The organism is Pontixanthobacter gangjinensis, from assembly GCF_009827545.1.
Taxonomy (GTDB): Bacteria; Pseudomonadota; Alphaproteobacteria; order Sphingomonadales; family Sphingomonadaceae; genus Pontixanthobacter; species Pontixanthobacter gangjinensis.
In genome coordinates this window covers 1,513,542-2,436,287 of record NZ_WTYS01000001.1, presented here as the reverse complement: position 1 = coordinate 2,436,287, position 922,746 = coordinate 1,513,542, and the positions used below count along the sequence as shown (strand labels likewise).

874 protein-coding genes, 18 tRNA genes, 1 other RNA gene, 6 pseudogenes and 1 riboswitch (2 of these 900 running past the window's edge) are annotated in these 922,746 nt (G+C 55.1%); of the genes and pseudogenes, 443 read left to right on the top strand and 456 right to left on the bottom strand.

Going from position 1 to position 922,746, the window contains the following annotated elements:
• A protein-coding gene (gene folP, locus GRI36_RS11600; protein ID WP_160598598.1) for a dihydropteroate synthase crosses the window boundary here: on the top strand, positions 1-300 show its end. 816 nt of this gene lie to the left of the window's left edge; 300 of the gene's 1,116 nt are visible here — the last part of the coding sequence; the start codon falls outside the window, past its left edge; its stop codon occupies positions 298-300.
• A gap of 6 nt (positions 301-306) precedes the next feature.
• Here the strand turns inward: folP and GRI36_RS11595 are convergent, their stop codons facing one another.
• The 5 genes and pseudogenes from GRI36_RS11595 to GRI36_RS11580 all read right to left on the bottom strand — a co-directional run bounded on the left by GRI36_RS11595 (position 307) and on the right by GRI36_RS11580 (position 4,197).
• Positions 307-723 (bottom strand): hypothetical protein, encoded by a 417-nt coding sequence (locus tag GRI36_RS11595; RefSeq protein ID WP_160598597.1) that lies wholly within the window; start codon positions 721-723, stop codon positions 307-309.
• Positions 724-820: 97 nt separating this feature from the next.
• On the bottom strand, positions 821-1,582 hold the full coding sequence (locus tag GRI36_RS11590; protein ID WP_160598596.1) for an SDR family NAD(P)-dependent oxidoreductase: 762 nt from the start codon (positions 1,580-1,582) through the stop codon (positions 821-823).
• 67 nt (positions 1,583-1,649) lie between these two features.
• On the bottom strand, positions 1,650-2,465 hold the full coding sequence (locus GRI36_RS11585; RefSeq protein ID WP_235902246.1) for a hypothetical protein: 816 nt from the start codon (positions 2,463-2,465) through the stop codon (positions 1,650-1,652).
• A gap of 150 nt (positions 2,466-2,615) precedes the next feature.
• Positions 2,616-2,684: pseudogene (locus GRI36_RS14110) on the bottom strand (zinc-ribbon domain-containing protein); the annotation flags it as partial.
• A 79-nt stretch (positions 2,685-2,763) separates the two neighbouring features.
• A complete protein-coding gene (locus GRI36_RS11580; protein WP_160598594.1) occupies positions 2,764-4,197 on the bottom strand; it encodes a sigma-54-dependent transcriptional regulator in 1,434 nt (477 codons plus the stop codon).
• A 169-nt stretch (positions 4,198-4,366) separates the two neighbouring features.
• On the opposite strand from GRI36_RS11580, the gene GRI36_RS11575 reads away from it, so the two are divergent.
• Genes GRI36_RS11575 through GRI36_RS11555 form a run of 5 tightly spaced genes read left to right on the top strand, consistent with a single transcriptional unit; the run spans position 4,367 to position 7,727 of the window.
• Positions 4,367-4,492, top strand: a complete 126-nt coding sequence (locus GRI36_RS11575) for an aa3-type cytochrome c oxidase subunit IV (protein ID WP_160598593.1) — start codon at positions 4,367-4,369, stop codon at positions 4,490-4,492.
• A 12-nt stretch (positions 4,493-4,504) separates the two neighbouring features.
• Positions 4,505-5,632 (top strand): NAD(P) transhydrogenase subunit alpha, encoded by a 1,128-nt coding sequence (locus GRI36_RS11570; protein WP_160598592.1) that lies wholly within the window; start codon positions 4,505-4,507, stop codon positions 5,630-5,632.
• Complete coding sequence (locus GRI36_RS11565) at positions 5,632-5,937, top strand: NAD(P) transhydrogenase subunit alpha (RefSeq protein WP_160598591.1); 306 nt, start codon at positions 5,632-5,634, stop codon at positions 5,935-5,937. The genes GRI36_RS11570 and GRI36_RS11565 overlap by 1 nt, the downstream gene beginning before the upstream one ends.
• Positions 5,934-7,385, top strand: a complete 1,452-nt coding sequence (locus GRI36_RS11560; protein ID WP_160598590.1) for an NAD(P)(+) transhydrogenase (Re/Si-specific) subunit beta — start codon at positions 5,934-5,936, stop codon at positions 7,383-7,385. Before GRI36_RS11565 ends, GRI36_RS11560 begins: the two co-directional genes overlap by 4 nt.
• A 3-nt stretch (positions 7,386-7,388) precedes the next feature.
• A complete protein-coding gene (locus tag GRI36_RS11555; RefSeq protein ID WP_160598589.1) occupies positions 7,389-7,727 on the top strand; it encodes a hypothetical protein in 339 nt (112 codons plus the stop codon).
• A gap of 18 nt (positions 7,728-7,745) precedes the next feature.
• On the opposite strand, the gene GRI36_RS11550 is transcribed toward GRI36_RS11555, so the two are convergent.
• A complete protein-coding gene (locus tag GRI36_RS11550) occupies positions 7,746-8,162 on the bottom strand; it encodes a DUF2147 domain-containing protein (protein ID WP_160598588.1) in 417 nt (138 codons plus the stop codon).
• 102 nt (positions 8,163-8,264) lie between these two features.
• Here GRI36_RS11550 and GRI36_RS11545 point away from each other — a divergent pair, with 102 nt between their 5' ends.
• The 7 genes from GRI36_RS11545 to GRI36_RS11515 all read left to right on the top strand — a co-directional run bounded on the left by GRI36_RS11545 (position 8,265) and on the right by GRI36_RS11515 (position 14,669).
• The gene (locus tag GRI36_RS11545; protein ID WP_160598587.1) at positions 8,265-9,479 is read left to right on the top strand and encodes a parallel beta-helix domain-containing protein; all 1,215 of its coding nucleotides are present in this window, start codon (positions 8,265-8,267) and stop codon (positions 9,477-9,479) included.
• Positions 9,476-10,489, top strand: coding sequence for an SO2930 family diheme c-type cytochrome (locus tag GRI36_RS11540; protein ID WP_160598586.1), 1,014 nt, complete (start codon positions 9,476-9,478; stop codon positions 10,487-10,489). The genes GRI36_RS11545 and GRI36_RS11540 overlap by 4 nt, the downstream gene beginning before the upstream one ends.
• A gap of 1 nt (position 10,490) precedes the next feature.
• Positions 10,491-11,471, top strand: a complete 981-nt coding sequence (locus GRI36_RS11535) for an alpha/beta fold hydrolase (protein ID WP_160598585.1) — start codon at positions 10,491-10,493, stop codon at positions 11,469-11,471.
• A gap of 95 nt (positions 11,472-11,566) precedes the next feature.
• Entirely contained in the window at positions 11,567-12,262 is a 696-nt protein-coding gene (locus GRI36_RS11530; protein WP_160598584.1) for an aspartate/glutamate racemase family protein, read from the top strand.
• Positions 12,263-12,340: 78 nt separating this feature from the next.
• Positions 12,341-13,501: a deoxyguanosinetriphosphate triphosphohydrolase gene (locus GRI36_RS11525; protein ID WP_160598583.1), complete on the top strand. Its 1,161-nt coding sequence runs from the start codon at positions 12,341-12,343 to the stop codon at positions 13,499-13,501.
• Entirely contained in the window at positions 13,494-14,189 is a 696-nt protein-coding gene (locus GRI36_RS11520; RefSeq protein ID WP_160598582.1) for an NAD(P)H-binding protein, read from the top strand. Before GRI36_RS11525 ends, GRI36_RS11520 begins: the two co-directional genes overlap by 8 nt.
• A gap of 24 nt (positions 14,190-14,213) precedes the next feature.
• Positions 14,214-14,669 (top strand): ABA4-like family protein, encoded by a 456-nt coding sequence (locus GRI36_RS11515; RefSeq protein ID WP_160598581.1) that lies wholly within the window; start codon positions 14,214-14,216, stop codon positions 14,667-14,669.
• A 99-nt stretch (positions 14,670-14,768) separates the two neighbouring features.
• Here GRI36_RS11515 and GRI36_RS11510 read toward each other — a convergent pair whose 3' ends face one another.
• Positions 14,769-16,004, bottom strand: coding sequence for a hypothetical protein (locus GRI36_RS11510; protein WP_160598580.1), 1,236 nt, complete (start codon positions 16,002-16,004; stop codon positions 14,769-14,771).
• Between the two features lie 148 nt (positions 16,005-16,152).
• Between GRI36_RS11510 and GRI36_RS11505 the strand changes: the two genes are divergently transcribed.
• Complete coding sequence (locus GRI36_RS11505) at positions 16,153-16,749, top strand: DUF938 domain-containing protein (RefSeq protein WP_160598579.1); 597 nt, start codon at positions 16,153-16,155, stop codon at positions 16,747-16,749.
• Here GRI36_RS11505 and GRI36_RS11500 read toward each other — a convergent pair.
• Both GRI36_RS11500 and GRI36_RS11495 read right to left on the bottom strand, forming a co-directional pair.
• Positions 16,746-16,910 (bottom strand): entericidin A/B family lipoprotein, encoded by a 165-nt coding sequence (locus tag GRI36_RS11500; protein WP_160598578.1) that lies wholly within the window; start codon positions 16,908-16,910, stop codon positions 16,746-16,748. The genes GRI36_RS11505 and GRI36_RS11500 overlap by 4 nt on opposite strands.
• Positions 16,911-16,980: 70 nt before the next feature.
• The gene (locus GRI36_RS11495; protein ID WP_328598386.1) at positions 16,981-17,889 is read right to left on the bottom strand and encodes a DMT family transporter; all 909 of its coding nucleotides are present in this window, start codon (positions 17,887-17,889) and stop codon (positions 16,981-16,983) included.
• An 89-nt stretch (positions 17,890-17,978) separates the two neighbouring features.
• Here GRI36_RS11495 and GRI36_RS11490 point away from each other — a divergent pair, with 89 nt between their 5' ends.
• Complete coding sequence (locus tag GRI36_RS11490) at positions 17,979-18,206, top strand: hypothetical protein (protein WP_407985671.1); 228 nt, start codon at positions 17,979-17,981, stop codon at positions 18,204-18,206.
• Positions 18,207-18,219: 13 nt separating this feature from the next.
• Here the strand turns inward: GRI36_RS11490 and GRI36_RS11485 are convergent, their stop codons facing one another.
• From GRI36_RS11485 to GRI36_RS11475, 3 genes are all read right to left on the bottom strand, one after another.
• Positions 18,220-19,749, bottom strand: coding sequence for a CpaF family protein (locus GRI36_RS11485; RefSeq protein WP_160598577.1), 1,530 nt, complete (start codon positions 19,747-19,749; stop codon positions 18,220-18,222).
• A 150-nt stretch (positions 19,750-19,899) separates the two neighbouring features.
• Entirely contained in the window at positions 19,900-20,802 is a 903-nt protein-coding gene (locus GRI36_RS11480; protein WP_160598576.1) for a glycosyltransferase, read from the bottom strand.
• 6 nt (positions 20,803-20,808) lie between these two features.
• Positions 20,809-21,726 carry a glycosyltransferase family 2 protein gene (locus GRI36_RS11475; RefSeq protein ID WP_160598575.1) on the bottom strand — a complete coding sequence of 306 codons (918 nt, stop codon included), beginning with the start codon at positions 21,724-21,726 and terminating at the stop codon, positions 20,809-20,811.
• A gap of 169 nt (positions 21,727-21,895) precedes the next feature.
• Between GRI36_RS11475 and GRI36_RS11470 the strand changes: the two genes are divergently transcribed.
• Complete coding sequence (locus tag GRI36_RS11470; protein WP_160598574.1) at positions 21,896-22,960, top strand: polysaccharide pyruvyl transferase family protein; 1,065 nt, start codon at positions 21,896-21,898, stop codon at positions 22,958-22,960.
• Positions 22,961-22,968: 8 nt separating this feature from the next.
• Here GRI36_RS11470 and GRI36_RS11465 read toward each other — a convergent pair whose 3' ends face one another.
• From GRI36_RS11465 to GRI36_RS11450, 4 genes are read right to left on the bottom strand one after another with little or no spacing between them, the layout of a single operon-like run.
• The gene (locus GRI36_RS11465) at positions 22,969-24,303 is read right to left on the bottom strand and encodes an oligosaccharide flippase family protein (protein WP_160598573.1); all 1,335 of its coding nucleotides are present in this window, start codon (positions 24,301-24,303) and stop codon (positions 22,969-22,971) included.
• Positions 24,300-25,364 (bottom strand): glycosyltransferase family 4 protein, encoded by a 1,065-nt coding sequence (locus tag GRI36_RS11460; protein ID WP_160598572.1) that lies wholly within the window; start codon positions 25,362-25,364, stop codon positions 24,300-24,302. The genes GRI36_RS11465 and GRI36_RS11460 overlap by 4 nt, the downstream gene beginning before the upstream one ends.
• Positions 25,365-25,366: 2 nt before the next feature.
• The gene (locus GRI36_RS11455) at positions 25,367-27,022 is read right to left on the bottom strand and encodes an ArnT family glycosyltransferase (protein WP_160598571.1); all 1,656 of its coding nucleotides are present in this window, start codon (positions 27,020-27,022) and stop codon (positions 25,367-25,369) included.
• Positions 27,023-27,027: 5 nt separating this feature from the next.
• Positions 27,028-28,044 carry a glycosyltransferase family 2 protein gene (locus tag GRI36_RS11450; protein WP_160598570.1) on the bottom strand — a complete coding sequence of 339 codons (1,017 nt, stop codon included), beginning with the start codon at positions 28,042-28,044 and terminating at the stop codon, positions 27,028-27,030.
• A 454-nt stretch (positions 28,045-28,498) separates the two neighbouring features.
• On the opposite strand from GRI36_RS11450, the gene glmS reads away from it, so the two are divergent.
• Together glmS and GRI36_RS11440 are read left to right on the top strand one after the other, a co-directional pair.
• On the top strand, positions 28,499-30,322 hold the full coding sequence (gene glmS, locus GRI36_RS11445; RefSeq protein ID WP_160598569.1) for a glutamine--fructose-6-phosphate transaminase (isomerizing): 1,824 nt from the start codon (positions 28,499-28,501) through the stop codon (positions 30,320-30,322).
• Between the two features lie 171 nt (positions 30,323-30,493).
• Positions 30,494-32,794, top strand: a complete 2,301-nt coding sequence (locus GRI36_RS11440; protein ID WP_235902456.1) for a putative bifunctional diguanylate cyclase/phosphodiesterase — start codon at positions 30,494-30,496, stop codon at positions 32,792-32,794.
• Between the two features lie 12 nt (positions 32,795-32,806).
• Here GRI36_RS11440 and purQ read toward each other — a convergent pair whose 3' ends face one another.
• The 5 genes from purQ to GRI36_RS11415 all read right to left on the bottom strand — a co-directional run bounded on the left by purQ (position 32,807) and on the right by GRI36_RS11415 (position 39,187).
• On the bottom strand, positions 32,807-33,484 hold the full coding sequence (gene purQ, locus GRI36_RS11435; protein ID WP_160598568.1) for a phosphoribosylformylglycinamidine synthase subunit PurQ: 678 nt from the start codon (positions 33,482-33,484) through the stop codon (positions 32,807-32,809).
• Positions 33,484-33,723, bottom strand: a complete 240-nt coding sequence (gene purS, locus GRI36_RS11430; protein ID WP_160598567.1) for a phosphoribosylformylglycinamidine synthase subunit PurS — start codon at positions 33,721-33,723, stop codon at positions 33,484-33,486. The genes purQ and purS overlap by 1 nt, the downstream gene beginning before the upstream one ends.
• A 225-nt stretch (positions 33,724-33,948) precedes the next feature.
• Entirely contained in the window at positions 33,949-36,870 is a 2,922-nt protein-coding gene (locus tag GRI36_RS11425; RefSeq protein WP_160598566.1) for a M16 family metallopeptidase, read from the bottom strand.
• 53 nt (positions 36,871-36,923) lie between these two features.
• Positions 36,924-37,724: a phosphoribosylaminoimidazolesuccinocarboxamide synthase gene (gene purC, locus GRI36_RS11420; RefSeq protein ID WP_160598565.1), complete on the bottom strand. Its 801-nt coding sequence runs from the start codon at positions 37,722-37,724 to the stop codon at positions 36,924-36,926.
• Between the two features lie 146 nt (positions 37,725-37,870).
• Complete coding sequence (locus GRI36_RS11415; RefSeq protein ID WP_160598564.1) at positions 37,871-39,187, bottom strand: cation:proton antiporter; 1,317 nt, start codon at positions 39,185-39,187, stop codon at positions 37,871-37,873.
• 80 nt (positions 39,188-39,267) lie between these two features.
• On the opposite strand from GRI36_RS11415, the gene GRI36_RS11410 reads away from it, so the two are divergent.
• The 3 genes from GRI36_RS11410 to GRI36_RS11400 all read left to right on the top strand — a co-directional run bounded on the left by GRI36_RS11410 (position 39,268) and on the right by GRI36_RS11400 (position 41,965).
• Positions 39,268-40,206 (top strand): phosphoenolpyruvate carboxykinase (ATP), encoded by a 939-nt coding sequence (locus GRI36_RS11410; RefSeq protein ID WP_160598563.1) that lies wholly within the window; start codon positions 39,268-39,270, stop codon positions 40,204-40,206.
• Positions 40,207-40,273: 67 nt separating this feature from the next.
• Complete coding sequence (locus tag GRI36_RS11405) at positions 40,274-41,029, top strand: enoyl-CoA hydratase/isomerase family protein (protein ID WP_160599212.1); 756 nt, start codon at positions 40,274-40,276, stop codon at positions 41,027-41,029.
• 48 nt (positions 41,030-41,077) lie between these two features.
• Positions 41,078-41,965, top strand: a complete 888-nt coding sequence (locus tag GRI36_RS11400; RefSeq protein WP_202392165.1) for an SDR family oxidoreductase — start codon at positions 41,078-41,080, stop codon at positions 41,963-41,965.
• 91 nt (positions 41,966-42,056) lie between these two features.
• Here GRI36_RS11400 and GRI36_RS11395 read toward each other — a convergent pair whose 3' ends face one another.
• Positions 42,057-44,486: a TonB-dependent receptor gene (locus tag GRI36_RS11395; RefSeq protein ID WP_160598562.1), complete on the bottom strand. Its 2,430-nt coding sequence runs from the start codon at positions 44,484-44,486 to the stop codon at positions 42,057-42,059.
• A 78-nt stretch (positions 44,487-44,564) separates the two neighbouring features.
• On the opposite strand from GRI36_RS11395, the gene GRI36_RS11390 reads away from it, so the two are divergent.
• A complete protein-coding gene (locus tag GRI36_RS11390; protein WP_160598561.1) occupies positions 44,565-46,124 on the top strand; it encodes a tetratricopeptide repeat-containing sulfotransferase family protein in 1,560 nt (519 codons plus the stop codon).
• A gap of 36 nt (positions 46,125-46,160) precedes the next feature.
• On the opposite strand, the gene GRI36_RS11385 is transcribed toward GRI36_RS11390, so the two are convergent.
• The 5 genes from GRI36_RS11385 to infA all read right to left on the bottom strand — a co-directional run bounded on the left by GRI36_RS11385 (position 46,161) and on the right by infA (position 48,316).
• A tRNA-Phe gene (locus GRI36_RS11385) sits at positions 46,161-46,236 on the bottom strand.
• 82 nt (positions 46,237-46,318) lie between these two features.
• Complete coding sequence (locus tag GRI36_RS11380; RefSeq protein ID WP_160598560.1) at positions 46,319-46,507, bottom strand: DNA gyrase inhibitor YacG; 189 nt, start codon at positions 46,505-46,507, stop codon at positions 46,319-46,321.
• Positions 46,504-47,475 (bottom strand): Rne/Rng family ribonuclease, encoded by a 972-nt coding sequence (locus GRI36_RS11375; protein WP_160598559.1) that lies wholly within the window; start codon positions 47,473-47,475, stop codon positions 46,504-46,506. Before GRI36_RS11375 ends, GRI36_RS11380 begins: the two co-directional genes overlap by 4 nt.
• Entirely contained in the window at positions 47,468-48,043 is a 576-nt protein-coding gene (locus GRI36_RS11370; protein ID WP_160598558.1) for a Maf family protein, read from the bottom strand. The genes GRI36_RS11375 and GRI36_RS11370 overlap by 8 nt, the downstream gene beginning before the upstream one ends.
• Before the next feature lie 12 nt (positions 48,044-48,055).
• Entirely contained in the window at positions 48,056-48,316 is a 261-nt protein-coding gene (infA, locus tag GRI36_RS11365) for a translation initiation factor IF-1 (protein ID WP_160598557.1), read from the bottom strand.
• A 178-nt stretch (positions 48,317-48,494) separates the two neighbouring features.
• Between infA and GRI36_RS11360 the strand changes: the two genes are divergently transcribed.
• The gene (locus GRI36_RS11360; RefSeq protein ID WP_160598556.1) at positions 48,495-51,380 is read left to right on the top strand and encodes a TonB-dependent receptor plug domain-containing protein; all 2,886 of its coding nucleotides are present in this window, start codon (positions 48,495-48,497) and stop codon (positions 51,378-51,380) included.
• 34 nt (positions 51,381-51,414) lie between these two features.
• Here the strand turns inward: GRI36_RS11360 and GRI36_RS11355 are convergent, their stop codons facing one another.
• The 3 genes from GRI36_RS11355 to GRI36_RS11345 all read right to left on the bottom strand — a co-directional run bounded on the left by GRI36_RS11355 (position 51,415) and on the right by GRI36_RS11345 (position 54,864).
• Positions 51,415-52,215 carry an esterase/lipase family protein gene (locus GRI36_RS11355; RefSeq protein ID WP_160598555.1) on the bottom strand — a complete coding sequence of 267 codons (801 nt, stop codon included), beginning with the start codon at positions 52,213-52,215 and terminating at the stop codon, positions 51,415-51,417.
• Positions 52,212-53,828 carry a WS/DGAT/MGAT family O-acyltransferase gene (locus tag GRI36_RS11350; RefSeq protein WP_235902244.1) on the bottom strand — a complete coding sequence of 539 codons (1,617 nt, stop codon included), beginning with the start codon at positions 53,826-53,828 and terminating at the stop codon, positions 52,212-52,214. The genes GRI36_RS11355 and GRI36_RS11350 overlap by 4 nt, the downstream gene beginning before the upstream one ends.
• A gap of 85 nt (positions 53,829-53,913) precedes the next feature.
• Positions 53,914-54,864: a division plane positioning ATPase MipZ gene (locus GRI36_RS11345; protein ID WP_160598554.1), complete on the bottom strand. Its 951-nt coding sequence runs from the start codon at positions 54,862-54,864 to the stop codon at positions 53,914-53,916.
• Between the two features lie 174 nt (positions 54,865-55,038).
• Here GRI36_RS11345 and uvrC point away from each other — a divergent pair, with 174 nt between their 5' ends.
• Entirely contained in the window at positions 55,039-57,018 is a 1,980-nt protein-coding gene (gene uvrC, locus GRI36_RS11340) for an excinuclease ABC subunit UvrC (RefSeq protein ID WP_160598553.1), read from the top strand.
• Between the two features lie 14 nt (positions 57,019-57,032).
• Here the strand turns inward: uvrC and GRI36_RS11335 are convergent, their stop codons facing one another.
• Positions 57,033-58,823: an ATP-binding protein gene (locus tag GRI36_RS11335; protein ID WP_160598552.1), complete on the bottom strand. Its 1,791-nt coding sequence runs from the start codon at positions 58,821-58,823 to the stop codon at positions 57,033-57,035.
• Between the two features lie 211 nt (positions 58,824-59,034).
• Here GRI36_RS11335 and GRI36_RS11330 point away from each other — a divergent pair, with 211 nt between their 5' ends.
• Positions 59,035-59,850: a universal stress protein gene (locus tag GRI36_RS11330; RefSeq protein WP_160598551.1), complete on the top strand. Its 816-nt coding sequence runs from the start codon at positions 59,035-59,037 to the stop codon at positions 59,848-59,850.
• On the opposite strand, the gene GRI36_RS11325 is transcribed toward GRI36_RS11330, so the two are convergent.
• The 9 genes from GRI36_RS11325 to hisG form a co-directional block, all read right to left on the bottom strand.
• Positions 59,847-60,776 (bottom strand): acyl-CoA thioesterase, encoded by a 930-nt coding sequence (locus GRI36_RS11325; RefSeq protein WP_160598550.1) that lies wholly within the window; start codon positions 60,774-60,776, stop codon positions 59,847-59,849. The two genes, GRI36_RS11330 and GRI36_RS11325, sit on opposite strands and share 4 nt — an antisense overlap.
• Positions 60,777-60,890: 114 nt before the next feature.
• Complete coding sequence (locus tag GRI36_RS11320) at positions 60,891-61,763, bottom strand: cupin-like domain-containing protein (RefSeq protein ID WP_160598549.1); 873 nt, start codon at positions 61,761-61,763, stop codon at positions 60,891-60,893.
• A complete protein-coding gene (locus tag GRI36_RS11315) occupies positions 61,756-62,919 on the bottom strand; it encodes a GNAT family N-acetyltransferase (protein WP_160598548.1) in 1,164 nt (387 codons plus the stop codon). The genes GRI36_RS11320 and GRI36_RS11315 overlap by 8 nt, the downstream gene beginning before the upstream one ends.
• A 190-nt stretch (positions 62,920-63,109) precedes the next feature.
• The gene (locus tag GRI36_RS11310; RefSeq protein ID WP_160598547.1) at positions 63,110-65,182 is read right to left on the bottom strand and encodes an alpha/beta hydrolase family protein; all 2,073 of its coding nucleotides are present in this window, start codon (positions 65,180-65,182) and stop codon (positions 63,110-63,112) included.
• Between the two features lie 249 nt (positions 65,183-65,431).
• A complete protein-coding gene (locus GRI36_RS11305) occupies positions 65,432-67,543 on the bottom strand; it encodes a sodium-translocating pyrophosphatase (protein ID WP_160598546.1) in 2,112 nt (703 codons plus the stop codon).
• A 140-nt stretch (positions 67,544-67,683) separates the two neighbouring features.
• Complete coding sequence (gene thiL, locus GRI36_RS11300) at positions 67,684-68,568, bottom strand: thiamine-phosphate kinase (protein WP_160599209.1); 885 nt, start codon at positions 68,566-68,568, stop codon at positions 67,684-67,686.
• 9 nt (positions 68,569-68,577) lie between these two features.
• Positions 68,578-69,024, bottom strand: a complete 447-nt coding sequence (gene nusB / locus GRI36_RS11295; protein ID WP_160598545.1) for a transcription antitermination factor NusB — start codon at positions 69,022-69,024, stop codon at positions 68,578-68,580.
• Positions 69,025-69,037: 13 nt separating this feature from the next.
• On the bottom strand, positions 69,038-70,327 hold the full coding sequence (gene hisD / locus GRI36_RS11290) for a histidinol dehydrogenase (RefSeq protein ID WP_160598544.1): 1,290 nt from the start codon (positions 70,325-70,327) through the stop codon (positions 69,038-69,040).
• Positions 70,327-70,992, bottom strand: coding sequence for an ATP phosphoribosyltransferase (gene hisG / locus GRI36_RS11285; protein WP_160598543.1), 666 nt, complete (start codon positions 70,990-70,992; stop codon positions 70,327-70,329). The genes hisD and hisG overlap by 1 nt, the downstream gene beginning before the upstream one ends.
• A gap of 75 nt (positions 70,993-71,067) precedes the next feature.
• Here hisG and GRI36_RS11280 point away from each other — a divergent pair, with 75 nt between their 5' ends.
• The gene (locus GRI36_RS11280; RefSeq protein ID WP_160598542.1) at positions 71,068-72,120 is read left to right on the top strand and encodes a DUF2332 domain-containing protein; all 1,053 of its coding nucleotides are present in this window, start codon (positions 71,068-71,070) and stop codon (positions 72,118-72,120) included.
• Here the strand turns inward: GRI36_RS11280 and GRI36_RS11275 are convergent.
• The 3 genes from GRI36_RS11275 to GRI36_RS11265 form a co-directional block, all read right to left on the bottom strand.
• Positions 72,110-73,018, bottom strand: a complete 909-nt coding sequence (locus GRI36_RS11275; RefSeq protein ID WP_160598541.1) for an alpha/beta fold hydrolase — start codon at positions 73,016-73,018, stop codon at positions 72,110-72,112. The genes GRI36_RS11280 and GRI36_RS11275 overlap by 11 nt on opposite strands.
• 1 nt (position 73,019) lies before the next feature.
• A complete protein-coding gene (locus GRI36_RS11270; protein WP_160598540.1) occupies positions 73,020-73,835 on the bottom strand; it encodes an SDR family NAD(P)-dependent oxidoreductase in 816 nt (271 codons plus the stop codon).
• 85 nt (positions 73,836-73,920) lie between these two features.
• On the bottom strand, positions 73,921-74,184 hold the full coding sequence (locus GRI36_RS11265; RefSeq protein WP_235902242.1) for a BolA family protein: 264 nt from the start codon (positions 74,182-74,184) through the stop codon (positions 73,921-73,923).
• 52 nt (positions 74,185-74,236) lie between these two features.
• Here GRI36_RS11265 and GRI36_RS11260 point away from each other — a divergent pair, with 52 nt between their 5' ends.
• Positions 74,237-74,827, top strand: a complete 591-nt coding sequence (locus tag GRI36_RS11260) for a J domain-containing protein (protein WP_160598539.1) — start codon at positions 74,237-74,239, stop codon at positions 74,825-74,827.
• 7 nt (positions 74,828-74,834) lie between these two features.
• Here the strand turns inward: GRI36_RS11260 and GRI36_RS11255 are convergent, their stop codons facing one another.
• On the bottom strand, positions 74,835-75,713 hold the full coding sequence (locus tag GRI36_RS11255) for an oxygenase MpaB family protein (RefSeq protein WP_235902240.1): 879 nt from the start codon (positions 75,711-75,713) through the stop codon (positions 74,835-74,837).
• 69 nt (positions 75,714-75,782) lie between these two features.
• Here GRI36_RS11255 and cobS point away from each other — a divergent pair, with 69 nt between their 5' ends.
• Complete coding sequence (gene cobS, locus GRI36_RS11250) at positions 75,783-76,766, top strand: cobaltochelatase subunit CobS (protein WP_160598538.1); 984 nt, start codon at positions 75,783-75,785, stop codon at positions 76,764-76,766.
• Between the two features lie 73 nt (positions 76,767-76,839).
• On the top strand, positions 76,840-79,068 hold the full coding sequence (locus GRI36_RS11245; protein WP_160598537.1) for a transglycosylase domain-containing protein: 2,229 nt from the start codon (positions 76,840-76,842) through the stop codon (positions 79,066-79,068).
• Positions 79,069-79,090: 22 nt separating this feature from the next.
• On the opposite strand, the gene GRI36_RS11240 is transcribed toward GRI36_RS11245, so the two are convergent.
• Complete coding sequence (locus GRI36_RS11240) at positions 79,091-79,513, bottom strand: PaaI family thioesterase (protein WP_160598536.1); 423 nt, start codon at positions 79,511-79,513, stop codon at positions 79,091-79,093.
• Complete coding sequence (locus GRI36_RS11235) at positions 79,506-79,955, bottom strand: PaaI family thioesterase (protein ID WP_160598535.1); 450 nt, start codon at positions 79,953-79,955, stop codon at positions 79,506-79,508. Before GRI36_RS11235 ends, GRI36_RS11240 begins: the two co-directional genes overlap by 8 nt.
• 117 nt (positions 79,956-80,072) lie before the next feature.
• On the opposite strand from GRI36_RS11235, the gene GRI36_RS13755 reads away from it, so the two are divergent.
• From GRI36_RS13755 to GRI36_RS11225, 3 genes are read left to right on the top strand one after another with little or no spacing between them, the layout of a single operon-like run.
• Positions 80,073-80,234 carry a hypothetical protein gene (locus tag GRI36_RS13755; protein WP_202392163.1) on the top strand — a complete coding sequence of 54 codons (162 nt, stop codon included), beginning with the start codon at positions 80,073-80,075 and terminating at the stop codon, positions 80,232-80,234.
• 13 nt (positions 80,235-80,247) lie between these two features.
• Positions 80,248-81,201: a hypothetical protein gene (locus tag GRI36_RS11230; protein WP_160598534.1), complete on the top strand. Its 954-nt coding sequence runs from the start codon at positions 80,248-80,250 to the stop codon at positions 81,199-81,201.
• Positions 81,201-82,094: a transposase gene (locus tag GRI36_RS11225; RefSeq protein WP_202392162.1), complete on the top strand. Its 894-nt coding sequence runs from the start codon at positions 81,201-81,203 to the stop codon at positions 82,092-82,094. Before GRI36_RS11230 ends, GRI36_RS11225 begins: the two co-directional genes overlap by 1 nt.
• Here GRI36_RS11225 and ruvX read toward each other — a convergent pair.
• The 7 genes from ruvX to pyrE are packed head-to-tail and all read right to left on the bottom strand — an operon-like array spanning position 82,091 to position 87,464.
• Positions 82,091-82,507: a Holliday junction resolvase RuvX gene (ruvX, locus tag GRI36_RS11220; protein WP_235902238.1), complete on the bottom strand. Its 417-nt coding sequence runs from the start codon at positions 82,505-82,507 to the stop codon at positions 82,091-82,093. The genes GRI36_RS11225 and ruvX overlap by 4 nt on opposite strands.
• Before the next feature lie 50 nt (positions 82,508-82,557).
• Positions 82,558-83,703 carry a DUF3089 domain-containing protein gene (locus GRI36_RS11215; protein ID WP_160598533.1) on the bottom strand — a complete coding sequence of 382 codons (1,146 nt, stop codon included), beginning with the start codon at positions 83,701-83,703 and terminating at the stop codon, positions 82,558-82,560.
• Positions 83,693-84,790 (bottom strand): AI-2E family transporter, encoded by a 1,098-nt coding sequence (locus GRI36_RS11210; RefSeq protein ID WP_160598532.1) that lies wholly within the window; start codon positions 84,788-84,790, stop codon positions 83,693-83,695. The genes GRI36_RS11215 and GRI36_RS11210 overlap by 11 nt, the downstream gene beginning before the upstream one ends.
• Positions 84,787-85,659, bottom strand: coding sequence for a signal peptidase I (gene lepB, locus GRI36_RS11205; RefSeq protein WP_328598385.1), 873 nt, complete (start codon positions 85,657-85,659; stop codon positions 84,787-84,789). The genes GRI36_RS11210 and lepB (GRI36_RS11205) overlap by 4 nt, the downstream gene beginning before the upstream one ends.
• A gap of 42 nt (positions 85,660-85,701) precedes the next feature.
• Positions 85,702-86,115, bottom strand: coding sequence for a holo-ACP synthase (gene acpS / locus GRI36_RS11200; RefSeq protein ID WP_160598531.1), 414 nt, complete (start codon positions 86,113-86,115; stop codon positions 85,702-85,704).
• 10 nt (positions 86,116-86,125) lie between these two features.
• On the bottom strand, positions 86,126-86,884 hold the full coding sequence (locus tag GRI36_RS11195; protein ID WP_235902236.1) for a pyridoxine 5'-phosphate synthase: 759 nt from the start codon (positions 86,882-86,884) through the stop codon (positions 86,126-86,128).
• A 1-nt stretch (position 86,885) separates the two neighbouring features.
• A complete protein-coding gene (gene pyrE / locus GRI36_RS11190; RefSeq protein ID WP_160598530.1) occupies positions 86,886-87,464 on the bottom strand; it encodes an orotate phosphoribosyltransferase in 579 nt (192 codons plus the stop codon).
• 228 nt (positions 87,465-87,692) lie between these two features.
• On the opposite strand from pyrE, the gene coxB reads away from it, so the two are divergent.
• From coxB to GRI36_RS11110, 17 genes are all read left to right on the top strand, one after another.
• Positions 87,693-88,670, top strand: a complete 978-nt coding sequence (gene coxB / locus GRI36_RS11185) for a cytochrome c oxidase subunit II (protein WP_235902234.1) — start codon at positions 87,693-87,695, stop codon at positions 88,668-88,670.
• Between the two features lie 61 nt (positions 88,671-88,731).
• Positions 88,732-90,435: a cytochrome c oxidase subunit I gene (ctaD, locus tag GRI36_RS11180; protein ID WP_160598529.1), complete on the top strand. Its 1,704-nt coding sequence runs from the start codon at positions 88,732-88,734 to the stop codon at positions 90,433-90,435.
• A 120-nt stretch (positions 90,436-90,555) separates the two neighbouring features.
• Complete coding sequence (locus GRI36_RS11175; RefSeq protein ID WP_160598528.1) at positions 90,556-91,497, top strand: heme o synthase; 942 nt, start codon at positions 90,556-90,558, stop codon at positions 91,495-91,497.
• Entirely contained in the window at positions 91,494-91,619 is a 126-nt protein-coding gene (locus tag GRI36_RS13960) for a hypothetical protein (protein ID WP_268893854.1), read from the top strand. The genes GRI36_RS11175 and GRI36_RS13960 overlap by 4 nt, the downstream gene beginning before the upstream one ends.
• A gap of 2 nt (positions 91,620-91,621) precedes the next feature.
• Positions 91,622-92,206, top strand: a complete 585-nt coding sequence (locus GRI36_RS11170; protein ID WP_160598527.1) for a cytochrome c oxidase assembly protein — start codon at positions 91,622-91,624, stop codon at positions 92,204-92,206.
• An 80-nt stretch (positions 92,207-92,286) separates the two neighbouring features.
• Entirely contained in the window at positions 92,287-93,153 is an 867-nt protein-coding gene (locus GRI36_RS11165; protein WP_160598526.1) for a cytochrome c oxidase subunit 3, read from the top strand.
• Positions 93,154-93,166: 13 nt separating this feature from the next.
• Positions 93,167-93,553, top strand: coding sequence for a DUF983 domain-containing protein (locus tag GRI36_RS11160; RefSeq protein ID WP_160599202.1), 387 nt, complete (start codon positions 93,167-93,169; stop codon positions 93,551-93,553).
• Positions 93,550-94,137 carry an SURF1 family cytochrome oxidase biogenesis protein gene (locus GRI36_RS11155; protein ID WP_160598525.1) on the top strand — a complete coding sequence of 196 codons (588 nt, stop codon included), beginning with the start codon at positions 93,550-93,552 and terminating at the stop codon, positions 94,135-94,137. Before GRI36_RS11160 ends, GRI36_RS11155 begins: the two co-directional genes overlap by 4 nt.
• 49 nt (positions 94,138-94,186) lie before the next feature.
• Positions 94,187-95,587 (top strand): threonine synthase, encoded by a 1,401-nt coding sequence (thrC, locus tag GRI36_RS11150; RefSeq protein ID WP_160598524.1) that lies wholly within the window; start codon positions 94,187-94,189, stop codon positions 95,585-95,587.
• Positions 95,587-96,477 carry a class I SAM-dependent methyltransferase gene (locus GRI36_RS11145; RefSeq protein WP_160598523.1) on the top strand — a complete coding sequence of 297 codons (891 nt, stop codon included), beginning with the start codon at positions 95,587-95,589 and terminating at the stop codon, positions 96,475-96,477. The genes thrC and GRI36_RS11145 overlap by 1 nt, the downstream gene beginning before the upstream one ends.
• Positions 96,474-96,845 (top strand): SecDF P1 head subdomain-containing protein, encoded by a 372-nt coding sequence (locus GRI36_RS14105; RefSeq protein ID WP_407985670.1) that lies wholly within the window; start codon positions 96,474-96,476, stop codon positions 96,843-96,845. The genes GRI36_RS11145 and GRI36_RS14105 overlap by 4 nt, the downstream gene beginning before the upstream one ends.
• Before the next feature lie 37 nt (positions 96,846-96,882).
• Positions 96,883-97,254, top strand: a complete 372-nt coding sequence (locus GRI36_RS11135; RefSeq protein ID WP_160598521.1) for a dihydroneopterin aldolase — start codon at positions 96,883-96,885, stop codon at positions 97,252-97,254.
• A 5-nt stretch (positions 97,255-97,259) separates the two neighbouring features.
• Positions 97,260-97,577, top strand: coding sequence for a Rossmann fold domain-containing protein (locus tag GRI36_RS11130; protein WP_160598520.1), 318 nt, complete (start codon positions 97,260-97,262; stop codon positions 97,575-97,577).
• On the top strand, positions 97,567-98,574 hold the full coding sequence (gene moaA, locus GRI36_RS11125; RefSeq protein WP_160598519.1) for a GTP 3',8-cyclase MoaA: 1,008 nt from the start codon (positions 97,567-97,569) through the stop codon (positions 98,572-98,574). Before GRI36_RS11130 ends, moaA begins: the two co-directional genes overlap by 11 nt.
• Positions 98,574-98,819 (top strand): MoaD/ThiS family protein, encoded by a 246-nt coding sequence (locus GRI36_RS11120; protein ID WP_328598384.1) that lies wholly within the window; start codon positions 98,574-98,576, stop codon positions 98,817-98,819. Before moaA ends, GRI36_RS11120 begins: the two co-directional genes overlap by 1 nt.
• 3 nt (positions 98,820-98,822) lie before the next feature.
• Entirely contained in the window at positions 98,823-99,272 is a 450-nt protein-coding gene (locus GRI36_RS11115; protein WP_328598383.1) for a molybdenum cofactor biosynthesis protein MoaE, read from the top strand.
• Positions 99,273-99,358: 86 nt separating this feature from the next.
• Positions 99,359-99,781, top strand: a complete 423-nt coding sequence (locus GRI36_RS11110; protein ID WP_160598518.1) for a hypothetical protein — start codon at positions 99,359-99,361, stop codon at positions 99,779-99,781.
• Between the two features lie 115 nt (positions 99,782-99,896).
• Here GRI36_RS11110 and GRI36_RS11105 read toward each other — a convergent pair whose 3' ends face one another.
• The gene (locus GRI36_RS11105; protein ID WP_160598517.1) at positions 99,897-100,400 is read right to left on the bottom strand and encodes a hypothetical protein; all 504 of its coding nucleotides are present in this window, start codon (positions 100,398-100,400) and stop codon (positions 99,897-99,899) included.
• Between the two features lie 204 nt (positions 100,401-100,604).
• Here GRI36_RS11105 and rplU point away from each other — a divergent pair, with 204 nt between their 5' ends.
• The 3 genes from rplU (at position 100,605) to GRI36_RS11090 (ending at position 102,166) form a co-directional block, all read left to right on the top strand.
• A complete protein-coding gene (gene rplU, locus GRI36_RS11100; protein WP_160599199.1) occupies positions 100,605-101,102 on the top strand; it encodes a 50S ribosomal protein L21 in 498 nt (165 codons plus the stop codon).
• 25 nt (positions 101,103-101,127) lie between these two features.
• Positions 101,128-101,397, top strand: a complete 270-nt coding sequence (rpmA, locus tag GRI36_RS11095) for a 50S ribosomal protein L27 (RefSeq protein WP_160598516.1) — start codon at positions 101,128-101,130, stop codon at positions 101,395-101,397.
• A 208-nt stretch (positions 101,398-101,605) separates the two neighbouring features.
• Positions 101,606-102,166 carry a GNAT family N-acetyltransferase gene (locus GRI36_RS11090; RefSeq protein WP_160598515.1) on the top strand — a complete coding sequence of 187 codons (561 nt, stop codon included), beginning with the start codon at positions 101,606-101,608 and terminating at the stop codon, positions 102,164-102,166.
• 58 nt (positions 102,167-102,224) lie between these two features.
• Here the strand turns inward: GRI36_RS11090 and GRI36_RS11085 are convergent, their stop codons facing one another.
• Positions 102,225-103,103 carry a metal-dependent hydrolase gene (locus GRI36_RS11085; protein WP_328598382.1) on the bottom strand — a complete coding sequence of 293 codons (879 nt, stop codon included), beginning with the start codon at positions 103,101-103,103 and terminating at the stop codon, positions 102,225-102,227.
• An 86-nt stretch (positions 103,104-103,189) separates the two neighbouring features.
• Positions 103,190-104,110, bottom strand: coding sequence for a metal-dependent hydrolase (locus GRI36_RS11080; protein WP_160598513.1), 921 nt, complete (start codon positions 104,108-104,110; stop codon positions 103,190-103,192).
• 28 nt (positions 104,111-104,138) lie between these two features.
• On the opposite strand from GRI36_RS11080, the gene GRI36_RS11075 reads away from it, so the two are divergent.
• A complete protein-coding gene (locus GRI36_RS11075; protein ID WP_160598512.1) occupies positions 104,139-104,759 on the top strand; it encodes a TetR/AcrR family transcriptional regulator in 621 nt (206 codons plus the stop codon).
• Between the two features lie 11 nt (positions 104,760-104,770).
• Here the strand turns inward: GRI36_RS11075 and ygfZ are convergent, their stop codons facing one another.
• On the bottom strand, positions 104,771-105,502 hold the full coding sequence (ygfZ, locus tag GRI36_RS11070) for a CAF17-like 4Fe-4S cluster assembly/insertion protein YgfZ (protein ID WP_160598511.1): 732 nt from the start codon (positions 105,500-105,502) through the stop codon (positions 104,771-104,773).
• A 38-nt stretch (positions 105,503-105,540) separates the two neighbouring features.
• Here ygfZ and pyrC point away from each other — a divergent pair, with 38 nt between their 5' ends.
• On the top strand, positions 105,541-106,590 hold the full coding sequence (gene pyrC / locus GRI36_RS11065; protein WP_160598510.1) for a dihydroorotase: 1,050 nt from the start codon (positions 105,541-105,543) through the stop codon (positions 106,588-106,590).
• Here the strand turns inward: pyrC and rarD are convergent.
• Positions 106,587-107,522, bottom strand: a complete 936-nt coding sequence (rarD, locus tag GRI36_RS11060; RefSeq protein WP_160598509.1) for an EamA family transporter RarD — start codon at positions 107,520-107,522, stop codon at positions 106,587-106,589. The two genes, pyrC and rarD, sit on opposite strands and share 4 nt — an antisense overlap.
• 361 nt (positions 107,523-107,883) lie before the next feature.
• Between rarD and GRI36_RS11055 the strand changes: the two genes are divergently transcribed.
• Positions 107,884-108,603, top strand: coding sequence for a hypothetical protein (locus GRI36_RS11055; RefSeq protein WP_160598508.1), 720 nt, complete (start codon positions 107,884-107,886; stop codon positions 108,601-108,603).
• Between the two features lie 28 nt (positions 108,604-108,631).
• Here the strand turns inward: GRI36_RS11055 and astD are convergent, their stop codons facing one another.
• On the bottom strand, positions 108,632-110,047 hold the full coding sequence (gene astD / locus GRI36_RS11050; protein WP_160598507.1) for a succinylglutamate-semialdehyde dehydrogenase: 1,416 nt from the start codon (positions 110,045-110,047) through the stop codon (positions 108,632-108,634).
• Positions 110,048-110,465: 418 nt separating this feature from the next.
• Here astD and GRI36_RS11045 point away from each other — a divergent pair, with 418 nt between their 5' ends.
• Positions 110,466-112,916, top strand: a complete 2,451-nt coding sequence (locus tag GRI36_RS11045; RefSeq protein WP_160598506.1) for a YadA family autotransporter adhesin — start codon at positions 110,466-110,468, stop codon at positions 112,914-112,916.
• An 18-nt stretch (positions 112,917-112,934) separates the two neighbouring features.
• Positions 112,935-113,498 carry a hypothetical protein gene (locus tag GRI36_RS11040; protein WP_235902232.1) on the top strand — a complete coding sequence of 188 codons (564 nt, stop codon included), beginning with the start codon at positions 112,935-112,937 and terminating at the stop codon, positions 113,496-113,498.
• 13 nt (positions 113,499-113,511) lie between these two features.
• On the opposite strand, the gene GRI36_RS11035 is transcribed toward GRI36_RS11040, so the two are convergent.
• On the bottom strand, positions 113,512-114,912 hold the full coding sequence (locus tag GRI36_RS11035; RefSeq protein WP_160598505.1) for a protein adenylyltransferase SelO family protein: 1,401 nt from the start codon (positions 114,910-114,912) through the stop codon (positions 113,512-113,514).
• Positions 114,913-114,987: 75 nt separating this feature from the next.
• On the opposite strand from GRI36_RS11035, the gene GRI36_RS11030 reads away from it, so the two are divergent.
• From GRI36_RS11030 to GRI36_RS11010, 5 genes are all read left to right on the top strand, one after another.
• Positions 114,988-115,860 (top strand): alpha/beta fold hydrolase, encoded by an 873-nt coding sequence (locus tag GRI36_RS11030; protein WP_160598504.1) that lies wholly within the window; start codon positions 114,988-114,990, stop codon positions 115,858-115,860.
• On the top strand, positions 115,857-117,029 hold the full coding sequence (locus GRI36_RS11025; RefSeq protein WP_160598503.1) for a glycosyltransferase family 4 protein: 1,173 nt from the start codon (positions 115,857-115,859) through the stop codon (positions 117,027-117,029). Before GRI36_RS11030 ends, GRI36_RS11025 begins: the two co-directional genes overlap by 4 nt.
• A 120-nt stretch (positions 117,030-117,149) precedes the next feature.
• Positions 117,150-117,941: a hypothetical protein gene (locus tag GRI36_RS11020; RefSeq protein ID WP_328598381.1), complete on the top strand. Its 792-nt coding sequence runs from the start codon at positions 117,150-117,152 to the stop codon at positions 117,939-117,941.
• A gap of 64 nt (positions 117,942-118,005) precedes the next feature.
• Positions 118,006-119,355: an outer membrane protein assembly factor BamB family protein gene (locus tag GRI36_RS11015; protein ID WP_235902230.1), complete on the top strand. Its 1,350-nt coding sequence runs from the start codon at positions 118,006-118,008 to the stop codon at positions 119,353-119,355.
• A gap of 75 nt (positions 119,356-119,430) precedes the next feature.
• Positions 119,431-120,795 carry a methyltransferase family protein gene (locus GRI36_RS11010; protein WP_160598501.1) on the top strand — a complete coding sequence of 455 codons (1,365 nt, stop codon included), beginning with the start codon at positions 119,431-119,433 and terminating at the stop codon, positions 120,793-120,795.
• Here the strand turns inward: GRI36_RS11010 and GRI36_RS11005 are convergent, their stop codons facing one another.
• Genes GRI36_RS11005 through GRI36_RS10995 form a run of 3 tightly spaced genes read right to left on the bottom strand, consistent with a single transcriptional unit; the run spans position 120,796 to position 123,293 of the window.
• Complete coding sequence (locus tag GRI36_RS11005; protein ID WP_160598500.1) at positions 120,796-121,095, bottom strand: putative quinol monooxygenase; 300 nt, start codon at positions 121,093-121,095, stop codon at positions 120,796-120,798. It lies immediately after the preceding gene.
• A 14-nt stretch (positions 121,096-121,109) separates the two neighbouring features.
• Positions 121,110-122,480, bottom strand: a complete 1,371-nt coding sequence (locus GRI36_RS11000; protein ID WP_160598499.1) for a glutamate--cysteine ligase — start codon at positions 122,478-122,480, stop codon at positions 121,110-121,112.
• Between the two features lie 42 nt (positions 122,481-122,522).
• Positions 122,523-123,293 (bottom strand): 16S rRNA (uracil(1498)-N(3))-methyltransferase, encoded by a 771-nt coding sequence (locus GRI36_RS10995; protein ID WP_160598498.1) that lies wholly within the window; start codon positions 123,291-123,293, stop codon positions 122,523-122,525.
• 38 nt (positions 123,294-123,331) lie between these two features.
• Here GRI36_RS10995 and ubiA point away from each other — a divergent pair, with 38 nt between their 5' ends.
• Together ubiA and GRI36_RS10985 are read left to right on the top strand one after the other, a co-directional pair.
• The gene (gene ubiA / locus GRI36_RS10990; RefSeq protein ID WP_160598497.1) at positions 123,332-124,270 is read left to right on the top strand and encodes a 4-hydroxybenzoate octaprenyltransferase; all 939 of its coding nucleotides are present in this window, start codon (positions 123,332-123,334) and stop codon (positions 124,268-124,270) included.
• Positions 124,271-124,276: 6 nt separating this feature from the next.
• Complete coding sequence (locus tag GRI36_RS10985) at positions 124,277-124,897, top strand: SOS response-associated peptidase (protein WP_160598496.1); 621 nt, start codon at positions 124,277-124,279, stop codon at positions 124,895-124,897.
• Between the two features lie 7 nt (positions 124,898-124,904).
• Here GRI36_RS10985 and GRI36_RS10980 read toward each other — a convergent pair whose 3' ends face one another.
• Positions 124,905-126,170: a Xaa-Pro dipeptidase gene (locus GRI36_RS10980; RefSeq protein WP_160598495.1), complete on the bottom strand. Its 1,266-nt coding sequence runs from the start codon at positions 126,168-126,170 to the stop codon at positions 124,905-124,907.
• 115 nt (positions 126,171-126,285) lie between these two features.
• Positions 126,286-126,660, bottom strand: a complete 375-nt coding sequence (locus GRI36_RS10975) for a VOC family protein (RefSeq protein ID WP_160598494.1) — start codon at positions 126,658-126,660, stop codon at positions 126,286-126,288.
• A 136-nt stretch (positions 126,661-126,796) separates the two neighbouring features.
• Here GRI36_RS10975 and soxR point away from each other — a divergent pair, with 136 nt between their 5' ends.
• Positions 126,797-127,237: a redox-sensitive transcriptional activator SoxR gene (gene soxR / locus GRI36_RS10970; protein WP_160599196.1), complete on the top strand. Its 441-nt coding sequence runs from the start codon at positions 126,797-126,799 to the stop codon at positions 127,235-127,237.
• Here soxR and GRI36_RS10965 read toward each other — a convergent pair.
• Together GRI36_RS10965 and GRI36_RS10960 are read right to left on the bottom strand one after the other, a co-directional pair.
• On the bottom strand, positions 127,234-127,773 hold the full coding sequence (locus GRI36_RS10965) for a SixA phosphatase family protein (protein WP_160598493.1): 540 nt from the start codon (positions 127,771-127,773) through the stop codon (positions 127,234-127,236). The two genes, soxR and GRI36_RS10965, sit on opposite strands and share 4 nt — an antisense overlap.
• The gene (locus tag GRI36_RS10960; protein WP_202392266.1) at positions 127,770-130,406 is read right to left on the bottom strand and encodes an ATP-dependent DNA helicase; all 2,637 of its coding nucleotides are present in this window, start codon (positions 130,404-130,406) and stop codon (positions 127,770-127,772) included. Before GRI36_RS10960 ends, GRI36_RS10965 begins: the two co-directional genes overlap by 4 nt.
• A 239-nt stretch (positions 130,407-130,645) precedes the next feature.
• On the opposite strand from GRI36_RS10960, the gene GRI36_RS10955 reads away from it, so the two are divergent.
• Positions 130,646-132,262 (top strand): lysine--tRNA ligase, encoded by a 1,617-nt coding sequence (locus tag GRI36_RS10955; protein WP_160598492.1) that lies wholly within the window; start codon positions 130,646-130,648, stop codon positions 132,260-132,262.
• A 21-nt stretch (positions 132,263-132,283) separates the two neighbouring features.
• Here the strand turns inward: GRI36_RS10955 and GRI36_RS10950 are convergent, their stop codons facing one another.
• Positions 132,284-132,952, bottom strand: coding sequence for a prolyl hydroxylase family protein (locus GRI36_RS10950; RefSeq protein ID WP_160598491.1), 669 nt, complete (start codon positions 132,950-132,952; stop codon positions 132,284-132,286).
• A gap of 98 nt (positions 132,953-133,050) precedes the next feature.
• On the opposite strand from GRI36_RS10950, the gene GRI36_RS10945 reads away from it, so the two are divergent.
• On the top strand, positions 133,051-133,611 hold the full coding sequence (locus tag GRI36_RS10945; protein WP_160598490.1) for a cytochrome b: 561 nt from the start codon (positions 133,051-133,053) through the stop codon (positions 133,609-133,611).
• A 544-nt stretch (positions 133,612-134,155) separates the two neighbouring features.
• Here GRI36_RS10945 and GRI36_RS10940 read toward each other — a convergent pair.
• Positions 134,156-135,094 carry an RcnB family protein gene (locus tag GRI36_RS10940; RefSeq protein ID WP_160598489.1) on the bottom strand — a complete coding sequence of 313 codons (939 nt, stop codon included), beginning with the start codon at positions 135,092-135,094 and terminating at the stop codon, positions 134,156-134,158.
• Between the two features lie 142 nt (positions 135,095-135,236).
• Here GRI36_RS10940 and GRI36_RS10935 point away from each other — a divergent pair, with 142 nt between their 5' ends.
• On the top strand, positions 135,237-135,875 hold the full coding sequence (locus GRI36_RS10935) for a PNPOx family protein (protein ID WP_235902228.1): 639 nt from the start codon (positions 135,237-135,239) through the stop codon (positions 135,873-135,875).
• A gap of 3 nt (positions 135,876-135,878) precedes the next feature.
• Here the strand turns inward: GRI36_RS10935 and GRI36_RS10930 are convergent, their stop codons facing one another.
• From GRI36_RS10930 to ettA, 3 genes are all read right to left on the bottom strand, one after another.
• A complete protein-coding gene (locus GRI36_RS10930) occupies positions 135,879-136,412 on the bottom strand; it encodes a response regulator (protein WP_328598380.1) in 534 nt (177 codons plus the stop codon).
• A gap of 20 nt (positions 136,413-136,432) precedes the next feature.
• A complete protein-coding gene (locus tag GRI36_RS10925; protein WP_202392290.1) occupies positions 136,433-136,708 on the bottom strand; it encodes a hypothetical protein in 276 nt (91 codons plus the stop codon).
• A gap of 274 nt (positions 136,709-136,982) precedes the next feature.
• Positions 136,983-138,656: an energy-dependent translational throttle protein EttA gene (gene ettA / locus GRI36_RS10920; protein ID WP_160598488.1), complete on the bottom strand. Its 1,674-nt coding sequence runs from the start codon at positions 138,654-138,656 to the stop codon at positions 136,983-136,985.
• A 128-nt stretch (positions 138,657-138,784) separates the two neighbouring features.
• Here ettA and GRI36_RS10915 point away from each other — a divergent pair, with 128 nt between their 5' ends.
• Positions 138,785-140,176, top strand: coding sequence for a M28 family peptidase (locus GRI36_RS10915; protein ID WP_160598487.1), 1,392 nt, complete (start codon positions 138,785-138,787; stop codon positions 140,174-140,176).
• Between the two features lie 33 nt (positions 140,177-140,209).
• Here the strand turns inward: GRI36_RS10915 and GRI36_RS10910 are convergent, their stop codons facing one another.
• The 5 genes from GRI36_RS10910 to GRI36_RS10890 all read right to left on the bottom strand — a co-directional run bounded on the left by GRI36_RS10910 (position 140,210) and on the right by GRI36_RS10890 (position 144,789).
• Positions 140,210-141,577, bottom strand: a complete 1,368-nt coding sequence (locus GRI36_RS10910) for an MATE family efflux transporter (protein ID WP_160598486.1) — start codon at positions 141,575-141,577, stop codon at positions 140,210-140,212.
• Positions 141,578-141,666: 89 nt separating this feature from the next.
• Positions 141,667-141,743, bottom strand: a tRNA-Pro gene (locus GRI36_RS10905).
• 65 nt (positions 141,744-141,808) lie between these two features.
• A tRNA-Ile gene (locus tag GRI36_RS10900) sits at positions 141,809-141,885 on the bottom strand.
• A 121-nt stretch (positions 141,886-142,006) separates the two neighbouring features.
• Complete coding sequence (locus GRI36_RS10895; protein ID WP_160598485.1) at positions 142,007-142,996, bottom strand: polysaccharide deacetylase family protein; 990 nt, start codon at positions 142,994-142,996, stop codon at positions 142,007-142,009.
• Positions 142,997-143,067: 71 nt separating this feature from the next.
• Entirely contained in the window at positions 143,068-144,789 is a 1,722-nt protein-coding gene (locus GRI36_RS10890; RefSeq protein ID WP_328598379.1) for a sensor histidine kinase, read from the bottom strand.
• A 242-nt stretch (positions 144,790-145,031) separates the two neighbouring features.
• On the opposite strand from GRI36_RS10890, the gene GRI36_RS10885 reads away from it, so the two are divergent.
• Positions 145,032-145,496: an Lrp/AsnC family transcriptional regulator gene (locus GRI36_RS10885; RefSeq protein WP_160598484.1), complete on the top strand. Its 465-nt coding sequence runs from the start codon at positions 145,032-145,034 to the stop codon at positions 145,494-145,496.
• 24 nt (positions 145,497-145,520) lie between these two features.
• Positions 145,521-145,925: a c-type cytochrome gene (locus GRI36_RS10880; RefSeq protein ID WP_235902226.1), complete on the top strand. Its 405-nt coding sequence runs from the start codon at positions 145,521-145,523 to the stop codon at positions 145,923-145,925.
• 107 nt (positions 145,926-146,032) lie between these two features.
• On the opposite strand, the gene GRI36_RS10875 is transcribed toward GRI36_RS10880, so the two are convergent.
• Positions 146,033-146,200, bottom strand: a complete 168-nt coding sequence (locus GRI36_RS10875) for a hypothetical protein (RefSeq protein ID WP_160598483.1) — start codon at positions 146,198-146,200, stop codon at positions 146,033-146,035.
• A gap of 9 nt (positions 146,201-146,209) precedes the next feature.
• On the opposite strand from GRI36_RS10875, the gene GRI36_RS10870 reads away from it, so the two are divergent.
• Positions 146,210-146,449, top strand: a complete 240-nt coding sequence (locus GRI36_RS10870; RefSeq protein WP_160598482.1) for a hypothetical protein — start codon at positions 146,210-146,212, stop codon at positions 146,447-146,449.
• 20 nt (positions 146,450-146,469) lie between these two features.
• Here GRI36_RS10870 and accC read toward each other — a convergent pair whose 3' ends face one another.
• The 7 genes from accC to GRI36_RS10835 all read right to left on the bottom strand — a co-directional run bounded on the left by accC (position 146,470) and on the right by GRI36_RS10835 (position 150,713).
• On the bottom strand, positions 146,470-147,822 hold the full coding sequence (gene accC, locus GRI36_RS10865; protein WP_160598481.1) for an acetyl-CoA carboxylase biotin carboxylase subunit: 1,353 nt from the start codon (positions 147,820-147,822) through the stop codon (positions 146,470-146,472).
• 7 nt (positions 147,823-147,829) lie between these two features.
• On the bottom strand, positions 147,830-148,318 hold the full coding sequence (gene accB / locus GRI36_RS10860; RefSeq protein ID WP_235902225.1) for an acetyl-CoA carboxylase biotin carboxyl carrier protein: 489 nt from the start codon (positions 148,316-148,318) through the stop codon (positions 147,830-147,832).
• A 96-nt stretch (positions 148,319-148,414) separates the two neighbouring features.
• Positions 148,415-148,861 (bottom strand): type II 3-dehydroquinate dehydratase, encoded by a 447-nt coding sequence (locus GRI36_RS10855; protein WP_160598480.1) that lies wholly within the window; start codon positions 148,859-148,861, stop codon positions 148,415-148,417.
• A 74-nt stretch (positions 148,862-148,935) separates the two neighbouring features.
• Entirely contained in the window at positions 148,936-149,103 is a 168-nt protein-coding gene (locus GRI36_RS10850) for a hypothetical protein (RefSeq protein ID WP_160598479.1), read from the bottom strand.
• A gap of 31 nt (positions 149,104-149,134) precedes the next feature.
• Positions 149,135-149,548: a holin family protein gene (locus GRI36_RS10845; protein ID WP_160598478.1), complete on the bottom strand. Its 414-nt coding sequence runs from the start codon at positions 149,546-149,548 to the stop codon at positions 149,135-149,137.
• Between the two features lie 82 nt (positions 149,549-149,630).
• Complete coding sequence (locus GRI36_RS10840; RefSeq protein WP_160598477.1) at positions 149,631-150,512, bottom strand: HpcH/HpaI aldolase/citrate lyase family protein; 882 nt, start codon at positions 150,510-150,512, stop codon at positions 149,631-149,633.
• A gap of 124 nt (positions 150,513-150,636) precedes the next feature.
• Positions 150,637-150,713: transfer RNA gene (locus GRI36_RS10835), tRNA-Pro, on the bottom strand.
• Positions 150,714-150,930: 217 nt separating this feature from the next.
• Here GRI36_RS10835 and yajC point away from each other — a divergent pair.
• From yajC to secF, 3 genes are read left to right on the top strand one after another with little or no spacing between them, the layout of a single operon-like run.
• Entirely contained in the window at positions 150,931-151,251 is a 321-nt protein-coding gene (gene yajC / locus GRI36_RS10830) for a preprotein translocase subunit YajC (protein ID WP_160598476.1), read from the top strand.
• Between the two features lie 41 nt (positions 151,252-151,292).
• A complete protein-coding gene (gene secD, locus GRI36_RS10825) occupies positions 151,293-152,891 on the top strand; it encodes a protein translocase subunit SecD (RefSeq protein ID WP_160598475.1) in 1,599 nt (532 codons plus the stop codon).
• Between the two features lie 13 nt (positions 152,892-152,904).
• Positions 152,905-153,882: a protein translocase subunit SecF gene (gene secF / locus GRI36_RS10820; RefSeq protein ID WP_160598474.1), complete on the top strand. Its 978-nt coding sequence runs from the start codon at positions 152,905-152,907 to the stop codon at positions 153,880-153,882.
• 19 nt (positions 153,883-153,901) lie between these two features.
• Here secF and GRI36_RS10815 read toward each other — a convergent pair whose 3' ends face one another.
• A complete protein-coding gene (locus GRI36_RS10815) occupies positions 153,902-155,086 on the bottom strand; it encodes a glycosyltransferase (protein ID WP_160598473.1) in 1,185 nt (394 codons plus the stop codon).
• A complete protein-coding gene (locus GRI36_RS10810) occupies positions 155,083-155,655 on the bottom strand; it encodes a helix-turn-helix domain-containing protein (protein WP_160598472.1) in 573 nt (190 codons plus the stop codon). The genes GRI36_RS10815 and GRI36_RS10810 overlap by 4 nt, the downstream gene beginning before the upstream one ends.
• Before the next feature lie 96 nt (positions 155,656-155,751).
• Here GRI36_RS10810 and GRI36_RS10805 point away from each other — a divergent pair, with 96 nt between their 5' ends.
• On the top strand, positions 155,752-156,228 hold the full coding sequence (locus tag GRI36_RS10805; RefSeq protein WP_160598471.1) for a DUF6456 domain-containing protein: 477 nt from the start codon (positions 155,752-155,754) through the stop codon (positions 156,226-156,228).
• Here GRI36_RS10805 and GRI36_RS10800 read toward each other — a convergent pair.
• The 3 genes from GRI36_RS10800 to GRI36_RS10790 form a co-directional block, all read right to left on the bottom strand.
• On the bottom strand, positions 156,221-156,823 hold the full coding sequence (locus GRI36_RS10800) for a uracil-DNA glycosylase family protein (RefSeq protein WP_160598470.1): 603 nt from the start codon (positions 156,821-156,823) through the stop codon (positions 156,221-156,223). The two genes, GRI36_RS10805 and GRI36_RS10800, sit on opposite strands and share 8 nt — an antisense overlap.
• Positions 156,790-158,613: an ABC-F family ATP-binding cassette domain-containing protein gene (locus GRI36_RS10795; RefSeq protein WP_160598469.1), complete on the bottom strand. Its 1,824-nt coding sequence runs from the start codon at positions 158,611-158,613 to the stop codon at positions 156,790-156,792. Before GRI36_RS10795 ends, GRI36_RS10800 begins: the two co-directional genes overlap by 34 nt.
• A gap of 73 nt (positions 158,614-158,686) precedes the next feature.
• The gene (locus tag GRI36_RS10790) at positions 158,687-160,243 is read right to left on the bottom strand and encodes an amidohydrolase family protein (protein ID WP_160598468.1); all 1,557 of its coding nucleotides are present in this window, start codon (positions 160,241-160,243) and stop codon (positions 158,687-158,689) included.
• Between the two features lie 122 nt (positions 160,244-160,365).
• Here GRI36_RS10790 and GRI36_RS10785 point away from each other — a divergent pair, with 122 nt between their 5' ends.
• The 5 genes from GRI36_RS10785 to GRI36_RS10765 all read left to right on the top strand — a co-directional run bounded on the left by GRI36_RS10785 (position 160,366) and on the right by GRI36_RS10765 (position 164,379).
• The gene (locus GRI36_RS10785; protein ID WP_160598467.1) at positions 160,366-161,088 is read left to right on the top strand and encodes an SIMPL domain-containing protein; all 723 of its coding nucleotides are present in this window, start codon (positions 160,366-160,368) and stop codon (positions 161,086-161,088) included.
• An 87-nt stretch (positions 161,089-161,175) separates the two neighbouring features.
• Positions 161,176-161,487, top strand: a complete 312-nt coding sequence (locus tag GRI36_RS10780; protein ID WP_160598466.1) for a PepSY domain-containing protein — start codon at positions 161,176-161,178, stop codon at positions 161,485-161,487.
• Positions 161,488-161,606: 119 nt separating this feature from the next.
• The gene (locus GRI36_RS10775; RefSeq protein WP_160598465.1) at positions 161,607-162,287 is read left to right on the top strand and encodes a response regulator transcription factor; all 681 of its coding nucleotides are present in this window, start codon (positions 161,607-161,609) and stop codon (positions 162,285-162,287) included.
• Between the two features lie 94 nt (positions 162,288-162,381).
• Entirely contained in the window at positions 162,382-163,743 is a 1,362-nt protein-coding gene (locus GRI36_RS10770; protein WP_160598464.1) for a sensor histidine kinase, read from the top strand.
• Positions 163,744-164,025: 282 nt separating this feature from the next.
• Complete coding sequence (locus tag GRI36_RS10765; protein WP_160598463.1) at positions 164,026-164,379, top strand: hypothetical protein; 354 nt, start codon at positions 164,026-164,028, stop codon at positions 164,377-164,379.
• Between the two features lie 221 nt (positions 164,380-164,600).
• Here GRI36_RS10765 and GRI36_RS10760 read toward each other — a convergent pair whose 3' ends face one another.
• A complete protein-coding gene (locus tag GRI36_RS10760) occupies positions 164,601-164,894 on the bottom strand; it encodes a chorismate mutase (RefSeq protein WP_160598462.1) in 294 nt (97 codons plus the stop codon).
• An 88-nt stretch (positions 164,895-164,982) separates the two neighbouring features.
• Between GRI36_RS10760 and GRI36_RS10755 the strand changes: the two genes are divergently transcribed.
• The 3 genes from GRI36_RS10755 (at position 164,983) to GRI36_RS10745 (ending at position 168,801) form a co-directional block, all read left to right on the top strand.
• A complete protein-coding gene (locus GRI36_RS10755) occupies positions 164,983-165,993 on the top strand; it encodes a polyprenyl synthetase family protein (RefSeq protein WP_160598461.1) in 1,011 nt (336 codons plus the stop codon).
• 81 nt (positions 165,994-166,074) lie between these two features.
• Positions 166,075-168,507, top strand: coding sequence for an ATP-dependent helicase HrpB (gene hrpB / locus GRI36_RS10750; protein ID WP_160598460.1), 2,433 nt, complete (start codon positions 166,075-166,077; stop codon positions 168,505-168,507).
• A 15-nt stretch (positions 168,508-168,522) separates the two neighbouring features.
• The gene (locus GRI36_RS10745; protein WP_160598459.1) at positions 168,523-168,801 is read left to right on the top strand and encodes an NADH dehydrogenase ubiquinone Fe-S protein 4; all 279 of its coding nucleotides are present in this window, start codon (positions 168,523-168,525) and stop codon (positions 168,799-168,801) included.
• 34 nt (positions 168,802-168,835) lie between these two features.
• On the opposite strand, the gene GRI36_RS10740 is transcribed toward GRI36_RS10745, so the two are convergent.
• Complete coding sequence (locus GRI36_RS10740; protein ID WP_160598458.1) at positions 168,836-169,543, bottom strand: hypothetical protein; 708 nt, start codon at positions 169,541-169,543, stop codon at positions 168,836-168,838.
• Between the two features lie 42 nt (positions 169,544-169,585).
• Entirely contained in the window at positions 169,586-170,053 is a 468-nt protein-coding gene (locus GRI36_RS10735; RefSeq protein WP_160598457.1) for a hypothetical protein, read from the bottom strand.
• A 153-nt stretch (positions 170,054-170,206) separates the two neighbouring features.
• Here GRI36_RS10735 and ffs point away from each other — a divergent pair.
• The 6 genes from ffs (at position 170,207) to GRI36_RS10705 (ending at position 176,617) form a co-directional block, all read left to right on the top strand.
• Positions 170,207-170,301, top strand: an RNA gene (ffs, locus tag GRI36_RS10730) — signal recognition particle sRNA small type.
• A 71-nt stretch (positions 170,302-170,372) separates the two neighbouring features.
• Positions 170,373-172,160 carry a DNA polymerase III subunit gamma/tau gene (locus GRI36_RS10725; protein ID WP_160598456.1) on the top strand — a complete coding sequence of 596 codons (1,788 nt, stop codon included), beginning with the start codon at positions 170,373-170,375 and terminating at the stop codon, positions 172,158-172,160.
• An 18-nt stretch (positions 172,161-172,178) separates the two neighbouring features.
• Positions 172,179-172,520, top strand: coding sequence for a YbaB/EbfC family nucleoid-associated protein (locus GRI36_RS10720; protein ID WP_160598455.1), 342 nt, complete (start codon positions 172,179-172,181; stop codon positions 172,518-172,520).
• Between the two features lie 48 nt (positions 172,521-172,568).
• On the top strand, positions 172,569-173,363 hold the full coding sequence (locus GRI36_RS10715; RefSeq protein ID WP_235902224.1) for a class II aldolase/adducin family protein: 795 nt from the start codon (positions 172,569-172,571) through the stop codon (positions 173,361-173,363).
• A gap of 331 nt (positions 173,364-173,694) precedes the next feature.
• Positions 173,695-176,085, top strand: coding sequence for an endopeptidase La (lon, locus tag GRI36_RS10710; protein WP_160598454.1), 2,391 nt, complete (start codon positions 173,695-173,697; stop codon positions 176,083-176,085).
• A gap of 259 nt (positions 176,086-176,344) precedes the next feature.
• Positions 176,345-176,617: an HU family DNA-binding protein gene (locus tag GRI36_RS10705; RefSeq protein WP_160598453.1), complete on the top strand. Its 273-nt coding sequence runs from the start codon at positions 176,345-176,347 to the stop codon at positions 176,615-176,617.
• Between the two features lie 87 nt (positions 176,618-176,704).
• On the opposite strand, the gene GRI36_RS10700 is transcribed toward GRI36_RS10705, so the two are convergent.
• Both GRI36_RS10700 and rlmB read right to left on the bottom strand, forming a co-directional pair.
• Positions 176,705-177,592 (bottom strand): hypothetical protein, encoded by an 888-nt coding sequence (locus GRI36_RS10700; protein WP_160598452.1) that lies wholly within the window; start codon positions 177,590-177,592, stop codon positions 176,705-176,707.
• 20 nt (positions 177,593-177,612) lie between these two features.
• Complete coding sequence (gene rlmB / locus GRI36_RS10695; RefSeq protein ID WP_160598451.1) at positions 177,613-178,407, bottom strand: 23S rRNA (guanosine(2251)-2'-O)-methyltransferase RlmB; 795 nt, start codon at positions 178,405-178,407, stop codon at positions 177,613-177,615.
• A 176-nt stretch (positions 178,408-178,583) separates the two neighbouring features.
• On the opposite strand from rlmB, the gene GRI36_RS10690 reads away from it, so the two are divergent.
• From GRI36_RS10690 to tsf, 7 genes are all read left to right on the top strand, one after another.
• Positions 178,584-178,669: transfer RNA gene (locus GRI36_RS10690), tRNA-Tyr, on the top strand.
• Between the two features lie 298 nt (positions 178,670-178,967).
• Entirely contained in the window at positions 178,968-181,481 is a 2,514-nt protein-coding gene (locus GRI36_RS10685) for a TonB-dependent receptor (protein WP_235902223.1), read from the top strand.
• A 110-nt stretch (positions 181,482-181,591) separates the two neighbouring features.
• On the top strand, positions 181,592-182,722 hold the full coding sequence (locus GRI36_RS10680) for a beta-ketoacyl-ACP synthase III (protein ID WP_160598450.1): 1,131 nt from the start codon (positions 181,592-181,594) through the stop codon (positions 182,720-182,722).
• A 66-nt stretch (positions 182,723-182,788) separates the two neighbouring features.
• A complete protein-coding gene (locus GRI36_RS10675; protein ID WP_160598449.1) occupies positions 182,789-183,538 on the top strand; it encodes a phosphatidylserine decarboxylase in 750 nt (249 codons plus the stop codon).
• A complete protein-coding gene (gene pssA / locus GRI36_RS10670; protein WP_160598448.1) occupies positions 183,535-184,374 on the top strand; it encodes a CDP-diacylglycerol--serine O-phosphatidyltransferase in 840 nt (279 codons plus the stop codon). Before GRI36_RS10675 ends, pssA begins: the two co-directional genes overlap by 4 nt.
• 594 nt (positions 184,375-184,968) lie before the next feature.
• Positions 184,969-185,712 (top strand): 30S ribosomal protein S2, encoded by a 744-nt coding sequence (rpsB, locus tag GRI36_RS10665; protein ID WP_160598447.1) that lies wholly within the window; start codon positions 184,969-184,971, stop codon positions 185,710-185,712.
• A 141-nt stretch (positions 185,713-185,853) separates the two neighbouring features.
• Positions 185,854-186,780: a translation elongation factor Ts gene (tsf, locus tag GRI36_RS10660; protein ID WP_160598446.1), complete on the top strand. Its 927-nt coding sequence runs from the start codon at positions 185,854-185,856 to the stop codon at positions 186,778-186,780.
• Positions 186,781-186,882: 102 nt separating this feature from the next.
• Here tsf and GRI36_RS10655 read toward each other — a convergent pair whose 3' ends face one another.
• Both GRI36_RS10655 and GRI36_RS10650 read right to left on the bottom strand, forming a co-directional pair.
• On the bottom strand, positions 186,883-187,953 hold the full coding sequence (locus GRI36_RS10655) for an MBL fold metallo-hydrolase (RefSeq protein WP_160598445.1): 1,071 nt from the start codon (positions 187,951-187,953) through the stop codon (positions 186,883-186,885).
• Between the two features lie 56 nt (positions 187,954-188,009).
• On the bottom strand, positions 188,010-188,294 hold the full coding sequence (locus tag GRI36_RS10650; RefSeq protein WP_160598444.1) for a hypothetical protein: 285 nt from the start codon (positions 188,292-188,294) through the stop codon (positions 188,010-188,012).
• Positions 188,295-188,367: 73 nt separating this feature from the next.
• Here GRI36_RS10650 and pyrH point away from each other — a divergent pair, with 73 nt between their 5' ends.
• The 10 genes from pyrH (at position 188,368) to rpmE (ending at position 197,989) form a co-directional block, all read left to right on the top strand.
• Complete coding sequence (pyrH, locus tag GRI36_RS10645) at positions 188,368-189,102, top strand: UMP kinase (RefSeq protein WP_160598443.1); 735 nt, start codon at positions 188,368-188,370, stop codon at positions 189,100-189,102.
• Between the two features lies 1 nt (position 189,103).
• Complete coding sequence (gene frr, locus GRI36_RS10640; protein WP_160598442.1) at positions 189,104-189,661, top strand: ribosome recycling factor; 558 nt, start codon at positions 189,104-189,106, stop codon at positions 189,659-189,661.
• Positions 189,662-189,781: 120 nt separating this feature from the next.
• Positions 189,782-190,468 (top strand): polyprenyl diphosphate synthase, encoded by a 687-nt coding sequence (gene uppS / locus GRI36_RS10635; protein ID WP_160598441.1) that lies wholly within the window; start codon positions 189,782-189,784, stop codon positions 190,466-190,468.
• Positions 190,428-191,198 carry a phosphatidate cytidylyltransferase gene (locus GRI36_RS10630; RefSeq protein WP_160598440.1) on the top strand — a complete coding sequence of 257 codons (771 nt, stop codon included), beginning with the start codon at positions 190,428-190,430 and terminating at the stop codon, positions 191,196-191,198. Before uppS ends, GRI36_RS10630 begins: the two co-directional genes overlap by 41 nt.
• Positions 191,195-192,349 carry a 1-deoxy-D-xylulose-5-phosphate reductoisomerase gene (gene dxr / locus GRI36_RS10625; RefSeq protein ID WP_160598439.1) on the top strand — a complete coding sequence of 385 codons (1,155 nt, stop codon included), beginning with the start codon at positions 191,195-191,197 and terminating at the stop codon, positions 192,347-192,349. The genes GRI36_RS10630 and dxr overlap by 4 nt, the downstream gene beginning before the upstream one ends.
• Positions 192,350-192,374: 25 nt before the next feature.
• Positions 192,375-193,484 (top strand): RIP metalloprotease RseP, encoded by a 1,110-nt coding sequence (gene rseP, locus GRI36_RS10620; protein ID WP_160599187.1) that lies wholly within the window; start codon positions 192,375-192,377, stop codon positions 193,482-193,484.
• Between the two features lie 149 nt (positions 193,485-193,633).
• Complete coding sequence (gene bamA, locus GRI36_RS10615) at positions 193,634-196,324, top strand: outer membrane protein assembly factor BamA (protein WP_235902448.1); 2,691 nt, start codon at positions 193,634-193,636, stop codon at positions 196,322-196,324.
• Positions 196,324-197,013: an OmpH family outer membrane protein gene (locus GRI36_RS10610; RefSeq protein ID WP_160598438.1), complete on the top strand. Its 690-nt coding sequence runs from the start codon at positions 196,324-196,326 to the stop codon at positions 197,011-197,013. Before bamA ends, GRI36_RS10610 begins: the two co-directional genes overlap by 1 nt.
• A gap of 24 nt (positions 197,014-197,037) precedes the next feature.
• The gene (fabZ, locus tag GRI36_RS10605) at positions 197,038-197,508 is read left to right on the top strand and encodes a 3-hydroxyacyl-ACP dehydratase FabZ (protein WP_160598437.1); all 471 of its coding nucleotides are present in this window, start codon (positions 197,038-197,040) and stop codon (positions 197,506-197,508) included.
• Positions 197,509-197,764: 256 nt separating this feature from the next.
• Positions 197,765-197,989 (top strand): 50S ribosomal protein L31, encoded by a 225-nt coding sequence (gene rpmE / locus GRI36_RS10600; RefSeq protein WP_160598436.1) that lies wholly within the window; start codon positions 197,765-197,767, stop codon positions 197,987-197,989.
• Between the two features lie 72 nt (positions 197,990-198,061).
• On the opposite strand, the gene GRI36_RS10595 is transcribed toward rpmE, so the two are convergent.
• Both GRI36_RS10595 and GRI36_RS10590 read right to left on the bottom strand, forming a co-directional pair.
• Positions 198,062-198,379, bottom strand: coding sequence for a TraR/DksA family transcriptional regulator (locus GRI36_RS10595; protein WP_160598435.1), 318 nt, complete (start codon positions 198,377-198,379; stop codon positions 198,062-198,064).
• Position 198,380: 1 nt separating this feature from the next.
• Positions 198,381-199,013, bottom strand: a complete 633-nt coding sequence (locus GRI36_RS10590) for a prolyl hydroxylase family protein (protein ID WP_160599185.1) — start codon at positions 199,011-199,013, stop codon at positions 198,381-198,383.
• A gap of 204 nt (positions 199,014-199,217) precedes the next feature.
• Between GRI36_RS10590 and GRI36_RS10585 the strand changes: the two genes are divergently transcribed.
• From GRI36_RS10585 to GRI36_RS10545, 10 genes are all read left to right on the top strand, one after another.
• A tRNA-His gene (locus GRI36_RS10585) sits at positions 199,218-199,294 on the top strand.
• 78 nt (positions 199,295-199,372) lie between these two features.
• A complete protein-coding gene (locus GRI36_RS10580; protein ID WP_160598434.1) occupies positions 199,373-200,437 on the top strand; it encodes a Leu/Phe/Val dehydrogenase in 1,065 nt (354 codons plus the stop codon).
• A gap of 68 nt (positions 200,438-200,505) precedes the next feature.
• Positions 200,506-201,228 (top strand): heme ABC transporter permease CcmC, encoded by a 723-nt coding sequence (gene ccmC / locus GRI36_RS10575; RefSeq protein ID WP_160599184.1) that lies wholly within the window; start codon positions 200,506-200,508, stop codon positions 201,226-201,228.
• Positions 201,228-201,368: a hypothetical protein gene (locus GRI36_RS13750; RefSeq protein WP_202392161.1), complete on the top strand. Its 141-nt coding sequence runs from the start codon at positions 201,228-201,230 to the stop codon at positions 201,366-201,368. Before ccmC ends, GRI36_RS13750 begins: the two co-directional genes overlap by 1 nt.
• A complete protein-coding gene (ccmE, locus tag GRI36_RS10570) occupies positions 201,365-201,847 on the top strand; it encodes a cytochrome c maturation protein CcmE (protein WP_235902222.1) in 483 nt (160 codons plus the stop codon). Before GRI36_RS13750 ends, ccmE begins: the two co-directional genes overlap by 4 nt.
• Positions 201,844-203,793, top strand: coding sequence for a heme lyase CcmF/NrfE family subunit (locus GRI36_RS10565; RefSeq protein WP_160598433.1), 1,950 nt, complete (start codon positions 201,844-201,846; stop codon positions 203,791-203,793). The genes ccmE and GRI36_RS10565 overlap by 4 nt, the downstream gene beginning before the upstream one ends.
• Positions 203,790-204,320 (top strand): DsbE family thiol:disulfide interchange protein, encoded by a 531-nt coding sequence (locus GRI36_RS10560; RefSeq protein WP_160598432.1) that lies wholly within the window; start codon positions 203,790-203,792, stop codon positions 204,318-204,320. The genes GRI36_RS10565 and GRI36_RS10560 overlap by 4 nt, the downstream gene beginning before the upstream one ends.
• Complete coding sequence (locus GRI36_RS10555) at positions 204,317-204,736, top strand: cytochrome c-type biogenesis protein (RefSeq protein WP_160598431.1); 420 nt, start codon at positions 204,317-204,319, stop codon at positions 204,734-204,736. Before GRI36_RS10560 ends, GRI36_RS10555 begins: the two co-directional genes overlap by 4 nt.
• The gene (locus GRI36_RS10550; RefSeq protein WP_160598430.1) at positions 204,733-205,371 is read left to right on the top strand and encodes a tetratricopeptide repeat protein; all 639 of its coding nucleotides are present in this window, start codon (positions 204,733-204,735) and stop codon (positions 205,369-205,371) included. Before GRI36_RS10555 ends, GRI36_RS10550 begins: the two co-directional genes overlap by 4 nt.
• A 104-nt stretch (positions 205,372-205,475) precedes the next feature.
• On the top strand, positions 205,476-207,401 hold the full coding sequence (locus tag GRI36_RS10545; RefSeq protein ID WP_160598429.1) for a potassium transporter Kup: 1,926 nt from the start codon (positions 205,476-205,478) through the stop codon (positions 207,399-207,401).
• A gap of 281 nt (positions 207,402-207,682) precedes the next feature.
• On the opposite strand, the gene GRI36_RS10540 is transcribed toward GRI36_RS10545, so the two are convergent.
• Genes GRI36_RS10540 through GRI36_RS10520 form a run of 5 tightly spaced genes read right to left on the bottom strand, consistent with a single transcriptional unit; the run spans position 207,683 to position 212,984 of the window.
• Positions 207,683-208,351 carry an inner membrane-spanning protein YciB gene (locus GRI36_RS10540; protein ID WP_160598428.1) on the bottom strand — a complete coding sequence of 223 codons (669 nt, stop codon included), beginning with the start codon at positions 208,349-208,351 and terminating at the stop codon, positions 207,683-207,685.
• Positions 208,351-209,274: a signal recognition particle-docking protein FtsY gene (gene ftsY, locus GRI36_RS10535; RefSeq protein WP_160598427.1), complete on the bottom strand. Its 924-nt coding sequence runs from the start codon at positions 209,272-209,274 to the stop codon at positions 208,351-208,353. The genes GRI36_RS10540 and ftsY overlap by 1 nt, the downstream gene beginning before the upstream one ends.
• Entirely contained in the window at positions 209,271-210,455 is a 1,185-nt protein-coding gene (locus GRI36_RS10530) for a MiaB/RimO family radical SAM methylthiotransferase (RefSeq protein ID WP_160598426.1), read from the bottom strand. The genes ftsY and GRI36_RS10530 overlap by 4 nt, the downstream gene beginning before the upstream one ends.
• Positions 210,452-211,258, bottom strand: a complete 807-nt coding sequence (dapF, locus tag GRI36_RS10525; protein ID WP_160598425.1) for a diaminopimelate epimerase — start codon at positions 211,256-211,258, stop codon at positions 210,452-210,454. Before dapF ends, GRI36_RS10530 begins: the two co-directional genes overlap by 4 nt.
• 58 nt (positions 211,259-211,316) lie before the next feature.
• A complete protein-coding gene (locus tag GRI36_RS10520) occupies positions 211,317-212,984 on the bottom strand; it encodes a putative bifunctional diguanylate cyclase/phosphodiesterase (protein WP_160598424.1) in 1,668 nt (555 codons plus the stop codon).
• A 169-nt stretch (positions 212,985-213,153) separates the two neighbouring features.
• Between GRI36_RS10520 and GRI36_RS10515 the strand changes: the two genes are divergently transcribed.
• Complete coding sequence (locus tag GRI36_RS10515) at positions 213,154-213,564, top strand: EVE domain-containing protein (protein ID WP_160598423.1); 411 nt, start codon at positions 213,154-213,156, stop codon at positions 213,562-213,564.
• A 314-nt stretch (positions 213,565-213,878) separates the two neighbouring features.
• On the opposite strand, the gene GRI36_RS10510 is transcribed toward GRI36_RS10515, so the two are convergent.
• Positions 213,879-215,234 (bottom strand): MFS transporter, encoded by a 1,356-nt coding sequence (locus GRI36_RS10510; protein ID WP_160598422.1) that lies wholly within the window; start codon positions 215,232-215,234, stop codon positions 213,879-213,881.
• A gap of 130 nt (positions 215,235-215,364) precedes the next feature.
• On the opposite strand from GRI36_RS10510, the gene pgsA reads away from it, so the two are divergent.
• Positions 215,365-215,973, top strand: coding sequence for a CDP-diacylglycerol--glycerol-3-phosphate 3-phosphatidyltransferase (pgsA, locus tag GRI36_RS10505; protein WP_160598421.1), 609 nt, complete (start codon positions 215,365-215,367; stop codon positions 215,971-215,973).
• A 41-nt stretch (positions 215,974-216,014) separates the two neighbouring features.
• On the opposite strand, the gene GRI36_RS10500 is transcribed toward pgsA, so the two are convergent.
• The 3 genes from GRI36_RS10500 to rnd form a co-directional block, all read right to left on the bottom strand.
• Positions 216,015-216,377, bottom strand: coding sequence for a PilZ domain-containing protein (locus tag GRI36_RS10500; protein WP_160598420.1), 363 nt, complete (start codon positions 216,375-216,377; stop codon positions 216,015-216,017).
• A 114-nt stretch (positions 216,378-216,491) separates the two neighbouring features.
• Positions 216,492-217,388 carry a hydrogen peroxide-inducible genes activator gene (locus GRI36_RS10495; RefSeq protein ID WP_160598419.1) on the bottom strand — a complete coding sequence of 299 codons (897 nt, stop codon included), beginning with the start codon at positions 217,386-217,388 and terminating at the stop codon, positions 216,492-216,494.
• Entirely contained in the window at positions 217,388-218,632 is a 1,245-nt protein-coding gene (rnd, locus tag GRI36_RS10490; RefSeq protein ID WP_160598418.1) for a ribonuclease D, read from the bottom strand. The genes GRI36_RS10495 and rnd overlap by 1 nt, the downstream gene beginning before the upstream one ends.
• Positions 218,633-218,797: 165 nt before the next feature.
• Here rnd and aspS point away from each other — a divergent pair, with 165 nt between their 5' ends.
• Positions 218,798-220,585, top strand: coding sequence for an aspartate--tRNA ligase (gene aspS, locus GRI36_RS10485; RefSeq protein WP_160598417.1), 1,788 nt, complete (start codon positions 218,798-218,800; stop codon positions 220,583-220,585).
• 62 nt (positions 220,586-220,647) lie between these two features.
• Here aspS and GRI36_RS10480 read toward each other — a convergent pair whose 3' ends face one another.
• A complete protein-coding gene (locus GRI36_RS10480) occupies positions 220,648-221,082 on the bottom strand; it encodes a PA2169 family four-helix-bundle protein (protein WP_235902221.1) in 435 nt (144 codons plus the stop codon).
• A 284-nt stretch (positions 221,083-221,366) separates the two neighbouring features.
• Here GRI36_RS10480 and GRI36_RS10475 point away from each other — a divergent pair, with 284 nt between their 5' ends.
• From GRI36_RS10475 to GRI36_RS10450, 6 genes are all read left to right on the top strand, one after another.
• Positions 221,367-221,603 carry an acyl carrier protein gene (locus tag GRI36_RS10475; RefSeq protein WP_160598416.1) on the top strand — a complete coding sequence of 79 codons (237 nt, stop codon included), beginning with the start codon at positions 221,367-221,369 and terminating at the stop codon, positions 221,601-221,603.
• 110 nt (positions 221,604-221,713) lie between these two features.
• Positions 221,714-222,973, top strand: a complete 1,260-nt coding sequence (gene fabF / locus GRI36_RS10470; protein WP_160598415.1) for a beta-ketoacyl-ACP synthase II — start codon at positions 221,714-221,716, stop codon at positions 222,971-222,973.
• Positions 222,973-223,947 (top strand): endolytic transglycosylase MltG, encoded by a 975-nt coding sequence (mltG, locus tag GRI36_RS10465; RefSeq protein WP_160598414.1) that lies wholly within the window; start codon positions 222,973-222,975, stop codon positions 223,945-223,947. Before fabF ends, mltG begins: the two co-directional genes overlap by 1 nt.
• Positions 223,944-224,474: a 2'-5' RNA ligase family protein gene (locus GRI36_RS10460; RefSeq protein ID WP_160598413.1), complete on the top strand. Its 531-nt coding sequence runs from the start codon at positions 223,944-223,946 to the stop codon at positions 224,472-224,474. Before mltG ends, GRI36_RS10460 begins: the two co-directional genes overlap by 4 nt.
• A 111-nt stretch (positions 224,475-224,585) precedes the next feature.
• Positions 224,586-224,662: transfer RNA gene (locus tag GRI36_RS10455), tRNA-Met, on the top strand.
• Positions 224,663-224,808: 146 nt separating this feature from the next.
• Positions 224,809-225,543 (top strand): hypothetical protein, encoded by a 735-nt coding sequence (locus tag GRI36_RS10450; protein WP_160598412.1) that lies wholly within the window; start codon positions 224,809-224,811, stop codon positions 225,541-225,543.
• Between the two features lie 296 nt (positions 225,544-225,839).
• On the opposite strand, the gene GRI36_RS10445 is transcribed toward GRI36_RS10450, so the two are convergent.
• On the bottom strand, positions 225,840-226,310 hold the full coding sequence (locus GRI36_RS10445; RefSeq protein WP_160598411.1) for a hypothetical protein: 471 nt from the start codon (positions 226,308-226,310) through the stop codon (positions 225,840-225,842).
• A gap of 295 nt (positions 226,311-226,605) precedes the next feature.
• Here GRI36_RS10445 and GRI36_RS13890 point away from each other — a divergent pair, with 295 nt between their 5' ends.
• From GRI36_RS13890 to GRI36_RS10430, 3 genes are all read left to right on the top strand, one after another.
• Positions 226,606-226,869 carry a DUF411 domain-containing protein gene (locus GRI36_RS13890; RefSeq protein WP_160598410.1) on the top strand — a complete coding sequence of 88 codons (264 nt, stop codon included), beginning with the start codon at positions 226,606-226,608 and terminating at the stop codon, positions 226,867-226,869.
• Between the two features lie 298 nt (positions 226,870-227,167).
• Positions 227,168-228,229: a class I SAM-dependent methyltransferase gene (locus tag GRI36_RS10435; RefSeq protein WP_160598409.1), complete on the top strand. Its 1,062-nt coding sequence runs from the start codon at positions 227,168-227,170 to the stop codon at positions 228,227-228,229.
• Positions 228,230-228,876: 647 nt separating this feature from the next.
• The gene (locus GRI36_RS10430; RefSeq protein WP_160598408.1) at positions 228,877-230,259 is read left to right on the top strand and encodes an MBL fold metallo-hydrolase RNA specificity domain-containing protein; all 1,383 of its coding nucleotides are present in this window, start codon (positions 228,877-228,879) and stop codon (positions 230,257-230,259) included.
• A 16-nt stretch (positions 230,260-230,275) separates the two neighbouring features.
• Here the strand turns inward: GRI36_RS10430 and hypE are convergent, their stop codons facing one another.
• The 12 genes from hypE to GRI36_RS10370 form a co-directional block, all read right to left on the bottom strand.
• Positions 230,276-231,325 (bottom strand): hydrogenase expression/formation protein HypE, encoded by a 1,050-nt coding sequence (gene hypE, locus GRI36_RS10425; protein WP_160598407.1) that lies wholly within the window; start codon positions 231,323-231,325, stop codon positions 230,276-230,278.
• On the bottom strand, positions 231,322-232,419 hold the full coding sequence (gene hypD, locus GRI36_RS10420; protein ID WP_160598406.1) for a hydrogenase formation protein HypD: 1,098 nt from the start codon (positions 232,417-232,419) through the stop codon (positions 231,322-231,324). Before hypD ends, hypE begins: the two co-directional genes overlap by 4 nt.
• On the bottom strand, positions 232,416-232,655 hold the full coding sequence (locus GRI36_RS10415; RefSeq protein WP_160598405.1) for a HypC/HybG/HupF family hydrogenase formation chaperone: 240 nt from the start codon (positions 232,653-232,655) through the stop codon (positions 232,416-232,418). Before GRI36_RS10415 ends, hypD begins: the two co-directional genes overlap by 4 nt.
• Positions 232,655-234,973 (bottom strand): carbamoyltransferase HypF, encoded by a 2,319-nt coding sequence (hypF, locus tag GRI36_RS10410; RefSeq protein ID WP_160598404.1) that lies wholly within the window; start codon positions 234,971-234,973, stop codon positions 232,655-232,657. Before hypF ends, GRI36_RS10415 begins: the two co-directional genes overlap by 1 nt.
• 6 nt (positions 234,974-234,979) lie before the next feature.
• Positions 234,980-235,258, bottom strand: coding sequence for a hydrogenase maturation nickel metallochaperone HypA (locus tag GRI36_RS10405; RefSeq protein ID WP_160598403.1), 279 nt, complete (start codon positions 235,256-235,258; stop codon positions 234,980-234,982).
• Entirely contained in the window at positions 235,251-235,736 is a 486-nt protein-coding gene (locus GRI36_RS10400) for a hydrogenase maturation protease (RefSeq protein ID WP_160598402.1), read from the bottom strand. Before GRI36_RS10400 ends, GRI36_RS10405 begins: the two co-directional genes overlap by 8 nt.
• On the bottom strand, positions 235,733-237,022 hold the full coding sequence (locus GRI36_RS10395) for a Ni/Fe hydrogenase subunit alpha (RefSeq protein WP_160598401.1): 1,290 nt from the start codon (positions 237,020-237,022) through the stop codon (positions 235,733-235,735). The genes GRI36_RS10400 and GRI36_RS10395 overlap by 4 nt, the downstream gene beginning before the upstream one ends.
• Positions 237,012-237,782: an NADH-quinone oxidoreductase subunit B family protein gene (locus tag GRI36_RS10390; RefSeq protein ID WP_160598400.1), complete on the bottom strand. Its 771-nt coding sequence runs from the start codon at positions 237,780-237,782 to the stop codon at positions 237,012-237,014. Before GRI36_RS10390 ends, GRI36_RS10395 begins: the two co-directional genes overlap by 11 nt.
• A 4-nt stretch (positions 237,783-237,786) precedes the next feature.
• Positions 237,787-238,632, bottom strand: coding sequence for an FAD/NAD(P)-binding protein (locus GRI36_RS10385; RefSeq protein WP_160598399.1), 846 nt, complete (start codon positions 238,630-238,632; stop codon positions 237,787-237,789).
• On the bottom strand, positions 238,632-239,102 hold the full coding sequence (locus tag GRI36_RS10380) for a cyclic nucleotide-binding domain-containing protein (protein WP_160598398.1): 471 nt from the start codon (positions 239,100-239,102) through the stop codon (positions 238,632-238,634). Before GRI36_RS10380 ends, GRI36_RS10385 begins: the two co-directional genes overlap by 1 nt.
• A complete protein-coding gene (locus GRI36_RS10375; protein WP_160598397.1) occupies positions 239,099-240,244 on the bottom strand; it encodes a 4Fe-4S dicluster domain-containing protein in 1,146 nt (381 codons plus the stop codon). Before GRI36_RS10375 ends, GRI36_RS10380 begins: the two co-directional genes overlap by 4 nt.
• A 133-nt stretch (positions 240,245-240,377) precedes the next feature.
• Positions 240,378-241,625: a L,D-transpeptidase family protein gene (locus GRI36_RS10370; protein WP_160598396.1), complete on the bottom strand. Its 1,248-nt coding sequence runs from the start codon at positions 241,623-241,625 to the stop codon at positions 240,378-240,380.
• 68 nt (positions 241,626-241,693) lie between these two features.
• Here GRI36_RS10370 and GRI36_RS10365 point away from each other — a divergent pair, with 68 nt between their 5' ends.
• Entirely contained in the window at positions 241,694-242,332 is a 639-nt protein-coding gene (locus GRI36_RS10365; protein WP_160598395.1) for a murein L,D-transpeptidase catalytic domain family protein, read from the top strand.
• Between the two features lie 108 nt (positions 242,333-242,440).
• Positions 242,441-243,205, top strand: coding sequence for a sulfite exporter TauE/SafE family protein (locus tag GRI36_RS10360; protein WP_235902220.1), 765 nt, complete (start codon positions 242,441-242,443; stop codon positions 243,203-243,205).
• Between the two features lie 228 nt (positions 243,206-243,433).
• Here GRI36_RS10360 and GRI36_RS10355 read toward each other — a convergent pair whose 3' ends face one another.
• The 6 genes from GRI36_RS10355 to acsA all read right to left on the bottom strand — a co-directional run bounded on the left by GRI36_RS10355 (position 243,434) and on the right by acsA (position 248,927).
• Positions 243,434-243,586, bottom strand: a complete 153-nt coding sequence (locus tag GRI36_RS10355; RefSeq protein ID WP_160598394.1) for a hypothetical protein — start codon at positions 243,584-243,586, stop codon at positions 243,434-243,436.
• A gap of 179 nt (positions 243,587-243,765) precedes the next feature.
• Entirely contained in the window at positions 243,766-244,017 is a 252-nt protein-coding gene (locus GRI36_RS10350) for an acyl carrier protein (protein ID WP_160598393.1), read from the bottom strand.
• Positions 244,014-245,180 carry a dihydrolipoamide acetyltransferase family protein gene (locus tag GRI36_RS10345; protein ID WP_160598392.1) on the bottom strand — a complete coding sequence of 389 codons (1,167 nt, stop codon included), beginning with the start codon at positions 245,178-245,180 and terminating at the stop codon, positions 244,014-244,016. Before GRI36_RS10345 ends, GRI36_RS10350 begins: the two co-directional genes overlap by 4 nt.
• 2 nt (positions 245,181-245,182) lie before the next feature.
• A complete protein-coding gene (locus GRI36_RS10340) occupies positions 245,183-246,157 on the bottom strand; it encodes an alpha-ketoacid dehydrogenase subunit beta (protein WP_160598391.1) in 975 nt (324 codons plus the stop codon).
• Positions 246,154-247,146: a pyruvate dehydrogenase (acetyl-transferring) E1 component subunit alpha gene (pdhA, locus tag GRI36_RS10335; RefSeq protein WP_160598390.1), complete on the bottom strand. Its 993-nt coding sequence runs from the start codon at positions 247,144-247,146 to the stop codon at positions 246,154-246,156. The genes GRI36_RS10340 and pdhA (GRI36_RS10335) overlap by 4 nt, the downstream gene beginning before the upstream one ends.
• Complete coding sequence (gene acsA, locus GRI36_RS10330) at positions 247,143-248,927, bottom strand: acetate--CoA ligase (protein WP_328598415.1); 1,785 nt, start codon at positions 248,925-248,927, stop codon at positions 247,143-247,145. The genes pdhA (GRI36_RS10335) and acsA overlap by 4 nt, the downstream gene beginning before the upstream one ends.
• Before the next feature lie 178 nt (positions 248,928-249,105).
• Between acsA and GRI36_RS10325 the strand changes: the two genes are divergently transcribed.
• Entirely contained in the window at positions 249,106-249,549 is a 444-nt protein-coding gene (locus tag GRI36_RS10325) for a baeRF12 domain-containing protein (protein WP_160598388.1), read from the top strand.
• Between the two features lie 61 nt (positions 249,550-249,610).
• Here GRI36_RS10325 and GRI36_RS10320 read toward each other — a convergent pair whose 3' ends face one another.
• Both GRI36_RS10320 and GRI36_RS10315 read right to left on the bottom strand, forming a co-directional pair.
• Positions 249,611-250,534 (bottom strand): fructose bisphosphate aldolase, encoded by a 924-nt coding sequence (locus GRI36_RS10320; protein WP_160598387.1) that lies wholly within the window; start codon positions 250,532-250,534, stop codon positions 249,611-249,613.
• A gap of 3 nt (positions 250,535-250,537) precedes the next feature.
• Entirely contained in the window at positions 250,538-251,713 is a 1,176-nt protein-coding gene (locus tag GRI36_RS10315) for a bactofilin family protein (RefSeq protein ID WP_160598386.1), read from the bottom strand.
• Positions 251,714-251,957: 244 nt separating this feature from the next.
• Here GRI36_RS10315 and GRI36_RS10310 point away from each other — a divergent pair, with 244 nt between their 5' ends.
• Positions 251,958-252,140 (top strand): hypothetical protein, encoded by a 183-nt coding sequence (locus GRI36_RS10310; RefSeq protein ID WP_160598385.1) that lies wholly within the window; start codon positions 251,958-251,960, stop codon positions 252,138-252,140.
• Here the strand turns inward: GRI36_RS10310 and GRI36_RS10305 are convergent.
• The 3 genes from GRI36_RS10305 to GRI36_RS10295 form a co-directional block, all read right to left on the bottom strand.
• Complete coding sequence (locus tag GRI36_RS10305; RefSeq protein ID WP_160598384.1) at positions 252,137-252,958, bottom strand: universal stress protein; 822 nt, start codon at positions 252,956-252,958, stop codon at positions 252,137-252,139. The two genes, GRI36_RS10310 and GRI36_RS10305, sit on opposite strands and share 4 nt — an antisense overlap.
• 536 nt (positions 252,959-253,494) lie before the next feature.
• Entirely contained in the window at positions 253,495-254,109 is a 615-nt protein-coding gene (locus GRI36_RS10300; protein WP_202392159.1) for a response regulator transcription factor, read from the bottom strand.
• Positions 254,102-255,259 (bottom strand): two-component system sensor histidine kinase NtrB, encoded by a 1,158-nt coding sequence (locus GRI36_RS10295; protein ID WP_160598382.1) that lies wholly within the window; start codon positions 255,257-255,259, stop codon positions 254,102-254,104. Before GRI36_RS10295 ends, GRI36_RS10300 begins: the two co-directional genes overlap by 8 nt.
• Positions 255,260-255,514: 255 nt before the next feature.
• Here GRI36_RS10295 and GRI36_RS10290 point away from each other — a divergent pair, with 255 nt between their 5' ends.
• Together GRI36_RS10290 and GRI36_RS10285 are read left to right on the top strand one after the other, a co-directional pair.
• A complete protein-coding gene (locus tag GRI36_RS10290) occupies positions 255,515-256,003 on the top strand; it encodes an Hsp20/alpha crystallin family protein (protein WP_160598381.1) in 489 nt (162 codons plus the stop codon).
• Between the two features lie 235 nt (positions 256,004-256,238).
• Positions 256,239-256,682 (top strand): DUF2267 domain-containing protein, encoded by a 444-nt coding sequence (locus GRI36_RS10285; protein ID WP_160598380.1) that lies wholly within the window; start codon positions 256,239-256,241, stop codon positions 256,680-256,682.
• Between the two features lie 24 nt (positions 256,683-256,706).
• Here the strand turns inward: GRI36_RS10285 and lptB are convergent, their stop codons facing one another.
• Positions 256,707-257,585 carry an LPS export ABC transporter ATP-binding protein gene (lptB, locus tag GRI36_RS10280; protein WP_235902444.1) on the bottom strand — a complete coding sequence of 293 codons (879 nt, stop codon included), beginning with the start codon at positions 257,583-257,585 and terminating at the stop codon, positions 256,707-256,709.
• 159 nt (positions 257,586-257,744) lie between these two features.
• Here lptB and GRI36_RS10275 point away from each other — a divergent pair, with 159 nt between their 5' ends.
• From GRI36_RS10275 to GRI36_RS10265, 3 genes are read left to right on the top strand one after another with little or no spacing between them, the layout of a single operon-like run.
• Positions 257,745-258,251, top strand: coding sequence for a hypothetical protein (locus GRI36_RS10275; RefSeq protein ID WP_160598379.1), 507 nt, complete (start codon positions 257,745-257,747; stop codon positions 258,249-258,251).
• Positions 258,223-260,892: a cation-translocating P-type ATPase gene (locus GRI36_RS10270; RefSeq protein WP_160598378.1), complete on the top strand. Its 2,670-nt coding sequence runs from the start codon at positions 258,223-258,225 to the stop codon at positions 260,890-260,892. Before GRI36_RS10275 ends, GRI36_RS10270 begins: the two co-directional genes overlap by 29 nt.
• Before the next feature lie 53 nt (positions 260,893-260,945).
• Positions 260,946-261,536 carry a CC0125/CC1285 family lipoprotein gene (locus GRI36_RS10265; RefSeq protein ID WP_160598377.1) on the top strand — a complete coding sequence of 197 codons (591 nt, stop codon included), beginning with the start codon at positions 260,946-260,948 and terminating at the stop codon, positions 261,534-261,536.
• Here the strand turns inward: GRI36_RS10265 and GRI36_RS10260 are convergent.
• The 4 genes from GRI36_RS10260 to GRI36_RS10245 form a co-directional block, all read right to left on the bottom strand.
• On the bottom strand, positions 261,533-262,699 hold the full coding sequence (locus GRI36_RS10260) for an efflux RND transporter periplasmic adaptor subunit (RefSeq protein ID WP_160598376.1): 1,167 nt from the start codon (positions 262,697-262,699) through the stop codon (positions 261,533-261,535). The genes GRI36_RS10265 and GRI36_RS10260 overlap by 4 nt on opposite strands.
• Positions 262,699-265,062 (bottom strand): ABC transporter permease, encoded by a 2,364-nt coding sequence (locus GRI36_RS10255; RefSeq protein ID WP_160598375.1) that lies wholly within the window; start codon positions 265,060-265,062, stop codon positions 262,699-262,701. The genes GRI36_RS10260 and GRI36_RS10255 overlap by 1 nt, the downstream gene beginning before the upstream one ends.
• Positions 265,059-265,799, bottom strand: a complete 741-nt coding sequence (locus GRI36_RS10250; protein ID WP_160598374.1) for an ABC transporter ATP-binding protein — start codon at positions 265,797-265,799, stop codon at positions 265,059-265,061. Before GRI36_RS10250 ends, GRI36_RS10255 begins: the two co-directional genes overlap by 4 nt.
• A gap of 77 nt (positions 265,800-265,876) precedes the next feature.
• Positions 265,877-266,911 carry a sodium:calcium antiporter gene (locus GRI36_RS10245; protein ID WP_160598373.1) on the bottom strand — a complete coding sequence of 345 codons (1,035 nt, stop codon included), beginning with the start codon at positions 266,909-266,911 and terminating at the stop codon, positions 265,877-265,879.
• Between the two features lie 229 nt (positions 266,912-267,140).
• On the opposite strand from GRI36_RS10245, the gene GRI36_RS10240 reads away from it, so the two are divergent.
• Genes GRI36_RS10240 through GRI36_RS10225 form a run of 4 tightly spaced genes read left to right on the top strand, consistent with a single transcriptional unit; the run spans position 267,141 to position 279,737 of the window.
• Entirely contained in the window at positions 267,141-268,184 is a 1,044-nt protein-coding gene (locus tag GRI36_RS10240; RefSeq protein WP_160598372.1) for a universal stress protein, read from the top strand.
• The gene (locus GRI36_RS14035) at positions 268,181-276,403 is read left to right on the top strand and encodes a GH36-type glycosyl hydrolase domain-containing protein (protein WP_160598371.1); all 8,223 of its coding nucleotides are present in this window, start codon (positions 268,181-268,183) and stop codon (positions 276,401-276,403) included. Before GRI36_RS10240 ends, GRI36_RS14035 begins: the two co-directional genes overlap by 4 nt.
• Positions 276,400-278,811, top strand: coding sequence for a phosphoenolpyruvate synthase (gene ppsA, locus GRI36_RS10230; protein ID WP_160598370.1), 2,412 nt, complete (start codon positions 276,400-276,402; stop codon positions 278,809-278,811). Before GRI36_RS14035 ends, ppsA begins: the two co-directional genes overlap by 4 nt.
• On the top strand, positions 278,811-279,737 hold the full coding sequence (locus GRI36_RS10225) for a 1-phosphofructokinase family hexose kinase (RefSeq protein ID WP_160598369.1): 927 nt from the start codon (positions 278,811-278,813) through the stop codon (positions 279,735-279,737). The genes ppsA and GRI36_RS10225 overlap by 1 nt, the downstream gene beginning before the upstream one ends.
• A 4-nt stretch (positions 279,738-279,741) precedes the next feature.
• Here GRI36_RS10225 and GRI36_RS10220 read toward each other — a convergent pair whose 3' ends face one another.
• From GRI36_RS10220 to GRI36_RS10205, 4 genes are all read right to left on the bottom strand, one after another.
• Positions 279,742-280,416 carry a phosphoribosyltransferase gene (locus tag GRI36_RS10220; protein WP_160598368.1) on the bottom strand — a complete coding sequence of 225 codons (675 nt, stop codon included), beginning with the start codon at positions 280,414-280,416 and terminating at the stop codon, positions 279,742-279,744.
• Positions 280,413-281,069 carry a dienelactone hydrolase family protein gene (locus tag GRI36_RS10215; protein ID WP_202392158.1) on the bottom strand — a complete coding sequence of 219 codons (657 nt, stop codon included), beginning with the start codon at positions 281,067-281,069 and terminating at the stop codon, positions 280,413-280,415. Before GRI36_RS10215 ends, GRI36_RS10220 begins: the two co-directional genes overlap by 4 nt.
• 12 nt (positions 281,070-281,081) lie before the next feature.
• The gene (locus GRI36_RS10210) at positions 281,082-282,410 is read right to left on the bottom strand and encodes an erythromycin esterase family protein (RefSeq protein WP_160598367.1); all 1,329 of its coding nucleotides are present in this window, start codon (positions 282,408-282,410) and stop codon (positions 281,082-281,084) included.
• Between the two features lie 120 nt (positions 282,411-282,530).
• On the bottom strand, positions 282,531-283,157 hold the full coding sequence (locus GRI36_RS10205) for a Crp/Fnr family transcriptional regulator (RefSeq protein WP_160598366.1): 627 nt from the start codon (positions 283,155-283,157) through the stop codon (positions 282,531-282,533).
• A gap of 173 nt (positions 283,158-283,330) precedes the next feature.
• Between GRI36_RS10205 and GRI36_RS10200 the strand changes: the two genes are divergently transcribed.
• The 6 genes from GRI36_RS10200 (at position 283,331) to GRI36_RS10180 (ending at position 286,226) form a co-directional block, all read left to right on the top strand.
• Positions 283,331-283,750 carry a CBS domain-containing protein gene (locus tag GRI36_RS10200; protein ID WP_160598365.1) on the top strand — a complete coding sequence of 140 codons (420 nt, stop codon included), beginning with the start codon at positions 283,331-283,333 and terminating at the stop codon, positions 283,748-283,750.
• Positions 283,751-284,065: 315 nt separating this feature from the next.
• Positions 284,066-284,998, top strand: coding sequence for an MBL fold metallo-hydrolase (locus tag GRI36_RS10195; protein ID WP_160598364.1), 933 nt, complete (start codon positions 284,066-284,068; stop codon positions 284,996-284,998).
• 151 nt (positions 284,999-285,149) lie between these two features.
• A complete protein-coding gene (locus GRI36_RS10190) occupies positions 285,150-285,383 on the top strand; it encodes a YeeE/YedE family protein (protein WP_160598363.1) in 234 nt (77 codons plus the stop codon).
• A 24-nt stretch (positions 285,384-285,407) separates the two neighbouring features.
• Positions 285,408-285,488 carry a hypothetical protein gene (locus GRI36_RS14100; RefSeq protein WP_202392257.1) on the top strand — a complete coding sequence of 27 codons (81 nt, stop codon included), beginning with the start codon at positions 285,408-285,410 and terminating at the stop codon, positions 285,486-285,488.
• Positions 285,485-285,640 (top strand): hypothetical protein, encoded by a 156-nt coding sequence (locus GRI36_RS13745; RefSeq protein ID WP_202392157.1) that lies wholly within the window; start codon positions 285,485-285,487, stop codon positions 285,638-285,640. Before GRI36_RS14100 ends, GRI36_RS13745 begins: the two co-directional genes overlap by 4 nt.
• Before the next feature lie 301 nt (positions 285,641-285,941).
• Complete coding sequence (locus GRI36_RS10180; RefSeq protein ID WP_160598362.1) at positions 285,942-286,226, top strand: hypothetical protein; 285 nt, start codon at positions 285,942-285,944, stop codon at positions 286,224-286,226.
• Positions 286,227-286,409: 183 nt separating this feature from the next.
• Here GRI36_RS10180 and GRI36_RS10175 read toward each other — a convergent pair whose 3' ends face one another.
• Entirely contained in the window at positions 286,410-287,228 is an 819-nt protein-coding gene (locus tag GRI36_RS10175) for a universal stress protein (protein ID WP_160598361.1), read from the bottom strand.
• Positions 287,229-287,447: 219 nt separating this feature from the next.
• Here GRI36_RS10175 and GRI36_RS10170 point away from each other — a divergent pair, with 219 nt between their 5' ends.
• Both GRI36_RS10170 and GRI36_RS10165 read left to right on the top strand, forming a co-directional pair.
• On the top strand, positions 287,448-287,765 hold the full coding sequence (locus GRI36_RS10170; RefSeq protein WP_160598360.1) for a TraR/DksA family transcriptional regulator: 318 nt from the start codon (positions 287,448-287,450) through the stop codon (positions 287,763-287,765).
• 343 nt (positions 287,766-288,108) lie between these two features.
• The gene (locus GRI36_RS10165) at positions 288,109-288,405 is read left to right on the top strand and encodes a DUF411 domain-containing protein (RefSeq protein WP_328598378.1); all 297 of its coding nucleotides are present in this window, start codon (positions 288,109-288,111) and stop codon (positions 288,403-288,405) included.
• Positions 288,406-288,560: 155 nt separating this feature from the next.
• Here GRI36_RS10165 and GRI36_RS10160 read toward each other — a convergent pair whose 3' ends face one another.
• The gene (locus tag GRI36_RS10160) at positions 288,561-289,022 is read right to left on the bottom strand and encodes a response regulator (protein WP_160598359.1); all 462 of its coding nucleotides are present in this window, start codon (positions 289,020-289,022) and stop codon (positions 288,561-288,563) included.
• 143 nt (positions 289,023-289,165) lie between these two features.
• Between GRI36_RS10160 and GRI36_RS10155 the strand changes: the two genes are divergently transcribed.
• Together GRI36_RS10155 and trxB are read left to right on the top strand one after the other, a co-directional pair.
• Positions 289,166-289,945, top strand: coding sequence for a tyrosine-protein phosphatase (locus GRI36_RS10155; RefSeq protein WP_160598358.1), 780 nt, complete (start codon positions 289,166-289,168; stop codon positions 289,943-289,945).
• A 76-nt stretch (positions 289,946-290,021) separates the two neighbouring features.
• Positions 290,022-290,996 carry a thioredoxin-disulfide reductase gene (trxB, locus tag GRI36_RS10150; RefSeq protein WP_160598357.1) on the top strand — a complete coding sequence of 325 codons (975 nt, stop codon included), beginning with the start codon at positions 290,022-290,024 and terminating at the stop codon, positions 290,994-290,996.
• A 39-nt stretch (positions 290,997-291,035) separates the two neighbouring features.
• Here the strand turns inward: trxB and GRI36_RS10145 are convergent, their stop codons facing one another.
• From GRI36_RS10145 to GRI36_RS10135, 3 genes are all read right to left on the bottom strand, one after another.
• Positions 291,036-291,482, bottom strand: a complete 447-nt coding sequence (locus GRI36_RS10145; RefSeq protein WP_160598356.1) for an MAPEG family protein — start codon at positions 291,480-291,482, stop codon at positions 291,036-291,038.
• Positions 291,482-291,928, bottom strand: a complete 447-nt coding sequence (locus GRI36_RS10140; RefSeq protein WP_160598355.1) for an MAPEG family protein — start codon at positions 291,926-291,928, stop codon at positions 291,482-291,484. Before GRI36_RS10140 ends, GRI36_RS10145 begins: the two co-directional genes overlap by 1 nt.
• A 61-nt stretch (positions 291,929-291,989) precedes the next feature.
• On the bottom strand, positions 291,990-292,946 hold the full coding sequence (locus GRI36_RS10135; RefSeq protein ID WP_160599177.1) for a threonine ammonia-lyase: 957 nt from the start codon (positions 292,944-292,946) through the stop codon (positions 291,990-291,992).
• Between the two features lie 270 nt (positions 292,947-293,216).
• Here GRI36_RS10135 and GRI36_RS10130 point away from each other — a divergent pair, with 270 nt between their 5' ends.
• The 5 genes from GRI36_RS10130 to GRI36_RS10110 all read left to right on the top strand — a co-directional run bounded on the left by GRI36_RS10130 (position 293,217) and on the right by GRI36_RS10110 (position 300,142).
• A complete protein-coding gene (locus tag GRI36_RS10130) occupies positions 293,217-294,428 on the top strand; it encodes a saccharopine dehydrogenase family protein (protein ID WP_160598354.1) in 1,212 nt (403 codons plus the stop codon).
• A 289-nt stretch (positions 294,429-294,717) separates the two neighbouring features.
• Positions 294,718-295,893, top strand: a complete 1,176-nt coding sequence (locus tag GRI36_RS10125) for a carboxynorspermidine decarboxylase (protein ID WP_160598353.1) — start codon at positions 294,718-294,720, stop codon at positions 295,891-295,893.
• Positions 295,894-296,241: 348 nt separating this feature from the next.
• Positions 296,242-297,447 carry a type III PLP-dependent enzyme domain-containing protein gene (locus GRI36_RS10120; RefSeq protein WP_160598352.1) on the top strand — a complete coding sequence of 402 codons (1,206 nt, stop codon included), beginning with the start codon at positions 296,242-296,244 and terminating at the stop codon, positions 297,445-297,447.
• 108 nt (positions 297,448-297,555) lie between these two features.
• Positions 297,556-299,793, top strand: coding sequence for a copper-transporting P-type ATPase (locus GRI36_RS10115; protein ID WP_160598351.1), 2,238 nt, complete (start codon positions 297,556-297,558; stop codon positions 299,791-299,793).
• 28 nt (positions 299,794-299,821) lie between these two features.
• The gene (locus GRI36_RS10110) at positions 299,822-300,142 is read left to right on the top strand and encodes an SHOCT domain-containing protein (protein WP_160598350.1); all 321 of its coding nucleotides are present in this window, start codon (positions 299,822-299,824) and stop codon (positions 300,140-300,142) included.
• Positions 300,143-300,239: 97 nt separating this feature from the next.
• Here the strand turns inward: GRI36_RS10110 and GRI36_RS10105 are convergent, their stop codons facing one another.
• The 5 genes from GRI36_RS10105 to murI form a co-directional block, all read right to left on the bottom strand.
• Positions 300,240-300,914 carry a nitroreductase gene (locus GRI36_RS10105; protein ID WP_160599176.1) on the bottom strand — a complete coding sequence of 225 codons (675 nt, stop codon included), beginning with the start codon at positions 300,912-300,914 and terminating at the stop codon, positions 300,240-300,242.
• Between the two features lie 105 nt (positions 300,915-301,019).
• A complete protein-coding gene (locus GRI36_RS10100) occupies positions 301,020-301,835 on the bottom strand; it encodes a TauD/TfdA dioxygenase family protein (protein ID WP_328598414.1) in 816 nt (271 codons plus the stop codon).
• Between the two features lie 184 nt (positions 301,836-302,019).
• Complete coding sequence (locus GRI36_RS10095) at positions 302,020-304,203, bottom strand: EAL domain-containing protein (RefSeq protein WP_328598377.1); 2,184 nt, start codon at positions 304,201-304,203, stop codon at positions 302,020-302,022.
• Between the two features lie 125 nt (positions 304,204-304,328).
• Positions 304,329-305,549: a 5-aminolevulinate synthase gene (hemA, locus tag GRI36_RS10090; protein WP_160598349.1), complete on the bottom strand. Its 1,221-nt coding sequence runs from the start codon at positions 305,547-305,549 to the stop codon at positions 304,329-304,331.
• A 104-nt stretch (positions 305,550-305,653) separates the two neighbouring features.
• Positions 305,654-306,460, bottom strand: a complete 807-nt coding sequence (gene murI / locus GRI36_RS10085) for a glutamate racemase (protein ID WP_328598376.1) — start codon at positions 306,458-306,460, stop codon at positions 305,654-305,656.
• A gap of 131 nt (positions 306,461-306,591) precedes the next feature.
• Here murI and plsY point away from each other — a divergent pair, with 131 nt between their 5' ends.
• From plsY to GRI36_RS10060, 5 genes are all read left to right on the top strand, one after another.
• Positions 306,592-307,149 (top strand): glycerol-3-phosphate 1-O-acyltransferase PlsY, encoded by a 558-nt coding sequence (plsY, locus tag GRI36_RS10080; protein WP_160599172.1) that lies wholly within the window; start codon positions 306,592-306,594, stop codon positions 307,147-307,149.
• Between the two features lie 10 nt (positions 307,150-307,159).
• Positions 307,160-308,266, top strand: a complete 1,107-nt coding sequence (gene dprA / locus GRI36_RS10075; protein ID WP_160598348.1) for a DNA-processing protein DprA — start codon at positions 307,160-307,162, stop codon at positions 308,264-308,266.
• Between the two features lie 105 nt (positions 308,267-308,371).
• Positions 308,372-309,919, top strand: coding sequence for a vWA domain-containing protein (locus GRI36_RS10070; RefSeq protein ID WP_160598347.1), 1,548 nt, complete (start codon positions 308,372-308,374; stop codon positions 309,917-309,919).
• A gap of 145 nt (positions 309,920-310,064) precedes the next feature.
• Entirely contained in the window at positions 310,065-312,659 is a 2,595-nt protein-coding gene (gene topA / locus GRI36_RS10065; protein ID WP_160598346.1) for a type I DNA topoisomerase, read from the top strand.
• A gap of 389 nt (positions 312,660-313,048) precedes the next feature.
• A complete protein-coding gene (locus GRI36_RS10060; protein WP_160598345.1) occupies positions 313,049-313,234 on the top strand; it encodes a hypothetical protein in 186 nt (61 codons plus the stop codon).
• Between the two features lie 60 nt (positions 313,235-313,294).
• Here the strand turns inward: GRI36_RS10060 and era are convergent, their stop codons facing one another.
• From era to lepB (GRI36_RS10045), 3 genes are read right to left on the bottom strand one after another with little or no spacing between them, the layout of a single operon-like run.
• Entirely contained in the window at positions 313,295-314,224 is a 930-nt protein-coding gene (era, locus tag GRI36_RS10055) for a GTPase Era (protein WP_202392156.1), read from the bottom strand.
• A complete protein-coding gene (rnc, locus tag GRI36_RS10050) occupies positions 314,221-314,904 on the bottom strand; it encodes a ribonuclease III (protein WP_160598344.1) in 684 nt (227 codons plus the stop codon). Before rnc ends, era begins: the two co-directional genes overlap by 4 nt.
• A complete protein-coding gene (gene lepB, locus GRI36_RS10045) occupies positions 314,901-315,740 on the bottom strand; it encodes a signal peptidase I (protein ID WP_160598343.1) in 840 nt (279 codons plus the stop codon). Before lepB (GRI36_RS10045) ends, rnc begins: the two co-directional genes overlap by 4 nt.
• A gap of 160 nt (positions 315,741-315,900) precedes the next feature.
• Here lepB (GRI36_RS10045) and pgi point away from each other — a divergent pair, with 160 nt between their 5' ends.
• From pgi to GRI36_RS09970, 16 genes and pseudogenes are all read left to right on the top strand, one after another.
• Positions 315,901-317,454 (top strand): glucose-6-phosphate isomerase, encoded by a 1,554-nt coding sequence (pgi, locus tag GRI36_RS10040; protein ID WP_160598342.1) that lies wholly within the window; start codon positions 315,901-315,903, stop codon positions 317,452-317,454.
• A 66-nt stretch (positions 317,455-317,520) separates the two neighbouring features.
• Positions 317,521-317,809 (top strand): annotated as a pseudogene (locus tag GRI36_RS14095) (GIY-YIG nuclease family protein).
• Between the two features lie 118 nt (positions 317,810-317,927).
• Positions 317,928-319,274 (top strand): glutathione-disulfide reductase, encoded by a 1,347-nt coding sequence (gene gorA / locus GRI36_RS10035; RefSeq protein WP_160598341.1) that lies wholly within the window; start codon positions 317,928-317,930, stop codon positions 319,272-319,274.
• 51 nt (positions 319,275-319,325) lie between these two features.
• Positions 319,326-320,348: an NAD-dependent epimerase/dehydratase family protein gene (locus GRI36_RS10030; RefSeq protein WP_160598340.1), complete on the top strand. Its 1,023-nt coding sequence runs from the start codon at positions 319,326-319,328 to the stop codon at positions 320,346-320,348.
• A gap of 131 nt (positions 320,349-320,479) precedes the next feature.
• Entirely contained in the window at positions 320,480-322,006 is a 1,527-nt protein-coding gene (locus tag GRI36_RS10025; protein ID WP_160598339.1) for an acyl-CoA carboxylase subunit beta, read from the top strand.
• Between the two features lie 343 nt (positions 322,007-322,349).
• The gene (gene mce / locus GRI36_RS10020) at positions 322,350-322,799 is read left to right on the top strand and encodes a methylmalonyl-CoA epimerase (protein ID WP_160598338.1); all 450 of its coding nucleotides are present in this window, start codon (positions 322,350-322,352) and stop codon (positions 322,797-322,799) included.
• 114 nt (positions 322,800-322,913) lie between these two features.
• Positions 322,914-323,687: an enoyl-CoA hydratase-related protein gene (locus GRI36_RS10015; protein ID WP_160598337.1), complete on the top strand. Its 774-nt coding sequence runs from the start codon at positions 322,914-322,916 to the stop codon at positions 323,685-323,687.
• A complete protein-coding gene (locus tag GRI36_RS10010; protein WP_160598336.1) occupies positions 323,687-324,298 on the top strand; it encodes a glutathione S-transferase family protein in 612 nt (203 codons plus the stop codon). The genes GRI36_RS10015 and GRI36_RS10010 overlap by 1 nt, the downstream gene beginning before the upstream one ends.
• Before the next feature lie 10 nt (positions 324,299-324,308).
• Entirely contained in the window at positions 324,309-326,453 is a 2,145-nt protein-coding gene (gene scpA, locus GRI36_RS10005) for a methylmalonyl-CoA mutase (protein ID WP_160598335.1), read from the top strand.
• 116 nt (positions 326,454-326,569) lie between these two features.
• Complete coding sequence (gene bioB / locus GRI36_RS10000; RefSeq protein ID WP_160598334.1) at positions 326,570-327,595, top strand: biotin synthase BioB; 1,026 nt, start codon at positions 326,570-326,572, stop codon at positions 327,593-327,595.
• Between the two features lie 101 nt (positions 327,596-327,696).
• On the top strand, positions 327,697-328,479 hold the full coding sequence (locus GRI36_RS09995; RefSeq protein WP_160598333.1) for a heme-dependent oxidative N-demethylase family protein: 783 nt from the start codon (positions 327,697-327,699) through the stop codon (positions 328,477-328,479).
• A gap of 14 nt (positions 328,480-328,493) precedes the next feature.
• Positions 328,494-328,901, top strand: coding sequence for a lysozyme inhibitor LprI family protein (locus GRI36_RS09990; RefSeq protein ID WP_160598332.1), 408 nt, complete (start codon positions 328,494-328,496; stop codon positions 328,899-328,901).
• A gap of 116 nt (positions 328,902-329,017) precedes the next feature.
• The gene (locus GRI36_RS09985; protein WP_160598331.1) at positions 329,018-329,455 is read left to right on the top strand and encodes a hypothetical protein; all 438 of its coding nucleotides are present in this window, start codon (positions 329,018-329,020) and stop codon (positions 329,453-329,455) included.
• A gap of 70 nt (positions 329,456-329,525) precedes the next feature.
• Positions 329,526-331,548, top strand: a pseudogene (locus GRI36_RS09980) (ATP-binding protein).
• Positions 331,548-331,919, top strand: coding sequence for a tRNA-binding protein (locus GRI36_RS09975; protein ID WP_160598330.1), 372 nt, complete (start codon positions 331,548-331,550; stop codon positions 331,917-331,919). The pseudogene GRI36_RS09980 and the gene GRI36_RS09975 overlap by 1 nt, the downstream one beginning before the upstream one ends.
• Before the next feature lie 143 nt (positions 331,920-332,062).
• On the top strand, positions 332,063-332,611 hold the full coding sequence (locus GRI36_RS09970) for a DUF421 domain-containing protein (RefSeq protein WP_328598375.1): 549 nt from the start codon (positions 332,063-332,065) through the stop codon (positions 332,609-332,611).
• On the opposite strand, the gene aroB is transcribed toward GRI36_RS09970, so the two are convergent.
• Together aroB and GRI36_RS09960 are read right to left on the bottom strand one after the other, a co-directional pair.
• Positions 332,608-333,717, bottom strand: coding sequence for a 3-dehydroquinate synthase (gene aroB, locus GRI36_RS09965; protein WP_160598329.1), 1,110 nt, complete (start codon positions 333,715-333,717; stop codon positions 332,608-332,610). The genes GRI36_RS09970 and aroB overlap by 4 nt on opposite strands.
• Complete coding sequence (locus tag GRI36_RS09960) at positions 333,708-334,304, bottom strand: shikimate kinase (RefSeq protein ID WP_160598328.1); 597 nt, start codon at positions 334,302-334,304, stop codon at positions 333,708-333,710. The genes aroB and GRI36_RS09960 overlap by 10 nt, the downstream gene beginning before the upstream one ends.
• Before the next feature lie 43 nt (positions 334,305-334,347).
• Between GRI36_RS09960 and GRI36_RS09955 the strand changes: the two genes are divergently transcribed.
• The 5 genes from GRI36_RS09955 to GRI36_RS09935 all read left to right on the top strand — a co-directional run bounded on the left by GRI36_RS09955 (position 334,348) and on the right by GRI36_RS09935 (position 339,855).
• Positions 334,348-334,527, top strand: a complete 180-nt coding sequence (locus GRI36_RS09955; protein ID WP_160598327.1) for a hypothetical protein — start codon at positions 334,348-334,350, stop codon at positions 334,525-334,527.
• A complete protein-coding gene (locus tag GRI36_RS09950; protein ID WP_328598374.1) occupies positions 334,524-336,416 on the top strand; it encodes a hypothetical protein in 1,893 nt (630 codons plus the stop codon). Before GRI36_RS09955 ends, GRI36_RS09950 begins: the two co-directional genes overlap by 4 nt.
• Positions 336,417-336,442: 26 nt before the next feature.
• Positions 336,443-337,324: a tyrosine recombinase gene (locus tag GRI36_RS09945; protein WP_202392252.1), complete on the top strand. Its 882-nt coding sequence runs from the start codon at positions 336,443-336,445 to the stop codon at positions 337,322-337,324.
• 9 nt (positions 337,325-337,333) lie between these two features.
• Positions 337,334-338,281, top strand: a complete 948-nt coding sequence (locus GRI36_RS09940) for an acetyl-CoA carboxylase carboxyltransferase subunit alpha (RefSeq protein WP_160598325.1) — start codon at positions 337,334-337,336, stop codon at positions 338,279-338,281.
• A 104-nt stretch (positions 338,282-338,385) separates the two neighbouring features.
• Complete coding sequence (locus GRI36_RS09935; protein WP_160598324.1) at positions 338,386-339,855, top strand: M48 family metalloprotease; 1,470 nt, start codon at positions 338,386-338,388, stop codon at positions 339,853-339,855.
• A gap of 203 nt (positions 339,856-340,058) precedes the next feature.
• Here GRI36_RS09935 and GRI36_RS09930 read toward each other — a convergent pair whose 3' ends face one another.
• Positions 340,059-340,235: a Flp family type IVb pilin gene (locus tag GRI36_RS09930; protein WP_160598323.1), complete on the bottom strand. Its 177-nt coding sequence runs from the start codon at positions 340,233-340,235 to the stop codon at positions 340,059-340,061.
• A gap of 115 nt (positions 340,236-340,350) precedes the next feature.
• Positions 340,351-340,539: a Flp family type IVb pilin gene (locus GRI36_RS09925; RefSeq protein ID WP_160598322.1), complete on the bottom strand. Its 189-nt coding sequence runs from the start codon at positions 340,537-340,539 to the stop codon at positions 340,351-340,353.
• Between the two features lie 61 nt (positions 340,540-340,600).
• Here GRI36_RS09925 and GRI36_RS09920 point away from each other — a divergent pair, with 61 nt between their 5' ends.
• Together GRI36_RS09920 and GRI36_RS09915 are read left to right on the top strand one after the other, a co-directional pair.
• Positions 340,601-341,029, top strand: coding sequence for a (deoxy)nucleoside triphosphate pyrophosphohydrolase (locus GRI36_RS09920; protein ID WP_268893852.1), 429 nt, complete (start codon positions 340,601-340,603; stop codon positions 341,027-341,029).
• 89 nt (positions 341,030-341,118) lie between these two features.
• A tRNA-Arg gene (locus tag GRI36_RS09915) sits at positions 341,119-341,195 on the top strand.
• Between the two features lie 144 nt (positions 341,196-341,339).
• Here the strand turns inward: GRI36_RS09915 and GRI36_RS09910 are convergent.
• Positions 341,340-341,690, bottom strand: a complete 351-nt coding sequence (locus GRI36_RS09910) for a metallopeptidase family protein (protein ID WP_328598373.1) — start codon at positions 341,688-341,690, stop codon at positions 341,340-341,342.
• Positions 341,691-341,847: 157 nt separating this feature from the next.
• Between GRI36_RS09910 and GRI36_RS09905 the strand changes: the two genes are divergently transcribed.
• Both GRI36_RS09905 and folE read left to right on the top strand, forming a co-directional pair.
• On the top strand, positions 341,848-342,339 hold the full coding sequence (locus tag GRI36_RS09905; RefSeq protein WP_160598320.1) for a hemerythrin domain-containing protein: 492 nt from the start codon (positions 341,848-341,850) through the stop codon (positions 342,337-342,339).
• A gap of 169 nt (positions 342,340-342,508) precedes the next feature.
• Positions 342,509-343,117 carry a GTP cyclohydrolase I FolE gene (gene folE, locus GRI36_RS09900; protein ID WP_160598319.1) on the top strand — a complete coding sequence of 203 codons (609 nt, stop codon included), beginning with the start codon at positions 342,509-342,511 and terminating at the stop codon, positions 343,115-343,117.
• Positions 343,118-343,321: 204 nt separating this feature from the next.
• Here folE and GRI36_RS09895 read toward each other — a convergent pair whose 3' ends face one another.
• The gene (locus GRI36_RS09895; protein ID WP_160598318.1) at positions 343,322-343,801 is read right to left on the bottom strand and encodes a peroxiredoxin; all 480 of its coding nucleotides are present in this window, start codon (positions 343,799-343,801) and stop codon (positions 343,322-343,324) included.
• Positions 343,802-343,985: 184 nt separating this feature from the next.
• Here GRI36_RS09895 and ahcY point away from each other — a divergent pair, with 184 nt between their 5' ends.
• The 8 genes from ahcY (at position 343,986) to trxA (ending at position 356,861) form a co-directional block, all read left to right on the top strand.
• The gene (ahcY, locus tag GRI36_RS09890; protein WP_160598317.1) at positions 343,986-345,398 is read left to right on the top strand and encodes an adenosylhomocysteinase; all 1,413 of its coding nucleotides are present in this window, start codon (positions 343,986-343,988) and stop codon (positions 345,396-345,398) included.
• A gap of 158 nt (positions 345,399-345,556) precedes the next feature.
• Positions 345,557-347,884, top strand: coding sequence for a PAS domain-containing sensor histidine kinase (locus GRI36_RS09885; RefSeq protein WP_160598316.1), 2,328 nt, complete (start codon positions 345,557-345,559; stop codon positions 347,882-347,884).
• 7 nt (positions 347,885-347,891) lie between these two features.
• Entirely contained in the window at positions 347,892-348,335 is a 444-nt protein-coding gene (gene tsaE / locus GRI36_RS09880; protein WP_160599167.1) for a tRNA (adenosine(37)-N6)-threonylcarbamoyltransferase complex ATPase subunit type 1 TsaE, read from the top strand.
• Positions 348,332-349,321, top strand: a complete 990-nt coding sequence (locus GRI36_RS09875; protein ID WP_160598315.1) for an aminoglycoside phosphotransferase family protein — start codon at positions 348,332-348,334, stop codon at positions 349,319-349,321. Before tsaE ends, GRI36_RS09875 begins: the two co-directional genes overlap by 4 nt.
• Positions 349,318-350,034 carry a nucleotidyltransferase family protein gene (locus GRI36_RS09870; protein WP_160598314.1) on the top strand — a complete coding sequence of 239 codons (717 nt, stop codon included), beginning with the start codon at positions 349,318-349,320 and terminating at the stop codon, positions 350,032-350,034. The genes GRI36_RS09875 and GRI36_RS09870 overlap by 4 nt, the downstream gene beginning before the upstream one ends.
• On the top strand, positions 350,027-353,020 hold the full coding sequence (locus tag GRI36_RS09865) for a PD-(D/E)XK nuclease family protein (RefSeq protein ID WP_160598313.1): 2,994 nt from the start codon (positions 350,027-350,029) through the stop codon (positions 353,018-353,020). The genes GRI36_RS09870 and GRI36_RS09865 overlap by 8 nt, the downstream gene beginning before the upstream one ends.
• Positions 353,017-356,493: a double-strand break repair helicase AddA gene (gene addA, locus GRI36_RS09860; RefSeq protein WP_160598312.1), complete on the top strand. Its 3,477-nt coding sequence runs from the start codon at positions 353,017-353,019 to the stop codon at positions 356,491-356,493. The genes GRI36_RS09865 and addA overlap by 4 nt, the downstream gene beginning before the upstream one ends.
• Before the next feature lie 47 nt (positions 356,494-356,540).
• Positions 356,541-356,861, top strand: a complete 321-nt coding sequence (gene trxA / locus GRI36_RS09855; RefSeq protein WP_160598311.1) for a thioredoxin — start codon at positions 356,541-356,543, stop codon at positions 356,859-356,861.
• On the opposite strand, the gene GRI36_RS09850 is transcribed toward trxA, so the two are convergent.
• Both GRI36_RS09850 and argJ read right to left on the bottom strand, forming a co-directional pair.
• On the bottom strand, positions 356,858-357,673 hold the full coding sequence (locus GRI36_RS09850; protein ID WP_160598310.1) for an inositol monophosphatase family protein: 816 nt from the start codon (positions 357,671-357,673) through the stop codon (positions 356,858-356,860). The two genes, trxA and GRI36_RS09850, sit on opposite strands and share 4 nt — an antisense overlap.
• The gene (gene argJ, locus GRI36_RS09845; protein ID WP_160598309.1) at positions 357,670-358,896 is read right to left on the bottom strand and encodes a bifunctional glutamate N-acetyltransferase/amino-acid acetyltransferase ArgJ; all 1,227 of its coding nucleotides are present in this window, start codon (positions 358,894-358,896) and stop codon (positions 357,670-357,672) included. The genes GRI36_RS09850 and argJ overlap by 4 nt, the downstream gene beginning before the upstream one ends.
• A gap of 173 nt (positions 358,897-359,069) precedes the next feature.
• Here argJ and GRI36_RS09840 point away from each other — a divergent pair, with 173 nt between their 5' ends.
• The 16 genes from GRI36_RS09840 to GRI36_RS09765 all read left to right on the top strand — a co-directional run bounded on the left by GRI36_RS09840 (position 359,070) and on the right by GRI36_RS09765 (position 370,877).
• A complete protein-coding gene (locus GRI36_RS09840) occupies positions 359,070-359,336 on the top strand; it encodes a hypothetical protein (protein ID WP_160598308.1) in 267 nt (88 codons plus the stop codon).
• Positions 359,337-359,439: 103 nt separating this feature from the next.
• Positions 359,440-362,187 carry a preprotein translocase subunit SecA gene (gene secA / locus GRI36_RS09835; RefSeq protein WP_160598307.1) on the top strand — a complete coding sequence of 916 codons (2,748 nt, stop codon included), beginning with the start codon at positions 359,440-359,442 and terminating at the stop codon, positions 362,185-362,187.
• An 8-nt stretch (positions 362,188-362,195) separates the two neighbouring features.
• The gene (locus tag GRI36_RS09830; RefSeq protein WP_160598306.1) at positions 362,196-362,921 is read left to right on the top strand and encodes an FkbM family methyltransferase; all 726 of its coding nucleotides are present in this window, start codon (positions 362,196-362,198) and stop codon (positions 362,919-362,921) included.
• A 243-nt stretch (positions 362,922-363,164) separates the two neighbouring features.
• Entirely contained in the window at positions 363,165-364,340 is a 1,176-nt protein-coding gene (locus GRI36_RS09825) for a tyrosine-type recombinase/integrase (protein ID WP_160598305.1), read from the top strand.
• Positions 364,337-364,828 (top strand): hypothetical protein, encoded by a 492-nt coding sequence (locus GRI36_RS09820; protein ID WP_160598304.1) that lies wholly within the window; start codon positions 364,337-364,339, stop codon positions 364,826-364,828. The genes GRI36_RS09825 and GRI36_RS09820 overlap by 4 nt, the downstream gene beginning before the upstream one ends.
• An 87-nt stretch (positions 364,829-364,915) precedes the next feature.
• On the top strand, positions 364,916-365,104 hold the full coding sequence (locus tag GRI36_RS09815) for a helix-turn-helix transcriptional regulator (protein ID WP_160598303.1): 189 nt from the start codon (positions 364,916-364,918) through the stop codon (positions 365,102-365,104).
• Entirely contained in the window at positions 365,101-365,523 is a 423-nt protein-coding gene (locus tag GRI36_RS09810) for a hypothetical protein (protein WP_160598302.1), read from the top strand. The genes GRI36_RS09815 and GRI36_RS09810 overlap by 4 nt, the downstream gene beginning before the upstream one ends.
• The gene (locus GRI36_RS09805) at positions 365,523-365,753 is read left to right on the top strand and encodes a hypothetical protein (RefSeq protein WP_160598301.1); all 231 of its coding nucleotides are present in this window, start codon (positions 365,523-365,525) and stop codon (positions 365,751-365,753) included. The genes GRI36_RS09810 and GRI36_RS09805 overlap by 1 nt, the downstream gene beginning before the upstream one ends.
• On the top strand, positions 365,750-365,989 hold the full coding sequence (locus tag GRI36_RS09800) for a hypothetical protein (RefSeq protein ID WP_160598300.1): 240 nt from the start codon (positions 365,750-365,752) through the stop codon (positions 365,987-365,989). The genes GRI36_RS09805 and GRI36_RS09800 overlap by 4 nt, the downstream gene beginning before the upstream one ends.
• Positions 365,986-366,273, top strand: coding sequence for a hypothetical protein (locus GRI36_RS09795; protein ID WP_160598299.1), 288 nt, complete (start codon positions 365,986-365,988; stop codon positions 366,271-366,273). The genes GRI36_RS09800 and GRI36_RS09795 overlap by 4 nt, the downstream gene beginning before the upstream one ends.
• Positions 366,254-367,513 carry an AAA family ATPase gene (locus tag GRI36_RS09790; protein ID WP_160598298.1) on the top strand — a complete coding sequence of 420 codons (1,260 nt, stop codon included), beginning with the start codon at positions 366,254-366,256 and terminating at the stop codon, positions 367,511-367,513. Before GRI36_RS09795 ends, GRI36_RS09790 begins: the two co-directional genes overlap by 20 nt.
• Before the next feature lie 115 nt (positions 367,514-367,628).
• A complete protein-coding gene (locus GRI36_RS09785) occupies positions 367,629-367,940 on the top strand; it encodes an HNH endonuclease (RefSeq protein ID WP_160598297.1) in 312 nt (103 codons plus the stop codon).
• A 4-nt stretch (positions 367,941-367,944) separates the two neighbouring features.
• Positions 367,945-368,151 (top strand): hypothetical protein, encoded by a 207-nt coding sequence (locus tag GRI36_RS09780; RefSeq protein ID WP_160598296.1) that lies wholly within the window; start codon positions 367,945-367,947, stop codon positions 368,149-368,151.
• A 117-nt stretch (positions 368,152-368,268) separates the two neighbouring features.
• Positions 368,269-368,520: a hypothetical protein gene (locus tag GRI36_RS09775; RefSeq protein WP_160598295.1), complete on the top strand. Its 252-nt coding sequence runs from the start codon at positions 368,269-368,271 to the stop codon at positions 368,518-368,520.
• Positions 368,521-368,782: 262 nt separating this feature from the next.
• On the top strand, positions 368,783-369,874 hold the full coding sequence (locus GRI36_RS09770; RefSeq protein ID WP_160598294.1) for a phage major capsid protein: 1,092 nt from the start codon (positions 368,783-368,785) through the stop codon (positions 369,872-369,874).
• Positions 369,875-370,283: 409 nt separating this feature from the next.
• A complete protein-coding gene (locus tag GRI36_RS09765) occupies positions 370,284-370,877 on the top strand; it encodes a hypothetical protein (protein WP_160598293.1) in 594 nt (197 codons plus the stop codon).
• A 12-nt stretch (positions 370,878-370,889) separates the two neighbouring features.
• On the opposite strand, the gene GRI36_RS09760 is transcribed toward GRI36_RS09765, so the two are convergent.
• The 4 genes from GRI36_RS09760 to GRI36_RS09745 all read right to left on the bottom strand — a co-directional run bounded on the left by GRI36_RS09760 (position 370,890) and on the right by GRI36_RS09745 (position 373,252).
• Positions 370,890-371,342: a hypothetical protein gene (locus GRI36_RS09760; protein WP_160598292.1), complete on the bottom strand. Its 453-nt coding sequence runs from the start codon at positions 371,340-371,342 to the stop codon at positions 370,890-370,892.
• Positions 371,343-371,700: 358 nt separating this feature from the next.
• On the bottom strand, positions 371,701-372,228 hold the full coding sequence (locus GRI36_RS09755) for a hypothetical protein (RefSeq protein WP_160598291.1): 528 nt from the start codon (positions 372,226-372,228) through the stop codon (positions 371,701-371,703).
• A 77-nt stretch (positions 372,229-372,305) separates the two neighbouring features.
• Positions 372,306-372,380 (bottom strand) — tRNA-Asn (locus GRI36_RS09750).
• Between the two features lie 83 nt (positions 372,381-372,463).
• Entirely contained in the window at positions 372,464-373,252 is a 789-nt protein-coding gene (locus GRI36_RS09745) for an NAD kinase (RefSeq protein WP_160598290.1), read from the bottom strand.
• 127 nt (positions 373,253-373,379) lie between these two features.
• Between GRI36_RS09745 and GRI36_RS09740 the strand changes: the two genes are divergently transcribed.
• The gene (locus GRI36_RS09740; RefSeq protein WP_235902216.1) at positions 373,380-374,729 is read left to right on the top strand and encodes a putative bifunctional diguanylate cyclase/phosphodiesterase; all 1,350 of its coding nucleotides are present in this window, start codon (positions 373,380-373,382) and stop codon (positions 374,727-374,729) included.
• A gap of 7 nt (positions 374,730-374,736) precedes the next feature.
• Here GRI36_RS09740 and mfd read toward each other — a convergent pair whose 3' ends face one another.
• Both mfd and GRI36_RS09730 read right to left on the bottom strand, forming a co-directional pair.
• A complete protein-coding gene (mfd, locus tag GRI36_RS09735) occupies positions 374,737-378,219 on the bottom strand; it encodes a transcription-repair coupling factor (RefSeq protein ID WP_160598289.1) in 3,483 nt (1,160 codons plus the stop codon).
• A 49-nt stretch (positions 378,220-378,268) separates the two neighbouring features.
• Positions 378,269-378,547, bottom strand: a complete 279-nt coding sequence (locus GRI36_RS09730; RefSeq protein WP_160598288.1) for a succinate dehydrogenase assembly factor 2 — start codon at positions 378,545-378,547, stop codon at positions 378,269-378,271.
• A 54-nt stretch (positions 378,548-378,601) separates the two neighbouring features.
• Here GRI36_RS09730 and recG point away from each other — a divergent pair, with 54 nt between their 5' ends.
• Positions 378,602-380,659 (top strand): ATP-dependent DNA helicase RecG, encoded by a 2,058-nt coding sequence (gene recG / locus GRI36_RS09725; protein WP_160598287.1) that lies wholly within the window; start codon positions 378,602-378,604, stop codon positions 380,657-380,659.
• Between the two features lie 139 nt (positions 380,660-380,798).
• Here the strand turns inward: recG and GRI36_RS09720 are convergent, their stop codons facing one another.
• Entirely contained in the window at positions 380,799-382,313 is a 1,515-nt protein-coding gene (locus tag GRI36_RS09720; protein ID WP_328598372.1) for a hypothetical protein, read from the bottom strand.
• A gap of 104 nt (positions 382,314-382,417) precedes the next feature.
• On the bottom strand, positions 382,418-382,897 hold the full coding sequence (locus GRI36_RS09715; RefSeq protein WP_160598286.1) for a low molecular weight protein-tyrosine-phosphatase: 480 nt from the start codon (positions 382,895-382,897) through the stop codon (positions 382,418-382,420).
• Between the two features lie 66 nt (positions 382,898-382,963).
• On the opposite strand from GRI36_RS09715, the gene GRI36_RS09710 reads away from it, so the two are divergent.
• Complete coding sequence (locus GRI36_RS09710; protein ID WP_160598285.1) at positions 382,964-384,724, top strand: DUF885 domain-containing protein; 1,761 nt, start codon at positions 382,964-382,966, stop codon at positions 384,722-384,724.
• 121 nt (positions 384,725-384,845) lie between these two features.
• Positions 384,846-387,836 (top strand): VIT domain-containing protein, encoded by a 2,991-nt coding sequence (locus GRI36_RS09705; protein ID WP_160598284.1) that lies wholly within the window; start codon positions 384,846-384,848, stop codon positions 387,834-387,836.
• A gap of 6 nt (positions 387,837-387,842) precedes the next feature.
• On the opposite strand, the gene GRI36_RS09700 is transcribed toward GRI36_RS09705, so the two are convergent.
• Positions 387,843-389,183 carry an ABC1 kinase family protein gene (locus tag GRI36_RS09700; RefSeq protein WP_160598283.1) on the bottom strand — a complete coding sequence of 447 codons (1,341 nt, stop codon included), beginning with the start codon at positions 389,181-389,183 and terminating at the stop codon, positions 387,843-387,845.
• Between the two features lie 50 nt (positions 389,184-389,233).
• Between GRI36_RS09700 and GRI36_RS09695 the strand changes: the two genes are divergently transcribed.
• On the top strand, positions 389,234-389,698 hold the full coding sequence (locus GRI36_RS09695; protein WP_160598282.1) for a DUF3429 domain-containing protein: 465 nt from the start codon (positions 389,234-389,236) through the stop codon (positions 389,696-389,698).
• 66 nt (positions 389,699-389,764) lie between these two features.
• Here GRI36_RS09695 and GRI36_RS09690 read toward each other — a convergent pair whose 3' ends face one another.
• Positions 389,765-389,923, bottom strand: a complete 159-nt coding sequence (locus GRI36_RS09690; RefSeq protein ID WP_160598281.1) for a YqaE/Pmp3 family membrane protein — start codon at positions 389,921-389,923, stop codon at positions 389,765-389,767.
• Between the two features lie 141 nt (positions 389,924-390,064).
• Here GRI36_RS09690 and thyA point away from each other — a divergent pair, with 141 nt between their 5' ends.
• The 4 genes from thyA to GRI36_RS09670 all read left to right on the top strand — a co-directional run bounded on the left by thyA (position 390,065) and on the right by GRI36_RS09670 (position 394,807).
• Positions 390,065-391,021, top strand: a complete 957-nt coding sequence (gene thyA / locus GRI36_RS09685; protein ID WP_160598280.1) for a thymidylate synthase — start codon at positions 390,065-390,067, stop codon at positions 391,019-391,021.
• 109 nt (positions 391,022-391,130) lie between these two features.
• The gene (locus GRI36_RS09680) at positions 391,131-392,435 is read left to right on the top strand and encodes a 3-methyl-2-oxobutanoate dehydrogenase (2-methylpropanoyl-transferring) subunit alpha (RefSeq protein ID WP_160598279.1); all 1,305 of its coding nucleotides are present in this window, start codon (positions 391,131-391,133) and stop codon (positions 392,433-392,435) included.
• Between the two features lie 56 nt (positions 392,436-392,491).
• Positions 392,492-393,490 carry an alpha-ketoacid dehydrogenase subunit beta gene (locus GRI36_RS09675; RefSeq protein ID WP_160599164.1) on the top strand — a complete coding sequence of 333 codons (999 nt, stop codon included), beginning with the start codon at positions 392,492-392,494 and terminating at the stop codon, positions 393,488-393,490.
• 3 nt (positions 393,491-393,493) lie between these two features.
• On the top strand, positions 393,494-394,807 hold the full coding sequence (locus tag GRI36_RS09670) for a dihydrolipoamide acetyltransferase family protein (protein WP_160598278.1): 1,314 nt from the start codon (positions 393,494-393,496) through the stop codon (positions 394,805-394,807).
• Positions 394,808-394,819: 12 nt separating this feature from the next.
• Here the strand turns inward: GRI36_RS09670 and GRI36_RS09665 are convergent, their stop codons facing one another.
• Positions 394,820-395,260 (bottom strand): hypothetical protein, encoded by a 441-nt coding sequence (locus tag GRI36_RS09665; protein WP_160598277.1) that lies wholly within the window; start codon positions 395,258-395,260, stop codon positions 394,820-394,822.
• Between the two features lie 207 nt (positions 395,261-395,467).
• Between GRI36_RS09665 and GRI36_RS09660 the strand changes: the two genes are divergently transcribed.
• Positions 395,468-395,544: transfer RNA gene (locus GRI36_RS09660), tRNA-Asp, on the top strand.
• 101 nt (positions 395,545-395,645) lie between these two features.
• Here GRI36_RS09660 and GRI36_RS09655 read toward each other — a convergent pair.
• From GRI36_RS09655 to GRI36_RS09640, 4 genes are all read right to left on the bottom strand, one after another.
• On the bottom strand, positions 395,646-395,864 hold the full coding sequence (locus GRI36_RS09655) for a DUF2842 domain-containing protein (RefSeq protein WP_160598276.1): 219 nt from the start codon (positions 395,862-395,864) through the stop codon (positions 395,646-395,648).
• Positions 395,864-396,436 (bottom strand): 5-formyltetrahydrofolate cyclo-ligase, encoded by a 573-nt coding sequence (locus GRI36_RS09650; protein WP_160598275.1) that lies wholly within the window; start codon positions 396,434-396,436, stop codon positions 395,864-395,866. The genes GRI36_RS09655 and GRI36_RS09650 overlap by 1 nt, the downstream gene beginning before the upstream one ends.
• A gap of 212 nt (positions 396,437-396,648) precedes the next feature.
• Positions 396,649-397,350, bottom strand: coding sequence for a cell division protein ZapA (gene zapA / locus GRI36_RS09645; protein WP_160598274.1), 702 nt, complete (start codon positions 397,348-397,350; stop codon positions 396,649-396,651).
• A complete protein-coding gene (locus GRI36_RS09640; RefSeq protein WP_160598273.1) occupies positions 397,347-397,553 on the bottom strand; it encodes a hypothetical protein in 207 nt (68 codons plus the stop codon). The genes zapA and GRI36_RS09640 overlap by 4 nt, the downstream gene beginning before the upstream one ends.
• A 251-nt stretch (positions 397,554-397,804) precedes the next feature.
• On the opposite strand from GRI36_RS09640, the gene tkt reads away from it, so the two are divergent.
• The 7 genes from tkt (at position 397,805) to GRI36_RS09605 (ending at position 405,108) form a co-directional block, all read left to right on the top strand.
• Positions 397,805-399,802: a transketolase gene (tkt, locus tag GRI36_RS09635; RefSeq protein WP_160598272.1), complete on the top strand. Its 1,998-nt coding sequence runs from the start codon at positions 397,805-397,807 to the stop codon at positions 399,800-399,802.
• A gap of 14 nt (positions 399,803-399,816) precedes the next feature.
• Positions 399,817-400,824, top strand: coding sequence for a type I glyceraldehyde-3-phosphate dehydrogenase (gap, locus tag GRI36_RS09630; RefSeq protein ID WP_160598271.1), 1,008 nt, complete (start codon positions 399,817-399,819; stop codon positions 400,822-400,824).
• Positions 400,825-400,834: 10 nt separating this feature from the next.
• Positions 400,835-402,034, top strand: a complete 1,200-nt coding sequence (locus GRI36_RS09625) for a phosphoglycerate kinase (RefSeq protein WP_160598270.1) — start codon at positions 400,835-400,837, stop codon at positions 402,032-402,034.
• A 4-nt stretch (positions 402,035-402,038) separates the two neighbouring features.
• A complete protein-coding gene (locus tag GRI36_RS09620) occupies positions 402,039-402,677 on the top strand; it encodes a 2OG-Fe(II) oxygenase family protein (RefSeq protein ID WP_160599163.1) in 639 nt (212 codons plus the stop codon).
• Between the two features lie 102 nt (positions 402,678-402,779).
• On the top strand, positions 402,780-403,670 hold the full coding sequence (locus GRI36_RS09615) for a fructose bisphosphate aldolase (RefSeq protein ID WP_160598269.1): 891 nt from the start codon (positions 402,780-402,782) through the stop codon (positions 403,668-403,670).
• A gap of 83 nt (positions 403,671-403,753) precedes the next feature.
• The gene (gene thiE, locus GRI36_RS09610; protein ID WP_160598268.1) at positions 403,754-404,404 is read left to right on the top strand and encodes a thiamine phosphate synthase; all 651 of its coding nucleotides are present in this window, start codon (positions 403,754-403,756) and stop codon (positions 404,402-404,404) included.
• Between the two features lie 17 nt (positions 404,405-404,421).
• Positions 404,422-405,108 (top strand): M23 family metallopeptidase, encoded by a 687-nt coding sequence (locus GRI36_RS09605; protein ID WP_160598267.1) that lies wholly within the window; start codon positions 404,422-404,424, stop codon positions 405,106-405,108.
• Between the two features lie 4 nt (positions 405,109-405,112).
• Here GRI36_RS09605 and GRI36_RS09600 read toward each other — a convergent pair whose 3' ends face one another.
• Entirely contained in the window at positions 405,113-405,478 is a 366-nt protein-coding gene (locus GRI36_RS09600; protein ID WP_235902215.1) for an elongation factor P, read from the bottom strand.
• 133 nt (positions 405,479-405,611) lie between these two features.
• On the opposite strand from GRI36_RS09600, the gene efp reads away from it, so the two are divergent.
• From efp to GRI36_RS09570, 6 genes are all read left to right on the top strand, one after another.
• Complete coding sequence (efp, locus tag GRI36_RS09595) at positions 405,612-406,175, top strand: elongation factor P (RefSeq protein WP_160598266.1); 564 nt, start codon at positions 405,612-405,614, stop codon at positions 406,173-406,175.
• Between the two features lie 6 nt (positions 406,176-406,181).
• Entirely contained in the window at positions 406,182-407,003 is an 822-nt protein-coding gene (locus tag GRI36_RS09590) for an inositol monophosphatase family protein (RefSeq protein ID WP_160598265.1), read from the top strand.
• A gap of 64 nt (positions 407,004-407,067) precedes the next feature.
• Positions 407,068-407,152: transfer RNA gene (locus tag GRI36_RS09585), tRNA-Leu, on the top strand.
• 73 nt (positions 407,153-407,225) lie between these two features.
• Positions 407,226-407,615, top strand: a complete 390-nt coding sequence (locus GRI36_RS09580) for a hypothetical protein (RefSeq protein WP_160598264.1) — start codon at positions 407,226-407,228, stop codon at positions 407,613-407,615.
• A 233-nt stretch (positions 407,616-407,848) separates the two neighbouring features.
• Positions 407,849-409,648: an SLC13 family permease gene (locus GRI36_RS09575; RefSeq protein ID WP_160598263.1), complete on the top strand. Its 1,800-nt coding sequence runs from the start codon at positions 407,849-407,851 to the stop codon at positions 409,646-409,648.
• Positions 409,649-409,696: 48 nt separating this feature from the next.
• Entirely contained in the window at positions 409,697-411,019 is a 1,323-nt protein-coding gene (locus GRI36_RS09570; RefSeq protein ID WP_160598262.1) for an amidohydrolase, read from the top strand.
• A 3-nt stretch (positions 411,020-411,022) separates the two neighbouring features.
• Here the strand turns inward: GRI36_RS09570 and GRI36_RS09565 are convergent, their stop codons facing one another.
• The 3 genes from GRI36_RS09565 to GRI36_RS09560 form a co-directional block, all read right to left on the bottom strand.
• The gene (locus GRI36_RS09565; RefSeq protein ID WP_160598261.1) at positions 411,023-411,541 is read right to left on the bottom strand and encodes a hypothetical protein; all 519 of its coding nucleotides are present in this window, start codon (positions 411,539-411,541) and stop codon (positions 411,023-411,025) included.
• Positions 411,542-411,718: 177 nt separating this feature from the next.
• Positions 411,719-411,892, bottom strand: coding sequence for a hypothetical protein (locus GRI36_RS13740; protein WP_202392154.1), 174 nt, complete (start codon positions 411,890-411,892; stop codon positions 411,719-411,721).
• Between the two features lie 64 nt (positions 411,893-411,956).
• Positions 411,957-413,555 carry an isocitrate lyase gene (locus GRI36_RS09560; protein WP_160598260.1) on the bottom strand — a complete coding sequence of 533 codons (1,599 nt, stop codon included), beginning with the start codon at positions 413,553-413,555 and terminating at the stop codon, positions 411,957-411,959.
• 168 nt (positions 413,556-413,723) lie between these two features.
• On the opposite strand from GRI36_RS09560, the gene GRI36_RS09555 reads away from it, so the two are divergent.
• The 7 genes from GRI36_RS09555 (at position 413,724) to GRI36_RS09525 (ending at position 423,242) form a co-directional block, all read left to right on the top strand.
• Positions 413,724-415,106 carry a helix-turn-helix domain-containing protein gene (locus GRI36_RS09555; RefSeq protein ID WP_160598259.1) on the top strand — a complete coding sequence of 461 codons (1,383 nt, stop codon included), beginning with the start codon at positions 413,724-413,726 and terminating at the stop codon, positions 415,104-415,106.
• A gap of 66 nt (positions 415,107-415,172) precedes the next feature.
• Positions 415,173-415,457, top strand: a complete 285-nt coding sequence (locus GRI36_RS09550) for a hypothetical protein (RefSeq protein WP_160598258.1) — start codon at positions 415,173-415,175, stop codon at positions 415,455-415,457.
• Positions 415,458-415,581: 124 nt separating this feature from the next.
• A complete protein-coding gene (locus GRI36_RS09545; RefSeq protein ID WP_160598257.1) occupies positions 415,582-416,967 on the top strand; it encodes a TIGR03013 family XrtA/PEP-CTERM system glycosyltransferase in 1,386 nt (461 codons plus the stop codon).
• Positions 416,967-419,087: an XrtA/PEP-CTERM system histidine kinase PrsK gene (gene prsK, locus GRI36_RS09540; protein ID WP_235902214.1), complete on the top strand. Its 2,121-nt coding sequence runs from the start codon at positions 416,967-416,969 to the stop codon at positions 419,085-419,087. The genes GRI36_RS09545 and prsK overlap by 1 nt, the downstream gene beginning before the upstream one ends.
• The gene (gene prsR / locus GRI36_RS09535; RefSeq protein WP_160598256.1) at positions 419,087-420,463 is read left to right on the top strand and encodes a PEP-CTERM-box response regulator transcription factor; all 1,377 of its coding nucleotides are present in this window, start codon (positions 419,087-419,089) and stop codon (positions 420,461-420,463) included. The genes prsK and prsR overlap by 1 nt, the downstream gene beginning before the upstream one ends.
• 34 nt (positions 420,464-420,497) lie before the next feature.
• Positions 420,498-422,225, top strand: a complete 1,728-nt coding sequence (locus GRI36_RS09530; protein WP_160598255.1) for a tetratricopeptide repeat protein — start codon at positions 420,498-420,500, stop codon at positions 422,223-422,225.
• A gap of 48 nt (positions 422,226-422,273) precedes the next feature.
• Complete coding sequence (locus GRI36_RS09525) at positions 422,274-423,242, top strand: bile acid:sodium symporter family protein (protein ID WP_160598254.1); 969 nt, start codon at positions 422,274-422,276, stop codon at positions 423,240-423,242.
• Here the strand turns inward: GRI36_RS09525 and GRI36_RS09520 are convergent.
• On the bottom strand, positions 423,208-424,281 hold the full coding sequence (locus GRI36_RS09520) for a DUF475 domain-containing protein (protein ID WP_160598253.1): 1,074 nt from the start codon (positions 424,279-424,281) through the stop codon (positions 423,208-423,210). The two genes, GRI36_RS09525 and GRI36_RS09520, sit on opposite strands and share 35 nt — an antisense overlap.
• A gap of 63 nt (positions 424,282-424,344) precedes the next feature.
• Positions 424,345-425,217, bottom strand: a complete 873-nt coding sequence (panB, locus tag GRI36_RS09515; RefSeq protein WP_160598252.1) for a 3-methyl-2-oxobutanoate hydroxymethyltransferase — start codon at positions 425,215-425,217, stop codon at positions 424,345-424,347.
• Between the two features lie 127 nt (positions 425,218-425,344).
• Here panB and GRI36_RS09510 point away from each other — a divergent pair, with 127 nt between their 5' ends.
• Entirely contained in the window at positions 425,345-426,760 is a 1,416-nt protein-coding gene (locus GRI36_RS09510) for a sodium-dependent transporter (protein WP_160598251.1), read from the top strand.
• A 74-nt stretch (positions 426,761-426,834) separates the two neighbouring features.
• On the opposite strand, the gene GRI36_RS09505 is transcribed toward GRI36_RS09510, so the two are convergent.
• Positions 426,835-427,317: a pyridoxamine 5'-phosphate oxidase family protein gene (locus GRI36_RS09505; protein ID WP_160598250.1), complete on the bottom strand. Its 483-nt coding sequence runs from the start codon at positions 427,315-427,317 to the stop codon at positions 426,835-426,837.
• Between the two features lie 116 nt (positions 427,318-427,433).
• On the opposite strand from GRI36_RS09505, the gene GRI36_RS09500 reads away from it, so the two are divergent.
• From GRI36_RS09500 to GRI36_RS09485, 4 genes are read left to right on the top strand one after another with little or no spacing between them, the layout of a single operon-like run.
• Positions 427,434-428,294, top strand: a complete 861-nt coding sequence (locus GRI36_RS09500; protein WP_235902213.1) for a hypothetical protein — start codon at positions 427,434-427,436, stop codon at positions 428,292-428,294.
• A complete protein-coding gene (locus GRI36_RS09495) occupies positions 428,206-429,822 on the top strand; it encodes a Y-family DNA polymerase (RefSeq protein ID WP_160598249.1) in 1,617 nt (538 codons plus the stop codon). The genes GRI36_RS09500 and GRI36_RS09495 overlap by 89 nt, the downstream gene beginning before the upstream one ends.
• 1 nt (position 429,823) lies before the next feature.
• Positions 429,824-433,336, top strand: coding sequence for an error-prone DNA polymerase (locus GRI36_RS09490; protein WP_160598248.1), 3,513 nt, complete (start codon positions 429,824-429,826; stop codon positions 433,334-433,336).
• Positions 433,336-434,073, top strand: a complete 738-nt coding sequence (locus GRI36_RS09485; RefSeq protein ID WP_160598247.1) for an extensin-like domain-containing protein — start codon at positions 433,336-433,338, stop codon at positions 434,071-434,073. Before GRI36_RS09490 ends, GRI36_RS09485 begins: the two co-directional genes overlap by 1 nt.
• A gap of 2 nt (positions 434,074-434,075) precedes the next feature.
• Here GRI36_RS09485 and phoB read toward each other — a convergent pair whose 3' ends face one another.
• The 9 genes from phoB to recJ all read right to left on the bottom strand — a co-directional run bounded on the left by phoB (position 434,076) and on the right by recJ (position 442,532).
• Positions 434,076-434,765 (bottom strand): phosphate regulon transcriptional regulator PhoB, encoded by a 690-nt coding sequence (gene phoB / locus GRI36_RS09480; protein WP_160598246.1) that lies wholly within the window; start codon positions 434,763-434,765, stop codon positions 434,076-434,078.
• A gap of 91 nt (positions 434,766-434,856) precedes the next feature.
• Positions 434,857-435,528: a phosphate signaling complex protein PhoU gene (gene phoU, locus GRI36_RS09475; RefSeq protein WP_160598245.1), complete on the bottom strand. Its 672-nt coding sequence runs from the start codon at positions 435,526-435,528 to the stop codon at positions 434,857-434,859.
• Complete coding sequence (pstB, locus tag GRI36_RS09470; RefSeq protein ID WP_160598244.1) at positions 435,528-436,319, bottom strand: phosphate ABC transporter ATP-binding protein PstB; 792 nt, start codon at positions 436,317-436,319, stop codon at positions 435,528-435,530. The genes phoU and pstB overlap by 1 nt, the downstream gene beginning before the upstream one ends.
• A complete protein-coding gene (gene pstA / locus GRI36_RS09465; RefSeq protein ID WP_160598243.1) occupies positions 436,313-437,602 on the bottom strand; it encodes a phosphate ABC transporter permease PstA in 1,290 nt (429 codons plus the stop codon). Before pstA ends, pstB begins: the two co-directional genes overlap by 7 nt.
• Positions 437,595-438,980, bottom strand: a complete 1,386-nt coding sequence (pstC, locus tag GRI36_RS09460) for a phosphate ABC transporter permease subunit PstC (RefSeq protein WP_160598242.1) — start codon at positions 438,978-438,980, stop codon at positions 437,595-437,597. Before pstC ends, pstA begins: the two co-directional genes overlap by 8 nt.
• 149 nt (positions 438,981-439,129) lie before the next feature.
• A complete protein-coding gene (locus GRI36_RS09455) occupies positions 439,130-440,314 on the bottom strand; it encodes a sensor histidine kinase (RefSeq protein ID WP_160598241.1) in 1,185 nt (394 codons plus the stop codon).
• Positions 440,315-440,436: 122 nt separating this feature from the next.
• Positions 440,437-440,511: transfer RNA gene (locus tag GRI36_RS09450), tRNA-Glu, on the bottom strand.
• Positions 440,512-440,564: 53 nt separating this feature from the next.
• Positions 440,565-440,639 (bottom strand) — tRNA-Glu (locus GRI36_RS09445).
• Positions 440,640-440,744: 105 nt separating this feature from the next.
• A complete protein-coding gene (gene recJ, locus GRI36_RS09440; RefSeq protein ID WP_160598240.1) occupies positions 440,745-442,532 on the bottom strand; it encodes a single-stranded-DNA-specific exonuclease RecJ in 1,788 nt (595 codons plus the stop codon).
• Between the two features lie 79 nt (positions 442,533-442,611).
• On the opposite strand from recJ, the gene GRI36_RS09435 reads away from it, so the two are divergent.
• Together GRI36_RS09435 and GRI36_RS09430 are read left to right on the top strand one after the other, a co-directional pair.
• The gene (locus GRI36_RS09435) at positions 442,612-443,103 is read left to right on the top strand and encodes a flavodoxin family protein (RefSeq protein ID WP_160598239.1); all 492 of its coding nucleotides are present in this window, start codon (positions 442,612-442,614) and stop codon (positions 443,101-443,103) included.
• A 180-nt stretch (positions 443,104-443,283) separates the two neighbouring features.
• Positions 443,284-443,991, top strand: a complete 708-nt coding sequence (locus GRI36_RS09430) for a hypothetical protein (protein ID WP_160598238.1) — start codon at positions 443,284-443,286, stop codon at positions 443,989-443,991.
• 25 nt (positions 443,992-444,016) lie between these two features.
• On the opposite strand, the gene GRI36_RS09425 is transcribed toward GRI36_RS09430, so the two are convergent.
• Together GRI36_RS09425 and GRI36_RS09420 are read right to left on the bottom strand one after the other, a co-directional pair.
• Positions 444,017-444,982 carry an NAD(P)H-dependent flavin oxidoreductase gene (locus GRI36_RS09425; RefSeq protein WP_160598237.1) on the bottom strand — a complete coding sequence of 322 codons (966 nt, stop codon included), beginning with the start codon at positions 444,980-444,982 and terminating at the stop codon, positions 444,017-444,019.
• A 101-nt stretch (positions 444,983-445,083) separates the two neighbouring features.
• Positions 445,084-446,127 carry an amidohydrolase family protein gene (locus GRI36_RS09420; RefSeq protein ID WP_160598236.1) on the bottom strand — a complete coding sequence of 348 codons (1,044 nt, stop codon included), beginning with the start codon at positions 446,125-446,127 and terminating at the stop codon, positions 445,084-445,086.
• Between the two features lie 110 nt (positions 446,128-446,237).
• Here GRI36_RS09420 and GRI36_RS09415 point away from each other — a divergent pair, with 110 nt between their 5' ends.
• The gene (locus tag GRI36_RS09415) at positions 446,238-448,019 is read left to right on the top strand and encodes a vWA domain-containing protein (RefSeq protein ID WP_160598235.1); all 1,782 of its coding nucleotides are present in this window, start codon (positions 446,238-446,240) and stop codon (positions 448,017-448,019) included.
• On the opposite strand, the gene leuA is transcribed toward GRI36_RS09415, so the two are convergent.
• Complete coding sequence (leuA, locus tag GRI36_RS09410; protein ID WP_160598234.1) at positions 448,016-449,716, bottom strand: 2-isopropylmalate synthase; 1,701 nt, start codon at positions 449,714-449,716, stop codon at positions 448,016-448,018. The genes GRI36_RS09415 and leuA overlap by 4 nt on opposite strands.
• 226 nt (positions 449,717-449,942) lie before the next feature.
• On the opposite strand from leuA, the gene GRI36_RS09405 reads away from it, so the two are divergent.
• A complete protein-coding gene (locus GRI36_RS09405) occupies positions 449,943-450,374 on the top strand; it encodes a PaaI family thioesterase (RefSeq protein ID WP_160598233.1) in 432 nt (143 codons plus the stop codon).
• 46 nt (positions 450,375-450,420) lie between these two features.
• Here the strand turns inward: GRI36_RS09405 and ilvC are convergent, their stop codons facing one another.
• From ilvC to miaA, 4 genes are all read right to left on the bottom strand, one after another.
• Positions 450,421-451,455 (bottom strand): ketol-acid reductoisomerase, encoded by a 1,035-nt coding sequence (gene ilvC, locus GRI36_RS09400; protein ID WP_160598232.1) that lies wholly within the window; start codon positions 451,453-451,455, stop codon positions 450,421-450,423.
• 27 nt (positions 451,456-451,482) lie between these two features.
• Positions 451,483-451,998, bottom strand: coding sequence for an acetolactate synthase small subunit (ilvN, locus tag GRI36_RS09395; protein WP_160598231.1), 516 nt, complete (start codon positions 451,996-451,998; stop codon positions 451,483-451,485).
• Between the two features lie 12 nt (positions 451,999-452,010).
• A complete protein-coding gene (gene ilvB, locus GRI36_RS09390; protein ID WP_160598230.1) occupies positions 452,011-453,762 on the bottom strand; it encodes a biosynthetic-type acetolactate synthase large subunit in 1,752 nt (583 codons plus the stop codon).
• Between the two features lie 105 nt (positions 453,763-453,867).
• Complete coding sequence (miaA, locus tag GRI36_RS09385) at positions 453,868-454,824, bottom strand: tRNA (adenosine(37)-N6)-dimethylallyltransferase MiaA (RefSeq protein ID WP_160598229.1); 957 nt, start codon at positions 454,822-454,824, stop codon at positions 453,868-453,870.
• Here miaA and serB point away from each other — a divergent pair.
• On the top strand, positions 454,817-455,704 hold the full coding sequence (gene serB / locus GRI36_RS09380; RefSeq protein WP_328598371.1) for a phosphoserine phosphatase SerB: 888 nt from the start codon (positions 454,817-454,819) through the stop codon (positions 455,702-455,704). The genes miaA and serB overlap by 8 nt on opposite strands.
• On the opposite strand, the gene GRI36_RS09375 is transcribed toward serB, so the two are convergent.
• The 4 genes from GRI36_RS09375 to GRI36_RS09360 form a co-directional block, all read right to left on the bottom strand.
• Positions 455,705-456,391, bottom strand: a complete 687-nt coding sequence (locus GRI36_RS09375) for a nitroreductase family protein (protein ID WP_160598228.1) — start codon at positions 456,389-456,391, stop codon at positions 455,705-455,707.
• A gap of 470 nt (positions 456,392-456,861) precedes the next feature.
• Positions 456,862-459,192, bottom strand: a complete 2,331-nt coding sequence (gene purL, locus GRI36_RS09370) for a phosphoribosylformylglycinamidine synthase subunit PurL (protein WP_160598227.1) — start codon at positions 459,190-459,192, stop codon at positions 456,862-456,864.
• A 9-nt stretch (positions 459,193-459,201) separates the two neighbouring features.
• Positions 459,202-459,882: a hypothetical protein gene (locus GRI36_RS09365; protein ID WP_160598226.1), complete on the bottom strand. Its 681-nt coding sequence runs from the start codon at positions 459,880-459,882 to the stop codon at positions 459,202-459,204.
• Positions 459,883-459,887: 5 nt separating this feature from the next.
• Positions 459,888-460,283: a DUF2177 family protein gene (locus GRI36_RS09360; protein WP_160598225.1), complete on the bottom strand. Its 396-nt coding sequence runs from the start codon at positions 460,281-460,283 to the stop codon at positions 459,888-459,890.
• Between the two features lie 109 nt (positions 460,284-460,392).
• On the opposite strand from GRI36_RS09360, the gene GRI36_RS09355 reads away from it, so the two are divergent.
• The 7 genes from GRI36_RS09355 to GRI36_RS09325 all read left to right on the top strand — a co-directional run bounded on the left by GRI36_RS09355 (position 460,393) and on the right by GRI36_RS09325 (position 465,718).
• A complete protein-coding gene (locus tag GRI36_RS09355; protein WP_160598224.1) occupies positions 460,393-460,644 on the top strand; it encodes an exodeoxyribonuclease VII small subunit in 252 nt (83 codons plus the stop codon).
• 1 nt (position 460,645) lies between these two features.
• The gene (locus tag GRI36_RS09350) at positions 460,646-461,554 is read left to right on the top strand and encodes a polyprenyl synthetase family protein (protein ID WP_160598223.1); all 909 of its coding nucleotides are present in this window, start codon (positions 460,646-460,648) and stop codon (positions 461,552-461,554) included.
• The gene (gene coaD, locus GRI36_RS09345; protein ID WP_160598222.1) at positions 461,551-462,063 is read left to right on the top strand and encodes a pantetheine-phosphate adenylyltransferase; all 513 of its coding nucleotides are present in this window, start codon (positions 461,551-461,553) and stop codon (positions 462,061-462,063) included. The genes GRI36_RS09350 and coaD overlap by 4 nt, the downstream gene beginning before the upstream one ends.
• 104 nt (positions 462,064-462,167) lie before the next feature.
• Positions 462,168-462,878, top strand: a complete 711-nt coding sequence (locus tag GRI36_RS09340; protein WP_160598221.1) for a peptidylprolyl isomerase — start codon at positions 462,168-462,170, stop codon at positions 462,876-462,878.
• A gap of 50 nt (positions 462,879-462,928) precedes the next feature.
• Positions 462,929-463,957: a tRNA preQ1(34) S-adenosylmethionine ribosyltransferase-isomerase QueA gene (gene queA, locus GRI36_RS09335; protein WP_160598220.1), complete on the top strand. Its 1,029-nt coding sequence runs from the start codon at positions 462,929-462,931 to the stop codon at positions 463,955-463,957.
• Between the two features lie 46 nt (positions 463,958-464,003).
• Positions 464,004-464,951 (top strand): ABC transporter ATP-binding protein, encoded by a 948-nt coding sequence (locus GRI36_RS09330; protein WP_160598219.1) that lies wholly within the window; start codon positions 464,004-464,006, stop codon positions 464,949-464,951.
• On the top strand, positions 464,951-465,718 hold the full coding sequence (locus GRI36_RS09325) for an ABC transporter permease (RefSeq protein WP_202392152.1): 768 nt from the start codon (positions 464,951-464,953) through the stop codon (positions 465,716-465,718). Before GRI36_RS09330 ends, GRI36_RS09325 begins: the two co-directional genes overlap by 1 nt.
• A 2-nt stretch (positions 465,719-465,720) precedes the next feature.
• Here GRI36_RS09325 and GRI36_RS09320 read toward each other — a convergent pair whose 3' ends face one another.
• Positions 465,721-466,491, bottom strand: coding sequence for a TSUP family transporter (locus tag GRI36_RS09320; RefSeq protein WP_160598218.1), 771 nt, complete (start codon positions 466,489-466,491; stop codon positions 465,721-465,723).
• 67 nt (positions 466,492-466,558) lie between these two features.
• Here GRI36_RS09320 and tgt point away from each other — a divergent pair, with 67 nt between their 5' ends.
• Positions 466,559-467,683, top strand: coding sequence for a tRNA guanosine(34) transglycosylase Tgt (tgt, locus tag GRI36_RS09315; protein WP_160599157.1), 1,125 nt, complete (start codon positions 466,559-466,561; stop codon positions 467,681-467,683).
• Positions 467,684-467,739: 56 nt separating this feature from the next.
• Here the strand turns inward: tgt and rpsD are convergent, their stop codons facing one another.
• Positions 467,740-468,354: a 30S ribosomal protein S4 gene (gene rpsD / locus GRI36_RS09310; RefSeq protein WP_160598217.1), complete on the bottom strand. Its 615-nt coding sequence runs from the start codon at positions 468,352-468,354 to the stop codon at positions 467,740-467,742.
• Positions 468,355-468,604: 250 nt separating this feature from the next.
• Here rpsD and GRI36_RS09305 point away from each other — a divergent pair, with 250 nt between their 5' ends.
• Positions 468,605-468,916: a chorismate mutase gene (locus GRI36_RS09305; protein WP_160598216.1), complete on the top strand. Its 312-nt coding sequence runs from the start codon at positions 468,605-468,607 to the stop codon at positions 468,914-468,916.
• Here GRI36_RS09305 and GRI36_RS09300 read toward each other — a convergent pair.
• The 9 genes and pseudogenes from GRI36_RS09300 to GRI36_RS09260 form a co-directional block, all read right to left on the bottom strand.
• Positions 468,913-469,623: pseudogene (locus tag GRI36_RS09300) on the bottom strand (RNA methyltransferase); the annotation flags it as partial. The gene GRI36_RS09305 and the pseudogene GRI36_RS09300 overlap by 4 nt on opposite strands.
• A 1-nt stretch (position 469,624) precedes the next feature.
• Positions 469,625-470,116, bottom strand: a complete 492-nt coding sequence (gene nrdR, locus GRI36_RS09295; protein WP_160598215.1) for a transcriptional regulator NrdR — start codon at positions 470,114-470,116, stop codon at positions 469,625-469,627.
• A complete protein-coding gene (locus GRI36_RS09290; RefSeq protein ID WP_160598214.1) occupies positions 470,117-470,326 on the bottom strand; it encodes a hypothetical protein in 210 nt (69 codons plus the stop codon). It abuts the gene before it with no gap.
• A gap of 1 nt (position 470,327) precedes the next feature.
• Positions 470,328-471,638: a serine hydroxymethyltransferase gene (gene glyA / locus GRI36_RS09285; protein WP_160598213.1), complete on the bottom strand. Its 1,311-nt coding sequence runs from the start codon at positions 471,636-471,638 to the stop codon at positions 470,328-470,330.
• Positions 471,639-471,647: 9 nt separating this feature from the next.
• Entirely contained in the window at positions 471,648-472,100 is a 453-nt protein-coding gene (locus GRI36_RS09280) for an RpiB/LacA/LacB family sugar-phosphate isomerase (RefSeq protein WP_160599155.1), read from the bottom strand.
• Between the two features lie 96 nt (positions 472,101-472,196).
• On the bottom strand, positions 472,197-474,212 hold the full coding sequence (rpoD, locus tag GRI36_RS09275; protein WP_160598212.1) for an RNA polymerase sigma factor RpoD: 2,016 nt from the start codon (positions 474,210-474,212) through the stop codon (positions 472,197-472,199).
• Positions 474,213-474,220: 8 nt separating this feature from the next.
• Positions 474,221-476,113, bottom strand: a complete 1,893-nt coding sequence (gene dnaG, locus GRI36_RS09270; RefSeq protein WP_160598211.1) for a DNA primase — start codon at positions 476,111-476,113, stop codon at positions 474,221-474,223.
• A 53-nt stretch (positions 476,114-476,166) separates the two neighbouring features.
• Positions 476,167-476,895: a hypothetical protein gene (locus GRI36_RS09265; protein ID WP_160598210.1), complete on the bottom strand. Its 729-nt coding sequence runs from the start codon at positions 476,893-476,895 to the stop codon at positions 476,167-476,169.
• Complete coding sequence (locus GRI36_RS09260; RefSeq protein ID WP_160598209.1) at positions 476,892-477,344, bottom strand: GatB/YqeY domain-containing protein; 453 nt, start codon at positions 477,342-477,344, stop codon at positions 476,892-476,894. The genes GRI36_RS09265 and GRI36_RS09260 overlap by 4 nt, the downstream gene beginning before the upstream one ends.
• Positions 477,345-477,510: 166 nt before the next feature.
• Between GRI36_RS09260 and carA the strand changes: the two genes are divergently transcribed.
• From carA to greA, 4 genes are all read left to right on the top strand, one after another.
• Positions 477,511-478,692, top strand: coding sequence for a glutamine-hydrolyzing carbamoyl-phosphate synthase small subunit (gene carA, locus GRI36_RS09255; RefSeq protein ID WP_160598208.1), 1,182 nt, complete (start codon positions 477,511-477,513; stop codon positions 478,690-478,692).
• Positions 478,693-478,754: 62 nt separating this feature from the next.
• Positions 478,755-479,105 (top strand): hypothetical protein, encoded by a 351-nt coding sequence (locus tag GRI36_RS09250; protein WP_160598207.1) that lies wholly within the window; start codon positions 478,755-478,757, stop codon positions 479,103-479,105.
• Entirely contained in the window at positions 479,098-482,421 is a 3,324-nt protein-coding gene (gene carB / locus GRI36_RS09245; RefSeq protein WP_160598206.1) for a carbamoyl-phosphate synthase large subunit, read from the top strand. The genes GRI36_RS09250 and carB overlap by 8 nt, the downstream gene beginning before the upstream one ends.
• A 110-nt stretch (positions 482,422-482,531) precedes the next feature.
• Positions 482,532-482,999, top strand: a complete 468-nt coding sequence (gene greA, locus GRI36_RS09240; RefSeq protein WP_160598205.1) for a transcription elongation factor GreA — start codon at positions 482,532-482,534, stop codon at positions 482,997-482,999.
• 19 nt (positions 483,000-483,018) lie between these two features.
• Here greA and GRI36_RS09235 read toward each other — a convergent pair whose 3' ends face one another.
• The 6 genes from GRI36_RS09235 to GRI36_RS09210 all read right to left on the bottom strand — a co-directional run bounded on the left by GRI36_RS09235 (position 483,019) and on the right by GRI36_RS09210 (position 485,687).
• Positions 483,019-483,507, bottom strand: a complete 489-nt coding sequence (locus tag GRI36_RS09235) for a GNAT family N-acetyltransferase (protein WP_160598204.1) — start codon at positions 483,505-483,507, stop codon at positions 483,019-483,021.
• Between the two features lie 19 nt (positions 483,508-483,526).
• Positions 483,527-483,757 carry a DUF4170 domain-containing protein gene (locus tag GRI36_RS09230; protein ID WP_160598203.1) on the bottom strand — a complete coding sequence of 77 codons (231 nt, stop codon included), beginning with the start codon at positions 483,755-483,757 and terminating at the stop codon, positions 483,527-483,529.
• 108 nt (positions 483,758-483,865) lie between these two features.
• A complete protein-coding gene (locus tag GRI36_RS09225) occupies positions 483,866-484,357 on the bottom strand; it encodes a hypothetical protein (protein ID WP_160598202.1) in 492 nt (163 codons plus the stop codon).
• Positions 484,358-484,388: 31 nt separating this feature from the next.
• Complete coding sequence (locus GRI36_RS09220) at positions 484,389-484,727, bottom strand: hypothetical protein (RefSeq protein WP_160598201.1); 339 nt, start codon at positions 484,725-484,727, stop codon at positions 484,389-484,391.
• Positions 484,727-485,128 carry a phage holin family protein gene (locus tag GRI36_RS09215; RefSeq protein WP_160598200.1) on the bottom strand — a complete coding sequence of 134 codons (402 nt, stop codon included), beginning with the start codon at positions 485,126-485,128 and terminating at the stop codon, positions 484,727-484,729. The genes GRI36_RS09220 and GRI36_RS09215 overlap by 1 nt, the downstream gene beginning before the upstream one ends.
• A gap of 25 nt (positions 485,129-485,153) precedes the next feature.
• Positions 485,154-485,687, bottom strand: coding sequence for a hypothetical protein (locus GRI36_RS09210; protein WP_160598199.1), 534 nt, complete (start codon positions 485,685-485,687; stop codon positions 485,154-485,156).
• A 188-nt stretch (positions 485,688-485,875) separates the two neighbouring features.
• Between GRI36_RS09210 and eno the strand changes: the two genes are divergently transcribed.
• Positions 485,876-487,150 (top strand): phosphopyruvate hydratase, encoded by a 1,275-nt coding sequence (gene eno, locus GRI36_RS09205; protein WP_160598198.1) that lies wholly within the window; start codon positions 485,876-485,878, stop codon positions 487,148-487,150.
• 24 nt (positions 487,151-487,174) lie between these two features.
• Here eno and ribH read toward each other — a convergent pair whose 3' ends face one another.
• The 3 genes from ribH to GRI36_RS09190 are packed head-to-tail and all read right to left on the bottom strand — an operon-like array spanning position 487,175 to position 488,860.
• On the bottom strand, positions 487,175-487,597 hold the full coding sequence (ribH, locus tag GRI36_RS09200) for a 6,7-dimethyl-8-ribityllumazine synthase (RefSeq protein ID WP_160598197.1): 423 nt from the start codon (positions 487,595-487,597) through the stop codon (positions 487,175-487,177).
• A 31-nt stretch (positions 487,598-487,628) separates the two neighbouring features.
• Entirely contained in the window at positions 487,629-488,120 is a 492-nt protein-coding gene (locus GRI36_RS09195) for a hypothetical protein (protein WP_160598196.1), read from the bottom strand.
• Complete coding sequence (locus GRI36_RS09190; protein ID WP_160598195.1) at positions 488,117-488,860, bottom strand: multicopper oxidase domain-containing protein; 744 nt, start codon at positions 488,858-488,860, stop codon at positions 488,117-488,119. Before GRI36_RS09190 ends, GRI36_RS09195 begins: the two co-directional genes overlap by 4 nt.
• A gap of 250 nt (positions 488,861-489,110) precedes the next feature.
• Here GRI36_RS09190 and GRI36_RS09185 point away from each other — a divergent pair, with 250 nt between their 5' ends.
• Complete coding sequence (locus GRI36_RS09185; RefSeq protein ID WP_160598194.1) at positions 489,111-489,428, top strand: hypothetical protein; 318 nt, start codon at positions 489,111-489,113, stop codon at positions 489,426-489,428.
• Positions 489,429-489,697: 269 nt separating this feature from the next.
• On the opposite strand, the gene GRI36_RS09180 is transcribed toward GRI36_RS09185, so the two are convergent.
• From GRI36_RS09180 to GRI36_RS09155, 6 genes are all read right to left on the bottom strand, one after another.
• A tRNA-Lys gene (locus GRI36_RS09180) sits at positions 489,698-489,773 on the bottom strand.
• Positions 489,774-490,127: 354 nt separating this feature from the next.
• The gene (rodA, locus tag GRI36_RS09175; protein ID WP_160598193.1) at positions 490,128-491,243 is read right to left on the bottom strand and encodes a rod shape-determining protein RodA; all 1,116 of its coding nucleotides are present in this window, start codon (positions 491,241-491,243) and stop codon (positions 490,128-490,130) included.
• Positions 491,240-493,288 (bottom strand): penicillin-binding protein 2, encoded by a 2,049-nt coding sequence (gene mrdA, locus GRI36_RS09170; RefSeq protein ID WP_160598192.1) that lies wholly within the window; start codon positions 493,286-493,288, stop codon positions 491,240-491,242. The genes rodA and mrdA overlap by 4 nt, the downstream gene beginning before the upstream one ends.
• Positions 493,288-493,851, bottom strand: a complete 564-nt coding sequence (gene mreD / locus GRI36_RS09165) for a rod shape-determining protein MreD (protein ID WP_160598191.1) — start codon at positions 493,849-493,851, stop codon at positions 493,288-493,290. The genes mrdA and mreD overlap by 1 nt, the downstream gene beginning before the upstream one ends.
• A complete protein-coding gene (gene mreC / locus GRI36_RS09160) occupies positions 493,851-494,738 on the bottom strand; it encodes a rod shape-determining protein MreC (protein ID WP_160598190.1) in 888 nt (295 codons plus the stop codon). Before mreC ends, mreD begins: the two co-directional genes overlap by 1 nt.
• A 22-nt stretch (positions 494,739-494,760) precedes the next feature.
• A complete protein-coding gene (locus tag GRI36_RS09155; RefSeq protein ID WP_160598189.1) occupies positions 494,761-495,804 on the bottom strand; it encodes a rod shape-determining protein in 1,044 nt (347 codons plus the stop codon).
• 189 nt (positions 495,805-495,993) lie between these two features.
• On the opposite strand from GRI36_RS09155, the gene mutL reads away from it, so the two are divergent.
• Positions 495,994-497,811: a DNA mismatch repair endonuclease MutL gene (gene mutL / locus GRI36_RS09150; RefSeq protein WP_160598188.1), complete on the top strand. Its 1,818-nt coding sequence runs from the start codon at positions 495,994-495,996 to the stop codon at positions 497,809-497,811.
• A 53-nt stretch (positions 497,812-497,864) separates the two neighbouring features.
• Here mutL and GRI36_RS09145 read toward each other — a convergent pair whose 3' ends face one another.
• From GRI36_RS09145 to GRI36_RS09080, 15 genes are all read right to left on the bottom strand, one after another.
• Entirely contained in the window at positions 497,865-498,260 is a 396-nt protein-coding gene (locus GRI36_RS09145; RefSeq protein ID WP_160598187.1) for a hypothetical protein, read from the bottom strand.
• Positions 498,261-498,287: 27 nt separating this feature from the next.
• Positions 498,288-498,920 carry a PAQR family membrane homeostasis protein TrhA gene (gene trhA, locus GRI36_RS09140; protein ID WP_160598186.1) on the bottom strand — a complete coding sequence of 211 codons (633 nt, stop codon included), beginning with the start codon at positions 498,918-498,920 and terminating at the stop codon, positions 498,288-498,290.
• 185 nt (positions 498,921-499,105) lie between these two features.
• Positions 499,106-499,567 (bottom strand): MaoC family dehydratase, encoded by a 462-nt coding sequence (locus GRI36_RS09135; protein ID WP_160598185.1) that lies wholly within the window; start codon positions 499,565-499,567, stop codon positions 499,106-499,108.
• Positions 499,568-499,620: 53 nt separating this feature from the next.
• Complete coding sequence (locus tag GRI36_RS09130) at positions 499,621-500,418, bottom strand: DUF1206 domain-containing protein (protein WP_160598184.1); 798 nt, start codon at positions 500,416-500,418, stop codon at positions 499,621-499,623.
• 68 nt (positions 500,419-500,486) lie between these two features.
• A complete protein-coding gene (gene ychF, locus GRI36_RS09125) occupies positions 500,487-501,587 on the bottom strand; it encodes a redox-regulated ATPase YchF (RefSeq protein ID WP_160598183.1) in 1,101 nt (366 codons plus the stop codon).
• 74 nt (positions 501,588-501,661) lie between these two features.
• Positions 501,662-502,657 carry an SDR family oxidoreductase gene (locus GRI36_RS09120; protein ID WP_160598182.1) on the bottom strand — a complete coding sequence of 332 codons (996 nt, stop codon included), beginning with the start codon at positions 502,655-502,657 and terminating at the stop codon, positions 501,662-501,664.
• A 37-nt stretch (positions 502,658-502,694) separates the two neighbouring features.
• Complete coding sequence (locus GRI36_RS09115) at positions 502,695-503,114, bottom strand: DUF1330 domain-containing protein (RefSeq protein WP_202392150.1); 420 nt, start codon at positions 503,112-503,114, stop codon at positions 502,695-502,697.
• 110 nt (positions 503,115-503,224) lie between these two features.
• On the bottom strand, positions 503,225-503,794 hold the full coding sequence (gene pth / locus GRI36_RS09110) for an aminoacyl-tRNA hydrolase (RefSeq protein ID WP_160598180.1): 570 nt from the start codon (positions 503,792-503,794) through the stop codon (positions 503,225-503,227).
• Between the two features lie 89 nt (positions 503,795-503,883).
• Positions 503,884-504,549, bottom strand: coding sequence for a 50S ribosomal protein L25/general stress protein Ctc (locus GRI36_RS09105; protein WP_160598179.1), 666 nt, complete (start codon positions 504,547-504,549; stop codon positions 503,884-503,886).
• 122 nt (positions 504,550-504,671) lie between these two features.
• Complete coding sequence (locus GRI36_RS09100) at positions 504,672-505,538, bottom strand: TraB/GumN family protein (RefSeq protein WP_160598178.1); 867 nt, start codon at positions 505,536-505,538, stop codon at positions 504,672-504,674.
• 62 nt (positions 505,539-505,600) lie between these two features.
• A complete protein-coding gene (locus GRI36_RS09095) occupies positions 505,601-506,533 on the bottom strand; it encodes a TraB/GumN family protein (protein WP_160598177.1) in 933 nt (310 codons plus the stop codon).
• Between the two features lie 39 nt (positions 506,534-506,572).
• The gene (locus tag GRI36_RS09090; protein WP_160598176.1) at positions 506,573-507,007 is read right to left on the bottom strand and encodes a hypothetical protein; all 435 of its coding nucleotides are present in this window, start codon (positions 507,005-507,007) and stop codon (positions 506,573-506,575) included.
• The gene (locus GRI36_RS09085) at positions 506,994-507,188 is read right to left on the bottom strand and encodes a helix-turn-helix transcriptional regulator (protein WP_160598175.1); all 195 of its coding nucleotides are present in this window, start codon (positions 507,186-507,188) and stop codon (positions 506,994-506,996) included. Before GRI36_RS09085 ends, GRI36_RS09090 begins: the two co-directional genes overlap by 14 nt.
• A gap of 47 nt (positions 507,189-507,235) precedes the next feature.
• Entirely contained in the window at positions 507,236-507,358 is a 123-nt protein-coding gene (locus GRI36_RS13955) for a hypothetical protein (RefSeq protein ID WP_268893850.1), read from the bottom strand.
• 210 nt (positions 507,359-507,568) lie between these two features.
• Positions 507,569-508,672, bottom strand: coding sequence for a TraB/GumN family protein (locus tag GRI36_RS09080; protein WP_160598174.1), 1,104 nt, complete (start codon positions 508,670-508,672; stop codon positions 507,569-507,571).
• A 220-nt stretch (positions 508,673-508,892) separates the two neighbouring features.
• On the opposite strand from GRI36_RS09080, the gene GRI36_RS09075 reads away from it, so the two are divergent.
• From GRI36_RS09075 to ppdK, 3 genes are all read left to right on the top strand, one after another.
• On the top strand, positions 508,893-509,759 hold the full coding sequence (locus GRI36_RS09075; protein ID WP_202392246.1) for a glycine--tRNA ligase subunit alpha: 867 nt from the start codon (positions 508,893-508,895) through the stop codon (positions 509,757-509,759).
• A complete protein-coding gene (gene glyS, locus GRI36_RS09070) occupies positions 509,756-511,813 on the top strand; it encodes a glycine--tRNA ligase subunit beta (protein WP_160598173.1) in 2,058 nt (685 codons plus the stop codon). The genes GRI36_RS09075 and glyS overlap by 4 nt, the downstream gene beginning before the upstream one ends.
• 95 nt (positions 511,814-511,908) lie before the next feature.
• On the top strand, positions 511,909-514,578 hold the full coding sequence (ppdK, locus tag GRI36_RS09065; RefSeq protein ID WP_160598172.1) for a pyruvate, phosphate dikinase: 2,670 nt from the start codon (positions 511,909-511,911) through the stop codon (positions 514,576-514,578).
• Between the two features lie 3 nt (positions 514,579-514,581).
• Here the strand turns inward: ppdK and GRI36_RS09060 are convergent, their stop codons facing one another.
• A complete protein-coding gene (locus GRI36_RS09060) occupies positions 514,582-515,376 on the bottom strand; it encodes a methyltransferase domain-containing protein (protein ID WP_235902212.1) in 795 nt (264 codons plus the stop codon).
• A gap of 14 nt (positions 515,377-515,390) precedes the next feature.
• Here GRI36_RS09060 and GRI36_RS14030 point away from each other — a divergent pair.
• From GRI36_RS14030 to GRI36_RS09040, 5 genes and pseudogenes are all read left to right on the top strand, one after another.
• Positions 515,391-515,555: pseudogene (locus GRI36_RS14030) on the top strand (double zinc ribbon domain-containing protein); the annotation flags it as partial.
• Between the two features lie 57 nt (positions 515,556-515,612).
• Positions 515,613-516,176: a ComF family protein gene (locus tag GRI36_RS09055; RefSeq protein WP_328598413.1), complete on the top strand. Its 564-nt coding sequence runs from the start codon at positions 515,613-515,615 to the stop codon at positions 516,174-516,176.
• 327 nt (positions 516,177-516,503) lie between these two features.
• On the top strand, positions 516,504-516,887 hold the full coding sequence (gene hisI, locus GRI36_RS09050) for a phosphoribosyl-AMP cyclohydrolase (protein WP_160598170.1): 384 nt from the start codon (positions 516,504-516,506) through the stop codon (positions 516,885-516,887).
• A 31-nt stretch (positions 516,888-516,918) separates the two neighbouring features.
• Complete coding sequence (locus tag GRI36_RS09045; RefSeq protein WP_160598169.1) at positions 516,919-517,386, top strand: MerR family transcriptional regulator; 468 nt, start codon at positions 516,919-516,921, stop codon at positions 517,384-517,386.
• Between the two features lie 21 nt (positions 517,387-517,407).
• Positions 517,408-519,213 (top strand): acyl-CoA dehydrogenase C-terminal domain-containing protein, encoded by a 1,806-nt coding sequence (locus tag GRI36_RS09040; RefSeq protein ID WP_160598168.1) that lies wholly within the window; start codon positions 517,408-517,410, stop codon positions 519,211-519,213.
• Positions 519,214-519,611: 398 nt separating this feature from the next.
• Here GRI36_RS09040 and GRI36_RS09035 read toward each other — a convergent pair whose 3' ends face one another.
• From GRI36_RS09035 to tyrS, 6 genes are all read right to left on the bottom strand, one after another.
• Entirely contained in the window at positions 519,612-520,187 is a 576-nt protein-coding gene (locus GRI36_RS09035; protein ID WP_160598167.1) for a DUF1254 domain-containing protein, read from the bottom strand.
• Complete coding sequence (locus GRI36_RS09030; protein ID WP_160598166.1) at positions 520,181-520,780, bottom strand: DUF1214 domain-containing protein; 600 nt, start codon at positions 520,778-520,780, stop codon at positions 520,181-520,183. Before GRI36_RS09030 ends, GRI36_RS09035 begins: the two co-directional genes overlap by 7 nt.
• A 26-nt stretch (positions 520,781-520,806) precedes the next feature.
• Entirely contained in the window at positions 520,807-521,727 is a 921-nt protein-coding gene (gene cysK / locus GRI36_RS09025) for a cysteine synthase A (protein WP_160598165.1), read from the bottom strand.
• Positions 521,724-523,004: an MFS transporter gene (locus GRI36_RS09020; protein ID WP_202392149.1), complete on the bottom strand. Its 1,281-nt coding sequence runs from the start codon at positions 523,002-523,004 to the stop codon at positions 521,724-521,726. The genes cysK and GRI36_RS09020 overlap by 4 nt, the downstream gene beginning before the upstream one ends.
• Positions 523,005-523,121: 117 nt before the next feature.
• Entirely contained in the window at positions 523,122-523,460 is a 339-nt protein-coding gene (locus GRI36_RS09015; protein WP_160598164.1) for a PilZ domain-containing protein, read from the bottom strand.
• A 110-nt stretch (positions 523,461-523,570) separates the two neighbouring features.
• Entirely contained in the window at positions 523,571-524,800 is a 1,230-nt protein-coding gene (gene tyrS / locus GRI36_RS09010; protein WP_160598163.1) for a tyrosine--tRNA ligase, read from the bottom strand.
• Positions 524,801-524,889: 89 nt separating this feature from the next.
• Between tyrS and GRI36_RS09005 the strand changes: the two genes are divergently transcribed.
• Positions 524,890-525,411 (top strand): DOMON domain-containing protein, encoded by a 522-nt coding sequence (locus GRI36_RS09005; protein WP_160598162.1) that lies wholly within the window; start codon positions 524,890-524,892, stop codon positions 525,409-525,411.
• The gene (locus GRI36_RS09000; RefSeq protein WP_160598161.1) at positions 525,408-526,613 is read left to right on the top strand and encodes an exo-beta-N-acetylmuramidase NamZ family protein; all 1,206 of its coding nucleotides are present in this window, start codon (positions 525,408-525,410) and stop codon (positions 526,611-526,613) included. The genes GRI36_RS09005 and GRI36_RS09000 overlap by 4 nt, the downstream gene beginning before the upstream one ends.
• Before the next feature lie 34 nt (positions 526,614-526,647).
• Here GRI36_RS09000 and GRI36_RS08995 read toward each other — a convergent pair whose 3' ends face one another.
• Genes GRI36_RS08995 through GRI36_RS08985 form a run of 3 tightly spaced genes read right to left on the bottom strand, consistent with a single transcriptional unit; the run spans position 526,648 to position 528,995 of the window.
• Positions 526,648-526,890, bottom strand: coding sequence for a hypothetical protein (locus GRI36_RS08995; RefSeq protein WP_160598160.1), 243 nt, complete (start codon positions 526,888-526,890; stop codon positions 526,648-526,650).
• Between the two features lie 54 nt (positions 526,891-526,944).
• Complete coding sequence (locus tag GRI36_RS08990; protein ID WP_407985669.1) at positions 526,945-527,790, bottom strand: DUF817 domain-containing protein; 846 nt, start codon at positions 527,788-527,790, stop codon at positions 526,945-526,947.
• Between the two features lie 20 nt (positions 527,791-527,810).
• Positions 527,811-528,995 carry a vWA domain-containing protein gene (locus GRI36_RS08985; protein WP_160598159.1) on the bottom strand — a complete coding sequence of 395 codons (1,185 nt, stop codon included), beginning with the start codon at positions 528,993-528,995 and terminating at the stop codon, positions 527,811-527,813.
• A gap of 236 nt (positions 528,996-529,231) precedes the next feature.
• Between GRI36_RS08985 and GRI36_RS08980 the strand changes: the two genes are divergently transcribed.
• Complete coding sequence (locus GRI36_RS08980) at positions 529,232-530,635, top strand: methyl-accepting chemotaxis protein (protein ID WP_160598158.1); 1,404 nt, start codon at positions 529,232-529,234, stop codon at positions 530,633-530,635.
• Between the two features lie 21 nt (positions 530,636-530,656).
• Here GRI36_RS08980 and GRI36_RS08975 read toward each other — a convergent pair whose 3' ends face one another.
• From GRI36_RS08975 to GRI36_RS08960, 4 genes are all read right to left on the bottom strand, one after another.
• Positions 530,657-531,532: an AAA family ATPase gene (locus tag GRI36_RS08975; protein WP_160598157.1), complete on the bottom strand. Its 876-nt coding sequence runs from the start codon at positions 531,530-531,532 to the stop codon at positions 530,657-530,659.
• Positions 531,533-531,641: 109 nt separating this feature from the next.
• Entirely contained in the window at positions 531,642-532,958 is a 1,317-nt protein-coding gene (locus GRI36_RS08970) for a serine hydrolase (protein ID WP_160598156.1), read from the bottom strand.
• A 211-nt stretch (positions 532,959-533,169) separates the two neighbouring features.
• Positions 533,170-535,161 (bottom strand): DNA topoisomerase IV subunit B, encoded by a 1,992-nt coding sequence (parE, locus tag GRI36_RS08965; RefSeq protein ID WP_160598155.1) that lies wholly within the window; start codon positions 535,159-535,161, stop codon positions 533,170-533,172.
• Between the two features lie 87 nt (positions 535,162-535,248).
• Positions 535,249-536,427: a penicillin-binding protein activator gene (locus GRI36_RS08960; RefSeq protein WP_160598154.1), complete on the bottom strand. Its 1,179-nt coding sequence runs from the start codon at positions 536,425-536,427 to the stop codon at positions 535,249-535,251.
• 40 nt (positions 536,428-536,467) lie between these two features.
• Between GRI36_RS08960 and rsmI the strand changes: the two genes are divergently transcribed.
• Genes rsmI through gshB form a run of 3 tightly spaced genes read left to right on the top strand, consistent with a single transcriptional unit; the run spans position 536,468 to position 538,647 of the window.
• The gene (gene rsmI, locus GRI36_RS08955) at positions 536,468-537,316 is read left to right on the top strand and encodes a 16S rRNA (cytidine(1402)-2'-O)-methyltransferase (protein WP_328598370.1); all 849 of its coding nucleotides are present in this window, start codon (positions 536,468-536,470) and stop codon (positions 537,314-537,316) included.
• On the top strand, positions 537,313-537,663 hold the full coding sequence (locus GRI36_RS08950) for a YraN family protein (protein WP_160598152.1): 351 nt from the start codon (positions 537,313-537,315) through the stop codon (positions 537,661-537,663). The genes rsmI and GRI36_RS08950 overlap by 4 nt, the downstream gene beginning before the upstream one ends.
• 24 nt (positions 537,664-537,687) lie before the next feature.
• The gene (gene gshB / locus GRI36_RS08945) at positions 537,688-538,647 is read left to right on the top strand and encodes a glutathione synthase (protein ID WP_160598151.1); all 960 of its coding nucleotides are present in this window, start codon (positions 537,688-537,690) and stop codon (positions 538,645-538,647) included.
• Here the strand turns inward: gshB and GRI36_RS08940 are convergent.
• From GRI36_RS08940 to rph, 4 genes are read right to left on the bottom strand one after another with little or no spacing between them, the layout of a single operon-like run.
• Positions 538,644-539,540 carry a tyrosine recombinase XerC gene (locus tag GRI36_RS08940; protein WP_160598150.1) on the bottom strand — a complete coding sequence of 299 codons (897 nt, stop codon included), beginning with the start codon at positions 539,538-539,540 and terminating at the stop codon, positions 538,644-538,646. The genes gshB and GRI36_RS08940 overlap by 4 nt on opposite strands.
• Before the next feature lie 7 nt (positions 539,541-539,547).
• The gene (gene hemW, locus GRI36_RS08935) at positions 539,548-540,699 is read right to left on the bottom strand and encodes a radical SAM family heme chaperone HemW (protein ID WP_160598149.1); all 1,152 of its coding nucleotides are present in this window, start codon (positions 540,697-540,699) and stop codon (positions 539,548-539,550) included.
• 10 nt (positions 540,700-540,709) lie between these two features.
• A complete protein-coding gene (rdgB, locus tag GRI36_RS08930) occupies positions 540,710-541,339 on the bottom strand; it encodes an RdgB/HAM1 family non-canonical purine NTP pyrophosphatase (protein ID WP_160598148.1) in 630 nt (209 codons plus the stop codon).
• An 11-nt stretch (positions 541,340-541,350) separates the two neighbouring features.
• Positions 541,351-542,064 carry a ribonuclease PH gene (gene rph / locus GRI36_RS08925; RefSeq protein ID WP_160598147.1) on the bottom strand — a complete coding sequence of 238 codons (714 nt, stop codon included), beginning with the start codon at positions 542,062-542,064 and terminating at the stop codon, positions 541,351-541,353.
• A gap of 95 nt (positions 542,065-542,159) precedes the next feature.
• On the opposite strand from rph, the gene hrcA reads away from it, so the two are divergent.
• Both hrcA and grpE read left to right on the top strand, forming a co-directional pair.
• Entirely contained in the window at positions 542,160-543,203 is a 1,044-nt protein-coding gene (gene hrcA / locus GRI36_RS08920) for a heat-inducible transcriptional repressor HrcA (protein WP_160598146.1), read from the top strand.
• A 30-nt stretch (positions 543,204-543,233) separates the two neighbouring features.
• Complete coding sequence (grpE, locus tag GRI36_RS08915) at positions 543,234-543,827, top strand: nucleotide exchange factor GrpE (protein ID WP_160598145.1); 594 nt, start codon at positions 543,234-543,236, stop codon at positions 543,825-543,827.
• Positions 543,828-543,894: 67 nt separating this feature from the next.
• Here the strand turns inward: grpE and GRI36_RS08910 are convergent, their stop codons facing one another.
• The 3 genes from GRI36_RS08910 to GRI36_RS08900 form a co-directional block, all read right to left on the bottom strand.
• The gene (locus GRI36_RS08910; RefSeq protein ID WP_160598144.1) at positions 543,895-545,058 is read right to left on the bottom strand and encodes a PrnB family protein; all 1,164 of its coding nucleotides are present in this window, start codon (positions 545,056-545,058) and stop codon (positions 543,895-543,897) included.
• Between the two features lie 130 nt (positions 545,059-545,188).
• On the bottom strand, positions 545,189-545,641 hold the full coding sequence (locus tag GRI36_RS08905; protein WP_235902211.1) for a vgr related protein: 453 nt from the start codon (positions 545,639-545,641) through the stop codon (positions 545,189-545,191).
• A 56-nt stretch (positions 545,642-545,697) separates the two neighbouring features.
• Entirely contained in the window at positions 545,698-546,183 is a 486-nt protein-coding gene (locus tag GRI36_RS08900) for a copper chaperone PCu(A)C (RefSeq protein ID WP_160598143.1), read from the bottom strand.
• A 166-nt stretch (positions 546,184-546,349) separates the two neighbouring features.
• Between GRI36_RS08900 and dnaK the strand changes: the two genes are divergently transcribed.
• On the top strand, positions 546,350-548,281 hold the full coding sequence (gene dnaK, locus GRI36_RS08895) for a molecular chaperone DnaK (protein ID WP_160598142.1): 1,932 nt from the start codon (positions 546,350-546,352) through the stop codon (positions 548,279-548,281).
• A gap of 71 nt (positions 548,282-548,352) precedes the next feature.
• Positions 548,353-549,474, top strand: coding sequence for a molecular chaperone DnaJ (dnaJ, locus tag GRI36_RS08890; protein WP_160599149.1), 1,122 nt, complete (start codon positions 548,353-548,355; stop codon positions 549,472-549,474).
• Here the strand turns inward: dnaJ and GRI36_RS08885 are convergent.
• Positions 549,471-551,801: a patatin-like protein gene (locus GRI36_RS08885; protein ID WP_160598141.1), complete on the bottom strand. Its 2,331-nt coding sequence runs from the start codon at positions 551,799-551,801 to the stop codon at positions 549,471-549,473. The two genes, dnaJ and GRI36_RS08885, sit on opposite strands and share 4 nt — an antisense overlap.
• Positions 551,802-551,871: 70 nt before the next feature.
• Here GRI36_RS08885 and radA point away from each other — a divergent pair, with 70 nt between their 5' ends.
• The 10 genes from radA (at position 551,872) to rnr (ending at position 564,887) form a co-directional block, all read left to right on the top strand.
• Entirely contained in the window at positions 551,872-553,236 is a 1,365-nt protein-coding gene (gene radA / locus GRI36_RS08880) for a DNA repair protein RadA (RefSeq protein WP_160598140.1), read from the top strand.
• A gap of 13 nt (positions 553,237-553,249) precedes the next feature.
• Positions 553,250-553,768, top strand: coding sequence for a CvpA family protein (locus GRI36_RS08875; RefSeq protein WP_160598139.1), 519 nt, complete (start codon positions 553,250-553,252; stop codon positions 553,766-553,768).
• Positions 553,769-554,243: 475 nt separating this feature from the next.
• Positions 554,244-555,863 carry an MFS transporter gene (locus tag GRI36_RS08865; RefSeq protein ID WP_160598137.1) on the top strand — a complete coding sequence of 540 codons (1,620 nt, stop codon included), beginning with the start codon at positions 554,244-554,246 and terminating at the stop codon, positions 555,861-555,863.
• Between the two features lie 230 nt (positions 555,864-556,093).
• Positions 556,094-557,146 carry a hypothetical protein gene (locus GRI36_RS08860; RefSeq protein ID WP_235902210.1) on the top strand — a complete coding sequence of 351 codons (1,053 nt, stop codon included), beginning with the start codon at positions 556,094-556,096 and terminating at the stop codon, positions 557,144-557,146.
• Entirely contained in the window at positions 557,146-558,186 is a 1,041-nt protein-coding gene (gene alr / locus GRI36_RS08855) for an alanine racemase (RefSeq protein ID WP_328598369.1), read from the top strand. Before GRI36_RS08860 ends, alr begins: the two co-directional genes overlap by 1 nt.
• Positions 558,187-558,287: 101 nt before the next feature.
• Entirely contained in the window at positions 558,288-558,842 is a 555-nt protein-coding gene (gene phaR / locus GRI36_RS08850; RefSeq protein WP_160598134.1) for a polyhydroxyalkanoate synthesis repressor PhaR, read from the top strand.
• Positions 558,843-558,901: 59 nt separating this feature from the next.
• Positions 558,902-560,449 carry a proline--tRNA ligase gene (proS, locus tag GRI36_RS08845; RefSeq protein WP_160598133.1) on the top strand — a complete coding sequence of 516 codons (1,548 nt, stop codon included), beginning with the start codon at positions 558,902-558,904 and terminating at the stop codon, positions 560,447-560,449.
• Positions 560,450-560,475: 26 nt separating this feature from the next.
• Positions 560,476-561,069, top strand: coding sequence for a DUF805 domain-containing protein (locus GRI36_RS08840; RefSeq protein ID WP_160598132.1), 594 nt, complete (start codon positions 560,476-560,478; stop codon positions 561,067-561,069).
• 44 nt (positions 561,070-561,113) lie between these two features.
• Positions 561,114-562,517, top strand: coding sequence for a M20/M25/M40 family metallo-hydrolase (locus tag GRI36_RS08835; RefSeq protein ID WP_160598131.1), 1,404 nt, complete (start codon positions 561,114-561,116; stop codon positions 562,515-562,517).
• A 99-nt stretch (positions 562,518-562,616) separates the two neighbouring features.
• A complete protein-coding gene (gene rnr, locus GRI36_RS08830; RefSeq protein ID WP_160598130.1) occupies positions 562,617-564,887 on the top strand; it encodes a ribonuclease R in 2,271 nt (756 codons plus the stop codon).
• A gap of 4 nt (positions 564,888-564,891) precedes the next feature.
• Here rnr and GRI36_RS08825 read toward each other — a convergent pair whose 3' ends face one another.
• Entirely contained in the window at positions 564,892-565,347 is a 456-nt protein-coding gene (locus GRI36_RS08825; RefSeq protein WP_160598129.1) for a universal stress protein, read from the bottom strand.
• Between GRI36_RS08825 and GRI36_RS08820 the strand changes: the two genes are divergently transcribed.
• From GRI36_RS08820 to GRI36_RS08795, 7 genes and pseudogenes are all read left to right on the top strand, one after another.
• Complete coding sequence (locus GRI36_RS08820) at positions 565,346-565,489, top strand: hypothetical protein (RefSeq protein WP_160598128.1); 144 nt, start codon at positions 565,346-565,348, stop codon at positions 565,487-565,489. The two genes, GRI36_RS08825 and GRI36_RS08820, sit on opposite strands and share 2 nt — an antisense overlap.
• A 36-nt stretch (positions 565,490-565,525) precedes the next feature.
• Positions 565,526-566,809 carry a pyruvate dehydrogenase complex dihydrolipoamide acetyltransferase gene (locus tag GRI36_RS08815; RefSeq protein WP_160598127.1) on the top strand — a complete coding sequence of 428 codons (1,284 nt, stop codon included), beginning with the start codon at positions 565,526-565,528 and terminating at the stop codon, positions 566,807-566,809.
• A 4-nt stretch (positions 566,810-566,813) separates the two neighbouring features.
• A pseudogene (locus GRI36_RS13875) lies at positions 566,814-566,996 on the top strand (helix-turn-helix domain-containing protein); the annotation flags it as partial.
• 51 nt (positions 566,997-567,047) lie between these two features.
• Entirely contained in the window at positions 567,048-567,401 is a 354-nt protein-coding gene (locus GRI36_RS13870) for a hotdog domain-containing protein (RefSeq protein WP_235902419.1), read from the top strand.
• A gap of 8 nt (positions 567,402-567,409) precedes the next feature.
• A complete protein-coding gene (gene lpdA, locus GRI36_RS08805; protein ID WP_160598125.1) occupies positions 567,410-568,822 on the top strand; it encodes a dihydrolipoyl dehydrogenase in 1,413 nt (470 codons plus the stop codon).
• A gap of 246 nt (positions 568,823-569,068) precedes the next feature.
• Positions 569,069-569,983: an aminotransferase class IV gene (locus GRI36_RS08800; protein WP_160598124.1), complete on the top strand. Its 915-nt coding sequence runs from the start codon at positions 569,069-569,071 to the stop codon at positions 569,981-569,983.
• Complete coding sequence (locus tag GRI36_RS08795; RefSeq protein WP_160598123.1) at positions 569,980-570,708, top strand: sulfotransferase-like domain-containing protein; 729 nt, start codon at positions 569,980-569,982, stop codon at positions 570,706-570,708. The genes GRI36_RS08800 and GRI36_RS08795 overlap by 4 nt, the downstream gene beginning before the upstream one ends.
• Positions 570,709-570,735: 27 nt before the next feature.
• On the opposite strand, the gene GRI36_RS08790 is transcribed toward GRI36_RS08795, so the two are convergent.
• Positions 570,736-570,825 (bottom strand) — tRNA-Ser (locus GRI36_RS08790).
• A 144-nt stretch (positions 570,826-570,969) separates the two neighbouring features.
• Between GRI36_RS08790 and GRI36_RS08785 the strand changes: the two genes are divergently transcribed.
• From GRI36_RS08785 to mazG, 10 genes are all read left to right on the top strand, one after another.
• The gene (locus tag GRI36_RS08785; RefSeq protein WP_160598122.1) at positions 570,970-571,989 is read left to right on the top strand and encodes a lytic murein transglycosylase; all 1,020 of its coding nucleotides are present in this window, start codon (positions 570,970-570,972) and stop codon (positions 571,987-571,989) included.
• On the top strand, positions 571,973-573,103 hold the full coding sequence (locus GRI36_RS08780; RefSeq protein WP_160598121.1) for an SPOR domain-containing protein: 1,131 nt from the start codon (positions 571,973-571,975) through the stop codon (positions 573,101-573,103). Before GRI36_RS08785 ends, GRI36_RS08780 begins: the two co-directional genes overlap by 17 nt.
• Positions 573,104-573,145: 42 nt before the next feature.
• The gene (locus tag GRI36_RS08775; RefSeq protein WP_235902209.1) at positions 573,146-574,297 is read left to right on the top strand and encodes a D-alanyl-D-alanine carboxypeptidase family protein; all 1,152 of its coding nucleotides are present in this window, start codon (positions 573,146-573,148) and stop codon (positions 574,295-574,297) included.
• Positions 574,294-574,932, top strand: a complete 639-nt coding sequence (tmk, locus tag GRI36_RS08770) for a dTMP kinase (RefSeq protein WP_160599148.1) — start codon at positions 574,294-574,296, stop codon at positions 574,930-574,932. Before GRI36_RS08775 ends, tmk begins: the two co-directional genes overlap by 4 nt.
• Positions 574,929-575,891: a DNA polymerase III subunit delta' gene (locus GRI36_RS08765; protein ID WP_160598119.1), complete on the top strand. Its 963-nt coding sequence runs from the start codon at positions 574,929-574,931 to the stop codon at positions 575,889-575,891. Before tmk ends, GRI36_RS08765 begins: the two co-directional genes overlap by 4 nt.
• Positions 575,884-577,446 (top strand): methionine--tRNA ligase, encoded by a 1,563-nt coding sequence (gene metG, locus GRI36_RS08760; protein WP_160598118.1) that lies wholly within the window; start codon positions 575,884-575,886, stop codon positions 577,444-577,446. Before GRI36_RS08765 ends, metG begins: the two co-directional genes overlap by 8 nt.
• The gene (locus tag GRI36_RS08755; RefSeq protein ID WP_160598117.1) at positions 577,446-578,222 is read left to right on the top strand and encodes a TatD family hydrolase; all 777 of its coding nucleotides are present in this window, start codon (positions 577,446-577,448) and stop codon (positions 578,220-578,222) included. Before metG ends, GRI36_RS08755 begins: the two co-directional genes overlap by 1 nt.
• Positions 578,219-578,986 (top strand): MBL fold metallo-hydrolase, encoded by a 768-nt coding sequence (locus GRI36_RS08750; protein ID WP_160598116.1) that lies wholly within the window; start codon positions 578,219-578,221, stop codon positions 578,984-578,986. The genes GRI36_RS08755 and GRI36_RS08750 overlap by 4 nt, the downstream gene beginning before the upstream one ends.
• Complete coding sequence (locus GRI36_RS08745; RefSeq protein WP_160598115.1) at positions 578,983-579,150, top strand: hypothetical protein; 168 nt, start codon at positions 578,983-578,985, stop codon at positions 579,148-579,150. Before GRI36_RS08750 ends, GRI36_RS08745 begins: the two co-directional genes overlap by 4 nt.
• 69 nt (positions 579,151-579,219) lie before the next feature.
• Positions 579,220-579,975, top strand: a complete 756-nt coding sequence (mazG, locus tag GRI36_RS08740) for a nucleoside triphosphate pyrophosphohydrolase (protein WP_160598114.1) — start codon at positions 579,220-579,222, stop codon at positions 579,973-579,975.
• Here the strand turns inward: mazG and hflX are convergent.
• The 7 genes from hflX to dusB all read right to left on the bottom strand — a co-directional run bounded on the left by hflX (position 579,972) and on the right by dusB (position 589,193).
• Positions 579,972-581,273: a GTPase HflX gene (hflX, locus tag GRI36_RS08735; RefSeq protein ID WP_160598113.1), complete on the bottom strand. Its 1,302-nt coding sequence runs from the start codon at positions 581,271-581,273 to the stop codon at positions 579,972-579,974. The two genes, mazG and hflX, sit on opposite strands and share 4 nt — an antisense overlap.
• A gap of 17 nt (positions 581,274-581,290) precedes the next feature.
• Positions 581,291-581,836, bottom strand: a complete 546-nt coding sequence (hfq, locus tag GRI36_RS08730) for an RNA chaperone Hfq (protein WP_160598112.1) — start codon at positions 581,834-581,836, stop codon at positions 581,291-581,293.
• A gap of 142 nt (positions 581,837-581,978) precedes the next feature.
• The gene (ntrX, locus tag GRI36_RS08725) at positions 581,979-583,361 is read right to left on the bottom strand and encodes a nitrogen assimilation response regulator NtrX (RefSeq protein WP_160598111.1); all 1,383 of its coding nucleotides are present in this window, start codon (positions 583,359-583,361) and stop codon (positions 581,979-581,981) included.
• 49 nt (positions 583,362-583,410) lie between these two features.
• Positions 583,411-585,609 (bottom strand): sensor histidine kinase, encoded by a 2,199-nt coding sequence (locus GRI36_RS08720; protein WP_160598110.1) that lies wholly within the window; start codon positions 585,607-585,609, stop codon positions 583,411-583,413.
• Positions 585,610-585,705: 96 nt separating this feature from the next.
• Complete coding sequence (locus GRI36_RS08715) at positions 585,706-587,112, bottom strand: sigma-54-dependent transcriptional regulator (protein ID WP_160598109.1); 1,407 nt, start codon at positions 587,110-587,112, stop codon at positions 585,706-585,708.
• A 9-nt stretch (positions 587,113-587,121) separates the two neighbouring features.
• Positions 587,122-588,180 carry a two-component system sensor histidine kinase NtrB gene (locus tag GRI36_RS08710; protein ID WP_160598108.1) on the bottom strand — a complete coding sequence of 353 codons (1,059 nt, stop codon included), beginning with the start codon at positions 588,178-588,180 and terminating at the stop codon, positions 587,122-587,124.
• Positions 588,177-589,193, bottom strand: a complete 1,017-nt coding sequence (gene dusB / locus GRI36_RS08705) for a tRNA dihydrouridine synthase DusB (protein WP_160598107.1) — start codon at positions 589,191-589,193, stop codon at positions 588,177-588,179. Before dusB ends, GRI36_RS08710 begins: the two co-directional genes overlap by 4 nt.
• 77 nt (positions 589,194-589,270) lie before the next feature.
• Between dusB and GRI36_RS08700 the strand changes: the two genes are divergently transcribed.
• Genes GRI36_RS08700 through GRI36_RS08690 form a run of 3 tightly spaced genes read left to right on the top strand, consistent with a single transcriptional unit; the run spans position 589,271 to position 591,480 of the window.
• Positions 589,271-590,434: a bifunctional 2-C-methyl-D-erythritol 4-phosphate cytidylyltransferase/2-C-methyl-D-erythritol 2,4-cyclodiphosphate synthase gene (locus GRI36_RS08700; RefSeq protein WP_160598106.1), complete on the top strand. Its 1,164-nt coding sequence runs from the start codon at positions 589,271-589,273 to the stop codon at positions 590,432-590,434.
• Positions 590,435-590,440: 6 nt separating this feature from the next.
• Positions 590,441-590,983, top strand: coding sequence for a hypothetical protein (locus GRI36_RS08695; protein WP_160598105.1), 543 nt, complete (start codon positions 590,441-590,443; stop codon positions 590,981-590,983).
• On the top strand, positions 590,980-591,480 hold the full coding sequence (locus tag GRI36_RS08690; RefSeq protein ID WP_160598104.1) for a CinA family protein: 501 nt from the start codon (positions 590,980-590,982) through the stop codon (positions 591,478-591,480). Before GRI36_RS08695 ends, GRI36_RS08690 begins: the two co-directional genes overlap by 4 nt.
• Here the strand turns inward: GRI36_RS08690 and GRI36_RS08685 are convergent.
• Positions 591,441-591,902, bottom strand: coding sequence for a type II toxin-antitoxin system RatA family toxin (locus tag GRI36_RS08685; protein WP_160598103.1), 462 nt, complete (start codon positions 591,900-591,902; stop codon positions 591,441-591,443). The two genes, GRI36_RS08690 and GRI36_RS08685, sit on opposite strands and share 40 nt — an antisense overlap.
• Positions 591,902-592,843: a lipoyl synthase gene (gene lipA / locus GRI36_RS08680; RefSeq protein ID WP_160598102.1), complete on the bottom strand. Its 942-nt coding sequence runs from the start codon at positions 592,841-592,843 to the stop codon at positions 591,902-591,904. The genes GRI36_RS08685 and lipA overlap by 1 nt, the downstream gene beginning before the upstream one ends.
• 143 nt (positions 592,844-592,986) lie before the next feature.
• Between lipA and GRI36_RS08675 the strand changes: the two genes are divergently transcribed.
• The 3 genes from GRI36_RS08675 to GRI36_RS08665 are packed head-to-tail and all read left to right on the top strand — an operon-like array spanning position 592,987 to position 594,910.
• Positions 592,987-593,946, top strand: a complete 960-nt coding sequence (locus GRI36_RS08675; protein WP_235902208.1) for a sodium-dependent bicarbonate transport family permease — start codon at positions 592,987-592,989, stop codon at positions 593,944-593,946.
• A 14-nt stretch (positions 593,947-593,960) separates the two neighbouring features.
• The gene (locus tag GRI36_RS08670) at positions 593,961-594,269 is read left to right on the top strand and encodes a P-II family nitrogen regulator (RefSeq protein WP_160598100.1); all 309 of its coding nucleotides are present in this window, start codon (positions 593,961-593,963) and stop codon (positions 594,267-594,269) included.
• Positions 594,269-594,910 carry a carbonic anhydrase gene (locus GRI36_RS08665; protein WP_160598099.1) on the top strand — a complete coding sequence of 214 codons (642 nt, stop codon included), beginning with the start codon at positions 594,269-594,271 and terminating at the stop codon, positions 594,908-594,910. The genes GRI36_RS08670 and GRI36_RS08665 overlap by 1 nt, the downstream gene beginning before the upstream one ends.
• Before the next feature lie 490 nt (positions 594,911-595,400).
• On the opposite strand, the gene GRI36_RS08660 is transcribed toward GRI36_RS08665, so the two are convergent.
• Positions 595,401-596,792: a hypothetical protein gene (locus GRI36_RS08660; RefSeq protein WP_160598098.1), complete on the bottom strand. Its 1,392-nt coding sequence runs from the start codon at positions 596,790-596,792 to the stop codon at positions 595,401-595,403.
• 299 nt (positions 596,793-597,091) lie between these two features.
• On the opposite strand from GRI36_RS08660, the gene gyrA reads away from it, so the two are divergent.
• Together gyrA and GRI36_RS08650 are read left to right on the top strand one after the other, a co-directional pair.
• The gene (gene gyrA / locus GRI36_RS08655) at positions 597,092-599,878 is read left to right on the top strand and encodes a DNA gyrase subunit A (protein WP_160598097.1); all 2,787 of its coding nucleotides are present in this window, start codon (positions 597,092-597,094) and stop codon (positions 599,876-599,878) included.
• A 20-nt stretch (positions 599,879-599,898) separates the two neighbouring features.
• The gene (locus GRI36_RS08650; protein ID WP_160598096.1) at positions 599,899-600,738 is read left to right on the top strand and encodes a TauD/TfdA dioxygenase family protein; all 840 of its coding nucleotides are present in this window, start codon (positions 599,899-599,901) and stop codon (positions 600,736-600,738) included.
• Here the strand turns inward: GRI36_RS08650 and GRI36_RS08645 are convergent.
• The gene (locus tag GRI36_RS08645) at positions 600,735-601,388 is read right to left on the bottom strand and encodes a lysoplasmalogenase (RefSeq protein ID WP_160598095.1); all 654 of its coding nucleotides are present in this window, start codon (positions 601,386-601,388) and stop codon (positions 600,735-600,737) included. The two genes, GRI36_RS08650 and GRI36_RS08645, sit on opposite strands and share 4 nt — an antisense overlap.
• Before the next feature lie 62 nt (positions 601,389-601,450).
• On the opposite strand from GRI36_RS08645, the gene trmFO reads away from it, so the two are divergent.
• On the top strand, positions 601,451-602,818 hold the full coding sequence (gene trmFO, locus GRI36_RS08640) for a methylenetetrahydrofolate--tRNA-(uracil(54)-C(5))-methyltransferase (FADH(2)-oxidizing) TrmFO (protein ID WP_160598094.1): 1,368 nt from the start codon (positions 601,451-601,453) through the stop codon (positions 602,816-602,818).
• A gap of 16 nt (positions 602,819-602,834) precedes the next feature.
• On the opposite strand, the gene GRI36_RS08635 is transcribed toward trmFO, so the two are convergent.
• Positions 602,835-603,302 (bottom strand): EF-hand domain-containing protein, encoded by a 468-nt coding sequence (locus GRI36_RS08635; protein ID WP_160598093.1) that lies wholly within the window; start codon positions 603,300-603,302, stop codon positions 602,835-602,837.
• Between the two features lie 41 nt (positions 603,303-603,343).
• Positions 603,344-604,006 (bottom strand): hypothetical protein, encoded by a 663-nt coding sequence (locus tag GRI36_RS08630; protein ID WP_160598092.1) that lies wholly within the window; start codon positions 604,004-604,006, stop codon positions 603,344-603,346.
• A 176-nt stretch (positions 604,007-604,182) separates the two neighbouring features.
• On the opposite strand from GRI36_RS08630, the gene GRI36_RS08625 reads away from it, so the two are divergent.
• From GRI36_RS08625 to GRI36_RS08600, 6 genes are all read left to right on the top strand, one after another.
• On the top strand, positions 604,183-605,460 hold the full coding sequence (locus GRI36_RS08625; protein ID WP_160598091.1) for a TadE/TadG family type IV pilus assembly protein: 1,278 nt from the start codon (positions 604,183-604,185) through the stop codon (positions 605,458-605,460).
• A gap of 45 nt (positions 605,461-605,505) precedes the next feature.
• Positions 605,506-605,913: a TadE/TadG family type IV pilus assembly protein gene (locus GRI36_RS08620; RefSeq protein WP_235902207.1), complete on the top strand. Its 408-nt coding sequence runs from the start codon at positions 605,506-605,508 to the stop codon at positions 605,911-605,913.
• On the top strand, positions 605,910-606,359 hold the full coding sequence (locus GRI36_RS08615) for a TadE/TadG family type IV pilus assembly protein (protein ID WP_160598089.1): 450 nt from the start codon (positions 605,910-605,912) through the stop codon (positions 606,357-606,359). The genes GRI36_RS08620 and GRI36_RS08615 overlap by 4 nt, the downstream gene beginning before the upstream one ends.
• 102 nt (positions 606,360-606,461) lie before the next feature.
• Entirely contained in the window at positions 606,462-608,354 is a 1,893-nt protein-coding gene (locus GRI36_RS08610; protein ID WP_160598088.1) for a TadE/TadG family protein, read from the top strand.
• Positions 608,351-608,938, top strand: a complete 588-nt coding sequence (locus GRI36_RS08605) for a TadE/TadG family type IV pilus assembly protein (protein WP_160598087.1) — start codon at positions 608,351-608,353, stop codon at positions 608,936-608,938. The genes GRI36_RS08610 and GRI36_RS08605 overlap by 4 nt, the downstream gene beginning before the upstream one ends.
• Positions 608,935-609,936 carry a TadE/TadG family type IV pilus assembly protein gene (locus tag GRI36_RS08600; RefSeq protein ID WP_160598086.1) on the top strand — a complete coding sequence of 334 codons (1,002 nt, stop codon included), beginning with the start codon at positions 608,935-608,937 and terminating at the stop codon, positions 609,934-609,936. The genes GRI36_RS08605 and GRI36_RS08600 overlap by 4 nt, the downstream gene beginning before the upstream one ends.
• A 45-nt stretch (positions 609,937-609,981) precedes the next feature.
• Here the strand turns inward: GRI36_RS08600 and GRI36_RS08595 are convergent, their stop codons facing one another.
• The 4 genes from GRI36_RS08595 to GRI36_RS08580 form a co-directional block, all read right to left on the bottom strand.
• Entirely contained in the window at positions 609,982-611,334 is a 1,353-nt protein-coding gene (locus GRI36_RS08595) for a pyruvate dehydrogenase complex E1 component subunit beta (protein WP_160598085.1), read from the bottom strand.
• Entirely contained in the window at positions 611,331-612,464 is a 1,134-nt protein-coding gene (pdhA, locus tag GRI36_RS08590; protein WP_160598084.1) for a pyruvate dehydrogenase (acetyl-transferring) E1 component subunit alpha, read from the bottom strand. Before pdhA (GRI36_RS08590) ends, GRI36_RS08595 begins: the two co-directional genes overlap by 4 nt.
• A 166-nt stretch (positions 612,465-612,630) precedes the next feature.
• A complete protein-coding gene (locus GRI36_RS08585; protein WP_160598083.1) occupies positions 612,631-612,954 on the bottom strand; it encodes an FtsB family cell division protein in 324 nt (107 codons plus the stop codon).
• A gap of 73 nt (positions 612,955-613,027) precedes the next feature.
• Complete coding sequence (locus tag GRI36_RS08580) at positions 613,028-614,185, bottom strand: acyl-CoA dehydrogenase family protein (RefSeq protein WP_160598082.1); 1,158 nt, start codon at positions 614,183-614,185, stop codon at positions 613,028-613,030.
• Positions 614,186-614,320: 135 nt separating this feature from the next.
• Here GRI36_RS08580 and hppD point away from each other — a divergent pair, with 135 nt between their 5' ends.
• The 3 genes from hppD to GRI36_RS08565 are packed head-to-tail and all read left to right on the top strand — an operon-like array spanning position 614,321 to position 617,018.
• Positions 614,321-615,457 (top strand): 4-hydroxyphenylpyruvate dioxygenase, encoded by a 1,137-nt coding sequence (hppD, locus tag GRI36_RS08575; RefSeq protein WP_160598081.1) that lies wholly within the window; start codon positions 614,321-614,323, stop codon positions 615,455-615,457.
• 25 nt (positions 615,458-615,482) lie between these two features.
• Positions 615,483-616,046 carry a VOC family protein gene (locus GRI36_RS08570; protein ID WP_160598080.1) on the top strand — a complete coding sequence of 188 codons (564 nt, stop codon included), beginning with the start codon at positions 615,483-615,485 and terminating at the stop codon, positions 616,044-616,046.
• Between the two features lie 60 nt (positions 616,047-616,106).
• A complete protein-coding gene (locus GRI36_RS08565) occupies positions 616,107-617,018 on the top strand; it encodes a mechanosensitive ion channel family protein (protein WP_160598079.1) in 912 nt (303 codons plus the stop codon).
• A gap of 106 nt (positions 617,019-617,124) precedes the next feature.
• Here GRI36_RS08565 and GRI36_RS08560 read toward each other — a convergent pair whose 3' ends face one another.
• Positions 617,125-617,568 (bottom strand): hypothetical protein, encoded by a 444-nt coding sequence (locus GRI36_RS08560; RefSeq protein WP_160598078.1) that lies wholly within the window; start codon positions 617,566-617,568, stop codon positions 617,125-617,127.
• 154 nt (positions 617,569-617,722) lie between these two features.
• Between GRI36_RS08560 and GRI36_RS08555 the strand changes: the two genes are divergently transcribed.
• A complete protein-coding gene (locus GRI36_RS08555; RefSeq protein WP_160598077.1) occupies positions 617,723-618,889 on the top strand; it encodes an MFS transporter in 1,167 nt (388 codons plus the stop codon).
• 20 nt (positions 618,890-618,909) lie between these two features.
• On the opposite strand, the gene GRI36_RS08550 is transcribed toward GRI36_RS08555, so the two are convergent.
• The 4 genes from GRI36_RS08550 to grxC form a co-directional block, all read right to left on the bottom strand.
• Positions 618,910-618,986 (bottom strand) — tRNA-Arg (locus GRI36_RS08550).
• Positions 618,987-619,026: 40 nt separating this feature from the next.
• Positions 619,027-619,512, bottom strand: a complete 486-nt coding sequence (locus tag GRI36_RS08545; protein WP_160598076.1) for a DUF1178 family protein — start codon at positions 619,510-619,512, stop codon at positions 619,027-619,029.
• Positions 619,509-620,333 (bottom strand): carbon-nitrogen hydrolase family protein, encoded by an 825-nt coding sequence (locus GRI36_RS08540; protein ID WP_160598075.1) that lies wholly within the window; start codon positions 620,331-620,333, stop codon positions 619,509-619,511. Before GRI36_RS08540 ends, GRI36_RS08545 begins: the two co-directional genes overlap by 4 nt.
• A 9-nt stretch (positions 620,334-620,342) precedes the next feature.
• Positions 620,343-620,606 (bottom strand): glutaredoxin 3, encoded by a 264-nt coding sequence (grxC, locus tag GRI36_RS08535; protein ID WP_160598074.1) that lies wholly within the window; start codon positions 620,604-620,606, stop codon positions 620,343-620,345.
• A gap of 172 nt (positions 620,607-620,778) precedes the next feature.
• Between grxC and GRI36_RS08530 the strand changes: the two genes are divergently transcribed.
• Positions 620,779-621,264 carry an Hsp20 family protein gene (locus tag GRI36_RS08530; RefSeq protein ID WP_160598073.1) on the top strand — a complete coding sequence of 162 codons (486 nt, stop codon included), beginning with the start codon at positions 620,779-620,781 and terminating at the stop codon, positions 621,262-621,264.
• Positions 621,265-621,666: 402 nt separating this feature from the next.
• On the opposite strand, the gene GRI36_RS08525 is transcribed toward GRI36_RS08530, so the two are convergent.
• The 3 genes from GRI36_RS08525 to tpiA all read right to left on the bottom strand — a co-directional run bounded on the left by GRI36_RS08525 (position 621,667) and on the right by tpiA (position 624,667).
• Positions 621,667-623,301, bottom strand: a complete 1,635-nt coding sequence (locus GRI36_RS08525; RefSeq protein WP_160598072.1) for a CTP synthase — start codon at positions 623,299-623,301, stop codon at positions 621,667-621,669.
• A 124-nt stretch (positions 623,302-623,425) separates the two neighbouring features.
• Entirely contained in the window at positions 623,426-623,818 is a 393-nt protein-coding gene (gene secG, locus GRI36_RS08520; protein WP_160598071.1) for a preprotein translocase subunit SecG, read from the bottom strand.
• 84 nt (positions 623,819-623,902) lie between these two features.
• Positions 623,903-624,667: a triose-phosphate isomerase gene (gene tpiA, locus GRI36_RS08515; RefSeq protein WP_160598070.1), complete on the bottom strand. Its 765-nt coding sequence runs from the start codon at positions 624,665-624,667 to the stop codon at positions 623,903-623,905.
• A 217-nt stretch (positions 624,668-624,884) separates the two neighbouring features.
• Between tpiA and GRI36_RS08510 the strand changes: the two genes are divergently transcribed.
• The 10 genes from GRI36_RS08510 (at position 624,885) to lexA (ending at position 635,005) form a co-directional block, all read left to right on the top strand.
• Positions 624,885-626,816, top strand: coding sequence for a peptidyl-prolyl cis-trans isomerase (locus tag GRI36_RS08510; protein ID WP_160598069.1), 1,932 nt, complete (start codon positions 624,885-624,887; stop codon positions 626,814-626,816).
• Between the two features lie 18 nt (positions 626,817-626,834).
• Positions 626,835-628,358 (top strand): anthranilate synthase component I family protein, encoded by a 1,524-nt coding sequence (locus GRI36_RS08505; protein WP_160598068.1) that lies wholly within the window; start codon positions 626,835-626,837, stop codon positions 628,356-628,358.
• Entirely contained in the window at positions 628,355-629,170 is an 816-nt protein-coding gene (locus tag GRI36_RS08500) for a phosphodiester glycosidase family protein (RefSeq protein ID WP_328598368.1), read from the top strand. Before GRI36_RS08505 ends, GRI36_RS08500 begins: the two co-directional genes overlap by 4 nt.
• 4 nt (positions 629,171-629,174) lie before the next feature.
• A complete protein-coding gene (gene pip, locus GRI36_RS08495) occupies positions 629,175-630,134 on the top strand; it encodes a prolyl aminopeptidase (protein ID WP_160598066.1) in 960 nt (319 codons plus the stop codon).
• A 59-nt stretch (positions 630,135-630,193) separates the two neighbouring features.
• Positions 630,194-630,793, top strand: a complete 600-nt coding sequence (locus GRI36_RS08490) for an anthranilate synthase component II (protein ID WP_160598065.1) — start codon at positions 630,194-630,196, stop codon at positions 630,791-630,793.
• Positions 630,790-631,782 (top strand): anthranilate phosphoribosyltransferase, encoded by a 993-nt coding sequence (gene trpD, locus GRI36_RS08485; RefSeq protein WP_160598064.1) that lies wholly within the window; start codon positions 630,790-630,792, stop codon positions 631,780-631,782. The genes GRI36_RS08490 and trpD overlap by 4 nt, the downstream gene beginning before the upstream one ends.
• Positions 631,779-632,564, top strand: coding sequence for an indole-3-glycerol phosphate synthase TrpC (gene trpC, locus GRI36_RS08480; RefSeq protein WP_160598063.1), 786 nt, complete (start codon positions 631,779-631,781; stop codon positions 632,562-632,564). The genes trpD and trpC overlap by 4 nt, the downstream gene beginning before the upstream one ends.
• Complete coding sequence (gene moaC / locus GRI36_RS08475) at positions 632,561-633,034, top strand: cyclic pyranopterin monophosphate synthase MoaC (protein WP_160598062.1); 474 nt, start codon at positions 632,561-632,563, stop codon at positions 633,032-633,034. Before trpC ends, moaC begins: the two co-directional genes overlap by 4 nt.
• Positions 633,031-634,221 (top strand): molybdopterin molybdotransferase MoeA, encoded by a 1,191-nt coding sequence (locus GRI36_RS08470; RefSeq protein WP_160598061.1) that lies wholly within the window; start codon positions 633,031-633,033, stop codon positions 634,219-634,221. Before moaC ends, GRI36_RS08470 begins: the two co-directional genes overlap by 4 nt.
• Positions 634,222-634,303: 82 nt before the next feature.
• Complete coding sequence (gene lexA, locus GRI36_RS08465) at positions 634,304-635,005, top strand: transcriptional repressor LexA (RefSeq protein WP_160598060.1); 702 nt, start codon at positions 634,304-634,306, stop codon at positions 635,003-635,005.
• Between the two features lie 54 nt (positions 635,006-635,059).
• On the opposite strand, the gene GRI36_RS08460 is transcribed toward lexA, so the two are convergent.
• Positions 635,060-637,267: a ComEC/Rec2 family competence protein gene (locus GRI36_RS08460; RefSeq protein WP_235902206.1), complete on the bottom strand. Its 2,208-nt coding sequence runs from the start codon at positions 637,265-637,267 to the stop codon at positions 635,060-635,062.
• 23 nt (positions 637,268-637,290) lie between these two features.
• Here GRI36_RS08460 and gltX point away from each other — a divergent pair, with 23 nt between their 5' ends.
• Both gltX and GRI36_RS08450 read left to right on the top strand, forming a co-directional pair.
• Positions 637,291-638,718: a glutamate--tRNA ligase gene (gltX, locus tag GRI36_RS08455; protein WP_160598059.1), complete on the top strand. Its 1,428-nt coding sequence runs from the start codon at positions 637,291-637,293 to the stop codon at positions 638,716-638,718.
• 32 nt (positions 638,719-638,750) lie between these two features.
• Complete coding sequence (locus GRI36_RS08450; protein WP_160598058.1) at positions 638,751-640,037, top strand: citrate synthase; 1,287 nt, start codon at positions 638,751-638,753, stop codon at positions 640,035-640,037.
• A 15-nt stretch (positions 640,038-640,052) separates the two neighbouring features.
• On the opposite strand, the gene GRI36_RS08445 is transcribed toward GRI36_RS08450, so the two are convergent.
• The 4 genes from GRI36_RS08445 to GRI36_RS08430 form a co-directional block, all read right to left on the bottom strand.
• Positions 640,053-641,432 (bottom strand): sensor histidine kinase, encoded by a 1,380-nt coding sequence (locus GRI36_RS08445; protein WP_160598057.1) that lies wholly within the window; start codon positions 641,430-641,432, stop codon positions 640,053-640,055.
• 4 nt (positions 641,433-641,436) lie between these two features.
• Complete coding sequence (locus GRI36_RS08440) at positions 641,437-642,384, bottom strand: hypothetical protein (protein ID WP_160598056.1); 948 nt, start codon at positions 642,382-642,384, stop codon at positions 641,437-641,439.
• Positions 642,385-642,422: 38 nt separating this feature from the next.
• Positions 642,423-643,634 (bottom strand): hypothetical protein, encoded by a 1,212-nt coding sequence (locus tag GRI36_RS08435; protein WP_160598055.1) that lies wholly within the window; start codon positions 643,632-643,634, stop codon positions 642,423-642,425.
• Positions 643,635-643,703: 69 nt separating this feature from the next.
• A complete protein-coding gene (locus GRI36_RS08430; protein WP_160598054.1) occupies positions 643,704-644,012 on the bottom strand; it encodes an Hpt domain-containing protein in 309 nt (102 codons plus the stop codon).
• Positions 644,013-644,084: 72 nt separating this feature from the next.
• Here GRI36_RS08430 and GRI36_RS08425 point away from each other — a divergent pair, with 72 nt between their 5' ends.
• Positions 644,085-646,715 carry a coiled-coil domain-containing protein gene (locus tag GRI36_RS08425; RefSeq protein ID WP_160598053.1) on the top strand — a complete coding sequence of 877 codons (2,631 nt, stop codon included), beginning with the start codon at positions 644,085-644,087 and terminating at the stop codon, positions 646,713-646,715.
• Between the two features lie 11 nt (positions 646,716-646,726).
• Here GRI36_RS08425 and GRI36_RS08420 read toward each other — a convergent pair whose 3' ends face one another.
• From GRI36_RS08420 to GRI36_RS08320, 22 genes are all read right to left on the bottom strand, one after another.
• Entirely contained in the window at positions 646,727-647,008 is a 282-nt protein-coding gene (locus tag GRI36_RS08420) for a DUF1467 family protein (RefSeq protein ID WP_160598052.1), read from the bottom strand.
• 7 nt (positions 647,009-647,015) lie between these two features.
• Positions 647,016-648,659 carry a ribonuclease J gene (locus GRI36_RS08415; protein ID WP_328598367.1) on the bottom strand — a complete coding sequence of 548 codons (1,644 nt, stop codon included), beginning with the start codon at positions 648,657-648,659 and terminating at the stop codon, positions 647,016-647,018.
• Positions 648,656-649,444, bottom strand: a complete 789-nt coding sequence (locus GRI36_RS08410; RefSeq protein ID WP_160598051.1) for a type III pantothenate kinase — start codon at positions 649,442-649,444, stop codon at positions 648,656-648,658. Before GRI36_RS08410 ends, GRI36_RS08415 begins: the two co-directional genes overlap by 4 nt.
• A gap of 10 nt (positions 649,445-649,454) precedes the next feature.
• Complete coding sequence (locus GRI36_RS08405) at positions 649,455-650,165, bottom strand: biotin--[acetyl-CoA-carboxylase] ligase (protein WP_160598050.1); 711 nt, start codon at positions 650,163-650,165, stop codon at positions 649,455-649,457.
• The gene (nuoN, locus tag GRI36_RS08400; RefSeq protein ID WP_160598049.1) at positions 650,162-651,625 is read right to left on the bottom strand and encodes an NADH-quinone oxidoreductase subunit NuoN; all 1,464 of its coding nucleotides are present in this window, start codon (positions 651,623-651,625) and stop codon (positions 650,162-650,164) included. The genes GRI36_RS08405 and nuoN overlap by 4 nt, the downstream gene beginning before the upstream one ends.
• The gene (locus GRI36_RS08395) at positions 651,625-653,190 is read right to left on the bottom strand and encodes an NADH-quinone oxidoreductase subunit M (protein WP_160598048.1); all 1,566 of its coding nucleotides are present in this window, start codon (positions 653,188-653,190) and stop codon (positions 651,625-651,627) included. Before GRI36_RS08395 ends, nuoN begins: the two co-directional genes overlap by 1 nt.
• Entirely contained in the window at positions 653,190-655,187 is a 1,998-nt protein-coding gene (gene nuoL / locus GRI36_RS08390; RefSeq protein ID WP_160598047.1) for an NADH-quinone oxidoreductase subunit L, read from the bottom strand. The genes GRI36_RS08395 and nuoL overlap by 1 nt, the downstream gene beginning before the upstream one ends.
• Positions 655,188-655,193: 6 nt before the next feature.
• Positions 655,194-655,526: an NADH-quinone oxidoreductase subunit NuoK gene (gene nuoK, locus GRI36_RS08385; RefSeq protein WP_160598046.1), complete on the bottom strand. Its 333-nt coding sequence runs from the start codon at positions 655,524-655,526 to the stop codon at positions 655,194-655,196.
• Positions 655,523-656,146, bottom strand: a complete 624-nt coding sequence (locus tag GRI36_RS08380; RefSeq protein WP_160598045.1) for an NADH-quinone oxidoreductase subunit J — start codon at positions 656,144-656,146, stop codon at positions 655,523-655,525. The genes nuoK and GRI36_RS08380 overlap by 4 nt, the downstream gene beginning before the upstream one ends.
• Before the next feature lie 15 nt (positions 656,147-656,161).
• Positions 656,162-656,650, bottom strand: coding sequence for an NADH-quinone oxidoreductase subunit NuoI (gene nuoI, locus GRI36_RS08375; RefSeq protein ID WP_160598044.1), 489 nt, complete (start codon positions 656,648-656,650; stop codon positions 656,162-656,164).
• Positions 656,647-657,693: an NADH-quinone oxidoreductase subunit NuoH gene (gene nuoH, locus GRI36_RS08370; RefSeq protein ID WP_160598043.1), complete on the bottom strand. Its 1,047-nt coding sequence runs from the start codon at positions 657,691-657,693 to the stop codon at positions 656,647-656,649. Before nuoH ends, nuoI begins: the two co-directional genes overlap by 4 nt.
• Positions 657,690-659,699: an NADH-quinone oxidoreductase subunit NuoG gene (nuoG, locus tag GRI36_RS08365; RefSeq protein WP_160598042.1), complete on the bottom strand. Its 2,010-nt coding sequence runs from the start codon at positions 659,697-659,699 to the stop codon at positions 657,690-657,692. Before nuoG ends, nuoH begins: the two co-directional genes overlap by 4 nt.
• Positions 659,699-659,905: a hypothetical protein gene (locus tag GRI36_RS08360; protein WP_160598041.1), complete on the bottom strand. Its 207-nt coding sequence runs from the start codon at positions 659,903-659,905 to the stop codon at positions 659,699-659,701. Before GRI36_RS08360 ends, nuoG begins: the two co-directional genes overlap by 1 nt.
• Positions 659,902-660,486, bottom strand: a complete 585-nt coding sequence (locus GRI36_RS08355) for a hypothetical protein (RefSeq protein ID WP_160598040.1) — start codon at positions 660,484-660,486, stop codon at positions 659,902-659,904. Before GRI36_RS08355 ends, GRI36_RS08360 begins: the two co-directional genes overlap by 4 nt.
• A gap of 80 nt (positions 660,487-660,566) precedes the next feature.
• Positions 660,567-661,862: an NADH-quinone oxidoreductase subunit NuoF gene (nuoF, locus tag GRI36_RS08350; protein WP_160598039.1), complete on the bottom strand. Its 1,296-nt coding sequence runs from the start codon at positions 661,860-661,862 to the stop codon at positions 660,567-660,569.
• Complete coding sequence (locus tag GRI36_RS13735; protein WP_202392146.1) at positions 661,859-661,999, bottom strand: hypothetical protein; 141 nt, start codon at positions 661,997-661,999, stop codon at positions 661,859-661,861. The genes nuoF and GRI36_RS13735 overlap by 4 nt, the downstream gene beginning before the upstream one ends.
• A complete protein-coding gene (gene nuoE, locus GRI36_RS08345) occupies positions 661,999-662,667 on the bottom strand; it encodes an NADH-quinone oxidoreductase subunit NuoE (RefSeq protein ID WP_160598038.1) in 669 nt (222 codons plus the stop codon). The genes GRI36_RS13735 and nuoE overlap by 1 nt, the downstream gene beginning before the upstream one ends.
• Positions 662,668-662,910: 243 nt before the next feature.
• Positions 662,911-664,122, bottom strand: coding sequence for an NADH-quinone oxidoreductase subunit D (locus GRI36_RS08340; protein WP_160598037.1), 1,212 nt, complete (start codon positions 664,120-664,122; stop codon positions 662,911-662,913).
• Complete coding sequence (locus GRI36_RS08335) at positions 664,119-664,934, bottom strand: NADH-quinone oxidoreductase subunit C (protein WP_160598036.1); 816 nt, start codon at positions 664,932-664,934, stop codon at positions 664,119-664,121. The genes GRI36_RS08340 and GRI36_RS08335 overlap by 4 nt, the downstream gene beginning before the upstream one ends.
• Position 664,935: 1 nt before the next feature.
• Positions 664,936-665,466 carry a NuoB/complex I 20 kDa subunit family protein gene (locus GRI36_RS08330; RefSeq protein ID WP_160599145.1) on the bottom strand — a complete coding sequence of 177 codons (531 nt, stop codon included), beginning with the start codon at positions 665,464-665,466 and terminating at the stop codon, positions 664,936-664,938.
• 58 nt (positions 665,467-665,524) lie between these two features.
• Positions 665,525-665,899, bottom strand: coding sequence for an NADH-quinone oxidoreductase subunit A (locus tag GRI36_RS08325; RefSeq protein WP_160598035.1), 375 nt, complete (start codon positions 665,897-665,899; stop codon positions 665,525-665,527).
• A 114-nt stretch (positions 665,900-666,013) separates the two neighbouring features.
• The gene (locus GRI36_RS08320) at positions 666,014-667,447 is read right to left on the bottom strand and encodes a coniferyl aldehyde dehydrogenase (protein ID WP_202392145.1); all 1,434 of its coding nucleotides are present in this window, start codon (positions 667,445-667,447) and stop codon (positions 666,014-666,016) included.
• Between the two features lie 171 nt (positions 667,448-667,618).
• Between GRI36_RS08320 and GRI36_RS08315 the strand changes: the two genes are divergently transcribed.
• The gene (locus tag GRI36_RS08315; RefSeq protein WP_160598034.1) at positions 667,619-668,815 is read left to right on the top strand and encodes a thiolase family protein; all 1,197 of its coding nucleotides are present in this window, start codon (positions 667,619-667,621) and stop codon (positions 668,813-668,815) included.
• Positions 668,816-668,918: 103 nt separating this feature from the next.
• Positions 668,919-669,314 carry a hypothetical protein gene (locus GRI36_RS13730; RefSeq protein WP_202392144.1) on the top strand — a complete coding sequence of 132 codons (396 nt, stop codon included), beginning with the start codon at positions 668,919-668,921 and terminating at the stop codon, positions 669,312-669,314.
• An 86-nt stretch (positions 669,315-669,400) separates the two neighbouring features.
• On the opposite strand, the gene GRI36_RS08310 is transcribed toward GRI36_RS13730, so the two are convergent.
• Positions 669,401-669,754, bottom strand: a complete 354-nt coding sequence (locus GRI36_RS08310; protein ID WP_235902205.1) for an SH3 domain-containing protein — start codon at positions 669,752-669,754, stop codon at positions 669,401-669,403.
• A 223-nt stretch (positions 669,755-669,977) separates the two neighbouring features.
• Here GRI36_RS08310 and GRI36_RS08305 point away from each other — a divergent pair, with 223 nt between their 5' ends.
• Positions 669,978-671,009 carry a 2-hydroxyacid dehydrogenase gene (locus tag GRI36_RS08305; protein WP_160598032.1) on the top strand — a complete coding sequence of 344 codons (1,032 nt, stop codon included), beginning with the start codon at positions 669,978-669,980 and terminating at the stop codon, positions 671,007-671,009.
• Positions 671,010-671,117: 108 nt separating this feature from the next.
• Here GRI36_RS08305 and GRI36_RS08300 read toward each other — a convergent pair whose 3' ends face one another.
• The 5 genes from GRI36_RS08300 to GRI36_RS08280 form a co-directional block, all read right to left on the bottom strand.
• Entirely contained in the window at positions 671,118-672,524 is a 1,407-nt protein-coding gene (locus GRI36_RS08300; protein ID WP_160598031.1) for an NAD(P)H-dependent flavin oxidoreductase, read from the bottom strand.
• A gap of 25 nt (positions 672,525-672,549) precedes the next feature.
• Entirely contained in the window at positions 672,550-673,320 is a 771-nt protein-coding gene (locus tag GRI36_RS08295; protein ID WP_160598030.1) for a class I SAM-dependent methyltransferase, read from the bottom strand.
• A gap of 78 nt (positions 673,321-673,398) precedes the next feature.
• Positions 673,399-674,526 (bottom strand): peptide chain release factor 2, encoded by a 1,128-nt coding sequence (gene prfB, locus GRI36_RS08290; protein WP_160598029.1) that lies wholly within the window; start codon positions 674,524-674,526, stop codon positions 673,399-673,401.
• Between the two features lie 102 nt (positions 674,527-674,628).
• Positions 674,629-677,145, bottom strand: coding sequence for a penicillin-binding protein 1A (locus tag GRI36_RS08285; RefSeq protein ID WP_160598028.1), 2,517 nt, complete (start codon positions 677,143-677,145; stop codon positions 674,629-674,631).
• A gap of 121 nt (positions 677,146-677,266) precedes the next feature.
• Positions 677,267-678,136: an N-acetylmuramoyl-L-alanine amidase family protein gene (locus GRI36_RS08280; protein WP_160598027.1), complete on the bottom strand. Its 870-nt coding sequence runs from the start codon at positions 678,134-678,136 to the stop codon at positions 677,267-677,269.
• A gap of 464 nt (positions 678,137-678,600) precedes the next feature.
• Here GRI36_RS08280 and GRI36_RS08275 point away from each other — a divergent pair, with 464 nt between their 5' ends.
• Entirely contained in the window at positions 678,601-681,450 is a 2,850-nt protein-coding gene (locus GRI36_RS08275; protein ID WP_160598026.1) for an Rne/Rng family ribonuclease, read from the top strand.
• Positions 681,451-681,562: 112 nt separating this feature from the next.
• Here the strand turns inward: GRI36_RS08275 and GRI36_RS08270 are convergent, their stop codons facing one another.
• On the bottom strand, positions 681,563-682,195 hold the full coding sequence (locus tag GRI36_RS08270) for a class I SAM-dependent methyltransferase (RefSeq protein ID WP_160598025.1): 633 nt from the start codon (positions 682,193-682,195) through the stop codon (positions 681,563-681,565).
• Between the two features lie 63 nt (positions 682,196-682,258).
• Between GRI36_RS08270 and GRI36_RS08265 the strand changes: the two genes are divergently transcribed.
• Positions 682,259-683,152, top strand: coding sequence for a haloalkane dehalogenase (locus GRI36_RS08265; protein ID WP_160598024.1), 894 nt, complete (start codon positions 682,259-682,261; stop codon positions 683,150-683,152).
• 9 nt (positions 683,153-683,161) lie between these two features.
• Here GRI36_RS08265 and GRI36_RS08260 read toward each other — a convergent pair whose 3' ends face one another.
• Positions 683,162-684,634: a hypothetical protein gene (locus GRI36_RS08260; protein ID WP_160598023.1), complete on the bottom strand. Its 1,473-nt coding sequence runs from the start codon at positions 684,632-684,634 to the stop codon at positions 683,162-683,164.
• Positions 684,635-684,720: 86 nt separating this feature from the next.
• Between GRI36_RS08260 and GRI36_RS08255 the strand changes: the two genes are divergently transcribed.
• The gene (locus GRI36_RS08255) at positions 684,721-685,725 is read left to right on the top strand and encodes a D-alanine--D-alanine ligase family protein (RefSeq protein ID WP_160598022.1); all 1,005 of its coding nucleotides are present in this window, start codon (positions 684,721-684,723) and stop codon (positions 685,723-685,725) included.
• A 56-nt stretch (positions 685,726-685,781) separates the two neighbouring features.
• Here the strand turns inward: GRI36_RS08255 and GRI36_RS08250 are convergent, their stop codons facing one another.
• Positions 685,782-686,528, bottom strand: a complete 747-nt coding sequence (locus GRI36_RS08250; protein WP_160599143.1) for an SDR family NAD(P)-dependent oxidoreductase — start codon at positions 686,526-686,528, stop codon at positions 685,782-685,784.
• Positions 686,529-686,734: 206 nt separating this feature from the next.
• Here GRI36_RS08250 and GRI36_RS08245 point away from each other — a divergent pair, with 206 nt between their 5' ends.
• The 3 genes from GRI36_RS08245 to zapE are packed head-to-tail and all read left to right on the top strand — an operon-like array spanning position 686,735 to position 689,109.
• Entirely contained in the window at positions 686,735-687,517 is a 783-nt protein-coding gene (locus tag GRI36_RS08245; protein WP_160598021.1) for a succinate dehydrogenase iron-sulfur subunit, read from the top strand.
• An 18-nt stretch (positions 687,518-687,535) separates the two neighbouring features.
• Entirely contained in the window at positions 687,536-687,994 is a 459-nt protein-coding gene (locus GRI36_RS08240; protein ID WP_328598366.1) for a PaaI family thioesterase, read from the top strand.
• On the top strand, positions 687,991-689,109 hold the full coding sequence (gene zapE / locus GRI36_RS08235) for a cell division protein ZapE (protein WP_160598020.1): 1,119 nt from the start codon (positions 687,991-687,993) through the stop codon (positions 689,107-689,109). The genes GRI36_RS08240 and zapE overlap by 4 nt, the downstream gene beginning before the upstream one ends.
• Before the next feature lie 12 nt (positions 689,110-689,121).
• Here zapE and GRI36_RS08230 read toward each other — a convergent pair whose 3' ends face one another.
• The 13 genes from GRI36_RS08230 to GRI36_RS08170 all read right to left on the bottom strand — a co-directional run bounded on the left by GRI36_RS08230 (position 689,122) and on the right by GRI36_RS08170 (position 705,955).
• Positions 689,122-690,081, bottom strand: a complete 960-nt coding sequence (locus GRI36_RS08230; RefSeq protein ID WP_235902204.1) for a crotonase/enoyl-CoA hydratase family protein — start codon at positions 690,079-690,081, stop codon at positions 689,122-689,124.
• Between the two features lie 151 nt (positions 690,082-690,232).
• Positions 690,233-692,131 carry an XrtA/PEP-CTERM system amidotransferase gene (locus GRI36_RS08225; RefSeq protein WP_160598019.1) on the bottom strand — a complete coding sequence of 633 codons (1,899 nt, stop codon included), beginning with the start codon at positions 692,129-692,131 and terminating at the stop codon, positions 690,233-690,235.
• 9 nt (positions 692,132-692,140) lie between these two features.
• A complete protein-coding gene (xrtA, locus tag GRI36_RS08220) occupies positions 692,141-693,727 on the bottom strand; it encodes an exosortase A (RefSeq protein WP_160598018.1) in 1,587 nt (528 codons plus the stop codon).
• On the bottom strand, positions 693,693-694,928 hold the full coding sequence (locus GRI36_RS08215; RefSeq protein ID WP_328598365.1) for a TIGR03087 family PEP-CTERM/XrtA system glycosyltransferase: 1,236 nt from the start codon (positions 694,926-694,928) through the stop codon (positions 693,693-693,695). Before GRI36_RS08215 ends, xrtA begins: the two co-directional genes overlap by 35 nt.
• Positions 694,925-695,989 (bottom strand): FemAB family XrtA/PEP-CTERM system-associated protein, encoded by a 1,065-nt coding sequence (locus GRI36_RS08210; RefSeq protein WP_160598017.1) that lies wholly within the window; start codon positions 695,987-695,989, stop codon positions 694,925-694,927. Before GRI36_RS08210 ends, GRI36_RS08215 begins: the two co-directional genes overlap by 4 nt.
• The gene (locus GRI36_RS08205) at positions 695,986-696,888 is read right to left on the bottom strand and encodes an XrtA system polysaccharide deacetylase (protein ID WP_160598016.1); all 903 of its coding nucleotides are present in this window, start codon (positions 696,886-696,888) and stop codon (positions 695,986-695,988) included. The genes GRI36_RS08210 and GRI36_RS08205 overlap by 4 nt, the downstream gene beginning before the upstream one ends.
• A gap of 10 nt (positions 696,889-696,898) precedes the next feature.
• Positions 696,899-698,050, bottom strand: a complete 1,152-nt coding sequence (locus tag GRI36_RS08200; RefSeq protein WP_160598015.1) for an XrtA/PEP-CTERM system-associated ATPase — start codon at positions 698,048-698,050, stop codon at positions 696,899-696,901.
• Positions 698,051-698,067: 17 nt separating this feature from the next.
• Entirely contained in the window at positions 698,068-699,732 is a 1,665-nt protein-coding gene (locus tag GRI36_RS08195) for a preprotein translocase subunit YajC (protein ID WP_160598014.1), read from the bottom strand.
• Between the two features lie 6 nt (positions 699,733-699,738).
• The gene (locus tag GRI36_RS08190; RefSeq protein WP_160598013.1) at positions 699,739-700,806 is read right to left on the bottom strand and encodes a P-loop NTPase family protein; all 1,068 of its coding nucleotides are present in this window, start codon (positions 700,804-700,806) and stop codon (positions 699,739-699,741) included.
• A 10-nt stretch (positions 700,807-700,816) separates the two neighbouring features.
• Positions 700,817-702,337, bottom strand: a complete 1,521-nt coding sequence (locus GRI36_RS08185) for an XrtA system polysaccharide chain length determinant (protein ID WP_160598012.1) — start codon at positions 702,335-702,337, stop codon at positions 700,817-700,819.
• A gap of 16 nt (positions 702,338-702,353) precedes the next feature.
• Positions 702,354-702,998: an XrtA/PEP-CTERM system exopolysaccharide export protein gene (locus GRI36_RS08180; RefSeq protein WP_160598011.1), complete on the bottom strand. Its 645-nt coding sequence runs from the start codon at positions 702,996-702,998 to the stop codon at positions 702,354-702,356.
• A 195-nt stretch (positions 702,999-703,193) separates the two neighbouring features.
• On the bottom strand, positions 703,194-704,420 hold the full coding sequence (locus GRI36_RS08175) for a pyridoxal-dependent decarboxylase, exosortase A system-associated (protein ID WP_160598010.1): 1,227 nt from the start codon (positions 704,418-704,420) through the stop codon (positions 703,194-703,196).
• Entirely contained in the window at positions 704,417-705,955 is a 1,539-nt protein-coding gene (locus GRI36_RS08170) for an acyl-CoA ligase (AMP-forming), exosortase A system-associated (RefSeq protein ID WP_160598009.1), read from the bottom strand. Before GRI36_RS08170 ends, GRI36_RS08175 begins: the two co-directional genes overlap by 4 nt.
• Before the next feature lie 28 nt (positions 705,956-705,983).
• On the opposite strand from GRI36_RS08170, the gene GRI36_RS13865 reads away from it, so the two are divergent.
• The 4 genes from GRI36_RS13865 (at position 705,984) to GRI36_RS08150 (ending at position 708,826) form a co-directional block, all read left to right on the top strand.
• Complete coding sequence (locus GRI36_RS13865) at positions 705,984-706,964, top strand: GNAT family N-acetyltransferase (protein WP_235902203.1); 981 nt, start codon at positions 705,984-705,986, stop codon at positions 706,962-706,964.
• A gap of 91 nt (positions 706,965-707,055) precedes the next feature.
• Positions 707,056-707,355, top strand: coding sequence for an acyl carrier protein (locus GRI36_RS08160; protein ID WP_160599138.1), 300 nt, complete (start codon positions 707,056-707,058; stop codon positions 707,353-707,355).
• 2 nt (positions 707,356-707,357) lie between these two features.
• A complete protein-coding gene (locus GRI36_RS08155) occupies positions 707,358-708,053 on the top strand; it encodes an alpha/beta hydrolase family protein (protein WP_160598008.1) in 696 nt (231 codons plus the stop codon).
• Entirely contained in the window at positions 708,050-708,826 is a 777-nt protein-coding gene (locus GRI36_RS08150) for a hydrolase 1, exosortase A system-associated (protein ID WP_160598007.1), read from the top strand. Before GRI36_RS08155 ends, GRI36_RS08150 begins: the two co-directional genes overlap by 4 nt.
• A gap of 9 nt (positions 708,827-708,835) precedes the next feature.
• On the opposite strand, the gene GRI36_RS08145 is transcribed toward GRI36_RS08150, so the two are convergent.
• From GRI36_RS08145 to GRI36_RS08115, 7 genes are all read right to left on the bottom strand, one after another.
• Complete coding sequence (locus GRI36_RS08145; protein ID WP_160598006.1) at positions 708,836-710,032, bottom strand: class I SAM-dependent RNA methyltransferase; 1,197 nt, start codon at positions 710,030-710,032, stop codon at positions 708,836-708,838.
• The gene (locus GRI36_RS08140; RefSeq protein ID WP_235902202.1) at positions 710,029-711,480 is read right to left on the bottom strand and encodes an NAD(P)H-hydrate dehydratase; all 1,452 of its coding nucleotides are present in this window, start codon (positions 711,478-711,480) and stop codon (positions 710,029-710,031) included. Before GRI36_RS08140 ends, GRI36_RS08145 begins: the two co-directional genes overlap by 4 nt.
• Positions 711,458-711,829, bottom strand: coding sequence for a hypothetical protein (locus tag GRI36_RS08135; protein ID WP_160598005.1), 372 nt, complete (start codon positions 711,827-711,829; stop codon positions 711,458-711,460). The genes GRI36_RS08140 and GRI36_RS08135 overlap by 23 nt, the downstream gene beginning before the upstream one ends.
• Positions 711,830-711,834: 5 nt before the next feature.
• Positions 711,835-713,691: a dihydroxy-acid dehydratase gene (gene ilvD / locus GRI36_RS08130; RefSeq protein ID WP_160598004.1), complete on the bottom strand. Its 1,857-nt coding sequence runs from the start codon at positions 713,689-713,691 to the stop codon at positions 711,835-711,837.
• Between the two features lie 142 nt (positions 713,692-713,833).
• Complete coding sequence (locus GRI36_RS08125) at positions 713,834-714,565, bottom strand: N-formylglutamate amidohydrolase (RefSeq protein WP_160599136.1); 732 nt, start codon at positions 714,563-714,565, stop codon at positions 713,834-713,836.
• A gap of 13 nt (positions 714,566-714,578) precedes the next feature.
• A complete protein-coding gene (locus tag GRI36_RS08120) occupies positions 714,579-715,391 on the bottom strand; it encodes a 4-(cytidine 5'-diphospho)-2-C-methyl-D-erythritol kinase (protein ID WP_160598003.1) in 813 nt (270 codons plus the stop codon).
• A gap of 542 nt (positions 715,392-715,933) precedes the next feature.
• Positions 715,934-717,604 carry an electron transfer flavoprotein-ubiquinone oxidoreductase gene (locus GRI36_RS08115; protein WP_235902201.1) on the bottom strand — a complete coding sequence of 557 codons (1,671 nt, stop codon included), beginning with the start codon at positions 717,602-717,604 and terminating at the stop codon, positions 715,934-715,936.
• Between the two features lie 88 nt (positions 717,605-717,692).
• Here GRI36_RS08115 and GRI36_RS08110 point away from each other — a divergent pair, with 88 nt between their 5' ends.
• The 4 genes from GRI36_RS08110 to GRI36_RS08095 are packed head-to-tail and all read left to right on the top strand — an operon-like array spanning position 717,693 to position 721,333.
• On the top strand, positions 717,693-718,457 hold the full coding sequence (locus GRI36_RS08110; RefSeq protein ID WP_160598002.1) for a uracil-DNA glycosylase family protein: 765 nt from the start codon (positions 717,693-717,695) through the stop codon (positions 718,455-718,457).
• Position 718,458: 1 nt separating this feature from the next.
• Positions 718,459-720,252 carry a lytic transglycosylase domain-containing protein gene (locus GRI36_RS08105; protein ID WP_407985668.1) on the top strand — a complete coding sequence of 598 codons (1,794 nt, stop codon included), beginning with the start codon at positions 718,459-718,461 and terminating at the stop codon, positions 720,250-720,252.
• 12 nt (positions 720,253-720,264) lie between these two features.
• The gene (gene moaB / locus GRI36_RS08100; protein WP_160598000.1) at positions 720,265-720,804 is read left to right on the top strand and encodes a molybdenum cofactor biosynthesis protein B; all 540 of its coding nucleotides are present in this window, start codon (positions 720,265-720,267) and stop codon (positions 720,802-720,804) included.
• A 1-nt stretch (position 720,805) separates the two neighbouring features.
• A complete protein-coding gene (locus GRI36_RS08095) occupies positions 720,806-721,333 on the top strand; it encodes a hypothetical protein (RefSeq protein WP_160597999.1) in 528 nt (175 codons plus the stop codon).
• 53 nt (positions 721,334-721,386) lie between these two features.
• Here the strand turns inward: GRI36_RS08095 and GRI36_RS08090 are convergent, their stop codons facing one another.
• The 3 genes from GRI36_RS08090 to GRI36_RS08080 are packed head-to-tail and all read right to left on the bottom strand — an operon-like array spanning position 721,387 to position 723,999.
• Complete coding sequence (locus tag GRI36_RS08090) at positions 721,387-721,818, bottom strand: DUF1330 domain-containing protein (protein ID WP_160597998.1); 432 nt, start codon at positions 721,816-721,818, stop codon at positions 721,387-721,389.
• Positions 721,819-721,830: 12 nt separating this feature from the next.
• Entirely contained in the window at positions 721,831-722,379 is a 549-nt protein-coding gene (locus tag GRI36_RS08085; protein WP_160599134.1) for a pseudouridine synthase, read from the bottom strand.
• 3 nt (positions 722,380-722,382) lie between these two features.
• The gene (locus GRI36_RS08080) at positions 722,383-723,999 is read right to left on the bottom strand and encodes a long-chain fatty acid--CoA ligase (RefSeq protein ID WP_235902200.1); all 1,617 of its coding nucleotides are present in this window, start codon (positions 723,997-723,999) and stop codon (positions 722,383-722,385) included.
• Positions 724,000-724,078: 79 nt separating this feature from the next.
• Here GRI36_RS08080 and GRI36_RS08075 point away from each other — a divergent pair, with 79 nt between their 5' ends.
• Complete coding sequence (locus tag GRI36_RS08075) at positions 724,079-724,444, top strand: hypothetical protein (RefSeq protein WP_160597997.1); 366 nt, start codon at positions 724,079-724,081, stop codon at positions 724,442-724,444.
• Here the strand turns inward: GRI36_RS08075 and dnaE are convergent.
• From dnaE to GRI36_RS08045, 6 genes are all read right to left on the bottom strand, one after another.
• Positions 724,421-727,894: a DNA polymerase III subunit alpha gene (dnaE, locus tag GRI36_RS08070; protein WP_160597996.1), complete on the bottom strand. Its 3,474-nt coding sequence runs from the start codon at positions 727,892-727,894 to the stop codon at positions 724,421-724,423. The two genes, GRI36_RS08075 and dnaE, sit on opposite strands and share 24 nt — an antisense overlap.
• 117 nt (positions 727,895-728,011) lie before the next feature.
• Positions 728,012-728,941: a sulfotransferase domain-containing protein gene (locus GRI36_RS08065; protein ID WP_160597995.1), complete on the bottom strand. Its 930-nt coding sequence runs from the start codon at positions 728,939-728,941 to the stop codon at positions 728,012-728,014.
• Positions 728,942-729,303: 362 nt separating this feature from the next.
• Positions 729,304-729,645, bottom strand: coding sequence for a hypothetical protein (locus GRI36_RS08060; protein ID WP_160597994.1), 342 nt, complete (start codon positions 729,643-729,645; stop codon positions 729,304-729,306).
• 49 nt (positions 729,646-729,694) lie between these two features.
• Positions 729,695-730,174: a glutathione peroxidase gene (locus GRI36_RS08055; RefSeq protein ID WP_160597993.1), complete on the bottom strand. Its 480-nt coding sequence runs from the start codon at positions 730,172-730,174 to the stop codon at positions 729,695-729,697.
• 27 nt (positions 730,175-730,201) lie between these two features.
• The gene (locus GRI36_RS08050; RefSeq protein WP_160597992.1) at positions 730,202-730,876 is read right to left on the bottom strand and encodes an ABC transporter ATP-binding protein; all 675 of its coding nucleotides are present in this window, start codon (positions 730,874-730,876) and stop codon (positions 730,202-730,204) included.
• A complete protein-coding gene (locus tag GRI36_RS08045) occupies positions 730,869-732,110 on the bottom strand; it encodes a lipoprotein-releasing ABC transporter permease subunit (RefSeq protein WP_160597991.1) in 1,242 nt (413 codons plus the stop codon). The genes GRI36_RS08050 and GRI36_RS08045 overlap by 8 nt, the downstream gene beginning before the upstream one ends.
• Positions 732,111-732,319: 209 nt before the next feature.
• On the opposite strand from GRI36_RS08045, the gene purF reads away from it, so the two are divergent.
• The 3 genes from purF to GRI36_RS08030 all read left to right on the top strand — a co-directional run bounded on the left by purF (position 732,320) and on the right by GRI36_RS08030 (position 735,010).
• Positions 732,320-733,789, top strand: coding sequence for an amidophosphoribosyltransferase (purF, locus tag GRI36_RS08040; protein WP_160597990.1), 1,470 nt, complete (start codon positions 732,320-732,322; stop codon positions 733,787-733,789).
• Positions 733,786-734,496: an SDR family NAD(P)-dependent oxidoreductase gene (locus GRI36_RS08035; protein WP_160597989.1), complete on the top strand. Its 711-nt coding sequence runs from the start codon at positions 733,786-733,788 to the stop codon at positions 734,494-734,496. The genes purF and GRI36_RS08035 overlap by 4 nt, the downstream gene beginning before the upstream one ends.
• 163 nt (positions 734,497-734,659) lie before the next feature.
• Positions 734,660-735,010: a PilZ domain-containing protein gene (locus GRI36_RS08030; protein WP_160597988.1), complete on the top strand. Its 351-nt coding sequence runs from the start codon at positions 734,660-734,662 to the stop codon at positions 735,008-735,010.
• An 87-nt stretch (positions 735,011-735,097) separates the two neighbouring features.
• Here GRI36_RS08030 and GRI36_RS08025 read toward each other — a convergent pair whose 3' ends face one another.
• The 6 genes from GRI36_RS08025 to GRI36_RS08000 all read right to left on the bottom strand — a co-directional run bounded on the left by GRI36_RS08025 (position 735,098) and on the right by GRI36_RS08000 (position 743,226).
• Complete coding sequence (locus GRI36_RS08025) at positions 735,098-736,300, bottom strand: serine hydrolase domain-containing protein (RefSeq protein ID WP_160597987.1); 1,203 nt, start codon at positions 736,298-736,300, stop codon at positions 735,098-735,100.
• Between the two features lie 23 nt (positions 736,301-736,323).
• Positions 736,324-737,592: an SAM-dependent methyltransferase gene (locus GRI36_RS08020; protein WP_160597986.1), complete on the bottom strand. Its 1,269-nt coding sequence runs from the start codon at positions 737,590-737,592 to the stop codon at positions 736,324-736,326.
• 37 nt (positions 737,593-737,629) lie between these two features.
• The gene (locus tag GRI36_RS08015) at positions 737,630-739,021 is read right to left on the bottom strand and encodes a cryptochrome/photolyase family protein (RefSeq protein WP_160599132.1); all 1,392 of its coding nucleotides are present in this window, start codon (positions 739,019-739,021) and stop codon (positions 737,630-737,632) included.
• Between the two features lie 109 nt (positions 739,022-739,130).
• The gene (locus GRI36_RS08010) at positions 739,131-740,138 is read right to left on the bottom strand and encodes a metal-dependent hydrolase (protein WP_160597985.1); all 1,008 of its coding nucleotides are present in this window, start codon (positions 740,136-740,138) and stop codon (positions 739,131-739,133) included.
• Between the two features lie 12 nt (positions 740,139-740,150).
• Positions 740,151-741,200, bottom strand: coding sequence for a 2-oxoacid:ferredoxin oxidoreductase subunit beta (locus GRI36_RS08005; protein ID WP_160597984.1), 1,050 nt, complete (start codon positions 741,198-741,200; stop codon positions 740,151-740,153).
• A 109-nt stretch (positions 741,201-741,309) separates the two neighbouring features.
• On the bottom strand, positions 741,310-743,226 hold the full coding sequence (locus tag GRI36_RS08000; protein WP_160597983.1) for a 2-oxoacid:acceptor oxidoreductase subunit alpha: 1,917 nt from the start codon (positions 743,224-743,226) through the stop codon (positions 741,310-741,312).
• Positions 743,227-743,399: 173 nt separating this feature from the next.
• Between GRI36_RS08000 and GRI36_RS07995 the strand changes: the two genes are divergently transcribed.
• Entirely contained in the window at positions 743,400-743,900 is a 501-nt protein-coding gene (locus tag GRI36_RS07995; RefSeq protein WP_160597982.1) for an RNA pyrophosphohydrolase, read from the top strand.
• 115 nt (positions 743,901-744,015) lie between these two features.
• Here GRI36_RS07995 and GRI36_RS07990 read toward each other — a convergent pair whose 3' ends face one another.
• From GRI36_RS07990 to GRI36_RS07960, 7 genes are all read right to left on the bottom strand, one after another.
• Positions 744,016-744,837, bottom strand: coding sequence for a tetratricopeptide repeat protein (locus tag GRI36_RS07990; RefSeq protein WP_160597981.1), 822 nt, complete (start codon positions 744,835-744,837; stop codon positions 744,016-744,018).
• A 151-nt stretch (positions 744,838-744,988) separates the two neighbouring features.
• Positions 744,989-745,492 carry a hypothetical protein gene (locus GRI36_RS07985; RefSeq protein WP_235902199.1) on the bottom strand — a complete coding sequence of 168 codons (504 nt, stop codon included), beginning with the start codon at positions 745,490-745,492 and terminating at the stop codon, positions 744,989-744,991.
• A 72-nt stretch (positions 745,493-745,564) separates the two neighbouring features.
• A complete protein-coding gene (locus tag GRI36_RS07980) occupies positions 745,565-746,758 on the bottom strand; it encodes an RsmB/NOP family class I SAM-dependent RNA methyltransferase (RefSeq protein WP_160597979.1) in 1,194 nt (397 codons plus the stop codon).
• On the bottom strand, positions 746,755-747,030 hold the full coding sequence (locus GRI36_RS07975; protein ID WP_160597978.1) for a hypothetical protein: 276 nt from the start codon (positions 747,028-747,030) through the stop codon (positions 746,755-746,757). Before GRI36_RS07975 ends, GRI36_RS07980 begins: the two co-directional genes overlap by 4 nt.
• 6 nt (positions 747,031-747,036) lie before the next feature.
• On the bottom strand, positions 747,037-748,491 hold the full coding sequence (gene guaB, locus GRI36_RS07970; protein WP_160597977.1) for an IMP dehydrogenase: 1,455 nt from the start codon (positions 748,489-748,491) through the stop codon (positions 747,037-747,039).
• A gap of 182 nt (positions 748,492-748,673) precedes the next feature.
• Positions 748,674-750,152: a M28 family peptidase gene (locus GRI36_RS07965; RefSeq protein WP_160597976.1), complete on the bottom strand. Its 1,479-nt coding sequence runs from the start codon at positions 750,150-750,152 to the stop codon at positions 748,674-748,676.
• Between the two features lie 20 nt (positions 750,153-750,172).
• Positions 750,173-750,928: a 3-hydroxybutyrate dehydrogenase gene (locus GRI36_RS07960; RefSeq protein ID WP_160597975.1), complete on the bottom strand. Its 756-nt coding sequence runs from the start codon at positions 750,926-750,928 to the stop codon at positions 750,173-750,175.
• A 114-nt stretch (positions 750,929-751,042) separates the two neighbouring features.
• On the opposite strand from GRI36_RS07960, the gene ypfJ reads away from it, so the two are divergent.
• Positions 751,043-751,909 (top strand): KPN_02809 family neutral zinc metallopeptidase, encoded by an 867-nt coding sequence (ypfJ, locus tag GRI36_RS07955; protein ID WP_160597974.1) that lies wholly within the window; start codon positions 751,043-751,045, stop codon positions 751,907-751,909.
• A gap of 217 nt (positions 751,910-752,126) precedes the next feature.
• Here ypfJ and GRI36_RS07950 read toward each other — a convergent pair whose 3' ends face one another.
• The 6 genes from GRI36_RS07950 to sdhC all read right to left on the bottom strand — a co-directional run bounded on the left by GRI36_RS07950 (position 752,127) and on the right by sdhC (position 757,771).
• A complete protein-coding gene (locus tag GRI36_RS07950; RefSeq protein ID WP_160597973.1) occupies positions 752,127-753,668 on the bottom strand; it encodes a M56 family metallopeptidase in 1,542 nt (513 codons plus the stop codon).
• The gene (locus GRI36_RS07945) at positions 753,665-754,063 is read right to left on the bottom strand and encodes a BlaI/MecI/CopY family transcriptional regulator (RefSeq protein WP_160597972.1); all 399 of its coding nucleotides are present in this window, start codon (positions 754,061-754,063) and stop codon (positions 753,665-753,667) included. The genes GRI36_RS07950 and GRI36_RS07945 overlap by 4 nt, the downstream gene beginning before the upstream one ends.
• A gap of 151 nt (positions 754,064-754,214) precedes the next feature.
• The gene (locus tag GRI36_RS07940; protein WP_328598364.1) at positions 754,215-754,916 is read right to left on the bottom strand and encodes a DUF6629 family protein; all 702 of its coding nucleotides are present in this window, start codon (positions 754,914-754,916) and stop codon (positions 754,215-754,217) included.
• A 187-nt stretch (positions 754,917-755,103) separates the two neighbouring features.
• On the bottom strand, positions 755,104-756,939 hold the full coding sequence (gene sdhA / locus GRI36_RS07935) for a succinate dehydrogenase flavoprotein subunit (protein WP_160597970.1): 1,836 nt from the start codon (positions 756,937-756,939) through the stop codon (positions 755,104-755,106).
• Positions 756,939-757,325 (bottom strand): succinate dehydrogenase, hydrophobic membrane anchor protein, encoded by a 387-nt coding sequence (gene sdhD / locus GRI36_RS07930; protein ID WP_160597969.1) that lies wholly within the window; start codon positions 757,323-757,325, stop codon positions 756,939-756,941. The genes sdhA and sdhD overlap by 1 nt, the downstream gene beginning before the upstream one ends.
• A gap of 11 nt (positions 757,326-757,336) precedes the next feature.
• Positions 757,337-757,771 carry a succinate dehydrogenase, cytochrome b556 subunit gene (gene sdhC, locus GRI36_RS07925; protein WP_160597968.1) on the bottom strand — a complete coding sequence of 145 codons (435 nt, stop codon included), beginning with the start codon at positions 757,769-757,771 and terminating at the stop codon, positions 757,337-757,339.
• 117 nt (positions 757,772-757,888) lie between these two features.
• Here sdhC and GRI36_RS07920 point away from each other — a divergent pair, with 117 nt between their 5' ends.
• A complete protein-coding gene (locus tag GRI36_RS07920) occupies positions 757,889-758,599 on the top strand; it encodes an SDR family NAD(P)-dependent oxidoreductase (RefSeq protein ID WP_160597967.1) in 711 nt (236 codons plus the stop codon).
• The gene (locus tag GRI36_RS07915) at positions 758,589-759,500 is read left to right on the top strand and encodes a 50S ribosomal protein L11 methyltransferase (RefSeq protein WP_160597966.1); all 912 of its coding nucleotides are present in this window, start codon (positions 758,589-758,591) and stop codon (positions 759,498-759,500) included. Before GRI36_RS07920 ends, GRI36_RS07915 begins: the two co-directional genes overlap by 11 nt.
• Here the strand turns inward: GRI36_RS07915 and GRI36_RS07910 are convergent.
• The 6 genes from GRI36_RS07910 to GRI36_RS07885 all read right to left on the bottom strand — a co-directional run bounded on the left by GRI36_RS07910 (position 759,497) and on the right by GRI36_RS07885 (position 767,104).
• Complete coding sequence (locus GRI36_RS07910; protein WP_235902198.1) at positions 759,497-760,006, bottom strand: CinA family protein; 510 nt, start codon at positions 760,004-760,006, stop codon at positions 759,497-759,499. The two genes, GRI36_RS07915 and GRI36_RS07910, sit on opposite strands and share 4 nt — an antisense overlap.
• A gap of 18 nt (positions 760,007-760,024) precedes the next feature.
• Positions 760,025-760,204: a hypothetical protein gene (locus tag GRI36_RS07905; RefSeq protein ID WP_160597965.1), complete on the bottom strand. Its 180-nt coding sequence runs from the start codon at positions 760,202-760,204 to the stop codon at positions 760,025-760,027.
• Between the two features lie 32 nt (positions 760,205-760,236).
• A complete protein-coding gene (ligA, locus tag GRI36_RS07900; RefSeq protein WP_160597964.1) occupies positions 760,237-762,345 on the bottom strand; it encodes an NAD-dependent DNA ligase LigA in 2,109 nt (702 codons plus the stop codon).
• Between the two features lie 85 nt (positions 762,346-762,430).
• Positions 762,431-764,095: a DNA repair protein RecN gene (gene recN / locus GRI36_RS07895; RefSeq protein WP_160597963.1), complete on the bottom strand. Its 1,665-nt coding sequence runs from the start codon at positions 764,093-764,095 to the stop codon at positions 762,431-762,433.
• A gap of 94 nt (positions 764,096-764,189) precedes the next feature.
• The gene (locus GRI36_RS07890) at positions 764,190-766,232 is read right to left on the bottom strand and encodes a CapA family protein (RefSeq protein WP_160597962.1); all 2,043 of its coding nucleotides are present in this window, start codon (positions 766,230-766,232) and stop codon (positions 764,190-764,192) included.
• 44 nt (positions 766,233-766,276) lie between these two features.
• Positions 766,277-767,104, bottom strand: coding sequence for an outer membrane protein assembly factor BamD (locus tag GRI36_RS07885; RefSeq protein ID WP_268893849.1), 828 nt, complete (start codon positions 767,102-767,104; stop codon positions 766,277-766,279).
• A 169-nt stretch (positions 767,105-767,273) separates the two neighbouring features.
• On the opposite strand from GRI36_RS07885, the gene GRI36_RS07880 reads away from it, so the two are divergent.
• Positions 767,274-767,687, top strand: a complete 414-nt coding sequence (locus tag GRI36_RS07880; RefSeq protein WP_160597961.1) for a hypothetical protein — start codon at positions 767,274-767,276, stop codon at positions 767,685-767,687.
• Positions 767,688-767,690: 3 nt separating this feature from the next.
• Positions 767,691-768,590, top strand: a complete 900-nt coding sequence (locus tag GRI36_RS07875; RefSeq protein WP_160597960.1) for a FecR family protein — start codon at positions 767,691-767,693, stop codon at positions 768,588-768,590.
• 33 nt (positions 768,591-768,623) lie between these two features.
• Here the strand turns inward: GRI36_RS07875 and GRI36_RS07870 are convergent, their stop codons facing one another.
• From GRI36_RS07870 to GRI36_RS07850, 5 genes are all read right to left on the bottom strand, one after another.
• Positions 768,624-770,870, bottom strand: a complete 2,247-nt coding sequence (locus GRI36_RS07870) for a CHASE2 domain-containing protein (RefSeq protein WP_160597959.1) — start codon at positions 770,868-770,870, stop codon at positions 768,624-768,626.
• A gap of 165 nt (positions 770,871-771,035) precedes the next feature.
• The gene (locus GRI36_RS07865; protein WP_160597958.1) at positions 771,036-771,755 is read right to left on the bottom strand and encodes a hypothetical protein; all 720 of its coding nucleotides are present in this window, start codon (positions 771,753-771,755) and stop codon (positions 771,036-771,038) included.
• Positions 771,756-771,826: 71 nt separating this feature from the next.
• Positions 771,827-773,647 carry a translation elongation factor 4 gene (lepA, locus tag GRI36_RS07860; protein WP_160597957.1) on the bottom strand — a complete coding sequence of 607 codons (1,821 nt, stop codon included), beginning with the start codon at positions 773,645-773,647 and terminating at the stop codon, positions 771,827-771,829.
• Positions 773,648-773,743: 96 nt separating this feature from the next.
• On the bottom strand, positions 773,744-775,945 hold the full coding sequence (locus tag GRI36_RS07855) for an EAL domain-containing protein (RefSeq protein WP_160597956.1): 2,202 nt from the start codon (positions 775,943-775,945) through the stop codon (positions 773,744-773,746).
• The gene (locus GRI36_RS07850; RefSeq protein ID WP_235902197.1) at positions 775,938-778,661 is read right to left on the bottom strand and encodes a putative bifunctional diguanylate cyclase/phosphodiesterase; all 2,724 of its coding nucleotides are present in this window, start codon (positions 778,659-778,661) and stop codon (positions 775,938-775,940) included. The genes GRI36_RS07855 and GRI36_RS07850 overlap by 8 nt, the downstream gene beginning before the upstream one ends.
• Positions 778,662-778,816: 155 nt before the next feature.
• On the opposite strand from GRI36_RS07850, the gene GRI36_RS07845 reads away from it, so the two are divergent.
• The 5 genes from GRI36_RS07845 (at position 778,817) to GRI36_RS07825 (ending at position 785,563) form a co-directional block, all read left to right on the top strand.
• Positions 778,817-780,511: a PHA/PHB synthase family protein gene (locus GRI36_RS07845; RefSeq protein WP_160597955.1), complete on the top strand. Its 1,695-nt coding sequence runs from the start codon at positions 778,817-778,819 to the stop codon at positions 780,509-780,511.
• 46 nt (positions 780,512-780,557) lie between these two features.
• Positions 780,558-781,406: an alpha/beta fold hydrolase gene (locus GRI36_RS07840; protein ID WP_235902196.1), complete on the top strand. Its 849-nt coding sequence runs from the start codon at positions 780,558-780,560 to the stop codon at positions 781,404-781,406.
• Positions 781,407-781,421: 15 nt separating this feature from the next.
• Positions 781,422-782,738: an FAD-dependent oxidoreductase gene (locus GRI36_RS07835; protein WP_160597954.1), complete on the top strand. Its 1,317-nt coding sequence runs from the start codon at positions 781,422-781,424 to the stop codon at positions 782,736-782,738.
• Between the two features lie 63 nt (positions 782,739-782,801).
• Positions 782,802-784,556: an N-acyl-D-amino-acid deacylase family protein gene (locus tag GRI36_RS07830; protein WP_160597953.1), complete on the top strand. Its 1,755-nt coding sequence runs from the start codon at positions 782,802-782,804 to the stop codon at positions 784,554-784,556.
• Positions 784,553-785,563 carry a zinc-dependent alcohol dehydrogenase family protein gene (locus GRI36_RS07825; protein WP_160597952.1) on the top strand — a complete coding sequence of 337 codons (1,011 nt, stop codon included), beginning with the start codon at positions 784,553-784,555 and terminating at the stop codon, positions 785,561-785,563. Before GRI36_RS07830 ends, GRI36_RS07825 begins: the two co-directional genes overlap by 4 nt.
• 42 nt (positions 785,564-785,605) lie before the next feature.
• Here GRI36_RS07825 and GRI36_RS07820 read toward each other — a convergent pair whose 3' ends face one another.
• The 6 genes from GRI36_RS07820 to GRI36_RS07795 all read right to left on the bottom strand — a co-directional run bounded on the left by GRI36_RS07820 (position 785,606) and on the right by GRI36_RS07795 (position 791,253).
• On the bottom strand, positions 785,606-786,694 hold the full coding sequence (locus tag GRI36_RS07820) for a DUF2855 family protein (protein ID WP_160597951.1): 1,089 nt from the start codon (positions 786,692-786,694) through the stop codon (positions 785,606-785,608).
• Positions 786,695-786,760: 66 nt separating this feature from the next.
• Positions 786,761-787,390, bottom strand: coding sequence for a glutathione S-transferase family protein (locus GRI36_RS07815; RefSeq protein ID WP_160597950.1), 630 nt, complete (start codon positions 787,388-787,390; stop codon positions 786,761-786,763).
• Between the two features lie 4 nt (positions 787,391-787,394).
• A complete protein-coding gene (dnaN, locus tag GRI36_RS07810; RefSeq protein ID WP_160597949.1) occupies positions 787,395-788,534 on the bottom strand; it encodes a DNA polymerase III subunit beta in 1,140 nt (379 codons plus the stop codon).
• A 176-nt stretch (positions 788,535-788,710) separates the two neighbouring features.
• Entirely contained in the window at positions 788,711-789,463 is a 753-nt protein-coding gene (gene fabG, locus GRI36_RS07805) for a 3-oxoacyl-ACP reductase FabG (protein ID WP_160597948.1), read from the bottom strand.
• Positions 789,463-790,401, bottom strand: a complete 939-nt coding sequence (gene fabD / locus GRI36_RS07800) for an ACP S-malonyltransferase (RefSeq protein WP_160597947.1) — start codon at positions 790,399-790,401, stop codon at positions 789,463-789,465. Before fabD ends, fabG begins: the two co-directional genes overlap by 1 nt.
• Positions 790,402-790,446: 45 nt before the next feature.
• Complete coding sequence (locus tag GRI36_RS07795; protein WP_328598363.1) at positions 790,447-791,253, bottom strand: LD-carboxypeptidase; 807 nt, start codon at positions 791,251-791,253, stop codon at positions 790,447-790,449.
• A gap of 78 nt (positions 791,254-791,331) precedes the next feature.
• Between GRI36_RS07795 and GRI36_RS07790 the strand changes: the two genes are divergently transcribed.
• A complete protein-coding gene (locus GRI36_RS07790; RefSeq protein ID WP_160597945.1) occupies positions 791,332-792,756 on the top strand; it encodes a glutamate ligase domain-containing protein in 1,425 nt (474 codons plus the stop codon).
• Here GRI36_RS07790 and GRI36_RS07785 read toward each other — a convergent pair whose 3' ends face one another.
• From GRI36_RS07785 to GRI36_RS07775, 3 genes are all read right to left on the bottom strand, one after another.
• On the bottom strand, positions 792,757-793,410 hold the full coding sequence (locus tag GRI36_RS07785; protein ID WP_160597944.1) for a glutathione S-transferase family protein: 654 nt from the start codon (positions 793,408-793,410) through the stop codon (positions 792,757-792,759).
• A gap of 5 nt (positions 793,411-793,415) precedes the next feature.
• Positions 793,416-794,369, bottom strand: coding sequence for a DUF808 domain-containing protein (locus tag GRI36_RS07780; protein ID WP_160597943.1), 954 nt, complete (start codon positions 794,367-794,369; stop codon positions 793,416-793,418).
• Positions 794,370-794,453: 84 nt separating this feature from the next.
• A complete protein-coding gene (locus GRI36_RS07775; protein WP_160597942.1) occupies positions 794,454-795,593 on the bottom strand; it encodes a patatin-like phospholipase family protein in 1,140 nt (379 codons plus the stop codon).
• A 313-nt stretch (positions 795,594-795,906) separates the two neighbouring features.
• Here GRI36_RS07775 and rpsF point away from each other — a divergent pair, with 313 nt between their 5' ends.
• The 5 genes from rpsF (at position 795,907) to GRI36_RS07750 (ending at position 799,391) form a co-directional block, all read left to right on the top strand.
• Entirely contained in the window at positions 795,907-796,272 is a 366-nt protein-coding gene (gene rpsF, locus GRI36_RS07770; protein WP_160597941.1) for a 30S ribosomal protein S6, read from the top strand.
• Positions 796,272-796,496, top strand: a complete 225-nt coding sequence (rpsR, locus tag GRI36_RS07765; protein ID WP_160597940.1) for a 30S ribosomal protein S18 — start codon at positions 796,272-796,274, stop codon at positions 796,494-796,496. Before rpsF ends, rpsR begins: the two co-directional genes overlap by 1 nt.
• Before the next feature lie 12 nt (positions 796,497-796,508).
• Positions 796,509-797,144, top strand: a complete 636-nt coding sequence (gene rplI, locus GRI36_RS07760) for a 50S ribosomal protein L9 (protein WP_160597939.1) — start codon at positions 796,509-796,511, stop codon at positions 797,142-797,144.
• 120 nt (positions 797,145-797,264) lie between these two features.
• A complete protein-coding gene (locus GRI36_RS07755; protein WP_160597938.1) occupies positions 797,265-798,704 on the top strand; it encodes an AMP nucleosidase in 1,440 nt (479 codons plus the stop codon).
• A gap of 216 nt (positions 798,705-798,920) precedes the next feature.
• A complete protein-coding gene (locus tag GRI36_RS07750; protein ID WP_160597937.1) occupies positions 798,921-799,391 on the top strand; it encodes a hypothetical protein in 471 nt (156 codons plus the stop codon).
• A 78-nt stretch (positions 799,392-799,469) separates the two neighbouring features.
• Here the strand turns inward: GRI36_RS07750 and rimK are convergent, their stop codons facing one another.
• The 18 genes from rimK to GRI36_RS07660 all read right to left on the bottom strand — a co-directional run bounded on the left by rimK (position 799,470) and on the right by GRI36_RS07660 (position 813,916).
• Entirely contained in the window at positions 799,470-800,375 is a 906-nt protein-coding gene (gene rimK / locus GRI36_RS07745) for a 30S ribosomal protein S6--L-glutamate ligase (protein WP_160597936.1), read from the bottom strand.
• A complete protein-coding gene (locus GRI36_RS07740) occupies positions 800,372-800,833 on the bottom strand; it encodes an ATP-dependent zinc protease family protein (protein WP_328598362.1) in 462 nt (153 codons plus the stop codon). The genes rimK and GRI36_RS07740 overlap by 4 nt, the downstream gene beginning before the upstream one ends.
• An 85-nt stretch (positions 800,834-800,918) precedes the next feature.
• Complete coding sequence (locus GRI36_RS07735; RefSeq protein ID WP_160597934.1) at positions 800,919-802,781, bottom strand: M2 family metallopeptidase; 1,863 nt, start codon at positions 802,779-802,781, stop codon at positions 800,919-800,921.
• 91 nt (positions 802,782-802,872) lie between these two features.
• Positions 802,873-803,391: a hypothetical protein gene (locus GRI36_RS07730; RefSeq protein ID WP_160597933.1), complete on the bottom strand. Its 519-nt coding sequence runs from the start codon at positions 803,389-803,391 to the stop codon at positions 802,873-802,875.
• A 3-nt stretch (positions 803,392-803,394) separates the two neighbouring features.
• Positions 803,395-804,129, bottom strand: coding sequence for an alpha/beta fold hydrolase (locus GRI36_RS07725; protein WP_160597932.1), 735 nt, complete (start codon positions 804,127-804,129; stop codon positions 803,395-803,397).
• A gap of 17 nt (positions 804,130-804,146) precedes the next feature.
• Positions 804,147-804,794, bottom strand: coding sequence for a 2-hydroxychromene-2-carboxylate isomerase (locus GRI36_RS07720; RefSeq protein ID WP_160597931.1), 648 nt, complete (start codon positions 804,792-804,794; stop codon positions 804,147-804,149).
• A gap of 19 nt (positions 804,795-804,813) precedes the next feature.
• Positions 804,814-805,407, bottom strand: a complete 594-nt coding sequence (locus tag GRI36_RS07715; RefSeq protein ID WP_160597930.1) for a hypothetical protein — start codon at positions 805,405-805,407, stop codon at positions 804,814-804,816.
• A 5-nt stretch (positions 805,408-805,412) separates the two neighbouring features.
• On the bottom strand, positions 805,413-806,438 hold the full coding sequence (locus GRI36_RS07710) for an aspartate-semialdehyde dehydrogenase (RefSeq protein WP_160599127.1): 1,026 nt from the start codon (positions 806,436-806,438) through the stop codon (positions 805,413-805,415).
• Positions 806,439-806,565: 127 nt separating this feature from the next.
• Positions 806,566-808,896: a S9 family peptidase gene (locus GRI36_RS07705; protein WP_160597929.1), complete on the bottom strand. Its 2,331-nt coding sequence runs from the start codon at positions 808,894-808,896 to the stop codon at positions 806,566-806,568.
• A 164-nt stretch (positions 808,897-809,060) separates the two neighbouring features.
• Positions 809,061-809,429, bottom strand: coding sequence for a 50S ribosomal protein L19 (gene rplS / locus GRI36_RS07700; protein WP_160597928.1), 369 nt, complete (start codon positions 809,427-809,429; stop codon positions 809,061-809,063).
• A gap of 41 nt (positions 809,430-809,470) precedes the next feature.
• Positions 809,471-810,172 (bottom strand): tRNA (guanosine(37)-N1)-methyltransferase TrmD, encoded by a 702-nt coding sequence (trmD, locus tag GRI36_RS07695; protein ID WP_160597927.1) that lies wholly within the window; start codon positions 810,170-810,172, stop codon positions 809,471-809,473.
• Positions 810,169-810,555, bottom strand: a complete 387-nt coding sequence (locus GRI36_RS07690) for a hypothetical protein (protein ID WP_160597926.1) — start codon at positions 810,553-810,555, stop codon at positions 810,169-810,171. Before GRI36_RS07690 ends, trmD begins: the two co-directional genes overlap by 4 nt.
• Positions 810,530-810,751: a hypothetical protein gene (locus GRI36_RS07685; protein WP_235902195.1), complete on the bottom strand. Its 222-nt coding sequence runs from the start codon at positions 810,749-810,751 to the stop codon at positions 810,530-810,532. The genes GRI36_RS07690 and GRI36_RS07685 overlap by 26 nt, the downstream gene beginning before the upstream one ends.
• A gap of 4 nt (positions 810,752-810,755) precedes the next feature.
• The gene (gene rimM, locus GRI36_RS07680) at positions 810,756-811,262 is read right to left on the bottom strand and encodes a ribosome maturation factor RimM (protein ID WP_160597925.1); all 507 of its coding nucleotides are present in this window, start codon (positions 811,260-811,262) and stop codon (positions 810,756-810,758) included.
• 5 nt (positions 811,263-811,267) lie between these two features.
• Positions 811,268-811,780: a 30S ribosomal protein S16 gene (rpsP, locus tag GRI36_RS07675; RefSeq protein WP_160597924.1), complete on the bottom strand. Its 513-nt coding sequence runs from the start codon at positions 811,778-811,780 to the stop codon at positions 811,268-811,270.
• A 59-nt stretch (positions 811,781-811,839) separates the two neighbouring features.
• On the bottom strand, positions 811,840-813,288 hold the full coding sequence (gene ffh, locus GRI36_RS07670; protein ID WP_160599126.1) for a signal recognition particle protein: 1,449 nt from the start codon (positions 813,286-813,288) through the stop codon (positions 811,840-811,842).
• 132 nt (positions 813,289-813,420) lie between these two features.
• Positions 813,421-813,496: transfer RNA gene (locus GRI36_RS07665), tRNA-Ala, on the bottom strand.
• Between the two features lie 90 nt (positions 813,497-813,586).
• Positions 813,587-813,916 carry a TIGR02300 family protein gene (locus GRI36_RS07660; RefSeq protein WP_160597923.1) on the bottom strand — a complete coding sequence of 110 codons (330 nt, stop codon included), beginning with the start codon at positions 813,914-813,916 and terminating at the stop codon, positions 813,587-813,589.
• A 227-nt stretch (positions 813,917-814,143) separates the two neighbouring features.
• Here GRI36_RS07660 and aroA point away from each other — a divergent pair, with 227 nt between their 5' ends.
• The 6 genes from aroA (at position 814,144) to GRI36_RS07630 (ending at position 820,074) form a co-directional block, all read left to right on the top strand.
• Positions 814,144-815,439 carry a 3-phosphoshikimate 1-carboxyvinyltransferase gene (gene aroA / locus GRI36_RS07655; protein WP_160599125.1) on the top strand — a complete coding sequence of 432 codons (1,296 nt, stop codon included), beginning with the start codon at positions 814,144-814,146 and terminating at the stop codon, positions 815,437-815,439.
• Positions 815,432-815,689, top strand: coding sequence for a CBU_0592 family membrane protein (locus GRI36_RS07650; RefSeq protein ID WP_160597922.1), 258 nt, complete (start codon positions 815,432-815,434; stop codon positions 815,687-815,689). The genes aroA and GRI36_RS07650 overlap by 8 nt, the downstream gene beginning before the upstream one ends.
• Positions 815,686-816,303, top strand: a complete 618-nt coding sequence (cmk, locus tag GRI36_RS07645) for a (d)CMP kinase (RefSeq protein ID WP_160597921.1) — start codon at positions 815,686-815,688, stop codon at positions 816,301-816,303. The genes GRI36_RS07650 and cmk overlap by 4 nt, the downstream gene beginning before the upstream one ends.
• 225 nt (positions 816,304-816,528) lie before the next feature.
• Positions 816,529-818,238: a 30S ribosomal protein S1 gene (gene rpsA, locus GRI36_RS07640; RefSeq protein WP_160597920.1), complete on the top strand. Its 1,710-nt coding sequence runs from the start codon at positions 816,529-816,531 to the stop codon at positions 818,236-818,238.
• Positions 818,239-818,332: 94 nt separating this feature from the next.
• Positions 818,333-819,088, top strand: coding sequence for a hydroxyacylglutathione hydrolase (gloB, locus tag GRI36_RS07635; RefSeq protein WP_160597919.1), 756 nt, complete (start codon positions 818,333-818,335; stop codon positions 819,086-819,088).
• Positions 819,089-819,093: 5 nt separating this feature from the next.
• Positions 819,094-820,074, top strand: coding sequence for an NADPH:quinone oxidoreductase family protein (locus GRI36_RS07630; RefSeq protein WP_160597918.1), 981 nt, complete (start codon positions 819,094-819,096; stop codon positions 820,072-820,074).
• Between the two features lie 57 nt (positions 820,075-820,131).
• Here GRI36_RS07630 and GRI36_RS07625 read toward each other — a convergent pair whose 3' ends face one another.
• The 8 genes from GRI36_RS07625 to GRI36_RS07590 form a co-directional block, all read right to left on the bottom strand.
• Complete coding sequence (locus tag GRI36_RS07625) at positions 820,132-820,668, bottom strand: F0F1 ATP synthase subunit B family protein (protein WP_160597917.1); 537 nt, start codon at positions 820,666-820,668, stop codon at positions 820,132-820,134.
• Positions 820,661-821,155: a F0F1 ATP synthase subunit B family protein gene (locus GRI36_RS07620; protein WP_160597916.1), complete on the bottom strand. Its 495-nt coding sequence runs from the start codon at positions 821,153-821,155 to the stop codon at positions 820,661-820,663. Before GRI36_RS07620 ends, GRI36_RS07625 begins: the two co-directional genes overlap by 8 nt.
• A 107-nt stretch (positions 821,156-821,262) precedes the next feature.
• Entirely contained in the window at positions 821,263-821,490 is a 228-nt protein-coding gene (locus GRI36_RS07615; RefSeq protein WP_160597915.1) for a F0F1 ATP synthase subunit C, read from the bottom strand.
• A 46-nt stretch (positions 821,491-821,536) separates the two neighbouring features.
• Entirely contained in the window at positions 821,537-822,295 is a 759-nt protein-coding gene (locus GRI36_RS07610; RefSeq protein WP_160599124.1) for a F0F1 ATP synthase subunit A, read from the bottom strand.
• Between the two features lie 72 nt (positions 822,296-822,367).
• Positions 822,368-822,703 (bottom strand): AtpZ/AtpI family protein, encoded by a 336-nt coding sequence (locus GRI36_RS07605; RefSeq protein ID WP_160597914.1) that lies wholly within the window; start codon positions 822,701-822,703, stop codon positions 822,368-822,370.
• 220 nt (positions 822,704-822,923) lie between these two features.
• Positions 822,924-823,319: a YdbL family protein gene (locus tag GRI36_RS07600; protein WP_160597913.1), complete on the bottom strand. Its 396-nt coding sequence runs from the start codon at positions 823,317-823,319 to the stop codon at positions 822,924-822,926.
• 29 nt (positions 823,320-823,348) lie between these two features.
• Complete coding sequence (locus GRI36_RS07595; protein ID WP_235902194.1) at positions 823,349-823,624, bottom strand: YnbE family lipoprotein; 276 nt, start codon at positions 823,622-823,624, stop codon at positions 823,349-823,351.
• On the bottom strand, positions 823,621-826,905 hold the full coding sequence (locus GRI36_RS07590) for an intermembrane phospholipid transport protein YdbH family protein (RefSeq protein WP_160597912.1): 3,285 nt from the start codon (positions 826,903-826,905) through the stop codon (positions 823,621-823,623). Before GRI36_RS07590 ends, GRI36_RS07595 begins: the two co-directional genes overlap by 4 nt.
• Positions 826,906-826,971: 66 nt before the next feature.
• On the opposite strand from GRI36_RS07590, the gene radC reads away from it, so the two are divergent.
• Positions 826,972-827,670 (top strand): RadC family protein, encoded by a 699-nt coding sequence (radC, locus tag GRI36_RS07585; RefSeq protein WP_160597911.1) that lies wholly within the window; start codon positions 826,972-826,974, stop codon positions 827,668-827,670.
• A gap of 13 nt (positions 827,671-827,683) precedes the next feature.
• Here the strand turns inward: radC and GRI36_RS07580 are convergent, their stop codons facing one another.
• Positions 827,684-830,476: a DUF3857 domain-containing protein gene (locus GRI36_RS07580; protein ID WP_160597910.1), complete on the bottom strand. Its 2,793-nt coding sequence runs from the start codon at positions 830,474-830,476 to the stop codon at positions 827,684-827,686.
• A gap of 271 nt (positions 830,477-830,747) precedes the next feature.
• On the opposite strand from GRI36_RS07580, the gene purB reads away from it, so the two are divergent.
• From purB to GRI36_RS07550, 6 genes are all read left to right on the top strand, one after another.
• On the top strand, positions 830,748-832,058 hold the full coding sequence (purB, locus tag GRI36_RS07575; protein ID WP_160597909.1) for an adenylosuccinate lyase: 1,311 nt from the start codon (positions 830,748-830,750) through the stop codon (positions 832,056-832,058).
• Between the two features lie 89 nt (positions 832,059-832,147).
• Positions 832,148-832,516 carry a LapA family protein gene (locus GRI36_RS07570; RefSeq protein WP_160597908.1) on the top strand — a complete coding sequence of 123 codons (369 nt, stop codon included), beginning with the start codon at positions 832,148-832,150 and terminating at the stop codon, positions 832,514-832,516.
• A complete protein-coding gene (gene pyrF, locus GRI36_RS07565; RefSeq protein ID WP_160597907.1) occupies positions 832,513-833,187 on the top strand; it encodes an orotidine-5'-phosphate decarboxylase in 675 nt (224 codons plus the stop codon). The genes GRI36_RS07570 and pyrF overlap by 4 nt, the downstream gene beginning before the upstream one ends.
• A gap of 35 nt (positions 833,188-833,222) precedes the next feature.
• Complete coding sequence (locus tag GRI36_RS07560) at positions 833,223-833,945, top strand: SIMPL domain-containing protein (RefSeq protein ID WP_160597906.1); 723 nt, start codon at positions 833,223-833,225, stop codon at positions 833,943-833,945.
• Positions 833,942-834,760 (top strand): subclass B1 metallo-beta-lactamase, encoded by an 819-nt coding sequence (bla, locus tag GRI36_RS07555; protein WP_160597905.1) that lies wholly within the window; start codon positions 833,942-833,944, stop codon positions 834,758-834,760. Before GRI36_RS07560 ends, bla begins: the two co-directional genes overlap by 4 nt.
• A 3-nt stretch (positions 834,761-834,763) precedes the next feature.
• The gene (locus GRI36_RS07550) at positions 834,764-835,393 is read left to right on the top strand and encodes a phosphoribosylanthranilate isomerase (protein WP_160597904.1); all 630 of its coding nucleotides are present in this window, start codon (positions 834,764-834,766) and stop codon (positions 835,391-835,393) included.
• A 105-nt stretch (positions 835,394-835,498) separates the two neighbouring features.
• Here the strand turns inward: GRI36_RS07550 and GRI36_RS07545 are convergent, their stop codons facing one another.
• Positions 835,499-836,101 carry an outer membrane protein gene (locus tag GRI36_RS07545; protein ID WP_160597903.1) on the bottom strand — a complete coding sequence of 201 codons (603 nt, stop codon included), beginning with the start codon at positions 836,099-836,101 and terminating at the stop codon, positions 835,499-835,501.
• Between the two features lie 222 nt (positions 836,102-836,323).
• Between GRI36_RS07545 and trpB the strand changes: the two genes are divergently transcribed.
• The 4 genes from trpB to GRI36_RS07525 all read left to right on the top strand — a co-directional run bounded on the left by trpB (position 836,324) and on the right by GRI36_RS07525 (position 840,739).
• Positions 836,324-837,535, top strand: coding sequence for a tryptophan synthase subunit beta (trpB, locus tag GRI36_RS07540; RefSeq protein ID WP_160597902.1), 1,212 nt, complete (start codon positions 836,324-836,326; stop codon positions 837,533-837,535).
• Between the two features lie 232 nt (positions 837,536-837,767).
• On the top strand, positions 837,768-838,541 hold the full coding sequence (trpA, locus tag GRI36_RS07535; RefSeq protein ID WP_160597901.1) for a tryptophan synthase subunit alpha: 774 nt from the start codon (positions 837,768-837,770) through the stop codon (positions 838,539-838,541).
• 24 nt (positions 838,542-838,565) lie between these two features.
• The gene (gene accD / locus GRI36_RS07530; protein ID WP_160597900.1) at positions 838,566-839,426 is read left to right on the top strand and encodes an acetyl-CoA carboxylase, carboxyltransferase subunit beta; all 861 of its coding nucleotides are present in this window, start codon (positions 838,566-838,568) and stop codon (positions 839,424-839,426) included.
• Positions 839,427-839,452: 26 nt separating this feature from the next.
• Positions 839,453-840,739 carry a bifunctional folylpolyglutamate synthase/dihydrofolate synthase gene (locus GRI36_RS07525; protein ID WP_160597899.1) on the top strand — a complete coding sequence of 429 codons (1,287 nt, stop codon included), beginning with the start codon at positions 839,453-839,455 and terminating at the stop codon, positions 840,737-840,739.
• Between the two features lie 14 nt (positions 840,740-840,753).
• Here GRI36_RS07525 and GRI36_RS07520 read toward each other — a convergent pair whose 3' ends face one another.
• Together GRI36_RS07520 and GRI36_RS07515 are read right to left on the bottom strand one after the other, a co-directional pair.
• Positions 840,754-841,014 carry a hypothetical protein gene (locus tag GRI36_RS07520; protein WP_160597898.1) on the bottom strand — a complete coding sequence of 87 codons (261 nt, stop codon included), beginning with the start codon at positions 841,012-841,014 and terminating at the stop codon, positions 840,754-840,756.
• Positions 841,007-842,722 carry an AmpG family muropeptide MFS transporter gene (locus tag GRI36_RS07515; RefSeq protein WP_160597897.1) on the bottom strand — a complete coding sequence of 572 codons (1,716 nt, stop codon included), beginning with the start codon at positions 842,720-842,722 and terminating at the stop codon, positions 841,007-841,009. Before GRI36_RS07515 ends, GRI36_RS07520 begins: the two co-directional genes overlap by 8 nt.
• 72 nt (positions 842,723-842,794) lie before the next feature.
• On the opposite strand from GRI36_RS07515, the gene GRI36_RS07510 reads away from it, so the two are divergent.
• From GRI36_RS07510 to GRI36_RS07490, 5 genes are all read left to right on the top strand, one after another.
• Positions 842,795-843,967, top strand: a complete 1,173-nt coding sequence (locus GRI36_RS07510; protein WP_235902192.1) for an aromatic ring-hydroxylating oxygenase subunit alpha — start codon at positions 842,795-842,797, stop codon at positions 843,965-843,967.
• A 32-nt stretch (positions 843,968-843,999) separates the two neighbouring features.
• On the top strand, positions 844,000-844,797 hold the full coding sequence (locus tag GRI36_RS07505; protein ID WP_160597896.1) for a pseudouridine synthase: 798 nt from the start codon (positions 844,000-844,002) through the stop codon (positions 844,795-844,797).
• Entirely contained in the window at positions 844,794-845,348 is a 555-nt protein-coding gene (rsmD, locus tag GRI36_RS07500) for a 16S rRNA (guanine(966)-N(2))-methyltransferase RsmD (protein WP_160597895.1), read from the top strand. Before GRI36_RS07505 ends, rsmD begins: the two co-directional genes overlap by 4 nt.
• 64 nt (positions 845,349-845,412) lie before the next feature.
• On the top strand, positions 845,413-847,713 hold the full coding sequence (locus GRI36_RS07495) for an ATP-dependent helicase (RefSeq protein ID WP_160597894.1): 2,301 nt from the start codon (positions 845,413-845,415) through the stop codon (positions 847,711-847,713).
• Positions 847,714-847,798: 85 nt separating this feature from the next.
• The gene (locus tag GRI36_RS07490) at positions 847,799-849,412 is read left to right on the top strand and encodes a class I adenylate-forming enzyme family protein (protein WP_160597893.1); all 1,614 of its coding nucleotides are present in this window, start codon (positions 847,799-847,801) and stop codon (positions 849,410-849,412) included.
• Positions 849,413-849,717: 305 nt separating this feature from the next.
• Here the strand turns inward: GRI36_RS07490 and GRI36_RS07485 are convergent, their stop codons facing one another.
• Positions 849,718-851,169 (bottom strand): DEAD/DEAH box helicase, encoded by a 1,452-nt coding sequence (locus tag GRI36_RS07485; protein WP_160597892.1) that lies wholly within the window; start codon positions 851,167-851,169, stop codon positions 849,718-849,720.
• A 140-nt stretch (positions 851,170-851,309) separates the two neighbouring features.
• Positions 851,310-851,888 (bottom strand): hypothetical protein, encoded by a 579-nt coding sequence (locus GRI36_RS07480; RefSeq protein WP_160597891.1) that lies wholly within the window; start codon positions 851,886-851,888, stop codon positions 851,310-851,312.
• A gap of 161 nt (positions 851,889-852,049) precedes the next feature.
• Between GRI36_RS07480 and GRI36_RS07475 the strand changes: the two genes are divergently transcribed.
• Together GRI36_RS07475 and GRI36_RS07470 are read left to right on the top strand one after the other, a co-directional pair.
• The gene (locus GRI36_RS07475; RefSeq protein ID WP_160597890.1) at positions 852,050-853,492 is read left to right on the top strand and encodes an FAD-binding oxidoreductase; all 1,443 of its coding nucleotides are present in this window, start codon (positions 852,050-852,052) and stop codon (positions 853,490-853,492) included.
• Positions 853,493-853,641: 149 nt separating this feature from the next.
• Positions 853,642-854,421, top strand: a complete 780-nt coding sequence (locus tag GRI36_RS07470; protein ID WP_160597889.1) for a SapC family protein — start codon at positions 853,642-853,644, stop codon at positions 854,419-854,421.
• Between the two features lie 194 nt (positions 854,422-854,615).
• On the opposite strand, the gene GRI36_RS07465 is transcribed toward GRI36_RS07470, so the two are convergent.
• A complete protein-coding gene (locus GRI36_RS07465; RefSeq protein WP_202392141.1) occupies positions 854,616-855,557 on the bottom strand; it encodes an N-formylglutamate amidohydrolase in 942 nt (313 codons plus the stop codon).
• 115 nt (positions 855,558-855,672) lie between these two features.
• On the opposite strand from GRI36_RS07465, the gene cpdR reads away from it, so the two are divergent.
• From cpdR to GRI36_RS07440, 5 genes are all read left to right on the top strand, one after another.
• On the top strand, positions 855,673-856,062 hold the full coding sequence (cpdR, locus tag GRI36_RS07460; protein ID WP_160597888.1) for a cell cycle two-component system response regulator CpdR: 390 nt from the start codon (positions 855,673-855,675) through the stop codon (positions 856,060-856,062).
• A 98-nt stretch (positions 856,063-856,160) separates the two neighbouring features.
• Positions 856,161-856,235: transfer RNA gene (locus GRI36_RS07455), tRNA-Val, on the top strand.
• Between the two features lie 129 nt (positions 856,236-856,364).
• Complete coding sequence (locus GRI36_RS07450; RefSeq protein ID WP_160597887.1) at positions 856,365-857,579, top strand: NADP-dependent isocitrate dehydrogenase; 1,215 nt, start codon at positions 856,365-856,367, stop codon at positions 857,577-857,579.
• Between the two features lie 186 nt (positions 857,580-857,765).
• The gene (locus GRI36_RS07445; protein WP_328598412.1) at positions 857,766-859,346 is read left to right on the top strand and encodes a bifunctional GNAT family N-acetyltransferase/carbon-nitrogen hydrolase family protein; all 1,581 of its coding nucleotides are present in this window, start codon (positions 857,766-857,768) and stop codon (positions 859,344-859,346) included.
• 49 nt (positions 859,347-859,395) lie between these two features.
• Positions 859,396-861,162 (top strand): cation:proton antiporter domain-containing protein, encoded by a 1,767-nt coding sequence (locus GRI36_RS07440; protein WP_160597885.1) that lies wholly within the window; start codon positions 859,396-859,398, stop codon positions 861,160-861,162.
• On the opposite strand, the gene alaS is transcribed toward GRI36_RS07440, so the two are convergent.
• The 11 genes from alaS to dapA form a co-directional block, all read right to left on the bottom strand.
• Positions 861,159-863,810 carry an alanine--tRNA ligase gene (gene alaS, locus GRI36_RS07435; RefSeq protein ID WP_160597884.1) on the bottom strand — a complete coding sequence of 884 codons (2,652 nt, stop codon included), beginning with the start codon at positions 863,808-863,810 and terminating at the stop codon, positions 861,159-861,161. The two genes, GRI36_RS07440 and alaS, sit on opposite strands and share 4 nt — an antisense overlap.
• 79 nt (positions 863,811-863,889) lie before the next feature.
• Positions 863,890-864,720: a class I SAM-dependent methyltransferase gene (locus tag GRI36_RS07430; RefSeq protein ID WP_160597883.1), complete on the bottom strand. Its 831-nt coding sequence runs from the start codon at positions 864,718-864,720 to the stop codon at positions 863,890-863,892.
• Between the two features lie 225 nt (positions 864,721-864,945).
• Positions 864,946-866,019: a recombinase RecA gene (gene recA / locus GRI36_RS07425; protein WP_160597882.1), complete on the bottom strand. Its 1,074-nt coding sequence runs from the start codon at positions 866,017-866,019 to the stop codon at positions 864,946-864,948.
• Positions 866,020-866,534: 515 nt separating this feature from the next.
• On the bottom strand, positions 866,535-866,666 hold the full coding sequence (locus GRI36_RS13950) for a hypothetical protein (protein ID WP_268893848.1): 132 nt from the start codon (positions 866,664-866,666) through the stop codon (positions 866,535-866,537).
• Positions 866,651-866,968, bottom strand: coding sequence for a hypothetical protein (locus GRI36_RS07420; protein ID WP_202392140.1), 318 nt, complete (start codon positions 866,966-866,968; stop codon positions 866,651-866,653). The genes GRI36_RS13950 and GRI36_RS07420 overlap by 16 nt, the downstream gene beginning before the upstream one ends.
• 135 nt (positions 866,969-867,103) lie before the next feature.
• A complete protein-coding gene (locus tag GRI36_RS07415) occupies positions 867,104-867,721 on the bottom strand; it encodes a phage tail protein (protein WP_235902191.1) in 618 nt (205 codons plus the stop codon).
• Positions 867,722-867,800: 79 nt separating this feature from the next.
• Positions 867,801-868,418: a phage tail protein gene (locus GRI36_RS07410; protein WP_235902190.1), complete on the bottom strand. Its 618-nt coding sequence runs from the start codon at positions 868,416-868,418 to the stop codon at positions 867,801-867,803.
• Positions 868,419-868,939: 521 nt separating this feature from the next.
• A complete protein-coding gene (locus GRI36_RS07405; RefSeq protein WP_160597881.1) occupies positions 868,940-871,399 on the bottom strand; it encodes a response regulator in 2,460 nt (819 codons plus the stop codon).
• A complete protein-coding gene (locus tag GRI36_RS07400; protein WP_160597880.1) occupies positions 871,396-872,001 on the bottom strand; it encodes a DUF2062 domain-containing protein in 606 nt (201 codons plus the stop codon). The genes GRI36_RS07405 and GRI36_RS07400 overlap by 4 nt, the downstream gene beginning before the upstream one ends.
• Positions 872,002-872,139: 138 nt before the next feature.
• Positions 872,140-872,622: an SsrA-binding protein SmpB gene (smpB, locus tag GRI36_RS07395; RefSeq protein ID WP_160597879.1), complete on the bottom strand. Its 483-nt coding sequence runs from the start codon at positions 872,620-872,622 to the stop codon at positions 872,140-872,142.
• Between the two features lie 79 nt (positions 872,623-872,701).
• On the bottom strand, positions 872,702-873,583 hold the full coding sequence (dapA, locus tag GRI36_RS07390; protein ID WP_160597878.1) for a 4-hydroxy-tetrahydrodipicolinate synthase: 882 nt from the start codon (positions 873,581-873,583) through the stop codon (positions 872,702-872,704).
• Between the two features lie 94 nt (positions 873,584-873,677).
• Here dapA and GRI36_RS07385 point away from each other — a divergent pair, with 94 nt between their 5' ends.
• Both GRI36_RS07385 and greB read left to right on the top strand, forming a co-directional pair.
• On the top strand, positions 873,678-875,636 hold the full coding sequence (locus GRI36_RS07385; protein ID WP_160597877.1) for a lytic transglycosylase domain-containing protein: 1,959 nt from the start codon (positions 873,678-873,680) through the stop codon (positions 875,634-875,636).
• A gap of 12 nt (positions 875,637-875,648) precedes the next feature.
• A complete protein-coding gene (greB, locus tag GRI36_RS07380) occupies positions 875,649-876,137 on the top strand; it encodes a transcription elongation factor GreB (protein ID WP_160597876.1) in 489 nt (162 codons plus the stop codon).
• A gap of 103 nt (positions 876,138-876,240) precedes the next feature.
• Here the strand turns inward: greB and GRI36_RS07375 are convergent, their stop codons facing one another.
• On the bottom strand, positions 876,241-876,744 hold the full coding sequence (locus GRI36_RS07375; protein ID WP_160597875.1) for a DUF3617 domain-containing protein: 504 nt from the start codon (positions 876,742-876,744) through the stop codon (positions 876,241-876,243).
• A 94-nt stretch (positions 876,745-876,838) separates the two neighbouring features.
• Between GRI36_RS07375 and GRI36_RS07370 the strand changes: the two genes are divergently transcribed.
• From GRI36_RS07370 to GRI36_RS07330, 9 genes are all read left to right on the top strand, one after another.
• The gene (locus tag GRI36_RS07370) at positions 876,839-877,390 is read left to right on the top strand and encodes an invasion associated locus B family protein (protein ID WP_235902189.1); all 552 of its coding nucleotides are present in this window, start codon (positions 876,839-876,841) and stop codon (positions 877,388-877,390) included.
• Positions 877,391-877,490: 100 nt separating this feature from the next.
• Entirely contained in the window at positions 877,491-878,738 is a 1,248-nt protein-coding gene (gene rlmN / locus GRI36_RS07365) for a 23S rRNA (adenine(2503)-C(2))-methyltransferase RlmN (protein ID WP_160597874.1), read from the top strand.
• Complete coding sequence (locus GRI36_RS07360) at positions 878,735-879,331, top strand: class I SAM-dependent methyltransferase (RefSeq protein ID WP_160597873.1); 597 nt, start codon at positions 878,735-878,737, stop codon at positions 879,329-879,331. Before rlmN ends, GRI36_RS07360 begins: the two co-directional genes overlap by 4 nt.
• Complete coding sequence (locus GRI36_RS07355) at positions 879,328-879,972, top strand: MOSC domain-containing protein (protein ID WP_160597872.1); 645 nt, start codon at positions 879,328-879,330, stop codon at positions 879,970-879,972. The genes GRI36_RS07360 and GRI36_RS07355 overlap by 4 nt, the downstream gene beginning before the upstream one ends.
• Before the next feature lie 78 nt (positions 879,973-880,050).
• Positions 880,051-880,857 carry a hypothetical protein gene (locus tag GRI36_RS07350; protein WP_160597871.1) on the top strand — a complete coding sequence of 269 codons (807 nt, stop codon included), beginning with the start codon at positions 880,051-880,053 and terminating at the stop codon, positions 880,855-880,857.
• Positions 880,854-881,612, top strand: a complete 759-nt coding sequence (locus GRI36_RS07345) for an SDR family oxidoreductase (RefSeq protein WP_160597870.1) — start codon at positions 880,854-880,856, stop codon at positions 881,610-881,612. The genes GRI36_RS07350 and GRI36_RS07345 overlap by 4 nt, the downstream gene beginning before the upstream one ends.
• Positions 881,612-881,998 (top strand): dihydroneopterin aldolase, encoded by a 387-nt coding sequence (locus tag GRI36_RS07340; RefSeq protein ID WP_160597869.1) that lies wholly within the window; start codon positions 881,612-881,614, stop codon positions 881,996-881,998. The genes GRI36_RS07345 and GRI36_RS07340 overlap by 1 nt, the downstream gene beginning before the upstream one ends.
• A gap of 88 nt (positions 881,999-882,086) precedes the next feature.
• Positions 882,087-882,779 carry a cytochrome b/b6 domain-containing protein gene (locus tag GRI36_RS07335; RefSeq protein WP_160597868.1) on the top strand — a complete coding sequence of 231 codons (693 nt, stop codon included), beginning with the start codon at positions 882,087-882,089 and terminating at the stop codon, positions 882,777-882,779.
• Positions 882,776-883,528 (top strand): molybdopterin-dependent oxidoreductase, encoded by a 753-nt coding sequence (locus GRI36_RS07330; protein ID WP_160597867.1) that lies wholly within the window; start codon positions 882,776-882,778, stop codon positions 883,526-883,528. The genes GRI36_RS07335 and GRI36_RS07330 overlap by 4 nt, the downstream gene beginning before the upstream one ends.
• A 12-nt stretch (positions 883,529-883,540) precedes the next feature.
• Here the strand turns inward: GRI36_RS07330 and GRI36_RS07325 are convergent, their stop codons facing one another.
• Positions 883,541-883,978, bottom strand: a complete 438-nt coding sequence (locus tag GRI36_RS07325) for a DUF1801 domain-containing protein (protein ID WP_160597866.1) — start codon at positions 883,976-883,978, stop codon at positions 883,541-883,543.
• 60 nt (positions 883,979-884,038) lie between these two features.
• The gene (locus tag GRI36_RS07320) at positions 884,039-885,616 is read right to left on the bottom strand and encodes a tetratricopeptide repeat protein (RefSeq protein ID WP_160597865.1); all 1,578 of its coding nucleotides are present in this window, start codon (positions 885,614-885,616) and stop codon (positions 884,039-884,041) included.
• 282 nt (positions 885,617-885,898) lie between these two features.
• Between GRI36_RS07320 and GRI36_RS07315 the strand changes: the two genes are divergently transcribed.
• From GRI36_RS07315 to GRI36_RS07305, 3 genes are all read left to right on the top strand, one after another.
• The gene (locus GRI36_RS07315; RefSeq protein WP_160597864.1) at positions 885,899-886,414 is read left to right on the top strand and encodes a PEP-CTERM sorting domain-containing protein; all 516 of its coding nucleotides are present in this window, start codon (positions 885,899-885,901) and stop codon (positions 886,412-886,414) included.
• Positions 886,415-886,642: 228 nt separating this feature from the next.
• On the top strand, positions 886,643-887,857 hold the full coding sequence (locus GRI36_RS07310) for an argininosuccinate synthase (RefSeq protein WP_160597863.1): 1,215 nt from the start codon (positions 886,643-886,645) through the stop codon (positions 887,855-887,857).
• Between the two features lie 979 nt (positions 887,858-888,836).
• Complete coding sequence (locus GRI36_RS07305) at positions 888,837-889,370, top strand: septal ring lytic transglycosylase RlpA family protein (protein ID WP_160597862.1); 534 nt, start codon at positions 888,837-888,839, stop codon at positions 889,368-889,370.
• 11 nt (positions 889,371-889,381) lie between these two features.
• Here GRI36_RS07305 and GRI36_RS07300 read toward each other — a convergent pair whose 3' ends face one another.
• Complete coding sequence (locus tag GRI36_RS07300; RefSeq protein WP_160597861.1) at positions 889,382-889,582, bottom strand: hypothetical protein; 201 nt, start codon at positions 889,580-889,582, stop codon at positions 889,382-889,384.
• Positions 889,583-889,671: 89 nt separating this feature from the next.
• Positions 889,672-890,604: a hypothetical protein gene (locus GRI36_RS13725; protein WP_202392139.1), complete on the bottom strand. Its 933-nt coding sequence runs from the start codon at positions 890,602-890,604 to the stop codon at positions 889,672-889,674.
• A 275-nt stretch (positions 890,605-890,879) separates the two neighbouring features.
• On the opposite strand from GRI36_RS13725, the gene GRI36_RS07295 reads away from it, so the two are divergent.
• Positions 890,880-892,055 carry a toll/interleukin-1 receptor domain-containing protein gene (locus tag GRI36_RS07295; RefSeq protein WP_160597860.1) on the top strand — a complete coding sequence of 392 codons (1,176 nt, stop codon included), beginning with the start codon at positions 890,880-890,882 and terminating at the stop codon, positions 892,053-892,055.
• Positions 892,052-892,621, top strand: a complete 570-nt coding sequence (locus tag GRI36_RS07290; protein WP_160597859.1) for an SLOG domain-containing protein — start codon at positions 892,052-892,054, stop codon at positions 892,619-892,621. The genes GRI36_RS07295 and GRI36_RS07290 overlap by 4 nt, the downstream gene beginning before the upstream one ends.
• Here the strand turns inward: GRI36_RS07290 and GRI36_RS07285 are convergent.
• Positions 892,604-893,083, bottom strand: a complete 480-nt coding sequence (locus tag GRI36_RS07285) for a TIR domain-containing protein (protein ID WP_202392138.1) — start codon at positions 893,081-893,083, stop codon at positions 892,604-892,606. The genes GRI36_RS07290 and GRI36_RS07285 overlap by 18 nt on opposite strands.
• Before the next feature lie 281 nt (positions 893,084-893,364).
• Positions 893,365-896,262: an excinuclease ABC subunit UvrA gene (uvrA, locus tag GRI36_RS07280; protein WP_160597857.1), complete on the bottom strand. Its 2,898-nt coding sequence runs from the start codon at positions 896,260-896,262 to the stop codon at positions 893,365-893,367.
• Positions 896,263-896,831: 569 nt separating this feature from the next.
• On the opposite strand from uvrA, the gene GRI36_RS07275 reads away from it, so the two are divergent.
• Both GRI36_RS07275 and GRI36_RS07270 read left to right on the top strand, forming a co-directional pair.
• Positions 896,832-898,763: a hypothetical protein gene (locus GRI36_RS07275; protein ID WP_160597856.1), complete on the top strand. Its 1,932-nt coding sequence runs from the start codon at positions 896,832-896,834 to the stop codon at positions 898,761-898,763.
• A gap of 208 nt (positions 898,764-898,971) precedes the next feature.
• Complete coding sequence (locus GRI36_RS07270) at positions 898,972-901,167, top strand: M3 family metallopeptidase (protein WP_160597855.1); 2,196 nt, start codon at positions 898,972-898,974, stop codon at positions 901,165-901,167.
• Positions 901,168-901,290: 123 nt separating this feature from the next.
• On the opposite strand, the gene GRI36_RS07265 is transcribed toward GRI36_RS07270, so the two are convergent.
• From GRI36_RS07265 to GRI36_RS07250, 4 genes are read right to left on the bottom strand one after another with little or no spacing between them, the layout of a single operon-like run.
• A complete protein-coding gene (locus tag GRI36_RS07265) occupies positions 901,291-902,019 on the bottom strand; it encodes an ABC transporter ATP-binding protein (RefSeq protein WP_160597854.1) in 729 nt (242 codons plus the stop codon).
• Positions 902,016-902,963, bottom strand: a complete 948-nt coding sequence (locus GRI36_RS07260; protein WP_160599117.1) for a FecCD family ABC transporter permease — start codon at positions 902,961-902,963, stop codon at positions 902,016-902,018. Before GRI36_RS07260 ends, GRI36_RS07265 begins: the two co-directional genes overlap by 4 nt.
• A gap of 5 nt (positions 902,964-902,968) precedes the next feature.
• Positions 902,969-903,784 carry an ABC transporter substrate-binding protein gene (locus GRI36_RS07255; protein WP_160597853.1) on the bottom strand — a complete coding sequence of 272 codons (816 nt, stop codon included), beginning with the start codon at positions 903,782-903,784 and terminating at the stop codon, positions 902,969-902,971.
• Positions 903,781-905,703, bottom strand: a complete 1,923-nt coding sequence (locus tag GRI36_RS07250; protein WP_160597852.1) for a TonB-dependent receptor plug domain-containing protein — start codon at positions 905,701-905,703, stop codon at positions 903,781-903,783. Before GRI36_RS07250 ends, GRI36_RS07255 begins: the two co-directional genes overlap by 4 nt.
• Before the next feature lie 93 nt (positions 905,704-905,796).
• Positions 905,797-906,004: riboswitch (cobalamin riboswitch) on the bottom strand.
• Between GRI36_RS07250 and GRI36_RS07245 the strand changes: the two genes are divergently transcribed.
• The 13 genes from GRI36_RS07245 (at position 905,975) to GRI36_RS07185 (ending at position 921,548) form a co-directional block, all read left to right on the top strand.
• The gene (locus tag GRI36_RS07245; protein ID WP_160597851.1) at positions 905,975-906,229 is read left to right on the top strand and encodes a hypothetical protein; all 255 of its coding nucleotides are present in this window, start codon (positions 905,975-905,977) and stop codon (positions 906,227-906,229) included. It overlaps the preceding riboswitch by 30 nt.
• 50 nt (positions 906,230-906,279) lie before the next feature.
• Complete coding sequence (locus GRI36_RS07240) at positions 906,280-907,407, top strand: cell wall hydrolase (protein ID WP_235902188.1); 1,128 nt, start codon at positions 906,280-906,282, stop codon at positions 907,405-907,407.
• 159 nt (positions 907,408-907,566) lie between these two features.
• A complete protein-coding gene (locus GRI36_RS07235) occupies positions 907,567-907,866 on the top strand; it encodes a hypothetical protein (protein WP_160597850.1) in 300 nt (99 codons plus the stop codon).
• 86 nt (positions 907,867-907,952) lie between these two features.
• Positions 907,953-909,917 carry a putative bifunctional diguanylate cyclase/phosphodiesterase gene (locus tag GRI36_RS07230; RefSeq protein ID WP_160597849.1) on the top strand — a complete coding sequence of 655 codons (1,965 nt, stop codon included), beginning with the start codon at positions 907,953-907,955 and terminating at the stop codon, positions 909,915-909,917.
• Between the two features lie 322 nt (positions 909,918-910,239).
• Positions 910,240-911,202: a malate dehydrogenase gene (gene mdh / locus GRI36_RS07225; RefSeq protein WP_160597848.1), complete on the top strand. Its 963-nt coding sequence runs from the start codon at positions 910,240-910,242 to the stop codon at positions 911,200-911,202.
• Between the two features lie 304 nt (positions 911,203-911,506).
• Positions 911,507-912,397: a succinate--CoA ligase subunit alpha gene (sucD, locus tag GRI36_RS07220; protein ID WP_160597847.1), complete on the top strand. Its 891-nt coding sequence runs from the start codon at positions 911,507-911,509 to the stop codon at positions 912,395-912,397.
• An 87-nt stretch (positions 912,398-912,484) separates the two neighbouring features.
• Positions 912,485-915,334 (top strand): 2-oxoglutarate dehydrogenase E1 component, encoded by a 2,850-nt coding sequence (locus GRI36_RS07215; RefSeq protein ID WP_160597846.1) that lies wholly within the window; start codon positions 912,485-912,487, stop codon positions 915,332-915,334.
• Positions 915,335-915,346: 12 nt separating this feature from the next.
• Complete coding sequence (gene odhB / locus GRI36_RS07210) at positions 915,347-916,582, top strand: 2-oxoglutarate dehydrogenase complex dihydrolipoyllysine-residue succinyltransferase (protein WP_160597845.1); 1,236 nt, start codon at positions 915,347-915,349, stop codon at positions 916,580-916,582.
• A gap of 10 nt (positions 916,583-916,592) precedes the next feature.
• Entirely contained in the window at positions 916,593-917,999 is a 1,407-nt protein-coding gene (gene lpdA / locus GRI36_RS07205) for a dihydrolipoyl dehydrogenase (RefSeq protein WP_160597844.1), read from the top strand.
• 9 nt (positions 918,000-918,008) lie between these two features.
• On the top strand, positions 918,009-918,854 hold the full coding sequence (locus tag GRI36_RS07200; RefSeq protein ID WP_160597843.1) for a class-II aminoacyl-tRNA synthetase family protein: 846 nt from the start codon (positions 918,009-918,011) through the stop codon (positions 918,852-918,854).
• Positions 918,851-920,185 (top strand): amidase family protein, encoded by a 1,335-nt coding sequence (locus GRI36_RS07195; RefSeq protein WP_160597842.1) that lies wholly within the window; start codon positions 918,851-918,853, stop codon positions 920,183-920,185. The genes GRI36_RS07200 and GRI36_RS07195 overlap by 4 nt, the downstream gene beginning before the upstream one ends.
• Positions 920,186-920,206: 21 nt before the next feature.
• A complete protein-coding gene (locus GRI36_RS07190; protein ID WP_160597841.1) occupies positions 920,207-920,905 on the top strand; it encodes a PepSY domain-containing protein in 699 nt (232 codons plus the stop codon).
• Complete coding sequence (locus GRI36_RS07185) at positions 920,898-921,548, top strand: trimeric intracellular cation channel family protein (protein ID WP_160597840.1); 651 nt, start codon at positions 920,898-920,900, stop codon at positions 921,546-921,548. Before GRI36_RS07190 ends, GRI36_RS07185 begins: the two co-directional genes overlap by 8 nt.
• Positions 921,549-921,557: 9 nt before the next feature.
• Here GRI36_RS07185 and GRI36_RS13720 read toward each other — a convergent pair whose 3' ends face one another.
• Both GRI36_RS13720 and GRI36_RS07180 read right to left on the bottom strand, forming a co-directional pair.
• A complete protein-coding gene (locus GRI36_RS13720) occupies positions 921,558-922,298 on the bottom strand; it encodes a hypothetical protein (RefSeq protein WP_202392137.1) in 741 nt (246 codons plus the stop codon).
• A 123-nt stretch (positions 922,299-922,421) separates the two neighbouring features.
• A protein-coding gene (locus GRI36_RS07180; RefSeq protein ID WP_160597839.1) for a hypothetical protein crosses the window boundary here: on the bottom strand, positions 922,422-922,746 show its 3' portion. Its footprint extends 263 nt past the window's final position; the window shows 325 of its 588 coding nt (coding positions 264-588); its start codon lies off the right edge, out of view; it ends in the stop codon at positions 922,422-922,424.

Genomic DNA, 922,746 nt, shown 5'->3' with positions numbered 1-922,746 from the left:
GGCTTTGGAAAATCGCTGGCGGACAATCTTGCACTGATAAATGCGTTGCCGATGTTTCATGCTCTCGGCCAACCGCTTGTTCTGGGCGCGAGCCGCAAGCGCATGATCGGCGCATTATCTAATGAGGCGCCAAGTGATCGGCGATTGGGCGGTTCGGTCGCCTTGACCGTGGCTGGTATGGATGCGGGTGTCCAACTGCACCGCGCCCACGATGTCGCGGCAATCGTTCAAGCCCGGAATGTCTGGCGCGGATTGCGCGATGCGGCGCTCACCGATTTTTCGCAAATGCCAGCCGAATAATTGGTTTTAGTCAGATCCTGACCGGCTATTGATCCGTTCGAACAGCAACGACATTGCGTCTTCCATCCAATTCTCGTTCACATTTTCATAATCGTCATTGATGGGCGGCCCTGCTTTGACGGAAAATTCGCTGCGGTCGATCGGTTCGACAGTCATCAGTGCGCGTCCTTTGTCCAATCCGACAGCAACTGCGGCGATGCGCTTGCTATGGACTTTCAGAACAAACCGCTTGCTTGAACTGCTTGCGCCCTCTTCAGCCAATTCCATATCGAAACGGTCATCAACCGCTCCTTGTGCCAATTCAACCAGACGGGCCAGTTTCGGCCCCTCGTCACGGCTCCAGCGCAGACGCTCAAATTGAACGGCATCGACATCAGCCGATAGGCGGTCACAGGCGAGCTCAAAGTGGTCTTGTGGCATCATAGTCCTCACAGTGGAACGGCACATTTGCCGAGGCATGTTCGGAGACTGTTACAGTGTAATCCCTAATAATTTTTATCCAAACCGGGCTGCATTTTGCTCAGAATGAAAACCCGCCATCGCTGATCATCACATGGCCTGTCATATTGGCGGCCATATCGGACAGGAGGAAGCCGATTTCTCCTGCCAATTCGTCCGGCGTTGCAAATTGCCCCCTCGGGGTGGTGGCAGCCATCGTCTTTAGCGTCGCCTCGCGGCCAATCGCTTTGACAGATTTCAAAAAGTCCTCGCCACCTTCCCAAATCGCTGTGTCGACGCCGCCCGGCGCAATCGCATTGACGCGGATATTATGCTTTGCGTTTTCTGCTGCAGCAATGCGTGCCATGTGCGCGACGCCCGCTTTGGCAACTCCGTAGGGGCCGATGCCAGGCACGGGCTTCACGCCTGTTACAGAAGCGGTTACGACCGCGCTGCCGCCACCAGTTTTCTGCATAGCGCGCAGGGCTGATGAAAGCGTCAGGAATGCGCCGTCCAGATTGACTGACATGACCCTGCGCCATTCGGCCAGGTCCAAATTAGCAATTTCACCAAATCCGCCGATTCCGGCGTTCACGATCGCATGGTTGAGGCTCGTCAAATCGGCTTCGAGGCGCGACCATAATTCTGGGTCATCGACGCTACCTGCAATGCGAACTGTTTCGCATTGCAGGTCGAGCGCGCTTAACCCTGCCTCATCCACATCGACGAGAATCAATCTTGCCGAGCCGCTTCTATCGAGAAATCGAGCGCATGCCGCGCCAATTCCTGATGCTGCGCCTGTGATCAGCGCCGTTCGACCCTTGAAATCTAATCTATCGTTCATCCGCTTCGCCTAGCGTTGCAAACGCACAAATGCGATAGATCTTTTCAAGCCCAATTAGGCGCGGTTGCTACAAACAGCCTTCCACATATCTTATCGAATCAGTGCCTGACGAAATGAAATCGATATTACCGGCAGAGGTTACATGAAATTTGATGCCGCGGTCTTTGCTATCCCAGATGAAATAGTCTGTACCGTCATATGGGTTCTGCTCCGACTCTAGCTTCGAGCCATAAGCTTTGCGCAATTCAGCTTCAGACGACCCGACCTTTATGTTTTTCGCGGTCGCAAGTTTTGGGCTGGTGGTGGTAAATGATGTTGCCTTGCCCTGTTCCACCATAACATCAGCGGTTCCATCAGTGCTTGCATAGGTTTCACAAGCGTCAGTATCCCAGCCAGGCCCTCCCGCACGATATTGACCCACTGGATCGATTTTTCCGCGCAATTCGCTGAATGGTGTGTTCGCAATCAGGCCTAGCATGCCCGCCGATGTGATTGTTTCCATTTTGGCTAAATTGCCTTCCCAGATATATCCCCCATCTTTGGTCTTGAGCCAACGCGTTTTGGGATCAGCGCCTTCGACCCAACGCCCTGTGACAGCGATGCCAGGCTTCATTGTCTCGAGCACTCTGGAACCGCGTGCTGTGGGGAAATTGCGTTTTTGGGCTGTGCCTGCAAGCAACCGGGTAAGTTCGGCCGACTGGAATGTGTCAGAATAATCGTCAAACCAGCTTTGCGGACGAGGCGCGTTAGGATCTTCGGCTTTCACTTGGGCGGGAGCTTCAACAGCGCTTGTTCCTTCCTCATCCTTGACCGGTTGCAGGAACATATAGGCAGCAAGAGCCGCCGCGGTTAAAACGCCGCCGATGCCAACCGAGATGCCCACAATTTTTCCGGTATTGTCTGCCGGCAAGTTTTCATAAGCAGGAGCAGCAGCTGGCTGCGCTGGAGGCGCTGCGGGAAAGGGTGGAGGCGGCGATACAGGAGTTGCTGAAGAGGCCGTGTTGTTTGCTAGTCCGGTGTTAGCCCTGGCGGCCCCGCATCCACCGCAAAATTTTGCATTCGGATCTAACTGCGCGCCACATTCCGCACAAAACTTAGCCATTCTTCATACCCCCCGATATTGATTTCGAAAGGGGTTAGACCAAACGAGTGACCTGAGTCGAGCGCGCGCCCGCAAATACTCAGGCAGCGTCGCCGATACCCAGATCACCCAGCTTGCGATAAAGGGTGGAGCGACCGATTCCGAGGCGGCGGGCGACTTCGGTCATTCGGCCGCGATAATGTCCAATCGCGAGCCGAATAACATCTGCCTCGATGTCTTCTAGTGGGCGCAAATTGCCATCGGACGTATACAACATCACGCCGACCCCTTCCTGCAATGCTGGCGACCCGTCATCTTCAATTTCGCCGACGACTTCGGCCAATTGCGGGAAGCTTTCAGCGGTAAGGGTTTCACGGTCACAGAAAACTGCGGCGCGGAATAACACAGCTTGTAATTGGCGGACATTGCCCGGCCAATCGAATGCAGACAGCAAATTGAGCGCGCTTTCGCTGATCGAAATACTGCGCAGACCGGGCTGGTCGCCGATCCGCGAGAGAAAGTACCTCGTCAGGGCGGGAATATCGCCGGGTCGCTCCCGCAAGGGCGGCAATTTGATTTTGGTTTGTGAAATTGCGCTGAGCAATTCTGGGTGAAAGTGTCCAACGCTGTTCTGCGCATCGCCCAAATCATCGAGCGGTAGATTGCTGGCGCACATAAGGCGCACATCCACCCTAAATCCATGCTTTGCACCGATCGGGCGGACGATGCCTGTTTTCATTGTTTCGGCTAGTTTGGCCTGCAAATCATCATCAAGGCGGTCGACCTCATCGAGGATTAAAGTGCCGCCGTCGCAATATTGGATCGCGCCAACTTGGCGGTCAAATGCGCCGGGAAAGGCGTTTTGTTCATGGCCGAACAACACCGATTCGATCGAATTGGCCGGAACCGAACGGATATTTATCAGCCGGAAGGCCGCTTTTGCCCGTGGGCTTGCCAAATGCATTGCGCGAAGGAGCATCTCTTTGCCAGTGCCGCTTTCGCCTTCGATAAGGATCGGCCCGTGCCCACGAGCCGCTTTGGCTGCTTTTGCTAAGGCGGAGCGAAATTCTGGTGAATTGCCGATCATCGAATCGAAATCGAGCGCGCTGCTCATTTTTTCGGTCAGCGGCTGCAGTTCATCTTTGGGCGCTTCGTTTTTGGTCGCGCTGCGTAGCGCTTGCATCAAACGGTCTGGTGAAACGGGCTTGATCAGATAATCCGTTGCTCCTGCACGCATCGCATCGATAGCAAGCAGCGGGCTTGAACTGGTGGTCAACATGAGAATTGGCATCGCGGGACGCCGTGCTTTCAGCTCCTCAATTAACGTGCTGGCCTCATCGCCGGGCACCCATTGATCTAGGATAATTGCAGAACATTGCATGCCTTGACGCGTGCCGAGCATAGCAATTGCTGTTTCCGAATCACGAACAACAAGTGTGCGCCATCCCTCGCGGGCGGCGAGCGCTGTAATGAGACGACTTTGCGCCGGCTCATCGTCAATCAGCATTAATAGGCGCGACTCGCTCTCTGCCATGTTCTTCAAAACCGTCCCATTGCGATACAGGCTTGATGTTTAGGCGGAACGGGTAAAGGTCCGATTAAGGCTAAGAACATCTTTCAAAGGCTTGAAGCGGACGATGCAGCGCGATAGACCGCACCGGATGAGTTTAGATACGTAACAACTTTTAATGGGGAATAATCGAATGGCTTCGGCAAATGACATGAAAGCGGCAGAGAAGACCTACAATTCGTTCATCGCGAGTTTGAAGTGGTCGGTTCCGCTACTCGCGGTAATTACCTTGATCGTCGTCATCCTGATTGCTGATTAAGAAATTTCCGACTTGCTCATAGCAGCCCTGAAAGAACGCGCCGCAGGGGAAAAGCGCGTATCGGTCACTCCTGAAACAGTGAAGAAATTCATCGCGTTGGGGGCGGAAGTCTCGGTTGAGAACGGCGCAGGCGAACATGCGTCGATTTCCGATGCCGACTATGAGCAAGCAGGTGCGCAAATTACGTCCGCTGCCAATGCTGCGGCAAAGGCGGATATTGTGTTGGGGGTACATGCTCCTGACGCAGCCTCGCTGAAAAACGCTGCGAGCGGGGCATGGGTAGTCGCAACATTTGATCCCTTCGGGCAGAGGGGCCGTGTTGAGGCCTATGCCGAAGCGGGCCTTGAGGCGCTGGCCATGGAATTCATGCCCCGCATTACCCGCGCTCAAAGCATGGATGTGCTCTCCAGCCAGTCAAATCTCGCGGGATACAAGGCGGTTCTTGCGGCAGCTGACGAATATGGGCGCGCTTTCCCGATGATGATGACTGCGGCAGGGACGATCCAAGCCGCTCGCGCTTTTGTGATGGGTGTTGGTGTCGCTGGCTTGCAAGCGATCGCGACCGCACGGCGGCTGGGCGCCCAAGTTTCCGCCACTGATGTGCGTAGTGCCACCAAAGAACAAATCCAATCGCTTGGTGCAAAACCAATCTTCGTTGAATCAGTCGAGGGTATCGAAGGCGAAGGCAGTGGCGGTTACGCCACCGAAATGAGCCAGGAATATCAGACGGCACAGGCCGAGTTGGTATCAAGCCATATCGCCAAGCAGGATATCGTCGTTACTACGGCGTTGATCCCGGGCCGGGCCGCGCCGCGCCTGATCTCAGACGCTCAAATTGCCACGATGAAGCCGGGTAGTGTGATTTTCGACCTCGCCGTCGCGCAAGGCGGCAATGTCGAAGGCAGCGAGCCGGACAAGGTCGTGGTCAAACACGGCGTTAAAATTATGGGCTTTTCCAACACGCCAGCGCATTTGGCGGCGGATACCTCGGCGCTTTATGCCCGAAATCTCTACAACTTTCTCAGCGCGTTCTGGGATGCGGAAGCCGGAAGGCCGGTTCTCGACGATGAGATCGGCGACGCCGTGCGGCTCACGCAAGGCGGTAAGATTGTGAACGAACGACTGATGGAGAACGGATAATGGACTTCATCTCGATTCTTTCGATTTTCGTAATGGCCTGCTTTGTTGGTTATTACGTCGTTTGGTCGGTCACGCCAGCGCTGCACACGCCGTTGATGGCGGTGACCAATGCGATTTCTTCGGTCATCATTGTTGGTGCGCTGATTGCTAGCGCCGAGGCAGGAAGTCCGGCTGCCAAGTGGCTGGGCCTCGCCGGAGTGGTGCTCGCTAGCATCAATATCTTCGGTGGCTTCGCAGTTACCGAACGAATGCTGGCGATGTACAAGAAGAAGGATAAGCCAGCAGCCGAAGGGAAGAAGGCATGATGATCTCCCTTCTATCCGCTGGCACTGAAGCTGCGGCGACCCCGGCATGGGTGGCGCTTGCCTATCTCGCGTCCGGTGTGCTGTTCATTCTTGCCTTACGGGGATTAAGCTCGCCGCAAACCAGTCGTGCGGGTAACCGGTATGGTATGCTGGGCATGTTGATTGCAGTGGTCACAACCCTGCTGACCCATGATGTGGCCAGTCTGCCCGAAATATTGATTGCAATCGGCCTTGGCGGGATCATCGGTTTCACCATCGCACGCAAGATCGCGATGACCGATATGCCGCAATTGGTCGCCGCTTTTCACTCGCTCGTTGGTCTCGCTGCGGTGCTTGTTGCCTTGGCAGCATTTCTTAATCCGGCAGCTTTCGGGATTGCCGATGCGGCGGGTCAAATCTTGACTGTCAGCCGAATTGAGCTCGCGCTGGGCGCGGCGATCGGTGCCATTACGTTCTCCGGTTCGGTAATCGCTTTTGCCAAATTGAACGGCAATATGTCGGGCACCCCGATCATGCTGCCGGGCCGCCATATTATTAATCTTGGCACACTGGCAGGCATCATTGCGCTGACTGCGCTTTACGCGATCAGCCCATTGGGCGGTGGAGGTGAGGGGTGGATGTTCTGGGCCATTCTGGGCGCGGCTTTCATCATCGGTTTCTTGTTGATCATTCCGATCGGCGGTGCGGATATGCCGGTCGTGGTTTCGATGCTCAACAGCTATTCTGGCTGGGCGGCGGCGGCGATGGGCTTCACCCTAGGCAATACGGCGATGATTATCACCGGCGCGCTGGTCGGCGCATCCGGTGCAATCCTGTCCTACATCATGTGTAAGGCGATGAACCGCAGTTTCATTTCGGTGATTGCCGGAGGTTTTGGTGTGGAAGCGGTCTCCGACGGAGGTGAACCGCGTGAACAGCGCCCTTACAAGCAAGGCAGCGCCGCCGATGCGGCGTTCATGCTTGAGCAGGCGGAAAACGTCATCATTATTCCGGGTTACGGCATGGCCGTGGCGCAGGCGCAGCATGCTCTGCGCGAGATGTGTGATCTTCTTGAGGAAAAAGGCGTCAATGTGAAATTCGCCATCCATCCTGTTGCAGGCCGGATGCCGGGTCATATGAACGTGCTGCTCGCAGAGGCTAGCGTCGATTATGATAAAGTATTCGAGCTAGAAGACATCAACAGTGATTTTGCGCAGGCGGATGTGGCTTTCATTATTGGTGCGAATGACGTGGTCAATCCCGCAGCGAAAACTGACAAAACGTCCCCCATTTACGGGATGCCAGTGTTCGATGTCGACAAGGCCAAGCAGGTTTTCTTCATCAAACGCAGCATGGGTGGGGTCGGCTATGCCGGGGTCGACAATGATGTGTTCTATATGGACCAGACCATGATGCTGCTCGCCGATGCGAAGAAGATGGTCGAAGAAATTGTGAAGAGCCTGGATTAATCAATGCGCAAACTTCTCATCTTCATTCTTTTGCTTGCTGCGATTGGCGGTGCTGCAATTTATGCTGGATTGGCCAATCCTCTGATTGAACGGCGCGTTAAATCTGCGTTGGTAGAAAACGGAATTGGCGAAAAGCGCGCTGAATGCATGGCTGGTCGGATGGTTGACCGGCTGACCATCGCGCAATTGATCGGTTTGCAGAATATGCGGGCCCAAGAAGGCGAAACAGAAAATCCTACAGGCGTCGGCGACTTCATCAAACGGGTTCGCCGGATCGGCGATACAGAAGCTGTGGCCGTAGTCGCCAGCAGTGCGGGCCTCTGTGCCATCGGTATCGGCTGACAGTTCGACTTGGGCCAGTCAGACCTTGGTGAAGGTCACTGTCTTACAGAATACAGCAACGCAGCCCTGCACTTTCAGTGTGTTACCGGCGCGCCAGACCTGCGCATTGAAATAGCGACCTTCTTCTGGGCTATATCCTTTGCCCTTATACTTCGACCCATTTTCTGAAAGGCTCCAGAATATCGGCAGGCCTTTGAGCGCTCTGCTCCGCTTTGCTTTGTCAGGATTGTTGTCATCGCGCGCGCCGCCGGCTGGTTCGGGGACCAGAAAACGCGAAATTTTACCGCACATATCACCGCCGCATTTATAAAACTGGATGACCGCTTTGCCGTCATCGGTCTTCCAATTGCCGGTGATCGCCTCGGGCGCAGCAAATGCCGGGGTCGCAAAGACAAGCGCTGCAGATGCAGGCAACAAGTATCTGGCAGCGATCATCGGCGTAATCCTCGATATAGGTTGTAGCATTCATACGATTGAAACTGCCGCTTGGTTTCGGACAAAATTTCGCGCAGAGTGTATCTAAGAGGGAGACTTAGAATGAAAAAGCTGAATGGGGTATGTCTTGCAGCGTCCGCGCTGATACTCGCGGCGCAACCCGCATCGGCAGAGACAATTGTTGTTGAAGCAGGTGAGGGCGCACAGGAACGGTTGCAGGAGGCGCTAATTCTCGCCGAAGCTGGTGATGAAATTGTGCTGGGCGCAGGGCGTTTTGCGCTGACCGATGGCCTCTCGCTCGATGTTGATAGCGTTACACTGCGCGGCGCGGGCATGGATCAGTCGGTGCTCGATTTTACCGGTCAGCAGGGCGCAGGCGAGGGGCTGCTTGTTACTTCGGACTTCGTCACTCTGCGTGATTTCGCACTGGAAAACCCGAAGGGCGATGGGGTTAAATCGAAAGGTGCCGATGCGATTGTTTACCACCGGATCCGTGTAACCTGGACCAATGGTCCTGATGCTTCGAATGGCGCATACGGCATATATCCGGTTGAAAGCACCGGCGTGCTGGTCGACGGGTCAAAAGTATCCGGTGCGTCGGACGCAGGCATTTATGTGGGGCAGAGCCGTGACATAACCGTGCGTGGCTCGATAGTCGAAGCTAACGTGGCAGGCATCGAGATTGAGAACAGCCGCAACGCCTTGGTCGAAAACAATATCGCAACGCGCAACACTGGTGGATTGCTGGTTTTCGATTTGCCCAATTTGCCAATTATGGGCGGCGGCAATGTGATCCTGCGCAACAATTTGGTGATCGATAATGACACGCAGAATTTTGCGCCTCCTGGTAATATCGTTGCAGGTGTGCGGCGCGGCACCGGGATCTTGGTAATGGCCAATGACGGGGTTCTGATCGAAGGCAATATCCTCAACAACAACCCGACCGCGCACGTGATGGTTGTCGCCTATACGCAAGAATTCAATGACCCAAGCTACAATCCGCACGCGCGCAATGTTGTTGTCGGCCAGAATCTGTTCGGGCGGGGCGGGGATGATCCGCAGCTTGATGGCGGCGAAATGTTGATGGCTGCATTTGGTGGCGCGCTGCCGCCTGTAATGTGGGACGGCGTTGCCGAAGGTGACGATGGATTAACAGTGGCCGAAGGCGTCGGCGGCTGGACTCTGGGCCTGACGGTTGCGGGACAGGATTTGGCAGAAGCAAGCCCTGCGCCGCTGGATGTGCCGACGCCTAATTATGTTTTTGACGAGGAAAGCGTTGGCGCGCCGGCTGAATTGTTGGCGCGTATTGGCGGATGAGTTCGCGCTTCTTCCTTCTTGCGTTGTCAATCAGTGCATTGGGCGTTGGGGTGCTTTCTCAGGCGCGAACTTTGCCGCCTCCGGTTAATGATCTGGCCGTAGCTGAATCGCCTTTTCCGCGCGCTCTGTCTGATTTCGGCTTTTTTTCTAATCTTGCGAGCCAAACCCCGAATGACGGGGTCATTCCTTATCGATTGAACACTCCTCTATTTTCTGATGGAGCGGAGAAACTGCGGTTTATCTATTTGCCAGCAGGGATGACTGCGAAGAGCGATGGAGAAGGGCTGTTGGACCTTCCAATTGGTGCCGCGATTATCAAGACTTTCGCGTTTGGTGGTGGCGATGACCGGCGCCTGATTGAAACAAGAGTTTTGCTCCACCGCGCCGATGGCTGGCTGGCGCTACCTTATAAATGGGATGATGCGCAAAGTGATGCGCGACTGGTCGTTGCAGGGGCTCGAGTTGACCTCACGACCCCGAGCGGTGAAGACATCAGCTACCGCGTCCCCAACAAGAACCAGTGCAAGGAATGCCATGGCCTAGATGGCGAAGTGATCCCGATCGGTCCGAAGGCGCGCAATCTGTCGCATGATTGGCTGGAGGGAATGACCACCTCAGGCAAATTGGATACCGTACCTGCCGGGTCTGATGTCCTTCCGAAATGGGAGCTACGCTGGACGGCCCGAACCTCCGATGCTGCGCGCGCCTATCTCGATGTGAATTGTGCGCATTGTCACCGGCCAGGCGCAACTGCCTCCAATTCGGGTTTGGATCTTCGATGGGAGCAGGATGATTTGCAAGCGATTGGCGTCGGCAAACGCCCTGTGGCCGCTGGACGCGGTTCTGGCGAATTGCTGTTCGACATCGTGCCAGGAAAGCCCGACCAATCAATCCTCGCCCACAGGATGCGCAGCGACGAAATCGGTGTGGCCATGCCCGAATTGGGTAAGTCAACGGTCGATAAGGATGGCGTCAATGTGATCGAACGCTGGATCGCGGAGATGAAATGATATGAAAACTCTCGCCAAAATAATTGCTGTGGTGGCCGGCTTGTTGGTGCTCGCATTTTTCATTTTCCGCACTCCTGATAGCGATCCCGCTGAAATGCGCGCCAAATACGGTAATTCTCCATCGCAATTCGTTGAACTTGCAGATGGGCTCACAGTCCACCTGCGCGATGAAGGGCCGCGCGAAGCCCCTGCGATAATCCTGTTGCATGGTTCCAATTCTGACTTGCTGACTTGGGACCCATGGGTGGAGCGGCTGAAGGATGATTACCGAATAGTCCGTTTTGACCAACCGGGGCATGGTTTGACAGGAGCTTCGCCTGACGAAGATTATTCGATTGAAACCTATGTCAAAGCCATCGGAAATGTTGCCGATAAACTTGGGATCGAGAATTTTTATCTTGGCGGTAATTCGATGGGCGGCGGGCATACTTTGGCCTACGCGCTTGCCCATCCGGGACGGGTGGAAGGCATGATTTTGGTCGACGCATCAGGACCGCCAAGAATGCAATCGGCGGATAAGGATAAAGACGGGAATATCGGCTTCACCATCGCCAGAACGCCTGGACTTAACCAGTTGATGAAGCATATTACTCCGCGCAGTCTGATCGAACAAAGCCTGCGGCAAAGCGTTAGCAATGAAGCGATTGTAACGCCCGAAGCGATTGACCGCTATTGGGAGATGCTACGCTATCCGGGCAATCGCGCCGCGACGCTGGCCCGGTTCACTCGCATTTACGAACCGTTCACGGCTGAGCAGATGGCGGGTCTGACTATGCCCGCGCTGATAATATGGGGTGATCAAGATGCTTTGATCCCGCTTGCTGCTGGTGATTGGCTCGACAAGAACCTACCGAAGAGCGAGTTGGTTGTGTTTGAAGGGTTTGGCCATCTTCCAATGGAAGAAGCGCCCGATGCAAGCGCGCAAGCCGTGAAAAGCTTCATGGAGAAGGCAGTAGTAAGAAATTCGGCAAATACAGGGTAAAGAGTCTGCGGCTTATATAGACGCAGCACAGAAGGCGGCTTAGGTTGCTAACTTATTGATCATTAGGTGTAAAATTCTCTTGGGGGCTACCAAAAGTGCGCAAATTGGGACTGATTGGCGGGATGAGCTGGACCTCGACCCGAGCCTATCTGGAAGAAATTAACCGGCTGGTTCGGCGGCGTACTACGCCAAGGACCACCGCAGAAACTTTGGTCGACAGCATCAATTTCTCCGAACTGCATGGGCTGGGCACCGAAGCGGATTGGGACATTGCCACGAGCCAATTGGCACAGTCTGCCAAGCGACTTGAAACTGCGGGAGCGGAGGGATTGATAATCTGCGCAAATTCGATGCACCGCCATTTTGATGTCATTGCTGATGCTGTTGAGGTTCCGATCATCCATGCTGCCGACTGTATTGGCCGCGAAGTAGCCAAATCGGGTAATGCCAGCCTTGCCCTTATCGGCCGCAGAAATGTAATGACCGAGAGCTTTTTCCGCCAGCGTATCGTCGCGCAAGGCGTTCATTTGATGGCGCCGGACATGAACAATGTCGCGTCAATAGATCGGATTATTTGCGAGGAATTGATGGCTGGAAAGGCCAGCCGCGATGCTGAGCGTGAATTGAAGACGATCATTACGCAAAAAGAACAAGCCGGTGCGACCGGAATTATTCTCGCCTGTACTGAGCTGGAACTGGTAGTCGATGTGAAGGCAAATGTCCTGCCAATATTCGATTCCACACGTATTCATTGCGCCGCTGCAGTGGAGTGGATGTTCGAGGAGACTTAAGCGAGCGGGCATCCTTACAAATGTTGCCCGATTGTTCCCGTTGTCGGGCTATCCCATACAGCCTAAGCCGCGCGCTAGATGACCTGCGCCCCTTTTGCTGCTGACCCCGCCGCCTCACGCGGCCGAGAATTCCCCGAAAGTGGCGGAGGCACTCGCGGTCCGAGGAGCGAGTTCCAGCGTGACCGGGACCGTATTATCCATTCCATCGCGTTCCGCCGGCTGCGAAGCAAGACGCAAGTGTTCATCGCGCCCGACGGCGATCACTACCGAACGCGGCTGACCCACAGCCTGGAAGTGGCACAGATCGGTCGCGTGATCGCCCGTGCTCTAGGCCTTGATGAAGATTTAACCGAAGCATTGTGCCTCGCCCACGATATCGGCCACCCACCTTTCGGCCATGCTGGGGAGAAAGCGCTTTCGCAGGCTATGGAGCGGCACGGAGGTTTCGATCACAATGCGCAATCACTGCGCACTCTGATGCGGATTGAAAGCCCGTATCCCAATCATGACGGGCTCAATCTAAGTTGGGAATTGCTGGAGGGTCTGGCTAAGCACAATGGTCCGGTCGAAGCCCCCGGTTGGGCGCTGGCCGGGCTTAATGCGGAATTCTCTTTCGAATTGAGAAATTATGCGTCGTTGGAAGCGCAAGTGGCGGCGATTGCCGACGATATTGCTTACGATAATCACGATATCGATGATGGATTGCGAGCTGGTTTTCTTGACCCAGAAGAGCTGATGACGCTCGATTTCGTCGCTGACCAATGGCGCGTGGTCGAGAAACGCTTCCCATCTGCCCCCAAAGAGCGTCAACTGCGGGAGTTGGTGCGGGGGCAAATCGGACTGATGGTCAATGACGTGCTCGAACATACCACTGCTAATCTCATCGGAGTTGAAACGGTTACCGATGTGCGCACGGCTGGCCGGATGCTAGCCAGCTTTTCGCCTGCTATGGCCGTATCAGAACGGCGATTGAAGAATTTCATGTATGAGAAGCTCTATTACCACCCTGAACAGCTCGCCACCGCAGAAAAGGCCCGCGATGTGGTGGCGCGTCTTTACGCCGCCTATGAGCAGGACGACCGCTATCTGGAGGAGGGCTGGCGCGATACGCTGCCTGAAAATGAACCGGAGCGCAGCCGTCATATCGCTGATTATATCGCTGGCATGACAGATCGTTTTGCGATTGACCAATGCAAAATCATCTATGGCTCGGCACCCGAGGGTTTGAGTAATGTCTAAACCGGTCCGCATCGCAATTATCGGAGCAACCGGGCTGGTTGGACGATCAATTATCGGGCAAGCCGTTGGGCGCGAGGATGTCCGCCTGCTGGCGATTGCCAGGCGTGAACTAAAGCTGCCTGCAGGTGCGGCGATGGAAATGGTTGTCGCTGACCCAGACCGCTGGGGCGATGTCATTCGCCGGGTCAAGCCGCAGGTTCTGATTAACACGTTGGGCACCACAATGAAGAAGGCTGGCAGCGAAGATGCGTTTCGCGCAGTTGACCAACACCTCGTATTGCAGGCGGCGCAGGCAGCAATTGATTGTGGCGTGACGCGGCTGATTTCAGTCAGTTCAATCGGAGCAGACGCTTATTCGAAGAATTTTTACCTCAAGGTAAAGGGCGAAGTCGAGCGCGACCTGATGAAGTTGGGCTTTAGCCGTGTCGATATCTTCCGGCCCGGCCTGCTGCGCGGAGCGAGGGAGGATGACCCGCGTGTTGCCGAGCGTGCCGGGATGATGATCAGTCCAATTGCCGATCTTCTGATGCACGGCAAGTACCGCAAATATCGTTCCATAGCTGCGGAGAATGTTGCACGAGCGGGCTTAGCCTTGTCCATGCGAAAAGCGTCTGGCAAATTCATCCATGAGCATGATGCAATAATGCGTGCGGCCCATAGCCTGCCCCAATTGGGCAAAGCCGATTAACACGCAGCATTAGGAGCAAGCAATATGTGGGAAGCTGTTTTTAGTACGGTCAATTTACTCGCTCTGGCAGCTTGGTTCATCTTGATCCTTTTGCCTAGAAAGCCGCTGGCTATGTCGGTGGTGCTCTATCTCGGGGTCGGTCTTTTGTGTCTGGTCTATGCTGCCGGATTAATCTCGATTCTAACCGGTATCGCCGATCCCATAGGGCCAGAAGGCGCAAGCACCAGCTTTAGCACAATAGAGGGCGTGCGCGCTTTGTTTGCGTCCGATGGCGGCGTTGCCGTGGGCTGGACGCATTACCTCGCATTCGATCTTTTCGTCGGATTGTGGATTGCCAAAGACGCCGATGCAAAGGGCTTCAGCCGAATAATTCAGGCCCCGATTTTGCTTGCAACATTCATGGCTGGGCCAGTTGGCTTGCTGGTCTGGCTTATACTTCGCGAACGAAGCGCCCGAAAATTTGGACGTAAGCAAGCCTAGCGGCCAGCCTGCTCTACATTATTTCGGGTAATGTCGAGCTTTTGGATGCTTAGCCAGGTGGCACGCTGCCTCTTGAGTTTTGCCCAACAATTGGCACTTTTAAATGCCTTCTGGCCGTTGGTAGTCATCCGGAGTAATATCGAGGCGTTCTATCCGCAAAATCGGCTCGCGCTGGCTTAATCGAGTCCCAGTAGTCTGAGTCGTCTTATTGGCTGTAAGCGAATAGCGTTCGATCATATAAAAGCCTGGAACGGGATCGATGCCCCCTCTTTTCAGCGGCGCGTAAATACGTTTTGAAATATTTTCTGCCACTGGTTTTAGCCAATTCGCTGCGCCTTCGGCTCTCAGTATTTCAATGTCCTCGACCTGCCCATCGACGTTGACCCAAAACCCGATGTCGGCCCATTTGCCAACGGAGTTCCGTGTGATCTGGTAGTCGCTGGTGTTAAGAACACCCCGTTCTTTGATCTCGGTTTCGTTGTTTGACAAAATCGGCATGGGTTCGCTTTTGATCAAAATCGGGCGGGTCGCCCCACTGGATTCCGCAAAACGTTTGAGTAGAGCCTCGGTTTGGGTTTCGTCACCATTTTTGCGCGCGAAGCGCGCGAGCAGGACGTCGGCGACGAGAGTGAACTCATCAGCCCCTTCAAGCGGCGATTGGCTTATCTGTGTAAGCCCTTCGATAACATTTTTTTCCAATTCTATCTTGTAGCTACTTGGGCTCGACGGGCTTTCCAAACGCGCTTGATTGAGCAGAATTTGGCGAAGCTTGGCGTAAGTCGCGACGCGCGCATTGCCCAATTCGAGTGCACGTTCCTCTGTACGCTTGTAAATCCGCTCGGCTTCGTCGGGGTATCCCAGTTTGGCTCTGCTGTCCCCGACTTCAACTTCTGCCGCCAGAGTGCGAGGGTCTTCTTTACCCAGACCTCCTGCGAGCGTGTCGCGCATATCCAAAACAGACAGCTGGAAGTCTTTTGCTTCGCCCTGATGCGCTGAAATACGGCTATTGGCGCGATATAGGCGCGAGACTGGCACAGGCAATTCGTCACCATATTTCTTGTTGCGCCCCAGCGATTGACGCAAAGTCGACCGGCTGTCCCGGTAATCCCCAGCAACAAACTGGTTTTCAGCGTGCGCGAGCGTAAGCCTTATGTCTTCTTCCGGCGGGCAGCCGCGTGCAAGACAGTCAAACAGGGCTTTTTCGGTGTCTGATAGGGATTGGCCTGTAACGACGATCTCGCGCTGCTCGCTCGGCTTCGCTTCCTGAGCTACGGCGATCGGCGAAAAACCGATAGAGGCGGCTATACCTGTGCTAAGAAGTAGAAAGTTTTTCATAATTAAAGCCTGCGGTTCTCAAATTGGTTTGAATTCATAACGCACGTATAGCGAGATTTATCCCGTCACTTATTTGCACTGGGCGTCAAGTAAATGACAGTTAGACGAGCGGTCAATATTGCCTGACCAATGAAGGGAAACTGAATTAATGAAACGCCACGCCCCGGCCACAGCCCGAAATAGCCGCCCGATCGCCAATGTTTTGCAGCAAGAATTACCCGAGAAGGGGCTAATTCTGGAAGTGGCAAGCGGAACCGGTGAACACGTGGTATTCTTTGCCCGTCTATTTCCCGCTTTAAATTGGCAGCCTAGTGACCACGATCTAGGCGCGCTTTCTTCAATCACTGAATACGTAAGTGATGCGATGGTCAGTAACATCCATCGACCAATTGCTTTGGATGCCGCGTCACCTGATTGGCCGATGGCGCAATGCGATGCGGTCTTGTGCATCAACATGGTTCATATCAGCCCGTGGGACGCTACAATCGGCCTGTTCCGAGGAGCGGCTTCAATCCTGCCTGATAGCAGCCCGTTGATTATCTACGGACCCTTCATTGAAGAAAACGTTGAGACCGCAGATTCAAACGTCGCCTTTCATCGCAGTCTCGTTGCACGAAACGGTGAATGGGGGCTGCGAAATTTACCAAAGGTCGATGCTTTGGCTGAGCAACACGGATTTACCCGCATCAAGAAATGTCCAATGCCAGCCAATAATTTGATGCTTATCTACCGCAAGAAGAGTTAGACTTTTCTCTCTACCTTCTCGGGCGCTTCCAGATTCGTAAGGTCATCCCCAGCCTCACCGACCGACTCAATGTCTCGGCCGAGACCTTTCACGGTGTTACATGCGGACGCGGTCATGGTCATCGAGGTGATGCCGATTGCAAGAAGCAGTTTACGAATCATAATTCATTCCTTTCGCGAAACATTACGCGGACTGATAGCCTTACAACTCCGGCTTATCATTTGGGTTCCCTTAGCCATCGATTGCCGCGACCGCTTTCTGCTTTGACAGAATGTGTTCACGCCAAGCGATGGTCAGACCGGCTGCGACAATCAATGGCGCGCCGACCCAAGTTATAGCAGGGGGCAGTCTTTCGAAAAATAGCCATCCGAACAATGTTGCCCAGATAAGCGACGAATAATCCATCACAATTACGCTAGAGACAGCGCCGAAACGCAGTGCGGCGGTCAATAGGAATTGGCCGAGCAAGCCCGACGCTGCCAATGCAGCGAGCAATTTCCATTGGTGAGCAGTTTCAGCGCCATCGGAAAATGGAAGGCCTACCGCAAGAAACGGCAGGCTGAACAAGGCAAAATAGAACACGATGATCAATGAATCTTCGGTGCGTGTGAGGTCCCTGATCTGGATTGATATCAGCGCGATCATGAAGGCCGCGCCCAGCGCAACCATTGCCCCAAACAGCGGGATATGGCTGTTTCCCGGCTGGGCGATTACAACCACTCCGGCAAACCCCATCATCACCGCACTCCAACGCCAGATTCCGACTTTCTCGCGTAGCAAGATTGCCGAAAGGATGACTGCCCAGATCGCGGAGGTGAAATTGAAGGTTGTCGCCTCTGCCAGCGGCAGCAGTGTGACCGCACCAAAGTTCAAAAACATGCCGCCAAGGCCGAGGATCGCGCGTTGAAAATGTTTGCCCAACCGCTTCGAATTCAGACGATGTAGATTGTTACGGAACGCAAACCACGCCAGCAAAATCGGGACCGTGGGCAATTGCCTCCAAAACAAAATTTCGACGAGACCGACACCGCTTTCATTCGCCAATTTTACCAGCACCAACATGACCGATAACGTAAATGCAGCGGCAAGACGGATTAGCAGGGCAAGGATCGGGCGTTGCCCTTGGTCATTGTCTTTCACAGAAGTTCAATAGACGCTCGTGAATTGCGGGCAAGTCGAAGCTATTGCGCAGCGCGGGGCGCTTACCCATATTCGCGATGATGGAATGGGTGCACAAATTTGTCGTATTCGCGAGCGAGGCGAAGATCCTCGGCCTGTGGGGCCTCGCAATGATTTGTATTGCAGCGGCCGCGCTTATTGCAGAACGCAGGCGCAATCGGGTTGCCCGCATCGACCGGATCGGCTGGGTCCCATGGACTGCCATTTTTATGTTCAGTGCGATGATCGGCGCAGGCCTGCTGGCCCTTGCTGCAAAGGGAATTGCTGCCGGACAATAGACCGGGAGGCTACTCAGAGGCAGGCTTCCAAATACGCTTGATCAAAGCCGAATTGGCGTGATTTTTCAAGCGTGTATGGGCGTAGGCCGGATGCACGAAATTCACCGATGATCTTGCCGTCGTCATCCTCGTCCAGATATTCGAACTTGAACAATTCCTGCGTGACAATCACGTCGCCTTCCATCCCGATGACTTCGGTGATGCCCGTTGTCCGGCGTGAACCGTCGCGCAGACGTTTGACCTGTACGATCAAATCGACAGACTCGGCGATTTGGCGCGAGATGGCTTCTTTCGGGATCTTGATGTCACCCATCAAAATCATGTTTTCCATACGGCCAAGGCATTCGCGAGCCGAGTTGGCGTGAAGCGTACACATCGAACCGTCGTGGCCCGTGTTCATCGCTGCAAGGAGGTCAAAACATTCCGCACCGCGAATCTCGCCCAGAATAATCCGGTCGGGACGCATACGCAGGGCGTTCTTAACAAGGTCGCCAATTGTAATCGCGCCTTGTCCTTCAAGGTTCGGAGGACGTGTTTCGAGCGGCAACCAGTGCGGTTGTTGTAAACGAAGCTCGGCCGCATCCTCAATTGTCAGCACGCGTTCGCCTGGATCGATCATTTTCGACAGGGCATTGAGCATCGTCGTTTTACCCGAGCCGGTACCGCCCGAGATAACGATGTTCATCCGGCATGCACCGGCAATTTTCAGCGCGGTTGCCATCTTCTGGTCCATCGAGCCAAATTCTTTGAGCATGTCGATTGTGATCGGCTTCTCGGAGAATTTACGGATCGAGATTGCAGTGCCTTTGAGCGACAGTGGCGGAACGATGACGTTCACACGGCTGCCGTCTTTCAAACGGGCATCGGCAAGCGGAGTGGTTTGGTCGACGCGGCGGCCAACTTGGTTCACAATCCGTTGGGCAATCTGGAACAGGTGTTGTTCATCACGGAACCGGATTGGCGCCATGACGAGCTTGCCGCCTTTTTCAATGTATGTTTGGTCGGGTCCGTTGACCATGATGTCCGAGATATCGGGGTCATTCAGCAATTCTTCGAGTGGGCCAAAACCGAGCAATTCATCAATCAGCACTTTTTCCAGCGCAAATTGCTCGCGCCGGTTCAGGGTGATTTTGAGCTCGGCCAGCACTTCCATGATGATCGGGCGGAATTCTTCGGACAGCTCTTCCTTGCTCAGCGTCGCCGCAGCTTCAGGATCAACCCGTTCGAGCAAACGCGGGAGAACCTGTTCCTTGATTTTATGGACACTCTGTTCAAAACCGCCAGTCTCGGACTGGGTTTCCATTACCGCGTTCGAGCGATCGGCGAGACGAGTCATTGCGTCTGATTTGTTGGCCAAGGCACCGCTGGATTCAGCAGTAGTCTCTTCACCTGGCAATGGTGGGAATTGTTCGCCACCGGGTGGCGGGACTTCCGCTTTTTTGGCCGCAGCTTCGCCACCCTTCATTGGGCGTGCGACACCGAACGAGGGACGCGATCCGGAATTCATCCCGGAAGGTCCATTCTTACGTCCGAAAGCGCTCATCTGGCGTCCCCTGTCTGTGGCTATGCCACCAAAATCTATAATACTCTGCTGGGCTAAGATGCCGAAGCAGTTCTCACTAAAAATGGTGAATAGAGTGGAAACCTTATTTTTCTCTAAAGGTTTGGCAGGGAAATGGACGGAGAGCTGAAATCAACCGCGTAGTTTGCTAATCGCGTAGTCTAACCTGCCCAGCCGGGATGCGGCGCGTGTCATTTGGAGGGCAGCAAAGCTTCGGCGTCCCAGCAGCCAGCCAAATGCGGCCAGCGCAGCAAAGGCGGAAAATGAAAACGGCAAAGCCAGCCACATAACCGGCGTGTGCGCCCTCGCGGCGACGCCCGTTCCAATGCGCCGGTAACGATTAGAAATTGAACGGATTGTCATTTCATCGTGATGGATGATGTGCTTGGCAGAAGCATTTGCAGTGAACTGAATTTTGCCGCCAGCTTGCACTATCTCGCTCGCAAATAGAGTGTCTTCTCCTCCGCCTACCGCGGCAGATGAGCCGAAATTCGTGCTCTGTTCGTCGAACTGTACTTTGCCTAGCGACGATTGCCGGATGGCGAAGTTGCCACCCTTGACCAACTCTGGCGGACAATCGCCGTTGGGTCGTCCCTCCTCAGTGCACCCGAATGACCGCCCGCGTGCGGCGAGATTTGCTTGCCAATTTGCAGGGCACTTGGGCCATGCTGGACGCAAAGAGCCTGCAAACAGGTCAATCTCCTCGTGTGTGGCAGCTGCGCTGATAAATCCACTAAGCCAGTGTGGATCCGGAATTATATCATCGTCGAGAAATACGAGAAGTTCGCCAGAAGCGCGGCTCAGGGCGAGATTTAAGGCAAATGATTTGCCCTTGCGGGATTCGCTTAAATAGACGCCTTCGTGGCCTTCTAGAAATTGATCCATCAACACGCTGGTCTTGTCGGCGCTGGCATTGTTCACCAGGATATATTCCACAGAGTGCTCCGACGGACTCAAAACGTCTAGGGCTTCGAAAACCTGCGGTAGGGTATCGCTGCCATTATGGCTTGGAATGATGATCGAAACATCTGCCATCAGCCTCTAATATTTCCCCGTAAAGCGGCCAGTAGCTGCGGCATAGGTGCACCCGGCAGTCCATATTGCAATGCCTAGGATGATCCCTGGCAGCCGGTAGACAAAGTCCATCGGTTTTTTTCGCGAAGCAAGGCGGCGCAGAACTAGAGCCCCTTTTGCGATTCCAAGTGCGGGCGCCAGCGGCCAGAAACGAACCGCCTGATGCCCCGCCATTGGCACTGACTTGCGAACTTTTGAAAAATGCCGACCTTGATTAAACAGATGCGTGCGAAATTGAGCAAAGCCGGGGATGTTAAAGTGGCCAACCCGGATTGCCGGTTCAAACATTTGGATAAGGCCAGAGCTGCGCAAGCTGTTCAGAACCATAGTGTCCTGCCCCGCTCGAAATCCCTCAGGGAAATAGCCGACTTTGGCCAGATCCTTACTGCATACTGCCATGTTGCAGGACGCTCCGCCATTTTGTTCGCGCTTGGTTTGCCAAGGAGTCTGCTCGCTGAATTCGCACAACCAAGTCGACATTCCCCAATATCCGCCATCGCGCGCGACATCGACTGAGCCGACGAGTATTGTCCGGTGTTCAGCAAAATACTGCCGGATTTGCTCGACCCAATCGGGGCAGGGGACCGTATCATTATCGCAAAATGCCAGGACTTCGCTCGTCGCGAGTTTAGCAGCGCGGTTTCGCGCAGCGCCCGCGAACAATCTTTGTGCCGTGTGCAGGATAGTTACTGAGGGGAATAAGGCCTTAAGGCGATTGGTTGGATCGCAATCACCGCTATGGCTGACAAACACTTCCTCGGCCTGATCGGAACCATGGGTCAACGCCTCCAGTACAGCTTCCAGATGTGGGCTGGGGCCGTAAGCCGGAATGATGACCGAAACGCTGGGAGGGTTTGGCGCGAAATGCATCGATTGTCCTGACATTTGCCGCTTGAAGTCCAATTTCGCGTTGCAAATGCTTTGCAATACTAAGCGGGGCTTGCCAAGCCACGTTTTGCATCATGTGGGGAAGAGTAAGGGAAATGCGGGTCGAGCTTCAAATCAACTATCGCAATAAGATAGGATGTCTTTGGTTTCGGGTTGAGTTCCAACCGTGAGCGCAGGTCTTGAAAAAGTTCAAAAAGCCGTGACAGCTTTTCGGCGGCGTAAATCGCACCATGATGCAGGTTATATCGGTTGGGTTGGCAAAGGTAATGTCGGCGATGAAGCGATGTATCACGCCGCACGGCTTTTAATTGGCAACAGTTTGGAGGTGTTGCAAACACACGGGATTGAGCGAGCGCTTTCTGCAGTTGGTAGAGGCGCAGGGCGAAGCTTCCGCTCTGTAATCTTGGGCGGGGGAACGTTAATCAATCAGGACCGGCTGGAACTGATCGACTATCTTGCAGACCAAAATATCCGTTTGTTTTCTTTAGGAACGGGTGTCGGAAGCGCGGGATTTTCAATGGCTCAGGAGGGACTTGATCCTCGCTGGGCCACGCTATTGTCCCGTTTTGACAAGATCGGCGTTCGGGGACCTCTGTCTTTGAGAAAACTGGAAGCAGCGGGCGTAACCGAAGCTGAGATAGTAGGTGACCTTGCTTTGGCGCTTACCCCGCAAAAACCATTGGCGGATTATCGGGCGAAGCGGATGATTGTGAACACTGCTCCTGTCCGTGGCGCGCATGATGCAAAGCGGCTTGCAATGCTGCGTCCATCGCTAGTCAAATTTCTCCGTAGTAAAGCTGAGCAAGGCTGGGAGATCATCCCCGCTGCGTTTGATATTGAAGATATCAAACCCCTCACCAGCCTGATGATGGAATGCAGCTTGGATGCCGCGATAGTTAGCCCCAAGTCTTTTGAGGAATACGCCGAACTAGCATCCGTTGCGTCTTTCTCGTTAGGAATGCGGCTGCATAGCTCGGTATTTGCTTCAGCTTGCGGAGTGCCAAATGTGCTGGTCGCCTATCGCGACAAATGCCGCGACTTTGCGGAGTCCATAGGTATCACGGACGCGCTCATCGAAATGGATAATGGGCCGGGAAAGGAATTGGCCGACGTCGCGGAGCAGCAGATCGCCTTGGGGCGGATTCGCGGAGAGGCGCTTCATACAGAAGCGCTGAAGTATTCTGCACGAATCAAGAATTTCGGTCAGAACATAAGATCCGCTCAGGCTTAAACCGCCCGCTACCGATTAATTAACGCGCCGATGATTGATGGATTGAATCCTAGCTTCTTTCGAGCAACCAGAAGAAGCGCAGAATTCCAAACCACGATCCCTGCGGTCACGGCAAAAGCTGCGCCCAGTGTGCCAATCGAAGGGATCAGCCAAAGGCCGGTCGTCACCGCCGCGCAAAGGCCCAGCAACTGGCAGTGCAATGCAGCGCGCGCGTGGCCAGTCATCGTCAGTAAATGCCCAATCGGTCCGCATAAAGCGTTGAATATTTGCCCCGCCGCGACAATCCAGATCAGCGGCGCGGCGCTGATAAATTCGGGGCCAAATGCGGCAAGAATCCAAGGGCCCAAAATGGCGATACCCAAAGCAACCATAATCGTCAGCAGCGAAGTAGTGATTGTAAAAACGCGCGTAACTGCTCGAAGCCGGTCTTGCTCACCGCCTTCCCACAATTCCGCTACCCTTGGCGAAAAACGCATTGCCGCTGCCTGCACTGGAATGGTCATTAGCGGCGTCAGGCGAACAATCGGCTGGAAAATTCCCGCCTCCTTTGCCGTCGCGAACAAGCCGAGCATCAAAGTCGCAAACTCCGCGAACAGAACGGTAACCAGTGCTAGCCCAAAGAAAGACAGATTTTCTCGGCCTCGCTGGCATCCAACCGATTCTGGTGACCGGGAAGGGGCCAGGTTGCGAAAAATTCGCGAGACAATAAACCCGCCGATTCCCACCGCCACGAGGGCTGTCATCGTATAGATGGTCAGGAAGGTCGGCGGTAACAATGTCTGACCGGTTAAGATCAGAACGAGCATTGCAATCGCTAGAATCGCCGGCCGGACGATATCGCCCGGCCATTGAGCATTTGATGTCTGACCGAACCCTTGAGTGATCCCGCGGAACAATTGGATTGCGGCCAAGAGCGGAATTGAGAAAGCAGCCGGTAGGAGGGCTGCCTGATAGTCGGCAATCGCATCGGAATTGATGGCCACGAGTGCGACGATAGCGACGCTCAAAAAGGCTGAGGAAACCAGCACAGCTACGATCGCCTTACGCGCAAACTGGCGTAAACTTTCGATCTGACCAGCTTTCAATCGCCTTGCGACTTCTCGGATCGCCATCGAATTATAGCCTAGCAGGGCAAGGGTGGCGCAAATCTGGGCGACCGACAGGGCAAATGAGGCCTGACCGTAACCATTGGCACCAAGCATCCGCGCTGCGAGCGCCATGGCGATGAACGTCAAAGCAAGTCCTGCCACGCGGATAATAACGCTCGTCATCGAAGCGCGAGCAATCGGGCCAGATGCCAATTTAACGCCGCGCCGCAGCAGACTGTTTCCCTGACCGGTCATGCAGATTGCCCGACGGCCTCAAGCACGTCGCGTGCGACGCGCTCCCAGGTGTAATATTGGCGCACTTTGGCCTGAGCAGATCGGCAAAATTGCTGGCGTCTGACGTGTTCCCAAGCCGACACCTCACTGATTTTCAGCGCCCAGTCTTCAGCATCTCCGATTGGCAACAAGATGCCTGTTTCGCCAGCAATCACCGCATCGCGAAGTCCACCATGGTCGGCTGCAAGAACCAGTCCGCCTGCGGCTGCAGCTTCCACCGCAACTAGGCCAAAACCTTCATATTCACCATTTTCCGGTTTAATATTCGGGATGATTACACACATTGCTTGGTTGTAAGCCTGCGCAAGCGATTGCTGGTCCAGGCATCCAAGATATTCGATTTGCGGATGGTCCAAGACCGCGCCTTCGCTTTCGTCCCAACCTGTCCCTGCGATTTGCAAAATTGTGCCTTCGGGCAAAAGCGGAAGTACTTCTTCAACAAACCAGCGGCATCCTTTGCGAATGACGAGCCGACCGGCAAACAGGATTTTCCTGTTATGAACTGTTGCCGTTTCAAGCTCGCAAACTTCGGTGGCAAGCGGCACTATCACCGAATTTGTCCAACCCGTTTCCCGCGCCACTTCAGCGGTGGCCCTAGAGTTGGCAATGACTTTGGCTGCCCCCAATAATCGCGCCCCGAGACGCAAATACGCACCATAAAGCCGGCCTTTGATACCTCCTCTGCGATGGTAGGCAACATCTGTCCCATGTGCCGCGATCAGCAGTTTGGCTTTGCGACTGCGCAATGCGGCCAGACCGGCAAGTGGCCAAAGCGCCATATCACCTAGTAGAATTGTTTCCGGCGCTGATTTGCGCCGCAAGATATGCGCCATCACCGTGAAGGGAAACCACAGTAAATTCAGAGCGCGTGGCGGCATGCCATTGGCTCGTCCGCGTAAGGCCACCACGTCAATCGGATGAATTGCGGCCAACCGCTCAGCCAGTTTGAGCGACCAAGTTTCCATCCCGCCCATCGCAGGTGCCCATTTTCGGGTGACGAACAAGAAAGAGGCAGATTGCACGGTCAAAAGTCCATCCAAATCGGGCCCTCAGCCATTGGCTGTCGGGGCAGGGTTACACCCTTGTTCCAAATTATGCGTAGCGGAATTTTGCCCGCATTGCTGACCTTGATCGAACCACGTTCAAGTTTGACTTCAGCCCCGTGATCAAATCGGCGACCGTCAATTTCGGCCACGCCCTGTTGGATCTGGTAGCAACCGGGAACGCGAACGTTCCACTGCACTGAGTTGCTAGGATCAAGTTCAAGTCCGGCAAGCCAGAATACTCCCCAAGCATGGATGTAAGTCTCGCGGATCGCTGCCGCATCATTCGCCAGGAACTCGCCGCTAGGTTCATCGGTCCGCAGCAACTTTGTCCATGCAGCATGGTTTTCTAGCACCAACGGAACAGGCCCGTTTTGCATCGCCTGCGAATAGATTGGCCTTTGCGCGATAAGATAGGATTCAATTCCCCATGGGGTCATAAATCCGTTTTTCTTGTCAAAGCCCGGCAACATATATGCGTAATCGAAATAGGCGACCGGCTGTTCGAACATCTTGCCCGCTGTATTAATAACCAAATACTGGTTCGCTTTGGCGGCGGGATCTGGCGCGACCAGCAGCGGCGGCACTGCGCATGCCATCGCAAGTGATATCAGCCATGGGTTGTACTTCTCTAAAATTTTGCCAGCGACCGGAGCAGCGGCGGCGATTACCGGCGGCAGAATGAACGCGTAATAATAGGCAGCGGTGTTGTGATAGAACAGAAAAGTAGTCAGCGGCATCCATAGGCTTGCTAAAGCAATCCACTTTGGGCTTGGTAGGCCCCGCCAATTGAACGGAGCCGCAAGCATCATTAGTGTCGTTACAATTCCAAGCGCGACTGCTTTGGGAATAAACCGCCAGTATGGTTGGATGCCGATTGAGAACATCTTTTGGGCTGCTCCCTTTCCGGAGGCCCCTGTTTGCGTGAGATGTTGTGGATCGAGCGTAAGGCTGTGAAGCCAATAGAATGTAGAGCCGGCTAAAACGACGGTCAAAGCAATTGCAACCAGCCGTCCGGCAAAGCGAAGGCTGCAATCGGCTTCAGACCATCTAAGCCATGCAATCCCGGCGAAGGCGGGTGCCCAAAGAACGCTCTTGATCGTAGTTAGAAATGCCAGAGCGACTAAGCAGCTAATGGCCAGTATCCACATCACGCTCAGCCGTTTCCAGGCAAACAAGGCGAGCGCGCCGGAAAGGAACGCCGCTGCCATTGGATCGGTTCGAAATGAAAATCCATGGCTAAAAACAAAACCAAACGAGACGTAAGCAAGAGCGCACAGCAGCGCGCTGTTATGCGTGCCGAATTTTCTCGCCAATGCGTAAATCGCCCCGATTGTGCCAAGTTCGAACAGGAACATGACCGAGCGGGCCACAATAATATGATCGGCAGCATTTCCGGGAAGCCAAGTTATCCATGCGAACACCCGAACATGGAGAGTTTGGATCGCCCGGTCGAGTGTTCCGTCTTGGGCAAATTGCCAGACCTCGTGATAGAAGAAAAATTCGTCCCAATTAATCGCCAATCGTGGAATGAGCGTCGCTTGGAGCGTGATGACTGTAGCCAACATCACGCAAAGTATTTGCGTATGCGATGCACGCTTCCAAAATCCGCTTAATCTGGCGGGATAGGTCGCCATGGCAGTCAATTTCTGGCGGATTTTACTTGGCGTAATGGAACGGAATCTTCGCCTGATTTTTGCGCTTCTGGACGCAGTTTCAATTCATCTCGCAACTGGCGGATTTCGTACAAATTTGTCTCAATCAGCTTGCGGTTTGCAGCGACCAAATCAGCAAGCACACCCATTATTGCAACCAGCGTGCCCAGCACCAGCAAAGCGCCGCCGATAACCAGCGACTGAATATGACCGTCTCCGTCACCTGACAGATAAAACCAACCGAAACGCAGGATTGGAGCCAGCCCAATCAGGGCGATCAATGCTCCGCCGCCAACAAATACGCGTAATGGATTATGCGTAGTGTAGGCGCGGGCAATAGTGATGCCGGTGTTTATGATGAACCGCGGTACCGAACTGAACAGGCGAGAAGGGCGCAGGGTCTTGTTAGTGCGGATCGGCACGCTCTTAATCGCAAAGCGCTTGCGGCCTGATTGGATCAGCATATCTGTGGTATAGCTGAAGTCGGTGGTGATATTGATTTGTTGAGCAGCGGCGCGTGTCATCGCACGAAACCCGCTCACGGCATCGGTGATTTCTGTACGCGACAGGCGCCGCACGACCGTGCTGCCGAGGCGCTGAAGCAGTCGTTTTAGAGGCCCGAAATACTCATTGTTACCTACGCCGCGATCACCGATGACAATATCGGCGTTACCAGCGATTACAGGCCCGACCAGCGCGGCAATGTCTGCGCCTTCATATTGGCCATCGGCATCGGTATTAACGATGATATCAGCTCCAGCCTCCAGCGCAGCACGAATACCGGAGCGGAATGCTGAGGCGAGACCGCGGTTTCTACGGTGACGGATAATATGGTGTACGCCCCACCGACGCGCGACATCCGAAGTTCCGTCATGACTGCCATCGTCGATCACCAGAATTTCAACAGTGTCGATCCCCTCGATACGGCGTGGTATCGCGGCTAGCGTTGCAGGCAGATCCTCAGCTTCATTAAAGCACGGTATTTGAACAATCAGCTTGGTCATTGAGCCCCCAAATGCGCACTGCTTTCGAGCGCGACAGGACGATTTGGCGGATTAGTCTTTAAGGAATCGTAAACCACGTGCGGAAAGATTTGTTCAAACTTTGGCGACACTCCCGTCCTGCGGACATTAAGGATGAGGAAAAGTGTGGCCAATCTTGCGGCGCGATCTTAATGCGCTGTTTTCACGGCGCAGCCTTAATCCGCACACCAAAAATTGGACCCGTTGTCCGCATGCATTCTATCGCAATTGCCTTGGCCTGGTTATTTGAGCCGTCACGCCGTTAGTAATTGAGGCCAAGTTGCTGCCACGGTGCGTGGGCGGTAAGTCAAAACCAATAGACTGGGCGACAATCTATTTTTAAGAGCCAGTCAGCAAAAATTACACAATTTTCACAGCTTTTGTGGTTAAAGGCCTGCAAAATCTATCCAGTTCCAGAAATTGAAGGCATTAACGCATGTGCGGAATAATCGGCATCGTCAGCAAATCAGCAGTGGCAAACCGCCTTGTCGATGGGCTGAAGCGGATGGAATACCGGGGTTATGATAGTGCGGGTATCTGCACGATTGATGGCGGCACGCTTGTCCGACGCAGGGCTCAGGGCAAGCTGATCAATTTGGTTGACGAATTGAACGGTAATCCTGCATCGGGCGATATCGGAATAGCCCATACACGGTGGGCTACCCATGGGGCACCAACTACGCACAATGCGCACCCCCATGCGACCGATCATGTGGCGTTGGTGCACAATGGTATCATCGAAAATTTCAAGCCGCTTCGCAACGAACTCATTGGCAAAGGCCGCACGCTCGAAAGCGAAACCGACAGCGAAGTTGTTGCGCATTTGATTTCCGAGCGAATTGAAGCTGGCTCATCGCCAGAGGACGCGGTTAAGGCCGTGCTGCCAACATTGCGCGGGGCGTTTGCACTGGCGATTGCTTTCCGTGAATATCCCGACATGTTGATCGGTGCGCGGCTTGGGTCGCCGCTGGTTGTCGGATATGGGGATGGAGAGATGTTCCTTGGCTCTGACGCCTTAGCCTTGGCCCCCTTGACGCAAAAGATCGCCTATCTCGAAGAGGGCGACTGGGTGGTTATCACGCGCGATGGTGCGGCCATTTTCGACGAAGAGAACAACCAAGTTGAACGTGAGATTTCGACCTCGGGTGCGTCCGCTGCCTCGGTCGAAAAGGGTAATTATCGCCACTACATGCAAAAAGAGATTTTCGAACAGCCGACCGTGGTTGCGCAGACACTCGCCAGCTATGTCCACCGCGCCGAAGAAACCGTCGCGCTGCCGCAAATAGATTTCGATTTGTCGGAAGTTAAGCGGATTACGATCGTCGCCTGCGGAACCTCTTACTACGCGGGAATGGTTGCGAAATATTGGTTCGAGCAATTCGCTCGCGTCCCGGTTGATTTAGACGTGGCCAGCGAATTCCGCTACCGCGATCCCGTGCTGGAGGATGGCGGTCTAGCACTGTTCATCTCGCAATCGGGCGAAACCGCAGACACTTTGGCGGCGCTTCGCCATTGCAAGAAGGAAGGGCAGATAATCGGGGTGGTGGTCAATGTCCCGACAAGCTCAATGGCGCGCGAAGCCGATTTGCTGTTACCAACCCATGCCGGACCTGAGATTGGCGTGGCTTCGACCAAAGCCTTCACCTGTCAGCTGGCCGTGCTCGCTGCGCTCGCGGCGCATCTGGCGGTTAAGAAAGGCCGGATGGATCGCGCCGAAGAGCAGGAGGTAGTGAAACACCTGCTTGAAGCGCCTGCCTGTTTGAATGCGGCGCTGGACCATGATGATGACATTGCTTCGATGGCGCATTTGATTGCTCCGGCGCGCGATGTGCTTTATTTGGGCCGCGGTCCTGACTATCCTTTGGCGCTCGAAGGCGCGTTAAAGCTTAAAGAAATCAGTTATATCCATGCAGAAGGTTACGCCTCAGGTGAAATGAAGCACGGCCCGATTGCTCTGATTGATGAATTGGTTCCAGTTATCGTGCTGGCGCCGTCCGGTCCATTGTTTGAGAAGACCGTTTCGAATATGCATGAAGTTCGCGCTCGCGGCGGTCAGATTGTTCTCATTTCCGACCGCGATGGTATCGTGGAAGCAGGCGAGGGATGTATCGCTACAATCGAAATGCCCAAGGTTCACCCTTTAATTGCTCCGCTTGTCTATGCGGTTCCGGTGCAATTGCTCGCTTATCATGTCGCCTGCGTCAAAGGCACTGATGTGGATCAGCCGCGGAATTTGGCGAAATCTGTGACCGTTGAATGACCAATAGTCTAACGAGGCGACCAGTATAAACCATGCTTACAGTATAAAATACGCTTGAGCCGACATAAAAGGCTTGGCATTTTTACTCCGTGCTAACTTGTTTCGCTTACCGGTTTCGCGGTGAATGAAAGTCCATCCGATTTACCGGCGTTGCCGGCACGCTTGCCAGCTTTGGCGGTCCTAGGGATCAGAAACCCCGATCAGGAAGATTGGGCGCGTCTGCGTGGCCTGCAATATGCTAAATTGGCCCAAGGCGCGCCGCTGAGGGTCGGTGCGCACATTGTAGCCGCCATCCTTGCGATTTGGGTCTATTTCGGAAGTGTGGGCGTGCTGGCACTGGTTAGCTGGGTGTTAGCATTAGTAGGAGTTCTGTATTACGGCGTGCGCTGCGACAAGAGTCTGGCTGATGCAGACACTCGGCGCATGACTAGCACCGAATTCAACCATCATTGCCGTGCAATCGCTTTCATAGCGGTTGTTTGGTGCGTCCCGATTGGCTTCTTTGCCTTTCAAGGGACGGCGAAGGAATTATTGGCGCTGTGGTCAATTGTTTCGGTGCTGATTGTTGGATCTGCTCTGGTAGTTGCAGCAGCCCCTCTGGGCTCGATTATATTTACCACGCTCACCGGATTAGCAGCGGCAATTAGCGCCGCCATATTGGGCGAGTTCGCTATTTCAGCGATAGTTATATTCTTCGTCGGGATTGCCATTTTTGGCACCATAGAAAGCGCGCGAACCTATTTGATGGCTCGGATCGCAGAGGCTGGGGTTGTCGAACAAAGCGAAGTCGTTTCCTTATTGTTGCGGGAATTTGAAGAAAACCAGGCTGACTGGTTGTGGCAAGTGGACACCGGACGGCGTGTGCGCTCGGTCTCCCCGCGTTTTTCATTCGCCTTGGGTAAGACGCCTATAGACGTCGATGGGAAACCGTTCTTGCAACTGATCGCGGGTGACTCGTGGGAATCGGGGCAGTTCGCTCCTAGCCTGCATGATCTCGCTGAGCGGCTAAAACGGCGGGAGAGTTTTTCCAATCTGATCGTCAAAGTAACCATCAGCGGCGAGCATCGTTGGTGGGAACTTTCCGGTACGCCGATTATCGACGAAAGCGGCACCTATCTTGGGTTCCGTGGTGTTGGATCGGATGTAACCGAACAACGCGAGTCGAGCGAGAAAATCGCATACCTTGCCCGCTACGACACGCTGACCAGCCTACCGAACCGCTTAATGCTCAACGAAGCGCTGCGCGATGCAATGCGCTACGCGGAAAAATGGCGCTCGCGCTGCGCGTTTCTCATGCTCGACCTTGACCGGTTTAAAGCGGTCAATGACTCGCTCGGTCATCAAGTCGGAGATCAACTGCTGGCGAAAGTTTCAAATCGGCTGAAGGAATTGATGGACGATAATACGATGTGCGGCCGGCTTGGTGGCGACGAGTTCGGCATTGTGATCCGCGACGCATCGAAAAAGGGGGTAGTGGAAAGCGTGGCCCGCAAGGTCATCTCACGACTGTCTCAACCATACGATATTGATAACAACACATTGTACGTTGGGGCCAGCGTCGGGTCCGCAATTGGTCCGCGCGATGGAAAGACTGTCGAAGAGATTATGCGCAATTCCGACTTGGCGCTTTACCGTGCGAAGGATGAAGGCGGAGGCGAACATTTTGCTTATGAGCCGATGCTTCACGCACATGCAGAAGAGCGGCGCAAGCTTGAATACTCTCTTCGTCGCGCGCTTGAAAACAACGAAATGTCGCTGCATTATCAGCCGGTCGTTGACGCTAATGATGAGCATGTTGTCAGCTTTGAAGCTTTGCTTCGCTGGAACAGCAAAGAACATGGTTTCGTTGGACCGGATAAATTCATCCCGCTCGCAGAAGATACGCGTTTGATTATTCCGATTGGCAAATGGGTCTTGGAGCAAGCCTGTATTGAAGCGACGAACTGGCCGAGCCATATTCGGGTCGCAGTCAATGTCTCGGGCGAACAGCTGATTGAACCGGAGTTCGCCTCAACGGTCGTAAAGGCTCTTTCATCAAGCGGATTGGATGCAAGAAGGCTGGAAATCGAGGTTACCGAGAGCATTTTCTTGCGGGATGCGAATGTTGCACGTGCGGCATTAGAGCAGGTAATTGCGCTTGGCTGCACAGTGGCATTGGACGATTTTGGAACTGGCTATTCCTCGCTTGGCTATCTTCGCAAGCTCAGCTTCTCTACCATCAAAGTGGACCGTAGCTTTGTTCAGGGTGCCGCGCAGAATAGCGCGGAAAGCCTAGCGATTATTCGGGCAGTCGTCGCGATGGCAGATAGTCTGGAAATGACCACGACAGCTGAAGGGGTCGAAACGGCTGAAGAGGCTGAGATGATACGGGAGCTGGGTTGCTCAAAAATCCAGGGCTATTATTTCGGTCGGCCAATGCCTGCACTAGAAGCACGTGCAATCTTCGACCGGGCTGGCCGCCTTATCGCTTAATAGAACCGCTGTTTAAGCGGCGGCCAAGCTCTTAATTGCGCTTTCGAACAGTGTCCGTCCGTCGGTTCCGCCATGCGCTTCATCAATCGCACGTTCTGGGTGTGGCATCATTCCCAGCACATTGCCCGCCGCATTCAAAACGCCCGCAATATCGCGGCGTGATCCGTTGACGCTGTCCATATAACGAAATGCGACGCGGCCATCACCTTCGAGCTGGTCGAGTGTGGCATCATCGGCGAAATAATTGCCATCATGATGCGCAACGGGAATGTAGATTTCTTCACCGGCTTCATAGCCGCAAGTGAATAACGACTGGTTGTTCTCAACCTTAAGCGGGACCGTGCGACATACGAAATTCTGCCCAGCATTGCGCATTAATGCGCCAGGCAACAGGCCGGTTTCGGTCAATATTTGAAAGCCATTGCAAACGCCGAGTACGGGCACGCCGCCTTCTGCGGCCTGCACAATTGCATTCATGATCGGGCTGCGCGCAGCCATCGCGCCGGAGCGAAGGTAATCACCATATGAGAAGCCGCCGGGCACAGCTATAAAATCGAGCCGCTGCGGCAAATCACTATCCCCATGCCAGATCCGGAGCGGTGCTGAGCCGGAAACTTGTTCCAGAGCCACCGCCATATCGCGGTCGCAATTCGATCCCGGGAAAGTGATGACTGCCGAGCGGAAGGCCATCAGGCGTCTACCTTCTTCTCAATACTGTAATTTTCGATGACCATATTAGCGAGCAGCTTGCGGCACATTTGGTCCAAATCATCGTCAGACGTGTCATCAGACACATCAAGCTCGATCAAGCGGCCCGCTCGGACATCATTCACACCACCAAATCCGAGCCCCTCAAGCGCATGATGAATGGCGCGGCCCTGTGGGTCGAGCACACCAGGCTTGAGCGATACGTGGACATGAACTTTCATCGGGCAGACCTTTGCATGAAGCGGCTGGCAGTTTCTGCGGCCATCCTTTTGTGCAAGCAGCCTATGCCGATTGCGCGGGGCTGGGGCAAGTTCAGACCGTCGCCAAACTGTCGGAAAACTCGAACTAGCTGGTCGGCTCCAAGGATTGTGGGCAAAAAGAAAAGGGGAAGCACGTCGTTCCATGCTCCACCCTCACAACAGTGTGTCCCTCAAAGGACAGAAAGATCAAGGCGTCGTTACGTCCATCTCAGAAGCTTTGGCCAGGACAACGTCGCTCGGTACAACACGGAATTCCACAAGCTGGTCAGGCTGCAAATATTTCCGGGCGAGGGCGAGTAATTCCGCTCCTGTCATGGCTTCGTATCGCGCTTTGGTTGTCAGGAACCGCAGCAAATCTTCAGGCTTAGACTGCGCTCGGTCAACCACACCCATCCAGCCACCATTAGTCTTGAGCCGATTGTCGAGGCTTTCAAGCACTGGTTGGCGAGCGCGCTGGATCAAATCCGCATCCGGTTCAGCGGCAAGCAAATCGGCAATTACCTGATCCATAGCCGATTTTGCTGCATCCAGCTGAGAGATATCAACTGAGGCGCTCATCGAGAATGTGCCGTAATCGCGGTATAGTGAACTAAGGCTGCTCCCGACAGAGGGAGAGTATGTTTGCCCCAATTCTTCGCGCAATTTCTCGGTCAGCATCAATTGGGTCACACGCGACAGCAGATTGAATTGCGAAGTCTCGGTCCAATCTTCATTGTCTGTCGTCGGCCAGACCAATTGCAACATTGCCTGGTCTGGCTCACCGTCATGTTCGATCGTGTAAGACTGTCTGTTGTCAGTGAAGCTACGTTGGCGGCGTTCGTCATTATATTCGCGAAATTCAGGCTCGCGCTGGGGCAGCGCACCAAAGGTTTTAGCCACAAGCGCGATTGCTTGATCCGCGTCAAAGTCGCCGACTATACCAATTTCAATCGCACCATTATCGAGCCGGTCGGCAATGTTGCCTTTCAATTGGTAATAATCGAGCGCTTGATAAGCCTCGAGTGGCGGACGAACAAAGCGCGGGTCATTGTCCGAGAGAATGAGTGACGATGCTTCACCAAATGCTGATCCGGGTGTCTTACCCAGAGTAGCAAAGAAATCTTCAAGCCCTTTTTTCCATAGACCGAGACCTTCGGCACGATAGCCCGGATCGGTAATGTAAGCAGTCAATAATTGAAGCTGCAATTCTAGGTCACGCGGGGTCGTTCTGGCGGAACTGATAAATGTTAGTTCTCCCGCGCCAAAGCTCCCGCCGACTGATCTTCCGGCCAGAATTGACTGCAATTGATCGCTACTATGCTTGCCAAGACCACCGCTGGTCAGCAATCCAGCAATGGTCACCGCCATGGGATTCTCGCGTGTTTCAATCACGGTTCCGCCATCAATGTTGACCCGGATAGTAACCCGGTCGTCTTCAAGGTCGGTCGGTTTCAAATTCAGCATTACGCCATTGGCAAAGCGCAAGGTGCGAATATCGAGATTAGCCGTTTTCATGTCGCTGACGACCGCGCCCGGCGTGCCGAAATCAGTGTAACCGAACTCGGCATTGCCACTATCTACTGGTGGCGCAACGTCGCGAGCATAAGCGATGTCTACGGCCGAACGCAGCGCATCCTCGCCGCCTTCCGGCGCGACCTTTCCAGTGAATCGGATCAACGGCTCATCCAGTTCGACGGCATTCGCGCGCAGTTCAGCCAATACAGTTTCTGGGGTGGCAACGGCGACCGCAGCGTTGAAACGATCTAGGGTGTTTTGGGGACTGTCGGGGACATTGTCGCCGCTGATAATAGCCAGAGCTGAACTGACAAGTTGGTTGTTGGTGCGCGTGCCAACATTTGCCGCCGCATTTTCCAACGAAGTCCGATAATTGCTAATCTGTTCGGCAATTTCGGCCTTGGTGAATCCATAGATGAGCGCTCGGCGATATTCGTCAATCGCTGCATCAAGCCCGCGTTGCCATCCGCCTTCCTGCGAGGCCACGACAAGCTGAGTGGTTCGGGCTTCATCGAAGAAATCGCTGCTTGATACACTGACCCCTCGGAACGGTGGGTCTTCATCGCGAAGCAACCTCTGTAAACGGCGGCTGATCACTCTGTCACCCAATTGGCGCAGCACGCTCTTGCGCCGTTCCTCGACCGTGTCAGGCCGGTCAATATATGCGCCGTGGCGAGTGATTGTGACTGACTCGGTCAAGGCTGGGTCCAGGTATATTGTAGTCTGCCCTTTAGTCCCGGGATCCACCGGGCCAAGCGGCGGTTGGTCAGGCGATTCAGCAGACTCCCAATCGGCAAAGCGTGTGCGGATATTCCCCTCGACCAAAGCAGGATCGAAATCGCCGACGATTACGAGAACTGTGTCTGCGGGTACATATTCACGGCTCCAGAACGCGCGCAGGCCTTCGGCGGTTGCTCCTTCGAGCGTTTCGATTGTGCCAATCGGTAGGCGTGACCCAAGACGCGCTTCGGGATAAGCGAAGCGCAAACCCTCAACCACATTCTTAAAATTGTAATTGTTACGCACGCGGCGTTCGGACAAGATGACCCCGCGTTCGCGTTCGACAGCTTCTGGTGCAATGGTCAACTCGCTCACCGTCTCACGCATCAGCATCAAGGCCGTGTCGAGCAGGGCGGGATCGGCACGAGGTAGATCAAGTATATACTGAGTCTCATCGAAACCGGTCGAGGCGTTGGTATCTGCACCAAAAGCTAGGCCTTCGCGTTCGAGCAATTTGATCATTTCGCCTTCGGGGACATTGGTGGATCCGTTGAACGCCATATGTTCGAGATAATGCGCGAAGCCTTGTTCTTCGTCGCGTTCGTCGATCGAGCCAGTCCCGATCACCATGCGGACCAGAGCAGTCTTTTCGGGCCGGTCGTTCTGTCGAATAATGTAGCGCATGCCGTTATCGAGCGTGCCGAATTTCCATCCGGCTTCCGGCAAAAATTCGCTATCCGCAAGATCCCAATCCGCAGCGTCCCAACCCTCCGCTATCGCCGCGGATTCGCCGCTTGCCGGTTCGGCGGCGGCTTCCTGCGCTGCGATTGGTGCAGCAAGGGCGGTAGACAGCAAGAGCGAGAGCGCTAGACGCGCGAATAGTGGTGATTTCATCTGTACGTTTTGCCGGAGGAGGACTGAACCTGCAACAACGGATTGAAAAAAGCCTATTTTTTCGGTTTCGTCCCGCGTAATTTGCCGCGGTGGGCGCTCAAATCGAAGACTTCGCCGGGGCTGTTATCTTCGTTACCCAGCAGCCCAAGCCGCCGTGCGACTTCTTGATAGGCTTCTTCCTCACCGCCCAAATCGCGGCGGAAGCGATCTTTATCCAGCTTCTCGTTCGTGGTCATGTCCCACAGGCGGCAGCCATCCGGACTTATTTCATCAGCCAGAATAATTCGGCTGAAATCGCCATCATACAGCCTGCCGAATTCTAGTTTGAAATCGATCAGGCGGATGTTGATCGCCGCAAACATTCCGCACAGGAAATCGTTCACGCGGATCGCCATGCTGGAAATGTCCTGCATTTCCTCTTGGCTTGCCCAATTGAAGCATGCGATGTGCTCTTCGCCAACAAGCGGATCGCCGAGCGCATCATCCTTGTAGCAATATTCGATCAGCGTATGCGGCAGTGCTACACCTTCCTCAAGGCCGAGACGTTTGCAGATTGAACCTGCTGCAACATTACGCACGATCACTTCGATCGGAACAATCTCGACCTGACGGACAAGCTGTTCGCGCATATTGAGGCGGCGAATGAAGTGGGTCGGGATGCCGATATGACTGAGGCGGGTGAAGACATATTCGCTGATGCGATTATTGATTACACCTTTGCCGTTGATGGTGCCTTTTTTCTGCGCGTTGAACGCCGTTGCATCGTCTTTGAAATACTGAATGATCGTGCCCGGTTCTGGACCTTCATACAGGATTTTGGCCTTGCCTTCGTAAATCTGACGGCGACGGGTCATGCGCGGCTTCCTTCAAATGGCCTGATTAAGGTCGGCCGGTCCTGAAAATCAGTACCTAAAAACGGCGCCCCGGCTGGCGAAACCAAATGCTTCGCAGGGGCCGGGGCGTGAGAATCGCTATTACTGACAAATCGCGCCGAGCGCAATCAGGCAGCAGGGGGAGTGGGATCATCGCCAATTCGCGGTTCAACCGCTGGTGCGTGCTTGGCTTTCAAACTGTCGATCAGCTTGCCAAGTGTGGCACGTTGGACAAGCACCGAAAATAGGACAGCGGCAAAGGTCGCGGCGAGAAGTAGTTCCCGCGTTGGGCCGGCAGGAAGCGATAGGGCAAGCGCTATCGAGATGCCGCCTCGCAGGCCGCCCCACCACAACACGCGTCCTGCCCCGTTGTCGCTTAAGCGCGCTGCTGGAATGATCTTGATCGCGCTCCCGACAGCAATACCGCGGGCGGCTAGGGTAATGATAATGGCAGCAAGCCCCATAATGATGTGATCTGTGCCTGGAACTAGCGCAATAAGCTCCAAGCCGATAAGCAGGAAAAGCACAGAATTAAGCAGCTCGTCGACCAGCTCCCAGAATTTGATGACGTAGTCGCGGGTCACGTCGCTCATTGCGAAGCTGACCCCGTGATTGCCAATCAACAGTCCTGCAACCGCCATCGCCAACGGACCGGAAATGTGCAGCTGAGTGCAAAGCGCATAGCCTCCCATAACAATCGCCAGCGTAATCAGCACTTCGAGCGTATATTCATCCATGCTGGCGAGCGCCCTGTAACCAATATAGCCGAAGACGAGACCGACCAGCACGCCGCCGCCAGCCTCGAAAACGAATAATATTGCACCTTTTGATAGGGAGAAATCCGCGCCGGTTACCGCTGCGCCAAGCAGGATGGTGAACACCACAATGCCGACACCATCGTTAAACAGGCTTTCGCCGGCAACCGCCGATTGAAGTGAAGCGGGGACCTTCTCTTCCTTGAGTACGCCCAGCACAGAGACCGGATCGGTCGGTGAAATCAACGCGCCGAACACGAAGTACCAGATCGGTGCAATATCGACACCAAGCAGTAACCCTACACCCCAAGTCGCTCCGCCGATCAGCAAAGTCGAGATTATCACTCCGACGGTGGAGAGCAGCAGCACTGGCAGCCATGCAACCTTCAGGCGGTCCAGATCGACATGCAGTGCGCCTGCAAACAGCAGAAAGCTGAGCATGCCTTGCAACAGCGTATCGGTGAAATTCATCTGTTCAAGCAAGCCAGCGACTTGGTCATCGAGAACCACGCCAGGAATGAATGCGTCCGCCACCATCAGTCCAAGCGCGGCCAAGGCACCCATAACGGTCAGTCCAATTACATGAGGTAGTTTGATGAAATGGTGATTCACATACCCCAGCACAGCCGAAGCAACGATCAGAATAGCTGCGATATCGAATGGTGAGAGAGCAGAAGAGGCTTGATGCATTCTGACCGCATAGCCCCGCAAATCCGGCAAGCCAACGATGATTGCTTGCCGTGCCGCGGTGCTTTCGCCATTGCTTGGCCATGACAGGCGCCGCAATAGTTGGGAGTGAAAAGTGGTTCGGCTACCGGCATTCTGGTGTGCTGATTGCTTCCGGCTTTGAAGTTCCGGAATGGCTCGGTTTTGCCGAAACATTTGGCGATGAAGCTACCGATATAAAGATTGAGATTGGCACTGCTGGATTGGAACCAATCCCTTCAGATCAGCATGGTGTCTACGATGGCGGTTGTATGACTTTCTCAGAGCCACTGGCAGGCCGCTGGTCGATCTGCGATGGCAAGAAGATCATTGTCGAACCAATAAGCGTGGAGCGAATGACCGAGGCGCGGCTTTATACTTTGGGCAGTGCGTGGGGTGCGCTGGGCTATCAGCGGGGTTGGGCCATGCTGCATGGCAGCGCGGTTCAGATCGGCGCGAAAACTGCCTTGTTTGCCGGTGAGGCTAATCAGGGCAAGTCCACCATTGCAGCGGCGCTGACACGCGCCGGTGCGCGGCTGTTGTCAGATGATCTCAGCCGCGTCCGACCGCCCAGCGGCAATGATGGCACTCAGCTGTGGCCATCTGGCGCACGGCTGAAACTTTGGGAAGAAGCGCTGAACCATTTCGGTTTGCAGCACAGCGAGTTGGTTCAAGACCATTTTCGTGATCAGAAGTTCCATCTGGCAGTCGATCAGGGGCCAATCGACGCAGCGCCGGTTCCTCTATCGGCGGTTTTTGTGCTTGAATGGCGGGACACGATTGCGGTCGAGCGGCTGCGCGGGTCAGAGGCGGTGAGGGCGCTTGCCGATGCGACAATGTACCGCAAAGAATATCTCGAATTGATGGGCAAATTGGGCGAACAAGTGGTGCATTGCGCGCGGATCGCCGCGCAGGTGCCGATTTATCGTGTTACCCGGCCAAGAGACTTCATGCTTCTGGATGAAGTGTGTGATCGGGTATCCCTAAGCCTTTCAGATCTTTAGGCCCGATAGACGATATGCGCCGGTGAGCAAATAAGGATTGAAAGTGATCGGAATTGAAGAAAAGCGATTGAAGATCAGATTTGAGCGCAATGGGCCGGTAGGCGCAATCGTGATTGACCGTGCTGAGCGGCGCAACGCAATTACGCTGGCAATGTGGCAGGCTATACCTGATCTGCTGAGCCAGGCATCGAGCGAACGCGGACTGAAAGTGCTGGTGGTTCGGTCTGCGGAAGATGGCAGCTTCAGTGCTGGCGCAGATATTGGCGAAATGATCGCGAATAAGGATGACGCGGTGTGGCGGGCCGCCAATCAAGCTGCGATCAATGTTGCGCAGCACCGGCTAGCGCGTTTTACCTTGCCGACCATCGCGTTTGTCGGCGGAGACTGCATTGGTGGCGGCTGCGCCCTTGCGCTGGCGTGCGATATCCGTGTTGCGACACCAAATGCGCGCTTCGGGATTACACCCGCTAAATTGGGGCTCGTTTACCCGTTCCATGACATCAAATTGCTTGTCGATTTGGTCGGGCCTGGTCAAGCTAAGCGACTGCTGTTTACGGGAGAATTTGTCGATGCAATGGAAGCGCGCGATATCGGCTTGATCGAAATTATCGCTAGCTCGCCAGACGCACTGGAGCGGGTGATTGCTCAGACTTCGGCCAATTCCAACACAGCAATGAAACAAATGGTTCGCCGGGTTTTAGATGGTCAACACGATGACGATGCCGAGACATTACAGATGTTTGCGGCTGCTTTTGAAGGTTCTGACTTCGCTGAGGGCAGCACCGCCTTTGCAGAAAAGCGCCGTCCTCAATTTGAAGGCTGAGGCCTAAGACAAACTTGAAGGAGAGAGACAATCGACATTTCCAAATTGATGTACCGCGACAGCCTGCTGACTGGTGAGCGCATTCTGGTGACAGGTGGCGGAACCGGATTGGGCCGCGAAATGACCGAGGCCTTTTTGAAGCTCGGTGCGACCGTGTACATTTGCGGACGGCGACAAAAAAAGTTGGATGAAACCGCGTCCGAATTGATGGCGGAACATGGCGGCAAAGTTGTCGGGATTGGCTGCGATATCCGCGATGCCGATGCGATCCATACGATGGTCGATACCATTTGGGCCGATGGCGGGGCGCTAACTGGCGTGGTCAACAATGCGGCGGGAAATTTCATTAGCCGGACAGAAGATTTGTCGGTCAACGGATTCAACGCAATCTCGGATATCGTCTTTCGCGGAACGTTCTATCTAACGCTCGATATTGGCAAACGGCTGATCAAAGAAGGCAAACGTGCTAGCTTCCTCTCGATCCTGACAACTTGGGTATGGAACGGTGGGCCATTCGTTGTCCCCTCTGCCATGTCGAAATCGGCTATAAACACAATGACTCAAAGCCTTGCGGTTGAATGGGGCCGCTATGGCTTGCGCTTTAACGCGATTGCACCAGGGCTATTCCCGACTGACGGGATGAGCGCAAGGCTTTCTCCCGGTTCGCAGGAAAGCGGTAGCGGCGGTAATTCCAACGGCCGGATGAACCCGATGGGGCGTCACGGTGAAATGCACGAATTGGCCAATTTGGCGGTGTTCTTGATGGGGCCGGGCGCCGAATGGGTAAACGGGCAAACCATCGCAATCGACGGCGCAGGTTATCAAGCCAACAGCGGCAATTTTTATCAAACACTCAGCCCATTGGGCGATGCCGAATGGGACCAGATGCGCGCGATGATTAAAAACACCAATGCCAAGGATAAGGCGGATAGATAAGGCCGTTCGGGCTTGATGGCGTCAGGTCAAAGATAAGGGGCGAAAAGCGCAAGCCTTCCGCCCCTTCCTCTGTTCAGAAAATTACAGTTACTTAGAACTTGCGGCTTACCCGCACGCCCATCTGGCGTGGCGGCGAAACGAATGTTCCGAATGTCCTCGCAAATACAGGATCACCATTGATGTCGGACACGGATTGGTCGAATAATGGTGTTCCGCGCACGCCTGTTTCACCGAATGTGTTGAACGCATTGTTGACGTAAGCAGTCACCGACCAATCGCCATCGCTCAAATTCACCTGGAAATTATGGGTGTCGAAGCCGGGCAGAACCAGCGCACCGGCCCGGTTGCCAGTCCGCGTGAGGACATTGCTGTGGATTGTCATTCCATAGCTGAATGTCAGGTCCCAATTATCGCTCACAGGCAGTTCGTAATCAGCAAAGAAACTGCCCTGATGCTTTGGTGAACCGGGCAAACGGTCGCCGGCTTGGCCGTCAACCGGTGTTGTACCGAAGCCGGGTGGGGTCAACAGATTGAGCAGCGAAGGCGAAAGATCGGTCAGCTGCGCATCGGTATAGCTGTAAGTTCCACGAAGATTGAGTGCATCGGTAACCTGCCATGAACCGAAGACCTCAAAGCCTTTCGATTCAGCACCTGCGCCGTTTATTGTGATTGGTGAAGAGCCGTTGATTGTTGCCGAAGCTACCTGCGGACCCTTCCAATCGATGTAATAGAATGCGCCGTTCAAGGTCAGCTTGCGGTCCAGCCACTGAGTCTTGAAGCCAAGTTCATAGTTCGTGGTTTTGTCAGCGGTGTATTCCAACTCATTGGGAAGGCCGCAAATATTCTGAACTTGCCCGGAATTGGGATCGCATGGGTCAAGTCCGTTGGAATTGCCAATGCGGAAGCCCTGACTGACTGTGGCATACATCAGGACGTCGGACGTAAATTCATAAGAGGTGTTGAATTTGAACAGGAACCCGTCATCCTTCTGGTTGGCGGGAGTAAAGTTCAAGATCAACTGGTCCTGCGGATCGCCCAGGAAGACAGTGTTGAATAGCGGCAAATCGACCGCAGACTCAGTCTTCAGATCATAATTGTAATACCGTCCACCAACAGTCACCTGCCAAGCGTAGGACAGCTGGTAAGACAGCTCACCAAACCCTGCGTATTCGGTCAGGTCAGAATTGAACGGAGCGATATATTCAATCGAGTCTGGGCGCAGTTGAACGCCACCAAATTCGTCAACCGCAAATTGGTCATAACCGGGCGTAAATTCTGTGCTGAGCGCTCTGACTTTAGCGTTGTTGTAGAAGCCCCCGACAATGAAGCTGAAGGGACCGTCGATGTTTGAAACTAGCCGCGCTTCTTGTGTAAAAATCTCAGTCTTGTCGCGCTCTTCGGTGATGGCTGTGAAGTTCGGGAATTGCTCGTAGCTATATTCGAGCGAGATCAACAAATCGGTCTGATCGCGGTTGCCCAGTTCATCGTGGCGGCTGTAGCCGGTCGCGGAAACGAGTGAGGCGAAACCAAGGTCCAACTCTGCTTCGAGCGAAACAAGCTGGGTCTTGCGGCGGTTGGGTTCTTTGACGCGCAAGGCGTTTTCATATTTGCCGATTTCGACCGGGAAGTTGGACAGGCGGCTCTGGGAGAATTGACGTCCCTCGGTCTCGGCATTCTGGAAATAATAGGTCAGCGTTGCGTCAAACGCGCTCGATGGGCTGAACCGCAGTGCAGCGCGAGCCGAAACCGTGTCATCGGTGTTCAGGTCCTTTGATGGCTTAAAGTTGCCTGCGTTGGCGATGTCATCCGGATTGACGGTGCCGATGCCGGTCACAATGTAGGGGTAGTCGATGAATCCGCGATCATTTGCGTAATCGATTGACCCGCGGAAGGCGAGGCTATCCGAAAGCGGCACATTGAGCGTGATGCCTGTGTCGGTGCTGATACCGCTGCCCGAGCTGTACGTATACAGGTCAGCGCGCACTTCGCCGCCAATGGCATCGAATTTCGGCTTCGTCGGGATATAGCGGATCGCGCCGCCCAGCGTGCCTGCGCCGTACAAGGTGCCTTGCGGACCGAGGAGGAATTCGACCCGCTCCATGTCGTTCAGACGCAGATCGACGTATAAAGGAATGTCACCGACATAAGTCGCAACCGCACCACCGCCGTTGTTGTTGCCGTCAAACGAACCCAGCCCAGTCGCGTTGAGGCCGCGGAAAACAATCGGAGTGCCTGAACGTGTACCTTGATCAAGAATATAAACGCCGGGCACCGTAGCGGCCACTTCACGTATATTGTCGAGGCCGCGCGCTTCCAGCTCAGCACCTCCGACAGCGGAGATATTGATCGGCACATCCTGCACGGTACCTTCGCGCCGTGTCGCAGTGACGATGATGATGTTCTCGTCTTTCGCTTCTGCAGCCTCATCAGCGGGAGCAGCCTGTTGAGCCTGCGCTGCAAACGGGATAGTGCTCGCGGCAACGAACAGCATGGTCTTAAGCGTTGTCTTGCGACCGATCATATTTTTTGTCCTTTTTGTCGGGTTACACTTTGCAGAAATATCCGTCATCATCAGCTTCGCAATTGGAAAAATGCTGCAATGCAAAATGACTGGCTTAGTGATGCAAAACAGCAACTCCTTTCGGGGCGCCTTGAACAAGCCTACACTCTGGCTTTGGAGCAATTGTCTGAGGTCCGCGAGGATGGAAATGCGTGGGGAATAATGTCGTTAGTTGCGCTTGAAGGCGGCAACCACACCAAATCTCTGGAATTGTCCTCCAAGGCACTATCTTTCGGAACCAAATCTGCACTGGTAATCGCTGGTAGGGGGCGGGCTTTGCTTGAAACCGGGCGGCAAAATGAAGCTCGAAAGCTCGCGGCATCGGTGGAGTTGGATCAATGCGAGACTGCGCTCGAAGCGGACACAGTCGGTGTAATTTTGGCCAGAACGGGATTGCACAAATGTGCCGCCGAGTTTTTCAGCAAGGCGGTTGAGCTCGATAATGACAAACCGCAATTTCATTATAATCTGGCAACCTCTCTCCAATTCAATGGCGATCTGGATGGAGCTAAGGCGGCTTACCGAACCTTACTAAACCTCGATCCGGCATTTCACCGTGCGCGGCTGGCTTTGGTCCAATTGGAGCAATCGTGCGAACATGATCTTCGCACGATTGAGCAATTGTTCGATTCTTGTGGATCCGAAACTGACAGCGCGCTGCAACTCGGACACGCAGCGGCAAAAATATGCGAAGCGGCGAAAGACCATGCCGGGACAATCAATTGGTTGCTCAAGGCGAAAGCGCCTAAGCTCAAAGAAATCAGCCATGACCGTGCATGGACAGAACAGATTTTCGAAGCAGCCAGTAAGGGACCAACTACAGTTGGGATGAATACCGCAGCTACCCACTACCACAGCCCGCTGTTCATCGTCGGAATGCCGCGCAGCGGCACTACTTTGGTGGAGCGGATAATCTCAAGCCACAGTGCTGCCGCAACTGCTGGTGAGCTGCCCGATCTGGCATTATTGGTAAAGCGTAGCACCGGCACTTCAGGCAAACATACGCTGGCTGCCGAAGTGCTCTTGAGCAATTATAATACAGGGCAGGTCGGCGAAGAATATCTCTCGCGAACCGCCTCCCTGGCAGGCAACGCCAAATTGTTGATCGACAAAATGCCGTTCAATTTCTTCTTTGCGCGGCATATTCTGGATAGCCTGCCGGAGGCAAAGATTGTGATGGTTCGCAGAGATCCCCGTGATGTTGTGTTCGCCAATTTCCGACAATTGTTTGCGACCGATTTTGGCTATTACAATTACGCCTATGATTTGTCCGACACAGCGCATTTCGTGGCGCAATTCGAGAAATTGGCTGACCAATGGCACTCGATTTTTCCCGCAGATCGCTTTCACGAAGTTCATTACGAGGATTTAATTGCGGATCAGGAGCGCGAGAGCCGCCGGTTGATCGCGTTCACAGGTTTGGAGTGGGAAGAGCAATGCCTCCAATTTCACCGCAACGCGGCGCCGGTTGCCACAGCCAGTTCTATTCAGGTTAGATCGCCGATCCATGCTCGCTCGATAGGCCAATGGCGAAAATATGGCGCGTATGGAGACATGGTTGATCAGCGCTTGCAGGAATTCGGTATTACACCGGATTAATTCCGCTGCGGTAATCGCTGATCAGGGGGGAACCAATGGTGCCCGAGGGCGGATTCGAACCACCGACACCACGATTTTCAATCGTGTGCTCTACCAACTGAGCTACTCGGGCACTGAACGGTGTCGCTCCAGAGAGCGAGCCGGACATTGGAAGCGCGCCTATGGCGAAGCTTGGCGCGCTTGGCAAGGGGTATTCAGTCTTGTTTTTCCCAGTCTTCGCTCGCGCTCTCTTCAGGCGACGCGGGGCGGCCTGGTACAGCATATCCATCATTGAACCATTGGTTCAGATCGCGGTCGCGGCAACCGCGTGAACAGAACGGATAATATTCTTCCGAACGTGGCTTGCGGCAAATCGGGCAGGTCTTTGTCTTGGCAGTGATCATATGGGTACCGCCTGCGCGAAGCTGCCGCCGAGCGCAAGACCAGCCGACAGCTCTATCCGCACTTCACGGCCGGTACGGCGGGATAATTCCTCTAGCCATTCGGGCTTCAACTTCTTCTGCAGGGCGGGGTGAATAGTCAGCAATAATGCGCCAGGCTCGGCGATCATCTGTGCCTGACGGAGCAATTGGCGCGCCAATATTGCGGTGCGAGCATGCGTTGCCCGGTGGAGAAGCGAAGGGCGCTGAAGCCGCGAAATGATTTGAACAAAGCCGAAGCCGTTCATCGCGGTGCGCTCATGCGACCATTCGCCCAAAGCTTCTGCCAGAGCAGCGTCTACTGCCTTGCGATCTGACTTTTGTTCCAAGGTTGGAAAATCAATCCCGACCATGCCGCCGATGTCGAACCGGCGCAACGTATCGGCGATCGGGCCTGATGCCGCGAGCGCCAACTCGCATGGCGGCAAAGTCCCATCGATGTCGATTATTATCATTGCTGGTGTCGCTGCCAGAAGTAGCGAACCGCCCTTGAAATGGATTTCACCAGAGAGCGCATCGGACAGCAATTCATCCCAATCACTTTCAGGAAACTGGTGGACGATTCTTGCGCAATGACCCTCTTGCTCAAGCGACATCAAAATATCCGGTGTCGTTGGTGATCTATCGGATGGTCTTGCTTGAGCCAACTTTAGGCGACCGCGTTCGCCAATCGCTGATCTCTTGATTTCCACCCGCAATAGAGCGCCTTCAGCTGCATCTTTAGGCAAACGGTCGAGCAAAATCTGGCTGCCTGAAGGCAGTTCGCCCTTCCCACGTGAACTTCCGCTGCTGCGCGATATTAGTTTTGCATCGATTACCTGTCCGGCGACCAGTTCGCCGTCCCATTGGGTGCGTGCGGCAATTATTCGGTCATTTTCGATTGCGATCGCGCGGTCCTCGCCGATGCCGCGTTCAACCAGCCAATCAGCCAATGGGAAAACCTGCCGATTTCAGCAATGCGCGGGTTTCAAACAGGGGCAAACCCATGACAGAGGAATGACTGCCTTGAATGGCGCTGATTAAACCCTCTGCAGCGCCCTGAATGGCGTAGCCGCCAGCTTTGCCCTCCCATTCGCCACCAGCAAGATAGGCGGCAATTTCGTCTTCAGACAGGCGCTTGAATTTAACGATTGTCTCGTTGAGCTTCTCGCGCAGAGTGCCGTCAGGAGATAACAGAGCAATCGAAGACAGGACTCGGTGTCGCCGACCCGAAAGCAATTCGAGACATCTGCGCGCTGTCGCTTCGTCCTCAGCCTTGGGCAGAATTCGCCGCCCGACAGCGACAACCGTGTCACCCGCCAACACAAACCCATCTTTCGTTGCTGCTGCCAAAGCTTTCTCGCGGCCGATGCGCTGGGCATAGACACGCGGAGTTTCGTCAGCGAGTGGGGTCTCATCGATATCAGCTGGCGCAATGCGCGCAGGTTCAACCCCGAGCCGCGCTAGCAATTCGCGCCGCCTCGGGCTAGCCGATGCCAATATAAGAGAAGGCGCGGTCATTGCCGCACCCAATTATGACGGGCCGGGGCCACCGGGGCCAGGGCCACCGCGACCAGGCATAAAGCGGTATGTGATCCGCGCCTTGGTAAGGTCATAGGGTGTCAATTCGCACAGCACTTCATCGCCAACTAGCACACGAATGCGGTTCTTACGCATCTTACCGGCGGTATGGCCGAGAACTTCGTGCCCGTTTTCGAGCTCCACCCGGAACATCGCGTTTGGCAGCAGTTCAACCACCTTGCCGCGCATTTCGAGGAGTTCTTCTTTTGCCATATTTATCAGTTTTCCATGCAGTTCGTCGATAAGTGTTGCGCGCCCATAGCCCCAGCCGGGATAAAAAGAAAGCCTCGTGCGTATTGCCTGCGAGTTCTGTCGACGGCTCGCAAAGTGCGACAGTTTGTTACCCGAATGATAGTTGCGCTATTTGACCAATACGGAAAAGGCTTTTGCCATGATCGCTTCGAGATTGCTTCATTCCTGCGCGCTTATCGCGCTGGTTGCGCCTTCGCTGACTTACGCCCAAGATTCAGGCTCCGAAGGAGGCTTGGATATCGACATTGGTAGTGAAGCGCCTCCTCCCGAGCAGCGAATGGACGAGCCCGAAGAATTCATGGAAATGGGCGATATTTTGGTTCTGGGTGAGAGGCTGCGTTCGCAAGTTGATACAGAACAGGCTCCCACCCTCGTGCTCAATGAGGAAGATATCGCCGCATATGGGGCCAATTCGATTGCCGATCTGGTTGCCGCTATTGAACCGCAAACCAGTTCCTCTCGGGGGCGTGGGGGCGGTCGGCCGGTTTTTCTGGTGAATGGCGTGCGAATAGGCAGTTTCCGCGAATTCAGATCATACCCGCCAGAAGCAATCGAAAAAGTTGAAGTTTTACCAGAAGAGACCGCGCAAAAATTCGGTTTTTCGGCGGATCGGCGCGTGGTCAATTTTATTCTGAAAGATAATTTTTCAGCGATTACGGTTGCTGGCGAATATGAGCAGCCTGATCGGGGTGGTTACTCAGTAACCGAACAGGAAGCGACCTTGCTAAAAATCACTAAAGCAGGGCGTATCAACTTTAATGTGCAAGCTAGTGATGTGTCGCTGCTGACGGAGGCGGAGCGCAATATCGACCAAGCGACAACTAGCGTTTTAGGGCTCGCTACCGACCCTGACCCGGCTGGTTTCCGGAGCCTGATAGCCGACACGGCGAGGTTTCAGGCCGATGCCAATTTTGCCACGGCTTTTATCGACAGTGGCACTTCAATAAGCTTGAACGGAACATTTGTACGTAACGATTCTCGCAGCTTGGCAGGCATCGACAGTGTCGTTCTCACTGATCCGAATTTGAGCAGCGTTCTGCGCACCTTCAACGAAGAGAACCCACTGGAGCGGCGCACGCGTACCGATACATTTTCGTCGTCAGGAAGCATGAACCAGCCACTGGGCGATTTCATTCTGACTGTTACCGCAGACGGAAGCGTATCCGATTCCCGCACGGAAATTGACCGGCGCGCCGATACTCGCCAATTGGTAATTGATGCGGCAGCGGGTGATTTGGCAATTGATGGCGCATTGCCAGACTTCGCTGATGCGGGCTTCGACATTGCCAACCAAAAAACCTATTCCGCTAGTTCGAAGGCCACTGTGCGCGGATCGCCGTTTTACGTGCCCGCCGGCGATGTGAACGCTACGTTCGATCTCGGTTATGACTGGACCAGAATTGAGAGCAATGACACTCGTTCTGGCACTGCTGTGCAACTCAAGCGAGGCGACTTATCTGGCGGGTTCAATATTGCCATTCCAATTACCAGCACACGCGATGATGTGCTGGCCGCATTTGGTAGCATAACTCTAAACGGGCAAGCTGGCTTTAACAATTACTCCGATTTCGGCACGCTTTACCGTTGGAGCGGTGGGGTCAATTGGTCTCCGGCGGACAGCCTTGATTTGCAAGCGACTTTTGTGTGGCGCGAAGTCCCGCCATCGTTGAACCAACTGGGTAGCCCGCTGGTGACAAACTTTAACGTCACGACTTTTGACTTGGCCACGGGCGATACGGCGCTTGTTGACGTAACCAGTGGCGGTAATCTGGCGCTTAAGGCAGAAACCCAGTCAGATTGGACCTTCTCAGCCAATTGGGAAATTATAGACAATGCGCGGTTCCAGGCGTCCTATTCGCGCATCAAGTCTGACGATGTGTCCTCATCCTTCCCGTTCCTGACGCCGGAGATTGAGGCGGCATTCCCCGACCGGGTAACTCGTGATGCGGCAGGCAAGCTGACAGCACTTGATTTGCGCCCGATAGATTATTTTCAAACCAGAACCGAGCGACTTTCGTTTGGGCTTAATCTCAATGGCACAATCGGCAAAGCGCCCGAGGAATCAGGCCCGCCCCCTGGTGTGGGTCGTGGTCGTCCTGCGGGTGCAGGCGGACCGCCTGCTGGAGCTGCTACTGCCAGCGAGAGCGGGGGTGCTGAAGGCGCGGGAGAGCGTCACGGCGGAAGAGGTGGCTTCGGTGGTCAGATGACGGCCGAGCAACGCGAGCAATTTGCCGCGTTCCGCAGCCGCTTATGTCAAGATGATGGCGAAGACTTTCTGACCCGCCTTGCAGAAGCGGTCGCACGCGGTGAAACGCTAGAAGAGTTACCCGATCTCGATCCGGCCCAAGCTCAGCGGATGTTGTCTCGCTTCACGGCTGAGGATGGAACCGTGGACAAGGAGCGGGTTGCCCAGTTCCGGAGCAGGGTTTGTAGCATTGAAACGGGTTCCGATGGCCCACCTGCACAGGCATCCGCAAGCGGCGGGCGCCCAAGCGGCGCCCGTGAAGGCGGACGGCGCGGTGGTGGCAGCTTTGGCGGCGGCGATGGGCGTGCGCGCTATTTCTTCAATCTGACCCATAATGTGGAATTGAAACGCGAAATTCTGATTGCACCAAATGGTCCCCGACTTGATTTGCTCGATGGAGATTCGCTCAGCACAACCGGCACGCCAACGCACACTTCGCGGCTCGAAGCCGGTTTGTTCAAGGGTGGCTTTGGTACGCGATTATCCGGTAGTTACACGGGCTCAGCGCGGATTGACGGGGGCGGGGCACTGAATGGCACGGCGCTTTCAATCGATGATCTTGCAACGTTTGACATCCGGTTGTTCGCCGATCTGGGCACAGTTCTGAAAAAAGAAGAAGGCTTTTTGAAAGGCCTACGAGTTGCCTTCAGAGTCGACAATGTGTTCGATAGACGCCGGATCATACGCGATGAAAACGGCGATATACCGCTCAGCTATCAGCCGTTGTTACTCGACCCGACGGGCCGATACATTGGCATCGATCTGCGCAAGCAGTTCTAACGGCGCTTTGGCCCGGCAACTCCCAAAATCGGGTTTAATGGAGCTGGGTTTTTGGGAATAGCAACGACGAGAGGCCACGCGGAGCGAATGGTTTCCACTCGCCTTCAGCCTGCGCCAGCCGGTCGGCAATAGCCAACATGACTGTAGGATTGACGCCGAGGCCGATGTGGCTTGCCAACACTTCGATATTCTCTGTCTGGCCCGGCAAGCCGCCTTTCGGACACTGAACCGAACCCCGCCAATGGACTACGCCATCGGTTTTGGTCAGGATTGAAGTTGTCGGTACTGGCGGTGCCTGATCAAGCCCAGTAAACTGGCCTGATTTTAGAGGTTCGGGCTCCTTACCATTAAGCATTTCGAACAGTTTTGCCGCGTTGGTATGATTTCGGTCATCGCTGATCGGGCTGCCGAGCGAAATTACCATCCGCACTTTTTCTGGCGCAAGCTTTGCGAGTTCGCGCGCGAAAACGCCGCCGAGACTCCAACCGACAATAGAGACTTTGCTGCCGGTCCGTTGCGACAAGGCATCGACGCAATTTGCCATCGCTTCTACGCGCGCATTATCGACCCGGACATTGCGGCCAAGGTTCCAGCCTTCGGTTTCATAACCAAGCCGGGTTAGCAGCGAGCGCATTGGGCGCGTCGAACTGTCGCTGGCCATGAAGCCCGGGAGGACCAAAACGCCGTGCCCGTCCCCTTTGGGCAAGGTTCGCATTAGCGGGCGCAACGCGAGGAAGCTTGCGTATTCCGCAAGTGCGCGACCGGGTTCGGCCAGCATCAAAGCGCGGTGGGGTGGCCGGGCAGAACGGGCTGTGCCGATTGTAGTTGCTGTCATGGCTTGGTCTTCCCTTTAGTTGTTTTTTTAGTCGCTTTGGGGGCCGCACGACCGGCGGTAGGTTTCGTTGCCGCTACTTTTTGTGCTGGTGCGGCCTTCTTTGCTGCGGGCTTCTTTGCTGCAGTTTTTGGCGCGGACTTTTTCGGGGCCACTTTCATTGGAGTAGCAGGCTTCGCCTTAACAGGAGCTGTGGCGGCTGCTGTGGCAAGGTCCCGATATTCTTCAAAACTTTCCTGAATGCATTGCGCATAGAATTCCGGATCGGGCAGTAATTTGCGGCATGCGGTAAACGCGATCGTCGCCTCATCAACATAGCTTTGCACGACATGCCCGAGACCAAGTCCGTCATTGAGGCACAGCAGTCCCATCATGCTTTCCATGCGAGCACCTGTTGAATAGATCGGGATCGGCGGGCCAGGTACGTTGGTCACCACGGTCGAGAATGGCGGGCCGACACGATTGGCAAGTCCGAGCCGCGTGTAAAGCTGGGCTCCCAATGCCATGAACAGTGCCGGACTAACCTTGCTCATTTCGGTCATATTGCGCGCGCCCATTGCATCGGTCATCGCTTTGGAATTCATTGTCTGCGAATGGACAAAGCCCAGGCGTTCGACGGCGTCTTCAATATGAGTACCAAGCGGTGCAATCATTGCGGCAACCTGATTGCCCATATCGCCTTTTTCACCCTTAGAGCGGACCGAAATCGGGGCCATAGCTGTAAGGGTTTTTGCGGGCAGGTCATTCTTGTCGAGCAGATAACGGCGCAGCGCCCCGCCTATAATGGCAAGGAATACGTCATTGACTTTGCAACCCGGCGCTAATGCGCGGATCGATTTGATATCTGCCAGAGGAACGCTACGGCCCTCGACAACGCGGGCACTGGAAATGACTTTGTTGAATCTGGTGCGAGGGGCGAGCATATCGCCGCTGACCGAAAAGTCTTTAACCGCAAGGCCCTTGATTGCATTAGCGAGGCCAGGCGCTGCTTTAGCCATAACTTCAAGCTGCTTCAGCGGGTTGGTAACCGCATTGATGTAGCTCTTGCCAAGTAATTGCGCCGCATTGGGTATGGGTTCCGGCTCCCAGGTATCGGGCTCGTTGGGCGCAGCTGCATGCGGGTCGAGTGTATGGAGCGCTTCCATCAAATCAACGCCGCTCATCCCATCGATTGCCGCATGGTGGACTTTGGTTACCATCGCATAGCTGCCCGGGGCCACGCCGGGGATGTTGTCGAGCCCTTCGACAACTGTGAATTCCCATGGCGGACGAGTCAGATCGAGTGGGCGGGCAAATATTCGTGCGGCCTGAATGCACAGCTGACGCCAGTCGCCCGGCTTGGGCAGCGCAACATGGCGTACATGATACTCAAGGTCGAAATCGGGATCCTCAATCCAATAAGGATAATCGAGGTCGAACGGCACTTTCACCAAACGCTGTCGCATTGTCTTGGACAATTGCATCCGGCTTTCAAAGAAATTCAGAATGTCTTTGTAACGGACAAACCCGCCGGGCGCGGTTTCGGGGTTATAGATCAGCAATGAACCGATGTGCATCGGCGAATTGCGTGTTTCCAGCGCGACAAAAGACGCATCCATACCCTGTAATTGGCGCAATATTCGTTCCTCTCCATGTCCGCTTTTGCGGATTAGTTGCGTATCGGTAACAGAGGAACGCCGTGGGTCAAACTATTGTGTGGGCCTACCTGCTCGTCGTTACGTGTTCTTTGGCCCCGATATGGGTTCGTAAAGATTGGCGGTATCGTGCCATTGTTCGCGCGGGCTTGCGTGCTTTGACCGGCGGCAAGGGGGCTAAATCAGCAGGTGGATCACCGAAATCAAGTTCGTTTATCAACCGGTCCATATCAGCCGATTTGTGGACCCTAACACCGTCCATTTCGGGCAATTGAATGCAATCGGCGTGGGTCAGGCCGAACATAAACAGATCACGGTAGGAAACCCGTTCGCTCAATCCGCTAGCGAGGCGCAGGCCCAGCTTTTGCGGAAGCTGCTCGATTGCCAAATTGAACCGGTCGAGCTGCTTTTTTTCGTTACGGCGCATCCGATTTTTGACCAATACCCAGTCGGTTTTAGGCAGGTCAGTACCTTGCTTCAATTCCTGCAATTGGCTGACCGTTTCGGTAAACCGGCCCATGTTGGAATATTGCATGGTTGCAGGGTTGAAATGGGCGATGGAATCAAGATCGACAAATGTCGCATTGACTGGTGTTATCAGCTTGTGAGCCATCGCAATTGCCCGGCGCGCAATTGGGGAATCGTGGCCAGGGAGATCGATGACAATTTTTGTGCAGCCTCTGCCAACGCGGGCAATTTCCTGCATCATCATCGCTCCGCTTTGATGCTCGAGCACAAAATGTTTGGGGCTAGGAAGCTCAATGCCAAGACTTCGCGCCGTGGCCTGACGATTGTCGAGCGCTCGGCTGAAGGAACCTTGACGGCGGTCCAGATCAATCGCGAGCACTTTGTGGCCGGCCCGGGCCAGCGCAATAGTAGTGTGGAATGCTAGAGTGGATTTGCCCACGCCGCCTTTTTCATTCGCGAAAACAATGATCTGGGCATTTATCTCCGGCCGGCGGCTGACATCCGCCAGAACCACGGATGGATGCTCTCCATCGGAATTTTCGTATCCCATATCCCGCCTGCTTCCCAATTACTCTCGTCTCGCGAATCGGACAAGTTATGCTTAGTGTCGCCAATCCACACCTTATCCACAAGTAAATTAACTTTTTGCTTTGGTAGGCGATGACAAATCGGCGGTTTGGCCATTGCGTCTTTTAATCGCGCTGTGCCGCGCTATGTGGACAACATGGCTCGCAGTCCCACTCCCACGCCGGCTGGATCGCAAAATAATCCGCACGGCGCAGAACGTTTTCACGAGGAGCGCGCGACCTACACTGTCGCTTCGGCTAAGCCCGATTTGGAAGGCGGCCTGCACGCGATCCGCGAAACCGTGAAGACGCTTATGCCGGTACCAGGCGTTTACCGGATGCTCGATACACGCGGCGATGTTTTGTATGTCGGCAAAGCCAGGGCACTCAAGAACCGCGTCGCCAACTACACTCAGATCGCCAATTTGACGAACCGGTTGCAGCGGATGGTCAGCCAGACCCGCTCAATGGAAATTGTCACCACCAATAGCGAGGCCGAGGCGCTGCTGCTCGAAGCGCAATTTATCAAGCGCTTCCGCCCGCCTTTTAACGTGCTGTTGCGCGACGATAAGAGCTTTCCTTTCATCTTGGTGCGGACAGAGCATGACTTCCCGCGGATCATGAAACATCGCGGAGCGCGGCGGGCCAAGGGCAATTATTATGGGCCATTTGCCAGCGCCGGATCGGTCAACACCACAATCAATGCTTTGCAGAAACTGTTTCTGCTGAGATCTTGCACCGACAGCTTTTTTAGCCGCCGCGATCGTCCGTGTTTACTCTACCAGATCAAACGTTGCAGCGCCCCCTGTGTCGGGCGCGTAAGCAAGGATGATTACGCCGCACTGACCAAGCAGGCCACGGACTTCCTGGGGGGAAAGTCTGGGGCGGTGCAGGCCGATCTTGAAAAACAAATGGCTAAGGCAGCAGAAGCCCTTGATTTCGAAACCGCAGCGATTCTGCGCGACCGGTTGCGTGCTGCGACCTTTATCCAGGGCAGTCAGGCTATCAATGCCAGCGGAGTTGGGGATGCCGATGTGTTCGCGCTTGCCAGTAAGGGCGGGCAGATTGCGGTGCAGGCATTCTTCATTCGCGGCGGCCAGAATTGGGGGCACCGTGCCTTCTTCCCGACCCACACCAAGGATGTCGAAGAGGACCAAGTGCTCGCCAATGTCCTGGCGCAATTTTACGAGGAGGTTCCGCCTCCCAAGACCATCCTTGTCGACCGTGAGCTGCCCGAAAAAGCGCTGATTGAAGAGGCTTTTGCGACCAGCATTGCCGATGGTGGGGCCGGCCATAAGGTGACTATTTCCATCCCGCAACGCGGAGACCGACGCGGTTTGATGCAACAGGCTCAGCGCAATGCGGCTGAAGCGCTGGACCGACGGTTGGCGGAAAGCGGGACCAAGGCAAAAACCTTGCGCGAATTGGCAGAGTTCCTCGAATTGCCTGAGGTTCCGCAACGGGTCGAAGTATACGATAATAGCCACATTCAAGGCGACAAGGCAGTCGGGGGGATGATCGTTGCAGGACCTGAAGGCTTTTTGAAAAACCAGTACCGCAAGTTCAATATCAAGACCGCACAGACCAATGACGATTTCGGAATGATGCGCGAAGTGATGCAGCGCCGCTTTGTCCGGGCAATGAAGGATGATCCGGATCGCGAAACAAGCGGTGAGAAGGCGATCTGGCCCGATCTTGTGCTGATTGACGGCGGCAAAGGTCAGATGAGCGCGGTTCGAGATACTTTGGAGGAATTGGGCATTGAGGATGTTCCGCTGATAGCCATCGCCAAGGGCCCGGACCATGGCCGCGAGGGGCGCGAAGTATTCCATTTTCCCGACGGACGGGAAAAGATGCTGCCGGTCAATTCGCCAGTGCTGTTCCAACTGCAATTGTGGCGTGATGAAGTGCACCGCTATGCCATTGGCGCTCACCGAGCAAAACGCAGCCGTGCAATCACTGCATCGCCGCTAGATGAAATTCCCGGCGTGGGTCCGGCCAGAAAGCGCGCCCTGCTGTTGCATTTCGGCACCGCCGGAAAGGTCAGGGCGGCGTCGCTCGAAGATTTACAACGCGCCCCAGGTGTCAGCGCTGGCGTGGCGCAAGTGGTATATGATTATTACCACGCGGGCGGTTGAGACCCGTCCTCAATTTACGCTGCTTTCTTAGAAGGTTCCAGCCAGTTTCGCATTTCTTCTGATAAGGCTTGAACGGTCAGCGGCTTGGACAAATGACCCTGCATCCCGGCTTCGAGACAAGCGGCAATGTCTTCCGGAAATGCATTGGCGGTTAAGGCGATAATTGGCAGATCCACTGCATTATACCCCATTCTGCGGAGCGCGATAGTGGCATCAATTCCGCCCATTTCGGGCATTTGTAAGTCCATCAGAATTACATTGTAAGCTTGTCCGTCAGCCGCTGCTTGTTCGATCATTCCGATGGCCTCGATGCCATTCTCGGCAATATCCAAATTCAATCCGATTTGTTCGGCCATTGCGGAAACGAGCATCTGGTTGATGTCGTAATCCTCCGCGAGCAGCGCTCGGATCGATTGCTTCCGGTCGATCTTGGGCAGTTGGCGCAGGGTTGCAATCTCGGGTTCTTCAGACTGCGCAATAATCAACGGAAGGACTAAGGTGAACGTGCTTCCACTGCCAAGTGTGCTGGTTGCAGATACGCTGCCGCTCATCTTACGCGCCAATTGCCTGCTGATCGAGAGGCCCAGTCCAGTGCCGCCATGCTTGGAAGAGATCGAAGAATCAGCCTGCATAAAGGGGCTGAAAATATGCTCCATGCCATCGCTGGAAATCCCAATTCCGCTATCTTGCACACGGCAACGAATTGTTCCTTCGCTCGCTTCGATTGCCAGCCTGACAAAACCGGCTTCCGTGAATTTGACTGCATTGCTGAGCAAATTCCCGAGAATTTGGCGCAGGCGCAGCGGATCCACCAACAGATTGCGCGGCATATCCGGTGCGGTAACCAGTTCCAATTCAATGCCCTTTTCCCTCGCCTGCGGTTCGATCAGCCGGATGCATTGCCGCGCCAGATGGGGCAAATCGACACATTGAGGATTGATCGAAATTTCACCCGCTTCAATTTTGGATAAATCGAGTATGTCGTTGAGAAGTAAGGTGAGAGATTTGCCTGATTCAGCTATGAGTTCAGCATAGCGCCGCTGTTTTTCAGGCAAGTGACCAGTGAGCAGCAGGTCGGCAAAACCGATTACGCCGTTCATAGGGGTTCGAATTTCATGGCTCATTTTCGCCAAAAATGAACTCTTGGCGTTACCAGCAGCATCTGCATCATCGCGCGCCATGATCAATTCATTACGAAGCAGAACCTCTTCCGTTCGATCTGCTAAAACACCGAACATGGCACTAGGCAAGCCGTTCTCGTCGGTTTCAATTTGTGCGATGGCTTCCGTGTGGCGAATTTCGCCATTTGGCCGAACGAGCCTAGCCTGAAAAGAATAAGGCTTTCCTGTCAATCTTGCGGTTTCAACCGCGTTGGTAACCGCCGCCCGGTCTGCCGGATGATAATGTTCGATCGCCTTTTCTAAAGTGGGAGTCGCGCCGACTGGGAGACCGTAGATCGCAAAAGTCTCGTCAGACCAGAACAAGTGATCATCGGAAAACGACATCCGCCAGTGACCGACATGGGCAGCTGCTTCGGTCATCCGCAGCATACGGTTTTTCTCACTCAGTTCATCGAATGTTATGCCTATTGCCTGCTCTGTCTCTCGTGATCGGCGATTCCTGGCCAAGAGAATGGCTAGCGCGGGGAGGCCGATGATTTCCAGCAAGCTCAGTTCGATGGTCCCGAGCCAAACGAGAGAAAGCAGGGCAATGACAGCGAACGAGATTCCGCCGTATAATGATAGCGCGGTTACGCTCCAACGCGGGTTATTCTGCGGGCTCATGAGGTTTTGGGATTGGGTCATTGTGTAGCGTCATTAAATGATGCCGGTTCGTCCTCTGCTTCATTGCTAATAGGTAATGACGCCTAGTTGCTACGCGCTGTCTTGCAGAAGAGCTAAGTTCGGACATTTTTGACCTGTATCAATGCAGCTGCCCGCGATCTGTGCGATTAATTTGGTGTGGAGCGTAATCCTGTCCTTGCTCCAGCGCCCTGCGGCAAAAGGAGACGGCATCATGCAATCCATACTGGTTCACGTTTACAATGACCCCGGCATTGAATCGCGCTTGCAAATCGCGTTGGACATGGCGCGGGCTTATGATGCGCACCTGACCTTCCTACAAGTGGTCTTGCGCCCAGTAATCCTTCCTGGCGACTACAGCGGAATTGTCGCCGCTCAGATGATGCCGGTTGCACAGGAACAAGCCGATGAGCTCAGGCGAGTGATTGAGGCTCGCCTAGAGGAGGAAGATGTCCGCTGGAACTGGGTGCAGGAGGCAGACATGACGGATGATATGCTGATGAGCCATGCGGCACTCAATGATTTGGTACTTGTAGGTTGCGCGGCTCCTCAGCAGTCTAGCGATGCGCCATCACGATTAGCAGGCACGCTGGCGATAAGAGGAAGAAGCCCGGTGATGGTTGCACCTTTGCATGCAAAGAGTTTTGATCCGGCAAAACCGGCGCTGGTAGCTTGGAATGGATCAAGAGAGGCATCTCATGCGCTGCGCGCGTCGTTGTCGATGCTTAAACATTCCAGCACCGTTTATTTGGCAACGGTCGTTGGAGAAGAGGGGCCAAGCCGAGAGGGGCTGCCCGCGATTGATGGTGCAGCCTATTTGTCGCGACATGGGATATCTTGCGAAGTCGTAGAGCTGCCCTGTCATGCTCGGCATCCGGCGGAGGTCCTGCTTGAGGCAGCGATGAGCCGCGAGGCCGGTTACATTGTGCTCGGTGCTTATGGTCATGCGCGGTTGTTTGAAATGATATTTGGCGGTGTGACCCGGCGCATGCTGAAAGATCCGCCAATCCCGCTAGTCTTGGCGCATTAATCAGCTGACGATTTTCTCCTGCGGCGTATCACCCCTTCTTGGGCGACGCTTGCGACCAATTGACCAGCTTGATTAAAAATGCGGCCTCGGTTGAAGCCCCTTCCACTGCCGCTCCACGGACTGTCGGTGCAATACAGTAACCATTCGTCAGCGCGGGCAGGGCGGTGAAACCAAATTGTGTGATCCAGACTGGCACCGTTTAATTCCCCGCGCATCCAGCTGAGGCCGTGCGGCAGCGCGGCTGTGCCGAGCAAGGTAAAGTCGCTGGCATAGGCGATGATAGCGCGGTGGATAAGGTTACTGGCTGATGGTGCATTTTTCAGCGGAGCAGCGGTGCGGAACCAGCTATGCGCTCTTGGCTCCTTCGGTTCGCTGTTCATCCAATGCAACCGGTCAATAGTTCGCATTTCAATCGGGCGCGGACGCAGCATCATTCTGCGTGTGGCTTCGGGCAGGTTGGGCATTGCATCGGCAAATTGCTTGCGAAGCTCCATGTCCGATTTCAGATCTTCCGGCATGGCGACATCAGGCATTTCGCCGTCCTGATGTTCCAGCCCATCCTCTGCGGTTTGAAAGCTGGCGGTAAGATTTAAAATTGGCTTTAGCGCGCCATCCTCCATCTGACTCGCAACAACCCGCCGGTTGGCGAAACTGCGTCCGTCAAAATCGCGGGCGATGGAATAATTGATTTCCGGACCCTCTTTGCCGCCGCGCAGGAAATAGGCATGAAGTGAATGCGCAATCTTATCCTCGGGTACGGAATGCTGCGCCGCCATCAGGGCTTGAGCGATTACTTGACCACCAAACACGCGTCCCACGCCGCCCTTTTGCGGATTGCCGGTGTAGTCGTCTTCGCCATTTCTGGTGACAGTTAGTAGTTGGACAAGACCGTCCACCAGTTCCTGCGGAGATTTATTGTCGCTCATTCGCCCTGCTTTGCGGCCTGTCAGGCGTCAGGTCAACGAACCAAACGAGGCTACACGAAATTTGTGAAAGCATGCTGGTTTTCGCAAGCCTCAGACCGATCTCCCTCAATCATCTCAGCCTAAGAGCGAGCGGGCGACCTTGGCCGCTCCCGTCTTGCGCAGCGCCCTATATGCAAAGGATTTGCCGATATTGGATGCAGGCCAGCGTTTAGGTGATGTGGGCGATAGACCTGCGCCGCGTAGCAACGCGTTCATCGCGCGGGCTTCGGATTCGGCAACGCTCCAATCGGAACGCCAGGTGACCGACAGGGAGATCGAGACATCTGGCCCGTTCTTTACCCAATGCGGCATCTTGACCGGCACATAGAGCGCCTCTCCCTCAGTTAGCGAAATCGGAGTGCCCTGTGCCGACATAGAATCCTTCCAAACCAGATTCCGGTGGTGCTCGCCAAAGGCGAATGATTCGTGATCCTGCGGCGGGACAATGCTTTCGTCCGCTGCGGGGAACATGGTCAGCACCTTGCTGCCGCGAATTTGCAGGAGAATGTTGTGTTCCGGATCAAAGTGAAACGGTGTTACCGCACCGGGAGAAGAGACAAATACAAACCCTTCAAGATTTTCCATCGCGCCGGTCTTTCCGCACACGGCGGGATTGATTGATCCGAGTGTTTCAACGAGCAATTCGTGATACTCGGGAACATTTTCGATGAATTTGAGTGCCATCCAAGAACCAGATTCCTCGATTGAGCGAATAGTTTCAGCGATGTCGAGAGCTGGTTCAGGCACATCTTCTGGCGCGATCCCGATTGGTAAATCGCCCTGATTATGCTCCACATGCTCGGGTCGTAGCTTCGACGCTAGTTCCACCAAGGCTGGTAACTGTAGCAAAGGGTGGCTGCAAAGATCGTGGTTCAGCTTGTTTGGCGTTTCGGGATAGGCGGTTGCGAAGCTGGCGATTGAATCGGCAGTAAAGGCTGTTTTAGTCATGGTTTTTGTTCCGTACGCGGCGAAGGGTAGCGCCCAGTCGGTCGACACTGCGGCACAGAAAATAGGCGGATTTACGAGCGGGGCCATTTAGAGCGACGACGACATGTTCGATCATTTGGCGTTCACCCCAGAGGCTGTTGATCATTGAATGGTCAGGCTTGGCGCAACTGTCGGCCCGCTCGATCTCCGGATCATTTAATACCTGACCGATTGTTTCAAGCTCAATCAAAACTCCCGGAGAATATCGGGCAAAGCTCTCGTCATAAGTGATTTTGTAGGACCATACCGACGGGGGAGATCTCAAATTGACCAACATCGCAATCGGGCGCCCGTCTAATAGCAAGCGGAGAAAATCAACACGGCCCAATTTGTGTGCCGAAGTGATTATCTCACGGAAGAATTGCTCCGATGCTGCATCAACCGCAAGCGCAGTACCGCCTTCACCTTTCCATCCGGCTGCTTCGAGTTCGAGATATTGGTCGCACCATTCCTCAACCGGCCCATCAGCCGCAAGGTGTTCGAATGAGACCGTCCCCAATTCGCCCAGCCGTTTCGCTTGGCGCCTGAGCTCTTTGCGTTTCTTAGGCCTAATGGTGCGTTCTATGTAAGCGTCTGAACTTACTTCGGTTGCGAGAATAGCACGCTCATAAGACTGGGCAATGTGGATGGGGCGCTGTTCCATCGATGCTGCTTCTTCAAGTCCGCGGCGGACCGGACCATCGGCATAAATGAGCCTCAAGGACAAAAAATTGTCAGCCCACTCGCTGCCATCGAGCAAATCGAGCAGCGCAGTCCAGAATGACGTTTCGTAGCCAGCACGAACAAGCGGGCCGCCACAATAGTTCTGCAAATGGTTCCAATTTGATGTGTTGGCAATGCGTAGCCGCCCGAATTGCGGCGCGGAGGTGAGCGGTAAGATGCCGATCAACATCCCTACATGATCGCGGACTTGTGCCAGACGAACGACTTCGTCGCCGCGCAAGTGGCGCAAGGCGGCGTTGATGAACCAATGTTCGCAATAGGAATTGGGTTCGCTGGCAGCGAGCGCCAATTCCTCCCAATCGGCGACAAGCGCTCTGCCGACTGATGTCACAACCGGCGCTTCCACAGTGAAAGCGCCCTGCTCGAGTCCGGAACGGGCAGGTGTATGCAACATGCAAACTGCTTAGCTGGAAAAAGCTAAAATTCGTCTAATTACCTAGCTCTGCCGACCGGAGCAGCATGCGCCAAATAGCTGTCAGCACGAACAGTGGTGCAAGTTTGGTGCTCAGACACATTCAACAGTTGGCTTAAACTGGAGAGGGCGCGAAAGCTGCGCCTTCGCGCCCAATTCCAGATTAAGCGTATTATTTGAAGTTGATCTTTTCCGGTTCTTCATCGGCATCGGATGCAATGTAGGCGGGATTATATTTATCCAGCCATGCCTCAGCTTCCTCGATCCATTGGATGTGCACATCATCATAGGGCAAATTGTGAGTGCCCTGCTCCTGTACGATGTAACGGAAATCTGTGCCTTCAACCTTGCCCGATTTTCTAAGGTTGCTGACCAACGTCTCGGCCTGCTCCATCGGAATACGCGCATCGCGCTTTGCAGTAACGATCAATATTGGCGACCACGGTCCGTCGGTGTTCTGAGCAGAGGAAATGCCATCGGGGTCATTTGAAGTGGCTTGGAAACCACTGCTGAACCGGCCGAGGTTCTTCGCATCCCACCTATTCATCATAGCCATATCGTAAACGCCAGCGCCTGCGATCGCACATTTCCAAACATCGGCGTCACGCTGAGCGCCGCGCGCTGCAGCGTAACCGCCGTAGGACCAGCCCATTACGCAGGCCCGGTTCGGATCAATGATTCCCTTTTCACCGTAGTAGGTCAGGATGTCATTGAGATCATCCTGCATCTTTTTGCCATAACCATCGGGTTCACGGCCCATTTGTTCGAAGGCTTTTCCATAACCGCCAGAGCCGCGGTAGTTTGGTTGGACAACAACATAGCCCGCTTCTGCCAACGGCTGATTCCAGGGTTCACCACTGTTGGTTGCAGAGATAACTCCGAACGGACCGCCATGCGGCATAACAACGACCGGGAGGTTCTTCTGACCCATACGGTGGCGTGGATAGGTCACGATTGCCTGGATTTTGGTTCCATCGCGGGCCGTATACCATTCAGCCTTGACCGGATTAAGTGGCGCATCCTTCAGGCCAGTTCGCGTCCAGTTCAGCAATTTCAGCGACCCTGACTGCGTGTTGAACAAATAGAAGCCGCCCGCGCGTTCTTTGCCGCCTGCATAAGCGACAATTTGCGACATATCAGCGCTGTTATCGACGATCGTCACAGCGCCTTCACCGAAAACCTCTTCCAACAAGGAGGTGATCGTTGCTAGCGTCGGATCAGTATAAACCGTCTTCATTTCGCCATCGAAGACATTGTAGCCGACAATGGCGGAGCCATCTTCGTTGGTCTCGATCCCTTGCATGTCGAAGCCTTCAGTCTCGTAGACTGGCTCCGATAGTGTCATGGTTAGCATGTCGAGTTCGTACAGCTTCTCGTAGCCATCCTGCCGCGACGTCGTATACGCTTTATCTGTGCCTGGAATGAAGACTTGTGGGGCCGGAATTGACTCAGTGAAGGTTGAATCCGCTTCATTATAAACCGTTTTGAAATTGCGTTCACCTTGCGCCTTGTAGAGCATCCGCACCTTACCATTATCGCGGTCGCGGCTGAAACCGGCCCGGATATTGCCTTCGCTGTCAGCAGCCCAGCCACTGACTACCGGGTTGGTCCGTTGGATAATCTTGAATCGGCCAGAATCCACATCTACTTCGACGACCTCGGGGAAACCCCAGCGCTCGGTCGAATTGGCGACAGAATCGCGCTGGATGAGATATTTTCCGGTATCGTGATCAATGTGCAGAATGACTCCGGCGTCACCGCCTGAATCGCGCCACGCCTGCTGGACCAGTTCGCCATCATTGATATCATAAGCGATCAACCTGCGAAAATCGCTGAGCCCGCCGCCGAGGTTTTCTCGGGAAATCATGGTCATGACTACATGGTCGTTTCCGATCCAGCGGAAGCCTGACATCGTGCGCTCACCCGCTTCACGAGCTTCTTCAGCTGCAAGGATTAAACGTGCGGGCTTGGACAAGTCAGTGAGGCTTTGCAGCACAAGCACTGCGCGTCCTTCATTGTTGGCGAGATAGGCCAAATTCTTGCCATCCGGCGAGATGCGCGGACTGCGCATGTTGGACTGCTTGACGAATTCGCCGACGGGGATTTGTTTGCTAGCTGTCTCCGCTACCTGTGGCGGAGTTTCCTGTGCCGCGGCAGGCGCTGCGACTAGCGCGCCTGAACCCACGGCGGCGGTTGCCAGCGCGATCGCGCTTCCTGTTCGAATTAGTGTCGAAACTAGTTTCATTAATTTCTGCTCCCAGATCTGCAGCCCCATAGAGTGCATCTGCGAATGCCATGTGACTATGCGCGGATGCTCTCACTCTAGGCGTATACTGCCTTGAAAATTTGCAGGATGCGACCCCTGCAGCGCAAAAAAAGCGCTTTAATGGCATTTAGTTAGGGAATTTGGCCTTAACCGCAAATGAAAAACCCCGCCTGGCTGAACCAGACGGGGTTTCTCTATTCATTCTTCAGCCAATCAAAGCCGAATTGATTATGCCGCTGCTAATGCTGCAAGCAGCAGCAGTGCAACGATATTAGTGATCTTGATCATTGGGTTGACGGCTGGACCAGCAGTATCCTTGTAAGGATCGCCAACTGTATCGCCGGTCACAGCAGCCTTGTGAGCTTCTGAACCTTTGCCGCCGTGATTGCCATCTTCGATGTACTTCTTGGCATTATCCCACGCGCCGCCACCAGCGGTCATGGAAAGCGCCACGAAGATACCCGAAACGATCACGCCGAGCAGCAATGCGCCAAGAGCGGCAAAGCCTTCTGCCTGGCTGCCTGAGGCCCAAGTGATGCCGAAGTAGACCACGATTGGGGCAAGCACCGGAAGCATCGAGGGAACAATCATTTCCTTGATCGCTGCCTTCGTTACCAAATCGACTGTGCGGGCGTAGTTTGGACGGCTTGTACCATCCATGATTCCCGGGTCGGCAGCGAATTGTGCACGAACGTCAACCACTACGTCACCAGCGGCGCGGCCAACAGCGGTCATGCCCATCGCACCAAACAGGTACGGAAGCAAAGCGCCGAGCAGAAGGCCAACGATGACATATGGGTTTTCAAGGCTGAAGCTGACTTCGAGATCAGGGAAGAACTCTTTGAGGTCAGCCGTGTAAGCCGAGAACAGTACCAGAGCAGCAAGACCGGCCGATCCGATGGCATAACCCTTGGTGACAGCTTTCGTGGTGTTACCAACAGCGTCAAGCGCATCGGTCTTCTCACGAACGCTTTCTTCCATCTCAGCCATTTCAGCGATGCCGCCTGCGTTATCGGTCACAGGGCCGTAAGCGTCGAGGGCCACGACCATACCGGCCAGTGCCAGCATTGCGGTGGCCGCGAACGCGATGCCCATGAGACCAGCAAGCTGGTAAGTCACGATAATGCCGACAACGATCACCAAAGTTGGCAATGCGGTCGATTCAAGGCTGATGGCCAGACCTTGAATTACATTAGTGCCGTGACCGGTTTCAGATGCTTTCGCAATCGAACGAACTGGGCGGTACTCAGTGCCAGTGTAATATTCGGTGATCCAGATGATCAGGCCGGTGATAGCCAGGCCAACCATCATCGCCCAGAACAGCGACATACCGGTGAACGATTGATCGCCAACGGTGTAGGCAGTGCCCATTCCGATTGCATAGTCGGTCGCCCAGTAGATCGCAGGGATCGACAGAACAGTTGTGGTAATGAAGCCCTTATACAGAGCGCCCATGATGTTGTTCGATTTGCCCAAACGAACCATGTAGGTTCCGATGATCGAGGTCACGATGCACACACCGCCAATTAGCAGTGGCAGGCTCATCAAAGCGAAAAGATCTGCAGAAGCGAGTGTCGTAAACAGCAGAGCGATCAGAACCATCGTCGCACCAACAGTCACAACGTAGGTTTCGAACAGATCGGCCGCCATACCGGCACAGTCGCCAACGTTGTCACCAACGTTATCGGCGATTGTCGCCGGGTTGCGTGGATCATCCTCCGGGATGCCTGCTTCGACTTTACCGACCAGATCGGCGCCGACGTCAGCAGCTTTGGTGAAGATACCGCCGCCGAGGCGGGCGAAAATCGAAATCAGCGACGCGCCGAATGCGAGACCGACAAGTGCGTCAATAACTTCACGCTTCTCTGCGAGAACTGTGAGGTCGAGACCCATCTGCGCGATGAGCACATAGAAGATGCCTGCAATCGAGAGCAGCGCGAGGCCAGCAACCAGCATTCCGGTAACCGCACCTGCGCGGAACGCCACGGTGAGACCTTCCTGAAGGCCGGTCTGCGCGGCGGCGGCTGTGCGGACGTTGGCGCGGACCGAGATGTTCATCCCGATAAATCCGGCAACGCCTGACAGAACTGCGCCGATTACGAACGAAACTGCAGAAATTGCTCCGAGGAATACGAAGACGAGGATGGCAACAACCACGCCGACGATACCAATCGCGGTGTATTGGCGTTTCAGATAGGCTTGTGCGCCTTCCTGAATTGCGCCCGCGATGGACTGCATTTTCTCATTACCGGCAGATGCGCCGAGCACTTGTTGGCTGGTGATTATGCCATAGACAATGGCAAGCAATCCCAGTCCGATTGCGATATAAACTGTTTCCACGAGTATCCCCTCATGCGTTTTGCATACTAAAAAAGGCCCGTTACTACGGGTCCGAAAAGGTGCGTCGGCTATAATCGTGCCGGACAAGGGTGCAACCCCAAAGCGGAAGAAATGCACGGTCTGCCGCAGAATCGGACGCTTTAGTGGCTATAACCCAGCGTATCGCCGTCTTTTGGCGGCTTCCCATCAATCAATAGCGAGCTTCCGCCGAGCGTTGATACTGTTCCAATCGCATGAGCAGGAACAGGCAATTTGGTATTTTGATTCGCGGTGAACAACAATTGATAATCGTCGCCCCAGCGTATTGCATCATCCCGCCGGCAGTCTGGCGCGGCGATTGGTACGGAGGCTGTATCGACATCAATCGTCACTCCGCTGGCCTTCGCTAATCGGCTACAATCGAGCAGCAGCCCGTCCGATACGTCCATGATCGCGGTGACAACAGGCGCTAGCGCCTGCCCTTCTGCTAGCAAAGGGATCGGCCTGCAAAAAGCAGCGGTTTCGGCTGCTCCCAAAGTCGCTCCCCTGTCTCGGAGTGTTTCGAAACCGATCATCGCTGCGCCGACCGGTCCAGTAATGAACAGCCGGTCGTCCGGCTTAGCGCCGTTTCGCGAGGGGATGGGGGTGTGCGTCGCCGTTCCAATTGCAGTCATGCCGAATGTACGGGCACCTGAGCCCGAAACGGTATCGCCGCCCAAAAGGATAACTGAATAGAATTCGAGAACGTCCTTCAGGCCGGCAACGAACCGAGCGTCATCCGCGCCAAGTGTATAGCTGAGCAAAACGCCCAGCGGCTTCGCACCTTTTGCGGCTAGATCAGACAGGTTTGTTGCAACCAGTTTCCAAGCGATGTCGGCCATGTCCTGATTGGCGAGGAAGTGCACCTCCTCGACCATCGTATCATGCGTCAGGATCAGCGTTTCTCCGCCGACTTTCAGAATTGCGACATCATCATTGAGGCCGCGTGCGGAAGGATGGGTGGCTAGCGCACGCAAGCTTTCGATAAAGGCGCTTTCGCTACTCAGCGCGCCGTCCTATCTGACAGCTTTGGCAACTGCATCGAGCACGCCATTGACGAACTTTGTCTCGCGGTCATCAAAAAATGCTTTTGCGACATCGACATATTCGCTGATGACGGTGCCGACGGATACGTCAGGCCGGGCCATAAGTTCGAATGTGCCAGCGCGCAGGATTTGTAGCATCGTTTTGTCGAGCCGTTTGACGCTCCAGCCCTCGGCCAATTTCTCGGTCAGCTTGCCGTCGATTTCATCGCGCCGCGCATCAACGCCCGAAACGATATCATCGAACAATGGCACATTGGCGTCAGCATATTGGTCATCTTCAATCTCGCGACCGAGACGGTGCTGATGAAATTCGTCGAGCAATTTGACCAGCTTGGTCTGCTCCATATGCTGCTGATACAGCGCCTGCACGGCTGCGAGACGCGCCGCAGAGCGCGCCTGTGATTTTGCTTTACTCATAGCGTTGAATTTCTCATTTCAGCCGGGCTTCGATTGATTTGGCGTGGGCTGGCAGCCCTTCTGCTTCGGCAAGCGCAATGGCTGCTGGGCCGATTGCTTGCAAGGCCGCTTCGTCCAATTCGATGAAGCTGGAGCGTTTCATGAAATCTAGAACCGACAAGCCGCTGGCGAATCGTGCGCGGCGGCCAGTAGGCAGGACGTGATTGGGCCCCGCAACATAATCCCCCACAGCTTCGGGCGCATAGCGGCCGATAAAGATGCTCCCAGCATGCCGTATTCCTTCGAACAAAGGTTTAGGGTCCTCGACTGCCAATTCGACATGTTCAGCTGCGAGACGGTTTGCGAGAGGAATTGCTTGGTCCAGCGTTTCGACGATGATGATTACGCCGTGATCATCCCAGCTTTTGCGCGCCGTTTTATGGGTGGAAAGCATCGCCGCTTGGACATCGATACGGTCCTCTACCTGCGCAGCAAAGGCGGCATCATCGGTAATCAGGATCGACTGTGCATCAGGATCGTGTTCAGCTTGGCTCAGCAAATCGGCGGCAATCCAATCGGGCTCGTTATGACCGTCGGCAATCACCAGTATTTCGCTTGGCCCTGCGACCATATCGATGCCGACAACGCCGAACAACTGCCTCTTTGCCTCAGCCACCCATGCATTGCCGGGGCCAGTTACCACATCGACACGCTTGATTCGTTTGGTGCCATAAGCGAGCGCACCAATCGCCTGTGCTCCGCCAACACGCCATATTTCATCGACGCCAGCAATGTGTGCTGCAGCCAGCACAAGCGGATTTACCACTCCTTTCGGAGTGGGCGTGGTGACGGTCAGGCGCCCGACACCGGCAACTTTGGCCGGGATTGCATTCATCAACAGCGACGATGGGTACGCTGCTCTGCCACCAGGAACATATAGGCCTGCTGCGTCAACAGCCTGCCAGCGTGCACCAAGGCGCACGCCTGCATCATCGGTGAAGTCCCGGTCTGCCGGCAATTGATCCTTGTGATAGGCGGTGATCCGGTCCGCCGCGAGCTTCAAAGCATCGCGAAGTTTCGGGTCAAGCCCGTCAAACGCTTCGCGGCATTGCTCGGCAGAGATCGACCAATCGTCGTCGTTTGTCAGCGCGTGTTGGTCAAAACGGGCAGTCAGGTCGGACAACGCCGCATCGCCGCGCCCCCTCACATCGCTCAGGATCGAGCTGACTTGGCCAGCGATATTGCCATCGCTTTCACGCCGGTCATCGACGATCTTGCCGAATTGCAGTTCAAAATCGGGAGATTTGATGGAAAGCATACGCATCAGGCGGCATCCCGCTCGGCATTTGCGCGAAATGCTTCAACCAAAGCCGTAACCCGCGGGTCTGTCTTCAGCGCAGCACGATTGACAATCAGGCGTGCCGAGATTTCCATGATTTTGGCGGTTTCCACCAAGCCGTTTTGCTTCAAGGTTGCACCGGTAGAGACCAAGTCGACGATTCTGCCAGAAAGGCCAAGGCTGGGGGCCAACTCCATTGCCCCGTTCAATTTGACGCATTCAGCCTGAATACCCTGCGCCTCAAAATGGCGGCGCGTGATGCCGGGATATTTCGTTGCAACGCGGACATGGCTTGCGCCGTCAATGCTGTCGGCACCGCCTACTGGTTCGGCAACCGACAATCGGCAGTGGCCGATATCCAGATCAACGGGCGCGTAGAGGTCGGAATAGTTGAACTCTTCAATAACGTCTGACCCGACGATTCCCACTTGCGCCGCGCCATGTGCTACAAAGGTTGCGACATCGAACGCCCGAACGCGGATCAGCCGCATATCGGCGCGCGTTGTTGCAAAACTCAGCGAGCGATCCTTTGCATCGTGAAATGCTTCAGCCGGAACAACTCCGGCACGCGCCATGACCGGTAAAGCCTCGTCGAGGATGCGCCCCTTGGGCACGGCAAAGGTAAGCGGGGGTGTTAGTATCGCGGTCATGATTGGGCGGCAAATAGGGGCAGGCAGACGAAAGGGCAATGCATGGTAGCGTCAAGTAAGGCGGATTCAGAAATAATGAACATGGTAGACGTTGCGCAAGCAATCGAATGGCAGGCTTCCCATGCCGAGCAAGCGGGGGCTCCCAATACGGCGCGCGTTGTCCGGGCTTTGCTAAAAGTGCTCGAAACAGACACTGCCGTTGGCCGCCGGATTGCCAATTGGAAAGGGCTTAGCCTTGAGGACGCGATGCCGCTGCGGATCAATGGTGGGCTGCACAATCTGCTATTGACCGGCACCGACCTGCGGCTTCAACCTGTTTACTCCGGTTTGACGACCAACCAAGCCGAAATTGACGCGATCGTTGCCGACCTTGTCCGAAAATATGATACGCGGCTGCTGCCATGGCTCGATGGCCCGCCGCAAACCAATGAGGCCGGCCGGTCTTGGGGTTTCATGAGCGCGCTTCTGTGGCTGTCTGGCAAAGTCGGACCAAAATTCGCGATCTATGAATTGGGAGCGAGTGCCGGGGTCAATACGATGATGGATCGCTATCATTTCGATCTTGGCGGGGTGACTTCTGGCCCCGACGATTCACCTATGCGGATAGCACCCGAATGGCGTGGTTCGCCGCCACCTGAGCACCCGGTTGAAATTGTTTCAATTAGAGGGTGCGATCAGGCTCCCGTCGATCTTTCCGATCCAGAGGCGGCATTGCGGCTCAAAAGCTACGTTTGGCCCGAGGCAATTGCTCGGATGGGTAGAATTGAAGCAGCCATTGAATTGGCGGGAAAACAGGCACCCGATTTGGTTAAGCAGGACGCAGGCGATTTTGTTCGCGAAATGCTGGCACAGCCTCAGCAGTCAGGTGTGACCCGGGTCCTGAGCCATTCGATCGTGTGGCAATATATTCCTGAATCTACGCGTGCATGGATTGAAAAAGCAATGGAGGAGGCCGGTAGGGCGGCCACTGCAGAGAAGCCCTTGGCGTGGATCGCTCTGGAGACCAATCGCGCGACATTCCGCCACGAATTGTATGTCCGCTATTGGCAGGGAGGCGAGAAAGCGGCTCTGCTCGGATGCGGTCATCCGCACGGCGCATGGGCGGAGTGGTTTGACCCTATCTGCTAAGAAATTCTTCCAGCGCTGCGTTAAATTTCTCGGGCGCTTCCCACGTCACAAAATGACCGCAATCGGGCACTTTGACTAATGTCAGATCATCAACCAAATCATCCAGCCCGTCGAGATTGGCATTGGGCAGGGCGATATCATCCATAGCCCATACGACCAGTGTAGGGATGGCCACATTTGGCAAGGCAGGCGTGGAGAAGTCGGCCGGAAGTTCATACGGCTCATCCAACGGGGGCACATCCGATAATCCAGCGCGGTACCAATTGAGCATCGCCATTGCGGTATCCGGATTTGACCATGATTGTAGCAATTGATCACGCTCGGCATCTTCGGCAAAACTCTGCCCTTTGAAATCCAGCGCTTTGACCAGCAGTGGCAGCAACCCGTGCTCGCGGACCAACGCATCATTTGCCGGGTCGCGGAACGCCCGGACATATTGGCTTGCCGCGCGCTGGTCAGGATTGGTGTAAAGTAGCTTGGAAAAGATAAACGGGTGGGGCGCATTGGCAATAACAAGCCGTTCAATACGATCTTGCAAAACGCCAGTAAGCGCGATTGCCCATGCGACCACTCCGCCCAAATCATGCCCTACGAGCGTGAATTTTCCGACCCCGAGCGCATCCGCAAGCTGGGCGATGTCACCCATTAATTTATCGATGGTATACATGCCCGCGTCTTGCGGATTGGATGATCCGCAATAGCCGCGCTGATCAGGCGCGATACAGCGATAACGATCAGAGAATTGCGAGATTTGACCACGCCATGTGCGATGCGATTCGGGAAAGCCGTGGAGAAAGATCAGCGTTTCACCATCACGCGGACCGGTGTCGAGCACATCCAGTTCAATTCCGCTTGGCAATGCAACGCGCGTCATCTGGTCGCCGGGATTCAAGCTCATCTCAACCCTCCGCTTCCATTCTCTCGATATAGCCTGCGGCGACCATTCCGGCCATCTGATCCAAGAGCTGATCGGGTGTCCGGCGCATTTCGCCCATCGCTTCTTCCATGCCTTGAGCCACAATAATTTCGCGCTGACCTGCGGCGATACCATCGACCATCGTCTTGGCGGCATCTGCTGGCTTGATCCCATTATCGATCACGGAATCACTTTTGCCGCGTTTTGACCCATCTGCGCTCAGCGCATTGCGAGAGACATTTGTCGCAATCGATCCCGGCGCGATCACATGGACGTTAACGCCCTTGACCGACATTTCGGCTCTTAGTGCATCGGCATAACCGATCAGTCCGAATTTCGCGGCAGAATAGGCGGTGCGCATCGGCACCCCGACTTTCCCAGCAATCGACGAGATAAACACCAAGGCGCCCGACCCGCGATCCGCCATATGGGGCAACAACGCCTGTGTCGCGGCAATCTGAGAGGTCAGATCGATGTCGATTATGTCGCGGTACACTTGCATATCGGTTTTCAGCGCTTGGCTGCGCTGCGACACACCAGCGTTTGCTACAAAGACATCGACGCTGCCATTCCAGGCGATTGCCCCTGCCGTTGCCTCAAGCATCGCCGCTTCGTCACGAACGTCGAACGGGATAAGCAAGCTTTCCGCATGAAGCTCATTTGCGACTGAGGCCAGGCGCGCTTCATCGCGCCCAGAAAGGACTATCTTTGCACCTCGGCCAGCCCACTCACGTGCTAACGCAGCGCCGATTCCCGATGATGCGCCGGTGATCCAAACGGTTTTGTTTTCAAAGTTCATGGATTTTTCTCTATTCTGGCTGTGACCGTAAATGTAAGATGATGCACCCGAATGGCCGCGCAATCTAATCTGACGGGTCCTTCGGTTAATTTGGAGCAATCGCCTTAATCGCCAGCGCATGGACGCGCTGCCCCGGAATATCGCCCAGAGCCTGATTGACCATCCGCTGGCGGTTCAGCCGTGACACGCCATCAAAGGCCGTGCTTTCAATCACAATTGTGAAATGAGATTCGCCGCTGCCATCATCGCCTGAATGGCCCGAATGCTTCGCGCTATCGTTGATAATATCGAGCCTTAACGGGGCGAAAGCCTCACGCAAAAGACCTTCCATCTCGGCAGCTACACTCATCACTGAAAACTCCAATTTGCATTTCACGAATTCGACCCCATCCTAGGAGGCTATGCGCGGTTCAAAGTTCCATGGTCGGTTTGAGGGTAGAGGGCAAGATTGCCACGCACCCGGGTGCAGCGAAGCGGGTGAATTCCGCGCTCCGGGTACCTATGCGAACAGTTTTGATGGGCCGGGTGATTCGCGCTGGTTCTGTCTCGACCACATCCGCGAATTCAATGCAGGCTATGACTGGTTCGAAGGCATGAGCGCGGATGAGATATTCGAAGCGCAATCTCCCATCGCAGGCTGGCGGACCGAGAACAATGCGTTTCGCGGTGATGCGGGAATTGACGGGATGCCCCGCTGGGCTGACTATTCCGATCCGCTCGATGCCATCAGCGGACGGGCCGCGAGTATCAAAGCGCGAGCGGGACAGAATTATCAGGCAACCCGATCAAAATTTGATCTCAAGGAGCAGGAGGCGCTCAAGACCATGGGTCTGAGTGATGAAATTGACAGGCAGGCACTTCGTCGCCGCTATTCCGAATTGGTGCGTCAGTATCACCCGGACCGCAACGGCGGTGACCGAGGGTATGAAACGCGATTGGGCAAAGTGGTCGATGCTTACCAATTGCTGAAAAAGAGCGCTGTGTTTTGCTAGTCCGACTTCACTGCTGAAACGCCCACCGCAACGTTTTACCAATGGTTTTTGCGCCAATGCGAGCTGGGACATAAGCCAGGCCAGGGTGCCGCAAATCCAGCATATTGCGCGCAAACGGCTGGAGCATTTGAACCGCCGTGGTACCGAGAATTTTCTGGATAGCTGGCGGCGCATTGTCTGGCTTTTGAGTCAGGACGAGCCGGGCGATTTCTTTCGCCTCCGCGCTTGAACGCAATTGTGTGCGGAAATGTCGCATCAGCTGTTCGGCCTCAACTCGTGTTTGAGGCACAGGATCAGCGCCAAGCTTGCGTGCGATGATCGCGAACTGAGCATAATACCTGTCCTGTTCGGCAAGTGGCATGGAAGGGCGGACATAGCGCAAATAGGCTTCGAGAAAGCTGGTTGCCTCTGCCGCATGGACCCATGCAAGCGTCTCAGGATCGCGAGCCGAATAGCGGGTTCCGTCTGGCAAAGAGCCGTGCACTTGCTCGTGAATGCGATTTACGCGTGAGATCATCTTCTCTGCTTCGTCATGGTGGCCGAAGGTGGTGATCGCAATAAATTTCGCGGTTCTGCGCAACCGTCCATGCATATCTTCGCGGAAATTTGAATGGTCGAGTACGCCTTGCAGTGCATGCGGGTGGAGCATCTGGAGCAGGAGGCTGCGAATGCCGCCAATCATCATTGAAACCGCGTCGGCATGGACCAAACGGATCGGGGAATCGCGTTCGAACAGAGCTTCATCCGATGGCGGGACTGGCTGTTCACCATTTTCAGTATCATTGAACACCGCACGAACACGGCCAACCAGCGTCTGACGAAGGAGTTCGGACGGGCGGGTTATTTCCATGGCGGTCATTATGGCGACGATTGGTGGCGATTGCATCCCGAATATAAATTCTTGTGCCAGATGCAGTTGCAGGGACCTATAAGCCCGTCTAGGCGTTGCGGCGATATGACAGACAAGACTTTTGATCCGACCTCCAAAACCTCACTCGCTGCGCCCGACACCACCGTCGACGTTCGTGACACCTTCGGTATTGATATCGACTGGCAGGTCCCAGCATTCAGCGTAGCCGATGAACGCGTTCCCGATGTCGATCCTAGCTATGTTTTCGACCCGGACACCACGCTCGCGATTTTGGCTGGGTTTGCACATAACCGGCGTGTCATGGTCCAAGGCTATCACGGAACGGGTAAGTCGACTCATATTGAACAGGTTGCAGCGCGGCTGAAATGGCCCTGTATCAGGATCAACCTTGACGCGCATATCAGTCGGATCGACCTGGTCGGGCGCGATGCGATTGTGCTACGCGATGGCTTGCAAGTTACCGAGTTCCGCGAGGGCTTATTGCCTTGGGCGTTGCAGCATCCGGTTGCGCTTGTGTTCGACGAATATGACGCCGGCCGCCCAGACGTGATGTTTGTGATCCAGCGTGTATTGGAAGCTGAGGGCAAGCTGACCTTGCTCGACCAGAACCGGGTAATCCGGCCTGATCCAAACTTCCGCCTGTTCGCGACCGCCAATACGGTGGGTCTGGGTGATACCAGCGGACTCTATCACGGAACCCAAGCGATCAACCAAGGTCAGATGGACCGCTGGAATATTGTGACTGCGCTGAATTATCTTCCGGCCGAAACCGAGCAGGATATCGTAGCGTCCAAGAACCCTGATGCCGATCCGAAACAAATTTCGGATATGATCAAGGTCGCGGACCTGACCCGACAAGGTTTCATGAACGGCGATATTTCGACCGTAATGAGTCCGCGTACTGTTATTACGTGGGCACAGAACACCGCGATTTTCAAGGATGTCGGCTTCGCTTTCCGCCTCAGCTTCCTCAACAAATGTGATGAAGCCGAACGGATGATGGTTGCCGAATACTATCAGCGCGTTTTCGGCACTGATCTGCCCGAAAGTGTTGTTGGCCAAGGCTAAGTTGTTAGGGCGACGCGAGATAGCATACGAATCCTCTCGCCAACGCTGTATTGTTTAGGTAATACAGCCGGTAATGTTTGGTCGTTTATTCAGTTTATGGAAGCGCGGGGGTCACACACCGGACGATTTTGATCCGGATCGGCGCGATTATTTCGCGCTGCAAGAGCCCTATGGTAATGCGTGGGGTGACCCTGATGATGACGACTTTGATGATGACGCTGTAGCTTACCGGTCGGGTGCAGAGCGGCCTGATTACAGCTCATGGGATGATCGGCTGGAACAAGCCGACACCCGAATTAGCCGGGACGAGCAAAATCACCAGCGAGGCACAAGTAGTTGGTGGCAGCCGCGCCATTGGCGTGGGCGGCGCAAGCGTTGGTGGGCGGCGCGTGTGTTCGCATCGACTCTGCTGCTGTTTTTCCTGATGATCGGATGGCTGGCAGTGACAGCGCCGCTCTCAAAATCGCTCGAGCCAATTGCTCCGCCGCAGCTGACCTTGCTGGCCGCTGATGGCACCCCCATTGCGCGCAATGGTGCAATTACCGATCTGCCTGTCGATCTGGATACTTTGCCTGATCATGTGACCGAATCGTTTCTTGCGATTGAGGATAGGCGATTCTTTTCTCATTGGGGCATTGACCCTCGCGGGCTTGCACGTGCCGTGTGGGCGCGCGCGACGGGCGGGCCGATGCAGGGCGGGAGCACAATCACCCAGCAATTGGCCAAATTTACCTTTTTGACATCGGATCAAACCTTCACCCGTAAAGGTCAGGAAATGCTCATCGCCTTTTGGCTTGAGGCTTGGCTGACCAAGGATGAGATACTCGAACGGTATCTCTCCAATGCCTATTTTGGCGATAACGTGTACGGTTTGCGCGCTGCATCATTGCATTATTTTTACCGCCAGCCTGAAAATCTAAAACCGGAACAGGCGGCGATGCTCGCCGGTCTGGTACAGGCGCCTTCACGGTTTGCCCCAACCAAACATTATGATCGTGCGGCAAAGCGAATGCAGCTGGTGCTGAATGCGATGGTCGCGGCAGGTTATTTGAACGAAGCCGAGGCGACGGCAATGCCCAAACCGAAAATCGATTCCCGGGCCAAAAGCGAACTTCCAACTGGCACCTATTTTGCAGATTGGGCCTTGCCCGAAATCAGGAAGCAGGTCGGAACAGGTTACAGTAGCCAGACCTTCACCACGACGCTCGATTCGCGTCTGCAAGACATTGCCCGCAAAGTCGTCAGCAGAGCGCCATTGGGCGAAGCTCAGGTCGCTTTAGTGGCCATGCGGACCAATGGTGAAGTGGTGGCGATGATTGGCGGTAAGGAATATCGCGATTCGCCATTCAATCGCGCAACTCAGGCGAAGCGGCAGCCGGGCTCGACATTCAAACTGTTCGTCTATCTGGCTGCACTCGAGGCGGGGATGGACCCGGACGATACCATCGATAATAGCGAGATCGTCGCAGGCAGCTATCGCCCCAAAAATTCAGGCGGGAGTTATTCTGAGACGATCACATTGGAGGAAGGCTTTGCCCGTTCTAGCAATGTGGCCGCGGTACGATTGTTCAACAAATTGGGTGACAAAGCGGTCATTGAAATGGCTCGATCGTTCGGGATTACCTCGCCAATGCCCGAAGGCGATCCGAGCCTCGCTCTGGGCACATCGACTGTCAGTTTGCTGGAGCTAACGGCTGCCTATGCCGGGGTGGCTGGTAATGAATTTCCAGTGAAGCCTCAGGCGTTTAAGGCCGAAGAAGCCGGTTGGTTTGATTGGCTTTGGAGCACGCAGGACAGTCTCTACAATTCTGAACATGAAGACATGGAGCAGATGTTGCGGCTGGCGATCAATTCGGGGACCGGCCGTGCGGCAATGTTAAGTGGCCCCAATTTTGGTAAGACAGGCACCAGCCAAAATAACCGTGATGCGCTGTTCGTTGGTTACGCGGACGATCTGGTGGTGGGCGTGTGGATCGGTAATGATGATAACAGCCCCCTAGATGGTGTCAGCGGTGGTGGTTTGCCTGCTCGGATATGGCGCGATTTCATGCGTCAGGCGCAGGGTGTATCAGACTTGCCAAAGCCCAAGGCGAGTAGCAATCCCGAAGGTCCAGTAGAACCAATGGATGTGCCCGATCTGGAAGATATTCCGATCGGTGAAAATGGCAGCAGGCTCAGAATAGACGAAGACGAAGGGATTACCCTGTCGACCGAAGTTGAAGGTGTCCCGCTCGAATTCCGGCTTGATGAAAACGGGATTGGTGTCGAGCCTGGTAGGCGAACGCCGGAGCCGGTTCGCTAGGCCGCTTTCGCGAAGAGATTACTCAGGCAGGCGAGTCTTGTTCAGCCATAAGAATGTTCATGATTGCGGTTGCAATCGGCCGGTCACGGTCATCTTGCCATGCTTCGACCGAAATATTGGCGTTTCGGCGGCCAAGCTTTGTGATGCGCGCCTTGGCGTAAGTGGTGCGTTGCTTACCTGCGTTCAGAAATTGAACCGTAATATTTATCGGTTTGAGCCGGTGCGTGCGTTCAAGTCGCGCAAGTTCGTTTCGCAAAAGCGCGTAGCCAGCGGTTTCCAATAGGCCAGAAGTCGCGCCGCCATGCAGATGACCGGGGCGACCCTCAACATCGCCGCTGAATTCGAAAGACAGAACGGGTGCGCCGTCTTCGACGCTGTGAAAAACAATTCCGAGCGACTGCGCATAGGCAGTAAGTGTTCCGGGCGACGGTTGCGGCTCAGACATTTCTGGGGTCCTGCTTGATCGACATAAAGGTGCCGGACATGGTTGCGACAGTATCGGACGGGTCGCCATCATGTGCAAATCCGCGAACGAAGGCCGCCGACTTAGTCAGGCGGTAGCATTCAACGTGGCCAATTAGCGCGGCACCTTTGCGCGCTGGTCGCTGATAATCGACCCGCAAATCCAAAGTCGCAATGGCGATAAATTCTCCGGTTGCCGTCCAGATTGACAGGCCGGACGCCATATCGAGCAGGCTAATGATGGGGCCGGAGGCGAGAATTCCGCGTTCGACCTCCCCGACCAGATCATCACGCCATGGCAATTCCAGTTCGACCCAATCGGCGCCGTGCGCATGATAGGACAGGCCGATCTTTGCAGAATGGCCGTGTTTGAGCATGAATTTGGCCGCTCTTGACGGGTCGAATTTGGCAGGTGAGGCGGACATTCCACCTCAATGGAAGCTGCACTAATCCATTTCAATCTTTTAATTTTACCGACAACGATTGGAACGCCAACTTGTAAAATGCGGGCACTTAAGCGGCGCAATTAACGGAGCAAGACTATGCAATTACCATCGATCGATCTGGCAGAATTGCCCGATCTGGATTCAGTAACGGGACTGTTTGGCAGCCTGTCAGATTTGGCCATGGCGCATTTCGATGACCGGATCATCATCATCATGGTCTATCTGTATGAAATACTTCCGCCTGAAACCGCCTTGTAGTCCAGCAAGTACAATGGAAATCCATCCGACAATCGCGGCGCTGCGCGGCAATCTGGCGGCGCAGCGCCGGGCTCAATTTAGCTTGGAATCGGTGAAGGCTGAGTGGCTGGCGGGCCATTCAGATATCTTGGGCCGCCCATTAGAGAAATATGGACAGGGCGCAGATCTGGGCGAATGCAAGGCTCTGGACGGGGTGTTCCAGCAAAAGGTTGCACGGAAGCCGCTAATTGATGGGCTAATGTCTCGAATGGGGCATGCGATCGCGCGGACGCCGCTTGGCCAGATCCCATTTCGTCACCAATACCGGAGCGGCGTCGGTGTCCTCCAGATTGCCACGGCGGGCAGAGCAAACCTGTCGCTTCTACTGTACGAAGCGAAGGCCGGGCCGGCGGCACAATCTATCTATTTTACGGATAGTGAATGCACCGAAATAGTCTTAATCGGATCAGGGCGAGGGCGCCTTTTCGAAATCGTGTCAACCAACCACGCCGGAGCTGTTCTTTCAGAGCGGCAGCTCGATTTCCAATCAGGCGAAGTGATTTCTTATACAGGCAACAAAACTACAAAATTGGTCGAGACTGTCCCCGGCAGTATGCTGGTGCTTCGGCTAACCCGGTCGCCGGTCGTGCCGGAGGAAAGCCGCGAATATCGGCTGGCTGACGGCGCGCTGGTCCACTGCGCATCGGGTAACAGAGCCGAAAGCCGTCAGGAGATGATTGTCGCTTTGCTTGGTGCGATGAAGCGCGGCGAAGCGGTGCCCACCATTGCAGATAAATGCATAGAGGGGACGCCGCATTTGCGATGGCAAGCGATCCGCCAAATGCTCGCACTTGATACTGCGCGTGGGTTTGAGGTTTTGTGCGCAGTGGCTGCCGCGCCCACAGATGATCTCAATGCCCCTGCCGCAGCATTGAAGGCCCAACTGCTCAAATCCTACCCGGTCCTGTCCGAAATGGAGTCAGCCTGATGCCGCCCATTTTGCATGGCGAAGATGATATAATATTTAGTCTGGACGAATGTACCAGCGCGCTCGATCAAGCAGGGTTTGATCCGCGAGATCGCGATAGCTTGGCGAGTGCGGCACTCAGTCTGCGCCGATTGGGTAATAATTCCGAATTCTTGGCCGAAATTCTGTTGGCGGAATTGAAGGGGAAGCATACTCAAAGTCACGACAGCGCATATGGTCCGCAAACATTGGTCTTGTCCGATTTGCGGCAAGGCTATTTCCTCAGAGCCAATATCTGGCCAGCGGAAGCTGATTCAATGTTTCGCGCCAGCGGTGCGCACAGCTTTTCCTATGGTGCGCCGCATGACCACAATTTTGATTTCCTGACATTGGGCTATTTCGGGCCGGGATATGCCAGCGATTATTGGGAATATGATTACGAAAGGGTCGCTGGAATAACCGGTGAGACAGCAGGATTGACCTATTCCGGCAGAGAGATTTTGGAACAGGGAAAAATCGTCCATTACCGGGCGCACCGCGATGTTCATCGCCAGCTACCGCCTGCCGCTATGTCGGTGTCGCTCAACATTATGGCTGTTAACCCGGCACAGGGGTGGCATGACCAATATGCATTTGATGTCGAAAATGATCGCATAGTTGGCGTTCTCAATCCCACTTCGACCGAAGTGTTCCTAAGAATGGCAATCGCGATCGGCGGTTCAGAAAATACCGATTTAGCCGAGCATTTCGGAAAGGCGCATCCCAGCGACCGGATCAGGTTGGCAAGCTATCAGGCACGCAGCCTTCTGCTGGATGACCCGGCTGAGCGCGATAAGTTGTGGGCGAAAGCGGAAATGTCAGGCAGCCGTCTGGTCGAGGCCCAAGCCAGAGAGAACAGGGAGAGAATCGCCTAAAGAATACCGCCGGCCAGCGCATCGATTGCCCCTTGCAAAAACACAGCGGCGGCATGGCTATCGATACGTTCGGCACGCTTCCTGCGGCTCATATCCTGGCCGATCATATCGCGTTCGGCGCTAGTGGTTGACCAGCGCTCGTCCCACAGCAGCACTGGCAGTTCGAATGCTTCGTGCAAATTGCGCGCATAGGCGCGGCTGGCCTGCGCCCTCGGGCCTTCGCTGCCATCCATATTGCGCGGCAGACCGATCACGATTGCGCGAACCGAGCGTTCCGAAATCAATTGTGCCAAACGCTCGCGGTCGCGGCCGAATTTTCCGCGTTCTAATGTCTTGCCTGCGGTCGCGAATTGCCACCCCGCATCGCAAGTGGCGGTGCCGATTGTCTTGGTGCCGAGGTCGAGCGCGAGCAATGCGCCGCCTTCGGGCAACGCTTCCCGCAGCGCTGCCGCCGCTTCCGTAATCAGGGTGCTTCACTCCCGCTATCAAGAGATGTCACGCGCCGGACGACGTCTTCCTGAGTGTTTTTCCAGAACAGCGGAATGTCGTACACGTGATAATTATTTCCTGGCAAAACAGCGCTGCCCATTTCCGGCGGCGGACCTATCAACAGCAAGCCGCGCTCGTCGCACCGGGCGCTGACATAGCTGGGCACCAGTTCGCCCGAGGAGAAATTATCTTCCGGCACCAATGTTCCCAAATTAAGGTTTGCTGCTGCTGCACCGTCGATCGTTCCAGTCAGCGGATTGATGCACAAAATCTTGCTGTCGCCGCGCAACTTGCCATCGAATCCCATCGAATTGCTGTAGCTATCCATCACATCACTAGGGTCAGCTGGTTCGGCAAAGCTGGACCAACTTAGGATACAGCCGGCTTGATCGGCGGTGGCGCACGCAGGGAAGCCAAGCGACGGCAAATCATTAACGACAGAGATCGGCCAACCGATGGCATAAATGGCGGCAACCCGGCTTGAAATGGGCGAGCCGCTGACCTCTTCGCGCAGCAAACGAAGCAAATGGAGCGCCCCTTGGCTGTGGCCGACCAGCACTATCGGTGTGTCTTCGTCGACGGTTGCGATGAAGAATTCATAGGCCTGCTTTACGTCGGCATAGGCTGCATCGAGCGCTCGCGTTGCCTCGCCACTGTCGGTCAAGAATGCACCGAATGTCGCTTGACGATAGCGCGGCGCCCAGACCTCGGTCGCTTGGTTGAACGGGCTGGCCATGCCGCGAACGTATATTTTCGCGATGTTCTGCGATTCTGCATCATCCAGTTGAGCATTCCATGTCGTTCTGTCCAGGAAGCTTGTGGGATGGACAAAGAACACCGCGAAATTGGAATTTGGCCCGGCTGCAGCCGGCACGCTCCTGCCTTCGCCGCGCATAGCCGGTTGCCAGCGCGCGGGGTCGGACGTGCCGATGCCCGGACGTGAAAACCACATCTCGGGGTCTTGGTACGCATTTTCTTCGAGAGGAGTTTGCTCGACAAATTCCGCACTGGGCACCAACGCTAAACGGGTCAGCTCCTTCGACCAAATGGTCAGGACGAAGCCTGCTGCGATAACCAGAACAATTATGGTAGCGATAAAATAGAGAAATTTACGCACCATCGGTAATGGCTCCGTTTTTTGAATCTGATGCTTCATTGCGTTCGGCGCGGCGTTCCAACGTGACTTTCAACATCGCGAGAGCCGGATCCGCTAGAAAGAGGCCCAAAACGCCGAACAAAATGCCCATAACCAGCTGAGCGGCCAGCACCAGGGCGGGGGCCAAGTCGACCGTTTTGCGCGCAATCATGGGGATAACGACGTAACCGTCAAATGTCTGGACCATGAAATAGACGAATATTGTGTAGAGGCCCATCTCGGTCCCGCCGGAGAAGCCCACCAGCACCATCAATGTTCCGGCTAGTAGCGCGCCGAGGTTTGGAACGAACGCCAACAATCCGGTCAGGATTCCGAGGAGCACGGCCATTGGGACCCCGTACCAAGCGAGCAGGATCCAGGTAAAAACGCCTTCAAATACCATTCCGATTAGACGGCCCGCCATCAAACGGCGCATGGTGTAGGCCATTTTAGATACGGTGGCGAAAAACTCGCTGCGGCGGTGACGCGGCAACATCCATGCTACACCGCGTTCGTATAATTGCGGTTCCATCGCAAGATAAACGCCGATTATTGTGATGAGTAGCAAAGTAGTAAAGCCGCCCAGGATTCCGCCAATTGCCTTGGTTACAGTGCCCACACCGCTGACCAGATTACTCGCGATGCCTTGGATGTTGGCCCGGTCGATCGAGAAACCCTGACCGTCAAGATAAGCGATTAGGACGGTCAGCTGTTGTTGAATGATAGTTGGCAATTGCGCGGCCTCGCGGGAAATTTGCGATCCGGCATAATTTACCAGCCAATACAGGAACCCTACAGTCAGCAGCAGGACCAGAACAACCCGCCACACTCTCTCGATGGGCAGAATGCGCCCAAGTAGACGCGCCCCGCCATCAATCATTGCGGCTAAGACCATTGCCCCGAAAATCACCAGCAAACTTTGTGAGATATATACGGCCAGCAACACGCCGCCAATCACCATTGCCCACACAAATGCACGCTGCGCTTCGAACCGCAATTCCGGATTGACTATTCTGGAGGGGCTAGTCCCCAGATCTTCGTTCTCTAAATTGTCCTTGGGCAGCTTGCTCATTCGCCTTCGTCTTTTTCATCTATGGAAGGCCGCAGACTGGTCCATGCACGGCCGCTACGCAAGGAGGAGAACCAACTGGCGGGGTTCCAACTGGTCGAGCCATCGAGCGAGAAGGTGATAAATTCTGCACGACCGCCGACATTTTCGAGCGGAACCGGACCGCCAAGTCCCATTTCCTCAGCAGCGGCGCGGCTGTCTGCGGAATGATCACGATTATCGCCCATCATGAAGATGTGGCCCGCCGGAATGGTGACTTCATCGAAATTGTCGAGCCGCTGCTTCTTGTGATCGATAATCAAATAGCTCGCACCATTCGGCAATGTTTCACGGTAAGTCGGCACTTCATAGACTTCGCGCCCGTCATCAAGCGTCTTTTTGTAGGGGTCAAAATAATAGAGGCAGGCCAAACCATCGCACAGTTGCTCTGGATCTACTGGCAACCGGATGGCGGGTTCAACAGCTTGCGGGATTGGCTTGCCGTTCAGGATGATCTGTCCGTTGACCACTGCAATCCGGTCGCCAGGTAGGCCAACAACGCGCTTGATGTAATCCTCGTCACGGGTAGGCGGGACGGCTATTACGATGTCGCCATATTCGGGCGTGCCTTCCAGAACTCGTGTTTCACTCCGCGGCAAAATGTGAAACGATGCGGACACCCAAGACCAGCCATATGGGTATTTGCTAACCACCAGACGGTCACCAACCATCATATTGGGCAGCATGGATGTGCTGGGGATGTAGAACGGCTTTGCTATCAGGCTGTGAAATGCGATCACCGCGAGCAACATCAAGGCAAGGCCGCGCAATTCGGCAAACCAATCGACCTTATCGGAAGTCTCGTCAGGGGTTGCGTCTGTTATAGTGGTCACTGATAAAAAGCCGGAATGGATAGGTTGAGGAGATGCGAAGATTTAGTTTGAGGCAGCCTCGGGAACGGCTTCGATTATTACGAATGCCTGAGCCCAAGGATGATCGTCTGTTAGAGTGAGATGAACAACCGCGTCATGGCCATCTGGCGTCAATTCCGCAAGCCGCTTCGCTGCGCCATTGGTCAGGGCAAGGGTGGGCGCTCCAGATTTGCCGTTCACCACGCCAATGTCCTTCATATATACGCCGCGAAAGAACCCGGTACCGACGGCTTTAGAAAATGCTTCCTTTGCTGCGAACCGCTTCGCATAAGTACCGGCGCGAGTGTAGGGCCGTTTGGCAGCCTTGGCGCGCTCGATTTCGGTAAAGCTACGCTTTTCAAACCGCTCTCCGTGCCTTTCTAATACCTTCTGTATGCGCTCAATGCTGCACAAATCACTGCCTAGCCCGATGATCATTGCTCGCACCTCATCGCACGTCATCCATCAAATCGCGCATTTTACGTACGGCGTTCTCCAGCCCGATGAAGACAGCTTCGCCAATCAAATAATGGCCGATGTTGAGCTCTGCCAATTGCGGGATTGCGGCGACAGGTTGGACGTTTTCATATGTCAGCCCGTGACCAGCATGCGGCTCAATCCCGTTTTTAACGGCCAAGGCTGACATATCTGCAATGCGTTTCAGTTCGACAGCCCGCGCCTCGCCTACCGCATGGGCGTATTCGCCAGTGTGAAATTCGACAATATCGGCCCCTAGCCGCATTGCTGCTTCCAATTGCCGCGCATCAGCCTCGACAAACAAACTGACCCGGATATTGGCATCTTTGAGTTGCGAAACGATTGGGGCTAGCCGGTTATGTTGACCTGCTGCATCGAGACCTCCTTCGGTGGTTCGTTCCTCGCGGTTTTCAGGGACGATACAGGCTGCGTGCGGTTGGTGGCGTAGCGCAATGGTGAGCATTTCGTCGGTCGCGGCCATTTCCAGATTAAGTGGTAAATCTGTCGCATCCTGAATGCGCCGCAAATCGTCATCACGGATATGGCGGCGGTCCTCACGCAAATGCGCGGTAATCCCATCGCCGCCCACTGACGCAACGATTTGCGCGGCACGAACCGGATCGGGATGATCGCCGCCGCGCGCGTTTCTGATCGTCGCGACATGGTCGATATTAACTCCCAAACGAAGGGAGCTACGGATCGACGCGGGGGTAGAGGATGGGGTGCTCAATTTACTTTCTGCTTCCGGGCTTGGTGACGGGCACGGCAGCGAGTGCCGCTGGCATGTCATCTTGATCATACGTCGGAAAGTTTATGTCGACCAGCGAGTGATAGGGAACGTCAAAACTTACACCGCCGCTCGAACGGTCGACGATAGACACAAGCGCGAGCACCTCGCCGCCAGCATCCGCTATAGCTTTCATGGCCTCTTTGGAGGAAAGGCCAGTCGTAACAACATCCTCCACTACTATCACTTTCTCCCCAACTTTCAGGCCAAAGCCGCGGCGGAAGCCGAAAGTTCCATCTGGACGTTCAAGAAACATCGCTTCCTTGCCTAAGGCGCGGCCCATCTCATGGCCGATGATAACGCCGCCCATCGCTGGCGAAACGACCGTATCGATTGCGCTGCGCAGCTCGCGCGGAAGCTTTGCCGCCAGTGCGGCTGCGAGTCGGCTGGCGCGCATCGGGTCCATCAAAACGCGCGCGCATTGCAAATAATGCGCGCTGTGGCGGCCCGAGGACAGCTTGAAATGTCCTTCAAGCAAGGCTTCGCTGGCGCGGAATTCGGCGAGAACTTCGTCTTCGGTCATAATTTTTCGTCTGATTTCCCTAGGGGCGTTGCTGTGCAAGCAACATTGGTTGCGGAAATTTCTCCTAGAAGTGCTTGAGGCAGGGGGCAAGCATGCGTATAGGCCCGACACAATAGTCCCTGATTGGGATAGGTTTGGTTCGCACGCTGCGCGCCACGATTTGAAAAAACAGAGAGCGTCAACGTGATGATTTTCGGTGACTTGCCCCGCGGGGTTCTTCGGGTTTTAATGACATTGTGGGCCGCAGCATTGTTGGCTTTGACGCCGCAATTGGCTGTAGCGCAGGATTCGGTTGCTGCCGAAGCCGTGCCACAGACCACCAGCGCGCCTCAAGCGATTGAAGCGACCGGTGCATCCGCGGATGCGGTTCCCGCAGCTTCGACATATAAGCCACTTGGCCCTGAATGGATCAAAGGGCAGCCCGAAGCTGGAAATATCGATTTTCAACCGCAATACACTGACGATGGTCAGTTCGCGTATAACATGCACACCTATTTGCTGATGCCGATTATCACTGTGATCAGTCTGTTCGTTCTCGGCCTGTTGCTGTGGGTGGTCTTGCGGTTCCGCCGCTCGAAGAACCCGGTTGCTTCGAAGACAACGCACAATACCTTCATTGAAGTTGTGTGGACTCTGGTCCCAGTTCTCGTGCTGGTCGGTATCGCAATTCCATCTATCACGCTGCTGGCGCGCCAATATGAAACGCCGCCTGCAGATGCGGTGACAATTAAGGCAACTGGCTATCAATGGTATTGGGGTTATAGCTATCCTGATAATGGCAATTTCGAGATCATTTCGAACATGCTGCCCGAAGATGAAGCTGTCGCACGCGGAGAGCCCGGACAATTGGCGGTCGATAACCGAATGGTTGTCCCTGCGAATACGCCTTTGCGTATCCAAACAACTGCAGCAGACGTGATTCACGCATTTGCCGTTCCATCGCTTTGGTTCAAAATTGACGCGGTCCCTGGGCGCCTAAACGAGCGTCTGCTGACAATTAACGAGCCTGGCATTTATTATGGCCAGTGTTCAGAGCTTTGCGGTGCCCGTCATGGTTACATGCCCATCGCTGTTGAGGCACTCCCGCGCGCTGAATGGGAAGCTTGGGTGATTGAGCAAGGCGGCACGGTGGGTGAGGCTGAAGAGCCCGCTGCTGCTCCAGCTGCTCCGGCTGAAATTGCAACCGATGAAGCAGCTACTGAATAAAGACGTAAGTTAGACCGACCGAAGATACGACGAAATCAAACTAAGGTTCAGAGAAAAAACCATGGCCACAACCGCCGAAACCCTACCGATCCATGATGATCACGGACATGATGCAGATCATAAGCCGGGATTTTTCGCACGCTGGTTTATGTCAACTAACCACAAGGATATCGGCACACTATATCTGATCTTCGCGATTTTCGCGGGTATCATCGGCGGCGCCATCTCGGGCCTGATGCGTGCTGAGCTTGCTGAGCCGGGCATTCAAATTCTAGGCGGCGTTGTAACCATGATGGGCGGCGAGGCGGCGATGGACGCTAACCTCCATATGTGGAACGTGCTGATAACGGCGCATGGTTTGATCATGGTCTTCTTTATGGTCATGCCTGCGATGATTGGTGGTTTCGGTAACTGGTTCGTACCGCTCATGATCGGAGCGCCCGACATGGCGTTCCCGCGGATGAACAATATTTCGTTCTGGCTCACTGTTGCCGGTTTCTGTTCGCTAATGTTCTCGATGTTTGTTCCTGGTAGTGCGCAGGGCATGGGCGCTGGTACCGGCTGGACGGTTTATGCGCCGCTATCGACATATGGCTCGACAGGGCCAGCGGTCGATTTCGCGATCTTCTCCCTCCACCTTGCGGGCGCGGGCTCGATCCTTGGCGCTACCAACTTCATCACCACCATTTTCAACATGCGCGCGCCGGGTATGACCTTGCACAAAATGCCGCTGTTCGTGTGGTCGGTGCTAGTCACAGCGTTCCTGTTGTTGCTTGCGCTTCCAGTGCTGGCCGCTGCGATTACCATGTTGCTGACCGACCGTAACTTCGACACGACGTTCTTTAACCCTGCTGGTGGCGGTGATCCCGTTCTCTACCAGCACTTGTTCTGGTTCTTTGGTCATCCTGAAGTGTACATTATGATCTTGCCCGGGTTCGGCATGATCAGCCAAATCGTCGCTACCTTCAGCCGCAAACCAGTGTTTGGCTATCTCGGCATGGCATACGCGATGGTCGCAATTGGCGTTGTCGGCTTCATCGTTTGGGCGCACCACATGTATACTGTGGGTCTCGACGTAAACACCAAGATGTATTTCACCGCAGCGACAATGGTGATTGCCGTTCCAACAGGAGTGAAAATCTTCAGCTGGATCGCCACTATGTGGGGCGGTTCTGTTGAATTTAAATCTCCGATGGTTTGGTCAATGGGCTTCATCTTCTTGTTCACTGTTGGCGGTGTTACTGGTGTTGTCCTCGCCAATGGCGGGGTCGACGATAATCTTCATGACACATACTATGTTGTCGCCCACTTCCACTACGTCCTCTCGATGGGTGCAGTGTTCTCACTGTTTGCTGGGTTCTATTACTGGTTCCCGAAGATGAGCGGCAAGATGCACAGCGAGTTCCTGTCGCATTTGCATTTCTGGGTGTTCTTCATCGGGGTGAACGTAATTTTCTTCCCGCAACACTTCTTGGGCATTCAGGGCATGGCTCGCCGTATTCCTGACTATCCGGCAGCCTATGAATATTGGAACCAAGTATCTTCAGTTGGCTATGCCATTATGGCTGTGTCGATGGTGATATTCTTCATCAACCTTGCCTACGCCTTCGTCGCTGGCAAGAAAGCCGCAGACAATCCTTGGGGCGAGGGTGCAACGACGTTGGAATGGACATTGTCCTCACCTCCGCCATTCCACCAATTTGAAACACTGCCGGTTATCGAAGATCATCATGATTATCACGATCACCGCCCCGCAAGCGCTTAAGCAAAAAGTTTAGGCGAAACGGGGGCTTCGAAAACGAAGCAGCAATATAGAACATGGGGAGGGGCGCATCGGGAACGGTGCGCCCCCCTTTATAGGAGCAAGCCCGACGGGCTCAATGACATGACAACACCGGCACCAACTTCGGACGCAGCAGCAGCTGTTCAGGCATTGCCTGCAGAATGGCGTGATTTTTTCGCATTGACTAAGCCGCGAGTCATGACGCTGGTTATTTTCACAGGTCTGTGCGGAATGCTTGCGGCCCCCGGCAATATCCATCCGGTGCTCGGATTTACCGCGATATTTTGCATCGCTATCGGTGCTGGCGGTGCAGCAGCATTGAACCAATGGTGGGAAGCTGACATTGATGCTGGAATGAAACGCACCGCCGCACGCCCGCTTCCTGCTGGCCGGATGCAACGCACCGATGCGCGGGACTTCGGACTTCTTTTGTCTGCAACCTCGGTTGGCGTCTTGGGCCTTGCGGCCGGGTGGCTGGCGGCGAGTATTCTTGCGATTTCAATTTTCTACTACGCGGTGATTTACACAATTTGGCTCAAGCCGCGCACGCCGCAGAACATTGTTATCGGGGGCGGGGCTGGCGCATTCCCACCGATGATCGGATGGATTGCGGTTACGGGCGACATCACCCTGATGCCGGTTTTGCTATTCGCGATCATCTTCATGTGGACCCCGCCGCATTTTTGGGCGCTCGCGCTGTTTATGCAGAGCGATTATGCCAAGGTTGGCATTCCGATGATGCCGGTTGTTAAGGGGCAAGCTTCCACTCGGAAGCAGATATTAGTGTACAGCATCTTACTTGTCCCGCTGGCCGCCACACCCTGGTTCATTGGCGGCACGACGGCTCTGTTTGGAATTATTGCGCTGGTTCTTTCTCTGGCGTTTCTGGCTCTCGCGCTGCCCGTGTCTTTCCGGCGTTCGGAAAATGGCGATGCAATGAAGCCTGAGAAGCGATTGTTCGCTTTCAGCATAATCTACCTATTCGCCTTGTTCGCCGCTTTGGTTGCGGACCGGGTAGCGTTTTATCAAGGATGGATATCATGACCCCCGACGAAGAAACCGAATATCGCCGCCGGCAAAAGAGCCGGAACCTAGTGGTCGGGGGAGTGCTGCTGTTCTTTGTCGTACTGTTTTATGCCATCACGATTGTTCGAATGGGAGACTGACAATGTCTGCCCTCACTATAGATCAGAAGAACACCAAAACCGCAGCTCTGGCATTTCTAGGCGCGTTGGCGATGCTTGGTATGGGCTATGCTGCCGTACCGCTATATGATTTGTTTTGCCGGGTCACCGGATTTGGCGGGACGACGCAGCAGGCGACCGAAAGCGATGCAGAGATTGCAGAACGGATTGCCAACAGCAGCGGCGCGAAACAAATCTCGATCCGCTTCGACGCCTCTACGGCACGTGATGTGCCTTGGACCTTCCGACCAGAACAAGTGACTGACACAGTGCGTATCGGCCAGCGTGACATGGCTTTCTATATAGCCCGCAATGACGGCGATGTGCCGATAACCGGCACTGCGACGTTCAATGTGGAGCCTGAGCAAACGGGTATTTATTTCAACAAAATCCAATGCTTCTGCTTCACCGAGCAAACCCTGCAACCGGGCGAAGAAGTGCGCATGCCGGTGCTGTATTATATCGACCCCGCGATTGAGCAGGACGAGAACGCCAAAGGCGTTGAACAGATCACGTTGAGTTATACTTTTCACAAATCAGCCGATGCGGTTGAAAAACCGGCCTCGTAAGGCTGGACCAAAGGGCCGCGTATGATTAAAGGCGGTCCATAGATTTCAGACGAACTAGTTCTGACAGGACGAGAATTTTCATGGCTGGCACTAAAAACCACGATTATCACATTTTGGCACCCGACATTTGGCCGCTTATCGGCTCGATATCGGCGCTGACGTTCACAACCGGCATGGTGTTTTTCATGCACGATATGGCTAGCGCTACGCTGATACTCGGCTTAGGCATCGCTGGTCTGATCGCGACTTTCTTCAGCTGGTTCAGCAACATTGTGCGCGAAGCAGAGGGCGGCGATCATACTCCAGTTGTGCAATTGCACATGCGTTACGGTATGATCCTGTTCATCGCATCTGAAGTGATGTTCTTCGTCGGTTGGTTCTGGGCGTGGTTCGACTTTGCCCTATTCCCTGCGCCGCTTGAGATTGTTGACGGCGTGACCACAAGCCTGTTTGGCGAAGAAGGTGCTGCGACCTTTGCGCAATTCCCGCAAAAAGGTATCGAGGTGCTCGATCCTTTCGCGTTGCCATTGCTTAACACGCTGATATTGCTGTGCTCAGGCACGACAGTAACGTGGGCCCACCACTCTTTGATCCACGGCGATCGTGAGGGTCTTAAGATGGGTCTGTGGGCGACAATCGCGCTTGGCGTCTTGTTCACTGGCATCCAGGCTTACGAATATTCGCACGCGCTAAACGCTTACAGCTTTGGTGGAAACACCTACAGTTCGGGCTTCTACATGGCGACCGGTTTCCACGGTTTCCACGTTTTGATCGGTACGATATTTCTGTCGGTGTGTTTGTTCCGAACTTACAAAGGCCACTTCACCCCGCGCCAGCACTTCGGTTTCGAAGCCGCAGCTTGGTACTGGCACTTTGTCGATGTAGTCTGGCTGTTCCTATTCATCGCCGTCTATGTTTGGGGCGGTTGGGGCGCGCCGATCCATTGATGGATCGCAGTTAATGTCCGGGGATAACCCAGAAACTGAAACGGGGCAGCCTTCCATTGGACAGGCTGCCCTTTTCGGTTTGTGTCCAAATTGCGGGGCCCGCAGCTTATTCGATGGACTCGCAGAATTTGCGTCCAAGTGTTCGAAATGCGGATTGGATTTTAGCAAATTCAATGTGGGCGACGGTCCAGCTGGCTTTCTAACGCTGATTATTGGGGCATTTATAGTTGGCTTAGCATTATGGCTTGAAGTGTCCCTATCTCCACCATTTTGGGTTCATGCGTTAATCTGGATTCCGCTCACGATGATGTGTGTGTTTGGTGGTTTGCGTGCGGCTAAAGCTGCATTGCTGTTTTCCGAATATTCGCAAAATGCAGGCGAAGGCACCATAAAGAAATGACGATTCGTGATATCCCGGTTGTTTCTACAATCGTCGTGCTGGCGGCAATCATAACCATGATCTGGCTCGGATTCTGGCAATTGGGCCGAGCTGACGAGAAGGAGGCGATGCTGGCCAGCTATGCTGCGGTTGAGGTTGGTGCGGAAGCGGTGCCTTATCCATCAGATGGCGATGCTATGGAGGCTTCCCTTTACCGGGTCACAAATGTGAGATGCGCCGAAGTGCTGTCAATGCGCGCAACTGCGGGGACCAATACGGTCGGAGCCAAAGGCTGGGCGCATATTGCCAATTGCCAGCTAGAGCAGGGCGCCGACGCAGACATTGCACTTGGATGGTCGCGTGATCCAGAATCGCCGGAATGGGGTGGCGGAGTGGTAAGCGGAGTGCTTGGGCCAGGGGGCAAGATAGTGGCGGATCCTCCGCTTGCTGATCTTGGGCCTTTAGCAACACCGGACCCCGCAGACCTGCCAAACAACCACTTGGCTTACGCTGTCCAGTGGTTCCTATTCGCGCTGACCGCGTTGGTTATCTATATTATCGCTTTGCGGGTCCGTGCCAAACGCAGCCAAACTTTGCCCGAGTAAAGCGCGGTTCGCTTGCCCGTAAAGCCGTGCATCGCTAACCGCTTGCGCTATGGAATATATATCAACCCGTGGACGCGCTCCGGCGCTTGATTTTGAAGGTGCGACTCTAGCCGGCCTCGCCAGTGATGGCGGTCTGTATCTGCCCCGGGAATGGCCCCGCTTTTCACAGGCTGACATCGCCGCGATGGCAGGCTTGCCCTATGCGGAATTGGCGACCCGGATAATGTTGCCCTTTGTAGGTAACAGCATAAAACCAGACAGGCTGCGCGAGTTATGTTTCGCTGCATATGGCCGTTTCTCTCATGCGGCAGTGACTCCGCTTAAGCAGTTCGACGAACAGCAATGGTTGCTGGAACTATTCCATGGCCCAACCTTGGCGTTCAAAGATGTTGCTTTGCAAATGCTGGGGTTATTGTTTGAAGAATTTTTGTCGCGAAGCGATGCGCACCTGACAATCGTTGGTGCCACAAGCGGTGACACAGGTTCCGCAGCAATCGATGCGGTCGCTGGGCGCGACCAGATCGACATATTCATGCTGCATCCCAAAGGCCGCATCAGTGACGTTCAGCGGCGCCAGATGACAACTGTTCTTGCGCCAAATGTCCATAACATCGCCATTGAGGGCAGCTTTGACGACGCGCAGGCTACGGTAAAGCGGATGTTCAACGATAGCGCCATGAACGGCCGGTACCGGATTGGCGCGGTCAATTCGATCAATTGGGCGAGATTGATGGCGCAGATCGTCTATTATTTCGCAGCATCGCTGCAATTGGGCGGGCCGGCGCGCAAAGTCGCCTTTTCAGTCCCGACTGGCAATTTTGGCGATGTGTTTGCAGGGTATGTTGCGGCACAAATGGGCTTGCCGATCGAGCGCCTGATTGTCGCGACAAATGTGAATGATATCCTCCATCGCGCCCTGTCAGAAGGAGATTATTCGGCAGGAGAAGTCACGCCTACAGCAGCACCATCAATGGATATTCAAGTGAGTTCAAATTTCGAGCGATTGCTGTTTGACTGTGGCGGGCGGGATGGGGCCGCAATGGCAGAACAAATGGCTGTATTCGAACGCGAAAAGGCTATGCGGCTGACCAATGCCCAGCGCGACGGTGCGTCCGGCCTATTTTCTAGCGCGCGGGTGAACCCGGACGATATGAACTCAGCGATGCGGTGGGCCAATGACTCCGCAGGAGAGGTAATCGACCCACACACAGCCATTGGACTGCATGCAGCACGGATTGCAGAGGTTGCCGCTGATATTCCAGTCGTCACTCTCGCCACCGCGCACCCGGCCAAATTTCGTGATGCGGTTGAACGTGCGACCGGCATTCGTCCTGCACTGCCGCAGCGGGTCGGCGATCTGTTCGCCCGCGAGGAGCGATATGACGAACTAACTGGCGATTACGATTCGATCGCGAATTACGTCGCTGGTCGCGCGACCGAGTCTAGCTGATGGCGAAGCTTCGTTACGAACCGCAGCTGCTTACAGGAAATGCTTGGGATGATTACGGTCTCGTAGATAGCGGCGATGGGCGTAAGTTGGAACGCTATGGCAAATACCGCTTTATCCGGCCCGAGCCGCAAGCGATGTGGGCCCCGCGCATGGCCAATTGGGAGGCGCATGGCGAATTCATTCCCGGGTCCGATGAAGATGGCGGAGGACGCTGGCATTATAATAAACCAGTACCAGAAAGCGGTTGGCCACTTAGCTGGCGCGGCGTGGATTTTACCGCGCAATGCACACCATTTCGTCATTTAGGCTTCTTTCCAGACATGGCGCCAGTGTGGGATTGGATGAGGGGCCAGCTTGAAGGCAAGGTCGACGCTCAGACGCTAAATCTTTTTGGCTACACCGGCGTAGGCACTTTGGCACTGTCTGAATGCGGGCCGGTAACGCATGTTGATGCTTCGAAGAAATCGGTCGCTCAAGCGCGCGAAAATGCGCAGCAGTCTGGCATGGGTGATCGCCCGGTGCGTTGGCTGGTTGATGATGCGGCAAAGTTTACCGCTCGCGAAGTGCGGCGGGAACGGCGTTATGACGGGATTATTCTCGACCCTCCAAAATTCGGACGCGGCCCGAAGGCGGAAACATGGCGATTAGAACAAGGTCTACCTGATCTGGTCTCTGATTGCCGCCATTTGCTTGATGCAGACAGCCGTTACTTGTTCCTGACAGTCTATGCCGTGCGCATGTCGAGTCTTGCGTTGGCCGGTCTGCTGGACGAGATGTTCGCCGATTTGCCAGGAACGATCGAGCATGGCGATCTTGCTGTGCGGGAAGAAGGCGAAAGGGGGCGTCTATTGCCAACAGCTATCTTTGCGCGTTGGACTAATAAATCTTGAGGTATCCGCTGTCCATTTTGGCGTGTGCAACGTTGGCTTCTCGTGGCCAATCAACCTCAGATCATTCCTCAGGTGCATGGATTGGCGACATCAAATTATGTGCAGCCTCGGTCAAGCGGGTCTCTAGGGGTTTCGACGAGGCGCAAGCCTTGCCGACTATGTATGTAGAATTCGAGCAGGAGGTGTCGAAGCGATTGAAGCAGATAACTGTACCTCTTGTTGGCCAGCAGCTAGAAATCACAATCAATGGGAGAGTCATAGCATCGCCAACACTGATGGAACCGCTGAGTGAAGGCGCGGTTGAAATGCTGGCTCCGCCAGAAGGTGCATTTGTCGGCATTGCCGCCTATCCGGAAATTCCCTGCTAACTTCGCGCTGCAGCGCAAAACTGTTTAAGGCGTCCCCATGGCCGATTCGCTCATTCTTGAAGTTGCTGACCTTGAACATGATGTCTTGACGGGCATTTATTCGGAGGAAACCGGCAAACCGCAGCCGCTTCGCATCACCATCCAGGCGAAAATGAAGATCGCTGATCGATACGAACCCGATACGCCGCTAGAAGCGAGCAAGAATTATATGGATTTGAAAGCGGCGGCTACTACCGCTCTGCCTGAAGGGGTCCACTTCAAACTGATTGAATCTCTCGCGGACTATATTTGTGAGACACTGTTTGTGCAGGACGCACGAATAGAAGCGATCACAATCAAGATCGTGAAACTTGCAATCGCTGAGGGAAATGAAAAAATCGGTATTACTATGACACGGGAACGGGGCTGAGGCCGATGCAATCGGTGGTTACAGTCACTGCGTTACCCGATAGCGCGCTTGATGCGGCGCAGGATTTTTCCGAGAAATGGACACCGCGGATTCGCGAACAAGTGTCCGTTGGCGATGATGTCACCGTTGTGCTGCCTCAAGCAGCTTATGACCATGCAGATTGGCGACGGGGTCTGGTCCGTGATCTCGCTCGCGCTCACAGTCCGAAACGGGTGAATTTCGTTGCGGGCAGGGCGGGTGACGCATTGGACCAGACAGTAGCGTTTCTAGCGGATTCTCCCGGAATTACTGGACAGTATCTGGTCGTCGGCAATGAAAGCTGAAACCCAGCCTCTGATCGATAATTTTGACAGACAGGTTTCCTATTTACGACTGTCGGTTACTGACCGCTGCGATCTACGTTGTACCTATTGCATGCCAGAGCGGATGCAGTTTCTTCCGAAAGCAGAAGTGCTAAGTCTCGAGGAGCTGGCCCAAGTTTCTTCTGGGTTCATAGACCGCGGTATCCGAAAAATACGGTTGACCGGCGGTGAGCCTTTGGTCCGCCGCGATGTCATGCAACTGGTGAAGGTTCTGGGGCAAAAAATTGGCAATGGGCTAGATGAACTCACGCTCACCACAAATGGCACAAGACTGACCGAGTTTGCGGATCAGATTGCGGGCGCAGGTGTCATGCGCGTCAACATATCGCTGGACACTTTGGATGGCGATATTTTTGCTCGGATGACGCGCCGCGATTGTCTCCCACAGGTGCTTGCCGGGATTGATGCAGCGAGAAAAGCGGGGCTCCGCGTGAAGCTGAACACTGTCGCGCTGAAGGGAGTGAACGAGCACGAGATACCGAAATTGATCGCCTGGGCGCACAGTCAGGATTGCGATATCACCTTGATCGAGACCATGCCGCTGGGCGTTGTCGATGAGGACCGCACGGAGCATTATCTGCCGCTTCCAGTGGTTCAGGATGCGCTTGAGAAGATGTGGACGCTCGCGCCATCATCGCATTCCAGTGGCGGGCCAGCCCGCTATTTTGACATTGCACAAACAGGGGGGCGCTTGGGACTGATTACCCCGCTGACCAACAACTTTTGCGCCAGCTGCAATCGCGTTCGTGTCACTGCGACAGGGCAACTATACCCGTGCCTCGGCGGCGGCGAGCGGGTGGATCTGCGTGCAGCTTTGCGCTCAAATGATCCTCGGGCCAAATTAGACAGCGCACTGGACGAGGCAATGCGGATCAAGCCGGAACGCCATCATTTCGCGATTGCTGCAGCTGGCGCAGAGCCTGCACTTGCTCGGCATATGTCGATGACGGGAGGATAATGATGGCAGTTCGGATCGTTTTCCTTGGACCATTAGCCGATCTCGCGGGCTGTCAGGAAATGAAGGCCAAAGCGCCGCTCGATTGGCAGGGGCTGCTTGAAATGGTCGGTGCAAAAGTGGCGGGCCAACTTCAGGAAGAGCGGGTAAATATCGCATGCGCTGGCAAAGTCTTGGCTGATAAGACCCAATTGCAGGCCGAAGAGGGCGATGAAGTTGCTCTGCTGCCTCCTGTCAGCGGCGGTTGAGGTATGCCCCTGCAAGACGTTCGCCTGCTGACCACGCCATTCGATCCGGGAGCTTTGATTGGCTCGTTTCCGAAGGCCAGTCCAAACTTGGGCGCCATTTGCACCTTTGTTGGAGAAGTGCGTCCAGAGCACGATGTCGAAGCGCTGGAGCTTACCCATTACGAGCCGCTGACGTTACCTGCCATGCGCGAACTTGCCGGCATTGCCTGCGCGCGCTTCGATCTAGTGGGTTTGATTATGGTGCACCGGATCGGAATGCTGCATCCCGGGGAGCCGATAGTGTGCGTTTCAGCGGGCTCGACCCACCGGCGCTCCGCAATTGATGCGGTCGATTTCACAATGGACCATCTCAAAAGCGCAGCGTGGTTTTGGAAACGCGAATTGCGGCCCGATGGTTGGCATTGGATTGAGCCCCGCGAGCAGGATTACTCAGATTTGGCCCGCTGGAAATAATGACATCTATTTTGAGAAATTTGACCTAAGTCAAAGACCGAATCGCCAACCCAGCACAAAAGGTTCCCACCACAAAGGAGCCTATCATGTCACAGCATCTGACACGCCAAATTGTTGCCGACAAAGCGACTATCATCCAGCAATTGCCGGTTGTGCCGGAGGCAGATCGCAGTTTCAATCTGCCATCGGGTCTTTATGTCGCAACTGCCGCGATGTATTTCGGATTTGTCGGTATTATGGCGGCAGGCTTCTCAAGTCCCGGCTTGCTCATTCCGCTGACAATTTGCGGAATATTCTTTACCGCATTTTTCGGAATTGGTGCGCTGTTCGTAAGAACTGATCCCTGTGCCAAGGCAAAGATACTGCGCTGGAGCGAATTGCGAAGCAAAGGCATCCAGACACACACCGGCCGACTTTCCATGAAAGATGCCGTCGTTCAGATGATGATACTGCCAATTCTGATCGTGATATGGGGATTGGTGACCGTAACTATCGCGGCTCTGGTCTGATCTGATCCGATCCGATCCGACCTTTGCCAGAGGAGAGCTGGCAAAGGAAAGCGCGGAGCCAGCAAGTCTGGTTTCGCGCTTTTGTCTGTCTCTTCGCGGTCATTCAGTTTCCTGCTTAATCTCGGAGTTTCGACAGTTCAGCATCTTCCTCGGCGACCAATCCGATCACTATGTTGCGAACTTGTCCGATTGCCTCACGCTGCTCGAATGCCAATGTTGCATCGACATAAAGCAAGTCGAGATCGCCAAGAAACACGGCTGTTTGGCTGCGGAGCGAATCGAGATCGCCGAGCGCCACCTGAGCGCGAGCCCAATTGTCGCTTGCAGTGGCGGCGCCACTGCCTCTTGCAACGGCACTACGGGCAGCGGGGACGGCGTTGGTGAACGCAAGATGCGCCTTGCGCGCGCCGGATTCCAGCTCAGGCAATTGAACGGCGATATTGTCCGAGAGTGGCGCTGGAGCGATATCCTCAGAATCTTCTGCGACCCCCGACAAACTTCCTGATACTTGTTCCGCATCGCGAATCGCCAGTGAAGGGTAAGTCTTGCCAGACGATGCGCAACCGCCAAGAATCGTTGCCGGTAGTATCGCGAGAAGGAAGCTGGTATTGCGTAGCATAGAGTGTCCCTTAGCATGGCCTTCAAGCCAATCCAGCATTCTGCGCTTAATCACGAAAAAAGCAGAGCTGAAAACGTTGACTTGGTCGGGCCTATCCCTTATCGGCACCCTTCTTTCCGGCTGGACCGCCATTTCGGCGGCTTTTCGGGTGCGCCGTTTTCAAAATGGGAATGGCACCGCAATAAAATTGAAAGTGATACAACCATGTTCGCAGTAGTGCGCACTGGCGGCAAGCAATACCGGGTTGCCGCAGGAGATAAAATCGCAGTTGAGAAGCTGGCTGGCGAAGCCGGTGACACTGTAACTTTGGGCGACGTTTTGCTCGCCGGCGAAGGCGACAGCATCGCTGACGCATCCAAGGTTTCGGTTTCTGCAGAAATCATCGCGCAGGCGAAGAGTGAAAAGGTAATCGTTTTCAAAAAGCGTCGCCGTCACAACTACCGACGGAAAGCTGGTCACCGCCAGCAGATGACGCTGTTGCGTATCGTTGGCGTGGGTGACAGCAAGGCTGCACCGAAAAAGGCTGCTGCTCCTAAGAAGGAAGCTGCACCCAAGGCCGCTGAAGAAAAGAAGGCACCAGCCAAGAAGGCCGCTCCCGCGAAGGAAGCCGCACCCAAGGCTGCAGATGCAAAGAAGGCTCCTGCAAAGAAGCCCGCCGCTAAAAAAGCAGCTCCAAAGGCTTCGGCCAAAAAAGCTGACTAAGACAGTTTCGAAAGAGTAAGAGACAATGGCACATAAAAAAGCAGGTGGTTCATCCAACAACGGCCGCGACTCAGCAGGTCGCCGTCTTGGTGTGAAGAAGTTTGGTAGCCAGGAAGTTGTTCCCGGCAACATTATCGTGCGTCAGCGCGGCACGAAGTTCTATCCAGGCACCAATGTCGGGATGGGCAAGGATCACACTCTATTCGCGCTATCAGGCGGGCGCGTGCGATTCCACGGTGGCAAACAAGGCCGCAAATATGTGTCCGTGGACATGATGGCGGAAGCCGCCGAATAATCGGATGATCTGATAACAGGATCATCCATCAGGATGGTCTAGCTGGTTAAGACCGGCACTGAAGAGGGAGATGGACCACCTGTTAATCAGGGGGCCAGTCTTCCTCTTGTCGTTTCTCCCTCTCACGCTGGCGAAAGTTTGGTTCGCTGCAATGGGAATGTCACGCATAGATACTATCGGGGCTGTGCGGGGCTTGAGGAGAATGACAATGTTCTACCGCAGTGAAAGGCTGTTCTTACGGCCAGCTTGGCCTGAAGACTGGGAAGCCATATTCTCAGGTGTTGCCGAGAGAGAAATTGTGCAGAATCTTGCGACGGCTCCTTGGCCGTATACTCCTGAGGATGCGCAGTATTCTGCGGAGGTCAGGCAGGACCGTCATCTGCCCAGTTTCTTGGTAACCGTTCCTGATGCAGGCGTGATCGGTAGTGCTGGTCTGAGCATCGATAAGGAAACCGACGAAGTGCAGCTCGGCTATTGGATTGGCCGCAAGTGGTGGGGAAGCGGCTTTGCCACTGAGGCAGCAAGAGCAGTGCTGAAGGTCGCTCATGCAATCGGGCATAGCCGCATCACTGCATCGCATTTTATCGATAATCCGGCATCTGGCCGTGTTCTGACCAAGGCTGGTTTCCGTTCGACCGGTGAAATTCGCCCCGGCTATAGCCTCGCACGGGGGCGGCACGATCTGGTGGCATGCTTCGTGGCGACACTCGACCCCGACGATGATGACGGGCGAGAAGACGTTAAACCAGCCATGCTAAAAGCTGCCTGAAACAGAAAAGGCCCCGCTAGTATTGCGGGGCCTTTTCTGGTTTTCCTGACGAAGAGATTCACTCAGCTGGCAATAGCGCGTCGGTGAACTCACCTTCATATTTGCCGATCAGATCGCGGTCATCATGATCCCATGGATGGAATCCCGGTTTGAAATAAGCCAGCCATGCAGGGAAAATCCGGCGGACTACGCCAGGCGAAACGGTCAGATATCTGAATAGCCCCCAGCGGGCTTTCCAGCCAGTGATACCATCTTGCGCGAGCAGATTCATCGAATCCTGCCAGCGGTTCTTGAAGAAACGTCCGGTAACGATCAGCATCATGATGCTGCGCAATTTCCACCGACGCCACTTGGTCCAACCCTTCGTGGCGTGATTCCAAGTGTCATAAGCGACGCCTTTATGCTCGATTTCTTCTACCGCATGCCAGCGCCACATATCGCGCACTTCGGTATCGGCACTTTCGAAATGTGCCGGGTTGGCGAGGAATTCATGCGCCATCATGGCGGTGTAGTGTTCAAGCGCCATGGTAACAGCGAGGTTCAGGATTGGCGGACGACCTTTGGTCAATGCCAACATTTCCTCAACCCGTTTGTCGATCGTCTTGATGTCATAACCGGCGTTCTCGGCCAGCTTATTAAACGCGATATGTTCGCGAGTATGGTTGATTTCCTGCTTTACGAAAGCTCGAATTTCTTCAGCCAGCTTGGGATTGGCGCCTTCGCGGTGGGCCTTAACCGCTTCAATGAAAAAGGCTTCACCGCGCGGGAATGTTGCCGACAATGCGTTGTGCCAAGCTGTGCCGAATGCGTCACCGGCCCACCAGCGTGCGATCGTGTTGCCGCGGTTAAACCGTTCATCACGAACAACAATGTCTAGGTCATGCGGTGTAGGAGTGGACGTTTTGGTATCTAGCTTGATCTTGGAAGGGGCGTTCACGGACAACTCCATTGCTTACTAACATTGATGTAAATAAGCCTTACTTACATCAATGTCAATAGTGGCGTCAGCAAGGCGATGCCCACTTACTCGGCAGGCAAAACTGCGTCCGCATAAGGGCTGTCAGCTTTGTTGATCAACTCCCTGTCATCCAAATTCCACGGGTGGTAACCTGGCATTAAAATTTTAGCCCATTCAAAGAACATGCGTCGCATCATACCCGGTTTCCACCATAGGAATGCGTATAATTTCCATTTCGCCTTGCTGCGGCTGAATCCGTCTTGTTCGAGCAAACCGATCGCATCGCGAATGCGGTTGCCAAAATACTTCTTGGTAATCAGCATCGCGATCATCGTTTTTACGCGGTAACGCTTCCACCTGCTCCAGTCCTTTGTCGCATAAAGCCATACGTCATATGTGATGCCCTTATGCTCAATTTCTTCAGTTGCATGCCAGCGCCAGATGTCAGCGGCAATTGGATCGGCGCCTTCAAGATAGCGCGGATCGGCAAGTAAATGATGGCTAATCATCGCAGCAAAATGTTCCAAGGCGATTGTGATTGCTAGATTAAATTCCTTTGGCCGACCTTCCGTCAGCGCCAGCATCGATTGGATGCCCTGATCAATGCTTTCAACATTATATCCGTGATCGGCAACAAGACGGTTAAACGCAACATGTTCGCGCGTGTGGTTAATCTCCTGAGTCGTGAAGGCCTTCATTTCCGCAGCAATTTTCGGCGGAACCTGATCGCGAAACATCCGCATTGTATCGATGAAAAATGCTTCGCCGCGCGGAAGGCTGGCTGAAACCGAATTGTACCAAGCTGTTGCTACTGGATCATTCGAATGCCACCAGCGCGGCGTGCGATGGTTGCGGTCAAACCTTTGATTGCGAACAATCAGTTCGTGCTCGGCTGGCGTCGCGCTCGTAATTGCGGTGACTGAATCAGCGCCTGGCTTGTCGATCGCCTCGGCGCGTTCTAGTTTGATGCTCGTCGGCTTCTTCATATTAAGAATCTACTAGGCATAAGTGTTAATGGCAACTCGCAAAAGATTAACTCCGGAAGAGTCAAGAAGTTCCGCGCTGGAAGCGGCGCGGGCGTTGCTTATCGAAACTGGCCCGCAATCAGTCACATTGAAGGCCGTTTCTGCGCGCGTTGGGCGCACTCATGCGAATTTGCTACACCATTTCGGTTCCGCGTCAGGCTTGCAGAAGGCGCTGGCAGCACATCTGGCGACAACCGTCTGCGAAACAATTAAGGATGCTGTGCGAGCTAGCCGCGCGGGGCTTGGTAGCCCTCGTGAAGTTGTCGATCTGGCTTTCGATGCGTTCGATAAGGAGGGGGCAGGGGGGCTAGCCAGTTGGATGATACTGACTGGCAATGAAGATGCGCTTGACCCGATTATCGAGACTATTCATGAGCTTGTCGATGAACTTGCACCAGAGGAAGCGACCGATCATGCGGGAGTTATGGCCATGCATGAAAATACGTTGACGCTGGTTCTGCTGGCGCTTGGTGATGCGATGATGGGTAAAGCGCTAGCAAGGTCGCTTAACCTTCCCGATAGCGCAGCGCGTGATCGTGCAGAGCGCCTATTGATTGAGTCGCTCGATATGCTTCCCAAGCTGGAAGCTGATTGTTGCGCAGAGGGTTAAGCCCTAGCCCCTTAATCAGCGGTCAGTCGCATCCAATCCGGCGCGATATCTGCGGTTATATCGGCAATTTTCAAATGATCGATTGCTAGGCCAAGGTCAGGATATTCTACCTTGCGACGCTTTTCATCCGATATGGTTAGCGGAACCACGACAAGCCGCCGATTGATTTTTTGCCGCCAATTCATCCGGGCCGTATTTTCCTGCCCTATATAACAACCTTTTTCGAAGCTCACGCCGTTGAGGTCGGCAGCATTGGTTTCAAGCCACAATATGTCGCCGAGTTCGTCGCGGCCTTCTGGCACGCCAAGAGAGAGGCGATGCGCCAGCCAATCTGCGTCGGCAGCTTTATCGCTATCGCTTAGTTCACCAAGCCATCTTTGTCCTAGCTGCGCTAATCTCGGATCCGGCGTCCCGCCAATTCCCAGCTTTGGTTGCCAAAATACCCCAATGGCATCATCGCGTTCAATCGTGATTTTCCGGCGCAACCGGTATAATGAAAGTCTTTTTACCAGATCGTCGGCAGCTTCGGCCTCACAATCCAGCAGCAACTCCCCTTCGCGGCCTTCCCAGACCAGAAAATCGAACATCGCCTTGCCCTGTGCCGAGAGCAAAGCTGCCCAAATAGGTAAGCCACTTTTTACATCATTGGTCACCAATCCCTGAAGGAAGCCGGCAACATCCTCGTCGTGATCGAGTGGGGTGAGGCGAATAATCGCGCGATTGAACAATCGGGGTGATGTCATAGGTGACAGATAGGGGCGCAGGTGATTAAGGGGAAGCTATGTCTGTAATTTCGAGTCTTACGATCCGCCGCCCCGACGATTGGCATGTCCACCTACGCGATGGTGATGTTCTGGCAGGCGTGGCGCATTATACCGCGCGTCAATTCGCCCGCGCCATTGTGATGCCTAATCTGTCGCCGCCAGTTACGGATACGGCCTCGGCTATTGCATATCGTGACCGTATCAAAGCGGCTGTGCCAGCTGAGTTGGATTTCACACCACTGATGACGTGTTACCTAACCGATTCGACTGATCCAGACGAGATCGCTCAAGGGTATGCAAGCGGAGTATTCACCGCAGCTAAATTGTATCCGGCCAATGCGACCACTAACTCGGCGAGCGGTGTTAGCGATATTTACAAGTTATCGGCGGTGCTTGGCCGGATGCAGGAAATCGGCATGCCGCTGCTTATTCATGGTGAAGTGACTGATCATGACGTCGATATTTTCGACCGAGAGAAAGTGTTCATCGAACGAACCTTAAAGCGTGTGGTCGCTGATTTTCCGGATCTCAAAATCGTATTCGAACATATTACCACCGCGGATGCCGTAGAGTTTGTCAATCAATCTGGCCCGAATGTCGCAGCAACAATCACTCCGCAACATTTGCATATCAATCGCAATGCTATGCTTGTCGGCGGCATTCGTCCGCACGCATATTGCCTGCCGGTGGCCAAACGTGAATTGCACCGATTGGCATTGGTAAAGGCTGCCACTTCGGGATCAAAAAAATATTTCCTCGGCACAGACAGCGCGCCACATTCGCAAAGCGCGAAAGAAAATTCATGTGGGTGCGCAGGAATTTTCAACGCCCCTTACGCGCTCGAGAGCTATCTTGCGGTTTTTGACGCGGAAGGCGCGATTGATAAATTTGAGGCATTTGCCTCTGAAAATGGACCAAATTTCTATAGCCTGCCACTGAATAAAGGCACGGTGACGTTGACCAAGAGAGAAGTACAGGTTCCCTCTACAATCGACGCAAATGGTACCACCGTTGTGCCGTTCCATGCTGGCGACAGCTTAGAGTGGGCGGTTGACCGTGTGACCTAAATCCTGGCCACCGACTTTTGCTTTTTCGGGCGTCGCTGCCACAGATCAAGGACGAAAAGTGCCAATGCAATCCAGATCAAAGTGAAGCATGCCAGCTGAGCAGGTTTAAGATCTTCGTTGAACACAAAGATGCCCAGCAAAAAGACGATTGTCGGCGCGAGAAACTGGATAAAGCCAATGGTCGAATACTCCATACGGCGCGCTGCAATTGCAAACAGCAACAGTGGTACTGCCGTCAATACTCCCCCAAGCATGATTGCAACGCTGAGCCACAATTCCGCTCCGAAAGCAGAGCCGCTGGGCAATTGACCATAATATAAAACAATACCGGTCGCAGGGAGCAGCAATATTGCCGACTCGATAGTGAGGCCGGGTAAAGATCCGACTGCGACTCTCTTGCGCAGCAGGCCGTAGGTGCCGAAGCTAAATGCCAAAGTCAGGCTGATCCATAATGTAGTCAAAGCACCCGCCGCCAAAATTGCGACCCCTATCGCGGCAACCGCGACTGCAAGCCATTGAAGTTTGCTGAGCTTCTCGCCCAGCAACAGCGTACCTAGCAACACATTCAGTAAAGGATTGATATAATATCCAAGGCTGGCCGCATACACTTGGTCAGCCTGAATCGCCCAGACGTAAACCAACCAGTTTATTCCGATTAGCAGCGCGCTAGCGGTCAGGATCGCGAGGCTACGCGGGTCTTTCACGGCTACGAGCAGTTCCTTACCCTGTTTCCGCAGCGCGACAATCAGCAGGCAGAAAGGCAAAGTCCAGATTATACGCCAGCCGACGAACTCAAACGCAGGGACCACTTGAACTAGAATCAGGTAAAGTGGCAAAAATCCCCAGATAAGGTAGGCGGCGATTGCTGGCGGCAGGCCTGACGGGCTGGCCGGATTTTTGCCAATTTCACGGCCTGTTGCATCGGTTTTCATTGCGGGCCTTTAAACTCGTGCGATTAGGCGGGCAAGTTACCGTTTCTGACGCGCCTGTTGCAGCTTGTTCAGCTAAGTCGATCTACAGATGAATGAGGTTAATCTCAGCGAACTTCGGTTCGCGATGGGCTACAGCTGCTCCCACCAGTAGCTGCAGCGCGGCATCACCGAGCCGTGTGAGGCGCCCGGTCGCCAACATTGGCGGCCGGGCGTCTTTTTGCGTTGGTAAGGAATTGCCGCAATTAACTCCCTAATAGGGACACTCGTAATTTTAACCTTCTTTGTCAGCATTTCGTTAACCCTGCTGCACGAGGAGAAGGTGAAACCTTACGACTAATCTTTCTTGGCGGAGCGCCCACTGATGAAAAAGCACTTACTTCTAACCGCAGTATTAATCCCTGCCCTCGCTTTGGCCGGTTGCACCGGTGCCAGTGAAGAAGGGCAAGGCAATGAGACCGATCCGGCGACTGATCAGGCTCTAAATGATCAGATTATGGTCAACCCCGATCTGGCCAATCAGAATGAAGGTAATGCTGCGTTGACTGGCGGCACCGACCAATCGCTTCCGCCAGAAAATATGACTCCTGCAGCTATTCAAGATGCTCAGAACAAAGCTTTTGCGTTGCTTGGTGGCACTGAAGGAATGACGAAATTGCCAGCTCCCAAACAATATGGCGATGCAGTCCCCGAGACAGCTGCGCTAACGGCAGCTGCCAAGGCTGCCTTATCCCCGGGAGCCGGAAATTGTGCTGATAAAGTCGAATATTCAGCAGCTTGGGCGGCTAAGTTGCCAAGTATTTTTCCGGTCTATCCGAGGGGTACAGCCAAGGAGGCGGCCGGCACCGACGCGGGGGCGTGCAGCTTGCGTGTCGTTAGCTTCCTCACGCCAGTACCCTTGCAAGACGTTATGTCGTTCTATCACAGCCGTGCCATTACTGGCGGTTACACATCTGAATACGCTCTGAGTGCCGGCGATAATATCGTCAGTGGGACCAAAGGTGAGGCGTCCTACGTCGTGTATGGCCGGAGACTGAAGAATGGTATTACCGAAGTCGAACTGATCACCAGCGGCAACAAGTAATCACGGATAAAGCCGAGGCGGAGTCGGGCTATGTTGTACTCAGGCCGACTCCGATTGTCGCACGTGGCTGGTCCATCTCGGTGCTTGCAACAGGGTAGGCGCAGTAGTCAGCGGCGTAAAATGCCGCAGGGCGGTGGTTGCCCGACAAACCAAGCCCCCCAAAAGGAGCGTTAGAAGACGCGCCGTTTGTGGGCCGGTTCCAATTAACTATACCAGCGCGAATATTGGCCCAGAACCTGTTGTAATCCTGAGGCGATCCGCCAATCAGCGAGGCAGCAAGACCAAACCTTGTGCGGTTCGCTTCAATGATCGCTTGATCAAAATCTTTGACCTTAATCACTTGTAGCAGAGGGCCAAACAATTCTACGTCAGGCCGGTCGGGCATATCGGTCGTGTCGATGATCGACGGAGATAGAAATGGCAATGAATCGTCAGGCCGCGTCATATGCCTGATCGCCTTACCGCCATTCGAAAGAAAATAGAGAAAGCTTTCAACCAATTGATCTGCAGCATTATTATCGATAACTGGGCCCATGAACGGGGCGGGGTCCGCGAAGGGCTCACCAACAATAATGCGGCTGACGAGTGATTTCACTTCGTCAATAATCGGCCCGTACATACTTTCTTTGATGATGAGCCGCCTGGCCGCGGTACATCGCTGGCCAGCGCTGGTGAAGGCGGATTGCACAATCAACGTTGCCGCGTCAGTGATTTTGGGTGTGTCGATCACAACAATTGGATTGTTTCCGCCCATTTCTAGCGCGACGATCTTGCCCGGATTGCTCGCCAAACGTTTATTGATTGCGATGCCAGCCTGAGCGGATCCGGTAAATAACACGCCATCGATGCCGCGGTGAGCAACGAGCGCCTTGCCTTCTTCAGGGCCACCGACAAAGAATTGCGCAACTGCGGCAGATATCCCCGCCTTATTGAAGCACTCCATCAGCAATTCGCCGACTGCGGGCGTTTTTTCGCTCGGTTTGAAAATCACAACATTGCCTGCGATCAATGCGGGCACAATATGGCCGTTGGGCAAATGTGCGGGGAAATTATAAGGCCCAAGCACAACCATGACACCGTGCGGTTTATGCCGGACGGCGGCTGTGCCTTGAAGCGCACTATCCAGCTTTTTCTGACCGGTTCTTTCAGCATAGGCTGTGACGGAAATGTCAACTTTGTTGATGACCGCCTCAACTTCGGTGCGTGATTCCCACAGTGGCTTCCCCGTTTCTTTGGAAATTAATTCTGCCAATTTATCAGACGCCTTGCGGACTTCGTTCGCGAAACGCCGAACCAATTCGATCCGTGTGGCTAGGGGCTGTGCGGCCCAGGCTGGCCACGCACGGCGGGCACGATCTACGGCTGCATCGACGTCACCCGTTTTACCTCTCCACAATTCATTGCCGGTTGCCGGTTCTATTGAAATGATCTCGGTCTGGGACACGCGTTGAAAACTTTCTATCTTTTGATTTGAGTCTTTGACACAAATGCATATACTTATTTTACGTTAAGGATGAGGAAAAGATTCGAGTCGTTGAGGTTTCGTCATATTTGAACGGGTGATTAGCGCTACAATCGAAAATTTCCAAATCTGAATACGCGCAGTGACTAGCTGCACTTGGGGGCAGAAACAAACTGTCTGGCTTTTGGCATCGTGCCGGAGGATCAGGCTCCCCCCTCATTTTCGGGTCGCAAACCAAGCAGCCGCAAGGCTGCGAAGAGGTATAAGACGACTGGCTGACTTATGGCATGGCCATTTGATCAGAAACCTCTTTTCTGGGTCGCAAGATATTCCACGTCGGGGATAACCCTGATGCGATTTAGCGGACGTGTGTCCGCGACCACAGAAGAGGCGAATAAACATGCGTTATAATATTAGAAACTTGGCTGGGCTTACGGTCTCTGTGTCAGCGACAGCACTTGCAATCGGTTCTGTTATGGCTCTGACTGCCACTCCTGTCGCAGCTGAAGAGTGCTTTCTCGACAATGGCACGGGCGACATTTTTACCGGATTTGGCTCGGGGGTATTGGTCGGCAATGAGGGAAATATTGTCAGCGCAGCTGATGCCGATGAGAGCAATTCCAATTTCGGCACGACTGCGACGGCTGATACTACCGGCGGCGCGGATGGATCTGGGGTAAACTCTCTGGCTTGCGGGACTGACTCATCGGCTAGCGGGGATAGAGCGACTGCGATCGGAACCCAAGCCGATGCCTCAGGTGCTGAAGCAACTGCTGTAGGGATCAACGCGAATGCCAGCGGGGTCTCTAGCGTTGCGATAGGCACTACTGCAGATGCAAGCGCAGCTCGCGCAATAGCAATCGGCGAAGATTCAACGGCTTCGGGAGTATCCAGTATTGCAGTGGGCGAAGCTGCGACGGCGTCTGGTGCACAAAGCACGGTAACGGGTGCTGATGCGCAAGCGACTGCTGATAGAGCCACGGCAAACGGCGCTAACTCGACCGCGAGCGGCGTTGAATCAACTGCGACTGGTTTCGGTGCGTTGGCTGCTGGTGCGGCAAGTACGGCGAACGGTTTTAATTCCACTGCCGGGGGCGATAATGGAACCGCCACTGGTTCGTTCTCTCAAGCTGGCGAGAGCAGCGCTGCGTACGGTACAAATGCTAATGCAAGCGCACAAAATTCAACAGCGTTAGGCGGCTTCACCTCCGCAGGTATCGCCGGCACAGCTGTCGGGTTCAATGCCGGGGCAATTGGTACCGACAGCACAGCAGTTGGTACATTTTCTAGCGCGACATCAACCGATGCGACTGCAGTGGGCGCTCGATCAAATGCTGATGGCGAAGATAGTACTGCGGTTGGCTCGGAAGCATCTTCTGGCGGCGCGCGGTCAACAGCTATTGGTACAGAGTCAAGTGCTGCAGGCTTGAGCGCCGCCGCACTCGGCGATAGCGCCAACGCCTCAGGCTTTGGTTCGACGGCGCTTGGGGTGGGTTCGACCGCATCAGATGGTTCAGCCGTTGCGCTTGGCCGCCTAGCTAATGCGTCTAACTTAGGCGCCCTAGCAATTGGTCCGATTTCCAATGCGACGGGCTTCAATTCGATTGCATTGGGCGGATTGGCTCAGGCCACCGCCGATGGAGCAATTTCTATCGGTGGTAGTAATGCTGGCCCACTTACAAACGCAAGCGGCGTTGACGCGGTGGCAATTGGCTCCGGCGCAGTGGCAAGCGGGGTGAACTCGATTGCAAATGGCCGCACGTCAAATGCATCGGGTGATACATCAACTGCAATCGGTAACGCAGCACAAGCAACCAACACGGATGCTGTGGCAATTGGTGATCAAGCGGCGGCGTCTGGTTTGAATTCGACTGCGGTTGGTTCGGAATCGCAGGCGACTCAGGCTGGTACGTCAGCTTACGGTTGGCAGGCAGCTGCAACCGGAGTTCGGGCAACGGCTCTGGGTCACCTGACTGTGGCCTCTGGCGAACGTTCGACCGCAGTTGGTGAAGGGGCTTCGGCTTCGGCGCTAACCTCAACCGCTATCGGTAATCTGGCGGTGGCTTCTGATGAAGATGCGGTCGCTGTCGGTGATGCGGCGCAGGCTACAGGCTTCCACTCCACTGCCATCGGCGGCGAAGCGGTTGCAAGTGGTGTTGGCGCACAGGCATTCGGTTGGCAGGCTTCGGCGACTGGGGGGCAAGCAACTGCTCTTGGCCGTCAGGCGTCTGCAGCTGGTTTTCAATCAACCGCACTGGGGCAAAGCGCATCCGCCGGATTTGATGGTTCGACCGCTGTTGGCTTCGGGGCAACTGCCTCAGCAGCGAACGAAGTCGCACTTGGCGGGGCCGGAACATCTGTTCGCATTGGTGACATTGCGGCCAGCACTGCGGCTCAGGTGGGTGCAACCGATGTGATGACCGTCGATGCAAACGGTGTCGTAGGACGTGACCCAACGGTCCGGACTGCGATCGCTACCAACGCGACTAATATCGGAGTGAATGCGGCTAATATTTCGACCAACATGACCAACATCGCTTCGCTACAATCACTTACAGCAAACCACACGGCGCAGATTAACACTCTGTTTGGCCAGACTGCGGCCAACAGTGCGGCGATTGACCGGACCAACGAAGGTGTAGCCATGGCGCTGGCGATGGAATCGCCAATGCTTCCAGGTGATACTAACTTCGCTATGTCAGGCGGCGTGGGTTACTTCGAGAACCAGGGTGCAGGCACCATCGCCTTCACTGCACGTGTCGGTGAAAATGCTGCATTCTCGGCCGGCGTCGGTGTCGGTTTCGATAGTGGCGAAGTCGGTGCACGCGGTGGCTTCCAGATTGCCTGGTAAGTCGCTAAACAATTGATCATGATGATCATCGAAAAGACCAAAAAGATGCCGGGGCCAAGCGCTCCGGCATTTTTTCGTAGCCCGAGCTTGATAACAGCAGCGGCGTTTGCAGCACTATTGGCTCCGGTGCAGGCGTCAGCCCAAGTCGCTGTCCCGCAAGGCGTGCCGACAGTCCAGCCGCCGCCCTCTATCAGGCCAACGCCGAGCCAAATTGAATTATCGAAATTGATCTGGTCCACAATCGCTGCTGTGGATCATGCGAACCGGTCGGGCAATTACTCGGTCTTGCGTGACATTTCAGCGCAGGGCTTTCAGATTCAAAATAACGCAGCCCGATTGGGAGAGATTTTCTCCGGTTTGCGCAAATCCCAAATTGATCTGTCTAACGCCTTCTTGGTGCCGCCAACCTATTACGAAGCTCCTCGCATGCTGAGTGAGAACGTCTTTCAGGTGAAGGGCATATTCCAGCTGCGTCCGGTTTCCGTCGGCTTTGAAATGTATTTTCAATGGGAGCAGGGAATGTGGAAGCTTTACGGCATTGATATCCAGCCGGTGGAAATGAGATCGGCCCCCGTTGATTAGGCTCACCCGGAACTTAACCTGAATGTCCCGCTGCAACAGGCGGCGTTCCATGGGCGTCGCCGGCTTCGCGTATTGCTCTGATCTTGTCCTCCAAAGGCCGCCAATCATCGCGTTCGTCGATTGCTGACCATAGCGTTTCGACTTCGTCTATCAGCATCGATTGTGGGGTACCGCCGCTCCAATAGGGGTGATCGGAGACAGTGGCATCATAACTTTCTAACGCCTCTGCCATCTTTCCCGCTGCATTCGCTCCGCCGCGATTTCGATAGAAGAATGCATCGGGCTGCTCGCCGCTCTCGCGCATATCTTTTTCCGACACCGCAACAAGTGCTGCATCGCTTTCAGGATTGAGCGGTTCGACGCCCAGTCGCCAGCACCAGCGTCGGGCGACCGCCTCCATATAGAGAGGTCCAAACCGCTCCATCGCGGCGATTAGAGGGGGTGCATCGACCAACAGCCTCAATGCCGCCGCCAATTGCCCGCAATTCCAATGGAGCGCTTCCGGTTGCCGCCCGAAAGCGTAAAGGCCGGTTTGATCGAAATAGGCGGCTGTGAACTGCGGGTCCCATTTGGGCAGCCAGCGCCAGGGACCGTAATCAAAGCTCTCACCCGACACATTCATATTGTCGGTGTTAAGCACACCGTGGACGAAGCCCGCGACCATATAACTCGCGGCGAGATCTGCCATGCGCTCCACCACTTGGTGCAAGAATTGCACGGCGGGCTCATCACGGCCGGGTGCGCCCTGCGGTGCAGACGGGCCCGGGAATTTGGCAAGGCAATAGCTGACAAGCTGCGCCATGTGGTCCGGCTCTTCCAAGGCTAGCAGCCGTTGAAACGTTCCGATCCGGATATGGCCATGGCTCTGGCGCACCATAACTGCGGATCGTGTCGGCGATGGCTCATCGTTGCGCATCAATTCTTCGCCTGTTTCGATCACGGAGAGGGTTCGTGAGGTGTTCACGCCAAGCGCCTCAAGAAGTTCCGTTGCTAATATCTCTCGGACTGCGCCTTTTAATGTCAACCGTCCGTCGCCTGTTCGGCTGAAGGGCGTCTGGCCCGATCCTTTGGTCCCAAAATCGATCAACCGGTTTTGCCGGTCCCGCAATTGCGCAAATAAAAAGCCGCGACCGTCACCAATGTCCGGATTGTAGCTGCGAAATTGGTGACCGTGATATTTGAGAGCCAGGGGCTGATCCATATTGGCCGAAAGTGGCTCGAACCGTCCGAAATGCGAAGCCCACTTGATATCGGATAGACCATTCAAGCCAATCTGTTCTGCTGCCCGATCATTGCGGAAACGGATTCTTGTTTCTGGGAAGTCAGCAGGTTTGACGGGTTCAGCCAGCCATTCCGCCAATTCGAGAATGGCCGGGTCGGGGGTATAGGCGACATCTTGCGGTTCTGGCTGCATCAGGCGATAGTGAAGGCCTAAGGGGTGATGCGCAAGCGCAGTCACGGATTCGTTATAGGGACTTGCCGCAAGACCATGGACACAATGTACGCCGACCGCTTCTGGGACAGCCCGGACGGCCTCAAGCTCCATTTCAGGGACTATCCTGCTCGCAACGCGCAGGTTAATTCACACCCGCCAATTCTCTGCATGCATGGGCTAACTCGCAATTCCCGCGATTTTGCTCGATTGGCCGAAATCTTATCTGAAGAATGGCGCGTCATCGTGCCGGAAATGCGTGGCCGCGGCGACAGCGAGTATGCCAAGGATTCGGATACCTATAATCCGATGACCTATGTTTTTGATGTCGAGGCTCTGCTCGCTCAGGAGAGTATCGAACGCTTCGTTGCGATTGGCACCTCGCTTGGCGGCTTAATGACAATGCTGATGGCCGCGATCAACCCTGACAGGATTGCCGCCGCAGTCCTAAACGATATCGGGCCAGTGGTTGATCCTTCAGGTATCGACCGGATACGCGAATATGTCGGGCAGGGCAGAAGCTATCCGTCTTGGATGCATGCAGCCCGCTCATTGAACGAGGTGCACCACGATTCCTTTCCCAAATTTGAACTGGAAGATTGGCTCGAAATGGCCAAGCGCGGTATGGTTGTGCAGCAAAACGGCCGCATCGCCTTCGATTATGACATGACTATCGCCGAACCGTTCGCGAAAGATGAAGGCGCTGCTCCGCCTGATTTGTGGCCAGCATTCCAATCCTTGGCTGGACGGCCTTTGCTGATCGTGCGGGGGGCGCTATCCGACCTGCTGACGGCTGAAACTCTGGCTGAAATGCAGCGTCGATTACCTGATTCAGCATCTGTGACTATCCCCGATATTGGTCATGCGCCTTTATTGGAGGAGCCGGAAGCTGTTGCCGCGATCCGCCGACTGTTGGCGCAAGTTCAATGACCAAAAAGGCGATAAACTGCCCCAGCTTCCTGCATCTCCATTCGACTTTTGCGGCTGGAGGGAAAGAGCTACGGTGCGTGCAACTAATCAATGCCTTCGGTTCCAATGCGCGCCACTCGATCGTTTCGGCTATGCCTGAACGGATGGAGGCAGCGAAGCTGATCGGACCAAGGATTTCGGTCAATTACCCAACGAAGTTTCCGCCGCTTCAAGGGTTTCCATCGATTGGCCGCTTACATAAAATCGCCCAAACAATGGCCAAATATGACCTGGTCTTGACCTACAATTGGGGTGCGATGGACGCTGTTATGGCGCATACAATTTTTAGCGATAAACTGGGATTACCACCGCTAATTCATCATGAAGACGGATTTAATGAGGACGAGCAAAAGCGGTTGAAACCAATGCGCAATTTCTACCGGCGGATCGCGCTTGGCAAATCTAGCGGATTAATTGTCCCGTCAGAGCGACTGGAAGAGGTCGCTCTTGAAACATGGCAGCAGCCTATGGGCCGTGTGCGGCGTATTTCCAATGGAATCAATGTTTTGTCGTTTGCAGCCAAACCGAAGCCCGTGGGAGTGCCGGGGATGGAAAAACAGCCGGACGACCGATGGATCGGCACTCTGGCCGGATTACGCAAGGTGAAGAACTTGCCGCGGCTTGTTCGCGCATTTGCTTCGCTGCCGGAAGAGTGGAAACTGATTATTGTTGGCGAAGGGGCTGAAAAAGAGGTGATTGAGCGGGAAGCGGCAAAATTTGATGTTTCCCACCGTGTATTCTTGCCCGGCTTTTTGGCAAAACCAGAGCGTTTTGTCGGTCTTTTCGACATTTTTGCACTATCGTCTGACACCGAGCAATTTCCAATATCGGTGGTTGAGGCAATGGCTGCTTCGTTGCCAGTAGTTGCGCCGGATGTCGGCGATATTGTCCATATGATCGCGGAAGAGAACGTGCCCTTCATCGCATCTGCTGGAAATGAGAGTGGCCTCGCACTTGCATTGGAGCAACTAGCGGCGGACGCAGATTTGAGAGCAAAAATTGGCGAAGCTAACCGTGTTAAGGCGCTTGCTGAATTCGATGAAAAGACGATGATCTCCACCTATCGGCGGATGTATTTTTCGGCGATGGGGGTGCCCGAGCCGAAATTGTTCGGCGAATTCAAGATTTGAACGTCCTTCACGCGCGGTTCACCCTGCGGGGGACAGCATTGCATTCATGAATTGCATCGACGCGTCCATAGTCTAAAGACGCAGGCTCCACATTAACTAATCAGATCGGATGCGCCACAAGTGGCTCTGACACCAAAAACACCAACTGACCTTCCTGCCAACCAAAGCAAGCGCAAGGAAACCGAAGCGGCACAGGAAGAAGTCCTGATGCGGGAGGTGGATGAAGCTGTTCGCCAGGACGAGATGTCTGAATTTATGGCGAATTACGGCAAGCCTTTGCTGGCCGTGATTGTGGCTGGATTGGCTGCACTGGCATTCTATCTGTTTTATTGGGTGCCAAGCCGCGAAGGCCCCTTGGAAGAGCAGTCGGAAACCTTAACGCGTGCTTTGGACCAAATTGATGCAGGAAATCTCGATTCCGGAACAAGCATGCTCGCGCCTCTCGCGGACGACGGAATTGGCGGCGGCAAGGCTGCTGCATTGATGCTGCAAGGCGGTATTGCTCTGCAACAAGGCAAGGCAGACGAAGCCGCTAAGATATTCGCGGCTATTCAAGCCGATGATGACGCTCCGCAAGCAATGCGGGATCTCGCGGCAATCCGTGAAATCGCAGCAACCTATGACAGCCTCAAACCGGCAGACATCATTGCTCGGTTAAAGCCAATGGCTGTGCCCGGGAACGCCTATTTTGGCAGTGCCGGTGAAATGGTCGCAATGGCGTATCTTGAACAGGGTAAGCGCAAGGAATCCGGAACTCTATTTGCAGAAATTGCAAAGAATGACGACGTGCCGGACAGCCTTCGTGGCAGAGCCCGAGATATGGCCGGTCTGCTAGGAGTAGATGCGATTGATAATGTCGAAGAAGTGCTCGAAGAAGTCGGGGTAGAAAGAAACACACCGCCAGCTGAGTAAGCTGCCACAAGATAGAGAACGGCCGGCTTGCCAGCCAATGAGAGAACCAGGACAGTCTGACACTATGATTGCTAAGAACATTTCAAGCATCGGCCGCGCGGCGGTAGTCCTTTCCCTTTTAGGCGGACTTGCAGCGTGCAGCGGCGGGCTTTTTGGTGGCAAGGGTCCCAAGACCACGCCGACTATTGGTGAGCGCATTCCGGTTTTGTCCAAAATTGAAAGTGGAGCTTCGGTTGATTCGTCACTCGCGGCAATTTCAGTTGTTCTGCCACCGCCGCAATTAAATACAGAGTGGGCGCAAGCTGGCGGCAATGCCAGCAAGTCTAACGGCCATGTAATGCTGGCAGATAATCCGACGCAAGTTTGGACAGCGCAAATCGCGGGTTCTAGCAACCGCCGCCGTCTTGCTGCTTCCCCTGTTGTTGGTGATGGTCTGCTGGTCGCGGTTGATACTGACGGCGTTGTCCACGCGATGGATGCGCAAACAGGCGCTCGGCGTTGGTCGTACCGGATGAAAGTTGCCGATGATCTGCAGGGTTCTGCATTCGGCGGTGGCGCGACCTATAATGGTGGCCGTGTATATGTAACCAATGGTATTGGCGAAGTCGCGGCGCTAGACGCAGCTACGGGTACAGAAATTTGGAAAGTGCGTCCTGCCGGCCCGCTTCGCGGTTCTCCGACCGTGGCTTTCAACGCAGCCTTTGTAATGACGCAGGATAATCAGATTTTCGCGCTCAATGTCGCGGATGGTTCGATCCAGTGGCAGGAATCTGGCTCTGCATCGCAAGCTGGTGTATTTGGAGTAGCTGCACCTGCAGCCGGGCAGGGCAGCGTTATTGCTGGCTACAGTTCGGGCGAACTGGCGGCCTACCGTTATGAAAATGGCCGGGTATTGTGGGCCGACGCTTTGGCGCGAACATCAATTTCGACCGAAGTTGGTGCGCTCAACGATATTGATGCCGACCCGATTATCGAACAAGGCCGTGTCTATGCACTCGGTCAAGGTGGTCGGATGGCAGCTTATGAATTGGTCACCGGGCAGCGAATTTGGGAAATTCGCGTTGCTGGTATCTCCACTCCCGCAATTGCAGGCGAATGGATTTTTGCGTTGACTGACGATGCGCGATTGCTTGCGATTGCGCGTGCGACTGGGAAAATTCGCTGGATCACTCAGCTTGCTCAATTTCGTGATGCCAAGGATAAGAAGGGTCCGATTTTCTGGACCGGGCCAGTTCTTGCCGGAAACAACCTTTGGGTTGCAAGTAGTGAGGGCGAAATATACAAACTCAGCACCAGCGAAGGATCGGCATCGCTTTATCGCGATTTGAAAACGCCGGTTTCCTTGGCTCCAATTGTTGCCAATCAAACGATGTATATACTCGATGATGGCGGTACAATTCACGCATATCGGTAAGGTTCTCATACTGATATTTTAAAAGCTGTGAGGAAGTTTCCGCCGAATTAACCGTTTTGCGTTAACCGAGCAGGCATGAGCGGTTCGGACATCAACAATAAGGCGTTGCCGAAAAGCGACGTTTCCGCAGGCGTAGGCCTAGTCGGTCTTCTTGGATTGGCAGGCTGGGTCGTATTCTGCCGCAACTACGCCGGCATTGCAGAGGCGTTTGACCTGTCAGGGCCTAGGCAGCCGATGTCAGGCCCTTACGCTGCATTAGCTGCCCTTCTGTTCACCAGCGTTCCCATGATCCTGTGGTCGGTATTTGTGGAAAAGGTTCACCGCCGCCCGTCAACTGGTATCGATTGGGACAATCCCAAAGAAATCGGCGATATTCTCGATATATCACGGGTAAAGCTGATCGGATTGTATGCAACCTGGGCGATCATCGGCTTCCTCTACTGTGTCGCACGGTGGTATTGGGACGGACAATACCTGTTTGCGATGGGCGTTATTGGTTTCGCCGCCGTGCCGCTATTTTTGCTTTCCGTACCCTATGTGGTCTGGCTCGACAGGGTTTTGGTTAAACCCCGCGATCATGCATGGCATTTCGGTGCGATGCTGCTGGGTAGCGAGGCATTCGACTTCGAGGATGTGAAGAAGCACTGGCGCGCTTGGATTATCAAAGCCTTTTTCGGCGCTTTCATGATATCAATCTTGCCGGGTGGCTTTTTTGAAATCGTGAATGCGGATTTAACCGGCATCGTCAACGATCCGGTTCGATTTGGCTGGTTCTTGATTACGATGCTCTTTGTAATTGATGTGCAGATTGGCACAGTTGGTTATCTGGTTACGGTGCGTCCGCTGGATGCACAAATCCGCAGCGGCAACCCGTTCCTTGCTGGATGGGTTGCTGCGCTAATGTGCTACCCGCCGGTTGCCTACGGCATTATCAACAACATCAACGGCCAGCTTGGAATGCTAGTTTACGAGGTGAATACACCGGGTTGGACGCATTGGTTCGCGGATAACAATCTGATGCTTTATCTATGGGCTTTTTGGTTGATTATCCTGACCGGTATCTATGCTTGGGCAACGGTTGCATTCGGCATCCGCTTCTCCAATTTGACCTATCGCGGGGTCATTACCAATGGCCCCTATCGATTCACTCGCCATCCGGCGTATCTCTCGAAAAATTTGTTCTGGTGGTGCGCGACTATGCCGTTTCTTGTGACTAGCGATTCATTCGTGGATGTCATTCGAAACAGTTTCTTCCTTGGTTGTGTCAGCGCGATCTATTTCTGGCGCGCAAAAACCGAGGAAGCGCATCTGCTGATGGAAGACGAAAAATACCGAGAGTACCACGCTTGGATGGAAGAGAATGGTGTGATTACACGCAGATTTACGATGCTGAAGCGCCGGCTGCTTTCCCGGCATCAGATACCCCAACCTGCGGAGTGATCAGATCGTTGTGCCTTCATCGGTGTCATACCGTTTGAGGTCACGTTCGAGCACGCCCACTTCACTAACTGCAGCGCTCCACACTTTCATATGTTTGGCTGTGGAATGCGCAATTAGCGCGTCGAGATCGCGCCACGCCTCCGACACATGCATTATCGAGGGGTCAAGTATGTCCTGCGCATAGGCGTAACGAATACATCCCTCTTCTTTCAGGGTTTCTGCAATCATCACCGCTGCCGCCGGTATGAGCTTCTCAAGTCCATCTTCAGGAAGTTTCACAGTTCCAGCTACTAAAATCACTGCATATTCTCCCGTTAGAAGCTATATTTATAAATGCGCTTGATATCGCCGCCCCATTCTCCGTGATACCTATCGAGCAGACGCTGGGCAGGCACTTTGCCGCTGGCAACAATCTCGTCGAGCGTTTCAAGGAATCCGGTTTCATTGTCCCCGCTGGTGTTGAGCCTAGCCCTGGAAGCTAGCCCGGCGCGTGAGATTGCAAGCACTTCTTTGGCAAGATCGCGCAGAATTCTGCCACCGGGTATTGGCGCGTCGAGCGCAAGTTTCGGCACTGCGTTACGCAATTCCTCACGCTCTTCCATGGTCCAGTCCTTGACCAGATCCCACGACGCATCGAGCGCGGTTTGATCATATAGAATGCCGACCCAGAAAGCGGGGAGGGCACAAATGCGGCTCCAAGGTCCGCCATCGGCACCTCGCATTTCAAGGAAGCTTTTCAGCCGAACTTCAGGAAATGCGGTTGAAAGGTGGTCCCACCAATCTCCCTCGCGCGGTTTCTCACCTGGTAGCACAGCAAGTTCGCCTTTCAGAAAATCGCGGAAGCTGTGACCGGCGGCGTCAATATATTTCCCGTCCCGGAAGACAAAGTACATTGGCACATCGAGCATGTAATCGACGTAGCGTTCATAGCCAAAATCTTCATCAAAAACGAACGGCAGCATTCCAGTACGGTGCGGGTCGGTGTCCGACCAAATATGGCTGCGATAAGAGAGATAACCGTTTGGCTTGCCCTCTGTGAATGGCGAATTGGCGAACAAGGCAGTGGCGAGCGGTTGCAGGGCCAGGCTGGTACGGAATTTCTTAGCCATGTCGATTTCGGACGAATAATCCAGATTGACCTGAATAGTGCAAGTCCGCAGCATCATATCTAGGCCGAGGTCGCCCACACGCGGCATGTGCCGAAGCATGATATCGTAACGCCCTTTTGGCATTATCGGCAGTTCTTCACGAGTCTTGTCCGGCCACATGCCAAGACCGAGGAAGCCAACGCCGCACTTGTCGCCGATGGCTTTAACCTGTTCAAGATGACGACCGGTTTCGGCGCAGGTTTGGTGCAAATTTTCGAGCGGCGCACCCGACAGTTCCAACTGGCCGGCCGGTTCCAAGCTGACAGTGCCGTCATCGCCGCTCATCGCGATTACGTGACCATTTTCCTCAACCGGCTTCCATCCGAATTCCTGCAAAGCCAGCAGCAGATCACGAATGCCACAGGGCTCGTCATGCGATGGAGCGTGGAAGTCGTCGCGCTTATAGACGAGTTTTTCATGCTCGGTGCCGATTCGCCAATCCGATTTCGGTTTCTCGCCAGCTTGCATCGGCGCGACCAATTGATCGCGGCTTTCGATGATCGGGTCTTCGCTTTTGGAAGTGTCGCGCGTGCTCATAGAGGCCGCGTTAGGCAACCGCGCCGCGCCTTACCAGAGATATTATTGTTCATCACTCTTTCCCTCATTCCGCCAGTCCCCGGCGATTCCCATCCAGAGAGAGATCGCAGCCAAAGCTGCAGTCTCACCCCTCAGTATTCGCGGTCCAAGCGTGATCGGTTTCACATTAGGGCACGCCAAAAGCATTTCTCTCTCGGCATAGTCGAAGCCGCCTTCTGGCCCGGTGATCAAAGCGGCTGATCCGGCGGTTTGCGAGAACGCCTTTGCCGCATCTATGCCGCCATTTTCATCTGCAAAAAACAGAGTCCGATTAGCCGGAAATTCCTTAACGAATTCGGCGAACTTCACCGTGCGGGAAAGTTCGGGCAGAGCAGTTCTAGCGCATTGCTCGGCGGCCTCGACGATTATTGACTTCGCCCTGTCTGCGTTGAGCTTGTCTGCAACGCACCGCCGGGTGACGAGAGGGGCGATCCGGCGGACGCCGAGTTCAGTCGCTTTTTCCAAGACGAGATCGAACCGGTCCTTCTTCAGCAGAGCGGCGCATAACCAGAAATCAGGTACTTGTTCGCGCCGACGCAATAGGCGGGATATCGTCAATTCGACGGATCGTCTGCCTGATGCTTCAACGCTGGCGGCCCATTCCCCGGACTGATCATCACACAAGATTACACTATCGCCAGGCGAAACCCGCATCACTTTGGACAGGTAATGCGCTTGATTTCCTTCTATTGATACGCTGATCCCTTCATCCAACTTTTGCTCAATGAACAGGCGGGGGGCGCTTCTTGGCGGCCAGGCGGGGGTGGCAGGCATGTCTTTTCACTAGGCCTTGTGCGCGGTAGGATGCAAGTATGACTGAACATCCGCAATCGCCCGTGGGCCGTGCCGCCGATATTGTACCCGACAGCGAGCATCGCGGTTTGATTGCACGGCTGCCGCAGTTCCCGCGAGATTTGGCGCAATTGGCGCGGTTTGACCGGCCCATTGGATGGTGGCTGCTGTTCTGGCCTTGCGCTTGGGGAGTTTGGCTGGCGGGACAGGGTGTCCAATGGCAGTTGGTCTTATGGTTCCTACTCGGAAGTATTGCGATGCGCGGCGCAGGATGCGTCTACAACGACATTGTCGATGCAGACCTTGACCGCCAAGTTGCGCGAACCGCTGCACGTCCGGTTGCGAGTGGGCGGGTTAGCCGCAAGATAGCATGGATTTGGCTACTTGTGCTGTGCAGCGTCGGTTTGCTTGTTCTGTTGCAGTTGGAATGGACGGCGCGATTCGTGGCTCTCGGCAGTCTGGTTCTTGTGGCAGCCTATCCATTTATGAAGCGGATCACTTGGTGGCCGCAGGCTTGGCTGGGACTGGTATTCACATGGGGCGCGCTGGTTGGGTGGACGCATCTGCGCAGCGACAATCTTGACGCCCTTGCTGCCCTCTATCTTGGAGCGGCTTTGTGGGTGATCGGATTCGACACAATTTACGCGCTGCAAGATCGCGAGGATGACGCGCTGGTTGGCATTCGCTCTTCCGCTTTGCGCCTGGGAAAAAGCGTGAAGAGTGGAGTGGCGGGATTTTACCTCGGAGCCGTCGCGCTTTGGGCACTCGCATTTTGGCTCCTGCGCGATGATTGGGTCGCATTGCTGACGCTGTTACCCGTTACCGCGCATTTGCTATGGCAAGTAGTTACGCTTGATCCCGATAATCCGGCAAATCCGCTCGAACGGTTCCGCGCTAACCGCTGGGCGGGGGCTCTGATGGCAGCGGCCTGCTTTGTGGTCGGCAATGCCGGGGCTTGATCGGCGATGTGCAACCTCTACCGAATGACCAGGACCACTGACGAAGCGGCCAAATGGTTCAGCGTTGAGAATACTGCGCAAGGTGCCAATGTTGGCCAAGAAATCTATCCCGGTTATCCAGGCATGGTGGTGGCCGATGGTCAAATCCGCACGATGGCATGGGGATTTCCGCTGCAACGTAAAGGTACGAAGGGTCAGTTGCTCAAGCCCAAGCCGGTCAACAATGCGCGGAGCGATAAGCTTTCCGGATTTTTCTGGCGTTCTAGCTTTGAAAAGCGCCGCTGCCTGATTCCCTTGACCGGATGGGCAGAGGCACAAGGTCCCAGAGGAGCAATGACGCGGACCTGGTTGTCTGTTCCGGGCGCCGATCAATTTTCATGCGCAGGTATCTGGCGCAGTAGTGACGAATGGGGAGATGTCTATTCGATGGTGATGACCGAAGCGGCTGGAGTAGCTGCTGAAGTTCATAGCCGGATGCCGGTGTTGCTCGCGCCGGAAAATTACGCAGATTGGCTCATGGGTGATCCCGCTGCCGCCTTGGAGCTGTGCACGCCTTGGGCGGGTGATTTGACTATTGACCGCACGGGAGATCCTTGGACCCGCAGCAGCCAAACGCAACTGTTTTAGCTGCGCATTATTTCACGCGTTCGCCGCCTTTGATGACCACATCGATATCGGCCAGCTCGCCTATGTTTGCCAGCGGATCACCATCAACGGCGACTATATCCGCCCAAGCGCCGGGCTTAATGACACCGACCTCGCCTTCTTGCCCCAATGCCTCGGCGGCATTGACGGTCGCAGCACGGATGGCGGCTATTGGTGTCATTCCATATTCGACCATTATGCCGAACTGACCGCCCACGTCCTCGTGCGGCATTACGCCGGCATCGCTGCCAAAAACCATTCTGACGCCCTCGGCATTTGCTTTGCGGAAATTGTCGCGTTGGGCTTTGCTAACCAAGCGCTCTTTCGCCAGATTTTCTTCCAGCACCCCATTCGCTTCGCCTTGCGACAAGGTGTATTCGGTATTGAAGATGTCCATGCTCAAAAAGGTTCCGCGCGCCTTTGCCAGACGTATGCCTTCATCATCAATAAAGCTGGCGTGCTCGATTGTGTCGAATCCCCCGAGTATCGCCGCCTTTATCCCTTCTGCGCCATGCGCGTGAGCAGCAGCTTTCAAGCCCCAAAAATGAGCCTCATCGGCGATCGCGGTCAATTCTTCGAGACGAAGTTGCTGGACGCCGGGTTCAGTATTGCGTGAAAACACACCGCCAGTTGCGCAGGCTTTGATCACTTCTGCGCCATATTTACGCTGCTCACGTACACGCTGACGCAGTTGATCGGGGCCGTCGCCAGCCGCAGGGCTCTTCGCCGCGAAACTGGGCGGCAAGAATGTCTGGTCACAATGACCGCCCGTCGCGCCCAGTGCGTGGGCAGCATTAACGATACGCGGACCCTGTACCCAACCGGCCTCGATTGCTTGGTCCAGCCCGGCGATGTTGTAATCAACGGCCCCCAGATTGCGGACTGTTGTAAAGCCTGCACCTAGCATTTTCGCGGCATTGCTTACGCCGATTACCGTCCAAAATCGGTCTGAGAATTGCAAGCTGGAATACCCGCCATATTCGGGCCTTCCGTCGAGGTGTACATGCATATCTATGAGTCCGGGCAGCAATGTATAACCGGCCAGATCGATGGTTTTTGCTCCGTCGGGGGCGGCAACGCTGGCCTCGACCGCAGAAATTTTGCCATCGATGACGGTAATCAGCGGAGCTTCAATGTAACGCCCCGTTTCGACATCGAGCATCCTGTCCGCAGTGACATAGGTTGTCTCGGCAAGCGCAGGGCTGGCGGCGAAGGCCAGAGAAACTGTGCCAAGGAGGTGGGAGAATTTCATCATTGCGGTTTCCCTTTGAAATTATGTGACCGTCATACAGAGTCACCGGGCCTTGGAAACGATGAATTGACATTTTTCGTATCGCTGCTGGTTATGTGTCGAATGAGGCGAAACCTGTTTATCCGTAACTGACTATCTCGAATTCAATCCCATCCCAGTCGAAGAAATAGAAAGTGCTTGGACCAGGTTCATAGGTGCCTTCACTGAAGGGTTTGAGCCCGGCTTTTTCCACGATTTTTCGGGCTTCGGCCAGGTCGTCCACCTGTATCCCAACATGGTTGATCGGTTGGCCTTTGGTGAAATCGCCCTTGATCGTATCGTTGGTGTAGAGCGCTAGATAATCTGTATCGCTACCCACATGGACGGTGTACCCGTCGCCCATCGAAGGGCCTTCCCATCGGATGTGCCAGCCGCACAATCTCATGAAGAGTTCGGCGCTGCGTTGCGGGTTAGTGACCGTCAAATTTGTATGTTCGATTCTTGCAATAGCCATTTTCTGATCCTTCCGATTTCTCAGTCCGCTGGCCCAAAGAGAATGGGCCGCGAATCATTGAACTTGGCAATTATGCAACCTCAAGTTAAGTTGAGGTCAAGACAATTCTCGAGAGGTGGAATTCGTGTCTAGATCGCTGTCAAAAAATGATTTTTTACCGATTGGAGAATTGGCCCGTAGAACCGGCCTGTCAGTGTCTTCGATCCGGTTTTATGAGGAGAAGCGGTTGTTATCCGCAATGCGAACGAGCGGGAACCAACGCCGCTTTCTGCGTTCGGATATTCGCCGGTTGAGCTTTATTATGATCGCTCAGAAACTGGGATTGCCTCTATCTGATATTGAAGATCAATTGGCGAAGTTGCCGCAAGGGCGCACACCTAATGCTCGCGACTGGAAAACAATCAGCGCTTCGATCCGAGACCAGCTTGACGCTAGAATTGCCATGCTGGAGCGTACCCGAGACCGTCTAGATGGCTGCATAGGTTGCGGCTGTCTCAGCCTTTCGAAATGCCAACTCTACAATCGCGATGATAAGATTGGCGAGGGCGGCAGTGGGCCGCGCTTGGTGCTGGATTAGCGTTCTGGTCCAAGCTCTGGGTCTAGGTCACGCGGACGAATAAAGTGAACTAACCGGCCGCAATCCGCCGCGAGATCGGACCAGCTATCAATATCCAGTTCGAACACTGCGAAAGTTGCAGTTGGAAATTTTGTTGCGGCCTCGTCGAAGATTGCATTTTCTTCAGACGGCGGGACCAAGGCGAACAGCATTTCCTGCAGGCCGGGATTATGCGCGGCCACCAGCACGCTGTCTTCATCATCGGTGTATTCTTGAATAACTTCAATAATCGTATCGACGCTGGCGAGGTAAAGTCGCTTGTCAGATATCGGATCAATGCCGGGCAACGCGGCTTCGATGGTCCGTTGAACGCGCTCTGCAGAACTGGCTAGAACTTTGTCCCAAGCGACGCCATGTTTGTCGCTGTATTCTGCGATATGGCGGCCCACCAGCCGTGCGCCTTTGCGCCCACGATCATTCAAGCCCCGGTCGAAGTCACGGGTGCCGATATCGTCCCAATCGGATTTGGCATGGCGTAAGAGGCCTAAGGTCTTCACAGGTTCAGGCTGTCCTCTGATTGGTTGGAACTGTCAGTCAGCAAATTGTCCGAAGCACTCGAAACACCTTCTTCGACCCTATGTAAAGCCTCCTCCAATGTAAGTCGAATAATCGGAGTGCCTTTGGGAAAGGCACTTAGCAGGCGGCTGGGGAAGGCAGATGACAGCACAACAAAGTGGCCCTTGTCATCCTTGCTTCGAATTAGCCGTCCGAATGCTTGCGCCAATCGGGCGCGAATCATCCGGTCATCATAGGCGCTGCCGCCATTTGCCGCGCGGCGGGCGCGGTGGAGAATGCTCGGTTTTGGCCATGGCACCGCCTCCATCACCACGCAGCGCAGAGAATCACCTGGAACATCGACCCCGTCACGTAAAGCATCGGTTCCAAGCAGCGAAGCGCGCGGATCATCGCGGAAAATATCCACCAGCGTGCCGGTGTCGATCGGGTCGACATGCTGCGCGAACAAAGGCAATCCGGCGCGCGCCAATCGATCCGCAATACGTCCGTGAACTGCGCGCAATCGGCGTATTGCAGTAAACAGGCCGAGCACGCCCCCGCCTGCTGCCTCGATGAGCCTCGAATATGCACCGGCCAGCGCTGGCAAATCGCCGCGTTTTACATCGGTTACGATCAACACTTCGGCTCGGTTGGCATAATCGAATGGGCTTTCGGATGAGGAAAGTTGGGGCTTGATTTCGATATGAGGGGTGCCGCTTGCAGCAATCGCGCTGTTCCAATCCTCGCCGTCTCGCAATGTGGCCGAAGTAAGCATTACGCCATGCGAAGGTTCTAGAACTGTCTTGGCAAAGGGCTTCATCGGATCGAGCCAGCGACGGTGGATGCCGATGTCAAATTCGCGCGCTTCGGAACGGTCGACCGCTAGCCAATCGACAAATTCGGGGTTCGCCGGGCCGCCCAAGCGGTTGAGCAACGATTCCCAAGCGGCAATCAAATCGGCTCTCCATGCCAGAGAATGCCTTGCTCCCTCAATCCGGGCACGCCCCTGACCATCCAACCAATCGGGTGCGTCTTCGATAATTGCTTCAAGCCGGACGCCAAGCTGGATTAGCGGCTGCCGAATCCGCGCTAAGGCGGCTTCGGCCTCGCCTGCAAAATGGACGAAATTTCCAGGCAACTGAGCGGCTTCGGTCTCGATGCCGTAGCCAGCTTCCTGCCCACCGCTTTCATCGCGAGCGTAGGTAATTGATCGCACTGCTGCCAACAATTGCTCGATCGGACCGTAGGGTTCGCCATCATTTAAACGCTGAAGCCACCCGTCAGAGGGAAGGGCTTGCGCTGCTTTGATTGCGGCCTCAACCGCTTCGCCGCCTGCGTCATCATAGCTTGCGACATCGGCAAGCCTAGCCGCCAGACCTCTGCGGCGCCCTTTGCTTTTACGCTCCGGGCCGATAACCCAACGCCGCAATTCGATGGCCTCCGCTCCAGTCAACGCAGCGGCAAAGGTCGAATCGGCAGCTTGGAAAACGTGGTGACCCTCGTCGAAAATGATGCGGGTGGGGCGCTGGGCATGATCGCGTCCCCTGGCTGCGTTGATCATAACCAAAGCGTGGTTGGCAATAACCAAATCAGCTTGCGCTGAGGCTCGGGAAGATCGTTCAATGAAGCATTTGCGGTAATGCGGACAGCCAGCATAAACGCATTCACCGCGCTGGTCAGTCAAGGCGGCAATTCCACGTTTGCGAAACAAAGTTCCGAGCCAACCGGGCAAGTCCCCGCCGATCATATCGCCATCACGGGAGAAGGAGGCCCACCGCGCCACAATCTGCGCCAGAATGGCAGCCCGCCCGCCGAATCCGCCTTGTAAAGCATCCTCCAGATTTAGCAGGCAAAGATAGTTCTCCCGCCCTTTCCGGATAACGACTGGCTGTGTGCCGTCTGGGCGCCTTTCAGGCCACGCCCTGCGGCTTTCACTGCGCAATTGGCGTTGCAAATTTTTAGTGAAAGTTGACACCCAAACGGTACCTTTGGCGGCTTGTGACCACAAGGTTGATGGGGCGAGATATCCGAGAGTTTTGCCGATTCCGGTTCCCGCTTGGGCGAGCAGAAGGTGAGGATTGCCGTGCTTATCCCGCGGCGCAAAGACCTTGCCTACTGCTTTGGCATAGGCCCGTTGCCCGTCTCGCCGCTCAGCTTCGACACCCGTAAGGCGGTCTAGCTGCGCCTCGACTGCATCGTCTTCCAAAGTGACCTGTGCAGGTTGGGGGCGCTCGGGCGTTTCTTCCCATTCGGGTAGTTTGGAGAACAGCCATTTTTCGGCCTGCTCGGGCTTCTTGATGTGAGGCGCGAGAATTTGCGCCCACGGCCAATGCAAGCGGCTTAGCGACTGTAAAGATGACCACGCGCCGTCGCGCTCGGCCCAATTGCCGCCTTCACAGGCCTCGACAATCGCGCCCGCTGCTTGCTGCAACAAGGCAGGGACTTGATCGTCGCTAGCTGGTTCGTCCAATCCTAATGCATGGGCCAATCCCTTGGGCGTTGGCACACAGAATTTTGCCGGGAAGACGAAGGCAAACAATTCAAGCAAATCGAGACCCGAGAGGTCAGGATACCCCAATCGCGTTGCCACTAGCGGTGCGTTGAGAAGCAATATCGGTGTGTCCGCCGCGGCCATGATTGCCTCGCCTTTGGATACTCCGCGACTGTTGCCGTTAGGATCGCGTAGCCATGTTCCGGCATGCGATGCGTGAAGCGCGGGAAGGGAGAGCGGTTGAACCACGGCAAAGCCGATAGAACGAATATGGAACACCGCGCAAGCGCAGAGACGTTTAAAAGCGGTTCAAAGCAGGATTAAGCTGCAACGAGACATTCTTCGCACTTGCAACACGGAGCGCAACGCGCAAAAGCGCTGCCATGACTGACAGCACATTGATCGAGACCGCTCGCGAATCCAAGGCATGGCCTTTCCTTGAGGCTCAACGGCTGGTCAAACGCTATCCTGATGGAATGAAGCCGGATGGTTCGCCTGTGCTGTTTGAAACGGGCTACGGCCCCTCGGGTCTGCCACATATCGGTACGTTTCAGGAAGTGCTCCGCACAACGTTTGTCCGCCGTGCATTCGAAGCGCTGACCGGTCAGCCCACTCGGCTAGTGGCATTCAGCGACGACATGGATGGTTTGCGCAAGGTGCCAACCAATCTACCCAATCAGGAAATGTTGGCTGAGCATTTGGGGAAGCCGCTTAGCCGCATTCCCGATCCGTTTGAAAAGTTCGAAAGTTTTGCCGCCCATAACAATGCGATGCTCCGCGATTTTCTCGACCGTTTCGGTTTCGAATATGAATTCGTTGCCGCTTCGGATCGGTATAACAACGGTCATTTCGACGACGCATTGAAGAATGTCCTCGAGCATAATCAGGACATTCTTGACATCATGTTGCCAACTCTGCGGGCTGAACGTGCTGCAACCTATTCACCGATTATGCCCATTTCACCTACGACTGGCATTGTGTTGCAAGTACCGGTCGAGATCGTCGATGCGCAGGCTGGCTTGATCCGGTTTACGGACGATGACGGTTCTGTGATCGAACAATCTGCGCTTGGCGGACAGGCAAAGCTGCAGTGGAAAGTCGATTTTGCGATGCGCTGGGTCGCGCAAGGGGTCGACTATGAAATGTACGGCAAGGATCTGACGGATACTGGTATTCAGTCCGGCAAAATTGCCAAGGTTCTTGGTGGCCGCAAGCCGGACGGTTTGATCTACGAGCTGTTTCTTGACGAGAATGGTGAAAAGATTTCCAAGTCCAAGGGTAATGGACTGACAATTGAACAGTGGCTGGAATATGGCACGGAAGAGAGTCTTGGGTTTTATATTTTCCCCAATCCGAAAAGCGCCAAGCAGTTGCACGTGGGGGTAATACCGCGCGCGGTGGATGACTACTGGCAATTCCGCGAGCGGTTGGCCGAGCAGCCGCTCGATAAGCAGCTTGGCAATCCAGTCTGGCATTTGTTGCGCGCCAATTCGCGTATAGACGGCCCCGAAGCGCCAGGCGCTGGTGATACTGTACCAGTGACCTTCGGTCTGTTGCTCAATTTGGTTGGAGTACTGGGCGCAGAGGCTAGCCGCGAACAGGTTTGGTCGTATTTGGCCAACTATGTGGCCGATGCTGATCCGGCGAAGCACCCTGCGGTCGACACTATGGTCTCGGCAGCTCTGGCTTATAATCGCGATTTCGTTGCGCCCACACTGAAGAAGCGTGCGCCGGCAGAAAATGAAGCGGCGGCATTGCGTGCGCTTGATGCTGAGTTGGCGAAATTGCCTGACAATTATCCTGCGGAAGATTTGCAAACCAAGGTGTATGAAATCGGTAAGCAAGAAGAATTCGGGTTTGAAAATTTGCGGGACTGGTTTCGCGCGCTTTACCAAACGTTGCTTGGAAGCGATCAGGGCCCGCGGATGGGCAGCTTCATCGCGCTCTATGGTATCGCTAATTCGCGCAAGCTGATTGCAGAAGCTTTGGGGTTGGGGTGAACTGCTGAAGCGGACGCCGTATTATTTCCACGTCCGCGTTCGATACCATTTGGTCAGGACGTATTTGACCCCAGCTTCAACCGGCGTTCCGGCATGCAACGTATCGGGATTGGGCGCCCCTTCAACATCGGCGTTGTTCCAAACAAGAAGAACTCCGGGTTGAGGTGCTATCTTCAGATCTAGCTCTGGAAATTCGGTTGCGCCGCCCTGTTGGACTTTGTTTAGAAAGGCCATTGCCGTCCAGCTGCGCTGGCCGCCGCGTCCACGTTCCTGCTTCCAATATTCCTGATCGGTATGAAAATAATCATTATGGGGCTTAAACTGTTGACCGACATAATAACGCTGGCCCTGTATCGCCTCGCCATAGGCCGCAGGTAGCCCCAACGCGGTGTCTATTCGCGTCGACAGATCCTTCATTAAAGCGTCGTGCGGATCGAGATTACCTGAATAGGAAGTTCTGAAGCCGTCTTGATGGGTTCCATCATAGAGCTCGCTAGGCTGCGCGATAACGTCAATCATGCTGTTTAGGCGCCCGCACTCCAAAGCCGTCAGGAAGTAACTGATCGCGTAAACTTCTGCCTTGTCAGTCGGTAGCTTCTGGGCATTGGGGTGTGCATCCAAATGCCGCCGGACGGTGGCGCCAACGCGCTTCAGCGCGTCTTGATCGGGAACGATTGCTGTCTTGGCCATAACTGGTTTTCTAGCACTGAAATCCACGGCATCAAGTGGTTGGCTTGCCGCTTCCTGCGATATCGCTAAATTGAAATGATAAAAGGCATATTGAGTCGATGATGAGCGCAGCAAGTCAGTCCCGCTATTCCAAGGGCGCGATGATATTTCACTGGGTCATTGCGATCGCAGTGATCGTCAATTGGCGGCTGGTTGAGGCTGCCGAGCATTTGACCGGTGATGATAAAGGCTGGTGGATGGGGCACCATAAGGCCCTGGGTATGACGATCCTGTTTCTAACAATCGGGCGTCTTTTGTGGCGGTGGACGCATCCGGTTCCTGCATTGCCAAGCAAACTTGCCGCGTGGGAGCGAATCTTGGTCCGGGCTGTACATATCATTTTCTACGTGTTGCTGGTTGGCCTGCCGCTGGGCGGCTGGCTTGCCACATCCTATTTTGGCGGTTTTATCGACATTTGGGGTCTGTTTACCGTGCCGGGCCTGCCAGTCGGAGACTCGCGAGAGACCGGAAAGGCTATCATCGGTTTGCACAAAACCGGCGGTGAGGTGTTTATGTATCTGATTGGTTTGCACATCCTTGGCGCACTCAAGCATACGTTCTTCGATAAGAACGGTGGCATTTTCAAAATGCTACCATTCGGACAAGTGCCAAATTCATAATTGAGACATATCGATGGTCGTGAGTGTGCGAGATTTTGTAAAACCTCCTATGCGTTCTCAGCATTTATAGGTTCGCTCCGATTGGTGCGAGGGCAGTTCGCTGATTTACGGTGGGTTCGGCGGCGATGATGCTCATGCATGCGCATCACAGCCCTTTAACTTAGAGTCGAGCGCGCAGACCTTATGCGTAAGCAGCGGCTATATTATGGCCTAGCAGTTTGAAAATTTCTGGGGGCTCGCATCCGACACAAGCGCGCAATCGAATTAATAATGTTGGCAAAAATTACGGGCTACTGCGAGGCCGACCGATTAATTCACGGACAAGGAAGCATCAGTTTCGAGGCTGGCATAGCGCTTGAGACCGCTATGCTACATTGATTGTTTGCCAATCCAAAAGTCGCCGAGATGATGGACGCCAATTACAATCCAAATCAATCGTTAGATACGGTGCGCCGACTGCGGGGCCTCAAGTGGAAACCCCCGCCAGATTGCTCTGACGGGGGCTCCATTCCGGTCAAGGTCGACCGGGCTCGGTGGTTTGTAATTACCAGAAGAAATCGTGGATCACGTCGACCACTTCGCCGGTGTAAGTGTTTACCAGCAAAACATCGTCATAATAGCGAACCCAGCGGTAGGGTCCGTAAACTTCTGGCAGGCGGTAGGTCCATGGATCGTTGATCCAATAGCGGCTGCTGAAGAAGACGTTGCCAAGATGGAAGCCGATGTTGATGCGGCTGTACCGATAGTTCCGATACGGTGCATAATAGCGACCTAGGCGGTATGTGTTCCGGTAATTCCGACGGTGGCTGTTCCAATTATAGCGGCTATTGTTGCGCCACGTATGACGGTTCCACCGGCGTTGGTTCTGCCGATAATGCGACCGGCGTTCAGCTCGACGATTATCGGAGTAGGTCCTATTCCTGTCGCTATTGCGATATGTCCGGTTCCGTTCAGAACGGGCATCTGCACGGCGGTTTGCACGGCGTTCGACCTGCCTTTCGACGCGGCGCTCTACCTGGCGATCTGCGCGCGTTGCGGTACGGCGGTCTGCTTGACGCTGCGCAGTCTGACGCTCGACACGGCCGCCGTAGCGGGTTGTAGACCGCCGTGCTGCAGGTTCGTGGCGCTCGGCCCTGCGCTGCTGACGAGTGTCTTGGCGAATGTCTTGGCGAGTGTCTTGCCGCGCTTGTTGGCGTTGCTGTTGACGAGCTTGTGGACGCTGAGTGTTGTTGTTGCGCGTCTGGCGCTCTTGGCGGTCCTGCCTCGCTTCACGGCGCTCGCGATTGTCTTGGCGCGCTTCACGGCGTTCGCCACGATTGCCCCGGGCACGGTCGCCTCGTGTGCGGTCTCGGTCGGCGCGCTGCGTATCTGCTGACGCCGCCTCAGCCTCTGCAGCTGAAGCCGATTGAACGGGAAGGGCAAAAGCGATGGCGACGGCTAGGGCCGTCGCGCTACCTGCGGATAGTAATTCTCTCAAAGTCATAGCGGCACTCCATTTTTAAACACCGCGTCCACCCAGCGGCCCTGTTGATGAAAATGGTTCTAGTTCATCTAAACTGACTTGAAACTGAACGAACGCCACTGGCCGAGGTTCATGTCTCGAGGCAAGATGGTGAAATATTGGAATGATTGACAGGGTGGCGTCGGGCGTGACTAAGGGGACGATGGAAATGACTCTCGATATGGTGGCGCAGGATATCAAAACCCGGCTTATTGAAGGCGGGAAGATGCGCAAATCAGCTTTTCATACATTGGTCGTGGGCACGTCTGATATTGATTTGCGGGTCATGGTGCTGCGCGAATTTGATCCGGTAACGGGTACGTTGCGCTTCCATACTGATTTGCGGAGTCCGAAAGTGGCCGCAGTTACCAATGATCCTCAAATGACTGTGCTGGCGTATGATTCCGAAGCCAAGGTGCAGATCAGGATGCGCGGTAAAGGGCGAGTGGAAAGCAGCGGGCCAATTGCCGACAAGGCATGGAGCGAAGCCACCAATTTTGCCAAACGATGCTATCTCGCAGAAGCTCCGCCGAGCTCGCCAAGCGATGGGCCGGTATCGGGCCTGCCTGATTGGATCGAGGGTATTACACCGGAGGATGCGCAAGTTGCTGCCGCGCGTGAGAACTTCGCGGTCCTACTGGTGTCTGTGCGCGAATTTGATTGGTTGTATCTGGCCAATACCGGACATCGGCGCGCGAAAATTGTGGTTAGGTCTAGTTCAGGTGATGGTGCGTCAGCGGCAACGCAATGGCTAGTTCCATAACTGTTAAGCAGCTCCGATAGCTGCCAATTTTCCGACAAGCTGTGCTTCATTGAACGGCTTAGTGACGAACTCGTCAGCTCCAGTTTCGATAGCTTTATGGATGTCCATGGCGCTCGAATGCGTTGTGCAGAACACGATCTTTGGCCTTTTCTTATCGTTTAGCGCGCGCAGTTCGGCAAGAAACTCGATGCCAGTCATTATCGGCATATCCCAATCGAGAATTATCAGATCGGGCATGGCAAGCTTGCATTTGGCTAGCGCTTCCTGACCATTCTCTGCTTCGTCAATTGTGTAGCCAAGCTTCACGACAATCTGGCGGGATACCTTGCGGATCATCCGTGAATCATCGACCAACAGGCAAGTACGAGATGGCGCTGGCTGGGCAATGCGGGTCGGACCAGCAGGCGAAGCAACATGGCGTCCGAATGTCTTGGCAGGCTCTGCTTGCGGCGCTTCTGCCTGATCTATTGGCGGTGGGACTGGCGCAGGCGCAACTTGGGGTTCTATCGCAGGCTTATCCTGCTCTTGGCCGGGCACGGGCGCATCGATACGTTTGATCAGATTGTGAATGGTAAAACCTCCCCATCATGGTTCGCAGCTTGAGCCGCAGCAGGGGTCTCTTCAACCTCACCAGCCGTCTTGCGCACATGCAGATATGGGACCCATACATCGCCATAATCGGCTTTCTGATACCACAGGTCGATCACATCATAGGACGCCCAGAAGCCGTTCGGCTCTTGCAAGCGCAAACCCTCTCCAATGCGCGGGACAACCGCGAATTTCAGCTTTTCATGCGTCTGATGCGTCTCGTTCTGGATCTCGATGTCGATCACGTGCGCGTTCCCTATGTTCTTGCACGTGTGTCATAATGTAAATTGGTTGATGAAATACAAATTCGGTTTTGAGTGGCTTGGGCGCGAGTTGAGATCGCATGACAGGGTGACAATGGTGACGCCGTGCTACCCTGCTAGCGGTGAATTTAGCTATTGAATTTGAGGGCTAAACACCCTGTTCTTGAAGTTGGCAATTGCTGAAGGACGGCGGCTCCAAAGGTGGCATTGGGCTGAATGAGTTGAAGAGACGACTTTAGCTGTGATTACTCGGTGCTCACCTAGTAAGCTTCTTATACGACAGCCGTGTGGGCCGGTCCGCTGCATCGCCCAACCTGCGGCGCTTATCTTCTTCGTAAGCTTCAAAGTTGCCCTCGAACCATTCAACATGGCTGTCGCCTTCGAACGCAAGAATATGCGTAGCCAGACGGTCGAGGAAGAAGCGGTCGTGCGAAATTACCACCGCGCAACCGGCGAAGTTTTCGATGGCTTCCTCCAGTGCGCGCAATGTTTCAACGTCGAGATCGTTGGTCGGCTCATCGAGCAGGAGGACGTTGCCGCCTTCTTTGAGCATTTTCGCCATGTGCACTCGGTTGCGTTCACCGCCCGACAGTTTGCCAACGACTTTCTGTTGATCCGCGCCTTTGAAGTTGAACGCGCCAACGTAAGCGCGCGTGCTCATGTCGTGGCCATTGACCTTCATGTAATCCAGTTCATCTGACACTTCTTGCCAGACATTGTTCTTCGGGTTCAGATCATCGCGGCTTTGGTCAACAAAGCCGAGGTGGACGGTTTCGCCGATTTCAATGGTTCCGCTATCCGGCTGTTCCTGCCCTGTGATCATTTTGAACAGGGTCGATTTGCCCGCGCCATTGGGACCGATTACGCCGACAATCCCGCCCGGTGGCAGGATAAAGCTGAGGTCTTCAAACAGCAATTTGTCGCCAAACGCCTTGGAAATGCCCTTGGCTTCGATAACTTTGCTGCCGAGCCGTTCAGGGACCTGAATTACGATCTGCGCCTTGCCCGGTTTGCGGTCTTTCTGGCTGTCCTGCAATTCTTCAAACTTGCGGATACGCGCTTTAGATTTTGTTTGGCGACCTTTGGTGCCCTGACGAATCCATTCGAGTTCTTCGGCGAGCGCTTTCTGGCGGCCGGAATCCTCGCGGTCTTCCTGCGCCATGCGTTTCGATTTCTTCTCGAGGTAAGTCGAGTAATTGCCTTCGTAAGGATAATAAGACCCGCGATCGAGTTCCAGAATCCATTCCACCACGTTGTCTAGGAAGTAGCGATCGTGCGTGATCATCAGCACGGCGCCGGCATATTCCTTCAGATGGTTTTCCAGCCATTCAACGCTTTCGGCATCAAGGTGGTTGGTCGGCTCATCGAGCAGCAGGATTGATGGCTTCTGAATCAGCAGGCGGGTGAGCGCTACGCGGCGTTTCTCACCACCTGAAAGATTGGTGACTTCCATATCGGATGGCGGACACCTCAGTGCCTCCATCGCAATTTCAAGCTGATTGTCGAGCGTCCACCCATCGACCGCATCGATCTTTGTTTGCAGCTCGGCCATTTCATCGCCAAGTTTGTCAAAATCCGCGTCAGGTTCTGCCATTTCGGCAGAGATTGCATTGAAGCGTTCGACCAGATCGGCGGTAGCCCGTGCGCCATCCTTTACGTTTTCCAGAACAGTTTTGCTTTCATCCAGTTCCGGTTCCTGCTCCAGATAGCCAACCGTGATGTTTTCGCCCGGCCACGCCTCGCCAGTGAAATCGGTATCGATACCGGCCATGATTTTAATTAGCGTGGATTTACCTGCGCCGTTGGGGCCAACGATGCCGATCTTCGCGCCTTGATAGAATTGTAGATTAATGTTTTCCAAAACGGGCTTTTTCGCGCCGGGGAAAGTCTTGGTCATGTTCTTCATGACATATGCATATTGCGCGGCCATCGGGTCGGTCCTTCGAGGTATTGTTTGGTGTATGTGGATATGCGCCTGCAGATAGGGTCTCAAAGCCAATCGGGCAAGCTGGACTTGCGCGCTGGACTTGGGGCGCGACCGCCGATAGCTAGCGCTTCATGAGAAAAAACCTGCTTGCGCTTGCCGCACTTTCGCTATCCGTTTCCTATTCGTCTGTTGCTGTTGCCCAGCATAGCGGTGCGATGACTTTGGAAGAGGGTGCCGATAAAGTTTTGACCGCCGATACGTTGGCTTGGGATTTTGTTGAAGGGATCACGACCGAGGTTGGTCCGCGTCAAGCGGGAACAGAAGCAGAGCAGCGCGGCCGTGATTGGGCGGTAAAATGGCTCAGGCAAAACGGTTTCGAGAATGTCGCGGACGAGCCGTTCATGATGGAAACCTGGGTGCCGGGTGCATTGGCCAGCGCAGAGATAACCAGCCCGTTTCCGCAACCTTTCGAAGTAACGCCATTGGGCGGAAGCGCTTCTACCGGGACTGACGGTATCGAGGCGGAAGTCGTGTATTTCAAAACCATCGCGGAACTGAGCGCTGCGCCGGAAGGCAGCTTGAAGGGCAAAATCGCCTATATCAGCCATTCGATGACGCCGACGCAGGACGGTTCGCAATATGGCTTTGCCGGACCTGCACGCTGGGTTGGCGCAAGTATCGCCCAAAGCAAAGGCGCGGTCGCTTCGGTGATCAAGTCCATTGGCACAGACAAGCACCGCAACCCGCACACAGGCGGAACGCGGGTGGTGGATGACATGATTCCAGCTGGTGCTTTGTCGATCCCCGATGCTCTTAATCTTGAACGCATGTTTGCGCGGGCAGGCGACCGTCCGATCACCATGAAGCTGGTTCTCACCCCTCAAAATCGGGGCATGACCCAGAGCGGCAATGTGGTGGGCGAAATTGTCGGGCGCGATCCGTCTTTGCCGCCGGTTCTGCTGGCGTGTCATATTGACAGCTGGTGGAACGGTACCGGCGCATTTGATGACGGGGCAGGGTGCGGCATTATCTCCGCCGCGGCGTTGCATGTATCGCATACTGGCCAGCCGCTGCGCACGATCCGCGTATTGATGGCCGGAGCAGAGGAAGTGGGCTTGTTTGGAAGCATCGCCTATTCCAAAGCGCATATTGACGAGCCTATCGCCGTGGCCTTTGAAAGCGACTTCGGGGCAGATCGCATTTGGCGCTTTGAAAGCAATTTTCGCGATACCAATCCTGATCTGCACGCTGAACTTGCTGCATCGGTCGCACGTTTCGGTGTCGCCAATTCCACAATTGTCGCCAGCGGCGGCGCGGACATCAATATTGCCCGTGATCAGAAAACTGCGATCATCGATTTGCAGCAGGATGGCACCCGATATTTTGACCTTCACCATACGCCGGACGATACTTTGGACAAAATCGATATTGTTCAGCTGCGCCAGAATGTTGCAGTGTGGACCCAGATCGCCGGAATTCTGGCAAATTACGAAGGTTCGATCCAAGGTGAAGTGGCGCAATAAGGCATAATTCAGGCAAACTGACGGGAGCCCGTTTTATCGGCTGGCTGTCCCCGAGGTTCGAAAACTCTGGCCTATCAATCTGGGCATCATCACCAATTGCAAAAGGGCGCGGGCCACCAAGAATATGACGAAGGATAGCCATAAACCATCGTTACCTAACGGCCAGGTAAGCCAAAGCGAGATCGCGAAAATTGCCGCCGCACCAGCCATCGTCAATAATAGAGCCCGCGTCCAACTTGCGCCGACAAAAACTCCGTCGAGCACAAAGCCGGCCACCCCAGCAAAGGGTATCAATATCAGCCATGAAGCGCTCGATTTGGCGGCATCAGCGACGGGGACGGTAGCAGCAAAGCTCTCTAGGATCGGCCCACTGAATCCGGCAAAGCCTATTGCCACGAGAGCAGCAACGGCAAATCCCCGAACTAGCGTTTGTTTGAAATAAAACAGAAACCCGGCGCGGTCTCGTGCACCATACCGCTCACCATTCAAAACCTGCGCCGCGTTCTCAAATCCGTCCAGAAGCAGCGCTGTTAGAACAAACATCTGATAGATAATGCCATTGGCGGCCAGGACTACCGGGCCGCGCTCAGCGCTAAGCCGAGTTAGTGCGGAAAGTGCAACCATTAGCAATACCGTCCGTAAAAACAGGTCTCGGTTGACGGCTAGGAACGGGCGTAGCGATTGCCAGCGGTAATGTGCCCTGTCGCGAAGCTGGGTTAGCAAGGCTAAGCCTATTTGGCCGCGCAGAACAAAAACCAAAACTGCTACCAATTTCAAAAACTCGGCAGCAAAACTGGACCAGCCAATGCCGGCAATGCCGAGGTTCAGACCTATCACAAACCACAGGCCGAGGCAGATATTGACGAGATTATAGCCGACTTCGAATAGTAGAACCGCGGCCATCTGCTTACGTCCGATCAGAAATCCGATTAGGGCGAGGTTCGCTAAATATGCTGGAGCAGACCAATAGCGGATATCGGCGTATGTTCGCGCCGATTCCAATACGGCTCCCTCTGCACCTAGCAGTCCAAGAAGCGAAGGCAGGATCAACGGTTTCAATAGCAACAGCGCAGCGGCAATTACCAATCCAACCAATAGCCCGCGCAACAGGGTCACAGCCTGCGCATCCTCACCAGACCGGGTGCCATCTTGTGCAACAAGTCCGGTGGTTCCGGTTTTGAGGAAATTCATCACAATGAACAGAACCGCGAACAGGCGCGCTCCGATATCAACCGCGCCTTGCATTGGTGCATCATTCAGGCGCCCGACAATCCACATATCGCCAAGCCCTATAAAAGCAGTGGCGACATTGGTGACCATCGCAGGCAAGGCAATTGCCCAGATCGTACCGGTGCTTAATGGGCCATTGCTGGTTTGAGGCTGTTCGGAATAGAGGGACATTGCACCCGTTAATCGGGCAACGCAGAGGTAAATGGAACCCAGTGATTTGTTAAGGGCCGCCCGCAGGCGCAAATACTTTTAAGTGAAAATGGTCGGGGAGACAGGATTCGAACCTGCGACCCTCTGTTCCCAAAACAGATGCGCTACCAGGCTGCGCCACTCCCCGACATTTTCGTCCATACTTTAGCCGTCTGCGGCAAGCCCGCAACGGATTGCGATTCTGCCGGCATCTGGTGGGCCCGGCAGGATTCGAACCCGCGACCTAGCCGTTATGAGCGGCCAGCTCTAACCAACTGAGCTACAGGCCCACAAAGATACCTAAAGCATGCGCTGCACAGTAATTCCCAAGCAGCGGAGACGCGCCTAGCGATGGCGGGCGCAGGTGGCAAGCGTCGTTTTAGTCAAAAAGCGAAAAATTACCGAATTCTTCTAGGAAACCTCGACTGATTCCATGATTTCCTTAACTGTGGTGGGCGCGACCCTCCGCATCTCGAGGTAGGTGTAAATGCGCCGCCACCAATCATACAAGGCGTCTAGATCAGCTTCGCTTCGTACATAGGGCGTGTTCCCAGGTACAAGAGAAGGGCTGTGAAATGACATCACAAGTAGCGGAAGGCCGTCATCCAGGGCCATATCAATGCCGCGCAATGCTTCTTCGGCTGTAACGCCTTCGGGCGTCAGCGGAATACGCTCTAGCAACCCCAATTTTGCGGCGAGGCCATGCAGGCGAGGAATTCGAGCAAGAGCTGGGAACAGCATCTTGCCTTGTCTGCGAAGCATGCCCCAATAAACTGTTGTAAGTGGCAATTCGAGCAGCCGGCGCTCCACATCGACCCAGTAGGGCGCGAGCGGATGGTTCCGATAATCAGGACCGCCCGCAGCGCTATAGTCAAAATTGGCGCGAACCGAGCTGTCGATCCCGATGCCAGCGCGTTTAAGTATTCCCGACGAAGCGGGGCCAAGCCCGTAACGGCCAGCGCGGTATATCTGTGGTGTAATGCTAAAGTTTTTCTGGATTTCATCCCGCAAGGCAAGGAACTTCGCTTCCTCCAGCTCGGCCGGTAGATTGCCAGCATAGCTATTGTGCGTATTGATTTCCTCCTCAAACGGAGGGTTGACCCAAGGGTGTAGCTGGATCCCGAGCTCGGCCTTGCCGCTTGCGAGTGGTTCGGCAAGAATATCAGCGGCCAACTTCGAAGTCGCGACGGGCCAATCGACAAGATAGACAGGGCTAACACCTAGTCCTTCGCAAAATTGCTGGAATTTGGCTAACCGGCGAACGTGGTCAAGACCGTGGCCGCTCGCCTTAAAGGGGCCATTCCAATCGAATTCTTCTTCGGTATCGACGGTCAATAGGGCGCGCTGCCCGAAATTGGCGGAGAAAAGTACTTCAGACCCATTTGCGGGTGGATCAATCATTGACCGGTCCAAATGCCAGTACTCCCCTGCTGTATGCCGCCGATGGCGGGCTTAACCGATCAGTTCGCTTATCAGGCGTGGGATTGGCTAGGTGCGGCTTCAGCGGCGGTCAAGGGTGGTATAGTGAGCAGCAGCCAATCATCAACCCGCCTTAGATCACCGCCAATTGCGCGCGCTTCAGCCCGAACCAGCCGCAAGGAAAAGCCTGATCCAAACATTCCGGCGCTCAACGAGCCGCTGGTCGGCTTGCTAGATGAGTTGAAAATGTCGTCTTTGGCGGCAAGCGACATGGGCATTTCGCAACTCAGCTGCAAATTTCCATCGCTGTCTTCTAGCTCGATTTGCAAATGCTCACCCGCGCCGATTGCGCCCGTGATGGTGGCAAGCAGCCGCCAAGCCATAGCTTCAGCGTCAACCACCGTCAGCGGGATGGCCGGAACAGGTGCCACGCCCAATTCGTAGCTGGCTGTGCGTGGTTTCAGCACTTCCTGCAATTGCCCGACCTGTTCGATGACGATCGTCGCAAAATTAGTTTCGCCCGGCTCAATTTCAAGCGCGCCGGTTTCCAGCCGTGCAAGCCGGTCCAGTTCGTCAAATCCGGCCAACATCCGCGCACTGTCACCGGCAATGCTAGCAGCAAGCGCACGGTATTCATGCGGAGCTGGGCCGAATAATTGCTGCTGAATCACTTCGGAGAACCCCTGAATTGCATTCACCGGCGTGCGGAGTTCATGCAGCAATTGGCGCAGGCGGTCCGCTTCGCTTGATTGCCGAAGGCCGTGAAGGCTTTTAACATTGGTAGGCATGCGACGAATCATGCCTGCATACCCGAAAAACCTACCGCCCGGCTGGGTGAAACGTGGGCTGGCGTCTACGATCCAGTCCCCTTCAATGATAGGTGCACCTTCAAGGACTAGCGGAAGACCACGCAGCGGCTGCCGAAATCGAATTGCCTCGTATACGTGAGGGTTATCTGGCGAATGGCCTAGGTTCAGGCCAATCACCGCAGGAGCAACTCCGTCGCTGGCCCAATCAATTCTGCCTCGCATATCTGTAGAAAAGGCAAAGCCAGATAAAGGCGATTTTTCGACCTCTGCGGCAAGTTCGCTCAGTGGCAAATGCGGCGCATCTGCGCTCGGCGATGGGGGCAAAGCGCGGGCCATACGAAATGCCTCGATGCGTTTGACCAAGGCCCCAATCGCGGTATCTTCCTCCACTATATCGGTCAATTCGAGGTTGTCTGGCTGATCGTTTGCTGCCTGGGGGATTTTGGCTGCCTTGGGCACTGTTAAAGTCGAATCAGATTGATCTTCTTGTCGCGCGGGTACTGGCAATCCGCGGTCCTGAATGCCCAAGCGTTCAAGAATATTGATGGTTGAATGCGACAAGTCGCGGCGTAAACGCAGAAATCCTCGCGCTCGAATTGGTAGGCGCGGGATCAGTGCCTCCCAATCGTCGTCGATCAAACTCGCTTTGGTCAATGCCGCCGCTGCTACTTCGGGTTCGTCTTCTGCAAGATGCGCAACAAGTTCGGCATTGCGTACGCGCAAGCTCGGATCGCTGATCATGGCGGCGCGCTCGGTGGCTGATATACCCTCGCCGAGCGCGCCAAGCCTCAACCACGCCGCCGCCATCAGGCTTTCCTCTTTGTTGCGCGCTACGTTGCTTGGCTTGTTGCCTAGCAGATCGAGCAACTGCCTGAACTGAGTCCGTGCCGCACGCTCTCCCGCTGCGCGGTGGCGCAATACGGTGGCAAGGCGGTCATCGAAGTGCATGGCAGTCTGGGTGTTCACTTTCGGCCGTAAGGCAAGCAGGTTGGACGACGTTATTGACGCGCGGGCGTACCGTCGGGAATTCTCGACTCTTGCGGCTCTATCACTTTCAGCAGGGCAGGGAATGGCCACCCTGTGGAACGTTGCAAAGCGGGACAATTGCTGTCAGGAACAATAATATTGTCGGTGGGATGATATAAACGTGGCATTCATTGCCGAACGGCGCTTCATTCTAAGCGCGAGGACTGATAGGGGCGAAAGAGATGGCAAATCTCGACGAGATTGACCGGCGTTTGCTTGCCGAATTGCAGAATGAAGGGCGTGTAACCAACGTAGAATTGGCACAGCGCGTCGGATTAACCGCGCCGCCATGCTTGCGTCGCGTTCGTTCGCTCGAAGAAGAGGGCGTAATTAGGGGCTACCATGCCGAACTGGATGCCTCGCAATTGGGTTTTGCAATCACCGTTTTCGCGATGGTTAGCCTAAAAAGCCAGGCAGAGAGCTCCCTACGCGAATTTGAAGATCATATGAACGCGCTGCCTGAAGTGCGCGAGGTTCACATGCTCAATGGTGAAATCGATTTTATTCTCAAAGTGGTCAGCAGAGATTTGCAGAGCTTTCAGGAGTTCTTGACGAGCAAGCTGACGCCTGCGCCAAATGTCGAAAGCGTCAAAACATCGCTGACCATCCGGACTGCGAAGCATGAACCGGGTGTGCCTCTAGATTAAGATTGAGAGAGAAGGTTGACCTGCTTGAAAGCGCTGAGAAAAATTACACTTATATGCGGCATTTCCGCGCTTGCAGCGTGTCAGGCTGATCGGCCTAACCCTGTTGTTTCTGCAAGCATGTCTGATGCCAATATGGCCTTGGATGCGGGGCTCTCGGTTCAAGCCAAAGCAGGATACGATCTTTCCGAGGCATTGTGTTCCGGTTGCCACGCCATCGTTTCGAACCAGTTGTCTCCTAACCCTGAATCGCCTGGGTTTGAAGCGATTGCCAATACCGAGGGGCTCACTTTGGTGACGCTAAAGGATTGGCTACGCGATTCGCACAATTATCCCGAGAAAATGAATTTCGAAGTGGTTGATGAAGATGTCGATGCGCTCGCAGCGTATATCATTACCTTGCGTAGCAATGATTATCAGCCAGCAATCTAAGGCTTATAGTTAGTATCAGTCATGCTGAGGTTACCGCTTCAATTTTGGGAGCGGTTTTAGCTTCTCAGCTAGCCATTGCTGAAGATTCGAAGTGCCATTCCAGTAGCTCAAGCGATGATCAGAACCAAATTTTGACCTATGCGGGTAGGGAGACTGCCAGTTACCTCTTCCTTCGCACTGATGACAAGATTGTCATAACCCAAACGGGTGTAACCGCGTTGATGGACTTTGCCACTGGCGAGCAAGTCGATGATGCGGCCGAGGTGCTTCCGCATGGTACCTCTATGATGGCAATCTATCCTGTAAAAGGGCAGCCAGATTTTTCTTCCAGCCCAATCGGAAAGGAATTTGAGCAGGAGCTGGGAACTCAGCTTGCATTTCAAGAAGCGCGACAAGCGCCTTACAGAAATAGGTCAGAGCAAGATAATCTCACTGTTCACATTTGGGAATATGGTGGCCGTTACAATGGGCGATTCAAGCCGCAAATTGTGGCGGAAATTTCTATCAAATTACCGAGAGCTTAATTGAGCTGGAGCCAAATACTCTAGCTTTCCTCGCGCTTAGCCAGCCATTCTTCGAGCCATTTAATCGAATAATCGCCATTCAGGATATCATCCTGCTGGATTAATTCGCGGTGGAGCGGGATTGACGTTTTGACGCCTTCGATGACCATCTCTTCGAGTGCTCTGCGCAAGCGCATGATGCAGCCTTCGCGGTTGCGGCCATAGACAATCAATTTGGCAATCATGCTGTCGTAATATGGCGGGATTGAATATCCGGCATATAAGCCGCTGTCGACGCGCACATGCATACCGCCTGCGGCGTGGTAGGATGTAACTTTGCCAGGGGAGGGGGCAAAGGTGAACGGATCTTCCGCGTTGATCCGGCATTCAATCGCATGGCCCTTGAACTCTATTTCCGATTGTTTAACCGAAAGTGGTTTGCCATCGGCAACGCGGATTTGTTCGCGCACGAGGTCCACTCCGGTGATCATTTCCGTGACTGGATGTTCAACCTGCAGACGGGTGTTCATTTCGATGAAATAGAACTCGTTATTTTCCCAAAGGAATTCGATAGTGCCTGCTCCACGATAGCCCATATCAGCCATCGCTTTGGCGCAGATATCGCCCATACGGTTACGTTCCTCGGTTGAAAGAACCGGAGAGGGCGCTTCTTCGAAAACCTTCTGGTGGCGGCGCTGCAGAGAACAATCACGCTCGCCCAAGTGGATCGCATTGCCTTTACCGTCGCCAAACACCTGAAATTCGATATGGCGCGGATCGCCGAGATATTTCTCAAGATAAACCGTCGCGTCGCCAAACGCCGACTTCGCTTCATTGGCTGCAGCTTGCATCAGGCTGGCAAGCGTATCGGGGCCTTCGCAGACTTTCATTCCGCGCCCGCCACCGCCGGATGCTGCCTTGATAATAACGGGATAACCGATTTCATCGGCGATTTTCTTGGCTTCTTCGGGGTCGCTTACCGCGCCGTCAGAGCCGGGCACCAAGGGCAGGCCAAGTGCTCCAGCCGTGCGCTTAGCTGCGACCTTGTCGCCCATCGTGCGGATATGTTCGGGCTTCGGACCAATCCAGGCAATATCATGCGCTTCTACGATTTCGGCGAATTTCTCATTCTCCGACAGGAAGCCATAGCCAGGGTGGATCGCGTCGCATTGGGCAATTTCAGCGGCTGAAATAATTGCTGCGGTATTCAGATAGCTGTCAGTTGCTGATGGCGGGCCAATGCACACGGCATGATCTGCAAGCCTTACGTGCATCGCGTCCGTGTCTGCAGTGGAATGCACTGCGACCGTTTCGATGCCCATTTCATGCGCGGCGCGGTGGATGCGCAAGGCAATTTCGCCGCGATTGGCAATCAATATCCGGGAAATACCCATGGTGCGTTTACCCGATTACTGCGAGCGGCTGGTCAAATTCGACCGGCTGGGCATTCTCGACCAAGATCGCCTTGATCGTGCCGGCCTTGTCGGCGGTGATCGGGTTCATTACCTTCATCGCTTCGATAATGACCAGCGTATCGCCTTCCTTCACCGCGTCGCCGACATTGACGAACGGACCTGATTCGGGGTTGGGTGATAGGTAGACTGTACCGACCATCGGAGACTTCATTGCGCCTGAATGATCGGCGGCCGCCGCTTCGGCTGCCGCTGAAGCGACGATTGGTGCGGCCGGAGCGGGCGCAGGTGCGGCCATCATCGCGGGTGCAGGTGCAACAACTCCGCCGCCCCGAGACACGCGAATCTTGCGCTCCCCATCTTCCACTTCGATTTCGGTGAGGCCAGTTTCGCCCAGCATCTCGGCCAGCTCGCGAACCAGTTTAGTGTCTACTTCCATGCCAGTCTTTTTGCCAGCAGAACCCTTGGTATCGGCCATAAATGCCCCATAGTTAGTACAGACCTTTGCCTATGCGCGGCATCGGGCCGTAGGGCAAGAGGGTGAGGTGGTTTTTGGTGCCGATTATGGTGCGGATTAAAGCAATGCCGCAGCGTCCAACGCTACAACATATCCTTTTGCACCAAGGCCTTGGACACATTGTTTTGCAGCCATTCCAACATAGGATTTATGGCGAAATTCCTCGCGGGTGGAAGGGTCTGAAAGATGCACCTCGATTACCGGAGTGGTGATGGCGCGGATGGCATCGAGCAGCGCGATTGAGGTGTGTGTATAGGCGGCGGCATTAAGCAAAACCGCCTTCGCACCCTCTGCCTGCGCCTCGTGCAACCAATCAACCAACATGCCTTCATGATTAGTCTGGCGCATATCGATCGTCAGACCGAGCTCGCGCCCGCGGTCCTCTAGCATTCCGGCAATATCATCGAGCGTGTCGGAGCCATAGATATCCGGCTCGCGAAGCCCGAGTAAATTGAGGTTGGGGCCATTGAGTACGAAGATGGTATTGGCGGTAATAGTGCTCATAGGGATAAGCTTAGCGGTTCAGGCTAAGAACCGAAAGGCTGAATAAATGGAACACATGGAACAGAGTTCAAAAGCTAATTTTCGGTCACTTGATGCGTGCGTCGAATGTCCGCAATGGCTTGGAAGGCGGAAGGTTCTTCGCTGCCGTAAGTTCGCCATTCGCTAGAATCATTATTTGTTTCCGTTTGATCGAGCCTGTGAAAACTAAGCGTAATGTCACCAATGGGGACCTTAGCGGGCATGGTGCTACTCATTGCGACTCATGCTGGAATCCTACTGCTCCAAACCCTTTACCTTGCCCCATTGACGCGCGGCGGTGTAACCGAGGTAGCCGGTGCCGAACAGCGCGTAGAGCGGTTCGGGTAAGCCGCTGAGATAGGCGTTCATACCCGATGCGATGTCTTTGGCGGTGGCGGGGCTGAAGGCGGCGAGGATGCCCATTGGCAGCGCGGTCAGCAGCAAAATATACATTACATAGAGGAAGCTGGGGCGGGCGCGGCTAGTCCATGGGTCTTTGGAATTGGCCTCGGCAACAATCGCAGCGAGACGTGCCTCTATCGATTGCAGTTCATGCGTGCCCTCAAGCGCGAGCAGTTCCAATTTAGCTTTGGCGCGGGCTTCTTTGTCGGGGATGATCTTGTCGATCAGCGAAGCGATTGGTCCGATTAGCGATTCGATGAGAGCCATAGCGAGATCCTTGCGATTATGTGTCGCAGGCGGAGTTAACCAAATCGGTCAATGTAGGAAAATATAATGTGCGTTTTTGGCTCTACTGTTCAACGCTGGCCAGCAGAGCCTGAGCGAGGGCCAGATGCGGACGGTCAAGCATTGCGCCGTCGACGCCAATCGTGCCCGCACCGGGATTGTCTGCAAACGCTGCGACGATGACTCGGGCGCGGTCAAGTTCTTCGGCGGAGGGAGTGAACGCGTCGTTGATAACTGGAACTTGCGCGGGATGGATCGCCAGCATCCCGCGATAGCCTTGGCTGCGGACCATCAGGGCGCGTTCTTTGAGCCCGTCCAGATCGCGGAAATCAGCTTGGATGGTTTCAATCGGGGCGGCCCCTGCAGCGACCGCGCCGAGCAGGCACAGGCTGCGGGCCAGTTCGAATGTCGGCATATATTCGCCATCGGACCGGAATTGCACAGAAGCGCCAAGCGCAGACGATAAATCCTCAGCTCCCCAGCTCATCGCGATTAACCGTTTGCAGCCTTCATAATCGCCGGTGTTGAACATTGCGCGCGGCGTTTCCGTTACCAATGCGGCGATTCTGGTCGAGCCATCGACGATGCCATTTGCTGCCTCATGCTCGCTCAGCAACTGGTCGAGTTTCTCCGCATCAGCGCGGCCCTCTGCTTTCGGCAACATTATCCCGCCGGGCGCAGATGGCATAATCGCCGAAAGGTCATCACCAGCATATTCGCCGGAGAGAGGATTGATCCGCACCCATATGCGCTGCTTATCTTCGCGTGTTGCAAGGAACTCGCGAACCAACTTGCGTGCATTAGGTTTGCTTTCCGGTGTGACTGAATCTTCCAGATCGAGCAGGACAATATCTGCGGCACTATCGGCGGCTTTCGTCATTTTGCGCTCGCTATCGCCGGGGGCGAAGAGCCATGATCGGGTTTTGAGGGCGGCGGGCTTGGTCATCTGAAACTCTCCATATGAATGCGGGTTACGGCGCATAAAGGAGCGACGCAAGACCGGGCGGGCAAGACCGGGCGGCGCTGTGTTCGCACAGGTGAAAAGAAGATCGGATTTGGGGTAATTCCACTGGTCGGGACGATAGGATTCGAACCTACGGCCCCTACACCCCCAGTGTAGTGCGCTACCAGACTGCGCCACGTCCCGATCAGTGGAAGGCGGGCCTATAGTGCCGGTGGAAACGCAACGCAATAAGGTTGCAGCATCAATTGGCCAATCACATGGTTTATGCTGCGTTGCTCTGCCCTTGCTTTGCTGCTAGGCGCGCCCACTTATTGTGATGAATCGACAAGGGGGCGGGTTTTGTGCCCATGCTGCCGAAGTCTTCAAATCGCGTTCTTTCGACAAGGTGTAGGCCTCAACGATGCTCAATTTTCTCTCTACCGCAGCTGGCGCAGAAGCGGCACCAGCCTGGATGCAATTCCTTCCGCTCGTGGCGATGGGTCTGATTTTTTGGTTCCTGATTATCCGCCCGCAAATGAAACGCCAGAAAGAGCATCAGGAAAAAGTTTCTTCGATGAAGAAGGGCGACAAAGTCGTTACCGCCGGCGGATTGATTGGTAAAATCGTTAAAGTTGATGATGATTATGCCGATATTGAAATTGCCCAAGGGGTGCGGGTAAAAGCGGTTAAGAACACCATTGGCGACATTATTCCGCCAGCCGGCCAAGCTGCGAACGACTGACGACCGCGAACGACTGGCGAAATTAGGACGGAACCGCTGACATGCTTGAATTTCCACGCTGGAAGAAAATCTGGCTCTGGGCGATAACATTGCTCGCGGTTGCCGCAGCGATCCCTTCGGTTCTCTCCTCAACCAATATCACTTGGCCATCAGCTTTGCCGCAACCGACGGTCAACCTCGGTCTCGACTTGGCAGGTGGTAGTCACATTCTGCTCGAAGCCGATGCCAAGCAGGTGATGGCGCAGCGGCTTGAAAATATGGATGAAGCCGTCCGCGCCGCATTCCGCAATGCCGAACCGCGGATCCGTGCCGGAGATTACTCAACTCAGGGGGGTGAGTTGAGCTTTATGCTAAACGATTCTGCTGATGTTGATCGGGCACGCGAGGAATTACTTCCTCTCATCGCTGGCCAAGGGCTGACCAATGAATGGACGCTCGTATTTACCGATGAAACCCGATTAACTCTGAGCCAGACTGAAGATGGCGCTGAAGAAGCGGTTACCCAGGCGATGGACAGCGCAACCGAAGTTGTTCGCAAGCGCATTGATGCACTGGGTACACGCGAACCAACGATTATTCGCCAGGGCGACACGCGGATCGTTGTTCAAGTTCCTGGCCTCCAAGATCCTGAACAGCTGAAAGCGCTTCTCGGTCAAACTGCCAAACTAGAATTCAAGTTGGTTGCACCTAACGCAATTGCAGCCCCGGCCTCTGAAATCGAAACACGGCCTGGAATTCAGGTCTATCCCTATGCTGATGGCACCCCGCAACAAGGCCTTTCGATGCCAGTTGTCCGGCTTGGCGGTATTCAAGGGGATTCGCTGACAGAAGCGAAGTCGGGCGTGAATCCGCAGGACAATTCATCTGTCGTGAACATCACTTTCGATGCGCAGGGTGGCGCAAAATTCGCTAAATTAAGCACTGAGAATGTTGGCAAGCAATTTGCGATTATCCTTGATGGGAAGATTATTTCGGCGCCCGTATTTAACGAGCCAATCCTTGCTGGATCTGCGCAGATTTCAGGCAGCTTCACGCCGGAGAGCGCTTACAGCTTGGCAATTTCACTTCAATCGGGCGCATTGCCGGTTGATCTGACGATTGTTGAAGAGCGCACGGTAGGGCCAGACCTCGGCGCTGATTCTATCAAGAGCGGTATGCTGGCGCTGATGGTTGGCGCGGTGGCAGTTATTGCGTTGATGATTTTCAGCTACGGTCGCTTTGGCGTTTACGCAACGATCGCGCTGTTCTTCAACGTGGTAATGTTGTTGGGCATTATGGCGGTTCTCAACACCACTTTAACGTTACCAGGTATTGCGGGATTCGTGCTTACAATTGGTGCCGCGGTTGATGCCAACGTGCTTATCAATGAACGAATACGCGAAGAACGAAAGCGAGGGCGGCGTGTGATTGCCGCTGTCGAAAATGGTTATAAAGAGGCCAGCCGAGCGATCTACGATGCTAACATCACTAATTTTATTGCCGGTGTGTTGCTATTCCTGTTCGGTTCCGGCCCGGTCCGCGGCTTTGCCGTTGTTTTGATCCTTGGTCTGTTTACCTCGGTTTTCACCGCCGTTGTCCTGACCCGCATGTGGGTCGCCGGTTGGCTACGCAAAGCGCGTCCACAAGATTTGAACGTCTGAGGGGAGTATAGATATGCGACTGCTTAAACTTGTCCCTGATGATACGAACATCAAGTTTCTACGCTGGCGGATGCCGTTTTACGTCGTCAGCGTTTTCCTGATGATTGCAAGCTGGGCGTTGGTGCTCACTCAAGGGCTCAATTATGGTGTGGATTTCGCTGGTGGGCAGGAAGTTCGCCTAACCTTTGAACAGCGTGAGGAAGCGCCTATTGTCAGCTTACGCGAACAAATTGGCAGTCTTGGTTATGGAGAACCGGTGATCCAGCGCTTTGGCGCGGAGAATCAGGTGTCGATCCGAGTCAGACTGCCAGAAGGCACTGAAGATACGCCGGGCGCGGCGACCGCGATTGGTGATACCGTCATCAAGTCGATTGAATCGACTTACGAAGGCATTCGCCGCGATGGTAACGACACGGTATCGGGCAAAGTCGCCTCCGAATTTCGCGAGAAGGCTGTGCTGGCGTTGCTAGCCGCTATGCTAGCAATTGCGCTCTACATCTGGATCCGGTTCGAATGGCAATTCGGGGTCGGCGCTCTGTTTGCGCTGGCGCATGACGTTTCACTGACGCTCGGCTTCTTTGCGTTGTTTCAGCTGGAATTCAGCCTCCAGATTATCGCCGCGATTCTCGCCATCATTGGATATTCGCTTAACGATACGATCGTCGTGTATGACCGCATCCGTGAAAATCTGAAGAAGTACCGCAAGATGCCGCTGCCTGAACTGCTCGACCTTTCGGTCAATGAAACTTTGGCGCGTACCGTGATGACCTCGCTGACTTTGTTGGTCGCGCTGCTGCCGCTCTTGTTCTTCGGTCCAGCCAGCCTTTTCGGCATGGTCGCGGCAATTACGCTTGGTCTGTTCGTCGGGACATACAGCTCGGTCTATATGGCCGCGCCGATCCTGATCTGGCTGGGGGTTGATTCCAACAGTTTCGTTCCGGAAGAAACTGTCGCTGATAAGCAAGAAAAGATGGCTCGCGGAGAAGGCTGACTTAAGCGAATTTCTCGGGTTAAATCAGGCGGGAGTAATATTCGTCTAGCAGCCGCGCATGCTCGTCCCAACTGAAGCGCTCGGCGTTGGCTGCAACCGCCTCCGGTGTGGGCGGATTGGCGAGCAAATGCTCGATTCCAGCAGTGACAGCCTCCAAAGTCCGTTCAACGATCATGCCCGCATCAGGCGATGCTACCAATTCTCGTGCCCCACCAGCGTTTGAAATGACAAGCGGAGTACCGCAAGCCAGCGCCTCGACCCATGCATTGGCAAGCCCCTCGCTTGCGGATGGTAGAACCATGATATCGGCAGCTGATAGGATAACCGGCAGCAGATCGTGATCGACCGATCCAAGGAAATGCACCCGGTCTTCCACCCGCATATCGCGAGCCAAATTGCGCAGGTGCTGCTCGTCCGGCCCATGACCTACCAGCAACAATTGCGCGCCGGGAATATTGGCGAGTGCGCCAATCGCAAGGTCTTGGCCTTTTCGCTCTATCAACCCGCCTACCGATGCCAGCAATGGCTTGCCTTCGGGTAATGCAATATCAAGAGTTTGGCCCAACATTCCGCGTAGTCCAACATGATCGAGCGGCCGGAACCTGTCTCGGTCCAAGCCAGTATAATGTAGCGTGATTTTGTTGTAATCCATGCCAAGCGCAGACATTTCTCGCGCCAACGCATCCGACACGGCCAGCAACCCGTTAGCGCGGCCTGCTGCATCCAGCATTTGTTCGAGCGCGTAGGGCTTCCCGCCCCAGAAATTGATGTCCGATCCCCGCGCCTTGATCGAACAGGGCAGGCCAAGCTCATGCGCAATCCATGCTGCCGCAGGGCCATCTGGATAGAAGAACTGCGCGTCGACCAAATCAAACGGATTATCTGCATGCAGGCGCTTGGCGAGTGGCAAGACTTTGCGAGCGATAACGCCAGGGTTGATCCGCGTGCCGACGTTTGGAATCAGCGTGAATCGGGGGCGATAAACAGCAACCCCTTGCTCCATTCCATCCGTCGCAGCGGCGGCGAGCGGCCTGTATTTGCCAAATGCAATGGGCGGCACGCCGATCGGGTTGATGACAGTAACTTCCCAGGCATCGCGCGCGGCCAGCGCCTCCAACGACCGCGCAACGAAAGTGCCGAAGCGCGGCATATGGGTGTTGGGATAAAGAGTGGAGAGCGAGAGTACCCGCTTCGGGTGACTCATAGCGGGCGCACCAACATCTCAGCGACAGCCAGCCATGGCGGATCATCGACCACTTGCTGCTTTTGGCCAACACCCGGTGGCAAGATGCCTACCATCGTGCCTTGCCGGTCGATCAAACGGCCGAAATAAAATCGTCCGCCCTTGCGCGGCACCAGCACGTCGCGGTTTATAGCGCGGGCGGCGTCTGCTGGGTCAAGCTGGCGGAGCCACAATTGGTCGCCTCCGCGATATTCGCCTGCGCTGGCCGCGATAGACAACACCATCAGAGGCGCGTCGCCGCCAATTTCGGTCGCCAGAACCGCTTCTGCAGGTGTATTGAGCGCCTCCGGCCCTTGCTCGGTTAACGTAGCAACCACTTGCGGCGAGGCGGTCTGATCGGACCTAACCAGAGATTGCGGATCAATGCCAAGCGCGTCCGCGATTCGGTCCATCCATTTGATCGACAGATTGCGCATACCGGTTTCAAGCCGCCCGATGGTTTGGGCGGTGGTTGGAGGATCGCAGGCTTCGGCCAGATCGGCCAATGTCAGGCCTTTGGCTTTGCGAATATCACGGATACGATTGATCATCGGGTAACTTTCGAAGGAACCATATTGGTTCCCTCTTTCCTACATGCACTCCCTTTTGGCAAGAGGCGATTCGTTGTCATTCAAAGGGGAAAATTGTTGCGCAGACTGCTCATCGAACGCGAATTGACCAGCGAAGGTCCAAAGGGAAGTGGGGGGAGGCGCGCGCGGCGCCGGAGCGTAACCGTCAATATCGCGGAATCGCCCTTGTCTTGGCTTCATGCGCGGGGTCATATTGACGATCGTCTGTTCGCCGCGGGCGAGCGCCTGCGTGCGGATTATGAGCGGGCGCAATTGAGTCCGAGCGTGACGATGCGGTGGGATGCAGTGCGGATCAGTGGGCAGGGCAGCGATGGCGGCCTCTCCCCAACCGAACGCCAGATCGCAGCAAAGGGCCGCTTTGATGCTGCAATTGACGCTGCGGGAAATGGCCTGTCCGATATTCTATGGCGTGTGGTGTGTAGCGGGGAAGGCCTGCCCGAAGCGGAAAAAGGCCTTAAATGGCCAGCACGTAGCGGAAAACTGGTGCTAAAACTGGCGTTGGACCGAGTTGCGATATTTTACCGGATTACTTGACCAATTTGTCGATGTACTGTCGCAACACGGGCAGTACTGCCGCTTCAAACCACGGGTTTTTCTGCATCCAGATTCTGCTGCGCCATGCCGGATGCGGGAGCGGTAGAATGTGTGGTAGGAACTGTTCGAAACTCTCCACTCGCTGGGTCAGTGACATCGAGCGTGTTTTGGGCAGATAATATCCTTGCGCATAGGTTCCGACCAACAATGTCAGCCGGTCCCTGGGCAATTGCGCCAAGACTTGGCCGTGCCATTGCGGCGCGCATTCCTTGCGCGGAGGCTTGTCCCCGCCGCTGGCTTTGCCGGGATAGCAGAACCCCATCGGAACCAGCGCGACCCTGGCGGGATCGTACATCTGCTCCTTGCTCAGCCCCATCCATTCGCGCAGCCGGTTGCCGCTATCATCATCCCACGGGACGCCGGTGGCATGGACTCTGGAACCGGGTGCTTGGCCGATAATCAGCAGCTTTGCAGTTGAGGAGAATTGGACGACTGGGCGGGGGCCATCTGCCAGAAATTCAGCGCAAATCGTGCAACTTGCAATTTCCCGGTGCAGTGCGCTCACCCCTCGATCATTTCCGCCAAGGCAAGCCATCGCTCTTCCGCTGCGTCTTTTTCGGTACGGGCGTTTTCGATGCCTTGATTGATGTTAGCGAATTTTTGCGGGTCTGCGGTGTACAGCTCCGGATCGGAGAGAATCTCTTCGCCTCGCGCAATCGCCAGTTCCAACTCCTCGATCCGCGCCGGCAGCAATTCGTAATCGCGTTGGTCCTTATAGCTGACCTTCGTGCTTTTCTTCGCAGGAGCAACTGCGGACGATTGACGAGAGGTGTCCTGCTTCGGCGATTTGCCCTTTGCCGCCTTATTGCGCTGGGATTTCTGTTTTTCCCAATCCTCGTACCCGCCGGCAACAATGTCCACGAAGCCGCTGCCATCGAGGCCGAGCGTGATCGTGACTGTCTTGTCGAGAAAGTCGCGGTCATGGCTGACGATAAGCACGGTGCCTTCATAATCGGCGATGACTTCTTGCAGCAGATCGAGTGTTTCCAGATCGAGATCGTTGGTCGGCTCATCCAGAACCAGCAAGTTTGATGGCCGGGCAAATTCGCGCGCCAGCAGCAACCGCGAACGCTCGCCTCCCGACATGGTGCCAATTTTGGTGTCGACAAGCCCAGGGTCAAACAGGAATTCCTTAAGGTAGCCTTGAACGTGTTTGCGGGTGCCGCGAACATCAACCCAGTCGCCGCCTTCCGCCAGCACATCGCGCACCGATTTTTCGGGCGTCATCAAGGCGCGCTGCTGGTCAATTACCACTCCGGTCAGCGATTTCGCGACTGTCACCTTGCCTTCATCGGGCGCAAGCTCGCCCGTAAGCAGTTTCAGCAATGTCGTCTTACCAGCACCGTTTGAGCCGACCACACCGATCCGGTCTCCGCGTTGGATGCGAAGCGAAAAATCTCGGATGATCTTGCGTTCATCCTTGCCGGTTCCGAAGGATTTGCTGACCTTGTCCGCAACGATAACTGCTTTGCTCTTGTTGCTGTCATCGGTGGTTAGGCCAAGTTTTGCTGCACCGGTCGGGCTGATCATCGCGGCACGTTGCGCGCGCATTTGCCACAATTTCTCCAACCGCCCTTGGTTGCGTTTACGCCGCGCGGTGACGCCGCGCTCTAGCCAATGGGCCTCGATTTTCAGTTTTGCGTCTAGCCGGTGCGCGTTGCGTGCTTCCTCGGCATAGACTTGTTCTTCCCAAGCATCATATCCGCCAAAACCGACGTCTTTGCGCCGCAGAATTCCGCGTTCAAGCCAAATTGTCGCGTTGGTCAAACGTTTCAGGAAAGTCCGGTCATGACTGATGACAATGAATGCGCCTTTGTAACGGTCGAGCCAGCTCTCCAACCATTCAATCGCGGCAAGATCGAGATGATTGGTCGGCTCGTCCATCAACAGCAAATCAGGATCTTGGGCTAGGGCGCGTGCAATCGCAGCGCGGCGCCGTTCGCCTCCGCTGGCCCCCTTGGATTTGGTCGCCATGTCGATGCCAAGTTGGCCTGCAATCGCCTCAACCTCGTATTCCTCCGGTGGATGCTCGCCATCCAGAGCGAAATCCATCAGCGTTTCATACGGCCCGAAATCTGGTTCCTGCTCCAGCACCACAATCCGCGTGCCGGGTTTCACTTTGCGCTCGCCCCGGTCAGGACCGAGTTGGTCATTGATCAAGCGGAACAACGTGGTTTTGCCAGCGCCATTGCGACCAATTAGAGCCAGTCGGTCTCTTGGCCCGACATGCAGGTTAAGCCCGTCGGTTTCGGGGCCGCCAAACAACCACCGGCCGCCTTGTTGTAGGCCAAGGGTTTCCAAGCTGAGTATCGGTGGTTGCGCCATAGGTGGCGCGCGTTAGGTTACTGGCCGCCATGCGGCAAGCGGTATGCTTGAATCGGCCCCCGGTTTCCCGTGGCTATTGGCTTTGCGAAGCGACCATTTCGGCTACATCTTCGAGCAAGATATGCGCATCGTAAACAATGCCGTCCTTAATCGTCCAACGTACCCCGCCGACGCGTTCGAGCACATTGGTATCGCGGTTCAGCCGCAAATGTCCGGTGCCGTACAGCGTCTTGAAGTTGGCCAGCGGGTTTTCTGGCGCAATAACCAAATCCGCCAACATGCCGACTTTGATCTTGCCGAACGGAGCAGGGATTCCCTTTGGCTTATAGATTTCGTCAGCGCCGTTCATTGTCGCGGCTTGGATGACTTCGAGCGGGGCAAATCCTGCCTCCTGTAACATCTCGAACTCGCCAATATAGGCGAACCCCCAAGTCTGATAAATATAACCAGGATCGGACCCGACGGTTACGCGGCCACCCTTGTTTTTGAAGTCGTTGGTTAGCTTCATCCATGGCACATAGAAATTGCGCCAGGCGACCTCGTCTTCGGTCGACCAATCGTGGTAATAGGACCCATGATTTGTCAGACTGGGCTCATAGAAGTTCATCAACGAAGGCAGCGTGTATTTCTGATGCCATTCGGCAGTCCGCGCCCGCATTACATCGCGTGATGCAGAATAGATGTTGAATGTCGGACTAAGCGTAACACCGCCTTCGACCATGGAATCGATATAATCATCCCATTCCTCGCTACCCGGCTCCACAATTTGCGTGGCGAGCCTAGCAACTTCGGAAAAGCGAGATTGTTCGTCGAGGTAATTGTAATCATTGGGGTAACGCACCAAAGCGCCATCCTTAAGCAGCGATTCCATATGGCCATAGAAATGGGTGACACCGTCCATACCCAGCTCGACTGCTTTGCGTGCAGTAACCTGCGCTACGCCGCGTTGCCCCAAATGCGCGACGGTGCCCATTTTATGCTTTTCGGCTTCATCCAATGCAGCGGCGAGCACATCGGATGCATCGGTGTTAAAGAATTTCACCCCGTCATATCCGGCATTTTCGGCCCACCGTACCCACTCGCGCGCCTTGGCCGGAGTCCTAACGGGTCCGCCCGGCCATTTGTCTCCAAACACAGCGTAAGCGAACAGGCGCGGGGCGACGATCAAGTTAGCGGCACTGCGGCGTTTGTGGTCAAGGTCGGTGCTGTCGGGCCCGAAACCGAACGACACGCCGCGCACCGAAGTTACGCCGTGCGCAAGCCACAAACGGTATCCGTAATCGGGATTGGGAGCCTTGCCCGGATCGCCATTATGGCCATGCACATCGACAAAGCCGGGCATGATAAACATGCCGGTCGCATCAACCACGCGGTCGGCGGAATTAATTACACTTTCAGGCGAGCCACCACGATTGATTGCAGCGATCCGGCTGTCCTTCACCACGATGTCAACCGGTCCTTCCGGCGGGGCACCGGTGCCGTCGATCATGGTCGCGCCGCGAATGACCAAGCTTGAATAGGGCCCTGATCCCTCATCGGATTGCCGCGCCGGCACCGGCTCCATACCGTTTTGCGCGACAGCAGCCGTGCTCAAGAATAGTGCGACGGAAAATATCAAACTGCGGATCATCTGTAACCAGCCCCCAATAGCATTGTGTCAGGCCTAGCCACAGACAGCGCTGATGTGAAGCGCGGTTCACCTTGCCTAAAGTGTCGTGACATTAGATGGTAGGTAAACACATGGAGAAAGATATGATCCGCAACGCCCTGACCTTCGCCGCTGTTTCTGCAATGCTGCCAGCTTTGGCCATGCCTGCCTCGGCGGCAGACATTCAGATCCAATCCCGAGGACCCGTGATCGAGCTGAGTGTTTCTGAATCGGTTAAAGCTGCGCCCGATATCGCCACAATCAGCGCTGGCGTAGCCTCGCAAGCGAAAACTGCGGTCGAGGCGATGCAGCTTAACGCTAGGGAAATGACGGCGGTTATCGCGCGGATCAAAGCTCTCGGGATTGACGAGAAAGACATCCAAACCACTGGCATCAATCTCAACCCGCAATATGATTACGACCGCCAAACACAGCAGCAAGTCTTCAAGGGCTATTCCGTATCCAACCGTGTCAGTGTGATCCTGCGTAAGATTGAACGGACGGGGCCTGTGCTCGATGCGTTGGTCGCAGCAGGTGCAACCGACATTGGCGGCCCCAGCTTTTCCATCGGAGATGACACAGCGGCGAAGGCTCAGGCACGCGAATCTGCGCTGAAAACGGCGCGCGAAAGAGCGATGGAATATGCAGGTTGGGCCGGATATTCAGATATCCGCTTGCTTGAAATAAGCGAGGCGGTGTCGGTATCTTCGCCGCAGCCCATGATGCGGACTATGGCTGTTGAGAAATTAGCTGATTCAACCCCGGTTCAACCAGGTATGGTCGGCACAGGCGTTAGCGTAACCGTTAAATATGAGATGGTTGAATAAGCCAAGTCATACGTAAACATTCTGAACACAGGAAACGGCAGGCATTCAGACGCTGTTCAAAGCAGCGGGCGCAAAACCAAAAATATTATGAAACGTTTTTTAAATCTTGCCCTGGCTGCATCGCTGGTCGCCTCTGGATTTTCCGGGGCACTTGCCATTGCTCAGGACCGGACGGATCAGGAAAATGCTCGCAAGGAAATGCAAGCGGGTAACCGGATCCCGCTGCGTGAAATAGAGCGCAAGGTGGCCGATCCGTTGAAGGCGCAGGGCTATGAATATCTAGGCCCGGCATATGATTCGGCTGCAGGCGCTTATCGCCTCAAGTTTATTCGCAATGGCCGCGTTTCGTATGTCGATGTCGATGCGCGCACCGGTAAGGTATTGCGCCGCAGTCGCTAACTCCATCAATTCAGGATGGAATCGCTTGGCGAGTTGACGCATTTACAACAAAAGACCACTTAGCAATGGAAACGGATGCAGGTTCAAATTGAGAGCCTATTGCAGGGGAATTAGGCAGCATGAGAATTCTGATTGTCGAGGACGAGCCAACTCTCGGCCAGCAACTTAAATCCACACTGGAGCAGAACGGCTATGCGGTTGATTTGTCGACCGATGGCGAGGACGGTCATTTTCTTGGCTCAACCGAGAATTATGACGCGGTCATCCTTGATCTGGGCTTGCCCGAGATTGACGGACTGACAGTGTTGGGCATGTGGCGCAAAGAAGGCCGGACATTCCCGGTTCTTGTGCTGACAGCGCGCGACAGCTGGTCGGACAAGGTAGCAGGCCTCGATGCGGGTGCTGACGATTATCTTGCCAAGCCATTTCAAACCGAAGAACTCATCGCTCGATTGCGGGCGCTTATCCGCCGTGCATCGGGCAATACTTCATCCGAATTAACGGCTGGTGGGGTGCGTTTGGATACGCGTTCCGGCCGCGTGACCTTGGCTGGCGAACCGGTGAAGCTGACCGCGCAGGAATATAAGCTGCTCAGCTATCTTATGCATCATAAGGGCAAGGTGGTTAGCCGGACTGAGTTGATCGAGCATATTTACGATCAGGATTTTGACCGCGATTCGAACACAATCGAAGTGTTCGTCACGCGTATCCGTAAGAAACTCGGCGCCGATGTGATTACCACGATCCGCGGTCTGGGCTATAGTCTGGACGATCCGGACGAAGCACCGCGAGCCACCTAGAGTGAACGCGCCACAAGCAGACATTGCTGCTCAAGGGCGCGCGTCCTCTGCAGGTCCGGCGCATGCCGGGTCTGAACAATCTACTGATACCACAATGCCTAACGATACCGGGCGTAACGACACCGGTAGCCTTGCCCGCCGAATGATGTTGATCGCTGCGGGTTGGATTCTGATTTTACTGCTTGCTGGCGGCTTTGCGCTCGACCGTACGCTTACAAGCCTCGTTGAACGCAATTTTGATGATCAGATGGAATATCTGCTCAACGCCATGTTGGTCAGTGCCGAGATTGATCTGGATGGTGAGGTCTATTTCAACCGGCCGTTAGGTGAACCCCGCTTTTTGGAACCCAATAGCGGCATGTATTTCCAGATCGTTGCGGACGGTCAGGAGGGCTATCTGTCGCGTTCTTTGTGGGACGAGCCTCTCAAGTTGATGGGTGAACACACAGACACTGAACCGCATTTTTATGACAGCAGCCAGCGTCCCGATGAACAATTGCGGATTGTCGAGCGGTCCGTGATTTTGCCGTACAGCGACGCGAAATGGACCTTTGTTGTCGCCTCGGCAACGCAGGAGCTAGATGAGCAGATCAACCGGATACGATCCATTCTGGCGTGGTCATTTGCGGTATTGGGCCTTGGTCTGTTCGTGATGGCAGCTCTGCAGAGCTATTACGGCTTGCGACCGCTCAGACGCATACGGATAGCCATCCAGCGTATTCGTACCACGGGCACAAATCGCATCACCGACCCACTGCCTTATGAGGTTCAACCACTGGTAGAGGAGCTTAATATGCTGCTCGCCCACTCGGAGAAACAAGCCGAGGAAGCACGTACTCATGCCGGCAATCTGGCGCACGCTTTGAAGACGCCGCTGACGGTGGTCAACAATGCGGCCACCGCGCGCGCGCCCGACTTGCCCGATACGGTTATTCGCGAGGCGACAACGATGCGGCGGCATGTCGACCACCATCTTGCACGGGCAAGAGCAGTAGGACGCCGAGCGGTTGGATTGGCCAGAACGCCAGTATGCGACAGTGCAGAAGCGGTGCGCCGTGCAGTTGAACGTCTTTATCCTTCTGTAAGGTTCGATATTGATGGAAATCGCCAAGCGCAGGTCGCCATAGAACGTCAGGACCTTGACGAAATTCTTGGCAATTTGATCGAGAACGCAGCCAAATATGGCGGCGGTAGCGTGTTTGTTACCGTCGATGCTGAACCGGATGAAAAGCAGTGCGTCATCTGGGTGGAAGATGACGGGATGGGCATTCCCGAAGACAAGCGCACCGAAATATTCGACCGGGGTGCTCGTTTGGACACTGGTAAACCTGGGACGGGTCTTGGATTGGCGATCGTACGCGACGTCGCCGAGATTTATGGTGGCGGGGTTGAGCTGGATGAAAGCGAAGACCTTGGCGGTTTGCTGGTGAAATTGAGCCTGCCAAGAGTGGGCTAGGCCGTTGCTCTAATTCAGCCACTGTTCAATTCCCGTTCGCCAGAAACGGAACATCGGCATGATTGCCACCGGGGAGAAAAAGAGTGAGCCGTTCCATATTTAAGCCAGTTTTGTTGGCCGCAGCGACTTTGTCGTTAGGTGGCTGCGCGATTTATGGGGTTGATGGTTACGGCAGCGCCTATGCAGACCCCTATTACGACCCGTACTACGACCCCTATTACGGTTCGAGCTACTATGGTTGGTACGATAGTTTTTATTATCCGGGAGTCGGCTTCTACATCTATGACACCTACGGCACGCGCTATCGGTGGAACGATGGCCACCGCCGTTATTGGGAAGGGCGTCGCGGCAAACGCAGAGGCCAAGCAAATTGGGACGGGTACCGCCGTGGCAATGATGGCCGGTATCATGATCGTCAGCGTGGCGAGCATCGCGGTGAGCGCAGGCGTAACCGTGATGGCTCTTCGCGCGCCGAAGACACCACAGGAACAACTCGCTATGGCGATGATGCACGGCGTGATAACCGTAGGTCAGGCCGTCAGCGCCGCGATGGTGCTGCAACTTCTGGATTACCAGCCGCGCGCAATGGCAATGGACCGCCTCCATCAGCGAGTGCGCGTCGCCAATCCAGAGTAGCGCCTCCTGTCGCGAGACAGCCACGCGCTTCCCAAACGACACAATCGGCGCCGCCAGCAGCAGCTCCCCGTGCAGTTCCCCGTGCAGTTCCCCGTGCAGATCCAAAGCGTGCAACTCCAAAACGGGTTGCACCGCCTAAACAAGCGCCTCGCCGGACTCCACGCGACACCAGCCGACCTGAAAAAAATGACGAGTGATTTCAGTAGTGGATCGAGTCTGCGCTAGGCTTGCTGGGCCTGTTCGTGGTGACGGATAACTTCTTCGATAATAAAACGAAGGAATTTTTCTGAAAACTCCGGATCAAGATGCGCTTCTTCAGCCAGCTTTCTTAGTCTGGCGACCTGACGGGATTCTCGGTCAGGATCGGCTGGCGGCAAGGTTACGCGTGCCTTATATTCTCCGACTGCCTGCGTAATACGGAAACGCTCCGCTAGCATATGGATCAGGGCTGCGTCGATATTATCGATTGAGCGGCGATAACTGGCGAGCTGTGGGTCTGTGTCGGAATCTTGCATCACTTAACCGCATATCACGGACTTTGCGCCCTTTCCAAGCAGGTTGTGACTTGCCTTAAGCATTTACGGTGGCCAATAGCGCGGCACCATGACTGCGCAAGTCGTCTCTCTGCCGCGTAAACGGCCCACTCTCGATCCGATGCTAGCGCTGACCGCGCAGGGCATGAATTCGGTAAATTCAGTGATTCTGGATCGGATGCAGAGCGAAATCCCTTTGATTCCCGCGCTCGCTGGCCATTTAATTTCAGGCGGCGGAAAACGCCTTCGCCCAATGCTCACTCTCGCGGGTGCGGAACTGGTCGGATACAGCGGCACGCGGCATTTCAAGCTTGCAGCCGCAGTTGAGTTTATTCACACCGCGACATTGCTGCATGATGATGTCGTAGACGGTAGCGATTTGCGGCGTGGTAAAGCGGCGGCCAACATCATCTATGGCAACCCGGCAACTGTTCTGGTCGGTGATTTCCTGTTCAGCAGAGCATTCGAACTAATGACCGAGGATGGCAGCCTTAAAGTGCTCAAAATCCTATCAGGAGCGAGCGCGATCATTGCCGAGGGCGAAGTCGATCAATTGACCGCGCAACGGCAAATTGAGACCAGCGAAGAGCGGTATCTGGGGATCATCGGAGCGAAAACTGCAGCACTTTTCGCCGCTGCATCGCGCATATCCGCTGTTGTGGCTGAATGCGACGAGACGCAGGAACGTGCACTTGATGACTATGGCCGTAATCTTGGCGTAGCGTTTCAATTGGTGGATGATGCGATTGATTACGATTCCGATGCAGCCGAAATGGGCAAGGATCAGGGAGATGATTTCCGCGAAGGTAAAATGACTTTGCCGGTAATCCTTGCCTATTCACGCGGCACTGAAGGCGAGCGAAAATTCTGGAAGGATGCTATCTCCGGTATCCGGTCCGATGCGGCCGCACTCGAAGAAGCAATCGCGCTCATCGATAAGTATGACGCAGTCGGTGCAACGCGGGATCGCGCTCGTCACTTCGCCAACCGTGCAGTTGATGCAATATCGATATTCCCTGATAGTTCAGCGCGCCAAGCTATGGCTGAGGCAGCACAATTTGCGGTGGCTAGGGGCTACTAAAGCCAGCTTCGATCAGCTTGTTTAAAGCATGAGTTAGCATCGCCGCTTTCCCACCCATTGCCATTTAGGTAAGGCGAACCGGTGAGCGATAACCTTCCCATCCACACGGTGCTTCCACATTTACTTCAAGCCTTGAGCGAAAGCGGGACGGCGGTGCTGATTGCCCCGCCTGGTGCCGGAAAGACCACAGCCGTTGCGCCTGCTTTGCTGGCCGAGCCTTGGTGCACAGGCCAGATCATTCTGCTCAGTCCTCGCCGTGTCGCGGCGCGTGCGGCGGCGGAACGGATGGCTGAGATACTGTGTGAGAAGGCCGGCGAGACGGTGGGCTATCTGACCCGCCTTGACAGCAGAACCTCTGCGAAAACCCGCATTCTGGTGATGACAGAGGCAATTCTTGTAAACTGGTTGGTCGATGACGCGGAGTTGTCGGGGGTGAGCGCGGTGCTATTCGATGAAGCACATGAGCGTCATCTGGACAGCGATTTGGGCTTAGCATTAGCGCTTGAAAGCCGGGCAGTGCTTCGTGACGATCTTCGAATTTGCGTAATGTCAGCGACGATTGATGGCGAGCGCTTTGCAAGCATCGTCGGACCGGACACGCCCATTATCGAGAGCGAAGGTAAGGCGCATCCTTTGCGGATTGAATGGCTGGGCGCGCGTGCTGAAAAGCAAATTGAAGACCAGATGGCCTCCGCGATTATGACCGCGTGGAAGCAGGAAGATGGCGACATTCTGGCGTTCCTGCCAGGCGTGCGAGAGATTGAGCGTGTTCGTGAACGGCTGGAAGCGAGATTGCCGAACGTGCCTATCCTGCCGCTGCACGGTCAGGTCGAGCCAGCGGCGCAGCGTATTGCAATCAAACGCGACAAGAACGGAAACCGGCGGATCGTGTTGGCAACGGCAATTGCGGAAACTTCGCTCACGCTCGATGGTGTGACGGTGGTGGTCGATTGCGGCCTGTCGCGGCGAGCTGAATTTGACCGCGCTGCCGGAACTACCCATCTGGTTACGCATCGCGCCAGCCAAGCGGCTGCCGCACAGCGTGCGGGTCGCGCGGCGCGGCAAGGGCCGGGCGTTGCCTATCGCCTGTGGGAACAAGGCGGACATGCGGGCCGCCGCAAATTTGATCCGCCCGAAATGGAGACATCCGATCTTGCGCCGCTGGCATTGTCCTTGGCACGCTGGGGCACGCATGATCCGGCATCTTTGACATGGCTCGATGCGCCACCTGCAGCATCGCTTGGGTCAGCGCGGCGACGGTTGGAACAGCTTGGGGCACTTGGCTCAGACGGCCAGATTACCTCGTTGGGAAGCCAAATCGCGGCCTTGCCAGTTGATCCGGCGATGGCTGCTGCTCTCCTGTTCGGAGCCAGAGCGGGACAGGCTGAGGAGGCAGCGCGGTTGGCGCTACTGTCGCAAGAGCGCGGATTGGGCGGACGTGGTGAGGATTTGTTGCAACGTCTGCAACGGTGGAGCGGCGATAGGTCTGGCAGGGCGGACGCGTCGCGCAAATTGGCGGAACGTTGGGCGCGGCAGGCAGAAAAGCTGATTGGTAGCGCAGCAAGCGATCAGGTTAGTCCCGCAGTGTTTCTCGCCCAGGCCATGCCCGACAATGTTGCGCGGCGGCGCGATGCCAGCGGCGAGAATTGGATTTCAGCTGGGGGTAGGGGTTACTTCCTCGACCCGGCATCACCGCTCGCCAGATCAGAATGGTTGGTGGTTGCCGATGCGCAGGGCCAAGCGAAGGGCGCGCGCATTACTGCCGCTGCAGCTTTGGAACCGACTGAGGTCGAAGAACACCTTGGGCATTTAATAGAGCGTCGGACCAGCCTGAAATGGAACGAGAGGGGGGCGCGCCTCGAAGCGCGATTGGAACGCCGAATGGGCGCGATTACTCTGTCAAGCGGACCAGACCCGTCACCAGACCCGGCATCATTTGAGGCAGCCTTGCGTGAATTGGCTCGGGACAGAATAGGGGATTTGGTGCCAGCCGCATTGCTGGCGCGGGGCCAATTTGCGGAAATTGGTTCACTGGAAATTGGTGCCTTGCGTGCTTCCGCAGAAATCTGGCTTGATCCATTGCTAGCAAAGCGCCGAGATTTAGACATTCCCAGAAGCAAAATTGTGGAGGCGGTGCTCGGCCAGCTTGAGTGGAGTGATCGTCAGAGACTCGATCAAGCTGCGCCGCGCGAATTTACCAGCCCTGCAGGAACGACCCACAAGATCGATTATGCGAGCGAGGGCGCACCTTCGGTTGAACTGCGCGTGCAAGCACTTTTTGGCCTCGACCAGCATCCGCTGATCGGCACCACGCCGTTGTTGTTCCAGCTTACCAGCCCGGCGGGAAGACCCATTCAGGCAACCCGCGATCTGCCCGGATTCTGGCGCGGGACATGGCGCGATGTGGCCAAGGATATGAAGGGGCGATACCCGAAACATCGTTGGCCCGATCAACCATGGACAGAAAAGCCGAGCCTAAAAACAAAGAACGCCTTTTCACGCGGCTCAAGCTGATTTAAGAGCGCAACTATGGCAGCACGTATTTACCAACGCACCCAAAGCGCGATGCAGTCCGGCAAAGCCCGGACGGAAAAATGGATTCTCGAATTCGAGCAAGCCGAAGCGCGCAAAGCTGACCCTTTAATGGGTTGGACCGGCAGCGCCGATACGCAGGCGCAAGTTGAGCTGACATTTCCAGATAAGGAAGCGGCGAAGGCCTATGCGGCCAAGTACGGGATTGCTGCACGTGTGCACGCAACGCCGCCCAAATCTCTGAAATTACAGGCCTACGCTGATAATTTCCGGTAAGCTTCCCAAGCTTGCCTAAATTGGAATTTGCGGTCTAGATATCCATTCCGAAATTCGGTTTGATTTCGTTGCCTTGCCAGCGTGCTTCGCCCGATTGCATGGCTGCGCGGCAATCATTGGCATCATGGCCGATGCTGTCTGCGAGGTAGATGACCTCATCCGAATAGTCACCGGTAAAACGGATATCGTCGCATTCGCCGTCATTAGCGAAATCAGCGCTGTTATCTCCGTAATCGATCGGACTATCGGCAGTCGGAACAGCAAATAGCGCATTAAATTCGAGCCTGCCATTTTCGTAGGCTGCTTTGCAGTCGTCTGCATCTTTGCCAATGCTGTCTGTCAGCAGCGATTCAGCCATACCTGCACCAACGAACCGGACATCATCGCACTCGCCATCGCCAGCAAAATCACTGCTATTATCGCCAAAATCCACATCTTGAATCGGTAGTGCAATTCCTTCGGTCACAGCAGCTTGACCTGCAAAAGTCAGCCGGCCTTGATTGAATCCTACACGGCAGTCAGTGGCATCATGGCCGACATCTTCATCGAGCAAAATGGTGTCGGTCATGCCAGAACCTGTGAACCGCAGATCATCACATTCGCCGTCTTTGGCATATTCGCTCGAGTCGTCACCGAAGTCTATGTTTTGGGAGAAGGCGGGTTGTGGCATTGCCAAGCCGATAATGACCAAGCCCACAGTTATCTGCCTCGTGTGACGATTTGACAATGCAATTTTCAACATAACGGAGCGCCAATCTAACTTTGCGTCGATCCAACCGACAGATTACGACGAACGAAGCTCTAGCTTGCCTGCCTCATAGGCGGATCGGCAATCGCTTGCGTCATGCTTTACATCTTCAACTAGCAGCGGCGTGGTCGTCATACCGGGGCCTTCGAAGCGCATATCGTCACATTCACCATCGTTGGCCCATTCGCCATTATCATCGCCCCATGCGATGCGAGAGGAATCACGTGTGGAACTACCCGACTTGAGCTCAATCCGCCCCTGATCAAACGCTGTCTTGCAATCGGTCGCGTCGGCGCGAATATCTGAATCAAGCAGAGGTGTTGTGGTCATGCCGGGTCCGGTGAAACGGGGATCATCGCATTCGCCATCAATCGCCCATTCGCTGGAATCGTCACCAAAATCCACATCTTGCGCGAACACAGGCTGGGGCAAGGTCAAGCCGAGTGCGATGCAAGCAGTGGTCAGCGCCTTCATTGCCGTCAGCGTCTTTGCGGAAAATTTCATTGATAGCACTCCCAATCGGCTATTATGCTCATAACCATCCATGGACTGATTCACAAATTACATGTGCATCTGCTTGCTGCACAGAGCCTGAATGCGCCATCCGGCCTAGCAATTGCGACTTGCGCCGGACGCTTGTTATCCCCATATGCCCGCTCGGGAGTCGGGTGGACGTTTGCGTTCGTTTACCTGGTCAGGTCCGGAAGGAAGCAGCCAAGGCGTGTTGCGACGGGTCGCTCGGCTCCTTTTTCATTGAATTGTTGCACACACTATCGTGACAAACGGTCATGACAATCGTCGCATCTGCGCCTACCAAGTGCCTATGGGTGATTCACCGGACAATTCAGATACGCCGCCTTGGGACGATGGGCCTCCGGTTGAGGCAGATGCTGGCGCGGCCGATGCACAGGCGAGCGCGGCGGAGTTAGAAGCTGCAGGGCAGAATTCTATGTTCGGTGCAGGGGAACCAGAAGCGCCGACTCCGGCCGCGAAACCAGTGGAATCAGGCCAACCTTATCGCGTCCTTGCCCGCAAATACCGTCCGCAAACCTTCAGCGAGCTGATCGGGCAGGAGCCGATGGTGCAAACGCTGGCGAATGCGATCAAGCGCGATCGGCTGGCGCACGCATTCCTGATGACTGGTGTGCGCGGAGTGGGTAAAACCTCGACTGCAAGGCTGATTGCCAAGGCGCTTAATTGCGTGGGACCAGATGGACAGGGTGGCCCAACGATCAATCCTTGCGGCCAGTGCGAACCGTGCATCGCGATCGCCGAAGGTCGGCACATGGATGTGATCGAGATGGACGCTGCCAGCCACACCGGCGTGGACGACGTTCGCGAGATAATCGAGGCGGTCCGCTACGCCGCTGTCTCGGCGCGCTACAAGATTTACATTATTGACGAAGTCCACATGCTTTCGCGCAATGCTTTCAATGCCTTACTGAAGACTCTTGAAGAGCCGCCTGCGCATGTGAAGTTCCTCTTTGCGACGACGGAAGTCGACAAACTGCCGGTTACGGTACTGAGCCGGACCCAACGGTTCGATTTGCGACGGATTACCACTGATCTTCTCGAAGGCCACTTCGCAAGAATTTGTGGCCTAGAGGGAGTGGAGGCCGAAACCGAAGCGCTCCACATGATTGCAATGGCGGCCGAAGGGTCTGTGCGCGACGGTCTTTCCATTCTCGACCAAGCGATTGCTCATGCTGATTTGGGCGATCAGGGCCAAGTTACTGCAGAGCGGGTTCGCGATATGCTGGGGCTTGCGGATAAGACTGCGCAGCGCACAATGCTAGGGCTTCTGCTCGCGGGAGATGCGCAAGCGATGTTGTCGTCAATGAACGACCAATATGCGCTGGGTGTTGAACCGATCGCCTTGATGCGCGGGTTGATGGATCTGGTGCACAAGATCACGCTTGCCCAAGTCGGCGGAGGGGAGCCCGAAGCTCCAACCGCAGAAGAAGGCGCTGCGCTGAAAGACTGGGCGGGGCGCTTAGCGCCGGGCCAGTTGCACCGACTATGGCAATTGCTGCTCAAAGGGCACGATGAAGTTCGGCAGGCGCCCGACCCACTTGTCTCTGCTCAAATGGCGCTGCTACGGGTGCTGCATGCGGCTGATTTGCCAGATCCAGGCAAGCTAGCGACGAAGCTTGAACAGCTTGCGGAGATAGGTGCAGCCTCTGCCCAGCCAACTGGCGAGGGGAACACCACTGCTGCTCCAGCTGCGCAAATTGGCTGGAAGCAATTGACCGAACAAGTCGGGGCAAACGGCAATCATTTGGCCTCAAGTATAATGCAATTACAGGTCCGGATTGTTTCGCTTGAACCCGGCAAATTGCGCTTTAGCCGGGCCAGTCAGTTCAAAGATGACATTGCTCCGCAATTACGCGATGCGCTGATGGGCTTGACGGGTGACCGTTGGACGGTCGAAGAATGTCAGGAAGCTGGCGCACCGTCTTTGGTCGAAGAGGGTGAAGCCGAACAGCGCGCTGCCCTCGAACTGTTGAAGAAACATCCGCTGGTGGAAGCCACGATGGATGTCTTCCCCGAGGCCGAAATGGTCGAAGAAGAAATTGCTCCCGCACGGGGCCAGGCCTCTTGGGGTCGCTGAAGAATTGAGGAAAAGACTATGAAATCCATGGAAGAAATGATTCAGGCTGCACAGAAGGCCGCCGAAACCATTCAGACGCAAATGAATGATGTTCAGGCAAAGCTGGATGCTATCGAAGTCACCGGCGAAGCAGGCGGCGGTTTGGTCAAGGTGCGCTGTTCTGCCAAGGGCCGCGTGCTGGGTGTAAGTATCGATGACAGCCTGATGAAGCCGGAGGAAAAGCAGATGGTCGAGGACCTCGTTACCGCCGCATTTAACGATGCGCGGGGAAAGGCAGACCGCGTTTCGGAAGAAGAAATGAAGAGTATTCAGGCCGGAATGGGCTTGCCCCCGGGGTTCAATCTGCCCGGTATGGGTTGATCGCAACTCGTGATAGGGTGAATGAAAGACTGATTTGGAGAGTAGATCATGGCAACTGTGATGAATGACAACGGTGTTGGTAACGATGCGGATGTTCGCGGCAAGGTGAGCGCTGAAGAATGGGCCGTCCGGGTCGATCTTGCAGCTGCATACCGGCTTGTTGCTCTATACGGCTGGGATGATTTGATTTTCACCCATTTGTCCGCCCGCGTACCGGGGCCAGAACATCACTTCCTGATCAACCCATATGACATGATGTTCGAGGAAATCACCGCCTCCAGCCTAGTGAAGATAGATGTCGAAGGTCAGCCGGTGATCGAGACATCGCATCCGGTAAATCCCGCTGGCTTCACGATCCACTCAGCACTGCATATGAATTGCGAAGCGGCGCATTCGGTAATGCATTTGCACACACCGGCAGGCCAAGCCGTCAGCGCAATGAGCGAAGGTCTGATGCCACATACGCAAACCGGCATGATCGCTCGCAGTGACATCGCTTATCACGAATATGAAGGCATCGCGACCGATCTGGAAGAGCGCGATCGTCTGGTTGAAGATATGGGCGACAAACACGCGATGATCCTGCGCAATCACGGCACGCTCGCGATTGGCAACAGCGTCGCGGAATGTTTCCTGCGGTTGTATTTTATAGAGCGTGCCTGCGATGCGCAGGTAAAGATGCTCAGCGCCGGCATCGAAAACCTCAACAATCCGCCGCAAGGCACACCCGAAAAGGTGAAAGCACAGACCCCGCCTGCTGGCATTGGCATGGTCGCACAAGGGCTGGCTTGGCCAGCATTGCTGCGGAAACTTGACCGGATCGATCCGAGCTTCAGGGATTAGGCTGACCCTACCGACTTGATGGGAGCGGTCTTGGGACCGATGCGTCCGTTCGCATCGGTGGCTGCCGCTGTGGACGGATGCGTTTTCGTGTATCAGGCCACCGTTCGATGGCGCCTGCTCCGCAATGGCATAAAAAAAGCCAGAGGGGCTTTCATTTGAACGCAACTTCGAGGCAGCAAGCGGTTAGAGCGTTAGGCATTACTATTTGCTGGACGCTCGTCCGACTCTACAGCTGATTGGCTGATTCCCATTGCAGCTTTGCACTGCGCTACCCATATCTCCATCAACCGGTAAGCGCGGGTTCAACCCCGCTCAGACATATGGATTTGATATGAGTAGTTTTCCCCTTCTTCCCCTCCGCGACATTGTTGTGTTTCCCGGCATGGTCGTGCCGCTGTTTGTCGGCCGTGATAAATCGGTTGCGGCGCTGGAAGTGGCGATGGAGGGATCAAAAGATATCTTCCTTCTTGCCCAGCTCGATCCGGCTTGCGACGATCCGCAGGGCGATGATTTGTATGATGTCGGCGTTGTGGCACAGGTGCTGCAATTGCTGAAATTGCCCGATGGCACGGTTCGCGTGCTGGTCGAAGGCACTGCGCGCGCCAAATTGAGCGAGCTGCGGGCAGAGGGCGAACATGTCGTTGCCGATGTGGATATACTCGAACCTGAAACTGCGTCGGGAAGCGAAGTGACCGCGATGATGCGCTCGGTCACCAAGCAATTTGGCGAATATGCGAAGCTCAACAAGAAGCTGGGTGACGATGCTAGCGAAAATCTGGGAGAGATCGACGATGCCGGTGCGCTCGCTGATGCGGTAGCTGCAGCGATCAACACCAAGGTTTCTGACAAGCAGGGCTTGCTCACCGAAAACGATCCGCTTCGCCGCCTTGAAATGGTAATGGCCTTCATGGAAGGCGAATTGTCTGTTTTGCAGGTTGAGCGCAAAATCCGTGGCCGAGTTAAGCGCCAGATGGAAAAAACCCAGCGCGAATATTATCTGAACGAGCAGATGAAAGCGATTCAAAGTGAATTGGGTGGCGAAGCAGAAGATGCCAATGAATTGGCCGAGCTTGCCGAGAAGATCGAGAAGATGAAGCTTTCCAAGGAAGCGAAGGCCAAGGCGACCAGCGAGCTGAAAAAGCTCAAAGGTATGCAGCCGATGAGCGCCGAGGCCACCGTGGTGCGCAATTACCTGGACGTATTGCTTGGTCTGCCTTGGGGCAAAAAAAGCAAGCTTAAGAAGGATTTGGTTAAGGCGCAGGAAGTGCTCGACGCTGATCATTATGCGTTGGAGAAGGTCAAAGACCGGATCATAGAATATCTTGCGGTTCAGGCCCGGACCAATAAGCTGAAGGGCCCGATACTGTGTCTGGTTGGTCCTCCCGGTGTTGGTAAGACTTCGCTCGGCAAAAGCATTGCTCGCGCCACTGGACGCGAATTTATTCGCCAATCGCTCGGCGGTGTTCGCGACGAAGCCGAAATTCGTGGCCATCGCCGCACTTACATCGGCTCGTTACCGGGCAAGATCGTAACCAATTTGAAGAAGGCTGGAACTAGCAACCCGTTATTCCTGCTCGATGAGATTGATAAACTGGGGCAGGATTTCCGAGGCGATCCGGCATCGGCTCTGCTCGAAGTGCTCGATCCCGAACAGAATTCGAAATTCCAGGACCATTATCTGGAGCTCGATGTCGATCTGTCGGACATCATGTTTGTCACTACTGCGAACAGTCTGAACCTGCCGCAAGCATTGCTCGACCGGATGGAGATCATTCGTCTCGAGGGATATACCGAGGATGAGAAAGTCGAGATTGCCAAGCGTCACTTGATTGCCAAACAAATTGAGGCACACGGCCTGAAAGAAGGCGAATTCGAGCTGACCGAAGAAGGTCTGCGCGACCTCATCCGTTATTACACCCGTGAAGCTGGTGTGCGGACACTGGAGCGCGAAATTGCGCGACTGGCACGCAAAAGCCTGCGTAAGATTGTCGAGAAGCAAGTCACCAGCGTGGTCGTAACGCCGGACAATCTTGGCGAATTTGCCGGAGTGCGCAAATTCAAGCACGGTGTGTCCGATGAAGATGCGCAAGTTGGCGCAGTCACAGGTCTTGCATGGACCGAGGTTGGCGGTGAATTGCTGACAATTGAAAGCGTAACCACGCCGGGTAAAGGCGAAATAAGATCGACCGGTAAATTGGGCGATGTGATGAGCGAGAGCATTGCGGCTGCATTTAGTTTTGTGAAGGCGAGGGCGCCCGCATACGGGATCAAGCCATCGATCTTCCAGCGCAAGAATATCCATATCCACCTTCCCGAAGGGGCTGTGCCCAAAGATGGTCCGAGCGCCGGCGTCGGTATGGTTACCTCAATTGTCTCGACCCTAACGGGTATCGCTGTTCGTCCAGATGTGGCGATGACCGGCGAGGTCACCTTGCGCGGCCGAGTCTTGCCGATCGGCGGTCTCAAAGAGAAACTCCTCGCGGCGCTTCGCGGCGGGATCAAGACCGTGCTCATTCCCGAAGACAACGTAAAAGATCTGGCAGAGATTCCTGGGAATGTAACCGATGGCCTAGAGATCATTCCAGTTTCGCATGTTGATCAGGTTCTCGAAACGGCGCTGACTTCGATGCCAGCGGCGATCGAATGGACCGAGGCGGATGATTTGGCGAGCCAGCCTGGTGCAGCGGGCGCGAAAGATGGATCGGCTCCGACCGCGCATTAGCCGTGACGGAGCCGCTTATCCATGCGGCGAATCAAACCAGAAGACCGCGCTGCCCAATTGATGGCTTATTCAGTGGCCTAACAAGACTTGCTTGGCGTCACGGCGTCAATTAGTCGCAAATTATGTGGTATTGTCCGGTTTCAGGATAGATTCGGCTGAATTGCCTTTGACAGTGGCTGGAAAAATCCCTTCTATCACTCCCCTTCGCTGAGGCGATTCACCGGCCTCGCAGTATAAATTCTTTTTGGGGGTTCACACTATGAACAAAAACGATCTGATCAGTGCGGTTGCCGATGCAAGTGGCTTGTCGAAAAGCGACGCCTCAGGTGCAGTAGAAGGCGTGTTCGATTCAATTCAGACCGCATTGTCAAATGGCGATGAAGTGCGCTTGGTAGGCTTCGGCTCATTCTCTGTTGCTAAGCGCAAGGCATCGACCGGCCGCAATCCTCGCACTGGCGAGCCGATGACCATCAAGGCCTCGAACCAGCCCAAGTTCAAAGCGGGCAAGGGCCTAAAGGATGCGGTAAACTGATCCGCGACATCAGCTTTTACATTAGAAAAAGCCCCGCTCTCCTTAAGGGAAAGCGGGGCTTTTTTGTCAGCACTGATTATCCGCGGCTTAGCTGCCCAGTTTAATAAGCGCAGTCGGCGCAGCTTTGGTCATAGGCGAAACTTGCCAAATTAGGGTCTGACCTTCGGCAGATTCGCTAGGGCCTTCATCGGTGTTGTTGGCGAGAATTTGGCCGTCGGTTACAATGGAGAATGTTCCCTCCAATACGGGGATGCCATTAATTGCTTCTTCAGCGCTCTCATCATCCTTTTCTGTCAAAGCACCTCCTAGACCGGCCATCATTCCAAGCATGCCAGTCGCCATTGGGTTTCCGGTGTCGCTGGCAGCAAACGCCGGAGCATTGACGCGGACCTGACTTCCCTTACGCAACACAACTTGAACGAAAGGGGTTGGTACGGGTAGGTTTTCAATCACAGGAAAGCTGATGTCGTGGCTGAGCATTCCGCTGATCGCGAAATCGACGTTGAACACGCCATCGCCGAGATATTCGACTTTATTCCATCCGAGTTGGCGCTCCAATTTCGTGGCAAGCTGCCTGCCGGCCTCTGGGTCGGTTGGGTCAATGCCGCCCAGCATCGCTGCCATTTCTTTGGTTTTCTTCAATTGCTCGGCTTTGCGATCTTCGGCATCAGCTTCCCATTCAGCGCGCTGTTTGGCTAATTCCTCGGCGGTGCATTCCCGTTCCTCATAGGTTTCCTCGTCATAACAGCCGCCGGCAGAGAATTCGGCCTCGCCCCCGTTACCCATCAGCGCCATCTGGCTGAGGCCCAAGAAAAATATCTCGCCCGTGTAGGTGAAGGAGAAGCTTTCATCCTTATTCAGAACGAGCGTTGAATCGAACTTGCCCGGCGTTACAAAGCATCCCGTAAGTAACACCGACAAAGCTGCCACCAGCATGGTTGCGGAGAGCCGCTTCCTGATATTGGCCTCAAACATAAATCCCCCTAGCCTGGGCGCTAAGATGCCCGCGTCGCAATCGCATATAGCGCAATCGCCGCTGCATTAGAAACGTTTAAGCTTTCGATCGAACTGCTGATCGGGAGCCGCGCGATCGAATCGCAATGCGCTTTAATGTTTTGCCGCATGCCTTCGCCTTCCGCGCCCATTACCAGCGCGATTGGACCTGCTGGAAGCGCCTCTGCAAAAGTTGCCTCGGCTTCTCCGGCCATGCCGATCCGCCAATATCCGGCCTCGGCAATTTCATCGAGCGCGCGTGACAAGTTGACAACGCGCACCCACGGCACTGTTTCCAGTGCGCCCGAAGCAGATTTGGCGACAACACCTGATTCCGGAGGCGCATGGCGGTCTTGCGTTACAATTGCTGCTGCTCCGAATGCGGCGGCAGATCGCAAAATCGCTCCCACATTATGCGGATCAGTGACTTGATCGAGAATCACCAGAGGTCGGTCCGCTCCCGCGCCTAGAACATCCTCCAGATGAATATCTTCCAGAGGCGCGCATTCCAGCACCAAACCTTGGTGCGGGGTGTCTTTGGTCACGTGGCGAGCCAAATCGGCAGCCTGCGCATATTCAACCGGAAAGCCTTCGGGTAATTCTCCGTCCAAAGTCTCAAGCGCCTCTCGTACGGCCCAAAGCTTGTGATGCTGGCGTTCTGGGTTTTTCAGCGCAGCCTCAACTGCATGACGGCCCCATAGGCGCACTTGGCCTGAGCTAGCGCGACCGCTCCCGCGTCCGCCTTGCATTCTACCGGCGCGCCCTCTCAGCGCGCGTTCCTTCTTGTGCCTGGCCATGAAAACTCCTTCGGATGCGTCTGGAAAGCCGGGAAATTCGGCCTGATGCGTCGCCCATGCCAGCAGCCCCATTGACAGGCAAGCGCGCCTTCGCCATTGGGGCGCCTCTCGGCAGGTAAGCTCGCGTTTTCGTGATGACCAGCACAGCGGGAATTTCCCGCTTCAGGCAAGCCAGTGGACAGGTGGCCGAGTGGTTAAAGGCAGCAGACTGTAAATCTGCCCGCGCAAGCGTACATAGGTTCGAATCCTATCCTGTCCACCACTTGCCAGCTTTGCGATGGGCAGGTCAGATTTTCCGTTACGGAATGAGCTCGTTCTTCGCCCAACGGTGCAATCCTGTTCGATTATGAAGAGATTGCAGGAGTCTTAAATCTCCCAAAAACTACTGATGCATTTTGGCCACTGTGTTCATAAGTTGCGTCAGGCAACCTCTTCATTGCCATTGTGTGCGGCGGCATACCTATGCATTAGATGTAAATAACAGAGGACGTGTTCCGAACTTCGGTGCTAGATCATCATAAACACATGCCCAAAAGGGCAGGTTTTAAAAAGGGAAGAGAATGAGAAAGATTCTGCTTAGTACGACGGCATTTACATTGGCACTTGGTGCTGCGGGGACCGTTCAGGCACAAGATTCCGCTGCCGGCGAACAGGAAGAGATGGTTGATGAGGACATCATCATCGTTACCGCAACGCGCCGGGCGGAAGATGTTCAAGACATTCCTATCGCTGTTACAGCGGTTAGCCCGGTTCAGCTGGAACGTCAGGGCGTCGTCAATGTCCAAGAAATCACTCAGGTTTCCCCTAGCTTCTCGACTTCGAACGCACAGACATCTTCGGGCTCGGTCGTTCTCCGTATTCGCGGTGTCGGTACGACATCGAACAACATCGGTTTTGAAAGCGCGGTTGGTGTTTTCGTGGATGGTGCATATCAGTCACGCCCCGGTATCGCTTTGTCGGAATTTGTCGACATCGAACGGGTTGAGGTTCTTCGTGGCCCACAGGGCACTTTGTTCGGCCGGAACACTTCGGCTGGTGCGCTGAATATCACCAACAAACGCCCTGACCTGTCGGAATTTGGCGGCTTCGCCAATGCGACATACGGCAACCGCGATTTGATGAGCGTGCAGGGCGCGGTAAACGTTCCACTGGTTGAGGACACTCTCGCGCTCCGCGTGACTGGTGCCTATCGTGAACGTGATGGCTATATTACTGTAGTTGATGGCACTGGTGCCCGCGTTGGTGAATCCAACGGTGTTGATCAATATCTGATCAGAGGCCAACTCGGTTGGGAAACCGATAGCGGCATCCGTGGCCGTATCATCGGTGATTATTCGAAGAGCAAGGCACCATTTGGTGCAGCGATCGAATTGCTCCAGTCTCCAGTAGAAACTGCCGGTCTGTTCGGTCTCGTTGGGCTAGGCCCACGCGGCGGTATGGCTGGCCCAGTTGTTGCAACCGACCGGTTTGACCAGACCACGGCAGAAGCTGCCGCAGATTCGCGGATCGCATCTGCCAATTTCGCACCGATCACGAAAGCTGATCAGTGGGGCGTAACCGGGGAGATTGAAATCCCGCTCGGCGATTCGGCTGACATCATCTATATCGGTTCGTATCGCGAATATGACTCGTTCGAGAAATACGATTCCGATTTCTCCGGTATCGATGTGTTCAATGTTGATGCCAACCTGACTGGCATTGAAACCATGACCCACGAACTTCGTGTTCAAGGTGATGCGCTTGACGGACGGTTGAGCTGGCTTGTTGGCGCATATTATTCGACAGAAGACATTTCACAATCGGTCAGCTTCTCGCTCGGTCAGGATTATGGCGAACTAATCGGGGCGCTGTTCTTTGCACCCACCGGCGGCGCCTTGGGAGCAAACCCTCTGACCGTTCTGTCCGGTGGCGTTGACCCTGCTGGAACGACCAACACAAACCTCTACGCACAAAACAGCAAGAGCTGGTCTGTGTTCACGCACAATACCTTCGATATCACTGACGCGTTGAGCCTGACCATTGGCTTGCGTTATTCGGACGAGAGCAAGGATGGTTCGTTTGCACAGGGTAACAATACCAACGCAATCTGTCCCGCGATCCTCGCGTCTATCGGAGCAGGCGGCGTTCCTGGGCCTTTGATTAACAATGTGTTCGGCACAGGTTGTTTTGCCTTCACCGCTCCGGCTGATCTTCCGCAAGCTGCTGTGTTCCCGCTTCCACGGACCTTCAATTCGAAGTTCAAAGACAACGAACTGATTTACACTGGTAAGCTCAGCTATGCATTTGCCGATCCGGTCAATGTCTATGCCAGCTTCACGCACGGTTACAAATCAGGCGGCTTCAACCTCGATTCAACAGCCGCTGCTGGCGGGGCGGACCCACGCTTCGCTTCGGAAATTGTAGATGCCTATGAAGTCGGCTTGAAAGCGAAGTTGATCGACAATGCCGTGACGCTGAATATTGCTGCGTTCCGCGAAGAGTTTAAAAACTTCCAGGTTCTTGAATTCACCGGGGCTCAATTCCAAACCTTCAACGTTCCCAAAGCGAACACGCAAGGTGTTGAAATCGAGGCGACTATTCGGCCAAGCGACAGCCTGACGATCAACACAGGTTTGACCTATACCGACGCAAACTACCCATCGGATTGTGCGGGTACGCAAACAGCGATTAACGTGACAAACCTTTGCGGAAACTCGCTTACCAATGCGCCTGAAATTGTCGGTATCATGGGTGCGACCTATGAACGTGATCTGGGCGATTCCCTGGATTTCTTCATCACCGCCCAGGGCCGTATGACTTCGGATAGCCGGACTTCGACGCAAGCGTTTGACCCAGCAATCGCGACGTCCAGAGTATTGGTTCCGTTTGATATTCAAGACGGTAACGTCAAGCTGAACCTTCGTGCCGGTATCGGTTCGCAAGATGACCGCTGGGCGCTGGAACTGTTCGCTGTAAACGTGACCAACCAGATCACACGCGGTGTTACATTCAACACCGTTCTACGGTCCGGTTCGCGTTCGGCATTTATCCAGGAACCACGCAGCTATGGTTTGACACTGCGTACCAAGTTCTAAGTTCCATTAGCTTTGAAATCGGAAGGGGTCGCTTGCATTGCGCAGGCGGCCCTTTCTCTTTGCTATCTTGAATCTTGCCGCTGGGCATTTGGCGCAGTAGTGGGAAAGCCATGCAACCAACACATCACCCTGTAATTTCATCGACCGGTTTGTTCACCCCTCAGGAGAGCATCTCCAACGCGGAACTTGTCGAAAGCTTCAACGCGTATGTGGCGAAGTTCAATGCCGATAACGCAGATGCGATTGCCGCCGGCGAGGTCGAGTCGTTGTCCGCCAGTTCTGTAGAATTCATCGAGAAAGCGAGCGGCATAAAGGCACGGCACGTTATGTCGAAAGCCCCGATCCTCGACATCGATACAATGGCCCCACGTTGGCCGGAACGTAGCAATGATGAAATCTCGGTTCTTGCTGAGATCGGGGTGATTGCCGCCAAGGAAGCTTTGGAACGCGCCGGCCGCGACGCGAAAGATGTCGATGCGGTTCTGTGCGCAGCCTCGAATATGGAGCGCGCCTATCCGGCGATGGCGATTGAAATCCAGCAGGCTCTGGGAATCGATGGTTTTGGATTTGATATGAATGTTGCGTGTTCGTCTGCAACCTTCGGCATTCAAACGGCTGCGGATTATGTCCGCTCGGGCAATGCGCGCTCGGTTTTGGTGGTGAGTCCGGAAATCACCAGTGGCCATCTCAATTGGCGCGACCGGGACAGCCATTTCATATTTGGTGATGTCGCAACGGCGGTACTGGTCGAAGATTCGTCTATCGCGCCAGCGCAGCATTGGGATATTCTAGGCACCAAGCTGAAGACGGTTTTTTCCAACAACATCCGCAACAATTTTGGCTTTTTAAACCGTGCTCACCCTGAAACCGCTGGTAACGCGGACAAACTGTTCGTTCAGGAGGGGCGCAAGGTCTTCAAAGAAGTCGTCCCGATGGTCGCACAAATGATTGTGGACGAGGCAGAGCGGTTGGAAATCGATCCCACTGGACTGCGCCGGATGTGGCTGCACCAGGCCAACACCGGTATGAACCGGCTGATCGCGCACCGCGTTCTAGGACATGAGGCGAACGAGGATGAGAGCCCGACTGTGCTTGATTCATACGGCAATACGTCGAGCGCTGGTTCGATTATCGCATTCCATTTACATGGTGCCGACCTGAAGGATGGCGATACAGGGCTGATCTGCAGTTTCGGTGCTGGCTATTCAGCAGGTACGGTATTTGTCCGCAAAGTGGGCTAGTCCGGCCAATGGGTTGAATCGAGCCAGTGGCTTGTGACAAAACGCTCAAGGCCCTAAATGGGACCAATGGCAGGTGATCTTCTAGACAATCAGGGGCGCGGTGAAGCGGGCTGGCAATGGCCCTCTATTCATCCCGAAGGCCGTAAGTTCGGCGCGATTGCGGGTGCACTTGCAGCGGTGTTTTTCTTATTTGGCGTAGGCATCATCGGTTGGCCTTTGGCTGGGTTAACCGCCGGTATCCTTGCGTTTTTTCGAGATCCCGAACGCGTTGTCCCTCAAGATGATAGGGCGATAATTTCTCCCGCTGACGGGCAAGTGTCTATGATTACACAGGTTGACCCACCGGCAGAATTGATCGGTGAGGATGGAACGGGCGCTCCCGGTTTGATTCCGGGCCAGGTGACCAGGATATCGATTTTCATGAGCGTGTTTGATGTGCATATCAACCGTGCGCCGATTTCCGGTTCGGTTCGAAGATTGGTTTATATTCCCGGCCGGTTCTTGAATGCTGACCTCGACAAGGCCAGCGACGAAAATGAACGCCAACATATATTGATTGAACGCAGCGATGGCCTGTTAATCGGATTTACCCAGATCGCAGGGCTGGTTGCACGCCGGATTATCCCCTTTGTCAAACCGGGAGATATGGTCGCCAGCGGACAGCGTGTGGGGCTGATACGGTTCGGCAGCCGTGTTGATGTTTATCTACCGGCGGGCACCAGCGCCAAAGTGATGCTGGGCCAAAGAACTATAGCAGGTGAAACCGTGCTCGCGGAATTGGGCGAACAGAAACTTTTAGAAGGCGTTTCCCAATGAGCGTAGAACCCAAGCATGACGAAGATCCACGTATTGGCCCGAAGTCAGCAGAGGATGAAACGCCGTTTACGGGGCGCCGGATCAAGGGGCTTCCGCTTCGCGCGGTGGTTCCTAATGCGATTACAGCAGCAGCGCTTTGTTCTGGCCTGACCGGGATCAAATTTGCAATATCTGGCGATTGGTCGGCGGCAATTTTGGCGATTATTCTTGCTGGCGTTCTTGACGGTATTGATGGTCGTATTGCCCGTCTGCTGAAGGCGCAATCGCGGTTTGGCGCTGAGTTAGACAGCTTGGCCGATTCGCTATCTTTCGGAATGGCACCTGCGATCATTTTCTATTTGTGGACGCTGCAGGACCTGCCAAGAGTTGGCTGGTTCGCGTCTCTGGCATTTGCGATCTGCTGCGCGCTGCGTCTGGCGCGTTTCAACGCTCAGATCGATACCGACGAGCAGCCGCATAAGTCGGCCGGCTTTCTAACGGGAATTCCGGCGCCGGTTGCTGCTGGTGTAGCGTTCTTGCCATTTTATTTGTGGATGGCGACGGGCTTTGCTGAATTCCGCGACCCGTGGCTCAACGCAGCGTGGATGCTGGCGATCGCATTTCTGATGATTTCCAACATTGCGACGCTGAGTTGGACATCGATACGGCCTAGGCGGAATGTTCGGCTTGAACTCATCGCCTTTATCGGACTCTTATTTACCGCATTGCTGATGGAGCCGTGGTGGACCCTGTCGGTAATTTGCGCCGGTTACCTCGCGTTGATGCCGCTTGGTGTAATTCGCTACAGCAAGATCAAGCGGCAGCGGGCAAACGCTGCGAGCAATTTGCCGGACTAGCTGTATTTCGAAATTTCCGGCTGTGCAGACGGATGTTGCGGGGAAGGCTTGCTGGATCAACTCGCTGCGAACACGCCGCGTTTTCTGAGATTGAAATCAAAGCTGGCCGGGTAGCTCTGGCACGTCGCATTTCGCGGCTCAGCTTTTTGTAAGCCGCAACGCCCTTGATCGCGCTCTCAGCCAACGAAAATGCTGCAAAAATGCCAGCTGTTCCGAACAGTGCGACTAGGGTGAATGCAATCATTTGGAATACCTCAAATTCGTCTCTAACGGTGTTCACAAGCCTGTTGAGAGCCTGTGGATATCGTGGTATAAAATGCGGAGGACGAAATTTGTTCCACCGCTTGAACCTTTGTTCTCTATTTGTTCCGAGGTGTCAAGCGTGTTCTGCGCTGGATGTCCTTATTTTCGCGACGAATTGAGTCTGGATTTTTGAATCAGACAGCGCTATGGGCGCGCATCCGCAACGAAGACGGTCGATAATCGGTCGTTCGGAAAGGCGGAAATCCACATGGAAAGCACACATACCGGTGCCGCAGAGGGTTCACCTCACGGTTCCAGCTTTTCAGAGGCATAACCGGAAGGAATTTACTTATGGCGGCACCTACCGTCTCAATGCAGCAATTGATCGAGGCCGGAGCGCATTTCGGCCACCAGACACACCGCTGGAATCCGCGGATGAAGCCATATATTTTTGGCGCGCGCAACGGTGTTCACATTATCGACCTTTCGCAGACCGTGCCGCTGTTCGCGCGCGCTCTCGAATTCGTTCAGTCGACAACCCGCGCAGGCGGAAAAGTTCTGTTCGTCGGAACCAAGCGTCAGGCGCAAGAGCCTATTGCTGAAGCAGCGCGCCGTTCCGGCCAGCACTTCGTCAATCACCGCTGGCTTGGCGGAATGCTGACCAACTGGAAAACAATCAGCGGTTCGATCCGCCGCCTGAAAACTCTTGAAGAGCAGCTTTCAGGCGAAATCTCGGGTCTGACCAAGAAGGAAATCCTTCAGCTCACTCGTGAGCGTGACAAGCTTGAGCTTTCGCTAGGCGGTATCCGTGATATGAACGGCATCCCTGAAGTGATGTTCGTGATCGACGCCAACAAGGAAGAACTCGCAATTAAGGAAGCCAACGTATTGGGTATTCCGGTTGTTGCGGTTCTCGACACCAACGTTGATCCTTCGGGCATTGCATTCCCTGTTCCAGCAAATGATGACGCAGCCCGCGCCGTACGTATGTATTGCGATGCGATTGCTGAAGCTGCGATGTCAGGCAAAGGCGGTAATGTCGCTGATTCAGGCGTTGATATAGGCGCGATGGCAGAGCCACCGGTCGAAGCATAATTTTCCTGCCCGGTCATTCGGGCATCATATTCGCGCGACATTTGCAACTAAGCAGGCGCGATCTAGCGCGCCGGATATTCTACCGCTTGGGTCAACCATTCAGGTAGTTTCCGGCGCCGCAAATTTTGAAAGGATAAAGCAATGGCTGGAATTTCAGTCGCTGACGTTAAAACACTGCGCGAGAAAACCGGCGCTGGCATGATGGATGCCAAGAAGGCGCTGACTGAAGCTGGTGGCGATATCGAAGCAGCGGTTGACGCGCTTCGTGCAAAGGGCCTCGCCACTGCACAGAAAAAATCAAGCCGCACCGCGGCAGAAGGCCTCGTTGGCGTTGCTGTTGAGGGCACTCGCGGCGTTGCTGTCGAAGTGAACTCCGAAACCGATTTTGTTGCGAAGAACGAGCAGTTTCAGGACTTCGTTCGCAGCACCACCACCGCAGGCCTCGGCGTCGATGGTGATGATGTTGAAGCTTTGAAGGCGGCGGCTTACCCGACTGGCGGAACCGTTGCTGAAAAGCTGACCAACAATGTTGCGACAATCGGTGAGAACCAGCAGGTCCGCCGGATGAAAACCGTGACTGTGACGAACGGCGTTGTCGTTCCTTACGTCCACAACGCGGCTGCAGAAGGCCTCGGCAAGATCGGTGTCCTGGTTGCGCTTGAAAGCGAAGCCGGCGCTGACGTGCTTGAGCCTTTGGGTAAGCAATTGGCAATGCATATTGCTGCTGCATTCCCGCAAGCTCTGAACGCTGACGGCCTCGACGCAGATATGATTGAGCGCGAGCGCGCGATTGCTGCAGAGAAAGCTGCTGAAAGCGGCAAGCCTGAGAACGTTCAGGAAAAAATGGTTGAAGGCGCAGTGAAGAAATTCGCCAAAGAAAACGCACTTCTCAGCCAGGTTTTTGTGATGGACAACAAAACGGCGATTGCAGACGTGGTTGCCAATGCTGGCAAAGATGCTGGCAAGGAAATCACTCTGGTCGATTACGTCCGCTTCCAACTTGGTGAAGGCATTGAGAAAGAAGAAAGCGACTTCGCAGCGGAGGTTGCGGCTGCTGTTGGCGGTTAAGCAACTGGATAGTATGATTTAGCGCGGGCAGGGTGACTTGGTCACTCTGCCCGTTTTGATTCCGGTGACACATTTGATTCCGGTGACACAAGGGCAAATGCGCTAAAAGAGAGTTCGCTTTTGAATCTCCTTTCCACCAGCAGGAAGGCTGAAGAACATGCCATCTTCTCCTACGGTGATCGGGCCATCAAACTTTTTGGCCGCATCGCCGAGGAACGCTGGATAGAAATACGCACTCGGGATAGGCGGGACGAGGTGGCTGAGCACAAGCTGCTTCACGCCCGCGACTTGAGCCGATTCTGCAGCTTCCTCTGGGGAGGCATGGTAGTCGAGAATGTCGCGGGTGATTGTCGCGGTGTTGGTTTGTCCTGCCTTGTCGAGCGAGATGGTCATATTGTTCACCAGATTGGGCGCGAGAGCTTCGTGCACCAGCAAATCCGCGCCGCTGGCTGCGCGTTCTAGAGAGGCGGATTTAGCGGTGTCTCCGCTGATCACGATTGAGCGTCCTTTATAGTCGAAGCGGAAGCCCACTGCGGGCGAAACCGGTGTGTGGTTGACGGGGAAAGCGGTGATTTTGAGTCCATCTTTTTCCAGCAGGACAACTGAATTTGCGCCAATCGTGAAGGGCATGGCCGCCGCGCCCCCGCCTGTTGGCGGGACGATTGCCTCGCCATGATGGGCGATGCGGTATCCGTGATCGAGCAAATAGGCTTGGTTGAATCCGTCGACCACTGTGCCCACGCCTTGCGGGCCGTAAACGGGCAGGGGCGCTGTCGCGGTGCCCTGCGTCCAGTGAAACAGCATCAACGGCCCCATGCCGTCTATATGGTCTGAATGGAAATGGGTCAGCAGCACCCCGTCGAGCTTGCCCAGCGGAATGCCCATCAAATTAAGATTGCGCGCACCGCCTTCGCCAATGTCGACCACGAACATCTGATTACCCGCTATCACTATATTGCATGGGCCGGCGCGGTCAGGATTGGGAAACGGCGATCCTGTACCGCACATGCCGATATGGAGGCCGTCCGCCAGGCTCGCCATGCTGTCACGCCCGCTGCGCTGTTCTACCGCGCGTTCAAATATGGCCGACCCGACTTGCTGTTGGAAAAGCAGAGCCAAGGCAGCACCAATCGCGCCGATTGCTACCAAACCAATTGCAAACTTCTTAAACATCTCGCCTCTCCCGCTCCTTCAGAGGAATCCTTTGGCCTTGCTTCTATCACGCAAACCTAAGGCTTTGAATGGATGATCTGGCCGACAATTATCTCAAGCAGTTCAGGCGGTATATACGGTCCGGCCATATGGAACTCGGTAATAAGTGCGATGGTGAAGGGTACAGCATTGTCGGGATAGTTTTTGAGCCCGAAGGCCGTATGCTCGACCGACGGCATAGCCATTGTGCCGTCTTCAGCTTTCACTGCGACACCTGCTGCACACAGTAACAGCAGCACAAGCAAAATGCGCGGCTTCAATTTTCTCCGCGTTGCTTTCTCAGGCTTTCCTTTTGCGCGCATCGGCGCTTTGCGATTGGGGGCAGTGCGGCTAAGGCATTCCGCAACTCGAAATCAGATGGATTCTCCTTTTCCCATGACCCTTCAAGCTTCGCCCCGCAAATACAACCGAGTCTTGCTCAAACTTTCAGGTGAGGTGTTGATGGGCGAGCAGGATTACGGGATTGACCCGGCCTATGTCGCGCGCCTTGCTGAGGAAGTGAAGGCGGCGAAGGACACCGGCCTGGAAATCTGTCTGGTGATCGGCGGAGGCAATATCTTCCGCGGCGTGGCCGGTGCTGCACGGGGTCTAGACCGAACAACCGGCGATTATATGGGAATGCTTGCCACGGTCATGAATGCGCTCGCGATGCAAAATGCGTTGGAGCAGGCCGGGGTGCCAACCCGGGTACAGTCCGCCATCCCCATGTCATCAGTATGCGAGCCTTACATTCGCCGCCGTGCAGAGCGCCACCTAGAGAAAGGCCGGATCGTGATTTTCGCGGCAGGCACTGGCAATCCCTTCTTCACCACTGATACCGGTGCTGCGCTGCGCGCGGCAGAAATGAATTGCGATGCGCTGCTTAAGGGCACCAGCGTCGACGGGGTCTATGACAGTGATCCCAAGAAGAACGCCGATGCGAAACGTTTCGACGAGATTACCTACAGCCGCGTGCTGAACGACAATTTGAAAGTCATGGATGCCACCGCGGTCGCGCTTTGCCGCGAAAACAGCATTCCGATTGTGGTCTTTTCAATTCGGGAGAAGGGCAATATTGTGCGCGTGATCGATGGCGAAGGCGTCCAGACAGTAGTTAGAGAGGAAGCCTAAAATGGCAAAATACAACAAAGCCGACATTGAGCGGCGCATGAACGGCGCAGTTGAATCACTCAAGAGCGATCTTGGCGGCCTGCGGACAGGACGTGCCAATGTGACATTGCTCGACCCCGTTGTGTGCGATGTCTACGGGGCTCACATGCCGCTCAATCAGGTTGCAACCGTGTCCGCGCCAGAGCCTCGCATGCTAACCGTGCAAGTATGGGACAAGGCCAATATGGCCGCTGTTGAGAAGGGGATTGCCTATGCCAATCTTGGCCTCAATCCGATGATTGATGGACAGACTTTGCGCCTGCCAATGCCCGATCTGACCGAGGAACGCCGCAAGGAATTAGCTAAGCTTGCCGGCAAATACGCGGAAAATTCCAAGATCGCGATCCGCAATGTGCGCCGCGACGGAATGGAAGCGCTAAAGGAAGACGAAAAGAAGAAGGAAATCTCCGAAGATGACCGCAAGCGGCACGAGGATGATGTCCAGAAACTGACTGACCGGTTTGTCGCTGAATGTGACGCCGCTGCTGAGGCCAAAGAAAAAGAAATCATGACCCAGTGAGGGCATTCCCTCGCACCTGCGCCTACCCTGAGCTTGTCGGAGGGGTGCTTTTACGTCATGGGCGAAGTTTAAGGGAGAAGGGCAGGGCTTCGACAAGCTTGGTCCGAACGGGTTCGTTTGATGTCGGATAATTCTGAAAACCACGCCAAGCACGTCGCCATTATAATGGACGGCAATGGACGCTGGGCGAAGCGCAGGCATTTGCCGCGCGCGATGGGGCATCGGCAAGGTGTCGAGGCAGTTCGCAAGCTGGTCCGCAGCGTTGAATCGATGGGGATCGATTGCCTGACGCTTTATGCGTTTTCGTCGGAAAATTGGAAACGGCCCGAGGAAGAAGTCGGCGATCTGATGAATCTCCTTCGCAAATTTATCAAATCGGATCTGCCCGAATTTATTGCCAATGATGTCCGGCTGAAAATTGTCGGCGATTACAAATCCTTGGCGCCCGACATTGTCGCGCAGCTTGAAGATGCGCTGGAGAAAACCTCCGGCGGATCGCGCATTCTGGCGGTGGCGCTGAATTACGGATCGCAGCAAGAAATTGTGCAGGCTGCGGCGAAGGCTGCGGTGCAAGGTGAAGTAACCGAGGAGAGCCTTGCTGCGAACCTCTACACAGCTGACCTCCCGCCGCTCGATCTTCTAATTCGTACAAGCGGCGAAGTACGCCTGTCGAACTTCCTACTGTGGCAATGCGCCTATGCGGAAATGGCATTTGTCGATGTGCTGTGGCCCGATTTCACGCCCGAACATTTGCAGCAGGTGCTCGATGATTTCGCTGACCGGGAGCGGCGTTTTGGCGGACGGTGAAGCGACCAAAAAGAAGTCCGACCTTCCGGTAAGGTTTGCGTCGGCAATTGTGATGCTAGTAATATGCGGCTTTGCGCTTCTTCGGGGCGGGAATGCCCTCCTACTATTCATTCTAATAGTGACTGGCGTTGCTCTACTTGAGTACCTGAGATTGGTGGTAAAAGCATTCGGCGCTAAAAGCGCGCTAGGGGGGGCGCTTTTTTGCTTTGGCGTAATCTATTTTGGTCTCGCTGCAGTAACGCTTGGGCGATTACCTAGCTACCAAGTTGCTCAATTAATTGGGATTGTCGCCGCTGTTGATGTTTTTGCATATTTTTTCGGGCGGACAATTGGTGGTCCAAAGATTGCGCCGAAAATCAGTCCGTCAAAAACATGGGCTGGTTATATTGGAGGCTCTGTAGGCGCCTCTATTGTGTTCTTTTTTGCAGGAAGCCATCAGAGTCGCATATGTGAATCGCTGACGCCGGGCTTTCCAAGTGGTTTTGATGACCGATGCCATTTCGCGGACTATCCTATGAATATTGAGCTGCTGGTTTGGGCAATAGTGGTAGGACTAATAATCGCTGCAATTGCCCAATCCGGTGACTTTTTCGAAAGCTGGCTCAAGCGTCGCGCTGGAATGAAAGATTCCTCGCGCCTGATTCCCGGACATGGCGGTGTTTTAGATCGGGTCGATGGGCTTGTGGCTGTCACATTCGTCATCGGGGCTGTCGGGCTGATAGCTTCATGACCCGCTCCCTCTCCGTTCTCGGCGCAACTGGGTCTGTGGGCGCTTCAACGCTCGACCTGATCCGGCGCGAGCACCATAAATGGCGGGTCGTTGCTCTGACAGCGAATTGTAATTCGGTGGAGCTGGCAAAGCTCGCAATCGAGTTTAACGCTGAAATCGCGGTCGTCGGCGATGAGGCATATCTCGACGAATTGCGCGAGGCTTTGTTCGGCACCAATATCAAGGCGGCTGGCGGCGCGCAGGCGTTGTGTGAAGCAGCAGCACGCCCTGTCGATATTTCCGTTGCTGCAATCGTCGGCTGTGCAGGCCTAGCTCCGGTGATGGCGGCGATAGAGCAGGGTGGCACCATCGCGCTCGCCAATAAAGAAGCACTGGTTTCGGCTGGCGAAGTCATGACCGCCGCCGTCGCCAAGCATGGCGCGACGCTGCTGCCGGTCGATTCCGAGCATAATGCGATTTTCCAATGCCTGCAGGGCAATGACATCGCGGAGGTCCGCTGGATCACGCTCACAGCCAGCGGCGGTCCGTTCCGTGAATGGACGCAGGCCAAGCTTGAGGCCGCTACGCCCAAACAAGCTGTCGCGCATCCTAATTGGGATATGGGCGCGAAAATCAGCGTCGACTCGGCCACGATGATGAATAAGGGCCTTGAATTCATCGAAGCGCATCATTTGTTTCCGGTTGGGCTGGACCGCCTCAGGATTGTGGTTCACCCGCAGAGCGTGATTCACTCGATGGTCGAATATCGCGACGGCTCCACGCTGGCGCAGCTTGGCCCCTCGGACATGAAAGTACCGATTGCCTCGTGTCTCGCTTGGCCGAAACGAATGGAAACCGGCTGCGAACCGCTTGGTTTGCCAGCAATCGGCCAATTGTCGTTCTTTGCGGCGGATGAGGAGCGTTTCCCGGCGACCAAACTGGCGCGCGACGCGGTGCATGCAGGCGGGGCGGCTCCGGCTACGCTCAACGCTGCCAATGAAGTGGCGGTCGCCGCCTTCCTCGCGGGTCAGATCGGGTTCACCCGTATCGCGGCAACAGTGGCGCAAACGCTGGATCGCGATATAGAGGCCGCGCCGACTACACTTGAAGAAGTGATGGCGGTCGACAGCAGGGCCCGGGTAAGGGCCGCTGAAATTTTGGAGATTGCCTGAATTGTTTGAATCTGTTCCTCTTTGGATGTGGCCTGTCGGCTTCCTGCTTGTGCTCGGCCCGCTTGTGACACTTCACGAGCTTGGACATTATCTTGTCGGGCGGTTCTTTGGCGTGAAGGCAGAGGCTTTCTCTGTCGGCTTCGGTAAAGAGTTGGCAGGATTTAACGACAAGCATGGTACGCGCTGGAAATTGTCGATGCTCCCGCTTGGCGGGTATGTTCAATTCAAAGGCGACATGAATCCGGCCAGCATCCCCGATGCGGCTGCGCTGGATGATCTGGCACCTGAAGAAAAAGACGGTAATTTCCATCACGCCGCGTTGTGGAAACGCGCGCTAATTGTTCTGGCGGGTCCGGTGACCAATTTGGTCGTCGCGGTTCTGATCTTTGCCGGTTTCAATATGATTTATGGCAAAGTGGTGACTTTGGACGCAGCGCAGACCAATGTGGTCGGGTCGTTTTCCGATGGGTCGGCCGCGAAAGAAGCTGGCCTGAAAGTCGGCGATCGGATCGTCGCGATTGATGGGGACAATGTCTATCAATTCAACGAAGTCGTTGAAAAGATTGTTCTGTATCCCGGCAAGGAAATCGACATTACGATCGAACGCAGCGGCGCGGCGTTAACGTTGCCCGTAAAGATAAGCGACGTAACTGAGAGCGATCGTTTCGGGAATGAAGCCCGGGTCGGTCGGATCGGGGTTTATTCAGCTGAACAACGGCGCGAACCTGTCGCCGTGGGAGAGGCTGTGGGATTAGCATTTGACCAAACGGCCGGTCTGATGCGGATGATGGTTACCGGCATTGTCCAAATTGTAACCGGCGACCGATCAGTGCGTGAATTGGGTGGCCCAATAAAAATTGCAAAATACTCAGGCGAACAACTAAGTCTCGGGTGGCCGACCTTTATTAGCTTTGCTGCGCTGATCTCGCTTAATTTGGCATTCATCAACCTGCTGCCAATCCCCGCGCTCGACGGAGGCCATCTGGCATTTTATGCGGTTGAGGCGGTACGCCGCAAGCCAGCGGGTGCACGCGGTACCGAATGGGCTTACCGAATGGGAGTGGCGTTAGTATTGATGCTGATGATATTCGTGACGATAAATGACGTGGTTTCTCTGCCATTTTTCCAGAGCTAGCCGCATCGCACTAGAATTCCGCAGGGGAGTGGGTTCTGACACTGCTTGATTGGGGGCACTGCATAGGGCACAGGGCGGCGAAGAGCGCCTTGGCCCGCAGGTCAATTGGCGCAGAACAGTAATTTTGATTGGACGGGAAAACCGTGTCTATGATTGGACAGGAAATGCGCGGCGAAACTTATTTGCCTAATAGTCGCCGATATGCGCTGGCTTTGCGCTGCGGAACAATTTTGGGCGGAGTGATGCTTGGCGCTATGCCGCTGATGGCATTTGCCCAGGACAGCGAACAACCGGGTGAGACGCAAGTGGCCGCGCCGGAAGCCCCGAGAGTCGATATAATTAAATCGCTATCGGTGATTGGCGCTCAGCGGCTCGAGCCTCTGACAATCGTCAGCTATATGTCCTTGCGCTCCGGCCAGGAATATACGCAAGCGGCAGCCGACCAAGCTTTGAAAGAGCTTTACGCGACCGAACTGTTTGCGACGGCAAGCGTGCGCAATAATGATGGAGATGTCATAATTGAGGTGGTGGAGAACCCGGTGATTAACCGGATTATCCTTGAGGGCAATAACCGGATCAAGGACGATAAGATCGTCCCTGAGATCAAGCTCGCACCGCGCCAGATTTTCACTCGTTCAAAAGTGCGCGCTGATACATCGCGGATCGTCGAATTGTACAAGCGTCAGGGTCGTTTTGCGGCCACGGTAGAGCCGAAAATCGTCGAGCTTAGCCAAAACCGCGTCGATGTGGTTTATGAAATTTCAGAAGGTCCTAAGTCCAAGGTCCGGCAGATCAACATCATCGGTAACGATGTGTTTTCCGACGGTGAGTTGCGCGGGGAAATGGTGACCAAGCAAGCGCGCTTCACCAGCTTCTTCAGTTCAAATACCAGCTATGACCCTGATCGCTTGGCTTTTGATCAACAGAAGCTTCGTCAGTTCTATCTGACTGAAGGTTACGCTGATTTCCGGGTGATATCTGCTGTCGCGGAGCTCACGCCGGACAAGGAAGACTTCATCATCACCTATGTGGTGGAAGAAGGCGAGCGGTATAAATTCGGTGACGTCAACGTCGACAGTCAAATCCGTGATTTTGACAGCGATTCAATGAGCGCGCGCCTGCCGATGAAGAACGGCGATTTCTACAACGCAAAGGCGGTCGAAGACACGGTTGAACAATTGAGCGAATTAGCCGGCACCTTCGGTTATGCTTTCGCTGATGTGAGGCCGCAGTTTAACCGTAACAAGGAATCGCTCACGATGGACATTACGTTCATCCTGAACGAGGCACCGCGCGTTTATGTTGAGCGGATTGACGTCAACGGGAACACTTTGTCGCAAGACAAGGTTATTCGCCGTGAATTCCGCCTATCGGAAGGCGACGCATTCAACTCCATCGGTGTGAAGCGATCTGCCAACCGGATAAAGTCACTCGGTTTTTTCCAAGAGAACTTTGAAATTGAGCAGAAGGAAGGCAGCGCACCAGACCGGATTATTCTGGAGGCGAATGTCGAAGAGCAGCCAACCGGTGAATTGCAGCTGTCGGCTGGTTTCTCATCGATTGAGAACTTCATTTTGTCCGCTTCGATCCGTCAGCGTAATTTCCGTGGGCGGGGCCAGACGGTAGGCGCCAGCGTCAATTATTCGCGCTTCTCTCGTTCGTTCAACCTGAGTTTCACCGAACCTTTCGTATTCGACAGGAATATCTCTGCAGGTATTGATCTTTACCGACGGGATTTCAGCAGCTTTAACTTCACGAATAATGACCGGAACACGACGTTTAAGCAGGCGACAACCGGCGGCTCGTTACGCGTTGGTGTGCCATTGTCAGAATATCTTTCATTGGTCGGCAGTTACACGCTTAATTTAGATGACGTATCGTTGGATGAAAACCAGTTCTTTGCTGATCTGGACGGTGATGGGGTCCGGACCTGTGAGCCACTGATCGCAGGTCGTTTCCTGTGCGATGCCATCGGTAAGAGGACAACCTCTCTTCTGGGTGCGACGCTTGCTTTTGACAATCTGGACAATCGTTTCAGGCCAACACGCGGCCTCAGCGTGTCCTTAACAACAGAAGTCGCGGGATTGGGCGGCTCGGTCAATTATATCCGAACGCGAGGCAAGGCGACCCGATATTGGAACGTTTTCAATAACTTCATTCTCTCGCTTTCCGCTGAAGGTGGCGTGATCAATCCTTACGGCGGTGACGAGGTACGCTTGACTGATAGGTTCTTCTTGGGAGAACCTCAAATCCGCGGATTCGATATTCGCGGGGTAGGCCCCCGTGTTCTTCGGCAACCAATTATTGCCGACCCGGACAGCGTTGATCCGAATAACCCGACAGGCTTGCTCATCACTGATCGCAACCGGATCGCAGATGATGCGATTGGCGGAAATGCGTATTACCTAGGCCGTGCAGAGCTTGAAATTCCGCTTGGGTCCGGTGCCCGTGAACTAGGATTGCGTCCTTCGCTATTTATGGACGTTGGTGCGCTGTTCAATGTCGAGGCACCGCAGCTGCAGCAAAGCCCGTTCCCAACTGGACTGTCATTTCAGCTCCGTGACAATAGCGGCAATCCACTTTTCATTGGCGAAAACGGATCGTCCACAACCGACACAGTTGATTCTAACAACCAGCCCTTGTCGCCGCTAAACCGCACGATTGATCCCTTCCAGGAGGTATTCCTTGGAGATAGTGCGGCACCACGCGTGACCATAGGTCTCGGTGTGAATTGGAATTCACCATTTGGTCCATTCCGGATCGACTTTGCTCACGCGCTTAAGAAAGAGCCGGGCGACGATACAAAGAAATTCTCGTTTAACGTAGGAACGCAATTCTAATGAAAACTCTGATTAAATCCGTGACTGCAATAGGTTTTTCTGCCTTGGCGATTGCCGCTTCACCGGTAGCTGCCCAGGTCACCGGCAAGGTCGCAGTGCTTAACCCGACCGAAGTTGTGATAAAGGCAGCGGCATTCCAATCTGCTTATCAGCAGATTGCAACGACTTATTCCGTCCAGCGCACTACTATTCAGCAGCGCGATGCACAGGTTCAAGAATTGCTAAAGCAGTTGGATACCAACAGCGATGGAAATATCGATGAGGCAGAGCTAACTGCAGCGCAGGGCACTCCGCAAGCCGGACAAATCGAGCAAATTGAAACTGAGGTGTCTACACTTCAAAACCAGATCGACAGGGCTCGCGTTTACGCAGTTGAGCAAATTCTTATCCAGTATGGTGCCGCGGCCCAGCAAGTGATCGAGAAGGAGAACATCCAGCTTGTTTTCGCTCCCGATGCGGTACGCTTTGCAAAGCCGGAAGCTAATATCGGCGATAAAGTGGTGGCGGCGCTCAATGCGCTGGCACCGAACGTGGGTATCACTCCGCCACAAAATTGGCAGCCAGCGCAGCAATCCGTGGCTCTGTTTCAACAGGTTCAGCAGGTACTAATGTCAGCGCAAGCGCAAGCCCAAGCAGCGGCTGCAGCAGCAACTCCCGCACCGGCGCAACCAGCACCGACTGGCCGTTAAATAATCCACCTTGAGGGCAGGGCAATGAGCAACGAAACAGGCGAGCCATTCGCTTACGACATCCAAAAGGTGCTCAAGGCCCTGCCTCACCGCTATCCGCTTTTGTTAGTGGACAAGGTGAAATCGCTTGAACTTGGTGAACGAATTCATGCGGTTAAAGCAGTAACGTTTAACGAAGAATTCTTCCAGGGCCACTTCCCTGGGGCACCTATTATGCCTGGCGTTCTGCAAATTGAGGCCATGGCGCAAGCCGCTGCCATCCTTGGTATTGAAACGCTGGAATTGGCAGGAACCGGCAAGCTGGTGTTTTTTATGGGCATCGACGGAGCAAAGTTCCGTGCGCCGGTAACACCAGGCTGTTTGCTGGATCTGGAAGTTGAATTCCTGCAAAAACGCAGCCGAGTCTATAAATTTAAGGGCAGAGCAAGCGTCGAAGGCAAAACGACCAGCGAGTGCGAATTTACCGCCATGATTGCTGATCCGCCGAAAGCGTAGCTTTTGGAGCGCTTTGATTAGCCTCAAGCGCCAGTGGTCGCATTTGCTCGCTTAGGATGCCGCCCTATCCCCGCGTCGCCCATTAGAGCGAAGCTAGGGAATGCGGGAGCGCTCGGTCCGGTGTTTGAGGGACTAAAAAACGAGAAGCACAGCGCAGATGGTCTTGCTTTCCAATGCTAGACCAACTAAGCGCGCCGCTTCTCATTTCATTGCAGGTCCGGTCGGTACCGGTCCACATGCATAAAGGATATATGCCATGAAGGCCGACGGACACCCAGACTACCACACCATTAATGTCAAAATGACTGATGGCACTGAATTCCAAACTAAATCCACATGGGGCAAAGAAGGCGACACTCTCGCTCTCGAAATCGACCCGACCAGCCACCCTGCTTGGACCGGCGGCAAGCAGCAGCTTCAAGAAGGCGGCCGCGTTGCGCAATTTAACAAGCGGTTCGGCGGGCTCAGCCTCAAGAAGTAAGCTTGGCTTATTTGGAAATAGAGAAAGGCGGTCCGAAAGGTCCGCCTTTTTTGTTGGTCTATCCCCAGTTCGTTAAACTGCGTGTTCTATGCAGCGTGTGGCAATCGGGCGCGCTTTTAGTCGCTGGATTCCAATATCCTTGCCGCAAATTGTGCATTTGCCGTAGCGGCCCTTCTCAATACGGCGCAGTGCTAAGCGAATTTGTACGATCTCATTGCGTAAAACTTCGTCAACTCCTGAGAGCGCTTCGTCATCAGCAAGCTCTTGTGCCTGCTCGTCCCAATCATCGTTGAGTGGTTGGCGTAAATCATCTTCTATGATTTCCGCGCGTTTGACCAAAGCTGCGAGCCGCTCAGCAAGTTGCTGTCCTAGTTCGTCATACTCTTCCATTTTAAATCCACTCCCTTTCACGGTACCATTTCGTTAAAATATATTTTAGGCCTTTACGGACTTTCATACCGTGGTGGAGGGTATTCGGGTTGACGCTTGTGTCGCTGCGCCGGTTATTCCAGCACAGCAGCTTTCCTGCTTCTGGCTGAAACACCTTTTTAAGAACTTTGAAGCGTGTCCCGCCGCCAGCCTCGACCTTATTGAGGTAAATCATAAAGGTCCAAGTCCGTTGGCCAGCAACGGAGCAATATTTTTCGAAGTCCTGACCGCTGGGCGAGAAATAGTCAGTGTGGGCCTTGAACTCCTGCCCCTCGGCATATCGTTGCCCTTGCAGCGGCTCTCCGTATTTGGGGTCGATGCCCGACAAATCCTTTAGCAGTGCTTCAACCTTCATCACTGCTAAATTATCAGGCGGCAGGTCGCAAGTTTCGCTGGTGCGAAAGTACTGGTCGCCATTATCATCCGCGATGGTGGAGGGGCGGCGTTCTGCATCGATCAGCGCGATTAATTCTTGCTGCAGGCTGGTCGGCACAAAATCGCGCAGTTGCAACAGCTCGATTTGATCTGATGGGAATCGCTGCACGCCATTCCGCTCAACCAGTCTCTTTGCTATAGATTCGCCTGTATCTTCCACTTGCGCAGTGTTAAGCGCTGGCACGCAGTTCGCAAGCGACGTAACAATCTTGCGTGAAAGCTGGATAATCGCAGTTTTCGCTTCCCAAAATACAAAACCTATGCAATTGGCTCGCGCCCGCCTCGGAAGCGGCTTGACCGCAGGGCTTGCGGGCTTAACAGGCCCATCAGCACGGCTTTTCCGAGAAAGCGGGCCGGATATGTGGCGATCGTAGCTCAGTTGGTTAGAGCGCCGGTTTGTGGTACCGGAGGTCGGGGGTTCGAGACCCCTCGGTCGCCCCACTATCCCCCTTGATTTGCCGTAAATTATATTACGCCCTTGCGGCGAACATCTTCCTCGATTGGGTTGGGGCATACGCGATGACGGCTTTTTGGACCGAAGCAGATTATGATGATCATGAGCATGTTCAGCTCGTGCATGACCGCGCGTCTGGCCTAACTGCGATTATCGCTCTTCATTCCACGCACCTCGGTCCTGGTGCCGGTGGTACGCGTTTCTGGCATTATCCCGATCCGAAAGACGCGATGCGCGATGCACTGCGACTCAGCCGAGGCATGAGCTATAAGAACGCGATGGCCGGGCTTCCGATGGGTGGCGGCAAAGCGGTCATTCTTGCAAGCAAAGACAAGTCCAAGACCGAAGAAATGCTTGCCGCTTTCGGCGACACGGTAAATGGTTTGGCCGGACGCTATATCACTGCTGAAGATGTCGGTATCAGCGAAGCAGATATGGTCGTGGTGTCAAAGCGCACCGATTACGTCTCGGGCCTGCCTGTATCAGGTAAGGATGCCGCTGGTGGTGATCCCGGCCCATTCACCGCGATGGGTATATATCTCGGTATCAAAGCGGCTGTGAAGCACAAGTTGGGCAAAGAATCAGTATCGGGTGTCCATATCGCAATCCAAGGCATTGGCAGCGTCGGCGGCGGGGTTGCGCGCTTGCTGGCACATGATGGTGCCAAATTAACTCTGTCCGACATCAACGAAGACCGCGCCCGTGCAATGGCCGGCGAGTTGGGCGGAGAGTTCTCTGCACCTGGTTCGATTATGGGCGTATCCTGTGACGTATTCAGTCCGAACGCGCTCGGTGCGATTTTGGATGATGCCGGTATAGCCCGGCTCGACGCACCGATTGTAGCTGGCGGGGCGAACAATCAATTGGCGCGTCAGGGGCATGGCAAAATGCTTGCCGAGCGAGGTATCCTCTTTGCGCCCGATTATGTAATTAACGCGGGTGGCATCATCAGTGTGGCGATGGAGTATATTTGCAAGCGTGATGGCGACCCATGCGACATCAATGAAGTTCGCAAGCGGATCGCTCAAATACCGGGCAGGCTTGAGGAAATCTGGCGTGAAAGCGAGTCTTCCGGCGTATCCTCGGACGCAGTCGCGGACCGGATGGCGCAAAAGCTGATTGGGCGTTGAATAAATAGTCCGATTCGCAGGCTTGCGAGCGCCGTCCTGCGGTGCCAAGACTGCCCCCGGACCAAACGATGCACGGCTTTGCCAATCCCAAACGATTCCTGTCGCTGGCGCGATGGTTGACACCGCTTCTTCTTGGAAGCGGCTTGGTGCTGTCTGCTCTCGCGTTAATTTGGGGCCTTCTATTCGTCTCCCCTGACAGATTGATGGGGGAAACAGTCCGAATTCTATTCATTCATGTTCCCGCCGCTTGGCTGGGAATGGGCGGTTGGACTGCAATAGCAATTTCAAGCCTGGTGTATTTGGTTTGGAGGCATCCGTTGGCAAGCCTAGCCGCGCGTGCTGCAGCAGTGCCGGGTTTGGTGTTTACCGCAATCTGTCTTGTCACCGGTTCAATATGGGGACGGCCCACTTGGGGAACCTGGTGGGTCTGGGACGGGCGGCTGACATCGATGCTAGTGCTTCTCTTCCTTTATGTCGGTTATATCGCCCTTTCACAGGCCGTCAGCCGCGATGGTGGATCGAGCAAGATTCCAGCGATCTTTGGACTGGTCGGTGCGATCAACATTCCGATTATCAACCGCTCGGTCGTTTGGTGGAATTCGCTTCACCAACCGCCAAGCATTACCATGGGAAAAAGCGCAATCGATGCGGAGTTTCTTTTTCCGTTGTTGGTAGCCGTGGTTGGCTTCTCGCTGCTGTTTGGCGGCGTAGTACTGGCGAGAATGCGTGCTTTGCTCGCTGATATGCAAACCGAAGGCCGTCTGCGCCGCAAAGCGATGGGCGCAAAGTGATGCGTGAAAATCTGGATCAATGGGACTTCGTGATTGCCTGCTATGCAGTTGGCATCATAGGGACTTTGGCAATGACTGTGTGGAGCTGGATTGCTATGCGCCGGGCCGAAGCACGCCGCGATAAGGTAAAGCGCAAATGACCGATCCCAAGAGTTACGCGATGAAGGCCAAGCATCAACGGCTGATATTGGTTGTGGTCGCCTTGGCCGCTATTATTGGCGCCGGTTTTCTGGCTGCCTATGCTTTGCAAAGCGAAGCGAACTACTTCTACGAACCTGGTCAAATCGCAGCTGATCCGCCCGAGGTGGGTCAAGCCATCCGTTTGGGCGGAATGGTTCAAGAAGGGTCGCTGAACACGCTTGAAGATGGGATAACCGTGGCCTTTGTCGTGACCGACAAGGAAAGCGCGACTGTGGATGTGCGCTACACTGGAATACTGCCAGATTTATTTGTCGAAGGGTCCGGCGTGGTCGCAGATGGCCGTATGGATGAAGAAGGTGTGTTCATCGCTGACGAATTGCTCGCCAAGCATGATGAGAATTACGTACCGCGCGAATTGCAGGACATGGATCAGCACGCACCCGATAAAACCCTGATACCTGCGGAGCAGACCACATGATTGCTGAGTTGGGCCTTGCGGCGCTGTGGATTGCCGCTGCTCTGGCTGTGTTGCAATTGGTTGGCGGAGCGGTTGCGCAACGCGATCCTGAAAGTGATTTGGCCAAACTTGTACGGCCTGCGGCGATTATCCAAGGCGTGTTAGCTGCATTCTCGTTCGTGATGCTGCTGTATCTGTTTGCCGTTACAGACCTGTCAGTAAAGCTGGTCGCAACCAATTCGCATTCCGACAAACCGATGATTTTCAAACTGGCCGGGGCATGGGGCAACCATGAGGGGTCGATGCTCCTATGGATTACCGTAATGGCCATGGCAGGCGGTTTGATTGGGCTGGTTGAACGCCGTCTGCCAGAAAAGACAATGATGGCGACCTTGGCCGCGCAAGCGTTTGTCGCTATGGGTTTTTACGCTTTCATCTTACTTAGCAGTAACCCGTTCGAGCGCCTGCCGCAGCCAGCGATTGAGGGAATGGGTCTGAACCCGCTATTGCAAGATATCGGTCTGGCATTTCATCCGCCTACTTTGTATTTCGGTTATGTTGGCCTGTCCGTTGCATTCAGTTTTGCGGTTGGCGCTCTGCTCACCCGTAAAGTCGGGCCTGATTTTGCCCGGGCGATGCGTCCATGGGTCCTGGGCGCGTGGATATTCCTTACACTCGGCATAACCGCGGGCAGCTATTGGGCTTATTATGAGCTTGGTTGGGGCGGTTGGTGGTTCTGGGATCCGGTCGAAAACGCATCATTGATGCCATGGCTTGCTGCGACCGCTTTGCTCCATTCGGTCAGTGTTTTGGCCGCCCGTGATGCGTTGCGCGCTTGGACGATTATGCTGGGCGTGGTGGCTTTCTCGATGTCGATGCTCGGCACTTTCTTGGTCCGCTCGGGTATTTTGACAAGCGTTCACGCCTTTGCCGTTGATCCTGAACGTGGTTCCTTCATTTTGGTGCTGCTCGCGCTTTATATCGGCGGCGCGTTGCTGCTGTTCGCCCTTAGGGCAGGTACTGTTGCAGAAGGGGAGCGGTTCGCGATTGCAAGCCGAGAGGGCGCGTTGGTTTTTAACAACGTTATGCTCAGCGCAATCCTTGGCATTGTTCTGCTCGGCACGCTCTATCCCCTGCTTACAGAAGCCTTCGATGTGAGGGTTTCTGTTGGGCCACCATATTTTAATCCGGTTGGAGCGATCTTTGTCATTCCAATGCTGATGGTGATGGCAGTTGGGCCTCTGCTGCGTTGGCGCAACGACAATTTCCATCGCGTCAAATTGCCAATGGCGATGGTCGCAGGAATAATGTTGGCTGTGCTGGCACTCGTGCTGGTGCTCGGCTCTTATGGCTGGTTGCCGATGCTTGGCTTGGCGGTGTCGATTGGCCTTGCAATTGGTAGTTTCCTACCGCTTCGGGGGCGCAATTTGCTTCGTGTGCCAACCGCGACTTGGGGCATGGTAATTGCCCACTTTGGTATTGCTGTCGCGCTGTTCGGGATGGCGAGCGAATCTGCGTTTTCGGAAGAACGCTTGGCCGCAGTCGAAGTGGGTGACAGCACGCAGGTTGGTCCTTGGACAGTTGTGCTCGATCAAGTCGCACCGGTTGCAGGGCCTAACTGGACTGCGATTGAGGGGCGTCTATCGGCCCAATATGGTGACGGGGCTGCTATCGACCTGCGTCCGCAGTCGCGCAACTTCTGGGCTCCGCCGCAAGAAACCACCGAAAGCACGCTTGCGACTCGTTGGAATGGCCAACTCTATGCAGTGATCGGCAATCAGGCGAGCGATGGACGCTGGCAGCTGAGACTGTGGTGGAAGCCGTTTGTGACCCTGATTTGGTACGGCGGCATCTTGGTTGCACTGGGCGGTTTGCTTGCGTTGATTGGCCGTCTGAGGACCGACCTGAAGCGGCGCTCTGCAAAGTCTCGAAATGCCGAGCGAAAGCTCGAAGAGGCTGAGGTATGACAAGATGGACCTTCTGGATCCCCTTGGGGCTATTCGCGGCCTTCTGCGGCCTTGCTGCGTATCAATTAACGCAGCCCAAGGACGAATTCATCGCTAGCACCATGATTGGCAAACCGGTGCCCGATTTCGCTTTGCGTCCAGCACATGATGAGAGGCCGGGCCTGACGATTGCCAATTTGAGGGATGGCAAGCCGAAGCTGCTCAACATTTGGGCGAGCTGGTGTGTCCCTTGCATCGCGGAGGCACCGTATCTTGAAGCCTTAAGGGCGCAAGGTGCCGAGGTTGTCGGCGTGGCCATCCGCGATCGTCCCGCGGACGTCTCCCGATTTCTGGCGACCTATGGCAACCCGTACAGCCGGATCGGCGCGGATGATTTGTCCGAGGTGCAGCTGAGCATCGGTTCATCTGGCGTGCCGGAGACATTTGTGGTCGATGGCAATGGCATCATTACATACCAACATATTGGGGACGTTCGCGCAGAGCATGTGCCAATGTTGCTGCAAGCCCTTGCGGAGGCAGGTCAATGAAACGGGCAGTGTTGAGTATTTTGGCGGCGTTACTGTTGGCTCCTGCGTTAAGCGCGGCGAATGCTCAACAGCAACTGGCACCCGCACCTCTTGCTTACCAGCAATTGCCAGATACCCAGCAGGAAGAAGCCGCTCAAGGCCTAATGGAAACGCTCCGTTGCCTTAAATGCCAGAGCCAGTCGATTGCCGACAGCGATGCACCTATGGCTGGCGATATGCGCCATCAGGTCCGCACGCGTATTGCCGCCGGCGAAGATCCCGAAGCCATCCGCGCATGGTTGGTGGACCGTTACGGCGACTATGTCAGTTATGACCCGACAATTAGCCAATCGACTTGGCCGCTATTTGCGGTCCCGCTGATGTTGCTATTGATCGCAGCTTTGCTTCTTTGGCGTCGATTTAGGAAAACCGCATGAGCTGGATACCGTTAATCGCGCTTGGCGTCACCGCGTTCTTGATCGCTGCGTTTGTGTTAAAGCTGCCAAAATCAGCTTGGTCCATTTTTGGCGCCGCGATGTTGTTCGGCCTTGCCGGATATGCATTGCAAGGCAACCCGGGCTATTCCGGAGCGCCCAAAACTACCGATCCGGTCGAAGGAGAAAGCAATTTCGCGATGATTGAGGCGCGCCGGGAATTTTTCGATCCGGACATGATGCCAAGTCGGTTTGTGGTCACGGCCGATGCGTTTTCGCGCAATGGTAAGCATCAGGATGCAGCCAATATGTTGCGCAATGCAGTCACAGAAAAACCCGATGATGCAGAAGCTTGGCTGGCTCTAGGCAATGCATTGATAGAACATGCAGACGGCACGTTAACGCCCGCTGCTATGTATTCTTACTCGCGAGCTGAAAAGCTAAACCCGCTGAATCCCGCGCCAACCTATTTTCTGGGGGTGGCGTTTCTAAGGTCTGGCCAGCCTGGTCAAGCGCGCGGTGTTTGGGCGGATTTGCTCGAAAATGCGCCGGATGATGCCGCGTGGCGTCCGCAACTCGAAGAACGTCTTGGACGCCTGGACGAGTTGCTGGGCCAGACGGGCGGTCTGACTGACTAAATGCGCTGCCAGTTGCGAGGCCTAGGCGTTACTGCTAATGGCCGCCGCCTTTCTCCCGGTTGCCATGGTGACGCCGGTTTCACTCAGTCGGGATCCCCGGTTTTATGACTGAAGCATCCAAGCACATTGTCGCGCCGCCGCCAGGCTCGCAGACGGGCCATAGCGCGACGAAGGGCGCGTTGGCAGTTGGGGCAATTGGCGTTGTGTTCGGGGATATCGGCACAAGTCCGCTTTACGCGTTTCGTGAAACCTTTGTCGGGCCGTATAAACTTGCCTTAGACAACGCCCATGTTCTGGGTGTCATCAGCTTGATATTCTGGTCCATGACACTGGTTGTTTCGATCCAGTACGTCATGATATTAATGCGCGCCGACAACAAGGGACAAGGCGGATCGCTCGCCTTGGTCGCACTCATTTCCAGCCACATCGGCAAGTCGAAATATGCGTGGATAGCGGTTTTGCTAGGAGTTTTTGCTACATCGCTATTTTACGGCGACAGTATGATCACACCCGCGATATCCGTCCTTTCAGCTGTCGAGGGACTTACGGTTGTGGATCACCGGCTTGACCCATTTGTGATACCTATCGCACTAGTGCTGCTGGTTTGCTTGTTTCTGCTTCAGAAGCGCGGAACAGCTAAGGTAGGCGCCTTGTTTGCGCCTGTTATGATTGTCTATTTCCTGGTCATCGCCAGCATGGGCGCATGGCAAATTTTCCAGACACCGGAAATTTTGTGGGCGTTGAACCCCTATCATGCAGTCAATTTCTTTATTCTGGACGGGGTGACTGCCTTTTTGGCGCTTGGCTCTGTTGTTTTGGCTGTGACAGGGTCAGAGGCCCTCTATTCGGATATGGGGCACTTTGGGCGCGGCCCGATGCGCCTTTCGTGGTTCGGATTTGTCATGCCCTGTTTGCTACTCAATTATTTCGGGCAGGGCGCGATGATTATTGGACTACCCAATGATCAAGCGATGCTGGCCATTCAGAGCCCGTTCTTCTTCTTAGCTGCCGAGGAATGGCGCCTGCCATTGGTAATATTGGCGACATTTGCGACATTCATCGCCAGCCAAGCGGTCATATCAGGCGCGTTCTCGATCACCCATCAAGCTATGCAGATGGGATATATTCCCCGCTTGTCGATTCGCCACACTAGCGAAACCGAAGGCGGCCAAATTTACATCCCGACTGTCAATTGGGCGCTTATGATTGCAGTGATTGTGTTGGTTTTGACATTCCAGAACTCGTCCAATCTCGCCTCGGCTTACGGCATTGCAGTAACAGGTGCAGTCACCATCGATACATTGCTGATGGCAGTGTTACTGATGGGCGTCTGGAAATGGAAATGGTGGTATGCTGCGCCGATCGTAGTTCTGTTCCTCATTGTCGACGGTGCCTATTTCGCAGCGAACCTAGCAAAGGTTCCTGACGGTGGCTGGTTCCCGCTGATGGTCGGATTCGTCGCCTTTACGTTGCTCACGACTTGGGCGCGTGGGCGTAAGCTGATGCGGGAACGAATGTCGGAAGTAACTCTGCCGATGGAGATATTCGCCAAGTCAGCCAAGAACAGCGCGACCCGTGTTCCGGGAACAGCGATCTTTATGGCCTCCGCAAAAGGCGGAGTACCGTCTGCGCTTCTGCATAATATCAAGCATAACAAAGTCATTCACGAGCGCGTAGTCATCCTGACGGTAGAAATCGCCGAGATACCCTATGTCGATCCTGAAACCAGATGCGAGTATCATGATTTGGGCGATGGCTTCTTCCGCGCCGTGCTGCATTACGGCTTCATGGAAGCAACCGATGTGCCCGAAGGACTGAAAAATATGGATCGTTGCGGCGGCAGGTTCGACATGATGCAGACAAGTTTCTTCCTCTCGCGACAAACTCTTTTGCCATCAGAGAAACCGGGGATGCCGATTTGGCGAGAGAAAATATTCGCTTGGATGCTGAGGAACTCGGCGACGGCGATGGAATTCTTCCGCTTGCCAACGAACAGGGTAGTAGAGCTGGGCAGCCAAGTCAGAATTTAGCGCGGTTTCGAGGAAACACAGTGACACATGCTTTACGAAGTGGACACTGCGTCACCTTCGCCGACCTTGCTTAAGTTATTGAAAAATGAATGTTTGCCCTGATTGCTAAAGCTGGATTGCGGGGCACCCTCCGGGGCAATTTACGGTTGGCGGCCGGTGCCTGTGCAGTCAGCGCACATAGGCTGTCGGTAAAATCCGTCCCAAAGCATCAATCATAATGTGCTGAAGTTGGAAAATTATTTCCTTGCTCGTCGCTGAGTTTGACTCATGAAAATTTGAGTTCACCCTGCCGGCGGTTCTTCCTTGAGCACCTTATCAGTCTCACCGATATCCAGGCCGTGCTTCAGCAGCATAGGTATCTGGCTGAAGGTGAATAGGAATGTCAGCGGCATAAACACCCAGAATTTGGCCCACAGCCATGTCTCAAAGCTATCATTCTCGACATTGTAGAAATATCGCAAGACTTCATTGAGTGCTGCGAGAGCAAAGAAAAAGAAGCCCCAATTGCGCGAAAGCTTTAGCCAGCCTTCATCGCTAAGGCCTTCAAATGCGGCTTCGAGCAGGACTTTAAGCAGCGCTTTGCCTTTCCACAACCAACCAATGATCAGGACCGCCCCGAACATCGAATAGATGATTGTCGGCTTCAATTGGACAAATGTAGGATCGCCAAAAAAGATCGTAAGCGCCCCAAATCCGACTATTAGCGCTGTTGAGAACATCAGCATCGGTGACACTTTGCCAAGCTTGAACTTTGAAAACAGCAAGGCAATTATCGCTGCGACCATGAACGCGAGTGTCCCCTTTATAACCGCGGCGATCTCCGCAATTGCCTCGCTCTCCTCCGGTGAAAAATATTTGTAAACGCCTAGAAAAACCACCAACGGGCCATAGTCGACCAGCACGTTGAGCCAACCAGAGCTTTGCTTTTTCGGGATTTGTGCATCAGCCATCAGGCAACTCCTGCAATAACTCGCGCGACCAGATCGGGGTCGAACGGCCTAAGATCATCAATAGTTTCGCCCACGCCAATCGCGTGGATAGGCAAGCCGAATTGTTCGGCAGCAGCGACCAGCACGCCGCCGCGCGCGGTCCCATCAAGCTTGGTCATAATAAGTCCTGTCACGCCGGCGACTTCTTTAAATGTTTCGATTTGCGACAGCGCATTTTGACCATTTGTCGCATCAAGTACCAGCACCACATCATGTGGAGCCTCTGGGTTTAACCGGCCGAGAACGCGGCGAATTTTCTCGAGTTCATCCATCAGCTCACGTTTATTTTGCAGGCGGCCTGCGGTGTCGACAATTAATGCGTCGATCCCTTGGGCGGTCGCTGCTTTCACGCCATCGAATACAATGCTTGCTGGATCGCCGCCTTCTGGTCCGCGAATTATCGGGGTTCCGATACGTTCCGCCCATGTCGCCAATTGACCAATTGCCGCAGCACGAAACGTATCCCCGGCAGCCAGCATCACGCTGTAATCGTCTTCCTGGAACCAATGGGCGAGCTTTGCGATAGTTGTCGTTTTTCCGCTGCCATTTACGCCGATTACCAAAATGACTTGTGGGCGGGGAAATGCGACAATTTCTATCGGCTTGGCTACCGGGCGCAGAATTTCCGCGATTTCTTCTGCAACGGCTTCTTTCAGCTCTTGCTCGGTTATGTTGAGGCCGAAACGTTTTTCAGAAAGCTTGGCTCTTATGCGGGCCGCTGCCGAAGGCCCTAGATCAGACAGGATCAAGGCATCTTCGACATCATCGAGCGTTGTATCGTCTAGCTTTGCTGTGCCGACAGCAGCCGTCAGATTAGTCGAAAGTCTTTCAGATGTTTTGCGGAAGCCGCCAAAAACGCGGTCGGTCCAGCTTGTATCGCTCATCGCAGCAAACCCTTGTCGATTCCGGTCGGTGTCAAAGTGACAATCCTGCCCGGCGCAATTCCTTCAGGAACCGCAACACGGGCGAAGTTTGGAGCATAGCCTGTCCCGTCACGCTCGGCGAGGATTGGCAACGCTTCGCCCACAAGGCTTTGCAGCCAAGTGCTCCGCCGTTCAGCAACATCTGCGCGTAATTCCGCTGCGCGAGCCTTAATGATCGAACGGTCTATCTGCGGCATCCGTGCAGCGGGCGTGTTGGGGCGAGGGGAGTATGGGAAAATATGGCCATGGACGATGTCCAACTCGCCGATAATCGAGCGGTTAGCGTGATGCATCGCATCGTCTTCGGTCGGAAAACCGGCAATCAGGTCCGCGCCAATCGCGATATCGGGTCGCTTGGCCTTCAGGCGCTGAACCAGAGCGACCGCATCATGACGCAAGTGGCGGCGCTTCATCCGCTTCAGGATCATGTCGTGCCCATGCTGCAGCGATAAATGCAAATGCGGCATTAGTCGTTGCTCGTTGGCAAGCAAATCCTCGAGCAAAGGGTCGATTTCTATTCCGTCAAGCGATGACATGCGCAGACGCTGCAATTCAGGAAAATTGTTCAATACGGCGGCTACCATCGACCCAAGCGTGGGTGTATTGGGCAAGTCGTGCCCCCACGAGGTGACATCGACGCCTGTGAGCACGATTTCCGGCGCTCCATGCTCCAGATGCTTGCCAACTTGCTCTAATATTTGCGTGATCGTCGTCGACCGGCTCTTGCCTCGGCCTTGAGGAATGACGCAGAAAGTGCAGGCATGGTCGCAGCCGTTTTGTACCGTGATGAAAGCTCGCGTTCGGCTGGCCACAACCGGATTCGGCCCCGCAGGAATGTTCCATGCTCGAGGATCTAGCTTGGCCGTGTTTGCGATTAATCCGTCTACCTCGGGCATTGTACCAAGTTGGTCGCGTTCGATGTCTGCGGCACAGCCGGTAACTAACAACCGAGCGTCTGGCCTTGCCCGGCGCGCTTTGCGAATGGCTTGACGGGTTTGGCGGACAGCTTCTGACGTTACTGCACAGCTGTTGATGACAACAATGTTGTCATCCTCGGCCAGCATCGACTTGATCTGCTCACTTTCTGAAATGTTTAGGCGGCATCCAAGTGTGATGACTTCCGCGCCGTTTGAGGCGGTCATGCGAAATCGTCCCATTCGAATGTCCCGCGGAAGGATTCGGTGGCTGGTCCCTCCATGATAATTGGCTGCCCATCAGCCCATTGGATGTCCAGCGTTCCCCCCGGCAAATGGACTTTAACAGGGGAGGTCACCAATCCCCCTTTAATTGCAGCGACCGCGGTGGCGCAGGCCCCTGTACCGCAGGCTTTGGTCAAGCCGACGCCTCGCTCCCAAACGCGCAGGTTGATGGCGCCGTTTCGGACATCAGCGACATTCACATTTATACCTTCGGGAAACAAAGGGTCATTTTCTATCAGAGGGCCCAGCCGGTCGAGTCCGATTGTCTCGGAGTCGTCAACAAAGAAGATAATGTGCGGATTACCAACATTGACCGCAATAGGATTGGTCAATTCCTCCCACGAAAGCGGCAGATTTGCGGTGTCCATCGCATACTCAAGCGGAATTGACTGCCAGTCGAATGAAGGAACGCCCATATCGACACGCGCACCATTATCTGTTGGAGTGACCGTGATTAAGCCTCCATTGGTTTCAACCGAAGCGGCAGAGCCATGCAGCAGTGCCACAGCGCGTGAAGCATTGCCGCATGCCTCAACTTCGCCGCCATCAGAATTGTAGATGCGCATCTTGAAATCGGCCAATTGGGATTTTTCAAGGAGGATCAACTGATCGCACCCAATTCCCGTATTACGGTCCGCGAGCGCTGAAGCGATCTGCTTGTCAATCGAAGGCACCGCATCCACCCGTGCATCAAGCATGATGAAGTCGTTGCCTAGGCCGTGCATCTTGATGAAGGGTACGCGCATTATACTGCGCATCTATGCATCGAGCCCGTCTGCGTCCAGTCCTACGGCAATGTATTACCTAAGCGGAATTGCGACGGCGTTCAGAAACCTGTTCCTTGTCCTTGTCCGTGGCTGCTGGCTCGTCTGTTCCAGGGTTTACGGATAGCATATTGAGATCTCTCAAGCGAATAAGTACCCTTTCGGCGGGTTCAGGCCGGCCATAAAGATATCCTTGGCCCTTCATTTTCCCGCGACCGCGCAGGGCTTCAAGAATTTTTGTGTCTTCGATCCCTTCTGCTGTGATCGGCAAATCAAGTCCGTGACCCAATGAAATTATTGCATTGACGATTTTCTCGCTTGCTTCTTCATCATTGAGTTCACCCACAAAACTGCGATCAATTTTCAACCTGTCAAAGGGAAGGGCACGCAATTGGGTAAGGCTTGAATAGCCAGTTCCAAAATCGTCGAGGCTGATCTGGATGCCTTGGTTTTTAAGGCTGGTGATCATTGTTTTCACCACGGCAAGGTTTTCGTGAAGGCAGCTTTCAGTGATCTCAATCTCCAACCTCTGTGGTGGGAAATTGTGTTTGACCAGTAACTTGAGCAATTTTTGTGAGAACCACGGGTCGCGCAGTTGGACCGGCGAAATATTGACCGATAAGGTGAGTTTCGGATTCCATTGTTTCGCGTCGATTAGCGCTTGCTCAATTAATTGCTCGGATAGAATCGAAATTGCGCCAATCTCTTCGGCGATTGGGATGAAGATAGTTGGATTGACCAATCCCAGATCAGGCGAATTCCACCGAGCCAGCATTTCGAACCCGACCAACGTACCGCTGTCCAAGTCAATTTGCTGTTCGTAATAGGGCACGAATTCACTTTTTTGGATGCCTCTGCGGATACCTTGTTCCAGCTCATTGCGAAAACGCAATTCGCTTTCCATTGATGCTTCGAACCAAAAATAACGATTCTTGCCCTGCTTCTTGGCATGATACATCGCGATGTCAGCACGGTGCATCAGCGTATCGGCATTGACGAAGCTGTCCGCGCTGGAATCCTGCGCAAGATTATTCGCGATGCCAAGCGACATGGTATTCTCAACAGGATAGCCCTTGATAGTCTCAGGCTTACTAACCGCAGCTATCATCCTTGAAACCAGCGTGTCGATTGTATCGGGGTTCTGGCTTGAATATGGAATGACGCAGGCGAATTCATCACCGCCCAAGCGAGCAATCAAGGCATCAGGCGGCATAATTACCTGAATTCGCTGAGTGGTAAGCTTCAGAACTGCATCGCCGACTGTGTGACCGTAAAGGTCATTAACCTGCTTGAAATTATCGAGGTCAATCATCAGGAAGGCAACGGCATCTTTGCCAGCAGCGGCACCGGCAATAAGTCTGTCAGTAGCTGACCCAATGCTGCGCCTGTTTAGGCAGCCTGTCAGTGCATCGGTCTCTGCAAGAATTTTGGCGCTTTCTTCGGCCTTGCGGCGCTCGGCAATTTCGGAAATCAGCTGGCGGTAACGGCGCATCCCGAAGATTATCAGCGCGATATTGAGTAGCAGTGCATTGGTGAGGAGGTGGTCTGGCCCAGCTGTACCATGTATCCAGCTGCGTGCGATTTTTGGAAGGACCGTGCTGCCAGTGCCAACAAACATGATGATCGCAGCTATAGCTATACCAAGTGCGATAAGGTCACGATGGACTCGTTTGTGGCTTTCGCCAGCTGGATAGCTCGTCTTTGACATCTTGCGAGCAGGAAAGCTCCCGCTAACGTCCCCGGAATAGTTCTACTCGCGGTGCTAATCGCACGCTTAAATTAAAGAAGTGGTTAATTTGTCCGTGGCGCAAAGTAGTATCCACCTGCTTAGGCAGTTAGATGGCTTGAGCAGCACAATTATCGAACGGAGCACCTGAATGGCTAGATACTGGCTGATGAAGTCTGAGCCTTGCGAATATAGCTGGGACGATCTGGTCAAAGACCAGGAAGGGATTTGGAGCGGTGTTCGTAATCACCGTGCGAAGAACAATCTTGCAGCTATGGAAGTGGGTGATCAGATATTTTTCTACCATTCGAACATCGGGTTGGAAATCGTCGGTATCGCTGAAGTCAGCGTTGCAGGAATCACAGACCCGACCGACCCCGAGGGGAAATGGGCAGCGGTTAGGCTGATCCCCAAATACAAACTTCCCAACCCGGTCTCGCTAAAGCAAATCAAGGCAGATCCCGCTCTGGCCGAAATGGAGGTCGTTAAGCTTATGCGTTTGTCTGTCAGTGAAGTGCGCCCATCAGAATGGGATCATATTATGGAAATCGCTGGCGCTTAATCGAGCAGCCCTGAACAGCCGGATGCGGGCGTTTGCTCTGCCGTGTGGAATAACAAGCTTAATGTCCCATCCTGTGACGCCCCTGATTGTCGGCGCGCATAATGGTTAGTGATCAGTTAACGCTTCGGGCATGAGAAGATCATTAGTCCTTACCGATGAGCAAGCGGGCCACCCGTTCCTTGCGTCGTTGCCGCCTCATTTACGGTCGGGGGCACCTCCACTTCGAGCACGCCCCCAACTGAGATTGACACGCAATGATATTCGCGGGTTTTTTGCAGCCTATCTGGGATGCTTCATCGCGGTGACCATCTTCATCAGTTAAAGCTGGCTTCGGATTGGTTGCCGCTTGTCGGCGAATCCTTTGACGCCGCCGCAATCTCCGCCTTGTAAAGCCGGTGGCCTAACCATGCGGATATCAGGCACATTCCGGCACTCAGGAGCAGTTGTTCAGGGATGGATATCCCGATCACGTTGAGCAGCATGGCTGCGAGCGAGCCGGCCACCATTGCACCCGAATTAACAATATTGTTGGCCGCGATTGTCCGCGCGGCCTGCTCTGGTGCGACACGGGTCGTCAAAAATGCGTAAAGCGGAACCACGAACATGCCCCCGGCAACCGCAATCCCTAGCAAACAGAGCAACAGAAATGCTGCCATTGGCCAAGCGATAAATTCCCAAACCCCGAGCAGCTCGGTCGGTTGATCAGCGGCCCAAAGCCGAGTGACAAAATAAAATGCTACGACAAAAAGCCCCATAGCAAGGACCGAGACCGGCGAATACTTGGCTGAAACCTTGCCCTTCAGCAGCATGTTGATCGAAATTGAGCCGATTGCCACCCCAACCGAGAAAATGACCAAGAACAGGCTTGCAACTGCGGGTTCTGCCATGATGACATTTTTTGCGAGCGGGATGAACTGGATGAATAGCACAGCGCCAATCGTCCAGAAAAAGCTGATAGCCATAATCGCGTAGAAAACCTCGCGGTTATGCATTGTTTCTTGAATCAGGTTTTTGGAAGCTCGGAAAATATTCCAGTCGAGCTTCTCCTTGATCAGCCCTTGGGGCGGCGCATCTGGCACTTGGCGGCTGACGAAATAGCCTGCGATTGCTGTCAAAACGACCGCGACCATTGCATATTGCACGTCGATCCAGCCGGCCAGGATGGTTCCGGCAAGGATCGCGATATAGGTGCCGGCTTCTACCAATCCGGTGCCAGCCAGCACTTCTTCTTTCTTCAAATGCTGGGGTAAAATCGCGTATTTTATAGGCCCCAAAAATGTCGATTGGACGCCGGTTAGGAGCAAGGCCAGCAACATAAGCGGTATAGCAATTTCCTCGACTAAAAAGCCTGTCCACGCCAGATAAAGCCCTACCGCGCCAATCAGCATTAAGATGATTTCGCACGCTTTTACAGTTCGGATAATCGCCGCCTTATCTCGCATATCGGCGAGTTGCCCGGCCAATGCTGACAGTAAAAAGAACGGCAAAATAAACAAACCCGAGGCGACCGACGCGAATGTTCCTTCGGAGCTTGGCGAGTTATATACCTGATACACTACGAACAGGACCATCGCGTTCTTGTAGAGATTGTCATTAAACGCATTGAAAAGCTGGGTGATAAACAGCGGCAGAAAACGCCTTCTGTTCAAAAGGTGTGTAGTGGTTGTCATGAATCCCCGTCTGAAACCAATCCCTTGGCGGGTGGTCTAGCCGTTTGCAGAGTTTGGACAAGGATAAAGGGGGTGCACAATCGCATTCAGGTGCTTTTGCCTTTGCGCTTACTAGGGTAATGCGCGGCTGATGATGACTTTGCCAAACATTCTAACACTGTCGCGTATTGTGGCGGTTCCGCTGCTTGCGGCGCTTTTGTGGTGGCCGGAATGGCGATTGGGATATGGCCTTGCGGTTATCTTATATGGGTTGATGGCAATTACCGATTATTTCGATGGCTATCTTGCCAGGTCGAGCGGCGCGGTTTCAAAGCTGGGTATTTTTCTGGACCCGATTGCGGATAAGATCATGGTCGCGTCGGTAATTCTTGTGCTGACTGCTCAAGGGTATCTTCGTGGCCCCTATGTCGGCGATTTGCATGTTATTGCCGGATTGATCATCCTGATGCGCGAAATCGCAGTATCGGGCCTTCGTGAGTTTCTGGCTGGACTGCAAGTGTCAGTGCCAGTGACCAAACTTGCGAAATGGAAAACAACCTTACAATTGGTCGCGCTCGGTGCACTGATTTTAGGTGGTGCCGTGGAAGGGCCGCCATGCAGTATCGACGCTGCGCAATGCCCACCACTGATAGATCAATGGATTCATACGGTTGGGCTGGTCAGTCTTTGGGCAGCAGCGATTCTGACGCTTATTACAGGCTGGGATTATTTGAGAGTCGGCCTCAAGCACATGGATTGAGCCGGCCAAATTGTGGCCGCTTTCGCCTTCGGCGGCTCTATCTACTCAATCAATCCAACTGCCACAGGCAGGCTTTCAACTATCGGAATTCCGAAGCGGTCACGCGGATCATCGCGGTCAAAATCTTCACCAGTTGTGTAACCAAAATGCTCGACGACCTTCTGGTGTAGCGGGAGATCGAATTTTACCCCGGCATTCTTGCCGACGCGCCAAGCAATTTTGCCCGGCATGATCGCTTTACCGGTTAGAACGATTTTGACTTCAGCATCCTGTACGGCGTCTTTCGTTGGAGTCTCGATCATGCAGCCACCGCTAGAAAGGTTATACAGTGCAACCTTGTGCCGTTTACGCCCGATGACGCAGTCAATTTCTAGGTCCGTTGTAAAACGATTGTATGAACGCATAGCCCGTTTCCGATTTTCGGTTGACGATATATAGTTTATACTATCAGCAAAATTACCAACAAATTATGAATGCAAAGTATATCGCGGGTTCAATTGTCACTAACCGCCATTAGCCTAACCCGCCTTTAGCTCCTCTGCCAGCAGCCTGAATTCTTCCGATCTCGGTGAATTCTTGCGCCATACCAGAACGATCTCGCGGCTGGCATTCTTCTCCTTGAGCGGCCTTGCAATCACTTCGGTGCCTTTCAGTATTCCGGCGTCGATCGCCATTTGGGGAAGCATGGTCATGCCGAGACCATTGTCGACCATCTGGACAAGCGTGTGCAGACTTGTTCCAATCATCGTCGCGCTAGCGTTAAGGTCAGCGCGATTGCATGCGGCGAGAGCGTGTTCTTTCAGGCAGTGGCCATCTTCCAACAGCAGCAAATGCCCTTCATCAATCATGGAAGCCGGAATCGACTCGGGTGGATCGCGCGGCTCATCTTTCGGAAAGGCCACGAAAAGGCGATCATCTGCTATATGCTCAAATTCGATTTCACCCGTGGGAAAGGGGAGCGCGAGCAACACGCAATCGGCTCGACCGTGTTGAAGCGATTCCATCGCGTCTGCGCTGGTTTCTTCCCGAAGGAACAGTTTTAGCGAAGGGCGTTCTTTGCGCAAACGGGGTAGCATTTTGGGGAGCAGGAATGGCGCGATAGTGGGTATCACGCTCATCCGAAGCTCTCCTGATAGCGGTTTGCCCGATGCCTGAACCAGCTCACTGAGCTCTTCAGCTTCGCGCAGCAACCGATGCGCCTTGGCCACCACTTGCTCGCCCAAGGGCGTGAAGCGAACCACTCTGCGGCTGCGCTCAACAAGCGTAACTCCGAGCAAAGTTTCCAATTCGCGGATACCCGCAGACAGCGTCGACTGCGAAACAAAGCTTGCCTCAGCTGCGCGCCCGAAATGCCCACTTTCATGTAGGGCGACCAAATATTGAAGCTGCTTTATCGTAGGGAGATATGTGCTCACTAGGCAGCGGCTTCTTCTGCTTGGGACGAATCAGTGTCGGGATCGCCATCAGTTTGCTCGATAGGCTCTTCGACATGCATATCGTCGACATGACTCATCACCAACTTGCCGCGTTTAACTGCGAAACCGGTTTTTCCCTCCACTAATTCGAGTGCGTCCTTGCCGAACACATCGTAGCGCCAACCCTGCAAGATTGGCAGATCGCGAATGCCCGATGCGAGCGCTTCCAGCTCGTCCGACTTGGTCAGCAAACGGCTTGCAACGTCAATCTCTCGTGATCGAATTTTGAGCAGTAGTTTGAGTAAATCCGCCACCAGAGCACCTTCTTTTCCAAGCGGTGCGCCACGTTTGCTTTTGGTTGGCATCTCGTTGTGAGGTAACGGGGCTGCGTCCTCGAGAACTTTCATCATCCGCTTGCCAATATCGTTTTCGCGCCAAGCGTTCGACAGGCCGCGCACTTTGGCGAGATCAGCTTGCTTCTTGGGCGGATGGCTGGCGACGTCTGCGAGTGTTTCATCGCGCATGATCCTGCCGCGCGGAATATCTTTGTGCTGTGCCTCTTCCTCGCGCCATGCGGCCAGCGCTTTTAATCTGCCCAGCACTTGCGGATTGCGGCCGGCAGAGCGAATTCGCATCCAGGACTTGCTCGGATCGTTGCGATAATTATCCGGATCGGCGAGTTTTTCCATTTCCGCATTCAACCAGCCGCCACGGCCAGTTTTAATCAGTTTTTTCAGCATCATCGGAAAAATTTCGGACAGATGCGTCACATCTCCAATCGCATATTCAATCTGCCGGTCGGTTAACGGGCGGCGGCCCCAATCTGTGAAGCGTGCGCCCTTATCCACGGTGATGCCAAGCCAGCTCTCGCAGAGATTTGCGTACCCAATCTGTTCGCTTTGGCTGATTGCCATCATCGCAATTTGGGTGTCGAAGATCGGTTGGGGTGTTTTTCCGGTGAGGTTGTAGATAATTTCCACATCCTGACCGCCAGCGTGGAATATCTTCAGTACGTCCTCATTGTTGCACATCAAGTCCAACAGGCTGGTCATATCGATACCGGATGCCATGGGGTCGATTGCAGCAGCTTCTTCGTCATTGGCGATCTGCACCAGACACAATTCCGGCCAATAGGTGTTCTCGCGCATGAATTCCGTGTCAATTGTGACAAAATCGGATTTAGCAAGGCGCTCTACCAAATCATCAAGCGCTTCAGTTGTGGTAATCAAATCATGTATTTTCATGCGTACCGTTCTATATGCGGGCGGAGTACCGCCACTCGGGACCCGCAACCGGCATTCTGTCACCTTGACAAAACACCGCGGTTCCCCTGTTAGCCCGCCCATAGCTTAGAGCGAGAGCGCAGTTGCGCCTCTAGCGCCATAACGGCGAAATTGGAAAGATATTAGATGCACGCCTATCGTACCCACAACTGCGCAGCCCTTACGAAGGCAAATGTTGGTGAAACCGTCCGACTTTCGGGCTGGATTCACCGCAAACGCGACCATGGCGGCGTTTTGTTCGTCGATTTGCGCGACCATTATGGCCTGACCCAGATCGTTGCGGACGAAGATTCGCCCGCATTGCCGATCCTCGATGGCCTGCGCGTTGAGAGCGTCGTGACGATTGATGGCGAAGTGAAGGCACGGGCAGAAGGGACATCCAATTCGAATTTGCCAACTGGCGAGATTGAAGTGTTTGCGCGGTCGGTAACAATTCAGTCGAAAGCCAATGAGCTTCCACTGCCTGTCGCTGGAGAGCAGGAATACCCCGAGGAAATCCGCCTCAAATACCGGTTTATCGATTTGCGGCGCGAGCGGGTTCACAGCAATATCATGTTGCGCAATCAAGTAATCACATCGCTACGCGGTCGTATGACAGCGCAGGGTTTCACCGAATTCCAGACGCCAATTTTGGGCGCTTCAAGCCCAGAGGGCGCGCGCGACTATCTGGTCCCGAGCCGTCTGCACCCCGGCAGCTTTTATGCGCTTCCGCAAGCGCCGCAGATGTTCAAGCAATTGCTGATGGTTGCCGGTTTCGACCGGTATTTCCAAATCGCGCCTTGTTTCCGCGATGAAGATTTGCGTTCGGACCGTAGTCCTGAATTCTATCAGCTTGACCTTGAGATGAGCTTTGTGACTCAAGAGGATGTGTTCCAGGCTCTGGAGCCTGTTCTGGCAGGCGTGTTTGAAGAGTTTGCCGACGGTAAAACAGTTACTCCTGCAGGTGAATTCCCGCGCATCCCTTACAAGGAAGCGATTCTGAAATATGGCAGCGATAAACCCGATCTGCGCAACCCGCTTATAATCACTGACGTAACCAGCCACTTCGAGAAATCTGGCTTTGGGCTGTTTGAAAAGATTGTTGGCGGGGGCGGGGTGGTCCGCGTTGTTCCCGCGCCTAAGACCAATGAGAAGAGCAGGAAGTTCTTCGATGATATGAACAATTGGGCTCGCGGCGAAGGCTTTGCTGGCCTGGGCTATGTCACGCGCAAGGCCGGAGAATTCGGTGGCCCAATCGCCAAGAACCACGGTCCGGAGCTTATGGCGAAGCTTTATGATGAGCTTGGGCTTGGCGATGATGACGGATTGTTCTTTGCTGCGGGTAAAGAGAAAGAAGCGGCAAAGCTGGCTGGTGCCGCACGTACGCGCTGCGCCGAGGAACTGAGCCTGATCGAAGAGGGCTGCTTTAAATTCTGCTGGATCGTCGATTTCCCGATGTTCGAATATGATGAAGAGAACAAGAAGATCGATTTCAGTCACAACCCGTTTTCTATGCCGCAAGGTGAAATGGAAGCTCTGGAAACGCAGGACCCGCTCGACATCCTCGCATGGCAATATGACATCGTCTGCAACGGCTATGAACTCAGCTCGGGCGCGATCCGTAACCACAAGCCGGAGATCATGTATAAGGCGTTCGAAGTCGCCGGGTACGACAATGCAACCGTCGACAAGGAATTCGGCGGCATGATTGAAGCCTTCAAGCTGGGTGCCCCCCCGCATGGTGGCAGCGCACCGGGCATCGACCGGATCGTAATGCTGCTGGCCGATGAGCCGAACATTCGCGAAGTCATCGCATTCCCGCTTAACCAGAAGGCACAGGATCTTATGATGGGCGCGCCAAGCGCGGTCAGCAATCAGCAATTGCGCGATGTGCATATTCGTGTGGTTGAGCCAACTAAGCCTGCTTCTAGTTGACAAGAAAATGGGGTGCCAAGGCGAAAGCCTTGCACCCCATTCTCTAAGAGCATGAATAAGTCTTAGTCGTATTGCTCTTCAAGCTGGTTGGAGAGTCGCTCTCCAGCTTGGATTTCGGCAAAAGCTGACTGCACAATTTGCTTGCTTTGGGCATCGAAGTCGCAGTTCTTGAGGACGGTCTCGAACTTTTCAGCGATGTAATCTTCGCCTTCTTCTACACGCTCGACAGCGTTTTCATCGCCGTTCTCGAACAGGCCTGTGATTTCGGCCCACATCTGATGAGCGGATCCTGCCACTGTACCGTCAGCCTGATCACATCCGATGCGACCGAGTTCGGAGTTTAGTGAGGCCAAAGTCGCCTCACGCTTGTCAGCACATTGTGCGAGTGTCTGCTTAAGCTTCGGCGAAATAGCCTTCTCTGAAGCTTGGCGATAGCCTTTGACCGAATCAAAAGTCGTGTCGGCAAGGCTCTTGAGGGTCATTTGCTGGTTGGTCATAATTTTATCATTTGTAATTATTGAGTTACGGTCAGATAATGACTGAGTGATGTAATGGGTTCCCAGAAAAGCTTCCGCGCCCAAAGGGCAGCGCAGCGCTTTGTCCGGCGGAATGAAGAGGTAAGAAGCTGAGGGCAGCGCACCTTTCCGGTTCGGTGGAAGGTTTCATTGGCCTTGAAAAAAAGCCGAAGAGCATTCATTTAGCCTCGAAGGCCTTGCCAGCGCCGCCGCCGTTCATTAGGGCGAAAGCGAAGTTTTTAACCCCGAATTTTGAGAGGGAAAATATGAGCGATACTGCTGAACGCGTGCAGAAGATTGTTGTTGAGCATCTTGGTGTAGAAGCCGACAAGGTCAATCAGGAAGCAAGCTTCATTGATGATCTGGGCGCAGATAGCCTCGACATTGTTGAGTTGGTTATGGCGTTTGAAGAAGAATTCGGCGTAGAAATCCCTGATGATGCGGCCGAAAAGATCGCAACCGTTGGCGATGCTACGAAATATATCGAAGAGCATAAGGGCTGATAGCCGATCCCGCTGAGCTCGCTTGATGGCCTGTCCAGCAGGGCGGCTGGCGGGAAATAGACAGGCCCGACCCTTCGCTGGGCCGGGCCTGTTGTTTTTTGGAGAAGAGAATGCGTCGTGTTGTCGTAACCGGACTTGGTCTTGTCACCCCGCTGGGGGCAGATGTCGAAACCACTTGGGCAAATATCCTTGCCAGCAAGAGCGGCGCAGGGCCGATTACCCATTTTGATGCTTCAAACCAGAAATGCACAATCGCGTGCGAGGTGAAGCCAAAGGATCATGAATATGGATTCGATCCTGACAGGCGAGTAGATCACAAGGTCCAGCGCCAGGTCGATCCATTCATTGTGTTTGGGATTGATGCGGCTGGACAGGCGCTGGAAGATGCAGGTCTTGAGGATATGGATGAAGCCACAAGGTTTCGCGCTGGTTGCTCGATTGGCTCAGGCATAGGCGGTCTTCCCGGAATCGAAAGCGAATCGCTTGTTTTGCACGAGCGCGGCCCTGGCCGGGTCAGCCCTCACTTCGTGCACGGACGCCTGATCAATCTTATTTCGGGTCAAGTTTCGATCAAATACGGCCTGATGGGGCCAAACCACGCGGTGGTGACAGCATGTTCTACGGGCGCGCATTCCATCGGAGATGCAGCGCGGATGATCCGAGATGATGATGCGGACATTATGCTCGCTGGCGGCGCAGAGGCAACGATTTGCCCAATTGGAATTGCTGGTTTCGCGCAGGCGCGGGCACTCAACATGTCATTCAACGACCGTCCTGAACAAGCAAGCCGGCCCTATGACAGGGACCGAGACGGCTTTGTTATGGGCGAGGGCGCTGGTGTGGTCGTGCTGGAAGAATACGAGCACGCCAAGGCGCGCGGCGCGAATATCTACGCCGAGGTGGTCGGATATGGCCTGTCAGGCGATGCCTATCATGTCACTGCGCCTCATCCAGAAGGTTCGGGCGCATACCGGTCGATGGAAATGGCCTTGAAGAAAGCGGGAATGACGCCCGCAGATATCGATTACATCAATGCCCACGGAACCTCGACCATGGCAGATACAATCGAGCTTGGTTCGGTTAAGCGATTGTTTGGCGATGAAATTTCTAATGTATCGATGAGCTCGACCAAATCTGCCATCGGGCATTTGCTCGGTGGTGCTGGAGCGGTCGAGGCGATATTCTGCATTCTGGCGTTGCGCGATCAAATTGCTCCTCCAACGCTCAATCTCGACAATCCCGATGAAGGTACGGAAGGTGTCGATCTGGTGCCGCATGTTGCGAAGAAACGCGAAATCCGCGCGGTTCTCAACAACAGTTTCGGGTTTGGGGGGACCAATGCAAGCCTGGTGATGAAGAAGGCTGACTGATGAAGTTAAAGGCGGGCCAGATTGCTGCAACGCTGTTGCTTGTGCTCGCGCTGGGCACCGTCGGCTGGTTCGCGAGCGGATGGTATGGCTCGGCGAATATCAGTGACGACACGCCTTTCGTCGTTACCTCAGGTTCGACATTAACTTCAGTTGCTAGGGATCTGGAAGAAAAGAAAATTATTGATTCTTCTGATGGGTTTCTTCTGCGCGCGAAACTATTGGGCGGTGACGCTCCTATCCAAGCTGGCGAATTTAGTTTGACTGCGGGAATGAGCCCGTCCGAGATTCTGCATGCCTTCCAATCGGGCGATGTTATCAGACGTTTTGTGACCATCCCTGAAGGAATGCCCTCGATACTAGTCTACGAAAGGCTGATGGCAGAGCCGCTGCTGACCGGGGAGATACCTGTGCCGGTCGAGGGTTCTGTATTGCCTGACACCTACGATTTCGAACGAGGCGAGAGCCGGACAAAATTGTTGGCACGAATGCAGGTCGCGATGCGTAATTATTTGGCTGAAGCATGGCCAAAACGTAAACCGGACATTGCAGTCGAGTCGATCGAGGAGGCCATAATTCTGGCCTCTATCGTCGAGAAGGAAACCGGCATCGCTTCCGAAAGGAGGATGGTGGCTGGTTTGTATTCTAACCGGGTCAAGGATGGAATGCTGCTGCAGGCTGACCCTACGATCATTTATCCGATGACCAGAGGTAAGCCATTAGGGCGCCAGATCCGCAAATCTGAAATTGCTGCGATCAATGATTACAATACATATTCGATGATCGGATTGCCGAAAGGGCCGATTACCAATCCTGGCCGCGATTCCATCGCTGCGGTGCTCGATCCAGAGAAAACCGATGCTCGATACATGGTTGCTGACGGGACTGGCGGGCACGATTTCAACAAAGATTATGCGGGACATCAGGCCGCAGTCGACAAATGGTATGCGATCCGTGAGGCTCGCGGCGAACGGTGAATTCGCAAAGCCGAGATGCCCCCTTTATCATCACAGCCGAATTGCCGGCTGATCTTGCCAAATGGGCTACGTCGCTACGAACGGCGCACTTCCCTGCCGAGCGCAATTACCTAAAGGCCCATGTGACCCTGTTCCATGCTTTGCCACCATCCTGCGAAGGAGAGATCAAGACGGCGCTTTCGGCGATGGCAGCCGCCAATTCTCCGGTACCGGGCCGTCTGGAGGGCATAATGCCATTGGGACGAGGGACGGCCCTACGGCTTTCGAGCCCCACGATGATCGATATCTGGCGAGAGCTTGCCGACCGCTTCCATGGCTTGCTGACGCCTCAGGACGAACATCGACCTCGTTTGCATGTGACAATTCAGAATAAAGTCAGCCCTGCTGAATCCAAGTTCCTCCAAGCCGAGTTGTCTCCACTATTTGAGGTACGGGACTTCCGTTTTGCTGGCCTGTCCTTGCATATTTATCGAGGCGGGCCCTGGGAATTTGTGCGGACATACCAGTTTCGCGGTTCGTCGAAGTGAAATTCTAATTAAATCGCGCTTCTTTTGCTGTTGACCGGCAAGCGAGCTAGCCCTAAGTGCGCCGCCTGCGCAGGCAAATCGCCGTGCATCCTCCTCGGAGGTGCCCATTGGGGCGGAGTAGCTCAGCTGGTTAGAGCAGCGGAATCATAATCCGCGTGTCGGGGGTTCGAGTCCCTCCTCCGCTACCACTTGGCTACAAATGGCAACCACATATTCTCATCCGAATACGAAATATCAGACCGCTGATTGATATTGGCTAGCAGCATGTAAGCAACATTTGATTTTCAGGCGTAAAACTGGCTATCGTTTCGGCCGATGCCGGAGTGAGGAGGTTATGTTGAGCACATTTTCTGTTAAAATTGCGGCAATGCTATTGCTGCTACCCGCGAGCGTCTTGGCTCAGGAGCGTGCGCAAATTGATAAGCTGACTGGGGCTGAGAGCGCCTATATACAGTGTTTAGATTCTGCAGCAGGGGAGCAAATTCCAGTGGAGAGCCCTCTGGCTGAAAAGCTAGAGGCAATTCTTGGATCATGTTCTGAATTAAGGCAAAGCTGGTATGATAGTTGGACTGACGTCACGCAGTCACAATTTGAGGAGGCGGCAAAGAAAAAGGGTGCAGATGATTTTGATCTCATAATCGCCGCAACGATTGCCGATCAATATTTAGCTTATCAATTTGGATTTGCCCATTCCAATCTTAAATTTTCAGTTGCCCATGCTCTTTTCAAAGCAAGCGAAAACGGAGCTTCGCAAGAAGATGTAGGAGCACTCCAGCAGCGAATGAAGGTCTGGAGGGATTGTGCAGTTGGCACTATAGCGAACGCTCCAGACTTTGTTTCCGCGCTAGCCGGTGATGATCAAAATATTCGTCCAAAGATCAATTGGGCCGTTCGTCAATGCTCGGAAAAAGAGCAAGATTTGAAACAGGCGATCAGAACGTTTGTAGCTGGCCAGTATCCCAACAGTACCAACCAAGATACGACCACCTTTGCAGACGTCGTTCATGAGAAAAATGTCGCCACAGTAAAGGCTGATATTGCACGAGCACTGGCCCAGTCGAGTGGGTAGAAAATGACAATCGACCATCGGACTATGGGGGAAGCCGAGCCTCTGCCAAAAGGCAATACTACCTACCCGTTGGAATCATAATCCGCGTGTCGGGGGTTCGAGTCCCTCCTCCGCTACCAAATGTTTATTCTAACCAGAATGAGGCACGCGAATTCGGCGCTGTTTCGGCATTCTGGTTCAGGGAAGCTGGTCAATCTACCCTTTGGAAAATTCGGTATACGCTAGGCGGCTAAGGATTGTCACAAAAGCGCTGAGGGGCAAAGGAAAGTCCGCCCCTCTCGCGCAAAATTGAGTTTCTAATCGTCAGAATTCATCTTGATTTCACGAAGGACATAAGTCCCCTTGATTTCTCGGATGTTGTTATAGAGTTCTCGGACCGTCTTATTGCTGCTTTCCATATTGGCATTGCCCCAAGCTTGCATGAACTGATCATACTTTGCTTTGCTGGGGTCCAATTCGGCCATATTGGGGTAATTAACACGCAGGACCAAGTTTACTTCGTTGCTGCCAAACGGAACGACGTATATTCCATAGTCGGTAATCTGACCAAGCTCTTTGGCAATCTCATTGGCCTTAACCCAAGTCCCCTTGAGGCCCTCGAGGTAAAAACCGAGTTGTCCCTCATCCACTTTGACATAAGTTAGTTCAACCACAGTCTCTTGAGGGGTATAATCAGCCCAAGGCTGCATTTGTGCCAATGCTGGTGTGCTCAATGCAAGCGAAGCTGTTCCTGCTGCAACGGAAATTAACTTCAAGATGCTCTTCATAATAATATCCTCAGTTCAGAAGCGACCCTGATCTGCGGAAATGAGCGACCTGTTTTTAATTTTCAGTCCCGATCCATTATTGGCATCAATTGGAAGCGAGAGTCAAATTCCGGAAATGAACGCCGCAGTGAAACTTTTGCTGGGCATCCTTTTTCGAAGCATCCTACCGACCATCCAAGTTACTCTTCAATTCCCTTGAGTACGCAGAAACTTTGCTGGCAGGGTGAATAACCAAACTATCTCAATAACTGCGCGATGCAGGCATTGTCGGCTCATCACGCATGGCGTTGGTTGCGTGTCACCAGCCGCTGAGTCTGCCGCGTATATAAGGAATAGAAATGCGAATTGCGGTTGCTGCCTTGCATGGCTTGACTATTTGGAAGGTGGGTTACCAATTTCCGCAGTTGCAGAAGACGCTGTCCATATGTCGGCTGTGAAAGAGTGGCTTGGTGTTCCTGAACAACTAGGTTTTTGTCATAAAATCGCGATTGAAGGATATTTGATTGAGCGTCACGTTCCTGCTGAAGCTATCGCTAAATTGCTCAAGGAGCGCCCCTAAGGCTTAGCTGGCATAGCAGTGCCGGGAATGCCAATTGGTTCATCCGGAATCGAACACGGCAGTCGGATCGATCCATTTCAGGTGATTGCCTTTCGTCTTAAGCGCTCTGCAGTGTTTTTCAGTTACTCTTAGTTGCTCGTGTCAAATCACAATCCGCGTGTCTGGGCTCGAGTCCTTCCTGCGCTAACAACTTTTCTTATTCTTTACAGGTCGCTCGGCTGCGTTTTCGTTATTCGCTGTCTCATGCGCGGCAAGCGTGCTACCTCTCTGTCGGGTCGCTGACGGGGAGTTGGCGAAGATGGTAGAGAATATTGACCAAGCGAAGTTAGAGGCACTTGCGGGTAAGGTGATTGGCGATGTTGCCGGTTCCTTGAGCCTTTTGATGGCGTTTATCGGCGATCAAGCTGGGGTGTATGAAGCGCTTGATGGTGCAGGCGCTTTGACCGCAGACGAACTGAGTCAGAAAACAGGGCTGAATGCCAAGTACCTTCTGCAATGGCTCGGTTCGAATGCGGCCGCTGGCTATGTTACCTACCACCCTGTTGAGGAGCGATTTTCGCTTACTCCAGAGCAGGCGCTGATCTTCACACGAGAAGGGCAGCCTGCATGCATGCAGGGCTTCTTCCAAGCCGTGGTTTCACAATTCGAGACACAGGATAAGGCGGTCGAGACGTTCAAGTCCGGTTCGGGACGTCCTTGGGGCGAACACAGCGATTGTTGCTTCTGCGGAACAGACCGCTTTTTCCGGCCTGGGTATGCTGCGAACCTCATCGATAGTTGGATACCTGCCCTCAACGGGGTGGAGGACAAGCTCAAGGCCGGCGCAAAGGTTGCTGACATTGGATGCGGTCATGGATCTTCGACAATCCTGTTGGCAAAGGCCTTTCCACATTCAACGATCATTGGGATAGATTTCCACGCACCATCGATTGATGAGGCGCGCGCAAAGGCCCGCAAGGAAGGGGTCAGCAATGTAGAATTCGTAGTTGCAAAGGCGCAGGATTTTGAAGTCGGCGGCTTTGATCTAGCCTGCATATTTGATGCATTGCACGACATGGGCGATCCTGTGGGGGCCGCAGCACATATCCGGCAATCGTTGAACGCGAAGGGCACTTTCATGCTTGTTGAGCCGCTTGCCGGCGACACCATGAGCGAGAATATGCATGCGCTGGGCCAGATATACTATGCATTTTCTACGACCATTTGCACCCCAACTTCTTTGGCACAGGAGGTGGGTTTGGGCTTGGGCGCTCAGGCTGGACAAAAGCGCTTGACTGAAGTGCTCGAGCAAGCTGGATTCGCCAATGTCAGGCGAGCTGCAGAAACACCGACCAATATGGTCCTTGAGGTTACTGGTTAACGTTCGCGTTGAAGTCATAGTTCGCGTGTCGGGGGGCGAGTTCGTCCTCCGCTATAGAGATTTCAGATACGGTAGATCAGTAATCTTGTTCGCGATTTTGGTTTCAAGAGGACGCAGACTTAGCCCTTGTTTATTATTGGTGCGCGCCTTCTCTCTGGCGATGCTCGCTCGATAATTTTGGCGCGCCTGCGATAAATCGCCCTCCGCCTTGTTTTCTTGCAAGTGATATCGTCACACGAACTAGCGCAAGGTTCGAACCAACCTGGGGCGTTAACGGCAGGCCGTATCCGGCGCTGGCTTCGGATTCGAGAAGTGCTGGCTGATAACCGGCCGCCCCCTGATTACTGGAGCGTCTTGCTATAAATTCCCCGTTATTTTGCCTTAGTAGAAAACCGTTGCGCTGTAACCATGGCGGATGCCCTAGAACTAAGTATAATTCCGGGTTTTGCCCCCCTGACTCGACCGCGATGACGATAGCGTGACCTGTTTCAGAACCAATCTGAATCGTTGGGCATCGCACAGCTATCGTTCATGCTGCGACGGTGGCTCAAGGCGGGATAGAATGATGGTAGGGATTCAAATCGGTCCGGTGCTGCTTGGTTAAATGAAGCAATTGCGTTGGGCGGAGTAATAGGGAGGGGACGCTATTGCAGCCTGCAGACTCGCCATCGCTCAGCTTTCTCGGCGCGACAGGGACAGTGACGGGTTCGCGCTACTTGATTGAAGTCGCGGAACGAAGAATACTGGTCGACTGCGGGCTTTTCCAAGGCTTCAAGCAACTGCGGCTGCGGAACTGGAACCCGTTCCCTGTTCCGCCAGAAACTATTTCAGACGTCCTCCTGACTCATGCGCATATCGATCACTCAGGATATTTGCCCGGTCTGGTCAAGCGCGGGTTTCACGGTGCGATCCATGCTACCCCGTCGACTCTGGAGCTATGCGAGCTCTTGTTGCCGGACAGCGGCCACTTGCAGGAGGAAGAGGCTCGCTATGCCCGCCGCAAGGCCTATTCCAAGCACCGCGAGCCATTGCCGCTTTATACAGTGGAGGATGCCGTCACCGCGCTCGACCGGTTCGAACCTGCCCCTTTTGACGAGGCAATTCATCTTGGGGATGAGATATCCGCACGGTTCGTACCAGCAGGCCATCTTCTTGGTGCAGCCTCGGTGCGGCTAACGATCGGAGGGCGGACGATCCATTTCAGCGGCGACCTTGGGCGGGCCGAGGATCCGATCATTCGCGATGCCACGCCCTTCGCGGGTGCCGATATCCTTGTCGTCGAGTCCACATATGGCAATCGCAGGCACCCCGACAGCGATCCTGAAGCGGAAATGGCAGACGTCATCAATCGCGTCATCGGGAGAGGTGGAACCATCCTCGTCCCCGCCTTTGCCGTCGGCCGCATTCAGGGCGTTATGCTGCTGATCTCCCGGCTTAAGGCGAGTGGCACTATCCCTGACGTGCCGGTCTATCTCAACACGCCGATGGGTGTGAACGCGACGGCGATTTACAGTCGTCATCACTATGAACACAGGATCAGCCGCGAGGAATGCAAAGCGATGTTCGAGCTGGCGATACGCGTCCGAAGCGTGGAAGAATCTATCGCGCTGAATGAAAATACCGAGCCAAAGATCATCATCTCGGCGAGCGGCATGTTGTCCGGCGGGAGGATCCTACATCACGTTATCAATTTTGGTGATGATGCGAGAAACGCCATTGTTCTGTCCGGCTTCCAGGCTGGCGGTACGCGCGGCGCGGCGCTGGTGCAGGGTGCGCGCACTCTCAGGATTTTCGGAGAGGATCGACCGATCCGCGCCGAGGTCATCCAGTTGGAAGGGCTGTCTGGGCATGCTGATGCCGATGAACTGCTTGGCTGGATGGGCAAGGCGCGCCCACCCCGGATGACCTATGTGACACATGGAGAGCCTGAGGCCGCCGATGCGCTGCGTTTCCGGATCGAACATGAACTGGGTTGGGACGTGCGTGTGCCCGAGCACCTCGAGCGCATCGATATCGCCAATCCGAAGTGAGATCGCCCTTTGTGCTTCAGCAGATGCGCGGCAGTTGTTCACCGGTTTGCAGGTCAAGAGCACGAGTCCTGCCGATTGTCCTTATCTTCGCATCTGTGCTTCCATCCCGTTCGCCCACCATCCCGATGATCGCAGCGGCATCGTCGTGTCGTTGCAGAATGGAGAGGGCCCGCTCAGCATCACCTCCAGCTACGATTGCCGTAAACCGGCCTTCATTGGCTACGTAGAGCGGATCGATACCGAGGATTTCGCAGGCACCGCGCACTGGACCCGAAACGGGGATCTTCGTCTGCTCGATTGCGATCGTAACATCGGCGCAGCGCGCGATTTCGATCAGCGCAGTCGCCAGCCCGCCGCGCGTGCAATCGCGCAAGCAATGCAATTCGATGCCGCCATCGATGAGCGCCGAGACAGGCCCGAAAAGCGGGGCGCAGTCGCTTTCGATCGGGGGCTCGAACCCGAGGCTTTCGCGTGCGGCCATCACCGCCATGCCATGGCGGCCGATATCCCCGCTAACGATGACAGCGTCCCCGACGCGTACTTCTTGCGGGCGGATCAGCGCGCGCGAGCCAATTTCGCCGATGCCCGACGTGGCAATGTAGACGCCGTCGGCCTTGCCGCGCTCGACGACCTTGGTGTCGCCTGCGACGATGCGTACGCCCGCTCGGGAAGCCGCATCTCTCATCGTTTCGACAATCCGGTTCAGGTCAGTCACGGCGAAGCCCTCTTCAATCACGAAAGCCGCGCTTATTGCCAGCGCGCGAGCGCCGCTCATGGCTAGATCGTTGACGGTGCCGAAGATCGCCAGCGACCCAATATTGCCGCCGGGAAAGAACAGGGGCTGCACCACATAGGCATCGGTCGTAAAAGCCAGCTCGAATTCCGAGCGGCCGATCGCGGCTGAATCGCACGTCAAATCCTCATCGGAGACAGCGAAGGCGGGCCTGAACACCGTGTCGATCAAACGCTGAGTGAGCTTGCCGCCACCTCCGTGACCGATCTCGATGCGCTCTGCGGAATGAACCGGAACCGGACAGGAACCATGGCTGCCGGGTCGGGACATCATGCGGCCCCCGATACCCTGCGATAGCGATAATAAGCCGCGCACGCGCCTTCGGAGGATACCATGGTGGCCCCCAGCGGGTGCTCGAGCGTGCAAAGATTGCCGAACATCGGACAGTCATCAGGCTTGCAAACACCCCTCAGGACTTCGCCGCTGATGCAAGCAGTCTCACGCTCGGGTGATACGTGGACCTCGGTAAAACGATTGAGCGCATCAAACAGGGCGAAGCGGGATCGCAAGGCGAGGCCGCTGTCTTCGATCCAACCAATGCCGCGCCATGCTTGCCCCTGTACCTTAAATACCTGTTCCACCGCCGCCTGTGCGTACCGGTTCCCGGTATGGCGGACGGCTCGCCGGTACTGGTTTTCTACGTCGGCGCGATTTTCCTCCAGCTGCCGCACGCAGAGCAGGATGCCCTGAAGAATATCCAGCGGTTCAAAGCCCGTTACTACAATCGGGATACCGAAACGCTGGGGGATCGCGTGATAATCGCGATATCCGGACACGGCGCACACATGGCCTGCGGCGAGAAATCCTTGGACCTTATTGGTCGGATCAGCGAGCAATTGCCGCATTGCCGGCGGCACCAAGACATGGCTCGAAAGAAGCGAGAAATTGGTGAGGCCATCCCGCTCGGCGTGGAGGACAGCCATCGCGGAGGTGGGCGCGGTCGTCTCGAAGCCGATAGCGAGAAACACGATCTCGCGCGTGGGGTTCTCGCGAGCCAGCGTCACTGCGTCGAGCGGTGAATAGACCATACGCACATCGGCTCCGCCGGTGCGCGCTGTTAGCAGACTCTGTTCATGCCCCGGGACGCGCAGCATGTCGCCGAACGAGCAGAGGATCACTTCCGGTTGCGACGCAAGGGTGCAGGCGGCGTCGATAATTCCAGCGGGAGTGACACAGACTGGGCATCCGGGCCCATGAAGCAGTGAAATCGTGTCGGGGAGCATGTGATCAATTCCGTAGCGAACGATCGCATGTGTCTGCCCGCCACATATCTCCATAATCGTCCAAGGACGGGTGACAGTCGCAGCGATTGCCTCCGCCACGCTGCGCGCGCCATCGGGATCGCGGAATTCGTCGACGAACCTCACGAACCAGTCTCCGGCGGCATCGCTTCGAGCATGGCCAGCGTGCGCGCCGCTTCTTCCAGGTCGAGTCTGGCAATCGCAAACCCGGCATGGACGATGACGAAATCGCCGATGGTCGCGTCCGGTACCAAGGCAAGCGAAATGCGCTTCGTCACGCCAGCGAAGGCCACGCTCCCCTCGCGCGTCAACGGATCGCCACCGCTGACAGTTAAGACTTCACCGGGGATTGCGAGGCACATCAGCCTTCCTCCTGCGTCAGGGGAGATGCGGCGAAAGCGGCTTGGCCGACAGCAAGCCCTCCGTCGTTGCACGGGATTTTGCGGTGCATGAAGGGCTCGAAGCCAGCTTCGCGTAGGTCCTTGGCGACCAACCCGCAAAGCAGTGCGTTCTGAAAGCATCCGCCGGTCAAAACAACTTTGCTGATGCCGGCTCGCCGCGCGACGAGACACGCTGCCTTACTCAGCCAGACGTGAAAACCTCCAGCAAGTTCATCGGTGCTGACACCCTGCAGCGCGGACTCGCAGAGAGTTTCCAGCATCGGTCGCCAGTCTATCTGTTCGGACCCGTTCATTTGGCTCAAGATGGGCGCCGGTAATGCAGTAGGGTTGCGCAAGCAACCAGCCGCGAACTCAACCGCTAACGCCGCCTCTCCCTCGAAGCTGACTATTTGGCGCAAGCCGAGAACCGAAGCGACGATATCAAACAGCCGACCCATGCTTGAGGTCAGCGGTGCATTGATCTTGCGTGTCATTGCAGTTCGCAGGATGGCGCGCTCGGAATGTGAGAAGGACGCGACCGCCGGAATGTCTTCACGTTTCCAGAGCGCATCACCATAACATTGTGACAGCGCGCCTATGGCGGCGCGTCGCGGCTCGCGTATCGCGCTGTCCCCTCCGGGCAGCGGGAAATTGCGAATGTGTGCGATGCGGCGCCATCGGCTGTCGTCGACAAGCAGGAATTCGCCCCCCCAAATGGTCCCATCGCCGCCATCGCCGCTACCGTCCCAGGCCATCCCGAGGACGGGACCCGTGAGCCCATGCTCGGCCATCGCAGCAAGGACGTGCGCCAGATGGTGCTGGACTTTCTGCGCGGGCCCGCCTGCGGCCTCGGCAAACGCAGTCGAGTAGTATCCTGAATGACCGTCATAGGCGATGCGGCAAGGCTTTACGCCGTGCAGGTTTCCGAACCGTTCCACAGAGCAATCAAACAGAATACGTGTTTCCGCGCTATCGAGGTCGCCAATGTGCGGCCCAAGAACAATCTTTTCGCCAACTCCAAGCGCCAGACTGTTCTTGAGGTGACCGCCCAAGGCTACGACCGGTAGGTTCTTTACGTTACCTTTTAGCACCACTGGTGCATGGCCGCGCGCGCAACGCAGGATCGCATTCCCACCATCGATCACGCGCACGATCGAATCGTCCACTCGATTCAGGATCGGGCGGTCATGGGTCAGGATCAGATCGGCGATACCGGAAAGGCGGGCAAGCGCTTCTTCATCGTCCGCTGCAAGAGGTTCTGAGGTCCCGTTGCCGCTGGTGCAGACAATCGGAAAGCCAAGGGCCTGCAACAATATATGGTGGAGTGGGGTGGTCGGCAGCATTACCCCTATCAGAGGGTTTTCGGGTGCGATATTCTCAGCGAGGTCGACCTGCCCATGGCGCAGCCGCTTAATCAGGACGATCGGTCCGACCGCCGAGCGAAGCAATGCCTCCTCGGCCCGCGTTACCTCTGCAATCTCCCGAACATGCTCCAACGCCGACACCATCACCGCGAATGGCTTGGCCGGCCGGCGCTTGCGGGCGCGAAGCGTCGCAACCGCCTCGACACAACGGGCATCAACCAGCAATTGAAAGCCGCCGAGCCCTTTAATGGCGACAATGCTGCCCTGCCGGATGGCGGTAACGGCCTTGTCGAATGCTTCACTAGGCGAGTCCGTGATAGACCCTTCCATGTCGAGAAGTGCTAGCTGCGGTCCGCATTTTGGGCAGGCGTTGGTCTCCGCATGAAACCGGCGGGAGTCTGGGTCGCTGTATTCACTTGCGCAGGTCGAACACATGGGGAAATGCCGCATTACTGTCCGCTCGCGATCGTACGGCAGTCCCTCAATGATGCTGTATCGCGGGCCGCAATGCATGCAGCTGGTGAAGGGATAGCGATACCGGCGATTGCCAGAGTCACAGATCTCGGCCTGGCAGGCATCGCAAACTACAAGGTCCGGCAGGATCGGTCCGCAAGCTTCGTCTCCGGCTACCGAAGCCAGGCAGTGAAAGCCTGCTGCACCCCGTGGATCGAGCTCCCGGGTCGCGACCGTCTCGATGACTGCGGGTGCGATCGCCTCGGCGTTGAGGCGGGCGACAAAGCGTTCAATTGCGCGGTATTCGCCTTCGACTTCGATCGCTACACCGCCAAGCGTGTTGCGCACCCATCCGGCAAGCCCTTCATCATTGGCCAATCGATAGACGAAAGGTCGGAATCCCACACCCTGAACGCAGCCGCTGATGGTCAGCGCAAGCCGGGAAATTGGTGAAAGTATGTCGGGGCGAGGGTGATGAAGCATCTGGGGTCAGCTCGCATCGTCCGGGATATCGAGGTCGACACTGCGGATGACCACATGCAGCGCATCGGGGTCTGCCGGGTCGCTCGCTTCCTCGATCTCGAGCTGTGCTCCTTGCGCTATCGTGCCTTCGATTTCTTCCTCGAAGTGCTCGCGAAAATGCGCCGGTGAGAACTGGCTGAGCGCCCCAAGCGATACATGCACCCGATCAATCGCAATCGCGCCAGCATCCTGCGCGAGCGCATCAAGATGGCGGACGAGACCTCTCACGATTCCAGTTTCATGCATCTAGTTTCCCTTCCGATAAGCGTTTTGCCTCCGACAGGATTGCCTTGCTAGCGGGCATCACAGCGGCTGCGACGCCTTGAGACAGAGGCTCGCCGACTGCGAAATTCTCTCCCTCGATTGCGTAAACAACAATCCGGGCGGGCGCGAAGCCCAGCCGCTTGGCCAGCGCTATTGATTGCCCAAGACCGAAGGCGTGGCTCGATAGGGCGTCCAGGCTCGTCGGCAGCGGACCCGCTGCAATGTCGAAGCGCGAAATTTTGCCCGGGTTGCCCTGCGGCGCTGCGGCATCGATACAGATCATGGCATCGAATTGCTGCCACTGATCGAGCATCGACAGAAAATCGCCGCTCGACCGCAAGAGTGCTGTGCTTTCGGGCAGCAGCCCATCCAGCGTTGTAGCTACTTCCCAAGCGGCGGCATCGTCTCCTCGATCCGGATTGCCGATCGCCAGCACCAGCAACGAATGAGGCGCGTTCATGGCCGGTGCACCGTGAGCTTAAGGAAATGCGCCGCGCAGGAGATGCACGGGTCGTAATTGCGGATGGTCATCTCGCAGCGAGTGCGAATGGCGTTGTCAGCTTTGTCGACGAGCAGAGCGGCAACCGCTTTCAGATCTGCTTCTACGCTGCTTTGGTTCTGCGAGGTTGGCGGAACGATACGGGCATTGCGGATGGTTCCGTCCTCAGCGAATTCATAGCGGTGCCAGCAAATCCCGCGCGGAGCTTCGGTGCAACCGAAACCCACCGCGGCGCGCGGTTCAACCGGAGCGAAGGGCCGGGAGGGTTCCTCATATGCAGCAATCAGCCGCACTGCCTCGTCGCATGCATGAAGAATTTCGAGCGCTCTGATCACGATGCTCTGAAACGGGTTGCGGCAGATAGGGCCGATGCCGGCTGAGTCTGCCAATTCCTGTACCGACTGAGGAAGGCGATCATGATTAATCGCGTAACGCGCCATTGGGCCGACGAGATAAGCGCCGCGACGTTTCACACTGGATTGCAGCGCGGTCGAGTGCGGAACCTGCCGCTCCTCGAATTCATGCTCGTAATCCCCAATGGCAATGTCGATTCCCTCGCTCGAAACGATCCGCCCTGCAGTAATGGGATAATCTTGGTCGTGCCGAAGTGCCACGAACTCGTAGTCGCGTTCGAATGCAGGGAATGGAAAGGAGGACACCCAAATCACGAGTTCCTTGGCAAGGTCGCGGGCCTGCTTCATCTCATCACACAGCACCTCAAGCTCGCGTTTGGTCGGCACGCGATGGAAGCCGCCAGCCCTCAGGCTGACTGGGTGGATTTCTCGCCCGCCGAGCAGACACATCAAAGCATTGCCGGCTTGCTTGAGCGCGAGACCGCGGCGCACGGCTTCACGATGCTGCTCGGCCATCTGGATCGCGTCGGGATAGCCGAGGAAATCGGGCGCGTGGAGCATGACGACATGCAGCGCGTGGCTCTGGATCCATTCCCCGCAATAGATCAGTCTCCGCAGTGCGCTAACCTGTGGATCGACTGTCACCTCGAACGCATCCTCGACCGCTTGGATGGCACCGAGCTGGTAGGCGATAGGACAAATGCCGCAAATGCGCGCAACGATATCAGGTAGTTCGGTGTAGCTGCGTCCGCGCAGGAACGCTTCGAAGAAGCGAGGTGGCTCGAATATCCTGAGGTTTGCGGCCGTGACCTCGCCGTTCTCGATATGCAGGTCGAGCGCGCCTTCGCCCTCGACACGGGCGAGATAGTCCACCTTAATCGTCCTAGTTGTCATGTGCGTTGCTCTCCCGGCGGAACGGATCGGACCAGCCGTAAAAAGTTCGCAGGACATCGCGGATTTGACCTTTGGCGGCACCCATTTGGCGCCACTCCTCACTCAATGCGGGAAGGTTGGGCGCCTCCATCGGCCCGAAACACCCATAGCAAGCGCGGCGATAGGCAGGGCAGATCGCACCGCACCCGGCATGAGTGACCGGCCCCAAGCACGGCTCACCCTTAACCATCACGCAGATATTGCCGCGCCGCTTACATTCGAAACATACGCTGTATTCTGGAATGACCGGTTTGCGATTGGTAAGAAAGGCGCCGATCACTTCGAGCAATTGCCGCTTGTCGACCGGACATCCTTGTAGCTCAAAATCGACGGTCACATGGGCCGAGATTGGCGTCGAAGTTTCCAGCGTGTCGATATAATCAGGTCTTGCATAGACTGCCGCGACGAAGTCGCCGACATCGGCGAAGTTGCGCAGCGCCTGAATACCCCCCGAAGTGGCGCAGGCGCCGATTGTAACGACATGCTTTGACTGCGCCCGGACATCGCGAATCCGCTGGGCATCGTGAGCCGTGGTGATGGATCCTTCGACCAGCGAGAGATCGTAGGGGCCTTGCGCCATCTTGCTTGAGGCCTCGGGGAAATAGGCGAGATCGACGGCCTCGGCCAAGGCCAGCAATTCGTCCTCGCAATCGAGCAGCGTCAATTGGCAGCCGTCGCATGAGGCGAATTTCCAGACGGCGAGGCGCAGGAAGTTTGCCATCGCGTCAGACCTCCCGCACCGAGAGGATCGAGGTAATACGCTCGAGTGGGAAGACCGGGCCGTCCTTGCATACGAAGTGTGGGCCGAACTGACAGCGACCGCAATGGCCGACCGCGCACTTCATATTGCGCTCCATCGACAGGTGGATACGGGCAGGGCTCACGCCCTCGCCTAACAGTGCCTGCGCGCTGAAGCGCATCATGATCTCCGGCCCGCAGACGAATGCGAGGCAGTTTTTGGCATCAAAATTCGTGCGCTGGATCAGGGTCGGGACGACACCGACGTGACCTCGCCAGTCCGCATCGGCATGATCAACGGTAACATGCAGCTCGACATCGTGTTGCTCGCGCCAGTCATGGATAGGCTGGGGGAACAGAATATCTTTGGGCGACCGGAAACCGAGCAGGATCGTTACCCGCCCATATTGCTCACGCTTTGCGAGAACCGCCTCAATGGCTGGGCGCAGCGGCGCAAGGCCAACGCCACCTGCTACGATCACGATGTCGCGTCCATCCGCCCCGTCGATTGGCCAGCCGCTACCGAATGGTCCGCGAAGACCCACCTCGGCGCCCTCTTTCATGTGCGAGAGCGCATGGCTCACCTTGCCGACGTCGCGAATCGTGTGGAAAAGCCCGCGCTCGGTTTCCCCTGCAGCGCTGATGCTGATCGCAACTTCGCCGATGCCGAAAGCGTAGAGCATGTTGAATTGGCCGGGATTGACGCAAGTGCGCTTCCCCGTTCGCGGTTCAAGGTGCAAAGTCGTCACATCATCCAGTTCCCGGACCCTCTCCACGACGCGGTAGGGTGCCGGCAGAAGAGGGTCTTCTTCGGTGGATTGCGAAGCCTGCATCAGGACTTTCCGTACACATCGAGGACCTGCATCCGCGTCGCATGCAGTCGCTGCGTCAGAAGCGGCAAGAAGCGCTTCATCATCTCATAGCCGAGATCATGATCGGCCTCGCATTTTTCGCGGAGGCATTTCGCGTCGATGCTGATGGCCCGCAAGTCTTCGATTGCACGAGCGTCGAACAGCCAGCAATATGGTGCCACCAGCCATGAGACACCGACTACATCCTGCGCCCCGAGTGTGGCTATGACTACTGGGCTCTTGCCCGGCACTGCGACTTCGAGCGCAACCTTGCCTTTAGAAAGGATGAAAAAGGTGTCGGCGGGGTCCTCTTCGCGTGCCATATATTCACCGGGCTTGAAATGAATATTGCGTGCGCACCCGCCGATCAGCTTGGCGAAGTCGGACGGGAAATCGGCGAAGAACCGATGCTGCCCGAGTATTTGGTCCATCGTTTTAACGGCTGCGATCATTGGAGCACGCCAGTGTCCGCGCGAATGGCGTTTACTTCCTCGGTGAGGTCGATGCCGACCGGGCACCATGTCATGCAGCGCCCGCATCCAACGCATCCTGAAGTGCCAAACTGGTCGATCCAGTGCGCCAGTTTGTGCGTGAGCCATTGGCGATAGCGGGAACGGGTTGAATTTCGCACGCTGCCGCTGTGAATGTATGAGAAATCGAGCGAAAAACAGGAATCCCATTTCTGCACGCGTTCGGCGGTGTGATTTGCAAGATCGCTGGTATCTTCGGTGGTGGTGCAGAAGCAAGTAGGACACACCATCGTGCAATTTCCGCAGGACAGGCATCGATTGGCGACATCGTCCCATCGAGGGTGTTCGGGATTGTGCTGGAGCAGCTCCTTAATCCCTTTGGTCTCCATCCGACGGCTCATGCCAGCTGATGTTCGCTCCAAAAGTGCATTGGCCTGCTTGTGGGCGATTTGATTGGCTACCTCGTGCGGTATTTTGGCCATAAGATCGGCACCGGCCTTGCTTCCGATCTCGACAAGAAATTCGTGCCGGTGATCATCGACAAGTTCGGTGAGCGCTAGGTCGAAGCCCGTCTTTGCGCGGGGCCCGGCATCCATCGAAACGCAAAAGCACGTCTCGGCGGGCTGGCTGCAGTTGACCGCGACGATGAAGGCGTTGTCGCAACGTCCGGCATAGGCGCGGCCGGCGGTCGGGCCGTCGCGTAGCACCTTGTCCTGAATCTCAATGGCAAGCAGTTCGCAGGCACGCACGCCAATGAATGCGTATGGCCTTGCGGGATCGGGCGTGAAAGCAAAGTCTATTGCTTCTCCGGCATCACCGCGGGTAGCCGACCAGACAGTCTGCACAGGGGGATGGAGAAAGCGCTTCCATGAATGCGGACCCACTGCATAACCGAATAAAGCCGCATCCGCGCGATGCTCCAGCGTGTAGCGTCCCGGAGCCTGTCGATCGGTCCATCCGGCGGGCAGATCGTCTACGCCTCTGATCTTATCGTAGACGATCGCGTCGTCGCGCACGACCGGGCCGATAACTTGGCGGCCGCTCTGCACAAGCGCCTGAATTAAAAGTTCGAGGTCGTCGGGGCCGATCAGAGCCGGTGGTCCGTACTTCGCCTCTTTTTTCATGCCATGGCTCCAAGACCGACACGCGCACGTGTTCCATCAGGACAGTCTAGGCACCTATCCATCCCGCCCCATACGCATAGGTCCGTATTGCGCAGAGTCTGGAGCGATACAGTCGTTTATGGCCTAGGCTGACTCAGCACTCGATGTCGGATATCGAGCGATTCGCATCCTGTGTGGCAGCTGACTCTCCGTAGCTGGCGCGGAGAAGCGAGAGCGCATCATCGGCTGCATAGTTGTCGACAATTGCCAGTGATGCTGGGACGGCAATCCGCCGGTCCCTGTCGTAAAGATCGTCGAGCAGTTTGACGCGGCCTAACCCGTCGCTGACCGCAGTGAAATAGGTCACATAAAGGGGCAGCGGTTTTCCAATCTCGATTTGTGTCGTTTGCCCCGAGGCAAGAATGACATCGATCTCTTCGCGGGTCTTGATGTCTTGCAACAGCGTCGCCGCATAGCCGATCGCATCATCGGTGCGGATGCAGCCATGACTGAAAGATCGCACGTCCTCCTCGAACAATTGCTTGTTCGGGGTGTCGTGCATGAAGACGGAGAAGCGGTTGGGCATGACCAGCTTCATCTGGCCGAGGGCATTGTTCGGCCCTGGGCGTTGGCGATAGCGCCCGCCGCTCCAGACATAGCCGCGCGCACGGGCTAGGGATGGGTTGCGTCTGACAAGTGCACCTACGCTCTCGCGAACAATGCTGGCAGGAATATCCCACCACGGATTGAGAATAACCCCTTCGATCTGGGTCTCGAACACGGGAGTGGGCGTGCTCCGCTTACCGATGATGACGCGCCAGTGATCGACGAGCTTGGCTTCGCGCCATAGGCTTGCCTCGTATCCGACGATATTCACGAGGACGTAATTCTTGCCTAGCGAACGGGGCATCCAACGCCAGCGCTCCATGTTACGTGCGATCGTCCGCTTGTGCTGGACGTCAGGTTCGACTTGGTAGGCCGACCTCAGTGCGGCGTACTCTTGGTGGGCAGGGCGCATCAGCGCGAAAAATGTATCAAGGTTCCCATCAGCGAGGCCGCGTGCCAGCATAGTATCGAGAGGAAGATTCGCATCAGTATCGTTGATATTCCAGCCTGCCCGTCCAGAGTGGTTGGCGGCACCCAGAAGGTGCATTCTCGCGAGCCGCAGCGCCAAGCGGTCCGCCTCTTCGTCGATACGTCCCGGGACTCTCGAATTTCTCGCCTGATCGAGCGCGTTTTTCGAGACCGGCGGCAAGGCGTCGAGCGGAGCTGCCTCAATCCATCGATCTAGCGTTGCGAGGTTTGCGTTCGACCACCTCTCGCCGCTATCATGGGCCGCTCCAGGAACCTGACAAGCGATCAAGGTGAGCGCTGCCAGAAGGGCTCGATTACTCTTCGCCAACACTGCGTCACCTTGCCTTTCAGGGTTCCCGTACCCACATCTGCCAGCATATTAATGCTCTTTACGATATGAAACTAGACCGCCGTCATTTTCTTGGTGCGACAATTGCCGCCTCGGCTTCGCTCATTGCACCTGCATCCTTATCCTCGCCGAGGAAGGTGAACACTCCGCTCAATCATCCGCCGGAAACGCGGCTGGCAGCCGAGCCGCCGCTTTTGCAGAAGGCACTTGCAGCGTTGGATCGCCATTCCGCTCACTTCACCTATCGCGATCGCATTGGCCTGGTCGACTTTGCCAAGCATTCAGGCAAGACCCGCTTTCATGTCGCGGATATCGAAGGCGGAAGCATCCTGCGTTCGTTGTTGGTTTCGCATGGGCGGGGTTCGGACCCTGACAACAGCGGCTATGCGACGCGATTCTCTAATCGACCCGGCTCGCATGCATCGTCGAATGGAAGTTACCTGACCGGCGATGCCTACGTCGGCAAGCATGGTCGCTCGCGGCGTTTGCATGGTCTCGATGAGGCAAACGACCAGGCATTCCAACGCGCTATCGTTATTCATGGCGCTGGGTATGTCGACCGAACCATGGCCGAATTACAGGGACGCGTTGGCCGCAGTTTGGGGTGCTTTGCTTTCGAGCTCTCGGAGATCGGAGGGGTTCTCGAATTGCTGGGGCCGGGCAGACTGCTTTTTGCAGCCGACTGAGGCGCTTATTCTCGTTTAGCGCTCTTGTATGCAAACACGACAGACTACGTATATTCATGCGATCCATCTCACTGCACACAAGTCCTTGCCTTGGCAGGGAGAACGTTTTTGGAGATATTCGGCGTTGATTGGCAGGCAGCTCTGCCGTTTGTCGCAATCGGCTTTTTCGCGCAACTGATCGATGGTGCTCTTGGTATGGCCTTCGGGGCGATCGCCTCGGCCTTGCTGGTCGGTGTCATGGGAGTGACCCCCGCGCGCGCATCCTACCAAATCCACCTCGTGAAGTGTTTCACAACAGCTGCATCTGGCATTAGCCACGCTTTCAGCGGGAATATCGACAAACGACTATTTTTGCTTGTTCTGCCTGCGGGAGTTGTGGGCGGTGTGATCGGAGCATACGGTTTGGCGAGTCTTGACGGTGAGGCCATCAAGCCCTTCATATTTGCCTATCTTGGCTTGCTTGGCGTCTTGCTCATCGGCAAGGGGCTGCGCAGAAACACGCGCCCACAAAGCCCTAAAGGCGCGATACCGCTGGGGCTTCTCGGCGGTATTCTTGATGCGGTAGGCGGAGGAGGATGGGGACCGGTTGTCAGTTCCGGTCTCATGCTCCAAGGCATCGAGCCGCGCAAGGTGGTGGGCTCAGTCAATGCTGCGGAGTTCTTCGTGGCGATCGCGATTTCGGCAGCATTCCTCCTGCATCTGGGGCTCGAAGAATTTACTGCCACGACGCTGGGATTGCTTTTGGGCGGAGTGCTTGCCGCTCCGTTTGGCGCGCTCGCAGCGAAATATCTCCCTGCTTCCGCGATGCTGGTGATCGTCGGCACGGTCCTTACGGCCACGACCATGTATTGGCTTGCAGGCAAGTTCTTCTGAACTAGCCCGACCATGCTCGGTCGTGGATCCGGGACCGTCGTGCGACGGGCTACGGACATTTACCTAGATACTGAAGCGAGAAGAAGGGCGATAGATCTCAATGCGACCCGAAGCCAAGAGATTGGCGAGACTTAGGAGGCGGCTCTCGGGCCGCCTCTTTTTTTGCCGGTCGCCAAATCCATCTACGGCCACCCATTGCTGTCACCGACACGACCAGCAGCCAAATCTCTAGTTTTTGGCATCACGATCAACGGGTGGTGATGCGATGATGGCTTCGATCAGACGTGTTTGGTTCTCGAGCAGCGCAAGAATTTGGGTGTTCTGTTCCTGCAATTTGGGCAGGATCCCTGCGACAAGCCGCGGTGGAGCGTCGTCGGGCATGGATCTGAGCATTCTGCGCATGGCCCGCTCCCGCATATTAGCCCCCCCGCCAGACCGAGTTCGCGACCGAGCGACTAGAAAAAGACCTATCAATCCTGCGAACGTGGCGGCAGCGATAACTGTCGGATCAGTGTGCTTTGCATTCATTGGTCACCTCGCATTTCTGTCGCCGACCCGGGTCATTGCCGGGCTGTATACTCATCCAGCCACCGCGCCGCGCCGCCGATGGTTACAAACTGCGCAGCGTCTTTGTCAGGAATGTCGATTTCGAGCCGCTTGTGCAGCGCGGCAATGAGGTTGTAGATATCCATCGAGTCGAGATCGAGCGCCTCGCGCACGTCCTCAGTATCGCCGATGGCCACGGGGGCGACATCGGGAGCGATATTTTCGATTTCCTCGATTACGATGCTGCGTGCTTCCTGATAGGTCATAGCTTGTCCGGTTCTGATAGGATCTGCTCGATGCGCCTTAGTAGGAGCGCGCCGCGGTGCCCGTTGTTTGCGCGGTGGTCGCCCGCCAGTGTGGTGGTGATGACGGGGCGCACAACGGGCTCGTCCTTCACGGCCCAGGGTCGCCACATTACGCTGCCAAAGCCTACGATCGCCACTTGCGGCGGGTAGATGACAGGCCACAGGCTTTCGACGCCCCGCTCGCCAAGATTGGAAACAGTCGCTGTTGCATCGGCGATTTCCGATGAGCGGAACTGGCCGCGCCGCGTGCGTGCGACAAGGTCGCGCAAGCTTTCCATCAGGTCGCTAAGGGTGAGGGTATCAGTGTGCCGGATACAGGGCGCGGCCAGCCCGCCGCCCCTGATCGCGATCGCGGTGCCGAGATGGACTGCGGGGAATGGAGAGAAGCCTTCCTCGCCGTAGAAACCGTTGAACTCCGGGAATTCCTTCAAAGCACTAGCCACCGCCTTAATCTGCAGCGCACCAAGAAGCAGCCGCTCGGGCGGCGGGCGCTCGGCATTATAGCGCTCAAGCCATTCGAGAGCGGCCGAGAGATCGAACCGGTGAGATAGATAGTAATGCGGGATCTCGCGCTTGGACCGCGCCATGGCTGCCGCAATGGCGCGGCGCATGGCGGACAGGTCAGGGCCTGAGCCCAGCCCAGGTTCGGACCGAATGCATTCAGCCCGTTCGACATCGACAAGTTGGATCGCGCCGTCCGGTCCGCTTCCGGCCAGCGAGGCAAGGTCGATCCCGCGCTCGGCGGCGTGTTGCCGTGCGGCGGGTGAGGCGCGCGGACCTTGGCCCTTCATAACAAGGAGAGCGGATGGGCGAGGCGGGGTCGCGCGAACCGGCTCCGTCCCGACCTTCGGTTTCGCGGGTCCCGTGGCGGACGGCTTTACCCCGTTCGCCTCGCCGTCGATCCGAGCGAGTGGGGTGCCGACCGGGACCGCGCTACCAGCTTCGACCAGCAGTTCGTCGATGCGGCCCTTTTCGAAGACTTCGACCTCGATGGCACCCTTGTCGGTTTCCACCACGGCAATGATGTCGCCATGTTCCACCGTATCGCCCGGCTGTTTCAGCCATTCGACCAAAGTCCCTGCTGCCATGTCGGCACCGAGCGAGGGCATAACGAAGGTGCCCATGGTTACCGGCCCAGCACCGCAAGCGCAGCAGCGACTATCTTCTCCGTGCTGGGCAGCGCCGCTTCTTCCAGATGCCGTGCGTATGGTACCGGCACCTCTTCACTGCACACGCGTGCCAGCGGGGCGTCGAGTGTCCAGAAGGCGTGTTCGATAATTCGGGCCATGATTTCCGCCGCGAGGCTGCCGGATCGCCATCCTTCGTCCACAATGACGCAGCGCTGCGTCTTGGAGACGGTTGCCAGAATCGCCGCCTCGTCGAGCGGGCGCAGAATGCGAAGGTCGAGGACTTCGGCGGAGATGTCCTGCGCAGCCAGTTCTTCGGCAGCAGCCAGCGTCTTGCCGAGCGAACCGCCATAGGTAATCAAGCTGATGTCGCTGCCTTCGCGGCGGATCACGGCGTGATCGATGTCGACCGCCACTGCATCGTCCACATCGGCGGTATCGTTGTAGAGCAGCGCGTTTTCGAAAATCAGGACCGGATCGGGATCATCGAGCGCCGGGGCCAGCATACCGGCGGCATCTTCGACCGTGGCCGGGGCGAGCACCCTGATGCCTGGAATATGCGCGTACCAGCCTTCTAGACTGTGCGAATGCTGCGCGGCCAATTGCCGGCCTCCACCCGTCGCCATGCGGATCACCACAGGCACGGTGAACTGCCCGCCCGACATGTGCCGGATGGTAGCCGCATTGTTCATGATCTGGTCGATCGAGAGCAGCGAGAAGTTGCACGTCATGACCTCGACGATCGGGCGCATGCCTCCCAGTGCGGCGCCGATACCAGCCCCGGTGAAGGCGCTTTCAGAAAGAGGGGTGTCACGGATGCGCTCAGGCCCGAATTCATCGAGCAGACCCTGCGATACGGCGTAGCAGCCGCCATAGTGGCCGACATCCTCGCCCATCAAAAAGACACGCTCGTCGGCCTGCATCGCCATGCGGATGGCGCCGCGTACGGCTTCGCGATAGGAAACTTGGGTCATATCCTCTGCTCCGCTCCCACGTGCCGGAGCAGGTGCTCGACTGGTTCCCAGGTCCCGGCCTCGGCGACGGCAACCGCTTGGGCAACCTCGAGCGCCACTTCCTTTTCGATTTCGTGCACGTCGTTAGCGTGGAGCTCACCAGACGCCAGCGCCCATTCCTGGAACCGCTTGATCGGCCCGCGTTCTTTCCACTGCTCAACCTCATCCTTGGTGCGGTAGAGCTGCGGATCGTACATCGAGTGCGCACGAAAGCGGTACGTCCGGCACTCAAGGAATTGCGGCGCGCCAGCTTCCTGAAGTGCGGCGATCGCGCGCCGTGCGGCCACTTCGACGGCGACAACGTCCATTCCGTCGACCGTTTCCGAACCGATCCTGTAGCACGCCGCCTTGGCCGCGATACTGGTTTCGGATTCGCTCAGGTCAAGCGCAGTACCCATCGCGTAGAGGTTGTTTTCACACACGAACAGGACAGGCAGCCGCCACAGCGCTGCGAGGTTGAGGCTTTCGTGGAATTCTCCTTCGGCCGCGGCGCCTTCGCCAAAAAAGCAGGCTGTCACTCGCTGGCGGCCGGCTAGCTTGTCGGCGAGGGCAAGGCCGACTGCGATCGGCAATCCGCCCGCGACGATGGCATTCCCTCCGTAAAATCGCGTCCTGGCGTCAAATAGGTGCATGGAGCCTCCTCGCCCGCGGCTGCAGCCTTCTTGCTTGCCGTACATTTCGGCCATGATCGCCTCGGCGGATACACCTTTGAGTAACGCATGGCCGTGCTCACGATAAGTGGCGACGACCGCGTCCTCTGGACCCAGCGCCTGCATGACACCGGTCGCGACCGCTTCCTGACCAATGTAAAGGTGCAAGAAGCCGCGGATCTTTTCCTGTGTGTAAAGCTCGGCGCATTTCTCCTCGAATCGGCGAACGCGCAGCATCTGGTGGAGCAGAGTGCGGCAATGCTCGCGCGTCAGCCGAACCTTGAGTGCCGCTTTGCTCATGCTTGTACCTCCAGAGTAGAGGTGTCGCCTTCCGGAAGGCCCAATTCGCGCGCTTTGAGCAGGCGCCGCATGATCTTGCCTGAGCGCGTCCGCGGAAGATCCTCGCGCACTTCGATTTGTCGCGGCGCGATCGCCGCGCCCAGCTTCTTACGTGCGTGGCCGAGCAGTTCCTTAATCAGATCATCGGTGGCTGCGTATCCGGCATTCAGCGTTACGAATGCCTTGACCATTTCGCCCGCGCGTTCGTCCGGCACGCCGATAACCGCAGCCTCGGCCACCGCCCGGTGCTCGACCAGAGCGCTCTCGACTTCGAAGGGACCGATCAGGTGGCCGGCAGACTTTATGACATCGTCGGCTCGCCCAACGAACCAGAAATAACCATCGGCATCGCGCATCGCGAGATCGCCCGTCAGGTACCAGCCATCGCGGAACGATTTTTCGTAGCGCTCGTGCTGGTCGAGATAGTCACGGAACATTGACGGCCAGCCGCTGCGAATGGCGAGATGTCCGGGGGACATCGGTTCTGTAATCGGCGTCACGCAATCTTCCCCGACATCTAGAATCTCCGCTTCAACGCCTGGTAACGGTTTGCCCATCGAACCAGGCTTGATGTCCATTGCTGCGTAGTTGGCGATCATAATCCCGCCGGTTTCGCTCTGCCACCAGTTATCGTGGAAAGGCATGCCGAAGACCTCGTTGCTCCAGACCACTGCTTCGGGGTTGAGTGGCTCTCCGACGCTGGCAAGGAAATGCAGGTGCGAAAGATCGTGCTTACGTGCAAGCTCGGCGCCCGCACGCATCAGCAGTCTGATTGCAGTGGGCGCAGTGTACCAGATAGTGACTCGCTCCCGCTCAAGCAGCGAGTACCAGCGCTCCGCATCGAATTCTGCTTCCTCAATCACCAGCGTGGCACCAACGCACAGCGGTGCGATGATGCCGTAGGAAGTGCCAGTGACCCAGCCGGGGTCGGCGGTGCACCAGAACACGTCATCGGGCCTCAGGTCGAGCGCGAGCCGCGCGGTGGCATTGTGCATCACCACGGCTTCGTGGACATGGACCACGCCCTTTGGTTTGCCCGTCGTGCCGCTTGTGAAATGGAGTAGGGCCGGATCTTCGGGTAGTGTCTGGACGCATTTGAATTCAGGGGGCGTTGCGTCCAGTGCCTCGGTCAGATCAACAGTGCCGGGGATCGCTTCATCAACGCCTGGTGTGACTAGAACGAGTTCGAGGTCTGGTAGCGTTTCTCGAGCTTCGGCGACTTTCTTCTTGTAGTCCTGCGGACTCACGAGGAGCACCTGGGCCCGGCCCAGTTCCATGCGGGCCCGGATCGGTTCCGGCCCGAAAGCGGAATAAAGCGGACAGAAGATTCCACCTACCTTGAGCGTGCCGAGCGCGGCGCAGTAGAGCTCCGGCACCCTGCCAAGCAATGAGAAGACCCGTGTTCCTTTGCCGAAGCCGCGATCGGCGAGCAGGCGTGCAAACCGATCCGTTTCGTGCTCAAGATCGGCGTAGGTCAGCGATCGGTGTTCACCATTCTTGCCGAACCAGCGCAAGGCCTCCTTGCTTCCGCCGCCATGCATCACATGGGTATCTACCGCCTCGTGAGCGATGTTTAGCCAGCTGTCGGGCTCTGCATCGAGCCAAGATCGGAAGGTATCCCAACCTAACTGCTCGGAGGCGATGTCGTAATCGCGCATGACCGCCGCCCGTTTGGCGGATGTCGGTTTAATTATAGTGGCAAAAGCCAAGCCAACTCTCCCCGTTTTCAGGCACTCTGTCACGCTGTCATCGGCAGGGGTATGGCGGCAGTAACTACGCAATGTCCCGCACTCACGGCAAACGAACCGCCGTGAGAGCAGATCAGGAGCTTTCCTTAGTGAGCGCCTGCTTTGCGCCGATTAGCATCCTCCCGGCTAGGTCATCTGGCGTTTGGACATTCAGGAAAACGGGAGAGGTCGTATGAAGATCGCACATGGAACGCTGGTTATGGCCATCGATGGGGGTAAGATGCTGTTGATGCGCAACGCGGGCGATGTGCCGAGACCTGTTCTTGAGACAATTGAGGAGCATACGGCAGAGAATCCACGGACGTTACTGCAGGGGACAGATCGTCCGGGCCGCTCCTTCTCCCGCTCTGGGCCGCGACGCAGTGCTGTGGGCGATACCGATTGGCACGAAGAGGGTGAGCAGCGCTTTGCAATCGATGCGGTAGACACGCTGTCCGAAACTCAGGCGAGGGAGGGGGGGGCGGTCATTGTTCTCGCTGCACCATCAGTCCTCGGCACCTTTCGCAAGCACTGCCCACAGGCTCTTGGGAAAAGCATCATTGCAGAAATCGACAAGGATGTTGTCAATCTGGCTACCGACGACATCGTCAAGGTCGTCACAGCCTACGAGCCATGAACCGGCGGCCGCAGGGCTCGCGAAGGCGTTTTACGCAAAACTGCATGTCCAAGGTAGGCAGTCAAACGATGTTCGCGCTTGCCACCTTCTCGGAAGATGCACGATAGATTTGCTCGATAGCCGCCCCAAGTGTGCGATCGAACTCGGCGCTGCTCATGGTGTGGCGCAGGTCTTGGAGCAGTGCCCGAGAGAAACTGGCGATCATGTCCCTATTCTTTGCCAGCTCTGCGCAGGCCTGCTCGCGAGAGTGGCCACCGGAAAGCGCGGCGACGCGCACGGTTCTCGGGTGGTCTATCAGGTCTTCATAAAGGTTGGGGCGGACAGGCAATGATAGCTTTAGGATGACCTGGCTCTTTTCTGAAAGCATATCCAGCTGTGTCGCCAGCTCTTGAGTAAGCATGGCGTCGCATCGCTCGCGCCTTTCACTTTCCAAATGTACTTCCGGCTCGATGATGGGCAGGAGCCCGTGATCAAGTATGCGTCCTGCAAGCTCGAACTGTTGCGCAACGACCGCCTTTATACCAGCGGGCGAGGGGGCATGGATGAGCGAGCGTGTCTTGGTACCCGCCATGCCCGCCAGGCGCGCCTTACTGAGCACGCTGTCGAGATCCGGGATGGGGCGCATCAGCTGTGTCCCATCGGCCTGGTCCTCCAAACCCTTGTCGATCTTCAGGAAGGGTACGATGTCAAGCTCACGGAGCAACGCGGGCACCGGCTGACCGTTAACAGCGCTGTTCATGGTCCTGTCGAAGAGGATTGCGCCGATGATCTTGCCGGCACCGAAACTGGGAGATGTCATGATCCGCACGCGCATTTCATGTATCAGCGCAAACATGGTGGCCTCGTCAGGATAGGCATCGCGACGGATACCGTAGGCTTCGAGTGCACGGGGTGTCGATCCACCGCTCTGGTCGAGCGCCGCAATGAATCCCGGCGCGTCTCCGATACGGGAGAGCATTCTTGCATCGACTGTGCGCGCGTCCATTGGTTAGGCGCTCACGGCGAGAGCGCGGCCTCCCCGGCTTGCCACCGCGCCGAGGCCGAAGAGCAAGGCGAAGAGCCATACGAGGATTCCCACGAAGGGTATCATGCCGAGCAGCAAGATCACCAGCGCGCCGAGCGCAGGCCATAACAAGCGCCCACCCCAACCGGTCGGGGGGGCTTCCGCCTTCGTCGCGATCTTACGGCTCTCCATACCAACAAAGAACGCGGTCGCCGCGACTGCTACCGGCGTAATCGCGAGGCAGATAGCGATAAGGAGCATGGCAAGCGGGGCACCGATCACACTGGCGAACAGCAAGACGATGGCGACAGGTGTACCGATCGCTATCAGCGTGCCGATCCCCACACTCTGCAGCGGGCGTGACTTGATGAACCCGGCGGACGATCGCATGAGGCTGGGAACAGCTACGGCAACTGTAAGGACGAGAACGGCAAAACCGAGTGTCGCGGCAAGTAGGAGCTTCCCGAAAAGTTCGCCCGCGCCGCGCCCCCAGCTTTCGAATGCGGAATGGTCCTCGGCTGGCATTGCCCTGCGTTGGCCGGACACGACTGCACCAGACTCGATCACGAGATTCTCGGTCCGGTAAAGAAGATCGCCGCCCACTACGGCCTCGGGCCCGAGGGTGACCTTGTCACCGCTAAGGCGTGCATCACCGCCCACCCGGGAATTGAGATAGACCGTTCCGGCGCCCGCACGAAGATCAACAGGCACGGGTGCCTCGATCAGCGCCTCTCCACCTGCAATCACGGCAGAACCACCGATTTCGAAAGTCTTTCTCACGGTGATTTCGCCCCCAGCCACGACAATATCGTCGGCAACGGTTCCCGACACCAGATCGAGTTCACCGCCGGCGGCGAAGAGGTCTTCGATGGCTACATTTCTGACTGTGACTTCGCCTCCGGCGATGACCAAGTGATCCGCGCTTGTTGTATCCACATTCACTGTGCTGCCAGCCGCGAACACATCGTCCGAGCTATTGACCTTCAAGTTGATCGTATCGGCTGAAAAAAACGACATATCGGGCGCTTTCAGCCCGATATCGATTTCTTCGCCGATTTCCCCTGTGATTTGCGGGTAGCTCCTGCTGGCAAGGAACAACGCGAGCAATATTGCCGCAAGAATTACCACCATTCGAACAATTGTTCTGGTCTGGAAGGTCATGATTATCCTTTCCTCGTCGGCGCAAGAATTGGGCTTTGCATATGGTCTGCGTACGAGTTTCCGCGGATTTGCACGATCGGTCTTTAGGGGATGCTCCTTAGATTCTAGCGAGAGATCCGACCCGTGCATTCTTTGTGGCCTGCAGCAATTCTCCGCTGACCATGCGGGAGGTTACGTATCGTCTATCGAAATGCATGGACCGAAGATGGTGTGATCAGACACATGCCAAGACAAAGGAAGCCTCATGGCAACCACTCCGCCGCACGAACCCGACCGGATAAATCCGCAATCACCGCCCGAAACGCCGATGCAACCCGATGAGCCAGCTCCGGTTCGCCCGCCGGAAATCGAACCTTCAACGCCGGATATCGCCGAGCCGGATCGCGGCCCGGATGAAATCCCGCAAGAGGCGCTTCGGACGCCCTAGTGACTAAGAAGGAGGGGGAGTGCCGGATCGCACAGCATGTCGCGAGTAACTCCACCAAGCACTCGCTCACGAAGCCGGGAACGGCCGTAGGCGCCCATGATGACAAGCCCGACCTTGCGGGCCTGCGCTGCGTCAATGAGCGTGGCGGCTATCGATGCGTCATCCTCAGGCGAAAGTTCGGTGATGAGCGGCTCGATTTCATGTCTCGATAGAAACTTTGCGGCGTCCGATGCCGACAGGCGCTCCACGTTGCTCTTGGGCCTTTGTTCCCGAACCGTAAGAATTTCGACCTCCGATGCTCGTCGAAGCAGCGGTAAGGAAGCCTGGAGCGCGTGGCCACATTCGGCCGAACCATTCCAGGCGATCACCGCCGGCGCGTCAAGCTGGAGACGCGAGGACGATGGGGGTGCGAGCAGGACCGGCGGCCGGACGCTCACGACGGTTTCCGAAGCAAGGCGTGAGGGCAGGCTTGGTTTGCCAGTGGGATTGCGCGCGCCCAAGACGACAATTTCCGAAAGCGGGGCCAACCGGGCAATTTCACTGATTGCGTCGCCGTTGCTGCGTATCCAGTCCCACCTGACATCCTCGTCCTCAAGCTTGCTTTCCAGTTCCTCCTGCAACCTATCCGCGCTTGCACGGAAAGCAGATGCCATCTCCATTGCCATTGAGAAATATACATCGCTTGGCACGCCGAATTCAAAGGGCACCGCTTGCACGCAGGTTATGTGGCCATCGAAGTTGCGCACAAGGTCTAACGCCACCTGCAGCCGGGCTTCCATACCTTCATCATCGTAAATGTGGAGCAATATCGAGCGCATCGCGTGTCCCCCTCTGTAAAATCTGAATGACAAAGATTAGCACCGGTAAGGCCACAGAGGACTACGCAAATGTCCTGAACAGGTGCTCAGTGAGATAGGGTATTCCTACACGCTGGCATGGCCATCAAGCTGCGAACGCGAAAGGCACCGTCACGTCATATGAACAGTTGGAATATCGTTACATTCGAGTTAGCCTCGATGACCGAGTTCTCTTGCTGTTCGGCCTGCCGAGGTTACAAGATTTGCCTTCACTTCAAGAGTTCCGGTCGATTTGACGAGGCGCTTGTCGATTGCGAGCCGCGACGGGCAACGATCCGAAAATTCTGGCCTTGCCAGGCCAATCAATCCGCTTATCTCGTCAAGGCTGGCGAGCTTGTGACATCGGCAGCCCTAAAACCGTCTGCTCGTTCGCAGGATTTCCAGACTGCCGGTTTAGGGGAGGGGCGACTGTCGAAATTTTCGGCCCTGATGGCAGGTCAATGCTATATATATATTAGCAGAAATTGATGCGTGCTGAGTTTTGGTTAACCCTCGTCCTACTCCTCCCCTACGCCGGCTGAGAAAGCCACACGCAGCAGGTCGGACAGATTACGCACTTCCAGCTTGGCCATAAGATTGGCACGATGAATTTCGACTGTGCGCGGACTAATCCCGAGGTCATAGCCAATGGTCTTGTTGGGATGCCCCTTGACCAGCCCTTCGAGCACTTCATATTCCCGGCTCGTTAGCGGCATTAATCTGGCACGCGCTTCTTCGCGCATCACGCTGCGACGGCCGCTATCATCCAGCCTGCGCGAGGCTTCTTCGATGGCTGCCAAAACCACAGGCTTGTCGAAAGGCTTCTCGATAAAATCGACCGCTCCGGCCTTCATGGCCTTCACCGCCAGATCAATATCACCATGTCCGGTCATGACGACTATAGGCAAACGTATCCCGCGCCGATCGATTTCCTCCTGGACTTCGATACCATCTGGGCCAGGCATGCGAACATCCATAAGAATGCAACCTGGCTCAAGCTTGTCGACATGGTTAAGCAATTCTGTCCCGTTATCGAACGTCTGGACGTTACGGCCCGAGGTGCGCAGCAGGAACCCAATCGAGCGCCTGACCGACGGATCGTCGTCGACCACATAGATAGGGTAGTTAGTCATACTCACCTCCCAAGTCGGCGCGTTTCAGTGTGAATGCAAACTCGGTTCCGCCCATATCAGATGGACCGGCGCGGATCTTTCCACCATGAGCGTTCACGATCGTGTGGCAGATGGCCAAACCGAGGCCGATCCCACTCGCTTTGGTGCTGATAAAAGGATGAAACAAGCGGCTGGCCACGTGAGGATCGAGTCCCGGTCCGCAATCGCTGACGGAGACTTGAACCTTGCCCTCAGGGGCACATGTGCTGGTCACGCGAAGGCGTTTACTATGGGTTCTCTCCATCGCTTCGAGAGCATTTCGGATCAGGTTAAACAACACCTGCTGGATTTGGACCGGGACCGCGAGAACAGATTTGCATCGCGGATCGATGCTGACGGACAAATCTACGTCACGGCCGTCACCATTCACAAGCGCAAGTGCGGTAGCCGAATTGACAAGCCGATCGATGCTGGCGATCTCAAGCACTGTATTGCCTCGGGATATGAAATCGCGCAGCTTGCTAATTATCCCCGCCGCACGAAGTGCTTCACTTCGGCATTCGGAAAAAGCATGGCGCGCCTCTTCAATGTAGGCACCGGAGGGATCTGCCAACAGATCAACTCCTGCGGCTGAATAGTTCGCAATCCCTGTAAGAGGCTGGTTCAATTCATGTGCGATTGAATTGGCTATTCCTCCCATCGCAGAGATGCGCGAGACATGCGCGAGATCAGCCTGCAACGCCTGTAAGGTTTGTTCCCTTTCTTCGGATTCAGTAATGTCTCGAATGAAACCGGTGAAATGGCGCTTTCCTGCGATCGGCATTTCACCAACCGAAAGCTCTATTGGAAAGGTGCTGCCATTACATCTGCTGGCAGTCGTGACCCGCCTCGTGCCGATCATTCGCTTCTCGCCGGTGTCGAGATAATGATTGATATAATCGTCGTGCGCCTCACGATCGGGTGAAGGCATCAACATGCTTACGTTTTCGCCCAATACCTGCTCTTCGTCGTATCCGAACATGCGTTCGGCACCTTTGCTGAAAGACCGAATGTGTCCGCGCTGATCAATGATTACCATCGCTTCCGGAACCATATCGATCAGGGCGTGCAGCTTTTCCAATTCGCTGAATGCCGAATCAGATTGATCGTCATTCTCCGCTGTATTGGTCATACGCCTGGCCCTTGCTTCTTTCTTCAAGTTCGGCGCTGATTGCCAGCAACCTTATACTATCAGCGACCCAGTATTTTGATTCTGCTCTATATGATTTTACAAGATTCTTCGACACTTTAATTTTGCATCATATTTTGCCTTTCACGCGCAAATTCCCGTGCTGATTAGGACAAGGTCTACGGAGGTTTGCGTATCGTCGCGGTCCCCCTCTCCAGATAGTCCGGATTTGCGATTTCCAGTAAGAAGGATCAACCCATGGAAAACCAGATAGAGGCACTCCCGCGCCAAAAAATTCAGCCAAGCTTTGCCGAGCGTTTTATAGAGCCGCTCCATAGGATGCGATCCGGCGTCGACCACCTATTGGAGGACTTTCCCACACGATGGTCCGCATTTCAGTTTCCGGCCACACCTGCGATTGAAATGACTGAGACCGACAAACTCTATACCATCACTGCTGAACTTCCGGGGGTGCCAAGCGAGGACGTCGAACTGCAAGTCGATCGTGACATGTTGGTGCTCAAGGGCGAGAAAAAGGAAGAGCGCCGCGAGGAAGACTGTGACTATGTGATTAGTGAGCGCGCCTACGGTTCTTTCGAGCGACGCATTGCTCTGCCGGCAGACGCTTTGACCGACGAAATCGTTGCCGATGCGGTTGATGGCATGTTGCGGATATCCATCCCGCGCAGCACTGATGCAAAATCGGATAAACGGAAAATCGAGATACGTTCAGGGACGAGCGATTGAGTTGGATTGCCTGACGTCCCGACAATTCACGACCCCCCCCACAGGCAGTCCGCCCTAAGTGGAACGGTTCTAGCCAGTCCCTTTGGGCACACGTCCCGGTGCAGTCGGGCACCGGGACCCAACTTTAAGCAGTATCAACTTCCATAAATGCGGGCGCGGGAATTGCGGTAGTGTTTGGTCAGCAGACCAGCCTTGTTTTGCAATTTTATTCTGTGACGCAAAAGAGGAATCAACTATGAGTACTACTGGCCTCGAAGTCTTCGACAAGACCCTGCAATCCACTCATATCTGGCTCGACGAAATTATGGAGGAGATCGGTCCGGACCGGGGGCTCGCTTGGAAAGTGCTCTCGGTCGTTTTGCAGACATTGCGCGACCGTCTCCCGGTTGAATTGGCGGCTCACTTCGGCGCTCAGCTACCCTTGTTGGTTCGCGGCACCTATTACGCTGGGTTCGACCCCTCCAAGATGCCGGCAAATTGGCATACGGCCGATGAGTTCCGCCAGCATATCGAAGACGGGCTCTCGGATGCGCGTGCTATCAGCGCGACAGCGGCCATTGAGGCAATCGTCGGGGTCCTCGACCGACATCTGTCTAGCGGGCAGGTCGAAAAGGTTTACCGCGCATTGCCAAAGCCCATCCGCGAAATTTGGCCGAGTTTTGTGCCATGGGACGGCTGATCGATCTGAGCGATTGGACCACATTCAATTACCGAGGCCGAGATAATGCTCGATCACCATTGGGCTATGCAACATTTCTTGTGGCGATCCCTCGAAGATCGGCGTTCCTTCGTCGATTACGCAGGCGCGATCGATCAGTTCCATCATCACGGCGACGTTCTGATCTGTCACCAACACCGCAATGCCCCGTCTCTTCATGGCAAGGATCAAATGCTTGATGCTTTCTATGGTGAGCGGATCGATTCCTGCGAAGGGCTCGTCGAGCATCATGATGACGGGTTCCAGAGCAAGTGACCGCGCGATCTCGCAGCGTCTCCGTTCTCCTCCCGATAAAGCGGTGGCGCGCGTGTCTCGCAAATGCGCGATCCCGAGATCAGCGAGTAACCGGTCGAGGCGTGTGCCCCGCATCAGAGAATTGGGTTCTACAATCTCGATCATCGCCATAATATTTTGAGCCACTGTCAAACCTCTGAAAATGGACGGCTGCTGAGGCAGGTATCCCATTCCGAGAAGTGCCCGGCGGTAAAAAGGCAGCGGTGTAACGTCCTGTCCTTGGAGAATGACCCGACCCCGGTCAGCCATTATTAAGCCGAGTATGCATTGAAGAGAAATCGTCTTCCCCGCACCGTCGGGACCGAACAATCCGAGAATTTCGCCTTCGCAAACTGATAAGGACAAGCCGTTTAAGACGGAGCGCTTGCCCAGAACCTTGAAAATGTCGACGACCTGCAGAAGTTTAGGCTTAGCCAGTTCGTTTGCGCTTGTGTTGTCCATGCAAGGGGTCTCGATGACAGGATCTGCAATGCGCTGTTTCACTTGGCGATCCATTCCCTTGGGACCCGATGGGTTGGCATGCTCAGCCAGCTCTCGACGATTGGGGAGATAGCGAGCCTGTCCCATCATCACGAGCCGCAGTCGCTTAGGCATCCGGAATGTCCCTTAACCCTCTCCGTAGAGATCAAGTCGCAGTGAGTAAGTTTTGGGCGCGGACCTAGGGCATTTACGGATGGTCGTACGCCTCATGGCTGAGCAGCCTGCGCATTCCAAACGAGGTGGCAGACGATGAAAGACGTGCCTGCATTGCTGACCAGACATAATGTTAGTGCAACTGCGGCACGGCGCTTTTCGAATGGAGAGGTCAAGAAGGACCGGAACCGGAACGTCGAAGCGCTGGAAGGTTCGAAATTGATGATCCTGTCGGCCTCTATAGAGGATCGGACCTGGGCGATGCCGCGCGATAACGGTGATCAGACCATCGATGTGCTCGCGCTAGATCAGGATACCAGTAAAATTCTTGTCACGGCCATGCTGGTCACGAAAGCCGAGTTCAACTCCGCCGAGTTTGCCGTCTGCACCCGTACGGATGCCAAGAAGAAGGGTGTCGGCTGGTCCTGGCTGGGCCATGCAACATCTTACGCGCAGGCAATGGGGTTGGGCAGGATATTTTCTGTCCAGAGTTTCTGCCAGGCCGACGCGTTGTATCTTGAGCGTAAAATGGGTCCTTCGATCAAGATGGGTCCGGGCGATGCATGTGAGCTGCTTGTCGAAAAAATCTGCCATCCCGCTTGAGGCCCCACCCATTGAGGGGGGCTGGCATGCAGTCGATGCGATAGACGCGCTTGCAAAGCTTGGCTCAGCGCATAGCGGACTCAGTCACGCCGAAGCGGAACAGCGCCTTGCGACCGGCGGACCAAACGTACTTCCCCATCCGAACCGAGTAGGGCCCTTGGCCATCTTCCTGCGACAGTTTGCCAGCCCATTGATCTATCTCCTTGTCTTCGCGGGCGTCCTCTCACTTGCTATCGGAGACCGGTGGGACGCGCTTTTCATTTTCGGGGTCCTGCTCTCGAATGCGCTGGTCGGAAGCTATCAGGAGTTTAAGGCCGACGCGGGGGCGCGGGCCTTGCGCGATCTGGTCCCACAGGTCGCCCGGGTCAGGCGAGATGGAATGATACAGGAAATCCCTGCCGTCGAGGTCGTGGCCGGAGATATCGTCGAGCTGGAAAGCGGGATGAAGGTGACTGCTGACCTGCGCCTGGTGGACACTCACGGCCTCCATATCGACGAAAGCTCCCTTACTGGTGAATCCATGCCTGTCTTGAAGGACGCGGCTCTCGTCCTCGACGCTGAGACAGTTGCTGGCGATCGGCGGAACATTGCCCACGCCGGTACGATCGTCGTTGAGGGGCGTGGATCGGGTGTCGTCGCCGCCACAGGAGGAGCAACCTTGCTCGCCGGAATCGGATCGATGCTCTCCGACAGCGCTCGCAGCGCAGTCGAGACCCCTTTGGTCAGGCGGATGGCGAGACTTGCACGTCGCATTGCCCTGGCGACCGTGTCTCTGATCCTAGTGCTTGCGCTGTTGCTTGCGTTGCAGGGAGAAGGGTGGCGCGACATCGTGCTGCTTGCGATCGCGCTTGCCGTTGCCGCGATTCCCGAAGGGCTACCAATCGCGGTCACAGTTGCCTTGTCCGCCGCCGCGAGTCGCATGGCCGATCGCAATGTCATCGTACGCGCGCTTCCAGCGGTCGAAGGTCTCGGCTCTTGCACACTAATCGCAACCGACAAGACCGGGACCCTGACCCTCAACCGGCTGACGGTCAATCGGGTTATGCTGCCCGACGGAACGGCTGTAAATCGCGATCAATGGCTGGACGGGTCGCGCCGGAAAATTCTTGCCGAAATTGGCTCTGCTGCGGCCATCTGCAATGAAGCGCATCTAACCGACACGGGCAGCCCGGTCGGCGATGCCGTCGATATTGCCCTTCTCGATCTTGCGCACGAAACGGGCAATGACCCGGAGGAATTGCTCGGTATCGAACGCCTTGCCATCGTGCCCTATGAACCGGTCGCCAAATTTGCGGCCGTCGAAGCTGATTTGCCCGACGGCAGTCGTCTCGTAGTGAAGGGAGCACCCGAGACGGTTCTCGCGATGTGCTCCGACCTTCCAGATGATGCTTTGGAACTTGCCGAGCAGATTGCGCGCGATGGATACCGCGTGCTGGTGCTGGCGGATGCACGATCTTCGTGCAGTTCTGGCCCCATCTCCAGCCGCCTGCACGGGCTTCGGCTGCTCGGCTTTGTGGGCTTGTCCGACCCTTTACGATTTGGCGTGGTTGAGGCGATCGCGAAGTGCCGCGAGGCGGGGATATCCGTTCGGATGATAACCGGAGACCATCCTACCACAGCGTTGGCGATTGCGCGGCAGCTGGGCCTCGAAGAGCGCGACGAACACGTCATCACGGGGTCCGATCTTGCCCGTCTTCAGGAGGGAAGCCAGTCTTTCATCGAGGCGGTCGGGAAGGCAGAAATCTTTGCCCGGATCGAACCGGCGCAGAAGCTCGCCATCGTTACTGCTTTGCAGCGCAGCGGGCATATCGTGGCGGTCACCGGTGATGGTGTGAACGATGGACCGGCCTTGCACGCAGCAGACATTGGCGTTGCGATGGGAAAGGGCGGAACGGACGTGGCCCGGGCGGCTTCAGACTTGGTCATCGCCGACGACAATTTTGCGACTATCCTTGCGGGGATTGAAGAGGGACGGGTGACCTTCCTCAATATTCGCAAGATCGTGATCTTCATGTTGGCAACTGGCTTAGCCGAAATTCTTATGTTCATCGCAGCGCTTTCCGCCGGCCTACCGATGCCACTCACTCCGGTCCAGCTCCTCTGGCTCAACCTTGTTACCAATGGCTTGCAGGATGTGACGCTGGGCTTCGGCAAGGGCGAGGGCGACGAACTGCGACAGGTGCCCAGGAGCAAGCTGTCCGCACTGATCGATCGAGATGCTCTTGTTCTGATGTTGCCCGGAACATTGGTCATGACTTTGGTAGCGGTCTGGATGATGGCGGAACATCTCGCGGCGGGTGAAAGCGTGGACGAAGCCCGAAATGCGGTCCTGTTTCTGGTCGTCATTTTCCAGAACGCCTTTCTCCTGAGCGTGCGAAACCTGCATCTGCCATTCTGGCGATGGCATCCGCCCGAGAACGGCTGGCTGTTCGCAGGGTTAAGTATGGCCCTGCTTCTGCACCTTGCCGCACAGCAATTGCCGCTGACGCAGCATTTACTTGGCGTCAGCCCAATCGGGATCGACGTGGCAATGCAGAGTTTAGCTGCCGCTCTGGCCGTGCTTTTGGCAACCGAGGCTGCGAAATGGTGGCTCGGGCGCAGAGCGCCTGCGCCGGCCAACGGAACATTACTTATGGAGTGACCCGTGAGCGATGCCGACAATGCGCCGATGTCCATTCCTTTGGGAGAACTGCGATGCGCCAAAATTCTCGAAAAGCTGCACTGGCAGTCCTTGCGGCCAGCTTGCTGGTGACGACCGCCTGTGTTTCTAGCAGCACACCTTACCAGCCTGTTTCATCCGCCAATCGAATTGCCGGCGGTTATAGTGACGAGCAGCTCAGCGAGAACCGTTTCCGTGTTTCCTTTGTGGGCAATTCGCTGACCTCACGCGAGCAAGTGGAAAGCTACCTCTTGTTTCGCGCCGCTGAATTGACGCTTGAGCAGGGGCATACATGGTTCGTCATCGAGGACCGGCTGGTGGAACATGATGTCGAGAGAACAGCGCGACGCGACCCACTCTACGATCCCTGGTTTCATAGCTACTATGGCTATTGGCGACCCTACTGGCGCTATCACGACCGGCGCGGCTGGCGCCCCTGGTATCCTTACTACGGTCATTCCTTCTGGACCGACCACGTCGACATCCGCGAGGTCGAACGGTTTGAGGCCATTGCCGAAATCCGGCTAGGCGACGGACCCCTTCCAAATGGAAATCTGCGGGCTTTCGATGCGCGCGAGGTGATCGAGCGGATTGGGCCGCGTGTGGTCTACCCCGGTGACCGCTAGTCCCTGGTCGCAATCTTCGTGCCGTCCTCTATATTGCCCGATGGGTTTAGCACGACCTGCTGATTAGGTTCGAGTCCCTCGAGCACCTCGCCGAAATCCTCGTTCAGTTGACCAATCGAGATGGCGCGCAGGTGCGCCCTGCCACCTTCCTCGACGAACACCTGCCAGCTCCCGTCGTTGCCGCGAAATAGTGCTCCGACCGGTACCCGCAAGACATCGGGGCTTTGCCAAAGGATGACGGTGGCGTCGACCTGATAACCATGGCCGAGCCGCGCAATTTGCTCCGCAGCCTCCGGCGCGAAGTCGATGATGACATTGACACGCTGCTCCTCGATCCCCAGCGCGGAAATCTTCAGCTGGCCGAAAGGTTCGATGCGGCGTACCCGGCCGGGCAGGGCGCCTTCGCCACCCCAGCGGGTGATCTTGACGGCATACCCTGGTGCTATCTGTGCTGCCTCGCGAGACAGAAGATCGGCGACAACTTCGATACGCGCCGGATCACCGATCTCGACGAGTGCCGCTCCCTGTCCCACTACGCCTTCACTCTCGACAAGCCTTCTCAGAACGACGCCGCTTTCCGGCGAGCGGACAGCGATCGCACCACCCGATGGCGTGCCGGAGGCAGCGGGTTCGGTCAGCAGGCTACGCAGACGACGCGTTTCGGCGCGATTGCGGGCGACTTCGCTGCGAGCCGAGGAGGCGGCAGCCCGTCGCGCATCGAGATCAGCTCTGGACAGAAAACCGCGTTCCGCCAGCGCTTCAGCGCGTCCCAGATCGGCTTCCGCGAGCTTCAGTGCCGCAGAAGCGCTGGCCTCGCCCGCCTTTGACGCCACGATAGCGTTGCCAATCTCCACTCGGCTGCGTTGGTCGAGCGGCTGCGAGGGAATGCCAGCCATGCGGGCGATGACTGTCCGGCCGGCGATGACCTGATCTCCTGGTTCGAGCTCAATGCGGGTCAGATAGCCCGTCACCGGGGCAGTCACTGTGTAAAGTTCGTGCACGCGCGTAACCCCGTCATCGGTTAGGCCGACTTCCATGGATCCCTTACTTACGGTTCCGAGATCGACCGCCTCCGCTTCCGGCCAGAAGCTATAAGCGAGACCGCCCATAAGCAGCATCGCTATTACAATGGCCCAACGCCAGCTCTTGATCCGCTCCCACATCAGTCGCGCGCCTTCAATACGCGGACCATATCGAGCCGCGCCACTCGCCGGGCGACGATGAGCGCGGTCGCGCTCGCGGCGGCAAGGATCACTAGAGAGGCGAGACCGTAGCTTGACCGGTTTGGTGCAAAAGGCAGCCGGAAGAGATCCGAGCTGAACATCGTCACCATCAACTGCGCGAGCCAGTAACCGGTGAGGCATCCTACCGGCACGGCGATTACGACTAGCAGCGCCAGTTCTCCCAGCAGGACAAGGCCGACCTCGCTGCGATGATAGCCCAGCACGCGCATGGTCGCGAGTTCGTGGGCACGCTCTGAAAACAGGATTCGCGCGCCGTTGTAGACCACGCCTACGGCGATAGCCGCAGCAAAGGAGATGTAAAAGCCCATCATCGACATGATGTTCTCCTCGATGATTTCCTCAAACAGGCGCATGGCCGCATCGCGCTCGGTCAAACCGAGGACCTGCGGCATATTACCCAGTTCGACGATCAACTCGTCTCGATAAAGCGGGTCGATCAGCAAGTTGGCGCTACCCACGGGGGTTCCGTCGCGGGTTAGCTGCGTCAACGCTTCCGGCCGGGCGTAGGCTCGTGTGCCGATCAACTCGTCGATGATGCTGGCGACGGTCAAAGTCGTTTCGGTCTGCCTGCCGCCCAGCAGCGTGACTTGCGTTCGGTTGCCGGGGGAAAGGTCCAACTTGGCGGCAAGCGACCGGCTTAGCATCAGCCCGGATGCGGGAACGGCTACCTCGAAACCGTTCGCATCGACGCGTGCGGTCAGCCGATCAAATTCTCCGGCAGACTCGATCGCAACGCGTTCGGATCGGGGCCCATTACGAAGCAACACTGGAACCGCGCGAGTAGCTTCGACTCTCATGACGCCTGGTAATGAAGCCAGCTCCGTCAGAATTTTCTCGTTTTGCGGCTCGATGAAAGCCACGGATAGGTCCTGTCGCTGGGCACGGAAGAAATAATTGTCCAACATGGCGCGAGAGCCGTCGATAAACTGGATCGTGGCGAAGAGCAGGCCGAGCGAAAGCGCGACCCCGGAAACCGTCACTGCTGAACGTCCCGGCCAGCGCGCGATGTGCCGGACGATCATGTTACCGACCGAGGACAGCTTGGCCCAAGCGCCCAAGCGTTCGAAAAGGCCGGCTCGGTAAACCGGCGGGGGTGGAGGCGACATCGCGACGGCCGGAGTAAGCGAGACTGCCGCCCGAACGCCGCCGATCGCTCCGATGGCTGCCGAACCGAGCGCTAGAGTCGCCCCTGTGGCGAAGACATCGGCCGATACCTGGTAGAACAGGAACGGGAAACGGTAGTACTCAGCATACTGCTCAGTCATTGACAGACCCATCCACCAGCCCACCGCCGCTCCCATCGTTATCCCCAAGAGAGCGACGGCAATAGCGAATTTGAGATAGTGCCAGCCAATAGCGCCGTTGCCGTAGCCGAACGCTTTCATCAGCCCGATTTCCTCTCGCTCGGTGCGGATTGTGCGTCCGAGCACGACATAGACGAGGAATGTAGATACCAGCAGGAAGATCGGCGGGATGATCTTGGTCATCGCCTGAAGCTGGTCGAGTTCACTTGTGAGGAAGGCATTGGAGACATGGTCCTGCCGGCCGACCGCGCCGGTACCGCCATATTGCGCCAAAACAGTATCAATATGGCGGATGACCTCCGGTTCGCGCGCGCCGTGCTGAAGTCTTAGCGACAGCGAGTTGATGGCCCCCGTGTGGCCCGAAGCTGCCTCAAGTGCTTTCTCGCCCATCCAGAATATCCCGAAGCGGCTGGCATCGGGGACCAGTTCGCCCGGCGCAATCGACCAGATGTAATCCGGCGCGAGCCCTATGCCGACAACCTCCAGACGGCTTCTGCTACCGTAGATGACCGCGTCTATTCGCGCTCCGAGGTCAATGCCGTTGGCGTCGGCAAAGGCTTTGTCGATTACCACCTCGGCGGCATTGTCGACCACCGGCCCGCGTCCGCGCAGCAGGACCAGATTGTTGAGTCTGGTTTCGCCGCTGGGGCCCACCGAATTGATGATCGCACGTATTGGCTCGATCCGTCCGGGCAATTCGAGTGTGGCGAACTGCTCGATCCGGCCTTCGGCCACCGCGACGCCTTTGATTGCCTCAACCCGCCCTGCGACGCTGAGCGGTGCCCTGGTCATGCTGACGAAGACATCACCATATTGGTAGCGGTCATAGTAGGCGTCGCGGGTCTGCGTGAGCGAATGATGGACGCCCATCGCCATGACGAAAGTCGCCATGGCTGCCCCGATCACCAACCCGATAGCGAAGGCCTGTCCGCGCAGCCGCCAAAGGTCTCGTAAAAGCTTGGTATTCAGCGCGTTCACCAGACCATATCCGTGGCGGATATGCGTGTCTCGTTGGTTTGAATCGATGCGATCCGGCCGTCGAGGAAGTTGAACACCCGGTCGGCCATGGCGGCAATGCCTGCGTTGTGGGTGATGAGGATCAACGTTGTCCCGAGTTCGCGGTTCGCCGCGGCCAGTGTTTCAAGCACCCTTACTCCGGTCGCGCTGTCGAGAGCACCTGTAGGTTCGTCGCACAGCAGTACGCCGGGACGTTTCGCGATCGCCCTTGCTACCGCGACGCGCTGTTGCTCGCCGCCGGACAGCTGGGCGGGAAAATGGTGACGACGAGGGGCAAGGCCGACAAGATCAAGAGCTTCCGCCGCTGACATGGGATCATCCGAAATATCAGTGACCAGACGCACGTTCTCTTCCGCCGTAAGACTTGGGATGAGGTTGTAGAACTGGAAGATGAAGCCGATATTCTTGCGGCGGAAGCGGGTCAGATCAGCATCGTCGAGCGAGGTCAGGTCCGTGTCCCTGTACCATAGGCGGCCCGACGTGGGACGATCGAGCCCGCCGACGATATTGAGCAAAGTCGATTTGCCGCTACCGGAGGGTCCGAGGAGGACCAAAATCTCCCCTGAAAACATTTTGAGATTAACCCCGCGCAAAGCATGAACCTCGGTTTCGCCGGTGAGGTACGTTTTGCGCAAAGCCTCTCCGATAAAGGCAATGTTGCGTTCAGGCGCTGGATTGGTCTCGACCGCAAGTGGCATGGGCCGATCCTAGGGCGGAACAAGCCGCCTGTGCGCTACGCAACATTCCTTATTTCCGCGAGCAGTGTCCCAGTCGGTCAGAGGGTGGGCGAAACCCCCAGAAGGAAGGCGAGGCCAACTGCGTAGAGCAGCAGCACGGCGAGGGAATCCTCACCCATTCGAAAAATTGTGCGATCACGGCGCTCAACCAAGCCGAGCACGAACACCCCCGACATCAGCAGCGCGAGCAGTGCTGCCATCGCCTCGAATGCGCCCGCCCGTTCTAGAATTGGGGCGCCGGAGGACACCAGATCGATGACGAGTATTAGTGCAAAGTTGAAAAGGTTGGACCCGAATACCTCGCCGATTGCGAGCTCGTAGCGCTTGTTTCGGATAGCCCCGATTATGGCTGAGAATTCCGGCAGCGAAGTCGCTGCCGATACGAAGAGGAAGCCCATTAAGCTCCCGCCTATCCCGGTTCGTCCCGCAATCTGCGTCGCGGTGGCGGCGAGGATCGCCCCGGCAGCGAGGATGATCAGGGCCAAGATCGCGAGCCAGAGCGACAGGCGACGCCATCCGATGTCACTGTGCTTTGCGGCCTCTGCGAACGCGCGTTCCGGCTGGTCGACCACCTGCCACATTGGACGGCGCTCGGCCCGGTCCGCAATGCGGATAGAAGTGAGTGCAGCCAAGAATATGATTATCGGCCAGACGTAGGGGGCGGCCAGAGGCGCGCGACCGTCAGCAGTAATGGCGGCGATAATAAGCGCCAGTACCATCATCCCCGAGACGCCCTGGATCAGGGTCACGGGCCGTGCGACAACCGATGTCAGCGGGCGTGGGCCAAGAAGCATGTCTGCCATTGCGAGAAGCAGAACATTGAAAGCCGCGCTCCCCAAGACATCGTTCATAGCCAGCAGCGGTGCACCGATTGCCGCAGCAGTAGTCGCGGTGGCGAGCTCGGGTAAAGAAGTGATTCCGCCAAGGACGAGCATTCCCGCGAACCCCTGACCAAGGCCGGTCTTGTCGCTGAGTGAGACGACATAACGCGGCAGTCGTGTCCCAGCCCACCACACCGCGCCAGCGGCAAGGCAGAAAAGGAGAATGAGGACGGGAAGCGGCAGGGTACTCACCGCCGGCTATCCGTCCGACCAGCGCGGAGCAGGGGCGGCGCGCGGCCCGGAGATCCAGTCGAGTGCATGATAATTCAGGCTCGCGGAGCCTGTCGCTGTTATCCATCCGTAAGTGTCCTAAGTGACGCGTTTACGGAGGGTTCCGTATAGGCTGTCTGCCAGCCTGATCTCATCTTCGACCTAACGGCGGGAGAATCGCTCCCGCCTTCAATTTTGCATGGAGGTCGTTGTGATCGGTAGTCAGTTTAGAAATTTTGTAGAGACTGGGCCACGCACTGCCCCGATTACATTCCACTCGCACGCATCGCCGCAAGAGAGCCTCCGAGCGGAAATCAATGCGCCCCGTCTTATCGCCTGCATCGATGACGGCGATATGGCGCGCTCGATATCGTCGCAAGCCTTGGCGATTGCCTGCAGTCTCGGCCTTGAGGTGACCTTTGCGCGGGTGATTGATGCACCTGGTCAGTTCGCATCTCCGGCCGACCCGATCGAATGGCAGCTGCGCCGACGGGTGCAACAAGACAACCTGCGTCGCTTTGCGGGTTGCAAGGAGGCGCAAGTCGTTGCCAACAGCGTTCTGTTGGCGGGCGCGCCCGCGCAGGAACTTTCCGATTGGGCGCTGGAGCACGGCGGGACCATGCTTGCGACAGGTCGACGCCGAAGTGAAGGCAAGAAGGGGCTCGGGTCCACCACTCTGTCGCTTCTCGAACGCGGGGAACACTCGCTGCTGGTAATTCCACCTGGTTTTGAGCGGGAGGCTGGTTACCGCAGGATCATGGTCCCGGTTGACGGATCGGATCGCGGCGATTCTGTCCTGCCGGTCGCCCGCCGGATCGCGCGGACTCACGGGGCTGAACTGGTCCTTGTTCATGTCGTGCCGCAAGTGGAACTTAGCGAAAAGGGGCAGGGGGCGCAGCTCCGACACCTGAGCAGCGAACTCGATAAGCACAGGGAGCGGTGCGGCATCAAGCACTTGGAAACGCTGCGCCGCCGTAGCCAAGAGGACGGGGTAGACGTTCGTACAATAATTCGCGGCCCCGGTGATGCGCGCTCGATCCTGCGCGAGGTGTTGGCCACCGAGCAGATCGATTTGGTGGTGATGGCTTCGCATGGCGTCACGGGATTGAGCGATGTCGCCTGCGGCAGCGTCGCCGAGTACCTCGCAGGCCATTCCCCGGTTCCGCTAATGATCGTCAGACCAAATCTGCGCTGCAGCTTTGGTCCAGAAGCAGCCGATTGCCGTAATCAGTCTGTATTCCGCTTCGAGGGGTGACGGCCTCGTTCGATCTTGAGACGCCGCTAAAGCAAGCGGCGCACGATCTGGCAATTCAACACAGGCTTGATGGCTCCGCGCCGGATCCTATCTCGCTGCTGCAGGAAGTTTCCCGGTCAAAGCTTTGGCTTAAGGAAGTGCGGCAGGCTTCGGTCGATCCCCCGCCGAGTGCCGGGAAGGCTGCCGAGTGGCTGCTCGACAACGACTACCAGGTCTTTCGCGCTCTGCAGCGCGTCGAGGAGGATATGCCCCGGAATTTCTATCGGCAACTTCCGGCGCTAAGCTCGGACCAGCGCAGGGTTCCACGCATCTATGCCTTGGCGATCCAGTACCTGCGTGCCAGTCACATGCAGGTCTCATCCGCTAGTCTGGCGATATTTGTCGAGGCCTATCAGGACCACTTGCCGCTGAAGATTGCGGAGATTTGGGCGCTACCCACCATGCTGCGCGTGGCCTGCATTGAGCAGCTCATGACCTCCCTTATTTCGCTTTTGCCTGGCGTATCCGACCTACCTTTTCAACCGGAGGACGCGTGTCAAGACACGCTTTCCCTTGACGCGACCGAGAGGACTGCACGGTCTATCTCGAACCTCGCCGGCATCGCTGCCATCCCGTGGGAGGATTTCTTCGATCGGGTCAGCCTCGTTGAAGCAATTTTGGGCCGCGATCCGACGCACCACTACACCCAAATGGATTTCGAAACGCGCGATCGTTACCGCGACGCTGTGGAGAAATTGGCGCGAACCAGCGACTGTGACGAGATCGAAATTGCCGAAGCAGCCATTCAACATGCGCGGCTCAGCCATGACAAGAGTGCGGAAAACCATGTCGGGTATTGGCTAATTGATCAGGGGCGCGCCGCTCTGGAGCGCGATCTCGGAGCTGCGCTTCACATGAAGCTGCGCATGCGCCGTCTGGTGAGAAGGCATCCCGGAAAATTATACACGGCAGCCATTCTCGCGAGCGGTCTTGCGACTTTGGTTTTGCCCGCGCTGTACCTCGCGTGGGTCGGCGCGTCCCTGGGTGGTTGGATCGGCGCCATGATGGTGAGCACGGTACCGGCTTCCGTGCTAGCGATGACTGCTGTTCACTGGACAGTCACGCGCGTCGTCCCCCCGGCTGTACTGCCTAAGATCGATTGCCGGGAGGGATTGCCGCGAGACGCAGCATGTATCGTCGTGGTTCCGGTCCTAGTCGGAGCAGTCGCGGAAATCACCGACCTCGCGCGACAGCTCGAAACACACTGGCTAGCCAATGCCGACCCGGGTTTGCAAGTGGCCCTGCTGGCCGATCCGGCGGACGCGCCAAGCGAGTCCATACCGCTGGATGATGCGATCGAGGAAGAGCTCGCCAAGGCTATTGGGGACCTTAACCGACTGCACGGCGATCGATTGTCGAAGGGCCCATTCCACCTGTTTCTGCGCCAGCGCCGGTTCAATCCCTCGCAAGGCTGCTGGATGGCCTGGGAACGCAAGCGCGGAAAGCTCGAGCAATTTAACCAGCTTCTCGTCGAAGGAGACTGGAGCGGTTTTTCGCGGCACATCGGAAATCGTGAGGCGCTTGGCGATATCCGCTATGTTGTCACTGTGGATGCAGATACTATGCTGCCACCGGGCGCTGTCGCACGGCTTGTCGGGACAATCAGTCACCCGCTCAATCGTGCGCGTTTTGATCCCAAAAATGGAAAGGTCGAGCGCGGATATGCCCTGATCCAGCCGCGAGTGGAGATTTCACCGCAGGCGGGCAACCGCAGCCTTTTTACACGATTGTTCACCGGCGACACGGCCATTGACATATACAGCCGCGCCGTTTCTGACGTCTATCAAGACCTGTTCGGCGAAGGCATCTTCGTGGGCAAGGGGATCTACGATGTGCGGGCCTTTCATGCCGCCGTAGACGGTCGCGTGCCGGAAAACCGCATCCTGAGTCATGACCTGTTTGAGGGTGCGCATGGCCGCGCTGCTCTGGCGACAGACATCGTGCTCTACGAAGGCTTCCCGACCAGCTACCCCGAATACGCCCGCCGCCTGCACCGATGGATTCGCGGCGACTGGCAACTTCTCGCCTGGCTTTGGCCGCGTGTCCCTGGCCCGGGTAGAGTACGGCTAGCCAGCCGGATCAGCGGGATCGACCGGTGGAAAATGCTCGACAACCTTCGCCGCAGTCTCGTCGCCCCAGGGCTCGTGTTGATGGCGATTGCCGGATGGTTTGTGCTCCCTGGGAATCCTTTATTCTGGACCGCTCTGGTCATCTTGGCCCCCGGTTGGCAGCTTGTGACCGATATTGTGAGCGGAATGGCGCGCGGACGGCGGCTAGGTGCCACCTTCGGCTTGCGTGCGCGACTGGCGGACCAGGCAGGGCGCTGGCTGCAACTGATTGTCTATCTCATGAACGAGGCGGTGCTTTCTCTGCACGCGATCATGATCACCTTGTGGCGCACGTTTGTCAGTGGCCGCAATATGCTAGAATGGACTGCAGCCGCGCATGTCGCCTCGCGCATGGCGCAACAAAGTGCACGCAGGCTCGTATGGCGCGAAATGTGGATCGGATCGATACTGGCGATTGCCATCGGTTTGACGTTAAGCGTCCTGCGACCCACAGCCTTGCCAGTTGCACTTCCGTTGCTGGCAGTCTGGCTAGCGGCGCCTGAAATCGCGCTGATCAGCGGTAGGCCGCGCCAGACGCAGGCAAGACCGCTGGATGAAACCGACACTGAATTCCTCCGGCTGCTCGCTCGTCGCACCTGGTATTTCTTCGAACGGTTTGCCGGGCCCGAAGACAACTGGCTGCCGCCGGACAATTATCAAGGCCCCCCCCATGAAGAGATCGGGCATCGAACGTCCCCTACCAACATCGGTATGCTTCTGGTCTCGACCGCTGCGGCATGGGATCTTGGTTTCTTGGGGCGGGCCGAGCTGCTCGCGCGGGGACGCAACGTCCTTGACGCCTTGGAACAGTTGGAGCGTTATCGTGGGCATTTCTACAACTGGTACGAGACGCGCCACCTGCGTCCGCTCGAGCCCCGCTATGTCTCGACCGTTGATAGCGGCAATTTGGCGGTCAGCCTGATCGCTTATGCCGAGACTTTGCGCGAGGCTGCCTCGGGTGCGGGGGTGGAAGCGCAGCGCTGGCAGGGTCTGGATGATGTCCTTGCGCTGCTTGACCAGGCCGCCGCAGACATCTCAGATACGGCCGATCTACGCACTTTGGTTGCTGCGATCCGCACGCGCGCGAAACTCGTGGCCGCGACAGGTGGAGAGGTCGAGCGTACGACCTGCATTCATCGCATGCGAGACCGCGAAATCTTGGAACTCGCTGAATGTGCCGATGCAATTGTCGATGCAGTCGGCGAGGAAGCGACCGAGCGGATGCGTGATATGCTCGTTTGGCTGGATAGGCTGCGTCACCATGTCGATGAGATGCATCGGGATCTCGATCTGCAAGCTGCTCAAGCCGACGAAATTAGCAGATTGGCCGAGGAAGTGGGTGCACTGGCATGGTCGATGGACTTCACCTGGCTTTACGATCTCGACCAGCGGCTATTCTACATCGGCCACAATGTCACCGCTAGCCGCGTTGACACGCACCACTACGACTTGCTCGCCTCGGAGGCGCGTCTGGCGAGCTACTTCGCCATCGCAAAGCGCGACGTCCCAGTCGAGCACTGGTTCCACCTCCAGCGCCCCGTGACGCGCGCTCACGGCGGTCTCTCGCTGGTCTCATGGAATGGGTCGATGTTCGAATATCTTATGCCCCGCCTCCTCTTGCGTGGCGAACCGGAAACTCTGCTCGGAGAGAGTGAGCGCGTTTCGGTGGCTATCCAGCAGCGACATGCCCAATCGCAGGATCTTCCCTGGGGCGTATCAGAATCTGCCTATGCCGAACGCGATCCGGAGCACCGTTATCGTTATCAGGCATTCGGAACTCCGGGGCTCGGGCTCAGGCGCGGGCTCGCGCGCGATCATGTTGTATCGCCCTATGCCTCGGCTCTGGCACTGGCTGTCGCTCCGGCAGAGGCCACTGCGAACCTGAGGAGACTCTCAGATCTGGGAGCACAAGGCCGCTACGGAATGTGGGAGGCGCTGGACTTCACGCCCGAACGCGCGCCCGCTTCCCAGCGCTTCATGCCGGTGATAGCCTATATGGCGCATCACCAGGGTATGATCCTGTGCGCGATAACCAATGCGCTTATGGACGACCGCATGGTCAACCGGTTTCTGCGCAATCCGCAGATGAAGCTCGTGTCATTGCTGCTCAGCGAGCGTATTCCTACCGAGATTTCGTCCGAGATCGAACGCCTCGAGACGATTGCCGAAGGTGCAGCCGCGGTTGATGTCTCTACGATAGAACCGTGGACGCCGGCGACGATGCCGTTTCCGCAGACGCAGGTCCTCGGCAACGGTCGAATGTCAAGCTGGATTGGCGAAAGCGGCGCGGGCGCTCTTCGCTGGCAGGGCCAAGGCCTAACGCGATTCGTCCCCGATGCAACGCGCGAGGCGGACGGTATGTGGCTCTACCTCGCCGATCTCGACAGCGAGACCTTGTGGTCTGCGACGCGCCAGCCAACCGGTGCCATTCCCGACGAATATCAGGTCCAGTTCCAGCCTCATTGCGCCGAGTTCCACCGCCGTGATCATGGCATCGATCTGCGGCTAGAGGTCTGCGTCGGGAGTGGTGAGGATATCGAGATCCGCCGGCTAAGTCTGGTCAATGAAACCGGACGTGTGCGCCGGTTGCGCCTCACGAGCTATGCCGAAGTGGTTCTCGCAAGGCCGCTGGAGGATGAGCGGCACCCGGCCTTCAGCAAGCTTTTCGTCACAGGACAGTTCGTGCCGCAGATGGGCGCGCTTCTGTTTAACCGAAAACCGAGAAGCTCAAGCGAAACTCCTGCCGCAATGGCTCAGTTCATGATCGACGAAAACGGCCCGATCGAGAGCGTGCGTTACGAGACGGACCGTCGTGCCTTCATCGGGCGCGGCCACACGCAGGAAGCTCCGCTTGGCGCATCGCGAAGTTTGTCAGGTGCAAGTGGGTTCACGCTTGATCCGGTCTCGGCGCTTCAGAGGGATATCGTATTGAAACCCGGCGAGATGAAGGTCATGTGCTTTGTCACCGCTGCAGCCGCCAGTACCTCCAAGGCGCTGGAAGTGGCAGAGCGCCACGCAACCTTGTCGGCCATGGAGTGGATATTCGGGGACGCTGCAGTGGAGGCAAGTCGCACCATCGCCCGCTGCAGGCTTAAAGGGCCCGATCTTCCGCTGGTGCAAATTCTCGGGTCCCTCATGATCCAGCCACATGGCATTCTACGGGCCGAACCTGGTCGGATAAGGGAAAATCGACTCGGACAGCCCAGCCTTTGGGGTCTTGCCTTGTCTGGCGACCTTCCGATCCTCCTCTTGCGCGTTAACCACGGCGATGAAGCATTGCTTCCGCTTCTTGCAAGCGCGCACGAACTCTGGCGGCGAACGGGTCTGGCGGTGGACCTCGTAATCCTGCAAAATACCGGTTCTGCCTATGTGGAACCCCTTCGTAGCGAACTGATTGACCTCCTGAGGGACATCGGAGCGACCGAGATGATGGGTCGCAACGGGGGCATCCACTTGCTATTCGCGGATCAAAGCGGTGCCGACCAAGTGCGCATGCTGGAGGCGATCGCTTGGGCAATACTGGATGATAACGGCGGATCGCTCGAGCAACAGCTCGCCCTCACTCGGCGCGCTAAGCTCATGCCGCCACCGATTCTGCCTACCCTGCCACAAAACGGCGCTGCGAGCCCCGAGCCATCAGGGGGCGCTGAACCCGCGGGGCCCAATGAATTCGGCGATTTTTCAGGAGACGGCCGAGAATATGTCATTCGGCTCGGACCGGGCCAAAGCACACCTGCGCCATGGTCGAATGTGCTGGCCAACGATGATTTTGGTACGCTTGTAACCGAAGCCGGGGGCGGCTTCACCTGGTCAGTAAACAGCGGCGAGAACCGTCTTACACCTTGGACCAATGATCCGGTCTGCGATCCTCCCTCAGAAGCGCTTTATTTGCGCGATGAGGAAACCGTGGCGATCTGGACGGTTACGCCGGGACCTTCTGGACAGAATAGCGCCTGCGATGTCACGCATGGCCTGGGATATTCCGAATGGCGCAAAAACTCGCATGGCCTTCTGCAATCCCAACGGGTGTTCGTCGCGCCCGACGCGCCGGTTAAGCTGATTCGCCTGCGCCTAGAGAACACGACCGACCGCAACCGCAGGCTGACTGCAACTTATTATGCCGAATGGTTATTGGGTTCTCTGCCATCGGTGTCCCGGCGACATGTACGTTGCCGTTTCGACGAGAGCGCTCAGGTGCTACTGGCGTCGAACCCGTGGAACGCCGATTTCGCTGAGCGCAGCGCTTTCCTGTCTGCCACCATTGGAGCACACGGCTTTACAACGGATCGGGAAGAGTTCCTTGGGCGCGAGGGTCGTTATGCCGAGCCGGAAGGCCTGCGACGATGGGGCTTTTCCGACACGCAAGTCGCCGGACCGGATGCGTGCGGTGCCTATCAGGTGCATATCGATTTGGCACCGGGTGAAAGCAAGGAATTGACCTTTTTACTCGGGCAGGGTGAGAGTGAAGCAGAGGCTGTTGCTTTGGCCAAGAAGTGGAGAGATCCTGCCGCCATAGCGAATGCGGAAATCGGCCAGGCCAGAAAATGGAATGAACTACTGGGCGCGGTCCACGTCGAAACTCCCGACCCTGTTTTCGACACGATGGTCAATCACTGGCTGATATACCAGTCGGTTTCTTCCCGAATTATGGCTCGGGCGGGGTTCTATCAGGCGAGCGGCGCGATCGGTTTCCGCGACCAGTTGCAGGACGTGCTCGCGCTGTTGCCAAGCGATCCTGCAAGGACCCGAGCCCACATACTGACATGTGCTGCTCACCAGTTTGAGGAGGGCGACGTGCTTCACTGGTGGCACCCTCCTGCCGATCGTGGCGTTCGTACGCGCTTTTCCGACGATTTGCTATGGTTGCCCTATGCCACAGGGACCTATGTCCGCGCGACCGGAGACGTGACGATCTTGCAGGAGAGCGTGCCGTTCCTTACCGCGCCGCCACTCAGCCCGCAGGAGCACGACCGCTACGCGCAATTTTCGGTCTCCGAAACGAGTGCGTCTTTGATCGAACATTGTGAGCGTGCTCTCGAACGAGTGACGCTTGGCGCCCATGGCCTTCCTTTGATGGGTACTGGCGACTGGAACGACGGAATGGACCGCGTAGGAGATAGTGGTCGCGGCGAGAGCGTCTGGCTGGCCTGGTTCGCCTCTGTGGCCGCGAGCATGCTGTCCGATCTCGAAGCACGATTGGGCCGCGTGCATCAATCTGAACACTGGGCCGGATTGGCTGGTGAATGGCGGTGCAACGGCGAGGACGCGGGGTGGGACGGTCGCTGGTACCGGCGGGCCTATGATGACGAGGGGCATCCCCTTGGTTCTGCTCGCAACGAAGAATGCCGGATCGATTCCATTACGCAGAGTTGGGCGGTGTTCGCCGGCGCAGATCGGAAGCGCTCCGCAACGGCAACCGAATCCGCGCGCAGCGAACTGATCGACCGTGAGGCAGGTCTCGCACGCCTGCTTTGGCCTCCATTCCAGCGAAGCGCCATCGATCCCGGTTACATCGCCGCCTATCCGCCGGGTCTGCGCGAGAATGGCGGTCAGTATTCCCATGCGGCCGCCTGGCTCGGCCTCGCGCTCGCGGAGAGCGGTGACCCCGAGGCAGCGCTCGATATATTTCACATGATTTGTCCGGGGAAGCGAACTGCCAGCAGCGAAGGTGCTGAGCACTACAGGATCGAACCCTATGTGGTCGCTGGCGATATCGCCTCGGCACCACCGCATCGCGGAAAAGGCGGATGGAGTTGGTACACAGGCGCGGCTGCGTGGACATGGCGACTTGGCGTCGAAGGGTTGCTCGGCCTTACTCTCGAGGATGGCAAGTTGCGCATTGCGCCATCGATACCCGAGGATTGGCCAGGATATCGTGCAGTTATACGTCGGGGTGATGCGAGGATTGCCGTTGAGGTTCTGCGGGCCAGCGAGGGACGTGATCTCACCATTACAGTCGATGGCGAGGATTTCGGCAAGGGTGCCATCGCCTTCCCTGCGGACGGCATGACGCGACACGTAAGTGTTTGCTGCCTGCCGTCGCAGCGCGAGCCAGTTGGAGAAACACAATGACACACGATCTGGTCCTGAAATTCGAAAATGTCACCAGGGCGGATGTCGGCCTCGTCGGTGGCAAGAATGCCTCGTTGGGCGAGTTGATCGGCGAGCTCGTTCCGCAGGGCATTGGGGTTCCTCCTGGTTTTGCGACCACCGCACATGCCTTTCGATTGTTCCTCGACCACAATCATCTGAACGATGTAATCCCTCATCTTGTATCCCAATATGAGACGGGCGAGTCCGATCTCGCGCGGACCGGCACCGCGATCAGGGACGCCATCGCAAGCGGAACGTGGCCGGCAGACCTGCGCGAGGCGATTTGTGATGCCTATGGCCAGATGGCAGCGGATGCTGACGAAATTGCGCCCGCAGTCGCGGTTCGTTCGAGCGCCACAGCGGAAGACCTGCCCGAGGCCAGCTTCGCAGGGCAGCAGGAGACATACCTCAACATATCCGGCGAGGAAGCCCTGCTAGATGCATGCCGACGCTGTTTCGCATCGCTCTACACAGACCGGGCTATCATCTACCGCGCGGCACAGGGCTTCGCTCAAGGCGTGGTTGCGCTGTCGGTGGGGGTGCAACGTATGGTGCGCGCCGATCAGGCGTGCTCAGGAGTGATCTTCACTATCGATACTGAGACCGGCTTTCCCGACGTGGTGATGATCGATGGGGCGTGGGGGCTAGGCGAAAATGTGGTGCAGGGCGCGGTCAATCCCGATTCGTGGCAGGTCTTCAAGCCGTTGCTCGGCGAGCCAGAACTCAGCCCGATCATTGCGCGCAGGCGCGGAGCGAAGGCTGTCAAAATGGTCTATTCCGAAGGGGATGGCGCTTCGACAGTCAACGTCGAAACCACTACAGAGGAACGCGGTGCGTTCGTTTTATCCGACATGGACGTCCTCCAGTTAGCCCGCTGGGCGGTGCTGATCGAAGATCACTTCAACTGTCCGATGGATATCGAATGGGGGAAGGACGGTCCCGAAGGCGACCTCTTCATTCTTCAGGCCCGCCCTGAAACCGTCCAGTCGCGCGTCACGCCCGGCACACTCAGGACCTACTCGCTCTCACGTACAGGCGAGGAACTGGTGACCGGGCTGGCGATCGGCGCCGTCGCAGCTCAGGGTCCGGTGTGTCTTATCAAGAGCGCGGCCGACATTGCCAGCTTTGTTGATGGCTCGGTGCTGGTCACGTCGACCACCGATCCCGACTGGGTGCCGGTCATGAAGCGAGCGGCTGCCATTGTAACGGATCATGGTGGCCGCACATCGCACGCAGCCATCGTCAGCCGCGAATTTGGTCTCCCTGCCATCGTGGGAACTGGCAATGCAACGACCACGCTGCAATCGGGGCAATCGGTCACGGTCAGTTGTATCGGCGGAGAGAAGGGCATCGTCTACTCGGGACGGGCCGATGTGGTGAGCGAGGAGATAGACCTTACCGCCGTGCCAAAAACGGATACGAGGATTATGCTGAACCTGGCCGATCCGGGGGCTGCGGCGCGCTGGTGGCAATTGCCCAGCGACGGGGTTGGGCTGACGCGTATGGAGTTCGTGATTGCCAATACGATCAAGATCCATCCGATGGCGCTGGTAAAGTTCGATGACCTTAGGGATGCGGAAGCAAAGATTCAGATCGAGCAAATGACCGCGCATTATCCCGACCGGCGCAACTTTTTCGTCGATGAACTGGCACAGGGCCTCGCCCGGATCGCAGCTGTTCAGTTCCCACGGCCCGTGATCGTGCGGATGAGCGACTTCAAGACCAATGAATATGCTGGCCTTATCGGCGGGAGGGAATTCGAGTCGCACGAGGAAAACCCCATGCTCGGCTTTCGTGGCGCTGCGCGCTACACTTCTCCGCAATACCGTGCTGGTTTCGCTTTGGAATGTCGCGCCATCAGGTGCCTTCGAGAAGTTCTGGGTTTTACCAACGTCGCTGTCATGATCCCGTTTTGTCGCACTTTGGCCGAGGCTGATCGGGTTCTCGCGGAGATGCAAGAGGAGGGGCTGACAAGGGGTAAAGACGGTCTCGAAGTTTATGTGATGTGCGAGATTCCCTCCAACGTTGTGCTGGCGGGCGAGTTCGCTCAGCGCTTCGACGGGTTCTCTATAGGCAGCAACGACCTGACCCAACTGACGCTCGGCATCGATCGTGATTCCGAACTGCTCGCCGACCAGTTCGATGCGCGTGATCCCGCCGTCGAATGGATGATCCGCCATGTAATCAGAGAGGCCCACACCCACGGGACCAAGATAGGCTTGTGCGGTCAGGCGCCGAGTGACGATCCCGAGTTCGCGCGCTTTCTGGTCGATTGCGGGATCGACTCGATCTCGGTGACACCCGACAGCTTCGTGGCCGTGAAGGAGCATGTCGCGGCTGCAGAGAATGCGCGGCAGTGGCGCTTTTCCCACAAGGAGGCACGGTGATGTTCGATATCGGCACGTTGACCATGAATCCAACACTTGATGTCGCGTGCGAGGTCGAGGAGGTCTTCCCCATGCGTAAGATGCGTGCACGAGGCGAGCATTATGACCCGGGCGGGGGCGGCATCAACGTGGCTCGGGTTTTTGTGCGGCTAGGCGGGAACGCCCGTTGCTACTACCTCTCCGGCGGTGCCACCGGAGCTGCACTCGATGGATTGCTCGACCTCCACCAACTTGTGCGATCAACCATCCGTATCGGCGGTCAAACGCGTGTCAGTACGGTCGTCCATGAGCGCTGCTCGGGACAGGAATACCGCTTCGTCCCGCAAGGCCCGGAAGTCGCTGAATCCGAGTGGACCGAATGCCTTTCGCGACTGGGTGATGCACGTCACGACTACATCGTTTCAAGCGGTTCGTTGCCGCGTGGTGTGCCAGTCGACTTTTATGCGCAGGCAGCCGCCATCGCGTCTCAACGGGAGCAGCGCTTCGTGCTAGATACTTCGGGGGAGGCGCTCGAGGCAGGAATAGCCGGAGGACATGTCTTCCTTGCCAAACCCAGCCTTAGTGAGTTCCGCGCAATAATCGGGGCTGACCTGCCCGATGAGACATCAATCGCGGAAGCGGCGATGGAGTTCGTCGAGCGCGGGAAAGTCGAATTCCTGGCGGTGACGATGGCCGAAAAGGGTGCCCTGCTGGCTCGCCGGGGAGGTTCGTTGCGTCTGCCTGCTATCGCAGTTGAGGCGCGCAGCGCAGTCGGAGCGGGCGACAGTTTCCTTGCTGCCATGGTCTTTGCGCTGGCAGCCGGCAAGGCAGTCGACGAGGCTTTTCGTTTCGGACTCGCCGCTGGCGCTGCAGCCGTCCTGACGCCGGGTACCGACCTGTGTCGTCCCGATGATGTCGAGCGTATCTACGAGCGATCAAGCGATTGATCGTCTAGGGTCGGGTTGCGCTTGCCATATCATCACGTGCCAATTGGAGCAGGCGGATAACCTCCGCGTCGCTGGTCTGGCCGAAATCGCGGTAATGCGCGCCGACTGCATGAAACGGGTCCGGAACGGCGAGGCAGACAATGTCGTCGCACATGGCACCCAGGCGGGTTAAAGTGTCGCGCGGGGCGACCGGAACGGCGAGTACTACCCGTGTTGGAGAGGTGCCTGCGAGCGCCTGAAGCGCCACCTGGGCGGTATTACCGGTGGCGATGCCATCGTCAACGAGGATAGCGGTTCGCCCCGTCACGGAAACGGGAGGTCCTGTCCGATAGGCGGTCCGCCGGCGTTCGATGAGAGCAAGCTCTTCTGCAACCTTGCGCTGTATGTAATCGGGGGTTGCTCCCGCCATTTGGGCTGCCGCTTCGTCGATCACCGTCTGCGGCGCGGCACCGTCAACGACAGCACCGATACCGAACTCCTCGTGCCCAGGTGCACCGATTTTCCTGACAAGGATGACATCAAGTGGCGCCGCCAGCGCTCTGGCGACTTCATAGCCTACTGGCACCCCTCCGCGCGGGAGGGCGAGCACTACAGGGTTGGTCAGGCTCATCTCCTGCAAGCGCTCCGCCAGCGCTTGCCCGGCCTCGGTCCGATCTCGGAAGGCCCAGGAACTTCTCATGGTGTAGCACCCTCAAAATTTAACTGAAACCAGTCGCAGGCGAGCTCCACAACCCGGTCGAGCGTCCCTGGTTCCTCGAACAGGTGTCCGGCTCCAGGAACAATCACGAGCTCATGGGGACAGTGTAGCGAAGAGGCCGCGAATTTGTTGAGCTCGATAACCTGATTGTCGCGCGAACCGACGATGAAAAGTGTTGGTGCGGCAACAGCCGCCAGTGCGGGTTTGCCAGCGAGGTCGGGACGACCGCCACGCGATACCACGGCGGCGATACGGTCATCTCCCGCAGCGGCGCGCAGGGCTGCGCCAGCCCCTGTACTCGAACCGAAGTAGCCGGGTTTCAATCCACGCGTTTCTTCTAATTCCGACGCCCAATCGGTTGCGCGGGCGAGCCGCGAGGCGAGCAAAGGTATGTCGAAAACATTGCGGCGATCGACTTCTTCAGCTGGCGACAGCAGGTCCAGCAAAAGGGTTCCCAGCCCTATGTCGCGCATGCGCTGCGCAACATAGCCGTTGCGCGGGCTCAATCTGCCGCTGCCGCTGCCATGCGCAAATATTACGAGCCCCATCGCGTCGACCGGTACGCCTAGAAGAGCGTGGAGCGGCGGATCACCAGGCAGCACAACTTCGTGAAAATCCAGAACAGAATTCTCCATCTTTCAACTCCGTTAGAGGCCGTAGGGCCAGGTTTCAGGTACGCCATCGGGTCGTTCGGCACCCAGCGGCGTCACCGCGCGTGTTTCCTCGAACCATACGAAGGCATCGAATTGTTCGCCCAGTGCAGATTGGAAATAGTGGCTCAGGAGCTCGGTCTCGGGCCGATAGACGACGCCTACAGCGCGCTCTAGAAAGACCTGAGAGAGTGCTTCTCTTAGATCGCGGTCTTCGGATCGACGCCAGTCAACCAGACAACGCATTTCACCAACGTCGCGGAAGGCCGCTTCCCAGCTGTCCGACCGGGCGGGGCGCAGATCCATGACCTGCATGGCGGCTCCCCAGTCTGCTGCGGCGGCGACACTGCCGCGATCGGTCCCGAAGCCGACAAGTACTGCATCCTCGCCATAGGCGGTGCGCACAAGTTCACCGATGTTGAATTCTCCGCGCCAGCCCATCGCCGTTGCGGCCGCATTGCCGACATGAGAATTGTGAGCCCAGACGATAGCGCGTGAATTCTCGTGATGGGCCATCAAGGTTTGGAGGGTTTCGAACATGTGGCGGTCACGCAGGTTCCAGCTTTCTGCAGCCCCGCGATAAATCGAACGGTAGTATTGCTCGGCAGCGCGCACGATCCGCGCGTTGCGCTCCGCATCGAAGAATGCCTCGCCATCCTGCGTCGCCCAATCCACCCGACGGGCGAGGAGGTCCCGCAATTGCTCAACCACCGCATCCTCGCAACTGGCCGTCTGACGGCCGCGCTCGACGGCATGTCCATAGAGTTGCGGCTCGTCCTGCCATGGCGTGATACAGCCGTAACGTCGACGGGCTCTTTCTGCTGCCCGGGGGTCGTGGCTATCGAGATATTCGATGACGGCGTGGATCGATTCGCTCAGACTGTAAACATCCAGACCACGTAGGCTGACTCGCTCCTCTTCTGGCAGCCGATTGTTGTGGTCGCGCAACCAGTCGACGAAGCCGAGCATTTCTTCATTTCGCCACATCCAGGTTGGGAAGCGAACGAAAGGTTCGCCCAGACGTGGGCGGGGGCCGCGGTGTCGCACGTAGTCGTCGAGCCGGGCGATATCGGGCCAGTCGCCCTCCAAGGCGATGATGTTGAAACCGTGGCGTTCGATCAGCCGGCGCGAGATTGCGGCACGGGCGGTGTAGAACTCGTGCGTGCCATGTGTTGCCTCTCCAAGCAGGACGAGCCGCGCGTCGCCATAGCGGTCGAAAGGCACCGCGAAATTCGGACTATCGGGCGTGACCAAGCGTTCCGCTCGCGCACGCAATTCTGCCGCGACGTCTGATCGTGCCGCCAGATTTGGTTGGTGAATCGTCATAACACCTCGTACTGTTTCGCACCGTGCTTTGTGATGGTACGACGATGCCTTCTCGGGTTGGAGAATGGCGAAGTGACCTAGCCGGTCGCTATACGTAATTTTCCGCGAGGGGCGCGTTCGTCATGCCAAAATGCCTTCTGCGAGCAGTTCGAGCCGTGCCGGATACTGGATTGCGAAACGGTCTCTTCGCGGCATGGCGATGATCTGCATCTCGCGCAGGCGTTTGAGGCCGCGGCAGACCGTTTCCGGTGAAGCCGCAAGGTAGGATGCAATGTCGGTCTGCGGAAGCTCGAGAGCGCAAAGACCATGTTCCGTCGGCAAGTGTTTCGACAGCACGATGAGGAAGGCGGACAGCCGGGCCAGAGCACCTACGCGGCCAAGGATCAGTCCGCGCTCGATGAAGGCTTTCTCTTCCCGCCACACCGACTTCAGCATGGAGGAATCTTCCTGGCAGGTTCGCGCTAGCGATTCCTGCCATCTTTGGGTTGAATGCCTAACGTGGACGAGGTCGGTCACAGCCTCGACCGAATATCTGTGGTGCCGCGAAAGGGGAAGACCAATGAAATCCCCGGGAAAGAAAAATGCAAGGATTTGCCGCTCCCCCTCGCGTGACATGGAGACCGCGCGGGCCATGCCTTTCCTGATCTCGAAGACTTCATCGCAGGGCTCGCCTTCAAGAAAAAGGGTTTCTCCGCATGATGCAGGCATTCCGATGGTTCGTTGTTCGAACAGGTTGTGCTTCAACATTTGCATCAGCTCGCGCGGCTCCTGATTGGTGAACTCCAAGCGCTACGGGCAGGGTGCACGGACGGGCATCGGTAAACCTACTTAGGGCATCTCTTGCGGCCAACTTGACCATCACCAATCGTTGTCTCGTGATAAATGTGAAGATGGAGTTCCACTTAACATAGGAGGCCAAGATGAAAGTACGCGATGCAATGCACGAGAATGCGGTCTGGATAGCACCCGACATGCAATTGCCCGATATTGCCAAGATCATGCGTGAGCAGGATGTGGGGGCCTTACCAGTCGGAGAGAACGACAAGCTGATCGGAATGGTAACTGATCGCGATGTCGTCGTCCGTGGTTTTGACGAGGCACGCGATCCGATCCACCTGACCGCGCGTGACGTTATGTCCGAACCAATCCTGTTCTGTAGCGAGGAGGCTGATTTGGAGCAGGCAGCTCATCTTATGGAAAAGCACAAGGTGAGGCGGCTTCCGGTCATTAGCGAGGCTCGCCGGATGGTTGGGATGCTAAGCATCGGGGATTTGGCGGCCGCGTCCTCACCCGCGCTTTGCAACGAGACGATGCAGGCGGTTTCCGCACATCACGCTTGATGACCGTCAAGTCACTACATACTTCCCGTGCCAAATAGATTTCGTCGAATGGGGAGTTAGCGAAAGCGAACAGTGATCCATTCGCATAGGCTCGCGGCGAACTTGGCATGACATTGCTGGAAGGCAATGAATTCAGCAAGGGTTTGCCGCGGGCCGACTTGTTTCCCATGCATCATTATCGACCTTAGGTGATCGCGATTGCTGTCCTGACATTGCGGATAATTGCGTATTCCCGCAAGAGAAGCAGCGGCTCTAGCTTCCGATTTTGCCTGTCGAAAGACGATTAAGTGCATCCTGAGGAGGTCGGAGAGATTTATGGGCAATAGTGACCCGACGTTAATAGCTGCTCAAGAGCAGGTAGCCCTAGCATTGACCAATGATGCCTACCGCCCCCAGGTACGAGGCTTTTTCGACGAGGCGACCTTCACCGTGACCTATGTGGTCTGGGATGCGGCAAGCAAGACGGCGGCGGTCGTCGATCCGGTGCTGGACTTTGATCCAAGTTCCGGCCGCACTTCACATACTTCTGCGGATCGCGTTATCGATTTCATCAGGTCGGAAGCTTTGGAAGTGGCGTGGTTGCTGGAAACCCATGCACATGCCGACCATCTATCGGCAGCACCCTATTTCAAGGCCGAACTTGGCGGAAAGCTGGCTATCGGCGAACATATTACGACGGTGCAGCAGGTGTTTGGCAAGCTGTTCAACGCGGAGCCCGATTTCCGGATGGACGGATCGCAGTTTGATGTCCTCTTGCGCGACGGCGAAACCTTCGGTCTTGGCGAGGTGCCAGTGACCGTTCTCCACGTGCCGGGACATACCCCAGCCTGCATCGCATATGTGATCGGAGAATCGGTGTTTGTCGGGGACACAATGTTTATGCCAGACTACGGCACGGCGAGGGCGGACTTCCCCGGCGGTGATGCAAGGCTGTTGTACCGGTCGCTAAAACGCATTCTCGCCCTCCCGCCACAGACCCGGCTTTTCATGTGCCACGACTATTTGCCGAAGGGGCGCCAGCATTATGCCTGGGAAACGACGGTCGCAGTCCAGCGCCAGAGCAATATTCATGCCCATGACGGCGTTGCCGAAGAGGAGTTCGTGAGGATGCGCGAGGCGCGCGATGCGATGCTGGACATGCCGCGGCTGATCCTCCCATCGGTGCAGGTCAATATGCGCGCCGGGCATTTGCCGCCTCCCGACGACAATGGAATGACCTACCTCAAGCTGCCGGTGGACGCAGTATGAGCCCGTCCGATTTCCCAAACGCAGCGCCAGTTTCCGGTCTGGTCGGAGGGGCCTTATCAGCCTTGTCGCCGCCCTGATGCTTTTGGATGCTGGAGGTATCACAGGGTTGTCTGGGATAACCGCGCGCGCAACGGGTTTCAGCGACTCCAGTATGTCCAAATCCAGTGCCGGGATCTTTCTCGTCGGCTTGCCGCTGGGCGCAATGGTCGTTGGGTTGGCTTCTGGAGGTCTTGAAGTGAGCTTTGCCAGCCCGCCAGTGATGCTTTTGGTTAGATTGCTAGTCGGCATTGAAACGCGCTTGGGAAGCGGTTGCACCAGCGGTCACGGCGTTTGCGGCGTAAGAAAACATTGCATTGCTGGCCCGCTTTTTCCCATACTCGAATAAGGCTCAGTTTTCACAAATGATCTGATGACGGCCGTTATTGTGACCATCATGCTCATCCCGCAGAGCCTGACATATGCGCTGCTTACGGGCTGGCCCGGTCTGTGATCAAATTCGATGCTGGAGCGGAGGGGCCAGCGGCAGACGCCACCACTGCGGTAGGGATTGCGCTTGCGGGATTGTTTCTGACACCCCTGCTCTTCAGTCTGTCCATCGGCAGCCTGCCTGCGACAATCATCGTCTCTTGGATACCGGCGTAGGTTTGCACCAATCGGAGGTCAGGGGGCTGATCCCGGACTTACTCGGGCGGAGCCATCTCCTCGAGAAACTGAATGGGCAGGTCTTTTTATCGCAGGCTGCGGCATTATCCAGTGCGGCGACTGACGGGGACCTGTTTGGGAAGAGCATCGCTTCTCTCTTACCCAGCGCAATTCGTGGCATACACTTATAATTGTCATGAGCAGATTGGGAGGATCGAGTGAGACGCTCCGCGCGCGATCTAAGGAAAAATACCTATTTCGAAGGCGTTTGAGCGGACTTATTTCGCTCTGGAGTTATTATATGTGCGAGAAAGGAAGTGCGATGGGAGCGGATGAACGAGGATCCAGGAAGTCAGGAAGTGGCTGGATCGTTGCGGGTCTGGTCATTCTGTTTGCAGGAGCCTTTTATCTCTGGGTTCAGAGCCAAGGACAAAACGCGGACGTCGAAGTCGAGACTACTCCGCCATCATCCGAGTGGACTTCCCGGCCCGAGGGTGGTGTTGAAGTCAATCTACCGGAGGCGCGAATGACCAATACACCGGCTGAAGCAGCGCCAGTCGATGCTGAGCCAGTGGAAGCAGAATGAGCTTTTGCGTGTCGCAAAGACGCAGCAGATCGCGTCGAGGCAGGATTAGTGAATTTTCAAAATAGTGAGAAGCGATTGCTAGAAGCGCGCCTTCTGTCCTGTCGCAGTCATCATCATGCTGTTTGCGGAACCGACCTCAAAGAAACAAGTGTATCTCCTAGGCCCTTGCCAACACGCATACTATCAATGCGACAGCAGGAGAGGAATTGCAGGGTCCTTCAGCATGTCATGAGTAACACCGCCGAGCACTCTCTCCCTGAAGCGGGAGTGGCCGTAGGCTCCCATGACGATGTAACCGGCCTGACGTGCCTGGGCGGCTTCGAGCAATATTTCAGCAATTGACGCCGATTCGTCTTCTGGCAACTCGGTCAATTCGCTCTTGATACCGTCATCGGCCAAGTACTCCGACGCCTTGGTGGAAGGCAAGTCGAAGCGCCCAGCTTCCTTCTTCTCCCTGATAGTCAATACATGGACAGAGCTGGCCAACTTCAGCACAGGCATAGCTGCGCGCAACGCATGCGCGCTTTCGGCCGAATTGTTCCAAGCGACGGCCGCTGGTCCATCCAAATCAAACGAACGGAGACTTTTCGGCACGACCAGGATCGGTGCCCGCACTCTTTCGAGGAGCTCACTCACAAGGCGGGAGGGCGAGGTCGCTTTTCCGTCGGGGTTGAGCGCACCGACAACGACCAAGTCATGGAGAGGGGCGTAATGTGCGATCGCAAGTGCCGCCGAGCCTCTGCCCTTGATCCAGTTCCACGGTACATCTTCTTTGGCCAAGCGAGCCTCAATTTGCTCCTTGGCTTTCTTCGCGATCCGTTCGTAGTCTACGATCATTTGCGCGGCCATCGTGCCATAGAAATCATTCGGCACACCATAGTCATACGGTACAGCCTGAATGCAGGTGAGGTGCCCGCTGAATCGCCGAGAAATGTCAAGTGCAACCTGAAGTCTCGCTTCGAAGCATTCATCGTCGTAGATGTGTAGGAGTATTCTACGCATGATCACCATCTCGCTTTTACCGCTGTCAGAACACAAGGCTTGAATAGTTGCCTCAGCGAAATCGCAACTACGTAAATTGCCGTAAGGTGCGATGCTTACTTAGGTAGTAGCTGAGGCGTGGATCGATGCGCGCGGCCTGCCCCTATGGAAAGGGTCTACCGATTTTAACAGATGTTTGAGCGGTCTCAGAATCGGGTCTCGCACGAAAGGGAAAGTTCGATGAACAATAATGCCGACTTGTCCGAGACTCTCAAAGCTAGGCTAAAGGATTTGGTCGCGCGCGCGCAGATGATCGAAGATGACCTCAGGCATCCGCTAGATCCAGATTGGAGCGAACAAGCGGTGGATCTTGCCGATGACGAGGCTTTGGAAGGCGTCGAAGAAACCTTGCGAGCGGAAATCCGGCAGATCCGGTTGGCTCTAGCTCGCATCGAAAGCGGAACCTACGGGACTTGCGCGAAATGCGGCAAGGATATCGGTGTCGAGCGGCTTAAGATCCGACCGATAGCCACACGCTGCATCGACTGCGCCCGTTAATCCCGACTTGGTGGACGTTTTCGGTAGGGCGTCCTCGGATGGTGTTACATTGCGCTTGTTATTCCAGAGTGGACGATAACGTCAGCTTTAATCGAACAAGGTTCTTACCTTGATCGTGCGGGAGATACGACGGTATAGCGTATGTTCAATTCACCGATCATTGGAGGCTTATGTGATCGCCAAATTATCTCTGAAACTCCGCAATGCAGGCTTGGTCGGATCGTTTCTCTTGGCGTTGGTTGCGTGCGCGCCCACAGCCCAGTCGGCCGTGCACACAATGTACCGAGATGTTAATTGCGGTTGCTGCCTTGCATGGCGCGAGCATTTGGAGGGCGCTCTACCGATGTCCGTAGTTGCACAGGACGTTGGAAATATGTCGGCTGTGAAAGAGCGGCTTGGTGTTCCCAAACAGCTGCGTTCTTGTCATACAATGGTAATTGATGGGTACGTTATCGAGGGTCATGTCCCTGCTGAAACTATCGCTAAATTGCTCAAAGAACGCCCCTCAGACGTAAGCGGTTTAGCTGTGCCGGGAATGCCGATTGGCTCGCCGGGCATGGAGCAGGGCGGCCGCACCGAGCCATATCAAGTGATCGCTTTTGGTCCGAAAGGCTTTGCTGTTTTTGCTAGCTACCCTTAGTCGCTCGCATCAATCAGAGGACCGTGTGTCGTGGGGTTCAAGTCCCTTTTCTGCGAGCAATAGACTTCGATAAAGATCAAATATTTGGCGAATGTGTTGGAGGCGCGCTTCAACGTCCATTTTGCTGATTTTCAGCGCAGCAATCAATTCGCACTTCAAAGCACCGATCTGTCGCTTGCTACTGCCTGCCTATCGATACCTTGATTGCGCCGCATCCATTCATCGAGTTCCAGATGCTTGGGCCGGTCTACGCGCGATTTGAGTACTTGATTGACGCGCCAGATCAGGAATTTGGGGTCGAACGGTTTGCGGATGTAATCCTGCGCACCGTGATAGAGCGCCTGTTGTTCGTCGCTTGCCCCGGTCATTGCGGTAAACATGATGACTGGCAAATCGTAGAATTTGGATGAATTGCGAAGCCTTTTTAGCACCGTCGACCCAGTGACGCCGGGCATATCCTGATCAAGCAGCAGCAAGTCAGGCCTTTTCCATTCAACCAGTTTCAAAGCCTGATTACCGTCGGTAACCCAGCCGCAAGCATGGCCAGCGTTAATCAGAACATCGGACGCCAGTTCGGCGATCAGTTCATCGTCATCTGCAATTAGAATATGCGCCATCGATCAGTTCCCTGTATTAAGGCTGTTTCTTTAGATAGGAGCGGGCGAGGCAATGGGCGGTAAAGCAAGGGGTAGGCATAACCACGCAGCGTTAGCGCCAATGTTCTTGTCACCCACTCCTGTGGATGGCACTGGCTTTGACCATGGAAAAATCCCGAGTCATACCGTTAGATGGTGTCCACAATTTCCGCGATTATGGCGGCTACCCAGTCGAGGGTGGGGGGCGAGTTAAATCGGGCCTACTCTTCCGTTCAGGCCAGCATTTGGAAGCTACCGATGCTGACCTCGCCGGGATTGAGAGGCTCAGACTGAAGCATATTATCGATATGCGCGGGGCTAGTGAGCGGTCGAGCTACCCGTGCCGTCGCGCTGATACGTTTTCCGCAAGCGTTGTATTCTATGATGGCGAGACAGCTGCTTTGGCGCCTCACGTTGAGGCCGCGAGCGGCGCGCTGGATGACGCAGCGGTGCATAAGAAAATGGAGAGGCTGTATTCGCGCCTGCCAACCAGGGAACCTGTTCTTTGGATAATGCGGAGATATTTTGAGTTACTAGCTCAAGGCGATGGAGCTACCCTTGTCCACTGTCTGGCGGGCAAGGATCGCACCGGCATGGCGGTTGCATTGCTGCATCATGCGCTCGGCGTGCATCCTGATGACGCGATGGAGGATTTTTTGCTGACAAATACCGCTGGCAACATTGATGCTCGGATCGAGGCAGGAGCTAGCGCGGTGCGCGAAAAGTGGGGCAATATCAGTGACAGCACAATCCGTGTGTTGATGGGCGTTGATGCCAGCTACTTACTGGCGATGCGCAAAGCTGTGGAAGAGGCGCATGGTTCTCTCGACGCGTTCCTGCGCGATGTGCTGGAGGTTGATGACAAACAGCGTGAGGCTTTGCGCTTGCATCTGATCGAAGCGTAGCCAATTCAGACCTTAATTCTACTATCAATGGACGGTAAGGCGACAAGTCTGTCCGACCACAAAACGGAAAAACACTATGGCTACCCATCACACCAAGATGCTGATTATCGGATCGGGTCCAGCGGGATATTCTGCTGCGATTTATGGCGCACGCGCTATGCTCGAGCCGATTGTGGTGCAGGGCCTGCAGCCTGGCGGACAGCTGACTATTACAACCGATGTTGAGAACTACCCCGGTTTTAAGGATGTGGTGCAGGGACCGTGGCTGATGGAGCAAATGCAGGCCCAAGCAGAGCATGTTGGCACGCGGATGATGTGGGACACGATTGTCGAAGTCGATATCGCTGGCGGCTCTCCCTTCCGTGCGATTGGCGACAGTGGAGATGAATATATTGGCGAAACGCTAGTCATCGCGACCGGGGCTCAGGCCAAATGGCTGGGTGCGCCGGGGGAGCAGGAACTGGGCGGCAAGGGTGTGTCTGCCTGTGCGACCTGTGATGGTTTCTTCTATCGCGGCAAGAAAGTGGTCGTCATCGGCGGCGGTAACACCGCAGTCGAGGAAGCCCTCTATCTAACCAATCACTCGGATGATGTTACTTTGATCCACCGCCGCGATGAACTGCGGTCGGAAAAAATTCTGCAGGAGCGTCTGTTTGCTTCTGACAAAATTACCCCCCTGTGGAATAAGACTGTTTCTGCCTTTGTTGCGAACGAGAAGGGGGCGCTTGACCACCTTGAACTGGTCGATACCGTCACTGGCGAGAAATCTACTATCAAAGCCGATGGTGCATTTGTGGCAATTGGCCACGCCCCTGCGACCGAACTTTTCAAAGGCAAATTGCCAATGGATGATGGCGGTTATCTGGAAGTCGAGCCGGGTACGCCAAAGACCATAATTCCCGGAGTCTTTGCCTGCGGCGATGTTATGGACCACACTTACCGGCAGGCAGTTACCGCTGCGGGCACGGGGTGTATGGCTGCGCTAGACGCAGAACGTTTCTTGGCAACAATGGACTATGCGAAGAAAGAGACTGCTGAGGCAGCTGAATAAGGTGAGAGGAGCCCAGCGCTAAGCTAGGCTCCTTAACCATTAAAAGTGAATATCGAAAACGGTGATTGCCGCGTGAAATATCAGTGCGATTAGCACTAGGCTTGACAAGGCAAACAACACAAACCTTGCCAAGACTCTATTCGCGGTGACTTGCACGAGTGAGTGGATGATCCGCAGTCCTACATAAATCCATGCGAGTAAGGCATTCATCCCGTCGCCTTGTCCGACCAAAGCCAGCACGATTGCAACCGCATAGAACACCGTCGGTGCTTCATGCAGATGGTTGTAATTGTCGGCCTTCCAATTGACCCTATCGGGCAATTTTCCGCGTAAGCTGGCGCCAGTTGTCCCGACTAGTTTTGCCGGGTCTTCAATCTCCGGAGCCTTCGACATTGCGGGAATGCGTGTCGCATACATCCACGCCCACATCACCATAGTCCAGGCGAGTAGCACGACGACGGGCTGGAAAATATCGGCTTGGATCATCACAATACTCCCGGGTTTGCAAAGAGAGTGGCTATAACCGCGCGAACTGCAAGAATGGTGAGTGCAAGCGAAGATGCGAGGAAGATCAAGAAGCGGACTGACACTTTATTGACCGTAGATTGCCAGATCGAGTGGACAATCCGAAGTGCGACATAGACCCAAGCCAACGTCACATCCAGCGAGCCTGCACCCATCATTGCGAGAATGATTACGGCAGGATAAAAGATGGTCGGCTGTTCCATCAAATGCGCGTAATTATGCGCTTTCCATTGGACGCTATCTGGGATTACGCCTTCTAAATCTTGGCCCCGTCCGCCCGGCTTGCTTTCACTTACGCTGCTGCCAAGTTTCTTCATTGCCGGAAGCCTGGTCCCAGCCATCCAGAATAACATGACGATGGACCAAAGCACCAGCACAGCAGCTGGTGCGAGCATTTGAGCTTGCATAAATTCCCTCCCTGAAATTTTCACGGACCCTGATGCGCGCCCGTTAAATTGTCAATTGCAACTAGTCTTCAATTTGAATTGTATGGCCAAAGCTGGCCGCATCTGTGTTACCGCCTGTCAGCAAGATGACGGTGTGTTCGTCCAGCGTGACCTTGCCCGCAAGCGCCGCCGCCAACGCGGCTGCGCCCCCTGGTTCAAGAACGAGCTGCAAGTGGGAGAATGCAAAGCGTTGGGCAGTCCGCACTTCTGCGTCGGTCACGGAAACACCCGGTTGCGAGCGACCTTGCAGAACGGACAAGACAATTTCTCCGGTCGCGGTGGGTTGCAGGGCATCACAGATGGTTTTCGGTGCGTCTGCGGCGGCTTTCACAATTTCACCTTTTTCGAGCGCTTGCCCCACCATGTCCCAGCCCACTGGCTCCACCGGAACGACTTCGGCTTCTGGGCAAGCCAGCGAGAGGCCCGCAGTCAGTCCGCCGCCGCCGCAACAGACGATCAGCCGTGATGGCTGGCGTCCCAGTTGCGCGGTGGCTTCGATGCCTGCGCTGCCTTGGCCCTCGATCACCCACGGATCGGCGAAGGCGTGCACCAAGATCGCGCCTGTTCGCGCGATGATACGGGCCGCTACTGCGTCGCGGTCTTCGCCGGGGCGGTCGTAAAGAACGATATCGGCACCGAGCGCTCTGGTCGCATCGAGTTTCACTTTGGGTGCATCCCGGGGCATCACGATTGTAGCCTTGATGGCGAGCCGCTTCGCTGCCCAAGCGACGCCTTGCGCGTGGTTCCCGCTTGATACCGCGACTATGCCAAGCGAGCGCTCTGCTTCGGTCAGAGCGCTAAGTCGGTGCCAGCCGCCACGGATCTTGAAGGCGCCAATCGGTTGCAGGCTCTCCACCTTTACCCAGCAGCGCACGTCGCCGATCCAAACGGGTAAAAGCGGGGTCGGCGGCAGGATTGAAGCAATCTTCTGCGCTGCCAATAGAACACCTTCGTGAGTTGGCTTGCGTTGCTCGCTCATTTCGCCAGCAAACCCGCACAAAACCGCGATGTGGAACACCTGGAACACAGTCCAGGGCTAAGCAAACTGGTGCCCGGATGGAGCGCCGTAGGGGATGGGCGGGGCAACGGAAGGAGAACATTTGTCATGCGCTGCTTCTGCATGGTTTTTGATTCGTAGGAAATGAATAAAGTGGGACCATATTGCGGTCAGCGCGCATTCGACTATGTGGAGCGTTAACAAGGCATACGCGCTTGATGCAGCGCGGCGCGACAAGACAATGGAGTTATTATGGCGACAGTTCTGGTAATCGGTGCAGGCGGGGTTAGCTCGGTTTGCGTTCACAAAATGGCGTTTAATTCGGAGATTTTCACCGACATTCATCTCGCCAGCAGAACCAAGAGCAAATGTGATGCGATTGCTGCGAGTGTTAAAACCCGCTGCGGACAGGAAGTGGCGACATATGAGATCGACGCGGAAGAAGTACCCGCGATGGTCAATCTGATCCGCAAAATCCAGCCCAGCCTCGTCGTCAACCTTGCACTGCCGTATCAGGACTTGCCGATCATGGATGCCTGCTTGGAAGCGGGCGTGAGCTATCTCGACACGGCGAATTACGAGCCGAAGGACGAGGCGAAATTCGAATATCACTGGCAATGGGCCTATCATGACCGTTTCAAAGAAGCGGGCCTGATGGCGCTGCTCGGTTCGGGTTTCGATCCGGGCGTAACCAGCGTGTTCACCATGTGGCTGAAGAAGCACAAGCTCAAGACCATCCGCCAGCTCGACATTCTCGATTGCAACGGCGGCGATCACGGCCAAGCGTTTGCGACCAATTTCAACCCCGAAATCAACATTCGCGAAGTGACCGCCCCGGCGAGGCACTGGGAAAATGGTGCATTTGTGGAGACACCGGCGCTAAGCAAGAAGGTGGAGTTCGACTTCGAAGCGGTCGGCCCCAAGAACATGTATATGATGTATCACGAGGAGCTGGAAAGCCTCTCCAAATTCATCCCCGAACTGGAGCGTGGGCGATTCTGGATGACCTTTGGCGATGAATATATCAAACATCTGACCGTGCTGCAAAATGTCGGCATGACCGGGATCGAGCCGATCAAATATCAAGGCAAGGAAATCATCCCGCTGCAATTCCTTGCTGCGGTATTGCCCAAGCCCGAAACACTTGGGGAAACGACCACAGGTAACACCAATATCGGCGTGATCGCGACTGGCGAAGCACTGGATGGGTCAGGCGAGAAGACTTTCTACATCAACAACATCTGCAGCCACGAGGCCGCTTATGAGGAAACCGGAAATCAGGGCGTAAGTTACACCACCGGCGTTCCCGCGATGATCGGCAGTGCGATGATGCTGCAAGGCACTTGGGCAGGAAACGGCGTGTTCAACATGGAGCAGATGGACCCCGATCCCTTCATGGAAATGCTGAACGAACACGGCCTATCATGGAATGTAGTGGAGATGGATGCGCCGGTTGGGTTTTGATGGCCTTTGAGGTGGCTATTAAAGCGCAGTCGCCGCAGCAAATCACCTCAAAGGGACAGAGATTATGCATTATATCGCCATGAGCTGAATATCTAAAATGATTCTGAATTTTCTTTGCTTGTCGTAGGTCGCCACAAGGCTGAGTGCTTGTGAGTAGTGGTTGCTTGTTTATGCCTCTTGTTGACTCTGATTGGCGCAATGCGAATGGTGGTTCTGACGCTCGCGATGTCCACCTAGAAGCAATCAAATTCTGCGACGAGCAACGCCAATTGATAGTGAAATTGACCTAATGGAAACCAAAGCCGGTGATCCCGGGGCATTTGCCCAATTCGACCTTAGCCGCGTCGACAGCCCTGCTTTTGTGGTGGACGCGCAAAAATTGCGCGCGAACTTGCAAATACTCGCCGACATTCGCGATGCGGCGGACATCAAGGTTCTCGCTGCTCTGAAGGCGTTTTCGATGTGGTCGGTTGCGCCGATCATTGGTGAGTATCTCGACGGTGTGTGCAGCTCCGGTTTGTGGGAATCGCGGCTTGCTTCCGAATTCTACGATGGTGAGATTGCAACCTATTGTGCCGCATATAAGCCCGATGAATTGGAGGAAATTTGCCGCCTTTCAGACCATGTGATCTTCAATTCACCGCAACAGCACCACAGAGCTTCGCTGATTCTGGAACACGGTCGGTCACAAGGCGGTGGATTTGATGTCGGCCTGCGGATCAATCCGCAAGTGCCCACTGGCGAAGTGCCGCGTTACGACCCCTCCAGCCCCGGTTCGCGGCTCGGCTTCCCGCTCGAGCAGCTTACCGAAGAGCATATGGAAGGTGTCGACGGCATCCATTTCCATAATCTGTGTGAGCAAACCTTCGAACCGTTGCAGCAGACCTGGGATAAGGTGTTTGATGTAATTGAGCCTTATTTTGACCGGCTGAAATGGATCAATATGGGTGGGGGGCACCATATCACCCGCGCCGATTACGAGCGTGATGAGTTGATCGAATTTCTGCGCGATGCGAAGGAAGATACTGGCTGCGAAATCTATCTGGAGCCGGGTGAGGCTGTGGCGCTCGATGCCGGTATTCTAGTCGGCACCATTCTTGATAATGGTTTCAACGAAATGCCGCTCGCTATTACCGATATTTCTGCAACGTGCCACATGCCCGATGTGATCGAGGCACCCTATCGGCCAGCAATGCTGCATGAGGCCGAAGGGAAGGGGGCTCCGGTCCGTTTAGGCGGCCCGTCATGCCTCGCAGGGGACGTGATCGGCGATTATTCACTGCCTGTTCCCAATCAACCGGGCCAGCGCATCGCCTTCCTCGATCAGGCACATTATTCGATGGTCAAGACCAACACATTCAATGGCGTACAATTGCCGAGCATTTATCTGTGGGATAGCGAGACCGATGTGCTCGAGCTGGTCAAGAGCTTCGGATATGAGGATTTTCGCAGCCGGCTTAGCTAGCGGCGGGATAGCCCCGAGCAAGCTCGTTTAGAAATTTGGCGAGGTCGGCCGGTGTTGTAAATTGTGCAATGATCTGTTCCAATCGGTGGCTATCATCTTGGACGGCGATGGAGCGGCTTGAACCTGATTGCCGCTGTCGATCAGGCCCCCGAGATTTGCTTCCGGGCGTTAGTCCCGGAACGCAGGGGTGTCTTGGTCGTTGAGATTATACATTATCAACGTTTTTTGTTGAATTTGCCGCCCTGCGATATATAGGCCCGCTTCACTGCCAAGATCCCTCGAAAAAGGGTGGGGCCATAAACCGCAAGGCAGCCTTGACCGTTAGTTACCTTCAGGGGGTCCCTTGAGTTGCACATCTATCCTAATGCTGCTGCTGTAGTTCGCGATCTTTCGCCGGACGAACCAGTTATCCTCAATCGCCCTCACGCCGCTGCGCGTGCCGCTCGTTTCTTCGTTGAGAAGTTTCCGGGCAAGTCGCTGTATGCGGTAAAGGCAAATCCTTCTCCCGAACTGCTGAAAATCCTTTTTGCGAATGGGATCACGCATTTCGATGTGGCATCGATCGCGGAGGTTCGCCTTGCGCGTGAAGCTGTGCCAGAATCGGTGCTGTGCTTTATGCATCCTGTCAAAACCGCGCGCGCCATCCGCGAGGCATATCACCAGCACGGCGTAAAGACCTTCAGCCTCGATTCTATCGAGGAATTGGAAAAAATTGTCGAAGGCTGCAGCGATGAAAAGGGCAACCCGGCCAAGGACCTGCGCCTGCTGGTCCGTCTGCGCGTGTCGAGCGAATATGCCGAGCTTTCACTTGCCTCCAAATTCGGTGTCGATGTCGCTGATGCAGGAGAATTGCTGCAAGTGACCCGCCAACATTGTGACTGGCTTGGTGTGTGTTTCCACGTGGGTAGTCAGGCGATGACGCCATTTGCCTATGTTCAGGCGCTGGAGCGTGTGCGAGCGGCAATTGCCGATGCCAGCGTGGTCATTGACATGGTCGATGTGGGAGGCGGGTTCCCGAGCATTTATCCGGGTATGGAGCCGCCACCACTCGAAGACTACTTCTCGGTCATTCACCGCCATTTCTACGAACTGCCCATCGCTTATAATGCGGAGCTGTGGTGCGAACCGGGCAGAGCGCTGTGCGCCGAATATTCCTCGCTGATCGTACGCGTGGAGAAGAGGCGCGGTGACGAGCTATTCATCAATGATGGCGCCTATGGCGCGCTGTATGATGCAGCCCATGTCGAATGGCGTTTTCCCGTTGCCGCACTCGAAGAGGATCTGCGCGATGCGGAGGAAGAATTCAGCTTCTTTGGTCCCACCTGCGACGATGCCGACTTTATGAAAGGCCCGTTTCTGCTGCCCGGAGACATAAAGGCCGATGATTTCATCGAAGTTGGAATGCTCGGCGCTTATGGCGCAGCCATGAAAACCGGATTCAACGGCTTCGGCAATGCGGTGCAGGTCGATGTAGTGGACGAGCCAATGGCGAGCCTCTACCGCGGCGACCGGATTGACCCGCGCGAAAGCGACAATGTGGTGAGCTTGCGGTAGAAGCCAATGCCCCGACACAGTTTTTACATGGCTGCTTTACTTTGAGTTACAGATAAAAGCAGCTTGTCAGCTTTCGGCCCAATTGCGGACATTTGCAGAACTGACAGCATGTCTGTAAGCTTGGATGTTATGAGCGAAGATGCGTGCCACGATCATGAGCACCACTCTCGCGGCAACAACGCACCGGATGCGCGGCCGTATGACATGGTGCTCGAAGGTCACAAGGGAGCGGTCTATACTTGCCCGATGCACCCGCAGGTGCGGCAGATTGAGCCGGGGCCATGCCCTCTTTGTGGGATGGCCCTCGAGCTGGAATCGGCAGCGATGGAGGATGAGCAGGCCAATCCCGAACTGACTGATTTCACACGCCGCTTCTGGATTGGCACGGTGCTGACAGTTCCTATCCTACTCTTGGCAATGGGGCCCATGGTTGGTCTAGGCTGGTTCAGGCAGACATTGGGCGAAGGCGTGGCGCGATGGGCTGAACTGCTGCTGGCAACCCCTGTCGTCTTGTGGTGCGGCTGGCCCTTCCTCGAACGAGGAGTGAAGTCCTTCGGCTCCTGGAATCTCAACATGTTTTCGCTGATCACCATGGGCGTTGCCGCAGCCTGGCTGTTCAGCGTCTCCGCAGTTGTGGCACCTTCGATCTTTCCTGAGGGCATTCTCGACATGCACGGGCATGTCCCGGTCTATTTCGAAGCTGCGGCTGTGATTGTGGTGCTGGTGCTGTTGGGCCAGGTGATGGAACTGCGCGCGAGGGCGGGAACCGGCAAGGCAATCCGCGCCCTGCTCGACCTTGCGCCCAAGACTGCGCGCTTAATCCGGGCTGACAATCGCGAGGAGGAGATCCCGCTCGAGGAGGTTCAGGTGGGTGATCGCCTGCGGATAAGGCCGGGCGAAAAGATACCGGTGGATGGCGAGGTTCTAGAAGGGCACTCCTCCGTCGACGAAAGTATGATCACGGGCGAGCCTGTGCCAGTCGAGAAGTCCTTCGGTGACGCCGTAACCGGTGCCACGCTCAACGGGACCGGTAGCCTTGTCCTCGCCGCCCGCCGCGTCGGCTCAGACACCATGTTGAGCCAGATCGTCGACATGGTCACCAAGGCGCAGCGGTCGCGCGCGCCGATCCAGAAGTATGCCGACCAGGTCGCCAGCTGGTTCGTACCCGTAGTTATCGGCGTAGCAGTTCTTGCTTTCGTTGGATGGTCGATCTGGGGACCGCCCCCTGCGCTGTCCTATGCCCTCATCTCAGCCGTCTCGGTGCTTATCATCGCCTGCCCTTGCGCCCTTGGCTTGGCTACCCCGATGTCAGTGATGACGGCGACCGGACGTGGCGCTCAGGCGGGCGTGCTGATCAAGAACGCCGAGGCACTTGAACGCTTCGAGAAGATCGACACACTGATCGTCGACAAGACCGGCACGCTCACAGAGGGCAAACCGAAGCTGGTTGCCGTTCTTCCCGAGGAGGGTTTTACGCAAAATGATGTGCTCAGGCTCGCCGCCGCGCTTGAAAAGGGATCGGAACATCCTCTTGCAGAGGCAATCGTTAAAGGTGCGGAAGATCGCAACATAGTGCTCGAAAATGCTCTGGATTTCGAAGCCATTACCGGAAAGGGCGTACGGGGACAGGTAGACGGCAGGGACGTCGCGCTGGGCAACTCAAGACTTCTGGAGCAACTGCAAATTCTGCCCAACGGTTCGCGAGGGAAGGCTGATAGCCGCCGCGACGAGGGCGAGACCGTGATGTTCGTGGTTGTTGATGGCGCGGTGGCCGGACTCGTCTGCGTCGCCGATGTTGTCAAGAAAACGACCCCCGCAGCAATCAAGGAACTTCACGCGCTAGGGTTTCGTATAATCATGGCGACAGGCGATAATAAGAGGACTGCCAAGGCGGTCGCGGGTTCGCTTGGGATCGACGAAATCCGCGCGGATGTGCTGCCGCAAGACAAGGCCATGATAATCGACGATCTCCAGCGGCAAGGACGCAAGGTTGCCATGGCAGGAGACGGGGTCAACGATGCCCCAGCCCTGGCACAGGCCGATGTCGGCATTGCCATGGGCACCGGCGCGGACGTGGCGATTGAAAGTGCCGGGATTACACTGGTGAGAGGAGATCTGGATGGGATCGTTCGCGCGCGGCGGCTCGCCCGCGCCACCATGCGGAATATCCACCAAAACCTGTTCTTTGCACTCTTCTATAACGGACTGGGAGTGCCCATCGCAGCTGGCCTGCTTTATCCGTGGCTTGGCATTCTTATCAGCCCGATGTTCGCAGCCCTAGCGATGAGCGCGTCCTCGATTTCGGTGGTGACGAATTCACTGCGACTGCGCACGGTAACGATCTAAGCGGTCATTTGAGGAGAGGAGCCGGAACATGTTGAACCAAGGAACGGCACTGCTCTTGTTCGTCAGCGCAAGAGTTCATCAAGTTGAAGGCTGGCATATGCACGATGGCAGCCACGCGTTCGGCCACTCATGGGGCTGTGGCGCAAGCCTCGTGCACACTTTGCTTGGGTTGTTGGTGCTGGCCGCGATTATAATCACTACAATCCTTCTTACGCGCAGGTTGGGCAGCAGCAGGGCCGAAAAAAGCAATGGCAAGGTCGCTATGGACCGTCTCGACGAACGTTATGCCAATGGTGAAATTGATCGCGAGGAATATCTCCAGCGCAAGAAGGATATTCTGGAGCGGTAGCGTTGCGGAGACCTTCCGCTAACCACCCCATTTAATGCCGTGTCTGGCGTCTGCCGTACTTCCTGATAACGGACCTTTGTCAGCCGCTCGTTATCTCTTAATCAAACCCCACAAACCGTGCCGCTTCATCCACGCTCTTGCGCTCGCTGACCACGGCGTTGGCCGGGAAGCTATTGTCCGGCCAGCCCAGTGCGATTGCTTTCATGATGACCTGATCGTCAGGAATGCCGGCATGTTCGCGCACGACCGGGCTTTGCATGATGCCTTGCGAATTAATCACGCAGCCGAGCCCGCGGCTCCATGCGGCGTTGACGAGGCAGGTGGTCACCGCGCCACAATCGAAGGCGGTGTCGTCGCTTTCGGACAATTCGCGGTCGTAAGTCACGATCACGCAAACCGGCGCGTCGAATTGGCGGAAGCCGCGCAGCACCCAGTCTTGCCGTGCATCCTTGTCGTCACGCTCGATACCCATCGCGCCAAACAATTGCTTGGCGACGCCGACCTGACGGTCGCGGTGGACACCGGCGAACGGTTGACCCCGGCGGAATTCGCGGCTGTCGGGCTCGCCCGCCAGAATGCGTTCGGTGTTGCCGCGCCGGATGCGGTCGAGCGGATCGCCAGTGATGACGTGGAAATGCCACGGCTGGGTATTCATTGAGGAAGGTGAACGACTGGCAAGTGCAAGCACTTCCTCGATCAACTCGCGCGGAACAGGCTTGTCCAGATATCCTCGGATTGAGCGGCGTCCGAGGACCACTTCGTCATAAGTCATTGATTCTTGCATGGTGTTGTCTACTCGATTGGGTGCGTTGGGACTGCGCAAATCGCGTGCCTTTATTGCTGGTTCTGTGTGCGAAAGGCCTAGCTAAACATGCGGTCAGGGCGAAGCTTTGAAAAACGGTTTGTCACCGGCGATCGTTACCCGTTCCATTATCCGTTTGGCAGGAAAATAATCGCTTGCGGCATTATGTTGGCAGGCGCGGTTATCCCAAAAGGCAAGCGAGCCGACTTGCCAGCGGAAGCGGCATTGCACTTCGGGATCGGCGGCGGTCGCATAGAGATGATCTAACAGCCAGTTGCTTTCCTTGGCCGACAAGCCTTCGATATGGCTAGTGAAAGCGGTGTTGACGTAAATCACAGGATTACCCGTTTCGGGATGGGTGCGAATGACTGGATGGCGCTGCGGCGGATATTTTTCACGCAGATCATCGGGCGTCTTACCTAATCGCTTGGCGAATACCCGGGCGATATCATGGACTGCGGTCAAACCCTCGCAAAACCGCTTCATCACTGGGCTCAATCGTTCGTAAGCCAAATGCATATTGGCAAACAGCGTGTCTCCGCCAACCTCGGGCAGTTTAACTGCGCGCAATATGGACCCTAGCGACGGTTTCTCTCGCCAAGTGACGTCCGAGTGCCAGTAATTTTCTTGGCCGCGGCTTTCTGGCCCATGAGCGATACGCAGAATTTCCGGATTGGGTTGAGACTTCGGCGTTGCAGGGTGGATTTCCAGATCGCCAAAATGCCTGGCAAAAGCGATATGCTGCTCGGCGGTCAGGCTCTGGTCGCGGAAGAATATTACCTTGTACTGCAGCAAAGCCGCACGGATCGCGGGTACTTGCTCAGCAATTTCAGGTGACGCTAGATTAATGTCCAAAATTTCCGCGCCGATTGCCGGAGTGAGCGGACGAATCGTCAGGGCAGTTGAGGATTGGGCATGGGGATGACTTTGCTCGTCTAATTTCGACCCGCCAAAACTTGGCGCATTCTCGCTTTGTTCAATGAGGCTGGCGATGTGATCTCTCCCGTTCCTTGATGCTCGTTAAAGCATGGAAACAGGGCACAGGGCAATTAGCATGATACGAGTGAGGCGGCTGTTAAGCGCTGACTTCCAAAAATTTGGGAGTAGATTGGTCCCGTTTACCCTCGGTTGGTCCCGCGGTGCCCGGCTTTTTGGGCAGGCCCGCTGCGGCAATGGTATAGGGAGAAATCCGGTGGCGGGTGCATAGTCCGCCAGAGCCATCGCTGGTCAATTGGGTTTCAAATTCCACGCCAATTTCTGCATTCTCGGACCGCACCACTTTGCAAACGGCCAACTGACCTTCGCCTAAATCGAGGACCAGATGCGTGCCGACGTCGACCCCGACAATGCCATCAAGTCCGGCGCCATTGCGGGAAAGATCACGCATGACTGCGTTATAATAATAATCTTCGTGGATCACGCCGATCCGCCGGAATACAGACCGGCGGTCTGGCCGATACGTATCAGGGCCATCGGGCACGATGGTGAATTCGCCGCTGGCAATTCTATCAAGAACGACTTCCTCGTTCAAAGGCCGCGAATAGATGAAGCCTTGCACCAGCTTTGCGCCGTGCGATTTGACCACTTCGAGTTGGTCGAAAGCCTCAACCCCTTCAACCGTGGTTTCCATGTTCAGCGCATTTGAAAGTCCAACAATCGCGGCAATAATCTTGGCGCTGTTCTTGTCCTTCTGGGTACAGCTGTCGACGAAGCTTTTATCGACCTTGATTTTGTCGAACGGGGCCGCGCGCAGATAGCTGAGCGAGGAATAACCGGTGCCAAAATCATCGAGCGCGAGCCGGACGCCTAGGCCTTTTAGCTGTGCGAACATCCGTTCGGTTTCATCATTATCGCCAACGAAGATGCTCTCGGTTAGCTCAAGTTCCAAACGGTCTGGTTCGAGGCCTGAGTGCGCGAGGGCATTGGCAACCACGCTCGGCAACCCGGGATTGGCAAATTGAACTGCCGAAACATTGACTGCAACGCGCAAGCTCTTGGGCCACTTCTTGGCAGCTTCGCAGGCTGTGCGCAGCGCCCATTCGCCCAGATTATTGATCAGATCGCTATCTTCGGCGACTGGGATAAACTGTCCAGGGCTGACGAACCCACGTTCCGGATGCTCCCACCGCATCAGCGCCTCTAAACCAACAACATGGCCGTTGCTGATCGAGACAACGGGTTGATATTGCAGGTAGAGCTGGCCTAATTCCAGCGCCTCACGCAAATCTTCGAGCACGCTTTCGCGCTCTTGTTCTTCGTCCTTTAGGTCGGTCGCGTAGAACCGGAACTGCCCGCGTCCGCCGTTTTTTGCGGCATATAGTGCAAGGTCTGACGCCCGGGTCAGCTCCTCGCGAGTTGCCCCGTCAAAAGGTGCAACTGCGATACCTACAGATGCGCCGATAATGGCACGTTTTCCGTCGTCCAACGCATAGGGCTGGGACAGGATTTGAATTATCTTATCGGCTAACTCGCCAAGTTTACCCCGATCATCTTCACCGGCAAACATGATTTGGAATTCGTCACCGCCAAGGCGCCCGATTTTGCCTTTATCTCCAACGAGGTTCTTAAGGCGTTCGGCCACTTCGATTAGCAGAGCGTCGCCAGCTTGATGCCCCAGCGTGTCATTGACGCGCTTGAATTTGTCGAGATCCATCATCATCAGCGCAACCGGGCGTCCGGATGATTTAAACGCCGCTAGAGTGCCATCAATCTGGCGGTCCATTTGGTGGCGATTGGCCAAGCCGGTCAGCGAGTCAAAATCCGCCATTTTCGAATCGATCAATTTGCGTTCGTATTCGACCGTTACATCGGCGGCGCTGCCGCGATATCCCGCAAATTCACCGTCGGAATTGCGAACGGGGTGACCGGAAAGTGACCACCATACTTGCCTGACTTCCTGCTCTGACTTTCCGTTTGAAAAACGGACGACTTGGTCGCGGATCTTGTTGTGGGCCTTGAGCTGGAATTTTAGGGGTCGGCCCAAGCCATCTTTGCCTACGCTCGAATCAATTTCAAACAATTCGTCAAGCGGTTTGCCAAGAAGCTCTCCAATTTCGAGCCCGAGTGTTTCAGTAGCCTTATCAGCCAGGTAGATCAGATTTCCGGCTGCATCTGTTGCCCAGATCCACCCAATTCCAGCGCGGTCATATTCGTCGAGCACTTTTGCCCGCAATGCATCGGGCACCATCGCGCGCGTTCCGGACCGAACATCGGTCTGGTTATCTCGCTTGCCTGCGAGCCCGTGAAGAAAATTCTTCACAGCCGTGATCGCAATGTGACGTTGATGAGGCGCGCGTAAAACATGGGCTTTCAGTACGCCCTGTTGGTTACTATCGAATTAAGGAATGGGAATTTACCCGTCAGACCTATGCCGATCTTTTTAGCTTAGGCCGCTTTACGCAGCTCCAATTCCAACCGGTCCCAGATTTCCACCAAGGCCAATGTCAGTTCGTCCATCATTTCCTCGGTGTGTGCGGGGCCCGGAGTGAAACGCAACCGCTCTGTTCCGCGCGGTACAGTCGGATAATTGATTGGCTGAACATAGGCACCATATTCAGCAAGCAAAATATCGCTGATTTTCTTCGCCCGAACGGGATCGCCAACCATCAACGGCACGATGTGTGTCTCGCTCGGCATGACTGGCAGGCCTGCGGCGGAAAGTTTTGTTTTGAGCATAGCGGCGTTGAGTTGCTGTGCGTCCCGCTCTTCGCTCGATTGCTTCAGATGTCGTACCGATGCCAAAACGCCGGCAACCAAAGCAGGGCTGAGCGAAGTCGTGAAAATAAAGCCTGGCGCATAGGATCGGATGCAATCGACGATCTTTTGGTCAGCCGCGATATAGCCGCCCATCACGCCGAATGCTTTTCCCAGAGTGCCTTCAATTATATCAATCCGGTCTGCTGCTTCATCACGCTCCGAAATGCCGCCACCGCGTTTACCATACATCCCGACCGCGTGGACTTCATCGATGTAAGTCAGCGCGTTATATTTTTCCGCAAGGTCGCAAATCGCGTGAATTGGAGCGACGTCACCATCCATCGAATAGACGCTTTCAAACGCAATCAATTTTGGGATCTCGGTGTCTTCCGCCGCAAGCAATTCTTCCAGATGTTCCAGATCATTATGGCGGAAAACGCGTTTCGGGCAGCCCGAATTACGTATGCCTGCGATCATGCTGGCATGGTTGAGTTCGTCAGAAAAAATAACGCAGCCCGGCAGCAACTTGGCAATGGTCGAGAGCGTTGCATCGTTCGATACATAGCCGCTGGTGAACAGCAGCGCACTTTCTTTACCGTGCAGGTCCGACAATTCGCCCTCTAGCTCGACATGGTAATGGGTGTTGCCGCCGATATTGCGCGTACCACCAGAGCCTGCACCGACATCGTGCAGCGCATCTTCCATGGCGGAAATTACTTTGGGGTGCTGTCCCATAGCGAGGTAATCGTTCGAACACCAAACCGTAATCGGCTTGGGACCATTGTGACCATGGAAACAGCGCGCATTTGGAAATGCGCCCTTGTTACGCAAAATATCTATAAAGACGCGGTAGCGCCCTTCGGAATGCAAACGGTCAATGGCTTGATCGAAGATTTGGTCGTAATTCATCGCCAACCTGCGTGTTTCGCTGGAGTCTTGCCAGCCGTTTCTGGGAGCCGATTTAGGCCGACAAGTTGCATTTTGCCACCCCGATCTTTGCGAATCGTTCGCAGTTAAAATCGTTCCAACTGGTCGATACCAAAGCTGGTCATAGCATCGCGCAAGGTTTCAAAATCGCCCAAGTCTCCGGTAGTTATTGCTAAATCTGGACGATTGCGGACAAATTCCTGCCCGCTTGTCAAATTAACGATCCGGTTCGCAATTCCTTCAGCGCCGTCCACCAGCTCGGTTTCCGCGCCCAACAATGCGCCAAGTTCTTCGCTTAGAAGCGGGAAATGCGTGCATGCAAGTACCACCGTGTCAATCTGATCGCCGCTGTCTTTTGCGCGCATCCCTGAAACCGCATCCGCAATCGCCGCCGAATCAACCGGCTGGCCGCGCAATTTTGCTTCTGCCGGGGCGACCAAGCCAGGTGCAGCATGGCGAATTAGCCGCTTCCCTTGTGCGAATTCTTGTTCGAGCCGATCAACATAACTTTGGCGGATAGTTGCTTCGGTCCCGAGCAGCCCGATCACACCCGATTTGGTCCTTGCCGCTGCGGGCTTAATGGCGGGGACGGTTCCGACAATGGGAATTTCTAGCACATCGCGCACCATTCCCAAGGCTATTGTAGAAGCTGTGTTGCATGCGATGCACGCGAGGCGAGGGCGGTAGCGTTCACTCATCCGGCCTAGCAAGCCCGCGACCCGCGCAGCGATCTCGGCTTCCGATTTGGTGCCGTATGGTAAGCCAGCTTGATCTGCAGCGAAGATAACCGGCGCTTGTGGCAGGATGCGGCGCAGCGCGGCCAGCACGGTCAGTCCGCCGACCCCCGAATCGAAGATCAGGATTGGCGCGTCAGCTTTAATAATATTGTCCACGCATCGGCCCTATCACCAGTTTCGAGCTTTCTCCTTATTTTTCCGGTGACCGATTGCAAGCATTCGTCTTATGGTGGCCCACAACAGGAGTTGACGCTTTGATCGAAACCAACACGATATTGGCCGCTTTAATGGGTTATGCCTTTGGCTCGATCCCGTTCGGGTTAATCCTGACACGGCTGGCAGGAATGGGCGATGTTCGTAGCATAGGCAGCGGCAATATCGGCGCGACCAATGTTTTGCGAACTGGCAATAAATGGCTGGCAGCGGCGACATTGTTGCTCGACGGACTGAAAGGTTTCCTGCCCGTCTATCTCGCTTGGCAGTTTTTCTGGGATGATCTCGGCTGGGTAGCTTTGTTTGCAATTCTTGGTCATTGTTTTCCAGTCTGGCTCAAATTTAAAGGCGGGAAGGGTGTTGCAACGAATGCGGGTGTTTGTTTTGGTTTGGCGTGGCCGATTGGCCTGACTTACGCTGCAGTGTGGATTTTGATGCTGGTAATTTTTCGCGTCAGTTCGCTCGCTGGTATGACCGCTGTCGTCGCAGCGGCTGGCGCGTCGCTTTATTTCGGACCGACGGTTGCTCCTATGACTTTGGCAATTATCGCTGCGTTGATTATCTGGCTTCACCGAGAGAATATCGGCCGACTGATCAAGGGCACAGAGCCCAAGGTCGGCAGTAAGAGTTGAGGCGAGGCTAGTGTCGCTTTCCCAGGAAGAAGCCTTTGCGCGGATTCGGCTGCTCCGCTCGCCCAACATCGGGCCGGTAACCTATCTTCAATTGATTGCACGCTTTGGGCATGCCGTTGCGGCGCTGGAGGCTTTACCCGATTTGGGCAAGAAAGGCGGCAGGACCTATATCCCTGCCAATCGCGACCGGATCGAGAGCGAGGTCGCCGCAACGCGGCAGGCTGGCGCAAAATATCTGTTTCACGATTCACCTGGATACCCCGCATTGCTGCTGCGGCTTGACAGCGCTCCGCCGATTCTGACTTGGCGAGGGGATTTGTCGATCGCCGCTAAACCGTGCGTCGCGATGGTCGGAGCTCGCAACGCTTCGGCGGCTGCGGTCAAATTGGCGCGAGACTTTGCGGTCGGCCTTGCAGAAGCGGGTTTGACAATTGTGTCAGGGTTGGCGCGCGGGATCGATGGAGCTGCGCATAAGGGAGCATTGGCAGCGGCAAAATCGTCTACTGTCGGGGTGATCGCGAGCGGCATCGAGATCGCTTACCCGCCGCAGCATGCAGAGTTACAGGAACGGATCGCGCAAGAGGGATTGCTGCTGGCCGAACAACCGCCCGGCACCGAGCCGCGAGGTAGCCATTTCCCCAGTCGCAACCGGATTATTGCTGGGCTTGCCTCCGGCACTTTAGTGGTCGAGGCAGCGCAGAAATCGGGCTCGCTTATCACCGCGCGATTGGCAGGGGAAGCAGGACGAGAGGTCATGGCCATTCCCGGCAGTCCACTCGATGCGAGATCTCAAGGTTGCAATCATTTGATTCGCGAGGGGGCCGTGCTCGTCCAGTCTGTGGAGGATGTGCTGGAGTTGATGTCGGGCTTTGACGGTGAGCAAAGGTCGTCCTTGCATGATTGCGCGGAGGGCAGTTACATCGCGTATGATGAGCTGGCCGATGCCGATCCGGCGAATATCTCTGGCCTGCTCTCCAACGCGCCTGTCGCGGTGGACGAACTTATCAGACAATCGGGAGGAAGCGCTGCCTCCGTCCAATTGGCATTGCTGGAACTGGAGTTGAGCGGGTCATTGGTTCGGCATGCTGCTGGAAGGGTGAGCCTTTCAGGGGAATAAGACTCAGATCAGTTTGTCATTCACCTATTTTGCTGAACAGCCGACTCAGCCCTCGTTCATTTCGATGTGACACTGTTACATGCATAGGAACGTGAGGGGATTTTCATGCGTAAGATTATCGGATCCATATGTGCCGCCGCGATGCTGGCGCCAACACCAACTGGCTTTGCCCAAACAACCAGGGCTCAAGGTGAGCGGCTTGTCACCTCAGACTATGGTGATCTTTGCCGTCGCCCTGCTGCGCTGCCAGATTTAGGCCGAGAGCCGGATATTCGGGAGCAGCAAAATGTCCGCCGTGACCGTATGGACAGGGAAGGGGCTCCAGCCTCGCCGCCGGTTGCGATGGCAGTTGCGTCACCACCACCTCCTCCACCGCCTTCACCTTCGCCGCCACCCACACCGCCACATGCGATTGCTGCGGAGGGCACATCGTCCGAATCAGTTGGCGCATACGCGTCTGGCGAACGGTCTGCGAAAACTTCATCGCCTGAAACGCGGTCGATGCCAGGCTATCCGCGTCCAATGCCTCGCCCGGAGCCGCGCCCGGAGCCGGGCCCTCAAAGCGGCCTTCTTACAGCCGGTGAGCACGATGATCTGCTCAACCCTGAACTTTACGCAGACTATGTTCGCAATTCGGGCCTCGGACAATCGGCTCGCGATCTGCCGCTGCTAGATACCGAACGATTGCTGACCATTGTGGCTAAAGATCGGCGCGGTCAGGCAATGCCTTTTGTGCCGATTGAAGTTCGCTGCGCCAATGGTCGGAGCATTATTTTGGACACCGTCGCAGACGGCAGCTCAGTATTCTTCCCGAAGCTCGATCGGCTTGGTAGCAAAGTCCAAGTCCGCGCTGGCAACAGCAATTGGCGCAGCGTCGATCTTGCCTCGGTAAATGGAACTCAAACCATTAGTTTTACTCTCGGCGGAGGCGCTGAACGCGTTCGCAAGCTCGATCTGGCGTTAGTGGTCGATGTGACGGGATCAATGTCTGACGAGCTTCGCTTCTTGCAGGCTGAATTGACCAGCATTGTTGACGCGCTCAATCGGCGGCACCGCAATCTGGACATCCGGGTCGGCTTCACATTCTACCGCGATCAAGGCGATCAATTCGTCACCCGGACCTATCCGCTATCTTCCGACATTGCCGCCGCGAAAGGTCACATCGCCCAGCAAAGCGCGAATGGCGGCGGAGATTATCCCGAGGCGATGCAGGACGCGCTGATCCGGGCCGCTGGCCAGCCTTGGCGCGATGACGCGGTAAAATCTTTGCTCCTCGTCGCGGATGCCCCGCCGCATGATCAGGACATCGGTATGACATGGCGAGCTGCCGAACATTTGCGTGCCGAGCGTGTGCATATCGTTCCGGTTGGCGCATCAGGCGTTGCTGATATGGCTGAATATCTGATGCGAGCGATGGCAGCGTCTACCCAGTCGCGTTACACCTTCCTGACCGACGATAGCGGAATTGGTAACCCCCATGCAAAGCCAGCTGTTGACTGCTATCTTGTAACCCGTCTCGATGCTTTGCTGCGCCGCGTGATCGACAGCCAGATTTCTGGCCGCCGAATAGAGCCCGACCGCAATGAAATCATTCGCAGCGTGGGCCAGCAAGATGCAGGCCGTTGCATCCTGCCTACTGACTTCGGGCAATAATGCGGGATAATATAGTCTGGTTTCAGCATTGCAAAAAGACGCTTGACGGAAGCAGTGGCGCAACCCCACCTTCGCGCGTATACGCACATGAAAGGGAACGCTGGTCAAAAGCCGGCAACCCGCAGAAGGATTTGAAACCGCTTCCATGCAACTTGTTATTGTTGAATCGCCAGCCAAGGCGAAGACTATCGAAAACTATCTGGGCAAGGACTTCAAGGTCCTCGCATCCTACGGCCATGTTCGTGACTTTCCGAAGAAGGATGACGCGGTAAGGCCGGATGAAGACTTTGCCATGAGCTGGGAAGTCTATCAGGACAAGCGCAACAAGGACCAGGTCAAGGCTATCGTCGATGCGTCGAAGAGCGCGACACGATTGATCCTCGCGACCGACCCTGACCGCGAAGGCGAAGCGATTTCGTGGCACGTTCTTGAACTGCTGAAAAAACGCAAGGCGGTGCCCGATAGCGTCGACCGTGTGACATTCAACGCGATCACCAAGACCGCAGTGACCGAAGCGATGGGCAAACCGCGACAGATCGATATGGATCTGGTCGACGCATATCTTGGTCGCCGCGCGCTTGACCGATTGTTCGGCTTTACGCTTAGCCCCGTATTATGGCGCAAACTTCCCGGTGCGAAAAGTGCTGGCCGCGTGCAGTCTGTTGCCCTGCGCCTGATTGTTGAGCGGGAGCGCGAAATCGAGGCGTTCCGCTCTGACGAATATTGGTCAATTGTCGCCAAGCTCGAGCAGGACGGTACCGCATTCGATGCACGGCTGGTCAAATATGACGGCAAGAAAATCGAGAAGCTGACTATCGGCAACGAAGGCAGCGCGCTTGAAGCCAAGGCCAAGATCGAGCACGCCCCGTTCACCATTGAGCAGGTCGAAACCAAGCCACAAAAACGACATCCATCACCGCCTTTCACAACCTCGACCTTGCAGCAGGAAGCCTCGCGTAAGCTAGGCTACAATGCCAGTCACACGATGCGGCTGGCGCAGAAGCTGTATGAGGCGGGCGACATCACCTATATGCGGACCGACGGTGTGCAGATGGATGGCAGCGCTATTTCCGCCTGCCGCAAGGCAATTTCCGAGCGGTATGACGGCCATTATCTGCCCGAGAAACCGCGCCATTACGCGACCAAAGCCAAAAACGCTCAGGAGGCGCATGAGGCAATCCGGCCAACCAGCTTTACTAAATCAAAGGCCAGTTCGGGCGACGAAGCCAAGCTGTATGATTTGATTTTCAAACGCGCGATGGCCAGCCAGATGCAATCGGCCAGCCTCGAACGCACCACGGTGACACTGCGCGATCCAGCCGGACTGCACGAACTGCGCGCCACCGGCCAAGTGGTCAAATTTCCCGGCTTCCTCGCCGTTTACGAGGAAAGCTTCGACGATAAGGCGGACGACGATTCCGGATTGCTCCCCGTCATGTCCAAAGGTGACAGGCCTGCGAAAAAATCGGTCGAGGCCAACCAGCATTTCACCCAGCCGCCACCGCGTTTTTCCGAAGCGAGCCTGGTTAAACGCCTGGAAGAATTGGGCATTGGCCGCCCTTCGACCTACGCCTCAACCATCCAGACAATTCGTGACCGCGATTATGTCCGCGTCGAGAAAAACCGCTTCTTTGCTGAAGAATCAGGGCGTTTGCTGACCGCGTTTCTGGAGCGGTTCTTTGAACAATATGTTGCCTATGATTTCACCGCCAGCATGGAAGACGAGCTCGATGTCGTTTCCGACGGAAAGGCGGCTTACAAGGATTTGCTCGCGAAATTCTGGAAGGATTTCAAACCCAAAACCGACGAGGTGATGGAGCAGCAACCGTCTGATGTGACCAAGGTGCTGGACGAATATCTGTCCGATTATCTGTTCCCCGAACGCGAAGACGGCAAAGACCCGCGTTTTTGCCCGATGTGTGACAAGGAAGGTCGCGCCGATGGCCGGCTTGCGCTGCGTGGCGGCAAATTCGGCGCCTTTATTGCCTGCGCCAATTACCCCGAATGCAAATTTACCCGCCGCTTTGCCCAACCGGGTGCGGATGGTGAGGAAGCGGCCGACGAACCTCTGGGGAAACATCCCGAAACGGGTCTTGAAATTGAGCGCAAATCAGGGCGTTTCGGTCCCTATGTACAGATGGGCGAGGGCAAGGAAGCCAAACGCGCCTCGATACCCAAAGACCTCGACGATTTTGATCTGGAATGGGCGGTCAAACTGATCGACCTCCCGCGCATTGTCGGCAAGCATCCCGAAACTGATAAAGACATCGAAGCCGCGATTGGCCGCTATGGCCCGTATCTGCGGCATGACGGCAAATATGCCAAGCTGACCAGCACGATGGATGTGTTCGAAACCGGCATGAACACCGCGGTGACGCTGCTGGCGGAGGCCGCCAATCGCAAGGGCGGTACCCGCGCCAAGGCAGAACCGATCAAGACTTTCAAAGAACATCCGACCAGCGGCGGTGAGATGAAAGTCCTGCCGGGCCGTTATGGACCCTATGTCACCGATGGCACAAACAATGCCACGATACCGCGAGGCATGAAGCCGGAGGATGTGACCGAGCAGCAAGCAATCGAACTGATCGACGCTCGCATCGCCAAAGGTCCGCCCAAGAAGAAGGCAAAAAAGAAAGCTGCGCCCAAGAAGAAGGCTGCTGCAAAAAAGCCGGCCGCGAAGAAGAAGGCTCCGGCTAAGAAGAAAGCGCCTGCAAAGAAAAAAGCTCCGGCCAAGGAGTAGCGTCATATGTCCCCGCCATTGCCCCGCCATTGCCGCGCCGCTTCGCGCGAGGGAGTGGTGGGGCAATGCCGGGGAGAGTTACCAGCCAAATGTTGGGTTTAGGGTTACACCTGTAACCTAACACACCTTCTGTAAGCATCTAAAAACACGTGTTTTCTGTGTTGGGAAGCGGGTTACACATTTGCTCGGGTTCCGCAAATGCCCGCATGTAAACCGACGATTTGAAAGAGCGACTGAGGGCTTAGCGAATTGGTGTGCTGTAGGAAAACGCGCACTCCAATGCCTCAATTCGTCATCCGAGCGTTTCTTGGCATCGCTTTCAATATCGCGCCAATCCGGTAACGATAACAGCCTGCGCTGGGATGACGGCGGAATAAGGATCACGAAAAATGAACAAACGCGACCATTTCGAACGCCACAAACAACCGTGGAACGCCGAGGAGGCAGGTAAATTACGCCTGCTCGCCAGCAAAGGCCACGGCCTGAAAGCCATCGCCAAATCACTAGGCCGCAGCGAAGAATCGACCAAGGATTTTGCGAAGAAGAACAAGGTGGCAGTGGCTAAGAAACGGTAAAATCCTGATTAATGGAAACCCTCCCCATTTTGGCTTCGCAAACTAGGGAATATCTAAGCCTTACTTCCCGAAATCCAGCCCCATTTCTTCGAATATCTCTTTATCGTCAGCCCAGTTTTCATCGACCTTCACGTGAAGGAACAGATGGACTTTCTGGCCCAAAACTTCGGACAATTCCTTGCGCGCCGCTTCGCCGATTGATTTGATCATCGATCCGCCTTTGCCGAGCACAATCGGTTTCTGGCTGTCGCGGCCGACCACGATTTGCTGGCGTACCTCGACGCTGCCGTCTTTCTTCTGCGTATAGCTTTCGGGGCGCACAGCGCTGTCATAGGGCAGCTCTTCGTGCAGTTGTTTGTACAATTGTTCGCGGGTTATTTCTGCGGCGAGCAAGCGTTCGCTGGCGTCACTGACCTGGTCTTCGGGATAATGCCATATCCCCTTGGGCATCAGCCCTGCCAGATGGTCTTTAAGTTCGGGTATTCCGTCACCCGTCAACGCAGAAACGAAGAACACTTCTTCGAACGGGACCATATTGGTCAATTCCTCGGCCAGCGCGAGCAGGGGTTCTTTTACCGCCTTGTCGACCTTGTTGAGCACGAGGATCTTGCGTTCGGGCCGGTTGGCCAGCGCCTCCACCAACGGGATCATTTCATGACGGCGCTGCTTCAGCGGATCGACCAGCAGGACAATCGCGTCGGCTTGCTCCGCGCCTTCCCATGCTGCGCTGACCATTGCGCGGTCGAGCCGGCGTTTGGGAGCGAAGATGCCGGGCGTGTCGACGAGGATAATCTGCACCGTGTCATGCAGCGCGATACCCATCAGGCGGGCGCGGGTGGTCTGCGCCTTGGCACTGGTAATCGCGACTTTTTGTCCGACCAGATTATTGACCAGCGTGCTCTTGCCAGCATTTGGCGCACCGATCACGGCAACTACGCCGCACTGCGTGTCTGTTTGGGGGCCGGATTGGGAATTAGTATTTTCGGTCAACCGAATGTCTCCATAAAATTTTGCGCAGCAGCGGTTTCCGCTTCCTGCTTGCTTGAGGCGTTACCCTCGGCTTCGCCCACATTCTGGACGGATACGCGAACGGTGAAATTTGCTTTGTGATCGGGGCCGGAACGGCTGACCAACTCATATTCGGGTGGGCGGCGTTTGTTGCCCGCGGCCCATTCCTGCAGCGCGCTTTTGGGATGTTTGGCGGTGCCAGCGGTACCTTCGACTTGCGATTTCCACAATTGCCGGATGAGCGCCTTGGTTGCGTCAAACCCATTGTCAAGAAACGCCGCGCCGAGCAGCGATTCCATAATATCACCCAAGACATTGTCGCTGGTGGCCGCGCCATCATCGCGTGCTTGCTTGCCCAAGCGAATATGTTTCGACGCGCCGATATCGCGCGCGGCCTGAGCGCAGGCCGCTTTGCTGACCAGAGCATTCAGACGCTGCGCCAATGCGCCTTCGGCACCGCGGCTTTGCTGGAACATCAGGTCAGCGATGGTCAGGCCCAACACGCGGTCGCCGAGAAATTCGAGCCGCTGGTAATCGCGAGCTTCGCCTGTGCTACCGTGCGTTAGCGCTTCGACCCATAGCGCCTGGTCCTTAATGACAAAGCCATGCGCTTCCAGCCAATCACGCGTGGCTCCTTCCAATTCAGTCGGTTTCTGGTTCATAGGCCGTTGCCGATCCGGTCGCCGCGCAATGCGGTAAACCACGTCCACGGCTTTATCCATTCCGCGCCGCCATCAGTGGACCACATGATCACAGATGCGCGCGCAACCAGCAATTCCTGTGGGACAAGGCCAACGCCGCCGCCGGGTGTCGCTGGGAAGCGGCTGTCCTGCGAATTGTCGCGATTGTCACCCATTACGAAGATCTTGCCTTCTGGCACGATAATGGGGCCGAAATTGTCCTTCTCCATCGCGCCGAAATCGAGCACGTTGTAGCTTTCGCCTGAAGGCAGGGTTTCTTTGAACTGCACATAGCTGCAGACCATCGTGCCATCGGGCTTGCTGACGGTTTCCGCCAGCGGGTGGCACAGGGTGTTGGGAGACAGCGCGTTTTCGAAATTCGCGATTCTTTGCTTGGGTACGGGCGTGCCGTTCAGGATGATCTGGCCCTGCTGCATTTCGATGGTGTCGCCGGGCAGCCCAATAGCGCGTTTGATGTAATCGGTGCCGTCGACCGGATGTTTGAAGATCACAATGTCGCCGCGTTCTGGCAGGCTTGCGAAAACCCGGCCGGGGATCAGCGGAACTTCGCCCGGCAGCGAATATTTGGAATAGCCATAGGCCCATTTGGACGCGAGCAGATGATCGCCATTCGCCAATTGCGGCAACATACTCTCGCTTGGAATGCTGAACGGCGAATAGATAAAGCTACGGAAAACGAGGACAATAAACACTAGCTTGATCAGAAAGACGATGAAGCTGTCTTCCTTCTTCGCGGGTTTTTCTGGGTTGGGAGTTTCACCGTCGGTAGTCACCGTAGGCTCGGTAATTTCATTCATGCTATTCGGCTGCTTTCTTGCAGAAGGTGGGAGCGGTCGCCATTCAACCGGATTGCAAAATTCCTATACGCCAGAAATTCGTATCCGCGGCTTTTCAATGGGTTCCAAATCATCGCGCCAGTCCCTACTCGTTGAAGCCCCCTGTAGGAAGGATTTTTGCATGAGCGACGCGGTTCGGGCCATTTGGAAAGAATTAGAAGCGCTGCCCCAGCGTAATTTGAACGATCTGTTCGAGGACGATGCGCGGATCGCTGCGTTGTCTGGCCGGATCGAGTGGGAAGTGGCTGATGATATGGTCAAGGCGCTTGGCGGCGATGCAACAAGCGGTGTCCTGTTCGACTGGTCCAAAACCCATCTGGATGATGCGCTGATGAGCGGCTTCGAAAAACTCGCCCACGCCCGGGATTTTACCGGCAACCGCGATGCGATGTTTGACGGCGAGAAGGTGAACAACACCGAAGGCCGCGCCGCAACGCATACCGCGCAGCGCGGGGTCGGGAACGAGGCCTATGTCGAAGAGGCCGAGGCGTTGCATTTGCGGATGAAGATGCTGGTTGAAGCGATTCACGAAGGCGCATTGGGACCGGTCAAACATCTGATCCATATCGGCATCGGCGGCAGCGCGCTCGGGCCAGCTTTGGCGATTGACGCGCTGACTCGCGATTTGGCGTTGGTCGATGTGCATGTCGTATCGAATATTGACGGGGTTGCGCTGGAGCAGGCCTTCGCCGCCTGCGATCCGGCCACTACAATGGTCGCAATTGCCTCCAAAACTTTCACCACAATCGAAACCATGACCAACGCCGCCAGCGCGCTCAAATGGCTGGGCGAGGGCGGGGTCGATGATACTTATGGCCGCGTGGTCGCGCTGACCGCCAATCCTGAAGCGGCGGTTGAATGGGGCGTGGATGAAACACGCGTTCTGCCGTTTAGCGAGACTGTTGGCGGGCGATATTCGCTGTGGTCCAGCATCGGCTTTCCGGTCGCGCTGGCAGTGGGTTGGGACGAATTCGCGCAATTCCTTGCTGGTGCAAGGGCGGTTGATCTGCATTTCCAAAGCACCGAAGGCCGCGAAAATTTACCGCTGCGCGCCGCCTTTGCCGACCAATATTACACGCGGCTTCGTGGATGCCAGACGCGCGCGGTGTTCGCCTATGACGAGCGGCTAGGCTTGTTTCCCGATTACCTTCAGCAATTGGAGATGGAGAGCAACGGCAAGAGCGTGACCTCCGCCGGAGAGCGGGTCGATGGCCCGACCGCGCCGATCACCTGGGGCGGGGTGGGCACTGACGCGCAACATGCTGTGTTCCAATTGCTGCATCAGGGCACGCATCTGATTCCGGTTGATTTCATCGCCAGCATTGCGCCGGGCGATGATCTTGATCCTGCGCATCACCGGATATTGCTGACCAATTGCTTTGCCCAAGGCGCGGCACTGATGGCGGGGCAGGCAAGCGAGGACGGAGCGCGCAATTTCGAAGGTGACCGCCCAAGCGCAACAATGCTGTGCGACGATCTGGATGCTGCGACATTGGGCGCGCTGATCGCGTTTCACGAGCACCGGACATTTGCCAATGCGGTGCTGATGGGGATTAATCCGTTCGACCAGTTCGGCGTCGAGCTGGGCAAGCAAATGGCCAATAGCATTGATGCTGGCGGGCAAAGCTTTGATGCGAGTACTGAGGCTTTGCTGGCGGCGGCGGGGCTAAGCTAAGCCGAGTTTTAGCCTCTGATCTTCATCCCAGCCTTCGTTAAGGCAATGAGTTAGGGCGGTCATGGTATGAATTTCGGTTGGAATTACATCCTCACCAACAAAACTCGCGGAGTTCTCTCCACTGGTGTAACTTCTGACATCGCCGCACGAATATACCGAACATAGGCCGGGTCAAGGTTCGGCATTTACCCGGCGCTATGATCTCGACAGGCTAGTTTTAGTCGAGCATCGCGGCACAATCGAAGATGCAAATCTGCGCAAAAATATCTGGGCTTGGAAACGCGACTGGAAGATACGGCTGATTGAGGAACAAAACCCAGACTGGCGTGATATGTTTGACGATGTACTGAGTTGAAAATTCTCGCGTCATCCTAGCGAAGGCTGGCATCGTTGGCCTTCCGGCTGGACATGCCTTCCGGCTGGAGATGATTGAGAACGATCCCAGCCTTTGCTGGGATGACGAAAGGGATTTAATGGCTGACTACGATTTCGACCTCTTCACTATCGGCGCTGGCTCGGGTGGCGTGCGCGCTTCTCGCGTGGCTTCTGCTCACGGGGCCAAGGTCGCCGTGGCTGAGGAATACCGCGTCGGCGGGACCTGCGTTATTCGCGGTTGTGTGCCCAAGAAGATGCTCGTTTACGGCGCGCATTTTGCCGAAGACCTTGAGGATGCCAGGCAATTCGGGTGGGATCTGGAAGAGCCGAAATTCGACTGGATCCGATTGCGCGATACGGTTCTTGGCGATGTCGACCGGCTTAACGGGCTTTATACCGAAACGCTTGAGAACCATGATGTCACCATTTTCCATGAACGCGCCGAGATAACCGGCCCGCACGAATTGACGCTCGCCAGCGGGAAAGTCGTCACTGCGAAATATATCCTGATTGCAACCGGCGCAGAGCCTGCAAGGCTAGAATTCCCAGGCAGCGAACACGCGATTACCTCCAACGAAGCGTTCCATCTTGGCCAATTGCCGAAGCGCGTAATGATCGCGGGCGGCGGCTATATCGCCAATGAATTCGCCGGCATTTTCAATGAATTCGGCTGCCAAGTTTGTATCGTGAACCGGAGCGATCAATTGCTGCGCGGTTATGATTACGCGTTGAGCGACCGGCTGCTGAAAATCAGCATGACCAAGGGCATCCAGTTCCACTTCAATACAACGTTTAAGGCCATTACCAAAAACGATGATGGCACGTTCCATGTAGAGCTGGACGGGGCAGACGATATGAATGTCGATCTGGTTATGTTCGCCACGGGCCGCAATCCGAATGTGAAGGGTCTTGGCCTCGAAACTGTAGGAGTAGATCAGGGCAAGATTGGCGAAATTATGGTCGATGAATTTTCGAAGACCAACGTCGATCATATCTATGCCGTGGGCGATGTGACCAACCGGGTTCAGCTGACGCCAGTCGCAATCCGTGAAGGGCAGGCCTTTGCCGACACGGTGTTTAACGATGACCCAAAATCAGTCAGCTATGACAGCATCCCAAGCGCGGTATTCAGCCATCCGCCGATTGCCGCCGTTGGTATGACCGAAGGCGAGGCACGTAATGCGCTAGGCAATATAAAAGTGTTCCAATCCGATTTCCGCCCGATGAAAAACGTTGTCGCGGGCCGGAACGAGCGCGGCCTTTATAAGATGATTGTCGATGCGGCGACCGACAAGGTGGTTGGCATTCACATGATCGGGCCTGAATCCGCAGAAATCCTCCAAGGCTTTGCCGTGGCGGTAAAAGCTGGCCTTACCAAGGCTGACTTTGACGCGACCGTCGCGATTCACCCCTCCATGGCGGAAGAGCTGGTGCTGCTTAAGTAAGTTGCTGCCAGCAACTCTTGCCGCTAGCCTCCCGCCAAAGGGAGATTATAAATGGCTGGTACAGTATTGGTAACGGGCGGAACGGGTTACATCGCGGGGGAATTGATCAAGCAATTGCTCGCCAAGGGGTGGAATATCCACACTACCGTTCGCGACAAAGCGAAGAGCGAGGCGGGACTGTTTGAACGCTTTGGCCAACCGGGCGAGCGGCTGAAAGTGTTTCAGGCGGAATTGATGAGCGATGATGGGTGGGCGCAGGCCAACGCGGGCTGCACCCATGTCGCGCATGTCGCCTCACCCCTGTCCGCACAAACTCCGAAGGACGAGAACGACATGATCGTTCCGGCGCGCGAAGGCACGTTGCGCGCGCTTCGCTTTGCCAAGGCAGCAGGTGTTACCCGCTTCGTCCAGACCAGCTCGATCGCGGCAGTCGCCTATGGCCGAGGCGATATGGAATACACCGTTACCGAAAGCGACTGGACCGATGTAAGCGACCCGGACACCACCCCCTATGCCAAGTCCAAAACCATTGCTGAACGTGCCGCGCGCGATTGGGTGGCGGCCGAGGGCGGTGATATCGAATTCGTCTCGGTAAATCCGGTGCTGGTGCTGGGGCCGGTTGATAGCGCAGATTTCTCGCCATCGGTTCAACCGGTTCAAATGCTGTTGAACGGTAAAGTGCCGCGTACGCCCGATATCGGTTTTGGCGTGGTCGATACGCGCGATGTCGCTGATTTGCATGTTCGCTGTCTGGAAACCCCCGGGATTGCCGGTGAACGCTTCATCGCAGCGGGCAAGTTCATGAAAATGATCGATCTTGCTAATGTCCTGCAATCCGGCCTGACCCCGCAGGAAGCGCGCAAAGTGCCGGCGAAGGCTATGCCCGGCTGGATGGCGAGCCTGTTCATGTTGGTCAATTCGGAATTCCGCTCGGTCAAAAACGAGCTTGGCCGCGTGCGCCATTCCGATGCCAGCCATGCGGAAAAAGTGCTGGGCTGGAAAACCCGATCAGAGGAAGAAAGCGTGCTCGATTGTGCACGCAGCCTGATTGATCTTGGTGTAGTGAAGGTTTGACCGCACTGGCCCAACCTCACTGGCCCAACCTCACTGGCCCAACCTCATTGGCCCAACCGCACTGGCTTGACCGTGCGTCAGGTGCGCGGCAAGGCGTTCGCATAGGAATGCACGACAAACAGGGACTTTGAATGTCAGCCAATATTGCCGAAATGGAAAACCGCCGTGAAGCCGCCCATATGGGCGGCGGTCAAAAGCGGATTGATGCGCAGCATGCCAAGGGCAAGTTGACTGCGCGCGAGCGTCTGGATGTGTTGCTTGACGAAGACAGTTTTGAAGAAGTCGATATGTATGTCGAACATGACTGCGTCGATTTCGGTATGGCGGAACAGAAAATTCCCGGTGATGGTGTGGTATGTGGCAGCGGCACGATTAATGGCCGGCTGGTCTATGTTTACTCCCAAGATTTCACAGTTTTTGGCGGATCGCTTTCCAAACGTCATGCGGAGAAAATCTGCAAGACCATGGAAACCGCGATGCGCAATGGCGCTCCTGTAATCGGTCTTAATGACAGCGGGGGCGCGCGCATTCAGGAAGGCGTCGCGTCGCTTGGCGGTTATGCCGATGTGTTCCAGCGCAACGTGCTGGCCAGCGGCGTTGTGCCGCAGATCAGCCTGATTATGGGCCCATGCGCGGGCGGCGCGGTGTACAGCCCCGCGATGACCGACTTCATCTTCATGGTGAAGGACAGCTCTTATATGTTTGTAACTGGTCCCGATGTGGTCAAAACGGTGACCAATGAAGTCGTGACGCAGGAAGAACTGGGCGGCGCGATTACGCATACGACCAAGACCAGCGTGGCCGATCTGGCGTTTGAGAACGACATCGAAACGCTGCTCGCGACGCGCGACTTCTTTGATTTCCTGCCGCTATCAAACCGCGAAGAAGTACCCGAACGCCCGACAGACGATCCTTTTGATCGCGAGGAAATGAGCCTCGACACGCTGATTCCGGATAACGCCAATCAGCCTTACGATATGCATGAAGTGCTGGCGAAAGTGCTGGACGAGGGGGACTTCTTCGAAATCCAGCCTGCTCATGCCGGCAACATCCTGTGCGGCTTTGGCCGGATTGAGGGCCGTACCGTGGGTGTTATCGCTAACCAGCCTATGGTGCTGGCAGGCGTGCTTGATATCAATGCGTCAAAGAAAGCCGCGCGGTTCGTGCGGTTCTGCGACGCGTTCGACATTCCGATCCTTACATTCGTCGATGTCCCCGGCTTCCTGCCCGGCACCGCGCAGGAGCATAACGGCATCATCAAACACGGCGCGAAACTGCTTTTCGCCTATGCCGAGGCGACCGTGCCCAAAATCACAGTGATCACCCGCAAAGCCTATGGCGGCGCGTATGACGTAATGGCGAGCAAACACCTTCGCGGCGACCTCAACCTCGCATGGCCAACCGCCGAAATCGCGGTGATGGGCGCAAAGGGCGCGGTAGAGATCATCTTCCGCGGCAAATCCACCGAAGAAATCGCCGAGAAAACCAGGGAATATGAAGACCGCTTCGCCAACCCGTTCGTGGCGGCACAACGCGGCTATATCGACAATGTGATCTACCCGCATTCCACGCGGCGGAGGATTGCTTTGGGGCTGCGGAAGTTGCGCGGGAAGCATCTGGAGAACCCGTGGAAGAAGCATGACAATATTCCGCTGTGAGTGAGCGCAATTTCTCTGGCAAGGTGATCGAAATAATCGCCGTCGGCGTTCTTTTCTTATTTCCGATCGGGATTTGGTATTCGGCGGTTTCGATGCGAGTACCATCCGATGTCATCATGCGGTTTGGTTCACCGGTAAGCCCAGCCAGTTTTTGGTTCCTTGCCGGAGTTTTCGCGATGGTTGGTCTAGCTAGCGTATATAAAGGCATGACAAACTTACGTTTCCCGCTTCGGGATCGCATATTTGTCAGCACAATCTTAGCGGCATGGTTCGTAGCGTGCGCTTTGGGCATTGCAGTGACAGCCACTAAGCAAAGCCACTTGCAGGAGGTAGTGTAAAACAAATGAAACTCGGCCGTCTCAACCACATCGGCGTTGCAACGCCCTCCATCGCGGAATCGATCCGCTATTACCGCGACGTCATGGGTGCGAAGATCACGCACAAACCTTTCGATCTCGAGGCGCAAGGGGTGAAGGTCTGCTTCGTAGATACGCCTGGCGCGGACGGAACGCATGGCACGCAGATCGAACTGATCGAGCCGCTCGGTCCCGAAAGCCCCATCGCCAATTTCCTAAAGACGAACCCTTCTGGCGGTCAGCACCACGTCTGTTATGAGGTTGAGGATATAGCGGATGCGCGCAAATGGTTCGAGGAAATGGGCAAGCGCATCCTCGGACCTACCCGCATCGGCGCGCATGGCACGCCCATCTTCTTCCTCCACCCCAAGGATATGATGGGCCAGTTGACCGAGATTATGGAAACGCCAAAGGAAGGCACGCATTGGTCAAATTGATGGGCCACTTGATCGGACAACAGATCAGGCGGACGCAGCGCGCCGTAACGGACTTGCTAAGCGGCTATACGGCGCGCTAATCCGGTTTCAAATCAGGACTTTTGGGAGAGATGCATGAGCTACGAACATATCAAGGTTGAGCGCGAAGGCCCGTTGATGGTCATCACTCTCAACCGTCCGGAACGCCTCAACGCGATGGCGCCGGGAATGGCGGATGAGATCGGTAATGCTTTCTATGACCTTGGCGATGCCCGCGCAGTGCTGATAACAGGTGAGGGCAAGGGTTTTTGCTCGGGCGCTGATCTGTCCGCACGTTCCAGCGACTCCAAGGGGGGAAGCCATCAGGCGCTGCAGAACCATTATAACCCTGCGATCAATCAAGTGCTGCGCGCACCAGTGCCGGTAATCTGCGCGGTTAATGGTCCGGCGGCCGGCGTGGGTTGTTCGCTCGCATTAGCAGCGGATTTCACCATCGCCAGCAAGTCCGCCTATTTCCTGCAAGCGTTCGTCAATATCGGCCTTGTCCCGGATGGCGGTTCGACATGGCTGCTGACCCGCGCCATTGGCCGCGCCCGTGCAACCCGCATGATGATGCTGGGCGAGAAGATCAGCGGCGAACAAGCCGAAGATTGGGGTCTGGTCTATAAGGCGGTCGAGGCTGACAGTTTGATGGATGAAGCACGCGCTCTGGCAGAAAAACTCGCCAATGGGCCGACGCTCGCGATCCGGACAATGAAAGCGAACATCAATCTGGCGCTGGACGGAACATTACCCGAAGTCTTCGTCAACGAAGCCGAAGGCCAGCGCCTAGCCGGGGCTAGCGCCGATGCGATGGAGGGCGGCATGGCATTCCTGCAAAAACGCAAAGCGGAATTTAAGGGCAAATAGTGCTGTTCTTTGATAGCCCGAACCCGGCACCCAATCCGCGCCGCGTCCGTATTTTCGCGGCGGAAAAGGGTATTGATCTGCCAAGCCGGGAAATCTCCATTCCCAAGCGCGAGCAGAAATCGGAAGAATTTCTTGCGATCAATCCGCGCGGCCAAACGCCAGCCTTGAAGCTGGATGATGGCACGGTGATTAGCGAAAGCATTTCGATCTGCCGCTATCTCGAGGGGCTTCATCCAGAGCCGGCCATGTTTGGAACGGAGCCGGTCGAAGCCGCGCAGATTGATATGTGGCTGCGCCGCGTGGAGATGATCCTGATGATTCCGGTGGGAGCGGTCTGGGTGCACACCCATGCGTTTACTGCTGCAATTCCGGGCCGGAATGCCGAATATGGCGAGGCCGCTCGTCCGCGTGTCGAAGAGGCCTATCGGTTCTTTGATAAGTCATTGGAGGGCCGCGAATTTCTGGCGAGTGACAGCTACTCGATTGCGGACATTGCGCTGCTGACAACTATGGATTTTTCGGCCTTTGCGGGTTGCCCTGCGCCGCAAGATTGTGCAGCGCTGACGGCATGGCATTCTCGTGTCAGCGAAAGGCCAAGCGCGGCCGCTTAAAGGACCTGATATGACAGATAAGCCGACCGTTTCCGATTGGAATGCTCTGGCTGACAAGGAATCCAAGGGCCGCGATTTATCCCGCGAAATGCCCGAGGGTTTCGCGCTGAAGCCGCTCTATACGCAAGCAGATGCAACTGATCCCGGCTTGCCCGGCTTCGCGCCGTTCACGCGCGGCGTGAAGGCGACGATGTATGCTGGCCGCCCGTGGACCATCCGCCAATATGCGGGATTCTCTACGGCAGAGGAGAGCAACGCGTTTTACCGCCGCAATCTGGCCGCCGGGCAAAAGGGTCTGTCGGTCGCATTCGATCTTGCCACCCATCGCGGCTACGATTCTGATCATCCGCGCGTTGTCGGCGACGTCGGCAAGGCGGGCGTGGCGATTGATACGGTCGAAGATATGCAAATTCTGTTCGACCAGATTCCGCTGGAAACAATGTCCGTGTCCATGACCATGAATGGCGCGGTTATTCCGATTTTGGCGTTCTACATCGTTGCGGGGGAAGAGCAGGGCGTGTCGCCGCAGCAGCTTTCGGGCACGATCCAGAACGACATTCTCAAAGAATTCATGGTCCGCAACACTTACATCTATCCGCCCGCGCCAAGCATGCGGATTGTGTCGGATATTATTGGTTATACCTCGGCCAATATGCCTCAGTTCAACTCGATTTCGATCAGCGGCTATCACATGCATGAAGCTGGCGCGACGGCGGTTCAGGAGCTTGCGTTCACCATTGCCGACGGCAAGGAATATGTGAAAAGCGCGATGGCGACCGGGCTGGACATTGATGCCTTCGCAGGGCGACTGAGTTTCTTCTTCGGCATCGGCATGAACTTCTTCATGGAAATCGCCAAGCTGCGCGCCGCACGCACATTGTGGTACAAGGTTATGGACGATCTCGGCGCGCAATCCGAACGCTCCAAAATGCTTCGAACGCATTGCCAGACCTCGGGTGTTAGCTTGCAGGAGCAAGATCCTTACAACAACGTCATCCGCACCACGGTGGAGGCGATGGCCGCGACGCTTGGCGGAACGCAATCGCTGCACACCAACGCGCTCGATGAAGCTATCGCGCTGCCGACTGATTTCAGCGCGCGCATCGCGCGCAACACGCAACTGGTTTTGCAGGAGGAAACCGGCATCACCGATGTCGTCGATCCGCTTGGCGGCAGCTATTATATCGAGGCCCTGACGGCGAAACTGGTCGAGGAAGCCGAAGTGCTTATGGCCGAAGTCGACGAGCTCGGCGGGATGACCATCGCGGTCGATAGCGGGATGCCGAAACAGCGGATCGAAGAGGCTGCTGCAGCGAAGCAAACGCGGGTTGATAAGGGCGAAGATGTAATTGTCGGCGTGAACAAATATCGCCGCGAGACGGAGGATCATCTCGACACGCTGGACATCGATAATCACAAGGTCCGCACGGGCCAGATTGCACGGCTGAATAAGAACCGCGAAGGCCGCGACGAGGCTGCATGTCAGGCGGCGCTGAGGGCTTTGACCGAGGGAGCGAAGACCGAGGGAAACTTGCTCGCTCTGGCTGTCGATGCGGCGCGTGCCCGCGCCACTCTCGGCGAGATTTCTTCAGCGATGGAAGAAGTATTCGGACGTTACGATACCACGCCAAAGCCGGTCACAGGCGTTTACAAAACCGCCTACGAGTTCGACCAACGCTGGGCGCAAGTTCTGGATGGGGTCCAGGCTGTGGAACGCCGGCTTGGCCGCAAGCCGAAGATTATGGTCGCAAAGATGGGTCAAGACGGCCACGATCGCGGCGCAAATGTGATCGCCAGCGCCTTCAGCGATATGGGCTTTGAAGTCGTGTCCGGCCCCTTGTTCCAGACTCCCGACGAGACCGTGAAAATGGCGCTGGAGCATGATGTCGATGCGATCGGCGCAAGCTCGCTCGCGGCGGGTCACAAGACGCTAATTCCTGAATTGATCGACTTGCTCAAAGGCGCTGGCCGGCAAGATATCAAAGTGGTCGCAGGAGGCGTCATCCCGCCGCAAGATTACGACTTCCTCCGAGAGGCGGGCGTGCAGGGCATCTATGGCCCTGGCTCTAACGTGGTTGAATGCGGCGCAGACATGCTGCGATTACTAGGGCATAATATGCCGCCTGCAGGTGAGGAATTGGGAGGGGAGGAGTAGCTTTCCTTCCACCCGTCAACCCTAGCCTATTAGAAGGGTCGTATTTTACTTTATCGCTTGAAAAAGAAGAAGAACGGCAAGGCTTTGAACAGCTCAGCCCGAACGGAGTTTATAGTTTGACCAATATCCGCACTGACTGGACCCGCGACGAAATCGCGGTGCTGTTCAACCTTCCGTTTACCGAACTACTGTTCCAAGCGGCCAGCGTTCACCGTGAAAACCATCCCCCCAGCCAAGTTCAGCTGTGCACTTTGCTGTCGATCAAGACCGGCGGCTGCCCAGAGGATTGCGGCTATTGTTCGCAGTCGGTGAAGGCGGACTCCGGGGTCGAGGCGACCAAGCTGATGGATGTGCAGGCGGTGTTGCAATCGGCAGCTCAGGCCAAGGATCATGGCAGTCAGCGTTTCTGTATGGGCGCGGCTTGGCGCAACCCGAAAGACCGCGATATGCCCGCGATTGTCGAGATCGTGAAGGGCGTGCGCGGGATGGGTTTAGAGACCTGTATGACGCTGGGTATGCTGACGCCGAAACAGGCGGATATGCTCGCCGAGGCTGGGCTCGATTATTACAATCACAACATCGACAGCAGCCCTGAATATTACGAGCGGGTGATCAGTACGCGCAAGTTTGAAGAGCGGATTGAAACGCTCGATCATGTCCGCAATTCCGGCATTAATGTGTGCAGCGGCGGAATCGTGGGCATGGGCGAAACACGCGAAGATCGCGTTGGTTTCGTCCACACTCTGGCGACTTTGCCGCAGCATCCCGAAAGCGTCCCGGTCAATGCGCTGGTGCCGGTTAAGGGCACGGTGCTCGGCGATATGTTGGCCGATACGCCGATGGCCAAGATCGACGATATCGAATTTGTCCGCACGGTTGCGGTTGCGCGGATAACCATGCCGATGAGCATGGTACGGCTTTCGGCAGGTCGCGAGAGCATGTCAGACGCGGCGCAGGCGCTCTGCTTTATGGCGGGTGCGAATTCGATCTTCACAGGCGACAAATTGTTGACCGCGCCAAATGCAGGCGATGATAGCGATGCGGCTTTGTTCGAGCGACTTGGGCTGACCGCGCTGCAAGGCGAAGAGCCGATGCGAATAGCTCAGGGAGGCGGGTGCAAAGTGCCCGAGCCTGCGGAGTGATTGTTAAAAATCCAGTTATCCTTGCGAAGGCTGGGATCGGTCACCACGGCGTGCACGCTAACGGAAAGCGGCCCCAGCCTGCGCTGGGGTGACGGATAGCGATGAGCCTTGGTTTCTCCGTCGATGACCTTCTCCCGCGCGCTCGCGGGGGTGGGCAGCTTAAGATGGGATTGGTCAGTCTGGGTGAGGGCGAGTGGCTTCAATCCGATCCCGATATTGAGGCCAGGAAATCAGCCTTCGCGGCACACCCTGATAGCATTCAGCTTTCGCCAGAAGCCAAAGCGCCCGGACAAGAACTCGCCGCAATGCTCGGCATCTCAGGCGCGCTCCCACAAGCCGCAGCCGCGCATCACGAGGACATGTGCCTGCTGACCCGCAGGCCTGACGAGGATATTTACCGCATGGTGGGCGCGGCAGTCGCATACCCGACTGACTGGCATCCGAAAGATAAACTCGGCCTCCCGCTCGCCGCAATGCATGCGCCGATCCAAGGATATGCGGAGCAATTGGCGAGCGGTGTCGATCATTTCATGGCAAAACTGAAGCCGGGTAAGATATTCGGACGCTGCAACTGGTTTGTCGCGCCGACCCCTGAATTGCGCTGGATCGCCGGCAGCTCGCCCGAAATTGCCTTTGGCGATGTAACCGCGGGCAATGCCGGTGAAACGCTATTTGTTCGCAGCGAAAGGCAAACATTACGGCGGTTGCCCGAAACGGGAGCGATCGTGTTCACCATCGGCGTTTATGTTGTGCCGCTTGGCAGCCTCTCGCGCGCAAATGTGGAATTGCTTGCGAACGCGATGGAGGGATTGTTGCAAGGTGAGGGCGACCGGCGCGGTGCCCCCCATTACGCGGACGCCTTAATTGGTTATGCCGCAAGATAATTGAGGAACCACCGATGATGATCTTTACTCCACTTATTATGCTCGCCGCAGCTGCTTCGCCCAATCCCGACTGGAATTGCGACGAGCCTATGGTGCAGCAGGAAATGAACTGGTGCGCGCATCAGGATTATCTCGCGGCCGACGCCGAAATGAATGCGCAATGGGCCAAGACCTCCGCCATCCAGAAGGAACGCGATGAGCAATGGTCGGACGGGCACGGCAATGTTGACGATGGCCAGCCTGGTTTTTTCCAGACGATGCTAGATGCCCAGCGCGCCTGGATTGCTTTCCGCGATGCGCATTGCAGCAGCGAAGGCTATTATGCACGCGGCGGGACTTTAGAGCCTCTGCTCGTTTCCAGTTGCAAGGCTACATTGACGCGGGAACGGACTGCGCAATTGGCAGGGTTGATTGTGTCGTAAATTTACAATCTATGTTGCCGTTTCTGTATTATCCCATTCGGCGGGGGACGTGAGGCAGGCATTGCCTGCACTCGGTTACATTCCTCAGGGGCGCTAACTGCAACTGGGATAATACTATGAAAAAACTGATGTTTGCTGCTGCGGCGGCTTTGTGTGTGCCAGCGATGCCATCTACCGCATTGGCCGATGGGCATGAGGCGATGGAACTTGCCAAGGTCGACTGGTACCGGGTCAATTTGATAAAGTGGGAGCAAGGTAAGACTGGCCGAGCCCACGAAATCATCGACCTGTTCCAAAAAGTTGATGAAGCTTTGGGGCGTGATGGAACTATGCATTTTCACATGGGCACGGGCGAGTGGGATAGCATAGTCGCTATGCCAATGCGCAATGGTATTGCTGCTATGGGCTGGGCCAATAATCCCGACGGCGATGCATGGGATGCCGAGTTTGCAAAGCAAAACGGCGGTGAAGAAAAAGCCAAAGCGATTTGGGATGAATTCAACTCTCTTATTGCTAGGCAACAGCGGCATATCGGGCATATCGACCAAGACTAATCTGCTAGGTTGAATGATACCTGCGAGGGCGGCATAGGTAGTTTGTATCTATCCTGTCTTCGGAGGCCCGATGTTCAAGAAAATTCTGATTGCCAATCGTGGTGAAATTGCCTGCCGTGTGATCAAGACTGCGCGCCGGATGGGTATCGCCACGGTCGCTGTCTATTCCGACGCCGATGCCCGCGCGCCATTTGTAAAGATGGCGGATGAGGCCGTCCATATCGGGCCATCGGCAGCTGCAGAAAGCTATTTGCTGCCCGAGAAAATTATCGCTGCGTGTAAGCAAACCGGTGCCGAAGCCGTTCACCCGGGTTATGGTTTTCTATCCGAGCGGACCAGCTTTGCCGAAGCACTGGCGAAAGAGGGGATCGAATTTATCGGCCCACCAACCGGCGCAATTGCCGCAATGGGCGACAAGATCGAATCCAAAAAAGCTGGCGATGAAAGCAGGGGTGAACGTTGTTCCCGGTTTTGTCGGCGAAATTGATGATACCGAACACGCTGTGCGGATCTCGGAAGAAATCGGCTATCCGGTGATGATGAAAGCCAGTGCTGGCGGCGGCGGGAAGGGAATGCGGCTTGCCTATAATGAACAGGACGTGCGCGAGGGTTTTGAAGCGACCAAGCGTGAAGGATTAAACTCGTTCGGCGATGACCGTGTCTTTATCGAGAAATTCATCCTCAATCCGCGTCATATTGAAATCCAGATCCTGGGCGATAAGCACGGCAATATTCTTTACCTCAATGAACGCGAATGTTCGATCCAGCGCCGTCACCAGAAAGTGGTCGAGGAAGCGCCATCGCCGTTCGTGACACCCAAAATGCGCAAGGCAATGGGTGAGCAATGCGTCGCATTGTCGCGGGCCGTTGAATATCACAGCGCCGGCACGGTGGAACTGATTGTCAGCGGTGCGGATCCAAGCGGGGAGAGCTTTTACTTCCTCGAAATGAACACCCGTTTACAGGTTGAACATCCCGTAACCGAAGCAATCACCGGGGTCGATCTGGTCGAACAGATGATTCGCGTTGCGGCGGGTGAAAAGCTCGCCATGACGCAGGATGATGTGAAGATTGACGGTTGGGCAATCGAAAACCGTGTCTATGCCGAAGATCCCTATCGCGGGTTCCTGCCATCTACTGGCCGCTTGGTTGAATATGAGCCACCGGTCGAGCCATGGGCCGATGACGGATGCGAGAATGGCCGACGCGGCGTCGATGGCGTGCGCGTTGATGATGGTGTGTTCGAGGGCGGCGAAGTTTCGATATTTTATGACCCGATGATCGCCAAGCTGATCACTTGGGGTAAAACTCGCGATGAAGCCGCCGATTTGCAGGTGCAGGCACTCGATGCATTCCGGATTAAGGGGCTGGGCCACAATATCGATTTCCTCAGCGCGATTATGCAGCATGACCGTTTCCGCAGCGGGGAACTGACCACTGGATTCATTGCCGAAGAATATCCTGACGGGTTTGAGGGTGCGCCGGCTTCTGAGCGATTGAAGCGCGGTCTCGCAGCGATTGGCGGGGTTATTGCTACCGCTGATGCAGACCGTGCGCGGCGCGGCAACCAGCAGCTGAACGGGCGGACTGCACCCCCTGGTGATTGGACCGTGATGCTGGACGGACGCGACTATGCGGTCTGTCTTGAGGAAGATGGCATTACTGTCGATGGCGTGCTGCTCGAGTTGGAAATGGAATATACGCCCGGTGATGTGATCGTTGATGCCGATCTGGACGGTGATTTGCTGACCATGCAGTTGGCGCCGACACGGACTGGCTATGCCATCACCACCCGTGGTGCGACGCAAACTCTCCGTATCCTGCCGGCGCATATCGCACCGCTAGCACAGCATATGATCGAGAAGATTCCGCCCGATCTCAGTAAATTCCTGATCTGCCCAATGCCCGGCTTGCTCGTAAAATTGCATGTAGGTGAAGGTGAAGAAGTTCAAGCAGGACAGCCGCTGGCGACTGTCGAAGCGATGAAGATGGAGAACATCCTCCGCGCTGAAAAGGCCGGGACGATTGCAAAGATAAACGCAGAGCAAGGAGAGAGCCTGGCGGTCGATGCCGTTATTCTCGAGCTTGAATAATGCACCTGCACCACAGTCCTGACGAGCCTGCTGCGGAACAAATTGCCTTCGATAATTTCCTGAAGGTGGATATTCGCATCGGGACCATCATCACGGCGGAGGAATTTCCGGAAGCGCGAAATCCCAGCTTCAAATTGCAGATCGACTTCGGGCCTGCGATTGGCGTTAAGAAGAGCTGCGCACAGATTGCTGCGAATTATCCGGCTGATGAATTGCCAGGCAGGCAGATTGCCGCGGTTGTCAATTTCCCTCCGCGTCAGATTGGCCCGGCAATGTCCGAGGTGCTGACGCTGGGATTCGCTGATGAGGAAGGCGAAGTTGTGCTGTTTGCGCCCGATGTGAAAGTGCCTGACGGATCACGTCTGTTCTGAACCAAATGCGGCCAGCGCAATTGACCGAGCCGGAAAAATCCCTGGTGGTTTGATGGTCTGGTGGTTTGATGGTTTGACGGTTGGGCGCTCGGTACAAACACTATCACCTTTGCGGTTTAATCGGAATTTCCTTGGACCCTTTCGTGGCCATCCGGCGTTGGGGTTCCATGTGGTTTGATAGTTGGTCCGACATTATTCGAGTGTTGCTGGCGACGCTTGCATCGTATGCAGCGATTATCGTGATCTTGAGGGTGAGCGGCAAACGCTCTCTTTCTAAACTCAATGCGTTTGATTTCGTCGTCACGATCGCGCTCGGTTCGATCCTTGCCTCTGTTATTTTGACGAAGTCTGTTTCGTTAAGCGAAGGCATCGCGGCGTTTTTCGGTTTGGCATTCCTCCAACTGATTGTGACATGGCTTTCGAATAAGTCACAGACATTTGCCAAGGCTATTCGCTCAGAGCCCAAGCTGCTTTTGTGCGACGGTGAATTTCAAGAAGAAGCCTTGGCCAATGAACGCGTGACGCGCGGCGAGGTTGAGGCGGCGATCCGCAAGAAAGGCCACGGTGTCGTAGAAGAAATCGCCGCGGTAGTTTTAGAATCGGATGGCGAATTAAGCGTGATTTGCGATGGCAAGGCTGCAGATTGCACTGCGCTGCGGTCGGTTTTGAAGCCCGGAGAAACCAGCCTTTAAGTCGCGAGAAGTCGGTCGTTCAGGAATAATGCCACATCATCCAGTGACACCTCGTGATCCAAAAATGCTGCGCCGATGCTGCGCAGCAAAATAAATGGCAATGTCCCGGCATCCATCTTCTTGTCGTGCCGCATGTGGTCCACCAGCTTTGCACCATCGCATTTCAAGTTTAGCGAGGTAATCTCGGTTGGCAGACCCGATCCGGCAATAGCACTTTTGACCCGGTCTGCGTCTGTTGCAGAGATGTAGCCACGCCGCGCCGAATATTGTGCCGCCAGCACCATGCCGAGCGCCACGCCTTCGCCATGCAAAAGCCTGTTTGAAAAGCCGGTCTCGGCTTCGAGCGCGTGGCCGAATGTGTGACCCAGATTTAATAACGCGCGAACACCGCTTGTCTCGCGCTCGTCTGCGGCCACGATACGCGCCTTGGCTGCAACGCTTCGCGCAACTGCTTCTGCAACCGCTATATCGTCATGTGCGATTACTTCGTTCCCGTTGGCTTCGCACCATTCAAAGAATTCAAGATCGCCCAAAATCCCGTATTTTATCACTTCGGCATAGCCGGCCTGCATCTCGCGAACCGGCAGCGTCTTAAGTGTATCGGTGTCGGCCAATACTAACGAGGGTTGGTGAAATGCGCCGATCAGATTCTTGCCTGCGGAGGTGTTTATCGCAGTTTTGCCGCCAACCGAGGAATCGACTTGCGACAGCAGAGTTGTTGGCAATTGCACAAACCCGCAGCCGCGTTTGAGGATTGAGCAGGCAAAGCCGGTCAAATCGCCCACCACACCTCCGCCGAGCGCAAACACATGATCTCCGCGTTCGACACCCTGAGCGAGCATCCATTCGGTCAACGCCTGCAACCCGTCCCAGCTTTTGGAGCCTTCACCCGAAGCAACATCGAACCAAACGGGTGTCTTTCCGGCAGCGTCGAACGATGCCGCAAGTCGATCGCCATGCAATTCGCGCGCATTGCTATCCGCCACAATCGGAACAATTGTTTTACGGATGAAGCGGTGCGACAGCGATGCGGCATTGCTGAGCAAGTCCTGACCGACATGGACTTGGTAACTGCGCCCGGCGAGTTCGACATTTATCACAGCCATCGATCTATTGCCTCAATTATAGCCATTGCGGTCTCGAAATGCGGTCCATCATCACTTGCCACGCGGATTGGGGCGAGCGCATAATGCGGCTCGCGCTCCTTGTGCAGGCGCGCCAGAATTTCATGCGGGTCACCATCGCGTAGCAATGGCCGGGTGTCCCGGCGACCGGTTCTTTCGACCAGCACATCAATCTCGCAATCGATCCACACGGTGATCGCGTTTTCGAGGATAAGTGCCCTTGTTTCGTCATTGATAAATGCCCCGCCGCCAGTTGCAATCACCCCCAGATGTTCATCCATCAGCCGTGCGATAACGCGCCGTTCGCCGTCGCGGAAATAAGCTTCGCCGAATTGTTCGAAAATCTCCGCGACGGACAGTTGCGCGGCGTCTTCAATTTCATTGTCCGCATCGATAAAGTCGGTTTGCAACAGTGCGGCAAGTTTGCGTCCAACCGTCGATTTACCCGTGCCCATCAGCCCAACCAGGACGATCGGCTTAGTTAGCCGCGCGCTCACGCTTTGCGCAATCTTGGCAATTTGGCCGGGCGTTTGGCCAGTTTCTTCAGGGGGCAGGGCGTTTTCTCGCATTGCCGCCCCGCCTATAGATGCGCTAGGCTAGGCGCAACTATGGTTGAAACAGGAAGCGCGTGATTTGAGTATGGCTGGCAAAACTTCTGGTTTATACAAACGCATCGGGTTTATTGCCGCTGCGGTGATCTGTGCCGTGCTGTTGGTTGCGTGGATTAACGGCGGCGAAGAGCCTTTGCACTCCATTTCTGTACCTGTTGAAGCACCGGAGAATGTTCAGTGAAGAATACCGGAGGCATAAGGGGCAAGCGCGGGGCGCTGCTGGCGGGCGCGGCTTTGGCACTTTGCTCAACACTGGTAATGGCGCAAGCCGCGCCAGAATCTTTGTTGCCGCCCGGATTTGATGATCCGGCGCCTGCACCAACTGGCACTGCGAAACCCGCACCGAGGCCCGCGCCAAGGCCCGCACCGAGCGCTACGCCGGCGGGTCGTCCTGCGGCCACTTCGGGCACCAGCAGCTCTGTGGTTCAACCGCTTCCAAGCGGCGATGGAGCAACTGCACCAGCCCCCGCATCTGGCGGGAGTATAAGCCGACTGCCAACACTTGATGAGTTGGAAAACCTAGATGCGGACGAGCTGGATGAATTGCTCGGCCTTAAGCCGAAATTCGATATTCCACCTGCTTCAAGGCGGTCGATGGAGCGTGTCGGCGTACTGGCAGCGAGCGAGGGCGGCTTGCCTTCACAGGCGCTCGCCCGTCAGCCGGCATCGATTGTTCGTGCTTCGCTTGGTGGTATCAAAGGACCGATGGTATCGCGTTGGGGGCACATTATGCTTCGCCGCGCGCTGGTCAGCAGGCTTGCTGCGCCCGAAGGCATGAACCCCGTCGAATTTGCAACACTGCGCGTAAAGGCGCTCAACCAATTGGGTGAGCATTCTGCTGCCCGAGCAGTTGCGCAGGATGTGGACAGCGGAAATTGGGATCTTAACCTGTCAAATGCTGCGCTTGATGCATTTATCGGCACCTCCGATTTGGTTGGAGCCTGCCCGGTTTCCCAAATCAAAGGCAGGTCGCTGGAGGGCATTCGCTGGCAATTGGTGCGCGACATATGCTTTGCATTCGCTGGTCAGTCAGGGCGGGCACAGGAAAATCTCAACAAGGCGTTCCGTGACAAAGATGCGTCACAAATTGACGTGCTGTTGGCACAACGTTTTGCCGGGGCTGCAGGCGGCGGGCGGCGCGCGATCAATCTGGAATGGGATGGGGTTACCGAATTAACGGCGTGGCGTTTCGCGATTGCCAACGCCGTTGGGGCCGAGCTTCCAGAAGCTTTGCTCAAGGATGCTGGACCGTATTTTCAGAACATCGCTGCGACCGCGCCGATGTTACCCTTGGCGCAGCGTGCCGAGGGGGCCACCATTGCCGCCGGGCGCGGCGTCATGTCCTCTTCCGCGATGGTTGACCTTTACAGCCAGATTTACGCTCAAGGTGAAGGCGCCGGCGGCGAGAGCTTGACCGCGTCCAATTTGCGAGCCGCGTATGTTGCCACCGACCCTGCGGCACGGGTCAAGGCAATTAACGATGTTTGGGGCGCTACCCAGACCGATTACAGCCGTTATGTGCTGACCGCTTATGCAGCAGCAAGGATAACCCCGAGCGAAGATCTGGCCGATAATGCGCCGAAATTGCTAGCATCAATGTTGACCGCAGGATTGGATGCCGATGCTCTTAGCTGGGCACAAATTGTGCCTCAGGGATCGCAGGGATGGGCGTTGCTGGCGCTTGCCCAACCGCAGCGTCCGTCCCCGGTTACTGGATCGCAACTTTCTACATTCATTGGCGATGATGACAGCGAGGGTCAGCGCAAGTCGCAATTCTTGCTCGCGGGCCTTGCCGGGCTTGGCAGGATTGATGACGCTACCCAGGCCAGCGCGTCGAGCGACTTGGGGGTTGATTTGTCGCGCGGTACCAAATGGAGCCAATTGATTGACAGCGCAGCGCAGGTCAATAATCCTGCGCTCGTTGCGTATCTGGCAGGCGTTGGGATGCAGGGCAGCGGATGGGATAAAATGACCGCTCGGCACCTCTATCACATCGTATCCGCACTGAACCGTGTTGGCATGTCAGCAGAGGCACGGATGATTGCTGCGGAAGCAGTCGCACGCGGGTGATGCCTCTTGCGACTCGATTGGCCTGACTGGTGGCATCTGCAATCGAAGAATACCTGACGATGCTTGCCGCAGAACGCGGTGCGGCACCAAATACGCTGTTGGCCTATCGCCGGGATCTTGAAAGCGCGGAAGAGTTCATTGGTGATCTGGTTGCTGCGGAGGCAAAAGATTTGCACCGTTTAGGCCAGGCATGGAGTGATTTGGCCCCATCAAGCCTGGCCAGAAAATCTTCGGCATTGAAGCAGTTCTTTGGGTTCCTCGTTGATGAGGGGCTTCGCGAAGACGACCCATCACCGTCGTTGCCACGACCGCAAGCCCGCCGGCCGCTTCCCAAAATCCTTTCGCATGATCAAGTGGAAACCTTGTTGGCCCGGGCAGAGCAGGAGGCGGAAAGCGGAAAACCCGCTGCCGTGCGGATGCTGGCTTTGCTCGAATTGCTCTACGGTTCGGGCCTTCGCGCGACAGAATTGGTATCGCTACCTTTATCCGCAGTACCGCGTGATGCGCCATTCCTGACAGTTACGGGCAAGGGCGGTGCAACCCGGATGGTGCCGATTAGCGGCCGTGCGAAGCAGGCCTTGGCGAATTGGCTCGCGCTGCGCGATGATGCACCCAAGTTTTTGTTTCCATCGAGGGGCAAGCACCTGAGCCGGATACGTCTGTATCAAATGCTCAAAGAATTGGCGCTGAGAGCTGATTTGCCAGCGGAGAAGATCAGCCCGCACGTGCTGCGCCATGCGTTCGCCACGCATTTGTTGGAGGGCGGGGCGGATTTGCGTGTCTTGCAAACCTTGCTTGGCCATGCGGATATTGCGACTACCCAGATTTACACGCATGTCGACAGTGCCCGGCTCGTTGCGCTAGTAAATGAACGACATCCTCTTGCCCAGAACCGTTCTAGGGACTAGCGCAAAACCATGACAGCTTACCTAGAATTTGAGAAACCGATTGCTCAACTCGAAGGCAGGATTGCAGATTTGCGCTCCGCCTCAGCCAGCGATGAAGTCGATATTTCCGCCGAATTGGTCCGGCTTGAGCAGAAGAACGCTGATTTGCTGGCCAGCACCTATAACTCGCTCACCCCATGGCAAAAGACTCAAGTTGCACGCCACCCGTTGCGTCCGCATTTTCGTGATTTTGTCGAGCACGCTTTTGACGATTTTATGCCGCTTGGGGGGGACCGCAGTTACGGCGATGATGAAGCGATTCTAGGCGGCTTTGCGAAACTCAATGGGCGGCGCGTGATGCTGATCGGTCATGAGAAGGGCAATGATACCGAAAGCCGCATCCGGCATAATTTCGGGATGGGTAAGCCGGAGGGGTATCGCAAAGCGATCCGCCTGATGGAAATGGCGGATAAGTTCGGGCTGCCAGTTGTGACCTTGGTTGATACCTCGGGTGCCTTTCCGGGCATTGAGGCCGAGGAGCGCGGGCAAGCAGAGGCGATTGCTCGTTCGACCGAAGCGTGTCTTGCGCTTGGTGTTCCAATGGTTGCGTGCATTGTTGGTGAAGGCGGCTCGGGCGGGGCGGTTGCACTTGCCAGCGCGGAACGCGTCTTGATGTTTGAACATGCAGTGTATTCGGTCATTTCGCCTGAGGGATGTGCATCGATTTTGTGGCGGACTGCTGAAAAAGCTCCTGATGCTGCCGAGGCGATGAAAATTACTGCACAGAATTTGAAGAAGCTCGGTGTGATTGACCGGATTGTCAAAGAGCCTGTCGGCGGGGCGCATCGCGATCCCGCGTTGGCTGCGACAGCGCTGGGTGCGGCGATTGGAGAAGAAATCGACGCATTGCTGAATTTGCCACGCGAGGAAATCCGCCGGTTGCGCGAGGAGCGCTTTCTCCAGCTTGGATCAGATTAGGGCGTTAAGTTTCCTAGCAGGAACAATTTTGCTGCCAAAGGGTTGATTGAACAAGTTTTTCACATGCGCTATCATTGCGCATACGATAATTTGGAGGATCAAAAATGCCCCGCATAAAAAACGTCGCGCTTGCTTCGGTTGCCACCATGTCAATTGCCCTTACCGGGTGTATGGGTGGTGAAATTCCGTCTGCTTCTGCGCCGATTACGCAAACAGAGGCGCAGCAAGGGGCGGAATTCCACCCGCAATTGCTAAGCGAATTTGGCGGGACCTATCAGGGCCCCCAAGCCGCCTATGTAGAGCAAGTGGGTAAGAATATCGCCGTGCAGTCGGGCCTTGGCAATGCGCGTGATTCCTTCACCGTTTCGTTGCTCAATAGCCCGGTTAACAACGCATTCGCCGTGCCTGGCGGTTATATTTATTCGACCCGGCAATTGGTTGCCTTGATGAACAATGAAGCCGAACTTGCGGGCGTATTGGGCCACGAAGTTGGCCACGTTGCGGCTCGCCATTCGCAGCGTCGCCAGTCTGAGGCTCAGAAGAATTCGCTGTTGGGAACAGGTCTCGCAATTCTGACCGGTGTAGTTCTGGGCGACAGCCAGATCGGCAACACCTTGTCCAAGGGGTTTTTGCAAGGCTCGCAGATGCTGACGTTGAAGTTTTCGCGCAGCCAAGAATTGCAGGCTGATGATCTGGGCATCGAATATCTGACCAAGGCCGGCTATGATCCGCGCGCAATGGGCACTGTTCTGCAAAGCTTGGCAGACCAAAATGCGCTCGACGCGCGTTTGCAAGGACGTGAAAGCGCCAATATTCCGGCTTGGGCCTCGACCCATCCCGATCCGGCCAGCCGCGTCCGCACTGCCTTGGCCAAAGCTGCTGGCGGGACGGGCACAACCAACCGCGACACATTTCTGACCCGAATTGACGGAATCACTTACGGAGATGATCCTAAGCAGGGCGTTGTCGAGGGTCGCCAATTTATCCACCCGGAACTGCGTCTGTCCTTCACCGCGCCGCAGGGTTTCTATATGGTCAATGGCACCCGCGCTGTGTCGATCAACGGCCAAAGCGGAAAGGCGCAATTCTCGCTTGCCGCCTATAATGGCAATCTCAACACATATATTAATAGCGTGTTTGCCAGCTTGAGCTCAGAGCAACAACAATTGCGGCCTGCCGACATAAAGCGGACGACCGTGAATGGAATACCGGCGGCCTATGGTACCGCGCGGGTAACCTCAGGCGGCAATTCTGTGGATGTAGTGGTCTTCGCGTATGAGTTTGCCAATGACCGTGCCTATCATTTTGCAACCATTACGCCGGCAGGAAATGGATCGGCCTTCAATGCGATGTTCAATTCGATGCGAAAGATTTCGCAAACCGAGGCGAACGCTATCGTGCCGCGTGTTATTGACGTGGTTACAGTCGGGCGCGGTGACACGATTCAGTCGCTCGCCAACCGGATGGCCTATGATTCGGGCAAGGTTGAACGCTTTCGTGTGCTGAACGGGTTGGGCACTGGCGATACGCTGCAGGCGGGTCAAAAGGTCAAAATCGTCGTTCGCGGAAGATAATTTTTGTTTTCTTGGGGCCAGGCGTGGGCAATAAAATCTCTTCTTTAGGCCGCCGAGTTGACCGCTTGCCGCAAGTCAGCGTGAAACCAAGCCTGCTGATGCAAGTACCCGGCGTTTGAAGGCACACAAAAAGCACCTCACACAACAAAAAAGGCGGCAGGGAAGCCCTGCCGCCTTTCTTTGATTTGGTATCGAACCGTCTATTAGACGGTGTTCGATTCACCCATCTTAGTCGACACAGTCGAGAATGTGGTGTTCAGCTCGTTACCGAGGCCTTGCATCGCAGTAATCGCTGCAACAGCGATAAGAGCGGCAATCAGACCGTATTCGATAGCAGTCGCGCCCTGTTCGTCGCGAAGAAGGTTTTTGAAAAATTTCATCTTTAGTCTCCTGGTTATAGTCTTCGATGCTAAGCCATCCTGGTTATTTTCAGGCCGAGCGATATTCGAGATAGGTGCAACAAGTTTATAAAGTCCTAAGCCGGCTGGCTGAATTTTATCCTTCACCCATCGCGTCATTGATTTGGCTGGATACGACACCCCAAAGTCCGGTGTTTTCGTTGGCAACAGCCTCGAAAGCACCAATGGATGCGATAACAACCAAAGAAGCGATCAGTCCGTATTCGATAGCTGTGCTCCCACGATCGTCATTGGCGATCCGAGTTAGGAGTTGCATCAGTGTCATGGGTACATCCATCGGTTACAATTCTGATTTGCCCTTGTCTGATTGAAATCTTAAGAAATGGTTGAAGGGGGTTCGCAAACTGGAAAATATTCCGACATTGTTGACAGTTGTTGCTGCAGCTTTCGAGCGGCCCGATGGGCGCTGGCTGATGCATAAGCGCCCTGCGGACAAGCACCATGGCGGCTTATGGGAATTTCCCGGTGGCAAGGTTGAATCCGGCGAAACACCCGTAAATGCGTTGATAAGGGAGATTACGGAGGAATTGGGGGTTGCGATCGATTGTGCCAATGCCGTCCCGATTGGCTTTGCCGAATCCGGGAGTGAGGGCGTTATACCGCCGATTGTAATACTTCTTTACAGGCTGAACGAGTGGATAGGCGAACCCGTAGCGTTGGAAGGCGGAGCAGTCGGCTGGTTTACCCCGGCCCAGATGGCCAGACTGGATAAACCGCCGCTCGATTGCAGCCTTGTAGACCGGCTTTTCCACTAATCTTAGGGGGGAACGTCAATTGAGTGCGTATTTTGGGCAATAAAGCATTGCCAAGCTGAACATGCCCCCTTATGTGCCGCCCTCCAAGTGCACCCGTAGCTCAGCTGGATAGAGTACCTGACTACGAATCAGGGGGCCGGAGGTTCGAATCCTTCCGGGTGCACCATTAAAAAGAGCATCCCGCCGGGGTGCTCTTTTTTGTTTGTGATTTCGGAAAATGCGATTTGTGCGCTCTGCACGAAGTCGGAGATCGCGAATTGATGGCCGAGTTTCGCTGGCGTCTTTCAAGTCCGTGACATTTGTGCCCGAGCTAGTCTTCCGCCATTCTCTCGAGCTGATGCATATCATCGTCGGAAAAGCCGAAATGATGCCCCGCTTCGTGGATCACCACGTGCCGTATCAGTTCTTTCAATCCAACCCCGGTATCGATCCATTCGCGCAACAATGGCTGTCTGAACAAGGAAATTACGGGGGGAAGATCGCCGCTCTCCCAGACTGACTCCTTAGATAGCGGCCTGCCTTCATATAGGCCGCTCAAGCCCCATCGAGTGGCAATGTTCACCGATTGTAGCTGCTCGGGCGTCGCAAACTCTTCAACCTTGAGTACCACATTCGCCAATCTCTCGCGCAGGAATTCAGGGATCGATGCGAGGGCCGCCAAGGCTTCCTCCTCAAACATTTCGCGGGTGGGATAGGGGGGTGATGATAAAGGCATAGCCCGGATATGGTGACGCGGCAGGCAAATTCCAGATTGAATGCGGAACCCACGGCCGGGCAGATAGTTATGAAATCAAACGCAATTTGAAAGGACTACACCCATGGCTACCGCCGAAAAGATTTTTGAGCGCCTCAAACAGGATCATGATCACCACCGTGAACTGCTTGAAAAAATCGCGAACACTGAAGGCAAGACGGCCGAGCGCGACGAACTGTTCACGCGGTTTACGAAAGAAGTTAAAAGTCACGCAGCAGCAGAGGAGCAAGCGCTCTATTCGACGATGCTGCGCAAGCCCCCGACGACTGATGACACGCGCCATTCGGTGGCGGAACATCACGAATTAAATGAAGCGCTGAATGATTTGGCCGCCACTGACATGGCAACAGGAGCATGGCTGCAAAAATTCAAACAACTCAAGCATGATTATCTGCATCATATCGAGGAAGAAGAAGACGATCATTTCCCCGATTTTGAAAAATATCTGACCGCCGAAGATGAGGCGCATATGAGCGATGTTTTCGAAAAGCGTAAGAAAGCCGAACATGCCGATGCCGAAGTGACACCTGAAAAGATGGGCGAAGGCAAAGAGTAGAGCGTCGCCGTTTCGCGCAGAAACACCGACAAGACATTTGCATTTTGACACTGTTTGGGTGCAAGCAGCCCACAACTACAAACCATTTGCCAGCCATGCCCCGGGGGAAGCTTTCCGAAGGTTGGCTGGCTTTTGATTTGGTACCAACGCTTTCGTACTGGATTGATAGATGAATAAATTTGCCGCTAGCGATGAAGATCTTGAGAGTGGCAAGGTTCACGTTCCAGACGATGTTCAAGACGCCATACGGACGTTGATCGCATGGTCGGGCGATGACCCTGCTCGTGAAGGGTTGCTCGACACACCGAAGCGTGTTGCGCGTGCTTGGAAGGAATATTGCCAAGGGTATCAGGAAGACCCGGCGGTCCATCTTAGCCGTGTTTTTGAAGAAGTAGGCGGTTACGAAGAGATCGTGCTGCTGAAAGACATCCCGTTCCAGTCTCATTGCGAGCACCACATGGCACCAATTATCGGCAAGGCTGCGATTGCTTATTTGCCGACCAACCGCGTTGTGGGAATTTCGAAGCTGGCAAGAGTGCTTCACGGATATGCGCGTCGCCTGCAAATTCAGGAACGTCTTACCGCTGAAGTGGCGGAATGCATCTGGGAGCACCTTGAGCCACGCGGCGTCGCGGTGGTTATCGATGCAAGTCATGCGTGCATGACGGCGCGCGGAGTGCGTACACCCGGCGTGGGGATGGTTACCAGCCGGATGATGGGCACGTTTCTAGAAGACCAGCGAAGCCGCAAAGAAGTGCTCAGCCTGATGGGCTATTGACTATAGCATGAAGCGGCGGCGACCTTCGGGATCGACGCTAGGAACTTGCTTCAGAAGGTCCGCCCCCACAAAAAACCGCCAAGAGTGGCGGTACGGAAGGTTATCAGCGCGTCCGGCTAGCTGCGAAATGTTATAATGTGGTTCGTAAATATATGCACCAGAATGGACCGGGCAGCGCCGCAGCGCCACCCGGACCTCAAAGGCTTACAATTGCCCGAGCATGTGCTCTGCGCTGCTGACAGAGAAATCGCCAGGTGCTTCAACATTTAGCTGTTCGACAACGCCGTTGTTGACGACCATCGAAAAACGTTGGCCGCGCTGACCCAGGCCAAATCCCGAGCCGTCCATGGTTAGGCCGATTGCTTGGGCGAAATCGCCGTTACCATCGCCAAGCATTGTTATGCCATCTGCATTGTTAGCGTCTTTCCATGCGCCAAGAACGAATGCGTCATTAACTGCGGTGCAGGCAATCTCGTCGATTCCTTTGGCTTTCAGTTCATCAGATTTCTCGACGAAACCGGGCAGGTGGCGTGCTGAACAAGTCGGCGTGTAAGCACCGGGCACACTGAAAAGAGCCACTTTCTTGCCAGCGAAATAGTCGCTCGATTGAACAGCTTCGGGTCCTTCTGGGGTTGCTTTGACCAATTTAACGTCTGGAAGAGTGTCGCCTACTGCAATTGTCATTAGTAATTTCCTTTCGTGAGAATGTCTTGTGGCGGTTGATATAGGAAGTGTGTGCGTTGCGGCAATGATTAGATGATATAAGGATATCTTTATATTTGCATCTGGGCATTCAAATCGCTAGGTGACCGGCAATCCAAAAGCGCCTGCAATCGGGTGCGACTTTTTTGAATTCAGGAGACTTTGCGTGGCCGCCGATAAACAAGATTATATCATCCAGGACATTTCCCTCGCCGATTACGGTCGTGCGGAAATCAACATTGCCGAAACAGAAATGCCGGGCCTGATGGCGCTTCGCGAAGAGTTCGGTGATAGCAAACCACTAACGGGTGCGCGGATCACCGGTTCGCTACACATGACCATCCAGACTGCTGTTCTAATGGAAACTTTGACCGCTCTTGGCGCCGAAGTCCGCTGGGCTACTTGCAACATCTATTCGACCCAAGATCACGCTGCTGCTGCTATGGCTGCTGCCGGCATCCCGATTTTCGCGATTAAGGGTGAAACCCTCGCCGAATATTGGGATTACGTCGGCAATATCTTTGCATGGGGCACAGATGCAGATCCTGACCAAACAGCCAACATCATCCTTGATGATGGCGGCGATGCGACTTCGTTCGCACTGTGGGGCGCACGTTTGGAAGCTGGCGAGACAATGCCTGCGCCGACCAATCCCGAAGAAATTGAAATGCAGCGCGCGGTTAAGGCCTATATTGCCAAGCACCCTGGCTATCTGACCAAAACAGTTCAGAATTTGAAGGGCGTTTCAGAGGAAACAACCACTGGCGTTCACCGCCTTTACCACCTCGCCAAGAACGGCAAATTGCCCTTCCCTGCGATAAACGTCAATGACAGCGTGACCAAGTCCAAGTTCGACAACCTATATGGTTGTAAGGAATCGCTAGTCGACGCGATCCGCCGTGCAACTGATGTAATGCTTGCCGGTAAGGTCGCATGTGTCGCCGGCTTTGGTGATGTGGGCAAGGGTTCGGCCGACAGCCTGCGCAATGGCGGCGCGCGCGTTATGGTCACTGAAATCGACCCGATTTGCGCATTGCAAGCGGCGATGGAAGGTTATGAAGTTGTCACGATGGAAGAAGCGACCAAGCGTTGCGACATTTTCGTCACCACGACGGGCAATGAAGATGTCATCACCGCCGAGCACATGAAGGCGATGAAGCCGATGAGTATCGTGTGCAACATCGGTCACTTCGACAGCGAGATCCAAATTGGCGCTCTCGACAATTATGATTGGGCAGAAATCAAGCCGGGGACTGACCTCGTGACATTCCCCGATGGCAAGCAAATCATTATCCTCGCCAAAGGCCGTCTGGTGAATCTTGGTTGTGCCACCGGGCACCCAAGCTTTGTGATGAGCTGCTCGTTCACCAATCAGGTGTTGGCGCAGATTGAGCTCTATACCAAGGGTGAGCAGTACAATAACGAAGTCTACGTTTTGCCCAAGCATCTCGACGAAAAAGTTGCTGCGCTGCACCTTGAGAAGCTGGGCGTTAAGCTGACCAAGCTAAGCCAGAACCAGGCCGATTACATCGGTGTGCCTGTCGAGGGTCCGTTCAAACCCGAACATTACCGCTACTAAGACACTCTCTTTCGCAGAGCTGCCAAATGCAGTTTTGACGATGGAAAGACGCCATTCTCGCCCTGCGGGAATGGCGTTTTCATTTTTACCGCAATTCTTTCCTGATTGGCGGCGATGGACCATTGCAAGATGGGCGCTAGCGGCATAGCTGAATTGTCATGGAACTCTCACCCACTGCGCTGATCCTGATAGGATTGCTACTGGCCGCTTGGACGGTTGGGGCGGCGTGGATGATGATTGCCTCCGCCGCTAAATCCCGCAAGGCTGAAGGCAGCCGAAAAGCCGCGAGGCGGATGGCGCGTATGATTGATGAGGCACCGGCGATCCCGCTGATTGTCCGCACCGATGGGCGCATAGAAGGCTCTGACCGGTTGGCTGGCTGGTTCGGCCTTGATCTTTTGCCGGAATATTTGAGCGAATTGGAAGGCGGGCCGGGCAAAGGGCTTTCAACCAGTCAACTGGCCGAATTGTCTCAGAATATACGGCGCTGCCAAAAAACTGCCGCTCCGTTCCGCATGGCGCTCACTCCGCCCGGGTCTCAGCGCAGTCTGGCCGTGCGGGGCGTACTAGCTGATCCGCAAGTATCACCGGGAGGTGCGGCGCTGGTGTGGATTTTCGACTTCAGCGAGAGCGAGAGCGAACTGTCTCGGCTCCGAGAGGAGGCTGCACGCGCACGCGGAGATTTCGGCGCGCTGGTCGGAATAATCGAAGCTGCTCCGATGCCGATGTGGTTTCGCGGGACCGATGCGAAGCTGCAATTGGTCAACAAGGCTTACGTTACCGCAGTTGGCGCACCCAGTGCTGAAGTGGCCGTTGATCAGCAATTGGAATTGATCGAGCCGGTCGATGGGTTAACCGCCGCTCAGATTGCCGGCCAAGCCGCTGATAAGAACATGCCAATTGAGCGAATCGTGACATCGACCATCGATGGTGAGCGCCGCAGCTTGCGAGTCAGCGACTTGCCGTTGGATAAGGAAGGTGTTGCCGGATATGCCGTTGATATCGAGGAGATGGAAGAACTAGGGCGTGAGTTCCGGGCATTTCGCGATGCGCAACGCTCGATACTCGATCAACTCTCGATCGGAGTGGGGCAATTCGATGCGGGCAGGAAGCTGGCGTTCGCTAATGGACCATTTCGCCGGATATTCGCGCTCAATTCCGGGGCAGTGATTCAGGGTCTTGATTTTGAACGGCTGCTGCTGAGCGCCCGCGAAAATGGCAAAACTCCCGAAGTGCGCAACTTCCCCGAATGGCGCGCCGAGCATGTGGGCTGGTTTTCCGCTGGTGCTGCGCAGGAAGAGGCTTGGCCGTTATCCGATGGTACACACCTGCGAATTATTGCCCAACCAATGCCCGATGGCGGTTTGGTGCTGATTGCGGAGGACCGGACCGAACAGCTCGCGCTTTCAGCCACTCGCGACACGCTGCTACGCACACGCACAGCCACATTCGACAGTCTGTTTGAAGCTTTGGCTGTATTCGCGCCGGATGGCCGATTGCAGCTTTGGAATCGAAGTTTTGCCGGGACGTGGGGTCTGGAACCTGACCACCTGGACGCGCATCCTCTTGCACCTGATTTGCTCGAAGCGATCGCGCAGAACCTCGAAAAGCCCAAACAGGTCAAATCCATCGGCGAAGTTATCCGTTCCGCCACCTTGGACCGCAAGGAACAGGGCGGCCGGCTAGCGATGGCCGATGGCCGTACGCTGGAGTTTGCAGGCGTACCTCTTCCTGATGGGAATGGTTTGCTGACTGTGCTCGACATTACAGATTCGCAAATGGCGGAAGATTCGCTCCGCGAACGCAATAAAGCGCTCGAAGCGTCTGAAGAAGTGAAGACCAAATTCCTGTCCAATATGTCCTATGAATTCCGCACGCCGCTGACTTCGATTGGCGGTTTCGCCGAATTGCTTGAGGCGGGGGTGGCTGGCGACCTGTCCGATCAGGGAAAGGAATACGTGGCGGCAATCTTGCAGTCTGTTGCGCGGCTGACCGACCAGGTCGAAAACGTGCTGGACCTTTCACAGAGCGAGGCGGGACTGTTGCCGCTGACGATCAAGCGGCTCGACATGCTGCCGTTTGTAACCAGCATTGTTCGTACGCGAGAGCAAGCGATTGAAGACGGCGGCATTACGCTCGACCTTCGCGGCAGCAAGGCAACCGGCAAAATAGATGCCGACGAAAGGCAGTTGGGCAGAGCAATCGGCCAATTGCTCGACAATGCAATCGCCGCAACGGCATCGGGCGGCAAAATTCTGGTCGATCTGTCGAAGAACAAAGGCGTCGCGCAAATTGTGATTTCGGACAATGGCGCCGGCATGACGCCGCAAGAATTATCCCGCGCGCTAGAAGGCCAGATCGACGAGCGGCGCCAAGGATTGGGCATTCCGCTGGCGAAGCAACTGGTCGAATCGCACGGCGGCACATTGCAAATTGAATCTCGCAAAGGCGAAGGCACCGCTGCGATTATCCGGCTCCACTCGTGACCGCGTCGTGAAAGTGGAATTGCCCGATCTTGACGCGATGAATGCGTTTGGCGAGCGGATCGCTGCAAAACTCGTGCCCGGTGATGTGGTGGCGTTAACCGGGGGGCTGGGCGCAGGAAAGACCACTTTGGCGCGGGCGGTGATTGCGGCTTTGGGGTATAATGGCGAGGTTCCCTCTCCGACTTTCACGATTATTGAAACCTACGATCCGCCGGCTGTATCGCTGCCGTTGGTCCATGCTGATTTCTATCGCCTCAAGAGCCCGTCTGAAGTGGAAGAAATTGGTCTGGCTGATTACCGCGAGGGGGCAATCCTGGTTGCTGAATGGCCCGATCATGCTGGCGGCTTCGCGCATGAAGCGAATTGCCTGTCAATTCTACTGGAAACTGCGGATGAAGGCCGGATCGCGATTGTGGAAGCAGGGGTTGGTTGGCTAAGCCGTTTGCCATGAGCAAACTTCCTGCCGGTATTGATTCTTTCCTGAAATCCGCCGGGTGGGTCGATGCATCCATCGATCCCATACCGGGCGATGCGTCCTTCCGCCGCTATTTCCGCATCACCGCGAGCGAGCGCAAAGCAATGTTGATGTTCGCTCCCCCTCCCGAAGAAGACCCACAGCCGTTCCTTCATGTGGCCAAATGGCTCAACGAGAATGATCAGCGCGCGCCGGAAATCTATGCTGAAGATGCGACGCAGGGCTGGGTCCTGATCGAAGATTTCGGGAATGACCGGATGCGTGATTGGCTTGATGATAATCCGCAAGGGGAAGATTTGGCGTACCGGGCGGCGATAGATGCGCTCGTCGATTTACACCGCCGCCCAGCTGGTCCCTTTCCTGCCTACGATATGAGCGTCTATCAGCGCGAGACCGCTTTGCTGACCGAATGGTTTTGTCCTGCAGCCGGGTTGGAAGTTGATGAACCTTCTTACCAGAATGCTTGGATCGAAGCACTCGGACCAATGTACGCCCGGCAACAGCCTGGCGTTACCGTGCTGCGCGATTATCATGCAGAAAACATCATGTTGCTTGGTCCCGCTGCCGATGGTTCTGGTCAACAAGGACTGATTGATTTCCAAGATGCGCTGGTGGGCCATCCCGCTTATGATCTGGTTTCGTTGCTTCAGGATGCGCGGCGCGAAGTCTCGCCAGAATTGGAACGGGATATGCTTGATCATTACCTTAAGCAGGCGAATGCTGACGAGCATTTCGAGGCAGATTACGCGCGGCTTGGTGCGCAGCGAAACGCCAAGATCGTCGGGATCTTCACGCGGCTGAATCAGCGCGATGGCAAGCCGCACTACCTCGATTTCATCCCGCGAGTCTGGGAGGCTATGGAACGCGATTTGCTGCATCCCGCCTTGGCCCCGGTTGCAGCATGGTTTGATACTAATATTCCGCATCCTATCCGTTATGCCAAAGGGGCTCTGCCGAAATGACCAAGCTCGCATCCGAAGCTGCGATGGTGATGGCCGCCGGCATGGGAAAACGGATGCGCCCGCTCACGGCCTCTCAGCCCAAGCCATTGGTTCGCGTTGCCGGAAAACCGCTGATTGACCACACGCTGGACCGCTTGGCAGATGCGGGTGTTACGGACGCAGTTGTCAATGTGCATTATCTTGCCGACGCATTGGAAGCGCATGTCCTGGAACGCCGTAATCCGAAAGTCGTGATTTCTGACGAGCGCGAAGAATTGCTCGAAACCGGCGGCGGTATGGTCAAAGCACAGGGGCAATTGCCCGATCCATTCTTCTGCCTGAATTCGGATAATATCTGGCTTGAGGGTCCGCAAACGGCGTTTCATGATTTGTCAAAACGGTGGAATGCACAGGAGATGGACGCGCTGTTGCTGCTCGTTCCTCACGGTTCAGCACGCAATTTTCGCGGCAAAGGCGATTTTCACATGGACGCGCTTGGCAAGGTGTCACGTAGACGGTCGGGCCGGATCGCTCCATTTATCTACACCGGCATTCAGCTTGTTTCACACCGATTGTTACGAGACGCGCCAGCCGGAAAATTCTCTACCAATGTTCTGTGGAGCCGCGCGATAGAGGAGGAGCGATTGTTCGGTGTCGCCTTCACTGGTCAGTGGTTCGAGGTTGGCAGCCCAAGCAGTATCGCGCCGACCGAAGAAGCGCTCCAGCGTGGGTGAATTGAACGCGCCGCAAATTTTCTCAATCGCCGCCCATCGGGGCTTTGCAGACGCCCTGGTCGCTGGACTGGTGCCGCGATATTCACAAGGTGACTTCGGGCTAGCCCGGTTGACGCTGCTGCTCCCCAGCACGCGGGCCATGCGGACGGTTTCGGAAGCTTTCATCCGGTATTACGGTGCGCAGGGTACTGCCGGAATACTGATGCCACGCATGGCGGTGGTCGGTGATCTTGATCTGGATGAGACTCTAGGTAGCTTGCTCGATCCGCTAGGCACGAATGACATTCCTGTCGCGGTCGATCCAACGCGCAGATGGCTAAGGCTCGCCCAGATATTGAGCGAGGAAATCGGCGATAAAGCTCCGGCTGGCGCGACATTGCTGCGGCTCGCACGCGACGCCGCCGCGACGATGGACAGGTTGTTGGTCGAGGATATTGGGCCTGAACAACTGCTCAAAGAAGAGATAATCGATTTGCTCGGCGATTTGTCTGGCCATTGGCAAGACAGTTTGCGCCTGTTCGCTCGTGTGCAAGCGAGGTGGCTCATAGAATTGCAGGCAATGGGCGCTTTGGACGCGACATCACGTCGCAATCGTTTGTTCGATTTGACCGCAGAGCAGTGGAAAGCTTCGCCGCCCGAAAATCCGGTTGTAGCCGCAGGTGTGACAAGCGCTGCCCCGGCTCTGGCGAGGCTGCTTAAGACCGTTTCACAATTGCCCGGTGGCGCGGTAATCCTGCCAGATTTTGACCTGTCGATCGATGATGCGGTGTGGGAGGAACTCGGCGCTGCGGGCGGCGGCGAGGAGCCGGGCGACACTCCTTTTGAACGCGGTGACGCGGTCACCCATCCGCAATACCATATGAAGCTGTTGCTTAACCGGATGGGCATTGCCCGCGGCGAAGTTCAGCAATGGCACCGCAAGGGTATGACTGCCGCGTCGCCCGACCGGACCCATGCGATTTCGAGCCTTTTCCTGCCGCCGGAAGCGAGCAAACGTTGGGCGAGCCTGCCCGCCGATAAGCGCCGCCTAGCTGGCGTCCGGATCATGGAAACCACCAATCCTGAGGCCGAAGCGCAAGCCATTGCATTGCTTGTTCGCGAAGCGCTCGAAACACCCGAGAAGCGCATATCAATTGTTACGCCCGACCGAAGCCTGGCGCGGCGCGTTGTTCAGCATTTGCGGCGCTGGAATATCGAGGCGGACGATTCAGCCGGACGCCCACTGCCGCAAACACCGGCAGGACGGTTGATGCTGTTGCTGGCCGAAGTGATGGCCGAACGCGCTGCACCTGTTGCCTTGATGGCCTTGCTTGAGCATCCGCTTGTCCGGTTTGACGATAATCGCGGCAGTTGGCTGAAGAATGCACGCAAATTTGAACGCGCGTTGCGCGGACCGCGGCTTGCCCCGGGGTTGTCGGTATTGCGCCATGTGGCAGAAAATATTGAGCTTTCTGATTGGTTTAGCGAAGTCGAAATTGCCCTCAATCCGTTGCTCGATTGCATTGGACCAATGCCGCTGGCCGGATTGCTCAACAGGCTGGCGGTCGCTGGCGAAGCGCTATGCGGTGATGCGATCTGGTCGCGTGAAGACGGGCGTGCTTTGGCAAGTTTTGTTGAGGATTTAAGAGTTCATTCCTCCGATTCTGGCACATCTCTGGACCCTTCAGAGCTGCACCTTGCCTTGCGCGATGCGATGGAAGCTGTTGCAGTTCGTCCGTCCTATGGCGGGCATTCCCGCGTAGCCATTTACGGATTGCTTGAGTCGCGGATGAGCCGGACAGATCTAGTGATTTGTGCAGGTCTGAACGAAGGCAATTGGCCCGCAACACCATCGGCCGATCCTCTTCTCGCGCCACCAGTTTTACGAGCATTGGGTGTGCCGGGAGCCGATTTCCGTATCGGCCTTTCGGCCCATGATTTGGCCGGAGCGCTTGGCGCGCCTGAAGTCGTGCTCAGCCGCGCTGAACGGGATACAGAGGGGCCAACGATCCCCTCACGTTTTCTGCTGAGGGTAAAGGCGTTGTTGGGCGAAGATTTGATTGCGCGGCACCGCGAAAATGAGGCAGTTGCTTTGGCGCAGGCGATTGACGATGCAGAGCCGAACGATGGGATCTACTCCCGCCCCGAACCGATGCCAAATAGCGATCAGCGCGATGTAGCAATCGCGGTGACGGCGCTCGACCGGTTACGCGGCGATCCCTATCAGTTTTACGCGCAATCGATCCTGCGCCTGCGCTCGCTTGATCCGCTTGATGCTGAGCCTTCGCCTGCGTGGCAAGGTACGGTGGCTCATGCGATTTTACAGCGCTGGCATGAAGAGGGTGGCCAATTGCGCGAAATCGCCCGCCGCGTGTTGGAAGAGCAAAACGCTCATCCGTTGATGGAGGGATTGTGGCTTCCACGCTTGCTTGCGGCGCTTGATTGGGTCGAGCGGGAGATTGCCGCGAACCCCCAAAGGAAGCCGGTTGCGATTGAGGAAAAAGGCCAAATGGTAATCGACGGGGTGCGCGTTCATGGCCGCGCCGACCGGATCGATCAATTGCCCGGCGGCGAGTTGGCGATCGTCGATTATAAGACAGGCAAGCCGCCAAAATCGTCGCAAGTGGAGGCCGGCTTTGCACTGCAGCTGGGCTTGATCGCGATGATTGCCGAGCGGGGCGGGATAGAAGGCGTTTCAGGTAAAGCAACGGCGTTCGAATATTGGTCGCTTTCGAAAAACCCGAAAATCAAGACAGGCCCCGAGAATGAAAAATTTGGGTTTGTCGATACCCCGTTGAAGGTTGGCCAGAAGCGCTCTGGTCCGCTGCCCGATGAATTCCTGCCGAACACAGAGTTCTTTCTGCGCGAGGCGATTGCCAATTGGATTAAGGGCAATCAACCATTCACAGCGAAGCTGGAGCCGGATTATCCCGGCTACACCGATTATGACCAATTGATGCGGCTTGATGAATGGCAAGCGCGGTTTGACAGCGAGAACGAGCAATGAGCGGCGAAGTTCACGAGCTGAAGGGCGAACAGCGTCTCGCGGTTGATCCCGACGAATGCGTCTGGCTATCTGCCTCTGCCGGAACTGGCAAAACGCAGGTCCTTTCTGCTCGGGTGCTGCGGTTATTGCTCAAACCCGGCAATGATCCGTCGCAAATTCTGTGCCTCACCTTCACGAAAGCCGGCGCTGCAGAGATGGCGGTTCGGGTTAACGATGTGCTCGCCCGCTGGGTTCGGATGGACGATATCCAGCTGCGCGATGAATTGAAGAATTTAGGCGCGAGCGCCGATCCCGAAACCCGCGAGCGGGCGCGCAGTCTGTTCGCCAGTGTGCTTGATACGCCCGGCGGAGGCCTGCGTATCAACACCATCCACGCTTTTGCCCAGTGGCTGCTTTCCGCATTCCCGCAGGAGGCGGATATTCAGCCCGGTTCCCGAGCGCTCGATGACCGGCAGCGCGATTTGCTGTCGTGCGAAGTGCTAGGCGATATGCTCGTTGCGGCTCGTGAGCAGGGCGATCAGGCGACGCTGGATGCGATTGCCGCCTTTTCCTTGCGCAAAGGTGCTGACGCGGTTCGCGGATGGTTGATGACTTGTGCTTCAGCGTCGCACCTTTGGTATGGCAGCGCCGCTTGGCAACCGCCGATGCGGCCTCGTGTCTGCCAGTTGCTGGGTCTGGCCTCAAGTGCCAGTGCGGAGGATGCAGCTGCTTTGTGTGCTGATGATGTGTTTGACATGGCAGCATTGCGATCTGCATTGGCGACATTCGCCGATTGGAACACCAAAACGGGGCAGAGCGGCACAGAGGCAATTGGCGCTTGGATAGAGCGCGATCCGGTTGAGCGGCTGGCGACGATTGACCAGTTTTTCGGACCGGTTCTTACCAAGAAAGGCACTCCGCTCGCTAATCTAGTAAAGCGTGATCCGAACCACGCCGCCGATATCGAGCGAGTGATTGCGTCGATTGCGCGGGTGAAAGACTTGTTGGCGTTGGTTGAGTTAGCGGAGCTGCTCACTCCGGCATTGGAAGTGGGCAGGAAATTCGCGCTGCTTTGGGATGCGGCCAAGGCTCGCGAAGGCTATATCGATTTCGATGACCAGATCAGGCAGGCCGCGCAATTGCTTGGCAATGCCGATATGGCAGATTGGATACGCTACAAGCTTGATCGCCAATTTGACCATATTCTGATCGACGAGGCACAAGACACCAATGCTCAGCAATGGGATATCATCTTTGCATTGATTGGCGACTATTTCGCTGGCGCTGGCGCACGCGACAACAAGCTGCGTACGCTGTTCACCGTCGGCGATTACAAGCAGGCAATTTTTGGTTTCCAAGGCACAAGCCCGGAAAATTTCGAGGCGGCACGGGAGCGTGTGGAAAAGGAAATGTCCGCCGCCGCTGATAATGCCGAGGCATTGCGCGCCAACATTCCTGTCCGGCGCTTGCAAGAATATGGGCTCGGCCAATCCTTCCGAACAGCCGCGCCAGTATTGGACTTTGTTGATCAGGCAATTGGCGCAATCGGCTGGGACAAAATTGGCCTGAAGCAAGCCCCTGACCCGCATATCGGGCAGGACCGCCCGGGCCTCGTCACTTTGTGGAATCCCGTTACTGGCGCGTCCGAAGAGGGCGATGACGGGGACGAAGAAGACAGCTGGCTGGCGCGCCATGACCGATTGATGGCGGACAACATCGCCCGTCAGGTTCGGCGTTGGATGGACAACGGATTCCCACTGGTCAAAGGCAGTAAACGCAATGCTGGGCCGGGTGATGTCATGGTGCTGGTGCGCAAGCGCAAGGAACTCGCCAGCCTGATCGTAGCGCGGCTCTACAGCGCTGGTGTCCCGGTGGCGGGCGTCGACCGGTTGCGGCTTGGCAATCCGCTGGCGGTGCGCGATTTGATGGCTGCTTTACGCTTTGCGGCTCAGCCGCTTGACGACCTCAGCCTTGCCAATTTGCTTGTCTCGCCCATTATGGGCTGGAGCCAGCAGGATCTGCTCGACCATGGTTACCGCGATAAAAAGGTGGGCCTGTGGGAACATCTGGCATCTAGCGAAACGCCAATGGTTCAGCAGACAGTGGAATCGCTTAAGAAGATTCTCGCTCAGGCAGATTACGAAACACCGCAGGCATTGCTCCACTGGATTTTGACCGGTCCGCTAAGAGGCCGCCGCAATCTGATTGAACGGCTCGGACGAGAGGCCAATGACCCGATCGATGAGCTGCTCAATGCTGCACATGCCTATTCAGTTGATCACACGATCAGCTTGCAGGGTCTCATTCAGTGGTTTGACGCCGGCGAGGGGGAATTGAAGCGCGAGGCCGGAGAAAGCTCGGATCTGGTTCGGGTCATGACTGTTCATGGATCAAAGGGACTACAATCGCCGATTGTCATTCTGGCTGATGCGACCGGCAGCCCTGGTTCTTCTCCTGATATTTCGTTGGAGGAAACCACACCGGGTTCTGATCAAACGCGCAAGGTGCCGATGCCGGGATTGAGCGGTGAACAGATTGCCGGGCCGGTTGCCGCTGCAAAAGAAGCTGCTTTGGCGGCTGATTTGGAGGAACATTGGAGGCTGCTCTACGTGGCAATGACCCGCGCTGAAGAAGCGCTGTTCATTGGCGGTTCGCTCGGATCACGCGAGGCCAAGAAAGGCCCTGGCGAAGACAGTTGGTTCGCTCGTTTGAAGCCACTGTTTGAAGGTGACGAAGGGCTTGAGGATGATCTGTGGGGCGCCCGCTGGGAATTGGGCGCACGCGCCGCGACGATGCCGGTCGGCAATCGGGAAACGACCAAAGTCGCCATCGCACTTCCCGAATGGGTGACGAAGCCTATCGGGCCCGAACCAAGGCCACCCCGTCCGCTTGCACCTTCCTCTGCTGGGGATGAGCAGGCAGCCGATCCGCCACTGGCGCCCGAAGTTGCGCGTGAAGCAGCGCGGCGCGGGATACTGATCCACAAACTGCTCGAACGCCTTCCCGATGTGCCGCATGCAGATCGCGCCATCCGGGCGTCGGCCTGGCTGGCTAAGCAAGCGGCGGAGCTAGGTCCTGCATCGCGACAGGAGATAGCAAATTCCGCGCTGGCAGTGCTCGAAGACTCCGAGTTCGCGGCCATTTTCGGGGATGATGCCCTGGCTGAAGTTCCACTCGCCGCGACAGTGGATGGGCAAGTTATTGCCGGTGTTGCTGACCGCCTGCTGATTACCAGTGATGCGGTGACAGTTGTCGATTTCAAAACTGCTCGCAGACCGCCGAATTCGCTCGATCAAGTGCCTGCAAGCACAATCCGGCAAATGTCAGCCTATGTCGCGGCGCTTGAAACGATTTATCCGGGTAGGGCAGTTCGCGCCGCTTTGCTGTATACCCAGACGCCAAGAATGATCGAGATTCCTGCCGAAGCGCTGGCTGCGGGCAAATCCGAATTGTCCACAAAGCAGCAAAGCTTTGCCAGCCTGCCCGTTGAGTAAAGTTATTTTGCACCTAGATAGGTGTCATACAATAAGGAGATATTCCCATGGCGACAATCAACGTCACTGATGAAAGTTTTAAAGCCGATGTTCTGGAATCCAGCAAACCCGTGCTGGTGGATTTCTGGGCTGAATGGTGCGGCCCATGCAAAATGATCGGCCCATCGCTCGAAGAAATTAGCGACGAATTGGGCGAACAAGTGACCATCGCGAAGATGGACATCATGGAAAATACCGGCGTGCCCGGTGAGATCGGCGTGCAATCGATTCCGCTGATGGTGCTGTTCAAAGACGGTAAAGCGGTTGCGCAAAAACTGGGCGCTGCCCCTAAGGGCCAGCTAAAGGCGTGGCTCGAAAGCGAACTTTAATCCAGTCTAGCCATTCGTTCGGCCAGTTCTTCCCAAAGGGCAGGGCTGGCCGCTCCGATTAGGCCAGGTTTGTCCCATTCATCAACGCGATACTCGCTGCCATCATTGCGGGCGGCTTTGCCTCCGGCTTCGTTAAGCCACAACACACCTGCGGCGTGATCCCACGGAAGCGTGCGATTGAAAATGCTGACATCATTGGTTCCAAGGGCAAGCCGCGGATATTGTTCTGCGGCGCAGCGAGGTATGTCGACCAGCGTATAGTGCGGGGCAATATTTTGCTGTACCTGTTCGCGCTGGCCGTCTTGCATGAACAGCGTCGAGATGCCCGCAATGGGAGGGGCCGCGCCAGTGGTTTTTGCGGCAATCCGTTCGCCATCAATGAACGCGCCTCCACCGCGATTCGCGTGGCAGAACCGGCCTTCGAGCGGATCGTAAATCCAACCGGCTTGAGTGAGGCCGCCTTCGCAAAGCGCAATCAAGATGCCGAATGGCGGATTGCCGCTGGCAAAGTTTCCGGTGCCGTCAATCGGGTCAATAATCCAGCATTGCTGCGACAGGCCGTCCAACACCGATGCGTCTGCATCGCTCGCTTCCTCTCCGACAATAGCGAGACCGGGAATCAGTTTTTCAAGGCCCTCCGCCAGCAACACTTCGCTTTCGCGGTCTGCAATGGTGACGAGTTCGTTTTTGCCCTTATCGGCGATTTCGCTCGACACCAGATTACGATACCGTGGCAAGATTGCAGAATCTGATACGCTCACGAGCAGATTAAGCATTGCTTGGTTTAATCTATCCAAGTTCGGAATAATCATGACCGGTAGTCCGCATTGATGGTGATGTATCCATGGGTCAAATCACAAGTCCATACAGTGGCGCGGCCTGATCCGATGCCGATATCGACTTCGATATTGATGTCTTGCCCCTTTAAATGTCTTGCCACTGGCGCCTCGTCATAATCCGGCACAGGCTGACCGTTGCGGGCGGCCCAAATTCCGCCAAATCCGATCGAGAGTTTGTCGCGATCGGCAGGTTCGCCTGCCTTCCCGACCGCCATGACAACGCGGCCCCAATTAGCATCCTCACCTGCAATGGCCGTTTTGACCAGCGGAGAATTTGCAATGGATAGGCCGATTTTGCGGGCGCTTTCGTCACACTGAGCTCCGCTGACGGTGATCGCGATAAATTTCTGAGCGCCTTCGCCATCGCGCACCACTAGATGTGCCATTTGGCGGCAGACATCATGCAGGGCGGCGGCAAATGCATCAGCTCCTGCATCATCAAACGAAGCCAGCGGCGCATTACCTGCCTTGCCCGTTGCAAAGGCCAGAACGGTGTCGCTAGTTGAAGTGTCGCTATCGACCGTGATGCACGAAAACGTCTGTTGATTGGCAGCACAAAGGAGCTCTTGCAAAAATGCAGGATCAATTGCACCGTCGGTAAAGATATAACCAAGCATAGTTGCCATGTCGGGCGCGATCATGCCGCTGCCCTTGATGATCGCGCTGATTTGGACCGTCTTGTCGCCAACTATTGCCGAAGCTGTAGCGCCTTTGGCAAAGGTATCGGTAGTTGCAATGGTGTCCGCTGCCTCTTCCCAAGTACAGGTCTCAGCAGTCAGCACTTTTGCTACGCCGTCCCTTGCCTTGTCTTTGGGCAACGGCACCCCGATCACACCGGTGGACGATACGAAAACCTGTTCAGACGCACAGCCGAGATGCTCCGCAACTTGCGTCATGATTTGATCCACCGCCTCACGCCCGCGATAGCCGGTGAAGGCGTTGGAATTGCCGGCGTTGACTATCAAAGCTCTCGCGGTGCCGTTTTTGATCTGTTCGCGGCCAATTTCGACTTCGCTGGATGGGCAGGCGCTTTGCGTGAATACACCTGCAACCGCCGTCCCCTCGGCAAATTCGGCGTAGGTAAGGTCAGCGCGATCCCAGTCCTTATAATGTGCTCGCGCGGTGCGCAGCGTCACGCCGCCGATTGTTGGCATATTGGGAAAGGGCTGGGCGAGCGGTGAGCGTTCATTGTCCATATTTGATGCCGCTTAGGATGTCCCGGCAGATGGGGCAATCACCTCCACATCGTTTCACGGAATATGCGAAGCGGTATTTTGAATAGTTTGAACAGAATATTTGTCGATCCTCATTCTCAACCACAGCAATGCGAATAGTGGACGAGAGCAATTATGCTTCCTATAGGGTCGCTATGCGTGGTTTACTCGCCTTATTTGCGCTTCTTTCCGGCCTTGCGGCTGTGGGCGCGCCTGCCAATGCAGCGATGCTTTCCGAAGCGTGCGAGCAAGTGGCAAGTTCAGAGACATCACAATCAGGCAAGCAAAGCCAATGTGAATGCCGCGCTGACCGGAAACCGGTACCGGGCAAATCCGGTTCGGGTAAGGCGTGCAAGCCGCGCAAGCCGGTCATAATCTACATTCCGACCGTTCAAATGGGAATCGACCGCGCTTACGAGTAGCGCGCTGCGATAGAAATTTCCTGTGTCACAGCCGTGCAGCACGCTGTTTTCATGCGTGCTTGGCGCGAAAGTTAAAAAATACTCGTCTTTCGAAAGACCATCCATGATCAATACACTTCTGAAAACCGTTTTCGGTTCTTCTAATGACCGCTACGTCAAATCGATTGGCAAAATTGTCAATCAAATAAACGCTTTAGAGCCGCAGATTCAGGCGCTGAGCGATGCCGAGTTGCAGGCTCAAACAGAGAAATTCCGCGGCCAACTGGCTGATGGGAAGACGCTAGACGACATTCTACCCGAGGCATTTGCAACGGTTCGCGAAGCGTCGATCCGCGTCCTTGGAATGCGCCATTTCGATACTCAGCTGATCGGCGGCGTGGTGCTGCACCGGGGTGAAATTTCCGAGATGCGCACGGGTGAGGGCAAGACCCTTGTTGCAACGCTTGCGACATATCTGAATGCGATCGAGGGCAAGGGCGTCCACGTTGTGACGGTCAATGATTATCTGGCCAGCCGCGATGCCGAATGGATGGGGCAGCTGTATACGTGGATGGGTCTTACGGTCGGGGTTATCATTCCCAATCTCGGAGAGTTCGAGCGTCGGGAGGCCTATGCCGCAGACATCACATACGGCACGAACAATGAATTCGGCTTCGATTATCTGCGCGATAATATGAAGCATAATCGCGAACAAATGGTCCAAAAACCGTTCAACTTCGCGATTGTTGACGAAGTTGACTCGATCCTGATTGACGAGGCGCGCACACCGCTGATTATCTCCGGACCGACCGAAGATAAAACCGATTTGTATATTTCAATCGATGCGGTGGTGAAGGAAATTCCCGAGGAATATTACGACGCGGACGAGAAGACCAAAAACATCTCCTGGACCGAAGAAGGCACCGAGGAGATCGAAAAAATCTTGATCGAAGCTGGATTGCTGCAAACCGACAATCTCTATGATGTCGAAAACACGCAAGTCGTTCACCATCTTGATCAGGCGCTCAAAGCGAACAAGATGTTCAAGCGCGACACCGATTATATCGTCAAAGACGAGAAGATTGTTATCATTGATGAGTTCACCGGCCGGATGATGGACGGCCGCCGTTGGTCAAACGGTTTGCATCAGGCGGTTGAGGCCAAAGAAGGTGTCAAGATCGAGCCTGAGAATCAGACAATGGCGTCGATTACATTCCAGAATTATTTCCGCATGTACCCGAAATTGTCCGGTATGACCGGCACCGCGGCGACCGAAGCGAGCGAATTTTGGGACATCTACAAGATGTCAGTGGTCGAAATTCCGACCAATAAGCCCGTTCAGCGGATCGACGAAGACGACGAATTCTACAAAAATACGCAGGACAAGTTCCAGGCCATTGCCAAGGCAATTGCGGAGAAGAATGCGATTGGGCAGCCGGTTCTTGTCGGTACGGTTTCGATCGAGAAATCCGAATTGCTCGCAGAATTCCTCAAGAAAGAGGGCGTTGAACATGAGGTTCTAAACGCCCGATTCCATGAGCGTGAGGCGCATATTGTGGCGCAGGCAGGCCGGATTGGGGCGGTCACAATTGCGACAAATATGGCGGGCCGCGGCACCGACATTCAGCTCGGCGGCAATGTCGAATTCCGGGTTGAAGATGAACTCAAGGACATGCCCGAGGGCCCAGAGCGCGATGCGGCTGAGAAGGCAATAGAAGATGAGGTTGCTGCCGAGCGCGAGAAAGTGGTCGAGGCTGGCGGTTTGTTCGTTCTCGCAACCGAGCGCCATGAAAGCCGCCGAATTGATAATCAATTGCGCGGGCGTTCAGGCCGTCAGGGTGATCCAGGCCTCAGCCGTTTCTATCTGTGCCTTGAAGACGATCTTTTGCGCATTTTCGGGCCTGACACATTGTTCAGCAGGATGATGAATTCCAATCTGGAAGATGGCGAAGCAATCGGTTCCAAATGGCTGTCAAAAGCCATCGAAACCGCGCAGAAAAAGGTCGAAGCGCGCAATTACGATATTCGCAAGCAAGTCGTCGAATATGATGATGTTATGAATGATCAACGGAAGGTCATTTACGAGCAGCGCTCCGAGATTATGGATAGCGAAGCGGTCGGCGATGTGGTGGTCGATATGCGTCATGACACTGTGAATTCGATTGTTACCGTCGCGTGCCCTCCGGGCTCTTATCCAGAGCAATGGGACATTGCCGGTTTGAAGGAACGGGTAAAAGAGACTTTGGGCATTGAGCCACCAATCGATCAATGGCTGGAAGAAGATACGGTGGAACCGGACATTCTCGAAGAACGGCTTCTCGAGCAGACCGAGGCCATCATGCAGCGCAAGATCGCGAATGCCGATCCGGCGATCTGGACGCGTGTGGAGAAAAGCATCCTTCTCGAACGGCTCGACTACCATTGGAAAGAACACCTCGCCACACTCGACGCGTTGCGTCAGGTCGTCGGCCTGCGGGCCCACGCACAAAAACAGCCGATCAACGAATATAAGCAAGAAGCGTTCGGTCTGTTTGAACAAATGCTCGACACATTGCGCGAGGACATCACCAGCATTCTGTTGAAGAGCGAATTGCGGGTGGCGCCGCCGGTTCAGGATGAATTACCTGATCTACCCGACTTCCTGACCGGCCATATCGATCCGTTAACAGGCCTCGACAATTCGAATGATGGCGACGGTTCAGCAGCGCGGCCGGCAATGTTCGGTTCGCTTGCTGGCAGTCCGCGCGCAGCCGTGGGGCCGGGCGGGTCAATCAAGGACAACCCCTATGCCGGCATGGACGTGAGCCGCAATTCTCCATGTCCTTGCGGCTCGGGCAACAAATACAAGCATTGCCACGGCGCAGCGGCCTAAACGGCATTATGCGGCAGACGGTCAAGCGTTGGATCAATGCCGCGCTTAGGCCGGCTGGCGTGCAATTGGTGGCGGTGGCGCAGGACGAGCGCCAAGCGCTAGTGGACTGGCTGCATAGCCGGTCCATCGGCCATGTTATCGACGTTGGGGCCAATTGTGGGCAGTTCGCGCAGCAATTGCTCGATAAGGGCTTCAGAGGCACTGTTCATTGCTGTGAACCGTTGAGCGAGGCGCATGCCAGTCTTGCGGCGCGGTTTGCCACCCATTCTCAGGTTGAAGTGCTTCCCCGAACCGCAATCGGGGCATATGTTGGTAAGGCGTCGATGAATGTTGCGGGGAATTCGGTATCCTCTTCGGTCCGGCCAATGCTTGAAATCCATGAAAAAGCGGCTCCGCGATCTGCCTATGTCGGTATGGAAGAGGCACCGTTGACCACGCTCGACGCGCAATTTGGCGGCGCATGCCCGATGTTAGATCAGGGCGTCTTGCTGAAAATAGACACGCAAGGGTATGAGGCTGATGTCCTACGCGGCGCCTCAGAAGTTCTACCTCTGTGCCGCGGGGTGTTGATCGAATTATCTACCGGGCCGCTTTATGAAGGCCAGGCATTGTGGGACGAACTGCACCGGATGTTGACCGATTCCGGGTTTGAATTGTGGAATCTGATGCCAGATTTTCGTGATCCGGAATCCGGACGGCTTTTGCAATTTGATGGGCTATACGTCCGAAGGTGAAGGAACCGAACCAAAAAGTGGCCAGCGCCCGAAGGCTTTAGTCAAATTACAGACATGAACCAGAAAGGTTGGCTCCCCGAGTTGGATTGTTTTGGTCTTCCGCACCCTTCCAGAACCTTCCAAAATATACACGATATACGAGGGGTTTAGCTGTTTTCCCTGTCCATAACTTTCCATTGCAATGCGCATAAATCCGCGTATTAGTGTGGGAACTAACGTGGGAACGGTAAAGGTGGCTCCCCTATGGCGAAGCTGACTGCATTAGGTGTTAAGAAGGCGGGGCCGGGCGTTTATTCGGACGGGCTTGGCTTAATTTTGCGAGTTAAGGAAACGGGCGCAAGGTCTTGGATTTTGAGGGTTCAGGTGAACGGAAACCGCCGAGACATTGGCTTAGGTTCCGATGCAGACCTGACTTTGACAGAGGCAAGAGAGAAAGCCGCAATGCTTCGCAAGATTGCAAGACGCGGCGGCGATCCGATTGCAGAGCGCGATAAGGATAAGCTGGCGATCCCGACATTTGGCGAGGCGGTCCAGATTGCTTACGATGAACTAGGCAAGGGCTGGCATATAAAAACTGCTACTCAATTCAAATCATCATTGGAGCAACACGCAATTCCCGTCATTGGGCGGCGCAGAGTGGACCAGATTGAAGCTGCGCACGTAATATCGGTGCTATCGCCAATCTGGACAGAGAAACCACAAATTGCGCGCAAGGTTCGGCACAGAATTGGGCAGGTGCTTTCTTTCTGCAAATCGAGAGGGTGGCGGACAAACCCAGTTCCTGATCCGGCTGAGATTAGGGCGGGGCTGGCCAAGCAGCCAAGCTCGAAGGGCTTTGCATACATGGACTACAAACTAGTTCCGGCGCTGTTTGTTGAGGAATTGGCCAAGCAGGAGTCTCCTGCAAGACTTGCGCTGCTATTCACAATTTTGACGGGCGCTAGGTCCGGTGAAACTCGAAAGGCCCATTGGGGGCAGATAGATGCAGAAGCGCGCACTTGGCACCGAGAGGCCGAGATAATGAGCAAAACAGGCAATGCTCACACAGTCACCTTGAATGAGGCTGCATTAGCCATTTTAAGCCGCGCTGAGGCCTTATTTGGGCGCGATGGCCTCATATTCCCCTCAATGCGCGGTAAGGTGCTTTCTGACGCGGCAATGGGCAAAATGATGAAGAATGCTGGCCGCACTGAGACAGTTCACGGATTCCGCAAAAGCTTTCGCAATTGGGCAGCGGAGAGAATGCCTCATATTCCCTTTGCGGTTGCCGAAATGGCAATTGCTCACACAGTCGGAACGAACGTGGAAAAGGTTTACCTGACAAGCGACCTGCAAGAGCAGCGGTTTGCTTTAACGGATGCATGGGGCGAATATGTTGCGCCTTCGCTTTCGTCAGCAAGACGAGGGGGCGCTAAATGACGCAAGAGGGCATTACTTACGATCCAATGGACAGCGATACTTGGACTGGCGAACAAGGCATGCTCGTTACGCAGGTATGGACAGGCTTACATAACGGAAACCTTCAACCACTTGCGGATTACCTGCGAAAAGGTTGGTATCTGCCTCCTGAAATAGCCTCAGAGATTGCTGATGCGATAGACCAAAAGGATGTCGGCTACTTTCACATCGTAAAAAAAGGTCGCAAACCGGGCCAGCGAGGTATGAACGAGAGTTTTGAGGATCACGGTAGAAAAATTAAGGTGGGTCTATTTATCCATTGTCGTTTGCAAGAAGTGCCGAGAGGAGAACATGATTCTGTTATGTTGGAAGCAAAGGAAAAGTTTGGTTTGGCTCCAAGAACATCAAGGAAATATCTGCGATATTTTCGTCAGAAGTTTTCCGAGGCGAAGCACAATCCAAAACGTGACAGTCTTGAGGTATGGAAGCGAGTTTATGGCACACCATAACGCTAGGGTGGGCCCTGCAATATTGGTGCATAGCTTAGAATTCTGATTATTAGACATTGCCGTTCGGAACCATACGGAGAACGGCATATGACAGAGAGACTACTAAGGCTTGAATCGGTCGAGGATCGTATCGGCCTCAAAAAATCAAAAATTTACGACATGATCGGGCGCGGGCAATTCCCCCGGCCTGTCAAACTCGGGGCTTGCAACGCATGGCCTGAGAACGAGATTCTCGCTTGGATTGCAGACCGGGTTAAAGAGCGGGAGGCTGCATGATGGAAACGAAAAACCCCCTGCCGGTAGGGCAGAGGGCTTTGGTATCCATTGCAGCGGATAGCCACAGTCTTAGCCAAATCCCGACAGCTTCGCAAGATGTCGCACTAGTGCCACGGCCCTGTGTTGCCTTCTTTGCAGGACCAAATGGCCACAGTGATAGGTTCCTGATTCAAGGAATGATCGACCGCGAGCAAATTGCACAAGCTGCGCAGGCCTTGATTGACGTTCTGGACGCAATTGATGGCGAGCCCGACGATGAAGAGGACGACCCCGGCGAAGAGGATGATGCCGCTGGCCAATATGACGAGGACTATTGGACTTCGCCTTTGCCCGCTGGCCATATGCAAGATTATGGCCCCGGCTGTCCAATGGCTGACCCTGACAGCGAACATGATGGCCGCGAAGAGGAGTATCACTAATGATTGCTCTTTGCACCAGCACTCCGGTTTTCACAGATGCGGGCGAGAATACCTTGCTCACTTTCCCTAGCGGCGATGGTGAACCTATCCGCATTGTTTTGACCCGCAACCAGCTTTGTCTTTTGGCGATGCACAGCCAGATTGCCAGAACCGATGCATTCGCCAAACCGCAACCAGAAATGGCCGAACTTGTGCCGATGACTGCTAAAGCAGTGGGAGGCGCGAATTGAGCGGCTTGATCCTGCATTTTCCAAAGGAGCCTATCCGCGCGATTGTCGTGATCCCCGCTGTTGATAGCGAGCCGGGCTGGTGCACAGCCTCTTTCAGCGGTTGGCCATCAGATTACTTCATGGCGAAGCTGAAAGGCCCGTTATCGTCTATCCTGTGGCAGCTTCAAAACAAGGGTTATCGGCAAGGCTTGCCCATTACTGTCCATCCCGATTGCAAGCGGAGGGCGGCGGCATGACCGATAGCATTCGTGACCTTCTAGGCTCGATTCCTGACGTTGAATATCGGCAGAGGCGGCGCATTCTAAACTTTCGGGATGTTGCCACCTTTCGCGCTCACAAAACGGGCGGACCCAATGCGCGCAGCCTTCTTTGGATGGCGAGCGAAGCAGCGACAGCGCACGTTTTTTCCAATTGCGACCTTCGCACCCTTGAAGCGGTTGCTGACTTATGCGGCGACCTAATCGGACTTGCTGAGCGCGCAAAAGAACTGGAGGCTGACGATGGACTCGCTGGCACTTGAAAGAGAAGCAGAAGCTGCGCGTGATTGGATGGGCGGCGATGCCGTGTCGATCCATGATGAAGGGCAGATAAGGGCAACACCCTACAGTTGGCCAGATGCAGCCTCTATCCCGCCGAGAAGCTGGCTTTTAGGCTATTGGTATTTGCGCGGCGAAGTGACCGCAATCGTAGCACCTGGAGGGCTTGGCAAATCCACCTTCACAATCGGCACGGCTCTATCGCTTGCGAGCGGATTGGACTTTCTCAAGCTTGGGCAGCCAGAGAAAACAAGCCGTGTTTGGGTGTGGAATCTAGAGGACGCAAAAGAGGAACTGGACCGTCAAGTCTCGGCTTGCGCCATGCACCATGGCACTGGCCCTGCTGATTGCGCTGATCGGCTTTATTTGGATAGCGGGCTTGATACCGAACTTTGCACAGCAATCGAGGGCGAGCATGGTTTCGAGATAATTGAGCCAGTTTACGTTGGCTTGAAGGCTGAAATCCTGCGCCGCAAAATAGACGTTCTGATCGTCGATCCTTTCGTTTCGAGCCATGCCATATCTGAGAATGACAACAGGATGATGGATAAGGTGGCGAAGCGTTGGAAGCGCCTTGCCAGTGAAACCAATTCGGCAATCGTTCTAGTTCACCACACGAAAAAAATGGGTGGGCGCGAAGCCAAGGCAGAGGATGGCCGGGGCGCTGTGGCGCTAATCAATGCTGCTCGCTCTACCCTTGTCGTAAACCCAATGACCAAAGAGGAGGGTGAGCGGTTCGGGATAACCGACTCCACTGAATTGCGCCACTTCATGCGGGTTGATGACGATAAGCCTAACAGGGCACCAGCTCAGGCAGCTACGTGGTTTAAGAAGGCTTCCGCACAGCTTGGCAATCAGGATGCATATGGCCGCACCGATAGCGTAGGAGCGGTTGAACGATGGACCCCTCCAGATCCCTTTGACGGGATAAGCTTGCGTCACCTGTTTGATGTGCAGCAACTTATCGCAGCGGGTGAATATGGCGCGAATGTGCAGGCAATGGATTGGGCGGGAAATGCTGTTGCCGAGATCATTGGTGCGGACTTAGGCGACAAGGCGGACAAGGCCCGCGTGAAGTCGCTGCTTAGCCAATGGACTGCCAATAAAGCTTTCAAAATCGAGACGCGCCCAATGCCCGGAAAGGGCCGGGATAAGCCCTTTCTAATCGTGGGAGAGGCGGTTGAACCGTCCATGCTCCCCACCTTCAAAAGTGGGGTGGGGTGATGTGGGGAAGTGGGGTGCGCCAACCAATCAGAACACCTCCCCACCACCACCCCTTTATAGGGGGTGGAGGTGGTGGTGGTGGTTCAAGGGAACTGAAAAGTGAAGTGGGGCAATTATGAGTAAGATAGCATGGCACAAGCCCGGACAGGGCAACCGACACCAGCAAGGCTACGGCACGGCATGGGATAAGCTGCGCAAGCTAGTTTTGGAGCGAGACAAGCACCTTTGCCAAACTTGCCTGCCGAGACCCACCGTTGCCAACCATGTCGATCATATTCTGCCGAAAGCCAAAGGCGGCACGGATGAACTGCCAAACCTTCAGGCGCTTTGCGCTGACTGTCACCACGAAAAGACCATCACCGACAAAGGGCATAAGCCGAGGCGCAAGGTCCGGTTTGGCACCGATGGATGGCCCATTGGGAGTTGAGACAATGCAGGACCGAACACACAACAACGACAACGCGAAGTTTAGAGCGATAATCGACAATGCCTTATCCGAGATGGTGGAGCTCGGGATTAAGAACAGCACAGACGCGGCGATGCTAATGGCGATTCAATCAATAGTGCGCATCCATGACACTGCGAAGCTAACAGAACTTGCCGAATTCTTGGCGGACTCGATACCGATGAGCGAATAGCGGGGGGGAGACGAAACTTCAGGCCCAACTAAGGGGCGGGAGCGGTCGATACCTCGTTTTTATTGCAATTACAGATTCTTGCCCGCGCACGCGAGGCAACCAAATATGGAGACTAAAATGCAGAACGACCAATTGAGCGAAGCAAGGCAAGTGAACAACCAAACCCATGCTTGGCTGGATAGCCTTTTAACGTCCGGTGTTAGCGAAGCAGCGGCAGTAACCGGGATGATGAATGCGCTTGTAGAACGGGCACTTGTGAACGGAGGCACTCCCAAAACTGCTAAATGGTTGCGAGGACAAGCGCGCCAGATTGAAAAGAATGGCGATGCATTGATTGAAGCGTTCGCTGCACACAAGGGCGGCGGTTGACTTTCAAATCAAAGTATGCTTAGGAGAACAGGCCTAAGCGATAGGGGACCTATCGGGGCAACGCTAGAGCGCATGGCTACGGGGACCGTAGTGGCAATCGGCGACATACCAGTTTGAAGGCGCGGGGACCGCGTTGGATGGTTGGCAGGAGGCAAGCGCAGGATGCGCGGGCTTTCTAAATGTCGAGATCGTCCGTGCGCCTAGGCCTTTGCCTAAAGCCCGAAACGATCCGCAGAGATCAACAATTTTCGGGACTTTCAAAATGACTACTCAAACAAAAACGATTCAAGAACTTGCAGCCGAAACCAAGGCGGCTTTGCTCGCGCCATCAACCGAACTTAAATTTCGCATGGATGAAATGGAGCAGAAGTTTTCCGCAATTCCAAGCGGCGGCTTTTCCTCCCAATCGCAAAGTTGGGGCGCGCAAGTTACGGACAGCGACGAACTTAAAACCCTTTCGAGCGTAATAGGCTCACAACCCGGCCGCGTTCGCATTGAAATGAAAGACATCACAAGCGCAAGCGGCAGCGCAGGCGGCTTTGCTACGCCTATGCTGGATGGCAATGTAAACGCCTTGCCGGGGCGTATGCCGAGAATGCGCGACGTTTTGAACGTAGTGAACACTGTTAGCGGCTCGGTTGAATACCTTGACCAAGTGACCCGCACCAATGGCGCGGCCCCGCAAGTTGAAGGCGCTATGAAAGGCGAGTCAAACTATGAGTGGGAGCTGCGCAACCTGCCGATTCAAACGATAGCGCACTGGACACGGCAAACCGTGCAAATCCTATCGGATGCGCCGCAACTGCAAAGCGTGATTGATACGGAGATGCGCTACGGTTTGGCAATTGAGGAAGAAAACCAGATTCTTTCTGGCAGCGGCATTTCGCCAAACCTTAATGGACTAATCACCAACGCGACCCCGTTTGCGGCTGACTTTACGCCAGCAAGTGAGACAATGATCGACAAGGTTGGTTTAGGCGTTCTGCAAGTCGCGCTGGCTGAGTTTATGCCAAACGGAATTGCAGTTCACCCTTCCGATTGGATGCGGATGCGATTGCTTAAGGATGCGGACGGCAAATACTTGCTTGGTGATCCCGGCGCAGACGTTCGCCCTGTTCTTTTCGGGCTTCCAGTGATTGGCACAACCGCAATCCCAAAAGACAAGTTCCTGATTGGTGACTTTATGCGAGCGGCAACATTGTATGACCGACAAGCGCCTACAGTGGCATTATCAACCGAGGATCGGGACAATTTCACCACCAACCGCGTAACAATCCGGGTTGAGTCAAGGCTAGCACTTGCAATCAAGCAACCGCTGGCGACTTCCTACGGTGACTTCGGCAACACCCCTTAATCAGATTGGCGCAGATCCCCCCTTTTTCCATCAGGGTGCGCCATAGGAGGGCGGCGGGCGGTGTATTCAGTAGGCATCGTCCGCCAACCCTTAGGGGGCTTTGGGAAAGCCTAGAGCCGCTTAACCATTCGGATCGGATGGGGTTAAAAAACCCATATTCACAGTTCAGAATTTGAGGCCTTGAAAGGAACAAGAAATCGCAAAAGCAATCAAGACAATTGGCATAATAGCAGGCGCGGTTGCGTTGGTTGCGGGAACGATTGCAACCGCTGGTATCGGAAGCGCGGCTTTTGTGTCTTTTGCTGGCCAAGTAGCGGGACCGCCTGCGCAAGTTTCTATCCCTGCCGAGATTGCGGCAATCATTACAGCGGGCGCGATTAAGCGCCCTCCAGATTAGAACGAGGTTGCCATGACATTACAGAATGGAATGAAGCTCGGCGGCAAAGCCATCCTGTGGGCCGATACAGCGGCATACGACAAGGAAAGCGGCAATCTGCTAGGATATATCTCGAAAGCCTTCCAAGGGCTTGAATGGCCATTTGTAGGCACTGTTACGACAGTAGGTTGCACCCCTGCCGAGATTGCCGAGCAAGTTGGCAATGCTTATCCGTCGAATCTAGGCGAGTTGCTGGCGGCGGCTACGGAAGCAAGCAAGAGTGCAGTGGAGCGCGGCGCATTTGCGCGGATATTGCTGGCAGTTGCAGACAACGGAAAACCCCGCCTGTTCATTGTGAGCGGTTGCGACATTGACGGGCTAGGCGTTCCGCATGAGCCGCTAGAAGTCGAAGCTTGGACCTCCTCTCATTATCGGGATGCGCCTATCCTAGATGGCTTTCAAAAGGGCTGGACGCGGCACCGGATGAAAAAGGCGATTGCACACCAATGCGACACGCCTGCGCACTATATGGGCCTTTCTAAGCCGGGGATATATGTGGGCGGCAATGTCGTTCGCTACGAGGTTAGCGCCAAGGGCGTTTCGAGCGCGGTTGAGAGAGCCGTTTAATCTGCGCAGCGGCTATTGCACCGCGACAAATTCAGTCAGGCTATCACCAGGACCAAAACTCTCCGTCATTTGAACGCCTTCAGCGTTGATGGAATGGGTGATTGTCGAGCCTTTACCGGACCAGCCACTTGGGCCTGTTCCCGGACCAGCTTCATCGATCATTCTTAGATCAACCCGCGAGCCTTCCACACGGCAGTCGTATTTGAACAGCTTTTGATCCGATTGGCGGGTGTAAGACAGGCGGACTAAGTTGATTTCGGCAACAGTTCCAGAAACGTCCGCAACGGACTCACTACCTCGGAATGCAGCGGCTGCTCTACATACCCTAACTAGATCGTCACTTGATAATGGCTCAGTTGGCGCGCTAGCCACTGCCTCGCTTTCCATCGGTGGGGCTTCCCCATCTTCGCTTGGGGACCCACAAGCAGCTAAAACTAACGCAAAGGTTACAACAAGTTTTTGCATGACTTTTTCCATTTTTGGATGCCCCATGTCAGTTTGACCAAACTGGCTTCAGTTTTAGCGTAAACGAATGAGAATATGGAACAAGAGAGTTAAGAGGTGACTTGCCAGAGTTCTGCATTTGTTCCAACTGCCAGCGATGGGAACACAGCGACTCAACAGCATCTCAGACTACATCCGAAACAACTACCTGTTGAGGGTGGATTGCGCTTGTGGGCGCGTGGTGGTGCTGGACCCCGCCAAGCTTCTAAACCTATGCCAAAAGAACAAATGGCCGCACCATATGGACAAGATCGAGCGGCGGTTTAAGTGTGGCGATTGTGGGCGAAGGCCTAGGCGGATTGGGCCTAGTTTTGGAGGTCTAAATTCGACCCAATAAGAAGCCACTCACAGCTGAGATGGTCGAGGTTAGTGTGGTGAACCAGAGTGGGTGAAGTTCATGCCACTTTTCAGCTTTAGGAGCCGTCCAGCCTATTTTATGGGCCTGTACTTCAACTTTCGATTGAGACAACGATAAATCTAGTCTCCGAAGGTATTCTGGATTGAGGTCGTTTTCGCCGCGCCACATCGATTGGGCTAATTCTTCACCAATATCAGCAAAAATATTGCCAATCATTTTCTCGAACTCGTCGTGGGTGTTTAGCCATACTGACTTGCGTTTAGTGAAGCCGTTTGCAAATTCTGATAAAGTTAGCTCGACTGCCCGTTCAAGACGTTCCTTGAACTTCTCCGTCGCCATTTCCACCCCGACTGTGCCGCCGAAATTTCCCGTCATTGAGAGGGTTGTGTTAATCGTTCGACAGTCTTGGCTCCACAACAAACGAGCATCACGCAAGTAGTGTCCAGCGCGTGATACTGCAAAATTCTCCAAAGGAGTTTTTTTGTTCAAACGTGGTATCAAATGTGGGGACGCCCTTATCTAAAAAGAAGAAGGCCCATAAAAAACAAAGACTTAAGCCAAGGTGGTGGCTCCCCGAGTTGGATTCGAACCAACGACCAAGTGATTAACAGTCACCTACTCTACCGCTGAGCTATCGGGGAACAGCCCTTATCGCCGCGAAGTGTCACGACAGGGGTGGGCCTATATGGGGGCAGGAATCGTTTGGCAAGCCTATCTTGCACCGTCAGACCATGAATTGTTCTGCGACAATGCGTTCGTCAAGCGAATGACCGGGATCAAACAGCAATGTAAGTTCCGAATCGCCTGCGATTTCAATGCTTACTTCGGCGATGTCCCTGATTTCCTTTTGATCCGCGACAGCAGCAACGGGCCGCTTGTCCGGCTCGTTGACACGGAAACGGATTGTTGACCGGTCTGGCAGGATGGCACCGCGCCAGCGGCGCGGGCGAAACGGACTTATAGGGGTAAGGGCGAGTAATTGGGAATCGAGCGGCAGGATTGGACCATTGGCTGACAGATTATAGGCTGTGGACCCGGCGGGTGTTGAAACAAGCACGCCATCGCCAACCAGCTCCCTGATTCGCACGCGTTCATCCACCGATACTTCCAGCTTAGCCGTCTGACGTGTTTCACGTAGCAAGCTGACTTCATTGATCGCACATTCGACATGGATTTGACCGTCGCGAGTTGTGGCCTCCATCCGGAGTGGCGCAATGCCGATGGAGCGCGATCGATTGACTTTTTCGAGCAATTTCACACCGGGACGATATCGGTTCATCAAAAATCCGACGGTACCTCGATTGATGCCGTAAGTCGGAATTATCCGTCCACTATCGAGCATCGAATGCAGCATGTGCAGCATGAAGCCATCACCGCCGAGCGTTACCAGCGCGTCAGCCTGCTCAATCGGTACCCAATCATGCGCATCGCGTAATTCGTCTGCGGTTTGTTGGGCCTTGGACGTATCGGAAATGGCGAGTGCCAGCTTCCTGAAGCCGTGATTGCTGCTCAAAAACCCCTCCTGTTCGTGATGTGCAATCTCGCATTCACGTATGGCGACCCTATGGTGAGCTGTGCCATTTGGCAACGCATGGCAAATCGCTGCATTACTTGACGCGGCACTGAGTTAGAGGAAGGACATGGCCAATGCTTTGCAACCTGCACCAACCGTATTTCCAAATGCCGCCGGCTTTGAGGTTTCCATGCGCGATGATCTGACCGGTCTTGCGGGTGTCGCTACTGCTCGTGCAAGGCTATCCGAATGGCAAAGCGCCGCAGGTGCCAAGGGCAAAACCGCACCGGTTCATGCGATGCTGATCGGTCTGGGCCGGTTTGATACGGTCAATCTGGCTTATGGCGAGGCGGCCGGTGACCGAGCCCTGGTTGCGATTGCACAACGCATTTTGCACTTTGCAGAAGATGAATTTGAGGAAAGTGAATGGCTTGCGGCGCGGCTCGGCGGCGGGAAGTTCTTGCTGGCGGCGCATGAGGCCTGCAACCGCGAGCGCTGGCAATGGCTGGGCGAAGCGTTAGCTGATGCGATCGCCCACCCCATCGCTGATCTTGACGGTGCAGGGACCCTGCGTCTGTGGCCGCGAATTGCGCTGATGCGGCCTGCGCCGGGCGAAGGGCCGTCTATGATCTTCGATCGGCTCGCTGAAACGCTTGAACAGGCAAGAGGCCAACACAGCCGCCGAGTTTTGTGGGCCGATGGCGGCCTGACTGTGCCTGGTCGGCGCAGCGCCTTGGTAGAGGCTGATTTGCTAGCTGCAATTGACCGTGATGAAATAGACTTGTTGTTCCAGCCGCAGGTTTCCTTGAAGGATAATACGGTAATCGGTGCTGAGGCGCTGGCGCGGTGGCAGCATCCTGAACTGGGGCGCATCGGTGCGAGCCAGCTGTTCGCGATTGCCGAGCGTACCGATCACGTCGCGCAATTGTCTCGCCACATCGCCAAGACCGCGCTGGAAAGTGCCGTGCTTTGGCCCGAGGGATTGAGGCTTTCGATAAATGTCACTCCAGCGGATTTGGCAGCGCCAAGTTTCGCGGATGAATTGTTGTCGATTGTCGAGGTATCGGGGTTCGATGCGAACCGGCTGACTCTGGAGATTACCGAGCATGTTTTGCTCGACGAGCTGGAGCGCAGCGCGGCAATGTTGCACAGCTTGCAGGATGCAGGGGTCCGGATCGCGCTGGATGATTTCGGGGCTGGTTTCTGCAATTTCAATTATCTGAAAATCCTGCCGCTCGATGCGATCAAGCTGGATCGTTCGATGGTTGACGGGATCACCGAAGATGAGCGGGACCTCGCCGTTTTACGCGGCATTCTGGCCATGGCCAAGGCGCTCGGCCTGAGCGTTATTGCCGAAGGTATCGAAACCGAAGCCCAACGCGCACTCGTGGCCGTTGAGGGTGCTGATTATTATCAGGGCTTCTTGTGCGCTACCCCAATGGGCCAGAAAGAATTTCTGCAATCCGTAAACAATTGAGGCAGGATTAGGCAGCCGCCTTTCGCGCTTTTCGAGCAATATTGCCGAGACCCTTGGTTAGCTGGAACAGGCCGTTGAGGCGTGATTGCGGATCGCTCCACGCGCGGTTGATAACCAGCTTCATGTCGGGACGTAATTTCGCAGTATTTTTCAATCGGTCAACATACGCAATCAGGCCGGGTCCGTCGGGGAAATCATCATTGTGGAATGTGACCAGCGTGCCGCGTGCGCCGACATCAATCTTGGCGATATTGGCCTCGATTGCCTGATGTTTGATTTCGATTAGTCGAATCAGGTTCGATGTCGCATCAGGCAAGGCGCCAAACCGGTCGATCATTTCTGCCGCCATTGCCTCGATTTCAGCCTTGTCTTTCGCATCATTCAAACGCCGGTAAAGCGCCATGCGAACGGCCAGGTCTGGCACGTAATCTTCTGGGATCATGATCGGCGCATCGACGGTGATTTGCGGACTGACCTTTTCACGGTCTGGCGACAGTCCCATAGCGCCAGCTTTAACCGCCAAAATCGCATCTTCCAGCATTGATTGATACAGCTCGAAGCCGACCTCGCGGATATGGCCCGATTGCTCGTCACCCAGCAGATTGCCAGCCCCGCGAATATCCAGATCGTGACTGGCAAGCTGGAAGCCTGCGCCGAGGCTGTCGAGGTCGCTTAACACCTTAAGGCGCTTCTCGGCAATTTCGGACAATTGCTGGTCTTTGGGATGCGTGAGATAGGCGTAAGCACGCAATTTTGACCGTCCGACGCGTCCGCGCAACTGGTATAATTGGGCTAGGCCAAATCGGTCGGCGCGGTGGATGATGATCGTGTTGGCGCTCGGGATATCAAGTCCGCTTTCGACGATGGTTGTCGAAAGCAGGACCTCATATTTGCCCTCGTAGAACGCGCTCATCCGTTCCTCGACTTCTGTCGGGGACATTTGCCCATGCGCGCTGATTGGCTTGATTTCCGGAACATGCTCTTTGAGCCATTCTTCGACATCGGCCATATCCGAAATGCGCGGCACGACGATGAAGCTTTGCCCGCCGCGATGATGTTCACGCAGCAATGCCTCGCGCATCACCATTTCGTCCCATTCCATCACATAAGTGCGCACCGCGAGCCGGTCGACTGGTGGTGTCTGTATCGTGCTGAGTTCGCGCAATCCGCTCATCGCCATTTGCAAAGTGCGCGGGATTGGCGTTGCCGTGAGCGTCAGCATATGAACGTTGCTGCGCAGTTGCTTCAGCTTCTCTTTATGGGTTACGCCAAAGCGCTGTTCTTCATCCACGATCACCAACCCAAGGTTTTTAAACTGGGTTGATTTGGACAGGATCGCATGAGTGCCGATGACGATGTCCATGGTGCCCGCTTCGAGCCCCTCGCGTGTTTCCTTGGCTTCTTTTGGCGGGACCAAGCGCGACAGGCGGCCAACCTTTAGCGGGAAACCTTCGAACCGCTCTGTGAAATTGGTGAAGTGCTGGCGAGCAAGCAGCGTAGTGGGCGCCACAACCGCAACTTGTTGTCCATTCATAGCGGCAACGAATGCAGCGCGCAAAGCGACTTCGGTCTTTCCAAATCCGACATCGCCGCACACAAGCCTGTCCATTGGGCGGCCGCTTTCTAGATCGCGCAGTACATCTGCAATCGCAGCTTCTTGGTCATCGGTTTCCTGCCATGGGAAACGGTCGACGAATTGGTTGAAACTTGCCTCTTCGGCCTCAAAGATGGGCGCCTTCTTCAATGCCCGCTCAGCCGCAACCTGCATTAACTCGCCAGCAATGGCGCGGATCCGGTCCTTCAGGTTCGACCGACGTTTCTGCCACGCTTCGCCGCCAAGCCGGTCGAGCATGACGGCATCTTCTGATGAGCCGTAGCGTGACAGGACATCGATATTTTCAACCGGGATGAACAGCTTGTCGCCGCCCTTATATTCCAGCATCACGCAGTCATGCTGGCTTTTGCCGACCGCAATCGGCTCCAACCCCAGATATTTGCCGATCCCGTGTTCGATATGAACCACCAGATCACCGCGCCCGAGTGCTGACAATTCTGCCAGAAAAGCGTCTGCATCCTTCTTGCGTTTCTTGCGGCGGACAAGCCGGTCACCAAGAATGTCTTGTTCGGTAAGCAGTTCCAAATCGCTGTTTGAAAAGCCGCTATCGAGCGGCAGAACCATCGCGACAGGCTGCCCCTTGGCCGCAAGCCCAAGCGCCTGTTGCCATGTGTCGGCGAGCGCGGTTTTGGTGCCAGCCTCGGACAGGATCGACGCGATGCGCGACCGGCTGCCTTCTGAATAGGTCGCAAGCAGCGGTTTCTTTCCAGCCTTGCCAATTGCCTGAAGATGATTTGCAGCCGCTTCGTATATATTGTCACCCCGGGCGCGTTCGGGGGAAAAATCGCGCGCTGAAGCAAAGCCGAAATCGAGCGTTTTGGCGCTTTCAGGTTCGGCGAAAATCACGGTCCGGTGGATTGGCCAATCGGTTAGATGACCCTCGAACTCCTCACGGCTCACGTAAAGCGCGCTTTCTTCGAGCGGTCGGTAGCTACCCGCCGCCTGTCCTGCCGCCTTGGCGCGCGATTGGTGATAATCGGCGATGTCTTTCAGCCGATCATCACCTGATTGGATGGCGCCGCTATCGATTATGATCTGGTCCTGATCGGTCAAATGATCGAACAAAGTCGCCAACCTGTCTTCAAACAGCGGAAGCCAATGCTCCATGCCTGCAAGGCGGCGTCCTTCACTCACCGCTTGATACAGCGGGTCGCCTGTTGCCGTTGCGCCGAACATTTCGCGGTAGCGCGCGCGGAAACGCTTGATGGTGTCTTCGTCCAGCAAAGCTTCGCTTGCAGGCAGCAGTAGATGCGATTTCAGTATGCCGGTGCTAGTTTGCGTTGAAGGATCGAACAGCCGCAAGCTTTCCAACTCGTCGCCGAAGAAATCGAGCCTTAGGCCCTGATCCAGACCCGACGGGAAGATGTCCACGATTGACCCGCGAACGGCATATTCGCCAGCGTCCACCACAGTATCCGCGCGGGAATAGCCTTGGCGCTGGAGCAATGCGGCCAGGCTTTGGCGGCCGATTTCAACGCCGGGCTTGAACTCGCGCACGGCCTCTCGCACGCGGAACGGTGTCAGCACGCGTTGCAACACAGCGTTGACGGTGGTGACGAGCAGCTGCGAGCCGGTTTTGCCGACATTTAGCCGGTGCAAGGCAGACAGCCGCTTTGCGCTCACCGTCAGGGCGGGGCTGGCCCGGTCATAGGGCAAGCAATCCCAAGCCGGAAATTCGATGACTTCCAATTCCGGCGCGAAATAATGGGCTGAATCAGTGATCGCACGCATTGATGAATCGTCAGCAGCGATAAATACCGCGCGGCCTTTGGATGCTCGCGCCAGATCGGCCAGCACCAAAGGCTGCGCCCCACGGGCCAGTGACGACAGAGTTAGCGGCGTTTTGGCCGAAAGTATGCGGTTGAGATCAGGCATCAGGGGGTCAAGCTCTGGCTGCGGCGGATGTTCCCGCCAGATGGTTGCTTCAGCGCGGAATATTTACGTAATCGAGCTTCTGCATCAATTCCATGTGCGGTCCGGCGAAGACGGGCGGTGTCGGCTGCGATTTCAGCGCCCAAGCCATGATGTCCACATCGTCTTCATCAAGCAGCGTTTCAAACCAAAGCAAATCGGGTTCTGACCATTGATCATGATAGCGGTCATAGAACCCGCCAATCATATAATCGGCTTCCCGCGTGCCACGGTGCCATGAACGGAACTTGGCGCGAGCGAAGCGCGATGCGAGATCGGTATTTTCTGACATGAAAGCGCGGGTAGGGCACTCGCCAAGTGCGCGCAAGAAGCTATAGGGTACGCTATGCGTCCCGATTTGCTCAATGCTCTGTTTGCCGAAGTCGAAACGCTCGATGGCGTTGGACCGAAATTGAAGAAGCCACTCGACAAGCTGGGCCTCACCCGCATTCGTGATGTCGCTTACCATTTGCCCGAGCGTTTCGTGACGCGGCGTTCGGTCGCCAATCTGGATGAGGCCAGCGTTGGTGAACAAGTTGTGGTCGCACTGACCCCGACGGAGCATAAAGGTTCGTCGGGCCGAGGTCCGTACCGCGTCCTTGCGCAGGATGAGATCGGCAATATCTGCTCGCTGACCTATTTTGGACGCGCTTCATACACAGCTAAGAAATTGCTCCCGGTTGGCGAGAAGCGCTGGATTGCGGGGCGGATAGACCAATATGGCCAAATGCTCCAGATCGTGCATCCGGACCATGTTGTTGAAGCGAGCGATGATACGCTCGTCCGTCTGTGCGAGCCGGTATATTCACTTTCGGAAGGTCTGACCCAGCCGAAGATCTCAGGGCTCGTAGAACAAGCTTTAGCGCGTTTGCCAGATTTGCCTGAATGGATTGAACCGCGTCAATTCGAAGCGGCAAAGTGGCCGTCATGGCGCGATTCTTTGAAACTGGCGCATAAGGGCGAGCATGAGGCGGCGCGCGAACGGCTCGCCTATGACGAATTGTTGGCAAACTCGCTGGCACTGTTGCTGGTGCGGGCGGATAATCGCGAACGCAAGGGCCAAGCGCTAATTGGTGACGGGCGGCTGCGCGAAAAGCTTGAATTGCCCTATTCGCTGACCGGAGCGCAAGCGCGATCAGTTGCCGAAATTGAAGGTGATATGGTTCAGCAAACGCCGATGCTCCGGTTGCTACAGGGCGATGTGGGCGCGGGTAAGACGGTGGTTGCACTGAAAGCAATGCTGATCGCTGCGGAGGCTGGCAAACAGGCCGCCTTGCTCGCACCAACTGAAATTTTGGCGAGGCAGCATTTTGAGACTTTGCGCGTAATGCTGCGACCTACTGGCGTTGAAATCGCGTTATTGACCGGGCGGGACAAGGGCAGGGCGCGCGAATCCATTCTGATGGGACTGCTAGACGGCAGCATCGATATGGTAGTCGGCACCCATGCGATCTTTCAGGACAGCGTGAATTACAAGGATCTTGCGCTCGTCGTAATTGACGAACAGCACCGTTTTGGGGTCGCTCAGCGCTTGATGCTGTCAAATAAAGGCAGGTCCACTCCGCATACTTTGGCAATGACCGCGACACCAATCCCGCGCACGTTGACGCTGGCGCAATATGGCGAAATGGATGTCTCTCGGCTCGACGAAATGCCGCCGGGACGCCAACCTATTGATACCCGGGTTGTCGCTCAGGAGCGGTTTGCCGATGTGGCTGACGGGGTGGCGCGGCACATTGCCGGGGGACAGCAAGCCTATTGGGTTTGCCCGATGGTCCGCGAGAACGAGAATGAGGATATCGCCGCTGCCGAAGCGCGTTACGCAGGCTTGAAAGAACGGTTCGGTGATCAAGTTGTTCTCGTTCACGGGCAATTGAAGCCTGACCTTAAAGACGCCGCGATGGAGCGGTTCGCCAGCGGCCAAGCCAAGCTCCTGGTTGCTACCACCGTGATCGAAGTCGGCGTTGATGTTCCCGCCGCGACCTTGATGGTGATCGAACAAGCCGAACGATTTGGCCTTGCCCAATTGCATCAATTGCGTGGGCGAGTGGGGAGGGGCTCGGAAAAATCGGTGTGCCTGCTACTACGTGGCCATACTCTTTCGGAGACAGGGCGTGAGCGGCTAGCTTTGATGCGTGAAACACAGGATGGATTTTTACTCGCCGAGGAAGATCTGCGGCTGCGTGGCGGGGGTGAGCTTCTAGGCACGCGGCAATCGGGCGACACCCCGTTCCGCGTCGCAACGCTCGAGCAGATTACCCGGCTCTTGCCAAAAGCCCATGATGACGCGAAAATACTGATGGAGCGCGATGGCGGCCTGTCCGGAAAGCGCGGAGAGGCCGCACGGATTTTGCTGTATCTTTTTGATCGCGATTGGGGCGTTCAAATGCTTAGGGGCGGATAGAAAGTCTGAACGCGGCACTCGACGAAGAACATTTGCCAAACTCCCGCAATTCTGACCTTATTAGGGCCGTGTCTAATTGCGGGCGCCGAGCAGTTTTAGTTGCGGCCCCAATTCGCGCCTAATTCAGCAAAAAATCATATTAGAACGCAACTTGCGCGCCGACTAATGCGACATTGGTATTGGCGTCACGGTCTGACCATGTGCTGCCATCGGGGAAGTTCCCTCCGCTTAGGAAGTTCAGCGGAACAAAGCCGTCGACATGGACGAACTCAGAGAAGAGATTGATATTGGCGGAGGCAAACCAGGACAAGCCGAACACAGCCTGATTCTGGCGTTCCCATGGTGCACCATCGGCACCTGCAATGAATTTCGAAAATTCACCTGAGACCGCAAATTGCCGGCCTTGCTGGCTCGATGATTTCGGGCCGAATGCATACCGTCCGCCGGCGGTGAAGGCTTCAGTCTTAACAGCCGGGAATGCGCTGAGTGGATTGTTCGGAATTGGCACTGCGCTGCCTGGCAGCGGCTTGGTAGTGCTGGCATATTCGCCGATCAAGGTCAGGTCGCCATAATTAACCTTGCCGTAGGCTGCCCATTCAGGATTATTGTCCTGACACGGTGTGAAGTGGACCACCGGATAGCCTTGGCAATATGCGCTGCCATGTTGATAGCTGGCACCGGCCATGATCTGGTTTCCTTCGCCGCCAAGCGAAGTGGTGTAGCGTGCATCAACTGCGAAATTGTTGAGCCTTGAAGGTACACTGGTTCCATTTACCGGAACATTGGCTGCGCGGAATTGCGCGCCGCCTTGAATGGCCATGGCTCTTAAAGAAAGACCATTGGTCTCAAGCCCGACTTGTGCGCCATAGGCGAGGCCGGAGAAAGCGTGCCAACTTGTCGAATTTGTAAATGGGCTCACGCTGTCATTCAGGCCAAATGGCGTGTCCATTTTACCGACGAGGGCATAGACCGGGCGCTTCTCGAGATTGCCAAACATTACCCAACCGCGGCGTAGCTGGATCTGGTTGCGAGTAAGGGCGGTGATGGTGCCTTGGCCAAAACTCTGCTGCGGATCGTAGAGAAGCTCCGCATAGGCAGTGAAATCATCATCCAAACGGGCAGTTACAGCCAATTGTGCGGAGTGTATCACAGCTTCGGATACGTCCTTGCCAATCTGGTTCGCAGAGGTCGGGTTGCGCATCAGATAGCCGAATTTATCAGCTGTATTGCTCCATTGCTTATCCATGAGGACAGTCGCGCCGCCCGATAGGGTCACACGGTTCTTAAGCTGGCCATTTGCGATAGCGTTCAATTGGACCAGCGGACGTGTGTTTACATTTTCCGAATGGTCCAGAATCTTGTAAGAATAGGCTGAATTGGTGCCCACGATGCCATCTGGCGATTGTTCTGTTGCAATCGCCTGCACAGGCGCAGGAGGAACTGCCTGAGGTGCTCGCAGAGCCGGTACCGCTTCTCGGCTTTCCGGTTCCGCTTCCAATTCTTCGCGCAACTCCTGATTTTGAGCTTCTAGCGCTTGAATGCGCTGTTCCAGAATTTGGAAACGTGCTTCCAAACTGGCATCCTGAGCAAGAGCAGGTGCGGAGATTGTCATCGCAGCGGCAGCAACGGTTATGGCAAGAGATTGCAATTTCACAGATAGGATTCCCAGAATGAAGAAATGTTCAATCCGCCCTATTCGCAATCAGCCTATTTTTTGGTTAACGCAGGTTCAGCTTATCTGAAGTTTTTCAGTACGCCTCAGTAAGAAGTCTGCTGTTTGAGAGATTTGACCAAGGCGTCTGCGGCCCTACTGACGTCATCCCAAGTGACGTCAAAACCGGCATCGTCGCCGTAATAAGGGTCTGCAACAGTCCGTCCCTCATATCCGGCAAGCGTATCCATAAGGAGCATTATTTCGGCCGAATTTTCAGTTCGAGCCATTTGCAGAATATCGGCCAGATTGCTCTCGTCCAGGGCGAAAATATGAGTGAAGTTTATAAAATCGCTCTGTTTGATCTGGCGGCCCCGATAATGACGGATGTCGGCACCATTCCGCGCCGCTGTGTCAATGCTACGTGGGTCTGGAGGAGCGCCGATATGATAGGCTGCGGTTCCGGCGGAATCTGTTTTTGCGTCCAGTCCGGCTTCCTGAGCGGCCAAGCGGAATGCTGCTTCCGCCAGCGGAGAGCGGCAGATGTTGCCTAGACAGACGAAAAGTACAGCTGGTTTTCGTTTCATCCAGCCGTCCTACTGGACCCAGAGCCATCCTCGCAATAGGCTGACGATAATCAGGAGAATATTCGCATGAAGTCATTTTTTGCCGCCGCGCTTTTGAGCGTTGCCATAGTCGCTCCAGCCTACGCCGCCCCCGCTGATGATTACACGCAGCTTCGAGAAGAGATTTGGCAGTGGACACTAGACAACAGCCCCTATCTGGCGACCAGTATCGGCGACCGCCGTGGTGACGGGAAACTGGGCGATCTATCGATTGAGGCATATGACCGGCAAATAACTGAAACAAAAGCATATCTAGCGCGGCTTTCCGCGATTGATGAAGACGCATTGCCGCAAGATTTGCGGGTTGATTACGCGATATTGTTGCAAAGCCTGAACGACAATATCGAAGGGTCTGCGTTTGACCATACCCGCTATATTTTGTTCACCAATCGCGGGGCTTGGAGCAGGGCGGTGGATTCCCTGCCGTACAGCTCGCCGCTATTCACAGAGGCGGATTATGAATCCTACTTGGGCCGTCTGGAAGCTTTTCCCGCAATCAATGCGCAAGGGATCGCACGGTCGCGCGAAGCGGTGGCGCGCGGGCTGACGCAAGCTTGCCAGCCGATGAAGGGTTTCGAAGAACGGATAGCAGAGGGCAACAAGCAGAACGCGGAAGATTCGCCAATATTCAAACCCTTCTACGGAGAGCGACCCAGCTTCATTGCCGAAGAGAAATGGGAAATGATGAAGGAGCGCGCCGCAGCAGCGATCGAAGATGGCGTATATCCTGCGAATGCCGATTTCCTGGACTTTTATGTCCGTGAGTACATGCCAAATTGCCGGACGGGTGCGCCCGGTGTGTCCGGTACGCCGGGCGGGAAAAACTATTACGCTTACCGTGTCCGCAGTTTCACCACGACCGATATGACGCCTGATGAAGTTCACAACCTTGGCCTGTCAGAAGTTGCCCGCATTCGCGCTGAAATGGTTGAAGTGGCGCGCGAGGCCGGATTCGCAAGCCGTGAAGAGTTTATCGAGCATTTGCGCACAGACCCCAGATATTACGCCAAAACTCCCGAAGAACTGATTATGCACGCGAGCGCATTGGCGAAGCAGATCGACGGGTTTATGCCAAAGCTTTTCGGTAATTTGCCGCGTCAGCCATACACCGTATCGCCTATTCCGGCTGCGCAAGCACCGGGCAACACGACCGCCTATTATGAGCGAGGATCGCTGGCGACCGGACAGCCGGGCATTTACCGCGTCAACACGACTGAACTGGATCAACGCCCTTTATGGGAATTGCCTGCCTTGGGCGTGCATGAAGCGGTGCCGGGGCATCACCACCAAATCGCCTTGCAACAGGAACTGGATATCCACCCTTTGCGCGCAAACGGCACGTTCTTCACGGCATTTGTCGAGGGTTGGGGACTCTATTCCGAACGCCTCGGCATCGAGATGGGACTGTATGATACCCCTGCCAAGCAAATGGGCCGGCTCAGCTATGAAATGTGGCGTGCAACGCGGCTGGTGGTGGACACCGGCATCCATGACCAAGGTTGGAGCAAGGAACAAGCAGTCGCCTATATGCTCGACAATACCGCATTGACGCCCGGTAATGTCGATGCCGAGGTCAATCGCTATATCACGCGGCCGGGCCAAGCTGTCGCTTATAAAATTGGCGAGCTGAAGATTCGTGAATTGCGCGATAGAGCTAACGATGCGCTGGGCGAGAATTTTGATCTCCGGGCGTTTCATGATGCGGTGCTTGAAAATGGTGCTGTGCCGCTTGATGTGTTGGAGAACCATATTGATCGCTGGATTGCCGCTCAATTGTCGGCCGAATAGCAGAGGTGTGGCCATCGGGCTTCTAGTCAGCGTAGGTTCATCGCTCTCGGCATGATATAGTGTTACATTTAAGGTAAGAGTTCTGAACTTTTGCCAGCCTAAATTTCTTGGGAGTGGAAACATGCGCCTTACTAAACCGTTACTGTTGGCCGCCGCAGCGGCTTTCGCATTGTCTCCGCCAGTTTCGGCTGCCGAAGAACGCCCTTCGCCGCAATTAAGTGCAACCGTTGACGGGGTCGTTGGTGAAGACAGCCAAGAGCTTTCCATTGAACGCCTCGACATAGAGGTTCGCCGCCATGGCAGCTTGGCGACCACCGAAATGACTGTGCGCTTCGCAAATCCGACAGACCAGACCTTGGAAGGGCAATTTGCGCTTTCTATGCCCAAGGGAAGCATTGTGACCGGCTATGCTCTCGATGTGAACGGGGTGATGATTGACGGCGTCTTGCAGCCACGTGACCGGGCTAGAGTGGCGTTTGAAAAGCGCGTCGTGCGCAGAATCGATCCGGGATTGGCCGAAGTCGATTTTTCCGACCGGTTCGAAACGCGGGTCTATCCAATTTTCCCGAAGCAGGGTCGCACTATCCGCATCCGTTTTGTCAGTCCGCTCGACACGGGGCAGCGCTATATTCTGCCGATCGAGACCAGCGAGGTTGGCAATTTTTCGATCAGCATACGAGGCATCACGCCAGATAGCCGCAAAGGCATCAAATGGCGCGCAGATGGCGCCAATTTCATCGCCACCGGAAATGGAGAGATCGACGGAGAGATTGCGTTCGATGCCCCCGTTAAAGATGGGCTGACAATGAGCGAGCATCCGGGCGAGGGGGCATTCTTTGAGCTCAGCGGAGAAACTCCGACAGGAGCAGGTGATTCCAGTAAAGGCGCCCTGACTATTGCATGGGACCGGTCGGTTTCGCGGCTTGATGATGAGCTAGTGCGCGAAGCGGGCCTTGCCGAGAAAATCGCGAGAGAATTGGGCGTGTCGAGCGTGCGCTTGGTGTTGTTCGACAGCGGCCAAGCCGAGATACGAAACGTGGCAGTCAAGGACCTCGGCGGTGTTCTGGGGAATGTGCGCTATGCAGGTGGCACCAGCTTCGATGGTTTGGCCAAAGCATTGGCGGACAGCAACGGGACTTGCATCCTGTTTACTGATGGGCGCGCCACAATTGGAAATCGCGAGAATTTGTCAGCGGCAGGTTGCCGGTTGGTCGCGCTAGGCTCCGGACAGGAATCGGACCGTGCCTGGCTTGAAGGACAGGCCCGGATGCTCGGCGGGACCTTTGTCGATATAGGCGGGGCCAAGGACGAAGAGGTCGTCCAGTTGGCACTTACGCCCTCTGCCTTGCCGACTGTAACCGATAGCAACAAGAGGGCGGTTGAAGTGCGCGCATTGCCTGCTGCTAACGGGCGTTACCGTTTGGTCGGGCCGATGCCGCAAAATGGTGAGCTGATGGTCGATGGGGTGGCAATCCGGGCATCCTCTCCGCTGATTCCTAATTTCACCGCGCCGGGCGCGCTTTGGGCTGCGCAACATATCGCGCTGTCGAGAGATGCAATGGGTAGCGAAGAATTGGCGGAGCAAGCGAGGCGATGGTCAGTCGCGGTCCCGGGTGTGAGCTTTATCGTGTTGGAAACGCCTGAGGATTATGTCGAAGCAGGCTTTGTTCCGCCAGGCAGCTATCCCAAGGACTTGAGAGCGCGGTTTGACCAGATCAAAGATCAGCAAGAGGCAATCGCGCGCGATTTCGACCAGGCCTACCGTGATGAACTGATTGGATATTGGGAAGCGCGGAAGCGGTGGTGGGCCGGCCCGCAGCGTAACGTGAATAAGAGTCGTGCCGATGCGGCCGTGGACGCTGTAACTGAGGAAGCTGCGGCGGAATCCCGCCCCATGGCACCACCGCCATCGCCGATTGCTGTTTCGCAGCCCCCTCCGCCGCCGCCAGCACGCGTTACTGGCGGCGCCAATGATAGGCTGGAAAGTGACGAAGACCGTATTATCGTTACTGCCTCTCGTATTCCTCAGCGGCTTCAGGAAACGCCAGTTGGTGCTTCGGCAGTGACCGATGAAGAAATTGAAATAGCTGGCGATGTGACTGTTGAAGGTATTGTCGGGGATGGAGCCAGCCAGGAGGGTGAGCGTTCCAACGTCAGTTCCGGATTGCGCGATGATCTGAGGGAAACAATCGAAACTGCGGAATGGTCGGTAGACCGCCCTTATATCGCCGCATGGGCCAAGGCGGGACCCGATTGGCCTGCAGCCGTCGCCAATACCGAAAAACAGTACGGCTCAATCCCGCTGTTCTATCTCGATCTGGCTGAATGGCATTTCCGCGCTGGCCGAGAGGCAGAAGCGAGGCGCGCTGCCGAAGCTGCGCTTGATTTGCCATCCAAGGACAATCAGACTTTGGCAATCGTCGCCCAAAGGTTGCTGCGATACGGGGACGCAGATCGCGCCATATGGCTGCTCAAACTGCTGGCAGATACCGAATCTGACCGCCCGCAACCTTTGATGGCTCTGTCACAGGCCTATGCCGAACGGGGCCGCCGGACCGACAATCGCGACGATATCGTCGAAGCGCAAAAGATCATGGTTGGCGTGGCGATGAAGCGTTGGGAGGGCATTTACGAAAAAGTCGGCGAGATTGCCTTGGCTGAAGCTAACGCACTGATAGTCGAGCTTGGTGGTCAGCAGGCGGAAGGCGTGATGCTCGATTCGCAATTTGTCGCGGCTTTGCCGGTTGATGTGAGGGTGGTAGCGGAATGGAATACGCCGCGCACCGATCTGGATCTGTGGGTGCGTGAGCCATCGGGCGAAGAAGTTGGATTCAGCAACGAGACCTCGCGCGCGGGCGCGCGCTATACGCATGATTTAACAGGCGGCTATGGCCCGGAGGAATATCAGCTTCGTGAGGCACCTGACGGCACTTACCGGATCGAGATCAACACGTTCTCGGTCGACCGGCGCAATCCGAATGGTCCGTCTGTTGTAACAGTCCGTTTAATTCGAAACTTTGCCACGGATAGCCAAGTCGAGGAGACAATCGACGTAGAAATGCAGCCCGATGCCGAAGGCCGCAAGTTGATCGGTCGGATCGTGATTGACTGATTTTAGTTATGCCGGAGCGTTCCATTCGAGCGCTTCGGCCAAGATTTCCCGCACAGCGACTTTAGCTTTGAGCCGTGCGCCGAGCATGGCGGTTCCGCTGACCTTGCGTTGGACGAACAGCGTTTCGGCAGGCGGCAAGTGCCATGCCTCGCGGTCTGCGGCGATGCGCATTCCTTCGTCCCTGAGCACCGCCACGAAGGCCCGGTCGCCAAAGTCAAAAGGTTCCTCTCGTGCGAATTCATTGAGAATGATTTGGGTCATGTTTTCAACGCTGGCGCGGTGGCGTGTTAATGCGGCAGGATTCACGAACCCCGCGGCGGCAGAAGCAACCAGAACATCATCGGCGTCACCATCCAACGCCGCGACAAGCAGGTTCCGATAGGAAGATTGGATTTTCGCTGAAACAAGGCGTGTCGCGCCGAAATCGAGCAGCACAATCTTGCCGGTATCGGGCTGGTATTGGAAATTGGCGAAATTCGGGTCGGTTTGCATCACTCCGAATTCGAACAATTCGCGCATGACCAGACGAATAACACGTTCGGTCACTTGGTTCCGTGTGTCCTGATCTACTGTCTCAAGACTTTCAATCGGTACACCGGATTCAAAACTCATCGCGATGACACGGTCACCTGTAAATTCTTCGTCCAATATTGGCACAACAAAACCATCTTCACCTTCCAGCAACCGGCGATAGAGCTGCATTTGTTCGCCCTCGCGCTGGTAATCGGCTTCCTCATGTAACTGCGCCTTGGCGGCTTCGAGGAGCGGGAACAGTTCCAACTGCGGAGGTATCATATTGGACATTCGCAGCAGGGTCGCAACATTGTCGACATCGGCATCAATGCTTTCGCGAATGCCGGGATATTGAACCTTAATTGCTAGGGTGCGTCCGTCGTGCGTAACCGCCTTATGGACTTGACCGATAGAGGCTGCCGCGATTGGTTGCATATGAAAATCGGCGAATTTGGAGCGCCAGTCATCACCCCACTCAGCGCGCAATATTTGCTGCAATTGACGCGGCGGCATAAAATTCGCCCGATCGCGGAGGCTTGCGAGGATATTCGACAATTCAGGCGGCAAAATATCGCCCGCATCCATCGAAATCATTTGGCCCAGCTTCATCGCCGCGCCGCGCAGGTGCGATAGGCGATCTGCAAGGCGCATCGCATTACCCGGCGTAAGAATCATGTCCTCCAGTTTCGGCAATTGTCCAGTTGCCAGCCGCCTGGCCCCTTCTGCCATCATGCCGCCAGCGATCCCGCCGGCCAAGCGCCCGAAACCGGAGAGACGCGACAAGCGCGAACTGGGAACCGCACGCTGGCGGGATGGTTTCTTTGCATCTGACATAAGAAGAAGATGGTGCCTGTCGTAACTCGGGCAAGAAAGTGCCGGTTTCAATGAACAATGATATTCCGCCGCAGTCGTTCCGCTGGGTCCGGTTGCTCGGCTATTCCGGGCTGCTACCACAGGTGCTCGCGCTTTACCTATTTTTGGCTGGTGGCGAGTGGGGTTGGATCGCTCTGGCTGGCGGGTTTGCCTATGCCGCGCTGATTTTCAGCTTTCTCGGGGGAGTTTGGTGGGGTCAATCTTTGGCTAATCCGGATGCACCGAAATGGGCGTATGCCGCCGCGGTTTTGCCTAGCCTAATAGGTTTAGGGTTGTTTTTGCCATGGACGCTAGGCTGGGCTTGGCCTGAACCGTCATTGCTGTGGCTGGGACTGTTTCTGATGGTGTCACCATTGGTGGATCGCAAGCTGGGTCTTGGTGGTTCTGGTTGGATCCAGCTGCGGTGGCATCTCTCTACCGGTTTGGGATTGCTGACATTTGCTCTTGGCATCGTCAGTCTTGCGGTAAGACCATGACACAAAAAATCAGGCGGCGACTGTTGCCAGGTGCCGCCTGATTTAATCGCGTGTACCTTCGTGAAATTATCGAAGGAAATTCACGTAAAGCGCATGGATGATGCCGGGTATCACTCCCAAAATCGTCAAGATCAGATTGATCCAGAAATCGTTACTGAGACCGTGTTTGATCGCGACACCCACAGGTGGCAGAAGAATGCTGAGGATAAGAACGATAATTTGCATAGTTTAAAACTCCTTGATTGGCTTCGTAATGGTTCGCGCAAGAAGTTGTTCCAAAATGATTTTCCATTTTATCAAGCATGGCTGCGTCACGGATGCCCGGGTGGGGTGGCAAGCTGCCCCCGCCGTGTCTAGAACCAGCGCATGAACAATCCTGGCTTCCCGAATCGCCAAGCTGATGATCGCCATCCTGAGTGGCAATATCTTGATCTGATGCGCCATATTTGGCAGCATGGCAGCGAACGTGTCGATCGGACCGGAGTGGGCACGAAGTCCGTCTTCGGCGCGATCTTGCGGTTCGATCTGGCAGACGGGAAAATGCCGCTGCTAACAACTAAGCGCGTTTATTGGAAAACCGCCACGCGCGAGATGTTGTGGTTTCTTACCGGCGACACAAACATTCGGGAATTGTGCCGGCAGAATGTCCAGATTTGGACGGATTGGCCGCTCGAGACCTATCGACGCGAAACCGGTAGCGAGATAACCCGCGAAGAGTTTTCGGCTAAGATAGTCAAGGATGAGGTTTTCGCGGCAAGATGGGGCGAGCTTGGCCCCGTTTACGGCAAGCAATGGGTCGACTGGCCTACCTATCAATACCAGCCGGATGGCACCTATCGCAAAGGCCCAGGCATCAACCAAGTCGCCGAAGTTATCGAATCGCTGCGGAATAATCAGGGTAGCCGCCGTCATATTATAGAGGGCTGGAATGTCGCCCAGCTTGACCAGATGGCGCTGCCGCCGTGTCACAAAACCTATCAGTTTCACGTTTCCGATGGGCGCCTCAATTGCGCGCTCTATCAACGCAGCTGCGATGTCGCCTTGGGGTTGCCTTTCAACCTGTGGTCGGCCGCATTATTGCAACGGATGATTGCCCAGCAAACCGATCTGGAGCCAGGCGAATTCGTGTGGATGGGCGGCGATACCCATCTCTACCTCAATCATGGAGATTTGGTCGAAGAACAGCTTTCGCGGGGACCGGAAGGCAAGCCGAGGCTTGAAATTGGCAGAAGGCCGGACACAATTTTTGACTATTCTATCGAGGATTTTACGGTCGCGGACTATCTGCCGCAAGGTGCGTTGAAGGCACCGATTGCAGTCTAATCTGCAAAACTTGACCCGAGCCCGCTTGTGAAATAAAATAACGCCATCGCGTAAGATTGCATCTCTCGCTCAAAATGTGAGCGCAGGGCACTCTGGGGAGAGTAGGATTATGGCCAACCGGCCCGACGAAGCAGCAGGCAAGGGGGCAAACAAGCCCGCGCTGGAGCTTCATGTTCCCGAACCAACCTATCGCCCTGGCGACCCCGTGGACTTTGCCCATATTCACGTGCCCGAAGCTGGCGCGCAGGCGCGGCCCGACGAGGTTTGCGATGCAATCGAAACCAGTTCGCTATGCTATGATCTCGTTCGTGTTCTGGGAGATGACAACAAGGCCCATGGCCCGTGGGATCCGAAACTGGATCCGGATACCTTGCGGACGATGCTGCACTCTTTTGCCATGGTGCATGCGTTTGATGAACGGATGTTTCGTGGACAGCGCCAGGGCAAAACCAGCTTTTATATGAAATGTACAGGTGAAGAGGCGACCTCGATATCCGCCGCGATGGCTCTCGCGAGCGACGATATGATTTTCCCATCTTATCGCCAGCAAGGCATCCTGATCTCGCGCGGCTATCCGTTGATTGAAATGATCAACCAGATCTATTCGAACAAAGGCGACAAGCTGAAGGGGCGTCAGCTTCCGATCATGTATTCGAGCCGGGAACACAGCTTCTTCTCGATCAGCGGCAACCTCGCGACCCAAACGCCGCAGGCTGTGGGTTGGGCGATGGCCAGCGCGATCAAGGGCGACAGCCGGATCGCTGCGACATGGGTGGGCGAGGGCTCAACGGCTGAAGGTGACTTCCACGCCGCCTGCACTTTTGCCACAGTGTATAATGCCCCCGTCATTTTGAATGTGATCAACAACCAATGGGCAATTTCGAGTTTCTCGGGTTTTGCGGGCGGTGAACGCACGACGTTTGCAGCGCGCGCGCTTGGATATGGCCTCGCTGGGATCCGGGTCGACGGCAATGATCCGCTCGCGGTCTATGCTGCAGAGCGCTGGGCTGCCAACCGCGCTCGTGCCAATGGCGGTCCGACATTGATTGAACATTTCACCTATCGCGCAGAGGGGCATTCAACGTCTGATGACCCCAGCGGATATCGTTCGGCACAAGAGCGCGAAGAATGGCCGCTGGGCGATCCGGTAACGCGTCTGAAAAATCATCTTATTGAGCTTGGTGAATGGGACGAAGAGCGCCAGGTGGCGATGGACCTTGCCTGCGCAGAAGAAGTTAAGGCCGCAACCAAAGAAGCTGAGAAGAACGGCATCCTAGGCCATGGCCTGCACCACCCGTTCCGCACGATGTTCGAGGATGTGTTCGAAGAACTACCTTGGCATTTGAAGGAGCAAAGCGAGCAGGCGATCCGCGAGCGAGAGACCAAGTTTCCCGAAGGGAGGCCCGGATCGTGAGCACGCAAACAAACGACAAAGCTTCCCCGGAAGCGGGCGCCGAACGCCGTCTCAATATGATCGAAGCAATTAATGAAGCGCTCGATCTGAAGATGACCGAAGACCCCGATATTGTCGTGATGGGCGAAGATGTCGGCTATTTCGGTGGTGTTTTTCGTGCAACCGCCGGGCTGCAGGAGAAGCATGGTAAGAACCGCGTTTTTGATACGCCAATTTCCGAATGCGGTATCATTGGTGCGGCGGTGGGGATGGGGGCCTATGGCCTGCGCCCCGTGCCGGAAATTCAGTTCGCTGATTACATCTATCCCGGGCTTGACCAGCTTATTTCAGAGGCGGCACGTTTGCGCTACCGGTCAGCCGGTGAATATATTGCACCAATGACAGTCCGCTCCCCCTTTGGCGGCGGTATTTTCGGCGGTCAGACACACAGCCAGAGCCCGGAAGCATTATTTGCCCATGTGGCAGGTCTTAAAACTGTAATCCCGGCAACACCTTATGATGCAAAGGGCCTACTGATTGCGGCAATTGAGGATAATGACCCGGTCATATTCTTCGAGCCAAAACGCATCTACAACGCACCCTTCACTGGCTATTATGACAAGCCGGTCGAGCCGTGGAAGAAACACCGCGACAGCATCGTGCCGGAGGGACATTATTCAATCCCGCTTGGTAAGGCGCGCATTGTGCAAGAGGGCGAGGCTATGACCGTGCTCGCATACGGCACGATGGTCCATGTGGCTGAGGCGGTGTGCCGCGAGAAGGGAATCGACGCTGAAATCCTCGATTTGCGGACTATTGTGCCGCTCGATATCGAAGCGATCGAGGCGTCGGTTAAGAAAACCGGGCGCTGTCTGATTGTCCATGAGGCAACGCGCACTGCCGGGTTTGGCGCAGAATTGTCCGCTCTGGTTATGGAGCGGTGCTTCTTCCACCTCGAAGCGCCGGTTGAACGCGTCACCGGTTTCGATACACCCTATCCGCATAGCCTTGAATGGGCGTATTTCCCTGGCCCCGTCCGTATCGGTGAAGCCATCGACAAGATTATGAAAGCCTGAGCCATGAGCCGTTTCACATTCAACATGCCCGATATTGGCGAAGGTATCGCCGAAGCTGAGATCGTCGATTGGCACGTCAAGGTCGGTGACCGGGTCGAAGAAGACCAGGAAATCGTCGATATGATGACCGACAAAGCGACGGTCCCGATGGAAAGCCCGGTTACGGGCACAGTTGTCGAAGTTGCAGGCGAAGCAGGGGATATGGTCGCAATCGGCGCTATGCTGGTTGTGGTTGAGGTCGAAGGTGGAATCCCTGAAGCCGTTGCCGAAGAGAATGAGCCTGCGGCCGAGCCAGCAGCGGCTGCTGAGCCGGAAGTGAAGGAAGCGCCAAATCCTGCGCCAGCTACAGCATTAGCACCGGCACCCACACCGACGCCGATTCCAGCATCGGCACCCGCTCCGGAGCCGGTTGCTAAGGCCCAATCAAATACGGCTCAACTAGCCACCAAAGTGCTCGCCAGCCCCGCAGTCCGCCAACGTGCGGCAGATATGGGCATTGATCTAGCCGAAGTTAAGCCTGCCGAAGATGGCCGTATTCGTCATGCTGACTTGGACGCGTTCCTGTCTTATAATGCCGGCGCTGGCTTTTCTCCTGCTGCGGCAAGCCGCGGCGACGAGACAGTAAAAGTCATCGGCCTTCGTAAGCGCATCGCGCAGAATATGGCGGCATCGAAGCGCAATATTCCTCACTTTTCCTACGTTGAAGAAGTCGACGTCACCGATCTTGAGGAAATGCGAGCCGATCTGAACGCCAATCGCGGTGACAAGCCCAAGCTGACAATGATGCCGCTTATAATTACGGCCATCTGCAAGCTCATTCCGCAATTCCCGATGATCAATGCCCGGTATGACGATGAGGCCAATATCGTAACGCGGCACGGTTCGGTGCACCTTGGCGTTGCCACCCAAACCGATGGCGGTCTGATGGTTCCGGTAATTCGCGACGCTCAGGCGAAAAATTTATGGCAATTAGCGCGAGAAATAGGCCGGTTGGCGGGGGCGGCGCGTGATGGCTCAGCCAAATCGGATGAGCTTTCGGGTTCGACCCTGACGCTTACATCGCTTGGTCCATTAGGCGGCGTTGCCACCACGCCTGTTATCAATCGCCCCGAAGTTGCGATTATCGGCCCCAACCGGATTATTGAACGGCCGATGTTTGTGCCAGATGGTAATGGCGGTGAACGGATTGAGAAGCGTAAACTCATGAACATCTCGATCAGCTGCGATCACCGCGTTGTCGATGGGTACGATGCGGCGAGCTTTATCCAGGAATTTAAGAAATTGGTCGAAACGCCAGTCTTGCTTTTGACTGACTAACCCCGCGCTGATTCAGCGGACAATCGCGCTATAGGTAATGTTGCCCTTGGCGCGGGTTGCATTTATGCGCCAGCGCAGATGCGTGACATCTTCAACCGATGCAACGCGTTCGCCGTAACGGTCTGTGATTCGAAGCGTGCCGATTTTGCCCCAATTGCGGCCTCCATCAACGGATACCGCATACGCATCCACGCTGCTTTGTTGGAACGCTAGTTGCTTTGGGACGGCGCTGGAAATTGTCAGATCGCGTGTTTGGGCACCGGCTTGCCACTCGACCATTAAAATAACTGTGTCGCCGCGCATCAGAGTGGATGCAGGTTCGATAATCTTGCCAGTTTGATTTGGCGCATCGCGCTCTACATAGACCGCACGCGAGGACTGCAAGGTCATTTGACCATGAGCGGCTGTTGCCAGTGCACAGGCAATCAGGCCTGCTGTGATTCCCAACCGCATCGCGCAACACTCCCAAACTCGAAAACCGAGGTGCAGGTCAGATGACACACAGAGTAAAAAATATGGTTAATGCGCCTAAAGCTATGCGCATTTTTGGGCCAAATGCAGAACTTATGAGCGCGGCGTGATTTTTGGCGTTTTTGTGCGTTGACAGCATTCGGAAGCTGCCCTAACTGCGCCTCTCCCAAGCGGTGCTTGCCCAAATATGCGGGTGTAGCTCAGTTGGTTAGAGCGCCGGCCTGTCACGCCGGAGGTCGCGAGTTCAAGTCTCGTCACTCGCGCCACTTGGGAAAATCCTAAATCATCAAATCGAACCAGTCCGCACTTGCGGGATTGGTTTGTCGTGAGCCGACGACGCGCCCTTCTGTGGAGTGCTACTTTGCGCTTACTCGCCCCATTTGCCCGTTTCCATCCAGATCAGGAACCGGCGCAGTGGCAACAGCCAGATTACGCCAAGAATCAGATAGATCACGGTCTGAATCAATGTCGGCCAGCCGTCGATCAGGTCGGGCAGATAGCGCGCGATCAGGATCGCATAAATCGTAAGGCCAACTAGAAGGCCCAAGATTCCAAGAGGGATCCGGGCGGAGGGTTCTTCACGCATCAAAATGGTCCGTATAAGCGGGTGGGGGTCACCACCGCGGTCAAATTCTGGTCATGCGGTTCGATGGGTAGTTCATCCATCAACTGACTGTCCCAACCCATGCCAATGGTTATCGTTTCGGGGTTCGCTGCGAGCCAGCGATCGTAATGGCCGCCGCCTTGGCCAAGACGCTCACCTGACGCGGTAAAGCCAATCACAGGCATAAATAGCACATCAGGCGTCAGCGCACGAGAATCGCCCGTGGGCTGCATTATATCTGATATTCCCTTTTCAAGTCCGCTCTCACCAAATGGATCGTCATACTCAGCAAATTGCATCGCTTCATCGTCGCCATCGAAGCGGGGCAAGGCTATAGTATGGCCAGACTCTGAGAAAAACCGCGCATAGGCGGCTGCGGGAGCTTCATCACGGCCTGCGTGATAAAGTCCGATAATAGCCGACGTTGGTATCAACGCCAACAGCGGTGCTGGAGGCTGGCGAAACAGCAGCGCACGTACATTTGCCGGGATCGCTTTCACATGTGCTGCTCGAGCGGCTCGTAAGTCTTTTCTCAGGCTCGCTTTGTCGCTCATCTGTAATTTTTGCCTATTGCCGCGCTGGAGAAGTGGCGAGACCACCATGGGTCGTTCTCCGGATATCCGCCGACGCCAGAACGTCAGGTGGGCGCCATATGCATCAGAGCCCCGGACGAACCGTTACTCTGGACAGGGACAGCTCCCTAGGATTTAATTATAGCCTCAGCGATGTTCTTCGGCTCGTACCGGGTAGCCCCGCCTCCTCCTATCTAGGAGGCCGGAGCCTTGCTCTCAAGCTTATCCGCACAATTTTCTAAAAGATCAGCGAATCGTTCCAATGATGGTGCCAGTTCAGGGTCACCCGCCAAGTCGCCGCTGCTTGCCAATACTTGCGCTGAAACTGGAGCAGCTCTGGCTTTGCTTTCCTGTACCAAGGCGTTGGCCCGCTCAAGGAGCAGGTCCTTGCTTTGGATTTGTTTAATCAACGTGTCACGTTCGCGCGTTAATTGAGCCACTTGCGAGGCTAGCGTTTCTTTTTCAGAAATTGCCGCATCGGTTTTCTCGCGCAGACTCTCCAATTCGATACGTATATCGTTCGCTTCTGCCGATTGGCGCTGCTGCGCTGATTGTAAGCCGTCGAGTTCTTCTTCGAGGCGAGCAACCGTGAGTTTGAGATCGTCTTGCTTTCCTTTGGCGAGATTGGCCTCGCGCTCGGCATTTGCAACAATTCCGGATTGCGCTTCCAATTTCGCTGTCGCACTTGCGGCAGTCTTCCGCGCCTCATGCAATTCGTCGGCTAAGAAAAGCGCGCCGAACAGGAGGTTCTGGGATTCGCTCGAAGAAAGACTTCCTCTCAATTGGCCCAGTTTTTCGTCGATAAGCCCGCCCAGGCTTATAACATGCGCCTCTTCACCTTCGGCGCAGGCAACGGTGTAATCCCGCCCGGCGATTGACAGTTTGACTTCGCTCATTGGCCAAGCTCCCCGATCAATTCATCAAGTTCATTCAACGTGCTAGATACTGTTTTGCGCAACATTTCATGCTTCTGGGCCAACGCCGAGGCGTCGGCTTGCGGTGCTGCTGGCTCAGGGCTTGAGGCATCCGCTACAGTGGAAATTCTGGCCAGCGCAGCTTCAATGCGCTTCACTGCGATTTCAATTCGTTCCTCGGTCATACCGTGTTTTTATCGCATTTGCCCAGTGGGCGCAAAGGTTTGCGGCGTCTTGTTGACAGTTTCGCGCAATTCGTAAGGCGGGGACAGAGTTTGAGCGAGGGACGCGCACAAGAACGGGGAAGATGTGGCGCACTGTCCTTGACCTGATGCAGTCTCTCCGCGAAGGCTTCCACCGTCTCGAATCACACCGAATCAATAGGCCAACGCGCCAGCAATTCGGCCATAAAACACTTCCGGCAGGAGCTTCCCGAATGAGCCTCGATCCGTCCCGCATGGCACCCATGGCCAATGCCATCCGTGCCCTTTCGATGGACGCAGTCCAGGCCGCCAATTCCGGACATCCCGGCATGCCGATGGGCATGGCCGATGTCGCGACAGTGCTGTGGTCGAAATATTTAAAATTTGATCCTTCCGCGCCTGATTGGGCTGACCGTGACCGTTTCGTCTTGTCAGCTGGTCATGGGTCAATGCTGATTTATTCGCTGCTGCACCTGTCAGGTTATGCGCAGCCGACGATGGATGACATCCGTAATTTTCGCCAGCTGGGTAGTCCGTGTGCGGGGCACCCCGAGAATTTTCTACTCGATGGCGTTGAATGCACCACCGGTCCATTGGGGCAAGGCGTGGCGATGGCAGTCGGCATGGCGATCGCTGAGCGCCAGTTAAACGCGCATTTCGGCGATGATCTCGTCAGCCACCGGACATGGGCCATTGCTGGTGACGGGTGCCTGATGGAAGGCATCAACCACGAAGCTGTCGGGCTTGCCGGTCATTTGAAGCTGGGCGGGCTCAATGTGTTATGGGACGACAACAATATCACGATTGACGGCGCTGCGGACCTTTCGACTAGCGAGGATGTAAAGGCTCGTCATGCGGCCGGTGGATGGCACGTTGTGAGCTGCGACGGCCATGATTTCGCCGATATCAGCCGTGCAATCGAAGAAGCGATGGAGGATGAACGCCCATCCCTAGTCGCTTGCAAAACAGTTATTGGAAAAGGTGCCCCGACCAAACAAGGCACTTCTGCCACGCACGGCGCACCGCTCGGAGCGGAGGAAATTGCCGGCGCTCGTGAGGCTTTGGGCTGGACGTCTGAGCCGTTTGTGGTTCCATCAGATATACTATCCGATTGGCATGCCACTGGAGAGCGCGGCAAGACCGAGCACGGCGCTTGGCAGGCCCGGCTTGATGGTTCTGCGAAAAAGGCAGAATTGCAGTCGCGCCTTGGCAGCATTTCCGACCTCGCAGGTCCCGCAATTGCCGATCATATCAAGAGCTTAGCGGCTGATCCGAAGAATGTCGCGACGCGAAAATCTTCTGAAATGGCGCTTGGACCGTTGACCGAAAAACTGCCGCAATTGATCGGCGGCTCGGCGGATTTAACCGGTTCGAACAATACCAAAACGCCGAGCACACTGCCGTTTGGCGCCGATGATTATTCCGGCCGTTATATGTATTACGGCATTCGCGAATTTGGCATGGCTGCTGCGATGAATGGTATGATGCTGCATGGCGGCGTTGTCCCGTACGGCGGTACGTTCCTGATCTTCAGTGATTACTGCCGCAATGCGATCCGCCTGTCTGCGCTGCAGCAAATCGGGGTTGTTTATGTGATGACGCATGACAGCATCGGCCTTGGCGAAGATGGACCGACGCATCAGCCAGTCGAACAGGTAATGAGCCTTCGTCTTGTGCCAAACCTCAACGTTTACCGTCCTTGTGATGCAGTTGAGACTGCTGAATGCTGGGCGCTCGCGTTGCAGACTTCGTCGACACCTTCGATTTTGGCACTGTCGCGGCAGAACCTTCCGCAATTGCGCGGTGAAGGGGATGACAGCTGGTCGGCAGAAACCAATCGTTCTGCCAAAGGAGGATACCGCCTCCGCTCGGCAAAGGCTGCTCGCAAGGTCGTGCTTATCGCAACGGGTTCCGAAGTGGCACTGGCGGCTGAAACCGCTGAAGCGCTTGAAGCTAAGGGCATTGGCGCAGATGTCGTGTCGATGCCTTGTGCCGAATTGTTCGATGCGCAGGATGCAGCCTACCGCGCAGATGTGCTGGGCGGCGATGCGTTGAAAGTTTCGATTGAGGCCGGGGTCAGTTTCGGTTGGGAGCGTTATACCGGTATTGATGGTATCAACATTGGTCTCGACCGGTTTGGTGCTTCGGCTCCGGCCGACGATTTGTTCAAGAAATTCGGTTTCACTGTGGACGCGATTGTTCCGCAAATTACTAATAAACTCAATGGTTAAGCAGGAGTTCTTCCATGGCGACTAAGGTTGCAATCAACGGTTTTGGACGCATTGGACGTCTGGTGGCACGCGCGATTTTGGAGCGTAGCGATCACGATCTTGAATTGGTGGCGATTAACGATTTGGCCGATGCCAAAGCGAATGCGCTGCTTTTTCAGTTCGATTCAACCCATGGCCGCTTCCCTGGAACGGTCTCGGCGGACTCCGACAGCATAACCGTTAACGGCAAGAAAATCGCGGTCACGTCCGAGCGCAATCCTGGCGATTTGCCGCATGCCGCAATGGGTGTCGACATCGTTCTGGAATGCACCGGGTTCTTCCAGTCGCATGATGCAGCAAAGCCGCATCTGGATGCTGGTGCAAAGCGGGTGCTGATCTCGGCCCCAGCTGGCGGCGTGAGCGCGACAATCGTTTACGGTGTCAATCACGACATCTTGACGTCAGACGATGTCATTGTTTCCAATGCAAGTTGCACCACAAACTGCCTCTCTCCGGTGGCTAAGGTCTTGAACGATCTCGTCGGTATCGAACGCGGTTTTATGACGACTATCCACTCTTATACCAATGACCAGCGTATGCTCGACCAGATGCATAGCGATATGCGCCGTGCCCGCGGTGGCGCACAGAATATGATACCGACCACAACCGGCGCTGCGCGTGCTGTCGGTCTGGTGCTGCCTGAACTGGCTGGTAAGCTGGACGGTAGCTCGGTTCGTGTGCCGACACCGAATGTCTCGCTTGTTGATCTGGTCTTCGTGCCTGGCCGTGATACTACCAAAGACGAGTTGAATGCCGCGTTGAAGGCGGCTGCGCATGGCCCGATGAAAGGCGTGCTCGATTTCACTGATCAGCCGCTGGTGAGCAGCGATTTCAACCACTATCCCGCCAGCTCGACCATCGACAGCCTCGAAACCTCGGTCATGGAAGGCAAACTGTGCCGCGTGGTATCGTGGTACGATAATGAATGGGGCTTTTCCAACCGCATGATTGACACTGCAGGCGTGATGGCGGGCCTCCTTTAAGGAATATGGCATGAGCAGCTTCAAAACTCTGGACGACCTTGGCGACATTAGCGGCAAGGTCGCTTTAGTCCGCGTCGATTTGAATCTGCCCATGAATGGCGGTTCGGTGACCGATACTACTCGCGTTCAGGCATCTGCGCCCACCATCCTGGAGCTTGCCGATGCCGGAGCGAAAGTGCTGCTTCTAGCCCATTTCGGCCGCCCGAAGGGTGAGCGTAATTCGACCATGTCGGTCAGTATGACGCTAGACGCAGTTGAAGATGTGCTTGGCCGCGAAGTCATGTTCATTCCCGAAGTGCAGGGCCTGGTGGTCAACCAATCAATCGGTATTTTACGCAATGGCGATATCGGTCTGCTTGAAAATACGCGGTTCTGGCATGGTGAAGAGGCAAATGATGCTGACTTTGCAAAGGGCATTGCGGCAAATGCTGACCTTTACGTCAACGATGCGTTCTCCGCAGCGCACCGTGCCCACGCCAGCACCGAAGGCCTCGCTCATATCCTGCCATCCTATGCTGGCAGAGCGATGGAAAAGGAACTCAAAGCTCTGGAAGCTGCGCTTGAAAGTCCGGAGCAACCTGTGGCAGCGGTCGTAGGCGGGGCAAAAGTTTCATCCAAGCTGGCAGTTCTCGAAAACCTTGTTGGCCGGGTCCAACACCTGATTATTGGTGGCGGCATGGCGAACACGTTCCTTGCCGCCCGAGGTGTGGATGTCGGAAAGTCATTGTGCGAGCATGATCTGACAGACACTGCCAACGCCATAATGGACAAAGCTGACCATGCTGGCTGCACTGTGCATTTGCCCTATGATGTAGCGGTAGCGAAGGAATTTGCTGCGAACCCGCCGAGCCTGCGAATCTGTAATGTTCATGAGGTCGCTGCTGACGAAATGATTCTCGACGTAGGCCCTCAGGCGGTTGAGGCATTGGGTGATGTGCTGAAAACGTGCCGTACACTGGTCTGGAATGGTCCGATGGGCGCGTTTGAAACGGAACCATTTGATGATGCAACCGTAGCTTTGGCGAAGATTGCCGCCGCTCTGACTCAAGACGGCTCACTTGTGTCGGTTGCCGGAGGCGGTGACACTGTTGCGGCACTGAATCACGCCGGCGTGGCGGGTGATTTCACCTATATATCAACCGCTGGCGGCGCGTTTCTCGAATGGATGGAGGGCAAGGAATTGCCCGGCGTTTCGGCGCTGAAGGGGTAAAATGGTGGCTGAGGAACTCCATCTTTTCTCAACGCCATTTATTACTGACACCCTAGCCAGCGAGGAAGGTTTGCGCCTTCTTTTAAAAGCAGTGCAAGCAGAACAAGAACGCGACGCAACCGGCGTCCAAATTTCTAACATCAATGGTTGGCATTCCAACACGCAGATGGTCGAATGGGGCGGGGAAGCTGCACGCGCCTTGGTATATAAGGCGATGCAGATGGCCGACAGCCAGACTGTGGATGTTAAATCGCCCGAGGAAAGCCGTTTTGGCTGGATTCCGGAAATGTGGGCCAATGTCAGTGGCAAGGGCAGCGCGAACCAATATCACACCCATCCGGGCAGTTTTTGGTCGGCGGTCGCTTATCTTGATGATGGATACTTGGGGGACGATAGTCCGCAATTAGGCGGAGAACTGCAATTGCAGGATCCGAGAATGCCGATGATCCGCATGACCGCGCCGGATTTGCGAATTCTCGGCCAAAACGGTCAACATCAGCCGAACGAAATATCAATCAGGCCGAAGACCGGAATGATTGTGATGTTCCCCAGCTGGTTGCAACATGCCGTGCGTCCGTTTGGCGGAGGCGGCACTCGTGTTTCTATAGCCATAAATTTGGTGCCTGCACTTAGCCGCGCCTAACATGGTGCCCGTAGTTGCGAAGCGCAGAATTGCTGTTTAAAGGCGCGGATTATTCACCGTGCATTCGTATGCATGGACCATGTCTAGCTTGGGAAGCAAACAATGAATCAGCAGCAAATGACCGATAAAATCGCAAACGGCCTCGGCTTTATCGCGGCGCTGGATCAAAGTGGTGGTTCAACCCCGAAGGCGTTGCGCGCCTATGGTGTTTCGGACGACGAATGGTCTGGCGACGAAGAAATGTTCGGCAAGATCCACGAGATGCGCAGTCGTGTTATCACTTCGCCCTGCTTTGCCAGCGGCAAAGTTATTGGGGCGATCCTGTTTGAAAAGACAATGGATAGCGAGGTTGAAGGCAAGCCGACTCCTGAAGCGTTGAAGGATCGCGGTGTTGTGCCGTTCCTTAAAGTGGATAAGGGCCTTGCCGACGAAGCCAACGGCGTGCAGCTGATGAACCCCAATCCGGATCTTGATGCACTGCTGGCGAAGGGGAAATCGAAAGGCGTTTTCGGCACCAAGATGCGTTCGGTGATTAACAGCGCCAATGCTGAAGGAATTGCGGCAAATGTTGCACAGCAATTTGAAGTGGGTCGGCAAATTCTTGCTAGCGGCCTGATGCCAATTCTTGAACCAGAGGTCACAATTAGCGCGCCTGACCGGGCTGAAGCCGAGGAGCTGGTTCTCGCCGAAATCCTTAAAGGCCTCGATGCGTTACCCGAAGGTCAGCAGGTAATGCTGAAGCTGACCATCCCGAAGAAAGCGAATCTGTATCAGCCATTGGTGGACCATCCCAAAACTCTGCGGGTTGTCGCTCTGTCTGGTGGTTTTGTCCGTGAAGAAGCTTGCGAAGAGCTGGCCGTTAACACTGGTATGATCGCCAGTTTCAGCCGTGCGTTATTGGAAGAATTGCGCGCGCAAATGGATGATGTGCAATTTGATGAAGCCTTGGGTGAAGCGATCAACCATATCCAACGCGCTTCGGTTGCGGGCTGATAAGGCACTCCTGACCATCCATTGGCGTTCGAATTTTGGCGTCAGCGCTTGGATATGGCGAATAGCAGCGTTATGCGGAGTGTATGAGCAACAATATCCCGCAGTGCCAACTTTACCTCATCTCGCCGCAAGACGTTGGCGGTGACTTTCCGCAGCGCCTGACCCGTGCTTTGCAGGCTGGTCCGGTCGCTGCGTTTCAGTTCCGAGTTAAGGGGGTGGAGCAGCATGAGGCCGCAAAGCTTGCCGCACCCTTGCAGGAAATCTGTGCCGCGCACGACGTTGCATTTATCATTAACGATGACGTTGGCCTCGCTAAGCGCTTGGGTGCCGACGGAGTGCATCTGGGGCAGAATGACGGCTCACCTAAGGATGCGCGCCAGGAGCTCGGGGATGATGTCCAGATAGGCGTTACCTGCCATGCCAGCCGCCATTTGGCGATGGAGGCCGGAGAGCAGGGGGCAGATTACGTCGCCTTCGGCCAATTCTTTCCCAGTGCCACCAAAGATAGTGACCACCGCGCTGAAACCGAACTGCTCGAGTTTTGGAGCAATCTGTTCGAAATTCCGCAAGTCGCCATTGGAGGCATCACTCCGGAAAATTGCCAACCCTTAATCGAAGCAGGCGCTGATTTTCTCGCGGTGTCGGGCGCAGTTTGGAACGGTGACGAAGGCGAGGTAGTAAAAGCCTTCAACGAAGCACTCGGTAAATACAAGCGAGTGCATCGTGAGGGTTAAGCTGCTACACAATAGCAATGAATATTGTTGACCGTACCCTTACCGTCGTCGTCACCGCGACATTGACCTCTGCCTTTTGGATTATTGCGGGCGGCACTCTGCTTGAGAATGCCGACAGTGACAGCCAGATCGCCAGTACGCGACCCGCAGATGCTGCGCCAAGCCCCGCGCCGGCTTTGACTCAAATAGTCGACATCGAGGCTGGTGAATCAACAGCGCCCGTTGCCGGACTGGATACGGCATCTGCGAGTCAGCCTGACAAATCCGAGATGCGCGATTTAGTCGTGCCGGTGCTTAATGTGCGTGCGTCGGACCTTTCAGACACTTTCAATAAAGAAAGCGTCGATGGTTCAAGTCTGCATGAAGCACTCGACATTATGGCACCTGAAGGCACCAGTGTTGTCGCTGCGTCGCCAGGCACAATCGAAAAGTTGTTCGTTTCCAAAGCAGGCGGCAAGACGATGTATGTCCGTTCCGGTGACCGACAAACTATTCATTATTACGCGCATCTCGGAGAATATGCCGAGGGCTTGAAAGAAGGGCAGCGCGTGCGGCGCGGCCAAAGGCTTGGTACAGTTGGGAGTACGGGAAATGCTTCGTCCGAAGCTCCACATCTCCATTTTGCCATTTTGAGAACTACGAAGGACGCTCAGTGGTGGGAACCGGCCAACGCGGTCAATCCTTATCCGCTGTTCACTAGGTAGAAGTTTAAACCGAAGAAGCCTGCCGAACACACCGGACGCGACCCGGTTTTCCGTCTTCGTCAATCCACCGTAGCGTTACCTTGCCGGATCTTTCGAAACGGACACCCTTCATCGGGCCGCGCGTGAAAATGACTCGCTTGCCGGTTAGCAAGTAGGTTCCTGACCCTGCGTCTGTGTGGTATGTCGAACCATTACCAATCGTGAAATGTTTGTCGGGCAAATCGATCCATGCCTGACCACCTGCATCGCCTGGCTCTGAACAGCTATAATAACCCAGTGGCAAAGTGCCCAATCGGCCCGACTCAGCTGATGTAACTGAGGCCAAGGAGAGCAACGCGATGGCTACGATTGATATCCGGGGCTTAAGCATTTTTGCATCCATTCGGTCAGTTTAGGCCATAGCATAGCACCAGCCACCTTGCTCGCTGGTGAGTGCTCGGCTAAGGGCGCGACATAGAGCGTCGCCTCAGGGCACGCAAATCCCAATGAAGGCTCTTTGAACCATGAAAATCAGCGGCGTGGACATTCGTCCCGGCAACATCATTGAATATGAAGGCGGCATCTGGAAAGTTGCCAAAATTCAGCACACCCAACCTGGCAAAGGCGGGGCCTATATGCAGGTCGAGATGAAGAATTTGCAGGACGGCCGCAAAACCAATGTGCGATTCCGTAGCGCCGACACGGTTGAGAAGGTGCGTCTCGATACCAAGGAATTTCAGTTCCTCTACGAAGACGGGGCGCTGCTGGTATTCATGGATGGCGACACTTTCGAGCAGATAAACCTTGAGTCCGACTTGCTTGGTGATGCCAAGGAATTTTTGCAGGATGGTATGCAGGTAACGCTGGAATTGTGGGACGAAAAGCCGATTTCGGTCGCGCTTCCGGACCAGATAGAGGCGGAAATTGTTGAAGCTGACGCAGTGGTCAAGGGGCAAACCGCTTCATCAAGCTATAAGCCAGCCGTTCTCGACAATGGCGTGCGCGTTATGGTTCCGCCGCATATCGGAGCAGGCACGCGGATTATCGTAGATGTCTATGAACGCACCTATGTCGGCAAGGCTAGCTGATAGATCATGGCAGCTGTATCAGGACTAATCCGCGTCATGGAACGCGCCGCGCGTAAAGCGGGCCACCGTTTGCGCCGCGATTTCGGCGAAGTTGAGCATTTGCAGGTGAGCCACAAAGGCCCTGCGGATTTCGTTTCCAAAGCCGATATGCGGAGCGAGCGCACTTTGTATGACGAATTGCTGATTGCGCGCCCCGATTGGGGCTTCGTGCTGGAAGAAGGCGGGGTGATCGAAGGGGCGCCCGACATGCCGCGCTGGATCATCGATCCGCTCGATGGGACCAGCAATTTTCTTCATGCAATCCCCCATTTCGCCATTTCGATCGCCGCTCAGGAACCAAAGCCCGGCGGACAGGGGTGGGGCGATGTGATCGGTGCTGTGGTTTATAACCCGGTTACAGACGAAACATTCTGGGCCGAGAAGAACCGCGGCGCTTGGCTTCAAGACGCCCGATTGCGTGTTTCGGCGCGCCGTAGCCTAAGCGAATCGCTGATTTCCACCGGAATTCCTTTTCAAGGACACGGTGATTTTTCCGAATGGAGCAAGGTTTTTGCGGCCATCGGTCCCGAAGTTGCTGGTATTCGCCGCAATGGCGCGGCCTCGCTCGATCTCGCATGGCTGGCTGCTGGCCGATATGACGGTTTCTGGGAAAGCGGCCTCAAAGATTGGGACACGGCAGCCGGTTGCCTGCTCGTGCGCGAGGCTGGCGGCTTTGTCAGCGATTATCGCGGGCGGTCAGAGCCGATCCATTCCAAGCAGGTTTTGGCAGCAAATGATGCGCTTCATTCGAAGCTTCACAAGCTGCTGGCGGGTGCGTTGAAAAAGTAATCTGAAATGGATGCTTGAAGCGAAGGCTCTGCCTCGCTAAGCGCTTCCCCGCACAACGCAGGATGCCCCTGTGGTGGAACTGGTAGACGCGCCGCACTCAAAATGCGGTTCCTAACGGAGTGCCCGTTCGAGTCGGGCCAGGGGCACCATTTTCCCAATACTTGCCGTTTTTTGTCCAATTTCCTTAGTTTGAACGACTAAGGCCGGAAGGAGCGGGAGGGGATGGAAAACCCAATCGAAATAAGCGCTGGTTGCTATCAGGCGGACTTGGCGAGCATCCGGGGGTATGCGCCTATCTCGTGGCACTCTCTCCGGCAGTCCGTTTGGTTGATAGGTGAGAAAAATATCCGGATTTACGAAGCCACCACGAATATCGTCCATGCGGGCGCGGCGCTTCTGCTTCTTGTGGCTCTCGCATTCTTTTGCTTCTTCGTTTTCGCCAAAGTCGAGCCGCATCAAACCGAGCCCGCTGGGCACAAGATCCGTGCGAAACAGATGTCCAATTTCATATACAGAGCTACCGGCACACTGATCTTGCTGGCCTTGGCAATTATCGGCGCGAGCCATGAATTGTTTGGCGAATGGGCCAAGGAGCATAGCGTCACTTATTAGTCTGAAGCGATAGCATTGATCGCATTGGAAGCTCGTGGCTGGTTCAGGGCCTGGTTCAGGGCCTGGTTCAGGGCCGGGTGTCCATCAAGTTGATGCAGGACCCACGAGATATGGTGGATAAAGAGGTCGCAGCGACTTAGCGCATAGAGCCATCACTCCCTTAGTATGTCACCATCCGTTTTTGACGGAAATCGCTTGTGTTTATCGTCATCATTTGGGATTCAGCGTTATCAATGGTTAGCATTCCATCATTCCATGCCATTGCGGCAATCCTCGTAACCATTGCGATGTTCGTCGGCTTTACCCGAGGACGGCTCTCGATTGAAATCGTTTCGCTGCTCACAATCGCGGTTATTGCGGTGGGGCTTTATTTTTTCCCGCTCGAAGGCGCGGCGCCAACCGACGGCCTCCAACTCGCCTTTTCCGGGTTCGGGCATTACGCGCTTATTACAATCTGTGCGCTCATGATTATGGGCAGGGGATTGGTAGTCACTGGCGCGCTAGAGCCAGCAGCGCGTCTTTTGGAGCGCCTGTTTGCCTTTAACTTGCAATTGGGGTTGCTGGTCTCACTGCTGATCGCGTTCGGGCTTTCGATGGGTGTGAACAACACTCCCGTCCTGGTCCTGCTGATGCCGATATTTGTGACGTTGGCACATCGCGGCGCTATGGCCGCTTCCAGAACGTTAATGCCGCTCAATGCCGCCTCACTTCTCGGCGGGATGGCGACAACTATCGGGACTTCGACCAACATTCTTGTGGTTTCAATCGCGGTTGACCTGGGCATGCCGGAAATGGGTGTGTTCCATTTTACTCCCATCGTGCTTGCTGCTTCGCTTGTTGCGCTCCCCTATCTATGGCTCGTTATGCCTCGCTTGCTTGATGACAATCACGTCGAAGCCGGGGTCAAGCAAAGGCGATTTCACTCGCGCTTACGGATCAGCACGAGCTCTTCAATGGTCGGGCAGGATCTTGCAGCTATCATCCCTCGCTTACCCGAGGATATAGAATTTCATGATGCGCCCACTGGCTTGATCAAACAGCATCAACGTTTGAAGCTATCAGGTACGCATGAGGCATTAGAAGAAGCAGTTCGGACATTGAAAGGCGCGATTGCACCAGTCTGGGTTCTTGACCGGATCAAGCGGCACGCTGACGAAAAAGATCAGGACATAACCGTGGTCGAAATGACGGTCACCGAAGATTCTCGGCTGGTTTCTCGGTCTTTGCCCACATCTGGAGTCGCCGATCTTTATGGCGTTGCAGTTCTCGGTATTCATCGCCCCGAGAGATTGGGCGGAAGAGCCGATCAATATACCGGTAGCGGCGATCTGATTATTTCAGCGGGCGATGTCCTGTTGGTTATGGGCCTAACTGAAGATCTGCAGGAGTTTGGTCGCAGCGATAGCCTGCTCACCCTTGACGGGGCTCGTGAATTGCCGCGTCGGTCAAAGGCTTGGCTGGCAGCAGGCATCATGGGCGGGTCTGTGATAACCGCTGCGATTGGTTTGTTTCCAATTGCGATTTCGGCTCTCGCAGGTGCCATCCTGATGCTGGTGACTGGCTGTGTTAAGTTTGACCGAGTGGGCCGGGCATTGTCAGGGCAAGTTATCGTGCTTGTCGCAGCGAGTATCGTAATCGGGCGCATTATTCTTGAAAGCGGTGCGGCGGCTTGGTTGGGTGAGTTGCTTTCATTGATGCTCGGAAATCTGCCGCCTGCTTTGGTACTGGCTGCAATAATGTTGTTTGTTACCGTGCTAACTAATTTTGCGTCAAATGCGACTGCGGCGACCGTCGGAACTCCAATCGCATTCAGCATTGCCGAACAACTTAATCTGCCAGCAGAACCAATGATCCTCGCAGTGCTGTTCGGTTGTAATTTGTGTTACGCTACCCCGATTGCCTATCAGACCAATATGCTGATTATGTCAGAGGGAAGTTACGAGTTTAAGGACTATGTCCGGACCGGCGTTCCGCTGGTGATCTTGATGGTCACCACGCTATCGATTCTGCTGGTGATGTCATACGGAATGTGATGGATTACACCGGTTGCGTGGAATTCGACTTAATTGAGGGGATACGGGATGAAGAGCCGCTTTTTGATGAAGGGCGCTGCTGCGCTTGCGATGGTTTCGGCACCAGCTCAGGCAGATGAGCTGCGCGATGCGATAGCCGTCGATATGCCAGATCTGATGGAGATCTACCGTGACCTCCACGCCAACCCTGAACTGAGTTTCCAAGAGGTCGAAACTGCCGCGAAATTGGCGAAGCGAGCGCGGGAGCTTGGCTTCGAAGTGACAGAACGTGTGGGCAAAACCGGCGTTGTTGCGGTTATGCGTAATGGCGAAGGCCCCACGGTCATGCTGCGCGCTGATATGGATGGCCTGCCACTGGTTGAGAAGACTGGCTTGCCCTTTGCTTCCACGCGGACCGCCATCCCTGCATCGGGCCTTGAAACCGGTGTGATGCACGCTTGCGGTCACGATACACACATGACCGCTTGGGTGGGGACCGCGCAATTGATGGCCGAGCGGAAGGCCGAATGGTCCGGAACTCTGGTCATGATCTTGCAGCCTGCTGAGGAAATCGGAGAGGGCGCTTTGGCGATGCTGGAGGACGGCTTGTACGAACGTTTTCCAAAGCCCGAATATGTGCTCGGCTTCCACGACGCAGCACAATTTCCTGCCGGGATGATCGGATATTCCCCCGGATTCGCGCTCGCCAATGTCGATAGCGTCGATATTACCGTACCGGGTGTCGGCGGCCATGGAGCCTATCCCCACACGACCAAGGATCCGATTGTGCTCGCCAGCTCAATCGTCACCAAGCTGCAAACGCTGGTTAGCCGCGAGACGAGCCCACTTGATTCAGCGGTTGTTACCGTTGGCAGCTTCCATGCGGGCTTTAAGCACAACATTATTTCGGACGAGGCAAAGTTGCAGCTAACGGTTCGGTCATATTCAGACGAGTCGCGCCAACATTTGTTGGACGGCATCGCTCGCATCGCGAAGGGCGAAGCCATTGCCGCCGGTATGCCAGAGGACCGGATGCCGACAGTCACAGTACAAGATCCTTACACCCCTGCGACGTATAATTCGCCCGAATTTACCAAGGAAGTGATGGCAGGCCTGAGCACCCGTTTCGGTCCGGATCGGGTTATGCAGGTCCCGTCAGTAATGGGAGGGGAAGATTTCGGTCAGTTCATCCGTGCAGATCCTGAAAACATCAAATCTTTGATATTCTGGGTGGGCGGTGTGCCGGAAGGCGATTTTGCGAAAGCTGAGGCGGGAGAAATGGAACTCCCGTCGCTTCATAGCCCGTATTGGGCGCCTGATGCTGAGAAAGTAATCGCAACTGCGACCGAGGCGATGAGCAGCTCTGCGATAGGTCTGCTGCAAGTGGATTAGTGGTCAGTAATCAGCGCTTTCGGTACCACCGGAGCGTGCGAGTGATGCAGCGCCAGCCACCTCAATTTGCTTTTGACGCTGGGCTGCTGTCACGCCGTTGTTCATTTTTACCATTGCCGCTTCGCGTTCCGCTGGCGAGAGGGCATCAAACTGCGCTTGTGTTAGCCCCAGCTGTGCCAACATATAATTATCTACTCTAAACCCCGTATCAGCGAGGCTAAGGTCGTCCGGATTGAAACCGCTATGGATATTTTCTCCGCCTATACCGCCACCGCCACCTGATTCGTAAAAGCCGCCCAAGTCACCGCTGCCCGAATTGATACGATCATTGTTGATAATGAGCTCGTCTGTCTTGGTCTTTTCCGGCTCATACGTCGCGATGGTTTCAACACCTTGCGCGACAGCTTCTCGCTTCTCGCCATCCGCTAATAGCGCCATGCCGCCCGTTAGAGCGACTGTGACGATGGCGAAATGTTTGTACATCTTCGCGTCGACAATAATAAGAGAGCTTCGTTTTGCCATTCCATCGCACCATTAAGGCGAAGTGATTAACCACGACATGGCAAAGATGGTTTCGAAAACCTTTCAATCGCATTTGACCCGATCGATTAAAATGTAACGGCCGCCAGGGTAAAATACCCTGACGGCCGAAATCTCCTCCCCAGGAGAATTGTAATTTTATTACGTATTACTGATTGTTCAGCTGTAAGTGCCAAGCCGGTGATGCAGCGCGTTAATTTTGGCAAGTTCTTCGCGGTCATCGGTTGTTTTGGCATGGCTGGCCAACGCAGTGCGCAGCAATTTAAAATCTGCGGTCGATAGCAAGGCGCGTGCGCGGCCTGGCTCGTTCGGCTTGTTGTTTGTGTCACTCATTGTGATATTCCTTGTCCTTGTTCGGGGCGCTCGGGCAGCCGCGACTTTATACCCTCGGGTGCACTCAGGCAGCCGCGAACTGATTCATTGTGTTGGCTCCGCCACCAGCTTTCAACGCTGCTTCACCGGCAAATGCTTCCTTGTGATCGTCGCCGATGTCGGACCCTGACATGTTTTGGTGTTTCACGCAGGCAATTCCTTCACGGATTTCCTTCCGCTGCACACCTTTAACATAGCCGAGCATACCCTGATCGCCGAAATATTCTTTGGCGAGGTTGTCAGTGCTCAGAGCCGCCGTGTGATAAGTCGGCAGAGTGATCAGGTGGTGGAAGATGCCGGCCTGTGCTGCTGCATCGCGTTGGAAAGTACGGATTTTCTCATCCGCTTCAGTGGCAAGCGCGGTCTCATCATAGTCCACGCTCATCAATTTATCGCGGTCATACGCAGATACATCTTTGTCGGCCGCTGCCCAGGCATCGTAAACCTGCTGGCGGAAGTTCAATGTCCAGTTGAAGCTCGGCGAGTTGTTATAAACGAGTTTTGCGTTTGGAATGACTTCGCGAATGCGGTCAACCATTCCGCCGATCTGGCCGATGTGGGGCTTTTCCGTCTCGATCCACAGCAAGTCCGCACCGTTTTGAAGCGAGGTGATGCTGTCAAGAACGCAGCGATCTTCGCCGGTTCCAGCGCGGAACTGGAACAGGTTGGATGGAAGGCGCTTTGGTCTAAGCAGTTTGCCTTCGCGGCTTAAGAATACGTCACCGTTCTGGATTGCGGATGGGTCAATCTCTTCGCAATCAAGGAAACTGTTATACTGGTCGCCCAGATCACCCTCTTCCTTGGTCACCGCGATTTGTTTGGTCAGGCCGGCACCCAGCGAGTCGGTACGTGCAACGATAATACCGTCTTCAACACCCAACTCGAGGAAAGCGTAACGCAGCGCTCGGATCTTTTGCAAGAAGTCCTCGTGCGGAACCGTAACTTTGCCGTCTTGGTGGCCGCATTGCTTCTCGTCCGAAACCTGATTTTCGATTTGCAGCGCGCAGGCGCCAGCTTCGATCATTTTCTTGGCAAGAAGGTAAGTCGCTTCAGCATTGCCGAAACCGGCATCGATGTCGGCAATGATCGGAACGACGTGCGTTTCGAAATTATCAATAGCGTGCTCAATGCGCTTAGCCTCAACTTCGTCACCCGCGTCGCGAGCTGCGTCGAGTTCGCGGAACAGGCCGCCCAGCTCTCGAGCGTCTGCTTGTTTGAGGAAGGTGTAGAGCTCCTCAATCAATGCAGGAACGCTAGTCTTCTCATGCATCGACTGATCGGGCAGAGGGCCAAATTCGCTGCGTAGCGCGGCGACCATCCAGCCTGACAGATACAGGTAACGCTGTTTCGTGCCGCCAAAATGCTTCTTGATCGAAATCATCTTTTGCTGCGCGATAAATCCGTGCCAGCAGCCCAGCGACTGTGTGTATTGGGCAGGATCAGCGTCATAGGCGTCCATATCGTCACGCATGATCTTGGCGGTGTATCTGGCAATATCGATGCCGGTGTTAAAGCGGTTTTGCAGCTGCATTCGGGCTGCGGTTTCTGCATCAATTGCGTTCCAAGGCGAACCCTGACCGCTGATGGTGTTGTTCAGCGCGCTAATCTTGTCCTGGTAGTTCACGTATATTCTCCAAAAGGGGGTTTGGCATCGCTGCCTTCTTCACTGTGATGGAGGGGTGGGACGGAAAACAACAGAGAATATTACAAACTATCTTGTCTAAATGCTTCAATTGAGGCAGGTGTTCGTGTGGTGTTGTAAATAAATTGACAAATGACGAAGGCGCAGGCGATGTCCGAAAATTCTTTGTTCGCTGGTCCTGCGTTGCGCAGATTGCGGAAACGTGAAGGCTTGACGCAGGTGGCGATGGCGGCGCGCCTTTCCATATCGCCGAGCTATCTGAACCTGTTGGAGCGCAATCAGCGCCCCCTATCAGCTCGGGTCATCGTGCAGATTGTCGATCAGTTCGATTTCGATCCTAGGAATCTGCGAGAAGACGAAGCAATTGGCGGCATTGACGGGCTTGCGCGGAGGTTGGCTGACGACCGGTTCTCGGAATTTGGTATCGATCGCGATGAGATCGGCGAGTTTATCGCGTCTGCGCCACATGTCGCTGCTGCGTTTGCAAGGCTCTACGACACTGCGGGAACGGCTGCGCAGCGAACCGATGACCCGTTGATTCAATCGAGAGTTGAAATTGAGCGCTGGCGCAATCACTTCGCCGATCTTGATACCAAAGCAGAAGAGCTGGCAGACGAACTTCGCTTGTCTCGCAGTGATATTGGCGTTGGCTTGGCCGAACGTTTGCGAGAAAAGCACCAATTGGCCATCCGCATCCTCCCTCGCGAGGTGATGCCCGATTCACTACGACGACTCGATCTGCACGCCCGCCAATTGCAATTGTCGGAGATGTTGACGCCCGAATCGCGCAATTTCCAGGTTGCTCTCCAGATTGCTCAATTGGAACAGCAGGCCGAGGTGACTGGAATCGCGTCCGGAGCCCAATCGATTGACGAAGCAGCGCGCAAATTGTTTGAACGCCATCTCTATGGTTATTTTGCTGCCGCACTGTTGATGCCTTATTCTCGTTTCCTACGTGCGTGCGAGGCAACCAATTATGACTTGCTCGTACTGCAAAGGCGTTTCAGCGTCAGTTTCGAGCAGCTCGCGCATAGGTTGACTACGCTCCAGAGAGTTGGGCAGCGCGGCCTGCCATTTTTCATGGCGAGGATCGACCGAGCAGGGCAGTTTTCAAAACGCTTTGCCGGGGCGAGCTCAGCGACTTTACTGGAAAGCGAGGCCAGCTGCCCGCTGTGGGTCGCAAATTCAGCGTTCGAAAGGCACGGTGACCTCTGCACCCAGTCTATTGCGGTTGAGGGAGCTGATGCGGGACCAGGCGATTGGTTCACAATTGCTAAGACGGTGGAAGGCAGTGGTGCCAGCGGTGATGCGCGGTTTGTCGTGGTGCTCGGCCTAGAGGCAGGGCTTGCTAGCAGCCTGGCTCAGGCACGAGGAGCAGATTTGCAGAAAGGCAGCGCGCAAAAGATCGGACTTGGCTGTTCTCGGTGCCATCGTCCTTCATGCCGTCAACGGTCGTTGCCTCCTCGCGGTGCCGTTTTGAATTTCGACCCGTTAAACCGGGGAATAACACCTTTTCAATTCGGTCGAAACTGATGTATTGGCTTAGGTCATTGACAATGCTTGCAATTATGTGAGCATTTTTGGCATTGGGAGCCACATATGACTGAAGAACGCATTACGCGCACCGAGACTGCCGAAGGCGAAACTCATACGCATACTACAGTAATCAAGGATAGCTCTGAAGGTGGATCAAAAAGCTGGCTGTTTTTGGTAATCCTGCTGATCGCTGTGGTCGGTGGTATTTACGTCTTCACCCAAATGGGTGGTGCAGAAGTAGCCAAAGATACCGCGATCGCTGACGCAGCCGAGCAAGTTGGCGATGCGGCAACCAAAGTCGGCGATGCGGCTGAGGAAGCTGCCGACACAGTGACTGGCGGCGAATAACTCGCAATTAACGTTTCTAGACCGCAGAACCCTGCCCAAAAATATCGATGTGTAAAGTTTACCGACATTTCACACATATCTCCTAGTCCGATGGTCCATCAATGGGATTATCGGGCCGGGAAATATGATCCGACTGTTTAAACATTACATTCCAAACGCTGTCATGCTGCTGGCTTTGTTCGACTTGGCCTTGTTGTTCTTGGGCGGCGAACTTGCTTGGTTGCTACGCGCTTCTCAGATCGGGATGGAAGCTGGAAGTATTGCCACGCGAACGCTGCCGCTCGCGGGCTACGTGCTCATTGTGTGGATCGCGATGGTTTCTGTCGGAGTTTATGGCAGCGATGCCTTGCGCTCCATGCGGTTTGCTTGCGCCCGATTGTTGGTTGCGGTGAGTTTGGGAATTATTGCTCTTTCATTTATCGACTTCTTGCTTCCCGGCGCGACTTTTTGGCGGTCGACACTGCTTTATGCGATGGGATTGTCCGTTATATTGTTGATCCTCAACCGGCTGCTGGTCGGCGGGTTTTTGGGCAATTCTGCATTCCGACGGCGCGTGATGGTGCTCGGCGCTGGTGACCGCGCTATGCGTTTGAAAAAACTTGGCGAAGAGCCAGGCTCCGGCTTTGCGATCGTATCGTTCATCGGAATGAACGAAGGCGAACAGGTGGTGGCCGAGGCAATTGCCCGCGGCGCAATCCATGATTTGGGCCGCTTTGTCGAAAATCTGGGTGCTAGCGAAGTGGTATTGGCGCTGGAGGAACGGCGTAATGCTCTGCCGCTCAAAGATTTGCTCCGCATGAAGACGATGGGGGTCCACATCAATGACTTCAGCAGCTTCGTTGAACGCGAAACCGGACGTGTCGATCTTGATTCCGTAAACCCCAGCTGGTTGATTTTCTCGGATGGATTTTCGTCAGGCAGAATGTTTTCAAGCGTTGCCAAGCGGTTCTTTGACATCGCCGCGAGCTCGTTACTGCTGCTTTTGACGTTCCCGATTATCGCGCTATTCGCCTTGCTGGTTAAGCTCGACAGCAAAGGTCCAGCATTCTTCCGTCAGCCCAGAGTCGGCCTTTACGGCCAGAATTTTGATGTCATCAAACTACGTTCCATGCGCACCGATGCCGAGAAGGATGGCGTGAAATGGGCGGAGAAGAATGATCCGCGTATTACCCGCCTTGGCCGGTTTATCCGTAAAGTGCGGATTGATGAATTGCCCCAGACATGGACCGTTTTGAAGGGTGAAATGAGCTTTGTCGGGCCGCGCCCCGAAGTGCCCAAATTTGTTGGCGATCTGGAGCAGAAGCTCCCATATTATGCCGAACGTCATATGGTTAAACCGGGCATCACCGGTTGGGCTCAGATCAACTATCCCTATGGCGCATCGATTGAAGATGCGCGGCACAAGCTGGAATATGATCTCTATTATGCCAAGAACTATACGCCGTTCCTTGATCTGTTGATCTTGCTGCAAACGCTCCGTGTAGTCCTGTGGCCCGAAGGGGCGCGGTGATGGAAGGCTGGATCGAAATATGGATGCTGGGTGTCTTTGGCCTATATTTGGTCGCAGCTGCTGGCAGTTTCCTTGCCGCTTTGTGGATCGCAACACGCGGCGACAAAGATCGGCCTGACCATAAGGCAATAATTGGCGCGCTTGCTGTCACCTCGGCTTGGTGCCTTTGTGTCGCGGCGCTTGGCCCCGCTGCCGCTCTTTCATCTGTTGCCGAGATTCTGCGCGATTTCGCCTGGATCCTCGTCGTCTATCGCCTATTTGCAAATGACGGCCGACACGAGACGCTTAAGCCGATACGGCCTGTCGTATACGCGCTAGGCTTTGTTGAATGTCTCCAGCTGGCATTGTTGTTCGTGCAATTGCGCTTTGCAGTAACAGCCGAGATTGATGCGATTGTTTTCCAGTTAAGCGCCATGTTCCGCGTCATGGTTGCGGTTGGTGCGTTGGTACTCCTGCACAATTTATATTTGGGCGCGGTGCAAAGTATTCGCTCGGTTCTGCGTTGGACTGCAGCCGCTCTTGCAGGTCTGTTTGCATTCGACCTTAACTTTTTCACTGTCGCCTATATGGGCGGTGGATTGCCGCTTGAATTAACCGCAGTGCGCGGGCTTGTGGTCGCCGTTGTCTGCCTGCCCTTTGCGATCGGATCAACTCGGAGCGCGGCAAGCATTCGGCTGAGCCCTTCGCGAAGCGTCGCATTCCAGACGCTCTCGCTGCTGTTAATTGGCGCATATCTGCTGCTTATGGTGGGCATCGCTCAATCGCTGTCGATGTTGGGCGGGGATGTGGGGCGTCTTACTCAAGTCGGTTTCACTTTTGCAGCTACCGTATTCGCTCTGATGTGGCTGCCTTCGCACCGCCTTCGAGGTTGGGTTCGGGTGACTGCTGTCAAACATTTGTTCCAGCACCGTTATGACTACCGTGCCGAATGGCTTCGCTTTACCCGGACAATCGGGCAGGGCGATGACGTTAATCAGTCGCTGCAAGAACGGGCGATCAAAGCGATGGCTGACATCACTGACAGCCCGTCCGGTTTGCTACTGTTGCAGGATGATAACGGGTCGTTGGAGCTCGCATCGCGCTGGTTGTGGCGCGAAATTGAAGTGCCCACAGCCTCAATTCCGACCGGTCTTGCGAAATTGTTCGAAGAGAAAAACTTCATACTTGATGTCGACGACATCCGAAATGGCAAAGACCAGCATGGCGAATCCGCAATGATGCCAAGTTGGATACAAGATACGCCTGAGGCGTGGGCTTTGGTCCCTTTGCTCCACTTTGACCGGTTAACCGGAATAATTGTGCTTGCGCGGCCGGCAGCGCCGAGGCGGCTTGATTGGGAAGATTTCGATCTCTTGCGTGTAGTTGGACAACAACTTTCCAGTTATCTCGCCGAGCAAGCAGGGCAGCAAGCTTTGATGGAATCGGCGCGGTTTGATGAATTCAACCGCCGTATCGCTTTTGTGATGCACGACATCAAAAACTTGGCCAGCCAGATGTCCTTGCTTGCCCGTAATGCCGAGAAGCATGCCGAAAAACCTGAATTTCGGGCTGATATGCTGGTTACATTGAGGAACAGTGCAGACAAGCTAAATGGTTTGCTGGCACGTTTGGGACGCTACGGAACAAACAGTTCAGAAAAGCGCGAGCCAGTCGATCTTGACCAAGTCGCCAAGCGCGTGCTGAGCCAGTATGAAAATGCCCATTCGGTCTCCATAGTTAGAAGTGAAAACAGCCAAGTGCTGGCTGACGCCGAAGGTCTCGAACAAGCGCTGGTGCATTTGATGCAAAATGCGATTGACGCAAGCGAGGCCGATTCTCCGGTATATCTCGACGTAAGTTGTGACGGATTGCGCGGTAGGATTGATGTTGTCGATTCGGGGACAGGCATGAGTGCCGAATTCATCCGTAACGGGCTTTTTAAGCCGTTTGTGTCCTCCAAAAATGCCGGTTTCGGAATTGGCGCATTCGAAGCGCGAGAGATGGTTCGTGCAATGGGTGGCAGGCTCGACGTTGACTCGCGAGAGGGCCTTGGAACCAGGTTCTCGATTTCGTTTCCACTCTCGGCAGTCTCCGGTTTTCTTTCCGACACAGAAACCCACCAACAGGCAGAGGTCGCATAATGGCGCATGACAAACCAGAAGCTTTGCCCAAGCTGCTTATTATCGAAGATGATGAGGGCCTTCAGGCCCAGCTGAAATGGGCTTATGAGGATTTCGAAGTTACCGTGGTCGGAGACCGTGAAAGCGCGCTGACTGCGTTACGGTCTGTTGAGCCCGATGTCGTTACACTCGATCTCGGACTGCCGCCTGACCCCGATGGAACGACCGAGGGTTTTGCAGTTCTTGATGCTATCATGACGCTTCGGCCCGAAACCAAGGTCATCGTAGCATCAGGCCACGGCGCGCGAGAAAGCGCATTGCAAGCGATTGAACGCGGCGCCTATGATTTCTATCAAAAGCCGGTCGATATTGAAGCGCTGGGATTAATTGTCCGCAGGGCGAATAACCTTGCGACTATCGAACAAGAGAACCGCCGTTTGGCTAGTAAGGTTGGTGATGAAAAAACTGTTCTAGGCGGGTTAATCACCGCCGCGCCCGAGATGGTCAAAGTCGCAAGGACCATTGAGCGCGTCGCCGATGCAAATGTTTCGGTAATGCTGCTCGGCGCGAGCGGCACGGGCAAGGAATTGCTTGCACAGGGGCTTCATGATGCCAGCAAGCGCCGCGATGGTGCCTTCGTGGCGATCAATTGTGCAGCGATCCCCGAAAATCTGCTGGAAAGCGAGCTGTTCGGTCACGAGAAGGGTGCCTTCACGGGTGCCGTCAAGACAACCGAAGGCAAGATTGAGCAGGCTCAAGGGGGTACGTTATTCCTCGATGAGGTCGGCGATATTCCTTTACCATTGCAGGTAAAATTACTCCGCTTCTTGCAAGAGAGGACGATTGAACGGATCGGCGGACGCAAACCTATCGCTGTTGATACGCGTATCGTTTGCGCTACGCACCAAGATTTGGAAGCGATGATTGGGGAGGGCAGTTTCCGCGAGGATTTGTTCTATCGCCTAGCTGAAATCGTCATCAAGATCCCGACTCTTGCCGAACGGCCCGGCGATGCAACCCTGCTGGCAAAGGCATTTCTAAACCGTTTTTCCAAAGAAATGAATCCAAACGTCAAAGGCTTCGCCAGCGATGCTTTGGCGGCAATCGATGGTTGGGGCTGGCCTGGAAATGTCCGCGAACTCGAGAACCGTGTCAAACGCGCGGTGATTATGGCAGATGAAAAGCTAATCGGTGCCGACGATATGGACCTGGACACGAGTGAAGAAAGCGATACCGACGTCCTAAACCTGAAAAGCGCGCGTGAAGTGGCAGACCGCAAAGTGATCCGCCACGCTTTGGCACGAAGTGAGGGCAATATTTCGAGCACCGCGAAGATGCTCGGGATAAGCCGGCCAACGCTTTACGACCTGCTCAAGCAGTATGATCTTCACGCGTGAGCGCCTTCTTCTAAGGCCGCTTATTGCGGTTCTGATGCTTGGTCTCGCAGCTTGCAGCGACACTGATCCCGAACTTGCGCCTATTGAACGTGCTCAGCATTCGCTTGCGGCCGGTGACGGGATTGCCGCAGAAGTGATCCTGCGTGAGATGATTGTCGCCGGTGTCAGGCCTCAAGACGTCGCCGCGTATCTTGGCGAGGCTGAACTACGGCAGGGTCAAACCGCAGAGGCCCGTCAATGGCTGGGCGAGGGCAATTTTTCGAAACAAACGCGTGGTCACGGTTTCCACATGCTTGGCAGGTTGGAGATGGAAGAAGGCAATTTGCCCGAAGCCGGCCGGGCGTTTGACAAAGCTCTAGCTGACAAACCAGAAGACGCAGAATTATGGGTCGATATTGGCCGTTTACGCTATCGCGGAGGTGAACAGATGCAGGCTGTGGAGGCCAGCATCAAAGCCGTCGAATTTGATGAGTTAAACCCGACAGCACTTCAATTTCGCGCGCAATTGGTGCGCGATTCACAGGGAATGCAGGCAGCGCTTAGCTGGTTTGAGCAAGCGTTGGAACGTAACCCCGAGAATACCGGATTGTTGTATGAATATGCCGCCACCTTGGGAGAGATGGGCCGCGCGCGGGAAATGTTGGTGAACATCCGTAAGATTGCCAAGATTAATCCCGCCAACCGCAAAATATACTACCTCCAAGCTGTACTCGCTGCACGTGCCGGGAAATTTGAATTGGCCCGGCTGTTGTTGCTGAGGGCCGACAAAGCGACGTTGGATTTGCCTGCGGCAATGCTGCTATCTGGTATTATCGACGTCGAAAATGGTAATTATGCCAGCGCTGCTCAGACGCTGGAAGCTCTGGCTGCAAAGCAGCCAGAGAACCGTAGGGTTCAACAGGTTTTGGCGCGGGCGCTAGCTCTCGGCGGAAATGATGACGAGGTGATTTACCTCTATGCCGATGCTGCCAATTTGCCTGGCGCTTCCCCATATCTCAAATCTTTGGTGGCGAGATCCTACGAAGCTCTGGATCAAAGGGATAAAGCCGGACCATTGCTGGATCAGGCTGCCAGACTGCGCTCGGACAATCTGGTCGCGGTGGAAGGCGTAAGTGCGCTGGAAGCAGCGGAAGCTCGCGGGTCAGAATCGGGCAAAGATGCGCTGGATTTAATCAGGGCCCGTATTGTGTCTGGAAACGCACAAGGTGCTGTTGCTGCCGCAGCAAATTTTGCCGGCCAATTTCCGGGGTCGTTTGATGCATTATCGCTCGCCGGGGACGCAAACTTGGCCGCGCGCCGATATAATGCGGCGATTGAAAATTACGATAAGGCGGCGACCATTCGTCAAACATGGACGCTAACGCGCAAAATGATCAAAGCGTATCATGGCGCCAAGCAAAGCGATGCGGCGCTCGAACTGCTAGCCCGGTATTTCGTCGGAGACCAAGCAAATGTTGAAGCAGCGACTTTGCTAGCGCGTGAGGCGCTGAAACGGGACGATCTGGATGCTGCAGCGATTTTTGCCGATCACGCGTTGACCAATGGCGGAGCGAGAGATTTCGCTTTGTTAAGCCTAAGGTCCAAGATTGCATTTTTGATGAAAGAGTTCGATTTTGGCCTCGCTCTCGCGGAGGAAGCTTATCGCTTACAGCCGATGAGCCATTTGGCTACTGCGCAGCTCGCTGCTGCCTATCGTAAAGTGGAGGGCGGCAAGCTCCACGCTGCCCAGCTGGGCACAAAGGCCAAACGGTTGAAGCGATAAACCGATTCCGATTCGACATTCGGCGGCACCGGGGGCAGGGCGGTCCGAATGTTTGGCCTGATCTCACGAATAGACATTATGATCCGGATGCTGATTGTGGCGATTGTGCTTGCGAGCATTGTGCCCGCAACTGGCGCCGCGCGAGAGATCGCGCAGCAGATTTCCAATTTGGCGATCTTTGTGTTGTTTTTCTTGAACGGCGTAAGGTTGTCTCGCTCCGAAGTGTCACGCGGAGTTCGCAATATGCGTCTGATATTGCCGCTTGTGCTATGGTGCTTCGGCGCGATGGCGGCGGCGGGGTTGGGGCTGTCAGTATTAGCGGGCGGGATACTTCCACCCTTGATTGCGCTTGGCTTGCTTTATCTTGGCGTTCTGCCTTCAACAGTTCAGTCTGCCACTGCCTACACATCGATGGCAGGCGGCAATGTCGCCAGCTCGGTTGTATCGGCTGCTTTGCTCAATATTCTCGGGGTCTTTATTTCCGCGCCGATCTTCGCTTGGCTCAGCGGGGGCGGATATGTTGAATTGGGGTTTGATGGTTTGATGCGGCTGTTCCTGATCTTGATCCTGCCATTCGCTTTGGGTCAGATTGCCCAATCGAAGCTGTCGCCGTGGCTCAAGGGACACCCAGCGCTTGTTGGCTGGATGGATCGGACCGCGATTTCAATCGCGGTTTATGTGGCGTTTTCCGGGGCGGTGGAGCAAGATTTATGGGGCAAGTTGGATATGATAGGCTGGGGCTGGTTGACGGCATTGCTGTGCGCCTTCCTCCTTTTTGCCTATTTCGGAGCATGGATCCTTTCGGGCGTATTGCGGCTTGGCTTGGGCAATCGGATATCATTTACCTTTGCTGGCGCACACAAGAGCCTAGCGATGGGTGCACCGCTCGCCTTGGTTATCTTTCCGCCAGAAAGCGCCGGGCTTATACTAGTCCCGCTGCTGATTTATCATTTGCTTCAATTGGTGGTTTCAGCGCCGCTGGCTAATCGCTTTGTGGTGATGAGGGCTGCGCGTTAAATTCCTTGCGATTATGGCGTACGGACCACCATAGCGACAGACCAATCAGCACGGCCCCGATCAAGCCGGTAATCGTCTCGGGAATGTGAAACTTCGCTGAAAACAGCATGATTCCGCCCAAAACGATGATCGCCCAAAATGCCCCATGCTCTAGGAAGCGATATTGCGCGAGTGTGCCCTGTTTCACCAAGTGGATCGTCATCGAGCGTACGAACATCGCGCCGATAGATAGTCCCAGCGCAATCACAATCATGTTGTTGGAAAGCGCAAAAGCACCAATCACACCATCAAAGCTGAACGATGCATCGAGCACGTTGAGATAAAGAAACCCGCCAAGCCCGCCACGTACCACCGCGCCTTGCAATTTTGCGGCTTCTTCCTTCAATTCGAGGATGGTGTTGACGCCCTCGACTGCGATGAACGTAACTAGTCCCAGTATGCCGGCTACAAGAAACGTCAGGGCATCTGCGTCATCAAGCAGGCCGGATATTCCCCACATAACAAGCAGCAACAGCGCGATTTCCAAAGCTGGAAGAGCGGCGAACTTACTCAATTGGGCCTCGATCCAGCCGATCCAGTGAATATCTTTTTCCAGATCAAAGAAAAATTTGAGGCCGACCATTGCCAAAAATGCGCCGCCAAATCCGGCGATGCCGACATGGGCAGAGCTGACAATTCGCTCATATTCCTCGGGTTCGTTGAGCGACAAATTAATCGTTTCCATTGGACCAAGGCCAGCGGCGATAGCGACAATCGCCAGCGGAAAAACAACCCGCATGCCAAATACCGCAAAGGCTATACCCCATGTCAGGAACCGCTTTTGCCAGACTTCACTCATATCCTTGAGAACCGATGCGTTGACCACAGCATTGTCGAAGCTAAGCGAGATTTCCAGCACCGACAGCACAATTACGATCCATAGAAGCGACAAGGTGCCGCCAATCGTGCCCGTGCTCGACCATCCGTACCAAGCAGCCAACCCCAGGCAGACTAGGGTGAATCCGAATGAGAGCTTATAATAGCGTAACAGCGTGTCCATGCGTGAACCTTGCGTTATTGTTTATTGTAGGCTGCCCGCGGAAGGGCAATTGCGAGATCGCGGTTAGGGCTTAGGCTGATAGGTTTGCGCCTCGCTTGGGAAGCTACGCTCTCTTACTTCTTCTGCGTAAGTCTGCACAGTTTTTTCGATCATTCCGGCAATGTCTTCGTATTTTTTTACGAAGCGAGGAACGCGCTCGAACATTCCTAGCATGTCTTCTGTTACGAGCACTTGGCCGTCGCACATCGCAGATGCTCCGATCCCGATTGTGGGGCAGCCGATGGCTTGTGTGACCTCGATGGCGATTGGTTCGACAACACCTTCAACAACAACGGCAAAGGCACCGGCTTTATCTAATGCCTGAGCATCAGTCACAATTTTGTCTGCTTCGTTTTCGCTGCGACCGCGCGCCATATAGCCGCCGAGTACATTTACCGCCTGAGGTGTCAGGCCAACATGACCCATTACGGGGATCCCTCGCTGGTTCAGGAAGGCAACAGTTTCCGCCATCGCTTCGCCGCCTTCGAGCTTGACCGCCGCAGCGCCAGTTTGCTTCAAAAGATAGGCTGCGCTTTCGAACGCTTGCTCTTTGGAAGCTTCGTAGGATCCGAACGGCATGTCCACCACGACTACCGAGTGATACGAACCACGCACCACCGCCGCGCCATGATTGGCCATCATTTCCAGCGTTACCGGGATGGTGGAGGGCAGGCCGTAGATCACTTGACCAAGAGAATCTCCAACCAACAACAGATCACAGTGCGTGTCGAGCAATTGTGCCTGACGCGCGGTATAGGCGGTGAGCATGACGAGCGGTTCTGCGGTTACTCCGTCAATTTTGCGCTGGCGGATTTTTGGCACAGTCAGACGCTTCATCGGGGCTGGCGTGGGTGTCGCACGGCTGGTGCTGGTGTCGAGCTGGAAGGTTGTAGACATAAGCACGCTTCTAGCGGAGCCGGTGATTTGCGCAAATCCTGTCTCGACTAAGGCGTAAATTCATTGCACAAGCGCGAAATATCCGTTGGGGAAAGCGCAAATATGCGCGTTTTGGGGAAATGACGTCATGGTAGCAACAAGTTCAGGTCGTGATGGATGGTCATCACGTACAGGCTTTGTTTTGGCAGCGGTTGGCGCCGCTGTTGGTTTGGGCAATTTGGTGCGTTTTCCGGCGGAAGCCGCTGCCAATGGGGGCGGTGCTTTCGTGCTGTTCTACATTTTCTGTATTCTGCTTATTGGTTTGCCTATCATGCTCTCCGAGACATTGATCGGCCGGCATGGGCAAGCATCTGCGACGGAAAGCGTCAAGAAGATGGCGGCCGAGTCTAAAGCGTCATCTGCCTGGACCAGCCTGGCGGGGCTGGGCGTTTTGTCGGCCTTCATGATCTTGGCGTTCTACTGCGTAATTGGTGGTTGGGTGCTGTACTATATTGGCATTTTTGTGTCTGATCTGTTCCAGAGCGGCGTTACTGGCGGTGCGCTCGTGGGCATGACACCCGATGACATCAAGGCGATTTTCCCGGGCTTGTTGGAGAATGGCGGCTTGATGGCCGGGCTGGATGCCGTGTTTATTTTGGTGACGGTCTATTTCGTGGCTCGCGGTGTATCCGGGGGTATTGAAGTTGCTTCCGTGTGGCTGATGCCTGCTTTCTTCGTGCTGCTTCTTGGCATCACAATCTATGGTGCATTTGGCGGAGCCTTTAGTGAAGCTGTAACCTATCTGTTCACGGTCGACTTTTCGAAGCTGACCGGTCCGGTGATGCTCGCCGCTATCGGGCAGGCTTTCTTCTCCTTGTCGCTCGGCGTTGCGGGAATGATGACCTATGGCTCTTATGTTGGGCGGGACGTTAATCTGGCGAAAACTTCTACCATGATTTCATTCGCCGATACGTCGGTGGCGTTGATTGCTGGCCTTTGTATCTTCCCCATTGTGTTTGCCGCAGGCTTGTCTTCCGAAGGCGGTCTTGGCCTGATGTTTGATGTTCTGCCGCATGCCTTCCAATCGATGCCTGCTGGGTCGCTTATCGGTCTTGCATTCTTCGTGATGGTTGGTTTTGCTGCGCTGACCAGTTCGGTGTCATTGATGGAAGTGCCGACCGCTTGGGCGATGGGTAAATTCGGCCTTAGCCGTCATAAAGCTGCCGGAATCGTGGCCTCTCTTGCATTGGTCCTTGGCATCGCTTCGGCTTACTCGTTCAACGCAATTTCGGGTTTCCACCCGCTTGGGTTCATTCCGTTATTTGAAGGGCAGGGTGTGTTCGATGCTCTCGATAGTGTGACCGCGAAGCTGTTCATGCCAATCGGTGCTTTGCTGACAGCAATCTTTGTCGGTTGGGTGGCGGACCGCCGTCTGATCGACTCAGAGAACGGGCTGACTGGCGGCTTGCACCAGTTCTGGCGTTTCCTTGTCCGGTGGCTCTGTCCGCTGGCACTGACCGCGATTTTGATCGTGGGTATATTCCCGTCTGTTCTTGGCGGGTAATACAGTCGACATAAATAAAAAGGGCCGCTCTGAAATGAGCGGCCCTTTTTCGTTTTAGTGTGTCTGATCGAGTATCAGAGTGCGGTTTTGGCGTGCTTCTTTTCTGCGTCATCATGCACATTCATACCAAGCGCCATTTTCGCGACATTGAGCAGGTTCATGTCACCGTCCCAGATTTCCGCCGCGCCTAGGTCCATGCGGAGGAAGAGGATGTCGGGGTCGGTCTTGCCGCCATCGTACCAAGCTTCGACGAAGTTATTCCAGAAATGGTCGAAGCGTTCTTGGCTGGTCTCGACAGTCAACTTGCCGTGGAAGCGTGCGAACATCTTATGATCATCACCGGCATAAGTTGCGGTGGCTTGGCCGAGCCTGGCAAAATCGCTGCTCTTTTGGGTAAAGAACCAGATTGAGCTGTCGGCATCTTTATCCAGTTGCGCGGTCATCGGAACCGCAGTTTTCGGGTCGTCGTCCAATTGCAGGAATAGGAAGGACGAATCGCCCATCGCTTCCCAGAATTTTTTCTTGATTTGGTCGGCTTTGCCATCTTGGTAACGCATAAGTGCTCCCTGTTTGTGTTTGATAGTCCAACGGAAAAGCTCCCACTTTTGTTCCGAAGGAAATTTTCGTAGTCACGTATTGTGCATTGAATGAATCTGGAACATAAGTGGAACAAATGAGTCGTTCCACTATGCCCAAAGAGATATCCTCTTCTACCCAGCCCCCTTTGCTGAAGGGCAGTGCCGCGTTGTCTGAGCAGCGGTCTGCGCGCTGGCGTCCGGGGTTGGCGGCAGAAGGTGCAGAAGTACGGCATAGCGAGGTGTTTGCCTCTGGCCATGAGGCGAGCGGAACAGCGGCGGCGCTTGCTCTCGCGCTTGATCAATGGCGGGGTGAGGAAACGCGCAGGAAAAGCGATCCCTTGGCCGAGCATGATGATCAGCGTGCCATATTATGGGTGCAAGACCGGGCGGCAATCAAAGCTAATGGGCGGCCTTACCGTCCTGGATTGCCTGAGGAACTGCGCCACCGAATAATCCATGTGGTGACTGAAAAACCCGAGGATGCGCTGTTCGCGTTAGAGGAGGGCGTGCGGTGCCGTGACCTTATCTTTGTTATAGGGGAAATCGCAGGAAATCCGCGAGCGCTGGATTTCACCGCCTCGCGCCGGCTCAGTTTGGCGGCGGAGCGGCACGGCGTCCCGCTGTGGCTGGTGCGGTTTGATGCCGGGCATGATCTATCTTCGGCCCGGATGCGGTGGGATGTGCGTTCCGCCCCGTCACCAGCGCCGCAATGGAACGCCGCCGCCCCGGGGGCGCCCAGCTTGCATGCCGAGTTGTTCCGCGCCCGGACCCACCCACCCGGACAATGGATTTTACGCGATGACGGACACAGCCTCACCGCGATCCGCCCACAGATCGCAACCCGCAACAGGACAATTACCGCCGATAATGACGAGCATTCAGAGCCTCAAGACCTCTCGGCGTATTCTGTCGATCTGGCTCGCCCGACTGTCGGTCGATCGCTGGCGGCTCTCTAACGCGCAAAATCCCGATCAAGCTAAGCGCGGGGAAGGGGCCGATGCATTGCCGACCGCGCTAATTACCGAAACCGCGCATGGTCCGCGGATTGAAAGCGCGAATGATGCGGGTATCGAGGCTGGCGCGCGCAAGGGCATGATGCTGGCTGATGTCCGGACGCTGTGCCCCGCAATACAGGTCGCGCCGAGCGATCCGGCGGGCGATATCGATGCGTTGGAAAAAATCACCATCTGGGCGCAGCGCTGGGGCCCGTGGAGCGCAATGGACCCGCCTGATGGCGTGTTGGTAGATGTGACATCGGTGGCGCATCTGTTTGGCGGCGAGAAGCGCTTGCTGGCTGATGCGCAGGCGTTGTTTGACAAACGCGGACTGGCTGCGCGGTTTGCGATTGCGCCGACTGCCGGGGCAGCGTGGGCGCTGTCACATTACGGCCCGCCGCGTGCGATCCTCAGCCCTGATGATGATGTGGTTACGCGCCTGTCACAGCTGCCTGTGGCGGCATTGCGGCTTGATGATGACGTCATGACGGTGCTGCACCGCCTTGGTTTAAAGCGGTTATCCGATCTCACCGGAATTGAAGGGGATGGCAAAGGGCGTGACGCGATTATGCGGCGTTTCCGCAATCGGCGCTCGCCAGCGGCCAATCCGCTGGTCCGTATGGACCAATTGCTGGGCAAGGTTCCGGAGCCTTTGCTGCCGGTTATTCCGTTGCATATGCCGCTGGTCCAGCGCCGTTTGATGGAGCCGATCCGTCACCGCGAATTGCTCGATCAAGTGGTTGGTGATCTGGCGCAGGATATGGCGCGCGAGTTGGAGGGGCAAGGCAAGGGAGCCCGCCGTCTCGAGCTTGGTATGTGGCGGGTCGATGGCGAGGTGGTGGTACGCGCGCTCGAAATGGCGGCGGCAACGCGCGATGCGGCGCATATATGCCGGTTATTTTCCAGTAAACTCAATGAAATAGATGCCGGCTTTGGTATTGAAACTGTGCGTTTGCGCGCCAGTTGGGCGGAACCGCTTGCTATGGGGCAGGATGATATAGAGGCTGCGGCACAAAGTCATGGCACCTCGCTGGCCGCCTGTATCGACCGGCTGAATGTGCGTCTTGGCGCAGGGGCGGTAAGCCGTCCGGTTGCTTTTGCCAGCCATATTCCTGAACGGGCGCAGCGATGGCAGCTACCTTTGGAGCCTGAGCCAGTGTTGCAGGGTGGCTTTCAAGGTGAGTTAGCCTTGCATCACAGGCCTCTGAAAATACTGGATAGATCAGAACGGATTACCGTGCTGTATGCCACACCCGATGGCTATCCACGCAGCTTCCGTTGGCGCGGCCATGTGCATGATGTGATGCGCGTAGAAGGGCCCGAGAGGATCGCACCGGAGTGGTGGCGCGAGAAATCGACTATCCGACTGCGCGATTACTACCGGATCGAGGACGGCGAGGGGCGCCGCTATTGGATATATCGCCACGGTTTAATTGACGATAATCGCGGTGGCCCGCCCGACTGGTATTTGCAGGGGCTGTGCGCCTGATATGCCCGAGGCACCGCTCACCCCTGATAAACGCAGGCTGGACCTTGATCCTAAGCTGATCCTGCCACCGCCCCGCGCGCCCTTTGTCGAGCTGGGAGTCATCAGTTGTTTTAGCTTCTTGCGCGGCGCGTCAGATGCGGTGGATCTGGTGATGACCGCACGCGAGCTTGGCTATGATGCGATTGGGATTGCCGATGCGAACAGCATGGCAGGGGTGGTGCGCCTTCACAGCGAAGCAAAGACAGCTAAATTACAGCCACTTATCGGGTGTAGAATTGAAACGATAGAGGGCGTGAACTTCCTCGCTTACCCGCGTGACCGGGCTGCTTACGGGCGGTTATGCCGCCTTATCTCGGCCGGGCGGATGTCGACGATTGATGGCGAATGGCAGACCAAGGGTGAGTGCGGCATCTCGCTGGCCATGTTGGCGGAGCATTCAGAGCGCGTGCAACTGGTGCTGCTGCCGCCGACACACCTTGATGAACAGCGGACTATCCCAGCCTGGGCAAGTAATGTGGTGGACTTGGAAGGGTATGCAGTTGAAACCGTAATCAATTGTAATTTTGAGAAAAGCTTGCAGCACCTGACTGCCGGATTGCCCACTCTTAGTCATTTGGCCGCGAGCTATCTCTACAACGGTAATGATGTAGCACGGATTGATAGGCTCGACATGCTGGCAAAGGCGAATGGTCTCGCGCTGTTAGCGAGCAATGACGTCCATTATCACATTCCGCAGCGCCGCCCCTTGCAGGATGTCATGACCGCGATCCGCCACAAAACCACCGTGGCGAGGGCGGGGCATCTGCTCCATGGTAATGGTGAACGTCACCTCAAGTCGCCAGCCATGATGGTCAAGCTGTTCGAGCGCTGGCCGCATGCGATCACAGCGTCGCGTGAAGTTGCGGATGCGTGCCAGTTCAGCCTCGACGAACTGCGTTATGAGTATCCGCAAGAAGACTATCCCGGCGGCATGACGCCGCAACAACATCTTGAAAAATCTAGCTGGGAGGGGGCAGAGTGGCGTTATCCTGCCGGAATGCCCGATAGCGTGCGGCAGACGATTATTCGCGAACTGGAGCTTATTGAGAAGCTCGATCTGGCGCGTTATTTCCTGACCATAAAGGAGATTGTCGATTATGCCCGCGGCGTCGATCCGCCAATTTTGTGCCAGGGCCGGGGCAGCGCTGCCAATTCGGCGGTGTGTTTCTGTTTGGGCATCACTTCGGTTGATCCGGCAAAACACGCGCTGCTGTTCGACCGGTTCATTTCTGAGGAGCGCAAAGAGCCACCCGATATCGATGTGGATTTCGAACATGAGCGGCGTGAGGAGGTGATCCAGCACATCTATGCCAAATATGGTCGCGAGCGCGCCGGCCTATGCGCCACAGTGATCCATTACCGCCCGCGCATGGCCATCCGTGAGGTGGGCAAGGCGATGGGGCTGTCCGAAGACATCACCAGCGCGCTCGCGAAGACGGTGTGGGGTGGTCACGGGCGTGAGATTGGCGAAGCGCATGTTGCTGAAACCGGCATGGATATTACCGAGCCGCATTTGCGCCGGGTTCTGAGTCTAACGGAGCAAATGATTGGAATGCCTCGACATTTGTCCCAGCACGTTGGTGGTTTTATTCTGACCGAAGGCGCGCTGATCGAAACCGTGCCGATTGGCAATGGCGCAATGCCGGACCGCAGCTTTATCGAATGGGACAAGGATGACATCGAGGCGCTGGGTATTTTGAAGGTCGATGTGCTCGCTTTGGGCATGCTAACGTGTATCAGGAAATGCCTCGATCTACTTGAAAAACATCATGAAAGGCGGCTCGAACTGGCCACGGTGCCGCGTGAGGACCCCGAAACCTATGCGATGCTGCGTAAGGGGGATTCGTTGGGCGTTTTTCAGGTCGAAAGCCGCGCTCAGATGAATATGCTGCCTCGCCTGCGGCCGCGCGAGTTTTATGATCTGGTCATTCAGGTCGCGATTGTCCGTCCGGGGCCGATTCAGGGCGATATGGTCCACCCCTATCTCAAACGCCGTAGGGGGGAGGAGCGGGTGCAGATACCCGCGCCAGCCGCTGAACATGGCCCGCCCGACGAGCTATCCTCGATCCTCGCGCGGACTTTGGGGGTGCCTATCTTTCAGGAGCAAGCGATGAAAATCGCGCTCGATGCGGCCAAATTCTCCAGCCTGGAGGCAAACCGGCTGCGTAAGGCAATGGCGACTTTCCGTAGCCGCGGGATGGTGGAAGAATTGCAGGATATGATGGTTGGGAGAATGATCCAGCGCGGTTATGACCCCGACTTTGCCGAACGATGTTTCAACCAGATCAAGGGCTTTGGTGAATATGGTTTCCCCGAAAGCCACGCCGCCAGCTTCGCCCATCTGGTCTATGTATCGAGCTGGCTCAAATGCCATTTTCCAGCAGCCTTTGCCTGCGGCCTGCTCAATTCGCAGCCAATGGGTTTTTACGCTCCGGCGCAAATTGTCCGCGATGTTAGCGAACATGGCGTCAAAGTATTACCTGCTGACGTCAACCATTCACATTGGGATTGCACCTTGGAGGAGGTTGGGGCTGCGGCAAATCAAAATAAGGACAAGGGTCGCCTCGACACGCATATCGCGATGCGGCTTGGCTTTAGACAGGTAGATGGTTTGCCTGAACATATTGCAGCGCGCCTGGTTGCAGAACGCGAGGCAAACGGTCCGTTTGATGACGTCGCGGCGTTGCGGTACCGGGCTCGTCTATCTCCTGCACATATTGAAAGATTGGCGTCAGCCGATTGTTTCAGCTCGATAAAGCTGTCGCGACGTCAGGCGCTGTGGGATGCTCGCAGCCTCATTGGCGGGCCGGATTTGCCGCTGTTCAAATATGCCGAAGAGCGGGACCAAGGTACAGAGGCAACGCAGGCTTCTCTGCCGGTGATGCCGCTGTCGGAAGAGGTGGTGAATGATTACCAGACCATGCGCCTCAGCTTGAAAGCGCATCCGCTGTCATTCCTACGCCCGCGCCTTGCTGAACGTGGCTTTGTAAGGGCCTGTGATCTGAGGAAGCGGAAGTTTCGCTCGATAGTGCAAGTCGCCGGAGTGGTGCTGATCCGCCAGCGGCCTGGCAGCGCAAAAGGCGTATGTTTCATCACGCTGGAGGACGAGACCGGTGTGGTGAATCTAGTGATTTGGCCCGATTTAATGGAGAAACAACGTAAAGTCATCATGGGTGCGCGGCTGATGGAAGTTCGTGGTAGGGTCGAGTATGATGATGAAGTGATTCACGTTATTGCCGCCCATCTGACCGATGCAACGCCTGCGCTGCATGCATTGTCTGATGATATGCTGAGTGTCGATATGGCGCGGGCCGATCACGTGAACAGTCCCCTGCCAAGCAAATTTTCAGCGCGCGATCTGGTCGATGATTTGCCCCCTGAAATGACAGTTGCAAAAGCAATTGATAATAGCGACTACCGCCAAGGACATCCGCGGAATGTCCGTATCATCCCGAAATCGCGGGATTTCCATTGATGGCGCGAAACCAGTTAGTCTCAACTGATATCGGGAGTTTCAAGATAGATCGCCGGATGATCATGTTATTGGTCCTAGCTGGGTTGGCGCTTTCCAGTTGGCGGTTTTTGGCTGAGTACCCGCAGCATAACCCTTGGGCACCGCTAGATCTCAACGATCCGCCAGGATGGGCAACAGCAAGAAAGCTGAGTGCGCTGAAAGAGAGCCCAGAGGTGTGCCGTTCCGTCCTTGAGCGTAGTCAAATTGCATTCACGGCCCTTGAACCGGCAGAAGCCGCCGATGCGGCATGCTCGCGGCCAGATCGAACAGCGCTAGACGAATTTCCGTTCTCCGGTAACAACCCTGCAACGACCTGCACCATTGCAGCGGGGTTGCAATTATGGATGGAGAAAACTGTTCAACCCACCGCCGATGATATCTTTGACAGTGCCGTTATCAGCGTACAGCACCTTGGAACGTACAGTTGCCGACGGCTCTATGGAGCAGATGGCGGGCCGTGGAGCGAACATGCTACCGGTAATGCGATTGACATCTCCGGCTTCATATTGGCGGATGGAACCAAAATTAATCTGCTAAATGATTGGAATGGTGAAAGTGAAAAAACGCTATTTCTCAGAGCGATCCGGGACGGCGCGTGCTCCTCATTCGGAACTGTGCTGTCCCCGGATTACAATGCCGCGCACCGCGACCATTTTCATTTTGACCAGGCCAATCGCAGCTGGTCAGTTTGCCGCTAAAATTAAACTGCCTCAATCGCATACCCTGCCGAACGCACCGTCCGAATAGGGTCATGTGCACCATCTATCTCAATCGCCTTGCGTAACCGGCGGATATGTACATCCACAGTACGGAGTTCGATATCACTACCATTATCCCATACGCCGTCGAGCAATTGACCGCGTGAGAATACCCGGCCCGGGCTCTCCATAAAGAATCTTAGCAGGCGAAATTCAGTCGGGCCAAGCTTCACTTCGCTTCCGGCGCGCTCGACGCGGTGCGCAACAGGGTTAAGCTTTATATCTCCGACCTCAATTGATTGTCCCGCCAGAACAGGGCGGATGCGGCGCATAACTGCCGCGACGCGAGCGAGCAATTCACGCGGAGAAAACGGCTTAGTCAAATAATCATCCGCGCCGGTTTCCAGTCCGCGGATCCGGTCATCCTCATCCTCGCGCGCGGTTAACATGATGATCGGAACATGCGCGGTATCTTGGTTGCGGCGAAGTCGGCGGCACACTTCGATGCCGCTTGTTCCCTCGATCATCCAGTCAAGGATGACCAGATCGGGTGTATCCTCTTCGGCGAGGATCAGCGCTTCGTCACCATCGGGGGTAGCGCGAACCTCGTAGCCTTCTTTTCTGAAACGGAATTCCAGCAATTCGGACAGCGCGGGATCGTCTTCAACCAGCAGCAATTTCGCAGCAGACATGGAGACTTCCCTCTCGCAGAACCTGAGATCTTGTAGCACTAATGTATTACATATTCACGACGGAAGCATCACGTGTGGGCGAGCACATATACTAGTCGTCTTCCTCGTCAGGAGGGTAGTTTCCGGTAGCCGCGAAGTGTACCATCTCTGCTACATTGGTGGCATGATCGCCGATACGTTCGATATTGCGCGCAACAAACAGCAATTGTGCGGCGCTTGAAATCGTCGCAGGATTCTCGACCATATAGCTGACAACATTGCGGAAAATGCTGTTGTAGAATGCGTCTACTTTCTCATCGGTAGCGATCACTTCAAGCGCCAGAACGGGGTCGCGCGCTGCGTAAGCGGTCAGCACATCATGTACCATCTCGCACGCAATATCACCCATTGCAGGCAGCAGGGTAAGCGGCTCAAACCGCCCACGGCCTTCAATCTCACCAACGCGCTTGGCGATGTTCTTGGAATAATCCCCGATCCGCTCGACCACGCCGGCAATTTTGAGCGCGGCAATCACTTCGCGCAAATCATCAGCCATAGGTGCCCGCAGCGCAATGATTCGCACTGCCAATTTGTCGACTTCATTCTCTAGCGCATCGATCTTCTTATCGCGCTTTATGACCCCTTTCGCGAGCGACAAATCACCCTTGACCATAGCCTCGAGAGCTTCTTGGATCGACAATTCGGCCAGGCCGCCCATTTCTGCGATCAGGCCGCGAAGGCGCGTAATGTCCTCGTCGAACGCTTTGACTGTATGATCGTTCATTAGCCGTACCGTCCTGTGATATAATCTTGCGTTCTCGTTTCTAGCGGATTTGTGAAAATGTCGGAAGTCCGGCCATATTCAACCACCTTGCCTAGGTGAAAAAATGCCGTCCGTTGCGATACCCGCGCTGCCTGCTGCATCGAGTGAGTAACGATGACAATCGCATAACGGCCACTGAGATCGTCAATTAACTCTTCGATCTTTGCAGTGGCAATTGGATCAAGCGCCGAACATGGCTCGTCCATCAGAATGACCTCGGGATCAACGGCAATGGCCCTTGCGATGCACAGGCGCTGTTGCTGACCGCCTGATAGTGCAGTGCCGCTGTCTGCGAGGCGATCTTTAACCTCGTTCCAAAGCCCGGCGCGTTGCAATGATTTCTCGACAATCTCGTCCAGTTCATCCTTGCTTTCGGCAAAGCCGTGGATTTTCGGGCCGTAGGCAATGTTGTCGTAGATCGATTTTGGGAAAGGATTGGGTTTCTGGAAAACCATGCCGACCCTTGCGCGCAATTGGACCACATCCATTTTTGAGCGATAAATATCTTCCCCATCGAGCGTGATTTCACCTTCGACGCGAGCGGTTGGAATTGTGTCATTCATGCGGTTCAATGTCCGCAAGAAAGTCGATTTCCCGCAGCCCGACGGACCGATGAAAGCGGTGACATATTTGGTCGGGATATCAATCGACACATTATCGATCGCCATCTTGTCGCTGTAATAGACGGAGACATCCTTCGCGCTCATCTTCGCGTCAGTGTCTTCAAGATTGGGATGTATTACGGTCACCATTTTTTCTCGAATTTGTTGCGCAGGTAGATGGCCAAGCCATTCATCACGAGCAGGAATAACAGGAGGACGATGATAGCAGCAGATGTCCGTTCCACGAAACCACGGTCAATTTCGTCGGACCAGAGGAATATCTGCACGGGCAGAACTGTTGCGGGGGATGTGAAACCTTCGGGCGGAGTGGATATGAAGGCGCGCATGCCGATCATTAGCAAAGGTGCGGTTTCGCCCAATGCGCGCGCCATCCCGATAATGGTCCCGGTCAAAATCCCTGGCAAAGCAAGTGGCAGGACATGGTGGAACACGACTTGCACCGGTGAAGCGCCAACAGCCAGCGCGCCGTCTCGTATCGACGGAGGAACAGCCTTGATCGCGTTACGGCCAGAAATAACGATAACCGGCATGGTCATTAGCGCCAGAGTCATACCACCTATGATGGGGGCAGATCTGAAATTGGGGAACAGCCATAGGAATACAGCCAGCCCCAACAGCCCGAAGATAATCGACGGCACCGCTGCCAGATTATTAATCGATACTTCGATGATGTCCGTCCAACGATTCTTGGGCGCATATTCTTCAAGGTACAGAGCAGCAAGAACGCCAATCGGGAACGCCATTAGGAGCGTCACAAGCATCGTCAGCATTGAACCCTTTAGCGCACCCCAGATGCCTGCGGATTGCGGGTCCGTAGCATCTGCGCGTTGGAGGAAGCCGACATCAAAATTCTTGGCCAGCTTGCCCTCCGCCTCAAGCGAGTCGGCGAGTGCTACCAGCTCGGGCGTGCCTTCGCCGTCCAATGCCGCAGCGAGGTCTGGGGTTGCGGGCAGCCAATATGTCCCTGATTCTCGCAATATCGAAGGGTCGGAGATTATAACTTGAGCAATATCGCGCCATGCATTGTCACTGACCTCTGCAGCGCCTTGCGGCCCCAAAGACTCTTCAGCGTAGAATTTAACAACGGAGTCCAGACCTTGCATTTCGAGTCGTTGCTCAGCGTCAGGCTGGGACAGTGAGGCCGGATCGCCAGACAGCCCGGCTTCGGTGAAATCAATTGGAACAACCAATTCGGCGCGCTGGAAACCGCCAACCCCGTTTATCGTCATGGTCACCAGCAGGAACGCCAAGACGGATAAAGAGAACAAGACTGCAGTCAGTCCGACCAGCTTGAAGCGCCGTTCCGATTTATAGCGTTTTTGCAATCGCGCTTCGAATGCCGCGCTGCGCGTTGCGTAGCCGGTGCGGTCGTTACTGCCATCAGGCATAGAGGGTGTGGCCGTGTTACTCATAGGCTTCACGGAACCTTTTTACGACGCGCAAGGCGATAAAGTTTAACCCGAGCGTGACCAAGAACAAGACGAATCCGAGCGCAAACGCACTGAGCGTAGCAGGGTGGTCAAAGCTGCCTTCGCCGGTTAACATTTGCACAATCTGGAATGTTACAGTTGTCATCGCTTCTAGTGGATTTGCTGACAAATTGGCAGCCGCACCCGCCGCCATAACGACGATCATTGTTTCACCGATTGCGCGGCTGATTGCGAGCATTATACCGGCAACAATACCAGGGAGGGCAGCCGGCACCAACACCCGCTTGATAGTTTCTGACGTTGTCGCGCCCATTGCCAAACTGCCATCGCGCATGGCCTGCGGAACGGCCGCAATTGAGTCGTCTGCCATCGACGATACGAACGGGATAATCATGACACCCATTACCAGTCCCGCAGCCAAGGCGCTTTCGCTGGATGCACTGGTAATGCCGATTGAAACTGCAACATCACGGATGAAAGGTGCGACAGTCAGAGCAGCAAAATATCCGTAAACTACGGTTGGCACGCCAGCGAGAATTTCGAGCGCGGGTTTGAGCCAACTGCGGACAGTGGGGTTAGCATATTGGGTCAGATAGATCGCGCTCATCAAGCCGAGCGGTATCGCTACAATCATCGCGATCACCGCGCCAATGTAAATCGTACCCCAGAAAAGCGGAACCGCTCCGTAACGAGTCGGGTCTGGATTGGCCGGATTGCTCATCGGGTCGGGACCCCAATGTGTTCCGAACAAGAAGTCGAGTGGATTGACCATCCCGAAAAACCGAATGGTCTCGAAAACCAAGCTTACCACAATGCCCAAAGTGGTCAGGATAGCCACCAGAGATGCCAGCAACAGCAAAGCCATCACGGTTTTTTCGACGCGCGTCCGGGCTGTAAAATCGGGTTTCAGCTTTAGAAACGAATAAGCGCCGCCAAGGAATCCGATTACCAGAGTACCGACGATGCCGATAATGTTGTATTTGCTAATCGCCTGACGAAAAGGCTCAACCAGCACCTCTGCGTCTTTGTTAAACACGCCAATCTTGGAGCCATTGGCAACGGCCTCCGCCTCGCGCATTAGGGAGTCGCGTTGAAACCCGGCGGAGGCGAGATCGGCAGCGGCGGGGGAGGCAATGACTGATTGACTGATTAGCGCAGGCGAAGCGACTGCCCATAGCGTGATGAAAAATATCACAGGAATGACTATCCACAGGGCCACATACCAACCGTGATAGACCGGAAGTGCAGCCAGGCGTGTTTTACCTGCTTCACGCTTGAACGCCCAAGCCCGGCTACGCGCAGCAATCCAGCCGGCAACGCCCAGGCCAATCGCAAGTAACAGAAGAATTGCAGGCGACATCGCTTTAGTGGTTTCCTAATTTGCTGTGTCGTTCCGCGCAGAATTGCGGGTGGCTTGGTCAATTTCTATGTCCTGGGAAAAACCGGACAAAGGAATCGGTCGATATGCTAATGCCTCGTTGATGTAGAAGTATGACAATTGCATGACAATCAGCTGGGCGTGTTATCCAGAGTTGGGATACGGACAACAATGCTGGTGCCTTGACCCTGCTCGCTTAGAATGTCGAGCCGCCCGCGATGGCGCTCGACAATATGCTTCACAATCGCCAAACCTAGCCCGGTCCCGCCCGATGCACGGCTGCGTCCGGGGTCAGTTCGATAGAAACGGCGGGTTAGATGAGGTATTTGCTCGGGATCGATACCGGCTCCCTGGTCGGAAACAGTCAGTTTCGCTTCGCCGGCTTCGGTTTTAGATACTGAGATTGTTACCGATTTATCCCGGTCGCCATACTTCAATGCGTTGTCGACAAGATTTCTGACGAGCTGTTCCAATTGGCGGGTGTCACCCAGAACGGTCATTTCCTTGCCCAATTCAAATACAAGCCGGTCGGTGCGATTCAGACCCGCAACATCATGAGACGATGATTCTACCAGAGCATTGAAGGCAACATGGTCTTGTGGCTGTTCATGCTTTTCTGCCTCAATTCGCGAAAGCGACATCAAATCGCTAACCAGACTTTGTAATCGCTTTCCTTCGGCGAGGATTGTGTCGAGAAATTTTGCCTTTGTCTTCGGCGGAAGATCTTCGTCGTCGCGGATCGTTTCGACATAGCCGATTATCGATGCCAGCGGTGTCCGCAATTCGTGGCTGGCGTTAGCTACGAAATCAGTATGCGCGCGACTGACGTCGATTTCCGCAGTCTGATTTAGCAATTCGATCACGGCGATGCCGTTTGACAAATTCTGTTTATTAACGCGCCATACGTCGCGGCGCCGTGCGAGTCCGCGCACTTGAGCAAAACCGTTCTTGGGCGAATCGATCAGCTTGATTGCTTTGGGATGACGCAACGCGACTCTCGCATCCTGCCCGACAATGTGGCTGCCGAGCAATTTACGCATAGCTCGGTTGGCAACGGAGATGCGGCCTCTTTCGACCAACAAGATCGGGGTGCCCGCATATTCAACCAATTCGCTCATATTTGCGCTACTGAACGGGTCGGCTTCTTCAACAACCCGTTCTTCGGGTGGGCGAGCCACGGAAATCAAAAGCGAACCCGCCCAAACGGCACCGATTCCCAGTGCCAGCCAAAAGCTTGCGCCACTGACCAACATGGCTGTCAGGCCCGCGGCACAAAGCGCGAAACTGGGCCAGGGAATGGGAACTCGCTCGTCCATGAGGGATGAGGCTCTAACGATCCGGATAGCGCTAAGCGAGTCATAAGCGCCGCTTTTGATCAAGAAAGGCCGATTATGGCAGAGTGCTGCACTGTCGCAGCAAAGTGGATGTTCTTGGGAAGTGGTGACCCCTACGGGAATCGAACCCGTGTTTCAGCCGTGAAAGGGCCGCGTCCTAACCGCTAGACGAAGGGGCCATCATTGAGCGCTAATCCTAAGATCTAAGGCCCAAAATGCAAAACGCCATCAATGGTGACCCCTACGGGAATCGAACCCGTGTTTCAGCCGTGAAAGGGCCGCGTCCTAACCGCTAGACGAAGGGGCCATACTGATGGCGTGGCGGCGCAATTAGGGGCGTGAAGGGACCGCGTCAAGCCTCGGCACAGCATTGGATCAGCTTTATTGACGCCAACAGAGGGAATTCCGGCGCTCAATCCGCCCATGCTGCATCTTCTAGATGCAATTCAGCAGCGGGACGGCTTCCCCAATCATCAATCTTTGCCCGCCCAGCGAGCCACAACTTCCGGCCCTTAGCACCGTGTAAAAGCGCTTGTCCCATCTCGCTTTCAGCTGCTCTGAACGCAATGGCTTTCAACGAGCCACCGTCTTGACCGCCCACAATCAGACGCAAATGATCATTGCCGACGATGTCTGCCTTAATCAGGTGCACTGGACCGATGGCCACTTTTGGTCCCGGCCAGCCGATACCATAGGGGCCGGCTTCCTCAAGATCGTCGACCAGGCCTGGTGCCAAACCGCGCGGCGCCAATGCCAAGTCAATCTTAAGCGTTTGTGAGGCTTGTGCATTGGCAACATTGCGAGCGAGTTTCTCGTCAATCCATTCTGCAAATTGGTCAAGTTTATCGGCGTCAATGGTTAAGCCTGCCGCCATTGCATGGCCGCCGCCAGCGACGAGCAGGTCTTGCCCGCGAGCAGCGATAATCGCCGCCCCCAGATCAACTCCCGAAATAGAACGGCCAGAGCCTTTGCCCTGACCTGTTTCTTCGTCGAGCGCGATGACGATGGCTGGCTTGCCGGTCTTTTCCTTGATCCGTCCAGCTACAATTCCGATTACGCCCGGGTGCCAGCCTTTGCCCGACAAAATCATCACAGCGCGGTTGTGCTGCGATGCAATCTGTTGCTCAGCGGCCTCCTGCACCTCGGCTTCGATAGCGCGGCGGTCTTCATTCAAAGAGGAAAGCTGTTCAGAGATTTGCCGCGCTTCTTCTGGGTCTTCGGTAGTCAGCAATCGAACACCAAGAGTCGATTCGCCGACTCTGCCTCCTGCGTTAATTCGAGGGCCGAGAGCAAAGCCCAAATCGCTACACACAGGTGCCCGCTTGAGGCGGCTTGCATCAATCAAAGCCGACATTCCGATATTGTCGCGCTTTGCCATAACTTTCAGCCCTTGCGCCACGAATGCGCGGTTGAGACCGTGCAAGGCCGCAACATCAGCAACTGTTCCAAGCGCCACGAGATCAAGCAATGAGAATAAGTCCGGCTCCTTGCGGTCTTTGAAGAAATCCCGTGCGCGCATGGTCCGCACCAAAGCGATAGCAAGCAAGAAAGCCACCCCGACTGCTGCCAGATGACCATGTGCCGCCGCTTCGTCAGTTTCGTCCAATCGGTTCGGGTTGACCAAAGCAGCGGCCTTGGGAAGCTCTGCGGAGCATTTGTGATGATCGACCACGATGACGTCCACACCCGCCTGATGGGCCATCTCGAGCGCCTCATAGGCCATGGCGCCGCAATCTACGGTTACAATTAAGCTGGAACCGGCCTCCGCTAGCTTGACCAATGCTTCGCCGCTGGGTCCGTAGCCCTCCAGCAACCGGTCAGGTATGTAATATTCCGCATCGCAACCGAGCATTCGTAACAGCCGGATCATCAAGGCAGCGCTGGTTGCACCGTCGACATCATAATCACCATAAATCGTGATTGTCTCTTTGGCGAAAATGGCTTGGGCCAAGCGTTCGGCTGCATTCTCCATGTCTTGGAAAATAGAAGGGTCCGGTAAAAAACCGCGCAATGTCGGTGAGCGGTGGCGTTCGAGATCATCCTGATGAACACCACGCGAAAGCAACAGTTGGGTAACAATATCGGTCATCAACCCCGCTTCGAAGCCGCTCAAATCCATATTGCCCCCGCGCCATTGCCAGGCCTTGCCTGATAGGGAGTGGGTGACGCCGAATACCGGAGAGAAAGTTTGTGATGCCATGATCTGCTTCTACGATACGATGAGCGATGCGGCAAAGGATGTTGATTGACAATCGACAGCTTGGCGCGATGCTAAACAAATGACTTCATCCACAAAAGATCTTTTGATTGTGTGGCACAGCCGCACCGGTGCCAGCCGTGCAATCGCGGAGGCGGCGTTTGAACAAGCAGAAGGCAATGCCGATTTGCTGGCTGCAGAACATGTTAAGATTGAGGATTTACTCTCCGCATCCGCATATTTGTTTGTCTGCCCCGAAAACCTCGCAAGCATGAGCGGGATTATGAAAGAGATGTTCGATCGTACCTATTACCCCGTGTTGGGGAAGATAGAAGGGCGACCCTTCGCCACGATAATTGCCGCTGGATCCGACGGTGAAGGTGCGCAACGTCAAATTGACCGGATTGCTAAAGGGTGGCGTCTTAAACGCGTTGCAGATCGGCTTATCATACGGTTCGATGCGCAATCTTCTGAAGCAATTTTGGCGGCTAAAACTGTTTCAGATGCGAACTTACAGCAATGTCGCGAGCTGGGCGCTGCACTTGCCGAAGGCGTGCGGTTGGGTGTCTTTTAGATTGTTTGAACCATTGTGGGTCAATCCTTTATTCGAGGACTCGACCTATTGGGTTTTTAGCGGCATTGTTTTGTCCATCAGGCGTTCGAGGTGCACAAGACTATTACAAATGAAACAAAGAAGTGTGGCGATGCTGCGACGCGCGGGATACATCTCCTGTTCGCCAAAGGAAAGCGTCCTTTGGCCTCTAAAATTCATGAAATCGCTTCGGCAAGCAAAAGCGTTACGGTCAGCTTTGATCCCCGCGCTAAAGACGTCGATGAATGTGGGAAGTACATTGAATCCCCCTGGCTAGAACTACTTTGCGATAGCCTTACCTTCGAGCTCAGGAACTTAGCGGTCGGAAGCGACGAGCATTTTGCCCATTCGCTGCAATCAGACAATGCGGCAAGTGGCAAAGTAGACGATGGTTTTGAACGGGTTTATCTCGTTCCTGGCCCCCATCTGGCAGGTGGGGAAGGAAGTCTCCCAATACTTAGGTCAATGATGGCGCTGGCTGCGTCATTGCCAGCGTTCTTGCCCGACATTCACAGCTTTTACTGGCCGCCAGCTAGGAGTGAGATCGAAAAGGCTCAATTTACGCTAGCGATTGACCGCTGGCTTTCAGGCGGCACATTTCCCGTACCCGAGCTGGTCTCACTTGAGCATAGGCCGGACAACACTCTGAAAACTCGAGGTCTTGCATTCATTACGGGTCAGGAATTGGAACTTGAAGCCAGCGTGTCGATAGGGCCTGACTCTGCCGCACGCTTAGCCGGGCGCCTTATCAGCCAATTGGTCTTGCAAGGCGCTGTGGAATGTCCCGACCGCATGATTGGCCCAGATGGCCACCCGCTTAACTTGGAAATTTCAGCAAGCAAGGGCGCAGTCATCGTGAGACGTGGTTGAGCGCAAATGTTAGATTGTCAGTACATTACATCCTTGCGGCAAGATCTTGTTTGGCTTGGTTATACTCCCGCTCCAAACGGTCGACCCGATCGGCCACTGTTTCAACCGCATCGACAACGCCAACGCCCTGGCCCGAACCCCAAATGTCTTTCCAAGCCTTGGCTTTGCTGTTGCCGCCTGAGCCAAAATTCATCTTGCTCGGATCGCTGACGGGAAGGTTCTCTGGATCGAGCCCGGCTTTCTCGATTGATCCTTTGAGATAATTGCCATGCACCCCGGTAAATAGGTTGGTGTAGACGATATCGGCCGCCTTGCTGTCGACGATTTCCTGCTTATACGCTTCGTCCGCATTTGCCTCTTTTGTCGCGATCCAAGCCGAACCGATATAGCCGAAATCTGCGCCCATTGCCTGCGCAGCCAGCACTGAACGGCCGTGCGCGATCGAGCCTGACAGAGCGACCAGTCCATCAAACCAACTGCGGATTTCCTGCATCAGCGCAAACGGCGATTGCGTGCCAGCATGACCGCCAGCGCCAGCGGCAACAGGAATCAACCCGGTTGCGCCTTTTTCAATCGCCTTGCGCGCAAACCGATCATTGATCACGTCGTGCAGGGATATACCGCCCCAGGCTGTAACTGCGGAGAATACTTCCTCTCGCGCTCCAAGCGAGGTGATCACCATTGGCACCTGCCATTTTGCGCACACTTCCATATCTTCTTCGAGCCGATCATTGCTCCGATGGACAATCTGATTGACCGCATAAGGCGCAGCAGGGCGGTCCGGATTGTCGCGATTATGCGCGGCCAATTCCTCGGTAATCCGGTGAAGCCATTCATCAAGCATCCCGGAGGGCCGCGCGTTGAGCGCAGGGAAGGACCCGATAATACCTGCTTTGCACTGCGCAATGACCAATTCAGGGCCTGACACGATAAACAGCGGTGAGCCGATGATAGGCAAGCGTAGGCGATCGAAAGGTGCGGGAAGGGCCATCGGTTACTCCGTTGCGTTCTGAAACTTTGGGTGGGTTTATGGCGACCATGCCGCCTTGTCGAGTGCGCACACAATTTGCGTAGCTCTTCATCTTGATGACCCTACGTCAACAGTGACTCCAGCCCATAGAAGCGTGCAGCATTGCCAGCGTAAAGCGCGGCTTTCTCGTCTTCTGAATAGCCGGTAGTGATTCGTTTGAACGCATTCCACAGCAGCGGATAGCTCGCCCCCCAACGGTCGACTGGATAATTGCTTTCGAACATTGCGCGATCCGTGCCGAACGCGCCGATGCAGGTTTCAATGTATGGCCGCCACATTGCTGCAAGGTGTTCGGATCCTGTTTCATTTGCGGGGCCATCCTCCGGCATCCCGCAAAACGCCATTGCCAATCCGCCCAGTTTCACCGAAACATTCTGGTGTTCAGCAAGTGATCGGATGGAAGCACGCCACCGGTCATAATTCTCGGCCAAAGTCCCACGATAGGACGCGATATTGAGAGGTGTACCGCAATGGTCTAGGACAATTTTTTGTTCGGGAAATGCAGCCGCTAGCGATATTATATCGGCCAGTTGCGGTTCGAGCAGCCACGCATCAAACGTTAAATTATGCTTGGCAAATTCAGCGAAGCCAACGCGGAATTTATCGCTAGAATATAAGCCCGCCGGAGCATGGAACGGAGGGCCGAGCACTGCAGGATCCGCATCCCATGCGCCTTGCTGGCGGATGCCCTTGAATCGCCCATTGCCAGCCAATTTAAGAGCCTCAAGCACCGGGGAAACCGAACTACCGAGCGTCAAGTCGGCATGACCTATTATTGCGGCGCAAGCCCGCAGATCGCCATAGAGCCCACTCGCACTTTGCGCGGCTACGCCGTTCACAAATTCAACTTCGCCAACCGGTTTCATCGCCTCGCTGGCCGTGGAATTATAGAATGCGCCGCATTCCATAAAAACTGTACCAATAATGTTATGGCCGGTGTTCAAATCGGCATGTAGTTGATCGAACGTATAATGTGCCGCGCCAGCAATTGCCGCAATAAAATCATGCTGCGGTTCGGGAAACATTGGCAGCATCGGGCGCAAGTCCCACAGATGATGGTGCGGATCGATGATTGGCAGGTCAGGCTCTAGAATTTCTTCGGTCATGGACATCCCCCTTTTGGAATACGATAAAGCAACAATCGGCGGTGTCGAGCCACGACGGTAGTTCATAAACCTGCAAAAGAATGATATGGTTTGCAAAAATGGAGGTCGTCATGAAGCAATTTGGCAAAACCCGCTCGCTAATCGCAGGGGCATTGTTGACGGCCGCGGTCATTGGCATCGCGCCGTTGCATGGGCAGAATTCCGGTGGGACCACCGCAGCCGAAGATGAAGATTTAGTCATCGTAACCGCGACGCGCATTCGTCAAGGCGGCGCGCAGGATATTAAACAATTTCGGTCAATTTCACTCGATGGAGCGTTCCTGCCGCGCGCGGAGAGCTTGACGATTGAGGGGCTGCTAGGCGAGCATGATCTTACTCTTCCAAGCGATGGCTCATGCGCGCAGCTGTTCTGCGTTACCGGACATGCGATGCGATCTGACTTATCGACAAGACCGGCTGACAAATACTTTGTCGGGTTGGGATTCGATAGCAATGTTGATGGCAAAGCCAGATTATCCGAGCCACTGAGTTTGGTCGCAGTGGTTGATAGGTCGGGATCGATGACCGGCCAAAAAATTGCGCGGGCAAAGGAAGCGCTGCTCGTTTCCTTGTCCAAAATGCGCGACAGTGACCGCCTGGGTATCGTCCAATTTGGTTCGGTCAGCGAAGTTTTACTTCCTGTGATGGATGTTGGGGCAAATAGGGAAAAGCTTGCAGCAGCAATCGTCTCGATCGAAGCCGATGGCTCGACCGATATGGAATCAGGATTGCTGCTCGGGTTCGAAAATGCCTTTGCCGAGGATGAAGCCACCGGACGCAAGACTCGCATTATGTTGTTCACTGACGAGCAGCCGAATGTGGGGAATGTTCAGCCACAAGGTTTTATGGGCCTGGCTGTCGCTGGGTCGAAACGCGGTGTGGGCTTGACCACAATCGGTGTCGGGCGTGACTTTGATAATGCACTGGCATTACAGCTATCCAGCGTGCGCGGAGGCAATCTGTTTTACTTGGCCCAAAATGGTGATGCGCGTGCTCTGTTCGACCGCGAATTCTACAATATGGTCACCGAAGTCGCGCATGATGTTGTGATTACCATGACACCGTCTGAAGGTTACAAAATCAATGCTGTCTATGGTGTGCCGAATGAAGTTTTGAGCGAAACACCGGAGGGCGCAGTTATCGTCAAGGTGGGTTCGGCATTTATGTCGAGCTATGGCGGCGGTGTTTTCGCCAGCATGGACATTGACCGAGGTAAAGCCGCTTCAGAGGGCGCTCCGCTCATGTCTGTCGCCATTGGTTATGTAGACGCACAGACTGGAGCTGCTGGTTCAAATGTAGAGAGTGTCGCGTTACCGGCAGCCGAGGCACCCGAACGACTTCGCGCGGCCCAGATACTGGTCGATGAATATCTTTCGCTTAGCACGGCATTGGCATTATATCACGACAATGGCGACCGAGCCGGCGCATACTCGATGATCGATGGCCTGTCGCAGCGGTTGGATGCAGCCGATGTTCAAGGCCTGGAGGCCGAACGAGAGCTGGTGCGGGGGCTTCGGACGCGCTCTGCCGCCTTGGCTGGGGTGGGCGACATTCCCGATAATTTGAGACCATTGGGAGTGATCGGGCGATGGGAGGTCAAATCACAGCGCGGGCTCGAAGAAGTTGAACGCGGCGACATTGTTGAGCTGACTGCAGACGGGCAGTTAAACACCTACCGACTTGTTGGAAAATTCAGAGGCAATGAGGTCAATCAATCCTATCAGATCAACGAAGATCAACTCTATATTAATTATACAGACTTGGTTTTCTATTACCGGTTAAAAGGTGACGGATTGGTTCTGCGAGCCAAAGGTGGCCCACAGAAACTCGATCTTCGCCGGATTGAGTCCTAAGCCCTCAAAACTGCTGCATTGGCAGCACTGAGCACAGCGCGCACGCTGGCGGTGGCCACGTCTTCATCGATGCCGCAGCCCCAGATGGTTTTACCGTCTGCATCACGGCATTCGAGGTAGGCTGCTGCGCGCGCATCGCGGCCACTGCCAAGCGCGTGCTCGGTATAATCACGAATTTCAAGCTGTAGGCCGAAGCTCTCTTCAATAGTCGAAAGCACCGATGAGATAAGCCCGTTGCCGCGCCCGCTAACACGCTGCTCTTCCCCCTTTACCGCAATGGTTCCGGCGAAGATACGGGTGCCATCTGATGCCCTGTTCTCTTCATAATCTATCAGCTGGAAATGTTTGTCCATCGTCTGCACATGATATGCGGTTTGGAATGCGCTCCAAATATCAGCGGCATTGAGTTCGCGCCCTAGATTGTCAGCAAGATGTTGAACGTGACGCGAGAAATCGGCTTGCATCGCTTTGGGCAGTTTAAGTCCCTGATCCTGCTCCAAAACCCAAGCAAAACCGCCTTTGCCGCTTTGCGAATTGACCCGGATTACCGCCTCATAGCTACGGCCCAGATCGGCGGGATCAATCGGAAGATACGGCACACGCCATAGCTCATCATTTTGTTGCTCATTCGCGGCAAAGCCCTTCTTGATTGCATCCTGATGGCTTCCGGAAAATGCTGTGAACACCAACTCCCCGCCATAGGGATGGCGTTGGTGTACGGGAATTTGGTTGCAATATTCGACCGTCTCGATGACCCGGTCGATATCGGAGAAATCGAGACCAGGGTCGATACCCTGCGTATACATATTAAGCGCCACGGTGACGAGACAGCAATTGCCCGTCCGCTCTCCATTGCCGAATAGACAACCCTCAACCCGGTCCGCACCCGCCATCAGGCCAAGCTCTGCTGCCGCAACGCCGGTTCCGCGGTCATTATGCGTATGAAGACTGATCACGGCCGCGTCGCGGTTCGGCAAATTGCTGCAGAAATATTCAATTTGGTCAGCATAAATATTGGGTGTTGCCGCCTCGACTGTTGCAGGAAGATTGAGGATAATTGGCCGGTCTGGCGTTGGCTGGAGAATATCCATCACCGCTTCGCAAACCGAGATGCTGAAATCCAGCTCTGCGGTTGAAAAGGTCTCAGGGCTATATTGAAAATTCCAATTGGTATCAGGCCGCTTTGACGCCTCGTCACGCATGATCTTTGCGCCGGTGATCGCAATATCGCGCACCTCCGCCTGGCTCATCCGGAACACAATGTCGCGCCACGCAGGGCTGAGCGCATTGTAGAGATGGACAATAGCGGTATGCGCACCTTCCAGACTCTCGAAAGAGGTGCGGATCAAGTCTTCCCGCGACTGGGTGAGGACTTGGAGGATGACATCGTGCGGCACCTTGCCCGACCGAACCAACCCTTGAATGAAGTCGAACTCGGTTGCTCCCGCGCTGGGGAACCCGACCTCGATTTCCTTGACGCCGATTTCGACCAGTAAATCGAAGAAGCGGTTCTTCTTAACTGCATCCATCGGGTCGATGATTGATTGATTGCCGTCGCGTAAGTCAGTGCTTAGCCAACGGGGAGGGGCGGTTATCGTCCGGCTCGGCCATTGCCTGTCGGGGAGATTAATCTGCGGAAAAGGCCGGTATTTTTTCAAAGGCCGAGACTTATTTGAAGGAATGTCGAGCGTGGTCATCGAATTTACCCAAAACTGCAGTTTTTCTGGAAGCTAGCGGTGTTTCCCTTGGGCAGTCAGCGCACCCAATACAGCACGCATTCTATCACGCCCAAGGGCGGGTAAGTCGTAGGAGTAGTTCAATGGCCATTGGCATGTCGCATTCTATGCAGATAGCCGGCAGGCTTGTAAAGCCAAAGCAAGACGGGCAGCGTGAGAAACAATCTTACACTAATCTGGAACTTCCATGGCTGATGAAACTAACACACTAGACCCACTGTATGAATCAATGGGGCTGATCCGGATTATCGAGCTGGATCCATCCGGTCGGGCAGTGCTGGAATATGAAGCGCGCGCAAATCAATGTCATTCAGGAGGTGTAGTTCAAGGCGGCTTCGTGACTGGGTGGATTGATGCGGCCATGGCCCATGCGGCAATAGCGCTAAATGGTCCGGATGTTGTGCCAATGTCACTGGAATTGAAGGTCAGCTTCTTTGCACCCGCCCGTCCTGGCATCGTAATTGCAGAAGGTTGGGTCCAGAATAATGGCCGCCGAACTGCGTTTTTCGAAGGCCAGTTGAAGGACAGCGCTGGCACGATATTGGCAAAAGGAACGAGCACCGTAATGCTCGCGGATCGCGGTAGGATCGAAGCTGCGTCGAAGGCTGCGGGCAAATAATATAGTTCCGGAGGCAGGCGCTGCCAGCCTCCGGAACCAGTTCCGCTTAGTTTTTGGTTTTATCGACCAATTGGTTCGCCGAAATCCATGGCATCATCGCCCGCAATTCAGCACCGACTTTTTCAATTGGATGTGCGGCTGCGGCCTTGCGGCTTGCCTTCAGCTCCGGTTGACCTGCGCGGTTATCAAGCACGAAGTCTTTCACGAAACGGCCCGCCTGAATATCTTCCAGGACACGCTTCATTTCGGCCTTGGTCTCTGCGGTGATAATCCGCGGCCCGGTTTTGATATCGCCGTATTCAGCGGTGTTGCTGATTGAATAGCGCATATTGGCGATGCCGCCTTCATACAGCAGATCAACAATTAGTTTGGTTTCATGCAGGCATTCGAAATAGGCCATTTCGGGCGCATATCCGGCCTCAACCAAAGTTTCGAAACCAGCCTGGATCAGATGAGTGATGCCGCCGCAAAGTACAGCTTGCTCGCCAAACAAGTCGGTTTCGCATTCTTCCTTGAAATTGGTTTCGATGACACCCGAGCGTCCGCCACCCATTGCCGAGGCATAGGAAAGGGCGAGCGATTTAGCATAGCCATTCCCGCCGCTGCTGGTGCCTTCCTGATGCACTGCGATAAGGCAAGGGACGCCGCCGCCTCGCTGGTATTCACTTCGGACGGTATGCCCGGGTCCCTTAGGAGCAATCATAATGACATCGATGTCGGCGGGTGGTTCGATCAGGCCGAAATGAATGTTGAGGCCGTGGGCAAAAGCAAGCGCCGCACCGGGCTTCATTTTGCCGGCCATATCGTCTGCCCAGATGGCAGCTTGGTGCTCGTCCGGTGCGAGCACCATAACCAAATCAGCCCATTCAGCCGCCTCGGTATTGCTCATCACCGTGAATCCGGCAGCTTCCGCCTTCTTGCGAGTTGTGGAGCCTTCACGAAGGGCAACTGCAACTTCCGTCACGCCACTGTCACGAAGGTTTTGGGCATGGGCATGGCCTTGGCTACCATAGCCAAGAATTGCGACTTTCTTGCTCTTGATCAGTTCAAGGTCCGCATCGGAATCGTAATAGACTTTCATTATTTCCCTTTCGTGTGGTGGCCCGGCCTATGTTCCGGAGGCACCGCGCATCATTCCAACGATCCCCGTACGGCCAACCTCCACCAGCCCTAGCTCGCGCATAAGTATGATGAAATTGTCGATTTTGTCGGGTGATCCTGTGAGTTCAAATATAAAGCTCGAAGTAGTCGTATCGACCACTTGGGCGCGAAAAACATCGGCAAGGCGCAGGGCCTCGACCCGGTCATCGCCGGTGCCTGCGACCTTAATCAGTGCCAATTCACGTTCGACATGGGGGCCTTCTTCGGTCAGATCGACGACGCGGTGAACAGGCACCAAACGCTCTAATTGCGCCTGAATTTGATCGATCACGTGCGGCGGACCATTGGTCACAATGGTAATCCGGCTGATTGCATGATCCTCAGCAATATCGGCCACAGTCAGGCTGTCGATATTGTATCCACGCGCAGTGAACAGACCGGCGATTTTGGCCAGAATACCAGCCTCGTTATCGACAGTAATCGCGAGGACGTGGCGTTCAGCTTTGCTTTGTTCGATGTGCATTGCAATCCGTCCTTACACCAAAGCCTTGGCTTCGTCGTCCATTGTGCCTGTCACGTCATCACCATACAGCAGCATATCGGTGTGAGCCGCGCCGCTCGGAATCATCGGGTAACAATTGGCATCCTTCGAGACCCGGCAATCCACCATCACTGGCCCGCTATATGCAAGCATTTCGGCAATGCCGGCATCCAACTCACTCTCATCATGAATGCGAATGCCCTTCCAGCCATAAGCTTCCGCCAGCGCGACGAAGTCAGGCAGGCTGTCTGAATAGGAGTTGGAGTAGCGGCTTTCATAGGTCAGTTCCTGCCATTGGCGGACCATACCCATATATTCATTATTGAGGATGAACACTTTGACCGGCAGACGGTACTGGCTGGCGGTGCCAAGTTCTTGAATATTCATCTGGATCGAGGCTTCGCCGGCAATGTCGATCACCAGATCGTCTGGATTGCCCAATTGTGCGCCAATTGCGGCCGGCAGGCCGTAGCCCATCGTCCCAAGGCCACCACTGGTCAGCCATTTGTTAGGCCCCATAAACCCGAAATATTGTGCCGCCCACATTTGATGCTGGCCGACTTCGGTGCTGATGATCGGGTTTTTGTCGCGGGTCATTGCGAACAGTCGTTCGACAGCCTTTTGCGGCATCAATTCTCCGCCTGCGTCGGGATAGGCAAGGCTTTTGCGGGCTCGCCAACCGGCGATACGGGCATTCCATTCGCTGAGGTCTTGGCCTGCGCGATCATTCCAACAATCGATCAACTGCTTCAAAACTATGGCGCAGTCGCCGACGATGCCCAAATCAACCGGCACTGTCTTATTGATTGATGCGCGGTCGATATCGATGTGGATCTTCTTCGAGTCTGGAGAGAATGCATCAAGGCGGCCAGTTACGCGGTCGTCAAAACGGGCACCAATGCAAACCATCAAATCACATTTGTTCATCGCCATATTGGCTTCATATGTGCCGTGCATCCCTAGCATCCCGAGCCAATCTGGATGGTCGGAAGAGAACGCCCCGAGGCCCATCAGAGTTGACGTCACTGGCGCGCCGGTTTGAGATTGGATCTTGCGGAGGAGGGCACTTGCCTCGGGCCCTGCATTGATAATACCGCCACCGGTGTAGAAAATCGGGCGTTTGGCGGCGGCAAGCATCTCGGTGGCTTGGTCAATCTTACTCTGTTTGCCTTCTGTGCGCGGTTGGTAGCGCGCCGATGCGGGTGCTCTATCTGTTGGCGCATTCCAGTCAGCGAGGGCGATTTGGACGTCTTTGGGAATATCGACCAAAACTGGTCCAGGGCGGCCACTTGTCGCAATTCGGAAGGCTTCTTCAATTGTCGAGCGTAGGTCCTTCGGATCTTTGACCAAATAATTATGCTTTGTGCAATGGCGGGTGATGCCGATAGTGTCAGCTTCCTGAAAAGCATCGGTTCCAATCAAGGCGGTTGGAACTTGACCAGTGATCACAACCATCGGAATCGAATCCATATAGGCGTCTGCGATGCCGGTGACTGCATTGGTAGCGCCAGGGCCAGAGGTTACCAGAACCACGCCCGGTTTGCCGGTCGAACGGGCATAACCCTCCGCCGCATGGGCAGCGCCCGCCTCGTGCCTTACGAGAATGTGACGCAGGCGTTCTTCTGCGAACAGCTCGTCATAAATCGGCAGAACAGCCCCACCGGGATATCCGAATACGAATTCCACGCCCTGTTTAATCAGGCATTCGACCAAGATGGATGCGCCGCTGCGCTCCTGTTGTGACACTGTCCGCTCCAATGTTTGGCCTAAAAAATGAGGCCCGGCGCAAGGGGTATGCACCGGGCCATTGACCGACACCCCTCCTAGCGCATTAAAATGATTCGTCAAGACCTATTTATGTAATATAATTTCACAAAACTCGCTAATATCTATGTTTTTTAACTCTGCTCGCTTCCAGCTCTCTGGTGGCTGGTTGCGGAACCAAGTGTATTGCCGCTTTGCATATTGGCGTGTCGATTGCTGTCCAGCATGAATCATTTCATCGCGCTCAACTTCCCCTTTCAGCCAGTCGCGTATCTCGCGCACACCGATGGCCCGCATCACTGGCAATTCCGGATTCAACCCGCGCGCGCAAAGCGCTTCCACTTCTTCGATAGCACCTTCATCGAGCATTTGTTTGAAGCGCATATCACATCGCTCGTAAAGGGTTTGGCGGTCCGGCACGAGGACTAGCGGGTGGAGCGAAACAGCATCGCCAATTCCGCCAATTTGATTTCCATGCCATGCCGCCATTGGCTTGCCAGTTGACCGGATTACTTCGAGTGCGCGTGCGGTTCTGGCTGCGTCTGCAGGGGCAAGCCTGCCCGCCGCTTCTGGGTCTTCAATTTCCAAAGCAGCCCGCGCGTCTTGTTGTGGCATCGATCTAATTTCGGCGCGTATATCTGGATCAATTGCCGGGATTGGTGAAATTCCATCGAGCAGTGTGCGCATATAAAGACCTGTTCCGCCTACGAGTATCGGCACAGCATCATTCGCCTGCAGCTCGGATATAACCAGCTTTGCCGCATCGGCCCAATCGGCGGTCGAACATGCGGTGGCACCATCCCATTGGCCGAACAGGTGGTGCGGAATGTCGCGCATTTCGGCTACGTCGGGTCGCGCGCTGAGCACCCTTAGATCACGATAGACTTGCGCGCTGTCACAATTGATAATTTCGGCTCGCTTTCCGCGTGCAATCAAACCTTCGGCAAGGCGGACCGCCAAATCGCTCTTGCCGCTTGCGGTTGGCCCTGCAATGAGCGCGATCGGCGGATTCGTGCCAAAAATAGGAGAAGTTTTGGTGCTCATTGCGCGACTGATAGCAGACACAGCCGGACTTGAAACGCGTCTTAAGGGTGCTGCTGCGGCGATGGCTTCAGCGGGCATCGCGACAGGCACTGAAATCGGCTCGCGCCTTATGGACGATGGGCGCACAATTATGCAGATTGCTGCGGCGACCAGCGACACAACGCTGCTTCGTCAGATCGTCGACGCCAATTTTGCGCCCGACGCAGCGATGGTGACAATCCGCGATTATGCGCCGCTGAGACTTTTTGTATCCGATATGGACTCCACAATGATCGAGCAGGAATGCATTGATGAATTGGCTGACTTTGCAGGCGTAAAAGACAAGGTCGCCGACATAACCGAGCGGACGATGCAAGGCGAACTGGATTTCGAAGCCTCCTTACGAGAGCGCGTGGCGCTGCTTGCTGGTCTGGAAGAAAGTGTCATCGAAGAATGCTTGGCAAATCGGATTCATCCGACCAGTGGCGCCAGGACGCTGGTGCAAACGCTGAAGGCCGCAGGCTGTCATTGCGTGCTGGTAACTGGCGGCTTCCATCATTTCGCGGACAGTGTGGCGGCTCAGTTGGGCTTCGATCATGTTGTCGCAAACCGGCTCCAGATTGCAGATGGCAAACTTACTGGGAAACTGGACGGACCAATCGCGGACGGAGCGACCAAGAGGTCTGTTCTCGAAACAGAAAGAAAGGCTTTTGCATCAGGCACGGTTCTGGCGACCGGCGACGGGGCCAATGACATACCGATGCTAAGTGCTGCAGATTTCAGCTTCGCCTACAAAGCCAAGCCCGCTGCGCGCAGCGCAGCATCCGGATTTATTGATCGAGGTGACCTTACAGCAATTTTGCAATTGCTAGACATTCCGCAATCGGACTGGGCCCAATAATCAAATCCAACTTGCGATTTGCGCCAGAGGCTTCTTTTTTAAGGCATGGGCCGGCACGGTCGCCCCCTTTTCCGGTTTGCCTACCACCACGATCATCAGCGGCTTCTCCTCCGCAGGTCGCCCGCATAATTCGCGCAAGAACCCCATCGGTGAGGGTGTGTGTGTCAGCGTTGCAAGGCCCGCTTCATGGAGCGTCGAAATCAGCATCCCGCAAGCAATACCGACGCTTTCATTGACGTAGTAATTTTGCGTCTTGCCGTCTTCTTCAATGCCGCCTTTGCGCTGGGCGAATACGACAATCAACCACGGCGCGGTTTCAAGGAACGGCTTTTCTTGATCGGTCCCGAGCGGTGACAGAGCGTCCAGCCATTGATCGCTGGCTTTGGCCTTTCCAGTTTCAGCCCCGTAGAATTCGCGCTCTTCTTGCTCGGCGGCTTCGCGAATTGCCTGTTTTTTATCTGCAGAAGATACTACCGTAAAATGCCATGGCTGGTGATTGGCCCCGTTGGGCGCGTTGCCCGCAGCTTTGATGGCGGCTTCGATGATTTCACGCGGCACCGGCGCATCCGAGAAATAGCGGCAACTGCGCCGCGTTGCGTGTTTTTCTTGGTAGGCCTCAGCCCTCGAAATACGTTCGGCATCGGCGATATCGGGCAGGCCATAGGGTTCGGTTTCGTGCGGCTTCATATCTCTCCTATCGCTCGGTTTAACCCCAATGAAAAGGCTTGAAGATCAGCGAAGCTCTCTGCCAATGACAAATTCGATCCCTGAGCAATTATAATCCACCGCGTATTTCTTCGTGTTGAAAAACTCCAATTCCAATCCCGCAGAGCGAAGATTACATTCGCCGATCTCGGTAAGGCAGTTTTGAGGGCTCCTTTAGCTAGCCTACCTAGGCTTGCCCAGTGAGTTGAATGATTGCTCGCAGGTTAGCTAAAGGCTGAATCAAGTGAGTTGCCATCATTACGGAATATTCGTGGCATCTAGTGGTTTCTGAACATTCTTATATTCGACCAAGATCACGGCGGAATCGGCAATCTCAGCGCGGATAGCATCGTGCATAGCGCCGAACTACAACCCGCGAACCATCTTTGAGCACTAGCTTCTTAGCGGACGGCGTGCCCGAGTATCCCGCCCCCGATGAAGCCGTGTCTCGCTCAATCCTCCATCCAGATTTTGAAGAAACTTTCATTCGCTGCCGTCAAATCAGCGACTGGAATATCGACGACGATGGTGTCTTCATCGTCTTTCCATGTCAGCTTGTCACCGCCGGTGAACCCTATCCAGTCGGCGCTAAAACCGGCTGCTTCACATTCTTCCTCGAAGGCTTCCCACTCTTCGCGTTCTGTAATTGAAAGCGTGATGACATACCGAGACTGATCTTCACCAAACATATCGAGCAATGTGTCGCCGAGCGTATGCACTTGCGCGCCAATCCCGCTGGCCATGCACATTTCAGCGAGCGCCACTGCAGCACCACCGTCGGAAATATCATGAACGGTATTGCAGCGATAATTTTGAACCAGATCGCGTACGAATTCTCCGACGCGGCGCTCCATGGCCAAATCGGTTGGCGGGGGGGCGCCATCTTCCTTGCCACGCACCTCGCGCAGCCAAGTCGATTGGCCCAGATGCGATCCGATTGAGCCAATTGCACCGTCGGCACGCATTGCTGCAAGGTCTGGCTCGTCCGCCTTGGCATTCCACAATACATCGCCATTGTCGGTAAAGCCGCCAAGGACGATAATCGCCTGGCCTTCTTCCTTAAAGGCGATGGTGGCCATCACATCGTGATCTTCAAGCAGACCGACACCGCCGATGGCTGGCGTCGGCAAAATCGCGCTCCCACCGCCCGTAGCCTTGCTTTCATTATACAGAGAAACATTGCCGCTCACGATCGGAAAATCGAGAGCGATACAGGCCTCGCCCATCCCTTCGAGACAACCGACGAATTGGGCCATAATTTCAGGGCGCTGCGGGTTCCCGAAATTCAAACAATTGGTGATCGACAGAGGCCGCGCACCCACTGCGGAAAGGTTGCGGTATGTTTCCGCAACCGCTTGTTTGCCGCCTTCATATGGATCGGCATAGCAATAGCGGGGGTTGCAATCGGTTGACATCGCCAATGCTTTGTCGGTGCCGTGAACGCGGACAACCGCCGCATCGCCGCCCGATTTCTGCAAGGTGTCTGCGCCTACCTGGCTGTCATATTGCTCCCAAATCCACCGGCGCGAGGCGAGGGCAGGTGTGCCCAACATATGCAGCAATTCAGCGCCTAGATCATCGCTCGCCTCGACCTTGTCGATCGATGGAATCCCGGCCCATGCTTTATATTCGTCCTTCGAGATATAGGGCCGTTCATATTCCGGCGCATCCGACGCGAGCGGTCCAAGCGGGATGTCGCACACAACCGCGCCATCGAATTCCAGCACCATATGACGCGTGTCGGTGACTTCGCCGATCACAGCGAAATCCAACTCCCATTTCTCGAAGATGGCAGCCGCCATGGCCTCTTTGCCTGGCTTGAGAACCATCAGCATCCGCTCTTGGCTCTCGCTCAGCATCATCTCATACGGGGTCATGCCATCTTCGCGGCACGGCACCTTGTTCATGTCGAGACGGATACCGGTCTTGCCATTGGTGGCCATTTCGACGCTCGATGAGGTCAGTCCAGCCGCTCCCATATCTTGAATAGCGACGATGGCATCTGTGGCCATCAATTCGAGACAAGCTTCGATCAGCAGCTTTTCAACAAATGGATCGCCAACCTGGACAGTGGGGCGCTTCTCTTCGATGTCGTCGCTGAAATCGGCGCTGGCCATAGTCGCGCCGTGGATGCCGTCGCGGCCAGTTTTGGATCCGACATAGACAATCGGATTGCCGATACCTGTTGCTGCGGAATAGAAAATCTTGTCTTGATCAGCCACCCCTACAGTCATTGCATTGACGAGAATATTGCCGTCATACGCTGGATGAAAATTGGTTTCTCCGCCGACCGTCGGGACGCCAACGCAATTGCCATATCCGCCGATCCCCGCAACCACGCCTTTGACAAGGTGCTTCATTTTGGGGTGATCAGGAGAACCGAACCGCAGTGCGTTCAAATTGGCAACTGGGCGTGCACCCATGGTGAATACATCGCGCAATATCCCGCCCACTCCGGTCGCCGCGCCCTGATAGGGTTCGATATAAGAAGGGTGGTTGTGGCTCTCCATCTTGAAGATAGCTGCCTGATTATCCCCGATATCTATCACGCCGGCATTCTCGCCCGGGCCGCAAATTACCCACGGCGCCTCGGTCGGAAGTTTCTTCAGGTGGAACCGCGATGATTTGTACGAGCAATGCTCTGACCACATTACCGAGAAAATTCCGAGTTCGACCAAGTTGGGCTCGCGGCCCAAAGCGGCCAGAACGCGCTCATATTCTTCGGGGCTAAAACCGTGCGTTTCGACGACTTCGGGCGTAATCGGGTCGGGATTCTTTGACATGCAGCGCCTTTAGCGCCGCCTACTGGCTGCCGCTAGTCCCCGTTCATGGATATGCCGCCTTGTATCCCCCACCCAATGGGCAATCCAAGCTGCAAGGCCGAACGAGACCAAAGCTGACAGATATAGCATCAAATTCGCTTCGGTGGGCTGCGGGCCGAACCAATTGACCGCCTGTATGACGAGCAGGAACGCGAGCAATATCCACGGTGGCATAATAGGGCCGGTTGTCCGCTTGAGATACCATAAGAACGCAGCAAATGTGATGCCAAGTTCCAACGCAATTGCGACGACGGGATAATTCCAAAGACCAAAGCCATAAGAAATATCGCCGCCAGCTAAGGTCAAATCGGGGCGATGTACCAGCAAATCGATGAACCAGTGCGACATAACAATCAGGCCGCCTATCAGCGCAGTCACCATGTCGCGTTTCGCCATCAACAGGATAAACATGAAGCCCATTGCCCAAAAGGCCGAGCCGACCAGACTATGAGTGAAGGGCATATAATAAAGGTCGAGCGGGTTCATTTCCGTTGTTCCGGGCACCACGCGCATCTTTTCCACACCAATTGTGGCTAGCGCGAAGAAACCCCAATCAACCAATTGCGCTGCAATAAACAAGGTGCTGAGTTTAGGGGCGCGCTTGCTGGCAGCTGCGGCAACTAAGGCCGGTGCCCAATGTCCGATAAACATCTATTTCAACCCAATTTATGAACCAGAAATGTTGCTACGGTGGCAGCAACGGAAGTGGCAAACGCACCCCAGCAAATATCAGCGATAGTGATGTAAGTCGGCCAGACTTTTAAAGTGGCTTGATTGGTCATGTCATATGTAGCGTAGCACAACGCACCAAGCAGCGCGCCGTTTAATGCTGCAGCGGGCAAGCCATTCTCCAGTCCCGGCCTAATTGCGAACCAGACGATACCGGCGATGTAGAGAAGATAGAAAATTGCCGCTGGCCCGACTCTAAAACTGTCAGCCATCAGTTCACCAATTGCTGGGCGATAAAAATTAGGGCCAGCCCAGCGCAACCAAATCGCATCCAGCGCGCCAAACGAAATCGCCGCGCCGACATAGGCGATAATCCACTTCATAATTCTGCCCCTGTTGATCAGATGAGCCGAAACCCGTTCGCCGGAACTAGCCACCCAAAATCAATTGCGCAACTTGACCAAGGGAGCGGTGCCCGTCAATGCTCCCTCCATGAATGAGCTATCTAATGACATTGCCGAATTGACGTTTGAAAGCGCTCTGCGCGAGTTGGAGGAGGTCGTCAGAAAACTCGAAAGTGGCGAAGTTCCTCTCGACGATTCGATTGACCTTTACGAGCGCGGTGAAAAGCTGCGCCAACATTGTCAGGCGCGGCTAGATTCTGCGCAGGCGCGGATCGAGAAAATCGTGGCGGGACCGGACGGGAAGGCTGCCTCCACAGTTCCCTTCGATTCGGACAGCTGAGATGTCCGTAGAATTGGCAGCTTCAGATGTTTTGGCTGAGGGCCTCGCGGCGATTCAGGCCGATGTTGATTCTGCATTTGATGCGTTTATGCCGGTGCCTGACGATACTCGAGCGCGGTTGGTTGAGGCAATGCGCTATGCGTCCATTGGTGGGGGCAAGCGTGTCCGGCCTTTGCTCGTTGCTGCGACGGCACAAATGTTCGGTGTGGATCGTGATGCCGCCGTGCGCGCAGGATGCGCGGTCGAGGCGATCCATGTCTATTCGCTGATTCACGATGATCTTCCGTGCATGGATGATGATGATTTACGCCATGGCAAGGCGACTTTGCATAAGCAATTTGATGAGGCGACCGCCGTGCTCGCGGGGGATTCTCTTCATGCGTTGGCATTCGAAATTTTGTCGGACGAAAGCATCAGCGGGGATCCTTTTACCAGGGCCGAATTGATCGCGACTTTGGCCAGAGCTAGCGGAATGAGCGGGATGGCAGGCGGCCAGATGATGGACATGGCCGCCGAACATTCGAATTATGATCTACAGGCCATAACCCGTCTACAACAGCTCAAGACGGGCGCTCTTTTGGCCGCCTCGGTCGAAATGGGTGCAATTCTGGGTCATGTCTCGCCCGAAGGTCGCGCGCATTTGCGGGCCTATGCTCGTGATATTGGGCTGGCGTTTCAAATCGCCGATGATCTGCTAGATCATGACGGCGATGAGGCAAAGGCGGGCAAGGCGCTGCGCAAGGATGATGAGCAGGGCAAACAGACTTTCGTGACCCTGATGGGGGCGGATGGCGCACGCAACCAAGCCAATGCGCTGGTCGAGCAAGCAAATGGCCACCTGGCAAATTACGGCGAAGAGGCGACGCTGCTAAGAGCGCTAGCGCGGTTTATTGTGGAGAGAGATCGGTGAATGAGAGAATAGGAATCTACCCCGGCACTTTTGATCCTATCACGCTGGGCCATGCCGACATCATCCGGCGGGGGGCCAGTTTGGTGGACCGATTAATCATCGGGGTGACCACGAATCCCTCAAAGAACCCGATGTTTAGCACTGGTGAGCGGATGGAAATGGTCCAGCGCGAAGTTGCAAATCTCGGGATTGAGAATGTCGAGATCGTCGGCTTCAATGCTCTGTTGATGAAATTTGCGGCCAAGCAGGGCGCGAACGTTATTGTACGCGGACTTCGTGCGGTCGCTGATTTTGAATATGAATATCAAATGGCGGGGATGAATCAGCAGATCAACGATGAAATCGAAACGGTGTTTTTGATGGCTGACGTTTCCTTGCAGCCTATTGCCTCGAAGCTGGTTAAAGAAATTGCCCTGTTCGGCGGCGATATTACACCTTTTGTCAGCGCAGACGTGCGCGATGATGTCGTTGCGCGGGTCAAAAAGCTCGGGCAATTGGGCGACTATTAGACGGCTTGATGTTTTCAGCTCGCCTTGCGTGAAGATCATTCATTGAACCGACAGCCGCGCCCCGCTAGACGGCGTTTGTCCAATTTACAAATGACGGAAAAACCATGTTCAAACGCCTGATCGCCGCTGGCGCAATTTTCTCGCTGGCCCTGACGCCATTGCTTGCGAACGCTCAAAATGTCGCGGAAGCTGAAGCAACAGCAACAGAAGATGCAACGCCAGCACCGGCTGTGAGGAAGGTTTACGAGCCGATTAATTACAACGCGCAGGAAGATCGCGACAATATTCTCGTGCTCGACCTTTCGAATGGCAAGCGTGTTCAAATCCGCCTGATGGAACAATGGGCTCCAGCCCATATTGAACGGGTAAAAGCACTCGCTCGCCAAGGGTTTTACGACGGGATTATTTTTCACCGCGTAATTGAAGGCTTCATGGCCCAGACAGGGGATCCGACCGGCACTGGTCAGGGTGGATCGCCGCTTCCAGACCTCAAGGCTGAATTCAATCCGATGCCGCATTTGCGCGGGACCGTTTCGATGGCGCGTGCGCAGTCGGATGATAGCGCGAACAGCCAATTCTTCATCAGCTTCTACCCGCGCTTTTCGCTCGACAAACGGTACACGAATTTCGGTCGGGTTATCTCGGGTATGGACGGTGTTGATGCAATTGTCCGCGGCGAGCCACCCGCGAACCCGACGCGTATTTTGCAGGCCTCAATTGCGGCTGACAATAAGCCTGTGCCAGCGCCCCAGCCAATTGCGCCTCCGCCCAGCTTGAGTTTGCCGACTGCACCGGTCGCTCCGATTAGCGAGTAAATTCTTCCTCGCGCTGCTTTTTGCGCCATTCAGTGACTGGTTGAACCAACATGCAAGTTGATCTGTTCGACTTTGAATTGCCGCAGGAATTGATTGCTTTGCGGCCAGTGTCGCCGCGACATGCTGCAAAAATGCTGGTTGCGCGCTCTGGTAATGATTTCGACAATCGATCGGTGATTGATTTGCCGTCGATCCTTAAGCCAGGCGACGTGTTGGTATTCAACGACACCCGTGTAATTCCTGCCCAGTTGGAAGGAAAGCGTGGAGAAGCGAAGATTGGCGCGACGCTGCATAAGCGGATTGATCTGCGCCGCTGGCAGGCGTTCATTCGGAATGCAAAGCGCCTTAAGAACAATGACATTATCGAATTTGGCGGCGGGGTCAGTGCCGTAGCTGAACAACGCCATCCTGATGGCTCGTTCACGCTGAAATTCAATGGCGAAGAACCTGTTGAAATATTGCTTGAACGGGCCGGGCGGATGCCGCTCCCTCCCTATATCGCCAGCAAGCGGCCGACTGACGAGCGTGACCGGTCTGACTATCAAACAATCTTTGCAGAGAAGGATGGCGCCGTTGCAGCTCCAACCGCCGCGCTTCATTTCACTCCCCAATTGCTCGATGCACTAGATGCCCGAGGGGTTATTCGCGAGACGCTAACCCTCCATGTCGGCGCGGGGACCTTTCTGCCAGTAAAAGTAGACGACACCGACAATCATCAAATGCACGCCGAATGGGGCAGAATTGAGCAGGTTGTCGCTGACCGATTGAATAAAGCGAGAGCCGCCGGAAATCGTGTCATTTCTGTCGGGACCACTAGCTTGCGATTGCTCGAAAGCGCTGCCACCAAAGACGGGATCATCCACTCGTTCGAGGGTGATACATCCATTTTCATTACGCCGGGGTATAAGTTCAGAGCCATTGACGGGTTAATGACCAATTTTCATTTGCCTAAGTCGACTCTGTTTATGCTCGTTAGCGCGCTGATGGGCCGTGAGGTGATGCAGGATGTCTATGCTCACGCAGTAGCCGAGAAATATCGCTTCTACAGTTATGGTGATTCGAGCATTTTATTGCCGTAATGCGTATCGAGCTTGCAATAGTTTGACCTAGCCCCAAGGTGCACCAGTGAGCGAAACGATTCTAGAAATAGTGGGCCTGAGCAAGGTCTATGCAGGCGGCCATAAGGCGCTTGATTCAGTTGATTTGACGATCAAGCAGGGCGAGATTTTCGCTTTGCTCGGTCCCAACGGCGCAGGAAAGACCACCTTGATCGGGGCGGTCTGCGGATTGGTGCGGCCAACCGCCGGAACCATCAGGGCCTTTGGTGATGATTTGTCGCAAAACTGGCGCTCCGCCCGCGCAAGGATTGGCTTGGTGCCACAGGAACTGGCCACCGATATGTTCGAACAGGTGGAACGGTCTGTTGCCTATTCGAGAGGCCTGTTTGGCCTCGCCCCCAATGCAACGCGAATTGAGGAAATACTTCGATCACTTAGCCTGTGGGAAAAGCGATCCGAACAAATTCGTGCGCTATCCGGCGGTATGAAGCGACGGGTTTTGATCGCCAAAGCTCTCGCGCATGAACCGGATCTGTTGTTTCTCGACGAGCCGACTGCCGGAGTGGATGTCGAATTGCGCCGCGACATGTGGAAATTGATCGGCGCGATGCGAGAGCTTGGCGTTACAATTATTCTCACCACCCATTACATCGAAGAGGCTGAGGAAATGGCTGACCGTGTCGGAATTATCCGGGACGGAAAGATCCTGATGATCGACAACAAGGCGGCGATGATGCGCCGGCTTGGGCGGACCGAGGCGGCGATCGTCCTGGCGTCCAAACAATCTCAATTGCCTGCCAGTATTGCCGCACTGCCGGTGCATTTGTCAGACGACGGGATGGAAATTATTTATCGCGGCGGCGACGGTAGTGGGAAGGGTAAAGCTGAAGTGGCGGAACTCACCAAGGCGCTGACCTTTGCAGGTATCGATTACGTCGGTATCGACATCAAGGAATCGAGCCTCGAGGATATTTTCGTGGACCTTGTCGAACAGCGCGAAGGGGAGTCAGCCTGATGGGCTTTAATTTCCGCAGCGCGTGGGCGATTTATACCCGCGAATTAATGCGTGCTATGCGTACGGCTATGCAGTCTATCCTTGCGCCTGTGCTCACGACATCGCTGTATTTTATCGTTTTCGGTTCGGCAATTGGTAGCCAGATGCCAGATCTGGGCGGGGTCAGTTATGGCGCGTTTATCGTGCCCGGCTTACTGCTGCTGACGCTGCTAAGCGAAAGTACATCGAACGCCAGTTTCGGGATCTATATGCCGCGTTTTACCGGCACAATTTACGAGTTGTTGTCAGCGCCTGTGGGAGTCGCAGAAACTCTGGTCGGATTTGTCGGTGCAGCGGCAACCAAATCACTAATCCTTGCGACGATCATTCTGGGCACAGCAACGCTGTTCGTCGATTATACGATCGCCCATCCGTTACTCGCGATTGGCTTCATAATGCTGGTTGCAGCAAGCTTCTCGCTGTTTGGATTCATCCTCGGCGTCTGGGCTGATAGTTTTGAAAAGCTCGGCATTATTCCGCAATTGTTTTTGCTGCCGCTGACTTTTCTTGGGGGCACATTCTACTCTATTGAAATGCTGCCAGAGCCATGGCGCAGCTTGGCCTTGTTCAACCCCATAGTCTATCTGGTGAATGGCCTTCGTTGGACCTTTTACGAAGTGTCCGATATCAACATTTGGGTTTCATTCGGGATCACGATGTCATTTCTGGCTCTTTGCGTCACCATTATCGCATTCATCTTCAAGACCGGTTGGCGATTGAGAGCGTAGCGTCAAGCCGCGAACAAATCCCAAATTAGCTTGCCGGTCAGACCCAGCGAAGCGACAATCATCAACGGCCGGATTATTCGCGCACCGTGTTTAATGGCGAAGCGTGAACCCAGAAACCCACCAAGCATGGCGCCAACTGCCATAGTCAGCCCAAGCACCCAAATGATCTTTCCGCCAAGTGCAAAGACCAAGACAGACGCCCAATTGGTTGCCGCATTGAATAGCTTTGCATTGCCCGTTGCCCGGGTCAGGCCATGACCTCTTAATCCGACAAGGCTGGCGGTGAAGAATTGACCGGTTCCCGGCCCGAAGAAACCATCGTAGAAACCAATCCCGCCAGCAACAGATGCATATCCTTTACGCGATAGCCTTTGATGCGCGTCCTCGTCGGTCATGCGCGGCGAAAAAATGACATAAACGGCCAAGCCCAGCAGAAAAACCGGTACGATGTAAGAGAGGACAGTTGCGGAAATCTGCTGGATCAAGATTGCACCGCCAGTCGCCCCGGCAAATGCCAGCGCCACCAATGGCAGGTTCTCCCGCACTTCGACCAAGCCACCCTTCCAGTAATTGCGGCAGGCCATGCTTGTTCCGAAAACCGATTGCGCTTTGTTCGTGCCTATCGCCAAGTGAGGCGGCAATCCTGCAGCGAGCAGGGCGGGCATCATGATCAACCCGCCGCCTCCTGCGATTGAATCGATAAAGCCTGTCAAAATCGCGACACCGAACATCGCGATCAGCAGCCAAACCTCCGGTTCAAAGCTCTCGATCATTTGCTCGCTGTGGCCGCTCCGGCTAAGGGCTGCAAGCTTTCAAGACACATCCTTTGTGAGACAGATCATTTCCCACCGATTTTCATTCAACATCGCCGCGACAGATGGCAGGGCGCGCACCGGATCCATCCTAATGCAGCGCGGGGAAATCCGGACGCCAGCATTTATGCCAGTCGGGACTGCGGCAACCGTTAAGGCGATGAAGCCAGAGACAGTCCGTAAAACTGGCGCCGACATTATCCTTGGCAACACCTATCATTTGATGCTGCGTCCGGGTGCCGAGCGCGTCGCCAAGCTGGGGGGGCTGCATAAGTTCATGAATTGGGACCGGCCCATTTTGACCGATAGCGGCGGCTATCAAGTCATGAGCCTGTCGGATTTACGTAAATTGACCGAAGAAGGCGTGGAGTTTCGCAGCCATCTTGATGGTTCAAAACATATGCTCACACCAGAACGCTCGATGGAGATCCAGCGATTGCTCGGCTCTGACATCGTCATGGCTTTTGATGAATGCCCGCGGGCGGATCAACCGCGCGAGATCATCGCAAGTTCGATGGAAATGAGTATGCGCTGGGCTAAGCGCAGCCGCGATGGATTCGATAGCGGCGAGGAGCATGCAGCGCGTTCTGCGCTATTCGGCATCCAGCAGGGCGCTCTAGATGAGGAATTGCGCAAGCGTAGTGCTGACGCGCTGACTGATATCGGTTTTGACGGCTATGCCATAGGCGGGCTTGCAGTTGGTGAAGGGCAAGAGGCGATGTTCGCCACACTTGAATTTGCACCTCAGCAATTGCCCAAAGATAAGCCGCGCTATCTGATGGGCGTAGGCAAACCAGATGATCTCGTCGGCGCGGTGGAGCGCGGTGTGGACATGTTCGATTGCGTTTTACCAAGCCGATCAGGCCGCAATGGCCAAGCCTTCACTTGGAACGGTCCGATAAACTTGCGCAATGCCCGCTTTGCCGAAGATACGGGCCCGCTCGATCCGCGTTGTAGCTGTGACACCTGCGGCATTTACAGCCGGGCCTACGTCCATCATCTGGTAAAATCAGGCGAGATATTGGGGGCGATGCTGATGACAGAACACAACATCGCATTTTACCAGCAATTAATGCAGGCCATGCGCCATGCGATTGGCGTAGGGGGATTTGACACGTTCGCCGCAGAATTTCGCCGGGACTATCTTGGCTAGAACGAAAAAGGGCGGCCCCGCAGGGCCGCCCTCGTGAATTCCGGAATGCCGAAAGCTTAGCGCGAATAGAATTCGACGACCAAGTTCGGTTCCATTGTTACAGGATAAGGCACTTCGTCGAGCTTTGGCACGCGAGTGAAAGACACCTTATCGTTGCCGTCAACTGCGACATAATCAGGAATGTCACGCTCTGGCAGGCTCTGTGCTTCGATAACCAGCGCCATTTCTTTCGCCTTGTCACCCAAGCTGATTTCATCACCGACATCACAGCGACGGCTTGCGATGTTGCACTTCACGCCATTGACGCGAATGTGACCGTGCGAAACAATCTGACGCGCTGCAAAAATCGTTGGTGCGAATTTTGCGCGGTAAACAATCATATCCAGGCGGCGCTCAAGCAGGCCGATCAGGTTCTGGCTCGTATCGCCCTTAATTCTGGTCGCTTCTTTGTAGGTGCTGCGGAACTGCTTTTCGGTCACGTCACCGTAATAGCCCTTAAGCTTCTGCTTTGCGCGAAGCTGCAGACCAAAGTCACTGACTTTGCTCTTGCGGCGCTGGCCGTGCTGGCCGGGGCCATAGGAGCGCTTGTTTACCGGGCTGTTTGGACGACCCCAGATGTTTTCACCCATCCGGCGATCAAGTTTATGCTTCGATGCTTTACGCTTCGACATAGTCGATACTCCATTCTGCAATCGCTGCCTCTCCAACCTCTGGAGCGCTAGCGCTTTAACCCGGTATCGCTCCGTCAGATCGATTTACCTGACGCGGCTGCCGCTTCACCGGGGTGCGGAGCCAAATTGCGAAAGCGCGCGAATAGCAGGACAGCGCCGTAGGTCAACCAATTAATGCCCCGCGCGGGTGGATTTGAAGAAGCCACAACCCCCTCGACAAATCGGGCAAGGCAAGGCAGTGGGCGGGCCCATGACCGAGCCTGTCAAAAATCCCGAAATATGCGAGTCGATGCTGGATGTCCGCGCTGGTGTTGACGAAACGGACCGTCAATTGGTGAAGCTGCTTGAGCTGCGTTACGGTTACATGAGAGCGGCAGCACGAATTAAGCCGGAACGCGGCCATGTTCGCGACGAAGGTCGCAAATCAGCTGTGATCAAAGCGGCCGCACAAGCTGCTGGTATTGCGGGATTACCCGAACATGACATCGCGGAGATATGGGATAAGCTCGTCGAAAGTTCCATCGCTTATGAAATGACCGAATGGGACCGCATCCGGAGTTAATCCGCTCGAATTTTTCGTGCCAAGGTGCTGAGTACCCCGCGCAACGTGCGAATTTCCAAATGATTCCACCCCGGCTTGGTTAGTATATTGCGCAACGTACGTTTAGTTGCATCTGCGCGATTGGTTGGGAGAAAATACCCCTTCGGTTTAAGCATACCTTCGAGATGATCAATCAGCCCATCCAATTGCTCCTGCGGGGCAGGTGGCAATTGATCGGTCACGGTAGGCTGTGACAGGCTCTGGGTCTTCGACCACTCATAAGCGCACAGGATCACCGCTTGCGCCAAATTCAACGAGCCGAACTCAGGATTGATCGGCACGGTCAGGATGGCGTTCGCCATATTCACATCTTTAATATCAAGACCCGACGCCTCTCGCCCGAACAGATAGGCGCTGCGCCCGGGCTGGGAAATCACTTCCAATGCCGCTTCTTCAGGGGTGACAACGCGCTTCGTATCCTCTCGCAGGCGCACCGTTGTTGCGTAGATATGCGAGCAATCGGCCACAGCTGCAGCCGTAGTGTCAAAGATTTGCGCTTGGTCTAGGACGATGTCAGCACCAGCCGCAGCGGGGCCTGCACTTGGATTGGGCCAGCCATCGCGCGGCGCGACCATCCGTAAGTCTACCAGCCCGAAATTGAGCATTGCGCGGGCGACTTTGCCGATATTCTCGCCGAGCTGGGGCCGGACCAGTACGATAACCGGCGGTTCAGCTGTCTGCGGCATGTTCGCCACTTGCGTCGCCTTCCGCGACCTGTTGGACGGAGCTGGCAAATTCCTCAAAATCGCGGGCTTCGCTGAAATCACGATAAACGCTGGCGAAGCGGATATAGGCGACGCTGTCGAGTTGACGCAGGCCGTCCATAACCATCTCACCCAGGCGGGAGGAGAGCACTTCGTTCTCTCCGGCGGTTTCAACCTGCCGTTGGATGCCCGAGACCAGCTGGTCGATACGGTCCTGCGAAACGTCACGTTTGCGGCACGCTAGAGAAACTGACTGCTCCAACTTCGATCTGTCAAAAGCCTCGCGCCGGTCTCCGCTCTTAACGATGGTGACCTCGCGCAACTGCACGCGTTCGAACGTGGTAAAACGCGCACCACAACTAGAACATTGACGACGCCGCCGGATGGAGGCGTTGTCCTCGGTCGGCCTGCTGTCTTTTACTTGGCTGTCTTCATGCGCGCAAAATGGGCAGCGCATCTATTTTCTTATCCGTTTGTAGAACACCGTGCCTGCACCAATCGCGAGGCCTATAGGCCAAGTTACAAGCGGGAGAATCGCCGCTGCCACTGCTCCTACAGCTGCACCGGTAAGGACCGGTTTTGTGGAAGGATGATGCATGCCTTCTTTGGCCATGCCGGAAAGCTCAGCCTTTGCATCATCAATTATGTCGTTTGGTGAATCATTCATTTTACATCCCCGGATAGACTGGGAAGGACGAGCACAATTGTTCGACACGGTTGCGAACGCTTTCTTCCACTTGGGCGTTGCCTTCTGGCCCGTTCTTCGACAGCCCTTCTACCACTTCGGCAATCAATCCGCCAATAATGCGGAATTCACCCGGACCGAAACCCCTAGTGGTGCCCGCAGGCGTTCCCAAACGTATGCCGCTGGTCACGAACGGACTGCGCGTATCATAAGGAATACCATTCTTGTTGCAGGTGAGCCATGCACGGTCGAGGCCGTTTTCGGCTGATTTCCCAGTGACATCCTTGGGCGTAAGATCAACGAGCATCGAATGGTTATCCGTGCCGCCCGACACAATACGCAGACCGTGTTCTTCGATGCTCGCCGCAAGTGCTCGGGCATTTTCGACGACGCTTGCGGCGTAGACTTTGAAATCGGGTCGAAGCGCCTCGCGGAATGCAACGGCTTTTGCCGCCACGATATGCATCAGCGGTCCGCCTTGCATGCCCGGAAACACGGCCATGTTAATAGGCTTTGTCAGATCCTCGTCGTTCCACAATATAATGCCGGATCGTGGGCCGCGCAGCGATTTATGCGTGGTGGAGGTAACAATATGGGCGTGTGGGAACGGTGAAGGGTGCGCGCCGCCTGCAACGAGACCGGAAATATGACTCATGTCGCAAAGCAAATAGGCTCCAACTTCATCCGCAATCTCGCGAAAACGTTTGAAATCCCAAGTGCGTGAATAGGCGGTTCCGCCGCAAATAATCAGCTTTGGCTTGTGTTCGCGAGCGGTTGCCGCGACTTGGTCCATATCGATCAGCTCATCATCCTCTCGAACGCCGTAAGCGACGGGGTTGAACCATTTGCCCGACATATTAACCGGCGAACCATGGGTCAGGTGGCCGCCTGAATTCAGATCGAGCCCCATAAAAGTATCGCCGGGACTCAATAGAGCCAGAAACACAGCCTGGTTCATCTGGCTACCCGAATTGGGCTGAACATTGGCAAAGTTGCAGCCGAACAGCTCTTTCGCACGGTCAATCGCTAGCGTCTCGATCACATCGGCATATTCGCAGCCGCCATAATACCGCTTGCCCGGATAGCCTTCTGCATATTTGTTCGTGAATACTGACCCAGCTGCTTCCAGAACGGCTTTTGACGCGATGTTCTCGCTTGCAATCAATTCGATCTTATTGCGTTGACGGGCAAGTTCCTTGCCAACCGCTGCTGCAATCTCGGGGTCGGCATCAGCGAGGCTGTCCTGCCAGAAGCGGCGCATAATATCAGTGTCATTTGCGGGTGCAGTGTTCATCAAGACTACTCAGCAGCTAGGATTGGAAAGTTTGGAAACGCGGCGCTGGTGGCGCCCATCAGCATTGCCGGCATCGGCGAATTCGGTCTCTAGAAAGGCAGTGATACAGGCTTTGGCCATCTCGATGCCAGTCAAGCGTGCACCCATTGCGATGCAGTTTGCGTCATTATGTTCGCGGGCAAGAGCGGCGCTTAGCGGTTCGGATACAAGCGCGCAGCGAACGGCAGTGTTCCGGTTGACCGAAATGGAAATGCCGATCCCCGACCCGCACAGCGCGATACCGCGTTCGGCAGTGCCATCGGCGACAATCGATGCGAGCTTGTAACCGTAATCAGGATAATCGACGCTTTCGCCAATATCGGGGCCAAGGTCCGCCACTTCATAACCCGATTCAATCAACCAATCACGCAATTCGGCCTTCAGGTCAGTGGCAGCGTGGTCTGATGCAATCGCTAGGCGCATGGTCATGTCCGGCTCGTTCGATGGGATAGGGGCCACATACGAAAAAGCGGGCGGCTAGGCCACCCGCTTCATCGACTTTTCGACGGACCGCTTTGCCTATTGGTCCAAGAAGCTCCGCATTTTGCGGCTACGGCTAGGATGCTTCAGCTTGCGTAGCGCCTTTGCCTCGATTTGGCGGATCCGTTCGCGGGTAACCGAAAATTGCTGGCCAACTTCTTCCAGTGTGTGATCGGTGTTCATGCCGATACCGAAACGCATTCGCAGCACACGTTCTTCACGCGGGGTGAGGGAGGCCAGGACGCGGGTCACAGTTTCCTTCAGATTGGCCTGAATGGCGGCATCTACTGGAATGATCGCGTTCTTATCTTCGATGAAGTCACCGAGATGTGAATCCTCCTCGTCGCCAATCGGTGTCTCAAGGCTGATCGGTTCCTTGGCAATCTTCATCACCTTGCGGACCTTCTCAAGCGGCATCGATAGACGCTCGGCCATTTCTTCCGGTGTTGGCTCACGGCCTTGCTCGTGGAGGAACTGACGGCTTGTCCGGACAAGCTTGTTGATCGTTTCAATCATGTGGACCGGAATACGGATTGTCCGCGCCTGATCGGCAATCGAACGCGTAATCGCCTGGCGTATCCACCAAGTCGCATAGGTGCTGAATTTGTAGCCACGGCGGTATTCAAATTTATCAACCGCCTTCATCAGGCCGATGTTGCCTTCTTGAATAAGATCAAGGAATTGCAGGCCGCGGTTGGTATATTTTTTGGCGATCGAAATAACCAGGCGAAGATTCGCCTCAACCATTTCTTTCTTGGCGATACGGGCTTCGCGCTCGGCCTTTTGCACCATGTTCACAATGCGGCGGAACTCGGGCAGGCTCATGCCGGTCTGGCTGGCGATATCCGCAATTTCAGCGCGGATGCGTTCTACCGAATCGGCTTCTTTCTCGGCGAAGGCAGCCCATTTTTTGTCTTTCTTGATTTTATCCTGCAGCCAACCATCATCGAGCTCGTTGCCGATATAGGCATTAAGGAAATCGATCCGCTTAACCTTGTGACGCTCCGCAAGTCGCAGCATCTGGCCACCCAGCGCAGTCAAGCGCCGGTTAAAGGCGTAAAGATTGTCGACCAGAAACTCGATTTTGGTCGCGTGGAATTGCACGCTTTCGACCTCGGCAGTGAGGTCTTCGCGCATTTTCTCGTATTTCTTTTCTTTTGCGGCAGGAAATTCATTGCCTGCGCCAAGAGTATCGACGCGTTCCGCTTGCAGCTTTTCGAATTTCTTGAACATGCTGGTGATGCGCGCGAATGTTTCGAGAGCTTCCGGCTTTAGCGCGGCTTCCATCTGTGCAAGCGAGAGGGTGTTATCCTCTTCCTCATCATCGTCGCGCTTCTTGGAAGTGCCTTCTTCGCCGTCTTCATCATCCGAATCGCTGTCCGAATCGTCGTCTTCATCCTCATCATCATCACGTATGGTGGGGCCGGCGGTTTCTTCCGAAATCTCGCCGTCATCGTCATCTTCGCCCTCTTCCATCTTGTCGACGGGAGGCTCTTTCGAAAGCATTGCGTCAAGATCGAGAATCTCCCGCAATTGCATTTCTTCCGCGTTCAGCGCTTCGGACCAATGGATAATCGCGTGGAAAGTGATCGGGCTTTCGCAAAGGCCGATAATCATCATATCGCGCCCGGCTTCGATTCGCTTAGCGATTGCGATTTCACCTTCGCGGCTGAGCAGCTCGACAGCGCCCATTTCGCGCAGATACATGCGAACCGGATCATCGGTGCGTTCACCGGCAGCCAGCTTGCGCGTCGCGACGACAGGTTTCTTGTTTTCCTTGCCGACGCTGATTTCTTCAACTTCGGATTCTTGCTCTTTTTCCGCTTCGGCTTCTTCGTCATTCTCGACGATATTGACGCCCATCTCGCTGATCGCCGACATCACGTCTTCGATCTGGTCGGTGTCCATCTTATCCTGCGGCAAAGCCTCGTTCAGCTCATCATAGGTGATGTAGCCTTTTTTCTTGGCTTTGGAGAGAAGCTTCTTAATCGACCCCTCGTTGAGGTCGATCAGAGGAGCATCTTCTTTGTCTTTGGTCTTCGCATCGGCGGCCATAGAATTGATCAGTCCGTTTCTGTGCCGTCTTGACCCGTATTGGGTGTTTGACGATCTGAATCATTGAGGGCCGCTCTCGCTGCCCTTTCGCTTACCATTTGCCCGAGTCGCGTCTCAAATTCCAGCTTTCGTTTCAACAGACGTTGCTGTTCGGCGAAAGCGCCTTCGGGATCGGTTTCAAAACGCGCAGTGGCGGCCGCGAGCGCGGCTTCCAGTGCGGGTCTTTCGACCAGCAGTGACACGGCTTCAGCAAGATCGTCACAAGCCGCTTTCGGATCGATACCTTCACGAAGGAAGGAGAAACGGGTTTCATCCGAGGGTGGAACGATACTTTCTGGGATCAATATGGGGGATATGTCGCCTACTTCAAGCGTTTCTGCTGCTTCTATCAACGAATCAATTACAGGTCCGAGGCGCTGGTCGCTTTCTGCATAGCGACCCAGCGGCTCTGAATGACGCAAAACCTGATCGGGAAAACGTGCTAAGCCTGCCACGACAGCTGTGGCCAAGATGTCGCGGCTACCCCCGCTGCTGGCGCGTTTTAGGCGGGTTGACGCCTCTGGTGAGAGCGATGGATTGGGCTGCTTGAAACCACCGGGCCTCCAATCGCGTTTTACCCAAGGTTTGCGTTCTCGTGGTGGGAAAGCAAATGCAGAAAAACGCTCGAGTAATTCCCGTTTATAGAGTGCACGGATGTCTTGGTCCTGAATCGTATCCACATGACCGAGGAGGCGTGATTTCAGTCCTGCTTTGTCTTCCGGAGAATTAAGCGGCTGAAGATCCCGTTCATATGTCCACAAAGTGTCAAGCAAAGATGCCGCATTATTCAGCAAATCATCCATTGCCTTGCGGCCTCGCTGGATCAGCAGATCATCGGGGTCGAGGCCAGCTGGTAGGCTGACAATGCGCAACGAGTGGGAAGGGCGCAGCATTGGCAAAGCCCGCGATACAGCGCGCATGGCAGCACGTTGTCCGGCTGCGTCGCCATCAAAACACAGCACTGGAGTTTCTACCATCCGCCACAGCATTTCGAGTTGCCGTTCAGTTAGCGCCGTTCCCAAGGGAGCAACCGCATCTTCGATGCCTGCAGCCGCCAGCGCAATCACATCCATATAACCTTCCACCACGACCAAGCGGTTGGTCTGACGTGAGGCAGGGCCTGCACGGTGGAGATTGTAGAGCGTGCTTCCTTTATCGAACAACGGCGTGTCAGGGGAGTTGAGATATTTCGGCGCTTTGGTGTTCGCCTCCAAGATCCGTCCGCCGAAGGCAATCACGCGCCCCCGTGCATCATGGATCGGAAGCATCAGGCGCGACCGGAACCTGTCGTAAGGCTCCTTATCGTCAACAACGATGCGCAACCCGCCTTCGATCAGCATCAGTTCTTCATAGTGGGACAGTGCCAACTTCATCGCCTGACGCTCTGAAGGCGCAAAGCCAAAGCCGAAGCGCGAAACCGTATGCGCATCAAATCCGCGGGTTTTCAGATAATCGCGCGCTCCTGAACCACCGTTGCCTTGCAGATTTTGAGCAAACCAATCTTGCGCCGCCTGCATAACGTCATGCAAACCTGCGCGTTGTTCGGCGCGCTGGGCTGAGCCGGGGTCTGCTGCGGGAACTTCCATTCCGGCTTCCGCCGCGAGTTCCTTGACCGCGTCCATAAATGACAGGCCCCGCTGGTCGGTCATCCAGCTAATTATATCGCCGTGCGCCTGACAGCCGAAGCAGTGATAGAACCCTTTTTGGTCGCTGACGGTGAAGCTTGGGGACTTTTCATTATGGAATGGACAGCACGCTTTCCATTCATGCCCTGCTTTCTGCAGCTTGACCGTGCGCATGATAACGCTCGAAAGCGTCACCCGCGCACGGAGTTCGTCAAGCCATTGGGGAGAAAGCGCCATGCTTCTCCACTATGCCCAAAATCTGCTTTTCTCTAGTCCGCCAATCAAGCTGCTCACAGACAAGCGTTGGTCGTGCCTGCTTTATCTGCCGGATATGGTCCGGGGCCGGTCGCTTTGGCGTAGTTTGCATCAATCGCATATGCATCGGCCGGACCAGCAGGAGGCAGCGTCGATTGCCAATAAAAGGTAATCGGTTCAGCTTGTTCCCATTGGTCACCGCCGCCGCCAGCTTCAACTGACCAGATCAGCGCGCCATCCTTACAGGTGATGACAACGTCAGCTTTTGCGCCAACCGCCGCCAATGCCTCTGCTTTGGAATATCCGACAGTGCCCGTGAAGCCATGTGCGGCGCGCATCATCTTGAACGCGCTTGCCCGTTCAATATCGGAAGAATCATTGCCAGCGCCGCTGCCTGTGTTTTTCTCGTTATCCTCACCTGGATAGATTACATGGACATAAGTGAAGACCGTGCCTTCTGGCGCGGTTTTCGGATCGCACGGGTCCATTCCGGCAGGGCAGGCGACGAAAGAACGGATGTCGGCAAAACTGCCCTCTGCGTTGCTGAGCGTTCCCGTCACCTCAGGCCCCTGCGGCCCGACGATTTTCGCGCCCAATTCTAAATCCATAAAATCGCCAGCAGGCAGGGCCGCAGCAATTGCCGCTGCTTCGCCTTCGGATTTGGCAGGGCCTTCAATATCGGTCACGTCGGTATCTGGTTCTGCCGAACAGGCTGCCAACGACAGGGCGGCAGTTGCGGCGAATAAGGTTGTTATAGTTTTCATGTCAGGCTCTCCTTCACCAGCGCGCTGGCTTTGCTCATATCGAGTTCAGCGCTGTGGCGAGCCTTTAGTTCCGCCATAACTTTGCCCATATCCTTAATGGAATCAGCGCCTAAGGCCGTTTTGATGTCCTCGATTGCGGCGCGGGTTGCATCTTCGCTCATTTGCTGGGGCAAAAATTCCTCGATTACCGCCAGTTCGAACTGCTCCTTTGCAGCAAGCTCAGTCCGGCCACCTTGTTCAAACATGGTTATCGATTCGCGCCGCTGCTTGCCCATTTTTTGCAGAACTTCGATTACTAATGCCTCGTCATCGACCTCTTTGGACGAAGTCCGCAATTCAATATCGCGGTCCTTGATCTTCGCGCCGATCAGGCGGAGCGTGGCGGTGCGTTCCTTGTCACCGGCTTTCATGGAGGTGATGGTGGCGGATTTGATCGTATCGCGAAGCATTTATGGGGCATCCTGTGGATTATTTGGCCGAATATGGCTCAAAGCTGGTGATGCATTGCCAATAACGTAACATTCCGGCTCTGCACAGCTTGACGGAATCAACGCCGGTCATTAGCCGCTAGGTCTTAGCAACATCGCCGGAAATCTAAGCACTCGGAGCGCCAATATGGCCCACGCCGCCTCAACGCCTGCGCAACCCAAAGACGCGACTGGCGTATTGGTATTGGCCGATGGATCGGTCGTCTGGGGCAGGGGCTTTGGCGCCGCTGGCGATGCGGTGGGCGAAGTGTGCTTCAACACTGCGATGACCGGGTATCAGGAAGTGATGACCGATCCTTCCTACGCCGCGCAGATCGTGACTTTCACATTCCCGCATATCGGCAATGTCGGGGCAAACGCCGAAGACGTAGAAGGCAAAGTCGAAAGCGCGGTTGGCTGCGTTGTGCGCGAAGACATAACCGCACCAGCCAATTTTCGCGCCGAACAGACCTTCAACGAATGGATGGAAGCAAAGGGGAAGATCGGCATTTCAGGTGTCGATACGCGCGCATTGACCCGCCGCATCCGCAAATCGGGCGCGCCCAACGCCGTGATCGCCCATTCGCCAGAGGGTAAGTTTGATATCCCTGCGCTTCTCAAGCGCGCTCAGGAATGGGCCGGGCTGGAGGGCATGGACCTGTCTCAACGCGTGACGCGGCATCAGGACGAGAATTGGGAAGGCGGATCATGGACGCTTGGCAATGGATATGGCCGCTCCTCCCGCGATGCTATACCGCACGTGGTCGCAATAGATTACGGGGCGAAGGACAATATTTTCCGCAATCTGGTTAAGGCTGGCGCGCGGGTTACGGTGGTTCCGGCGAAAGCGACACTGGAGGAGATTATGGCGCATAATCCCGATGGCGTGTTCCTTTCCAACGGCCCCGGCGATCCGGCGGCAACGGGCGTCTATGCGGTGCCCGTCATCAAGGCGCTGCTTGATCAGGATGTGCCACTGTTCGGCATCTGCCTCGGCCACCAGATGCTGGCGATTGCGGCGGGCGCAAAGACCACCAAAATGCATCAGGGCCACCGCGGTGCAAACCATCCCGTTCAGCGGGTCGGGGATGGGTGGGGCGAGACAACTGGCCTCGTCGAGATCACCAGTATGAACCACGGCTTCGCGGTGGATGCAGACAGCCTGCCGGATACGGTCGAGCAAACTCATGTCAGCCTGTTCGACGGGTCCAACTGCGGCATTGCGTTGAAGGGCAAACGGGCGTTCGGTGTGCAATATCACCCCGAGGCATCGCCGGGACCAATGGACAGCTTCTACCTGTTCGAGAAGTTCGTGGGGATGTTGGGGTGAATCTAATTCCAAATCTCTCGAAGCGTGAAAAGTCTATCTTTCTAGCGATATATCAAAGCGACATGAATCAAACGCCCCATTATGTTTATCCGCTTCCGCCGCTGGTTGATCAGCTGAACTCTAGTCAAGCTAGCGGCTACGATTTGGACGAACTAATACTCGCATCTCAACGCTTTCAGGAACTTCAGTTAGGTAGCTATTACGAAAAGATAGAGAATTCAGATAGCCCGCGTGGCGCTAGTCGATTTCAAATATCTCCGCGCGGGGTAACTGTCGCGAATGCACTACTGGATGCTAAGCAAAGACCAATTTTCGATCGAATTTCCAGCTGGCGTTGGTGGATGCCGATCGCCGGATTGGCAAGCGTTACAGCGGTTGCTTTAACCCTCTTTGAATTGGTGAATAATGCCTAAACGTACTGACATCTCCTCCATCCTCGTCATTGGCGCTGGTCCGATCATCATCGGGCAGGCGTGCGAGTTTGATTATTCCGGCACTCAGGCGATCAAGGCGCTGAAGGAGGAGGGCTACCGCGTCATCCTCGTCAATTCCAATCCGGCCACGATCATGACCGATCCGGAATTTGCCGACGCGACCTATATCGAGCCGATCACGCCCGAAATCGTCGCCAAGATTATCGAGAAAGAGCGCCCCGATGCGGTGCTGCCGACGATGGGCGGGCAAACCGCGCTCAACTGCGCCTTGTCGCTGGAATCCTCGGGTGTGCTGAAGAAATTCGGCGTCCAGATGATCGGCGCGGATGCGGAAGCTATTGATAAAGCAGAAGACCGCCAGAAATTCCGCGATGCGATGGACAAGATCGGCCTAGAAAGCGCGCGCAGCGGCGTGGCGCATTCGGTCGAAGAAGCGCAGGAAATTCTCAAGCGCACTGGCTTGCCCAGCATCATCCGCCCCAGCTTCACACTAGGGGGAACCGGCGGCGGAATCGCCTATAACAAGGCCGAGTTCGAGAAGATTGTTCGCGACGGTCTCGACGCGTCCCCCACCACAGAAGTTCTGATCGAAGAATCGCTGCTCGGTTGGAAAGAGTACGAGATGGAGGTCGTGCGCGACCGCAAGGACAATTGTATCATCATTTGTTCGATCGAAAATGTCGATCCGATGGGCGTGCACACGGGCGACAGCATTACCGTAGCCCCCGCGCTGACGCTGACCGACAAAGAATACCAGATCATGCGCAATGCCAGCATCGCTGTGCTGCGTGAAATTGGCGTCGAAACCGGCGGCTCGAACGTCCAGTTTGCGGTTAATCCTGCTGATGGCCGGTTGATTGTGATCGAGATGAACCCGCGCGTGTCGCGTTCATCCGCTTTGGCATCCAAAGCCACTGGTTTCCCCATAGCGCGCGTCGCGGCGAAGCTCGCGGTGGGCTATACGCTCGATGAAATTACCAACGAGATTACCGGCGCTACTCCGGCCAGTTTCGAACCTACTATCGATTACGTCGTCACCAAGATCCCGCGCTTTGCTTTCGAGAAATTCAAAGGTGCGACTGACGATCTCGCCACAGCGATGAAGTCGGTCGGCGAAGTGATGGCGATTGGCCGGAATTTTCAGGAATCGATGCAAAAGGCCTTGCGCGGGCTGGAAACCGATCTGGATGGCTTCAACCGCGTTACCGAGCTGGCGGGGGTGCACCATGATGTCATCACCGCCTCGCTTTCGCGACGGACACCAGACCGCATTTTGAAAGTCGCGCAGGCGTTCCGCGAGGGTTTAAGCGTCGAGGAAGTGAACCGCATCACTGGCTACGACAGCTGGTTTTTGCGCCAGATAGAAGAGATTATCGATGCAGAGAAAATCATCTCCCGCGATGGCCTTCCCGGCGATGCGGCCGGATTACGCCGGCTGAAATCAATGGGCTTTTCCGACAAACGCCTGGCCACATTGGCTGTGCGCTCGGTCGGCGTTGCAGGTGGGATGGGCGAAACACAAGCGCGCCGTTCGGGCCTGCTGCATGACGCCTTGCAAGCAATGGCCGGCGCGACATCCGAAAAAGAAGTCCGCGATCTTCGTCATAAGCTCGGCGTGTTGCCAGTGTTCAAGCGTATCGACAGCTGCGCCGCTGAATTCGAGGCGATAACGCCTTACATGTACTCAACCTATGAAGCCCCGACATTCGGTGCGGCTGAGTGCGAGGCGGATGTTTCCGACCGGCGAAAAATCGTCATTCTTGGTGGCGGTCCTAACCGGATCGGGCAGGGCATCGAGTTTGATTATTGCTGCGTCCATGCCTGTTTCGCGCTGGCCGAGGCCGGCTTTGAAACCATCATGGTCAATTGCAATCCAGAGACAGTCTCGACCGATTATGACACCTCCGACCGCCTTTATTTTGAGCCACTGACAGCGGAGGACGTCCTAGAAATCCTTCGCGTAGAGCAAAAATCTGGCGAACTGGTAGGCGTAATTGTTCAATTTGGCGGCATGACCCCGCTCAAATTGGCGCAGGCGCTGGAAGATGAGGGGATTCCGATCCTCGGGACCAGTCCAGATGCAATCGATCTTGCCGAAGACCGCGAGCGCTTCGCAAAGCTGGTTGGCAAACTGAAACTGAAGCAGCCGGACAACGGCATCGCTTACAGCCGCGATGAAGCTGCCGCAGTTGCCTCGCGCATCGGCTATCCAGTTTTGCTACGCCCGTCTTATGTGCTTGGCGGACGTGCGATGGAAATCGTCGACAGCGAAGCCCAGCTGGATGATTACATCAAAACGGCGGTGAATGTGTCTGGCGAAAGTCCGGTCCTGGTCGATCAATATCTCCGCGACGCCATCGAATGCGATGTTGATGTGATTTGTGATGGCACCGATGTCGCGGTCGCTGGGGTAATGCAGCATATTGAAGAGGCGGGTGTCCATTCCGGTGACAGCGCTTGCACTATTCCGCCATATTCGCTGCCCGCTGAAATTGTCGAGGAAATGGAGCGTCAGGCGGATTCTCTGGCGCGCGCGCTGGGCGTAGTCGGTTTAATGAATGTCCAATTCGCGGTGAAGGATGGCGAGGTTTATCTCATCGAAGTCAACCCGCGCGCCAGCCGGACGGTTCCCTTTGTGGCCAAAGCTATCGGCCAACCCATCGCCAAAATCGCCAGCCGCGTAATGGCGGGCGAGATGCTGGCAACATTCCCACCATTTAAGCGCGACCTTCCCTATATGGCGGTGAAGGAAGCCGTGTTCCCGTTTGGCCGTTTCCCCGGCGCCGATCCGGTGCTTACTCCCGAGATGAAATCAACGGGCGAAGTGATGGGTATCGACAAGGATTTCCCGACCGCGTTCCTGAAATCGCAATTGGGAGCAGGAGTAGTTTTGCCCGAAAGCGGCGTGGTGTTCGTTTCTGTCAAGGAAGGCGATAAGCCGATTATCATCCCTGCGGTCAAAACGCTGATTGATTGCGGCTTCACGATTATCGCGACTGGCGGCACGCAGCGGTATTTGACCGAGCAGGGCCTGCAGGTTGAGCGGGTGAACAAGGTGGCCGAGGGGCAACCGCATATTGTTGACAGAATGATCGATGGCGAAGTGGCATTGGTGATAAACACTACCGAAGGCTGGCAGAGCATGATCGACAGCAAATCGATCCGTGCAACGGCGCTGCAAATGAAGATTCCATACTACACAACAGCGGCTGCATCGCTCGCCACGGCAGAGGCGATTCAGTCGGTAAAGCCGAGCGAGCTTGAAGTGCGGTCAATGCAAGACTATTATAGCTAGGAAACAAACGGCTTTTTCCGACATTGCATCAGGATCAGGGTCGCTCCACACGGGGCGGCATGGTCTAGAATTGTCATTCGGTTCAAGACTTTAGCAGATTGAGAGTTACGATGGATAAGGTTCCAATGCTTGCCGAGGGCTATGAGCGGCTCACTACCGATCTCAAGGCTTTGCGTGCAGAACGCCCCAAAATTGTCGATGCAATCGAGGAGGCACGTGCCCACGGCGATCTTTCCGAGAACGCGGAGTATCACGCGGCGAAAGAACGTCAGGGACAAGTCGAAGCGATGATTGGCGATATCGAGAGCAAAGTTTCTCGCGCCCAGATCATCGATCCCAAGACGCTTTCAGGCGACAAGATCGTGTTCGGCGCGACGGTCACTTTGCTTGACGATGATGACAAGCCAAAGAAGTATCAGATTGTCGGTGAAACCGAGGCTGACGCCGCAGGCGGTCGGATTTCATTTAGCTCGCCTTTGGGCCGCGCATTGATTGGCAAGAATTTGAACGATGAAGTCGAAGTGACTGTCCCTTCAGGTGACAAATTCTACCTCGTCAAGAAAATCGAATATATTTAATCGACGTGGTGAAGCGAGCTTAGCCGATCTGCTTCACCATAGCGAAATTATGTATCGGGACTTTTCGGCCGCCGAATTCGATCTCGAAATCTCGCCTCTCAGTCTCAATATATCCTGCACGTAAGAATGCGGGGCGAGCGAGAACGCTGGCCTCCGTGTGAAGCTGTCGGGCACCATTCTGACGTGCGATCAGCTCCGATTGCGCCAGTAGCTTGTCGGCCAGACCTTGGCCGGTATGCTCGGGGTGGCAATATAGGTGATCGAGATGGCCGCCGGGTCCGAGTAAGCTATAACCGATAGCACGATCTGCAGTATCGCATGCGACCGTAATCAGATCGCCATTCTCGAAACGCGCTAGCAAACCTTGTGCATTCCCGACCTTGGAAGCCCAGGCCTCGACTTGGTCCTTTGAATATGCGGAAATACCAATTTGCTCGATCGCTAATCGGCGCAATTCGATCAAATTGTCCGCGTCACTTGGGTGAAATGGCCGGAGAGAATACGCCAAGAGACTCCTATGCGCCGACCTATTGTGCGGGAGTGAGCAGTTTGTGCAGTGGCACAATCACATATTTCATCTCAGCATCGTCAACGGTCCGTTGTGCATTGCCGCGCCAAGCCTCGACCGCATTGTCATAATCGCTGTAAACGCCGACAACGTGGATACTTTCAGGGTCCTGAAATTCCATCGACCGAGGATCTCTAACCTTTCCGCCCATAACGAGGTGTAATGGCTGGGTGAATTCAGTCTCTTTCATCAATTCGGCTTTCTCAGTTTATCGGGAGCTTGTGCCAGCGCGCCATAAAGAAAATGGCGTGGCAGGCAAGCCTGTCACGCCATTCTGTCATTTTGGTAGAACCCGAGTTTACTTGCCAATGCGGCTCCGAATGTCGCGTGCGCTTCGTCCCGCCTTTTTCCCGGCATTGCGAGAAAGTGCTTTCGCTGCCGCTGCCGCATTACCACCCGTGAACGTCGCGCGGCGCTTTAGCGCGCCAGCATTATCACCAATTGTGTCACTGAAGTCTTCAAGCTTGTCCTTACCTGTCGCAGCGGCTTCGCCGGCAGCATCTAGCAGGCCAGTGGCATAGGCCATGCCTATTTCAGACGCATAGGCCGCCAAGGCGCTAGCTTTCTTTCCTGCTTGACGCCCAGCATTGCGTCCCGGTTTCGTCATTGCACCAATTGCCAGACCAATTGCCGCCACGCCTGCGATTGAAGCAATCGGATGTTCTTTGACGAAGTTAGTCGCTGTATCGGTCGCTTCGCGGGCGATGTTGCCGATGCCGCGATCTGCATTGCGGCTTTCAGCCGCCTCGATTTTGGCTTTAAGCGCTTGACGCTTTTCTTCGCTAGACATGTATTTACTCCTAAAGTTTGTTTTGGCGGGATCAAACCTGTTGAGGGTCCTCGCCGGGTATAGTTTCTGTTTCTATATCTTCACTCTGGTCCAAACCATCGTTGAACAGGCTCAGGATTGGATTGCGCGCAAACCAAACGCCGACGGCGGCGATCAGGGTTATCAACACGCCCTTGTTATCATCGGCGGCCTGGGTTGCCTCTTCAAACACATCGACTGCGCCCTCAGTAAGCCGATCGGCAACGCGGCCACCTATGCTTTTCGCCGTCAAATCAAGTTTGAGATACGCCAGATCGGCTTTTACCAAGGCGAGCGACGCGTTTCTGAGCGCTCGATCTTCTTTAAACCGGATTTCAAGCGAGTCTGACATCAGCCTTCATCCTTGAATGCTGCAGACACGCTCGAAAATTTGCCTCTGGCGGCGAATAAGAATCCCGCCATTCCGATTAATAAGATGCCTACAACCACTAGCATTGCCCCGACCGGTCCCATCACAGGTATTAGTGCTACAATGCCGCCGACTACCAGTCCGATTAACGCCAGATGTAGAAACGCAAGCGCAGCAAGAACCAACCCGATTCCAGACTTGCTACGATTGGCCACGAGAGCCAAGCGAGTCTTTTGAAAGGCAAGCTCCGCCTCGACATAGGTCTTACCGTCATCAACCAGAGCATTGATGTCGTCAGTTAGGGAACGAACGGGCGGGGGATCGAGGTTGTCTAGTTCGACATTGTTGTCATCCTGCCGGTCGGGCAGGTCTGTATTTTGCATCCCCGGATCCCCCGACTAATTCTTATTATTCGCTTTTGCCGCGGAACATCCGGGCAATCATGAAGCCTAGAACGGCTGCTACACCGACAGCAACTCCCGGGCTCTTGCGAACGGCTTCGCGTGCCTCTTCGCCAAGTTCTTCCACACTTTTGCTTTCGAGCTTGGCAGAGGTTTCCTGCAATTTACGCGACGCAGTGCGGGCGTAATCGCCATATTTTTCGCCGAGTTTCTCATCGATCACTGCAGCGTTTTCAGAAACAACTTTTCCAAGCGACGAAATGCCATCGCTTGCCTTGGATTTTGCTTCAACAGCGAGGTCAGCAGCACGTGCTTTTGCGTCGCCAGCCCAATCTTCCGATTTACCCTTAGCCTGCTCACGATATGCGACTGCACGGGTTGATGCTTCATCCTTCAATGCAGCAGCGCCTGCCTTCGCTTCGTCGAGCGCCGCGCTGAAGCGCGTTTTCGCGTCGACTGTACTGCTGGCTTCGACTTTTTTGGCGGCGGGCTTCTTGGTCGATTTGGTCTTATTGGTGGTTTCAGTTTTAGAGGCGGCCATGGTTCTTCCTTTAGCGAGTCAAATATTTGCGAGTCAGAATGCCGTGCATACGGTTTCTAACCCTTCCGTATTGCAACGCAACTTGCGCCGTTTAGTTCCTGCGAATAAGGCCTAAATTGCGTACTCATACACTGCCAATATGGTGGTGTGTTAGCAATTTACAACACCAATATATTCGGAGCCCGAACATGACAGGCATTATCGACATCCATGGCCGCGAAATCCTCGACAGCAGAGGCAATCCGACGGTTGAGGTCGATATATTGCTCGAAGACGGCAGTTTTGGCCGCGCCGCAGTCCCGTCTGGTGCTTCCACTGGAGCTCATGAGGCGGTCGAATTGCGCGATGGCGATAAAAGCCGCTATCTGGGCAAGGGTGTGACGAAGGCCGTTGAGGCGGTGAATGGCGAAATTGCCGATACCCTCTTGGGCCTCGATGCTGAAGACCAGCGTGACCTTGACTTGGCTATGATCGACCTCGACGGGACCGACAATAAGAGCCGTCTTGGCGCTAACGCAATCCTCGGGACCAGCCTGGCGATTGCAAAGGCAGCGGCCAACGCTCGTGGTTTGCCGCTCTGGTCCTATGTTGGCGGCGTGTCCGCTCATGTGTTGCCCGTGCCGATGATGAACATCATCAATGGCGGGGAACACGCCGACAATCCGATCGACATTCAGGAATTTATGATCATGCCGGTCGGGGCTGACAGCATCGCTGAAGCAGTGCGATGGGGCGCAGAAGTATTCCACACGCTCAAGAAAGGCTTGTCGGACAAGGGGCTTGCCACAGCGGTTGGTGATGAAGGCGGCTTTGCGCCGAACCTCGCCAGCACCCGCGACGCGCTCGACTTCATCATGGCCTCGATCGAGAAAGCCGGCTTTAAACCTGGAGAGGACATTCTGCTCGCTCTCGATTGCGCTTCGAGCGAGTACTTCAAGGACGGCCAATATGTTTTGGCAGGCGAAAATATTTCGCTCAACCCTACTGAAATGGCAGATTACCTCGCCAAACTGTGCGATGATTACCCTATCCGCTCAATTGAAGACGGCATGGATGAGGACGATTTTGTGGGCTGGAGGGCGCTGACCGATAAGATTGGCAAGGATGTCCAGCTGGTCGGCGATGATCTTTTTGTGACCAATCCGGCCCGTTTAGCGATGGGTATCGAGAAGGGCCTTGCCAATTCGCTGTTGGTGAAGGTCAACCAGATCGGCACGCTTTCCGAAACGTTGGAGGCGGTCAATATCGCCCACCGTGCAGGCTACACAAGTGTGATGTCGCACCGCTCGGGTGAGACCGAAGATGCTACAATTGCCGATCTGGCAGTCGCGACCAATTGCGGGCAAATCAAAACTGGCTCGCTAGCTCGCTCAGACCGGCTTGCGAAATACAACCAGTTGATCCGGATTGAGGAAGAGCTGGGCGCGAGCGCGCATTATGCCGGAGCCACTTGCTTCGGCTGAAAAGAGCGCATTGATGCCTGAGGCTTAACTCGCGAATCTGGCCTGCAGGTCGAGCATCGCCAGTGCCGCCTTAGCCGCTTCGCCGCCCTTGTCTTTTTGCGCGGAATCGGCGCGAACGAGCGCTTGCTCTTCATTCTCGACGGTCAATATACCGTTGCCGATCGCAATACCATCCATTGTCAGCGCCATAATACCCCGTGCGCTTTCACCGGCGACGATTTCAAAGTGATAGGTTTCACCGCGGATAACCACGCCAATGGCAACAAAACCGGAATAGTGATCGGTTTCGGCGGCAAGAGCAATCGCGCCAGGAATTTCCAATGCGCCCGGTACGGTCAATGTTTCGACCTCGTGCCCGGCCTCTTCAAGAGCGGCACGCGCGCCTGCAATCAGCATATCATTGAGCTCATCGTAAAATCGGGCTTCGACAATTAGAAAACGCGCCATTTGGTAACTCCGGTAATATTGTGCGGCTCGCTTAGCGGTCTGTTCGGGATTGGGAAACCGGCTTTTTATCCGCAATGATCTCGAACTGCACGCGGAACACCCGATTAGGGATAACGCGGTTTAGCGAAGGCAGGGGATCATCGGTCGTATAGACAATCTCACCCATTTGCCCGGCCTCTGCATCCAGCTCTAAAGCAAGGTCAAAAATGAATAACGACTCCATCCCGTCAATCCGGTCTGGCGAATAGACCAGCGTTTTACCCAGCGGTACGACATTCCGGCTTTGCTTAGCGTCAAATGTCCAAATTGCTGGATTACCGGGCAATTGCACTTGAATCGGCCACCCCTTGCGGATTTTCTGTCCTGGTTTCCCATTGTGTTGCTGCACGAAAATATATGGCTGCCGTTCTGAAAGTTCAGATCCACTTGCTTTATAAACTTCGCTTGCATTGCCGGGGAGGGCGAGCAGACCTGCCAAAGCGATAGCTTCTGCAAGCATTCGGTTGCGGTGTGCACGATTCATGTTCTTGGCTCCCCCTTGGCATCGAGTTCTGTCCCTTCCGGGTGGATGAAGACGTTTGCCATCATCCCATTATCCTCGTGCGGCAGAATGTGGCAGTGATAGACAGTCTTGCCCGTGATATCCGGCCGGAAGTAAGTGCGAATTGTGACACTGCCTTTCGACGGCAACGGAAATACATCCCACCAGGTCGGATCGTCGACCGGCTGCCCGTTCATCGCAACAATTTGGAACGGATTCACATGGATGTGGAACGGATGCTGGAACACATCAAGATTAACCAGGGTCCATTCCTCGACAGTACCAGCTACGACATGTTGATCTATCCGATCGAGATCAAAGACTTTTCCGTCTAGGGTAAATTTTACCGGCGGCATTCCGGTCATGGGTTGCTTAGGTGCACATGCAGCAGGTGCCGCATCGCAATTCGCTGTAATACCGAGCATTTTTCTTGGAGTAGCGGGTTCATGATGCATCATTGGCATTTCATGATTGCCTGAAATCTCTCCTTTGAAGGTGATCGTTCGACGGCGAGCAATGGGCTGGTTGGGCATTTTGGGCGGATTGACCAGCCTGCCCGGAATGGGATCATCTTGCCTTGGACCGGACGAGCTTATTGTCGCGAGCAACCTCTCGGGCCGCGCACCGCCAGGGTGTCCTTGTTCATATTGCAAAGCGCGCAGACGGTAGATTCCAGCATCTCCGCCTTTGACCATAAATTCGGCGCGATTACCGGGGGCCATCAATATTCGTTGGACCGGCTTGCTATGGGCAAAGGGTATGCCGGATGCACGGTGCAAGGCTGGCGCACAACATTAAGCGGGGCACCGCCCACCCCAACTATAAGCACGGACGAGAAACGCAGGGGGCGAAGGCCGAGCGCAGCCGCAGTCTTGCAAAAATTGAGGATATTGGAGCAGACATCCTTCGTACTTGGGCTTGCAACCGGGCCAAGGTGGCCGGGCAGGAAACCGAAGGGGTAGGGGAACCGTTATGACCATTTGGATGGTAATCGCAGGCATACTTGCCTTTGTTTTGGGCACTTGGGGCAGGATGTGCATCTACTATGAAATGACAGACTCTTTCCAAACACCGAGTATTTGGAAATCAGGTGGAGTCCAAGTTGGCACTTGGGTCTTAACTACTGGGTTTTCTGTAGTTTTTGCATTCATCGCAGCAGGTTGGGTCCGTGAGAACTATGGCGAATTTTTAGGAGCATTTTCATTCGGTGCATTTCTATTCCTACAATGGGCTGCAAGAGGCATGGCCGCCGGGGCGACTTGCGTGAACCGCCAAGATTGTCCTCACTGAATTGGAAGGTTTAAGTGTTTTGGGCGGTAGATCATCGGACGCGCAGAATAGTAAATAGGGGGGATTGGGTCCCATTTGCCAGAATTGGGGGGTGCCACCCCGGTGGGGTCTAGCTTCGCAGCAATTCGATGGGGGTACTTTGCTTCGGTGCAATTTGGATGGCACCCAATAGCCATCCGCTCATATAAAGTTTTTGACTGATGCGTCCGGTCAATGTCCGGTTCGATTGAAAGATTTCCCTTCAATCATCCACTAAGTTATTGAATTTATGGTGGACGCACCAGGGTTCGAACCTGGGACCCGCTGATTAAGAGTCAGCTGCTCTACCAACTGAGCTATGCGTCCATCGGCCGACTGAACGGCGGTTCGCGAATCAACATTGTGATTGCGGAGCGCCGCATATAGCGGGGCGACTGCCGATTAAAAGAGCCAAATCGTCGCATGGCTAATAACCGCATGAACATGAGGCGTTTTCATACAGCATTTCTTGCTGACTGCCGGAACGATAATGGGTTGCGCCATACCGGTCTGCAACCTGTTGCTTTTGTATAGATCAGCTAATTGCCGCGTCGTATTTTCTATGGGAAGTCTTTAATGCGATTGGAGCAGACTGATCGCGGCCAAGGCTGATGACTACGGGCCCTTCTGACCCGTAACTATGTTCCGGTTACAGATCTCCAAAGCCAAGACTATGGCTTGCTATTCTAAGCCGACGCGGTTGTGTTCGCGGTTCCACCGGTTGACCATCATTAGCGTGCCGATGCAGATCATATTTGTCATCATGGACGAGCCGCCATGGCTCATCCATGGCAGCGGGATGCCAACCACCGGAGCGAGTCCCATAACCATCATCAAATTTATGCAGACATAGAAGAAGATTGTCGCGACCATTCCTGCTGCGAGTAACTTGGAAAACCGGTCAGGCGCGGCTTTTGCAACGCGAAGTCCCCAACGCAGTATTAAGCCAAACATGATGATAACGAATAAGCCTCCGATGAAGCCCCATTCTTCCGCCATGGTCGAGAATACAAAGTCTGTATGCGGTTCGGGAAGATAATTCAGATGGCTCTGTGAACCTTCGTTAAAGCCTTTGCCCGAGAATCCGCCAGATCCAATTGCAATTTTTGATTGCGTGATGTGATAACCAGCGCCCAGTGGATCGCTTTCGGGATCCATAAAGGTGGTTACGCGGCGTTGCTGATATTCCTTCAGGCCGAAGAAAAATGCGAGCGGGGCGGCGACAGCGGCAGCAGCTCCGCCTGCAAGGAACCAGCGCAACGGCAGGCCCGCAAGAAACATCACAACTATACCGCCGAATACAATTGCAAGCGAAGTTCCCAAATCAGGTTGGAGCAACACTAGCCCCACTGGCAGGGCGATAAGGCCGCCAGCTGGGATTATGGCCCGCCATCCTTCGATCATTCCGCTAGGCAAGCCCTCGTAGAACTTGGCCAATGCTAACACTACAACTGGTTTCATCAATTCCGAGGGCTGTATCCGAAGAGGGCCAAGTTCGAGCCATCTCTGGCTCCCGCCTCCAATCGCACCCATTGCCTCCACGCCGAGTAGCAGAAGCAAAACTGCACCATACGCGGGGTAGGCCATCATTTTCACAAAATTGCGCGAAAAAAGCACCATGATCGACGCCATCACGAGAGTGACTGCAAAGCGCAAAAGGTGGGAAGACGCGAAGGGCTGAAATGCGCCACCTGCCGCAGAATAAAGAACAGCCGCTCCAAATGCGACCAACAGGAAAAGTGGTATCAGCATTTGCCACGGTTGGCGCGCGACCGGGGTCGGAATAATTGAATTCATTCCTCAGTTCCGCCGGAAATAGAATCGACATTGGTCGAGCGGTTGATCGCTGCGTCCGTTGCTTGTGCCACTGGCGCCGTCGCTGCGGCTCTTGCCTCTGCATCCACCCGCGCGAAAATGTCTTCGTCGCGTTTGGGTTGTGGCGGGATATCTTCGCCAGCTTGCGCGGCGTAGGCCGCGTATTTTTTTTCAAGCCGTTCTTGCGCTGTGCCGCCCCATTGCTTCTCCAGCAATTCCAGAGCGGCGAGACCTTTCGCAGGATCGAACAGGAATGTCATGACATCGCGGGCAATCGGGTAGGCCGCACCGGAGCCGCCTCCATGCTCGATAACAACCGCCCCGGCATAGCGCGGGTTATCAAACGGAGCGAAGAAGATGAACAAACCGTGGTCGCGATATTTCCAAGGACCCGATTTACCATCTGATTTGCTCAGCGAAACCACTTGCGCAGTGCCGGTTTTTCCAGCCATCAATATGTCGGGAATTGGTAATCGCGCCCGCCCGGCGGTGCCTGGCCCATTGACCACGTCACTCATGGCTTTGCGCACTGCCAGCTTGTGTTCTTCGGTTACGCCCATCGATTCATAATCTGGGACTTTCTCGTTCAATACCAAGCGAGGCATCACTTGTTTGCTGGTCGCCAGCCGCGTTGCCATTACAGCAAGCTGTAACGGGTTTGCCAGCATGTAACCTTGTCCGATGGTCGCGTTGACAGTGTCAAATGTCGCCCAAGGGCTTCCGTATTTTTCTAGTTTCCATGCAGGATCGGGCACGGTCCCATAAAATTGGCTGGTCACCGGCAGCGGAAATTCTTGTCCCATTCCATAACGCCGCGCCATCGCTGCAATAGGGTCCATCCCCACACGCTGTGCGAAATGATAGAAATAGACGTCGCAGCTTTGATAGATGCCCTTGGCCATATCGACGGTACCGTGGCCACTGCGTTTCCAGCAGCCGAAAACCCGATTGCCAACTCTCAAGCCGCCACGGCATTGAACGGTTTCATCGGGCCTAATCCCAGCCTTTAGGAAAGACATGGCGACCATTGGCTTTACCGTTGAGCCTGGCGGATAAAGTCCTTTCAGAACTTTATTTCTTAGCGGAACACGCTCGTTCTCGCTTAGCATCGAATATTCGACGCGGCCAATTCCATCGGAGAAGGAATTGGGATCGAAACTTGGCATCGATGCCATGCACAGCAGATCGCCGGTAAGCGTATCCATGACCACAACCGAGCCCGATTCCAGGCCGAGCCGGCGCGCTGCGTAATCTTGCAGCGGACCGTCTATTGTAAGTTTAACCGGGGCACCTTGCACATCTTGTCTGGTATCGAGATCGCGGACAATCCGTCCGCTGGCAGTCACTTCGACCCGGCGTGCGCCGGGCGTTCCCCGTAACTCTTGCTCGAATTGCTTCTCAAGCGCATCCTTGCCAATTTTGTAACCGGGGGTGACCAACAGAGGATTGCGATCAAGTTCGTATTCCTCGGCGGATGCAGGCCCGACATAACCGATTAAATGCCCAACCGATGCGCCGGTCGGATAGTAACGCGTGAAACCCCGTTGCGGGACCACTCCGGGCAAATCAGGGAGCCGCACGCTAATTGCAGCAAATTGATCGAAGGATAGGCCCGTGCCGATTTCGACTGGTTGGAACCCGCGCGCCTTTTCAATCGAATCTTTCAGATCTTGAATCTTCGCAGAATTATAATCGAGCAGCTTACCCAACGTTTCAATTGTCTGCACTGCATCGGGAAGTCGCTCAGGAATGACATCAACCCGGAAATCGGCTCTGTTGGAGGCGAGGGGGGCACCGTTGCGGTCAAGAATCCAGCCTCGACGTGGCGGTATCAGCGTCAAATTGACCCGATTACTTTCGGATTCGGTTGCGTATTTCTCGTTATCGGCAATCGCGATGTAACCCATTCGTACTGCGAGCAAAGTACCGATACTCGCGCCAACTCCACCAAGCACAAAGCTGCGGCGGTTGTAGCGATTAGCTAGCAAAGATGGCGTTGTTGGCGCAGAACGTCGACCTCCAAACATCAGGGAATTACTCCGATACGTTTGAAACGTCTAAGCCGCAATCTGTCGAGCCGGGCAATCATTCGCGCGATTATTGGGAAAAGTAAGATGCAAAGCAACAGCTGTGGGCCAAGCGCGATCAGACCGTGAACTGTGATCGGTGCTCCAGAAAAGAGCGCGGCTGCCAACAAATATGAAATGATGATTGCGATAATCATCAGCCAATCCTGGACAAATGTCCTCCAAGGAAATCGCGCTTCAATAATTTCAATTGCTATCATTGAGATCGACCAAAGCAGGATCGCGCTGCCAAATGGTTGCCCACTGAACAAATCGTCGAATGCGCCCAAAGGAAAACCAACCCACACAGGCAGCAATCCGGGCCGAACGATCCGCCATGCCAAAAGACACAAAAGACCAAGTGGAGGCATGATAGGAACTGCGCTTGCGATGGGTAGCATTGGCAAGATTGAACTAAGCAGGATCGATAAGATCGGTATGGCGATAACCAGAAAGGGAGAGTGGGCACGGTTTATCCGGCTGCCATATTCGTCGCTTCGGGAATGCGGGTTGATTTGGTCCATCAGGGTTGCAGCGCAATGTCCGGCGATTGTGCGGCTGCCTTAACCGAGTCCGGCTGCCAGATAGGCTCAACCGAAACGAAGTCTGTTGCTGCTGGATCGCTGATGACACGGCCAATGGCACCGTCATCTGTTACCTCGGCCACAATCGCGACAGCCATACCGGGCTTGTAATATCCGCCGGCGCCGCTTGTGACGAGCACATCTCCCTTCTTGAGCGGGTTGATGCCCAGATTGATTAGCCGGATTTGCAGCAAGCCATCGCCGCGCCCTTCCGCAAATGCGATGACATTCTCCCGGTCGAGACGAACGGGCAGAACGCTTTGGCTATCGGTCAGCAGCAGAATGCGCGATGTATTGGGTGATGTTTCGAGGATGCGCCCAACTACGCCGCGAGGGCCGCGAACTGGCATCCCGATTTTTACGCCATCATTGCTGCCCGCACTTATGTAGCCAAAACGGCGAATGCTTGATGCGGTCGAGCCGATTAAGCGCGCTGTGGCGACAGAGGGTGTCTCGGACTTGGTCAGATTGAGCAGCTCTTTTAGTCGCGAGTTTTCTTGCTCCAGCGCTTTTGCTTCGGCCAGCCGGATACGGGCTATCTCAACCTCTTTCTTGAGTTCCGCATTCTGAGTGCCAGCGCGGTAATATCCGGTGATGGATCCAATAATCCCTTGCCCTCCGCTTCGGGTGGCAGACGCGGCTTCGCCAGCAGGCCGTAAAACCTCTTGTGCTGCACCGCGGGGGCCGCTGAATGTTGCGGGCCGCCACAGCGAAAGGCCAAGCAGGACCGCGCCGATTAAAGCGCCAATTCCCGCTATAACGTATCCTGTAAATACCCCGTATTGCGCTTTACGCGAATAGCTGGAGCGCCGGGATGACGACGCCATGCCGCTTCTCCCCTCTTGCCTGTTAGGCGGTCATGCGAACGCCACGATATTCCGGATCTTCCATTGCGCGGCCCGTGCCGATTGCGACGCAAGACAGCGGATCTTCTGCGATGCTGACGGGCAGGCCGGTTTCTTCACGAAGATGTTCATCAAGACCGCGGATCAATGCACCACCGCCGGTCAGAACAATGCCCTGGTCGACAATGTCCGCTGCGAGTTCTGGCGCAGTATTTTCGAGTGCGATGCGCACGCCTTCGACGATCGCACCGATCGGTTCAGCCAAGGCTTCTGCCAAATGCGCTTGATTAATTGTGATCTCTTTAGGCACGCCATTGACGAGATCACGGCCCTTAAGTGTAATGATTTCGCCAATGCCGTCTTCTGGAACGATAGCAGTACCGTAATCCTTCTTGATCCGCTCAGCCGTGGCTTCACCAATCAGCAGATTGTGGTGTCGGCGAACATATGAAACGATTGCTTCGTCCATCTTGTCACCGCCAGTGCGAACCGAAGTGGTATAAGCGAGGCCGCGCAGAGAAAGAACCGCAACCTCTGTCGTTCCGCCGCCAATATCAACAACCATCGAACCGACAGGCTCAGTCACCGGCATACCTGCACCAATCGCCGCAGCCATAGGCTCCAGAATTAGAAACACTTCTTTCGCGCCGGCATTGCTTGCTGCGTCACGAATTGCGCGGCGCTCAACCGATGTTGAACCCCAAGGCACACAAATTGTGATCTCAGGGAAACTAAACAGCGTGTTGCGGCCATTCACTTTCTTGATGAAATATTCGATCATCTTCTCGGCGATTTCGATGTCGGCAATGACACCGTCGCGTAAGGGGCGAATAGCTTCGATACTGTCTGGAGTTTTGCCCATCATCATCTTGGCTTCATCACCGACTGCTTTGACCTTCTTAAAGCCGCCAATGGTTTCCATCGCTACGACCGAAGGTTCGTTGAGGATGATGCCCTCATTTTCTACATAGACCAGCGTGTTGGCTGTGCCGAGGTCGATCGCCATGTTGCGCGAGCTGAATTTAAAGAGGTTCGAGAAGAAGCTCATGGGACGCAGATTCCGTATAGTTTTAGGGTCTTTACCGCGAAGTGCCGCGATAGATCCGACCCGGATATGACAGGGATTGGGGCCTCTTAACCGAAGGCGCCGGAAAAGGCCAAAAATTTATGCGTATCTTGCACCGCTTTTTCCACCATCGGCCTCGAATTCGCGGCGCTTCACCGCTAGGCTTCAAAAATGCCGCAAATCCGCCGCCTTCCAGAAGCCTTGGTCAACCGAATTGCTGCGGGTGAGGTTGTCGAACGCCCAGCTGCGGCGCTGAAGGAGCTGGTTGAAAATTCGATAGATTCGGGTGCGGCGCGGATCACTGTGAAAATCATCGATGGCGGCCTTACGCGGATTGAAGTGACCGATGACGGCTGCGGCATGTCGCCTGAACAGATGGCGCTGGCATTGGAGCGTCACGCCACATCAAAACTGCCCGACGAGGCAATTGAACAAGTCTCCACGCTTGGTTTTCGCGGCGAAGCATTGCCATCGATTGCCAGCGTAGCACGGTTTACATTGGAAAGCCGCCCAAAGGATGCGAAGCAAGGCTGGCGTAAAGTCACAGATCATGGCGAATTGGTCGAGGACGGGCCCGCAGCTTTGCCGCTTGGTACCCGTGTTCGCGTCGAAAACCTATTTGGCAAAGTCCCGGCGCGGCGCAAGTTTCTACGCACCGCTCGCAGCGAATATGGCGCTTGTCTGGATGTTGTCCGCCGCCTTGCAATGGCCCGGAGCGATATCGCGATTTCTTTCGAACATGGCGACCGCCGCGTTTTCTCACTCCAGGCGGGTGAGACCATCGAAATGCGGGTCGCCGAAATTGTCGCGCGAGAATTGGCCAATAATGCGGTTTCGATTAATCTGGAACGCGAAACGCCATCTGGGCGCTTGCGGCTGACGGGGGTTGCAGGCCTTCCTACTTACAATCGAGGCGTGGCGGACCATCAATATCTGTTCGTCAATGGCCGCCCGGTTAAGGACCGGCTGCTGACCGGAGCAGTGCGCGGCGCTTATGCCGATATGCTTGCCCGCGATCGGCACGCGGTACTGGCGCTGTTCCTGGAAATTCCTGCCGAAGATGTCGATGTAAACGTCCATCCAGCCAAGACCGAAGTCCGCTTTCGCGACAGTCAAGCCGTTCGCGGCTTCATTGTCTCCGGTTTACGAAAAGCACTTGGGACCGGAGACCGCCGTAGCGCACAATCACCTGACGCCGCCGCCATGGGGCGATGGCAATCCGAACCCGCGCGCGAAGAAGTCTCGCCAGCATTCCGCTCTATTTTCGAAGGCCGCGACTGGGCGCAGAGCAGGCCATCATACGTTGCAGAATCCGCTCGTGAATATAATGCTCAAACAGGCGAAGTGCTCGCCGCGCCGCAGGGCAGGGCGGAGATGGCCGAGCCACTACCCAAAGGCTCAGAGGAATTCCCGCTTGGCATCGCGCGCGGCCAAGTCGCAAATACCTATGTCGTGGCCGAGGCTGCAGATGGCCTGGTGATTGTCGACCAGCATGCCGCACATGAGCGTTTGGTGCTCGAACGTCTGCGCGCCGCCGGTGCCGAAGATGCCTTAAAACGCAGCCAGGCTTTGCTGATGCCCGAAGTGGTCGAGTTGGAAGAAGTCGATTGCGACCGTTTGGAGGAGGGCATCCCGAAAATGGCAGAACTGGGTCTGGTTCTTGAACGCTTCGGCCCCGACGCAATGCTAGTCCGCGCGGTTCCGCACGCCTTGGGCAAGGCCAACCCGCACAAACTTCTGCAGGACATTGCTGATGACATCGCCAAACACGGGGACGCTATCCTGCTCGGCGAGAAGCTCGACCTAGTACTGGCGACAATGGCTTGTCACGGATCGGTCAGGGCAGGGCGCGTGCTCAATGTCGCGGAGATGAATGCGCTGCTCAGAGAAATGGAACGCACTCCGAGATCGGGGCAATGCAATCATGGCCGTCCGACATGGGTGAAACTCAGCATGGATGATGTTGAGAAGCTTTTCGGGCGGCACTAAAACGCGGCAACGAAAGGATACAGTTCGTAAACTGTTCCGGTGCGGTCCTTACCTCATCCATTCTCTCGTTTCAAAAACACAAATGCGAAGAACAGCATAAATGTGAGGTCATTGGCCCCGTAAATCGTGTAAAATACACCTGCGAGGAAGTCCTGCTCATATACTGCGCCTAGCGACTGCGATTGCATGAAGCTGATCCACGCGATCACATAGGCCAGTTTTTCGATCACAAACACACCGACAAGCCATCTTACGTGGACGTAGCTTTTGCTGACTGCGATGTAGGCGAACCCCCACAAGACGATTGAGATAAGTCCGAAAAAGCCCATCACGCCGGGCTGGGTGTTCATCATCACATCATTCGTCAGCAATTTTGAACATATCAGAACGCCGAAAATGTTACTCAAACCCGCGAGTATGAACCCATTTTTGATGAGGTTTGGCGACATAATTGGGTCCATTTCTGAATGATTGGGTTAGCCAAACAGGCTTAACCAAATAGCGATGAAGAAAGATAGCGTTCCAAGTAACACAAAGATATGCCAGATCGAATATCTGAAAGGCTGGGTTTTGCGGCTGAACAGGATTGCCCCGAAGGTGTAGAAGAAGCCTCCCGCACCGCATGCAACCAATGCGCTAGTTGACAAGCTTGCCCAGAAATCGGGAATAGCTATCGCGCCGATCCAGCCAAGGCCAAGATAGGATGCCATCGACCAACGCGGTTCGATGTGTGTCCCGAAAATCTTGTAAAGCATTGCAGGGATGGCCAGCACCCATACCGCAGCTAGGATAGTGTAGGCAGTCAGGGATCCGACAAAAACCAACAGCGGTGTGAAAGTTCCAGCGATTAACGCGTAAATCGCAGCATGATCCATCCGGCGCAGGCCCAAGCGCCAATGGTGATGCGGTAGCAGATGGTAGGATGCCGAAATGGCAAAGGATGCCGTCATCGATATTGCGTAAATAACACAAGCGGCAAACAGCGCAGCGCCAAATTCAAATGCTGAAAAAATCACGAGCGTAAGGCAGCCAGTCAGCACCGCGGTCAGGCCGATTATATGGACAGCACCATCAGCATAGCGCTCTGCATTGGTGGGGCTAGGGTACATGAAATCCTCACTCAAAGTGGCTAATCAGCGAATTTGATATGCCCCAAGCCCGGTAATAATCTACCTGCCCAACGGGCACGAGTTTACGCCACTATCTGCGGGCAGGGCGCTGCAATATTTCGTCGAAGTGCTGGATAGCTCGATCGGGGAGGGATATCTCGACGACCCGGGGCTGTCAGGCAGCATCATTCAATCGGAGCCTCTGGATCGTGGACACGGATCAATCCGTTGGAGACCATTTCGAGGACTATTTCGTCATGCTGGTTAAATGTCCGCCCGCGCGATTTGAAAATACCCATGTCGCGCCGCGATTTGCTCCGGCGTTTTTCCAGAATTTTGGTTTCCACGCGCAGCGTATCGCCGGGATAGACAGGCTTGACCCAGCGTAGATTATCGACACCCGGCGATCCGAGTCCGGCCTGTTTATTGACCTTCATATTGTCGACCATCATCCGCATTGTCATTGAACAAGTGTGCCAGCCGCTTGCTGAAATGCGACCAAAATGTGTCTGTGCAGCAGCTTCTTGGTCCAGATGGAATGGCTGCGGATCATACATTCTCGCAAACTGGGTTACTTCTTCGAGGGTAACATCATAGTTGCCGTATTTTTGAGTACTTCCAACTTCTATGTCTTCAAAATACAACATCGTTTTTCCTAAGCGCCTGCGAATGCCCGTTCTTAAAACCATAAACCCGATAATTAAGCGCGAAAGCTGGGAGTTTTGCCAGTCCCATCCAAGTCGGGGATTATGCGATAGCGGGCCAACACAAGGCTGAACAATCCGAAGAGCAAGAGGCCTACTGCAGTGAGAATGAAAATTGTCCCTTCTCCGGCAAGCGAAGCAACTGCATCCCCAAGCGTTTTCACATTGTCAGATCCGGCCGACATAAAGCCAGCTTGGAAAAGTGACCAGCCGATGACAGCATAAACGACGGCTCTAGCGATATATCCGAAGCCGCCAAGCCAGCGAGTAGAATCTGGTGCTGAATTACTGATGCGATGCATGAATTCTCCGCTGATACCCTTCTTGGCTTGGAAGAATGCAGTCGCAAAAAACGCGATACCGAGCAGGCCCAGCACGGCCCCGCCAAAGTCGAATGATAGAACTCCAGCCGCCGCTTTCTCTGCCCCACCGCTGCTTCCGCCGGATGTAGTTGCAAATTTGTAGGCTGAGTAAGCCAAGGCGATATGGCCGATGCCACTCCCAGCGTGTCCGACGCGCTTCACCCAACCTTTCGTGTCGGATCCGTTGTTCTCAATATCAAATGCAGGCGATGCGAAGCGAAATAATGAATAAGCAAAGAGTCCAATGACCATCAGCCACAAAATCAAAGTTCCGCCCGGAAAGCCTTCAACGGCCACGAAGATGCCGTTAGTGCCTTTGCTAATTTCGCCCGCACTCGTCAGGGCGATAAGCCCCAGCACTGAATAAAGGATTGCTCGCGAGAAATATCCAACACGGACAAGCCAACGAAATTTTTCAGACTTATCAACCAACTGAATTACCCCCTTAAGTCGTTGCCAAAACGCATGGGGGCTCGAAAAGTGCCGGTGAAATTGAAAATTTAGACATTGAATTTGAAGTTCAGAATATCGCCGTCTTTGACCAGATAATCCTTACCCTCTTGGCGGAGCTTGCCCGCTTCACGTGCGCCGCTTTCTCCGTCGCAGGCGACGTAGTCATCATACGCCATCGTTTCAGCTTTGATGAAGCCTCGTTCGAAATCGCTGTGGATTTCCCCTGCTGCTTGCGGAGCTTTGGCGCCAATCGGGAAAGTCCACGCGCGTGTTTCCTTGGGGCCGGCAGTGAAATAGGTTTGCAATTGCAGCAATTCGTAACCAGCGCGAACAACGCGGGCGAGGCCGCTTTCAGTCAGGCCGAGTTCCGCAAGATATTCGCCGCGGTCCTCTTCTTCCATCCCAACAATTTCGGATTCAATCGCCGCCGAAACAACTACCGATTGCGCACCCTCTGAAGCGGCCTTAGCGGCGACAGCTTGTGACAATGCATTACCGTTGGCAGCATCTTCTTCCGCCACGTTGCAGACATACAGAACGGGCTTCGCTGTCAGCAATTGCGCCTGATCGAATACGCGCTGTTCTTCTTCGTCCTTTGGCTCTGTAAGCCGGGCAGGCTTGCCTTCGCGCAGCAATTCCAGCGCTTGGCCTAGCACGCTGGCAAGTATCTTGGCTTCTTTGTCACCAGCCTTTGCCTTCTTTTCCGCGGCCGGAACACGTTTCTCGAGGCTTTCGAGGTCGGACAGCATCAGTTCCGTTTCGACCACATCAGCGTCGGCAACCGGATCAACCTTATTCGCGACATGCTGGATGTCATCGTCTTCAAAGCAGCGCAGGACGTGTACGATTGCATCAACTTCGCGGATGTTTCCCAGGAACTGGTTTCCCAGTCCTTCGCCCTGACTTGCACCTTTGACCAGACCTGCAATGTCAACGAATGCCAATTGCGTTGGAATGATCTTCGCACTGCCGGCAATCTTGGCGATTGTATCCAACCGTTCGTCAGGCACCGACACCTGCCCGACATTCGGTTCAATTGTGCAGAATGGATAATTCGCAGCCTGCGCGGCCTGCGTTTCTGTCAATGCATTAAACAAGGTGGACTTGCCGACATTTGGCAGCCCGACAATTCCGCAACGGAAACCCATCGAAAACTCCGGTATATGATTAAGCCGCGCCCTTTAGCGCCGGGCGCGGCTTATGGCCAGCCTTCGCGGGCAGCTTAGACGTTATGAACGGCCTTGATCCATGGACCATAGGGAGATGCGCCAAGCCAGCCGACCTGAACCTCTGCGCAAACCTTGTTGATCGCGAGTTGTGGCTTCGGTCCGGGATGCACCGGCTTGCGAAGCGGGCGAGTGCCCGGCGGCATGGCGATGATTTCTGCAATTGCGTTAGGAACATCCATCGGATCGGTATCGCCGCCATTATTTCCGCGCGCGCGCAATTGTTCAACCATAGCTGCGTAACCATCGAGATGCTTTGCATCGGCGCGGTCGAGCAGTTGTTGTGTCAAAGCATTAGCATTGGCCCAGATTGCAGTTGGATAGCCGCCCGGTTCGATAATGGTAACATCGATATTGTGTTGAACGAGCTCGTAGGCGATCTGTTCGCTAATCGCTTCAAGCGCGAATTTAGTCGGAGAATATTGCCCAAAACCGGGAAGCATCACGCGGCCCAATTGTGAGGTAATGTTGAATATCTGACCCGACTTGGCGGCCCGCATTGCGGGAAGGACAGCGCGCATCAGCCGCTGTGGCCCGAAGACGTTGGTATCGAACAGGAGCTGGGTTGCCTGCATATCCTGAATTTCTATGGGACCCGCGGTCGATACACCGGCGTTGTTGATCAGCACGTCGATTGCGCTGCCTGCAATGCGCTCTGCCTCAGCAACACCGGCGGAAACTTGTGCATCGTCGGTAACGTCTATCTCGATTACGTGCAGGTCGAGTTTTTCATCCGCTGCCAGCTTGCGCAACTCGTCTGCTGCCGTGCGCGGAAGGTTGCGCATGGTTGCAAACACTTTGGCACCTTTGCGGGCGAAGTCTTCTGCGGCAAGGCGGCCAAAACCTGAAGAACAGCCGGTGATGAGGATCGATTTTCCTGCAAGGTTAGGAGTGTGCTGCATCGTTTTGGCGGCCGCTCCTGTCATTACTGCACCGATTGATGCAACAGCGGCTGTCCCTGCGAGTAATGTGCGGCGGTCAATGTCGGTCATGCGTCTGTCTCCATTTGTTGCGAAGAGGTTAGTCTCTCTAGTTGCGTTCGACCAGAGGCAGTAACCGAGAATCCGAGATGGCGGCGGTGCGGTGCCCGATACCGGCGAGATATTCCGCGTCCGAATTCCATGCCATAAAGCTTTCCACGTTTGCTTGGCGAACCAGCATGGCGCAGTCCCATGTCTCGTCTTGAGGGCCAATTAGCCATTTGCCACCATCGGCAAGCAGGTCGAGGCTGCCCCCGCTCTTCTGCAGAAACGGGAGCGTATGGGCGATATAAAGATCGAAAGCTCTTGCGCCGCTGATCGGAGTTCTTGGGCCAAGTTCAGGCGATTCCGAGTAATCTGCGATGTCTTTAAACCGCAAAAGGTTCAACATCGTCACCGGTCCAGAGATGCCGCGCATGAAGAAGTCCCGTCCTGCTTCTTGCGAAACCTCGAGATGTGGTGTGTTCACAAAATCACTTCCTTCTATTTTCGATGAACCAGTCACTTTCTACGCCCCGATCAGGCAGTGATTCAACTCATTGAGTTTTCAAGTCTAACCAATAGGCAGACCATTGTTCGTCAATCCTGCATTCGCAATGCGATTTCGCTCATAAAACGCGGATCATTTCCCTTGGCGAGCCATTCAGCCTCCGCGCCCACAGCACCAAGCATAGCGGCCAGATCATCCTGTTCCGCCGTGGTGTAATTGCCAAGGACATAACTATGCACGCGGTCCTTATGACCCGGATGGCCAATGCCCAGCCTCACCCGGCGGAAATCGGGACCGATATGTTGATCGATACTGCGCAAGCCATTGTGTCCGGCATGGCCGCCGCCCTGTTTGACCTTTACTTTGAACGGGGCCAGATCAAGCTCGTCATGGAAAACCGTCAACGCATCAGGGTTTAACTTATAGAAACGCAATGCTTCGCCAACAGAGCGCCCGCTTTCATTCATATAGGTGGCAGGCTTGAGCAATAATATCTTCTCGCCACCGATCCGGCCTTCCTGCGTCCATCCCTGGAATTTCTTTTGAACCGGGGCGAAGCCATACATATCGGCAATTACGTCGACAGCCATAAAGCCGACATTGTGCCGATGCATCGCATAGCCGGGTCCGGGATTTCCAAGGCCTGTCCAAATTTGCATCCTAGTTTCCTAGCGAGAGGTGCCTGAAAAGCAAAACGCCGACCGCACTTTCGTGGGCCGGCGTTTCGATTATGTCAGAACGGATCAGATCAAGCGTCCGTATCAGGTTCCGCTTCAGTGGCTGGTGTCTCGCCTTCGGCACCTTCAGCAGCTTCTTCATCACCGCCTTCGCCTTCAGCTTTCTTAAGAGCCGAAGGAGCAACGAGAGTTGCAATGGTGTAGTCGCGGTCAGTAATCGCGCTTTCCGAACCATCGGGTAGAGCGATTTCGCTGATGTGGATTGAATCGCCGACTTCTTTGCCGGTGACGTCGATTTGAATCTCATCAGGGATCTTATCCGAAACACAGATAAGGTCGAGCTCGTGACGGACCACGTTGAGAACGCCGCCCTTCTTGAGGCCGGGCGAAGCTTCTTCGTTGATAAAGACAACAGGAATGGCGACTTCGATCTTCGCATCCTTCGACAGACGGAAGAAATCCGCATGCATAGGGCGATCGTTAACCGGGTGAAACGCAACATCCTTTGGAAGGACACGGATCTGCTTTCCACCAACTTCGATCATAACGATCGAGTTCATGAAATGGCCGGTCATAAGCTGTTTCATCAGCTCTTTTTCTTCGACGTGGATAGGTGCTGGTTCTTCTTTACCGCCATAGATTACAGCGGGGACACGGCCTTCACGACGCAGTGCACGGGAGGCTCCCTTGCCAGCCCGTTCGCGCGTCTCAGCCGGCAGAGTAAGAGCTTCGCTCATAATTAGTGCCTTTCGGAGTGCATTTGTAATACCAATTTTCCGTCACCACGCCTCCAGGGATGACCACGGCCGGAAAGAGCGCGCCCTTAAGGGGAATGCGGGAGTAAGGCAAGCAAAACCCGCTATTGGATGCGAGTGACTTTGAACCCTTTTTTCGCGAGTAGCACTGGCAAACCATCTTCGCCTGCCAAATGCGCTGCGCCAACTGCCACCAGCATCGGTCCATGCTGAGGCCATAGGCCTGCTAACTTGCGTTCCCACGCCAAATTCCGGCCGGTCAATAACGCGTCACGCAATTCGGGGTCCGCCAGCAGACCTTCCGAGTTTTCCTGTGCTAGCCGATCCATATCGCCGCTCCGCCAAACTACGGACAATTTGTCCGCTTCGTCCGGGTCGGATGTCGCAGCTTCTAAGATGATTGCTTCAAGCAAATCGCGTTGATCGGCCTCTGCTAGGCTGTCAAATATCCCAAGCTGTATGCGAGCGCCTTCTAACTCGATTACCGGCTTGCTCGCGAACTCGTTTAACAAAGCACGATCAACACCGTTCTTCGGGTCGCCCGAAGCACTAATCTGAGCAAGAGTAAGCGCAGCAGCCCAGCTTTCGGTCGCGGTAAAGCTTCCCCCTCGGTAATTTCCTGTGGCCATCAATGCGCTTAGGTCTTTGCGGTAACGATACTCAACCCGCTCTTGCAGCGGCGGCAAATCCGGGGTCGTCGCCAATTCGCTAAACACGTCGGAGACTGCCTTATCATCATTCAAGCCGGATATTTCGACCACCAGCACGCCGGCCCGATCAATTATCGAGGTCAGTTTCGCGGTCCGCCATTCAAAGCCATCTGGAAGCGCATGAATAGTGCCAAACAACCAGCCCTCGATCTCGCCGTCACTCGTTTCAACCTGCCACAGCGCAGGTGAGGGCGTGGTCTGATTGATTTCAGTGACTTCGGGATCAGTGCAGGACGCAAGTAGCAAAGGGGCTGGCAACAAAAGTGCTGCCAGCCCCTTTAAGAAATGCCTGACCATCAGGCGGGTTTGGAGTACCTTATATATCACTGGATGCGAATAGACTTAATTCCGCGCAGTTCCAATGCATCTTGCACACTTTTTTCGCCGGCCAAATGTCCGGCGCCGACCGCGATAAAGATGGTTCCCGGTGTATCAAGGCGGGTATCTATCCATTCTGCCCAGGTTGCGTTGCGTGAATAGAGCAGGGCATTTGCGAGAACCGGATCGCTGAAACCCTCGTTCATCATCTTGCCCAGTTCTTCTGGATCACCGCTGGCCCATTCGCCCACCATGCTGTCGAGCGAAGGAACGATTTCATCAACGCCGGCAGCGGCTTCCATCATGAAGACTATCTGGGATTCAAGAGGAAGCGTATCGAACAAGTCGACTTGAAAGTTGACGCTTTCCAATTCGCCTCGCATCATGTCGCCAGCCTTTTGCTCAAGTACCTTTTCGACGCCCGATTCAGGTGTGTAACCTGCCTGCAATAATGGGATCATCGAGATGTTCACTGCCGCAAGCCAAGGCTCCATAGTATCGAATGCGCCGACCGGCAGTTTCATCTTGGTCATAGCCGATTCATAGACTGCCTTTTGTTCTTCGCTCAGCAAATCGCGCAAGTTATCACCTGCTGGCAGTGAGCCCTTCTCCATAAACGCCGCGCCTGCGGCAGCCTCGTTTCCTTTAGGCAGATAGATTTCGGTAATCAGCTTGTCTGACGATTGGAGCGCCTGCGCAATTCTGCCTTCGTACCATTCCATACCTTCAGGCAGGACGTGAACAGTGCCAAACAGGTAGATAGTCGTGTCTTCGTCCGCGACTTTCCACAGTGCCGGGCCGCCCATTTCAACTTCGGCTGCAGCAACCCGGGTGGTGGACACTGGGGTTGGCTCTTGCTGTTGCGCGCAAGCCGTACCAGAGAATGACATCGCGACCACAGCCGCCGACAAGCTGAGTTTCTTCATAATTTTAGTCATAGAGATTTCCTCATTGGATTAGGATTTTTGAGAAGATTATTAACGCAGGCCCAATCGGCGCGCGGTGTAAGCGATGAGTGATATTGCGACTGTTGCAGTCAGGATCGGCCAATGCTGCGGCGCGCCAGTAATCCCAGCCTGTTCGAATAGCATCCACGAGGTAGTGATGATAACATAGGCGTACATTCCGATGGTGTTGCCCCATAGATTATCCATCAAATCGAGCTCGTCGATCCTCATATAATAGAGGTAGCTAAACCAGATGAAGCCGATGATAGTGACGGCAAGTATCGGGTAGATTGCCCACTCCGAAATCAGCCCTTGTTCAACCCGCGATGTGACGAACCCGCTTGCAAACCCCGCGACGCCAGCAATCACCGTGCCGAGCAACACGAAGGACCAGAATGAACGTTTGCGCCGCGCAAGCTTTTGCTCGCCGCTTTCGGCAGATGTTTGCTGATCATTCTGAGTCATGGAAAATCTCCTCAATCGGCATTTTGAACAGCCGTGAAATGCGAAAGGCTAGGGGTAGGGAGGGGTCATGCTTACCCGTTTCAATGGCGTTGACTGCCTGGCGGGAAACATCGAGATGGCCTGCAAGCTCGGCTTGGCTCCAATCGCGCTCCGCACGGAGAACTTTAAGGCGGTTGTTCATTCTGACCTCCTTCGTCCTGTGGTTATGGGATTACGGCTTTGCATCGCTTATCCGAACAGCAGTTTGGTGATTGTTACCGTAATATTGCCGATAGCGTATCCCGCCAGCATGAAGGTTGTGCTGGCGAGAACTTGTGGGGCACGTTCGATGATTTGGGCTTTAGTAGGCATGGTGTGCGTCCTTTCTGAGAGGCTGTGTTGTGTCAGTATTTCCTGACTAGATGTCAGGTATACATGACTATATGTCGTGATTCGCTGACCATGTCAACACTACCTGACACATTGTCATGATTGCCCGACTTATACTGTTGCCAGCGGCCGCCAGTCCGAAGCGCAAATGAAGCCTCGACGGTTGAACTAAAAATGCAGGGTAGCCCGGTTCTAATTCAACCGATTAGCAGAAAGATCGCGCTCTTTGAGCATGTTCAAAACCGAATCCGGCCCTTCAAAATGGGCAGCGCCTACGGCTAGCAAGATTGTTCCCGGCTGATTTAGCCGGTCGTCCAGCCACATTGCCCACGCGCGATTGCGGTCGGTTATAAGGATGCGGTAAATTTCCCGGCCAACCTCTGAATCGCCGAATTCATCTTCGGCCAGTTCGTCCAATTTCCCCTGAGCCCAAAGATGCTCTGACCGGAAGGGGCCAGCTTCTTCGTCACCATTGTCGTCTACGATCTCGAACATCGAAGCAAGGCTCACGCCATCCCATTCGCGCAGGTCTTTATCCAGATCTATGATTAGCTTGTCCTCGTCGACACCAATCAGGGCTGACATCACAGCGCCGCTATCTTCGATCGAACCGATGGGCTTGCTCGCTTCTTTGAATTCGGCCTCAAGCACGGTTTCGACACCATATTCGCCTGACGATCCTGCTTGCTCGGAAATCGACAGTCCAGCTCCCATCAGCGAGAGGAATAACGGCATCCGGTCGAAGATAGGACCGGGCATGTCTGCGAGTTCGCCGAGCCTCAGCCATTTCTCCTTATTTTCAGCGGATATGCGTTCAGAAACTGGTGTTCGTTCATCGCTGAAAATGTCGCTGAACATCTCTTCCATAACTTCGCCCAGCGATTCCTCGCTATCGGCATCGCTGGTTTCGACTACCAACTCATCCACTTGCTGAACAATGGCGTTGAACGCATCACTGCGCCATTGAAATCCCTGGGGCAGGATGTGGAACGTGCCGAACATGTAAATGGTCGTGTCTTCGTCGGCCAATTTCCAGATTGCCGGACTTGGCTCGTAATCCTGGATTACCGGTTTGAAAACATTCGCTTCAACGGCGGCGTCGAACGCAATTTGTTCTGCCTCTGCAAGTTCTTCTGGCGACTGTCCGTCGCGGTAGCCACCTTTGCGTTTAGCCTTTAGCTCGATGTTTGTGTCGGGCCCGCAGATTTTGCCATTGCACCGCTCATCGGCAAATCCGGTGCTGGCCGGCAGCATGAACAGGGCAGAAATTGCGAAACAGGAGATAAACAGTTTCATTAAAGCTCCAGAGAGTGAACGGCTTGGAGAAACATAGCGAAGAAAAGCTGGCTCCGTGTCAAGCACTTCTGCCCACGATCTCGTGTATTTGCTTGGCAAATGGTGCAGTGCGGCATTGACGCATTTGGGGGCATCCGCCAAAGCCGCGCCCATGGCGACCAATGCTCCTCCACTTCCGGCCCAAGCCCCGCAGCGTGATCCGGCGAACTCGTTTCAGGATATGATCCTTGCGCTCCATGATTTCTGGAGCGCGCAAGGGTGCCTGATTTTACAGCCCTATGACATGCGAATGGGTGCAGGTACGTTCCATACGGCAACGACCTTGCGTGCATTGGGGCCGGAGCCGTGGAATGCTGCATTTGTGCAGCCCTGCCGCCGTCCGACTGATGGCCGATATGGCGAAAATCCCAACCGGCTGCAGCATTATTACCAATATCAGGTGATCCTGAAACCTAGCCCGCCGGACATTCAGGACCTTTATCTCAAAAGCCTCGAAGTCATTGGTATTGATCCACTCAAGCACGATATCCGCTTCGTGGAGGATGATTGGGAAAGTCCGACGCTCGGCGCATGGGGCCTTGGCTGGGAAGTCTGGTGTGACGGAATGGAAGTGACCCAATTCACCTATTTCCAGCAGATGGGCGGGTATGATTGCAAACCCGTCGCGGGCGAACTGACATACGGCCTTGAACGCCTCGCAATGTATATCCAGGGCGTCGACAATGTTTACGATCTCGATTTTAACGGGCGGGGGGTAAGCTACGGCGAAGTGTTCCTCGAAAACGAAAAACAGATGTCGAAGTGGAACTTCGAGGTTGCGGACACCGATGCGCTTTTCGATCTGTTCGGCAAGGCAGAGGCTGAATGCAAGAACGCGCTCGCCAATGATGTGCCCATCGCGGCTTACGAGCAGGCGGTCGAGGCGAGCCATATTTTCAATCTTCTTCAGGCGCGCGGCGTAATCAGCGTTCAGGAGCGCGCCAGCTATATGGCCCGCGTCCGCGATTTAGCGCGTGGGTCTTGCGAAAAGCACATGGAGCTGAAGAAAGACGAATGGGCAGAGAAATTTCCGGAGTGGAGCGCATGAGCGATTTCCTCCTAGAACTCCGCTCCGAGGAAATCCCTGCGCGGATGCAGAAGGGCGCTCGTGCAGAGCTGGAAAAGCTGTTTCGGCGCGAAATGGACGCAGCTGGTGTCAAAACCGGCGAGTTGACCATCTGGTCCACGCCGCGTCGTCTGGCTTTGATTGCGCGCGATCTGCCCGCGCAGACCGAAGCCGTCAGCGAAGAAGCCAAAGGTCCGCCAGAGGGCGCGCCCGATCAGGCGATTGACGGTTTCTGCCGCAAGCTTGGCATAGCGCGCGATCAGCTCGAATTGCGCGATGTGAAGGGCCGCAATACCTATTTTGCGGTCATCAACACGCCGGGCAGGGCGGTGAAGGACGTTCTGGCCGAGGCTATCCCCACGATTATCCGGGACTTCTCATGGCCCAAATCACAACGCTGGGGCGCGGCATCGATCAGCACAGAAAGCTTGCGCTGGGTGCGGCCGCTGTCGGGCATTGTCGCGCTGTTGGGTGATGAAATTGTCGCGTGCGAAACCCATGGCATTGCTTCGGGTAATGTTACCAAGGGGCACCGCTTCCACCATGCGGGCGATATCGCGGTCACCAACGCCGCCACCTATGCCGAACAATTGCGCGCCGCGCATGTGGTCGTCGATCATAGCGAACGCGAAGCGATCATCCGCGACGGCGCAAGAAAAGTTGCTGCCGATGCCGGTCTCGATCTGGTCGAGGATGAGGGTCTGGTGGTCGAAAACGCCGGTCTCACCGAATGGCCGGTGCCTTTGCTCGGCCGGTTCGAGGATGATTTCCTTGAAGTGCCGCCCGAGACGATCCAGCTGACCGCGCGCGTGAACCAGAAATATTTCGTGTGCGAGAAGGTCGGCAAACTCGCCAACGCTTTCGTCTGCACCGCCAACATTGATGCTGTTGATCCAGCAGTTGTTGTTGATGGCAACCGCAAGGTTCTTGCGGCGCGTTTGTCCGATGCGAAATTCTTCTGGGATGTAGACCGGAAGAAGACTTTGGCGCTGCATGCGCAAGGGCTTGATAGGATTACCTTCCATGAAAAGCTGGGAACAGTTGCCAAAAAGGTCGACAGAGTGGCCAAGCTGGCATCATGGCTCACATCGGATGCTAAAGCGCCGAATGGCAATCATAATCATGCCTTTCAGGCTGCCAAGCTTTCGAAAGCTGATCTTGTTACCGAGATGGTTGGAGAATTCCCGGAGCTTCAAGGACTTATGGGTGGATATTACGCCAAGGCCGAAGGTCTGCATGTAGATGTCGCTAACGCCATCCGTGATCATTACAAGCCCGTTGGGCAAAGCGATGAAGTGCCAACCGCGCCGATTACAGTGGCTGTGAGTCTGGCTGACAAGCTCGACAATTTGTTCAGTTTTTTCAAGATCGATATTCTACCAACCGGTTCAAAGGATCCATTCGCGCTGCGCAGGGCCGCACTTGGCTACATCCGTTTGGTTCAGGCAAACGATCTGCGGATTTCTCTCGACGAAGCTGCGCAGGCTTGGGGCACTCTGCTCGACGCCAAGCTAGGCAAGAAAGTCGCTGACTTCTTGCTTGATCGATTGGCCGTGCAGCTGCGTGATGAAGGCGTCCGGCACGATTATGTAGCTGCTTCACGGCATTGGAATGGCGAGATAGATGTTCGTGTTGATCGAGTAGAGGCGCGTGCGAGGGCTCTGGCTACCTTCTTCTCCACCGAAGACGGCACAAATCTTCTCGCCGGCTACAAACGGGCGTCCAACATCATCAAGAAGGAAGACTGGTCGGGCAGAACGGAAAGCTCGCTTTCCTACACCCCCGAAGTGGCTGAAAAGGCGCTGATCGACGCGCTCGACACTGCGGGCCCGAAAGCAGTTTCTGCCTTAAAATCAGAGGATTTCGCCGCCGCCATGACGTCACTTGCCAGTCTGCGCGCGCCGATTGACCAGTTTTTCGAGGATGTGACCGTGAATGATGATAACCCCGCCAAACGGACAGCACGGCTTAATCTGCTCGCGCGGTTCCGCAATGCGGTGCATCAGGTGGCGGATTTCAGCAAGATCGAGGGATGACGGTTTCTAATATCAGGACTGTGTTCCATGTGTTCCATCTGTTCAGGCCTTGAGCAATCAAACTGAACAGATGACGTGTAAAGAGGATTGAAGCCGTGAAGACAGTCTACACATTTGGCGGGTCAGCGGATCACACCGACCCGCGCCAGAAAGACAAGACCGTCACTGGCGGCAAGGGCGCGAACCTTGCCGAGATGGCACAGATTGGTTTGCCTGTACCCCCCGGTTTCACAATCACCACAGAAGAATGCGTCAGCTATCTTGCAGGCGGTTCGGATTTCTCCGAAATGCTCCGCACCGATGTGGCGAGTGCAGTCAAGCATATCGAAGCCACTGTCGGTAAGTCATTCGGAAATAACGATGATCCGCTGCTGGTTTCGGTCCGGTCGGGCGCGCGGGTTTCAATGCCGGGAATGATGGATACAGTCCTTAATCTCGGCCTGAATGATAAGACTGTGAAGGGGCTCGCTCAGACTTCTGGCGATGAACGCTTTGCTTGGGACAGTTATCGCCGCTTTATCCAGATGTACGGTGACGTAGTGCTGGGCGTCGATCATGGACTTTTCGAAGAGGCGTTGGAAATCGCCAAGGAAGACAAGGGCTTCTACAACGATACAGAGATGGAATCTGAAGACTGGCAGACGTTGGTCGCTGAATACAAGGCCATCGTTCAGGACGAGCTCGGCCACCCGTTTCCTCAAGATGTGCAGGAACAATTATGGGGTGCAATCGCCGCGGTGTTCGACAGCTGGGATGCGGACCGTGCAAAGGTCTATCGCCGCCTAAATGACATTCCCTCTGGATGGGGCACCGCAGTCAATGTGCAGGCGATGGTGTTCGGCAATATGGGCGACACCAGCGCGACGGGTGTTGCGTTTACCCGAGATCCCGCAACTGGCGAGAAAGCCTATTACGGAGAATGGCTGGTCAATGCTCAGGGAGAAGACGTGGTCGCTGGCATCCGCACGCCGCAATATCTGACGCTCGCCGCGCGCGACCGTGCCGGAGCTAAACAGCCAAGCATGGAAGAGGCAATGCCTGCCGCCTATGGAGAGCTTGCGGGCGTGTTCGAGATCCTCGAGCAACATTACCGCGATATGCAGGACATCGAGTTCACCGTTCAGGACGGTAAGCTGTGGATGCTGCAAACTCGAAGCGGCAAACGAACCGCCAAGGCCGCGCTCAAGATGGCGGTGGACATGGCCGGTGAAGGTCTGATTACTGAAAAGGAAGCGATCCTGCGCGTCGACCCGATGGCGCTTGATCAACTGCTTCATCCAACGCTCGACCCCAAGGCGAACCGCGATGTGCTGACCAGCGGATTGCCCGCATCGCCGGGCGCTGCATCGGGCACAATTGTGCTGGATGCAGACAGTGCTGAACAAGCTGCAAATGCAGGCGAAAAGGTCATTCTGGTCCGCGTGGAAACAAGCCCGGAAGACATTCATGGGATGCACGCTGCACAAGGCATCCTGACTGCTCGTGGCGGCATGACGTCACATGCGGCAGTGGTCGCACGTGGAATGGGCAGGCCCTGTGTGTCAGGCGCGTCGGCGGTGTCGATTGACCTTAAAACACGCACGCTGCGGATCGGAAACCGAGAACTTAAAGAAGGTGATACCCTAACTCTGGACGGTTCGAATGGTCAGGTGATGGCTGGAACCGTTGCCACGATCGAACCTGAAATGGCCGGAGACTTTGGGGTCTTGATGGAATGGGCAGACAAGTACCGCCGAATGCGCGTGCGGACCAATGCCGAGACTCCGAATGATTGTAAAATGGCACGCCAGTTCGGCGCGGAGGGCATTGGTCTATGCCGGACCGAGCATATGTTCTTCGATGCAAGCCGGATTAGCGCAGTGCGCGAGATGATCCTTGCCGATAGCGAGCAAGGCCGCCGTGATGCGCTAGCCAAGTTGCTGCCAGAGCAACGTGCAGATTTTCGCCAGATTTTCGAGGTTATGGCCGGATTGCCGTGCACAATCCGCTTGCTTGACCCGCCGCTCCATGAGTTTTTGCCACATGCCGATGCCGATTTCGATGATCTGGCGGTAACTACCGGCCTTGATGTAGATCATCTCAAGCGCCGAGCGGGCGAGCTGCACGAATTCAATCCGATGCTCGGCCACCGGGGGTGCCGCCTGGGCATTACTTATCCTGAAATCTATGAAATGCAGGCGCGGGCGATTTTCGAGGCCGCGTGTGAAGTGGCCCTAACTTCAGGAGCCGCTCCGGTTCCTGAAGTGATGGTTCCGTTAGTGGCAACGCGCCGTGAATTGCAGATCTTGCGGGAGCTTATCGACCGGATTGCGCAAGAGGTGTTCGCCGAGCAGGAAACCGAAATCGAGTATTTGGTCGGGACAATGATCGAATTACCCCGGGCCGCGTTGATGGCTGGTGAGATTGCTCATGAAGCGCTATTCTTCTCGTTTGGGACCAATGACTTAACCCAAACTACTCTGGGGGTTTCACGCGACGATTCTGCGCGGTTCCTTGGGCCGTATGTCGATCAGGGCATCTTCGAGCGTGACCCGTTTGTCAGTCTCGATATTGAAGGCGTGGGTCAATTGGTGGAGCTGGCGGCAGAACGTGGGCGCAAGACCCGCGATGACATTAAGCTAGGCATTTGCGGAGAACATGGCGGTGATCCGGCGAGTATCGCCTTTTGTGAGAAAGTTGGCTTGGACTATGTTAGCGCGTCGCCTTACCGCGTGCCGATTGCACGTCTGGCAGCCGCGCAAGCATCGCTTCGTTCTGCAGATTAGAATTTATTTCCAACCAGTTAGCGTCAGTAATTCAAAGTTTTCAACGACTCGTCCGTCTTGGTCTTTAAGTTTCTCAAACTGGTCAAGCGCTAGCGCAAGCCGTGTCTTATTATACGGTGGGGCCGTTGTCATAAGCGAGCTCGTCAACCCGTGATCCCGGAGGTCTGAGACAAGTTTATCAAAAGTTTGATATCGCGCTAAAATTGTATGGCTATCAACCACTTGTCTCTTAAACCTAGCACGTTGCAACAGCGCCGCAGCGGCTTGATTATCCACCAAAGGATGGCATCGCGGGGAAGGGCGGTCACCATCAGCTGCCATGGCAACCTGCCTCATGCATGGCAGACTACCAGCACCCGGAAAGGCTCCAAAGAATATTCCACCTTCGGCCAACGCAGCATTCGCATGGAGCAAGGCTCCGGGCAAATCATTGACGTGACCAAGTCCCATCAAATGGACGACGAGATTATAGTTAGACGAGGGGTAAGGAGCTTCTTCTTCAAATTTGCCAAGTTCGGCTGTTGCTACCGCCCAGCCATGGGCGTTGAGAAATCTGCTCAATCCTTCGGCCCAATCACCGACAACCAATGCCGACCCCGGCTCAACCTGCATGAATTGAATCCGCTCGATTATGTCGTCAGTTAGCTCCGCCAGTAAGAAAGGTTTTTCGCATGGCCTAGACGCCAGACGCTGCTTAGCGCGCGCCCATTTTCCTGCTCTTTTCTTTGGACTAAAAATGGTAGGCGGCGTTTTTTGCATCTGCCGCAACTGCCGCGCTTGAACAGTTTGCGCAAGCAAGACATTGTCTCTCCATGGCAATCTTTAGACATTTGAAGGAAGCATTGCGACCAGCGGTCGACTTAATTTATCCTCCGCGGTGCCCAATTTGCGGTGCAGCATTAGCTGAACAGAACGGCCTATGTGCTGATTGCTGGTCCGAATTGGTTATCCCCAGCAAGCCTGGATGCAGCAGCTGCCAACGCCCATACGGAGCAGGAGTAATCGTTCAAGAGACTGCACAATGTGCCCCTTGCTTGGCACATCCGCCGCGGCACGATGGTATTGCCTCGGCAACAGTCTATAATGACACATCGCGCAAACTAATCCTTTCGTTCAAGCATGGGAAACGGATCGCGCTGGCAAATATGCTTTCGAAATTAATGGCCGCCCGATTGCCTGAGTTGGAGGGCGAGTGGTTGTTTATACCGGTACCGCTGCACAGGACGCGACTATGGTCCCGCGGCTTCAATCAATCGGCCTTGCTGGCGCGCCAGATCGCTAAGATCGCGAAGTGCCCTTTGCTGGTTGACGGACTGATACGGACAAAGCGCACCAAAGCACTTGGTGGATTGGGTAAGAAAGCTCGGGAGCGAATGCTTCAAGGTTCGATGGTTATCTCGCGAAGTAGGAAATCCTCAATCATTGGTGCCAATATCGTCTTGGTTGATGATGTATTCACGAGCGGAGCAACCAGCGACGCATGCGTCAAAGCTTTGAGACAGGGGGGTGCAAACAAGGTTCTAATTTGCTGCTTTGCCCGCGTACTCGACGAAGAGTTGAGTGTCCGTCGACCAGAACGCGAAACGCCCGAGGTCTAGGACCCCGGGCGCCACGTGACGAATATAAGAAAACCTGCCTCACGGCTATGGCAACCACCCCCCTTGATGGGCGCCAAGGTCTGATCCCTCATCGTTCAGGAGCGCTTGGCGTTTCGGCCTGCTGCATCCCTATCTCCCTGAACCTGGCACTCTTTCGGTACCGTGTTCTGGATTGCCACCTTTTCAAGTAACGGGTATCTAATTCCACTCCGATAACAAAGTGGAAAGACTGAACTGCGGTAGGCGTGGATTTTGAAAAACAGATGTGGTTATCGTGCAACAAAGATCTTGCCCGCAGTTCGCAGGGCCTGTGAGTGAGTTTGAGTGATGGTTCATAGCAAGAATGATAAGTTGAAACGAGAATCCGGCTCTAATTTTATGCCGAAGTTTGACGAAAAGGGACTGCTTACCGCAGTAGTGATTGACGGTAAAAGCCGGTCGGTTTTGATGGTTGCGTTCATGGATAAAGAGGCTTTGGCGGCCACCAGAGCAACCGGCTTGGCGCATTTCCATTCTCGGTCTCGTAACCGACTGTGGTGCAAGGGCGAGAGTTCCGGCAATGTCTTGAAGGTTGAAGCTATTGCAGTTGATTGTGATCAAGACGCGTTGGTTCTGACTTGTTCGCCAGCGGGACCCACATGCCACACGGGCTCAAACAGTTGCTTTTACCGTCAGCTAGAAGGGCAAGATCTCATCCCACTATCGAATTGACGTTTACGTAAAGGGTAGCTATAGTCTGCCTATGTCTAACGTAAGCGATGCTCAGAAAACCCCATTCTTAAAAGAGGCCCACGCTGGCGCCCATCTTGACCGGCCTGACAAGCTCTCCCGAGAGCAATTCAGCATATCGGATCTAACCACCGAATTTGATTGCACCGCACGCGCCCTCCGCTTTTACGAGGATGAAGGGCTCGTCGCTCCCAAGCGCATGGGTCTTACTAGGGTTTATTCTAAGCGCGACCGCGCACGGCTTGCTTGGATTATGCGGGCTAAGAACGTCGGTTTCAGCCTGACCGAGATCAAAGAGATGATTGATCTTTACGATCTAAACGATGGCCGCGTTGAACAGCGCCGCGTAACGGTTGAAAAATGCCGCAACCATGTGGCCAAGCTCAAAAATCAGCGGGCGGACATAGACTCCTCAATCAAGGAGCTCACCGCCTTCATCGAACAAATCGAAGATATGGACCTCGACAGCTCCGCGAGCTGATCAGACTCAAAAGGAACTACCATGCCTACCTACACCGCACCAACGCGCGACACCCGCTTCATCGTCAACGAAGTGCTTGATTTGGCCAGTTACAACAAATTGCCTGGCTTCGAAAGCGCGACTGCCGATATGATCGACACTGTCATCAATGAGGCAGGCAAGTTCTGCTCGGAAGTGATCGCTCCGCTCAATCAAGTTGGTGATAAAGAGGGCTGCACGCGCCACGCAGACGGCAGCGTAACAACGCCAACCGGATTTAAGGCAGCGTTCGATCAGTATCGCGAATCAGGATGGGGCACTATTGCCCAGCCGGAAGAATTTGGCGGTCAGGGTATGCCGCATGTACTCGGCTTTGTAGTCGAAGAATTCGTTGGAACCGCGAACCAGGCATTTGCGATGTATTCCGGCCTGACCGGAGGGGCGGTTGCCGCCATCCTCGCCAAAGCATCGCCTGAGCTGCAGGAGAAATATCTTCACAAAATGATTGCGAATGAATGGCTAGGCACCATGAATTTAACCGAGCCGCATTGTGGAACGGATCTCGGCATGATCCGGACCAAAGCCGAACCGCAGGCTGATGGTTCCTATGCCATCACCGGCACCAAGATTTTCATCTCGGCCGGTGAACATGATCTCACTGAAAATATCATCCACCTCGTATTGGCGAAGACGCCGGGTGCACCGGACAGTTCGAAGGGTATTTCATTGTTCATCGTGCCAAAAGTGATGGTTAATGATGACGGCTCGCTAGGAGCGCGCAATTCTTTACAATGCGGGTCCATCGAAGAGAAAATGGGGATCCACGGTAACTCCACTTGCGTCATGAATTATGATGGAGCGACCGGTTTCATGGTTGGCGAGGAGAATAAGGGCCTTGCGGCAATGTTCGTCATGATGAATGCAGCACGCCTCGGAGTTGGTATTCAGGGCTACGCTCAAGCCGAAGTCGCTTATCAAAACGCGGTGGCATATGCTCTCGACCGCCGTCAGGGCCGCGCACTGAGCGGACCTGCCGAACCTAAAGCCCAAGCCGACCCGATTTTTGTACACGCCGATGTCCGCCGGATGCTGATGGATGCCAAAGCCTATGTCGAAGGAATGCGCGCACTGGCATTATGGGGCGCGTTGCAAGTTGATCTGACGCATAAGGCCGGCACTGACGAGGAAAAGGCAAAGGCTGACCAAATCATCAGTCTGCTGACACCCGTAATCAAAGGCTACGGCACCGATAAGGGCTTCGATATAGCGGTCAATATGCAGCAGGTGTTTGGCGGCCATGGCTACATCCAGGAATGGGGCATGGAACAATTTGTGCGCGATAGCCGCATTGCCATGATTTACGAGGGTACTAACGGGGTTCAGGCGATGGATCTGTGTGGACGCAAGCTCGCTCAAAATGGCGGCGCTGCAATCCAGACTTTCTTTGCGACTGTTGATGCAGAAATCGCTGCGGCCAAGGAAAATGAGGCGCTGGCACCTTTTGCAAGTCAGCTTGAAAAAGCGCTCGGCGAGCAGAAAGCTGCCACTATGTGGTTCATGCAAAATGCTATGAAAAACCCGGACCACCTGGGCGCTGGCGCACATCATTATATGCACATCATGGGCATCGTTTCGCTCGGCCTGATGTGGCTGCGGATGGCGACTGTTGCTCACACAAAGTTGGCGGAAGGCACCGACGACAAAGCATTCTACGAAGCCAAAATCGCCACTGCTATGTACTATGGCGATCGCTTCTTGCCCGACACCGGAGCGCTACGCCGGAAGCTGGAAACGGGTTCGGACAGCATGATGGCGCTGGGTGCTGAGGCATTCCAAACAGCGGCGTAATAATCCGCTAGCCTGTGGAGCGCGCCGGGCTAGGTCTGGGGCGAGGTCTGGGGCGAGGTCTGGGGCGTGATCAGGAAAAGAGCTAAATGGGGCTCCGGCGTAAAGTCGGGGCCTCTTTTTTGTTGGTAGGCTAAATCCCAGCCCGAAGTTCTAGTCTGCGCAGGTGCATGGGAGTATGTGGGGTTCAGGGTTACACCTGTAACCTAACACACCTCTCGTAAGCCCATGACTAACAGCGGTTTTCGTGTTGGAAATCGGGTTACACATTTGCTCGGGGGGCAGATACGAATTGTCCGTAAATAATCCCGTCCTGTTTCACATTTCAAATAGCCGACAGCAGGATAACGCCACATCAAGATGTAGGAAATGCCGCTTTTGCCAGCAATCCGCATCGGTGCTTAGCCAACAGGATCGTGTAGCGCCAACGGGTTGCATCGCATTAGATCCTGATTTTCGAGCAAAGCAGGCATATCCGCCTCTTCCTTCACGAAGCGGCGGATCAGCATGATGCCTTTATTGGTCGGCGAGTTGATTCTGCGGGTATTGGCCGCCGAGAATTTATGATCGGGCAATTTATGACCGGGCAAGGCAATAATGAAATCGAATTTACCGCGTTCAATGTCGCGATCATTGGTCACGAAATAATTATCTGAATTTTGCTGATAAAGGGACATGGACCAATAATCTGGCCATGTCTCTCCGGAAACTCGCACCGGCCCGTTGAACAGATCATAAGCCATTAAGGTCACAACACTGTCAGGATTAGCGCGCTTCGCACCTCCTGGAACCGGCCCGAATTGCCGGTTATGCCAACAGGCGTTCCAACCGCCAGCCCGCTGCGCGATGGTGTCTTCGATAGTGGACATGACCATCCGGGGCGCTTGGTAAATGGTGAAGGCTTTGGCGCCGACGAAAGCGGCTGTTGCAGCCACCACAGCGGTGGCAACCCAAACAAGCGTGCTTCGGCTCAACATCCTGTCCGCTCCACAATTGGCAGCGCGATATCGGGGGCAGCCTGCCGGGTCTTGTCGCTTGGATTATAGGTCCGGAGATTCAACTCGAATGGCTGGTCTGCAATTTTTTGGCTCGGCAACCAATTGCCTTCGCTAGACTGAGCCGAAACGATTATCTGCCATGACCCATCCTTGCGCTTAGGCAATACTGCACTATTCCAGCTCGAACGGTTTTGCGTGTTTTCGACGTAGTTCTGGGTGCTGCTGTCATACAGCGTCAGCGACCACCAACGCGTGTCGATTGGTACGCCTGTCACCACATAGGAGCAGCTCGACGTGAGCCTGCGGCCTTCGCTGTCATTTAGCGCGATGAAATAGAGAACCTCGCTGGACGAAAGCCCCAAAGGACCACCCACGGCAATGCGTGCCCGCTCAAGCAGCGACGCATTTGATGACCCTATATCATCCGAGAACAGCCAACCTGATTCCGTTTCTTTGAACGTATCAAAGATGGAATCGCCACCGCGGATTAACCCCTTGGCATTGTCATACCCCGCCCATGCACCGGTGGCTGCAGCTGCAATTGATATCACGAAGCCAACGACGATTTTCAATGGACGGGCCTTTGCTGTGGTTTGTTTCAAGCCTCCGGCAGGAAATCGGGCACACTCAAATACCGTTCACCCGTATCATAATTGAACCCAAGGACACGAGAGCCTTCGGGCAGTTCAGGCAATTTCTTTGCGATCGCTGCCAGGGTTGCGCCGCTGGAGATACCGACCAGCAGGCCTTCTTCGGCTGCGCAGCGGCGAGCCATGTCTTTCGCGGCTTCTGCATCTACCGCAATTGCGCCATCGATGGCTTGGGTGTGGAGATTGCCCGGGATGAACCCTGCGCCGATGCCTTGGATCGGGTGAGGGCCGGGTTGGCCGCCGCCGATTACGGGCGAGAGTGCGGGCTCAACCGCATAGGCCTTCAGGCTCGGCCAGTGCCGCTTCAATTCTTCGGCGCAGCCGGTCAGATGGCCGCCAGTGCCGACGCCGGTGATCATCACATCGATTGGCTCATCTTTGAAGTCCGCGAGGATCTCCTGTGAGGTGGTCCGCACATGAACCTCAAAATTGGCCGGGTTATCGAATTGGGCGGGCATCCATGCACCGTCAGTTTGCTCGACCAATTCGGTTGCGCGTTCAATAGCGCCTTTCATGCCCTTGGCCTTATCGGTCAAATCAAATGTCGCGCCGTATGCCAGCATCAAACGGCGACGTTCCAGCGACATGGACTCGGGCATCACCAGCACGAGCTTGTAGCCTTTTACCGCCGCGACCATTGCGAGGCCGATGCCTGTGTTGCCGCTAGTCGGTTCGATTATTGTGCCGCCCGGCTTCAAATCTCCCGATGCTTCGGCGGCTTCGACCATGGCGAGGCCGATCCGGTCCTTGATCGATCCGCCGGGATTGCCACGTTCCGATTTCACCCAGACTTCATGGTTCGGGAACAGGCGCGAAAGCCGGATATGCGGTGTGTTGCCAATAGTGGCGAGGACTGAATCGGCTCTCATACTGGTTTCTCCTTAGGCGGATCATCATCTAAATATTCGGACGTAAATCGTTTGGCGAGGCGCAGTTCGGGGAAAATCCATGCCCACAATGCTGTTACCAATATTGCACCGACTCCGCCAAAAACAACCGCCCCCGTTGCACCCAAAATTCCGGCGGCAATTCCGGACTGCATTTCGCCCAATTCATTAGAAGCTGAAATGGCAAGGCCAGAGATCGATGAAACGCGCCCTCGCATCTCGTCAGGCGTGTTCAATTGGACGAGGCTGGAGCGGACAAACACCGATATCATATCCGCTGCGCCAAGCACCACCAGTGCAGTGAGGCTAAGCCACAGATCGCGTGAAATGCCGAACACAATCGTCGCGATGCCGAACACCACCACCGCCCACAACATTTTGACACCGACATTATTTTCGAGCGGTCGGAACGACAGAATCAGTGCGACCGCGGCAGCACCTAATGCTGGCGCACCGCGCATTATGCCAAGACCTTCTGGACCAACCTGTAGGATGTCTCGCGCAAATACGGGAAGCAGCGCGGTCGCACCTGCCAGAATGACAGCGAACAGATCCAGCGTGATGCAGCCTAGCAGGAACCGGTGCTTAAAGGTGAATTTCGCCCCATCGACCATTTGCCGGACGGGATGGACCGGAACGGCAGACTGCCTGGCTTTGACCGGGCGAATCGACATGATCAGAGCCGCCGACATCACTAGCAAAACAGTCGATGTGGCATGTGGCAGCCACTGCGCCTCGGCAAAGGCAAAACCGCCGATTGCGGGGCCGATAACGGTCGCTCCCTGCCATGATATGGAACTGAAAGCGATTGCCTTGGGCAGGAGTTTGGCTGGCACGATATTGGGCGCAATTGCGCTCATCGATGGGCCTAAGAAGACGCGCGCGCCGCCATGCATTGCGGCGAGCGTAAACAAGATAGGTAAATTGAGCGCTTCGAGCCAAGTCATCGCCGCAAGCACGCCCGCGATCAGGCAATCAGTGAGATTGGCAATTGCCGCGACATGGCGACGATCAAACTTGTCCGCTACCCATCCGGCAACCGGCGTTAGCAGCAACAGGGGTATAAATTGAGCAAGGCCGAGCAGACCGAGGAGAAACGCACCTTCCTGGCGGCTATATCCATAATCGGCGCGGGCGATATCATAGGTCTGATATCCCAGCAGCACCACCATCGACAGCGTGGCCGCCACGGCAATAAACCGAGCACACCAAAACCTGCGGAAATCCGCAATTTGAAGGGGTGAAGTCGGCTCGGTCATTATCCGTGCCATGGCAGTCACTCAAGGAGGTGCCAAGCCCACAGTTTGTTTCAGGGAAGCAGGGTTCGCTTTAAGCCAGTGATTGAAATTGCTGGCTGACGCTGAATCCAGTTGGGGTCAGCGACTCCTGCGTAAGCGGGGATTGGGCTGAAGTGTGTCGATCATGGCGACGAAATCATCGAGACGAATGATGCGCTCAAATTGAAAACCGGCGCGTTCGTCGCGGGTCCAGATGACGTAGGCTTCGATCCTGCCAACCACCGGCAGGCGGATGATTACGCGGTCGCCGCGGCCAAGCTCCGTGCCGTCATCGACCATAAAACCGTGCGCAGACAAGTTGCTGATGTGCATTTTCACATCGCCGCGATCGTGGTGCTCCGCGATGACGGGAAAATCTACCGGATGCCGCGCGGCGCGCCGCAAATCGGTTACTGACAATTGTGCTCCAACACTCATAATTCCGCGACCCTTCCCTGTTCAGCCGAGAAGTTGTTATGAATGCTAAAGGCAAATAATTTGTAAAATTTTATGTTTCACATCGGGACAAAAGCGCTGTTTTCTGTCGATTAGCGGGTAATTATGCCGTGTTTCTTCTTACCAAGGCTTAATTTTAATTCTTCCCCATCCGCTACATTAACCAGAAAGCCAGCATCGCTGATCGTTTCGCCACCCAGCTTGACCGCGCCCTCTGTAATCTTGCGCTTAGCCTCGCCTTTTGAGCCTGTGAAACCAATTTCAGTGAGCACTACGCCGATTCGCTTGCCCTCTTCACCCACGGATACGGAGGGCAAATCTTCGCCAGCGCCGCCACCGGCAAATGTTTGAGCTGCGGTAGCTTCCGCAGAACGCGCTGCATCTTCGCCCCGCACAAGTTTGGTCACTTCATTGGCCAGAACAATTTTCGCGTCATTGATCGCGCTGCCTTCGAGCGCTTCTAGTTTCGTAATTTCGTTCAGCGGCAAATCGGTGAACAGGCGCAGGAACCGGCCGACATCGCGGTCGTCGGTGTTGCGCCAATATTGCCAGAAATCATACGCTGGCAATTGCGCTTCATTAAGCCAAACTGCGCCAGCGGCAGTCTTACCCATTTTGCCGCCATCCGCGGTCGTCAACAGCGGGGTTGTGACACCAAACAACTCGGTCCCGTCCATGCGGCGTCCAAGCTCGACCCCGTTGATGATATTACCCCATTGATCAGACCCGCCCATTTGCAACCGGGCACCCATTTCCTGGGCCAAATGGCGGAAATCATATCCTTGCAGGATCATGTAATTGAACTCGAGGAAGGTCATCGGTTGCTCGCGCTCGAGCCGTAGTTTTACCGAGTCAAAAGACAGCATTCTGTTCACCGTAAAGTGCGTGCCGACCTTCTGAAGCATTTCAATATAGCCGATCTGGCCAAGCCAATCCTGGTTATTGACCATGATCGCATCGGTTGGTCCGTCTCCGAATTTGAGAAGCTTCTCAAACACAGTGCGAATTGAAGCGATATTGCTGTCGATGGTTTCATCAGTCAGCATTTTTCGGCTTTCATCGCGGCCAGTCGGGTCACCAATGCGAGTGGTTCCGCCGCCCATCAAGACAATTGGCTTATGCCCGGATTGTTGAAGGCGGCGCAGCAGCATGATCTGAACCAGACTGCCGATGTGGAGCGAAGGCGCTGTGGCGTCGAACCCGATATAACCCGGCACAATTTGCTTTGCTGCGAGCGCATCAAGCCCCGCCGCATCGGTCATCTGGTGGATATAGCCGCGTTCGTCGAGCAGGCGGAGGAGATCTGATGTATATTGGGTCATTGCAGCGCGGCTTTAGCAAGCAAATCCGATGTCGGTAAGTAACTTCTATTGGGCTTGCGGCGTGAAATTTGCTGGGCAATAGGGGTGCTATGCATTCCCTCATCCTACATCCCGATTGTAGCGCCGGACCAATCACCTCGGTTAGCGCGGAAATTTCTCCAACGCCGGGCGGCTGCACCGCGCGGTTCACGCTGCAAGGCGATATCAGCCGGATCAAAATACCCGAGCAGGCAGACGGTATCCGCGAAGATTACTTGTGGAAGACCACCTGTTTTGAAATTTTCTGGCAGCCCGTCAGCGGCAATTATTACCGCGAATTAAACCTGTCTCCGTCAAGTAAGTGGGCGTGTTACGATTTTGATGATTTCAGATTGAACAGCCGCGATGCACCTGCAGACGGCGTTGAAATTGGGTGCACACACGATCACCGCGAGTTGGAGCTGGAGGCGGAAATACGATCCGAATTGCCTTTGCCGGCTCATGTCGCGCTCAACGCGATTATCGAAGATACAGACGGAAATATCCAGTTTTGGGCGATAGCCTTCGAAGATGGCAAACCCGAATTTCACAGCCGAGTTTGCCGAGCGATTGTTCTGGAGACAGTCTCGTGACTGTTCTCTTCGGAATCGACCGGCTGCTCGGGGATCAATCGCTGCTCGATGAATTAAAGGGCAGACGGGTCGCGCTGGTGGCGCATCCCGCTTCGGTCACTACCGACCTAGCTCACTCCCTCGACGCCTTGATCGCAGCGGGTGTGAACGTGACATCTGCCTTTGGTCCGCAGCATGGCCTAAAAGGCGATAAGCAAGATAACATGGTCGAGACCGAGGACGAGACCGATCCGGCCTATGGTATCCCGATTTTCAGCCTTTACGGCGAAGTCCGCCGCCCAACCGGCCAGATGATGTCGAGCGCCGATGTGTTTCTGTTCGATCTGCAGGACCTTGGTTGCCGCATATACACTTTCGTCACCACGCTGCTCTATCTGCTCGAAGCGGCTGAACAGCACGGCAAAGAGGTGTGGGTGCTCGACCGGCCCAATCCGGCAGGTCGCCCGATTGAAGGAACTTTGCTGGAGCTTGGTCACGAGAGCTTTGTCGGCGCCGGACCTATGCCTATGCGCCACGGATTGACTATGGGTGAGATGGGTCATTGGTTCATTAAACATTGCGGCATCGACGTACCCTATCGTGTAGTCGGGATGTCTGGCTGGAAACCCGACGCCGCACCTGGCTATGGTTGGCCCGAAGACCGCGTTTGGATCAACCCGAGCCCAAACGCCGCCAATGTGAATATGGCGCGCGCCTATGCAGGAACGGTGATGATCGAGGGCGCGAATGTGAGCGAGGGCAGGGGGACAACCCGCCCGCTCGAAGTGTTGTTCGGCGCGCCGGACATCGATGCAGCGGCGGTGCTGGCCGAAATGCACCGCTTCGCACCGCAATGGATGGCAGGCTGCGCCATCCGTGAATGCCATTTCGAACCCACGTTTCACAAGCATCAAGGCCAATTGTGCAATGCGCTGATGATCCATGCGGAAGGGCCGTTTTACGATCACGCCGCCTTCAAACCTTGGCGTCTGCAAGCGCTGGCTTTCAAGGCGATCCGCAACCTCTATCCGGATTACGATTTGTGGCGCGATTTTCCCTATGAATATGAGCTGGAGCGGCTTGCGATCGACGTAATCAACGGCGGGCCTGCGCTACGCCAATGGGTCGATGACGCTGCATCATGCGCTGTTGACCTTGAGGTGATTGCCTCGGCTGACGAGGCAGTTTGGCGAAAGTCAGTCGCGGAGCATCTGCTGTATTAAGGGTGTATGTCTGATTGGGGGTGGGAAGCGGGCATTAGTGTTTTGCTGAATCGTCTTCGCCGAATGCCGCGATATAGAGTAAAGATATCACGGAAAAAGCGAGAAATAGAGCGTACGACCAGAATCCAATCGGATGATCTACGCTGAGATATGGTTCACCACCCAATTTGAAATCACCGGCATAAACACCGCTCACAAGTCCCCACAGTAGCAAGAGGCCGACGAACAGGGCCAAGATTCGGCTCCCCATTGTCGCTTTGGCTTTAGGCATCTTCATCGTGGGGTTGTATGCATTGCGGGAACATCCGTAAATGGGTCGTTAGCCGACATTTCAATCAGGCTCCTGCACCGGCTGCACCAGCGCGACCAGCACGAAGCTGATCAGCATCAGCAAATACCAGCTGCCCAATTTGGCAAAGCCGACCATTTCCCAGCCATCTTCCTGACCCGGATAATTCCACGCATTGGCGAATGTCGCGATGTTCTCTGCAAACCAGATGAAGATCGCGACCAGAAAATGCCCGAGGATCAGCGGCATCCAGCGGTGCTCGCGCCAGTTCTTGAAATAGACGCGCGTCCTCCAGAATAACAAGGCCGCTGCGGCAAACAATCCGTAGCGGATATCAATCACCCAATGATGCGCGAAGAAATTGACGTAAACCGCCGCCGCCAGCAGCCAGGTCAAATAATGCGGCGGGTAGTTGCTGAAACGGAAGTCAAATATCCGCCATACTCGCGCGATATAGCTGCCGACGGCGGCATACATGAAGCCCGAAAACAGCGGCACTGCGCCAATGTGGAGCAGGCTGTCCTCGGGGTAGACCCACGATCCCGCGGCGGTTTTGAACAATTCCATCACCGTACCAACGACATGGAACATCAGGATTACAGCCGCCTCGCGCAAAGTTTCCAAACGCAATGCGAGCAGCGCCATCTGGATTGCGATGGCGGCAAGGGTCAGGAAATCATATCGGTGCAGCGGCGCATTGTCGGGATAGAAAAAATGCGTCGCGAGCAGCAGGAACAGCAACAATCCGCCGAACAGACATGCCCACGCTTGCTTGAAACCAAACAACAGGAACTCATAGAAATAGGCATGAAATCCGGGCTTTGGCTCAAAGCTTTCAAGCCGCTGCCTGGCCGCGTGAAAGCGCGAATGGGAGATTGGTCGGCTCACAGTCAATCAGCCGATCCCGTTCAGGCCCCGTGTTTCCTGCTCAATTCTCGCGTCGCTGCTTCCAGACCGTCCAGTGACAGGGGATACATCCTGTCATTGACCAATTGCTTGAGCATCTTGGTGCTTTGCGAATAATTCCACTGCTTTTCGGGCACCGGATTTAGCCAAACCGTTGCAGGATAGGTATTCGCCACGCGCTGCATCCACACCGCACCTGCTTCTTCGTTCATGTGCTCCACGCTGCCGCCCTGATGGGTGATTTCATAGGGGCTCATTGCCGCATCGCCGACAAAGATAACCTTATAATCATGGCCGTATTTGTGGAGGATATCCCATGTGTTGGTCCGTTCCTGCCAACGGCGTTTATTATCCTTCCACACGCCTTCATAAAGGCAATTGTGGAAGTAGAAGAATTCGAGATTTTTGAACTCGCTATTGGCCGCGCTGAACAATTCTTCACATAATTTGATGAACGGGTCCATCGATCCGCCTACGTCGAGGAACAGCAGCAATTTGACGGCATTATGCCGCTCGGGACGCATCCGGATGTCGAGCCAGCCCTGCTTGGCAGTGCCATCGATGGTCGCATCCAGATCGAGCTCATCCGCGCTGCCTTCACGCGCAAAGCGGCGCAGGCGGCGCAGCGCCATTTTGATATTGCGCGTGCCCAATTCCTTGGTGTTGTCGAGATTGGCGAATTCGCGTTTCTCCCACACTTTAATTGCGCGATTATGTTTGCCTTCGCCGCCAATTCGCACGCCCTCGGGGTTGAAGCCGCCATGGCCAAACGGGCTGGTTCCGCCAGTGCCGATCCATTTGTTGCCGCCTTCGTGGCGTTTTTCCTGCTCTTCGAGCCGCTTCTTCAGCGTATCCATGATCTCGTCCCAATCGCCGAGCGATTCAATCGCGGCCATCTCTTCGGGGGTGAGAAATTTTTCGGCGATCGCTTTGAGCCAGTCCTCGGGAATATCGACCGGATTTTGACCATAATCGGACATGATGCCCTTGAATGTCTTATTAAACACCTGGTCAAACCGGTCGAGCAGACCCTCATCTTTCACAAAGGTTGCGCGGCTGAGGTAATAAAACGCCTCGGGCGTTTGTTCGATCACATCTCGATCAAGCGCTTCGAGCAGCGTCAGATGTTCCTTGAAAGACGCCTGAATGCCGGCAGATCGCAATTCGTCGATGAAATCAAAAAACATACTTCGCAGGCTCCGCGTTCGTTGCGGCCTCCATGCATCAGGTTCGCGACGCTTTCAACTCACAGCTGGCAACTGTGGTTTGGCCGGAGCGGTTTTCGTGTCTGCCAGGATTGAGCAGCGTAGGGTTTCTGACAGACTGGTGAAAATACGCGCTCGATTGCCGCATTCATTAATCCATTAATAACCATATCGCCGCATAGACGGCATCAACGAACGTTTTTGGGGCAGTCTGAATTATGAAACACGCCGATTTCGAAATGGTTGATTCCAAGTCGCTCGACATTATTCCGGAAAGCTGCGGCGAAGTTACCGTCGGTTGCGCCGATGTTGCCGGCATCATTCGGGCGGTCATTGATTCCTCCGAGAAACTGCGGGCGGAACATGGCGCGTTGCAAGGCACCGTTAGCGAACTTGAGGCCGACCAGCAAAAGGTCGCCGAGGCGAGCGACGAGGCGCGGCTGCTTTCCGAACGTGCAATTGAGCGGTTGGGGCAGGGCACGACTCTGATCCAATCTTCGCTCGGCGAGATTTCAGGTTTGCTCGAATTGGTCGACACTCTGACCCAGCATGTCACCGGCTTTGCCGCCGCGATGGAACAAGTTCGCCGCTGTTCGCAGGACATTGATCAAATTGCAGAAACCACCAACATTCTCGCACTCAACGCCACTATCGAAGCAATGCGTGCTGGCGACGCTGGCCGAACATTTGCCGTGGTCGCCAATGAGGTGAAGAGCCTAGCCGGTGAAACCCGCCGCGCTACCGAAGAAATCAGCCGCACAATCGACACTCTTGGCGGAGAAGCCCAAAGTGTGATCGAGCAGATTGAAACAGGCGCTGAGGCCAGCAAGAACGCGAAAACCTCGGTTGCCCAGATCGAAGAAACATTGGGCGGCGTTGCCGAACTGGTTGAAGAAGTCGACCGTCAGAACGACCAGATCGCCCGTGCTACCAACACTATCAGCGGCCACGTGCACAAGGTGCAAGATGTGCTCAGCTCATTCGACGGCGCAGCAATCGAGAACGAATCGAAGCTGCAAAACGCGCATCGCAAGATGGAATCGCTCGAAATGACCGCGAGCGAAATGTTCGACGGTATTGTGAAGGCGGGGCTTTCCCCGAAAGACAGCGCAATTGTCGCGCGCGCCCAGGATGTCGCCAAGGAAATTGCCGCCCGCGCGGAAAAGGCGATTGAAGATGGCGTGCTGAATATCGATGCGCTGTTTGATCAAGATTACAAACCCGTTGCAGGCAGCAATCCACCGCGCTTCCGCACTGCATTAAGCGATTGGGCCGATAGCAATTGGCGCCCGGTGCTGGACCGCGTGGCGGGCGAGGGCGCTCCTATCAAGATGTGTTCGCAAGCTGATATGCGCGGTTTCTTGCCAACACATGTTACCGAACATTCGCGCGCACCCACCGGGGATCTCGCCCACGATACCAAATTCTGCCGCAATGGCCGTATTATCTTTGATCCGCTGGACCAAAAGGCCAAGCGCAGCAGCGCCCCGTACATGATGGCGGTTTATCGCCAAGAAGGCGATGGGCAACAATATCTGGTCGTACGCAACGTCTATGTCCCCTTATACGTCAATGGACGCCGATGGGGTGACTTCGAGCTTGCGTATACATTCGACGGGTAAGCCCCCGTTGGCTGACCTCACTCAACCAGGATTGCGGCGCGACATAAAGGCGAGCCGTTCGAACAGCATAATGTCCTGCTCGTTCTTGAGCAGAGCGCCGTGCAGCGGAGGGATGGCCTTGGTCGGGTCTTGGTTTTGCAAGACATCAAGCGGCATATCTTCGTTTAACAGCAGCTTCAGCCAATCAAGCAATTCCGATGTGCTCGGCTTCTTCTTGAGGCCTGGCACTTCGCGGATTTCGTAGAACACGTCCATCGCCTTGCTGACGAGCGTTTTCTGAATATCGGGATAGTGGACATCGATGATCGAACGCATCGTCTCGCGGTCGGGGAATTTGATATAATGAAAGAAACAGCGGCGCAGGAATGCGTCGGGCAGTTCCTTTTCATTGTTTGAAGTAATCACCACAATCGGGCGCTCTTTAGCGGTAATTCGCTCCTGCGTTTCGTAAACGTCGAAGCTCATCCGGTCGAGTTCTTGCAACAAATCGTTGGGAAATTCGATGTCGGCTTTGTCGATCTCGTCAATCAGTAGCACAGGCAATTCAGGTGCTGTGAAGGCTTCCCACAACTTGCCCCTTTTGATGTAATTGCGGATGTCGTGGACGCGTTCTTCGCCCAATTGACCATCGCGCAACCGGGCAACAGCGTCATATTCATACAGGCCTTGCTGCGCTTTGGTGGTCGATTTGACGTTCCATTCGATCAATGGGGCACCGACCGCTTTGGCGATTTCATGCGCGAGAACGGTCTTGCCGGTTCCGGGTTCACCCTTGACCAGCAATGGGCGGCGCAGCGTTACAGCAGCATCCACCGCAACTTTCAGATCGTCGGTTGCGATGTAATCTTCAGTGCCTGCGAAACGCTTGGGAGCGGCGCCGTTCTTGGTGTCGGTCATGGGTTTTCCTATGCAACTTGCCTTTACGTGCGCGTTAAGCAAGCTACCCCGAAAGCGCAAGCCTCACTTCCGGGAAGCGCGTGATTAGGCATTAATTGGGCGTGGTGGATCATTCTTCCGAAGCAAGCGCGAGTATACGCTGGGCGAGCAATTCAAATTTGGTTTGGTCAACAGTTGCATCGCTATTGTTCCAGCTCATCGCCAGAACATGCCAAACACCCGCTTTATCCTGCAACAGCCAGGTCAGATTGAGCACGCCCGGTTCGGAACCGCCCTTATAACCGACATACGCCCATTTATCACGGCTCGGCTCTCCCATTGCAGGGCTTACTGCCATAATTTCTCGCGCGGTCGGATCTTCGAATTCGGCTAAGAGAACCCCCAACTTCCTTAAATCTTCGCCGCTTGCAAACCACTCGACGGTGTCAATCGCAAGCGGTTCTGTGAAAGTTGGCGGGGTAATCAGATTGCGGTCACCGCCAGTATCGTCTTCAAAATCTGCCAGAATACGCCTTTGATCTTCCTCGCTCGCGGCTTCATATTTCCGCAAATTTGGCTCGCTGCCCTTGAGCGCAAACATTTCCAATGTGCTGAGGAAGGGCAGGGTCCGGTCTGGACTGGAATTGCCACTATCAATGAGCTCGGCTTCGACCATTTCGCGTCCGACAACCCGCAATAGCCGGTCAGTCGCTGTGTTGTCGCTGATCGAGATCATCATCGTCGCGAGCGTGTGGAGCGTCACCGGCGCATCTTTGGGCCAAGTTTGCATGCGTCCGCTGGGGAATGATTTCCGGTCGAGCTCGACCACGTCACTCCATTTGCGCTCGCCTGCTTCGATTTGCCGGGCGAGCGCCGACAGAATGTAGAGCTTGAATGTGGAGCCAATAGCGAATTGTTGATCGGCATTCAGCGCCAAAATCGGGTCCAGTCCCCCTTCAAGCGGCGCAAACAGCACGCCCACTTCACCGGGCAATGCTGCCAGATCGGTGAAAATGGCTTCCGCACTGTCATCGATGGTTTGGACGACGTTAATCAGCAGGCCCTGGACCAGAAACCCGGGAGCAGCACCGAGGCTGATCGGACCTTTGGCGAGTGCGTTTTCAAAACGGATAGCGATGATAGATGAACCATCGGGCGCTTGCGTGACCGAGTCCAACCTCTGCAAGGTACCGAATTGACCAGCCAACTGACTTGCAAGCGCTCTCAACCTCTCCGCTGGCACCTCAGCCAAGAATGATGGTGCGAAAACCTCGGCTGCATTCGCTTCACCTTTCAGCACGGCAACCACACCCTCGGCGCGGGCTTGAAGGACTGACGCGTCCTCTTGCCCGGATTGTTGCGCGACCGATTCCGTTTGCGCTGAAAGAGTTGCTGCAGGGAGAGTCAAACAGGCCAATGCAGTGGCTGTCATTAATCGGCGGAGCATTATGATTCCTTCACGATATGGTCTTTGAGTTGGCAGATTGACGCCAATTGGTCACTTTGATGCTCAAGCCATGCTCTCGATCTGAGTGATCTCTTCTGCTAGTTTTCGCGCCGCTCGGCGATTCAATCACAAAACGCCCCCGAACACTACAGCGACGAAGACAGCAAAAATTGCAGCCATACTATTTTTGTCAAACTAACCGATTATCATATCATGCGTCGATCAAATCACGGTCCATTTCACCGGCGCGATTCTGGATGAAGTTGAACCGGTGCTCTGGGTTGCGGCCCATTAACTGATCAACCAGTTCCTTCACCGCTGCGCGCTGTTCAAATTCTGCAGGCAGAGTGATCCGGATCAAGCTGCGGGTGCTTGGGTCCATGGTCGTTTCGCGCAGTTGTGACGGGTTCATTTCGCCAAGGCCCTTAAATCGCCCGACCTCGACATTCTTGCCTTTGAACACGGTAGCTTCCAATTCCGCTCTGTGCGCATCATCGCGGGCATAGCGGCTCTCCTTTCCCGCTGTCAGACGGTAGAGCGGAGGCTGGGCGAGGAACAGATGACCTTTGCGGACAATATCGGCCATTTCCTGGAAGAAAAATGTCATGAGCAAGGTAGCAATATGCGCCCCGTCGACGTCGGCATCGGTCATGATGATAATCCGGTCGTAACGCAGGTTTTCGGCGTCGCAATTTTTGCGCGTACCGCAGCCCATCGCGAGCGACAGATCGGCGATCTCAGAATTGGCGTTGATTTTGTCGAGCGTGGCGCTGGCGACGTTGAGGATTTTACCGCGGATCGGCAGAATTGCCTGCGTTTTGCGGTTGCGAGCCTGTTTCGCGCTACCACCTGCTGAATCGCCTTCGACGATAAACAATTCGGTTTCCGCGTCGGTTTCCCCCGAACAATCGGTGAGCTTGCCGGGCAGGCGCAGCTTCTTCGCATTGGTCGCAGTTTTCCGTTTGATCTCGCGTTCTTGCTTGCGGCGCAGGCGCTCGTCCATCCGCTCCATAACTTCGCCAAGCAGAGCTTTTCCGCGTTCCATATTGTCAGTCAGGAAGTGGTCGAAATGGTCACGCATGGCGTTTTCGACCAGACGCGTTGCCTCAGGTGAAGTCAGCCGGTCCTTGGTCTGGCTTTGGAAAGACGGATCGCGGATGAAGACACTTAGCATAACCTCTCCGCCCGTCATCACGTCGTCGGCGGAGATGTCCTTGGCTTTCTTGGTCCCGGTCAATTCTCCAAACGCACGTAGCCCCTTGGTCAGCGCGGCGCGCAGTCCTTGTTCGTGCGTTCCGCCATCGGGCGTAGGTACAGTGTTGCAATACCAGCTGGTTGAACCATCGGAATAAAGCGGCCAGGCGCAGGCCCATTCCACGCGGCCTTGCGACATACCGCTGTCATCAACTGCAAATTCCTGCATTCCGGAAAATGGCTGCGCTGTTACACATTCACGTTCACCGATTTGCTCGGCCAGATGGTCTGCCAAACCGCCGGGAAATTTGAATGTGGCTTCGGCAGGCACATCATCGCTGGTCAGACTCTCGGCGCATTTCCAGCGGATTTCGACGCCTGCGAACAGATACGCTTTGGACCGGGCCAATTTGAACAAACGGTGCGGTTTGAACTGTCGATCGCCGAATATTTCGGTGTCGGGGGTAAAGCTGACTGTTGTTCCGCGCCGGTTGGGGGTCGGGCCAAGTTTCTCAATCGGGCCTAACGTCAGGCCCTTGGAGAAGCTTTGCGCATAGAGCTGCCGGTCGCGTGCAACTTCTACGCGGGTGTCGCTGCTAAGCGCGTTGACCACGCTGACGCCGACACCGTGCAAGCCGCCGCTGGTCGCATATGCCTTGCCAGAAAATTTGCCGCCCGAATGGAGCGTGGAGAGGATTACTTCGAGTGTCGATTTACCTGGAAATTTAGGATGCTCATCGACCGGAATACCGCGGCCATTGTCCGCAACGCTAAGCCGGTTTCCCTCTTCCAGCGAGACTTCAATCCGGGTGGCATGGCCAGCAACCGCCTCGTCCATCGCGTTGTCGATAACTTCCGCCGCCAAATGGTGCAGGGCGCGGTCATCAATCCCGCCGATATACATCCCTGGTCTGCGACGGACAGGCTCAAGCCCTTCCAGCACCTCGATCGAGGAGGAATCGTAATCACCGCTCGATGCGGGGGTGCCTTCAAAAAGATCATCTGCCATGCCGCCTGCTATAAGCCTGCGTTTCTAAGCCTTACAAGCGCTAGCTGCAGTTTATCGTCCGCCACAAACCATCAGAACAAAGATAGATCAGAATGTAGCAGGGGCAGGGGAGACAATCACGACTTTGCCATCCTGAATCTCGCGCACTTCCATTGCGCGCTCGATCACTCCGTTGCGGCGGAAGCGGAATGCACCGTCAAGCCCGAGGAATCCCTCATCGCTGCGCAATTCGGCAATCGGGAATGTGCTGCCCACCCGCCAATCACGAGCGACGCGCAATGTAAGTAAAACGCCGTCATAGCCGAGCGTCGAAATACGGTAAGGTTGCCCTCCGAATCGTGAATTATAGCTGTCGGAAAAGCGCTTGAAGCGGGAATCAGAAACCGCCGAGAATAACGTGCTGCGAAGTGCGCTAGTTCGCGTGACCCCAGCCTCTCCGCTGAGCAGTTCGGTACCCAAAATCTTCGCTGTGCCTGCGCCGCGCGGATTAAGTTCGCCTGCCGCAAGCGCCGCAAGCCGTGCCCCGTCTGCAATCAGCACTGTATCAAACCCGCCGCGTTGCTTCAGCCGCTGCGCCGCGCTGATGATCGATGTGTTGCCGCGTGCATAGGTTTCCGTCGCTACCAAAGACCCGCCAAATTCGCGAACCGCATCTTTCACTGCTGCTGAAGCTTGATCGCCATATTCGCCCTCAGGGGCGATCACGCCGAAACTCGTGGAACCGTTTTGGCGGGCGTATTCTACCGTCCGCAATATGGATTGGCTGGGGATATGGCCCATCACAAAGACATCGGGGCCAGCCACGCTGGTGTCGTTGGAGAACGAAATCAACGGCACATTGGCAGGCCGCGCCTCTGCCAGAACATTGGGCACATTATTTGCCATCAAGGGGCCAAGGATCAACTTGTTCCCCTCTGCAATGGCCTTGCGCGCAGCCGAGCGCGCGCCGCCAGCTGTGTCATAGGTGGTAATCCGCAGATTGCTGGCGTTGGTATCGAGAATCGCCATAGTCGTCGCATTGGCAATCGAATTGCCAACCGCACCATTATCGCCCGACAGCGGCACCAACAGCGCAATGCGGTGGCGTGTCTCGTCGGTTGGCAGCGCCGTGGCGCTCGGTTCCGGTGTTGGGGTGGCAACAGGACCGGTCGTTGTCGCAACCGGACCGCCTGGAATAACCTTACAACCGGCAAGAAGGATCGTGGCGCCAGCGACAAATAATTTGCGCCGGTCAAGCTTCATGCTGGTCAACTTAATACGGTTCATCCTTGCGGTCCCTACTCTTCCTAGTCCATTGGCCTTCTTAGTGATTAGCGAACCAACCCTCGAAGCCTTATTACCGGGTCTCTATATCGTTGCCACCCCGATTGGCAATCTTGGCGACATAACGGTGCGGGCGGCAGATATCTTGCGCCGCTGTGATGCGGTTGCGTGCGAAGATACGCGGGTGACGGGCAAGCTCACCAAACATCTTGGCATTTCAACCAAGCTAATCAGATATAACGACCATAGCGGTGAGCGAGAGCGGGTGCGATTGGTTGAATCAATGCATAGTCAGGCCATTGCGCTGGTAAGCGATGCTGGCACCCCGCTAATTTCCGATCCCGGTTACAGGCTTGTTCGCGACGCGCGCGACGCGGGCGTGGCTGTCACCACGCTGCCGGGGGCGTGTGCCGCGATTGCCGGGCTGACGCTGTCCGGATTGCCCAACGACCGGTTTCTGTTCGCAGGCTTCATCCCAAACAAGGATAAGGCGCGCAGAGAGGCATTTCTGGATGTTGCGCAAGTCGATGCAACACTGATCTTCTACGAAACAGGTCCTAGACTGGTAAAATCGCTCGAAGCGTTGAGCGAATTGCTACCTGATCGAATGGTGTCTGTTGCACGCGAAATCACCAAACTGCACGAGGAATGCCGCAGCGGTCCTGCGGCCCGATTGGCGGACCATTACACCGACTATCCTGCCAAGGGAGAAATTGTCCTGATGGTTGCCCCTCCGGCGGAATTGGAAACAAGCGATGACGATGTCGATCTCTTGCTGAAAGATGCGTTGAAAACGGACAAAGCATCGCAAGCAGCAGGCAAAGTCGCCAAGGCAACCGGCCGCGACCGCAAGCAGCTTTACGCTAGGGCCATGGAAATCCGCGGCGAATGAAGCGCCAGATTGCCGAGCAAAGTGGGCGCGACGGGGAGCTGCGAGCAGCGATGTGGCTGCGAATGAAAGGATGGTCCGTGCTGGCCCAGCGGGTCAGAACTCCTCGCGGAGAAATTGATCTTATCGTGAAACGAGGCGGCATCGTCGCATTTGTCGAGGTCAAATGGCGCAAACGCCAAGAAGATCTGGATCATGCAATTGATGAATACCGGCTCAGCCGCGTGGCGGCGGCGGTAGAATGCGTGGCACATAAATATGCTACAGATGGCGAAGATATCAGGATTGACGTCATCCTGCTTGCGCCCGGCGGGTTCCCTCGCCACATCGTCAATGCATGGCAGCCGTGATCTGCCGATAGATAGGAAATTGTGATGGCTTTGCGCGTAGCGGTCCAGATGGACCCGATGGAATCGATCAATATTGCGGGCGACAGTTCCTTTGCCCTTATGTTGTCTGCACAGGCCCGCGGGATGCAGGTTTGGCACTTTGATGTGCGCTCGCTATCCTACGAAACCGGCGGCGAGGCGGCGGGAAAACTGACCGCGCATGCTGCTCCCGTAACAGTGCGGCCTGTTGTGGGTGACCATTACACGATGGGCGATCGCCGCAGAATTGACCTTGCCAAAGACATTGATGTGATCTTGATGCGGCAAGATCCTCCGTTTCACCTTGGCTATATCAGTGCTGCACTCATGCTGGACCGGCTGAAGGGGCAAACGCTCGTCACCAATGATCCGCGGGAAGTTATCAATGCACCGGAAAAGATGTTCGTGCTGGATTATGCGCGGTTTATGCCGCCAACATTGATTGCGCGGGAATTGGCCGATGTACGCGCTTTTCAGGAACAACATGGCAGCGTTGTGGTGAAGCCACTTCATGGCAATGGCGGAAAGGCAATCTTTAGGTTGGACGAGGACAAGACCAACACCACGGCTTTATTCGAATTGTTCAATCAGACGTGGCCCGAACCCCACATGGTGCAACCGTTCCTGCCAGAAGTTGCTGAAGGCGATAAGCGTATCGTCCTAATCGACGGAGAGTTTGCTGGCGCTATAAACCGGAAGCCCGGTGAGGGTGAATTCAGGTCCAATCTGGCACAAGGCGGTTATGCAGAAGCAGCCGATTTGACCGCTCGCGAGGAAGAAATTTGCGCAGCTATGGGGCCTGAACTCAAGAAACGTGGATTGGTGTTTGTCGGAATCGATGTAATCGGCGGTAAATGGCTGACCGAAATCAACGTCACCTCGCCAACAGGTATCGTGGCAATCGACACTTTCAACGGCACCGACACTCCAGCAAGAATCTGGGACGCAATCGAGGCTCGGCTCTAATCCTTTTCTCGCGGATGGGCGCTGCGATAAGTGTCTAGCAGTGTGGCCGCATCCACTTTGGTATAAATTTGCGTACTGCCAAGGCTCGCATGGCCAAGCAATTCTTGCAGGCTCCGCAAATCTGCCCCGGCACTAAGCAAATGTGTTGCGAAGCTGTGGCGCAAGGCGTGCGGTGTGGCTGTGGCTGGCAGGCCGAGTGCGATCCGGGCACGGGCCATTGCTTTTTGCACCATACCTTGACCCAGCGCGCCTCCCCTTGCACCTCGAAATAAGGGATTATCGCTATCCATTGGCCACGGATTGAGAGCGATGTAGGCTTCTACGGCATCTTTAATAACCGGGATGATCGGAACCACGCGCTGCTTTCCGCCCTTGCCAGTGACTTGCAGCGTGTCGCCGAGCGGTAATACCGCGCATTTTACCGAAAGCGCCTCTGCGATACGCAAGCCCGCACCATAGAGCAGCAACAACACCGCCCGGTCCCGCGCACCGACCCAATCCTGCGCTGCATCGCTTGCAACTGTTTCGGCAAGATTGCTCGCTTCATCGGGCGTGACGGGGCGGGGCAGGCCTTTCTTGATGCGCGGGCCGCGCAATCGGGGCGCGGCGCTTTCGGGCATGCCAGATTGTTCACGGGCATATTTGATGAACGCTTTGACGGCTGATAGTTCGCGTGCGGCAGAAGAGTTGCTCAAACCATCGGCGCGGCGATCCGCCAAATGACGGCGCAATTCGCCCGCATCAAGCTGTGCGGCATCCCCCCATGAATTCAGTGTGTTTCGCTCGATCAACAAATTGGCGGCAGCCAAATAGGCGCGGACTGTGTGCGGGGAACGCCTTCGCCCTGTAGTCAGATAGCCTCGCCAAGCTTCGAGCAAATCGGCTTTGGTCATTCGGCCCTCATGCCATGACCAAATCTTCGCTGACGAGTTCCCCCAGCAGCGCATCGAGCAGCGGCATTCCTTTTGAAGTTACGCCGAACTGGTCATCCTCAGTCCAGACAAAACCAAGGTCGGTCATCAGTTTGACTTTTTCTTGGTTGAGCAATTCCGCTGGAGCAGTTTTAAATCGCTGGCCAATAGCGGCAAGCGAAACACCCTCCGCCAATCTCAGTCCCATCAACAACGCTTCGGACGCGCGCTCGGCGGGGGAAAGCGTCGCTTCCTCCTTCAATCCATCGCCTGTTTCAACCACTGCTGCGATCCAGTTCTCCGGCTTCTTATGCCGAAGTGTGGCTTTCGAACCCCGCCGACCATGCGCACCGGGGCCAATCCCGCAGTAATCCTGATAGCGCCAATAGGTCAGATTATGGCGGCTCTCCTGACCGGGGCGGGCATGGTTGCTGATTTCGTAGGCAGGTAGCCCCGCCGCTGCGGTCATCTCGCGGGTTACTTCGAACAAATCTGCTGCGGGGTCATTGTCCATCGGCGAAAACGCGCCAAGCCTTACATCTGTCGCGAAGCGCGTATTAGGCTCTATAGTCAGTTGATAGAGCGAAAGATGGTCTGTGCCGAAGGATAGTGCGCGTGCCAATTCTGCGCGCCATTCGGCTTCTGTTTGCTTCGGTCTCGCGTAAATTAAATCGAAGCTGACTCTTGCGAAATGCTTTTGGGCCACATCTAAGGCAGCGACCCCTTCGGCGGCATTGTGCAAGCGGCCCAGGAATTTAAGCTGGCTGTCATCCAGCGATTGTAGGCCAAGAGAAACGCGGTTGATTCCTGCCAGTGCCAGATCGCCAAACTTCGATGCTTCAACCGAAGAAGGGTTTGCTTCCAAGGTGATTTCTATTCCTGGCGCAAAGCCCCACAATTGCTCTGCCCGCTCCAGCAATGCACCGACGAGGGCGGGTGGCATCAGCGATGGAGTGCCGCCGCCGAAGAAGATGGACCCGAGCGGCTCGCCACCAGCCAGTTGTGCCTCATGCTCCATGTCAGCGATCAGAGCTGCTTGCCAAGCGGCGTGATCGACACCAGACCGTACATGGCTGTTGAAGTCACAATAGGGGCATTTCTTCAAGCAGAAGGGCCAGTGAATATACAATGCGCGCGCCATGTGCGGAATGTTAGCGGCCGAATTGCTCGGCGACCAGCTTTGCAAAGGCATCGGCGCGGTGGCTCATCGCGTGTTTTTCAGCCGGATCGAGTTCGGCGAAAGTCTGATCTTTACCTACCGGAATAAAGACGGGGTCATAGCCGAAGCCAAGCTTGCCTCGCGGCGGCCAAGTGAGCGAACCATCGATCCGCCCCTCATAGACAGCACTTTCGCCATCGGGCCATGCGATTGCGAGCACGCAAGAAAACCATGCGGCGCGCGACACATCGGGGCCTTGCTCTGCCAGCATTCCCTCAACTTTACCCATCGCCATATACCAATCGCGTCCTGGCTTACCCTCAAACCATTGCCGCTCGGCCCAGTCGGCGGTGTAAACCCCAGGACGACCATCAAGGGCAGCAACGGACAGGCCGCTGTCATCGGCTAGCGAAACAATGCCGGAAGCTTCGGCCGCAGCGCGCGCTTTGATCAGTGCGTTCTCGACAAATGTGGTGCCGGTTTCAGCAGGCTCTGGAAGTCCCAGAGAACCTGCTGAAAGGCATTTAAGACCATGCGGCTCCAGCAAAGCCGAAATTTCTTTCAACTTACCTGCATTATGCGTCGCGATAACAAGCGATCCGGAACCTAGATGTCTGGTCATGGACTTAGACCCTATTTGGTGGCGTCGAGCTGTGCTGAAAAAATGCCGTCACAGCCCATGCGCGCCAGACGCAGCAAGCGAAGCAGTGCTTCCTCGTCGTATGTTGCGCCTTCTGCGGTTGCCTGAACTTCTGCGATATTGCCGCCTTCGAGCAACACAAAATTCGCATCGGCATCGGCGTCGCTATCTTCGGGATAATCGAGATCAAGGACCGGAGTGCCCTTGTAGATACCGCAGCTGATTGCCGCAACCTGGCCAGTTATCGGATCGTGTTTGATGTCGCCCGATGCCATCAGGCTATTGACCGCGAGACGCAGCGCAATCCAAGCGCCCGAAATAGAAGCCGTACGCGTTCCGCCATCGGCCTGTATTACGTCGCAATCGAGCGTGATCTGACGCTCGCCGAGCTTCTTCATGTCAACAACCGCGCGCAAGCTACGCCCGATAAGACGCTGAATTTCCTGCGTCCGCCCGCTTTGCTTGCCGCGTGCTGCTTCACGGCTGCCGCGGGTGTGTGTGGCGCGTGGAAGCATCGAATATTCCCCGGTGACCCAGCCTTCACCCTTGCCGCGAAGCCATGGCGGAATCCGCTCTTCAACACTGGCAGTGCAAAGCACCCTTGTATCACCGAAACTGATCAGGCACGAACCCTCCGCATGTTTGGTAAAGCCGGTTTCGATTGTTATAACGCGCATTTCATCAGGCGCACGGCCGGAAGGTCTCATTTTGTATCCTTTTCAAATTTGTCCCCGCGCGTTAGGCGCAACAGCCTTGGTGCCGCAAGGCTAGTTATTCGTACCGTTGCAATTATAGTGCAGCCATGGCGGTAATCCCACTCACTGATCTGACAGAGCGCGCACGCGAGATATTTCGCCTGGTTGTAGAAGGCTATCTGGCTGATGGATTGCCGGTAGGTTCTAAGATTCTGGCGAGTGACGAACGGGTCAATTTGTCGCCAGCTTCCATCCGCACGGTACTGGCGGATCTTGAAGGGCAGGGCTTGCTTGCTGCGCCGCATACAAGCGCGGGGCGGATGCCGACGGAGATCGGTTTGCGGCTGTTTGTCGACGGCATGATGCAAGTGGCTGAGCCGACCAGGGAAGAGCGCGCAACAATCGAGCAGCGTCTGTCTGATGGTGGGCCGATTGAACAAGCACTCGAGGCAACAAGTTCGCTACTGTCGGACATATCGGGCGCAGCGGGCATGGTCATGGTACCTAGCCGAGAGCCGCGCTTGCGCCAGCTTAGCCTCGTCTCGTTATCACCCGACCGCGCACTTGCGGTGCTCGTTGGTGAAGACGGCCAGATAGAAAACCGCGTGGTTGAACTCAGCGAGCCTTCGACAGCATCGGCGCTCGAACAGGCGAGCAATTACATCACTGCGCGGCTGGCGGGCAAAACTCTGGCTGAAGCGGTTCGCGTGGTTCAGTTGGAAGTAGCATCCGGACGTTCGGAGCTAGACAACGCGAGCAAAACTTTGGTCGAACGCGGCCTTGCAGTTTGGAGCGAAGACGCAGCCAAACGCCCAGTTCTGATAGTGCGCGGGCAAGCTAATTTGCTCGATGAAGCGGCACTGGGCGATATCGAGCGGGTCCGGTCGTTGCTTGATGATCTGGAAAACAAGCAATCTGTCGCCGGATTACTTGAGAATGCGCGACAGGCCGAGGCTACCCGCATATTCATTGGCGCAGAGAACCGCCTGTTTGCGCTATCCGGATCTTCGGTCATCGCATCCCCCTATCGTGACCGCGAAGGAAAAGTAGTCGGAGTTTTAGGCGTGATTGGTCCAACGCGGTTGAATTACGCGCGGGTCGTCCCCATGGTTGATTTCACAGCCCGTTCGTTGGGGAAACTCATCGGATAATTGGCAATTTGAACAGCTGGAACTTTTGAAATGAATGACGACAAGCCGGAGCCTACAGGCACCGAACACCAAGACGCAGCCGTGGAAGCAGAACTGAAAGGCGTGCCTGAAGAATTGCTTGCGGATGATGATGGCGATGTGGAATCCAGCCTTGAAGACGCCCTGGCCGAACTCCGAAACGATTTGGAAGGCGCGAAGCAGGAAACGCTTTACGCAAAGGCGGAAACGCAAAATGTCCGCCGCCGTATGGAAAAAGACATCGCCGATGCGCGCGCTTATGCCGCGACCGGCTTTGCCCGCGATATTCTGTCTGTTTCAGACAACCTGTCACGCGCGCTCGATTCCGTCCCGCAAGAATTGCGAGAGGACGAGAAGTTCAAAGGTTTGGTCGCCGGCATCGAAGCCACCCAGCGCGAGTTGGACAAAGTGTTCGGGATGCACGGCATCAGCCGCATTGCCTCTATGGGCCTGCCGCTCGACCCGAACCAGCATCAGGCCATGATGGAAGTTCCGAGCGACAGCCACGAGCCAGGCACCATTTTGCAGGAGATGCAGGCCGGCTATATGATTAAAGACCGGCTGCTGCGTCCCGCAATGGTCGGCGTAGCGAAAAAACCTGATTGAGCGGCAGCCACGTTTTAACAGGAATATAGAGACCCTCCGGCATTAAATGACGGAGGGTCTTCTCATATTAAGAAACCACCTGTTCGCGGTTTTCGTCGCGGTGCTTTTTCAGATATTTCATAAATGGCGTGCCTCCGGTGCCGACATCGGGGTCATTACCAGAGATGGAGCCAGCCTGTTTATTGATGTAGCTTGCTGCATATTCAAGATGGCGGGTGCGGAAGCGGGCGACCTGTTCGACACAGGCGTTGAACGCGTCCTTGAGCGATTGTGAATGCGAACCTTCGACAAATTCACGCAGCTTTGATTGGGCAGCCAGATCTTCAATAAACCTGCGGTGATTGACCGGACGATATTCATGCAATTCATCGAGGAAATTGCGCAAGGGATCGTCGCTGTGCTTCACACCAAACAGCGCATCCATCGACGGAACAATAGAACTTTGTGATCCGGTCTGGCCGCGCAAGGCTTGCGGCTTGCCCTCATATTTGGCGACGCCTTCGTAAATCAGACCGCCATCAAGCGCCGCATTGTTGGCCCAGCCATGAATGTATGGGCGGACGCGGTGGAAATAGACATAGGGATCGCAGCGCTCGGTCATTCGCTTGAACACGTCGTAGACGCCTTCCCAAGCCGTGTTCATCTCGAGAAGCAGCCGCTCGGCTTCTGCTTCGTCTCCGGCTTTGGCAACACCAACCAGCTTGGCCGCATTATCTAGCAGCACGCCCGCTTGCGCTTCGATGGCTACGTGGATCGTGACGAACCAGTTTTCATCATCTCCGCCAGCAAAATTCTGATACATATAGATATTATCGAGGGTGATCGGGCCTGACTTGTCGAGGCGAGACCAATTGTCGAGGACATATCCGGAATAGGGGAGCAAGGGTGCTTGACCCAGATTGTCTGCCAGCGCGACCATCGGACGCGCAAGGTTCGCGGGTAAGTGCTTGGGCGGAGTTGGTTCGCCCCAGACGTAAGCTTGCACAAGAAAGCTGTAATGGACCATCAGCGTGCGAATTTGTTCGTCCGGGGCATCTGACAGCCATTCGTCGATGGCCGGTTCCGGCAGTTGGTCAAGCCAATGTCGGACACGGCCAGTGGTGATCAGGCCAGAGAGATTGCTTGCGGATTTAAGCACTTCATCAAACCGCGCCGGAAGCTTCACTGCGTCAATTTCATAGGACGAAAGGAAGCCACGCTCGCGCGACATTGCATAGTCGGATAATTTCATGGGTGTACCTATCGGCCGGTCGCGGGTTTGGCCGACCGGACAATGGGCGCATTGGTATCAAGCGAAACTTATTTACTCAAGAGGCTTGGTGGATAAGTCCTCCATGACGTAGCGTCAGACAGATGACTAACTAGCTTGCGCCAGGGAAATTTACGACCAGATCATAGGCGCTTTTGTCGGAAACACCGGCGACTCTCGCTCCGTTACGCAACCAAAAAGCATGTTTGACGATCTCCGCCTGTTGTTCGATCCCGTAGCTTTCGAGCTTCCAACCCGGTTTCAAGCTGTAATCATACCGCGACCAGGGCCGGCGGTTCAGCACCAGATACCACTCACCCTTGGTCTGGGTTTGCCAGACATGGACCATTTCGTGAATGAACAGCCCTTGGCGAGATAGGCTTTCAGCTGAAAAATCATCGCAATAGCTTTTGCCGTCCGGATGGAAATGAATATGGCCGCGCGGCGCCATAGTCACGCGTTTTGGCTGGAACGGAAACCATTTCCTGCGGCGGATTTTCACCTGAGTATAGTCAATCGCATCACCAAACACGCTATTGGAGAGCTCGATTTCTCCAGGCGTCAACTGGCGTTCGCCACCAACGGGGCACGGCTGGATGCTGTATTCAGGATTTAAATCGCTCAGCGTTCATCCCCGGCACTTTTAATGTCCGCTACGAACGTGGTCTTGTCACCATCGGCCATGATCAAAGTTACCTCGGTCTTTCCGCCTGCGCTTAGTTCAGGAGAAACGCTCATCGCCATACCGTGTTTGCCGCCGGGCTCGAAAGATACTTTCACGCCCTTGGTCAGGTCGAGCGATTCCAGCGGAATCATCTGAACCTTGAAGTCTTTCTCGGCATATTCGTGCATCATCGCGTTTTCAGCGCCTTCGACATAAATCGCGCTCACTGTCTGGTTGTCATCCCCGTCGTAAGCAAGATCGAAATAGACTGCGGCGGGTCTGCCATTGACGGCAGGCAAAACCATTCGGCCGTTGGTGATTGTCAGTCCCGCAACCCCTTCGGGTGCGGCAGTAACTTCGGCTTCATCACTAGCAGAATCGCAAGCGCTCAGGCCGAAAGTTGCAATCCCAAGAGCAAGACTTGCAAAAAAACGTGTGGTCACGCGAGTTTCTCCATGGTGAATTTCATGCACGAACTAGCGGTCATGGTCCCTTGTGCCAATAAAAACCGCACCTATATCCCGTTCAGAAACGAGCTGCCGAACGGTTTTGCCAATTCCGGGAAACCCAGTGAGCAGCGTCCAACATTAAGCATAAAGTGGGGAATCCATGGCTAAAGTAATCGGTATCGACCTCGGCACTACCAACTCCTGCATCGCCGTAATGGACGGCGGCAAGCCGAAGGTTATTGAAAATTCTGAAGGCGCGCGTACCACGCCTTCAATCGTCGCCTTCACCAAGGATGGCGAACGTCTGATCGGTCAGCCGGCCAAACGCCAGGCAGTGACCAATCCTGACAACACCCTATTCGCAATCAAGCGCCTGATCGGCCGCCGGTTCGACGATCCAATGACCAAGAAGGACATGGATCTGGTCCCCTACAACATCGTCAAAGGCAAAAATGGCGATGCGTGGGTCAAGGCTGGCGATGAAGATTACAGCCCTTCACAAGTTTCCGCTTTCATCTTGCAAAAGATGAAAGAGACCGCCGAGAGCTATCTTGGTGAAACAGTGACCCAAGCGGTCATTACCGTTCCTGCGTATTTCAATGACGCCCAGCGTCAGGCAACCAAAGATGCTGGCCAAATTGCTGGCCTCGAAGTTCTGCGCATTATCAACGAGCCAACTGCTGCGGCGCTGGCTTACGGTATGGACAAGGACGATGGCAAAACCATCGCAGTCTATGACCTTGGCGGCGGTACATTCGACGTGTCGGTTCTCGAAATCGGTGACGGCGTGTTCGAAGTTAAGTCCACCAACGGCGATACTTTCCTGGGCGGCGAAGATTTCGATAACGCAATTGTCGAATGGCTGGCAGCGCAGTTCAAGAAAAAAGAAAACATGGACCTCAAGACGGATAAGCTGGCGCTTCAACGTCTCAAGGAAGCCGCTGAAAAGGCAAAAATCGAGCTGTCCAGTGCGCAAACCACTGAAGTGAACTTGCCGTTCATTACCGCACGGATGGAGGGCGGGGCGACTACTCCGCTTCACCTCGTGGAAAACATCAGCCGTTCGGACCTCGAAAAGATGGTCGGTGATTTGATCAAGCGCACTCTTGAGCCTTGTAAGAAAGCTTTGGCTGATGCTGGCGTGGATAAAGGCGGAATTGACGAAGTTATTCTCGTCGGCGGGATGACCCGTATGCCGCGTGTTCGCGAAATCGTGAAAGACTTCTTCGGCAAAGAACCGCATACTGGCGTGAACCCTGATGAAGTGGTTGCAATGGGTGCTGCCATTCAGGCAGGCGTTTTGCAGGGCGATGTCAAAGACGTCCTGCTGCTCGATGTTACTCCGCTTTCGCTCGGTATCGAGACGCTTGGCGGCGTGTTCACGCGCATGATTGACCGCAACACGACAATCCCGACCAAAAAATCGCAGACCTACTCGACCGCTGAAGACAATCAGCAGGCCGTGACGATCCGTGTTTTCCAGGGCGAGCGTGAAATGGCCGCCGATAACAAAATGCTCGGCAATTTCGATCTGGTTGGTATCCCTGCTGCACCGCGCGGTGTTCCGCAAGTTGAGGTCACATTCGACATCGACGCCAACGGCATCGTGAACGTGTCGGCCAAAGACAAGGGTACTGGCAAGGAACAGCAAATCCGGATTCAGGCATCGGGCGGTCTGTCAGACAATGACATCGACCAGATGGTTCAGGATGCTGAGAAATTTGCCGAGGAAGACAAGAAGCGGCGTGAGCAGGCGGAATCCCGCAACCAGGCGGACAGCTTGGTGCACGCAACCGAGAAGCAGCTGGAAGAGCACGGTGACAAGATCTCCGCTGATCTGAAATCTGAAGTCGAGGCCGCTCTGGCAGAGGCGAAAACCGCGCTTGAGGGCGAAGACCTCGACGCGATTAATGCCAAGTCGCAAGCCTTGACCGAAGTTGCCATGAAAATGGGTCAGGAAATCTACCAGCAGGAACAGGCTAATGCCGGTTCTGACGGTGATGCGCCTTCCGATGGTGCTGAAAAGGCCGACGAAGAAGAAGTCGTTGATGCCGAATTTTCCGAAGTGAACGAAGACGAAAACAAAGGCTAACGCCAAAATGAAAACTGGAACCGCCATTGGTGCTTACCGGCACCGATGGCGGACTGGTTTGGGATGAAACGATGTCTTCAACCATAGATTTTTACGAGCTTCTTGAAGTCTCGCGTGATGCTGACGATAAGACGATCAAATCGTCCTATCGCCGGATCGCAATGCAATGCCACCCGGACCGCAATCCAGGTGACGCTGAAGCGGAATCGAAGTTCAAATCGGTCAGCGCGGCCTATGATTGTCTGAAAGACCCACAAAAGCGCGCGGCATATGACCGTTTCGGCCATGAGGCATTCCAACAGGGAATGGGTGGTGGAGGCCAAGGCCAGCAGGGTGATTTTGGCGATATCGGCGATATCTTCGAAACAATCTTCGGCAGCGCATTTGGCGGCGGTGGCGGCCGGCAACAGCCACGCCGGGGGGCAGATCTGCGCTATGACATGCAGATCGACCTTGGTGATGCATTCCACGGCAAAAAGACCGAAATCGAAATTGAAGTTTCCCAAAGCTGTGAGACTTGCAGCGGTTCAGGCGCGCAGCCGGGCACTGGCACTCGCGGCTGCAATTTGTGCAATGGCCACGGCAAAGTTCGTGCAAAACAGGGTTTCTTTGTGGTCGAACGCCCATGCCCAAACTGCAACGGGCGCGGCGAAGTCATCGAAAAACCGTGCGATGACTGCCGAGGCGAGGGCCGCTCCGATCAGGCGCAGGCGCTCGAAGTCGAGATTCCACCAGGTGTTGATACAGGGACACGGATCAGGCTGTCAGGCAAGGGCGAAGCGGGGCCGCGCGGGGCGCCAGCTGGCGATCTGTACATCTTCATTCATATTAAGGAACATTCTGTATTCGAACGAGAGGGCACAACATTGCTCACGCGCGTTCCGATCAGTTTTTCCACCGCGGCGCTTGGCGGATGTGTTGAAATTCCCGACCTTGATGGAGAGACCAACTCGGTCGATATTCCCGCAGGCATCCAATCTGGCAAGCAATTGCGTGTGCGCGGTGCAGGTATGCCCGTGCTGCAAGGTCGCGGCCGAGGTGATCTGGTAGTTGAAATTGCGGTCGAAACTCCGACCAAACTAAGCAAAGCGCAGAAGGAAATTCTTCAGCAATTCCGCGACACGGAAACCGGTGATGAATGCCCGGAAAGCCGGGGCTTCTTCGACAAGCTAAAAGACGTTTTTGGCGCTTAACCCAGGCGTTCAAGAACTTCCGAGCGTATCTGGCTGAGCAAGCGAGGATCGGCGGTCAGCCGGTCTTCCTCTTCATCCAGAACGGCTAGAAATGCCTGCCGCTTGAACCGCTGGATTTGATGGACGCCCTCATGACCTTCAAATTGGTGAGCATCGAGGGTGGAACAGATCAAATCAATCATTCGCTCGGCCCCATGGAGCCGGCCCCAAAGATAATCGTTTTCCCGGTAGGCGCGGCTGAAAAATGCGCCGAAATTGTAGAATTCCGTGCCGCGCAAGGTGGCGCTAGTGCCCCCGTCTCGAATTGACCTCGCATCGTCAGGCGAAATTCGGTCCACCTTGACCGGGTCGAACTCTGTGAGACCCTTGTTCCGTACCAGCGGAAACGTCGCGACGTCATAAAATGGGAAACCGAGGTAAGTCAGCAGCATTCTGCGGCGCAGGTCTTCCGGCATGGATTCAAGCGATTTTGAGAGCATTTCCTCTGCTCTTTGATCGGTTTCCTCAAGCAAGCGCCGTTGGGCCAAGAGGTGCAAGACCGGCCCGGGTTCCTGCAAGACATTCGCTGCCAGAGCAGGAAACTCTTCCCCCAAATTGTGAGGTTTCTCTTGTTCAAAATACAATGCAAGGATGTCGTATATTGTCTTGCGCGCAGCTTCTAAAGCCTCATCCGGAATATCCGGATCTGCTTCCCAATCGCGGGCAAGTCGGCGTGCTAGCAAGCGTAACCGCCTGATCCGGAAACCGAGATCATGCGCGCGGAAGAAATTAATTGCAGCCTCGCTTGCACGCCCATTCTCGCCAGACAGAATGTTGAGGCCCCGGCGGTCCAATTCCGCAAACAAAGCAGCGCTTATTGGTGCCCGATCTGGCAACCCCAATTCTGTGGCCGCGTCAAAGGTGATCTGGGCGAGCTCCTCGACGATACCGGTAAATTTCGCCTGGGCGTAAGAACTGAACGCGAAACCGCTGCCGATGGCGGCCGCTTGTTGGGCTTTATTTCGCCATCCGGCCAAGCGTTTAGGTGTTGGGCCATTGAGGAACAACGTGCGTCCAAACAGCTTTTCGACATTGCGTTCGACTTCGGGCCGAAGTGCCATCACCATCCTGCGCAAAGTTTGCGCCTCGCGTGACTGCTCTTCCAATTCTTCCAAATTATCGCGGATGGGTTGCTCACGCGGAATGGCGGAAAGTGAGCCGAATATGGCCGCGAAGAATCCAACCGGTTTTTTTAGTTTCTCGTCTGCTGCATCAAACCGGTCTGGGCGGGGATCAATATATACAAACCGTCTATCCACCTCACGCTGTGCAGGCCTACCCTTTAGCGCGTTCATTGCCGCCCCGAATGGCGCATTAATCAGCACCGAACCATCAATTAAGGCGACGCTCTCTGTGACACCATTTTTGCAATGCACTGGCATAATTCGCTGGCAGAAGTTTTCTCTATTTGCCCATTCAGTGCCGCGGGCTTTCTTTAGACTGTCAATCTCTTGAAGTTGCAAAGGCGGGAAGGCACCGGGAAAACTTGCTGTGGCTCTGGCGGCGAAAGTTAATTCGAGGGGATTGGCCAGGGGCTGACCGGGTTCGCTCGGCACGTTCGCGCTAAAGCTGACCGGCAGCCGGTGTTCGCTTTCCTCTACAATGGCCGGGCTGTTGAGCCGGAGCATCTCTACATGACCGCGAAAATCTGTCGCGGTGACCATCAAATCAATCGGATGACCCGGTGGCAGCAGTGGTTTTTCCAATGGTGCTTTTTCCATTGCGGTCAACGCGCTGTGAAGCAATTTAGAAAACCCGAGCCCCGAAAAAGGTGGCTCGAACCACCGCCCGCGGACCAAGTGAGAAACCTTCCGCCGCACCTCAGCGCGGGTTTCGGGTGCAACGCTCTCCGATACCGCATTGCCCGGTCGCTTCAGCAGCCAGCTTGCAAAAGGTTGCGCCCAGAACTTGGCAAAGCGCCACATCGGCCGTGCGTCAGGATGAACCAAGCGGTCAACGTCAGCGCATTCGAGCCAAAGCTCTGTCAGCGGTTCCAACGATTGCCCTGAATGGATTGCCTGAGCGAGATATACTGCGTTGATACCGCCTGCGCTCGCTCCTGTCAGGATATCAGGCAGTACACGCAATTTCAGGCCGTGGTCTTTTTCGATGCATTCGAGCATATCGCGATAAACGCCTTGCACGCCTTCGGAACGGGCCTCGTCTGCGTGAAATGCTCGGCTTGCTTTGGCGAGCTTCCAGACCTCTTTGGTCACGCCGTGCATGTAAACCGCTAGGCTGACTCCGCCGTAACAAATCAGAGCAAGTCGGAGTTCTTTTTGCCTCATGCCAGTGTTGTGGCTGGCAAAAACACTTTTGGCAATTGCGTTCCTTGTATGTTCCGTTTATCGGCAATCTATGGCAAAGGCAAAAAAGCGGTACGTGTGTCAGGCATGTGGTTCGGTTTCGCACCGGTGGCAGGGGCAATGCCCGGACTGCGCGGAATGGAACACGCTGAGCGAGGATATTCCCGCAACTGTTTTTTCGCAAAAACATAATCTGGGCAGCGGTGGGCGGGCAGTAGAATTCGTCGATCTTGATGCACCTGGGGAAGAACTCAAACGTCGTCCGACGGGCTTAGCGGAATTTGATCGTGCACTGGGCGGCGGACTTGTCCCCGGATCTGCGATTTTAATGGGAGGCGACCCGGGCATCGGCAAGTCGACATTGCTGTTACAAGCCGCCGCTAAGATCGCCAAGGCTGGCGGCTCCACAGTCTATGTCAGCGGAGAAGAAGCTGCAGCGCAGGTAAGGATGCGTGCGTCAAGGTTGGGGTTGGCAGATGCGCCGATAAAACTTGCCGCGGCCACTTCTGTGCGGGACATTTTGACGACGCTGAACGGTATGGATGCACCCGCTCTACTGGTAATCGATTCGATCCAGACGATGCATTCGGACACCATCGAGGGTGCCCCGGGCACTGTTAGCCAAGTGCGCGGATGTGCTTTCGAGCTTATCCGCTATGCCAAGGAGAACGGCGTTGCGATGGTTCTTGTCGGACATGTGACCAAGGATGGCAGCATCGCAGGGCCGCGGGTTCTGGAACATATGGTCGATGTGGTGATGAGCTTCGAAGGTGAAAGAAGCCATCAATATCGGATCCTGCGTGCGCTCAAGAACCGGTTTGGCGCAGTTGATGAAATTGGCGTATTCGCAATGGCTGGCGCGGGGCTGGAGGAGGTATCCAATCCCTCAATGCTGTTTCTGTCGGGCCGTGACGAGCCGCTCGCCGGAAGCGCAGTATTCCCCGCGCTGGAAGGCACAAGGCCGGTCTTGATCGAAGTTCAGGCATTGATTGTTCGTTTGCAAAGCGGGGCGACGCCGCGCCGCGCTGTGGTTGGTTGGGATAATGGCCGTTTGGCGATGTTACTGGCGGTGCTGGAATCGCGCTGCGGATTAAATTTCAGCTCTGCAGAAGTCTATTTGAACGTGGCTGGAGGATATCGCCTGTCCGATCCAGCGGCGGATTTAGCCGTCGCAGCGGCTCTGGTTTCTGCGCTTGCAGACAAGCCGTTACCAACGCGAAGTGTCTGGTTTGGCGAAGTTTCTCTGGCTGGCGAGATACGGCCCGTGGCCCATGCCGGGCTGCGTCTGAAAGAATCCGCCAAGCTAGGTTTCAAGAGTGGTTGCGGACCTTTTGACGCGGACGAAAAATCGGGTCTTAAATATCACGGACTAAAACAATTGGCGAACCTCGTTGACCAAGTCGTAGGTTCGCAATAAATCGGTTCCCATAATGACCGGTTTTGATATTATCGTCCTGATTATAGTCGGCGTTGCAGCTGTCGGCGGATTTATGCGCGGTTTGGTGCAGGAGGTGCTTTCGCTTTCAGCATGGATTTTGGCGCTCTTCGCGATTCATTATCTACATACGCCGCTCTATCACGCAATGGGAGGCTATTTGGGCTGGACCACCGCCGTTGCTGTGCTGGCCTTCGCCTTGCTGTTGCTGGTGCCATATGCGGCTATGAAACTAATCGCGGGACGGGCAGGGGACGCGTCGCGCGCTTCAATTCTTGGCCCGATTGATCGCGTGCTGGGGTTTGGATTCGGCGCGATCAAGGGCGCGCTGATAGTGGTGCTTGCCTTCTCGCTGTTGGTGCTTGGTTATGATACCGCTTGGGGTATCGCTGGCAGGCCCACATGGATTACCACCGCGCGTACTTATCCTGTCGTGAATGCCAGCACTGATTCATTGGTACAGATGATCCAACAGCGCAGATCGGTTTTACGTTCTGAAGAGGAAGAGAATTGACCGCCAGCGGGTCGGGCAAACTGTACACTTCAAAAATTTTGGCGCTTGCGACCGAGTTGGCAAATTACCCGTTAGACCCTCTCGCTCAATTCAATGCCCAAGTACGTTCACGTTCGTGTGGCAGTTCGCTTGAGCTTAGCCTTAGCATGGACGGCGCTAATCAGATCTTCGCGATTGGTTTCAATGTAACCGCCTGTGCCATGGGTCAGGCTGCAGCCGCGATCTTTGCTGCAGCCGCAACAGGTCAGAACGGGGCCGATGCGCAACGCTATCATGGAACAATACAAAATTGGCTTAGCGCTGATGGCCCTATACCAGACTGGCCCCGCCTCGAATTACTGGATGCGGCACGGAATTATCCGGGCAGGCATGAGGCGATCTTGCTGCCGTGGAGGGCCGCCAGTGAAGCGCTTTGCAATACGCAAACATCTGGCTAGAGCGTTTGACGGAGAATTCAGGGGAAGGTCGCAACACCATGAGCGAGACAACTGCACCAGTAATGCACGAGCCGAGCGAGAAGGAAATCAGGCTGGTTATCGCCGCTTCGTCGGCCGGTACCATCTTCGAATGGTATGATTTTTTCATCTACGGGACGCTTGCGGGCCTGATTGGTGCAGCATTTTTTCCTTCAGATAATGAAACACTGCAACTGCTGATGGTGTGGGCAGGTTTTGCGGTTGGGTTCGGGTTCCGTCCGTTAGGCGCGGTACTGTTTGGCTATCTTGGTGACAGGTTGGGGCGCAAATACACCTTTCTCGTCACAGTCACCTTAATGGGCATAGCCACAGCTGGTGTTGGCTTGATTCCCAACGCTGCGACAATCGGTATCGCCGCACCGATAATTGTGATTTTGCTACGCATATTACAGGGCCTGGCGCTTGGGGGCGAATATGGCGGGGCGGCAATTTATGTTGCAGAACATGCACCGCCAGAAAAGCGTGGCTTTTACACCAGCTTCATTCAGGCCAGCGTGGTCGGCGGTTTCGTGCTCAGCATCGCGGTGGTGTTGACCTGCCGCGCGCTCATCCCGGCTGAGGAATTTGCCGCTTGGGGTTGGCGCATTCCGTTCCTGCTCTCGATCATCCTCCTATTCATCTCCCTATGGATGCGTCTGAAACTCTCCGAGAGCCCCGTGTTTAAGGCGATGAAAGAAGCCGGCGAGACTGCGGGCAATCCATTTGTCGAAAGCTTCACCTATCCCGGCAATAAGAAACGTATCTTTGTAGCCTTATTTGGCGTTGCAGTTGGCTTGACCGTAATTTGGTACACTGCGTTTTTCTCGACCCTTTCATTCTTGAAAGGTCCCATGCGGGTCGCACCGCTAACCGCCGAAATCATAATTTTTGTAGCGGGGCTGCTCGCGATGAGCCTGTTCATTGTTGTGGGCCGCTGGTCAGATAGGGTCGGCCGCAAAAAGCCGATTATTATTGGCAACATTCTGACGTTATTCCTGCTGTTCCCCTGTTTCTGGGCAATTGGCGCGCTTGCAAACCCGGGCCTGAACGCTTCAGCTGATGTTGCACCGATTGTCATCCAAGGGCCCAATTGTGACTATGATCCGTTTGCAGAGGTCCAAACCACACAATGCGGCAATTTGCTGGAAGACCTGACCGATGCGGGTGTCCCATATACGTTGAGAGAGGGCGCAGCGCTTAGCATGACGATTGGCGCGCAGCCTGTAGCGCTCGACAATTATGATTGGGCCAATTCAGCTGAGCGCCGCGCGGCTCTCGAACAATCGTTGACAAAGGCGGGTTACGACCTCTCGATCCAGAATCCCGGAGCGCTCAATATCATCGGGATCGTCGCCGTGTTGCTAGTGCTTGGCGGATTATCGGCACTGACTTACGGGTCCGTTGCCGCGCTGCTTTCGGAAATGTTCCCAGCGCGGATACGCTACAGTTCGATGTCGATACCTTACCATTTGGGTGCGGGATATTTTGGCGGGTTCCTGCCGCTGATCGCGGGATATATTATCGCCAAATCAGGCAACGCCTACTCGGGGTTGTGGTACACTTGGGTGTTCACAGCAGTCGCGTTGGTGGTCGCATGGTGGGGCCTGCCTGGCGGGCCTCCACGCGATTTTGAGGACTAATCGTGGCCAAAGCCATTTTATCGCTGTTGCCAGCTTTCGCTGCGGTAGCGTGTTTGTCCTACGGACCTCTAGCTGCGCAAGATCAGACCACTATCAAGCAACCTCCGCCGCAAATGTCATCTGTGCCAAGGCCAACTTACCCAGCATTCACTTCTGAGCGCAAATATCGACCTTATCGTGAGGACTTTAATCGGCATTGCCTCGAAAAATCAGTGACGGTTGAGAGCACGATGCGGCCCTATCGCTTGGGGTTTATCACCAACAGTGGACGCTATGCGCAGATTGCTGTTTGCGCCGACATGTTCGGATTCGCCCAATTGTTCCCGATCAAAGAGACACGCGCTGCTCTGGTATTTATGTCATATAAAAGGATGGAACAGTTCTGGCCGGCAGCTGAGGAAAAATGGGGTTCTGACTTGTCCAAACTGCGCGAAACTTTGCGCGAGGACAACGGCTATGTTCCGCCTTCAGAATATATGTATGGCCGCATGGTTAGTGCCTCGACCCGTCAATCCATCACGCAAGCAAAGTCGCTTGATTATCTCGGATATACGACAACCGGGCTCAAGGAATTGCAGGAGCGAGTTGATGAAATTGCGACGCCCAAGCGCCGCAGAAACAGCGCAGACCAATTTGACCTGACTATGCTGGCGATAACCTATGCAGCGATTTTAGTGAATTCGGATGGCGCACAGACCGCCGCCGATTACTTAAGTGATTTCATGGGTCAGCATGATGTCGGAGCAGATTACCTCACCAATTTAAAGATCAACCAAGCCGCCTACCTCGCCGAGGCAGGTCATCATCGTGATGCGTTGGAATTGCTCGAGCCAACCTATGATGAATATCGGCAGGGCGAAACCATGTCCTTAAATTATAAGGTTTCCGGCAGCGACCGCGAATTCTCTTGGATATTGGCATGCGGGCACATTGGTGAGGGAAATGCCGAGAAGGCGCGTCCGTATCTGAATGTCGTAGAAACCGCAGATGAATTGCCGGACGACGCATACCTTTCGGAAACCAAACGCAGTTCCCTAATAAAGATGCGCTTCTATCGTTGCACGAATGATCAAGACCAATATTACTCGGTTTGGGAAAGTTCCGATATTAGCGAGCTGTCGGCGGTGTGGCTCGATTTCCAGCGCGCCGCTGCTAAAGCCAGATTTTCCGGCGTCAGACGCGAATGGACGCACAATAGTTCGCGGGCCCAGGCGATTTTCGCCGATTATCGTCAATTGCCCGAACGGTTTACGCCAGCATTGAACGGATGGGCGGAAGAATAGTGCATACCGGCAATCTAAAGGTGCAGTTCGACGGTGACAGGCTGGTCAGCAACTGGAACGCGCTCAGAAATATCCCCTTGGCAGGCACAACATGCGGGGCCGCGGTTAAAGCTAACGCTTACGGCGTTGGTGCAACCGAAGTCGTAAGTCGTTTGATTAAGGCTGGCTGCCGGGATTTCTTCGTCGCGACGTGGCAGGAGGCAGAGGAGATTGCCGCGCTGACCACTGACTGCTCGGTGACAGTGCTCAACGGGGTTCTCGGGCATGAGATGGAACTGGCGGTTAGTTCGAACGCCAAGCCGATGCTCAATTCCTTGAAACAAGTGCAAAGGTGGCAGCCCAGCGGAAAACCGTGCGATGTCATGATCAACACTGGTATGAACCGTTTGGGAATCAATTGCGGAGAGGTGGCCGAAATTGACTGGTCGGGTCTGGAAATTGATGTGCTTGCGAGCCACTTGGCGTCTGCCGATGAAAACGTTTCTCAGAACGCCGAACAACTGGCTGCCTTCACAGCAATTGGAAACAGTGTTCCCCATAATCGCAAAAGCTTGGCCAACAGCGCCGGAATTGCCTTGGGTGGCGGCTACCACTTTGATCTCACTCGGCCAGGTCTATCGCTCTATGGCGGAATTCCGCGCGCAGAGCTAAGCGATTGCATCAATCCTGTCGGCAGTCTGGAAACCAGATTGCTACAAGTCCGGCAGATTATGGCAGGCGATCATGTTGGATATAATGCCACTTTTACCGCTAATGGGCCAATGACAATCGGGATTGCCGCTCTGGGCTACGCAGACGGGTATGGTAGAGGATTTTCAGGATCGGGCCTTCTGAGCTGGGAGGATCAATCTCTACCAGTGTTGGGCCGCGTTTCAATGGACTTGGTCGCTCTGGACTTGGCAAAGGCACCGCATTTGAAGGAGGGCGATTGGATCGGATGCCCGCTAGACCTTCCAATATTGTCAGAACAGTCCGATTTGTCGCAATACGAGGTCCTCACGAGTCTTGGGGCTCGCTATGAACGATGTTGGAATAACTGACGGCGGTAACGCTCAAATCCGAGCATGACCGGATTTGCGATGTTGCACTGCACTTGCTGCAGGTGCTAATGCAGCAAAAATCGCAACAAAAAGGTGCCATCATGGCTAAGCGCAACGCGCAACCTGGTGATAAAGTCACCATCAAGAAATACGCAAATCGCCGCCTCTACAACACGGGGTCGTCAAGCTATATTACGCTCGATGATTTGGCCAAGATGACCCGCGAAAACGTTGAGTTCGAGGTTGTCGACGCAAAATCGGGTGAAGACATCACCCACTCGATTTTGACCCAAATTATAATGGATGAAGAAGCCAGCGGAAAGCAAATGCTGCCCGTCAGTTTTCTGCGTGATCTTATCGCTATGTACGGTAATTCGATGCAGTCGATGATGCCTCAATATCTCGAAGCGAGCATGGCAAATTTCCGCGCCAATCAAGCGAAGATACAAGAGGCCCTCAAAGAAGGCCTGACAACCAACCCGATAGCAAAGATTGCGGAAACTAACTTGGCCGTCATGCGCGCCGTTGGACAGGTAATTCTACCCGGCAACAAGGAAGCTTCAAAGCCGGAAGAACCGGATCAGAAAAGCGAAATAGATGAATTGCGCCGGCAGATGGCCGAAATGCAAAAGAGACTAGACGAAATCGGCCGGTAAAGCCTCCCTTTGATGGCAAAATCTTAGCTTTCAATTATTGAACATACTCAGGAATTCTCGTGTCAAACATTCGCCACGCCCTTTCGGTCAAACGTGCCGACGATTTCGCGCAATGGTATCAGGAAGTTATTTCAGCCGCCGACATGGCCGAGGAATCGGGTGTCCGTGGTTGCATGGTTATCAAGCCATGGGGTTACGGCATCTGGGAGCGTATCCAACGCCTGCTTGACCAGCGGATCAAGGACACCGGCCACGACAATTGCTATTTTCCTATCTTCATCCCGCTGTCCAATTTTGAACGCGAAGCAGAGCATGTTGAAGGCTTTGCCAAGGAAATGGCGGTCGTTACGCATCACCGGCTGATAGCCGATGGCAAGGGTAAGCTTGTTCCAGACCCCGAAGCGAAACTGGAAGAGCCGCTGGTTGTTCGCCCCACATCCGAAACCATCATCGGCGACGCAATGGCGCGCTGGATTCAAAGCTGGCGTGATTTGCCGCTAAAGACCAACCAATGGGCCAATGTCGTACGCTGGGAAATGCGCACGCGGATGTTCCTGCGAACAAGCGAATTTCTTTGGCAAGAAGGCCATACAGCGCATGAGAATGCTGCCGAGGCCAAAGAGCACACTCTGCGGATGCTTGAAGTGTATCGCGCCTGCGCAGAGGAAGATTTGGCGATGCCAGTAATTGCTGGGGAGAAGCCAGAGAATGAACGTTTTCCAGGAGCGGTTGAGACGTGGTCCATCGAAGCTATGATGCAGGACGGCAAGGCATTGCAGGCGGGCACTTCGCATTATCTTGGCACTAATTTTGCTAAGGCTTCGGGGATTAAGTTCCAGAACCGCGATGGCGGACAGGATCTATGCCACACCACCAGCTGGGGCGTTTCGACGCGGATGATTGGCGGCGTAATCATGACGCATGGCGATGATGATGGATTACGCGTACCGCCGACAATTGCACCGTGGCAAATTGTCATTCTTCCCATGTTACGCGGCAAAGACGACGGTTCCGACGATGCATTGGTTGCATATTGCGACGAAATTCGTGCGGCTTTGAAGGCTGAAATTGCGCTCGGTGAAACTGTGCGGGTTCAGCTCGATACCAAGCCCGGCAAGGCCGCTGCGAAGCGCTGGGACTGGGTTCGCAAGGGTGCGCCGATTATCATCGAAGTCGGAAGCCGCGATATGGAAGCTGGCATCGTCAGTTTGCTTCGCCGTGACGCGCTTTGGGGGGATAGTGGCAAACCCGATTTCCACACACCATCCAAGGATGCGCTATCGGAGATGATCCCTACGATGCTTGCAGAAATCCAGAGCAATTTGTTCGAGCAAGCGCGCCAACGCCGCGATGACAACATCACCACCGGTATTACTTCAATGGATGGCCTGGCGAATTTCTTCGGTGAAGGTCAAAAATATCCCGGCTGGGCCGAGGTACAATGGTCCAAACCAACTGGCGCCGAACTGGACACTGTCGTCGAACAGTTGAAAGCGCATAAGCTGACTATTCGAAATGTGCCACTTGGCGCATCGCCAGCGGACGGGACCTGCATTTTCACTGGTAAGCCAGCGACCGAGTTCATCTACGTAGCCCGGTCTTATTGAGCCTGCGACAAGGGGAGGGGAGCAAAATGTTTAGATCCATTGGATATAATCTTAAACACCTTTTGGACTTCAAGGGCCGTGATGGCCGGACCGTGTTCTGGTTTTATTTTTTGTTCGTTGTGCTTCTCAATGTAATCATCTTGATCGCAACAGTGGCTCCTGCGTTTCTTTCAATTATCGGGGAAATTGCGGCCACAGGCGCGCAGACGGGTAATTCCGCTGCGTTGGAAGCGGCAGCTTTGGAAAAGATGATAGGAATCGGACTGCCCACTACGCTTGTGAAGACAAGTCTCGCGATTGCCGCAATGAACATCATATTGCTGTCCGCAAGCTTTGTGCGGCGCGCACATGACAGCGGACTTCCCGGGATGTTGCTGGTTATTCCGCTCGGTTTGCAATTGGTGTGGATGTATTTCTCATATTCGCAATTGGGCGGACTTGATAAGACCATGCGCGCAGCGATTGAAGCTCGCGAGGCCAATCTGGAAACGGGCGTTCAAGTTGGCATGATCGCGCAAGATTTGCTTGGTTGGCTGGCCGTATTGATTGTTATTGTAATAGGGATCCTGAAGACTCAGCAAGGTTCCAATCAATATGGTGAGGCTGCCCAACAGCTTTAAGGAAGGGTCTTGCCAAAGTCGATTTGAGCGGCGACAAATGCCGGATGCGTAATATTCCTGTGCTTGTCGCCGTATCATTTGCTCTATCTATTTCGGCGGCTACTGTCGCTCATGATGACCATCCGGATGACCCGGCGGCCAAAATATCCGAAGACAGATTGAAATCGGACATTGAGAAACTGGTTGGTTTTGGCACTCGGCACACCATGTCAGACCAAGAAAGCCCGGTACGCGGAATTGGAGCCGCGCGCCGATGGGGCGAGGGCGAGTTTCGTAAGGCTAGCGATGCGTGCGGCGGATGTCTTGAAATTGCACTGCCTGAACGGATGGTCGAGGGGCGCCGAATCCCTACTCCGACAAGGCTGGTCAATGTGGTTGCGATCCAGCGCGGCACGGAACGTCCCGATGAAGTGGTTATTGTCCAAGGTCATATCGATAGCCGCGGAACCGATGTTTCAGACTTCACAATAGATGCGCCCGGCGCAAATGATGACGCATCAGGCACTGCCCTCGTAATCGAGGCAGCTCGCGTTTTATCGCAGCATAAATATCCCACCACTATCGTCTATGCATTACTGTCTGGCGAAGAGCAGGGCCTGTATGGCGGCCGTTTGATGGCCGACTATGCTGAAGCCCAAGGCTGGACCGTCAAAGCTGTACTCAACAATGATATCGTTGGCGGGAGCTGCGGTTCTGATGGCTATTGCGATCCAGAACATATCCGCGTTTTTTCCGAAGGGCCACGGGCTGATTTGACCGATGCAGTCCGGGCTGCACAGCGCCGTGATGGCGGTGAAAATGATAGCCCAAGTCGCAATTTGTCACGCTGGCTCGACGAACTGGCGGACCAATATTCAGACGGGCTGAACGTGCGTCAAATATGGCGAACTGACCGGATGGGAAGGGGCGGGGACCAGATTCCGTTTCTTGAAAAAGGTTTTCCTGCAATTCGGTTTACCGTTGCTGTTGAAGATTATGAGCACCAGCACCAAGATTTGCGGGTTGAAGATGGCGTGACATATGGTGACACGGCCGATGAGATGGATTTTGCCTATCTGGCGAAGGCGACACAACTGAATGTCAGGGCTTTGGACAAGCTAGCCAAGGTGCCAATGCCGCCCGCTCCGACAGCGCAAGCGGCCGTGCGTACGGACACGTTGCTCGAATGGCAGGGCGTTCCGGGCGCATCGGGCTATGCAATTGTAGGCAGGCGTCCCGATGAACCTTACTGGACGCAAGATTTTGGTCTGGTGTCGTACGAGACTCCCTCTACCACCAAGGAGGTAACGCCTGTATCTGAACGCTCTCACCGATTTATCGTCAAAGAACGCGGTGATGATTGGATATTTGGTGTGCAGGCAATCGGATTTTATGGCAGTGGCCCGTCAGCCAGTGCTGTGCCAGCAGGAGCGTTTGAACCGATCCCGCAAGAATCTGAAACCGACTAATTGGGTGACAGCGACTTGGCACGCGTCCATAGCGCGCTAATGCCAAAACGACCCGACCAACAGTCCCACAAACGCCTTCCTCCCCGCCGTCAACACGGAATGCCTACGAGCGCGCAAGTGCTCGAATTCCTGCAAAGCGCCGACGGAATTGTCGGCAAACGGGAAATCGCCAAGGCGTTCGGACTGAAAGGTCAGGAAAAGATAGCGCTGAAAAAGCTACTCAAAGATATGGCCGAAGAAGGCCTGATCGACGGCAAGCGCACCGCCTATCACCGGATGGGAGGCATTCCGAAAGTCACCGTGCTGAAGGTGATGGATATCGACGATGGACAACCCTTCGCGATACCTGAAAGCTGGTCTCCCGAAGACGGCTCCCCGCCACCACGCATCCGCATATTCGAACAAAAGAAGAGTAAGGGCCGCCATGCGGCACTGAAAGTCGGCGACCGGATATTGGCCCGCACGGAGGAAGCCGGTAGCGGTTGGACCGCCGAGATCATGAAAAAGTTACCGGACCAGACCGAAGGCATGATGGGTGTGGTCGAGCTGGACGAGGCTGGCAAACCATGGCTCGCCCCCGTTGATAAGCGGATCAGGACATCGACTGCCATTTCCGACCTTGGCGCTGCCGAGGCTGGACAATTGGTGATGGTCGAGCCTGCAGGACGAGGCCCACGCGCCGGGGTGAAGGTAATCGAAGTTCTAGGTGACCCGCTCGCCCCGAAAAGCTTCAGCCTGATCGCAATTTCCAAACACGGCATTCCGAACGTCTTTCCGGAGGCGACGCTTGAAGAGGCGCAGCTTGCAGCGAAATTGCCCCTCAGCCAAGACAAACGCGAAGATTTACGGCACTTGCCAATCGTCGCAATCGATCCGTCCGATGCGCGCGACCATGATGATGCGATATGGGCCGAACCTGATGGCGAGGGTGGTTTCAACGCAGTAATCGCGATTGCTGATGTCAGCCATTATGTCCGCCCTGGCGGCGCGCTCGACCGCGAAGCTCGCAAGCGCGGCAACTCGGTCTATTTCCCTGATCGGGTGGTCCCAATGTTGCCCGAAATACTTAGCGCGGATGTATGTTCGCTCAGACAGGGCGAAGATCGTGCAGCAATGGTTTGCCATGTCACGATTTCAGCAACTGGAAAAATGACTTCGACCCGCTTCACCCGCGCAATTGTGCGGATCGACGAAGTTATTGCCTATGAAGAGGCTCAACGCCGGATTGACGACGAAGAGGCCAGTCAAAATTTAGTCAATTTGTGGGATTGCTGGAAAGTCCTCGCCGCAGCACGCGACGCGCGCGATCCCCTAAATCTAGATTTGCCCGAACGACGCGTGGTCCTTGATGAGCAAGGCAAAGTTGCAGAAATTGCTGTTCGTGAACGTCTTGATGCGCACCGCGTAGTCGAAGATTTCATGATCACCGCCAATGTCGCAGCGGCCAAAGCACTTGAGAAAAAGACTGCGCCGGTTGTTTACCGCGTCCATGAAACACCGAGCCGTGAGAAATTGGTGGCCTTGCGCGAATATCTGGAAACCTTCGGTAAGAAATTGGCGCTGGGGCAAGTCGTTACCCCCAGCCTGTTTAACCGTATGCTAAAAGACGTATCCGACGAATCTGAAAAAGCTCAGGTAATGGAGGCTGTTCTTCGCAGCCAAACGCAAGCCTATTACGGTCCGAATAATGCAGGCCATTTTGGCTTGGCTTTGGCGTCCTATGCGCATTTTACATCGCCAATCCGGCGCTATGCCGATTTGCTCGTCCATCGGGCGCTGGTCGATGCATACGATCTGGAACAACCCAAGCCTAAAGGCGACATTCCGCCAGCCTCAGGTCTTTCTGACAAAGACCGCGAGGATTTAGCGGCAATTTCTGATGCAATCAGCAAGACTGAACGGCGCGCGATGGAGGCTGAGCGCGATACTATCGACCGTTATGTTGCCGCATGGCTTTCGGGCCGCGTGGGTGAGACGTTCGAAACTCGCATAACCGGCGTTCAATCATTCGGCTTCTTTGCAACGATAATCGGGCTTGGCGGTGATGGTCTTGTGCCGGTTTCGACGCTCGGCTCCGATTATTTCCGTTATGACGAAAAAGCCCAAACGCTAGAAGGTGAACGTAGCGGCAAGAAATACGCACCTGGCGATATTCTCGAATTGAAATTGGGCGAGGCGAACGCACTAACCGGCGCGCTCAAATTCGTACCGCTCGATTCAGATGGCAATCCGATCGAGGCTCGCGGAAACCGTCCGCAATTTCGTGACAGGAAGAAGTCCGGCGGGAAACCGGGCGCGAAGCCAAAATTCAAACAAGGCCAGCGCGGTCGACCAGGGAATATCCGCCATCAGGGCAAGAAAAAGCGCTAAGGGATTATGCCGTTAATCGGTCGATTTCCTCATTCGAGAAATTGCCTGGGACGATGTAGAGTGGGCAGGGCAGACTGCCCGAATGCGCGCTGAAATGCGAGATTAGCGGCCCAGCTTGACCGTCCGCAGCAGCGCCCAACACGAGCGCGGCCACCTCGGGATGATCGGCCAAATATTCTTTGATAACCGCCTGACCTTCGCCGGTTTTGACCGAGATTGCTGGCATTTTACCGCTTTCAGAAAAAAGATTTCCCGCTGCACTGCTGGCCATTACTTCGGCGCGGTCGAGAGCCTCTTGTTCAATGGTTGCCTGAACCGAACCGAATGCGTTGAAATTCTGCTTCGAAACGAGCGCAAGTATGTGCACGCTACCGCCCGTCGCCAAGGCTCTGCGCGATGCAAAACGGAGCGCCTTACGCGCTTCATCTGTATCATCCATTATCACCAGATAAACCCGCATGAAGTCCCTCTTTCCCGTTCTTGGCTGGGATAAGACGCTAGTGCGCTCTTCCGCTGCCAAGCTGTATGACTTATCCGATGAAAACGTATTCGGCGCAAGAACCTTGCCCGAATGGCGCAAATTCGGCAGAGACATGCCATGACGTAACGTCACTCAAAATAGGATCGACCCCGAAGATATGCCCACCCCGATCAAGATGCCCGCGCTTTCGCCGACTATGGAAGAAGGCACACTCGCAAAATGGCTTGTAAAGGTCGGCGATACGGTCAGTTCCGGCGATATCATGGCCGAAATCGAGACCGATAAGGCAACGATGGAATTCGAAGCTGTAGATGAAGGCGTGATTGTCAGCATCGATGTCGCCGAGGGCAGCGAAGGCGTGAAGGTTGGTACTGTTATCGCGACTCTGGCTGAGGAAGGCGAAGACCCGGCTGAGGCCAAGGCAGCAGCACCAGCTCCAAAAGCTGCACCTGCGCCGGTGGTAGAGAAAGCCGCAGAGGCTCCTGCTCCCGCACCAAATGCCAGTTCAGCGCCAGCAACTGCGGTTGCACCAAGCGGCGACAGAATCATCGCCTCTCCTCTCGCAAAACGGATTGCCGAGCAGAAGGGGGTCAACCTTGCTTCGGTTTCAGGTTCAGGTCCAAATGGACGGATCGTAAAGGCCGATGTTGAAGGCGCTAAGCCCGGTACTGCTAATGCTACTCCTGCACAGGCAGCGGCACCCGCAGCGGCTGCCCCGCCAAAGCCAACAGCGCTCGGCGGCGATCTCGATGCACCCTACGAAGCGCAGAAGCTCAACAATGTCCGCAAGGTCATCGCACGCCGCCTCACGGAAGCGAAGCAGACCATCCCGCATATCTACCTCACCGTGGACGTACGCCTCGATGCGCTGCTCAAGCTACGCAGTGAACTCAACAAGAGCCTCGAGGCGGATGGCATCAAGCTGTCGGTCAACGACCTGCTCATCAAAGCGCAGGCCCGCGCTCTGCAGCGCGTGCCGCTGTGCAATGTCAGCTTCCAGGGCGACGAGCTCTACCAGTACACGCGCGAGGATATCTCGGTAGCCGTGGCCGCGCCTTCGGGCCTCATCACGCCGATCATCCGCGATGCGGGCCGCAAGGGCCTCGCCCAGATCAGCACCGAGATGAAGGAGCTTGCGGGCAAGGCACGCGACGGCAAGCTGCAGCCACATGAATTTCAGGGCGGCACTGCCTCGCTCTCCAACCTCGGCATGTTCGGCACCAAGCAGTTCGACGCCGTGATCAACCCGCCGCAGGCGATGATCCTCGCGGTCGGCGCAGGCGAGCAGCGCCCGCATGTGATCGACGGCGCACTGGGCGTCGCCACCGTGATGAGCGCCACCGGCAGCTTCGACCACCGCGCCATCGACGGCGCGGACGGCGCGCAGTTCATGCAGGCCTTCCAGCAGCTGTGCGAGAACCCGATGGGGCTGGTGGTTTGAGTAAATGGGCGCACGTCCCCAAAACTTAATTCGTCATTGGCGCACGCAGCGGGGTCTAACTCAGGATCAGCTCGCGACCGCCTTGGACACCACGGCAGCATCCGTGAGCAGATGGGAAAGCGGCGACCAAGAGATTTCGGTTTCCGTGCTCGGCAAAATCGCTTCGATCCTCGACGTCGAGGTAGTCGAACTTCTCGGGGTTCACTTTTCACGCGCCCCCCAAATCCGCGTCACGGCCATGCCTGCCGACACCAACCCCTATGGCGGCGTGTTCGGCGGGTGGCTGATGGCGCAGATGGCGCTCGGCGCGGGTTCGCTCGCGAGCCGCGAGGGGAAGGGTAAGGCGGTGGTCGTCTCGGCAACCGATTTCGCCTTCCCCGGCGCGATGCAGGTGGACGACGAGCTGTCGGTCTATTGCGCCATTGCCACTACAGGCACCACCTCACTCACCATCACCGCCGAAGCCATCGCCCGCGAACGCAATGGCGAGGCGGAGACAAAGGTGGCGCAGGGGACCTTCAAATTCGTCCTGCTTAACGACGTCAACAAGCCGCGCGCGGTGAACGCTGCTGCGCTTTCGGCAAATCACTAGAGAGACTTATGGCTGATACTTCCTACGACGTTATCGTTCTCGGATCCGGACCCGGCGGCTATGTCGCGGCGATCCGCTGCGCGCAATTGGGTCTGAAAACCGCGATTGTCGAGCGCGAGAACCTTGGCGGTATTTGCCTCAATTGGGGCTGCATCCCGACCAAGGCGCTGCTGCGTTCTGCAGAGATATTTCACTATATGCAGCACGCCGGAGATTATGGCCTGAAAGCGCAAGGGATCGAGGCCGATCTGGACGCGGTTGTGAAGCGGTCTCGCGGTGTAGCTAAGCAGCTTAATCAGGGCATTGGCCATCTGATGAAGAAGAACAAGATCACTGTGCACATGGGGGAGGGCACACTGACCGGCCCCACTTCTCTAATTGTCAAAGGAGACAAGAGTGAGGAAAAGCTCTCCGCCAAACATGTGATTGTCGCCACCGGTGCACGGGCCCGCGATTTGCCTTTTGCTCCGGCTGATGGAAAACGCGTGTGGACCTATCGCGCGGCGATGACGCCGACGGAAATGCCTGAAAAACTTTTGGTGATTGGCAGCGGCGCAATCGGGATTGAGTTCGCCAGCTTCTACAACGATATGGGCGCGGACGTTACCGTGGTCGAAATGCTCGACCGAGTGGTTCCGGTGGAAGATGCGGAGGTTTCCGCCTTCCTCCAAAAATCACTGACCAAGCAAGGCATGACAATCATGACTGGCGCTGGGGTCGAGGATATCAAAGTCGGCGCAAGCGGCGTAAAGGCCAAGATCAAGGCCAAGGACGGCAAGGTAACCGAGAGTGAATTCAGCCACGTGATCGTCGCCATTGGCATCATTCCCAACACCGAGAAAATCGGGGTTGAGAAACTAGCTGATCTTGATCGCGGTTTCATCCAGATTGACCCTTACGGCCGGACAAAATCGAAAGGTCTTTGGGCGATTGGTGACTGCACTCCCGGGCCATGGTTAGCGCATAAGGCAAGCCACGAAGGTGTCACCGCTGCCGAAGCCATCGCGCAGGAACTAGGCAACAAGGATGTCCACCCTCACGCTCTCGATCGCAACAACATCCCTGGCTGCACCTATTGCCATCCTCAAATCGCCAGCGTCGGCATGACCGAGGCCAAGGCGAAAGACGCTGGCTATGAAGTCAAGGTTGGCAACTTCCCTTTCATCGGCAATGGTAAAGCAATCGCGCTTGGCGAAGCCGAAGGCTTCATAAAAACTGTGTTCGATGCCAAAACTGGTGAATTGCTCGGCGCGCATATGATCGGCGCAGAAGTGACTGAACTGATTCAGGGCTATACCGTTGGCAAGCAGCTCGAAACGACTGAAGCAGAGTTAATGCAGACGGTGTTCCCGCACCCAACGCTCAGCGAAATGATGCATGAAAGTGTGCTCAGTGCCTATGGCAAGGCGTTGCACATATAAGATCGCAATTGGGAAGACGGCTGATATCTGGGAGCTTGGACATTTCGTGTGATAATGCCTCCAGAGCGGCCCGGCTGGCCAGAGCGGCCCGACTGGTATGTCGGCATACTACCCGTCAATGTTGACTTGGCTTCGTTCACTATCAAAGTAGCTCGAGAATTGGGATGCCAAGGATATGGCGGTCCGGAAGCTTCGATGTCACAACAAGATGACTGTTGGAATTTGGCCGATGAGGAGAATTAAGACTTGGGCAAGGGCACACACAGCTACATCGCCGATAGCCGCAACGATGCGGTTATTATCGACATAAACGGAGAGCTTTTTCCAAGGCCGGAAGCCAAGGTTTCGGTCTTTGATAGCGGGTTCATGCTGGGCGATGGCGTTTGGGAGGGACTGCGGGTTCATAATGGCAAGATCGCGTTTCTTGATCGGCATCTAAAACGGCTTTACCGCGGTGCTAAGGCGATTGCGATGGATGTGGGAATCCCGTCCGAGCTATTGACTGAACGGCTCTATGCAGTCCTTTCGGCCAACCATATGGACGGCGACGGAATTCATATCCGCCTGATGGTAACCCGCGGCATTCGCTCTACGCCTTACCAGGACCCTCGCGTGGTCATTTCTCCAGCAACAATCGTAATTATTCCCGAATGGAAAGACCCGGTTCCCGAAACCGCGACCAACATGCTCAATCTCTATACAGTGCATGTGCGGCGCGGATTTCCTGATGTCCAGGATCCGAAGTTGAATAGTCACAGCAAGCTCAACTGCATAACAGCCTGTATTCAGGCGACCCAGGCAGGGGCGGATGAGGCGCTCATGCTTGATCCCCATGGCTTCATAGCGACATGCAACTCGACGCATTTCTTTATTGTGAAGGATGGAGAAATTTGGACATCAAGCGGCGATTATTGTCTCGACGGAATAACCCGCGCCAATGTGATTGAGATCGCGCGCGAGGCAGGCCTTAGCGTCTATGAGCGCAATTTTTCGCTGATTGATGTCTATGGCGCTGACGAGGCTTTCACCACCGGAACCTTCGCTGGCCTTGCTCCGGTGGGGACAGTTGATGGCCGCGAAATCAGCACCGAACGCGGTCCAATGGTCGAACGGCTTCAGCAGCTTTATCTTGCTCGGCTTCATGCAGATACAGCCGCATGACTGTCCGAATTGCAATGTGGTCTGGTCCAAGGAATATTTCAACCGCGATGATGCGCAGTTTCGGCTCCCGTTCCGATTGCGCGGTCAGTGATGAGCCATTTTACGGTGCCTATTTGAAGGATTCCGGCGAGCCTCAACCCATGGCGGACCAGATCATCGGTGATATGGATTGCGATTGGGATAGCGTCGCGAGTGCGATGCGCGGCCCATCGCCTGATAATGCTGCGGTTTGGTATCAAAAGCATATGCCGCACCATATGGTGGGTAATGTAGGCATCAGCGACTTTCCCGACCACAAACATGCGTTTCTAATCCGCGAACCGGAGCGGGTTATTGCGAGCTATGCAATGAAGCGCGTTGCCGTGAAGTTCGAGGATCTGCGTTATGATCGTCAGCTCGAATATTTCAAATTGGTGAAAAACTCTGCCAGCGAAATTCCCGCAGTAATTGATTCGACTCAGTTTCTCTCTGACCCCGAAGGTCATTTGAAATTACTATGTTCGCGAATTGGCATTCCGTGGGACAAAGCGATGCTGGCTTGGCAGCGAGGCATCAAACCATCGGACGGAATTTGGGCGACGCATTGGTACGATAAAGTCGCCGCATCGAGCGGATTTGCCTCTGAGCCCGGCCGAAAGCCGAAGTTAGAAGGGGCAGCGGCTGAACTGGCCGAAGAATGCAGGCCATATTACGATGAGATGCGAGAGTTTGCTCTAACACCATGAGCATCAGTTAGAGGCGCTTGGTGTCAATGGCGGGCAGGGTGGGATTCGAACCCACGGAGGGCTTGCACCCTCGCTAGTTTTCAAGACTAGTGCATTCGACCACTCTGCCACCTGCCCGCTGGAAAGCGCGGCTAGCGAAGCGCGAGCGAATTGTCACGAATAATTCTCGTCTGGGCACTTAGAAATTCCGCTTCGCCGAATTTTCTGCGCGCCACATCGTTTTGGACTTGCGGTTCATATTTGTTGTGACACGGTTGATTGATGGTCTTCAAAAATATCTTTGCAATTGCTGCGGCTATCGCGCTGACGTCACCACTTTCTCCCGCCATGTCGCAGGACATGCCTTTTGAGTCCTATCTGCAGCTGCTGATAGCCAAGGCGAGGGCGGAGGGCGTTAGCGAGCCAACGCTTCGTCGGATGACTTCCGATCTCACGCCGAACCTGCGCGTCATTTCTCTCGATCAAGCGCAGCCTGGTACTCCTACGCGAAGCGGTTACCCCGCACTAGCCCCCTATATCGACACACATGTGAACCCGACACGGATTAGGCGGGGCCGTGACATGTTCCGCGCCACCGCTGGCATCAGGAGCGAAGTAGAACGTCAATATGGCGTTCCCTCAGAAATGTTGATGGCGATCTGGGGCCACGAAACAAATTACGGTGGGTATAAAGGAAACTTCGACCTCTCCCGCTCGCTTGCCACCTTAGCTTGGGAAGGGCGCCGCCGGGATTTGTTCGCAAGCGAATGGGTCGCTTTGATGAAGGTCGCGGATAAGGGTTATGCGCGCTCCGATTTGGTTGGCAGCTGGGCGGGAGCATTTGGCAATCCGCAATTCTTGCCAAGCGTATATCTACGCCTTGCGACAGACGGCGATGGTGATGGGCGCGCCGATATCTTCAACAATCGGGCTGATACGCTCGCCTCAATCGCCAGATATTTCAAGGATTCAGGCTGGCGCAGCGGCGAACCGTGGGGAGTTCGTGCCTCCGTGCCTGCCAATCTTGACCGGTCTGCCATCGAAAGCAAACTTGTTTCGCCCGTCTGTTCGCGTGTTCATGAGCGCCACAGCCAATGGAAAACGGTGCGAGAATGGCGTGATTTGGGCGTTCAGCCACAAAAATATCTTGCAGATGATGTGATGGCTTCATTCTTCCAGCCCGACGGAATTGGAAAACCTGCATGGCTCTTAACCGCAAATTATAGGGTTATCCTCGAATATAACTGCTCCAACTACTACGCTATGAGTGTGGGATTGCTTGCAGATGAGATTGCCAAATAGAGTTTCGACCCGTTTTCCAGCCTATTTCTGGGCGCTTGGCCTGACGGCCTTGCTTGCCGCATGTGGCCGCGGCGGAAACGATCCTTCAGCGCTGGTTTCAGCAACCGATGGCCCTTCATCTGTCCAGAGCGGACCTGCGGCTGATTACCCGGTTATTGTCGGCGATCCCTATTATATCGGCCAGACGCTTTATACGCCTTTCGATACGATGAATTATGACGAGGTCGGCTATGCTATGGCCGATCCCGAAGGCGGCAGTGGCGTGACCGTTTCGCACCGTACCTTACCCATGCCGAGCTATGTCGAGATTACCGCATTGGATAGCGGTAAAACCATTTTGGCCCGTGTAGAGCGACGAGGTCCGATGACCGGCAACGGAGTGGTAGGCCTGTCGAATGCTGCACAACGTCAGCTTGAAGTTTCAAACAGGGCTCCAATCCGAATCCGGCGCGTCAATTCTGCAGAAGTCGATCGCGCCAAATTGCGCGGCGGTGAAGCAGCCCCAGCGCGGATGGATACGCCGAAATCGTTGCTCGCCGTCTTAAAGCGAAAACTGCCCGAAGCGGGCGCAGCGAGCCTCGCTGTTGCTCAGCAGGCGACACCGGAAACGGCACCGGCACCGGCACCGGCTTTGGCAAAAGCACCCGCTACTGCGATGGCCGCAGCAAGAGAGCTTCCAGCAGTTCCAAAGGCAATGGCAGCCGCAACCCCTGGTTCAACACCGTTCGAAAATGCGTTTAGTACGACAGGTCGCAAAGCCGTCACCGCCTATCCGCTTGCGCCCATAACTGGATCAAAACCGCCAATTGCAGCGCAGGCTGCAACGCCCCTGGCAAAGATTGCGACTAACGATGCGCCCAAACCGGTATCGCCAGCCTCTACGGCACCGACCCAATCACAAGTGACCGCGAATTTCGTGATTCAGGCAGCGGCATTTTCCAGCAAAGACAATGCTGACCGCGTTGCCGATTCGATAGATGGCTTCGTCCAGAAATCGGGTCGGTTCTACCGAGTGCGCAAGGGGCCGTTCGCAAATCGTGGACAGGCTGAAGCGGCACTCGCAAAGGTGCGCGCAGCAGGGTATAGCGACGCTCGTGTATTCACTGCGGGGTAAATAGCCGGCTCCTGCCCGGCAGCGGGAGCTATTTTGTTAAGGTTGACTAGTATTTCTGGTGCAATTCTGGCGGCCTTGGGTCTCGGCGCCTTGCCCAATGCTGCCCTTCAGACTGACGTTCAGGAAATCACAGACGGCGCACCAGTCGCGTTGCTGTTTGATATGACTTCAGGCCAAACCCTTTACAGCCGTAACGCTGACAGGCGGTTTATTCCCGCTTCAATTACCAAAGTGATGAGCGCGTTCGTCGCGTTTGAACTGATTGATGACGGCCAGCTATCACTTGACCAATCAATGACGATGAGCGCCGCCGCTGGCGAAGAATGGCACCGTAAGGGGTCAACCATGTTCCTCGACACCGGCGATGAGGTTAGTGTCCATACTCTGTTGCAAGGCATAACATCAGTTTCGGCCAATGATGCCAGCATTGTGTTGGCCGAAGGCGCGCTTGGATCGGTCGATAAATGGACCAAGCGGATGAACCAGACCGCGCTCGAACTGAAAATGTATGACAGTCATTTTGGTACGCCCAACGGTTGGCCTGATGACGGTAAAACCTTCACCACGGCGCATGATCTGCAATTGCTTGCCCTGGCCTTGATTAAGAAGCATCCCGATAAATATGCGCGCTATTTCGGCAAGGAGGGCCTTCGCTATAATGGCTATGCTCAGGCCAATCATGACCCTATCTCAGGCGTAGTGGAAGGAGCAGACGGGATCAAAACCGGGTACACAAATCAAGCAGGTCACGGGTTTTTGGGGAGCGCCCAACGCGGTGGGGCCCGATTAATCATGGTGACCGCTGCGATCGATAACGAGCCTTTGAGGGCAGAGATCGCACGTGACTTGATCAATTGGGGCTTTGACAATTTCGAACGCAAAACATGGTTCTCCGGCAGTAAAAGGATTGGCAACGCCCGTGTTCAGAACGGGATGGAGAAGGTGGTAGCTCTGGAGACGGGGGACTCGGTTCTGATCGCGCTACCGCTCAGTGCTAAGGTCGCCCCGACGTTCAAGATTGTCTATGATGGACCGTTGGAAGCGCCAATCTCGAAGGGTGAAATGGTGGCTGAATTAGAAGTATCCGTGCCTGGCCTGCCAGCTTCGCGCATCCCGCTTCTGGCGGCGAAGAGCGTCAACGAAGCGAATGCGCTGCAACGAATTGCCAACGCATTTGACCGGTGGTTTGGCTGATGCGGGGTAAATTCATCGCCTTCGAAGGAGGGGAGGGGACTGGTAAATCTACGCAGGCACGCTTGCTCTCGGATCATATCGAGAAGAACGGCAAGCAATGCGTTTTGACCCGCGAACCAGGTGGAACCGTAGGCGCAGAAGCCATTCGCGCCTTATTACTTGATCCGCCGGGCAGCGGGTGGGGGGCAAGGGCCGAGGCATTGCTGTTCGCAGCGGCACGATCCGACCATGTCGAAAAGCTGATCAATCCTGCACTGACCGAGGGCAAATGGGTAATCTGTGACCGCTATCTCGATTCAAGCCGGGCATATCAGGGCGGCGCTGGCAGTGTTGGGGATGAGGCAGTGCTTACTCTGCACGAAATTGGCAGCAAGGGGTTGCGCCCTGATCTGACATTGTTGGTAACCGTCCCCGCCGATTTGATCAATCAACGCCTCACAGCAAGAGATGCGGGCCAATCTGACGCGATCGGGGGGCGCAATGCCGCCTATCATCAGGCAGTCGCGGACACATTTATCAAATTGGCTAAGCGCGAACCTGAAAATTTTGTATTGATCGATGGCGTAGGTTCCGTCGATCAGGTGAGTATGCGCATCTTGCAGGCTGTAACGGATCGATTTGGAGCTGAACTTTGACGCTTATCGGCCACGATGATGCTTGGCAGCAATGGCGCACTGCGCTGGCTGGCGAACGGATGCACCATGCGTGGATGCTTACGGGCCGAAGTGGTCTTGGTAAAATGCAATTCGCTCATCAGGCAGCGCGCGAACTGGTCGCAGAACCGGGCACCACACAGCCTGCCGGGCACCATCCTGATATCCACATCCTGCAGCGACTACCTAAGGATGAGAAAGAAGAAAAGAAGCAGGCAGATGGCAAGCCGTTCGATTCCAAGCGCAACATTACTGTTGCACAGATTCGGGCCATGCAGCAGCGGCTCAATACACGCCCGACCTTGGGATCGAGGCGCGCAATCATTATCGACCCGTCGGACGATTTGGAGAAAGGTGCCTCTAACGCATTGCTGAAAAGCCTTGAAGAGCCGCCGATTGGCACGTTTTTCCTGCTGATTACGCACCGTCCTGCCCGTTTGCTGCCAACCATACGTTCGCGCTGCCGGATCGTTCGTTTCCCCGTTGTATCCGATGAGGAACTGGCGTTTTTCCTGTCGCGCGAAGCACCGGATGCCAATCCTGCCACACGGCAGGCGGCAATCGTTGCCGCATCGGGTTCCCCCGGTGCGGCCTTGGATTTCGTCGACCGCGATCTCGGCACGCTATTCAGCTTGATGCAATCGATTGTCCGTGAAGGCGATCCCGATTTTCAGCACCGAGGCAGATTGTCCGAAGCCATTGGTGCCCGCCCAAACCGTGACCGAATCCAGGCGACAATCGATCTTGCGCGCTCGGTGCTGGCCGGAACGACAAGCGATGCCGCCAAAGCCGGCTATCCCGCTTTGGTGGATGCCCATGCTGAGTTGGTCAAACTCGGCAGCCAGGCGCCCATGTATAATTTTGACCCAGGATTGCTAATCGCCGAAATCGGGACCTTGCTTGCCTCTGCCGCTCCACCTAGGGATCGCGCCAATGTCTAAACCTTATTATATCACGACCGCGATCAGCTATCCCAATGGCAAACCGCATATCGGCCACGCCTATGAGGCAATTGCCGCCGACGTCATCGCCCGTTTCCAACGTGCGCAAGGCAGAGAAGTCCGTTTCCAGACGGGAACCGACGAACACGGCCTGAAAATGGCGCGAAAGGCGGAAGAGCAGGGCCGGACAGCGCGCGAATTGGCCGACGAAATGTCCGGCTATTTTCAACAAATGTGCGACGCGTTGAATGTCAGCTATGATCGATTTATTCGGACGGTTGAAGATGACCACCACCGGGCCAGCCAGGCCTTGTGGCAAGCAATGGAGGCCAAGGGCGACCTGTATCTAGACCGCTACGAAGGCTGGTATTCTGTCCGCGATGAAGCATATTATGACGAAAAAGAACTAACCCAAGGAGAGGGCAGCGAGAAGCTCTCTCCACAAGGTACTCCGGTCGAATGGACCGTTGAAGAAAGCTGGTTTTTCCGGCTGTCCAAATATCAAGACGCATTGCTGAATCTGTTCGAAGAAACTCCCGAATTTTTGCAGCCAGACAGTCGCCGCAACGAAATGATCAGCTTTGTTTCCGGCGGGCTTCGCGACCTGTCGATTTCGCGAACGAGCTTCGATTGGGGCGTGAAAGTACCGGGTAGCGACGGCCATGTTATGTATGTCTGGGTTGACGCACTTACCAACTATCTTACTGGTCTCGGCTATCCAGATATGGACGGCGATATGGCCAAATTCTGGCCTGCTGATTTACACTTGATCGGCAAAGACATCGTTCGTTTCCACACGGTTTATTGGCCAGCGTTCCTGATGAGCGCTGATTTGCCGCTGCCGAAGAAGGTATTCGGCCACGGCTTCCTCCTCAATCGCGGGGAAAAAGAGAGTAAATCTCTTGGCAATGTCACCGATCCGATTGAATTGGCAGAGAAATTCGGAGTCGATACGCTACGGTATTTCCTGATGCGCGAAGTCGCGTTCGGGCAAGATGGAAGTTATTCACCAGAAGCAATTGTTACGCGTGCCAATGCCGAACTGGCAAACAGCTTCGGCAACTTGGCGCAGCGAACTTTATCCATGATTTTCAAGAATATGGATGGACTTCTTACAAGTGAATACGCCGTTCATGAAGATGACGTTACGCTGTCAAATGAAGTTGAGTCCGCCTCCGCATCGCTGAGAACATCGTTCGAAAACCTCGCTTTCAGCGATGGGCTTGATGCCTGGATGAAGGGGGTGTTCGCTTGCAACCAATTCGTTGATGAGCAAGCCCCATGGACCTTGCGAAAAACCGACCCTGAGCGGATGAAAGCCGTACTGCTCACACTTTTCAAGCAAGTTTACCAGCTAGCTATCGCAGTGCGGCCCGTTGTGCCGACCGCTATCGATAATTTGCTCGACCAGATGGGGATTCCATCAGATAAACGTGATTATGAAGCCGCGCAAAATATTGAGTGGTTTGAGCGTCTTGTGGCGGCAAACTTCACCATTCAGAAGCCCGAAGGTGTATTCCCGCGCCTCGACATGCCAGAACCGGAAGCCGTCTGATGCTCATTGATAGCCATTGCCACCTTGAATATAAGGGCCTGGTCGAGGACCAGCAGGCGGTTCTGGACCGCGCCCGCTCCGCTGGTGTCAAAGGTTTCCTGAACATTTCGACCAAGCATAGCGAATGGGGCCAAGTTGTCGCAACTGCTGCTCGTGAAAATGACGTTTGGGCCAGCGTTGGCATTCATCCTCACGAGGCAGACGAACACGCTGATCTGGATATCGACGTTCTACGAGAAGCGGTCAGCCATCCAAAAGTCATCGCCATCGGTGAAACCGGGTTAGATTATTATTACGATAAATCAGACCGTTCGGTGCAACAGGCGCTATTCCGTCTACACATCAAGGTTGCGCGCGAAACCGGCCTTCCAGTGATCATTCACACACGGGACGCTGAGAATGATACGGCGGCAATTCTTGAAGAAGAATTGGGGAAGGGGGCCTTTCCCGCGTTAATTCACTGTTTCACAGCCTCGTACGATTTTGGCCGCAAGGTTCTCGATTTGGGCCTGACAATCTCGTTATCAGGCATTGTCACTTTTAAGAATGCCAAGGAACTTCAGGGTATTGCAGCAGAATTGCCGCATGACCGGATATTGGTCGAAACTGACAGTCCGTTCCTCGCGCCAGTTCCGCATCGGGGCAAAGTTTGCGAGCCTGCCTTCGTCCACAATACGGCGCAATTTGTGGCTGGATTGCGCGGGGTTTCTGTCGAAGAGTTGGGCGAGACCACCAGCGACAATTTCTTCAAACTGTTTACGAAAGCGGCTGCATGAAATTGATAATGCTTGGTTCTGGTACATCGACCGGAGTGCCGCGCATTGGCAATGATTGGGGTGAATGTGACCCGAATGAGCCAAAGAACCGGCGAAGCAGAGTTTCGATTATCGTAGAAAGTGCCTCGGGAAGCAGACTGTTAGTCGATACCTCTACCGATTTGCGGCAACAATTTCTCGACAATGGGATTGACCGCATTGACGGCGTATTCTGGACACATGATCATGCTGATCACTGTCACGGAATCGACGATCTTCGTGTGCTGAGGTTCGACCGGAAGGGCCCTATACCCGGGTACGGATCAACAGAAACAGTCAGGCGATTGCGCCAGCGGTTTGACTACATTTTCGCAGGCCAGCATGGCTATCCGACAATCTGCAGCCTGGATATTGTCGACCGGATCCGAATGTGCGCCGGCTTCGGTGTAGAATGGTGCCAGATGCCACATGGACCTACGGAAAGCACCGCATTCCGATTTGATACCGATGGAAAATCAATTGTTTATGCGACAGATTTCAGCGAGATTACCGACGAGATGGTCGATTTGATGGAAGGCTGCGACATCCTTGTCAGCGATTGCCTCAAGCGAAAAAAGCATCCGACCCATGCAAATTTGGAAATGGCGCTTGAACTGGCAAAGCGAACCGGCGCGAGAAAGACGGTACTGAGTCATTTGGACAAAACGATGGATTATGCGAGCCTATGCGCCGAAGTCCCTGATAATGTTCTGGTAGGCTTTGACGGATTGGAATTGACGGCGTGATGGGATTTGAACCGGTAAACATTGTCTGGGCACTCGGCGCGTTGATCTTAGCTGGCAGTGCCTTGACCGGATATCAGCTGAACTGGCGTAAGAGCATTGTCTATATCCTGATGTGGGGTGCGATTTTCGCTGGAGTAACGCTGTTCATTGACGCTGTCCGGTAATTCGACTTCCCTACGATGTGGTATATTATTTAACATAATATATATTATCATTCTTAGATCGAGCAAGAGATGACTGACCAAATCACCCGCCTCCTCTCGATTATGGCACGCCTTCGGGATCCGTCGACCGGATGCGAATGGGATCTCGCTCAATCATTTACCAGCATTGCTCCATATACGGTCGAAGAAGCGTACGAAGTCGCCGACGCGATCGAGCGTGATGACATGGCGGATCTTAAGGGCGAGCTTGGCGACCTTCTCCTTCAAGTCGTTTTTCATTCCAGAATGGCCGAAGAAGCAGGTCATTTTCAATTCAGCGACGTGGCCGCATCAATCTCCGAGAAAATGGAAAACCGCCATCCGCATATCTTTGGCGGTGAAGGCGGCCAAATGGAAGAACGCCGTTGGGAAGCGCTGAAAGAAAAAGAGCGCGCAGCCAAAGGCGAAAACAGCGCAATGGACGGCGTTGCATCTGCTTTGCCCGCCCTACTCCGCGCCGAAAAGCTTCAAAAGAGGGCAGCTCGTACAGGCTTTGATTGGCCCGATGCTAATGGGCCGTCGGCAAAGGTCCGTGAAGAAATGCTAGAACTGGCGGAAGCAAGTGACGAGGATAAGGCAGAAGAGGCAGGCGATCTGCTCTTCGCGGCTGTGAATCTGGTTCGAGCCTACGGAATTGCGCCTGAAGATGCTCTGCGACAAGCCAATGTCAAATTCGAGCGACGTTTTCGGGCAATGGAAGAAAAAGCAGCGGGTGAATTTGCCAGTCTGTTAATCGATCAACAGGAATCATTGTGGCAGGATGTTAAGTTAGACGAGAAAGCTTAGATACTTTCGAACCGTCCGAACTCTTTGGGCGTAAGGCGGACATGTAAGGCCCTCAGCGGACCTTCCGCATCTGATCCTGCTTCTTCCTCGCTCAAAACCTGACCGTGAGCATGCAACCAGGCAATCTTTTGCCCCGCTGAAGCTGGCAACAAAAAATGATGTTCTCTCGCGCCTTGCGTCAGCAATGTATCAAGCTCCGTAACGAGCGTGTCGATACCTTCGCCGGTCACAGCCGAGATCGGCAAAATCATGTCGTCGCCGGCCGCTATTTCAGCGAGCTCTTCGCGGCTTTCGGAATCCAGCAAGTCCCATTTATTCCACGCTTCGACTATGGGAATAGTGGAAATACCATCTTCACTGTCGATCACGCCCAAATCGGCCAAAACGGCCAAAACCTGGCTTTTTTGAGCAGCTGCGGACGGGTTGGATATATCGCGAACGTGCACAATAACGTCAGCAGCGGTCACTTCTTCCAATGTGGCCCGGAATGCTGCCACCAATTGCGTCGGCAAATCCGAAATAAACCCGACTGTATCCGATAAAATGGCCTTCTCGACGCCCGGCAACCGTACAGCGCGCATCGTCGGATCAAGCGTCGCAAACAGTAGATCCTCTGCCATGACATCGGCGCCTGTCATTTTATTGAAAAGGGTCGATTTCCCTGCGTTTGTATAGCCTACCAGCGCGATAATCGGCCAAGGCGCCCTTCCCCGTCGCTCCCTATGTAGCGCTCGAGTTTTCCGAACCTGTTCCAGTTCCTTTCGCAGCCGAGCCATCCTCTGGCGGATCATTCGGCGGTCGGCCTCGATCTGTGTCTCGCCCGGCCCGCCCAGGAAGCCGAAGCCCCCGCGCTGCCGTTCCAAGTGGGTCCAGCTTCGGACAAGCCGGCTTTGCTGGTAATCCAGATGAGCAAGCTCAACCTGCAATCTACCTTCAGCCGTCGCAGCTCTCTCGCCGAAGATTTCCAGAATCAAGCCGGTGCGGTCGATGACCTTGAGCTTCAATTTCTCTTCGAGATTACGCTGTTGAATGGGCGACAGGGCGCCGTCCACAATTACCAATTCGGCTTCTTCCAAAGCGCATGCAGCCTGAATGTTGTCGACCTGCCCCGCCCCAAATAGCGTATTCGGCTTCACATCGCGCACCGGAATTATGGTCGCTTGCACCACAATAATACCGATAGCCAGTGCGAGACCGCAAGCCTCCTCGAGCCGCGCCTCTGCATCGAGGTCATAGCTGACACCCCGAATGTCGGGACATACGACGACAGCCCGCGCCCCGCGCGAGACTTCGCCCATCAAGTTGTCATCAAAGCTCAGACTTCTTCGCCTTCCCAATCGCCGGACAAATCAACGTGCTTGTCAGGCTGGATGGTGGACACTGCGTGTTTGTAGGCCAGTTGAACGAAGCCATCACGCTCCAACAACATGCAGAATAGATCATAGGCAGCAATTGATCCTTGCAGCATCACGCCATTGACCAGAAACATGGTCACATGCGTGTCTGCATCTCGTACGCTGCTCAGAAACACGTCTTGTAATAACCGCTGCTTACGGTTGCTATCGGTGCTTCCGAATTGCGAGGGATCAATCGGCTGGCCCGGCATGATCGTAGAAATGGCATGTTTGCAAACCAGCTGGGTCTGACCATCCCGGCGCAGCAGGATCGAAAAATTATCAAACCATGTCACAATGCCTTGCAGCTTCACGCCTTTCACCAGAAACATTGTGACGGGCACTTTGTCTTTGCGGAGCATGTTAAGGAATGCATCCTGCAAATTCGCGTGTTTGGTGCTCGGGGCCGGCGCCGGATCAGGGGCCGTTTGAACGGCGCGAGCCGTTAGTGTACGTCCTTCGGACATGATTTTCTCCATTATTGGCGACCAGCTTCGCTGGCTCGCAATCTGACGCCTGATAATACTCTGCGCCGATAATTGTCCTTAAACTATGGAGTTTCATTCTACTTTACAATTGGAAATATGAGAAACCTCGTGACATTTCCTTCTAATCATCATTACCCTTCTTTCGGTCACCCATCCCCAGCAATTTCAATTTGCGGTGGAGCGCCGACCGTTCCATCCCGATAAAGCTAGCCGTTTTCGAGATATTGCCAGAGAAACGTCGTATTTGGACGCTCAGATATTCACGCTCGAAGGTCTCGCGAGCCTCTCTCAGTGGGGCGCCCATTAGGGCGGCGATACCACCGCCACCACCCAGCTTCCCACCAGTGACTTCGCTTGGCAGCATCGAGGTCTCGATGGTTTCAATCTCGTCTCGCGGGGTTAGGATAATTGTGCGTTCAATGACATTGCGCAATTGGCGTACATTGCCTGGCCAATCATATGCCTGAAGCGCCGCCATGGCTTCCTCTGAAACATCTGGTGCCGGAATACCCTGTTCAGCCGCATGACGGGTAAAGAAATGTGCTGACAAAGCAGGGATGTCATCGCGCCGCTCGGCAAGCGACGGGATTGTCACAGGAACCACATTCAGCCTGTAGAATAGATCTTCGCGGAAGCGTTTCTCCTCAATTTCAGTCTGAAGATCGCGAGCCGTGGATGAAACCACCCGAACATCAACACCGATCTGACGACTGCCGCCAACGCGGACAAAGCTCTGATCAGTAAGGACCCGCAATATACGTGCTTGCGTTGACAGCGGCATATCTGCGACCTCATCGAGGTAAAGTGTTCCGCCATTGGCCATTTCCAAAAGGCCGGGCCGCACAAGCTTGCCACCCGTTTCCTCACCAAACAGTTCTTGCTCGAACCGTTCTGGAGTAATGCGAGCCGAATTGACGATGACAAATGCGTTTTTCTCGCGTGGGCTCCAACTATGAAGTAGTCGCGCTGCGACTTCCTTGCCTGCGCCCGCTGGGCCGGTAATCAGCACGCGACTGCCAGTTGAGGCAACCCGCTTTAAAGTCGCGCGCACCTGATTAATTGCGGCCGAATTGCCAGTAAATTCCTCGCCCCTACCGAATCCTTTGCGGAGCCGGTTATTCTCTCGCCTTAGCCTTTCCGTCTCGGTTGCGCGTCCGACAAGCAAGAGCAAACGCTCGGCTTCAAATGGCTTCTCGATAAAGTCCATTGCTCCGCGGCTAACGGCGGAAACAGCGGTGTCGATATTACCGTGACCAGAAAAGATAATGACCGGCAATTCAGGCTCGCGCTGCTTGATGGCATCGAGCACTTCGAGCCCGTCCATAGGGCTACCATGCAACCATACATCCAATAGCACGACGCTTGGACGCTTCTCATCCACAAGGGTCAACGCTGTTGTACTGTCGGCGGCTGTTCGGCATTGGTAGCCTTCATCGCTCAACACTCCTGCGACTAGGTCACGAATGTCGCGCTCATCGTCGACTATCAGGATATCTAGCGCCATTGCGCAGCTCCATTTCTGGTTTTGGAATGTGTTTCATTGGGTTTGATTATCATGGGCCGACCTCATCCATTTCGGGCGCAGGGTCGCGAGCAAACCTTAGCGTGACGCGGGTGCCACCAATAAACGTAGAGGCAAAATTCATATCCCCGCTATGTTCTTCGACAATCTTATTCACGATTGCGAGCCCAAGTCCGGTGCCCTTGTCACGTGTGGTTACATAAGGTTCCACTATACGCTCGCTATCTTTCGGCAATCCGACACCGTTGTCCTCAACCTCAACAACGATCTTCTTATCATCGGCGGACATTATTATGGCGACTTGCCCGCGATAATCTGTCTCGGATAATTTCGCCTTGGCCTCAACGGCTTCAACCGCATTCTTCAAAACATTGGTCAACGCCTGGCCGACTTGATGGCGGTCACAGGCAATCAATAGCGGCGGCTCCAAATCGGTCGAAAATTTGAAATCGATCTGGGGATGAGCAACCTCCTGAAGAAATAGCGCTTGCCTAACTAAATCGAGCGCGTCCTCCGTCCGAAAAACTGGTTTTGGCAGCCTTGCAAAGGAGGAGAATTCATCGACCATTTTGCGCAAATCGCCAACTTGGCGGACAATCGTATTGGTCAAATCATCGAACAGTTCTGTATCCACCTCAATCTGCTTGCGGTACCTCCGCTTCAAACGCTCGGTCGCAAGCTGAATCGGTGTCAGAGGGTTTTTAATTTCATGCGCGATACGGCGCGCAACATCCGACCACGCTGCTTGCCTTTGATCTAGCAACTGGCGGGTAATATCTTCGAACGTGATCACCTGTCCATCGGGAGTGTCAGCAATCTTGACTGCCAAGGTTAAGAGGTCGCCATCACGGCTATAAGTGACGATCCCGCTGGCTAGCCTAGCGTCCATTAGATTGGTGAGCTGTGGCGCGACTACGCTTAAATCAGCCCCGGCAACATCGCCCGCATCCGGCGCAAGCAAGACATGCTGCGCAGTGCTGTTCATAAGTAAAATCGAACCGGCACTATCAACCGAGATAATCCCTGCAGAAGTGGATTCGAGCAATGTTTCCATAAACACGCGGCGCTGGTCCAATTGGGCGTTGGCCCTGACTAAATCGCCCGTTTGTTTTTCGATTTGCGCGGTCATTCTGTTGAACGCGCGGTTGAGTTGACCGATTTCGTCAGCGCCTGTTCGCCCTTCCACTCGCAAGGCGAAATTACCTGCGCCCACCTTGCGCGCGGCGCCAACCAGATCGGTTAAAGGTTCTACCTGTCTGTCTGCAAAACGGAGCGCGAACCACACAGCAATGCCAACAAGCGCGAGCGAAACAAAGAACAGTGCAAGATTGAACCGGAGTTGCAGCGCGCGGGCCCTATTGGTCAAAACATCATAAGCTGCCGAAATTGACTTCGCGCTTTCCCATTGGCTGAACGGACCGGATTCAGAATTGCGTGCGTTATACAGATATACCCCGCCTGCCTGGTCTATTGGAGAGAGCGCTTCAATTCGCTTCTCATTTGCCGCAACCACCACCCCTTCCCCATCGTCGAGACGCGCTACTGCATTCAGCGCATAATTGACCGGGACATTGTCTTCACTGAGATTAATTACAATCGCGGTTCTAAAACTACCATCTTCAACCCGCTGCAATATCGCAGTCTCGTTCAGCTCGCGGCCTTGCATCTGATAATTGTAGAAATCGATGAATTCATCATCTGCAATTGTTTCCGTGCGAAGATAGGCGCGCAAATCATTCGCCATCGTGATGGTATGATTGCCGACTTGGACCTGGTTCTGCTCGTAATACCCCTGAGCCAATTCATTGGCGTTGCGCATCAACCCTCGTGAATTATCCGAGAACCAGAAATCAACACCCGATTGGAACAACACAGCAGCGAAGGCAGCGACCAACAGCGTGGGGATCGCAGCCACCAGGGAAAAGAAGAATACCAGTCTAGTGTGCAGCCGTGCTGTACTGCCTGCAGCACGTTTTATTGCTCTTCGGCGACCGAACAGCACTAGCAACGCCATCGACGGTATCAGCGTCCCGATCAACAAAACAGCCACCTGCCCCGAAGGCAGTAGCTCGCCATTCTCCGGAGCAGTAGTGAAAGCAATGTATGTTGCGGTGATCATCACAACCACCGAGATTGCAGCAAGTATTTCCAAAATGAGGAAAAAATTGGCCCGCCGCGACGCAACGACAAATTTGCGCCACCATCTGGGGCTCTTGCTTGCCGCGGTCATGGATGCGCCGTTCATAGTGGCATACTTACAACGATAGTGTTGTAATTATGCAAGCAGTTTTTCGGTGAGACGTTGTAAAACAGCGCCTACCGGCGCTTATGAAGCTGAAAAATCTTCAGGCTCTATGGATAATTCGCCGATCCTCTTGCGCAACGTGTTGCGGTTTATCCCCAAAATGCGCGCGGCTTTGAGCTGATTGCCGCCGGTTTGACGCAGAGCCCATTCAAATAACGGTTTTTCAAATGCTGCTTCTGCCGCATGATAGACCGTGCCAGCGGCCGGATTCGCACGCTCCATCCAACTTTGCAACGCGGGACCGAACCCGTGATCAATCGAAACAGCTTCGGATCTCGCGCTTGCTTCAAGAATTTCGGCGACACTTTCGCGATCAATTACATCGTCGCGTGATAGCAGGATGAGGCGGTACATCGTGTTGCGGAATTCACGGACATTACCGGGCCAGCTGTGCGCGCTGAGCAGTTCAAGCGCGGCACTGTCGATTTGCCTCAAGGGCAATCCCTCGGTCACCGCAAGTTTCAAAAAATGCCCGGCCAAAGCTTCGATATCATCGCGGCGTTCACGCAACGGTGGCAATTGGACCGGAACGACATTGAGTCGATAAAACAGATCTTCGCGGAATGTCCCCGCCGCGATCATTGGTTCCAGGTTGCGGTTAGTCGCCGCAACAATCCTGACATTGATTGCAATTTCCTGCCTTCCGCCGACACGGCGAATGCGGCCGGACTGGAGCGTACGCAGCAATCTGGTTTGAGCCTCAATTGGCATATCCCCGATTTCATCGAGGAACAAGGTCCCTCCATTGGCTTGCTCGAACTTGCCAATTGATTGCGTAACCGCGCCGGTGAATGCCCCTTTCTCGTGACCGAACAATTCGCTCTCTATCAAATCGGCCGGAATAGCAGCAGCATTGACCGCAACAAATGGACCGGTCTTTCTGTGTCCGAGCTGATGAATGGCCTCTGCTACCAATTCCTTACCTGTGCCCGATTCACCCAAAATCAGCACAGTTAGATCATTTCGCAAAACGCGAGTAATCATACGGTAGACACCCTGCATCGCTTGGCTACGGCCAACCAGCGGCAAACCATCACCAGATTCTTCAATGTCAGCCGCACTATCAGTTCGATTTCCAACTGCTTGCGACACGGCCCGAACCAGTTCGTCCAGGTCAAACGGCTTGGGGAAATACTCGAAAGCACCGGTTTCGGTGGCCCTAACCGCCGTATCGAGCGTGTTTTGCGCTGAAAGAATAATAACCGGCATCTTAGGATGCTGAACGATCACCTCTGGCAAGGTTTCTATCCCGTCACCATCGGTCAACATGACATCAGTGAGCATTGCCGCGAACCCACCTTGGGCAAGTGCCTTATCGCGCTCCAGGAGACTTTCGCAGCGCAGAATTTCAAAGCCCTCTTCTTCCAGCGCAGCGGTAACTACGGTGGCGATCGCAGCATCATCTTCAACCAGCAGGATCTTGCGCATGTCCGCCTCCTATTCCGCGATGGCCAAGTGGATACGAAATTCGGTTAACTTCAGCAGATCATTGCGTTTGTGGCTAATCCGACCGCCCATATCGCCAACCATCTTCTTGACGAGCGCGAGCCCCAATCCCTGACCATTCTTCTTGGAAGTAACGAAGGGATCGAAAATATGCTCCGTAAGAGATTGGTCGATGCCCGGTCCATTGTCGCTAACGGTCACTTCAATTGGCAGGCGGACCGATTTGCCAGAACCTGTTGTGTTGAAGGCCAGTCCGCTAACAAAGCGCGTTTTCACAGTAACCGTCGGCGCAGGGCATCCTTCACATGCGTCGACAGCGTTGGACAATAAATTGATCAAAACCTGCTCCAACGCATCGCCATTGGACAAAACTGCCGGGAGCGAAGGGTCAAATTCCTCAACAAGCTCAGCCCGATCCTTCACCGCAGCTCTTACCGTTGCCGCTGCATTGCGGATTGACTGATGCAAGTTGATCGGCACGACAGGGTCGGATTGATTGCTTCCCAATTGCTGCATCCGGTCGATCAGCCGCGCAATCCGGTCGACCTCATCTGAAATCATCGAAGTCAGATTGCGGTCTTTATCACCCAGTTTTCTGGCCAATAATTGCCCTGCACCGCGGATTGCCGCCAATGGGTTTTTGATTTCATGCGCCAGTATCGCAGGGGCCTTCAGCGCCGTTGGCGCATCGGGATCATCTCGCATTCCATCCTGCCCGGCGGCAGAGAATGTCAAAACTTTCCAGCCCTGACCTGTTATAATCGGCGACACAGTCAAATTTATCAACCTATCGCCGAGGGGAGTCCCGATGGCTATCCCGCGTGCAACCAATTGCGCATCGGCTGAAACCAGCCTGCTGATGATTTTGGGATCTAAAAAATTGACCGTTTCTGTGAGCGGATGCCCAATCATCCGCGCGGCGCTGCGCCCGAACATATCTTCTGCAGCATGATTTGCCTCGGCAATTGTTTGGGCATCATCAATCAACAGTACCGCAAATAGCATCCCCGCAATCTGTGCGTCGGCAGTTGGCTTAACCTTGATAATCATGCAGCGCGGCGATGAATGAACGGATCATAGAAACGCTCCAGTTCGCCCATCACCTGATCTGGATCATCAATAAAATTCACATGATTACGGAACTCAGCCGAACCGTGCATTCCCTTGGTATACCAACCCAAATGTTTGCGCGCGACTTTGCTACCCACCTCACGGCCGTAATGGTCGAGCATGCCCTTATAATGTTCGATAAGCACCGAATATTGCTCGCCGAAACTCGGACTTTCCAGTCTCTCGCCCGTCTTAAGCCAATGCATGATCTGGCCAAGCAGCCACGGTTTACCATAGGCACCGCGACCTATCATCACGCCATCCGCGCCCGATTGCTCCAACGCTGCCGAAGCGTCATCAACACCGCAAATATCACCATTAACTATAACCGGTATTGATACCGCGTCTTTGACCTTGCGGATGAAGCTCCAATCCGCACTGCCTTTATACATCTGGTTGCGAGTACGTCCGTGAACGGTAATCATTTTCACACCCAAATCCTCGGCGATATGCGCGAGCTCGGGAGCGTTTAAACTGTCATGGTCCCAGCCCATGCGCATTTTGACGGTAACGGGCACCTGAACAGATTTGACCGTATGCTCCATCAACTTTGTCGCGAGCGGTATCTCACGCATCAATGCCGAACCGGCAAATCCGTTGGTCACTTTGCGCACTGGGCAGCCGAAATTAATGTCGATGATTGCGGCGCCGCGATCTTCATTGAGCTTTGCAGCCTCCCCCATGGATACCGGATCGCAGCCGACCAGCTGCATGGAAACCGGATCTTCCGTTTGGTGCCAGGCTGCCTTTTGCAGCGACTGCCGGGTTTCGCGGATCATCGCCTGGCTCGCGATCATCTCGGTTACATTGAGGCCAGATCCATAACGGCGTACGAGCGTGCGGAACGGCATATCGGTCACACCAGTCATCGGCGCGAGGATTACCGGACAATCAATCGTAACGTCACCAATCTGGATCGGCGAGAGTACGGGCGGTGCTGGAATATTACTCATAATCAATCAGTGCCTAAAATTTGGGCAGCGCATAGTGCATTGCAGCATCGGGCGCAAGCAGCTAGCGCACTTGGGAAATGGTAAAGGATACGCCCCTTCCCCGCACCGGAAACTGTTTCGCTGCGATCATTGTCGCAGCCGGCCGCGGTCTGCGAGCGGGCCAACCGTTACCCAAGCAATTTGCCATCTGGCGCGGGAAGCCGGTGCTAAGGCATTCTGCTGAAAGTCTTGCCGCAGCTGGCGCAAATCCGATAATTGTAGCGATACCTGATCACACCCAAGAGATCGCTTCAAAGACGCTTCAAGGGATTAAAAACGTCCACTTTGTGGTCGGAGCGGAAACAAGACAGGGCTCGGTTTCCGCCGCGCTTGAAAGTCTTAGTAACGCCGCGCCGCGCGATGTATTGATCCATGATGCAGCGCGGCCAATCCTGCCTTCAGCCGTGGTCGACCGATTGCTCAATGCGCTTGACTCTATACCGGGGGCAATTCCCGTATTGCCCGTAGTGGATAGCCTGTCACTCGATCATAACGGACTGATGACTGGTTCAGCTGATCGTGACAATTTGCGCAGAGTGCAGACACCGCAGGCGTTCCACTTTGATGCGATCCTCAAAGCCCACCGAAACTGGGAGGGACCGCTAGATGCGGGTGATGACGCGCAAGTCCTTATCGCTAATGGGGGGCAAGTAGCCCATGTGGAAGGCGACGAAGATTTGAAGAAGCTGACTTTTTCGGAGGATTTCATGAGTGATTTGCCAGCAATGCGAACTGGCATGGGATATGATGTCCACCGCTTGGTAGCTGGCGAAGAGCTCTGGCTCGGCGGGATTAAGATAGATCACGAAAAGGGGCTTTCTGGGCACAGCGATGCAGATGTCGCACTGCACGCTGTGGTCGACGCTCTATTGGGGGCCGTTGCAGCAGGCGATATAGGGCAGCATTTCCCCCCAAGCGACCCACGCTGGAAAGGCGCTGCCTCCTCCAAATTTGTTGAACATGCAGCGTCTTTGGTTGCCGAAGCTGGCTATCAAATCGGTAATGTCGATCTGACAATCATCTGCGAAGCGCCGAAAATCGGCCCTTACCGTGATGCAATGCGCGGCGCGATAGCGGAGTTGCTGGGCGTTGACATCGGCCTAGTGAGTGTCAAAGCCACGACTACAGAGCGTCTGGGTTTTGCTGGCCGACAAGAGGGTATCGCGGCGCAAGCGATCGCTACAGTGATAAGAGGAAGTTGATCTCTCATGAAAAGCAGATTCACGGCCACAACAATCGCGCTGGCTGCGCTAATATCGGCGCAAGTCACTTCTGCCCAAGAAGCGGGGCAGACTTGTGTCAAGCAGGAGGATTTGACGGACGCGGTGTTGTTCGTGATGCCTGTTGCCTATTCCGCTTTCCAAGAGAAATGCAGCGGTCAATTGGAAAGCGACGGTTTTGTCGCGCGCGAAGGCGAGATATTCATATCGCGATATGCAGGGCTTCAGGAGAAAGCCTGGCCCGGCGCATATTCCTTCTTCAAAACCTTCGCGGTTAGGGACGCGAAAGATGACGAGATGTCGACATTGTTTGACAGTCTGCCGCCAGAATTGCTTCGCCCATTCTTCGAACTCATGATCGAAGCTGAGTTAGGAAAAAGCATTAAGTCGGCGGATTGCGAAAAGATTGAGCGGGTTCTCGAACCTCTTGCTCCTCTACCGCCGCAAAATTTTGGAACCCTAGTCTCGACTATATTCGACATCATTCCTGATATTCAAAATCCTAAAATTTGTCCGGTGAAAGAAAAATGATGAAGTCGCTTTTGCCTGATGACATCAACGCGTTGGCCCGCAAAGTCGTTGAAGAAAATGCCAAGATTGGCCGTAAGATTGCGCTCGCGGAAAGCTGCACTGGCGGCTTGGTAGCGTCTGCACTGACCGAAATCCCGGGCTCCTCTGCCGTTTTGGAACGGGGCTTCGTGACCTATTCCAACGAAGCGAAGATGGAAGATCTTGATGTCGCAAGCGACATTATCGAAACATTTGGCGCTGTTTCTATCGCTTGTGTGTGGGCGATGGCGCAGGGTGCCTTGAAGAACAGCAATGCAGATATCGCTGTAGCAATCAGCGGCGTTGCTGGCCCAGATGGCGGGACCGCATTGAAGCCAGTTGGCACTGTCGTGTTCGCTCGCGCAACACGCGACACCGAAGAAGAGCCGGATGGGGAACTCAAGAGTTTCGGCGAATTAAGCCGGGCCGAAGTGCGGCATCAGGCGACGATGTGCGCGCTTGAATTGTTGCTGCCGTAAAGGTCGTCTGCGCGCGCTTCAAAAGCGGCCACCATTTTACGGAAGGCGCGATCAAAATATTGCCCCGCCAGCGCTTCGAATACGCGGTTTTTAAACGTAAAATCGACACAAAAATCAACCTCGCAACCGCCATTAGCTGTCGGAGTGAAGCCCCAAGTGTTGTCCAAATCGCGCAGCGGCCCGTCGACGTAATGGACCGTAAGCGAATTTGGATGGTCTTTCTTGACGTGAGACGTAAAGCTTTCACGGAGTGACTTAAAGCCAACAACCATATCGGCAGTCATTTCAGTCTCACTGTTCGATCGTACTCGCGTCGCCACAACCCACGGCAGGAATTCCTTGTAGCGCGCAACGTCAGCCACAAGATCAAACATTTGCTCGCAGCTGTAAGGCAGGGCCCGTTTTTCGCGAATGCCGGGCATCAGGCCCTCTGTTTGGCCAGTTTCGCCTCACGTGCAGCGCGCATTTCAGCGAAATCATCGCCGGCGTGATAGCTTGATCGGGTCAAAGGTGTTGATGCAACCTGCAAGAACCCTTTGGCGCGGGCAATTGCTCCAAACGCATCGAATGCTTTGGGTGTAACAAAATCTTCGACCGCTGCATGTTTTGGCGTTGGCTGTAGATATTGACCCATCGTCATGAAATCGACGTCGGCGCAGCGCATGTCGTCCATCACCTGATGAACTTCTAAGCGCTGCTCTCCAAGCCCGAGCATGATGCCCGATTTGGTGAATATCATCGGATTGTGGCTTTTCACTTCTTCCAGCAATCTCAGAGAAGCATAATAGCGCGCGCCGGGCCGGATGGTCGGATACAGGCGCGGCACAGTTTCCAGATTGTGATTGTACACATCCGGTCCAGCCTCACAGATCGCCTCCACCGCAGCGCGCATTTTTCCGCGAAAATCGGGCGTAAGAATTTCGATAGTTGTGTTTGGCGTTTCGCGGCGAAGCGCTTTGATAACTTTGACGAACTGGCTCGCGCCGCCATCTGGCAAATCATCGCGGTCAACTGATGTGATGACAATATGTTCAAGCCCCATTTTGCCCGCGGCAATCGCAGTATTCTCCGGCTCCATCGGATCGACGATACGCGGCATGCCTGTTTTTACATTACAAAATGCGCAGGCGCGTGTGCACACATCGCCCAAAATCATCACGGTTGCGTGCTTTTTGCTCCAGCACTCGCCGATATTGGGGCACGCTGCTTCTTCACATACCGTGTTCAGGTTGAGTTCGCGCATCAAATTACGCGTCTCATGATAGGCTTTGCTAATCGGAGCCTTTACCCGGATCCAGTCTGGCTTGCGTTGACGTGCCGGACGGTCGGGATGTGCTGATGAATTTGGGGAGAGGTCGTTCATAGGGTCTATTTAGGGCGCTTGTGCTATCTCCGCAATGCCCCGCAGCCGGCTCCAGAAATCCAATGCAAATGCGTAATGGTGGATGAATTTGCGGCGTTATTGCCCATCAACATTCGCGGCGCTAGCACATCGTGATGGACTCAATGGCTCTTCAAACATTCACGTCGCCAGTCGTGATGTTTTTCATTCTGGGCATGTTTGCCGCATTCGTGCGCTCGGACCTCGCTATTCCCGAAGCCTTGGCGAAAGGGATGTCGCTCTATCTTATGGCTGCGATTGGGATGAAAGGCGGCGTAGCGGTCGCCAAATCCGGGATCGATATCACTGTCGGATCAGCTCTCGCGGCCGGGATTGTGGCCAGTTTTGTGCTGCCTTATCTAGCTTACGCGGTGCTCAAAAGCTTCGGCAAACTTGATAAGCTGAATTCGGGGGCGGTCGCGGCGCATTATGGTTCGGTCAGTGTCGTCACTTTTGTGACAGCAGTTGAAATTCTCGAATTGTCCGCCCTTCCCGCTGCCGGTTTCATGGTTGCAGTTATGGCGGCAATGGAAACACCCGCCATTTTGAGCGGCCTGATGCTAGCCAAGGGCCTCAGTAATACCGACGGGTCAGATGACCGGAAAGACATGATGAGGGAAGTCTTCCTCAATGCTTCGGTTGTCTTGTTACTCGGTAGCTTTGCAATCGGTGTGATCGCTGGCCCAGGTGGCTTCGAAGAAGTCAGCTCGTTTTTCCAAGCAGGGTTCAAAGGCGTGCTTTGCCTGTTCCTACTCGATATGGGTTTGATTGCTGCACGCCGGATTATGGATGCAAAGTCGATTACATGGCGCCTAGTAGTAATCGCCATTGCATTACCGCTGATTAACGGCACACTTGGCGTATTAACAGGCACCGCAATCGGGCTCGATATCGGTTCTACCGCCGCCTTTGGTGTGCTGTGTGCCAGTGCCAGCTATATTGCGGTTCCAGCGGCAATGAGGCTCGCTCTGCCCCAAGCTGATGCAGGAATTTATCTGACTATGTCACTCAGCATCACTTTCCCGTTCAATATCCTTGTTAATATCGGGCTGCTGACAGCCCTTGCCAGCGCAATGGGCGGCTGAGGCGGAGAAGCATAATGATTGAAACCGTCATCCGTAAACGAATTGAAATCTTGACTGATGCGGCGCTGGTGCGGCGCGTTACCGATGCGATCGACCGCGCAGGGATAACAGGATGGACAGTCACGCCTGTGCAATCCGGGAAAGGGCGCGACGGGCGCTGGCGCGAGGAACGTGTCATGGGTACCGACAAATGCCTCGTTTTGACGATAGCGGCGGCTGAAAAGGCTATGGTGTTCGCGGAAGACATCGCTCCAATCCTGACAAGCCATGGCTTGTTGCTTAGTATGTGGGATGTAGAGGTCATCCGCGGGGAACGTTTCTAGTGCCAGAATTTGCGGAGTTACTGGAGGGGTATCGTAGGTTCCGCAGTGGAAGCTATCCTAGACAGCGCGAACGTTTCGAGAAACTCACGCTAGAAGGCCAATCGCCCAAGCTGATGATAATCGGCTGCTCCGACAGCCGCGTCGATCCGGCGCAGATATTCGATGTCGATCCGGGCGAAATCTTCGTAGTTCGCAATGTCGCTGCGCTTGTCCCTCCTTTCGAAACCTCTCCGGGTCTGCACGGAGTTTCGGCCGCTTTGGAATTTGCGGTGCAGGTCCTTGAGGTGAAGCAAATCGTCGTCATGGGACATGGCATGTGTGGAGGCTGCCGTGCCGCATTAACCCGCGAATTGCATGGAACAGAGCCGGGAAAAGGCGGGTTTATCGCAAATTGGATAAAACTGCTGGATGATGCGCGCGAAGCGGTGGCGAGCGAACATGGAACCACCGGAAAAGAAGCAGAGCGGGCGATGGAACTCGCGGCAGTGGGTGTGAGCCTGGAGAATTTGCGGAGCTTCCCGGCTATTCAGGAAAAAGAGGCGGCTGGAACCCTGAAGCTGCAAGGGGCTTTTTTCGCAATCTCTGAAGGCGTCTTGTATGTTCGCGATAGTGATGCTGACGAGTTCAGGCCAGTTGAGTGACCTGCGCTTTGTGAAAGCGCGATCCATGCCTCGCGGATAGTAGAACTACATAACCTCAATATCGCTCTGCCGATTAATGCAGACCATGCAAGCAGGGCTGGCATTGATCCGGTTCTGACTGTTCCTGCAGAATTGAAGCAGGTCAAGATCAGGCGCGCTTATGGCAATTGGCGCAAGGTGTCGTTTGAGGGCGGAAAAACAAGACGCACCGATACGCGGTCGAAACACCCCTGCAATCTGACAGGACCATGGGCAAAAATGCCACCGCATGAAGATGACCATTGATGCGAGGGGCATGTTGAATCACAGCCGCGTTCGGGGCTTCGGAATCATGAGCTCCGATAGCGACTTGTTGCAACTTGCAGTGCACATTCGCCAACGCTCCGCTTTATATAAAGCGCATCCGTCGAATCCAAGACGTGAAACCTACATACAACAAAGGCGCGAACCGAAGCCCGCGCCTTTGAAAATCCTAAGTGCAATCGCCGAATTACATTTCGGACGGAACATCCACCATTTCTGCCGCTTTCGCAGCATTTGGCGTTGCTTTGGAATCAGCATAGAGCATCCACAGACTAGCAATCGCTGAGCGCGTACCCTCAACCATCGCAAAGGTCGCTTTCGCATCATCTATCTTGCCAAGATCGGTTTGAGCGATACCAAGCCTCGTATAAACGCGGGGCAAATCAGCTCCCGGTTTCGTCGCAGCAATCTTGTACATTTCTTCAGCCTTATCGAACGTGCCGTAGCTGAGGAACACATCCCCAGCAGCCGTTGCTGTCAAAGCCGTTGAACTGGCTTTTCTTGCATCAGATTCTAGAGCAGGCAGATCGGCCTTATCGGCAGCGAGCCGGCCTTGTGCGGTGGATTTAGCTTCGGCAACAAAAGCATCATTCGCCTGCAAAACACCAGACGAAATGGCTTGATTGACGATCCGGCTCACTTCTCCCGGCAAACGGCGCGCGTCCGCGGAATCGATGTAATCAACATAATCGCGACCCGTTTTCATCATCCCGGTATGATTAACCAACCGCATGAGATCGAGTGTCATACCATCATCAAGATCAAGATTATTGCGCCGGACCGCGAAGGCGTTATTCCAGCTAACCTCAGACGGGTAGTACTGCACGTGCATCGCGCTGAAATCCAGAGCAGATTCAAGCATGTCATTCGAATTGGCAACAGAGAAAGCGCGGCGCAACCATACTTCGTCGGGCTTGCTGCCTGCAGCAAGGTTTGCGTCAATCAGGCCCTGCAGATAATCGAACCCGCCCTGATAATTTCCCTCATCGAAATACAGCTCTGAAATTGTGACCTGAAAATCCGGGGTCGACAAAACTCGGGTTGAACCATCAGACATCGCGCCTTCAAAACTGTAGTCGATGTCGATTGCAGATTGCAGGGAAGCTCGTGCTTCTTGATATTGTTCGAGATCGCGATGTATTTGATGGGCGCTAAAATGCAGTTGCCCCGGTCTGGGGTGCTTGCCACTTTCCAGCATCAAATTCAGACCTTGCAATTGCAAGTCGGTCCTATCCAATGTTCGGCCAAGGCCGTAAACCAAGCCACCTGCCGCATTGCGGTCATCATCGGTATTCACAGCAGCGATAATCTCGGAAATTCTCGCAGCTGCGGCGGCTGGATCCGCAGCTTCACCTGACGCCAACGCGCTTATAGGTGAGTAAACCGCGACAAAATCCTTCGAATAATCCGCTTTCGGTTCTTTCTCAGCATTTCGATCGCGTTTCTGCGCTTGCGCTGTGTCAGCAAAGCCGGCGACGCCGAGCGCTGAGCCAGCCATGAGTGCAATCGCGAGTGCAATGTTCGATCCAGGTCGCTTCGCATTGTTGCGCGCGCTTTTGGTTCGGTCGAATGTAAACATCGGGGTGTCTCCCATGAGTTGAATGAATACGCCTTTAAGGCTTTTTGTACGTCTCACAAACGCGCTACTGCCGTTTCGTGTCCCGCATTGCAAACTTAAGTAGCAAAAGACCCCTGAACGGACATTGAACGCCTGATATGACCGGATATCCGGCGTGGTATCCTCACGCCTTTAGTCAGGTGTGGAAAACCTGCGCAAATTCTTGGGACCTGTACCGTATTCTGTGGTGAAAATGGCGCGCCCCTTCTATAGGGGTGCTACAAGAATTCCATCCGTGGAAGCAAAAGAAAAGAGACACCTTGAGCGACGACAACGAAACTCTCGCCCCACCGGCGCCGTCAGAACAATTTGGCCGGATTGACATCGTCGAGGAGATGAAGACGAGCTATCTCGATTATGCGATGAGCGTGATCGTAAGCCGCGCTCTTCCTGATGTTCGTGACGGATTGAAACCCGTCCACCGGCGGATTTTGTTTGCCAGTAACGAGGGCGGATTTGTCGCCGGAAGGCCCTATCGCAAATCTGCTAAAATCGTCGGCGACGTGATGGGTAACTATCACCCACATGGTGACAGTGCCATTTATGATGCCCTAGCCAGAATGACCCAAGACTGGTCGCTGCGCGTACCACTGATTGATGGTCAGGGTAACTTCGGTTCGATGGATCCCGATCCGCCGGCCTCGATGCGCTATACCGAAGCGCGGTTGAATAAAGTCGCCAATTCGCTGCTCGACGATCTCGACAAAGATACGGTTGATTTTGTCGAGAACTATGATGGTTCGCGCACCGAGCCGTCAGTCCTGCCTGCCCGTTTCCCCAACCTGCTCGTCAACGGCGCAGGCGGCATCGCGGTCGGCATGGCAACCAATGTTCCGCCGCATAATCTTGGCGAGGTCATTGACGGTTGCCTGGCCTTTATCGAGAACCCCGAAATCACATCGGAAGAACTGTTCGAGATTATTCCCGGGCCAGACTTTCCGACTGCGCCCCTTATTCTAGGCCAGTCTGGTGCGCGGTCTGCCTATCTGACTGGTCGCGGCTCGATCTTGCAGCGTGCCCGCCATGAAATCGAAACCAAACGAGGCGACCGCGAGAGCATCGTTCTGACATCGATACCTTATCAGGTCGGCAAATCCGGCCTGGTCGAGAAACTGGCCGAAGCCGCGAAAGAAAAGCGGATTGAAGGTGTCTCGGACATCCGTGATGAATCGAGCAGAATGGGCGTACGGGTCGTGATCGATCTGAAGCGCGATGCGACTGCAGAGGTCGTACTCAACCAGATCTGGCGCCACACCCCTGCCCAATCGAGTTTCCCCGCGAACATGCTCGCCATTCGCGGCGGACGGCCTGAAGTGATGATGTTGCGTGACATTATTCAGGCCTTCATACAGTTCCGCGAAGAGGTTATCACGCGCCGCACCAAATTCGAATTGAATAAGGCCCGTGATCGCGCGCACATTTTGCTCGGGCTGGTCGTCGCAGTGTCGAATCTGGATGAAGTTGTGGCGATGATCCGCAGCTCTCCCAATCCAGCAGAAGCCCGCGCCAAGCTGATCAAAAAAGAATGGCCAATCGGCGACATCGCGCAATATATCCGTCTGGTTGAGTCTATCGAACCAGACGCCGATCAGGAGGGTGGAACCTATCGCCTTTCCGAGAAGCAAGTCAAAGCCATCCTCGAACTGCGCCTACACCGCCTGACAGCGCTTGGTCGTGATGAAATTGGCGACGAGCTGAAAGTCCTGTCGATCGCGATTGCGGAATATCTTGATATTCTGGGTGACCGCGTGAAGCTCTATGCAATCATGCGTAGCGAGTTGCAGGAAATCCGCGACAATTACGCCACGCCGCGTGTTGCCGAAATCGCACCCGCTTGGGATGGGCTTGAAGATGAAGACTTGATTGAGCGCGACGAAATGGTGGTGACGGTGACGCTTGATGGCTACATCAAACGTACACCGCTCTCGACCTTCCGCGCTCAGAACCGTGGCGGCAAGGGCCGAGCGGGGATGGCCACGAAGCAAGAAGATGCCGTGAGCGAAATGTTCGTTACCAGCACACACAATCCGGTGCTGTTTTTCTCGACCGCAGGCAAGGTTTACCGCCTGAAAGTGTGGAAGCTACCCGAAGGCGGTCCCGCAACCAGAGGCCGACCGATTGTAAATCTTCTGCCATCATTGGACGAAGGCGAGACAATCCGCACAGTCCTGCCCTTGCCCGAGGACGAAGATACCTGGGGCGCGCTCAACGTGGTGTTTGCCACGAGGATGGGCAGCGTCCGGCGCAACAGCATGGACAGTTTTGCCAATATTCCGTCGAACGGCAAATTCGCCATGAAGTTTGACGCAGATAGTAACGATCATCTGATTGGCGTTGCCTTGCTTGAACAGGGTGATGACGTCTTGCTGGCAACCAAAATGGGTAAAGCAATCCGGTTTAGCGGGGAGGACGTTCGCGAATTTGTCTCGCGCACCTCCACCGGTGTTCGCGGAATGAAGTTTAAGGAGCAAGATGACGAAGTTGTTTCGCTTTCCATTCTGCATGGCGGTTCAGCTACTCCGGAACAACGCGACAATTATCTCAAGGTTGCGCCTTGGAAATCCGATGGTGATGCGCCTGAATTGTCCGAGGATCATGCGGCGATGGCGGAAGAGGAGCAATTTATCCTTACCGTCTGCGCCAATGGCTACGGCAAGATATCGTCAGCGTATGAGTATCGCCAGGCTGGACGCGGTGGCATGGGCATTACCAACATCGACAACATCGCGCGCAACGGCCCTGTCGTAGCGAGCTTTACCGCAACCAAATCGGACCAGCTTATGCTGGTAACCGATCAGGCCAAGCTTATCAGGATTGGGTTAGAGAGCCTTCGGGTTATTGGTCGCGCGAGCGCCGGCGTCCGATTGTTCAACGTTGACGGTAAAGAAAAAATCGTCAGTGTCGCGAAACTTGACGAAGATGAAACGCCTGAGAATGAAGCCGAAGATGCCGTTGTCGAGGAAATGGTCGGGCGAAGCGCTGAAGAGACCGTGCCAAAGACGACATTGCATTCCGATGATAATTTGGAGTCCGGCGGAGAAGACTAAACCGAGGGAGCTGCTGAGTAATGTCCATTAAGATCACCCCTTCAGGAGCCGTATGCGGCGCCTCGATAACTGGGGTTGATCTAAATCACTCCATCGAGCTGGAAACTCTTGCGGAGATCCGCTCTGCTTGGATCAATAACCGGGTCCTCACCTTTCCGGAACAACATATGGATGATGACGCTCTAGAGCGCTTCACCGTTGCGATGGGCGGATTTGGCTATGACCCGTTTTTCGACCCGATTGATGGACGCAAGAATATCGCGGCAATTTTGCGAGAAGCGGATGAAACTTCGCCTTTATTCGCAGAGAATTGGCATACAGATTGGAGTTTTCTGCCGCAGCCTCCATCGGGCACATGTCTGGTTGCTGTCGATATCCCGCCTGAGGGTGGCGACACATTGTTCGCTGATCAAATTGCGGCTTTTGCCGCTATGCCTGAGGACCGGAAAGCATATTTGCGGACTTTAACCGCAATCCATAGCGCAAAGGGAGCTTACGCGCCCGACGGCACATATGGAAAAAGCGATAAAGGGCGAAGCATGGCGATCCGTCCTGATGAAAGCGCTCTGAAAACACAGACTCATGCCTTAATCCGCACCCACCCCGAAACGGGCGAAGAAGGAATATATAGCGCAGCTGGTTACATAATCGGCATCGAAGGCATGGCCAACGAAGATGCATTCGCGTTGCTCACCGACTTGCTAACTTGGCAAACGAGTGATGCCTTTGTCTATCGGCACAAATGGGAACCGGGGATGACCGTGCTGTGGGATAATCGCAGCGTACTCCACCGTGCAACCGGCGGATATGAGGGCCACCGGCGCGAATTGCACCGGACCACAATCGCTGCCGCAAATTAAACTGGCGCTGCCGTGGGCAACTCCTTCCGGAGAGTCTGGATTACCCCCGTTGCGATAAGGAATTGGCCAAGATAATAAATTGGCCAGACCAGCAATCCGAAAGTTCCGCTGTCTGTTCGAAAATTCAGAAAGATAAACCAATCTGATATGATGAACAGCACCGCACCAATTCCAACACGATAGCGCGGAAACTTGCTCATCCAAGCTGTCGCAGCCATGCCGCCGAGCGCAAGGCCATAAAGGCTGACTGCGTAATCCCTGCTCAGAATCCAGCATACAAACGGTGTGATGACGAGCAAGGCAATTGCTACGCCCTTCTGGCTTGGGCTGGTCTCTTGCCGCGAATTGGTAATATACAGCGACATCGCGACAAGATGCGATCCAAAAAAGGCCGCGCCGCCATATTCCAGACTGATTTCTATCAGCATATCTCCCAAAGCCGAAAGCGCCAGAACGATTGCCAAAAGCTTTGCCGCCGTAGCACTGCTGCGTTGCCAAGCGTAAACAGCTAGAAACGCGATCCCCGCCCCCTTAAGTGCGATGATCGTCAATTCATCGAATATTTGTGTCCGCAACACGAAGTAGGCAATCGATGATGCAATGCTTGCCACCAAATATGGCCGATGTTCCACCAATGCACGTTTAGGCATAAAATCCTCCAGATGTAATTGTGGACTTGATGAATAGGGCACGCAAGCACTAGGTGCGCGGCATGAAACATCACGTTCACATTATCGGCGGCGGCCTAGCCGGAAGCGAAGCTGCATGGCAACTCGCACAGCGCGGATTCAAAGTGAGGCTTTCGGAAATGCGCGGCGCGGGCGACATGACCGCTGCCCACCAAACCGATGGCTTGGCTGAACTTGTCTGCTCTAACAGCTTCCGTTCCGACGATGATGAGCGCAATGCGGTGGGCTTGATGCATCACGAAATGCGACGGCTAGACTCAATTATCATGATGGCTGGTGAAACCGCCCAGGTACCGGCAGGCTCGGCAATGGCTGTGGACCGCGATGCGTTTTCTGCAGAGGTTCAGCGCATTTTGCTAGGCCACTCGAATATCGAGGTGGTTCGCGAGCGGATTGATGCCTTGCCAACGTCCGGCCCGACAATTGTTGCAACCGGCCCGCTCACTGCGGCAAGTCTGGCGGAAAGCATAGTCAAAGCGACAGGGCAGGACCGGTTGGCTTTCTTCGATGCCATTGCCCCTATCGTTTATCGCGAAAGCATCGATATGGACATTTGCTGGACCCAATCGCGCTGGGACAAGAAGACCGCAGCATCCAATGAAGAAGGCGATTACATAAATTGCCCGATGACAAAGGAGCAGTATGCAGCTTTCCATCAAGGCCTAATCAACGGCGAAAAGACTGAATTCAAGGAATGGGAGGAAAATACCCCTTATTTCGACGGCTGCATGCCAATCGAAGTGATGGCCTCTCGCGGTGTCGATACGCTGCGCTATGGCCCGATGAAACCGGTAGGCCTCGACAATCCGCGCGACACTACGCCTGAATTTCCCCAAGGACGCTGGCCATATGCAGTCGTGCAACTGCGTCAGGATAACAAGCTTGGAACCTTGTGGAACATGGTCGGATTCCAGACCAAGCTAAAGCATGGCGCTCAGGTAGAATTGTTTCGTACAATTCCGGGTTTGGAGAACGCGGAATTCGCGCGGCTTGGCGGATTGCACCGCAACACTTTCCTGAATTCTCCTCTGGTCCTGGACCGGCAAATGCGGCTGAAAGACGCGCCACATATTCGCTTCGCAGGGCAGATTACCGGCTGCGAAGGTTACGTAGAAAGCGCTACAGTAGGCCTGCTCACAGGATTGATGGTAGCAGCCGAACTCGCGGGCGAGACATGGGCCCCTCCTCCTCCCACTTCAGCGATGGGCGCGCTTCTCTCGCACATAACCGGTGACGCCGAAGCAGCCACCTATCAACCGATGAACGTCAATTTCGGACTTTTCCCGCCGATGCATGACATCGGCAAGAAGCAGCGGAAGGAGGCTTACACCTCTCGGGGTAAATCGGACTTTGGTAATTGGCTTGAGACTATGGCTAAAGTTCCAGCGTAGAAGATCTAGTTGGCCACTAGCACCGACAAACAGGCTTAGCCGCGCTTCGCTTCGGCCGTGTCGTGGCGAATTCTGCCTGGTTCAATTCCAGATCGCGATTTTTGTCCGCCTCGTCGAAGCGCTCTGCAGTGGCCACCGCCCATTCCTCAAACGTCAGCAGATTGTTGCCATCCTTGTCCAGCTTGCGAAAAGCATTGGTTCGCGACGACAACATTTCATTGCGAGTAATCCGCAAGTCCCGGTCGCGATCATAGCGAAAGAAGCGGCGCTGCTCGCGGGAAAGCTCGGTAGATTCCGGCGGCGTCGGCCCCTGCAAATCGCCGGCATCAGAAGCGGGGATGGCATCCAGTTCTAACGGTTCTTCCATGGCAGATGGTTCAGGCGGAGGGGCTGCGCTTTCAACCTGCGCCCTCCCCTGCCACCAAAACAAGCCCAAGCCGACCATCAAGAGCGCGCATAAACCGCCAAGCAGCAATCTGTTCATTTTATCTCGCCCCGCATAAATTCTTCAGGGCCTACAGTATATTACCTGCCGAACAATCCAAGCCGCATAACCAATAAAATGTCGCTCCTACTTTGGACAAGAGAACGACCGCTTTTGCTCAAAGATCTTTCGCCCAATTTTCCCAAAATCGATAGGGCACGTAAACTATGAGGGAGCGGCTGCAACTTTGGTTCTAGTGCGTTACACTGACTGACAATTACTCTACGCTCATCCTCTTCGCTCACTCGTACTGCCAGATCGGCCAGCGCCCAATATTGACCATGGAGAAAAGCGCGGCCAGCAGATGCTTGCTTACCGCATAATTTGGCCAAAGCCGCGAAGCACGCTGCACGGCCATTGGCAAAGTCCAGCGCAGCAGTTTCTGGCAGGGGCGGTTCAGCCAAGAGCGCCTCCCACCCGTCAATTAGCGCAATGAGCGCGATGTTTTCGCCTGACCAAGAGGAAGAAAGGTCATCCAAAATCGGATCGCCTTTGGGCCGGTCCGCGACCGGCTTACGCAATTGGTCGCGCCACCATGCGATGCGCATTTGGGTCAGCATAGGTTCTTTGGATTGACCCACGAACTGCGCAAGCCGGCCATCAAGCGCGAGAAATGCATTTAGCCTTGGACGGACATCCGTACCTGCATGCGCCAATGCGAATTCTTGCGGCGTTGGATAGGTGGTATTGGAGCTATATTCCATGGTTTCGCTCAAGCGGGATAGGCTCTGATAGTCAAGCGTATGAGCGCCAATCCCCCTCTGGCTAGGAGCCCAGTCAAATCTCATAATTAAAAATTAACCACATGCTTTAGTGTTTTGATTACGCTGTGTTGATACAAAATTTTACATTCGCTGAGTTCAATCGAGAAGGTAAGCAGATGCGAGCAGTCAAAAAGCTCACTAAATCGTTGAAAAACAGCAAGAGCGGCAACGCTACATTGCTCGTGGCACTCGGTTTGCCTGCATTGATAGGCGGTGCAGGTTTCGCAGTGGATACTGCGCAATGGTATATGTGGCAGCGAGAATTACAACATTCGGTTGACCAGGCCGCTTATGCAGGCGCTTGGGCTCTTGCGAGGGAAGACAGTGAAGACCTGTATCTCACTCGCGCAAAACAGGAATTTGATGCCAACCTCGCCAAGACGAGCGAATTTGCAAGCGATCCGACCATCAGGGTTGCCGATTTCGCAGGCGGAACTGGAAACAGCGTGGTCGTAACCGCAACCGCCTCGAAGTCATTGCCGTTCAGCAGCTTCCTAATGAAAGGTGCGACCACTATCCGGGCCACAGCGCAAGCGAGCTTTGCCGAAGGATACAACTTCAATGCTTGTCTGGTTTCACTGGCTGAGAACGGAACCGGCACAACAATCGGTGGCAATGCAACCGTTCGTGCCCAATGCGGTATCGCGGCCTTATCCTGCGATGAGAATGCCATCTCCATCGACGGATCAGCCAATGTTTCAACCGATGTTATCGTGGCCTGTGGAACCATCGATGCCGAAGACAGCGACACCAGCGTGGTCGAAAATGTAACCGGCCTAAAGGACATTTACGCTGATTTAGAACCGCCTACAAATGACACAAACCGGACTTACGAGTGCGCTGGTAAGGGAAACAACAAACAGGCTTCGCTGCGACCTGGAACCTACCCGTCGTTAGTCGTAAGCTGCACCACGACGCTTTCGAGCGGAATTTATGTAATCAATGGCGGCACGCTCGATTTGGCGGCAAATTATAACGTCACCGGGTCGGGTGTGATGTTCATTCTGAAGAATGGCGCTGAGGTAAAACTTGGCGGCACTGGTAACGAGAATCGGATAAATCTGACCCCCATGTCAGCAGGCGATTTTGTCGGAACCGATTATGAAGAAAACGCAGACCGCCTGTCTGACATTTTGATATTCGAGGCGCGGGATAATAATCCCTCCGCCGATCATATCTTGAATGGCAACTCGAATTCAGTGATGGAAGGTCTGATTTATCTTCCCTCCGGCACCCTGCGGATTAACGGTACCTCAAATGTGACTGCACAATGCTTGCAGATATCGGCGAATAGGATTGATATTCGCGGCAATGCGACGCTCGAAACGTTGTGCCCCACAAATGAAACGACCAGCGTTGGCAACTCCACGCCCAACGTGAAGTTGGTAAAATAAATGATCCACCAATTTCAAAAACTTTGGGCTTGCCGAAAGGGATCAATGGCGATCGAAACAGCCATTGTCGCGCCTATTTTGGCGACGATGGCACTCGGCACGTATGAAGTCGGCACAATGGTGTCGCGCCAGCACGAACTCCAGACTGCAGCATCGGAAGGCCAGGTCATCGCCTTGGCCGCTGCATCAGGTGCAACCACCAATCTGGCCACCATCAAAGACATCATCAAAACTTCTATGGGACTAACGGATAACCAGATTACCGTAAGCCGGTTCTATCGCTGCAACGCGAACACAATAACCACGACAAATGCCGACAGCTGCGGTGAAGATGATGTGATCAGTTCTTACATCAAGATCGATCTGACCGACACTTATACACCCGTCTGGACTGATTTCGGCGTCGGCGCTCCTGTAACACTCGATGTTGAGCGGACGGTGCAATTATCATGATCATTGCCAAACTGGTGCAGCTGAGGCGGGACGCAACCGCTGCGATGGCAGTTGAATTTGCCATTCTCGCGCCGATCCTGATTACATTGATGATCGGCGTGTTTCACACTGGCGTTTATATGCAGAACTATAACGCGATCCGTTCGCTCGCGTCTGATGGTGCACGCTACACTATGGTCGAGTATCAAAAGGGTGCCGAGCCCACGCATGAACAAATCCGCTCTGTTCTGCTCGCGACAGCGGTGAATGCGCCTTACATGCTTGATACAGACCGGATCAACATCGCCGTGACCGAGCAGACCGTCAGCCGCGTTACCGGCGCGGATGAGTTGAAGATCTCGATCACTTATACTTTGGAAGACTGGCTACCCTTCGTAACGCTGCCAGGCACGACATTAACCTATGCACGGCCAATATTTGTTGTTGCACCAACGATTGCTCCATAATTTCGCTCAGAAATTAAAGCCCGTTTAACCATCCTTGTTTGCGAAGATTTTGCCCCCTCCCGCTAGAGCTTTCCACGCTCAAGCAATGAAGGCGATTTTCGGATGTCCGAACAGCAGAACAAGGTCAGTCAATCGAAAGGAGGAAATTTCCTCCGGACGCTCGCTCGCGACCAGTCGGGCAACACCCTCGCCTTGATTGCTGCGGCTATTTTCCCGCTGCTGGGTCTTGTCGGCAGCGGTATCGACATGAGCCGCGCCTATCTTGCGTCGAGCCGTCTTCAAGCAGCTTGCGACGCCGGCGTTCTCGCCGCTCGCAAGAGCTTGGGGACGCAAGCGATTGTTGACGGTAAAGTCCCTGAAAACGTAGCGACCACAGGTCGCCGCTTCTTCAATCTTAACTTTCGCGATGGAAATTACGGCACTGAAAGCCGCAATTTCGAAATGACACTTGAACAGGATTTCGCGATTAGCGGAGTCGCATCTGTTGATGTTCCCACCAGCATCATGGGCGTATTTGGCTATGATGAAGTGCCCGTGTCGGTCGATTGCAACGCGGTATTAAGTGTTTCCGATCTTGACGTAATGATGGTGCTCGATGTCACCGGATCAATGCGTCATACGAACGTCGGCGATCCGCTCACGCGCATGGAAAGCATGAAGCAGGTTATCCGCAATTTTCACGCGCAATTGGAAGCGGCCAAATCCCCTGACAGCCGTATTCGTTACGGATTTGTCCCCTATGCAACCAATGTGAACGTAGGGCACTTGCTGGCAGATGATTGGGTCACCGATCAGTGGACCTATCAATCACGCGAGGACGCAGGGTCTACAGAGTTTACATCACCCGGGACTAGTAGCATCAATTTTCAATATGTATCGGGCACTAAGGGCACATGGGAGGTTGAATCTACCTATTCCACGGCTGATGGCGCTTGTGATCAAGTGCTGCCTCCTGAAAGTTACACCAGTACCAACACGGAGATATCCAGCGTTTCTTCGCCATTTGCTGGTCCGCCCGCTGGCACCCAAACACATGCCGAAATGGAAAAACTCGAGAATGGTGACAAATACCGTGTTGTCCTGAACGGGACCCAGTGCGAGGTCCAAAAACTAAGTTATGATAATTATCTTCAGACTTATACGAATTGGACCCGTCCCTACAACTTCACATCCTCACAATACCTTTACAAGCCGATATCCATGGAAGTCAGCGATTGGCGTGCCACATTGCCGGGCTGCATAGAAGAGCGTGCGACGACCGAGATCACCGACTATCTTAATGTCGATTTCAACCAGAACCTCGACTTGAATATTGACCTGGTACCGACAGCCGGAAATCCAGAAACACAGTGGAAGCCGTTTAATCCATCGGTCATCTACGCCCGCTCCTTCTATGACCACGGAACCGGCTCGTTCACCAAAGAAGAGAAATTGACCGCCCATACATACTCCAAAACCGGCACATGGTGGTTTTCTTCTTGCCCCGCCAAAGCGCAAAAATTGCAGGAGATGACAACGGATGAGGTTGATACCTATCTCGCGACGCTAGCGCCTTACGGCGCGACCTACCACGACATAGGGATGATTTGGGGTGCGAGGCTGATGTCACCAACAGGACTGTATGCCAGCGAAAACGCGGATGTGACCGGTTCCCCCAAAACTCGCCACATGGTATTCCTCACCGATGGCCAGACAGAGCCTTACGATTTGGCCTACGGCGCATATGGACTCGAAGGGTTGGATGAACGGCGCTGGACCCCCGCATCACCGATAACCCTTGCAGAAACAGTCGAAGCGCGCTTTGGCGTTGTTTGTTCCGAAGCCAAAAAACGCAACATCACAGTCTGGGTGATCGCCTTCGGAACCTATCTTAATGACTCGATGGTCGAATGCGCGGGCAATGGCCGCTATTTTGAAGCCGCCAGCGCATCGGACCTGAATGACGCATTCAGTTCAATCGCGAAATCAATCGGCGATTTAAGGATCCAGAAATGATCCTTTCCAGATTCAAATCGCTTCGCAACGACATCAATGGTGTTGCACTGGTAGAATTCGCGATGATTGCGCCTGTATTGTTAATGATGCTCATGGGCATTTTCGATTTTTCGTACAATATGTACGCCAATTCAATGCTGCAAGGATCGGTACAAGCGGCCGCCCGGGATTCAACTTTACAGGGTGCGACCGAAACATCAGTCGACCAGATCGTGCGTGATGCCGTGCTGGACGTTGTGCCGGACGCTACAATGACTTTCAATCGCAAAGCCTATTCCAACTTTAGCAATGTCGGCAAGGCGGAAGATTTCACCGATGTTAATGGCGATCATGCCTGCAATGATGGCGAGCCGTTCGAAGACGCCAACGCCAACGGAGTTTGGGACGCCGACCAGGGCCAAGCTGGCATGGGCGGTGCCCGCGATGCCGTCTTGTATGAAGTGACCATCAAATATCCACGCGCTTTCCCGATTGCGCCATTCATCGGGATTTCGCCGTTCCAGCAAACCACGGTTACCTCCGTTTTACGGAACCAACCCTATGGAGATGTGATTGACCGCGCAGTCACTAAGAATTGCCCATGAGCCCTTTTCGAAAAATGATCCGTCGGCTGCGCGCGAACAAGCAGGCCGTCGCCATAACAGAGTTTGCGCTGGCCACACCTCTTGTACTAACCGTTGGCTTGGCCGGTCTGGAAACGGGCAATCTTGCCATTACCAGTATGCGAGTCAATCAGGCGGCAATGCATATCGCCGACAACGCATCGCGCATTGGCGACACATCGACGCTTGCAAATCGCAAGATTTATGAAAGCGACCTCAACGATCTGTTGCTAGGTTCAAACCTCCAAGCAGGCGAGAATATCGATCTTTATGAATATGGGCGGGTTATTCTCAGCAGCCTACAGGTAGTACCGGGCAGCGACCCACAGCAGCAATATATCGCTTGGCAGCGCTGCAAAGGGCGCAAGACATCGCCGTCCACCTATGGTGATGAAGGCACCGGAAAGGACGACCCAAGCTTTGTCGGGATGGGTCCCAAGGATCAGGAAGTATTTGCAATGGAAGGCGAGCCGGTGATGTTTGTCGAGGTGGCGTATGATTACCAACCTATCGTAACCGATGCATTCTTGAGCGATACAACAATCCGGGCGACGTCAGCATTTCAAGTCCGCGCAAGCCGCGATTTGACTGAGATTTACCAAAAAGATCCAGACTCGCCGGATGATATCGCCCGCTGCGATATCTACGATTCCTATAAGGAGATCCCGCCTCCCCCAAGGAAGACTGGCAGCTGGTCATGGCTATTCAGCGATGATCCCGATGCAACGGGTCTGCCTGGTTCAAGTGGAATTGTAAGCTCTGGCTCGAGCGGGGTGGGAAGTAGCGGCGTCACGATCGGAGCAACATCAACTGGCGGCCCTGGAACGACAACTACGACGACTAGTGGTGGCGGAGCAGGGATCGGAACAACATCGGGGGGCGGTCCTGGAACGACAACTACGACGACTAGCGGTGGTAATTCAGGCAACATTGACAATGGGAATGGCGAATGGTGCCCAACGTGGGGTTGGTGGTGCTAGCACTTAATCGGGTCGCCCCTGTCGGCGACCCGGTCTCAACTTAGCCTAGTTGCGATAGCATACCTTTTTGACCGCCTCGACAATGCGCGGCGTGTCAATCAGCGCGATCTTTTCAAGATTGGCGGCATATGGCAACGGAACGTCTTCATTACAAACACGGGTGACCGGCGCATCAAGATGGTCGAAGCCATCTTCCATGCAAATTGCGACGATTTCCGAAGCGATAGAGCAAGTCGGCCAGCCCTCCTCTGCAATCACGACGCGGTTGGTTTTGGCGAGGCTATCTAGTACGGCTTGCTTGTCTAGTGGACGTAGCGTGCGCAGATCGATCACTTCAGCTTCAATACCTTCGGCAGCCAATATTTCGGCAGCTTCGAGCGATAGGCCCACGCCAATCGAATAGCTAACTATGGTAACATCGGTGCCTTCACGCATTATGCGCGCCTTGCCGATTGGCAGAACATGATCGTCGAGTTCGGGTAATTCGAAGCTGCGACCATAAACCAGCTCGTTTTCAAGAAATACCACGGGATCTTCACAACGGATTGCCGCCTTCATCAGCCCCTTGGCATCGGATGAATCATAAGGCGCAATGACTATCAGCCCTGGAACGCTTGCATACCAAGGTCCGTAGTTCTGACTGTGCTGCGCGCCGACACGGCTGGCCGCGCCATTCGGGCCGCGAAAGACAATCGGGCAACGCATCTGTCCGCCAGACATATAATTGGTCTTGGCCGCAGAGTTGATGATATGATCAATCGCTTGCATCGCGAAATTGAACGTCATGAACTCTACAATCGGGCGCAAGCCGCCCATCGCAGCGCCCGTGCCGATACCCGCGAAACCATATTCGGTGATCGGTGTATCGATCACCCTTTTTGGTCCAAATTCATCGAGTAGTCCCTGAGTTACCTTGTAGGCACCCTGGTATTCGGCCACTTCCTCGCCCATCACGAATACACGCTCGTCGCGGCGCATTTCCTCCGCCATCGCATCGCGCAAAGCCTCGCGAACGGTGACGGTTGCCATGTTTGTACCGTGCGGAATTTCGGGGTCGCTTTTCGGTTCGCTCTTAGCAGGCTTCGATGCTGACGGAGAAGGAGCCGGTGCGGGCTCAGCCGCCGGGCTCGGGGCAGGGGCCGGAGCAGTTTCATCACCCTCGCCCGATAGCGTCGCGATAACGGTGCCAACAGCTACATTTTCGGTACCTTCTGCGATCAGGATCTGGCCAATTGTGCCTTCATCGATCGACTCAAATTCCATTGTCGCTTTGTCAGTCTCAATCTCGGCAAGAATATCGCCGGAGGACACTTCATCGCCCTCTTTGACCAGCCATTTTGCGAGTGTGCCTTCTTCCATGGTTGGTGAAAGCGCGGGCATCTTAAGTTCAATAGTCATGAGTGGTACTCCTCCACCAAAACATCAGTGTAGAGTTCCGCCGGATCCGGTTCGGGTGAGCTTTCTGCAAAGTCAGCTGATTCAGCCACTCGCGCCCGGATTGCTTTATCGATTACCTTCAAATCAGCTTCAGTCTTGCCTCGGTCTGCGAGGATTTTCTTGATTGCCTCAATCGGATCGTGATGGTCCCGTTTTTCCTGAACCTCTTCACGGGTCCGGTATTTAGCCGGATCGGACATTGAATGCCCGCGATAACGATAGGTGTTCAGTTCCATCAGAACTGGGCCATTGCCGTCGCGGACATGCTTGAACGCGATTTCAGCAGCTGATCGCACAGCCAAAACATCCATCCCGTCGACATCCATGCCCGGAATACGGAATGCAGTGCCCCGACGGTGAAATTCGGTTTCTGCGGAGCCGCGTTTTACCGCGGTGCCCATCGCATATCCGTTATTCTCAACCACAAACACAATCGGCAAATTCCACAATGCCGCCATGTTGAAGGTCTCATAAACCTGCCCTTGGTTAGCCGCGCCATCGCCGAAATAGGCGAGGCAAATGCCACCATCCTCGTTGTATTTATGTGCGAGCGCTAATCCTCCGCCGAGCGCGACCTGTGCGCCCACGATACCATGGCCACCATAAAATTTATGCTCGGTCGAGAACATATGCATCGAGCCGCCCTTGCCCTTGGAAATTCCGGCCTGACGGCCAGTCAATTCAGCCATGATAACATTGGGATCAATACCATAAGCCAGCATGTGACCGTGGTCGCGATAACCCGTAATCACGCTGTCTTTGTCATTATCGAGAGCGCTTTGCAGGCCGATGGCGACAGCTTCCTGACCAATGTAGAGATGACAAAAACCGCCAATTAGACCGAGGCCATAAAGTTGGCCCGCCTTTTCCTCAAACCGGCGGATGAGTAGCATCTGCTCGTAAAATTTCAGCAACTCTTCATCACTGGCATCATAAAGAGGCGCCTCTTCATGCGCGGCTTGAAGGCTGTGGAGCGCAAAATCCTCGTCCGATTGATTAAGAGCCTGCTTCGTTGCAGGCTTCTTATCCGCTGATGCTTTCGCAGGAGCTTTCTTTGCGGAAGCTTTGCTGGTCCGAGCCGGTTTTGCCAAAGTGGAACATCCTAGACTAAATTTTCACCAGAGGAGGCGGGTCGCGCAGTGTTACGCTGTGGGAATGTCTATAAGCGCAAGTGTCAGGGTCACGCAACGCTCTGCACGCACCTGCATACGAAAACTTTGGCAAAATCCTTTACGGAATCAGCGTATTTCGGTTGAGCTATTCGCCGGCATCGGGAAGCGTGAGGACAACTTCGTCGGGATGAACAAAATTAAGATTCCTGCGAATTTCTTCGCCAGCAAGGTCCGGATCGGCATTATTGGGGTCCATCAACTCGACCCGGTTCTTCAGGGTATCGCGTTCCTCAGTAAGTGCAGCAATCTGAGCGTGACGTTGATCGAGCAATTGCAAATTCTCACCCCATGCAAGCAAGCCACTCGGCCCGGCAATTGCAAGCCCGGTCAAGATCAACAGAGCAGCAAGCGCCAATCCCTGAGTCAGCTGCTCCTTCGGCAGCGCGATCTTGTGTCCCTGAACGGTCATAATTCTCTTAGAATCACATATGATTCAACGACACAAGCATAATCTGAAATTATCTGCAATAACGCGATAGACTTCAATAGGATCGCGGCAAACCGAGAACGTGTTCCGCCAGATAGCTGAGAATCAAATTGGTCGATATTGGTGCCACCGTATACAGCCGGGCCTCGCGAAATTTTCGTTCGACATCATACTCTTCTGCAAAGCCAAACCCGCCGTGCGTCTGCACACACATATCTGCGGCAGACCAGCTAGCCTCCGACGCCAGCATTTTGGCCATATTGGCTTCTGCACCGGCGTTACCGCCTTCATCAAAGGCACTTGCAGCATCGTGGACCATCAGCTCTGCCGCGCGCATTTGGGCATAGCAACGCGCAATCGGGAATTGCACTCCCTGATTCTTTCCAATGGGGTTACCGAACACCTGCCGTTCATTTGCATATTCCGTCGCTCTCTCGATGAACCATTTGGCGTCGCCGATACATTCGGCAGCTATCAGAATTCGTTCTGCATTCATGCCGGATAGGATGTAGCGAAAGCCCTTCCCCTCTTCGCCTATCAACGCAGATGCTGAAATTCGCATGTCATCGAAGAAAACCTCGGTCGTCGAGTGGTTCATCATGGTACGGATTGGTTTAATGGTCATACCATTGCCGACCACATCACGCATATTCACGAGGAAAAGCGACAAACCCTCGGTCTTTTTTTCCACCTGCTCTCTCGGAGTTGTCCTAGCTAGCAACATCATGAGATCGGAATGCTCGGCGCGGCTGGTCCAGATTTTCTGGCCGTTCACCACATAATCATCGCCGTCTTTTTTGGCGAAAGTCCGCAAGCTGAGCGTATCGGTTCCGCTGGTCGGTTCGGAAACGCCAAATGCTTGCAAACGCAGTTCACCCTTGGCGATACCGGGCAAATAGGCCTGCTTCTGCTCATTGCTGCCGTAGCGAAGCAAAGTATTCATCACATACATTTGCGCATGAGCTGCCGCGCCATTACAGCCTGAGGCTTGGATTTCTTCCATGATTACCGCAGCAGCGTCGAGCGATAGACCGCTCCCGCCAAATTCCTCAGGGATAAGCGCCGCGAGAAATCCCGCTTTAGTCAACGCATCTACAAATTCACCGGGATAGGCCCGCTTGCGATCCTTCTCACGCCAATATTCTCCCGGAAATTCTTCGCATAGCGAACGAACAGCGCGTCTGATTTCTGCAAGTTCTTCATTTTCGATCATACACTGCTCGCTTTTTTGGATTGCAAATGGCTTGCCCAATCAGTGGTTGGCTGTCCACCTATCTTGCATGTGGCGCTCTTGCATCGGCCCGAAAAATTAGTTACAAGTGAAACCATATCGAAATTGGAGTGACCGATGCCTGACCTGTATGAAAACCCCGCCGGCCTAGATGGATTCGAGTTCGTTGAGTTTTGTGCTCCGGAACGTGGCCGATTGGAACCAGTGTTCGCCGCTATGGGCTTCACCCTAGTCGCAAAGCATCGCAGCAAGGATGTCGATCTGTGGCGTCAAGGCGGCATCAATCTGATCGCAAATTATGAACCGCGTTCTGCCGCTTGGTTCTTTGCTCGCGAACATGGCCCCAGCGCCTGCGGTATGGCCTTCCGTGTAAAGGATGCTGCCAAAGCTTATGAACACCTGATCGCTCAAGGTGCTGAGCCTGTGGCGAACGAGCCTGGACCGATGGAACTGCGAATTCCTGCAATCCGCGGTATAGGCGGCGCGATTTTGTATCTGGTCGACCGGTATGAAGGCAAAACCGGTGAGAATGATTTGTCGATTTACGACATTGATTTCGAATATTTGCCTAGTGTTGACACTCACCCGGTTGGCGCTGGCTTCAACATTATCGATCATTTGACCCACAATGTTTACAATGGCCGGATGGCCTATTGGGCCGATTATTACGAAACGTTGTTCAACTTCCGCGAGATCCGTTTCTTCGACATCAAAGGCGAATATACCGGTCTTACCTCCAAGGCGCTGACTGCGCCTGACGGCAAGATCAAGATTCCGCTCAATGAAGAAGGCGAAGGCGGTAAGGGCCAGATCGAAGAATTCCTGAAGGAGTTTAATGGAGAGGGCATTCAGCACATTGCCCTGATCTGCGACGATTTGGTCGGCTGTTGGGATCGCCTTAAAGAATTTGGCGTGCCCTTCATGACCGCCCCGCCCCAAGCTTATTACGAAATGCTAAGCGAGCGGTTGCCCGGACATGGTGAAGACGAGGATGCGCTACAAATGCGCGGCATCCTGATGGATGGTACCACTGATGGCGGTCAGCCACGCCTACTTCTGCAGATATTTGCCGAAGCTCAAGTAGGTCCAGTGTTCTTTGAATTTATCCAACGCAAGGGCGATGATGGATTCGGCGAAGGCAATTTCAAAGCGCTATTCGAAAGCATGGAGCGGGACCAAATCAACCGCGGAGCGTTAAAAGTGGAGGAAAAGGTTGAAGAGGTCGCTGAAGTTGCACCTCTGCCTGTCGATTGAAGCCAAGCGCGGAAGGGACGATTGCATGACTAGTCACCCGATTAAATTGGGCGGTGTCCATCACGCAGCATATCGCTGCAAGGACGCCAAAGAGACCGTTGAATGGTATGAGCGAGTGCTCGGCATGGAATACACCTCGGCATTTTCTGAGGACCATGTCCCATCAACCGGTGCCTATGACCCCTACATGCATGTATTCTTGGACGCAGGGAACAACAACGTCCTCGCGTTCTTCGAACTACCGCAGCAGCCTGAAATGGGGCGCGATGAAAACACCCCTGCATGGGTCCAGCATCTGGCATTCCGCGTCGGATCTGAGGCGGAGCTGTTAGCAGCGAAGGCCCATGTCGAAAGCCTCGGCATCGATGTTCTTGGCCCAACCCATCATGGCATTTTCAAATCGATCTATTTCTTCGATCCCAATGGCCATCGAGTTGAACTTGCCACAGACATAGGAACGGACGAGCAATATTCGGAGCTTAAAAAGGTCGCGATGCCAATGCTCGACGAATGGAGCGCAACCAAAAAGGCACCTCGTCATGCAGATTGGCTTCACGCCATTGCCCGGGATGAGCATAAGTCAAATTGAACCCAGATAAATCGGAACAACCGTGTTTACATGGCGTTGGGTTGGAAAATGGGGAACACTATGCAATCCGGAACTACATCGCCTCCCGGCGAGACGTACGATAAAACCGTCAACACTGTTGCAACGCTGCAAGACCAAATAGTTGATATGGGCGAAGGCATTGTCCGCGCCTTACCCAATATGGCAATTGCCTTGGTGATTATCGTTATCACTTGGCTCGTCGCAAAATTCGCGGTCAAGATTGCCGACAAGCTGATCGGCAAGACTGAGATGCGGCCGAGCCTGAAAAATTTAATTGATACCTTGGTCAGGCTGGCGATCTGGATCGTTGGTTTTATGATCGCCCTCACTGTTGTTATGCCGGGCCTTACGCCAGCTAGCATGATTGCCGGCCTCGGTATCGGCGCGGTTGCGATTGGTTTCGCGTTTCAGGATATATTTGAAAACTTCCTTGCCGGTGTTCTTATAATGCTTCGCGAAAAAATGCGCATTGGCGATGTGATCGAATGCGATGGAATTACCGGTAAGGTAGAACACATCACTTTGCGCGAGACGTATATCCGCAAACTTTCGGGTGAAGTCACTCTTGTTCCGAACTCGATGCTGTTCAAAAATCCGGTCGAGATTTTGACCGATGAAACAGAACGTCGCCATGAAGTTCTAGCAGGCGTTTCCTACGACACCGATCTGGACCAGGCTGCCGACGTAATTCGCAAAGCTGTCGAAAGCGTCGATGCCGTTCTGACTGACAAGGGCATCGACGTTTTTGCTTGTGAATTCAATTCAAGCTCTGTCGATTTTAGAGTGCGGTGGTGGGCCGGATCAAAGCCCCGCGACATGCATGAAAGCCGCGATGCGGTAATTCGCTCGATCAAGCGCGCGCTTGATGACGCCGGAATAGAGATACCGTTCCCTTATGTTACGCACACTTTCAAAGAAGCTGTGCCATTGGCTGGACAAGCTAAAGACTAGGCAACACATCTACATGACTAGGGCGTCCAATGCTTTGCTAGCAAGGGACGCCCATAATTATTTGCACTTAGCTTTCCGTAGAAAAAATCTACGAATGGTTTCTCAGTCAGCGAGAAAGCGCGGCATCGATCCAATGCTGGTTGCCTGCTGTTGCTAGCATTGCCATTTTCGACTTGGCCTGACCAACCCCGCCAAGATCCCAAATCTGCGAAATTAGCTCGGCATCTTCGTAGGTGTAAGGGACATCAGACCATTCACACTGATTTCCTTCTTCACGGCTCAAATTCAGCACGAACGGAATGTTATCGCCGATGCCGTTAAGAATCTTTTCGCCGATCTGTGCCTTTGCCTCTCCAGTATCGATACCCCACAATTTGCCGATCAGCGCCGCATCGCAATAAGTATATTTGGAAGAGAAAAATACGTTATAGGCTTGCTGCTGAACATCATGCGCCAGCACGGGTTGAGACGCGCCGACCGTGGAAAGCGCTGATGTGATAAAAAGGCCCAGAGCCAGTTTGGTCCGGCGACGTGCATTGATAGTCCGCATATAATATCCCCCTCATGTTCGGAACAGACAAGGACTAGCCCCGTTCCGCAATTTTGCCTAGTTGAAAAACTATTCGCAAATCTGCGATAATTGAAAGCTTGCTTTGCCAACTCCGGAACATGACAGCGGCCCATATCAAGGCCACCTGACGAGAATGCAGGAATTTCTTCTGGCTGCAGCCGGCGGGGTCATGGTTGCGAACGCATATTACATCCACCCGATTATTTCCGAAGTAGCAGACGGCTTTGAAGTCAGTGCGGCAACCATCGGTCTGGTCCCAGCACTGAACCAAATTGCCTTGGCGCTGGGCATATTCCTGCTGCTGCCGCTGGGTGACCGTTACAGTAACAGGCGGCTGTCAATTATCTTCGCAATCGGCCAAACTCTGGCGCTGTGCGCCATGGCCCTATCCAAGAGCTTCTGGCTATTCTTGTTCGGCTCCACTATTCTCGGCTTCTTGACTATCGCACCATATTTGCTGCCAGCCTATGCATCTAAACGAGTGAGCGGCGAGCGCTTAGGGTCAATGACCGCTACGCTTACAGCAGGAACAATTTTCGGGATATTGCTTGCCAGAACCGGCGCTGGTTTTATCGCCCAGCAATTCGATTGGCATCTGGTTTACGTCATCGCCGCAATCTTGATGGTGCTCACGACATTGACTCTACCGCTGATTATGCAAGGGCGCAGGCCGCGTGCTGACACTGGTCCGAAGAGCAATTACATCACCCTCGTCATGTCGCTTTTCCCTTTGCTTAGGGCACACCCACAAGTGGTCGTTTCAGGAATTATCCAGGCACTGAACTTCGGCATCTTCCTTTCGATTTGGCTGGGGCTGGCTTTGCATCTCACAAGCGCTGAAATGGGGTATGGCACGGATACAGTGGGCTATCTCGCAGGTTTTGCAGTCGTTGCTTTGTTCGCCACACCTAGGCTTGGCGCCTGGGCAGACAAGGTTGGAGCAAGCAAGGCCCGGTTTAGGCTAGCAGTCGTGCAGATGGCCGGCGTCGCACTACTTTGGCCATTCGGCGACAGCCTGTGGCTACTTATCATTCCGATTGTTATTATGAACACCGTCGGGCCGGCAATTGACGTTACCGGCAGAATGACCACGCTCGAACTCGCACCTGACATTCGCACGCGTTTGATGACAGGCTACATCATGCTGATGTTCATCGGAGCGGGCTTGGCGAGTTGGGCTGGAACTGCTGCATATGAATTTGCCGGCTGGCCAGGCGATGCAGCGCTAGCATTGGTTCTATCGATGGCGCTGGTGGCGCTATCGTGGCGCCAGGCGAGGAAAGTCGCGCTAAGCGCTTAGACGAATCAAAATTGCAAATGTGGTGCACCCGACAGGATTCGAACCTGTGGCCCCCAGATTAGGAATCTGGTGCTCTATCCGACTGAGCTACGGGTGCGACCGCGACGGCTCCTAATCCGCAGCGCGCAATGATGCAATCAGTTCAAATCATCCGGTGGTGCAACCGGAAAAGGCAGCGGCGATACTGCTATCCCTTCGTCAAGAAGCTCCTTCGCTTCATTCAAGGTCGCTTCCCCATGGATATTCTGCGCATCTTGCTCGCCATAATGCATTGCCCGCGATTTCTCAGCGAAGCTATCGCCAACATACTTACTGTCCTTGAGGGCTTTGGCTTGGATTTCAGGAAGCTCCCTCATCGCCTTTCCGACTTCGGGCGGCAATTTGCCATTAGTGATCGGCGCCTTGCGCTGCCCTCGAGGAGCGTCAAGCTTCTCCAATCCAGCAACTTGGCGGTTCCCCTTCGCACCCACTGACGGAGCCATTGGGGCTTTAGTCACTCCGGTCAGACCGCATTCTGGGCAAGACACCAACCCGCGCGCCGCCTGTGAGGTATATTCTTCCGACGACTTGAACCAGCCTTCAAAACGGTGGCCGCTAGGGCAAGAAAGGTCAAATACGATCATGGTGAGGTGGATTTAGGGATATCGCGGCGGTTGGCAAGACTGGGTAGTTGCGAGCGCACTTCGGCAATTCGGTCAGCCTCTATCTCGGCGAACGCCATCCCCGGCTGTTTTCCCATGTCGAGCAGCACTTTACCCCATGGGTCTACCACGAGGCTGTGACCGTATGTCTTGCGTCCGTCTTGATGTTCACCGGTTTGAGCGGCGGCGACGACGTAAGCAGATGCCTCTATGGCCCGGGCGCGCTGCAGAACGTGCCAATGGTCTTGACCAGTCGGCACCGTGAACGCTGCCGGTATCGCAATAACGTCACAATGTGCGCGACCCAGCTGATCAAACAGAACTGGAAAACGAATGTCGTAGCATATTGTCAGCCCTAGCCGGCCGATTGGAGTTTCAACTACCACTACATCGCTACCTGCCTGATAGGCGCTTGATTCCCGCCAACTCTCGCCACTGGCCAAATCAACGTCGAACATATGCATTTTGTCATAACGAGCGCGGATCTGACCAGTGGCATCAATCACCAACGAACGATTTGCAGATTTTGCTCCAGATCCTGCGACCGGAATTGATCCCAACGCAAGCCAAACTCCTGTATTCGCGCATGCGTCCCTCACCATTGAAATTGCGAGATTTTCAGCCTCAGGCACGACATGTACCGCTGCCCTCGCCCGGTTGCTATCGAGCAAAGTGGACATTTCCGGCGTGAACAGCATCACCGCCCCGCCATCAGCCGCACGTTCCAACGCATCGACCAAAACACAGGCATTTCGCTGAGGATCGATACCTGTGTTCATCTGCAAGACAGCGATGCGCGGCATTAGGACATCCTACCCGGCCAACAAATCGTCAAGTTTGCCGGCGCGCTCTAACGCAGCAAGGTCATCCGATCCACCAACATGCAAATTACCGATAAAAATTTGTGGGACGGTGCGTGCCGATGGTGCCCGCTCGAGCATACGAGCCTTATCCACGCCCCCCATACTGATGTCGAATTCGGTAAATTCCGCACCTTTGCTAGCCAACAATTGCTTGGCACGGTGGCAGAATCCGCAGGTGAATTTAGTGTAGATTTCAATTTTGGGCGCGCTCATATTCGGTCCTTTAGGTGCAGCGTTGCCCAGCATTATCAGGGCTTGAAAGGTAATTATACCTCCCTAAATGAGTAATCGTCCTGATGCCACAACGGGTCTGGATATCAACCGATGGAGCGCCGTGAAGCGCGGGCTCTATCCATGTCAAATTGCTCAATGAGGATTTGTTACTATGTCACGTTTAGATTTTACACCCTACCGCCGCAGTACAGTCGGTTTTGACCGCTTGTTCGATTTGCTTGAGAATCAAGCGCGCAGCAATGGCGGAGAGAATTACCCCCCGTTCAACATTGAACGCCGCGGCGATGATAATTACCGCATCACGCTGGCAGTCGCGGGCTTTAAACCTGCTGACATCGATATTACCGCACAGCAGAACCTGCTGACCATTCAGGGCAAAAAACGCGAAGATGCGCAGGCTGAAGGCGATATGCTCCATGTCGGCATAGCCAATCGCGGGTTCGAGCGCCGCTTCGAGCTTGCGGATTATGTTCGCGTTGAAAATGCCGGCCTCGAAGACGGGCTCTTGTCAATCGATCTGGTTCGCGAGATTCCGGACGCGATGAAACCGAAGAAGATTGCAGTGAACGGTCATACCACGCTGGAAATCGTCAAGGACGATTCAGACGAAAGCGGCGATACTTCTAACGCCGCGTAATGAATGACTTCTATGCCTTCGAATGTGGCCCCATCCAGCGTCTGCCGGATGGGGCCATTTCGTTATGCGCGCGGATTAAAGCGAATTGGGGGTAGATCCAAAGACCCACCCCCGCAGCATTTGCATGCTGCCCTGTCCGAATTTCACCGTCCGGGTCGCAGAAGACGGTCAAATCCGGAACAAGCTAAAAAGCTCGTAAATCGGTAAGTCGCTTTGTCCCGACCCTCATCACGGCCAAAGCACGAGACTTCTTTGCTTGAAAAGATTAAGAAAATAAAGGCCAGATAACGATTATGTTGCAATAAGAGACCGATTAATATCGGAAGCAATTGATAAGATCGCCAGCGCCGAAGGCCTAAACTCTAGGCAAGCCTTTGATTTACAAAGCTTATGTTCTGAGTATTATACAAGACGCGATTGATCGACCGCTGCCGAAATAAAGCCATCAAATAGTGGATGCGGGTCAAACGGGCGCGATTTCAATTCTGGATGAAACTGCACACCAACAAACCAAGGATGATCGGGGCGCTCGACAATCTCCGGCAGCAGTCCGTCAGGCGACATACCAGAGAAAACCAGCCCTGTTCTCTCAAGAGCATCCCGATAGGAGCCATTAACCTCGTACCGATGGCGATGCCGTTCCGAAATCGTCGTCTTGCCGCCATAAATCGCGCTGACTTGGCTATTTGGAGACAATTCAGCATCATAAGCACCAAGCCGCATTGTTCCGCCCAAATCGCCACCACTTTCGCGAGTTTGAATGCCCTCCTCGGTCATCCACTCAGTAATGATGCCGACAACCGGCTCAGGCGTATCGCCAAATTCGGTCGAGGACGCTTGTTCGATCCCCGCAAGGCGTGCAGCTTCGACACAGGCCATTTGCATACCCAGACAAATTCCAAGGAAGGGAACCTTGCGTTCCCGAGCGAACCGCACACTTGCAATCTTGCCTTCGGAGCCGCGCTCGCCAAATCCGCCTGGGACCAGAATCGCATGAAGTGGCTCCAATTCTGCAGCCAAATCCTCATGGTCGTTTTCAAAAACCTCAGCATCAATCCAGCGGATATTGACCTTTACCCGGTTCGCCATCCCGCCATGAACCAGCGCTTCATTGAGCGATTTGTAAGCATCCTGCAGGCCGACATATTTGCCAACCACGCCAATGGTGACTTCGCCTTCGGGGTTGAAGTAGCGGTCGGTTACATCATCCCACCGCGCCAATTCGGGTTCAGGAGCATCGGTAATCCCGAACGCTCTTAGGACTTCGCTATCGAGCCCTTCCCGATGGTATTGCAGCGGCACCGAGTAGATCGACGGCGCATCGAGCGCTGGAATGACCGATTCTGCACGCACATTGCAGAATTGCGCGATTTTCCGGCGTTCGCCTTCAGGAATGAAATGCTCACTACGACAAAGCAGGATGTCCGGTTTAATACCCAGCGCAGCGAGTTCACGAACCGAGTGCTGCGTTGGCTTAGTTTTCAGTTCCTTCGCCGCCGCAATATACGGGACCAAAGTCACGTGAACGCTAACCGTCTGCATCGGCTCAAGCTCGTTCCGCAGCTGGCGGATCGCCTCCATAAACGGAAGCGATTCGATGTCACCGACCGTGCCGCCGATTTCGCACAGGACAAAATCGAGATCATCGGTTTCAGCAAGCGCGAACGCCTTAATCTCGTCAGTAACGTGCGGAATGACCTGTACCGTGGCACCAAGATAGTCGCCCCGACGTTCGCGTGCGATAATATCCTGATAAACACGGCCGCTGGTAACATTGTCGCTTTGCCGCGCTGAAACGCCGGTAAACCGCTCATAATGCCCAAGATCAAGATCAGTTTCTGCGCCATCATCGGTCACATAGACTTCACCATGCTGATAGGGGCTCATCGTCCCTGGATCGACGTTTAGATAGGGATCGAATTTGCGAATCCGCACTTTGTAGCCGCGTGCTTGCAGCAGTGCTGCAAGGCTTGCTGCCATGAGACCTTTGCCAAGCGAGGAGACCACGCCGCCGGTTATAAATATGTACCGCGCCATGGGAGTTGGGCCTTAAGGCTGTAAATGGAGTCGGGGCAAGCAGAATGAGGCGACTAATCGTCGCAATCCACAACTCTGCCGATTAAAAAACTAAGAAAAGGAAGCAAATCCGCACCCGAAGGGCTTAATTTGTGACGTCTGCCAATGGATCGTCAGAAGGCGCTTCAGGGGCTGGTTCCGGAGCTTCGATGGTTGCGCCAGCGGTTTGGTCACCAAGGGCACCGCCCAGCGGGTCCGAACCATCTGGAACGCTGCGATCAACTGTGGACGAAATATCGTTCGAGCCTGTGGTTTCCACCGCTACAGCTGCCAGCACAATCGACAAGACAACGAAGCTGACCGCGAGCCATTTGGTTGAACGAGTAAGAAAATCTGCCGCACCGCGTGCGCTCATCATGCCATTGGGGCTTCCACCGATTCCAAGGCCCCCGCCTTCGGATCGCTGCATAAGGATGGTTACAACCAATCCTGCGGCGACCAATGCCTGAAGGACAGTAAGAAAAATAAAAAGTGACATAGACGAGATACTCTAATTTGTGTGCCTGCGCATGTAGTGCCGCCCCCTGCGAAGGGCAAGTTTAATGCATAGAGGCGCAGGAAACTATTGCTCCTGAGCCTCCGCAGCCGCGATAACAATTCCCAAGAAGCTCTCCGCAGTCAGGCTCGCACCGCCAACCAAGGCGCCACCAACTTCATCGGCTGATAGTAATTCCTTGGCATTTTCGGCATTTACAGAGCCCCCGTATAAAATACGCACTTCTTCGGCTTCTTCAGCGCCAAATAGGTCAACCAACAATGTCCGGATAGTCCGGTGCATTGCTTCGATGTCCTCTACCGTGGGGGTTCGTCCTGTGCCGATTGCCCAAATCGGTTCATAAGCGATGGTCAAAGAATCGGTCACGCTTTCGATTCTTTCTGGAAGCGAAGCCTTCAACTGACGCGAAACAAAGCTTTCTGCTTTACCTTCGTCACGGACCGCTTCGGTTTCACCGCAGCACATGATGACCCGCATTCCTGCGGACAAAGCCGCTTCCGCCTTCTCGCGAATCAGGGTGTTAGTTTCTCCATGATCTTGGCGCCGTTCGCTGTGTCCCAATATCACAAATTTGGCGCCAGCATCGGATACCATCGAAGCAGAGATATCGCCTGTATGCGCTCCATCTGCGCCCGGGTGGCAGTCTTGCGCACCGACGCCGATTTGTTCAACCTCGCGGTGGACCGCATGAAGCAATGTGAAGGGTGGCGCCAAGGCAACCTCCACCTTCATCAAACGCTGTGACGAACGGTCAATCGCGCGCGCTTCTGCGAGCATCGACCGGGTACCGTTCATTTTCCAATTGCCAACAATATAGGGCCGCTCGGCCATACCAATTTCCTGAAAACTTCAAATTCGAAAGGGGGATGTGTTTATCTTTTGCGCCATATGGGGGCTAAGTGTTGGTTTCGATAGAGCGAGTTTACGTTTTCGTCAAAAGACTTACCCACCTGTTGCGGGGAGGTCGCAGGCCCGATAAAGGAATATTCTCAAACTTAATCCGCGGGACGAAATTGTCCGGCCAACAGATTCGGACACGTCACCCACTATGATTCAGTTCTTCCGCAGGTTTTTTCAGTCGAAAATTGGTATCGTTGTGTCGTTGGCTTTTCTCGGGCTAATCGCGTTTGCGTTTGCGGCATCGGATATGTCGGGCAATTTAACTGGCAGCGTTTCGGGCGACGACCGGGTAGCTGTAGTCGGCGACGAAAAGATCAATACTGCCGATCTGGTTACCGCAGCGAATAGTGCACTTAGCAATGCGCGACAGCAGGATCCGACAATATCGATGCCAACCTTTTTGGCTCAGGGCGGGTTCGAGGACGTGCTCGACCAGTTGTTAGAACGTGCATCCATTGCGGAGTTTGGCAGGAAATACGGTCTGAGAGCAGGCGAGAATTTGGTGAACAGCCAAATCATTATGATCCCTGCATTTAGGGGGGCCGACGGCAATTTCAGTCAGGAGGCCTACACACAGTTTCTTTCACAGCAGGGGCTAACTGACAAGCTGATCCGGTCCGATATAGGTAGCGGCTTGCTGGCCCAGCAAGTCTTGCGCCCTGCAGAATTTGGCGGGCGCATTCCTGAAAAGTTCGCTTTACGTTATGCGTCTTTGCTCAAAGAGCGAAGGCAGGGTTCGATCGCAGTTGTCCCTTCTTCTGTCTTCGCGCCAACTACGGACCCATCCGACAAACAACTTAAGTCGTTTTATGATGAAACACGGAACAATTATATTCGTCCTGAACGGCGTGTGATCCGCTACTTTACCTTTGGATCTGAACAATTAAATGCACCACAAGCTCCGACAAATGTAGAAATTGCCGCTCGGTTTGAGGAAAACCGCGCTGAATATGCGCCTAGCGAGCGTCGTACGATAACCCAGCTTATTGTTCCTACACGTCAGGCAGCAACTGCCATCAGCGACCAAGTCAAAGCTGGTGGTTCCCTCGAGGCAGCGGCCAATCAGGCTGGTCTTCAGACGGCCAAAGTTGGACCGATAGCGCGGTCAGAATATGCTTCGCAGACTTCATCTGCAGTTGCTGCCTCCGCATTCGCAGCGAAACGAGGTGCAATCGCCGTCCCTGCGCAGAGCGGCCTAGGCTTCCACATCGTGCGCGTTGATTCAATCGATAAGAAAGAAGGTCGTAATTTGCAGCAAGCGACCCCGGCAATCATTGCATCACTTACTGAAGAGAAGCGTCGGCAGGCGCTGTCCGACTTGGCAGCACGCGTCGAAGATCAGGTGGATGATGGCGTCGCACTGGTCGATATCGGACAGGAACTTGGCGTAAAATTGATATCAACAAAGCCAGTTACTGGCGCTGGCCTCGTTTACGGCACAGCGCAGGAACGCGTTCCTGAATTACTGGGCCCCACCCTTCAAACGGCTTTCCAAATGGATGAGGGCGAACCGCAGCTCGCCCTCGCACAAGGAACCGACGATTTTCTTGTATTCGAAGTGACTGATATTGAGCCGTCAACCGCAGCACCAATGGCTGAGATCAAAGACGCCTTGGTCGCTGGGTGGAAACTGTCCGAAGGTTCAAAGCTTGCAAAGGCTGCAGCCGACCGGATTATGAAACGCATTGCAGAAGGGGCCACAATTACAGCTGCGATGCGCGGCGAAAAAAAGGCCCTCCCATCAGCCGATTCGATCAATTTATCGCGTGAACAGCTCGCAACATCCGGCCAGCAAGTACCTGCGCCACTGGCGTTGATGTTCAGCATGGCCCAGGGCAGCACAAAGCGTCTTGAGGCCCCGCAGAACGCGGGCTGGTTTGTAGTTCGGTTGGACGAGATCGAAGCCGGTACAATCAGCAAAGATGATCCGCTGTTTATCCGCGCAAAGCTACAACTCGATCAGACCGTGGGACAAGAATATGGTGAGCAATTGCGCTCAGCGATTGATCAGGAAATGGGCGTAGAGCGGAATGAGTCGGCAATTGAAGCCGTGCGCAAGCAGCTCGCCGGCGAATCCTGACGGGCATTCGCCGGCCCTATGACCCAGCAATCCAGCTCGACCTTATCAAACGCAGACGCCGCCCTTAGCCAGCTTAACGCGGGCGAGCCTGCGCTTGTCTGGCGTAAAATCATTGCTGATACGGTTACACCTGTGGGCGCTGCGGAGAAATTGATTGAACCGGGTCGCGGAGATTTCTTGCTCGAATCGGTTGAGGGCGGCGAAATTCGTGGCCGCTATAGCTTGCTCGGGCTTGATCCTGATCTGGTGTTTCGCGCCTCGGGTTCAGACGCGGCAGTCAATTCCGCTTGGAAGACTGACCATAACGCTTTCGAGCCCTGCGAAAATGAAAGCCTTCAAGCATTGCGCCAATTGGTGCAGGATTGCCGGATCGAAGTTCCGGATGGCCTGCCGCCTGCCCTAGCCTGCCTTGTCGGTTACTTCGGTTACGAGACAATCGGCTTGGTCGAAGAATTACCCCGTCCCCCTGAAAATGGCCTCGGTTTGCCGGACATGCTGTTCGTCCGTCCAACTGTCATTTTGGTGTTTGACGGCCTGACCGAAGAATTGTTTGCCATCGCCCCTTTATGGGCAAGCGAGACCGTGCCCGTGACGGCAATTTCCATCGCGGAAGGGCAAATTGACGAAACTTTACGCCGTTTGGCACAGGCAGCGCCAATAGCTGAAACCGTGGCCGATCTACCTCCCATGGCAATGAATCCAACGATGAGCAGCGATGACTATGCGGCGATGGTTGGCCGCGCAAAATCCTATATCGAAGCTGGCGACATCTTTCAGGTGGTTCTGGCGCAAAGGTTCACTTGCCCGTTCCCGCTCCCGCCGTTGTCGCTTTACCGCGCCTTGCGACGGGTAAATCCGTCACCGTTTCTGTATTTCCTCGACTTGCCAGGATTCGCTGTCGTCGGTTCGAGCCCTGAAATTCTGGTGCGCGTTCGCGATGGTGAGGTCACCATCCGTCCGATCGCAGGGACGCGGCCCCGCGGAGCCAATAGCGCCGCCGACCAGTTGGCCGAGGACAGCTTGCTAAACGATGCCAAGGAATGTGCCGAACACCTGATGCTGCTTGATCTTGGTCGCAATGATGTCGGCCGGGTCGCCGCACGCGGCACGGTCGAGGTCACCGATAGCTTCACCGTCGAGCGATACAGTCACGTGATGCATATCGTAAGCAATGTAGTTGGGCAGCTTGACCCTCAACATGACGCACTCGATGCAATGTTCGCAGGTTTCCCCGCTGGAACCGTTAGTGGGGCACCCAAAGTTCGCGCCTGCCAAATCATTGCCGAGTTAGAGCCCGAGACACGCGGTGCCTATGCTGGGGGCGTCGGTTATTTCGCGCCAGATGGTTCGGTCGACAGCTGCATTGTTCTGCGTACCGGCGTGGTGAAGGACGGAACGCTTCATGTACAAGCTGGCGCAGGCATCGTCGCCGATAGCGTAGCAGAATATGAACAGCGTGAATGCGAAGCCAAAGCGGGCGCCTTAATCGCCGCCGCCAACGAAGCTGCCATAGTCGCGACAGAACCAGGGTTTGGACAGTGAAAAAACTAATCCTTTTGGCAGCGTTGAGTGTGCTTAGCGCTTGCAATCCAGAGCCTGAGGGTCAGCCTGTACTGCGGACCGAGATTGGCAGCGGCGTGGCAGAAGAAGCCGAGATTGCAGCTGCGGTCAGGGCATCGGCGTGCAAAACCATCACATTTGAAGGCGAAAAGTTCACTGATTGCATCGCTGACCCTGCCAAGCACACGATTACAACCGCGCTTGGTCCAAAGGGCAAAGAACCATACCGCAGCCTCGCCAACTTGGCCGGTGGACGCGGAAGCGACGCACCACTGATCGCCTTTGCGGTAAACGGCGGGATGTTCGATAAGGCAGGCAAGCCGATCGGCTATTATGTCGAGAACGGAAGCCGTACCAAAGAGCTTAGCCGGACTGACGGACCGGGGAATTTCCATTTGAAGCCCAATGGCGTGTTCTTCGGAAGCCGCGGGAAGTGGGATATTCGCACATCGGATGATTTTTACAGCAATGTCGGTGACAGGCCCAACTTTGGAACACAGTCCGGTCCGATGTTGGTAATAGACGGCAAGATTCATCCCGAGATCACCGAAAATGGGCCGTCAAAAGCGGTCCGCAATGGGGTTGGTGTTGATGCCGAAGGTCGCGCACATTTCGTGATATCAGCGGGGCCAATTTCCTTTGGGGTGCTCGCCAGACTTTACCGCGATCAGCTGAAAACTCCCGACGCGCTGTTCCTCGATGGTAATGTCTCTGCCCTATGGGACCCGGCCAGCGATAGATTGGACATGGGCGCTCCGCTAGGCCCGATGATCGTGGTTGAAATGAAGGAATAGGCACATGAAATACGCCCGCACATTATACCCTTCGATAGAGCCCTATGACACAGGCATGCTTGATGTCGGTGACGGGCATACAATCCATTGGGAACGTTGCGGCAAGCCGGGCGGTAAACCCGTGGTATTCCTGCATGGCGGCCCGGGTTCGGGATGCAGTCCGAAACAGCGGCAGCAATTTGATCCTAAGCTGTATGATATTCTATTGTTCGACCAACGCGGTTGCGGAAGCTCACTGCCGTTTGCCAGCCTTGACGACAACACCACTTGGCACATCGTTGCTGATATAGAAAAGCTGCGCGAAATGTGTGGCCATGACAAATGGCAGGTATTTGGCGGAAGCTGGGGATCGACGCTTGCGCTGTCTTACGCTCAGGCGCACCCGGATCGCGTCACTGAACTGGTTTTGCGCGGGATTTTCCTTTCGCGCCAGACGGAACTCGATTGGCTGTGCAAATATGGCGCGAGCGAACTTTACCCAGAGGCTTGGGCCGATTTCACCGGGCTTATTCCCGAGGAAGAACGCGGAGATATCATCGAAGCCTATCACCGCCGCCTGACTGGCAATGATCCAGCGGTCCAACTGGCGGCCGCGAAAGCCTGGAGCATGTGGGAAGGCCAGACAGTCACGCTTTTGCCCGATCCAGCAATGCTCGAAGAATTTACCGAAGACAGTCACGCAATCGCAATCGCCCGGATCGAAAATCACTATTTCCGCAATGGGTGTTTCCTTGAAGAAGGGCAGTTGCTGACCAACGCCGACCGCTTAAAAGGGATTCCCGGTGTGATCGTTCAGGGACGTCACGATTGCTGCACCCCTCCATCGGCTGCTTTCGCGCTCAAACAAGCATGGCCTGAAGTAGAATTGCAAATTGTCGACGATGGCGGGCATTTGTTCACTGAACCGGGCATCACAGACGGGCTAGTCCGCGCCACCGATCGTTTCGCGGGCAAGTCTGCATAATGACCCGAAGAACTTTCCTTGCTTGATTACAGGCGGCTATGCAGCAAAGGCTTCCGTCCATGATCCTCGTCATCGACAATTATGACAGCTTTACCTTCAATCTGGTCCATTATCTGATGGAACTGGGCGCGGATGTTCAGGTCCACCGCAACGATACAATTACTGTGGAACAGGCAATGGATAGCGGCGCTGCTGGCTATTTAATCTCGCCTGGTCCTTGCACACCGAATGAAGCCGGTATTAGCCTGGCACTGGTTGCCGCCTGCGCCAGTGCAGGCAAGCCTTTGCTTGGCGTTTGCCTGGGCCATCAATCGATTGGCCAGCATTTTGGCGGTAACGTGGTGAGAGGCGGATTGATGCATGGTAAGACATCGTCCGTCAGACATGATGGCACTGGAGTGTTCGCAGGCCTGCCCTCCCCCTACACCGCAACCCGGTATCATTCGTTGATAGTTGAAAATATCCCCGAGGTTTTAGCGGTGAACGCGACAAGCGAGACGCCTGGGCTCGAGGGCGAGGCGGTCATGGGTTTTCGCCACATACACTTACCTATTCACGGTGTGCAATTTCATCCTGAAAGTATCGCAACCGAACATGGCCACGCTTTGCTGGCCAATTTCCTGACCCTTTGCGGCATAACGCCGAAGGAATTGCCATGAATTCCCTTCCCGCAGCAGATGCCCATTTTAGCGAAGCCGAAGCCGAAAACATCTTCGGCGTATTGCTGGATGGCGAAACATCCGACGAAGAAATTGCGCGATTTTTGACCGATTTGTCCGATCGCGGCGAGACCGGCCAGGAAATTGCTGGCGCCGCTAGAGCTTTACGTGCGCGCCTGATACCGATCGCCGCACCTGATAATGCTATTGATGTATGCGGCACAGGCGGCGATGGGCACCATACTTTGAATGTCTCGACTGCTGTGTCTTTGGTAGTTGCAGCCGCAGGAATTCCGGTTGCAAAACACGGCAACCGTGCAGCCTCCTCAAAATCGGGCGCAGCCGACACCTTGGAGGCGCTTGGTCTTGATATGAATGCTGCCGGACATTCGGCAGAGAAGACACTCGCTGAACTTGGGATTTGCTTTTTGTTCGCCAAGAACCACCACCCTGCGATGGGCCGTATCCAGCCAATCCGTCAGCAATTGGGTCGCCGAACAATCTTCAATCTGATGGGGCCGCTGTCCAACCCTGCAGGTGTGAAGTCCCAGTTAATTGGTATCGCTCGCCCTGCTTATGTGCCGATATACGCCGCAGCGAAGGCAGCGCTTGGAACTACCCGTACGATGATTGTGTCGGGTGACGAGGGACTAGACGAATTGAGCATGGCCGGCGGCAACGAGGTCGCAGACGTGCAAGGCAACGATTTCGAAATGAAGCGCGTTGACGCATCAGCAGCGCAATTGCCACATTCGCCGGTCGAAGCTATTCGCGGGGACGATGCAGTCCACAATGCCGCCGCCCTCAGGGCGCTGCTAGCGGGTAATCCAGGACCTTACCGGGATGCGGTTGTTTTTAATGCCGCTGCATCCTTTATCGTCGCGGGCAAAGTTTCCGATTGGCTGGACGGTGCCGATCTTGCGCGTGAGTCGCTTGACTCAGGCAAAGCACAGGCTTTGCTCCATAATTGGATTGCGATGGCACAATGAACAAGCTGGAAGAAATTTGCGAAACCAAGCGCGGCGAAGTCGCTGCACGTAAGGCGCTCATGTCTTTGGCCGAGCTCGAAAAAATGGCAAAGGCGCAAACCGCTCCTCGCGGGTTCCGAGCGGCGTTAGAGGTGAAGGCCACTAGCGGGTTCGCGCTGATTGCTGAGATCAAGAAAGCCTCGCCTTCGAAGGGCCTTATTAGAGCAGACTTTCGCCCAACAGAACATGCAATTGCCTATGAACGTGGAGGCGCAACGTGCCTATCTGTGCTGACCGACGCCCCTTACTTTCAGGGCCATGAGGATTTTTTGATCGAGGCCAGAGCCGCATGTAGCCTTCCGGTCCTGCGAAAAGACTTCATGGTGGATCCGTGGCAGGTGGCCGAATGCCGCGCCTATGGGGCTGATGCGATATTGATTATCGTGGCAGCGCTTAGCGATAACCAAATGATTGAAATAGAAAAAGCCGCGCTTGAGCTGGGTATGGACGCCTTGGTGGAAGTCCACGATGAGGGCGAAATGGAACGCGCGGCGCGCCTCCAGTCCCGGCTGATTGGAGTCAACAATCGCGATCTCAAGAGGTTTGTCACAGATTTGGCCGTAACAGAACGACTTGCGCCACTTGCGCCAACAGGCAGCTTACTAGTTGGCGAAAGTGGCATTTCACATAATGAAGACTGCCAGCGCCTTTCCCGCAGCGGAGTACAGTGCTTCCTCGTTGGCGAGAGCCTTATGCGTCAGGATGATGTAGCTTCAGCAACCAAAGCCTTGCTGAACGGATGAGTAAATTGACCCATCTTAACGAGGGCGGCGCAGCAAGAATGGTAGACGTTGGCGATAAACCGCAAACCAACCGCTCGGCAACAGCGACCGGATTCATCCGGATGAACCCTGAGACACTTGGCGCAATTCGAGCGGGTGATGCCCCAAAGGGTGACGTGCTGGGAACAGCCCGAATTGCTGGGATAATGGCAGCCAAAAAGACCGGCGAACTGATCCCGCTATGTCACCCGCTCGGGCTCGATTCAGTCCAGATCGATATTGTGTTAGAGGATGATGGCGTTCGTGTAACCTCCACAGCATCGCTGGTGGGCAAAACTGGCATAGAAATGGAAGCTTTAACAGCCACTTCGGTTGCGCTCTTGACAATCTATGACATGGCCAAGGCGCTGGAGAAAGGCATGGTTATAGAGAGCGTTAGACTCGTCAAGAAAACCGGGGGCAAATCCGGCGATTGGCTCGCGAATTTGTGAGCGAATTACTGCCTCTCGAAACCGCTCAACAGCGGCTCTTCGATATGGCGCTGCCAATGGCCGCTGAACCGATCGAGACCCGCCTCGCAAGCGGGCGCTACCTTGCAGAAAATATCAATGCAGCACGCACTCAACCTGCACATGACCTTTCGTCATTGGATGGTTATGCAATTTCAGGCGACGGACCATGGAGAGTAATCGGCGAGAGCCGTGCCGGATCGCCTTTCGATGGCTCAATCGAGGCTAATCAGGCAGTTCGAATTTCAACCGGCGCATGGATCCCGCATGGATCCGACAGGGTGCTGATTCAAGAAAATGCCGCTCTAAGCGATGGCGAACTCACAATCACCTGCGACCCTCCCGAAGCTGGCCAGTATATACGGAGGGCTGGCTTCGACTTCAGCTATGGCGACCAAGTTTTGCAAAAGGGCACTTTAATGGGCGCGCCCCAAATCGCGTTAGCACTGTCCGCCGGTCACAACACAATCCAAATATCACGCCGCCCCCGCGTCGCATTGATTGAATGTGGTGATGAATTGGCAAAGTCTGCTAACGAATGCGCTACAAATCAAATCCCGGCGAGCAACAATGCGATGATCGCCGCACTCGCCGAACCACTAGTTTCGGAAATCAACCTCATTGGGCCAGTGGCCGACACAATGGAGGAAATGATCGCAGCGTTAGATGCCGCGGGCTCGGCGGAAATCATCGTGACCAGTGGTGGCGCATCGGTGGGTGACCATGATTTGGTACGGCCTGCGTTGGAGGAATGGGGCGCGGAAATCGACTTTTGGAAAATTGCTATCAAACCGGGCAAGCCTCTGCTCGTCGCACGCAAAAACAAACAGATGATAATCGGTTTGCCGGGCAACCCTGTGTCGAGCTACGTTACCGCATTCCTATTTCTTCTACCTTTATTGCGCCAATTTGCGGGCGCTACTACGGCGAAACCATCCGGCCATTCTGCACGCATTACAGCGGATATCGCGCCGGGCGGGACGAGGCGGGAATTTCTTCGTGCAATCTGGGATGGCAACAGCATTTGCCCCATCGATGAGCAGGACAGCAGCGCGCTCCTCGCCCTCTCCCGTGCCAACGCTCTGATCGAACGCCCTGAACATTGCCGTAGGACGAAAGCGGGAACGGATGTTCCGTTTTACTTGCTCCAAAATGGCGGAATCGCTTGACCTTACGGATTTAGTTGCCTACTTGTTCCTCATTCGTTCGCAAGCATGCGGATGGAATCGAAGGCGACTAAGGAGCCCCGCCATGCTGACAGCAAAGCAGCACGAACTCATTCGTTTTATCCAGCAAAAATTGGAAGAAACCGGCATTTCTCCCTCCTTCGAGGAAATGAAGGCCGCGCTAGATTTGAAGAGCAAGTCCGGCGTTCACCGCCTTATATCAGCGCTGGAAGAACGCGGCTTTATCCGGCGCTTACCCAATCGTGCCAGGGCGCTTGAGGTACTGAAGAACCCTGAAGACGTCTTGCCCGGTGCAACTGGCAAATCGGCTGCAAATGATAGCGGTGGTAATGTGGTTGATTTGGCAGTGGCTTCACCTCGCCAACAACCACGTGCGGCGAATGATGTGATTGATATTCCTTTGCATGGCCGCATCGCTGCTGGCGCTCCTATCGAGGCGTTCGAAGATCATAGTACCCTGCCTGTGCCCGCCGCTTTGCTAGGCCCAGGTGATCATTACGCGTTGGAAGTTTCGGGCGATTCGATGATCGACGCTGGCATTTTTGATGGTGATTTCGCACTTGTGAAACGGACCAATACCGCTCGAGATGGAGAGATCGTAGTCGCGCTGGTCAATAACGAAGAAGCAACGCTCAAATATCTGCATCGCGATCAGGGAATGGTTAGGCTGGAACCAGCCAACACCGCTCATTCGCCGCAGCTTTATCAATCTGGTCAGGTGGAAGTTCAGGGTAAGCTCGCAGGGTTGCTTCGCCGGTATCACTGATCGGTTTGTTGTTAACCTTCGGACAGAGATCGACAACTGATTGTGCGAGGGAAGCTAGTCCGCCTCTCCTCGCCACCAACCATGCCGGCCCATCGAATCGGAAACCTTGTCAATCCGCTCATTGGCCAGGTTGATCGACAGGCCTCCACTTGCCTTCAGATAGTTTTTGTCTGCCTTCAGCCACTTCGGTTTGCAGGACCAGGGCAAATAGCGGTCGGCGACGACAATGTCAGCGCGATCACAGGCAGCTGCCAAGGCTCTTTCGTCAACTCGATTGTTGCTGCGCGCCATCATGATGTGCCAGTTCCTGCCCCCACGATCTAACGTCACGACGCAAAAATCCCGATTGCAGTCTGCACCCTCCCAATTGGAAAGCGGTACCGGATTTCCGCCCATGCCGGCAATCTCAAGCAGATTGTCGCGGGCATAGCTGCTCCGGCTCTCGCGCAAGACAATCAACTCGTCGCCCTCCCCGGCTATCCCGACATGACGTCCATCGCTGGAAATCAGCAAATCAGGCGCTGGTTTTAACAGGAACAGAACGGCGGTGAAAATCGAAAGTCCAAACCCGAATAATCGAACCCGCCCCTTCCACAGTCCGAGCCACAATCCCCCTGCGACAAACAAGGCGAACAACCCACTGCCCATATCGGGCATCAACTTCACCGCGCCGGGCTGTTCTGCGGTGAAATGGGCGATTCCAATTAAAAGGTCGAGAGATTTTCCTGTCAGCCACCAAGCTGGCGAACCCAAGCCGAATAGGTCGAGGAAGAGCGACACGGCTATGAGCGGCATCGAGGCGAAAGTCGTTAAAGGTATGCCAATCACATTTGCAAAAGCACCATAAACGCCAGCTCGGTGAAAATGGAAAAGGACAATCGGCATCAGGGCAATTTCGATGACAAAGCCAGTAACCAGCAACATGGTAATGCGCCGCGCGCTTCGGGTGAGCCAGCTCTCCTCACGAGGTGCCAAAAACGCTTGGACTAGCGCTGTATTATGTAACGCAACAATCGATAAGACCGCCGCAAAGCTCAATTGAAAACTCGGACCAACTAAAGATTCCGGCCACAATAAAAGCACGAACATTGCCGCGACAGCGATCATCCTCAAAGACAAAGCATCTCGGCCGAGTCCTAGGGCAATCAAGACCAATATTGCGCCTACGCAACTGCGCACCGTCGGCACCTCTGCCCCGGTAAGCAGAGTATAGCCAACCCCCGTCAGCGCAGCAATCGCAGCTGCGGCAAGAGGCAGCCGGACCCGCAGCACCAGCCACGGCCACAGCGCCAAAATTTTGAGAGAGAGCAGATAGGCTGCCCCGATCACCGCACTGACGTGCAACCCGCTGATGGAAAGTAGATGCGTCAGTCCCGCATCGCGCATCGCTTCCTCGTCAGCGTTGGAAATCCCGCCCCTGTCCCCGCTTGCCAAGGCGGATGCTATCGCTCCTGCTGAGCCGCCCAGATGGCTGCGGACATGGGCCGACAGGCGCCTTTGTGTTTCTGCCAACTCGTCCGACTGAGCCGCTGGCTCGGTGATTTCAATATCCCCCAAGACCGATCCGGTTGCGGCATATCCTTTGAACCAAGCAGCTCGTGAAAAGTCATACGCCCCAGGCAGCATTGGCGGTGCAGGTGGCATCAAACGAGCGCGCAATCGGATCGATGCACCCTCGGTCAGGGCAGCGTTATCCTTCACTATTGGTAAGTTCACACGGACTTTGCGAGCTGCGCCGTCTTCGGCATCGCGCATCGCCAAGACAAGCCGCACACGGTCAAGCGCAGGCTGTTCATCGCGTTCCAGAATGCGCGCTTCAAAAATCGAGACTGAAGGACGGTCTATGGCTTCAGCGCCTACAATCTCTGACCGGACCCAAATTGCAATCACGCCGAGCGCAACCATCAAAGCAATCGCAGACACAGCTTGCCTCAATGCGGCGCGGTCATCGCGATCACGCCAGAACGCCTGACCTGCAAGGATTGCGATGGCAGAGCCAATCATCAAAGCAGTCCATTGCCATCGTGTGTCCAAGACGAACCATGCTCCGATCCCACCAGCAAATGCGACCGTTAGCCATGGCCCCTTATCAAACCCGGCATCCGTCAGAAAATCATTCGCCCGGTCCAGAACCACTCGGCGAATACTGGACAAGCCGCCTTTGCTCGGCCAAGGGTGCTGCACTGCAACATCGGCAATCCCGCTCGCCTGAATAGGCTCTTCCCCCATGGGGACTTTCGGATGGCCGGTCGTCATGAACATAGTTGGAAAGGAAACAGTCGGTTATGGCAAGCGATAGCGGAGCAATAAGTGGCACTGTCGTCACTCGTTTTGCCCCATCCCCCACCGGTTTTCTCCATATCGGCGGCGCACGCACAGCGCTGTTCAACTGGCTGTTCGCCAGACATTACGGTGGCAAGGCGCTGCTGCGCATCGAAGACACAGATCACAAGCGGTCATCTCAAGAAGCAATCGACGCGATCTTGGACGGGCTCGATTGGCTTGGCCTCGATTATGATGAAGAGCCGGTTTTCCAGTCGAAGCGCGCAGACCGGCATGCAGAAGTTGCCAATATGCTGCTAGAACATGGCCACGCCTATCGTTGTTATGCCACCACTGAAGATTTAGAGGCAATGCGCGCTGCACAGCGCGAGGCCAAGCAACCTCTTCGTTACGACGGGCGCTGGCGCGATCGTGATCCCTCGGAAGCACCTGAAGGCGTGCCATTCACGGTTCGGATTAAGACACCGACCGAAGGCGGCACAGCAATCAAGGATTTGGTGCAGGGCAAAGTTTCGGTCAGCAATGCTGAAATCGACGATTATATCATCCTGCGTGCGGATGGTACGCCCACCTATATGCTCGCGGCGGTCGTCGACGACCATGACATGGGCTGCACCCACATCATTCGCGGAGATGACCATCTCAACAACGCTTTCCGCCAATTGCCGATATACCGCGCGATGGACGCAATCGAAGGTGGATGGTCAGATCCCACCTATGCCCATATCCCTCTGATTCATGGCAGCGATGGGGCAAAGCTTTCCAAGCGCCATGGCGCTCTTGGAGTGGAAGCCTACCGCGATGAAATGGGCATTTTGCCTGAAGCTCTTTTCAATTACTTGTTGCGGCTCGGCTGGGGTCACGGAGACAAAGAAGAGATCACTCGGGATGAGGCAATAAGCCTGTTCACCCTCGACGGTGTCGGCAAAAGTCCATCACGTTTTGACATCAAGAAGCTCGAAAATCTGAACGGGCATTATTTGCGCGAGGCTGATGATGCCCGGCTAGCCGCGTTGATTGCACCCAAGCTCGATGGTAAGGTCGACATCGGATTGCTGACACAAGCCATGCCTGTTCTCAAAACACGGGCCAAAAACATCGGCGATTTGGTGGCCGGCGCTGCATTCCTGACTGCCAAACGACCGCTTGCGCTGACTGAAAAGGCGGCAAGTTTGCTAACAGACGAAGCCCGCGCAATATTAAGTCGCGTTTCGGGTCAGTTGAAGTCTGAAAATGACTGGACAACCGAGGCGCTCGAAGCCACTACAAAGCAACTTTCCGAGGAACTCGAATTGGGCCTCGGCAAACTGGCGCAGCCAATGCGAGCTGCGCTGACCGGAACGACAACGTCACCCGGGATTTTCGATGTGCTGGTCCTTTTGGGACGAGAGGAATCGCTGGCGCGAATTGACGCCCAAGCAATTTCTTAACAGCATTTTGAACGGGTTTAAGGAGAATTAACTTGGCTGATAAACAGGCGAAACTGGAACTCAACGGACAGAGCTATGATTTCCCCGTGCTCAGTGGCAGCGTGGGGCCAGATGTTGTCGATATTCGTAAGCTTTATGGACAGACCGGAGCTTTCACATTCGACCCTGGATATAAATCCACTGCAAGCTGTGAAAGCGCGCTGACGTATATCGATGGCGACGAAGGTATTTTGCTTCATCGCGGTTACCCAATCGGCCAACTTGCCGAGCACTCCAGCTTCATGGAAGTTGCTCATCTGATGCTCAATGGCGAATTGCCGAGTAAAGACGAACTGGACGATTTTACCTACACGATTACACGGCACACAATGCTGCACGATCAATTGCGTCAATTCTATCAAGGTTTCCGCCGCGATGCGCACCCGATGGCGATCATGTGCGGTGTGGTGGGTGCTCTATCAGCCTTTTACCATGACAGCACGGACATTTCCGACCCTGAGCATCGCAAGATTAGCAGCCACCGCCTAATCGCGAAAATGCCGACGATTGCTGCTTGGGCGTATAAATATTCAATCGGCCAGCCATTCCTGCAGCCAGATAATTCGCTCAGCTACACGGGCAATTTCCTCCGCATGACGTTTGGCGTTCCAGCGGAGGAATATGAGGTTATTCCTGCGGTTGAAAAAGCAATGGACCGGATATTTATCCTCCATGCCGACCATGAGCAGAACGCTTCGACTTCGACCGTTCGCCTTGCTGGTTCTTCGGGTGCCAATCCGTTCGCTTGCACCGCTGCGGGGATCGCATGTTTGTGGGGTCCAGCGCATGGCGGCGCAAACGAGGCTGCGCTCAACATGCTCCGAGAAATCGGGACACCGGATCGTATCCCGCATTATATCGAACGCGCCAAAGACAAGAACGACCCGTTCCGCCTGATGGGATTTGGCCACCGCGTTTATAAAAATTACGATCCGCGTGCGACGGTCATGCAGAAGACGGTGCGTGAAGTGTTCGACGCGCTCAAGGTCAATGATCCGTTGTTTGAAACGGCACTGCAGCTCGAAGAAATGGCGCTCAACGATCCGTACTTCATCGAAAAGAAGCTGTTCCCGAATGTCGATTTCTATTCCGGCGTAATTTTGTCAGCGATCGGCTTCCCGACAACAATGTTTACCGCTTTGTTCGCCCTAGCCCGGACGGTCGGCTGGGTAGCTCAGTGGAACGAAATGATTTCTGATCCGGCTCAGGTTATCGGTCGTCCGCGCCAACTGTATACAGGCCCAACGGAGCGTGATTACATTCCTGTCGACAAACGATAGATCACAGAAAATCGATTAGCCTGCCTTCGCAGGTGGCAAATCAAGTATGAAGCGCGCTCCCTCACCGGGCGCGCTTTTTACTGTCAGTTCCCCGCCCATCGCCCGGGCTATCCGGCGCGAGATATACAATCCCAGCCCGGAACCACCATCACCACTCCGGCCGAGCCGTTCAAATTTTTCAAAAACGACCGACTGTTGATCCTCGCTCAATCCAAGTCCCTCGTCGGTCACTGTCACTTGAGCACCCAAGGGCCCCTGCCCTATCGCGATTGAGACGCTCGAGCCAGCTGGCGAGTACCGGATTGCATTGGTGAGCAGGTTAAGCAGAATTTGCAGGACCCTTCGGAACTCAGCAGTAGCGCTGGTTGCACCATCGTTTTCCAGGATCGAAAGGCTGATGTCTTTTTCCTTGGCCCGTACAGCCAGGATACCGGCCGCCCTGCGTGCGACGTCGACCAGATCAGTCTGATCGGGGGCGGTAGTGAAATTGTCGGATTCCACCACTTCTAAATCTGCCAGATCTTCAATCAGAGACATCAAATGCTGGCCAGCAGAAGCGATGTCAGCAGCGTAGTTGCTATATTCTTCGGCCAACGGCCCGGCCATCTTCGACCGAATTGTCTCGGCATTGGCGATTATCCGCGCGATCGGCTGGCGAAGCACCGGTGATAGATCACGGCCAATAGAGTGCATTGTGGCCGGCTTGGCATCTGGCAGCTTTGCCACGGCCTTCTCCAACAATGTATCTGCGACCAAATAGAGGTCAAAACCAGCGCTTCCTGGCTCGGGCTGCCCCAGAGGGACCAAACTAACCGTCCATTCCCTGTCTGACCCATCTATCTGGCAATTTGCTCCGTCAAGCAGTCGCCAGTGGAGCGGTTGCTCATGGACATTACCCGGGAAGCTGACAAATTCTGTCCAGGGCTTACCGCGTGACTGGCGCATTCGTGCTGTAATATCGGCAAGGTCGCGCGCCTCGCTTTCTACCAGCAAGATATTTTGGCGTGAGTCTAGTCGGGCTGTCAGTTCTGCTGCAGCCTGATCGGCCACAATCTTGCGCCGGTTTGCAACCAGTTCCGTATCATCGGGAAGCGGGTAGGTCTTCCAATTGGCGATTCCAATGAAACAGCCGCCAGCTTCCCTGTTGCTAGGGGTGACTTCGACCCAAGCTGAGATGACTTCTTGCCCATCAAAGGCATTGATTGAACGGGCCAGTTTAAGGTTGGAGGACTGCACTTTGGCGACCAATTCGCGCAATTCTTGAATTGCGATTGCTCCTGGTAATTCGCCCCCGCATCGCTGCTGGAGCGTTGCAAGAGGTTCCTGCGCCTCAAGCAAATTATTGGCGCCGTCGGTAATGGCCCGTGCAATAAAAGATCCGGTAAGTGTGCTCATCTCATTAACCAGCGTTCCGGCTGTCAGTCGTAGCCAACATTTCGGCGGCACGCTCGCTCCGCAGCAATTCAAAACCTTCAGGCATCGCGATTTCCGGATGCACCATGAGGAATTGCTCCTCGACCTCTTGTGGCTTCAGGCCCGATGCCCTGAGGCCAAGCGCAAAGCGGCCAAGTTGACGTTCATTGGTCGACAAAACCGCAATATCGCGGTCCTGCCTCGATCCATAAGCTAACGCGGTGACAAATAATGCCACACCCGCATGGCTCACTGACAATGCTGCGCGCGCGCCTTGCCCCATTCCCGCAACGAGTTTCGACATGAGACCAAGACGGCTCACGCCTTCATCATATATCGAACGCAGCTGCATCTCGGCCCTGGCGGTAACGTCTTCGTCTCCAGCTTCAGCTGTGGTTCGCCAGATTAACACAACCGCGTGAAACAATTCTCCCGGCAGTTCGCAAACCGGCAATTCCATCCGTTGCTGTTGCTGGATAAACCGCGCCTGAGCAGCCAGTGCTGCCATGGCCGCACTGGATATCGCTGCATCATCGGACGATATGAGTGCTTGCAACATTGGTGACAGAACAGGATCGACAGCGCTGCGCCGATGCAGTTTCTCAACCAATTGCCGTTCAACGGTCAATGCGTGACAATGCGAAAGAAATTCCGGGCTGGACATTAGGTCAGCTGCCAGTTCTGCTTGTTTCCGCTGTATGAAATCCACGATCGATTGTTCACCGGCAACTTTGGCTTGTTCTGCCAATAATTGTTTGGCGACGCTTTCAGACATCCCGCGAATTTGCGCGATGATCTCGTCACTGAATAGCGAATTATCCTGACTTATCACTAAATGCCCCAAAATCGGTGCAATCGTGCCTAATACGGCGTCACCATGCGCAAGCTCGTCACGTAGGATAGCCTCTACTGGAATTTCCGTCGTCTGGGTCATGGCAGCCTCATTCATTTCCTGCCTTTAGCGGAGCATGGTTAAGCCTGCGTTAGCCTAGGCCAGTAAAACCACACCAAAACCGATAATAGCGAAAGCGCGGCAAACACCTGCAATAAAATAATAATGTTCCCAAAAATCATCCCGCCGGCCAAAAATAATGACAGTGTCGCCCTATCCGCAAGCAATTCCCGCATATTTTTGCTGAAAATTGTGATTTTTGGCATTTCGATTAACCGGATAAGACCAATCATTATGAATGCCGCGAAAAATGCGTCCGCTGCATGGCGCGACGGGACGCTGACCACGATTAACGCCAACAGCAATAAATCGATTAAAACGGGCCGAAATACGCTCCAGATTGCCCGGGTTCGCGACCGACTGCTGTTGGTCATTAGCATAGACAATAGCGTCCCGCTAAACTGGCCAGCGAAGCCGGCCAGAGCGGTTACAAGCAGACCTGCGACAGAATAAGTAAAATAGGTTAGGGCTGCAGCAACTAACAACAACGTAACTGACACTCCCTCGACAATTCTCGCCGCGCGTTCCGGCCTTGAATGGCGGCGCAAAACAGCGAACGCTGCGCGATCAGCAGCTGCCCTTATTGGCGAGAACAGAGTGGCAGGTGAGCTTGCACCTCGCAGCCATTGCGCTTCGAACCGGTCTGCTTTGTCGTCATTGTCAATCAACATCCACCGGTGATCAAATAACGCTGCCCGATTGATAGGGACAGTCCTGGTTCCCGCCTGCAGCGCAAGCCGCAAGAGTGAGGATTGCGGATCAACATCAAATGGCAAGTCTGCCAATTTTTCAACTAGGCTACCGCTTGCCAGCAATATCCCAGCCCATGCTGTCTCACGATCGACACGTTCAAATCCAAGCGGTACAGCGTCTTCGGCAGGTAAGATCAGAATGTTCCTGCCTTCCCCCATAGCTTCACTTATTAGATCAGGATCGAATGCTAATCCGTCAGCGATGAGCAATATCTCATCCGACGCATTCACTAGCCCCGATAAGGGTCTGATATCTCGTATAATTTGGAATTTTGCGCCGTTCTTTTCAGCTGAGTGCTGCAAGTCGATCAATTCAGATGGAAGATCGTTAGAGATGCAGGCAATCCGTTCGCATCCAGCCTTCAATGCAAAATCTAACTGCCGCTGTAGGACGCTCCGTCCACCGATACGGGCAAAGCCGCGCGGCGTTGGTAATCCGCCTGACATTGTTTCCATGGCTGAAAGAATGGCGACCCGCACCCGAACACTCCTGATGATGAGCGTTGTATCTAGTCGCTGGGCTTAGAAGAGCCAAGTATGCAGCACCCGTCACCCCTTGTTTGTCGTGAAATCTTTGTAGAATGCTTCTAGGCTGCGGATCACAGCACGGTCACCAGGCACAGTTTCGATCGCCTTTTCGGCAAGACTGATAAGCTCATCGGCATGGAAACTGGCGGCTAGGCCCTTGAGCCGCTGGGCTGCCATAACCCAATTTCCATCGCAACGTGAACGCTTTAGCAGGTCAATCTGCCGCTCAAGGCTCTCGGCAAAGGCGCTGCGCAATTCTGCCATCAGTACGGCATCTTCGCCCGCTGCCGCCGCTAAAGTCGCATCAAGACTGCCATTTTCATATAACATAGCGAGGGGTAATATGCGTGCTAAGGTTAAGATTGCCTTTAACCTTTCAGAAAAACTGATAGATTCCTCTCCATGACCGGCGGAAATAAGATCAGGGCTGTTGGCCCAAGCGACGCGCAAGACGCACCATTAGACATTACTTCAGAGGAGGATGTGGCGTCGTTCCTGCCTGACGAAGGCCTTGACCCCGAAGCGACGGAAGAGTGGGAATACGAGGAACAATCAAGCCGGAGCTTCGGCTGGATCCTGCCAAGCTTGGCGATTTCGACTGCCCTTGGCTGGACCGGCTTTTTTGGCTGGGCGTATCAAACAGAAATATTGGCTGGCGGGACCCCTCAGCAATGGGCCGGCTGGATCACTTCCTGGGCTGTTCCCCCACTGCTTATCGTCGCTTTATGGCTTCTGACTATGCGTAACAGCAAACGGGAGGCACAAAGGTTTGGCGCTATTGCAAACACGCTGTCGCAAGAATCCGCCTTGCTTGAGGGTCGTCTGACCACAGTCAATCGGGAGCTGAGCCTTGCACGCGAGTTCCTTGGCTCGCAATCGCGTGAGCTCGAATCGCTGGGCCGTGTTGCTACGGACCGCTTGACCGAGCACGCTGGCAATCTGCAATCGCTAATCTACGCCAATGGCGAGCAAATTGATGCAATTGCCAATGTTAGCGGCACTGCCCTGGAAAATATGAGTAGGCTTCGTGACGACCTCCCGGTTTTAGCAAATTCGGCCAAGGATGTATCGAACCAGATCGGCACCGCAGGGCGAACTGCACATGCGCAAATTGCAGAACTCATTTCCGGCTTCGGGCGACTGAATGACTTCGGAAAGGCAAGCGAGTCGCAAGTTGAATCAATCCAATCCAAGATAGAGACTTCACTCACCAGTTTCGCGGCGCAAGCTGACGCAATGGAGCAGCTTACCGAAACAAGGTTCAATACGCTCATGGACAGGAACGAGGCCTTTCGTAATGATCTCGACAGCCGGGAAGTCGAACTGCTCGCAGCGATCCGACGGCGCGCTGAGGCGCTCGAAACTGAGTTCGCCCAGACACGTGGTAATCTTGAGCAGGAAGAAGAAGAGGCGCTCCGTTCACTGAGAGCGCGTCTTTCCGGCCTTCGCGACGAGACAGGTGTAATCGGAAACTCGGTTCGCGAGACTGAAGAACAGGCACTGGAAGCGTGGAAGGCTCAAACCGTCTCGCTAAAACAGCAATTGGTCGAAGCAATTGAAGAAATTTCAAGGATCGACGAACAGGCTTTGACGGCAGCCAACACAAAGCTGGAGGCATTTCGCGTCGAAGCTGACGCCGTCGATGCCGCAATATTGGAACGTACCGCTCAACTCTTCAAAAGGGTGGAGTCCTTCCGCACAATTATGGCGCAGAATGAAACTGCTTCCTTATCCGAATTGGCCGAACGGTTCGAAAAATTCGACACCGAGATTGTCGCTCGGCGTCAGGAACATATTGTCGGAACCGAAGCGCTTGCCCAACATGGAGAAGCGATTGCCTACCGAATGGGCAGCTTGCGCACGACGATTGAGGACATCTCTGAGCTAAGCACAAAAACACAATCTTCGATGTCCAATCAAGCCGAGGAATTGGCTGTCAGTTTGGAAAAAAGCCTGGAGGCTATCGAGGGCACCGACTCTGCGGTTAATGAACTGACACAAGCCAGCGTTCGTTTGCTGGAGCTAATCCAGGCAAGCGCCCAGCATAGTGCGGTCGATTTGACAGAAGCCTTAAGCCTCGCGGAAGCCCGATTGATGGAGGTCCGCGGGCAAGCAGAAGGTCTGGGCTCGATTATCTTACAAGCGAGTGAGAATACCGAACAGCTCTCCGAATACGTGTTGAAAGCGCAAGATACTGGTCGTGAATCAATTGCTGATGTTGACGGGCTACGCGCGCGCATCTCGGCTTCAAATGCTGAAACTCATGAAGCGATAGGCCTTATTCGGAATGATTTGGCCGGACTAAACGAACAGTCGGAATTTCTTTCCTCGCATGCGCAAAAGCAATTGAGAAATGCCATTGAGGCGCTTGAACAGGCAGCTCAGAATGCACCGGCCACAATCGAGAAAGCGCTCAGCGAAAAGATAAACGATATTTCGGCCAGCATGGGCGCCACGACCAGTCAAATTCTCAATGACGCCCTAGAAAGCGCGGCAAATAATTCAATCACGCGGATTGAAGAGAGCGCTGCTAAAGCAAGCAGCGCCGGCCGTGACACCACGATCCAATTGCGAGACCAGTTATCCAAAGTGAACGAGTTGACCGCCAATTTGGAAAGCCGCGTAGCGAGGGCCCGCGAGCGAGCTGAAGAGCAAGTTGGGAATGACTTCGCGCGCCGAATGGCGCTTATTACAGAGAGCCTCAATTCAAACGCCATTGATATTGCAAAGGCAATGTCCGCAGACGTGACAGATACAGCCTGGGCTTCCTACCTTCGCGGGGACCGTGGTATTTTCACCCGCCGCGCAGTTCGGTTGCTCGACAACACCGAGGCTCGTGACATTGCGGAAATCTATGACGCCGAGCCTGAATTCCGGGAGAATGTCAGCCGTTATATCCATGATTTCGAAGCAATGCTTCGCAGCATGCTTTCGACACGCGATGGTAACGCATTAGGAGTGACATTACTCAGTTCGGATATGGGCAAGCTTTATGTTGCGCTCGCCCAGTCGATTGAACGGTTACGCGACTAACCAGCTGAACTTCAGCTCGGTTCGGCTAGCAAATCTTCTGCTAAATTGATGGTATCCGCCCCCACCCAGCCATAAATGTAATTTAGTACGTAAATGCCAGTAAGGACTGCGGCGATTATCGATGCACGCATTACCAATTTCCCCGGTTGGAAATTGGCGGGGGCGCTATCCGCTTGCCCGGGAATCTTAGCAATGCCGGCCTCGTCATGCGTCTTGATGCCGAACGGCAATGAAACAAACGCGGTCATGATCCAAACGAGAGCATAGATGGCAATTATCGAGGTGATGTTCATTATAATATCATCCAGTCAACATGACTTTTACATGCGGCTTCTTTCCGCTCCATCGCTGTGCAGCCCTGCGAGTTGCTAAGCGAGCAGCTTCTGCGATGGCACCGGAATCCTTACGCGCTGGCCCCTTAAGGCGCTTCAAAGCGGTCGTAATGTCCGACTTTGCTTCTGCCAGAAAATCGGGATAATCTTCATCCAACGGCAGACCGATGCTTTCAATATTCGCATTGCCCTTCGGATCAAGAGCGACAACCACCGCACCATTTTGTGCGATCCGGCGCCGCATAACAATGGATTCGCCATCGGCAGGCACAATCAGATCGCCATCGAGCACGAGCCGCCCGGACCGAACCTTGGCCAAATGCGAGGGCTTTCCTGGCGCAAGGCGAACAATATCGCCGTTTTGCTGGAAGATATTCTCCGGGATTCCGGCGGCCTGCCCTACCCGAACTTGTTCCTGCATGTGGCGGATTTCACCATGCACTGGCACCAAAATTTCAGGACGAATCCAGCTGTACATTGCCTCAAGTTCGGGCCGCCCTGGATGGCCGGAAACGTGGATCGGGCTCTGCCTGTCGGTCACCATCACAATGCCGCGCTCGGCCAGCTTGTTCTGGATTTTACCAATTTGAATTTCATTGCCCGGTATTTGACGGCTCGAAAATAGGACGACATCGCCGCGCACCAGATCAAGTTTGTGGTTCTGGTCAGCAATTCTGCCAAGCGCCGCACGCGGCTCGCCCTGACCACCTGTAGCGATTATGAGCACATCTCCCCGCGGCATCCCCATGGCCGTGTCAAAATCAACTGGATCGGGGAAATCGCCGAGATAACCACTCTGCTGCGACACTTCCAGAATTCGGTCCAACGACCGCCCAGCAACACAAACCGTCCGGCCATGCGCCTTGGCCACTTCACCAAGGGTATGAAGGCGAGCAACGTTGGAAGCGAAGGTGGTTACTAGAACACGCTTGCCCTTATGCCGCCCAACTTCATCGAGCAAAGCCTGATAGACCGCGCCTTCCGACCCGCTTGGGTTAGGGTTGAACACGTTGGTTGAATCGCAAACCATGGCGAGCACACCTTCGTCGCCGAGGGCGGTGAGCTCTTTTTCGGTCGTCGGTTCGCCAATAATCGGGTCTTCGTCCAGCTTCCAATCACCAGTATGGAAAATTCGCCCGTGCGGCGTGTCGATCACCAAGCCGTTACCCTCGGCAATCGAATGCGCAAGGGGAAGATAACTAATATCAAAAGGTCCAACGGGGAAGCTGTCAAAACCTTCTATAACGTTGAGTTCAACCTCACCAACCAAACCGGCTTCCTGCAACTTCCGGCGAATCAGCTCGGCTGTGAAAGGCGTTGCATAAAGAGGGACGCCAAGGTCAGCGGCAAAATATGGTACCGCGCCGATATGGTCTTCGTGCGCGTGAGTAAGGACAATTCCGACAAGGTCGTCAGCCCGTTCCTCGATAAATTCGAGGTCAGCGAACACTAAATCGACACCTGGATATTCATTGCCAGAGAATGTCATCCCCAGATCGACCATTAGCCATTTGCCGTTACAGCCATAGAGGTTGACGTTCATCCCGATTTCCCCCGAACCGCCAAGGGCAAGAAACAGAAGTTCGTTTTCGGGAGTAAAGTTCTTTTTCACTTTATAGCCTTTGCAGTGGCGCGCTGCGCCAGAATTCCCAGACCCTGAATGGTCAAATCATTATCAACGACGTCGAATATTTGCGTGTGATCGTCAAACAAGACCGCGAGGCCGCCAGTCGCAACGACTTTCGCTGGCCGCCCGATTTCCTCGCGCATTTTACCTATTAAACCTTCCATCATGGCCACGTAGCCCCAGAAGACACCGATCAACATTTGGTCCTCTGTGTTACGCCCGATGACGCTCTTTGTTTCTGGCGCTCGGATGGCGATGCGCGGAAGCTTCGCGGTCTTGCCCACAAGAGCATCGAGCGAGAGGTTTATGCCCGGTGCAATGATCCCGCCTTTATAGGTGCCATTGAAATCGAGAGCTTCGAACTTTGTTGCTGTCCCGAAATCAACAACGATCAGATCTCCGGAATATTTAGCATGCGCTGCAACGCAATTCAGCGCGCGGTCTGCACCCAAAGAGTTCGGATTATCGACATCAATTTCAAAGCCCCAAGCTGCTTGCCCCTGCCCGGCGACCAATGGGGTGATACCAAAATATTTCTGCGACAAAACGGTCAGATTATGGTCCGCGCGGGGAACTACTGACGCGAAGATTATCTGAGTGATGTCCTTGGGTGTAAATCTCTCAAGTTGCATCAGTTGAATCAGCCAAACAGCATATTCGTCACCCGTCCTACGCGGATCGGTCGCTATCCTCCAGCGTGCCTTGATCGTTTCCCCATCGAACAGAGCGAATACGACATTGGTGTTCCCGACATCAGCGACGAGCAGCATAATTATTCCTTCAGGCGAGCATTACATCGCCGGCGTGAATGACACGGATAGTGTCATCCTCCAAGCGCAGCAAAAGCGATCCATCTTCTGCCAAACCAGCGAATTGGCCAGTCTGCGATTTCTTATCAGCGTCGTGAACTGATAGCGGAGTTCCCAGTGGAAGGGCAGCCCCCATCCACCGTCTGAGAACAGTCTCAAGTCCATAAGTTCGCCAACGGCCCAACTCGGTCGCGAACTGCGTTGAAAGCCTCTCGGCAAAGTGGTCACGGGCTGGCACAGGGCCAATCCGTGAGAGAGCGGTGGTTGCACGGTCAGGCAACTCAGGCGCGGCAGCCAAGTTCACGCCAATGCCTACGACCACAGATGCGCCTTGCGCCTCGAGCAAAATACCTGCCAGCTTTGCGCGGCCTAGCAAGAGATCATTGGGCCACTTAAGCTTCAATAATGACGGATCAGGGCATAGCGGCAAGCAAGTTTCGTACAACGCAAGGCCGGCAAGCAGAGCCAATGTCGCCGCAGGCGGATCGGATGGCGCGCAATGGACCACGGTCGAGCCCATAAAATTTCCGCTACCATCGAACCAATCGCGGCCTTGTCGGCCTCTGCCCGCGATCTGCCGATCGGCGACTAACCATTGCCCTTCGTGCAGATGCTCCCCACCTGCCAATCTCGCGAGAAGATCGGAATTTGTAGAACCAGTTTCTTGGACGAATTCAATCAAACGACAAAGAACAGTGCTGATGCAGCTTTGTCAGTCAAGCTGCCAAGCCACAACATCAGTAAATAGCCGAGCGGTGAAACAGCCACCACAGAGAGCGCCAACACAGCCCACCGAGCCCTGCTTGGTTCCGCCACAACGACATCCACCGGAGTGTCGAAAAACATCACTTTGATAAATTTGATATAGTAGAATGCGCCAATGACGCTGGCCGCAATACCAATCGCCGCAAGGAGCACCATGTCAGCTTGCACTGCTGCTTGGAACACTACAAATTTGCCCCAGAAACCAAGCAATGGCGGGATACCGGCGAGGCTGAACATCAGCAGCAACAGGCTCCAAGCCAAGGCAGGCCGCGTGACAGACAGCCCCGATATATCAGCAAAGTTTTCGAGCTGGTTTCCTTCGGCATCGCGTAGCATCAACAAAGCGACAAAGCTGCCGAGCGACATTACGACATAAATCGCCAAATAGACGAGCATTGCAGAGGCGCCCTGCTGTGTTGCCGCAGCCAAACCGACAAGAATAAAGCCGACATTGTTGATCGAACTATACGCAAGCAACCGCTTGAGATTATCTTGTCCAATCGCTCCTAACGCGCCAACCACAATCGACGCCAAAGCCGCAAAAATGACAATCTGCTGCCAGGCAATAATTTGCCCGCCGAAAGGATCGAGCGCCATTCGCATAGTGATCGCAATCGCAGCCACTTTTGGTGCCGTTGCGAAAAACATGGTGACCGGTGTTGGCGCGCCCTCATAGACGTCCGGGGTCCACATATGGAATGGCACTGCGGCGATTTTAAACGCGAGACCCGCAAGGACGAACACAATCCCGAATAAGGCGCCGGTGCTGACACCATCGGTGAGCGCCGCACGAATGCCGAGATAGCCTGTCGACCCGGTGAACCCGTACAGCAAGCTCATACCGTAAAGCAGAATGCCGCTGGCCAAGGCGCCGAGTACGAAATATTTGAGACCTGCTTCGGCCGACCGCTCGTCACTGCGGGCGAAGCTAGCAAGGACGTAGGCCGATAGGCTGCTTAGCTCGAGCCCGATATACAAGGTGATCAAATCGATCGCGGAAACCATCATCCCCATACCCACCGCCGCAAGCAGCATAAGCACCGGATATTCTGGCTTATACTCCCCACTCACCGTGAAGAATTTCGGAGTCACAACAAGGCATCCGATGGTTGCGATATAGATCAGCAGTTTGGCAAAACTGCCAAAAGCATCCATCCTGTAGAGACCGCTCCAGATGTCAGCGCCAAGTTCAAATGACGAATTGGTCAGGAGATGGATTACAAAGAAAACGGCGCCAGACAGCGCCGCTATAGAAGCGATTGTGACCAGACGTGCGCTTTTTTGGCCTGCAAATGCCGCAACCATCAATAATATCAGGGCACTGACAGAGAGGATAATCTCAGGCGCAGAGAGGTAGAGGGAGTTCAGGTAAGTCATCAGTGCGCTCCCTCCGCGCTATCGTCTTTCGCGCCATGATCCCCATCGGGCATAGCGTTTGCGGCTTTTTTGCGAGGCTCGCCAGCTACTAATTTAGCATCGCCTTCCGGCGCAGCTCGGGCCAGCCTTGCATCGAGCGCAGCAATATCGGCGCGCATCGGAGCCAAGAAGCTCTCTGGGTAAACGCCCATCCACAGAACTGCCGCAGCAATCGGGCTGAGCATCAACCATTCACGGATAGACAGATCCTTCATCGCGGCGGCATCTGCGTTTTTCTGCACGCCAAATGCCACGCGCCGATAGAGATACAGCATGTAGCCTGCACCAAGAATGATGCCCGTTGTCAGGACAAATGTGGTCAGGCTCGACACTTCGTAAACCCCGGCGAGACTTAAAAATTCTGCGACAAAGCCACTAGTGCCCGGCAGGCCAATACTCGCCATCGTGAACAGCAAGAAGAAGATCGCATACTTTGGCATGTTGATAGCTAGGCCGCCATAGCGGTCGATTTCGCGCGTGTGCAATTGATCATAGATAATGCCGACGCAGAGGAACAATGCGCCCGATACCAGCCCGTGGCTCAGCATCATAATCATTGCGCCCTCGAGGCCCTGAACGTTAAACGCAAACAACCCCGCCGTCACAATCGCCATATGGGCGACCGAACTATAGGCAATCAGCTTCTTCATATCATGCTGGACAAGCGCGATCAGGCTGGTGACCACCACCGCGACCATCGACAGGCCAAAGATCAACCAAACGAATTGCGCGGATGCTTCTGGGAACATCGGCAGACTAAACCGGATAAAGCCATAACCGCCAAGCTTGAGCAATACCCCAGCCAGAATCACCGACCCAGCAGTAGGGGCCTGAACGTGAGCATCGGGCAACCATGTGTGGAACGGCCACATCGGCATCTTCACTGCAAAACTGGCGAAGAAGGCGAGCCATAGCCACGTCTGCGCGCCTGGAGCGAAGTCGTAATTCATCAAAGTCGGGATATCGGTAGTGCCAGCGACATTGACCATCCACAACATCGCAATCAGCATCAAAACCGAGCCAAGGAGCGTGTAGAGGAAGAACTTATAGCTCGCATATATGCGGTTATCGCCGCCCCAGATCCCGATGATAAGATACATCGGGATCAAGCCTGCCTCGAAGAATATGTAAAAGAGAATGATATCCTGCGCTGCGAACACGCCGATCATCAGCAATTCCATCAGCAAGAACGCGGCCATATATTCGCCGACGCGCCTCTGGATTGCTTCCCAGCTTGCGAGAATACAAATCGGCATCAGGAACACCGAAAGCACAATCAGCATCAAAGCGATGCCATCAATTCCGAGCGCATATTTGAAGCCAGCGAACAGGTTTGCTTGCTCAGTGAATTGCCACTGCGCCCCGCCAATTTCGTAATTCACCCACAGCAGAATACCTAGCGCGAGATTGACCAGCGTCGCAGCCAGTGCGGTCCACCGTGCGCTCGTTGCATCAAAAAACAAGCATGCAATCGCGGCCACCAAAGGCACTGCGAGCATGACGGTAAGAATTGGGAAGCCGTCCATCACACTAGGACCCATGTAATTGCCGCGACCAGCCCAAGGAGCATGATAAGCGCGTAGCTATAGAGATAACCGGACTGCACCTTTTTGGCGGCAGCAGCCCCCTTCATCACGGCCCATGCCGCACCATTGGGGCCGAACCGATCAATAATACCCTGATCACCGATGACCCAGAATTTGCGTCCGAGCCAGAATGCCGGCCGGACGAAGATGAAATTGTAGAGTTCGTCAAAATACCATTTGTTGAACACGAATTTATGCACATAGCGAAACTGTTCGACAAACTTACCAGGCACCGAGGTGTTCTTGATGTAAGCGTACCACGCGCCGACAAAACCAAGCACCATCACAATCAGCGCAGCATATTTTACCGGCAGTGGCACAGCGTGCATGGCGTGGATCAGAGGCTCGTTGAAGAAAATCGAATTACCCCAGAATGCGGCATCATCGAGGAAGCTTGGCGCGAACACTTGCCCTGCGGCAATCGCTCCGACCGACAATAACCCAAGCGGGACAAGCATCGAAACCGGGCTTTCATGCGGTTGGTAGCCGCCAGTCGTGTCTTCGCCCGCCTCAGCAGGGGTTTTATGCACGGTGTGCTGGATATGCTCGCTCTCGATCCAGCGAGGCTTGCCCCAGAATGTCAGGAACATCAGGCGCCAGCTGTAGAAGCTGGTAAGAAGCGCCGCAAACACACCCATCCAAAAGGCAAATATCCCCAGCTCGGTCCCGCGAGCAAAGGCCACCTCAAGAATGGCGTCCTTCGACCAGAAGCCGGCGAAACCAACCCCAAGGTGGTAAACACCAACGCCAGTAATCGCGAGCGTTCCGAACATCATCGCCCAGAATGTGAACGGGATCTTCTTACGCAGGCCGCCATAATAGCGCATGTCTTGTTCATGATGCATCGAGTGAATCACCGAGCCCGCGCCAAGGAACAGCAGCGCCTTGAAGAACGCGTGGGTAAACAAGTGGAACATCGCCACGCCATAAGCGCCAACGCCAGCTGCAAAGAACATGTAGCCAAGCTGAGAGCAGGTCGAATAGGCAATGACCCGCTTGATGTCCCATTGTGTCGTTCCAACTGTTGCGGCAAAAATGCAAGTGGCCGCGCCGATAAAGGTCACCATGCCCAGCGCCACCGGAGCAGCTTCAAACATGGGTGACAGGCGGCAAACCATAAATACGCCTGCGGTAACCATAGTCGCTGCATGGATCAGCGCCGAGACCGGTGTTGGCCCCTCCATCGCATCGGGCAACCAGGTGTGAAGGCCAAGCTGCGCCGATTTACCCATCGCGCCAATGAACAGCAGGATGCACAAAATATCCATCGTCTGCAGGCGGTAACCAAGGAAGCCAATGCTCGACCCGCTCATCGCTGGCGCGGCTTCGAGAATTTCGGGAATGGAAGTCGTACCAAACACAAGGAACGTGCCAAAGATACCGAGCATAAAACCGAGGTCACCGACACGGTTCACGACAAATGCTTTGATTGCGGCGGCGTTGGCAGACGGCTTCTTGAACCAGAAACCAATCAGCAAATAGGAAGCAAGCCCCACCCCTTCCCAACCGAAGAACATCTGGACGAGGTTGTCGGCGGTCACCAGCATAAGCATGGCGAAAGTGAACAGGCTGAGATACGCAAAGAAACGCGGCTGATCAGGATCTTCCTCCATATAGCCCCAGCTATAAAGGTGGACGAGCGCGGAAACGCTGGTGATTACCACCAGCATCACGGCAGTCAGCGTATCGACACGCAAAGCCCAATCAAACGACAATGCGCCAGATTTAACCCATTGCAGGACCGGAACAACGGTCGCGGTCTCGGTTCCGTTCAGGAAGCCAAGGAAAATTGGCCAGCTCAGCCCGCAAGCAACGAACAGCGCGCCTGTGGTGATGAATTTGACCACTGTGTTGCCGAGCGCACGGTTCCCCAAACCGCCGACAATTGCGGCGAGCAAGGGTAAAAATACGATCAGCAGGATGGAAGTTTCGAGCACCGGTGCTTATCCCTTCATCCGGTTGACGTCGTCGACGGCGATGGTGCCCCGGCCACGGAAGTAAATCACCAGAATTGCAAGCCCGATGGCCGCCTCTGCCGCTGCGACAGTCAGCACGAACATCGCGAATACCTGCCCGGTCAAATCACCCAGAAAGGCGCTGAAAGCGACCAAATTGATGTTCACCGACAGCAGGATAAGTTCGATCGCCATGAGGATGACGATGATATTTTTACGATTGAGGAAAATGCCCAACACGCCAAGCACAAAAAGGATCGCGCTGACGACCACGAAGTGCTCGATACCGATGCCGCCACCTACAGTCTCTGCGCCAGTCATAGCTCGACCCCCTTACCAACTTCGGGATTTTTCATTTCAGTCGCATCTTGCGGACGGCGGCGGTTTTGCCTGCTGATGTTCTGATGGCCGCGATGGCCCTCAGGACGTTCACGATGAGTCAGCACAATCGCGCCGATCATGGCGACCAGCAAGACAAGGCCGGCGGCTTCAAACAGGAACAGATATTTGCTGTAAAGCAGGATGCCGATATTGGTTATGTTGCTTTCACCCACGACTGCCGCAGCAGTGCCGTCAGGCACGCCCAGTTCCAACGCACCAGCACGATAAGCGCCGATACCGAGCACCAGTTCCGCCAACAAAACCAACGCGACCAATATGCCCAGCGGAAAATTATTAATGAAGCCCGCGCGCATCTCCGCAAAATCGATGTCGAGCATCATCACCACAAACAGGAATAGCACCGCGACCGCGCCAACATAGACCACTATCAGCAGCATCGCGATGAACTCTGCGCCAACCAGCACCATCAGGCCCGCAGCATTAAAGAATGCCAGGATCAGCCACAGCACGGAGTGGACAGGGTTGCGCGCCATGATGGTCAGCGTTCCGCTGGCAACCACAATCAGGGCAAACAGGTAAAAGGCGAAGGTCTGGATCATCAGCTTGCGCGGCCCCTAACGATACGGCGCATCGGCTTCAAGGTTTGCGGCAATCGCGCGCTCCCACTTGTCCCCGTTCGCCAGTAATTTCGCTTTGTCGTAAAGCAATTCTTCGCGAGTTTCGGTTGCGTATTCGAAATTCGGCCCCTCGACCACGGCATCAACCGGGCAGGCTTCCTGACAGAAGCCGCAATAGATGCATTTGGTCATATCGATGTCATACCGAGTCGTGCGGCGGCTGCCATCATCGCGCGGTTCAGATTCGATAGTTATCGCCTGAGCCGGACACACCGCTTCGCACAACTTACACGCGATGCAGCGCTCTTCCCCATTGGGATAGCGGCGCAGGGCATGCTCCCCCCGAAAACGCGGGGACAGCGGGTTCTTCTCGAACGGATAGTTGATCGTCACCTTGGGCTTGACGAAATACTTCAAGGTCAGCCAGTGGGCCTTGACGAACTCCCACAGGGTGAAACTCTTGATGAGGTAGGTGAGATTGCTCATGCCGCATACTCCGTGACCATCATATAGAAACTGATCACCACCACAAAACCAAGGCTGATCGGCAGGAACACTTTCCAACCAAGCCGCATCAGCTGGTCATAACGGTAACGCGGAACGGTCGCCATGACCCAGCTGAACATGAAGAAGAAGATGAACGTCTTCAGCAAAATCCACACGATGCCAGGGATCAGATAGAGCGGCTCCCAGTCGAACGGTGGCAACCACCCGCCGAAGAACAGAATCGCATTGAGCATGCACATCAGCAGAATGTTGGCATATTCACCCAGCCAGAACAGTGCGAAGCTCATCGAGCTGTATTCGGTCTGATAACCGGCGACGAGTTCGGACTCGGCCTCGGTCAAATCGAACGGCACGCGCGCGGTTTCTGCGAGGCTGGAAATGAAAAACATTACCCACATCGGGAACAGCAGCGGGTGAACGACATAGGCATTGATCACGCCAAGTCCGAAGCCCTTTTGCGCCATGATAATTTCGTTCAAATTGAAAGATCCGGCAAACAACACCACGCACACCAGAATGAAACCGATCGAGACTTCGTAGGAAATCATCTGTGCGGCGGCGCGCATTGCGGAGAAGAACGGATATTTGGAGTTGGACGCCCAACCTGAAATCACCACACCGTAAACCCCCAACGAACTGATCGCGAGGATATAGAGCAACCCGACATTGATGTCCGCCAGCACCGCAGTCGCGCTGAACGGCACCACTGCCCATGACAGCAAAGCAACCGAGAATGTCAGGATCGGCGCAATCAGGAACAAGCCCCTATTCGCCGCGCTCGGCACGATGGTTTCCTGCAGGAACACTTTCAACCCGTCGGCAAAGCTTTGCAGCAGACCAAACGGCCCGACCACGTTGGGCCCGCGCCTGAGGTTAATCGCGGCCCAAATTTTGCGGTCAGTATAAATGATCATCGCCACGCTGAGCATCAGCGGCAACGCAATCAGCAACACGCCCGAAAGCGTGGCCAAAAACCACGACCATTCATAATTCAGGCCGAGATATTGGAAGAATTCGGTCATTCTGCCGCCTCCCGCACTTCATCACCGTGGAGCAGTTCCGCTGAACATTGCTGCATCACCGCGCTTGCGCGGGCGATGGGGTTGGTGAGGTAGAAATCCTTGATCGGATAGGCTGCAATTGCGCCCTCCGCTTTGGCTTTCGGGTCAGCTTTTGGAAGGTCACCAAAATCAGCCAAACCTTCTTCGCCCAACGCCGGAACAGCGGTGATCATCGCGCTTTGCAATTCGGCGAAGCTGTCGAACCCGACACTCACGCCCAGCGCATCCGCAAGCGCGCGCAGGATCGTCCAGTCTTCACGCGCATCACCCGGCGCAAACACGGCCTTCTCAGCGAATTGCACACGCCCTTCAGTGTTGACGTAAGTTCCGTCTTTCTCGGCATAGGACGCAGCTGGCAGGATGATATCCGCCGCATGCGCACCCTTATCTCCGTGATGGCCGATATAAACCTTCAGCGCATCAGCAAACGGCTCGAAATCCATCTCATCCGCGCCAAGCGACAGCACCACTTTGGGTTTCGCCATGGTGATATCTGCCATGCCGTTTTTCTGCGCATATCCAAGCATCAAACCACCCATCCGTGCTGCCGAGAAATGTAGCACGTTGAAGCCGTTCCAATTGTCTTTAACCAGTTTGAACTTGTCGGTCAGCTTGAGCGCCGCACCGAGCGCGCCTTGCGCCAACGCCGCACCGCCGAGAATAACTGCAGGACGCTCCGCCGCCTTCATTGCATCACCGAGAGATTTGGGGATTTTATTCAGTACCGACAAGTCTTCACCCAGATATTCAGCCGGATAGGTCGGATCCCAATCCGGGCCGACAATGAAGATTTTCGCGCCGCTCTTCACAGCTTTACGCAGGCGAACATTCACCAAAGCAGCCTCATGGCGGATATTGCTTCCCACGATCAAAATCGCATCAGCAGTTTCCAGGTTGGCAAAGCCCGTGTTGAAATTGACCGCAGCCAAATTCGATACATCATAATCCATGCCGGTCTGACGACCTTCGAGCAGTTTGCTGCCCATAGCGCCGAGCAGCGCCTTGGCCGCGAACATTGTCTCGCAATCGACCATATCGCCTGCGACCGCTGCAATCGACTTGCCCGGTTTGGCTTTGGCAATGGCCTTGAATGCCTCGTCCCAACTGGATTCTGTCAGCTTGCCGCTCTTCCTCATGAACACTTTGTCGAGTCGGCGTTTGGTTAGGCCATCGACCATGTAGCGGCCCTTATCAGACAGCCATTCCTCGTTCACATCATCATTGATCCGCGGCAAGGCGCGCATAACTTCGCGGCCGCGGCTGTCGAGCCGGATATTCGCGCCGACCGCATCAGACACGTCGATGCTGAGCGTCTTTTTCAGCTCCCAAGGCCGCGCTTCAAATGCGTATGGACGCGAAGTCAGAGCGCCAACTGGACACAAATCAATCACATTCGCGCTCAATTCATGCGTCGCGGCCTGTTCCAGATAGGTGGTGATCTGCATGTCCTCACCGCGGTACAGCGCGCCGATTTCGTCCACACCGGCGATTTCCTCGCTAAAGCGAACGCAGCGGGTGCAGTGGATACAGCGGGTCATCGCTGTTTTGATCAGCGGCCCCATATATTTCTCGGTCACGGCGCGCTTATTCGCGTCATAGCGGGATGATCCGCGCCCATAGGCAACCGACTGATCCTGTAAATCGCACTCTCCGCCCTGATCGCAAATAGGGCAATCGAGCGGGTGGTTAATTAACAGGAATTCCATCACGCCTTCGCGTGCGGTCTTGACCATTTGGCTGTCGGTGCGGATTTCTTGGCCATCGGCTGCAGGCAGAGCGCAGCTTGCTTGCGGCTTGGGCGGTCCCGGCTTCACTTCGACCAGACACATGCGGCAATTGCCCGCAATGCTCAGCCGCTCGTGATAGCAGAAACGCGGGATTTCCTTTCCTGCCAGCTCGCACGCCTGCAACACGGTCGCGCCTGCGGGAACTTCAATTTCCTGTCCGTCTACTGTGACTTTAGGCATTATTCCGCATTCCCGCTTTTCGCACGGACGTTGCGGGCAAAGAAGATCATGGCGAGAGCCATAATCAGCGGCCCGGCACCGCGCATAACAAATTCAAAAGTCGATATCTCACCAGCCTCTGCCGCCGGCTTGGCCTCTATCAGCATATACCCGCCAAACCCGAGGAACAGCGCGGCAAGAAAGTAAAAGACCAGCGCGCTTTTCATTCGGCTGCCTCGGCAACATTTTCAATCGCCTCTACGCTGTCCTGAGCAGCCAAGAGCCTGTAGGACGCTGTTGCAAGCATGGAACGCAACCCGAAAGCGCTCGCTTCGAACTTGCGCTTGCCTACAGTGCAATATGCCGTGACTGGGACGAGAGCGTCAGCCGCAGCGATTTCATTGTCCGAATTGACTTCGGAGTCAAACAACGCGGCCACCAGATTTGGCGCGCCTCTCACAGTGCACATTGCGATTGCATCCGTGTAAGAAAAAGTCTGTGCAGCCGGGCCAATTGCCGCCATCGACAGGCGATTAATCAGCGGCGTATTGTCCGCTTTCAGCAGTTGCTCTGCCAAACCGCCAGCAAATGGTAGGCCGCCGAGCTTTATACGGCGATAAGCACGGGGCATCGCTTCGAAACATTCACTGGACACTCGCGTTTCGCTCAACTCTCCGATGCGCTTGCGATATTCTTCGCCTTCAAAATCAAGCACCAACATAGCCTCGACGTCTTCGGTTTGCTCGTCCGCAATACAAGTCGTCCAAGCCGCCACGGCTTCGCGCTGGCGCTCGATACTACGTTCCATCGGGCGCGGCTGTGCGATTGCCGGAGACGCTACAACACAGGTCAGTGACGTTGCTGCAATTAATTTGACCGAAAGAAGCCTCATTCCGCCGCCTCCGAGAAGCTTGCGTTATGCTCGTGAATGCGGCGTTCAAGTTCAGGGCGGAAGTGCTTGATCAGACCCTGAATTGGCCAAGCTGCCGCATCGCCGAGCGCGCAAATCGTGTGGCCTTCGACCTGCTTGGTCACTTGTTGCAGCATGTCGATCTCGTCGATCTCTGCATCGCCAACCCGCAGGCGTTCCATCATGCGCCACATCCAGCCAGTGCCTTCACGGCATGGGGTGCATTGGCCGCATGATTCATGCTTATAAAAATAGGAAAGCCGCGAAATGGCACGGACGATGTCGGTCGACTTGTCCATCACGATAACCGCCGCCGTGCCTAGACCCGACCCGACCGCTTTCAAGCCGTCGAAATCCATTGGCGCGTCAATAATGTCATGCGCTGGAACCAGCGGCACCGAAGATCCGCCGGGAATGACCGCAAGCAGATTGTCCCATCCGCCGGTGATGCCGCCGCAGTGCTTCTCTATCAATTCCTTGAACGGGATGCCCATTTCTTCTTCGACAACGCATGGCTTTTCGACATGGCCGCTGATCTGGAACAGCTTGGTTCCGTGATTGCCTTCATTGCCGAAGCTGGAAAACCAGCTCGCGCCGCGCCGCAGGATTGTTGGCACGACCGCGATCGATTCAACATTGTTGACCGTAGTCGGGCAACCATAAAGACCGGCGCCCGCCGGGAATGGAGGCTTCAGGCGGGGCTGACCCTTTTTGCCTTCAAGGCTTTCGATCATCGCTGTTTCTTCGCCGCAAATATACGCGCCCGCACCGCGGTGCATGAACACGTCGAAATCATAGCCCGATTTGCTGGCATTTTTGCCGATCAAACCGGCGGCATAGGCCTCGTCGATCGCCTTTTGCAGAGTTTCGGCTTCGCGGATATATTCGCCGCGAATGTAGATATAGGCGGCGCGCGCACGCATCGCGTAACCGGCGATCAATGCGCCTTCGATCAGCTTATGCGGATCGTGACGGATTATCTCGCGGTCTTTGCAAGAACCCGGCTCGGATTCATCGGCATTGATGACGAGGAAGCTTGGACGACCATCTTTCGATTCCTTGGGCATAAACGACCATTTGAGACCAGTCGGAAAACCCGCCCCGCCGCGTCCGCGCAGGCCCGATGCTTTCATCTCGTCGATGATCGAATCCTGTCCCTTGGCCATAATGGCCTTGGTCTTGTCCCAGTCGCCGCGCTTTTGCGCTGCCTTTAGGCCCCAATCCTGGAAGCCGTAAAGATTGGTGAAAATGCGGTCTTTATCTTGGAGACTCATGCGAGCATCCCCTGCGAATATGCAAAGCCAGCGGCAATAATAATGGCAGCGATCACGGCAAATTTCACCATGCCTGCCAGAACCTTATAGGCTATGAAGGCAAGAACCAGCGCGATGATTATTGTGGCATAGCTCATCACCAATCCCCCCGGTAATCGTGGTTCGCCTTGACCATATCTTTCAGCGTTGTCGCGCCGCCCGATGGCTCGGACGTATGACGGCCCGGCTCCTGCGTGCCTTCTTTCGGAGTGCCGCCAGCGGCCAGCGCATCCAGCACCGCGTCGAGGCGGTCTACGGTCAGATCTTCGTAATTGCCGTCGTTAATCTGGACCATCGGTGCGGTGGCGCAATTGCCCATGCACTCGACTTCGGTCAGCGTCCAAAGCCCGTCAGCCGAAACTTTGCCCTTCTCCATTCCGCGTTTTTTACAGGCGGAGATGATGTCGTCGCTGCCGCGCAGCATGCACGGCGTCGTGCCGCATACTTGCACGTGGAATTTGCCCACCGGAACAAGGTTATACATGAAATAGAATGTTGCGACTTCGACCACGCGGATGACCGGCATATCGAGATATTTCGCGACATATTCCATCACCGGCAATGGCAACCAGCCCTGCGTATCGGTCTCTTCGCCAACCTGACGCTGAGCCAGATCAAGCAGCGGCATCACCGCTGATTTCTGGCGGCCTTCGGGATATTTCGCGATGTGGTAATCCGCCTTCGCCTTGTTCTCTTTCGTCCAAGCAAAAGAGCTCCAACGAGCACGAAGTTCCGGCGTATCAGGTGCGAGGTGACGATCAGCCATTGAGATGTTCCCGAACTGCTTTCTTGTCCAAATGGCTTATTTTCCTCAGCGAGTATATCCGAGATAGAGTGAAGAGACACCAAGTTGCTGCAAAGAATACGGAACCTACAAATACGATCGGAACATGCCTAAATATCGATCCTATCAACAAAATTACGGGAACCGGTAGTAGGACGACGGCTCCAGGCATAGTGGCATTCAACCATGTCTTATCGACCCACCTCCGGACAGTAAAAAACGCCCTCACCGGTCACACTCCCCGAAAACAACATCAATCGCGCCCAAAATAGCTGTCGCATCCGGAAGCATGTGGCCTTTGCACATGAAGTCCATTGCTTGCAGGTGCGAAAACGCGGTCGGGCGGATTTTGCAACGGTATGGTTTGTTGCTGCCATCGGCGACTAGATAGACGCCGAATTCCCCCTTGGGGCTTTCGGTCGCGACATAAACTTCGCCGGCGGGAACGTGGAAGCCCTCTGTGTAGAGTTTGAAGTGGTGGATCAGCGCTTCCATGCTCTGCTTCATCTCGCCGCGTTTCGGCGGGGAAACTTTGCGGTCATCGCTGGCAATCGGGCCTTCAGGCATTTCGGCGATGCATTGCTTGATAATGCGCGCCGATTGATAAACTTCCTGAACGCGGACCATGAAGCGGTCATAGCAATCCGAATTGGTGCCGACGGGGATGTCAAAATCCATCCGGTCATAGACATCATAGGGCTGCGATTTGCGCAGATCCCACGGAACGCCAGCGGCGCGGATAAGGGGGCCAGAGAAGCCCCATGCAATCGCGTCCTCCTTGCTAACCACGGCGATATCGACATTGCGCTGTTTAAAAATGCGGTTGTCGATCACAAGGCTCATCGCATCGCCGAACAATTCGGGCAGACGGCCATCAATCCAGTCACCAATATCGGTGAGCAATTTCAGCGGCACATCCTGATGCACACCGCCGGGGCGGAACCACGCCGAATGCATCCGCGCACCAGAGGCACGCTCAAAGAAATTCATGCAGTCTTCGCGCAGTTCAAACACCCACAGATTAGGCGTCATCGCGCCCACATCCATGACATGAGCACCAATGTTGAGCATGTGGTTGGAAATACGGGTTAGCTCTGCAAACAACACTCGCAGATATTGGGCGCGTTCGGGCACTTCGACATTCAGCATTTTCTCGATTGCGAGAACGTAGGAATGCTCCTGACACAACGGAGAACAATAATCGAGCCGGTCAAAATATGGGAGCGCTTGCAGGTAAGTCTTATGCTCGATCAGCTTCTCGGTGCCGCGATGGAGCAGGCCGATATGGGGGTCGATCCGTTCGATAATCTCCCCATCAAGCTCCATCACCATCCGCAAAACGCCATGCGCCGCAGGGTGCTGAGGCCCAAAATTGAGCGTGTAATTGGAAATGACTTCATCGCCAGTGGTGGGCGATTGTTCGAGTTGCATGCTCATGACGATTTACCGCCTTTCGGCTTGCTGCCTGGCTTCTTGGTCGCTGGCTTTTTCTTGGCTGCAGGCTTCTTGGCCGGCACCTTCTTTTTCGCAGGCCCCTTGGGGCTGACCTTTTTCTCAGCCTTGGCCTCCGCCTTTGGACCAGCACCGGTTTTCGCCGGAGTGCCAGTCGTCTTGGGCTTGTCTACGTCTGGCGCCTCGAACTTCTCGTCACCCGGCAGCACATATTCTGCGCCTTCCCATGGGCTCATGAAATCGAACTGGCGCAAATCCTGTGCAAGCTCAACCGGCTCGTAAACGACCCGCTTTTCCTCTTCAGAATAGCGTAGCTCGGTATAGCCCGTGAGCGGGAAATCTTTGCGGAAGGGGTGGCCTTCAAATCCGTAATCGGTCAAAATCCGGCGCAAATCTGTGTTCCCGTCGAACAATACGCCATACATGTCGAAGACTTCGCGCTCTAACCAGCCTGCATTCGGCCAAAGCGTGGTCACGGTTGGAACCGGAGTGTCTTCAGACGCGGAAAGCTTGACCATAATCCGGTGATTTTTGGTTAAGCTGAGCAGCATATAAACGACTTCGAAACGCTCATCGCGCTCAGGATAGTCAACACCGGCAATTTCGATCAATTGCTGGTAAGCATGCTCATCACGCAAAGTGCGCAAAACTTCTTCGATGCTATCACGCTTTACCGTGAACGAAATCTCGTCATGGGTTTCGAGAGCGCCGACCAGATGATCGCCAATTGCTTTAGTCAGCGTTGCTTGAACGCCTTCATTGCTAGCGAATTTAGGGGCGGAGTGAACTACAGCCATCTTAACGCTCTACCGTGCCGGTGCGGCGAATTTTGCGCTGCAATTGCATCACGCCGTACAGCAGCGCCTCTGCCGTCGGAGGGCAACCCGGAATGTAAATATCCACGGGCACAATCCGGTCACAGCCGCGAACCACCGAATAGCTGTAATGGTAGTAGCCACCGCCATTGGCGCAACTACCCATCGAAATAACATATTTCGGGTTGGACATCTGATCGTAAACTTTGCGCAAAGCCGGAGCCATTTTGTTGCACAAGGTTCCAGCCACAATCATAACGTCCGACTGGCGCGGGGAAGCGCGCGGGGCCACCCCGAAACGCTCCATATCATAACGCGGCATATTCACATGGATCATCTCGACCGCACAGCAAGCGAGGCCGAATGTCATCCACCACAGGCTGCCGGTGCGCGCCCATTCGAACAAATCTTCAGTGCTGGTGACAAGGAAACCCTTGTCATTCACCTCTGTTTGCATCGCCTTGAAATAATCAGCGTCAGGCTGGCGCACTTCGCCGCCCAATGCCGTTGGCATTTGAATACCGCTTTGCGCTGTCAGGCCAGCAAGAGTTGTCGTGTTTGGCGTGTTCATATCATTCCCACTCCAACGCGCCCTTCTTCCACTCATAGGCAAAGCCTACGGTGAGAATGGCGAGGAAGATCATCATTCCAATCCAACCGGCCCAACCGCTCTGCTCAAGGCTGACCGCCCATGGAAACAGAAACGCGACCTCAAGGTCGAAGATAATGAACAGGATTGCGACAAGATAGAAGCGCACGTCGAAACGGCTACGGGAATCCTCAAACGCAGGAAAACCGCATTCATATTCGCTGAGCTTTTCTGCATCAGGTTTATGCGCCCCCGTCAGGCGGGAAACGCCCATCGGCAGGAACACAAATAGTGCTGACAATCCGACTGCGATGAACAGAAAGATCAAGATCGGGAGATACTGTAATGGGTCGAACAAAGCGCCACACTCGACTGTTTCTAATGGTTAGACGCGCCCTAGTCGCCTCCCTCGCGCTTCGCAAGAGGGCGCGGGGTTGAAATCCCCACGCCCTTTATTGCGTTTTGCGCAACGTTACTTCTTGACCTGCATGGCAATCGCTTTCTTGCTTGCCTTGCCATAGGGTGGCTTGAACCCGCCAAGTTTGGCAACATCGATTTTTGGCTGGCTGTACACCGAGCGTGTGTGGCTAAATTCCTTGAACCCCTCGGGCCCGTGATAGGACCCGATGCCTGATGGGCCGACCCCGCCAAATGGCAGATCATCCATCGCGATATGGAAGATAACATCGTTGACGGTAACGCCGCCGGAGATTGTCTTGGTCAGCACCTGCTCGCGCTCGTTACTGTCAGCGCCAAAATAATAGAGGCCCAACGGACGGTCATTTTGATTTATATAATCGACTGCTTCGGCGACATGCTTATAGGTTTTTACAGGCAGAACCGGCCCGAAAATTTCCTCTTGCATCGCAAGCATATCGTCGTTCACATTGCGCAAGATAGTCAGCGGCATTTTGCGGCTGTTTGTGCTGGAAAAGTCCTCGTCGCCTGGATTGACTTCAATCACGTCTGCGCCTTTGGCCCGAGCATCAGCGACCATATCTTGCAAACGGTCAAAGTGGCGGTCGGTGACTACAGATGCGTAATCGTCATTTTCCAGCAATGTCGGATATTGATTATGCACACCAAGCTGGACCGCAGCGACGGCGGCGTCCTCATTCTCTTCCGGCACAATCATATAATCTGGCGCAAGGCAGATTTGGCCAGCATTCATCATCTTCCCCATAGCGATCCGCTCGCCAGCCTTTTCCAGATCAGCACTTCGGCCTAGGACCACCGGCGATTTACCACCAAGTTCGAGCGTTACCGGCACCAGATTGCGGCCCGCAGCTTCCATCACGCGGCGCCCTGTCGCGGTCGATCCGGTAAACACCAAATGGTCGAACTGCATATTGGAAAACGCCTGCGCCACTTCAGGGCTGCCAGTGACGACTGCCACCTCTTCCTGCGCAAAATATTTTGCAACCAGTTCGGCCATCATAGCCGATGTGGCCTCGGTAAATTCGGAAGGCTTGATTATCGCTCGGTTGCCCGCTGCGAGCACCTGCATCAATGGGCTGAAGGAAAGTTGGACGGGGAAATTCCATGGACTCATGATGCCAATCACACCCTTGGGCTCAAATCGGACTTCGGCCTTCGCGCCAAGCAAACCAAGTGGAAATGTGACGCCGCGTTTTTCAGGCCTCGACCATTTGTCGATATTCTTGAGGCAATATTTGCCGAAATTCACGCTGCTGGCGATGTCAGTCATCATGCTCATATCGCGGCTGCGATTGCCGAAATCTTCGTTCATGGCTTGGCACAATTCTTCGCCATTATCGACCAGCAGCGCAATCGCGCGCTTGATCCTGTCTTTGCGAAGCGAAATGGCTTCTGGCCGGGCCGCGGTAAACGCATCACGCTGAAGTTTGAGGATGGATTCCATTTCGTCTTTGCGATTATCGACCATTAAGTTCTCTCCATTGGTATCTATTTGCCACTGATTGTTCACCAGCTGGCTATGAATGACAAGCTTGTTCTTCCCAACGCGTGGATACGCATAGCTATCCCGATTGATTTTGACGCAGTGCAGCACTACTCCTGATTCAAATCCAAATCCCCTTCTCGAAAGGCATAATCCATGGCCCAGTTTTCCGCCAATGACCCTATTGTATTTCTGTCCTATGCCCGCACCCCGATGGGCGGCATGCAAGGGGCGTTGTCCGATGTCGAAGCAACCGATCTGGGCGCAACTGCGGTAAAGGCAGCTGTTGAGCGTTCCGGAGCAGACGGCGCCTCGATTGACCGTATCTATATGGGCTGCGTTCTCCCCGCTGGTCTTGGTCAAGCCCCCGCCCGCCAAGCGGCGCTAAAGGCTGGATTGCCAAAATCGGTTCAGGCGACCACCGTGAACAAGGTTTGCGGATCAGGTATGCAGACGGTTATTATGGGTGCCGAGGCGCTTGCATCAGGCTCTGCCGACACAATAATTGCGGGCGGAATGGAGAGCATGACCAATGCCCCGTATCTGCTTAAGAAGCATCGTTCCGGGGCGCGCATCGGCCACGACACGACTTACGATCACATGTTCCTAGACGGCCTCGAAGATGCCTACGAAGCGGGCCGGGCCATGGGAACATTCGCGCAGGATACAGCCAATGAATATCAGCTGACCCGCGAGGAAATGGACGATTATTCGATCGAAAGCCTGCGCCGTGCCAACGCCGCTATTGCAAGCGGTGCATTCGCAGACGAGGTTGTGGCCGTCACCGTCAAAACTCGCAAAGGCGAGCATCTGGTCGATACTGACGAGCAGCCCGGTCGCGGCATGCCGGACAAAATCCCGACATTGCGCCCCGCCTTCGCTAAAGACGGCACGATCACCGCAGCAACCTCAAGCTCGATCTCGGACGGTGCAGCCGCCGTTGTGCTGACGCGTGACAGCGTAGCCAAGGCCAATGGCCAAGCGCCAATCGCAACTCTGATTGCGACCGCCGCGCATGCTCAGGAACCTTCGGAATTTACGATCGCCCCGATTGGCGCGATTAACTCTGTCCTCGAAAAGGCAGGCTGGTCGGTCGATGATGTCGATCTGTGGGAAGTGAACGAAGCATTCGCCTGCGTGGCGATGTTTGCCATGCGCGACATCGGCATCCCCCACGACAAGATCAATGTAAATGGTGGCGGCACGGCTCTGGGCCATCCTATCGGTGCGAGCGGCACACGGATTATCGTAACGTTGCTCAACGCGCTAAAGCAACAGGGCAAGAAGCGCGGCATCGCCAGCCTTTGCATTGGCGGCGGAGAAGCCACGGCAATTGCGGTCGAAATGGTTTAACGATTACGTGTACGCCGCAGTGAGGCTGATCGACCGGATCCTTGCCAATTATGACGGCAAGTCGCATAATGCGCGCCTGCAATTCCGCAGAGGGAGACCTCCAATGAAAAAATTCCTAGCACTAGCTGCTGTCGCCACACTGGCCGCATGCGGTGAGAAAGCTGCAGACGACGCGGCGACAACAGACATTGCTGCAACCGAAGAAGTAGCCGCTGCTGCTGTAACCGCACCGGCACCCGGATCTTACACCGCAACCTATGCGGACGGCACCGTCGTACCTTACACGACCAACGAAGTTGGCGTGTACACAGCGACGGTTGATGGCGCCGAGATCAAAGGAACATATACTTCAGAAGGCGCGCGTTCGTGCTTCGATCCAGCTGGCGACGGCGAAGATGAGGGCGAAGTATGCTGGACCGCAACTGCGGCTGACGAGACCGGCTCCTTCACCGCAACTTCGGATGCTGGTGAGACCGTTACTGTCGCACCTGCAGGCTAAGCTTCACAACTTTTCTAATTTCAAAGGGCGGTCAGCAATGGCCGCCCTTTTAGTTTTCACCACTGGTTCGACGCACTCGATACTACCTAGGGTTCACCAGCGCCCCAAAGACGGGATTGCGACACCCAACCCCTGTACCCCTTAACATCAAGTTCGCACCAACCATCGCTACAACCGCCAAGATAGCCAACAACTCCCGGCTCGAGATTCCACTTAAGACCGCCGTTGGCGTTTGCTGCGTCGCGCATTGGGGCAAGTCCTTCACCAACCACCAGCGCTGTGAGGCGCGGACTTAACAGGCTGCTTGAAACCCAGCCTTGCGTGCCTTCTGAATCCTGCACCAAGCGCCAGCCATCAACCACACGAAGGACCTTGAGCGGCAATTGCTCACGCCGGTAAACCCAGCTGACTTTATAGTCGCGGCTCGGGCCTACGCGCATGTTCAATTCATTTGTCTTAATCGACGCCCAATAGGGAACGTCACGGTCTTGCGCATGCAGCGGGGGCTGAAGCAACACGAACAATAAAGAAAGGCAGAAGAGAATCCGAAAACGCATGACCTGATATTAGCGCCCCCCAGCCCCAGCATTCAAGCATGATTCACCGGAAATTCCGCGCTGGCCAGCTTGACGCTCACTATCAAGCCGTCCTAGCGCCCTAATCATGCCTCATGCCAACGCTCCTAATCCAAACGATATCAACACACGCCGGGTTGAAGGCACTCCGAAAGTCGCTGTCACGCGCCATCTAATGCCAAGCATTGAAGCGCGGATGAGCGAATTGTTTGACACCACTTTGAACACCACAGATATTCCCATGACGCGCGAAGAACTGACCGCTTCGATGCAAGGCATCGACGTTCTGGTTCCTACGGTAACAGACCGTATCGACAGCGCCTTGATTGACAGTGCTGGCGAAAGGTTGAAATTGATCGCCAGCTTCGGTGCAGGAACGGATCATATTGACCTGAAGGCCGCGCGCGAACGCGGCATCATGGTCACCAATACCCCCAGCGTTTTCACCGACGATACCGCCGATCTGACCTTAGCGTTGATTATCGGCGTTCCGCGCCGGGTGCGCGAAGGCGTGTCGTTGGTTCGCCGCGGCGAATGGACCGGATGGGCACCATCTGGAATGCTCGGGCGGCAATTGGGCGGAAAGGTTCTCGGCATCATCGGAATGGGCCGGATTGGCCAAGCCGTCGCCCATCGTGCGCGCGCCTTCGGTCTTAAGATCGCTTATCACAACCGGCACCGGCTGCCGCTTGCGGTAGAAACTATGCTCGGCGCGCAATTCTTCGAGCACGAAGATGATCTGATTGCAGCGTCGGATATTGTCACGCTGCATTGCCCTGCGACGGAAAAAACCATCGGTTTCTATGACAAGGACCGGTTTGATTTGATGAAGCCCGGCTCATGCCTGATCAACACCGCGCGCGGCGACCTGGTCGATCAGGAGGCATTGATCACGGCCCTCCAAAGCGGTGCCATCGCCGGGGCTGGTCTTGATGTCTATCCCGATGAACCCAATGTCGACAAGCGCTTGCTAGCCCACCCCAATGTCATGACCCTACCCCATATCGGCAGCGCCACCGCAGAGGGACGCGAGGCCTCTGGCGAGAAAGTCATCGCCAATATCCGTTTCTGGGCCGACGGACACCGCCCGCCGGATCAAGTGCTGGATGCGCTCCTTTAAGGTATGGTGACGCAGGCTCAGTGGGTGTGCCATAATTGGATAGCGCCCGCCTTGGCGTATTAATGCGGGGCTTGGACGGAGTGTCCGCAACTGGGTCGAAGTCCGACCTCACTCCCCCGTCAATATCCGGTCAACCAATTCTTTCACCGTCGGCGTAAAGCCGTTGGAATAAAACGGATCCTGCTTGAACCGGTATGCTGTGTGTCCGGCAAAGGCGAGGTTCTCGTCAACCGGTTCACCATGCGCGATATTTTGCAGGTTCTTCTGGATGCAGAAGCTACGCGGATCAGCGAGGCGGCCAGTGGTATAATCATCGTGGTCTTTCCAAGACGAGAACGCGCAATGTGACAGGCAGCCCATGCAATCGGTCTGATCTTTTCGGATTACGTCGCGCTTTTCTGGCGTCACAAACACCAGCGTATCATCAGGTGTCTTTAGTGCTTCGGAATGGCCCTCGCCCATCCAGACGCGAGCGTTTTCCTGATCAGCTGGCGCAACCCACAATTTCGCGCCTTTGCCGCCAAAGCCCAGTTGGACCGAATGGTCGCCGGTTTGCTCTTTGGAGAAACTAATCTGCCGCTCGCTACGATCAATCAAATCGAACAGGAACGGATTCTTGACCGCCGAGGAATAGAACCCGGTTGGCGAGAATTTATGGAGCAAGACATCGCCCGGTTCGACCGTACGCAACATGTCTTTCCATTCCTGCGGGATCGGGCTTTCCTGAGTTAGCAAGGGGCGCGTGCCGAACTGGAATGCGATTTTGCCAAGTTCAGGGTTATCGATCCAGTTTTCCCATTCATTCAGCGCCCAGACGCCGCCTGCCATCACAATCACGCATTCTTCCGAAACGCCTTCCTTGCGCATCGTTTCACGCAAAGCAGCAACGCGTGGATAGGGATCCTGTGGTTCGCGTGGGTCCTCTGCGTTGGACAGTCCGTTATGCCCGCCCGCGAGCCACGGGTCCTCATAGACTACCGCCGCCATTAGATCAGGGACCTTGTGATAACTGCGCTTCCATAAAGCGCGGAACGCGCGCGCAGAACTGATGATCGGTAAATAGCTGACATTGTAGCGCGCGGCTATTTCCGCCAGCTTATACGGCATCCCCGCGCCGCAAGTTACGCCACTAACCATGCCTTTAGTGTTTTCGAGAATCCCTTCGAGCACTGCTTGCGCGCCGCCCATTTCCCACAAGACATTGATGTTAATCGCACCCTGTCCGTTGGACATTTCATAAGCTTTTTGAACCTGCTCGGTCCCACCATCGATGCCGTAACGGATCAGCTGTTCGTGCCGTTCTTTGCGGGTTTTTTGGGGATAGAGCTGCGGAATGATTTCGCCATTCTCATCGGTGCTGTCGGCATTTACTGCACTGACGGTTCCAATACCGCCAGCAGCAGCCCACGCGCCGGAGCTCATGTGATTGGTTGCCGAAACGCCTTTGCCGCCTTCGATCAAGGGCCAGACTTCGCGTCCGCCATACTTGATCGGGCTCAATCCCTTAAATCCCATTGTCCATCAACCCTTGAATTACGACCTATTTTGCCGCTTTGAATTTCTTATCCGCTGAGCCATTTTCTGGCCCACGGCACGGCTTTATATCTTTTGGTTCCGGCCTCGTAGCGGCTGCTTTGAATTGTGCATAGTACCCAGCAAGCTCCGGCGCATCCTTGAATGTAACCAGTTCAAAACCAACCTGCTTGAATTCGCACGAAAGCAGTAGCGGATCAATTCCGTGTTGGTCGGTCGGGCGGTCAACATCGACCACAATTACTTGTCCACCTTCTCTTAATGCAGGCCAAAGCCGATAGAGAAATGCATAAGGCTCTTGCACCTCATGATACATATGCACGAGGAAAATCCGGTCAAAACTATCTTGCGGCAAACGCGGATCATCGCCAGCACCTGGCTTGATCGAGACATTATCTAGCCTGTCCTTCTCCACTCGCGTGCCAAGCCGAACCAGCGCCTGTTCGTCTATGTCCTGCGCCAGCACCCTGCCTTCGGCGCCGACACGTTCTGCCAAACGAACTGTGTAATACCCCTCCCCCGCACCGATATCGGCAACGGTCATTCCCGGCTTTATCTCAGCCAAGTCCATCACTGTCTCAGCCTCGCCAGCAGCATCGCGAGCAGTCTCGGTAGAGAATGAATTACCGCCAATCTCAGACACAGGCCGATCAGGAAGCGGAAATTCAAGCGCAGTTTCCGGGCGGTCGTTATCTGTCACCGGCTTACAGCTCGATAACAGCAACCCACCGGCAGCCAAAGCTATCAGTGCCGGGCCAATTTGCGCAGAAACATTCATCAAATTCGCCTTAATCCGACCGGGCCCCTGCGGTAAAGTTCGCAAGCATAAAACTTGCGCCGCGACATCCCGAAAGCACTAATCAACATCCTCCACATCAACTGCTTCACCAGTCACCCGTTGCGCCAACGCCGCTGAGATAAATTCGTCAATTGCGCCATCCAAAACGCTGTCCGGCGCGGTTGAGGTGACGCCAGTCCGCAAGTCCTTGACCATTTGGTATGGCTGCAAGACATAAGATCGGATCTGGTGGCCCCAGCCAATCTCTGTCTTCGATTCATACTCACTGCCTGCTGCCGCCTCGCGCTCTGCCATCTCGCGTTCGAACAGCCGCGCTTTCAGCATATTCATTGCGGTTGCACGGTTCTTATGTTGGCTACGATCGTTCTGGCTGGCGACGACAATTCCGGTCGGCTGGTGGGTAATGCGCACTGCAGAATCGGTCGTGTTGACATGTTGGCCACCAGCGCCCGACGCGCGATAAGTATCAATCTTCAAGTCGCTTTCATTAATGTCGACTTCGAAATCATCGTCGATAACCGGATAGACCCAGACCGAACTGAAACTGGTATGGCGCCGCGCCGCGCTATCATACGGGCTGATACGAACCAGACGGTGCACGCCGCTTTCGGTCTTGGCGTAACCGTAGGCATTCTCGCCCTTCACCAACAAAGTCGCGGATTTGATCCCGGCCTGCTCACCTGCATGATAGTCGACAAGCTCAACCTTATAGCCTTTGCGTTCGGCCCAGCGTGAATACATCCGTTGCAGCATTTCTGCCCAGTCCTGGCTTTCTGTCCCGCCAGCGCCCGCGTGAATTTCTATGTAAGTGTCGAACCCGTCCGCTTCGCCGGCGAGCAGTGCCTGAACCTTGTCAGCATCTGCGCGGTCGGCAAGCTTTTCGAGGCTGGCCAATCCGTCATTGACGATGTCTTCATCGCCCTCTGCTTCGCCCATATCGATGAACTCGCAAGCGTCGGACATTTCGGATGAAATTTCGCGGACGGTGTTTACCGATGTTTCAAGCAATTTCTGCTCGCGCATTAGTGCTTGCGCCTGCTTGGGATCATCCCACAGAGTCGGATCTTCTACACGGGCGTTCAATTCATCCAGACGGCGCAAGGCGCGTTCCCAATCGAGCGACTGACGCACTAATTGGAGAGCGGCTTCAATCCGGTCAATATGGCCCTGACCCTCGGCACGCATAGAAATTTCCTTAAGCAAGTTCGCAGTCCGCTTAGCGGAGGAACATGGTTTGTAAAGCTTAGCGGCACTCGCAATTTGGTGCGTCCACTACGCCGTGCCTGACTAGTAGATGCCGCCTTGTTCTTCGACAAAGTCTTCTTGAACTTCTTCTTTGGGTTTCGCGGCAGCCTGTTGGCTTTGCGTCTGCGAACCACGGCGGATCGAGGCGAGGATTTCCTTGCGTTTGCTTTCTATCTCGTCGCGCCGGGTCGCGCGCGGCGGTTCAGTGTCAGGCTTGAAGGCTTCCCATATTACGCTCGCCTTGGGGTCCGAGCCGGGCCATGCATCGAACACGCGTTTGCCCGATATCCGGTCGACGCGAACCATTCTCACCCCGGCCGGAGCAATAAACGGATCTCCGCTCATCCGGCTCTTGGTCTCTTCGAAAAACTGTTTAACAATAGGAGCGGTCACCGTACCGCCCTGGGCATAGCCACCAAGGTTTTTCGGATTATCATATCCAATATAAGCACCGGCGATGACGTCAGGCGTTCCGCCTACGAACCAAACATCCTTCGGGCCGGATGTCGTCCCGGTCTTGCCGAACATTGGCAGGTCAAGCGAACGCAGCACCGTGCCGGTCCCCCGCTGAACCACGCCCTCTAACATATGTACCGTTTGGAAGGCGGTGCGCGCATCGATGACTTGATTTCCGCCCGGCGCGAGGCGCGGCATCGGCTGCCCATCCCACTGCGCCATGTTGCAGCCTGCACAATCACGCTTGTCAGCACGAAAAATTACCTTGCCGCGGCGGTCCTGTACGTAATCAATGACAGAGGGAACAAATTGCCGCCCATGATTGGCCAATGCCGAATAAGCGTTGACCATCTTCACCACAGTGGTCTCGCCTGCACCCAATGCGAAAGCGGGATAAGGTTCAAAATCGCCGATACCCACATTCTTGATAGTTTCAACGACTTTTGGCATCCCGGATTCCATTGCGATATGCACAGTCATTAAGTTCCGCGATTGCTCTAAGCCCCAGCGCATGGTGTGCACGCCGCCACCTCCGCCGCCGGAGTTGCGGAAGCACTTCTCACCCAAGCGAGAGCCTTGATAATAACAATAGGTCTGATCGGGAACTTCGCTGGCAGGCGTCATACCATTTTCGAGGCCAGTCGCATAAACAAACGGCTTGATGGTAGAGCCAGGCTGGCGATTTGCCTGCGTTGCCCTGTTGAAAGAGCCAAGCCGGCTATCGAACCCACCTTGCATCGCCAAAATTCTACCAGTCTGCGGATCTTGCGCAACAAAGCCGCCAGATACGCCCGGCAACGTTCGTACAGCATATCCGCTACCCGATTTTGCTACCGCGATGACATCGCCGGGCTTCAGAGCATTTGGCAAATTGGTCAAAGGCGCTTCTTCTGCATCTGAAAAACCGACGGTGGCTGAAGCACCATTGCGCGCTGTCACAACGCCAACTCTCCAACCTTCATAGTTGATGCCAAGATAGGAGCTTTCCAGCTGGCTACTCCAACTTCCGTCATCCAGATTGATCGTTGCAATCGGACCGCCCCAGCCCTTGCCGCTATGATAACGCATCATACCCTTACGCAGTGCATTTCGAGCCGCATCCTGCATTTGGGTATCAAGCGACGTGCGAACCCACAGCCCGCCTGCATAGACACTGTTCTTTCCGTCATCGGCGGTTTCGCCAAACTCCTCAATTAGATTGCGGCGCACTTCCTCAAGGAAATAACCGGCATCAGCGGATCTGCTATCTTGTGCCTGAGTGATCAAGCCAAGTGGCAAACCCTTGGCGAGTTCTGCTTCGGCGGAGGTGACAAATTCATTCTCAACCATTTGGCTAAGGACGAAATTGCGACGTTCGATGGCGCGCTCTGCATTTTTCGAACGACCATAAACTTCCGGAGCTTTTGGCAAAATGGCAAGAAACGCCATTTCCTGAAGCTCTAAATCCCCGACATCTTTTCCAAAATAGGCTCGCGATGCGGCCTGAACGCCGTAAGATCGCCGGCCCAGCGGAATTTCATTAAGATAAAGTTCGAGGATCTGTTCTTTGTTCAAAACCCCTTCAATTCGCCGCGCAAGCATCAATTCCTTGATCTTGCGGCTAACGGAATATTCGTTTGTGAGTAGAATATTCTTGGCCACTTGCTGGGTTATGGTCGAACCACCAACCGCGCGCTCGTCGGACCCCATCTTGCTGACATAATCGATAACCGCGCCAACCAAACCACCTGCATCAATCCCACCGTGGCTAAAGAAAGTCTTATCTTCTGCTGCGAGATAGGCTTCGATCAGAGTCTCAGGAAAGTCGGAATATTGTAACTGAACCCGCCGTTCACGGGCATAAGAATGGACAATCTCGCCATCAATACCGCGAACCACTGTTGGCAATGGCGGCTCATATTCAAGGAGTGTTTCAGCGTCGGGCAAACTTCTGGCGAGCAAGACCCACGCTATCAGCCAAAGCACCAGCAATGCGCCGAGCCCGGCGCTGCCCCATTTGAACCAGCGGCGCTCGTGCCAATTGCGCTTAAACCAAGCGATCATGCCGCTAGCTTCGCGGCGGATTCTATAGCTCAAGGATTCGAATTTCGATGTGTCAGTCATAGTTGGCCATGGCCCTTAGCACGGAGATTCTGTCTCGCACCAGAAGCTTTACAAGAAGCTTTACGGGCGCCACCGGAATAGTGGTCCAAGTGTGGCTGAGTAGCCGTTTCAAAGCACATGCTTATTGGTCCGTTTGCCGGGCGAAATAGATTCTTATCGCCCGCGCCATCACCTGAGCAAAATTGGTTCGCCCCTCTTCAGATGCGAGCCGCTGCGCATCGGCGGGATTGGTAATATATCCCGATTCGTAAAGCACTGCCGGTACATCAGGCGCTCGTAAAACTGCCAATGCGGCCGAGCGGCGCCGTTGCGGATGGAAGCGGAGCAAATTTTGCCCTTCACGCGTGATCAATCCAGCGAATTGATCTGAGTTCTGCTGAACCCGGCGCTGCGACAGTTCGACCAGAATATCGCTAACCTCTTTACTGTGACCTTCGATAATTGCCCCGTTCAATGATCCGGCATTATTTTCTCGCTCTGCGAACAAAGCCGCCGCTTCGCTCGAAGCCTCGTCAGATAGGGTATAGATACTCGCCCCGCTAACCCCGCTGACCTCGCCCGACGAATCGGCATGGATCGAAATGAACAAATCAGCATCTAGCCTGCGGGCGATCTCGGGGCGCTCTTCCAGAATCAGGAATGTATCATCAGACCGGGTCAATGCGACCCGTATTCCGCCTTCTTCAAGCAACAGGTCCCGCAATGCGATTGCCAAGCCTAGGACCACATCTTTTTCCCGATACCCGGCCCCACTTGCACCGGGGTCTTTGCCGCCGTGTCCTGCGTCGATGACTACCAGCGGACGAGTGATATCTTGCGGCCCAAGAATCTCAGGTAAATCCACCGGTGCGCCCTGTTCCGGCAATGCCAATCTGATGACATAGTCGCGCCCCAAATGGGGCACCGGAAGCGTCAGCCCGAATGCATAAAGCCCGCCGAGCAAAACGACAGGCGCAAGAAAAATCAGCCAAAGTTGTATACGAAGTGACATTGCTCGCCGTTGTTAGGGTGTTGCGCACACATTGCGCAATATGGTTGCGATAGGAAACCCACGGTGCTAGCGCTCTGTCACTGGAAAGGGTTCCCCTCTTCGTGTTCGAATGATTTGTAAATCATCCTTCGTTAAGAGAAACATTCCAGATACTACCACAGTATTCGCTTTGGTAATTCAACAGGTTGATGCAGACATGAGAAGCCTCTCCCCGACCCAGACGACATGGCCGCAAGGTCATGGCGTGACGTGGGCGGACCGGGCAGCGCAACATTCGCGCAATTTTATCTCTGCATACACATCACTCCGGTTCAGCATAGAAAACGCGGCGCATCAGCGCCGGAACCGGTCATTCATTTCCGCACGGCCAATTAAGTCCGGCGGTATTCACACATATTTGCGTGTCCCTTTGTTGGAAACGGCCGTTAGGCCTGTTCCGCCCGGATGCGCATGGAGAAAATTCAATGGCAACGCGCATGCTAATCGATGCGCGCCACTCGGAAGAAACCAGAGTGGCGGTATTAAAGGGAAACCGGATTGAGGAATTTGACTTTGAATCTGCTGAACACAAGCAGATCAAAGGCAATATCTACCTAGCGAAAGTTACGCGGGTCGAACCATCGCTGCAGGCGGCATTTGTCGACTTCGGCGGCAACCGTCACGGTTTTCTAGCCTTTAACGAAATTCACCCCGATTATTACCAGATTCCGAAAGAAGATCGGGAAGCTTTGCTGGCTGAAGAAGCTGAAGCTGCCGAAGAGGAAGCCGCTTTGCGCGCTGCCGAAGAGGACGAAGGTCACATTCCAGGCGACGAATATGATGCTGAGGATGAATCATCAGAAGCGCTCGCAGAAGACCTAGCCGAAGACGGCATGGAAGAAATCGATACGTCTGAAAAAGACAAAGTCGCCACAATCGAAGAAGGCCACGTTGATGGCGACGATGACGACGATGATGATGACGATTCGGACGAAGAAGAATCCAAGGAAGACGGCGGAGAAGATCGCGGTCGCCGTGGAAGAGGCCGCGGACGCGGCGGACGGAAGGCCAAAGGCGGCCGGCGTCAAGGCGGAGGCAAGAACGGCGGAAGCCGTGCCAAAGCTGTCGACGAAGTTCGTGCCAAGCGGATGGCTCTGCGCCGCCGTTACAAAATCCAGGACGTCATCCAGCGCCGTCAGGTTCTGCTCGTACAAGTAGTGAAAGAAGAGCGCGGCAATAAAGGCGCTGCTCTGACCACATATCTAAGCCTCGCTGGCCGCTACACCGTGCTTATGCCTAACAGCAGCCACGGCGGCGGCATCAGCCGTAAGATTTCCAGTGGACCGGATCGCAAGCGCCTCAAGCAAATTGTCGGTGATCTTAGCCTTCCCAAGAGCATGGGGCTAATTGTCCGCACTGCTGGCCTCAGCCGCACCAAAACTGAGATCAAGCGTGACTTCGATTATCTCGCCCGTTTGTGGGATGATATCCGCAATAACACGCTCGGCTCTAGTGCCCCTGCCCTGATCCATTCGGACAGTGACCTAATCAAGCGCGCAATCCGCGACATCTACAATCGCGAGATCGAAGAAGTAATCGTCGAAGGCGAAGACGGTTATAAACTGGCCAAGGGTTTCATGAAGATGCTGATGCCCAGCCACGCGCGCCGGGTGAAAGCCTATTCCGATCCGGTTCCCTTGTTCCAGCGTTACGGCGCAGAAGACCAATTGCGGGCAATGTATGATCCCATGGTCCAGCTGAAATCGGGCGGTTACCTTGTAATCAACCCAACCGAAGCGTTGGTTTCAATCGACATCAACTCAGGCCGTTCCACGAAAGAGCACGGCATTGAGCAAACAGCAGTTGCCACCAACGTAGAAGCCGCGCGTGAAATCGCTCGCCAACTGCGCTTGCGCGATATGGCCGGTCTGGTCGTGATCGACTTCATCGACATGGAATATAATTCCAACATCCGCAAAGTTGAGCGCGCAATGAAGGACGCACTCAAAAACGATCGCGCCCGGATTCAGGTTGGTCGTATATCGGGTTTTGGCCTGATGGAAATGAGCCGCCAGCGTTTGCGCACCGGTGTGCTTGAGGCGACCACACGAGAGTGTCCGCATTGCGATGGTACCGGACTCGTCCGCACTGCCTCTTCCGCAGGCCTTTCAGCCCTACGTCTGATTGAAGACGAAGCGGCGAAAGGAAAAGGCACCATAATTTCGCTTGCGGCCAGCACAGAAGCAGCAATCTATCTGCTCAATTCGAAGCGGGCCGATCTGCGCGAAATCGAAGAGCGCTACAACGTTTCTGTCGAAGTCATTCCAGAAGGCGAAGAAGAAGGCGCGAAAATGGCGGTTGGCAGCGCTGGCCCCAAACCGACCGAGGCACCACATTTTGAACCTATAGTCGATGATGATGATGACGATGATGATGATGACATCGAAGTCGAAACAGACGATGCGGATGATGACGGCGGTGATCGCGATGACAATGGTCGCCCCCAAAAGAAGCGCCGCCGCCGTGGCGGTCGTGGCCGTAAGCCGCGCAATGACGATGGCAGCGACAATGACAATTCGTCTGATGACGATAACAGTGATCGCCCAGCGAAGCGTGATGATAATCGCGACAACAGCCGTAACGAAGAGCTCGACGAAGATGGCAAGCCGAGGAAGAAACGCCGCCGTCGTGGTGGACGTGGACGCCGTGGTGGACGCAATCGCAGCGATAGTGAGCAAAACTCTGAGAATGGTGGCGACAACGAAGCTGGCAATGACAGCAACGAAGTAACCGCCAAAGATGCTGCGAAGCTAGATGCCGTTTCGGAACAAGTCGTCCAAGACATGGCCGTAGTGGCCGGTCCCGATGGTGCGCCCGAAACTGCTCAAGCTATGGCCGCAGAAGATGCTCCTAAGCCGAAGGCTCGGCGCGCTCCTCGCAAAAAACCTGCTCCGAAAGCAAAAGCCGACGCAGCAGCGGTAGAAGATACTGCCAGCGATACTGAAGCCAAGCCGAAAGCCAAGCGTGCACCGCGCAAGAAAGCCGCACCGAAAGATGCAGCCAATGGCGAAGCCGAGGTTGGTGCTGCAGCTGAAGAGGCACCAAAGCCAAAGCGGACACGCCGCAAAACTGCGGATGCCAACGAGGCTCCTGCAGCAGAAAAGGCAAAACCAGCGCCACGCAAACGCGCACCTGCAAAAAAGAAAGCCTCTGAAAGCGAAGCGAAGGCCGAGGAGACATCCTCTCCTGCTCCCGAAGCGACTGACAAAGGCGAAGCATCTGCCGAGCCAACCAAAGGCCGCAAAGGCTGGTGGCAACGCACATTTGGTGAGTAAGATCGCCATACTTACCGGAGAATGAATTAGGGCCGCCCGGCGTAACATCGCCGGGCGGCCCTTTTCGTGGTACAGTCAAAGAGATTTGAGCATGACCATAATGGCCGCTCAGCTATTCGGTCTTTACCCCGACACCCCATTCCATCCAGCCAACAGGTCGCGGGGTCTTGGGGGCGTATCGTTCACCCAATTGCTCAACCTCAAAGCCGCCCTCGCGCACCGCCGATGTGATCGGCCTAGTCAAATGACATCCACCAGCTAGCGGCTTCCAAATAGGCTCGATCCGGTCCTGCCATTTTGCCACATCGGCGTCTGGCGCTCGGCCATGCTCGAGAAACAGCAGCTGCCCTCCAGGCTTCAATATCCTACGCATCTCTCGGACAACTTGTGTCTGATCAGCAACCGAACACATCGTATAAGTGCAGACCACGGTGTCGAAATTCTCGTTCTCGAACGGAATATCTTCTCCAATCCCGTCACGAATATCAGCCGCCCAACCCTTCTTGTCCGCGGCCGCTTTGGCATATTCCAGCAGCTTTCCGCCCGGATCTATTCCGCAATAGCGTGTAATAGCGGCGGCGTTGTAGAATTCTTGATTGATGCCGCCGCCGCAGCCGATTTCAAATACATCGCCCCTGGCGCGCGGTACAATTTGTGACCGTAATTTCATGATTTGAGGGCTACCGCACGCAACCTTGATCAGTCTCGGTACGCCATGTTCATCCCACCAACTTTGCAAACCCATTCCTGCCCCCTCTTCCCATCTGCGCGAACGAACTGCATGGTAAGTAAAACCAAGAGGATTGATATGGCAAAAGTTCACCGTACCCCGGAAGCATGTTTCGCAGACATTCCTGATTACCCATTCAAACCGAATTATCACGATCTGAAAGGCGGGCTACGTTTGCATTATATTGACGAAGGACCACGCGACGGCACGCCAGTTTTGATGATGCATGGCGAGCCGAGCTGGAGCTTCCTCTACCGGAAAATGGTAGGCCCAATGGTTGATGCTGGATACCGGGTTATCGCGCCCGATCTGATCGGCTTCGGAAAGTCAGACAAGCCGACCTCAAAATCAATCTTCTCGTATGCCGGCCATGTCGCATGGATGCGCGAATGGTTCGACGCGGTCGGGCTAAACAATGTAGTGCTTGCATGCCAAGATTGGGGATCCTTGATCGGCCTGAGGATGGTCGCTGAAACGCCCGACAAGTTTGCCGCGGTGGTACTGTCCAACGGCGGCCTGCCTGCAGGACAAGAGCCTCCGCCAGCATTCGCGAAATGGCGTACTTTCGCCAAATTCAGTCCAATATTTCCGATTGGCGGGATTATTCAGAAGGCAACCAGAACGGATCTGCCGACCAATGTCGTTGATGCCTATAACGCGCCCTATGACATTCATGGTAGCAAGGCGGCGGCGCGGATATTCCCCGCTCTGGTTCCGCTTGGCAAAAATGTTGCTGTGCCCGATCAACTAGAGGCTTGGAAAGTGCTTGAGGGTTTTGAGAAGCCATTCACCTGCTGTTTCAGCGATAAAGACCCGATTACCCGCGGCGGCGATGAGGCGTTCAAACAGCGCATTCCCGGCGCAAAGCATAACTTGCACAGAACGCTACAGGGTGGCCATTTCATACAGGAAGATGATCCCGAAGGGTTTGTCGGTGCGATCCTCGAAACTGCAAAACTCGCGGGCGTTTAGCCATTCGGCCTAATTGACCGCGCGTTGCTCCTCTAGCGCAACCGCAACCTTGCCAAGGTCGCATTCAAGTGCATGTTCGAGAGCTCTGTCGTCAAGCACTACAAAACGCACCATCTGCGGCATCGATAGGCCGACCCGCAACGTCCCGCCCCACTTGCCTGCTGCCGTACGAACACTTTTGACAGGTTGGCCCAATCGAATTCCATTCATCGCAAGATTCCGGTGGAGTATTTCGGAACCCTCGAACGATTCAGATGTCGGATGGCTACTGACATCTAGCGTAGCCAAGGTTAGCATCTCAAGCGGGTGCTCGCGCGCTTCTGCCCCGTGTCCGTCGCTATACGGTTTGACCAATGCGAAACCGAAAGGTTCAAGCAAGACCCGCTTCAGAGTGTTCTGGAACGCAAAGATCACTCGCCGAACGTCGGCAATCGGCACCCTCTGAAACCGTTCGAGTTCAAAAATCGATGCCTCGATCCGCAACGCCAAACCTGGATTGCCGCTATCTTCCAATTGCTCCGCGCCAGCCCAAGCTTTGGGCCATTCAGCGCGTCTGAAAATCGACCGAAAGCCGTCTGGCAAGGCTTGGGCGCCTGCGATTGTCTTGGATGGGACCAAGGCAAAGCCGCTAAACGGCGCTCCGCCCATAAATTTTGAACCGGTCAGAAATACAATCGCTCCGCGTGCAAGATAGGCTTTTACTGCATCCGTCATTATCCGGGCCTGACAGGCGTCGACTACCAGCGTGAATGCGTCACCGAACTCCGCCTTCAGTAAGTCCAACTCAGCCAATTCAGGCAGGATCAGCCCGGTCTTCGAACCATGTACAACGTGAACGAGCGCATGACGGTTCATCTGCTGCGCCAATTCCAGCTCGATCCGGATGGCGGCGGTCATTTCCGCGCTATCACAGGCTTGCCCCTCAGTGCACCTAACGGGAATATCGGCCAAGCTGACTTCAGCCAATCCCGGCACGTTTTTACCAGCTTGCGCGGACACGCCAAGCGCGGTTTCACCTGCAAAGAAATTTCCATGCGCAGAGTGAACGCATCCCCGGCCGACCTCGTCTGCACCAAGCAAAATATTGTGTATTCCGCCAGCCATCCGGCCACGAACCGCCGCCAGCGCTACATATTCAAGATCGGTTCCCGATGGGGCAAATACCACATCGCAATCCGAACCGAGTTGATATGCGCCGCGAATACGGCTGCTCAAACCTGCCAAATGCGCGGCATAATCTGGCAATCCGGCTTTAATCACAGACAGCACATGGTGAAATGCATCGACCGACATGTCGTTGGCGGTGGACGATGCGAAGGCCAATGCGGTGCGCGGGTAAGGTGCCGACATATAGCGGTTAAGCCCTGTTTCGGGATCGAGCGTAATCCGCGCATCCCCCCCGGAAGAAAGGAGCGCAATCGCATTTCTAACGGCATCATCGGCTGAAAAATCAGGGTGCAGATCGGAAAATTTCTGGGTCATTCAGTGCGACACTCAACAATTGTACTTTGAAGAATGGACTAGCAGATCTAAGGGGCAGCACCACCGCAAAAGAGGTTAATAAAGCCGTGCAGCAGATCAAGCCGCTTACCATCGATGCCGCGACCAAAGAGCAATTGCGCATCTTGTTCATCGCAAAACATGCGAAATGGGATGGAGGTCTGCACCCTGATGATGGCAACCATGCACTGTATCACGTTGAAACGCGGGAGATTTTGAAGGGCCTTGGGCTCAACTTGATGCTCGCTGACAGTTTCGATGTCTTGTTCGAAAAGCCCGAAGTCGACTTCGTCTTTCCTCTGCTAAACCGTGCCGGCTTCTTTAACTCCGAAATGCTCGGCCCGTTGCTTTGCACCCGGCATGACATCCCGTTTTTGGGTGCCAGCCCGATTTTGCGCGGCCTTTCAGACGATAAACATCTGGCAAAGCGCGCAGCTGTGGTTGCTGGCGTGCCGACAGCAGATTGGGCGATCTATCGGCGCGGCGCCCCCATTGATCCAGCAACCTGCCCCAAGGCAGAGCGTTATGTTATCAAGCCCAATGCCTCGTCAGCCAGCTGGGGCGTGCATGACGCGACCGATTGGGCTGGTGTCAAATTGGCAATCGATGAAATCCACGCCGATAAGCATGACGCAATCGTCGAACCATTTTTGGTGGGAAGCGATGTCGAAGTTCCCGTTATCACGATGGGCGATCCGGTTCTGATGCCCAAAATGATCTTCGAACAAGCAGACCCCGCCCATTTGCGCACATATCAGGAGAAGCGTGATCTGGTCGACCGGAGCCAGAAATACTCGCTTGATCCATTCGAAAATGATACGGAATTATCCGATTTGATTAGCGATTATACTCAGAGGCTATGGGCCGATTATCGTCCATTCGATTACGGCCGGTTCGAATTCCGTGTAAACCGCGAAACCCGCAAGGTGCATTTCATCGAAGTCAATTTGAACTGCAATCTGTGGTCGCAAAAAGTCTATGGCCGCTCAGCCGTGCTCGCCGGTTGGACACAGGCTGAATTGATCGAGACAATCTTGGCCGATAGCTTGCGCCGCAATCGATTGATGGTCTGATACTGGTATTGGGGCGGTGACGTCCGTTAACGAACCATTTGCGGGTATCAGCCCAATCAAGCCTCCAACCGCTCACCTGCAAAATCAAACACTTCTCCGCTATCATTTGGCGTAAGCTGCGATAGCACATCCAACATGGCGCTTGCCGAGTATTTCGGCGTGAACAGCTTGCCGCTTGGGACATTGCTTTGAAAGGGTTCCGATAGCGGCGTATCCACCGTGCCAGGGTGCAACCCTGCGATCACGGCGTGTTTATGCGTACGGCCGAGTTCTATTGCGAAGTTCTTGAGCAACATGTTCAGGGCCGCCTTGGAAGCGCGGTAAGAATGCCAACCACCCAGCCCGTTATCGCTGATCGAACCGACCCGTGCGGATAGCGCCGCAAACACCGCGCGCCGGTCTCGCGGCATCAACGGCAGGAAATGTTTGGCGATGATGGCAGGGCCGATTGTGTTTAGGCGAAGCACCTCCTCCATCGAGCGCGGGTCGATTTTGCGGTAACTCCGCTCCGGCCCAGAATTCTCTGTTAGCGTGAGAATCCCGGTTGCAATAACAATCAAATCGGGTTTTCGATCTCTAACCAAATCGGCTGCGGCAGCAATACTGACCTCATCCGTCAGGTCGAAAGCAAAATTGCGCACTGACGGATGCGTCGAGCTATCTCCGCACCGGGACCCAGCGAAAATATGGTCTACATCCCACTCTTGGAAAGCCTCAGTGAAAGCTGCTCCAATCCCGCCCGATGCGCCGAAGACAACCGCGCACCGCGGCCAATCGTGCTCATGCTGTCCTACATCGCTCATGGACGATAGACGGACGGAATGGATCAAAGGTTCCCCCGCAGGTAAATTCTCATGCAAAATTCGCAAGACGGCTTTCGTTCTTTTGAACTGTGTTCCATGTGTTCCATCGTATAGTGAAAGCCGATGCCAGAAACTGGCGGCAGACGCTTGTGTTGACGGGCATATTCGGTAAGACACGCGCAAAGCGAAATCAGGACTTTGACCTCATGGCGACATTCACCCTTCCCAAGAATTCCAAGATCAACGGTAAAGGCCGTAGCCACAAGGCTGAAGGCGCAACGCGGGTCAAAACCTTTAAAATCTATCGCTACGATCCCGATACCGGCGAGAACCCGCGTTATGACAAATTCGAAGTCGATCTGGACCAATGCGGCCCTATGATCCTTGATGCCTTGTTCAAAATTAAGAACGAGATAGACCCAACATTGACCTTCCGCCGGTCTTGCCGCGAAGGCATCTGCGGTTCCTGCTCAATGAATATGAACGGCAAGAACGGCCTTGCCTGTACCTCTGCAATTGAGGACATGAAGGGTGATATCCAAATCACTCCTTTGCCGCACATGGAAGTGATCAAGGATCTAGTCCCCGATTTCACTCATTTCTACGCGCAATATGCGTCAATTCGCCCATGGTTGCAGACTGTTACGCCAACTCCAAGCGGCAAGGAGCGCCTGCAGAGCCCGGAAGAGCGCGAGCAGCTTGATGGCCTATATGAATGCATTTTGTGCGCCTGTTGTTCGAGCAGCTGCCCGTCTTATTGGTGGAACAGCGACAAATTCCTCGGCCCGGCTATTTTGCTGCAAGCCTACCGCTGGCTCGCCGATAGCCGCGATGAGATGACCGGCGAGCGTTTGAATGAGTTGGAAGACCCGTTCCGCCTGTATCGCTGCCACACCATCATGAATTGCGCGAACGTTTGCCCCAAGGGTCTAAGCCCGGCCAAGGCAATAGCCGAAACAAAGAAGATGATGGCCGAACGGTCGATTTAAGCCAGAGAGGCTGGAACCGTGCGCGCTCCGCCTGATTTCTTTGAATATCGCAAGCTGCCTGAGCACCCCGGTTGGTACAGCTGGGATTTGAAGGACAATACGCGGTTCAACACGCAAGTGATGGGTCCGATGATGGTGCGTCAGGAAGGCACTAAGTGTCGTCTGCGGATGATGCCCGAGAGGCGTCACACCAATCTACAGGATATGATCCACGGCGCGGTAACTTTGTCGCTGATCGACATCTCGTTGTTTTCGGCCATGCATGTTCTCCGCGAATCCGAAGCCGGAATGGCGGTTACTTTGGAGCTTTCCACCCAATTCATCGGCGGCGGAAAGCCGACCGAACCGCTTGATGCCGTGGTCGAGGTGATGCGAGAGACTGGCCGCCTGATGTTCATGCGCGGTGAGATTCTCCAGCAGGATCATCTGGTCGCTGCATTTTCAGGATTGGTGCGCAAAGCGTCACCCAAAAAATGACGGGAACACCAGTCTCTCGTTATGAACAGCTGGTCGCCGCTGGTGAATTACGGCCAGATCCCGAACAAGCCAGCGCCGCACGAAAATTGGCAGCGCTGCGCGAGCAATTGGTCAGCCAGAACGGCCAAGGGTTTTTCGGAAAATTGCTCGGCAAGAAAACCCCGCCGCCACGCGGAATATACATGTGGGGCGGTGTTGGCCGCGGTAAATCGATGCTGATGGATTTGTTCCACGAAGCGTTGGCCATCGGTGAAAAACGCCGGGTGCACTTCCATGCTTTTATGTTGGAAGTTCACGCATTGCTGCGCGAAGAGCGCAAGAAGGAAATCGGCGATCCAATCCCGCCGGTGGCAGCGCAGATCGCTAAGGGGCTCCGCTGCCTCGCCTTTGACGAGATGGTGGTGAACAACAGCGCAGATGCGATGATTATGAGCCGGCTTTTCCGCGCGCTAATCCTCGATGAAAATGTCACGATCGTCACAACGTCCAATCGCCCTCCGCAAGACCTGTATAAAGACGGGCTTAATCGCGAGCATTTCCTGCCATTTATCAATCTGATTGAGGAGCGACTGGACATCATCCCGCTCAACGGCCCTACCGATTATCGGTTAGACCGGCTCGACGGGATCGAGGCCTGGCACACCCCGCTGGGAGACGATGCAACCGCGCAGGTCCGTGAAGCATTTTTCCGCTTAACCGATTACGATCCAGATGATGGCAACAATGTCCCATCCGGCGAATTGGATTTGGGCGGCGGGCGAAAACTGTTTGTTCCAAGAGCGCTCAAAGGTGTCGGCGTATTCAGTTTCAAGCGGTTGTGCAGCGAAGCACGCGGCGCGAGCGACTATTTGGCAATTGCCCGGACCTACCATTCCGTAATTATTGTCGGCATCCCGCAAATGGGGCCCGATGATCGCAACGAAGCAGCCCGCTTCATAACCTTAATCGACGCGCTTTATGAATACCGGGTCAAATTGTTCGTCACCGCCGAAGCTGAACCCAGCGAACTCTATCAAGCCGGCGATGGCGCTTTCGAATTCGAGCGCACAGTCAGCCGGTTGATGGAGATGCAAAGCGCCGATTATATGGCATTGGGCCATGGGACCGCTGATTAAGAAGCTAAATACTTATGCTGCGTCAGCCAGTTTCTGCTGAGCTGATGCCAAACGGCACATCACCTTGAGGTCGCGTTCACTCACTTGCAATGCAGCGTCTGCCCACAATTCAGTAATTTCTGTGAGCTCTGCCAATTCCAGCTTCCACGCAGCTTTCATTGCCCGCCTAGCATTTACTAGTCCCGCATGACGGCGATCGGATTTCTTTATGTAGTCCCGGCAGGCATGCAGGCCCTGACCATTCTCCGCTAATTGATGGACCAGTCCAAGATCAAACATCTGCTCGGCAGTAAACGTCTCGTTTGACAGGATGAGCCGCTGGGCAGCGGCTGCTCCGAGCTTCCGATACAGGAAGGCGTGCGCCCCCATGCCAGGGAACAGACCGAACATAATTTCGGGCAATCCGAAAGTCGCCCCGCGTTCTGCGACCACATGGTCAAACGACAGCAAAGCCTCGAAACCCCCGCCCAGCGCCGCGCCTTCGACCAAGCCGATGGTTAGCATTGGCAGGTTCAGGCTATTCATATTACGATGAAGAATCTTACAACATCGGTGACCGTACATCTCAAGACCTTTGCGGTCCTGATTGCGGATCAAGTCTTGGAACAGTGTCAAATCGCCACCAAAACAAAACACACCAGGAGCACGACTGCCTAAAATAAGATATTTGAGAGGGAGCTTACCCGGGCCAAAGCCCTTGGCGATGTTCTTCTGCCAACTTTCAAAATCGCCTAGCATTGGCGGTGTAAAGCTAGGCCTACCCTTCGGTCGCATATACGTCCAAAGCGCCTGCGTATCCTCCTGATAGAGAACATCAAGCTCTTTCAATGCCAATAATTCTTCAGGAATTTTATTAAGCGTAGCGGGGCTCTCAAGCATATGCTCGTCACCACTTCCAAACACCATTGCGGACCTTTCGACGTCGTGCACGCCGCTTGCTCCCTCAACTAATTCCGCTTCAACCCGATCCATTTGCGACCCCTGTCTTGGGTGGTTTCGGCCCTCATCAATTGCAGGCTACATGAGTGCTGACTCGCTTGGCAAACGATTATTTACAATTAGAATTCATGAATTGTCCCGAAGGAGGCCACCGGATAAGTAAATGTGACTCGTTTTCTGCGACTTAGCCTACGATGCCGAGATGCTTTATTGACTTTTGAAGCATCAATAACTGCCAAAGAATTCTGCCATTATCGGTACGTCCTTCGATGTGATCGTCTGCAATTCGCGTTAAAGCTTTGGAATCGAACCATCCTGTCTTCGCCAAGCCGGCGCTCGCAGCAATTGCCTTTGCCTGTGACGCAAGTGGCCCGCGAAACCATTGAGAGATAGGCGTCACGAAGCCCTGCTTCTGCCGGTATAGAATATTATCCGGTAAGTAGCGCTCCATCGTATGCTTTAACAGCCACTTTCCCTGCCGCCCGCGTATCCTCTCCTTCTGCGGCAATCGTGCAGCAAATTCGATTAGACGGTGATCAAGCAGAGGCTCGCGCGCCTCAAGACTAACAGACATACTAGTGCGATCGACTTTGGTCAGGATATCTCCTGGCATCCAGAATTTGAGATCCGCATATTGAGCGCGGTCGAGGCCCGATCTGCCGGGTGCATGCTTCATCAAGTCAATTAGCGGCTGTTCGGCGCGATAATCGCCTAGCTCGCGCCGCATTGGTTCAGAAAATATCGCGTGGCGATGCTCAGACGGAATCACGGAAAGCGCTCGCGCATATCCGACCTCGCCATCTGCAGCCAACGACTGAAAAGTGGACTTGGCGCGAAAATGGCGCGGCGCCCAATCTGCCTTTGGCCAAATCGCACCCAATCCGCCAAAAATGGGCTTGCGTAAGTATGCCGGCAAAACCGCCCTCGCCTGTTCTTCACGCGCATGGAAAACCTGCCTACGGTATCCTGCAAAAGCCTCATCTGCGCCATCACCTGACAACGCCACGGTGACGTGCTCTCGCGCCAACTGGCAGACGCGCCAAGTCGGCAGAGCGGATGCGTCGGCAAAGGGTTCGTCGAACATACTAACGAGGCGATCAATTTCTTGGAAATCGTCAGGCTGAACGGTCTGGCTGTGATGGTTGGTTGAAAAAAGATCAGCTACTTGCTTGGCGTATCCGGTTTCATCCAGATCAGCGACATCGAACCCGATTGAACATGTATTTACAGGTTCCGAGGAGGCTTCCGCCATCAGCGCAACAACGCTCGATGAGTCCACGCCGCCCGACAGAAACGCACCCAGCGGTACATCGGAAACCATGCGTGAAGTTACTCCTTCGCGCAGATGATGCATCAATTCCGCGGAAAGATCCTTGGTCGATCCCTTATGTCGATCGGCAAAGCTGATATCCCACCATTGACGCGGCGGCGGCGCGGACGCCCCGTGTTTCAGCACACGAAAATGCCCTGCTGGTAGTTTCTCTACGCCCTTCAAGATCGAGCGATGGTCTGGAACATAGCCCCAAGCCATATAATCTTCGACTGCCTTGGGATCAGCTTCACGACGCAACAGAGGATGCGCCAGCAATCCCTTTAATTCAGACGCAAAAGCCATGCTTCCATCGCTCAATTCAGCCATGAACAGCGGCTTCACACCCAAACGATCGCGGGCCAGCAAAAGTTCTTTCTTGCGCTTATCGTAGAGCGCGAAGGCGAACATACCGTTCAGCCGGTCGAGGCAGTCAATGCCCCAACGCTGCCATGCGGCCAAGATGACCTCGGTATCCCCGTCGGTTCGGAAACGAGCTCCCTGTCCTTCAAGCTCGCGGCGCAATTCGCGAAAATTGTAAATCTCGCCATTAAACGCGATCACCGTTTCACCATCGGCTGAATGCATCGGCTGCGGTGAGCCTTCGAGATCGATTATCGAAAGACGTCGATGGCCCAGCCCAATTCCAGCATCGGTCCATACCCCGGCACCATCTGGACCGCGATGAACCATCGCATCGCACATCCGTTCAACACGGAACGGATCGACGGGCTTTGGAGTCCCAAGGTGAAATAATCCGGCAATTCCGCACATTTTGCGGCCCTAACGCAGAGCCGCGATGCGGTCCATCCATTCGCCTTCATCACCAATCGACTTTCTAAAGTCATTGAGACTGGCTTCCATATCGCCGCCGTCTTTCTGTTCTGCTGAGAGAACTAGCATCATTGTCGGCGCAGGATTGAGTAGCAAGCGGTCACGCATATTGGCGAGCTTCAACTTAATCGCGCTCCCAGTTAGCAAATCTCCAACCCTATATGTCGTGGCAACCAAACGCTTGTGCTGACCGTAAGCAAGCAGATAATCCGCCTTGGCATACGGAACGGTGCTGGCGGGTTCGAGCCAACGCCAATCAGAGCTGGGGTCAAACGCTCCTTCGCCAAATGCGCTAGCTTCCCGTCCCTCTTCCTGCGCTGCGTAAAGCGCAAAGAACACATCGACTTCTCGCCCGCTTTCGCTTCGGTAGCGGCCAAGCAGACGATGATCTGCACCGCTGGCTTTCGGCTTCCAAGTCACGACCGGTGTGTAATCGACCAGCGTCCAGCCACTGACCATTGGCATAACAATTTCTGTAGGTATCGAAGCTTCAACCCGGGAAGCCATGGCATTCCAGATTGCGACGCTTGCCAGCAGCACGAAGACGCTGACCGCCATCTTGTTTATTCCGATTGTCCACCGGTCAACAATTTGGAACCACTTGCGCTCATCAATATTCGGGAAATCTACTCCAATATCTTCTGGGTCGCGGTCAAACCAGCGCCATGAGACCGCCAACAGCGCGCCAACGACTAGAGCAAAGAACACCCAGCCGTAAAACACATGGTCGAAACCTTCAGCAAACTCGATACCCTGTGACTGAGCAATATAGATTGTGCCCCAAGCCCGCACGCCGTTGGCCAGAATCGGAAGCGCTATTGCCCCAGCCATAAAAGCAGCGCGGCGTCCCCATTGTTTGAAGCATGTGTAGGCGACGAGTACACCAAGCGCGACCATTGCAACCAGGAACTTGACCCCTGAGCAGGCCTCAGCCACTTCGAACAAGCCGGCTGGAGTATCGATAAACACGCCATCGATTATGGCGGGAATTCCGCTCCATTCGGTCAACCAGATCACAAGTTTGGCAGTGATCATTTGTAGCGAAGGAACCAATTCCTCACCAAACGGCACAAGGAAGATCATATACGCGAGCGGGAACAGGCTCGCGACTGCAACACGCGCGCCCAGAACCGCAATAATAGCTGATTGTAGGGCCAATACTGCACCGAGCTGGCTGGCGCTGTTGACCCCGGCCATCGTCCCAAGCAGCCACAGAAGCAGGGCCCCGGCGAGGGGCAACAATCCAGGCCACCACGCCTGCGGATTAATCGTCGCAAGCCCATCCCGGCGAGCGTAAACCAGCCAGCCTATGATCAGCGGCACCAATAGAATATGGTTATAAGTGGAAATGTTCCACCACTGGTCAAACATCGCAAGCCAGTCGCGATAGGTCAGCGCCAGAATCGCAACAGCAGCTAACGCAAGACGCAGTAATGAATTCCGCCAATGGAGCGGAATGCGAACAGTCAAGTGCTCGGCCAGGACATTAGAGACCGGAATATCAAGCGGCATTGCGGTCGGCTTCGCTTGCGTCATAACCGCAAATCTCGACCAAAGGCCGAAGCATCGCGCTCCAACCCTGATGTTCTGACACGTAGCGCCTCGCCGCCGCAGCCATAATCAACGATGCTGGTCCATCGCCAAGTAACGCAACCGCCTTTAAAATCAGATCAGCATCGTCGCAGCCGATGGCGAAATGCTTGCCGTCGGTCGCGTCAATTCCAGTAGCAGCCTCTGGAGACAGCAGCACAGGGCGCGCCATCGCCATGGCTTCCAGCACTTTGTTTTGCACTCCGCGGGCGATCTCCAATGGCGCGACAACCAAATCCGCCGCGGCAAGAAACGGGCGCACATCTGGAACTTCACCCCACACACGAATGCCAGGCTCGCCATCGCGGCGCGTAAGCCGTGCGACCGGAGCGCGGCCAACCAAGTGGAAAATTGCGCCCGGAAAGCGGTCGCGAATTTTTGGCAACAACCGATCCATTACCCGTTCGGCAGCCGCTATGTTGGGGGCGTAATCCATCTGTCCGGTGAATACGAGATTGGGCCCGTTATTCGCGGCGAACTCGCCCTGCGGGACGATGTTTTGCGGATCAAAAAAGATGGTGTCGATCCCGTTACGCACGACAGAAATATTGCAAGTCAATGTGTTCTTAACGCGACTTCGAAACAAATCCGCCTCGGCATCGCTGACAAGCAGAGTGTGGTCAGCGCGCTGGGCCAAGCGATCTTCGACTGACGCAAGCAATTTGCCTTCGCGTGCATCAATCCAACTGCGCGGAGCCGAACCGTCTTTGGCGTAGGCTTCGAACTTGGCTGAATCGACATCGCACAGATCAACAATCACCCGCCCGTGAAAATCGGCAGGAACATATTGCCCCATCTGACCGGAAAATACGAAAATGGTCTGGATGTTCTTTTCGGTGATGGTGCGCTCGACCCAATGAGCAAGCTTCACATCTTCGAAAGCGGTTAAACTCACCGGCTTTCCGCTTAAAACGGCCTCCGCCCCGGCGCGCACCATCGACTTTTTTCTCGGCAGTAATGCGTAGCTTGCGCAGACAGCAGCCAACTCGCTTTCATGTTCAAAATCGCCAGGCGTATCTCCGAAACAACCTACGTGTACGGGGGCCAAATCAGTCAGTGCTTTGAGCAAATTGTAAGACCGGATTTTGTCACCGCGATCAGGCGGGAAAGGCATCCGGTGCGCGAGGAATAAAATATCTCCCATCATGCCAGCCCCTTGGAAATTAATGGACCAACGAAATTGGCAATTGGCAATGGAAGCCGCTTCCAAATATCAATCTTGGCTGAATAGGCATCGTTATTCGGGTTGATATTGCGCGGCGCCTGGCCCGGCGCAGTCCAGCTTGAATAGCGTAGCGGCTCAGGCTCGAAACCCCAGTTCTTCTTGTAACTGAAAGGCCCGCTGCCGGTCTTGGAACGGCCAAAGTCAAAGCGTTCGCATCCCTTTTTGCGAGCGTGCAGCATCAGTTCGAAATACATCCGTTCATTTGCGCGAAGCTGTCGCGCTGCGAAGATACCGCCACCCCAATAAGGCAATACGTCACCGCCATGATAAAGCGATAAAACGCTGGCAATTGGAACACCTTCATGACGAATTGTCAGAATGTCGGCGTGGTCGCCAAATTCATCAAGCACGGCATCAAATAGAGCGCGCGGAAACACTGGCGTGCCCAGATTGCGAACGCTTTCGCAGTAGACGGCGTAATGCGCCGCACAGTCACTCTCACCGCTGCCAACGCTCACTTCCAAATCGAGTGCCAAGCTTTTCCGGATTTCGGCGCGTTGCTTCCGGGGGATATCGGCTAGCTGAGTCTCATCATCGACCGCCAGATCACGGACAAATCCGCAGTGGCTGTCCTCCCAGCTTCGCCAATGCGCTGGAGCGTCTCCGCCGCGCAATTCTACTTCGCTGCAAGATTTCCGCATCGCCAATTCTTCGGCGGCGAGGCATAATCGTTCGGCCGTCTTGCTGTTACTTACCAAAGGCCCCCCGCCAACCGCAAACCCACTCGAAACCAATGCCCTGCCAAATAGGGGCGAATGCACTTCATTAAGCGGCAACCAGCCAGTGAGACTACCGCATTTTTCGGCAACCAATCCGGCAGCTTTTTGGCCGGTTCCTCTTTCGATGGCGCGCAGCCATTTGGGACGGTGAAACACGGTGCCGCCCATTTCGGCGACAAAGCTCTCAATCCGGGCAATCTCGCTTGGATCACGCAAATCAACCTGTGAAACCGTTTCGGCGCTTAGGGGGAAGGGAGCGTTCATGCTGCCAGTTCCTGCGCGAACTCTGCTTGTCGGTGAGCGAGCATATCCATCCGGCCCCAAGCGAACTCGTTGATCAATTCAGTTAGCTTCGGTGCCATTTTCTTCAAATTGGTGTAATGCCTCACACGCGATTTCAGCGGCGCACCGGGCACGCGTGGTTGGTCCGGATCAATTTCCCATGGATGAAAATAGAAAACGGCTGGGCGCTGCTCTTCGCGATTGACCTGTCGAATCGCCCAGCGAGAAAATGCATAAGGCAAAACGCGGAAGAACCCGCCGCCCCCAGCGGCAACGCGGCGGCCACCAAGAATGGCTGTGGTCACTGGAATTTCGACAAGATCCGACCATGGAAGCGGCTTGAACGCAAAGCGAGGTGCCTCGCGCCAGCCATAATGGTCATGCGCAATGGGTGCGACGCTGCTGGAATAGGCATAGCCTTGCTCTGCCAGTTCCATATAGGCCCATGGTGTACGCTGATCGATCGAGAAGCTTGGTGCGCGGTATCCAGTAATTTTTGCGCCCGTACTGTCTTCCAATATTTCACGAGCAATACGAATGTCTTCGCCGAATTCCTTGCGGTCAAAATTGAAAACACGCGCATGGTCGTACCCGTGGCTGGCCAGTTCATGACCCGCTTCGACAATCTTGCGCATTAACGAGCCATGCCGTTTAGCGACCCATCCCAGCGTGAAGAAGGTGGCCTTTACGTCAGCGGCCGCAAACAGATCGAGGATGCGCAGGACGTTGTCCTCGACACGTAGCGCGAGACCATCCCAATCATCGCGGTCAATGACATTCTCGAACGCGCCAACCTGAAACCAATCCTCAACATCAACCGAAAGGCCATTGACGAGCTTGGAGGGCTGGCCCTTATCTTTTTCTATCGGCGAATATTCCATTACGCCAGCCTTACGCAGCTTCGCGAGATTGTTGCCCGCTTTCCATCCATTCGATCAGCATCGCCAACACATTACGCACGCCGCGCTCTTGCTCCTCCAGCTTGCGTTCAAAGCTGGCTATCCGCGCCAATGCATCTTCGGACAAGTTGCTGCCGGTCGGCTGGCCTTCAACCGCGCGGGATAGCTCGACCACGGCTTGCTGCAATTCGGCAATCTGGTTGTCACGCTCCGCCAAAATCTCTTCAAGCTTGGCTTGATCCAATCTGGGTTCGGCAACGTGCTTGATCGGACCTGGCGCAGGGGCCGGTGCGAGCTTTTCCATTGGCTTGGGTGCTGCCTCGGGAAACGCGCTATCCCCCTTCATTTCATCTAACACAGCGGTCAGCATGGCGTTGTCGATGCGAGTGCGTTGCTCCACTGCGCCCAGCAGCAACAGACGGGTCACCACTTGGTTGACACGGCGTGGGATACCCCGGGTTGCTTCATATAACCCAGCGAATACACGCTGATCAAAATCAGGATTGCCGGTCCAGCCGACGCATTCAAGACGGTGCTTGATATAGGGTTCGATTTCGCTCGGCTCCATCGACTGAAGATGATGTGCGGCGATGACACGCTGGCGAAGCTGTTCGAGCTCGGAATGTTCCGCCAAGACTTGCTTGAATTCAGGCTGACCCAGCAACAACAATTGCAGCAATGGATGAGAACCCAGCTGAAAATTGGACAGCATGCGCAGTTCTTCCAGCGCCTCAACAGACAGGTTTTGGGACTCATCTACGATCAGCAAAGTGCGGCGCCCTTCGCGCGCTTCTTCGTGCAAGAAATTCTCAATCGCGCCCAATGCAGATGCCTTGTCATGGCCCTGCACCTCCAAGCCAAAACTTTGCGCGACGACATGGACAAGTTCTTCGCCGTCAAGATTGCTGGTCACGACCTGACCAACGGTCATTTGTTCGCGGTCAATCTTTTGCATCAAATGCGCCACAAGCGTCGATTTACCCGCGCCCACTTCGCCCGTGATAACGATAAAGCCTTCACTCTGTGCCATGCCGTATCCGAGATAGGACAGGGCTTTACGGTGGGTAGCACTCTCGAAATAGAAATTCGGATCGGGGGTTAGCTGGAACGGTCGCCCGGTCAGTCCATAAAAATCATCAAACATCTGTCTATCCCCTTGGGTCAGAAGCCGTAGCGAAGGCCGACCAGGGCCGATGCTGCGGTGAAGTCTGCGTCGGACACATCGCTATCGATGCTGTCTATCGCGATGGCTGCGCGGGCTGAAAGGCGTGATGTCAGATTGCGATTATAGGCTGCCGAAGCACCCAACGCAGAAACCTCGCCGGCAAGGTCAAACCCGCTGCTGAAGTAGTTGTAATAAGCGTTTGTGGTGAAGGTCGAATTGGCATCGACATTCCCAGAAACGAAGGCCGCGACATAGTAACTCTCGTCAGTCACGCCGTTGGCCGCACCTAGTACGGTACCCGGGGCTGCCAGGAATTTTCGGCGGTCATAGCCTACGCCAAGACCGGTCGAAAGCCGTCCCAGCTTCGTCGAGTAACTGGCTGTAACACCGCGCGAACGAAATACCGATGACCGAACCGAACCAAGCACACCGCCGAGACAGGCTGCGCCTTCTTCACCCGCAACACAGCCGTTCAGGTCGCCAGACAACGCATTGCGCGTTGCGGTAAACTCTGTCGGCAGATTGGCGAGCGCAGTGTTAAGTTGGTTACCGAAGCCCGAAATGGTATCGTAAACTGATACGTTCAACGAACTGCGCTTGTTCGGGGCATAGGCGAAGCTTCCATAATAGCTGGTCGAATCATACCGGCGGCCGACTCTCGCATCTAATAATGTCCGCGAACTTGGGCGCCAAATCACGCCTGCATCCCAGATTAAACCCGATACGTCGTAAGCTAATTGGCGCGGCTGGCTTGTGTCGGTCACATACCGCCCGTCAGCGCCGATCACTGGGTCACCTGCACCATCGCGCAAGGCATCGCGGCTCGACACTTCGACATCTTCGTATCCCACGCCGGCGACCAGCGCGAGACTATCAGTCACGGGAACTTGGACGTCGCCGCGGACGTACAAATCGCGGACGCGCTGATCGAGATTAGACACATCTTCCTGATTCCAGCCAGCGTGAATGCCAACTCCAACGGGCAAAGGTTCGCCAGGGCTTGTGGCAAGGCTGATCGCAGCGCTTTGCGAGACACTATCGTCGAAAATATCAACTGGTTCTGCACCCACTGCTGTGGCCAGCACATCGGGGGTTTCGACACGGGTGTACCCAATGCGGTAATTCGCATTGACCGCGACGTCGCCAGCTCTCGTGCTCAAAGTTGGTCCGGCATAGGCAGAATAAATCTGGCTTTCTGCTGTGTCGCCCAGAAGCGGATTGACTGTCGCACCGCCTGTACCATCAACCCGTGTGCGAGACGCCAAGGCGCCTGCATCAACGGTTAAAGTTTGCGGCACAATCGAAGCATAAGCGCGCGCAATACCTGTGACAGTATCACTATTTAGCGCGTTGTCCCCGTAACCGATATTCTTATCATATCTCAGCGACACCGACCCGCCATTGTTGCGACCAGTGATTGATGCTTCCACACCTGCTGCAAGCTGGGTGTATGTCGTCACTTCATCGCCAGGTGACAGCTCTGCAATCGCAATTTGTGATACTTCGATATAAGGCTGGACCGACACCGCACGGCCTCCGCTCCCAGAGGATTCACCCTGATCATCAGCGCCGTCCGAATCCTGCGCAAAGGCGGGAATTGTGATGCCAATAGTGGCGAGCGCGAATGCCAAAGCCGTGAAGCTGGTTTGTGTGCGTTTCATGATGGGTTATTCCCCATATCCATAATAAGAGCCAAAATTTCTTCCGCTCGGGCTGAATTGTGCTGCGTTGAGTAACAATTTGATATCTGGACAGGCGGCGAGCAGCTGGCACGCATCTTCCAGCGCGCTTTGTCCGGTCTTATCCGCTCGCACGACAATCAAGGCTTGCCCGACATATTTGGCCAACTCAGCTGCCGGAGAGGCAGACAAAGCAGGAGGAGTATCGAAAATCACCATACGATTTGGTGCGCCTATGGTCAGCCGGTCGAGCACTTCTCCAGTGCGTACGCTCGACAAATACTCGCTGTCTGAATTGGTCTGGCTGCCCGACGGCAGCACCCACAGTCCGGGGATATCGGTGCCAATCACCATGTCCTCTGGCTTGATCGAATCGTCTGCAAGGCAGTCCATAAACCCGGGTCCCTTGGGCAGGCCCAAAGTCGACAGGATCGAAGGTTTAGCGAAGTCTCCGTCGATCAGCAGCACTTCGCTATCGCGCTCTGCCGCCATCGCGATGGCGAGGTTGGTCGCGCAGAAAGTCTTGCCTTCACCGGGATGCGGTGAACAGATCAGCACCCGGCGCGATTTTGCGGTTCCACGCTCTTTTGCAGCTTTGATCAACTGACGTTTCACAATGCGAAATTCTTCGATCAAACCTGTGACCGTCCCTTCAGGAACAATCAGACCCTGTTCGCGTAAATGTTGGCGATCTACAGGGAATTTCTTACCTGCCAGCGCAACCGCACCGAAGTCCTGCTCGACTACTATTTCGGATGGACGAACTGGTGACGGAAGGTTGGACTGAGAAGATTGCTCAGGCTGATATTCCGATGGAACGGCAGGCAGGCTACGCCGCGCAGACGTATCAGCGGCTGGCTCTTCAGCCGCGGCGTCGATCGCTTTCTTGTCCACCTGACGCACTTTGGCACGCTTCAGTTCCCGCTCGGGCAGTTTACCCTTTATCGGGCTTGCCTTGAATGGGTCGAAGCCAAATGCACCGCTTGCTCTTTCGAAAAGCGAGCTATCCTTCGAGTCTTTGTCGCCAGGAAGCGGGATTTTGCTTTGTTCTGTCATATCCTGTTCCTCAAGCCACCATGCCGCGCTGGACGAATTCAACCGCCAACAGAACCACACACATGCCCCCAAGCGCGGCAGAGGCGCCGAAGAACATTCTCATCCGTTTGGTGCGAACCTGACGTGCGGTGTCGGTCATGGTTTGCGAGATCGCGCCGAGAACCGGGAGGCCGAGCGAACGCTCAAGCTTGGCTGTTGTCGCGAAGGTCGAACGAAGTTGGCCAATGGCGAATGCGGTTCCAGCACCTGCTGCAAGGCCAGCTAGCAACACGCCGATCAATAGTAGTGGACGGTTAGGAGCGGACGGTGTGCGCGGTGTCGTTGGAGGATCGATTACCTCAAATTTGAAAGAGCTACGCTCATTCTCCACCTGACCGCGCAGCTTCATTTCTTCGCGGTCTTGTAGCAATTCGTCATAATTGTCCTTGAGCACTTCATAATCACGACTGATCCGGCTTGCCTCCGCGGCAACAGCTGGTTCGCTGGCTTGACTTGCCATCAGCGCCGTAAGTTCTGACTGCAGGGCAGCCTGCCGCGATGCCAACGATTGAACATTAGCCTGACGTTCAGCTTTGATTGACTGAAGCGCGCTGTAAGCTGGATTTGACGTCCCGGCGACATTGGGATTCTCTCCCGCCGCTTGACTTTTAAGTAATGTAATCTGCTTGTTGAGCGCGATAATGTCAGGGTGGCTGTCTGTTAGACCCCGCGCTTGCAAAGAAGCCAGCCGACCTTGCGCTTCTGCCAATGCAGACCGCGCTCCGCCTGAACGACCCACTCCAGGAACCGTTTGGGGCGTACCCGCAAGCTGCCCATTGATCGCGGCCAATGCGCTTTGCGCCGCCGCGAGATCAGCTTCTACATCACGCAGGTCGGAGCGCATCATCGCTCGCTTGTTTGCCAAAGTGCCGGAACCACCGATCAGATCGGGATGCTCGGCTTCGAAAGCCAAACGCTTCTGTTCAGCGTCTTCGAGTTCGCGCTTGCGCGCTTCAAGCTGCTCGTCGAGGAACACAAGAGTTCCTGCAACTTCACCGCGATTGCCTGCTATGTTCTCTTCACGAAAGATATCGATCAGTTTTTGGACAACAGCTTGCGCCAATTCGGCATTCTCTGAATCGGACAAATCTCCATCGCCAATTTCGGCGGAAAGCTCGAAGAGATTATCTTCCTCACTTTTGACTGATACATTCTTGGTCAGCGTCGTAATCGCATTATCCATATCGCGCTGGGTAGCGATTTTCTCACCGAGTTTGGTCGAACGAATGACCTTTTCGAGGTTTACTGCGCTGGAAAGTGTTTGCCGGACGCGAGTAATATCGCGTTCTGCACCGCCCTTGATACCGATTTGTTCGGCCAGAACGTCTTCCAGTTGCACATAGATACGCGCCTGAGACTCGTAGGCATTGGGGATCATGGCGACCACCAACCAACCGAACAGACACACACCCCAAGCGACAGCCAAGGCTAGCCAGCGGCGCTGCCAGACCGAAAAAATCGCTGCTCGGAGATCTTCGAAAACTTCGTTCATTGTATCAGCCGATCCCTCAGAACATGCTTTCCGGGATGATGATTACATCACCCGGCATCAGCAGGACATTGGCGCGGCTATCACCCTTCTTCAGCAGATCGCCGAGGCGCAGGGAATATTCTTCCTGCCGCCCTTTTGACTTGTCGAAACGGATAAGCTTGGCCCGATTACCAGACGCAAATTCCGACAGGCCGCCAACTGCGATCATTGCGTCAAGCAACGTCATGTTTGCGCGATACGACAGTGATGCCGGCTTTTCGGTCGCGCCGATCACGCGAATTTGCTGATTAGGTGTACCGACAAATTCGGTCACGATTACTGATACCAGAGGGTCCTCAATAAATTCGGACAATTGCAGGCGAATGTCCTGCGCCAACATTGTTGGGGTTTTTCCGACTGCTGGCATATCTGTAACCAGCGGCGTGGTGATGCGGCCATCAGGACGAACCTGAATTTTTTCGGCACCCAGTTCAGGATTGCGCCAGACATGGATGGTCAGCTCGTCTCCGGCCCCGATGATGTATTCTTCACCTGGGCCCTCTTGAAGGGCGCTGTAAGTTGCTGGCGGAAGCTGTGGTCCGCTGGTCGTCGCGCAGCCCGAAAGTGCGATTACGCCCAAAGCGCTGCCGGCTAGCAAAATTGAGAACTTAATATTGGGCATCGATGCGCATTCCTTCCCATCAAATTGGGACGTTATGCGGGCTTTGAAGCGCAGAGCAGGAGCTACCTGATCCAACGCACCCGCGGGTTCAGGAATGCTTACTGGTCAAAAAGGGTGAATATACCGTTAGCCTTTTCGGGTTTCCGGTTGTTTAGTATGACCAAGTCCCAAAGCGGGACAGGTTGAAACAAAACGTTAAATCAGAATCTCCGCAGCTGGACCCTGGCCCAGAAACGCTGATGGCGATGCGGTTGCGCCATAGGCTCCAGCGCAAAATACGGCGACCAAGTCACCGACATCTGCACGGGGCAAATGAGCTTTATCAGCCAACCGGTCGAGCGGAGTGCACAGGCACCCTACAATATCGACGATTTCGACAGCTTCCTCGGCAAATTTTGTGGCAATTGCAGAAGGGTAATTGCGCCGAACTACTGTTCCGAAATTACCCGATGCAGCCAGTTGATGGTGCAAGCCGCCATCACAAACCAGAAAAGTCTCCCCATAACTCTCCTTCCGGTCGACAATTTCAGTCAAGTACACACCCGCTTCGCCAACTAGATAACGGCCAAGTTCGATGCACAGATCGGTATCGGCCAAAGACGCAGGCAAATCCGCAAAACGCGCCTCCAATGCCTCACCGATGCTGGCAACATCAACCGGCCTGTCCTTATTAAAATAAGGAATGCCGAAACCGCCACCCATATTAAGTTTAGGTAAGGGTCCCCCGATATCGCGTGCCAATTGATCGGCCAGCTCAAGCACATTAGCTTGCGCTTCGATCAATGCGTCCGCGCCAAGCGCCTGACTGCCGGTGAAGATGTGGAGGCCGCGCCACTCAGCTCCGCTTTCCAATATCTGCCGTGCCAGGTCCGGCACACGGTCCTGATCAATCCCGAACGGCTTTGCTCCGCCACCCATTTTCATACCCGATCCGCGCAATTCAAAGCTCGGATTAACACGGATCGCCAATTTGGGGGCGAACTGAAGTCGCTCGCCAATAGCCAAGGCTCGGCGCGCTTCGTTTTCCGATTCCAGATTGAGCGTTACGCCTTTACGAATGGCGGCTTCCAATTCGGCATCGCGTTTGCCTGGTCCAGCAAAACTTATCTTGGAAGGGTCCAAGCCCGCCGCAATAGCCAGCGCTAGCTCGCCGCCCGAGGCAATGTCAAACCCGTCAACCAATCCCGCCATATGGCCTAAAACTGGCGCAAACGGGTTTGCTTTGATTGCGTAATTTATTCCAAGCCGCTTGGGCATTGCTGCTCTCAACGCCGCGACCCGATTCGTCAAATGATCGCGTGAATAGACGAAGGCAGGGGTCCGTCCGGCTCGTTCCACCAGCTGTCGCGCTGTCTTGCCGCCGACTGCCAATTGACCGTCCTTCGTCTCATAACCAGCGGGGATCGGGCCAACAGCTTTCATGCCTCTATCTCCCGCTTAAGCGCGGTCCTGTCCAGCTTTCCATTGGGGTTAAGCGGCATTTTGCCGCGCCAATGGATTACATGAGGCTGCATGAAATTGGGGAGTTCCTTGGCTAAAGCTTTGGGTAACGCCTCTTGCGGGTTGTCCGCATCCTGCGCCGCGCGAACCACCAAATGGATAGAATGGCCGAGTCGTTCATCGGCGATCCCTAAGGCGACCGCCTCAGCCACAAGGCCAGTCGCCCTAGCGGCGTCTTCGATTTCCTGAGGGCTGATACGATTGCCAGCGCTCTTGATCATCGCATCGCGCCGCCCAACGAAATAGAGCAAGCCATCAGCGGCGCGCTTCACCCGGTCACCCGACCAAACGGCGATACCGCCATATTTCGACTCCACGGGAGCGGGTTTGAACCGTTCCGCAGTGCGTTCAGGATCTTGCCAATATCCTTGCGCGACCAATGGCCCGCAGTGGACCAGCTCGCCTTCTTCGCCTGTTTCGCTCGGATTGCCATCATTGCCAATTACCATAATTTCGGCATGAGGAATGGCCTTGCCCATGGAAGTTGGGTGACTCTCGACCAGATCTGGATCGAGAAAAGTCGAACGAAACGCCTCAGTCAGGCCGTACATCGGAAATAGGCGAGCCTGCGGAAAAATATTGCGTAAATCGGCAACCAAATCCTCGGTTAGCGCGCCGCCGCTGTTGGTCAATCTGCGCAAAGGCGATGACGATTCTTCTGGCCAATCCACTTCGGTAAGTTGCACCCAAAGCGGAGGAACGGCAGCGAGTGTGGTCACACCATATTTCGCGCAGGCCCGAACGACATCGCGGGGAAAAAGATAGTCGAGCGGAACCACACAACCACCGGCGAACCATGTGCTGAACAATTGATTCTGGCCGTAATCGAAAGAGAGCGGCAGGACACCGAGTGTAACGTCATCGTTCCCCATGCCAAGATAATGGGCGACGCTTTCCGCCCCCAACCACAAATTTGCATGGCTGAGCATCACACCCTTGGGGCGTCCGGTCGATCCGCTGGTATAGAGAATGGCGCACAACGCGTCCGTGTTATTCTCGCTCGGAGAAAGCGGGTCAGCGACGCTATCGAGCGCTTCCAACACAGCATTTTCGTCAATCACGAGACATCCGGGCGGCAGATCTCCCTCCTCAAGCGATGCTAGCCGTGCCTTTGTTGCCAGCAAAAGCACCGAGCCGCTATCGGCGAGAATATGTGCCGCCTGACTGTGCTTCAACAGTGGATTGATAGGAACGTGGACTAGCCCTGCCCGCGCCGCGGCGAGCGGCATTAGGCAGGTAAGCTCATTCTTTGCAGCCCAGCTTGCAACCCGTGCCCCTTGCTGTGGCACGCGATCTCTTAACCAACCACTAAGCCGCGCGACACGGTCCCTTAAGTCCTTGAAGCTAAGCGTGTGGTTGCGAAGCACCAAAGCCGGGCTATCATCCCCTCCACATTCGGCGAGATGGTCGAGCGGTTTGGCTCGCGATAAGGTATCGGGATTAGTCACAGTGGGCATTTACGCTCCGCAAAAGGAAACAGCATCGTTGGTAAGCATCAGCTATCACGACACAGTTAACGTTCTGCAAGGGGCGATTAAAGAGGATGCTGTTTCTCCTTTCGAGCGAACCAGCTGGTTCAAACTATTAGAAGACGCAGGGGCCAAACCTGTTGTGATTCTTGCTAGCGACGGCGATGACCATGCCGCGCTCATACTCACAGCAAGCCGTGGTAGGCTCGAATCGCTGACAAATTGGTACAGCTTCAGCTGGGCGCCGATTTGCTTGGGGCGGCACGATTTGCTTGTCGCACTTGCACAGGACCTTCGCTCAAGGACGCACCGTGTCACCATGTGGCCCATTAAAGGCGAAAGCGCTGAACTGGTTTCGCTTCAAGCCGCTTTTTCGGCAGCGGGGTGGTCGATCAAGAAAGAACGATGCGACCACAATCATATTTTAGAGGTAAACGGACGCAGCTTTTCTGAATATTGGGAAACGCGGAGCGGACAGATGCGGGCAACGCTCAAACGCAAAATGAAGAAGGTTGAGATCGAAATTCTCAATCGTTTCGATCCTGATGCTTGGGCAACCTATGAAGCTATCTACCAGAGCAGCTGGAAGCCTGAGGAAGGAAAGCCCGAATTGCTTCGCAATTTTGCGCGCAGTGAAGGCGCTGCGGGCCGTATCCGTCTCGCTTTGGCCCACCATAAGGGAAAAGCCGTCGCGGCCCAATTTTGGACTGTAGACCGCAATACGGCTTACATTCACAAGCTTGCGCATCTTGAGGAACATTCTGCCCTATCTGCTGGGACCACATTAAGCGCTGCCCTGTTTGAACATGTGATCGATATCGATAGGGTCACAACTATTGATTACGGCACTGGCAACGACCCGTATAAATCCGACTGGATGGAGGTGGATCGCCCGCGTTACCGAATTGATTGCCTTGACCCCAGGCAACCTAAAGCATGGCCATCGCTTACAAAGCGCCTGTTTGTGCGACTTGCACCAATTGCCTCACAAAGCTAAGGGCAGCGCCGCACTTCCAAGGGAAAGCACGCGCATGATTGGCGAGCCCGAGATTAACGGTTTACAAATCACCTCTTCCGATAAGGAAGAGATGCCAGGTAGCGCCGCGGTAGGTGATCTTGCGCCTAGCCGACATGTGCTTGATACGCAGCTGCGTTCGATCCTCTGCGACGTACTCGGCCTCGATGCGGATGAAGTCGAAACCTTTGCTAATGACACTGGCCTTTTCGGACATCTTCCAGAGCTAGATTCAATGGCAGTCGCGGGATTGCTAACCGAAATGGAAGATAGGATGAACATCATTATCGAAGATGATGATGTTGATGGCGAAATGCTCGAAACCTATGGCGGGCTGCTCGCCTTTGCCGAGGCCAAAGCAATAGAGAACTGATTTTGCGCAGCTTCTCAACTTGGCCCGCGCCCTTGCCCGGTGGCGCAACCAGCGACGAGTGCGCCCTCGCATTTGACCAGAATCGTGTTCACCGATTGTTGATATTGCCCGCATTATTTGACGAAGCGAACAAGCTACGCAGGCTAACGGTTGAAATCATGCGGCGTTTGGATTTGTCCGGAATTGATTCAATTTTACCCGATTTGCCCGGCTGCAACGAGAGCCCTGCCGCGCTGCGCGAGCAAAACCTTGTCAGTTGGAAAGAAGCGACCAAAGCCTGCGCCAAATATTTCGGGGCAACCCATGTTTTGACAATGCGGAGCGGCGCCTTGTTTGCCCCACATGATATTCCCGGATGGCGCTACGCCCCGGCTGGAGGTCAAAAACTAATCCGCTCCATGCTCAGAGCAAGAACCATCGCATCGCGCGAGGCTGGCCAAGACGAAACAATTGGCGGATTGGAACTGCGAGCCAAAGAAGCAGGCATCACTCTTGCGGGTTGGGAATTGGGTGCTGATATGTTTGCCGCCCTCTCAGTCGCCCCGACACCGGCTACCCCGACATCTGCTGGCTATTTTGACATCAACCAAGAAATGGTTGGCGGCGGCGGTTTGTGGTTACGTGCAGAGCCCGATGAAGACCACGAACAGGCAGATGCAATTGCCGCGATCATTGCAGTGGGGCTTGCAGAGGCATGAGCAGACTGCACCTGACCTTTGAATGCCAGCAATATACGCTGGCAGGAACTCTCGATACCGCCCCAGGCAAAACCGGCTTACTTATCGTATCGGGCGGCAATGAAATCCGCTCAGGCGCTTTCTCCGGCCAAGCAGATATAGCGGCGCGTATTGCCAGTGCGGGCTTCCCAGTCTTCCGGTTTGACCGCCGAGGCATCGGCGACAGCGACGGCGAGAACCGCGGGTTCCGCCGGAGTGCGAAAGATATCAGCGCCGCATTAGACGCTTTTCGCGCAATCAATCCGCAAATGGACCGCGTGGTCGGTTTCGGAAATTGCGATGCGGCCAGCGCATTAATGCTGGCTGGCGGCGCAGAATGCGACGGGTTGATCCTGTCCAACCCTTGGACCATCGAGCAAGATGATGGGACGCCGCCACCGGCAGCGCTCCGTGCACGCTATCTCGCAAAATTGAAAAACCCTAAAGAAATCATGCGCCTATTGCGCGGCGGTGTAAACTTTCGCAAGCTATTCGGCGGGCTGAAGCAGGCTACTGGCGGCGCATCGGAATATTCTGCATTGGCGCAGGAAATGCAGAAAGCCATCAGCAAATATAACGGTTTCGCCTGCCGCATCCTACTCGCAAAAAATGACCGGACAGCGCAGGCATTTGTGTCCAATTGGTTAATCGATGAAAGCAGCACCTATTTTTGCGAAGGCGCTAGTCACGCTTATGTCGAGCAACATGCACAGAAATGGCTAGAGGCGCAGATATTGGAAGTCTTGCGATCCTAGGCGCCGCGCCTAGCGTACAAACAAGCTCGCCAGCTCGACGTGGCTTGACCAGCGGAACTGGCCAACAGGATGCAATTTCTCAAGCCGGTATCCACCTTCAACCAATCGCTTTGCGTCGCGTGCCCAGCTTGATGGATTGCAGCTGATATAGACCACCCGCTCGGTTGTGCTTTGCGCCAATTGATCGCATTGGTCACGCGCACCAGCACGCGGGGGATCGAGCAACACCCCGCCAAATGCGTTGAGTTCTTGCGGTAACAATGGTCCACGAAACAAATCACGGTGAATCGAATGGATCGGACGGCCTGAAAATCGAGCGGCCAGCAAGCAGGCCATATGCGCATCGCGCGCAGCCTCTGCTGCCAGAACTTTCGCTTTTGGGGCGAGTGCAAAGGCAAATGTACCCAGGCCGGAAAACAGATCGGCGACGGTTGTTGCGCCATCAAGCCATGCGACTGCATCAGCCGCCAGAACCGCTTCCCCGTCTGGCGTTGCCTGCAAGAAGGCTCCACTAGGAAAACCGACCGGAACACCCGACATTGTAATCGTTACAGGCTCCGGCTCCCACATCGCCTCTGGCCCGTATCCCTGATCGACGGTAAGCCGCGCCAGACTCATATCGCGAGCGAAATCGAGCATTGCCTCGGTTTGCTCAAGGCCTTCGATAGCCAAATTCTTGATTGAACAATCAACCCCTTGGTCGGTCAAAGTCAGCTCAATGTCGCAAGAATATTTGCCTTTGCGCCGCCCGAGTATCGATCGCAGAGCATCAACTACCGAGAACAAACGCTCATCAAGAATATGGCATTCAGTCAGGCCAACAATCTTATGTGACCCCCCCTCGCGAAATCCGATCAAGGCTTTGCCGCCGCCATTGACCGCATGCAGTGTCGCCCGGCGGCGGCTTTTGGAAGGCGAGAGATGCGCAGGCAGCAATTCGCCAATTGAGATGCCCTGCCCATCTGCCGCATTCACAACGCGAGAAGTCACGAATTCCGCCAGCGATTGTTCGTCCAATTGCTGCAACGAACATCCACCGCATTTCCTGAAATGCCGGCAAGGCGGCGTCACATGATGCGGCCCGCGCTCCAGCGTTCCATCGGGCAGCAATATGTCACCTGGCGCAGAACCGGGCGCGTGGCGCCCATCGGCGGTCAAGCCGTCGCCTTTCGCGGCAATACGAACTATTTCAGATGGATTGGTCACAGACACGCCGCGTAGGCCTGTGCGACCCTTCCTGCAAGCTCGGAGGCGGTAAACGGTTTGCCTGTGATGCCTCCAGCAAGCCGCGCGGCTCGCCCATGCAGCCAAACACCGTCACACGCTGCGACAAAAGGATCGGCCCCTGTCGCCAGTCTGCTAGCGATTATTCCGGCGAGAACATCGCCAGTGCCGGCCACCGAAAGCCAGCTGGATGCAGGCGGCGCGATTGCCATACCCAGATCACGATTGAAGATGATTGTATCGGGCCCCTTCGCCACAATCGTAGCGTCGGTCATCCAATCAAGTTCGATGGTGTGGTGGACTTTTGAGGCCAGTGGTCCCTTTGTGTCCGGAGGTTCGAAGGCGCTTCGCAATTGCGCCAGCTCGCCAGAGTGGGGTGTCAGAACGAATGTGCGTTCGGACGGCGGCGGCCAATCCACCTTCCCAATTAAATTGAGCGCATCTGCATCGAGGACAGTGGGAATATCACGAGGCCAATTTAGCACAATTTCCAAGACTTGCTGGGAACGTGCGCCAGTGCCCAGGCCGGGTCCTGCCACAAGCGCAGATATACGCTCGTCTGACAACGCCTCGCTCAGCGGACGCGAATCGACCACAAGCTCGCTTGGGGCATCTAATTGTCGTCCGCCGGTCAGGATTTTCACATATCCCGCACCACCACGCATCGCCGCCTTCGCTGCGAGCTGCGCTGCCCCGGGCATATCGCCAGCGACAATCGCAACCAAGCCGCGTGAATATTTATGCGCGGCAGCATTTGGGGCATCGAACCGAGGTTTGGAAAGCAAGCGCGGCGTCGTGAAATCTGCTTCATTCGATGCATCGATGCCAATAGGTACCAATTGCCGACTTCCCATGTATTGGGCGGCGGGCATTATCCAATGCGCCCATTTCCATGCCCCCAGCGCGATGGTCAGATCATAATGCGGTATACCCGAGAGCAACGCGCCATTATCCGAATCGACGCCGCTAGGCAGATCGACCGCAATGACGAAATCATGCCATGAGGCGAGTTCTTCCAGCATCTCCACCAGTTCATTGGACAGGCCGCGAGACAGGCCCGTTCCAAACAGGCAATCGACCAGAATATCTGCCTGCGCCTTACGGTAATTGTCCTGAATGTGCCCGTGATAGGATGCGCGGGCATTTTGTGCGGCAGCGCTTACCGGATCCGCGGGTGCAACTACCGACACTACCAACCCGCGTTGGCGCAAAACCTCTGCAATAACATAGCCATCGCCGCCATTGTTGCCGGGCCCACACAACACGGTCACACTGCGCCCTGCAGCAATCCGCCAGACCCATTCGGCAGCGCCTTTACCAGCAATCTGCATCAATTGCTCATTGGTGCCGCCAGCATCAATGAGCGCCTGCTCCGCCGCCTGCATCTGGCGGACGGTCAGGATATGGTCACTCGCTCGCAGCATCCGCATTCTGCTTCTGCGCTTTGAAGCGGTAGCGATCTGGCCCGATGGCCACCTCTAACAGATCGCCTTGGAGTGATCTTACCAGAATTTCCGCGCCATCTGCCTCGGCCAATCCGCGTCCGTCGGTAAGCTGCTCGAACCGGCGAAATCCGCCATCGGGGTGGCGGACCACAAGCAAGTTCAGACCATCAGCAGTGGCCCGTTCAACTTGACAGGTTGCGGAAAAATCTCCGCTCTCGCCCAACGCACATTCGATAGTTTCGGCCCCTGCCTCTGCTTGCGGTTGATCGACATCTGCCGAACAAGAGGCCAGCAGTACCACCGAACTTGGCAGCGCGAGGAATCTTGCTGACATCGCTATCAACCCCGCTTCAACTGAGAAATATCGCGCACCGCACCGCGTGCCGCACTGGTGGTCATCGCGGCATACGCTTGCAAGGCTTGCGACACCATGCGGGGCCGGTCCTTTGTAGGCCGCCAAGCGCCATCGCCCTTGGCCTCCATCGCTGCACGGCGTTTGGCCAGCTCATCATCGGAAATTGCTAATGAAATTTTTCTGCCCGGAATGTCGATGGCGATTGTGTCCCCTTCTTCCACAAGAGCAATGGTGCCGCCCTCTGCCGCTTCTGGCGACACATGACCAATCGAAAGACCCGATGTTCCGCCGGAAAAGCGCCCGTCGGTCAACAAGGCACAAGCCGCGCCTAGCCCCTTAGATTTGAGGTAACTGGTCGGATATAGCATTTCCTGCATGCCCGGCCCGCCTTTGGGCCCTTCATAGCGGATTACCAGCACATCGCCCTCGGCAATCTGTTCGGTCAGGATCGCGGTTACCGCATCATCCTGACTTTCGAAAACCCGCGCCGGACCAGTGAATTTCAGAATCGATTCATCGACGCCAGCAGTCTTTACGATGCAGCCATCGAGCGCGATATTGCCCGCCAGAACCGCCAGCCCGCCATCTTTGCTGAAGGCATGCTCTGCACTGCGGATTACGCCCGTTTTACGGTCGAGATCGAGGCTGTCCCAGCGGCTCGACTGGCTGAACGCGGTTTGAGTCGGCACCCCGCCCGGTGCGGCACTGAAGAACTCATGGACCTTCGGATTGCTGGTGCGCGAGATGTCCCAATCATCTAGCGCATCGGCCATTGTCGGGCTGTGCACAGTCGGCAGCGCTGTGTTGAGCAGGCCAGCATTGTCAAGCTGTCCCAGCAGCGACATAATCCCGCCCGCTCGGTGGACGTCCTCCATATGGACGTCGTCTTTGGCCGGAGCGACTTTGGATAGACAAGGAACACGGCGACTGAGCCGGTCGATATCCTTCATAGTGAAATCAACTCCCGCTTCATGCGCTGCAGCGAGCAAATGCAACACGGTGTTTGTCGAGCCACCCATTGTAATATCGAGTGACATTGCGTTTTCAAATGCAGAGAAACTGGCGATGGAGCGTGGTAGTACGCTTTCGTCATCTTCTTCGTAATAGCGTTTGGCCAAGGTTACGATCAATCGTCCGGCGCGCTCGAACAGACTTTTGCGGTCGGAGTGCGTTGCCAAAACTGAGCCGTTACCGGGTAGCGACAGGCCAAGCGCCTCGGTCAGGCAATTCATCGAATTGGCGGTGAACATTCCGGAGCAGCTGCCGCATGTAGGGCAAGCCGAGCGTTCGATATCTTCGACCTCTTCATCAGTATATTTGTCATCGGCGGCGGCGACCATCGCATCGACCAGATCGATTGCCTTGGTTTGACCATTCAAAACGACTTTGCCAGCCTCCATTGGCCCGCCAGAGACGAACACCACCGGAATGTTGATCCGCATTGCCGCGTTAAGCATACCTGGGGTAATTTTGTCGCAATTGGAAATGCACACCATCGCATCGGCGCAGTGGGCGTTGACCATATATTCAACGCTGTCCGAAATCAGATCGCGACTGGGGAGAGAATAGAGCATGCCGTCGTGCCCCATCGCAATGCCATCATCGACCGCTATAGTATTGAATTCCTTGGCAACTCCGCCCGATGCTTCGATCTCTCGCGCAACCAATTGGCCAAGGTCTTTAAGGTGGACATGGCCCGGCACGAATTGGGTAAAGCTGTTGACCACAGCGATAATTGGCTTGCCGAAATCGCCATCCTTCATGCCCGTTGCGCGCCACAATCCGCGTGCGCCGGCCATGTTACGGCCATGAGTGGTAGTGCGGGAACGATAGGTCGGCATTATAGGCTCCGGTCAGTCTGACGGTTTGAACAACCGCCTTGGCAGCAATCCTACCCTAGCAGAAGGCCCGACTGAAACAGAAAATCTTCAGGCGGCCATATTGGTGGACATATTGCGGGCCGACAGACTAATTGAAGGCGGGTCAGCTTTCACCCTTGATTGCCAGTGCGACCCGGTTGGTGACATCGGTAATCAGCCCTGCCCAGCGCGCCTGCTGCGCCTTGGTGGTGATCAGATCCTGCCTTATTTCAAGCGTGAGATATTTGCGGCCCTTGGCCTCTGCATGGCGGTCCATTGTGGCGTTCAATTGTTTGCCCGAATAAGGCTGGTTGTCGCCGACCGTCAGGCCTTCTTCCGAAAACAACCGGATCGCATGGCGGGCGGCGCTATCATCTTGATTATACAACAACGCAACTTGCCACGGACGATCCTCGACTTTGCTTTCAAGCTTGGGTGTAAAGCTATGCAATGCCACGATAAGTTCGGGTTCAACTTCATCCAGCCATTCCCCGAGCGCAGTGTGATACGGCCGATGAAATCGCTCCAGCCGAACCTCCAAATTCGCACCGATATTGCCCGGTATCAGATGCCCGTCACTCTCTGTCGGGACTACTGCAAGCGCGTCCTCTGTGCGATGCAAATCGCAGACGAGGCGGCTGACGGTGGCAATATGGGCCGCGATACCATGGCGGCGCCCCATCCGGTCAGCCAGGCCATTCGTGCCAATATCTACCGCGATATGCGTGTCCAAAAGCTCGGACGGAATGCCGAGCACCACATCATCTGGCACAAAATTCGACGCATGGTCAGCCACGCAAACGATCCCGCCGCGCTTTGCTTCGCCAACGCGACGATAAGGAAGTTCATCGATCATCATCGGATTTTCTCTATCTCAATTTGCCAGACATTTGCCACCAATCAGGGTATGTAGACGCGATTTCTCGTGCGGCTTCATTTAAATCGTTTTCGGAGTGATAGAGCGCAAAGCAAGTCGCCCCCGAGCCTGACATACGGCTCAAGAACGCCCCTGTCCCTCGCAGGGCTTCAAGCACTTCAGCAATGGGAGGGCACAATTGAATGGCAGGCGCTTCCAGATCATTGCGGCCCTGCGCGGCGATGAATGAGGCTGGGCCATCGGGCATTGGCCCTCGGTCAATTCCATCCCACGCCTTGAATACCGGCCCTGTGGCAAGCGGAACACGCGGATTGACCAGCAAGACGGGCGTTCCGGCCAAATCGCTTTCTGTCGCTTCCAATTCAGTTCCGGTTCCACGCCCGATACAAGTGATGCTTTCGACACAAGCGGGAACATCCGCGCCAAGCTTGGCCGCGCGCTCGCGCCAATCGTCGGGCACACCATGCATCTCGCGGATAATTCGGAACACCGCCCCTGCATCAGCAGACCCTCCGCCCAAACCGGCGGCGACCGGCAAGTTTTTCTCCATAGCAATCGCCAACCCGCCCGAACGGGGCAGCGCGGACATAGCCTTGGAGATTATATTATCAAACGGATCAGTTAGTTGCGCAGCGAATTCTCCAGCGACTGTCAATATATCCTGCTCTGCCGAAGCCGCGCTCAGCACATCCCCGCGATCAACAAAGGCGAATAAAGTTTCGAGCTCATGATAACCATCCTCCCGCCGCCTGCGGACATGCAGAGCAAGGTTAATCTTGGCATAGGCGGTTTCGGAGAAAGTCACAAAAATACGTTAGCCGCGAATAATGAGATTGTCTTGTGTTGGGGTGGAAAGCGGACAATCGTCAGCGGTGATAAAGCCGCTAGCGAGTTTGCGATTCACTGGCCCGCCTAAAGATAATGCTTGTCTGGATTGACCGCCGCTTCGACTCTTTCAAAATACACTCAATCGCTACTGAATTTATTGGGATAATCGCTATTTCCATTGTCGGGATATGGTCATCGAATAGAAACGTTGTTTTAAAGAAGGTCGCGCCGCAATTGCGAGCTAGTTCACCTGTGACATTTGCAATCATGTCCTCGTTTCGAAAGCCCTCGCGTGATTCGACCGGCTCAATCAACTCCAAGACGGCGATAGTCGGGCGCGGTTCATCGGAAACGAGAAGCATCTTCGCAAGTATGCTGACGCTCAATATCGTCAGGGCTCCGAGCGCAAACCATGTTAGCCGGGTTCGCCTCACTCCCTTGTCTCCTTGATAACTTCGAATGACCCAACAAGATTAAAGATCCGCCTGCGTGTGCAATTTGGTCGTTTGCGTACGCTCCTCACATATTCGGATAGTTCGGTCCGCCGCCGCCTTCGGGCGTGGTCCAGTTGATGTTCTGGTTCGGATCCTTGATGTCGCAAGTTTTGCAATGGACGCAATTTTGCGAGTTGATCTGGAACATCATCGTTCCGTCATCCTGCTCCAGCCATTCATATACGCCAGCCGGGCAATAACGGTTTGACGGCCCGGCATAGACGCCAAGTTCGCTCTGCCTTTGCAATTCGAGATCGGCGACTTTCAAATGAACCGGCTGATCTTCGGCGTGATTGGTGAAGCTGAACGCAACCGACGTCAGACGGTCAAAGCTCAACTTGCCATCGGGCTTGGGGTAATCAATCGGCTTATACAGGTCGGCGCGCTGCAGATATTTGTAATCCGGTGTGTGATCCATCGTGATCGGCAGCCCGATCTTGAGCGTTCGCATCCACATATCGATGCCGCCAAGAATAACGCCGAAATCGTCGCCGAACTTTTCCATCGCGGGAAGCACGTTTTTGACTTTCTTCAATTCGGTCGCAATCCAGCTATCGCGCAGATTTGCGTCGTAATCGGCCAGTTCGGTGTTCTCATGACCTGCGGCGATTGCCGCTGCGGCGCTTTCCGCCGCGAGCATGCCGCTTTTCATTGCGGTGTGGCTGCCCTTAATCCGTGGGACGTTTACGAAGCCAGCCGAACAGCCAATCAACGCGCCGCCCGGGAATGCCAGTTTCGGCACAGACTGCCAGCCACCATCATTGATCGCGCGCGCGCCGTAAGCAACGCGCTTGCCGCCTTCGAGGATTTCGGAGATTTGCGGGTGATGCTTCCACCGCTGGAATTCCTGATAGGGGGAAACATAAGGGTTCGCATAATTGAGCCAAGTCACCAGCCCCAATGCGACTTGCCCATTGGCCTGATGATACAGGAACCCGCCGCCGTTGGTGCCGGTTTCACTCAGCGGCCAGCCCTGCGTATGGATGACCCGGCCAGGCTCATGCTTTTCAGGGTCAATGTCCCAAACTTCTTTGATGCCCAGGCCATAGACTTGCGGCTGACAATCAGCCTCAAGGTCGAACTTGGTCTTCATGATTTTGGTCAGATTGCCGCGAACGCCTTCAGCAAAAAAGGTGTATTTCGCCTCGATTTCCATACCAGGCTGAAAATCGGGCTTATGCGAGCCATCCTCTGCCACGCCCATATCTTGGGTGATAACACCCGTAACCGCACCTGCATCGTTGAACATTACTTCGGCGGCAGGGAAGCCAGGAAAAACCATCACCCCCATGCCTTCAGCTTGCTCAGCCAGCCAGCGAGTCAAATTGCCAAGCGATCCGGTGTAATTACCGGTGTTGGAAAGGAAGGGCGGCATCATAAGATGCGGCAGCGAAGTTTTCCCGCCTTTGGTCAGAACCCAGTGCCAATTATCGGTAACCGGCGTTTCCGCCATAGGGCAATCCATGTCACGCCAATTGGGCAGCAACTCGTCAAGCGACTTGGGATCAACCACCGCACCCGATAGAATGTGGGCACCAATTTCGGAGCCTTTTTCAAGGACGACGACCTCGATTTCGTCATTGATTTGCTTCAACCGGATTGCTGCTGCGAGGCCTGCAACCCCGCCCCCCACGATCACAACGTCGCATGGCATTGATTCGCGTTCAATTGTCTCGGCGATTGGTTCGGTGCTCATCGCGGTCAGGCCCTTGTCAAATTACTGCGTCTAAACTCGCAGAAACCCTTGAATACTGCCACGCGGCAGGTCAAGACCCACTACGGATATGGAACAGCCCACTAACAACAATTTGGCAGACGAATTTGCCGCTGCGCTGGAGTGGTGGAAGGAGGCTGGCGTCGATAGCGATTTCGCGGACGACGCTACGGATTGGCTGGCCGAGGCTGATACGCTAAAAGGGGTGTCCTCACCCATGCAGCAGATTGCCCCGCAGCCAAAAAAACCAATAGCACCAGCAGCCACACCGCCTGCAAAAAGAATTGGCGGCGACCAAGCTGGTTGGCCAGCCGAGCTTGCGGCGTTCCAAAGCTGGCTGTTGGAGAGCGCAGATGTCGATGATGGCGGTGCGTTCCCTATCGTTCCCATGCGCGGTTTGAAGGGTTCAGAGCTGATGGTGATCGTCTCTGAGCCTGAGGAAAGTGACCGCGATCATCTGTTGTCAGGACCGCAAGGCAATTTGCTTAGCGGAATGATGCGGGCGGCATGTCTGGATGATAGCGGGTTATATCTGACGTCTGTTTTGCGCCGTCACACACCGATGCCCGATTGGTCTTCTATGGCAGAAGCGGGACTGGGTGAGCTGCTCTCGCATCATATAGCGCTGGCTGCTCCAAAACGGATCCTTACCTTTGGCCGCAACATTCCGGCGCTTTTGGGGAACGACACGGCGCAAGGCGCTGCTATTTTACATAATTTTAACCATGAGGGTGGAAGCATCCCCGCAATGGGCGTCAGCTCGCTTGCCGAATTGCTGCGATCTGCGGGAAGGCGAGAGCGATTCTGGCAGAGCTGGCTTGGATGGACAAGCTGACTTGAGTGATCGGATAGATGATTTGACACAGTTAAGCGCAATACAAAAAGCTTCCTTCCTCGCAGCCAGCATTCTGGCCTGCTCCTTGACCGGCGGCATCGCCGCGCCGGCTGCGGCAAACAGCAGCGCTGCGGAGTATTTCCGTGATCGCGCAGTATCATCCAACGTGCCGCAATTGCTCAGCAATGAAGACAAAGCGTATTACCGCCAATTGTTCGGCGCAATTGACGATGAAAATTGGAGCCGGGTAAAGTCGATGCTGGCCGACCGAGCGGATGGTCCGCTTCATCAGGTCGCCAAGGCCGAGTATTATCTCCATGCCAATTCACCGCGAGTAGAAGCCGACCAGATCCAGCAATGGATGTCTGCGGGCCGGTATTTACCGCAGGCAGAACAACTCAATATTCTCGGTGAAAAACGCGGATTGAGTGCAACCTACGGCCTGCCGACTGAACAAACCTTTGTTCGCCAACCTTACGCCTCGAAACGTATCCGACCTCGCAGTATTAATGACGGGACGATGCCTAATTCGACCAAAGATGCGATATTGGATCGGATCAAAAATGATGATCCCGATGGAGCAAGAATCTTGCTCGATGGTATTGATGGAGCTTTAAGCTCAGCGTCGCGTGCCGAATGGCGTCAACGCGTCGCTTGGAGCTACTACATTGAAAATAACGATCCTGCAGCCTTCGCTCTTGCACAAACGGTCAATGATGGATCAGGCGCTTGGGTCGCAGAGGGCAATTGGGTCGCCGGCCTGTCGGCATGGCGGATGAATGATTGCGGCAGCGCTGCTGTATATTTTGAAGAAGCAGCCAATGGTGCGACCGATATCGAATTGGCCGCTGCAGCCCGTTACTGGGCAAGCCGAGCCTATATTCGGTGCCGTGCACCAGAAAAAGTGACCGAACAATTGCGCGGCGCAGCGCAGCTTGATGAGACGCTTTATGGCATGCTTGCACGCGAACAGCTCGGGCAGGCCATGCCACAAACGCACTCCTCAGCCGATTTCAATCTCGAAGATTGGCAGAAGCTTCGCAATATCGAGAATGTTCGAACCGCAGTTGGATTAGCGGAAATAGGTGAAGCTGGCCTCGCCGATGAGGTTTTACGTCATCAAGCCCGGATTGGTGATGCGTCGCAATATAACGAGTTATCACGACTGGCTCGCGAATTGGGTGTGCCAGCGACACAATTATGGATGGCACATAATGCGCCTCGCGGAGCCATCTCCGAACCTGCGTTACGATATCCTGCGCCGCGATGGACCCCAGTGTCCGGCTGGAAAGTCGACCCCGCGCTTGCTTACGCCCATACATTGCAGGAATCTAACTTCCGCGCTGCGGTGGTCAGCCCGGCCGGAGCACGCGGGTTGATGCAAATCATGCCTGCCGCCGCAATCGACCACCGCGCCAAGTTGGGCCTGCGCGGTAATGCGCGTGAATTGTCCAAACCTGAAATCAATCTGGCATTCGGACAAGAACACCTCAACATGCTGCGTGACAGCCCCGCGACTGAAGGGAAACTGCCCAAGATTATGGCCGCTTACAATGCAGGCTTACGCCCGGTTGGACGGTGGAACAGCGAAGTACGCGATCAGGATGACGCGCTGCTGTATATGGAGAGCATCCCTTACTGGGAGACGCGCGGCTATGTCGCAATCGTAATGCGCAATTACTGGATGTATGAACGTCAAGCTGGCGGTGCATCTCCTAGCCGTAGCGAGCTAGCACAAAATGATTGGCCCAGTTTTCCTGATATGGGCCGTGCCCGCTTTACCTCGCGGGATTGAGGCGACTGATAAATGGCGATTGATCAATCCCTCACGTTCAAGCCGATAAACATTGCGCTAATGACGGTTTCGGACACGCGCACCGCAGATGATGATACCTCAGGAGCTATTCTCGCCGACCGGATAAAGAACGCGGGCCATAGACTGGCAGCTCGAGCTATTGAGAGGGATGATGCCGGCATAATCGCCGGAAGGCTGAACACTTGGATCGACGACCCGGCTATTGATACCATTATCTGCACCGGCGGAACTGGATTGACTGGCCGCGATGTGACACCAGAAGCGCTTGAGCGCGTATGCGAGGCGGGTGGCGGTCGCGACATTCCCGGTTTTGGCGAATTGTTCCGCTTCCTCAGCATCACTAGCATCGGCACCAGCACAATCCAAAGCCGCGCTTGCGCCGTGGTCACTCGCGGGACCTATGTCTTCGCATTGCCCGGCTCAAACGGCGCGGTCAAAGACGGATGGGACGGAATACTGGCCGAACAATTGGACAGCCGCAACCGCCCCTGCAACTTCGTGGATCTGATGCCGAGATTGCAAGAGAAGTAATGTGGCAAGGCGCGCCTCCAACCGTCCTATGCGCAAGGCCATTCGGGACATCGTCGAACCTGCGATCGAAGCGCTGGGATTTACCGGGAAATATCCCGCATGGCAGCGAGCATTTGGCGAAGAGTTCCATTTTATTGAGCTGCGGACGGACAAATATGGCGGCTGTTTCGGAATATCGGGCGCATGGGGGACGGCAAAGGATTTCGGCGATCATCCCCCCAGCTTGCCCGCAACCGATTTTGAACACCGCGCCTCGATCACGCGGCCCATCGAGTTATGGACAATTGAAGGTGAGGCTTACACGCACTGGATCAGCGCGTTTGATTACCAATATATTCTCGGCGACCCGAACGAATGCAGCGCATTGGCCCAAGAGGCAGCAGACGGCCTTTCTGCGCTCAAGCAGTGGTTCGCATCCAAGGAATTTACGAACGGGGTCAAGCCAGTTTTCAGCAAAATCGGCAGCGCAGTAAACGGCAAGCTAATCTCCGCCATTGCCTCCGCTAAAGCCGAAATGGGACTCTATTAACCGGGCTACAGGCTTAAACGGTTTCACCCGAGTCCTCGGTTCAGGCGGACGCCTCACCCAAAACCCCCGCCAGCCGCACCCGGTTCAAAACGCACCAGTCGGCTGTCGAGTAGTGCGGCCGTCCGGTTCACCACTGCCAACTGATAATCCACGTCTTTGATCATTTCGAAAAACGCACCCGCATTTGGATATTGCGCGACAAAGCCATCATGCCATTGCATATTGTCAGGTCCGGTCACGACCGTCTGAAACACGCCGCGCCATATGATGCTGCCGCCTACTCGATTGAATATAGGACCGCTGGTTTTGCCATATTCCTGGTAAGCGCGCCGACCGCTCCAGCCTTTGGCTGCGTTTGCATGACTAGCTGGATAGTCCGCGTCGTCACGATAGTGTAGCAGGTTTAGCATATGGATCGGCTGATCACGCGGCAGATCTTTAAATGCTTGGAAATTGGCCGGGCTCGGATCGATGTAGGTGGTCACTTAGTAATCTCCTTAAACCTGCAATTCGCGCCATTCGCCAGGCGCAAGTCCCTCGGCAGTCCATTCGCCCACGCTCCACCGGACAAGGCGCAACGTCGGAAAACCGACCGCCGCAGTCATCCGTCGGACCTGCCGGTTTTTGCCCTCCGAAATCGTCAGAGAAATCCAGCTATCAGGCACATTTTTGCGGAAGCGAATTGGCGGATCGCGATCCCAAAGTTCAGGTGGATCAAGCCTTTCGGCCTTGGCGGGTTTAGTCATCCCATCCTTCATTTTCACACCGCGCCGCAACGCGAGAAGCGCCCCCTCATCAGGCTCGCCCTCAACTTGCGCGAGATAGGTTTTCTCAACTTTATAGCGTGGTTCTGCAATGCGCGATTGCAGCACGCCATCATCGGTGAGCAACAGCAGACCCTCGCTGTCTTTATCGAGCCGCCCCGCAGGATAGACGCCGGGAACATCCACAAAACTCGCCAAAGTATCGTGCGCATCACCACCAGCGCCTCCGCTAAATTGCGACTGCACACCGAATGGCTTGTTCAGTAGGATTAGACGGGAGATACTCTAAGCCCCCAGCTTGTAATCGCTGAACCGCTCTCGAAGGTCCTTCTTGCTGATTTTGCCCGTTGCGGTGTGCGGAATATCATCCACAAACTCGACCGCATCGGGCATCCACCATTTCGCGATAAGCGGCTTCAGATGCTCGTTTATATCGTCTGCCGAAACATTCGAGCCTTCCTTGCGAACCACAAACAGAACGGGTCGCTCGTCCCATTTGGGGTGCGGCATACCCACCGCAGCCGCCTCTGCCACTTCGGGATGGCCAACGGCTGCATTTTCCAGCTCGACCGAGCTGATCCACTCGCCGCCGGATTTGATCACATCCTTGGTGCGGTCGGTCAGCTGCAACGTGCCATCGGGATGGATGATGCCCACATCGCCGGTGTCGAACCAATTATCTGCATCGACGCAATCTTTCTCCGCTTTGAAGTAGCGTTTGATAATCCACGGGCCGCGGATTTGCAGCGCACCCGATGATTTGCCGTCGCGCGGTAATTCCTTGCCCCAATCGTCCAGATCTACTGTGCGTAACTCGACGCCAAAAATAGGACGTCCTTGCATCGCAGTCTTGTCGACTTTCTGCTCGAATGTCAGGTCTTCCCAATCCCAAGTCGGACCGCCAACGGTGCCAATTGGACTGGTCTCGGTCATTCCCCAGGCATGCTGGACTCGGGTGCCGTTCTTCATCAATCTCTCAATCATAAAGCGCGGACAGGCTGAACCGCCAATCGTCGCAGCTTTCAATTTTGGCAGGTCAATTCCTTGCGCGTCGCAATAATTGAAATGCGCAAGCCAAACGGTCGGCACGCCTGCGCTGTCGGTCACGCCTTCGCGCTCCATCAATTCATGTAGCACAGCAGGATCGTTGACCGCCGAGAATACGAACTTGATACCCGCCATGGCCCCTGCATAAGGGAGACCCCAACTGGCTGCGTGGAACATTGGCACAACTGGCAACATGACGCTGCTGGCGCTGAAGTTGAATGTCGAAGGTTGCAGGCCAGAAACCGCATGAAGCACGGTTGATCCATGCTCGTATTGAACGCCCTTCGGGTTACCGGTCGTTCCGCTGGTATAGCACAGCATACAAGGATCTTGGGCGCTGCCGGTGACCCACGAAAAGTCGCCATCCTGCGCGCCAATCCAGTCTTCAAAAGCGATTACGTCAGAGCCCGCTGGCGGATCGAAACAGATGTAATGTTCGATTGTGGTCCACTTGCTTTTCATCTTGTCGACAATTGGCTGGAACGCTGCATCGTACAGCATGACCTTATCTTCAGCATGGTTGGCGATATATTCGAGTTGATCGTCAAATAGGCGCGGGTTTACCGTGTGGAGCACCCCGCCCATTCCGGCGACGCCGTACCAACTGACCAGATGGCGCGAATGGTTCATAGCAAGGCTGGCTACGCGCTCTCCTTTTTTGACCCCAAGCACTTGAAGGGCTTGCGCCATCTTTAGTGCATCGCGGCGAACTTCTGCCCAATTGGTTCGCGTTTCCGTGCCATCAGCCCAATGCGTCACAATTTCCCGTGTACCGGCTTCGCGTGCCGCATGGTCGATCACATGGGTAATCCGCATCGTCCAATCCTGCATAGCTCCAAGGGCATTTCCGGTCATCGGCATCATCTCCAAAGTATGTTGTTTTTCTCTACATGCCTGTGCTTGCCAGCCAAGGCAATCGGTCTAAAGTCGTGGAATGAATCCACTCAATGATTTCAAGATAGCAATTGTCGATTTTACTGGCCTCGCGAAAGATGCTTTGCACATTTATGTTGCGCTGGGAGTTTTCATCGCAGCCTGCTTGATTTTCCGGTGGCGAGCCTTGGAATGGAAGCCTGTTTTGCTGGTGCTTGCTGTCGCGATTTGCGGTGAAATCTTCGACATGCGCCACAATGCGTTGAGGGAAAATGACCCGTTTGTGCTCGCAAGCCTGCACGACGTCTGGAACACTTTACTGGTCCCGCTGATCATTTTCGCAGCTGCACGATATTCGCGCATATTTGAGAAGCCAAAACCACCTAAGGCAGAGGCTGTGGTGTCAGGCAACGAGCCGGAGATGTGAAGCACCACGCCGTGTGGTAAGCGAAACCTGTTCGATTCCGTCGATCAAAGCCAATCGTTCGGCCAGCTCCCCGTCGAGTGAATAATCGCGGCCGAGCCGCATCAACGGCTCCGCCCCATCACCCGTTTTGAGCTTAATTAGGACCTCACCATGGCCGGGCGTGCCCGGTACCAGCTCCATTTTCAGTTCATGCAACGCCGCCGCGCTCGATAGATCAAGCGTCAGGAGCATGCGCGAACTACCCTTGATCTCCTCCAGCGGTTTGCCGCCGCGGACCGTCACCCTCGGAGGCTCGTCCGGGCTAGGAGAATCCAATTCCACATTGAGTAAAATACAGGTGCTTTCCGCAGCCCACTTCTGGAAATTTTCGACCAAACCCTCTTCAAAGCAAGCCGCACTGAATTGGCCAGTTGAATCGGAAAAGTCGGCGCGAATGAAGTCTTTTCCGCGACGCGTCTTACCCTTGTTTACGCTTTCGACCATCGCCGCCATCACTGCGCTCTGGCGGCCACCGGGCGGAGCGCCCGATTCCATCAGGCTCTGGAATGTGCGCGCGCCATTGGCAGAAGCGATCGTCCAATATTGCTGGACCGGATGGGCTGAGAAATAAAACCCGAAATTCTCGCGTTCCTTCGCCATGCGGTCGGGCCGCGACCAGTCCTCGACCTCTTTCAAACGCAGCGTATCACTCGCCGTATCCTCGCCAGCGAACAAGCCGCCTTGCCCGCTCTCGCGTTCCCGTGATGCGGCATCCGCAGTTGCGAGCAACAATTCGACATTCTCGAACAATAGCCCGCGATTGGGCTCAAGCCCGTCGAGCGCACCAGCACAGATCAGGCCTTCCAATTGCCGCCGACTCATCGACCCAGGCGGCAAGCGTTCAAATAAGTCTTTCAAACTCTCGAATTCGCCATTGGCATTGCGTTCGGCGACGATCGAATCCATCGCTTTCTCGCCCACATTACGAATTCCCGCGAGCGCGTAACGCACTGCATATCCTTCATCAGTACGTTCGACCGAATATTCACCGACGGAACGATTGATATCAGGCGCAGCAATCTCGATCCCGTGCCGCCGTGCATCATCGACAAACAGCGCCAATTTCTCTGACTGGTGCATGTCGAAACACATCGAAGCAGCGTAAAATTCTTCAGGATAGTGCGCTTTCAGCCAGGCCGTTTGATAGGCAAGTAAGGCATAAGCGGCAGCGTGCGACTTGTTAAAACCATAGCCCGCAAATTTGTCGATCAAATCGAACAGCTCATTGGCTTTGGGTCTGTCGATTTGCGAGTTCTCTTTACAGCCCTCAATGAATCTGGCGCGCTGCTGGTCCATTTCCGCTTGGTTCTTCTTACCCATCGCACGGCGGAGCAAGTCGGCATCTCCAAGCGAGTAGCCAGCAAGGATTTGGGCGGCCTGCATCACCTGTTCCTGGTAGACAAAAATACCATAAGTCTCGGACAGAATTCCTTCGAGTTTTGCGTGCGGATATTCGATCGGAACTTCGCCAGCCTTACGCTTTCCGAACAGGGGAATATTGTCCATCGGACCAGGACGATAGAGCGAGACGAGCGCAATGATGTCTTCGAATTTGGTTGGCTTCACTGCCGTCAGCGTCCGTCGCATGCCTTCCGACTCCAGCTGGAACACGCCGACCGTATTGCCCGCCTTGAGCAAATCGAACACCGCTGGATCATCCCATTTCAACGTTGACAGATCGAGCTCTATCCCGCGCTTTTCGAGCAGGTCGGTTGCTTTGCGCAGCACCGACAAAGTCTTCAGGCCCAAGAAATCGAATTTGACCAGGCCCGAGCTTTCGACATGCTTCATGTCATACTGGGTCACCGGCATATCGGATCGCGGGTCGCGGTATAACGGCACCAATTGCGCCAGCGGCCGGTCGCCAATCACGACACCTGCCGCGTGGGTCGAACTGTTACGCGGGAACCCCTCCAGCTGCATCGCCAAATCGACGAGACGTTTTACCTCATTATCATTGTCATATTCGCGCTTGAATTCCGCTGCCCCGTTCAACGTACGTGGTAATGTCCATGGGTCGGTTGGATGGTTCGGCACCATCTTGCACAGTCTGTCGACCTGACCGTAACTCATCTGCAAAATCCGTCCGCAATCGCGCAGCACAGCGCGAGCCTTCAGCTTACCAAAGGTGATGATCTGCGCGACATGATCATGCCCGTATTTGTCTTGCACATAGCGGATGACTTCGCCTCGCCGCGTTTCGCAGAAATCAATATCGAAATCAGGCATGGACACACGCTCGGGATTCAGGAACCTTTCGAACAGGAGACCAAGTTTTAGCGGATCAAGATCAGTGATGGTGAGCACCCAAGCGACCAATGACCCCGCACCTGAACCACGGCCTGGACCAACCGGAATTCCGTTATCTTTCGCCCATTTGATAAAATCGGCAACGATGAGGAAGTAACCCGGAAAACCCATTTTGACGATAATGTCGACTTCGAATTCCAGCCTGTCTTCGTAGATTTTCCGCTCTTCCGGCGACATCTCGCCATAGGGTTCAAGCCGCATCGCCAGACCCTTGCGCGCATCGTCCCCAAGCGCTTTCGCCTCGCCCTCCAAATCACCGGCAAGGCTGGGCAGGATCGGATCGCGGTATGGCGGCGCATAAGCGCAGCGCCGAGCGATGGTCAAAGTGTTCTCGGTAGCCTCGGGCAAATCCTCGAACAGCTCCTCCATCATATTGGAGTTTTTGACAAAAGCTTCGCGGTTCGACCGTGGTCGTTCCTCCGCATCTATTTGCGAGGACGCCGCGATACACAGCATCGCATCATGAGCGGCGTAAACATGCGGCTCGGCGAAGAATGCAGGGTTGGTCGCAACCAGCGGCAAATCGCGTGCATAGGCAAGATCGATCAGCGCGACTTCGGCGGCATCCTGAACCGCATCGTGACCGCGTGTCAGTTCGATATAAAGCCGATCAGGGAACAGCGGTTGAAGCCTGTCTAACAATGCCTCGCCATGGTCGTGTTGCCCCTCGGCCATTAGCCGGGATATCGCGCCATCTGCGCCGCCTGTTAGCGCGATCAGGCCATCAGTATGCCCTTCCAGATCGCGCATCCGGACATGCGGTTCAAATTCTAACGGACGGTCAAGATGCGCCTTGCTGACCAGATGGCACAGATTGTCGTAACCCGCCTCGTCTTGCGCATAAAGCGGCAGGTAATCGACCTGACGCCCCTCTGCATCGCGAGCAACCCCGAGCAGCGCCCCAATGATCGGCTGGATACCCTCGGCCATGCAGGCATTGGCAAACATAACCGCGCCATACAGCCCGTTGCGGTCACAGATCGCGATGGCTGGAAAGCCGCGCTCCTTCGCCAGTTTCGCAATCGCTTTGGGATCGATAGCCGCCTCGAGCATCGAGTAAGACGACTGGACTCGCAACGGAACGAACGGGGCAAATGACATATTGTATTTATGCGGATTGCGAGGCAAAAAGTGAAGCGCGGCTTCCACAGTTTTTACGACCTGATTTGCAGTGCATCGCTATTGGCAGATGACTGCTAAGGACCCAATTTCGGACGTTCAACTTAGGCCTGCAGAGTGACCATTTTGAAGCCAATCAGCATAGCCCGGCGGAAGCTTGCTCATTGCTTCGTCGTAGAGCGCCAAGTCTTCATCATCTAGCACTCCGACCCAGCGGCCATTGGTCCCCTTATGGATAAAGCTATTAGCACCGCCTTTGAACGCGAAGGCGATGTTCTCCCCAACCACTTTTGACGGGTCTTTCTTGACCTCCGCAAATGTGCAGCGTTTGACGACATCGGCCCACATTTCGTCAGGAACTTCGATTTCGAGATATGCGGCGATGTCATGCATCTGACCATCCAAGTCCGACAACAGGTCGTTGAAATGCACCAGCTTGACATTGGCTTGATGGCGATGATTCCAAAAAGTCAGTGCATAGCTCAGGTGCGACCAATACGGATAACCGCCAACTTCCCAATCGAACCAGCTCCGCGTAATCCAATCCCGCCAGATTTGTTTCACGTCTCCGCCAAACCTTGGGAATTCATCACCGACACGACCTGGAATCCCGTTTGCCGTAGCATAAAATTCATCGGTGTGACTGCCCCAGTGGTTCAGCAGTGACATGAACACATCTCTTGGATCGCGGCTCACACATAGATACTTTGCCTGAGGATAATAAGGCAGTCCATCGAGAGGTGTATGGGTCTTGATATAACGGCGATGCTTCTGCGCTTCGAGCTGTCCGAGCACCATCTCCAATGGAAATGGACGAAAATCGAGCCAAGGTGAAATTACCGAAGCAGGACCCGGCAGTTCCCCTGTCGGGAACAAGAGATTACCAACTATGGTCTGCATCAACGTGGTCCCAGCCTTATAGGACGTTGCGATGATAATATCGTCGTCGCGCGGTTCAAACCAATTCCAGCGCGTCGAATCCAAATGATGGTTTTGGTATATGTGTGACCGAGTTGGTTGGTTGGACATTTGAATTTCCGCCTACAGGACGCGACCCCTGATTCCAACTTGCTAAAGGAACGCCCCAAGTTTCACAATGCAGCCCCGTCGATTAGGTCCCATTTTTGGGCTTCACCCCACGTCCGCTTACCACCCAGAGCAAGATTTTTTCCTAGAAACATCGCAATCGCTAAGTGTCGCATGATCTTTCAATTGTCGGCCGGTCGCTTAATTTTCGACAGTGCCAGAGCGTGGAAAATGACGCTCGCGGCGGAAGTCTTCGGCTCCGACTCACAAATTTATCGATCCTACGTAAGCAGTTATCAGGCTGGCCAAGGATAACTCAGCAAGAATGAAGTCCTGTCCCCACCTAGATGACAAATTTCAGGGAGTTAGAAGCCACCCTCTTCCGCTTTCGCCGCAGCGATTTTTTTGCGAGTGTCGCGGATGCTCGAATATGCGCCATAGATGATAAGCGCGGCGAGGAAAATCCACACCCAAACCGGAATATTATTCCCAACAACCGCCAGATAGAGATAGGCAGACACGAAGAAGAAACCTGCACACATCGTCGGCAGAACGGTCGATTTGCCGACCTTCGCGTTGCGCACAAGCCAGCCGATGCAAAGCAAGAAAAACGGGATAGCCCCGATATAGATGCCGCCAAAGATATAGGGGTTCACCCCGTACTCGGCACCGAGCGACAGGAACCACTGATTAAACGATTCGAGCATTACGCCCTCCAATTATGTAGCATGCCGTTCGGACGCGCAGGCCGATTGGTTACAGCAGTTTTGCAATATCTTTTTCAATCCGCGCAGGAGTATCAGTCGGGGCGTAGCGCCGCACGACTTTACCTTCACGGTCGATCAGGAATTTGGTGAAGTTCCATTTGACGGTCTTGCTCCCCATCAGCCCAGGCGCTTCGCCCTTCATCCAATCATAGAGCGGGCTGGCACCAGCGCCGTTAACTTCGACCTTGCCCATCATCGGGAAGGTGACATCATAGGTCAGCTTGCAAAAACTGGCGATTTCTTCGGCATTACCAGGTTCTTGCGCGCCAAATTGATTGCAAGGGAATCCGAGCACCTCAAAACCCTTACCCTCAAATTTTCGGTGTAGCTCTTCCAAGCCTTCATATTGCGGCGTGAAACCGCATTTGCTGGCGGTGTTGACCACGAGCAAAACCTTGCCCAGTTTCTCCGACAGATCGAGTTCGGTTCCGTCAGGTTTCTTGACGCTAAATTCTGCAATCGTGGTCATACATTGTCTTTCTCAAAAAGGCGGAGTTTAGCCGAGCCGGCCTTCATGCAGCCTTAGCACACGGTCCATCCGCGCTGCCAGCCGCTCATTATGGGTTGCGACCAGAGCGGCACTGCCCAATCCGCGGACTAGCCCGAGGAATTCCTCGAACACCTTATCTGCAGTTGCTTCATCGAGATTGCCAGTCGGCTCATCCGCCAGCACCAATTCAGGCCGATTTACCAAGGCACGGGCGACTGCAACCCGCTGCTGCTCACCCCCGGAAAGCTGGCTCGGCCGGTGAGTCAGGCGGTGCCCCAAGCCGAGGGAATTGAGCAATTCCTCAGCGCGTTTCTCTGCTTGAGCGCGAGGCTTGCCGACGACCAGTTGCGGCAGGACCACGTTCTCCACCGCGTTAAAATCAGGCAACAAGTGGTGGAACTGATAGACAAAGCCTAGATGGTTGCGGCGCAGTTCGGTTCGCCCATCTGACGGCAGTGACGAGGCGTCTGTGCCGCCGATTTCAATCGAGCCGCCAAATCCGCCCTCCAGTAAGCCGACCGCCTGCAGCATCGTCGATTTACCCGAACCCGAAGGCCCCAACAGTGCGACGATTTCACCCGGTTCGATCACCAGATCAACTCCGCGCAGCACATCGATTTTGATGCCGCCTTGTTCGAAAGAGCGGGTCAGCCCGGTCAATTTGACGACAGGATTACTCATAACGCAGCACCTGCACTGGATCTGTATTGGCAGCTTTGTAAGCCGGATAAAGCGTCGCGAGGAAGCTGAGAACCATCGCCAGCAAGCAGATGCCTACGACCTCCGCCGGATCAACCCGCGCCGGCAATTCAGTTAGGAACCGCACCGATGGGTCCCACAAAGCCTGGCCAGTGACCATCTCGAAAAAGCTCACGATGGCTTGGCGGAAATAAAGAATCAGAAAACCGAGAACTAGACCGCTTAGCGTCCCGAAGGCGCCGATTACGGTTCCTGTTGTAACGAAAATTTTCAGCACATTGCGCCGCGTCGCACCCATGGTGCGCATGATTGCAATGTCGCGTGTTTTTGCGCGAACCAGCATCACCAGGGACGACAGAATATTAAACGCCGCGACGAGCACGATCAGCGAAAGAGCAAAGAACATTGCAGCGCGTTCCACCTCCAACGCTTCAAAAATACTCGAATTCAGCGTGCGCCAGTCGTTAATTTGCGCCCTGCCCTGCAACTTTGCTTGAAGTGGCTGCAGGATGCGCCCGACATCTTCGGCATCGGTGGTCATCACCTCAATCAAGCCAATCGTATCGCCCGTCAGCAGCAATGTCTGCGCGTCCTTGATCGGCATAATCACAAACACTTGGTCAAAATCATACACGCCGGTTTCGATTAAGGCGGCAATTTCATACCCAACCTGCCTGGGCACTGTGCCAAATGGAGTGGAGCGCCCTTGAGGGTTGATGATGGTGATTATATCGCCAATCTGCGCGCCCAGCTTTATTGCCAGCCGTGATCCAATCGCGATTTTGCCCGCTTCTGGTTTTAGTTGCGACAAATTGCCAGCGACCAGATTCTCACTAAGCTTTGCGATGTCTGCCTGTGTATTGCCGCGCAAATTAATTGCTTCGGCGCGGCCATTGAAGGTTACGAGTAACGGCTGTTCAATCAGAGGAGATGCGCTGGTGACATCGGGTGTCTCGCGCACTTCTTCCAGCAATTGCTCCCAATTATCAAGTCTTCCGCCGTAACCCTGAATGATCGCATGGCCATTCAAATTGACGAAGCGATCAAGCAATTCGCCCCGAAAACCATTCATCACGCTCATCACAACAATGAGCAAAGCGACGCTTAGCATCACTACGCCGATGCTGATGCCTGCGACGAGCGCGATAAAGCCCTCGCCCTTCCCAGGCATCATGTAGCGTTTGGTTACTGTCCATTCGAATGGGGAAAGGAGCAAATTGGTTTCGCTTCTGTAACTGGCCGATATCAAGGGTGTCAGGTCGCTTGTTTAGGCAGTGTTTGCTTTCGCTGCAATGAAATGCGCCGCGCCACCAGTGGAAATTGCCAAATAGGGGGCCGATTAAGGCCAGCTGACACTTGTAATTACCCGTTAACACGGCCATTGAGCGGCGCTCGGCGGCCATCACTCGGGCGGTAAAAAAATCCATGAACTTTATTCACCCGTTTTATGATGATAATGGCGATAAGCTGCGCGAGGAATGCGGCGTCTTTGGTGCAATCGGGGCGCAATCCGCTTCGGCAGTAACCGCACTTGGCCTCCACGCCTTGCAACACCGCGGACAAGAGGCTGCGGGTATCACCAGCTATAATGGTGACCGTTTCTACTCTGTGCGCGGCACCGGTCACGTCGCTGATAATTTTTCCACCGAAGAAGCATTAGCAGAATTGCCTGGCCATATGGCAGCAGGACACGTGCGATATTCTACGACTGGCGGATCAGGCCTGCGCAATGTCCAGCCGCTTTATGCAGATCTTGCCTCGGGCGGATTTGCGGTTGCACATAATGGGAATATTTCAAACGCGCGTTCGTTGCGTGACGGGCTCGTCAGCAGGGGTTCAATTTTCCAGTCGACTTCCGACACCGAAGTCATCATCCACCTTGTCGCAACTAGCCGTTATCCTACGACAATAGACCGTCTGGTCGATGCATTGCGCATGCTTGAAGGGGCCTATTCGCTAATCGTGATGACGCCCGAAGGGATGATAGCTTGCCGCGACCCCCAGGGCATCCGGCCATTGGTGATGGGTAAGCTTGGCGATGCAGTTGTGTTTGCCAGCGAGAGCGTAGCGTTTGACGTAATAGGGGCAAAGTTTGAGCGCGAGGTTGAGCCCGGCGAATTAATCCATGTTGGCTTTGACGGAGCAGTAAAATCATTGCGGCCGTTCGGCAATATTGCCGCGCGCCCATGCATTTTCGAACATGTCTATTTCAGCCGCCCTGATTCAATTTTCGTTGGCCAGTCTGTTTACGAATCGCGCAAATCAATTGGTCAGGAACTGGCATCTGAAAGCCCTGCCGATGTCGATCTGGTCGTTCCTGTGCCCGACAGCGGTGTTCCAGCGGCAATCGGTTATGCCCAGCAATCGGGCGTGCCGTTTGAATTAGGTATTATCCGGTCTCACTATGTCGGGCGGACCTTCATCCAGCCATCACAAGGCGCGCGCACATCAAGTGTCTCGCTGAAGCACAACGCCAATCGCGCTCTCGTTGAAGGCAAGCGGATCGTACTTATCGACGACTCGCTCGTCCGCGGAACAACTAGCATCAAGATCGTCCAGATGATGCGCGATGCTGGCGCATCAGAGGTTCACTTTCGTGTCGCCAGTCCACCTTTTGCGCATAGCTGCTTCTACGGCGTCGATACGCCCGAGCGTAACAAGCTGCTTGCGGCCCGGATGGAGATCGAACCGATGCGAGAATATATCGGCGCCGACAGTCTGGCGTTCGTATCGATAGACGGACTTTATCGTGCGGTGGGTCTAAAGGGGCGTGACGCCGCTTGTCCGCAATATTGCGATGCTTGCTTTACCGGCGATTATCCCACCCCGCTAACCGACCAAGCGATCAAACGTGACGGTGATGCGCAACTCTCCTTTGATAAGGTCGTTAGATGACAAATACCGTTGCGCTCGATGGCAAGCTCGCCCTCATTACCGGTTCGAGCAAAGGCATTGGCGCGGAAACCGCCAAGGCGCTAGCCGCTGCGGGTGCGCATGTTGTGCTCACTGGACGCGATGTGAAGGCGCTCGAAGCAGTGGAGGATGAAATTCATGCTCTCGGCGGGCAATCGACAATCGCTCCGCTTGACCTCGGGGAGCCCGACGCCATTGTCCGGCTTGCCGGCGCGATTGCAGGCCGCTGGGACAAATTGGATATCCTAGTTATTTCAGCAGCTTATCTGCCAACTTTAACGCCGGTTACGCAGATTGACCTTAAGCAGTTCAGCCAAGCGATAACGACCAACCTATTGGCCACTCAGGCGTTGCTAGCGGCGTTTGACCCGCTGCTGAAGCGTGCAGAGAATGGCCGCGTAATTGGCCTGACAAGCAGCGTCGGCAACGAAGCACGAGCCTATTGGGCAGCGTATGGTTCGACCAAGGCAGCGTTTGAATCGTTGCTCGACAGTTACGCGCAGGAAGTCGAGAAGATCGGAAATGTGCGCATTGCCATAGTCGATCCAGGCGCAACCCGCACCGCCATGCGCGCAAGAGCCTATCCCGGCGAAGATCCGGCCACGGTCAAAGCTCCTGATGTCGTCGCAAATCGGATCGTGGAACTGCTCGGCGAAGACTTCCCAACTTCGTACCGGATTCGGGTCTAATCTGCCCTCGTAAAAAGCTGACCCAGCGCCGGGTCGACGTAAACATTGCTTAACCAATTATCGCAACGTCTTTGTAAGTAGAAACGGCCACTTTGTGCAAAGCCTATCCGGTATTCTGTCGGTAAGGTTTCTGGTTAGTCTTCACCCAACAGGGGCACATTCAATGGTCGTCGACACACATGACAGCTATGCATTGGCAGCACAGGAAGATCGCTGCTCTCCGCGCACAAAACTGACTATCCCCGCGCAGCTGCGTGCGTCTGGTGGGCGCGCGTTCCAAACTGTGGTGCAAGATCTGTCGATCTCGGGCTTTTCGGCATCAGCAATTAGCCGAATGCATCCTGGCCAGCTGTGCTGGATTACACTTCCCGGCCTCGAATCGCTTCAAGCAGAAGTTGTATGGTGGGATAATTCAGTTGTCGGCTGTGCATTCATGGAGCTGCTTAGCCCAATCGTGCATGACAATATTTTGGGCCGCTACAGCCCCAGCATGGTCTACCGCAGCACTTTGTAAAGCAGCGCTCCACCGTGGGCGACATAGCACATTGCAGCGAAAGGCGAGCCATCCCCTGCCCTGATGGCTCGCCTTTCTTTGTCGGAGTTAATTATTAGCTGCAGCCAGCTTCGTATCAACCGCATCCTGAACCGCTCGGTAAAACGCAATCCGCTGCTCGCCTTCTGCGCCTTGCCCTGATGCAACCGGCCAATTGCCGTTGGACGCGATCACTAATTTGCGAGCCGGATCGATAAAGATGCCCTGGCCAAAAATTCCCTGCGCGGCAAAGCTGCCATCGTCATAAGTCCACCATTGGAAGCCATAGCCACGGCCCGGCATTCCAATTTCGGCTTGGCTCGTGGTTGCTTCGGCCAACCAGTCGTCGGGGACGACCTTCTCACCGCCCGCAACAGCTCCATTCATTATGAACTGCCCGAAACGGGCATAATCACGGGTCGAAGCCTGAATGCAGCAACCGCCAATTTCATGACCAGTCGAACCCAGAAGCCAGGTAGCGTCCTGTTCCATTCCGAACGGCGCCCAAACTTTTTCGGAAAGATATTCTGCAAGCGGCTTGCCGGAAGCCTCGCTTACCAGCACACCGATCAAATTGGTTTCGCCAGTCTTATAGACCCATTTGCTGCCAGCAGGCGCCTCACGCGGTAAGGTCTTCATATAGCTTACGGTGGCGTCCTCGCCGTCCGGCGCCTCGTGCTCGTTAAACAGCGCAACATCGGATTTGGGATCGGTGTAGTCTTCGTTCCACCGTACGCCTGATGTCATGGTCAGCAACTGGCGAACTGTCACATCGTCATAAGCTGACCCCTTGAGGTCGGCGATATAGTCGGTGACCTTGTCGTCCAAGCTCTTAATGTGACCGTCTTTCACAGCTGCGCCAACCATGGTCGAGGTCAGGCTCTTCGCGACAGAAAAACTGGTCCACTTACCTTCAGCCGCGAAGCCAAGACCGTATTTTTCCAATACAATCTTACCATCATACACGATCACCAAAGCAGCAGTGCGTTGCTCCTTCATATATTGGTCAATGTTGGTGGCTATCGGGAGGGCTTCACCTGCAGGCAGCGGATAGATTGTGTTACCAGATTCAATCACCCGCGCCTTGGCCAAAACCGGTATTGCATCCAGCGTGCGAAAAGCCGCGTCGCGCTGTTCGGTTGACCAAAACAGCACGTTGCGATCTGTCGGCAAATTGGCGAGCAGATTGCGTTGATCCTCGTCAAGCGAGGCCCATGTGACGGCTCCGCCGCCCAACAAGACAGCCAGTATGCCGATGATCCACTTTTTCATTATCGTTCCTCTCTCCCTGCGAGTTAGCGCGCTGGCTTGACCAGCGTCACCTGGCTCACATTAATTCCACCAGCGCGAAATCCGCCCTCACAATACATCAGATAATAACGCCACAGGCGAATGAAACGAGCGTCAAAGCCTTCTGGCAAACGGCCTTCATCAACCGCCCTGTCAAAATTCTCCCGCCAAATCCTGAGCGTTTCGGCATAGTCCTGCGCAAAGTTCTCCTGATTTTCCCATGCGAGACCACGCTCTGCGGCTAACTGTCTGAACTCGCTTTCACGGATGAGCAAACCACCGGGGAAGACGTATGCTTGGATGAAGTCTGCGCTCGCCGCATAGACATCAAACAATTCGTCATTGAACGAAATGAACTGGATTGCCGCACGTCCGCCGGGCTTTAGGTTACGCGCGATGCAGTCAAAATAGCTGGGCCAATATTCGCGCCCGACCGCTTCGACCATTTCAACGCTGACAATGGCATCAAACTGACCGTTTGTATCGCGGTAATCCTGCTTTCGAAACCCAATCGCCGGCTCTTGCCGTTCACGAGCCCAAGCCAATTGCTCTTCGGACAGACTGATAGCGGTAACTGCGGCACCCCGATGTGCAAAATAATTCGCCAAAGCGCCCCACCCGCAACCAATTTCCAACAACGATTCAGGACTGCCCAATCGATCTGCCAGATGATCCCATTTGCGTTTCTGTGCTGCTTCCAAATCGTCCGCATCAGACTCGTCGCCGGAAAAAATCGCGCTGGAATAGCTCATCGTCGGATCGAGCCATTGCGCATAGAAATCATTGCCGAGATCGTAATGCGCATGGATATTGCGCTCCGAACCGGCCCTGCTGTTGCGGTTAAGCCAATGCGCAACCTTCGAGGCCCAGCGGAACGGTCCCTTGGCTCGGCCCGTTTCACCTAGAGATTTGGCATTGTGATTGAAGGTTGCGAAGACAGTGACAGGATCGGGACTTTCCCATTCTCCCGCTTCCCATGCCTGATACCAACCGACCGAACCATTCGTCGCAAGCCGCACAACGCCGCGCCAATCATTCAAATGGACAATTGCGTCAAACCCGGGCGCATGGCCGCCCAGCAGCCGAGTGGTGCCGTCGGGCAAATGGCCAAGGATTGACCCCGCCTTCAAACCCTGATCAATCCGGTCGAGAATACGGTGAATGCTGGGCGCAATTATTCGCCCGATCAGGCCCGAAAATCCATGAGGCTTACGCTCGAACCGCGTCCCGCCTTCAATCAAGGCTTTGCCTCTGCTTGCACTCTGAGAATTCATCGCGCTGCTATGACGCGGCGTGCGTGTCGCGGCAAGCCTACTTCCCCTTCATTTGTCGGTAAGCTGCAAGAGCCCTTTCCCGCGCCTCGCGATGGCCGATCATCTTGGCGGGATAGTTTTTTGGCCGGCAGCCATGCTCTTCGGGATCATGGATATAAGGCGCGTCCAGGCTCGCCAATTCGGGCACATATTCACGGATATACCCAGTGGCATCGAATTTCTCAGACTGGCTCAGCGGTGCCATGATCCTGACAAACATATTGCTATCCACCCCGGTGCCGCTGACCCATTGCCAATTGGTGCCATTGGACCCGTAATCGGCATCGACCAGACAATCCCAGAACCATTGTTCACCGTGTGTCCAATCGATCAAAAGATGTTTGACGAGGAAACTGGCGCAAATCATCCGCACACGGTTGTGCATCCAGCCAGTCTGCCACAATTGCCGCATGCCTGCATCGACAATGGGGTAGCCTGTCTGTCCGCGCTGCCACGCTTCCAAATCCTCCTGAATCAGATGCCCGCGATTGGGATTGCGCCAAAGGCCGTCATCATAACCATCACGGTAGCTTTCCTTGGCGTAAGCTGGAAACTGGCAAATGACATTTTGCGCATAGTCGCGCCAGATCAGTTCCTTCTCGAACGTCTTCCACCCTTGGCTGCGCTTATCCTTGAACCGGTGCCATATTTGCACCGGAGTGATCTCGCCGAAATGAAGGTGCGGCGACATACGGGAGGAACCGTCTTTTGAGGGCAAATTGCGAGACTCATCATAATCAGCGACATGGTCCTGCCACCAATTCAGCCGATCAAAAGCAGCGTCAAAACCCACTTCCCAGAAGTCGTGCAGCCCACCCGACCAATCAGGCTTCGTTGGCAGCAGATGCCAGTCGGCCAAATCGTCGCTATCCGGCCAGCTATCGGGCAATTGGATGGCTTCGGGATCGGGCAGTTCATCGCGCGGCGGCATTTCGGCGAGAATAGCTTTCGAAAACGGCGTGTAGATTTTGTACGGATCGCCCGATCCGGTAGTCACATGGCCCGCAGGAAACAGATAATTTCCGTCATACAGTTGCAAATCGAGCGTTTCAGCCAGTTTGCCCTGCGCCTTGCGCCACCACGGCTCGTAATGCCGGATCGCGTGGATAGTTTCTGCACCCGTTTCCTCGGCGACCTTGGTAAGTTCCTCCACCGCATCGCCGCGCCGTAAAATCAGCCGCGAATTACGCTTGCCTAAAGACTTGGCCAAATCCTCCAGCGAATGATGCAGCCACCACCGGCTCGCCCCGCCATAGGCATGGCTTCCCGCCGCCGCATCATCCAGCACATAGACCGGTATGACCGGCCCGGCTTGCGCGGCTGCAAACAACGCGGGCTGATCTGCAAGGCGAAGATCACGGCGTAGCCAGACAATTTGTGGTTTGGTCATCATCCTTCTTTCCCCTCTCGTCGTCATTGCGAGGCGACGCAGTCGCCGTGGCAATCCAGAGCATCCCGCTCGCCAGTCTGGATTGCTTCGCTACGCTCGCAATGACGGTTCAGCGCACGGGAAGTTCCTCACATTTCACTTTGGGCAAAGCAACGCTGAAGCGATCACGGGCAAGAGGGTCATAGAAACGGGCATCGCGGAGAATGACAGAGCCGTCATCGGCGCGCTCAGCAAAGGGTGCTCGGGACCAGAAGAGGAAGGCTTCGGATTGCGAACCGCCAGTCGCTAGCTCGCTCTCATTTGGCCAGCCACAAGGTCGGTTGGTGATAGGTCGCGCCTCCCATGGGCTGGGCACAACATTAACGGGTATGACGAAATAACGATTCTTTTGGCCCGATATGAGTTCTCTCCCAAATGAATTGAATGGAACTGGGGATGCAATCATCTGCGTGGTCGGAATAAACGGCTTCGGCCCCAATCCATTCTTTGCTGTCGGCACAACTTTCTGATTGATGCCATAGGGCACAAACGATGCATTGGTGAGAACCCAATTTGCCAGAATATAAGTGAGCGACAGCAGTATTGCGGAGACGGCTGGCCAACGCCCACTTTTGCCGCGCTTCTCCCGCCGCAGCGAGAACCACACCGCGAAGCCCATGATCGCCCATAGCCACACATCGATAATGAACAGCGTATCGCCATAGAACCACTGGCTCGAAAACGGCTCCAACAGGCGGATGCCGTAGACGTTGAGCCAGTCCATCGCCGGATGCGTCAGACAGCCGATGAAACTCAGCAGAAACAGCCATTTGAAGCTAACCGGCAGCCGACCCTCGGGCCGCCCGAACCGTCTTTGGCCGCGCTTCGCCTGCCAGCGGTCAAAACCGTAGAGTATCCCCGCCAATATCAGCGGCAGCAGCACCAGCGCTGGCGGGCCATGCGTGATCCCGCGCCGGAAACCGAGATGCCCTACTCCCTCAAGCCAAAACAAACACGCCGCATCGACATCGGGCAAGTTCGCGCCGATAATCAGCGCAGGCATGGCAAGCCCGGTCTTACGTTTGAGCCCAGCCTGACCAAGCAATGCCCCAACGAGCGAGTGGGTTAGATTGTCCAAGCGCTTAGCCGATCAATCCGTCGGATGGCCCTCATTTGCTTCGACAGTCCATGTCTGCCCCTTGGCCAGCAACTTGGCCAGATTGGCCTCCTTGCCTGCAGAAGATTTCGCGCGCTCTTCGATCACGGCTGTTTCGAAAGTCGGACGCGGATCGTCGTAGATTACTCCAAGCGCCATCGGGAATGGTCCGAACTGCATTTCGATCAGCAAATGCGCCATGGTGCGGTTGGTTTGGTCGTGAACCATCACCCCTGCCGCTTCCCAGTCACCATCCGCCACATCGACAACTTTCAGCGCCATCGCCTCGCGGTCGAGCGCGAGGCCCTTGTCGAAACCGGCCTTTTCGTCACCAAACATCATCGGCTTGCCATGTTCCAGCCACAGCTGGCGGTCACCGGCACCCTTGGGCGCGGCAAAATCCTCGAACACGTCTTTATTGTAAACGATACAGTTCTGGAAAATCTCGATAAAGGCCGCGCCTTGGTGACCGTGGGCAGCCTTCAAAACGTCTGGCAAATTCTTCGAAACATCGAACCCGCGCCCGACAAACCGTGCGCCGGAACCCAGTGCAAAAGCACATGGATTGGCCGGATGGTCATAGGAGCCAATCGGGGTCGAAGGGCTCTTGGTCCCCTCGCGGCTGGTCGGGGATGATTGCCCCTTGGTCAGGCCGTAAATTTCGTTGTTGAACAGCATGATCTGCATATTCACATTGCGCCGCAGCACATGCATCATATGGTTGCCGCCGATACTAAGCCCGTCACCGTCGCCGGTCACCAGCCAGATATCGAGGTCAGGATTGGCCAGCTTTACCCCCGTCGCCACCGCAGGCGCGCGCCCGTGGATGGTGTGAAAGCCATAGCTTTCCATATAATAGGGGAACCGGCTGGAGCAGCCGATACCGCTAATAAATACGGTGTTCTTCGGATCACAACCAAGCTGCGGCAAAGTGCGCTGCACCGCCTTGAGGATCGCGTAATCGCCGCAACCGGGGCACCAGCGAACCTCTTGGTCAGTTTCCCAATCCTTCAGCGTGGTTTCGAATTTAACTGGTGCGTTCATGAGGTAATTCCTGATGTCACAATGCGTTCAATAGTACAAAAGCAATCACAATTTGGATTATGCCCACAACGAATATGATCTGAATGATGCGTTTGCTCATTACCCACCCTCACATCTCCGAACTAGGCAACTGAGTGCTGTTCACAGCAACCTCGCCGCCTTCATTGTCGGGGATGCCATCAAAATATTTGCCAATCGCTTCATCCAATTCGGCAATCGCGAAAGGTTGCCCGCTGGTTTTGGTCAGCGGGGTCGCATCGACGAGGAACTGGTCGCGCAGCACGGTTTTGAACTGGCCGGTGTTCATTTCGGGCACCAGCACATTGTCATAGCTGTGCAGCAACTCACCGAGGTTTTTCGGGAGCGGCCAGATGTGGCGAACATGGACATGGCTGACATCCAGCCCCTTGGCCCGCGCATTGGATACGGCGCGGCGGATCGGGCCATAGGTTGAGCCCCAACCGACCACGACCAGCGTGCCGGAATCGGTGCCGGTGGAAACTTCCTGATCGGGCACTTCCACGCCCAAAACCTTGTTCACCCGCGCATCGGTCATCGCCTGGTGGTTGTCGGGCGCGTAATCGATGTGGCCGGTGTCGATCTGCTTCTCGATCCCGCCGATACGGTGCATCAGACCCTCTGTGCCCGGCTTGATCCACGGACGAGCGCCCTTGGCATCGCGTTTATAGGGAAGCAGCTCTTCCCCGTTCTTTTCCTCAAGGAACTTCGCAGGGAACGGCGTGAAAGTCTCCGGATCGGGCACTTTCCACGGCTCGGCTGCATTGGCGATGTAGCCATCGGTCAGCAACATCACCGGCGTCATGTAAGTCGTCGCGATGCGCACTGCTTCAATAGCGACTTCAAACGCATCGCCGGGGCTGCAAGCGGAGACAACCGGCATCGGCGCATCGCCATTGCGGCCATAAATCGCCTGATACAGATCGCTTTGCTCGGTTTTGGTGGGAAGCCCAGTCGATGGCCCGCCGCGCTGGCTGTTGACGATAACCAGCGGAAGCTCGGTCATAATCGCGAGGCCCATCGCCTCACCCTTCAGCGCGATGCCGGGGCCGGAGGAGGACGTGATGCCCAATTGTCCGGCATAGGACGCGCCAATCGCGGCGCAAATCGCGGCAATCTCGTCTTCCGCTTGGAAAGTCGTGACGCCGAATTCTTTCAGCCGCGCCAGATGGTGCAAGATCGCCGAGGCGGGAGTGATTGGATAACCGCCAAAGAACATCGGCAGATCGGCCAACTGCGCACCCGCCACCAAGCCAAGCGAAATTGCCTCCGCGCCGGTGATCGTACGGTATAGGCCCGGTTCGCTTTGAACCGGCGGAATTGTCAATTGCTTGATCGGACCGGCAAGCTCGGCAGTCTCGCCATAAGCATGCCCGGCATTCAGCGCTGCGATGTTCGCGTCAGCAATTTCAGGCTTCGATTTGAACTTGGTCTTCAGCCAATCCTCAATCGGGCCGCGCGGACGGTCAAACATCCACAGCGCAAGGCCCAGCGTCCACATATTCTTGGAACGCAGCGCGTCTTTCTTACCAAGACCAAACGGCTTGACCGCTTCGATGGTCAGTTCGGAAATATCAAACGCCAGCACATCCCATTTGGCCAGCGTGTCATCCTCCAACGGGCTGACATCATACTTCGCCTTATCCAGGTTACGCTTGGTGAACTCGCCCGTGTCGATAATTACCAGACCGCCGGGTTTCAGCGCATCAAGATTGACCTTAAGGCCAGCCGGATTCATCGCAACCAGCACATCGGGCGCGTCACCCGCCGTGCTAATTTCGCGGCTGCCGAAATTGATCTGAAACGCCGAGACGCCAAACAAAGTGCCCTGCGGTGCGCGAATTTCTGCCGGAAAATCAGGGAATGTCGCCAGATCATTGCCTGCGAGCGCGGTCGACAGGGTAAATTGCCCGCCGGTCAGCTGCATCCCGTCGCCAGAATCTCCGGCGAAACGAACGACAACTGCATCAGGTGCTGTGCTTGAGGTTTCCTTGGCCTGCGTAGCCATCAAAATTCCTTTTCGTGCGCTGCTGTCGCGGCGCTAATTTCATTGTGACCCGCCACCTAGGTGGCGCGGCATGGTCTCGCAATGAAGTTTTTCTCCTAGTTTGGCAAAAAGTCGAGTGGAAAAGCGTGGGAACCGAGCTAGAGCCGAGCAACATAGTTCAAAGGCTGATTGAAATGAGTGAATTGAGTGGCACGCTGGGTTACCGATCATGCGTGGGCGTGATGCTGGTTAATGCCGCAGGTAAAGTGTTCGTCGGCAAGCGGATCGACAGCCGCGAAACGATGGGCACAGAGGATATGTGGTGGCAAATGCCGCAAGGCGGCGTCGATGCTGGCGAAGACCTCGAAGCCGCCGCATTTCGCGAATTGGCGGAGGAAACCGGTGTGCCACCTGTCAATGCAACGATCATCGCCCGAACCAAGGAACCTGTCCGCTACGACCTACCCGAAGAACTGATCGGCAAATTGTGGAAAGGCAAATATCGCGGGCAGGAGCAAGTATGGTTCCTGATGCGCTTTTCCGGCGACGATTCCGATGTCGACCTAAACGCGCACGATCCAGCCGAATTCGACGAATGGCAATGGGTCGATGCGCAGCAACTGCCAGACCTGATCGTTCCGTTTAAGAAATACGTCTACCGCACTGTTCTGGAAGAGTTTCGTGCGCTGATTTGAGGGGTTAGCTCGACGCCAACTTCATGATTACACTTTCTAGATTCGTCATGCCTACGAGAGTATTAAGCCAGAAAGGCATGAAACCCGACCTCAACTATATTGCCGTTTTTATGAGCTAGTCTGCTGTACAATGCCCATAGGTGCTGAAATCATTCAATAAAATCGGCCATTTATTCACAAAGCCTTTGGCACTTGTGATTTCCTCTGGAGTCATTTCGCTCTGAACATTGGTTAAGCCCGCTTGAGCTAATTGTTCGCCCTGTGCTGAAGCAAGGCTCCACCATATGTAGGCTCGCCAGTTGTCCTTTTTCACACCCAGCCCGCTATAATATAGGAAGCCAAGATCGGATTGAGCGGGTGCATGTTTTTGTCTTGCTGCCATTCGATACAAGCACAACGCCTCGGCAGTATTCTGCAGCATGTCCGGAATAGTGCCATATGGGCCAACTGCATACATAAAGCCGAGTTTGGATTGAGCGGTGACATTCCCTAGCTGTGCTGCTGCGTCATAGCTGGCCACAGCTGAGTCAATCTGCTGCTCCATCCCCCTGCCCTTTTCATACATTAAGCCGATTCTCAGTAGCGAGGGAGCATGCCCCCAAAGTTCTGTTGTGGCGATATCGTAATACTCGAATGCTTTCTTATAATCCTGTTCTACGCCTTTTTCACCGTATTCATATCTGAGGCCCAATTCGTAGGCATCATTTAAATCTGGAGATTGCGAAACATATTCCCAAATGTCCGGTTCATACTGGGAAATATGGAATATCCAATCGAAGGAGGGCTTGGAGACTAATTCCCTACCATTTGCCCATTTGAACATTGCCTTTGCCGCAGTTTCATCATGACTAGCCGCTTTTTCTGTTTCTGCATTCTGAGCCAAACCTGCAGCCGGAAGCATGGTTCCAACAAGTAAACTAATGGCCATGGCTATCATTTTTCGCAACAGTTCGCCCTATCTTGGTTAAAGGTTAACTCACGTTAAATTGCGTTCCATACTCAGTGTGGTGCTGCCAACTACTGGGCGTTAGCGCGCAAGAATTATGCAAGGCCGGGGTCCGAAAAAACCACCTCTAACCTAACCCCGCTCAATTCTGCGTAACCTGCGCATCTGGCATCACCGCTTCAGCGCGTAACACTTGCGGTTGCGGGCCGCGGGCGATGGCGGCGGCTAGGGTGCGGGTTTCTGTACAGCCTGAGCCGCACAGCGATTCCAGCCTGTCTAGATTGGTGCGCGCTTTGGCAATCGCACCTTTTTCAACCAAGGCTTCACCCTCCCCTGAAATTGCGGCGAGATTTTCGGGGTCGCGCATCAATGCTTCGCGGTAATAGGCGATGGCTTTGCCTTGCAGTCCTTCGCGGCGCGCTGCTTCGCCCAATTGGATGAACAGCGGCGTGTAGGCGGGATCAACCACCAGAGCCGCTTCGAACGCGTCGATAGCTTTTTGCGGCTGCCCTGCCTCAAGCGCTCCCTTGCCTTCTGCGATCAGCATTGCCGCACGCGGACTCGCCTCGCGGTCCTCTGCCACGCCAACACTCGCGGTCATTACGAGTGCGAGTGACAAGGCAGCGGCGGCAGGTGCGAAACGCATAATGAACTCCTTAGCGGCAGAGTATATCTTGGAATCGAGGACTGCCATGGGTCAAATGGTTAACACCAAAATCTATTGGGTGTAAGTCAACTGCGCGATAAAAAATCCGTCCGTGCCGTCATGGAACGGAGTCAAACGCGTTCCCTGTGCACCTTCTGCCCCGTGCGGACGGCCAATCGGTAAATTGAGCGGAGTGGCTTGCCATTGCTTGTTGCTCGCCAAAAACGCGGCAATCCGGTCCGCGCCTTCTTCGTTAAACAGCGAGCATGTGACGTAGATTATCCGTCCGCCCGGCTTCACCAAAGCGGCCGCGATACGAAGCAAGCGGCTTTGAATTTCGGCAAAGCGCAACAATTCGGATTTATCAAGCCGCCAACGCGCCTCGGGATTGCGGCGCCAAGTTCCAGTGCCCGAGCATGGCGCATCCACCAGCACCGCATCGGCCTTTCCCTTATACGCATCAAGCGCGGACAGTTCTTTGCCCGGGTCGAGCAATATCCGTTCAATCATGCCAGCCCCCGCCTTTTCAGCGCGCGGGCGGATGCGTGACAGACGGCCACGGTCAGTATCACTAGCGATCAAAACGCCGTTATTTTCCATCGCCGCAGCCAAGGCGAGCGTCTTGCCCCCTGCACCGGCGCATATATCGATCACGGTCTCACCTGGCTTTGCACCAACCGCAGTGCACGCCCATTGGCTGCCATGGTCCTGCACCTCGATCCGGCCATCAACAAATGCAGGCCATTGTTCAACCTGCGTGCCCGAGGGATATCGCAGACCGTTCGGCGCGATTAGCACTTCGCCCTCTAGCTCTAGGTCAAGATTCTCGCGGCCCGCCTTAAGCGTGTTGACGCGAAGATCGAGAGGGGCGCGGTCGAGCAGAGCCTCGGCTTCATCTCCCGAAACCCAGGAGCCGGACAGCCGCTTCACCACCCATGGCGCTGCAACGCCGCCAAGCGCGGGAATTTCCTTTGTTCCGATGGCTGGCGGCCCGTAATTGGATCCGTCGAATAACTGCGCCACTTCGGGTTCAACCTCGGCATAACGCAACATCGCAGCGCGGCCCGTTTCCGGAATCGGTCCGCACGCGCGAATTGCTCCGTAGATAAGTTCGCGAATAGCGCGGCGATCTTTCGAACCGGCATAGCGGTTATTGCGCGCCCATTCGGCAATAATCCGGTCGGCAGGCGCGCCTTTGCGGTCTGCTGCTGCGATGATCTGGTCGAGAATTGTTATTGCCGATTGAACGCGCGCTGAAGGGGTCATTTTTTGGTTCCAAAGTCACGTTCGAGGGCACGCCCGATTTCTAGGGTGAAGGCGTCGCGGATTTCTTCCGACTTAGGTATCTCAGCACAGGCGAATTGGTATTGTTTGCCATCAACTGAGGTAATATTACGCTCTAGAGCAAGCTCGTCGCCTCTGATTTCACACTCGTCGAGAGCGCGAAAAACCATCGGCTGACGCTGAAGATCGAATTCCCCCGGTCGGTCTGGATGCCATTCTATCAAGAACAGCATGAAGGGGATGATCTCGATCAACGCGCATTACCTCGTGGGGTAATTCGGGGCTTCGCGGGTAATCGCAACGTCGTGGACATGGCTTTCGCTCAGGCCTGCGCCGGTAATCCGGACAAATTTGGCGCGCTCGCGTAAATCGGGGATCGTGGCAGAACCGGTGTAACCCATCGCTGCTTTAACTCCGCCTACCAGCTGATGAACTACGTCCTTAGCCGGGCCTTTATACGGCACTTGGCCCTCGATACCCTCGGGGACAAGTTTGAGCGCCGAGACATCAGCCTGGAAGTAGCGGTCGGCACTGCCGCGCGCCATTGCGCCGACGCTGCCCATCCCGCGATAACTTTTGTAGCTGCGACCTTGATACAGGAATGTCTCGCCGGGCGCTTCCTCGGTGCCTGCAAGCATCGAACCAATCATGATAGTTGAAGCACCAGCGGCGAGCGCTTTGGCGGCATCGCCAGAGGTTCGCAAACCGCCGTCAGCGATGATCGGAACGCCAGCCTCTCGCGCGGCCTCGGCGCTTTCAAGAATTGCTGTTAGCTGCGGAACGCCGACACCAGCGACAACGCGGGTAGTGCAAATTGATCCCGGCCCGATGCCGACTTTGACGCCATCTGCACCTGCGTCAATAAGCGAGCGAGTTGCTTCAGCAGTTGCCACATTGCCCGCAACGATCTGGACTGTGCTGGACAATTTCTTAGCCCGTTCAACCGCCCTGGCGACATCTTTATTATGTCCATGCGCGGTGTCGATCATGATCACATCGCACTCTGCATCAATCAACGCTTGGGTCCGCTCAAAGCCCTTGTCGCCGACAGTTGTCGCCGCCGCTACCAATAGGCGGCCAGTGCCGTCTTTGGTCGCGTGGGGATAATTCACCGCCTTTTCAATATCTTTGACGGTGATCAAACCAATGCAATGATAATTATCGTCAACTACTATCAGTTTTTCAATCCGGCGTTGATGAAGCAATCTTCGCGCTTCCTCCTGCCCTGTTCCAAGCGGCACTGTGACGAGATTTTCAGTGGTCATCAGCTCGCGTACGGGCTGCTTGGGGTTTTCCGCAAAACGCACATCGCGGTTGGTCAGCATGCCGCATAATTTGCCGTCGCGGTCCGCAACAGGAATGCCGCTAATGCGGTTTATGGTCATCAGCGCCTGCGCGTCGCCCAGAGTCGCATCGGGACCGATCGTAATCGGATTGACGACCATGCCGCTTTCAAAACGCTTCACAGCGCGCACTGCAGCGCATTGCTCGGCAATATCGAGGTTACGGTGGAGCACGCCAATTCCGCCCATCTGCGCCATGACAATCGCCATATCCGCTTCGGTGACGGTATCCATCGCGGCGGAGATAACCGGAATATTTAGACTGATAGTGCGCGTGAGTTGTGTACTCGTATCCGCCATGCTCGGCAGAATGTCGCTTTCGGCCGGACGCAGCAAAACGTCGTCGAATGTAAGACCGAGAGGAATATCCATATGCGCCACTTTCAATCTTTCAAATAATCCGGCGCCTTTGCGCCTGATCCTCTGGATAAACCGACTCGCAATAGTCTCGCATCTGAGGATTCGTGGCGGTCCATGTAACGATGGTTTGTGACAGTCGCTAGTGTAGAACGCGGATTATGTGCGTTCAAAGTGCCGCAATGCGGCTGGCTGGGCTAAATCGCAGGTCCGTTTTGCGAGGGCAGGCTTGCAAAATGCCGTACCAAAGCGATGTGGAGCAGCATGTCTTCCGCCGCCCCGCCCAATTCTACTGACGCGACCCGGTCGGTGGGTCGGTGGTAGCGGTCTTTGGTGTAGCGGCCCATCAGTTCAGGCTGTGCAAAAGCGCTCGAAACCATGAGGCTGGGAACATCGCGCTGGAGCAAAATCCATCCATCCTGTCGCTGGATAAATCCGGCTGCAAACTGATCCTTGATCACATCGCGGCCCAATTGACCCGCAATGGCTTCAATCTGCGCATCTAATGGCGTTAATCCCGCGCCAACAATCGCGACCGGGCTGCCTCGCGGCGCGACGCCGATCGTGTCGATATTGAAGGCGGCGACAATGCTATCCAGCGGAATGGGCGGGTCACGGGTGAATGCAATTGCGCCAAGCAATCCCCATTCCTCGGCCGTGGTTGCTACGAAATAAACATCGCGGTCCAGCTTCGGCCCGGCCGCGAGCCGTTTGGCAATTCCGCTCAAGACAGCAAGGCCGCTCGCATTGTCGACTGCTCCGCTGCAAATTAGGTCGGTGGTTTGACCCCTGCCGCAACGACCAAAATGGTCCCAATGCGCCAATAGAAGAACAGCCTCGCCATCCGGGTTCGCCCCAGGCAATTTGGCTATAAGATTGTGCGTACGAACCGCGCCAGCCGCCGATGCAACTTCCATATCAGCGGTTACATTGAGCAATTTGGGACGGAATGCAGGGCTTTCGACTACGCCAAACAAAGAGCGAATCTGTTCAACCCCAAAAATCGCAAATGCGGCTTGTTCGCTCATAAAGCCATCAATTTGCGCGCCGCCCTCGCTCCCGGCAAGCCGATATGTACCCTTCTCACGGATTCCAGCCAATTGATCGAATTCCGCAGATTCCAGCACAATTGCCAGCACTGCCGCCGCACCATTTGCAAGCAGCGCCGTACGCTGCCGTTCGCGGGCCGGATGATCCCATATCATCAACGCGACTTTGCCTGTCAGCACCGAGGGTTCCAGCTCTGAACCCTGCGTTCCCACAAAAAGTATCGGCGCATCGGCAAGCAAGGCTCGTCTGCCCGATGTGAACAATTTGACTTGGCCATCGGGAACAGCGCGTACACGTGATCCTGTGCGAAATTTCATTGTCGCAGTTTCTGGAGCGCGAACCGCGAGTTCTACCGGAGCAAGCCATGGGTGGGCGGGATCGTTGGTGCCAGAGATCAGGCCAGCCGCTTCCCAAGTGTCTGCCAGATAGCGCAACGTCTTACGTTCGCCGTCGGTACCGGGGCGCCTGCCCTCAAATTCATCACTAGCGAGAATTTCGACATGCTGACGCAGCTCCGCCTCGATATCATCAAGCGTTTCAGGTGCGGGCTGATCGAGGCGCGCAGCATTGCAGGCGCTAAGCGATAGCGCGAACGCAACAATTGCGATCCAAAATTTGCGCCTCATTGTGCCCCGTTCTGTTTGGCTTACTGGGCGGTCCAGCCGCCATCGATGCTCCAATTCGCCCCCGTCACATTGCCAGCCTCTTCGCGGCATAGGAACACTGCCAGAGCGCCAACTTCTGTAGGCTGAACAAACTTTTTGGTCGGCTGTTTAGCCAGCAAAACATCATTGATAACCTCGTCCCGGCTAAGCCCGCGCGCCGCCATTGTGTCGGGTATTTGCCCCTCGATCAGTGACGTCCAAACATATCCAGGGCTGATGCAATTGGCGGTTACGCCCGTTTGCGCAAGTTCCAGCGCGATAGTCTTGGTAAAACCGTCAATGCCGTGCTTTGAGGCGTTATATGCACTTTTGAAAGGAGACGCAGTTTTCGAATGTGCGCTGGCAGTGTTGATAATCCTGCCCCAACCAGTCTTCTTCATATGCGGAATTGCCAGGCGCGATGTATGGAACGCAGCAGTAAGATTGAGCGCGATAATCATATTCCATTTGTCGGTTGGAAATTCATCAACCGGCGCAACATGCTGCATCCCGGCATTATTAACCAGAATATCAACCGGCCCCGCTTGAGCCATCAATTTCTCGCAACCATCAACCGTCAGCAAATCAGCAGCGACATGGATTGCTCCCAGTTCCTCGCATAATTCTGTTATTTCGGCTGCTTCGCCGAAACCGCTCAGGACCAGCTCAGCCCCCTCTGCAGCCATTGCCCTGGCAATGGCCAGACCGATTCCCGAGGTCGAGCCTGTGACCAAAGCGCGTTTGCCGGATAGGAACATGGATAAGTCTCCGTAGAATGTGCAACAGACCTTTGTATTATCTGTTATTTGCGGCCATCTACGTGGCTGTCCAGAATTTAAATTCGAATTGCGTAAGAAGCTGAAGGAAATTCCATGCGTTTAAACCGCTTTGATCCAAACAATGTTCGCGTAGGCACAACTGGCAGCGGTAGACGCTTTCCTGGTGGAGGTGGCGGCAAAGTTGGTTGCGGAACGATAGTGGTAGCCATTATTGCGGCAGTCGTATTTGGTGTCGATCCGGCGCAAATGCTCGGCGGTATCGAGAATGGCGCGCAGCAACAAGGCGCCCCAGCGACCGGACAGCAATCAGCAGAACAATTATGCTCGTCCAACGAATATGCACTGGAAACTTGCAACGCGCTTAGCTCGCTCAACGACACATGGGCACCGATTTTTAAACGGGCCAATGTTCGTTTTGAACAACCTACTTTGCGTTTTCCTGCAAGCGGCCGGTTCAACACTGGTTGCGGCGCTGGTTCAACCGGAATGGGTCCGTTCTACTGTCCTGCCGATGAAACGATGTATATCGACGTTGGTTTCTACCAAACGATGGAACGGCAGCTGGGTGCAGGCGGTGACTTCGCGCGCTACTATGTTGTCGCGCATGAATATGGGCACCACATTCAAAAACTGACAGGCGTTGCAGCGTCATTACGCAGCGCCCAGCAGCAGAACCCGCGCGCCGCCAATCAAATTCAGGTGCTTATGGAATTGCAGGCGGATTGCTACGCTGGCGTTTGGGCATCTAAAAACCGCAATCTGATCGAGGCGGGCGATCTGCAAGAAGGCATGAAAGCCGCCAGCGCGATTGGCGATGATACTTTGCAGAAGAATGCCGGTCAGCGGGTCAACCCTGAGAGCTTTACACATGGTACCAGCGCACAGCGGATGCAGGCGCTAGGTTTGGGATTGAAAAGCGGCGATGACACCGAATGTGACCGAATTGTCGAACTTCGGTAAGCTTGATTGACCGATATCTGTGGCGCGTGGCAAACATCATTCCAGCCAATGCCACTAATAGCGGGACCGACCCGATCATAAGTGACCATGTCCCATGGCCGAGCAGGAGGTAAGACACCGCTTAGAATGCTTGAGGATACTGACACCGCCATGGACATGGCAGGGATAGTTGCCCATCCCTGCCGTCATTCTTACCGGAATTTGGTTGGAAAGTAGGTTAGCCTTCCTTGCCCCAATTGCCGATTTTCTGATCCAGCGCTTTCAACACTTCTGCGCGCATATCAGGCGCCATCTCGGGATTATCGGCAATTGCTTCGCGCGCGGCTTTCAAGCCTGTCAGCGCGCTAGCCATAATCTCGGATTTGCAAATCCTGATGATGCGCTTGCCGTCATCGGTTTTCCATTCCCCTGACTCTTTGTCGTCGGTACATTCCATTTCGATTTTGGTGTTGCCGTCCTCGCCCTTCATTTCGATGACTGCCACGCGGACTTCTTCCATGGCTTTGCGGACTTCGACATCCACATCAGCAAGCTGTTCACGGAGCTCTTTCATCATCTCCTCTCGCTCTTCAGCAGACATCTTTTCGCCATCGCCAGCGAAGATCACCTTGTGGCGGCGTTCGACGCGTGACTTGGTCGCATCCCCATTCTCATCGGTTGTCTCCGTTTCGAAGACATACACATCAGCATCTCCATCTGACATGTTGGGCGCATCAGAAGCAGCTTGCAAACTCAACCCCAGCGGTGGAACCGGGGGGACCGGCGGTGCTGGCGGGGCGAGCGGTGCAAGCGCTCCTGGCGCACTCGGTGCGGCTGGGGCCGCAGGTGCACTGATGGATTCGGCATAAGTGATCGACGCAGTGAGTGGTAGAGCCAGCAGCGCTGCCCCCATCATCAGGCGTCCGGCAACGCGGCGGCGCGGGGTAATATCTTTCATAGTAAGGCTCCTCAAACGGTGGATAATGCTTTTCTCTCCAATCACCGGGCAGGCCATCGGCGCGGCGAGCGCGATATTGGGACCGGCGGCGTAATTGGCGATAATGGCAGCATAGGTCGCGCGGTCGGCTTGGCCGCGAGCAGACATCACACGCGCATCGCAAGCAGCCTCCTGATCGCGGCGCATCGCACGCCAGCCATACCAGCCAAGCGGGTTGAACCAGTGAAATGCGAACAAAGGTTGCACCGCAAAATTGGCAATCAAATCGCCTGCTTTGTGGTGCGCCAATTCATGCTCCAGCGCCAAATCGCGTTCGGTCCGGTCAGTCAGAGCCATAAACCCCTCGGGCAACGCGATGACTTTATCGATGATGCCAAACGCAATCGGGGAATTCGTGCCGGGTGTCTCGACAATGCGCACTTGGCCTGACTCACCCACGGGATGCGCATTTTCAAGTAATTCGCGGCGCATCCGGAAATAGGCACTGAAGCGGGCAATGAGGAATACGGTGATACCGGCAAGCCAAATTCCTGAGGCTAGCAGCGTCCAGTCAAAACCCGCAGCTGGGGTGGTTGGCGCGGCTTCCATCGCCTGACGAGTGGTTATGATGATGGTGAGGCCAGCGTCAGCGGGCGTTTCGACCGCCGCGGCTAGCCATGCTGGCAGGGTAATCGGCGGAAGCACCAAGCGCAGCAATGGAATTGCCCAAAGCGCATAAGCAACATTGGGTCCGAAAATCCGCGCCACGGGGCGGCGAAGAACCAATACGGCAGCAATAAGTGCCGCAGTCCAGACAAGCGTATCGATAAGCCAGACACTCATTTGCGCAGCTCCTTTAACAAGGCTTCCATCTCGGTGATGTCGTCCTCGGTTAAAGCCTCGGATTCGGCCAGCTGAGCGAACAGCGGCGCAGCGCGGCCTCCGAACAATCGGTCGACCAAGCGGCGCGACTCCGCTCCGGTATAATGAGTGCGTTCCAGCAAAGGTGTATAAAGGAACCGTCGACCATCAGGCTTGGTCGCAACCGCCTGCTTCGCCACAAGCCGCGACAGAAGCGTTTTGACAGTCGCCATGCTCCAGTCGCGCGTCTCGCAAACATCATCGCAAACTTCAGAAGCTGTAATAGGATTACGGCGCCACAACGCCTCCATCACAGCATGTTCTGCATCGCTAATCCGGTCGGGCCTGTTTTGCGCTTGATTGCCGGTCTTGGGCATTATCTAGGTTCTCGCTTCCATCTTCGATTACGTTTGTAGCCATTATGACTACGTTTGTAAACATGAAGCATAGATGAATGGTTTTCCGATCTAAAAGGCCGCTGGATTTGTTGTAGGTTGGCACCCAGCAAGCCGTGCTAGCCGCAGGCAGTTATTGACGAACTGTTTCGGCGATGGTGCCGGGAACGTCGCGCCTCACAAAATAGAAAAAGACCACAACGCTCAAAAGTGCGGCGAAAAAACACCAAACCGATGCGAACCAGACCGTGTACAAAGCATATGCAAAGATCATGGAAATGATGAGTGCAAGACCAAATAGCCGGACCAGCTTGTGGCTGGATAAAAGCGGCGCAAGACAGGTCGCAATGGCATACAACGCGAATGCCGCCAGATCGTAAGAATGCGGCAGATGGTAATCAATATGGCTTCCTGAAATCTCGGCTGAAACAGGCTGCATAATCAAAGCAGCACCATAAAACAGACTAGTCGCCGCACCAGCAACCAACGGGATCATAATCCGCTTGCGATGGACCACGCTCGATTCAATCAACCAAACCGCCGTCGGCACAAAAATAGGCCACAGTACATTTGCAAATACTAGATAGATGGTAACCAAAGCCCTGTCTTCTTGCAGAATTCCATCCAACTGCTCGGGCAGAACCAGCCACAAAGCCCCTTCTATTGCTTGCTGAACCGCCAAAAGCATCGGAATTGCGGCATAGGGCAGCTCTCGCGCGGCAGTTGCCCGCCGTAAGGTCAGGGCCCCGATTCCGAATAGCCCGGCACTCAGGCCAAAGCTGGCAGTGGCAGAAAAACAAATGGTACCGGTCCCCCCATCTTGATCAGCGCGCATTCTTGCACGGCCAACACTGGCTATCGCGGCCAGCATGGGGGATTAGGAATAGTACCTAAGCTAAAAATCCAGGTAGTGACCAAAGGACATGGCTGGTCCCGGAACTGTTTCGCTCACTACCGATTTTGAAATGGCCCACAAAGGACAGCCAAAGGCCAGTGGCCAATCCGCTGGCCCTAGCAGATCATCAATAGGTCCGTTTTTTCGGTTTGATGTACTCCGCATCATCAGTCAGCGTGTATTCGTGGACAGGACGGTAATCGATTTTCATCTTTCCGCCACTTCCGCCCCAGCCTTCAAACCAGGCGACGGTGTGCTTCATCCATTCCTTGTCGTTCCGGCCATTGGTCTTTTCATCGAAGTAATCTTCGTTGACATGCGCGCCGCGGCTCTCTTTGCGATTGGCGGCGGATGACATGGTCACGCTTGCCTGTGCCATCAGATTGTCAAGCTCAAGCGTCTCGATCAAATCAGAGTTCCAGATCAGCGAGCGGTCAAATACTTTAACATCCTTCAGACGCGTATTGGCATCTGCCATCAAATTCACACCTTCATTCAGAAGGTCATCATTGCGGAAGACCGCACAATGTTTCTGCATGGTCTTCTGCATGTCATCGCGAACTTCTGCGGTTGGCGATGCGCCATCGGCATAGCGGAAGTGGTCAAGGCGGCCGAGCGATAGATCGGCGCTATCCTTGGGCAGTTCTGGCTGTGCCGCGCCTGCCTTGGTGATTTCTTTCAGACGGTGGCCGGTTGCGCGGCCAAACACCACCAAATCAATCAGCGAGTTCGAGCCGAGACGGTTTGCACCATGCACCGAAACACAGGCCGCTTCGCCGACAGCGAACAGGCCGGGCACCACAGTGTCAGGGTTTCCATCAGGGCCAATGGTCACAACTTCGCCGTGATAATTACAGGGGATACCGCCCATATTGTAGTGGACTGTCGGGGTCACTGGCAGCGGTTGTCGGGTCAAATCGACGCCTGCGAAAATCTTGCCGCTTTCGGTAATACCCGGCAGACGTTCGGCCAGAACATTCGGATCTATGTGATCGAGATGGAGATGCAAATGATCGCCATCGGCGCCAACGCCGCGGCCTTCGCGCATTTCTTTCGCCATTGATTGCGACACAACATCGCGCGAGGCCAAATCTTTTGCAGACGGGGCATAGCGCTCCATGAAGCGCTCGCCTTCGGAGTTGGTCAGATAGCCACCCTCACCGCGCGCGCCCTCGGTGATCAGAACGCCTGCACCGTAAATTCCGGTCGGATGGAACTGGACAAATTCCATATCCTGCAATGGCAAGCCAGCGCGCAAAACCATGCCACCGCCATCGCCGGTACATGTATGCGCGGAAGTGGCCGTGTAATAGCACCGGCCATAACCGCCAGTTGCCAGTACCACGCTTTGCGAACGGAAACGGTGGATCGAGCCATCATCCAGACACATCGCAATCACGCCGACGCACTTGCCTTCGTTCATGATCAGGTCGAGCGCGAAATACTCGATAAAAAAGTCCGCGTCATATTTCAGGCTCTGCTGATACAATGCATGGAGCATCGCGTGACCCGTGCGATCAGCGGCGGCGCAAGTGCGCTGAACCGGCGGGCCCGCGCCCATATTCTGCATATGGCCGCCAAATGGCCGCTGATAAATCGTGCCATCTTCGTTGCGAGAAAATGGAACACCGGCATGCTCCAGCTCATAAACGGCGGCAGGTGCTTCACGCACCAGATATTCAATCGCGTCCTGATCACCAAGCCAGTCCGACCCCTTGACGGTATCATACATGTGCCAGGACCAGTGATCGGGCGTGTTGTTTCCGAGCGATGCGGCAATGCCGCCTTGCGCCGCAACCGTGTGCGAGCGTGTTGGAAAAACCTTGGAGATATTAGCGGTCTTCAAACCCGCTTCGGCGGCGCCCATTGTAGCGCGCAGGCCCGAACCGCCGGCACCGACGACAACGCAGTCATAGAGGTGGTCGATAATCTTGTAAGCAGGTGCGGTTGATGCAGATGCCATTATGCAGCTCCTCCAAGAGCGAGACGAACGACGCAGAAGATGCCGAAAGCAGCACCGCCAACAGTCGCGAGATTGAGCAGAGCGATAACGGCAAACTTGTTGCCGGTCGTGTGGATGTAATCTTCGATCAACACTTGCAGGCCCAGCCGTGCGTGCCAGAATGTGCAGACGATCAAAAGCACCATTGCGGTCGCCGGGATCGCGCCCGACAGATAGGCGCTGACCGTGCCGTAAGACATATCAGGCAAAAGCAGAAAAGACGCCATAAGCCAGATGCTGAGCACCACATTGCCGATCGCCGTGAAACGTTGGAGCAGCCAGTGATGCGCGCCATGATGCGCAGCGCCAAGCCCGCGAACTTTTCCAAGCGAGGTTCCGTTACCCATGGTTCAATTCCTTAAAGGTAAAGTACTGCGGCCCAGAAGGCGGCGGTGAGCAGGATGGCGATAATCGGGCTGGCGATGGACCACATCTTATTGGTGTCCAGTTCATACCCCGCGCCGATATCGAGCACGAAATGGCGCAATCCGCTGCACAAATGGGTGAAAAACGCCCATGATAGGCCAATAATCACCACCTTCAGCAGAACCTTGATCAGCGAGTAAAGGATATCCATTCCGCTGAATGTCAAGGAGCCCAGATCGGCCCAGACCCAGCTTTGGAAAGTGTCATAGGATTCCGGCCCGCTTGCGAGCGCACCAAGCCACCATAACAACATGCCAAGGCCAACAATCGCCAGCCCATCCCCGGCCACGCGGTGAAGGATGGAAACCAGCATATGCGGCCCCCATTTCCATATCTGCAGATGCGGTGAAAGTGGTCTGTTCGACATAAGCCTATCCGGAAGTTCCCTGTGACCCCCCTCCCATACCGAATTGCGCCTCTGTGGCAAGGATGGAAAGGGACCACAACGCTCGACATTACACGCAAATTTTCGGATAGCACTTGCATGACATGCATCTTACTCACCGGCTCGAGCCGCGGCATCGGCGCAGCGACTCGTAAATTGCTCGAAACACGCGGCGCGAAAGTAATCGGCCACGGCACTGCTGAGCATGATCCGCAAACGATTGGCGCGGACCTATCTGATCCAGCCAGCCCGCAATTGCTGTGGGAGGAAGCGTTGGACCGTGCAGATGGCGAGATTGATGTGCTGATTAATAACGCCGGATTGTTTTCCGCAACTCCCCTCGACAGCTCGGACATCGAATGGCTGGAAGGGTGGGAGGAAACACTGAGAATCAATCTGACCGCTTCAGCGCAATTGTCTCGCTATGCAGTGCGCCATTGGCAGGAGCGAGGCGTGGCTGGAAGGATCGTCCATATCGCCAGCCGCGCAGGCCATCGCGGCGACAGCCCCGCCCATTGGCATTATGCGGCGGCGAAAGGCGGAATGCTGGCGATGCACAAAACCATCGCCCGAGCCTATGCCAAGGACCGGATTTGCAGCTACGCCATCACGCCTGGCTTTACCGACACTGCGATGGCGGGCGATTATCTGGAAAGCCGCGGCGGCGCGGGATTACTTGCTGATATACCGCTGGGACGCGTAGCCGAGCCTGAGGAGATCGCCAGCATTGCGGTTTTTTGCGCGCTCGATGCCCCTGAAAGCATGACCGGTGCGACGCTTGATGCGAACGGCGCCAGCTATGTCCGATAGCTGGAAAATCACGGCTTTGGCGACAAAATCAGTGGTGCAGGACGCTCTGCTTGCGCATGATGAGATTGACGATTGGGACTTCGAAATCGTTGTCGCGGGAAGCGAAATTGCCGAAGATAAACCTGATGATTGGCAGTTGGAGGCGTGGTTGCCGCGCAATCCTTCAAAAGCTGACAAGGTGATGATCACCGGATTATTCGAAGGCAAAGCGCCCAAGCTCTTTACGGAAAGGGTCATCGAGCAGGACTGGCTTACCCTCAGCCAGCAGGGTGTCGAGCCAATCCACGCGGGCAAATTCTACATCCACACGCCTGACCACCCGCCATCAGCTGACCCCGCGCTGACTAATTTTTCAATTCCGGCCAGCCAGGCCTTTGGCACGGGGCAACATGAAACAACCGCGGGCTGCCTCTCAATGCTCACATTGATGAAGCGCACCGGAGTGACCATCCGTAACCACGCCGATATCGGCACCGGCACCGGATTACTGGCTTTTGCCGCGATGGATCTGTGGCCGCGTGCGCAGGCCATCGCCAGCGACATTGATGCAGTATGCACGCAAGTGATCGAGGACAATGCCGAGGCCAATAACGTCACTATCGGACACCGAGTGGGTCAGCTCACCATTGTAATTGCCGATGGAATGGACGACCCGTTGTTGCAAGTGCGCGGCCCCTATGATCTGCTGATCGCGAATATCCTAGCCGGGCCTTTGGTTGAGCTAGCACCAGACTTCTCAGCGAGCGTTTCGAATGGAGGTCATGTGGTTCTGGCCGGACTGCTGACAGAGCAAGAAGGCGCGGTGCGCCGTGCCTATCGCAAAGTCGGGTTCCGCCTCGCCAAGCGCCTCGTCAATGGAGACTGGTCAATTCTATGGCTGCGCAAACGCAGCAGAAGTTAAGCCAATTCGTTCAGGCACTCTTCGAAATACTTCAGCGCAGCGCGCGTAAATGCCTCCATATTGGCAATCCGCTCATCGCTGCCGGTCTCAGTCACGGTGCTCCATTCCCAGTTCGGCCCGACAACCGCAGCGCAGCTGGTCCCTGCATCCGCGCCGGTGGGATGGCTGCTACCACCGCCAACCGAACCACTCTCAGCCAGCCCCCAATCTGCGGAGAAATTTTCTCTGATGGACCGCGCCTGCAGCAAGGCATATTCTTCGCTGGCCCCGCGCATGCCTTTGTAGGCTTCGGGAGGCAAACCGAACAGGACATCACGCGCTCTAAAGGAATAGACCACCCCGCCCCCGACGAAGAAATCAAGCGCGCCGGGCACGGTCAGCAGCGCCGCCGCGATCAAACCGCCGGTCGCGCCATCAGCGACTGCGACCTTCTCCCCCCGGGTGCGCAGCAAACTGGCAATTCGCATCGCCTGCGGGTGGAGTTCTTGGAGAATATTCGTGTTCAATTGACGGGTCCTGTCTAATTAGGCCTTCAGAGCTTTGGCCATCAGCGCCACACCGGTCACGATCTCTGTTATTCTGACAACTGCAGCCAGCAGGCCACCGATTGGCAAGTAATCATCGATCGCGGCAAACCAGGCTAAGCCGGAGATTATCACTCCGGGCCCGCCGTTGGTATCGGCGTGCCGCAAATCAGCCTGCACATCAGCAATCTTCGTCGGGCAATTCCTTTGATTCAACCAGTAGCGGCCACAATTGCCGCCCATGCGGCTTCATCAATCACTTCGATATTCAGTGCAGCGGCCTTCTTCAGCTTACTTCCAGCACCCGGCCCCGCGACCAGCAAATCGGTCTTCGCGCTGACCGACCCGGAGGCCTTTGCGCCCAACCGCTCTGCCTGCGCTTTGGCTTCGTCTCGGCTCATTGTTTCAAGTTTTCCGGTGAATACAACGGTTTTTCCAGCCACCGGACTGTCGAGTGTTTCGACTTCATATCGCGGCGGGTTAACTTCGCTTAGCAGATCTTCCCAGACTGAAACGTTGTGCGGTTCATGGAAGAAATCGACCAAGGAATTTGCAACAGCGATCCCGATACCATCTGAAGGAAGTTCAAATATCCGTTTTACCGACTCCGTCATTCGGGTGTTAAATGGACTTTCTTTCTCGTCCTCACCACGAGGGTTCAATTTCCGATATTGATCAAACTCAGCCGCTCTCATCGGCAATTTGCCAATCTTCCCTAGGCCTTTCATCAAATCCCGCGCTGTTACCGCTCCCACATGACGAATACCAAGCCCGAATAGCAGCCTTGCGGCATCGGGTGCGCGCTTGTTTTCCACAGAAGCGAGCAGCTTTTCCACAGACTTATCCTGCCAACCGTCAAGCGCCAGAATCGCATCCTTGCGCTGATGGAGCCGAAAAATATCGGCCGGACTTTCAAGCCAGCCAAGTGCAAAAAACTGGTTGATGGTTTTTTCGCCCAGCCCGTCAATATCAAGCGCACCACGGCTAACAAAATGCTTGAGCCTTTCCGTTCGTTGCGCAGGACAGATCAAACCGCCAGTGCAACGCACGTCTACTTCGCCTTCCTCGGCCACAGCTTCGCTGCCGCATTCAGGGCAATGATCTGGAAAGTGGTAGGCCTCACGCGGCGTATCGCGAGTCAGGTTTTCGACAACTTGCGGGATAACATCGCCCGCCCGCTGGACTTTCACCCGGTCCCCGGGCCGCACGCCGAGCCGCGCAATCTCGTCTTTATTATGCAGAGTTACGTTGGTGACAGTAACGCCGCCCACAAGTACAGGCGAAAGCCGGCCAACCGGAGTCAGCTTGCCCGTTCGCCCAACCTGGATATCAATCGCCTCCAGCGTTGTTTCTGCCTGCTCGGCAGGGAACTTGCGAGCAATCGCCCAGCGCGGGAACTTGGTCACAAAACCAAGCCGCTTCTGCCAGTCGAGCCGGTTTACCTTGAACACCACGCCGTCAATTTCATAGGGTAGATCGGGCCGCGCCGCCGCGATGGTTTGGTAATGCGCGATCATTTCTTCCAGTGTTTCACAGCGCTTCAGAAATGGCGAAACCGGCAGGCCCCACTCTTCTATCCGGCGCATAACACCTTCCTGCGTGTCAGCGGGAAGATCATCCACCGCCCCCCAGCCATAGGCCCAGAACTTCAGCGGACGTTTTGCCGTTACGCTAGCATCCTTCTGCCGCAAAGATCCCGCAGCCGCATTGCGCGGGTTGGCAAACAGCTTCCCATCGACCTTTTGCTGCGCAACATTCAGTGCAGCAAAATCGGCGCGAGACATATATACCTCGCCGCGAATTTCAAACACATCGGGCGCATCTTCGGGGAGCGTTTGCGGGACATCCGAGATATGAGCGACATTGGGCGTCACATCCTCACCCACCTGCCCGTCACCGCGCGTCGCAGCGCGCACCAGAATGCGGTTCTCGTAGCGCAACGAGCATGACAAACCGTCAATCTTGTCCTCTGCCGTGAAAGCCATCGCCTGCCCTTCAGGCAAATTCATATAGCGCCGGACGCGTGCGACAAATTCCGCAACTTCCTCGTCATTGAACGCATTGTCGAGGCTCATCATGCGAACCTCATGCGTGACCTTGCTCAGCGGAGAAGCAGCTACCCCATGCCCGACTTTTAGCGATGGGCTGTCAGGCCGTACAAGATGCGGAAACGCCTGCTCCAACTCGCGATTGCGGCGAAGCAACGCGTCATATTCCTGATCCGAAATCTCCGGCGCATCTTTTGCGTGATAGAGATCATCATGCTTCGCGATCTGGCGAGCAAGACGCATCAACTCGTTCGCAGCTTCTGCTTCATTCATTCCCGCCAAGTGATCATCTCGCAGAAATCGGAATCGCTTTGTGAGCGTTCTATCAAAAGCCGGGGCTTGTATCCGTCCACTTCCATTAAATCCCCTCCAGCAATCGATCCGCCTGCGCTCTCGCCTCTGGCGTCACTACCGCGCCCGACAGCATCCGTGCAATTTCTTCGTGCCGTTCTGCGGCGGAAAGCAAGCCGACTGAAGTTCGCGTTACCGTCCCCTCACTTGATTTCGCGATCATGTAATGCTGTCCGCCGCGCGCAGCCACTTGTGGGCTGTGTGTGACGGCGAGCAATTGCCCGCCATCCGCAAGCCGCGCCAGCCTGTCGCCGATAGCACTTGCCACCGCCCCGCCCACGCCGCGGTCGATTTCGTCGAAGATCACCGTTGCCGCACCGCCTTGTTCCGCCAGCGCAACTTTCAACGCGAGGATAAAGCGCGACAACTCGCCGCCCGAGGCAATCTTGTTGAGCGGAGCAAAGGGTGCCCCGGGGTTAGTCGATATGAGAAATTCCACCGCGTCCATGCCGCTTGCGCCCCACCGGTCCCCGGGCAGTTTTTCCACTTGCGTTTGAAACTTCGCCGCATCCAATTTCAGCGGGGCAAGCTCAGCAGCAACGGCTTTGTCCAATTTCGCAGCCCATTTGGTGCGGTTGTCATGCAGCGCCTGCGCCTTCAATGCGTACGCATCACCGGCCTCCTTGGCCGCTTTCGCCAACGCCCCAACACCTGCTTCGCCGCTCTCAATCGCATCCAGTTGCTCGCGCATTTCCGCCATCAGGGAGGGCAAGGTATCGACTTCACAGCGATGCTTCCGGGCGGCAGCGCGCAATTCAAACAAACGCGTTTCTGCATCATCAAGCGCCGCTGGATCATGGATCAGCGTATATCCCGCCTCGGTCAGCTTATCCTCAGCCTCCCCCGCTTCGATGACGGCACGGTCAAGCGAGGCCAAGGCTTCTGCCAGCAGCGGATGTTCCTCGGCAATACGCTCCATCTTGCGCGCTGCGCTGCGCAGCGATGCAAGCGGCGAATTCGACCCGTCCCAGATTTTACGAAGCGCTTCCAACTCACCTTGGAGCCGCTCGCCCTTCTGCATATCGGACCGCAGCCCGGCCAATTGTGTTTCCTCGCCCACTTCAGGCCGCAATTCGGTCAGCTCTGCGAGATGCGCGACCAGCAAATCTTCGTCTTCTTTTGCCTGGACGATGGATGCCCGCGCCGCCTCCAGCTTCGTTTCCGCATCGCGCCAGATCGACCAGGCAGATGACACCGCAGCCAAATCCGATCCGGCATAACGGTCGAGCAGCATACGGTGCCCCCTTGGGTTAACCAATCCGCGATCATCATGCTGACCGTGCAATTCGACCAGCGCCCCAGCCATTGCGCGGAGCAGCGCCACGCCCACAGGCTGGTCGTTGATGAAAGCTTTGGAGCCGCCATCGGCCTTCAACCTGCGGCGCAGGATCAACGGCTCGCCTGGTTCGATCTCGACCTCGGCATTATCCAGCACTTCGCTCAAAAGCGCGGGCATGGTTTGAAATTCGAAAGTTGCGGTCGCACTGGCCTGTTGTTCGCCAGCACGGATCAGCCCCATATCGGCGCGGTTCCCCAACACCAGTCCCAGCGCATCAAGCAAGATCGACTTACCCGCGCCGGTCTCCCCAGTCAGCACGCCAAGGCCGCCCCGAAAATTCAGGTCGAGCGCCTCGATCAGCACAATATTGCGGATGGAAAGGGTCGTTAGCATCGTTCTGTGCGACCATTAGCCGATGCAGAACGGCTCGTCACGATGCTTGGGACATTTTGCGAACAAACCTGTTATTGTGTGCTTCACTTCCACGTTAGCGGGTCAAGCCAGGCTGCGAGTAAACATGCGTCCAGCGCCAGTCGGGCAAGCTTGCTGACTGCGGATCGCTGCTCGGTTGCAATTCTACCAGTGCAAAATCGTCTAGCTCGATTTTCGCAAGCGGGACGGCAGTTCCTTGCAATTGCCGGATACCGATTGCAGGTCGGAAATCTGTAATAGTGCCGTCTTCATTCACCTCGCGGCTGAACGGCAGGCTGACTTTTTGCCAACCCTGCGCGGGCATGACCATTACTGTCCCAAGATTATCACCGCGCCAACGTGCAGTTGCTCGGGTGCCGCGCGGCGGCCGATCCTTGGCTAAAAAGTCTACCCGAACCCCGTCCGGCGCCCGGACCATGACTTCGATCACATAATCGGCTTGCGATGCGTCACGCACATAAGATTGGGGGTAAAGATACATCGGTCGGCCTGTTCGTTCAGCTGTCAGCGTGAGATAGCGCCCGCCTTCTGGTTTATCGTAAAATCCAATTGCGGCATTCCTTGCGCCCCACGCACGGTCTACTGCGTCGCGAAATATCGCCGTTTCGAAATCCCCTCGCCGCAGCAAGTCGCGGCCAACCCGCACACCCTTGGCAGCGTGACAAAGACCTCCGAAGCCATCCAGCTTGAACGATTCGTGCCCGGTGTCGCAGCGAATATTATCGCCCTGGCCATCGGCACGAATTACAGCATGTCCGCCGCTCATCGCAAACCGCGTGCCTGCTTCGGATGAAAGAGAAAATACCCGCCGCAGCGTAGCCTCTCGCATTCGTCCAACAGCAGGAATGGGCCGATAATCAACCACCGCGATTGGCACCACTTCGGCGCGCAAGAACGCGCCATCCTCCAACCAAACCTTAAGGACAAAACTGGAATGTGTTTCCAAGAAATCCTGATCGAACATAAAATTGCCGATCGACCACGCAATCAGCCCGCCATTATGCACCTCAAGCCCCTGCACCACATGCGGGTGATGGCCAATCGCTAGCGGCGCACCTTGGTCGATGGCTTCGCGCAGGCGAGAAGACGTTGTCGTACCCGGACGATCAGAATACTCGCTGCCGCCATGATATTGTAGGATCGGAATATAGCCGCTTCTGGCTGCGGCCCGTACGCTTCTGCGTATTTGGCCCCGCGTGCCAAAAGCGGCTCCGCCTTTAGTTTCACCAGCTGCCTGATTAGGTGTCCAATCGCCTTGCCAACCAACGAAACCAAGCATCGCCACCTTCTCGCCAGCAACCATTACCTTATGCGGAGCCTCTGCTTCTCTATCCAGATAACCGGAGCCTGAACGGGCAAGGCCAGCCGCATCAAGCGCAGCATGGGTCGACCGTATGCCTGCGTCGTTATAGTCATTGATGTGATTGTTTCCGAGCGTCACGTAATCAACGCCCGCACGTGTCAGGGCGCCCGCCAAAGCGGTGGGTGAATAAAACACAATGCGCTTTGGCGATGCTTCGCCCGGAACATTATCGGCCAGCACCGTCTCCAGATTAACCGAGGCAAGATCGGCACTTTCGATATAGGGGCGCATCGGTGCGAGTAGCCGATCAAGGTCATCTGCTGCAGTTGCTGGCCCAATTAGTTGCCGTTCACCGCGTGCCGGGTCAATGTAACGGCGTCCCGCCATCGTATCGCCGCCAAAAAACAATTCGACCCGGCCTTTTGTGCGCCTGACGAGCTCGATTACTGGAATTTTGAGACAGCCGCATTGCGCGGAATAGGTTTCTTGAACGCCAAAGCTTTGCACCATCGCAAACACATCACCGCCGCCAATATCTATTCGGTAATATGACGCGGCGGGAATGGAGGCTTTAAAGCTTCCATCGGCATTCAAAGCAGCATCAATTCCGTTGATGCTGACGGTTAAGTCATCCGACAGATACTTGATCTGATCTCGGCTGCCATCAAGTGCGCCGAAGATATCAATTTTGGCTGGCTGGGCGGCAAAACCGGCCTGTGCGAATGTAGGTACAGCTATGAAAAGCGCAGCGATCCCAATGGCGAAAGAACATTTTTGGAGGAGATACCCGGCCAATCGAAGCTCCCGTTTAAACTGGCGCTAATTTATTGAAACCGGTATCAGTTTGATGCGAGCGTTGGCGCTTCCTTGTTCACCAATTCAAATGCTTTTTCATACCATTCATTACCGGGGTAATTGGCGCCGAGTACGGCGGCATATTTCTTCGCTTCTGCGGGCACACCCAGCGCGAGGCTACTTTCCGTCAAACGGTAGAGCGCCTCAGGTGTATGGCTGGTAGTTTGAAACTTCTCGACGACATTCTGGAAACGAATCTGGGCAGCGAGCCAGCGTCCAGAGCGTTGATAATACCGCCCGATTTCCATTTCCTTGCCCGCCAGATGATCGTTCACCAAATCGAGTTTCAGGCGCGCATCAGCAGCATATTCAGTCGTCGGAAACCGGCGATTGACTTCGGTCAGTGCGGCCAGCGCCTGTTCCGTAACCTTCTGATCACGGGTCACATCGCTGATCTGCTCGTAATAGCTGAGCGCGATCAAATAATAGGCATAAGGCGCATCTTTGTTACCCGGATGGATCGACAAAAAGCGCTGAGCGGCAGAAATCGATTTGTTGTAATCGCGCGCGACGTAATAGCTGAAGCTGCTCATCAATTGAGCGCGGCGCGCCCATGGCGAATACGGGTGTTGGCGCTCAACTTCATCAAACAAGGCCGCAGCGAGCGGTGCATTACCCCGGTCAAGCCGTTCCTTGGCCGAAGCGTAGAGAGTCTCGACATCGCGCGCGATATAGGCCGTGTCTTTGGCACCATCGCCGCCGCCGCCAAATGCGGCACAACCGCCGAGCAACATGGTGCCGCCCATCAGGGCACAGGCGAAAGCAAGCGAGCGAGGACGGCGTGCGCCGGATAACGGAAGTTTTGTGATCATGGGTGATGCCTATAGCCAGCGATAGGCTGAACGCCAAGTGAAGTTGCGCGACTTATTCTCTGATCGCGATCGCGTGCCCGGCAAAGGGCCATAGCCTAAGCATTGGACCAAAGCGGGTCGCCGAACCGCCACTTTAGTGCTATTACAGAAAATTCGCATGGAGGGACCTGTGAACACATTGAAAAGACTGCTATTGCCTTCAGCAATCGTGCTGGGCCTGGCGGCGATGACCCCAACATTGGCGCAAGACGCTGCCACAAACGTCGCTGAGACCGAAGCAGAAGCTTTCGCCGATCTCGAGGCTATGGCGGAGGTTGCAGTTGACGAAGAAGCAGGAATTCTTTTCGCGCAAGAGCAAGCTTCTCGCGGCGAAATCCTTCAAGCGATCGCAACCTTGGAACGTGTGCTGGCGCTCCACCCCAAATCACAATCTGCGCGGCTGCTACACGCGGTGTACCTCTGTCAGATCGACGATCAGGCTGGCGGTGCGGTGGAACTTGGTAAGCTCAAGAAGAAAAATTTTCCTGAAGATCTTTGGGCGCAAGCGATGAGTGTTTGCCCGCTTGCGGCTGCGGAGGATTAGGCAATGACCAGCATCAAACTCCTGACATCCAAACCATTTTGGCTAGGCATTGCCGCAATATTTTTGGCTGTCGCTCCTGCAGCTTCTGCTCCCGTTCAGGTTGGCATCGCAGGCTCGGTTGTGGGCGATGTCCGCCTGAACAATGCCGCAATAACAAAGCCTGTAAAGATCGCTCGCCGGCAAAAATTGGCATGGGGAGATACTTTGCGGACCAAAAGCAAAAGCAAGGTCCAGATTTTGCTGCGCGACCGGTCGAGCCTAACGATTGCATCCAATGCGCGACTGACAATCGATAATTTCGTTTACGACCCGCGCAAGAGCCGAACCACTGGTGCAACTGTGAGCAAAGGCGCGTTCCGGTTCATGTCAGGCCGCAAGACCCGCAATTCCTCAGCCTCGGTCAAGTCACCTGTCGGAACAATCGGTATTCGCGGCACCGCACTAGATGGTATCGTCGGCAAGGAAGCGGTCGAAATTGCCAAGAAAGAACCATTTCTTGATGGCATAAAAAGCGACAAGGACACGGCGACCTTGGTTGTCCTGCGCGGCCCGGGTGTGAATAGTCGCGGTAGTCTGGATGTCGGGCTTGCAGACGTTACCGCCGCTGGCGTTACGGTGACACTGAACGAGCCATCGCTGGCGGCTTACATCCCGCGTCCGGGTGCACCGCCGATAGGGCCCTTTAGATTATCCAATCGAGGATTGTCACGATTGCAAGATGAACTCGCGCCTCGGGTTACCAATGCAAATAAGAGCGGATTTCTGGATAAATTGCTGCCTGCAGTAGCCGTAATCGGTGTCGGAATTTTGGTCGCCACTGGAGGAAAGGATGACCCAGACAGCCCCACCGCATCCGAGCCTATCAATTGTGATGACCCTAACAATCCGAGCTCGGTTTGCTAAATTCGGTAGCAGTTTTGGATAAGGAGCCGCAGCCTATTTTTGCGTTGCTGCAAAAACACCGTCCCAATTTGCAATCTTTTGATGGTCAGACAAATGTTTGACTCTTTCGCGATATATCTGCGCTAAGGCTGACAATCCAACGTCATTATAGACCGCGCCAAATTCGTCCAGCGTTGCGGTTGCCAAAGCCCAATCTTGTTGGCGATAGGCAAATAGAAACGTTGAGTGATGCTCGGTGAGCGATTGGTATGTCTCGCCGGTCGCAAACAGCTCATCACCGAGCAAGGCGAAAATAGTATCGGGAGCCTCTCGTCCAACCACTTTAACTCGGTCCAATTCAAGTAAAGCAAATCCGTCAAGCTGATCGGCCAGCGCGCTGCCAATCAAAATCGACACGCCATATTGCTTGGTTAGCCCTTCAAACCGAGAGGCGATATTGACCGTATCGCCAATAAGGGAATAGGACAGACGCTGCTTGGAACCCATATTACCGACGCAGCATAGGCCCGCGTTCATTCCGATTCCGATCTTGACATCGGGCGGCCAGACCTGACCAGGTTTGGCCGGCATATCGAGGTTCAATTGTTCGAGGGCCGCGACCATTTGCAGCGAAGCCCTCGCTCCATTGCGAAACTGGTCGGGATCATCCAGCGGTGCATTCCAGAACGCCAAAATTGCATCGCCGATGAATTTGTCGACCGTTGCTTTGCGCTCCAGCAAAATATCACACATCGGCGTGAGGAAACCGGTCAGGAAATTGATAACTTCCTTCGGATCATATTGCTCTGAAATCCGCGAGAACCCGCGTATATCGCAGAACATCACGGTCATCTCGCGCTCTTCCCCGCCCAGTTCCAGCTTCTCCGGATTGGCAGAAATCTGGCGCACCATTTCCGGCGATAAATATCGGTCAAACGCCCCCCTGATATACGCGCGCTGCTGCTCCTCATGCCGGAAACTCAGCAAGGTCTGGACGCCATAAACCAGCACCAGCGCGATCACGGGGTAGGTCGGATCGAGCAGATATTGCCAATTATCGAAGGCAAACCAGCTGCCCGAATAGACCGATGCTGTCCCTGCAAATCCCACCAAAGCACCGATTACTGCGCCAAGTTTAGGCAGCAACAATGCAAGCGCGCCACCCATTAAAATAACCAGCAAGAACTCAGCTCCGCGTGCCCAGTCAGGCCGGCTCAGATACTCGCCAAGAATTATCTGCTCGGCAGCTTGTGCGTGTACGGTTACGCCAGCCTCGCGGTCGCTGAGCGGAGTTGCGATCAGATCGCGCAATCCCGTCGCACTCGCCCCGACAAACACAATTTGCCCTTCAACTTGCTCGGCCAATTGATCCGCAGAATTTTCTTTCGAAAGGATTTGCCAGGCAGGTATCGTCCGCGCCGGTTCCGGCTTTGTGAACCGCGACAGCAATTCTCCGCTAGCCGTAGTCGGCACTTCGAAATCACCCACCCTAATCGACACCACTGCTCCTGTTGCGCCTGCGGTCTCACCGCTGCCATCGCTTGTTTTGATCAGAACGCTTTGCGCCCCCAGGGCTACTCGCAGTGCTTCTAGCGACAACGAGGGGACTAGCTGCCCGCGATGGGAAAATAGCAGCGGAGCCTTGCGGATAATGCCGTCTTCGTCGCCAATTATGCTCAAAGAACCAAGCCCGGCTGCTGCGTCTTGCAAGATCGGTAGCGATTGGACGGAGCCGCTATATTGCTCAACCTCGACTGGCGGCGAGCCGAGCACAGCCATCCCGGCTGGTAATTCCAGCGCCGTGCCCCGGTCCTCCTTCAGCAGGAAGAACCCACCTACAACCGGCGACATCGCAAAAACATCAGCAAGCGCATCATCATTACTTGGCAATCCCGCGAGCCGCGCCGCAAGCGCCTCATTCCCTTCGCCAAGTCGCAATTGGTCCGCGATTTGTTCGGGTGAGGTTCGGTCCGCTTCAGAGAACACTATATCGAACGCAATCGCCGCCGCGCCTGCATCGCTCAGCCGTTGGGTCAGCCGGGCAATCTCGGTCCGCGGCCAGGGCCATTGCCCAAACCGTTCAATCGATTCCTCGTCAATATCGACAATCCGCACCGCCGCATCTTCATATACTCGGGGGGCCGCGCGCTGATAGCTGTCAAACACCCACAGCCCCAACCGGTCAAACACCGGAACCGCCGCGAATTGCAGCGCCGCCACCGCTGCAACCACCAGCAATCCCACGATGACCGGCCCGCTTTTAATCCGCTCTGCTGATGCGGCTATGAAGTCTCTGACCATGGTTAGACAATCCCCCGCCCACAGAGTGCCGCACCCGCGCGCGCACCGCAAGCTTCCGCTCCAATGGCATCAAGCACAATACTAGCGCGGAATTTTTAGGATCGAACCTAATGCCGGATAAACAGAAGTTGCCTATTATGGATGGAGATTTCCAAGAAGCCTATCTCACTCCGGTTTGGCGCAATACTCATGCTTTCCACTTTCGCACAAGGCAACTTTGCGGCGCCATTCGGCCATCTCCGCCTCAAAAGCAGCTTTGTCTTCCGCGACCTTGCGCTGATATTCCGCCTCGTTGAATGCGGTAATTTCTGCAATTTCGCGTTCGTTTCGACGGTTCTGTTCTTCGATCTCCGCAACCTTTGCGGCGTGACGCTCATCGCGGGCTTTATTCATTGCCTCAATGCCTTCGGCATAGAGAGCAACTTCGGCATTGGCAGTGCACAATTCCATCAACTCGGTGCGGCTTGACCGGACCTTTCCTTCAGGAACCGGCTCCAGCATCGCGCTATCCACGCTGCGATCGCATTCGGCAACTTTCAATGATAGCTGTGCCGCATAGTCGATGCCTTCTTCTCGCATCATAGCGATCATCTCGGCCATCTCATCACGCACGTCGAATTTATTGGCTTCACGGATTTGTGTGCAGGTTTCGCTCTCGTAGACCGCAAAAGCGTCTGCATCTTTCCCGTCGGTTGCCGCGAGTGCTTTGACTGCGTCGGCGCATTGGCGTTTCTCAAAGGAGCTGCCACTGGATGGTCTGGCATCGATTGTCTCTCCAGCCTCCTGACGAGATTCCTCGAGCGGTCGTGCCAAAGCTCCCGATGAGAGCGTAACACAAGCAATGCACGTCGTAGCAACAAGCGATTTAGCAAAATCTATCCGCATGACATCCGCCTTCTCAAAACTTGAGTCGGAAGTCTAACCTGTCGCTTTACAACTGGCAAATCACAGGTTCTTCAGCTTTCATCCCCCATCCGCAGCGCAGCGATAAACGCTTCCTGCGGAATGCTGACATTCCCGTATTCGCGCATCTTCGCTTTGCCCTTTTTCTGCTTTTCCAGCAGCTTCTTCTTCCGGCTGATATCGCCGCCATAGCATTTCGCGGTCACATCCTTGCGCATTGCACTGATGGTTTCGCGGGCGATCACTTTGCCGCCGATGGCTGCTTGCACAGGGATTTTGAACAGGTGGCGCGGGATGAGGTCTTTTAACCGTTCGCACATGCCGCGTCCCCTCGCCTCTGCCACCGCGCGGTGAACAATCATGCTGAGCGCGTCGACCGGCTCGGCGTTTACCAGAATGCTCATCTTCACCAGGTCGCCTTCGCGCAGGCCGATTTGCTCGTAATCGAAGGAGGCATAGCCGCGTGAGATGCTCTTCAGCCTATCGTAGAAATCGAACACCACTTCGTTGAGCGGCAATTCATAAGTCACTTGCGCGCGGCCGCCGACATAGGTCAGATCAACCTGAACCCCGCGACGATCCTGACACAGTTTCAAAATGCTGCCGAGATATTCATCCGGTGTATAAATGGTGGCTTTGATCCACGGCTCGTCAATCTGCTCGATCCGGCTGGGGTCGGGATAATCAGCAGGGTTGTGGAGCCACAATTCCTGCGCCGGATCGGTTCGCGATTTGTTGAGCTGGATGCGGTAGACGACCGAGGGTGCAGTGGTGATCAGGTCCAGATCATATTCGCGGGTCAGACGTTCCTGAATAATCTCCAGATGCAGCAAGCCCAAGAAACCGCAGCGGAAACCGAAGCCCAGCGCAGCACTGCTTTCGGTTTCGAAAGTAAAGCTGGCATCGTTTAGCCGCAGGCGGCTGATGCTTTCGCGCAATTTTTCGAAATCGGCTGCATCGACGGGGAACAAACCGCAAAACACGACCGACTGGACTTCTTTGTATCCGGGTAGAGGCTCGGTCGCGCCATTTTTTTGCGTGGTGATGGTGTCACCGACGCGGGCTTGCTCGACCTCTTTGATTTGTGCGGTGATGAAGCCGATTTCGCCGGGTCCCAGTTCTGGCAAATCGGTACGCTTGGGAGTGAAGCAGCCGACGCGGTCGATCAGATGATCGGTGCCGCCAACCATAAATTTGACGCCCAGCCCCTTCTTAATCACGCCCTGAATGACGCGAACAAGGATAACGACGCCGAGGTAGGGATCGTACCAGCTGTCGACCAACGATGCCTTTAGCGGCGCGTCGCGCTCACCCTTGGGAGGGGGAATTTTCTTGACGACTTGTTCGAGGATATCCTCGATACCGATGCCAGATTTGGCGGAGGCAAGGACGGCTTCGGATGCGTCGATTCCGATGACATCCTCAATTTCGGCGCGAACTTGCTCTGGCTCGGCTGCAGGAAGATCAATTTTGTTGATGACCGGGACGATTTCGTGGTCGTGCTCGATTGATTGGTAAACATTGGCGAGCGTTTGCGCTTCCACGCCTTGCGCAGCGTCTACCACCAGCAGCGCGCCTTCGCATGCGGCGAGGGAGCGCGAGACTTCATATGCGAAATCGACATGGCCGGGGGTGTCCATCAGATTGAGCTGATAGGTCTCGCCATCCTTGGCAGTGTAATTCAGGCGCACGGTCTGGGCCTTAATGGTAATGCCGCGCTCTTTTTCAATATCCATATTATCAAGGACTTGCTCGGACATTTCGCGCGCAGTTAAGCCGCCGGTGAATTGGATCAACCGATCTGCCAGCGTGCTCTTGCCATGGTCAATGTGCGCGATAATCGAAAAATTGCGTATATTCTTAAGTTCGGTCATGAATCGCCGGTCAATTTGGATAATGCACGAAATAGTGCGTTACCCAGCCCCTTAGCGATGCTGAACGGACCTGTCAGCAGCTTCTATGCGTTAAGGCTAACTGGACTTGGCGCTCATATCAATCTGCATGAATTGCGGGAGTGTTGGTGTGCCGTCCGCATTCTGATTTTTGATGAGGGGATAATGGCCGGGAGGTAACGCCCCTAATGGCATCCCTGCGGCAGCCAACGCATAGGGAGATATCCGGTGGCGAGTGCACAATCCATCGGCGCCATCGCTGACCAGTGGTGCCTCAAATTCAAGCCCTTGCGTTGCATCATCCGATCGGCGCACAACCGCGACTGCCAATTGGCCTTCGCCAAGATCAAGCACCAATTTGGTTGATTCGGGGATGTTCAATATTCCTTCAATCATCGCGCCCGTCCGCGATAGATTCCTCAAAACAGCCTCGTAGCGATGGTCCTCATGAATCACGCCGATCTTCCGGAATACAGTGCGACGATCGGACCTGTGCTTTGCAGGACCAACCGGATCGAACTTCAGCCGTCCGGATTCAAGCCGCTCGAGGATATCGACCTGATTCATTGCCCTGGCGAAGATGAAACCCTGGATCAAATCAGCGCCTCGCTCTGTCACCAAATTAAGTTCATCCAGCGCCTCAACGCCTTCAGCCACTGTTTCCATACCCAATGCGGCTGCCAGACTGATAATGGCCGTGATTATTGCAGAATTGTTATTACCAGCCTCTGTCGACCCGCGCACGAAGCTCTGATCGATCTTTATCTTGTCAAAGGGTGCATCACGCAGATACCCAAGCGAGGAATAGCCGGTTCCAAAATCGTCCAACGCCAACCGGACGCCAATTTTCTTCAGCCGTTTGAACATACGGTTCGTAGCGAAAGGATCGCTCATGAACACGCTTTCGGTTATTTCCAGTTCAAGGCGGTTTGGATCAAAGTTGGTTGCGGCCAATGCCAGTTCGACAACCTTGTCGAATTCCTCATTTGCGAATTGCACAGCGGAAACATTAACAGCAACCCTCATTTCACCGGGCCAAGTAGCAGCGTCACGGCATGCGCGCAGGATTGCCCACTCACCGATATCAGAAATTATGCCGGTCTCTTCTGCAATCGAAATAAATTGAGACGGGCTGATCCAGCCACGCTCTGGATGATTCCAACGCATTAACGCTTCAAAGCAGCGCACCGTTCGATTTTTTGCGCAGATGATCGGTTGATAATGCAGTTCCAACTGATCCTGTTGCAGGGCGTCTCGCAGATCCTCTTCGATCTGCTTACGCATCTTAGCGCCGTCTTTGAGGTCGCTGGAATAGAAACGAAATTGTCCCCGCCCGCCGCCTTTGGCAGCATAAAGTGCCAGATCAGCACTGCTGATCAATTCGCCCGGCTCGATACCATCATAAGGGGCGATTGCGATACCGATTGACGTGCCGATAATCGCCCGGCTTCCGTCAATCGAATATGGCTGTGATACCATTTGAATTACACGTTGGGCCAATTCACCCAGTTTGCCGCGGTCGTCCATGTCCGGCAGCAGGACTTGGAATTCATCCCCGCCGATCCTGCCGATCTCGCCCGCTTCTCCCAATAGGCTGGTCAGGCGCTGCGCCACCTGTTTCAAAAGCTCATCACCTGCGGGGTGGCCCAAGGTGTCGTTTACTTGCTTGAAACGGTCCAGATCCAGCATCATCAAAGCGCAACTGCGCTTGGCCACCTTATACGCTGTAAGTGTTGCGGTTAGCCGCTTTTCCATCCTGTGCCGATTGGCTAACCCGGTTAGCACATCGTATTGCGCCAGCCGCGATGCATCACGGTTGCGTTCGCGCGCGGATGTTATGTCTTTCGCGCCACCGCGATACCCTGCGAAGTTTCCGGCTTCGTCAAACTGTGGTTTGCCCGATATTGACCACCACGCTTCAGTCGAGCTGTTTGGAACATGCACTCGCGCCGAAAGGTCCGCAAAAGAGTTCCTTGCGCTCATAAGAAAAGGAAGTGGTCTTTCCGCCTTTTCCGGATCATCACTTTTGTCAGGAATGAATAAGCCCGTAAGTATTTCGCCGATCAATGTAGAGCTGGTTTGGCCAAGAGCAGACGCTGCGCTTTCAGACAAATAAATAAGCCGACCTCCATCATCGGTGGCCCAGAACCAGCCGAGATCAAGATTCTCGAAATTATCGAGCAATTCTAAGCGCTGCGCGTTATCTATGCGAGCTACCTGCTTTGAACCTCTAACATGCGAAACTGCATTAAGTCGGGAAAGGAAACCGCGTTTAGACATGTGGGATTCCAACCGGTTCGTTCCGCGGCAACCCATCAGCTTCTAAGTCGAGAGGCTCGGAGAATTGTACGCCCATCCGGTCATCCTCGCTCCAAATTGAAACTGCTGAAACAATCTTGGAAGCGGAAAATGCAACGTTAAATGTCGTGCCAGGGGGGACATTCCACAACCCTTCAATCATGGCACCACCTAGTCCAATGTTGCGGATCTTTGCATTATAAAATTGTCCGCCAGTCTCGAGCATCACCTTGCGCAACATGGTTTGGCGAGGACCGCGTGCCGAACGATAGCCTTGAGCTTTCATTTGCGGTCCGGAAGCGAGCAATCGTGCGATGGCAGTGGTGTTGACTGCCTTGGAATAAATATATCCTTGGACATGGCTGCAACCAAGCTTGCGGACGAGATCGAGTTCATCCAGCGTTTCCACGCCTTCCGCAGTGGTATCCATCCCCAACGCTTTTGCTAGGCTGGTAATCGATGTGATAATTGCACCATTCCGGCTGCCTGGCTCCGTCGCGCCCCTCACAAAACTTTGGTCGATTTTGATTTTATCGAAGGGTGCCTTTTTGAGATATCCCAGCGATGAATATCCCGTCCCAAAATCATCAAGTGCCAGTCGCACACCGACGCGTTTTAGAGCAGTGAACATGGCATCTGTGCCTTCATCATCGTTCAGAAACACGCTTTCGGTAATCTCTAATTCCAGCCTCGAAGGCGCAATCCCCGACCGGGCAACAGCGTTGGTAATGATTGACGGCAATTGCGGGTTGGAAAACTGCACAGGTGAAACATTGACCGCACAACGAATATTTTCCGGCCATTGCGCCAAGTCATTGCAAGCTGTCCTTATCGCCCATTCACCAATCGCCGAAATTAGCCCGGTATCTTCCGCAATATGAATAAACTTGCTGGGCGAAAGCCAGCCTCTCGTGGGGTGGTTCCAACGTAGCAGGGCTTCGAAGCCGGCAATTGTATCATCATGCGAGCACACCACCGGCTGATAGAATAATTCCAAGGAGCCATTTGCAATTGCATCTCGCAAATCTTCCTCAACCTTGCTTCTTTCCTCCGCAGCTGAATGCAAATCATTCGAATAAAAATGATAGCGTCCACGGCCTCCATCTTTTGCAGCATAAAGTGCAAGATCCGAATTACGGACCAGGGATTCATTCGTTTCACCATTCGCAGGCGCAACCGCAATACCAATCGATGCGCCAATCACAACGCGCTGGCCTTCAATCGAATATGGCTGGGACAGCGCGTGGATGATTTCATGGGCCAACTGCGCCAATTGCTGCCGTTCTGATCGTCCATGGATAATGACTTCGAATTCGTCGCCACCAAGCCTGCCGACCCTGCCTTGCTTGCCAACGGAACGCGTTAGCCGGTCGGCAACCTGCTTCAGCAGTGCGTCACCCGCGGGATGACCCAGCGTATCGTTAACATGTTTGAAGCGGTCCAGATCCAACAGAAATACACTGCACTCGCGGTGCTGTTCTAGCGGCGCTTTGAGAATTTTTTCCAGAGTTTGCTGCATTTGGAACCGGTTGGCGAGGCCAGTGAGTGAATCATATTGAGCAAGCCGATTGACATTTTCTGCACTGCGCTTCTTTTCGGTAAGGTCAGTGCCGGAACCACGAAAACCAACGAAGTTCTGGAAACTATCGTATGCCGGACGTCCGCTGACCGACCACCAGCGCTCTTCACCGGGTGCGACAGCGCGAGTTCCCAATTCTTGGAACGACGAACGGGCAGATAGGTGAAATGTTAAAGTCCGTTCGCCGTCTCGATTGTCATCATTTAGGTCGAACAAATCGATAAACGGCTTGCCAAGAATAGCGGATGGCGGACGCTTTAGCACTGCGATTACAGACGGGGAGAGATACGTCAGAAGCCCTCGCCGGTCAGTTTCCCAGAACCAGCCCTGACCTGTTTCCTCATAATCTCGGAGGATATCCTCTGCACGATTGCGCTCACGTTCACGAGCCTGAGCAGCTACCATGTCCACTCGATCTTGTTCGATTTGGTATCGACCAACTAGTGTTATAAACACCCCGGCTGCAATCAGTGCAGCAACTGCGTCAAAACTGCCAAAGCCGATCGCAATGATACCCCAAGAAAGCCAGAGGCAGGCCAATTGTTGATAGGTGCGATGCCTCAAAAGCACGATGCACATTACATTCGAAGAAATGATGCCCGCCACAACCCAAGGCCAGTTGAGGCCGCCATTCATCCCCCAAGAGACCAAGACGACAGCATGACCAGCTACGGGTATTAAAATTGAAATCCAAGCCAATATCATGGGGGCAAGAGCTTTGGCCTTAGCCGCACGCTCCCATGGTGCGATCTTGCGCGAAAACAGAGATATGGCTGTCGATGCCAGCGCCGTCGCCGCAATGAGAACGGACGGAAGGGACATGCTGGCCAACGCGGCCAGCGGCATCATAGCAGCGATCGCTAAGCCGGTTACCCACCAGTTATGCGGCAGAACGTATTCGGCGTCCCAGCCGGCCTCCTTGCTTACGGATTGATTGCGCGTGGCGGTCTTGCGGCGCTGTCCCTCGGACCGGCGTGTTACACCAGTAGTGTCTATGGGGTTCTCGCCCGGTCTGCGGCTTTGATCTGACGATAGGCCAGGACGCACGATTGCGGGCACGCTTTCACGTGCCTCTTCACGGCCTCCTATTGCCTGCCTCTGCGGTTGGTTTCCGCCCATGCCCTCTCCATGCCGAAAGGCTTTTGAAAAACAGTTAATTTTTAAAAGAATCCGAGCCATATTTGGAACCGCGATTATCCTCGGCTTGCCAATCACCACCGCGCGGTGCATGAAACCGGAAAGAACAAATTGAATGCAGGGGAGCAGGAGAATACATGGCCGAAGGCAAAAAACTTGCTGATGAAGCAGCCCAATCCACCACCGCATTAGGCCCGATGATCGGGTTGGCTCGCGAGGATTTTGTTGGGGCGATCGCCCTGCTGCTGCGCGAAACCGCCAGCGACCCAATGCGGTCTGTGAAACATGCTCAGGAAGTCGGACAGGACATGATTAAGATCATGACCGGCAAGTCTGATCTGGCGCCTGACCCCAAGGATAAGCGGTTCCGCGATCCTGCTTGGCAGTACAACCCGTTTTTCCGGGCCGGTGCGCAATATTATCTCGCGGTTCAAAAGGGCATGAGCAACTGGCTCAATGATCTGGAACTGGACGATCTGGAACGAGACCGCGCCAACTTCATTTCCAACATTATTATTGACGGGCTGGCCCCTACCAACACACTTCTCGGCAACCCCACTGCGCAGAAGCGATTGGTCGATAGCGGCGGCCTCAGCCTCGTTAAAGGCTTGAAAAATGCTTACAACGACATGGTCCACAACAAGGGCATGGTTAGCATGGTTGACAAGCGGCCATTCAAGCTGGGCGAGAATATCGCAATTTCAAAAGGTGCGGTCGTGTTGCGCACAGAAATGATGGAATTGGTTCACTATGCACCGACAACAGATGAAGTGTATGAAATACCGCAACTGACCATCCCGCCGCAAATTAATAAGATGTATATCAATGATCTAAGCCCCGATAAATCGGTGGTGAAGTGGCAGCTCGATAACGGCATCCAGACTTTTGTAATTTCGTGGCGCAACCCTTCGAAAGAACAGGGCCATTGGAACATGACGGATTACGTCAATTCCTGCCGTGAGGCGATGGAAGCTGCTGCTGCAATAACGGGAGCAAAGAAGGTTAACGTTTCGGCTGGTTGCTCTGGTGGGCAGACAGCAGCGATGCTGGCTAGCAAGCTTGCTGCAGATGGCAGCGATCTGCTTGGCGCCTTGACGCTGATGGTTTGCGTTCTGCACCCAAAGCAGAATGATATTGAAGCGGGATCTCTGGTTAGTGAAAATGGCATGCAGCTCGCGCGCCGCCGTGCTGCCAAGAAGGGCATTATCAAGGGCGACGACCTGACACGCAGCTTTGCTTGGTTGCGGCCGAATGACCTCATTTGGAACTATGTGATCAACAATTATTTGCTCGGCGACGATCCGCCAGCCTTCGACGTGTTGTTCTGGAACGCTGACGCGACAAACCTTTCTGCCAGCCTGATGGGAGACTTCCTGACCGCGTTTGAGACGCTTGCGTTTACGCGTAAGGGCGAGGTCGAAATGGTCGATCACATGGTCGATCTGTCGAAAGTCACCGCCGATCTGTTCATTCTCGGCGGCGTGACCGACCACATAACCCCGTGGAAGGCGACATACCGTTCAACGCAGCTGTTTGGCTCCAAAGATGTAACCTATGTCCTGAGCCAAGCTGGCCATATGCAAGCAATCCTGAACCCTCCGGGTAATCCGAAAGCCAAATATTTTGTGCAGAAGAAAACAGGCGAACTGCCCAAGACTGCTGACGAATGGCTGCAAGGTACAGAGGAAGTTGCCGGCAGTTGGTGGCCATATTGGGCAGAATGGGTGACCAAGCGCGCTGGCAAGAAGAAAGCCGCTCCGAAGAAACTCGGCAATGCCAAATTCAAACCATCAGATCCGGCCCCTGGTCTGTATGTTTCTGAGGAAGTTTAACCCGCTTAACCGGCGCTTTATATCTGAATAATTTAAGGAATTTTGTTTGACCGACCCCATGGCATCGGCTGAGGTTTCAATCGAAAATGTTGGTGGACGCGATTTGCGTATTGCACGTTGGCGTCTGGATGAACCAAGCGATCATCCCCCGATCCTGTTTTTCAACGGAATTGGCGCGAATATCGAAGCTGTTGCACCCATGGCGGAGGCATTTAGTGATCGCAGCTTCATAATGTTTGACATGCCCGGGATAGGCGGCTCGCCTGCCCCGCTCGTCCCCTATAATGTGGTGACGATGGCATGGACCGCGACGCAAGTTCTTGACCTTTATGGCCTCGATCAAGTCGATGTGATGGGCATCAGCTGGGGCGGCGGAATGGCGCAGCACTTCGCCATTCAGCATCCCGGCCGCACGCGCAAGCTGGTATTGATCGCAACCAGCGCAGGCATGTTGATGGTTCCCGGTAGCCCGAAAGCGCTGACCAAAATGGCCAATCCGCGCCGCTATATTGACCCGGAATTCATGACCAAGAACTTTGAAACACTGTATGGCGAAGGCTTAGGCAGCGGTCCCGGCAAGGGCGCTCACATGTCGCGCCTCACTCCGCCATCGCCGCGCGGATATATGTATCAATTGATTGCGATGCTAGGTTGGACCAGCGCGCCCGCCCTGCCCTTCATGAAGAAGGAAACGTTAATCCTTATGGGTGACGACGATGCGATCGTTCCGCTCGCCAACGGCAAGTTCCTGCGTAGCCTGATCCCCAACAGCGAATTGGTGGTAATGGAAGGTGGCGGTCACTTGTTCTTACTGAGCCATAAGGACGAAAGCGTTGCGGCAATCCGCGCCCATTTGGACGTGATAGATGATGCGGAGCAATCAAAAGCAGCCTGATTTTCGGGAGAGACTATGCGGCATATCGCGATTATCGGCTCTGGGCCGGCAGGTTATTACACAGCCGAAGCCGCCCAGAAGCATTGGGGTAACGAGGTTAGGGTCGATATTTTCGACAAATTGCCGGTTCCCTATGGCCTGATCCGAACCGGCGTCGCCCCAGATCACCAATCGATCAAAGGCGTGTCGCGGCGATATGAAAAGACCGCGTTGACTGACAATGTCCGCTTTGTTGGCAATGTTGCCGTGGGCGAGGATATTTCCATCGCCGAATTGCACGAATTGTATGATGCCATTGTGCTCGCAACGGGCGCGCCGAATGACCGGAAACTGGCCATGCCCGGCGAAGATCTTGGCAATGTCTTCGGAAGCGCAAGCTTTGTCGGCTGGTATAATGGTCACCCGCAATTTGCAGATTTAAACCCTGACCTTTCGGGTAAACATGCTGTGGTCATTGGCATGGGCAATGTCGCGCTTGATGTCGCACGCATATTAGCCAAAACCGAAAGCGAATTTGAAGGCAGTGACATTGTAGGCCATGCCCTAAATGCGCTTACATCCTCGGGAATTGAGAAGATCACTATTCTGGGGCGGCGCGGCCCTCATCAGATCATGATGACGCCAAAAGAGTTGGGAGAACTTGGTTCGCTTGACCGCGCATCGCCCCGCGTGGATCGTGCTGATTTGCCAGATGAGGGCGATGATGCGGTGCTTGAGCCGGGCATAAGAAAATCGGTCACTCACTTGCGCAGTTTCGCTGTCATTCCCGAGGATATGCACGCTGAAAAGGCCATTGAGGTTGAGTTTGATTTCTTCGCAAACCCCATTGCAATCGAGGGAGAGGGAACAGCAAATGCGGTAACGGTAGAGCGCACAACGCTCCAAGCTGGCCGAGCGGCAGGGACCGGCGAAACCTACTCAGTACAAGCTGACTTGGTTGTGGCCTGCATCGGGTATCGCACCTCGCCGATAAGCGGCGTTCCATTCGATCAGCGCGCAGGGCGTTTTGCCAATGACGAAGGCCGGATCCTAACCGGCTTGTATTGCGTCGGCTGGGCACGGCGAGGCCCATCGGGCACAATCGGGACCAACCGGCCCGATGGATATGGTGTAATCGAGAAAGTCGCAGAAGACATGAACGCGGGTAAGCTCGGCCGGGTTGGAAAAACAGGTCGAGCGGGTTTCGACACGCTTGCGGCTGAACGCGGAATAGACATCGTCACCTTCCAGGACTGGAAGAAGATCGAAGAAGCTGAAGCTGCTGCCGCCCGTGTTGGCTCCCCCCGAGAGAAATTCGTCGACATCGCTGCAATGATAAAAGCAAGCCAGTAGCCAAACGCAACTGGACTCAGCGAGCGCTCTATGGAATTCTCTCTTCAGAGAGAGGAAACCACCATGCCAGCATTTGATCTAATCATCCGAAACGGTACAATCGTCGACGGAACCGGAGAAGACAGTTTCACCGGAGACATCGCCATCAGAGATGGCGTAATCGCTCAGGTGGGAGAAGTGCGCGGCGATGCGGCCGAAGAAATCGATGCCGGCGGCTATCTTGTCACGCCTGGCTTCGTGGATATACACACCCATTATGACGGGCAGGCCACCTGGGATCAGGAGATGGCCCCGTCCAGTTGGCATGGCGTAACCACAGTCGTGATGGGCAATTGCGGTGTGGGCTTTGCTCCGGCGAAACCCGACCGGCACGAATGGCTGATCAGCCTGATGGAAGGGGTCGAGGACATTCCCGGAACCGCTCTGGCCGAGGGCATTACGTGGGATTGGGAGACCTTCCCTGAATATCTAGATGCGCTGGAAAAGATGCCGCGCGCGGTCGATATTGGCACTCATGTGCCACACGGTGCCGTGCGTGCCTATGTGTTGGAAGACCGCGAACAACCCGGCGCTGTCCCCACCTCTGATGATATCGCCAAAATGTCCGCGATTGTGGAAGAGGGGGTGCGGGCCGGTGCGCTTGGTTTTTCCACCAGCCGGACAGTTCTGCACAAATCTATAGATGGTGAGCTGGTGCCGGGCACAACCGCCACCACCGAAGAGCTGATCGAAATCGGGCGGGCCATGGGCCGCGCCGGCCATGGTGTGTTCGAGATGGCGAGCGATTTGCAGCGGGACTGGAATGAATTCGAATGGATGGGTGATCTAAGCCGTGAAACCGGTCTGCCGGTCACTTTTGCGGCGCTGGAATCGATTGCCAAAGAAATGCCGCTGAAGGAACAGATCGCCACGATGCGCGCGCAAAATGACAACGGTGCGAATATTGTGGCGCAGATCGCATTGCGTGGAAACGGTATTATCATGGCATGGCAGGGAACCGTAAACCCGTTTGTCTATCGGCCCAGCTGGCAGGCAATCAAGGGTTTGCCTTGGGACCAGCAGAAACCCAAACTGCTCGATCCCGCGTTCAAGGCGCAGCTTCTGTCCGAAGCCAATGATTATTCCGAAGCCCCCAAAGATATTTTAGGCGTGGTGATGGTGATCACTCAAGGCTGGGCGCTGCAATATGAAATGGACCCCGATTTTGATTACGAACCCGATGCTACTGCCAGCGTCAATGCACGCGGAATTGCCAAGGGCGTGGACCCTCAGGAATATGCCTATGACATGCTGTGCGCCGATGATGGGACTGGCTTCATCTATTTGCCAATACTGAATTATGCGGATGGCAACCTCGACTTCCTGCATCCGCTGCAACATGCAGATGATACAGTAAACTCGCTATCTGATGGTGGCGCGCATTGCGGCACCATTTGCGATGCGGCGAGCCCTACATTCATGCTCGAACATTGGGTTCGCGACCGGAAGCGCGGCGAACGTATTACGCTCGAAAATGCGATCAAGCGGCAATGCCTGGATACAGCGCGGCTATATGGTCTGGAAGATCGCGGAATAATCGCCCCCGGCTATCTGGCTGATCTCAACATCATCGATTTTGCCAAGATTAAACTAGGCAAGCCATGGCTGGCGTTCGACTTGCCTGCCGGAGGAAAGCGCTTGCTGCAAAAAGCCGACGGCTATGTCGCGACGATCAAGAACGGAGCAGTGACCTTCCGAGAGGGCAAATGGACCGGCGCTACACCCGGCGGGCTAATCCGCGGGCCGCAGCGTGCCACACTGGCGGAGGCAGCCGAATGAAGGCCGTCCGCACAGGCTCCGCGCCCTCCTCGCTCGATACTCTCGAACTGTTCGAGATGGACGATCCCGGCGCACCCAGAGCGGGCGAAATTCGTGTCGCTTTGAAGGCTTCCTCGCTAAACTACCATGATTATGCAGTGGTCAAAGGTATGCTGCCTACAGAGCAAGGCCGTATCCCGATGTCCGACGGTGCCGGTATCGTCGAAGCAATTGGTGAGGGCGTAGCCGATTACAATGTCGGTGATCTGGTCCTTTCGACCTTCTTTCCTGATTGGCTGGATGGAACCCCGCCAGGCAGCGCGTTCAAACGAGTGCCCGGTGACGGAATTGATGGTTATGCGCGCGAAATAGTCGTCGCCCCCACCACATGGTTTACCCATGCGCCAAAAGGCTATGATGCGGCTCAAGCGGCGACGCTCACCTGCGCAGGTTTGACCGCTTGGCGCGCTCTGTTTGTGGATAATGCGATCAAGCCGGGTGATACCGTGCTGGTGCAAGGCACAGGCGGCGTGTCGATTTTCGCATTGCAAATGGCAAAGGCCGCCGGCGCGAACGTAATCGCGACCAGTTCAAGCGGAGAGAAGCTGGAGCGGCTCAATGACTTGGGCGCTGACCAATTGATCAATTACAAAGAAGTCGAGGCCTGGGGCGCAAAGGTTCTTGAACTCACTGGCGGTGCAGGCGTGGATTGCGTTGTCGAAATCGGCGGGGCGGGAACACTGGACCAATCAATGATGGCCACGCGTGTTGGTGGCCATATAGCCTTGATCGGAGTACTGACGGGCTTTGCAGGACCGGTGCAGACGGCCTTGCTGATGGCGAAAAACTTGCGCGTTCAAGGCCTGACGGTCGGCAGCCGCAAGCAGCAACTTGATATGATCGCGGGGATTGAAGCGAATGGCATTGTGCCGGTAATTTCAGACAAATTCGCGCTGGCGGACCTCGCCGATGCGTTCCGCCATCAGGAAAGCGGTAAGCATTTCGGCAAGATTGCTGTCGATATTTAGGGTGAATGTGAGCCCCGAATTGTGCCGGGACTCACATTTCTATTACGGATGGATGACGATACCTTGCGCGGGGTCGACCTTTCCGCTCAGCATTGTCACAAAAGCTTCGCGCGCGGCATCAATACCGCTGCGGATGTCGACTTCGACGGTATCACCCACATCAGTCATGAACTGGTGCCAACTGGCCGCAAGCTGCTTGCCCGCCTCTTCATGTCCCAAATCTTTGAACAGAGCGACCGCATGATCGGGCGCGAAAAACAAGACCGGCGCTGGACCGGCCATCGGCTCTGGCTCTGGCTCTGCTAACGCACCGCCGCGCTCATCAATATGCGTCGCTCCGACCAGGCAGGAATATTTCAGATTATCGCCGAAATGCTTGTGCAATTGGCGAAGCAACCCGCCATTACCGGCAAAATCGACCGTGACCGACGGGACTTGAGCCAACGACTCAACATCATCATAGGCCACGACTTCATCATACAAGCCCGCATCTTTAACAAACGCCACATTGCCAGCCGAAGTTAGGCCGATACGCCGCGTATTTGGTGACCGGTCTTTGGTAACGCTGGCCAAACCCATCGCGGTTTTGGATGAAGCGCTGGTTAGAACAACCGCCTCTGCGCCAAACCAATTCTCACGCCGCATGAAGTTTTCGATAAGGAAACCGGTTTTGAACAATGGCCCAAATATCATCCGCTCGGACTCGCGCGCGGCATCATGCTCAGGGTCAGCTGCAAGCCGTGAATATTGGTTATAAATCGGGCTCATCGGCTGGCGATGTTCGGCCATATCCATAAAGCCATGCGCAGTTACTTTGCCCGGGATTACATCGAGATGCGTTCCCATCGGCAAATAGCCGTAAGCGCGCTCGCCCACTGCAAAATCCGCGTTGTTTGAGCTTTCAACCACCGCGTGGCCCCACATAGGAACAATCCCGAATTCGCCTTCTGCCGGGAAGAAATTCCAATAACCAAACCGGTCGCCAGCAACCGCATAGGTCACATTGTTGGCGGTAACCGCAAAGCTTTCGACCTTCAGACGCACTGCGCCCTCAGCCAGCGTTGGCATAGCGGCGTCGACTAGCTTGGCTTCGGTCAACTTCTCGCGGTGGACATGGACGGCTTGGCTCATTGTGTATCTCCTGAAATCGTAGCGGTAGCGTAGACCGAGATAGCCAATTTTGCGAGTGCGAAACGCTCAAACCCGTTCGGTCTCCCATGCCGTAGCGGCAATTGAGGGCCGCGTTCTGCATGAAGCCAGCCACAGCGGGAGCACCTGCATCTGGGCTATACCCGCGGCACCCTCGGGCGTCAGCTCGACCCCGCGTAGCACACAATAAAGGAAGATGTCCGCAAGCGTGAACCCTTCCGCAGTCCAGGCTCCGTCCTTCTGCAACTCAAAATCGAGAAACGATAATGTCTTGGCAATATCGGGTAAACTCTTGGAGATGCGCGCCTTATCAAGCTCCATGCCACCCAATTTATGCATGATGTACGGCATCACCAATCCGCGTTCGAACAATGGAAACAGATAAGAATTGGCAATTCCGATCCACCGCTCTGTCGCCGCGCGCGCCGCCGGATCGCTTGGCTGCAAAGCACCGCGATTATGCGCATTGTCGATATAATTGGCGATCGAGGGCGTTTCAAACAGCTCCAGCCCGTCAACATGCACCACCGGAACTCTGCCAAACGGGTGGCGGTTAGCGGGCGAATGCGCGGGAGTCGGGATTATCTGATGCGCAATGCTTGCTTCCTCGCAAACGATTTGCACTACGCGAACGTAAGTCGAAATTACCGGGCCGTAGATCCGGACCGGGCTGGTCACAGACCTACACTCGCATCGGCATCAGCACGTAAAGCGCGGGGCTCTTGTCGTCCTTGCGGATCAGTGTTGGTGCACCGGCGTCTGCCAGATGCAGTTCGACGGTGTCGCTGTCGATTTGGCTGAGAATATCTTTGAGATAATTGGCGTTGAAGCCGATTTCAAAGCTGTCTGAGCCATATTGCGCTGCGACTTCTTCGGTCGCAGTGCCATTGTCCGGGCTGCTGACGGAAAGCACGACCTTGTCGGTTTCAAGCCCCATCTTTACAGCGCGGGTCTTCTCCGTGGCGATGGTCGCGACACGGTCGACACCCTGGAAAAAGCTGCGCGGGTCAATCTTCAGCAGCTTGTCATTACCCGTCGGGATAACGCGGCTGTAATCGGGGAATGTACCGTCGATAAGCTTGGAAGTCAGCACAACGCCGCCCTCTCCGCCCATAGTGAACCGAATCTTGCTTGCCGACAGGTCGATCTGGACATTGCCATCGAGCGCCTCGTCGAGAAGCTTACGCAATTCGGCTACGGCTTTGCGCGGCACGATTACGTCGGGCATGCCCTCGGCGCCCTCGGGTTGGTCTATCGTAAAGCGCGCAAGGCGGTGACCGTCGGTTGCAGCAGCTTTCAAAACAGGACCCGAATTGGAACCGCCGTCTTCCGCAACGTGCAAGAAAATGCCGTTGAGATAATAGCGCGTTTCTTCGGTGGAAATCGCAAAGCGCGTGCGGTCGATCAATTCAGCGAGCAATTTCGCCGGAATCTCGAAGCTGGTTGGCAAATCGCCTTCCACAATCGTCGGGAAATCATCACGCGGCAATGTCGGCAAGGAGAACCGGCTGCGACCAGCCTTGATCGCCATACGATTGTCGGAAGTTTCCAATCCGACCTGGCTGCCCTCCGGCAACTTGCGCGCAATATCAAAAAGTAAATGCGCAGACACTGTAATCGCACCGGCGCTCTCGACCGAGGCCGCTGCCATATTTTCGATGACTTGCAAGTCCAGATCTGTCGCCATGACTTTCACCGAACCATTCTCGTCCGCTTCAATCAGCACATTGGACAGGATTGGAATAGTGTTGCGGCGTTCAACCACTGATTGAACGTGGGACAAACAGCGCAGCAGCGTAGCGCGTTCGATTGTGGCCTTCATGGCGTCTCAATTCCCTATTTCGCGCATATGGCCAGCATCGCCAGCCAGCGCCGGTAAAGTTGTTCTATCTTTAGCGGTGGAGTGCCACGGGGCAAGGCCGCACCTCGCCAATATGCTTGGAAAGGTTGATTCCTTGGGGATAAACCTCGCCAAATCAGCTTCGGATCGCCCGATCCTTACCCGAGCATCGCCATGCCGCCGTTTACATGCAGCGTCTGGCCGGTAATATAGGCAGCCTCATCTGAGGCAAGATAGGCCACCGCAGCGCCAATATCCTCGCCCTCACCCATGCGGCCCATAGGGATGCGCGCATTGAGCGCCTCCTTCTGCGCGTCGGGCAATTCATCGGTCATCGCAGTTCGGATAAAACCTGGCGCAATACAGTTTGCGGTGATGCCGCGGCTGGCCAATTCCTGCGCTAGGCTCTTGGTCGCACCGACCAGCCCGGCCTTTGCTGCCGCATAGTTCATTTGCCCGGGGTTACCGGTCGCGCCGACTACGCTGGTGATTGAAATAATCCGGCCATTGCGCGCCTTCATCATCGGCCGCGCGCAGGCACGCATCAGGCGGAAAGCAGATTCGAGGTTGACCTTCATAACCTGCTCCCATTCCTCATCTTTCATCCGCATCGCGAGATTGTCCCGAGTAATCCCGGCATTGTTGACCAGAATATCGATTTTACCGAGCGTATCGACGGTCGCGGGGACAAGATGCTCCACGCTCTCGCTATCCGACAGATTACAGGTGATCTCGACATGATCGCCGCCCACTTCGTCATTCAACTGCTCGCGGAAAATCCGCAACTTGTCGCCGTTGGAGCCTGACAGGGCCAGCCGTGCGCCCTGCTTTGCCAAGGCATAAGCAATCGCCGAGCCGATGCCCCCGCTGGCACCTGTTACAAGAGCGGTTTTTCCAGTGAGATCAAACATCAGCCAAGTTCCTTCGCGAGTTCTTCAATATCGTCCATTGTGATGACGCTTGTCACCTGTGCCTCTTTATCGATGCGGCTAATCATAGGGCCGAGCACCTTGCCGCCCAATTCTACAAAATGTTCGACTCCGGCTGCGCGCATTGCCAACACGCTTTCACGCCAACGGACCCGTCCGGTAACCTGTTCGACCAGCAGGCGTTGTTCTTCTGACGGGTCACTGACCAGCGCAGCTGTGACATTAGCATAGATCGGCAGGCTCATCGATTCAGGAGAGGTCTCCGCAAGCGCCTCCGCCATTGCATCGGCCGCTGGTTGCATCAACGAACAATGGAACGGAGCGGACACCGGCAAAGGCACCCCGCGTTTGATACCGTGATCCTTGACCATTGCGACGGCTCGCTCAATCGCCCCGACATGGCCGGACAGCACCACTTGTGTCGGGTCATTATCGTTGGCTAGTTCGCACACTTCGCCCTCAGCCGCCGCAGTTGCCAGCGCCAGCGCCTTTTCAACATCAGCGCCAAGCAGCGCGCACATTGCACCAACACCCACCGGCACTGCGGCTTGCATTGCTTTCCCGCGCAGTTTGAGCAGGCGCGCTGTATCGCCAAGCGAAAACGCGCCGACCGCGCAAAGCGCGGTATATTCGCCCAATGAGTGTCCAGCAACGCAGCTGCCTTTATCCTCCAGCACAATGCCGAAATCATGCTCCAGCACGCGCAAGGTGGCGATGGCATTGGCCATGATCGCCGGCTGGGCATTGGCGGTGAGGGTCAGTTCTGCTTCCGGCCCGTCGCGCATGATCGTCGACAAATTCTGAGACAATGCATCATCGACTTCTTCGAATACGGACCGAGCGGTGGCGCTGGCTGCGGCGAGGCCACCGCCCATACCGACTTTCTGGCTGCCCTGCCCCGGAAAAACGAAAGCTCTCATGTAAATTCTCCCTGTGTGCCGCGCCGATTATGCGCGGCTGACGAGTCAGGCAACCCCGAATGGCACGATTAGGTTGGAACTGTCATGACCGATGTCGGCAAACCCAAGATAGGGAATACTCGCCCTGCCACACCAATATCTGGCAATATCTTCTGGGCTTGAGCCGAATGGCCGGTCATTCTCTGGTACATCGGAAATGCGCCCCAAGCGCAGACCCGCAATTCCGCGCAAGTGCTGGCTGATGTGGAAAAACAACCGGTCAACCGAGTAGAGGTGTTCGGAAACCTCCTCCACCATCACAATATGGTCGGTTAAATCGGGCATTAAATCGGTCCCGGCCAGCATCGCCAAAGTGGTCAGATTGAAGGCCGCAGCGGCTTCCCTTCCTGCGTTCGGTTCCAGACCACAGCAATCGCCCGTCAGCCAGCTGAGACTGCGCAAAACCGCTGCCGCCCCGCCGTCACGGCTGATGTCCCCCACCATTGGGCCATGCACCTGTTTGCCAATTCCGGACCGGTACAATGCAGCCAATAAGAAGCCTGTGTCCGAATAGCCAAGATATGTCTTGTCCCGCGCCGCTTTGTTCAATTGCGGCAAGGCATCGGCAGCAATCCTGTTTGCTCCGTAACCACCCTTCGCAAACCACACCGCATCGACTTGAGGGTCGTTTGCACAATCAAGAAACGCAGACAGCCGCATTGCATCATCGCCCGCGAAATGCCCGTGCCGCGCGAAGCATTGTTTGTGGAATTGCAGCTCAATCGATGGGTCATTGGCCACCAAATCGAGAACCGCATCAGCATCCTCGCGCTCGAGCCGTTTTCCCGGCGCGCAGATGGCAATTCGTGTCACAGCTTTATCCATCGATCTTACTCATTGCCGCACTTAGCCATCTTGCAAGCAAGCGCACAACTGCATACCGCACCGCGCATGGATGAATTCCCCACTTATGACGAGCTGCTAGAGCGCCCATTCTTCTTCTGCGGTATTGGCGGATCAGGCATGTTGCCCTTGGCGCAAATACTCAAAGGGCGCGGCGCGACTATAGCAGGGTCCGATCGCAGCAACGATCAAGGCCGTACGCCGGAGAAATTCGCAGCACTGGAAAAACAGGGGTTTTCGCTGTTTCCGCAAGATGGCAGCGGCATGGTAGCAGCGGATCAGATTCTGGTCGCCTCCGCTGCAGTGGAGGACACTATCCCAGAGGTTGTGCGAGCGAAAGAACTTGGCTGCCTGCGCATGACACGGGCCGAGTTGCTGTCGGTGTTGTTCAACACATCTGGCGCAGGAATTGGCATTGCCGGAACAAGCGGCAAGTCGACTGTAACGGGTATGCTTGGCTGGATACTCCACGCCAATGGTAGCGATCCGACCGTAATGAACGGCGCGGTCATGAAGAATTTCGTGAGCGAGGAGCGTCCCTTTGCCAGCGCGATCATCGGAAAACCGGGTGCATTTGTCAGCGAAGTCGATGAAAGCGACGGGTCCATAGCGCTCTATCGCCCTGCCGTTGGAGTGCTGCTTAATGTGAGTCTCGACCACAAAAGCATGGAAGAATTGCGCGCATTATTCGGCGACTTTCTCGCTCGCAGCGGGGTTGCGGTCATCAACGCAGATAATGCGGAGGCGCTCGCATTGCTGCCGCGCGCAAAGCAGGCGCTGACCTTCGGTATTGATCAGGAAAAAGCTCAAATCGGCGTTGTCACAGGAAGCATAGCTGACGGTCCCGTTCGGCAGGCCGCCACCATAATCGACCGGCATGACGGAACGGAATATCCGCTTATCCTCAACTTGCCGGGCAGGCATAATCTGTCCAATGCGCTGGCAGCAATTGCCGGTGCAGTTGCTGCCGGAGTGCCGGTTGGCAAGGCCGTTGCCGCTCTTGCCAGCTTTGAGGGATTGGCACGCCGTTTCAACATCATTGGCACCAGTGACAGTGGCATCACGGTGATCGACGATTTTGGTCACAATCCGGAAAAGTGCGCGGCCACCTTGCGCACGTTAAAGACTCATCCTGGCCGCGTCATCGCGTTCTTCCAGCCTCATGGCTACGGGCCACTCAAACAGATGGGGCATGAATTGGCAGAGACATTCGCGCATGAGCTCGGGCCGAATGATGTCACGATAATTTGCGACCCCGTGTATTACGGCGGTACCGTTGATCGCAGCGTCGGCAGCGAGCGGATCGTGGAGCTCATCGAAGAGGCAGGCCGCCTTGCCGACCATGTCGCTTCTCGCGAAGATTGCGGCAAGCTAATCGCGTCCATAGCCAAGCCCGGCGACCGGATTGTGGTAATGGGCGCGAGGGATGATACACTTACTCAATTTGCAAGCGAGCTGCTCGAACAGCTCTAGTTAAATGGCCCTACCAAAGCCGCCTGCCTCTGCCCCCGCCTGTTCCGCCGCAAGCGCCGCCTTAAATCCATCACGTGTAGTCAGCATCTCGCGGTAATCAGCCAAACGCGGCGGAACATATTCCTCCAAGCCGATCCGCTGCGCCAGATAGAGCGCATATCCGACGCATATATCTGCAACGGTAAAGCGGTCCTCGCACAAATACTCGCGGTCAATTAATCTCTGTTCGGCTTTAAGCAAACGCTTGCCGAACCATTTGGCATAGGCGTGACCAGCATCTTCCCAACCCTTGTCGGCTTCGAATTTGGCAAAGCGCAAATAGACAGTCTGCGGAAAAGTGATCGTGGCATCGGCGTGGTAAGTGAAGTCCAAATACTCGGCGTAATCCGTCGCGCTGGGGTCGACCACCAGATCGCTGTTCGCGCCAATTACCGCCAGGTAATGTGCAATGGCACAGCTTTCGGTCATTTGACTGTCGCCATGTACCAACATGGGAACTGTGCCGAGCGGGTTTATTTCAAGATAGTCCGGAGCCTGATAGCGCGGCGGGAACGGCAGCATTCGCAAATCAAGTTCGACATCCGCCTCATGCGCGGCCCAAGTGGCGCGCAATCCACGTGATCCCGCGCACGTATAAAGGATCGGCCTAGCCATTCGGGCTACCCATGCGCTCCGGTCTCATGTCCCAGTTTAAATACTTTATGCAGGATGAAGACAATCACCCCGCCCGCTATCAAGCCCACAATGGCTGAAATTATCGCATAGGTTAGCCAGCCGAGAATACCGCCCAATCCGCCAGTCAATTCCTCCACACCGTGCTGCAAACCATGGCTAAAGTCGGACAAATTATGGAGCCCGATTTCGTGCAGGCCATGGATCAAGATCCCGCCGCCGACCCAGAGCATCGCGATAGTACCAATGAACGACAACGCAACGAGCAATTTCGGCATAGCAGCAAGCAGAAATTTACCGATTTTTTGAGCGGCAACTGAACTGCGCTGGGCCAAATGAAGACCTACATCGTCCATTTTCACAATCAACGCCACGGCCCCATAGACGACTATGGTGATTAGCAATCCGACAACGGCCAAAACCCCTGCCCTCACGAACAAATCTTCCGCTGCGACCTCGTTCAAAGTGATCGCCATAATCTCTGCAGACAAAATAAGGTCTGTTCGGATCGCACCCGAAACCCGCCCTTTTTCAAAGGCGACAGGATCCTCGATCGGGTCCTCCAAAGTTTCACCATGCTTCTCGCCGCCAAGTTTCTCGATGACTTTTTCCGCACCTTCGTAGGACAGGTAACACCCACCAAGCATCAGTATAAATATGATCGCCGAGGGCAGAAATTCGCTGAGTATCAAAGCACCTGGCAGTAATATAAGCAGCTTGTTTTTGAAGCTTCCCTTCGTGATGCTCCAGATAATCGGCAATTCGCGTGCGGGACTTAGGCCGGTGACGTAGGACGGAGTTACCGCGGCGTCGTCGATCACAACACCCGCCGCTTTGGTTCCGGCCTTGCTGGCCGCCACCCCAATGTCATCAATAGAAGCGGCCGCAGTGCGGGCGATAATCGAAATGTCGTCTAACAGGGCAACCAAACCACCTGGCACGTCAGCATTCTCCGCTTAATTTCAATTCACGCAGAGGGGCTTAGGCTGCAATTCGCGAATTGGCGAGAGAGCAGATGATGCATTTCAGCTAAAGAGCGTGGAGAACCAATTTCTGTTCTTGTTAGACAGCGCGCTTTTGGCAGGCAGCGCCAAATTGTCTTCCAACTCCCAATGTTCCGCGACTAAATCGAACAAGGATTTCCCGCAGTCCGTCTTGGCGAATTCTTCAACAGCGCCTTGAAGCGCATCGGTTTTGGCCCAATCATTCGGAGCCCAAGGGGCATCCAATTCCACATTCGCACGGATATAGCGATCGCCCAAAAGTACCTTGGCAAATTGCTCACACATTAGTGAAGATGCATCAATTGCTGTTTCCAACAATGGCGCTGCTGGCACTGTCCCGCCATGTTTGGGATAGGGCCGCATCCATTGCCAAGCGCCCCAGCATTCCGCCCGGCCGATATCTTGTGGCGGGATGCCAGCGTGCACCCTCCCTGCCCCCAGCGACAGGACCCGGATCTCGCTCATTTCCGCGCCGAAATGCTTGGCTGCGTAATTGGCTGCGGAAACCGAGGGATTGTTCGCATGCACATTTCCGCTCGCGAAATAGCCCCAATTTTCACCAGCCGGTTCCTCCGGCTTATGCGGTGGGAACAGAGTTGGGGTCGCGCTGGAGCACAGGGCTGCATCCATGGCGAGCATTGCCGCGAAAGGATCGTTTCTGCCGCTGCCGATTGAGGCGGGAGACCAGCGCCCTTCTTCTGCGGACCAAAGCTGCATCGCTTCGACCATGACTTGCGGCCCCGATCGCGGCAATTCGTTCAACCTCGATGCGCCGAACAAGCGGCCAAGCTCATCCTTGAGATTGTCGGCGCGAAATTTTGCCTGGAAGATCGATTTGATCGTTTCCCCGTTTGAATTTACACCGTTTGTCGATGAATTATTCAGCGCGGTTATCTGCTCAAAAGTAAAAGGTGTAGAGCAATTAAAATCCATCGCCGCGGGGTCAAAAATATGTTCGCCCTTTTGTTCGAAAAGCGAAATGACATGGCCAACGTTAATCCCATGCGCCAAAGCTAGGGCAAGCAACGAACCGCTGGCAGTGCCCGCAAACAGGTCCGTTTTTTTGACCAGCCCGCAATGACCATCCAGCTTACTGAGCAAAGCAGCCGAAATCAGTCCGCGAATACCGCCACCATCCAATGCGATGATTTTGTATGCCATTTTCCAAAATTCCCAATGTTGAAAAAGTTCAACAATTGTTATCTGCCTGATTCGGGAAAATACATATTGTATTGAACGGACATTTAGGTCTGATTTCATTAACCATTTTCGGGAAAGTCAGCCACTCTGATCCATCTGCTCTTATTGGGATCAACGTTCAGGTCCGACATCGCATCATTGCTTGCCTTTTGCCGCAAACCCGCTATTGGCCCGCCTTCGCTATCAACACGATAGTGAAACGAAGAAAGTCGGAGGGGCCCCGCAATCCCGCGGATCAGCCAGCGATCGGCATTACAATGTGAAGGAAGCGAAGATGGCTCATTACGAGCATGTCTTTCTCGCCCGTCAGGATTTGAGCCAAGCTCAGGTTGACGCGCTGGCTGCATCAGCCACAGAAATTATCGAAGCGAATGACGGCAAAGTCACCAAGACTGAAACTTGGGGCCTGAAGAATCTTGCTTACAAGATTGAACGCAATCGCAAGGCTCATTTCGTTCTGCTCAACATCGAGGGCCCTGGCTCCGTTGTTGCAGAACTCGAACGCCAGACCCGCATCAACGAAGACGTGATCCGTTATATGACGATCCGTATGGATGAGCCAGAAGATGGCCCATCGGTAATGATGCGTAAAAATGACCGTGAGCGCAAAAAGCGTTCCGACCGTGAGGAGCGCAACTAATGGCACGTCCTTTCTTCCGCCGCCGGAAATCTTGCCCGTTCTCGGGTAAGGGCGCTCCAAAGATCGACTATAAAGACGTACGTCTGCTGCAGGGCTTCATGTCCGAGCGCGGGAAAATCGTCCCTAGCCGCATCACCGCCGTATCCGCCAAAAAACAGCGCGAGCTGTCCAAGGCGATCAAGCGCGCACGCCAAATCGGCTTGCTGCCATACCTCGTTAAGTAAGGGAGAAGACACATGGATATCATTCTCCTCGAACGTATCGAGAAGCTCGGCACCATTGGTGACGTGGTTACAGTAAAAGACGGCTATGCCCGTAATTTCCTGTTGCCAAACAAGAAAGCCCTGCGCGCCAATGCGGCAAACAAGGCTGTCTTCGAAGCCAACCGTGAACGCCTTGAAAAAGAAAACGCCGAGAAAGCAGCAGAAGCTGCAACGACCGGTGAAAAAGTTGCTGGCGCAGAAGTCGTTCTGATCCGTGCATCGTCCAACTCGGGCCAGCTGTATGGTTCGGTTACTGTGCGCGACATCGTCGACGGTTTGACTGCTCAAGGCCACGAAGTGACCAAGAAGCAAGTCATCCTTGGTCACCCGATCAAGACTATCGGCATGTTCGACGTTCTCGTGCGTCTGCACGCTGAAGTTGACGTTACAGTCAAAGCCAACGTCGCCCGTTCGGACGACGAAGCTGAATTGCAACGCGAAGGTGTCGATGTTCTCGCGGCAATCTTCGAAGAAGAACAGGCTGAAAAGACTGGCTTCACTGAAAAAGTCGATGCATCGCTTGAGCCAGGTGAAATCCCTGCTGACATGCTGGAAGACGGCGAAGCTGACGAAGATTCAGATGACGCGGAAGATACCGCTGAAGGCTGATTGCTTCACCACTAACTCAAAGAGGCGCGGCTCCTTCGGGACCCGCGCCTTTTTTGTAACAGCTGAAGCAAATTGTGGGCTGACTTTGAAATGTAAGAAATAAGGCGCTATCAGCTAAAGATGAAAACTGTAGAAATGATAATCGGCGAATTGGATCGCCTGTACAATTCCTCCGTCGAACGCCTTCGGGCCGACGTGATAGCCTTCGCCCGCGATGGCTCGCTTCCTTCAAAAACGCGCCGCAGCGATGGTAGCTATGCCTACCCCGAATTGATCATGCGGTTCATGGGTGGACATCAGCCGGAAGACCGCAGCCGAGCCTTTGGCCGCCTGAATGGTCCCGGTGTCTATGCCACCACTGTTACACGCCCGGCGATGTTTGCCGATTACCTGCGCGAACAGCTCGAATTGATCGGCAGCGATTACGATATTGAATTGGAAGCGCGGCTTTCCACACAAGAAATGCCTTTCCCCTATGTGCTCGACGGAGAGACTGCAGCTGAACTTGCTGGCATAAGCCCGCAGGAAATCGCGCTGCATTTTCCGTCAACCGAATTGGCCGATATTGGTGACGAGCTTGCCGATGGAATCGAGATTGACGATACTGGCGAGAGCATCCCGCTTTCACTGTTCGACGGATTGCGTACCGATTTTTCGCTCGCCCGTTTGGCCCATTATACCGGCACCGATACGAAGCACTTCCAACGCTTCATCCTGTTCACTAACTATCACCGCTATGTTGATGAATTCGTTGATTGGGCCGGCGAGCAAGTGGGGCAGAATGGCTATACCGCACTTGCTGGCGCAGGCGGACTTTATCTCGAAGAAGCGACCGAAAACGCCAGCAGTCAACTATCCGATACTGCGTGGCGCAAGCACCAGATGCCAGCCTATCATCTCATCGGTGAAGGCCGCTGCGGCATTACGCTGGTCAATATCGGTGTCGGCCCGTCCAATGCAAAAACAATATGCGACCACTTGGCGGTTTTGCGCCCCGAAGCATGGTTGATGATCGGCCATTGCGGCGGATTGCGCCCGACGCAGAAAATCGGCGATTACGTGCTGGCCCACGCCTATCTGCGTGACGACCATGTGCTCGACCATGTGTTGCCCCCTGAAATTCCTTTGCCAGCAATCGCCGAAGTTCAGCAGGCGCTGGCCGGAGCGGCCGAGCAGGTCAGCGGCGAACATGGCGCGGACCTGAAAAAGCGGATGCGCACTGGAACCATCGTCACCACCGATGACCGCAATTGGGAACTTCGCTACACCGCCAGCGCGAAACGCCTGTCGCTTAGCCGCGCGGTCGGGATTGACATGGAAAGCGCCACCATCGCCGCACAAGGATACCGCTTCCGCGTGCCCTACGGCACGCTCCTATGCGTCAGCGACAAGCCACTCCATGGCGAGATCAAGATGCCCGGCCAAGCCAATAAGTTCTATGAGGAAGCCATCGCGGCTCACTTGATGATCGGCGTAACAGCGTGCAACTTACTGCGAGAAGAAGGCAACCGTCTGCATTCACGGAAGCTGCGGGCGTTCAACGAGCCGCCGTTTAGGTGATATTTAGACGACCTCTGTCGCTTCGTTTTCAGTCAAAGCCGAAAGCTGGCTGATCGCTATGACAGAAAGAACCCTCACTTCTGTCTCGAATTGCGCACCCGCACCTTTTTGCCTAAATGTAAAAATAATGCTATTCCCCATGGCAGGGCCGCATTTTGACTGACCCTCTCTGCAATAAAGAGAGCCGTTAGTAACTTAAATGGGGAAACTAAATTCATGAAAAAATTTGCGATAGGAGCCGCCGTAGCGGCATCGATGTTATTTGGTGGCACTGCTTTTGGGCAGAGCTTTACTTACGACGTTACTTGGGAACCGGTTGAAACCGTCGGCGGGATGGATCGCCCAGGCGGGACACAATATGGTGGTGGCGTGGTCGACGGAACTTACGTTTCATCAGTTTCCGATGGTACAACGTCAACCGGTAGCGTCCGCTGTGTTGGAATGGACCAACCTGACGGGGAAATCTTTGATATTCACCTCGCTTGCACCACAACGGAAGCTGGAGCCTCGGCTTCGCTTATATATGGTTGCAACTTTATTGGTGAGCGCGGGCCAGACGCAGCGCTTGGCTGCGTTGGCTCAATCCAAGGTAAGACAGGGGAAACGAAAGGACGAACCGGCGGCCTGACTATGGAATGGTATTCCGAGACCAAGTCTCGTGGCACCGGCCAATGGTACGGCGAATAAGCTAGTGGGCGATGCAATTTGCTGGCCGCGAGTTGTAGACTCGCGGCCAGCAAATTCGACTGATATGGGCTGACTGCCTTAACCAGCACCCTTGGTCTTGGTATTCCCCTTTGCCGCATGGTTCTCGATAAATTCGATAATCATGCCCGCGATATCCTTGCCGGTGGCGTTCTCGATACCTTCGAGGCCCGGGGACGAGTTCACTTCCATAATCACCGGCCCATGATTGCTACGCAGCAGATCGACGCCGCAGACATTCAGGCCCATTGCCTTTGCCGCGCGCACCGCTGTCGAGCGTTCTTCGGGTGTGATTTTGATCAATTGCGCGCTGCCGCCGCGGTGCAGGTTGCTGCGGAATTCGCCTTCGGCACCTTGGCGTTTCATCGCCGCGACAACTTTGCCGCCGACGACCAAACAGCGAATGTCTGATCCGCCTGCTTCCTTGATGAATTCCTGCACCATGATGGCAACATTGGCACCGCGGAATGCCTCGATAATCGAAGCCCCGCCCTTCAGCGTTTCGGCCAACACCACACCGATTCCCTGCGTCCCCTCGAGCAGTTTGATCACCACTGGCGGCCCATTAACCGCCTTTATGATTTGCTCTGCCTGCTTGGGATCATTGGCATATGCGGTCAGCGGCAAGCCAAGGCCGTATTTCGCCATAATCTGGGTCGAACGCAGCTTGTCCCGGCTCCGGCCAATGGCAACGCTTTCATTCAGCGGCCACACGCCACCCATTTCAAACTGGCGCAGTACAGCTAGGCCATAGTTGGTTATCGAGGCGCCGATACGCGGAATTACGGCATCATATTTGCCCAATGTCTCCCCGCGATACATTACTGTTGGCCGGTGGCTCGCAATGTTCACAGTGCAACGGGTTGTGTTGAGGATATCGAGCGTATGGCCACGCTTTTCCGCTGCCTCCACCAAACGTTTGTGCGAATAAAGGTTCGGGTTACGTGCAAGCATGGCGAGTTTCATAGAAATTCTTCCTTGGCGTCATTCCGGTCCGAAATAAGGTAGGATCGCCCCGGATTGACGAGAAACCTGTTTTTGAGTGCAGTGCGCCCGACCAGCATCGGAAACACCATGTCTGACCTGTCGGTAAGACTGAATTCTGCGCGAAAATCGGTACCGCCCATCGACAGCATAGTCTTGACGATCAGGCGCTCCTCTGCCGAACCGTTCGAGCTGGTGATGGTGCGGTGCGCCACGCGAATTGCTTCACAGTGGCGATAGGCTTTATCAGCTCCAAAGTCGAGGTCGAACCGGGCCACTTCCTCGCCATCGCGGTCAAACAATTCAATGTTTACCGCGTGAAGCGAGGATGTCCGCGCGCCAGTGTCGATCTTAGCGGGAATGCCCAAGATGCCGAGTTCGGGCAAACTTACCACTTCGCGCCATCCGGTAGTTTGCAGCTTCGCTTTGGGTTTACTCACGCAGGGCTCGTGGAAGGATAAGCGGATAACCGCCAGTCCCCGCTGCAAAACCATGCAGCGGGTTCAACAACAACGCGTCCAAAATTTACCATCCGCTCTCTTGACCCTTGTTCTGTTCGTCGAGCCATTTTTTCAGCGGAGCGAAATATTCGAGCATCGCCTTGCCGCTCATTTGCCGTTCGCCGGTGAAGGCCTCGAGCGCATCGGGCCAAGGCTTGCTAGAACCCATCGCGAGCATATCGTTCAAGTTCTTACCGACTTCTTCGTTGCCATAGAAAGAACAGCGGTGCAGCGGCCCTTCCCATCCGGCCTGATCGCAGGCTGCCTTATAGAATTGGAATTGCAGCAACCGCGCGAGGAAATAGCGGGTGTAAGATACATTGCCCGGCACGTGATATTTCGCGCCCGGATCAAAGCCATCGGCATCGCGCGGGGTCGGCGGAGTTATGCCTTGATATTCGAGCCGCAGCTTGTTCCAATCGCTGTTGTATTCCGCCGGAGTGGTCGATCCGTCATAAATACCCCAGCGATAGCGGTCCATCAGCAGGCCGAATGGCAGAAACGCCGCCTTATCCATCGCCTGACGAAGCAGCAGGCCGATATCCTTATCCGCGCTAGGCACATCATCACGGTCCAACATGCCGATCTGAACCAGATATTCCGGCGTGATTGAAAGCGCGATCATATCACCGATTGCCTCGTGAAAACCGTCATTCGCGCTATCACGATAGAGGAAGTCCTGAATACCATAGGCGCGCTGGTAGTAATTATGGCCAAGCTCATGGTGGATTGTCACAAAATCATCGGCATTGGGCTTGATGCACATTTTGATCCGCAGATCATCGCTGTTTTCGACATCCCATGCAGAGGCATGACAAACAACTTGGCGGTCGGTCGGTTTGACAAACATAGACCGCTCGTAAAATGTCTCAGGCAGTTCGTTAAAGCCAAGCGAGGAGAAGAAATTCTCTCCTGCCTTGACCATCTCAATTTCATTTAGACCTTTTGCGGTAATTAGCGAAGTCAGATCATATCCGATGTCACCGGCACCAGCGGGAGCGACCAGCGGGTAAATGTTACCCCATTCCTGCGCCCACATATTGCCGAGCAGGTCTGCGCGAATTGCGCCGGTTGCAGGCTGAACATCGTCACCGTATTTTTGATTGAGCTTCGTCCGGACGTAGGTGTGCAGCGCCATATACAGCGGCTTCACCTCCTGCCACATGCGCTCAGTCTCGGCCGCAAATTCATCCGCGCTCATATCGTATTTTGACCGCTGCATCGCGCCGAAATCGGCGTATCCCAACTCGCGAGCACCTTCGTTGGTCAGCTCGGCGAGCCGGATATATTCTTCCTTCATCGGCGCGCCAACATTGGTGTGCCAACTGGCCCACATTTCTGACAATTCTTCAGGTGTACGCTCAAGATTGCCCATTTCGGCTTCGATATCGGAACCGGAAATCGTTTCGCCGTTCAGCGTGCCCGTGCCTTTGCCATAGGCGGAATTGAGCGAGGTCGCGAGGGATGCGGCTTCTTCTGCCGCACCCGAAGTGGTCGGCGCAGGCAAAGTCAGCGCCACGCGCAGAATATCGAGCTTGCGCGCAACATCCGGGTCTAGCCCGCCCACATCCGCCAGCTTTGCCGCCGTCAGTGCCTTAGCGACCGAGGTTTCCGCCGCAATCGCACCGAAATAAGCCGCCAGAGCATCCGTGTCTTGCGTGATATAAGTTGAGTTCACCCATTGGGCTTGCGCTCCGATCACCCACAGCTTTTGCATCTCAACTTCGGTGTCAGCGACAAATTTCGCAGCGCCTTCGGGAGACAACGCATAGCCATCGGCTTCTTCCATCGGAGCGCTTTGCGCATGATGGTCAGCAACGGCTGGAGCAGCCAGCGTCAGCGCCAGTGCAGATACGGCGGATTTCAGGGCTATCGGGGCGAATTTCATGTTTTCTATCCTCTCAAGAAGAGCCGGTCTCTAAAGCCGGTTTCAAATGAAGCAATAATGGACCGAATGGTCTGCCCAATCAACTGGCTAATCAGCCAGTGTTTTTCTGTTTCCGGCGAATGGCGAACGCAGCCAAGATCCCGGCGAACGTCACAATCCAAGCTACCATTTTAATCGGGCGCAAAGTGGAGGCTAATTGCGCTTGCTCATCCGTGCCAATATTGGCCATAAGCTGCATGAATTGAGTGATTGTCTCGGCAAAATCCGTGACAATAAACACCGCTCCGCTGATCAGAATGAGTATCGCTAAATGGCGCAACACTCCGTTGCCAACAGAGCGGAAATACAGCCCGCCCAAGATGGTGCCTAAACCATAGATTGTGATGAACATAAGATCACCCATCATCGCCCGGGCGGCAGTATTTTTCAGTCCAGCATCAATCCATGCTTCCTGAATGCGGGTGACTTCTGCTCCGGTAGCCGCGGCTTGATGATCGAGAATTCCGCCGGGCACTTCGGTAAGCACCAGCGGCAAATGCATGATCAAGACAATCGCAAAAGCAACCACACCGGAGATCCAGGTGGCCAAGAATGACCCGCGTAAAGTCATCGGCTAATCCTTCAAGAACTGCACCAGAGAGTCACCAAGCGCGCCTTCGGTGACCGAGCTCATATGCGTTCCCGGTATTTCCGCATAATGCGCGTTCGGCAATGCCTCAGCCAACCGTGTGGCCGAGCCGTTATCATTGTCTTTATCACCGCACAAAACCATGGTGGGCATGGTGATCGCCGCCAATTCGGTTTGATCAGTATCAGCGATTGATTCCAGCAACAGACGCGCCGCAACACGGTCAACTTTCATCGTTTTCATGAAGCTTACGGCCATGAAAGCCGGGTCGCCGCGCTTCACCTCGTCAAACCGGTCGATTGCGTCGATGAAGAATGCGGAGCGACGGTTCCATCCTGCCAGCCCCTCCAGCCCCATTCCCGACAGCACCAGCTTGCGCGGGGTTTGACCTAAAATCACCGCCCGAACAGATGTGCGTGAACCGAGCGAGAACCCGACCAGATCGTAATCCGCCAGCCCCAAGGCTTCCACCACAGCCGCGGCGTCCAGAGCCAAAACATCGGCGGGATAGGCGGCGGCATCGTGTGGCGCATCGCTGGCCCCGTGCGCACGCAAATCGGGCATAATCACCTCGAACCCGGCATCCACCAGCTTCTGCGCATGACCGAATTTTATCCAGTTTATCTCCGCATTGGAAAACAGGCCGTGGAGCATCAGAACAGGCCTGCCCTTACCCATCCTGTGAACAGCCAAACTTGTTCCATCAAAGGAAGCGATCATTTCGTGATGCGCTGAACTCACCGCTCGGTCATACCCTTCTCATTCATCCGCCATAAGACCATTTCGATGCGATCTTGGCCAAAGAACGGCTCTCCATCGAATACCAGCGTCGGTACGCCCCAATGGCCGGATGCCTCCAGCGCATCTTGATTAGCCGCGATCTCTACGTCCAGTTCGTCAGGCTCGGCGCTTATTTTCTCTAAGAGTGCGCCCCAATCGAGTCCGGCTTTTTCCGCTGCGATCTTCAAATGGTCGCCCTCGTTCCAACCTGCGGTTCCGCCCCATATCAGGCGCGAGACCTCATCGGCAAAGACCAGCCCCTTGCCCTCACGAGCAGCAGCTTGGCCGAGGCGCGTGAGCCGAAAGACGTGCGGCTGATCCTCGGCAATCTTGCGCGTGGTCATATCCTGTACAATCGGATCGGGCTTTGGCGGGGCGAAGGGAATGGAGTGGAATTGCGCCACACGGATCATGTCACGAAATGTATAACCGAGCCAATTGGGATGATTACGCTCGAAGAAGTCGGGCTGCCGTATCGCTAGAGGATAAACCGGCTTAAGCTCGATATCGACATCGAACATCTCGGTAAGTGCGCGGTAGCGGCCAATCGCGAGATAGCTGTAGGGCGAGCGGAAGCTGAAATAGAGCTGGGCTTGTAAGGTCATGGCAGGAACATTGCGCAGTCTAGCGGAAGAAGCAATTGGTTCCGGCGAAGAGGCTGGCAACGTTCCAACCCTTAGCATCAACCTCGAAGAAGCCGCTGACATCACCCTCGATTGAAAACTCTGCACCCAATGTGCTATCTTCTAACAATGAAAAGCCGTCTATTTTCTCGACGTCTGCGCGCGGCCCGCCAATTTTTACTTCGTTGATCGTACCTAGGTCATCGCGTCCTTCTGCAAACCAGCCAACGAATTTACCATCCTGAAAGTTGAGTGTCACGGACCCGAAAGATGTAAACTCCATCGGCCCGGCGCCGCATTCATCATTGCTGCTGCGACTACCATCCACTTTTAAGGCGTCTGCAGCCAACTTCTCGACAAATGCGCGTTCCGTGCCAAAGCGCCTGAGCTGCGTCGCACCAGTCGAAGGGTCGATTTCCCTCACCCCCTCCCAATCGAGGAATAAGGGAGGAAGGCCATTGCCCGGTTCCGAATCTAGCAACGTCTCTTCATCGATGACAGTGGCCGTTGGATCATCACGCGCCATTACCGGCCGATCCCCCGGAGCATCACAAGCCTGTAACGCCAAGCAAGAAAATGCCAATAGCCACCTCATCAACCTCACCCCTTCTTCAGATGTCGCCGCCCGAGCAATTCTGCGATCTGCACCGCATTGAGCGCTGCACCCTTGCGCAAATTATCCGATACGCACCAGATAATCAGTCCATGCTCAACCGTCGGATCTTCGCGCACGCGGCTCACATAGGTGGCACTGTCGCCAGCGGCCTCTACGGGAGTGACGTAGCCGCCATCTTCACGCTTATCGATCAACATTATACCGGGGGCTTCGCGCAGGATTTCTTGTGCTTGCTCGGCCGAGATTTCATTTTCGAATTCGATATGGATCGCTTCGGAATGTCCGACAAATACCGGGACACGAACGCAGGTCGCAGTTAGCTTGATCTTGGGGTCGAGGATCTTCTTGGTTTCGACCACCATCTTCCATTCTTCCTTGGTCGAACCATCGTCGAGGAATACATCGATATGCGGGATTACATTGAACGCGATCTGCTTGGTGAAAGTGCGCGGTTCGGGTTTATCTCCGACAAAAATCGCGCGGCTTTGCTCGAACAATTCGTCCATTCCGCCTTTGCCCGAGCCAGACACAGATTGATACGTCGAAACAACCACGCGCTTGATCGTTGCCGCATCGTGAAGCGGTTTCAAAGCGACCACCAATTGCGCTGTCGAGCAATTGGGGTTGGCGATGATGTTGCGTTTTGAATAACTGTCAATCGCGTCAGGGTTCACTTCTGGCACGATCAACGGCACATCGGGGTCCATCCGGTAGAGCGAGCTGTTGTCGATCACTACGCAGCCAGCGGCTGCAGCTTTGGGCGCATATTCCCTGGCTGGGCCGGAGCCTGCAGCGAACAGAGCAATATCCCACCCTGCCCAATCAAAATGCTCAATGTTCTTGCATTTGAGCATCTTACCAGTTTCACCATACTCGACTTCGCTGCCGTGGCTGCGCGAGCTGGCGACTGCCGCGATTTCCTCAATCGGAAACTCGCGTTCAGCCAATACTGCCATCATTTCGCGGCCAACATTTCCAGTCGCACCGACGATGACTACCCGATATCCCACTTCATTCTCCTGATCTGCAACTTCATGCACGAATAAGTGGCCCCTCTAGCATCAATTGCGAGCCGCGAAAGCAAGCAAAGCTATGCACTGGGCTAGAGCTATACCTGCCGCAAAACCGCGGCGGGCCTCATTCCGGCGAGGTGATCCCATGCTTCTCCAGAAATGCGAATATCGTGTTCCACATATGAGGGCTGATATTCGGCCCAGCGACACGGTGAGTGTATCCTGGATAAAGCATCATTTCGAATGGCACGTTACCTTCCTGCAAAACCGAGATTAGCTCTGACGAGTTTTCGAACACGACATTGTCATCCGCCATGCCATGGATAAGAAGTAGCGGATCGGTCATCTTGGTCGCATTGGGAATGGCGCTGGCTTTCTCGTACGCTTCTGGACCCTCACGTGGATCCCCCATGAAGCGTTCGGTATAATGGGTGTCATACAGCTCCCATTTGGTCACCGGAGCGCCCGAAATACCGGCGGCGTATAGGCCCGGATCGGCTTGCATCTGCTTGAGCGTCATATAGCCGCCATAGGACCAGCCATAGAGCGCAATTTTATCCGGATCGACGAAATCGAGCGTCTTTAGATATCTAGCACCCTCTCGCTGGTCATCGACTTCCACCCCGCCCATCGCGCGATAGAGCGGCTGTTCGAAGGCGACACCGCGATTGGCACTGCCGCGATTGTCGAGCTCAAACCAGATATAGCCGGCATCCACCACAGCCTGCTGCAACGCGCCGTCCCAACCCCGCGTGACCACCTGCGGCCCTGGGCCGGAATAATGATAATAGAACACGGGATATTTCCTGCCCTCCTTCATCTCGGGCGCGATCATCTTGTAATAGAGATCGGTTTCGCCGTCGGCGGCCTTGATCGTGCCGAATTGCGCGGGACGGTGGCTTGCAAGATAGGGCGTATAAGGGTGGTCTGCATCAAGCGCATTTTCTTCGACCCAGGCGAGGCGATTGCCCTTGGGATCGGCAAGATAGGTTTGCTGTGGTTGAGTGTGAGAGGACTGAGTGATGAGCAACGCCTGGCCGTCTTTGTCCATAGTCGCAGAATTGGTAAAACCGCGTGGAGTAAGCCGATTGACGTTCTTTCGATCAAACCGCACCGAATGCACGTGCTGTTCAAGGACGCTGTCACGATTTCCCAAGAAATAGGCAACGCCCTCATGCTGGTTCACCCCTATGAGTTGCGAGACACTCCAGTCGCCTGAGGTAAGCTGTTCCATCGTGCCCGCTTCGTCCCCGCTCATCTCAGTGCGAGCTTCAGCTTCTTCGACCAAATCTGGAACGCCTTTTGGGCCCCGCTTATATAGGTGACCATATCCGTCTCGCTCGCTCCACCAAAGTAGCGATCCGTCTTTCAGAAACTTGTAATTATCTTCGAGATTGATCCAGTATTTCTCACTTGCGGCGCTCTCGGTGAACCAGATATCGCTTTCCCCGGTCATTGGATCGACCTTAAGCATGTCAAGAACCGTCTGCTCGCGGTTTTGCCTTTGGACATAGAGATTGCCATCGGGAGCCCAATCGACGCGGGCGAGGTAGAAATCTGTCGGGTCTTCGTCGTTGTAATATGTCGGGTCCTGATTGCTCGTCAGATCCACTTTAACGCGTCTGTCACCGTCTGGGTCCATAATGAACAATTCGACTACGGCATTGTCGCTGCCAGCGACGGGATAGCGTTGGTCGAACACTTCCGTGCCGGTCGCGCCGATCGCAGCACGCGTCACGATGCCTACGCGTGCCTCATCGGTGCGCTGCACCGCGATACGCGCGTCGTCGGCGCTCCACCAATAGCCGTCCATCCGGCCCATTTCTTCCTGCGCGACGAACTCCGCCTCGCCCCAGCGGATGGTATCTCCTTCCTTCAGCGTAATTGGCGCGGCTTCGGCCCCGACTTCACCGACCCAAAGCTGCCGGTCGCGCACGAAGGAGACATATTTACCCTTACTGCTTAGCGCAGGGTTAAGCTCGCTTTCTTCAGTATCGGTTAGCCGGGTTATCTCGCCGTCCAGCTTGGCCAGATAGAGGTCGCCATCAAGCGGTACTAGCACGCCCTTGCCATCGGCAGTCCATTGGTAGCTGATGATACCCTTGAGATTGCCCACACGCGCCCGTTCGCGCTGCATCTTCTCGTCTTCGGACAATTCGCGGCCCGAACCGATCTTTTCGCTGTCCACCAGCATGGTCCAGCTCCCGCTTTCACGGTCATAGCCCCACAGATCATAACGCTCGCGGTCATCATCGCGATTGCGAAGGAGGGTCAAATAGCGGCCATCGGGCGAAAGCTTGGCCTGACGCGGCGATGCGCCATCGAGCGACGGGCTGGCAAATACGCGCTCAAAAGTGAGGTCAGTCGATTGCACTTGGTCGGTCATTGGTTCGGCCTCTTGCGCGAGAAGTGGCAATGGTGCGGCGAGTAGCAAGGCGGCAAAGGCAATGCGCATAACAAATTCAAACCCCTATAATTTGGATTTGTTGAACGTAGCGCGGTGAACAATTCTCGCAAGAGCTGTCACCCTGCGCTTCGCTTTGGCTGCTGGAAGAGTGGGAATAGAAAAAGGCGCTCCGGTTTCCCGAAACGCCCTTCTCTAACTCTAATCCGGAAAGCTTACGCTTTTGGAGCGTGATCCCGGCGTTCGGCGATACGCGCACGCTTACCGGTGCGGCCACGCAGATAATACAGCTTCGCGCGGCGCACGATACCGCGGCGAACCACGGTGATGCTGTCCACGATTGGCGCATAGATCGGGAACACACGTTCCACACCTTCGCCAAAGCTGATCTTACGAACGGTGAAGTTGCTGCCCATGCCGCGGTTAGACCGGGCGATGCACACACCTTCAAACATCTGAATACGCTCGCGCGTACCTTCGACAACTTTAACACCAACACGCAAGGTATCACCTGCGCGGAATGATGGAACTTCTTTCGCAGCCTTGGCAATTTCCTCGGCTTCGATTTGTTGGATAAGGTTCATTGACCTTGGTCCTTCTACATTCGCCACGCGCCAGAGGCAGGTCAGTCCCGATCACCATTATGGCGATCCCAAAGGTCTGGCCTGCGTAACCTAGTATGATCTTCTGACATTGACTTGCGCCATTCAGCGATCTTCGCATGATCCCCAGATCGCAGCACTTCGGGGATCGTGCGCCCTTCCCATTCCTGGGGTCGGGTATATTGAGGGTATTCAAGCAGTCCTTCTTCGAAAGACTCCTCGGTACCACTCGAAGCCGCGCCCATTACGCCGGGAAGCAGCCGAATGCAAGCATCAAGAATCATCAAAGCCGCCGGTTCTCCGCCCGATAAAACGATGTCGCCAACGCTGATTTCCTCAATCTCCCGGCCTTCGAATATCCGCTCGTCAAATCCCTCGAACCGCCCGCATAGAATGGTCACCCCCGGCCCTTGCGATAATTCACGAATACGCGCCTGAGAAATTGGCTTCCCGCGCGGGGTCATGGCCAGTATCGGCGCCTTGGGCTGCACCCGCTTGGCATGATCAACCGCCGCCGCGAGAACATCGACCTTCAGCACCATCCCCGCCCCGCCGCCCGCAGGCGTGCCATCGACATTGCTGTGCTTATCTGTTGCAAAATCGCGGATCTGGATCGTATCAAGCGACCACTTCTGCTCCTCCAAAGCCCGCCCAGCAAGCGACAGCCGCAAAGGCCCAGGAAACATCTCGGGGTAGAGCGTGAGGATGGTGGCGGCGAAGGTCATGGGTCAACCCATTCGCCGCGTTCGAGCACAAATGCAATGTGACGTAGGGTGAGACGCTCTTTATTGCTGGGATAGCTAAATCGGCCTCGAAACGGCCAAGTCAGCAACTGCCAAATCAGCATGACTGGGAATAGAAGCGACAGACCTTCCCTTAGTTCAACGAAGCGTGACCAAGGCCAATCCCACACACGCTCATCTAGCCGATCGGCAATTCGCTCAATGAATTCGACCGCATCTTCCCCTACGATATCCAGATCGTGATCGATGGCATCATCAAGACTCGCGTTGGTTATTCCATGCCACTCGCGAGCAATCCAAAGGACATAGACTTCGGCGCCTTCGCTCATAGGCGGCGGCTCACTCGCCTTTGCGAATAACGCCATTCTTAGCCCCCACGTCGAAGCTTAACTCAAACACATCGGGCCGCGAATAGTGGCAGTCGGTGTCGAGCGAGGTCAAGTTTTCGCCAATCTCTGACAAGTCCAGATCGGCGTAGAGGGTTTCTTCGCCCTCGCCAGCCTGTGCGATTACCCGCGCGTCTGGCGCGGCTTGAACGATGGCGACAGCAAGTTTTGTCATGCCGCTAACCTTCGGCGAAGTCGGCGTTTACCACAAGGCGTTTGTCGTCCCATTCGATAACTGCGGCCTCGTTCATCGGGATCATGAACTTTTTGCCCGGCTTGCCATCAACCGGTGGCCGTTCGATTTCGATCACATCCTGCGCGCCGAAATTTTCGACTGCGCAAATCGTGCCGAGCGGCTCGCCCGTTTCGGACACTGCGGCAAGGCCCAGCAGATCGGCGTGGTAATATTCGCCCTCGCCCAGTTCGGGAAGCAAACTGCTCGGGATAGTCAGCAAAGTGCTGCGCAGACGCTCAGCGCCGTTGCGGTCAGTAACTTCGGCAAAGCGGGCCACCGCGCCGCCCTTATTATCGTCGCGAATTTTGGTGAGGGTCAGCGCGCCCTCGTTGAAGCTTTTATATTGTTTCAGCATGGCAATGCCATCGCCGAACAGCTTCAGACGGACTTCGCCCGTCACGCCAACCGCGCCAGAGACGGCAGCAAGAGTGACGGGCTTGTCGTGAGCCAAAGGTCTTAGCCTTCAGCCTTATCTTCGGTAGCTTCAGCAGCAGGCGCTTCTTCGGCGGCGGCTTCTGGTGCAGCTTCTTCGGCTGGAGCTTCGGGAGCGGCTTCTTCCTTAGGAGCTTCGGCTGCAGCTTTTGCGGCTTCCTTGGCTTCTTCTTCAGCTGCCTTCTTGGCTTCTTCAGCTGCAGTCGCTTTTTCAGCCTTTTCTTCGGCGCGTTCGGTGGCTTTCTCGCCCGGCTTTGCTTTGTTCGGGTTGTTGCGCGGTGCTCGCTCAAGAATTCCGGCTTTGTCGAGGAAGCGCGCTACGCGGTCCGAAGGCTTTGCGCCAACGCCAAGCCAGTAACGAACGCGGTCTTCGTTCAAGTTTACGCGGCCATCATCGTCCTTGGCCAGCAGTGGGTTATACATGCCGATCTGCTCAAGATACTTACCGTCGCGTGGGCTGCGAACGTCGGCTGCAACGATGCGGTAATAAGGGCGCTTTTTCGCGCCGCCACGTGAAAGACGAAGTGCAATTGCCATGATGTATTCCTTTTCTAAGTCAAATATATGAATTTGTTGAATTTAATTTAGGGTGAAAATTATCTCTTCTTGGGTCCGCCGAGGCCGGGGAGACCGGGCGGTAGGCCGCCTGCTCCACCACCCATTCCTCCGGGTCCGCCGAGGCCGGGCATCGCTGCGCCCATGCCGCCTTTTCCGAACATAGCGCCGAGCCCTTTCAGGCCGCCCATTTTCTTGATCTGCTTCATCGCACGGCTCATTTCCTGATACATTTTCAGGAGCCGGTTTACATCTTGAACTTCCTTACCTGCTCCCGCGGCGATGCGCCGCTTGCGTTTCGCATTGAGCAATGCAGGATTGGCGCGCTCCTTCGGCGTCATGGAGCCAATCAGCGCGTCCATATGGACCAGAACCTTGTCATCCATCCCGCTATTCGCCAGCGCCGCCTTGGCTTTCTTCATGCCCGGCAGCATTCCGGCGAGCATTCCAAGGCCGCCCATATTATTCATTTGCTGAAGCTGTGTGCGCAAGTCGTTCAGGTCAAACTGACCCTTCGCCATGCGCTTCGCCATTGCTTCGGCGTCTTCTTCGTTGATTGTCGCAGCGGCTTTTTCAACCAGCGATACGACATCACCCATGCCCAATATGCGGTCAGCGACCCGTTTGGGATGGAACGCCTCAAGCGCGTCAAGCTTTTCGCCCGTACCAGCAAATTTGATCGGCTTGCCGGTGACGTGGCGCATCGACAGTGCAGCACCGCCGCGCGCATCGCCGTCCATCCGCGTCAGAATTACGCCGGTAAGCGGAACTTCATCGGTGAAACTTTTCGCGACATTGACCGCATCCTGGCCGGTCAGGCTGTCGACCACCAGCAAGACTTCCTGCGGAGCCGAAATTGCCGAGACAGCCTTCATTTCGGCCATCAGTGCTTCATCGACATGCAGGCGGCCTGCTGTATCGAGCAGCAGCACGTCAATCGCTTGCAGCTTCGCCGATTCCACCGCGCGCCGCGCGATATCGACGGGCTGCTGGCCCTGCACAATCGGCAAGGTGAGGCAGTCAATCTGCTCGCCCAGCACTTTGAGTTGCTCTTGCGCCGCCGGGCGGTTTACGTCGAGCGACGCCATCATGGCCTTCTTGCCATGCTTCTCACGGATGAATTTAGCGAGTTTGGCGGTCGATGTGGTTTTACCAGAGCCTTGCAAACCAACCATCATGATCACAACTGGCGGCTTCGCCTCCAGATCGAGACCGACGGTTTCTTCGCCGCCGAGCATTTCGACCAGTTCGTCGCTGACGATCTTGATGACTTGCTGGCCGGGAGTAACCGATTTCAGCACGTCTGCACCGATGGCTCTTTCGGTTACCGCATCAATGAAGCGGCGGACAACCGGAAGCGCCACATCGGCTTCTAGCAACGCAATGCGGACTTCTCGCATCGCATCGCGTACATCTTGTTCGCGAAGCGCGCCACGACCGCGCAGGCCGTCGAACACACCACCAAGGCGATCTGACAGACTGTCGAACATAGTCACGCTCCTCATGCTGTTTCTCCCTAGATAGGGATTCCCAACTTCAAATGCCAAAAACGCCGGCGAACGAAACCTCGTTGGCCAGCGTGCGGGTTTCAAAAGCGAAAGCCGACTTTGATTAAGTTTCGATGGTGGAGCCTAGCGGGATCGAACCGCTGACCTCAACACTGCCAGTGTTGCGCTCTCCCAGCTGAGCTAAGGCCCCAAAGCCATCGATGTAAGCCGCACCTGAATGCGGAGGGACGCCCTTTATTCAGGACGCCCCCATAATGCAAGAACGATATTAGCTAAGACATCAACTCTCTGGAGCTTCGTCGTCGCCTTTGCCCTTGGATACGGCCATGTCTTCATTGTCATCGCCAAGGTCGACGTCAGAATCAGGACGGTTCTCTTCTTCGTCGACATCGCTCAGATCATCATCGTCGTCAGCGGCAAGGTCGCTATCGGCAGCGCCCTTCTTCTTCTCGTCTTCAAACGGGATAGGCTGCTTGGTCTTGAGAACCGGCTCCGGCTCCCATTCTTCACCGCATTCAATGCAGGTCGCAGGCTCGGACTTGCCGAGATCGTAAAAGCGGGTGCCGCATTTTGGGCAAGTACGCTTTGTGCCCCATTCTGGCTTAACCATTGTCATTCCTTGATTGCTGTCCGGACGAACCGCCCGAAGCGAAAAATTTCCATATGCTTTTTGGGATCGGCCCGCACCAAATGCAAGAGGCCTGAATCACGTGGTGGCGCGCCTTGCCATAGGGCAATGCCGCTGTCAAAGCAGCCGCGCAATAATGGCCCGCTTCCGAAAGAAAAACTGTGTCTGACACTTCACCCTCCCAGGCTACGCCCAAACGCTTCGCCGCGATGGGCCCGCTGACTGGAACAATCCGCGTTCCCGGCGACAAATCGATCAGCCACAGGGCTCTGATGTTCGGAGCGCTTGCAGTCGGCAGAACGACAATCAGCGGCTTGCTGGAGGGGCATGATGTATTGGCCACTGCAGATGCATTGCGAGCGATGGGCGCAAAGATAGAGCGCCATTCTGAAGGTGAATGGACAGTCAGCGGCGTTGGTGTTGGCGGATTACTTCAGCCTAAGACCGCGCTCGATATGGGCAATAGCGGCACTTCCACGCGGCTACTGATGGGCCTCGTCGCAAGCCACGGCATCACTGCTGCGTTTACTGGTGATGCCAGCCTATCGGGCCGCCCGATGGGCCGCGTGATCGAACCGCTCAGCCGGATGGGTACCTCTTTCGAGGCAAGCCCGGGCGGAACCTTGCCCCTGATGATGACTGGTAGTTTGCCTGCAGTGCCGATTACCTACCGACTGCCTGTCGCCAGCGCGCAGGTAAAAAGCGCAATTCTTCTCGCCGGCCTCAACACCCCCGGCATCACTACGGTAATAGAACCCGTGCCAACACGCGACCATTCGGAACGGATGCTCAAGGGCTTCGGCGCAGATTTGTGGGTCGAGGAAACAGACGGCGAACGGGTAATCCACATCCGCGGAGAAGCGGATTTGTCGCCGCAGAATATCACCGTGCCCGGCGATCCCTCCTCCGCAGCCTTCTTCATCGTCGCGGCCCTGCTGGTCGAAGGCAGCGATCTGACTATCGAAAATGTAGGAATGAACGATACGCGCGCAGGTTTGGTCAGCGTCCTGCAATTAATGGGCGGCAATATCGAATTGCTCAATGAACGGGAAGTCGGCGGCGAACCCGTTGCAGATCTGCGCGTCCGCCATTCGCAATTACGCGGAATCGAGGTCGATTCTGCCATTGCGCCCAGCATGATCGACGAATTTCCTGTGCTGTTCGTTGCGGCTGCTTTGGCCAAGGGCACGACCATCACCAACGGCCTCGAAGAATTGCGGGTAAAGGAAAGTGATCGATTAACGGCAATGGCCCAGGCGTTAACACTGGCCGGAGCAAATGTGACCGAGACCGAAGACGGCCTGATCATCCAAGGCACCAACGGTAAGCCCCTGGCAGGCACTACGGGTGAGCCAGTCACGACGCATCTCGACCACCGCATCGCAATGAGCATGGCCGTGGCCGGTCTGGTCAGCAGCGCGGGCATAGAAGTCGATGACACGCGGCCAATTGCAACCAGCTTCCCGATATTTGAGGCTCTACTAGAGCAATCGACCAATGCCTGAACTCGATATCTACACATTGATCGGCTTCGTCGGCATGGCGTGCATCATCAGCGCCTACGCATATCAAACCATCAGCCAGACCCCCAACCCATTCATCCAGCACGGCACCAATCTGTTAGGGGCCGCATTGCTGACAGTGTCACTGCTAGTGCATATGAATTTGCCCTCCTTGGTTTTGGAAGGATTCTGGGCGGCAATAGCGATATACGGACTAGTGAAGGCATTCGCCGCCCGGAGGGTAGAACAATGATTATTGCTGTCGATGGCCCTACTGCGTCTGGCAAAGGCACCATTTCCAAAAGGCTAGCTGCGCATTTTGGTTTGCCGCATCTCGATACTGGATTGCTTTACCGCGCAGTCGGACGACAGGTGATCTTGGCTGGCGGTGATCCTGACCGGCCACAGGATGCGCTGGCGGCAGTTGATTTTCCCGCTGAACTGCTCGACGAACCGGTTCTGCGCGACGAGGCGACCGGCAGTCTTGCAAGCCGTGCGTCTGTCCATCCTGCTGTCCGAAAAGCCCTGTTCGAGCGGCAACGTGCCTTTGCCTTGCAAGATGGAGGAGCGGTGCTTGACGGGCGCGATATCGGCACGGTCATTGCACCCGATGCCGACGTGAAGCTGTTTATCACGGCCAGCGTTGAAGCGCGCGCGCAGCGGCGCTTCAAGGAAATGCAGCAGCGCGGCTCGTCCATCACCCTGACCGAAATCGAAGCAGACCTGCGTCGCCGTGACGAGCGCGATACGAACCGCACAGACGCGCCGCTAATCGCTGCAAGCGATGCCTATGTTATCGACACCTCAGTGCTGGATATCGAGGAAGCTTTTGCTGCAGCTTTGGAGGCCATTAATCAGGCGAGCTGAGACAAGCCCTCACACGCCGCTATTTTCTTGCAATTCGTGCCGCCCTGCCCTAGGCGCGCCTCCGTCTGACAGGAGCAATCTTTGATGGCCTTCACCGTGGCATTCGGCCCGGTGGAGAGTTTCGGCCCTCTTGGCCCGCAATGGCAATCCCGCCAGAGCGGAGAAAAGACCCCGGGATACAACCTGGCGGCCGGTCTAAATACAATATTAGGAAAACCCTAACCTATGGCAACATCAGCCAATCCAACGCGCTCGGATTTTGAAGCGCTTCTTAACGAACAACTCGGTGGTGCAGAAGACGGTGGCTTTGAAGGCCGCGTCGTTAAAGGCACTGTTACCGCGATTGAAAACGGCAAGGCCGTTGTCGATGTAGGCCTGAAAAGCGAAGGCCGCATTGATCTTAAAGAATTTGCACGCGGAGATGGCGAGCATGGTCTGACAGTCGGCGATGAAGTCGAAGTCTATGTTGACCGTGTCGAAAACTCCGACGGTGAAGCAATGCTCAGCCGCGACCGCGCACGCCGCGAAGCAGCTTGGGACAAGCTAGAAAACGAATTCGGTGAAAGCGCCCGCGTAAATGGCCGCATCTTCGGCCGCGTCAAAGGCGGCTTCACTGTCGATCTCGACGGCGCCGTTGCGTTCCTTCCCGGTTCGCAAGTCGATATCCGCCCTGTGCGCGATATTACCCCGCTGATGGATATCGAACAGCCGTTCCAAATCCTCAAAATGGATCGCCGCCGCGGCAACATCGTTGTTTCGCGTCGCTCGATCCTCGAAGAAACCCGCGCAGAACAGCGTAGCGAGTTGATCGGTGATCTGGCTGAAGGTCAGGTTATTGACGGCGTGGTCAAGAACATCACCGATTACGGTGCGTTCGTTGATCTGGGCGGCATTGACGGCCTGCTCCATGTCACCGACATGAGCTACAAGCGTGTCAATCACCCAAGCGAAGTGATCGAAATCGGTCAGACCGTGACCGTTCAAATCGTACGCATCAACAGCGAAACCCAGCGCATCAGCCTTGGCATGAAGCAGCTTGAAAGCGATCCATGGGATGGCGTTGGCGCGAAATATCCGGTTGGCGCAAAGCTGACAGGTACTGTTACCAACATCACCGAATATGGCGCATTTGTGGAACTGGAAGCAGGCATCGAAGGCCTCGTCCACGTTTCCGAAATGAGCTGGACCAAGAAAAACGTCCACCCCGGCAAGATCGTTTCGACATCGCAAGAAGTTGAAGTCATGGTCCTCGAAGTGGACTCCGAAAAGCGCCGCATCTCGCTCGGCCTCAAGCAGGCTCAGGGCAATCCTTGGGAAGAGTTCGCTGCGAACAATCCAGTTGGCACAACCGTCACCGGCGAAGTCAAGAATGCGACCGAATTCGGTCTGTTCATCGGCCTCTCGGGAGACGTGGACGGAATGGTTCACATGTCCGACATCGCTTGGGGTATCTCCGGCGAAGACGCACTTGCGCTGCACCGTAAGGGTGAAGAAGTCCAAGCTGTTGTTCTGGATGTCGACACCGACAAGGAACGCATCAGCCTTGGTATGAAGCAGCTTGAAAAAGGTGCTCCATCTGCCGAAGGTGCTGCTGGCGCAGCCGGCGTCAAGCGCGGCGACGTTGTCACCGTCACCATCCTCGAAGTTCGCGATGGCGGCCTCGAAGTTCAGGTTGGCGAAGATGGCGCAACCGGCTTTGTTAAGCGTTCGGATCTCGGACGCGACCGTGACGAGCAGCGTCCTGACCGGTTCCAAACCGGCTCCAAGGTCGACGTTATGGTCACCGGTTTCGACCGCTCCAAGAAGCCAAACTTCTCGATTAAGGCGCGTCAAATCGCCGAAGAGAAGGAAGCAGTGCAACAGTTCGGTTCATCCGATTCGGGCGCATCGCTGGGCGACATTCTTGGCGCAGCGCTGAAGGGCAAAGAAGACTAAGTCTTTCCTCAACTTCTAAGCATTCAGGAAGGCCCGCCGCTCGAAAGAGTTGGTGGGCCTTTCCTCTTATGGCAGCAGAGGTTACAATCAACCTATGCTAGAAATCCATCAGTTCCCGTGCCTGTCCGACAATTACGGATATCTTGTCCATGACCCTGCGAGCGGCCAGACCACTTGCATCGATACTCCCGACGCGGATGAGTATCTGAACCAGGCCCAGACCAAGGGGTGGACCATCACCCACATCTGGAACACCCATTGGCATCCCGACCATGCTGGCGGAAACGATGCGATCAAGGCGGCCACCGGCTGCATTGTGATTGCTCCTGCCGAAGTCGAAAGGATTGCCAAGCCCGATCAAGTGATCGCCCATGGCGACACTGTCTCGCTTGGGGCATTCACGGCTGATGTGATTGATGTTGGCGGCCACACCAATGGCCACATTGCCTTCCATATACCCGAAGCGAGCGTGGCCTTTGTCGGCGACGCTGTATTCGCGCTCGGTTGCGGACGAATGTTTGAGGGTACGCCGGAGCAATTCTGGGCAAGCCTGGAGCGGATTAAAGCCCTTCCCTCGCAAACTATGCTCTATTGTGCGCATGAATATACGCAGGCCAATGCCAAGTTTGCGATGCATGCCGATCCGGAAAACTCCGCTCTTGCGGACTATGCGGCAGAGATTGAACGCAAGCGTGCCACAGGCACTCCAACTGTGCCAACCCGGCTTGAGCGGGAACTCGCGACCAATCCATTCCTTCGAGCTGACAATCCTGCTCTGATGGCCAAATGGGGCGGACAGACGCCGATCGAAACATTTGCCGCATTGCGGGCCGGTAAAGACAACTTCTAAGTCCTATGCAGGCCTTACAAGTCACATCGCTCAGCCCTGATCTGTCAGGTTGCGAACTGATTGTTGCGCCGATGCCTGTGCGCAAGACCGGAGAGGTGTTGGTCAGGGTTCGTGCTGCATCGCTCAACTTTCCCGATTTGCTGATGACCCGGGGCGATTATCAATTCAAACCGCAACCACCCTTTATCGCCGGAATGGAACTGGCAGGTGAAGTCGTCGAGGCTGATGAAGATAGCGGCTTTGCAATCGGTGAACGCGTCATGGGCGGAGCCAAAACCGGCAGTATGGCTGGATTTGCATCCGTTCCGGCCCGCAATTTGAAACGAGCACCTGATGCTTTAAGCTTCTCCCAAGCCGCTGCGCTCGGTGCCGCCTATACGACCGCATATACGGCATTGATCGAACAAGGCGGGATGGAAGCTGGCCAATGGGTCTTGGTGCATGGGGCAAGCGGCGGAGTCGCCTTGGCAGCGGTTGATCTGGCAAAGGCCTTGGGCGCGAGAGTCATCGCAGCCTCCGGTTCGCCGGGAAAACTTGAGCGGATCGCCGGGCTTTATGCGCCCGATGCCGTCATCCATTCCCAAGGCAGGTTCCGCGAACAAGTCGCCGATATCACCGGCGGCACATTATGCGATCTTGTCTGCGACCCAGTAGGGGGCGATATCTTCGATGAAAGCTCCCGCTGCGTAACATTTGGCGGCAAATTGTTGGTGGTAGGTTTTGCCGGTGGCCGCATTGCCGAGATTGCCACCAACATTCCCCTGATAAAGGGTTTTTCAGTCGTCGGCATCCGAGCGGGCGAATATGCTCGCCGTTTCCCGGATCGCGGCAAGCGGATTGCCGATGAAGTCTCGCGTCTTGCCGATGAGGGTCTGATTGTGCCCGCAATCGACCGGATATTGCCGCTGTCACAATGGCGCGAAGGTTTTGAGGCAATGGCTGGGCGGGAACTCGTAGGCAAACTGGTTTTCAAACCGGAAAGCTGACCAAAAAAAAGGCGGCCTCAAGGACCGCCTTTTTGAAATTCTGTACAAGCCTGCTGCTTACATGCCAGCAATAATCTCATCAGCAAGCATCGCATCAGCGGCATTGGTATGCTTCTTCGCAATCAATTCTTCCGCAGCGGCGGTCGCCGCCATTGCAGCACGGTTGCGGACATCGTCCACAGCGTCGCGTTCAGCGGCTGCGATCTTGTCTTCCGCCATTTTCTTGCGGCGGGCGATCATGGCTTTGCTGTCTTCTTCAGCCTTCTCGAGAATGCCATCGGCTTCCTTGCGGGCGTTCTCCATCATCGATTCTGCATCTTTTTCTGCGCCTGCGATTTTGGCGGAATATTCATTGCGAAGCGCCTCTGCTTCGGCACGTAAGGCTTTCGCTTCGTCCAACTGCAGTCGGATAGCGGCGATCTTGTTATCCAGACCACCAACAATCATGCCGGGGACTTTCTTCCACAACATTACCAGCACCAGCACCGTCATCGCCAACGAGACATAAAATGTCGGGTCGAGACCGAACAGTGTTGGGCCAGCTGGCGCTTCGCCTTCGGCTCCTGAGGCTAGGATCAGCAACGAATTATACATTGGCCATAGCCTTCTTCACCGCTGTCTTCGCACTTGCCGCAGTTACTTTCACGCCAGCCAAACGGCCGACGATGTCCTGTGCAGCTTCGGCAGCAACCGCTTCGACTTCGGTCAAGGCCGACGTACGGGCTTCGGCAATTTCTGCTTCAGCCGTCATCAGCTTTGCATCAATACGCTTCTGTGCTGCAGCCAGCTTTTTCTCGCTTTTCGCGGCGCCTTCGGCCTTCGCCTGACCGACCAAAGCTTGAGCAGATGCACGATTTTCATTCTCGCGCTTGCGCCATGCTTCCTCTTCCTCGTCGGCTTTGTCGCGTGCTGCTTGTGCTGCAGCGAGGTCGCCAGCGATCTGGTCATCGCGTTGCGAGACCGTTTCCATGACGCGCGGAACCATTCCGCGGCCAACAACGAAGAAGACAAACCCAAAGGTCACCAGCAACCAGAATATCTGGCTGGACCAAGTTTCCAAGATTTGAGCTATCTGAGGCATAGGATCAGGTCCCGGGGTTCAAGCAAGAGAGTGCGTTCAAGCGATCAAAGTATGGGCAAAATTTGGGTGACCCGGCAAAAACCGGGTCACACCGAAAATCAAGCGCCTTAAGCGACGAAGATCAGGATCATCGCAACGACGAACGACAGCAGGCCGAGAAGTTCGGCAGCCGCGAAGCCGATGAACAGACGGCCCTGCTGGCCATCTGCAGCGCCTGGATTGCGCAGAGCGCTTTCAAGGAAAGAACCAAATACATTACCCACACCGATGGCGGCCATGCCGGCACCGATTGCAGCGAGACCGGCACCGATCAGTTTTGCAGCTTCTGCGTCCATTGTAATATTCCTTTTTCGTGTAATTCTAAGTGGTTGTCTAGATAACTTAGTGAAGATGCTCTGCGTCGTTGATATACAACGAGGTTAGCAGGGCGAAAACATATGCCTGAATACCAGCAACCAGAATTTCCAGTGCGCTGATACCAATCATCAGGATGAAACTTGGGATACCGACAAGCGCGGCGAATTCCGGGCCGGCATTACTTCCGTCAATCACGAAGGATGACAGAACTTTCAGCAAAACGTGCCCGGCCATCATCGCAACAAACAACCGCAGCGCGAGGCTGAACGGACGCACGAGGAAGGAGATCAACTCGATCGGGAAGATGATCGGGATCATCGGCAACGGGGTGCCGTGCGGGACAAACAGGCTGAAGAACTTGATGCCGTGCTTCCAGAAACCGACAACCAAAACGATCGCAAAGCTGATAATCGCAAGAACGCCGGTCACCGTGAAGTGGCTCGTGAAAGTAAACGGGTGAAGCCCGATCAAACCAATCGGCATTAGGCCGAGGATATTGGCGAACAGGATGAACATAAACAGGCTGAAGATATAGGGCACATATTTGCGCCCTTCCTTGCCAATATTTGCCTCCAGCATATCGTCGATAAAGCCGGTGAAATATTCCACCGTCATCTGCCAACGACCAGGAACAAGCTCTCGCTTCATTCCGCCTGCGACAAAAATCGTCAGCAGAATGGTCGTAATCGCCATCCACATCGCACTGTTGGTAAAGGCGATATTGAATCCGGCCAATTCCCACGTATCCGAACCCAACAGGGGTTCGATGTGGAATTGGTGCATCGGATCGACTTTGCCTTCTTCGGCTGCCACGTTGAAATCGTCCCTATGACAATTGAGATTTACAAAACCGGTCTATTCGCCCTGCGGCGGATCACCAGATTGCGTACTCGCCATCTTGAAAATGTTTCTGAAAGCGACGGCTATCCCGAGGAACAACATCACCAACAGACCCCAAGGCGATGAACCGGCGAAATAATCAATCGTTCCGCCAATCACCAAACCACCGAGAATCCCGCCAAGCAAATCAGCAAGAACCCGGTTTCCGCTGCGATAGTTCGCATCAGTAGCCTTCACTTGCGACCGGTTACGCTCACTTTCACGCTCTCGTGCAGCTTTAAGCCGCGCTTCGAGCGCATCAATGCGCGCATCCTCGGCGATAGGTTCCCGTGCGGGCTTCTCGTCGCTCATGCCGTTATCCTCCATAAAGGGGTTCCTTAATTGAGGCTACGCGGCACGGGCAAATGAGCTGCCCGCCGAGGGCGAGCACCCCTTAGGCGGGGGGTATTGGCAAGTCAACCGGCCCTGCGCCGCATTGCAACATTTTTAAGCACATTACGGGGCAAGACTTTGGACCAGGCTATGGACGGCGGCCTAAGCCGGATCAGCACACTTTAAGCCAATCCGAGAATTACGGACAGCGACTGTCGCGCATTGGTGGCGCACTTGTGCGAGTTTGCCAGCTACCATCTGGTGCCTGATATTTTTCACCCGGTACGGTGCGCGATATCGCGAGGCAACCCGAGGTCATTGCATATTCCTCGACTGTCGCCTTTTCAGCGGCAGCCCGCTCTGCATAAACCGCGCGCCGTTGGATATTGATATTATCTACCAATCGCTTCAGCGCAGGCGTTTCTGCGCCAACAATGCCAAGGTAGCCGTCCATTTTTTCGCCGACCTGACCGGCTGAACGGGCCGCAGCGTAGGCTGGATCACGTTGGGCATAAGCGACACCGACCATACCGCTAACCGCCATGGCTGCAGCGGCGATTGCCAATATGGTTTTCTTCAAAATTGTCTGTGCCATTTCGGGCTCCTTAGGCGAAGCTTCTGAAATCAGAAGATATCCGCGTTTTCTTCAATTGTGTTGCCCGCGTCTTCTGCAAGGCGGTAAATCACTTCCTGCCTGATATTGATGTTGAGTTCGATTACTATCGGCTCCGACGGTGCATTCACGTTGATGCACCCTGCCAAAGCCAGCGAACCCGCCAGCAATATCGCTGCCGATCGGCAACGCCCCCCATGCCCTGGATTTCTGCTTTTCACTGCATTCCCTCGCATGTCGGGAATTGTTGCAACCAAGTAACGGGAGGTCAATTCGGGTGAAGTCATGGCACTTCCTCGCTGTCTGAAGTCTGAATGGAGAGTTCATCGGGCTTTATCGCCGGACCCTCCGGTTTTAGGATTTCCGGCAGTTCCTGCTGCGGATTTGTAATCGGAATTTTTGGATCAATGCCTGACGGTACAAACCGCGTTCCGTCATCCACCAATAGCCCCAAACTCCGCGGATCTTTAACAGTCGACGGGTCATAGATGGACTTCATCGTCGATATTAGCCGGTAGAATGGAGCACGTATATTAACGTTGAGCCTGATCGGCAGATCAGCAATTTGACGCGTGATAAAGTTCTGCTTGGTCCCTTCACCTTGCTTCACCCCATCAAACCGCACTCTGGTTATGATATCGCCAGTAAGGGCACCGTCCATCTGCATGCTCATCGACAGATAATCGAGGCTACGCAATGTAGCGAAGGTGTAATTGGCAATTGCCGAGAGGTCTTCATACGTCAGCTCGCCCACATAGGAGACATTTCCTCCGGGAGCGCGAGATTGCAACACGCCGCCCTCAATTCGCCCATCCCCGTTTTCCGAAAAGATGATCGGCAATTCACCATCAAATATCCCCGTCGCGGCAAGATTGCCGATTTCCAGACTTTCTACAAACAGAGCCGAATCGAGGCCGGTCACTTCAAGAATGTAGCTGCGGCTTTCCGAAACACCGAAATTCAAATTGACCGGCCTGAGGCGCAAAGTGCCGCCCATGAATGGCCATTCGCCGCCCACGACATCGAGCAGAACACCTTCACGAAGGTTGAACCCGATCACGCCGTCATTTACCTCGATGCCGGGATTTATCGACGCAACCCGAACAGATTGATTGGGCACGGTTGTCAGGCTGATAAGATCGGTAAATTCTACCGTTCCCGACGCGCCTTTTACCGGCCCGAATGCCGCAGCAAAATCCAAAGATTCCGAAGAAAATGCACCGGAGCTGCTAACACTTTCAGAATTCCAGTCGATCCGCCCGGTCCCTGTCACAACACCCTCAACATTGGCTACGACACCCAGCGCAAGCGGAGTTAGCTGGTCTAGCAACAACTGATCGTCAAACCGCAAGCCATCAACTCTGAGGTCGGCAAAACCTGTTCCGGTCGATAAATTGTGCAAGATTGCAACATCGCTGACTTCGCGGCCCAGGCCTGGCACGCGCAATGTCGCATCTGCGGTCACGACATTGTCGTCGAGTGTCAGCGACGCTCCATTGGCCTCCAAGGGTTCGAACCTCACTTCAGTCTGCCTATCGACCAGCCGGAAAGCAGCATCATCAATTTGAAAAATACCGCCTGCGTATGTCCACACGCCAGTCGTTTCTTTCAAATCCAGCGGAATCGCCGCGAGTGATATGTCGGCGCCGCTAAATTCGCCCGCGATATCCCCTGCACCGCCATCGCCGCCGCCATCACCAAATTTCGCGAGCACATCGGAAATGACAAAGCTGCTGGCATCGGCTTGCGGGCCGAGCGCAATTTCAAGCTGTCTGGCTGTGGCGATTCCAGGATATGCAACGCCGACCGGACCGCTCTTGATTGCGATAGGGGTACCTGCGAGCGTGCCCGCCAGATCAAGTTGCGCAATTCCGGCGGCTATCTGCAAACCCGCTCCGGATTGCCTGACAATCGCCGAACCGCGCGCTGGACAGATGGTGACATTGCGGCTGTTCAATTCAAGATTGGCAAAGGCGAGGCCATCGAATCCGATATTGGTGCAATTGCGCCAAACCGACAGTCCCGCAGATCGGCTCCATTCACCGTTTAAAGGGAGCCGCAAACCGCGAGTATAGCCACCCGGTAGCGAGCCGGTGGCCGTAACCTGTCCGGCAAAGTTGATCGCACCCTCCCGGTTTTGGGTAAGCAGCATTTCGGGAATGGCAATCCGGCTGTCTGCGGCTGCATATTCTTCCATTTTCAGACGGAACAAGGATTTCCCACCTCCTTCACGCTCCATCCTGCCAACTATTTTTGGAAGATTGCTCCCGCCAACCCGGAAATTGCCCGATAGTCTGGGAGCCGCGTTAGCCCGCTGCGAATATTGAAGCTGCGATAGATTCAGCAAGTTCGTCCCATTCGCACCCTTTAGTGTTCCTTGCGGCACGACCAATGATAGCAAGGCACCGGATTGGCGAACTGTGAAATCCGCGGCAAAATCGGTCGACCTGACCTCGTCCGCAACTGCTTTGCGCAATTTGGCCAGCAATGGTGCTGCAAGGGTATCCCGAGATGCTGATTCGAGCGATGCCAACTGACTGTCTATATCAGCGCCCGGTGTCATGCCTTCGCCCGAAGCGCTGCCACGAAGCTCCAAATCGGCAAGATCGGTGCCGCTGCGCAGCGACCCGTCCAGCGCAAACGCATTGGCCGTAAACTGATCCGAGGCAATGGAACTTGCGCCAAGATCAAATGTGGACATGATACGGCTATCCGCGACAGCAAAATTTACGTCCCCACTCAAACCACTCGCCACGATGCCATAGAGATTAAGGCCTGACGCCTTTAGATTGGTGCTGGACTCCACCTTCGAAAAATCATTAGCAAGCGTCACTCGCGCCTGAGCATCCAGTTTGTTCACTCGGCCTGCATATTGTGGGCACTCGACATTGGCAGAACGGATCGGTCCCGACCAAATTATCTTCTCAGTCTCCAGCGTAAGATCGCCGTAGAGTGTGGTGCGGCCAATCTTGCACTCGGGTAAATCGAGTCGCGGCGCGATTGCGGCGATTTTTCCGGCAAATCCGCCATCAAGCCGCCCCTGCCCGTCCAACTTCAAACCGACAGGCCCGAAATCGCTCTCTATCAATCCGCGCCCGTCGACCATTTCAATGTCGAGCGCGGGGAAACCAGCCTCTTCGGTGGAATCGTCAAACAGCACCTTGTCCAAACTGCCGAAGCTCAACTGACCGTCTTTATAGGACCCAAACAGCCGTGGCTTAACCACCGTAAGGCGGCCGATTTCGGGAATGCCGAAGCCGTAAACCAACGCCACTTCGATGCGTTCAATTGTCAGATCAGGGTGATCTGGATCGCCGACGACGATATTTTCCAGCACTTGCCTCTCAGGCGAAATTTCTGACACTTCATAAGTTACCGGCAGATCGAGCGATTGAAGCTGTTCGCCAATCAGATCGCGCGCGATTTGTTCGCGCTGGATCCATCCGACAATGACCGCGCCCAGAAGCAGGACAAGCAACAGCAGACCCGCACGGCGCAGCGCCATGGGCCAACTGCGCGGCTGGGAGCCTGCGTCTTCTTCCGCTATCTGGTCATGGAGCGACGCCATCCAAAGTCACTTGCGCGTAAGCCGCCAGAAAGGCAATGAAGACTTGCATCCAGGACAGGACCCAAATTGCCGCAAGCGGACGAAAACAAACGGAAACATGGCGGCGCTGGTCACCGCTCCCGGCTCCGCGAAAGGCTGCTGTGCGGCGGCGCAGAGGCGCTCGCCGATTATGAAGTGCTCGAATATTTACTATTTGCCGCAATCAAACAGGGCGACACCAAGCCTGCCGCCAAGGCGCTCATCGACCGCTTCGGATCGCTCGCCGGGGTACTCAATGCCGATGCAGGCGCATTGCAGCGCGTGCCCGGCGTTGGTGAAACAAGCGCAGCCGCGCTTAAAAGCGTTGCTCTCGCGGCACGGCGCATGGCGCGTAGCGAGGTCTCTCAAAAGCCGGTGCTGGGAAGTTGGCAGGCCCTGCTCGATTATCTGACAATCGACATGGCACATCTGACGGTCGAGCGCGTGCGTGTGCTGTATCTTAACGCGCAAAATCGCTTGGTTCTGGACCATCATGTTGGGGACGGATCAATCGACGAGGCCGCCATTCACCCGCGCGAAGTTATTCGCCAAGGGCTGGACATCGGCGCGACTGCGCTGATACTCGTGCACAATCACCCCAGCGGAAATCCTGAACCTAGCCGCGCCGACATCCAGATCACCAACAGGATTGCTGAAGCTGGCCGCCTTCTTGGCATTACAGTCCATGACCATGTGATCGTCGGCCGCGATGGGCACGTCTCGCTAAGAGCGAAGGGTCTGATTTAGCCCAAGTCCGACTTCAGGATTTAGGCTTGATCCCATAAAGAGCATAATACTCAGCCAGTTCGGGTGACTGCCGCAATGCCATTTCAACCTGACGGCGACCTTCCGATTTGCCTTGATCAAGCAGGATGATCCCGCGCAGATAGCGCGAGGCCGACATCGCAGGGCTTAGCTTTAGCGCAGCATCCAGATCTACCAAGGCACTGACCATATCGCCGCGACGATAATGGACCATGGCTCTGCTATCCAGGACTGGCGCGGGACTGCGTGCGCGCTCTACTGCGCGATTACACAGGCTGACTGCATCATCGAGTGCGACCTTGTGAATGGCCCGGTACCAGCAATCAGCATTGAGCAAAGTCGAGTTATCGGTCCGATCGCCAAGCCGTTCTGCCAGCAATTCCAATCCGCTATCAATGCTTCCTGCCAAGCCGAGGACTATCGAGCGTGCGTCAACCATTCCGTCGATTTCATCTTCTGAAACAGGCAGCAGGTCGAGGAGTGCCAGCGCACCATCAGTGTCGCCAGCCCGAGCCATCAACTGCGCTTGGTAATAAGCAGTACTGTTCTGCGGCGAGAGGTCATAGGCATGTTGAATGTCCGCAATTGCATCGCCCAATCGGCCAAGCGATTCATTCAAGCTGGCGCGATCAAGGAACAGGCTGGCAGTTGGCTCCTCTGCAATCACCGCGCTGTAATCCTCGATCGCGTTTTCGAAATCATAGACCAACCAATTAAATCGCGCACGCGCCTTTAACGGGCCAAAATCATCGTCGTCAGCTTGTTCAACAGCGTAATTATAGGCAGCCAACGCATCGGCCGTCAGTTTGGCCAACTCCGATTTGCTGCGTTCCCAGCGCCACACAGAATTGGCTGGCGCATCAAGTTCAAGATCGGCTTTAGATATCCGGAGCGCGGCCTGACGCGAAGCGGCCAAATCGGCCACTGCGATTTCACCGAGCCGGCTGATTTCTTGTTCTTCAATCCTGATGATCGCGCCGCTCTTTGAAACCTTACGCACCAGACGGGTGTTGGCATAGCTGCTGTCCAAATCTTCGATGCCGCGGAAGGTAAAGCCCTCGCCCTTGCCGGGAAGCTTTATCTCCATCGACATATGCGTTCTACTAGGCCCGTTGGTCGCCACGGGAATTTCACGCCAATTTGGCCGAACGCGATTCGGGGAAAAGCTCACTCCTTCGCCCACATTGGCGAGTGAAGTGCTGAATTTGCCTTCGTCATATGAGAATTCTGAATCGGCAACGCCTTTTACCAGTACAGTGCCAATCGCGGTTTCATCATCATATTTGAGATCGATGGTTGTGACTTGACCGGCATTGGTCATCCCGCCTCCGAAATTGCGCGTCATTTGCTTTCGAAATTCTGGGTCATCTTCATCGACAATAGCTTGCACGCCAGCGCCTTGCGCACCGGAAATTTCAATCTTTATTTCAAATAAAACGGGTAAATCAATACCAGCGGAATGGTCAAATACGACCTCCACATTGGTATCGGGATAAGGCTGTTCGCGGTCCGTCATCGGGGTCAAATCAGCCCCGGCAGATGTCAACGGCAACGCATAATGGAACGCGGGAACTTCCGCCATATTAGCCATGCGGGTAGCGGTGCTCGTACCGTCGAGCCAATAATCGACGCCATCTACCGTTGCGCGAACAATCATGTGATCGAAATTGCCGGGAATGGGCAGCAAACCGGGTAAGGCATCGCCCCCCTGAGTCGTCACCAACACTACATTTGAATCAATGCCCATCTGCTGTAGCAATGCATGCAGCAGGACCGATTTGGCTTTGCAATCGCCATATCGCTTTTCCCATGTTTCTTCAGCATTCTGCGGCAGATAATTGCCACCATCCAAACCGTTTAGCAGATAGCTTACTTGGTCCTGCACCAGCCGCACAGCAAGCTCTGTTCGCCTAAGCGGATCGGAGGCCTCCCCCATAATAAAGGCCGCTTCATTGGCAACCATGCTGTCTTTAGAAAGCTGCGCCGCGGCAGTAAAATGCGGTTCCATCACCCGTGATAATTCTTGCCAACTGGCAAAACTGCCAACTCGCAATATTGGCGGAGCCCTGAATCGCGACGGAGCGTCAGACGGCATGTCTTCACGCTTTGCAATCGGCAGGTCGATGGTCAGAAAATTATAGCCGCCCCTCGTTTCAGGCACTGGCAAAATCACGTTGGGACCAGCGGCAAATCGGGTATCAGCGCCTTCTGGCCAACTGACAATTGCACGCCCTTTGGCCACTCTGAATGGTTCGGGCGGGAGGTATTGAAACGCTTGCATTTCATCGCCAAGCGCTTGGTCGTCCACGGTGGTGCTATGGGCGACGCGCAAGACATCGCCTTCTTGCAAGCCGGGAACCGCAACGGTCGCGGTCAATTGGCCATCAAGCAGGCGCTGCTCAAGCCCCTGTTCGCGGCGTAGAACCTCGAATTCGACCCCATCAGCAATGAGATCAAGTACCTCATCACCGCGCAGAATTTCGAGTCGGTGGATGAACAGATCGCCCTTATCCGGCGACCATGTCATTTGCAGAGTGCCTTCGGATGTGAGCGCGGCGAGATTGTCGATCCGGACAGCGCGATCTTGGTAGGATTGCACGACCCCGCCATCGAGCCGGTGTTGCCAGTCAAAAAGGATTTCAGAGGGGCCGTCATCGCCGTTTGAAATATCGACCTGTGCAATTTGCACCCAGCCCGGAGCCTTCTCATAGCGCACCTCTTCGCCTGCCCAAACAGGAGTGGACGCAGCCATAATGGTGATAGCGCTGATGCCAGCGAATTTATGCATGCAATACCCTTATTGAAAACAGTCCGTCGACGTTACGAACCGCCGATGTGACGAAACATCTAATGATTACAGTCTACAGGCTGCCGGTCCGGTTACAACCGCACTTTGATCAGAATAGCTATTATTTGCCAGCCCAATAAAGCGCGTAGATATGGTTATCGGGGATTGCCCCGCATCAGGCCGCTCTGGCCCTTGCCATAGCCAGCCCATCGCCTTAGCCGCGTCCCGACAGATCAACAGCGTCAATAGTCGCACTTTTTCGGAGTTCACCATGGTCCCGCGTTATTCCCGCCCTGCAATGTCGGCCATCTGGGAGCCGGAGGCCCGCTTCCGGATCTGGTTCGAAATTGAGGCCCATGCGACTGAAAAACTGGGCGAACTGGGCGTTGTCCCAAAGAGCGCGGCCAAGGCTCTGTGGGATTGGTGGGCGACCGATCCGGTAATTGATGTTCCAGCGATCGATGCGATCGAAGCGGTGACCAAGCATGACGTTATCGCGTTTTTGACTTGGGTCGCGGAGCAAGTGGGCGACGAAGCGCGCTTTATGCATCAGGGGATGACCAGCTCTGATGTGCTCGACACAACGCTGGCGGTTCAATTGGCGCGCGCTTCCGACATTCTTCTCGAAGACCTCGACCTGCTGCTGGCCGCGATCAAGCGCCGCGCCGAAGAGCATAAATATACGCCTACAATCGGGCGAAGCCACGGCATTCATGCAGAACCTGTGACCTTTGGCCTCAAACTCGCGCAAGCCTATGCCGAATTTGACCGCTGTAAAGCGCGTCTGCTCGCAGCTCGCGCAGAAATTGCGACCTGCGCCATTTCCGGCGCGGTGGGAACTTTCGCCAATATCGACCCCAGCGTGGAGGCGCATGTCGCAGACAAGCTCGGCCTCGAAATCGAACCCATATCCACGCAAGTCATTCCCCGCGACCGGCACGCGATGTTCTTTTCCGTGCTGGCGGTTATCGCTGGGTCAATTGAACGCGTCGCGGTCGAGGTCCGCCATTTGCAGCGCACCGAAGTCCTGGAGGCAGAGGAGTATTTCTCTCCTGGACAGAAAGGATCATCTGCCATGCCTCACAAGCGCAACCCGATCCTGACCGAGAATTTGACTGGACAGGCGCGAATGATCCGCGGCTATGCGATGCCTGCGCTCGAAAATGTCGCGCTTTGGCATGAACGCGACATATCGCATTCGTCGGTTGAACGGTTCATCGGCCCTGATGCAACCATTACACTCGACTTCGCGCTTGGCCGTCTGACGGGTGTGATCGACAAGCTGCTGATCTATCCCGAACGGATGCAGAAGAACCTCGACCGGATGGGCGGGCTTGTCCATTCGCAGCGTGTGTTGCTGGCGCTGACCCAGAACGGTGTCAGCCGTGAAGATGCCTACCGTCTGGTCCAGCGTAACGCGATGAAAGTGTGGGAATCGGATGGGCAAATGTCGCTGCTCGAATTGCTCAAGAATGATCCCGAAGTCACCGCCGCGCTGACCAATCAACAGCTTGAGGAGCGGTTTGACCTCGAATATCATTTCAAACAAGTCGACACGATATTCAAACGGGTATTCAATTGATTGCGAGGAATTTTCGGGGCTCTTCACATTGCCAGCCAACGAGCCTAGCATTCCCTAGAATGTGACGGCATTTCTTACGGAGTAACCCAATGCAGATTGTTCGCACTATTTTATGGGTCTTGCTGCTGGTGGCGTTTGTCGGCTTCACCTTCGGCAATATGGATAAGGATGCCGAAGTCCGGATCTGGTTCGGATATGTGTGGAACACAAAAATTCCTGCGGTGGTTGTTTTGTCTTTTCTGCTTGGGATGATCCCCACTTGGCTGCTGCATCGCGGAACCAAATGGCGGTTGACCCGGCGGATAAAGACGCTGGAAAATGCCGTTCAAGCGACTGCGGTCACCGCGCCAATCGCGTCTGACACAGCGCCTGCAACAGCGCCATCCGCCAAAGTGGCCGAGCCCTCTAGCCCATTTGATGCTGAACCAAACACCGCAGGAAGCACGCCTAAATTATGAGCAACCCCGTCTATCTCGCGCTCGATATGCCCAACCTCGCCGCTGCCAAGGCAATGGCTCAAAAGGTCAAGGGCCATATCGGCGGGATAAAGCTGGGGCTCGAATTCTTCTGTGCGCACGGTAGCCACGGGGTCCATGAAATCGCACAGATCGGGCTGCCGATTTTCCTCGATTTGAAGCTGCATGATATACCCAACACGGTCGCCAGTGCGATGCAGGCGATTCACGTTTTGGAACCGGCGATTGTTACAGTCCATGCGAGCGGCGGCCGCGCCATGCTGGAAGATGCCAAGGCCGCTGCGAGCGAGCACACTAAAGTCGTCGCGGTCACCATGCTGACTAGTCTCGGTGAGCGCGATCTGGCGCGTCAGGGCATCGGCGGGACCCCGCACGACCATGTGATGCGCTTGACCGAATTGGCGCATGACTCGGGCATTGATGGTATTGTCTGTTCGGGACAGGAAGTTGGCGCTGCACATAAACAATGGAAGGACGGGTTCTTTGTTGTCCCCGGCCTGCGCCCTGCCGGCAGCGCAGTGGGAGATCAAAAGCGCGTCGTCACCCCGCGAAAGGCGCGTGACGATGGCGCCAACGTGTTGGTGATCGGCCGCCCGATCAGCCGCGCAGAAGACCCTGTTCAGGCAGCGCGCGACATTGAGGCGACGCTTTGAAGCGCCTTCTCTTTAGTGGTTTTGAAGGAAGCTAAATGATCAGACTAAAGCATGCGTTGGGTGCGCTGGCTCTTGCCTCGCTTTCCCCGAGCGCAGCCTTCGCACAGCAAGAGGTTCTCGAATTTGCCAAGGACGGCCGCAGCGTTATCTCGGTAAGCGGCGCGGGCGAAGTTTCGAAAGCGCCCGATGTCGCGGTTTTCGTTGCCGCTGGCGAAGCGATTGCCGAAAATTCGGTCAAGATGCGGTCGGTTTTCCAGACACTTGAAGAACTTGGCATTGCTGAGAGCGACATACAAACCAGTAATGTTGGGGTCGAACCGGTAATGGAAGAGCGCGGCCGCCAGTTCAGTGCAAACGACACCAGGATCCCCAAGATTATCGGCTACCGCGCCATGAACGCTTTGCAAATTCGCCAACGCAGTCTTGATGATTATGGCGCTGTGTTGGACGCATTGATCGCAGCCGGTGCTAACATGGTTAGAGGTCCAAATTTCGGCTTGGCTGACGACCTTGCAGAGCGAGATGAAGCTCGCGTGCTAGCGGTTCAAGATGCGCGCCGAAAAGCGACGCTATATGCTGGTGCAGCGGACATGAAAGTCGCGCGCATTCTCGTAATTGATGACGGTAGTGCAAGCAGTTATGGCACCCCGCGTAATCAGTTCGGTTTCTTAGAAGCGATGGAATCAACACCGCTTGCCAAGGGCGAGATTACTGTGAGCCAAAGTGTCCAAATTATCTTCGAACTTGAATCGAAATGAAGGCAGTGGCCTCACGACCTGTTGTTTTGACGGCCATTTCAATGGCGGCAGCGCTGCTAGGGACGAGCTCCTGTTCCTACGGCGAAATTCGTCCGTCTATCGCCCGGCAGGAAGCTTCTGCAGATCATGTCGAGCGGTTCGGTCCAGTAAGTTTTCAGCAAATCGCGCCGGGCGTCTATCAGCACACGACCTATCTAGACTTGCCCGGCTTTGGCCCGATCCCGTCAAACGGGCTGATTGTGGTCGATGGGACAGGGTCTTTGCTGGTCGATACCGCTTGGACAAATAACCAGACCGAGGCGATTATCCTTTGGGCGAATGTCCAACTGGGCAAGCCGATCCGCGCTGCTGTAGTGACCCATGCGCATAGCGACAAAATGGGCGGAATGGACGCGCTTCACGGTGCCAATATCGCAACTTACGCGCACACGATGTCAAATCAAGTTGCACCGGAAAAGGACCTCACCCCTGCGCGCAACACGATTGCGTTTGGCGATGACGGTTGGGCCACGGGAACGGCAGCGCAGGCCTTGGCTCCGCTGGCAATTTACTATCCCGGCGGAGGGCATACGCAGGACAATATCACGGTTGGTATCCCCAGCGCCGCTAGCGCATTCGGTGGCTGCTTGATCAAAGGTTCGGATGCCTCGTCGCTTGGCAATCTGGCCGACGCAAATATCGAGTATTATGCTCAGGCTGCGCAGAATTTTGCCGATGCATTCCCAGATGCTAAAGTCATCGCGATGAGCCATTCCAGCTTTGAGAGCCGCAAAGCGATTACCAACACCATAAAGCTGGCAAAGCAGCTGGATTAGACAATGACCGACATCAAAATCTGCGGGCTTTCCACGTCCGAAACTATGGATGCCGCGCTTGCAGCAGGAGCGACGCATGTTGGCCTTGTCCATTTTGCCCCCAGCCCACGCCATGTCAGTCTGGCGGATGCATCGCGTTTGCGCGCTATGGCTCGCGGAAAGGCCAAGACTGTTCTGCTGCTGGTGAATGCGGAAATTGATGTAACTGCGGCAGCAATTGAGGCCGTAAAGCCAGATGTGATCCAGTTCCACGGTAGCGAAACGCCCGAATGGTGCGAATTGGTGCGCAAGCAAATGGGGCTGGAAGTTTGGAAGGCGCTCGGCGTGCGTGATTTACCCACTTTGGAAAAATCGGTGCGCTATCTTGGCAAAGTCGACCGGATTTTATTCGATGCCCCGGCAACCGCCCTGCCCGGCGGGAATGGCACCAGTTTCGACTGGAGCGTTCTGACCGGTTTTGACCACCAGATTCCTTGGGGGCTGGCGGGCGGCCTGACCCCGGCAAATGTCGCAGGTGCCATTACGCAAACGGGTGCTGATCTGGTCGATACGTCTTCAGGGGTTGAAATCGCGCCGGGAGTGAAGGACGTCGATTTGATAACGCAGTTTTGCGAAACCGCACTGGGTGCTTAGAAGAAGCTAACCGGCACAAAAAGGGCGGCTCCTTGAGAACCGCCCTTCCCGTTTCAATATTCCAGTCGCCTAGTATTTTCCGGTCGCCTAGTATTCTCCGGTCACCTAGTATTTGAAGCCAATGCCGACCACGCCTTGGTGACGCGATACGTCGAGACCAACGGGGGTGCCGCCAACTTCCAGTTCTCCGTAATCGCTGTAGCGATATTCACCGCGAACAAAGACCGAATCCGAAAGTGGGAATTCCGCCCCGAAACCCAGACGATAACCGTCGAGATTATCACCCAGATTGATTGTAGTCGCTCCGTCAGTATATGTAGTGCCCAGACGCGCATTGGTGTAACCGGCCTTGGCATAGACAAGACCGCCACCGCCAAGCGCTGCGCCAACGCGAACGCCGACATAGATGTCGCGCTCTGCATCCACTTCCAACCGATCACCCGCGACCAGCAAACCATTGGCTGATGCGTCTACAGTCGAGTCGGCAAGCTCTGCCTCCACGCCAACGACTGCGCCGCCTAGATCAAAATCATAGCCGGCGGTGATGCCGTAAAGCAGACCTTCTTCGGTGCCGTCGATATCGACTGCATCGATGCCGGTTATGATTGCGACGCGCGCGCCGGATACATTATCCGAATCCTGTGCAAGCGCCGGAGTGGCGATGGCGGAAGCAGCGATCGCTGCCATTGAAAATGCAATCTTACGCATAAGAAATTCCTTTCGATTCAAGCCGTTCGAAAAAAAGGGGGGGGGTGAACGGCAGGGCAATCCATTTCGGGTATCAAAGCTGAATTTCAACTGACTGCCATTACGTAATGTTACATTTTCTAAACTGTTGAAAATATGCAACATTGTGTTAATCTGGGGTAAATATGGTGTGCAAGGTCTGAACGCTGGACAGGTCCGCTATGCTCTGCCAATCGGGTGTGTATGAACGCCCCTAATTCTTACCGCACGCAGCCTGACATTAATGGCCATTTTGGCGATTATGGCGGGCGCTATGTCGCTGAAACGCTAATGCCGCTGGTGCTCGATCTGGAACGCGAATACCGCGCCGCGCAGGCTGACCCTGCGTTCAAGGCGCAGTTCGACGATCTGCTGGAGCATTACGTTGGCCGCCCCTCCCCGCTTTATTTCGCCGAGCGGCTGACCGAGGCGTTGGGCGGTGCACAGGTGTGGTTCAAGCGGGACGAGCTGAACCACACCGGCGCGCACAAGATCAACAATTGCATCGGGCAGATCCTGCTCGCGATTCGCATGGGCAAAACGCGAATTATCGCGGAAACCGGCGCGGGTCAGCACGGGGTCGCCACGGCCACCGTCTGCGCACGCTTCGGACTGCCTTGCGTGATTTACATGGGCGCAGAGGATGTGAAGCGGCAGTCGCCCAATGTATTCCGGATGAAGCTGCTCGGTGCAGAAGTCGTCCCCGTCACCAGCGGCGGCGCAACGCTAAAAGATGCGATGAACGAAGGGCTGCGCGATTGGGTCGCGAATGTGCATGACACGTTCTACATTATTGGCACCGCCGCCGGCCCGCATCCCTATCCGGAAATGGTCCGCGATTTCCAAAGTGTGATCGGCAAGGAAGCCCGCGTCCAGATGATGGACCGCACAGGCCGCCTGCCCGATCTGCTGGTCGCCTGCATCGGCGGCGGATCGAACGCGCTGGGCTTGTTCCACCCGTTCCTCGACGATCCCGAAGTGAAAATGCTCGGCGTGGAAGCGGCGGGGCACGGCCTCGACGGTGATCAACACGCCGCAAGCCTCACCGGCGGTGCACCCGGCGTGCTCCACGGCAACAAGACCTATCTGCTACAAGACGAAGACGGCCAGATCACCGAAGGCCACTCGATCAGCGCAGGGCTCGATTACCCCGGCATCGGACCAGAGCACGCATGGCTCAAAGAAAATGGCCGCGTGGAATACACGTCGGTCACGGACAACGAGGCGCTGGAAGGCTTCCAACTTCTGTGCCGGACCGAGGGGATTATCCCTGCGCTGGAGCCCAGCCACGCGATTGCGGCCGTGGCAAAAGTGGCGAAAACCATGCCCGACGATGCGATTATCTTGGCAAATTTGTGCGGACGCGGGGATAAAGACATCTTCACCGTGGCCGAGGCGCTTGGGGTGGAGATTTGAACAAACGAAAACAAACGCAAATCGAAAAACAAGCTCCAGCCCGAAAACAGGCTTTGGCCAGTCATTGGGCTTGGCGAAAAAGCTTCCTCATTTTCATTTTTCTGTTTGTCTTTACGCTCATCGCAAGGCCATCCTTACAAGGTCATCGAATTGACTTAACAGACGTACTCTTCGCATTAATTTTTGCGTGCGTGATTGCTGCAATCACGTATTACAAAGTAAAGAAACGCAAATGACCCGCATCTCCTCCGCCTTCGCCAAACCCGCCCTCGTCTGCTTCATCACCGCTGGTGATGGCGACACCGCAGCCAATCTTGACGCTTTGGTAGAGGGCGGCGCGGATGTGATTGAGCTGGGCATGCCCTTCACCGATCCGATGGCCGATGGCCCTGCGATCCAGAAGGCAAATCTCCGCGCGCTGGGCGATGGCATCACCACCGCGCAGATTTTCGCGATTGCCGCTGCGTTTCGCGCGCGCCACCCGCAAGTTCCGCTGATCCTGATGGGCTATGCCAATCCGATGATCCGGCGCGGGCCGGAATGGTTTGCCGATGAATGTGCGCGCGCCGGTGTCGACGGGGTTATCTGCGTCGATATTCCGCCCGAAGAGGACGCGGCGCTCGGTCCCGCGCTACGTGCCAAAGGTATCGCCCCGATCCGGCTTGCCACGCCCACCACCGATGCCAAGCGACTGCCGCAAGTTTTGAAGGGATCGGGCGGCTTCGTCTATTACGTTTCGGTCGCGGGTATTACGGGTAAACAGCAAGCCGCGACCGCCTCGATCGAGGAAGCCGTGGCCAAGCTCAAGGCCGCCACCGATTTGCCGATTGCGGTCGGTTTCGGCGTGCGCACACCCGAACAGGCCGCCGCAATCGCCAAGGTGGCGGACGGGGTCGTGGTCGGCTCTGCATTGGTCGAATTGGTCGAGAAGCATGGCGCAGACGCGCCCGCTGCGCTAAAGGAACTGACTTCGGCTCTTGCGGCTGCCGTTCATTCGGCGCGCTAAGGCCAAAACAGGAAAGACTGCACGATGAACTGGCTTACCCGCGTCCGCAATTCGCTGCCCTTCAAATCCAAGCGTGAAACCAATGACAATCTGTGGGTCAAATGCCCCAATTGTCAGGAAATGCTGTTCACCAAGGAATATGAGGAAAACCAGCAGGTTTGCCCCCGCTGCGAACATCATGGGCGAATCGGTGCGGATGAGCGTTTGAGCCAAATCCTGGACATGAGTTTCGACCTGCTCGAACAACCTGAGGTCAAGGAAGATCCGCTGAAATTCCGCGACCAGAAGAAATATGTCGACCGCCTGAAGGAAGCCCGCGCAAAGAACCCGCACCGCGATGCATTCAGCGTCGGTTCGGGTCAGATCGAGGGCCATGACGCAGTCGTCGGCGTGCAGGATTTCGGCTTCATGGGCGGATCGATGGGTATGGCCGTGGGAACCGCATTTTGCGCCGGAGCCGAACGCGCGCTGACCCGTAAATGCGCCTATATCGTGGTGACCGCTGCTGGCGGCGCACGGATGCAGGAGGGCATCCTCAGCCTGATGCAAATGCCAAAGGCCACGGTGATGACCCGCCGCCTGAAAGAGGCTGGCCTGCCATATATCGTCGTGCTGACCGATCCGACCACTGGCGGCGTCACCGCCAGCTATGCGATGCTGGGCGACATCCAGATTGCCGAACCGGGCGCTCTGATCGGTTTTGCCGGGCAGCGCGTAATCCAGGACACGATTCGCGAGAAATTGCCCGAGGGATTCCAGCGCGCCGAATATCTGCGTAAGCACGGGATGGTCGATATGGTCGTCCACCGGCACAAATTGCGCGGGACGCTAGCGAGCTTACTTGATTACCTGCAGGGCGCGGCGAAGGATACGGAGGCGGCGTAGAGCTGCCCTCCTCCCGCGATTGGGACATGAAAGACTTCGGTAGATCTGACGATCCGGCGGTTCAGGCGCAATTGGACAGGCTGGCGCAATTGTCCTTGCCTCAAGGCCGCATGGGGCTTCAAACCATTCGCGATTTGCTGGATCAGCTAGGCGATCCGCAGGATAAGCTACCACCCGTTTTCCACGTGGCCGGAACCAACGGCAAGGGTTCCACCTGCGCTTTCCTGCGCGCGATATTGGAGGCCGATGGCAAGATCGTCCATGCCACAACCAGCCCGCATCTGGTGCGTTATAACGAACGCATTCGCATTGCCGGCAAGCTGATCGAAGACAAAGAGCTTGCGCCGTTGCTGGAAGAAGTTCTGGATGCTGCGGTCGGTCTCGATCCTAGCTTCTTCGAAGTCACGATCGCCGCAGCGTTCCTCGCCTTTTCACGCGCTCCAGCCGATGCTTGCATCGTGGAAGTAGGCCTTGGCGGGCGCTTTGATGCGACCAATGTGCTGAAGCCCGAAGCCGTCGCTGCGTGCGGGATTGCGGCACTGGGCATTGACCACGAACGCTTTCTGCTCACGCCTGAGGATGATGTTCCAAAGGCGCCATTGCAGCGTATCGCCTTCGAAAAAGCGGGCATCCTTAAGTCAGGCACGGGCTATGCCGCGCTTCCTCACGCTGATGAAATAGAGGCTGTCATTGCCGCGCAAGCGGAAAAAGTCGGCGCGTTGCATTTCGGCGGCTGGGCTGTTTCCAGCTCGGGAGATGGCTTTGCCTATCACAGCGCACACAGGTCGATGGATGGCTTGCCCGAACCTTCGTTACCAGGCGATCATCAGCGGTCAAATGCGGGCTTGGCTATCGCCATGCTTGAGATTGCTGGCATGCTGCCGTCTACCGATGCCGTAAGACAAGGGCTTCGCAATGTCCGATGGTCCGCACGGTTGCAGAGACTTTCGCGCGGCCCGCTGACGGACAGCCGTGAAATCTGGCTCGATGGAGGGCACAATCCCAGCGCGGGCGAGGCCTTGGCAAAACATTTCGCCGGGCAAAGGCTGCATCTCATTCTCGGTATGATCGAAGGCAAAGATCCCGGTGCAATTGTCGGACCGCTGCGAACGAACATCGAAAGCCTGACTGCGGTGCCGATCAGCACTCACAATGTGCTACCCGCAGCCGCCTATGGCGAAAATGCCCGGTCCGCGCCCTCTATCGGCAGCGCCCTCGCCGCTTTGCCCGATGACGGCTTACCTGTGCTGATCGCCGGATCGCTATATCTGGCCGGAGATGTTTTGCGTCTCAATGACGAATTGCCCGATTAACGGGCCGGACTGGCTCAAGCCCTCGGGGGCAGCAATTTCGACAGCACGCGTCCCGCAAACGCCCCTGCCATCGCTAGCACCGCTGACAGCGCAAAACCCATCATCAGCGTTACGAACCACAGCGGGTCGCTCTTATCGAACAGAAAAAACGCCGCGATAAAATAACCGAACGCGGCCAATACGGCGACCAAGCCCTGACTAGCCCGTGAAAACATACCGCCGAGCAGCGCCGCAATAACGACCAGCACGAGCAGGATTGTCTCAATCTCAGGCATTTTTGAGCGCGGTCTCGTCTATCCCCGAATCCTTGCCTTTCCGGCTGATTCGTATCCATTCGAATATGACCAGCACCACTGCGATACCGCCAATCAGGGTCGTCAAGATGAACACGTCATAATATCCGCGCTCCTCGATCATTTGGCCGAGCGCGCCGCGCCCCAAAGTGCCAACCAACATCGTTAAGGAAGACAACAGCGCATATTGCACCGCGCTGTAGCCCTTGGCCACAATTGAGGACATCCAGGCGACAAATGCCGCGCCTGCGATACCGATTGCCAGATTCTCCAACCCGATGGCGAGCAGCAATTTCGACATTCGCTCGTCACCGCCCAAAGTCTCAGCCAGCCACGTGAAACCGGAAAAGCGACTGGCTGCAGCCAGACCATATCCGCCAATCGACAAATCGGCGTAGAGCAGATTGGTCAGCGCCGCCAAAATCGCGCCGAGCAGCAAGGTCATCATTCGCCCCAATACGGTCAGCAAATAGCCACCGAGCGCAAGCCCAAGCACCACCGCACCAACCCCGAAGAACTTGGACGCAAAAGCGACCTCGTCCTTGGTATATTGCAGTTCGCCCAGATAAAACGGGTAAGCAAAAGTGCCCCATACGGAATCGGTAATCCGGTAAGTCAGCACCAGAGCCAGAACCAGCACTAGTGACCACCCCATGCGTCCGACGAATTCAGTCAGCGGCAGCACTAATGCGCGGTATAAATGGTCAAGAGCGCGGTCGCCGACAGTGCGTGAAGGCTGCGCTTGCTCAAGCTTGTAAGAACCGCTGCGCTCCAGCTTTACCAACAGCGCCGCGATAAAGGCTGGAACCACAACAGTCGCAATGACAATTAGCGGCCCCATGGTCGTGATAAACTGGACTGAATCTGGCCGCAATTCAGGGTTGCTACCCAAAGACTGAACCATAAACACGCCGACAATAATCAGCGCCCAGCCCCACAATGCGCCAACCGCGAGCAGAGCCAATCCGCGTATCTTGGGTTGCAATTGACCTGCTTGGCGAAGGCCGTGCTCATCATCCGCGTCGAGAACTTCAGAAGCCTTCGCATCAGCATCGGGTGCCCACAGACCCAGAATACCAACCACCAGCAGAATCCCGCCCATCAGCAGATAGACTTGCGGCCAACCGATTCGCTCGGCCAGAATTAATGCCAATGCGCCGCCAGCGAGAGCCGCCAGCCGGTAACCCATTTGATAGACGGTAGAAAGAATATCGATTGTCGCGACATCATCCGCGACATCAACCCGCCATGCATCAATTACCACGTCCTGCGTCGCGCTCATAAATGCGCCGATACCCGCCAGCAGCGAAAACCAGCCCAGCGCCGTTACAGGATTGAGCATCGACAAGGTAACCAGCGCAATCCCTAGGAAAATCTGCGCAGTCACAATCCATTGCTTACGCTTGCCGAGTCGTCTCAGCAGCGGCAGATCAATCCGGTCAAGCGCGGGGGACCAAAGGAATTTGAACGCATAGGAAAGCCCGATCAGCGAAAATACACCCATCGTTTCCAGATCGACCTTGGCATCGGAAAGCCACGCATAAAGCGTGCCCAGCAGCAAGGCATAAGGGAGTCCGGCAGCAAATCCGAACAGCAACATATAACCGGTTTTGGGCTGGCTGAGCGAGGTTAAGACCTTGCGCCACCCTGGCTTCTTACCAGTGGATTCTTCTGCGACCGTATCGGACATTTAACCCCGTCTCTTTTTATAAATGCGATTTCGTGCGACAGTAGCGCGATTGACGATTTAGGGAAGTCCCGCATGAACAACGCCGGAACCATGTCCGCAGATTTACCCCCCGCCTCCAGCCCGACCGCTGGCCAATTGGCTCTGGCGCAGGCGATAGCGCGGGAGGAAACGCGCAATTCAGCAGGGATTACTCATGTCCCTGCCTCGGTCTACACCGATCCGGCGCATTGGCTGCGTGAAAAAGCCGCTTTGTTCGACCGGCTGCCGCAAGTGATTGCACCTTCCGCCCTTCTACCCGAACCCGGCATGGCGGTGCCGCATGACCAAACGGGCAGGCCATTGCTTATTACCCGCGATGCCGAGGGCACAGCGCATGTCTTCCTCAATGTTTGCCGCCACCGCGGCACGCGACTGGTGGAAGGCGCTGATGTTCAATGCGCGAAGCGGCTGGTGTGCCCCTATCACGCTTGGACCTATAAACTCGACGGCAAGCTTCTCGCTCTGCCCCGCCCCGATACATTCCCCGGCCTTGATAAGTCGGAAAATTCGCTGGTCGAATTGCCCAGCGTCGAGGCGGGCGGGCTGATCTGGTTTGCGCCGGTGCAAGGCGCCGACTTCACCATGGCTAAGACACTTGGCGAAGATTTCGACGCGTTCGGAATGGCAAACCACCATCTTTATCGCCGCAAGACACATCAAGTTGCCGGCAACTGGAAACTGATCATGGACGCTTTCCTCGAAAGCTACCACGTCACCCGCCTCCATGCGAAAACCATCGGACCGTTTTTCAAAGACGGGATTACCGCCGGCGATATGATCGGCCCACACGCACGCTCTGCCGTGGGAAGGCTGGAGGATCTGGAGGGTATCGACTTGAATGATATGGCAGCAATGCGGCGGGTAATTACCTTCGCCTATCAATTGCTGCCAGCGACCATCATCATCCCCAGCCCCGATTACGTCAATGTGATGGTGCTGATGCCGAATGCGCATAATCAGACAATTGTCGAAGATTTCATGTTAATTCCCGAAGAACCACAGACCGACAAAGCGCGCGACCATTGGGATCGCAGCTGGAACCTGCTCGATGGCGGTGTGTTTGCCAGCGAAGACTTCCGCGCGGCGGAGCTTGGCCAACAGGGTCTTGAAACAGGGGTAGTTCCCGAATTGACGCTTGGCAGTCTTGAAACGGGTATCCTGCGCTTCCACGAAACCGTACAGGCGGCGCTCGCCGATTTCGGTTGAGTGGCGGCAATTGAGCGCGTAACCCGCGCGCCATGGTAAAAATCACCCCCACCCCTGCTGCTCCCAAGTCTGATGACACCCGCCCTGAGGGGCACCGCATCGCCAAACTGCTCGCTCGCGCCGGTATTGCGAGCCGCCGCGAGGTTGAGCGGATGATCGAAGATGGCCGCGTCGCGATCGAGGGCAAAGTCCTCGAAACCGCAGCAACCATCATCCCCGATTTGACCGGTGTGACGGTGGACGGAAAACCCGTGGGTAAACCCGCCCCCGCTCGCTTGTTCTGCTTCCATAAGCCACCGGGATTGCTGACCGCAGAGCGCGATTTCAGCGGCCGCCGGACGATATATGATGCGCTGGTCAACGCCATGCCCAAAGACGCCCCGCGCGTCATGCCGGTCGGGCGGCTCGATCTCAACACAGAGGGGTTGCTGTTGATGACCAATGACGGCGCGCTGAAACGGGCTATGGAATTGCCCAGCTCAGAAGTGCCGCGGACATACCGTGCGCGCGCATTTGGTGACATCACGCAAAGCCAGCTCGACGACCTGATGCATGGCATCACCATCGAAGGCGTACGTTACGGGCAGATCAACGCCAATATGGAACGCAGTTCGGGCCGTAACAAATGGATCGAGATGACCTTGACCGAGGGCAAAAACCGCGAGGTGCGCAACGTTCTCGAACATCTTGGGCTTCAAGTCTCGCGCCTGATGCGGACGACTTACGGCCCCTTCACGCTTGGCGATCTGAAACGCGGTATGGTCAGCGAGGTCACCCAGATCGAAGTTGAACGCTACCGTAAACAGCTGATCCGCGAGCCGCGTAAATGAGGATTATTTCTGGCGAATGGCGCGGCCGCAAGCTTGTCGCGCCCAAAGGGGAAACAACGCGCCCCACAGCGGACCGCACACGCGAGACATTGTTCAGCATGCTGACCAGCCGCCTTGGCTCGTTCGAGGGCCTTCGTGTCGCGGATTTGTTCGCGGGTTCGGGCACTCTCGGGCTGGAGGCCCTTTCACGCGGCGCGGCGCATTGCCTGTTTGTCGAACAGGAAGAATACGCGTTGAAATCTCTCCGCGCCAATATCACAACATTGAGCGCACGCGACCGCAGCGATGTCCGCGCGGGATCGGTTCTGACACTCGGACCTGCGCGCCAGCCGCTCGATCTGATTCTGCTCGACCCGCCTTATGAAACAGGCGCAGGCATGGTTGCGCTCGACAAGCTGAACCGACTTGGCTGGATCGGGCCCGCAACATGGATGGTGCTCGAAACCTCCAATCCCGAAGATGTTTCGGTCAAGGGACTTGATGTCGTAACCAGCCGCAAAGTCGGCAAAGCCAAGCTATCGTTTCTCCGCTTATTAGAAACCGCCGAATAGCTCTGCGTTCGGTGCAGCTGCGCTTGCGGTTGTGGCAAATGTTCTCTAACTGTTCACCTTCATTATGACCGATGCAAGCCCCTCTTCTGCAACGCCCGATCACGGCCAGATTCCCGCCTATGCCGCGCAATTGAACACGCCGCAGAAGGAAGCTGTGCTGACCACAGAAGGTCCGGTGCTGATGCTGGCAGGAGCCGGGACGGGCAAAACCGCCGCGCTGACCGCGCGTCTCGCGCATCTGGTGGCGATGCGCAAAGCATGGCCGAGCGAAATCCTGTGCGTCACCTTCACCAACAAGGCCGCGCGCGAGATGCGCGAGCGGGTTGGCCGCCATATCGGCGATGCGGTCGAGGGTATGCCTTGGCTTGGCACATTCCATTCAATCGCTGCCAAAATGCTGCGCCGCCATGCCGAATTGGTCGGATTGAAAAGCAATTACACCATTATCGACACCGATGATCAGCTGCGCCTGCTAAAGCAACTCATCCGCGATCAGGAAGTGGACGAAAAGCGCTGGCCGCCGCGGATGCTGGCCGGATTGCTGGACCGGTGGAAGAACCGCGGCCTTAACCCCGCCGACCTCGATGCAGCGGAAAACGAAGCCTATGCGAATGGCCTGGGGCAGAAATTCTACCAGCTCTATCAAGACCGTCTGAAAGAACTGAATGCGTGTGATTTCGGTGACTTGCTGCTCCATGTTCTCAATATTTTTCGCACCCACCGAGAAGTGCTCAACCAATACCGTCAGCGCTTCAAATATATTCTGGTCGACGAATATCAGGACACTAATGCGGTCCAATATCTGTGGCTTCGGCTGCTGGCGCAGGAGCGCAAGAACATCTGCGTGGTCGGCGATGACGACCAGTCGATCTATTCATGGCGAGGCGCGGAAGTTGCCAACATCCTCCGGTTTGAGCGTGATTTCCCAGGTGCGAAGGTGGTCAAACTTGAGCAGAATTACCGTTCCACTCCGCAAATCCTTGCCGCCGCATCGGGCCTGATTGACGCCAATAGCGAGCGGCTGGGCAAAACGTTGTGGACCGAAATTCCAAACGGCGACAAAGTCCGCGTGATCGGCGTGTGGGACGCACCCGAAGAAGCTCGGCGCGTTGGCGAAGAAATTGAACGGCTGGAGCGCGAGGGCGCTCCACTTGACGAAATCGCCATTCTTGTGCGCGCACAATATCAGACACGCGAGTTCGAGGACCGGTTTATCCAGATTGGTCTCAATTACCGAATCATCGGCGGTTTCCGGTTCTATGAACGCGCCGAAATACGCGATGCGCTGGCTTATTTGCGAGTGATTGCGCAGCCACAAGACGATTTGGCATTCGAACGGATTTATAACCAGCCAAAGCGCGGGCTCGGCGCCAAGACGCTTGAGAAGATGTTCCAATATTCGCGTGCGAGCGGCCTCCCCCTCGCTGCCGCTTCGTTGCAATTGGCCGATAGCGACGAACTGCCCAAACGTGCCGCGAACACGATTGGCACGTTGATGCGCGACTTCCTGCGCTGGCGGGAGATGGAACCGCAAGTAACCCCGTCTGAATTGCTCCGCACGGTCCTTGATGAAAGCGGATACAGCGCGATGCTGGAGGCGGAACGCTCTACCGAAGCCGCTGGTCGGGTAGAAAACCTGTCCGAACTTGCCCGCGCGATGGAGGAGTATGAATCGCTCGGCGATTTCCTCGAACATGTCAGTCTGGTGATGGACAATGAATCGCGCAGCGATGGCGAGAAAGTTACCATCATGACGATGCACGGCGCGAAGGGGTTGGAGTTTAACAACGTTTTCCTGCCCGGGTGGGAAGAAGGCGTGTTCCCATCGCAGCGATCGCTCGATGAGGGCGGCCTCGCCAGTCTGGAGGAGGAACGCCGTCTCGCCTATGTCGCAATCACTCGCGCAAAACGCCGTTGTACAATTTTGCACGCCGCTAACCGCCGGATTTACGGCCAATGGAACAGCAGCATTCCGAGCCGCTTTGTCGAAGAATTGCCCGATGAATTTGTCGACCGCGAAACAACTATGACCGGCGGCGCGTCATTGTGGCGCGCAAACTGGTCAGAAGAAGCCGACCCCTTCGCCCATGTCAGCAAATCGCGCAGCGACGCACGCGGCCCTGGCTGGCAGCGAGCGCTATCGACCGGCTACGACACCAGGCAATCAGTGGTGAAGGAGCCGCGCCGAAGCGCCGCCAGCTTCGCTGCAAGGCCGCGCAGTGACATCGCGCTAGGCAGCCGCGTGTTCCACGATAAATTCGGCTATGGAACGGTAATGGCGCAAGAAGGCAACAAGCTGGAGATCAACTTCGAACAGGCCGGCACAAAGCGCGTGATCGACAGTTTTGTAACGCTGGCGGATTGAGGTTGAACGCAGCGATATCAATCCAGCAGGACGTAGACATCCTCCCTTGAAAAACTTAGCATGAAGTTCGTTTGGGAGGCGACCGATGTATAAAGTGGAACTGACAGAGTCCTATTTTCCAGCTCAAGGCGGGCCAGAGCCAGCTGCCATGACGATCGGAGATATGTTGCGCAAGGCTGTGGGCCGCGCGCCATCACAGCCCGCCCTCAAAGAACTTACCTATTCGGGCGATATTGCTCGCAGCTGGACTTATGCAGCTTTGCAAGCGGACGTAGAACGTTTGGCTCGTGCACTTGCCACCCGTCACGACGAGGGCGCTCGCATTGCTGTGTATGCCAACAATCTGCCTGAATGGGTGCTGCTGGAACTGGCCTGCGGGCTTGCCGGTGTTACGCTGGTAACTGTAAATCCAGCCTATCAAAAACGGGAATTGAAGTTCGTTCTTGAGCAATCCCGCTCAGAAGCGATTTATTACGTCACCGATTTTCGCGGGAATCCGATGCAGGCGATTGCCGATTCAGTCTGCGACGAAATTCCTGCAATAAAGCACCGCATTCTCCTAACCGATCATAGCGCGCTTTACGCGGGCGAAAATAAGGGCGCATTGCGCGACCCCGAACCCGGCGATGCAGCTCAGATCCAATACACCTCCGGCACCACCGGCTTCCCGAAAGGAGCGTTGTTGCATCATCGGGGTTTAGTACGAAACGGAATTGATGCGATGACCCGCGGCGGCGTGACACAGGGCGGCAGCTTCATTCACCACATGCCATTGTTCCATACGACGGGCTGCGCAGTTCTCGCGCTTGGAGGCATTGGTACTGGCGCCACTATGTTGCTTGCACCGATGTTTGATCCGGCAATGGTCGTCAAGGTTATCGAGCGGGAAAGAACAGACTTCATTCTCGGCGTTCCGACAATGCTGGTGGCGCTGATCGATGAAGTTCGCAGTTCGGGCAGCGACGTCTCATCGATTGAACGGATCATGTCCGGCGGCGCGATGGTCGCACCGCAATTGTGCCGGGATGCCCGCGATGTGTTCGGTGCGCCCGTTCAAATTGTGTACGGCCAAACCGAAACATCGCCAGTTATCACGCAAACCTGGTTTGAAGACACTCTAGAAGATCTAACCGAAACGATTGGTCAACCCGCCGCCCACACAGAACTTTCAATACGAGACCCCAAAACCAACGCCGTAATGCCTATTGGTGAACAAGGCGAAATCTGCGCACGAGCCTACAGCGTGATGATCGGATATAATGACAATCCAGAAGGCACTGCTGCCGCGATAGACAAGGACGGCTGGCTGCATACCGGTGATTTGGGCCGGATCGATGCGCGCGGTTATGTTAAGATTACCGGCCGGGTGAAAGAGATGATTATTCGCGGCGGAGAGAATCTGTTTCCCGCAGAAATTGAAAATGCCATGCTCGAACATGCGGCGATTGAGGAAGTTGCTGTAGTCGGCATCCCCGATGAGAAATGGGGCGAGCAAGTTGCGTGCTTCATTCGAAGCGGCGCCAGTACACCGCCAAGCGCCGCCGAATTGAAGGCCTTCATCCGTGAACGCTTATCTCCGCAAAAGACCCCGGCATATTGGATCAATGTCACCGAATGGCCGTTGACCGGCTCAGGAAAGATTCAGAAGTTCAAACTGCAAGAGGCCTATGAAGCAGGCGAGCATGAATTGCTGGCCTAGACAAAGGATCACAGCAAGCTTTCCTACAAGCCAGCCAGTGGCTAGCCTGTAGTTTGTTCTTTGAAATGTGAATCTGGGAAATGTGAATCCGGTCTCAAAACCCCACGCCGGTTTGCGCGGGGCAGGCCGCACATTTGGCTCGCGCTGGTTTCAACACGCGAGCAAATGTGTCACCCGCTTTCCAACAGGGTAATCTATGCAGTTCAATGCCTTATTGGAGGTGTGTTAGGTTACAGGTGTAACCCTAGATCCAACATCCACGCCATTCCCGCTGCCGCGGAAATGGCGATGAAATGCTTGGAAGTTTATAGCGCGCTTACGTCAAGAAAGCCGGGAAGCGGGCCATTCCATTCGCCCGGCTCGATCGGTGTCGTGTCATGGTCACGGTAAGGACGCTTGGCCCTTTCGGGCTTCTTGTCCGAAACTGCTCGGCGCGTCGGCTTGGGTTCAGAAGGTTGCGCTTCGCTCACTTGTGCTGCTGGCGCATCGTCCTTTGAAGCACGCGGTTTGCGAGGCGCTCTTCTTGGCTTGTCAGAACGCTCTTTCGGGGCGCTATCCTGTTTCGAAGCGTCGATTTGTAGATCTTCGCTCTTGGATGCAGCCTTCTTCGGGACCGGCTTGCCTTCGACTGAACCAGCCGGCGAGCCTGGTTTGTACTCGTCAATCTTACCGCCGGTTAGCTTCTCAACGTTACTGATTGCTTCTGCATCCGCAGCGGTCACGAAGGTAAACGCCCTGCCCTTGGCTCCGGCGCGGCCTGTGCGGCCAACGCGGTGGACATAATCATCAGGGTGCCACGGCGTGTCGTAATTGAAGACGTGGCTGACACCTTTGATGTCGAGACCGCGAGCGGCAACGTCCGATGCGACCAGAATGTTGATGGCGCCGGACTTGAACAGCTCAAGCTCGGCAATCCGGCTCGACTGGTCCATATCGCCGTGAATCTCACCGACTTTGAACCCGTCGCGTTTCAGCTTTTTGGCCAAATCGCGGACGGTTACTTTTTTGTTCGAGAAAACAATCGCTGTGCCGACGTTATCGTTGTGCAAGAACCATTTAAGCGCTTCGTGTTTTTTGCGCGGCGTCATCATCACTTTAAACGCAGTGATATTTTCATTGGCGGACGCAGCGCGGCTGACTTCAATCTGCTTCGGATTGGTCAGGAACTTGTCAGCCAGCTTCTTGATTACTGGCGGCATGGTAGCCGAAAACAGCATCGTCTGGCGCGTCGTTGGCAGCTTGTCACAGATAAATTCAATATCGGGAATGAACCCCATATCGAGCATCCGGTCAGCTTCATCGATCACCAGCAATTCGCAGCCGTTTAGCATGATCTTGCCGCGTTCGAACAAGTCCATCAGGCGGCCCGGCGTCGCGATTAAAACATCGCAACCCTCGTCAAGCGCCTTGAGTTGGTCGCCCATTTGCACGCCGCCAATCAGCAGCGCCATTTTCAAATCATGGTTTGCGCCGTATTTCTCGAAATTCTCGGCAACTTGGGCAGCGAGCTCTCGGGTCGGTTCAAGGATCAAGGAACGGGGCATCCGCGCGCGGCGCCGGCCGCTGGCGAGAACATCGATCATCGGCAGCACGAAACTAGCGGTTTTGCCTGTGCCCGTTTGGGCGATGCCGATGAGATCTTTCATCATCAGTACGGCGGGAATAGCCTGCGCCTGAATCGGCGTTGGCTCGGTGTAACCGGCATCGGCTACAGCTTTTAAAAGTTCATCGGAAAGGCCGAGATCGGCAAATGACATAAATTATCCGGATATGAGGACCTAGGGCCCGGTAGCGCCAGGGCAGGATGCCCTAGCAAAAAATTCGAAAGGCCATTGAGGCCAGAATGGCAAAAAGTCAAGAATTTGCCCTTCGATACACGCGGAGAGACTAAGCGTTTCTAGACGGTCGGCCTAATCAGTTGCCGAATACGGGACAATTCGCATTTCACGCCAGTGCGCGATTGCAGCTTGTCGCGGTCAATACACAGATTTCCGTCCTTGTTCGGCTCGACATAGAAACCGGAATAAAAATCCCGCGCAGAACAGGCTTTTTCAAGGTTGGCGACGATCAATCGCTTGTCACGCATATACAGCATCAATCGATTATCGCGCGTTGTTTGAACGCCAGCAATCTGGTTCATTTTCAGACATTTGCCGACTTTGCGTTCAATCAGAGGTTGCGGCGCGCGGCGCTGCTGCGCTTCAGCATTAAGATTTTGGCGGTCGACTCGGCGTGGGGAAACGCGGATAACCACCCGCTGTTCGATCCGCACCTGATACTGGATTGGGGTGCCATTCGGCCCCTCCAACATGACCCACTCCATCGGCTGCACCGTGACTTCTGGTTGCGGCATAGGCGTCAGGTTAATCACCGAACCATCATTGCCCGGACTATCATTGACCGGCGCGATGTTTTGATCCGTTGAAAATGGCAAAAGCAGCGCCAAAGGCGCAAGTAAGGCGGCAAAACTAGGCATGAATTACTTGTATCAAACTCCCCAGATCGCTCTGCAAATCCGCAGAATAATTCCGCCGATGAAGCCGCTTATAACCTCGAAGGTTGAATAACGGCTTAATTGCTGGGCCTGGTAAAGCAAGAGGTAGCGTTTTGCAGAACGACTATGGCATAAGGCAATCGATGACAGACCTACAAACCACAGATGAATTTATCGCGCAGGCATCACAAATGCTTGGGCAAAGAGGTTTCACCACTGACACGGACACGATGCAGCCGTGGCTGACCGATTGGCGGGGCCGTTATTCAGGCTCGGCATTGGCTCTGGCCTCACCTGCCAATACGGACCAGGTTTCTGATTTGGTGAAGCTGTGCGCCAAGCACAATATCGCCATCGTCCCTCAAGGTGGAAACAGCGGCATGTCCGGCGGTGCCACGCCGGACATGACTGGAACCTCTATTATTCTGTCACTTCGACGGATGAACGCAATTCGCCAATTTGATGCTGACACACGTTCGATCACCTGTGATGCAGGAGTCATACTCCAACATTTACATGAAGCAGCCGAGGCTGAGCGGTTGCGCTTTCCACTAACCCTCGGCGGCAAGGGATCGGCAACGATCGGCGGGCTGATCTCCACTAATGCAGGCGGCACGCAAGTGTTGCGTCACGGTACAATGCGAGCGCAAGTGATGGGCCTAGAGGCAGTTCTGCCAGACGGTCAGATTTTCAACTCGCTCACCCCGCTGAAAAAGGACAATCGTGGGTTCGATTTGAAGCAACTTCTGATCGGTTCAGAAGGCACTTTGGGCATCGTGACGGGCGCAACGCTCAGGCTTTTGCCAGAGATTGCCGGGCGCTGCGTCCTATGGGCCGGATTGGATAGCCTGATTGATGCAAGGAAACTTCTGTTAGCCTGCGAAAAAATGGTGGGAGAGCGGCTGGAAGGGTTTGAAGTGATGCCAGCTCACAGCCTCGCCGCTGTGCTGGATCACCTGCCCGCCGCAAGATCACCCTTGCAAAGCGCACACAATTGGAATGCGTTGATCGAACTGGTGGGCACTGAGGATACCATTGCTTCATTGCCTGATTTGGCCGAAAACTTCCTGAGCATCGCTCTTGAAAAGGGCATTATCTCCGATGCCACTATCGCCGCCAATGAGGCGCAAGCCGAACAGTTCTGGCTGCTTCGCGATTCAATTTCCCCGGCAGAACGAGCTATCGGCCCCGCGATGCAGCATGATATTTCTGTCCCTGTAGAAAGAATGGCGGAATTTGTCACCGAAACGGTACCAGAGGTTGAAAGTCGATTCCCGGGAACGACGGCCATTGCTTTTGGACATCTGGGGGATGGCAATGTGCATTACCACGTGCTTGCACCGGCAGGCGCAATCCGCGGTATGTGGGAAGAAAACGAAGGCAAGGAAATCAGTTCATTCGTGCATGATCTTGTTACCCAGTGGGGCGGATCAATAAGTGCCGAGCATGGAATTGGCCAAATGAAAGTCATGGAGTTAGGCCGGTTAGGTGATCCTGCGTCTCTTTCGATCCTGCGTAGCGTAAAAGAAGCGCTCGACCCGCAAGGATTGTTCAATCCGGGCAAGCTCGTTCCGGGCACCGCTTGATTGAAGCAGCCAAGCCTCGATTAAAGCGAGTCCACTTGCTCTTGAACGCTACAGCCCTTAAAGCGCGCGCTTCACGCGATTGATGCATTGCCGACAGTCGCACCGAAATTCTTGCGAACTCTTAATTCTAGATCGACTGGAGATAATCCATGGCCACCGCGCCGCAGCCCCAATTGCCGCTTTTTTACAACGACTTGATGCCGCTCAACAGCCGCGACCACGCAACATGGAAAAGCAGGTCCATGGATTCAGCAGAATGGTTGAAAGGCCAGCATGCGATTCCCTTGACAGTTGACGAATTTGTCCAGTCGCAGCGTGATTTTCCGATTGTCTTTTCTTCTGGCGACAATCCACTGCCATTGGCGCTCATGGGCCTGAATGAAGGTGTAAACACATTTGTCGATGACAAGGGTAAGATCAACGAGCCGGTTTACCTTCCTGCTTATGTTCGTCGCTATCCATTCATGCTCGCCAAACTGACACAAGACGGTGAAGACCTTTCGCTTTGCTTCGATCCGACCAGCGGTTCTGTTGGTGAATTTGATGAAGGCAACGCGCTGTTTGACGGCGAAGGAAAGGCTAGCGAAGCCACTCAGAATATTCTTCAATTCTGCGAGCATTTTGAAAGCGCCGGTCAACGAACAAAGGTTTTCATCGATGAATTGAAAAAGCACGAATTGCTGATGGACGGCGAAATTTCAATTTCGCAGCAGGAAAATCCTGAGAAGCCATTCGTGTATCGCGGATTCCAAATGATCAATCAGGAAAAACTGCAAGATGTTCGCGGCGATGTCCTGCGCGAATGGAACAAGAACGGCATGATCGCACTTATTTATGCGCACATCATGTCGCTAGATCTGATGCGCACGATCTTTGCTCGTCAGGTTTCGCAAGGAACGGCACCTACTCCTTCCGAGCCTGCTGCTTAAATAACCTTCAAATTGTGGAATGGCCGGGGTTGAAATACTCCGGCCCGCACCCCAAATTTAAGGGGTCTGGACGGCCCCTCCCCCTTATTGCCGTTCGGACTGGCGCGTTTCACGCGCCAACTCCCTGAACCTTGGCCACCTCGTGCTAAGCACGAGGTGGTTTTTTCTTGGCGCTAGTGAATAAAAAAGCTCAGTTATTCCGCGGCTTGTAGAGGAAAGCTGGGACGATCCAGCCTTGCCGCAACTTCACCGAGTCTTCTTACCAATCTCGTCACGGTCGATACGAGGCGTCCGGCATTTTGAGACAATTCCATCATCTCATCGTCGAGATACAGCGACCGGCACATTTCAACCTGGATCGCGTGAATATTCTGTCCGGGAGCGGAATGCCGGTCCAATATGAACCCTCCGGCATACGGTCGATTATGCGCGACGGTTAGACCCTGCTCAGCAAAATGGCGCAAGGCAGAGGCTACTAACCTATCATCCGCCGATGCACCAAACCTGTCGCCTATCACAAATTCAGCTGGCACATCCCCAGCATTCGACTTTTTCAGCGGCGGCATGGAATGCAAATCTACCAACAACGCCACTCCCCAATGGTCTCGCAATCGCTGAAGCCCTGCCGCTAAAGCTGCGTGATAGGGAGTGTGAACCTGCCGGATGCGAGTGCTTAGCTCCGCATTAGAAAGCCGCGAGGACCATATTTCCCCCAGCCCAGGTAATCGGCGCGGCACAAGCCCCAAGCCACTGCGTGCACGCCGGTTTGCAGCGGAATGCCGAGCACCTTCTGGCGAGCCGTCTGCCACCATATCCCAATCAACATCGTTGGAGTCGCGGTTTAAATCAAGCATCGCCCTTGGCGCATGTGATACAAGCAGGGCAGCGCCTGTTTGGTGCGCAACTTCGGCTGCCATACGGTCTACATATCGATCTTCGAGACGTATTTTTGAAAATGCCGGTTTTCGCATCCTTTCAACCAGCGATGCCGGATAATCTCTGCCAGCATGCGGTACCGCAATAAGCACCGGAATCGGCATGTCTTCCGGTAGGCGCATAGAAAATGCCGCACGGCGAGTTGATGGAATCAGCCCGCCCTGTTCGGCGCCCAACTGCCTCAGCGATTCGCTATCCATTTGCTGGCTAAAATCCATCACGTATTGCGGTGAACGACAGATGCTGCTGTGTCAAAGCAGGTCATATGTTACAAAGCGAAAGATTTCTTAAGCCTTGCGGATTATAGCCCGCACCATGACGCAAGCAAACGCCCCCCGAATCCTTCTCGCTGAAGATGAAGACGCAATGCGCAGCTATTTATGCCGCGCCTTGGAAAAAGCTGGTTATGAAGTTGTTGCAGTCGATCGAGGAACCGAGGCTGTCCCTTTGCTTGAGCAACAGCATTTTGACTTGCTGCTGTCGGACATCGTCATGCCCGAAATGGATGGCATTGAACTCGCCCAAAGATGCAACGAGATCAGCCCTACAACAAAGGTCATGTTCATCACAGGATTCGCCGCAGTCACACTTAAAGCAAGCCGTGAACAACCCTCGGCAAAGGTCCTGTCAAAGCCATTCCATCTTAAAGACTTGGTTATGGAAGTAGAACGCATTTTCGAAGACCAGGCCCAAGCGAGCCTCTAACTGTCTTCACCCGTTAGATTTACAGAAACACCCTCTTGCGCGGTAAGTTTGTGGCGGCTAGAGGGCGCTCCTGCTAATAAGGCAGTTCTCGATGGTGCGGGCGTATAGCTCAGTGGTAGAGCACTACATTGACATTGTAGGGGCCGGGAGTTCAACTCTCTCTACGCCCACCATCGTTCAAAAAGGCGCTGTGAAAACGGCGCCTTTTTTGATTCGAAGCTTGATTTGCTGTCCCCCACCTTGCCTCAGCCCCCTCCTCTGCTAAAGCGCGACAGAAACCTAAACAAAGGCAAGTTTACCACATGGCGAAAATCACCGTGAAGAACCCCGTTGTCGAGATCGATGGCGATGAAATGACCAAAATCATCTGGCAGTGGATCCGCGAGCGTTTGATCTTGCCTTATCTCGACATTGATCTGAAATATTATGATCTGTCGATCGAGAAGCGGGATGAAACCGACGACCAAATTACCATTGATTGCGCAAACGCAATTAAGGAACATGGCGTTGGCGTAAAGTGCGCGACAATTACTCCTGACGAAGCACGGGTAGAAGAATTCGGTTTGAAGAAAATGTGGCGTTCGCCCAACGGCACAATCCGTAACATCCTAGGCGGTGTTGTTTTTCGCGAGCCAATCGTGATCGACAACGTCCCGCGGCTTGTTCCGGGATGGACCGACCCCATCGTGGTTGGCCGCCATGCGTTTGGCGACCAATATCGCGCAACCGATACTCTCATTCCTGGCGCAGGTAAGCTCCGGCTCGTGTTCGAAGGGGCTGACGGCAAGAATATCGACCTCGACGTGTTCGAGTTTGAAAGCCCGGGCGTCGCGATGGCGATGTACAACCTTGACGATTCGATCCGTGATTTTGCGCGCGCTAGCCTGTCTTACGGGCTTGACCGCAAATGGCCAGTTTACCTCTCGACGAAGAATACGATCCTCAAGAAATATGATGGCCGGTTCAAAGATCTGTTCGAAGAAGTCTTCGAGAACGAGTTTAAGGCCGATTTCGATAAGGCAGGCATCAGCTATGAGCACCGTTTGATCGATGACATGGTTGCAGCGGCGCTGAAATGGAGCGGTAAGTTCGTTTGGGCTTGTAAGAACTATGATGGCGATGTTCAGTCGGACATCGTGGCGCAGGGCTTTGGCTCGCTCGGTCTGATGACCTCTGTTTTGATGACACCAGACGGCAAGACCGTCGAAGCAGAAGCGGCACACGGCACCGTGACGCGCCACTTCCGCCAGCACGAACAGGGCAAAGCGACGTCGACTAACCCGATTGCGTCGATCTTCGCATGGACACGCGGCCTTATGTATCGAGGCAAATTCGATGAGACTCCAGATGTTGTGAAGTTCGCAGAAACGCTTGAGCGTGTTTGCATCGAGACGGTCGAAAGCGGCCAGATGACCAAAGATCTCGCGCTTCTTATCGGCCCACAGCAAAATTGGCTGACCACCGAGCAGTTCTTTGAAGCAATTGTGACCAATCTTGAGAAAGAGATGGCTGCCTAATCTGCTTCTCAACTTGATTTCAAAAGGCGGATGTCGTGAAACCCGACATCCGCCTTTGTCATTTTCAGCGCCGCCAAAAGCAGGGACCAGTACGTGACCGATCGCAAAACCAAATCAGCCAAGCCCACACCGCGCCGCCCTGCCGCACGCAAAACGGCCGAGAAATTTGGCAAGCGCCGGTTAGAAATACGAAACGCTAGGGTCAAAGACGTCCGCAGCATCTCAGCTTTGGTGCGCCGTGCTTATGATGATTTGCCAGCCTATACGCAGGGCGAAATTCGCGGGCAGATCAACAATTTTCCAGAAGGTTGCTTTGTCGCGCTCCTTGACGACGAAATGGTCGGCTATTGCGCCTCCATGCAATTGCCAGAGCCGGTTGCATTCGCCGACCATAATTGGGACGAAATCTCTGGCAATGGCTACGGTAGCCGGCACGACCCCAATGGCGACTGGTTGTATGGTTATGAGATGTGCGTTGATCCGAAAGTTCGCGGCGTACGCATCGGGCGCAGATTATATGAGGAACGCCGCGCATTAGCCGAAGAACGCGACCTGAATGGCATCGTGTTCGGCGGAAGAATGCCACATTACAAGCGCAACAAGCGTAAAGTTGACGGCCCCCAAGACTATCTTGACCAGGTGCTCGCTGGAAAATTGCACGATCCAGTTTTGCGATTCCAACTCGCCAACGGCTTTGAACCGGAGCGGGTCTTCGAGAACTATTTGCCGGAGGACAAGAGGTCCGAGGGCAATGCGGTAATGATGGTGTGGCGCAACCCTTATGCTGAACAAGATCAGCCAGCGAAGAAGCGACTGCCTCGCGGTGTCGAAGCCGTGCGCGTTGCAACCTGCCAGCTACAAGCCAGAGCGGTTGCCGATTACGAAGAATTCATGCGGGCCATCGAGTATTTTGTCGATGTTGCAAGCGATTACGAGTCAGACTTCATAGTTTTTCCCGAGATGTTTACTTTGATGCTTCTCAGCTTCGAGAAGAAGGAATTGTCGCCTGTCGAAGCGATTGAGCGTCTGTCAGAATATACCCCTAGACTGAAAGCCGACATTTCGGACTTCGCCATGCGCTATAATATTAATATCATCGCTGGGTCACACCCGACGATGATGGATGACGGGGACATTCACAATGTCGCCTATGTTTGCCTGCGGGACGGATCCGTACACGAGCAAGAGAAGATCCACCCCACCCCAAACGAGCGCTATTGGTGGAACATCAAAGGCGGCGATTCAATCGACGTTATTCAAACCGATTGCGGGCCGATTGGAGTGCAAATTTGCTATGACAGCGAGTTTCCAGAGCTGTCCCGGAGGCTTGCCGATGAAGGCGCTCGGATAATTTTCGTCCCGTTCTGTACAGACAGCCGTCAAGGCTATTTACGCGTGAGGTATTGCGCGCAAGCTAGAGCGATCGAGAACCAGTGTTATGTGGTTCTTTCAGGCAACGTCGGAAATTTGCCCAATGTCGCGAATATGGACATTCAATACGCTCAAAGCTGCATTCTGACCCCTTGCGATTTCCCTTTTGCCCGGGACGGGATCGCAGCGGAGGCAAGCGAAAATGTCGAAACGCTCACGATCAGTGACATCAATCTCGCAGATCTGAGTTGGGCGCGCGCAGAAGGCACAGTTCGCAACTTGGCCGACAGGCGCTTCGATCTCTACCGTATTGAATGGGACGATTCAAAAACTCACACAGCCAGGCCCAAACCGCGCCGCGAACCAATCGGCACGCACTCTGCTGGGGGTGGATGAACTTCAGCAGCGCAGTGACATGCATGCTTAGGCGCGGTAGGTTGGAATAATGGCAGGAAATCTCGACACTTCGTCAATGGGCGATGCATTGGTGATTCTCGGCGCTGCCGGTCTCGTCATACCCGTATTTACGCGTTTCCGCATTACTCCTGTGATCGGCTTCATTTTGATTGGGATCGCAGTCGGCCCCTTTGGCCTTGGTCAGCTTGTCTACGATGTTCCGTGGCTGACACACGTAACAATTACCGACCCAGAGGCGTTAGAGCCGTACGCTGAATTCGGAATAATCCTGCTGCTGTTTACCATCGGTCTCGAATTGTCATTCAAGCGGTTGTGGCAAATGCGTAAATTGGTCTTTGGACTTGGCGCGATGGAACTGATGATCATCGGATCAATCCTGGCGATTGTGCTGGCGATGATGGGCCAATATTGGACCGGTGCGATGGCTCTGGGCTTTGCCCTAGCATTCTCCTCGACTGCGATTGTCCTGCCGATCTCCGGCACCCAATCTCCGGTCGGCCGCGCCGCGCTTTCGATGCTGCTGTTCGAAGATATTATGATCGTTCCAATCATCTTTATCCTAGGCGCGATGGCCCCAAATGCACAGGGTGACGGGTGGGAAGGCCTGTTCGAAACGCTATGGCAGGGCGGTTTGGTCGTCGCTGCGTTGCTAATATTGGGCCGCATTGCGCTCCCTCGGTTATTCGCTCAAGCGGCCCGCACCAAAAGCCCGGAGCTGTTCTTGGCTGCCAGCCTGCTGGTCGTGATTGGCGCGAGCCTCGCCACCGCAGTGGCTGGGCTTTCACCAATCGTGGGCGCGATCATTGCAGGCTTGCTGATTGCTGAAACCGAATATCACAACGAAGTCGAAGGGATTATCGAGCCCTTCAAAGGTCTCGCTCTTGGTATCTTCCTGATTACGGTCGGTATGAGCATTGACCTGACAACGATTTGGGCGAATTTCGGCTCAATCCTGCTTGCCGTAGTTCTGGTCCTAACTTTCAAAGCTTTGGTAACAGGCATTCTGCTGAGACTGATGGGCGCGCGCCGCAGCACAGCTGCTGAGACGGGAATTTTGATGGCCAGCCCATCAGAAACGACCTTGATCGTGCTGGCAGCAGCTAGCGCTGCATTGCTGATTCAGCCCGGCACGGCTCAATTCTGGCAAATTGTGACTGCTATCGGCCTAACGATTACACCAATTCTAGCCCGCCTTGGCCGTATAATCGCGCGCCGTGTTGAACCAGTTCCTGTGCTGGAAGACGATGATCGAACCGAACCGCGTGTGATTATTGTCGGAGTAGGCCGTGTTGGCCGGTTGATCGCGCAGATGCTTATGCGTCACGACAAGCCCTATGTTGCAATCGATTCTGACGCCGATCTGATCGAAATGGCCAAACGTAAGGGCTATCGCGCAACCTTTGGCGACGCCGTCCGCGGCGATGCGCTGAGCAAACTCGGGATAGAGACTTCACCCGCCGTCGTTCTAACCATGGATGAGCCGGTTCTCGCCGAACGGTTGACCCGAAAATTGCGCAAAGAATATCCCGATCTGCTAATCGTTGCCCGCGCCCGCGACACTGCACATGCAGCGGAACTTTACCGGGCCGGTGCCAGCCATGCGGTTCCTGAAAATCTTGAAAGCTCGCTACAATTGTCGGAAGCGGTTCTGGTCGATATCGGCGTCGCGATGGGGCCAGTTATTGCCTCAATCCACGAAAAGCGCGATGAATTCAGGAGCAAAATCGAGCAAGAAGGCGCCTTGGATTACAAGCCAAAGCTACGCACATCAACGGCTGAACCAGTCAGCAACTAACCCGCGATAATCGCCCTGACCGCGTTAAGTGCGTCGTCGGCCTTTGCGCCATCGGGGCCGCCGCCTTGCGCCATATCAGCACGGCCGCCTCCACCTTTCCCGCCTAGAACTTCGACTCCTGCGCGAACCAATGCGACAGCATCAAATCTCTCGGTCAGATCATCGGTGACCGCAATTGCGAATGCTGCTCTGCCGTCATTCACAGCAACAGCGGCAGCAATACCTGAGCCGAGCCGGGTCTTGGCATCATCGAGAACTCCTCGTAATTCTTTAGGGTTGAGGCCGTCCAAAACTTGTCCTGAAAACTTTACTCCGGCGATTTCTTCATCTTCTGGCCCGGACCCGGCCCCGCTGCCGCCAAGTGCCAATAGCTTTCGCGCCTCGGCAAGTTCTCGTTCCAGCGTTTTTCGTTCGTCGACCAAGGCAGTGACCCGAGCAACCGCTTCATCTGGCGATGTCTTAAGCGCTCCGGCGACCAATTTAAGCGTATCCTCTCGCCCCACCAGCCATTGACGCGCGGCCTCACCAGTTAGCGCTTCGATACGCCTGACGCCTGACGATACCGCGCTTTCAGAGATGATCCGAAACAGTCCAATATCGCCTGTGGCTTTGACATGAGTGCCGCCGCACAGTTCGACCGAAAAATTGAGATTACTTTGCCCGACGCGGCCCATCGACAATACGCGAACTTCGTCGCCATACTTTTCGCCAAATAGAGCCATTGCGCCAGCTTCGATTGCATCATCAGGGCTCATCAAGCGCGTAACCACCTGCTCATTGGCGCGAATTTCGGCATTTACTTCCGATTCAATGATCGCAATGTCGAGATCGCTGAGCGCCTTGGGGTGAGAGAAATCGAACCGCAGACGATCGTCAGCCACAAGCGATCCCTTCTGTGTGACGTGACCCCCCAACTGGTTTCGCAAAGCCGCGTGAAGAAGATGCGTTGCAGAATGGTTAGCACGTATCCGGTCGCGCCGTCCTGCATCAACGTCGAGGTGAACGGTATCGCCGACAGAAATACTGCCCGTCAAAATTCGCGTATGATGTGTATGCAGCCGGCCAAGAGGCTTAGCAGTGTCGGTTACCTCCCCCTTCAATCCCGAAGGAGCCCATAATGTCCCTAGATCACCTGCCTGGCCGCCGCTCTCACCGTAAAATGGGGTTTGGTTGGTAAGCACGATGACTTCGTCACCTGCCGCTGCCGAATCGGCTTCTACGCCATCCTTAACCAACGCAACAACCCGGCCTTCACCGCTGGTTGAGGCATATCCGGTAAACTCGGTTCCGCCTTCGCGTTCTGCGATATCGAACCATACTTCATTAGATGCCGCGTCGCCCGACCCCTTCCAAGCAGCGCGGGCAGCCGCCTTTTGCAGCGCCATTGCCCGGTCAAAACCCTCTCGATCGACCCCGATGTCGCGCTCTCTGAGTGCATCTTCTGTGAGATCATAGGGAAAGCCGAAGGTGTCATAGAGTTTGAATGCGGTCTCACCATCGAGTTCGTCACCAGCGGCCATCGTTCCAGTGGCATCATCGAGCAAACGCAGGCCTTTATCCAAAGTCCGGCGGAACTGGGATTCTTCGCGCTCCAGGACTTCTTCGATGAGGGCTTGGCCACGCTGCAGCTCTGGGTAAGCTTGCCCCATCTCTGCTACCAATTCGGGCACCAAGCGGTGCATCAACGGGTCATTCGCACCGAGTAGGTGAGCGTGCCGCATCGCACGGCGCATGATCCTCCGTAGGACATAACCTCTTCCTTCATTGGAAGGTAAGACACCATCTGCCAGCAAGAAACTGGTAGAGCGCAAATGGTCTGCAATGACGCGGTGGCTGGCCCGGTTAGCTTCATCAGCGGCAACGCCTGTGAGGGTCTCGGATGCAGCGATCAGCGCCCTGAAAGTATCAGTATCGTAATTGTCATGCACGCCCTGCATAACCGCCGAGATCCGTTCGAGACCCATGCCGGTATCGATTGATGGCTTCGGCAATTCCGTGCGAATGCCAGCAGCGTCCTGTTCGAACTGCATGAAAACCAAGTTCCAGATTTCAATGAAACGGTCGCCATCTTCTTCGGGCGTCCCCGGTAACCCGCCTGGAATATGATCTCCATGATCGTAGAAAATTTCACTGCACGGGCCGCAAGGTCCGGTGTCACCCATCGACCAAAAATTGTCGCTTGTTGCAATGCGGATGATCCGGTCTTCGGGAAGTCCGGCAATTTTCTTCCATAGTTCAAAAGCTTCATCATCGGTATGATAAACCGTCGTGATTAACCGGCCAGCATCGAGGCCCCATTCCTTGGTCAGAAGTTCCCAAGCATTCTCAATCGCTTGTTCCTTAAAGTAGTCCCCAAAGGAAAAATTCCCAAGCATCTCAAAAAACGTATGGTGTCGCGCAGTGTAACCGACATTGTCGAGATCATTGTGCTTGCCGCCAGCTCTGACACACTTTTGCGAGCTAGCCGCACGCGGCGATGGGGATGTCTCCAAGCCGGTGAATACATTTTTGAATGGAACCATGCCCGCATTCACAAACATTAAGGTCGGGTCATTATATGGGACCAGCGGCGCGCTTGGCACCTCGGTGTGGTCCTTGCTCGCAAAATAGTCGAGGAACGAGCGGCGAATATCGTTGGTCGATTGCATGATCAGGCAGTTAAGCGTTCACTGCGCCAGCGACAAGCGGATTAACGCAGTGCTTCGTTCGTAACCCCAAGAAAAATGTCTAGCGCCGGCCCGGTCGCGCACTGACAATCCATGCGCTTGCGCGCAATGCAATGATGTTGCCGTCTGCATTGTTGGTCAAATACCGGCGAAGCCTAGCAAGGAAGTGACCGTGCTCGTCGGGAGTTAGCTGAGCGGCGGCACGCGCCGCAGGCCCAATCCTAAGAAAGTAACTGACTGCGTCATCCACAGCGTCTGACCCAGTTCCGGCGATGTAAGCATAGTCGACGGGCAAGAAAGACACATCAATCCAGCCCGCATCCTGCAGGATACCAGCCACGTGAACTTGGTCAGCAAACGCGAATGGACCTGGCGAAAATCTATCGGGCGGAAACACGGATCCAGGTGGCAGAAAACCCGCGACACGCTCGGCCCAGGGGTTCTCTTCGAACGAGCGGAAACACGAAAAGACCAAACGCGCATCTGGTGCGGCTAACTTAGCGAGATGTCCGAAACTGGCAATTGGATCGTCAAAAAACATGACGCCATGGCGTGAAAATATAAGGTCGGGGGCAAAGCCGCCTCTTGTCCACTGCCCTGCGTCGCCTAACTCGAAAGTCAGATTAGGAAGGTGCAGTCCGCGTTCCTTGGCAATTTCAACGAGATTCTCGCTGATATCGATTCCAATGACTTCTGCGCTCGAATGGCCCCGGGCCATCGCCAGCGACATTTCACCGGCGCCGCAACCGATGTCGAGTGCCCTCATGACCGGGCGCTCGCTCACCTTTGCCATCAAGTGATCGGTCAATCCGCCAAAGCTACGGTCGGTACGTTGCCATTCTTCAGCCCAAGCCTTGCCGACCCGGTCGCGCCATTCATTACTGTTCGACATTCGGAGCCTCATCGCGGTCTAACACCATGAGCAGAGGCTTGCACATTAGTGAGAGCAGCGGTCAAGCCCTCTTGGTTCCTCAATCGTCAGCCAATCGACCCAAAAGCTGCGGCCCGCCCGAAACAAAGAAAAACCGGAGCGGGCCAAGAAGGCACTCGCACCGGTTTTCCGTTTTCCCGAATGCCGGGGAAATGCCCCGTCAACGCATCCGCTTAAAGAGAGATGTCAGTCCTCGTCGCCGGCCTCCGCATCAGGGCCTGCCATCATCTCTTCGGCGACTTCGTCGGTGCGGCTGCGAATCGCAGCTTCCAACTTGTCGCGCATCTCAATATTCTCGTCGAGGAAGGTCTTGGAATTTTCACGGCCCTGCCCAATGCGGACGGAGTCGTAAGAGAACCATGAGCCCGACTTCTCGACCAATCCGGCCTTAACGCCCAAATCGAGAATCTCGCCGGTTTTGGAAATGCCCTTGCCATACATGATGTCGAATTCGACTTGCTTGAATGGCGGAGCAACCTTGTTCTTGACTACTTTGACGCGGGTCGAGTTACCAACGACTTCATCACGATCCTTGATCTGACCAGTGCGGCGGATATCAAGACGGACAGAAGCGTAGAATTTCAAAGCATTGCCGCCCGTGGTAACTTCGGGGTTGCCATACATCACGCCAATTTTCATCCGTAACTGGTTGATGAAAATAACCATACATTTGGACCGATTGATCGAGCCGGTTAGCTTGCGCAAACTTTGCGACATCAAGCGTGCCTGTAGGCCAACGTGGCTATCGCCCATTTCTCCTTCGATCTCTGCGCGAGGGACAAGTGCAGCGACCGAGTCGACCACTAACACATCAATCGCATTGGAACGAACCAACGTATCGACGATTTCGAGCGCTTGCTCACCTGTATCGGGCTGAGAAATAATCAGCTCGTCAATGTCAACGCCAAGCTTCTTGGCATAGACCGGATCGAGCGCGTGTTCCGCATCGACGAAAGCAACAGTGCCTCCGGCCTTCTGAGCCTCAGCCAGCACGTGCAATGCCAGTGTCGTCTTACCCGAACTTTCAGGGCCATACACTTCGATAACGCGGCCCTTGGGCAGGCCGCCAATGCCGAGCGCAATATCCAATCCGAGAGAACCGGTTGAAATCGATTCAATATTCATCGCTTCTTTGGAGCCCAGCTTCATAGCTGAACCCTTGCCGAATGCGCGGTCAATCTGTGCGAGCGCCGCATCGAGGGCCTTCTGACGGTCCACCTTTTTTTCCTTACCTTCTACGAGCTTAAGACTTGCTGCCATGACACGGCCTCCTGTGCTTGCCTAGGGGCATGGTATGATTGACCCCGAATCTTCGTCTGACCGAGTATGTACCCAGTTTGTTCTCAAAGAACAAGAGTGGAACAGAAGTTTTTTTGATCAAGTCATTTTGTGACACATACAAGGTGCGAGACTGCTAGTTTTCGTCGCGATAGGCCTTGGGTCGGCGGATGTTCCCGTCGGTTTTTCATTCTGAATTCTCCGGAAGATCAATGTCGATATTCAGGTGGCCATCTTTGATTGGCGGTTACTTGCGAGACCAGCGAACATCCCATTCGCCGGCCCGGCCCGTTTTCTTCTTCATTATTCAAAGTCAGGTGGAGCATGGTTTTATCCATGTCGCCGACATGATCAATCTCGCCGGATATATCGTAGGCGTCGCAGCGTGCGATATACAGAAATTTGCCGTGAACAGCGAATTGGCGAGGAAGGCAGCCTGTTTAATGCATCTGCCTAAGTCATCGGTCCGCATAGGCACGCGTGCACTGGAGATTTACCTACAAGGTTGGCCGCGCACGCAAAATAGTCGGCACACGGTCAAAAATCACGCGAACAGGCATCCCGTCATCGCGCGGCATCTCTATCCGTTCGCCGATCTGGATCGCTACGCTGCCTAGGGTCGAAAGCACATCGCCCTTTCACGGGTTTCCGCCCGACTGGTCCGCAGCAGGGTGACGGTTTGCCCAATGGCTTTAGCCATTAAGGGTGTCGGGGCAAGCAAGTCGCAATCGAAACTCTGCTCGTCAATCGCGGTATCGGCCGCAGCGAAACTGTGTGTTTCAGCAAATAATTGAGTAGAAACATCTGGAAATTCGATCCGGCAAGCACCCGCCGCAATATTCAATTGGCGCACGTCCAGTACCAGCGATTGCCCGTCTAGATTGATGGCTTCCGCTACGTGGCCCTGCGCGGTCGAACCGACAGTTCCCATTTCGGCCTCCCAAACTATCGCTTAGCCCTGACATTTGGATCGTTAATCATCGTCGCATAATATTTGATTTTGTCCAAACACGGAAAAAGGGGCGCAACCAACGTTCCGCCCCTTCCTTTGATTTATTACCAAAGCTTAGCTTCTCGATGGGAAAATCCCTTGTATCGCAACACAATAACGCATCGCCAAATATGGTTGCATATTGTTGGAAGACTGGCCGCCGCCATTGTTGTTTATGACCAATGTATCAGGGTGGAATGCCCCCGCCGCTGTCGGCGCTGCAGCGTCAGAATAAATTAGCTGCGTGGAGCGCGCGATTGCATTTCCCGCAGGGTTACCAGTATCGGCAATCACTGAGCTTTCTGCCCTAACTTGCCCGGTATGGTTGTGGCTCGGCATTTGCGCGATCGTTAGGGTTGTCCTTTCCTGTCCGCCCCTATTGCCTATACGATAGGGTGACAGCCCCGGCCCCTGGCCCTCGCTAATGGCAGCGCGACCCCTAAGGTCCGGCATAGCGAAAGTTGTACGGCCGTCACCACCATAGAACGTTCCGTACAGAGAAAACAACGCCTGGAATTGAGAGATAGACAGCAACTGACCCTCGGCACCCGTGTAGCCGCGAGGGCAGAAATTGAACCCGACCAACATCACTTCGCCGAGATAAGTATCGGCCCCAGCAGAAACAGGTGCAGGTGTAGCCATCATCGCGGCAGGTGCGGCGGCCATCGCCGCGCATTTCAAGAACTTCTTCATAAACTTTTCCTTACCAATAACACGAATGAAAATCCGGGGCTGAGCGGCCTTGCACGGTCGCCCATCCCCAAATTTCTAATCAGCTTCTCGATGGGAAAATGCCTTGAGTCACAACGCAATAACGCATCGCCAAATATGGTTGCATATTATTGGACGACTGGCCGCCGCCATTGTTGTTTATGACCAATGTATCAGGGTGGAATGCCCCCGCCGCTGTCGGCGCTGCAGCGTCAGAATAAATTAGCTGCGTGGAGCGCGCGATTGCATTTCCCGCAGGGTTACCAGTATCGGCAATCACTGAGCTTTCTGCCCTAACTTGCCCGGTATGGTTGTGGCTCGGCATTTGCGCGATCGTTAGGGTTGTCCTTTCCTGTCCGCCCCTCTCGCCTATACGATAGGATGACAGCCCCGGACCCTGGCCCTCGCTAATAGCAGCGCGACCCCTAAGGTCCGGCAGAGCGAAAGTTGTACGGCCATCACCACCATAGATCGTTCCAAGTAACGAAAACAATGCAGTGTTTGAGCTGATTGCCAAAAGTTGACCGTCAGCACTGGCACTAGAGCGCGGGCAGAAATTGAACCCGACCAACATCACCTCGCCAATATAGGCATCTGTTCCAGCGGAAACTGGTGCTGTTGTTGCCATTAACGCGGCAGGGGCCGCTGCTAGCATCGCGATTTTGGATAATTTCGTCATATTGTTTGCTCCCTCAAAAGTTCTGTTAGTATTTGAAATATGGCTGGTTGATTGTTTCATCGTTCAAGCTTCGTCCGGCGCTCAATCTGATATTCGGCTTCTCACCGAAAGACGACTTGCTGTCGTTGGCAGATTCGTGCCCCAGCGGTTGCCGTTAAAGCAATCTCAGCTTGTCCTAAAAGTACGTAAATCTGTGACCATCATAGCTTCCCTTGATTTCTTATTCTTTTGGGCGACCTGGAGGGAGACTACCATAGAAACGGGGTTCGGCAAGCTTATGCAGAATTTTGTCGTTTTCATACAAAACATCACATTTCTGCAAAGGCGGGTTTGCCCTAAACAGTCACTGGCCCTGAACAGTCACTGGCCCTGAACAGTCACTGGCCCTGAACAGTCACTGGCCCTGAACAGTCACTGGCCCTGAACAATCACTGGAGAGCATCACGGCCGCAGTGATTACGGAACGGCGCTGCTATCAGGCGCCTTCCCTGATAGAGTTGATGGCCCCTCAGGCCTTACTATCAGGTGGAGCGCGAACCAGCGAGGACTTGGCCTACTTTATCGCCAATTTGCTGCACGCTAAACGGCTTGGGAATGAAATGCATATCGTCGATATCAATTTCCGAACGCAGTTGCTCCTCTGCATATCCGGACATGAATATAATCGGCATCGCAGGGTGCAAGTTACGCAGAGCCTTCACCATGGTCGGGCCGTCCATACCGGGCATCACTACATCAGATAGAACCAAATCGAACGGCCCAGCATTGGCGATTGCCGCCAAACCTTCTTCGCCATCGCTCGCGGTGGTCACGGTGTAGCCAGCTCGCGATAGGGCTCGTTCCGCCACTGCTCGGACCATATCTTCATCCTCGACCAACAAGACCTTGCCTCCGCCAGACCAATCACTGGCACTGGCAGGCTCCTCGGCGATCCGTTTTGGGGCCATTTCGCCTTTGTGGACAGGCAGATAAATCGTGAAGCGGGCACCTTCTGGCCTATTATCGGCACCAATCACATTCTCGGCAAAAATGAACCCGCCCGTTTGCTTTACGATGCCATATACCGTCGACAAACCAAGGCCGGTACCCTTGCCCTGCTCCTTTGTGGTGAAGAACGGTTCGAAAATCTTGCCAAGCAATTCTGCTGGAATGCCGCCGCCAGTGTCTTGCACAATAAGCACAGTATAATCAGCAACCGGAATAATCTCCGAGTCCATGCTTCGGATATCTTTAGCTGAGACACGGCGCGTAGCCATGGTCACCTGCCCTTTTCCCTCACCTGCCGATTGAATGGCATCGCGCGCGTTCACGGCCAAATTAATGATCACTTGTTCCAACTGCTGCGGATCGGCCCGCACTGGCCCAAGATCGCGGTCATGGCGGACTTTGAAGCTAACCTTTTCACCCATTAGCCTCTTAAGCAATTGACTGACTTCACTAACGACATCAGGGACTTGCAGAATTTCAGGGCGCAAGGTCTGCTGGCGGCTAAATGCCAGCAATTGCCTCGTCAGACTGGCCGCCCGGTTCGAGTTTGCGCGGATTTGTTGGATATCATCATAATCGCTGTCACCGGGCGTATGGCGCAACAGCATCAGGTCGCAATATCCGATTATCGCAGTCAGAACGTTATTGAAATCATGGGCAACGCCGCCAGCCAATTGGCCCACAGCTTGCATCTTGGTCGCTTGCGCAACCTGTCGCTTCAACTTTGTTTCTTCGGTCGAATCTGTGAGACTCAACAGCACCGATGCGTCACCCAAACCGCGCACTCCGGCAAGCCCCAGCGAAACTGGCTCATCGGGCTGGCTGCGTAAACGAATGGCCATATCGCCATTGCTTGACAGCCCTTTGCCAAATCGGCGAACTCCGTCTGATAAAGCGCTTTTATCTTCCTTCACCACAAGATCAGATGGATATTGCGGCAGGCCCTGACCTTCCCTGTCAACCGCGCGCAAAAATGCCTGATTACCGAAGAGGAACCGGCCATCGCGGTCCGTCATCGCGAGACCAAGCGGCAAGGCGCCGAGCAAAGCTTCCAATTGCGGCGTTGCTGCTGCTCCGGAATTCTGCGAACCACCGCCAACGCCTGTGCCGCTTTCTACCAACAACATCAGCGACGCCGCCTCATTGGCTGCTACGTTACGACTAGCCGCTAGGTCAGCAAGCGAGATTTGGATCAGCGTCTGGGACGGCCCCTTGCGGCCTTCCCTCGCGAAATAGATGTGATCGCTATCATCACTCCTCAATTGGCTGACGAATTCTTGACCCGCAAGCGTTGCATTCGTGTCGCCTGAGGCCCTGCCAGCAAATCCTTTACTTGCAGCACGAATAATGCCGTCCGGGGATACGACCGCCGCTTCAACCCCTGCCCGAGACAGCAATTGGCCAAACTGACCCGTTACCCAGCCAATTATGCTCTGCGTCGGATCAGCGGAAGATGCGTCGGTAAATCGCCAAATCAGATAGTCTTCGCCTCGCCCCGCGCGTTCGGCGCTGGCGTGCCATCCGGCCGTTCCATCGGCGCGTACAAGCTCCTTCGCCTCAGCCACCCCATCGCGCCATGCCTGCCGCGCTGTTCGTGTCAGCTTTTCCAGCGAAGCCCTATCCAACGGCAAATTGGGAGGAGCGGTGCCCGCTTCAAACCAACTGACAAATTCAGAATTTGCACAGGTTAACCGGTTAGCCCGATCGGTAATTGCAACCGCTACACCTGGCTGCTCAATGGCTGATACAGTCACCGACCAATCAGGCGGCGCAAGATCCTGCGCTGCAGTTGGCACCGCAATCCGGCTGAACATAAGTCCAGCCAGAACCAGAATTGTCGTTCCGCCAAGGAAGGTAGCAGCGAGGAGCAAGCTATCGCCGACGAAAAATATGACCGCAGAGCTTGCCAGGATTGCAACCGTAAGTCCGATAAACGGCAGCGGTCCGCCCAGCCCATCCTTGAGCACAGACAGTGATTTGGGCGCAGCACTCATGGCCGCTTGGCCTTGAGTTGCTTATCGAGCCGCGCCTCCATACGTTTAAGGTTTTTGTGCCGCCGCTTGGCGACCATGAAGCGCCATACAAAGCTGGACAATAAATATCCTATGGCAGCTCCTACTACCGCCAGAACAACGAAGCCGAACACTGTTTCCAGAACAGTGACACCCACGCCTTCAAACATCTCAAAGAACCAAGACCAGCGTCCGCTCGTCATTTCTGTTTCGGCTGCGCCGCCGGTTCCAGCCCTCTCCAGCTTAAGGATGAAGTCCCCGGTCCGGTTTGCCACAACTGCCCAGAACGGGAATGTAAATGGGTTGGTGATGAACGTAACTAGCGCGGACAATGGAACATTTGCCCTCGCCGGCAAGGCCAAGAACGCAGCCAGAAAAATCTGGCCGACCGGAATGATAAATCCGGCAAAAATGCCCAGCGCTACTCCGCGTGGCACCGATCGCCGGGTAAAACGCCACAGTTCCGGCGCAAGAAACCGGTGCGCGATAGGCGCAAGGTACTTATTGCGCGCCATTTGCTCCCGCGTCGGGGTGTATTTGCGGATCAAATCGGCTAGGAAAGTCTTGGAGCGTGGGCTGGTCATGATTGCCAAGCTGCATTGCGCTGCAGCACGTCGGGACGCAACCCCATTGAAGCGCTGTTAATCGTATTTTTTGGCCAAACGGTCATTGGTCGGATGTGGTTATCATTCATCCGATAACCAGAGGCTGAAGGATCCGCCTTAGCCCTTTTCCCGCATCAAGCGCGCCTTGTCCCGCTTCCAATCGCGATCTTTGATATATTCGCGCTTGTCTTGCGACTTGCGTCCTTTGCCCAGCGCCAACTCAACCTTCGCGCGTCCGGTTTTGTTGAAATAAATCGACATAGGCACCAAAGTCATGCCTTTCCGCTCAACTGCGCCGACCATCTTGTTGATTTCACGCTGGTTAAGCAACAGCTTACGCGGCCGCTTTGGTTCGTGATTGAGTCTGTTGCCGTGGCTGTACTCGGGGATGTTGGAGTTAATCAGCCAAACTTGGCCATCCTTTACCTCGGCATAGCTTTCTGAAATAGTCGCCTCACCTGCCCGCAAAGCCTTAACCTCGGTGCCTTGCAACATCAGGCCCGCTTCAAATTTGTCCTCAATCGAATAATCAAACTTCGCCCGACGGTTTTCGGCGACCACTTTGAGTTTGTCGAAGGTTTCGGGTTTGGGTCGGGCCATAACGAAACCGCATGTAGTGCGGACAATGGATTATTAAAAGGTCAGGCCGCTCCTCATCATTAGAAAGTAGCCATCAAAATCACACCAACCCGGCATGCTCCAACGCTTCGTCCACTGCCTTACGTGACGCTTCGCTGGCGCTGACCAGCGGCAGCCGAACGCCGTCTTCGATCCAGCCGTGGACGCGGGTGAGAGCGTATTTAACTGGCGCCGGACTTGCGTCGGAGAACATTGCGTAGTGGAGCGGGAACAATCGGTCATTAATCTTTCGCGCTGTGACCAGATCGTTGGACGCGATGGCTTCGTGGAATTCGGCACACAGCGAGGGCGCTACATTGGCAGTGACAGAGATACAGCCCCGCCCACCTGCCGCCGAATGCGGCAGCCACAATTCATCATTACCTGATAATTGGCAAAACTCGCGACCAATACCCATCCGGTGATCCGCCACCCGGGACAGGTCACCGCTTGCATCCTTGATTGCTACAATACGATCTGGATATTTTGTGACCAATTCGACAACCGTTTCGTCTTCGATATCGGTCACCGTCCGCGCGGGAACATTGTAAAGCACAATCGGCAAATCGCTATTCTCCGCAAGGAAACTAAAATGTGCGATCAAGCCCGCCTGGCTGGGGCGATTGTAATAAGGCGCAACACACAGACCCGCCGCTGCGCCTGCTTTTCTGGAGAAATTCATATGCAGCAGCGCATTTCGCGTATCATTGCTGCCACAACCTGCAATCACGGGAACCCGGCCTGCGGCCTGTTCAATGCACACTTCAACCACTCTGTGATGCTCCGCATTGGATAGTGTCGATGCTTCTCCGGTGGTGCCACAAGGTACCAATGCTTTGCTCCCGCTTTCGATTTGCCAGTCAACCAGACGGCGAAAAGCGGCCTCGTCAAACGTTCCGTCGCGAAAAGGAGTCACTAGAGCCGGAATTGAGCCGGAGAACATTTGCGTAATCCTTACGTTGGCCGCATGGGAATTTGAGAAAATCATCACCCAACAGGCATTTCATTCAGCGCCTGATAAGGAGCCGTGACCCATTATGTCCAGCATGGACCGTAAACCACTCCCCTTAATCGCCCTTTTTGCCATCCCTGCAATGGCATTCTCCACTCCTGCTTGCGCGCAAGATCCAGCCACGTGGGATCAAGCGCGCCAGCAGATGGCGGCAAAATCACCGACCGGAATGGCGCGAACAATTGATCGCTGGCAGTTCCTGACCGGTAACGACCGGATGGGGTTTGACGATTACGCTGGCTTCATCCTCACCAACCCTGGTTTTCCCAAGCAGGACACGTTGCAAATTCGCGCCGAGAAAGCACTTGGGGATGAAGCCATTAGCGCCGAGAGGGTAGTCGCGTTTTTCGATCAATTTCCCCCAATTACAAACCCAGCCAAAGCGCGGTATGCGCTGGCATTATCCAACCAGAACCGCCCAGAGGCGACTGCGATAGCTCGCGAAGCTTGGCGTGGCGGCGAGATGAGCAGCCCTTCTATTGCCTATTTAGAAGGCCTGTTCGGATCGCAGTTTAGCCAAGACGACAACGACACTCGTATGGATGCCTTGCTTTGGCAGGGCGAAGAAGAAGCTGCGCGTCGCCAAATCGCCAAAGTTAGTCCTGCCAAGCAGGATCTGTTCATGGCTCGGTTGGCTTATTTGAAACGGCAGGAACCCGATACGGTTGGATTGAGCGTGCCGGCAGAAGCAACCAAGGATGCTGGATACCTCTATAATCGTGTCCGGTATTTGCGTGGATCGGGGCAAGGCAGCACAGCAGTTTCGATTCTTGCAAGTCGCCAAACCTTTGATGCATTGCCCTTCGATTCCGAGAGCCTGCTATCGGAAATGCTCCGCCTCGCAAGGACCGGCAATGCACGCCAGGCCCAACAAATCGCCGCAAAAGCCGACGATATGTTTGAAGCTAATGTCGATATTCGCACTAAAAGCTACCGCGTTCGCGACGATTACACGTCATTAATGTGGTTGGGCGGCACGGAATCATTGTGGAGTCTGGGTGATGCGGCTTCAGCCGCTCCGCTGTTTTACCGATATGGCGCTGCCGCGCAGACGCCGCAAACGCGGTCAAAAGGATTCTACTGGGCCGGCCTCGCCGCTTACCAGGCGGGTGATATGACCGCAGCAAACCGTTATTACGAATTGGCTGCTGCCTATCCAGATCGTTTTTATGGCATGCTGGCGCTCGACAAACTGGGCCGAACCATGCCGGATCTAAAAGCGGCGCCCCAAACTATAGTAGCGGGCGAGGCTCGCGCCAAATTCCTGGCAACCCCATTGGTTCAAGCGGTGAAAGAGGTTTCGCGCGATGCCCCTTGGAGCACGGGCATCCAATTTTACCGCGCCGTTGCCCAACAGGCCCACACAGACGAGCAACACCAGCTTGTTGCAGAGCTTGCACAGGAGATCGGACGCCGCGATCTGGCGGTCAATGTGCATGACGCAGCTGGCGCTGACGGCATTAAGAATTTTACGCAGTTTGGTCACCCCACTCTACAAACTCCTCCTGGAACAAATTGGACTATGGTCCATGCAATTTCGCGGCAGGAAAGCCAGTTCGCCCAGAACGCAATCAGCCATGCTGGCGCTCGCGGGCTGATGCAATTAATGCCTGGCACCGCGCGTGAACAGGCTGGCAAATTGGGCATGAGCTATATGTCCGCTAATTTGATCAACAGCCCGAGCTATAATATTCAACTGGGCGACGCCTATTTTGCCCGGATGCTGAAATATTATGATGGAGCGTACCCATTGGCGGTTGCTGCTTACAACGCTGGTCCGGGCAATGTGAACAAATGGCTTCGAGCCAATGGAGATCCACGCACCGGTTCAATCGACTGGATAACATGGGGTGAGCGGATACCGATTTACGAGACCAAAAACTACGTCCAGCGTGTGCTCGAAAACGCAGTTGTTTACGAACATCTCTATCCGCAAAATGCGAGATACGGCTCTCCTCGTGTGCTGAGGTCATATCTCCGGTAATAGGCCGATAGGGTGAAGCCTCCGTCCAATCCGATTACGCCTGCTGGTATGCACGCTATGAAGGCGCGTTATGAGCATCTTTTCGGAACCGAGCGGCCTGAGATTGTCGAGATCATTAGTTGGGCTGCCGGCAATGGCGACCGCAGCGAAAATGGCGACTATCTTTATGGCCGTAAGCGTCTGCGCGAAATCGACCGGGAAATCAGCTATCTTTCGAGGAGGATGAAGGAGGCTCGGGTGATTGATCCTGCTCAGCAGGTTGACCGAGAACGAGTGTTTTTTGGTGCGAAGGTAACCTTGGCCGACGAAAACGACGAAAATGCAGAATTTACTCTTATCGGCGATGACGAGCAGGATGCATCGGCAAGGCGAATTGGCTGGAGCTCCCCAATGGCTCGTGCCCTGAAAGGCGCACGTGTCGGCGATGTCAGGATCGTCGCGGTGCCAGCTGGTTCGCGAGAATGGGAAGTCATGGCGATCCATTATCCGCCCGCCAGTTAAAGCCATCAGCGGCGGCGTAATTTGATCAAGGGCGGGACAATTTCCTGCCCCGCCACATGTTTCTTAAGTTCCGATCTGTTCAATCAGATCTGATCAATCAATCTCACCCGTCGCAATTACCCAATCGTTTGCCGGACATTTTCATGATCATGCTCGCAGTGCCGCCCGGCATTGACGGATCCTTAATGTCAGCTGTCATGGTCATCGCCATTTCTGTTGACGAATGCGTACCGTCGATTGTCATTACCCCAGAACCGCCGCCTTCATTAGTACAAGTGACTTTGCCATCGATTTTGCCACCTTCCATCGAAAATTTCTCTGAAGTGCACCCATCTTCACCAATCGACCCAGTGGCCATCTCTTCAATCTTCTTGGCCGCATCTGCGGTATCTTCCTTGGTCATACAGGTTTCGGTTGTCTGCTCTTGGCCAACCATTGCAGCGAACATTCCTGCGGCCTCTGGTGGAGCGCCGGGCATATCAAATTTCTCGATGACCATGGTGTTAGACCATTTGCCAGCTTCCATTGCTACTTCGTCATTGCCACCACTTACGTTGCCGCACGATGCCAAAACCAAAGCCAGTGCTGGCACAATTACAATACGCATGTGAGATTCCCTTATTTGGAGTTCGCGATTTATTTCGGCGACTATGCTAAGCGTTTAGCTTGCTCGAGGACAGCCCCTATTTTATGGTCGCAATATGACTGACCAGCCCCAACGCGCCGTGCCGCCATTTCGGGATATGTTCAATATTATCCGAATGACTGTATTAGTGGCTTTGTGCTCGATAGCTTTCGCCTCGCCATCAACCTCGTTTGCACGCGACAGTTTGGGAGTTTTTTCAGACTGGGGCGCATTTCGTGATCCTGCAATTCCACGCTGCTATGCCATCGCTAAAGCTGCGCCCAGCAACCAACAACGCGACAACGACCCCTTCGCGAGTGTTGGCACTTGGCCCAGCAGCAATGTACGCGGCCAGTTGCATCTTCGACTATCACGCAATTTGGCTAGGGGGTCATCTATAACGCTCACCATCGGCAGCAAGAAATTTACTCTTACTGGCTCCGGCGGGAATGCCTGGGCACAAAACCGTAGTATGGATTCGGCGATTGTCGCTGCCATGAGATCGGCCAGCCGGATGACCGTCAGCGCAAACGACACGAACCGTCGGCGCTTTTCCAACAGCTATGATCTTGACGGAGCGGCAACTGCAATGGACGCCGCCACAGTGGGATGCGCACGGGCGGGATGACGCGCCCCAGCCAACACCCGATGGTCGCAGCCTGATTTTCGATTAGGAGAATTCGCCAAACTAGCTTTCGTGGGCGCCCTCGCCTATATCGCTCCCAATCATGGCAAATACAGCTCTTATGTCGATCCCGGGACAAGTTGACCCGGTCCCTGTGGCGCGTGACATCACGCCGCGAGAGGATGGTCGCGTCGACCTTCTAGGCCTGCCCAAGGCGCGCATAAAGGAGCTGTTCGCAGAAGCGGGGCTCGAACCGAAACAGGCAAAGCTGCGTTCAAAACAAATCTATCATTGGCTCTATCACCGCGGTGCAACTGACTTCTCTCAGATGACCGATATTTCAAAGTCCATGCAGCCCTGGATGGCTGAACGGTTTGTAGTGGGCCGCCCGAACATTGTTGAAGCGCAGCATTCTAACGACGGAACGCGCAAATGGCTGCTGAAAACCGATGACGGTCATGAATATGAAATGGTTTTTATCCCAGATGAAACGCGCGGCACATTGTGCGTCTCGAGCCAAGTCGGCTGCACTCTGAATTGCACATTTTGCCATACTGGCACGATGCGTCTGGTTCGCAATCTGACACCCGGTGAAATTGTCGGCCAAGTCATGCTTGCTCGCGATGCGCTCGGCGAATGGCCCAAAGGCAGGATGGATGTCGCAGACGTCAACGAGGATAGCGAAAGCGAGAGCGAATACCGCGCAGATGGGCGATTGCTAACCAACATCGTGATGATGGGCATGGGCGAACCGCTGTATAATTTCGATCATGTCCGGGATGCACTTAAACTGGTTATGGACGGTGAAGGTCTCGCACTTTCAAAGCGGCGGATCACGCTTTCAACCAGCGGCGTTGTGCCTATGATGTACAAGTGCGGCGAGGAAATCGGCGTGAATCTTGCGGTCTCGCTCCATGCTGTGACGAAAGAGGTTCGCGATGAGATCGTCCCGATCAACAAGAAATATGGCATCGAGGAGTTGCTACAGGCTTGCGCCGATTACCCTGGAGCTTCCAACGCGCGGCGCATCACTTTTGAATATGTGATGCTGAAGGGTAAGAACGACAGCGACGATGACGCACGCGAGTTGATCCGCCTGATCCGTCAGTATGATCTGCCTGCCAAAGTCAATTTGATCCCGTTCAATCCTTGGCCGGGCGCGCCCTATGAATGTTCTGAACCTGCACGCATCAAAAGCTTTTCCAACATCGTCTTTGATGCGGGGATTAGCGCACCAGTTCGCACGCCCAGAGGCCGCGACATCGACGCTGCCTGCGGACAATTGAAAACTTCGGCCATGAAAAAAAGCCGCGCGCAACGCGACCGTGAGGCAGCGGGAACTGCAGAGTGAGCGATGCGGCGACCATCGCGTTCTATGAGGCGAATGCCGCCCTTTACACAGAAAAATTCGGCCAACGTCCAAGCCCCCACCTTGATCCCTTCCTGGATCTGCTCGAACCTCGAGCCGCGATACTTGAACTCGGCTGTGGTAGCGGTCAGGATTCAGCCCGGATTGTGGAGCGTGGGTTTGACTTGGATGCAACAGACGGCAGCCAAGCGATGGTTGCAAAGACAAAGGAACTGCGCGGCATCGACGCGAAACTGATGCGTTTTGAGGAAATCAGCGCGGTCAATGCATATGATGCAGTCTGGGCACATGCATGTCTGATCCACGTTGCTCGTAATAATTTTCACCAAGTGCTCTCAGCGATTCATCGTTCGCTACGACCGGAGGGACTACATTTTGCCAACTACAAACTTGGCGCTGGCGAAGGCCGCGATCCGCTTGGCCGCTTGCACAATTTCCCGAACGAAAACTGGCTTGAAAATGCTTACGTTGCAGCTGGCTTTACTAATATCGAGTCCGGGACTTATCGCGGGGAAGGCGCAGATGGCGTGATCAGGGATTGGTTCGCATTAACCGTTCGAAAGCTCGTGGGATGATGCAATCCGTCCACTCACTTTGTATTGGCAAGGCGAGGCTTTTCAAAGGTGGCTCGAAAAGTGCGATTGCGAAACAACCTATTGCCGGCATCGTTCGGATCGGAACGCAGGGTCTTGAAGGAGATGTCCAAGCAGACCGCAAAGTCCATGGCGGCCCTGATATGGCAGTGCATCAGTACCCACTTGATCACCACGCGTTCTGGCGCGAGGAAATCGGGAATTTGGCGCTGCTCGACGATTTCGGTGCATTCGGCAGCAATCTTGCCGTACTAGGAATGCTCGAACATCAGATTGGTATCGGCGATCGGTTCCGCTTCGGCACTGCGCTTCTAGAAGTCAGTCAGCCTAGGCAGCCTTGCTGGAAGATCGAGCACCGTTTCCAGAAGAAAAACATGGTCGAAGCGATCCTTCGGTCCGGCCGTTGCGGTTGGTATTACCGTGTAGTCGAAGAAGGTCAGGCGCAATCCGGGGAGGCGTTAGCACTCGAATATAGCGCTGCAACCGATTGGACAGTAAGCCGAGTTTTCAATGCTTTATGGGGCGACCCCGAGTCCGTAAATACAGCACAGCTAAAGGAACTCTCGAGGTTACCCGCACTAACGCCCAAATTGCAGGCCAAAGCTGAGGGGAAGCTGGGGTAAGGTAAAAGTCCGAATAGTTCTTGGCACATCGCAAACAGGCCAGCTATCGATCGGCGCAGCACATGAAGGGGCATGATTGTGAATTTGGTTTCAAACATCTCGATATTGGTCGTGCCCCGCTGGGTCCGCAACACCGTTTTGATAATCTTGGCGACGTTATCAGCAGCCTATTTCGCTCTGGCGATTATCGGTATCGTAGATCACCAGCGCCCCGGTTGGATCGAGGCGGGAACCTACATTTTGGGCATTTTGATCCCGTTTCTCTTGATCGGCCTTATCGTCTCGTACAGCCAATCCGGTGTGGAAGCCTTGATCGCGCGCTCGGCACGGTTTCTTGACGAGACAATTCCATCGCTTTGCACCCTATTCAATGAACCTGATGGCGAATTCCGTAATATTGGCTCGAGAAACAAACCTTCAGCGATGAAGCGCCCTGATATTCTGGTACAGTCAGCCCAAGACCTTGCGATTGCCAATTATATCGTAACTGTACGGCCTCAGGCCCCGTTCGATGCGAATGCTGATGCAAGCGAGCGACTTGTGCCATTCAGAATTGAATTAAATGCTCATAAGGCGAATGTGAATGTGCTGTTGAGTTGCGAGGCCGTGGGGTCGGGCCGAGCCGCAGAATCTGCGAAGGACTTGTTCCCGCATAGCATCGGCGGTGCAGAACACGAAGGCTATTGGTTTGCCAAAGGTTTCATCGAACGGGAAATGAACGATAAACACTATTGCGCAATAGTTGCGGTCAAACAGCTGCCTGATGACTTCCTTTCGAATCCGATTGCGAGGCTGGCGTTCGGCCAAGACTTGATTTTGATGCTCAGGGCCATGTTGGCTGAACGACCAGACTTGTTCCACCTCGCCTCGTCAACTGCGCCATGAAACGTCAAGCAGTATTAGTTACTGGCGGCGCAATCCGTTTGGGGCGAAGCATCTCAGAAGAGTTCGCTGCGCGAGGTTGGCATGTCATCATCCATTATCGCAGCAGTGCAAGGGAAGCGCAGATTTTGGCGGATTCTCTGCCGAGCGCCGAAACGATCACTTTCGATCTCTGCGATCACCACGCAGTCGAGCGCGCCGCAATCGATCTAGCCAACCGAGTACCTGAGTGGCGTGCATTAATTTGCAGCGCATCTTTATTCGAACCTGACAGTGCCGATCAAGCGAACTGGGAAGTCTGGGACAAAGTCCAGAATGCCAATCTGCGGGGGAACGTTGCGCTGGCGCAGACATTTTTGAAGCGAAGCCAATTTGGAAACGCCAAATCGGCAGTCTTTTTGCTCGATCAGAAACTGGAAAATATGAATCCCGATTTCTTCAGTTACACGCTTAGCAAGGCAGGGTTGCACGCAGCAGCGCAGATGATGGCAATGCAGGAGCAATTTTCTAAGGATCGGATTTACAGCCTCGCGCCAGGCCTTACCCTGCCCAGCCACGACCAGACCGAAGCCGAATTTGCGCGCAGTGCCAGTATGAATTTACTACAGCGCGTAACGCAGGCTGAAGAAACGGCGCGTGCCGCTTGCTTCCTCGCAGACGGGCATCTTGCGTCGGGAGGGACGCTGCTTGTCGATTCAGGGCAGCACTTACTCAACCATCGCCGAGACGTGATGTATCTGGTACGTGAGGAAAACTGATGCGTTACATAATCCATCTCGACCGTCTCGATGCGCAATTTTCTATTGGTATCCATGATTTTGAGCGGGCTGAACCGCAGCGGCTGCAAATCTCGGCTAGATTGGTCATAGAGATTGCCGGACAACCCTCTGATTCCATCGAATCCGTTTTTAACTATGATGGTTTGCGAGACGCAATTTTGGCTATCGCTGCCGAGGGGCATCACGATTTACAGGAAACTGTCGCTGCAAAAATTGCCGAGTTTTGCCGATTTTCTAAGCACATTGTCGGTGGAATCGTCAGAACCAACAAACCAGACGTATACCCCGATGCTGCTGGCGTCGGCTGCGAGATGTCTTGGGGCGATGACGCCGCCCTCACCCTGCTCGCTTGCGGTTTCCGTTAAGCACACGTAACTTTGCTACCTAACAGTTCGAATGGCTCTTTGTGTGCAGGTGATGCGCCGCGCGAATGTTGCTAAGGGGAAGCAGGCGATGGGATCAAAGACAAAGCGTCACGGTTTGATAACTCGCGTTTGGCATTGGCTTAATCTGGTCTGCGTGGTTATCTTGTTCATGTCGGGCCTGACGATCAGCAACGCCCATCGATATCTGTATTGGGGAGAATGGGGCTTTTCGCCCGATCAGGCGTGGCTCTCGGTCCCACGATTCCCTGGCTGGCTGACGATACCCACCAATTATAATCTCGCCGAAGCGCGAGATTGGCACTTATTGATGGCTTGGCCTTTCGCGGTCGGCCTGCTGGTCATGTGGATTGCCATGTTGATTACCGGCCATTTCTGGCGCGACATAAGAACCCGTCTACGCGAGTGGAAACCTACTGCGATCTGGCAAGATATAACGGAACACCTCAAGCTGAATTTTGATCACGAGGTCGGTAAATACAACTTCCTGCAGAAATTGGCTTACGGTGTTGTGCTTGGCATATTCTTACCGGGAATGGTGCTCAGCGGCTTGGCGATTAGCCCCGGCTTTGAGCCCGCTGCTCCTTGGATTGTAGAGCTATTGGGAGGCCGCCAAAGCGCGCGCTCAATCCATTTTATCTTTTCATGGGGCTTGTTCGGCTTCTTCGTAATCCATGTCGCTCTCGTGATATTGGCCGGACCAATCGGGCAAATTCGTGACATGATAACCGGCGGGAACGCTGCTGAGGAGAAGCAGGTATGAAATACGCTATAGGACGTCGTAGCCTGCTCGCGGGAATGAGCGCCTTGTTCGTGGGCGCGTGCAGCAAAGTTGCCGATAGTAGCGTTGGCCGGAGCTTGTTTGACGCGTCGCAGCGCTGGCATCAATCCGTGCATCGCTCGCTAGCAGACCGCATGGCATTGGCGAAGGAATATTCCAAAGCAGAAATTTCGCCTTTTTTCCGTGGCAATGGTTCACTGACGGTAGATACGCCGGAATATGAGGCATCGGTGGTTAACCAGTTTAAGGACTGGACATTGGAAGTGCGCGGCTTGGTCGATACGCCGCTAACGCTGACGATGGAGAATATTCGCAGCCTAACTCAGCGGACTCAGATCACCCGACATGATTGCGTCGAAGGATGGAGCGCAATCGGAGAATGGACCGGTCCGCAACTTTCAACTTTGCTCGAGGCGGCAGGTGTTCAAAACGACGCCAAGTTCGCAGTCTTTCGGTGCGCTGACACGCTGGCTGGCCGCCAATATTACGAAAGCGTCGATTTGGTGGATGCAATGCACCCACAAACGATCATCGCCCATGAACTCAACGGTGAGCCGCTGGAAGTGCAGAATGGTGCGCCGCTCAGAATGAGGATCGAGCGCCAGTTAGGCTATAAACACGCCAAATATCTGACCGCCATCGAATTGGTTGCTGACCTAGCTGATCTTGGAGAAGGAGAAGGTGGATATTGGGAAGATCGCGCCGGGTACCAATGGTATGCCGGGATTTAGCTGCCGCAAACATCACTCAGGATAGAGCCTGTTCATCGTTGCCCAGTCTTCAGCGATCATCTCTTCCAACACTGCCATATCCACGTCTGCTAGCTTGTTGATATAGAGGCAGCTTTTCCCGCGAGAATATTTTCCCAGACGTTCCAGTTGGAAATCGCGCCTCTTGCCGGTCAATTCATCACAATATCCGCCCATCAGATAGACCGAATGCTTGGCTTTTCTTGGGCTGAATCCTGTGCGCAACCAATGCACATCGCGGCCGCTCTCGTAGGTAGTGCGATATGAGCCATAGCCAATGATCGATGGCCCCCACATTGCCGGTTTGCACGCCGTCACCCGCCGAAAAATCGCATCAAGGGTTTTAGCTTCCTCGCGCTTCTTCTCGTGCTCGACGCTGTCGATAAACTCTTTCACACCAATCGAAGTTGGCCGTGTCTTTGCCTCTGCCATGGCGACAGAGTGCGGCGATAGAGACTTATTTGCAAGGGCAGGCGCCGGGCAGCTAATGAACTATGAAATTGCAAGCCAATGATCGGTGATTTCCTGATTTCCTGGAGCCAATTGCAAAGCCCGTTCAATCAGCAAACGACCTTCAGCGCTGTTCTTGTCGATCTGAACCAGGCTCCAGCCTAGCGTATCCATCACGATCGGATCTTCCTGCGCCAAACCGAAAGCTTTGCGTGCGAGCGCCAACGCACCCTGCTTGTCGCCAAGTTTTAACCTAACCGTCGACGCATTGTTCAAAACAATAGGGTCAACCGCGCCGCCGTTGGCAAGCACTTTACGATAGATAGCGTCAGCATCTTTCCATTTTCCGGCGCGGATATAACCGCCCGCTTTCATCATCTCGCCAGCGTAAGGCACTTGCGTTTTCGCAACTTGCGCGCGCTGCGCTAATTGTGCTTGTTCCGGTTTTCCAAGCTTTCCTGCGATTTGTGCGGCCAGACTCAGCGTTCCAGCATCTAAATTGGCACCTGAAAGGACGGGTTGGAGGGTATCCCAAGCCTTTTGAGTAGCATTGGTTTCCGCATATTGTTTCGCGAGAATTGCGCGCGCCATGCTGTTTTCACCACCCAGCCGAAAGAAACGCTCCAGTTCGCTGATCGCAGTGTATGTCTGCCCTTGTTTTGCAGCGATGAAACCGCGCAACATTCGTAAGGCCGGAAATTCCATTTCCTGCTTGCCCGCCGACTGCACCAGCATATGGGCATCTTCAAGATTTCCGGCATCGAATGCCATCTGAGCCGCGAAATAGACGCCGACGGGGTGCCCCGGTGCAATTTCCTTGGCCCTAGCAATCCAATCACCAGCGGTCTTCTCATCACCTTGATCGCGCGCGATTGCAGCCAATGAAAGGATCGCTGGCAGATTCCAAGGGTTGGACTTGATGACTTGACCGAAATGCTCCTTCGCAAGATCTAGCTTGCGTTCGTGCATCTCTACCCGCCCAGCCAATAGGCGCGCTTCAATCATGTTGGTGTGGTTGGCCAAAACTTTGTCCAACAGGCTGCGTGCTCGTGCGATATCGCGCACGTCAAAGGCGCGTTTCGCATCTAGCACGAGCAGATCAACCGAACCTGGGAATTTGGCCAAGCCTTGATCAAGCATCACAAGAGCCTTGTCGCTATCGCCTTCGCCAAGCCGTGCCACCACCCCAACCGCATAAGCCAAACCGTTATTCATCCCCGTGGCCTCAAGCGTTTCGAGAGCCAAAGGAGAATTGCCAGATTGGAGGTATGCCTTGGCAAGAAGTGCATTGGCTTCATTTGTGAGATCAGCATTACCAACTAGCTTTTTGAATTGCTCTGCCGCACCCTCGGGATTTTCAAGCGATAGTAGGGTCTTGCCAAGCAACATTATCGCATCTTGATTGGCAGGATCTTGCTCCATCAGTTGTAGCAATTGAACCCTGGCCGCTTGCAAATCGCCTTGCTCGATGGCCTGCTCAGCTGCCGAAAAAGGATCAGAAGGCGCTTCCGAACAGGCTGAAACGAATACAAATGCAGCCGAAGCTGCTGCTGTTAGGAGCTTGCGGCTAAACATGGTGCGCTGCGAGCGTTCGGTCAGGTGTGATTGAGCCTTTTTCATAGCTAACGCATATCGCAAACAAGCCTTCCATTTTGGTTAACCCAAACTCGTGGAACCTTAGGGATGGCGACGTGGCACCCAGAACATCGTCAGAAAATCTTACACACGATCTATGCCAGCACTCCCCGTTAACCACTGCAAATGGCGGAATTGGCGGGGTTGAGGCATTCTGGCACGAGTAATGCTTTACCTTACCCAGACTGGTTTGGTTTTTCTAACCGGATCGAGAATTATATGAATTGGCATTCTAATCGTTGCCTGAAATTGGAAGTGGGGAAGACAATGAAATTTACCAAGAACGCAATTATGGCTGCAGGGCTTCTTGCCGCTGTCGCAGCCGCGCCAGCTTCAGCTGCCACGTACGAATATGTAATGACTAACGGCGATGTTCTGACCATCGATACCGATACTTCGAGCGCTTCGTTCAAAGGCAGCAAGATCGATGCAACAATGACCAGCGCAGCTTTCGCCAGCTTCACTGGTGGAGCGACACCAACATTCAGCTTCGTTCTTGACTCACTTGACGGCACACGCCTTATCAATGGTGTGCAGACGACTGACAATCCGAAGAATTCGACAACCACTCACCCGCAAAAGTTGATTGCTTACGGCCCGTCAGCCAACAACAAAGTCAACCTTTGGGCATGGTGGGGTGATCCAATCATCGGTGGTGACTACATCACCTACATCAAATCCTACACAGCGAAGGTTCCTGAACCAGGTGCGCTTGGCCTCATGGCCTTCGGACTCGGCGGGCTGGCATTTGCCCGTCGCCGCCGGAAAAAGCTGGCTGCTTAATCCTTCTTTCCGAAATCGAATTAGAAGGCCCTTCGTCTCACCGAGGCGGGGGGCCTTTTTCGTATGGGCTCGGTTCTGCTTTTCGAAACCCTTGGCGAACCGCTAACCAGCCAAAGAGATTGGCAAAGGAAACCGAACTGCTGGGAAAGGCTTAATTCGTTGAGAAGTTGGCGCTCGCCTGATACCGGCGCACCCTAATTCTTGTTATCTGCCAGCGGAGCCGCACTCATGTCCGAAATCAAACGTGTTGTCCTTGCCTACTCAGGCGGACTTGATACGTCCGTCATCGCCAAATGGCTGGAGGTCGAACGCGGTTGCGAGGTAGTAACCTTCACTGCCGATCTTGGACAAGGTGAGGAGATTGAACCAGCTCGCGAGAAGGCGCGGGCTATGGGAATTCCCGACAAACATATCTTTATCGAAGACGTCCGAGAGGAATTTGCTCGCGACTTCATCTTCCCAATGATGCGCGCCAATGCGCGTTACGAGGGGGATTACTTACTTGGCACATCAATCGCTCGTCCGTTGATCTCCAAAAGGCTAGTTGAAATTGCGCGCGAAACGGGTGCCGATGCTATTGCACATGGCGCCACCGGCAAAGGTAATGACCAAGTCCGGTTTGAACTATCGGCTTATGCTCTTGCACCTGACATCGCCGTGATTGCACCGTGGCGCGAGTGGGAGTTGACCAGCCGCACGGCGCTGATTGCTTGGGCAGAAAAGCACCAGATCCAGGTGCCTAAGGATAAACGAGGCGAGAGCCCGTTCTCCACCGATGCGAACATGCTGCACACCTCCAGCGAAGGCAAAGTACTTGAAGATCCGTGGGAAGAAACCCCGGATTACGTGTATTCGCGGACCAACAATCCAGAGGATGCGCCCGATACACCCGAATATATCACCATAGATTTCGAACGAGGTGATGGTGTAGCTCTTGGTGGTAAAGCGATGAGCCCTGCGGCTTTGATTGAAGCACTCAACGAGCTTGGCCGCAAGCATGGCATTGGCCGGCTCGATTTGGTCGAAAACCGTTTTGTCGGCATGAAAAGCCGCGGCATGTACGAAACACCGGGTGGCGAAATTTACGCCCGTGCGCATCGTGGTATCGAGCAGATCACACTCGACCGCGGGGCGGCGCATCTCAAGGACGAGTTGATGCCCAAATATGCCGAGCTGATCTATAATGGCTTCTGGTTTAGCCCTGAACGCGAAATGCTGCAGGCTGCAATCGACCACAGCCAGGTGAAAGTCAGCGGGACCGTTCGGCTGAAGTTGTATAAGGGCAATGCCGATGTCGTGGGCCGCAAATCGCCCAATTCACTTTATTCCGAACAGCACGTCACGTTCGAGGATGATGCTGGAGCCTATGACCAGAAGGACGCCGAAGGGTTTATCAAGTTGAATGCGCTGCGATTACGTTTGTTAGCTAAACGAGATCGGTAAGCTTTGGACGAACGGTTGATTTATCCACCCCTGTCCACAAGCAATATCGCCAAAAGTGGATAAGTCTGGGTTGCAACGCTTGCGCGACTCATTCTTGAGGAGCAGCTTCAAACCATCGAAACGGCGAGAATAATTGTTCAACCTAGGGTTTAATAACTTGAAATTGAATAATTGATCAAGCTGGATAGATATAGCGGTTACTGTCCACGCGGTCTTTGAGGAGTGATTGCAGCCGGCTTCGGCCCGATGTGAGAACACCGTTTGAAAGGAACGCGAAAGCATACCGTTATCGGTCGGGTATTCCGGCCTTACATCGAGAAAATGCAAAAGCCTCCGGCTTGTGCGCGATCGTTTGAGAGGTAAGTCCAACACGGAATATTTGATTGCGGAACTTGAATGCAATGGATGCGATCTTCGGACCGTAGCAATTGCAAGAAAGAACCGGATGCCGGCGCGAGCCGACAGTGTCAGAACCGAACCAAAGGCCAACCGCAAGGCTGGAAGTAAGTTTGGAACAGCATCGGAAGCGAAGTGCTTTTTTGAAGATAAGCCGCAAGGCAGATCATTTAGAAAGTCCACGCGCTGGTAAGAGTGGGGTCGGTAGCAATACTGGCCCCATTTCTTTTGCTGACATGATCGCTAGACGCTGTTGAAATGACAAGACCACAATGAGAAAGACTTGCACAACGCCGATCTATCGAGGCGTCCGCGCAACTCTGTGGCAATTGGCGTTGTTGTAGGACAGCACTTTTTGATCTCCGCCAACCTAACTCGAGAACTTCAGATTTTGCGGCATATTGGCCGATTCTCCGCATTTCTCGACTTGTAAAAAATCTCACAACACCCCGTTTTCTGCTCCAATCACCGATGAACCGAGCCCCAGTTGCGGCAAATGGTTTAGGCGATTTGGAACCCTTAACCTGCAAGCAGTAAAGGCGCCCCACCAGTTTAACGGGCTCCCAGCCTGACAGGATGTTTGATGTCTAAGCGTAAGTTCAACCTAACCTTCTCGCAGCGCTTTGCGCTGGTTGCGCTGGCGGCTGCCTTGCCATTGCCTTTACTTAATGGCGCCTTGGCGGAGGAGGCGAGTGAGGAGACCGCATTTGAACAGACCTTCGAGAAATTCGAGGAACTGCCAGATACACCAGCGCTTGAGGGCAATGTCGTTGACATTACCGAGATTGAGCCCCCGATCGAGATCGAGGAAGTGCCTGCGGTCCGCTCGCTAGGTGCTGGCGTTGCATCCTATTACGGCCGCCGCTTCCACGGCCGCCAAACCGCCAATGGAGAGCGTTTCAACATGAACGCCATGACGGCGGCGCATAAGACATTGCCGTTTGGCACCCGCGTGGTTGTTACCAATCCCAGCAATGGCAAGTCGGTGACCGTGCGGATTAACGACCGTGGTCCCTATGCCCATGGCCGGACGATTGACCTGAGCCGCGCTGCAGCACAGAAGATTGGCCTTGTCAGCCGGGGTCACGGCAAAGTTGAGCTAGACATCGTAAGCTAGGCACCTTCAAGCTAACGCGCCTTCCCGATCGCCTGGCGCACGCTGTCCATCTTGGACAGAGTATCGCCAACCAGATTTGCGCTGCTTTCCTGCAAACCAATCGCGGTATTGCATGACCCGCATTCGATCTGCTTTCCCGCCAACAGCGCCTTGGGATCAAGCGCGATTGTCTCACTGCAATTAGGGCAAGGCATGGCAGGCATCGCATTCATGGGGTAGTTCTCCAGCTTTGATTTGACCTGCTTTGCCCAAGGTCGCCAGCCCCCGTCTTGGATAAATGCGAAATCCGGCTGCCCGAAGGTCACACATCTTGCGCACCGCCCGAACCACCGCCCGCACCCACCGCCGCGCCCTCAAGCCGCGCCTCGGTCAGCGCGTCCAGATCAGCCGCGCTTTCCACTGTCCACCATCTGTCCAGCCCGCATTCAAAGGCATCTAGCTGCACCGCCGAGATCGCATCCGCCGCATCCACGCCCTTCGCCAGCTCGCCGGGCCGCTTCGCCCCCGCAGGCCGCGCCATGTCCATGCGGTCGAGCCTGTTGCCCAGCCACATGCAATGCTCCGGTGCCAATTCCGCCAAACGATTGTCGCACGGCCCGCCGCACGTCGCACAAGGCGGCACCGCCTCCCCATGCCCATGCCCATGCCCATGCCCATGCCCTTGCCCGTGCCCGTGCCCGTGCCCGTGCCCATGCCCGTCAAGTGGAACACATGGAACACAGTCCAGGCCATCATTCTCACCGGCGCATTTCTCCGCCCCAACTTCCTCCCAATTTTTCCCTAAATTCTCCTCGCCCCGCGCCAGCGCATCAATCGTATCGTCCAGCATGGCGAGCGCGCCCGCCATATCCTCCCGCTCCGCAATCCGGTCGAGCCGGCCAAGATGCGCCAGCAACAACCGGTCGGAATAGCGCCGCCGCCGCCCGACCTCCTCGCCGTGATAGAACACCGGCTCCTCCACCCCGCGCAATGCCCGATCGGCCAGCTCCCCCTCCGCATGGGTCCGCGCCGCCAGCAACGCCGCATCCCACATCCGCGCAAAACCGGGCTGCCGCCGCCGCTCGCGATAGGCCGTCTGGCGAGAGACACAGCCGCGCTTGCACGCGAGCCGCACATTGCCGAATTCGGATAGACTTTCGAGGAAACGCGATTTGAACTGCGGCGTGAAGACTGTCCGGCGGTTTTCCTCGGTGAAGTCGGGATGTTCAATGATGGCGTTGGCGGGGGCGTTCATGCTGCACCTCCCACCTTGAAGGTTTGCGCAAGTCCGGCGAGCGACCAGCAAGCCGCAAGGCCGGAGTCGAAGGCAAAGCCGCAGACGGCCAAAGGCCACCTGCAAGGCCGCCCGAGCTTATGCGAGGAAGCCAAGCGGGCCGGATGGCCCGCGCCCGGCGTTTGAGGGTCTAAACAAACAAATTTCATGGCCCGGTCTCCGTAAGGAACAGTGGACCGATTCAGATATTCAAGATGGGGGCTGTAGGACAGATTGAAATCGGATATGCTCGAGAAATGTCAAACTATACTTATCAAATTGCGATTCTCGGTGCGGCGAATGATAATCGCGATAGGATCAGGACCGGGCTACTCGCGCGAATGGCCGAAATCGGGATCGAGAAAACGAGCGTTTCAATACTTGAGGATGAGGAATGTTTAAGGATAGACCCAAAAGCAGCGACTGCAGCCGTATTTTTAGGCTATGAAGGTGCAATAAACGATACTTTTCCCGCCCTTGAAAGGCTATTGGCTGACACAATCCCGATTATTCCAATTGTCGAAGATTTGAATCTCTACAAGATGTCAGTTCCACCTGGCCTTCGCGCAATCAATGGGAAAAAGTGCCGCACCGAAACTGAAGTTGCCGAAACGGTTTCACTGGTACTAGAAAACCTCAATCTTCTCAGAAAAGATCGCCGCCTTTTTGTAAGCTACAAGCGTGATGATTCAACTGGCGTCGCAGAACAGCTTTCTGATGTTTTTACAGAACATGGGTTCGACGTATTTCTCGACACTAGATCGGTTCGCCCATCTGACAGCTTTCAGGATGAGCTGTGGCATCGAATGGCAGATAGTGACGTTGTGATACTGCTCGACACGCCAAATTTTCGCGAGAGCGAATGGACCGTTGCCGAGTTAACTCAAGCAAACTCAACAAGCGTTCAGATACTGCACCTTCTATGGCCGGGTATTGCGCCCGAACCGAATTCGGCATTTAGCGTGTATAGTAGGCTTCAAAATCGCGACTTTGCATATATCGAGAAGGCACCCGATAGACTTAGCAGGCTCCAACCTGCTACGGTTGACAAAATTATCCTGCAGTTAGAAAGCCTTAGGGCACGAGCCATTGCAGCGCGTCACACAGATTTGTTTGACAGCGTTTCCGACGCCGCACTGGAAGTGGGAGCGCAGGCGACTTTGCACCCTCAGAGATACATGACGCTTCGAAGAGGAGGACGTGATGTTGCAATTCTCCCAACAGTTGGCGTCCCCTCATCGCCTCGGCTACATGGCTTTTTGGACGTAATACGCGACGAACATGCCGGATTCGAGTTGACGGCAATCTACGATGAGCGTGGCGTCCTCGATAGCTGGCGTAGTCATCTTAGTTGGCTAGCAGAGCACCTGCCAGTCAAGACAGTTGAGAATGGTCAGTTTCTCAACTGGCTGTCTGAAGGGAGCGCGGAATGAACATTTTCCTTTCTGCTAGTGTGCCGCTCCCCGATAGAAACCCAAGCTATTTCGAAACAGCTGATGTCGTAGCTATCCGCGATTCTGTGAAAGCATTGGTACAAACATTTGCAGAGCACGCGGTAATCCATTTCGGAGGGCATCCGGCTATAACGCCGCTAATATCGCTGATGCTACAGCGTCATCCGAACGTTCGTTCTGATCGCATTCGTCTTTATCAGTCAGACTATTTTGCTGAGCGCTTCCCTTCAGAGAATTTTTCGTTCGTGGAGCAGGTGGTTACGCCTAAGGTCGGCAATGATAGAGACGAAAGCCTCGCCTTGATGAGACGAAAAATGCTGACTGACCATCCCCTTTCCGCTGCGTTCTTCATCGGCGGAATGGAGGGCGTGATCGACGAGTACAATCTAATAAAAGAACTACAACCAAAGGCAATATGCTATCCGGTTGCTAGCACAGGCGGGGCAGCTCTCGAAGTTTTTCAGCACGGCGACTTTGACCCTGAACTGCTCACGCAATTGACATATCGGACCCTTTTTAGGCGCCTATTACGCGGCCTTTCGTAATCTGATCGCCTCTTCTACCCATTCCGCTATATTCTCAGATATATATTCATAAACATATTTACTGCTTGTATAGGGCGTATCATAAGACTTTGCATACTTCGTCATCGCCTCGTCGCCGATCTTGAATTTGGCAAATGGGTTCGCGCCTTTAGCGGCTTGCTGCTCTTGCGAGTTCTTTAGTCCGTGGATGTGAACACCAACGACGCCCTTTCCATCGTCCCAAGCCTTCTTAATTTCATAGTCAATCCATTTGCGCCCAGCGGTGCTTGCGCCGATAAGAACCACCAAACACGATTTGCCTGACATTTCGTCATTGATCCACTTCTTGATGGCCGCGTCACCACCGCCCTTGACTTCCTCCCATTTATTGGAGCTAAGCAGCGGCTGACCTTCGATCGCCCCCATCTTCTTGACTGTTGATACCCGCCAATTGTCAGCCTTATAATAGAAGCTGAAAAACACTCGTCGCGCCATGTCACCAGACCTTTTTACAAAAAACAAAATACAAAATAATCAATAGAAGTTAATTACAGGTATCTTGGAATCAAATAAAGCGCAATCCGGTCTAAGAAAAAAACGGGGATAGGAAGAATAAATCTAAGTCATGGCGAGAATCAGCCGCCACAGCCTCCCCATCCTACATCTATGCCAAATCTCCCCTAGTATAACTCCGCGTCTCCGTCGCCACATCCTCCAACATCCCCTGCGTCATCCTGAAACAAGTTCAGGACAGGTTCTCACCGCTACTTCGCCAGCATATCCTTCAGATACCCGCCGGTGAAGCTGCGCGGTTCCTGCGCGACCTGTTCCGGAGTGCCCTCCGCCACAATTTCGCCGCCGCGTACGCCGCCTTCCGGCCCCAGATCAACGATCCAGTCGGCAACCTTAATCACATCCAGATTGTGTTCGATCACCACCACCGAATTGCCCTGATCGACCAGCCGCTGGAGGACTTCGAGCAATTTGCGCACATCTTCAAAATGCAGGCCGGTGGTTGGTTCATCCAGAATATACAGCGTCTGGCCGGTGCTGCGCTTGCTCAATTCCTTGGCCAGTTTAACCCGCTGCGCCTCCCCGCCGGATAGCGTGGTCGCCTGCTGTCCGACCTTCACATAACCAAGCCCGACCTCGTTCAGCATATGCATCTTGTCGCGGATTGGCGGAACGGCTTTGAAAAACTCCTCCGCATCCTCGATCGTCATGTCGAGCACATCGGCGATGCTGAGGCCCTTGAACTTCACTTCCAAAGTCTCGCGATTATAACGTTTTCCGCCGCATTCCTCGCACGTCACATAGACATCGGGCAGGAAATGCATTTCGATCTTGATCAGCCCGTCGCCGGTGCATTTCTCGCACCGTCCACCCTTCACGTTGAAGCTGAACCGGCCCGGCTTGTACCCGCGCGCGCCGCTTTCGGGCAGGCCCGCGAACCAGTCCCGGATATTGGTGAACGCGCCGGTATAGGTCGCGGGGTTGGAACGCGGGGTGCGGCCAATCGGTGACTGGTCGATCTCGATCACCTTGTCGCAGAACTCCAGTCCGGTGACCTTGTCATGCTCACCCGCGATCACCCGCGCCCCGTTCAGCGTGCGCGCGGCGGAGGCATAGAGCGTGTCGATGGTGAAGCTGGATTTGCCGCTGCCCGATACGCCGGTGATGCAGGTAAACGTGCCCAGCGGGATCGCGGCGGTTACGTTCTGCAGATTGTTGGCGCGCGCACCGTGGACGGTCAGCTTGTGCCCGTTACCCTTGCGGCGGGTGGCCGGGATCTCGATCTTGCGGCGGCCGGTCAGATAATCGGCGGTCATCGAATTCTTGGCCTTGAGCACCTGTTTCAGCGTGCCCTGCGCCACAATCTCGCCCCCGCGAATACCCGCGCCCGGGCCGATATCGACCACATGATCCGCCTGCCGGATGGCATCTTCATCATGTTCCACCACGATCACGGTATTCCCCAGATCGCGCAGCCGCTTCAGCGTTTCGAGCAGCCGGTCATTATCCCGCTGATGCAAGCCGATGCTTGGCTCGTCGAGCACATAGAGCACGCCTGACAGACCGCTGCCGATCTGGCTGGCGAGGCGTATCCGCTGGCTCTCCCCGCCGCTCAAGGTCCCGCTGGTCCGGTCCAGATTGAGGTAATCCAGCCCGACATTGTCGAGGAACCCCAGCCGCGCGTTGATCTCCTTCAAAATAGCCTTGGCGATCTGCTGCTGCTGGTCATTCAGCTGGTCATTCAGCGCGAGGAACCACGCCTTCGCATCGGACACCGACATCCGCGTGGGGTCGCTGATATGGGTGCCCGCGATCTTCACCGCCAGCGCCTTCTCATTCAGCCGCGCACCGTTGCAAGTCTCGCATGGTTGCGCGGTCTGAAACTTGGCCAGCTCGTCGCGCATCCACGCGCTCTCGGTCTGGCGCAGGCGGCGGTTGAGGTTGCCGATCACACCCTCAAACGCCTTGCTCACGGTGTAGGTCTTGCGCCCGTCCTTGAATGTCAGCGGCACAGCCATCCCGCCGGTGCCATGCAGAATGATCAATTGTTGGTCCGGCTCCAGCTCGTTCCACGGCGTGTCGAGACTAAACTCGTATGCCTTCGCCAGACTGCCCAGCACTTGCATGTAATAAGGCGAAGGCGGGTTGGACTTGGCCCACGGCACCACCGCGCCTTTCTTCAGGCTCAGCGCCTCGTTAGGCACAACCAGTTGCGGATCGAACAGCTGCTTCTCGCCCAGACCGTCGCAAGTCGAACACGCCCCTTGAGGCGAGTTGAACGAGAACAAGCGCGGCTCGATTTCTTCAATCGTAAAGCCGGAAACCGGGCACGAAAACCGCTCCGAAAACACTATCCGGTTTGCAGGCAGGCCAGCGCCTTTCATTGCACCGCCAGAGGCATCTTCTTCCTCACGCCCCGGCACGACCCCGTCGGCCAAATCGACATAGGCAAGCCCGTCAGCCAGCTTCAGCGCGGTTTCAAAACTGTCAGCAAGGCGGCTTTCCAGCCCCTCCTTCACCGCTAGCCGGTCAACCACAACTTCGATGTCATGCTTGAATTTCTTGTCCAGCGCAGGCGCAGCCTCGATCTCGTACATCTCGCCATCGATGCGCACGCGGGTGAAGCCAGCCTTCTGCCATTCGGCCAGCTCCTTGCGGTATTCACCCTTACGAGCGCGAACGACCGGCGCGAGCAGATAAAGCCGCGTCCCCTCGGGCAATTCCATCACCCGGTCGACCATGTTGGACACAACTTGCGCCTCGATCGGCAGGCCCGTTGCGGGAGAATAGGGCACACCCACCCGCGCCCATAACAGCCGCATATAATCATAAATCTCGGTTACCGTCGCAACGGTCGAGCGCGGATTGCGCGAGGTAGTCTTCTGCTCAATTGAAATCGCCGGAGACAGGCCATCAATGTGCTCGACATCAGGCTTCTGCATCATCTCCAGGAACTGGCGCGCATAGGCGGACAGGCTCTCGACATAACGCCGCTGCCCCTCGGCGTAGATCGTATCAAACGCCAGACTTGATTTGCCCGAACCGGAAAGGCCCGTGATTACGATCAACGCATCACGCGGCAGATCGATATCGATACCTTTGAGATTGTGCTCACGAGCACCGCGGACAGAGATTTGGGTAAGAGCCATGCAAGCGCATTTGGGGTGTGCTTGGGTGAGAGTCCATAGGGGGGATTTATGGCGAGTGGTTTATCCCAATGTTCTTGTAATGTTCACCCCCGATCCTACCTGCCAAAATCGAGGCAAGACGGCTTTTTTATGTGATGTGATCTGTGTCACACGCATTTTAAGAAAATTTGATCCTTGTATGGACTCCATTGAAGCTCACTTGGATGGAGTGCTGAAGGTGAATATGCAGAGCACAGGTGGCACATTGATCACTAGCACTAATTTTGGGACGAAGGTTCTTCGCAACAGACCTCTTCGAGTGACTGCGAGGTGGGAGTACCCATAAAAAATCCCGATGCTCCAAGCGCGAAAGTCCATTCTTCAACTGAGTAGCTGCACGATTATAAATGCGGGTTCGACGGCAAGAATTGCGAGATCGGTCATTGGCCAAAGAGAAGTGCGGCTGGCGCACGGCTCAAGAGCGCCTAAAATTGAGGGCAAAAACTTGGCGCAGCACTCATTATTCCAATTGCACTATGTATAGTTTTTAGCCATATTATCGTGCAATTACGGGTCTTTGGGGAATATCTTTGAAAAATATCGGTTTGGCTGCAGTCAGCTTTGCAGCAATGTCATGTGCGCTTATTGCACAGCCTGCTTTTGCGCAGAGCACCAGCGCAGATGATGATCTGATCGAAATTGGCGGAGATCGTTCTGCTCGGCCAGCAATTGCAGATGTCCCCGCAATCGATGCGCCGGTTGAGAGCCCCTCTGCAATTTCGGTTCCGTCCGATCCGGTGGGTATGGCCCGCAAGCGCGCGCCGATGGCATTGACCGAGAATGACGAATTGTTGCTCGACCGGTTGAAGAGCAAAGACATGGTTCACCGCCTGCGCGGAATTGATGTTCCGTTCCGCTTACTGCCGCCACAGGGAGGCCAGCCCGATGCGAGCATTTGGCACAAGGGCCCGATGCCGAGCAAAACTCTGCTGGCGCGGCTGAGGACGACGACACTAAGCGAGGCGGCAACGACCATCGCCACCACAGCCGGCGAAACTGGCGAATTGCGATTGGCAGAAGCAAGCTGGCGTTCAACCGGCGACCCAAAACCGACTTATGCTCAAACAGGTTTGCTATACTGCGCTCGTGATGCTCAAATCGGCGGCAGAAAAACAGATTCCGCTGCCATCAATCTTTGTCTGGTGGACGAGGATCGTGACGGAATTTTTGATGCCTATATGGGCGCAGAGGGTGATGCCAAGGGCACGGTCCATTCACTTTATCTGGTCGGGCCGCCATTGCCGCTGGCGGCTCCGCTTGCGTACACGGTGGACAAGGCCAACTCGCTGGTCAGCACGGCTGAGTGGCACACATGCGGCAAGGATTGGGACTTACCCTATTTCCGGCCCTATCTGCTCGAAGGCGAAGTCGAGATCGGCGCGCCATCGAGGATCGATCCGCGCCGCCAGGGCACCTATTGCGACAAGGCAGAACTCGCGAGTGCGCTTGTTCCGGTGGAGAAAGGCGCGACAACCGCAAAATTGGGCGCGCTTGGTTTTGAAATCGGCTCCAAAAGGCAGGGCGCGAAGGCCACTGTTCGCGAATTGTACCAACCCGATCAGATTTATCGGGAGGAAGATGGCAAAGTCGTCCCGATGAGCGTTGGCATGACCCCCACCCATGTACAACTCGCCACCGCGCAGGAATTTGACCAGCGCCCCTATAAATTCAATGGCGATGCGACTTTGGAAGAAGCCAAATTCGGTAAAGGCGATGTCTTCCTGACGATGGGCTTTGACCATGGCTATACCGGAGTGGTCACCGCCGACATCAAGATCCGCACATTGCTGTCCAGCCGCACAGTGTCCGCAGGGACTCCGGTTTATGGGGTGCCCGCTGAACAGCGCCAAGTGCTCGTCAATTATTACGGCGGCGAAACGATTTTGGGCCCGCCAATCAAGCGCGCGGTCAACACCGCAATTGTATGGTGCCTACCAGTGCGGGAAGAAGAGGAGGTGCTCAACCAGCGCCGCGAACCAACCGGCGAGATCAAGATCATCTGGAGCGCCACCTGCTTGCCAACCAACAGCGCTGGCAATCACACGGTGCTCAAGGATCAAAGCCCGGCTTTGGCGGTGCGAAACATGAGAATGGATGCGGCGATCAGCACCAATGACGGGCCGCCTCCGGTCAATGAAGCCAAGGTCGCCGATTTTGGCGCACCGATGAGCTTCCGGTACCGTGTCAGCAACATGGGCGGCCGCTTGGTGACTTTGACCGAGGAATTGATGCTGGGCGACGAGGTGACTTCTACCAAGGAGGTGCTGACTATGATTCTGGGCAGCGAAGCCCCGTTCACAGCAGGCGGCGGGAAGTTTCTTCTGAAAATTGTCGAAGGCAAAGAGACCGATGAACCGGTGTTCCAGATTGAAAAACTGACCGATATGCAAGTGGGTGAAAGCGCGCCTATCACCGGAGTGGACTTCGCCGCTCTGCTGCGCGCTTTGGCTGCGCAACGCTAAGCTATAGCGGGCGGTGGCGCCCGCCATTCGTCGATAGATAAAGTCATTCAGCGAAAGGCGGGTAGTTTTGCGCACCCCGCATCCTTGCATTTACGGTCAATGTCCTGTTCAAGCGGCTTCTGCTAATAAGGACTGCACTAAGCCTTGCGGGACAGAATGTGCCCGCTGACAATCCTTCGACCATAATTCGAATGCATAGGGAGCATATATGAAAGCCCAACTTTTGGCCGCAGCCGCTGCAAGCGCGCTGCTCGTCGGCTGTAACGCCCAAATGAGCGACGAAGTCGCAAGCGCAAACGAGATCGCTGAAACGGAGACAATTATGATCCCCGAGGCAACCGGCTATTTCGCCCAAGCGAGCGACTTGCCGTTCTATGCGCCCGACTTCACGAAAGTTTCCGACGATGATTATCTGCCAGCCTTCGAACAATCGATGGCAATTCATACAGCGGAAATCGAGCAGATTAAAACCAACAAAGCCGCGCCGACTTTCGAAAATACCATTGTCGCGCTGGAACAATCAGGTGCCATGCTCACCCGCGTGGCTACAATATTCTTCGCGCTAACCGGGTCCAATACCAACGATACGCTCGATGCAGTTCAGGCCGAAATGGGACCAAAGCTGTCGGCGCATTCTGATGCGATCACGCTCGATCCGGTTCTGTTTGGCAAGGTCAAATCGATCTATGATCAGCGCGCCGCGCTCAATCTGACGGGTGAAGACCTCAAGCTGCTCGAAGAGACCTATGACGGCATGGTTCAAGCTGGTGCGCTTCTAACCGAAGCCCAGAAAACCGAGGTCAAAGCGATCAACACCAAACTTTCCGAAGTCACCAATGAATTCAGCAACCGCGTGCGCGAAGGCACCGTGGCAAATGCACTGGTGGTTAATACCAAGGAAGAACTCGCAGGGCTGTCTGACAGTGCAATTGACGCGGCGGCAAAACTGGCTGCGGATAAGGATATGCCGGGCAAATTTGCCATCGCATTGCAGAACACCACGCAGCAACCCTCGCTGCCTGCGCTCGAGGACCGGGCGACGCGTGAGAAACTGTTTAAACTCAGCTACAGCCGCAACGATCAGCCGGGCGAGTACGACACGCGCATGCTGATCGCCGAAATCGCCCAATTGCGCGCACAAAAGGCAGCTTTGTTCGGCCAGCCTGACTGGGCCAGCTATGTCATGTTCGACCGGATGGCGAAGAAGCCGCAAACCGCGCTCGATTTCATGGAGCAGATGGTCCCTGCCCTCGCCGCAACGCAGCGCCGCGAAGCTGGTATGTTGAATGAGAAAATCGCAACCGAAGGCGGCGATTTCGAGGTGAAGCCTTGGGATTGGTATCGCTATGCCGAAAAGGTCAAGGCGGAGAAATACGCGTTTGATGAAAGCGCAGTTGAGCCATATTTCCAACTCGACAGAGTGCTGGAAGACGGCGTGTTCTATGCTGCAACCAAGCTCTACGGCATCACCTTCAAGAAACGCACTGACCTGCCTGTCTATCACCCGACAGTGACCACTTACACCGTCTATGACCGTGATGGCAGCGAGCTTGGCGTGTTCTACTTCGATCCGTTCCAGCGCCCGTCCAAACGCGGCGGCGCCTGGATGAGCAATTTTGTCGATCAAAGCTATCTGAACAAAACCAAGCCGGTGATCTATAATGTGCTGAACATCCCGCAAGCTGCGGAAGGCGAAGTGCAATTGGTCAGCTTCGACAATGTGAACACGCTGTTCCACGAATTTGGCCATGCGCTGCACGGCTTTTTCGCGGACCAGAAATATGCGTCGATTTCGGGCACAGCCACTGCGCGCGACTTTGTCGAATATCCAAGTCAGGTGAACGAGGTTTGGGCGACTTACCCCGAAATCCTGTCAAACTATGCCAAACATTACGAAACCGGCGAGACAATTCCGACCGAACTGATCGAGAAGATCGAACGCGCTTCGAAATTCAACCAGGGCTATGATTTCGGTGAAGTTGTCGAGGCGGCGCTACTCGATATGAAATGGCACGCGCTTAGCCCGCAGCAAGCTGCAGCAATCAAGACACCGGCAGATGTCGATGCGTTTGAACGCAATTCGCTTGAAGAACTCGGCCTTGAAATCGGCCTGGTTCCGCCGCGCTATCGCAGTTCCTACTTCAATCACATCTTCTCCAGCCCCGCCGGCTATAGTTCAGGCTATTATTCCTATCTGTGGACGGAGATGCTCGACCGTGACAGCCGCAAATGGTTCATGGATAATGGCGGCCTGACCCGTGCCAATGGCGACCATTACCGCGCCACAGTGCTCAGCCGCGGTGGAACGATGGATTATTTCGAGATGTTCCAGAACTTCGCCGGGCGTCAACCTGATGTAACGCCAATGCTCGAAGCGCGCGGGCTAACCGACGCAGCGGAATAGGCGATACGCTAACAAGGAAAGGCCCCGCTTCTCAACCGTGAAGCGGGGCCTTTTTTGTTTCGCGTGTTGCGCGCAATTCCAGATGTTCAATGTCCGCGATTGGGCCGTTCGGAGACGAACCAACTATTGTGAAACCAAAGCCTTCGCCCCTTCTTCTCCAATCCACTTCGCTTTAACACCCCATACGTCAGCGATGACCGCCTCCGACAGAGCTTCTTCCGGTGTCCCGTTTGCAGCCAACCTGCCTTGATCGAGCACCAACACACGATCCGCATGGTTCATCGCCAGCGCAAGATCGTGCAGCACGATCACAACCCCGGCGCCATCATCGGCCACTTTGCGCAGATGGCCGATCAAAGCGAGTTGGTGGGCAATATCGAGCGCCGCGAGCGGCTCATCAGCGAGTATCCAATCCGGCTCCCCCGCAAGCACACGTGCCAGCAAGGCCCGGCCCCGCTCACCGCCGGAAAGTTTGGATATCGGCCTGTCTTGCAGAACGGCGAGATCAAGCGCCATGATTGCTTGGTCGACCGGCGCTTGCGCCGCGTCGCCATGGGGAATGCGCCCGAGCGTGATCAGATTGCGCACCGCGACATCCCACGCGACCTCCCCGTTTTGCGGGAGAAAGCCGATCCGCTTGGCGCGCTCCCTTGGTGCCAGATTGGCTAGGCTGTCTCCGTCAATCCGGACTTCGCCGCTTTCGGATTTAAGCAACCCCGCGAGCGCCGAAAGCAGCGTCGATTTACCCGCGCCATTGGGGCCGCAAATAGCGGTGATCTTGCCCGGGGCAAAAGCGGCGGACACATCCTGCAGCCGGCTTGTAACCGAAAGCTTGTGAACACTCAGGATCATGCCAGCCCCCTTCTCATCCGCAGCAGAAGCCATAAAAAGAACGGCGCGCCGATCAGGCTGAGTGCGATGCCAAGCCGCAATTCTGTGACCAGCGGCAGGATCCGCACGACGCTATCGGCCACCAGCACCAGCAAAGCCCCCGCCAAGGCGCTCGGAATGATAAGAGAGGATGGTTTACGGTCAGTCAGCGGGCGAACCAGATGTGGTACAATTAGCCCGACGAAGCCGATGATTCCGGCCACTGCAACGCCGCTGCCTACGGTCAATCCGACACCGGCTATAAGCCAGGCTTGCAACACAGCAGGCCGCATACCCAGAGACCTTGCCGCAGCATCTCCCAGAACCAGCGCGTCGAGGTCTTTTCGCCCCATCCAGAAGCACGCGATTCCGGCCAAAGTTAGCGGCGCAGCCAGATAGACATCGGACCACGCGCGGTCGGTCAGCGCGCCCATCAGCCATGTCACAATCTCGCTCATCGCAAAGGCGTTGGGAGCGAGGCTGATGGCGAGGCTCATCATCGCACCTGCGAGACTGGCAATCATCATTCCGGCTAGCGTGAACAGGGCAATCCCGCCAGTCCGTCCGGCAATCAGCGCCAGCAGAGCCATTGCTCCAGCCGCTCCAGCAAGCGCGAATACCGGCAACAGCCATGCGCTCGCGGAATAGCCGAACCAGAAACTGGCCACCGCGCCCAGTGCCGCGCCCGGCGCGATGCCAAACAGCCCCGGGTCGGCCAAAGGATTGCGTAGATATCCCTGCATGGCAGCACCTGCGGCTCCTAGCCCTGAGCCGACAATAATCGCGAGCAGCGCCCTCGGCAGCCGCAACTCGCTCAGGATCACCATCGCGTTTGGAGTCAGTCCAAAGTCAAGCCAGATACGGCCGGCGAGGAGCGACAGCGGCAAGGCAACCGCCACCACAAAGAATAACAGAAGGAGGTTCAGATGCTTCACTGTATTCCCGCCCTGATTTCGCGCAACCGCTCCATTGCGCGGATAATGGTCGGCCCGCCGCAATAGAGCAGCGAGCTATCAAATGACGCCTTCCTTGTGCTTGCCAGCCGGTCGATTGCCGGATGGCGCTGCGAACGTTCCTGCCCCGCCAGCAACAGCAATTGCGGTGGGTCCGTGAGCATTTGTTCGAGGCTGAGATAATCCGCCTGTTTGAACCCGCGCGCCGCGCTGTGGCTGGTAAATCCAACACGGCGGATCAATTCGCTGATCAAAGTTCCCGCGCCCGGTACAATCCCGTCCGCCTGCCACAACACGGCTCTTATCGGCTTGAATCCGTCTGCTGGTTGCGCATTTGCAATCGATGCAGAGATGCTCTTAACCAGAGCCTCACCAGCGGCTTGGTCGCCTGCCAATTCGGCCAGTTCGCGAATTTGCCTATCGCTGTCTGCGATAGTGGAAGCGATGCCATATGTTTCGAGTCTGATGCCTTGAGCCTGCAAGGCCTGCCTCGTCGCAGGAGCGATGAAATTGCTCGCGACAACCACATCGGGTTGCAGCGCCATAATCTCCTCAACAGTGCCGCCGGTGACTGCATATTTTCGCGCATCGGCAAGGTCCATCGAGGTCGAATCCGGCGATTGGCTGTAATGCGAAATCGCCAGCAATTGCCCCGGCGCAGCAACCTCCGCCAATATCGCATCGGTGCAGGGATTGAGGCTGACGATTGTCGGCCTGTCTTTGGGTGCACGTGCGACGGGCGGCGTAGAGCATCCCCCCAGCAACACCGCCGCAATGATAGCGAAGCGGATCACATCTTCACTCGCGCCCCGACAAATGCCCCTCGTCCTGCGGTGCTATAACCTGCTGCCGTTTGATATTGCTCATCGGTCACATTCTCGATCCGGCCGAACAGTTCCAAATTATCGCCAAGCGGCATCGAGGCACGCAGAGTCATCACCTGATAGCCATCGAGCCGGGTGAAGTTCCCCGCATCGTCAAAACTGTCGCTGACCATCCGAATATCACCACCAACAATCATTCCGGCGAGCGGCGTTTCCCAATCGGCGGCGAAGGTCAGCGCGTGATTGGGTCTGCGCGCCAGATCATTTCCGAAATTGGCCGCGCTGATTGTGCGGTTTTCACTGTCGACGAATGCATAAGCCAACTTCACACCGAAAGTGTCTGAAGGGTTCGCTCCAAATTCTGCCTCAAATCCATATGCACGGACTTTGCCGACATTGTCGTAGGTTCCGAACTGGCGGTCGGTGCAAATACCTCCAACCACTCCAAAGCAACTCACGAATTCAATCTGGCTTTCGGTATCGCGGCGGAATGCGGTGATGCCTGCATAAAAGAGATCGTTGCGGTTGTTCCACGCGATGCCGAGATCATAGCTAGCACTGCTTTCCGGCCGCAGAGCCTCGTTGCCGAAATCGGAAAAAAGCTGGAACAGGCTGGGGGCTTTGAAACCCTCGCCAATACTGGCCCGGACGCGAACATCGTCAGCAACTTCGTAGCTAATATCCGCGCCGAAGCTGGTGGTGCCGCCAAACCGCGCATGGTCATCATGCCGCGCGCCGAGATGGCCGGAAAGCCCGCCAAATTCTATGCCAAGCTGGGCGTAGGCGCCGCTGCTGCGCGTATCCTGCGGCGCATCAAAATTGGTTTCGAACCGAGTCCATTCGCTCTCAGCGCCAAAATTGACGATCAGCGGTCCGATCGCTCGCCATTCTCCGCGAAATTCGGCGCGGTCCGAATGTCCATCTGCAACAAAACCAGGCCCGGCACCGAATGCCGGGTTGAAATTCATCCGTTCGGTATCGGCAAAGGAATAGGCGGCCGTCAAATATAGTGGGCCATTGTCATAAGCCGCGCCCGCCGATGCAGAATATTGTACCGCCTCCTGAAATTCAGCTGTGTCGATCAAGCCGAATGGCGCAGCATTTGCGAACCCGTCTGTATCAAGCGTTCCCTCAGCATAGCGCCCGCGAGCGAACAGGGTGATTTGGTCTGAGAGATAAAGGCTGGTGCGGCCCGCCAGTGCCCATTGGTCAAATCCGTCCGCTTCGGTGCCATTTTCAGCGGCGGAAAACCCATCGGTGGTGATAGAGCTGGCGGACAGTCCGAGATATGCAGAGTCTGTTTCCAAACCGCCAGTTGCCGTACCGAAGAACGTATCTCGCGCGCCATATTCGGCGCTCGCCTGGACGCCGGTTTCGTCGCGTGTTGTGACCGCCAAGACTCCGCCAATCGCATCTGAGCCCCAAATTGTGCTGTTTGACCCGCGTAGCAGGTCAATCTTGTCGATATTGCCGGATAGCAGGTTGCCAAAATCGAACCCGCCCGCCGGGGCCGCAGGATCCGCAACGCGAACTCCGTCAATCAGGACCAGCAATTGCTCGGCCTCTGCTCCGCGGATGCGAACGCCGGTAAAGCTGCCCATGCCCCCATTGCGGCTGATCGCCACGCCGGGTGCGCGCTCTAAAACGCGGCCTAAATCAGCGCCCTGCACTGCCTCGATTTCATCACGGCCAATAATAGTTACGGCTTGGCCGGTGTCTTCAACTTCGCTGCGGCTTCCTGTCGCGGTTACGGTTATCTGGGCATCAGGCGTTCGAAAATCGTCGAGCCTGAACACATCAGCTCCGGCATCTCCACCAGTGTCTTGTGCTGACAGAGGAACCGTGACTGTCGCCAGGCCACAACTTAACAATAACAGATATTTACGCATATAAACTCCAATCACAAACGATATCGCTCATGATGAAGCAGGCACACGTATTCGCGCCTCTTGCATCTGCCATCGGTGCACCCCGCCCGCCAGCTCGAACGACCATCATTGGCAGGTCTCCTGGCTTCCGGATCATCGCGCCGCTTCCGCCTTCCCAGCTGCCCGAAGACGCACCAGTGGCATAGTGGAAGCAGCCCTCCCCGGTCACAGTTGCGGGGGCAGCGGATGGTTTGGGATTATCCCTCACACCCTTCCCTCTTAGGCCTGCGATGTGCAGGCAACCTATGACGTCCACTTCCCGATACGCTTGGACTTGGCATCGGGCAAGCCTTGCAACAGCCAAGCTTGGATCAACACTTTGTTCAGCATGGCGCTTAACCCAATTTTGCAGTGTGTGCTGCCATGGGACAGTCAGAAATCCCGCGTCGTCAACATAAGCCTGACGGTCTACGCGCCAAGGCGCGCATTGGGCACACCGCCGGCGCGGACAATTGAAGGATACGCTTGGACCAATATTCCGCCTTGACAGCAGAACAGCGCACAGCCGTTTTCCAATCCCGGATGAACCGGAAGAAAATGCCTATGCTTGCTCGGATGAAGGCGAAACTTGGATTTCCATTGGGCTCAACCCTCGGGACAAAACATCGCGGCAGACGGCTCGCGGCTTTGGCTGTTGCAGTCGGCGTGCCGGCAATGGCCGCTCCAGGTCAGTGGGAAGCATTCCAATTGGCCAATGCACAATTGGAAATGGCTGTCGAGGTTCAGCCGATGGGTTTTGAACAACCGGGCATGAGCTTCCCGGGATCGGCGTTCTACTACATCGAAGACAATCAATTGACCGTTGCCGACTTGGAGCCGCGAGAATTGGCGGTTTTCGATGTGACCGGCACGGGAGATACCGAAGCAGCAGAGCTGGTCGCTGCAAAGAATGCCGGAGCAGCAGCCCGCGCCTTCGCCTTGTCCGGTGATGGCATAGGAAAATCGCGCGCGCTGCAATGCATGACGCAGGCAATCTATTACGAAGCAGCAAGCGAGGCGATCGCCGGGCAAGCGGCGGTCGCCCAAGTTGTGCTCAACCGTGTGTCGCATCCAAGCTACCCCAACAGCGTCTGCGGCGTTGTTTTCCAAGGGTCCGAGCGCAAGACTGGTTGCCAGTTCAGCTTTACCTGTGATGGATCGCTTAGGCGTAAGGCCAGCGCAGCGGCTTGGAACCGCGCACGCGGCGTTGCGCAGAACGCGCTTTCAGGTTCTGTCTATCGGCCAGTCGGCTTGGCTACGCATTATCACACCATCTGGATCTATCCCTATTGGGCACCCAGCCTCGATCCGATCGGCACAATCGGCGCGCACCGTTTTTACAAATGGAAAGGTAATGCAGGCAAGCCAGCCGCGTTCAATTCGCGCTATGCCGGTTACGAACCCGTCGCCGCGCCAAATCCGCGTAGCGTGACCGCAGACGATGATGCGAGATCTGTAGCTGATCCGATATCGCTTGCGCGAGCCTATGAAGAGGCCCGAGTTCAAGCCATCGCGGAATCTGGAAACAAGAGCCCGCAAGGATCTCGGTCACCTGCACCGTCCTATTCAGCGAAAGTCGAAGAACGTGGCGGCGACAAGCTCTATACCGCTGAAAACCTGCCTGACAGCGGCACGGTAAAGCCCGAATACGCGAATAGCGGGCGCTGGATTGCTGAACCGAAATAGTACCCGCTGGTGCATCCACGAACAAGTTAACGCGCTCGAAACCTTGTGTTGGAACCAACCCTTAGGCGCTGTGATGTAAAGACTTGTCACGAGCAGCAGCCGGGCACCCAATCATCCACCGTCTGCGCACCAAGTTAACACCGAAGGTTCATCGCTGATATGACTGTCCAATTTGCAGCTGCCCGCACTGCGGCAACCTCCCCGCTCGCCCGCGCTTTTGTTCGCAGGCGCGTGGAACATGTTGCCAATGATAACGACATTAATGGCAATGAGGATCTGCTGTTGCGTGCGGCATTGCGGCATTTTGCCCAGCACGGCTTGGCCGCCGCAAGCGAGGCGCGCAAACAGGCAGAGGCCGCTTTCTTCAGCGGTGACCGGCAGAATTACGATTGGTGGCTAGGCGTGTGCCGTACGCTCGACCGGCGTATGGCAGAAGAGATCGCGCGATCGACGGCGTAGGTATGAACCACTGGCTGATCTACATATAAAAGTTTGGTAATCGCGCATTAACTAAACAGTGACCTATCGTGCTTATGGCGAAAGTCATGGCAAAAAATGCCCCTTTTCAGAAGGCTCTTAAGGTCTTCGCACGGCTTCGGCGCAATGACCCCCTGTCAGGGAGGGTTAAGCGCACTTTGGTGCGCACACTCTATACCCAACCGACCAGTCTGGCGATTGGGGCAATCAATGGCATCGCTTCATCCGCAATCGCGGCTCTGGTCAGCGGTGAACGGGCGCTGCTGATTGCCTGTCTTGTGCTCAGCTTTATTGCAGTCGCCCGGGTCATTGCCGCTCTAGGCCTGTCGCCCGATGACTCGGGTCGCAGCACGCGCCAGTTGGAAGTGGTCTATGAAATCGGGGCCTTCAGCTACGCTTTCGTCATCGGGTTAATTGCCGCAATATCCTTGCTGCTTGATGTGGGCGCTCCAGTCGAAGTTCTGATGATTGCAAATGCAGCGTGCTATGGGGTCGGCATTTGCGCCCGCAATGCTGGCCGTCCAGCAATCGCACTTGGCCAATTAACTTTGGTCTGCATCCCGATTATCGTGGTGGCGCTTTATATCGGCTCATTGCCGTTCATCTTTCTCGCAATGAATATGATCCTGCTGATTCCAGCGATGGCGTCGATAACTCTGAACGTATTTAAGGTCTTACGCGATTCGATTGCCTCGGCTGAAACCAGTGCACGCCTAGCTGAAAAAATGCGTGTCCTTGCACGGACCGATGTCGTGACCGGGCTGGCCAATCGGGCTGGCCTCAATCATGATATGCTCGAGAAATTGAATGCACTGAAGCCTGACGAGGCGCTTGCGCTGTTCTGGCTCGATCTGGATCGCTTCAAAGAAGTGAATGATCTGCTCGGCCATCCTGTGGGCGATCGCGTGCTTACAGAAGTGGCACAACGCCTTAGCGAAGTTGCCCCGGCATCTGCTTGCGTATCGCGCTTCGGCGGAGACGAATTCATCGTGTTTGGCACTGTTGCAGATCGCAAGGAAAGCGAGAAGCTTGCCAGCGAAATTCACGCCGAGATAATGCGCCCGTTTCGCATTGACGGCGAACGCTTGGAAATCGGCGCGTCAATCGGTGTAGCTTTGCTGCCCGATGATGGAACCAGTGCAGATGCATTAATGCAAAATGCCGATTTGGCGTTGTATCATGCGAAGGTAAATGGCCGAAAGCAAACCTGCTTCTACAACGAAACGATGAGCCGCGATCTGGCTCGCCGCCGCGAAATCGAAGCGGAATTGCGCTCTGCCATTCAAAAGGACGAGCTCTCGATATTCTTCCAGCCGATTGTCGATCTGGCCACAGGCCGTATCCGCACATTCGAAGCGTTGGTACGCTGGTTCCACCCAGAGAAGGGCGAACTTCGACCCGATGAATTTATTCCCGTGGCAGAAGAAACTGGCCTGATCATCACCTTGGGCAATTGGATAACCGCGCAAGCTGCCAAAGCCGCCGCCCAATGGCCGGAAGAAGTCACCATCGCAGTAAACCTGTCACCCTTGCAAATCAAAGCGCCCGGCGCGGCGCTAGGTATAAAGAATGCCCTGCGCGAGGCTGGCCTGCACCCATCACGACTTGAGTTGGAAGTGACCGAAAGCCTGTTTGTTGACGATAATTGCGCGACCGAAACGTTTATGGAGGAATTGTCCGACCTCGGCGTGAAATTCGCGCTTGATGATTTTGGCACCGGCTACTCCTCACTTGGCTACATTCAGAAATACCCGTTCAGCAAGATCAAGGTCGATCGCAGCTTCGTTTCTGGCCCGAATGTTGGCAAGAAAACAGACGCAATCATCCACGCTGTGGCTGAACTCGGCTCCAAGTTGGATATGGCGATTGTTGCAGAGGGGTTGGAGACCATCGAACAGGTTCGCACCGTTCGCGAGGCCGGTTGCACCCTCGGCCAAGGTTACTATTTCAGCCGAGCCGTGCCCGATTATCTGGCCGCCATGTTGCTCGCGCAAGAAGATGAAGATTCGACACCGACGCGCGCTCTGGCTTAATCAGCCAAATCGTTTGCCTGGCGATGCCATCAGCATCGCAGCCGGATCGCTCCCAATTGAATAACGTTTGCAGTTCAAGCATCAGCAGCAAGTGCACGAGATGAAAACTCATCCAATCATGCTTATTGCAATTGCGAACTATTTGCAAAGATAGTTAGGGAAACCAGCCCTTTGCAGTTGCAATCCAAACCTCAGCCGCCTAATTCCAAATTCAAACGCCGGACCCTTTCATAGATGGCGCTTCCCCGCGGGACGTGGGGCGCACCAGACGGGTTCGGATCGGCTTGATGGTCCCGCACGTTTTGGAAGGACTACTCCCCCTATGGCTCGCAACAAGATCGCGCTTATCGGCGCTGGAATGATCGGCGGCACGCTCGCCCACCTCGCAGCGATGAAGGAAATGGGCGACGTAGTCCTATTCGACATCGCCGAAGGTATGCCGGCAGGTAAGGCTCTCGATCTGTCGCAAGCCGCTCCTGTTGATGGGTTTGACGTCAATCTTAAGGGGTCTAACGATTATGCCGACATCGCAGGCGCGGACGTAATCATCGTTACCGCCGGTGTCGCACGCAAGCCGGGCATGAGCCGTGATGACCTTCTGGGCATCAACCTGAAAGTCATGGGCGCTGTTGGCGCTGGTATTAAAGAACACGCGCCCGACGCCTTCGTTATCTGCATCACCAACCCATTGGACGCGATGGTATGGGCGCTGCGCGAATATTCGGGCCTGCCGCATAACAAAGTCGTCGGCATGGCCGGTGTTTTGGACAGTGCGCGCTTCCGTCACTTCCTCGCAGACGAATTTAACGTGTCAGTCGAAGACGTCACTGCATTCGTTCTGGGCGGTCACGGCGATACGATGGTTCCGATCCTCGAATATTCGACCGTTGCAGGCATTCCTGTTCCCGACCTCATTAAAATGGGCTGGTCCACGCAAGAGAAAATGGACGCAATTGTTGACCGCACCCGCAAGGGCGGCGGCGAGATTGTCGGACTGCTTGGCAATGGCTCGGCCTATTATGCGCCAGCGACCAGCGCGATCATGATGGCTGAAAGCTTCCTGAAAGATAAGAAGCGCGTTCTGCCAGCCGCAGCCAATTTGACCGGCCAATATGGTATCGACGATTTGTATGTCGGCGTTCCCGTAGTAATCGGCGCTGGCGGTGTTGAGCGGATCGTGGAGATTGAACTCGGCGAAGAAGCCAAGAAGAACTTTGATGTTTCGGTCGATGCGGTGAAGGAACTTCTCGAAGCGTGTAAAGGTATCGACGGCTCACTGGGGTGATTGGGCCGCTCACATACGCCGGCTGGCTGGGCCTCCTTGCGGTTTTCGCGCTTTGGGCTGCGATGTTCCGCTTTGGCAGGCGCGGCGAGTGGGTGTTGGGGGCAGTGTTTACAGTCCCGTTTGCGCTTCCGCTCGCGTGGCTGGAACTTGCGACTGCGGGGCCGCCAATGTTCGCAGACCCATATGGCCGGATGCTGATTATGATAGTTATCGGGCCAATTTCAATCGGGTGGCTGCTTTTCTCATCAGCCCTTTATTCCCGCCAAATTCAGAAAAATAGATCAGACACTTCGGAGACCGTTCAATGTCCATCCTAATTAACAAAGACACCAAGGTCATCACGCAAGGGATGACCGGTGAAACCGGCACTTTCCACACCCAGCAGGCGCTCGATTACGGGACCAAGATGGTTGGCGGTGTGACCCCCGGCAAAGGCGGCACCACGCATATCGGCTTGCCCAATTTCAACACTGTCAGCGAAGCGGTTGCGGCAACCGGCGCGACTGCATCATGCATCTATGTTCCGCCGCCCTTCGCAGCAGACGCAATTTGCGAAGCTATCGACGCGGAAGTCGAGCTGATCATCGCGATTACAGAGGGCATTCCGGTGCTCGATATGGTTCGTGTGAAGGCTGCTCTTGAGGGCTCCAAATCGCGCCTGATCGGCCCGAACTGTCCTGGCGTGCTGACCCCCGGCGAATGTAAGATCGGTATTATGCCCGGTTCGATCTTCAAGAAGGGTTCGGTTGGCGTAGTTTCGCGTTCGGGCACGCTCACCTACGAAGCCGTTCACCAGACCACCATGGTTGGCCTTGGCCAGACCACAGCGGTTGGCATTGGCGGCGATCCGGTTAACGGCACCAATTTTATCGACGTGCTCGACCTGTTCCTGTCCGATGACGACACTAAATCGATGATCATGATCGGTGAAATCGGCGGAAGCGCGGAAGAAGAAGCCGCCGAATTCCTTAAAAACGAGGCAGCCAAGGGCCGCAGCAAGCCTACCGTTGGCTTCATTGCTGGCCGTACGGCGCCTCCGGGACGCCGCATGGGCCATGCAGGCGCAATCGTTTCAGGCGGCAAGGGTGGCGCGGATGACAAGATTGCAGCGATGGAAGCGGCGGGCATCCGCGTTTCCCCCAGCCCAAGCGAACTCGGCACCACGCTCGACGCATTGCTGAAAGAACTCGTCTGATTTGATGCGGGCGCAAACGCCTCCCCGGGAGCGCCCCCATCACCGTGTTTTCCAGACCGTTTGAGGACGGTGTCAAAGGTGACCCCCATGGGCAACGAAAATCTCGACTTTTCACCTGGTGATCCTACTGCGGAAACGCAGAAGGGTCCGTCATGGGGCAACCCGCGTTGGCCATTAGTTGGCGGCGAGAGCGAGGACGAGTTCACTCAGGCACTCGACCCGACAGCGATGTCGATTGCGGTCAAGGAAGCGGCCAAAACTGCTGGCAAAGCGCTTGACCCTGCGGCCGTTGAAGAGGCGGCAGGCGATTCCATCCGCGCGATGTTGCTGGTGCGGCTTTACCGTGTTCGGGGTCACTTGGCGGCAAATCTTGACCCGCTTGGCCTGTCAGGCCGCGAAGTTCCCGAAGATTTGACGCTGGAATGGCACGGTTTTGCCGGACAAGAAGACAAGCAAGTGTATGTCGGCGGCGTATTCGGATTTGAATGGGTCAAGGTCGGCGATTTGTTCGAGCTGCTACGCCGCACATATTGCGGTCATGTCGGCCTCGAATACATGCATATTACCGATACCGAGGAACGCCGGTTCCTTCAGGACAAATTCGAAAGTCCTGAAGACACCATCCAGTTTACCTCGGAAGGTAAAAAAGCGATTCTTGCATCGGTCATTCGCGGGGAGGAATATGAGAACTTCCTCGGCAAGAAATATGTCGGCACGAAACGTTTTGGCCTCGATGGCGGCGAAAGCATGATTCCTGCGCTTGAAGCCGTGATCAAGAATGGCAGCCAAACGGGCGTGCGCGAAATCATTTACGGCATGGCGCATCGCGGCCGTTTGAACGTCCTCGCCAACGTTATGGCGAAGCCTTATAAGGTCATCTTCCACGAATTTTCCGGAGGCAGCGCGAACCCGGAAGACGTCGGCGGCTCGGGCGATGTGAAATATCACCTTGGCACCAGCACCGATCGGGAATTTGACGGCGTCACAGTGCATATGTCGCTGGTCCCCAACCCAAGCCATTTGGAAGCTGTCGACCCGGTCGTACTCGGCAAAACCCGCGCGCAGCAGGCAATTCGAGATGATTTAAGCAAGCACCAACAGGTTCTGCCCGTACTGATTCACGGTGATGCAGCCTTCGCTGGTCAAGGCGTCGTTTGGGAATGCCTGGGACTGTCGGGTGTGCGCGGTTACGATACCGGCGGCTGCATCCACTTTATTATCAACAACCAGATCGGCTTCACCACCAGCCCGAAATTTGCCCGCAACAGCCCCTACCCTTCGGATGTGGCGAAGGGTGTTCAGGCACCGATCCTCCATGTGAATGGCGATGATCCAGAGGCAGTGACCTTTGCTTGCAAGCTTGCAGTTGAATACCGGCAGAAATTCGGCCGCGATATTGTGATCGACATGTGGTGTTATCGCCGGTTTGGCCACAATGAGGGCGACGAACCCAAGTTCACCCAGCCGCTTATGTATGATGCTATTAAAACACATCCTAAAGTTAGCGAAGTCTACGAAAGCCGCTTAGTCCAAGAAGGCCAGATTGAGTCGGGTTATCGCGACGAATTGATCGCCGATTTCACGTCTTTGTTGGAAGATGAATTCCAGGCATCGAAAAGCTACAAGCCTAACGAAGCGGATTGGTTCGCCGGTCGGTGGAGCGGTTTGCACAAGCCTGCCGATGCGGAAGGCGCACGGCGCAATATCGAGACAGCAGTATCTGGAAAACTGTTTGATAGTCTGGGCCGCACGCTGACAACCGTACCCGATGATGTGACGATTCACAAAACTTTGGGCCGCGTTCTCAAAGCCAAGAAAGAAATGTTCGACAGCGCAGACGGTTTCGACTGGGCAACCGCGGAAGCCCTCGCGTTCGGCAGCCTTGTGACCGAAGGTTACGGCGTTCGCCTGTCCGGTCAGGATTCTGGCCGCGGCACGTTCAGCCAGCGTCATGCCGTGTGGGTCGATCAGACCAACGAAGAGAAATACATCCCGTTATCGACGCTGCCGCATGGCAAGTTTGAAGTCTACGACAGCACACTCAGTGAATATGGCGTGCTCGGTTATGAATATGGCTTCGCACTGGCGGACCCGAAAACGCTTGTTCTTTGGGAAGCGCAATTCGGTGATTTCGGCAATGGCGCGCAGATCATGATCGATCAGTTCATCGCCGCTGGTGAAGCAAAATGGCTCCGAGCAAACGGTCTCGTGATGTTGTTGCCGCATGGATATGAAGGCCAAGGGCCAGAGCATTCTTCGGCCCGTTTGGAACGCTTCCTGCAATTGTGTGCGAATGATAATATTCAGGTCTGCAACATCACCACTCCGGCGAATTACTTTCACGTGTTACGCCGGCAGATGCTGCGTCCGTTCCGCAAGCCGCTGATTATCATGACGCCCAAGAGCCTGCTTCGCCATCCGATGGCCAAAAGCAGCGCAGAGGAATTTCAGGGTGATCACCACTTCATGCGGATCAAATCCGACACGAAAGAAATCGCGGATGACAAAGTCAAACGCCTTGTCCTGTGTTCTGGTAAAGTCGCGTATGATTTGATTGAGAAGCGCGACGAAGTGGGTATCGACGATATATCCATCGTCCGCATCGAGCAGATCTACCCCTTCCCTGGTGAACCGCTCACGGGGCGTATCAAGCGTATGAAAAATCTCGAAGAGATCGTCTGGTGTCAGGAAGAGCCGCAAAATAATGGCGCATGGACATTCGTCGATCGCCTTATCGAAGATGCCGCATTCGCGGCAGGCAAGAACTTGCGTCCAATCTATGCTGGACGTGAACCTGCCGCCTCACCTGCGACCGGATTGGCCAAGCGCCATCAAGCGCAGCAAGAGGGGCTCGTCAGCCTTGCACTCGACCTATCTAACACTGGCAAGACCGCCAAAGTCACCCTTTCCCGACCCAACAATGGCAAGAAGGCCTAAGGAACACAGATTATGGCCACAGAAATCACAGTCCCCGCGCTCGGTGAATCGGTTACCGAAGGCACCATCGGAGAATGGCTGAAGAAGCCCGGTGACGCAGTTGCGGTCGACGAACCGATTTGCAGCCTGGAAACCGACAAGGTCGCTATCGAGGTGCCTTCCTCGGTTGCTGGCGTTATCAGTGAGTTGAAAGCCGAAGTTGGCGATACGGTCGAAGTTGGCGCGGTAATAGCGCTGGTCGAAGCGGGCGCGACACCGGCTGCAACTGGTGAAAACGCAGGCCGCGCCGCGCAACAGCGCGATGAAAGCAAGGCTGCTCCTGCCGAAACGCAAGCGTCCGATGCATCGCAAACGCTCTCTCCAGCCGTGCGCCGCGCCGTATTGGAACACGGTATCGACCCATCGACAGTCAAGGGCACTGGCAAGGATGGCCGTCTGACCAAGGAGGATGTGATCGCAGCTGCAAAGGTTAGGGGCGATACCCCTGCCACCGCACCTGCAGAAGCAGCAGCCCCGGCCACTGCTCCGGCTACCGCCTCGACAAGTGGGCGCAACACTGAACGGGTGAAGATGACCCGCCTGCGTCAAACAATCGCCAAGCGGCTTAAGAGCGCGCAGGATAATGCTGCGTTGCTGACCACTTTCAATGATGTCGACATGACAGCGGTGATCGAGGCGCGGACCAAATACAAAGATCTGTTCGCTAAAAAGCATGACATTAAACTTGGCTTCATGGGCTTCTTCGCGAAAGCCGCGCACCTGGCCTTGAAAGATGTGCCTAGCGTCAATGCCCAGATTGATGGCGACGAGATTGTCTATCATGATTATATCGATATTTCGGTCGCGGTTAGCGCGCCTAACGGTCTGGTCGTTCCGGTTGTTCGCGATGTTGATAAGAAGGGCTTTGCCCAAATCGAGAAAGACATTGCCGGTTTCGGCAAAGCTGCGCGGGATGGCACACTGACCATGGCCGACATGACTGGCGGCACGTTCACCATTTCCAACGGCGGCGTATTTGGCTCGCTGATGTCGACCCCGATCATCAACCCGCCGCAAAGCGCCGTTCTTGGGCTGCATCGGATCGAAGACCGCGCAGTTGTGGTCAATGGCGAGATCGTTATCCGCCCGATGATGTACATCGCCCTCAGCTATGACCACCGCTTGGTCGATGGCCGCGAGGCAGTGACCGCACTGAAAATTATCAAGGAAGCAATCGAAGATCCGACACGGATGCTGATCGATCTCTGAGGAAAGAATAATGGCTGACCATTCATACGATTACGATTGCCTAGTTATTGGCGCTGGCCCCGGCGGCTATGTCGCTGCTATCCGTGCGGCGCAGCTTGGGCTGAAAACAGCCTGCGTGGAAAGCCGCGAAACGCTTGGCGGAACCTGCCTCAATGTCGGGTGCATCCCATCCAAAGCGATGCTGCACGCTTCTGAACTGTTCGATGAAGCCCAAAACGGTCATATGGCGGCATGGGGCATTACCGCGAATGCCAAGCTCGATCTTGGCGTAATGCAGGCTGAAAAAGTCAAAGCTGTCGGCGAATTGACAGGCGGTATCGAGTTCTTGTTCAAAAAGAACAAAGTCACGTGGATTAAGGGCCACGCGACCTTCAAAGACGGCCATACAGTGACTGTCGGCAAAGACACGCACACTGCGAAAGACATCATTATCGCGACTGGTTCCAACGTCACGCCCTTGCCAGGCGTTGAGGTCGACAATGCAAAAGGCCGGATTGTCGATTCCACCGGCGCATTGGAGCTTTCCGAGGTGCCCGAGCATCTGGTCGTCATCGGTGGCGGTGTTATCGGGTTAGAGCTTGGCTCTGTCTGGCGCCGCCTCGGTGCGAAGGTCACCGTAGTTGAATATCTTGATATGCTGCTCCCCGGAATGGACACTGATGTCCGCAAGGAAGCTGGAAAGATATTCAAGAAACAAGGCATGGATCTGAAGCTGAAGAGCAAGGTCACTGGTGCTTCTGTCAAAGGCAAGAAAGTCACTTTGACTGTCGAGCCAGCATCTGGCGGCGATGAAACAACCATCGAAGCAAGCCATGTGCTCGTTTCCATAGGTCGCCGCCCAAACACCGACAAGCTAGGACTCGATGCCATCGGCATTGAAACCAACAAGCGCGGTCAGATCGAAACCGACCATGATTTCCGCACCAAGATCGAGGGCGTTTGGGCCATCGGCGATGTCGTGCCCGGCCCAATGCTCGCGCATAAAGCCGAGGACGAAGGCATAGCTTGCGCAGAGAACGTCGCAGGCCAGACTGGCATCATCAACCATGCGGTCATTCCAGGTGTCGTCTACACCATGCCAGAATTCGCCGACGTCGGATTGACCGAAGACGAAGCGAAAGAAGCAGGCCATACAGTGAAAGTCGGCAAGTTCCCGATGATGGCCAACAGCCGCGCGAAGGCAAACCGCGATACCGATGGCTTTGTGAAAGTCATCGCCGATGCAGAAACCGACCGTGTGCTGGGCGTGCATATCGTCGCCAGCCTTGCCGGAACCATGATCGCAGAGGCAGCGGTGGCGATGGAATTCGGCGCGACATCCGAAGATATTGCCTACACTTGCCACGCTCACCCGACCCACGCAGAAGCGCTGAAAGAGGCGGCGATGGCGGTTCAGGGCAAGCCGATCCATATGTAGGATATGACTATGCGAGCAAGGCTAACGGAACGCATTCCAGCCTTGCTCGCGCTCGCCATTCCAACGATTGCCGGGCTTGCATATTTGTTAGCTCAGGGCGCGCCTTTGCAATATGTCATTGTGAATGGAGCAGCTCTGGCATTGGCGATGCTGTGGATTGTCATCGGCTTTAGGCCGTCCACAGGACGAGTAGCACAGGCCATAATATTTACTCTCTTGGGGCTGCTGTACCTCCCATTTGTCAGCGACATATCCATGAACGGGGTTGCGCGGTGGTTACCGGCGGGGCCGTTTATTCTGAATTCAGGAGCCTTTGCCTTTCCCGCATTGGCGGTGCTTGCAGCTTCAAACCGTGAAATTGCACCAGTCATACTGTTCACGTCGCTGGTTGCGGCATTTCTTCAACCAGACGCGGCGCTGGGGTTCGCCATACTTTTTGCCGCTGCCGGGCTACACGATGTTACAAAGGATTGGCGGCTAGGCGTGATTGCGGTCGTGGCATTCTTTGCGAGCATTTCGATGGCTCTGCGCGGTGAACTGCCACCGCAAGACTTCGCCGAACGCGTGGTAGCCGACTTGGTCATGACAGCGCCACTGCTCGCCGCCGCACTGGTAATTGCTTGGATCACAAGCATGATCATGATCGCGCAAGCTGCGCCGATGGAACGCGGCGAGCGCTTCGCGCTGAGCGGCGCATTATTTGGCTTTGCCTTGATGGCGATACTGTCGCATTATCCAAGCATATTGATCGGCTATGGCGCGTCACCAATTCTCGGCTTCGGATTTGCGCTCGGCCTGATACAAACAAACAGCGAGCCCGCGTGTCGCGAACAGGATCGAGGAACCGTCCCATGACATACACCCAATTGACCAAGGAACCCGGCGCGCTCGAACTCGCTGCGCAGATTCGTAAGGGTGACATTTCCCCACTGGAGGCGGTCGAGGCGGCAATTGCACGGGTCGAGGCGCTTGATGGCCCGATAAACGCGGTGCCAGTACGCGATTTTGATCGGGCTCGGGATTTGGCCAGAGCGGCTGATGGCAAAGCTCCTGCAAGTGACCAACCACTTTTCGGCGTACCCATGACGATCAAAGAAAGTTTCGACATTGCCGGCCTCCCAACCACTTGGGGTCACGAACAGTTCAAGGGCAATGTCGCGAAGCGCGATGCCAAGCTCGTAACTCAACTCAAATCGGCAGGGGCGATCTTGATCGGGAAAAGCAATGTCCCGCCCGATCTGTCCGACTGGCAATCGAACAACCCCGCTTACGGCCGGACACATAATCCGCATGACTTGGCGCGTAGCCCGGGCGGTTCATCAGGCGGCGCAGCGGCGGCCGTCGCGGCGGGAATGGTACCTTGCGATTATGGCACCGACATTGGCGGGTCGGTCCGCGTACCAGCGCATTTTTGCGGCGTCTGGGGTCACAAATCGAGCTGGGGTCTGATCAGCAAACACGGCCATGATCACCCTGCAATGGCTGGAAGCGACGGGCATGACGGTGTGTTGTCTATTGCAGGGCCGATTGCGCGAAATGCGGATGATCTGGATGCCTTGATGCGGATTACCGCAATGATGCCGCTACGCGAACCTCATAAACCGCTTAAGGATTGCAAGTTTCTGCTCGTCGCCGATCAGGATGCAAGCCCGGTCGATGCCGCTGTCAAAGGAGCGATGCATGCAGCGGTTTCAGAGCTTGATAAAGCAGGGGTTTCAGTCGATTATTCGAGCGACTTGCTTCCAGACCTCAAGGCCCAGCACAGCGATTATATGCGGATGCTCGCAATTGCGATGGCGCGCGGAATGCCCGGCCCTGACGGAGAGCGAGCCACCGCAACAGACTGGTTCAATCTGCTCGACTTGCAGGCACGATCAGAAATTGCCTGGGCGCACTTGTTTGAAAGTTACGATTTTGTGATTGCCCCACCTGCCCCAATTGTTGCCTTCGCTCATGACGATACGCCGGTCCGCGAACGCAAAGTGATGATTGACGGGGCAGAGCGTGATTTTGCCGAAGTCTTCGCTTGGGCGGGAATTTCGACTTTCCCGAATCTGCCAAGTACGGTCCTGCCCGTTGGCCAAGGCGACGGGATGCCGACCGGAATCCAGATTATCGGTCCACGCTGGTCTGATCTGGATTGTATTGCTACGGCGCGCGGAATTGGTGAGCTTCTTCACAGTTAGAAATTCAGGATTGGCTGCGTGATGGCGAAAAAACTTTGGATGCAGCGGTTCGCCAAATGGCACATCTGGCTTGGTTGGCTAGTTGGCGTGCCAGTGGTAATGTGGACCGTCACCGGCTTGGTAATGGTCGCGAAGCCGATTGAGGAAGTGCGTGGCAACCATTTACGCGAAGAAGCCGAAGAACAGGCTTTGCCCTCCGATACCAACATCGCAGTTATCCTGCCCGATAGAAGCGACAAGCCTGTAAGATCGGTAACAACCGCCATGCAGGGCAAGCGACCGATCACGTCTTTCGCGTATATGGACGGTTCAATTGAGCGCTTTGGGCCCGATGGAAGCCTGTTGCCACTCGTCGGCGAGGTGGAAGCACGAATTATCGTCGCGGACCAGATAGTTGGCGGCGATAAAGTCGTCAGCTCCGCCTTTTTTAGAAAGGACGCCGTTCCGTTTGATTTCCGGCGCGAAATGCCCGTCTGGCAAATTGCGTTGGAGGATGGCACGCATGTCTATGTCAATCAGCAAACTGGCGAGATTGCCGCCGTAAGAACCCAGTGGTGGCGGTTGTTTGATTTCATGTGGGGCCTACACATAATGGATTTGCAGGACCGCGAAGATACCTCGCATCCAATCCTGATCCTGTTTGCGGCGCTAGGCGTCATTGGCTCATTGCTAGGCTGCATTTTGATGTTCCGCCGCAGGAAGGCCCGGGTAAATGCTTGAACCGGCGATCATATTGACGCCAGTGCTCGATATTCTCGATCTGCTTGGAGTCGCGATTTTTGCGCTATCAGGCGCTTTGTTGGCTGCGAAGGAGCGGCAAACATTTGTAACGATGGCCTTCTTCGCGCTTATTACCGGTGTAGGCGGAGGCACGGTTCGCGATCTTTTGGTCGATGCTCCGGTTTTCTGGGTTTCCGACGCATGGGTTGCAGCGATCTGCCTGATAACCGCGATCATCGCTTGGTTCACACCGACACGGTGGTGGGATGGAAAGCTGATGGACTTTGCCGATGGATTGGGCCTGACCGCCTATGCGGTTTTAGGAGCATCGAAGGCGCTATCTTACGGTATACCGCCAATTCCGGCGATCCTGATGGGCATCATAACAGGCTGTATTGGCGGCGTAATTCGTGATGTTGTCGCAGGTAAACCATCGATATTGATGAAGCCAGAGCTTTACGTGACCGCAGCCGCGCTGTCGGCCAGCCTGTGCGTCGGCGGTTTGCTGCTGGGGCTGCCCAACCCTGTCACTTGGGGGATAGCGACCGCCGCTGGCTTCTCCTTGAGAAGTGCGGCGATCAGCTGGAACCTCGCTCTTCCCTCATACCGCGAAGGTCAGGACGGGATCCAGGAGGGCGAGTAGACGGCTAGCTTAACCGCCCAGGCTATCTTCCTCATATTCAGGTTCGCCATCAACAGGGCCGCCCGGATAGGCAGGTTGCGGACCGGAAGGCTCTACACCAGCGAAGTCAGCCGGGGCATCATCCCCGTCAACATGGTTCCATGCCTCGGCATAGGTTGCATTATCATATTGGCGATCTTCAACCGGTACCGATTGGTAAGCGCCGGATTGATATGATGCAGCTCTTTGTCCGTAAGATACATTGCCAATCCGGCCTTCGTTGTCGATCTGACAGCTGAACCCTTCGCCGTTATAAAGCGTGCCAGCCACGGTCCAACCTTCACCATTGCGAACGACATTATCAACCGAGTCGACGCGGACATCGCGCTCAATCTCACGCATGCACATATCTACTGCACGGTCGATGCCTTGACCGCCGCCTGCGCGGCTGTTGCTGGCTGGTTGGCGGTAATTCGGGGCCTGATCACGGTACCGGCGATCATTGCGATTGTTACGCGAAGCTGCGTTCGCCACCGCGGCAATCCCGCCCAAAATCAGGACGCCCGCGATAACATCACCAGCATCCACCCGGTCGCGGCGATAGCGGCGGTGACGCTCTGCATTCATCGCATCACCATCCCATTGGACCACGCCAACTGGCGCAGATTGTACAGAATTGACCGGGAATTCCGCAGCGGAAACCGGGCTAGCGGACATCGACAAGGCGGCGGCGAAGGCTGTGCCAGCGGAGAATTGTTTGAAACGGGTCATAATGATTGCCCCAAATTGCGAGCAGCTTTGCTCAATTGATGTCAATGTGACTAGGCGGTCCAGGCTTGCTTCAGCCTGAACCGCCCAGTGCTGGTTAATTATCATGAACTTCGATGATCAATTTCAACGAAGGCCACGAATGCCGTTGTAACTTAGGCCAACGACCCGGCCGCGAGAAAAGTCACACCTGAACGTTCCGGCATCATTCCGATAGCCGCGACGATGCTGGTTATAGCCCCGACGATCCTGACGGTCATACCGGTCACCCCGATTGTAATCCCGATTGTAATCCCGATTGTACCCGCGGTTGCTGTAACCCCGCGAGCCATCGACCACGATACGACCCTTGACGCTCCAGCCACCCCGACGTTTATCGACGTCCCGGATTTGGGTTACGTCCGCGAAGCGATAGCCAGCTCTGTGAGCATCCCGCTCGGCGGCGGCAACA

Coding starts and splice junctions, on each gene's coding strand:
- GRI36_RS11595 (WP_160598597.1), bottom strand. CDS start 723: ATGATGCCACAAGACCACTTTGAGCTCGCCTGTGACCGCCTATCGGCT.
- GRI36_RS11590 (WP_160598596.1), bottom strand. CDS start 1,582: ATGAACGATAGATTAGATTTCAAGGGTCGAACGGCGCTGATCACAGGC.
- GRI36_RS11580 (WP_160598594.1), bottom strand. CDS start 4,197: ATGGCAGAGAGCGAGTCGCGCCTATTAATGCTGATTGACGATGAGCCG.
- GRI36_RS11575 (WP_160598593.1), top strand. CDS start 4,367: ATGGCTTCGGCAAATGACATGAAAGCGGCAGAGAAGACCTACAATTCG.
- GRI36_RS11565 (WP_160598591.1), top strand. CDS start 5,632: ATGGACTTCATCTCGATTCTTTCGATTTTCGTAATGGCCTGCTTTGTT.
- GRI36_RS11560 (WP_160598590.1), top strand. CDS start 5,934: ATGATGATCTCCCTTCTATCCGCTGGCACTGAAGCTGCGGCGACCCCG.
- GRI36_RS11555 (WP_160598589.1), top strand. CDS start 7,389: ATGCGCAAACTTCTCATCTTCATTCTTTTGCTTGCTGCGATTGGCGGT.
- GRI36_RS11550 (WP_160598588.1), bottom strand. CDS start 8,162: ATGATCGCTGCCAGATACTTGTTGCCTGCATCTGCAGCGCTTGTCTTT.
- GRI36_RS11545 (WP_160598587.1), top strand. CDS start 8,265: ATGAAAAAGCTGAATGGGGTATGTCTTGCAGCGTCCGCGCTGATACTC.
- GRI36_RS11540 (WP_160598586.1), top strand. CDS start 9,476: ATGAGTTCGCGCTTCTTCCTTCTTGCGTTGTCAATCAGTGCATTGGGC.
- GRI36_RS11535 (WP_160598585.1), top strand. CDS start 10,491: ATGAAAACTCTCGCCAAAATAATTGCTGTGGTGGCCGGCTTGTTGGTG.
- GRI36_RS11525 (WP_160598583.1), top strand. CDS start 12,341: ATGACCTGCGCCCCTTTTGCTGCTGACCCCGCCGCCTCACGCGGCCGA.
- GRI36_RS11520 (WP_160598582.1), top strand. CDS start 13,494: ATGTCTAAACCGGTCCGCATCGCAATTATCGGAGCAACCGGGCTGGTT.
- GRI36_RS11515 (WP_160598581.1), top strand. CDS start 14,214: ATGTGGGAAGCTGTTTTTAGTACGGTCAATTTACTCGCTCTGGCAGCT.
- GRI36_RS11510 (WP_160598580.1), bottom strand. CDS start 16,004: ATGAAAAACTTTCTACTTCTTAGCACAGGTATAGCCGCCTCTATCGGT.
- GRI36_RS11505 (WP_160598579.1), top strand. CDS start 16,153: ATGAAACGCCACGCCCCGGCCACAGCCCGAAATAGCCGCCCGATCGCC.
- GRI36_RS11500 (WP_160598578.1), bottom strand. CDS start 16,910: ATGATTCGTAAACTGCTTCTTGCAATCGGCATCACCTCGATGACCATG.
- GRI36_RS11485 (WP_160598577.1), bottom strand. CDS start 19,749: ATGAGCGCTTTCGGACGTAAGAATGGACCTTCCGGGATGAATTCCGGA.
- GRI36_RS11480 (WP_160598576.1), bottom strand. CDS start 20,802: ATGGCAGATGTTTCGATCATCATTCCAAGCCATAATGGCAGCGATACC.
- GRI36_RS11475 (WP_160598575.1), bottom strand. CDS start 21,726: ATGTCAGGACAATCGATGCATTTCGCGCCAAACCCTCCCAGCGTTTCG.
- GRI36_RS11465 (WP_160598573.1), bottom strand. CDS start 24,303: ATGACCGGTCAGGGAAACAGTCTGCTGCGGCGCGGCGTTAAATTGGCA.
- GRI36_RS11455 (WP_160598571.1), bottom strand. CDS start 27,022: ATGGCGACCTATCCCGCCAGATTAAGCGGATTTTGGAAGCGTGCATCG.
- GRI36_RS11450 (WP_160598570.1), bottom strand. CDS start 28,044: ATGACCAAGCTGATTGTTCAAATACCGTGCTTTAATGAAGCTGAGGAT.
- glmS (WP_160598569.1), top strand. CDS start 28,499: ATGTGCGGAATAATCGGCATCGTCAGCAAATCAGCAGTGGCAAACCGC.
- purQ (WP_160598568.1), bottom strand. CDS start 33,484: ATGGCCTTCCGCTCGGCAGTCATCACTTTCCCGGGATCGAATTGCGAC.
- purS (WP_160598567.1), bottom strand. CDS start 33,723: ATGAAAGTTCATGTCCACGTATCGCTCAAGCCTGGTGTGCTCGACCCA.
- GRI36_RS11425 (WP_160598566.1), bottom strand. CDS start 36,870: ATGAAATCACCACTATTCGCGCGTCTAGCGCTCTCGCTCTTGCTGTCT.
- purC (WP_160598565.1), bottom strand. CDS start 37,724: ATGACCCGTCGCCGTCAGATTTACGAAGGCAAGGCCAAAATCCTGTAT.
- GRI36_RS11415 (WP_160598564.1), bottom strand. CDS start 39,187: ATGCATCAAGCCTCTTCTGCTCTCTCACCATTCGATATCGCAGCTATT.
- GRI36_RS11410 (WP_160598563.1), top strand. CDS start 39,268: ATGACAGGCGCCGCAATAGTTGGGAGTGAAAAGTGGTTCGGCTACCGG.
- GRI36_RS11400 (WP_202392165.1), top strand. CDS start 41,078: ATGTACCGCGACAGCCTGCTGACTGGTGAGCGCATTCTGGTGACAGGT.
- GRI36_RS11395 (WP_160598562.1), bottom strand. CDS start 44,486: ATGATCGGTCGCAAGACAACGCTTAAGACCATGCTGTTCGTTGCCGCG.
- GRI36_RS11390 (WP_160598561.1), top strand. CDS start 44,565: ATGCAAAATGACTGGCTTAGTGATGCAAAACAGCAACTCCTTTCGGGG.
- GRI36_RS11380 (WP_160598560.1), bottom strand. CDS start 46,507: ATGATCACTGCCAAGACAAAGACCTGCCCGATTTGCCGCAAGCCACGT.
- GRI36_RS11370 (WP_160598558.1), bottom strand. CDS start 48,043: ATGACCGCGCCTTCTCTTATATTGGCATCGGCTAGCCCGAGGCGGCGC.
- infA (WP_160598557.1), bottom strand. CDS start 48,316: ATGGCAAAAGAAGAACTCCTCGAAATGCGCGGCAAGGTGGTTGAACTG.
- GRI36_RS11360 (WP_160598556.1), top strand. CDS start 48,495: ATGATCGCTTCGAGATTGCTTCATTCCTGCGCGCTTATCGCGCTGGTT.
- GRI36_RS11355 (WP_160598555.1), bottom strand. CDS start 52,215: ATGACAGCAACTACAATCGGCACAGCCCGTTCTGCCCGGCCACCCCAC.
- GRI36_RS11345 (WP_160598554.1), bottom strand. CDS start 54,864: ATGGGATACGAAAATTCCGATGGAGAGCATCCATCCGTGGTTCTGGCG.
- uvrC (WP_160598553.1), top strand. CDS start 55,039: ATGGCTCGCAGTCCCACTCCCACGCCGGCTGGATCGCAAAATAATCCG.
- GRI36_RS11335 (WP_160598552.1), bottom strand. CDS start 58,823: ATGACCCAATCCCAAAACCTCATGAGCCCGCAGAATAACCCGCGTTGG.
- GRI36_RS11330 (WP_160598551.1), top strand. CDS start 59,035: ATGCAATCCATACTGGTTCACGTTTACAATGACCCCGGCATTGAATCG.
- GRI36_RS11325 (WP_160598550.1), bottom strand. CDS start 60,776: ATGAGCGACAATAAATCTCCGCAGGAACTGGTGGACGGTCTTGTCCAA.
- GRI36_RS11320 (WP_160598549.1), bottom strand. CDS start 61,763: ATGACTAAAACAGCCTTTACTGCCGATTCAATCGCCAGCTTCGCAACC.
- GRI36_RS11315 (WP_160598548.1), bottom strand. CDS start 62,919: ATGTTGCATACACCTGCCCGTTCCGGACTCGAGCAGGGCGCTTTCACT.
- GRI36_RS11310 (WP_160598547.1), bottom strand. CDS start 65,182: ATGAAACTAGTTTCGACACTAATTCGAACAGGAAGCGCGATCGCGCTG.
- nusB (WP_160598545.1), bottom strand. CDS start 69,024: ATGAGTAAAGCAAAATCACAGGCGCGCTCTGCGGCGCGTCTCGCAGCC.
- hisD (WP_160598544.1), bottom strand. CDS start 70,327: ATGCGTATGCTTTCCATCAAATCTCCCGATTTTGAACTGCAATTCGGC.
- hisG (WP_160598543.1), bottom strand. CDS start 70,992: ATGACCGCGATACTAACACCCCCGCTTACCTTTGCCGTGCCCAAGGGG.
- GRI36_RS11280 (WP_160598542.1), top strand. CDS start 71,068: ATGAACATGGTAGACGTTGCGCAAGCAATCGAATGGCAGGCTTCCCAT.
- GRI36_RS11275 (WP_160598541.1), bottom strand. CDS start 73,018: ATGAGCTTGAATCCCGGCGACCAGATGACGCGCGTTGCATTGCCAAGC.
- GRI36_RS11270 (WP_160598540.1), bottom strand. CDS start 73,835: ATGAACTTTGAAAACAAAACCGTTTGGATCACCGGCGCATCATCGGGA.
- GRI36_RS11265 (WP_235902242.1), bottom strand. CDS start 74,184: ATGAGTGTAGCTGCCGAGATGGAAGGTCTTTTGCGTGAGGCTTTCGCC.
- GRI36_RS11260 (WP_160598539.1), top strand. CDS start 74,237: ATGCGCGGTTCAAAGTTCCATGGTCGGTTTGAGGGTAGAGGGCAAGAT.
- GRI36_RS11255 (WP_235902240.1), bottom strand. CDS start 75,713: ATGCAATCGCCACCAATCGTCGCCATAATGACCGCCATGGAAATAACC.
- cobS (WP_160598538.1), top strand. CDS start 75,783: ATGACAGACAAGACTTTTGATCCGACCTCCAAAACCTCACTCGCTGCG.
- GRI36_RS11245 (WP_160598537.1), top strand. CDS start 76,840: ATGTTTGGTCGTTTATTCAGTTTATGGAAGCGCGGGGGTCACACACCG.
- GRI36_RS11240 (WP_160598536.1), bottom strand. CDS start 79,513: ATGTCTGAGCCGCAACCGTCGCCCGGAACACTTACTGCCTATGCGCAG.
- GRI36_RS11235 (WP_160598535.1), bottom strand. CDS start 79,955: ATGTCCGCCTCACCTGCCAAATTCGACCCGTCAAGAGCGGCCAAATTC.
- GRI36_RS13755 (WP_202392163.1), top strand. CDS start 80,073: ATGCAATTACCATCGATCGATCTGGCAGAATTGCCCGATCTGGATTCA.
- GRI36_RS11230 (WP_160598534.1), top strand. CDS start 80,248: ATGGAAATCCATCCGACAATCGCGGCGCTGCGCGGCAATCTGGCGGCG.
- GRI36_RS11225 (WP_202392162.1), top strand. CDS start 81,201: ATGCCGCCCATTTTGCATGGCGAAGATGATATAATATTTAGTCTGGAC.
- GRI36_RS11215 (WP_160598533.1), bottom strand. CDS start 83,703: ATGGTGCGTAAATTTCTCTATTTTATCGCTACCATAATTGTTCTGGTT.
- GRI36_RS11210 (WP_160598532.1), bottom strand. CDS start 84,790: ATGAGCAAGCTGCCCAAGGACAATTTAGAGAACGAAGATCTGGGGACT.
- acpS (WP_160598531.1), bottom strand. CDS start 86,115: ATGATCATCGGGCTAGGCAGTGATTTGTGCAGCATTGAGCGCATACAG.
- pyrE (WP_160598530.1), bottom strand. CDS start 87,464: ATGACCGAAGACGAAGTTCTCGCCGAATTCCGCGCCAGCGAAGCCTTG.
- coxB (WP_235902234.1), top strand. CDS start 87,693: ATGACATTGTGGGCCGCAGCATTGTTGGCTTTGACGCCGCAATTGGCT.
- ctaD (WP_160598529.1), top strand. CDS start 88,732: ATGGCCACAACCGCCGAAACCCTACCGATCCATGATGATCACGGACAT.
- GRI36_RS11175 (WP_160598528.1), top strand. CDS start 90,556: ATGACAACACCGGCACCAACTTCGGACGCAGCAGCAGCTGTTCAGGCA.
- GRI36_RS13960 (WP_268893854.1), top strand. CDS start 91,494: ATGACCCCCGACGAAGAAACCGAATATCGCCGCCGGCAAAAGAGCCGG.
- GRI36_RS11170 (WP_160598527.1), top strand. CDS start 91,622: ATGTCTGCCCTCACTATAGATCAGAAGAACACCAAAACCGCAGCTCTG.
- GRI36_RS11165 (WP_160598526.1), top strand. CDS start 92,287: ATGGCTGGCACTAAAAACCACGATTATCACATTTTGGCACCCGACATT.
- GRI36_RS11160 (WP_160599202.1), top strand. CDS start 93,167: ATGTCCGGGGATAACCCAGAAACTGAAACGGGGCAGCCTTCCATTGGA.
- GRI36_RS11155 (WP_160598525.1), top strand. CDS start 93,550: ATGACGATTCGTGATATCCCGGTTGTTTCTACAATCGTCGTGCTGGCG.
- thrC (WP_160598524.1), top strand. CDS start 94,187: ATGGAATATATATCAACCCGTGGACGCGCTCCGGCGCTTGATTTTGAA.
- GRI36_RS11145 (WP_160598523.1), top strand. CDS start 95,587: ATGGCGAAGCTTCGTTACGAACCGCAGCTGCTTACAGGAAATGCTTGG.
- GRI36_RS11135 (WP_160598521.1), top strand. CDS start 96,883: ATGGCCGATTCGCTCATTCTTGAAGTTGCTGACCTTGAACATGATGTC.
- GRI36_RS11130 (WP_160598520.1), top strand. CDS start 97,260: ATGCAATCGGTGGTTACAGTCACTGCGTTACCCGATAGCGCGCTTGAT.
- moaA (WP_160598519.1), top strand. CDS start 97,567: ATGAAAGCTGAAACCCAGCCTCTGATCGATAATTTTGACAGACAGGTT.
- GRI36_RS11120 (WP_328598384.1), top strand. CDS start 98,574: ATGATGGCAGTTCGGATCGTTTTCCTTGGACCATTAGCCGATCTCGCG.
- GRI36_RS11115 (WP_328598383.1), top strand. CDS start 98,823: ATGCCCCTGCAAGACGTTCGCCTGCTGACCACGCCATTCGATCCGGGA.
- GRI36_RS11110 (WP_160598518.1), top strand. CDS start 99,359: ATGTCACAGCATCTGACACGCCAAATTGTTGCCGACAAAGCGACTATC.
- GRI36_RS11105 (WP_160598517.1), bottom strand. CDS start 100,400: ATGCTACGCAATACCAGCTTCCTTCTCGCGATACTACCGGCAACGATT.
- rplU (WP_160599199.1), top strand. CDS start 100,605: ATGTTCGCAGTAGTGCGCACTGGCGGCAAGCAATACCGGGTTGCCGCA.
- rpmA (WP_160598516.1), top strand. CDS start 101,128: ATGGCACATAAAAAAGCAGGTGGTTCATCCAACAACGGCCGCGACTCA.
- GRI36_RS11090 (WP_160598515.1), top strand. CDS start 101,606: ATGTTCTACCGCAGTGAAAGGCTGTTCTTACGGCCAGCTTGGCCTGAA.
- GRI36_RS11080 (WP_160598513.1), bottom strand. CDS start 104,110: ATGAAGAAGCCGACGAGCATCAAACTAGAACGCGCCGAGGCGATCGAC.
- GRI36_RS11075 (WP_160598512.1), top strand. CDS start 104,139: ATGGCAACTCGCAAAAGATTAACTCCGGAAGAGTCAAGAAGTTCCGCG.
- ygfZ (WP_160598511.1), bottom strand. CDS start 105,502: ATGACATCACCCCGATTGTTCAATCGCGCGATTATTCGCCTCACCCCA.
- pyrC (WP_160598510.1), top strand. CDS start 105,541: ATGTCTGTAATTTCGAGTCTTACGATCCGCCGCCCCGACGATTGGCAT.
- rarD (WP_160598509.1), bottom strand. CDS start 107,522: ATGAAAACCGATGCAACAGGCCGTGAAATTGGCAAAAATCCGGCCAGC.
- GRI36_RS11055 (WP_160598508.1), top strand. CDS start 107,884: ATGAAAAAGCACTTACTTCTAACCGCAGTATTAATCCCTGCCCTCGCT.
- GRI36_RS11045 (WP_160598506.1), top strand. CDS start 110,466: ATGCGTTATAATATTAGAAACTTGGCTGGGCTTACGGTCTCTGTGTCA.
- GRI36_RS11040 (WP_235902232.1), top strand. CDS start 112,935: ATGATGATCATCGAAAAGACCAAAAAGATGCCGGGGCCAAGCGCTCCG.
- GRI36_RS11035 (WP_160598505.1), bottom strand. CDS start 114,912: ATGCAGCCAGAACCGCAAGATGTCGCCTATACCCCCGACCCGGCCATT.
- GRI36_RS11030 (WP_160598504.1), top strand. CDS start 114,988: ATGGACACAATGTACGCCGACCGCTTCTGGGACAGCCCGGACGGCCTC.
- GRI36_RS11025 (WP_160598503.1), top strand. CDS start 115,857: ATGACCAAAAAGGCGATAAACTGCCCCAGCTTCCTGCATCTCCATTCG.
- GRI36_RS11015 (WP_235902230.1), top strand. CDS start 118,006: ATGATTGCTAAGAACATTTCAAGCATCGGCCGCGCGGCGGTAGTCCTT.
- GRI36_RS11010 (WP_160598501.1), top strand. CDS start 119,431: ATGAGCGGTTCGGACATCAACAATAAGGCGTTGCCGAAAAGCGACGTT.
- GRI36_RS11000 (WP_160598499.1), bottom strand. CDS start 122,480: ATGAGCACGCGCGACACTTCCAAAAGCGAAGACCCGATCATCGAAAGC.
- GRI36_RS10995 (WP_160598498.1), bottom strand. CDS start 123,293: ATGCCTGCCACCCCCGCCTGGCCGCCAAGAAGCGCCCCCCGCCTGTTC.
- ubiA (WP_160598497.1), top strand. CDS start 123,332: ATGACTGAACATCCGCAATCGCCCGTGGGCCGTGCCGCCGATATTGTA.
- GRI36_RS10985 (WP_160598496.1), top strand. CDS start 124,277: ATGTGCAACCTCTACCGAATGACCAGGACCACTGACGAAGCGGCCAAA.
- GRI36_RS10980 (WP_160598495.1), bottom strand. CDS start 126,170: ATGATGAAATTCTCCCACCTCCTTGGCACAGTTTCTCTGGCCTTCGCC.
- GRI36_RS10975 (WP_160598494.1), bottom strand. CDS start 126,660: ATGGCTATTGCAAGAATCGAACATACAAATTTGACGGTCACTAACCCG.
- GRI36_RS10960 (WP_202392266.1), bottom strand. CDS start 130,406: ATGGCCGCGGCGGACACACCGATATTGCTTCTCAACGCACCGCTAGTG.
- GRI36_RS10955 (WP_160598492.1), top strand. CDS start 130,646: ATGACTGACAGCACATTGATCGAGACCGCTCGCGAATCCAAGGCATGG.
- GRI36_RS10950 (WP_160598491.1), bottom strand. CDS start 132,952: ATGGCCAAGACAGCAATCGTTCCCGATCAAGACGCGCTGAAGCGCGTT.
- GRI36_RS10945 (WP_160598490.1), top strand. CDS start 133,051: ATGATGAGCGCAGCAAGTCAGTCCCGCTATTCCAAGGGCGCGATGATA.
- GRI36_RS10940 (WP_160598489.1), bottom strand. CDS start 135,094: ATGACTTTGAGAGAATTACTATCCGCAGGTAGCGCGACGGCCCTAGCC.
- GRI36_RS10935 (WP_235902228.1), top strand. CDS start 135,237: ATGATTGACAGGGTGGCGTCGGGCGTGACTAAGGGGACGATGGAAATG.
- ettA (WP_160598488.1), bottom strand. CDS start 138,656: ATGGCCGCGCAATATGCATATGTCATGAAGAACATGACCAAGACTTTC.
- GRI36_RS10915 (WP_160598487.1), top strand. CDS start 138,785: ATGAGAAAAAACCTGCTTGCGCTTGCCGCACTTTCGCTATCCGTTTCC.
- GRI36_RS10910 (WP_160598486.1), bottom strand. CDS start 141,577: ATGTCCCTCTATTCCGAACAGCCTCAAACCAGCAATGGCCCATTAAGC.
- GRI36_RS10895 (WP_160598485.1), bottom strand. CDS start 142,996: ATGATTGATCCACCCGCAAATGGGTCTGAAGTACTTTTCTCCGCCAAT.
- GRI36_RS10885 (WP_160598484.1), top strand. CDS start 145,032: ATGGCAAATCTCGACGAGATTGACCGGCGTTTGCTTGCCGAATTGCAG.
- GRI36_RS10875 (WP_160598483.1), bottom strand. CDS start 146,200: ATGCGGAAGCACCTCGGCCGCATCATCGACTTGCTCGCCAGTGGCAAA.
- GRI36_RS10870 (WP_160598482.1), top strand. CDS start 146,210: ATGATGGCAATCTATCCTGTAAAAGGGCAGCCAGATTTTTCTTCCAGC.
- accC (WP_160598481.1), bottom strand. CDS start 147,822: ATGGGTATTTCCCGGATATTGATTGCCAATCGCGGCGAAATTGCCTTG.
- accB (WP_235902225.1), bottom strand. CDS start 148,318: ATGGCCGATACCAAGGGTTCTGCTGGCAAAAAGACTGGCATGGAAGTA.
- GRI36_RS10855 (WP_160598480.1), bottom strand. CDS start 148,861: ATGAGCACTATTACCGCCAATACCATCTTCGTACTCAATGGCCCCAAC.
- GRI36_RS10850 (WP_160598479.1), bottom strand. CDS start 149,103: ATGCCCGCTAAGGTCCCCATTGGTGACATTACGCTTAGTTTTCACAGG.
- GRI36_RS10845 (WP_160598478.1), bottom strand. CDS start 149,548: ATGGCTCTCATCGAATCGCTAATCGGACCAATCGCTTCGCTGATCGAC.
- GRI36_RS10840 (WP_160598477.1), bottom strand. CDS start 150,512: ATGACCAAGCCCGCCGCCCTCAAAACCCGATCATGGCTCTTCGCCCCC.
- yajC (WP_160598476.1), top strand. CDS start 150,931: ATGCTCAATTTTCTCTCTACCGCAGCTGGCGCAGAAGCGGCACCAGCC.
- secD (WP_160598475.1), top strand. CDS start 151,293: ATGCTTGAATTTCCACGCTGGAAGAAAATCTGGCTCTGGGCGATAACA.
- secF (WP_160598474.1), top strand. CDS start 152,905: ATGCGACTGCTTAAACTTGTCCCTGATGATACGAACATCAAGTTTCTA.
- GRI36_RS10815 (WP_160598473.1), bottom strand. CDS start 155,086: ATGAGTCACCCGAAGCGGGTACTCTCGCTCTCCACTCTTTATCCCAAC.
- GRI36_RS10810 (WP_160598472.1), bottom strand. CDS start 155,655: ATGATCAATCGTATCCGTGATATTCGCAAAGCCAAAGGCCTGACATTG.
- GRI36_RS10800 (WP_160598470.1), bottom strand. CDS start 156,823: ATGGCTTGCCTTGGCGGAAATGATCGAGGGGTGAGCGCACTGCACCGG.
- GRI36_RS10795 (WP_160598469.1), bottom strand. CDS start 158,613: ATGGCGCAACCACCGATACTCAGCTTGGAAACCCTTGGCCTACAACAA.
- GRI36_RS10790 (WP_160598468.1), bottom strand. CDS start 160,243: ATGATCCGCAGTTTGATATTTTCCGTCGCACTATTCTTGAGCACGGCT.
- GRI36_RS10785 (WP_160598467.1), top strand. CDS start 160,366: ATGATCCGCAACGCCCTGACCTTCGCCGCTGTTTCTGCAATGCTGCCA.
- GRI36_RS10780 (WP_160598466.1), top strand. CDS start 161,176: ATGAAACGTTTTTTAAATCTTGCCCTGGCTGCATCGCTGGTCGCCTCT.
- GRI36_RS10775 (WP_160598465.1), top strand. CDS start 161,607: ATGAGAATTCTGATTGTCGAGGACGAGCCAACTCTCGGCCAGCAACTT.
- GRI36_RS10770 (WP_160598464.1), top strand. CDS start 162,382: ATGCCTAACGATACCGGGCGTAACGACACCGGTAGCCTTGCCCGCCGA.
- GRI36_RS10765 (WP_160598463.1), top strand. CDS start 164,026: ATGACACCTACGGCACGCGCTATCGGTGGAACGATGGCCACCGCCGTT.
- GRI36_RS10760 (WP_160598462.1), bottom strand. CDS start 164,894: ATGCAAGATTCCGACACAGACCCACAGCTCGCCAGTTATCGCCGCTCA.
- GRI36_RS10755 (WP_160598461.1), top strand. CDS start 164,983: ATGACTGCGCAAGTCGTCTCTCTGCCGCGTAAACGGCCCACTCTCGAT.
- GRI36_RS10745 (WP_160598459.1), top strand. CDS start 168,523: ATGGCAGCACGTATTTACCAACGCACCCAAAGCGCGATGCAGTCCGGC.
- GRI36_RS10740 (WP_160598458.1), bottom strand. CDS start 169,543: ATGTTGAAAATTGCATTGTCAAATCGTCACACGAGGCAGATAACTGTG.
- GRI36_RS10735 (WP_160598457.1), bottom strand. CDS start 170,053: ATGAAATTTTCCGCAAAGACGCTGACGGCAATGAAGGCGCTGACCACT.
- GRI36_RS10725 (WP_160598456.1), top strand. CDS start 170,373: ATGGGTGATTCACCGGACAATTCAGATACGCCGCCTTGGGACGATGGG.
- GRI36_RS10720 (WP_160598455.1), top strand. CDS start 172,179: ATGAAATCCATGGAAGAAATGATTCAGGCTGCACAGAAGGCCGCCGAA.
- GRI36_RS10715 (WP_235902224.1), top strand. CDS start 172,569: ATGGCAACTGTGATGAATGACAACGGTGTTGGTAACGATGCGGATGTT.
- lon (WP_160598454.1), top strand. CDS start 173,695: ATGAGTAGTTTTCCCCTTCTTCCCCTCCGCGACATTGTTGTGTTTCCC.
- GRI36_RS10705 (WP_160598453.1), top strand. CDS start 176,345: ATGAACAAAAACGATCTGATCAGTGCGGTTGCCGATGCAAGTGGCTTG.
- GRI36_RS10700 (WP_160598452.1), bottom strand. CDS start 177,592: ATGTTTGAGGCCAATATCAGGAAGCGGCTCTCCGCAACCATGCTGGTG.
- rlmB (WP_160598451.1), bottom strand. CDS start 178,407: ATGGCCAGGCACAAGAAGGAACGCGCGCTGAGAGGGCGCGCCGGTAGA.
- GRI36_RS10685 (WP_235902223.1), top strand. CDS start 178,968: ATGAGAAAGATTCTGCTTAGTACGACGGCATTTACATTGGCACTTGGT.
- GRI36_RS10680 (WP_160598450.1), top strand. CDS start 181,592: ATGCAACCAACACATCACCCTGTAATTTCATCGACCGGTTTGTTCACC.
- GRI36_RS10675 (WP_160598449.1), top strand. CDS start 182,789: ATGGCAGGTGATCTTCTAGACAATCAGGGGCGCGGTGAAGCGGGCTGG.
- pssA (WP_160598448.1), top strand. CDS start 183,535: ATGAGCGTAGAACCCAAGCATGACGAAGATCCACGTATTGGCCCGAAG.
- rpsB (WP_160598447.1), top strand. CDS start 184,969: ATGGCGGCACCTACCGTCTCAATGCAGCAATTGATCGAGGCCGGAGCG.
- tsf (WP_160598446.1), top strand. CDS start 185,854: ATGGCTGGAATTTCAGTCGCTGACGTTAAAACACTGCGCGAGAAAACC.
- GRI36_RS10655 (WP_160598445.1), bottom strand. CDS start 187,953: ATGTTTAAGAAGTTTGCAATTGGTTTGGTAGCAATCGGCGCGATTGGT.
- GRI36_RS10650 (WP_160598444.1), bottom strand. CDS start 188,294: ATGCGCGCAAAAGGAAAGCCTGAGAAAGCAACGCGGAGAAAATTGAAG.
- pyrH (WP_160598443.1), top strand. CDS start 188,368: ATGACCCTTCAAGCTTCGCCCCGCAAATACAACCGAGTCTTGCTCAAA.
- frr (WP_160598442.1), top strand. CDS start 189,104: ATGGCAAAATACAACAAAGCCGACATTGAGCGGCGCATGAACGGCGCA.
- uppS (WP_160598441.1), top strand. CDS start 189,782: ATGTCGGATAATTCTGAAAACCACGCCAAGCACGTCGCCATTATAATG.
- GRI36_RS10630 (WP_160598440.1), top strand. CDS start 190,428: ATGATTTCGCTGACCGGGAGCGGCGTTTTGGCGGACGGTGAAGCGACC.
- dxr (WP_160598439.1), top strand. CDS start 191,195: ATGACCCGCTCCCTCTCCGTTCTCGGCGCAACTGGGTCTGTGGGCGCT.
- rseP (WP_160599187.1), top strand. CDS start 192,375: ATGTGGCCTGTCGGCTTCCTGCTTGTGCTCGGCCCGCTTGTGACACTT.
- bamA (WP_235902448.1), top strand. CDS start 193,634: ATGATTGGACAGGAAATGCGCGGCGAAACTTATTTGCCTAATAGTCGC.
- GRI36_RS10610 (WP_160598438.1), top strand. CDS start 196,324: ATGAAAACTCTGATTAAATCCGTGACTGCAATAGGTTTTTCTGCCTTG.
- fabZ (WP_160598437.1), top strand. CDS start 197,038: ATGAGCAACGAAACAGGCGAGCCATTCGCTTACGACATCCAAAAGGTG.
- rpmE (WP_160598436.1), top strand. CDS start 197,765: ATGAAGGCCGACGGACACCCAGACTACCACACCATTAATGTCAAAATG.
- GRI36_RS10595 (WP_160598435.1), bottom strand. CDS start 198,379: ATGGAAGAGTATGACGAACTAGGACAGCAACTTGCTGAGCGGCTCGCA.
- GRI36_RS10580 (WP_160598434.1), top strand. CDS start 199,373: ATGACGGCTTTTTGGACCGAAGCAGATTATGATGATCATGAGCATGTT.
- ccmC (WP_160599184.1), top strand. CDS start 200,506: ATGCACGGCTTTGCCAATCCCAAACGATTCCTGTCGCTGGCGCGATGG.
- GRI36_RS13750 (WP_202392161.1), top strand. CDS start 201,228: ATGCGTGAAAATCTGGATCAATGGGACTTCGTGATTGCCTGCTATGCA.
- ccmE (WP_235902222.1), top strand. CDS start 201,365: ATGACCGATCCCAAGAGTTACGCGATGAAGGCCAAGCATCAACGGCTG.
- GRI36_RS10565 (WP_160598433.1), top strand. CDS start 201,844: ATGATTGCTGAGTTGGGCCTTGCGGCGCTGTGGATTGCCGCTGCTCTG.
- GRI36_RS10560 (WP_160598432.1), top strand. CDS start 203,790: ATGACAAGATGGACCTTCTGGATCCCCTTGGGGCTATTCGCGGCCTTC.
- GRI36_RS10555 (WP_160598431.1), top strand. CDS start 204,317: ATGAAACGGGCAGTGTTGAGTATTTTGGCGGCGTTACTGTTGGCTCCT.
- GRI36_RS10550 (WP_160598430.1), top strand. CDS start 204,733: ATGAGCTGGATACCGTTAATCGCGCTTGGCGTCACCGCGTTCTTGATC.
- GRI36_RS10545 (WP_160598429.1), top strand. CDS start 205,476: ATGACTGAAGCATCCAAGCACATTGTCGCGCCGCCGCCAGGCTCGCAG.
- GRI36_RS10540 (WP_160598428.1), bottom strand. CDS start 208,351: ATGGCTGATGCACAAATCCCGAAAAAGCAAAGCTCTGGTTGGCTCAAC.
- ftsY (WP_160598427.1), bottom strand. CDS start 209,274: ATGAGCGATACAAGCTGGACCGACCGCGTTTTTGGCGGCTTCCGCAAA.
- GRI36_RS10530 (WP_160598426.1), bottom strand. CDS start 210,455: ATGACCGCCTCAAACGGCGCGGAAGTCATCACACTTGGATGCCGCCTA.
- dapF (WP_160598425.1), bottom strand. CDS start 211,258: ATGCGCGTACCCTTCATCAAGATGCACGGCCTAGGCAACGACTTCATC.
- GRI36_RS10520 (WP_160598424.1), bottom strand. CDS start 212,984: ATGTCAAAGACGAGCTATCCAGCTGGCGAAAGCCACAAACGAGTCCAT.
- GRI36_RS10515 (WP_160598423.1), top strand. CDS start 213,154: ATGGCTAGATACTGGCTGATGAAGTCTGAGCCTTGCGAATATAGCTGG.
- GRI36_RS10510 (WP_160598422.1), bottom strand. CDS start 215,234: ATGACAACCACTACACACCTTTTGAACAGAAGGCGTTTTCTGCCGCTG.
- pgsA (WP_160598421.1), top strand. CDS start 215,365: ATGATGACTTTGCCAAACATTCTAACACTGTCGCGTATTGTGGCGGTT.
- GRI36_RS10500 (WP_160598420.1), bottom strand. CDS start 216,377: ATGCGTTCATACAATCGTTTTACAACGGACCTAGAAATTGACTGCGTC.
- rnd (WP_160598418.1), bottom strand. CDS start 218,632: ATGAAAATACATGATTTGATTACCACAACTGAAGCGCTTGATGATTTG.
- aspS (WP_160598417.1), top strand. CDS start 218,798: ATGCACGCCTATCGTACCCACAACTGCGCAGCCCTTACGAAGGCAAAT.
- GRI36_RS10480 (WP_235902221.1), bottom strand. CDS start 221,082: ATGACCAACCAGCAAATGACCCTCAAGAGCCTTGCCGACACGACTTTT.
- GRI36_RS10475 (WP_160598416.1), top strand. CDS start 221,367: ATGAGCGATACTGCTGAACGCGTGCAGAAGATTGTTGTTGAGCATCTT.
- fabF (WP_160598415.1), top strand. CDS start 221,714: ATGCGTCGTGTTGTCGTAACCGGACTTGGTCTTGTCACCCCGCTGGGG.
- mltG (WP_160598414.1), top strand. CDS start 222,973: ATGAAGTTAAAGGCGGGCCAGATTGCTGCAACGCTGTTGCTTGTGCTC.
- GRI36_RS10450 (WP_160598412.1), top strand. CDS start 224,809: ATGTTGAGCACATTTTCTGTTAAAATTGCGGCAATGCTATTGCTGCTA.
- GRI36_RS10445 (WP_160598411.1), bottom strand. CDS start 226,310: ATGAAGAGCATCTTGAAGTTAATTTCCGTTGCAGCAGGAACAGCTTCG.
- GRI36_RS10435 (WP_160598409.1), top strand. CDS start 227,168: ATGGTAGAGAATATTGACCAAGCGAAGTTAGAGGCACTTGCGGGTAAG.
- hypE (WP_160598407.1), bottom strand. CDS start 231,325: ATGATGTCCCGACCCGGCAGCCATGGTTCCTGTCCGGTTCCGGTTCAT.
- GRI36_RS10415 (WP_160598405.1), bottom strand. CDS start 232,655: ATGTGCCTCGCAATCCCCGGTGAAGTCTTAACTGTCAGCGGTGGCGAT.
- hypF (WP_160598404.1), bottom strand. CDS start 234,973: ATGCTTCATCACCCTCGCCCCGACATACTTTCACCAATTTCCCGGCTT.
- GRI36_RS10405 (WP_160598403.1), bottom strand. CDS start 235,258: ATGCATGAAACTGGAATCGTGAGAGGTCTCGTCCGCCATCTTGATGCG.
- GRI36_RS10400 (WP_160598402.1), bottom strand. CDS start 235,736: ATGAACGCGCCTCATTCGTTGCTGGTGCTGGCGATCGGCAATCCGGAT.
- GRI36_RS10395 (WP_160598401.1), bottom strand. CDS start 237,022: ATGACAACTAGGACGATTAAGGTGGACTATCTCGCCCGTGTCGAGGGC.
- GRI36_RS10390 (WP_160598400.1), bottom strand. CDS start 237,782: ATGGCAAACTTCCTGCGCCTCGCCGTCTGGAAATTCGCCTCATGCGAC.
- GRI36_RS10385 (WP_160598399.1), bottom strand. CDS start 238,632: ATGCAGGCTTCGCAATCCACCGAAGAAGACCCTCTTCTGCCGGCACCC.
- GRI36_RS10380 (WP_160598398.1), bottom strand. CDS start 239,102: ATGATCGCAGCCGTTAAAACGATGGACCAAATACTCGGGCAGCATCGG.
- GRI36_RS10375 (WP_160598397.1), bottom strand. CDS start 240,244: ATGAAAAAAGAGGCGAAGTACGGACCACCGGCTCTGATCGGCCCCGAC.
- GRI36_RS10365 (WP_160598395.1), top strand. CDS start 241,694: ATGAAACTAGACCGCCGTCATTTTCTTGGTGCGACAATTGCCGCCTCG.
- GRI36_RS10355 (WP_160598394.1), bottom strand. CDS start 243,586: ATGCCCGACGACGCTCCACCGCGGCTTGTCGCAGGGATCCTGCCCAAA.
- GRI36_RS10350 (WP_160598393.1), bottom strand. CDS start 244,017: ATGACCTATCAGGAAGCACGCAGCATCGTAATCGAGGAAATCGAAAAT.
- GRI36_RS10345 (WP_160598392.1), bottom strand. CDS start 245,180: ATGGGCACCTTCGTTATGCCCTCGCTCGGTGCCGACATGGCAGCAGGG.
- GRI36_RS10340 (WP_160598391.1), bottom strand. CDS start 246,157: ATGACCCAAGTTTCCTATCGCGAAGCCGTACGCGGCGCCATCCGCATG.
- pdhA (WP_160598390.1), bottom strand. CDS start 247,146: ATGAGCAAAGCGGCACTCAAGGTTCGGCTGACGCGCGAGCATTGCCGC.
- GRI36_RS10325 (WP_160598388.1), top strand. CDS start 249,106: ATGAAGATCGCACATGGAACGCTGGTTATGGCCATCGATGGGGGTAAG.
- GRI36_RS10320 (WP_160598387.1), bottom strand. CDS start 250,534: ATGGACGCGCGCACAGTCGATGCAAGAATGCTCTCCCGTATCGGAGAC.
- GRI36_RS10315 (WP_160598386.1), bottom strand. CDS start 251,713: ATGACCTTCCAGACCAGAACAATTGTTCGAATGGTGGTAATTCTTGCG.
- GRI36_RS10310 (WP_160598385.1), top strand. CDS start 251,958: ATGGCAACCACTCCGCCGCACGAACCCGACCGGATAAATCCGCAATCA.
- GRI36_RS10305 (WP_160598384.1), bottom strand. CDS start 252,958: ATGCGCTCGATATTGCTCCACATTTACGATGATGAAGGTATGGAAGCC.
- GRI36_RS10300 (WP_202392159.1), bottom strand. CDS start 254,109: ATGACTAACTACCCTATCTATGTGGTCGACGACGATCCGTCGGTCAGG.
- GRI36_RS10295 (WP_160598382.1), bottom strand. CDS start 255,259: ATGACCAATACAGCGGAGAATGACGATCAATCTGATTCGGCATTCAGC.
- GRI36_RS10290 (WP_160598381.1), top strand. CDS start 255,515: ATGGAAAACCAGATAGAGGCACTCCCGCGCCAAAAAATTCAGCCAAGC.
- GRI36_RS10285 (WP_160598380.1), top strand. CDS start 256,239: ATGAGTACTACTGGCCTCGAAGTCTTCGACAAGACCCTGCAATCCACT.
- lptB (WP_235902444.1), bottom strand. CDS start 257,585: ATGATGGGACAGGCTCGCTATCTCCCCAATCGTCGAGAGCTGGCTGAG.
- GRI36_RS10275 (WP_160598379.1), top strand. CDS start 257,745: ATGAAAGACGTGCCTGCATTGCTGACCAGACATAATGTTAGTGCAACT.
- GRI36_RS10265 (WP_160598377.1), top strand. CDS start 260,946: ATGCGCCAAAATTCTCGAAAAGCTGCACTGGCAGTCCTTGCGGCCAGC.
- GRI36_RS10260 (WP_160598376.1), bottom strand. CDS start 262,699: ATGTGGGAGCGGATCAAGAGCTGGCGTTGGGCCATTGTAATAGCGATG.
- GRI36_RS10250 (WP_160598374.1), bottom strand. CDS start 265,799: ATGCCACTTGCGGTCGAGACCAATCCAGCGCCTGAACGCAACATTGCC.
- ppsA (WP_160598370.1), top strand. CDS start 276,400: ATGACACACGATCTGGTCCTGAAATTCGAAAATGTCACCAGGGCGGAT.
- GRI36_RS10225 (WP_160598369.1), top strand. CDS start 278,811: ATGTTCGATATCGGCACGTTGACCATGAATCCAACACTTGATGTCGCG.
- GRI36_RS10220 (WP_160598368.1), bottom strand. CDS start 280,416: ATGAGAAGTTCCTGGGCCTTCCGAGATCGGACCGAGGCCGGGCAAGCG.
- GRI36_RS10215 (WP_202392158.1), bottom strand. CDS start 281,069: ATGGAGAATTCTGTTCTGGATTTTCACGAAGTTGTGCTGCCTGGTGAT.
- GRI36_RS10210 (WP_160598367.1), bottom strand. CDS start 282,410: ATGACGATTCACCAACCAAATCTGGCGGCACGATCAGACGTCGCGGCA.
- GRI36_RS10205 (WP_160598366.1), bottom strand. CDS start 283,157: ATGTTGAAGCACAACCTGTTCGAACAACGAACCATCGGAATGCCTGCA.
- GRI36_RS10200 (WP_160598365.1), top strand. CDS start 283,331: ATGAAAGTACGCGATGCAATGCACGAGAATGCGGTCTGGATAGCACCC.
- GRI36_RS10195 (WP_160598364.1), top strand. CDS start 284,066: ATGGGCAATAGTGACCCGACGTTAATAGCTGCTCAAGAGCAGGTAGCC.
- GRI36_RS10190 (WP_160598363.1), top strand. CDS start 285,150: ATGTCCAAATCCAGTGCCGGGATCTTTCTCGTCGGCTTGCCGCTGGGC.
- GRI36_RS14100 (WP_202392257.1), top strand. CDS start 285,408: ATGACGGCCGTTATTGTGACCATCATGCTCATCCCGCAGAGCCTGACA.
- GRI36_RS10180 (WP_160598362.1), top strand. CDS start 285,942: ATGTGCGAGAAAGGAAGTGCGATGGGAGCGGATGAACGAGGATCCAGG.
- GRI36_RS10175 (WP_160598361.1), bottom strand. CDS start 287,228: ATGCGTAGAATACTCCTACACATCTACGACGATGAATGCTTCGAAGCG.
- GRI36_RS10170 (WP_160598360.1), top strand. CDS start 287,448: ATGAACAATAATGCCGACTTGTCCGAGACTCTCAAAGCTAGGCTAAAG.
- GRI36_RS10165 (WP_328598378.1), top strand. CDS start 288,109: ATGTCCGTAGTTGCACAGGACGTTGGAAATATGTCGGCTGTGAAAGAG.
- GRI36_RS10160 (WP_160598359.1), bottom strand. CDS start 289,022: ATGGCGCATATTCTAATTGCAGATGACGATGAACTGATCGCCGAACTG.
- GRI36_RS10155 (WP_160598358.1), top strand. CDS start 289,166: ATGGAAAAATCCCGAGTCATACCGTTAGATGGTGTCCACAATTTCCGC.
- trxB (WP_160598357.1), top strand. CDS start 290,022: ATGGCTACCCATCACACCAAGATGCTGATTATCGGATCGGGTCCAGCG.
- GRI36_RS10145 (WP_160598356.1), bottom strand. CDS start 291,482: ATGATCCAAGCCGATATTTTCCAGCCCGTCGTCGTGCTACTCGCCTGG.
- GRI36_RS10140 (WP_160598355.1), bottom strand. CDS start 291,928: ATGCAAGCTCAAATGCTCGCACCAGCTGCTGTGCTGGTGCTTTGGTCC.
- GRI36_RS10135 (WP_160599177.1), bottom strand. CDS start 292,946: ATGAGCGAGCAACGCAAGCCAACTCACGAAGGTGTTCTATTGGCAGCG.
- GRI36_RS10130 (WP_160598354.1), top strand. CDS start 293,217: ATGGCGACAGTTCTGGTAATCGGTGCAGGCGGGGTTAGCTCGGTTTGC.
- GRI36_RS10125 (WP_160598353.1), top strand. CDS start 294,718: ATGGAAACCAAAGCCGGTGATCCCGGGGCATTTGCCCAATTCGACCTT.
- GRI36_RS10115 (WP_160598351.1), top strand. CDS start 297,556: ATGTCTGTAAGCTTGGATGTTATGAGCGAAGATGCGTGCCACGATCAT.
- GRI36_RS10110 (WP_160598350.1), top strand. CDS start 299,822: ATGTTGAACCAAGGAACGGCACTGCTCTTGTTCGTCAGCGCAAGAGTT.
- GRI36_RS10105 (WP_160599176.1), bottom strand. CDS start 300,914: ATGACTTATGACGAAGTGGTCCTCGGACGCCGCTCAATCCGAGGATAT.
- hemA (WP_160598349.1), bottom strand. CDS start 305,549: ATGAATTACGACCAAATCTTCGATCAAGCCATTGACCGTTTGCATTCC.
- plsY (WP_160599172.1), top strand. CDS start 306,592: ATGGGTTATGCCTTTGGCTCGATCCCGTTCGGGTTAATCCTGACACGG.
- GRI36_RS10070 (WP_160598347.1), top strand. CDS start 308,372: ATGCGTAAGATTATCGGATCCATATGTGCCGCCGCGATGCTGGCGCCA.
- topA (WP_160598346.1), top strand. CDS start 310,065: ATGCAACTTGTTATTGTTGAATCGCCAGCCAAGGCGAAGACTATCGAA.
- GRI36_RS10060 (WP_160598345.1), top strand. CDS start 313,049: ATGAACAAACGCGACCATTTCGAACGCCACAAACAACCGTGGAACGCC.
- rnc (WP_160598344.1), bottom strand. CDS start 314,904: ATGAACCAGAAACCGACTGAATTGGAAGGAGCCACGCGTGATTGGCTG.
- lepB (WP_160598343.1), bottom strand. CDS start 315,740: ATGAATGAAATTACCGAGCCTACGGTGACTACCGACGGTGAAACTCCC.
- pgi (WP_160598342.1), top strand. CDS start 315,901: ATGAGCGACGCGGTTCGGGCCATTTGGAAAGAATTAGAAGCGCTGCCC.
- gorA (WP_160598341.1), top strand. CDS start 317,928: ATGGCTGACTACGATTTCGACCTCTTCACTATCGGCGCTGGCTCGGGT.
- GRI36_RS10030 (WP_160598340.1), top strand. CDS start 319,326: ATGGCTGGTACAGTATTGGTAACGGGCGGAACGGGTTACATCGCGGGG.
- GRI36_RS10025 (WP_160598339.1), top strand. CDS start 320,480: ATGTCAGCCAATATTGCCGAAATGGAAAACCGCCGTGAAGCCGCCCAT.
- mce (WP_160598338.1), top strand. CDS start 322,350: ATGAAACTCGGCCGTCTCAACCACATCGGCGTTGCAACGCCCTCCATC.
- GRI36_RS10015 (WP_160598337.1), top strand. CDS start 322,914: ATGAGCTACGAACATATCAAGGTTGAGCGCGAAGGCCCGTTGATGGTC.
- scpA (WP_160598335.1), top strand. CDS start 324,309: ATGACAGATAAGCCGACCGTTTCCGATTGGAATGCTCTGGCTGACAAG.
- GRI36_RS09995 (WP_160598333.1), top strand. CDS start 327,697: ATGAGCCTTGGTTTCTCCGTCGATGACCTTCTCCCGCGCGCTCGCGGG.
- GRI36_RS09990 (WP_160598332.1), top strand. CDS start 328,494: ATGATGATCTTTACTCCACTTATTATGCTCGCCGCAGCTGCTTCGCCC.
- GRI36_RS09985 (WP_160598331.1), top strand. CDS start 329,018: ATGAAAAAACTGATGTTTGCTGCTGCGGCGGCTTTGTGTGTGCCAGCG.
- GRI36_RS09975 (WP_160598330.1), top strand. CDS start 331,548: ATGCACCTGCACCACAGTCCTGACGAGCCTGCTGCGGAACAAATTGCC.
- aroB (WP_160598329.1), bottom strand. CDS start 333,717: ATGGCTGTGATAAATGTCGAACTCGCCGGGCGCAGTTACCAAGTCCAT.
- GRI36_RS09960 (WP_160598328.1), bottom strand. CDS start 334,304: ATGCGAGAAAACGCCCTGCCCCCTGAAGAAACTGGCCAAACGCCCGGC.
- GRI36_RS09940 (WP_160598325.1), top strand. CDS start 337,334: ATGACAGCTTACCTAGAATTTGAGAAACCGATTGCTCAACTCGAAGGC.
- GRI36_RS09935 (WP_160598324.1), top strand. CDS start 338,386: ATGCCCCGCATAAAAAACGTCGCGCTTGCTTCGGTTGCCACCATGTCA.
- GRI36_RS09930 (WP_160598323.1), bottom strand. CDS start 340,235: ATGAAATTTTTCAAAAACCTTCTTCGCGACGAACAGGGCGCGACTGCT.
- GRI36_RS09925 (WP_160598322.1), bottom strand. CDS start 340,539: ATGACACTGATGCAACTCCTAACTCGGATCGCCAATGACGATCGTGGG.
- GRI36_RS09905 (WP_160598320.1), top strand. CDS start 341,848: ATGGCTACCGCCGAAAAGATTTTTGAGCGCCTCAAACAGGATCATGAT.
- folE (WP_160598319.1), top strand. CDS start 342,509: ATGAATAAATTTGCCGCTAGCGATGAAGATCTTGAGAGTGGCAAGGTT.
- GRI36_RS09895 (WP_160598318.1), bottom strand. CDS start 343,801: ATGACAATTGCAGTAGGCGACACTCTTCCAGACGTTAAATTGGTCAAA.
- GRI36_RS09885 (WP_160598316.1), top strand. CDS start 345,557: ATGGAACTCTCACCCACTGCGCTGATCCTGATAGGATTGCTACTGGCC.
- GRI36_RS09875 (WP_160598315.1), top strand. CDS start 348,332: ATGAGCAAACTTCCTGCCGGTATTGATTCTTTCCTGAAATCCGCCGGG.
- GRI36_RS09870 (WP_160598314.1), top strand. CDS start 349,318: ATGACCAAGCTCGCATCCGAAGCTGCGATGGTGATGGCCGCCGGCATG.
- addA (WP_160598312.1), top strand. CDS start 353,017: ATGAGCGGCGAAGTTCACGAGCTGAAGGGCGAACAGCGTCTCGCGGTT.
- trxA (WP_160598311.1), top strand. CDS start 356,541: ATGGCGACAATCAACGTCACTGATGAAAGTTTTAAAGCCGATGTTCTG.
- GRI36_RS09850 (WP_160598310.1), bottom strand. CDS start 357,673: ATGATTATTCCGAACTTGGATAGATTAAACCAAGCAATGCTTAATCTG.
- argJ (WP_160598309.1), bottom strand. CDS start 358,896: ATGGACAATGAACGCTCACCGCTCGCCCAGCCCTTTCCCAATATGCCA.
- GRI36_RS09840 (WP_160598308.1), top strand. CDS start 359,070: ATGCGTGGTTTACTCGCCTTATTTGCGCTTCTTTCCGGCCTTGCGGCT.
- secA (WP_160598307.1), top strand. CDS start 359,440: ATGATCAATACACTTCTGAAAACCGTTTTCGGTTCTTCTAATGACCGC.
- GRI36_RS09830 (WP_160598306.1), top strand. CDS start 362,196: ATGCGGCAGACGGTCAAGCGTTGGATCAATGCCGCGCTTAGGCCGGCT.
- GRI36_RS09825 (WP_160598305.1), top strand. CDS start 363,165: ATGGCGAAGCTGACTGCATTAGGTGTTAAGAAGGCGGGGCCGGGCGTT.
- GRI36_RS09820 (WP_160598304.1), top strand. CDS start 364,337: ATGACGCAAGAGGGCATTACTTACGATCCAATGGACAGCGATACTTGG.
- GRI36_RS09815 (WP_160598303.1), top strand. CDS start 364,916: ATGACAGAGAGACTACTAAGGCTTGAATCGGTCGAGGATCGTATCGGC.
- GRI36_RS09810 (WP_160598302.1), top strand. CDS start 365,101: ATGATGGAAACGAAAAACCCCCTGCCGGTAGGGCAGAGGGCTTTGGTA.
- GRI36_RS09805 (WP_160598301.1), top strand. CDS start 365,523: ATGATTGCTCTTTGCACCAGCACTCCGGTTTTCACAGATGCGGGCGAG.
- GRI36_RS09795 (WP_160598299.1), top strand. CDS start 365,986: ATGACCGATAGCATTCGTGACCTTCTAGGCTCGATTCCTGACGTTGAA.
- GRI36_RS09790 (WP_160598298.1), top strand. CDS start 366,254: ATGGACTCGCTGGCACTTGAAAGAGAAGCAGAAGCTGCGCGTGATTGG.
- GRI36_RS09785 (WP_160598297.1), top strand. CDS start 367,629: ATGAGTAAGATAGCATGGCACAAGCCCGGACAGGGCAACCGACACCAG.
- GRI36_RS09780 (WP_160598296.1), top strand. CDS start 367,945: ATGCAGGACCGAACACACAACAACGACAACGCGAAGTTTAGAGCGATA.
- GRI36_RS09775 (WP_160598295.1), top strand. CDS start 368,269: ATGCAGAACGACCAATTGAGCGAAGCAAGGCAAGTGAACAACCAAACC.
- GRI36_RS09770 (WP_160598294.1), top strand. CDS start 368,783: ATGACTACTCAAACAAAAACGATTCAAGAACTTGCAGCCGAAACCAAG.
- GRI36_RS09765 (WP_160598293.1), top strand. CDS start 370,284: ATGACATTACAGAATGGAATGAAGCTCGGCGGCAAAGCCATCCTGTGG.
- GRI36_RS09760 (WP_160598292.1), bottom strand. CDS start 371,342: ATGCAAAAACTTGTTGTAACCTTTGCGTTAGTTTTAGCTGCTTGTGGG.
- GRI36_RS09740 (WP_235902216.1), top strand. CDS start 373,380: ATGGCCAATGCTTTGCAACCTGCACCAACCGTATTTCCAAATGCCGCC.
- mfd (WP_160598289.1), bottom strand. CDS start 378,219: ATGCCTGATCTCAACCGCATACTTTCGGCCAAAACGCCGCTAACTCTG.
- GRI36_RS09730 (WP_160598288.1), bottom strand. CDS start 378,547: ATGTCAGAAAATACCGATCTCGCATCGCGCTTCGCTCGCGCCAAGTTC.
- recG (WP_160598287.1), top strand. CDS start 378,602: ATGCGTCCCGATTTGCTCAATGCTCTGTTTGCCGAAGTCGAAACGCTC.
- GRI36_RS09715 (WP_160598286.1), bottom strand. CDS start 382,897: ATGAAACGAAAACCAGCTGTACTTTTCGTCTGTCTAGGCAACATCTGC.
- GRI36_RS09710 (WP_160598285.1), top strand. CDS start 382,964: ATGAAGTCATTTTTTGCCGCCGCGCTTTTGAGCGTTGCCATAGTCGCT.
- GRI36_RS09705 (WP_160598284.1), top strand. CDS start 384,846: ATGCGCCTTACTAAACCGTTACTGTTGGCCGCCGCAGCGGCTTTCGCA.
- GRI36_RS09700 (WP_160598283.1), bottom strand. CDS start 389,183: ATGTCAGATGCAAAGAAACCATCCCGCCAGCGTGCGGTTCCCAGTTCG.
- GRI36_RS09695 (WP_160598282.1), top strand. CDS start 389,234: ATGAACAATGATATTCCGCCGCAGTCGTTCCGCTGGGTCCGGTTGCTC.
- GRI36_RS09690 (WP_160598281.1), bottom strand. CDS start 389,923: ATGCAAATTATCGTTCTTATCCTCAGCATTCTTCTGCCACCTGTGGGT.
- thyA (WP_160598280.1), top strand. CDS start 390,065: ATGAACAATCCTGGCTTCCCGAATCGCCAAGCTGATGATCGCCATCCT.
- GRI36_RS09680 (WP_160598279.1), top strand. CDS start 391,131: ATGGCCAACCGGCCCGACGAAGCAGCAGGCAAGGGGGCAAACAAGCCC.
- GRI36_RS09675 (WP_160599164.1), top strand. CDS start 392,492: ATGATCGAAGCAATTAATGAAGCGCTCGATCTGAAGATGACCGAAGAC.
- GRI36_RS09670 (WP_160598278.1), top strand. CDS start 393,494: ATGAGCCGTTTCACATTCAACATGCCCGATATTGGCGAAGGTATCGCC.
- GRI36_RS09665 (WP_160598277.1), bottom strand. CDS start 395,260: ATGCGGTTGGGAATCACAGCAGGCCTGATTGCCTGTGCACTGGCAACA.
- GRI36_RS09655 (WP_160598276.1), bottom strand. CDS start 395,864: ATGCGTGAAGAACCCTCCGCCCGGATCCCTCTTGGAATCTTGGGCCTT.
- GRI36_RS09650 (WP_160598275.1), bottom strand. CDS start 396,436: ATGAGCGACAAAGCGAGCCTGAGAAAAGACTTACGAGCCGCTCGAGCA.
- zapA (WP_160598274.1), bottom strand. CDS start 397,350: ATGAGCGAAGTCAAACTGTCAATCGCCGGGCGGGATTACACCGTTGCC.
- GRI36_RS09640 (WP_160598273.1), bottom strand. CDS start 397,553: ATGACCGAGGAACGAATTGAAATCGCAGTGAAGCGCATTGAAGCTGCG.
- tkt (WP_160598272.1), top strand. CDS start 397,805: ATGAGCCTCGATCCGTCCCGCATGGCACCCATGGCCAATGCCATCCGT.
- gap (WP_160598271.1), top strand. CDS start 399,817: ATGGCGACTAAGGTTGCAATCAACGGTTTTGGACGCATTGGACGTCTG.
- GRI36_RS09625 (WP_160598270.1), top strand. CDS start 400,835: ATGAGCAGCTTCAAAACTCTGGACGACCTTGGCGACATTAGCGGCAAG.
- GRI36_RS09615 (WP_160598269.1), top strand. CDS start 402,780: ATGAATCAGCAGCAAATGACCGATAAAATCGCAAACGGCCTCGGCTTT.
- thiE (WP_160598268.1), top strand. CDS start 403,754: ATGAGCAACAATATCCCGCAGTGCCAACTTTACCTCATCTCGCCGCAA.
- GRI36_RS09605 (WP_160598267.1), top strand. CDS start 404,422: ATGAATATTGTTGACCGTACCCTTACCGTCGTCGTCACCGCGACATTG.
- GRI36_RS09600 (WP_235902215.1), bottom strand. CDS start 405,478: ATGCTTAAGCCCCGGATATCAATCGTAGCCATCGCGTTGCTCTCCTTG.
- efp (WP_160598266.1), top strand. CDS start 405,612: ATGAAAATCAGCGGCGTGGACATTCGTCCCGGCAACATCATTGAATAT.
- GRI36_RS09590 (WP_160598265.1), top strand. CDS start 406,182: ATGGCAGCTGTATCAGGACTAATCCGCGTCATGGAACGCGCCGCGCGT.
- GRI36_RS09580 (WP_160598264.1), top strand. CDS start 407,226: ATGGAAAACCCAATCGAAATAAGCGCTGGTTGCTATCAGGCGGACTTG.
- GRI36_RS09575 (WP_160598263.1), top strand. CDS start 407,849: ATGGTTAGCATTCCATCATTCCATGCCATTGCGGCAATCCTCGTAACC.
- GRI36_RS09570 (WP_160598262.1), top strand. CDS start 409,697: ATGAAGAGCCGCTTTTTGATGAAGGGCGCTGCTGCGCTTGCGATGGTT.
- GRI36_RS09565 (WP_160598261.1), bottom strand. CDS start 411,541: ATGGCAAAACGAAGCTCTCTTATTATTGTCGACGCGAAGATGTACAAA.
- GRI36_RS13740 (WP_202392154.1), bottom strand. CDS start 411,892: ATGAGTGACACAAACAACAAGCCGAACGAGCCAGGCCGCGCACGCGCC.
- GRI36_RS09555 (WP_160598259.1), top strand. CDS start 413,724: ATGTCCGAAAATTCTTTGTTCGCTGGTCCTGCGTTGCGCAGATTGCGG.
- GRI36_RS09550 (WP_160598258.1), top strand. CDS start 415,173: ATGACTGAAGAACGCATTACGCGCACCGAGACTGCCGAAGGCGAAACT.
- GRI36_RS09545 (WP_160598257.1), top strand. CDS start 415,582: ATGATCCGACTGTTTAAACATTACATTCCAAACGCTGTCATGCTGCTG.
- prsK (WP_235902214.1), top strand. CDS start 416,967: ATGGAAGGCTGGATCGAAATATGGATGCTGGGTGTCTTTGGCCTATAT.
- prsR (WP_160598256.1), top strand. CDS start 419,087: ATGGCGCATGACAAACCAGAAGCTTTGCCCAAGCTGCTTATTATCGAA.
- GRI36_RS09530 (WP_160598255.1), top strand. CDS start 420,498: ATGCTTGGTCTCGCAGCTTGCAGCGACACTGATCCCGAACTTGCGCCT.
- GRI36_RS09525 (WP_160598254.1), top strand. CDS start 422,274: ATGTTTGGCCTGATCTCACGAATAGACATTATGATCCGGATGCTGATT.
- GRI36_RS09520 (WP_160598253.1), bottom strand. CDS start 424,281: ATGGACACGCTGTTACGCTATTATAAGCTCTCATTCGGATTCACCCTA.
- panB (WP_160598252.1), bottom strand. CDS start 425,217: ATGTCTACAACCTTCCAGCTCGACACCAGCACCAGCCGTGCGACACCC.
- GRI36_RS09510 (WP_160598251.1), top strand. CDS start 425,345: ATGGTAGCAACAAGTTCAGGTCGTGATGGATGGTCATCACGTACAGGC.
- GRI36_RS09505 (WP_160598250.1), bottom strand. CDS start 427,317: ATGCGTTACCAAGATGGCAAAGCCGACCAAATCAAGAAAAAATTCTGG.
- GRI36_RS09500 (WP_235902213.1), top strand. CDS start 427,434: ATGAGTCGTTCCACTATGCCCAAAGAGATATCCTCTTCTACCCAGCCC.
- GRI36_RS09495 (WP_160598249.1), top strand. CDS start 428,206: ATGACGAGCATTCAGAGCCTCAAGACCTCTCGGCGTATTCTGTCGATC.
- GRI36_RS09490 (WP_160598248.1), top strand. CDS start 429,824: ATGCCCGAGGCACCGCTCACCCCTGATAAACGCAGGCTGGACCTTGAT.
- GRI36_RS09485 (WP_160598247.1), top strand. CDS start 433,336: ATGGCGCGAAACCAGTTAGTCTCAACTGATATCGGGAGTTTCAAGATA.
- phoB (WP_160598246.1), bottom strand. CDS start 434,765: ATGTCTGCTGCGAAATTGCTGCTGGTTGAAGACGATCCCGCGCTGTCC.
- phoU (WP_160598245.1), bottom strand. CDS start 435,528: ATGAACGATCATACAGTCAAAGCGTTCGACGAGGACATTACGCGCCTT.
- pstB (WP_160598244.1), bottom strand. CDS start 436,319: ATGGTGACCGTAATACATCCCAATCTTGAAGACACTGACGCGAAGATG.
- pstA (WP_160598243.1), bottom strand. CDS start 437,602: ATGAGTAACACGGCCACACCCTCTATGCCTGATGGCAGTAACGACCGC.
- pstC (WP_160598242.1), bottom strand. CDS start 438,980: ATGTCGCCTGCAATTCTTCTGTTACTTGCGATTGGCCTGGGCGTTGCC.
- GRI36_RS09455 (WP_160598241.1), bottom strand. CDS start 440,314: ATGGACGAGCGAGTTCCCATTCCCTGGCCCAGTTTCGCGCTTTGTGCC.
- recJ (WP_160598240.1), bottom strand. CDS start 442,532: ATGGCATCACAAACTTTCTCTCCGGTATTCGGCGTCACCCACTCCCTA.
- GRI36_RS09435 (WP_160598239.1), top strand. CDS start 442,612: ATGACTTCATCCACAAAAGATCTTTTGATTGTGTGGCACAGCCGCACC.
- GRI36_RS09425 (WP_160598237.1), bottom strand. CDS start 444,982: ATGGCCCTTCCCGCACCTTTCGATCGCCTACGCTTGCCTATCATCGGC.
- GRI36_RS09420 (WP_160598236.1), bottom strand. CDS start 446,127: ATGACCGAAGAAATTCTAGAGCCTGACCTGCCAATCATCGATCCGCAC.
- GRI36_RS09415 (WP_160598235.1), top strand. CDS start 446,238: ATGAAGCAATTTGGCAAAACCCGCTCGCTAATCGCAGGGGCATTGTTG.
- leuA (WP_160598234.1), bottom strand. CDS start 449,716: ATGACCACGCTCGACATTCCTTCAAATAAGTCTCGGCCTTTGAAAAAA.
- GRI36_RS09405 (WP_160598233.1), top strand. CDS start 449,943: ATGGCTGATGAAACTAACACACTAGACCCACTGTATGAATCAATGGGG.
- ilvC (WP_160598232.1), bottom strand. CDS start 451,455: ATGAAAGTCTATTACGATTCCGATGCGGACCTTGAACTGATCAAGAGC.
- ilvN (WP_160598231.1), bottom strand. CDS start 451,998: ATGCACATCGAACAAAGCAAAGCTGAACGCCACGTCCTCGCGATTACT.
- miaA (WP_160598229.1), bottom strand. CDS start 454,824: ATGAGCACCAAAACTTCTCCTATTTTTGGCACGAATCCGCCGATCGCG.
- GRI36_RS09375 (WP_160598228.1), bottom strand. CDS start 456,391: ATGAAGCCGCACGAAACCGAACCCTATGGCCTGCCCGATATCGCCGAT.
- purL (WP_160598227.1), bottom strand. CDS start 459,192: ATGTCAAAGAATCCCGACCCGATTACGCCCGAAGTCGTCGAAACGCAC.
- GRI36_RS09365 (WP_160598226.1), bottom strand. CDS start 459,882: ATGTTTATCGGACATTGGGCACCGGCCTTAGTTGCCGCAGCTGCCAGC.
- GRI36_RS09360 (WP_160598225.1), bottom strand. CDS start 460,283: ATGAAGTGGATTATCGCCTATGTCGGCGCGGCGATTTCGTTTGGCGCG.
- GRI36_RS09355 (WP_160598224.1), top strand. CDS start 460,393: ATGAATGAGCTATCTAATGACATTGCCGAATTGACGTTTGAAAGCGCT.
- GRI36_RS09350 (WP_160598223.1), top strand. CDS start 460,646: ATGTCCGTAGAATTGGCAGCTTCAGATGTTTTGGCTGAGGGCCTCGCG.
- GRI36_RS09340 (WP_160598221.1), top strand. CDS start 462,168: ATGTTCAAACGCCTGATCGCCGCTGGCGCAATTTTCTCGCTGGCCCTG.
- queA (WP_160598220.1), top strand. CDS start 462,929: ATGCAAGTTGATCTGTTCGACTTTGAATTGCCGCAGGAATTGATTGCT.
- GRI36_RS09325 (WP_202392152.1), top strand. CDS start 464,951: ATGGGCTTTAATTTCCGCAGCGCGTGGGCGATTTATACCCGCGAATTA.
- GRI36_RS09320 (WP_160598218.1), bottom strand. CDS start 466,491: ATGATCGAGAGCTTTGAACCGGAGGTTTGGCTGCTGATCGCGATGTTC.
- rpsD (WP_160598217.1), bottom strand. CDS start 468,354: ATGTCGAAGCGTAAAGCATCGAAGCATAAACTTGATCGCCGGATGGGT.
- GRI36_RS09305 (WP_160598216.1), top strand. CDS start 468,605: ATGACCGAGCCTGTCAAAAATCCCGAAATATGCGAGTCGATGCTGGAT.
- nrdR (WP_160598215.1), bottom strand. CDS start 470,116: ATGCGCTGCCCATTTTGCGCGCATGAAGACAGCCAAGTAAAAGACAGC.
- GRI36_RS09290 (WP_160598214.1), bottom strand. CDS start 470,326: ATGAATGATTCACCAAACGACATAATTGATGATGCAAAGGCTGAGCTT.
- glyA (WP_160598213.1), bottom strand. CDS start 471,638: ATGAACACTGCACCCGCAAATGACACTGATATTATGCGCCGCTTCTGG.
- GRI36_RS09280 (WP_160599155.1), bottom strand. CDS start 472,100: ATGCGCCTAGCGATTGCATCAGACCACGCTGCCACTGACCTGAAGGCC.
- rpoD (WP_160598212.1), bottom strand. CDS start 474,212: ATGGCCGCCGATGCGAAGACCAAAGACAAAGAAGATGCTCCTCTGATC.
- dnaG (WP_160598211.1), bottom strand. CDS start 476,113: ATGGCGCTTTCTCCCCAATGGCTTGACGAACTCCGTGCGCGGGTGACG.
- GRI36_RS09265 (WP_160598210.1), bottom strand. CDS start 476,895: ATGAAAACTATAACAACCTTATTCGCCGCAACTGCCGCCCTGTCGTTG.
- GRI36_RS09260 (WP_160598209.1), bottom strand. CDS start 477,344: ATGCTTCGCGATACGATCAAATCCGCCACCATCACCTCCATGAAAGCC.
- carA (WP_160598208.1), top strand. CDS start 477,511: ATGGCCCACGCCGCCTCAACGCCTGCGCAACCCAAAGACGCGACTGGC.
- GRI36_RS09250 (WP_160598207.1), top strand. CDS start 478,755: ATGAATCAAACGCCCCATTATGTTTATCCGCTTCCGCCGCTGGTTGAT.
- carB (WP_160598206.1), top strand. CDS start 479,098: ATGCCTAAACGTACTGACATCTCCTCCATCCTCGTCATTGGCGCTGGT.
- greA (WP_160598205.1), top strand. CDS start 482,532: ATGGATAAGGTTCCAATGCTTGCCGAGGGCTATGAGCGGCTCACTACC.
- GRI36_RS09230 (WP_160598203.1), bottom strand. CDS start 483,757: ATGAAAGAGACTGAATTCACCCAGCCATTACACCTCGTTATGGGCGGA.
- GRI36_RS09225 (WP_160598202.1), bottom strand. CDS start 484,357: ATGTCTAGCGAAGAAAAGCGTCAAGCGCTTAAAGCCAAAATCGAGGCG.
- GRI36_RS09220 (WP_160598201.1), bottom strand. CDS start 484,727: ATGTCAGACTCGCTTGAAATCCGGTTTAAAGAAGATCGAGCGCTCAGA.
- GRI36_RS09215 (WP_160598200.1), bottom strand. CDS start 485,128: ATGCAAAATACAGACCTGCCCGACCGGCAGGATGACAACAATGTCGAA.
- GRI36_RS09210 (WP_160598199.1), bottom strand. CDS start 485,687: ATGGCCGCCTCTAAAACTGAAACCACCAATAAGACCAAATCGACCAAG.
- eno (WP_160598198.1), top strand. CDS start 485,876: ATGACAGGCATTATCGACATCCATGGCCGCGAAATCCTCGACAGCAGA.
- ribH (WP_160598197.1), bottom strand. CDS start 487,597: ATGGCGCGTTTTCTAATTGTCGAAGCCCGATTTTACGATGAGCTCAAT.
- GRI36_RS09195 (WP_160598196.1), bottom strand. CDS start 488,120: ATGAATCGTGCACACCGCAACCGAATGCTTGCAGAAGCTATCGCTTTG.
- GRI36_RS09190 (WP_160598195.1), bottom strand. CDS start 488,860: ATGGCCCCCGGTAATCGCGCCGAATTTATGGTCAAAGGCGGAGATGCT.
- GRI36_RS09185 (WP_160598194.1), top strand. CDS start 489,111: ATGACCATTTGGATGGTAATCGCAGGCATACTTGCCTTTGTTTTGGGC.
- rodA (WP_160598193.1), bottom strand. CDS start 491,243: ATGAATTCAATTATTCCGACCCCGGTCGCGCGCCAACCGTGGCAAATG.
- mrdA (WP_160598192.1), bottom strand. CDS start 493,288: ATGTTTGGAGGTCGACGTTCTGCGCCAACAACGCCATCTTTGCTAGCT.
- mreD (WP_160598191.1), bottom strand. CDS start 493,851: ATGGACCAAATCAACCCGCATTCCCGAAGCGACGAATATGGCAGCCGG.
- mreC (WP_160598190.1), bottom strand. CDS start 494,738: ATGGCGTCGTCATCCCGGCGCTCCAGCTATTCGCGTAAAGCGCAATAC.
- GRI36_RS09155 (WP_160598189.1), bottom strand. CDS start 495,804: ATGAGCTTCTTCTCGAACCTCTTTAAATTCAGCTCGCGCAACATGGCG.
- mutL (WP_160598188.1), top strand. CDS start 495,994: ATGCCGCAAATCCGCCGCCTTCCAGAAGCCTTGGTCAACCGAATTGCT.
- GRI36_RS09145 (WP_160598187.1), bottom strand. CDS start 498,260: ATGTCGCCAAACCTCATCAAAAATGGGTTCATACTCGCGGGTTTGAGT.
- trhA (WP_160598186.1), bottom strand. CDS start 498,920: ATGTACCCTAGCCCCACCAATGCAGAGCGCTATGCTGATGGTGCTGTC.
- GRI36_RS09135 (WP_160598185.1), bottom strand. CDS start 499,567: ATGTTGTATTTTGAAGACATAGAAGTTGGAAGTACTCAAAAATACGGC.
- ychF (WP_160598183.1), bottom strand. CDS start 501,587: ATGGGTTTCCGTTGCGGAATTGTCGGGCTGCCAAATGTCGGCAAGTCC.
- GRI36_RS09120 (WP_160598182.1), bottom strand. CDS start 502,657: ATGACCGACATTGACCGCCGCACATTACTCGCAGGGACAGCCGCTGTT.
- pth (WP_160598180.1), bottom strand. CDS start 503,794: ATGCAAATTTGGACAGGCCTTGGAAATCCCGGACCCGGCTATGCGATG.
- GRI36_RS09105 (WP_160598179.1), bottom strand. CDS start 504,549: ATGAGCGAAGCTCTTACTCTGCCGGCTGAGACGCGCGAACGGGCTGGC.
- GRI36_RS09095 (WP_160598177.1), bottom strand. CDS start 506,533: ATGACTAAAATTATGAAGAAACTCAGCTTGTCGGCGGCTGTGGTCGCG.
- GRI36_RS09090 (WP_160598176.1), bottom strand. CDS start 507,007: ATGACTCAGAATGATCAGCAAACATCTGCCGAAAGCGGCGAGCAAAAG.
- GRI36_RS09085 (WP_160598175.1), bottom strand. CDS start 507,188: ATGAACAACCGCCTTAAAGTTCTCCGTGCGGAGCGCGATTGGAGCCAA.
- GRI36_RS13955 (WP_268893850.1), bottom strand. CDS start 507,358: ATGCCTACTAAAGCCCAAATCATCGAACGTGCCCCACAAGTTCTCGCC.
- GRI36_RS09080 (WP_160598174.1), bottom strand. CDS start 508,672: ATGAAACTGTTTATCTCCTGTTTCGCAATTTCTGCCCTGTTCATGCTG.
- GRI36_RS09075 (WP_202392246.1), top strand. CDS start 508,893: ATGATCCTTGCGCTCCATGATTTCTGGAGCGCGCAAGGGTGCCTGATT.
- glyS (WP_160598173.1), top strand. CDS start 509,756: ATGAGCGATTTCCTCCTAGAACTCCGCTCCGAGGAAATCCCTGCGCGG.
- hisI (WP_160598170.1), top strand. CDS start 516,504: ATGGTTCATAGCAAGAATGATAAGTTGAAACGAGAATCCGGCTCTAAT.
- GRI36_RS09045 (WP_160598169.1), top strand. CDS start 516,919: ATGTCTAACGTAAGCGATGCTCAGAAAACCCCATTCTTAAAAGAGGCC.
- GRI36_RS09040 (WP_160598168.1), top strand. CDS start 517,408: ATGCCTACCTACACCGCACCAACGCGCGACACCCGCTTCATCGTCAAC.
- GRI36_RS09035 (WP_160598167.1), bottom strand. CDS start 520,187: ATGTTGAGCCGAAGCACGCTTGTTTGGGTTGCCACCGCTGTGGTGGCT.
- cysK (WP_160598165.1), bottom strand. CDS start 521,727: ATGAGAGCCGATTCAGTCCTCGCCACTATTGGCAACACACCGCATATC.
- GRI36_RS09020 (WP_202392149.1), bottom strand. CDS start 523,004: ATGACCGAGCCGACTTCACCCCTTCAAATTGCGGATTTCCGCAGGTTT.
- GRI36_RS09015 (WP_160598164.1), bottom strand. CDS start 523,460: ATGAGTGTTGGAGCACAATTGTCAGTAACCGATTTGCGGCGCGCCGCG.
- tyrS (WP_160598163.1), bottom strand. CDS start 524,800: ATGACCCAATATACATCAGATCTCCTCCGCCTGCTCGACGAACGCGGC.
- GRI36_RS09005 (WP_160598162.1), top strand. CDS start 524,890: ATGCATTCCCTCATCCTACATCCCGATTGTAGCGCCGGACCAATCACC.
- GRI36_RS08995 (WP_160598160.1), bottom strand. CDS start 526,890: ATGAAGATGCCTAAAGCCAAAGCGACAATGGGGAGCCGAATCTTGGCC.
- GRI36_RS08985 (WP_160598159.1), bottom strand. CDS start 528,995: ATGTTTTTTGATTTCATCGACGAATTGCGATCTGCCGGCATTCAGGCG.
- GRI36_RS08980 (WP_160598158.1), top strand. CDS start 529,232: ATGAAACACGCCGATTTCGAAATGGTTGATTCCAAGTCGCTCGACATT.
- GRI36_RS08975 (WP_160598157.1), bottom strand. CDS start 531,532: ATGACCGACACCAAGAACGGCGCCGCTCCCAAGCGTTTCGCAGGCACT.
- GRI36_RS08970 (WP_160598156.1), bottom strand. CDS start 532,958: ATGCTCCGCCGATTAATGACAGCCACTGCATTGGCCTGTTTGACTCTC.
- parE (WP_160598155.1), bottom strand. CDS start 535,161: ATGGCAGATGATCTTTTTGAAGGCACCCCCGCATCGAGCGGTGATTAC.
- GRI36_RS08960 (WP_160598154.1), bottom strand. CDS start 536,427: ATGAACCGTATTAAGTTGACCAGCATGAAGCTTGACCGGCGCAAATTA.
- GRI36_RS08950 (WP_160598152.1), top strand. CDS start 537,313: ATGAAGCGCCAGATTGCCGAGCAAAGTGGGCGCGACGGGGAGCTGCGA.
- gshB (WP_160598151.1), top strand. CDS start 537,688: ATGGCTTTGCGCGTAGCGGTCCAGATGGACCCGATGGAATCGATCAAT.
- GRI36_RS08940 (WP_160598150.1), bottom strand. CDS start 539,540: ATGACCAAAGCCGATTTGCTCGAAGCTTGGCGAGGCTATCTGACTACA.
- hemW (WP_160598149.1), bottom strand. CDS start 540,699: ATGGCGCGCGCATTGTATATTCACTGGCCCTTCTGCTTGAAGAAATGC.
- rdgB (WP_160598148.1), bottom strand. CDS start 541,339: ATGACCAGACATCTAGGTTCCGGATCGCTTGTTATCGCGACGCATAAT.
- rph (WP_160598147.1), bottom strand. CDS start 542,064: ATGAGACCTTCCGGCCGTGCGCCTGATGAAATGCGCGTTATAACAATC.
- hrcA (WP_160598146.1), top strand. CDS start 542,160: ATGGCGGTAATCCCACTCACTGATCTGACAGAGCGCGCACGCGAGATA.
- grpE (WP_160598145.1), top strand. CDS start 543,234: ATGAATGACGACAAGCCGGAGCCTACAGGCACCGAACACCAAGACGCA.
- GRI36_RS08910 (WP_160598144.1), bottom strand. CDS start 545,058: ATGAAATTATCCGACTATGCAATGTCGCGCGAGCGTGGCTTCCTTTCG.
- dnaK (WP_160598142.1), top strand. CDS start 546,350: ATGGCTAAAGTAATCGGTATCGACCTCGGCACTACCAACTCCTGCATC.
- dnaJ (WP_160599149.1), top strand. CDS start 548,353: ATGTCTTCAACCATAGATTTTTACGAGCTTCTTGAAGTCTCGCGTGAT.
- GRI36_RS08885 (WP_160598141.1), bottom strand. CDS start 551,801: ATGAGGCAAAAAGAACTCCGACTTGCTCTGATTTGTTACGGCGGAGTC.
- radA (WP_160598140.1), top strand. CDS start 551,872: ATGGCAAAGGCAAAAAAGCGGTACGTGTGTCAGGCATGTGGTTCGGTT.
- GRI36_RS08875 (WP_160598139.1), top strand. CDS start 553,250: ATGACCGGTTTTGATATTATCGTCCTGATTATAGTCGGCGTTGCAGCT.
- GRI36_RS08865 (WP_160598137.1), top strand. CDS start 554,244: ATGAGCGAGACAACTGCACCAGTAATGCACGAGCCGAGCGAGAAGGAA.
- GRI36_RS08860 (WP_235902210.1), top strand. CDS start 556,094: ATGCGGCCCTATCGCTTGGGGTTTATCACCAACAGTGGACGCTATGCG.
- phaR (WP_160598134.1), top strand. CDS start 558,288: ATGGCTAAGCGCAACGCGCAACCTGGTGATAAAGTCACCATCAAGAAA.
- GRI36_RS08840 (WP_160598132.1), top strand. CDS start 560,476: ATGTTTAGATCCATTGGATATAATCTTAAACACCTTTTGGACTTCAAG.
- GRI36_RS08835 (WP_160598131.1), top strand. CDS start 561,114: ATGCGTAATATTCCTGTGCTTGTCGCCGTATCATTTGCTCTATCTATT.
- rnr (WP_160598130.1), top strand. CDS start 562,617: ATGCCTACGAGCGCGCAAGTGCTCGAATTCCTGCAAAGCGCCGACGGA.
- GRI36_RS08820 (WP_160598128.1), top strand. CDS start 565,346: ATGAAGTCCCTCTTTCCCGTTCTTGGCTGGGATAAGACGCTAGTGCGC.
- GRI36_RS08825 (WP_160598129.1), bottom strand. CDS start 565,347: ATGCGGGTTTATCTGGTGATAATGGATGATACAGATGAAGCGCGTAAG.
- GRI36_RS08815 (WP_160598127.1), top strand. CDS start 565,526: ATGCCCACCCCGATCAAGATGCCCGCGCTTTCGCCGACTATGGAAGAA.
- GRI36_RS13870 (WP_235902419.1), top strand. CDS start 567,048: ATGCCTGCCGACACCAACCCCTATGGCGGCGTGTTCGGCGGGTGGCTG.
- lpdA (WP_160598125.1), top strand. CDS start 567,410: ATGGCTGATACTTCCTACGACGTTATCGTTCTCGGATCCGGACCCGGC.
- GRI36_RS08795 (WP_160598123.1), top strand. CDS start 569,980: ATGACTGTCCGAATTGCAATGTGGTCTGGTCCAAGGAATATTTCAACC.
- GRI36_RS08785 (WP_160598122.1), top strand. CDS start 570,970: ATGGTCTTCAAAAATATCTTTGCAATTGCTGCGGCTATCGCGCTGACG.
- GRI36_RS08780 (WP_160598121.1), top strand. CDS start 571,973: ATGAGATTGCCAAATAGAGTTTCGACCCGTTTTCCAGCCTATTTCTGG.
- metG (WP_160598118.1), top strand. CDS start 575,884: ATGTCTAAACCTTATTATATCACGACCGCGATCAGCTATCCCAATGGC.
- GRI36_RS08755 (WP_160598117.1), top strand. CDS start 577,446: ATGCTCATTGATAGCCATTGCCACCTTGAATATAAGGGCCTGGTCGAG.
- GRI36_RS08750 (WP_160598116.1), top strand. CDS start 578,219: ATGAAATTGATAATGCTTGGTTCTGGTACATCGACCGGAGTGCCGCGC.
- mazG (WP_160598114.1), top strand. CDS start 579,220: ATGACTGACCAAATCACCCGCCTCCTCTCGATTATGGCACGCCTTCGG.
- hflX (WP_160598113.1), bottom strand. CDS start 581,273: ATGGGCGAAGTCTCGCGCGGGGCGCGGGCTGTCGTCGTATGTCCCGAC.
- hfq (WP_160598112.1), bottom strand. CDS start 581,836: ATGTCCGAAGGACGTACACTAACGGCTCGCGCCGTTCAAACGGCCCCT.
- ntrX (WP_160598111.1), bottom strand. CDS start 583,361: ATGGCGCTAGATATCCTGATAGTCGACGATGAGCGCGACATTCGTGAC.
- GRI36_RS08720 (WP_160598110.1), bottom strand. CDS start 585,609: ATGACCGCGGCAAGCAAGAGCCCCAGATGGTGGCGCAAATTTGTCGTT.
- GRI36_RS08715 (WP_160598109.1), bottom strand. CDS start 587,112: ATGCGCAAGATCCTGCTGGTTGAAGATGATGCTGCGATCGCCACCGTA.
- GRI36_RS08710 (WP_160598108.1), bottom strand. CDS start 588,180: ATGATTATCAAGGTTAAGCCAACTGCCGACGCACAGATTGCGGGGATG.
- dusB (WP_160598107.1), bottom strand. CDS start 589,193: ATGAGTAATATTCCAGCACCGCCCGTACTCTCGCCGATCCAGATTGGT.
- GRI36_RS08700 (WP_160598106.1), top strand. CDS start 589,271: ATGGTAAAGGATACGCCCCTTCCCCGCACCGGAAACTGTTTCGCTGCG.
- GRI36_RS08695 (WP_160598105.1), top strand. CDS start 590,441: ATGAAAAGCAGATTCACGGCCACAACAATCGCGCTGGCTGCGCTAATA.
- GRI36_RS08690 (WP_160598104.1), top strand. CDS start 590,980: ATGATGAAGTCGCTTTTGCCTGATGACATCAACGCGTTGGCCCGCAAA.
- GRI36_RS08685 (WP_160598103.1), bottom strand. CDS start 591,902: ATGCCCGGCATTCGCGAAAAACGGGCCCTGCCTTACAGCTGCGAGCAA.
- lipA (WP_160598102.1), bottom strand. CDS start 592,843: ATGAACGACCTCTCCCCAAATTCATCAGCACATCCCGACCGTCCGGCA.
- GRI36_RS08675 (WP_235902208.1), top strand. CDS start 592,987: ATGGCTCTTCAAACATTCACGTCGCCAGTCGTGATGTTTTTCATTCTG.
- GRI36_RS08670 (WP_160598100.1), top strand. CDS start 593,961: ATGATTGAAACCGTCATCCGTAAACGAATTGAAATCTTGACTGATGCG.
- GRI36_RS08660 (WP_160598098.1), bottom strand. CDS start 596,792: ATGTTTACATTCGACCGAACCAAAAGCGCGCGCAACAATGCGAAGCGA.
- GRI36_RS08650 (WP_160598096.1), top strand. CDS start 599,899: ATGTCCATTAAGATCACCCCTTCAGGAGCCGTATGCGGCGCCTCGATA.
- GRI36_RS08645 (WP_160598095.1), bottom strand. CDS start 601,388: ATGCCTAAACGTGCATTGGTGGAACATCGGCCATATTTGGTGGCAAGC.
- trmFO (WP_160598094.1), top strand. CDS start 601,451: ATGAAACATCACGTTCACATTATCGGCGGCGGCCTAGCCGGAAGCGAA.
- GRI36_RS08635 (WP_160598093.1), bottom strand. CDS start 603,302: ATGAACAGATTGCTGCTTGGCGGTTTATGCGCGCTCTTGATGGTCGGC.
- GRI36_RS08630 (WP_160598092.1), bottom strand. CDS start 604,006: ATGGAATATAGCTCCAATACCACCTATCCAACGCCGCAAGAATTCGCA.
- GRI36_RS08625 (WP_160598091.1), top strand. CDS start 604,183: ATGCGAGCAGTCAAAAAGCTCACTAAATCGTTGAAAAACAGCAAGAGC.
- GRI36_RS08620 (WP_235902207.1), top strand. CDS start 605,506: ATGGCGATCGAAACAGCCATTGTCGCGCCTATTTTGGCGACGATGGCA.
- GRI36_RS08615 (WP_160598089.1), top strand. CDS start 605,910: ATGATCATTGCCAAACTGGTGCAGCTGAGGCGGGACGCAACCGCTGCG.
- GRI36_RS08610 (WP_160598088.1), top strand. CDS start 606,462: ATGTCCGAACAGCAGAACAAGGTCAGTCAATCGAAAGGAGGAAATTTC.
- GRI36_RS08605 (WP_160598087.1), top strand. CDS start 608,351: ATGATCCTTTCCAGATTCAAATCGCTTCGCAACGACATCAATGGTGTT.
- GRI36_RS08600 (WP_160598086.1), top strand. CDS start 608,935: ATGAGCCCTTTTCGAAAAATGATCCGTCGGCTGCGCGCGAACAAGCAG.
- GRI36_RS08595 (WP_160598085.1), bottom strand. CDS start 611,334: ATGACTATTGAACTTAAGATGCCCGCGCTTTCACCAACCATGGAAGAA.
- GRI36_RS08585 (WP_160598083.1), bottom strand. CDS start 612,954: ATGACCGTTCAGGGACACAAGATCGCGCTGCCGAAGGAGCAGCTGACT.
- GRI36_RS08580 (WP_160598082.1), bottom strand. CDS start 614,185: ATGATCGAAAATGAAGAACTTGCAGAAATCAGACGCGCTGTTCGTTCG.
- hppD (WP_160598081.1), top strand. CDS start 614,321: ATGCCTGACCTGTATGAAAACCCCGCCGGCCTAGATGGATTCGAGTTC.
- GRI36_RS08570 (WP_160598080.1), top strand. CDS start 615,483: ATGACTAGTCACCCGATTAAATTGGGCGGTGTCCATCACGCAGCATAT.
- GRI36_RS08565 (WP_160598079.1), top strand. CDS start 616,107: ATGCAATCCGGAACTACATCGCCTCCCGGCGAGACGTACGATAAAACC.
- GRI36_RS08560 (WP_160598078.1), bottom strand. CDS start 617,568: ATGCGGACTATCAATGCACGTCGCCGGACCAAACTGGCTCTGGGCCTT.
- GRI36_RS08555 (WP_160598077.1), top strand. CDS start 617,723: ATGCAGGAATTTCTTCTGGCTGCAGCCGGCGGGGTCATGGTTGCGAAC.
- GRI36_RS08545 (WP_160598076.1), bottom strand. CDS start 619,512: ATGATCGTATTTGACCTTTCTTGCCCTAGCGGCCACCGTTTTGAAGGC.
- GRI36_RS08540 (WP_160598075.1), bottom strand. CDS start 620,333: ATGCCGCGCATCGCTGTCTTGCAGATGAACACAGGTATCGATCCTCAG.
- grxC (WP_160598074.1), bottom strand. CDS start 620,606: ATGAGCGCGCCCAAAATTGAAATCTACACTAAATTCACCTGCGGATTC.
- GRI36_RS08530 (WP_160598073.1), top strand. CDS start 620,779: ATGTCACGTTTAGATTTTACACCCTACCGCCGCAGTACAGTCGGTTTT.
- GRI36_RS08525 (WP_160598072.1), bottom strand. CDS start 623,301: ATGGCGCGGTACATATTTATAACCGGCGGCGTGGTCTCCTCGCTTGGC.
- secG (WP_160598071.1), bottom strand. CDS start 623,818: ATGTCACTTTTTATTTTTCTTACTGTCCTTCAGGCATTGGTCGCCGCA.
- tpiA (WP_160598070.1), bottom strand. CDS start 624,667: ATGGCCGAGCGGCCCTATATTGTTGGCAATTGGAAAATGAACGGTACC.
- GRI36_RS08510 (WP_160598069.1), top strand. CDS start 624,885: ATGATTCAGTTCTTCCGCAGGTTTTTTCAGTCGAAAATTGGTATCGTT.
- GRI36_RS08505 (WP_160598068.1), top strand. CDS start 626,835: ATGACCCAGCAATCCAGCTCGACCTTATCAAACGCAGACGCCGCCCTT.
- pip (WP_160598066.1), top strand. CDS start 629,175: ATGAAATACGCCCGCACATTATACCCTTCGATAGAGCCCTATGACACA.
- GRI36_RS08490 (WP_160598065.1), top strand. CDS start 630,194: ATGATCCTCGTCATCGACAATTATGACAGCTTTACCTTCAATCTGGTC.
- trpD (WP_160598064.1), top strand. CDS start 630,790: ATGAATTCCCTTCCCGCAGCAGATGCCCATTTTAGCGAAGCCGAAGCC.
- trpC (WP_160598063.1), top strand. CDS start 631,779: ATGAACAAGCTGGAAGAAATTTGCGAAACCAAGCGCGGCGAAGTCGCT.
- moaC (WP_160598062.1), top strand. CDS start 632,561: ATGAGTAAATTGACCCATCTTAACGAGGGCGGCGCAGCAAGAATGGTA.
- lexA (WP_160598060.1), top strand. CDS start 634,304: ATGCTGACAGCAAAGCAGCACGAACTCATTCGTTTTATCCAGCAAAAA.
- GRI36_RS08460 (WP_235902206.1), bottom strand. CDS start 637,267: ATGTTCATGACGACCGGCCATCCGAAAGTCCCCATGGGGGAAGAGCCT.
- gltX (WP_160598059.1), top strand. CDS start 637,291: ATGGCAAGCGATAGCGGAGCAATAAGTGGCACTGTCGTCACTCGTTTT.
- GRI36_RS08445 (WP_160598057.1), bottom strand. CDS start 641,432: ATGAGCACACTTACCGGATCTTTTATTGCACGGGCCATTACCGACGGC.
- GRI36_RS08440 (WP_160598056.1), bottom strand. CDS start 642,384: ATGACCCAGACGACGGAAATTCCAGTAGAGGCTATCCTACGTGACGAG.
- GRI36_RS08430 (WP_160598054.1), bottom strand. CDS start 644,012: ATGTTATATGAAAATGGCAGTCTTGATGCGACTTTAGCGGCGGCAGCG.
- GRI36_RS08425 (WP_160598053.1), top strand. CDS start 644,085: ATGACCGGCGGAAATAAGATCAGGGCTGTTGGCCCAAGCGACGCGCAA.
- GRI36_RS08420 (WP_160598052.1), bottom strand. CDS start 647,008: ATGAACATCACCTCGATAATTGCCATCTATGCTCTCGTTTGGATCATG.
- GRI36_RS08410 (WP_160598051.1), bottom strand. CDS start 649,444: ATGCTGCTCGTCGCTGATGTCGGGAACACCAATGTCGTATTCGCTCTG.
- nuoN (WP_160598049.1), bottom strand. CDS start 651,625: ATGACTTACCTGAACTCCCTCTACCTCTCTGCGCCTGAGATTATCCTC.
- GRI36_RS08395 (WP_160598048.1), bottom strand. CDS start 653,190: ATGGACGGCTTCCCAATTCTTACCGTCATGCTCGCAGTGCCTTTGGTG.
- nuoK (WP_160598046.1), bottom strand. CDS start 655,526: ATGACTGGCGCAGAGACTGTAGGTGGCGGCATCGGTATCGAGCACTTC.
- GRI36_RS08380 (WP_160598045.1), bottom strand. CDS start 656,146: ATGATCCAGACCTTCGCCTTTTACCTGTTTGCCCTGATTGTGGTTGCC.
- nuoI (WP_160598044.1), bottom strand. CDS start 656,650: ATGAGCAATCTCACCTACCTCATCAAGAGTTTCACCCTGTGGGAGTTC.
- nuoH (WP_160598043.1), bottom strand. CDS start 657,693: ATGACCGAATTCTTCCAATATCTCGGCCTGAATTATGAATGGTCGTGG.
- nuoG (WP_160598042.1), bottom strand. CDS start 659,699: ATGCCTAAAGTCACAGTAGACGGACAGGAAATTGAAGTTCCCGCAGGC.
- GRI36_RS08360 (WP_160598041.1), bottom strand. CDS start 659,905: ATGAAAAGCGCGCTGGTCTTTTACTTTCTTGCCGCGCTGTTCCTCGGG.
- GRI36_RS08355 (WP_160598040.1), bottom strand. CDS start 660,486: ATGGAACGTAGTATCGAGCGCCAGCGCGAAGCCGTGGCGGCTTGGACG.
- nuoF (WP_160598039.1), bottom strand. CDS start 661,862: ATGAGTCTCCAAGATAAAGACCGCATTTTCACCAATCTTTACGGCTTC.
- GRI36_RS13735 (WP_202392146.1), bottom strand. CDS start 661,999: ATGAGCTATGCCACAATAATCATCGCGCTGGTTCTTGCCTTCATAGCC.
- nuoE (WP_160598038.1), bottom strand. CDS start 662,667: ATGGCTGATCGTCACCTCGCACCTGATACGCCGGAACTTCGTGCTCGT.
- GRI36_RS08340 (WP_160598037.1), bottom strand. CDS start 664,122: ATGAGCATGCAACTCGAACAATCGCCCACCACTGGCGATGAAGTCATT.
- GRI36_RS08335 (WP_160598036.1), bottom strand. CDS start 664,934: ATGGCTGTAGTTCACTCCGCCCCTAAATTCGCTAGCAATGAAGGCGTT.
- GRI36_RS08330 (WP_160599145.1), bottom strand. CDS start 665,466: ATGCCAACGGCATTGGGCGGCGAAGTGCGCCAGCCTGACGCTGATTAT.
- GRI36_RS08320 (WP_202392145.1), bottom strand. CDS start 667,447: ATGGTCGATAATCGCAAAGACGAAATGGAATCCATCCTCAAACTTCAG.
- GRI36_RS08315 (WP_160598034.1), top strand. CDS start 667,619: ATGGCCCAGTTTTCCGCCAATGACCCTATTGTATTTCTGTCCTATGCC.
- GRI36_RS13730 (WP_202392144.1), top strand. CDS start 668,919: ATGAAAAAATTCCTAGCACTAGCTGCTGTCGCCACACTGGCCGCATGC.
- GRI36_RS08310 (WP_235902205.1), bottom strand. CDS start 669,754: ATGCGCGTAGGCCCGAGCCGCGACTATAAAGTCAGCTGGGTTTACCGG.
- GRI36_RS08305 (WP_160598032.1), top strand. CDS start 669,978: ATGCCTCATGCCAACGCTCCTAATCCAAACGATATCAACACACGCCGG.
- GRI36_RS08300 (WP_160598031.1), bottom strand. CDS start 672,524: ATGGGATTTAAGGGATTGAGCCCGATCAAGTATGGCGGACGCGAAGTC.
- GRI36_RS08295 (WP_160598030.1), bottom strand. CDS start 673,320: ATGAATGTTTCTGCGCAAATTGGCCCGGCACTGATAGCTTTGGCTGCC.
- prfB (WP_160598029.1), bottom strand. CDS start 674,526: ATGCGTGCCGAGGGTCAGGGCCATATTGACCGGATTGAAGCCGCTCTC.
- GRI36_RS08285 (WP_160598028.1), bottom strand. CDS start 677,145: ATGACTGACACATCGAAATTCGAATCCTTGAGCTATAGAATCCGCCGC.
- GRI36_RS08280 (WP_160598027.1), bottom strand. CDS start 678,136: ATGTCACTTCGTATACAACTTTGGCTGATTTTTCTTGCGCCTGTCGTT.
- GRI36_RS08275 (WP_160598026.1), top strand. CDS start 678,601: ATGGCAACGCGCATGCTAATCGATGCGCGCCACTCGGAAGAAACCAGA.
- GRI36_RS08270 (WP_160598025.1), bottom strand. CDS start 682,195: ATGGGTTTGCAAAGTTGGTGGGATGAACATGGCGTACCGAGACTGATC.
- GRI36_RS08265 (WP_160598024.1), top strand. CDS start 682,259: ATGGCAAAAGTTCACCGTACCCCGGAAGCATGTTTCGCAGACATTCCT.
- GRI36_RS08260 (WP_160598023.1), bottom strand. CDS start 684,634: ATGACCCAGAAATTTTCCGATCTGCACCCTGATTTTTCAGCCGATGAT.
- GRI36_RS08250 (WP_160599143.1), bottom strand. CDS start 686,528: ATGAGCGATGTAGGACAGCATGAGCACGATTGGCCGCGGTGCGCGGTT.
- GRI36_RS08245 (WP_160598021.1), top strand. CDS start 686,735: ATGGCGACATTCACCCTTCCCAAGAATTCCAAGATCAACGGTAAAGGC.
- zapE (WP_160598020.1), top strand. CDS start 687,991: ATGACGGGAACACCAGTCTCTCGTTATGAACAGCTGGTCGCCGCTGGT.
- GRI36_RS08230 (WP_235902204.1), bottom strand. CDS start 690,081: ATGGATCGGGTTGAAGCGGAATTAGTTGAGGGAGCAAGCGGCGTGCAC.
- GRI36_RS08225 (WP_160598019.1), bottom strand. CDS start 692,131: ATGTGCGGAATTGCCGGATTATTTCACCTTGGGACTCCAAAGCCCGTC.
- xrtA (WP_160598018.1), bottom strand. CDS start 693,727: ATGACGCAAGCGAAGCCGACCGCAATGCCGCTTGATATTCCGGTCTCT.
- GRI36_RS08215 (WP_328598365.1), bottom strand. CDS start 694,928: ATGATGGGAGATATTTTATTCCTCGCGCACCGGATGCCTTTCCCGCCT.
- GRI36_RS08210 (WP_160598017.1), bottom strand. CDS start 695,989: ATGAACGCTCCCTTCCCCCTAAGCGCCGAAACGGTTTCACAGGTTGAT.
- GRI36_RS08205 (WP_160598016.1), bottom strand. CDS start 696,888: ATGGAATATTCGCCGATAGAAAAAGATAAGGGCCAGCCCTCCAAGCTC.
- GRI36_RS08200 (WP_160598015.1), bottom strand. CDS start 698,050: ATGTTTGATGATTTTTATGGACTGACCGGGCGACCGTTCCAGCTAACC.
- GRI36_RS08195 (WP_160598014.1), bottom strand. CDS start 699,732: ATGAAACGCACACAAACCAGCTTCACGGCTTTGGCATTCGCGCTCGCC.
- GRI36_RS08190 (WP_160598013.1), bottom strand. CDS start 700,806: ATGACAGAACAAAGCAAAATCCCGCTTCCTGGCGACAAAGACTCGAAG.
- GRI36_RS08185 (WP_160598012.1), bottom strand. CDS start 702,337: ATGAACGAAGTTTTCGAAGATCTCCGAGCAGCGATTTTTTCGGTCTGG.
- GRI36_RS08180 (WP_160598011.1), bottom strand. CDS start 702,998: ATGCCCAATATTAAGTTCTCAATTTTGCTAGCCGGCAGCGCTTTGGGC.
- GRI36_RS08175 (WP_160598010.1), bottom strand. CDS start 704,420: ATGAAAGCTGTTGGCCCGATCCCCGCTGGTTATGAGACGAAGGACGGT.
- GRI36_RS08170 (WP_160598009.1), bottom strand. CDS start 705,955: ATGCCCACTGTGACTAATCCCGATACCTTATCGCGAGCCAAACCGCTC.
- GRI36_RS08160 (WP_160599138.1), top strand. CDS start 707,056: ATGCCAGGTAGCGCCGCGGTAGGTGATCTTGCGCCTAGCCGACATGTG.
- GRI36_RS08150 (WP_160598007.1), top strand. CDS start 708,050: ATGAGCAGACTGCACCTGACCTTTGAATGCCAGCAATATACGCTGGCA.
- GRI36_RS08140 (WP_235902202.1), bottom strand. CDS start 711,480: ATGCGGATGCTGCGAGCGAGTGACCATATCCTGACCGTCCGCCAGATG.
- GRI36_RS08135 (WP_160598005.1), bottom strand. CDS start 711,829: ATGTCAGCAAGATTCCTCGCGCTGCCAAGTTCGGTGGTACTGCTGGCC.
- ilvD (WP_160598004.1), bottom strand. CDS start 713,691: ATGCCGACCTATCGTTCCCGCACTACCACTCATGGCCGTAACATGGCC.
- GRI36_RS08125 (WP_160599136.1), bottom strand. CDS start 714,565: ATGATCGATGAACTTCCTTATCGTCGCGTTGGCGAAGCAAAGCGCGGC.
- GRI36_RS08115 (WP_235902201.1), bottom strand. CDS start 717,604: ATGAGCACCGAACCAATCGCCGAGACAATTGAACGCGAATCAATGCCA.
- GRI36_RS08110 (WP_160598002.1), top strand. CDS start 717,693: ATGGAACAGCCCACTAACAACAATTTGGCAGACGAATTTGCCGCTGCG.
- moaB (WP_160598000.1), top strand. CDS start 720,265: ATGGCGATTGATCAATCCCTCACGTTCAAGCCGATAAACATTGCGCTA.
- GRI36_RS08080 (WP_235902200.1), bottom strand. CDS start 723,999: ATGACCGGAAATGCCCTTGGAGCTATGCAGGATTGGACGATGCGGATT.
- GRI36_RS08075 (WP_160597997.1), top strand. CDS start 724,079: ATGAATCCACTCAATGATTTCAAGATAGCAATTGTCGATTTTACTGGC.
- dnaE (WP_160597996.1), bottom strand. CDS start 727,894: ATGTCATTTGCCCCGTTCGTTCCGTTGCGAGTCCAGTCGTCTTACTCG.
- GRI36_RS08065 (WP_160597995.1), bottom strand. CDS start 728,941: ATGTCCAACCAACCAACTCGGTCACACATATACCAAAACCATCATTTG.
- GRI36_RS08060 (WP_160597994.1), bottom strand. CDS start 729,645: ATGCTCGAATCGTTTAATCAGTGGTTCCTGTCGCTCGGTGCCGAGTAC.
- GRI36_RS08055 (WP_160597993.1), bottom strand. CDS start 730,174: ATGACCACGATTGCAGAATTTAGCGTCAAGAAACCTGACGGAACCGAA.
- GRI36_RS08050 (WP_160597992.1), bottom strand. CDS start 730,876: ATGAGTAATCCTGTCGTCAAATTGACCGGGCTGACCCGCTCTTTCGAA.
- purF (WP_160597990.1), top strand. CDS start 732,320: ATGAACTTTATTCACCCGTTTTATGATGATAATGGCGATAAGCTGCGC.
- GRI36_RS08035 (WP_160597989.1), top strand. CDS start 733,786: ATGACAAATACCGTTGCGCTCGATGGCAAGCTCGCCCTCATTACCGGT.
- GRI36_RS08030 (WP_160597988.1), top strand. CDS start 734,660: ATGGTCGTCGACACACATGACAGCTATGCATTGGCAGCACAGGAAGAT.
- GRI36_RS08025 (WP_160597987.1), bottom strand. CDS start 736,300: ATGAAAAAGTGGATCATCGGCATACTGGCTGTCTTGTTGGGCGGCGGA.
- GRI36_RS08020 (WP_160597986.1), bottom strand. CDS start 737,592: ATGAATTCTCAGAGTGCAAGCAGAGGCAAAGCCTTGATTGAAGGCGGG.
- GRI36_RS08015 (WP_160599132.1), bottom strand. CDS start 739,021: ATGACCAAACCACAAATTGTCTGGCTACGCCGTGATCTTCGCCTTGCA.
- GRI36_RS08005 (WP_160597984.1), bottom strand. CDS start 741,200: ATGAACGCACCAGTTAAATTCGAAACCACGCTGAAGGATTGGGAAACT.
- GRI36_RS08000 (WP_160597983.1), bottom strand. CDS start 743,226: ATGGCTACGCAGGCCAAGGAAACCTCAAGCACAGCACCTGATGCAGTT.
- GRI36_RS07995 (WP_160597982.1), top strand. CDS start 743,400: ATGAGTGAATTGAGTGGCACGCTGGGTTACCGATCATGCGTGGGCGTG.
- GRI36_RS07990 (WP_160597981.1), bottom strand. CDS start 744,837: ATGATAGCCATGGCCATTAGTTTACTTGTTGGAACCATGCTTCCGGCT.
- GRI36_RS07985 (WP_235902199.1), bottom strand. CDS start 745,492: ATGCGTTTCGCACCTGCCGCCGCTGCCTTGTCACTCGCACTCGTAATG.
- GRI36_RS07980 (WP_160597979.1), bottom strand. CDS start 746,758: ATGACCCCTTCAGCGCGCGTTCAATCGGCAATAACAATTCTCGACCAG.
- guaB (WP_160597977.1), bottom strand. CDS start 748,491: ATGGATATTCCTCTCGGTCTTACATTCGACGACGTTTTGCTGCGTCCG.
- GRI36_RS07965 (WP_160597976.1), bottom strand. CDS start 750,152: ATGAGGCGCAAATTTTGGATCGCAATTGTTGCGTTCGCGCTATCGCTT.
- GRI36_RS07960 (WP_160597975.1), bottom strand. CDS start 750,928: ATGTTCCTATCCGGCAAACGCGCTTTGGTCACAGGCTCGACCTCGGGA.
- ypfJ (WP_160597974.1), top strand. CDS start 751,043: ATGCGTTTAAACCGCTTTGATCCAAACAATGTTCGCGTAGGCACAACT.
- GRI36_RS07950 (WP_160597973.1), bottom strand. CDS start 753,668: ATGAGTGTCTGGCTTATCGATACGCTTGTCTGGACTGCGGCACTTATT.
- GRI36_RS07945 (WP_160597972.1), bottom strand. CDS start 754,063: ATGCCCAAGACCGGCAATCAAGCGCAAAACAGGCCCGACCGGATTAGC.
- GRI36_RS07940 (WP_328598364.1), bottom strand. CDS start 754,916: ATGCGCGCTGATCAAGATGGGGGGACCGGTACCATTTGTTTTTCTGCC.
- sdhA (WP_160597970.1), bottom strand. CDS start 756,939: ATGGCATCTGCATCAACCGCACCTGCTTACAAGATTATCGACCACCTC.
- sdhD (WP_160597969.1), bottom strand. CDS start 757,325: ATGGGTAACGGAACCTCGCTTGGAAAAGTTCGCGGGCTTGGCGCTGCG.
- sdhC (WP_160597968.1), bottom strand. CDS start 757,771: ATGTCGAACAGACCACTTTCACCGCATCTGCAGATATGGAAATGGGGG.
- GRI36_RS07920 (WP_160597967.1), top strand. CDS start 757,889: ATGACATGCATCTTACTCACCGGCTCGAGCCGCGGCATCGGCGCAGCG.
- GRI36_RS07915 (WP_160597966.1), top strand. CDS start 758,589: ATGTCCGATAGCTGGAAAATCACGGCTTTGGCGACAAAATCAGTGGTG.
- ligA (WP_160597964.1), bottom strand. CDS start 762,345: ATGAATGAAGCAGAAGCTGCGAACGAGTTGATGCGTCTTGCTCGCCAG.
- recN (WP_160597963.1), bottom strand. CDS start 764,095: ATGCTAACGACCCTTTCCATCCGCAATATTGTGCTGATCGAGGCGCTC.
- GRI36_RS07885 (WP_268893849.1), bottom strand. CDS start 767,104: ATGATCACAAAACTTCCGTTATCCGGCGCACGCCGTCCTCGCTCGCTT.
- GRI36_RS07875 (WP_160597960.1), top strand. CDS start 767,691: ATGACCAGCATCAAACTCCTGACATCCAAACCATTTTGGCTAGGCATT.
- GRI36_RS07870 (WP_160597959.1), bottom strand. CDS start 770,870: ATGGTCAGAGACTTCATAGCCGCATCAGCAGAGCGGATTAAAAGCGGG.
- GRI36_RS07865 (WP_160597958.1), bottom strand. CDS start 771,755: ATGCGGATAGATTTTGCTAAATCGCTTGTTGCTACGACGTGCATTGCT.
- lepA (WP_160597957.1), bottom strand. CDS start 773,647: ATGACCGAACTTAAGAATATACGCAATTTTTCGATTATCGCGCACATT.
- GRI36_RS07855 (WP_160597956.1), bottom strand. CDS start 775,945: ATGTCTAAACGCGGTTTCCTTTCCCGACTTAATGCAGTTTCGCATGTT.
- GRI36_RS07850 (WP_235902197.1), bottom strand. CDS start 778,661: ATGGGCGGAAACCAACCGCAGAGGCAGGCAATAGGAGGCCGTGAAGAG.
- GRI36_RS07845 (WP_160597955.1), top strand. CDS start 778,817: ATGGCCGAAGGCAAAAAACTTGCTGATGAAGCAGCCCAATCCACCACC.
- GRI36_RS07835 (WP_160597954.1), top strand. CDS start 781,422: ATGCGGCATATCGCGATTATCGGCTCTGGGCCGGCAGGTTATTACACA.
- GRI36_RS07830 (WP_160597953.1), top strand. CDS start 782,802: ATGCCAGCATTTGATCTAATCATCCGAAACGGTACAATCGTCGACGGA.
- GRI36_RS07825 (WP_160597952.1), top strand. CDS start 784,553: ATGAAGGCCGTCCGCACAGGCTCCGCGCCCTCCTCGCTCGATACTCTC.
- GRI36_RS07820 (WP_160597951.1), bottom strand. CDS start 786,694: ATGAGCCAAGCCGTCCATGTCCACCGCGAGAAGTTGACCGAAGCCAAG.
- dnaN (WP_160597949.1), bottom strand. CDS start 788,534: ATGAAGGCCACAATCGAACGCGCTACGCTGCTGCGCTGTTTGTCCCAC.
- fabG (WP_160597948.1), bottom strand. CDS start 789,463: ATGTTTGATCTCACTGGAAAAACCGCTCTTGTAACAGGTGCCAGCGGG.
- fabD (WP_160597947.1), bottom strand. CDS start 790,401: ATGAGAGCTTTCGTTTTTCCGGGGCAGGGCAGCCAGAAAGTCGGTATG.
- GRI36_RS07790 (WP_160597945.1), top strand. CDS start 791,332: ATGGATGAATTCCCCACTTATGACGAGCTGCTAGAGCGCCCATTCTTC.
- GRI36_RS07785 (WP_160597944.1), bottom strand. CDS start 793,410: ATGGCTAGGCCGATCCTTTATACGTGCGCGGGATCACGTGGATTGCGC.
- GRI36_RS07775 (WP_160597942.1), bottom strand. CDS start 795,593: ATGGCATACAAAATCATCGCATTGGATGGTGGCGGTATTCGCGGACTG.
- rpsF (WP_160597941.1), top strand. CDS start 795,907: ATGGCTCATTACGAGCATGTCTTTCTCGCCCGTCAGGATTTGAGCCAA.
- rpsR (WP_160597940.1), top strand. CDS start 796,272: ATGGCACGTCCTTTCTTCCGCCGCCGGAAATCTTGCCCGTTCTCGGGT.
- rplI (WP_160597939.1), top strand. CDS start 796,509: ATGGATATCATTCTCCTCGAACGTATCGAGAAGCTCGGCACCATTGGT.
- GRI36_RS07755 (WP_160597938.1), top strand. CDS start 797,265: ATGAAAACTGTAGAAATGATAATCGGCGAATTGGATCGCCTGTACAAT.
- GRI36_RS07750 (WP_160597937.1), top strand. CDS start 798,921: ATGAAAAAATTTGCGATAGGAGCCGCCGTAGCGGCATCGATGTTATTT.
- rimK (WP_160597936.1), bottom strand. CDS start 800,375: ATGAAACTCGCCATGCTTGCACGTAACCCGAACCTTTATTCGCACAAA.
- GRI36_RS07735 (WP_160597934.1), bottom strand. CDS start 802,781: ATGAAATTCGCCCCGATAGCCCTGAAATCCGCCGTATCTGCACTGGCG.
- GRI36_RS07730 (WP_160597933.1), bottom strand. CDS start 803,391: ATGACTTTACGCGGGTCATTCTTGGCCACCTGGATCTCCGGTGTGGTT.
- GRI36_RS07725 (WP_160597932.1), bottom strand. CDS start 804,129: ATGATCGCTTCCTTTGATGGAACAAGTTTGGCTGTTCACAGGATGGGT.
- GRI36_RS07720 (WP_160597931.1), bottom strand. CDS start 804,794: ATGACCTTACAAGCCCAGCTCTATTTCAGCTTCCGCTCGCCCTACAGC.
- GRI36_RS07715 (WP_160597930.1), bottom strand. CDS start 805,407: ATGAGGTGGCTATTGGCATTTTCTTGCTTGGCGTTACAGGCTTGTGAT.
- GRI36_RS07705 (WP_160597929.1), bottom strand. CDS start 808,896: ATGCGCATTGCCTTTGCCGCCTTGCTACTCGCCGCACCATTGCCACTT.
- rplS (WP_160597928.1), bottom strand. CDS start 809,429: ATGAACCTTATCCAACAAATCGAAGCCGAGGAAATTGCCAAGGCTGCG.
- trmD (WP_160597927.1), bottom strand. CDS start 810,172: ATGACCTTCGCCGCCACCATCCTCACGCTCTACCCCGAGATGTTTCCT.
- GRI36_RS07690 (WP_160597926.1), bottom strand. CDS start 810,555: ATGGCGTTATTCGCAAAGGCGAGTGAGCCGCCGCCTATGAGCGAAGGC.
- GRI36_RS07685 (WP_235902195.1), bottom strand. CDS start 810,751: ATGACAAAACTTGCTGTCGCCATCGTTCAAGCCGCGCCAGACGCGCGG.
- rpsP (WP_160597924.1), bottom strand. CDS start 811,780: ATGGCAATTGCACTTCGTCTTTCACGTGGCGGCGCGAAAAAGCGCCCT.
- ffh (WP_160599126.1), bottom strand. CDS start 813,288: ATGTTCGACAGTCTGTCAGATCGCCTTGGTGGTGTGTTCGACGGCCTG.
- GRI36_RS07660 (WP_160597923.1), bottom strand. CDS start 813,916: ATGGTTAAGCCAGAATGGGGCACAAAGCGTACTTGCCCAAAATGCGGC.
- aroA (WP_160599125.1), top strand. CDS start 814,144: ATGGGCCCGCTGACTGGAACAATCCGCGTTCCCGGCGACAAATCGATC.
- GRI36_RS07650 (WP_160597922.1), top strand. CDS start 815,432: ATGCCTGAACTCGATATCTACACATTGATCGGCTTCGTCGGCATGGCG.
- cmk (WP_160597921.1), top strand. CDS start 815,686: ATGATTATTGCTGTCGATGGCCCTACTGCGTCTGGCAAAGGCACCATT.
- rpsA (WP_160597920.1), top strand. CDS start 816,529: ATGGCAACATCAGCCAATCCAACGCGCTCGGATTTTGAAGCGCTTCTT.
- gloB (WP_160597919.1), top strand. CDS start 818,333: ATGCTAGAAATCCATCAGTTCCCGTGCCTGTCCGACAATTACGGATAT.
- GRI36_RS07630 (WP_160597918.1), top strand. CDS start 819,094: ATGCAGGCCTTACAAGTCACATCGCTCAGCCCTGATCTGTCAGGTTGC.
- GRI36_RS07625 (WP_160597917.1), bottom strand. CDS start 820,668: ATGTATAATTCGTTGCTGATCCTAGCCTCAGGAGCCGAAGGCGAAGCG.
- GRI36_RS07620 (WP_160597916.1), bottom strand. CDS start 821,155: ATGCCTCAGATAGCTCAAATCTTGGAAACTTGGTCCAGCCAGATATTC.
- GRI36_RS07615 (WP_160597915.1), bottom strand. CDS start 821,490: ATGGACGCAGAAGCTGCAAAACTGATCGGTGCCGGTCTCGCTGCAATC.
- GRI36_RS07610 (WP_160599124.1), bottom strand. CDS start 822,295: ATGCACCAATTCCACATCGAACCCCTGTTGGGTTCGGATACGTGGGAA.
- GRI36_RS07605 (WP_160597914.1), bottom strand. CDS start 822,703: ATGAGCGACGAGAAGCCCGCACGGGAACCTATCGCCGAGGATGCGCGC.
- GRI36_RS07600 (WP_160597913.1), bottom strand. CDS start 823,319: ATGGCACAGACAATTTTGAAGAAAACCATATTGGCAATCGCCGCTGCA.
- GRI36_RS07595 (WP_235902194.1), bottom strand. CDS start 823,624: ATGACTTCACCCGAATTGACCTCCCGTTACTTGGTTGCAACAATTCCC.
- GRI36_RS07590 (WP_160597912.1), bottom strand. CDS start 826,905: ATGGCGTCGCTCCATGACCAGATAGCGGAAGAAGACGCAGGCTCCCAG.
- GRI36_RS07580 (WP_160597910.1), bottom strand. CDS start 830,476: ATGCATAAATTCGCTGGCATCAGCGCTATCACCATTATGGCTGCGTCC.
- purB (WP_160597909.1), top strand. CDS start 830,748: ATGGTCCCGCGTTATTCCCGCCCTGCAATGTCGGCCATCTGGGAGCCG.
- GRI36_RS07570 (WP_160597908.1), top strand. CDS start 832,148: ATGCAGATTGTTCGCACTATTTTATGGGTCTTGCTGCTGGTGGCGTTT.
- pyrF (WP_160597907.1), top strand. CDS start 832,513: ATGAGCAACCCCGTCTATCTCGCGCTCGATATGCCCAACCTCGCCGCT.
- GRI36_RS07560 (WP_160597906.1), top strand. CDS start 833,223: ATGATCAGACTAAAGCATGCGTTGGGTGCGCTGGCTCTTGCCTCGCTT.
- bla (WP_160597905.1), top strand. CDS start 833,942: ATGAAGGCAGTGGCCTCACGACCTGTTGTTTTGACGGCCATTTCAATG.
- GRI36_RS07550 (WP_160597904.1), top strand. CDS start 834,764: ATGACCGACATCAAAATCTGCGGGCTTTCCACGTCCGAAACTATGGAT.
- GRI36_RS07545 (WP_160597903.1), bottom strand. CDS start 836,101: ATGCGTAAGATTGCATTTTCAATGGCAGCGATCGCTGCTTCCGCCATC.
- trpB (WP_160597902.1), top strand. CDS start 836,324: ATGAACGCCCCTAATTCTTACCGCACGCAGCCTGACATTAATGGCCAT.
- trpA (WP_160597901.1), top strand. CDS start 837,768: ATGACCCGCATCTCCTCCGCCTTCGCCAAACCCGCCCTCGTCTGCTTC.
- accD (WP_160597900.1), top strand. CDS start 838,566: ATGAACTGGCTTACCCGCGTCCGCAATTCGCTGCCCTTCAAATCCAAG.
- GRI36_RS07525 (WP_160597899.1), top strand. CDS start 839,453: ATGAAAGACTTCGGTAGATCTGACGATCCGGCGGTTCAGGCGCAATTG.
- GRI36_RS07520 (WP_160597898.1), bottom strand. CDS start 841,014: ATGCCTGAGATTGAGACAATCCTGCTCGTGCTGGTCGTTATTGCGGCG.
- GRI36_RS07515 (WP_160597897.1), bottom strand. CDS start 842,722: ATGTCCGATACGGTCGCAGAAGAATCCACTGGTAAGAAGCCAGGGTGG.
- GRI36_RS07510 (WP_235902192.1), top strand. CDS start 842,795: ATGAACAACGCCGGAACCATGTCCGCAGATTTACCCCCCGCCTCCAGC.
- GRI36_RS07505 (WP_160597896.1), top strand. CDS start 844,000: ATGGTAAAAATCACCCCCACCCCTGCTGCTCCCAAGTCTGATGACACC.
- rsmD (WP_160597895.1), top strand. CDS start 844,794: ATGAGGATTATTTCTGGCGAATGGCGCGGCCGCAAGCTTGTCGCGCCC.
- GRI36_RS07495 (WP_160597894.1), top strand. CDS start 845,413: ATGACCGATGCAAGCCCCTCTTCTGCAACGCCCGATCACGGCCAGATT.
- GRI36_RS07490 (WP_160597893.1), top strand. CDS start 847,799: ATGTATAAAGTGGAACTGACAGAGTCCTATTTTCCAGCTCAAGGCGGG.
- GRI36_RS07485 (WP_160597892.1), bottom strand. CDS start 851,169: ATGTCATTTGCCGATCTCGGCCTTTCCGATGAACTTTTAAAAGCTGTA.
- GRI36_RS07480 (WP_160597891.1), bottom strand. CDS start 851,888: ATGCCTAGTTTTGCCGCCTTACTTGCGCCTTTGGCGCTGCTTTTGCCA.
- GRI36_RS07475 (WP_160597890.1), top strand. CDS start 852,050: ATGACAGACCTACAAACCACAGATGAATTTATCGCGCAGGCATCACAA.
- GRI36_RS07470 (WP_160597889.1), top strand. CDS start 853,642: ATGGCCACCGCGCCGCAGCCCCAATTGCCGCTTTTTTACAACGACTTG.
- GRI36_RS07465 (WP_202392141.1), bottom strand. CDS start 855,557: ATGGATAGCGAATCGCTGAGGCAGTTGGGCGCCGAACAGGGCGGGCTG.
- cpdR (WP_160597888.1), top strand. CDS start 855,673: ATGACGCAAGCAAACGCCCCCCGAATCCTTCTCGCTGAAGATGAAGAC.
- GRI36_RS07450 (WP_160597887.1), top strand. CDS start 856,365: ATGGCGAAAATCACCGTGAAGAACCCCGTTGTCGAGATCGATGGCGAT.
- GRI36_RS07440 (WP_160597885.1), top strand. CDS start 859,396: ATGGCAGGAAATCTCGACACTTCGTCAATGGGCGATGCATTGGTGATT.
- alaS (WP_160597884.1), bottom strand. CDS start 863,810: ATGCAATCGACCAACGATATTCGCCGCTCGTTCCTCGACTATTTTGCG.
- GRI36_RS07430 (WP_160597883.1), bottom strand. CDS start 864,720: ATGTCGAACAGTAATGAATGGCGCGACCGGGTCGGCAAGGCTTGGGCT.
- recA (WP_160597882.1), bottom strand. CDS start 866,019: ATGGCAGCAAGTCTTAAGCTCGTAGAAGGTAAGGAAAAAAAGGTGGAC.
- GRI36_RS07420 (WP_202392140.1), bottom strand. CDS start 866,968: ATGGGAACTGTCGGTTCGACCGCGCAGGGCCACGTAGCGGAAGCCATC.
- GRI36_RS07415 (WP_235902191.1), bottom strand. CDS start 867,721: ATGAAGAAGTTCTTGAAATGCGCGGCGATGGCCGCCGCACCTGCCGCG.
- GRI36_RS07410 (WP_235902190.1), bottom strand. CDS start 868,418: ATGACGAAATTATCCAAAATCGCGATGCTAGCAGCGGCCCCTGCCGCG.
- GRI36_RS07405 (WP_160597881.1), bottom strand. CDS start 871,399: ATGAGTGCTGCGCCCAAATCACTGTCTGTGCTCAAGGATGGGCTGGGC.
- GRI36_RS07400 (WP_160597880.1), bottom strand. CDS start 872,001: ATGACCAGCCCACGCTCCAAGACTTTCCTAGCCGATTTGATCCGCAAA.
- smpB (WP_160597879.1), bottom strand. CDS start 872,622: ATGGCCCGACCCAAACCCGAAACCTTCGACAAACTCAAAGTGGTCGCC.
- dapA (WP_160597878.1), bottom strand. CDS start 873,583: ATGTTCTCCGGCTCAATTCCGGCTCTAGTGACTCCTTTTCGCGACGGA.
- GRI36_RS07385 (WP_160597877.1), top strand. CDS start 873,678: ATGTCCAGCATGGACCGTAAACCACTCCCCTTAATCGCCCTTTTTGCC.
- GRI36_RS07375 (WP_160597875.1), bottom strand. CDS start 876,744: ATGCGTATTGTAATTGTGCCAGCACTGGCTTTGGTTTTGGCATCGTGC.
- GRI36_RS07370 (WP_235902189.1), top strand. CDS start 876,839: ATGACTGACCAGCCCCAACGCGCCGTGCCGCCATTTCGGGATATGTTC.
- rlmN (WP_160597874.1), top strand. CDS start 877,491: ATGGCAAATACAGCTCTTATGTCGATCCCGGGACAAGTTGACCCGGTC.
- GRI36_RS07355 (WP_160597872.1), top strand. CDS start 879,328: ATGATGCAATCCGTCCACTCACTTTGTATTGGCAAGGCGAGGCTTTTC.
- GRI36_RS07345 (WP_160597870.1), top strand. CDS start 880,854: ATGAAACGTCAAGCAGTATTAGTTACTGGCGGCGCAATCCGTTTGGGG.
- GRI36_RS07340 (WP_160597869.1), top strand. CDS start 881,612: ATGCGTTACATAATCCATCTCGACCGTCTCGATGCGCAATTTTCTATT.
- GRI36_RS07335 (WP_160597868.1), top strand. CDS start 882,087: ATGGGATCAAAGACAAAGCGTCACGGTTTGATAACTCGCGTTTGGCAT.
- GRI36_RS07330 (WP_160597867.1), top strand. CDS start 882,776: ATGAAATACGCTATAGGACGTCGTAGCCTGCTCGCGGGAATGAGCGCC.
- GRI36_RS07325 (WP_160597866.1), bottom strand. CDS start 883,978: ATGGCAGAGGCAAAGACACGGCCAACTTCGATTGGTGTGAAAGAGTTT.
- GRI36_RS07320 (WP_160597865.1), bottom strand. CDS start 885,616: ATGAAAAAGGCTCAATCACACCTGACCGAACGCTCGCAGCGCACCATG.
- GRI36_RS07315 (WP_160597864.1), top strand. CDS start 885,899: ATGAAATTTACCAAGAACGCAATTATGGCTGCAGGGCTTCTTGCCGCT.
- GRI36_RS07310 (WP_160597863.1), top strand. CDS start 886,643: ATGTCCGAAATCAAACGTGTTGTCCTTGCCTACTCAGGCGGACTTGAT.
- GRI36_RS07305 (WP_160597862.1), top strand. CDS start 888,837: ATGTCTAAGCGTAAGTTCAACCTAACCTTCTCGCAGCGCTTTGCGCTG.
- GRI36_RS07300 (WP_160597861.1), bottom strand. CDS start 889,582: ATGAATGCGATGCCTGCCATGCCTTGCCCTAATTGCAGTGAGACAATC.
- GRI36_RS13725 (WP_202392139.1), bottom strand. CDS start 890,604: ATGAACGCCCCCGCCAACGCCATCATTGAACATCCCGACTTCACCGAG.
- GRI36_RS07295 (WP_160597860.1), top strand. CDS start 890,880: ATGTCAAACTATACTTATCAAATTGCGATTCTCGGTGCGGCGAATGAT.
- GRI36_RS07290 (WP_160597859.1), top strand. CDS start 892,052: ATGAACATTTTCCTTTCTGCTAGTGTGCCGCTCCCCGATAGAAACCCA.
- uvrA (WP_160597857.1), bottom strand. CDS start 896,262: ATGGCTCTTACCCAAATCTCTGTCCGCGGTGCTCGTGAGCACAATCTC.
- GRI36_RS07270 (WP_160597855.1), top strand. CDS start 898,972: ATGAAAGCCCAACTTTTGGCCGCAGCCGCTGCAAGCGCGCTGCTCGTC.
- GRI36_RS07265 (WP_160597854.1), bottom strand. CDS start 902,019: ATGATCCTGAGTGTTCACAAGCTTTCGGTTACAAGCCGGCTGCAGGAT.
- GRI36_RS07250 (WP_160597852.1), bottom strand. CDS start 905,703: ATGCGTAAATATCTGTTATTGTTAAGTTGTGGCCTGGCGACAGTCACG.
- GRI36_RS07240 (WP_235902188.1), top strand. CDS start 906,280: ATGCCTATGCTTGCTCGGATGAAGGCGAAACTTGGATTTCCATTGGGC.
- GRI36_RS07235 (WP_160597850.1), top strand. CDS start 907,567: ATGACTGTCCAATTTGCAGCTGCCCGCACTGCGGCAACCTCCCCGCTC.
- GRI36_RS07230 (WP_160597849.1), top strand. CDS start 907,953: ATGGCAAAAAATGCCCCTTTTCAGAAGGCTCTTAAGGTCTTCGCACGG.
- mdh (WP_160597848.1), top strand. CDS start 910,240: ATGGCTCGCAACAAGATCGCGCTTATCGGCGCTGGAATGATCGGCGGC.
- sucD (WP_160597847.1), top strand. CDS start 911,507: ATGTCCATCCTAATTAACAAAGACACCAAGGTCATCACGCAAGGGATG.
- GRI36_RS07215 (WP_160597846.1), top strand. CDS start 912,485: ATGGGCAACGAAAATCTCGACTTTTCACCTGGTGATCCTACTGCGGAA.
- odhB (WP_160597845.1), top strand. CDS start 915,347: ATGGCCACAGAAATCACAGTCCCCGCGCTCGGTGAATCGGTTACCGAA.
- lpdA (WP_160597844.1), top strand. CDS start 916,593: ATGGCTGACCATTCATACGATTACGATTGCCTAGTTATTGGCGCTGGC.
- GRI36_RS07200 (WP_160597843.1), top strand. CDS start 918,009: ATGCGAGCAAGGCTAACGGAACGCATTCCAGCCTTGCTCGCGCTCGCC.
- GRI36_RS07195 (WP_160597842.1), top strand. CDS start 918,851: ATGACATACACCCAATTGACCAAGGAACCCGGCGCGCTCGAACTCGCT.
- GRI36_RS07190 (WP_160597841.1), top strand. CDS start 920,207: ATGGCGAAAAAACTTTGGATGCAGCGGTTCGCCAAATGGCACATCTGG.
- GRI36_RS07185 (WP_160597840.1), top strand. CDS start 920,898: ATGCTTGAACCGGCGATCATATTGACGCCAGTGCTCGATATTCTCGAT.
- GRI36_RS13720 (WP_202392137.1), bottom strand. CDS start 922,298: ATGACCCGTTTCAAACAATTCTCCGCTGGCACAGCCTTCGCCGCCGCC.